The organism is Streptomyces sp. 2114.4, assembly GCF_900187385.1.
GTDB classification, from domain to species: Bacteria; Actinomycetota; Actinomycetes; order Streptomycetales; family Streptomycetaceae; genus Streptomyces; species Streptomyces mooreae.
The window spans coordinates 2644777-3567522 of sequence record NZ_FYEY01000001.1 but is presented as its reverse complement, the minus strand read 5'-3'; the positions used below and the strand labels follow the sequence as shown (position 1 = coordinate 3567522).

Below are 922746 nucleotides of genomic sequence, written 5' to 3'. Positions count from 1 at the left end.
CGCCCTCACCTCATCCGAAGGGTGTCTTGGGCGTGGACTTGAATTTCTCCGCGTTCTCGCCCTCCGCCCACTCGTAATTGTCGGCGGTATTGGTGCACTTGGTGTGTATCTCGCGTAATGTTCTGACGAGTCGCGCCACCTGATCGTCCCAGATATCCACCGTCTGATCCAGTGCCTTGCCCAGCCTTCCGTCCCATGAAGGGTTCTTGAAAGATGCGGCCGCATGCGCGGTCTCGTCCTTGGCGCCACGCCCCTTGGTGTGCAGCTCACCTGCGAGTTCCGGGGAGTTGTTTCCGGTCTCACGTAACTTCGCCGGGTTTTTGATCTGAGTAACTCCGTTCCCTCCCGAGTTGGGAGGGGCGGGGGTGGTTCCCCAGCCCATTACATGATCCCCCTTCATGTCGATACTCTTCCTGCGGGCGTCCCCGTGGCGCCTGGGTAGAAATTTTGATCATACATGCGTTCCCTGTGTCGCCGATGGCGATTCGATAGGGCGCTGAAGGTTGACTGGTAAGCGGTGACCTGGGCCCCCTTGGTGCTTCCCATTCCGCAGTCGGAGCCATAGCCTTCTCGTTTCGCCGCGGCTATCCGTTCGACTCGATTCGTACGCTTTCTTAGCGCGTTTTTGAGGGCTGGTTGACCTTGGCTATCCATTCATGGGCTTGATGGGCCTGTGGAGGCTTCGGTCTACCTGCCGGCCGCCTGGAGCCGCATCCGCCAAGAGGGGCTTGATTCACTCGCTTCGCTGGTTCGGGGCGGCTGTCGGGTGGTGTTGGGCGGCGTGGGTGGCTCCGGGGGGCGTCAGCCTTTTGACGCTCCCGTATGGCCGAGGATCGCCGTGGCGAGTGGTCCGAGTACGGCGGGTGGCAGGGCATGGCCCATGCCCGGGATCTCGACGAGGAACGCGCCGCGGACGCACTGGGCGAGGTGCTGGGGGTGCGGCGGTGGGAAGACCGGGTCGGCGGGGGCACAGATGACGAGTGCCGGCACCTCGTTCGTGGCGAGCCGGTCCGTGCGGAGCATCCCGCCGTGTTCCGCACGGCCGTGTGCGGCGCTCGTCCGGTAGTGCCCCGTGTGCTCGATGACGCGCTGTGCAAGCGTACGGAAAGAGTCGGCGTCGAAAGGGAGTTGGCCACCGGCGAGTACCCGACAGTGTTCGATCTGGCGCTGTACCTCGGCCGCCTGGCCGTGATCCTCGACCGGGCGGGCCCACAGCTCCAGGAGCTCGGGCGCGATGCCCGGCAGCTCGTCGACCGGGACCGTGCCGCCGTCGGGGCGGATGTAGGGGGTGCTGCTGAGGGCTCTGGTGCTGATGAGAGTGGCGCTGAGCAGTCGGTCGGGGTGGTCGGCGAGCACCATCTGGGCCAGCATGCCGCCCAATGACATGCCGACGATATGAGCCCGGCCGATGCCCAGTCCGTCCAGGACCGCGATCACGTCATCCGCGAGGTCGGCGATCCGGTACGGCCGCTCCTCGAAGGGCCAGGTCGAGCGGCCGGTGTCGCGGTGGTCGTAGCGGATGACCCGGTGGTGCGCGGCAAGCGCATCCACCAGGGGCTCCGGCCAGCCGAGGCCGCTCGCCTGGGCGCCCATGATCAGCAGCAGGGGGTCCGTGTCGGCGGCACCGCGCTGCTCGGTCCAGAGGCGGATGCCGGGGGCGGCGTCGATGAACTGCTGCATGGGGCTGGCCTCCAGGAAGGGAGCGGAACACGGGCATCGCATCCGCATCCGCATCCGCATCCGCATCTGCGTCTGCGTCCGGACGTGCAGGCGTGCAGACGTGCAGACGGACGTGTCCGTACCGGAAGGCGCGACGAGACGTATCGTCTCGCTATGGCGGGAACGCGTCAAGGGAGAGGGGTCGGGAGGCGAAGATCGTAAACTTACTTTGCAGTAAAGGGGCGGGATGGAGGGACCTTCAGGGTGGGAGCTGTGAAGAGCAAGCGGGTGCCGCGCGCGATCCGGGAGCAGCAGATGCTGGACGCCGCGGTGCTGACGTTCGCACGGCGTGGTTATGCGGCGGCCTCGATGGACGAGATCGCCGAGGTGGCGGGGGTCTCCAAGCCGCTGGTCTACCTCTACCTGAATTCGAAGGAAGACCTGTTCAGCGCAGTGATCCGGCGGGAGTCGGAGGCGCTGGTGGCGGCCGTGACGGCGGCTGTCGAACCGGGGGCGACGGCCGACCGGCAGCTCTGGAGCGGTCTGCGCGGGTTCTTCGCGCACACCGCCGAGTATCCCGACGGCTGGGCCGTACTCCATCAGCAAGCACGGACGCACGGGGAGCCGTTCGCGCGCGAAGTGGCTGCGGTGCGGGCGGAGGTCGTCGCATTTGTGACGGAGTTGATCGGTGCGGCCGCAAAGGAGGCGGGCTGTGCCGGCGAGCTGGCCGAACGGGAGGTCGCCGGCCTCGCCCATGCCCTGGTCGGTGCGGCCGAATCCCTTGCCGGGTGGGCCAATGTCCGTACGGACGAAGGGCCTTCGGGCGAGCGCGAGCATCCGTCGGCGAAGGACACGGCGGCCACGATGATGAACTTCGTCTGGGCGGGCCTCGGCCGGCTGATGGAGGGCGAACGGTGGGCGCCCGGCGGGCTCATCGGCCGGCAGGGGCGGTCGGCCGCCAGGGGGTGAGGCGGCCGGGCGCGGCGGGGCACGGGCCGCGGCAGATCGGGACGGTCGGGGGCGAGGCGGGCGAAGAGCCGGTCCAGGGGCGGCCGATGGGGCGGTCGGCAGGGCGGCCGGAGGGGCGGCCTGCCCCGGAATTGCCGAGATCAAGGGCGTGACGGCCATTGGCCAACGCTCGCCCCTGGCGTAAATTTACTTCGAAGTAAGGTTACTGCCAGGTCAGGAGCTGGGGCGAGGACGTGGTCCAGGGAATCCCCCGCCGGGTGCGGGCCTTCCGCCACCGGTCGTTATCGCCGTTCCCGCGCTACCCGTAACGCGCGCCGCTCCAGCGGGTGTACGGACCTGACGCTTCCCAACGCGCGCCGCTCCACTGGGTGTCCGGACCTGACATCCCCAACGCCACGATGATTCCCGGCTGTCCGCCGTCGCGGACAGCCGGGCACGGGCTCGGTCCGCCGCTGCCCGGTGGTGCCCGGCGCCGAACAGGCGCTCCGTGTCCCGCGTCCGCACCCCGTGTTCTCCCCCCTGACACCCCCCTCCCCGCACTCCACAGGAGAAACGAGGACCCGCTCGTGTCCAACCAGGAAAGTGCACCCCCCGCCTCACCCGCCGCCCACCCGGCCGACACTCCCACCACCCCGCACCCCGCCCCCACCCTCGTAGAACCACAAAAGACCCTGGTGGACGGCACGGTCCGCGAGGTCTACGTCCCGGCACTGGCCCCGCCCGTCCACAGCGGCTCGCTCGGCGACCTCCCCTTCCGCAACGCGGCCGAGGCCCCCGCCGACATCGTCCTGGCGCGTAAGCAGCCCAGCGGCACCTGGCGCGACATCACCGCGGCGGAGTTCGCCGTCGAGGTGCGCGCGGCCGCCAAGGGGCTGATCGCGTACGGTCTCCGCCCCGGCGACCGGCTCGCGATCATGGCCCGCACGACCTACGAGTGGACCCTCATCGACTTCGCCGCGTGGGCGGCCGGCCTGGTCACCGTTCCCCTTTACCCGACGTCCTCCGCCCGCCAGGCCCAAGCGATCCTGCACGACTCCGGCGCCCGCGCCTGCGTCGTCGAGAACGTCGAGGAAGCCCGTCTGATCAGCGGCGTGCGCGCCGAGCTTCCCGGCCTCGACCACCTCTGGCAGTTCAACACCGGCGCCGTCGCCCAGCTCGTCGCCGAGGGCCGCGCCCTGCCGGACTCGGTGGTGGACGAGCGCCGGACCGCCACCGGCCCGTACGACCTCGCCACCCTCATCTACACCTCGGGCACCACGGGCCGCCCCAAGGGCTGCGCCCTCACCCACGCCAACTTCTTCGCCGAGGTCGACAACGCCGTCGAACTCCTCCACCCCGTCTTCAAGTCGGTCAGCGAGGAGCCCGCCTCCACTCTCCTCTTCCTGCCCCTGTCGCACGTTTTCGGCCGGATGGTCGCCGTCGGCTGCCTGCGCGCCCGGGTCCGCCTCGGCCACGCCCCCAGCATCCGGACCGACGACCTGCTGACCGACCTGGCGGGCTTCCGGCCGACCTTCCTCCTCGGCATCCCGTACGTACTGGAGAAGGTCTACAACACGGGCCGGGCCACCGCGGAGAAGATGGGCCGCGCCGCCTCCTTCGACCGCGCGGCCCGTATCGCCCGCTCGTACGGCGAAGCGGTGGAAGCCAAGGAGCACGGGACGGGCTCCGGCCCCGGTGTCGCCCTCAAGGCCGCCCGCAAGTTCTACGACCCGCTCGTCTACCGCCGTATCCGCGCGGCCCTCGGCGGCAAGGTCCGCTACATCCTCAGCGGCGGCTCGCCCCTCGGCCACCGCCTCGCCGCCTTCTACACCGGTGCCGGCATCGAGATCTTCGAGGGCTACGGCCTGACGGAGACGACGGCCGCGACGACCGTCACCCCGCCCCTGCGCCCCCGCATCGGCACGGTCGGCTGGCCGCTGCCGGGCACCGCGGTACGCATCGCCGAGGACGGCGAGATCCTGGTCCGCGGCGGCCATGTCTTCTCCGGCTACTGGGACGCGGCGCTCGGCGCGGCCCGTCCCGTCACCGACCAGGGCTGGCTGGCCACCGGCGACCTCGGCGCCCTCGACGCCGACGGCTACCTCACCCTCACCGGCCGCAAAAAGGAGATCCTGGTGACCACGGGCGGCAAGAACGTCGCCCCGGCGCCCCTGGAGGACCGCCTCCGCTCGCACCCCCTCGTCGGCCAGTGCCTGGTCACCGGCGACAACCGTCCCTACATCACCGCCCTGATCACGCTGGAACCGGACGGCCTCGCCCACTGGTGCCAGATGAACAAGAAGCAGAATCTGCCGCTGGAGCGCCTGGTCCACGACGAGACCCTGCTCGCCGACCTCCAGCGCGCCGTCGACGACGCCAACGAACTGGTCTCCCGTGCCGAATCCATCCGCAGGTTCGCGGTCCTCCCGGTGGATTTCACCGAGGAAACCGGTCATCTCACCCCGTCCCTGAAGCTCCGCCGTGCCGCCGTCACCCGCGACTTCGCCAAAGACATAGCGGGCCTTTACGAAAGCAGGTGACCCCCGCTCTGGAGCCCGAGCCCTCGGCGCGTCAAACTGGAACCCCGTGTCACCTCTGTGGGGGAGGTGGCACGGGGTCTGACGTGCGCTGTCACGGCGTTTCACGGTTGGCCGACCTCACACCGGACGGTGTTACGGTCGACCGATTTCGCACCAGACGGTCTTTCGGCCGCCCTCCTGCCGCACACCCCACCGCAGCGAGACGGCCTCCATCAGCGCCAGGCCCCGCCCGCGCTCGTCGTCGCCGCCCGCCCGCAGCAGCACGGGCAGCGCCCGCCCGCCGTGATCGGTGACCTCCACCCGGGTACGGTCGCCTGCCCGCCGGCTGATGCGGACGACGACCGGGGTGCCCTCCCCGACGTGCCGGATCACGTTTCCCACCATTTCGCTGACACAGAGCTGCACCTCGGCGCACGGCCCGCCCAGGTGCTCACGCACGGCGCGCCGGAGCACGGGCACTTCTTTGGGCAAGGCAAGCAGCTCCAGCGTGAGCGGCCTGGAAGACGGCTCGGAAGACGTGCTCACCGCGCGGCCGCCGCCTCACGAAGCGCCTCGGCCAGCCTGCGGGCGGTGGCCGTATTGCAGTTACCGAGCGCGACGAGCGGCACCGCGTAACTGCCGGCGAACTCCGGCAGGTCGACCCCCAGGGGGCCTCCTCGTAAGGATCCGGACGCCTCGGCGAACGTTCCCTCCTTCTACGGTGCCGAGCTGCGCTACAAGCGGGAAGCTGCGGGCCTCACGCTTGAACAGCTGGCGGAAGGGAGCTATCGAGGCATCCCGTTCCTCAGCCAGATCGAACGTGGTGAGCGGCGGATGCCACTGGACCTGGCCCGGCATGCTGACGTAAAGCTCGGGACGGACGGCTTTTTCGAGCGGCGTTGTGAAGATGCACGCAAGGCCCGTCAGGGAGGGCATGCCGAGTACTTCGCGGATGCCGCAGAAATGGAGCAGTACGCGGAGACGATCGAGGACTGGGCGCCGATGTTCGTGCCAGGGCTCCTGCAGACGGGGCCGTACGCGAGGGCGCTTACGCGAGCGGCGATGCCTCGGACCTCGGACGGCGAAGTCGAGCAGAAGGTGGCCGCGAGGCTGAAGCGGGCGCAACTCTTCAACCGGGAGCGGCCTCCGGCGTTCTGGGCGATCCTGGACGAGAACGTGATCCGTCGTCGGGTTCTCCCGCCAGAGCCGATGGCAGAGTTGCTGGAGCACATCGTGGATGTGGTCACGTCCACGCGATCCATTCTGCAGATCGTGCCGGAAACGCCGGCTGTTCACCCGTACATGATGGGCATGACCCGAACCATGACCTTTCCGGACGCTCCACCTGTGGTCTACACGGAGGGACTGCACAGCAGCCAACTCATCGACTACCCGGCGCTCGTGCAGCAGTACAGGCAGTCGTACGATCTGCTCAGGGCCGCCGCATTGCCGCCTGAGGCGTCCCTGGCCATGGTCGAGGCAGCGGCAGAGGACTATCGAAATGGCAGACAGGGAGCCTGACTTGAGCGCGGCGCGCTGGCGCAAGAGCAGCTACAGCAATGGCACCGGCGGCGAGTGCGTCGAGACTGCCACCGACTTCCCCGGTGGCCTGGTCCCGGTCCGGGATTCCAAAATGGCGCCCCATGGTCCGGCCCTCATCATCTCCGCCGCGGCCTGGAGCCGCTTTGTGTCGGCGGTCAAAGCCGACTCGCTCGGCGCCTGAAGGCACGCCCCATTAGGTCGGCGGCAGGGCCACAGCCGTCTGCATCTCACACGCGTTGCACCAGAACGCCCACCCGTTGGCGTCCACGGACCGCGACCCGCACGCCAGGCACGGGTCGCCCACGAAGCTGGCCGCCACCCACGTGCCGGCCGTCGCCGCGCGGCGTCCCGCGGTCGCGCACTCATCCGCATAGCAGGGGATGCACAACCCGCCCTGCTGACCGGGCAGTTTCATCGACCGTATCCCGCAGGTCGCGCACGGAAGCCGGCCGACGTACTGCGCATCCAGGCCGACCGGCTTGCCGTTGCTCTCGAAGGCCGCCACGCCTGCCTCCGCCTCCTCTACGCCAGGACGGTTCCGGTGCCACCGCACCCGGAACACTGCGTGGTGACCGCATCGCCCATCGGCGTCTCCCACTCCACGGTGCCTTGGCCGCCACAGTCGGGGCAGGGCTTCTGTGGGGGCATGTCCTCGCTCATCTTGCCCAAGATAGGCCGCTCCATGTTGTCATGTGAGCACTTTCCGTGATCACTTCGTCATGAGCGGTATGCCGGCGGCGTCGGCGGAGCGTGGCCCGTGCGCAGTGCCGTCAGGGCGTGCCCCTCGCGCCACGGCTCCCGCTTGCCTCCGGTATTCCTCGTTCCTCAGTGCGGCAAGAAAAGTTCCCGGGTGTGGGCGCCTGGGTCTGCGCGCTGAATGCCGCAGCAATTCTGTTTTGCGCCCGCCATTCGAGTGTGTCAGGTACCCGACGATGAAAATTCATGCGGTTGACATTTACCCCTGCGGCAAACAAAAAGGCAGGAGCCCCGCTCGCCACCGAAGTGGCGGAGCGAGGCTCCTTGGGTACTGCTTAGGGGCGACCTGGAAGGAATTCCGGGCCGGGCAACTTAGACCGGCGTGACGTTCTCCGCCTGCGGACCCTTCGGGCCCTGCGTGACGTCGAAGTTCACCTGCTGGTTCTCCTCCAGGGAGCGGAAGCCAGAGGCGTTGATCGCCGAGTAGTGGACGAAGACATCCGGGCCGCCGCCGTCCTGGGCGATGAAGCCGAAGCCCTTTTCAGCGTTGAACCACTTGACGGTTCCGGTAGCCATAAGCCCTCCTTGGGCCAAAGGGTTGCCCTGCTCCAGAACCTGCAAAGAAGTCTGAAACTACAAGAGCCTGCGGGGTCACATGCTCCGCAGGCTCTGTACTGCAAGGGAAACCAAACTGCAACTTGCGCTGAGCGTAGCATGTGCTGCTCCTGAGGCGGAAGAGCCAAAGATCACGTTTAACCGATGGCACTAACGTCCAAGCGCCGCCCCGCCGCTCTGGCCCCGTGGAGGCAGGTCTAGCCTCCGCATGTGGACAATTCAACCTTCGGAGACGCACCCGCGGGAGCCGACGCCGGCCACCGTCGCAGCCGGCCGCGAGTGGGCCACATCCAGTTCCTGAACTGCCTGCCCCTTTACTGGGGCCTCGCCCGTACGGGCACCCTGCTCGATCTCGACCTCACCAAGGACACGCCGGAGAAGCTCAGCGAGCAGCTGGTCCGCGGGGAGCTCGACATCGCGCCGGTCACCCTCGTGGAATTCCTGCGCGCCGCCGACGACCTCGTCGCCTTCCCCGATCTCGCGGTGGGCTGCGACGGCCCGGTCATGTCGTGCGTGATCGTCTCGCAGAAGCCGCTGGACCAGCTCGACGGTGCCCGGGTCGCGCTCGGCTCGACCTCGCGTACGTCCGTACGGCTGGCCCAGCTGCTGCTGGCCGAGAAGATCGGTGTGCGGCCGGACTACTACACCTGCCCCCCGGACCTCGGCCTGATGATGCAGGAGGCGGACGCGGCGGTGCTGATCGGTGACGCCGCGCTGCGCGCCAATCTGCACGACGGGCCGCGGCTGGGCCTGGCGGTGCACGACCTCGGCCAGATGTGGAAGGACTGGACGGGCCTGCCGTTCGTCTTCGCCGTCTGGGCGACCCGGCGCGAGTACCTGGAGCGCGAGCCGGCCGTGGTGCACAAGGTGCACGAGGCGTTCCTCGCCTCGCGCGATCTGTCGCTGGAGGAGGTCGCCAAGGTCGCCGAGCAGGCGGCCCGCTGGGAGACCTTCGACGAGCCGGTCCTGGAGCGGTACTTCACCACGCTCGACTTCCGCTTCGGGCCCGAGCAGCTGGGCGGCGTCACGGAATTCGCCCGGCGGGTCGGGCCGACGACCGGGTTCCCGGCCGATGTGCGGGTGTCGCTGCTGGACACGCCGTAGGCGGGGTGCCGGGCGCCGCCGGAGCCCCGGCCGGGCGCCCGGCTGACCGGCGGCGAGGCTGTCGTACCCCTGACGTACGCTGGTTCAGTTCGTGATGCCCGCCTGCGAAAGGGACGCCCCGGTGACCGAGAACGCCGACCTCCAGTCCGTACTCGACCGCGCCGCGCAGGGCGGCCGCATCACACCGGAGGAAGCGCTCGACCTGTACCGCTCCGCTCCGCTGCACGCGCTGGGCCAGGCCGCCGACGCCGTGCGCCGCCGCCGCTACGCCGGCACCGAGCACATCGCGACGTACATCATCGAGCGCAACATCAACTACACCAATGTGTGCGTGACGGCCTGCAGGTTCTGCGCCTTCTACGCCGCGCCCAAGGACACCGCCAAGGGCTGGACCCGCGACCTCGACGACATCCTGCGCCGCTGCGCGGAGACCGTCGAACTGGGCGGCACCCAGATCATGTTCCAGGGCGGCCACCACCCGGACTACGGCGTCGAGTACTACGAAGAGCACTTCTCCGCCATCAAGAAGGCGTTCCCGCAGCTGGTCATCCACTCCCTCGGTGCCTCCGAGATCGAGCACATGGCGCGGATCTCCAAGGTGTCGGTGGAGGAGGCGATCCAGCGCATCCACGCCGCCGGCCTGGACTCCTTCGCGGGCGCCGGCGCCGAGCTGCTGCCGGCGCGGCCGCGCAAGGCCATCGCGCCGCTGAAGGAGTCCGGCGAGCGCTGGCTGGAGATCATGGAGGCGGCCCACAGGCTGGGTGTCGAGTCCACCTCCACCATGCTCATGGGCACGGGCGAGACCAACGCCGAGCGGATCGAGCACCTGCGGATGATCCGGGACGTCCAGGACCGTACGGGCGGCTTCCGCGCCTTCATCCCGTACACCTACCAGCCGGAGAACAACCACCTGAAGGGCCAGACGCAGGCCACCCTCTTCGAGTACCTGCGCATGATCGCCATCGGCCGGATCTTCCTCGACAACGTCGCGCACATCCAGGGCTCGTGGCTGACCACCGGCAAGGAGATCGGCCAGCTGTCGCTGCACTACGGCGCCGACGACCTGGGCTCGATCATGCTGGAGGAGAACGTCGTCTCCTCCGCCGGCGCCAAGCACCGCTCCAACCGCATGGAGATCATCGACCTGATCCGCAAGGCGGGCCGGGTCCCGGCGCAGCGCGCGACCACGTACGAGCACCTGCTCGTGCACGACGACCCGGCCAACGACCCGGTCGACGACAAGGTCGTCTCGCATCTGTCGTCGACGGCGATCGAGGGCGGCACGGCGCATCCGGAGCTGAAGCTCGTCGAGGCCAACTGAGCGGCCTGCGAGCGGCGTCGGAAGCGAGCTGAGCCTGCCGTGCTGACGATTCACCGGGTGCGGGCGGTCCGCCTGGTTGCCGACGGTCCGGAGCACGACGGTCCGGAGCGCGATGGTGGTGCCGGTGCCGGGTACGCGGTCGTCGTCGAAGGCGACCGGTTCGCCGCCGTCGGGCCGTACGACGAGCTGTTCGCGCAGTACGGGGCGCGGGCCCGGGTGCGGGAGTGGGACGGCGTGCTGACGCCCGGCCGCTACGAACCGGAGGGCGCCGCCCTGCTGGAGGCGGCGTACCACCCCGACCCGCGCGAGGCGGACGCCCTCGGCAGCGAGCCGGTCACCGGGGAGGCGCTGGCCGCCCTCGACATGACCGAGGCCCGCTGGGGCGGCAGCGCCCGGCGTGGACTGCAACGGCTGATGGCGACCGGGACCACGGCGCTGACCGGGCCGTTCCGTCGGCCCGCGGTCCGCACCGCCGTGGAGCGGTCCGGCCTGCAGGAGCTGGCGGGGCGTATCCCCCGCGCCCTGGCCGCCGGCGGCCCCGCCCACTTCGCGGTCTTCGCCGAGGACGGCAGCTGCCTGGCCACCGCGCTGCACGGCCGCCTCGTCTTCCGCCGCCGCTGACACCGCCAGGCGCGGCCGGCACCGCCAGGCGGCCGAGGCGACACGCCACGCGCCGCTGACGGCATCACCCGCCGCTCAGGCCGTGCCCGGTGCGGGGCCGGGCCCCGGCACGGTGGACAATGGCCGGGTGACCCGAGCATCCCTGGACAAGCAGCCGCACGAAGTCGCCGCGATGTTCGACGACGTGGCGGCACGGTACGACCTCACCAACGACGTGCTCTCCCTGGGGCAGGCGCGGCTGTGGCGCAAGGAGGTGGACCGTGCGGTGGCCGCCCGGCCCGCCGAGCGGGTGCTCGACCTCGCGGCCGGTACGGGCACCTCCTCGCTGCCGTTCGCGCGCACCGGCGCGTACGTCGTGCCGTGCGACTTCTCCGTCGGCATGCTGGGGGAGGGCAAGAAGCGCCATCCGTGGCTGCCGTTCACGGCCGGTGACGGCACCCGGCTGCCGTTCGCGGACGGGGTGTTCGACGCCGTCACCATCTCCTTCGGGCTGCGCAACATCCAGGACACCGACGCCGCGCTGGCCGAGCTGTACCGGGTCACCAAGCCCGGCGGCCGGGTCGTGATCTGCGAGTTCAGCGAGCCGACCTGGGCGCCGTTCCGGACCGTCTACACCGAGTACCTGATGCGTGCGCTGCCGCCGGTCGCCCGCGCGGTCAGCAGCAACCCGGACGCCTATGTCTATCTCGCCGAGTCCATCCGCACCTGGCCCAACCAGCCCGAACTCGCCGCCCGGCTGCAGGGCGTGGGCTGGACCGAGGTGGCCTGGCGCAATCTGACCGGCGGCATCGTGGCGCTGCACCGGGGGCGCAAGCCGGCCGGGAGCTGACGGCGAAGGCCGACGGTCAGGAGCTGACGGCCGGGAGCTGACGGCGGCCGCCGGCCCCGTCGCCCGCCCCGGCCCCCCGCCGACCGCTCACACCTCCAGCCGGTGGCAGTACGCCGTCCGCTTCCCCTCTGGCTTGATCACCCTCTCCGCCTGCCGCATCCCCAGCCGCCGGGTCACCGCGATCGACCGCTCGTTACGTGCATCGATCACCGAGACCACACGGGGGACGCCGGCCGCGCGGACGGCCTCCAGCGCCGCCTGCGCCGCTGCCGTGGCGTAGCCCTTGCCCCAGGAGGCGCGGCCCAGTCGCCAGCCGATCTCGATCTCGCCCGCCGGGCCCCACTCCCACGGCCACGGCTGGGCGCCGGTGAAGCCGAGGACCGCGCCGTCCGCCGGGTCCACCAGCGTGTACAGGCAGAATCCGCGCTCCGCGTGGTGCCGGCGCTGGCGCGCGGTGAGTTCCTCGTAGACGGAGAGCTCGGCCGGTGCGCCGCCATGGAACTCCATGACCTCCGGGTCGTTGAAAACCCGGTGCCAGTTCAGCGCGTCCTCCTCGGTGGGCACGCGCAGTTCGACGGCGGGAACCGGCCGGTTCACGGGCGGGGTGTTCACAGGCTTCACGGCACAACCCTTCAGGTTCTGATCACCATGGCCCCCATAGACTGCACGAGCGCGGTGCCGGTCGGCACCCAGAATTCCCTTTACCGACTTCCGGGAGACAGCACCGTGACCGAATCCGCGTCCGTGACCGATTCCGTGACCAGCGCCCGCTCGGAGCACAGCGCGGATGTGATCGTCGTCGGTGCCGGGCCCGCCGGCTCGGCGACCGCCTACCACCTCGCCAAGTCCGGTCTGGACGTGCTCCTTCTGGAGAAGACCGCGTTCCCGCGCGAGAAGGTCTGCGGCGACGGGCTGACCCCGCGCGCCACCAAGCAGCTGGTCGCGATGGGGATCGACATCTCCGAGGAAGCGGGCTGGCTGCGCAACAAGGGCCTGCGGATCATCGGCGGGGGCTCCCGCCTCCAGCTCGACTGGCCGGAGCTGGCCTCGTACCCCGACTACGGGCTGGTCCGTAAGCGCGATGACTTCGACGAGCAGCTGGCGCGGCAGGCGCAGAAGGCCGGCGCCCGGCTGTACGAGCGCTGCAACGTGGGCGCACCGATCGTCCACGAGCTGACCGGCCACATCACCGGTGTGCACGCCAAGCTCGGCGAGGAGAAGACCCCGGTCACCTTCCACGCGCCGCTCGTGGTCGCCGCCGACGGCAACTCCACCCGGCTCTCGCTGGCCATGGGGCTGCACCGGCGGGAGGACCGCCCCATGGGCGTGGCCGTGCGGACGTACTTCACCTCGCCCCGGCACGACGACGACTACCTGGAATCCTGGCTGGAGCTGTGGGACCGCCGCGGCGCCGAGGACCGGCTGCTGCCCGGCTACGGCTGGATCTTCGGCATGGGCGACGGGACCAGCAACGTCGGCCTCGGCATCCTCAACTCCAGCTCCGCCTTCAAGGAGCTGGACTGGCGCGAGATCCTCAAGGCGTGGTGCGCCTCGATGCCCGCCGACTGGGGCTACACGCCGGAGAACATGACCGGCCCGATCCGCGGCGCCGCGCTCCCCATGGCCTTCAACCGCCAGCCGCACTACACCAAGGGCCTGCTGCTGGTCGGTGACGCGGGCGGCCTGGTCAACCCGTTCAACGGCGAGGGCATCGCCTACGCCATGGAGTCCGGCGCGATCGCCGCCGAGGTCATCGTGCAGGCGCACGCCCGCGCCACGTACGCGCAGCGCGAACTGGCCCTGCAGCGCTACCCGAAGATCCTCAAGGACACCTACGGCGGCTACTACTCGCTGGGCCGCGCCTTTGTGAAGCTCATCGGCAACCCCAAGGTCATGAAGATCGCCACCCAGCGCGGTCTGACCCACCCGCTGCTGATGCGCTTCACCCTCAAGATGCTCGCCAACCTCACCGACCCCACGGGCGGCGACGCGATGGACCGCATCATCAACGGCCTGAGCAAGGTCGCGCCGAAGGCCTGACGTACCGCGGCCGGCACCGGGCCGAGGCCTGGTGCCGGCCCGCGGCGCACGCTCCAGGGGCGGTTCGGGAAACATCCCGGGCCGCCCCTGTTGCATGGCGGCCTCGTTGCATGGTTCGCCCTGTCACGTCGGCCGCCGTCCTGTCCCTCGGGCGGCCTGTCACATTCTCCGGCCGGGATCCGTCAGCGCAGTAAGAACGCGATTCCTTGAGGAGACAGTGATGGACGCACGAATGAAGAACCCCGCGACGGTCCTGCCCGAGGCCCTGCAGCCCCTCCTCGACGTGGTCAAGGCCACCCGTCAGGGCGGGGTGCCGGAGGCCACGCTGGAGCTGGTGCACCTGCGGGCGAGCCAGATCAACGGCTGCAGCTTCTGCGTCGACGGGGGTGTGAAGAACGCCAGGAAGCAGGGTGTGAGCGACGACAAGCTGTTCGCGGTCGCGGCCTGGCGGGAGGCGCCGTACTTCTCGGACGCCGAGCGCGCCGCCCTGGCGCTCACCGAGGCCGCCACCCGGCTCGCCGACAGCCCGGACCCGGTGCCGGGCCCCGTCTGGGACGACGCCGCGGACCACTTCGACGAGCGGCAGCTGTCGGCGATCATCCTGACGATCGGTATCACCAACCTCTTCAACCGGCTCAACGCGACCACCAAGCAGCCGGCCGGCGCGGGCTGGTGACCGGCGGCCCGCCCGCGGCCCCGCGGCCGGCGGGCGGGCACGGGCGGCCGGGCGGGCACGGGCGCCGGCCGGGCCGCGACGGGGGCGACCGGGAGCTCCACGCACCAAAGGGCCGTCCCTCCCGAGCGGCGAGAGGGACGGCCCTCGTGGGGCACTGAGGGTGCGGTGGCCCTAGAGGACGCGCACCGCGCCGGTCGGCATGTCGTAGTCGAGCGGGCGCTCGACGATGCCGGTGCTGGAGTTCTGGGCGCCGATGAACTTGCCGTCACCGACGTAGACGCCGACGTGGTAGGCGCTGCCCGCGCTGCCCCAGTACAGGATGTCGCCGACCTGGAGGTTGTCCAGGCCGACCTGCTTGCCGGCGGTGGACTGGTCCTGGGAGACCCGCGGCAGGTCGATGCCGATCTGGTTGAACGCGGCCTGGGTCAGGCCGGAGCAGTCGTACGACGAGGGGCCGCTGGAGCCCAGCACGTAGGCCTTGCCGAGCTGCGCCTTCAGGAAGGAGACCAGCGTGGCCGTGCTGCCGGTGGCGCTGGACGAGGGGGCGGACAGCGTCGAACGCTCGGAGGAGCGCGAGGCACGGGCCTGCGCGGCCTCCTTGGCCTTACGGGCTTCCTCGGCCTTCTTCTTCGCCTCGGCCTTGGCCTTCTTCACGGCCTCGGCCTTGTCCTTCTCGGCGGCCTTGGCGGCCTTGGAGAAGGCACTGTCCTGGAGAGCCTGGCGCTCGTAGTTGAACGCGACCTGCTCGGCGGTGTCGGCGCTCCTGGCGGCGCTGGTGGCCAGCGCCGTCGTGATCGTCGGCATCTCCTGGGTTTCGGAGACGGGCTTCTCCGCGGCGTTGGCCGGCACGGTGGCGCCGGTCACCGCAAGGGTGAGGAAGCCACCGGTCACGCCCGCGCGCAGCGCCCGCGAGGACGCGGAAGGACGGCGGGGCTTCCGGTGGCTGGGTATGAGTGCGTTCGGGGACATGGCAATAACGGCTATCAGGAGCCGCAGGTTGCTGCCAAGAAAGGTGCAGTGCGCCACACTTGACGTGTACGCGGCGAATAAAACGGACTTTTGGTCGCCCTGAGAGCCGGCGACGGGATGTCCGAATTTCGCGATCATGTTCCTACGCATGGCATTTGCTGCTCGATGCGGGGGCGGCGGGGGCCTACCACTTCCCCATCCGCCACGCCAAGACTTCCCGGGCGTCAAGCACTTAGTGCTGGAAATAGCGTGGGATAGGTCACTCTTGAGTGTCCGTTATGTTCCCGTGACCTGACGTCAGCCGGGGCGCTCGTGAACCGATGCACGTACCGGTGATCACGGTCAGGTCACGAGCGGGTCACGCCTATGGGCCGCGCGCATATAGCAGTTGGCCGCGTCCGGCGCCAATTTGCCTGTAGCGGCATCCACTTGATAGTGGCAACCCCGCCCTGACCAGCGGTAACCCAGGTGAATGTCACCTCTCGTGATCACTCGCGCGCTTCGCGTATGAAGATCACCGCTCATCCGACTTCATGATCCTTCGCCGGGTGGTGGAGATCACAAAGGCGTTCGTCACTCCCGTGTCGCAGATCACAGACCGGCGGGCATAAGATGCAGGCGGTTCGGGCTTGTGAACTGCCTCACATGTGCGCGATCTCCATGGGGCAGCCGGAGGGCCCGAGCGGACCGCCATCCAGTCATCGTCGACTGAAGGGAGCGAGGACGGTGAACGCTTACGCGCCCATCCTCGTACTGGGAGCCCTCGGGGCAGGCTTTGCGATCTTCTCCGTCGTGATGGCCACCCTCGTCGGGCCCAGGCGCTACAACCGGGCCAAGCTCGAGGCGTACGAGTGCGGAATCGAGCCGACGCCACATCCGTCCGGTGGCGGTCGCTTCCCGATCAAGTACTACCTGACGGCGATGCTCTTCATCGTCTTCGACATCGAGATCGTCTTCCTCTACCCCTGGGCCGTCACCTTCGACGCCCTGGGGCTGTTCGGGCTCGTCGAGATGCTCCTCTTCGCGCTCACCGTCTTCGTCGCCTACGCCTATGTCTGGCGTCGCGGCGGCCTGGAATGGGACTAGGGGGCACACATGGGACTGGAAGAGAAGCTGCCCAGCGGCTTTCTGCTGACCACTGTCGAACAGGCCGCGGGCTGGGTGCGCAAATCATCGGTCTTCCCCGCGACCTTCGGGCTGGCCTGCTGCGCCATCGAGATGATGACGACCGGCGCCGGGCGCTACGACCTGGCCCGCTTCGGCATGGAGGTCTTCCGCGGCTCCCCGCGGCAGGCGGATCTGATGATCGTGGCCGGCCGGGTGAGCCAGAAGATGGCTCCCGTGCTGCGGCAGGTCTACGACCAGATGCCGAACCCGAAGTGGGTGATTTCCATGGGGGTTTGCGCATCGTCGGGCGGAATGTTCAACAACTACGCGATCGTGCAGGGCGTCGACCACATCGTTCCCGTCGACATCTATCTGCCGGGCTGCCCGCCGCGTCCCGAGATGCTGATGGACGCCATCCTCAAGCTGCATCAGAAGATCCAGAACACCAAGCTCGGGGTCAATCAGCAGCAGGCCGCCCGCGAGGCGGAGGAGGCGGCGCTCAAGGCACTCCCGCTGATCGAGATGAAGGGGCTGCTGCGATGAGCGAGCAGAAGAACCCCGGCGAGCCGAACGGTGAGAACGGCACGGACGACGCCCTCCCCGCGCAGCGCGACGACACCGGCGAGGCGATCGCCACCCGCCGCGGGATGTTCGGCGCCGACAACGGCGGCGACACCAGCGGCTACGGCGGCCTGGTCCGGACCGTCCGGCTGCCCGGCGCGAGCACCCGGCCGTACGGCGGGCCCCGCGGCGACGCGGAAGGCTACGGCGAGTTCGACGAGATCGCCGACGAGCTGGAGGGCGCCCTCGACGAACAGGGCCTGGTCCCCGAGAACGTCATCGAGAAGACGGTCGTGGACCGCGCCGAGCTGACCTTCCACATCGAGCGCAGCCACCTGCCGGCGGTCGCCAGGATCCTGCGCGACGATCCGGCGCTGCGCTTCGAGCTGTGCACGGGTGTGAGCGGAGTGCAATTCCCCGGCGACACCGGCCGCGAGCTGCACGCCGTCTACCACCTGCGCTCGATCACCCACAACCGGCTGATCCGGCTGGAGGTCTGTGCCCCGGACGCCGACCCGCACGTGCCCTCGCTGGTGGAGGTCTATCCGACCAACGACTGGCACGAGCGCGAGACCTACGACTTCTTCGGAATCGTTTTCGACGGCCATCCGGCGCTGACCCGGATCATGATGCCCGATGACTGGCAGGGCTTCCCGCAGCGCAAGGACTACCCCCTCGGGGGCATTCCCGTCGAGTACAAGGGCGCCAAGATTCCGGCTCCCGACCAGCGGAGGTCGTACAGCTGATGACTACTGCACCGCACTCCCACTCCCCGAACGGCCACCGCACCTCCAGCGACTTCGACACGACGGAGTCCCTGGCCCGGGAGACCACCGAGGGCACCGTCTACAACGTCTCCGGTGGCGACTGGGACGAGATCGCGGAAGCCGCCGTGAGGTCCGACGACGAGCGGATCATCGTCAACATGGGGCCGCAGCACCCCTCCACCCACGGCGTGCTCCGGCTGATCCTGGAGATCGACGGCGAGACCGTCACCGAGGCCCGCTGCGGCATCGGCTATCTGCACACCGGCATCGAGAAGAACCTCGAATTCCGGACCTGGACGCAGGGCACCACCTTCGTCACGCGCATGGATTACCTCACCCCCTTCTTCAACGAGACGGCCTACTGCCTCGCCGTGGAGAAGCTGCTGGGGATCACCGACCAGGTCCCCGACCGGGCCACCGTCCTCCGCGTGCTGCTGATGGAGCTCAACCGGATGTCCTCCCACCTCGTGGCGATCGCCACCGGCGGGATGGAGCTGGGCGCCACCACGATCATGATCTACGGCTTCCGCGACCGTGAACTCATCCTCGACCTCTACGAGCTGATCACCGGCCTGCGGATGAACCACGCCTACATCCGGCCCGGCGGCCTCGCCCAGGACCTGCCCCCGGGCGCGGTCGACCGGGTGCGCGAGTTCGTGAAGACGATGCGCAAGAACATCGGCGAGTACGACAAGCTCGCCACCGGCAACCCGGTCTTCAAGGGCCGGATGGAAGGCATCGGCTACCTCGACCTGGCCGGCTGTATGGCAACCGGCGCCACCGGGCCCATCGTGCGCTCCGCCGGACTGCCGCACGACCTGCGCAAGACCCAGCCGTACTGCGGGTACGAGACCTACGACTTCGAGGTGCCGACCGCCGACACCTGCGACGCGTACGGCCGGTTCCTGATCCGGCTGGAGGAGATGCGCCAGTCGCTGCGGATCGTCGAGCAGTGCCTGGACCGGCTGGAGCCCGGCCCGGTGATGGTCGCGGACAAGAAGATCGCCTGGCCCGCCCAGCTGGCCCTCGGGCCGGACGGCCTGGGCAACTCCCTCGACCACATCAAGAAGATCATGGGTACCTCGATGGAGGCCCTGATCCACCACTTCAAGCTGGTGACCGAGGGCTTCCGGGTCCCGCCGGGGCAGACGTACGCGGCCGTCGAGTCACCCAAGGGCGAGCTGGGCGTGCATGCGGTCAGCGACGGCGGCACCCGCCCCTACCGGGTGCACTTCCGCGACCCGTCCTTCACCAATCTCCAGGCCATGGCGGCGATGTGCGAAGGCGGCCAGGTCGCCGACGTCATCGTCGCCGTCGCGTCCATCGACCCCGTGATGGGAGGCGTCGACCGGTGAGCGCCACTGAGGCAAACCATGACGTGCAGCTGGGGATGCCCGCACTCCCCGCCCCCGACTACCCGGTGGACGTACGGGCCCGGCTGGAGGCGGACGCCAAGGAGGTGATCGCCCGCTACCCCGGCGCGCGCTCGGCGCTGCTGCCGCTGCTGCACCTCGTCCAGGCCGAGGAAGGGCATGTCACCCGCACCGGGATCCGCTTCTGCGCCGAGATGCTCGACCTCACCACCGCCGAGGTCACCGCGGTCTCGACCTTCTACTCCATGTACCGCCGCAAGGCGGGCGGTGACTACCAGGTCGGGGTCTGCACCAACACGCTGTGTGCGGTGATGGGCGGCGACGCCATCTTCGAGGACCTGAAGGAGTACCTGGCCGTCGGCAACGGCGAGACCACCGAGGACGGCGCCGTCACCCTCGAACACATCGAGTGCAACGCGGCCTGCGACTTCGCCCCGGTCGTGATGGTCAACTGGGAGTTCTTCGACAACCAGACCCCGCAGTCCGCCCGGCAGCTGGTCGACGACCTGCGGGCCGGCCGGAGCGTTGCGCCCACCCGCGGCGCGCCGCTGTGCACCTTCAAGGACACCGCCCGGATGCTCGCCGGCTTCCCGGACGAGCGGCCGGGCGCCGTCGAGGCCACCGGCGGAGCGGGCCCCGCCTCGCTGATCGGGCTGCGGCTCGCCAAGGGCGAGGCCGTCCCCGGCCGCGGTACCGACCATGTCATCGCGCCGCGCACCGCCGAGACCACCGACGCGACCGGCGGCGAACCCCCGTCCGGCCACCCCGCCGAGGAGCCGCCCGCGGGGCACCCCAGCTCCCATGACGCGCCGCAGCAAACGTCGGCGTCCGACGACCAGCACCCTGCCGGACCCGCAGCAGAGGAGGGGGAGTGATGACCGTGGCTGCCGCACACGGGGGCGCCTCCCGGCCGGAGGCCGGCGGGGAGACCAACCCCGAGAAGCTTCTGACGCCCGTCCTGTCCGCCTTCTGGGACCAGCCCCAGCCCTGGACGCTGGAGACCTACCGCCGGCACGAGGGCTACGAAGGCCTGCGCAAGGCGCTCGCGATGCCCCCGGATGACGTCATCGCGTACATCAAGGACTCCGGACTGCGCGGCCGCGGCGGCGCCGGCTTCCCGACCGGGATGAAGTGGCAGTTCATCCCGCAGGGCGACGGCAAACCGCACTACCTCGTCGTCAACGCCGACGAGTCGGAGCCCGGGACCTGCAAGGACATCCCGCTCCTCTTCGCGAACCCGCACTCCCTCATCGAGGGGATCGTGATCGCCTGCCATGCGATCCGCTCGAACCATGCCTTCATCTACCTGCGCGGCGAGGTCGTGCCCGTCCTGCGGCGGCTGCACGAAGCGGTGCGCGAGGCCTATGCGGCGGGCTTCCTCGGCAGGAACATCCTCGGCTCGGGCCTCGACCTGGACGTGATCGTGCACGCGGGCGCCGGCGCCTACATCTGCGGTGAGGAGACCGCGCTGCTGGACTCGCTGGAGGGCCGTCGCGGACAGCCCCGGCTGCGTCCCCCCTTCCCCGCGGTGGCGGGCCTGTACGCCTGCCCCACCGTGGTGAACAACGTCGAGTCCATCGCCTCGGTTCCCGCGATCATGAACCGGGGCAAGGACTGGTTCCGGTCCATGGGCAGCGAGAAGTCCCCCGGTTTCACGCTCTACTCGCTCAGCGGCCATGTCGCGCGCCCTGGCCAGTACGAGGCCCCGTTGGGCGTCACCCTGCGCCAGCTGCTGGACATGAGCGGCGGCATGCGCCGCGGCCACCGGCTGAAGTTCTGGACGCCGGGCGGCTCCTCGACGCCGATGTTCACCGATCAACACCTCGATGTCCCCCTGGACTACGAGGGCGTCGGCGCGGCCGGCTCGATGCTCGGCACCAAGGCGCTGCAGTGCTTCGACGAGACCACCTGTGTGGTGCGGGCGGTCACCCGCTGGACCGAGTTCTACGCACACGAGTCCTGCGGCAAGTGCACGCCCTGCCGCGAAGGGACCTACTGGCTGGTGCAGTTGCTGCGCGACATCGAGGCCGGCAAGGGCCGGACGGACGACCTCGACAAGATCGCCGACATCGCCGACAACATCAACGGCAAGTCCTTCTGCGCCCTCGGCGACGGCGCCGCCTCGCCGATCTTCTCCTCGCTGCAGTACTTCCGCGAGGAGTACGAGCAGCACATCACCGGCAAGGGCTGCCCCTTCGACCCGGCCAAGTCGACCCTGTGGGCCGACAACGACGCTCACCTGGGGGTGAACGCATGACCGTCACCACAAGTGCTCCCTCGGGAGGCGGCGAGGCGGCGATCCCGCCGGAAGACCTCGTCACCCTGACGATCGACGGCATCGAGATCTCCGTCCCCAAGGGGACGCTGGTCATCCGCGCCGCCGAACTCCTCGGCATCGAGATCCCGCGGTTCTGCGACCACCCGCTGCTGGACCCGGCGGGCGCCTGCCGGCAGTGCATCGTCGAGGTCGAGGGCCAGCGCAAGCCGATGGCCTCCTGCACCATCACCTGCACCGACGGCATGGTCGTCAAGTCACAGCTCACCTCGCCGGTGGCCGAGAAGGCCCAGCGCGGCGTGATGGAGCTGCTGCTGATCAACCACCCGCTGGACTGCCCGGTCTGCGACAAGGGCGGCGAATGCCCGCTGCAGAACCAGGCGATGCAGGTCGGTGACCCGGAGTCGCGCTTCGAGGGCAAGAAGCGCACCTTCGCCAAGCCGGTGCCGATCTCCACCCAGGTGCTGCTGGACCGCGAGCGGTGCGTGCTGTGCGCGCGCTGCACCCGCTTCAGCAACCAGATCGCCGGCGACCCGATGATCGAGCTGGTCGAGCGCGGCGCCCTCCAGCAGGTCGGCACCGGGGAGGGCGACCCCTTCCAGTCGTACTTCTCCGGCAACACCATCCAGATCTGCCCGGTCGGCGCGCTCACCTCCGCCGCGTACCGCTTCCGCTCCCGCCCGTTCGACCTGGTCTCCTCGCCGTCGGTGTGCGAGCACTGCGCGGGCGGCTGCGCGACGCGTACGGACCACCGGCGCGGCAAGGTCATGCGGCGGCTGGCGGCGAACGATCCCGAGGTCAACGAGGAGTGGATCTGCGACAAGGGGCGGTTCGCCTTCCGCTACGCGCAGCAGCGCGACCGGCTGGAGCAGCCCCTCGTACGCAACCCGGAGTCCGGTGAGCTGGAGCCGGTGAGCTGGCCCGAGGCCCTGGAGGCGGCGGCCCGCGGGCTGTCCGCCGCCAAGGGCCGCACCGGCGTGCTGACCGGCGGCCGGCTGACGGTGGAGGACGCCTACGCCTACGCCAAGTTCGCCCGGATCGCGCTGGACACCAACGACATCGACTTCCGGGCGCGGGTGCACAGCGCGGAGGAGGCCGAGTTCCTGGCGTCCCGGGTCGCCGGGCGTGGCCGGGACCTGGACGGTGGCGGCGTCACGTACACCGCCCTGGAGCAGGCGCCGGCCGTCCTGCTGGCCGGTATCGAGGCCGAGGAGGAGGCGCCCGGCGTCTTCCTGCGGCTGCGCAAGGCGCACCGAAGGAGCGGCCAGCGCACCTTCGGGCTGGCCGGTTACGCCTCCCGCGGGCTGATCAAGGCGGGCGGCACGCTGCTGCCGGCCGCGCCCGGCACCGAGACCGAATGGCTGGACGCGCTCGCGGGCGGCGTCGGTCTGGACGGCGCGGGGCAGGCGGCGGCCGAGGCGCTGCGGGCCGACGGCGCGGTGATCATCGTCGGCGAACGGCTGGCGGGCGTCCCCGGCGCCCTGACCTCCGCCGTCCGCGCCGCCCTGGCCACCGGCGCCCAGCTGGTGTGGATCCCCCGGCGGGCGGGCGAACGCGGCGCCGTCGAGGCCGGCGCCCTGCCCGGTCTGCTGCCCGGTGGCCGGCCGGCCACCGACCCGCGGGCCCGTGACGAGGTCGCGGCCGTCTGGGGCGTGGCCGCGCTGCCGCACCGGCACGGCCGGGACACCGGCCAGATCATCGAGGCCGCGGCGACCGGCGAGCTCGGCGCCCTGCTGGTGGCGGGCGTCGAGGTCGCCGACCTGCCGGACCCGGCCTGTGCGCTGACCGCCCTGGACGAGGTCGGCTTCCTGGTCAGCCTGGAGCTGCGGCCCTCGCAGGTCACCGACCGGGCGGATGTGGTCCTCCCGGTGGCGGCCGTGGTCGAGAAGGCCGGCACCTTCCTCAACTGGGAAGGCCGGGCGCGGCTGTTCGAGGCCGCCCTCAAACCGGACCAGATGACCCGCCGGCATCTGCTGTCGGATGCCCGGGTGCTGCACATGCTCGCCGACGCCCTCGACGTCCATCTGGCGCTGCCCGACCTCCGCGCGGCGCGCCGCGAACTGGACCGGCTCGGCGGCTGGGACGGCCCCCGCGCGGACGAGCCCCGGGAGAGCGGACGCCCGCTGCCCCGCCCCGAGCCCGGCGAGGCGGTCCTCGCCGGACACCGGCTCCTGCTGGACCAGGGACTGCTCCAGGAGGGCGACGAGGCGCTGGCCGGCACCCGGCACGCCGCCGTTGCCCGGCTGTCGCAGATCACCGCGCAGGAGACCGGCGTCAAGGACGGTGACCTGCTGGCGGTGACCGGACCGGCCGGCGCGGTCCACCTGCCGCTCCACGTCACGCCGATGCCCGACCGGGTGGTGTGGCTGCCGCTCAACTCGACGGGCGGAGGCGTCGCCGCCGACACCGGGGCGCAACCCGGTGACCTGGTGAAGATCTCCGCCGTCCCGGGCACCCCGGAGCCGGCCGAGGAGGTGAACGCATGATGCAGCTCGGTCAACTCGCCGCCACCGGTGGTGCGCTGGCGCAGGAAGACCTGTCGATGTTCGGCCGCGACCCGTGGTGGCTGGTCGTCATCAAGGCGGTCTTCTGCTTCGCGTTCCTGATGCTGACGGTGCTGTTCTCGATCGTCTGGGAACGCAAGGTCGTCGCCTGGATGCAGCTGCGCATCGGCCCCAACCGGCACGGCCCCTGGGGGATGCTGCAGTCCCTCGCCGACGGCATCAAGCTGATGCTGAAGGAGGACCTGGTCGTCAAGCGGGCCGACAAGGTGGTCTACGTCCTCGCGCCCATCGTGGCGGCCATCCCGGCCTTCATGGCGATCGCGGTGATCCCCTTCGGCCCGGCCGGCAACGAGATCTCCATCTTCGGCGTCCGCACCCCGATGCAGCTCACCGACCTGCCGATCGGCATCCTCTACATCCTGGCCACGGCCTCGGTCGGCATCTACGGCATCGTCCTGGCCGGCTGGTCGTCCGGCTCGACCTACCCGCTGCTCGGCGGGCTGCGCTCGTGCGCGCAGATGATCTCGTACGAGATCGCGATGGGGATGTCGTTCGCGGCGGTGTTCCTCTACTCCGGGTCGATGTCGACGTCGACCATCGTGGAGTCGCAGCAGAACAGGTGGTACGTCCTGCTGCTGCCGGTGTCCTTCATCATCTACATCGTCGCGATGGTGGGCGAGACCAACCGGGCGCCCTTCGACATGCCGGAGTCCGAGGGCGACCTCGTCGGCGGCTTCAACACCGAGTACTCGTCCATCAAGTTCGCGATGTTCATGCTCGCCGAGTACATCAACATGGTCACCGTCTCGGCGGTCGCGATCACGCTCTTCCTGGGCGGCTGGAAGGCTCCCTGGCCGATCTCCACGTTCTGGGCGGGCGCGAACCACGGCTGGTGGCCGCTGCTCTGGTTCACGATCAAGGTGCAGCTGCTGCTGTTCTTCTTCATCTGGCTGCGCGGCACTCTTCCCCGGGTCCGCTACGACCAGTTCATGAAGCTGGGCTGGAAGGTCCTCATCCCGGTCTCGCTGGTCTGGCTGATGCTGGTCGCCACCGTCCGGGCGCTGAAGAACGAGGGCTACAACTTCTCGCAGATCGTGCTCTATGTCGCCGGCGGCGCCGTCCTGCTGCTGCTGATCTCCCTCCTCGTGGACTTCTTCCGGCGCGCCGAGAAGGAAGAGACGGACGGCGACGGGGCCTTCGACCCGATGGCCGGCGGCTTCCCCGTGCCGCCGCTGCCCGGACAGAGCCTGCCACCGGTGCCGCGACGCCGGCCGCGCCGCGAGCGCGAGCTGATTGTCAGTGGCCGGGTGGACACTGTCAGTGACGAAAATGGAAACGACGGAAAGGGGGGCGACGGTGCCTGAGTTCCAGAACCCCGTGGCCGGCTTCGGCGTGACCTTCAAGGCCATGTTCAAGAAGCGGCTGACCGAGCAGTACCCGGAGGAGAAGAAGCCGACGGCGCCGCGTTTCCACGGCCGCCACCAGCTCAACCGCCACCCCGACGGGCTGGAGAAGTGCATCGGCTGCGAGCTGTGCGCCTGGGCCTGCCCGGCGGACGCGATCTACGTCGAGGGCGCGGACAACACCGCCGAGGAGCGCTACTCCCCGGGCGAGCGCTACGGCCGCGTCTACCAGATCAACTACCTGCGCTGCATCCTGTGCGGCCTGTGCGTGGAGGCCTGTCCGACCCGCGCGCTGACCATGACCAACGAGTACGAACTCGCCGACCGGTCCCGCGAATCGCTCATCTACACCAAGGAGGAGCTACTGGCGGGCCTGTCGGAGACGATGGTCGACTCGCCGCACGCGATCTACCCCGGCATGACGGAGAAGGACTACTACCAGGGCCTGGTGACCGAGGCCGCTCCGGGGACCGTCCGTCAGGTCGCGGTCTCCAAGGGTGAGAAGGCCGACGGGAACACCCGGGAGAAGGAGGCGAACGCATGACCGCACTCGCCGCCGCGGCCTCCATGACCTCCACCGGAGAGGCCGTGCAGTTCTGGATCCTGGGCATCGTCGCCGTCAGCGGCGCGCTGTGCACGATCCTGATGAAGCGCGCCGTGCACAGCGCCCTCTCGCTCGCCGGGACCATGCTCGTCCTGGCGGTCTTCTACCTCGCCAACGGCGCGTACTTCCTGGGCGTCGTCCAGATCGTCGTCTATACGGGCGCGATCATGATGCTGTTCCTGTTCGTCGTGATGCTGGTCGGTGTCACCGCAGCGGACTCCCTCAAGGAGACGCTGAAGGGGCAGCGCTGGCTCGCCGCCGGACTGGGCATCGGCTTCGGCATCCTGCTGATCGCCGGGATCGGCAACGCCTCGCTCAAGGAGTTCGACGGCCTGGGCGAGGCCAACGCCGGCGGCAATGTGCAGGGCCTGGCCGCGCTCATCTTCACCAAGTACGTCTTCGCCTTCGAAATCACCGGCGCGCTGCTGATCACGGCGGCCGTCGGCGCGATGGTGCTCACCCACCGGGAGCGCACCGAGCGCGCCAGGACGCAACGCGAGCAGTCCGTGGCGCGGGTCCGCGAGGGCAAGCAAGTGCCGCCGCTGCCCGCCCCCGGCGTCTACGCCCGGCACAACGCCGTCGACATCCCGGGCCTGCTGCCCGACGGCACCACGTCCGAGCTGAGCGTCAGCCCGACGCTGCGGGAGCGCGGCCAGATCCGCGACGTCTCCGGTGAATCGCTCGCCGAGCTGAAGGCGCTGGAGGAGCGCTCCGAGAACTGGCTGGGCCGGGGTTCCGAGGAGCCCCGGTCCTCGTCGTCCGGTGGCGTGGCGCCGAAGGAGCACAAGGAGGGGGCCAAGAAATGAACCCGGTCTACTACCTCTATCTCGCCGCCCTGTTGTTCACCATCGGTGCGGCCGGGGTGCTGATCAGGCGGAACGCCATCGTGGTGTTCATGTGCATCGAGCTGATGCTCAACGCCTGCAATCTCGCCTTCGTCACCTTCTCGCGGATGCACGGGAATCTGGACGGCCAGATCATCGCCTTCTTCACGATGGTCGTCGCCGCGGCCGAGGTCGTGGTCGGCCTGGCGATCATCGTGTCGATCTTCCGCACCCGTCATACGGCCTCGGTCGACGACGCCAGCCTGATGAAGCTGTAAGGGGTCGCACAAAGTGGAGAACTTGATCGCGCTGCTTGTCGCGGCACCGCTGGTCGGTGCGGCCCTGCTGCTGTGCGGCGGCACCCGGCTGGACCGCACCGGCCACCTCATCGGCACGCTGTTCTCGGTGGCGTCGTTCGCCCTCGGGGTGGTGCTCTTCGCCGACATGCTCGGCAAGGCCGCCGAGGACCGGGCCCTGCACCAGCACCTGTTCACCTGGATTCCGGTCGGCGGCTTCCGGGCCGATATCGCCTTCCAGCTCGACCAGCTGTCGATGACCTTCGTCCTGCTGATCACCGGTGTCGGATCGCTGATCCACATCTACTCGATCGGCTATATGGAGCACGACGAGCGGCGCCGCCGCTTCTTCGGCTACCTCAACCTCTTCCTCGCGGCGATGCTGCTGCTCGTCCTCGCCGACAACTACCTCCTGCTGTACGTCGGCTGGGAGGGCGTCGGCCTCGCCTCGTACCTCCTGATCGGCTTCTGGCAGCACAAGCCGAGCGCGGCCACCGCCGCCAAGAAGGCGTTCCTGGTCAACCGGGTCGGCGACATGGGCCTGTCCATCGCGATCATGCTGATGTTCACGACGTTCGGGACCTTCGCCTTCGGCCCAGTGCTCGCCGCCACCGGTGACACGTCCGAGGGCAAGCTGACCGCCCTCGGGCTGATGCTGCTGCTGGCCGCCTGCGGCAAGTCGGCGCAGGTGCCGCTGCAGTCCTGGCTCGGTGACGCGATGGAGGGCCCGACCCCGGTCTCGGCCCTGATCCACGCCGCCACCATGGTCACCGCCGGGGTGTATCTGATCACCCGCTCCGGGGCGATCTTCAACGCCGCGCCGACCGCCCAGCTGGCGGTCGTCGTGGTCGGTGCGGTCACCCTCCTCTTCGGTGCGATCGTCGGTTGCGCCAAGGACGACATCAAGAAGGCGCTGGCCGGCTCGACGATGTCGCAGATCGGCTACATGATCCTGGCCGCCGGCCTCGGCCCGATCGGCTACGCCTTCGCGATCATGCACCTGGTCACCCACGGTTTCTTCAAGGCGGGTCTCTTCCTCGGCGCCGGCTCCGTGATGCACGGCATGAACGACGAGGTGGACATGCGCCGTTACGGCGGCCTGCGCACCTACCTGCCGGTCACCTTCGTCACCTTCGGCCTCGGCTATCTGGCGATCATCGGCTTCCCCGGGCTGTCCGGCTTCTTCTCCAAAGACAAGATCATCGAGGCGGCGTTCGCCAAGGGCGGCACCGAGGGCTGGATCCTCGGCGGCGCGGCCCTGCTGGGCGCGGCGATCACCGCGTTCTACATGACCCGGGTGATGCTGATGACGTTCTTCGGCGAGAAGCGCTGGAACCCCGACGAGGTGCATCCGCACGAGTCACCGAAGGTCATGACGGTCCCGATGATCGTGCTGGCCCTCGGATCGGTCTTCGCGGGCGGGCTGTTCAGCGTCAACGAGGCCTTTGTGAAGTGGCTGGAGCCGGTCACCTCGTTCGCGCACGGCCACTCCCCGGTCAGCGCGACCACCGTCACCGCCTCGACGATCGTGGTGCTGCTCATCGGTGTCGGCATCGCCTGGCTGATGTACGGCCGCAAGCCCGTTCCGGCGCTCGCCCCGCGCGGCTCGCTGCTGACCCGGGCGGCGCGCCGCGATCTGCTCCAGGACGACTTCAACCACGTCGTGTTCGTGCGCGGTGGGGAAGAGCTCACCGGCACACTCGTCCAGTTCGACCGCTCCCTCGTGGACGGTGCGGTCAACGGCACGGCGGCCTCGATGGGCGGACTCTCCGGCCTGCTGCGCCGGTTGCAGACCGGATTCGTCCGTTCGTACGCGGTCCAGATGCTGGGCGGGGCCGCCGTTCTCGTCGCCGCGACCCTGCTGATGAGGGGTGTCTGAGCCATGTCGTTTCCCCTGCTGACGGCGGTGGCCGTGGTGCCGGCGGCCGGTGCGATCGCCACCGCCGCGCTGCCCGCCGCCAAGCGCACCGCGGCCAAATGGCTCGCGCTGCTGTTCTCGCTGGCCACCTTCGCGCTGGCGCTGGTGGTCGCGTTCCGCTTCGATCCCGGTGCCAAGGGCCCCTTCCAGCTCACCGAATCGCACGCCTGGATCAGCGACTTCGGCGTCCGCTACGAACTCGGTGTGGACGGCATCGCGGTCGCCCTGATCGCGCTGACCACCCTGCTGATCCCGTTCGTCATCCTGGCCGGCTGGCATGACGCCGACCCCCTGGAGACAGCGTCCGACGGTGGCTCCGCCACGGGCACGCCCCACCGCTACAGCTGGCGGCCCACCCAGGGCTTCTTCGCGCTGATCCTGGCCGTCGAGGCGATGGTGGTCCTCTCCTTCGAGGCCACCGACGTCTTCCTCTTCTACCTCTTCTTCGAAGCCATGCTGATCCCGATGTACTTCCTCATCGGCGGCTTCGGGGACCGGGCGGGCGGGGACGGCGAGGAACGGGACGCCGGCCGGCGGTCGTCGGCCGCGGTGAAGTTCCTGCTCTACAACCTCGCCGGCGGACTGATCATGCTGGCCGCGGTGATCGGGCTGTACGCCGTCACCGCCGACCAGCTCGGCACCGGCACGTTCTCGCTGCAGCAGATCGTCGAGGCGCGGGCGGCCGGCAAGCTGGACATCGGAGCCGGCACCGAACGGCTGCTCTTCCTCGGCTTCTTCTTCGCCTTCGCGGTGAAGGCGCCGCTGTGGCCGCTGCACACCTGGCTGCCCGGTGCCATGGGCGAGTCGACCTCGCCGGTCGCGGTGCTGATCACCGCGGTCGTCGACAAGGTCGGCACCTTCGCGATGCTCCGTTTCTGCCTCCAGCTCTTCCCCGGGGCCAGCAGCTGGGCCACCCCGGTCATCCTCGTCCTCGCGCTGATCAGCGTGCTGTACGGCGCGCTGCTGGCGGTCGCCCAGCGGGACATCAAGCGGCTGATCGCCTACGCCTCGATCTCCCACTTCGGGTTCATCATCATGGGCATCTTCGCGATGACGTCCCAGGGCCAGAGCGGCGCGACGCTCTACATGGTCAACCACGGCATCTCGACCGCCGCGCTGATGCTGGTGGCCGGCTTCCTGATCGGCCGCCGCGGCTCGCGGCTGATCGCGGACTTCGGCGGCGTCCAGAAGGTCGCCCCGGTCCTCGCCGGCACCTTCCTCATCGGCGGCCTGGCCACCCTGTCACTGCCCGGCCTGGCCCCGTTCGTCAGCGAATTCCTGGTCCTGGTCGGCACGTTCAGCCGCTATCCGGTGATCGGCATCATCGCCACCCTCGGCATCGTCCTCGCCGCGCTGTACGTCCTCGTCCTCTACCAGCGGACGATGACCGGGCCGGTGAAGGAGGACGTACGGAGCATGCCGGACCTGCGGGTGCGGGAGCTGGTGGTGGTGGCGCCGCTGATCGCGCTGCTGCTCTTCCTCGGGGTGTACCCCAAGCCGCTCACCGACCTCGTCAATCCGGCGGTCGGCCACACCCTGTCCGTCGTGGACAAGAAGGACCCCAAGCCCCCTGTGCGGGTGGACGCCGTGCCCGGTGGAGACCGGGCCGGCCATACCGTGCGCCCTCAAGACGTGGAGGCCGCGAAGTGAGTTCCGTGGCAAGTGTCCACAGCCTGTGGACAGCGGCGTCCGGTGCGCCGGGCAAGATCCCGGCGCCGCACATCGAGTACGCCCAGCTGTCGCCGACGCTGATCGTCCTCGGCGCGGCGGTGGCCGGCATCCTCATCGAGGGGTTCGTGCCGCGCCGTCACCGCTACTTCTCCCAACTTCTGCTGACCGTGGTGGCGCTGGCCGCCGCATTCGCCGCGGTGATCGGCCTGGCGGCCGGCGGCTTCGGCTCGTCCAAGGCGCACCTCGCGGCCATGGGCGCCCTCGCCGTCGACGGCCCGGCGCTGTTCCTGCAGGGCACGATCCTGCTGGTGTCCCTGATCGCGGTCTTCACCTTCGCCGAGCGGCGGCTCGATCCGGCGGCGCACGGAAGGCATGTGGACTCCTTCGCCGCCCAGGCCGCGGCCGTCCCCGGCGGCGCTGCCGAACAGGCCGCGGTGAAGGCCGGGTTCACCACCACCGAGGTCTTCCCGATCCTGCTCTTCGCGGTCGGCGGGATGCTGGTCTTCCCGGCGGCCAACGACCTGCTGACGCTCTTCATCGCGCTGGAGGTCTTCTCCCTCCCGCTGTACATCCTGTGCGCGCTGGCCCGCCGCCAGCGGCTGTTGTCACAGGAGTCCGCGGTGAAGTACTTCCTCCTCGGCGCCTTCTCCTCGGCCTTCCTGCTGTTCGGCGTGGCCCTGCTGTACGGCTATGCGGGCACGGTCACCTACGCCGGGATCGCCGAGGTGGTCTCGGACGGCGCCAAGCAGATCGATCCGGCGCTGGCCGGCACGATGGGCAATGACGCGCTGCTGCTGATCGGTGCGGCGCTGGTGCTGATGGGGCTGCTGTTCAAGGTCGGCGCGGTCCCCTTCCACATGTGGACCCCGGACGTCTACCAGGGCGCCCCGACCCCGGTCACCGGTTTCATGGCGGCCGCCACCAAGGTCGCCGCGTTCGGTGCGCTGCTGCGGCTGCTGTACGTCGCCCTGCCGGGCCTGCGCTGGGACTGGCAGCCGGTGATGTGGGGCGTCGCGATCCTCACCATGCTGGGCGGGGCGATCGTCGCCATCACCCAGACCGACATCAAGCGGCTGCTGGCCTACTCCTCCATCGCCCACGCCGGCTTCATCCTCGCCGGTGTCATCGCCACCAGCAAGGACGGCATCTCCTCGGTGCTCTTCTACCTCGGCGCCTACTCCTTCGTGACGCTCGGCGCCTTCGCCGTGGTCACCCTGGTGCGGGACGCGGGGGGCGAGGCCACCGCGCTGTCCAAGTGGGCCGGGCTCGGCCGGCGTTCGCCGCTGGTGGCCGCGGTCTTCGCGGTCTTCCTGCTGGCCTTCGCCGGTATCCCGCTGACCTCCGGTTTCGCCGGGAAGTTCGCGGTGTTCAAGGCGGCGGCGCAGAGCGGCGCGGGCTGGCTGGTGGTCGTCGGTGTGATCTCGTCGGCCATCGCGGCGTTCTTCTACATCCGCGTGATCGTGCTGATGTTCTTCAACGAGCCCAAGGCGGACGGCCCGACCGTCGCGGTCCCCAGCCCGCTGACGACCACGGCCATCGCCGTCGGCGTCACGGCCACGCTGGTGCTCGGCCTGGCGCCGCAGTACTTCCTCGACCTGGCCGGCCAGGCCGGGGTCTTCGTGCGCTGAGATCCGGCGGCGCGCCACGACAGCGGCCGCCGCCCGGAGCCCTCGGGGGGTTCCGGGCGGCGGCCGTCCGTCGTACGGCGCGCGGTCCGTCGTGCGAGGGACGGGTCCGGCGGGCGGTCAGCTCTTGGGCATACCGCTCGGCAGCTGCGGCATATCGGGGACCTTCACGCTGCCGTCGCTGGACTTGGTGTACTTCTCGGTGGGCCCGTTCTTCCAGTCGACGGTCAGGGTCTTGCCGTCGGCAGCGGGCTTGAGGGTGCCCATGGTGCGGGTGGTGTCCTTGTCGGTGCACTTGACCGCGGCCATGGTCATCCCGGCCATCTCCTGGACCTTGCCCAGGCAGGCGGCCTTGTGCCCGTTGCTGAAGGCGACGGTGCCCTTGCTGATCACCAGGATCAGCGGGCTGCTCTTCGTGCCGGCCTTCCAGGCACCCTCGACCGAGCCCGCGCCCCCGGACTTGTCGGCGCCTCCCGGAGTCGACGGCGCGGCCTGCGGCGTCTTGCTCGGCTTGCTGTCGCTGCCGTTGTCGCCGCTGCTTCCGCAACCGCTGAGCAGCATCGCGGCGATGGCTGCCGCCCCGGCGATCTGCGCTGCCTTGCGCACGTACGTCTCCTCCGTTGTGGGTCAGGGACCCGTGAGGCTAGCAGCGGTCCGCGACGGGTCCCGGACCGCGGCAACGCCGGTACGGACTTGGTGTGGGGCTGTGACGTAGGAGCGCACCGGGTGGGACGGGGGGTGGGCGGTGCATTTCCCGTATATCGGTACGCGCCGTGGTTCAGCGGCCGGCCGCGGAGCGGGGCGAGGGCGAGCGGCAGCTCCTCCGGGAGGGTGGCGGCGGCTCGGTCATTCCGCGGGCAGGATGCGGCCGGTGACCTCGCCCAGGCCGATCCGGGCGCCGTCGGGGCCGGGCGCCCAGGCGGTGAGGGTGACCTCGTCGCCGTCCTGGAGGTAGGGGCCCTTGCCCTGGGTGAGCTCCAGCAGGCAGCCGAGCTGGTCGGGGTCGGGCCCGGACACGGTGCCGGAGGCGAACAGGTCGCCGGTGCGCAGCGAGGCGCCGTTGACGGTCATATGGGCGAGTTGCTGGGCGGCCGTCCAGTACATGGTGGAGAACGGCGGCCGGGAGACGGTCTCGCCGTTGATGCGCACCTCGATGCGGATGTCGATGCCGCCCGGTTCCGCGTCCGCGTCGTCGAGGTAGGGCAGCAGCGGCACGTCCCGGGCGGGCGGCGGTGTCCGGGCCTCGTCGAGGGCGTCGAGCGGGGTGATCCAGGCGGAGACGGAGGTGGCGAAGGACTTGCCCAGGAAGGGGCCGAGCGGCACGTACTCCCAGGCCTGGATGTCGCGCGCGGACCAGTCGTTGAGCAGGCAGACGCCGAAGACGTGGTCGCGGAAGGCCTCCTGCGGGACGGGCTCGTGCAGCGTGGAGGGCGTACCCACGACGAAGCCGACCTCGGCCTCGATGTCGAGGCGGAGGGAGGGCCCGAAGGTGGGCGCCTCGTCCGCGGGGGCCTTGCGCTGGCCGTGCGGCCGGACGACCGGGGTGCCGCTGGCGACGACGGTGCCCGCCCGGCCGTGGTAACCGATCGGCAGGTGCTTCCAGTTGGGGGTCAGCGCCGCGGCGTCCGGGCGGAAGATCCGGCCGACATTGGTGGCGTGGTGCTCGCTGGCGTAGAAGTCGACGTAGTCGGCGACCTCGAAGGGGAGGTGCAGCGTGACCTCGGCGAGCGGATGGAACAGCGGTGCCACTTCGTCGCGGTGCGCCGGATCGGTCACGGCGCTGTGGACGGCCGCCCGGATCTGCTGCCAGACGGGGCGGCCGGCCGCCAGCAGGGGGTTGAGGGTCGGGGCCGCGAGCAGTTCGGCGTGCGGGTGGATGGCGGCGGGCAGGGCGCTCGGCAGCGCGCTCAGATCGAGGACCTGGTCGCCGTAGCGGACGCCGAGGCGCCGCTGACCGGGCGCGTCGGCGGTGCTGAACACACCGTAGGGCAGGTTGTGCGGGCCGAAGGGATCGCCTTCCGCCAGGTCGAACGGGCTCTGCTCGGGCATGGACAGCTCCTCGCGTTCGTCGTCACCGGTGGGCGGCCGGGCCGGCCGGGCCTGGTGGCCCGCGGGCCGGCGGTGCCGACGATCAGCGTACGGCCGGGCGGTGACCGGCGGGGCGGTCATGGGGCGCGAGGGTGTAGAGGCGTACGGGGTTTGGACTGCGGGCGCGCCGAGTGATGCGCCCCCAAGCATCGGTAATGTCCGGAAAAGCCTTGCTGTACCGTGCAATTCGGGCCTAGCTTCCTTTCCTGGCGCGGGCCGGGGAGGGACCGCGCCGTTGGGGGGACACGTGGCTCGCAGTGCCGCACGGCCCGCGGTCGACCGGAGCGCTCCGGGGCTGATCGTGAAGATCGGGGCTTACCCCCTGCGCCACGGAGGTGTGGGGGCGATCCGCAGCCTGGGGCGGCTCCGGGTGCCCATGTACGCCGTGACGGAGGACCGCTTCACCCCGGCGGCCCTCTCGCGCTACCTCCGTGGCCGCTTCGTCTGGCCGGCCACCGGGCGGGAGGAGCCGGGCCGGCTGGTGACGGGGCTGCTGCGGATCGGCCGGCGGATCGGCCGCCCGACGCTGCCGCTTCCCACCGATGAAGAGGCGGCCGTGCTGATAGCCGAGCACGCCGAAGCGCTCGCCGGGTCGTTCCTCTTCCCCGGGTCGCCCCCGGACTGCCGCGCCGGCCGGCCGGCAAACAGGGCCTGCACGAACTGTGCGTGGCCCATGGGGTGCCCTCGCCGGCCGCCGTCTTCCCCGTTTCGTACGCGGACATCGAGGCGCACGCCGGGCGCGCGCTTCCCGGTGGTGGCCAAGAACCGCGAGGCGTTCGTCCGGCGCAAACCGAGGCACCACTCAGGCAAGGGGAGGGACCGAAGTGAGCACTCCGGTAGCGGTCATCGGGGCCGGCCCGTACGGCGTGTCGACGGCCGCGCACCTACGGGCGCGCGGTCTGCCGGTGCGGGTCTTCGGGGCGCCGATGGCGAGCTGGCGCACGCAGATGCCCGCGGGCATGCTGCTCAAGTCGACGCCGGCGGCCTCCACCATCGACGTCCCGCAGCCCGGCCACACCCTCGGTGACTTCTGCGCAAAGACGGGGGAGGGGCCCTACCCCTCGGACTGGGACATCGTCCCCATCGAGGTGTTCCTCCGGTACGGGCAGTGGGTACAGCAGCGCACGGTCCCCGACCTGGAGCAGGTCAGGGTGGTCTCGGTCGACCGGCAAGGCGGCGGCTTCGAGCTGAAACTGGACAGCGGGGAGCAGGTCGCCGCGCGGGCCGTGGTCGTGGCCACCGGCCTGAGCGGGCTGGCGCAGCTGCCGCCGGAGCTGGCCGCCGCGATCCCGGACGGGCCGTCCGCCACGGGGCCGGTCTCGCACAGTTCGCAGCACCACGACCTGTCCGCGCTGGCCGGCCGCGAGGTGGTGGTGATCGGCGCCGGGCAGTCGGCGCTGGAGAGCGCGGTGCTGCTCGCCGAGGCGGGCGCGGCGTCCGTACGGGTCGTGGCGCGCCGCCAGGGCGCGGTGGGCTTTGGTGCGCCGCCGGACCGCCGACCCCGCCTGCGGCCGCCGTCGCCGTTCGGCAACGCATGGTCGCTGCATGCGCTGACGTATTACGCCGGCGGCTTCCGCCGGCTGCCGGTGCCCGCCCGGCGGTATCTGGTGCGGCGGGTGCTCGGCCCGCTGGGGGCGTGGTGGCTGCGGGACCGTTTCGCCGGCCGGGTGCAGGTGACGCAGGGGCGGCGGATCGTACGGGCCACGGTCCGGGACGGCCGTCCCGTGCTGGCGCTGCGCGGGGCCGACGGGCAGGGCGGGGAGCTCGCCGCCGACCATGTGCTGGCCGCGACGGGCTACCGGATGGACCTGGCGGCACTGGATTTCCTGGGCCAGGGGCTGCGCGCCGGGATCGTGACGCGGGCCGGCGGGCCGCTGCTGGATGCCGGCCTCTGCTCGTCCGTACCGGGGCTGTACTTCACGGGGTTGCCGGCGGCCGCCTCGTTCGGGCCGGTGATGCGCTTCGTGTGCGGCACGGAGTTCGCCTCGCCGCGGCTGGCACGGGCGGTGGCGCGGGCCTGGGGGTGAGCGGGTCTGCGCGTCTGCGGGGGAGCGGGCCTGGGGGTGAGCAGGCTTACGGGAGGCGGGCTTACGGGAGGCGGGCTTACGGGTGAGGTGAGCCGGTACGGCTGCTTGCGGTGGGGCCCGCGGTTCCTCTCCCATGGGGGAAGTCACCCTGCGCTGTGGTGCTTTCACCCGGGGGCTGCGGCGTGGGTGGCGGCGAACGGAGCCGCCGTGCCCGGGGCGGGGCCGTGCCCGGGGCGGGGCCGTGCCCGGAGCCGGGCGAGAGGTCTTGCCGGACAAGAAGCAGGCCGGAAATACTCCTCTCGTTGCCGGACCCCATGCTCCCGCGTCACACTCGCGTCAACAGGTGATCCAGAACCTGTCGGCCGGGCCGCTGTGCTTCCCGGGCGGTTCGGGGGGCGGGCGCTCACGGTGATCGAACTGCGACCGGATACGCTGGCCAATGGTGGAGACAGCGACAGATCGACATTCAGTTTGATCGTCAGCAGACAGGAGTACCCCTCGTGACCGTCGTCGGGCCCTTCGGGCTGAGCGTGCGGGACCAGGCTCTTGAGGCCGATGTCCAGGCCGGGTTGGCGGCTGTCGAGGAGGGCCTGCTGGAGGCCACCAAGAGCGACGTGCCGTTCATCACCGAATCCGCGCAGCACCTCGTGCGCGCGGGCGGTAAGCGGTTCCGGCCGCTGCTGGTGACGCTCGCCGCCCAATTCGGTGACCCCTACAGCCCGGGCGTGGTGCCCTCCGCGGTCGTCGTGGAGCTGACGCATCTCGCGACGCTGTATCACGACGACGTGATGGACGAGGCCGAGGTGCGCCGTGGCGTGGCCAGCGCCAACGCCCGCTGGGGCAACTCCGTCGCGGTGCTGACCGGCGACTTTCTGTTCGCCCGCGCCTCGCACATCCTCGCCGACCTCGGCCCGGAGGCGGTCCGGATCCAGGCCGAGGCGTTCGAACGCCTGGTGACCGGCCAGATTCTGGAGACCGCGGGCCCGCGCGACGGCCGCGACCCCATCAGCCACTACCTGGACGTCCTCGCCGGCAAGACCGGCTCGCTGGTCGCCGTCGCGTGCCGGTTCGGCGCGATGATGTCGGGCGCCGATGAGTCGACGGTCAACATCCTCACCCAGTACGGTGAGCGGCTGGGCACCGCCTTCCAGCTGGCCGACGACGTGCTGGACATCGCCAGCGATTCGCACGAATCGGGCAAGACGCCCGGCACGGACCTGCGGGAGGGCATCCCGACGCTGCCCGTGCTGCATCTGCGGGCACGCGCCGAGAGCGAAGCCGGTACGCCCGAGGACCGCGCCCTCGCCGAGCTGCTGTCCGGGGATCTCACGGACGACGCCCGGCATGCCGAGGCGCTGGCCGGCCTGCGCGCCCACCCGGCGCTCGAAGAGGCCCGCCGCGACACCGTGCGCTATGCGCAGGAGGCCCGCGCGATGCTGGCGCCGCTGCCGTCCTGCACGGCCAAGTCGGCCCTGGAAGGGCTCTGCGACGCGGTGGTCCACCGGGCGGGCTGAGGCCTTTTCTGCGGTGCTGTCCCGCCGCGTCCCTGAGAGTCTGCTTCCGCATCCCCTAGGGAACGGTCCGACTCCTGTGGTACGGACTCCGACCTGGGGTGACCATGCGTCATACCTCAGCAGTAGGACGAGTTGCTCCCGCTGGTTGACGTTATCCGTCCCGCGATTTGGTGAGATGGAAAGCACCAGAGCGCGGCGGACGGTCACAATGAGCCCCAGGGGTGACGGGGGGACGGCGCAGCAACCGCCGCATACGACGGAGGTAGAGCAGATGCCACGGAACGAACCGACACAGGTCACGGACGGATGGGACGGGGGGCGCTCCCTGAAGCGCCGTAAGGCGGTGCGGTATGGCGTACCGGTAGCCGTGGCGGGAGTGGCGGCGGCCACGATCGGGCTGGTTCCGGCGTTCGCCGGTTCTCCGGACCTGCCGAAGATCTCCGCGCAGGATCTGATAGCCAAGGTCGCCAAGTCGGACGTCCAGCAGCTCTCCGGGACGGTCCGGGTCTCCACGGACCTCGGCCTGCCGTCGCTGCCGGGTGCCGACGGCGTGGCGGGCGGCTTCGGCGGCGGCCAGGCCGGTGCCGGCGGGAAGGGCGGCGACGGCGCCTCCGCCGCGCCCCAGAACAAGCTGATGGAGCTGGCGTCCGGTGCGCACACGCTGCGCGTCGCGGCCGACGGCCCCGAGAAGCAGCGGGTGTCGATCATCGACAAGGCCGCGGAGTACAGCCTGGTCCACAACGGCAACGAGGTCTGGGCCTACGACAGCGGCAGCAACACCGCGATGCACAGCACCGCACCCGACGACGGCCGGCACGGCAAGCAGCACCGGGCGCCCGAGGGCCTGCCCAAGGGTCTGAAGAGCGCCACCCCGCAGGACCTCGCGAAGCAGGCACTGAAGGCGGCCGGCGACACGACCTCGGTCACCGTCGACGGCACCGCCACGGTTGCCGGGCGGGACGCCTACCAGCTGCTGATCAAGCCCAAGCAGGCCGCCTCGACGGTCGGCTCGATCCGGGTCGCGGTGGACGCCGCCAACGGTGTGCCGCTGAAGTTCACCCTGACCCCCAAGAGCGGTGGCGCGGCCGCCATCGACGTCGGTTACACGAACGTCGACTTCGCCAAGCCCGCCGCGAGCACGTTCTCCTTCACCCCGCCCAAGGGCGCCAAGGTCGTCGACGGCGGCAAGGAAGCGGCGAAGGCCCAGCGCGAGCACGGCAAGAACCTCCCGTCCCACCAGGACGCGAAGGACTTCAAGAAGAACAAGGGCGGGCTGAAGGTCATCGGCAAGGGCTGGACGTCCATCGCCACGATCAAGGGCGCCGGCGCCGGCCTGCCCTCCGGCAAGGAGCAGGGCGCCGGTGGTGACGCCGCCAAGTTCCTGGACAGCATCGGCGAGAAGGTGCACGGCTCCTTCGGCTCCGGCCGGGTCTTCAGCACCCGCCTGGTCAACGCCCTGGTCACGGACCACGGCACGGTCTACGCCGGCGCCGTCGACAAGCAGGCCCTGATCGACGCGGCCAACGCCGCCAAGTAACGGGCCGGCGCGCGGAAGCGCAGAAGCGCCCACGTAAGGACAGGGCGCGGAAGCGCAGCGCGCAGAGCGTGGAATTGCGGAAGCGCGAAAGCGCAGACGCGTGGAAGCGCAGACCCGTAAGAAGTGCGGGAGCGCCGTGCCACCCCTCGGCGGGTGGCGCGGTGCGGCTCGTGGGCCATATCCGTACGTCGTTGGGGGAGCCGATGCCACAGTCCACCGCCTCGGCGCCCGACGGTGCCCGGTCACCCGATGGCACCCGCCCGGCCGGCGACGGGCCCGCCTGCCGGGCGGCCGGGGAGCCGGCGATCGAGACACGCGGGCTGACCAAGGCCTACCGTGGCGGCCAGCTCGCTGTCGACGGCCTTGACCTGGCCGTACCGCGCGGCAGTGTCTTCGGCTTCCTCGGGCCCAACGGCTCCGGCAAGACCACCACCATCCGCATGCTGATGGGCCTGATCGAAGCGAGCGCCGGCAGCGCGCGGGTGCTGGGGCAGCCGATGCCCGCCGCGGTCCGCCGGGTGCTCCCCAAGGTCGGCGCGCTCATCGAGGGCCCGGCGCACTACGGCTTCCTCAGCGGGCGCGACAATCTCCGCCGGTTCGACGCCGCCGACCCGCTCGCCGATCCCCGTACCCGTGCCGAACGGGTCGGGCACGCACTGGAGCGGGTGGGCCTGGCCGCCGCGGCCGGCAAGAAGGCGCGCGCCTACTCCCTCGGTATGAAGCAGCGCCTCGGCCTGGCCGCGGCCCTGCTCCAGCCCCGTGAGCTGCTGGTCCTCGACGAACCGACCAACGGCCTGGACCCCCAGGGCATGCGGGAGATCCGCGCGCTGATCCGTGAACTCGCGGCGGACGGCACCACCGTCTTCCTCTCCTCCCATCTCCTCGACGAGATCGAGCAGGTCTGCACCCACGCCGCGGTGATGGCCCGCGGCCGGCTGATCACCCAGGGCACGGTCGCCGACCTCTCCGCCACGGTCCTCGACTCGCCCGGCCCCGGCCCCGGCCCCGGCCCCGGCCACGGCCGGCTGACGGTGACCACCCCCGACCCGGCCGATGCGGTCCGGGTCCTGAAGGAGCACGGTCTGACCGGCCTGGAGGTCACCGGTGACCGGGTGACCGGCGAACTCCCGGACCCGCCCGCGCCCTTCGGCACACCGGACGACGGGGCGCCCCCGGACCTGGCGGACCTCAACGCCGCGCTGGTGCTCGCCGGGGTACGGGTCCGTGGCTTCGGCAGGGAGCGGGCGTCGCTGGAGGACGTCTTCGTTCAGCTGACCGGGGAGGGCTTCGATGTCGCGGGCTGAGGCGGCGGTGCGCACGCCCCGGCTGCTCTGGTCACTGGGGCTGCTGCGCAGCGAGATCGCTACGACGTTCCGGCGCTGGCGTACCCTCGCGCTGCTGGCGGTGCTCGCGGGTGTACCGGTCCTGGTCGGTATCGCCGTCCGGATCGAGACCGGAGACGGCGGCGGTGGCGGCGGGCCGGGCGGTGGCGGCCCGGCGTTCCTCTCGCAGGTCACCCACAACGGCCTCTTCCTGGTCTTCACCTCGCTCGCGGTGACGCTGCCGTTCTTCCTGCCGATGTCCATCGGGGTGATAGCGGGCGACTCCCTCGCCGGTGAGGCCCACGGCGGGACGCTGCGCTATCTCCTGGTGGCGCCCGCGGGGCGCACCCGCCTGCTGCTGGTCAAATACGCCACGATCCTGACGTTCTGCCTGGTGGGCACCCTGGTCGTGGCGCTCTCGGCCCTGGCGACCGGCGCCCTGCTCTTCCCCCTGGGCGAGGTCACCCTGCTCTCGGGGACGTCCGTATCCTTCGGCGAGGGGCTGCTGCGGGCGCTGGCCATCGCGGTCGCGGTGGCGCTGTCCCTCATCGGTGTGGCCGCCATCGGCCTGTTCATCTCCGCACTCACCACCAGCGGTATCGCCGCCATGGCGACCACGGTCGGCCTGCTGATCACCGTGCAGATCCTGGACACCCTCCCGCAGCTGCACGCCATCCAGCCCTTTCTCTTCCCGCACTACTGGCTGTCGTTCGCGGACCTGCTCCGCGACCCCGTCTACTGGGACCAGTTGCAGAAGAACCTCGGCCTGCAGGCGCTGTACGCGCTGGTGTTCGGCTCGGCCGCCTGGGCGCGCTTCACCACCCGGGACATCACCGGGTGAGGCCGTCGGACCGTGGTGGCGCGGCCGGCGCTCCGGCGTGCCGCGCCGCCGCCGCTTCCGCGGCCCGGCCCGCTTCCGCCGCCTGCACCCCGGCCCCGTCCGCGGCCCCGGCCGCAGTCCCGCCCCCGGCCACCGCCCCCGCACGGGCCGCCGCCTCGGCCAGTGCCGTCCGCGCCCGCCGTGCGGTCCGCAGCGCGTCCCAGGTCAGTACCGTCAGGGCCGCCCACACCAGCGCGAACCCGGTCCAGCGCTCCGACGGCATCCGCTCGTGGAAAACGGTGAGCCCCAGCAGGAACTGAAAGGTCGGCGCCAGATACTGCATCGTCCCGATCGTCGTCAGCGGCAGCCGCACGGCCGAGGCGCCGAAGCAGATCAGCGGCACCGCCGTCGCGATACCGCAGCCCGCGAGCAGCAGGGCCTGGCCCACCCCGCCGGTGGTGAAGCGGGACTCGCCGTGCAGGGCGAGGAAGACCAGGATCCCCAGTGCGGGCAGCAGCTGGAGGGCGGTCTCGGCGCTGAAGCCCTCGATCCCGTCGAGCTTGATGCCCTTCTTGACCAGCCCGTACGTCGCGAACGAGAAGGCCAGCCCGAGTGCGATCCAGGGCACCTTGCCGTAGGCGACGGTCATCACGACGACGGCGAGGAGACCGACGCCCACCGCGGTCCACTGCAGCGGCCGCAGCCGCTCGCGCAGCACCAGTACGCCGAAGGCGATGCTGACCAGCGGGTTGATGAAATAGCCGAGCGAGGCCTCCAGGACGTGCCCGGCATTGACCGACCAGATGTACAGGAACCAGTTCGCCGAGATGACCAGGGAGCAGACCAGGACCAGCCCGAGCCTCCTGGGCTGCCGCAACAACGGGCCGATCCACGACCAGCGGCGCAGTACGGCCAGGATGACGACGGCGACGGGCAGCGACCCCACCATGCGATGGGCCAGGATCTCGAACGGCGAGGCGGCGTCCAGCAGATGCCAGTAGAGCGGCAGCAGGCCCCACATGGTGTAGGCGCCGAAACCGTAGGCAAGTCCGACACGCTGGTCGTTCCGAGGCTGCAAGGGGACCTCCGCAGGCTGCTTCACCGCCTCGAAAGTAGCGCCGCCCTGCCCGGCTGTCCTACGTGTCTTGCCATACGGTCATGACGGGCCGGCGGCCCGCGAGTGCCGGCCCGGCCCACGCGTGGCCGGGCCCGGGGAACGCGAACGGCTGCCTGTGACGCGCCACCGTGGCACGCAGAACGGGTGCCCGTACGGGACGCCGTAAGACGTTCCCGTACGGGCACCCGCGGGCGGCCCGTCAGGGCGGCCGGCAGCCGACGACCGCCAGCCGACAACCGTCAGCCGACGACCGTCCAGGTGTCGTTGCCGGTCAGCAGAGTGGCCAGGTCGCCCTTGCCCTTCTGCTCGATGGCCTCGTCGAGCTGATCGGACATCAGAGTGTCGTAGACCGGCCGGTTGACGTTGCGCAGGACCCCGATGGGGGTGTGGTGGAGCGTGTCGGGGTCGGCGAGCCGGGAGAGGGCGAACGCCGTGGTGGGCGACGGGTTGTGCGCGTCGTGCACCAGCACGCCGCCCGTGCCCTCCTCCCGTACGTCGATGACCCGAAGGTCGCCGGTGGCCGGGTCGCGGATCACGCCCTTGGAGCCGAAGCCGTCGGGGGCCAGGGCGCCGAAGCGGATCGGCTGCCCGTGCTCCAGGCGGATGACGGCCTCCTCGGCCTGCTCCTTGTCCTTGAGGACTTCGAAGGCGCCGTCGTTGAAGATGTTGCAGTTCTGGTAGATCTCCACCAGCGCCGTGCCGGGGTGGGCTGCGGCCTCGCGCAGCACCGAGGTGAGGTGCTTGCGGTCGGAGTCGACGGTGCGGGCGACGAAGGACGCCTCGGCGCCGAGCGCCAGCGAGACCGGGTTGAACGGTGCGTCCAGCGAGCCCATCGGGGTCGACTTGGTGATCTTGCCGACCTCGGAGGTGGGGCTGTACTGCCCCTTGGTCAGACCGTAGATCCGGTTGTTGAACAGCAGGATCTTGAGGTTGACGTTGCGCCGCAGGGCGTGGATGAGGTGGTTGCCGCCGATGGAGAGCGCGTCGCCGTCGCCGGTGACGACCCACACGGACAGGTCGCGCCGGGAGGAGGCCAGGCCGGTGGCGATGGCGGGGGCGCGGCCGTGGATGGAGTGCATCCCGTAGGTGTTCATGTAGTACGGGAAGCGGGAGGAGCAGCCGATGCCGGAGACGAAGACGATGTTCTCCTTGGCCAGGCCGAGCTCGGGCATGAAGCCCTGCACGGCGGCAAGGACGGCGTAGTCACCGCAGCCGGGGCACCAGCGCACTTCCTGGTCGGACTTGAAGTCCTTCATGGACTGCTTGGCATCGGCCTTGGGCACCAGGGAGAGCGCCTCGATCTGCGAGGACCCCTCCGCGATCGTCTCAGTCATTGATGGCCTCCTTAAAGACCTCCGCAAGCTGCTCGGCCTTGAACGGCATTCCGCTGACCTGGGTGTGCGACCGCGCGTCGACGAGGTACTTGGCGCGCAGCAGAGTGGCGAGCTGCCCGAGGTTCATCTCCGGCACGATCACGTTGTCGTAACGCGCCAGGACCTCGCCGAGATTCCCCGGGAAGGGGTTGAGGTGGCGCAGATGGGCCTGCGCGATGCGCTCGCCCGCGCGCCGCACGCGCCGTACCGCGGCGGTGATCGGTCCGTAGGTCGACCCCCAGCCCAGGACGAGGGTCCCGGCGCCCCGGCCGCCCTCGTCGGTGGGGTCGTCGACCTCGATGTCGGGGACGTCGACGCCGTCGACCTTCGCCTGGCGGGTGCGCACCATGAAGTCGTGGTTGGCCGGGTCGTAGGAGATGTTGCCCGTGCCGTCCTGCTTCTCGATGCCGCCGATACGGTGCTCCAGGCCCGGTGTGCCCGGCACCGCCCAGGGCCGGGCCAGCGTCTGTTCGTCCCGCTTGTACGGCCAGAACACCTCGGTGCCGTCCGCCTGCTGGTGATTGGGGCCCGAGGCGAACTGGACCCGCAGGTCCGGCAGTTCGTCGACGTCGGGGATCCGCCACGGCTCCGAGCCGTTGGCCAGGTAGCCGTCGGAGAGGAGGAAGACCGGCGTGCGGTAGGCCAGCGCGATCCGGGCCGCTTCCAGGGCGGCGTCGAAGCAGTCCGCGGGCGTCTTCGGCGCCACGATCGGCACCGGCGCCTCGCCGTTGCGCCCGTACATCGCCTGCAGCAGGTCGGCCTGCTCGGTCTTCGTCGGCAGGCCCGTCGACGGCCCGCCGCGCTGGATGTCCACGATCAGCAGCGGCAGTTCCAAGCTGACCGCCAGACCGATCGTCTCGGACTTCAGCGCCACACCGGGACCCGAGGTGGTCGTCACCGCCAGCGCACCGCCGAATGCGGCGCCCAGCGCCGCGCCGATCCCGGCGATCTCGTCCTCCGCCTGGAAGGTGCGCACACCGAAGTTCTTGTGCTTGGACAGCTCGTGCAGGATGTCGGAGGCCGGGGTGATCGGGTACGAGCCCAGATACAGCGGCAGGTCCGCCTGCCGGCCGGCCGCGATCAGCCCGTAGGACAGTGCGAGGTTCCCGGAGATGTTGCGGTAGGTGCCGGTCGGGAAGGCCGTGGTCGCCGGGGCGACCTCGTAGGAGACGGCGAAGTCCTCCGTCGTCTCACCGAAGTTCCAGCCCGCCCGGAACGCCGCGACATTCGCCTCCGCGATCTCCGGCTTCTTCGCGAACTTCGCCCGCAGGAACTTCTCGGTGCTCTCGGTCGGCCGGTGGTACATCCACGACAGCAGCCCCAGCGCGAACATGTTCTTGCTGCGCTCGGCCTCCTTGCGGGAGAGCCCGAACTCCTTGAGCGCCTCGATCGTCAGCGTGGTCAGCGGCACCGGGTGGACGCTGTAGGCCTCCAGCGACCCGTCCTCCAGCGGGCTGGTCGCGTATCCCACCTTCGCCATCGGGCGCTTGGTGAACTCGTCGGTGTTGACGATGATCTCCGCGCCCCGCGGCACATCCGCGAGGTTCGCCTTCAGCGCCGCGGGGTTCATCGCCACCAGCACATTCGGCGCGTCACCGGGCGTGAGGATGTCGTGGTCGGCGAAGTGCAGCTGGAAGCTGGAGACGCCCGGCAGGGTTCCGGCAGGGGCGCGGATCTCGGCGGGGAAATTCGGCAGCGTCGACAGGTCGTTTCCGAACGACGCGGTCTCGGAGGTGAACCGGTCACCGGTGAGCTGCATACCGTCACCGGAGTCACCGGCAAACCGGATGATCACCCGGTCGAGGCGTCGGACTTCTTTGCCTTCGCCGCCGTTACCGGAAGCGCGCTCTTCCCCGACAAGCGCTGCGTCGGTCTGCTCGGCTGTGCTACTGACCTGGCTGGTCACTGCTTCGGACCTCCCTCGAGGGGTGCGGCGTCCCCGCCGGAGGCAGGGCTCGGGACGTGTCATACCGACTGGTTGTCCCATAACCATCGTACGTGGGTAAGGGTGGCCTTCCCTGGGGCGCTCGCATGTTGGACGTCAACATGAGACACCGATCTGGTGTGTTTTGTCATGAAATCACCACCCCCGTGGCCCCCTCTTCATGACGCTCCGGACTCCTCCATTGGTTCTACGACCAAAGTCCCGGACCGTGGCGGAATCGCCTCGGAACGCCCAACTGACAGATTGTCAGACACTTAGGAATCGAGGTAGGTGAGTACCGCAAGCACCCTGCGGTGATCCCCGTCACTCGGCGCCAGCCCCAGCTTCAGGAAGATGTTGCTGACGTGCTTCTCGACCGCACCGTCGCTGACCACCAGCTGCCGGGCGACCGCGGAATTCGTCCGGCCCTCGGCCATCAAGCCCAGGACCTCCCGTTCCCGGGGTGTCAGATGGGCCAGGACGTCCTGTTTCCGGCTGCGGCCCAGCAGCTGCGCCACCACCTCCGGGTCCAGGGCGGTCCCGCCCCCGGCGACCCGGACCACCGCGTCGACGAACTCCCGCACCTCGGCCACCCGGTCCTTGAGCAGATAGCCGACGCCCCGGCTCGACCCGGCCAGCAGCTCCGTCGCGTACTGCTCCTCGACGTACTGCGAGAGCACCAGCACCCCGAGGCCCGGGTGGTCCCGGCGCAGCCGGATGGCGGCCCGGACCCCCTCATCGGTGTGCGTGGGCGGCATCCGTACGTCCGCCACGACCACGTCCGGCAGCGCCCCCTCGTCCGCCAGCTCCCCGATCGTCTTGATCAGCGCTTCGGCGTCCCCCACACCTGCCACGACCTCGTGCCCCCGGTCGGTGAGCAGCCGGGTCAGGCCCTCGCGGAGCAGCACCGAGTCCTCGGCGATGACCACCCGCACCTTGTCCTCCACGGCTCAGATTCCCCCATGTCTCCTCGCGTCCCGCCCCTGCCGGCCTCCAGCATTCCAGCATTCGGACGGCGGCGCGGCGGATGAGGGGGGATCGGGGACGGATGAAGGGGGGAGCGGGCGATACGGGGCTGTGCTACGGCAGCTCTGCCGTCACCCGCGCCACGGGAGCTCTGCGGTGACGCAGGTCGGGCCGCAGGCCGGGGAGTCCACCAGCAGCAGGCCGTCGACGGCCGCCAGCCGCTCGGTGAGGGCGGCCAGGCCCGTGCCCGGCCCGGTGTGCGCCCCACCGTGGCCATTGTCCGCGACCAGCATCATGAGCCGGTCCGCGGTGTGCCAGACGTCCAGCGTCGCGCAGGCGGCCCCGGAGTGCTGGGAGACGTTCCGCAGCAGCTCGGAGGCGGTGAAGTACGCGATGCCCTCGATCGCCGCGGCGGGCCGCCGGTCCAGATCCACGGTCACCGTCACCGGAACCGTGCACCGCGCGGACAGCGCCGACAGGGCCGGGCCGAGCCCCCGGTCGCTGAGGATCGCCGGGTGGATCCCGCGGGCCAGGTCCCGCAGCTCCTGGAGCGCGATCTTCACCTCGCCGTGCGCCTCGTCCACCATCCGCGCGGCGGCCGCCGGATCCTCGGCCAGCTTCTCCTTGGCCAGGCCCAGGTCCAGGGCGAGCGAGGCCAGCCGGGCCTGCGCCCCGTCGTGCAGATCACGCTCGATGCGCCGCAGGTCCGCCGCCGCGGTGTCCACCACCACCCCGCGGTCCGACTCCAGCTGCCAGGCGCGGGTGGCGAGGGAGGAGGGCCCCAGCAGGCCGTGGACCATGACCCGGTCCACCTGCGTCAGCCCGTGGATCACCCACGGTCCGGCCAGCACCAGCAGCAGCCCCACCCCGCCGGTGACCGCGATCTCGGCCGGGGTGTCGAGCCAGACGCCGTGCCCGTCGCCGTCGCCCCACAACTGGATGCCCGACCGGCCGAAGTAGGCGGGGAACGTCCACCGCCACAGCGGGTAGGTCAGCAGCGCCCAGCCGAGGGTCCAGAAGGTCACCGAGAAGATGAAGGAGAAGAGCGCCCACGGAAAGTGCAGCAGCGAGTAGAGAAGGTGCCGCCAGGACGCCCCGCTCTTCAGTACGGCCCCGACCCAGCCCATCAGGCTCGGCTTGGACGGCCGTACGGGTCCGGGGTCGGCGACGTCCAGCCCCAGCAGCGCGCGGGCCCGCCCCCGCTCCAGGCCGCCCAGCGCACGGGCGCCGGCCAGGCCGCCGGCCAGCAGCGGGATGCCGAGGAACGTGATCAGCAGACCGGCGCCCGTGGTGATCACCACCATCGCGTACGTGAACATCACGATGGACAGGGGGAGGCTGAGGAAGAGGTACAGGAACTCCCGCCAGGCGCGCCCGGAGAACGGGGCGCGCAGGCCCTCGGGCACCCGGGAGCCGTGGGGCTGCGGTGCGTATGCGGTTTCCATGTCGTCGTCCGTTCTGCCGGATGCGGCCCTTGCCCGGTCGGACCGGCCGGCGCCGCCCGAGGTGCGGGCCGTGCGGGTCTTTCCGCCATGACAAGGGTCCGCGGCCGGCGCCCCGCGCACCATGAGGCCGTTCGCAGTCTTCGCCGGGGGTTTTCCCCACCCCCGGACCGGAGGCCGCCGCCCTCCGCGGGCGGGCGGTGGCCGGTGCCCTCGGCCTCCGGTCAGCGCTCCGCCGGCCTGGTCAGCGTCCCTCCGCCCCCGCCTTCGAAGCGCTTTCCCCCGCCTTCGAAGCCCTTTCCCGCGTCTTCGCGGCTCGTGTCCCCGTCTTCGGCGCCTTCGACGCCGCCCCCGGCGCCGTCCGCGCCCGCCACGGCAGCTCCGCCGTCACCCGCGTGGGCCCGCCCGCCGGCGAATCCAGCACGAACAGCCCGTCCACCGACCCCAGCCGCTCGGCGAGCCCGGCCATCCCGCTGCCGCCGTCCAGTCGCGCCCCGCCCTTCCCGTCGTCCGTCACCTGGATCAGCAGCCGGTCGCCCGCCCGGCGCCCGCCACCGCCCTTGCCCGCGGGCCCGGCCGGCCCACCCTCCTCGGCCCGCCACACCTCGACGGACGCCGTGCGCGCCGCACTGTGCTTGGAGACGTTCTGCAGCAGCTCCGAGACCGTGAAATAGACGATGCCCTCGATGGCGGGCGCGGGCCGCTCGTCCAGGTCCACGACCGTGGTGGCGGGCACCGTGCAGCGCCCGGCCAGCGAGGCCAGGGCGGGCCCCAGCCCGCGGTCGGTGAGGATCGCCGGATGGATGCCCCGGGCCAGATCCCGCAGCTCCTGCAGCGCCAGCTTCACCTCGCCGTGCGCCTCGTCCACCATCGCCGCCACGCTCTCGTCGGCCCGGCCCTCCAGCAGCTTCTCCTTCGCCAGGCCGAGCCCCATGGCGAGCGCCACCAGGCGGGCCTGTGCGCCGTCGTGCAGATCCCGTTCGATGCGCCGCAGATCGGCGGCCGCGGTGTCGGTGACCGTCATCCGGTCCGTCTCCAGCTCGGCGATCCGCCGCTCCAGTTCGTCGGAGGGCGAGAGCAGACCGCGCACCATGGCCCGGTCCACGGTGGTCAGCCAGCGTGCCAGCCACGGGAGCGCCGGCCAGGCCACCACGAGCGAGACCAGGGCGACGGCGAAGGTGAGCAGAGCCCAGGGCAGCCGGATGAACGCGAACAGCGCATGCCGCCAGGCGACCGGGTCCTTCAGGCACGTCCACAGCCGTGGCAGGACTCCCCGCTCCCGGGACCGCAGCGGACTCGGCTCCGGCACCCGCACCCCGAGCAGGGCCCGCGCCCGCGCCCGTTCCAGCTTCCCGTACTTGCGGCAGGCCACCAGGCCGCCGGCCAGCAGCGGCAGGCCGATCACGGTGACGGACAGCCCGATTCCCAGGGTCAGCCACACCACCAGCACCACGAACCCGACGAGACCCAGCGGGAAGTTGGACAGCAGGTACGCGACCTCCCGCCACGTCGCGCCGCTGAGTGGCCCTGCGGGCGGCGGCAGTGACCCATCGTCAGGGGCGGTAACGCCGGCATCGGCAGCTCTGGGCCGGGAACTCTCCGTCATGCGCCCAGCCTGCCCGGTCGGCGGTCCCCGTGCCATGGGGTGGCTGGGGTGGTGGGGGTGGGGTTTTCCCCACCCGCCGCTGCCGACCGTGCTGGACAGCGCGTCGGAGGGGGGCCGTATCGTGTCGCGGTACGGAACGGGAGGGGGAGCGTGCGATGGCGCGGCGGTTGGTGACGGCGGACGGGTCGGCGCTTTCGCAGGACGATTCGCATGCTTCGGCGCAAGTGGCCGACGGCTCGGTGGTGCGGTTCGTGGGGGAGCACGGGGCGTCGGCAGCATCGATGGCACCGACGGCACCGATGACGACGACGGCACCGACGGCACCGATGACGCCGACGGCACCGGTGGTGCAGCACGCCACCGGTCACGTCACCGAAAACGCCGCTGACGGCGCCGTCGACGAAGCCGCAAGCGGTCCGGCGGTGCGCGGCCGCTGCTGGGACGAGCGGAGCCGCACGTGGACGGCCGGTGCGGCGAGTGTGCTGTTGGCGCTGGTCGCCGGGGTTGCGGCGGCGAGTTGGTACGGGCCGGGCCCGGCCGCGCTCTGGACCGGGGTCGTCGCGGTGCTCGCCGCGGGCGGCGGAGCTGCTGCCGGAGGGCTCGGACGGCGTCCGCTGGGCGCCGCACTGCTGGTGTGCGGCGGCGCGCTCGGCGCGCTCGCCTCCTGGCAGGCCGCCCCGGCCGGCGCGACGCGGCTGGCCGCCGTCGGACTGACCGTTGCGGCCGCGCTCGCACTGCTCGGCCTCCGTACCGAGCTGGGGCGCGGCGGACTCGTCGGCGCGGCGGCGGTCGCGCTCGCGGTGGGAGCGTGGGAGGCCGCGCTGGCGCTGACCGGTGTGGCGCGTACGGGAGTCGTACTCGGTGTGGTCTCGGTGCTCGTGCTGGGGTACCTGCCGCGACTGGCTTTGACGGCGGCCGGGTTGACCCGGCTCGATGACCGGCGGTCCGGCGGCGCGCCGGTGAGCCGGCATCAGGTGGCGACCGCGCTCGGTGCGACCCACCGCGGTCTCGCGCCGGCCACCGTCGCCATGGCGGTCTCCGCGGGTGCGGCGGGAGTGCTTGCGGCCGGTTCGGAGGACGGCTGGTCGGTGACGGCCGCGGCGCTGCTGTGTCTGGTGACGCTTTCGCGTGCGCGTGCCTATCCCCTGGTGATCGAGGTCGTCGCGCTGTTGGCCGCCGGTACGGCGGTGGGGGTGGGCCTGGTGTGGCAAGGGGCTGCGGACGGCTCCGGGGCACCGGGGGCGCTCGCCGTGCTGTGTGTGGCGGCGGTGCTGCCACTGGTGGTGCTCGCGGTGCGGGTGCCGGAACACGTTCAGGTCCGGCTGCGCCGGCTGATGAACCTCGTCGAGTCGGTCAGTGTGGTGGCGCTGATCCCGGTGGCCCTCGGGGCATGCGGGGTCTTCAGCCGGCTGCTGCACACGTTCTGACGGAACCGGAAAGGGGGCCGCGGGACCATGTCAGCAGAAGGAACAGCGGGAGCGAGCGAGCCGGGTGGACCTGAGCAAGTGGGTGGACCTGTGCCGACGGGTGGACCTGTACCAGCGGGTGGGCCTGGGCAAGGAGACCGGCAGCACGATCTGCCGGCCGGCCTTGGCGGGGCAGCGATGACGCCGGGGACGCCCGCGGAAACGGGCGGCACGGGGGCCGGCTCTGGTGCGGTCAGCCTTGAGAAGAGCGGTACCGGCGCTGCCACCGTGTGGGACACACCGCTGACGGCGCGGGCGGAGCAGAACGCGCCGGACGCCGGTGCGGTCGCGCCCGGCGCCATGCCTTCTGCCGTGCCTCCTGCCATGCCCCCGGTCACGCCCCCCGTCGTGTCTCCTGTCATGCCCTCCGCCGGACCGCTTCCGGCTGCCGCTCCGCTTCCGGCTGCCGCTCCGCCGCCGCAGCCCGTACCGGAACCGGCACCCGCACCGGCCACGTACGGCGCACCGGCCGCGCATGGCGCACCGGCCGCGCATGGCGCACCGGCCGCGCATGGCGCACCGGCCGCGCATGGCGCACCGGCCGCGCATGGCGCACCGGCCGCGCATGGCGCACCGGCCACGTATGGCGCACCGGCCGCGCATGGCGCACCGGCCGCGCATGGCGCACCGATCGCGTACGGCACACCAGCCCCCCAAGCCGCCATGGCTCCCCACGCCACGCCGCACCCGTCCGCCACGCCGCCCCCGCCCACCGCGACGGCCCCCTCCAGCCCGGCGGCCTCTTTCACCGCCCCACCCCCGCCCGACCCTGTTCACACGCCCACGCCCACGCCCGTACGCCGGTCCCAGCCCACGCCCGTACGCCGGTCCCAGCCCACGCCCGTACGCCGGTCCCAGCCCACACCCGTCTCGGTGCCGCTGCTGCCGCCCGAGCTGGACGCCGTGCGGTCCAAGCCGCGGCACGGAGAGTCCGTCGCGCAGCGCGCGGGGCGGGCCGTGCGGCGCGCGATCGCCTCGTCGCCCGCCGCGGAGACCGCCGCCGTCACAGAGACCGCGTACGCCATCCAGCAACCGGTGGCCACCGGCCGGCAGATCTCCGTGACGAGCATCCGGGGCGGTGCGGGCAAGTCCACCGTCGCCGCCCTGCTGGCCCTCACCTATGCGCACTACCGCGCCGATCCGGTGCTGGCGATCGAGGCCGATCCGGCGCTCGGCACGCTGCCGCACCGGCTGGGCGCGCGGGAAGTGCGCTGGTCGGGCACCGACCTGGCGCAGATAGTGGATCCTTCGATGCTGATCACGGACCTGACCGGCTATCTGATCCCGTTCCCCGGTGGCGGCTGGCTGCTGCCCGGCAGCCAGGGCGCCATCGGGACGAGGCTGGACATCGACACCTACCGGGTGGTGATGACGTCCCTGCGCCGGTACTTCGCGACCACCGTCGTGGACTGCGAGACGCTGCCCGCCGAGGTGGCGCGGACCGCGCTGGTGACGACGCAGGCGCGGGTGCTGGTGTCCCCGGCGACCCCGGAGGGCGTGGCGGCCACCCGCTCCGTACTGGACTGGGCCGGAGGGCTCCACCCCGGCATGCTGCCGACGACGGTGGTGGTGCTCAGCCATGTGTCCCCCGATTCCGGGCTGGACCTGCGCAGGGCCACCGAGCATCTGGGCGTCGGCGGCGCGACGGTGCTCCCGCTCCCCTATGACCGCCATCTCGCGGCGGGCGGCGCGATCCGCACGGAACTGCTCGGCGAACGGACGCTGCAGGCGGCGGCGCGCATCGCCGCCGAGGCGATGAACCGGGCCGTCTCGCGCGGACCGGGCCGGCAGCGTACGGGCCGGGGCGCACCGGCGGCCCCGGACGGCGGCCACTCCGGTCCCGCTCACCCCGGCGCCGCCCACTCCGCCCCCGCTCACTCCGGTCCTGTCCACTCCGGCCCCGCCCAGCCTCCCGCCGGGCCGCCGCCCCGGTGACAAGCCGCTGCCCCGGCGACCAGGCGAGACCAACGACGAGAGGCACGACGTCCCGCCCCGCCCGGATCACCCCGCACCCGTCCGCTCCGTGAGACACCTTCTGAGACAACCGACCGCGCCGTCTACGCTGCCTGCCGCCCAGGTAGGGCGATGTAGGGACAACCCCACCGTCCGCGACGATCCGGCTGCTCACCGCGGCCGGTGCAGGGCCTAGACTCCCGTCCGTACAGATCGTCGAAGTCGTTGAACAAGCGCAGTCAGGGAGCGAGGGGCGGACGTGCCGGACGCGACCGTGGGCACCACCGTCGCCGCGGACTATTTCCAGGGCTACTCGGTCGTCGGCATCATCGCCGTGATCGGGGTGCTCTTCGTGGCCGTGGCCTTCGGTGCCGGGCGGCTGCTGCGGCCCGTGGTGCCGACGCCCGAGAAGCTGTTGACGTACGAGTGCGGCGTGGACCCCGTCGGCGAGGGCTGGGCGCACACCCAGGTCCGCTACTACGTGTACGCCTTCCTCTACGTCATCTTCGCCGTCGACTCGATCTTCCTTTTCCCCTGGGCGACGATCTTCGCCGCCCCCGGTTTCGGTGGTGTGACGCTGGTGGAGATGTTCCTCTTCCTCGGCTTCCTCGCCATCGGCCTGCTCTACGCATGGAAGAAGGGCGTCCTGGAATGGACGTGACTCCCGCCTCCCACAGCTCCGCAGCCGCGTCCGAGGGCGAAGGCCCGCAGTTCCTGCCGGAGCCGCGGCGCCTGGGCACCCTGGCCCGGCTCGCGCCCGAACCGATGAAGGTGGTCCTCAACTGGGGCCGCCGCTACAGCCTCTGGGTCTTCAACTTCGGCCTCGCCTGCTGCGCCATCGAGTTCATCGCCGCGTCCATGGCCCGGCACGACTTCATCCGGCTCGGCGTGATCCCGTTCGCGCCCGGCCCGCGCCAGGCCGACCTGATGGTCGTCTCCGGCACGGTCACCGACAAGATGGCGCCCGCGGTCAAGCGGCTCTACGAGCAGATGCCCGAGCCGAAGTACGTCATCTCCTTCGGAGCCTGCTCCAACTGTGGCGGCCCGTACTGGGATTCGTACTCGGTCACCAAGGGCGTCGACCAGATCATTCCGGTGGATGTGTACGTACCGGGCTGCCCGCCGCGTCCGGAGGCGCTGCTCCAGGGCATCCTCAAGCTCCAGGAGAAGATCGCCCGCGAGTCGCTGGGGGAGCGGTACGCGAAGGGCGGCGCGGCCCGGCCCTCCGCCGCCGCGCTGCGCAGCGGGCTGGTCACGCCGCCCGCGCCGAAGCCGGCGGGCGGGGCGACAGCTGCGGATGAGCCGAAGGCGGCGGGGGAGGAGCCCCGATGAGCGAGCAGCCGCAGCAGCAGCCGGAGCAGCAGCCGGAGGAGGCGGAGAACGCCGCCCAGGCCGAGCAGCCCGAGCAGCCTGTCGCCGAGCCCGTTGTCGGCTGGCTGCCGCGGCCCGCGAGCGAGATCTTCGGTACGGGGGCCACGGCGGAGCTGGCGTACGACGCGCTGACCGTCGACGTCCCCGTGGACGGCTGGCTCACCGCGCTGACGGCCGCCCGCGACGACCTGGGCTGCAGCTACTTCGACTGGCTGAGCGCCGTCGATGAGCCCGGTACCGGCTTCCGGATCTGCGCGCACCTCGCCGATGTGGCGCGGCCCGGCACCGTCCACCGCCTGATCGTGCGGACGACCGTGCCGCACGAGGCGGCCGCGCTGCCCACCGCCGTCGGTGTCTACGCGGGCGCGGGCTGGCACGAGCGCGAGACCCACGAGATGTTCGGTGTCGACTTCACCGGCCACCCGCACCTCGTACCGCTGCTGCTCCCGGAGAACTTCGAGGGGCACCCGCTGCGCAAGGACTTCGTGCTGGCGGCGCGGGTCGCCAAGGCATGGCCGGGGGCCAAGGAACCGGGGGAGTCCGAGCACGGCGGGCCCAAGCGCCGCCAGATGCTGCCCCCCGGCGTTCCGGACCCGAACGAGTGGGGCCCGCTGAAGGGCCAGCTGCCGCCTGCTCCCGCGCGTCCGGCGAGGGGTGCGCGGGCGGCCGGTGGTGCACGTGCGGCCGGTGGTGCCGCGGGCGAGCGGCCGGCGCGGCGTACGCGGACCGCGGGAGAGGGCTCGGCCGGCCAGCGACAGGCGGCAGAGGCGGCCTCGACCGAGGCGGCGACCGGGGCTGCCGCGCCCCCGGCGGCCGAGGCACGTCCCGAGCGGCCGGAGCGCCCGGCGCGGCGTACGCGGTCGGCGAGCGAGGGGTCGGCCGCCCAGCGGCAGACGGCAGAGGCGGCTTCGACCGAGGCGGCGACCGGAGCTGCCGCGACCGAGGGCACCCCTGAGGCGGCCGCGACCAAGGGGACCTCTGCAACGACCTCGCCGGCGAAGACCCCGTCGGCCGGGACCCCGTCGACAAAGACCCCGGCCAAGGAAGCCGCGGCGGCTCCCCCGAAGGAGGCGGCCCCCCGCTCCTCGGACGCGCCCTGGCACCACGCCCGTCCGGCCTTCGACGAGCCGGAGAAGAAACCGGAGCCGGAGAAAAGCGCGGAGCCGGAGCAGAAGGCGGAGCCGGAGCCGGTGGAGAAGCCGGAGCCGAAGCCGGTGGAGAAGCCGGAGCCGGAGCAAGGAGGCGACACCCCATGAGCGACGCTCTCGACATCGCGCTGCGCCTCGTCGCCGTCTTCGTCGTCTTCCTGGTCTTTCCCCTGGTCATCGGGCAGACCGAGCACAAGGTCATGGCCCATATGCAGGGCCGGCTCGGGCCGATGTACGCGGGCGGCTTCCACGGCTGGGCGCAGCTGGTGGCCGACGGCGTGAAGTTCGCGCAGAAGGAGGACATCGTTCCGGCCGGCGCCGACCGGCGGATCTTCCAGCTCGCGCCCGCCGTCGCCCTGCTGCCGTACCTCCTGGTCCTGGTCGCCATCCCGATAGGCCCGCACAACGCCGTGGGACAGGCCCTGGACGCGGGGATCTTCTTCGTGCTCGCCGTCATGGGCGTCGGCGTGCTCGGCTCGCTGATGGCGGGCTGGGCCTCGGCGAACAAGTTCTCGCTGCTCGGCGGTCTGCGGACGGCCGCGCAGCTGCTGGCGTACGAGCTGCCGATGCTGCTGGCCGCGGCCTCCGTCGCGATGGCGGCCGGCACGCTCTCGCTGCCCGGCATCATCGAGGCCTTCCACTGGTGGTGGGTGCCGTGGCAGATCGTCGGCGGCGTCGTCTTCTTCACCGCCGGGCTCGCCGAGCTGCAGCGGCCGCCGTTCGACATGCCGGTCGCCGACTCGGAGATCATCTTCGGTGCCTACACCGAGTACACCGGACTGCGCTTCGCGCTCTTCCTGCTCGCCGAGTACGCCGGCATCGTCGTCCTCTGCGCCCTGACCTCGGTCCTCTTCCTCGGCGGCTGGCACGGCCCGTTCGGCGCCGACGGCCTGGGCTGGCTGTGGACGCTGCTGAAGACCGTGATCCTCGCCTTCGGCGTCATCTGGCTGCGGGTGACCTACCCGCGGCTGCGCGAGGACCAGCTGCAAAAGCTCGCCTGGACGGTCCTCATCCCGCTCGCCCTCGCCCAGATCGCCCTCACCGGCGTCGTCAAGGTGGTGATCTCGTCATGAGCTTCCCCGGCTCCGGCCTCGCCAAGGGGCTGGCCGTCACCCTGCGGACGATGACGAAACGATCGGTCACCGCGCAGTACCCGGACGTCCAGCCCGACCTCGCGCCCCGTACCCGTGGCGTCATCGGGCTGTTCGAGGAGAACTGCACGGTCTGCATGCTGTGCGCCCGTGAGTGCCCGGACTGGTGCATCTACATCGACTCCCACAAGGAGACGGTGCCACCGGCCGCTCCCGGGGGCCGGGAGCGCAGCCGCAATGTGCTGGACCGCTTCGCGATCGACTTCGCGCTGTGCATGTACTGCGGTATCTGCATCGAGGTCTGCCCCTTCGACGCGCTCTTCTGGTCACCCGAGTTCGAGTACGCCGAGACGGACATCCGCGATCTGACCCATGAGCGCGACAAGCTCCGCGAGTGGATGTGGACGGTGCCCGAACCGCCGGCGCTCGACCCGGCGGCCGAGGAGCCCAAGGAGCTCGCCGCCGCCCGCAAGGCCGCGGACAAGCTCGCCGCCCAGCAGCAGGCCGCAGCCGAGGCCGAGGCCGCCCGGGCCCGGACCCAGGACCCGACAGCGGATCAGGACCCGACAGCGGATCAGGATCCGACCGCCGATCAGGCCGGAACCGCCGATCAGGCCGGAACCGCCGATCGGGCCACGGACCGGAACCGACCGGACCGACCGGACACCCCAGGGGAGGGACAGTGACGCTCGCCGCCGCCACCGCAGCCGGCCACGGCTTCCTCTCGACCACCGGTGTCGAGATCGCCTTCCTCCTCGTCGGGATCGCCACCCTCGGCGCGGCCGTCATCACCGTCACCACCCGGCAGCTGGTGCACGCCGCACTCTGGCTGGTCGTCGCCCTCGGCGGGATCGCCGTCGAATACCTGCTGCTGACGGCCGAGTTCATCGCCTGGGTGCAGGTGCTGATCTACGTCGGTTCCGTCGTCGTCCTCCTGCTCTTCGGGCTGATGCTCACCAAGGCGCCCATCGGCCGCTCCCCGGACGCCGATTCGGGCAACCGCTGGGCCGCGCTCGCGGTGGCCCTCGCCTCGGCCGCCGCCCTGGTCTGGGTCGTCGTGGATGCCTTCCGCACCACCTGGATCAGCTTCGGGGGCGCCGCCCAGGGCTCCACCGAGGCCTCCGGACGCAGCCTCTTCCAGTACTGGGTGCTGCCCTTCGAGGCGCTGTCCGTGCTGCTGCTGGCCGCGCTCGTCGGGGCGATCGTGCTGTCCCGCAGGACGGGGGAGGAGCGGTCCGCGGCGGCGAGCCTGAAGAACGCCGCCTCTCCGGCCCGCGCCGCCTCCCGGGCCCCGGCCGCCCCCGCCCCGCGAGAGGAGCAGCGCTGATGCATCTCGTCTACCCGGCCGTCCTCGCCGTCCTCCTCTTCTGCACCGGGCTGTACGGCGTGCTCGCGCGCCGCAACGCGATCCTGGTGCTGATGTCCGTCGAGCTGATGCTCAACGCCGTCAACCTCAACCTCGTCGCCTTCGACGTCTGGCTGCGCGACACCCTGCACACCGGCCAGGCCCTCACCCTCTTCACCATCGCGATCGCCGCCGCCGAGATCGGCATCGGCCTGGCGATCGTGCTGCTCGTCTACCGCAACCGCGGCAGCTCCGACATCGACCGGCTCCGCGATCTCGCCGAGAAGACGGGCGCCACGGACGGGGACCCGCAGCCGGACACCACGGCGGAGGCCGCCGCGTGACCCTCACCACCACCGCCGTTCTCGTTCCCCTCCTGCCCTTCCTCGGGGCCGTCGCCGGCCTCCTCCTCGGCCGCCGTGCGCCCGGCTTCGTCCGGCCGTTGGCCGTGCTGCCGACGCTGGCCGCGGCCGTGCTCACCGTGACCGTCGCCGTCGGACAGGGCACCGGACCGGCCACCGACATCGCCACCGAGCTCACCCCGACCGGCTCGATCCCCATCGACCTGGCCCTGCACATCGACGGCTTCGCCGCGCTGATCGCCGTCCTGGTCGGTGTCGTGGCGACCTGTGTGCAGATCTACTCCACCGGCTATCTGCGCGACGACCCGCGCTACCCCTCCTACGCCGCGCTGGTCTCGCTCTTCACCTCCGCGATGCTGCTGGTCGTCTACACCGGCGACCTGATGCTGCTGCTGGTCGGCTGGGAAGTCATGGGCATCTGCTCCTACTTCCTCGTCGGCCACTACTGGGAGACCGAGGCCGCCCGCGCCGCCTCCCTCAAGGCCTTCCTCGTCACCAAGCTCGGCGACGTCCCCTTCCTCTTCGGCATCTTCGCGCTGGCCGCCGACGCCGGAACCTTCCGCATCACCGGCATCCTCGGCTCCGTCGCCGCCGGCGGCCTGGACCATCCGACGCTGATCGCACTGCTGCTGCTCGCCGGTGTCGCCGGCAAGTCGGCGCAGTTCCCGCTGCACACCTGGCTCCCGGACGCGATGGCCGGCCCGACGCCGGTCTCGGCGCTGATCCACGCCGCGACGATGGTGGCCGCCGGTGTCTATCTCGTGGCCCGTCTCCTCCCCGTCTTCGCCGCCTCCGCGGCCGCGCTGGTGGTGCTCGCCGTCATGGCCGCGCTCACCATGGTCGGCTCGGGGCTGGCCGCACTGGCCCAGGACGACATCAAGCGTGTCCTGGCCTATTCGACGGTCGGACAGCTCGGCTACATGCTCGGCGCCCTGGCCGTCGGCGACCGCGGCGCCGCCGTCTTCCACCTCATCTCGCACGGTGCCTTCAAGGCCCTCCTCTTCCTCGGCGCCGGCGTGATCATCCACGCCGCCGGCACCAACTCGCTGGCCGCCATGTCCCGGATGAGCGGCCTGGCCCGGCGCATCCCGGACGCCTACTGGACGGTCACCGTGGCGCTGCTCGCGCTCGCCGCGATCCCGCCGTTCGCCGGCTTCTTCTCCAAGGAAGCCGTCCTGGGCGCCGCCGAACACGCCGCCACCGGTCACGCGCACGGCATCCCCGGTGCGGCCGGCTGGACCGTACTGGTCTCCGGACTGCTGACCGCCCTGCTCACCGCGGCCTACGCCACCCGCCTGTGGCTGCTGGCCTTCAAGGGCAAGGGCGCCGAAGCCCCCGACCACGGCCCGCAGCCGGTCGCCATGAACGCCGTCCTGTGGGTGCTCTTCGTCCCGACCGTGGCGCTCGGCCTCGCCGCCCCCTACCTGCCCGGCTGGTTCGACGGGCGTTCGCTCGCGCCGACCCTGACCACCTCCGTCCTGGGCACCGGTATCGCCCTCGTCGGCGGCCTGGTCACCTATGCGGCCTGGCGGCACACCACCGCGCTCGCCGCCCGTATCCCCCTCGGCGCGGTCGTCGCCGCTCCGGACGCCACCCCCGCGATCGCCGAGGAGGTGGCCATCGACATCCACGCCCCGGCCTACGGCGACAACGCCGGCGCCCCGGACCCGGCCGACCCCGGCCGCCTCCTCCTGGGTCCGCTGCAGCGTCATGCCGCGGTCGGCTTCCACCTCGACGCCGTCTACTCCGCCCTCTTCGTCCGGCCCGTACGCGCCGCCGCCACGCTCGTGCGCTTCCTCGACCGTGAGGTCGTCGACACCTACGTCCGCGGCGCGGGCACCGCCCCCCGCCTGCTGGGCGCCGCGGTCCGCCGTGCCCAGACCGGGAACGTGCAGACCTACCTCGCCGCGCTGCTCGCGGGCTCGCTTGTCCTGGCCGTCGCCGCCATCCTCGTCGCCACGGGCACGGGAGCCTGACCGATGCCGATGCCGATGCCGATGCCGATGTTCCACGCCCCCGGCGCACGTACGCCTGGCGCACGTATGCCTGACGGCCGCACCCCCGGTGCACGCACCCCGCACCCCCAGCCGACGCCCCTCGTGGCCAGGCTCGCCGGAGCCGACCCCCTGAGGAGGGCCTGACCCGTGAACCCCACCGCTCTGCAGTACCTCCTCGCGGCGGTCGTCGTCCTCCCCCTGCTGGGCGCGGCCGGCGCCCTGCTCCCGGCGCCCCCCGGCCTCAAGGGCCGCAACCCCGGCCAGGCCGTACTGCGCCACGGCGTGACCGTCACCGGTGCCGTGCTCGCCGCGGCCGTCGCGCTGGCCGCCGGCTTCGACCACGACCACCCGGCCCGTATGCAGGCCACCACCGACCTCAGCTGGATCCCGGCGCTGGACATCCGCATCCACCTCGGCGTCGACGGCATCTCGCTCCCCCTTGTCGTACTGACCGCGCTGCTGACCTTCCTCTGCGCCCTCTACAGCTACTTCCACATGCCGACGGGCCCGTCCCCCAAGGCATTTGTGGCCCTGCTGCTCACTCTCGAAGCCGGTACCCTCGCCAGCTTCGCCGTCCTCGACCTGATGCTGTTCTTCCTCGCCTTCGAGATGGTCCTCATCCCGATGTACTTCCTCATCGCCCGCTGGGGCGGTGCGGGAAAGCAGGCGGCGGCCTGGAAGTTCATCCTCTACACGCTGCTCGGCTCCGTCGTGATGCTGCTCGGCCTCCTCCTCATCGGCGTGAAATCCGGCACCTTTGACATGGTGGCACTCGCCACTGACAACGGGCCGAAAGCGCAGCTCAGCCACACGGTTCAGCTCCTGGCGGTGCTCGCGGTCGGCATCGGACTGGCCGTCAAGTCCCCGCTGTGGCCGCTGCACAGCTGGCTGCCGGACGCCCACACCGCCGCCCCCACCGTCGGCTCGGTGCTGCTGGCCGGCGTCCTGCTGAAGATGGGCACCTACGGCTTCGTGCGGATCGCGCTGCCCATCACCCCCGAGGGCATGCACACCTTCGCGCCGTACCTCGCCGCGCTGGCCGCCATCGGCATCATCTACGGCTCGCTCGCCTGCCTCGCCCTCGTCCGCAAGGGCGCGGGCGGCGACCTCAAGCGCCTGATCGCCTACAGCTCCGTCGGCCACATGGGCTTCGTGCTGCTCGGCATCGCCAGCATGACCCCCACGGGCGTCAACGGCGCGCTGTTCGCCAACATCGCCCACGGCCTCATCACCGGCCTGCTCTTCTTCATGGTCGGCGCGCTCAAGGACCGCACCGGCAGCACCGACCTCGACACCCTGTCCCGCCAGTCGCCCGACCACCGCCCCTCAACGAGCGGCCTTGCCGCGCCCCTTCCGTACGGCACCGGCGCCGCCCTCTACAGCAAGGCCCCCCGCTTCGGCGGCCTGCTCGCCTTCGGAGCGGTCGCCTCGCTGGGCCTCCCCGGGCTGGCCGGCTTCTGGGGCGAGATGCTGGCGATGTTCGGCGCCTTCCGGCCCGCCGCCGGGCTCAGCCGCCCCGCCTTCCTGACGTTCATGGCGCTGGCCGGCCTCGGCACCCTGCTGACCGCCGCCTACCTGCTGCTCGTCGTCCGCCGCGTCTGCATGGGCGGCACCCCGGCGGCCGTGGAAGCCGTCCCGGCGGTCGAGGAGGGCACCGCGACGGCGGCCGAAGCGGCCACCACGGCCCCGGCCGCACCGGCCCCCGTCATCCCCGACCTCGCGCGCTACGAGTACGCGGCCTGGACCCCCCTCGCCGTCCTCACCGTCCTCGCCGGACTGTGGCCCGCGGCCCTCCTCGGCCTCACCGACCCGGCCGTCCAGCAGCTCCTCGGAGGCGGTAAGTGATGAGCACGGTGACCCCTCTGGTCCAGTCCGTCGACTGGCTCGCCCTCGCGCCGCCCACCCTCGCCGCGGCCGTCGCCCTGGTGATCCTCGTCGCCGACCTCTTCCTCCCGGCGGCCCGCAAGCCGCTGCTGGGGTGGATCGCGACGGCGGGCCTCGCGCTCGCCACGCTGTCCCTGCTGCCCCTCCTGGACGGCGACCGCCGCACCTTCTGCCTGCCCGCCCACCCGGACGTGTGCAGCTATGCGGCCGACCCGTTCGCCCTGGTCATCCAGTTCCTGGTGCTCGGCGGGGCGCTGCTGACCGCCCTGCTGTCCATCGACACCGTCCGGGACCAGGACCTCCCCGCCGGCGAGTACTGGTTCCTGCTGCTCTCCTCGGCGGCCGGCGCCGCCCTGCTGCCCGCCTCCCGCGACCTCGCCACCCTGGTCATCGCCCTCGAAGTCGCCTCCCTGCCCGCCTTCGCGCTGGTCGGGCTGCGGCGCGGCGACCGGCTCTCCTCCGAGGCCGCGCTCAAATTCTTCCTGTCCTCGGTGGCCGCCACCGCCGTGATGCTGCTCGGCGTGAGCTTCCTCTACGCGGCCACCGGCAGCCTGCACCTCTCCCGGGTGGCACACGCCCTCACCCACCTGCCCGACCCGCGCCTGGCCACCCTGGCGAGCGCCGGCGCCGCCCTCACCCTGGTCGGCTTCGCCTTCAAGACGGCCGCCGCCCCGTTCCACTTCTGGGTGCCGGACACCTACGTCGGCGCGCCGCTGCCCATCGCCGGCTACCTCTCCGTGGTGGGCAAGGCCGTCGGCTTCTCCGGCCTGATCCTCGTCACCGTCCAGGGCTTCCCCTCGTACGCGAACGTCTGGGGCCCGGCACTGGCCGTCCTCGCCGCGCTCACCATGACGGTCGGCAACGTCGCGGCCCTGCGCCAGGACCCCCGCCGCGCGCACAGCGCCGTACGCCTGCTCGCCTGGTCCTCGGTCGGCCAGGCCGGCTACCTCCTGGTCCCGATCGCGGCGGCGGGCTACGCCCATGACCCGGGGCGCGCCATCGGCTCCACCGTCGCCTACGCCCTGATGTACGCGGCCGTGAACCTCGGCGCCTTCGCCGTCGCCGCCCTGGTGGCCCGTACGAGCCCCGCGAACCGCATCAGCGACTACCGGGGCCTGTACCACCAGCGGCCCGTGGCGGCCCTCGCCCTCGGCTTCTTCCTGCTCTGCCTCGCCGGACTGCCGCCCGGCATCATCGGCCTGTTCGCGAAGGTCACGGTCTTCTCCGCGGCCGTCGACGCGGGGCTGGCCTGGCTCGCCGTGATCATGGCCGTCAATGTCGTGATCGCGCTCTACTACTACCTGCAGTGGACCACGGTCCTCTTCCGGGGAGCCGGCGAAACGGAGGTCACCGAGGAGGCGGCAGGGGCCAAAACCCCCGCCCCCGCGGGGCACCCGGCCGGCACCGCGGTCCCGGCCCCCCTGGCCACCGCCATCGCGCTCGCCGCCGTCCTCGGCATCGCCCTCTCCGGCGCTCCGCAGCTCGTCCTGCGCTTCGCCTCCGGGGCGCTGCTCTGACGACTGCTTCCACGGCTGTTCCCACGGCCGCCCCCGCCCCGTCCCGCGGGATCCTCGGCGGCCCGCAGCACGGCCACGGACGGCCCCAGGGGCCCACACCGGCCTCCACCCCACCCGTACGGCGCCACGCCCCGGCGGGCGCGCCCGCATGCCCTCCCCGGTGCGCCGGCGGCGGACAGGGAACCTGGCTCGTTCATCTCGCGTTGACCAGTGAGTAAGGGTCCACTGGTCAGTGGAGAAACGCAGCACAGGGTTCCCCTGCCGCACCGCTTGGAGGGCGTACCGTGCACCGCCGGCACAACGGGCTCAGGACCGCCGTACTCCTCGGGGGCCTGTCCGCCCTCATCATCGTCATCGGCAGCCTCTTCGGCCGTATGGGCCTGATCATCGCCGTCGTCGTGGCCCTGGGCACCAACGCCTACGCCTACTGGAACAGCGACAAACTGGCCCTGCGGGCGATGCGCGCCCGCCCGGTCAGCGAGTTCGAGGCGCCACAGCTCTACCGCATGGTCCGTGAGCTCTCCACCGCGGCCCGCCAGCCCATGCCGCGCCTGTACATCTCCCCGACCCAGGCGCCCAACGCCTTCGCCACCGGCCGCAACCCCCGCAACGCCGCGGTCTGCTGCACCGACGGCATCCTCCAGCTGCTCGACGCACGCGAACTGCGCGGCGTCCTCGGCCATGAGCTCAGCCATGTCTACAACCGCGACATCCTGATCTCCTCCGTCGCCGGCGCGCTGGCCTCCGTCGTGATGTTCCTCGTCAACTTCGCCTGGCTGATCCCGGTGGGCCGCTCCGACGACGACGAGGGCCCCGGCCTCCTCGGCATGCTGCTGATCATGATCCTCGGCCCGGTCGCGGCCTCCCTCATCCAGCTCGCCGTCAGCCGCTCGCGCGAGTACGAGGCCGACGCCGCGGGCGCCCAGCTCACCGGCGACCCGCTGGCCCTGGCCTCCGCGCTGCGCAAGCTGGAGACCGGAACCCGGCAGCTCCCGCTCCCGCCCGAGCCGCGCCTGGAGACCGCCGGCCACATGATGATCGCCAACCCGTTCCGGGGCGGCGGCCTGTCCCGGCTCTTCTCCACCCACCCCCCGATGGACCAACGGATCGCCCGCCTCGAAGACATGGCCGGCCACCGTCCCTGAGGCCCCCGGTTCCACCGGGACCGGTGGCCGTCAGCAGGCACCCGGCGCATCATGAACGCAACGATTCACCGGGCTCCGCGCGTCTAGCACCGCAAGTACATTCTCCGCCGTGCCCGTGGAAGGCTGCTGATCATGAAGTTCATCCTCAACGTCCTCTGGCTGGTCCTCAGCGGCTTCTGGCTGGCGCTCGGCTACGTCTTCGCAGGCATCATCTGCTGCATCCTGATCATCACCATCCCGTTCGGCATCGCGTCCTTCCGGATCGCGGGCTACGCCCTGTGGCCCTTCGGCCGGACGACCGTCGTGCGCGACGACGCCGGCGCCGGATCGGCGATCGGCAATGTCATCTGGATCATCTTCGCGGGCTGGTGGCTGGCCCTGGGCCACATCGTCACCGGCATCGCCCTGTGCGTGACGATCATCGGGATCCCCTTCGGCATCGCCAACTTCAAGATGATCCCGGTCTCCCTGATGCCCCTGGGCCGCGACATCGTCCCCACCGACGAGCCGTTCGCCGCCCGCTGACCGCCCGCTGAGCGCGAGGGCCGCCGCCCGGGGCCCTCGCGTCCCGCCGCGCGCCCCTCATGGCGCCGCCCCGACACACCGGTGGGGCGGCACGCCGAAGCGCGCCGCCCCATCCCGTGGCTCCCGAAAGCCGGGCTGCTACCGGTAGTTCACGAACTGCAGGGCGAAGTCCAGGTCCTTGCCCTTGAGCAGCTGCTGCACCGCCTGCAGGTCGTCCCGGCTCTTCGAGCTGACCCGCAGCTCGTCGCCCTGCACCTGCGCCTTGACGCCCTTCGGGCCCTCATCGCGGATGATCTTGGCGACCTTCTTGGCGTTGTCCTGCGAGATCCCCTCCTCGATCGAGGCGAAGATCTTGTACTCCTTGCCCGAGGCCTGCGGCTCACCGGCGTCCAGCGCCTTCAGCGAGATCCCGCGCTTGACCAGCTTGGACTGGAAGATGTCGAGCACGGCCTTCACTCGCTCCTCGGCGTTGGCCCGCATCTCGATCTTCTCGCCCGACCACTCGATCGACGCGCCCACGCCCTTGAAGTCGTAGCGCTGCGAGATCTCCTTGGCGGCCTGGTTGAGGGCGTTGTCGACCTCCTGCCGCTCTACCTTCGAGACGATGTCGAAACTGGAGTCGGCCATGTTGAGTTGGCTCCTCGTACGTAGATCCGTCAGGGCTGCGGCCCTTCCCGGGCCCGCCTGCCAAGCCTAGCCACCCGGCCAAGATCCAGCGCTCCCGAATCGAGTGGCGAACCACCCCCAGCCATCGGGTATGGTTTACGTCGTTGCCACGGAGCACCGCCCCACAGCGGCTCTCCCGGCAGCAAACCCAGGCGGTGTGCCCGAGCGGCCAAAGGGAGCAGACTGTAAATCTGCCGGCTCAGCCTTCCCAGGTTCGAATCCTGGCGCCGCCACAGGGAACGAAGGGCCCCTGGTCTGCGATCACCGCAGACCAGGGGCCCTTTGGCATGGACCGGGGGCCCGGTGTGTCCTTCGGACCCCGGCAGGCGTCCTACCGCGGTGCCGCCGACACCGCCCGCACCGCGTCCACCACCGGCACATCCCCGGCGATCAGCTCCAACGTCTTGCCGATCGTGCCCGGTTCGTCGAGGAGGGCCATCAGGGTGGCGGCGACGTCGTCGCGGGGGACGGGGCCGCGGCCGGTCGCGTCGGCCAGTGTCACCCGGCCCTCCCCGGGCTCGTTCGTCAGCCGGCCGGGCCGCAGGATCGTCCAGTCCAGGCCGGCCCGGGACCGGATGTCCGCGTCGGCTGCGGCCTTGGCCCGCAGGTAGGCGGCGAAGACCGGTTCGGTGCCCTCCGGCGGCTCGCGGTCCGCCCCCATGGAGGAGATGACGAGGAAGCGCCGTACGCCCGCGGCCTCGGCCGCGTCCGCGAAGAGCCGCGCCGCGTCGCGGTCCACCGTTTCCTTGCGTTCGGTGCCGCTGCCCGGCCCCGCACCCGCCGCGAAGACGGCCGCGTCGGCGCCTTCCATGTGCCGGGTGACGTCCTCCACCGACGCCGACTCCAGGTCGCAGACCACCGGCTCGGCGCCCGCGGCCAGCAAATCACCGGCCTGCTCCGGCCGGCGGACGATGCCCGCGACCTCGTCCCCGCGCCCGGCGAGCAACCGCTCCAGCCGCAGCGCGATCTGACCATGTCCACCTGCGATGACAATGCGCATGATCCCGACCGTACGCCGAAGGCCCGTCGCACCGTGTGGGACCGGCCGGGGTCCGGGGGCTTCTCGCCGCCGTGGCTCAGCGCTGCGACTGCCGGGGCAGCTCCAGCGCCACCTCCGCCGCCGAGTCGCAGTACTCCCGCACCGCGCTGGTACGGGCGACCACCCGCCCGCGGTGGATCACGATCCGGCTGTAGGCCAGCGACAGCACCCCGGCGATCCGCTCGCCGCGCACCGCCAGCAGCTCCGCGGGGAAGCCCGCCTCGACGCGCACCTCGGGCAGGCCCAGCGTCGCCCGCGCCGCCGCACTCACGGTCTCGTACGCCGCATCCGGCGTGGCCTCCCCCAGGGAAGCCAGGAGGTAGGCCGCCTCCAGCGGGTCGCCCCGCCCGACCGGGTTCGCCACGTCCCGCAGCGCCCCGCTGCCCGCCGCCACCCGCACCCCGGCCGCCCGCAACAGCCGTACGGGCGCCGGCCGCGACACCCGCGAGCCGTACCGCTCCAGCCCGGTGCAGTCGCCCTGCGGCAGACAGACGACGGCGACCCCGGCGGCCGCCAGCTGCTCGGCGACCCGCGCCGCCACGCTCCGCGGCATCCGGGCCATCCCGGCGCACGGCCCGAGGGCGACGCCTGGCCGCAGTCCGCCGGCCATCGCCGCGAACCGCGCCAGCCGTGCCGGATCGTCGCCGTCGGTGTGCAGGTCCACCGGGCAGCCGTGCTCTCCGGCCAGCTCCAGGACCGTTTCGACGTACCCGGCCGGGTCGGGGTCGAGGTCCGGGCAGCCGCCGATGACCGCGGCGCCCATCTTCACGGCGTCCCGCAGCATCGCCAGCCCGTCCGCACCGGCCACCCCGGTCAGCACCCGCGGCACCGCGACCGCCGCCAGGTCGGCCAGCCCGCGCAGTGACCGGCGGGCCTGCAGCACCGCCTCCAGCGAACGCAGGCCCTGGACGTCGCCGATCCGGACGTGACTGCGCGACGCGGTGGCGCCGTGCCCCAGCTGCAGCAGCGCGGCCTCGGTCGTCCGCCGCTGGACGTCCTCGGGGGACCCGGAGGCGGGGCCTTCGGCGTCCGCCGTCAGGGCGGTGTCGCAGTGCGCATGAGGTTCGGCGGGGGCGGGGAGCAGGAGGTAGCCGGCGAGGTCGACGCGGGCGCCCTGCGGGGCGAGGCTGCCGGCCGTTCCGACGGCCTCGATGCACCCGCCGCCGAGCCGTACGTCCACCGTCCGGCCGTCCGCGAGCCGGGCACCGCACAGCACCAGCGCACCGCTGTCCGGCCCGGCGTAGCGGCCAACGCCGCCGGGCCTTCCCGGCTGGGGCTGCGGCGAACTGCTGTCGGACATCGCGCTCCTCGAAGCCACCGGCGTGCAAGATCACGCAGCGTTCTTCCGAGCCTAGGGCGCTGCCGGGAGAGCTTCGCGCAGGCGCGAAATAGTCGTACCGGTGTGGTGCGCGGGGCCGTTGGGGCACGGCCCGGATACGGATTTCACGTTTGGCGGCGGGCCGTGTAATGTCTTCATCGCTCGCCCCAATAGCTCAGTCGGCAGAGCGTCTCCATGGTAAGGAGAAGGTCTACGGTTCGATTCCGTATTGGGGCTCTGATGTGTGAGGTACCCGCCTTCGGGCGGGCACCGCTCGCATCGCAGCGGTGTAGCTCAGTCGGTAGAGCAAGCGGCTCATAATCGCTGTGTCACCGGTTCAAGTCCGGTCACCGCTACTGACAGTAGCCGATTGTGGGGTCGGTCCTCCGATCGGCTACTCTTTTATGCGTTAATCCGACCACCCGTCCGTCCAAGGAGCACTCACGTGGCTGCCACCGACGTCCGCCCGAAGATCACGCTGGCCTGCGTGGAGTGCAAGGAGCGGAACTACATCACCAAGAAGAACCGGCGTAACGACCCGGACCGTCTTGAGATGAAGAAGCACTGCCCCCGTTGCAACTCGCACACCGCGCACCGCGAGACGCGATAACACAGGCTCGTCCGTGAGGCCGTCCCCATTTGTGGGGGCGGCCTCACGGCGTTATCACCATCAGTACAGGGAGGTTGCGAGCCCATGGCGCTCGACCAGTCTTTTGTCGGACGCACGTACCCGCCCACCGACCCGTACGAGGTCGGCCGGGAAAAGATCCGCGAATTCGCCGAGGCGATCGGTGACACCAACCCCGCTTACACGGACGCCGAAGCGGCCAAGGCACTCGGCCACTCCGATGTGATCGCGCCGCCGACCTTTGTGTTCGCGATCACTTTCCAGGCCGCGGGCCAGGTCATCGAAGATCCGCAACTGGGCCTTGACTACAGCCGGGTGGTGCACGGCGACCAGAAGTTCGCCTACACCCGGCCGGTGCGCAGCGGGGACCGGCTGAGCGTCACGTCCACCATCGAGGCCATCAAGTCCATGGCGGGCAACGACATCATCGACATCCGCGGCGAGGTGCACGACGAGGCGGGCGAACACGTCGTGACCGCCGTCACCAAGCTGGTGGCCCGCGCCGCGAAGGAGGCCTGAGATGACCGCCACGATTTCCTACGACGAGGTCGAGGTCGGCACCGAACTCCCGGCGCAGACCTTCCCCGTGAGCCGCGCCACGCTCGTCCGGTACGCGGGCGCCTCCGGCGACTTCAACCCGATCCACTGGAACGAGAAGTTCGCCAAGGAGGTCGGACTGCCGGACGTCATCGCCCACGGCATGTTCACCATGGCCGAGGCGATCCGCGTGGTCACCGACTGGGCCGGCGACCCGGGTGCGGTCGCCGAGTACGGCGTGCGCTTCACCAAGCCCGTCGTCGTCCCCAACGACGAGACCGGTGCCCTGATCGAGGTCACCGCCAAGGTCGCCGCCAAGCTGGACGACGACGACCGTACGGTCCGGGTCGACCTCACCGCGGTGAGCGCGGGCCAGAAGGTGCTGGGCATGTCCCGCGCCGTGGTCCGTCTCGCCTGAGCGGCCCCTTGCGGGGGCGGCCGGCCGGGCATCGCCGGACCGTCCCCGTACCCTTGGGCGCGTGCAGGAACTCCACGACGCCCCCCTCGCCCCGCTCACCACCTTCCGCCTCGGCGGACCGGCCACCCGCCTCGTCACGGCCACCACCGACGACGAGGTGATCGAGACGGTCCGCGCGGCCGACGAAGCCGGGACCCCGCTGCTGATCATCGGCGGCGGCAGCAACCTCGTGATCGGCGACAAGGGCTTCGACGGCACGGCCCTGCGCATCGCCACCCGCGGCTTCGCGCTCGACGGCACGGACCTCACCCTCGCCGCCGGCGAGAACTGGTCCGACGCGGTCGCCCGTACGGTCGAGGCCGGACTGGCCGGTGTGGAGTGCCTGGCGGGCATCCCCGGCTCGGCGGGCGCCACCCCGATCCAGAACGTGGGGGCGTACGGCCAGGAGGTCTCCGCCACGATCACCGAGGTCGTCGCCTACGACCGCCGGGCCGGCGAGACGGTCACGATCCCGAACGCGGAGTGTGGCTTCTCGTACCGCCACAGCCGCTTCAAGGAGCACCCCGACCGGTTCGTGGTGCTGCGGGTGCGCTTCGCCCTGGAGGACGCCGGAGGGCTCTCCGCGCCCCTGAAGTACCCCGAGACGGCCCGCGCCCTCGGCGTCGAGGCCGGGGACCGGGTTCCGGCCGCGGTCGCCAGGGAGACCGTTCTGGCGCTGCGCGCGGGCAAGGGCATGGTGCTGGACGCCGACGACCACGACACCTGGTCGGCCGGCTCCTTCTTCACCAACCCGATCCTCACCGAGGCCGAGCACGCCGTCTTCCTGCGGCGCGTCCAGGACCGCCTCGGCCCGGACACCGCCCCGCCCGCCTTCCCGGCCGGCGACGGCCTGGTGAAGACCTCCGCCGCCTGGCTCATCGACCGGGCCGGCTTCACCAAGGGCTACGGCACCGGCCCGGCCCGCATCTCCACCAAGCACACCCTCGCGCTCACCAACCGCGGCAGGGCCACCACCGAGGACCTGCTCGCCCTGGCCCGCGAGGTCCGCGACGGTGTCCATGCGGCCTTCGGCGTCACGCTCGTCAACGAACCGGTCACGGTCGGCGTCAGCCTCTAGACGGGCCTTGGACGGGTCCGTCACGGCAGGCCCCGGGGCGCCCGAGCAGCCCCGGGAACGCTACGCGCCCAGCCAGTCGTCGATCTCCGCCAGCAGCCGCCGTTGCTCGTCCTGGGGGGCGCACGAGCCGCGCACCGACTGCCGGGCGAGTTCGGCCAGTTCGGTGTCCGTGAAGCCGTGTGAGGTGCGGGCGATCTCGTACTGCGCGGCCAGCCGGGTGCCGAACAGCAGCGGATCGTCCGCGCCCAGCGCCATCGGCACGCCGGCGTCGAAGAGTGCCCGCAGCGGTACGTCCTCCGGCTTCTCGTAGACCCCCAGCGCCACGTTCGACGCCGGGCACACCTCGCAGGTCACCCCGCGCGAGGCCAGCCGGCGCAGCAGCACGGGGTCCTCAGCGGCCCGTACGCCGTGCCCGACCCGGCCGGCGTGCAGATCGTCCAGGCAGTCCCGGACGCTGGCCGGCCCCGACAGCTCGCCGCCGTGCGGTGCCGCCAGCAGTCCGCCCTCCCGGGCGATGGCGAAGGCCCGGTCGAAGTCCCGGGCGAAACCGCGGCGTTCGTCGTTGGACAGCCCGAAGCCGATCACCCCCCGGTCGGCGTAGCGCACCGCGAGGCGCGCCAGCGTGCGGGCGTCCAGCGGGTGCTTCATGCGGTTCGCGGCGACCACGACGCGGATGCCGAGCCCGGTGTCACGGGAGGCGCCGTCCACCGCGTCCAGGATGATCTCCAGGGCCGGGATCAGCCCGCCCAGCCGCGGTGCGTACGAGGTCGGGTCGACCTGGATCTCCAGCCAGCGCGACCCGTCGCGAACGTCCTCCTCGGCGGCCTCGCGGACCAGCCGCTGGATGTCCTCGGGTTCCCGCAGACACGACCGGGCGATGTCGTAGAGCCGCTGGAAGCGGAACCAGCCGCGCTCGTCCGTGGCTCTCAGCCGGGGCGGTTCACCGCTCCGCAGCGCCTCGGGCAGATGGACGCCGTACTTGTCGGCGAGCTCCAGCAGGGTCGCGGACCGCATCGAACCGGTGAAGTGCAGGTGCAGATGGGCCTTCGGCAGTCGGCGCAGGTCTCGAGGTGCGGCTCCGCCGCGGGCACGAACGCTCTCCATCCCAAGATCTTGCCGTACGGGGGCGGTGCGCCGGTAGGCCTTTCCCGAAGGGGGTCCTGGAGAACGGACGAGCGGGCGCCGGGAAGGTCTCCCGGCGCCCGCTCGTGTCACCTCCGGATTTTCGGAGGTGAGCTGCTTTCGAAGGTCTACTTGGCCTCGGCCAGCAGCTTCTGCAGCCGCGACACGCCCTCGACCAGGTCCTCGTCGCCCAGCGCGTAGGAAAGCCGCAGGTAGCCGGGGGTGCCGAAGGCCTCACCCGGGACGACGGCGACCTCCGCCTCCTCCAGGATCAGCTCGGCCAGCTCGACGCTGGTCTGCGGGCGCTTGCCGCGGATCTCCTTGCCCAGGAGCTCCTTGACCGACGGGTACGCGTAGAACGCGCCCTCCGGCTCCGGGCACAGCACGCCGTCGATCTCGTTGAGCATCCGCACGATCGTGCGACGGCGGCGGTCGAAGGCGACCTTCATCTCCTCGACGGCCGTCAGATCGCCGGAGACCGCCGCGATGGCCGCCGCCTGCGCGACGTTGGAGACGTTGGACGTGGCGTGCGACTGGAGGTTCGCGGCGGCCTTGATGACGTCCTTGGGGCCGATCGCCCAGCCCACCCGCCAGCCGGTCATCGCGTACGTCTTCGCCACGCCGTTGACGATGATGCACTTGTCGCGCAGCTCCGGCACGACCACGGGCAGCGACGAGAACGCGGCGTCGCCGTAGACCAGGTGCTCGTAGATCTCGTCGGTCAGCACCCACAGGCCGTGCTCGGCGGCCCAGCGGCCGACCGCCTCGACCTGCTCGCGGGTGTAGACCGCACCGGTCGGGTTCGAAGGCGACACGAAGAGCAGCACCTTGGTGCGCTCCGTACGGGCCGCCTCCAGCTGCTCGACGGTCACGCGGTATCCGGTGGTCTCGTCGGCGACCACATCGACCGGGACGCCGCCCGCGAGCCGGATCGACTCGGGGTAGGTGGTCCAGTACGGGGCGGGGACGATGACCTCGTCGCCCGGGTCGAGGATCGCCGCGAACGCCTCGTAGATGGCCTGCTTGCCGCCGTTCGTCACCAGGACGTTCGCGGCCTCGATCTCGTAGCCGGAGTCACGCAGCGTCTTCGCGGCGATCGCGGTCTTGAGCTCGGGGAGGCCGCCGGCCGGGGTGTAGCGGTGGTACTTCGGGTTGCGGCAGGCCTCGATCGCCGCCTCGACGATGTAGTCGGGCGTGGGGAAGTCGGGCTCACCGGCGCCGAAGCCGATCACCGGGCGTCCGGCCGCCTTGAGGGCCTTCGCCTTGGCGTCGACGGCGAGGGTGGCGGACTCGGAGATCGAACCGACACGGGCCGAGACCCGGCGGTCGGTGGGGGACGATGCGGAAGGGGTTGCAGCGCTCATATATGCATCGTTGCAGACCTCTGAGGAGCCCGGTACACGGGTTTGCCGGCACCACCCGGGAGGCCCCGGGGGGATCCTGTTCGACGCCTGGCTCCGAACCACGTACACTCGCTGACCGTTGGCTCCGAACAGGCCGCCGCGGCGCACGCACTTAGTGCAGTCGACCGCATGCGGTAGGTTGGGGGAACCACAAAGGGTCGTAGCTCAATTGGTAGAGCACTGGTCTCCAAAACCAGCGGTTGGGGGTTCAAGTCCCTCCGGCCCTGCTACACGCACTCTCCACCGCAGTGCGTGCACGCGTACGTATGAAATGCACCGCCGTGCGGCTCAACCGGGCGCGGCACGGCCACGACCCGGATTCAGGTGAGGACGAGTGACGGACGCCCTGGGCTCCATCGACATGCCTGAGCGCGGTCGTTCCGAGGACGACACCGCGGAATCCCAGAAGAAGCCCCGCCGTGGCGGCAAGCGCGGCAAGAAGGGCCCCTTCGCGCGGCTCGCGCTCTTCTACCGCCAGGTCGTGGCGGAACTCCGCAAGGTCGTCTGGCCCACGCGTAGCCAGCTGTCGACGTACACCAGTGTGGTGATCGTCTTCGTTGTCATCATCATCGGTCTCGTAACCGTGATTGACTTGGGAATCAACCGAGTCGTCGGGTACGTCTTCGGCTGATCCCGCGGAGGGCGCCTCAGCGGGCGCCCCTTTCGCATGTTCAACCCCTTGAAGCCAGGAAGAAGCAGCCACCGTGTCTGACCCGAACCTGAACGACGCCGCCGACTCCGCAGAGCCGGCAGCGGCCGACGTTGACGCGGCTGCCTCGGCCGAGGTCGAGGGCGACGACACCGCGCTTGAGATCGTCGAGGCCGCCGACGAGGTCGACGAGCTCGACTCCGAGGACGCCGCCGCCGGCGAGCCCGCCGAAGAGGCTGCGGTGCACGTCGAAGAGGACGCCGAGGCCGCCGCCGAGGTCGCCGAGGACGAGGAGCAGGAGCCGGTCGATCCGGTGGCCGCCCTCCGTGACGAGCTCCGTGGTCTGCCCGGCGAGTGGTACGTCATCCACACCTACGCCGGTTACGAGAACCGCGTGAAGACCAACCTCGAGCAGCGTGCCGTCTCGCTGAACGTCGAGGACTTCATCTTCCAGGCCGAGGTGCCGCAGGAAGAGGTCGCGCAGATCAAGAATGGCGAGCGCAAGACCATCCGCCAGAACAAGCTCCCGGGCTACGTGCTCGTGCGCATGGACCTGACGAACGAGTCCTGGGGCGTCGTCCGCAACACCCCGGGCGTCACCGGCTTCGTCGGCAACGCCTACGACCCCTACCCGCTGACGCTGGACGAGATCGTCAAGATGCTCGCCCCGGAGGCCGAGGAGAAGGCCGCCAAGGAGGCCGCCGCGGCCGAGGGCAAGCCGGCGCCGTCCCGCAAGGTCGAGGTCCAGGTGCTGGACTTCGAGGTGGGCGACTCCGTCACCGTCACCGACGGCCCGTTCGCGACGCTGCAGGCGACGATCAACGAGATCAACGCCGACTCGAAGAAGGTCAAGGGCCTCGTCGAGATCTTCGGCCGCGAGACCCCGGTCGAGCTGAGCTTCGACCAGATCCAGAAGAACTAGGTTCTTCCGGACCACCAGCCGAACCGACCAGGTCAGACGGGCTCACAGCCGGTCTGACCTGCTCGGTTTTTGGCCGCACGACGATACCCGTTATCGTTGTGCGGTATGCCTCCATCCGGATGACCGGGTGGATTGGCGAAAAACCTCTCACTAGGACCCGGAGAGAGCATGCCTCCCAAGAAGAAGAAGGTCACGGGGCTTATCAAGCTCCAGATCCAGGCCGGCGCCGCAAACCCGGCCCCGCCGGTCGGCCCCGCGCTGGGTCAGCACGGCGTCAACATCATGGAGTTCTGCAAGGCCTACAACGCCGCGACCGAGTCGCAGCGTGGCATGGTCGTGCCGGTGGAGATCACGGTCTACGAAGACCGTTCCTTCACCTTCATCACCAAGACCCCGCCGGCCGCGAAGCTCATCCTGAAGGCCGCGGGCGTGGAGAAGGGCTCCGGCGAGCCGCACAAGACCAAGGTCGCCAAGATCACGCGCGACCAGGTCCGTGACATCGCCACCACCAAGATGCCCGACCTGAACGCCAACGACCTGGACGCCGCCGAGAAGATCATCGCCGGCACCGCCCGTTCCATGGGCATCACGGTCGAGGGCTGATCTCAGCCCCTCAGGCACCACCCCGTGGCAGGACCAGGCGCTGGTCCGCACCACGACTCCACCCCACTGCATCAGGAGCAGAAGTGAAGCGCAGCAAGACTCTTCGCAACGCGGACGCGAAGATCGACCGGGAGCGCGTGTACGCCCCCCTCGAGGCCGTCCGTCTCGCCAAGGACACCGCGTCCGTCAAGTTCGACGCGACCGTCGAGGTCGCCATGCGTCTGGGTGTCGACCCGCGCAAGGCCGACCAGATGGTCCGTGGCACCGTGAACCTCCCGCACGGCACCGGTAAGACCGCCCGGGTCCTGGTCTTCGCGACCGGTGACCGTGCTGCGGCCGCGGAAGCCGCCGGCGCCGACATCGTCGGCTCGGACGAACTGATCGACGAGGTCTCCAAGGGCCGTCTGGACTTCGACGCCGTCGTCGCCACCCCGGACCTCATGGGCAAGGTCGGCCGCCTCGGCCGCGTGCTCGGTCCGCGTGGTCTGATGCCGAACCCGAAGACCGGCACCGTCACCCCGGATGTCGCCAAGGCTGTCACCGACATCAAGGGCGGCAAGATCGAGTTCCGCGTGGACAAGCACGCGAACCTCCACTTCATCATCGGCAAGGTCTCCTTCGACGAGACCAAGCTGGTGGAGAACTACGCCGCGGCGCTCGAGGAGATCAACCGCCTCAAGCCGTCCGCCGCCAAGGGCCGCTACATCAAGAAGGCGACCGTCACCACCACGATGGGCCCCGGCATCCCGCTGGACGCCAACCGCACCCGCAACCTCCTCGTCGAGGACGAGGCCGTCTGATCTCCCCGATCGACGCCTCGTAGCGCGTGATCCACGCGTCAGGCCCCGTTTCTCCCGGTGGAGAGACGGGGCCTGACGCATGTGCGGTCAGTGGCCTGCACTACAGTCCCCCCGAGGTCGACACACATGATCCAAGGGGGAGCCTCACATGCGCAGCACGCGTATAGCCGCCGCCGTGGCGGGTGCCGTGATTCTGGTGGGCGGTCTGAGCGCCTGCAACAACGACGAGGGCGGCAAGGCGTCCGGGGCCGGGAGCAGCAGCACCGGCGGCAGCGACGCGGGCGGGAAGCAGGACCCGGCGCAGAATCCGGCGGACGCGCTGAAGGCCGCCCAGCAGGCGACCAAGGCCAAGAAGACCGCGAAGATCGACGGCTCCACGACCGCGACCATGGTCGGCAAGCAGGTGAAGCAGTCCACCAAGGGCGATCTGGACTGGTCGCAGGGCATGCGGATGAACGTGGAAAACACCATGGACGTCGCCGGGAGCTCCGGTAAGCCGCTCAAGCCGGTCAAGGCGATCTACGCCGAGGACGCCGTGTACATGAACATGGGCGGCGCCCTGCCCGGTGGCGGCGGCAAGCCCTGGACGAAGTACCCCTACAGCTTCCTGTCGAAGAAGCTGGGCGGCACCGGCACCCTGCTCCAGGAAGCGCTGCAGAAGGCCGACCCGAGCCAGGCGATCGAGCTGCTGGCCGCCTCCGGCTCCGCCAAGGCCGTCGGCACGGAGGACGTGGGCGGCGTCCAGGCGACGCACTACACCGGCACCCTCGAGCTGGACCAGCTGAGCGACAAGCTCGGCAAGGACCTCCGCGACATGATGCGCAAGCAGCTCGCGAAGGGCGGCGCGAAGAGCGAGCAGCTCGACGTCTGGATCGACTCCCACGACCTGCTGGTCAAGAAGCGGGAGAAGCTCGGCGGCAAGCAGCCCAGTGACTCCACCGTGTTCTACACGGGCTACGGCACCAAGGTCGACGTGGCCCCGCCGCCGGCGGACCAGACGACGACCGCGCCCGGCGCCTGACCGGTACCGCGCACGTCTGACGGCGTGGGCGGGGCCCTGCGATGTCCCCGTCCACGCCGATTTGCCTGAGCGCATCCCGCTCCCGTATCTTTTCCCGGAAGCCAAAGACCGCTGGTTGTCTCTGCGCGTCCGGTCCCGGACGTGTGGTGGCCGAAGGATCCGCTAGCTGCGGACGGCCTGCGCAGGTGTGTATGGATGAACTCCCGGACGGATTCCGATCCGCCCCGGTCGAGTACGCCCCGTGCGCCTGCGCCGGGGCGTTTGTTTTGCCCAGCCCCTTCTGCGCGGTCCTCATCACCCGGAAGGAGGCCGAGGCTCATGGCGACGTCTGACAAGAACGCAGCCGTTGCGGAGATCACGGGGAAGCTCCGTGACTCCCACGCAGCTGTTGTGACTTCTTACACCGGACTGACTGTGGCGCAGCTCAAGGAGCTGCGTCGTTCTCTCGGCGAGAACGCTCAGTACCGTGTGGTGAAGAACACGCTGACCAAGATCGCGGCCAAGGAGGCCGGGATTCAGCTGGACGAGCACCTCAAGGGCTCGACCGCTGTCGCCTTCGTGACCGGTGACCCGGTCACGGCGGCGAAGGGTCTTCGTGACTTCGCCAAGGAGAACCCCGCTCTCGTCATCAAGGGCGGTGTCCTTGACGGCAAGGCGCTGACCGCCGACGAGATCAAGAAGCTTGCGGACCTCGAGTCCCGTGAGGTTCTGCTCGCCAAGCTGGCGGGTGGCATGAAGGCGTCCATGGCCAAGGCCGCGGCGACCTTCCAGGCCCCGCTCACGAAGTTCGCCCGCACCGCGGACGCGCTTCGCAGCAAGGTCGAGCAGGGCGGTGCCGGTACGCCGGCTCCCGCCGAGGCTGCCGAGTAACCACTCGGACGCCCAGCGGGCCCGTAGTACGCCCGCCAGACATGTACATCCGGCACCAGCCGAATTAGTGGAAGGACCGCCACCATGGCGAAGCTCAGCCAGGAAGACCTGCTCGCGCAGTTCGAAGAGATGACCCTCATCGAGCTCTCCGAGTTCGTGAAGGCCTTCGAGGACAAGTTCGACGTCGAGGCTGCCGCCCCCGTCGCCGTTGCCGCCGCCGGCGCCCCGGGTGCCCCGGCCGCCGCCGAGGCCGAGGAGCAGGACGAGTTCGACGTCATCCTCACCGGTGCGGGCGACAAGAAGATCCAGGTCATCAAGGTCGTGCGTGAGCTGACCTCCCTGGGTCTGAAGGAGGCCAAGGACCTCGTCGACGGCACCCCGAAGCCGGTCCTCGAGAAGGTCGCCAAGGACGCCGCTGACAAGGCCGCCGAGGCCCTCAAGGGCGCCGGCGCCTCCGTCGAGGTCAAGTGACCCCACGGAGTCTCTGACTCCCGTCCACGGCGCCTGAGGCGTCACGGACACCAGCCAAGGGCGATCACCCATGCGGGTGGTCGCCCTTCGGCGTGCTCGCCACGGCTGCATTCTCTCGCGCCTGCGTGCGAGTATGGTGATCATCGTTGCCCGGACGTGCCCCCATGTGACGATCTCCCTGAGGTGGGGGGCCTTGACGAACCGGACGCGGCGCGCAATTCTCGGGACGCGACGCAGAAGCGATCCAGGGTTCGAGGCATAGATCGCCGACGAAGAGGGAAGCATCGGTGTGCGCCACTGGCGCAGGGCTTTCGGCAGGCGCAGGGCAATGGGCGTAGAGAAGAACAACGAGGAGTTCCTCCGGTGCGGAGGACACGGCCTCCCGGAGGGAGAAGATCGGTATCACGGCGTTGAACCGGTCTCCGGAAACTCGCTCTGGACATCAGTGTGCCAAGTGGCTACACTGACCCTTTGCGCTGCCTGTTAGCTGCTCCCTGCCCGTCACCAGGGGCATACCCGAGCCCGAGCAAAGCTGAATGATCTGCCCTGACCTGGGCTTTCCCTCAGTCTGTTCGGTTCGGGACCGGTACGCGCGTAGTGAGTCCGAGCCCTCGGAAGGACCCCCTCTTGGCCGCCTCGCGCAACGCCTCGACTGCCAATACGAACAACGGCGACAGCACCGCCCCGCTGCGCATCTCTTTTGCGAAGATCAAGGAGCCCCTCGGGGTTCCGAACCTCCTTGCGCTGCAGACCGAAAGCTTCGACTGGCTGCTCGGCAATGCCGCATGGAAGGGTCGCGTCGAGGCTGCGCTGGAGAGTGGGCAGGAAGTCCCCACCAAGTCCGGTCTGGAGGAGATCTTCGAAGAGATCTCCCCGATCGAGGACTTCTCCGGGTCGATGTCGCTGACGTTCCGCGACCACCGCTTCGAGCCCCCGAAGAACTCCATCGACGAGTGCAAGGAGCGCGACTTCACGTACGCGGCTCCGCTCTTCGTCACCGCTGAGTTCACGAACAACGAGACCGGCGAGATCAAGTCCCAGACGGTCTTCATGGGCGACTTCCCGCTCATGACGAACAAGGGCACCTTCTGCATCAACGGCACCGAGCGTGTCGTCGTCTCGCAGCTGGTGCGCTCGCCGGGCGTGTACTTCGACAGCTCCATCGACAAGACGTCCGACAAGGACATCTTCTCCGCCAAGATCATCCCGTCCCGGGGTGCCTGGCTGGAGATGGAGATCGACAAGCGCGACATGGTCGGTGTGCGCATCGACCGCAAGCGCAAGCAGTCCGTGACCGTTCTGCTCAAGGCTCTCGGTTGGACGACCGAGCAGATCCTCGAGGAGTTCGGCGAGTACGAGTCGATGCGCGCCACCCTGGAGAAGGACCACACCCAGGGCCAGGACGACGCGCTGCTCGACATCTACCGCAAGCTGCGTCCGGGCGAGCCGCCCACGCGTGAGGCCGCGCAGACGCTGCTGGAGAACCTGTACTTCAACCCGAAGCGCTACGACCTCGCGAAGGTCGGCCGCTACAAGGTCAACAAGAAGCTCGGCGGCGACGAGCCGCTGGACGCCGGTGTGCTGACCACCGATGACGTCATCGCCACGATCAAGTACCTGGTCAAGCTGCACGCCGGCGAGACCGAGACGATCGGCGAGAACGGCACGGAGATCGTCGTTGAGACCGACGACATCGACCACTTCGGCAACCGCCGTCTGCGCAACGTCGGCGAGCTCATCCAGAACCAGGTCCGTACGGGTCTCGCCCGTATGGAGCGCGTCGTGCGCGAGCGCATGACCACCCAGGACGTCGAGGCGATCACGCCGCAGACCCTGATCAACATCCGGCCGGTCGTCGCCTCCATCAAGGAGTTCTTCGGCACCAGCCAGCTGTCCCAGTTCATGGACCAGACCAACCCGCTGTCGGGTCTGACCCACAAGCGCCGTCTGTCGGCGCTGGGCCCGGGTGGTCTCTCCCGTGAGCGGGCCGGCCTGGACGTCCGTGACGTGCACCCCTCGCACTACGGCCGCATGTGCCCGATTGAGACCCCCGAAGGTCCCAACATCGGTCTGATCGGCTCGCTGGCCTCCTACGGCCGGGTCAACGTCTTCGGCTTCATCGAGACGCCCTACCGCAAGGTCGTCGACGGCCAGGTCACGGAGGAGGTGGACTACCTCACCGCTGATGAGGAGGACCGCTTCCTGATCGCCCAGGCCAACGCGAAGCTGACCGACGACATGCGCTTCGCCGAGCAGCGTGTCCTGGTCCGCCGTCGTGGCGGCGAGGTCGACCTGGTCCCCGCCGACGAGGTCGACTTCATGGACGTCTCGCCGCGCCAGATGGTGTCGGCCGCGACCGCCATGATCCCCTTCCTCGAGCACGACGACGCCAACCGTGCGCTCATGGGCTCGAACATGATGCGCCAGGCCGTTCCGCTGATCAAGGCGGAGTCGCCGCTGGTCGGCACCGGCATGGAGTACCGCTGTGCGGTCGACGCCGGTGACGTCATCAAGGCGGAGAAGGACGGTGTGGTCCAGGAGGTCTCCGCGGACTACATCACCGTCGCCAACGACGACGGCACGTACACCACGTACCGCGTCGCCAAGTTCACCCGCTCCAACCAGGGCACCTCCTTCAACCAGAAGGTCGTCGTGGACGAGGGCGCGCGGGTCATCGAGGGCCAGGTCCTCGCCGACGGTCCGTCCACGGACGAAGGCGAGATGGCGCTCGGCAAGAACCTGCTCGTGGCGTTCATGCCGTGGGAGGGCCACAACTACGAGGACGCGATCATCCTGTCGCAGCGCCTCGTGCAGGACGACGTCCTCTCCTCGATCCACATCGAGGAGCACGAGGTCGACGCCCGTGACACCAAGCTGGGCCCCGAGGAGATCACCCGGGACATCCCGAACGTCTCCGAGGAGGTCCTCTCCGACCTCGACGAGCGCGGCATCATCCGTATCGGTGCCGAGGTCGTGGCCGGCGACATCCTCGTCGGCAAGGTCACGCCCAAGGGTGAGACCGAGCTGACCCCCGAGGAGCGCCTGCTCCGCGCGATCTTCGGTGAGAAGGCGCGCGAGGTGCGCGACACCTCGCTGAAGGTGCCGCACGGTGAGATCGGCAAGGTCATCGGCGTCCGCGTCTTCGACCGCGAAGAGGGCGACGAGCTGCCCCCGGGCGTGAACCAGCTGGTCCGCGTCTACGTCGCCCAGAAGCGCAAGATCACCGACGGTGACAAGCTCGCCGGCCGGCACGGCAACAAGGGCGTCATCTCCAAGATCCTCCCGGTCGAGGACATGCCGTTCCTGGAGGACGGCACCCCGGTCGACATCATCCTCAACCCGCTGGGTGTCCCGTCCCGAATGAACCCGGGACAGGTCCTGGAGATCCACCTCGGCTGGCTCGCCAGCCAGGGCTGGAAGGTCGAGGGCGTCGAGGAGGAGTGGAAGAAGCGTCTGCACGCGATTTCCGCCGACGAGGTCGCCCCGGGCTCCAACGTCGCCACCCCGGTGTTCGACGGTGCGCGCGAGGACGAGATCTCCGGTCTCTTCGAGTCGACGATCCCCAACCGCGACGGCGAGCGGATGGTCAAGGGCTCCGGCAAGGCGCGGCTGTTCGACGGCCGCTCCGGTGAGCCGTTCCCGGACCCGATCTCGATCGGGTACATGTACATCCTCAAGCTGCACCACCTGGTCGACGACAAGCTCCACGCGCGTTCGACCGGTCCGTACTCGATGATCACCCAGCAGCCGCTGGGTGGTAAGGCTCAGTTCGGTGGCCAGCGGTTCGGTGAGATGGAGGTGTGGGCGCTGGAGGCATACGGCGCCGCGTACGCCCTCCAGGAGCTGCTGACGATCAAGTCCGACGACGTGACCGGCCGCGTGAAGGTCTACGAGGCCATCGTCAAGGGCGAGAACATCCCCGAGCCCGGCATTCCCGAGTCCTTCAAGGTGCTCATCAAGGAAATGCAGTCCCTGTGCCTCAACGTGGAGGTGCTGTCCTCGGACGGCATGTCCATCGAGATGCGCGACACCGACGAGGACGTCTTCCGCGCAGCGGAGGAGCTCGGCATCGACCTGTCCCGGCGCGAGCCGAGCAGCGTCGAAGAGGTCTGACGGGAGTTCCGGCCGCGGGGAGTCAGCGATGGCTCCCCCGGCCGGCCCCAGGACCCCCGTTTCAGACCCCAAGACTTACAACCCTGAGAGGGATTGACGCATAGTGCTCGACGTCAACTTCTTCGATGAGCTCCGGATCGGTCTGGCTACCGCTGACGACATCCGTCAGTGGAGCCACGGCGAGGTCAAGAAGCCCGAGACCATCAACTACCGCACCCTCAAGCCCGAAAAGGACGGACTCTTCTGCGAGAAGATCTTCGGTCCGACCCGGGACTGGGAGTGCTACTGCGGTAAGTACAAGCGCGTCCGCTTCAAGGGCATCATCTGCGAGCGCTGTGGCGTCGAGGTCACTCGCGCCAAGGTGCGCCGTGAGCGGATGGGCCACATCGAGCTGGCCGCTCCCGTCACCCACATCTGGTACTTCAAGGGCGTGCCGAGCCGGCTGGGCTACCTGCTGGACCTCGCGCCCAAGGACCTCGAGAAGGTCATCTACTTCGCCGCCTACATGATCACGTGGGTGGACGAGGAGCGCCGTACGCGCGACCTGCCCTCGCTGGAGGCGCACGTCTCCGTCGAGCGTCAGCAGATCGAGCAGCGCCGCGACTCCGACCTGGAGGCCCGCGCCAAGAAGCTCGAGACCGACCTGGCCGAGCTGGAGGCCGAGGGCGCCAAGGCCGACGTGCGCCGCAAGGTGCGCGAGGGCGCCGAGCGTGAGATGAAGCAGCTGCGCGACCGTGCGCAGCGCGAGATCGACCGTCTCGACGAGGTCTGGAACCGCTTCAAGAACCTCAAGGTCCAGGACCTCGAGGGCGACGAGCTGCTCTACCGCGAGCTGCGGGACCGCTTCGGCACGTACTTCGACGGCTCCATGGGTGCCGCTGCCCTGCAGAAGCGCCTGGAGACCTTCGACCTCGACGAGGAGGCCGAGCGCCTCCGCGAGATCATCCGTACCGGCAAGGGCCAGAAGAAGACCCGTGCGCTCAAGCGCCTCAAGGTCGTCTCCGCCTTCCTGCAGACCCGCAACAGCCCCAAGGGCATGGTGCTGGACTGCATCCCGGTGATCCCGCCGGACCTGCGTCCGATGGTGCAGCTGGACGGTGGCCGCTTCGCGACCTCCGACCTGAACGACCTGTACCGCCGTGTGATCAACCGCAACAACCGCCTCAAGCGGCTTCTCGACCTCGGCGCGCCCGAGATCATCGTGAACAACGAGAAGCGGATGCTGCAGGAGGCCGTCGACGCGCTGTTCGACAACGGCCGCCGCGGTCGCCCGGTCACCGGTCCCGGTAACCGCCCGCTGAAGTCCCTCAGCGACATGCTGAAGGGTAAGCAGGGCCGTTTCCGTCAGAACCTGCTCGGTAAGCGAGTCGACTACTCGGCGCGTTCCGTCATCGTCGTCGGCCCGCAGCTCAAGCTGCACCAGTGCGGTCTGCCCAAGGCCATGGCGCTGGAGCTCTTCAAGCCGTTCGTGATGAAGCGCCTGGTGGACCTCAACCACGCGCAGAACATCAAGAGCGCCAAGCGCATGGTCGAGCGCGGCCGCACGGTCGTCTACGACGTGCTCGAAGAGGTCATCGCCGAGCACCCGGTGCTGCTGAACCGTGCACCCACCCTGCACCGTCTGGGCATCCAGGCCTTCGAGCCGCAGCTGGTCGAGGGCAAGGCCATTCAGATTCACCCGCTCGTCTGCACCGCGTTCAACGCGGACTTCGACGGTGACCAGATGGCCGTCCACCTCCCGCTGTCCGCGGAGGCCCAGGCCGAGGCCCGCATCCTGATGCTGTCCTCGAACAACATCCTCAAGCCGGCCGACGGCCGTCCGGTCACCATGCCGACCCAGGACATGGTGCTCGGTCTCTTCTTCCTCACCACGGATGAGGAGGAGCGCGAGGTCAAGGGCGAGGGCCGGGCCTTCGGCTCGGTCGCCGAGGCCATCATGGCCTTCGACGCCCGTGAGCTCTCGCTGCAGGCGAAGGTCGACATCCGCTTCCCGATCGGCACCGTCCCGCCCCGTGGCTGGACTCCGCCGGTTCCGGAGGAGGGCGAGCCCGAGTGGCAGCAGGGTGACAGCTTCCGGCTGCGGACGACCCTGGGCCGTGCGCTCTTCAACGAGCTGCTGCCCGAGGACTACCCGTTCGTCGACTACTCGGTGGGCAAGAAGCAGCTCTCCGCGATCGTCAACGACCTGGCCGAGCGCTACCCCAAGGTCATCGTGGCGGCGACGCTCGACAACCTGAAGGCGGCCGGTTTCCACTGGGCGACCCGTTCCGGCGTCACCGTCGCCGTCTCGGACATCGTCGTGCCGGAGGCCAAGAAGGCCATCGTCGCGGGCTACGAGGCCCAGGACGAGAAGGTCCAGAAGCAGTACGAGCGCGGTCTGATCACCAAGGACGAGCGCACGCAGGAGCTCATCAACATCTGGACCAAGGCGACCAATGAGGTCTCCGAGGCGATGAATGAGAACTTCCCCAAGACGAACCCCATCTTCATGATGGTTGACTCGGGTGCCCGAGGAAACATGATGCAGATGCGGCAGATCGCCGGTATGCGTGGTCTGGTGTCGAACGCGAAGAACGAGACCATCCCGCGTCCGATCAAGGCCTCGTTCCGCGAGGGTCTGTCCGTGCTGGAGTACTTCATCTCCACCCACGGTGCCCGTAAGGGTCTGGCGGACACCGCTCTGCGTACCGCCGACTCCGGTTACCTCACCCGTCGTCTGGTCGACGTCTCCCAGGACGTCATCATTCGCGAGGAGGACTGCGGCACCGAGCGCGGCCTCAAGCTGCGGATCGCCTCGAAGGACGCCGCGGGTGTCCTGCGCAAGGCGGACGACGTCGAGTCCAGCGTCTACGCCCGCATGCTCGCCGAGGATGTCGTCGTCGACGGCAAGGTCGTCGCCCCGGCGAACGTCGACCTCGGTGACGTGCTCATCGACGCGCTGGTCAACGCGGGCGTCGAGGAGGTCAAGACCCGCTCGGTCCTGACCTGTGAGTCCGCGGTCGGCACCTGTGCCTTCTGCTACGGCCGTTCGCTGGCCACCGGCAAGCTGGTCGACATCGGTGAGGCGGTCGGCATCATCGCCGCCCAGTCCATCGGTGAGCCCGGCACCCAGCTGACGATGCGTACCTTCCACACCGGTGGTGTGGCCGGTGACGACATCACCCTGGGTCTGCCGCGTGTCGTCGAGCTCTTCGAGGCCCGTACGCCCAAGGGTGTCGCCCCGATCTCGGAGGCGGCCGGCCGCGTCCGCATCGAGGAGACCGAGAAGACCAAGAAGGTCATCGTCACCCCGGACGACGGCAGCGACGAGACGGCTTACGGCGTCTCCAAGCGTGCCCGTCTCCTGGTCGGCGAGGGCGACCACGTCACGGTCGGCCAGCCGCTGACCGTGGGTGCCGTCAACCCGCACGACGTGCTGCGGATCCTCGGCCAGCGTGCCGTCCAGGTCCACCTGGTCGGCGAGGTCCAGAAGGTCTACAACAGCCAGGGCGTGGCGATCCACGACAAGCACATCGAGATCATCATCCGGCAGATGCTGCGCCGTGTGACGATCATCGAGTCCGGCGACGCGGAGCTGCTGCCGGGCGAGCTGGTGGAGCGCACGAAGTTCGAGGGCGAGAACCGTCGCGTCGTGGCGGAAGGCGGCCACCCGGCCTCCGGCCGTCCGCAGCTGATGGGTATCACCAAGGCGTCGCTGGCCACCGAGTCGTGGCTGTCGGCGGCGTCCTTCCAGGAGACGACCAGGGTCCTGACCGACGCGGCGATCAACGCCAAGTCGGACTCCCTGATCGGCCTCAAGGAGAACGTCATCATCGGTAAGCTCATCCCGGCCGGTACGGGCCTGTCCCGCTACCGCAACATCCGGGTCGAGCCCACCGAGGAGGCGAAGGCCGCGATGTACTCGGCCGTCGGTTACGACGACATCGACTACTCGCCCTTCGGCACCGGCTCCGGCCAGGCGGTCCCGCTGGAGGACTACGACTACGGTCCGTACAACCAGTAAGCCTGGTCCGTACGACAGCAACAGGGCGGCCATCCCTCGCGGGGTGGCCGCCCTGCGGCATTGACCGGCCCTCCCGCAGGGTTGGCGGCCGTGCGGGGGAACTTGTCCTCCCATTGCTGCGTCTGTGATGAGAAGATGGGGAGAACTGTCGAGCGGGGGAGGTTCGCGAAGTGGCATTCCAGCCGTGGCAGGGCGGGCAGCCGGCTCAGCCGTCGCATCAGGTGCCGGCGATGCGCGCCTCGCACGCTGATCGCGAGCGGGCGGTCGATGTGCTCAAGGCGGGATTCGCCGAGGGGCGGCTGCAGCAGCCGGAGTACGAGCAGCGGATAGGACGGGCCTACAAGGCGCAGACCCACGCGGAGCTGCAGATGCTGGTCGCGGATCTACCGCAGGGGCCGGTACCGCAGGCGCAGTTCCAGCCACAGCGGCCGATGGTGCCGGCGACGTTCATGCCGGTGCAGATGCCGGCGCCGGTGCACTCCAACTCGTCGGCGACGGGCGCGCTGGTCTGCGGGATCATGACGCCGATGACCTGGGGACTGACGGCGATTCCGGCGGTGATCCTGGGACACAAGGCGCGTGCCGAGATCCGGCGCTCGGGGGAGCGGGGGGACGGCCAGGCCATCGCGGGACTGGTGCTGGGCTGGCTGGCGATCGGCGGCTGGGCGCTGTTTCTGCTGGTCTTCATCCTGTCGGCGGCGGTCAACCTCTGAGTGGTCCGCGGCCCGGACGGCAGGCGGCCGCGGCGGCGGCACAGCGGCCGTGGTAGCGGTGCGGTGCCTTCTTCCGTAGGGTCGCCGATCGCACTACGGTGGCCGCAACGCCGTGAGGAGTCCGGCGTGTCCTTCGCGTGTGCATTTGTTTTGACCGCAGCCCATGCGGTAGGTACGCTCTGACCTTGTGCCTGGGGTGTCCCTGGGCTGTCGTGCGCGCAATTCTCCACAGCCTCTGGCCGGGAGAGCCACAGCACGGAAGCCGGGTTTTGACACCGCAATCTGCCGCCTCACTCGTTCCAGCGAGGACCGGACTGCAGTATTCGACACACCCGACCGCGTGGGTCGGGGAATGTTCCAGGTTAGCTTTACCGAGACTGGCACACAGAAACCGGAGAAACGGTGCCTACGATCCAGCAGCTGGTCCGCAAGGGCCGGCAGGACAAGGTCGAGAAGAACAAGACGCCCGCGCTCGAGGGTTCCCCCCAGCGCCGTGGCGTCTGCACGCGTGTTTTCACGACCACCCCGAAGAAGCCGAACTCGGCCCTGCGTAAGGTCGCGCGTGTGCGTCTGACCAGCGGGATCGAGGTCACCGCTTACATTCCGGGTGAGGGCCACAACCTGCAGGAGCACTCGATCGTGCTCGTGCGTGGTGGTCGTGTGAAGGACCTGCCGGGTGTTCGGTACAAGATCATCCGCGGCTCCCTCGACACGCAGGGCGTCAAGAACCGCAAGCAGGCTCGCAGCCGCTACGGCGCCAAGAAGGAGAAGTAAGAATGCCTCGTAAGGGCCCCGCCCCGAAGCGCCCGGTCATCATCGACCCGGTCTACGGTTCTCCTCTGGTGACCTCCCTCATCAACAAGGTGCTGCTGAACGGAAAGCGCTCCACCGCCGAGCGCATCGTTTACGGCGCCATGGAGGGTCTGCGCGAGAAGACCGGCAACGACCCGGTCATCACGCTCAAGCGCGCGCTCGAGAACATCAAGCCGACCCTTGAGGTCAAGTCCCGCCGTGTCGGTGGCGCGACCTACCAGGTCCCGGTCGAGGTCAAGCCCGGCCGCGCCGCCACCCTCTCGCTGCGCTGGCTCGTGGGCTACTCCCGCGCCCGCCGCGAGAAGACCATGACCGAGCGCCTCATGAACGAACTGCTCGACGCCTCCAACGGCCTCGGCGCTTCGGTCAAGAAGCGTGAGGACACGCACAAGATGGCCGAGTCCAACAAGGCCTTCGCGCACTACCGCTGGTAGTCGCAACCCACATCGAGACCGAGAGAAGATTGAGCCACTATGGCTACCACTTCGCTTGACCTGGCCAAGGTCCGCAACATCGGGATCATGGCCCACATCGACGCGGGCAAGACGACCACCACCGAGCGGATCCTGTTCTACACCGGTGTTTCTTACAAGATCGGTGAGGTCCACGACGGCGCTGCCACGATGGACTGGATGGAGCAGGAGCAGGAGCGCGGCATCACCATCACGTCTGCCGCGACGACCTGCCACTGGCCGCTGGAGAACGTCGACAACACCATCAACATCATCGACACCCCGGGCCACGTCGACTTCACGGTCGAGGTGGAGCGCTCGCTGCGCGTCCTGGACGGTGCGGTGACGGTGTTCGACGGCGTTGCCGGTGTCGAGCCCCAGTCCGAGACCGTCTGGCGTCAGGCGGACCGCTACGGCGTGCCGCGTATCTGCTTCGTCAACAAGCTCGACCGCACGGGCGCCGAGTTCCACCGCTGCGTCGACATGATCGTGGACCGCCTGGGCGCGACCCCGATCGTGATGCAGCTCCCGATCGGCACCGAGGCGGACTTCAAGGGCGTCGTCGACCTCGTCACCATGAAGGCCCTGGTCTGGTCGGCCGAGGCTGCCAAGGGCGAGATGTACGACACCGTCGACATCCCGGACACGCACATCGAGGCTGCCGACGAATGGCGCGGCAAGCTGCTCGAGGCCGTTGCCGAGAACGATGAAGAGATCATGGAGCTGTACCTGGAGGGCCAGGAGCCCACCGTGGAGCAGCTCTACGCGGCGATCCGCCGGATCACCATCGCTTCGGGCAAGGCCGAGAACACCACCGTGACCCCGGTGTTCTGCGGTACCGCGTTCAAGAACAAGGGCGTCCAGCCCCTGCTCGACGCGGTCGTGCGCTACCTCCCCTCCCCGTTGGACGTCGAGGCCATTGAGGGCCACGCGGTCAACGACCCGGAAGAGGTCATCAAGCGCAAGCCGTCCGAGGCCGAGCCGCTGTCCGCCCTTGCGTTCAAGATTGCGAGCGACCCCCACCTGGGCAAGCTCACCTTCATCCGGGTGTACTCGGGCCGCCTCGAGGCCGGCTCGCAGGTGCAGAACTCGGTGAAGGGCAAGAAGGAGCGCATCGGCAAGATCTACCGGATGCACGCGAACAAGCGTGAGGAGATCGAGTCGGTGGGTGCCGGTGACATCGTCGCCGTCATGGGTCTGAAGCAGACCACCACCGGTGAGACCCTCTGCGACGCGGGCAACCCGGTGATCCTGGAATCGATGGAGTTCCCGGCCCCGGTCATCCAGGTCGCCATCGAGCCCAAGTCCAAGGGCGACCAGGAGAAGCTGGGTGTCGCCATCCAGCGGCTCGCCGAAGAGGACCCCTCGTTCCAGGTGCACACCGACGAGGAGACCGGCCAGACCATCATCGCGGGTATGGGCGAGCTGCACCTCGACGTGCTGGTCGACCGTATGAAGCGTGAGTTCCGGGTCGAGGCCAACGTCGGCAAGCCGCAGGTCGCGTACCGCGAGACCCTGCGCAAGCCGGTCGAGCGTCTCGACTACACGCACAAGAAGCAGACCGGTGGTTCCGGCCAGTTCGCGAAGGTGCAGATCGCGATCGCGCCGCTCGAGGGCGACGGGTACGAGTTCGAGAACAAGGTCACCGGTGGCCGTATCCCGCGGGAGTACATCCCGTCCGTGGACGCGGGCTGCCAGGAGGCCATGGAGTTCGGTGTTCTCGCCGGCTACCCGCTGACCGGTGTCAAGGTCACCCTGCTCGACGGTGCCTTCCACGAGGTCGACTCGTCGGAAATGGCCTTCAAGATCGCCGGTTCGATGGCCTTCAAGGAGGCCGCGCGCAAGGCCTCCCCGGCCCTGCTCGAGCCGATGATGAAGGTCGAGGTCACCACGCCCGAGGACTACATGGGCGACGTGATCGGCGACATCAACTCCCGCCGTGGTCAGATTCAGTCCATGGAGGAGCGCAGCGGAGCCAAGCTCGTCACGGGCCTGGTCCCCCTCTCGGAGATGTTCGGCTACGTCGGAGACCTCCGCAGCAAGACGTCGGGTCGCGCGAGCTACTCGATGCAGTTCGACTCCTACGCCGAGGTTCCCCGGAACGTCGCCGAGGAGATCATCGCGAAGGCCAAGGGCGAGTAGTCCCGTCTCCGCGGAGTCGGAACACGCTTTAGGCTTGACACCGTCTGATGGGGTAATCCCCGCAATCCGCGAGGATTGCCCCGTCAGCCGGCATCCCAGCAAAGATCACCTGGCGCCGATGAGTAAGGCGTACAGAACCACTTCAGGAGGAACCAGTGGCGAAGGCGAAGTTCGAGCGGACTAAGCCGCACGTCAACATCGGCACCATCGGTCACATTGACCACGGTAAGACGACCCTCACGGCCGCCATTACCAAGGTGCTGCACGACGCGTACCCGGAGCTGAACGAGGCCTCGGCCTTCGACCAGATCGACAAGGCTCCTGAGGAGCGCCAGCGCGGTATCACGATTTCGATCGCGCACGTCGAGTACCAGACGGAGAACCGTCACTACGCCCACGTCGACTGCCCCGGTCACGCGGACTACATCAAGAACATGATCACGGGTGCGGCGCAGATGGACGGCGCCATCCTCGTGGTTGCCGCCACCGACGGCCCGATGCCGCAGACCAAGGAGCACGTGCTCCTGGCCCGCCAGGTCGGCGTTCCGTACATCGTTGTCGCCCTGAACAAGGCCGACATGGTGGACGACGAGGAGATCCTGGAGCTCGTCGAGCTCGAGGTCCGTGAGCTCCTCTCCGAGTACGAGTTCCCCGGCGACGACGTTCCGGTCGTCAAGGTCTCGGCGCTCAAGGCGCTCGAGGGCGACAAGGAGTGGGGCGACTCCGTCCTCAAGCTCATGGCCGCCGTCGACGAGGCGATCCCGCAGCCCGAGCGTGACGTCGACAAGCCGTTCCTGATGCCGATCGAGGACGTCTTCACGATCACCGGCCGTGGCACCGTTGTCACCGGTCGTATCGAGCGTGGTGTCCTCAAGGTCAACGAGACCGTCGACATCATCGGCATCAAGACCGAGAAGACCACCACCACGGTCACCGGTATCGAGATGTTCCGGAAGCTTCTCGACGAGGGCCAGGCCGGTGAGAACGTCGGTCTGCTGCTTCGCGGTATCAAGCGCGAGGACGTCGAGCGCGGCCAGGTCATCATCAAGCCGGGCTCGGTCACGCCGCACACCTCGTTCGAGGCCCAGGCGTACATCCTGTCGAAGGACGAGGGTGGCCGTCACACCCCCTTCTTCAACAACTACCGCCCGCAGTTCTACTTCCGTACCACGGACGTGACCGGCGTCGTGACCCTCCCCGAGGGCACCGAGATGGTCATGCCGGGCGACAACACCGAGATGTCGGTCGAGCTGATCCAGCCGGTCGCCATGGAGGAGGGCCTGAAGTTCGCCATCCGTGAGGGTGGCCGGACCGTCGGCGCCGGCCAGGTCACCAAGATCAACAAGTAATTCCGTTGATCCGGTTGATCCGGTCGTAGCTCCCCGGAGCTCACAAGGAGCCCCGCTCACCGTCAGGTGGGCGGGGCTCCTTGGCGTTCGGGTCGGGGTCTTCGGTGGGTCAGGAGAGGTATTCCTCGATGGGCTGAAGGCGCACCGTGTACAGGTGGGAAAATGCTTCGTGCATTCCTGTTCCTGCGTAGTAGGCGCCGGTGTGGTGCAGTTAGTACATCCGATTATCGGGGTCCATTGCCACGAGCCCGTTCTGGATTCTTTCCCACCCAATGGGAAATACTGGCTGTCGCGTATCGTCCATGGTGTCGGAGATCTGCTCGGCCGTATCGCTGCAGAATCTTGCGCAGGCGTTGAAGCGGTCTGTGTGCCCGGCGGCAGGGAAGAAGGGCACGTCGAGGGGCCCGTACGAGCGCAGGACGTCCTCCGCTTCCGGGAAGAGTCTGGCCTGGCAACCGTGTGCTGTCAGGTCGGCAAATGGCGAACTCCGCTAATTCCCGGACCCTTTCGGATGCGTCGCGAGCGGGGTGCCATCCGGCGTCAGCAAAGAGTTGATCGATCTCTGCCCGTGTCGGCGCGATCGGCATGTCCGGGCCCCTTCGTGCTGCGGATATTCTGTTTCGCCGGTAGCGGCGACCGACTGCGTTATTCCGTGACGAGGGGGACGGCTAACGGATCGCGGAACACGGAAGCGTTACCGCCGGCCCGATGAGCCGCCATCCGCTGCGTGCAGCCCACGGGCCGCCGGTGTGAAGTGAGTCAGGGTGGTGGCGGCCCTGGTTCCCGCCGCTCCGTTGGCCCGCCGCGGCCGAGGGGGCACCCGCTCAGCCCGGCGGTCGGGTAGTGTCTCCCGCTTCAGTTGGCCAGTGCCGTGGCCTGTATGGCACACTGTCCAGGTTGCTCGGTTGAGTGCCGATGCTGCGCGCCTCCCGCCGGGAGGACCGGAAGCGAGTCCCAGGTATTCGTCGTCCCTTCTCAGGGTCGGAAATACGGGAATCTTCCGGGAAGCGTCAGCGGGGTGCCTCGGCCAGGCGCCCGGTGGGTGTCCTACCCCCACGCATTCCTTCCAGAGGGATCCTCCTTGTGGGGATTTACCGGAAGGCGCGCGACACGCCCGACCGCGGGGGTCGGAGGTAGGGCGGTGCTCCTCACGGAGCACAGCACATCGGGTCCCAGAGCGTTTACGAGAGACAGGACTACGAAGTAGCCATGGCGGGACAGAAGATCCGCATCCGGCTCAAGGCCTACGACCACGAGGTCATCGACTCCTCGGCGAAGAAGATCGTCGAGACGGTGACCCGTACTGGTGCGTCGGTCGCGGGCCCGGTGCCGCTGCCCACTGAAAAGAACGTGTACTGCGTCATCAAGTCGCCGCACAAGTACAAGGACTCGCGCGAGCACTTCGAGATGCGCACGCACAAGCGCCTGATCGACATCCTCGACCCGACGCCCAAGACCGTTGACTCGCTGATGCGCCTGGACCTTCCGGCCGGCGTTGACATCGAGATCAAGCTCTGAGAGGCGCGGAAGAGATGGCTAAGCAGATCAAGGGCATCCTGGGCGAGAAGCTCGGCATGACCCAGGTCTGGGACGAGAACAACCGTGTCGTCCCGGTGACCGTGGTGAAGGCCGGCCCCTGTGTCGTTACCCAGGTGCGCACCAATGACCAGGACGGTTACGACTCCGTCCAGATCGCCTTCGGCGAGATCGACCCGCGCAAGGTGAACAAGCCCCTCAAGGGCCACTTCGCGAAGGCCGACGTCACCCCCCGTCGTCACCTCGTCGAGGTCCGTACCGCCGACGCCGGCGAGTACACCCTCGGCCAGGAGCTGACCGCTGAGACCTTCGAGTCCGGCGTCAAGGTGGACGTGACCGGCAAGAGCAAGGGCAAGGGCTTCGCCGGTGTCATGAAGCGTCACGGCTTCCATGGCGGCAAGGCCTCCCACGGTGCCCACCGCGTGCACCGTAAGCCTGGCTCCATCGGTGGCTGTGCCACCCCGGGCCGCGTGTTCAAGGGCATGCGGATGGCCGGCCGTATGGGCAATGAGCGGGTCACCACCCAGAACCTGACCGTCCATGCCGTTGACGCGGAGAAGGGCCTGCTGCTCATCAAGGGCGCAGTTCCTGGTCCGAACGGCGGCCTCGTCCTGGTCCGTACCGCGGCCAAGGGGGCCTGAGGTAACCGATGAGCACCATTGACATCCTTTCGCCGGCAGGCGACAAGGCCGGTAGCGTCGAGCTCCCCACGGAGATCTTCGACGCCAAGGTCAGCGTTCCGCTGATCCACCAGGTCGTTGTCGCGCAGCTGGCCGCGGCCCGTCAGGGCACGCACAAGACCAAGACTCGCGGCGAGGTCCGCGGCGGTGGCAAGAAGCCGTACCGCCAGAAGGGCACCGGCCGTGCGCGTCAGGGTTCGACCCGCGCGCCGCAGTTCGCCGGCGGTGGCATCGTCCACGGCCCCGTGCCGCGTGACTACAGCCAGCGGACCCCGAAGAAGATGAAGGCCGCCGCCCTGCGCGGTGCCCTCACCGACCGGGCCCGCAACAGCCGCATCCACGTCGTTTCCGGCGTGGTCGAGGGCGACATCTCCACCAAGGCCGCCAAGACTCTCCTCGGCAAGGTCAGCGAGCGCAAGAACGTGCTCCTGGTCGCCGAGCGCAGCGACGAGGCCGCGTGGCTGTCCGCCCGCAACCTGCCCCAGGTTCACATCCTGGAGCCGGGCCAGCTGAACACGTACGACGTGCTCGTCTCCGACGACGTGGTCTTCACCAAGGCCGCTTTCGAGTCCTTCGTGTCTGGCCCCAAGGCCGCTGAGACCGAAGGGAGCGACGCCTGATGACTGAGGCCGTCGTCACCAGCAAGACCTTCTCGGACCCGCGTGACGTGCTCGTCAAGCCGGTTGTCTCGGAGAAGAGCTACGCCCTGCTGGACGAGAACAAGTACACGTTCATCGTCGCGCCGGGCGCGAACAAGACCCAGATCAAGCAGGCCGTCGAGGCGGTCTTCTCGGTCAAGGTCACCGGGGTCAACACGATCAACCGGCAGGGCAAGCGCAAGCGCACCCGCACCGGTTACGGCAAGCGTGCGAACACCAAGCGCGCCATCGTGACCCTCGCCGAGGGCGACCGTATCGACATCTTCGGCGGCCCGGTCTCCTAACGGAGTCCGAGTCGTCCGGAATCGGACGAGGACTGAGAAATGGGTATCCGCAAGTACAAGCCGACGACCCCGGGCCGTCGTGGCTCCAGCGTCGCCGACTTTGTCGAGATCACGCGGTCCACGCCGGAGAAGTCGCTGGTCCGCCCGCTGCACAGCAAGGGCGGCCGTAACAACGCCGGTCGTGTGACCGTTCGCCACCAGGGCGGTGGCCACAAGCGCGCCTACCGAGTGATCGACTTCCGTCGTCACGACAAGGACGGCGTGCCGGCCAAGGTCGCGCACATCGAGTACGACCCGAACCGCACCGCGCGCATCGCGCTCCTGCACTACGCAGACGGCGAGAAGCGCTACATCATCGCGCCCCGTGGCCTGGTCCAGGGTGCTCGGATTGAGAACGGCGCTGGCGCCGACATCAAGCCGGGCAACAACCTGCCGCTGCGTCACATCCCCGTGGGTACGACGATCCACGCGATCGAGCTGCGTCCGGGCGGCGGTGCGAAGTTCGCCCGCTCGGCCGGTGCCTCCGTGCAGCTGCTGGCGAAGGAGGGCCGCATGGCTCACCTTCGTATGCCGTCCGGTGAGATCCGCCTGGTCGACGTGCGCTGCCGCGCCACCGTCGGCGAGGTCGGCAACGCCGAGCAGTCGAACATCAACTGGGGTAAGGCCGGCCGCATGCGCTGGAAGGGCGTCCGCCCGACCGTGCGTGGTGTCGTGATGAACCCCGTCGACCACCCGCACGGTGGTGGTGAAGGCAAGACTTCCGGTGGTCGCCACCCGGTCTCGCCGTGGGGTCAGAAGGAGGGTCGTACTCGTTCGCCGAAGAAGGCGAGCAACAAGTACATCGTCCGCCGCCGCAAGACGAACAAGAAGCGCTAGGAGCGGGTTTAGATGCCGCGCAGTCTCAAGAAGGGGCCCTTCGTCGACGACCACCTTTCCAAGAAGGTGGATGTTCAGAACGATGCCGGCACCAAGAACGTCATCAAGACCTGGTCCCGCCGCTCGATGATCGTCCCGGCCATGCTCGGCCACACGATCGCGGTGCACGACGGCCGCAAGCACGTCCCGGTGTTCGTCACCGAGTCGATGGTCGGCCACAAGCTCGGCGAGTTTGCGCCGACCCGCACCTTCCGCGGCCACGAGAAGGACGACCGCAAGTCGCGGCGTCGTTGATCGGCGGAGTGCGAAGACTATGACTGACACCGAAGGGACAACCATGGAAGCCAGGGCCCAGGCGCGGTACATCCGCGTCACGCCCATGAAGGCCCGCCGCGTGGTGGACCTTATCCGTGGCATGAATGCCACGGAGGCTCAGGCGGTCCTGCGTTTCGCCCCGCAGGCCGCGAGCGTGCCGGTGGGCAAGGTGCTGGACAGCGCCATTGCCAACGCCGCGCACAACTACGACCACACCGACGCCGGCAGCCTCGTCATCTCCGAGGCGTACGTCGACGAGGGCCCGACCCTGAAGCGGTTCCGTCCGCGCGCCCAGGGCCGTGCCTACCGGATCCGCAAGCGGACCAGCCACATCACCGTGGTCGTCAGCAGCAAGGAAGGAACCCGGTAATGGGCCAGAAGGTTAACCCGCACGGGTTCCGGCTCGGCATCACCACCGACTTCAAGTCGCGGTGGTACGCCGACAAGCTGTACAAGGACTACGTCAAGGAAGACGTCGCCATTCGTCGCATGATGACGAAGGGCATGGAGCGCGCCGGTATCTCCAAGGTGGAGATCGAGCGCACCCGTGAGCGCGTCCGCGTTGACATCCACACCGCTCGTCCGGGCATCGTCATCGGCCGCCGCGGCGCCGAGGCGGACCGCATCCGCGGCGAGCTGGAGAAGCTGACCGGCAAGCAGGTCCAGCTGAACATCCTCGAGGTCAAGAACCCCGAGACCGATGCTCAGCTCGTGGCCCAGGCCGTCGCCGAGCAGCTGTCCTCCCGCGTCTCCTTCCGTCGCGCCATGCGTAAGAGCATGCAGTCGACGATGAAGGCCGGCGCCAAGGGCATCAAGATCCAGTGTGGTGGCCGTCTCGGCGGCGCCGAGATGTCCCGCTCGGAGTTCTACCGCGAGGGCCGTGTGCCCCTGCACACGCTCCGTGCGAACGTCGACTACGGCTTCTTCGAGGCCAAGACCACCTTCGGCCGCATCGGCGTGAAGGTCTGGATCTACAAGGGCGACGTCAAGAACATCGCCGAGGTGCGTGCCGAGAACGCTGCCGCCCGTGCGGGTAACCGCCCGGCTCGCGGTGGCGGCAACGACCGCCCGCGCCGCGGTGGCGAGCGTGGCGGCCGCGGTGGCCGCAAGCCGCAGCAGCAGGCCGCCGCTGCCGAGGCCCCCAAGGCCGAGGCCGCAGCCGCTGCTCCGGCGGAGACCCCCGGAACGGAGGCCTGACCGACATGCTGATCCCTCGCAGGGTCAAGCACCGCAAGCAGCACCACCCGAAGCGCAGCGGTATGGCCAAGGGTGGCACCGAGCTGGCCTTCGGTGAGTACGGCATCCAGGCCGTCACCCCGGCTTACGTGACGAACCGTCAGATCGAGTCCGCTCGTATCGCGATGACCCGTCACATCAAGCGTGGCGGCAAGGTCTGGATCAACATTTACCCGGACCGCCCGCTCACGAAGAAGCCGGCCGAAACCCGCATGGGTTCCGGTAAGGGTTCTCCGGAGTGGTGGGTCGCGAACGTCAAGCCCGGTCGGGTGATGTTCGAGCTGTCCTTCCCGAACGAAAAGGTTGCCAAGGAGGCGCTGACCCGCGCCGCCCACAAGCTTCCGATGAAGTGCCGCATCGTGCGGCGCGAGGCAGGTGAGTCGTGATGGCGGCCGGTACCAAGGCGACCGAGCTGCGCGAGCTGAATGACGAGGACCTCGTCGGCAAGCTTCGTGAGGCCAAGGAGGAGCTGTTCAACCTCCGCTTCCAGGCGGCGACCGGACAGCTCGAGAACCACGGTCGGCTCAAGTCCGTCCGTAAGGACATCGCCCGGATCTACACCCTGATGCGTGAGCGCGAGCTGGGCATCGAGACGGTGGAGAGCGCCTGATGAGCGAGAAGAATGTGACTGAGACGAACGAGCGCGGTTTCCGCAAGACCCGTGAGGGTCTCGTCGTCAGCGACAAGATGGACAAGACCGTCGTCGTCGCCGTCGAGGACCGCGTCAAGCACGCGCTGTACGGCAAGGTCATCCGCCGTACCAACAAGCTCAAGGCGCACGACGAGCAGAACGCTGCCGGCGTCGGCGACCGCGTCCTCCTGATGGAGACCCGGCCGCTGTCCGCCACCAAGCGCTGGCGCATCGTCGAGATCCTCGAGAAGGCCAAGTAATCCCTCCTAGGGGGACCCCCTAGGAACAGTTCCGCCAGGCTCGGCAGGGGCTTCGTCTCGTACGAGGCGGCGCCCCTGCCGGGAACCGGCAGACACACAGGAGATAGACGTGATCCAGCAGGAGTCGCGACTGCGGGTCGCCGACAACACTGGTGCGAAGGAGATCCTTTGCATCCGTGTTCTCGGTGGTTCCGGTCGCCGCTACGCGGGCATCGGTGACGTCATCGTCGCCACCGTGAAGGATGCGATCCCCGGTGGCAACGTGAAGAAGGGTGACGTCATCAAGGCGGTCATCGTTCGGACCGTCAAGGAGCGCCGCCGTCCGGACGGCTCGTACATCCGCTTCGACGAGAACGCGGCCGTCATCCTCAAGAACGATGGCGACCCCCGCGGCACCCGCATCTTCGGCCCCGTGGGCCGGGAGCTGCGCGAGAAGAAGTTCATGAAGATCATCTCGCTCGCGCCGGAGGTGCTGTAACCGATGAAGATCAAGAAGGGCGACCTGGTCCAGGTCATCACCGGTAAGGACAAGGGCAAGCAGGGCAAGGTCATCCAGGCCTTCCCCCGCGAGGACCGTGTCCTGGTCGAGGGTGTCAACCGGGTCAAGAAGCACACCAAGGCCGGACAGACCGCTCGTGGTTCGAAGACCGGCGGCATTGTGACGACCGAGGCCCCTGTCCACGTGAGCAACGTTCAGCTCGTCGTGGAGAAGGACGGCAACAAGGTCGTCACCCGCGTCGGATACCGCTTCGACGACGAGGGCAACAAGATCCGCGTTGCCAAGCGGACCGGTGAGGACATCTGATGACTGCCACCACCAACGCGCCGCGTCTCAAGACGCGCTACCGCGAAGAGATCGCCGGGAAGCTGAAGGACGAGTTCTCGCTCGAGAACGTCATGCAGATCCCCGGTCTGACCAAGATCGTGGTCAACATGGGTGTGGGCGACGCCGCCCGCGACTCCAAGCTGATCGAGGGCGCCATCCGCGACCTCACCACGATCACCGGACAGAAGCCGGCCGTCACCAAGGCCCGTAAGTCCATCGCGCAGTTCAAGCTGCGTGAGGGCCAGCCGATCGGTGCCCACGTCACCCTCCGCGGTGACCGCATGTGGGAGTTCCTGGACCGCCTGCTGTCGCTGGCGCTGCCGCGCATCCGCGACTTCCGTGGTCTGTCCCCGAAGCAGTTCGACGGTCGGGGCAACTACACCTTCGGTCTCACGGAGCAGGTCATGTTCCACGAGATCGACCAGGACAAGATCGACCGGACGCGGGGCATGGACATCACCGTGGTCACCACGGCGTCCAACGACGATGAGGGCCGCGCCCTGCTTCGTCACCTCGGCTTCCCGTTCAAGGAGAACTGACCGTGGCGAAGAAGGCTCTGATCGCTAAGGCGGCTCGTAAGCCGAAGTTTGCTGTCCGCGCGTACACGCGTTGCCAGCGCTGCGGCCGTCCGCACTCCGTCTACCGCAAGTTCGGCCTGTGCCGCGTGTGCCTTCGTGAGATGGCTCACCGTGGCGAGCTGCCGGGCGTGACCAAGAGCTCCTGGTAATCCCCTAGTTGGGATGACCAGAAGCTCTCGGTAAGCATTCGGCCGGCGGGCGCCCGCCCCCCTTTTCCCGTAGGGTAGAAGGGTTTGGGCGCCCCGCCGCCCGAGACCGACCGCGGGCCGAGCCCGCATAAAGTCGCTTACTACGCCGTAGGTCCCCGCGCCGCACCCGTCCCGACTCTGATCGGGGAGAGGGATGGCGCACATAGGAAACCCCGGCGAGAGAGGCCGAAGGCCAATTCATGACCATGACTGATCCCATCGCAGACATGCTGACCCGTCTGCGGAACGCGAACTCGGCATACCACGACACCGTCGTGATGCCGCACAGCAAGATCAAGTCGCACATCGCGGAGATCCTCCAGCAGGAGGGCTACATCACCGGCTGGCGCGTCGAGGACGCCGAGGTTGGCAAGAACCTCGTCCTCGAGCTGAAGTTCGGCCCGAACCGCGAGCGCTCGATCGCCGGCATCAAGCGGATCTCGAAGCCGGGCCTGCGGGTCTACGCAAAGTCCACCAACCTGCCGAAGGTCCTCGGCGGCCTGGGCGTGGCGATCATCTCCACGTCCCACGGTCTCCTGACCGGTCAGCAGGCCAGCAAGAAGGGCGTGGGTGGGGAAGTCCTCGCCTACGTCTGGTAACCAGGGAACGGAGGAATAGCTAATGTCGCGTATTGGCAAGCTGCCCATCCAGGTTCCCGCTGGTGTGGACGTCACCATCGATGGCCGTACGGTCGCGGTGAAGGGCCCCAAGGGTTCTCTCTCGCACACCGTCGCGGCGCCCATCGAGGTCGCCAAGGGTGAGGACGGTCTGATCACCGTCTCGCGCCCGAACGACGAGCGTCAGAACAAGGCCCTGCACGGCCTGTCCCGCACGCTGGTGGCGAACATGATCACCGGCGTGACCCAGGGCTTCAGCAAGGCGCTCGAGATCAGCGGTGTCGGTTACCGCGTCCAGGCGAAGGGCTCCAACCTGGAGTTCTCCCTGGGCTACAGCCACCCGATCCTGATCGAGGCCCCCGAGGGCATCTCCTTCAAGGTCGAGTCCCCGACCAAGCTCAGCGTCGAGGGCATCGACAAGCAGAAGGTCGGCGAGGTTGCGGCGAACATCCGCAAGCTGCGCAAGCCTGACCCGTACAAGGCCAAGGGCGTCAAGTACGCCGGCGAGGTCATCCGCCGCAAGGTCGGAAAGGCTGGTAAGTAAGCCATGGCATACGGTGTGAAGATCGCCAAGGGCGACGCTTACAAGCGGGCCGCCGCGAAGCGGCGCCACATCCGCATCCGTAAGCGGATTTCGGGTACCCCGGAGCGCCCGCGTCTGGTGGTGACGCGGTCCAACCGTGGCATCACCGCTCAGGTCATCGACGACATCGCGGGCCACACGCTGGCCTCGGCGTCGAGCCTGGACGCGTCGATCCGTGGTGGCGAGGGCGACAAGAGCGCTCAGGCCAAGCAGGTCGGTTCCCTGGTCGCCGAGCGTGCCAAGGCCGCCGGTGTCGAGGCCGTCGTGTTCGACCGTGGTGGCAAGCAGTACGCCGGGCGGATTGCCGCTCTGGCCGACGCCGCCCGCGAAGCCGGGCTGAAGTTCTAAGCCCCGGTTCCGGAGCTAGCGGACGTAACAGAGAGAGGTAAATCCAATGGCTGGACCCCAGCGCCGCGGGAGCGGTGCCGGTGGCGGCGAGCGGCGGGACCGGAAGGGTCGCGACGGTGGCGCTGCCGCCGAGAAGACCGCATACGTTGAGCGCGTTGTCGCGATCAACCGTGTCGCCAAGGTTGTCAAGGGTGGCCGTCGCTTCAGCTTCACCGCGCTGGTCGTGGTGGGCGATGGTGACGGCACCGTAGGTGTCGGTTACGGCAAGGCCAAGGAAGTTCCGGCTGCCATCGCCAAGGGCGTGGAAGAGGCCAAGAAGAACTTCTTCAAGGTCCCCCGTATCCAGGGCACCATCCCTCACCCCATCCAGGGCGAGAAGGCTGCGGGCGTCGTCCTGCTCAAGCCGGCTTCCCCCGGTACCGGTGTGATCGCCGGTGGCCCCGTGCGTGCCGTTCTGGAGTGCGCGGGCATCCACGACGTGCTGAGCAAGTCGCTCGGTTCGTCGAACCCGATCAACATCGTGCACGCCACGGTGGAGGCGCTCTCGGGGCTGCAGCGTCCCGAGGAGATCGCCGCCCGTCGTGGCCTGCCGCTGGAGGACGTTGCTCCCGCCGCTCTGCTGCGGGCGCGTGCCGGGGTGACCGCGTAATGGCGCACCTCAAGATCACGCAGACGAAGTCCTTCATCGGTAGCAAGCAGAACCACCGCGACACCCTCCGTTCGCTGGGCCTCAAGCGGCTCAACGACGTGGTTGTCAAGGAGGACCGCCCCGAGTTCCGCGGCATGGTGCACACCGTCCGCCACCTCGTGACGGTTGAGGAGGTCGACTGACATGGCGGAGAACAACCCGCTGAAGGTCCACAACCTCCGGCCCGCCCCGGGTGCCAAGACCGCCAAGACCCGTGTCGGTCGTGGTGAGGCGTCCAAGGGTAAGACCGCTGGTCGTGGTACCAAGGGCACGAAGGCCCGTTACCAGGTTCCGGAGCGCTTCGAGGGTGGGCAGATGCCCCTCCACATGCGCCTCCCGAAGCTGAAGGGCTTCAAGAACCCCGCCCACAAGCAGTTCCAGGTCGTGAACCTGGACAAGCTGGCCGCGCTCTACCCGCAGGGTGGCGAGGTCACGGTGACCGACCTGGTCGCCAAGGGCGCGGTGCGCAAGAACGAGCTCGTCAAGGTGCTCGGCACCGGCGAGATCTCCGTGGCGCTGCAGGTGACGGTTGACGCCGTTTCCGGCTCCGCCAAGGAGAAGATCGCCGCCGCCGGCGGCACCGTCACCGAACTCATCTGAGTTCGCTGACTCAACTGACCGGGGATGCCCATCGTTTGGGGCATCCCCGGTTGGTCGTTCCACGGGGGTATGGTCGCCGGTAAGGTGGGATGGACTGTTGTTTTCCGGGCTCTGGCCCGGACCCCCGCCGCGCGGGCCGTGTCCGCGCGGTTTTTGCCCGCTCCGTATTCGTCGATCCTCAAGACCGTCACCTCTCGCACTCAAGGCGGGAGGCGCAGGAGGCACCGTGCTCACCGCGTTCGCCCGAGCGTTCAAGACGCCCGACCTGCGCAAGAAGCTGCTGTTCACATTGGGCATCATCGTGCTCTACCGGATCGGCGCACACGTCCCGGTCCCCGGGGTCAACTATGCGAACGTCGAGACCTGCATGAAGCAGGCCGGCGGGAGCAGCGGGTTGTTCGCCCTGGTGAACATGTTCAGCGGTGGTGCGCTGCTGCAGATCACGATCTTCGCGCTGGGGATCATGCCGTACATCACGGCGAGCATCATCCTCCAGCTGCTGACCGTGGTGATCCCGCGACTGGAAGCCCTCAAGAAGGAGGGCCAGTCCGGACAGGCGAAGATCACCCAGTACACCCGCTACCTGACCGTGGCGCTCGCCATCCTGCAGGGCACCGGCCTGGTGGCCACGGCCCGCAGCGGTGCGCTCTTCCAGAGCTGCCCGGTCGCCAGCGAGATCGTCCCCAGCGACTCGATCTTCACCACGATCACCATGGTCATCACGATGACCGCCGGCACCGGTCTGATCATGTGGCTCGGTGAGCTCGTCACCGACCGCGGTATCGGCAACGGCATGTCGATCCTGATGTTCATCTCCATCGCGGCCGGCTTCCCGGGCGCCCTGTGGCAGATCAAGCTCACCGGCAAGCTGGCCGACGGCTGGATCGAGTTCTTCGCGGTGATCGCGGTCGGCCTGGCGATGGTCGCCCTGGTGGTCTTCGTCGAGCAGGCCCAGCGGCGCATCCCGGTGCAGTACGCGAAGCGGATGATCGGCCGCCGGTCCTATGGCGGTACGTCCACGTACATCCCGCTCAAGGTGAACCAGGCGGGTGTGATTCCCGTCATCTTCGCGTCATCGCTGCTCTACATTCCAGCCCTCATCGCACAGTTCAGCGGGTCGAAGGCGGCATGGGCGACGTGGATCGCCACCAACTTCACCAAGGGAAATCACCCGGTTTACATCGTTACGTACTTCCTGCTGATCGTGTTCTTCGCCTTCTTCTACGTCGCCATCAGCTTCAACCCCGAAGAAGTTGCCGACAACATGAAGAAGTATGGTGGCTTCATCCCGGGTATCCGGGCTGGTCGCCCGACGGCCGAGTACCTCAGCTACGTGCTCAACCGGATCACGTGGCCGGGCTCGCTGTACCTGGGGCTGATCGCGCTCGTACCAACAGTGGCGTTGGTGCTTTTCAACGCGAACCAGAACTTCCCGTTCGGCGGGACGAGCATCCTGATCATCGTGGGTGTGGGTCTGGAGACCGTGAAGCAGATCGAGAGCCAGCTTCAGCAGCGCAACTACGAAGGGTTCCTCCGCTGATGCGAATCGTCCTCGTCGGACCCCCGGGGGCCGGCAAGGGTACGCAGGCTGCGTACCTTGCCAAGAACCTCGAGATCCCGCACATCTCCACGGGGGACCTGTTCCGCGCCAACATCAGCCAGGGCACGCCCCTCGGCCGCGAGGCGAAGTCGTACATGGACGCCGGCAACCTGGTGCCCGACTCGGTCACCATTGCGATGGCCGAGGACCGTATGGAGCAGGCCGACGCGGCAGGCGGTTTCCTCCTGGACGGCTTCCCGCGCAACCTTGGCCAGGCCAAGGCGCTGGACGAGTACCTCAAGGACAAGAACCTCAAGCTGGACGCCGTCTTGGACCTGGAGGTCCCGGAGGACGAGGTCGTCAAGCGGATCGCCGGCCGGCGCATCTGCCGCAACGACTCCAGCCACGTCTTCCACGCGGAGTACAACAAGCCGAAGGCCGAGGGCGTCTGTGACGTCTGCGGCGGCGAGCTGTACCAGCGGGACGACGACCGCGAGGAGACCGTCCGCAAGCGGCTCGAGGTCTACCACACCGAGACCGAGCCGATCATCGACTACTACAAGGACCAGGACCTGGTCGTCACCATCCCCGCCATGGGGAAGGTCGACGAGGTCACCCGGCGCTCCATGGCGGCCCTGCCGTCGCGGGACGCGTAGCAGCACACGGTCTCCGATACGGCCGCGGTGCCCGCAAGGGCTACCGCGGCCGTATCGTGTACGGGGCGGTCGTCACGGCCGCCGGATATGCGTTGCAGTCGGTTCAGGAAGGCGCCAGCCGTCATGGTGGAGATCAAGACCCCCGAGCAGATCGCGAAGATGCGCGAGGCGGGGCTGGTGGTCGCCGCCATTCACGCGGCGACCCGCGAGGCCGCGGTGCCCGGCGCCACGACCAAGGACCTGGACGACGCGGCACGCAAGGTGCTCGCCGAGCACGGAGCGAAGTCGAACTTCCTCGGTTACGGCGGCTTCCCCGCGACGATCTGCACCTCGGTCAACGATGTCGTGGTCCACGGCATCCCCGACACCGAGACGGTGCTGCAGAACGGCGACATCATCTCCATCGACTGCGGCGCGATCATCGACGGCTGGCACGGCGACGCGGCGTACACCGCCTTCGTCGGCTCCGGCCACTCCGCGGAGCTGGTCGAGCTGAGCCGGGTCACCGAGGAGTCGATGTGGGCCGGTATCGCGGCGGTCGCCAAGGGCAACCGGCTGGTCGACATCTCCAAGGCGATCGAGGGCTACATCCGCCGCCAGCCGCGCCCCGCCGGCGGTAAGTACGGCATCGTCGAGGACTACGGCGGCCACGGCATCGGCTCGCAGATGCACATGGACCCGCACCTGCTGAACTACGTCGACCGCAAGCGCGGCCGCGGCCCCAAGCTGGTGCCCGGCTTCTGCATCGCCATCGAGCCGATGGTCAATCTCGGCACGGCCAAGACGCACGTCCTCGACGACGACTGGACGGTCAAGTCGAACGACGGCAGCTGGTCCTCGCACTGGGAGCACTCGGTCGCGCTGACCGAGGACGGCCCGCTGGTGCTGACCGCGCCGGACGGCGGCAAGGCCAAGCTCGCCGAGCTGGGGATCACCGCGGCGCCCGACCCTTCCCCAAGGTCTTAAGGACCAGGGGAGACCCCAATGCCTGACCCGCTCACTGGCCCGACCCGCCTGGCGGCCCGGCTCGCCCGGCGTTCCGACGCGCCCGGCCGACCGGCCCCGGGCGTAAGGATCTCCCCGGGTGGGCAATAATCCTGGATTCGTCTTTTGCTGAGCGCTGACGTAGACTAACGCGTCGGCTCTCGTGCATCCGTATGCCCTCTTGGTCGAGGGTGTGGTGCGGGATAGTCGATCAAGGTAGCCGATTCGAAGGGCGAAGCGTGGCCAAGAAGCAAGGTGCCATCGAGATCGAGGGCACCGTGATCGAGTCCCTCCCGAACGCCATGTTCAAGGTGGAGCTCCAGAACGGTCACAAGGTCCTCGCGCACATCAGCGGAAAGATGCGGATGCACTACATCCGTATCCTCCCGGATGACCGGGTCGTCGTGGAGCTCTCTCCCTACGACCTGACGCGTGGCCGGATCGTCTACCGCTACAAGTAGATCTTGTCGGCGCCCCGCTCCCGTGGGGTGACGGCACTGACCCGGAGAACCTCACATCCCATGAAGGTCAAGCCGAGCGTCAAGAAGATCTGCGACAAGTGCAAGGTGATCCGCCGTCACGGCCGGGTCATGGTCATCTGCGACAACCTGCGCCACAAGCAGCGCCAGGGCTGACGCACGCCGACCACCTGCATTTCGCAGTTTTCGCGCGACGCAAGCACACACGTACATACGCAGTCACCCGACCCCCGCATCACTCGCGTGGGGACGACACCCCCGGCTCGGAGGCCGGGGACCCGGCTCGTAATTCTGCAGAGTCTTACGGGAACGGTGCTGCGGAAGACCTCCGAATAGCCATCAGGAGCCACATCAATGGCACGCCTCGCAGGCGTTGATCTCCCGCGCGAAAAGCGTGTGGAGGTCGCCCTCACCTACGTCTTCGGTATCGGGCGGACGCTGTCGCAGCAGACTCTCGCCGCCACCGGCGTGAACCCGAACACCCGTGTTCGCGACCTTGCCGAGGAAGACCTCATCAAGATCCGCGAGTACGTGGACAACAACCTCAAGACCGAGGGTGACCTCCGTCGCGAGATCCAGGCCGACATCCGCCGCAAGGTGGAGATCGGCTGCTACCAGGGTCTGCGTCACCGCCGCGGTCTGCCGGTGCACGGTCAGCGCACCAGCACGAACGCGCGTACCCGCAAGGGCCCGCGTCGCGCGATCGCCGGCAAGAAGAAGCCGGGCAAGAAGTAGTCCTCAGCAGGACGCACTGTGTGCTCCGGGGGACGCCCCCCGGGCCCCTGCAAGCGGTCTTCGCTGTAGGACCGACCACCTCCACGGGAGTAATGAATGCCTCCGAAGGGCCGTACGGCCGGCGCCAAGAAGGTGCGCCGCAAGGAGAAGAAGAACGTTGCCCACGGGCACGCTCACATCAAGAGCACGTTCAACAACACGATCGTTTCGATCACGGACCCCACGGGCAACGTGATCTCTTGGGCCTCGGCCGGCCACGTCGGCTTCAAGGGCTCGCGCAAGTCCACCCCCTTCGCCGCGCAGATGGCCGCCGAGTCGGCCGCCCGCCGCGCGCAGGAGCACGGCATGCGCAAGGTCGACGTCTTCGTCAAGGGTCCCGGCTCCGGCCGTGAGACCGCGATCCGCTCCCTCCAGGCCACCGGCCTCGAGGTGGGTTCGATCCAGGACGTCACCCCCACTCCGCACAACGGATGCCGCCCGCCCAAGCGCCGGCGCGTCTGACGCACTGAGGTAACGGAGACAACTGGAAAATGGCGCGATACACCGGGGCCGACTGCAAGCGTTGCCGTCGGGAGAAGCAGAAGCTCTTCCTCAAGGGGAGCAAGTGCGAGAGCGCGAAGTGCCCGATTGAGATCCGTCCTTACCCCCCGGGTGAGCACGGTCGCGGGCGCACCAAGGACAGCGAGTACCTGCTCCAGCTTCGTGAGAAGCAGAAGTGCAGCCGTATCTACGGTGTCCTGGAGAAGCAGTTCGTGAACTACTACAAGGAAGCGAACCAGAAGACCGGCAAGACCGGTGAGAACCTTCTGCGCATCCTTGAGACCCGCCTCGACAACGTGGTCTACCGGGCCGGCTTTGCCAAGTCCCGCGACCACGCCCGTCAGCTGGTCCGTCACGGACACATCACGGTGAACGGCCGCAAGACCGACATTCCGTCGGCTCGCGTGGCCGTGAACGACATCGTCGAGGTCCGCCAGGCCTCTCGGAACCTGACCCCGTTCGCGGTGGCGCAGGCCGAGGCCGGCGAGAGGACCGTTCCGGCCTGGCTGGAAGCGATCCCCTCCAACCTGCGGATCCTCGTGCACAGCATGCCCGAGCGCCAGGTGATCGACACCCAGGTGCAGGAGCAGCTGATCGTTGAGCTCTACTCCAAGTAAGAGCTGACCGGTGGGGGCGGTACGGAGCCGATGGCGCCGTACCGCCCGTACCCTTGTCAGTACAGCGGGCGTCAAATAGCGGGCGTCCACGACTGAAGGATCGAACACCATGCTGATTGCTCAGCGTCCCTCGCTGACCGAAGAGGTCGTCGACGAATACCGCTCCCGGTTCGTGATCGAGCCGCTGGAGCCGGGCTTCGGCTACACCCTCGGCAACTCCCTGCGTCGGACCCTCCTGTCCTCGATTCCGGGTGCGGCGGTCACGTCCATCCGCATCGACGGTGTCCTGCACGAGTTCACCACCGTGCCGGGCGTCAAGGAGGACGTCACCGACCTCATCCTCAACATCAAGCAGCTGGTCGTCTCCTCGGAGCACGACGAGCCGGTCGTGATGTACCTGCGCAAGCAGGGCCCCGGCCTGGTCACCGCCGCGGACATCGCCCCGCCGGCCGGTGTCGAGGTGCACAACCCGGACCTGGTCCTCGCCACGCTCAACGGCAAGGGCAAGCTGGAGATGGAGCTGACCGTCGAGCGCGGTCGCGGCTACGTCTCCGCCGTCCAGAACAAGCAGGTGGGCCAGGAGATCGGCCGTATCCCGGTCGACTCCATCTACTCGCCGGTGCTCAAGGTCACGTACAAGGTCGAGGCGACCCGTGTCGAGCAGCGCACCGACTTCGACAAGCTGATCGTCGACGTCGAGACCAAGCAGGCCATGCGCCCGCGTGACGCCATGGCGTCCGCCGGTAAGACCCTGGTCGAGCTGTTCGGTCTGGCGCGTGAGCTCAACATCGACGCCGAGGGCATCGACATGGGCCCGTCCCCGACGGATGCCGCCCTGGCCGCCGACCTGGCGCTGCCGATCGAGGAGCTGGAGCTCACGGTCCGCTCGTACAACTGCCTCAAGCGTGAGGGCATCCACTCCGTGGGTGAGCTCGTGGCGCGCTCCGAGGCCGACCTGCTCGACATCCGCAACTTCGGTGCGAAGTCGATCGACGAGGTCAAGGCGAAGCTGGCCGGCATGGGCCTGGCCCTCAAGGACAGCCCGCCCGGATTCGACCCGACCGCCGCGGCGGACGCGTTCGGCGCGGACGACGACGCGGATGCGGGCTTCGTCGAGACCGAGCAGTACTAAGGGCTCGGGCCTTTCGGTCCGTACCCGGGTGCGGGTGCGCTGTGGCTTGTCGCGCAGTTCCCCGCGCCCCTTCCGGGAGCGCCCTTCGGGGCCGCTCCCGGTCTCTGACGGACAACCGTCTGCTCAGATACTGACCCCGGTACCTGATACGGCCGGGGCAGACATCAAGGAGATACACCATGCCGAAGCCCGCCAAGGGTGCCCGTCTGGGCGGCAGCGCTGCGCACGAGCGTCTGATGCTGCGCAACCTGGCCACCTCGCTCTTCGAGCACGGCCGCATCACGACGACCGAGGCCAAGGCCCGTCGTCTGCGTCCGTACGCGGAGCGTCTGGTGACCAAGGCGAAGAAGGGCGACCTTCACAACCGCCGTCAGGTCATGCAGCTGATCTCGGACAAGAGCGTCGTGCACACGCTCTTCACGGAGATCGCCCCGCGGTTCGAGAACCGCCCGGGTGGCTACACCCGTATCACCAAGATCGGTAACCGCCGTGGCGACAACGCGCCCATGGCCGTCATCGAGCTGGTGGAGGCGCTGACCGTGGCCCAGCAGGCCACCGGTGAGGCCGAGGCCGCGACGAAGCGTGCGGCCAAGGACGCGGAGGCGGCCCCGGCTGCCGAGGCGACCGAGGAGTCGAAGGACGCCTGAGTCCTGACCGACGTGTGAGCGGGTCCGCCCTTCGGGGCGGGCCCGCTTTCGCATGCGCGGGCGGGCCGTGGTGGGGGGCGGTCCGCGGTGCCCGAGGCGTGGTGTTCGGGGGAGGGGCCCGTGCGGAACGGCTGCCCGTGGCGTGAGGGAGGATTGCTGTCGTGAGTGACGAAGTGGAGCCCGGGTTCGTCCGGGTGCGGATGGACCTTTCCTACGACGGAAAGGACTTCTCCGGGTGGGCGAAGCAGGCCGGTGGCCGGCGGACCGTGCAGGGGGAGATCGAGGACGCGCTGCGGACCGTGACCCGGTCCGGACAGACGTATGAGCTCACCGTGGCCGGGCGGACGGATGCGGGGGTGCATGCGCGGGGCCAGGTGGCGCATGTGGACCTGCCGGCGGAGGTGTGGGCCGAGCACGCGGACAAGCTGCTGCGGCGGCTGGCCGGGCGGCTGCCCAAGGACGTGCGGGTGTGGCGGCTGGCCGAGGCGCCGTACGGGTTCAATGCGCGGTTCTCGGCGATCTGGCGGCGTTATGCGTACCGGGTGACCGATCACCACGGGGGCGTGGATCCGCTGCTGCGCGGCCATGTGCTGTGGCACGACTGGGAGCTGGACGTCGAGGCGATGAACGAGGCCTCGCGGCCGCTGCTGGGGGAGCACGACTTCGCGGCGTACTGCAAGCGGCGGGAGGGCGCGACGACGATCCGCACGCTGCAGGAGCTGAGCTGGTCGCGCGGGGCGGACGGGATCATCACGGCGACCGTGCGGGCGGACGCCTTCTGCCACAACATGGTGCGGTCGCTGGTGGGGGCGATGCTGTTCGTCGGCGACGGGCACCGGCCGGTGGAGTGGCCGGGGAAGGTGCTGGCCGCCGGCGTACGGGACTCCGCCGTCCATGTCGTACGGCCGCACGGGCTGACGCTGGAGGAGGTCGGCTATCCGGCCGACGAACTGCTGATGGCGCGCAACCAGGAGGCGCGGAACAAGCGGACGCTGCCCGGGGGCGGCGGGGGCGGCTGCTGCTGAGCGGTGGCCCGTGGGGCCTTGCGGTGCCTAGTGGAGCATGCGGTGGCGCCGCCGGGAAGGGCGGCGCCACCGGAAGCGGTCAGGACTTGCCGGCCTTCTTCTGGGCGTCCTTGAGCTGCTGTTCGGCAGCCTTGGCGGCCTGGTCCTTGCCGCGCTGGGTGATCTGGCTGAACGCGTAGGCGCCGCCGTCCCGGGCGATCTGGCGGGCCTTGGTCTCCGCGGCGGTGACGTCCTTGCCGTTGAGGTAGCCGGCGATCGTGAAGTAGGCGTAGCGGCCGGTGGCGTTGGTCGCCATCCGGCACTTCGTGCCCTGGCAGAAGTCCGAGGGGACGCCGCCGCCGGGGAGCGGCATGAGGTTGGCCTTGTTCTCGTTCATGACCTTGGCGGCCCGGTCGGGGGAGTCGAAGACCGCGATGCCGAGGGTGACCGCGACGCCGCCCTTGGCGTAGGTGGCGCGCAGCAGCTGCTTGCAGCCGTTGTGGGACAGCGAGGAGACCAGCGGCCCCTGGGCGGCGGCGGTGCAGTCCTTGGTGGTGGCGGTCTTGGTGCGCGGGTAGGTGTGCGCGCCGACGACCATGCTTTTCTGCGCGAAGAGGGTGGCCGGGGTGAGCGGCGCCTTGTCCTTCTTCGGGTCGGAGATGTAGTCCCGCGGGTTGGGCGGGGGCGGCACGGAGACGTCGGGGAAGGACGGCTGGTCGTCCGGCGCCGCGGCCTGGTCGGACGCCGTGGGCGACGCCGTCGGGTTGCCGCCCGGTGAGCCGCTGCCGCCGGATATGACGGCGAAGGTGACGATGCCGGCCACCGCGAGGGCCGCCAGCGCTCCGCCGCCGATCCACAGCCGGCGTTTGCGGCGGGCCTGTGCCTCACTCTCCTCGGCGAGTGCACCCCAGTCCGGAGTGGACGACGAAGAACCCCCGGGGCCGTCGAACGGCCCCCCTTGCCCAAAGCTCATGCCGCGCATCCTAATGGGGTTGGTGGAACGCCCGGAGGCCGGTCACAATCCCGCTCATGGGACATCTTGAGGCCGGACATCTGGAGTACTACCTGCCGGACGGGAGGGTCCTGCTGGGAGACGTGTCCTTCCGGGTGGGGGAGGGCGCGTCGGTGGCGCTGGTGGGGGCCAACGGCGCCGGGAAGACGACGCTGCTGCGGCTGATCGCGGGGGAGCTCCAGCCGCACGGCGGGGCGGTGACGGTCAGCGGCGGGCTGGGCGTGATGCCGCAGTTCGTGGGCTCCGTACGGGACGAGCGCACGGTGCGTGACCTGCTGGTCTCCGTGGCGCAGCCGCGGATCAGGGCGGCGGCAGCGGCGGTGGACGCCGCCGAGCTGGCGATGATGAGTGCCGAGGGCGACGACGAGGCCGCGCAGATGGCCTATGCCCAGGCGCTCAGCGACTGGGCCGAGGCGCGCGGCTACGAGGCCGAGACGGCCTGGGACATCTGCACGACGGCGGCCCTGGGGATGCCGTACGAGAAGGCGCAGTGGCGGCAGGTGCGCACGCTGTCCGGGGGCGAGCAGAAGCGGCTGGTGCTGGAGTCGCTGCTGCGCGGCACGGACGAGGTGCTGCTGCTGGACGAGCCGGACAACTATCTGGACGTCCCCGGCAAGCGCTGGCTGGAGGAACAGCTCCGGCAGACCCGTAAGACGGTGCTGTTCGTCTCGCACGACAGGGAGCTGCTGGCGCGGGCCGCGGAGAAGATCGTCAGCGTCGAGCCGGGCCCCGCGGGCTCCGACGTCTGGGTGCACGGCGGCGGCTTCGACACCTACCACGCGGCGCGCAAGGAGCGCTTCGCCCGCTTCGAGGAGCTGCGGCGGCGCTGGGACGAGAAGCATGCGCAGCTCAAGAAGCTGGTGGTCTCGCTGCGCCAGGCGGCCTCGGTCAGCCATGAGCTGGCCTCGCGCTATGCGGCGGCGCAGACCCGGCTGAAGAAGTTCGAGGAGGCCGGGCCGCCGCCGGAGCCGCCGCGCGAGCAGGACATCACCATGCGGCTGCGCGGCGGACGCACCGGGGTACGGGCGCTCACCTGCGAGGGGCTGGAGCTGACCGGCCTCATGAAGCCGTTCTCCCTGGAGATCTTCTACGGCGAGCGGGTCGCGGTCCTCGGCTCCAACGGGTCGGGCAAGTCCCACTTCCTGCGGCTGCTGGCCGGGGACGAGCAGAACCCCGTTCCGCACACCGGCAGCTGGAAGCTGGGCGCCCGGGTGGTCCCGGGGCACTTCGCGCAGACGCATGCCCACCCCGAACTGATGGGCCGCACCCTGCTCGACATCCTGTGGACCGAGCACGCCAAGAACAAGGGGCAGGCCATGTCGGCGCTGCGCCGCTACGAGCTGGAGCAGCAGGCCGAGCAGCGCTTCGAACGGCTCTCCGGCGGCCAGCAGGCGCGCTTCCAGATCCTGTTGCTGGAGCTGTCCGGCACGACCGCGCTGCTGCTCGACGAGCCGACGGACAACCTGGACCTGGAGTCGGCCGAGGCGCTGCAGGAGGGGCTGGAGGCGTACGAGGGGACGGTGGTGGCGGTGACCCACGACCGGTGGTTCGCGCGGTCCTTCGACCGGTTCCTGGTGTTCGGCTCGGACGGGCTGGTACGGGAGACGGCGGAGCCGGTGTGGGACGAGCGGCGGGTGGTGCGCGAGCGGTAGGCCTGGCCGGTGGCGCTGCCGGGGTGCCGGGGTGCCGGGGCCGGCGGCGGGGCGTGGGGCGGCTGCTACGCACGGTGACTGGAGCGTGTGGTGGCGGCCGGTGTCGCGCGCCGGTCCGGGGGCGTTTTGACCCCACCGGGGCCGGGCCGGTATTCTGCCTTTTCGTTATGCGTATTGGCTTGCTCTATCTCACGTGAGGGGGCCCTTACGCGGTCCACCGGGCCGATGACCAGCGACGGACGATCGGGTTGCGTCACCCGTAGCGCCGCTCCTGCTGGTGTGATCGGCAGCGGTGACCAGTACAGGACCCGTCCCCGAGGCCCAGGCCCTGGGGATATCCCACCTCTGAAGAAGCGAAGGCTAACCGTGCGTACGTTCAGCCCCAAGCCCGGCGATGTCCAGCGCCAGTGGCACATCATTGACGCGCAGGACGTTGTCCTCGGCCGTCTGGCCACCCAGGCCGCGTCCCTCCTGCGGGGTAAGCACAAGCCCGTCTACGCGCCGCACGTTGACATGGGTGACTTCGTCATCATCGTCAACGCCGACAAGGTGCACCTGTCCGGCAACAAGCGGACCCAGAAGATGGCCTACCGCCACTCGGGCTTCCCGGGCGGTCTGCGCTCCGTCCGCTACGACGAGCTGCTCGACAAGAACCCCGAGAAGGCCGTCGAGAAGGCCATCAAGGGCATGCTCCCCAAGAACACCCTCGGCCGTCAGATGCTCTCGAAGCTGAAGGTCTACGCGGGTGCCGAGCACCCGCACGCTGCGCAGCAGCCGGTCCCGTTCGAGATCACCCAGGTCGCGCAGTAGTTCCGGCCACCCCCTAAGACGACAGAGAATTCTGAGGAGCATCGTGGCCGAGACCACTCCCGAGACCGTCATCGAGAACGACGACGCCGTCGAGGAATACACCACTGAGACCGAGGTCGTGGAGTCGGAGTACACCTCCGAGTCCCTCGCCTCCCGCTTCGGCGACCCGCAGCCGGCTGCCGGCCTGGGCCGTCGCAAGAACGCCATTGCCCGCGTCCGGATCGTTCCGGGCACCGGCCAGTGGAAGATCAACGGTCGCACCCTTGAGGGCTACTTCCCCAACAAGGTGCACCAGCAGGAAGTCAACGAGCCCTTCAAGGTGCTCGAGCTCGACAACCGCTACGACGTGGTGGCCCGCATCTCCGGCGGCGGCATCTCCGGCCAGGCCGGTGCGCTGCGCCTGGGCGTGGCCCGTGCGCTGAACGAGGCGGACGTCGACAACAACCGCGGCGCGCTGAAGAAGGCCGGGTTCCTCAAGCGTGACGACCGTGCGGTCGAGCGCAAGAAGGCCGGTCTGAAGAAGGCCCGTAAGGCGCCGCAGTACAGCAAGCGCTAATCCGCGCTCGCTGCGATATGCAGCACTTGGCGAACGCCCCGGTGGCACGGATCCGTGCTGCCGGGGCGTTCGGCTATCCAGGACCCGGGGCGTATACCTGGACTTAATGCTCTGGTCCAAGCTCATCTACTCGGAGGACACCAGTGGGACGACTCTTCGGCACGGACGGTGTGCGCGGCGTCGCCAATGCGGATCTGACGGCGGAGCTGGCGCTCGGTCTGTCGGTGGCTGCGGCGCATGTACTCGCGGAAGCGGGCACGTTCGAAGGTCACCGGCCGGTGGCGGTGGTCGGCCGCGATCCACGCGCGTCCGGGGAGTTCCTGGAGGCCGCGGTCGTCGCGGGCCTGGCCAGCGCCGGTGTGGACGTGCTGCGGGTGGGGGTGCTCCCGACCCCGGCGGTCGCCTATCTGACCGGCTCGCTCGGTGCGGACCTCGGTGTGATGCTCTCCGCCAGTCACAACCCGATGCCCGACAACGGCATCAAGTTCTTCGCCCGCGGCGGCCACAAGCTCGCCGACGAGCTGGAGGACCGGATCGAGAAGACCTACCGCGCGCACAGCTCCGGTGAGCCCTGGGAGCGGCCGACCGGCGCCGGAGTGGGCCGGGTCACCGTCTATGACGAGGGCTTCGACAACTACGTCGCGCACCTCGTCGGCGTGCTGCCCAACCGCCTGGACGGGCTGAAGATCGTCATCGACGGCGCCCACGGCGCGGCGGCGCGGGTCTCGCCCGAGGCCTTCGCGCGGGCCGGCGCCGAGGTCGTCACGATCGGCACCGACCCCGACGGCCTGAACATCAACGAAGGCTGTGGCTCCACCCACCTCCAGCTGCTGCGGGCGGCCGTCGTCGAGCACGGCGCCGACCTGGGTGTCGCCCACGACGGCGACGCGGACCGCTGCCTGGCCGTGGACCGCGAGGGCAACGAGGTCGACGGCGACCAGATCCTGGCCGTGCTGGCGCTCGGGATGCGCGAGGCGGGAATGCTGCGCAAGAACACCGTCGTCGCCACCGTGATGTCCAACCTGGGCTTCAAGCTGGCCATGGAGCGCGAGGGCATCGACCTCGTCCAGACCGCGGTCGGCGACCGCTACGTCCTGGAGGAGATGAAGGCGCACGGCTTCGCGCTGGGCGGCGAGCAGTCCGGGCACGTGATCGTGCTGGACCATGCGACGACCGGCGACGGCACGCTGACCGGCCTGATGCTGGGGGCCCGGGTCGCCGCGACCGGCCGGCCGCTGGCCGACCTGGTGGGCGTCATGGAGCGGCTGCCGCAGATCCTCATCAACGTCCCCGATGTCGACAAGTCGCGGGTGACGACCTCGCCCGAGCTGACCGCGGCGGTCGCCGAGGCGGAGCGGGAGCTGGGCGCCACCGGGCGGGTGCTGCTGCGGCCGTCCGGCACCGAGCCGCTGGTGCGGGTGATGGTGGAGGCCGCGGACATCGAGCAGGCGCGGTCGGTGGCCGAGCGGCTGGCCGACGCGGTCAAGTCGGCGCTGGGCTGAGGCCTGTCCCTGGTATGACGAAGGCCCCGCCCGGTATCGGGCGGGGCTTTTTCGTGGGCGGCCGGACGACCAGGACGTTCCCTAGGGGACCCGTCGCCCGGCGTCCTGCCGGGCCCACAGCAGCTTCTGGGCGGTCAGTGTCAGGGTGCCGGCCAGGACGATGCCCGCCAGGTTCAGCAGCAACTGCTCCATGGAGTGCCAGGCCTGGCCGTACTCCTGGTAGCTGAGCGCCACCGCGGCGTTGGCGGCGGCCGGGACCGTGGTCACGGAGATCGCCACACCGACCAGGGCGCCCGACTTCGCCGACGTCAGCGAGAGCACCCCGGCGATACCGGCGAGCACGGCGACGACGAAGGAGAACCAGTCGGGCCGGTAGATGAAGTGGGTGTTCGGGCGCGCGGCGTCCAGGTCCTCGAGGTGGAAGAGGCCCACCGCGTCCATGAAGAGGCTGAAGCCCACGGTGACCGCCATCGCGACCACGAACCCCACGAGCAGCGCCACCACGGAGCGCCAGGCCAGCCGTGGGGCCCGGCGGACGAGCGCGGTGCAGATTCCGGCCAGCGGTCCGAACTCCGGGCCCACGGCCATCGCACCGACGATCAGGATCGCGTTGTCGAGGACCACACCGCAGGCCGCGATCATCGTGGCGACCGTCAGGAACGCCAGATAGGTCGCGGAGAGCGTGGACTCCTCGTGGGTGGCGTCGGTCAGCGACTCCCACAGCACGGCGTCGGCGCCCTCGCCGGGTGCGTCGTCCGCCGCCCGGTCGGCCCGCCGGGACAGCGACAGATCGATGTTCTCCAGCGCGATGGAACCGGTCCGGTCCAGCTCCTTCGCCCGGAGCCCGGCCACCAGACCGTCGGCGGCCTCCCGTGCGACATCGCACATCACGACATCGCCCTGTGGGTCGCGGGCCGCCCCGCTCAGCACCACCAGATGGGTCACCCCGACGGTCGTCTCCAGCAGCCGGAGCACGTCGTCCGTGTGGTGGGCCGGGACGATCAGGCGTAGATGCAGCACGGCGTGCGTCTCCCTAGAGCTTGCGCAACGACAGCCGCTGCACCTTGTGGTCAGGTCCCTTGCGCAGCACCAGGTTGGCGCGGCCGCGGGTCGGCGCCACGTTCTGCTGCAGGTTGGGCTTGTTGACGGTGCGCCAGATCATCCGGGCGTAGTCGAGGGCTTCGTCCTCGGAGACCTGGGTGTACTTGCGGAAGTACGAGAACGGGTTCTGGAAGGCCGTCTCGCGCAGTTTGCGGAAGCGGCCGAGGTACCACTTCTCGATGTCCTCGGTGCGGGCGTCGACGTAGACGGAGAAGTCGAAGAAGTCGGCGAGCCCGAGGCGGGTGCGGCCGTCCTTGCCGGGCAGCGCCGGCTGCAGGACGTTCAGGCCCTCGACGATGAGGATGTCCGGGCGGTGCACGGTCAGCCGCTCGCCGGGCACGATGTCGTAGATGAGGTGGGAGTAGACGGGCGCGGTGACCTCGGCCTTGCCGGACTTCACGTCCGCGACGAAGCGGGTCAGCGCCCGCCGGTCGTACGACTCGGGGAAACCCTTACGGGACATCAGGCCGCGGCGGTGCAGCTCGGCGTTGGGAAACAGGAAGCCGTCGGTGGTGACCAGTTCGACCCGCGGATGCTCGGGCCAGCGGGCCAGCAGCGCCTGCAGCAGCCGGGCGGTGGTGGACTTCCCGACCGCCACGCTGCCCGCGACCCCGATGACGAACGGGGTGCCGGGCTGGGGGCCGCCGCCCACATCGCCGAGGAAGGTGTTCAGCGCGCCGCGCAGATTGCTGGTGGCGCCGACATAGAGGTTGAGGAGCCGGGACAGCGGGAGGTAGACGTCGCGCACCTCGTCGAGGTCGATGACATCGCCCAGGCCCCGCAGCCGTTCGACCTCGTCGGCCGTCAGGGGCAGGGGGGTCTTCTCCCGCAGGGCGCTCCACTGTGCGCGCGTCAGATCGACGTACGGAGAGCTGTCGGCGCGGCGTCGTTGCTGCGGATCGGTCGTCAGGGGCACGCGCCCATTGTGCGCAGCCGTCACACGCCGCTCCTATCGGGGTGTCCGGCGGGGCACCCGGAGATGAACGGCCGGTGCACCCCGGAGGCCGGTCTTGTGGACATCGGGGCGGGCTTGGGGCTTCTCTGCCCGGGTGTCTGTACCCGAGGGTTTTTGCCCGGTACGGTCGGCAGCGGGGAGAGGCCCGGCTTCGGGCCGAGGACGATTCAGGGGGTGCGTGTGGGAGCGCGTAGGGCCGGCCTGCTGGGACAGTGGCCGTGGGGGAGGACTACCAGCGCGACCGGGGGCCGGGCGGCGGATGCCGCCCCGGACGGCTTCGCCGCGCGGGTGTACGCCGAGCTGGCGGAGGAGCTGCCGGACGAGGACCTGGGGGAAGATTTAGCCGACTTCCTGGAGCGCCACGAGCCGGGCAGCGAGCTCGGGGCGGACGCGGAGGCGGACGAGGAGTTCTGGGAGACGGTGCGGGAGGCGCACGCCCGGATAGCGCGGGGGTTCTGAGGGCGCCCCTCGTTGCCTCGCAGTCGTGTCGTCATCGCGCGGTACTCCAGAACCGGCCGGGGGCCGGCGTGCGTCGGCTCCCTGAAGGCCGGGATTTTCGATCGGTGACTCGCCGGTACCTGCCGCAGCCGGTCGCTCAGGGCCCCGGCGTACCCTGCCCCCATGTGCGGAATCGTGGGTTATGTGGGCGGGCAGAGCGCCCTTGACGTCGTCCTGGCCGGCTTGAAGCGGCTGGAGTACCGCGGCTATGACTCGGCGGGTATCGCCGTGCTGGCCGATGGCGGGCTGGCAGCGGCCAAGAAGGCCGGCAAACTCGCCAATCTGGAGAAGGAGCTGGCCGACCGTCCGTTGCCGGCCGGCTCGACCGGTATCGGGCACACCCGGTGGGCCACCCATGGCGGGCCCACCGACGAGAACGCCCATCCCCATATGGACAACGCCGGCCGGGTCTCCGTCGTGCACAACGGCATCATCGAGAACTTCGCCGGACTGCGCGCGGAACTCACCGACCGCGGACACGAGTTGGCGTCCGAGACGGATACCGAGGTCGTGGCGCATCTGCTGGCCGAGGCCTACTCGTCCTGCGGAGAGCTGGCCGAGGCGATGCGGCAGGTCTGCCGGCAGCTGGAGGGTGCGTTCACGCTGGTCGCGGTGCATGCCGACGAGCCGGACGTGGTGGTCGGGGCGCGCCGTAACTCGCCGCTGGTGGTGGGCGTCGGGGACGGGGAGGCCTTCCTCGCATCGGATGTGGCGGCGTTCATCGCGCACACCCGGGAGGCGATCGAGCTGGGGCAGGACCAGGTGGTGGAGCTGCGCCGGGAAGCGGTGACGATCACCGGGTTCGACGGGGCGCCCGCCGAGGTGCGCGAGTACCACATCGACTGGGACGCCTCGGCCGCCGAGAAGGGCGGCTACGACTACTTCATGCTCAAGGAGATCGCCGAGCAGCCGAAGGCCGTCGCCGACACGCTGCTGGGGCGGATCGACGCCTCGGGCGTGCTGTCCCTGGACGAGGTGCGGATCCCGCCCGCCGTGCTGCGCGAGGTCGACAAGGTCGTCATCGTGGCCTGCGGGACGGCGTACCACGCGGGGATGATCGCCAAGTACGCCATCGAGCACTGGACGCGGATTCCGTGCGAGACGGAGCTGGCGAGCGAATTCCGCTACCGCGACCCGATCCTGGACCGGCGGACGCTGGTCATCGCGATCAGCCAGTCCGGCGAGACCATGGACACCCTGATGGCGCTGCGCCATGCGCGCGAGCAGGGCGCGAAGGTGCTCGCCATCTGCAACACGAACGGCTCGACCATCCCGCGGGAGTCGGACGCGGTGCTGTACACGCACGCCGGGCCCGAGGTCGCGGTGGCGTCGACCAAGGCGTTCCTGACGCAGCTGGTGGCCTGTTACCTGGTGGCGCTGTACGTCGCGCAGGTGCGGGGCACGAAGTGGGGCGACGAGATCCGGGACGTGGTGCGCGAACTGGCGGCCATCGGCACCCAGGTCGAGCAGGTGCTCGGCACGATGGAGCCGGTACGGGAGCTGGCCCGCGGCCTCGCCGACAAGAACACCGTGCTGTTCCTCGGCCGGCATGTGGGCTATCCGGTGGCGCTGGAGGGTGCGCTCAAGCTCAAGGAACTCGCGTATATGCACGCGGAGGGCTTCGCGGCCGGGGAGCTCAAGCACGGGCCGATCGCGTTGATCGAGGACGATGTGCCGGTGGTCGTCGTGGTGCCGTCGCCGCGCGGGCGGTCCGTGCTCCACGACAAGATCGTGTCGAACATCCAGGAGATCCGGGCCCGGGGGGCGCGGACGATCGTGATCGCGGAGGAGGGGGACGAGACGGTGGTGCCCTACGCTGATCACCTCGTGCGGATTCCGCGGACACCGGTGCTGCTGCAGCCGCTGGTCTCCACGATCCCGCTGCAGGTCTTCGCCTGCGAGCTGGCCACCGCCCGCGGCAACGAGGTCGACCAGCCGCGCAACCTCGCCAAGTCGGTGACGGTCGAGTGATCATCGGGGTCGGGATCGATGTCGCCGAGATCGAGCGCTTCGGCGAGGCGCTGGAGCGTACGCCGGAGCTGGCGCAGCGGCTGTTCCTTGGCGAGGAGCTGATACTGCCCAGCGGTGAGCGCCGCGGCATCGCCTCGCTGGCGGCCCGGTTCGCCGCCAAGGAGGCGCTGGCCAAGGCGCTCGGCGCACCGGGCGGACTGCACTGGAGCGACGCCGAGGTGTACGTCGAGGACAGCGGCCGGCCGCGGTTGCGGGTACGGGGCACCGTCGAGGCCCGGGCGAAGGAGCTCGGGGTCCGGTCGTGGCATGTGTCGCTGAGCCATGACGCGGGGGTCGCCTCCGCCGTGGTGATCGCCGAGGGATGAGGACCGCCGCGGCGCGCCCGCCCCCGTGCGTCGGTGGGCGGGCGCCGTCCTTGCGGGAGGGGCCCGTGCGGGCGGCGGACTTTGCGGACAGGTCCTGGGGCCCGCGGGAGAAATGCCGCGTACCCCGTGGGCGAGGGGTGAGACTTGTCGGCATGAGGACTGCCTACAGCGTGGAGACCGTACGGGCCGCGGAGCGAGAGCTCATGGCCCGGTTGCCCGAAGGGGCCCTGATGCAGCGGGCGGCGGCCGGACTGGCCACGGCCTGCGCGGAGTTGCTGGGGCGGGTGTACGGAGCCCGGGTGGTGCTGCTGGTGGGCAGCGGCGACAACGGCGGGGACGCGCTGTACGCCGGCGCCCGGCTGGCGCGCCGGGGGGCCGGGGTGGCGGCGGTGCTGCTCTCGCCCGAAAAGGCGCACCGGGGCGGACTGGCCGCGCTGCGGGCCGCCGGGGGGCGCGTCTCGGCCGACGCCCGGCGGGACATCGCACGGGCCGCGCTGGTCGTGGACGGGATCGTCGGGATCGGCGGACGGGGCGGGCTGCGCCCGGAGGCCGCCCAACTCGCCCGGGACGCATGGGAGTCGGCGCCGGTGGTGGCGGTGGACCTGCCCAGCGGAGTGGACGCGGACAGCGGTGAGGTCGCCGGGGACGCCGTACGGGCCGACGCCACGGTGACCTTCGGCGCGTACAAACCCGGGCTGCTGATCGATCCGGCGCACGAGCGGGCGGGCGCGCTGCGGTTGGTGGACATCGGGCTCACACTGCCGCGGGAGGCCGACATCGAGGCCTTGCAGCACGCGGACGTGGCCGGACTGCTGCCGCGTCCGGCGCCCGAGAGCGACAAGTACCGGCGCGGCGTGGTCGGGGTGGTCGCCGGGTCCGCGCGGTATCCGGGGGCGGCGGTGCTCGCGGTGGCGGGCGCGTTGCGGGGCGGCGCGGGGGCGGTGCGCTATGTCGGGCCGGCCGCCGAGGCGGTGCTGGCGCACTTCCCGGAGACGCTGGTGCACGCCGGGCCGCCGGACAAGGCGGGCCGGGTGCAGTCGTGGGTGATCGGTCCCGGCATCGGCGAGGAGTCGGACGCGCTGGAGGACGTGCTGGCGTCGGAGGTTCCGGTGCTGGTGGACGCGGACGGGCTGCGGTTTCTGACGCCGAGTCGGGTCGCCGAGCGCCCGGCCCCGACCCTGCTGACGCCGCACGCGGGGGAGGCCGCCGCCCTGCTCGGACGCGGGCGCGAGGAGGTCGAGGCAACCCGGCTGGCCTCCGTACGGGAACTGGCGGCGCGGTACGGCGCCACGGTGCTGCTCAAGGGCTCGACGACGCTGGTGGCGGAGGCGGACGGGCCGGTGCGGGTCAATCCCACGGGCAGCAGCTGGCTGGCGACGGCCGGGAGCGGGGATGTGCTGTCGGGGCTGACCGGTTCGCTGCTCGCCGCGGGGCTCACGGCGCGGGACGCGGGATCGGTCGGTGCGTATCTGCACGGGCTGGCGGCCCGCCGGGCGGCCGGGCCGGACGGCGCCCCGATCCTCGCCTCGGAGGTCGCGGACCATCTGGCGGCGGCCTGGCGGGATGTGACGGCCTGACAGCAACAGCAACAGCGACCACAACGGCAACAGCAACAGCAACAGCAACAGCGACGGCCGGCGACGGACGAGACAGCCGGCGGCGGATGACAGGTCGCCCGCGGACGACGGACCGGCGGCGGACGACCGGCCGACGGCACGCAACGGACCGGCGTTACGCCCCGCGGGGGAATGGGGCGGGCACCAGGGCGAACCTGGCGTCCGGCGGGCCGAACGGCCGCGGCGCCACGGCATGCGTGAGGGCATGAAACGCACTCTTCCGGCGCTGCTGGTCTGCGCCTCGTTGCTCGTTGTCGCCGGGCCGCCCGCGGTGGCCGTGGCACCGTCGCCCACCGTGGCCGTGAGGCATGCGTCCACGAGGGCCGTGACGCAGCCGGCCGCCGCGTACGGGCCGTCCGACCTGGTCCCCGGTGTCCCGCGCACGGTGCGCGAGCCGGGGCGGCAGCTGCACATCGAGTACGTGCCGCGCTCCGAGGCACGGCGCTCCGGTACCAGGGCGCCGCACTGCAGTGCCGCCACCGGGCCCTACCAGCGGCAGGCGGAGCGCTATCTGGGGCGCGAGGTGGACGGGCGGCAGAGCGCGGGGGACTGCCGGGCGATCCGGCGGTTCCAGCAGGCGCACCGGATCGCGCCGGCGACCGGCTTCGCGGGGCCGGTCACCGGCGCGATGGTGCGGGTGATGCGGGCCAGGAAGGACCCCAACCGGGCCGGTCACTGTCCCGACCGGGCCGAGCGGACCGTGTGCGTCGATCTGAACCGGCAGCTGATGTGGGTGCAGCAGGACGGGCGGGTGATCCTCGACCCGGTGGCGATCCGCTCCGGTGCGCCGACGATGGAGACCCGTACCGGTACGTACCGGATCTATCTGCGGCACCGCCGGCACATTTCCAACCTGTACGGCACCTCCATGCCGTACGCCCAGTTCTTCGACCGCGGGGAGGCGCTGCACGGCGTCTACGAGGACATCTTCTCCGGGGCCGGCTCGCACGGCTGCGTCAACCTCACCATGACGGACGCGCGCAGGGCCTGGGAGCTGCTCGACAAGGGTGACATCGTGCACGTCTGGGGGCGGAAACCCGGCGTGTGAGCACGGTTTTCCCGCCCGTCCCCCGGGGTTGCGCAATGTCGCCTGCGACACTGAGGGGGATGAACGAGACAGTGAAGCGTGCCCGTGCCGCCATCGACGTCGCCGCCGTGCGGTCGAACGTCCGTGCGCTGCGGGACCGTGCACCCCGGGCCGAGCTGATGGCCGTGGTCAAGTCCGACGGCTACGGGCACGGGGCGGTGCGCTGCGCGCGCGCCGCCCGGGAGGCCGGTGCGGGCTGGCTGGGCACGGCGCTGCCCGAGGAGGCGTTCGCGCTGCGGGCGGCCGGTGACACCGGGCGTCTGCTGTGCTGGCTGTGGACGCCCGGCGGCCCCTGGCGGCGGGCGATCGAGCAGGACATCGACGTCGCGGTGAGCGGGCTGTGGGCGCTCGACGAGGTGCGGGCGGCGGCGCGGGCCTGCGGCCGCACCGCCCGCGTCCAGCTCAAGGTCGACACCGGTCTCGGCCGCAACGGCTGCACGCCCGCCGACTGGCCGGAACTGACCGCCGCGGCCCGCGCCGCCGAGGCCGAGGGCACGGCGGTCGTCACCGGCGTCTGGTCGCACTTCGCCTGCGCCGATGAGCCCGGACACCCCTCGATCGCCGCCCAGCTGGACGTTTTCCACGCGGCGCTGAAGACCGCCGAGACGGCCGGGCTGCGCCCCGAGGTGCGGCATATCGCCAACACCCCGGCGCTGCTGACGCTGCCCGAGGCGCACTTCGACCTGGTCCGCACCGGCATCGGCATCTACGGCATCTCGCCCAGCCCCGAGGTCGGCACCTTCCAGGACTTCGGACTGCGGCCGGCGATGACCCTGGAGGCCTCGCTCGCTTCGGTCAAGCGCGTCCCGGGCGGCCACGGCGTGTCGTACGGGCACCACTACACGACGCCCGGTGAGACCACCCTGGCGCTGGTCCCGCTCGGCTACGCCGACGGCATTCCGCGGCATGCCTCCGGCGTCGGCCCCGTGCTGGTCGCAGGCGCGTGGCGGACGGTCGCCGGGCGGGTCGCGATGGACCAGTTCGTGGTCGACCTGGGCGGCGAGCACGCCGAGCCGGGCGATCCGGCCGTGCTGTTCGGCCCCGGGGACCGCGGGGAGCCGACCGCCGAGGACTGGGCCCGCGTGGCCGGAACCATCGGGTATGAGATCGTCACCCGGATCGGATCCCGGGTGCCGCGCGTCCATGTGGACAGCGACGCACCCAGCGAAGCCGAAGGAGACAGCGCGCTCACGGGGGGTACGGCATGACCGAGGGACAGGAAGCCGCCGTGCAGGCGGTCGAGACCGCGGCCGAAGTGGCCGGCAACTGGGCGAAGGCCGGCCGGCACGCCGGTGTCGCCGGCGCCGCGATCGGCGTGGTCGCGGCAGGCGCCGCGGCCGGTGTGGCGATAGAGCGGCTGACGGTCGGCCGCGGGATGCGGCGCCGCGCCCGGCTCGCACTGGACGCCGCGGGACCGTACGGCACGCTGCGCGGCACCCCGGGCGCCGCGATCGCCGAGGACGGCACCGAGCTGTATTACGAGGTCGACGAGCCGGGCCCGCCGGAGAAGGACGACGCGGCGGACAAGGGCGCGGTGAACGGCAAGCACGCCAAGCACGGCAAGAGCGACCGGTCCGCCAAGCCGGTACGCGGCAAGGAGGCCCGCGCCGCGCAGGAGGCCCACGGCGGGCTGCGCAAGCGGCTGACGGCGGCACTGGGACGGCGCTCGCAGGCCCCCACGGTCGTCTTCAGCCACGGCTACTGCCTGAGCCAGGACTCCTGGCACTTCCAGCGCTCCGCGCTGCGCGGCACGGTGCGCACCGTCCACTGGGACCAGCGCAGCCACGGCCGCTCCTCGCGCGGCCACGGCCAGATCGACGGGACGGAACCGGTCACCATCGACCTGCTGGGCCGGGACCTGAAGGCGGTGCTGGACGCCGCGGTCCCCGAGGGGCCGATCGTGCTGGTCGGGCACTCCATGGGCGGGATGACGGTGATGGCGCTGGCCGACCAGTTCCCCGAGTACGTCGCGCAGCGGGTGGTCGGGGTGGCCCTGATCGGCACCTCGGCGGGCCGGCTCAGCGAGGTCGGCTTCGGACTGCCGTCCATGGGCGTCAAGGCCTTCCACTGGCTCGCGCCGGGCGTCCTCAAGGCGCTGGGCTGGCAGCGCGAGATCGTCGAGCGCGGGCGGCGGGCCACCGCCGACCTCTTCGCGGGGCTGATCAAGCGCTACTCGTTCGGGACGCCGGAGAAGGTGGACCCGGGCATCGCCCGCTTCGGCGAGCGGCTGATCGAGGCGACCCCGATCGATGTGGTCGCCGAGTTCTTCCCGGCGTTCGCGGTGCACGACAAGACCGAGGCGCTGGTGGCGTACGACGCGGTGCCCGCGCTGGTGCTCGCCGGGGAGAGCGATCTGATCACCCCCGCCGACCACAGCCGGACGATCGCCGAGGTGCTGCCCGACGCGGAGCTGGTGTGTGTCCCCGGCGCCGGGCACCTGGTGATGCTGGAGCGGCCCGAGCTGGTCAATGAACATCTGGTGTCGCTGGTGGAACGCGCGAGCGCGGCGGCCCGCAGCTCGCGGCACGCCCGCGCCTGAGCTGCCGGGACCTGCGGCGCAGGCCGGGCGGCCGGGTGGCGGGCAGGCCGTACCATTTGCGGCATGAGCACCACCGGAGCGATTGCGCATGTCACCGTCAAGTCCCCCGACCAGATGCAGGAGTTGGGCCGCCGGCTGGCCCCGCTGCTGCGCCCCGGCGACCTGGTACTGCTCACCGGTGAGCTGGGCGCCGGCAAGACGACGCTGACCCGTGGCCTGGGCGAGGGGCTGGGCGTCCGCGGCGCCGTGACCTCGCCCACCTTCGTCATCGCCCGGGTGCACCCCTCGCTGACCGGCGGCCCCGCGCTGGTGCATGTCGACGCGTACCGGCTCGGCGGCGGGCTGGACGAGATGGAGGACCTGGACCTCGATGTCTCGCTGCCGGAGTCGGTGGTGGTCGTGGAGTGGGGCGACGGCAAGGTCGAGGAGCTTTCCGAGGACCGGTTGCACGTGGTCATCGGGCGTGCCGTGGGTGCACAGGCGCCCGGTGGTGCGGGCGGGCATCCCGAGGACGACGTGGACGATGTGCGGGAGGTGACGGTCACCGGCCTCGGCGCACGCTGGGCGGACGCCGGCCTGCTCGCGCTGGAGACCTGCTGACGGCCGTCCCGAGAGCCGTCGGCAGCGGTGGCGGGCCCCTCGGCGACGGACCGGCGGACACCGATCCGGACAACACCGCCCGGTAGTTTCCGACAAGCCGTCGGTAAGATGTTGCGCACCTGGTACCGGCCGTGGTGACATGGGAGGAGACCCCAGTTAGGTCAGCCTAAGTAGCGAGCCTAGCTTCTGTCGCTCGTCCCAGGAGCCCCGGGAGGCGTCCATGTCGGCCCAGCAGCCCTCCACCACGCCCGAAGGGCGCGGGGGCACCCCCGTCGCGGCGGCCGCGTGCGGCGCGCGCGAGACGCCGACCATGAACGAACTGCTGGCGGCCGGTGCCGCGGCCAGCGCCGTCTCCACGCCCCCCGACGCCGCCGGGGAAGCCCGCCGGGACAAGCCCGCGGAGCCGTCCGGCGCGCCGGAAGCGGAGGACGAGGACCAGGACGGGCCCCGGGCCGCGTCCACCCCGGGCCGCGACGCGGCGTAGCCCGTAGGGGCGAATGCGGCGGCCTGCGGAAGCGGCCGGGGCCGCGCGGTCAGGAGACCACGACGACCTTGGTGCCGTGCAGGGCGAAGTCCCACATCGCCTTGCCGTCGGCCCGCGACTCACGAATGCCGCCGGTCCGCTTCGCCGAGCCCGGGTCGGGCATGGAGCCGTCGACGGCCGCGCTGAAGCCGACGGTGACGCCTTCCACACTCGCGAACCGCACCACATGCTCGATCGCGATGCCGTCCGAGCCCGTGACGCTCACCGAACGCGAGCCGACGGCGTACGCGCCCAGCGGCGGGCTGACCGTGCTCGGCGTGACCGGGTACGTACGCACCGCCTTGCCGTCCGCGCCGACCAGCCAGACCCGCTTGGCGTCCAGCGCATAGACGATCCGCCGGCCCTTGCCGGACGAGGGCGGGACCGGGGCCGCGGCCGGGGCCTTGTCCTTCTTGCCGCCGTGCTCCGGCGGGCTCTTGGGCTCGCTGTGGCGGGAGTCCTTGCGGGTCTGGGTGAGGGTGTCCGGAGCGGACGCCGCGGCCTGGTAGCCGAGCACACCGACCACGACCACGGCAGCCGTGGTCAGCGCGGTGACGATCGTGCTGCTCTTAGCGGGCACCGCTGTGCACCTTTCCTCCCTCTCCCTGCCCTGTGGCGGGGAGCCCCGGACCTGGGAATGCCGGGCTGCTTGCTGCTGGGCTACGGGGGCGACGGTAGCACCGCGACAGGTACCTCCGGCCGAGCCGTAGTCTTAAGGACGTGCTGCTGCTAGCTCTTGACACCGCCACCCCCGCCGTCACCGTCGCGCTCCACGACGGCACCCGGGTCCTCGCCGAGTCCCGCCAGGTGGATGCGCGCCGCCACGGCGAGCTGCTGCTGCCCGCCGTCGACCGGGTGCTGGCCGAGGCGGGGCAAAAACTCGACGCCGTCAGCGACATCGTGGTCGGCGTGGGTCCGGGCCCGTACACCGGCCTGCGGGTCGGCCTGGTGACCGCCGCGACCTTCGGGGCGGCGCTCGGCGTCCCCGTCCACGGCCTGTGCTCCCTGGACGGCCTCGCCTACGCCTCCGGGCTCACCGAGCCCTTCGTCGTGGCCACCGACGCCCGCCGCAAGGAGGTGTACTGGGCCCGTTACAAGGACGCCCGTACCCCCCTCACCGAGCCCGCCGTCGACCGCCCCGCGGACATCGCCGACCAGGTGGCCGGCGTCCCCGCCGTGGGCGCGGGGGCGGTGCTCTACGACACGGTCTTCACCGGTCTGCGGCGCGAGGCCCCCGAGCACCAGTCCGCCGGGGCGCTGGCCGCGCTGGCCGCGGACAGGCTGGCCGCGGGCGAGGAGCTGCCGCCCCCGCGACCGCTGTACCTGCGGCGCCCGGACGCCCAGGTGCCCGCCAATTACAAGGTGGTCACTCCCCGGTGACCACCCGCCCGTCGCCCGACCGGAGCCCCGCGGCGCCCCCGCCGCCCGGCGGGGCCCCCGAGCCCGGCGCGGCGCTGCGCGAGATGCGCTGGTGGGACATCGCGCCGGTGCTGGAGCTGGAACGGGAGCTCTTCCCCGAGGACGCCTGGTCGCCGGGCATGTTCTGGTCCGAGCTGGCCCATGCGCGCGGCCCGTACGCCACCCGCCGCTACCTCGTCGCCGAACTGGAGGTGCCGCGGCCGGACGGCGGGCGGGAAAGCCGGCTGGTCGGCTACGGCGGGCTGGCCGCCGTCGACGGCACCGGCGACATCCAGACCATCGCCACCGCCCGCGAGATGTGGGGCACCGGCCTCGGCGCCCGGCTGCTGACCGAACTCCTCGGTGCCGCGACGGACTTCGAATGCCACGAGGTGCTGCTGGAGGTGCGGGTCGACAACGTGCGCGCCCAACGCCTCTACGAGCGCTTCGGCTTCGAGCCGATCGGTTTCCGCCGCGGCTACTACCAGCCCGGCAACGTCGACGCCCTGGTCATGCGGCGCACCACCCAGACCTCCTCCGAAGCACCCTCCGTACAAGGAACTTGACACTCATGGCTGACTCACGCGGCGGACCGCTCGTCCTCGGCATCGAGACCTCCTGCGACGAGACCGGTGTCGGCATCGTCCACGGCCACACCCTCCTCGCCGACGCGGTCGCCTCCAGCGTCGACGAGCACGCCCGCTACGGCGGTGTGGTGCCGGAGGTGGCCTCGCGCGCCCATCTGGAGGCGATGGTCCCCACCATCCAGCGCGCGCTGAAGGAAGCCGGGGTCGCGGCGTCCGACCTGGACGGCATCGCGGTCACCGCGGGACCCGGCCTGGCCGGTGCGCTGCTGGTCGGCGTCTCGGCCGCCAAGGCGTACGCCTACGCGCTGGGCAAGCCGCTCTACGGCGTCAACCACCTCGCCTCGCACATCTGCGTCGACCAGCTGGAGCACGGCCCGCTGCCCGAGCCCACGATGGCCCTGCTGGTGTCCGGCGGCCACTCCTCCCTCCTGCTGGCCCCGGACATCACCTCCGACGTACGGCCGCTGGGCTCGACGATCGACGACGCGGCGGGCGAGGCGTTCGACAAGATCGCGCGGGTGCTGAACCTCGGCTTCCCCGGCGGCCCGGTCATCGACCGCTACGCCCGCGAGGGCAATCCCGACGCGATCCGCTTCCCGCGCGGACTGACCGGCCCCCGCGACCCGGTCTACGACTTCTCCTTCTCCGGCCTGAAGACGGCCGTGGCCCGCTGGATCGAGGCCAAGCGGGCGGCCGGCGAGGAGGTGCCGGTGGCGGATGTCTCGGCGTCCTTCCAGGAGGCCGTGGTGGACGTGCTGACCCGTAAGGCCGTCCGGGCCTGCAAGGACAACGGAGTGGACCACCTGATGATCGGCGGCGGGGTCGCGGCCAACTCCCGGCTGCGGGCGATGGCCGAGCGCCGCTGCGAGGACGCCGGGATCACCCTGCGGGTGCCGCGGCCCAAGCTGTGCACCGACAACGGCGCGATGGTCGCCGCCCTGGGCGCCGAGATGGTGGCACGGGGCAGGTCCGCCTCCGCCTGGGACCTCTCCGCCGACTCGTCCCTCCCGGTCACCGAACCGCATGTGCCCGGGGAGACCGGCGAGGAGCCGTCCGCCGCCGCGCACCACCACGACCACGATCACGTCCACGAGATGAGCAAGCACAACCTCTACTCCTGAGGCGCGGCTCCCGCGGCCGGGCGAGGACTCGTTTTGTCGTGTCGCGAGTCCTCGCCGCCGCCCCCGGCCCGAGCCGGGGCCAGAGGTCTTACCCTGGCAGGCAGCACCGGGCGCGCACGTGGGGAGGCGGCAGGCTGTGGACTGGTTCTGGTGGGTCTTCATCTTCTTCATGGCGGGCGGCTTCGCGAAGGTCGCCGACACCGCCCGCACGGCGCTGCGCACGCGGCACGAACGCAAGATGGAGCGGCTGGAGACCGCCCGTCAGGAACGGCAGGAGCTGGCCGCCGCGCAGCAGCCGCCACAGCCGGTGTGTGGCTGCACCCACCACCTCGCCAAGCATGACAAAAAGGGCAAGTGTCATGAGCTGGTGGAGGTGGCGGTCGCCTGGGACGCCGACCACAAGCCGGTGCAGTACGAGGCGGGCCAGTGCACCTGCCAGCAGTACATCGGCCCGCAGCCGCTCTCCCAGATCTACGCCGAGGACCTCACCGACCTGGCATGAACGCCGGCACCGGCCCGGCGTGAGCGCCGGTCAGCAGGCCTCCGCCGCCGGGCGCCCCAGCAGCATCATGGGGGCGCCGGCGACCCGGGTCAGGAAGATCGTGCAGGAGTTGCGGCCCCCGCCGAGCTTCAGCTTCCTGCGCAGCTCCTCCGGCTCCACCGCCGAGCCGCGCTTCTTGATCACCGCGATGCCGACCTCGCGCTCCCGCAGCAGCGCCTTGAGCCTCTTCACATGGAACGGCAGCACATCGGTGATCGCGTAGGCCGTCGCATACGGCGTCTCGACCAGCCGGTCCGCGGTCAGGTACGCGATCGTCGGATCGATCAGCCGCCCGCCGATCCGCCGGGCGACATCCGCGACCAGATGGGCGCGGATCACCGCCCCGTCCGGCTCGTACAACCAGTCCCCGACCGGCCCCGGCTCGGGATCCGGCAGCCCTGCGCCGAGCAGCGAGTCCCCGCCCGGGAGCAGCGTGGCGCGGCGGCCGCCGGGTGTGATGCTCCCCGCCCCGCCCTCCGCCGCGCCGAACCACACCACGGCCTCCTTGACGTCGCCCCCGTCCGAGATCCACTCCGTCTCGGCGTCCTCGGGCAGGGCGTCGTGCGGCACCCCCGGCGCGATCTTCAACGCCGCGACCGGGGCCTTACGGGCCGCCTCGACGGCCCACGACAGCGGCGGTGAGTACGCCTCCGGATCGAAGATGCGGCCCCCGCGGGCCTTGCTGCGCCGCGCCGGATCGACGAACACCGCGTCATATCCGGCGGTGTCCACCTCCGTCACGTCCGCGCAGCGCACCTCGATCAGCTCCGCCAGCCCCAGCGCCTCGGCATTGGCCCGGGCCGCCGCACAGGCCAGCGGGTCGCGGTCGACGGCCAGCACCCGGATCCCGGCCCGCGCCAGCGCCAGCGCGTCACCGCCGATGCCGCAGCACAGATCGGCCAGCGTACGGACGCCGAGCGCGGCGAACCGGGCCGCGCGGTGGGCGGCGACGCTGGTGCGGGTGGACTGCTCGACGCCGTTCGGCGTGAAGTACATCAACTGCGCGTCCGCCCCGAACTTCGCCGCCGCGCGCTGCCGTAGCTGGGCTTGGCCCAGCGCGGCGGAGACCAGCGGCGCGGGGTACGTGCGCCGCAGCCGGGTGGCTGCCGCCAGCTCGTCCGACGGGGTGTGGTCCCGTAGCTCGGCCAGCAAGGCTTGGCCTTCCGGGGTCAGCAGGTCGGCGAAGGTGTCGGCGTCGTTCACGATGCCAATTGTCTCCCCACGATTTCGGCTTCCCCGCCGTGGGGGTTGCTCGCCGTTTTTCGCCCGCTGCGCGGTGCGCCCGCCGTTGCGCCTGGCGGCGGGCGGGTCCGCTGCGCGGGGCTGTGGGTGCGGTGACGGGCCTGCGCGGGTGGGGTGCCGGACTGCTTCGCTTTACGCTCCGCCTTTGCTCTTTCTTGGAGCCTTCGGAAGCAAAGCCCGGCACCCCACCCGCTCCGGCCCGTCCCCTCCCGTTGGGGGTGGGAAGAAGGCCGGTGGGGTGGGCCTGGGTGGTCCGGTGCGCCTTGTCGGCACGGGGAAATCGGCTACGACCGTGGCCCCCACTCACGTTCACTTAACTCCCCACGGGAGGGGACGGGCCGGAGGGGCCTGGTGTGGACGTAAAGCGAAGCAGTCCACACCAGGCCCCGGAGGACCGTCACCGCACCCACAGCCCCGCGCAGCGGACATCGCCCGCCGCAGGCGGAACGGCGGGAAAGCCAAAAACGGGCCTAGGCAAAGCGCAGCGCAACGGCGAGCAGCACCCACGGCGGGAAAGAAGAAAACGCGGGAAAACTACGCCGGCTCACGCCGGCGCTGCGCATGGTCGCTGATCCGCAGCAGCAAGGCCACCATCACCCAGTTCGCGACGAGGGACGAGCCTCCCTTGGCGAGGAAGGGGAGGGCCTTGCCGGTCAGGGGGATCAGGCCGGTGACGCCGCCGGCGACGACGAAGACCTGGAGGAGCAGGGCGCCGGAGAGGCCGACCGCGAGCAGCTTGCCGAAGGGGTCGCGGGCGGTCAGCCCGACGCGCAGGCCGCGCTGGGCCAGCAGGACGTACAGCATGATCACGACCATCACCCCGGCCAGCCCCATTTCCTCGCCGACGGTGGTGAGGATGAAGTCGCTGTTGCCGGCGAAGCCGATCAGCTCGGGGTGGCCCTGGCCGAGTCCGCTGCCGGAGATGCCGCCGCTGCCGAAGCTGAACAGGGCCTGGCCGAGCTGGTTGGACATGCCCTCCGCGATGCCTTCCTTGGTGAAGGCCCGCATCGGGTCGAGCCAGGCGGTGACCCGGCCGTGGACGTGGGGCTCCAGGGAGCCGACGACGGCCGCGCCGACGACGGCCATCAGGAGGCCGCAGACCACCCAGCTGGTGCGGTTCGTGGCCATGTACAGCATGATCACGAAGACGCCGAAGAAGATCAGCGAGGTGCCCAGGTCCCGTTCGAAGACCAGCACCAGCAGGCTGATCACCCAGATGGTGAAGATCGGTGCGAGCTGCCGCCCCGGGGGCAGTTGGGCGCCCAGGACGCGGCGTCCGGCCAGTGCCAGCGCATCGCGGTTGACGGTGAGGTAGCCCGCGAAGAACACCGAGATCATGATCTTCACGAACTCGCCGGGCTGCAGCGACAGCGGCCCGAGCAGGATCCAGCGCTTGGCGCCGTACATGTCGGCGCCGAAGAAGGCCGGGGCCATCAGCAGCACCAGCGCGACCACCATCGTCAGATAGATGTAGCGCTGCAGAACGCGGTGATCGCGCAGCACCAGCAGGATGACGATGCAGACCGCCACCCCGATCACTGTCCACACCAGTTGCCCGCTCGCCGCCTCGGCGATCTTGAGCCGGGGCGTCTGCGCGTAGGTGACGTCCAGGCGGTGCAGCAGCACCAGGCCGAGTCCGGTCAGCAGCGTCGCCAGCGGCAGGATCAGCGGATCGGCGCGGGGCGCGTAGCGGCGCAGGACCAGGTGCGGGACCAGCGCCACGAAGAACATGCTGACGGCGAAGCCGGCCAGCCCGCCGGGCAGCCGGCCGGTCATCGACAGGCCGGTGCAGGCATACCCGAAGTCCGCGATCAGCACCGCGAGGGCGAGCAGCCATGCCTCGGCCCGCCGGCGGTCCGGTGCCTGGGCCAGTGCGGCGAACGTCATGGTGCGTTCGGCGTCGCTCTCCCGCTGCCGGGCCGCCCGGGGAACGCTGGTCTGTCCACGCACGGGTTTCCTCCGCCACTGATCGTCGAGGCCGCGGGCCGGCCGGGATGTGCCCGGTTCGTCGGCAGGCAGTCGGGGAGGTAGACGAGGCAGCCGGTGGCGTGGTTGCGAGGGAAGGGGAAGGTGTGTCCGATTTGATGGGAACGTGGCCGTCATCCGGCTTCTGCCCCGTCCCGGACCCGTTCTGCGTCAGTCCCCGTCCCGTACTGATCCGTCCCACGTCCCCTCCTGGTCCCGCCCCGATCCGCCGCGGAAGGCCTGGCCGGCCGGGGCGCGGCCCGCCGTCGGCCACGGCTCGGGGCCGCCGGTCAACCGGAGCGGAGGCAAGCGCACCCCGCCGCGCTGGCACTCCGCTTGACCGAGTGCTAACCGCGTCATAGTCTCGGCGTTGGCACTCTCCAGTGGGGAGTGCCAGACACACAGCGACGGGCAGGTCCGGCACCCGCGACGACGGATCGACCTGGTCGCCACCTCAGACAGTTAACCCCGTGAGATCTCCGAAGGGGGAGGTCGGATCGTGACGACCACCAGCTCCAAGGTTGCCATCAAGCCGCTTGAGGACCGCATTGTGGTCCAGCCGCTCGACGCCGAGCAGACCACGGCTTCGGGCCTGGTCATTCCGGACACCGCCAAGGAGAAGCCCCAGGAGGGCGTCGTCCTGGCCGTGGGCCCGGGCCGTGTCGAGGACGGCAAGCGCGTCGAGCTCGACGTCAACGTCGGCGACGTCGTGCTCTACAGCAAGTACGGCGGCACCGAGGTGAAGTACAACAACGAGGACTACCTCGTTCTCTCGGCTCGCGACGTGCTCGCGATCGTCGAGAAGTAAGTCACCCAGTTTTGCCGTGATCTGCGCCCCTGGTTCCCGCGTCTAAACAACCCGGGGCAGGGGCGCAGTTCGTTTGAGCGACAGCGGTCCCCACGTCGTGGCCGAGGATCGCATTGAGAGGACTTGAAGCAACCCATGGCGAAGATCCTGAAGTTCGACGAGGACGCCCGTCGCGCCCTTGAGCGCGGCGTCAACAAGCTTGCCGACACGGTCAAGGTGACGATCGGCCCCAAGGGCCGCAACGTCGTCATCGACAAGAAGTTCGGCGCGCCGACCATCACCAACGACGGTGTCACCATCGCCCGTGAGGTCGAGGTCGACGACCCGTACGAGAACCTGGGCGCCCAGCTCGTCAAGGAGGTGGCGACCAAGACCAACGACATCGCGGGTGACGGCACCACCACCGCCACCGTGCTGGCCCAGGCGCTGGTCCGCGAGGGTCTGCGCAACGTCGCCGCCGGCGCCTCCCCGGCCGCCCTGAAGAAGGGCATCGACGCCGCCGTCAAGGCCGTCTCCGACGAGCTCCTGGCGACCGCCCGCCCGATCGACGACAAGACCGACATCGCCGCCGTGGCCGGTCTGTCCGCGCAGGACAAGCAGGTCGGCGAGCTCATCGCCGAGGCGATGGACAAGGTCGGCAAGGACGGTGTCATCACCGTCGAGGAGTCCAACACCTTCGGTCTGGAGCTGGACTTCACCGAGGGCATGGCCTTCGACAAGGGCTACCTGTCGCCGTACATGGTCACCGACCAGGAGCGGATGGAGGCCGTCCTCGAGGACCCGTACATCCTGATCCACCAGGGCAAGATCTCCTCGATCCAGGACCTGCTGCCGCTGCTGGAGAAGGTCATCCAGGCCGGTGCCTCCAAGCCGCTGCTGATCATCGCCGAGGACGTCGAGGGCGAGGCCCTGTCGACCCTGGTGGTCAACAAGATCCGTGGCACCTTCAACGCCGTGGCCGTCAAGGCCCCCGGCTTCGGTGACCGCCGCAAGGCCATGCTCGGCGACATCGCCACCCTCACCGGTGCGACCGTCATCGCCGAGGAGGTCGGCCTCAAGCTCGACCAGGCCGGTCTGGACGTGCTCGGCACCGCCCGCCGGGTGACCGTCACCAAGGACGACACCACCATCGTCGACGGTGGCGGCAAGTCCGAGGACGTCACCGGTCGCGTCGCGCAGATCAAGGCCGAGATCGAGTCCACCGACTCCGACTGGGACCGCGAGAAGCTCCAGGAGCGCCTGGCCAAGCTCGCCGGTGGCGTGTGCGTCATCCGCGTGGGCGCGGCCACCGAGGTCGAGCTCAAGGAGAAGAAGCACCGTCTGGAGGACGCCATCTCCGCGACCCGCGCCGCGGTCGAGGAGGGCATCGTCTCCGGTGGTGGCTCCGCTCTGGTGCACGCCGCCAAGGTGCTGGAGGGCTCCCTCGGCAAGGAGGGTGACGAGGCCACCGGTGTCGCCGTCGTCCGCCGCGCCGCCGTCGAGCCGCTGCGCTGGATCGCGGAGAACGCCGGCCTCGAGGGCTACGTCATCACCGCGAAGGTCGCCGAGCAGGACAAGGGCAACGGCTTCAACGCCGCCACCGGCGAGTACGGCGACCTGGTCAAGGCCGGCGTCATCGACCCGGTGAAGGTCACCCGCTCCGCCCTGGAGAACGCCGCGTCGATCGCCTCGCTGCTGCTGACGACCGAGACCCTGGTCGTCGAGAAGCCCGCGGAGGACGACGCGGCCGAGGCCGGTCACGGCCACGGGCACGCGCACTGACGCACAGCGCCGGGCAGTTCGCTGCCTGAAGTACGAGACCCGGTCCCTGCCGTGTGCGGGGGCCGGGTCTTCCGTTTGCACGGGGAGGGCTTCCGGGCGCGGGCAGCCCTCCGGGCCGGGCCGCCCTCCTTTTGGCCGTCGGGCCGCTTCGGTCCGGGGGCGGTCAGGCCGAGTGGGGTAGCTGCTCCGGCCGTACGGGATCGGTGAACGGCCGCCCCTGGGCATAGTGTTCGAGCTCGTCCAGGGCGTGATCGGCCAGGCGGTGGAGTTCGGTGCCCAGTGACCCCGCCACGTGCGGGGTGAGCAGGACGTTCGGCAGCTCGTACAACGGAGAGCCGACGGGCGGGAGTTCGGGCTCGGTGACGTCGAGGACGGCGTGCAGACGGCCGGAGACCAGCTCGGGGAGCAGGGCCGCCCCGTCGACCAGCGAGCCGCGGGCCGTATTGATCAACGTCGCGCCGTCGGGCAGCAGCGCCAGTTCGCGGGCGCCGAGCAGATGGCGGGTGGCGGGCAGCTGGGGGGCGTGCACGGTGACGAGGTCGCTGCCGGTGCAGAGGGCGTCGAGGGGGACCGGCCGTGCGCCGAGCCGGGTGGCGTCGGCGTCGGTCACGTAGGGGTCGTACAACAGGACCTGCAGATCGAACGGGCGCAGCAGCTCGATGACGCGGCGGCCGATACGGGAGGCGCCGATGACGCCGACGGTGCGGCGGTAGTTGCCGGCGGCGCCGAGTTCCCGGTGCCAGTCGTGGGCGGTGCGCAGGCCGCGGTAGCGGTGGGCGGCGTGCAGCACGCCTTTGCCCGCGAAGAGGATCGCGGCGAGGGTGTATTCGGCGACCGGGAGGGCGTTGGCGGCGGCGGCCGAGGCGACGGCGATACCGCGCTCCCAGCAGGCGTCGGTGAGGTGGTGTTTGACCGAGCCGGCGGCGTGCACGACGGCGCGCAGCCGCGGGGCCGCGTCCAGCACCCGGCCGGTGAGCCGCGGGGCGCCCCAGCAGGTGAGCAGCACCTCGGCGTCGGCGAGGGCGGCGGCGACCGCGGGGGTGGGGTCGGCCAGCTCGTGGGCGACGAGGCGGGGGTCGGTACGGGCGAGGGCCGCGAGACGGGTGTGGTGGCGGGCGTCGAGGAGCCGTTCCGCGATGCCGGGGCCCATCGACAGGAGCACCGCGGGACGGTGTGCTGCGCCGGGTGTGCGCCTCGTCTTTTCGGCCTGACCGCCGTGGTGATGTGCCGGTGGGGTCATGCGTTCTCCTCCTTCGTGTCCCTGTTACCTGGATGTGCGGTGTCCGTCTGCCGTGCGGCGTCGTCTCCTGGACGTCGGTGTGCCCTTGACGAGTGGTCAGCCGCACCTGAAGGATTCCCGGCGGCCGGCCGTCATCCGCCGTCCCGGCCGGCCGTGATCCGCCGCCCCAGGGGACGCCATGCCCGAGCACCCCCACCAGCGCCACCACCCCCACCCCTTCCCGCTCCCGCCCGAGGACCGCCGCCGCAGCGCGTACACCGGCTGGACCCGCGCCCACTGGGAGGCGGTGGCCGACGGGCTGCTGCACGCCACCGCCCCGTACGCCTCCCCGCGCCACGGCCTGATCACCCTGCCGGGACCCCGCCCCAGCTCCTCGGGACCCCGCTCGGACGGCCTCGAAGGCTTCGCCCGCACGTTCCTGCTCGCCGCCCTCCGCGTCGCCGGCGGCAACGGCCATGACCCGCACGCCCACCTCTCCCGCTACGCCGAGGGCCTGGCCGCCGGCACCCGACGCCCCACCGGCGCACGGGAGTTGACGTGCGCGGACCCCGACTCCTGGCCCCGTATCGGCACCGTCCGGCAGGCCCGTGTCGAAGCCGCCTCGCTCGCCCTCGGCCTGCGCCTGACCCGTCCCTGGCTGTGGGACACCCTCGACGACAGCGTCCGCGCCCGCGTCGCCGACTGGCTGCTGCCCGCCCTCGGCCCGTCACCCGTGGACAACAACTGGTGGCTCTTCGGCCTCACCGTCGGCGGTTTCCTGCGGGCGGCAGGCATCGAGACCGTGCGCGCGCAGGCCGCCATCGACCGCGCGCTGACCCGTATCGAGGACTGGTACCGCGGCGACGGCTGGTACGCGGACGGCGACAACCGCGCATTCGACCACTACAACGCCTGGGCGATGCACTTCTACCCGGTCCTGCACGCCCATCTCAGCGCCGACCGGACGCTCCTGGCCACGTACGGAGCCCGCTTACACGCCCAACTGGACGACTACACGCGCCTCTTCGACGCCAACGGCGCACCCCTGCCGTTCGGCCGCTCCCTCACCTACCGCTTCGCCGCCACCGCCGCCCCGTGGCTGGGCGCCCTCACCGGCCACACCCCGCTCACCCCCGGCGCCACCCGCCGCCTCGCCTCCGGGGCCCTGCGCCACTTCCTCGACGGGGGAGCCGTCACCCCGGACGGCCTGCTACCGCTCGGCTGGTACGGCCCCTACGTGCCGATGCTCCAGCACTACTCGGGCCCGGCCTCCCCCTACTGGGCGGCCAAGGGTTTCCTCGGCCTCCTGCTCCCCGCCGGCCACCCCGCCTGGACCGACCCCGAGGCCCCTCTCCCCGCCGAAACCGCGGACACCGCCCGGCCCCTCGGCCCCACCGGCCTGCTCCTGCAGTCCACCGCCTCCGACGGCCTGGTCCGCCTCCACAACCACGGCAGCAACTCCACCCTCGCCACCCCCGACCCCTACTACGCCCGCTTCGCCTACTCCACCCGCACCGGCCCGACCGCCGACGGTCGGCTCCCGCCTGCGGACCGGCCCCTTCCCGACGGCCGGCGCCAGCTCGTGGAACATCCCCTGCCCGTCGGACAACCCCTGCCCGACAACCACTTCGGCCTGCTCCTCGACGGCCGCCTCACCACCCGCGGCCCCGCCACCCCGCACACCACCGGCCCCGACCGGGCCTCCTCCACCCACACCCCCCGCCACGCCGACGGCAGCGACCTCCCGGACATCCGGATCCTGTCCGCCACCCTGGTCCACGGCCGCGCCGAACTCCGCGTCCACCTGGTCACCGGCGCCGCCCCCGGCACCCGCGTACGCCAGACGGGCTGGGCCACCACGCCCGACGGCCCCACCGCGCAACTCCACCCCGTCCACGGCTACGACACCCCGCCCCGCCGCACCCCGACAGGGAGCACCCTCATCGGCCCCGGCACCCGCACCGCCGTCCTGGAGGGCAGCACCACCTCAGGCCCCGGGGGCACCCTCTTCGCAGCCCTGGCATCCCTGACGGGGGACCCGGATCCCGCCCCCGTACACACGCTGGCGACCACTCACCTCACGGGCCACGGCATCCAGGTCACCTGGCACGACGGCACCCGCGCCCACCTGGCCCTGCCCCTCCCGCCCACGGGAGACGACGGGCGGGCGGGGCCGGCGCCCGGGAGCTGAGCGGCCGGCCCCGGCCCGCAGGAGGTCACACCGCGTCAGCGGGGCCCGTACTTCCGGCCGGTACGGGACGTCAGGCCGCCCAGCACGCCACGGGGCGCCAGCTTCACCGCGCCCATGAGCGCCTTGTACCGCGGGTCCGGAATGGAAAGGGACTTGCCCCGCGTCAGGTCCTTCATCGCGGCATCGACCAGCTTGTCCGCGTCCAGCCACATCCACCCGGGGATGTTGTCGGTGCCCATCCCGGCCCGCTGGTGGAACTCGGTCCGTACGAATCCCGGGCACAGCGCCATCAGCCGGACGCCGCTGCCCGCCAGATCCCGCGCGGCGCCCTGGGTGAACTGCACGACCCACGCCTTGCTCGCGCCGTAGGTGCCGCGCGGCACGAACGCCGCCACCGACGCCACATTGACCACCGCGCCCCGCCGGCGGTCCCGCATCCCGCGCACCGCGGCCGTGGTCAGCCGCAGCACCGCCTCGCAGTGCACCTTCAGCATCGTCAGCTCGTCGGCCATCGAGACCTCGAGGTATTCGCCCTTGTTGCCGAACCCGGCGTTGTTCACCAGCAGGTCCACCGGGTGTTTGGTGTCCGAGAGCCGCGCCTCGACGGCGGCGATGCCCTCCTCGGTGGCCAGATCGGCGCTCAGCACCTCGGCCTCGATGCCGTGCCGGTCGTGCAACTCGGTGGCCTGCTCGCGCAGTCGCTTCTCGTCGCGCGCGACCAGCACCACGCTGTGGCCGTCACTCGCGAGCCGCCGGGCGAACGCCGCCCCGATGCCCGCCGTCGCTCCCGTGATCAATGCAGTCGTCATACGGGCACGCTATCCGCCCGGGGCGTGCCGCCCTGGCCCCTCCCCCCGGCGACGCGGCTCGCCCGCGCGGACGAGCAACCCGCCCTCCGGCAACCGGGCCAAAGGGCCCGCCGCTCCCGGCCCGAACGGCCTGCCGCCGTCCGGCTCCCGGCGCCCTGATCCCGGGCCCCGTCCGCCGCCCCCACGGCCCCCGTCCGCCGCCCCACGGCCCCCCGCGCCGCTCCCGCGGTCAACCGCCCTGCCGCGCGACGTACTTCAGCGCCTTCTCCCGGGCGTCCTCCTCGAGCGCCCCACCCGCCTCGAGCAGCCGCGGCAGCAGCTCCCTCCGGAGGGTCAGCGCCTGGAACGCCAGCCCGATCGTCACCTCGTGATCCGGGCGGTGCACCACCTCCACCGCGTCCCCCGCGCGGATCTCGCCCTCCTCGATCACCCGGAGGAACGCGCCGGGCACCGCGGCCTGCGTGAACCGTTTGATCCAGCCGTGCTCGGCCATCCACCCGTGGAACGTACGGCAGGGGATCCGCGGTGCGCTGACCTCCAGCAGCAGCCGCGGCCCGACCCGCCAGCGTTCGCCGATGAGGGCGCCGGTGACATCGACGCCCGACGTGGTCAGGTTCTCCCCGAAGTAGCCATTGGCCAGCTCGCGGCCCAGCTCCCGCTCCCACTCGTCCAGGTCCTCGCGCGCATAGGCGTAGACGGCCTGGTCGTCGCCGCCGTGGAAGCGCAGGTCGACCACCGCGTCACCGGCCAGCCCGCTGCCCCCGGTGCCCCGGGGACCAGGGGCGGTCACCCGCACCGGGCCGTCCACGGGCCTCTTGTCGATACCCGTGCCGCCCTCGGCGTCGGTGTGCTCGGACGGGGCGGGCCGTCCCACATTGACGGTCAGCAGCTTCATGCGGTGCTCCGTTCCTCGATCGGCGTGGTGCGGGGAAGGGGAGAGGGCCGTCGGGGGCGTCCCCTCTTCACGCATGTCTTCACGCATGCCCTCGATCCGGGGCGACGCAGGCCTCCCGTCCAAAAGCATGAACTCTTTTTTCCCCGGTCAATCCAAGACTCGCTTATGCTCGAAACATGATCGAGGCCCGTCATCTCCGTGTGCTGCGTGCCGTCGCCACGACCGGCTCCTTCTCCGCCGCCGCGCGCGAGCTGGGCTGCACCCAGCCGGCCGTCAGCCAGCAGATGAAGGCCCTGGAGCAGTCCGCGGGCACCCCGCTGCTGGTCCGTGCGGGCCGCGAGATGCGGCTGACCCAGGCGGGTGAGGCGCTGGTGCGCCACGCCGTGGGCATCCTGGCCGGGCTCACCGCCGCCGAGGAGGAGATCGCGGCCATCGCGGGCCTGCGCGCCGGCCGGGTGCGGCTGGTGTCCTTCCCCTCAGGCAGCTCGACGCTGGTGCCGACCGCCCTCGCGAAGATGCGCGCCGCCCACCCCGGTACCCGGGTCTCGCTGGTCGAAGCCGAGCCGCCGCGCTCCATCGAGATGCTGCGCAACGGCGACTGCGAGATCGCGCTGGCCTTCCGCTATCCGGAGGTGCGCGGCGCGGACCCGGCGGCCGGGGCGGAGTGGGACGACCTGGTGGTCCGGCCGATCCTGGCGGACCGGCTGATCGGCCTGGTGCCGGACGGCCACCGGCTGGCGAAGGCGGGCACCGCGCGGTTCGCCGAACTGGCCGACGAGGCCTGGATCGCGGGCTGTCCCCGCTGCCGCAGGCACCTCGTGGAGGTCTGTGAGAGCGCGGGCTTCACCCCGCGCATCGATTTCGCGACGGACGACTACCCGGCGGTGATCGGCCTGGTCGGCGCGGGCCTGGGAGTCGCCGCGCTCCCGGAGCTCACCCTGGAGTCGGTGCGCCCCAAGGGGGCCACGGCGATACGGATGGAGCCCGCCGTGCACCGCGAGATCGTCGCGCTCACGCTGCCGGATCTGGCGAAGGTGCCCGCCGTCGGGGCGACCCTCGACCGGCTGGCGGATGCCGCGGGGCGCTGAGGGAACCGAGCGCGCCCGCCCGGCCGTCGCCGGGCATGCAGAAACGTTTCTTCAGGGACGGTGTGTTCCTGAAGGTCAGGCGCCGGAGACGCCTGCGGGGCCGGTCATGGAGGACGCGGGGACCAGCCGGTGGCGGGCCCGGCCCATCAGTTCCTCACGTTCGTCCTCCGTCAGGCCGCCCCACACCCCGTAGGGCTCACGGACGGCCAGCGCATGCGCCGCGCACTCGGCCCGTACCGGGCAGCGCATGCAGACCTCCTTCGCCGATGTCTCACGCGCGCTGCGGGCCGCTCCGCGTTCACCCTCGGGATGGAAGAAGAGAGAGCTGTCCACGCCGCGGCAGGCGGCGAGCAGCTGCCAGTCCCAGAGGTCTGCGTTCGGGCCCGGGAGGCGGGAGAAATCTGCCATTGCTTGTCCCCTCGAAGCGGTGCTGATTCGGCCTCGGTGCTCACGACGGTACATCTACTGTCGAAGTAGATGTAAATATGACTCATTGCGAATCTAGTCATAGTCACCATGAAAATGGAAGAAAGAGAGCCAAATAGGGCATAAGGTGCACGGGCGGATGCCGGTCGCCCGATGAGTCGTCTGCGTATCCGGCTCCTCACGGAGCGTGCTGAACTCGGTCGCCGAAGCCGTAACTCTTTCGGGTGACCGTCGTTGAGAGTGCGGAGGCGATTGGCAGAGGTAGGCGTCGGGCAGATGTCCGAGGCCGCCAATCGCACAGGTGACGATACGTACCAGCCTGGAGGCTCAAGGTGACGCGCATCAGCTGCGGAGGGCGGTCATGACATCCGTCCTCGTCTGCGACGACTCCCCGCTTGCCCGAGAGGCGCTCCGTCGGGCGGTGGCAACCGTGCCCGGCGTCGAGCGTGTGACGACCGCGGCCAACGGCGAGGAAGTCCTCCGCCGCTGGGGTGCCGATCGCTCGGATCTGATTTTGATGGACGTACGGATGCCCGGTCTCGGCGGTGTCGAGACCGTGCGCCGGCTGCTGTCCGCCGACCCCGGCGCCCGGATCATCATGCTCACGGTGGCCGAGGACCTGGACGGTGTCGCGCTCGCGGTCGCCGCCGGTGCCCGCGGCTATCTGCACAAGGACGCCTCGCGCGCCGAGCTGCGGGCGACGGTGACCCAGGCGCTCGCCGACCCGACGTGGCGGCTCGCCCCGCGCCGGCTGCGGTCCGCCGAGATGGGCGCCGCGCCGACGCTGACCGCGCGCGAGATCCAGGTGCTGGAGGGCATGAGCCACGGCCGCTCGAACGCCGAGATCGGCCGTGAGCTGTTCCTCTCGGAGGACACCGTCAAGACCCACGCGCGGCGCCTTTTCAAGAAACTCGGCGCCTCCGACCGGGCGCATGCGGTGGCGCTGGGCTTCCGCTGGGGACTGGTCCGCTAAGGCATTGTGACGTGCAGCGATGCGGGGGAGTGAAGATCCCCGCCCGCCCTGCGGCGGGCGGGGCCGCGGGATGCCCCGCAGGCCGCCGCGTCCTGTGGCGGTCCGATTCCCCGCGCGGTGCCGCATCCTTGAGGTATGAGGTTCCTCGGGGACGGGTCGGTCGGGCACGAGGGGAGGGCGCAGGAGATGACAGCCGGCGCACCTGCCGCGCATAACGCTTCAGCGCACAAGTTCGGACCTGATGCCGCGGATCGTGCGGCGCCAAGGCACCATGGTCCGATGCGTGATGACGGGAAGCAGGAAATCGGCGCTCTCGTCGCACGTGCCGTCGAGGGGGACCAGCGGGCCACCCACGATCTGCTGGCTCATGTGCACCCCCTCGCCCTGCGCTACTGCCGCACCCGGCTGTCGCGGCTGCCGGGTGACGCACGGCACTTCGTCGAGGACCTGGCGCAGGAAGTCTGTGTCGCGGTGCTCTGCGCGCTGCCGCGCTACCGCGACACCGGCAAGCCCTTCGAGGCGTTCGTGTTCGCCATCGCCGGCCACAAGGTCGCCGATCTGCAACGCGCCGCGATGCGGCATCCGGGCAGCACGGCCGTGCCGTCCGACGAGATGCCCGAGCAGCCGGACGACTCCCTCGGCCCCGAGGAGCGGGCGCTGCTGAGCAGCGACGCCGAGTGGGCCAAGAAGCTGCTGGCGAACCTTCCGGAGAACCAGCGGGAGCTGGTCCTGCTGCGGGTAGCCGTCGGGCTGACGGCCGAGGAGACCGGGCAGATGCTGGGGATGTCGCCCGGTGCGGTGCGGGTCGCCCAGCACCGTGCGCTGAGCAGGCTGCGGGCGCTCGCCGAGCAGTAGCAGATCCCCGCTGGCCACGGCGGAATATCGCCGTAGAAATACACAAGTGACAAGGCCCTCATCGCTCGTGGATTGGGACACTTCCTTAGGCCGTTAGCATGGGAGTCCGCGCTGAGGCAAGAGCATTGGGGAAGGTGTCATGAGTGACAACGTCGACGGTATGCCCGCCAAATTCGCCATGCTCGGGCTGACATACGACGACGTGCTGCTGCTGCCCGGCGCGTCGGAGGTGCTGCCCAACGCGGTGAGCACCGCTTCCCGGGTCTCGCGCAACGTCGCGGTGAACATCCCGCTGCTGTCCGCGGCGATGGACAAGGTCACCGAGGCCCGGATGGCCATCGCCATGGCCCGGCAGGGCGGCGCGGGCGTCCTGCACCGCAACCTGTCCATCGAGGACCAGGCCAACCAGGTCGACCTGGTCAAGCGCTCCGAGTCGGGCATGGTCACCGACCCGATCACGGTCCGCCCGGACGCCTCGCTCGCCGACGCCGATGCGCTGTGTGCCAAGTTCCGCATCAGCGGGGTGCCGGTCACCGATGCCGCGGGCAAGCTGCTGGGCATCGTGACCAACCGCGACATGGCCTTCGAGATGGACCGCAGCCGTCAGGTCCGCGAGGTCATGACGCCGATGCCGCTGGTCACCGGCAAGGTCGGCATCTCCGGCGAGGACGCCATCGAGCTGCTGCGCCGCCACAAGATCGAGAAGCTGCCGCTGGTCGACGAGGCCGGTGTGCTCAAGGGCCTGATCACGGTCAAGGACTTCGTCAAGGCCGAGAAGTACCCGAACGCCGCCAAGGACGCCGAGGGCCGGCTGGTCGTCGGAGCCGCGGTGGGCGTCGGCGACGCGGCGTACGACCGGGCGCAGGCGCTGGTCGAGGCCGGTGCCGACTTCCTCGTCATCGACAGTGCGCACGGCCACAGCCGCGGCATCCTCGACATGATCGCCAAGGTCAAGTCCAACATCAACGTCGATGTCGTCGGCGGCAACGTCGCCACCCGTGACGGCGCCCAGGCGCTGATCGACGCGGGCGCGGACGGCATCAAGGTCGGCGTCGGCCCCGGCTCCATCTGCACCACCCGCGTCGTCGCCGGCGTCGGCGTGCCGCAGGTCACCGCGATCTACGAAGCGGCGAAGGCCGCGAACGCCGCGGGCGTGCCGCTGATCGGTGACGGCGGCCTGCAGTTCTCCGGCGACATCGCCAAGGCCATCGCGGCCGGCGCGGACACCGTCATGCTGGGCTCGCTGCTGGCCGGCTGCGAGGAGTCGCCCGGCGAGATGGTCTTCATCAACGGCAAGCAGTTCAAGTCGTACCGCGGCATGGGCTCGCTCGGCGCGATGCAGTCCCGCGGTCAGGGCCGCTCCTTCTCCAAGGACCGCTACTTCCAGGACAACGTCCTCTCCGAGGACAAGCTGGTCCCCGAGGGCATCGAGGGCCAGGTGCCCTACCGCGGCCCGCTCTCCTCGGTCGCCCACCAGCTCGTCGGCGGCCTGCGCGCCTCCATGGGGTACGTCGGCTCCGCCGACATCCCCGAGCTCAAGGAGAAGGGCCACTTCGTCCGCATCACCTCCGCGGGCCTCAAGGAGAGCCACCCGCACGACATCCAGATGACCACCGAGGCGCCGAACTACACCCGTCGCTGAGCCCCGGACAGCGGGGCCGGACGACCGCTGAGGCGCGTCACTACACACGTCGCTAGCACGGCCCTACCGTGAAGCCCGCGGCCGCTCCCCGGCCGCGGGCTTCGGTGTGTCGGGGATACTGGAGCCGCAGACGTAGAGGGAAAGGCCACACACGTGACTGAGATCGAGATCGGGCGCGGCAAGCGCGGCCGCCGGGCATACGCATTCGACGACATCGCCGTCGTACCCAGTCGCCGCACCCGCGACCCGAAGGAGGTCTCGATCGCCTGGCAGATCGACGCCTACCGTTTCGAGCTGCCGTTCCTGGCCGCTCCCATGGACTCGGTGGTCTCCCCGCAGACCGCGATCCGCATCGGTGAGCTGGGCGGCCTGGGCGTCCTCAACCTCGAAGGCCTCTGGACCCGGTACGAGGACCCGGAGCCGCTGCTCGCCGAGATCGCCGAGCTGGACGGCCCCACGGCCACCAAGCGGCTCCAGGAGATCTACGCCGCGCCGATCAAGGAAGAGCTGATCGGGCAGCGCATCAAGGAGGTGCGCGACGCCGGTGTGGTGACCGCCGCCGCGCTGTCGCCGCAGCGTACGGCGCAGTTCTCCAAGGCCGTCGTGGACGCCGGCGTCGACATCTTCGTGATCCGCGGGACCACCGTCTCCGCCGAGCACGTCTCCTCCGCGGCCGAGCCGCTGAACCTCAAGCAGTTCATCTACGAGCTGGACGTCCCGGTCATCGTCGGCGGCTGCGCCACGTACACCGCGGCGCTGCACCTGATGCGGACCGGCGCGGCCGGTGTGCTGGTCGGCTTCGGCGGCGGCGCCGCGCACACCACGCGCAACGTCCTCGGCATCCAGGTCCCGATGGCCACCGCGGTCGCCGATGTCGCCGCCGCCCGCCGCGACTACATGGACGAGTCCGGCGGCCGCTACGTCCACGTCATCGCCGACGGCGGGGTGGGCTGGTCCGGCGATCTCCCCAAGGCGATCGCCTGCGGCGCCGACGCCGTGATGATGGGCTCCCCGCTCGCCCGCGCCACGGACGCGCCCGGCCGCGGCCACCACTGGGGCATGGAAGCGGTCCACGAGGACGTGCCGCGCGGCAAGCGGATGGACCTCGGGGCGGTCGGCACCACCGAGGAGGTGCTGTTGGGGCCGTCGACGGTTCCCGACGGCTCCATGAACTTCTTCGGCGCGCTGCGCCGGGCGATGGCGACGACGGGGTACTCGGAGCTCAAGGAATTCCAGCGGGTCGAGGTGACGGTCGCGCCACGGCGATGACTTCCCACGTTGCCGGGTGACCCGCCGTTTTTCTTTCTGTTGTTCTTTTCCCGCCTTCGGCGGGAGCGGGGTTGGTTGTGTGGGGTGGGGCCCCGGCTGGGTGGTGGGTGGCGGTGGCGGGGCCGGAGGGGTGGGTGTTCGGACTGCTTCGCTTTACGTCCGAACACCCACCCCTCCGGCCCCGCCCCCTCCCGTGAGTTGGTGCCCCGCCCCGGGTGGGGGAGCAGGAGAAAACCAAAGACCGGAAGCTCGGCCATGCCACGGCGCGGCCGAGCTTCTGGTTTTTCTGACCTTCACCCCACCGGGCGGGGGGCGCCTCACGGGCGGGAGGTGGTGGGCCGGAGGGGCCTGTGTGGTGGACGTAAAGCGAAGCAGTCCACCACACAGGCCCCGGAGGTCCGCCACCGGCACCCACCACGAACAGCAAGCGGCCCCCGCCCAAACCCCACCCCCCCGCCGGAGGCGAGACGCGGCCCCCGCCCAACCCCCCCGCCGGAGGCGAGACGCGGCCCGCGCCCAAACCGCCACCCCCGCCGGAGGCGAGAGGCAACGTGGCGCTACAGACGATGCGCGGCCCCCGTCGGAGTCGCCCCGCGAGTGTCCAGCAGCAGCTGTGCCTTCACCGCCAGCCCCTGAAGGTCGTACGTCCGGTGCGCCTGCACCAGCACCGTCAGGTCCGCCGCGGCCGCGGCTTCGTACAGGGAGTCGGCCCTGGGCACGGGCCGGCCCAGTACGGACCACTGGGGGACGTACGGATCGTGGTACGTCAGGTGCGCGCCGAGTTCCGTGAGGCGGGAGGCGATTTCGAGGGCCGGTGCGCCGGTCTGGTCGGCGATGTCCGGCTTGTAGGTGACGCCGAGCAGCAGGACGCGGGCGCCGCGGGCGGATTTTCCGTGTTCGTTGAGGAGGGTGGCGCAGCGCTGGATGACGTAGCGCGGCATCCGGCCGTTCACCTCCTGGGCGAGTTCGACCATGCGCAGCGGGTGGTGGCCCGGGGAACGGCCCTTGTGGGAGAGGCAGTTGGGGTCGATGGGGGCGGCGTGGCCGCCCACTCCGGGGCCGGGGCGGAAGGACTGGAAGCCGAATGGCTTGGTCTCCGCGCAGCGGATGACGTCCCACAGGTCGACGCCGATGTCGTGGCAGAAGACCGCCATCTCGTTCATCAGGGCGATGTTGATGTGGCGGTAGTTGGTTTCCAGGAGCTTGGCGGTTTCGGCCTCGCGGGGGCCGCGGGCGCGGACGACCTTGTCGGTGAGGCGGCCGTAGAAGGCGGCGGCGGCCTCCGTGCAGGCGGGGGTGAGGCCGCCGATGACCTTGGGCGTGTTGGCGTACCGGTGGGTGCGGTTGCCGGGGTCGTGGCGGCCGGGGGAGCAGGCGAGGTGGAAGTCGCGGCCGGCGGTGAGGCCGGAGCCCTCCTCCAGGAGGGGGCGCAGGAATTCCTCGGTGGTGCCCGGGTAGGCGGTGGATTCGAGGATCACCGTGGTGTGCGGGCGCAGCTGTGCGGCCAGCGTGCGGGCGGCGTCGGCGAGGGCGGTGAGGTCCGGTGCGCGGTCCTCGCCGGGGGGTGTGGGCGCGCAGAGGACCGCGGTACGGACCCGGCCCAGGGTGGTGGGATCAGTGGTGGTGCGGAAGCCGGCGGAGAGCAGGCGGCGGAGTTCGGTGGCGGAGAGCGGCCCGTCGGCGCCGGAGAGGCCGGCGGTGTGCGGGTCGGGGTCGTATCCGATGGTGCCGATGCCGGCGGTGGTGGCGGCCTGGGCGAGGGGGAGGCCGAGGTGACCGAGTCCGATGACGGCGAGGTCTGCGGGCATGCTGCGGCCGTCCTTCCCGAGCGACTGCGAATGAACGTGGGCGCATGACGTGAGCGGCTGGCGATCGCGCATAAGTAGACTAAGCGGATATTTGACCCAGAATAGGGATTGATGGATCAAGGCGGCGGGGTGTTGTCGCCATGAGCGGAGGGTGGATACCGGAACGCGGCGCGGACAGAATCGACGGACGGGGGGTGTGGCCCCGATCACAGCGGGAGGCAGCGGTGAAGACAGCGATACTGGGACCGGCGCAGCGGGCCGAGGCGCTCGCCCGAATGGCGGAGCGGGAGCTGGACGTTCTCGTGGTCGGCGGCGGAGTCGTCGGCGCGGGGACGGCTCTGGACGCCGCGACCCGCGGCCTGTCCACCGGACTCGTCGAGGCGCGCGACTGGGCCTCGGGCACCTCCAGCCGGTCGAGCAAGCTCATCCACGGTGGTCTGCGGTATCTGGAAATGCTGGACTTCGCGCTGGTGCGGGAGGCGCTGAAGGAACGGGGGCTGCTGCTGGAGCGGCTGGCGCCGCATCTGGTCAAGCCGGTGCCGTTTCTGTATCCGCTGCAGCACAAGGGCTGGGAGCGCTGGTACGCGGGCAGCGGCGTGGCGCTGTACGACACGATGTCCATCTCGTCGGGCCACGGCCGCGGACTGCCCCACCACCGGCATCTGTCCCACAAGCGGGCCCTGCAGGTGGCGCCCTGCCTGAGGAAGGACGCGCTGGTCGGCGCGCTGCAGTACTACGACGCGCAAATGGACGACGCGCGCTATGTGGCGACGATGGTGCGGACCGCGGCCGCCTACGACGCGCAGGTCGCCAACCGGGCGCGGGTGGTGGGTTTTCTGCGTGAGGGCGAGCGGGTGGTCGGCGCGCGGGTACAGGACGTCGAGGGCGGCGGCGAGTACGAGATCCGGGCCCAGCAGGTCGTCAATGCCACCGGGGTGTGGACGGACGACACCCAGTCGCTGATCGGTGAGCGCGGGCAGTTCCATGTCCGGGCGTCGAAGGGGATCCACCTGGTCGTCCCCAAGGACCGGATCCATTCGACGACCGGGCTGATCCTGCGGACGGAGAAGAGCGTCCTGTTCGTCATCCCGTGGGGACGGCACTGGATCGTGGGGACGACGGACACGGACTGGGATCTGGACAAGGCGCATCCGGCAGCCTCCAGCGCGGATATCGACTATCTGCTGGAGCATGTGAATGCGGTGCTGGCGACCCCGCTGACCAGGGACGACGTGGAGGGGGTGTACGCGGGGCTGCGTCCGCTGCTGGCCGGGGAGTCGGATGCCACCAGCAAGCTGTCGCGGGAGCACACCGTCGCCCATCCGCTGCCGGGGCTGGTGGTGGTCGCGGGCGGCAAGTACACGACGTACCGGGTGATGGCGAAGGACGCGGTGGACGAGGCGGTGCACGGCCTCGACCAGCGGGTCGCGGAGAGCGTCACCGAGGACATTCCGCTGGTCGGTGCCGAGGGCTACCGGGCGCTGTGGAACGCGCGGGCCCGGATCGCCGCGCGCGCCGGACTCCATGTGGCGCGCATCGAGCATCTGTTGAACCGGTACGGCTCGCTGACCGAGGAGCTGCTGGAGCTGGTGGTCGCCGATCCTTCGCTGGGCGAACCGCTGGCGGCCGCGGACGACTACCTGCGGGCCGAGGCGGTCTACGCCTGCACGCACGAGGGCGCCCGCCATCTCGACGACGTGCTGACCCGGCGCACCCGCATCTCCATCGAGACCTTCGACCGGGGCACCCGCAGCGCCCGCGAGGTGGCCGAGCTGATCGCACCCGCGCTGGGCTGGGACGACGACCAGATCGAGAAGGAGATCACGCACTACCGGAAGCGGGTCGAGGCGGAGCGCGAATCCCAGCGGCAGCCGGACGATCTGACGGCGGATGCGGCGCGGCTGGGGGCTCCGGACATCGTGCCGCTGTAGGCCTGCGGGCCCTAGGGGCAGGTAACCCCCCTAGGGGCGCCGGGACGCGCAGAACTCCGCGGTCAGTACCGCGGTGCCGTGTGCCGGGTGGGCCAGGGTGTCGGTGTTGAGGCGGTAGCTGACGATGTGGCGGCCGTCGGCGGTGCCGGCGGTCCGGACGTAGGAGCCGTTGATGTCGCCGTTGTGGCCCCAGACCGTGACGCCGCAGGGCAGCCTGGTCGCGTACAGGCCGAGGCCGTAGGCGCCGCCGGTGGCCTTCTCGTTGTGTATCTGGGCCATCTGGCGCGACGGCAGGAGCCTGCCGCCGAGCAGTGCGGCGAAGAAGCGGTTGAGATCGCCCAGGGTGGTGACCATCTCGCCGGCCGCGCCCGCCCGGCTGGGGTCCAGGGAGGTGGCGTCCACCCGCCGGCCGCCGGCCTGGGAGTAGGCGCGGCCGTGCGGCTCGGGCAGAACCGGGTCGGTGCCGGGGAAGGAGGTGTGGGTGAGCCGGGCGGGGCCGAGGATGCGGCGGCGGATCTCCGTGGCGTACGGGCGTTCGGTGACCGCCTCGATGACCAGGCCGAGCACGAGGTAGTTGGTGTTGGAGTAGGCGTAGTGGGTGCCCGGAGGGGCCACCGGCGGGTGACTGAGGGCGATCCGCAGCAGCTCGGCCGGGGTGTGGCTGTCGTAGCGGTGCGCCCCGAAGCCCTTGCCGAAGAGCTGCCGGGAGAGCCGGGGGTCTTGGGTGTAGTTGAACAACCCGCTCGTGTGGTCCAGCAGCTGGCGGATCGTCACCCTGCGTAGTTCGCTGCGGTCGCCGTCTCCCACGGCCGGCACGCCGGGCGGGAGGTGCGCGGCGGCGCTGTCGTGCAGCGACAGCCGGCCCTCGGCGACGAGTTGCAGGACGACCGTCGCGACCAGGGTCTTGGTGAGGCTGCCGGCCCGGAAGTGGTCCCGCGGGCGCATCGTGCGGCCACTGCGCAGATCTGCCACGCCGGCCGCCGCGTAGCGCACGTCGGGATACCCCGTGCGGGTGGTGAGGGAGGCCGCGCCCGGGGCCCCGTCGTCGACCAGCCGGTGCAGCGCGTGCCGCGTCGTCGCGGGCGGCCGGGTGGGTGCCTCGCGCGTGCGGGCGGCCGGGCGGGGCGTTGCGGTGCAGGCCGTCAGGGCGAGTACGGTCAGGGCGGCGAGAGCACCCGAACGGAGCAGCGCGCGGCGGCGGCCGGCGACCGGCGGCGCGTGGGGAAGCGCGGCGGTCACGGCCGGGCGAGGCGAGCGCTTCGGCATCGGGACTCCCGTTCGTCGGGGCCATCATGACGGGTATGCCATGTCGTCCGGCATAGACCCGGGCCTTCCGCATGGCCGCGGATGAGGGAGAATGAAGGCTCTGCCAGGGTGGGTTGTCCGAGTTGGGCCAGTTTGGTGATCGATGGGACGTCGAAGCTGCCAACTCGGCTGGATTGCAGAGGGGATTCAGTGGGCGACGAGGTCGAGATGGACGGCAAAGGGGGCAGGCTGCTCGCCGGGCGGTACCGGCTCGCCGATGTTCTCGGCCGGGGCGGCATGGGCACCGTGTGGCGGGCACGCGACGAGGTCCTGGGCCGCACGGTCGCGGTCAAGGAGCTGCGCTTCCCGGGCGGGGTCGAGGAGGACGAGAAGCGTCGTCTGATCACCCGCACCCTGCGCGAGGCCAAGGCGATCGCCCGGATCCGGAACAACGGCGCGGTGACGGTCTATGACGTGGTCGACGAGGACGACCGCCCGTGGATCGTGATGGAGCTGGTCGAGGGCCGCTCGCTGGCCGAGGTCGTCCGCGACGACGGCCCGCTCACCCCGCGCCGCGCCGCCGAGGTCGGGCTGGTCGTGCTCGATGTGCTGCGCGCCGCGCACGCCGAGGGCATCCTGCACCGCGATGTGAAGCCGTCCAACGTCCTGATCTCCGACGACGGCCGGGTCGTGCTGACCGACTTCGGTATCGCCCAGGTCGAGGGCGACCCCTCCGTGACCTCGACCGGCATGCTCGTCGGTGCCCCCTCCTACATCTCCCCGGAGCGCGCCCGCGGCCAGAAGCCGGGTCCGCCGGCCGACATGTGGTCGCTGGGCGGCCTGCTGTACGCCTGTGTCGAGGGCGTTCCGCCGTACGACAAGGGCTCCGCGATCGCCACGCTGACCGCGGTGATGACCGAGCCGGTCGAGCCGCCGAAGAGCGCCGGCGAACTGGAAGAGGTCATCTACGGCCTGCTGGTGAAGGACCCGGCCGCCCGGCTGGACGACGCCGGCGCGCGGGCGCTGCTGGAGGACGTGGTCCACGCTCCCGAGGCGAAGACGCCTCAGCCCCCGATGGACGCGACCCGGGCGATGGCGCTGCCGACGGTGCCCCTGGAGCGGGCGGAGCCGAAGGCCGCGCCGAAGCCGAAGGCGAAGGCGAAGAACACCCCGAAGCCGAAGGTCGCGCCGAAGTCGCGCATGACGCGGGGGACGCAGTCCGCCGCCGCGCCGGTGGCGGAGCCGGCGGCCGGGAACGCGAGCAGCGGCGGCGGCACGGCGGATGCCGGCACCGCCGCGGGGGCCGGCACGTCCGCGGCTGTCACGGCGGGCAAGAGCACGGCCGGTGGAAGCACGGCCGGCAAGAGCAAGGCCGGCGGCAGTAAGGGGAGCAAGGGGGCCGGTGCCGGTGAAGCCGCCTCGTCGAGTGCGCCGGTGCGGACCGGGCGTCCGCAGTCCAAGGCGGCCGGTTCGACGGCGGATGAGGCGGCCGGCGTGGCGACCGGCTCCGGCGCGGTGGATGCCGGCGGTACGGCGGTTTCGGCCGGCCCGGTCGCGGCCCGTCCGGCGGGCACCCGGCCGGGGTTCGATGTCGAGGCCGCCAAGGAGAAGGTGCGCGGCGCCCTGCAGTCCGTCCGCAATGCCGCCGCCGCGATGGCGGCAGCCCGTCCGGACTCCAGATCCGGCGACGGGAGCCGTCCGACGGCGCGCGCGTCGGTGACCGACGTCGTCCCGCGCCGCACGCTGATCATCGTGGCCGTGGTCGTCGTCCTGGCGGTGCTGGGCACGGTGCTGGCCGTCTCCCTGGGCGGCGACGAGTCGGCGCAGAAGAGCGGCAAGGCGTCCGGCAAGCCGGACACCTCGTCGTCCGCGAGCCGGGCGAAGCCGTCGACGGACGCGGCCGACACGAGCGGGGACCGGACGAAGGACCCGGCGAAGGGCCAGGATTCGGCGAGCCGGCAGCCGCCGAATCTCACCCCGGCCGAGGACAACGGCGGCGAGGACGACAACGGTGGCAAGGGCGGCAAGGCCGTGCCGAGCGGCTTCACCGAGCTCTCCAACGACAAGTTCCACTTCCGGATGGCGATGCCCAAGGGCTTCCACCAGACCGACACCGCGGGGGAGGGCTCCGGCGCCATATACAGCGCTTCGGGCGGGTTCCCGCGCATCCAGATCGACTACAACGCCGAGCCCGGCACCGATGCGGCGGCCTCCTGGCGCAGCCTGGAGCCGGCCGTGCGCTCCTCCAGCGACGACTACCACCTCATCGGCATCAAGACGGTGAAGTGGCGGGACTATCCGACCGTCGCCGACTGGTCGTTCACCCGTCGGCAGAGCGGCGAGAAGGTACGGGTCCTCGACCGCGGCTTCCGGGCCGATGACCACCACGGCTACGCCATCATGATCACCTGCAAGGCGGATGCCTGGTCGGACAAGCCCTGCCAGCAGATGATCACGACCGCGTTCAAGACGTTCGCGCTGAAGGACTGAGCGCTGAAGGACTGAGCGCCGAAGGACGGAGCGGGGACGGGCGCGTGCCCCGGTCGGGGGCCGGGGCACGGGCCGGACGGAGAACGGAGCGGGTGCGCGCGGAGAGGTTGCGCGTCGTTGTGCCGAGCGGCCCGCAAGCTCCGATGCGGGCACGTATCGTGAGACAGCGAAGACCGTACGCATCCGCAATCGGCGGGAAGACGACCGGAAGTGACCGGAGGCGCCAGCGCCGACGGGCGGCTCCGGCGCGACGGTAGACACAGTGCGCGCTGCGGGGAGGCGTCGTGGACGAGTACGCGGGAAGGGTGCTCGCCGAGCGTTACCGCCTGCCGTTGCGGCCCCTCGGCGACGACGACTTCACCGAGACCCGGGCGTTCGACACCTTCAGCGGGCAGGAGGTGCTGATCCGTCAGGTGCCGCTGCCGGAGGTCGTCGAAGCGGAGGTCGTCGGGGCGGAGGTCGTGGGGGCGGCGACGGCAGGGCCCGGCGAGCGGACGTCCGGCGAGCGGCGGCCCGGCGGCGGCCGCTTCGGTGCCGGGCGGGGGACGGCGGGGAGCGCGGCCGGGGTCGCCGACCGCAGCCCGCGCGATCCTGCCGTACGACGCGCGCTGGAGGCCGCGACCACGGCCGCGCAGCTGGCCGACCACCCCCGGCTGGAGCAGGTCTTCGACGCCTTCGCGCAGGACGGCAGCCTCTGGATCGTCGCCGAACTCCTCACCGCCCGCCCGCTGTCCGCGCTGCTCGCCGAGCGGCCGCTGTCCCCGCACCGTGCCGCGGAGATCGCCGCGGACCTGCTCACCGCGCTGCGGGTGCTGCACACCAACGGCTGGCTCCACCGCAATATCACCGCCCGTACGGTCCTGGTCTGTGAGGACGGCCGGGCCATCCTGACCGGCCTGGCGGTGGGCGCGGCGCAGGAGGCGCTGTGCGCAGGCGAGGCGTCCGGCGGCGGGAACGCTTCCGGTGAGTCGGCGGCGGAGCGGCCGGATGGCGACGGGACGGCGGCGGAGGGGCCCGCTTCCGACGGTTCTGATTCCGACGGGGCCGCCTCCGGCGAAGCCGCTTCCGACGAGGCCGCTTCCGACGGGGCCGCGGCGGACCGGCCCGCCTCCGCCGCGACCTCGCTGACCAAGCCCCCGGCTGACGGCACTGCCGCCACAGCCACCGCATACGGCCGGCCCTCCGCCGGGCTCGCCGCCGAGCGGGCCCGGCAGACGCGGCTGACCGTCATCGGCCCGGTCACCGAGCGCTGGGCACCGGAGCAGGCCGGACCGGTCCATGAGAACTGGCAGCTGGCGCCGCCGGTCGGCCCGGCCACCGACCTCTGGGCGGTCGGTGCGCTCCTCTACCGGAGTGTGCAGGGCCAGCCGCCGTTCCCGGAGGACAGCGCCGTCGAACTGGCGCAGCTGGTCTGCTCGCAGCCGCCCGCGGTCGCCGAGGAGTGCGGGGCGCTGCGTCCCGTCGTCGAGTCCCTGCTGCGTCAGGACCCCGCCGACCGCCCGGATTTCGAGGAGCTGAGCGGCTGGCTGCGCTCGTTGATCCGTACGGCACCGGAGCCGGAGGCCGGCAGCCGGCTGGTGACGATGCCGGCGTCGCAGGGCGCCGATCCGCGGCGGCTGCCGATCGTGCGGCGCCGCGGTGAACTCGTCCGGAAGGGGCGCCACAAGAAGACCCGGGCGTCCCGGCGGGCCCGGCCGCAGCCGGCACCGGCCGTTGCCGGGGCGGACGGGACGCCGGCCGCCGCGGCCGCACCGCTCGTCCCACCGGCGCCGGACCCGGAGCGGTCCGCCCCGCTCGCCGCGGCACCCCGTCCGCCCCGTCCCCCGAAGCAGTCCAAGCCGCTCCGGCCGCCCCGGCAGGTCCGGGCGGAGCGGCGTGCCGAGCCGGCTGAGCCCTGGGGGTACGGCGGGGCCGCTGACGGGGAGCCGTACGAGCAGCAGACGCTGGGCGAGGTCGGCCAGGTCGGCCAGGTCGATCAGGTAGGGCATGGGGGCCAGGGGGGCCTGGGCGACGTGTCGCGCCCGGGGCGCCCGGCGCGTGCGCCGCGCCCGCTCGGCCGGCTGCTGCTGACCGTGGTCCTGCTCCTCCTCGTCGGCGCGGTCATCTACGCCATGGCGTTCCTGCCCAAGTCCGGTGAGGACTCCCGGACCGGCGGGGAGGGCGCGGACCGTGCGGGCACCTCGGGCACGGCGCCCGCGTCCCCCACTCCGCCCAAGGACAAGGGGGAGGGAGAGGGGGAGGGCGGCTCGTCCGGCACTGGCGCGCCGCGGGCCACCGGCCCGGCGGGGGTCGCCAAGGGCTTCGAGGTCCGCACCGACCCCGAGGGTTTCCAGGTCGCGGTCCGCAAGGGCTGGCAGCGGCGCGGGGCGAACGACCGGGACCAGGTGCGGTACGTCGGCGGGGACTACGAGCTGGTGGTGGTGCCCGGCCGCGACACGACGGCACACTCCGGCACCGACCCGATGGCGTACATGCAGAACAAGGAAGCCGAGCTGGCGCCGTACCGCTCCTCCGGCTGGGCCTCGGCCTCCGGTCTGCAGCGGATCGACGTCGGGAAGACGGCGATGGCCGAGGGCACCTTCTCCTGGCGTGACGGCAGCGGACGCGAGGTGTACGTGCGCAACCTCGCGATGATCCACAACGGCCGCTACCACCTCGTCCTCGTCATCGGCCCGGACAGCGGGCGGCACGAGGTGGACGAGCTGTACGAGCAGGCGACGAGCGCCTACCGGCCGCGCTGAGGCGGTTGGCCGGCGGCTCGGCCGTTGGCCGTCACCCGCTCAACTCCCGCTCCAGCGGAGTCCGCATCCGCGGGGTGACCCGGACGTCCCCGAGCCAGGCCGCCAGCCGGGCCGCCTCGGCCGCCACCGCCGCGGCGGCTTCGGAGCCTCCCCCGAGCTCTCGGCTCCGCCCGCGCAGGGAGGTGCCCGCACCGTCCGTCAGCAGCCGCCAGACGATCTCGCCGTCCGCACGCTGGGCCCAGCCGCCGATGATCCGGCCGCACCACCACACCGTCGGCCCGATGTTCCCGCTGCGGTCGAAGAGCTGCGGTACGTGGGCCGGGTCGAGGTACCAGTCGCGGTTCCGCCAGCCCATCGCGGTGGGGTCGAGGGCCGGCAGCAGGGCGGCCCAGGGGTCGGGTACGGCGACCGGTGCGAGGTCACCGGGCAGCGCGAAGCCCAGGGTGCCGTCGTCCAGGTCCACCTCGACGGCGCCGACGGCGGTCAGCGCCTGCCGGGTGGCGGTGAGCGTCCAGCCCGTCCACCACTTGAGATCGTCGACGGTCGCCGGTCCGTACGAGGCGAGCCAGCGGCCGGCGAGTGCGGCCCGTGCCTCGGGAGCCGGCGGCGCGGGCAGTTCGGTGAACGCGGTGCCCGGCCGCCAGCGGTAGGAGCTGCTGGTCCAGCCGCCGCGCGGCCGCCCGCGCCGGATGCGGCCCTCGGCGGCCAGTACGCGCAGGATCCGGCTGGAGACGGCGACCGTGGCCTGGTACGGCTTGCCGGGGGAGTTCACGATGGTGTCGCGCAGGTCGGGCACCTCGGCGGCGAGTTCGGCCGCGGTCGCCTCGCCGCGTGCGCTCAGCGCGGCCAGCGTCCTCGCCTCGACATCGGCCAGCCGCCGTTCGTCCCAGCCCGGAGCGCCCTCGGTGAGCCACTTGACCATCCCCGCCCGCTCCCTGGCGGCGATGGTCTTCGCGGTGGACGAGGCGACGACCGGGGCGAGGGCGGCGCCGACCGCGAAGAGCGTGCGGCGCATGCACAGCAGCCGGACCAGCGACCCCTCGTCGTACAGCGCGCGCTCCACATCGGCCGGGTCCGGAGCGGTCAGCCGGGCGCAGGCCGCCAGATGGACGGTCGCCGGATCGGTGGCATGCAGCCCCACGACCGCATCGGCCACCTCCTCGGTACGGCCCGCCCGGTACGCGGGCGCGAGCAGGTGCCGCCGCCCGAGGCGGGCACGGCGCGCGGCGGTGTCGATACGGGGTCGCGAGTGATTCATGGGGTGACCGTAGGGGGTGAAGAGGACAGCGGGTGTCCGCAGGGGCCCGCGGCGGACGCCCGGCGCACGCGAGGCGGGGCGGGTCACGGGGTCACCGGGGGAGGCCGGACAAGGCGGTGTTCGCCTTCATCTGGAGGCAGGCGCCTTGTCGGTCCAGAGGGGCGCGGCTAGCCTGCATTCTGACGGGTCATCAGAAATGGGTGGGGTGGCGATGGACCTCACGTACACACCGGAAGAGGAAGACTTCCGGGCCAGGCTGCGCGCCTGGCTCGGCGAGGTGCTGCCGCGGCTCCCCGCGAAGCCCGCCGCGGCCGACTGGCCCGGCCGGCGGGCGTATGACACCGCCTGGCAGCGGATGCTGTACGACGCCGGATACGCGGGCCTGCACTGGCCGCGGGAGGCCGGCGGACAGGGCGCCACGCCCACCCAGCACCTGATCTTCCTGGAGGAGACCGAGCGTGCCGGGGCGCCCTACGTCGGCGCGAACTTCGTCGGGCTGCTGCACGCGGGGCCGACCCTTGCCGTCGAGGGCAGCGCCGCACAGCGCGCCCGCTGGCTGCCACCGATCCTGCGCGGCGACGAGATCTGGTGCCAGGGCTTCAGCGAACCGGACGCCGGCTCCGACCTCGCCGCGCTGCGGACCAGGGCCGTACGCGACGGGGACAGCTATGTCGTCAGCGGCGCCAAGATCTGGACCTCGCACGCCGAGGTCGCCGACTGGTGCGAACTCCTCGTCCGCACCGACCCGGCCGCGCCCCGGCACCGCGGCATCAGCTGGCTGGCGATGCCCATGGACGCACCGGGCGTGACGGTGCGGCCGCTGCGCACCCTGGCCGGTTCGACGGAGTTCGCCGAGATGTTCCTCGACGAGGTGCGGGTGCCGGTCGGCAACCGCGTCGGCGCGGAGAACGACGGCTGGCGGGTGACGATGGTGACGCTCTCCTTCGAGCGCGGCACCGCCTTCGTCGGCGAGGTGGTGGCCTGCCGCCGGGTGCTCGGTGCGCTGGCCACGGCCGCGCGCGCCAACGGCCGCTGGGACGACGCCGTGCTGCGCCGCAGGCTGGGCCGGCTGCATGCGGAGTTCGCCGCGCTGTGGCGGCTGATCCAGTGGAATGTCAGCGAGGCGATGGGAGGCCCGCCGGGCGCCGGACGGCGGGGGAGCGGCGGTGGTGTCCCGGGAATCGGCGGTTCGGTCTTCAAGCTCCGCTATTCGCACGTCCGCCAGGAGCTGTACGACACGGCGGCCCAGGTGCTCGGGGCGGGCGCGCTGGACGCGGACCACGAGTGGGCGGCGGACCGGCTCTCGTCCCTCTCGTACACCATCGCGGCCGGTACCTCGCAGATCCAGCAGAACATCGTCGCCGAGCGGATCCTCGGCCTGCCGAAGGGGCGGTGACCGGGCCGTGGACTTCCAACTCACCGAGGACCAGCGGGCGTTGCGGGACGGTGCCCGGGAGCTGCTGGCCGGACGGTTCGGCCGGGAACGGCTGCGGGCCGCGGTGGAGGAACCGGCGCTGGACCGTGCGCTGTGGCGCGAGCTGGGCGCGGCCGGGTTCTTTGCGCTGCGGCTGCCGGAGGAGGCCGGCGGAGTGGGGCTCGGGCTGCCGGAAGCGGTGCTGGTCCTCGAGGAGGCCGGGCGCGCGCTGCTGCCGGGGCCGCTGGTGGCGTGCCAGCTACTGGCCGGGACGGTGGACGGGGTCGCGGCCGGCGAGAAGATCGTCGGGCTCTGCGAGGCGGAGCGGGAGCCGGTGCTGTGGGAACACCCGGCGGAGTGCGATGAGTTGATCTTGGTGGAGGGGGGTGCGGGTGACGGGTGCGACGGGTCCGGTGACGGGCCTGGGGGCAGGCTCGGGGACGAGGTTCGGGGTGAGATCAGGGGGAAAGTCCGGGGCGCACCCAGGGGCGCACACGGGCGCACGGGCGGCGCCTGCCGGAGTGCGCCGGACCACGTGGTCTGCGCCCCCTTCGCCTCCATCGATCCCCTCACCCCGCTCGCCCGCGTGGTGGAGCTGCCGCGTACCGCACCCCTGGCCCTGGACGTCGCCCGGCTCCGCCGTGAGGCCGCGCTGCTCACCGCTGCCCAGCAACTGGGAAGCGCGGCCCGCACGGTCGAGATGGCGGTGGGCCATGCCCGCGAGCGCGAGCAGTTCGGTGTGCCCATCGGCTCGTTCCAGGCGGTCAAGCATCTGTGCGCACAGATGCTGGTACGGGCGGAAATCGCCCGAAGTGCGGTATACGCGGCGGCGGTCACGGAGTGTGTTCTCGATGTCGCGTCCGCGAAGCTGCTGGCCGACGAGGCCGCAGTGCGGAACGCCCGCGACTGCCTGCAGGTCCACGGCGGAATGGGCTTCACCTGGGAGGCCGATGTGCATCTGCATCTCAAGCGGGCCTGGTTGCGGGCCGAGCGCTGGGAAGTGGCGCGTGAGGCGGAAGAACTGCTGGCCGCGGGCTTGGTCGCCTGACGGTGGCGGCGTGCGGGCCGTGGCGGGGGTGCGTGGTGGTGTGCGGGGGTGCGTGGTGGTGTGCGGCGATATGCGAGGTCCGGCGGCGTCAGGTCGTGACAGTGCGTATGCGATATGTCGGACTCGCTGGGCGGAAATGGTCACGGAGGGTCGATATCGGGTTGTGTCCTAGGCGTGACTCGTCACAGGGGGGAGTCGGCGTTCCGCTCGGGTACCCTCCGTGGGGTGCGAGTGGTTCTGTGGCGCAACGGGCCCGGTGTCGTCGGAAAGGCGGCTCCGGGGTACGGACTGCGCACCGCTCGCCCTTGGGAGGGGGCCGATCGCCCCCCTTGTTCGACTCCCCGCAAAGTGCGTCGCACAGTATGCAGGATCCATACTCCCTTGCGCTGGAATATGCCCGAAGCGCTTGTTGGGGTGACTCAACGTCAACCATGCTGTGCTCCACCGGGGTCACGCACCGTGACTCCGTGGAGGCGCGAGGCGATGTTTCCGCCGGTTCGGATGGTGTGAGCGGTGCAGGTGCTTCAGGTTCAGTTGGACGTACGGCCCGACCCCGCGGAGGTGGGGAGGGCCCGGCGGTGGGCCAGGTCGCGGCTCGTGGGTTCCGGTATAGGGGCCGACGAACCACTTGCGGAGACGTTGATCCTTTTGATCTCCGAGCTCGTCACCAACGCCGTGGTGCACACCGGCGCGGCGGCCGAGCTGCGGATGTGTTTCTCCGGATCGGGTGCCGTGGTCGGGACGGTCCGGGTCGAAGTGGTGGACGCCAGCGCCCGCCCGCCACGCCAGCGGCACGCCGACGGCGACGACACCAACGGCCGCGGCCTGGAGCTGGTCGACGGCCTGGCCGACCGCTGGGGGTGGCAGCAGGAGGGCGGCGGCAAGCGGATCTGGTGCGAGGTGGACCGCGGCCGGCCACTGCTGCTGGCGTCAGGGTCCGATCTGGGGGCCTATGAAGCCGCGCGCGCGGCGCCGCGCGCCGTGACGCACCAGGCCTGACCGCTCCGGGCGGAGCGGAGGCATGGTTTTGCCGCTGGGCGCGATGAATGCGATGAGCGCGACGGATGCGATGAGCGCGATGAGCGCGACGGGTGCGGCGAAACGGGTGGAACGGAATCAGTCCAGACCAGGTGTTGACGTGACGTGTTCAGTTGATCACCCTTGAGTGAAGCGATGCGCCGCGAGGGGACGTCGAGGTCGTGGGGGGCCGGGCTTTTGGTCCAGGGCCTTGGCGAGTGCGGATCGCAGCCTGGCAAGGCCCCCGTGTCAGCGGGGATGGGTGGCGGTCCGCGGTGCCGTGCTCGGGGCGCGCACGAGCGCATCGCCACTGGCCCGCCGGGCGCCGTCGGGCCGCCGGCCGTGGGAGTCGGCGGCCCGGCGCGGCCCGGTCAGCGGATGGCGGAGTGCCGCGGCCCGGTCCCGGGCTCGGGGAGCGCCGCGGCCGGTCGCAGTCGTCGACGGTGTGGTCAGAGGATCGCCACGGGGGCGACCGGCGCCCCGGAGCCTCCGACGAACGGTTCGGCCACCGCGGACAGCAGGAACGTCCAGCGTCCCGCCTGCGCGCAAGCCGTCGCCAGCTCCTCCAGATTCCAGTTCTGGCCCTGTGGCATGCCCATCTCGACGAGGTCGAGCGCATGGACCGGCATCCACAGGTTCTCGATCTCCGGCGGGAAGATCTCGAAAGTCAGGGTGTCGTTGGCGACCGCCGCGACATCGCGCGCGTGGAACCACTCCGGGGTGCGCAGCGACAGGCCGGGTGACGGGAACGCGTAGGCCTGCCGGTCGCCGGCCAGGTAGTGCCGCAGTTGCCCGGTCCGTACGAGGACGATGTCGCCGGCCCGTACCGCCGTCCCGGCCTGCTCCTCGGCGGCGTCCAGGTCTTCGGGCGTGATGGCGTGCCCGCCGGGCAGTTGCCCGGTGCGGTGTGCGCGGGCCACGTCCAGGAGGACGCCGCGGGAGACGATCGGGGTGGCCTTCTCCACGCCGAGGCAGCTCGCGCCGTGGTGGGCGGTGACCGAGTCGGCGGGGCGGTTGTTGTAGAGCCGTCCCGAGTGGGAGACATGGGCGAGGCCGTCCCAGTGGGTGGCGGCCTGGAGGCCCATCGTGACCGCGTCGTCCGTCGTCGCGACCGTACCGGGGCCGAAGATCTCCTGGTTGATGGCAGTCATTGTGTGCAGCGGGTTGACCCGGCCGGGGATCACGCCGGTCTGTACGCCGTCCTGTCGGAGCGGGAGGGCGAGCGGGACGCGGCGGCCGCTGCGGACGCAGCCGGCAGCCTCCCGTACGACCTGTTCGGTGATCAGGTTGAGGGTCCCGATCTCGTCGTCCGGGCCCCAGCGCCCCCAGTTGTTCACGCGTTCGGCGATGTCATGGAACTCCTGCGGCAGGGGCATGGGCCCTCCTTCAGATGGCCGGGTTCGGTACGCCCCGGGGCTTGTGTTCGTCCGGTGTCTGCTCAAAAATCTAACGGTCCGTCAGAAACTGCGGGAAGGGTCACGGCATGGGGAACTTCTTGGCCGGCAAAGTGATCGCCGTAACGGGGGCGGGCCGCGGTATCGGCCGGGCGGTGGCTCTCGCCTGCGCGGACCAGGGCGCCAAGGTGATCGTCAACGACTACGGGGTCTCCGTCGACGGCGCCGGACCCAGCAGCGAGGTCGCCGAATCGGTGGTGAAGGAGATCGAGGCCGCCGGGGGCGTGGCGGTCGCGGTGGCCGACGACGTGTCCACCATGGCCGGCGGCCAGCGGATCGTGGACACCGCGCTGGCGCAGTACGGACGGATCGACGGTGTGGTGTGCGTGGCCGGGATCCTGCGGGAACGGATGCTCTTCAATATGTCCGAGGAGGAGTGGGACCCGGTGGTCGCCACCCACCTCAAGGGGACGTTCACGGTCTTCCGGGCAGCGTCGGCCGTCATGCGCCGGCAAGGATCGGGCACCCTGGTGGGCTTCACCAGCGGGAACCACCAGGGTTCGGTGTCCCAGGCCAACTATGCGTCCGCGAAGGGCGGGATCATCTCGCTGGTGCGGAGCGCGGCGCTGGGACTGCACAAATACGGGGTGACGGCCAATGCGGTGGCTCCGGTGGCACGGACGCGGATGTCGGCGAACGTCCCGATGAAGCTGACGGAGATCGGCGAGCCGGAGGATGTGGCGGCGCTGGTCGTCTATCTGCTGAGCGACCGGGCCCGGGAGATCACCGGGCAGGTGTACACGGTCGCCGGACCCAAGATCGCCGTGTGGGCCCAGCCGAGGGAGCTTCGCTCCGTGTACGCCGACGGGGGCGGCTGGACGCCGGAGCGGGTGGCGGAGGTGCTGCCGGGGTCGGTCGGGGCCGACCCCATGCCGATGCTGGCACAGGTATCGGAGATGGCGAGGGCGGCGGGGGCGGAGGCTCGGCCCAACGCGTAGGGATTTTCCGGCATTTTCGGCCTTCCCGCCGTGGGGGCTTTCGCCGTTGCGCCTGGCGGCGGGGCGGTCCGCTGCGCGGGTGCGCTGCGCTTTGCTTCGGCCTGTTTTCGGCTGTCCCGCCGTGGGGGCTCGCCGTTTCGCCTGCGGCGGGCGGGGTCCGCTGCGCGGGGCTGTGGGTGCGGTGACGGGCCTCCGGGGCAGGGTGTCCGGACTGCTTCGCTTTACGTCCGGACACCCTGCCCCTCCGGCCCGTCCCCTCCCGTGGAGGAGTAAGTGAAGGTCGATGGGGGCGGGCGTGGGAGGTCGTTGTGGACTTTGAGTTCGGGAGTGGGGACGAGGAGTTTCGGGCGGAGGCTCGTGACTGGCTTGCGGGGCATCTTGTGGGTGTATACGCCTCGTTGGCGGGGCGCGGGGGGCCGGGGAGCGAGCACGAAGGGGCCGAGGAGCGGCGGGCGTGGGAGCGGGAGTTGGGGGCCGGTGGGTGGATCGGGCTCGGGTGGGAGGGGGCGGAAGGGGCGTACGGGAACCGCACGGCGAGCCTGACTCAGCAGGTGGTGTGGGCCGAGGAGTATGCGCGGGCCAGGGCGCCGGGGCGGGTGGGGCACATCGGGGAGAACCTGCTGGCGCCGACGCTGCTCGCGTACGGGGACGAGGCGCAGCGGCGGCGGTTCCTGCCGGCCATCGCCCGGGGGGAGGAGCTGTGGTGCCAGGGCTACAGCGAGCCGGACGCGGGGTCGGATCTGGCGGGGCTGCGGACGGTGGCGGTCCGGGACGGTGCCGGCTACCGCGTCAGCGGGCAGAAGATCTGGACGTCGCTGGCCTGCGAGGCCGACTGGTGCTTTGTGCTGGCGCGGACGGATCCGGCCGGGCGGCGCCATCGTGGGCTCTCGTTCCTGCTGGTGGCGATGGATCAGCCGGGGCGCATCGAGGTGCGGCCGATCCGGCAGATGTCGGGGACGGCGGAGTTCAACGAGGTGTTCTTCGACGGGGCGGTGGCCGGGCATGTGGTGGGCGGCGAGGGTGCGGGCTGGCGGGTGGCCATGGGGTTGCTCGCGCGGGAGCGCGGGGTGTCCACCATCGTCCAGCAGATCGGGTTCGCGGCGGAGCTGGCCCAGGTCGTCGGGGAGGCGGTGCGCTGCGGCGCGCTGCGGGACCCGGTGCTGCGTGACCAGCTCGTCCGCCAGTGGGCCGAGTTGAAGGTCATGCGGTGGAACGCGCTGCGGACCCTGGGAGCGGCCGGGGACGCCGGTGCGCCGAGCGTGGCGAAGCTGCTGTGGGGCGGCTGGCACCAGCGGCTCGGGGAGCTGGCGATGCGGGTGCGCGGGGCCGCCGCGGCGCTGGGCCCCGCCGACTGGAGCGCGCACGCGCCGTACGAACTCGACGCGCTGCAGCGGCTGTTCCTGTTCACCCGGGCCGACACCCTCTACGGCGGCTCGGACGAGATCCAGCGCAACATCATCGCCGAGCGGGTGCTCGGCCTGCCCAGAGTGGAGCGGATATGAGGGGCGTCATCTTCGACGGCGAACAGCCCCGGGTCGTGGACGATCTGGAGGTGCGCGATCCGGGGCCGGGCGAGGTGCTGGTCGGTATCCGGGCCGCGGGGCTGTGCCACAGCGACCTGTCGGTGGTCGACGGGACGATTCCGTTCCCGGTGCCGGTGGTGCTGGGGCACGAGGGGGCGGGGGTGGTCGAGGCCGTGGGCGCGGGCGTCGGCCATGTGGTGCCCGGCAATCATGTCGCGCTGTCGACGCTGGCCAACTGCGGGGCGTGCGCGGAGTGCGACCGGGGGCGGCCGACGATGTGCCGGAAGGCGATCGGGATGCCCCAGAAGCCGTTTCGGCGGGGCGAATCCGAGCTGTTCAGCTTCGCGTCGAACTCGGCGTTCGCGGAGCGTACGGTCGTCAAGGCGGTGCAGGCGGTGAAGATCGCCGAGGACATTCCGCTGACGTCGGCCGCGTTGATCGGGTGCGGGGTGCTGACCGGGGTCGGGGCGGTGCTCAACCGGGCGAGGGTGGACCGGGGCGACTCGGTCGTGGTGATCGGGGCCGGCGGCATCGGCCTCAATGTGCTCCAGGGGGCACGGATCGCCGGGGCGTCGGTGATCGTCGCGGTGGACGCCAACCCCGCGAAGGAGACGGTGGCGCGGCAGTTCGGGGCGACCCACTTCCTCGACGCGTCGGCGGTGGCCGACGGCGTCAAGGCGGTGAAGGAGATCCTGCCGACCGGCGCCGACCATGCCTTCGAGTGCGTGGGCAGCACCCGGCTGATCCGGCAGGCCGTCGACCTGCTGGACCGGCACGGACAGGCGGTGCTGCTCGGGGTGCCGCCGGCCACCGCGGAGGCCTCGTTCCGGGTGTCGTCGATGTATCTGGACAAGTCGATCCTGGGCTGCCGCTACGGGTCGGCCCGCCCGCAGCGGGACATCGCGCTCTACGCCCGGCTCTACCGTGAAGGACGGCTGCTGCTCGACGAGTTGGTGACGAAGACCTATCCGGTGGAGGACTTCGCGAAGGCGGCGGACGATGCCCACCACGGGCGGGTGGCGCGGGCGGTGCTGACCTTCGGGTGAGGCATGCCGGCCGGCTCCGGCCCGGTCCTGAGGAACCCCGGCCCCTGGCGGATCACTCCGTTACGGGCAGGCACTCGGCGAGCAGGTCGACGATGTCGCGCCAGGCCCGCTGCGCGTGCTGGGGGTGGTGCCCGACGCCGGGGGGCGCGGCGTGGTCGACCGGTGGGTGGTGGAAGGCGTGCAGGGCTCCGCCGTAGACCGCAAGGCGCCAGTCGACGCCCGCGGCCTGCATCTCGGCGGTGAAGGCGTCCCTTTGCGCGGGCGGCATGATCGGGTCTTCCGACCCGACCCCGGCCCACACCGGGCAGCGTATGCGTGCCGCCTCGCCCGGCCTGCCGGTGGTCAGTGCGTTGACCGTCCCGATCGCGCGCAGGTTGACGCCGTCGCGCCCGAGTTCCAGCGCGATCGCACCCCCGGTGCCGTAGCCGACAGCGGCGATCCGGTCGGGGTCGGCCCGCGGTTCGGCGCGCAACACGTCGAGCGCCGCGTGGCCGATGCCCCGCATCCGGTCGGGGTCGGCGAGCAGCGGCAGGCAACGGGCCCGCATCTCCTCGGGGTCGTCCAGATAGCGCCCGCCGTGGAGGTCGAAGGCGAGCGCCACGTATCCCAGCTCGGCCAGGGCATCGGCTCGGCGGCGCTCGACGTCGCTGAGCCCCATCCCTTCGGGCCCGATCAGGACTGCGGGCCGGCGGCCGGCACCGGTGGGGAGCGCGAGGTGCCCGATCATGGTGAGGGTGTCGGCCGGGTAGGTGACCGTACGCGTGGTGATCGTCGTCATGAGGCCTGACGGTAGTGACCGCCGAGCGCGGTCGGGCCGGTGTTCACTGCAGGCGGATGGTGGTCCGTCCCGGCTGCACCACCGGGCCGGCCGTGCTCACCCGCGGAGCTGCCCGAAGGCACCCCGGTGGAAGAGCAACGGGCCGCCCTCGGCGGCGGCCGGGTCCGTGCCGAGGGCTTCGACCCGGCCGACCACGATCAGATGGTCGCCGCCGGTGTGCACGGCCTGGACCGTGCAGTCGATCCAGGCGGGGACGTCCGCCAGCCGAGGCGAGCCGGTCGCGGGGGCGGTCCCGTAGCGGACCCCGGCGAACTTGTCGCCGCCGCTGACCGCGAACCCCCGGCACAGCTCGCCCTGTCCGGCACCGAGGATGTTGACGCAGAACACCCCGGCGCGGGCGATCCGCGGCCAGGTGGTCGACGTGCGCGCCACCATGAACGTCACCAGCGGCGGGTCGAGGGAGAGCGAGGCGAAGGACTGGCAGGCGAAACCGGCCGGTCCCGGCTCGCCGGGGGACGTGATGACCGTGACGCCGCTGGCGAAGTGCCCCAGGACGGAGCGGAATGCGGCGGGGTCCAACGGGGCGCGCTCGTCGTCGCGTACGGCCCGCAGGGCGGGGCGCGGACGTGGTCCGGCGGGTGCGGTGGCCGGTGCGGCGGCCGTGGTGGGCGCGCCGACGGAACGCAGGTACCGCACGGCCGTGGCCGCCATTGCAGCGTGTCCCATCATGCCCCCATTGAATCTGATGGAGCGTCAGATGTGAAGCCGTGCGGGGCGGCGGCCACCCGCACGTGTGGTTTGCCGGGCGACCATGGCCGGTCTTGGGGGATTCGGGGGAGATTGAGGGGCGGATTCCTGATTGCGTGTCGACCGCACGGGTAGCGTCCACTCGGCCGCGTCCGTAGCCGAACACGGGGGAGAGTTCCGGTACATGGCCGATGCCAGAGCGTCATCAGCTTCGTCCGCCGCGTCACCCACCTTCGACGAGGTCTTCTGCGGGCTGTTGCCCCGGCTCTACCGACGGGCGGTGATGCTGGCCGGATCGAGACAGTCCGCGGAGGACGTGGTGCATGAGGCCTACCTCAAACTCGCGGCGCGTCCGCAGCGCTTCCTCGCCCATCCGGAGCCGTACGCCTACGCCTTCACCGCCGTGCTCAACGTCGCCCGGGACGCCTACCGCAAGGACCGGCGCCAGGTGCTGGTCGACGCGGTGGACGGGGTCGAGGGGTCCGGTGCGGGCGGGGCGGGCGGCGGCGCCGGTACGGGGCCCGGCGGGGTGGCCGGCGGCTGGGACGGCGGGGTGGAGCGGCGGCAGGCCGAGATCGAGACGGTGCGGCTGCTGGGGAAGCTCTCGCACCGGCAGGCCGGGATCGTCATCCTGGTCGACCTCGACGGCTACACCCTCGACCAGGCCGCGAAGATCATGAAGGTGCACCGCGGTACCGCCGCCCGCCATCGCGCCCGTGCGCTGGACAGGCTGCGCGCCTACCTCGTGGCGTCGGAGCACGGGCAGGCGGGGAGGTGAGCGGCGCGGTGGGAGTGGGGCCACGGTACGACAGCGGTGCGGGATCGGCGGGCGGCGGCCGGGGCTTCGGCGGCGGCCGGGGCGGCGGCGCCGGGGACGACGCCGAGGCGCTGCTGCGGGCGCGGCTCCGGCTCGCGGACGAACAGATCGAGACACCGCCCGGCCTGTGGGACCGCATCAGGGACTCCGGCACCGCTCCGGCGCCCGCCGTGGTCGCACTGCCCCGGAGACGGCCGTACGCGGTCGCGCTCGTGGTGGCGGCGGCGGTGGCCGTGGTGGCGCTGGGGGTGTGGTGGCTGGTGCGTCCCGGGCCCGTCACGCTCCGGCCGGCGGGCCCGCCCCCGACGGTGAAGGTCACGGTCTACAACAGTGAACAGGCCTGCCGTACGGGCCGCTCCCTGGAGTGCGCCCTACGGCTGGCCAGGGACCCGCGCGCCGAGTACGCCGCGCGCGGGAACTCCGCCGGCCGGGTCTGGCACGGCGATGACCTGGCCGCGCACTGTGTGGTGACCGACGGCCGGATGGTCCGCGACGAAGCCGGTGTCACCTCCACCCGCTGGTATCTGGTCACCAGCGGGCAGGGGGTGCGGGGGTGGCTGCCGGGGGTGCGGACACGGAACACCCGTGAGGTGCCGGAGTGTCCGGCGGGGCAGGAGTAGGCGGTTCCCGCGCGTCGGGCTCGGGGCTTCGGTCCCTGCGGGTCGGCTCGGATCTCCTGGCGGGGTCCGGCTCCGGTTTCAGGCCCTGCGCGTCCGGCTCGGGGCTCCGGTCCCGGCGCGTCCGGCTCGGGTCACCGGCCCCGGTAGGCCGGGGTGCGTCGCTGCACGAAGGAGGCGACCCCCTCCTGTGCGTCCGCCGTCGTCATATTGATCTCCTGGGCGGTGGCCTCGGCGGCGAAGGACGTGGCCCGGTCGGCGTCGAGTGAGGCGTTGACCAGTTGTTTGGTCAGGGCCAGTGCCCGGGTCGGGCCCGCCGCCAGCCGCTGGGCCCACTCCCGGGCCGTCTTCGCCAGCTCGCGGTCCGGGACCACGCGGTTGACCAGACCCAGCCGGGCCACCTCGGCGGCCGGTACGGCATCGCCGAAGAACATCAGCTCCTTGGCGCGCTGCGGGCCGATCAGCCGGGGCAGGAGGTAGGCGCCGCCGCCGTCCGGGACCAGGCCGCGGCGTACGAACACCTCGATGAAGGACGCCGATTCGGCAGCCAGCACCAGGTCGCAGGCGAGCGCGAGATGGGCGCCGAGCCCGGCCGCGGTGCCGTTGACGGCGGCGATGACCGGCTTCTCGCAGTCCAGCACCGCCGCGATGAGCCGCTGGGCGCCGTCGCGGATCATCCGGGCGACATCGCCGGCCACCCGTTCACCCGACGACGGCGCTCCGCGGAGATCGGCACCCGCACAGAAGCCCCGGCCGGTCGCGGTGAGGACCACGGCCCGTATGTCCGGGTCGGCGGAGGCCTCGGCGAGCCGTGCGATGAGGTGTTCGCGCTGGTCACGGGTGAGGGCGTTCCTCGCCTCCGGCCGGTTGAGGGTGATCCACGAGACGCCGTTGTCAGTGGCGTGCAGTATCAATGAATCGACGGGGGCCGCGCGGTCGGGGGGATCGACACGGGTGGTGCCGTCGGCGGGCCGGCCGGGTCCGGCGGCGGGGGGAACGGAAGCGGGGGACGGTGAGGGCGTCATGGGGGAACGGCTCCCAAGGGTGCGGTCGTGGTGGGGACGGCGGGCCGCGGCGTGGCGGGTGCGCCTGCGGGTGCGGGTGCGGGTGCGGCGGCGGTGGCAGGGGCAGTTACGCCTGCGACTGAGCCTGTGCTTGCGCCCGCGGTTGCCGCTGCGGTTGCCGTTGCGGCTGCGGTCGCGTGCGCGGTCAAGGACAGATGGCCAGCGCGTCGAGGGCCACGGCGCCCTCCCCGCGGGGCAGGACCACCAGCGGATTGATGTCCAACTCCGCCAGCTGACCGTCGAGTTCGAGCGCCATCCGCTGCACCCGGAGCACGACCTCGACCAGCGCATCGATATCCGCGGGCGGTGCGCCGCGTACACCCTCCAGGAGGGCGCGGCCGCGGAGCTCGCCGAGCATCGCGCGCGCCTGGTCCTCACCGAAGGGCGGGATGCCCACCGCCACGTCCTGCAGCACCTCCACGAGCACCCCGCCGAGGCCGACCGTGACCGTCGGCCCGAAGAGGCTGTCGTGGGTGATGCCGACGACCGTCTCGACGCCGCGCTCGATCATCTGGCAGACCAGCACACCGTCCAGCGGGATGTCCTCGTAACGGGCGATGTCGGTGAGTTCGCGGTACGCGTCCCTGACCTGGCTGGCCGAGGTCAGGCCGACCTTGACCAGGCCGAGTTCGGTCTTGTGCGCCAGCTGCGGCCCGGAAGCCTTCATCACCACGGGGTAGCCGACCAGGCTCGCCGACCGTACGGCCGCCGCCGCGCTGGTCACCAGCTGTTCGCGCGGGACCCGGATGCCGTAGGCGCGCAGCAACTGCTTGGCCGCGTGCTCACTCAGCGGTTCGCCCGGCCGCATCAGGGCCTGTGCCTTGCGCGCGGACGGGGACGGTATGCGGGGGGCGTCCTCGAAGGGGGAGCGGTAGCCGGCCGTGAAGCGGTGGTGGTCCAGATAGGCGCGGACGGCGGTGATGCAGTTGGCGAAGGTCCGGAAGGTCGCCACCCGCGAGGAGCCGAGAAGGGTGCCGCGGTAGGCGTCTTCGGTGCCGACCGGCGAGCCCCACACCACACACACCAGCTTGTCGGTCTGCTCCGCCGCATCCACCAGATCCCGGGCGAGCCTGTCGCTCATGGGCGGGAACGGGCCGGTGATCGGGCAGATCAGCACGCCGATGGACGGGTCGGCCAGGATCGCGTCGATGATCTTGCGGCCGCGCCAGTCGCCGACCGGGTGCCCGCCGTTGTCGATCGGATTGGCAACGCTCAGGTAGTCCGGTATCCACTGGTGCAGCTCGGCCTGCTTGGCGTCACCGAGGGTCGGCAGCGACAACCCCGCGGCCGTCGCCAGGTCGGAGAAGTGCGCGCCGGTGCCCCCGGAGATCGAATAGACGGCTACGCCCTCCGCGGTGGGCTTCTTGGCGCGGGCCAGCAGCGCCGCGGTGTCCTGCAGCTCGTCGAGCCCGTCCACCCGGATGACGCCGAACTGCCGCATCGCCGCGTCCACGACGCTGTCGGCGCCGGTGAGCTTGCCGGTGTGCGAGAGGGCCGTCCGGGCGCCGGTCTCGGTACGTCCGACCTTGACGGCGACGACGGGCACCCGGTGGCGGGCGGCGCGGTCGGCGGCCAGCAGGAAACTGCGGCCGTCCTTGAGGCCTTCCACATACGCGGCGATGGCGCCCACCTCGGGGCGGGTGGCGAAGTAGGAGAGGAAGTCGGCGGTCTCCAGATCGGCCTCGTTGCCGGTGGGGGCCCAGTGCGAGAGGCGGATGCCCAGTTCCTGAAGGCTGAAGACGGGGCGGCCCTGGTGGCCTGATTGCGTGATCAGGGCGATCGCCGGGCCGTCCAGGTCCTCGCGGAACCGCTCGAAGGCGTTGAGGTTGGTGTTCGGCCCGAGCAGCCGCAGACCGGAGCGCTCGACGACCTCGGCCAGCCGGGCCTGGGCCGCCGCGCCGCGCTCGCCGGTCTCGGCGAATCCGGAGGCGAAGGCCACGGCGAACTTCACCTTGGCCTCCCCGAGTTGTTCGATGACCGGAAGGGGGTCGCCGACGAGGAGTACGGCGAGGTCGACGGCCTCCGGCAGCTCGGCGACGGCTGCGTGGCACGGCCGCCCGAAGACCTGGACGCGTCCCGGATTGACGAGGTGGAGCCGCGCACCGACACGCTCCGACCAGGCGATCAGCTGGCGGGTGATCCCCGTGTTGGGCCGGCCCTCGCTGTCCGAGGCGCCGATCACGGCCACGGACTCCGGCCGGAAGAACCGGTCCAGGTCGAGCGCCGGAGCGTGCAGCGGGCGCCCGCTGACATCGCGGTCGACCACCCCGGCACCCTGTCCGCCGTCGCCGGAGTGCGGTTCACTGATGCCGTGCACGGTGTGTGGTGGTTGCTCCCCACAGGCCATGACGCGGGCCGGCCGGGAGTGAGTGGTGAGGGTGCCGTGAGTCGATCCAAGCATCGCAGACGCCCGCTCCTGTGTGAGGCCTCTCGTTCTCATCAACTGACGCATAGTCAGATTACTGAACTGACGCCATGTCAGGAATGGGCGTGCACGGTAAAGCTTGCGGGTGCGGGTGCGGGTGCGGGTGCGGGTGCGGGTGCGGGTCCGGGGTCCATGGGGGCCTCGGCGGCGGTCGCGGGGAGTGGCTTCCGGTCGCGGCTCCCCGGGTGGGGGCGGATTGTGCATGGCCCCTTGCGCGCCGAGTTCCGTATCGGTTGAACTGACGTACCGTCAGGTGTGGTGCCGACGGAATCGGTGGGGGTGTTCGCGTCATGGCCGGGACTGCTGGGGCGAGCGGGGCGCGGGGCGCTGTGCCGCGTGGTGCGGGGAGTGCGGCGCGGAGTGCGGTGCGTTTCGATCTGCCGGAGGTGGATGCCTTCACCAGGCCGTACTGGGACGCGGCGGCCGAGGGGCGGCTGCTGCTGCGGCGCTGCCGGGCGGAGGGGTGCGGGGCGGTGCATCACTACCCGCGTGAGTTCTGCCCGTACTGCTGGAGCGAGGATGCCGGCTGGGAGCCGGCCGCCGGACGCGCCACTCTCTATACCTGGTCCGTCGTGCACCGTAATGATCTGCCGCCGTTCGGCGAGCGGGTTCCGTACGTCGCGGCCGTGGTCGATCTCGTCGAAGGCCCCCGGATGATGACCGAGGTCACCGACTGTCCGGAGTCGGAACTGCGGATCGGGATGCCGCTTGTGGTGCACTTCCGTCGCGAGGACCGGAGCCAGGGTCAGGGCGAGGGCGAGGGTGAAGGCGAGGGTGCGGGCGGGAGGATTGCCATCCCTGTCTTCCGGCCTGCGTGATGCCGGGGCGTCCCTGAGTCCCTGCCCCCGCCTCTGCGCTCGCGTGTCCCGTGCCGCCGTTCAGGGCCGCGGCGAAATGCGGTGGCGGGCCCGCCGGGTCCGCGGGATGCTGTGGTCGTGTTGATTCGTGCGGCGACCGCGGGCGACTGGCCCGCTATCTGGCCCTTCCTCCACGCCATCGTGGCGGCCGGGGAGACCTATACCTACCCGCGGGACCTCGATGAAGCCACGGCCCGCGAGATGTGGATGCTGACGGCGCCCGGCCGGACGGTCGTCGCCGTCGACGAATCCGGCACGGTGCTCGGTACGGCCAAGATGAACCCCAACCACATGGGTGGCGCCGCGCATATCGCCGGTGCGAGCTTCATGGTCGACCCGCGGTGCGGCGGACGCGGCGTCGGCCGGGCCCTGGGGGAGCACGTACTCGCCTGGGCACGCGCCGAGGGCTATCGCGCGATGCAGTTCAACGCCGTCGTGGAGACCAATACGGGCGCCGTCGCCCTCTGGGAGTCCCTGGGCTTCCGGATCATGACGACCCTCCCCGAGGGTTTCCTGCACCCCACCAAGGGCTATGTGGGGCTGCACATCATGTACCAGCAGCTGTGAGGGGGGCGGACCGGCCGGCCGCGTGGCTCATGGCCAGAGCAGTTCCTTCCGCCAGCCGTCGCCCTCGTAGCGGTAGTTGAGGCGTACATGGCGGCGCTGGGCGTCGCCCTGGAAGAACTCGACCTCCTCGGCACGCAGCACATACAGCGTCCAGCTCGGCACCGGCGCCTCCGGCTCACGGCGGGCGTGCTCCCACGCGGCCTCCGAGGCGCGCGCCAGCTCCGCCGTCGAGCCGAGCACCTCGCTCTGCCGGCCGACCAGCGCCGCGGCCAGCGCGCCCGTGGAACGGTGGTGCAGATCGGCCGCGCTCTCCTCGGGGCCTGCCGCGGTCACCGATCCCCGGACCCGCACCTGACGGCCGACCGCCGCCCAGTAGAAACCGAGCGCCGCCCGCGGCCGTACGGCCAGTTCGCGGCCCTTGCGGCTGCCGCGGTGCGAGGCGAAGTGCCAGCCGCGCTCATCGGCGTCGTGCAGCATCAGGGTCCGCACGGAGGGGTCACCGGCCGCGTCCGCCGTGGCGAGCGTCATGGTGTGGGGCTCGGGGACACCGGCCTCGGCGGCCTCCCGCAGCCACTGCCGGAACAGCGGCAGCGGGTCGTCCGGTGCTGTGGCCACGTCGAACGCCGGCAGTTCGACGTCCCAGACCCGCAGCCCGCGCAGCAGATCCCGGAAGGCGCGGGCCTCCGCGGCGCCTACGGCGTTCCCGGCCTCACTGGCGGCCTCCGCGTCCCCGGGGCCCGTGGCGTCGGCATGGTGCGCGGTGGCGCCGTCGGGAACGGCATCCGGCGTGTGCTGGTGCCCGGCCTGATCAGTCATGTCAGGCAGCGTACGCGGACCGTACGACGGCCGGAGCGGGACCGGTGGCACCGCCGGTAGCGGAGGGTGCCGGAGGGTGCCGGAGGGTCCTTGAGCGTGATCGCGTTGGCTCCCCGCTGCACCTTCTCGGCGAGACGCTGCACGTTCTCGGCGGGGGAACTCACCGCCCTTGCCGTGGCCCCGGCCCCTACGGGAAAGCCCTTAGCCCCGCCCCAGCACCACCGTCCCCGACGAACAGAACCAGCCGCCCGTGCCCGAGGCGACCGCAAGCTGGGGCAAGGCGCCGCCGGGCTTGCGTACCTGGCGGTCCGGGCCGGCCTCGCCGCGGAGCTGGCGTACCGCCTCGACCAGCAGGAACAGGCCGCGCATGCCGGGGTGGCAGGCGGCCAGCCCACCCCCGTCGGTATTGACCGGCAATTCCCCGTCCCGCAGCAGCCGCCCCTTCTCGACGAAGGCGCCGCCCTCGCCCTTGGCACAGAAGCCCAGGTCCTCCAGCGTCACCAGGGTCATATAGGTGAAGGCGTCGTAGAGCTCGGCGAGGTCGATCTCGGAGGGGCGGACGCCGGCCCGTTCGAAGGCCAGCCGGCCGGAGACCGCCGCGGGCGAGACGGTGAAGTCGTCCCACTCCGACATGGTGGTGTGCGAGACCGAGGTGCCGGAACCGAGTACCCATACCGGGGGCTTGGCGAGGTCCTGGACGTAGTCCTCGGCGACGAGCAGCACCGCGCAGCCGCCGTCGGAGCGGATGCAGCAGTGCAGCTTGGTGAACGGGTCGGCGATCACCGGGCCGGAGAGGACGTCGTCGACGGTGATCGGGTCGCGGTACATGGCGTCCGGGTTGGCTGCCGCGTTGGCGCGTGCCTGGACGGCTATCTGGGCCAACTGCTCCAGGGTGGTGCCGTATTGGTGCATATGACGGCGTGCCGCCATGGCGTATTTGGCGATCAGGGTGTGCCCGTAGGGGACCTCGAACTGGAGCGGGCCGCGGGACCCGAAGGAGAGGTTCGCGGTACGGCGCCCGGCCTTGATGTCGGCGCGGGCGGTGGAACCGTAGACGAGGAGTACGGCGCCCGCGTGGCCTGCGGCGATCGCGTCGGTGGCGTGCGCGGCCAGCACTTCCCAGGTGGATCCGCCGACCGAGGTCGAGTCGACCCAGGTGGGGCGCAGTCCCAGGTACTCGGCGACTTCGACGGGGGCGAGGGTGCCCAGACCTGCCGAGGCGAAGCCGTCGATCACCGAACGGTCCAGGCCGCTGTCGGCGAGTGCCCGGCGGGCGGCCTGGGCGTGCAGGGCGTACGGGGTGGCCTCGTCCACACGCCCGCAGTCGGACAGGGCCACTCCGGCGACGGCGACCTTGCGATTTCCGTGACCACGGTAACGGGTCCCTGGAGTCATGAATCTGACGGTACATCAGGTTCGGCGTCGGTTCGAGGGTGCGTGCAGGACGTGCAGGGCGTGCGGGTCGTGCAGGGCCGGCCGGGGCCTGAGGGGCATCGCAGTCGTTCGGTGCCGGCCCGGGGGAGACGGAAGCGAAAGCGGGATGATTATCCGAGAATCGGAGATACGGAAGCGGGGTTCAAATGCTTTCCCCGGAAGGGTATTCTCCCTTCGCTGTGTGTATTTCACCGGTGCTACTTCGGCCGGTTTGCTGCTCGCTGTTGCCCATGCGGTGAAGCAGGCATTTCCGTGTGCGGGACAAGGAAGTCCCGTCTGCCTCAGGGAGTGTCATGTTCACCTATTCCTCAGAAGCTCCGGCGCCCGGCCGGGCGCGCAACTCCGGATTACCTGCCGCTTTCTTGGCGGGGGCCGTGATTCCCGTGGGCACCACACCCGGGGGAATTTCCCTTTCCCCTGGCGGAGCCCGTGCATATGTGGCCAACCAGGGCTCGAATACGGTGAGCGTGATCGATACCGCCACCGACACCGTCACCAGCACCATCCCGACGGGCGCCGGCCCCTCCTTCGTGGCGATCAGCCCGGACGGAACCCGCGGCTATGTGACCGTCTCCGGCGACGGTCTCGTCAGCGTGCTCGACACCGCTTCGAACGCCATCGTCGCGAACATCCCCGTAGCGGCGGGACCGGTGATGGCCGCGGTCACCCCGGACGGGACCCGCCTCTATGTGACGCAGCAGGCAGGCAACACGGTGAGTGTGATCGACACGGCCACCGACACCGTCACCGGCACCATCACCGTGGGGGCCGGACCGACTGGGGCTGCCATGACCCCGGACGGCACCCGCCTCTATGTGGCGTGCCTCGCCTCCGGTGCCGTCAGCGTGATCGATACCGCCACGGACACCGTCGCCGCCACGATCCCCGTCGGCGGCGTCCCCATCCTGCTGGCGGTCACCCCGGACGGGGCCCATGTCTACGTCACGAACGTCGCCACCTCCACGGTGAGCGTGATCGATACCGCGGCCGGCGCCGTCACCGCCACCATCGGCGTCAGCGCCCAGCCGCGTTTCGTGGCGGTGAGCCCCGACGGCGCCCATGCATACGTGGCGAATGCCTACCCGGACACGGTGAGCGTGATCGACACGGCCACCCACGCCGTCGTCGAGAACATCGGGGTGGGAGACGGCCCCACCGGCATCGTGGTCTTCCCCGACGGAACACGCGCCTACGTGACCAACTCCGGCGCCGGAACCGTCGGTGTCATGGCGACGACGGTGATTCCCGACCAGGGGGGCACGGCAGGCGGAACGAAGGTGACCGTCACCGGTCACCACCTGGCCCATGCCGATGCCGTGCGCTTCGGCACCGCCCAGGCCGTCATCACCGCCAATACGGCGACCTCGCTGACCGTCACCGCTCCCGCCGGATCCGGCGCCGTCCCCGTGACGGTCACCACCCCGGGCGGCACCGGCACCCTCGGGTCCTTCTACTACGTGCCGTTGCCCGCCCTCACCGGTATCAGCCCCGCCGCGGGCCCCGTCGCCGGCAGCGACCAGGAGATCGTCCTCACCGGCCGCAACCTCGCCGGGGCGATCGATGTGTACTTCGGCCCCACCCGAGCCGTCATCCAAAGCGTGTCCGACACCCAGGTCACCGTCAGGGCCGCCGGTGCCCCGGGGCCGGGCGGCGTCGCCGTCACCGTGTTCACCGCGGGCGGCAGCGCCGACGGGCTGACGTATACCTACGTCAGCCCGTCCACCATCACCGGCGTCAGCCCCGACACGGGACCGACCTCCGGCGGCACCGCGGTGACCCTCACCGGCACCGGCCTGTCCTCCACCGACCAGGTCACCTTCCACGGTGTCCCGGCGCCCTTCGAGATCGTCTCCGACACCACGGTGACCGCCACGTCCCCGCCCAGCGGCACCCCCGGCACCTTCGACGTCACGGCCTCCGGCCCCGGAGGCTCACCTTCCGGATCGTTCACCTACGTCTCCGGCCCCGGTATCTGATCCTTCCGCGCGTCACGACCGGCCTGCCGGGTGGCGGACCCGGCAGGCCGGAGCGGCCCCCCGGAACACCGAACCCCCGGCGGGACAGGGGTGGCGGGCCGGCGAGCCGGGATGCCCGGCTTCATGGCATCCCTGCGATATCGGTCCGTTCATCACTGAGCCATTACCGCATTTCATGGCCCTAGCCAATGCATTTCCCTTCCAGTCCCAGAGGAGAAAACCGTGCGTCACTTCAAGCATGTCGCTCTGAGTGCGGTCACCGGATTTGCTGCACTTCTTTTCTGTGCGCCCTCGGCGTCGGCAGTCACCGGCAGTGGACCCGGGCCCAATCCCCCGAGAGAGGAAGTCTTCCAGCTGGTCGCGAAGCAGACTCAGGGCGGCCTCGTCGATGTGGACGGGTCGGGCGGGCCGAGTCTGGGGGACGAATTCGTCCTCAGCGGAAATCTCCTCAGTGGCAGCACCGTGGTCGGCACCTACAGCGAGATCTGCACGCTGACCCGCTTCGAACCCGTTGACCAGTTCGACCTGCAGTGCGCGGCCGATCTGTCCCTCCCCCAGGGGCAGCTCACCGTGCAAGGCCGGATCAACGTCACCACCGCCGGCCCCGGCAACATCGACCTGGCGATCACCGGGGGCACGGGCCGCTACCGCACGGCGCACGGCTACCTCCACGCCGTCAATGCCAGCGACACGGAAACGCACTTCACGGTCCATCTCATCCTCTGACGGGAAGGGCGGCGCCCCCTAACAGCGCTCGCCCTCGCCTTCGTCCTCGCCCTCGCCCCCGGCTTCGGCCGCACGGCGAGGGCGAGCGCCGTTATCGGGCACCGTCACCGGGCGCCGCCCTCGTGAGCCGTGAAGAGCGCGCGCCCCGGGGCCCCGACGACTCGCGGACTCGGCCCAGGGGGTGTCTCCCCTAGGAAAGTGCACCCCCCGTCCCTACTATGACGGCCCGTCAGATCGATAGCGGGAGTGAGCCAGCCCGTCGGACCGGACGGGGGGTGTCGCACGGCCGGGAGGAGCCCGCGATGGATGCCGCGTTCACCGAGGAGCAGCACGAAATCCGCCGCACCCTGCGCGAACTGCTGCTCAATCACTGTGGTCCGGACCAGGTCAAGGCGGCCGTACGCACCCCGCCCGGGTACGACCCGCAGGTGTGGCACCGGCTCGCCGCCGAGCTCGGCCTGCCCGGTCTGGCGCTGCCCGCCGCATACGGCGGGGTGGACTGCGGGCCCACCGAACTCGCCCTGGCCTGCGAGGAGACCGGTCGCGCCGTCCTTCCCTCGCCGCTGATCGCCACCGCCGCACTGGCCGCGCCGCTGATCCTCGCACTGGGCAGCGAACGCCAGCGCGGCGAACTGCTGCCGGGCCTCGCCGGCGGGGAGCTGACCGGAACGCTCGCCGTACCGGCCGGGCAGCTGGCCACCGCACTGGGGCTGACCGGGCCGAATGACGGCGACTGGGCGGGCGGCGGCCGGGCCGGCGGGGTTCAGGCGCGGAGGCAGGACGGAACGTGGCGGCTGTACGGGGAGACCGGGCAGGTGCTGAACGGCCACACTGCGGAGGTGCTGGTGGTGGCCGCGCACACCGGTGGGTTCGCGCGCAGCCGTACCCTGCTGTTCCTCGTGCGGGCGGCGGCACTCGGCCCGGAGGCCCGGCCGGACAGCCGGCACGCGCACGCCGAGGGGGCAAGTGCGCCCGGTACGACCGGTCTGCTGCGGATCCGGCAGACCGCGCTGGACGAGACCCGTCCGCTGGCACGCCTCGAACTGCGGGACGTGCCGGCCGAGTTGCTTGGGGAGGTGGACGGGGAGGGTTGCCCGTACGGGGAGGGGGGCGGCGACGGGACGGCGGTGGCCGCCGCGCTCGCCGCGACCGGGGTGACGGCGGCCGCGGTGCTGGCCGCCGAGGCGGTCGGGGCGGCCGATGCGGCGCTGGCCCGTACCGTCGCCTACGTCCGGGAGCGCGAGCAGTTCGGCCGGCCCATCGGCTCCTTCCAGGCGGTGCAGCACCGGCTCGCCGATCTGTATGTGACGCTGCAGGCGGCGCGCTCGGCGACGTACTACGCGGCCTGGGCGGCGGGCGGCGGAAGGCCAGGGGGGCAGGGCGCCCCGGGGGCGTCCGGTGCGGCCGAGCCCGGTGCAGGGGCGCTGGCATTGGCGCAGGCGCTGGAGGCGCTGCGTGCGGTGGCGGCCGAGGCGGTGCAACTGCACGGCGGCATCGGCTTCACCTGGGAGCACGAGGCGCATCTGTACTTCAAGCGTGCGGCCGGCGATGAACTGCTGCTGGGGCCCGTACACCGGCTCCGGGCGCGGGCCGCCGAGGAGGCGGGGCTGTTCACGGGAGGGGCGGGGCAGGCCGACGGAGGCAGAAGGGGCAGCGGTGACCGTGGTGCCGGGGGGAGTGGAGGGCAGCCCAGCGGTGACCGTGGGGCGGGTGAAAGCGGGGGGTCGCCCGTGCGCCCCGATGCCGGGGAGGCGCCGGTGGGAGCCCGTACGGCAGAGGCGGTGGAGGCCTGATGCCGCGGGGCGAGCGATGGCTCCAGAAGGTCTCCGCGACCCGTACGTTCGCCCGGACCGCACCGCACGTCATCCCCGCTCTGGACCGTGCGGTGCACCGTCTGACCCGCGGAAAGGTGCTGCTCAGCGCCCGGATGCTGCCCGGTGTGGTGCTGACCGCGACCGGAGCCAGGAGCGGGCTGCCGCGGCGTACTCCGCTGGCGTGCCTGCCGGAAGAGGACGGCGGCTGGCTGCTGGTCGGCAGCAACTTCGGGCGGCCGGGGCATCCGGCGTGGACCGGCAACCTGCTGAAGAACCCGGAGGCCGAGGTGAGTTGGCGCGGCCGGGACATCCCGGTGCGGGCGCGGCTGCTCACCGGGGAGGAACGTGCGCAGGCCTGGCGGGCGGCGCTGGCGTTCTGGCCGCCGTACGCCACGTATCAGGCGCGGGTGGCGCGGGAGATCCGGCTCTTCCGGCTGGAGCGGCGGTGAGCCGGCCGGTGCGCAGCGGGGCTTGGCCCTTGCCCCTCCGCTTTACCTCGTCCCTCCGTTTCCTCATGCACACAGCGGGCGCCGCGGCGAACCCCGGAGGGGCCGCGCGACGCCCGCTGTGTGTGCGGTACAGCTATGGCAGGACGGATACCGGACAGACGGCGAACCACCCCGACAACTCCGGGACTTCGAGGTGCGGAAGTCTCGGTAGCAGCTTCATCGGCCGCTTCCTCTTCCTCGGATGTCTTCCCGGAGGCATTCTCGGTGGCTTCGCTATTCGCTGCTATTCGCTCTTCGCTATTTGGTCGGCTTCTTGCCGGTGACGCCGAGGTGCACCAGCAGCGCCAGATTCGGCTTGAGCTCGGCCTGCTTCACGCCCCAGCTCTGGAAACCCTTCTGGTGCCCGGCGACCGCCGCCAGCATCGCGACAAGTGAGCCGGCCATCGCGGGCGCACTCACGTCCTTGTCGAGCTTGCCCTTGCTCTGCAGTTCCTTGATCGAATCCGTAAGGGAGTTGGTGACGGCATTGAGGATCTTCATGCGGATCTTGTAGAACCGCTTGTCACCCTCGGCCGCGCCCAGGTCGATCACGCGCAAAATCGCGTCGTGCTTCCGCCAGAAGGAGAGGAAGCCCTCGACCAGGTCCTCTGCCGCCTGCCACGCGGACTTGCCCACCCAGGAGCGTCCGGCGACAAGATCGGTCAGAGTGGCGCCTTCTTTGGCCATCTCCTCGGCGATTTCGAGGACGGCGCCCTCGACGTCCGGGAAGTACTGATAGAACGTTGCGGGTGAAGTCCCCGCTTTTCGGGCTACATCGATGACCTTGACGTCCCGATAGGGGGACGAACTGAGCATTTCACTGAGGCAGTCCAGAAGCTTTTGCCGCGTCGCCTGTCCGCGGCGGCCGGCAACTCTGCCGTCGACGGTTCGAACTTGTCCTGTCATGCCGTCAGCTTACCGAGGGGTGATCGGAGCGCGATTTGGCTGCCTGCAAATGGGGATGGGGGAGTTCGGGGTGCACAGCCCCCGTGAGTGTGCTGGTGGCGGGCCCGTCCGTGACCGTGCCTCGCGCCGCCCTGCTTGGTCCGAACCGGTGAAGAGTGTTATCAACAGGCTGTGGACAACTTTGGTGGATAAGTGGTCACCGTCCGCGCGGCAAGTGTCCCGCGATGGCCGTCAGTTGAACATTGGCTCCGCTGCTTCACCGTTCGCAGGCTCCGGCGGAATCGTTCACGTGTGCGAATTCCCGACGGGTGAATCGTACAAAACGGAGCTAGCTTGGACATCTGGCTGCCGCGGCGGTCGGCTCTCCGGCCTGCCCGGATGCCGGATACGGCGCCACGCCAGGTGTCATGACACCGAAATGACCTTCGAACGCGCAGAATTGAGCCGCTGGGCCGGGAGCGACGACGGGGGATGGCATGACCGGGAACGGGGGGATGGCATGGCCGGTGGGGATGGCCTGACTGTCGGGGACGGCGCGACTGGCCGGGGGAGGGCGTGCGCAGCCGGGCGAGCATCATGGTTGTGGCCGGTGCGGCCACTACGGCCACTACGGCCACTACGGCCACCGGGCGTCGCGGAGGGCGAACCGCTTCTCCAGTAGGCCCGTCAAACGGAGTGGTGAACGTCCGCACTTCGGGCGGTGTCGCGCGTGGTGGATCGGTAACTTGCCGGTAACCCGCGTGGTATCCACTCGTCAGGTGACGTATCGCAGCACGTCAGGCGTGGTTGGGTTACATCGGGTAACGGTCCCGGTACCGGCCGCGGAGGGCATGCCGTGACACGGCGGACGGGCCCCGGGTTCGCAACCGTCGGCCCGGCCAGGAACAATCAGCACGCGTACGGCCGTATCGACAGTCCTCGCCGCAGGCGGGGAGACGCTGCACGGGGCAGTGGCTCTCGGCGGCTCGTGGCTTTTGAGAGTCTCTTTTTACGCCCCACGGGGAGGTGGCAGGCAAGTGGTGGAGCAGCTGAAGCAGCTGACGCAGCACGATCCCCGGCGGATCGGCCCGTTCGAGGTGCTCGGCCGTCTCGGGGCCGGCGGCATGGGACTGGTCTATCTGGCGCGCTCGGCGTCCGGCCGGCGCGTGGCGATCAAGACCGTGCGGACCGAGCTCGCCGAGGACCAGCTGTTCCGGGTCCGCTTCACACGCGAGGTCGAGGCGGCCCGCGCGGTCAGCGGTTTCTACACGGCCGCGGTGGTGGACGCCGATCCGCGCGCGGCGGTGCCCTGGCTCGCGACGGCCTACGTCCCCGCGCCCTCCCTCGAGGAAATAGTCAATGAGTGCGGGCCGCTCCCGGCCCAGGCGGTGCGGTGGCTGGCGGCCGGGATCGCCGAGGCGCTGCAGTCCATCCACGGCGCCGGCCTGGTGCACCGTGACCTGAAACCGTCGAACGTGCTGGTCGTCGAGGACGGCCCCCGGGTGATCGACTTCGGGATCGCCTCCGGGGTGTCCAACACCCGGCTGACGATGACCAACGTCGCCGTGGGCACCCCCGCCTACATGTCGCCCGAGCAGGCCCGTGACTCGCGCAGCGTGACGGGCGCGAGCGATGTCTTCTCCCTCGGCTCGACGCTGGTCTTCGCCGCCACCGGTCATGCGCCCTTCCACGGCGCCAACCCCGTCGAGACCGTCTTCATGCTGCTGCGTGAGGGGCCCGACCTGGCCGGGCTGCCGGACGAACTGCGGCCGCTGATGGAGTCCTGTATGCAGATGGAGGCCGGCCAGCGGCCGTCCCCCGCCGATCTGCAGTCCCAGCTCGCACCGCATCTCTTCGGCTCCGGCAGCGACGACAGCGGTACCGCCTCGGCCTGGCTGCCGCCCGGAGCGGTGGCGCTCATCGAAGGCCGCCGCGGCGGCCGCTCCACCGTGGCGAACGGCGGCCAGCGGGCCGGCTCCGGGCGCAGCACCGGCCGTGCCGCGCCGCCGCATCCGCCCGTCCCGTCGTCCCCGCCCGCGGCGCCTCCGGTGCCCGCGGCGCAGCCGGCCCAGGCACCGCCGCGGCCGGAGAGCGCACCGGTCGGCGCGGAGTCCGGCTGGCCCGGCCATGTCGGCGCGGGCCCCGGTGCGCACCGGGGCACCGACCCGCGCGGTGGCAACCCCGGCCCGATGCCGCAGCCCGCGGCGCTCGGCCCGGACGTCTCGGCGGCCCGGGTGACCCCGGTCTCCGCGGCGCCGCCCACCGCCCCGCCGTCGTCCGCCGCTTCGCCGTCCCCCGCCGCCGCACTGTCCGCCGCGCCGCCGGCCGTCTCCGGGGACGGTGCCGCCGGTCCCGTACACCTGGGGGGCTCAGCCGCTCCGATAGGGCCGGGGCCGCGCGCCGACGCCCCGGGCCCGCAGCCGCGTGGGCAGGCCGGTGCCGCGACGAACTGGGTACGGCCGCCCGGTACCGGACCCGTGACCGGTGTACCGGCGCAGGGCCCGACCGGCGGTGCCGCGGCCGCGGAGAGCCCGGCCCGCGGCGAGGCCGCGCCGCCCCCGCCGCCCGAGGCGCCGCCCGCCGAGCCCGGCCGCTGGCGCCCCTGGCGGTTCCGGATGTCGAACGATGTGTGGGGCACCCCGGCCGTCGCCGACGACCTGCTGTACGTCACGTCCTTCGAGGTGCATGCGCTCGACGTGGCCAGCGGGCGCCGCAAGTTCAAGACCCGTGACGTCGCCTGGGCGATGGCGGTCGCGGACGGCCGGATCCACGCCTCGGACGGCCCGAGCCTGTACGCGCTGAACGCCGACGACGGCGCCGAGCGCTGGCGGCTGCACACCGAGGGCTGGGTCTACGCCCTCCAGGTCGACCGCGGGACCGTGGTCACCAGCACCCGGGGCGGCGGAGTCCAGGCCTGGGAGGCGGCCACCGGCGAACGGCTGTGGGAGACCGGTGGCGTCCAGACCGACTTCGAGACCGCCGAGGCCGCACCCGTGGTGCACGACGGCACGGTCTTCGTCTGGGCCGACGCACGGCTGAAGGCGCTGGAGGCGCGAACCGGCGCCGAGCGCTGGTCGTACCCGGTGGGCGACGCCGCGTCCTGCGGTGGGGTGCCGGTACGGCTGCTGCCCGCGTCGGACGGCGTGGTCTACGTCGTGGCCGGCACCCGGGTGCTGGCGATCGATATCGCCCGCGGCGATGTGCGCTGGCACTTCGAGGCGCCCGCGGTGTTCCTGAGCCCGCCCGCCTTCGCCCCCGGCCCGGCCGTCACCGGCGGCGGGGTCTATCTGGCGGACTACCTCGGCACGGTCTACGCGCTGGACCCGGCGGACGGCCGCGACCGCTGGCGGATCGCCACCGAGGCGCGGCAGTCCACCGAACCGGTACTGGTCGCCCATGGCGCGGTCCACCTGGGCAGCGGTAAGGCGCTCTACACACTGGACGCGGTGACCGGCACCCCGCGCTGGCGGTTCCAGGCCGGCGCGGAGGTCGTCGGCGCACCGGTCGTCGCGGAGGGCCGGGTGCACTTCGGCTCGGCCGACCACTGCCTCTACACGCTCGATGCGATGGGCGGCCAGCTGCGCTGGAAGCTGGCGACCGGCGGCGAGATCACCGGCTCGCCGGTGGCGGTCGGCGGTGTGGTGTACGCCTGCAGCAAGGACCGCTGTGTGTACGCGCTGGACGCCGCCAAGGGGACGGGGCTGGCGCGGCGGGCGTGAGGTGGCGTGGGGGCGTGACCTGGCGCGGCGGGCGGGACGTCGGGGTCGTGATGACGTGGCGGTGGTGACGTCGGGGCTGTGACGTGGTGGTCGTGAGCTCGCCGTGTTCCGCCGCTACTCCCGGTCCTCCGGGGGCTGTTCGGGCCCTTGGGAGGGTCCGGGCTGCTCGCCCCGGCCACCCTGCTCGCCCTGGCCGGCCTGTCCGGGCTGGAAGGGGTGCGGCGGCTGCCGTTGCTCCTTGCCCCACTCCACGGGGGGCGTGGGGGGCTGCTGATGGGCCGGCATGGTGGGCGGCGGTGGCGGTGGCGCCTGTGGATGTGGCTGCTGGGGCTGTTGCGGCTGTTGCTGTGGACCGGGTGGCTGCTGGTGCTGCGCGGGCGGTGGTGGTGGCGGTGTGACCGGCAGGGGAGAGGTGGGGGTGTCCTCGTACGGGCCGGGGGCGCCGCGGCCGGGTCCGCCGGGCGCCGCGGGGCCCGCCGGGTGGCCGGCGGGGCCGGGGCCGGGGCCGGGGCCGCTCGGGTATGGCTCGGGGTTCCACTCCTCCGCCCCCGGACGGCCCGCGTCCCATGGCTCGGGCGTCCCCGGGGGGTAGGGCGTGTACGGGTCGTAGGGCGCGCGCCGGCCGTAGGGGTCGTCGTGTGCGGAGGGGCCGTAGCGCCCGTCGTCGTACTGCTGCTCGTCATAGCCGCGGCCACGGACCCGTCGGCCCCGGCCGCGCATGGTCAGGGCGCCGAGCAGCAGCAGTGCGCCGCCGCCCAGTGCGCTCGCCACGCCCGCCCCGAGGCCACGGGCCCCGGCCGTCAGCTCGCTGGTGGCCTGCCCCTGGCGGACCATCCACAGGATCGTGAAACCGAGTACCACCAGCCCCGCGACGGTGATCAGCGCCCGGGAGCGCAGGGCAACCCCGATCAGGGTCAGCAGGGCGGCGAACGCCATGGGCAGGAGGACGGAGCCGAAGAGCGCGGCGCCGTTGCGGGTGATGCCGTTGAAGAGGTCTTCGATCCGCACGTCGCTGCCGTGACGGCCGTCGTACCAGGGACGGAAGGGGCTCCATACGGCGGCCGCCGCTCCGGCGAGGGCGATCAGCGACCCCAAAACGTTGCGCACCACGGGCGTCGCCTCGCTTCGAGTCGTCCGGTCATCCTCCGTGACCGACGCTACGCCGGACCCTCCGCGCCCGCGAGAGAAGTACGTCTGGGAGAAGTACGTCTGGGAGAAGTACGTCCGAGAGGAATCGGGTCGGGGAGAAGTACGCCCGCGAGAAGTGCGGGTAAGGGAAACGAGCCCGCCGGTGTAAGGGTCATCCGACCAGTGGCCCGCTGCCCTGGCTGCCGTCCCGCTCGCCGTCCTGGCCGTTGTCCTGCCCGCCCTCCTGGCCGCCGTGGCGCGTGCGGGCGGCGAACAGCCCGGCCTGGCGGTCCGGGGGCAGGTTGCCCAGCGCGATCAGCTGGGGGGCGTGCGTTAGGGCCTGTGCCCTGGCCGCCTCCTTGGCCGCCCACAGGGCGCGTACGGTGCCCTGGACCGGTTCGGTCGGCCGGTCGGCGAGCACGGCCGCGCGACGCAGCGCCACCTCGGCCGCGGCGCCGGGCGCGGTCAGCTCGGAGACCAGTCCGATCTCGTACGCACGGGCCGCGCCCAGCCGCTCCGCGGTCCCCATCAGGGCCATCCGGGCGACTTCCCCCAGGGGCATCCGCTGCGCCATGAGGATGGACTCGTACGCGCTGACCATCCCGTAGGTGGTGTGCGGGTCGAAGAAGGTGGAGTTCTCGGAGGCGATGAGGAAATCGGCCTCGCCCAGGAGGTAGAAGGCGCCGCCGCAGGCCATTCCGTCGACGGCGGCGATGACCGGCTTCCACAGGTCGTTGGCCTTCGGGCCGATGTGGAGCAGTGGGTCGTCGAGGGAGTAGGGCGAGGGCGGCTGGGGGACGTCGGCGGCGGAGCGGTCGAGGCCGGTGGAGAATGCCCGGCCGCCGGCACCGGTGACCACCGCGGCCCGTACGGTGTCGTCGAAGCGGAATGCCCGCCAGGTGGCGGCGAGTTCGGCGGCCGTGCCGAGGTCGATGGCGTTGTGCCGCTCGGGCCGGTCGAGGGTGACCAGCGCGACCCCGCCCTCGGTCCGGGTGCGAATCGTCATGGGCGCTCCAGGAGCCAGCGGGGTACGGTCACGCCTCCCGGCGCGGTGTGGAAGGCGGCCTTCACCGGGGCGCCGATGCGCAGCCGCGCCGGGTCGACGGAGTTGAGGGGGGCGTCGGCGTCGGCGACGAGGTTGCCGACCAGGCGGATGTGCGGGGCGTCGGCCAGTTCCACGACGATCGCGTTGTAGCCCGGCAGGGCGGCGTACGCGGGCAGCAGCGGCGGATGCGGCAGCACATAGGACCAGATGCGGCCGCGGCCGCTCATCCGCTGCCAGTGCGCGGCGAACGACTGGCAGTGCGGACAGCAGGGCCGGGGCGGGAAGCGCAGTTCGTCGCAGCCGGAGCAGGCCTGGATGCGCAGTTCACCCTGGGCGGCGTACTCCCAGAAGGGCGCGCCGTCGTCGTCGGCGACGGGAAGCAGCAGGCCGGCGGTGCTGTCGGGCCGATTGTCAGTGGCGGGTGTCACGATCGGGGACATGGCGTTGCGAACGGACTCGGCGGAGTCGGCCGACGGGGCAGAGAGGGCGGTCACGGTGGACTCGGTGGACTCGGCGGGCTCGGCGGACTCGACGGCGTCATGGGCGCTCATGGCGTATCAACTCCTTAGCAGCAGGGCCGAGGTGGGGACGCCCTCGCCCGCGGTGACCAGGCAGGTGGCGGCGCCGGGTACCTGTGCGGTGCTGGTGCCGCGCAGTTGCTTGACGCCTTCGGTGATGAGGTTGAAACCGTGGACGTACGCCTCGGAGAGGCCGCCGCCGGCGGTGTTGAGGGGGAGCCGGCCGCCGATCTCCAGCGCGCCGCCCTCGGTGAAGGCCGCGCCCTCGCCGCGGCCGCAGAAGCCGTATCCCTCCAGGGAGAGGGGGATCAGGGGGGTGAAGGCGTCATAGATCTGTGCCACGTCGACGTCCTGCGGTCCGAGGTCGGCGCCCTTCCACAGCTGCCGGGCGGCGGTCCAGGCGGGGCCGGTGAGCGGGTCGTCGTTCCAGTAGTTGACCATGCCGTGGTGCTGGGCGGGCAGGCCCTGGGCCGCGGAGTGGACGTAGACGGGCCGCTGCCGGCAGTCGCGGGCCCGCTCGGCGGAGACCACGACACAGGCCAGTGCGCCGTCCGTCTCCAGGCAGTTGTCGAAGAGGCAGAGCGGCTCGCTGATCCAGCGGGCGGTCATATACATCTCGCGGGTCAGCGGGCGCTCGTACATCATCGCGGCCGGGTTCTGGTTGGCGCGGTTGCGGCAGGCGAGCGCGACGTTGAAGAGGTGGTCGCGGGTGGCGCCGTATTCGTGCATGTAGCGGCGGGCCAGCATGCCGATCTCGTCGGCCGGGCGCAGCAGTCCGAAGGGGCGGGTCCACTGTCCCGGGGTGGGCAGCTGGACCTGGGTGTTCTTCCAGGGGCGCGGTCCCGAACCGCGCTTGCGGGACCGCCAGGCGATGCCGACGTTCGCCTGGCCGGTGGCGATGGCGGCGGCCAGATGGGCCACCGTCGCGCAGGAACCGCCGCCGCCGTAGCCGACCTTGGAGAAGTGGGTGACGTCCCCGGCGCCGATGGCCTTGGCTATCTCGACCTCGTCGGTCTCCTCCATGGTGTAGGAGGCGAAGGCGTCCACCTCCGAGGGGGCGATTCCGGCGTCGTCCAGCGCCGCGACGATCGCCCGGCAGGCCAAGGTCTTCTCGGAGGCGCCGAGTCGTTTGGCGAACGGTGTCTGCCCGATGCCGGCTATCGCCGTAGCGTCCTTGAGGGTCGCCCCCATCGCCACCTCCACGGTCGGTCGTCAGTACTGACAGCGGAGGAGGCTACCGCTAATCTGACGGGCAGTCAGCTAGTGGCGCAGGGCTCTTCGGCGGGAGGCGACGCGATGCGCGACGACCTGGAGGCGCGGGCGGATCCGGAGCCTGAGGGGGACCTGGAGTCTCAGAGCGGCCTGGAGGCCCAGGCGGGTGTGGGGACGCGGGCGGATCTGGAGTACGGCACCATCCCCCGGCTGGTGCGGGCGGCCGCCCGGCGCTACGCCTCCCGGGAGGCCGTGGTCGAGGGCCGTACCCGGGTGTCGTACGCCGAGCTCGGCGCGCGGGTGGAGGAGGCCGCGGCCGCCTGTATCGCCTCGGGGGTCGCGCCCGGCGACCGCGTCGCCGTATGGGCGCCCAACACCCTCGACTGGATCGTCTCCGCCCTCGGGGCCGTCACCGCCGGAGCCGTCCTCGTCCCCGTCAACACCCGCTTCAAGGGCGCCGAGGCCGCCTACGTCCTGCGCCGCACCCGCGCCAAGCTCCTCTTCGTCACCGGCACTTTCCTCGGCACGTCCTACGTCGCCTCGCTCCGCCGCGCCGCCCAGGAAGGCCCCGGCCGCGGCCCGCTGCCCGGACTGCCGCGGCTGGAGAAGGCCGTGGTGCTCTCCGGGGACGCCCCCGCCGGTTTCGCCGCCCGGCCGGACTTCCTCGCCGGCGGCGCGACGGTGTCCCCGGAAACGGTCCGCGGCCGGGCCGATGCGCTGCTCCCCGACGCCCCCTCGGACATCATCTTCACCTCCGGCACCACCGGACGCCCCAAGGGCGCGGTGATCACGCACGCCCAGACCCTGCGCGCCTACGCCGTGTGGAGCGAACTGGCCGGCCTCCGTGAGGGCGACCGCTATCTGATCGTCAACCCGTTCTTCCACACCTTCGGCTACAAGGCCGGGATCATCGCCTGTCTGCTGCGCGGCGCGACGATGGTGCCGCAACCCGTCTTCGGCGTGGAGACCGCGCTCGCCAATATCGCCGCCGAGCGGATCTCCGTACTCCCCGGCCCGCCCACCCTCCACCAGCAGCTCCTCGACCACCCCGCCCGCGGCCTGCACGACCTCTCCGCGCTGCGCGTGGTGGTCACCGGCGCCGCCGTGGTCCCCCTGGAACTGGTCGAGCGGCTGCGCAGCGAGCTGAAGGTCTCCACCGTCCTGACGGCGTACGGCCTGTCCGAGAGCTCCGGCGTCGTCACGATGTGCCGCCGCGGCGATCCGCCCGACGTCATCGCCACGACCTCGGGCCGGGCCATACCCGGCACCGAGGTCCGGATCGTCGACGCCGCGGGCGGCCCGGTGCCGCCCGGCGAACCCGGCGAGGTGTACGTCCGCGGCTACCACGTGATGTCCGGCTACTTCGAGGACCCGGCCGCCACGGCCCAGGTGATCACCCCCGACGGCTGGCTGCGCACCGGCGATGTGGGCGTCCTGGACGCGACGGGCAACCTCCGGATCACGGACCGCATCAAGGACATGTTCATCGTCGGCGGCTTCAACGCCTATCCCGCCGAAATAGAGCAACTTCTCGGCCGCCACCCGGACATCGCCGAGGTCGCCGTCGTCGGCATACCCGACCCCCGCCTCGGCGAGGTCGGCAAGGCCTATGCGGTCCGCCGCGCCGGCTCCCTGCTCACCGCCGACGATCTGATCGCCTGGTCCCGCCGGGAGATGGCCAACTACAAGGTCCCGCGGGAGGTCACCTTCGTCACCGCACTCCCGCGCAACGCCAGCGGCAAGATCCTCAAGACCCTGCTGCGGAACGGAGCCCCGGGGCCGGCTCCGGCGTGATCCGGTTGCGGTGCCGTTCGGGCCGCCTTACCGCCGAGGCTGCCGCACGACTCAGGCGGCAGTACGGCCGAGGCTGCCGTCCACCGAGGTTGCTGCCGCACCGCCGATGACACCGGCTACGGCCCCGGCTACGACCCCGGCGGCGCCCAGTCGGGCCGACGGCCGCTGAGCGCCACCGCCTGATCGAGGAGCGGTGCCCCCGCTGCCACCGCCACCGGTGGGCCGAACGGCCCGCGCTCCGGGCTCTCGGCAAACTGCGTGAGCAGCGCATACGAGACCCCGAGACTGGCGGTGTCGGGCGCGTACTCCTGACCGGTGGCGCGCGCCAGGTCCCAGCCGTGCAGTACCAGCTCGTTGAGCGCGATCCGGCCCGCCATGGCCGCGGGAAGGGTCACGCCGCCCGCCTGGGTCTCGCCCTCCCAGGCCTCCGGGGCGTGCCAGGCCTCCACCATGCCCTGCAGATTCCGGTCCAGCTCGGTGCGCCAGCCGGGCTCCACATCGGGCTCCGTCGCACCGGGGCTGACGCTCGTCATCGGCCCGAGGTCCTTGCGCGCCGCCTCCTGGAACGCCGCGGCCAGGCCGACGAGGTGGCCCAGCAGATGGCGCACCGCGTACGCCTCGCAGGGGGTGGGGGCATCGAGCTGTTCATCGGCGGTCCGGGCCGCGAGCTGCGATACCAGCCGGGCCTGTGCCGCGAAGTCGATCGTCTCGGTCATCGTCCGGGTCCTTCCGTCCTGCCGGGGGTGTTCTGCCGGGGCCGGCCCCGGACGCGTACCGCGCACACCTCCGGCGCCATTCCCAGTGAAGACTCCACGGGCCCCCGGAACTCATCGCCACACCGCCGCGGCGCCCCGGCTACTCCGTATACCGCTACCGATGGCGCTACCGCAGCACCGCCACGGCCACGTCGTACACCGCTACCGGCACACCGCCATGGCTATGCCGTATACCGCTCCCGCAGCGACGCCTTGAGCACCTTGTTCAGCGGCCCGCCGCGCGGCAGCTCACCGACGATCTCCAGCTGCTCCGGCAGCTTCTGCGTCATCAGCCCGGCCGCCCGCAGATGCGCGGTCAGCCCGTCCAGGCTCAGCGGCGGCGCGGCCGGATCGGCGGGCGTGACCACCGCGCACACCCGCTCGCCGCGCTCCCGGTCCGGCAGCCCGATCACCGCGGCGTCCGCCACCGCCGGGTGGGTGCGCACCAGCTCCTCGATCTCCTGCGCGGAGATGTTCTCGCCCTTGCGGATGATGATGTCCTTCAGCCGCCCGGTCAGCACCAGATGCCCGTCGGGACGCAGATACCCCAGGTCACCGGTGCGGAAGGAGCCGTCGGGGGCAAACGCCGCGGCGGTCAGCGCCGGGTCCGTGTACCGCCGGAAGAGCATCGCCCCCTTGAGCGTCACCTCACCCAACTCCCCGGTTCCGGCCTCGCTCCCGTCCGGCAGGACGATCCGAACCTGCGCCCCCACCACCGGCTTGCCCACGGTCCGCGCCAACTGCTCATCGCTGTCGTACGGCGTGCCCATCGTGATCATCGGGCACTCGGTCATGCCGTACCCGTGCACGATCGCGCAGCCCAGCTCCCGCCCGGCGGCCGCATACAGCTCCGGGGGCATCGGGGCCCCGCCGCCGGACAGCAGCCGCAGCGAGGGAATCAACCGCCCGGCCCGCGGCAGCCGCTGCCGACAGCGCCGCGACTCATCGAGAAACGCCTGGTAGAAGGCGGTGCTGCCGCCGGCCATCGTCACCCCGTGGCGCCGGTAGACGGCGGCCGCGCGGCCCGGCTCGAAGCTCTCCAGAATGACTGCGGGAAACCCGCTGACCAGCATGGCGATGACATAGTCCGGGCCGGCGATATGCGCGTAGGGGAAGGCGATCGAGCCGATGTCGTCCGCGGACATCCCGAGCGCGGTGGCCAGTCCGATGCCACCGGCGAGGAGAGTGGCGTCGGTGTGCTCGACGCCCTTGGGCGACGAGGTGGTGCCCGAGGTGTAGTAGACCCAGCTCGCCCGCCCGGCGCCACCACCTTGCCCCTCGTCCTCTCCCGGCCCGTCGTCTGCCGCCCGCCCCTCGCCCGCTCCGGCAGGGGCACCCCACGCGCCCGGCTCCCCCTGCGGCAACGCCCCCGGGTCCCCCTGCGGCAACCCGCCCGCCACCGAGACCACCCGCACCCCGTCCCCGGCGAGCTTCCGCACCATCGCGGTGTGGTCGAACCCCCGCCACACGCCCGGTAAGAGCACGAACTCCGCCGCCGACTCCGCCAGGATGAAACCGACCTCGCGCTCCCGGTGCAGCGGGATGACCGGCGTCTGTACGGCCCCGAGCCGAGCCAGCGCCAGCGAGGCCACCACCGTCTCGATCCGCGTCGGCAACTGCCAGACCACCCGCGTCCCGGCCCCGATCCCCAACTCCCGGAACCCGCCCGCCACCCGCAGCGCCTCGTCGCGCACCCCGTCGAAGGTGACGCTCCGCCCGTCCCCGTCGAAGAACATCGGCGCCCCGCGCGAGACCCGCGCCCGGTACTCGACCAGTTCCCAGAGCGTGTGAATACGGGAGGGTTCGAACACGGCGCGCCTCCTGGCTGTGAGCAGGGCGGAACGTGGCCGGGCCCGGCGGGAGCACCGGGGGCGGATGGCGCGACTGTAGCAGCGAACTGACGAACCGTCAGTCAAGTGTGGAAGGGATCTGCGCGGCAGGTGGAGCGGCTGCCGGAAACCGAGCGGGCCCGTCGCGGCGCGACGGGCCCGGGCCCCGTGCAGGGGCGGTGCTGCGTTCGGTCAGTGCTGGACGGACCCCTGGGGCGCGACCGGAATGTGGTTGTCGGGGGTGGCCACGTTGGCGGCTATGGGCATGGTGCTGTCCTGGGCCGCGAAGCCCGGGGCGGCGGGGGTGTGGCTGTCGGCCAGGGCCGGAGTCGCGGCGCCGCCGGCGGCAGCGGCCGCAAGGGCGACGGTAACGAGCGTGCGCGTGAATCGGGTCATCTGAACTCCTTGAAGGGGCGATTCATGAACAACAGAAGCTTGCCGGTCATAGGCCGTACATTCGATCAGGTGTCCTGAAATAGCTGCTGAATGAGGGGAATTGCCAGCCGGTCGCCGCGGCGCCGGCCCGGGTCCCCGCAGCAAGGACCCTTCTGCGCCGACGCACGCAGAAGGGGCCGACTTCGATGACTCCCCCCTTGGAATGTCATCGAGGCTGGCCCCTTCGGTCCCCCCTGATCCCCCGTACTTCCCCCGTACTTCCCCCGTTCCCCGAGTCTCGTCCCCCGGGGCCCTCCCGGGTATCCCCCCGATCCCCAGGCTCACTTGACGCCTATGTCGACTACTGCGGGTCGATGATCGGCCGAGTGCTGTCCTTCGCCGTCACGGAGTGACCGTCAGCGGGCGCGGCGGCACCGCCGACGGGACCGCGCTTGTCAGCCGGCTGGATCGGACGGGTGCTGTCCGGCGGCTGGATGGGGCGCGTGCTGTCCATGGGCTGGATGGGGCGCGTGCTGTCCATGGGCTGGATCGGACGGGTGCTGTCCATGGGCTGGATCGGACGCGTGCTGTCGAGCGGCTTGACGACATCCTTCTCGTCACCCGGGCGAGACTGGTTCTCGGTGGCCATACGATCAACTCCTACGTGTGGGCGCTTTTGGAGCACCCGCCCGGCAACTCCCCCGTGGGTCGCCGGACGGGCGAACCGCGGCCGAACACCTTATCGGTGGGGCTCGCTCACCGAGCCGCTTGCCCCCCGAGGCGGCGGATCGGTTGAGAAGAGACTGCCGTGTGGCGATGAACGATCGATAAACGCCGGAAGGGCGTGCCTCGGATGCCGCTACGCGACAGGCATCGAGACGGGAAACCGCTGCGAACCGCTGCCCTGTGGCAGGCCCAGCCTCTTGTGAATCGTCTGCACTTCCTGCTGGCAGACCTGTGCGCGCCCAGTGTGACCGATCTCGCCCAGAGCGCTTCCGAGTACCGCGAGTGCGCTGGCGCGCCAGCGGTCTCCACCGCTACTACGGAGCGCGGCGACCGCCAGTTCAGCGTAGTTGGCAGCCTTCGCAGGCTGATGTGCCGCCAGTTCCACCTCTGCGAGGCGCAGATACGTCATGCCCTCCCAGAACCGCTGCCGGGTGTCCTGGAAGCTGACGAGGGCCTCGGTCAGTTGCTGGGTGGCCTCCTCCAGCCGGTCGGCCAGGGTGAGGGCCATGCCCAGGTTGTACTTGCCGTTGGCCAGCCGTCGCGAGGCACCGCACTCCTCGTACAGCGCGACCCCCTGCTCGGCGAGGGCAACCGCGCTGTCCACCCGGCCGGTGTCCAGATGGACGCGGGAGAGGTTGCAGAGCGCGCTCGCCTCCGACTGCCGGTTGTTGATGTCACGGTAGGAGAGGAGGGCTTGGTTCAGGTAGGCATCCGCTTCCTCGAGCCGACTCTCGATACTGGCGATGATGCCCCGGTCGTTGAGTCCGTTGCAGGCGGAGAAGTCGTCGCCGGCGGACAGCCCGCGCAGCGTTGCCAGCTTTGCGTGCTCATCGGCCTCGCTGAGCCGCCCGGACTGGGTGTAGATGGGGGCGAGGATCCAGTGCACGCGAGCCGCGGCGTGCTGGTCGTCGGCCTTCAACGCGGCGGCGAGCAGGGTGAGACTGGCTTGCTCGAACTGCCGGTTGCTGGCACCGGAGTCGGCCATGTCCCTGGTGAGCACCAGCAAATCGACGGCACGTCGCAGGGAGCCCGGTGCGGTGTTCTGGAGCGCGCAGGCGATCAGGCATCTGGTTTCACTGAACAACCAGCTCATCGCCTCGGAGCGGTCCTCGAAGACCAGCCCGGGATAGTGCGGAGTCTCCATGTGGTCGACCAGGATGTCGCCGGGGCGTTCGAGAGGGTATCTGTGCGCAGCTGTCGCCAGGTAGAAGTCCAGGAGGCGAGACACCGCGGCATCGCGCTCCGCCGGCGGCTGTTCGTCGCGCTCGGCGCAGGAGCGGGCGTAGAGGCGTACGAGGTCGTGGAAGCGGTAGCGTCCGGGTGCCGCGGATTCCAGCAGCGAGGTGTCGACGAGGGATTCCAGCAGGCTCTCGGTCGTATCGCCGTCCATGTCGAGGAGGGCGGCGGCTGCGGCCAGGGAGATGTCCGGGCCGTCGGCCAGACCCAGCAGCCGGAAGGCTCGCGCCTGCTGGGGTTCGAGCTGCCCGTACCCCAGTTCGAAGGTGGCCGTGACGGCGAGGTCGCCGGCCCGCAGTTCGTCCAGACGGCGGCGCTCGTCGGCCAGTTTGCTGGCGAGCACGGAGACCGTCCAGGTACGACGGGAGGCCAGACGGGAGGCAGCGATGCGGATGGCGAGTGGGAGAAATCCGCAGGCGCCGACTACGTCCATCGAGGCCTCGCGCTCGGCGTTCACCCGTTCTTCTCCGACGATGAGAGTGAAGAGGGTGAACGCCTCGTCGGGGCTCATCACATCGAGGTCGATCAGGTGCGCCCCGGCGAGATCTATCATGCGCGCGCGGCTGGTGATCAGCGCTGCGCAACCCTCGGTGCCGGGGAGCAGCGGGCGGATCTGTGCGGCGTCCCGGGCGTTGTCCAGCAGGGCCAGCACGCGGCGGCCGGCGAGGGTGGAGCGGTAGAGGGCGGAGCGTTCCTCCAGGCCGTCGGGGATGGCGGAGTCCGGGGTGCCGAGGGCGCGCAGGAAGGCGCCGAGCACGGCCTCGGGCTCGGCGGGGCTGTGTCCGGCGCCCTGCAGGTCGGCGTAGAGCTGCCCGTCGGGGAAGTGCTCGCGGGCGGCGTGGGCCACATGCACGGCGAGGGTGGTCTTGCCGACACCGCCGATGCCGGTGAGTGCGGAGACCGCCATCACGCTGCCCTCGGTGGTGGCGAGCCGGTCGCCCAGCTCGGCGACGAAGGGGGTGCGCCCGGTGAAGTCGGCGACGGTGGCAGGAAGCTGTTGGGGTCGGACGAGGCCATGGTCGGCGTGGTCCGCGCCGTCGCTGAGCGTCAGGGGCGCGTCCAGGTCGGCGTCCGCCCGGAGGATCCGCTGCTGGAGTTCCGAGAGCGAGGCGCGGGGCTCGACGGCCAGTTCCTCGTCGAGGAGTCGACGGGTGTCGGTGTAGACGGCCAGCGCCTCGGCCTGCCGGCCGCTGCGGTACAGCGCCAGCATGAGGAGTTCCCGCAGTCGCTCGCGCAGTGGGTGGGCGGCGGTGAGGGCAGTCAGTTCGGAGACCGCCTCGGCGTGGCAGCCGGCCTCCAGGTCGAGTTCGAGGCGCGTCTCCTGGAGAGTCAGCCGCCACTCGTCGAGACGGGTGCGCTGAGTGTCGGCGTAAGGGCCGGCAAGGCCGGCCAGGGGCTCGCCGGCCCACAGTGCGAGCGCGTCGTCGAGGAGCTTGCGGGCGCGGCCGCGATCGCCGGCGGTCTTGGCCTTTTCGGCCTCGGCCGCGTACTGCTCGGCATGGTCCAGGTCCAGGTCCAGCGGGTGGCCGTCCACGGAGCGGATCGCATAGCCGCCGGACTCACTGACCAAGGCGGCTGCGTCATCACCCAGCGCCTTGCGGAGCCTCGAGGCGTACGTACGCAGTGCGGCGAGCGCGGCGTGCGGCGGTTCGTCGCCCCACAGCGCGTCGACAAGCTCGGGTGCGGTGGCGGTACGGCCGCCGCGCAGCAGCAGTGCGGCAAGCAGCGCACGCTGCTGCGGGGAGCCCGCCGCCAGCGGTGCATCGCCGCGCCAGGCCCGCACGGGACCGAGCACGGAGAAGCGGAGCCGCCCCCGCCCCTGTCCCGGACTGTGGTCCATGTGTCCCCCTGCCTTGTGCCATCCGTTCGTACCGTTCGCATCGGTTCACCGTGCGCAACGGTCAGTCTGCCTTGTCCGGGCCCCTTACGTCAGTAGGGGTCCGGAGCATGCACAAAGCCTCCTCGGGTGATCAGGAGGTGTATGCGCCAGTGCACAAGGAGGCGCGGAAGGTCCGCTTCCGCGCGCCCTCTGGCCGGTAGTTGCCCCTGTGCGCCCTAAATGCACCGCGCCCTGCCCTTCCGCTGCTCGGGCCGCACTCCGTCCTGCTGCTGACTCTTTCCAGCAGCGCCCCTTGTCCACGTTCCATTCCCGGACGCAATACTGACGGACCGTCAGATCAGCGCTACCGTATCCGCCATGGAGACCTTCCCCAAGATCATTTCGGTGGACGACCACACGGTGGAGCCCCCACACGTCTGGCGGGACCGGCTCCCGTCGAAGTACCGCGACACCGGCCCGCGCATCGTCCGGGCGCCCGTGAAGGAAATGACCTTCGTCGGCGGAAAGTTCGCTCCAAAGATGGGCGACCCGTCGGACGACGGTCCGATAGCCGACTGGTGGGTCTACGAAGACCTGCACCGGCCGCTGACCCGCCTCGACACCGCCGTCGGCTGCTCCCGCGACGACATCAAGCTCGAAGGCATCACCTACGAACAGATGCGTCCGGGCTCGTTCAGCGTGCCCGAACGGCTGGCCGACATGGACGTCAACCACGTCCAGTCCGCGCTCTGCTTCCCCACCTTCCCCCGCTTCTGCGGTCAGACCTTCACCGAGGCCAAGGACCGCGAACTGGGGCTGCTGGGCGTGCGTGCGTACAACGACTGGATGGTGGAGGAGTGGTGCGGCCCGCAGGCGCAGGGGCGGCTGATCCCGCTGACCCTCATCCCCCTCTGGGACGCGGAGCTGGCGGCCGCGGAGGTACGGCGCAACGCGGCCCGTGGCGTACGGGCGGTCTGCTTCAGCGAGATCCCGCCGCACCTGGGGCTGCCCAGCATCCACACCGACTACTGGGACCCCTTCCTGCGCGCCTGCGACGAGACCGGCACGGTCGTCGCGATGCACATCGGCTCCTCGTCGAAGATGCCCTCGACCTCGGCCGACGCCCCGCCCGCCGTCGGCTCCACGATCACCTTCGCCAACTGCTGCTTCTCGATGGTGGACTGGCTGATGAGCGGCAAATTCGACCGCTTCCCGAGCCTGAAGGTGATGTACGCGGAGGGTCAGATCGGCTGGATTCCGTACATTCTCGAACGCGCGGACGTGGTCTGGGAGGAGAACCGCGGCTGGGGCGGCGTCGCCGACAAGGTCCTCCGCCCGCCGTCCGAACTCTTCACCGAGCACGTCTACGGCTGCTTCTTCGACGACGCCTTCGGTCTGCGGAACCTGGACGCGATCGGCGTCGGCAACGTCCTCTACGAGACGGACTACCCGCACTCCGACTCGACCTGGCCGAAGTCGAAGGAGGTCGGCGAATCGCAGATGGGACACCTCGCGCCGGACGTCGTGGAACGGATCGTCCGGGGGAACGCGATGTCGCTGCTGGGGTTGACGGGGGAGGGGCTGTGGGGGCCGTCGGCGGGGGGAGCCTGAGGGGGCGAGGGGCGAGGGGCGAGGGGTGACGGGGGCGGGGTCGGCTTCGGGGCCCGTGGGCGGTCTGCCCCGCACCCACCGCAGCAGCGGTTTTCACAAGGGATCAACAAGGTGAGACCGGCCCCGTACTCTGACAGTGACGAGCTGCACAGAGAGGGGCAAGGCTGTGTCTTCAGATGCCACGCCGTCTTCAGATGCCACGCCGGACCCGTTCGCCGAGCCGGTTGCCTTTGGTCAGCGCATGCAGATCCTGCGGACCCGTAGAGGGGTGAGCCGCAATGTCCTGGCCGGGCTGCTGGGGAAGTCGCCGAGCTGGGTCAAGCAGATCGAGGGCGGGCGCCTTCAGATGCCCAAGCTGCCCATGGTCTTGCGAATCGCGGAAGTCCTCAGGGTCAGGGATCTCTCCGAACTCACGGGTGATCAGTCGAGGGCGATCGCCCTGTTCGCCGGGCCCGGACACGTCCGACTTCCCGCGGTGCGGGCGGCCCTCGATACGTTCCCCTTGACGACGCGACAGGAAGCTCCCCCGCCGGCGCACCTTCGAGAGCGCCTTGTCCGCGCATGGGCTGCCCGGCATTCCGCGCCGAACCATCGCGACGTCATCGGGGCTCTCCTGCCGGAGCTCATCCGGGACGCGCAGCTGGCGGCAGGGCAAGCCGATACGGCGAGCGAGCGGCGAGTGGCGCAACGACTGCTGTCCGAGGCGTACAGCCTGAGCCAGTTCTTTCTCGCGTACCAGCCGGATGCGTCACTGCTGTGGCGGGTCGTGGAGCGCGGAATGATCTCCGCCCAGGAATCCGAGGACCCGCACACCATTGGTGTCTCGGCATGGCTGGCGACGCAGGCGCACCGTGACAGCGGGCACGCACACTTCGACGCTGCCGACGCGGTGAATCTGGAGACGCTTCGCTACCTGGAGGCGTTCTTGCCGGATGCGACCGACGATGTGCTCGCCATTGCCGGAGCGCTGCAATTCGAGGCGGGATATACCGCAGCCCGTCGGGGGGACACCGGAACCGCCTGGCGATATTGGGATTCGGCACGTGCCATGGCGGAGCGGCTACCCGTCGATTACTACCACCCCGTGACCTCGTTCTCCCAAGGCGTCATAGGAGCCCACGCGGTCACCGTCGCCGTCGAGTTGCACGCGGGCGCGGAGAGCGTGCGCCAGGCAGCCGCTGCGGACACGACGACGATCCCCTCCCGGCCCCGGCGTGCGCGACACCGGATCGAGGAAGCACGCGGCTACCAACTCGACGGACAGGCGGAGGCCGCCTTGGCAGCCCTGGGCAAGGCGTACGAGGCGGCACCGGAAACGGTCCGGTACAACGGCTATGCGCGACGCATCGTTCTGGAAGAAGCGGATTCCAAGAGCCCGGCCCAGCGGCGCCGGGCGAGCGAACTCGCGGTCAGGATCGGCACCTTGGCAGCCTGAACAAGGGGGCACAAAGTGTGCCCCCTCTCCCTCCTCAGGGCCCCTACGGTCAGTCCTCGTACGTCTGCCGAATGCCCCCGCGGCCGCGTCAATGGCTGCCCGGGTCATGGCCAACCTGAGGAAAGCAGGTCGACATGCCGCACTGTATCGCCCGTATCTTCGAGCCGCTGTTGCGGTTATTGCTGCCGCCGCCAGGCCGCCGCCGGACAGCGGGGGCCTATCCCGAGGGGCCCCGCGCCGTTGCGACGGCCGGGCGCCTGGCGCGAGAGCCGGTCGTGCGGGGCGAGGGCACCGTCATGGTCCGGCCGTATCTCGTGGCGCATGAGCGGAGGCCGACATACTGGACGGTCGGGACGTGACCGCTGTGCAGCTGCGATTCCTTTCCTGTCAGTTGGCTTCGGCGTTGCGGGACGTATGCCGCGTGGCGGAAAGCAGAGGGGCGCGGCTGGCCGCGTCGGACGGCGGCTGCGGCTCTTCCTGTGGCTGACCCCGTCGCTCCACCCCTTGGTCCCCCACCCCTTGTCTGATGCCGCCCCAGGCACGACGATGTCCCGCGCAAGCTATGTGACGATCCGTCAGGTATGGCTGGAGGGCTTGTGGTGGACGGCGTGTGTGGTGGGGTGTGGCGGCCCGAGTCGGGGCGGCTGGTGTACGGCATGCAGTTGCCGGTGCAGTCGCAGAGCACTCTTTTCGCGGAGAGCTGGGAGGCCGCGGCGGGGCCGGTCGAGCTGGTCGCGATCGCGCGGGCCGCCGACCGGTACGGGTTCGCGTATATCGCCTGCTGTGAGCACCTGGCGATCCCGCGGCGGCTGGCCGAGGCGATGAGCACCGTCTGGTACGACCCGGTCGCCACGCTCGCGCATCTGGCCGCCGTCACCGAGCGGGTGCGGCTGCTCAGCCATGTGGCGGTGGCCGGGCTGAAGCATCCGCTGGTCACGGCCAAGCAGTACGCGACGCTCGACCGGCTCTCCGGTGGGCGGCTGATTCTGGGGGTGGGGGCCGGGCACGTAACGGAGGAGTTCGACGTGCTCGGAGTGGACTTCGAGCGGCGCGGTGCGGTGCTGGACGAGACGATGGACGCGCTGAAGGTGGCGCTGGGGCCGGAGGAGTTCCCGAAGTTCGCGGGGGAGCGGTTCGCGTTCGAGGGGCTGGGGCAGGCGCCGCGGCCCGTGCAGACGCCTCGGCCGCCGCTCTGGGTGGGCGGATCGTCGCCCGCCGCCGTACGCCGGGCCGCGGTGCGCGGCGACGGCTGGCTGCCGCAGGGTGACCGGCGGGCGGAGCTGCCCGGGCAGATCGGGAAGCTGCGGAGGCTGCGGGCGGCGGCCGGTGTCGATACGCCGGTCGTGATCGGCGCCATCGCCGAGCCGCTGTACGTCGGCGAGCCGGGGTGGGAGGTCGGCCGGCGGACCCTGTCCGGGGCGCCGGAGCGGATCGCACAGTCGCTGCGGGAGTACCGGGCGATGGGAGTGGATCAGATCCAGGTGCGGTTCCGCAGCCGGGGATGTGACGAACTCAGGGATCAGATGGCGGCGTTCGGGACGGATGTGGCGCCGTTGCTGAACGGCTGACCGCCAACCGTTCGGTAATGGCCGCTCGCCGCTCAGCGTTCACCACTTACCACTCACCGTTCACTACTCATTACCCACCACTCACCGCTGTCCGCTCACGGCCGACGGAGCGGAACCGGCGGCGGCGTACTCACCAGCTAAGGAGTGCAGGCATGGGCAAGCTCGACGGGCGGGTTGTCATCGTGACGGGTGCGGCGCGCGGGCAGGGTGAGCACGAGGCGCGGCTGTTCGCCGCGGAGGGCGCGAAGGTGGTGCTCGGGGATGTGCTCGACGCGCAGGGTACGGCGCTCGCCGAGGAGCTGGGGGAGGACCGGGCCCGTTTCGTTCACCTGGATGTGACGCAGGAGGCGGACTGGCAGGCCGCGGCGGTCGCCGCCAAGGAGGACTTCGGGAAGATCGACGGGCTGGTCAACAACGCGGGGATTCTTCGGTTCAACGAGCTGGTGTCGACGCCGCTGGCGGAGTTCCAGCAGGTGGTGCAGGTCAACCAGGTCGGCTGCTTCCTCGGGATCCGTACGGTGGCGCCGGAGATCGAGGCGGCGGGCGGTGGGACGATCGTCAATACGGCCTCGTACACGGCCCTGACGGGCATGGCCTTCGTCGGCGCGTATGCCGCGACCAAGCATGCGGTCCTCGGGCTCACCCGGGTCGCCGCGGTGGAGCTGGCGAGCAGGAAGATCCGGGTCAATGCGGTGTGCCCGGGGGCCGTGGACACCCCGATGACCAACCCCGCGGCGCTGGATCCGGGCGCGGATCCGGCCGAGTCGAGGCGGGCCGTGGACGAGCTCTACCGGAAGCTGGTGCCGCTGGGCCGGATCGGCCGGCCGGAGGAGGTCGCCAAGCTGGCGCTCTTCCTGTCGTGCGAGGACTCGTCGTACATCACGGGGCAGCCGTTCGTCGTGGACGGGGGCTGGTTGGCGGGGGTCAGCGTCATCTGACTGAGCGTCAGGTAGTGGGGTGGCGGCTCTTGACGGCCTCCGTGCGCGGTGGAACAGTCGGCACATCTGATCTGACGGTACGTCAGAAATCGCTGAATGGCTCAGGGACGGTGAACCTCCTTGGAATTCGGGCTCTTTGTACAGGGATACGTGGGCAAGCGGGCCGAGACCGACCCGCTCGCGGAGCACAAGGCGCTGATGGAGGAGACCGAGTACGTCATCCAGGCGGACAAGTCCGGCTTCAAGTACGCCTGGGCCTCCGAGCACCACTTCCTGGAGGAGTACTCGCACCTCTCCGCCAATGACGTCTTCCTCGGCTACCTGGCCCATGCGACCGAGCGGATCCATCTGGGGTCCGGGATCTTCAACCCCCTCGCCCAGGTCAACCACCCGGTGAAGGTCGCCGAGAAGGTCGCCATGCTCGACCACCTCAGCGAGGGCCGCTTCGAGTTCGGCAGCGGGCGGGGCGCCGGCAGCCACGAGATCCTGGGGTTCCTCCCGGGCATCACCGATATGAACCACACCAAGGAGATCTGGGAAGAGACCATCGCCGAGTTCCCGAAGATGTGGCTCCAGGAGGAGTACGTCGGGTTCCAGGGCAAACACTGGCAGCTGCCGCCGCGGAAGATCTTCCCCAAGCCGTACGGGGCCGCGCACCCGGCGATGTGGTACGCGGCCGGCTCCCCGTCCTCGTACGCCATGGCGGCGAAGAAGGGACTGGGCGTCCTCGGCTTCAGCGTGCAGAAGGTCTCCGATATGGAGTGGGTGCTGGAGCAGTACAAGACCGCGATCCGGGAGGCCGAGCCGGTCGGCGGCTTCGTCAACGACAACGTGATGGTGACCTCGACCGCGATCTGTGCCGAGACGCACGACAAGGCGGTGGAGATCGCGGTGGGCGGAGGGCTCAACTACCTCCAGTCGCTGGTCTTCCGCTACCACGACACCTTCCCGCGGCCCGACGGCATCCCCGAGTGGCCCGAGCTGCTGCCCGACTACACCACGGAGGTCATCGAGCTGCTGATCGCCGAGGAGCTGATGATCTGCGGCGACCCGGACGAGGTGCTGGGTCAGTGCAAGCGCTGGGAGCAGGCCGGGGCCGACCAGCTGAGCTTCGGGCTGCCGATCGGGATCTCGTACGAGGACACGATGAACACCGTCAAGCTCATCGGCGAGCACGTGATCCCGAAGATCGACACGGATCCGGTGCACCGGACGACCCGGTTCCGTCAGGCCGCGGGCAGCTGAACCCACGGAATTCCGCCCAGGGGAAGGGGACGCACCGCCCATGCTCGACCACCTGATCAAGGGCGCGACCGTTGTGGACGGCACGGGAACGCCCTCGTACACCGCCGATGTCGGCATCCGTGACGGCCGTATCGCCGTGATCGCCCCGTCCGGGGCGGGGGCCGGAAGCGGCATCGGCTCCGGAAGCGGCATCGGCTCCGGCTCCGGCACCGTCACCGAGGAGGCGAGGACGAGCGAGGACGCGACCGGTCTCGTCCTCGCCCCCGGCTTCGTCGATCCGCACACCCACTACGACGCGCAGCTGTTCTGGGACCCGTACGCCACCCCCTCGCTCAACCACGGGGTGACGACCGTGGCGGGCGGCAACTGCGGTTTCACCCTGGCGCCGCTGCACCCCGGGCGGCCCGACGACGCCGACTACACCCGCCGGATGATGTCCAAGGTCGAGGGCATGTCGCTGGTGGCGCTCGAAGAGGGCGCCCCCTGGACGTGGAGTTCCTTCGGCGACTACCTGGACGCGCTGGAGGGGCGGATCGCCGTCAACGCGGGCTTCATGGTGGGCCATTGCGCGCTGCGGCGGTACGTCATGGGGGCGGACGCCATCGGCGGGCAGCCGACCCCCGGGCAGCTGGACGAGATGCTGGCGCTCTTCCACGAGGCGATGGAGGCCGGGGCCTGGGGTTTCTCCACCACGCAGTCCTCCACCCACTCCGACGGTGACGGGAAGCCGGTCGCCTCCCGGCACGCCGCACCGGAGGAACTGCTCGCGCTCTCGCGGGCCGTCGCCGCGCACGAGGGCACTCAGATCGAGGCGATCGTGGCGGGCTGCCTCGACCAGTTCGGCGACGACGAGATCGAGCTGCTGGTCGCGATGAGCGCGACGGCCGGCCGGCCGCTGAACTGGAACGTGCTGACGATCGACGCGGCGGTGCCCGCACGGGTGCCGCGCCAGCTGCTCGCGAGCGAGCGGGCCCGGGAGGCCGGCGGCCGGATCGTGGCCCTGACGATGCCGATCCTCACCCCCATGAACATGTCCCTGGGCACCTTCTGCGCCCTGAACCTCATTCCCGGCTGGGGCGAGATCCTGGGCCTGCCGGTACCCGAACGCCTCGCGAAGCTCCGCGACCCCGGCGTCCGGGACGGGATGCTGCGGCGCGCGGAGAGCAAGGAGGCGGGCGTCTTCCGACGGCTCACCGACTTCGGCCGGTATGTCATCGGGGACGCCTACTCCCCGGAGAACGAGGGCCTGACCGGGCGCGTCGTGCGCGACATCGCGGCCGAACGCGGCCTGGAGCCCTTCGCCTGCATGGTCGAGATCTGCGCCAACGACCGCCTGCGAACAGTCCTGTGGCCGATGCCCACCGACAACGACCCCGCCTCCTGGGCGCTGCGCGCCGAGACCTGGCAGCACGAGGACGTGCTGCTGGGCGGCTCGGACGCGGGCGCCCACCTGGACCGGATGTGCGGTGCGCCGTACACGACGCGCTTCCTCGGCGACTGCCTGCGCGGCAGGAAACTGGTGGGCCTGGAGCAGGCGGTGAAGATGCTCACCGATGACCCCGCACGCCTCTTCGGCCTGCGGGAACGCGGACGCATCGAGCAGGGCTGGCACGCCGACCTCGTGCTCTTCGACCCGGAACGGATCGACGCGGGCAAGGCCACGCTCGTACACGACCTGCCCGGCGACAGCCCGCGGCTGGACTCCCGGGCGGTCGGCATCAACGCGGTGTGGGTCAACGGCGTCGAGACGATCCGCGACGACGTGGTGACCGGCGCGGTGCCGGGGACCGTACTGCGGTCGGGCCGGGACACGAGAACGGTGAGTACGAAGTGACGGGGGCGGGGGCGGCGCACGGGGGCGGTGAGAGCCATGTGAGGGCTGCCGCGGAGCGGTTGTTCATCGGCGGTGAGTGGGTCGAGCCCGACGGTGGTCACTACGAGGTGATCGATCCGGCGACGGAGGCGGTCGTCGGGCTCGCGCCCGAGGCGAGCCGGGCGCAGGTGCACGAGGCGGCGACCGCGGCGCGCGCGGCCTTCGGGCCCTGGTCGCGCACCGCGCCGCAGGAGCGTGCCGCGATCCTCGACCGGGCCGCCGAGGTCATGCAGCGCGACTTCGCGGCGCATGCCGAGCTGGCGCAGGCGGAGAGCGGGGCCACGACCCGGACCGCGCGCGGGATGCAGGTCGCGGTGGGGGTGGCGCGCTTTCGACGCTATGCGAGGGGGGCGCTGGAGCCGGTCGAGCAGGGGCTGCCTCCGCAGATCAACGAGGCGGGGCAGGGGGGCGTCTCCCCTGCCGCCAGGAGAGAGGGGCGAGGGGCCGTGCTGGGCGCTCTCGCCGTACGCCGGCCCGTCGGCGTCGTCACCTGCATCACCTCGTACAACAACCCGTGGGCGAACCCGGCGGGCAAGATCGCCCCGGCGCTGGCGATGGGCAACACCGTGCTCGTGAAGCCCGCCCCGCAGGACCCGCTGTCGGTGTACCGGATGGCGGCTGCGCTGGCGGAGGCAGGCGCGCCGCCGGGAGTGGTGAATGTGGTGAGCGGCGCTTGTGCGGAGGTGGGCGAGGCGGCCGTGGACTCGCCGGACGTGGACATGGTGAGCTTCACGGGCTCGACGGCCGTCGGGCAGCGCATCGCCGAGGTGTGCGGGCGAGGGATGAAACGCCAGCTCATGGAGCTGGGCGGCAAGGGTGCCGCGGTGGTCTTCGACGACGCGGACCTGGACTCGGCGGTGGCCGGGATCGGCACCACCTACTCCTTCTACAGCGGGCAGATCTGTACGGCGCCGACGCGGGTGATCGTGCAGCGAGGGGTGTACGAGGCGCTGGTCGAGCGGCTCACGCGCTACATCGGGCAGCTCCGGGTCGGCGATCCCCGTGCCCAGGGGACGGTGGTCGGGCCGGTGATCTCGGCCGCGCACCGTGACCGGGTCGAGTCGTATGTGGAGCTGGGCAGGAAGGAAGGCGCACGGGTCGTGGCGGGCGGCGCACGGCCGTCCGCTCCGGACCGCGGTTTCTACGTCGCGCCGACACTGCTGACCGACTGCACCCCCGACATGCGGGTCGTGCGGGAGGAGATCTTCGGCCCGGTCGTCGTGGTGCTGCCCTTCGACGAGGAGGACGAGGGAGTGGCCCTCGCCAACGACAGCGACTACGGGCTCATCGACTACGTGTGGTCCGGCGATACCGCCCGCGCCTTCCGGGTGGCCGGGCAGCTACGGGCCGGCGGGGTCGGTGTGAACACGGTCGGCCGCAACATGGAAGCGCCCTTCGGCGGCTTCAAGCGGAGCGGGGTCGGCAGGGACGTGGGCTCGTACGCGCTGCATGCGTACAGCGAGTGGCAGGCGATCGTCTGGGCGGGGTGAGAGCGGGGCCGTTGGCAGCACCGGCCGGTGTGCCGGCGCTGCCCTCCACCGGCTGGTACCGGGTCAGAGCTCTTTGATCAGCCGTGTGATCACCGGCATCGGGAGGTGCGGGTACAGGTTCCTCAGGTGCCGCACGATCGCCGCATCACCCTTCTCGTACCTCACTTGACGCACCTCCTCGATCACCTCCGCGCGGAAGTTCTCGTACGTGCCGAACGTTCGGTGGAACCAGTCATGCCTTCGCTTGTAGTGGTTGTGCATCTGGCCCGCCATGAGCGGGACGAAGGAGATCAGAAAGAGGGCATTCGGCGCACGATGCCCATTGACCGCGAGCGCCACCGATGCGCAGAGGCCACCTGTCCCCAGAAGCATCAGCAGTACCGCCAACGGATAAACGCGCTTCGGTACCCGCCCGCTCACGCCGTGCCCTTGGGCCACTTGCCAACAGGGGGGCCGGGGTAGTCGCTGACGTCTTTCGCCTGGCCCTTGATGCGGTTCAGTTCCTCGACCTGGGTTCCCAAGACTCCGAGCGCCGCCAGGACCGCTGCGCCTGCGGTCGCGCCGTTAACCGCTGCTTCCTCCAGGAAGATCCCGGCAGCGACGGGAGCACCGAACCCGGTCATCAGCGCGCCGATGGCCGCAACCGTACCCATGATGGCCTTCGTCAGGATTCCTGCCATCGCGACGTAGAACGCGAGCCCGGTGGAGGCGCAGATCGTGCAGGACAGGGACACCTGGTCCGCGACCGTCGCGATCCGCCCTGCGGCCGGGGACTGTCCCCGCACCGATGCCAGGTAGAGGTCGGCTGCCTCCCCTTTCCAGTGGCGGGGAGCCTGCAGGGCCTTCCAGTCCGTCTGCCCCTGCACCGCCGATGCGGGGGTCTTGATCTTGTCGACCCAGTCGGTTGAGATCTGGAAAAGCGTGATGGGGGCCGCCGAAGCCTTCAGTGCGTCCTCAATCTTTTCGATCACCCATTGAGCACATTCCCTCATCTTCTCGGCGATCCACATGAGGGCATCGGCTATTTTCTGGGGCATGTACCATTCATCGCCCGCCTTCTGTGCCGTCGGAACAAGTTCCTCTTTCTTTTGCGACAGCTTGTTCACACCGGACTTCAGCTCTTGGGTCAGAGCCTGATACTGCGAAAGGCTGAAGGTAGTCATGCCGCCCCCTGTTCAGTATGTTCCCTCGATATGTGCCTTTGTTTCTTCTTCTTGGTTATCGTAGGCCGTCGCGTTCTTGATGAGGGCATCGGCTATTTCCTGCGTGCGCTGCTGACCTTCCTTGCATCGGTCAGATATCTCGTCGACCGCGACCTCGTAAGCCGAAAACACGAGCTGGAATATGCCTGCTTCAAGGCGGCTGATGCGCAGCCCCTCCACGGCATGGTGCAGCTTTCCCAGAGCGTCGCTCTGTTCATCCCACATGCGCGCTTCGGAGCGCAGCACATGGGTGACCGCCTTGATATCGGGATTCACCACGAGCGTGCTCCTGTCAGAGGTTGTTGAGGCGCCTGGGGTCGCGGAGGGCGGCCATCGCCTCGTCGATCAGGCCGTCGAGCTTCCGCCCCTCTCCCTCTGCCTGCTCGGAAACGCTGCTGAGGGCCAGGGCGGAACGCGCATCAGCAAGCGCCTCACCGAGGGCCCGGTTGATCTGGATCACCGATGCGTTTGCGGCCCAACTCGGTTCCACGTCACACGATGTGAGGGATGCGGGGGTGAGGGTGATCGTCACGCGGCCGGCTGGATCCGACCCCGACGCCGGCGCTTCTTGGCCGAGAGCGGTGTCGAAGTTGCCTGCGGCACTCAGAGAGGAGATGGCATCTTCCACGAGCTGGTCCAGTGGACGGGAAATCACGTACCGAGTGTCCCGCTCCTCCGGGGCGGAGGTCCCGGGTGTCTCGGTGCGGGACGCCGGGTCGCCGCCCACGTTTCCCCTTCCCGGGCTTGTGCTCCAGGGGCCATGGGGAAGATTCTGTGACCAGGTGTCCATGAGTGCAGAGTGTGCACTGCGGGCAGCCTCGACCACGGCCATGCCGAGACCGCCGGACTTGCAACGCTTCCCCCAGTCCGCGGCGGCCGTTATTTCCTGCGGGATTCCGCCGCCGTCCACCCTGACCCGCACTGCACCCTGTGCGTCCGATGCTTCCGCCCTTTCGGGGCGGCTTCCTTGCAGACCGGAAAGCATGCCTTGGAGCTCGGCGGTGTAACTCTGGAACTTTTCCAGCTCCTGGCGGAATGTATTGTCCATCCGGTTTATCCCCCCCGTACGTCGGTGCATTTCCACGCGTTTGCGTGGAGAACTCAATGCGCCGACCGTAACAACGCCCGCCATCAACGCGCAGCGCCAATCTGCCGCATGATCACAAGGTTTCGGAATCTCCCGGGGGAGTTCACCGAATGGTCACATGGCCGGTGGAGCACAATACGGTTAAATCGGAAGCCAGGCTCGCCGAAGGAATGGGTGACACCGACAACCGTCGAGCCGTTTTCGGCCCACCGGATGGCACCCGTCGCCTGGCTGCGTCACGCCGTCGGCGAGTGAGAACCGGCGCGCCACAGGTCGGGCCGGCCAGAGCCGGGCTGCCGCGGCCGTGGTGGGTGCCGGTCCCGCTCGGCGTGGACGCACGGACTTCCGGGGGAGGGCACGAAGGGTCGGCCATCAAGGGCGGAGGACCAATTTGCCCTTCGTGCGGCGGCCGAGCAGATCCTCGTGCGCGTCGCGAGCACGCGCGAGGTCGTACTCCGCGCCGACCAGCGGCCGCAGGCGTCCCTGCGCCGTGAGGTCGAGCAACTCCTCAAGGGCCGTACCTCCGACCCCGTTTCGGGCAAGGAGCGGGGTGATCCAGAAGCCGGCGATGCCGATGCTCCGCACCGCGAGCCGGCTCGGTGCGATGGCCGAGGCCGCCTGCCGGGACGAGGCGCCGTACGTGACCAGTCGCCCGAGGTACCCGAGTGCGTCCACCGCGGAGTCGAGGACCGGGCCACCTATGGCGTCCAGGATGATGTCGACCGGGCGCCCCTGATTGGCATCGAGAACCCGCTCCTTGTAGCCCTCCGCCTCGCCGTCGATTGCCGCGTCCGCGCCGAGTTCGAGGGCAAGGGCGCGCTTCTCGTCGGACGACGTGGTGGCGATGATGCGTCCGGCCCCGAACTCCCGGGCCAGTTGGACGGCGAGGCTGCCCGTCCCGCCCGCGGCGGCATGGACGACGACGCTCTCGCCGGGCCGTACGCGGGCGACCGACCGCAGCAGATGCCACGCCGTCAAACCCTGCACGAGCAGAGCCAGCGCCGCGCCCGCGCTCACGCCCGGTGGCGTGGTGACCAGATCGCGGTCGGCGACAACCGTCTTGGCGGCGTAGCCACCCTGGCGGACGTAGCCGAGGACCCGTCGACCGTCCGTGGTCCGGCCGACGACCTCCATGCCGGGGATGTGCGGTAACGGCCCCTTCGGCGCGTACGGACCATCGGTGTGTTCGCCCGCGATGTGCTTGATGTCGCCGAAGTTGACGCCCGCGGCCTCCACTTCGACCAGGGTCTCGCCCGGCCCCGCCACCGGGTCCGGCACCTCGGCCTCCGTCAGGACTTCCGGATCGCCGAACCGCTCGAATTGCATGGCACGCATGAATGCCCCTCCCAGACTTGATCAGGTTTCCGCGGCTGAGCCTGATTGCCGCGACTGAGCCTGACTACCGCGGCTGATGACGCTTCGCCACGGCCGATCAGGATCCCCCGCCAAGCTACGTCGGCCCCCGACGATCTTCTGCCCGGTCGCCGTGGAAGGCCTGGCCCCTCGCCGGGTCCTGGCCTTCCTCAGCCCCGGCGGCCCAGGAAGACCGGGTTGGTCATGGCCGCCATGGGCCCCGGCAGGCCCGCTGTCGTCGAAGGGTGGCGGACTTCCGTGCGTATGTAGGCGGCGTGGTCGGGCGTGGTCTGCCAGGTGACGGTGCCGCTGCCCGAGGCGGGGAGTGGGGTGGAGTACAGGCGCCCCTGGTCGGTGAGGAAGGAGACCGTGCAGCCCGGGGCGCCGGAGACCTTCAGCACAGCCGTGACCTTGGCCGTACGGGGGACCTCCAAGCGCTCGGCGATCCCGGCGTGTTCGCCGCGCTCACCGGTGACGGCGAAGGCCAGATCGACCTTCGACGACTCGGCGATCCAGACCCGGCCCGCCCGGATGCCGTCCAGCAGCGCACGGCGCGAGAGATCGTCGGCGAGCACCACGGTCTGCGGCAGGCCCACCACATCCGGGTCGCGGTGGGCGTCGCTGTGGCCGACGGCAGGCAGCCAGTCCGCGCGGCCCCGGGTGTGGGCGACGAGGGTGTTGTCCCATTCGGCGAGGGTGATCTCGTCATCGGGGGTGTACGGGCCGTTCCAGACCTCCACCGCATCGGCTTCGTCCAGCCCGAACTTCCAGTGGCAGCCGATGCAGGTGGCGTGCGGATGCGCCGGGATGACCAGGCCGCCGGCCCGCCGGATGGCGCGCGCGTACTTCCCGAAGGCGTGGTCGCGGGCCCGGTAGCGCCAGTCGATGAAGACCTCGGGGTCGGTGCCCATCGCGACCACGTGCCCATTGCGGGTGGTGACCTCCTCGCCGGTCAGGATCAGCAGGTCATCGCCCCACAGGCCGTCCCAGGCGCGGTGCGCGGAGGTGGTGTTGTGCTCGGAGGTGTTGATGAAGTCCAGCCCGGCGGCGCGGGCCAGCGCGGCGATCTCGGCGGGAGTGCGTTTGCCGTCGGAGTGCACGGAGTGCAGATGGCCGTCGCCGCGGTACCAGGCACGGCCCCGGCCCCGGGCACGCTCGGGCGGGTGGACGGGCGCCGGGGTGTGGCCCGCGGGTCCGTACCGCAAGGTGACCGTGACGTCGTAGGACAGCCCTTGCGGCGCGATCGTGTACGGCCCGAGGGCGATATGCCAGGTGCCTGCGTTGACGGGGCCCGGCAGATACCCGGGGGTGGCCTCGTCGGCGCGCAGGAAGAACTCCGTACGCGCCCCGCCCGACCAGCCGCGGAACCCGGCGCCCCCGAGGCCCGTGCCCCGCTCGTCGAAGATGCCGATGTCGCAGGCGTTGCCGGGGGTGCCCTCGGGGACGGCGGGCTTGTCGTAGCGGTAGGCAACGGCGATCTCCCGGACGCCGTGCGGCACCTCGACCGGCAGGTACACGAAGTCCGGCGCGCCGGTGGGCAGATGGCCGGTCACCCGCCGGGACTGCTCGCCCGGCCCGCCTCCGGGCTGCCCGGCAGCGGGTGTGGCGTCGGCGAAGCTCACACGTCCGAGCGTAAGCGCGCCCGTCGCGCCCGCAACCGCCGAAAGCCTCAGAACGTCGCGTCGTTCCACCTCAGCCCCCCGTCCATCTCAGCCCCCGTCCATCTCCGCCTCCCCGTGTGCCGCCTCAGGCCCGTCTCCTGCGCCTGTCGTGCCCGTTCGTTCCGCCCGCTGTCGTCTCGTTCCGCTGCGCGGCCGGTTCGTTGCACCGCGTGAAAACTGTTGTACGCGCGTGTGACGGTGAGCGAAAGGCCTGTGGATAACCGTCGGGCGGTGAGGCACCATGCGGTCACTCACCCGCCTGACACGGAGGTGTTCCCGCATGCGGATCGCGACCACGATCTTCCTGACCGACGAGACGATCCGGCCGGACCGGCTGGGCCGCGAGCTGGAGCAGCGCGGTTTCGCCGGCCTTTATCTCCCCGAGCACACCCACATCCCCGCCAGCCGGGACACCCCCGCCCCGATGGGCGAGCCGCTGCCCCGCGAATACGGCCGCACCCTCGACCCGTTCATCGCGCTCGGCCAGGTCGCCGCGGTCACCGAACGGCTCACCCTCGGCACCGGCATCACCCTCGTCGCCCAGCACGACCCGGTCGACCTCGCCAAGCAGATCGCGACCCTCGACTTCCTCTCCGGCGGCCGTTTCACCCTCGGCATCGGCTACGGCTGGAACGTCGAGGAGGCCGCCGACCACGGCGTCGAGTGGTCGACCCGGCGGGAGCTGACCCGCGACCGGGTGGCGCTGATGCGCGCCCTGTGGGCCGAGGAACCGACCGCCTACCAGGGCGCATTCGGGTCCGTACGCGCCTCCCTCGCCCACCCCAAGCCGCGGCACGGCGCACCGCGCACCCTCCTCGGCGGCGCGGCCGGCCCCAAGCTCTTCGGGCAGATCGCCGAGTACGCCGACGGGTGGCTGCCGATCGGCGGCCGCGGGCTGACGGAGACCGTTCCGGTGCTGCGGCAGGCATGGTCGGACGCCGGGCGTACGGGCGAGCCGGTGGTGGTGCCCTACGCGGTCCAGCCCTCGGCCGGGAAGCTGGCGCGCTTTCGCGAGCTGGGCGTGCAGGAGGTGGTGCTGCAGCTGCCGCCGGCCGGGGAGGCCGAGGTACTGCGGACACTGGACGACTTCGCGCAGTACCTGTGACGGGTGACGCAGGGGAGCGCCGCGTGCGGGACGGGTGACCTGTGAGGGGGGACGGGCCTAGGACCAGCGGTGTACCGCTTCCTGCCCGTCCCGGTACCGGAGAACGATCCGCGGCGGCCTCCGCAGTCGTAGCGTCGAAGGTGAAGGGCCGCGGATCTCTGCGCAGACCGGCGGCCCGGGGAGAACGGTGAACGGCCAAGAACATCAACGGCCCGGGAGGTCAGCCGTCCCAGAAGATCAGCGGCCCCACGAGATCAAGCGGCCCAAGGAGCTCAGGTCCCTACGGCTCGATGGGCCGAGAACACCGGTGGCCCGTGCCGATTCGGCAGATCAGAGGACACGTTGACCCCTCGGCCAGAGAGATCAAGGAGATCCCATGCCTCGCCTCGACCACACCATCGTGCACAGCAAGGACCGTTTCGCCTCCGCCCGGTTCCTGGCCGGCCTGCTCGGCGCGCCCGAACCCAAGGCCTTCGGCCCCTTCGCGGCCCTCAGGCTCGACAACGGAGTGACCCTCGACTACGCCGAGCACGTCGCGGGCGGCGAGTTCGTCCCCACGCACTACGCGTTCCTGGTGTCCGAGGGCGAGTTCGACGCGATCTTCGACCGCATACAGGAGCGGGAGCTTTCCTACTGGGCCGACCCCATGCACACCAGGCCGCAGGAGATCAACACTCTCGACGGCGGCCGCGGTCTCTACCTCAACGACCCCGACGGCCACAACATGGAGTTCCTGACCCGGACGTACTCCGACGAGCTGCTGGCCAGTATGTAGGCGTGCCGGGAGCCGCCGCCGGGAAGTGCCCTGACGAGCCCGGACGGAACACCCGGCCGTAGTGATCAGTGGCACACCTACCACCCGATCTCCGGCGGCGGCGCTGTCGGTGGACGCTCGTATCCTCGGAGGATGACTTCCAGCGTGCAGGGACCTGACCAGGCATCGGACCAAGGGACCGACCACGAAAGGACCTCCGGGCCCGCCGCCCAGGGACGGCCAACGGCCAACGCGATGCGCCGTGCGCTCAAGCGGGCCCGCGACGGTGTGGCGCTGGACGCCGGCGAGGCCGCGGTGCTGCTCCAGGCGCGCGGCGCGGACCTCACGGACCTGTGCGCCTCCGCGGCCCGGGTGCGGGATGCCGGTCTGGACGCCGCGGGGCGCCCCGGAGTCATCACGTACTCCCGCGGGGTCTTCATCCCCCTGACGCGCCTGTGCCGGGACAAGTGCCACTACTGCACCTTCGTCACCGTCCCCGGCAAGCTGCGCCGCGATGGCCACGGGATGTTCATGTCGCCCGACGAGGTGCTGGACATCGCCCGCCGCGGTGCCGAACTGGGCTGCAAGGAAGCCCTCTTCACCCTGGGGGACAAGCCGGAGGACCGCTGGCCCGAGGCCCGCGAGTGGCTGGAGGCGCATGGTTATGAGGACACGCTCTCGTACGTCCGCGCCATGGCGATCCGCGTCCTGGAGGAGACCGGTCTGCTGCCGCACCTCAACCCCGGGGTGCTGTCCTGGACGGACTTCCAGCGGCTCAAGCCCGTCGCCCCCTCCCTGGGGATGATGCTGGAGACGACCGCCGAGCGGCTGTGGAGCGAGCCCGGCGGTCCCCACTACGGATCGCCCGACAAGGAACCTGCCGTCCGGCTGCGTGTCCTGGAGGACGCCGGACGCTCCAACGTCCCCTTCACCACCGGGCTGCTCATCGGCATCGGCGAGACATACGAGGAGCGCGCCGAGTCCCTGTTCGCGCTGCGCCGTATTCAGCGCGCGTACCACGGCATCCAAGAGCTGATCATGCAGAACTTCCGCGCCAAGCCGGACACGGCGATGCGCGGCATGCCGGACGCCGAGCTGGAGGAGCTGGCCGCGACCATCGCGGTGGCCCGGCACGTCATGGGCCCCTCGACGCGCATCCAGGCGCCGCCCAACCTCGTCGACGGCGAGTACGCGCTGCTCATCGACGCCGGGATCGACGACTGGGGTGGTGTCTCCCCGCTGACCCTCGACCATGTGAACCCCGAGCGCCCCTGGCCCCAGATCGACGAGCTGACCGAGCGCTGTGCCGCCGCCGGTTTCGAGCTGCGGGAACGGCTCCCCATCTACCCGGAGTTCCTGCAGCGCGGTGAGCCCTGGCTCGACCCCCGCCTGCTGCCCCATGTACGGGCGCTCGCCGACCCGGAGACGGGCCTGGCCGTGGAGGACGCGCCCGTGGTGGGCCGCCCCTGGCAGGAGCCCGACGAGGGCTTCACGATGGCCTCCTCGGGCCGTACGGACCTGCACCACACCATCGACACCGAAGGCCGCACCGCCGACCGCCGCGACGACTTCGACGAGGTCTACGGCGACTGGGAGGCACTGCGTGAGGCCGCCGCCCCCGGGATGGCACCGGAGCGCATCGAAGCCGACGTACGGCAGGCCCTGTCGCAGGCCGCCGACGACCCCACCAAGCTCACCGACGCGCAGGCGCTGGCGCTGCTGCACGCCGACGGGCCCGCCCTGGACGCCCTCTGCACCCTCGCCGACCAGCTACGGCGCGACACCGTGGGTGACGACGTCACCTACATCGTCACCAGGAACATCAACTTCACCAACGTCTGCTACACCGGCTGCCGCTTCTGCGCGTTCGCTCAGCGCCGCACCGACGCCGACGCCTACACCCTCTCCCTCTCCCAGGTCGCCGACCGTGCCCAACAGGCGTGGGACGTAGGGGCGGTGGAGGTGTGTATGCAGGGCGGCATCCACCCCGACCTGCCCGGCACGGCGTACTTCGACATCGCGCGCGCCGTGAAGGAACGCGTCCCCGGTATGCATGTGCACGCCTTCTCGCCCATGGAGGTCGTCAACGGCGCGACGCGTACGGGCCTGTCCATCCGTGAATGGCTCAGCGAGGCCAAGGCCGCCGGGCTGGACAGCATCCCCGGCACCGCGGCCGAGATCCTGGACGACGAGGTCCGCTGGATCCTCACCAAGGGCAAGCTGCCCACCGCCACCTGGGTCGAGGTCATCAAGACCGCCCATGAGCTGGGCATCGGCTCGTCCTCGACGATGATGTACGGCCATGTCGACCAGCCGCGCCACTGGCTGGGCCATCTGCGCCTGCTGGCACGGATCCAGCAGGAGACGGGGGGCTTCACGGAGTTCGTCACCCTCCCGTTCATCCACACCAACGCCCCCGTCTACCTCGCCGGCATCGCTCGCCCCGGCCCCACCACGCGCGACAACCGCGCGGTGACCGCGATGGCCCGGGTGCTGCTGCACCCCCACATCACCAACATCCAGACCAGCTGGGTCAAGCTCGGGACGGAAGGCGCCGCCGAAATGCTCCGCTCCGGAGCCAACGACCTCGGCGGCACGCTGATGGAGGAGACCATCTCCCGGATGGCGGGCTCGAGTTACGGCTCCTACCGCTCCATCCAGGACCTCATCGCCATCGCTGACCGGGCCGGCCGCCCGGCCCGCCCCCGCACCACGACGTACGCCCCGGTCACCGAAGAACGCCAGGCCGTCGCCCTCGCTTCGGACGGCCATCTCCCGGCGCTGCTGCCTCTGGCCGACTGAAACGGGCGGCCGCGGCAGCCCCGGTGGAACGGGCGGCCGGGCAATCCGCCGCAACGGGCTGCCGGGGCAATCCGCTGGAACGCAGGCGGCCCCGGCCGCACGGCGGTGGTCCCAGACCGGTCGTCGGCCGGCCGGCCCGCCCGCCGGCCCGGGCCTTCACTCGCCCTCGTACTCGGCCTCGTGCTGCAGGATGCACTGCTGCCACTGCGACAGTGCCTCCTCGCGGTCGCCTCCGCTGTCCTGGGCGGCGACGATCAGTGCGTCGGCGGCCATGGCGGCGAGCCGTACCGCGATATGGCAGACATCGCTCTGGGGGAGCGGCCGGAGGAGTTCCACCGCGCCGTCGCTGTCCCCGGAAAGCGCGGAGGCGACAACGGCCATGGTGGTGCGATCCCACTCGTACTCGGACATGGGGAGAGCATGCCCAGCGCGGGCACACGCCATCATCGAACGCTTTCTTCAGCCCGGTCGGCGGATCGGGCGGCCCGCCGGGAAGGCGGGTGCGGCCGTCCGCAGGGGAGTGTTTTCAGCCACAGCCGATTCGGTTGAGCCCGTGCCCATAGCGGCAGTACCGGCCAAAAGCCGCCTTATGAGTGACTGGTCGCAATACACACCTGGCCGGAAACTGATCAATCCTGGTCGATTACAGTGCTGCGCCAGGGGCCCCGGAAGGCCCCGGGACGCACTCGGTATCGGGAGGGCGCAGTGAGCGCAACAGGAGGCGGCGGCGCCATCTGGGGCCGCGCGGAACAGCAGGACTTCCGTAGCCGGGTACGCGGCTGTCTGCTCGGCGGCGCCATCGGCGATGCGCTCGGTGCCGGTATCGAATTCGACTCGCTCGACGCGATCCGCACGGCGCACGGCCAGGAGGGCGTGGCCGATTTCGTACCCGCCTTCGGGCGGCGCGGCGCGGTCACCGACGACACCCAGATGACCCTGTTCACCGTGGACGGGCTGATCCGGGCCCAGGTGCGCCGCGATACCGGCGCCTGGCATCCGCCCACCGACGTCCACCGCGCCTATCTGCGCTGGGCAGCGACCCAGCGCGACTGGGGCCCGGACGAGCGCAGGAAGGACGACGGCTGGCTCGCCCGCGAGGAGTGGCTGTACTCCCGCCGGGCGCCCGGCCGGGCCTGCCTGAGCGGCCTCGGCGACGAGGTCATGGGCACGCTGGAGACGCCCAAGAACCCGGACTCGAAGGGCTGCGGCGCGGTGATGCGCTCCGCGCCGTTCGGGTTGCTGGTCGGCTGGGAACCGCAACTGGTCTTCCAGCTCGCCGCCGAGTGCGGGGCGCAGACGCACGGCCACCCCACCGGCTATCTGGCGGCCGGCGCCTTCGCGGTCATCAGCCACTCGCTGGCCCGCGGCGAGGACCTTGACGGTGCCGTGCAGAAGGCGCTGGCGCACCTGGCCACCCGTCCGGGTCACGAGGAGACCACCGACGCCCTCAAGCGCGCGCTCGGCGCCGTACGGCAGGGCATGCCGACACCCGCCCGGGTGGAGTCGCTGGGGCAGGGGTGGACGGCCGAGGAGGCGCTGGCGATCGGCGTGTACTGCGCACTGGTCGCCGAGGACGTCCGGCACGGCCTGCTGCTCGCCGTCAACCACAGCGGGGACAGCGATTCGACCGGCGCCATCTGCGGCAACCTGCTGGGGACTCTGCACGGCGAGACGGCACTGCCCCCGGTGTGGCTGGTCGAGCTGGAGGGCCGGGAGACGATCCTGCAGCTGGCCGACGACTTCTCGATGGAGATGACGCAGGGGCCCGCGCTGCACGGCCCGGCCGGCTCGTCGCCGGGGTGGCTCGCCCGGTACCCGCGGGCCTGACCGGCCGTACGGAGACGGGCCGGCCGGGGTGGCGGGCAACGGACGCCGCCGCCCGGTGATGCGTCCCATGGAGGGCGGCCCACAGCGGGGCGGCCCACAGGGGTGCGGCCCATGAAGGTGCGGCAGCGCCGGTGCGCCCCGGACGCCCGCTACCGCATCAGCTCCCCCGCGTTGACCAGCAGCGACTGGCCGGTGATGGCACGCGCCCGGTCGGAGGCCAGGAAGACCGCACAGTCGGCCACGTCGGCGTCCGTCGCCAGCTCGGGCAGCGCCATCCGCTCCGTCAGCCGGCCCAGCACCTCCGCTTCCGGAACGCCTTCGCTCTGGGCCTGGAACGTGACGTACGCCTCCACCGGCGGGCCCCACATCCACCCGGGCTGCACGGTGTTGACGCGTATCCGGTCCGGTCCCAGCTCGCGCGCGAGTGAGTACATCGCCGAGACCAGCCCGCCCTTGGACGCCGCATACGCCGCCTGCCGCACCTGCGAGGGGGCGGCGACCGACGACTGCGTACCGATCATCACCACCGAGCCGCCGCCGCGCGCCACCAGGGACGGCAGGCAGGCCCGGGTCATCCGCAGGGTGCCGAAGAGATTGACGTCCACGACGCTGCGCCAGGAGTCGAAGTCGGCGTCCCGCAGACCTCCGAAGAGCGAGTCCAGCGCCGCGACATGGACCACCGCATCGATCCCGCCGAACCGCTCCACGGCCAGCGCGGCCAGCGCCTCGCACTGCGCCTCGTCGCCGATATCGGTCACCCGCCAGGCCGCGCGCTCGCCCGAGGGGTCGAGCCGCGCGGCCGACGCGGCGAGGTTCGCCTCCGTACGGGCGCCCAGCACCACCGAGGCGCCGTCCCGTACGCAGGCCGCCGCGACCTGATGGCCGAGCCCGGCCCCCACGCCCGAGACGATGACGGTCTTGTTCCGCAGCAGCATGTGTGCCTCCCGGCCAGGCCCTCGACACATTCCTGATGGTGCGTCAGGTTAGGTCCGGGGGCCGGGGAAAGCCAGAGCTGCCGCCGTCAGGGCCGCCCGTCCCGGCCCGCCCCCTCCAGGGCCTTCTGCAGCCGCCCCAGCCCCTCGCGGATCTCCTCCGGGGAGTGCGTCACGAACGACAGGCGGACCGCGGTCGCATCCGGCGGCCCCGCGAAGAACGGCGCCCCGGGGACGTAGGCGACGTCATGCCGGACCACCCCGGGCAGCAGCGCCGTCGCGTCGTACCCCTCGGGCAGGGTCGCCCACACGAACATGCCGCCGGCCGGCCGGTTCCACCGCGAACCCCCGGGCAGCGCCGTGGACAGCCCGTCGACCAGGGCATCCCGCCGCGCCCGGTAGGCGTCGCGCACCCGCCGCAGATGGGCGTCGAGGTCGGCGACCGCCAGATACCGGGCCGCGGCGGCCTGGTCGACGGTCGAGGTGTGCAGATCGGCGGCCTGCTTGGCGATGACACAGGCCCGCCGCAAGGCGGCCGGCGCCCGCACCGTCCCCAGCCGCAGACCGGGCGCCATCACCTTCGAGAACGAGCCCAGCAGCGCCGTACGGTCCTCGGCCCCGGGGAACGAGGCGACCCACGGCACCGGCTCGCCCTCGAACCGCAGTTCGCCGTACGGGTCGTCCTCGGCGATCCACAGCCCGCGCCGGGCGGCGACCTCGGCGACCGCGGCCCGGCGCTCGGCGGACAGGGTGCGGCCGGTGGGGTTCTGGAACGTCGGCACGAGGTAGAGCAGCCTGGGCCGCTCGCGCGCGGTGATCTCGTCCAGCGCGGCCGGGTCGATCCCCTCGTCGTCGGCCGGCACCGGCACCACCCGGGCGCCCGCGAAGGAGAAGGTCTGCAGCGCCGCGAGGTAGCAGGGGTCCTCGACCAGCACCACATCGCCCGGCTCCAACAGGGTCGTGGCCAGCAGCGTCAGCCCCTGCTGCGAGCCGGTGGTCACCAGCAGGTCGTCGGCGTCGGTGGGCAGTCCGCGTGCGGTCGTACGCGCCGCGACGGCCGCACGCAGCTCCGGATCGCCCTCACTGGTGGAGTACTGCAGGGCGCGCATGGGCTCCTCGGCCAGTACGTGCCGGAAGGCCGCCGCTATGCCCGCCGCGTCGAACAGCTCGGGCGCGGGCAGCCCGCCGGCGAACGAGATGACCTCCGGCCGGGCGGTGAGCGCCAGGATCTCGCGTACGGGCGAACTGCCGGTCCGCGCCGCACGTGCGGCGAGCCCCGGGACGGCAGTGGCCGCGGAGGCAGGGATCGAGTCCGGCATGACGGCTCCCATCGCTCGTGTCTGCGATTAACCGGCGTGAGCTGCAGATGGCAGGCAGCCTAAGGGGGCCGGGGAGCGGTGTGCAGGGCGGACCGCATGGTGGGCGGGCGGAGGAGACGGAGGGGCGGAGGAGGCGGAGGGGCGCGCGCCCGCGTGACGGCCAGAGCCCGTGGCCCCGGTGCCCGGTGGCTTCGGTACCGTGGATGCGCGGCCCTCCCCATGTGACGCGTCGTCAGCTACACCTGTCTGCCATGACCGCAGACAGCAGAGGAACGCCGGCCGAAGCGGCCGCCGCCGACACCGGGATCACCCACGGCACCGGGATCACTGCCCACGGCACCGGGCCCGCCGCCTACGCCGAGCTCGCCGCCGTCGGCCCCTACGGTGTGCGCCCCGGACATGCGCTGATCACCATGGTCGAACCGCATCCGGGACACGAATTCGCCTACAACCGCTGGTACGAGGACGACCACTACATCGCGGGCGCGATGGCGATGCCGTGGATATTCGCCGGCCGCCGCTGGGTGGCCACCCGTGACCTGCAACTGCTGCGCCGCCCGGAGAATTCCGCCGTCGCCCAGCCGGTCACGACCGGCTGCTACCTCTCCACCTACTGGCTCACCGAGGGCCGTTACGACGAGCACATGAAGTGGACCGTCGGCATCAATCAGCGCCTCAACCGGGACGGCCGGGTCTACCAGGACCGTACGCACGTCTTCACGGCCTTCCAGGACCACGTGGCAACGGTCTACCGGGACGGTGCCGCGGGCCCCCGTGACTTCCACGCCCTGGACCACCCCTACGCCGGGCTGGTGCTGGAGGTGATCGATGCGGAGGGGCAGGAGCAACGGGCCGAGCTCGTGGAGTGGCTGTGCGCCCGCCACCTCCCGCGGCGGCTGGCGGGTTCACCGGCGGCGATGGTCACGGTCTTCCGGCCGACACCGCTGCCGGGGGACCGGATGTCCTATGTGAAGCAGGTCGTGGGGGTGGATACCCGGCTGACCCTCCTGTGGTTCCTCCAGCAAGACCCGCGCGACGGCTGGACGGCGCACTTCACCGGCCTGGAGGAGGAGGTCGCGGATTCGGCGCCGGGGCGGGTGGAGCTGGTGGCGCCGTTCCTCCCGACCGTGCCCGGGACGGACCGGTACGTATCCGAGCTGCGCTGAGCGACGGCGGACCGGCGGCCCTCCGCGGCCGCCGGTCGCCCGCCGGGCAAGAGGGGTGGGCACGTACGTGGGGTGGCCATGGGCCCGGACATGGCCGAGCCCCCTCGGCCAGGACGGCGATCCAGTCGAGAGGGCTCGTATCTGCGGACTGCGGACCCGCGGACGGTGACGGCTCAGGTCACGCCAGGTCGAACGCGCCACCGGCGAGGTCCGACACGAAGCGGGCCCAGGAGGAGTTGTCGAACGTGAGGCGCGGACCGTCGGGGTCCTTGGAGTCCCGTACGGCAATAGCGGTGACAGCGGGCACGGCGATTTCCACGCAGGCGCCGTTGCCACCGGAGTACGAGGACTTGGTCCAGGAGAATGCGGAATTGGGCTGCACGGCCATGTTCACTCCAGCTCACTCTGAGTTACCGCGGATTCGGTAGTGATGACGCTACGCGCCAACATCACGAGCCGCAGAGGCCGTTCACCCGTCCGAATGGCATATTTCTTGATCCCTATTCACGGGGGCGGGTGCAGGTGTACCGTGCCAACCTCCCCGCAGGAATGCCGGTTCCGTACTATTTCTCCCCGGCGGTCCTCACCCCGCGGCATCCGCATGGGATTTCGCCGCGGCAGCGATGAACTCCCGGCTCTGCTCGGCGCTCAATGCCTGTGCGCGCAAATGCTCGTACATGATCGTGTACTTGTGCACATCATTGGTCTTCTCCAGATAGAGGTCGCTGGTGACGCCCTCGATGTAGACCACGCTGGAATCGGCGGCATCGTCGAATTCGAGGATGGAGAACGTTCCCGACATGCCGGCGTGCGCACCGGTGTCGTACGGCAGAATCTGGACCGTCACATGCGGCAATTGGCTCATCTCGACAAGATGGTCCAGTTGCTCGCGCATGATCAGGTGGCTGCCGACCACCCTGCGCAGCGCGCTCTCGTCCAGCACCGCCCACAGTCGCAACGGGTGCTCGGAATCATTGATCCGGTCCTGGCGCCGCATCCGCACCTGAATGCGCTTCTCCAAATGGTCGGGCGCCAGCTCGGGGACCGTGCCGGGAATGACCGCCTGGGCATAGTCGGTCGTCTGGAGCAGGCCGGGTACCAGCAGGGATTCGTACACCCGCAGCGAGGCGGCCTCGGTCTCCAGGCCGATGTAGACGCTGTACGGGATGTCGCCGAAGGCGTGCCACCACCCCTGCTGGCGTGAATCCTTGGCCATCTGCATCAGTGAATCCACGATGCGGTGGTCTTCGACCTCGTAGACCCCGCACAGATCGCGGACATCGCGCTGGCTGATGCTGCGACGCCCGTTCTCCAATCTGCTGATCTTCGACTGCGAGACGAGCAGCCGGTCCGCCACCTCTTCTGCCGTCATGCCTTTGGCCTCTCGAAGCCTGCGCAGCTCCTGGCCCAATCGGCGTCGCCTGACGGTGGGGTTGACGTTGGACGCCACGCTAAGTGCACCTCCGGCTCCGTACTGCTGTTTTCTGGTCAGCAGACTGCCACCAACGGTCCACGTCGCGCTGGCAAATGGCTGGACAAGGTGGTCACGGTGGAAATTTGGGGCCGGAATCGGGAAAATGCGCCCGCGCAGGTGCGCGGGGTGGCGGGCCGGCCGTCGTCCTGAACGGCCGGCCCGCCACCCCGCGCTTCTTGCTGCGGCTCCCGAACGGGATCGTGGGGACGGTGGTGCGTGGTCCGGTGTGCGGTGGTGCCGTGGTGCGGTGGGTGTAGCGGTGACGCATGAGGCGCCGCCGGGTGTCCTACGGCGTCAGCGGGCGCCCACCCGGGCCATCCGGCCGTGGCCGTGCCGCGACTGGCCCGGCGCACCGGCCGGTTCCGCCGAGGCCCGGGCCGCCGGTTGCCGTACGGCTCCCGTGGCGGCGGCCTGCGGCCGTCGTGGCTGTGCCGTGACGCCGTTCTGCACATCCATGACGGCGTGTGCGACCAGTCCGCCCATCGGGTCGTGCCGGATCAGATCCCGGAGACGGGAGCGCGATGACCGCCCTTCGTTCCCTGGATACAGATGCTTGCCGAGACCGACCGCATGGGCCAGCGCGGCGAGCGCCGCGGTCCGCGGGTCCGGGGGTACGCCGGTGCGGATCGCGTTGTCCAGCCGGGCCCTGATTTCCCGGCTGATGGCCGTCTCCGTCGCCTGGTAGCGCGTCGTCGGCAGCACCCCGCACATCTGTCCCGCCACGGCATGCACCATGCCGCACCGTTCCAGGTGCGTGAGGTAGGTCTGGCGCAGCCCCAGCCGGGGCCCGCCGATCCAGTGGACCGCGCGCACCGGACTGCCGCGTCGGCGCAGCAGTTCGAGCGCGGAGTCCAGAGTTGGATCTCCTGTCGGCCGTGCCATCACCACGGCGATACGATCCCCGTCTGGGGCTATCCGTCCTGCCAGAGCCAGCTCTACTAGCTGGGCCCCGGCCAGGCCGAGGTCGAGCGACTGCGGCTGCGCTGTGGTACCCGTCGTCGGGTCCAAAGCGAGCAGCAGAAGCTCCTCCGGAATTGTTCTGCGGCTCCTGCCCATCCATGCCTCCCCGCGTGGATGAATGACAGGGTGACCCCTCTCACATTCATCTGTCGAGGGTGCGTGGGGGGTTCGGTAGGGAACCGGTAGGTATGTCGTTCTCGTCTTGCACGTAGGCGACATCTTTCTGTGGGGTGCGGCGCCTACCGGTACGCGTGGCGGCGAGATGGTGCCATGCGGACACAGGACACTTGGGAACACAGGGCCAAGGCAGCGTGGCGACGTATGAAGGAGACATCGGTGGCGGGCGAGTCCCCCGGTAAGTCGGACAAGAAGCAGGCGTCGGGGGAGACGGCGCGGAGCAAACGTGATCCGCGCCTGTCCGCCTTCCGCGGGGAGCCGGCCGGGCCGGCGAAGGAATCGGGGGCCGGGACGGACTCGAAGCCTGAGAAGGAGCCGGAGGCTGCGGCGGCGCCGGAGTCTGCGGCGAAGTCGGAATCTGGGGAATCTGCGGCGAAGTCGGGGTCTGGTGTGAAGTCGGAGTCTGCGGCCGGGTCGGAGGCCGCGGCCGGGGCCGAAGCGTCTGAGGACGGCGGGGCGCCTGAGGGGGCTGGAGCGTCTGAGGCGTCGGAGGCACCTCAGGAGGCCGCTGAGGCTGCTGAGGGCGCCGATGGCGGTGGCGGGGGTGGCGATGAGCGCCTTCGGGTCGCTGTGGCCGCCTGGGTCGCCGGGAAGGGCGATGAGGACGCGGAGGACGCCGAGGGCGGTACCGAGGCCGGCGCTGAGGGCGCTGAGACCGGCACCGAGGGCGCCGAGGCCGGCGATCGCGGTGACGGTGGCGCTGAGGCCGGCGAGGGCGCTGACGGTGATGCCGAGGGTGCCGTCGCAAAGCCGGAAGTGAAGCAGGGGACGGAGCCGGAAGCGGAGTCCGGGAAGTCCGCGTCAGGCAAGGCTGAGTCCGCGGCGGAGGGTAAGTCGTCGGCCAAGGCCGAGCCGTCGGCCAAGGCTGAGCCCGCGGACGGGGCTGAGTCCGCGGACGAGGTTGTCGATCAGCCGACCGCCGTCTTCAAGACCGTCGGGCCGCAGAAGGGCAAGTCCGACGAGAAGGCCGGCGGGAAGGCCGGCGCTGCGTCTGCGGGCAAGGGCAAGGGCAAGGCTGACGGCAAGGGCAGCGGTGAGGGGGATGCCGACGCCGATGTGGAGGTCGATGCCGACGCCGACGGGACGGCGGTGGATGAAGCCACCCGGGTATTTGCTGTCGCGAAGCTGAAGGGGAAGGGTGCGGCGGCCGGTGCCGTCGACCAGGCGACCACGGCGTTCAAGATCACCCCGCCCGTCAGGGGCGAGGACGCGGCCAAGGTCACGCCCCCGGCCAAGGGCATGGACGCCGCCAAGGACAAGGCCCAGAGCAACGGCGCCGCGGAGAGCAAGTCCGAGGGCAAGGGCAAGACCGGAGCCAAGGACGAAGCGGCTGCCGAGGGCAAGACCAAGGACACGGCGGAGGGCAAGACCAAGGCCGACGCCAAGGGCGAGTCCAAGACCGGAGCCAAGACCGGCGCCAAGGGCGAGACCAAGACCGGCGCCAAGGACGACGCCAAGGCCGATGACAAGGTGGCGCGCGGTCCCGAGCGGGACTCCGAGCGGACCAGTCAGTTCGTGGCGCTGAAGTCGGCGGACGACGGTACCGCCGGTAAGTCGCTGGGCAAGACGGCGCCCAGGACGCCCGCCCGTACGTCCGACAAGGCCGTGGAGCAGCCCTCGGACAAGGCGGCGGGCAAGACGTCCGACAAGCCCGTCGACAGGCCTGCCGGTAAGGCTGCGGATAAGACCGGGGACAAGACGGAGGCGAAGCCGGAGGGCAAGGCCGCCGGCGCGCTTCCCGCCGCCAAGCCCGCCGACAAGGCCGCCGAAACGACGTCGCCGGCCAAGCCCGCCGGCCGGCCGGGCGCCATGCCGCCCGCCACCACGGGAGCCACGGCCGCCGCCGCTCCCGCCGCGCTGCCCGAGTCGGAGCGGACCAAGCAGGAGCCCCTGCCGCCGCTCGATCTCCTGGCGCAGCTCACCAACACCCCGCCGCCGCCCGAGACCCCGCTGCGCACGGTCGTCCGCCGGTTCAAGATCTGGACCCCGCTGGCGGTGCTGCTGGTGATCATCTTCGTGGTCGCCCAGGCGGTGCGCCCGCTGCCCGACCCGACGCTCACCGTCGGCGACGCCGCGTCCTCGTACACCTTCGAGGGCAGCAAGCTCGCCGTCCCGTGGCCCGACCAGGGGCAGGCGGCGGTCAAGGTGGTGGGCTCCGGCGATCTGGGCACGTTCGGCAAGGAGAAGCCGGTGCCCACCGCGAGCGTGGCCAAGATCATGACGGCCTACGTCGTCCTCCGGGACCACCCGCTCAAGAAGGACGAGGGGGGCCCGAAGATCGAGGTCGACGCCAAGGCGGTGACCGAGGGCGGTTCCCGGCACGAGTCCCGGATCGAGGGGCTGAAGGCCGGGCAGAAGTTCAGCGAGCAGAACATGCTCAAGATGCTGATGATCCCGTCCGGCAACAACATCGCCCGGCTGCTGGCCCGTTGGGACACCAAGTCCGACAACGAGGCAGCGTTCGTCAAGAAGATGAACGCCGCCGCCAAGGACCTGGGCATGAAGAACACCACCTACACCGACCCCAGCGGCCTGGACCCCAAGACCGTCAGCACCGCGGTCGACCAGCTCAAGCTGGCCGAGGCCGTGATGAAGTTCGACGCCTTCCGGCCGATCGTCGCCACGCCCAACACCGAGATCCCGGGCCTGCCGAAGCGGATCAACAGCAACATCGACAACCTGCTGCTGGCCGGGCTGAGCATCAAGGGCATCAAGACCGGCTCCAGCACGGCGGCCGGCGGCACGCTGTCCTGGGCGGCCTACAAGACCGTGGACGGCAAGGACCAGCTGATACTGGGCACGATGATGGACCAGCACTTCAAGGGCCTGGACCCCGACGGCGCCAACAGCCTCACCCTGGTCAAGCAGAACAGCCAGAAGGTCATCGAGGCCGTACGCAACGCGCTGACCTCGGCCACGGCGGTGAAGAAGGGCCAGGTCGTCGGCTATGTCGACGACGGCCTGAACGGCCGCACGCCGGTCGTCGCCACCAAGGACCTCAAGGCGATCGGCGTCCCGGGCCAGAAGCTGAAGTTGAGCGTCGGTGACGGGGGCAAGACCGTCCCGCACACCGCGAAGGCCGGTACCGAGGTCGGTGTGCTGACCGTCGGCAACGGCGAGAGCATGCAGAAGGTGCCCGTCGCCCTGCAGAAGGACCTCGTCGAGCCGTCCTTCGGAGCGAAGCTGGTCCGCATCACCTGAGCGGGCCGGGGGCCGCGGGCGTCCGGCCCGCGGCCCCCGGATCACCGCCCACGGCCCCTGGTTCGCCGGCCCCGCCCGGTTCCGGGGGCCTGATCCACTCCTGCCCGCGGCCGCCGGGCGCGTTTCTTTCCCGATTGCCGGCCACGGCCGCCGCCGCCCGTGGCCGCCGCCCGTGGTCGCCGTCCCGCTCGCCCGTCTGGTCGTCCACCCGGCGGCCCGCCTATCGTGAGCCTGCCTTCCTGACTGTCTGTCCGTCCGTCCCGCGCGTGACCGGAGTCCGTCATCGACGTAGCGCAAGCGCAGAAGACGTACGCCTCCGCCGTGGCCGCCCGCGGTACCCGGGCGGCGCAGAGCGCGGTGGTGCTGTTGCCCTCCGGGCTGATGTTGCTCCTGGGGGCGTGGGGGATCCGCCGGCAGGACGCCATATGGCGGGACGAGGCGGTCACTTACGACATGGCGCACCGCAGCCTGGCCGACCTGTGGCCCACGCTGCAGCACGTCGATGTCGTCCACGGTCTCTATTACGCGCTGATGCACCTCTGGTTCCGCGTCTACGACGTCGCCCTCGGCGGTGCCCTCGGCGAGGCCGTCGGCCTGCGGCTGCCGTCCGTGGCCGCGATGACCGCCGCCGCTGCGGGGGTCGCCCTGCTGGGCGAGCGCCTGGCCGGGCGGCGGGCGGGGCTGCTGGCGGGCTGCACCTTCGCGCTGATCCCGGTCGTGCAGCAGTACGCGCAGGAGGGCCGTTCGTATGCGACGGTCTGTGCGCTGGTCGTCTGGGCGAGCTATCTGCTGGTGGCGGCCGCGGCCCGCCCGCGCCGCACGCTGTGGCTCGGCTATACCGCGCTGGTGCTGGTCGCCTGCCTGCTGCACGAGTTCGCCTCGCTGGCACTGCCCGCGCACGGCGCCGCGGTGATCCTCGCGCAGCTGCCCCGCCGGACACGGCGCGCCTGGCTGCTCTCCTCGGTCACCGTCCTCGCCGGTCTGGCCCCGCTCGCGGTCTTCAGCACCCGGCAGTCCGCGCAGATCAGCTGGCTCATGTGGCCGGACCCCGTCCAACTGCTGACCTTCGCCGTGCTCGCGGTCCTCGGTCTCGCCTGCGCCCGCGTCCCGGTCCGCTCCCGCGGCCCGATCGGACTGCGCGCCCTCGGCATTCCCCTGCTGCTCCTGCCCACCCTCCTCCTGCTGCTCCTCTCCCATGTCGAACCGGCCTATGTGGACCGCTATGTCCTCTACTACGTCGTCGGGTTCGCGCTGCTCGCGGGCGCCGCGCTGGCACGGCTGCTGCGACCGGCCGGTGAGCCGGGCCAGACCCGTGGCCGGCGGCTGCGGCGGATGACGGCGGTGGCCGTGGTGCCGGCCGCGCTGCTGCCCGTCAACGTCCATCTGCGCAGCCCGGACAGCCGGGTCGACGATGTCACCGCGATTGCGCACGCCGTACACGAGGTGGCCGAGCCGGGCGACGGCCTGCTGTTCATGCCGTCCCGCAGGCGGATCTGGCGCGCGACCCTGCCGGACGACTTCCGTGGCCTGCGCGATCTCGCCCAGGCCGAGAGCCCGTTGGCCTCCCACACCCTCTACGGCACCGAGCGGTCCGGCGAGGCGATCCACGACCGGATGCTGGCCGTCCGCCGGATCGTCGTCGCCGGCGATCCCGACGGGCAGCCGGCCGACGACAACGACCAGGAGATCGCCAAACGGTCCACGCTGCACACCGCCTTCAAGGCCTGCCGCACACTGCAGGTCAGGGGTGCCAGGATCACGGTGTATGGACGGGCGGGGGCTTGTGGGGGGTCGAGGCCGGGTCCGGGGCCGGCGTCGGGAGCCGGAGCGGGGCCGGGGGCGGCGGTGGCGGATGCCGGTCGTCAGGCCGTCAGGTCGTGAGGCTGTCAAGGCCGTAGAGGGGCCCTGGGGTCCTTAGGTTCCTGGGTCCTCCTGGCCGCCGAGTGCCCCGAGGACCCGTGCGCGCAGGAAACGACGATCGCCATCCTGGACACGCGCATACGGACCTGCCGCCCGCAGTACCACGTCCAGCACGGCCGCCGGATCCGCGGCGTAACAGTGCGCGAAGTACGGCATATTGGCCTCCACCACGGCCCATCCGCCCCCGTCCAGCCGCCCCACATCGACGGCCGCCGCACTCGGCAGCGGTGCGAGTGCCGCCAGTCGGGCGGCGAAGGCGCGGACGTCCGGGGCGTACGGATCGTCGTCGAGCGGTGCGGGGTCCAGGCGGCCGTGGACGGCGTAGCGGGTGGCCGTGACCAGGGCGCCGTCCAGGAGGAACAGCCGGTACTCGGCGACGAAGGACACGACCTCCGAGACGAGCACCGGAGTCTGCGGCGCGGCCGGCGGCAGCTGCGTCCCGCAGGCCACCACGCCCGGCGGGAAGGACTTGTCGCTCGGCGGTTTGGCGAAGAACGGTCCGGTACGCCGTGACGCTTCCGCGTGTGTCAGCAACTCGACTCGGCGAAGGGTGAGTTGCCGTGGAAGGCGGGCCGGCCAGTCGTCCGGAGGGTCCAGCAGCCCCAGCCGCAGTGGTCCGGCGACGCGGTCGGCGGTGCGCGGTCCGCCGTACCAGTGCACCGCCCGTCCGGCCAGCGCGCGCAGGGTCTCCGGCCCGGACAAGGTCACCGTTTCGAGGCCGCGGCGGGCGGCCGCCCCGTTCAGCAGGGCGGCGGTGCTGGTGCGTTGTGCGGAGGTCAGCAGAACGGGAGCGGCGGGGCCGCGGCGCCGCGACGCCGTCATGATCCTTGCGGCGGGTGGAAGCTGCGGACGAGCTCGATGCGCCCGACGATGTGCCGGTTGAACTCCGCCAGCTCCTCCGCGGGGACCCACAGTTCGAGGATCGTCTCGCCGCCCGCCTGCCGCACCGGGTAGCGCTCGGCGAAGTCCGCCTCGATCTCGAAGCGGGTGACATGGCCGACGCCGGAGGCCGGCACATTCCAGTCGCGGGCGATCCGTATCGCGTAGTCCTCGTTGAGCACGGGGTAGAAGATCGGCTGGTCGGGCAGGCGGGGCGGCCAGGCGCGCCAGCCGGAGGCCTCGACCAGGGCCAGCTCCTCGGGGCCGGTGGGGCGCCAGAGGGTACGGGTGGCGGGCGCGGTCCCGTCCGGGCGCGGCGTCTCGATCATGCTCGTACGGTACGGGGGAGGGGAGGGCGGAGCATCGGGATTTCGGGGCCGGGGGCGCGGGGCTTGGGGGCTGTGGGGCTCGGGCTTCGGTGGCTCGGTACTCGGCCGGGCGCGGCCCGGATACCGGCGGCTAGGCGTATTGCGCCGCAGGGTCGTGCGGACCGTCCCTCACATCAGATCGGCCGTCGCCCCGTCGATCCCCAGCAGGTCCCGCAGCGCCGTCGCCCCGTCCGGGGTGAGGCGCACGGCCCTGCCGCTGCCGACCCGGCGGACCCAGTGCCGGTCCAGCAGCCGGTCGCAGAGCCGGGCACCGGCCGTGCCCGCGAGGTGGGCCCGGCGCTCGGTCCAGTCCAGGCAGCCGCGGGCCTGGGGCCGTCGCCCCGTGCGCAGCGCGGCCGGCTCGATCCCCAGGCCGTCGGTGAGCCACTGCCGCCCGGCGTCGGTGAGCGCGAACCCGCCGTCCTGGTCGAGCAGCCCCCGCCCGGTCATGGCGTCGGTGATCGTCACGCCGAGCCGGCCCGCCAGGTGGTCGTAACAGGTGCGGCCCCGGGCGAGCGCGGCGGAAGCGCTCACGGCACGCAGCCCGCGGGGCCGCTCGGCCGGCGGGTCGAGCTGTGCGATCAGGGATTCCAGCAGCTCGGCGACGCGCGGACCGGCGAGCTGGACGTAACGGTGGCGGCCCTGGTGGCGCTCCGCCAGCAGCCCGCCGTCGGTGAGCCGGGTCAGATGCTCGCTCGCCGTCGAGGGCGCGACCTGCGCATACGCGGCCAGCTCACCGGCCGTCCAGGCCCGGCCGTCGAGCAGGGCAAGGCAGAAGGACGCCCGGGTGCGGTCCGCGAGCAGTGCGGCCAGCCGTGCGAGCTCGGAGCTGTACGCCGGAGTGGTCATGACTCCATTGTCCGCCGCGAGTCTTCGGCGCCTACCGAAGGGACTCCGGCCTACGGTGCCCGTATGAGTACCTCCCCGGAGTACGCCACCTTCCACTTCCATGCGCTGCACCACGCCGACCAGCCGCTGCTGCTGCCCAATGCCTGGGATGTCATCTCGGCCCTCGCGCTCGCCGGGGCCGGATACGCGGCGGTCGGCACCACGAGCCTGGGCGTCGCCGCTGCCCATGGCTATCCGGACGGGCGCGGGCTCGCCGAGGCCCGGGACGCGACGCTGGCCCTGGCGCTGCGGCTCAATGGCCGGCTGTCCTGTCCGTACACGGTCGACGTGGAGGGCGGATTCGGCGGCGACGCCGGCCAAGTGGGAGATCTGGCCGCCGAGTTGGCGGAGGCCGGGGCGGCCGGGCTGAACCTGGAGGACGGGCTGCCCGGCGGCGGGGGGCTGCAGGACCCGGTACGCCAGGCCGAATTGCTCGGCGCGGTGAAGGAGCGGGCGCCGGGCCTGTTCCTCAATGCCCGGATCGACACCCACTGGCTGACGGACAGCCCGCCGCCGCTGTCGGCGACGCTCGCGCGCGCCGAGAGTTATCTGGAGGCGGGCGCGGACGGCATCTTCGTACCGGGCGTCATCGCCGACGAGGAGGTGTCGGCTCTGGTCGCCGGGATCCCCGCGCCGCTGAACATCCTCTTCGCCCCCGGACGGCACACCGTCAGCCGTCTGGCGGACCTCGGCGTACGCCGCATCAGCACCGGTTCGCTGCTGTTCCGTACGGCGCTGCAGGCCACCCTCACGGCGGCGGACGCGATCCGTACGGGCCAACGGCCCACGGATGCGGCCGGGGCGGGTGGCGAGGTGCTGGGTTATGAGGAGGTGCAGCGGCTGGTGGGGGAGGAGGAGTAGCCGGACGGGGACTTCGAGGGCCGGTTCTAGGCCTCCTGGCGTCCCCGGCTGCCGTGGCGCCGACGGTGCACGGCGATGACCGCGCCGGCCACGCCCAGTGCACCCGCACCGCCTATCACCCCTGCCTTGGGCAGATGACCGGCCTTCTCGGCCAGGCCGGCCAGCCCGTTGTCGGGCAGCATGATCGATGTCCGGCTCTCCGTGGGCGCGGTGGAGTCGGCGGCGAAGGCGGCGCCTGCGGGAAGCAGCAGGACGGCCAGCGCACCGGTCGCGACCGTGGCGGTACGGATCATGGAGCGGTGCTGGGCCCGCATGGGTACTCCTCGTCGTGGGCGGCTGGTGCCGCCGTAGGGGCATGGTGACTAAGGAGCACGCTACGGAGCGTCCTTAACGGTAATCCGTACGTTGTGTAACAGTCGCTGTGATCTCTGGGAGCGGTCGTGTGAAGGAACGCCCGCCCGATGGGGCAAAGGCTCTCACAAGCCGCCGGAATGGCCGATCCAAAGATTCCGTTCGCCGTCGTCTTGGATAGCTTTGTGTCAGGTTACGTCCTTTTATGTGGCGCTTTTTTGTGTGAGTGGTCACGTCGAGTGATCGACTCCACGGGGCGTATCGCGCGGTGGGCGGGCGGGCCGGCCGGCAGGCAGGGCCGCGCAGCGGCAAGGCGCGGAGGTGAAGGGCGCGGAGGCGCAAGGCGCGGAGGCGCAGGGCGTGAAGGTGTGGAGGCGTGAAGGTGGTGGCGACGATATGCGACGGCTGCGACCCGGTACGGCGCGCGCCCACCGTTTTGCCCGCGCCCCTCTCCTCGCCCTCTCCGGCCGCTCACCCCGCTCCGTCCTCGCCGCCCTCACCTCACTCGCCTCGCTCACCCTCCTCGCGACGGGGTGCGCGGGCGTGGAGGGGCTGCAGAGCGAGGGGCGAGCCCGGGACGTGGATGCGCCGCTGGTGCTGTGGCCGGACTATTCGCCTGCCCCGCCCGGCCGCGACGAGAATCCGGCGGCCCTGGTACCCGTACCGCATGTCCCGCGGATCCCCAGCGGCAGCATGGCGGACGCGAACCCGCTCGCCGTCCTCAACGCGGACATCGTCGCGCAGGGCGGAAAGCCGCCCGCCCCGAAGTCGGTACGCCGTCCCGAGCTGCACGACCTCACCAGCGACGGCAAACCGGACCTGCTCATGGCCGTCAACCTCACGCCGCGCAACAGTGAGCTGCGGGTGTACAGCGTCCGGGGCGCGGTGGTGACGCGGGTGCTCGTGCTGCGCGGGGTGCTGGCCGGTGTCGAGCTGGCGGCCGGGCACCTCGCCATCCGCGAGCCCACCAAGGATCCCCGGTACGTCAGCGTCACCGACTATCTCTGGGATGGCGATTCGATGAGTCTGTGGAACCTCACCCTCGATGACGCCCGCACCTCCCAGACCCCACGGGCCGGTGGCGGCAGCCCATGAAACGCCCGGCGGTCTCCCTCCGCTGGAAGATCGCGCTGACCGTGATGGCGGTGAGCTGCGCGGTCGCCGCCGTCCTCGGGGCCCTCGTCCACAATGCGGTGGCCCGTCAGACCGTCGGCCAGGTCCGCAAGGAGACCAGCGCCAACCTCGGCACCGCCCTGGACCTCTTCGAGTACGGCACTTCACGCGAAGGTCTCAACTCCCTCCTCGACCCGCCCCAACTTCCCGCCGAATTGCGCCGGTTGGCGCGCTCCGGCGAGCACGGCACCATGGTGGGCACGTATCGGGGCCGCCTCGTCATGTGGGCCGCGGCGCCGGCCGACGGCCACGTCATGGCCGTCTGGTCGCCCTACGGCAACACGCATCGCTCCCTCGACAAGCTCGACACCGCCATCCTCGGCTCTGCCGTGCTCGCCGCCGCGGCCGTCGCCCTCGCCGGACTGTTCCTGGCCCAGCGCATCAGCCGGCGGCTGGCCACCACGGCGGCGGTCGCGCGCCGTATCACCGCCGGCGACCTGGACGCCCGGGTCGGCAACGGCGCGGATCAGGCGGCGGGCGGCGGATCGGCCGGGCAGGACGAGGTGGCGGCGGTGGCCGCGGCGCTGGACTCGGTGGCGGGCTCCCTGCAGAGGCGGCTCCAGGCGGAACAGCGCTTCACCGCCGATGTCGCCCATGAGCTCCGGACGCCGCTCACCGGCATCCTGGCCTCGGCCGAGCTGCTGCCGGAGGGCCGGCCCAAGGAGATGATCAACGACCGGCTGCGGGCGCTGCACCGCCTCACCGAGGACCTGCTGGAGATCTCCCGGCTGGACTCCGGCACCGAGCGCGCCGACCTCGACGCCTATGACCTCGGGACGCTGGTCGAAGGCTCCGTACGCGCCACCGGCCTCGACACCGTCGTACGGATCGCCGCCGACCGGGTGATCGAGACCGACCGCCGCCGGCTCGACCGCATCCTCGCCAACCTCGTCATCAACGCACACCGGCACGGCCGGCCCCCGGTCGTCGTCACCGTTGACGCCCCGCCCGGCGGCGGTCCGGCGATCATCGAGGTACGTGACCACGGCCCGGGTTACTCCGTCGACCTGCTGGAACACGGTCCGCAGCGCTTCCGCACCGACGCCCCGGGCCGCGGCAAGGGCCACGGCCTGGGCCTGACCATCGCCGTCGGCCAGTCCGCCGTCCTGGGCATCGACCTCCGCTTCACCAACGCGCCCGACGGTGGCGCCCGCACGATCCTCCGAATGCCTGATGCCGCCCCCCGAGTTCCTCGACCCGCTGCCTGAACCCCGTTCCCCGTGCTCCGCCGGCACGGCCCCGCACGGGTGCGGCGGGGCGGCCGCCCCGCCACCTGGCCGTCCAGCCCCCCAGCGGTACCGGTCACTGCCATCCGGCTACCAGTCGATGTCATCCGGCGGCTCCGGAAACGCCTCCTCGTCGTCAGGCTCCGGCCCCAGGGGAGCATCCCCCGGCGCCCTGCCCGGCCGGGCCGCCCCGGGAGCCCCGGTCGTCGTTGCCGGCTTGGCCGCCACCGTTCCCCCGCCCGCCGCTGACGCGCCGGCTCCCTCTCCGCCGCCGCCCTCTCCGCCGGGGCTCTCCCGCCCCGCCAGCACATCCAAGATCTGCGATCCGTACTTCGCGAGCTTGTTCTCGCCGACGCCGCTGACCGCGCCGAGCTCGGCCGTGGTCGCCGGCCGGACCGTGGCGATCTCCCGCAGCGTCGCATCGTGGAAGATCACATACGCGGGCACGCCCTGCTCCTTGGCCGTACGCCCCCGCCAGCCGCGCAGTGCCTCGAAGACCGGCAGGGCCTCTTCCGGCAGGTCCGCCGGAGCCGCACGCTTGCTCTTCGTCTTCGCCTTGGCCGCCCGCGCCGCCTTCTCCGGCTCCCGCCGCATCGGCACCTCGCGCCGGCCGCCCAGCACCTCGCCGCTCGCCTCCGTGAGCACCAGCGTGCCGTAATCACCTTCGACTGCGAGCAGTCCCTGAGCCAGCAACTGCCGTACGACGCCCCGCCATTCGGCGTCCCGGAGGTCGTCCCCCACCCCGAAGACGCTCAGCCCGTCGTGATCGAACTGAATGACCTTGGCAGTCTTCTTCCCCGTCAGGATGTCGATGATCTGGCCCGCGCCGAACTTCTGCCCGCGCTCCCGCTTCAGCCGGACGACCGTGGACAGCAGCTTCTGCGCGGCCACCGTGCCGTCCCAGGTCTCCGGCGGGGCCAGGCACGTATCGCAGTTGCCGCAGGCGCTGCTCTCCTGCCCGAAGTAGGCCAGCAGCCGGACCCGACGGCACTGCACCGTCTCGCACAGCGCCAGCATCGCGTCGAGATGGGCCGACAGCCGCCGCCGGTGCGCCTCGTCGCCCTCCGACCCGTCGATCATCTTCCGCTGCTGCACCACATCCTGCAGCCCATAGGCCAGCCAGGCCGTCGACGGCTGCCCGTCCCGCCCGGCGCGCCCCGTCTCCTGGTAGTAGCCCTCCACCGACTTCGGCAGATCCAGATGCGCCACGAACCGCACATCCGGCTTGTCGATGCCCATCCCGAACGCGATCGTGGCGACCACGGTCAGCCCGTCCTCACGCAGGAAGCGGGCCTGGTGCTCGGCACGCGTCCGCGGGTCGAGCCCCGCGTGATACGGCACCGCCGCGATGCCGTTCTCCACCAGGAACTGTGCGGTCTTCTCGACCGAGGCCCGCGACAGGCAGTAGACGATCCCTGCGTCCCCCGCATGCTCGTTCCGCAGCAGGTCCAGCAGCTGCTTCTTCGGCTCGCTCTTCGCCGCGATCCGGTACTGGATGTTCGGCCGGTCGAAGCTCGCGACGAAGTGCCGGGCGTCGGCCATCCGCAGCCGGGAGGTGATCTCGGTATGGGTCGCCTCGGTCGCGGTGGCGGTCAGCGCGATCCGCGGCACCTCGGGCCAGCGCTCGTGCAGCATCGACAGCGCCAGGTAATCCGGCCGGAAGTCATGGCCCCACTGCGCGACACAGTGCGCCTCGTCGATCGCGAAGAGCGAGACCTTCCCGCGGTCCAGCAGGCTCAGCGTCTGCTCGACCCGCAGCCGCTCGGGCGCCAGATACAGCAGATCCAGCTCCCCGGCCAGGAACTCGGCCTCGACGAGCCGCCGCTCCTCCAGATCCTGAGTCGAATTGAGGAACCCGGCCCGCACCCCGAGTGCCCGCAGGGCATCGACCTGGTCCTGCATCAACGCGATCAGGGGCGAGATGACCACCCCCACACCGCCTCTGACCAGCGAGGGAATCTGATAGCAGAGCGACTTGCCGCCACCGGTCGGCATCAGGACGACCGCGTCCCCGCCCCCTATGACGTGCTCAATGATCTCCTGCTGACTGCCGCGGAACGACTCGTACCCGAACACCCGGCGCAGTACCTGCACCGCCTCGCTTGCGTCCGAGGCGCCTTCCACATCCATGTCCACGACCATTTCCACGTCCGCCAGAGCCATTCCAGAAGCCTACGAGTTCCGCGGGGGTCGCCGTCGACCCTGTGGATAACTCCCCTCGCTCCGGACGCCCGGTCCGTGGCCGCGTGCCGTGCCGGCCCGCCCGCACGCCCTGCGGGGTCGCCCGGGTCCGGGGCACCATGGAGGCACTGCGAGGTGCAGGGACACAGGCCACAGCCTGGCGCAGGCCGCGCTCACAGGCGGAGGGAGTGCCTGGGATGAGGACCGCCGGCCCCTTCGGATCCGTGGGCGATCAGCCCGATGCCGGACCCCCGCAGCGCAGTGGGCTGCTGGACCTGCTCGGCGTCGCCGCGGTGGTCCTGGACTCCGACGGGCACATCGTGCTGTGGAGCCCGCAGGCCGAGGAGCTGTTCGGCTACACCGCGAAGGAGGCCCTGGGCCAGTACGCGGGCCGGCTGCTGGTCCACGAACAGCATCTGGACCTGGTGATCAGACTCTTCGCAGAGGTCATGGGCACGGGCAGCAGCTGGGCCGGCGCCTTCCCCATCCGGCACAAGGACGGCAGCACCCGGCTCGTGGAGTTCCGCAACATGCGGCTGCTGGACGTCCGGGGTGACCTCTATGCGCTGGGGATCGCCACCGACGAGGCGGTCCTGCGGCAGGTGGAACGGGATGTGGCCCTCTCCACGCGGCTGGTCTCGCAGTCCCCGATCGGCGTGGCCGTCTTCGACACCGACCTGCGCTACCTGGCCGTCAACCCGGCGCTGGAGCGGATGAACGGTGTTCCCGCCGGGGACCATTTCGGCCGGTCGGTCCGCGAGGTGCTGCCCTTGATGGACCTCGATGCGCTCGAGAAGGCGCTGCGGCAGGTCCTGGCGACCGGCAGCCCCCTGGTCGACGCGTACACCTTGGGGCGTACCCCCGCCGATCCCGACAACGAGCACGCCTGGTCCGTCTCCTGCTACCGGCTCGAGGATCCCGGCGGGCGGATTCTCGGGGTGGCCGGCCTGGTCGTGGATGTCACCGACCGGCACCGCGAGGCCACCGAGACGGCCCGCACCCGTCGGCATCTGGCCATCATCGCCGACGGCACCTCCCGTATCGGCACCACTTTGGAGGTGGAACGGACCGCCCGCGAACTGGCCGACGTCACCGTGCCCGAGCTCGCCGACGTGGCGGCGGTCGACGTCCTGGATTCCGTCCTGGACGACCGCCGCCCCACCACACCCGGCGACCACCATGCGCTGTTCCGTGCCCTCGCGGTGCGCGCCGCCCACCCGACCGAGGCGGTGCGCGCCGCCGATCCTCCCGGCCGCCTCGCCAGCTACGGGCCCGACCGGCTGGTCACCCAATGTGTGCGCACGGGCCGCCCGATCCTGGTTTCCCACGTCGAGAAGCGGGACCTGACGCGCATCGCGCGCGGCCCCGAGGCTGCCGCCCTGCTGGCCCGCGCCGGCATCCACAGCTACCTCACCACGCCACTGATCGCCCGCGGCGAGGTACTCGGCGCGCTGTGTCTCAGCCGCGCCCGCAACCCGCTGCCCTTCGACGAGGACGACCTGACCCTCGCCGCCGAACTGGCCGACCGCGCCGCGGTGTGCATCGACAACGCCCGCCTGTACCAGAGCCTGCGCAATACGGCGGTGACCCTCCAGCGCAGCCTGCTCCCGGACCGCCCGCCGCACCGGACGGGACTGGAGACCGCCACCCGCTACCAGCCCGCCGGCACCACCAGCGAAGTCGGCGGCGACTGGTTCGACGTCATCCCCCTGGCCGCCGACAAGACCGCCCTCGTCGTGGGCGATGTGATGGGCAGCGGCATCAATGCCGCCACCACCATGGGGCGCCTGCGCACCGCCACCTCCACCCTGGCCGACCTCGATATCCCGCCGAGCGACGTACTGCGGCACATCGACAAGATCACCGTCGGGCTGGAGTACTACGCCACCTGCGCCTACGCCGTGTACGACCCGCACCGCGCGATCTGCGACATCGCCATCGCCGGCCATCTGCCCCCGGTGCTGATCCGCACCGGCAAGCCCCCTGAACTCCTCGACCTGCCCACCGGCGTACCCCTCGGCGTCGGCGGTGTCCCCTTCGAGGCCACCACCTTCCCCCTGCACCCCGGCGACCGGCTGGTCCTCTACACCGACGGTCTGGTCGAGACCCGCCACCAGCCCATCGACGCGCGCCTGGACCTCCTCCTCCGCCTCCTCGGTACCCCCGACCGTTCCTTGGAGGCCACCTGCGACCGCCTCCTCGACGCCCTTCGCGACCCGGACGACCACGACGATGTCGCCGTCCTCATCGCCCGTCCCCTACGGCTCGAAGGGCCGGTTCCCCCCACCCCGGCATGAGCGGGTCACGGCAGGGTCACGCCCGATCAACACCGGAGCCATGGTCGGCCTTCCACGCTGAAGGAGATACCCACGTAGGCCGTCCGCCCAAAGGAGGCATCATGGTGAAGCGCATCCGGAAACACCTACCCAGCGTGATCGGCGCATCCGTCCTGACGGTGGCGCTCGTCGGCACGGGTGGCGTGATGAGCGTGCAGGCGGCACCTCAGACAGCCAAGACCGCCTCGACATCGTCGAGCGCGGCGCCCAGCCTGCTCTGCAAGTTCCTCAGAGACCCCAATACCGGCAAGCTCATCGTGGTGAACGTACGGAACGGCAGGGTCGTCCAGAATCCGAGGCTCTGCGTCTTCGGCGGCGGCGGCGGTGTCGGCGGCACAGGAGGCGTCACCACGGGTGCCACCACTACGGGTGCCACCACCACGACGACCGGCACCAGCGTGACGACCGGCGCCACCACTACGGGCGCCACCACCACGACGACCGGTGCCAGCACGACGGTAGGCGCTCAGACGACCCAGGGTCAGGCCAATCAGGGTCAGGCCGTCCAGGGTCAGGCCGTCCAGGGTCAGGCCGTCCAGGGTCAGGCCGTCCAGGGTCAGGCCAATCAGGGTCAGGCCGTCCAGGGTCAGGCCGTCCAGGGTCAGGCCGTCCAGGGTCAGGCCGTCCAGGGTCAGGCCAATCAGGGTCAGGCCGTCCAGGGTCAGGCCATCCAGGGTCAGGCCAATCAGGGTGCTGGCACGCTGACGGGTAACGCTGTCACGGTGGGCGCCACGATTACCGGTGCCACGATGGGCGGTACCACTACGACGCCCCCCACTACGGCGGCTCCCACTACGGCGGCTCCTACCACCAGCGCCATGCAGCAGTAGGACATGCAAGCGGCAGGACAGGCAGAGGAGATGTCTGCCGCTGAGGGCCGCTGATGGGCGGCGGCGAACACCACCGTCAAACGGGGGCCGTGCGCAGCGGGGGAGCCTCGGTACGAGCGCGCACGGCCACCGTTGGCGGTCGTCGGAGATCAGGCGTAGAAGTTGCGCTGCCACCGGTGCTTGGCCAGAACGGCCAGTTGCTCACCGGTGAGTGGCCGCCCGTCGCTCACCGCCGTGTTGCGCTCGACGTTGCGTACGCTGCGCATTCCGGGGATGACCGTGGAGACCGCCGTCGAACTCAGCACGAACCGCAACGCGGTCGCGGCGATCTCATCGGGAGCGATGCCGAGGTCGGCGACGATGGCCGCCACCCGCCGGCCGACCTGTGCCGGCCGGTCGTCGCGGAAGTAGCGGTTGCGCCAATCACCTTCCGGGAACACCGTGTCGGCCGTGACCCGGCCGGTGAGGCCGCCCTCGTCCAGCGCCACCCGGACGATGACGCCGACGCCGTGCTCCTCGCAGGCCGGCAGCAGGGAGTCGGCCGGCGCCTGGTCGAAGATGTTGTAGATGACCTGCACACTGTCCACGGCACCGCTGCGCACGAGCGCGAGCGCACTGTCGGGCTGGTGGTCGTTGACGGAGACGCCGAACAGGCGGATCTTTCCCTCCCGCTTCAGCTCGCTGATCGTCTCCAGCCAGTCGCCGCGGCCGACCCAGTCATCGCTCCAGATATGGAACTGCAGCACGTCGAAGTGGTCCAGGCCGCTGGTGCGCAGACTGGTCTCCAGGCTTTCGCGGATGTGCACACCCGGGAACGCCTCGGCCGGGTCCGTGCCGCAGGACGGCTGCCAGACGCGGTTCTTGGGCGGCACCTTGGTCGCCACGCGTACTTCCTCGCCGCCCCGCTCACGGACGACACGGCCGACTATGCGCTCGCTCTCGCCATAGCCGCGAGCGGTGTCGATGAAGTTCACGCCGAGGTCGACGGCACGGTGCAGCGCGCGTACGGATTCGTCCTCCGTGGCACCCACCCACTTGGACTCACCGATCCCCCACGCACCGTAACCGATTTCGGACACGGACAACCCACTGCATCCCAGCTGGCGGTAGCGCACCGTCGTCATCCTCCCCGTCTGGCCCTTGCCCCGGACTCCCGGCCGGGACGAGCCGCGTCTCCTGCCCCGAATTCCTTTGACGATAGGCGACTTGGGCGGCGCGGTCAGGTGGATTCCCGGCGCCCTCGGCCAAGCCGGAGACGAGCAGCACGTACGCATCGACCCGCGGCTGACCGCCTGCGCAAGAACTCGGAAGCCTCCTTCAGTCAGCGACCGCGGTCAGCAGCTCGGCTCCCTGTCGTCGCAGTACACGCTGTTCCACACCACCCGTGACATCCTGCGTCGCTACGGTCCCGATGTCGCACCCTGGAGCAGGCAGGGCGAGATCACCTTCGGCTCGCTCGCGGTCACCGTCCTCAACGCCGTCGTGTGCCCTCTTCTGACCCGCTGGCACCCCGCCGTCGCCGAGCACGAAGCGGCGAGACCGCCCGGAGTCGCCCCTCAGCAGCACGAACAGTCGTGGGAGCACGAAGCCGAACTACGACAACAACTGCGCCTGGCCCGGAACACCTTGACGGACCTGGCCCGCGTCCTCGCAGAAGTAGCGGGAGCCGCCGACCTCTTGGCCCCCTCACCACCCCGCATCCCGAATCAGGCGGGGGGCTTGGAGAGCGGCACTCCCACGTAGGCGGCGGTCGCCCTTCACCCGTCGTCGCCGATAGCCGCCTTCGGCCAAGTCTTCGGCCAAGTCTTCGGGCACGCGCTCGATCAAGGGCCGGCACCTGTAGTGCGGGAGCCTGTACGGGAAGCCGTGCGTGACTTCCTCGGCCGGGCGGACGCCCCCTGCCCGCCTTACACGCTGGGGGCGCGGAAGGGGACTTGCCGACGGGTGGCCTCGTCGATCTCCTCGACGGTGAGGAGGGGAGTGGCCCGGGTCTGCAGGGCCCCGCTGGCCTTGACGGTGAGGCTGATGGCGGCCATGGACACCGGGTCGGGGAGGTCGACGATGAGCACGATGTCGTCCTCTCCGAAGGCGAAGTACACGGACTCGACCGTCCCGCCGAGGGCCGTGACGACCTGATCGACGGCAGCGCGGCGCCCACTCGCGCCTTCCTTGAGCAGCCCCTTGGTGCCCTCGGACGTATAGGTGGCCTGGATCAGAAACTTCGGCATCGGGACGCTCCCTGCCCATCGCATGTCCGGTGTGCAGAGGGCCTTCCCGCTGTCACACCGACCGCCACGCACCGAATGCCCTGATTCACCCGATAGACGCCAGTGCGGTGGGGGGCCTGTTCGGCAGCAGCCGACTCCACCTCAACATGGCGGACGCGGTGGACGCAGTGGCACGCGCAGGCGCAGAGCCCTGAAACGACCAAGGGCCGGCCCGGGAGGAAACCCTCGCGCGTCTGCTGTCGTTGATGTCAGACGTGGATGTCAGCGGTTGAGGACCTTCGGGTAGGGGCAGAGCTCGGAGCCGCCATACAGCCCGTCCGCTCGAAGGGGGAAACCGCACCAGGTAACCACGCGTTAGATGCGGTTTCAACATTTCTTGTAGTGGTGGTGGGATACTGGAGTTAAAGGACATCCTTCGCTGAAAGCTGTGGGGAGAGGGATGATCTCGGTGCATCTGCTACAAACTTCCCGCCCGGCACCTCCTCCGATGCGGTTGGGTATGTGGTACCTCGTTCCGGGTCTTGCGCTCCTGGCCGTACTCGCCGGTTACGTAATCCTGGCTAATGGGGTGAATCCGGTAGTGGTGATAGTGCTCGGAATACTAGCGGCGACATTCTTGGTCTTTGCCCACTCCGGACCTATCCAGGAAATCTCTACTGATCTGAAAAGCTTGAAGGTCAAGTTCCAGAAACAGATCCAAGGGCAACAGGAGCAGATTAAGGGGCAAGAGGAAGAGATCAATGGACTGGGAGACCAGGTCGGCATCCTGAAGTTGGTTGTACGTGGCCTTGTCACCAGACATATGCTCTCGCATCTGAACAAGATCGCAGGTTTGCAGGACGACTATGTGCGTTTTGAGTGGTCCATGTACAACGAATTGGAACACCTGGACGCAATGGATTATGTGGCCCCTCATAATGGGACCGGATTGCAGGCGATGAGAAACGATCACGGGCATCCTGGAAGTGAACTTCGCCTCAAGGATTATCTGGATATCACGCCAGAGGGGTTGAAATACCTGGATGCCTGGGGACAGGTGTCTAAGGAGTGAGAGGAGCTGGCATCTGGCCGTCGCGGCCGGCCGTTGCTCCTCGCCGTCACCGCGCGGGTATGGCACGTCCGAGCAAGGCCAATAACCGAAGGCGCCACCAGCTTGGGAAGTTTGGGTTCTCGGTGGGGCTGCTTGGCTGAACTGCGGCGGAGCGGGCGCGGGGCCTGCCTGGCCGGCGGCCTGGTCCCCGCCGTCCCCGTGGTTCCCCGCACGATCTGGCACATGTCTGGCACGGGATCGGCCGTCCGATCTGTACGTCTGCCTTGAGCCACGGACTACTCGTAGGTGGTCGCAGCTCGTAGAGCTTGTGCGAAGAAGCTCCAGTGACCGCCGACGGGCAGATCGCGACCGGCGTTGCTGTACGCGCCGTCCGCGTCGTCCAGGTGGTACGGGTTGATCGAGAAGGCAAATGGCGCACGCAGCAGGTGATCGACAACGACCCCGTGCTGCCGTTCGTGCTGCGTCTGCGCGATCAATCGGAGCCGCGAGGCCTTCCGGTGTTGACGGCGCACATTCCTAGCCTCGCCAGCGAAGCCAACGCACAAGGTACGGAAAGAGGTGGAGGTCTGGAGTGTCTGGCGACCCTCTACCGGCTGCTCGGGGGGAAGGCCGCTGACGTCACGTCGCCTGATCAATCAGTCTGTGAGGATCACGACGGTCGACCGGGTCAGTCACGGTTGCTGTACTTCGCTGCTGTATCCGCAGTGCATCGGACCCGCCTTACCTGGCCGGAGGGTCGCTCGAAGCGGACGCTGCCTTCCTCTCGCATCGGGCGAAGTCCTCCCACCATCCACTCGTACTGGAGTTTCATCGAGGTGGAGCAGAATCACTATCCCGAGAGGCTGGCGCATCATCGTCGGGAGGCAATGACACACCAACGATCGGGGCTGACAGTTCCTTGGGCGCAACAGCGGCAAGTTGGAGCGCCTTACCCACAGCCTCGTCTCGACCGGCCTCCGCCTCGTTTCGACCTGCCTCGGCGGCCTTGCGTGCGGACTGACCGCTTTGAACGCCGAAGTAGGCACCAACCAGAGTCCCCACCACGCCCGTGACACCCGAGAACATCCCCGGCACGCTTCCCTTGTCCTTGGCCACGATGACTGCAATGGCGAAAGTGATGAGTACTACGCAGAAGCCGCCCACCACTACCCAAAGGCCATAGGTCCAGCGCCACGAACCGCTGTTGTTTTCGTCAGGCGGGTCCGTTGCGTTCATTGGCCGCCTCCTACAGCTGAAGGTGAACCTCTACCAATCCTCGCATTCATGGAGCTAACAGCAAGCTGGCGCGACGTCGCGAGGTCGGCTCCGCGGGTTTGGCCGGTGTCCTGCCCGGTTTGGGGTCGAGCATGATCAGGGGGCCGTACGCTTGCCGGCAACTCGGGCAGGCTTCACCCTGGCCCGGTGGTCGGCGGTAGAGCCCACACCTTCACGTTCGGCAAACAGCTCGACATTCGCCCGATCCGCTCCGCGGACTTCGACGGCGACACCGAGCTGACCGAACGCGCGGTAGCCGCATACATCGCCAAGTACGCCACCAAAGGCGCCGAGACAGCCACGGGCACCCTGGACCGCCCGCTCAAGTTCCTCGCCGAACTTGCCCAGCTCGACATCAGCGACCACGCACGCCGCATGATCCGCACCGCCTGGACCCTCGGCGGATGCCGCGACCTGGAAGACCTCCGCCTACGCGCCTGGGCCCACATGCTCGGCTTCCGCGGCCACTTCTCCACCAAGACCCGCCACTACTCGACCACTCTCGGCGCCCTTCGCACCGCCCGCGCCGAATGGCGACGGCTCCAAGCCCAGCCGAACACCCTGGAGCCGGCTCCTGCCGACCCCGACGAGACCACGCTCGTCCTCTCCCACTGGTCCTTCGCCGGCACCGGCCTCACCCCCGGCGAGTCCTGGCTCGCCGCCTCCCTCCAAGGCGATCCCCAACACGACCGCGAAGCCGCCAGCGAACCCCGTGCCGAACCCAACACCGAAGGAGGCAACCGGACATGACCACCGCTACCGGGCAACTGCTGACCGTGCCGGAGGTCATGGCACGGCTGAAGTACGGACGCTCCAAGGTCTACGACCTCATCCGCTCCAAGCGCCTCACCTCGATCACCGAAGGCCGCTGCCGCCGCATCCCCGAGAACGCCTTGCAGGACTACATCCGCGACCGGATCGAGGAGGCGGCCTGATGGCTCCGCAGCGCAAGCGGAACCCCAACGGGGCTGGCACCATCACCCAGCGCAAGGACGGCCGCTATCAAGCCGCTGTGTACGTCCTTCAACCCGACGGCACCCGCGCCCGCAAGTACGCCAAGGGCAAGACCTGGACCGGAGTGCGACACCAAGCGCCGCGCCCTGCTCGAAAAGGTCGACCAGGGCGTGCCCGTCCCCACCCGCTCGGCCAAGCTCTCCGAATGGGTCCCGTACTGGCTGGACAACGTGGTCAAGCCGCGCCGCAAACGCAGCACCTACGACAAGTACGAAGCCCACGTTCGCCTCTACCTAGTGCCCATGCTGGGAGCCAAGCGGCTGGAGTCACTGGGCGTCGCTGACGTACGGCGCACCCTTCTCCAGTTGGAGAAGAAGACCACCGCTGCAACGGCCAAAGAAACGAGCGGGGGAGAAGTGGCAAGACGGCGGCTACGTCTTCGCTACTCGGAACGGTCGTCCGGTCGAGCCGCGGAACGTCTACCGCTCCTTCACCCGCGTCGCCCAGTCCGCCGGCCTCCGCGTGATCCGGCTGCATGATGCCCGCCACGGATGCGCGACGATCCTCACGGCCGCCGGCGTCGCTCCTCGCGTCGTGATGGAGATCCTCGGGCACAGCCAGATCAGCATCACCATGGACGTGTACACGCACGTCGTCCAGGACACCCAGCGTGAGGCCATCAGCCACATGGACCGGCTGCTCAAGAGGCGTCCCGGGCTTGAGTAGCCGTCGCCGTTGATGTCAGACCTGGATGTCAAAGGCCCTTCACCTACGAAAAATCGTAGGTGAAGGGCCTTTGAGCTGGTGCCCCCGGCAGGATTCGAACCTGCGACACCCGCTTTAGGAGAGCGGTGCTCTATCCCCTGAGCTACGGAGGCAAGGCCTGAGCCCCTGACAGGGTAGCCGATGCGTTCGCTGTAGTTCGCTTCTGTTGGGGATGGGGGGTGGGTGTGGCCTGGTGGTGGGGTGAGGGGGCGGGATGTGCCGATGGCGGTGGTCTGGGTGACCACCGCCATCGTGGGGGTGCTGTTGTCGGGCCGGTTGGTGGAGTCGTGGCCCGGGTGGGGTGTCAGCCGGCGATGTGCCAGCTGAGGGTGCCGTCCGCGCTGGTGAGAAGGGCCAGGAGGAGCAGGTCGACGGCGCCGAGGGTGATGCCCAGGAGGGCGCGGCCGCGGCGGGTGGTGCCGCGGGCCAGGGAGAGGCCGCCGAGGACCAGGGCGCAGGGGCCGAGAAGGATGTTCAGGACCAGGGTGCCGAGCAGGCCGAGGATGAAAGAGGCCACGGCCATGCCGTCCGCTTGGGGGCGGAGGCGGGGACGGGCGGTCGGCCGGTGCGGCTCCTTGGCTTCCGCGGCCGTCGCGGGCGAGGCCGGCGTCGGCGAGGTCGTGCGGGAGGCTTCGCTGAGCGTGGTCATCGGGAGGTCACCTCGGCGTGGTGGCGGCGTTCGCGGAGGAAGAAGACGAGCAGCCAGCCGGCGATGACGGCGGCCGCGACGAGGGTGACGGGGACGGGGAGGTGTGCCGCGGTACCCAGCATGATCCCCATCAGGAGAAGGGCTGCGACGAGGAAGAGCATGATCTTCCTTTCCGATTCCAGAGGACAGTTGTTCACTCAGTTCCTCCAGTCTACGACTGCCCACGGGTGGAGTAGTTCGGAGAACGGTTGTTTACTGGATGACATGAGTCACAGTCTTGGAGTCCGGCAGGCCCAGAAACAGAAGACCCGTCAGGCGTTGCTCGATGCGGCGCTCGGCCTGCTGGAGGAGCAGAGCCTGAGCAGCCTGGGGCTGCGCGAGGTGACGCGGGTGGTCGGGATCGCTCCCACCGCGTTCTACCGGCACTTCCGGGACATGGGTGAGCTGGGCGTCGCCCTGGTCGAGGAGGCGCTGGGGAGCCTGCATGCGATGGTGCGGGCGATCCTGGCCGAGCAGGACGGGGCCGAGGAGCGGATCGACCGTACGGTCGCGGTCGTGGAGCAGCATGTGCGCCGCTATCCGCTGCACATCAGGTTTGTGGCGCGCGAGCGGCACGGGGGCGTACGGGCCGTGCGGCAGGCCATCGCGGACGAGATGGACCGGTTCGCGGAGGAGGTCGCGGCGGCGCTCAAGTCCCAGCCGGTGTCGGAAGGGTGGCGCGATGACGATGTGCGGATGCTGGCGGAGCTGTACGTGGACCGGCTGGTGACGACGGCCGCGGCGTTGCTCGACGCGGACGCGGACGGCGCCGAGGGGGCGGCCGAGCGGGTGGTGCAGGTGGCGCGCAGGCAGTTGCGGCTGATCAGTATCGGGCGGCGGCACTGGCGGGAGGAGGGGCGGGGGGAGTAGCAGAGGAGGGGGAGTGGGGCGGGGGCTGTTTGTGCGGCCGCTTGACTTCGGTGGGCGGGTGGCGGGGGTGTTCGTCTTCGTCAGGCGCGCGCCGGGGTTACCCGTACGCGATAGGTGCCGTCCGGGTTCTCCGTCAGGACGGTGACGGCTGCGCCGCTGTGACGGTCCGTGTAGGTGTCGCCGGGGAGGAAGGTGGCGTCGGTCAGTTCCGGGTCGACGTATTTGTTGTCCTGGTAGCAGCCGTCGCTGTGCGGGGTGGCGTCCACGATGCGCATCGGCCCGCGGCCGGAGGGGACGTCGGTGGCGACGCGGTAGAGGAGGATCCCGGGCCGGCAGACCGTGGGATCGAGCGGGCCGCGGGTGCGGGCCTCGGCGACTAGAGCGGTGTGGGGTGAGGTCGGGATGACGATGATCTTGGTGCCGCCGGGGGTGGAGACCGGGGTGAGGGTGTGTTCGCCGGGCGTCCCGCGGCGTGGGGCGCAGTGCACCTGATCGGCGGACAGCCAGCCGAGCTTCCACTTGTGCCAGCCGACGAAGTCGTTGCTCGGCCCCCAGTCCTCGTCCATCGGATCCCAGTGCCCGACCGGGGGCGGGGCGTCGCGGTCGTCGGTGAAGTAGAGGTCGGGCAGCCCGAAGCTGTGGGCGTTCTCGTGGTTGAGGACGCGGAAGGCGCTCACCCCGGACTGCCGGCTCCAGATGAAGGACGCGTTCCGGAACGGCACCCCGTCGGCGGTCTTGAGGCCCATGTCGCCGCCGCTGAAGGTGACCGACAGGACCGTACGGGTCGCGGGCGGGCCCGCGTTGGGGGTGGCGATGACGTTGATGACGTCGTAGTCACGGAAGTCGACGATCGGGTCGATGTTGCGGACGACCTCCCGGGAGAGGGCGTGATAGCCGTCGTCCGAGGCCGGGTCGAAGCTGGCGCCCCGTCCGATGCCGTACGCCGCGAGCGGGCGGGACATGCGGATCCACCGGAACAGCGGCATGGGGTGGTAGGTCAGTCTGCCGTAGGAGCTGGTGCGGAAGTAGTCCGTCGCGGCCGGGAAGAATTCGGCGAAGCGGGCGCGGGGGGACAGCGTGGCGGGGGCGTCCGGGAAGTCGATGAAAAGGGTGAGTGCCCTGACGATGCCGGACGAGCGGGCGTAGCCGGCGGGGGTGTCCGCGGATTCGGCGACGTCGTCGGTGATGCCGCGCAGGGCGCACGGGCCGCTCGGCGAGGCGCCGGGCGCGGTAGGTATGGCGACGGCGCTGGGCGGTGAGCCCAGGGCTATCGCCGCGGCCGCCGTGGCGGCGCCGGCGGCCAGGACCGCGGATACCTTGTGCTTCATATCGATCACCTTGTGTGGACGGGTGATCGCTCGCGCGCGGGGTTACGTCAACTGGAGTCATGGCGGGGCCGGATGGGTCGGGGCTGGGCCGGTCGGGGCTGATGCGCTGGGCGGGGCTGGGGTGCGCTGGGCTGGGCCGGCTGGCCGGGCCTGGCTGCTGCCGGTCCGGGCGTGCCGGGGGTGGGCGGGGTGAGTGTGCTTCAGGTCACACGGGGTCGCGAAATATCCGGGGAGGGGGTCCCCGTTTAAACAGACGTCCGGAGGAACCGGGGAGCGTTTCCCCGGTTGGCGTCGATCTTGATCGGTCCCGGTCGGTGGCCCGGCCGGCCTCGTGGGCCGCCGGTCACCCGACCGGGCGGGCCGGGCGGCGTACGTCCAGGAGTCCGGGCGTTCCGGAAGTGCCGAGAGTGGAGGGGAGTGAGCTGCCGTGACTGCCGTCGCCGCAGGTGCGAAGACCGGGATGGAGGGGCAGCAGCCCCGTCTGCGGGCCGATGCGCTGCGCAACCGGGAGCGGATCGTTGCGGCCGCCCGCGAGACGATGGTCGAGTTCGGGCCCGAGGTCCCGCTCGATGAAATCGCTCGACGCGCGGGTGTCGGCAATGCGACGCTCTATCGTCACTTCGCGGATCGCCTGGAGTTGATCCACCACGTCACGCTCGCCGTCATGTCCCGTACCGCGGACCGCGCGGAGAGTGCCCTCGCCGAGGAGTCCGATGCTTTCCAAGCGCTGAGGCGCTTTGTCCACGCTGCGGTGGAGGAGCGGATCGGGGCCTTGTGCCCGCTGCTCTCCGACGGCGTCGACCGAGACCACCCCGATCTGCTCGCGGCGCGCGAGCGCCTGGAAGCGGCCGTCGAGGCCGTCATGGGTGCCGCGCGCGACAGCGGCCAGCTGCGTACCGACCTCGCCGTCGGTGATCTGATGGTCGCGATCACCCAGCTCACCCGGCCGCTGCCGGGCAGCAACTGTGCGAACTTCGACCAGTTCGTACACCGTCATCTGCAGCTGTTCCTGGACGGTCTGCAGGCGCCCGCCCGCTCCGAACTTCCCGGGTCCGCCGCCACGTTGGACGACCTGAGGCGCCGCCCGTAGAGAACCGGCCGCACGCCGTAGCGGCTTGACGCGTCCCGCACACCCCATATCTCCCGCACGTCCCTTACTCCGTCCCGCACGTCCCGGACTTCGTTCCGCACGTCCCACACATCCCGTACTCCGTCCCGCACGTCCCGTTCTTCGCTCCTGTTCGCTCACTGCACCACTAGGTGGATCCCGCCATGCCTGAAACCGCCCCGTACGTCGATCCCCGGCGCTGGAAAGCGCTGATATTCATCGCCCTCGCCCAGCTGATGGTCGTTCTCGACGCGACCATCGTGAACATCGCGCTGCCCTCCGCACAGCAGGATCTCGGGATCACCGACGCCAACCGGCAGTGGGTGATCACCGCCTACGCGCTGGCCTTCGGCGGGCTGCTGCTCTTCGGCGGGCGCGTCGCCGACCTGTGGGGCCGGAAGCGGACGTTCATCATCGGGCTGGTCGGGTTCGCGGTGGCCTCCGCGCTCGGCGGGGCCGCGGCGGACCAGGGGATGCTGCTGGGCGCGCGTGCGCTGCAGGGCGTCTTCGGTGCGCTGCTGGCACCGGCCGCGCTGTCGCTGCTGGCCGTGACCTTCACCGAGGCCAAGGAGCGCGCCAAGGCGTTCGGCATCTTCGGCGCGATCGCCGGTGGTGGCGGCGCCGTGGGCCTGATCCTCGGCGGGGTGCTGACCGAGTACATGAACTGGCGCTGGACCTTCTTCGTCAACATCCCGTTCGCCGTGGCCGCCGCGACCGGCGCCTTCCTGGTCATCCGTGAGCCCGCCGGGAGCCGCAACCCCTCCCGGCTGGACGTCCCCGGTGTCATCCTGGCCACGCTCGGCCTGGTCTCGCTGGTCTACGGGTTCACCCGGGCCGAGTCCGACGGCTGGCTGGCCGGCTGGACCCTCGGCCTGTTCGCCGCGGCCGTCGTGCTGCTGCTGGCGTTCGTGCTGGTCGAGTCCAAGGTGAAGGCCCCGCTGCTGCCGCTGCGGGTGGTCGCGGAGCGGAACCGCGCCGGTATCTACGCGTCGCTGGGCCTGGCCGTGATCGGCATGTTCGGTCTCTTCCTCTTCCTGACCTACTACCTGCAGATCGTGAAGGGCTACACGCCGGTCACGACCGGTCTGGCCTTCCTGCCGATGATCGTCGGCATGATCACCGGCTCGACGCAGATCGGTGCCCGGCTGATGACCCGGGTCCGCCCGCGGCTGCTGATGGCGCCGGGCTTCACGGTCGCCGCGCTCGGCATGCTGGTGCTCACCCAGATCGACCTGGACACCTCCTACCCGGCGCTGATCCTGCCCGGCTTCCTGCTGATGGGGCTCGGCATGGGTACGGCGTTCATGCCGGCCATGTCACTGGCCACGCACGGGGTCCAGTCGCGGGACGCCGGTGTCGCCTCCGCGATGGTCAACACCTCGCAGCAGGTGGGCGGCGCGATCGGTACGGCCCTGCTGAACACCATCGCGGCCAGTGCCACCACCGCGTACGCCACCTCGCACGCGGCCGGTGCCCGCTCGCTCGACCTGCTCAAGCTCCAGGCGATGGTGCACGGCTACACGACCGCCATCTGGTGGGCGGTCGGCATCCTGGCCCTGGCGGGCGTGATCGCCTTCACCTTCATCAACACCGGGCGGCCGGGAGGCAGCAGGCCGGTGGCCTCGTCGGCGGACGGCGAGGGCGCGGGCGCGGATACGGGTGCGGGGCATGAGGGCGAGGTGCCCGTCCCGGTGATGGCGCACTGATCCCGGGGCGGTGGGGTGGCCGCGCGGCTCGCGGGCCGGCGGGCTCGCGGACCGGTCGGCTCGTGTGCCGGCGGGGCCGACGTCACCCACCGCCGCCTTTGCCGCGCGTTCTTACCGCATTCCTACCTGACTCATAGGTGCGCCGGGCCGCAATGGCCCGGCGCATTCATGCGCAGCCCCGGTCGCCCCACGGCCGCCGGCCTTCTCCGGCTCCGTCGGCCGCCGGTCAGCGGAGCCAGGGGAGGTCGGCGCCCTTCGGCTGCAGCCCTTCGGTCATGACCTGGCAGATCTCGGCGAGTTGGCCTATCTGCTCCGGGGAGAGCCGGTCGAAGATCGCGGCGCGTACGGCGGCGACATGACCGGGGGCGGCCTTCTCCAGGACCCGCATGCCCTCGTCCGTGAGGTGGGCGTTCTGGCCCCGCTTGTCGGACGGGCAGTCCTCGCGCCGCACCCAGCCGTTCCGCTCCAGCCGTGCGATCGCATGCGAGAGCCGGGAACGGGTGATCTTGGCGTTCTGGGCCAGCTCGGTCATCCGCATCCGGCGCCGCGGTGCACGGGAGAGCTGGACGAGGAGGCCGTAGTAGACATGCGGCATCCCGGCGTCCCGCTGCAGCTGGCGGTCGAGGTGGTCCTCCAGGAGCGTGGTGGCGTGGAGGTAGCACTGCCAGGCGAATTGCTCCTCGTCGCTGAGCCATCGCGGCTCAGTTGCGGGTTCGATGCTCATACCATCCACTCTCTCACCACTCGGAGAGTTATTTAATATTTAACAACGCCCGGTTGTCATGCCGGGTTACCCTGAAAGCCGACGCTTGAAGCTTCAAGCATCGTGGGGGGTGTGGTGGCCGAAGCGTCACGCGCACCGACTACTGACCAGTGTGACGCTGTGGGGTTGCGATGTCCGTAATGCCGACTCTTTATCTCAGTCACGGTGCGCCGCCGCTCGCCGACGACCCGTGGTGGCCGGGCCAGCTCGCCGCCTGGTCCGCGCAGCTGCCGCGTCCCCGGGCCGTGCTGATCGTCTCCGCGCACTGGGAGGAGGTGCCGCTCGCGCTCGGCGCCACCACGACCGTGCCGCTGGTCTACGACTTCTGGGGCTTCCCCGAGCACTACTACCAGGTGCGCTACCCGGCCCCCGGGGCACCGCAGTTGGCCGAGCGCATACGCAAGACACTGCGGACGGCGGGCATGCCCGTGGTGGACATCCCCGACCGGGGGCTCGACCACGGCGCGTATGTGCCGCTCGTGGAGATGTTCCCGGACGCCGACGTCCCCGTGCTCCAGATCTCCCTGCCCTCCCTCGATCCGCGTCGGCTCCATGCGATCGGGCGCAAGCTCGCACCGTTGCGCGAGGAGGGCGTGCTGATCATCGGCAGTGGCTTCTTCACGCACAATCTGGCCGCGCTGCGGCACGACGGCGGCGGTCCGCCGGCGTGGTCGGCGGAGTTCGACGACTGGGGGCGCCGGGCCCTGGACGCCCAGGACCTCGACGCGCTCTTCGACTTCGCGCACAAGGCGCCGGCCGGCCGGCTGGCCCATCCCCGCACCGAGCACTTCGCCCCGCTGTTCGTGACCCTGGGCGCCGCGGATGCCCATGCCCAACTGGACCGTGGGCGCAGTGTGATCGACGGGTTCTGGATGGGGCTGGCGAAGCGGTCGGTGCAGTTCGGGTGAGAGGGCGGGCGCTGAGGGGGCGGGGGCGCCGGCGCCCTGGGCGGGGGCGCGGGCGGTGCGGTTCGGGAGTCGCCCGCAGGCCGTCCGTCACTCGTCCTCGTCGATCAGCGTGAGGGCGTTCAAGGCTGCCGACAGGGCGCGGGTATCGCCGTCCTCGGAGATCGCGGCCACGTCCAGAGCGGTGTCGGCGAACTTGATCGCATGTTCGTTGCCATGGGCGACCGCCCGCTCGAAGACCTCTTCGGGCGCGACCGAGGCGGCGGCATCCGGGGCCGGGCGCGGGGTCTCGGCGGCGTAGATCGCGGTGATCGCCGAGGTTGCCGCCCAGGCCACCGCGAACGAGCTCGCCCAGAGGTCTCGGGGGAGCGCGGGGAGGGTGCGCAGCACCGCGTTCGGTGCGGTGGCGGCGTGCACCAGCATGATGCCGTTCCCGTGGCCGTAGTCCGCGTAGTTGAGGGTGGCGGCGCGCACGAGGCCGGTCAGGGCCGCGCGTACGGCCTCGGGGTCCGTGGGGACGTGCAGAGACTCGACGGTGCTCAACCACGCCGGAGTTCCGGGGAGCTGGGCGTAGCCGTCCACCGGCGTCACGCCCTGGTCGGCGATCCGCGGGAGGGCGGCCAGCGCTTCGGCCGGGGTGGCGCTGCCCGCGGGGTGTACGGCGGCGGGCAGGGGCAGATGGCGGGCGGCCCAGTAGCCCAGGGCATGGGCGAACTCCGCGAGCCGCGCCGCGTCCGCACCGTCGGTCAGCAGGGTGCGTACGGCATGGCCCACACGGATCACCGGGTGGGTGGCGGCGCCGGCGATGCCGGGCAGCAGGCGCGGCCACCATACGGCGAGGAGCTCGCGCCAGGGCCGCTCGGTGATCTGGTCGGTGAAGTAGGCGGTCCAGTCGGTGACCCGGCTCGGATCGCCCAGCGCCGCACGCCAGTTGGCGGGGGTGATACGGGTGCGAGCGCTCGGTACGTCCTCCAGTTTGGCCGTGTAGGCGTCGAGCCAGCGGTGGACGGTGCGGGCCCGGCCGTTGCGGACCATGGCTTCCACGGCCATCGGTCCGTGATTGCTCAGAAAGCCCCGGAACTCGGGGCCGGATGCGTGCAGGCGCAGCAGGGCTTCGTCAAGTGTGCCGGTGATCGTCTCCATGGCTGGAGGCTAGGAGCACCGGGACGGCGCGCGGAACCGACTCCCGGCCCAGCCGGCCGCCGCCTTCCGGCCTACATCGCCGGCCCTGCCCGGGAGGCCGTCTTCCGGTCTACGCCGTTGGTCGTAAGGCCATAGGGGGCGGCAAGGCCGGTGGGGCCGCGGCTGATGGGCCACCTTCGGGGACCCGAGAAGGCCGGCCGTCCGTATTCCTGATTCCTGCCGTTCTTAACCGGACAGAAGGTGTCAGGTATGGGCGGGAGAGTGCCGTCATGACGAGTGAGTACACATGTGGCGGCGCGGTCGGTGACGGTGGCGGGGCGGTCGGCTGGTCGGTGGTCGAGGCGGCGGTGCCGGAGTTCGCCGGGCGGGTGCGGGAGCGGTTCGGGGCGTACCGGCACCACGTTCTGGCGACCCTGCGCAAGGACGGCGGGCCGCGGCTCACCGGCCTGGAGGCGGATTTCCGCTACGGGGAGCTGTGGCTGGGCATGATGGTGGGCTCGCGCAAGGTGCTTGACCTGCGGCGCGACCCCCGCTTCTCGCTGCATGCCAATCCGGGGCCGGGCACCGACCTGTCCGGAGGTGACGTACGGGTTTCCGGGCGGGCGGTGGAGGTGACGGACCCCGAGGCGGTCGCGCGCTATGCGGCGGTGGTGAAGCCGCCGGAGCCGTTTCATCTCTTCCGGGCGGAGCTGACGGAGGTGCTGCACACGTCCGTCGAGGATCCGTATGTGGTGCTGGAGAGCTGGGTGCCGGGGCGGCCGCTGCGCACCATCCGGCGGAGGTCGGACGATGCGACGCCACGGATGGCGTGACGGGTGGCGTGGTGAGGGTCGCTCGGGGTGCTCCGGCTCCGGGGCACCCCGGCGCCTGCCCGGTCGGCTCAGTGGGCGGCCACCTCAGTGCGTCGCCACGGGGAGGCCGCGCTCCCTGTCGCCCTGGTGGGGTCGGTGGGCCTGGTGGAGCCGGTGTCTGCCGTGCGGCTCGCGTACGCGGTGGGTGCGGAAGACGTAGAGGGCGGCGACGAACATCACGGCGCCCAAGGTGAGGCCGAAGGCGGACGACTTGAGGACCGATTCCCCGCCGAGGCTGTAGACCCAGCCCATCGAGCAGCCGAAGAGCGCGCCGTACGCGAGGGCCCGGGTCTCGGTGATCATTGACGACTGGAAGTGGGCCACCACCAGCCCGAGCGCCCCGGAGACCACGAACGCGGCGAGCCCGTACAGCATGGCCGGGCCGCCCTTGGTGCCGTCGGTGTGGGTGCGGAAGACGGTGAAGAGGCCGAAGGCGAGGGCCGTGACGATCGGCAGCGAGACGGTCGCCGGGACGTGCCCGGCCCGCTCCGCCATGCCTGCCCTGCCGGCCGGTCGCGGCGCCCGTTGCGGGGCGCGGGACCGGGTGTCCGCCGTCGCGCCGTGTTCCACGTCGACGGTGCCGTGTGAGCGGGCGGCCCTTGCGCCGTGCCGGTGAGCGTGCTGGTCCATGACGGGCTCCTCTCGGTGCGTCCCGCTGCCTCGCTGTCCCGCTGACCCTCCTCACCAGGCGACACCCGGGGGCGGTCCGCGTCAACCGGAACGCCGGGTCGCGGAGCCGGGGCGAGGCAGGCCCGGCCCCGGCTCGGTCCGCGCTCGGCCCAGGTCTTTCTGGTACCAGGCCACGTCCCAGTAGCGGCCGAATTTGCGGCCCACCTCCGTGTACGTGCCGATGTGCCGGAAGCCGAAACGGGTGTGGAGGCGCGTGGACGCCTCGTTCGGCTGGGTGATCCCGGCGTAGGCGCGGTGGACGTCCTCGTCGGCCAGCGCCTCGAACAGGGAGGTGTAGAGCAGCGTGCCGATGCCGCGGCCGGCGGCGTGCGGGGCGCAGTAGACGGTGACCTCGACGGAAGGGGCGTAGGCCGCCTTCGGGCGGAATGCGCTGCTGGTCGCATAGCCGAGCAGCGCGCCTCCGGGGCCTTCGATGCCTTCGGGGCGGCCGGTGAGGGGGGCCGCAGACCCGGCCCGCGCCACGGGTGCCGCAGCCCCGGCTCGCGCCTCGCTCACTGGTCCGTTATGCGGGTTTTTCGTGTGATCTATCGTTTCCTGGGCAACCAGAAGGCGATGGGGGCCGTCTTGGGGGTGGGAGAGCAGCCACGGGCGGCGCTGGTCGGGGGCGAAGGGCTCCAGGTCGAAGGTGATACACGTCTCACGGATGTAGTGGTTGTAAAGATCCGTAAGGGCCGGAAGGTCAGCTTCCGCGCCCGCCCTGACCTGCACTTCTCCCTGCTCACGCAGCATGTGACCTCCGTAGTTGGGCGCGCAGGGTACTGCATGATCAGAAAAATAGCGGGGCGGCGTGGGAATTCTGTCCGGATTCCAGCCGTTGTTTCCTTCGGACGGGTCGCTACGTGAGCATCGGTTTCGATGCCCCTTCCGGCCCGCCCACCGTCCCGCGACCTTCCCCAAGCTCTCGGCTTCGCTCGAGCAGGGGAGACCCCAACATCGCAAAGGGAGCACACGCATGGCAACCCGTGCCGTCGCCCGTCGTCAGGAAAGCAGCAGCGCTTCTGACGGGGCCCACAGCGTTCGCGCCGTAGGCGGGGAGATCGCCGACCGCGACCTGGTCGGCATGTACCTCGACGAAATAGCGCGTACGCCACTGCTCGACGCCGCCAAGGAGGTGGAGCTGTCCCAGACCATCGAGGCGGGCGTTTACGCCCAGCAGATCCTGGACGGCGAGGTCACCGACGGCAATGCCGCGGCCGCCAGCCGCGAGGAGCTCGAGGCGCTGGTGGAGGAGAGCGCGAAGGCCAAGGACGTCTTCATCCGGTCCAACCTCCGCCTGGTGGTCGCGGTCGCCCGTCGCTACCCCCGTGCCGGGCTGCCCCTGCTGGACCTGATCCAGGAGGGCAACGCCGGTCTGGTGCGTGCCGTGGAGAAGTTCGACTACGCCAAGGGCTTCAAGTTCTCGACGTATGCGACGTGGTGGATCCGCCAGGCCATCACCCGCTCCATCGCCGACCAGTCGCGCACGATCCGGCTGCCCGTGCACCTCGTCGAGGAGCTGGGCCGGATCCGCCGGGTGCAGCGCGAGTTCAACCGCGAGAACGGCCGTGATCCGGAGCCGGCGGAGGTCGCCGGTGAGCTGGGCTCCACGCCCGCCCGCGTCACCGACGTACTCGACTGGGCGCGCGACCCGGTCAGCCTCAACATGTCGGTGGACGACGACGGCGACACCCAGTTCGGCGACCTGCTGGAGGACACCTCCGCGGCCTCGCCCGAGCAGTCCGTGCTCACGCTGCTGCGCAGCGAGGAGCTGGAGGATCTGATCGACCGCCTCGACCACCGCACCGCCTCGATCATCAAGGCGCGCTACGGCATAGAGGACGGCCGTGAGCGCACGCTGACCGAGGTCGGCAAGCAGCACGGTCTGACCCGCGAGCGGATCCGGCAGATCGAGAAGCATGCCCTGCTGGAGCTGAAGCGGATGGCGCGTGACACGGGATTCGACGCCGCCGCATAACGGGTGCGCGCCGTCACGCGCATCGACATCCCTGGTGAGGCCTGTGCCTGTAGAGGACGAGCCCCGGTGCCCTTCGTGGCGTCGGGGCTCTGCTGTGTCCGGGGGGCGTAGGACCGCGGGGAGGTGGCTCGGCCCTCCCTGATGTCTGTTTGAGTCTGCATGAAGTCCATTTGTGTTTACTTCCCGGATCCATCGCCGTAGCATCGCGTCGAAACCACAGGTTCGGGCATGGAACGGACAGACACGCTGATGTATGCACCGGAGCGCCAGCAGGAGATTCTGCGGCTCGCCCGTGAGAGCGGCCGGGTCGATGTGCTCTCCCTCGCGGAGGAGTTCCAGGTCACCGCCGAGACCGTGCGGCGTGATCTGAAGGCCCTGGACCGAGCAGGTCTGGTGCGCCGGGTGCACGGCGGGGCCATCCCGGCCGGCCGGCTGGATTTCGAGCCCGACCTCGCCGAGCGGGACGCCGTCGCCGCCGACGAGAAGCAGCGCATCGCGCGGGCCGCGCTCGCCGAGCTCCCCGGTGGCGAAGGCCGCCCGGCCGGCTCCGGGAGCGTCATTCTGGACGCCGGTACGACCGCCGCCCGGCTCGCCGCCGAGATCCCGCTGGAGGCCGAGCTGACCGTCGTCACCCACGGCCTGCCGGTCGCCGCGCGGCTGGCCGACCACCCCGGGCTCACCCTCCACCTCGTGGGCGGGCGGATCCGGCACCGTACGCGGGCCGCGGTCGACGACTGGGCGCTGCGCGCCTACCGCGATATCAACGCCGATGTGCTGTTCCTCGCGACCAACGGCTTCTCGCTCGACGGCGGCCTGACCACCCCCGACCTCGCGGAGGCCGCCGTCAAGCGGGCACTGATCGCCGCCGCCCGCCGCGTCGTTCTCCTCGCCGACTCCGCCAAATTCGGGCAGCAGCACTTCGCCCGCTTCGGTGAGCTGTCGGACGTGGACCTGCTCATCACCGACACCGGCCTGAGCCCCGACGACGCCCTCGCCATCGAACGCGCGGGCACGGAAGTAGTACGCGCATGATCGTCACCGTCACCCCCAACCCCAGCCTGGACCGTACGTACGAGATCCCGGCGCTGGACCGCGGGGCCGTGCTCCGGGCCACCGCCGACCGGATCGACCCCGGCGGCAAGGGCGTCAACGTCTCGCGGGCGGTCGCCGCCGCCGGGCACCGCACCCTGGCCGTACTGCCCCTGGGCGGTCCGGCCGGTGCGGCGCTGGCCGCTCTGCTGGGCGCCGAGGGCATCGAGGTGGCGCAGGTGGAGGTGGCCGGCCAGACCCGCTCCAACATCTCGGTCGCCGAACCCGACGGCACCCTGACGAAGATCAACGCGACCGGGCCCGAGCTGACAGCGGACGAGGCGGAGGCCCTGCTCAGCGCGGTCGGCGAGCGTTCGGTGGGGGCCGACTGGATCGCCTGCTGCGGCAGTCTGCCGCGCGGTCTGGCGCCCGAGTGGTACGCGGAGCTGGTGGCCCGCGCCCACCGCGCGGGCGCCCGGATAGCCCTGGACACCTCGGGCCCGTCGCTGACCGCGGCGCTGCGCGAACGGCCGGACATCATCAAGCCGAACGCCGAGGAGCTGTCGCAGGCCGTCGGCCGGCCGCTGGCGACCCTCGGCGATGCGGTCAATGCCGCCGAGGAGCTGCGCGCAGGGGGAGCCCGCGCCGTACTGGCCTCCCTGGGGGCGGACGGCCAGCTCCTGATCGACGACGAGGGCGCCTACTTCGGCAGCGCCCCGGTCGCCGCCGTCCGCAGCAATGTCGGCGCGGGCGACGCCGCACTGGCGGGTTTCCTCACCGCGGGCGGTACGGGACCGATGGCGCTGGCCGCCGCACTGGCCCATGGCGCGGCCGCCGTCCAGCTGCCCGGCAGCCTGATGCCGACGCCGGCCGATCTGGAGACCTCGGCGGTCACGACCACCGATGCGGTGCCGCTCCACCGGGTGCTGACGGAGCCGGTGCCGTGACGGGCGCGTCTGCTGTCGCCTCGGCCTCCCGGTCCCCCTCGGCCTCCCGGTCCCCCACCGTCTCCCGGCTCCCTGCGGCCTCCTGGCTTCCTGTCACCTCCCGGCCCCGTGCGGCCCCCTGGTCCTTCGCGGCCCCCCGTTCCCGCCCTCGGCCCATGCCGGGAGGCGTCTCAGCCGCCCCCTCCGATCCGTCCCCACCGCCCGTACGGCGGTGCCGCGTGCAAGGGAGCCCGCGATGAGTGAGCTGATCACCGCGGAACTGGTCGACCTCGACCTGTCCGCAGAAACGAAGGACGCCGCCGCACGGTCCCTGGCCGAGCGGATGGCCGCCCACGGCCGCGTCACCGACCTGGAGGGCTTCCTCGCGGACGTGGCCGCACGGGAGGCCCAGATGCCGACCGGTCTGGGGCAGCGATCACAGCGCTATGCCGACCCCGTGTCTGCATGAGCACGACGGGTCTAGTCCTAGCCTGGTGACACCCTGTCAGGTTCGGAGAGTGGTCACTGTGGCTCAGTACCTAGTCGGCTCGCGCGCGAGCAACCTCGCCAAGGCTCAAGTCCGTGAATACCTGCGCCCGCTTCGCGAGCAGTTCCCGGACGCCACTTTCACGCATCGCGTGATTCTGGAGGGGGGCGACAAGGACCGTAAGTCGCTGCTCTCGAATGTCTCGGCGGTCAGCGGCGGATCCGCCTTCAGCACCGAGCAGGAAGCGGCCTTGTCCCGTGGGGACGTAGATGTGATCGTGCACTCGCTGAAAGACCTCCCTACGACGAACCCGCGGGGGCTCATGCTCCTGCCTCCGCCAGGACGCGCGGACGTACGCGATGCGCTGTGCGGTTCGACCCTCGCCGGATTGAAGAAGGGCGCGAAAGTCGGAACCGGTGCCCCGCGGCGCATCGCGCAGCTTCTCGCCGTACGCCCCGATCTTGAGGTCGTGCCGATTCGGGGGAACGTTCCGCCCCGCCTTAACAAGATTAAAACGGAAGGGCTCGACGCGGTAGTTCTCGCCGCTGCGGGGATCCGCCGGCTCGGCCTAGACGACGCAATCGGCGAGTTGCTGCCGCTCGACCTGTTTCCGCCCAGCCCCGGCCAAGGAGCACTGGGGATTCAGGTGCGTACGGACGAATCCTCTGCCCCATTGCGCGAGATCCTGTCCACAGTCGGTGACACGGCCGTTGACGCGGAGATCAGAGCGGAACGCACGCTACTCGCAGAGTTGCACGGCGGTTGCAGTGTGCCTGTGGGCGCTTACGGCGAGATGCTGCCGCACGGGGAACTCAGGCTGTTCGGGCAGGTCAGTTCGCTGGACGGTACCGAGCAGATTTCTGAGACGCTGATTGGTCCGTCTGTCGAGCCGGAAAAGCTCGGTGCGGCCCTGGCCGCGATGCTCATTGACCAGGGCGCGCATTCGATCCTGGACGCCGTACGGGCCGCTCTCGCGGCTAGGTGAGCTGACGAGCGATATCGAGTGCCGCGTACGTGATACTGCCGCTCGCCCCCGCCCGCTTGAGCATCGTGAACAGTTCGACCAGTAGCCGCACGTCTCGCCTCCCCGTCTCAGGCTCCACACGCGTCATGGACGTGTACTCACCGGAGACCGAGAACGGGAACAGGGGCGCGTGGGTCTGGCTCCGGAGCGTGGCGAGCACATCCGCAGTGAACTGTGCGGGCTCCAACAGGAGCATGTCGGCCCCGGCCTCCTCCATGCGTAAGGCCGTGTCAACGAACTGGTCGGCCCGCCCGGGGTTGATCTGAAACTCACGGTTGACCCCTGCTTTCGGGGTGGCATTCATCGTGAGTCGGAATCCGTCGTACAGACTCGACCAGAAGATGACGTGCGGCATGACCGACACCCCGTCGTGCCCCGACTGGTCGAGTGCTTTACGTGCGCACCCGACCGTGCCGAGCACCATGGACGCGGGACCAACGATGTCCGCCCCCGCGTCCGCGTGGGCTACTGCCTGCTCCGCCGTGATCTCGATGGTTGCGGGCACGTCGGGCCGCCCGTTCCGGCCGGTGACGTAGCAGGCCCCATCGCTGGTGTAAGAGCAGAGACATGTTTCCGTCATGACCGCCAGGGCTGGTGCGGTGTCTTTGCACGCGTGCACGGCTCGTGCCATGAGGGAACTGGGGGCGAGCGAGATTTCCCCGGTGGTGTCTCGCCCGGAGGATTCGGCGAACAACTTCACAGACCGGATACCAAGGCGCGCTGCCTCGCGGATCACTGCGGGAATCCCGGCGAGGGTGACCGTGGGCATGGGGCGGTCGGCGGGCTCCTCAGTGACGAGCAGGACCATGGACAGGTCGGCGGGGGTGAGTGTCTGCGGTTCCAACAGGTTCCGAACCGCCTGCCGGCTTCGGAGCGGACTTGTTGCCCTGGCAGCCGTTCGCGAGCGGTGATGTGCGATGACGGTCATGTGTCTTCCCTTGGTTCGATGGCTGGAGAGGTGAACGGCCCCGAGCGGTGAACGCTGCTGCTCTCCACTCGGGGCCGCTGGTGCTGTCCCTCACCGTCCTAGCGGCACCTCGTCGGGCGTGCGGGGCGGAGGCGTGCAGCTCTTTCCCTGTGCACGTCTGCCGCAGGGATGGGCACGCGCCGTGGTCCCCGCAGGGGGACAGCGGTTGCACCGGTGCGTTCCGGACCGCACCGGATGACCCTGCCGTTGGGCAGGGAGCTAAACGGGCTGTTACACCGCGATCAGCGCACCCACGACATCGGTCGGCTCGGCAGTGACTCCGTCACCCTGGTCGCCCTGGTCGGCGGTGTCGGCGTCCTGCGCGGGCGTCTCGGTCTCGGTACCGATCGTCTCGGGCTGGTCGGTCTCGTGCTCGGTCGTGTCAGGCTCGGTGGTCACGGTCATGCCGTGGCCCCCCTTCTCTCGATTGATCCCGGCCTGAATGGGCTCGGGGTTGCCCGTCCGTCCGTCACAGCGGAACGGGCACCCGCCATCGGTGGGCTACCGGCCGTGAGGGCTACCGGCTCCCTCGGGAAGTCCCCTGCGATGGCGGAAGCTATGAGGCCGCTCGTTAGACGAGTAGGCGGGCTTTGTCGTCCAGTTCGAGCGACCAAGGGGTGCTCACCTCGCCGAACGCGATATGAGCCACCCCGACTTGCGCCACGTCTTCCTGTGGCGCGCGTGCTCACGACGGGTGCTGGCGGGCTGTCCGCAGTCGGAGGACAACGAGGGAGCTGGAATGTCTACGGGCCAGACCGTCAGCGAATAGCGCCCGGTGTGATCGGCCGTTGTGAACGTGAGGGGGCTACCGTCGCGGATCTGTTGTTGGGCGGTCCGCTGCGACTCGGCGTCAGCGCACCACCGACGTAACTCGACTGAGGCATCCGCGAGTTGGGAAGAAATGCAGACGAGCACACGCCCCTTGATCCATGAGGATCCGGGGGAAGGATCAAGCCCGTCTGCGATGCGGCGAGCCTGCCCGCGGAGCCATCGGAGCGCCAGTTTCGGAGAGATCGTTTGACACGTGCCGAGCGTGATCGGAACCCACATACCGTTCGCTGGTCCCTCGGCAATGACCTCGCACCAGTAGGCCCGTGTCGAACCTCTTGCGTTGTTCACCGCTCATCCCTCTCGGCTCGGAGCCGGGCCAACGCTTCTGCGTATTGGGGGTCTGCCTCGAACCGATCCAGCGCGGCGAGCATGGCTCGCTCCTTGTTGATGGCGCTGAGAACCTGGCGGAGTCGCCAGACCGCAGAGCGGATGCCGCAGAATCTCAGAAGACACCACTCGTGGAACCGCTCGCCTGCGCCCGGCGGGGGCACATCCTCTACGCCACTCAAGATCGCTGCGCGAAAGTTCGTACCGTTTTCGGTGTCGTACAGAGCCAATGAAGCGGCCCGTAGCGCTGCGGTGCGCTGGTACGCCTTTCGGGTGCGGTAACCCCTGACGATGATCATGTACGGAAGGTTCGGCATCGGGCGTTATGCTCCGCTGCCAGCGCGCGAACATGCTCGCTGGTGCCTGCCGACTCAACGGCTTCCGGATTCGCTTCCCACTCGACACCACCACCGGGTGGTCGAAGCATCCAACGGCCACCGAGGAAGCCGCGGAACTCGCCTACCTTGCCGGTGGCTGTGTCATGGACGATCTGGCCAATATCAGGCAGTGTCTTTACGGTCGGTGTCTGCTGCCGCTCATCATTGACCTTTTGCGGGTCCGTTTCACGCAGAGTCATCCGCCACCCCTTCCGGGTCTGAGTTGCTAGACAAGCCAACTGCCGGCAACCCGGGCGGGGTAGCTTCAACAGGGTGGCAATCCCTGGCACTTGAACTGTCGTCGGAAGGATGGGCGTAGCAGTGAGAGAACCGAACCACCTGTTAGCTGACGCACTCGCAAGATCGCTGATGAGTCAGGGCGAGCTAGCTCGACGCGTCCACTCCCGGGCCATGGCGACTGGTCACAGGCACGTCAACCCTGACGCGACTGCCGTACGTCGATGGCTGAACGGGCAGGAGACAAGCCGCCGATTCCGGCTCTCATCGCAGATGTGTTCTCGGGGCACTTCGGCAGGCGCATCACGACGTATGACCTTGGACTAGGCGAGGCACCGGACCTGACCGGCAGTTGACCTACAGCCCATCTTGGGCTTCGACGGTCGAGTCAGTGACCGAGCTTGGGAGAGCGGACATGGATCGCAGGAAGTTCCTTGCAGCGTCGCCGTTCGCTGCGGCGGCGGGTATCGGACCGTCGCGTGATTGGCTACTCAACACACTTGATCAAGCGCCAAAGGCCGGCCCAAAGGTGCGACTCGAAGACGTGACGAGCGTCCGGAACATGTTCGCCGCGTTCCAGGACATCGACGTTATGCAGGGTGGCGGCTCCGGCCGCCTGGTCCTGACGGAGTACATGAACGAGCACGTGTACCCGTTGCTCCGCCGGACGTACTCCGAGGATGTGCGCCGGTCGCTATGCGCAGCAGTCGCCGAGCAGACCTATCTGCTCGGCTGGATGGCGTTTGATGATGGCGAACACGGCACGGCCCAGCGGTATCTGATCCAAGCACTGCGTCTAGCAGAGGAATCGCACGACGCTGCCCTGGGCGCACACGTTCTAGCAGGCATGGCGGACCAGGCGACGCTGACAGGAAATCCGGCTGAGGGGCGGAGGCTCGCACAGTCGGGTCGCCACGGACTCGCGCACGCTGAATCTCGGGCCTGCCTCGCCGATCTGTGGGCACTTGAGGCACGCGCCCATGCTGCGATGGGAGACAAGACTGCTACTGCCCATGCGGTGATCGAATCTGAAAACGCGTTCGCGGCGGTTGATCACACCACCGAACCTGTCTGGGCAAAGTTCATCGACGCGGCCTATCTGCATGGCGAGATGGCTAACGCGTTCAGGGACATTGATCAGGCAGGGCACGCTGCAGAGCACGCACGGCGGTCGATTACGCACGCACGCGCCCAGAAGCGCGCACGTCGTGGGGCAATGTCGCAGGCGGCACTCGCCGTGTCTCACCTTCAGCGCCGTGATCTTGAAGCGGCGCACTCTGCTGGAGTCAGGACGCTCGAACTCGCACAAAGGGTGAAGTCATCGCGAGCCGTTGAAGCGGTGGCAGATGTACGGCGCCGCATGATCCCCTTTGGTAGCCACAGGCTCGTTACGGACTTCAACGAGCGTGCCCGGGTTCTCCTCGCTGCCTAGCGACAGGAGCGGCTGTCACTCCGCCCCGACTGTCCGCTGACTCCAGCACGGACGGTCGGGGCCTCATCTTGGGCGAACTAGCCTGCATTACAAACATCGCACGGCCGTTGTCCGTTGAAAGGTCGGTGCCGTCATGGGCTGCCCGGCCGACCAACTTGGGCTTGCGCTCGTAGCATTGACAGATGCGTGCGGCGTCGTACGCAAGGCGAGCGACACGTTCCGAGTGATAGAAGACAAACCCATCGATGACCCCTGCGTCCAAATCCTTGACAAGGGCTTCAAAGTCCTTCCGGACGACGAAGGGATCAGAGGCCGATACGTCGTTGTCGTCGTAGACCTTGACAATGTCACCGCCCATCTCAGCGGCTACCACGCGGCAGTCCTTGAGCTGACGGGGCACCCCCTCGCGACTGAGCTCCCCCGTGATCGGGTCGCGGTCATCATCGGAGATCCGAAGATAAGCCCGCTGCGCGTCATTCCCGCCGCGATGGCCGGCGGCGCGGTCACCGGGGCCCTGTCGATGGCCTTCGGCTGCACTCTCCGCGCCCCGCACGGCGGCATCTTCGTCGTCCCCCTGATCGGCCGGCCGTTCGTCTATCTGCTCGCCATCGCCGCGGGTACGGGCGTCAGCGCGGCCCTGGTGATCCTCCTCAAGGGCCTCCGCAAGCCCCCGCGGACCCGCACGGCCCACTCGCCGGCCGACGGCGAGGCCGAGGCCGAGGTGACCGCCGCGGCCTGAGCCGCCGACTCCGCCCGCACCTCCCGGGGCCTTGGCCGGACACCCGGTGGAGGCCCCGGCGCGCCCGCCCCTCCGCCCGGCTCCAGGACGGGTTCTGACGGGACGTGCCGCGAAGTTACCCGTGCGTTAGCAGATCTTTAGCTCCCAAGACGAGACTCCTGGGCGTCACGCCGAAGGACAGCAGGCAGCAGGCACCGGACACCAGACGCCAAGCACCTGTTACCAGGCACCCGACACCCGTTACCAGGCACCGCTCACCACGCACCACTCGGGGGAATCTCCATGTCGCTCGCCGCCGCCACCACCCTGCGCCGCGGTCGTCGGCTCGCTGTCGCTTCCCTCGTCGCCGCCGCGGCCTTTTCGCTGACCGCCTGCCAGAACGGCGATGACAAGGCATCGGCCGCGCCCTCCGCCACGAACAGCCAGGCCGCGAACGGCCGCTCAACTGCGGGGGATGCCAAGTCCGGTGGCTCGGGCCCAGGCGGTTCCTCCTCGGGTGGTTCCGCCGCGGGGAAGGGCACGTCGCACCCGAGCACCACCGGCGGGCAGAGTTCCGCGCCGGGCGGCTCCGGTGGACAGGGCGGTGCCTCCGCCGGCCGTAGGGGCGTCAGCGGCACTTGGACCGGCAAGCTGAAGTGGCTCACCGAGGACAAGCTCACGGTGGCCCCGGACAGCGGTGCGGAACAGGCGTTCCACCTCCTCGACAGCACCAAGGCACTCGGCGCGGCAGCGCTCTGCGAGGCCCCCGACGGCCGCGTCCACACCGACGCCTCCGGCTACGGCACCACGCACTGCACCCTCGACGACGCGCGCAAGGCGGCCAGGATGGGCACCGTCGACGTCCGGGTGACCGTGACGAACGGCGCCGCCACGAAGATCGCCGAGCGCTACCACCCGTAGGCGCCTGCCGGGCCGACCGCCTCTTCGGGCGGGGCGCTGCCGCCCCTTCAACGGGCCCGACGCCCACCTTCCCCGGGACCCCGCCGCTCAGATCCCCAGCCGGGCCGCGATGCCGTCGAGGACGCTGTCGAGGCCGGTTTCGAAGCGCCACCGCGGGTCGTCCTTGTGCGTGGCCTCGCGGAGGTAGCGGTGGTAGGTGGGGTAGCGCCCGGTGCCGATCAGGTAGCGCATCTGCGGGGCGAGGGCGAGCCGCAGGTCGTCGTTGCTGTCCCAGCCCTGCTCCCGCATCAGGAAATGCTGGGCGCACTCCGCCGAAACCGCCCCGTGGACATAGGAGTTGACGGTCCCGAGCACGGCCATCATCGCGTCGATGTCGAGTCCGAGCCCGTCCAGGGAGGCGAGGCCGCGCTCGGCCGCGGCCATCCGGTGGGGGGTGAGAGCGCGCAACGACTGCGGTGAGGAGATCTGGATGAGCCAGGGGTGGCGCAGCACGATCTCCCGGGTGCGGAGTGCGCCTGCGCGCATGACGTCGCGCCAGTTCTCGACGTCGTCGGGGAGTGTGAGGTCCGCGTAGACCGCGTCCGTCATCAGGTCCAGGACGTCGGCCTTGCCGGAGACGTAGCGGTAGGCCGCCATGGGTGCGACGTTCAGCTCGGTGGCCAGGCGCCGCATGGTGACGGCGTCGATGCCGTCGGTGTCGGCGATGCGTACGGCAGCCGCGGCGATCTTTTGCGGGGTCAGGCTGGCCCGCGGTGCGGGCGTCGGGCGGTCCAGGCGCTCCCAGAGGGAGACCGCCGCCGGGGCCGGCGTGTCCGTGGCCGCTCCGGACGGCAACGGCTGCCTGCCCTCGGCTGCGCCGGGCTCCTTGCCGGTCATGGCGCTCACTTCCTTCCCGGATGCTGCCGACTCCTTGCGTACAACGTATCAGCAGTAGACGCTGTACACGCCGGTGTGTACGTTGTATCCGATCGATACGCAGTACACGCGAGGGGTGCGGAAATGGCGGTCAACGGCACGAGGGAAGCGGCCGACCGGGCCGGAGGGGCAGGCCGGCCGGGAGGGGCGGACGGGGGCAAGGGAACCGGCAGGCCCGGAGCCACGGCCGGGGAGGCGCCCAGCGGGGGACGCTCACCGAAGTCCTTGTACTTAGGGGTGTTCGGGCTGCTGCTCGGGATGTTCCTGGCGATGGTGGACGGCCTGATCGTGGGCACGGCACTGCCCACGATCGTGGGGGAGCTCGGCGGGCTGGACCAGTTGTCGTGGGTGGTGACGGCCTATCTGCTCACCACCGCCGTGGCGACACCGATCTGGGGGAAGGCGGGCGATCTCTACGGCCGCAAGGGCACGTTCATGGCGGCGATCGGGCTCTTTCTGGCCGGGTCGATGCTGTCCGGGCTGGCGCAGGACATGGGGCAGCTCATCGCCTTCCGGGCCCTGCAGGGGCTGGGCGCGGGCGGGCTGATGGTCGGGGCGCTGTCGGTCATCGGGGTGCTGGTGCCGCCCCGGCAGAGCGGCAGGATGCAGTCGATGATCGGCGCCATGATGCCGGTCGCGTTCATCGGGGGGCCGCTGCTGGGCGGTTTCCTCACGGACCATCTGAGCTGGCGGTGGGCGTTTTACGTCAATGTGCCGATCGGGGTGGTGTCATTGGTGATCGTCGGAGGCTGGATCCGGCTGGGCCGCACGGAGCGGAGCACGGCACGGATCGACTACCCGGGTGTGGTGCTGCTGTCCGGCGCGATCCTCGCGCTGACCCTGCTGGCCAGTTGGGGTGGCGTCCGGTACGGGTGGGGGTCACCGCAGATCCTCGGGCTGGCGGCTGTGAGCGTGGTGGCGCTGGCCTGGTTCGTACGGGTCGAGCGGCGGGCCGTGGAGCCGGTCATCCCGCCCCGGCTGTTCCGCAGCCGCAACTTCACCCTGGCGCAGCTCCTGAGCTTTCTCATCGGCGCGGTGATGCTCGGGGTGACCAGCTATCTGCCGCAGTACCTGCAGTTCGTGCAGGGCCTGTCGCCGACGGCCGGCGGTCTGCTGTTGCTGCCGCTGATGTTCGGGATGCTGGGCGTGCAGCTCGGCACCGGGGCATTGATCAGCCGTAACGGCCGCTATCGGATCTACCCGATCCTGGGGGGCGGAGTGCTGACCGCGGGTGTACTGGTCCTGCTGCTGCTCGGCAGGGAGACCACGACGGCCCTGGCCTCCGGGCTCACGGTCGTCGCGGGGATGGGCATCGGGTTCGTCATGCAGAGCACCATGCTGATCACCATGAACAGCGCGGAGCCCCGTGACATGGGCGCCGCCAGTGGCACCGTGACGCTGCTGCGTACGGTCGGCGGTTCGCTCGGCGTCGCTCTGCTGGGCGCCGTCTTCACCGGCCGGCTGCACAGCGGGCTCGCCGACCGGCTGGGGGAGGGCGCCGCGGGCCGGCTGACGGCAAGGGGTGGGCAGTTGACCCCGCGGGCGCTGGACGGGCTCGCCGCCCCGGTGCGGGAGGCCTGCCGGGCGGCGGTCACCGGCGGGCTGCACGGCGTCCTGGCCGGCGCCGCGGTGCTGGCCGTGCTCGGCTTCGCGGCCGCCTGGTTCGTACGGGAGGCCCCGCTGCGGAGCACGGTGGAGCCGGACGGTCCGGCGACGCCGCACAGCCCCGCGGAGCCAACCGGCCCGGCGCATCCACACAGCCCGGAGAACGCGCACAGCCCCGCGAAACCGCGCCCCTGAAGACAGGCCCTGCGCACAGAGGCGGTGGCCGGCCCCCACCCGGGACCGGCCACCGCCTCTGTGCAGCTGCGCTGCGGGCGCCGTCCGTCAGACCGCGCTGCCTGCCTTCCAGTCGGACCAGGACAGGTTCCAGCCGTTGAGGCCGTTGTCGGGCTTGACCGTCTGGTCGTGCGAGTTCTTCACGATGACGACGTCGCCGACCAGCGACTCGTTGAAGAACCACTTGGCCGGGGTGTCGCCACCGCCGCCCTTGTTGTCGCGCAGACCGACGCAACCGTGGCTGGTGCCGGAGTTGCCGAAGATCGACGGGTTACCCCAGTAGTTGCCGTGGAGGAAGGTGCCGGACGACGACAGACGCATGGCGTGCGGGACGTCCTTGATGTCGTACTCACCGCCGAAGCCGACGGTCGAGCCGTCCATCCGGGTCTGCTCGAACTTCTCCGAGATCACCATCTGGCCGTTGTAGGTGGGGTGGTCGGCGCTGCCGCCGGAGATCGGGATGGACTTGTAGGTCTTGCCGTCCCGCTTGACCGTCATGGTCTGGGTGTTCATGTCGACGGTGGAGACCTGCGAGCGCCCGATGGTGAAGGAGACCGTCTTGGACTGGACGCCGGTGATGCCCTGGCCGCCCTTGACGCCGTCCAGGTCGATCTTCATGGTGATCTTGGAGCCGGCCTTCCAGTAGTCCTCGGGCCGGAAGTCCAGGCGCTGGGTGCCGAACCAGTGGCCGACGACCTGCTGGCCGCTGCTGGAGCTCACCGTGATGTGGGACTGGACGTCCTTCTTGTTGGTGATCGACTTGTCGAAGTTGAAGGACACCGGCATGCCGACGCCGACGGTCTTGCCGTCGTCGGGGGTGTAGCTGCCGATGAAGCTGTTGGCCGAGGAGACCGTGGTGAAGGTGGCGTTCTCGGTGGCGGGCCGGCCCTTGGCGTCCTTCGCGTTCGCCACGATCTTGTACTTGGTGCCGCGCTCCAGCTGGACGCCGGGCTTCCAGGACGCGCCGTCCGACGATATGGCACCGGTGACGTCCTTGCCGGAGTCCGCCTCGGTGAGCTTCACATCGGTCAACTTGCCACCGGTGACCTTCACTCCGGTGTCGTTGATGCTGGCATTGGTGCCGCCGTCCTTGGCCGAGACCTTGATCTTGGCGTCGGAGGCGTCCTTCTTGGCCGCGGCATCCGCACCGGCCTGGCCGTTCTTGCCGTCGTCATTGCCGCCGGCCGAGGCGTCCCCGCCACAGGCGGACAGGGCAAGCGCACCCGCCGCGAGCAGGGCGGTGACGGCCATCGTGCGGCGCATCCGGCGGTGCGGACGCGGCGCACCGGACGCCGGCTGCTCGGCTGACTGGAGCAGCTGGTGCGGGGTGCGGGACCGATCGGGCGCGGGGTTGTCCGGCGATGTCACGAGCTGCTCCATACAAGGGTGTTGTGATTCCGTGCTGGTAAACAGCACCTACGGGCAGATTTGGTTGCGAGTCGGGCCCGGTTGTGACGAAGGTCACATTTGCAAAGGGAGGGGTTGGTCGGCCGGTCCCGATAGCCAGGTTCGCAGTGCCGTGCCGTGTTCGTCCAGGCGGGGTGGGGCGGAAGGTTGGGTCACCGGCGTGGCCGAAAGGCGGAGCGGGCTGGCGACTTGGGGGATACGGCCCTCACCGACGGAGGCTACCGGATCGAGACCCAGTCGGTCCGCCAACTGCAGGGCCTCGGAGAGGCTGTTGACGGGACCGCAGGGCACCGCGGCCGGGGTCAGCCGCTCGGTCCAGGTCTGCGGGGTGTCGGTGGCCAGAAGGCTTTCCAGTACTTTGATGAGATCTGGGCGGTTTTGCACCCGGTCCTGATTGCGGGCGAACCGGACGTCCTCGGCGAGCTCCGGTGCACCCAGTACCTGCGCCAGCGCCCGGAATTGACGGTCGTTTCCCACGGCCACCGCGAGCGGCTGCCCGCCCCGGCAGGCCAGCGTCTCGTACGGGGCGATGCTCGGATGGCGGTTGCCCGTCGGGCCCGGATCGTGACCGGTGGCCAGGTAACCGGAGGCCTGGTTCACCAACGAGCCCAGCAGGGAAGAGAGCAGATTCACTTCCACCAGCTGCCCCCGGCCGGTGCGGTCGCGGTGGCGGAGCGCGGCGAGGATGCCGGTGACGGCGTCCTTTGCGGTCAGAACGTCCACCAGGGCGACACCTGCCTTCAGGGGCGGCCCGCCGGGCTCGCCGGTGATGCTCATCAGCCCCCCGACGGCCTGCACCACGAAGTCGTAGCCGGGCAGCGCGGCGCCGGCGCCGGACCCGAAGCCGGTGATGGTGCAGTGCACCAGGCCGGGGTTGGCGGCGCGGGTGGCGGTGTGGTCCAGGCCGTAGGCGGCGAGCGAGCCGGGGCGGAAGTTCTCGATCAGTACATCGGCCCGGCGCGCCAGCTCACGGGCCGCGGCCGCATCGTCCGGGTCGCCGAGGTCCAGGGCCAGGCCGCGCTTGGAGCGGTTCGCGGCGTCGAAGTACGCGGCCGTCCGGCTCGGCTGCGCTCCGCCTTCGCCGGCTGCCGAGTCCTCGGAAGTGAAATCCGCGGCGAACGGCGGGCCCCAGGCGCGGGTGTCGTCGCCGGTGCCCGGCCGCTCCACCTTGATCACCTCGGCGCCCAGGTCGGCGAGCGTCGCGGCGGCCAGCGGGCCGGCCAGCACCCGGCTGAAGTCCGCGACGAGGATGCCCTCCAGGGCGCGGGCGGGCGGTTCGCCGGCTGCCGTGCCTCCGGCTGCCGTGCCGGTGGCGTCCGTGGCGTCCGTGGCGTCCGCGGTGTCCGCGGTGTCCGTGGCGTCCGTGGCGTCCGTGGCGTCCGCGGTGTCCGCGGTGTCCGTGGCGTCCGTGGCGTCCGTGGCGTCCGTGGCGTCCGTGGCGTCCGCGGTGTCCGTGGCGTCCGTGGCGTCCGTGGCGTCCGTGGCGTCCGTGGCGTCCGCGGTGTCCGTGGCGCTCTTGATGTTCTCGGCGTTCCTGTCGGCGCCGGTGGACGGCGGGGGCTGCGGCCGGTGCGGCTGCGGCACGTGCGTACTCCTCACGTCGCGGACGAAGTGCCCTCATGGTCCGCGACGGCCTTCGCCGGAGGGAAGCCTCCGAGGTGGCCAACCGGGCGGTGTGCACCCTGCCGTGGTGGCCTCTTGAGTGGCTTCTTGCGCGGGCCATGTACCGCGCTGTGACGGGAATGTAGCGAAATGTCATAGGAGATGCGTCACTTCGGGACTTAAGTCCCAAGATCCCCTGTCGGACGGACTGGCGTGTGGTGTCTACTGGCTCTGCCCCAGCGCCTCACCCGTCCGGGAGGACCGCATGCTCCCCTCCGCTTCGATTCTGCAGCAGATCGGCCTCGGCGTGTTGCTGGCTGTGGCCATCGTCTGGGTCGTCGGGCTGGCCAGACTGCTGCGCCAGGGGCGGTACGAGTCGGCCATGTGGCGTGATCAGCGGGAAATGCGGGCACGGTACGCGCCGCGCGGGCGCTTCGCCCCGCCCTCTCCTGGGGGGCTGCCCGCACAGCCGGGGCTGCTCGGTTCCGTGCCTCGGCAGACCGGGCCGGCCGGGCCGCCGTCGGAGTGCGTGGAGCTGAGCGCCGCCGAGCGTGCGGCGTTCGAAGGCCTCGTACGGCAGCTGACCAGCCGGAGTTGACCGGGTGACCGGCGCCGGGCCCGGCCCCGGGCCCGGTCTCGGAGCGCGCCCTCAGCGCACCCGGTCTCAGCGCACCGGTCTCAGTGCACCGGCCCCAGCCGCAGCAGGGCCAGCGCGGCCAGCATCTGCACCGACACCGCCGCCGCCGACTTCCACGTTGACAGATGGTGCTGGCCGCGTATCAGCAGGACGGCGAGGACGTAGCCGAACCCCCAGGTCGTCCAGGTCGCGGCCTGGACGAAGGTGGCATCGGTCGGCAGCCAGGCCGCTATCGCCATCCGCGGCAGGTCCGTCACCCAGAAGAGCACGATGAACAGGCTTGCCGTGGGCGCGAAGCGGCCTATGCCGCCGAGCGTCCGGGCGATGGCGTGGGCGACCGAGCCCAGCGCGAGGCTGGCGGCCAGCACGCCCGCCTCGCCCAGCCCGAGGAGCTTCAGCGCCGCGGCGTGGTCGACGGCCCACTGGGTGTGGAACGCATCCACCGACAGCACCCCGATGCCACCGCTGATCAACGACAGCAGCACCGCGGCGCTCCAGGCACTGCGGTCGCGTGCCTCGTCCAGCACCTCCACCGGGCGGTACCAGAGCCCGAATATCAGCCGGTGCCACCACAGTCGGCGGCGTGGTGCCGGCCCCTGGGGAGCCGGCTGGACGAGCGTGGGCGGTGGCGGCTGGGGAGGCGGGGAGGGGGGTGGTGCGGACATAAGCCGTTTCTACCACCGGCCCATTCGGGGCGGGGCGGTGGCGTCGGGGGAGGCACAGCCGGTGCGGATGCCATGCTCTGCCGATGACTGTGCAGACACCGGAGCACGACGAGGCGCACGGCGGCGGGCTCGGCAGCCGGCTCAACTGGCTGCGGGCGGCGGTACTTGGTGCCAATGACGGCATCGTCTCCACCGCCGGACTCGTCGTCGGAGTGGCCGGCGCCACCGATTCCCGTGGCGCGCTGCTGACGGCGGGGCTGGCCGGACTGCTGGCCGGGTCCATGTCGATGGCGGCCGGCGAATACGTATCGGTCTCCACCCAGCGGGATTCGGAGAAGGCCGCGCTCGCCCAGGAGAAGCGGGAACTGGCGACCGAGCCGCAGGCCGAACTCATCGAGCTGACGGAGATGTTGGAAGGGAAGGGACTGAACGGGCAACTGGCCCGGGAGGTCGCCGAGCAGCTCACCGAGCATGACGCGCTGCGTGCCCATGCCGAGGTGGAGCTGGGGATCGACCCCGATGAGCTCACCAATCCCTGGCACGCGGCGGGGGCGAGCTTCCTCGCGTTCACGGTGGGGGCGTTGCTGCCGTTGCTCGCGATCGTGCTGCCGCCGGCCGCCCACCGGTTGTGGATCACGGTGGTCGCGGTGCTGGTGGCGCTGGCGCTGTGCGGCTGGAGCAGTGCCCGGCTGGGGGCCGCGCCGGTGGGGCGGGCGGTGTTGCGGAACGTGGGCGGTGGCGCCGTGGCGATGGGGGTGACGTATGCCGCGGGGTCGGTGCTGGGGGCGGTGGGGGTGTGACCCGGGGGTGACCCGTCCGGTGGGCTCGGTGCCCGGGGCGCAGAGGACCCGTAGAGGTCAGACCGTCCCCGTAGGGATAAGGCCCTCCCGTAGGGGTCAGACCGTCCCGTAGAGCTCTCGGTACGACAGGAAGACCCCTCCGGGGCCGTCCACGGTTTCCGCCTCCTGGGCGGCCCGGACCACGGCGCGGGTCAGGACGTCCGCGCCCGCGGACAGGATCTGGTTGAGGGCCCCGGCCTCGGCGTGTACGTCGAATGCGGCCTCGGTGTGGGCCGCTTCGGGGGTGAGCGGGCGCGTCGCGGTGGACAGGGCGAAGACCGTGTCGCCGTCGGACAGCAGATGGACGGGGCGGACCGCGCGGGCCAGCCCGTCGTGGGCGGTGCCGGCGAGCTTGAGGGCCTGGGCGCGGGTGAGGACGGCGTCCGTGGCGACCACGGCGAGGGTGGTGTTCAGCGGCGGGCGGACGGACGCGGCCGAGCGGGCCCGGGATATCTCCCCGGCCTCGGCCAGCCGGCGCGCGGCGGCGGCGTGCACCTCGGGGGAGGGCAGGACCGCCGGGCCTTCGTCCAGCCGGCCGTAGAGGGCGCCGGTGCGCGGGTCGGCGAAGGAGCCCGCGGCATTGACGGCGGCCAGCGCGGCGACGGTGGCGCCCGAGGGGAGGACCACGCTCGCGGTGCCGACGCCGCCCTTGAGGCCGCCGGCCACCGCCCCCGTGCCGGCGCCCGTATTGCCCTGGGCGACCGGCGCGCCGGGCCCGGTGTCCGCCGCGGCCGCGGCCGCCGCCCGGCCCAGTGCGGCATCCGGACGGGCCCGCCAGTCGCCGCCGCGCCCCAGGTCGAAGAGGGCCGCGGCCGGCACGACCGGTACGACCTGCGCGGGGTCGGGGCCGACGCGGAAACCGCGCCCCTGCTCCTCCAGCCAGCCGGCGACACCGGACGCCGCGTCAAGGCCGAAGGCACTGCCGCCGGTCAGCACGACCGCTTCGATGCGCTGGACGAGGTTGCGGGGGTCGAGCGCGTCGGTCTCCCGGGTGCCGGGGCCGCCGCCGCGTACGTCGACGGCCGCGACGGCGCCGCCCTCGGGGGCCAGGACGACGGTGGTGCCGGTGAGGTACCCGTCACCGGTCCGCTGGGCGTGGCCGACCCGGAGGCCGAGGACATCGGTCAGTGCGTCCTGCGGCCCCGCGGGGTGCGGCGAGGGCTCAGTCATCGGGTGCTCATGTCATCGGCGGGCGGGCGGAAACCGGCCGGTCCCATCACGATGACCGGGTGCAGGTCGGGGTCGAGGGTACGCAGCAGTTCCTGCATCACCTTGGGCTTGAGGCTCACACAGCCCTGAGTGGGGCCGTCGTGGTCCACGTGCAGCCAGACGCCGCCGCCCTTGGCGTCGCCCAACGGACGACGCTGGTCCAGGGGAGAGGTGCCGGGCTCCCGGTTGTAGTTGATGGCGATGACGTAGTCGAAGGCGCCGGCCAGCGGCTCGCCCTCCACTCCGGTGCCGTCGGCGACAAAGCTGCTGTTGTGGTCGTAGGGGAGCTTGGTGTCCCCGGGGGCGGCCAGCAGACCGCCCGCGTCGGTGAGGGAGAAGACACCGATGGGGGAGCGCAGATCGCCGTAGCGGTGGTCGTCCGTCCAGCCGTGCGCGGCGTTGTGCGCGGACCAGGTGGGGCCCGGCTCCCAGTCGTCGGAGCCCTCCTCGCGGGTGTAGAGGACGACACGGGACTCGAAGGAGTCCATGCCCTTGCCCGTGACGACCAGCGCCTGCCGGGAGTCGGCCGGTATGCGCTTCCGGGCGGCGTCGCTGAGGCCCGGGATGGGGCGGCCCGCGGGGGCATTCGGTGCGGCGTTCGGGGCGGATTTCGCGGCGGACACGGGGACGCGTGGCGTGTCCGGGCCGGAAGCCGTCGAGGACGTGGTGCTCTTGGCGTCGGTCGCGCTGTTGTGGTCGTCGCCCGACGCGGGCCACGCCCACAGGGCGGTGCCGACCAGCGTGGAGAGGGCGAGACCGCCCACGGCCTTGCTGCGCCGGGACAGTCTCGTCCGCGCGCGGGACTGAGCGTGGCGGGCCATGGCTGGCGTCTCCTCAGGTACGGACGGCGGTCGGTCCCCGGGGCTTTTCTGCGGCTTCCCCAGGGGGCGCCCCTGTCATAAAAAGGGCAATCTGCACCCTACCGCTTCAGACTCGGCGCGCCTCCGCTGGCCCCGGTGAACGGTGGGGAGCAAGGGCGCCAAGTGGCGGGAAGTTGGATCCATTGGTGGGTAATTGACGGGGTATGGGACGGGGGCGACGCCGAGGGCTCCCCTGGTGAGGGGGCCCTGTGGTGAAGGCGCCGAAGATGGCCGAATCTGATGCCGGATCAGGGCGGTTGCGGAGGTTTGCACGGCCGTTCGGCACGCTTATGGGGGAGCGGAGGAGGGGTCCGCGGGAGCGCCGGGAGGTCGTGCGGGCCCGCTTGCCGAGATCCGTGCCGGGGCGCTCGCCGAGACGGGTGACGTGGCGGGCGCTTCTACTCCGCCGGTGCGGCGCCCTGACGGGATGTGAGCAACACGCCGGCAGCCACCGTGCCGGATGCCACCAGACCGGCCGCCAGAACCGCCCGGTGTCCGGCGAAGGTGCACGCCAGGACCAGGAGCGAGGACACCGGCAGCACCAGCTGCTGCGCCGCGCCGCGCTTGTGGTGGCGGGAGTGGATCAGCCACACCGTCATCATGAACAGGGCGGCCGGCACCGTGACACACCCGGCCGCCGCGAACGCCGACAGCTGTGCCCTGCCGAACGCCTCCTCCACCGCGATCTCGATGCCCGCGCCCACCGCGGCCGCCGAGCCGAACACCAGGTAGTGGCCGTAGCCCCACAGGAACGCCTGCCGGTTCGAGCGCAGATGACGGTGGATGGGGACCGCGAAGTAGATCCAGTACGCGGCGAAGACCAGCAGCAGTCCGCCGCCCGCGATCGGCAGCAGGACGCTGAGCTCGTCGTTCGCGTCCAGCGCCGACTGCACGGCGACGGTGGCCGCCGCGACCGTCTCGCCCAGCACGATGAGGGTGAACAGGCCGTAGCGTTCGGCGATGTGATGGGGATGCCAGGCCGTCTGCCGCTCCCGCTCGGCGAGCGCGGGAACGGCCAGCTCCAGCAGCGCCACGACGGCGAACACCCGGGGGATGTCCTCCCGGGGCAGCGCGAGCAGGCCCAGCCAGCCGACCTGGCACACCGTCACCCCCAGGGCGTAGCGCAGTGCGGTGCGCCGTTCGGCGCCCCGGCAGGCGTGCGCGGCCCGCAGCCACTGGGTGACCATGGCCAGCCGCATCACCAGATACCCGCACCAGATGACCGTGAAGTCGCCGTGACCGAAGGCCCGCGGCACGCCGGCGGCCAGGATCAGCACCCCCGCCATCTGGACGAGGGTCACCACGCGGTAGAGCGGGTCGTCGGTGTCGTACGCCGAGGCGAACCAGCTGAAGTTCATCCAGGCCCACCCGTGAACCAACCGTGCATCACCGCCTCTGACCTGGTGAAACGCGGAATCTAGGCATTCCACCCGCTCACACCAATCCGCAGAGGCGGTCACCTACGGCGGATGGATGAACGATGGAACGGGATGACCTTCCCACCCTGCGCGCGCTGGGCTTCAAGGACGAAGAGCTTCGGGCGCTGGGGCTCTGGGAACCGGCCACGGGTGACCCTGCCGACTTGGCAGAGACGTACATCAGGCGCAGCAAGAAGCGTGACGACTTGGCGACTCTCCGGGCGCATGTCCGGGACGTCTGCCGGGCGGCTGCCACCGATGGCAGGAAGATCCGGCACGTCTGGTTCGAACAGCGCTCAGCAAGTAAGGCGCACGTCCGGCGCGAGGAATTCGAGAAGGCGACTGCCGCCATTGTCGAAGGGCGCAGCAAGACGCTCTATGTGTGGAAGCTGGACCGACTCAGCCGCCGGGGCATGGGCGCTGTGGGCCTCTTGCTGGACGAATTCGAGAAGCGCGGGGCACGGCTGGTCAGCGTCACTGAGGGGTTGGACAGTTCCCAGCGTGGTGCACGGATGGTCATTGCCTTCCTGAGCGAGCGTGCCCGGGAAGAAGCCACTGATATTGCGCTTCGCACGAAGGCAGGCGGAGACGCACACAAGGCAGAGGGACGCTGGCCCGGCGGAGTGGTGCCCTACGGCCTTTGCTGCCCCAAGGGAACGGGAAAGCTGGAACACGACCCGGCGGAGTACCCGACTGCGCGCCGTATCGCTGAGGCGCTGCTGAATGGCGACACCCCGGCGGCAATCGCTGAAATGCTGAACAGCGAGGGGACCAAGACCCGCAAGGGCAAGCAATGGCGGGCGCAGACCATCATTCACCTTGCTCAGTCTCCTAGCTGGGCAGGACTCATCCCGGACCGGGAACGCGCTAAGGATGAGTTCGGCAATCCGCTGGACAAGTGGCACCGTGGCGGCAATCCCCTCATGGGGCCGAACGGGCACCCGGTCAAGGCTGGTAAGGGCGTCATCACCTTCGCTGAGCGGGAACAGATTCTCTCGAAGTTCGCTGCCCGTTCCCGCCCCGGTACGGCCATTGGTGACCGGACGCGTGGAAAGCGGAAGGCGGCAACCATTCTCACGGGTGTCCTGCGCTGCCCGCACTGCAAAGGCCCCATGGGCAACGGCGGGCGGAATTACCGGTGCGTCGCCCGTATCAACCAGGGCCCGTCGGTGTGTGAGGGAATCGCAACCATGCGGGAGCGCGCCGACGAAGCCATTGCAGTGATGTGGATCAACCACATTATGAACCTGTCGCCGGACTCTCCGACCATTCTGGCCATTGCCCGGCGCTGGCTGACCTACCAGGACCCTGCAAAGGAAAGCCGTAAGCGGGCTGTGTCGGCAGCGCTGGACCACGCGGCAGGGCGTGAACTCAAGCTTCAGAAAGAGTTCTTCATTGGCGGGGGAATGGACGAGACGCTTTACGAAACACTACGGGCTGAACTCACGGCACAGATCAGCGCACTCAAGGCGGAGTTGGCAGAGCTTTCGGAAGAGGTAGACCTTTCGCCGTTGATGGACCCCGAAGCGCTGGCTGGCCTTTGGCAGGTTGCAGGGATTGAGGGGCAGCGCGCCCTGCTGCAAGCCGCTTTGAAGAGCGTCACTCTGCTGCCCCCGAAGTTCAGGGGGGACCGGACCCCGATTCTTGAGCGCCTTGAGCCGGATTGGCGCGACGACAGCCTGAACCCGGCGGCAGAAGCCGCATGGGATGCATGGGAAGCGCGCCGGGCGCAAACCGCAGCCTGAGTCAGCAAGAAGAAATGGCACCAGCCCGGCCGGACTTTGGCGAGTAGACCGGGCTGGTGTCCCTCTCAAAGGGAAGGCACCAGAGTATGGCAAGCGCAGAGCGCGCACAGTGGCAGGCTGACCAGGACGCCAAAGAGGCGGCATGGGAACGCGAGTTGGAGTGGCGGCAGACCACTCGGAAGCTGGAAGCCCTGTACGGCGCCGTGAGGGCCGGGGACGGCTCTGAGTACACCCGGCAGCGCATACGGCGGCTGGAAGCCTTGTAAGCGGCGCTACAGGGCTTCCCGGAGGCTCTTGCCGCGTAGCACCACCAAGCCCCGTCAGGCAGCAGTGCCCGGCGGGGCTCTTTCATGGCTTCACACCTGACAAACCGTCAGGTGTGGGCAGGCATTCGACCCCCTAGACCCATTCCGAGAGCGCAACGCGGAGGAGAGACCACATGAGCGCTGACAAGTTTTGGGCACAGATCATGTCTTGGGCCGAAGAGGAATCCCACAGGGGCCGCCTGGTGCGCGCCTTCCGGGACAACCTTGGCAACAACGCGGAGCTACAGGCTCAGCGCATCGGGCTTCTGTCCGTGTATATGGAGCGAGAAGCGCAGAGCCGTAAAGGTCTCGCGCTGGTCTGAGGGTTAAGCCGTCCGGTTACGTGACCGGGCGGCTTTTCCTTGGCCTCATTTCGTCTCGTTTCGTCGCACGCTCCGGCTATTACGTCCCCGCTCCGTCCCGTCGGATTGGGGTTCCGTCTCATTACGTCCCTAGGAAGTACACATGACCACCGACCTTATGACCGCACTGCGTGACGCTGAATCACTCGCATGGGGTGCCATAGCGAAGCCTGACAGCGATAAGGCCACGGCCGTACACCAGGCCATTGCGGCAGCGCTCCGCCTTGCTGAGACTCAAGCGGCTGGCCCCCGCTGTGAAGCGCTCACCTGTGACAACTCCATTGAGTACAGCGGGATAGGGCGTCACCGGCGCTTCTGCTCTGACCGTTGCCGGAAGGCGGCACACAGGGCTAGCCAGCGTGGCTAACAGCGGAATGGATCAGACAGCTAACTACGCTCTGTTAGTTGTTCCTAATCCAATATGTAATGTTCTCACTCCTCTAAACAACTCCCATATACCTAGCAACAAATGGGAGACCCGTAACCCTGCATTCAAGATAAGGAACACCCCATGACTGAGCGACGGTACGACTGCGTGGGCTGTGGCGCTGACCTCCCGGAAGGTGCGCGCTCTGACCGGCTGTACTGCTCTGCCCGCTGCCGCATGAACGCCTACAGGGCTGCCGGAGCGCCGAAGACTGCCGACATGACCTGTGAGCTATGCGGAGCCCCGTTCCGGCCACTGAGGGGCAAACAGCGGGTCTGCGCCAAGCCTGAGCAGACCAGCGCCACGTGTCGGGACATGCAGGCTGAGCGGGAACGGCAGCGAACTGCGGTCAGGCTTGCGCTGGACGAAGAGCGCTGGGAGAAGGCTTGCGAGCATTGCGGCGAAAACACGGGTTGGGAAGGTGCTGGCCGACCACGACGGTTCTGCTCTTCGCGCTGCAAGACCGCGTTTTATCGGGCAGCCAAGAAAGCGTAACGGTCGAATAACGAATACCCCGAGCCGGCTCGAATCCTATGGATTTTCGCATTCTCGCACCTTCGACTCACTAGATACATTCTGAGGGCGACGTTAAGCGCGCTCCCACTGTTCGGGTAGGCGGCAAACCATTCCCCGAGCACCCACTCATAGACCAGCCCCGGCTAGCACCGGTTTTCTTCACTGCGGGAATTGCCGCCTACACAGTGAGAGACAGCGCTAGCCGGGGGCTTTTTCATGCCCCCGGAGGGAGCCCCAATGGAACCGATAGATACCAGGCAGGCACTTCGCATCTTGGAGAATCACGCGATTGTGCCGAGAGATGAGCTTTCGCGCGCTGAACTGTTCGCGGCGCTGGCAGCGCTTCGCATCCTCGCGCTGGGTGGTGAGCATGCCGAATCTCACTGAGGCTGACCGGGCGTACGTCGAAAAGTTCGCGCGCATTGCCGGTGAAGCTCTCGAAGGGTGCCCGAATGCAGACGCAAGCACACAGCTCCTTTTCGATGCGTGCAAGGAAGTAAGCGGCCCCAGCTTCATTCCGCTGGGCACCTTTGACCGTCTGCTACGCGCCACAGGCTATAAGCGCACTGACCGGCGTTACGGCAAGCGCTACATAGGACTTCGCCCCAAAAACCCGGCGTTTCATGACCGGGTCTGGTATCGCAACTAGCCACCTCCGAATTTCGGAAGTGGTCAAACCGTGAAAGAGGAAATGACCAATGACTGAAAACATCCCGTGGTACTTGGGAACCACTGACACCACTTCTACTGACAAGGGAAGCCCGGAGCGCAACCGGCAGCACATCGAGTCGATTGCAGCGGGGGCCAGTGATGAGGCTGACGCCGTTGCCGCTCATCTGCGGAGCGCTGAGGCGAAGGGCGTTGACATCAACCCCAGTCAGCGAATGGCCATGGGCTACGCGTCCAACGCTCGCAAGGCTGCCACTCAGCTAGACGCCAACTGATTCCCGGAAGGACAACACACGTGACTGAGAACGCCGTTGAGAAGGCGCGCAAGGCTGCTGAGGCGGCTGCCGCGAAGTTGGCTGAGGCTGAGGCCGCTGAGCATGCCCGACTGGCTCAGATTGCCGCTGAGCGCGCTGAGCGTGCCCGTGATTATGACCGGGACTTCCTTGCTCACTGGACTGAGATTGCCCGTGAGGCTGTGGAGTCTGAGGGCGATAAGTCTGCCGACTACGATCCCAGCACCATGGGATTCCTTGAGGGCTTGATTCGGTTTGTTGCTGGCCGCGAGAAGCGCCGGACGGTTCTGACTCATGCGCAGAATGCGGAATCCGCGCTAGGCATCTCTACCGCACAGAGCACCGTGCCAGAAGCCAGACACTACAGCCTAGACGTCGTTGGGTACCTCACGAAGATTGTCGAGGATGAGGCCGCGCGGCGACATGGCGAATTCGCGAAAGCCCTTGAGGCGAAGCGCAACCGGGCCATTGATGGTGAGGGGTACTAATGGCCCATGACCTACTCGACCCGGGGCCGGATCACAACGGCCGGCCTGCCTATCTGGTCTGGCCCCGGGACGCGAATGGAGCCCCGTGCTTTACCGACACGCACACTTCCGCTGATGTGGTCTTCCCTCAGCCTGGTGCAGCGCCGGTAACCCGGGGCACGGTTCGTCAGCGGGGCACCCTGGTTGATCTGACACACCGTGACGCTGACGGCAAGCCACTGATTCCCCCTACCATTCCGCTAGACGTGCTGCGGCAGATGTGGACTGACCAATATGGTTGATAGCCCGTTCTGTGAACTGTGCACTGAGGATGGTCTAGGAGTGGCGGCGGATGTGAACTGTTGCTATCCGCTGACGCGTGCTCAGCTCATTTCTCGGGGCGTTTCCTGGCCGGATTCTCCGGGCTACCGGAAGTCAATGTGCCTCACCTGCTACCGGGCATGGAAGGATCGCTGAAGAGAGGTGCCCTGTGTCCCATCCGCACAGGGCATCTAATTTCGGCTGCCGTCATCGTCCAGGGCGGACTGCGCTCGAAGCGTAAAGTCATCCACGGACTTCTCGTACTCCTTGGCGAGCCTCAATAGGTTCTTGCGCTGGTGATCTCGCATTCGCTGATGGTTTGGCTCCGTTAGTTCACTAAAAACTCCGGCGGCCCCTGCCAATTCGTGACTCAGTCGGGCAACCACTAGTGCCGCTTCTGTCACTTTCTTAGGACCAGCTAGCGCGGCTTCTGTTGCCTTATCCTTGATTTCTGACCTCGCCGCAAACAACTCTTGCAGTTGCTCTTCTGTGACGTAGTCCGGCGATAGTCCATCATCTAGGGCGGAATACACAGAGGCCCGATGACGCATGCGGTCCGCCTTAGAAATGAACGTCTTGTAGACGGCATGGCGCGGTTCTCTTCTTTCCCTGCGATGCTCTGATCGGGCAGTGATGCGTGCACCTTCCCGCTGCGCCCAACCCGTTGCCAGCGCCGCGCCAATCGTCGCTACTGATCCGGCAAGTGCCCCCAGCACAGCGGCTGTTCCTGCGTCCATGACGCCAACCCTTGCGGCCTACCTGTCTGGTGGTCAAGGGCACCAGCCCGGGGTGTGCTGCCGCAATCAGGCCCCCTCAGCCGGCCAGAACCCCCATCCTTCCTGACCTGCCCCTTTTCCGCGCAACTACTTCGCTGGCGTGTGTGCTGGCGTGAAGACGCAGCCCCCCACCTCCGAAAATCCGTAGGTGGTCACCCTCCCCCAGAGTGCAGGTATGTCAGGGAAACCCAGAACGCCGTGCAGTCAACCGGGATGTAGTGAACCGACCAATGATGGCCCGTGTCCTGAGCACAAGAGACAGCGTGAAGAGCAGAGAGGTAGCGCGAGTAAGTGTGGCTATGGCGTTGGCTGACAGCGGAAGCGTAAGGCTTACCTGTAAGCCAATCCGTGGTGTGTCCGGTGTACTTGGCAAGCGAATGTCGCTGACCATTGACCGCTGAGTCGAAAGCAAGTGCAGACATGGCGTGAGCCGAACCTTGATGCGCCTAAGCACCTTCGACCACTGTGCAAGCCATGCCACGATAGCGAGACCGCTAAGAATCAGCCTGGTGGTTGAGCTGCCGAAAAGTCAAAGCCGAAGCCGCCCAATCCGCATGACCTTTCCACCGTTCTGATCTCTGCTGAGCCCTCCCCCTGGGGGATGACCCCCTCCCACCCTTTAGGCCACTCGGCAGGGAGGGAGAAAGCTGGCGCCGCAACTCAGAGCGTTTGCGCGGGGCGATCCCTTCGCTTAGGCCCCTGGATTACTGGGATAAGGGTTGCCGTTTTCGTCTGCGACCTCTGCCAACGTTGCGGGCTGCACTTCGACTCGGAGCATGGGCCATGGAGTTGGGCCCTCAGCGCTCCCACCCTTCAAAAGCATGTGACGGACATAGGCCCCCACCAGGAACTCGCGCTCAGCTAGGCGGCTGATGTACTGCTGAAGGGTCTTCTCTGCGTCACGATTCTCTCGGACGCTTACAAGATCCCCTGCTATGTCAAGAAAATCCCTCAGCAGATCCATGAATTCGATGATCAAGTCTTCATCGTCGTCATTCAGATGGTCCGGCATGGCGTATTCAAACGTGACGCTTTCTTTGACCATGTTCCAGAGCGGGTTTCCGCGTGTGATCAGCTTTAGCGCCCTAGGCTGAGGGAACAATGGATCGTGTACCAGCCTCAAGCGACTTTCATCGGCATCCACCACGGAACGCACCCACGCTTCATGTTCCGATTTGATTAGCCGTAGCCGCTCCACGGTGAAGTGGTTTGGTTGATCATCCACCCTTTTGTGATCCTTGCTGCACAAGAGGATTAGATTCGTGTGATGGTTAATCACGTCCTCTGCCAGCCCTCCTGCTCGGGGGCCGCCCTGCGAGCGCGCGACGATGTGCGCTTCTTCGCCGAATACAGAGGGATCATCCGATGCGGTCCCAGACGTGATCACCTGCTCTTTGCAGATGGCGCAGAGACCACCAGCCTGAACCCACAGAATCTTTCTGGTCTTTTCGGAGACGCCCATGTTTCAACCTCGCAAGAGAATTAATGTGCTGTCGGCCCCGTACTCGCTACCTTTCCTGGTGGCTGGTACGGGGATTTCTGCGTTTCTAGACTGCCGGATGCTCAGCGAGTAGGGCAGCGACTTCCGGTACTTCGGCGTACTCCTGCAATCGGCCGCGAATGACGCGCACCCGTTCAGCGACTCTGTCTGACGGCGTGTCAGATCCCAATGAAATGACTCGCTCGGCTACGCCTGCCGCCTCTTCTGGTTCGTTGGCGTCAGTCAGCGCCACGGCCAGCCAAGAGAGGTACAGAGCCATTTCCCGGGTATGCGTGGCGTCATAGCCGCTGAGCACTTCCCGGAGCAAGGGCACGGCGCGCAAGGGGCGGTGAAGCTCTGTGTAGACCCGGGATTCCATGACCTTGAGTTCGCCAGCGTCGACCCAATAGAGCCAAGCTGGTGATTCCGCGCCTTCGCTGTCTTCGCTCAGAGCTTGGCCGGCTTCCCCCAGCGCGCGCATGGCCTGTTGCCCGTTCTCCGTTCCCCCGGCTTTCGTGTGCGCCCATGCCACACGGTCCAGATACAGTGCACGGGCTTTCGGGGGGGCTTCGGCCCGTGCGTCATTGAACGCTGCCTGAGCAAGGATGAGTCCTTCGGCTTCCCGCCCTGTGTTGCTCATTTGGTAGGCGAGTGATCCGGCGAGATTCCCGGCAAGCGTGTTGTCCTCAGCCTGTGTCGCTGCGCTGATGCCTAGCCGGTAAACCTGCTCTGCCTCTTCGTGCTGTCCGGCGTCGCTGGCAATCCATCCCGCAATCTGTGCCAACTCTCCAATTTGCCTGAGAAGTTGACGCTCCACTTCGCTGGTGTAGGTGTTCTGTCGATACAGGTTTACAGCGCGCCGAAGGTCTCGAAGTGCCGGGCGGATCAGGTCACCCCCGGCAAGAACGTCATCAGCCAGCCTGAGCCCGTGCACCCGCTTCTGTAGGTCATCCATCTGCCCCATGCCAATTCGACGCCCTGTGCGCCCTTCTAGCTGGCTTAACGGGTCCTCTTCGGGTAGGAAGTCAGCCAGGGTCGGCAACGGGGGCTCAGTGAGCTTCTGAGGCTCCCTGAGCGCTTCCAGGGGCACGCCTAGGGCGGCAGCGAGGAACGGCAGCCATTCACGGGGCGTGCGCTTGCCTGTCTCCCAACGGCTGACCTCTTGCCGTCCGACTGGATCGCCGGTTACTCGCGCTGCCTGGCAGACCTCACGCGCTAGCCGTGCCTGACTCCACCCTCGCTCTTCGCGGAGTCGCCGGATGTTGGCCCCGATGCTTCTACCCATGCCCCAATTCTGGCCGACAGTTGGCCTACGCGGGGCCGCTAGTCGTTGAGCAATTCCAGACGGACGCTGTTCTGCATGACCGAGCCGACGAGACACCACAGCGCGCCGGTTGACCTCCCGGACCGGTCGGGCCAGTTGGAACCGACCCCGGTAGAAGGTTGCGCGGGTTGCGAGGAACTTGCCCGAGTGCGTGACAGGGCGCGAACGGGTGGCGACATGACCACCGTGTCTGACTGCAACGTCCTCATGGCGCGGCATCCCGAGGGGCACGAATGATCACCGAAAAGGATGTAGGCCAGCGCGTCAAGGACGGAGCGGGCAGGGTCGGCGTTCTCCGTGACGTGATCACGGACTACGAAGACCCCGCCGAACTCCCCGGGGAGCGACAGAAGCGCCATGCAGCCTTTCTGTCACCCGAAGGTGGCGGACGTGAATGGATTGCCCCGCCTGCCAGCGTCACGCGCATCCACTAACCGGAGTCCCACACCCGCAAGGAGATCTGCAATGAGTGCTGCCCAAAATGCCCTCAGGTTCGCATGGTTGGAGGTGACGGGGTTATGCAATGAGTTCTGTGATCACTGCTACGCGGACTCGTCGCCCAAGGGAACGCACGGCACCATGACCGTAGAGGACTGGTTGCGCGTCATCGATCAACTCGCGGATATCGGCGCTGATGACGTTCAGTTCATCGGAGGTGAACCGACCCTGTACCCGAACCTTCCGGCGCTGATCCAGCACGCGCACGGTTCCGGGCTGTCCGTCGAAGTCTTCTCCAACATGACCCACATTCGGGATGAGTTGTGGGAGACGTTCACGGGCTGTGGGGTCAAACTCGCAACGTCGTACTACTCCGACACGGCAGAGGATCACGACCAGGTGACCAGGCTCCGGGGTTCTCACCGGAAGACCCGCGCGAACGTGGAAAAGGCGCTGAGCCTCAATATCCCCCTGCGCGGCGGGGTCGTGTCCGTCCGGGAAGGTCAGCGCGTCCAAGAGGCGGCAAGGGACCTTACGGCGCTCGGGGTCGGCATGGTCGGCGGAGACAAGACCCGGGCATTCGGACGAGCGAGTAAGGGCGCTGCCCCGACCATCAGCGACCTGTGCGGGCACTGCGCCCACGAGAAATGCGCCATCGGTCCGACCGGCGAAGTGTGGCCGTGCGTTCTCGGCCGGTTCCTGAACATCGGGAACGTGCTGAATTCCCCCCTGTCTGAGATTTGGGGCGGAGCACAGATGGCGGAGGTACTTGCCAACATCACAGCCGAGCATGGAGAAGGCGCACAGTCATGTGCTCCGCCTCAGTTCCTGCCCATGTGCGGCCCGTGTGGTCCGTGCGTTCCCTCGGTCGGGCACTGTGACCCGAGGGAAGCCAACAGCGAGCCTGCGACGGCTACGATCAGCGCACCCGCATGAGTCGCTGAACAAGGAGGATCAGTGGATCACGGCGACGACTTCCACAGTTGGTTGAATGGCGACTACGCCAGTCAGCCGGTACAGCGATCAGAAGAAGAATGGGCCTTGATCGCTGGATACGTGCGGCATGCGGCAAACCAGGTCGGGCCGACGCTGCCGTTGTGTCTCCCCGGCGAACCGCAGGAGTGCGGGCGGACGGCACAGCAACACGTGCTCGTCTGGGGTGCAGCTCTCAAGGCGGCAGCCCAACACCTGATTGAGGACGCCGCACCAGCCCCGGCTAACGCAGCGTTTGCCTCGGGACCGCTGTACCAGCGCCACCTAGCGGAAGTGCGCGCCTCGAAGTCCATGCCACCCGGCAACGGGTGATCGATCCCCCTAAGCGGCCCCGCTCGTGTGCTTCCCCCCGTGGCGCATGGGCGGGGCTTCCGCATGTTGGCCTGTAGTCGTTGGTGACGGGGCGCGGTAACGTGTTGCTGCGTTGGTTCACGCCCACCAGATGGCGAAGAAGAGCATCAGGTAACCGGAGAGGCCGTGTCCCGGGTGCCCCTCGGCGAGCGCATGGGCCAGCTGCTGCCCGGCCTGGGCGATCGCCACGACGAAGCACAGGTCGAAGAAGAGCTCCAGCGGGGTGGCGGTGCGGTGCGGCTCGTCGCGGCGGCGGGCCCGCATGAGGACCGGCACGTCAGCTCCTCTCCTCGGCCGGTGCGGCCCGGCACGCCCGGCATCAGTACAGCGCGGGCGGGCGATGCCGCCCATGAGGGGAGCGGGGTGCGGCGTGTCGTGCCGTTCGTGAGGGAGCGGGCGCGGCGTGTCGTGTCGTGCCGCCCGTGTGGGGAGTGGGGGCGGGTGCGGCGTGTCGGTCCGCCTCCGAGGAGTTGAGCGCGGCGGCGTGTCGTGCTGTGCCGTGCCGCGTGCGTGTGCCCGTGGCTATTCGGCGACCGCCTCCACGATCGAAGGGAAGGCCGGTGTGGGCAGCACTCGCGTCAGCCGGAAGCCGCCGGCCGACAGCAGGGTGGCGAACTCCTCCGTGGTCCGCTCCCGTCCGTCGACCACCGCCATCATCGCGACGTCCAGGGTCTTGCCGAAGTGCGGGGCGTTGCCCGGTGGCAGTACGGCATCGATGACCAGCAGCCGCCGGCCCGCCGCCATCGCCCGGCGGCAGGAGCGCAGGATGCGCAGGCAGGCGTCGTCCGGCCAGTCGTGCAGGACGTGCTTGAGGACGTAGACATCGCCGCCCTCCGGCACGGACGCGAAGAAATCGCCCTCCTGGGTGCGCCAGCGGCCCTTCAACTCGTCGCCCTCCAGGAGGTGGTGGGCCAGCGGCGGCGCCTGGTCGAAGAGCACGCCGGTCAGTTGCGGGTGGCGGCGCAGCGCGGCGCGCAGCAGCCCGCCGCGGCCACCGCCGACGTCCACGACCGTGCCCTCGGCGGGGAACGGGTACACGTCGGCCACCGCCGCGTCGACCGGGGCGGACACGGAGGACATGCCGTCGTCGAAGACCCGCCGGGTGGCCGGATCCGTCGTCAGATGTTCGAAGAGGGGCGCCCCGAAGAGCCGTTCGAAGGACGCGCCCTCGTGGCGTACGGCCTCCGGGAGGGCGGCCGAGGTCCGCAGGAACAGCTCGTCCGTCGCCATCATGACGGCCGGGTGCATCGAGTCGGGGACGTCGGTGCGCAAGGGGACGGCGGCGGGCGTCAGATGGTAGGCGCCCGCGGTGTCCTCCCGGAAGAAGCCGCGGGTGGCGAGATAGCGCAGGACGCGGTGCAGATGAGGGGCGTGGGTACCGGTGGCGGCGGCCAGCTGCTCGGGGGTGCGCGGGCCCGCGGCGAGGTGGTCGGCGAGGCGGTGGTGCGCCGCGGTGCGCAGGGCGGCGGAGAAGACATGGCCCATGGCCTGTTCCATCAGATGCGCCGCGAAGTCGCGGGGCTCGCCGGTCGGTGGGGTGGGGGAACTGGCCAACGTCGGCCTCCAGTCGTCGGCTTGGGCGTGCTGGTCCTGGCCACAGGAAGGTGATCCACGGTTGCAGTCACGGGCGCCGGTGTCACGATCGGCCGTGGCGGCACCCGCGAAGTCCGGCCAGGGAAGAGCGTCGTGCCCTTACGGGACGGATCCGGGACGGGTGGGGGCCGACGCCCGGGTGCGGGGCGGCGATCCATGGTCGAATGCGTGTATGAGCGACAGCGACACGACAGGCATGACCGGCCCGACCGATGACGCCGAGCACAGCGACGGCTCCGCCGCCGTCCTGGCCCCGCTCGACGACCGCCTCGCGGACCTCGTGGCCCTCTACGAAGACCTGCACCGCCACCCCGAACTCGGCTTCCAGGAGACCCGTACGGCCGCCGAGGCCGCCCGCCGGCTGACCGGCTGCGGCTATGACGTCACCACCGGCATCGCCGAAACCGGCGTCGTCGGCGTGTTGCGCAACGGCCCGGGGCCCGTGGTCCTGCTGCGCGCAGACATGGACGCGCTGCCCGTCACCGAGAACTCCGGCCTGGACTACGCCTCCACGGTCCCCGGCCGGATGCACGCCTGCGGGCACGACATCCATGTGACCTGTCTGCTGGGCGCCGCCGACCTGCTCGCGGCGGCCCGCGACCGCTGGTCCGGCACGCTGGTCGTGCTCTTCCAGCCCGCCGAGGAGGTCGGCAGCGGGGCCCGCGCCATGCTCGACGCCGGCCTCTACACCAAGGGCCTGGTCCCCACGCCCGATGTGGTGCTGGCCCAGCATGTCGCTCCCCTCGCCGCCGGGCTGATCGCCTACTGCCCCGGGCCCTGTATGGCCGCCGCCGACAGCCTGAAGATCACCTTCCACGGCACCGGCGGCCACGGCTCCCGGCCCGAGACCACCGTCGACCCGATCCTGATGGCGGCGGCCTTCGTGCAGCGGGTGCAGTCCGTGGTGGCCCGCGAGGTCGCGCCGGCGGACCGGGCGGTGGTCAGTGTCGGCTCCTTCCAGGCCGGGGACACCGCCAATGTCATCCCCGACCGGGCCGTCGTACGGCTCAGCGTGCGCACCTTCGACGAGACGGTGCGCACGGCCGTGCTGGCCGCCATCGACCGCATCGCGCGCGCCGAGGCAGCCGCCTCCGGCGCGGACCGGGAGCCCGAGACCGAGGTCCTGGACTCCTTCCCCGTCACCGTCAACGACGCCACGACCCTGCGTCAGGTCAATGAGCAGTTCACCGGACTCTTCGGCGAGCAGCGGGTGTTCGCCTACGAGCCGGCGGCCGGCAGCGAGGACGCCGGACTGCTGGCCACCGCCGCCGGGGCACCGCTCTACTACTGGTGGCTGGGCGGCTGGGACCCGGAGGAGTTCCAGACGGCCCTGGCCGCCGGGCGGCTGGCGCAGGACATCCCCTCCAACCACTCGCCGCACTTCGTCCCGGTGGTCCGGCCGACGCTCACCATGGGCGTCCAGGCGCTGACCACCGCGGCGCTCAACCAGCTGTCCCGCGCGGGCACGGACCCGGGCCCGGCGGAGGCGGCGGACCGGGCCGGCCGGGGCGGGGCGGCGATACGCGTTTGACCTTGTCCTTGGGGGAAGCCCCAGCATCGGCCGTACCGGGCGACGTGCCCGGTACGAGGAGGGCGGACGGGTGGACCGAGGGGCGGACCGGCGGGCGGACCGGGCGGACCGACGGGCGGCCGGAGGCGTGGGCGACGCGCCCTGCGGGGACGGTGAGCTGCTGACCATCGGGGCGTTCGCACGGGCCTGCCGGCTCTCACCGAAGGCGCTGCGGCTCTACGGCGAGCTCGGCCTGCTGACCCCGGACCGTGTCGACCCGCGGAGCGGCTACCGCCACTACGCCCCGGCCCAGCTGGAGCGGGCCCGGCTGGTGGCCTGGCTGCGCCGGCTCGGTATGCCGCTGGCCCGCATCCGCGAGGTGTGCGAACTGGCGCCGGACGCGGCAGCCGGAGCGGTCGCCGCGTACTGGGCGCAGGTCGAGGACGACACCGCCGCCCGCCGGGACCTGGCCGCCTTCCTCGTCGACCAGCTGTCCAGGAAGGACACCGTCATGACCGAACCGCTGACCCCTGTGACGATGCGCTGCGCCGCCCTGACCGATCAGGGACTGGTGCGCCCGGCCCAGCAGGACGCCGCCTACGCGGGACCGCGGCTGCTGGCGGTGGCCGACGGCTACGGCCCCCGTGGCGGCCCCGCCGCGACGGCCGCGATCGAGGCGCTCAAGGACCTGGAGCACCGGGACCTGGCCTCGGCCGATCTGCCGACCGTCCTGGAGGAGGCGGCGCATCGCGCACACCGCGCCGCCCCGCCGGCCGACGAGGCCTCCGGCAGCACCCTCACCGCGCTGCTGCGCAACGGCTCGCAGCTGGCGCTGCTGCACGTCGGGGACTCCCGCGCCTATGTCCTGCGCGACTCCGGCCTCTTCCGCATCACTCACGACCACAGCCTGGTCCAGTCGCTGGTCGACGAGGGCCGTCTCACCCCCGAGGAGGCCTTGTCGCACCCCCAGCGCGCGCTGCTGCTGCGGTCGCTGGAGGGCGGCACCGCGTTCGCCCCTGACCTGCAACTGCTGGAGGCCCGGCCCGGGGAGCGCTATCTGCTGTGCACCGACGGCCTGACCTCGGTGGTGCCGGCCGGCACGATCCAGGCCGTGCTGACCACGGCCGACGGCCCCGACCAGGCCGTACGGGACCTGATCCGACTCGCCCGCGAGGCGGGGGCGCCGGACAACGTGGGGTGCGTGGTGGGGGAGACCGTGGCGGCGTAGGGCAGAACGCGGCGCGGCGGCGGGCCTCATGGGGCGGCCGCCGCGTAGCCGCGCGCTACTGCCCCTAGGCCAGACCCTTGAGCATCCCCTTGAAGTAGAGCTGCGGAAGCCCGTAGCGCTTGAGGAACCACATGTCGGTGCGTTCCCGGGTGGTGTCGATGAAGGGGATCGAGGGGGTGGGCTGCAGGTCGTAGTCGAACTCGGCGAGCAGCATCTTGTGCCGGGCGGTGACCAGGGGGCAGGAGGTATAGCCGTCGTAGCGGGCGGTGGCGGGGCGCCCGCGCAGACCGGCGAGGAGGTTGGCGACGACGACCGGCGCCTGCTTGCGGATCGCGGCACCCGTTTTGGACGTCGGAAGGTTGGCGGCATCGCCGAGCACGAACACGTCGGGGAAGTCGGGGTGCTGGAGGGTTTCCCGGTCGGCCTTGACGTACCCGAACGGGGAGTCGGGGTCGGCCAGCGGGCCGTCGGCCAGCCACTCGGGGGCGCGCTGCGGCGGTACGGCGTGCAGCAGGTCGTAGCGGACGGTCTCGTCCTTGCCGGTGGTGTGGTCGGTGATCACTGCCTCGCGCGCCGCACCGTCGAGCCGGGTCATCTCGGAGCTCAGCCGCACCTCGATGCCGTACCGCCGGGCCGTCTCCGTCAGCGCCCGGGAGAAGACCGGCACCTTGAACATCGCAGGCTCCGGGAGCACCAGGATGGTGCGGATCGCGCCCAGCACGCCGCGCTTGCGCCAGTGGTCCGCCGCCAGATACGCGATCTTCTGCGGGGCGCCGCCGCACTTCACCGGCCCGGACGGCATGGTGAACACGGCCGTCCCGCTGCGCATCCGGCGGATCAGATCCCAGGTGAGCGGGGCGAGATCGGGCCGGTAGTTGCTGCTCACCCCGCCGTGGCCGAGGGCCGGGGCCAGGCCGGGCACACCGTCCCAGTCGAGCTGCAGGCCGGGGGCGAGCACCAGCTTCCCGTAGGAGAGGACCCGGCCGGAGGCCGTGGTGACCGTACGGGCGGCCGGGTCGACGGCGGTGGCGCGCTCCCGCAGCCAGCGCACGCCGGGCGGGATGACCTCCGCCTCGGTGCGCAGCGCGGCGCGCAGCGGGGCCTGGCCACCGCCGACCAGCGTCCACAGCGGCTGGTACCAGTGCGTCTCCGACGGCTCCAGCAGGGCGATGTCCCGGACGCCGGCACGGCGCAGCCGGGCGGCGACGGTGATGCCTGCGGTACCGCCGCCGACGATCAGGACTTGGTGGTGGGACGGGGTGGCGGGTGCGGGGGCCATGTGCTTCCTCCTGTGAGTGGGGAGTGACGAGTGGTGAGTGGGGTGCGTGGTGGGTGGTCGGCCTTGAGGCCGAGGGAATCAGGGCGACCAGAGGCGGGGCAGGGCGGTGACCGCCATGGAGACGGCGAGGACGGTGACGAGGCAGGCGAAGGCCGTGGTCAGGGTGTGCGCCCGCAGACGGGTGGTGAGGCGGTTGCCGAGGTGACTGCCGACCGCTGCACAGGCCGCGAAGCCCGCCAGCACCGGCCAGTCCAGTGCCCCGGTGCCGGCCCTGGTGCCCAGCGCCGTAAGGGAGTTGAGGAGTATGACGAGGAGAGAGGTGCCGATGGCGACCGGCATCTCCAGGCCCAGGACCAGGGTGAGCGCCGGTACGACGACAAAGCCGCCGCCGACCCCGAAGAAACCGGTGAGCAGCCCGACGGCGGAGGCGGTCACGGCGAACCGGAGGGGACGACGGGCGGGCCGGGAGGTGCCTGCGGGCCGGGGGCCGGCGGAATGAGGGCCGACGGGCTGGGGGCTCGTGGGAGGTGTGGCCGTGGGGCGGGTTCCCGCGGAGCCGGATCCCGTGGGGCCCGTGGGGTGGGAAGGACCGGCGGTCCGGCCTGCGGAGGGGTCCGTGGGGGCCGTACTCGGGGTGTCCCGTAAGGGCGAGAGCTCCGGGGCCTCCCGTAAGGGTGCGGGACCCGGGCTGTCCCGTAAGGGCGCGGGGCCCGGCGAGTGGCGAAGGGGCGCGGGCGGCTCCGGAGTATCACGTAAGGGCACGGCCTCCTCCTCCCTCGCATCTCCCGAGGAAACCGTCTCCGGGGACTCCCGTATGGGACGGGCACCGCCCGCCGCTCGCCACTCGCGCAGCCCCCGTGACACCAGCATCGCCGCCACCACGAGCAGCAGCCCCGCGAACGCCGCCATCAGCACCGCGGGGTCCAGCGCCGCGCTCCACCGGGAGCCGAGGTAGCTGCCGGCCGTACCCAGCGCCCCGAATGCCGTACCGGCCGCCCACCGGACCCGCCCGGCACGGGCATGGCAGACCAGCCCGGTCACCGAACCGACCATGACGACGATCAGCGCGCCCGCGGTCGCCTCGTGCGGCGACTGCCCCAGCAGATAGACCAGCGCGGGCACCGCCAGCACCGAACCGCCGCCGCCGAGCGAGCCCAGCAGCAGACCGATCAGCAGTCCGCACGGCAGCGCCGCGGCGGCTATGAGGACGGACACGAGGCACGCGGCGCGAGGGCGACGGCCGGATTCCGGTCGGACCACTCCGCGACGAAGGAGAACCGGTCGCCGCGGACCACCGTCTCGCGCCACTCCACGGGCCTCTCCCCGGCCCGCCCCAGCCGCTCGATGGTGAACGCCGCCTCCCGGTCGGCCAGCCCCAGCAGCCACGCCTGCCGGACGTCCGGCAGGAACGGCTGGATCCGCTCCCGGCCGCCGGTGACCTTCACTCCGCAGCGCCGCGTCAGCTCTCCGTAGAGCGAGGTGTGCCCGAAGTCGGCGTCCAGCAGCGGCTCGGCGACTTCGACGGGCAGATACGCGGTGTCGTGAGCGAGCGGTTCGCCGTCCGCGAGCCGCAGCCGTTCCAGGACGACCAGCGGCGCATCCGGAACCAGCCCCAGATGCCCGGCGACCGTCCCCTCCGCGGTCCGTTCCAGCCGCAACACCTCGCTGCGCTGCTCCACGCCCTGGCCCTCCAGCTCGCGGAAGAGGCTGTAGAGGGAGCCCAGCGGCTGCTGTATGCGGCGGGTGTCCAGCCGGCTGGTGCGGCCGCGCTCGGCGATCACCAGGCCGTCGGCGCGCAGCTTGCGCAGCGCCTCGCGGACCGTGTGCCGGCTGACCTCGTACTCGCCGGTCAGCCGGTGCTCGGCCGGGAACTCCGCACGGAATGCGCCGGCTTCCATCCGACGGCGCAGATCGGCGAAGAGCTGCGCCCACAGGGGCAGTGGCGAGCGCCGGTCCAGGGGACGCGGGCCGTGCGCGCCGTCCGGCGGCTCGGTCGTCATGGTGGGTTCCTCCGCGGGCGTACGGGTGGTGTGGGCAGTGCGGGTGGCGTGAGTGGTGCGGTTGTTGATGCCGGGGAGTCGGTACAGCCGTCCGGCGGGCAGGGTGTCGTGCGTCGCGCCCGGAGGCTGATGTGACGTCACCTCCGTCCGCACGTGGTGACGTCGGACGTGATACCTGCCACGTCGTCACGCAAGTTCGCCTGGTGCGCCGTCACATGGAGCGCCGGGAAGACGTCCTCGGCTTGTCGCCCGCCATCCGGCTCCCTAATGTACGTACATCCGTGCATCCGCACAACGCACCCTGCCCGGGCGGGCCCCAGCCGCCGCGCACGGGCCCGCGCACCCTGGAGGCCGACCGTGCACTTCGCGCAGTACTACCTCGACTGCCTCTCCCAGGCGTCGTATCTGATCGGCGACGAGAGCACCGGCCGCGCCGTCCTCGTCGACCCGCGCCGCGATATCGACGAGTACCTGCGCGATGCGGAAGCCGCCGGCCTGCGCATCGAACTCGTCATCGAGACGCACATTCACGCCGACTTCCTCTCCGGCCACCTCGAACTCGCACGGGCCACCGATGCCGCCATCGCCTTCGGGGAAGCCGCCGAAACCGGCTTCCCCATACGGCGGTTACGGGACGGCGAGCGCATCTCGCTCGGGGCGCACGACGACGAAGGGGTGACCCTCACTGTCCTCGCCACCCCCGGCCACACCCTTGAATCCATCTGCCTGGTCCTCCGCGAACACCCGGACGACGAGGTGCCGTTCGGCGTGCTCACCGGTGACACCCTCTTCGTCGGCGATGTCGGCCGGCCCGACCTGCTCTCCGCCGCCGGTCACTCCCCGCACGACATGGCCGCCCGTCTGCACCACTCCCTGCACACCAAACTCCTGACCCTCCCGGACGCGACCCGGGTCTTTCCCGCACACGGCGCGGGCTCGGCCTGCGGCCGCAGCCTCTCCACCGAGACCAGCTCCACGATCGGCGACCAGCGCCGCCTCAACTACGCCCTGCAGCCCATGCCGGAGGCCGACTTCGTCCGGCTGGTCACCGCGGGACAGCCCGCCACCCCCGGGTACTTCGCGCACGACGCGGCCCTCAACCGCGACGGCCACGCCCTCCTGGAGCCCGGCCCGCCGCCCGCCTTCACCCTCGACGAGGTGCTTGCGGCCCGCGACCGGCAGGGCGCCGCCCTCCTCGACTGCCGCCCGCGGGCCGCATACACCCGTGCGCACCTGGCCGGTTCGCTCCATACGAGCCTGGACACCCGGTTCGCCGAGTACGCCGGCAGCGTGGTCGCCCCGGGCACCCCCATCGTGCTGCTCGCCGACCCCGGTACGGAGCAGGAGGCCCGCCTCCGGCTCGCCCGCATCGGCTACGACCACGTCCTCGGCCATCTGCCCGACCCGGCCGCCGTACTGGAGCGCACGCCCGCCCTCGCCCGCCGCAGCCATCGCATCCGCCACGACGAGCTGCCCCAGCCGGCAGGCGAGTTGCCCGAGGAGCACGCGTCCGGCATCCAGTTGATCGATGTCCGTAATCCGGCCGAGTACGAGGCGGGTGCCCTCCCCGGTGCCCGCAACATCCCGCTGGCCGGCCTTTCCGCCCGCATCACCGAACTGGACCCGGCCCGCCCGGTCGTCCTGTACTGCCGCAGCGGCAACCGGTCGGTGATCGCGGCGGCACTGCTGGAGGCGCACGGGTTCGGGGACGTGTGCGATGTGGTGGGGGGATACGACGCGGTGGCCGCGGGCGTGGGGTGAGCCTGCCGGTGGGCCGGCGGAGGGATGGAGCGTGCCGGAACGGGGCAGCCTTACCCGGGGCAACGAGCGCGCACGTCCCCGTACCCGGCTCCTTGCACCGGCCCCGTTCTCTGTGCACGGCCCCGTGCAGCGGCCCGTGGAACGGCTCGTACAGCGGCTCGTACAACGGACGTTCAGTGAACGTTGATCGATGATCTACATCCTGGTCCGCATGTTGCGCCGTATGAGCTCAGAGCATGCAGACGACGCCCGGGAAGCGCAGGAACCGGAGGCGTCGCGAATCGCCCTCACCTGGAGCGGGGAGCCGGGACGCCATGAGGAGCTGACGCACGGCATGCTCCTCGACCAGGCCGAGCGGGCCGCGGCCGCGCTCACCCGGCTCGGCGTACGGGCCGGCGACCGGGTCGCGGTGCATCTGCCACTGGTGCCGGAGTCGGTGATCGCCACGCTCGCCTGCGGCCGACTGGATGCGATACGCACCACGCTGCCGGTTTCGTTGACGGTGCCCGAACTGGTCGCACGGACGCGTGAGTCCTCGGCCAGGGTGCTGATCACGGCCGATGCGGCGTTCTGGGACGGGGCCGTACGGCCGGTGAAGGCGGTCCTCGACCACGCGCTGGCCCGGGGCGCGGCCTCAGGGGGTGTGCCGGACCGCACCGTGCTGGTGGTGAACCGGTGCTCGCGGCCGGTCTCCTGGAAGCCGGGCCGCGACCTGTGGTGGCACGAGGCACTGGGCGCCGGCGCCGCCACCCGCTGACGGGACGGCCGCCCGGGGGAGCGGCGGTCCGCACCGGTTCAGGGGAGGCACTAGGAGGCCCGGCAGGGGCGCGGCCCACGCCCTGCCGGTACAGGGGACGGCGCGGCGCACGTCGGCACAGGAGCAGGCGCGGCCCACGCCGGTGACGTGGCGCGGCTTCACCCGCTGGGCCCATGGAACGGGCCATGTGCATGACGCGTGCCTAGCGTGGTCCGTGAACCGGCCCTCAGACGTCCCAGGTGCCCCACGTGTCCTACCTGCCCCGGCTCCGCCCCGAAGGCATCGCTCTTCTTCCGACCGGGCGCCGTCGTACCCCCCGACCGGAAAGGCCCCTCCCCATGGCCCGCCACGAGTACGACCACCCCCGCCATCCCCTGCCCGGCACCCACCGGAACCGGCTCCTCAGGCGCAGCCGCGCCTCCCAGGGCCCGCCGACCCGCCCCCGCGACGGCCACCGCCCGCATCCCATACCGACCCACGACCCGGGCCGGTAAGGCGCGAGGCGCTTGCCGCACCGGCCCGCGGGCCCCGGCCATCCCGCTGACCTGCGTGAGGGCCGGCAATGGCACGATGGCGCAATGGCGACACATTCCGCGGAATCCGCTGCGCAGTGCCCCGCAGGTTCCGAGCCCTGGGCGGGTGGGGAATCGCTGCACGAGGAGCTTCTTGCGGCGAAGACGACGGTGTATGACCCGTGCGGGTTCGTCTGCTCGCGGCCGGTGCCCGAAGCGGAGAGCGCGGAGTACGCGGCCCATGAATTCACTCTCGACGGCTCGGCCGTCAGGTTCCGGGTGGCCAAGACGACCCCGACCAAGGCCGGCCAGTTCGTCACGGTGTGGAAGCGGAGCCCCGGCGGGCCGATTCAGCCGTTCGACTCCGCGGACGCGGTCGAGCTCTTCGTCATCAGCAGCCGCCAGGACGGGCACTTCGGGCACTTCGTCTTTCCGCGGGATGTGCTCGCTGAACGGGGCATCGTCTCCCGCAGCGGCACGGGCGGAAAGCGTGCGTTCCGCATTTACCCGCCGTGGGTGGAGCCGGCCAGTCGCCAGGCCCGCAGCACACAGGCGTGGCAGCTGGACCACTTCCTGCCGATCGGTGCTGACGGCGCCCTTGACCAGACCCGTGCCCGGACGCTCCACCACCCCGGCCACCGCCCCTGAGCGACAGGGCTCCGATGGCCGGCGGGCGGGGACGCGGGCCCGTGCTGAGCGGTGACCGCTCCCCGCGCGCCCGTACCCTGAAGGGGTGAGCACCAGCCCCGAACCCGAGTCGGCCCCCATGCCCCAGGATGCGTCCCAGGACGTGCCCCGGGACGCGTCCCGAGAGGCGTCCGAGGCCGCCCAGGCCGCTGCGCCTTCGCCGGCAGTGCGCCCGGCCCCCAAGCCCGCCGCGGGGCTGATCTTCGACGACCCGCTGAACCAGCAGTCCTCGGACGACACCGACCGTGGCTGGGGCGAGCGCCCGGACCGCGGTGACAGCGCCGCCGACCTGGCCCGCTTCCTCGACGAAAAGCCGCCCCACCACCTCTGAGCGAGGCGAGGGGGCGGCGTGGGCCGGCCGCCGTTGGCGCCTGCTACTGCTGAGACTTTTGTGTGCCGATGATCCCCGTGCCGGAGGACGGCGCGGACGGTGAGCCGGTGCGCTGCGCGATCAGCGCATCGCGGATCTCGATGAGCAGCTGGATCTCGGTCGGGTCCGCGGGGATGCTCTCGTCCGCCTTCCTGGCCGCCTGGCGCTCCTTCCACTTGTTGATCGGAAGGATCATGAGGAAGTAGACGACCGCGGCGGTGATCAGGAACGTCAGGGCGGCGCTGAGCACCGAGCCCCAGAGGATGTAAATACCGTCGGTGAACGCGCCCGTCTTGGGATCCTTGGCGCAGGTCTCGGTCAGGCAGGACTGGTAGTGATCGAGGTTCTGCGAACCGAGCGCGCCCACGATCGGGTTGATGATGCCCTTGACCACGGCGTTCACGATGTTCGTGAAGGCAGCACCGACGACCACCGCGACCGCGAGTTCGATGACGTTGCCGCGCATCAGGAATTCCTTGAATCCCTGCAGGACGCCCTTGCTCTCGCTCACCTGACAGCCTCTTTCCACGCTCACTACGGATGGTGCACCAACAGACAGCACCGCAACTTACGGCAGGGCAGGGCGGAGGTGTCCAGTCCTGCCCCGTGCACCGGCGGTCGGCCGGAGCCCTGGTGCGCGTCCGGCGGAGGGCGTTGACCCTGCAGACGCCGTGGACGGATACCGCTGTGGTGATGCGGTGAGCGCGACCCCATTGGCGCGCGGCGGATGCCCCGCCATGCGGAGCAGTGTTGCGTGCGGGGAGTACGGATGCCACTTGATCTTGGGGCATGGTCACCGCCCTCCCGCGGCCGTGGCCGACGGGCAGCCGGAGACGGGCGCGGCTCGTACGGCACCGTACGAGGCTCCGCAGGCCAGTGCCGCGGCGGTCAGTGCCAGGCCGGCGGCCAGCATCCGCTGCCGCGCGCTCCCGCCCCATCGGCCTCGGCCGCCGCCCGCCCGTACGGGAGGGAAGTGCGGCACGTCACATGGCGGAGGAGGGGGGAGCGGCGGAGAGAGAAGGGCGGGGTCGGCCCGGGGAGGGGCAGGAGGAGGGGGGCACGGAGAGAGGGGAGAGGGAGGCCAGGGAGGAGCGGAAGGGATATGCGGCATCGTAGGCACCACCTGCGGTGAGGGGTCGGAGGGACCGGGCTCACCACCGTCCCGGAATCCGCTCCCGCCCGCTCCGGGCTGTGGATGACCCCGCCCCTGTGGACAACCCGGCCACCCGCAAGGGGGAGGCCGGGCAGTCCGCCGAAGCCGTGACGACAGGCAGATTCCAAGGCGTTACGGCAGGCAGGTTCGAGGGGCGTTACGGCAGTTCCGAGGCGGTTACGGCAGGCGGTTCCGAGGCCGTTACGGCAGGTCGATGCCCAGGTCCCAGCCGGTGTGGACCTCGGTGCACAGGCAGGCGCGGGCAGCGGTGTCCGGGAGGGCGGCGACCGCGTCGAACAGGACCTCCCGCAGCCGGCCCACGTTCTCGGCGAACACCCGGAAGACCTCCTCGTGGGAGACACCGTCGCCGGTCTCCGTGCCCGCGTCCAGGTCGGTGACCAGGGCCAAGGAGGTGTAGCACAGGCTCAGTTCGCGGGCCAGGACGGCTTCGGGGTGGCCGGTCATGCCGACCACCGACCAGCCCTGGGCGGCGTGCCAGCGCGATTCGGCGCGGGTCGAGAAGCGGGGGCCTTCGATCACGACCAGGGTGCCGCCGTCGACGGGCTCCCAGTCCCGGCCGCGGGCCGCCTTGAGGGAGGCCTGCCGCCCGGTGGGGCAGTACGGGTCGGCGAAGGTCAGGTGGACGACATTGGGGATCTGCCCGTCGGGAAGCGGCTCGCCGTCGAAGTAGGTCTGGGGACGGGCCTTGGTGCGGTCGACGAGCTGGTCAGGGATCAGGAGCGTGCCGGGGCCGTACTCGAGGCGCAGACCGCCGACCGCGCACGGGGCGAGGACCTGGCGCACACCGAGCGAGCGCAGGGCCCAGAGATTGGCGCGGTAGTTGATGCGGTGCGGCGGAAGGTGGTGGCCGCGGCCGTGCCGGGGGAGGAACGCGACCCGGCGGCCGGCGATCTCTCCCAGGAACAGCGAGTCGCTGGGGCGCCCGTAGGGGGTGTCCACCGTGACCTCGGTCACGTCGTCGAGGAAGGAGTAGAAACCCGATCCGCCGATTACGCCAATCTCCGCGTCAGCCATGCCGGTCACACTATCGGGGGACGGCCGCCAGGGTGGGCGGGTGCCGCAGACGCAAGAAATCCGTAAGCCGGGAGGGCGGCCGACGAAGGCAGCGCAAGCCGCAAGGCAGCGCAAGCCGCAAGGAAGAGCAACCGCAAGGAAGAGCCAGCCGCACGGCAGAGCAAGGCGCAAGGCGGCGCAAGCCGTCAGCCGGCGCGGGGCCTGAAGCAACGGGCCCCGCCGTCGGTGACGGCGGGGCCCGGAGAGCGGTGGGTCAGGCTGCGGAGCTGGCGCCCGAGGTGCTGCCGGACGACGACGCGGCGGCCGGGGCCTTGGACTTGCTGTCCGAGCCGCCGGACGAGGAGCCCGACGAAGAGCTCGACGAGGAGTCGGAGGAAGCCGAGGAGTCCGACGAGGACGCGCTGCCCGACGTGGAGGCGTTCTTCCCGGGGCTGCTGCTGGACGACGAGCCGCGGCTGTCGTTGCGGTAGAAGCCGGAGCCCTTGAAGACGATGCCGACCGCGGAGAACACCTTCTTGAGGCGTCCCTGGCAGCCGGGGCACTCGGTCAGCGAGTCGTCGGTGAACTTCTGCACCGCCTCGAGGCCCTCGCCGCACTCGGTGCACTGGTACTGGTACGTCGGCACTTGTCTTCCTCCTGGCACTCTCACTCGATGAGTGCTAACGACGCTCCATATTGCAGTATTCCCGCCCGTCAGTCCACCGTGGACCGCCGTACGGTGACCGACTCCACGTTCCGTCAGACGTCCGGAAGTGGCCGTCAGACGCGCGTCAGCTCCCGTTCCCGGTCGTCGGAAACGGCTGTGACCTGCGCGTTCGCACCGTCTGCCGGGGCGCCCGCCGCCTTGGCAGACGAGCGGGGCAGCAGATGGGCGCGGAGCGTCAGCAGCACCGCCAGGGCCAGTGCCGTACCGGCCAGCGGCACCAGGAATCCGGAGCTCGGCCCGAAGCCGTCCGCGAGCTGTCCCGCGGAGGTGGCCGCGGCCGCCTGGCCCAGGGCGACCGCCCCGGTCAGCCAGGTGAAGGCCTCGGTCCGGGCGGCGGCCGGCACCAGCGACTCGACCAGCGTGTAGCCGGTGATCAGGGCTGGTGCGATGCACAGGCCGACGACCAGGCCGACCGCGCCGAGCAGCGGCAGTGCGGTCACCGCCCACAACGGGGTGGTGGCCAGGGCCAGCAGCCCGTAGGCGACCAGTAGCCGGCGCCGCGGGCCGACCTTCCAGGTGATCGCGCCACAGGCGATACCGGCGAGCATGTTGCCGCCGGCGAAGATCCCGTAGAGCACGCCGTTGATGCCGGGCTGGCCGATGTGCTGGGTGAAGGCGGTCAGCGAGACCTGCATCCCGCCGAAGACGGCGCCGATGCCGAGGAACGCCACGATCAGGACGCGCACGCCGGGCACCGACAGCGCCGAGACGCGCGGCCGGTCGCCGGCCTGCGGACGGTGCACCGGCGGCTGGCTGCGCCGCTGGGAGGCGAACAGCAGCCCGCCGGCCAGCGTCAGCGCGGCCTCGGCGACCAGACCGGCCGCCGGGTGGATGCCGGTGCACAGCGCGGTCGCGAGCACCGGGCCGACGACGAAAGTGAACTCGTCGGTCACCGACTCGAAGGCGGCGGCGGTCGGCATCAGCGGGCTGCCGCCGAGCCGGGAGGCCCAGCGGGCCCGCACCATGGGGCCGACCTGCGGTGTCGAGGCGCCCGTGGGGACGGCCACCGCGATCAGCGCCCACAGGGGGGCGTGGGCGAGGGCGAGGGTGATCAGGGCGGCGACGCCGGCGACGTGCACCAGTACGCCGGGGATCAGCACCGCGCGCTGGCCGAAACGGTCGGCGAGCTTGCCGCTCTGCGGAGCGAACAGGGCCATGGACACACCGGTGGCGGCGGAGACCGCGCCTGCGGTGCCGTACGAGCCGGTGGTCGATTCGACGAGCAGCACGATGCCGATCGTCAGCATGGCGAAGGGCTGCCGGGCCAGAAAGCCGGGCAGCAGGAATGTCCATGCACCAGGGGTGCGGAGCAGTGGTCCGTATCCGGAACGGGAATCCTTGACCGCGGATGCCACGGCCGGGCCTTTCTGCCGCCTGGTAGCGCGCCACCCGCGAGGTCGTCACGGGTACGCGCCGAGAGCTGTCCTCTCGCGCAGGACCGAGTGATACCGCGTGGTCCGCACCGAGAGGGTGGCTGCGTGTGGCAGGAGGACCGCGGCCGCCGAGCGGTCGCGCCAGCTCTGCATCAGGCAGAGTTGGTTCGTCGATGTTGCCTTTTCATACTACAGGCCCTCGTACGGGAAGCCCTGGGATTGGCCTGGGCTTCAGGTAAATTTCCTTGGGATCCGTGGAGATCTGCAGCACATTTCCCGTACTCCGGGGCCCGCCTCCCGCGGGAGCCTCCCGGGGCCCGCCTCCCGCGGGAGCCTCCCGGGGCCCGCACCCCGGAAGCCCCCGCCCTGCGCCCGTCCGGACCTCAGCGGTGCGGGTGCCCCCGCCGCCCCGCGGGCCCGCCCGTCCCCAGCCAGCCGGCCAGCTTGCCGCCCTGCGAGACCGCCTGCAGCCGTCGCTCGGCCGCGTCGCGCACCGGATCGGTGGCGACCACCAGCAGTTCGTCGCCGCGCCGCAGCACCGTCGAGGGCGACGGCACGAAGCTGGAGCCGTCCCGGACGACGAGGGTGACCGCGGCGCCCGCGGGCATCCGCAGCTCACCGACCTCGACGCCGTGCATACGGGACGCCGGGCCGATGGAGGTGGACAGCAGATGGCCGCGCAGCCGTTCCAGGGGAGCGGACTCGATGCCCAGGTCGGCGGCCTCCTCGCCGTCGCCCAGCTGCAGCCGCCTGGCGAGCCAGGGCAGCGTCGGCCCCTGGATCAGCGTGTAGACGACGACCAGGACGAAGACGATGTTGAAGACCCGGTCGCTGCCGGGAACGTCCCGCACCATCGGGATCGTGGCCAGCACGATCGGCACCGCGCCGCGCAGTCCGGCCCACGACAGCAGGGTCTTCTCCGGCCAGGGCACCCGGAACGGCATCAGCGCCGTAAAGACGGACACCGGCCGGGCCACGAGCGTGAGGATCATGCCGATCAGCAGCGCGGGCACGACGTCGTCCAGCAGGTTGTGCGGGGTGACCAGCAGGCCGAGCAGTACGAACATCCCGATCTGGCCGATCCAGCCGAGGCCTTCGGCGAAGCCGCGGGTGGCCGGGGAGTGCGGCAGCTTGGCGTTGCCGAGGACCACCGCGGCCAGATAGACAGCGAGGAAGCCCGAGCCGTGCGCCAGCGCACCGGCCGCGTAGGCGGAGACCGCGATGGCCATGACCGCGATCGGGTAGAGGCCCGACGCGGGCAGTGCCACGTGCCGCAGGCCGTAGGCGCCGAGCCAGCCGATGGCCAGTCCGAGCGCGGCGCCGATCGCCAGTTCCAGGGCGATCTCGCCGAGCAGGAGGTACCAGTGTTCGACCGGCCCCGCGGTGGAGAATGCGACGACGAGGATGACCACGGGGGCGTCGTTGAGGCCGGATTCGGCTTCGAGCACCCCGGTCAGGCGGGCCGGCAGCGGCACGCTGCGCAGGACGGAGAAGACGGCCGCGGCATCCGTGGACGAGACCACGGCGCCGATCAGCAGCGCCTGCCGCCAGTCGAGCCCGGCCAGGTAGTGCGCACCGGCCGCGGTGACCCCCACGCTCACCGCGACGCCGACCGTCGACAGCGACACCGCCCGGGGCAGCGCCGGCTTGATCTCTTTCCACTTGGTGCCCAGACCGCCCTCGGCGAGGATCACGACCAGCGCGGTATAGCCGAGGAGTTGGGTCAGCTCGGCATTGTCGAAGACGACACCGCCCAGGCCGTCCTGGCCTATGGCGATGCCTATCCCCAGGTAGATGAGCAGGCTGGGCAGCCCGCTGCGCGAGGAGAGCCGTACCGCGGCAACCGCGATGAGCAGTACGAGCGAGCAGAACAGCAGGAGTTCGTTGAGGTGGTCGACAGACAGGAGCTGGTCCTTCCTCGCACGGGTTACCGGAGGGGTCTTTCCTTACCGTATCTAGTTACTGAGGCTAACAATTTACCATTACTTGAAGGTTGGAGGTGCTGGCGGTGACTCCGCGTAGGGGTAGCCGGACCCGTGCGCCTATGGTTGCTCCAGCACTCCCACCCTGCCCCTCGAAGGACCGAGATGCCCGCCAACAAGTCCGGCCCAGTCCCCAGGAAAAAGAAGGGGCGGCGCGGCCGCCTCGTCGCGATCACGGTCGTGCTGCTGCTCGTGGCGGGCATCGGCTTCGGCGCGTTCTGGGGGGTCAGTACCGTCCGCGCCTCCCTCCCGCAGACCACCGGCTCGCTCAAACTCCCGGGCCTGACCAACCCGGTGGATGTCGTCCGCGACGGCAACGGCATTCCGCAGATCTACGCCGACACCGACGAAGACCTCTTCCGCGCCCAGGGGTACGTCCAGGCCCAGGACCGCTTCTGGGAGATGGACGTACGGCGTCACATGACCTCCGGCCGGCTCTCGGAGATGTTCGGCAAGAGCGAGGTCAAGACCGACTCGTTCCTGCGCACCCTCGGCTGGCACGACGTGGCGCAGAAGGAGTACGACACCAAGCTGTCGCCCAGCACCAAGAAGTACCTCCAGTCCTACTCCGCCGGCGTCAACGCCTACCTCAAGGACCACGAGGGTTCGGCGGTGTCCCTGGAGTACGCGGCGCTGGACTTCCAGAACGACTACAAGCCCCAGAAGTGGACGCCGGTCGACTCGGTGGCCTGGCTCAAGGCGATGGCCTGGGATCTCCGCGGCAACATGCAGGAGGAGATCGACCGCTCCCTGATGACCAGCCGCTTCACCCCGGAGCAGATCTCCCAGCTCTACCCGGCATACCCGTACAAGCGGAACAAGCCGATCGTCGAGGGCGGCGCGGTCGACCCCGCCACCAAGAAGTTCTCGCCCAAGGCCTCGGCGAACGCCACCCCCGCCACCCCCGCCGGCGCGACCGCGGGCCTGCAGTCGCAGCTGTCCTCGCTGTCCAAGACCCTCGACAAGGTCCCGGCGCTGCTCGGCCCCAACGGCAACGGCATCGGCTCCAACTCCTGGGTCGTCTCCGGTGCGCACACCACCACCGGCAAACCGCTGCTCGCCAACGACCCGCACCTGGCACCGCAGATGCCCTCGCTCTGGTACCAGATGGGCCTGCACTGCCGTAACACCGGACCCAAGTGCAACTACGACGTCTCCGGCTTCACCTTCTCCGGTATGCCCGGCGTCGTCATCGGCCACAACCAGGACATCTCCTGGGGCATGACCAACCTCGGTGCCGACGTCACCGACCTCTACCTGGAGAAGGTCAACGCCGACGGCTACCTCTACGACAACAAGCAGCAGCCCTTCATAACCCGCAAGGAGACCATCAAGGTCGCCGACGGGGAGAGCCGCGAGATCACCGTCCGGTCCACCAGAAACGGGCCGATCGTCTCCGACCGCGACGGCGAACTGGCCAACGTCGGCAAGGACGCCCCGGTCGGCAACGCCGCACCGGACCGCGGCGACGGCTACGCCGTATCGCTGCGCTGGACCGCCCTGGACCCCGGCAAGTCCATGGACGCCGTCTTCGCGCTCGACCGCGCCAAGGACTGGAACGGCTTCCGCAAGGCCGCCGGCGACTTCGAGGCCCCCTCGCAGAACCTGATCTACGCCGACACCAAGGGCAACATCGGCTACCAGGCCCCGGGCCGGATCCCGGTCCGCGGCAAGGGCGACGGCCACTTCGACGGCACCCTCCCGGCGCCCGGCTGGGACCCGAGGTACCAGTGGAGCCGCTACATCCCGCAGAAGGCGCTCCCGTACGAGTACAACCCCCAGCGCGGCTACATCGTCACCGCCAACCAGGCCGTCACGGACGAGAAGTACCCCTACCTCCTCACCAAGGACTGGGGCTACGGCTCCCGCAGCCAGCGGATCAACGACCTGATCGAGTCGAAGATCAAGGACGGCGGCAAGGTCTCCACCGACGACATGCAGGCCTTCCAGAAGGACAACAGCAGCGAGATCGCCCGGCTGCTGACGCCGTACCTCACGAAGATCGACATCAAGGACAAGTACGTCCGCGACGCCCAGCAGCTGCTGGAGGGCTGGGACTTCACCCAGGAGCCCGATTCCGCCGCGGCCGCCTACTTCAACGCCGTCTGGCGCAACACCCTCAAGCTCGCCTTCGGCAACAAGATGCCCAAGGAGCTGCGCCCCGACGGCCAGTGCCTGACCGTCCGCCCGGCGGACGAGACCGGCCCCGCCGACGAGAACGACAAGTACATCCGCGAATGCGGCGAGCGGGACGGTGCCACCGCCCAGCCCGACGGCGGCGACCGCTGGTACGAGGTCGTCCGGGGCATCCTCGACGACCCGAACAACGCCTGGTGGAAGACCGAGGACCGGCCGGGCCGTCCCGGCGACAAGAACCGCGACCAGCTCCTGGCGCACGCCATGGCGGACGCGCGCTACGAACTCACCTCCAAGCTGGGCAAGAACATCGACAACTGGAGCTGGGGCCGGCTGCACCAGATGTTCCTGAAGAACCAGACCCTGGGCACCGACGGACCCGGCGTGCTGCAGGGCCTGTTCAATCGCGGGCCCTGGAACGTCGGCGGCGGTGAGGCCGCGGTCGACGCCACCGGCTGGAACGCCGCGAGCGGCTACAAGGTCACCTGGGTCCCGTCGATGCGGATGGTGGTCAACCTCGCCGACCTCGACAAGTCCCGTTGGATCAACCTCACCGGCGCCTCGGGGCACGCGTACGACGCCCACTACTACGACCAGACCGACAAGTGGGCCAAGGGCGATCTGCTGCCCTGGGCGTACAGCCAGGACGCCGTCAAGAAGGCGGGCAAGGACACGCTGACGCTGTCGCCGTAGGGGCGCTGCCCCTGGGGGCGGGCGGGCTGCCCGCCCCCCCTGGAGAGCGCTGCGCCGTCGGGCGGGCCGGAAGACGTCCGGCCCGCCCGGTGTCTTTGCGGCGCCCTTCCGGCGGCCCCGGCCCTGTCCGCCCGCCTCAGCCCTCCGTACGGCCCCCCGGCGCCGTGAAGCGGTGCACCGCCGACGGGGTCACCGCGGCATGCACATGCCGGTCGTGCGGTTCGGCGGGCACCTCGGCCAGCACCTCCGCGTCGTAGAGCAGCACCACCAGCGACGCCCGCGCACCGGCCCGCTCCAGCCGGGCCAGCACCCGGTCGTAGGAGCCGCCGCCGCGGCCCAGCCGCAGCCCGCCGCGGTCCACCGCGAGCCCCGGCAGCAGCACCACATCGGCCTGTGTGACGGCCTCGGGGCCCAGCCGGGCCCCGTCCGGTTCCAGCAGCCCCCGGCCGGCCCGGACGAGCCGTTCGGCGCCCTCGTAGAGCGCCCAGTCGAGATCGTTGTCCGGCAGCAGGACGGGCAGCAGCACCCGCACCCCGGCCGCCCGCAGCCGGTCCAGCAGGGCGCGGGTGGAGGGCTCGCCGCCTATCGAGACATAGGCGGCCACCGTGGGCGGGCCGCCGGGGCCGCCGTGGTTGCCCCGACCGCCGGGGCGCGCGCCGGCGGGCGCGGCCAACTCGTCCAGCTCCAGCGTCCGTCGGGCCAGCGCCTCGCCCGTCACGGCGACGACATCCTGCGGCAATGCTCTCCTCACCTCCAGGAGATGCCGCCGCAACCTGCGCTTTCTATCGTCGTCAACGCTCACTGTGTGCCCTTGCTCCCGCTCTCGTGCTCTATTCACCAGACCCTCATCATCGTTCCGATAGGGCCGGTTATGGTGGCGCGCATGACCCCATCGCACACACGGATCAGCAAGGCTGTCATCCCCGCAGCCGGCCTCGGCACCCGGTTTCTCCCCGCCACCAAGGCCACACCCAAGGAGATGCTTCCGGTCGTCGACAAGCCCGCCATCCAGTACGTGGTGGAGGAGGCGGCCGCCGCCGGACTCTCCGACGTGCTGATGGTGACCGGCCGCAACAAGCGCCCGCTCGAGGACCACTTCGACCGCAATTACGAGCTCGAAGAGGCCCTGCACCGCAAGGGCGACGAGTCCCGGCTCGCCAAGGTGCAGGAGTCCAGCGACCTGGCGACCATGCACTACGTACGGCAGGGCGACCCCAGGGGCCTGGGCCACGCGGTGCTGTGTGCCGCACCGCACGTGGGCGACCAGCCCTTCGCGGTCCTCCTCGGCGACGACCTGATCGACCCCCGCGACCCGCTGCTGGCGCGCATGGTCGAGATACAGGAGCAGTACGGCGGCTCCGTGATCGCCCTCATGGAGGTCGACCCGGCGCAGATCCACCTCTACGGCTGTGCCGCCGCCGCGCCCACCGGCGACGACGATGTCGTGGTCGTCTCCGACCTGGTCGAGAAGCCCGACCCGGCCGAGGCACCCAGCAACCTCGCGATCATCGGCCGTTACGTCCTCGACCCGGCCGTCTTCGAGGTGCTGCGCAAGACCGCCCCGGGCCGCGGTGGAGAGATCCAGCTCACCGACGCCCTCCAGGCGCTGGCCGCCGACCCCGCCCTGGGCGGCCCGGTGCACGGCGTGGTCTTCAAGGGCCGCCGCTATGACACCGGCGACCGCGGCGACTATCTGCGTGCCATTGTCCGACTGGCATGCGAACGTGAAGACCTGGGCCCGGACTTCCGGTCCTGGCTTCGCAGTTACGTCACCGAGGAGATGTGAAACGTTGAACCACGCCACCGGCCGGACCCGCCACCAGGACCGTGTCTGGTCGGTGGCCGAGCACCTCGACGACGTCCTGGCGAAGATCGCCCCGCTGGACCCGATCGAGCTGCAGCTCCTCGAAGCCCAGGGCTGCGTCCTGGTCGAGGACATCACGGTCCCCGTCGCCCTGCCGCCCTTCGACAACAGCTCCATGGACGGCTACGCGGTCCGCGCCGCCGATGTGGCGGGCGCCACGGAAGAGGCGCCGGTCACCCTCACCGTCCTCGGCGATGTCGCGGCGGGCACCGGCGCACTGCCGGAGATCGGCCCCGGCCAGGCCGCCCGCATCATGACCGGCGCCCCGCTGCCGCCCGGCGCCGAGGCCGTCGTCCCCGTCGAATGGACCGACGGCGGCACGGGCGAGGGGCCGGCCGCCACGATGCGCGCCCACAGCGCCGCCCCCCAGGACGCCGCGGGTGAGGTCCGCGTCCACCGCCCGGCCGCCGCCGGCGCCCATATCCGCACCCGCGGCAGCGACGCCGCCGAAGGCGAGCCGGCCCTGCGGGCGGGCACGGTCCTCGGTCCTTCCCAGATCGGCCTGCTCGCCGCCATCGGCCGCGGCACGGTCAAGGTCTGCCCCCGCCCCCGCGTGGTGGTGCTGTCGACCGGCAGCGAACTGGTCCAGCCCGGCGAGGCGTTGGGACCCGGGCAGATCCACGACTCCAACAGCTTCCAGCTCACCGCCGCCGCCCGCGCCGCCGGTGCCATTCCCTACCGCGTCGGCGCCGTCGCCGACGACGCCGACACCCTCCGCTCCACCCTGGAGGACCAGCTCATCCGGGCCGACCTCCTGGTCACCAGCGGCGGCGTCAGCGTCGGCGCGTACGACGTGGTCAAGGAGACCCTGACCGCCCTGTCCGCCGACGAAGGCACGGTCGAGTTCCGCACCCTCGCCATGCAGCCGGGCAAGCCCCAGGGCTTCGGCCTCATCGGCCCCGACCGCACTCCGCTCCTCGCGCTGCCCGGCAACCCCGTCAGCTCGTACGTCTCCTTCGAGCTGTTCGTCCGGCCCGCCATCCGGGCCCTGATGGGGCTGCCCGAGGTGCACCGCCCGGTCACGACCGCCCGGTGCGCCGACGCCGTCGCCTCCTCGCCCCAGGGGAAGCGCCAGTTCCTGCGCGGTGCGTACGACCCCGACGCCGGCACGGTCACCCCCGTCGGCGGCGCCGGCTCCCACCTGATCAAGGCCATGGCGCACGCCAACGCGCTGATCATCGTCCCCGAGGACACCACCGAGGTCGCCGCGGGCTCGGACGTGGACATCGTCCTGATCGGATAGCCCGCTGCCGCCGGGGGTACGGTGTCGTCCCACAGGCGGCAGTTTGGGTACCGGGAGAACGATGAGCAGCGGCCAGCACCACCTCACCCATCTCGACGCGGCGGGCGCGGCGCGGATGGTCGACGTCTCCGCGAAGGACGTCACCGCCCGCACCGCCGCCGCCCGCGGCCGCGTCCTGGTCTCCGCGCAGGTCATCGAGCTGCTGCGGAGCGAGGGCATGCCCAAGGGCGACGCCCTGGCCACCGCCCGGATCGCCGGCATCATGGGCGCCAAGCGCACCCCCGAGCTGATCCCGCTGTGTCACCCGCTGGCCGTCTCCGGCGTCACGGTGGACCTCTCCCTCACCGACGACGCCGTCGAGATCACGGCCACCGTCAAGACCACCGACCGCACGGGCGTCGAGATGGAGGCCCTGACCGCCGTCTCGGTCGCCGCGCTCACCGTCGTCGACATGGTCAAGGCCGTCGACAAGGCAGCGGTGATCTCCGACATCCGTGTGGAGGAGAAGACCGGCGGCAAGTCCGGCGACTGGAGCCGGTCATGACAGCCGCACGCGCCCTGGTCGTCACCGCCTCCAACCGCGCCGCGGCCGGCATCTACCCCGACAAGGGCGGCCCGCTGCTCGCCGAGGGCCTGGCCGCCATGGGCTTCGAGGTCGACGGCCCGCAGGTGGTGCCCGACGGCGAACCGGTGGAAGCCGCCCTGCGCGGTGCCGTCGCCTCCGCCCGCTACGCCGTCGTCCTCACCACCGGCGGCACGGGCCTGTCGCCCACCGACCGCACCCCCGAGGCCACCCGCCAGGTCCTGGACTACGAGATCCCCGGCATCCCCGAGGCGATCCGCGCCGCCGGCCGCACGAAGGTCCCCACCGCCGCGCTCTCCCGGGGACTGGCGGGCGTCGCCGGTACGACCCTGATCGTCAACCTCCCCGGCTCGTCCGGCGGGGTCCGCGACGGCCTCGCCGTCCTCACCGACCTCCTGCCGCACGCCGTCGACCAGATCCGCGGCGGCGACCACCCCAGACCTTCCGGGAGCCCGAGCTGAACGCGCCCTGGCCGGTGATCCTCACGGACGGAGAGGTGACCCTCCGCCCGATAAAGATGCGCGACCAACGGGCCTGGCGCGAGGTCAACCGCCGCAACCGCGACTGGCTGCGCCCCTGGGAGGCGACCGTCCCGCCGCCCCCGCCCGGCCTCGTCCCGCCGCACCGCCCCACGTACCGTCAGATGGTCCGCCACCTCCGCGCCGAGGCGCACGCGGGCCGGATGCTGCCGTTCGTCGTCGAGTACCGCGGCCGGCTCGTTGGCCAGCTGACGGTCGCGGGCATCACCTGGGGCTCCATGTGCTCCGGCCATATCGGCTACTGGGTCGACCGGGAAGTCGCCGGCCGCGGGGTCATCCCGACCGCCGTGGCGCTCGCCGCCGACCACTGTTTCCGGTCCGTGGGACTGCACCGCATCGAGATCTGCATTCGCCCCGAGAACGTCCCCAGTCGCCGGGTGGTCGAAAAGCTCGGCTTCCGTGAAGAGGGCACCCGCCCGCGCTACCTCCACATCGACGGCGCCTGGCGCGACCACCTGGTCTTCGCCCTCACCGCGGAAGAAGTGCCCGAAGGCCTGCTCAGCCGCTGGCGCAGGGCGAAGCCCAGTACTCCCGGCACACCCCACAAATAAAATAAATGTTCGAATCTATTCCCTGATTGACCGGATCGGCGGAGACACTGATCTCTACCATCACAAAAAAGTTCGAGATATCAGCCAGATCGTGCGACACACCGGCCCAATTGGCGGATGGCCCCCTGCAAACCCCTCTACCGTGTGAGTTGTGAGAAGTAGCGGCCTCATCTACGCAGTCATCGTCGGGGCCTGGGCTGCCTATTTGGTGCCGATGTGGCTCCGTAGGCAGGACGAGCTCAACGAGGCCCGTCCGACCGAGCGCTTCAGCACCGCCATCCGGCTGCTGTCCGGACGGGCGGCGATGCAGCGCCGTTACGACAAGGCGCACGGGGAGCACCCCGCCGACGATGCGGGCGATGACGTGGACCCGGACGCCCCGGCCGGCGAGGCCGCCGCCCGGGCCTTCGGCGACCCCGCCGCGGCGGACCCGGCCGAGGCTCCCCACACCCGGGTGCAGGCCGCCCCGCCGCGCCCCTCCGCCGCCGAGCGGACCAAGCGCGCCAAGGTCCTCGCCCGCCGCCGGCGCACCACCACCATCCTCTTCCTCACCTTCACCGCGGGCGCCATCGTCGCCGCGGTCGGCGGCCTCCCCTTCCTCTGGGCCCCCGCCCTGCCCGCCCTCCTGCTGACCGCGTACATCATTTACCTGCGCGCCCAGGAGCGGCGGCGCTTCACCTTCACCATGGACCGGCGCAAGGCGGAGGCCGCGGCCCAGCGCCTGCGGGAAGGACGCCGGGCCCGCCCTCAGCAGGCGGCCGACCAGCCGCCCGCCGCCGACCACCCGGCCGACGTCCGCGCTGACACCCCGCCCGACGCGACTCCGGAACCGCCCCGCCCCGCGACCCCCGCCCACACCGCGGGCCGCCGCGCCCTGGTCGAGGAGACCGACCACGCCGAGTGGGTCGACCAGCAGCGCGAACGCGAGCGCCCGCGCCCCGCCGCCGGCAGCTGGGAGCCGGTCCCGGTCCCCCTCCCCACCTACGTCACCGCGCCGGTCGCCCCCCGCGCCACCAGCCACGTCGACTTGGACGCCGAGGATGCCTGGAGCTCCGCCCGTTCCAGCGCCGCCCCCGACCACCCCCAGGCCGACACCCCCACCCAGGACCGCCCCACCCACCCCGGCCGCCGCACCCGCGGCCGCACCCCCCTCTTCGACCAGTACGAGAACGAGGACCGCCCGCGCGCGGCGAACGAGTGACGGCCCTCCGCTGACCAGCACCGCAAGCGATTTCCGAGCACCGCGACCGAGATGCTAGAGTTTCACTCGTCGCAAGGGCCTGTGGCGCAGCTGGTAGCGCACCTCGTTCGCAACGAGGGGGTCAGGGGTTCGAATCCCCTCAGGTCCACAGCGCGTCAAAGCCCCCACCGGGATGATCCGGTGGGGGCTTTTTCCTGTCGTGCAACAGTGAAGGACGGGAGCTGCGCGGGGTCAGCGGATGGCCGAAGATTCTTGCCCCCCGCTTCCGCAGTGCCTTTCGGGTCGGCTTTGGGGGCACCTGCGTGTGGATCTTCATGGTTATCGCGATCTTGGTGCACCGGAGCAGCTGCAGGGCGGCGACCCGGGGGCGCACGTCGGGCTGCGAGGGGCGGCGATCGTGAAGCCGGCACGACGACCGAAGGTGCCGTGGCCGGGGCTGGGGACGCACCGGAGCCTCTGTACGCGCACGGTCACCAACCTCCCTCTGTCAACGGGCCGTTGCCATTGTCAGGCGGAATCTGGATTCGGGGGAGGGCACAGGAGAGTGTCGTCCACGACGTCCGTCGATCCGGGGGAACTGCGCGCCGCCGCTCATGCGGAGGACTCGATTTCCGAAGACATGACGGACAAGAAGCGCAAGGCGATCAGCGCCACCAAGGACGCTGCGGCCTCCCTGCGGGGCTGGTCGTTGTCGCAAGCCCTGCAGGCCACTGCCGACAGCCGGAAGCCGTCTCTGGACGGTATGCGCAGCCGTGCCGAAACCGGCAGCAGCAGTTCTGACCTGGCGTCACGGTGTCAGGGTTGCTCGCCTAGGGCGACACGCCCTAGTTCCGGCCGGGGATCAGCGCGGACTCCGTGTTGTCGCCGCCCCAGCTGTCCGGGGTGTGCCACCGGACGTGGACGTCGAAGACTTCGCGGACGGTTTCGGCCGACCAGTCCTCCGCGGGCGGTTCGGAGAGGACGAGATAGAGGCTGTCGGCCGGAGTGGGCAGAGTGTGGTTGATCTCCAGGAGACGGGTTGCTCCCGAGCGGAGGTCTTCGTACGTGGAGCGGCCGGCGCCCAGCACCTCGTAGACGAACAAGCCGCTGTCCGTGACGCAGCTGACGTCGACGAGGGGGGATTCGGCCGGCTGGAGGTCTGCCCACAGCAGGGCCGACTTCAGTGCGAGGCGCACCGCCTCGTGTTTCCTGCAGGTGCGGTCGGCGGCGGCCGAGGCCTCCAGTGCGCGCAGGAATCCCTCCTTCGTGGTCACGGCCGGTGCGGTGGGAACGTCTGCGTCGGTGGGCACGGGGGCGGATTCCTTCTGGTCGGGCTGAGGCGCGGGGGCGACGGGGATGACGGGGGCAGCGGGGGCGCTTTCGGAGTCCGGGCCGGTGTCGGGCTCGGTGGCGAGGCGGGTCCGGAGCGTTTTCCGGGCTTCGGTCAGGGCCTGGGTCCAGCCGGAGTGCGTGAGGTCGTGCCGCAGCCGGCCGGTGTCCAGGGTGCGGTCCTTGAGCGCGCGGTGGGCGCCCGCCATGAGGTCGCGCAGCACGCCCAGACGGTGTCGGTCCGGGGAGCCGAGCACCCGCCGTACGTCCACCCAGTCCGCCTGTTCGCGGCGGAGGACGCGGTGGGCCATGCCCTGCAGATCGGACAGCCGGCTGCGGGCGTCCTGGGGGACGCTTCCGTCGCCGGTCAGCAGCTCGTCGAGCACGTCGAGTGCCGCCGCGTAGCGTTCCGCCATCGTGGGGGAGAGGGGCTTGCGGCCGCGCTGGTCGGTGGTGAGCACGCTCTGGTTGGTCTCGTTGGCGAAGACCCAGCAGTCCAGTTTCTCGCCTCGCCGCGGGGGAGCGGAGCCGTGCCGGACGGTCAGGACCAGCGGGCGGTCGGTCTCGGGGGCCAGTGCTTTGACCTTGTAGCGGCCGCCCGGCCCGGGGCCGATGACCCGTACGCGGATGTCGGTCCCGATCTGGGGGACGGCGACTTGTGCGGTGCCGGATGCGGCTTCGACGGCTTCGACGGCCTCGGCGGCCTCGGCAGTTTCGGGGGCTTCGGCGGCTTCGGGGGCTTCGGCGGCTTCGGTGGCGGGTGGTTCGGTGGGTTCGAAGGGGACGTCGGTGTCCGTGTCGAGGGTGCCGGCGGGGTGCGTCAGGAGGTCCGGGAGGGCGGAGGTGTGGAGCACCGTCAGGCTCTGGGTGCTGCGGGTGAGGGCGATGTAGAGCTGGCGGGGGCCGGCCGGGCCGCGGTCGGCGATGGTGGCGGGCTCGACGACCAGGACGTGGTCGTACTCCATGCCCTTGGTCTGTGCGGCGGCCAGGACGGAGACGGTCTCGCGGCCTTGTCCGGTGAGGCCGGCGCGCTCGTCGAGATGGCGGCTGATCTCGTCGAGCCAGCCCGAGTCGTCGGGGACGATGACGGCCACGGAACGCGGGGTGTTCCCGTCGCTGGTGCCCACCAGGCGGGTGACCTGGGCGGCGGTGTCGTCCAGGAGCTTCCACGGTTCGGTCGCCAGGGTCCGTACGGCGTCGTCGCCCGCCTCGCGTACGGCCTGCGGGTAGGGCAGGGCCGGGGCGACCGCACGGGCGAGGGGCGCCACGAACTCCATGATCTCCGCGGGCACGCGGTAGCTGGTGGTCAGCTCGGCGACGCGCCAGTCCCCGTGGTCGGACAGCAGCGTGCCGAGGCGGTCCCAACTGGTGTGGGTGTGGGGGCCGGTGGCCTGGGCGAGGTCGCCGAGGACCGTCATGGAGCCGCCCGCCGCACAACGGCGGCGCAGTGCGCGGGCCTGCATCGGGGTGAGGTCCTGCGCCTCGTCGACGACGATGTGTCCGTAGCGCCTCGGGACCTCCCCGGAGATGAGGAACCGGAGTTCTTCGAGGCAGACATGGTCGTCGAGGGTCCACGGGTCGGCATCGGCGGTGGCGGCCCGGGGGCGGTGCAGGACCGCCTGGTCGTCCTCGTCGAGGAGTCCGGCGGCGCAGGTGGCGAGGAGGTCGGCCGAGTCGTAGAGCGTGCGCAGGGCCTCCCTGGCGCCCGGCGAGGGCCAGATGCGGTCCACGAGCCGTTCGACCCGGCGGTTGCGTTCCAGGTCGCGGCGGATCGTACCGCCCTGTCCGCGGCGCGGGGCGATGGCGGCGAGCTCCTGCAGCAGGCGGTCGACGAAGAGGCTGCGGAAGCGTTCGCGGCGTTCCCGGTAGGCGCCGTCGCCGCCCCGCGCCTCGTCGAGGAGGGCGAGGACTTCGCTCCGCGGGACGCGCAGGGTCGTGCTGCCGGCGGTGACGACGACGGCGGGCTCGTCGCCCTCGAAGGAGGGGGCGGTGGTGAGGTCGTCGAGGACTTCGGGCCGGCAGTCGTTCTCGACCCGGCGCCGCAGGACGGCCGCCATGCGCTCGTCCGACTTCACCAGCCGCGCCCGCGGGGTGTCGGTGCCCAGGATCTCGCCGTCCCACAGGCGGGTCAGCTGGACGGCGTTGACGTTTCGCGTCCCGAGGGTGGGCAGGACCTGTCCGACGTAATCGAGGAACCGCTGGTGGGGGCCGATGACGAGGATGTCCTGGGCCTTGAAGTGCTCGTTGTTGACGAGCCAGGTCACGCGGTGCAGACCGACCGCGGACTTGCCGGTGCCCGGACCGCCCTGCACCACGAGGATGTCGGAGGGGGAGCCCGTGACCAGGTCCATCTGGTCCCGGCGGATGGTTTCGACGATGTCCCGCATACGGCCACTGCGGGACCGCTGGAGCTCTTGCAGCAGGAAGTCGTCCGGCTGGAGCGTCTTGTGGCGCCGGCGGCGGGCGGCATCGCCGGGTGTACGGGACGGTGGGCGCTCCTTCCCCGGCGCCGCGACGGGGGTCCCGGGCGTGGCCGCCGGCGGGGAGTCGTCCGCGGCCGGCCGCGGCGCCGGGACGGGCGCGGGTGAGGTGGGCGCGATGGGTAATACGGGGGCTGCGGGGGCCGCCCTGGCGATCTCGTCGAAGTAGCCCTTGACCACCCGCTGCACACAGCGCAGCTGCCGTCGCAGGCTCACCTCGCCGGGCGCCTCGGGCCGCGCCTCCAGCCACTTCTTCGCCAGCGGGCTGGTCCACAGCAGGACCACCGGTTCGTTCACGGCGTCGCGCACGCCTCGTCGCCCGATGTACCAGGGGCGGTCCTCGCCGCCCGGCTCCTCCGGTGCGTCGACGCGGGAGAAGACCAGCGACTCGTCGCCGAGCCCGTCGTATGCCTCGGCCCGCGCCTCCGCCTCGATCCGGTTGGCGATGCTGTCCTTGCCGCTCGCCGATGCCGTGGCGGCCGACGTCCCGCTCATCTGGGCCAGCCGCGCGCGGTAGCAGTCGTAGGCGTGGTCCACCGCCTTCTGCTCGACGGCGATGACCTCGTCGCGTGTGGTGGCGCTCATGTGCTTCCTCCCTGCGGCGTCCACGAGATGCCGCTACGGGCCTGCGCCCGTACCCCGTTCACATAACTATCAGAGAAGGGATGGTGACGAATGGTCATCACATCAGTTCCTCCGGCCGGCCCTGCCGGAGGGGCAGTGGGAGGGGTCAGCCGGAGGGGCAGCCGCGGAGGAAGGCCAGGACGGAGGCGGTCTGGCCGAGGAGCGCGTGTCCGGCCTCGGGCAGCAGGTTCACGGTCGCGTGCGGGGCGCAACGGCGCATGCGCCGGGCGGTCTCGGCGGAGTCGAACAGGGCGTCGCGGGCGCCGGCCGTCACCAGTACCGGCATGGTCAGGCGGCGCAACGTGCTGTCGGGGAACACGGGAAGCCGCTCCGTGCGCGGCGTGAAGTGCTGGAAGGTCAGCATCACGTGGTCGAGAAGGTGCCGGGTCCGCGGCGTGTCCAGGCCGGTCGCGGCCCGCGCCGACCGGAGCGCTCCCCAGCGTCCGAACGGGCGCAGGAGCAGGAACGTGAACACCACGCCCATCTTCTGCCTCCCCACGCCGCCGGGGCACAGCAGGCCCAGGCGGGTCACCCGCTCCGGCCGGCGGGTGGCGTAGTCCAGCGCCAGCCAGCCGCCGAGTGACATCCCGACGATCGCGGTGTCCGTGATGCCGAGCCCCTTCAGTACGTCGTCCAGCCACCGCGCGGGGGCGTCGGAGGCGAGGGGCGGGCGGGACGGTGCGCTCCTGCCGGGCTCGCCGATGACATCGACGGCGTAGGTACGGAAATGCCGGGACCAGGCGGCGATGTCGTCCTGCCACACCGTCGCGTTCGCCCCGCTGCCGTGCAACAGCAGAAGGGGCGGGGCGTCCTCGGGGCCGGAGGCGATGACGAAGGTCTCGCCCTCACGGGTCGGTAACCGGAGGTGCTCGGCGGCGACCGGCCAGGCCTGCAGCGCCTCCTGATAGCGCCGCTGGATCTCGTTCGCGCCGGCCTCGGACCGGTAAATCGTGCTCATGACGAGAGCACCCCCTCCACGTAGTCGAGCAGCCGGGCGGTGGCTCCCAGGCCGCCCAGCACGATGATCTTCATCCGGGCCCGCTCCCGGTCGTAGGCCGTTTCGATCCGCAGCGGCTCGTCCCCGCGCCGGCCGTTGGTCGCCGAGCCCACCAGGAGGATGGTCAGGCGGTCGGCCGTCTCGGCGCTGACCCCGTCGATCTCCACGATGCTCGACACCTCGGCATGCCGCTGCCGCCCGTCGGTGTCGCCCGGGGGCGCCGGCACCGGACGGCCGGTGAACGCTTCCAGGTCCTGGTGCGCGATCCGGTACTGCTTGCCGATCCGGACCGCGGGGAGCCGTCCGTCCCGTACGTAGCCGCGGATGGTGCGTACGTGCAGGCCGAGGCGTTCGGCGACTTGCTCCACGGAGTAGAAGTGCTCGCTCATGAAAGTACCTTAACGTTCCCTGTTAGGCGATGAAATAGGGAAGGTTAGGGAAGTTTGAGGAGTGCCGGGGAGTGGGGAGGCGTGGGCAGGGTCAGCGGGTGAAGGACCGTGAGGTGAGGCGGACGCCGTGTCTGGCGAGGTAGGTGAGGGGGTTGATGTCCGAGCCGTAGCGGCGGTTCTTGCGGACCTCCAGGTGGAGGTGGGGGCCGGTGACGCGGCCGGTGGCGCCGCTGTAGCCGAGGCGGGTGCGGGCGCGGACCTTCTGGCCGGGGCGGACGGTGATGCGCGAGAGGTGGCCGAAGAGGATGTAGCGGCCGTCGTTCATCCGGATCGTCACGGCCTTGCCGTAGGCGCCCGATCTCCTGGCGAGGACGACGGTGCCCGAACCCACGGAGCTGACCCGGGTCCCGGAGCGGACGGCGAGGTCGATGCCGGTGTGGTGGCCGGCGCGCCAGTGGCCGCGGGCGCCGTAGGGCGAGCTGATGCGGTAGTGCGCGGTCGTGGGGTGGGTCCACTTGCCGGAGTGGGTGCCGGCGGCGGTGGGCGCGGCGGCGTGGGCCACCTGGGAGGCCGTCAGCGTGAGGAGACCGCCCATGGCCGCCGTGGCTATGGCATGCAGCAGCATTCTGCGGAGCGGGGGGCGGATGCGGAATGGGGTCATGTGGCGAGCCCACGCCTTGTGGCGGATGGTCGCATCCCGGGGCGGGCCGCCGGGCCGCCGAACGGGTGGAGGTTGGCCGGGCGGGTGAGCCTCGTTGGGCCGGGCGGCCGGATGGGGAGGCGCGGCGGTGCGGGGGCGGGCGGGGCGCCTCAAGCGCCCAGGCGTTCGACCGCCTTGAGGACCTGGCCCGCACCGTCCTCGGCGGCGAGGCGGTGGGCGGCCTCGGTGGCGCGGTGGCGGCGGTCGGGGGTGGCGGTGGCCTGGGTGAGGGCGTGCGCCAGACGGTCGACGGCGTGGTCGGTGGACAGGTCGGCGAAGGGGATCGGGGCGGTGGCCGCGCCCAGCCAGGCCAGGCGGGCGGCCCAGAAAGGCTGGTCGGCGGTGACCGGGACCGGGACGGTGGGGACGCCTGCGCGCAGTCCCGCCGCGGTGGTTCCGGCGCCGCAGTGGTGGACCACGGCGGCCGTCCGGGGGAAGAGGAGGGCGTGCGGGACGTCGCCGATGGTGAGCAGGTCGTCGTGCCCGGGGGTGTGCCGGGTGGTCAGCCCGGCCCATCCGGACTGGAGGATGCCGCGGAGCTTGGCGCGGCGCAGGGCGGCTGCCGCGAGGGCGCTCAGGCGTGCACCGTCGCCGCTCGCCATGCTGCCGAAGCCGATGAAGACCGGGGGCGGGCCCGCGGCGAGGAAGTCCTCGACGACGGGCGGGAGTTGGGCCTCCGGTGCGTGCCAGGGCCACCAGTTGCCGACCACGTCCAGGCCGGTACGCCAGTCCGCGGGGCGGGGCACCAGGACCTCGCTGAAGCCGTGCAGGACCGGCCGGCCGGCGGCTTCGGCGCGGCGGCGGGCCGCGCGGGCGGTGGCGGGCGGCAGGCCGAGGCGGGCGCGGAGGTCGCGGATCGCGGCCGCGTAGAGGCGGTCGATGACGCGGAGCGACAGGCGGCCGGCGGCGCGGTTGCCCAGGCGCCCCAGTGAGCGTCCGCCGCTGACGACCGGGGCGAAGTCGCCGGTGGGCGCGCCGGGTACGAGGGGCAGGTCCAGGTACGGGATGTTCATCGCCTCGGCGAGAGGGTGGCCGAGTGGCGCGGTGGTGGCGGAGAGCAGGAGGAGGCCGGTGTCCGGGCGGGCGGCGTCGGCGATTCCGCCGCCCAGTTCCTCGATGAAGGCGGCGGCCCGGCGCATGAGGGCGCGGTTGCCGGCGGGGCCGGCGGGCTGTGCTTGTCCGGCGGCGTCGGGGCGGCGGGTGCGGGGGTCGGCCGGCAGGCGGCGGAACTCCAGGCCGGCGGCCCGTACCAGGCCGGCGTAGGTGTCGTGCGTGGCGAGGGTGACCTCGTGGCCGGCCGCGCGGAGCCGGGCGCCCACGCCGGTGTACGGGGCGACGTCGCCGTACGATCCGGCGGCGGTGATCAGGATGTTCGTCATGGGGGCCGGCCTTCTTGGGCAGGGAGGGAGTCAGGGAGGACGGGGCCGCGGCACGGTGGGGGCAGGGCGGCGCGGCCCGGGGGCGCGGGGCAGGCGGGAGTTCGGCGGCGGGTCCTGGTGGGGCCCGGAAGGGGGAGCCCTGAGAGGCCCCCGGGGGAATCCCTAGGACGCCGGGGACTGGCGTACCGCGTTGGCGTGCACCGCGGTGCGCACATACGCGGCGAGGCCGGGCCGCTGTTCGCTGGGCGGGACGACCAGGGCGAACGCGCGGGGGTCGGCGGCGAAGTCGTCGGCGATCCGGCCGTGCATGTCCGTGGGGCAGGGGGTGAACCAGCGGGTGATGTGCCGGCGCTGTTCCTCCGCGAGGTCCATGGCGCGCTCGCCGTCCGCGGGCTCCCCGGCGTCGAAGGCGGCGGTCAGCCGCCGGCGCCAGTCGGCGTGCTCGGCCATGAGGGTCGCCCAGTCCTCCTTGGAGTGCGCGGCGGCCCGCGCCATCGAGCGCTGGTGGCCTTCGAGGTGCTGCCACTTCAGACGGGCCTCGGTGGCGTAGGTGAGGTCGAAGGTCAGCTCGCCGAAGACCTCGAAGCGCTCCTCGGGGGTCAGTTGCACGCCGGTCTCCTGGACCTTCATGGCGTTCTCGGCGACCTCGACCAGCCGTTGCAGCTTGGCGATCTGGTCGTTGAGGCTGCGGTGCCGGGCGCGGAGGTGGTCGAGGGCGTTGGCCTGCGGGTCTTCGAGGATGGTGGCGATCTCGTCGAGCGGGAAGCCCAGTTCCCGGTAGAAGAGGATCTGCTGCAGCCGGGCAAGGTCGGCATCGCTGTAGAGGCGGTAGCCGGCGGCGCTGCGGTCGCTGGGGGAGAGCAGGCCGGACTTGTCGTAGTGGTGCAGGGTGCGCACCGTGATGCCCGCGAATCCGGAGACCTGCCCGACCGAATAACTCATCGCAGCGCCTTTCATCCCGTCCGTCCGGCCGGCCCTTCCTTCCCGGTGGGGTGCCACCGGTGGCGGGCCGTGCCGTCCTTCAGGGTGGAACCTGACGTGGGGTGAGGGTCAAGCGGGGCGGGGGAGAAGGCGGTCGGGGGCGCGGTCGGGGCACGGGGGCCGGCCCGCCCGGTGCACCGCCCGCCGGCTTCGTCCGGTTCAGCCCTGCGGATACCGGTCCTGCAGCACCGAGTTCATCAGCGCCTGGACGTCCTCCCGGTCCAGCCCCTCCGCGCGGGCCCGGTCCACCCAGGAGCGGAGCTCTTCGCGCAGCAGGGCGTCCGCCGCGGACTCCGGGCGGGCGAGGGTACGGCTGACGAAGGTGCCGAGGCCGGGGCGCGGTTCGACCAGGCCCTCGCGCTCCAGTTCGCGGTAGGCCTTGAGGGTCGTGTTGGGGTTGACCTTGGTCGTGGCGGCGACCTGCGCGGCGGTCGGCAGCCGGTCGCCCTCCACCAGGATGCCCAATCGCAGTGCCTGCTGGACCTGTTGGACGATCTGGAGGTAGGTGGCGACGCCGCTGCGACGGTCGATGCGGAATTCGACGACGCTCACCACCTCTCTGCTGCTTTCACCGGTGCCGCCCCGCGGGCCGCGGTTACCACGCTGTGGGCCGCGGGCCCCGCTTCGTGGGCCGCGGGTGCCGCCCTGTGGGCCGCCGGGACCGTGCTGCCCGACCGCTTGATGATCGGCCCGGCCGTGCCGGGTGTCAAAGCGCCGCCCGGGGCGTTCCTCCCGCGCGCGGAATCCACGGGCCGCCGCCCGCACCGTCCGCCGCGCGCCGCGCCGTTCAGAGCGGCCGCCGGTGTGCCCGCCAGACGGCGCACGCGAGGACCACGGCCGCCAGCGCCAGCAGAATCCCCGCCCCCAGCCACTGCATCCCCGCCATCTGTCCGTAGTCGAAGTACTGGGTCACCCGGTTGACGATGCCCAGCTTGGCCCGGCAGGCCCCGGTGTCGCCGGTGGTGCAGGTGCCGAAGCCGTAGAGCCTGCCGCCCCTGGTGGACACCCAGTCGTCGATCCGTACGGAGGCGGCGGGCAGCGACGGGCCGTCGCCGTCGTACGGGTAGCTGACGCTGCGCAGTGTGCCGAGGAGGGCGCGCACCTTTTCGTCCCAGATCACGGAGGCGATCACGGAGAGGACGGCGGTGGCCGCCATCGCCGCCGTCACCCGCCTGATCAGCATGCCGAGGGCGATACCGCAGGACGTCAGGAACAGGGCCATGGCCACCGGTACCGGTCCGGTGGTGTCGAAGGCGCCGCTCCCCAGCCAGTCGCCGTCGGCGACCAGGGCGTGGGCCGGGGACCACAGCCAGGTGAAGGCGGCGGACAGCAGGGTGGTGCACAGTACGACGAGTGCCAGCGGCAGGCCGAGCGTGGCGGCGAGCCAGCGGCCGCGGCTCGCGGACTGGGTGGTGACCAGCTTGAGGGTGCCGCGCTCCTGCTCGGCGGCGATCAGCGGGGCGCCGAGGAACAGGCCGGTGAGCAGGGGCAGGAGCCGCAGGAATTCGACATCCCGGCTGAACATCGTGCCGAAGGCGTTCTGGAACTCCTGGGACACCTGGCTTCCGGCGCCCGCCGAGGCGCCCTCGGTGTGCAGGAAGTCCATCAGGCCGATGCGCTGGTAGGCGAAGGTGGCACAGCCCGCGACGGTGATCAGCAGGCCGGTGCGCAGCAGCGCGCGGTGCCGGCGCCAGACCAGCCAGGGCAGGCCGTGCAGCAGTCCGCGGCGGACCGCGGCCGCGGCGGCGGGGCCGCTGCCCGTATCCGCGTCCGCAGCCGTGCCCGTGTCCGCAGCCGGGGCCGTCCCGCCCGGTGTGACGGCGGTGCCGGTCCGGCTCACGCGGCGGCCTCGTGCGGTCCGTCGGTGCGGGCCTCGTCCGCGATCAGGGTGGGCGCGTCGGGCGAGCGCAGGTAGGCGAGCAGGACCTCCTCCAGGCTCGGCGCCAGCGAGTCCCAGCTGTCGGAGAGCGGGCCGTGCGGTCGGACCAGGGCGCTGAACTGCCGCCCGGTGACCCGGGATTCGACCACGGTGTGCTGCCGGCGCAGCTCCTCGGGCACCCCGCCGTCGTCACCGGCCACGCCCGTCACCAGCAGGTGCGCGGGCACCAGCTCGTCGGTCTGGCCGGCCATCCGCAGCCGGCCCTCGGCGAGCACCAGGAGGTAGTCACACATGACCTCCATCTCGGCGAGCATGTGGGACGACATCAGGACCGTGGTGCCGTGCTCGGCGGCCTCGGCCATCAGCAGCCCCGACAGCTCGTGCCGGGCGAGCGGGTCGAGGTCGGACATCGGCTCGTCGAGCAGCAGCAGCTCGGGCCGTTTGCCGAAGGCGAGCGCAAAGGCGACGCGGGTGCGCTGGCCGCCGGAGAGGGTGCCGATCCGGGCGCTGAGCGGCACCTTCCCTGACCGTACGATCCGCTCGGCCAGTGCCTGGTCCCAGCGCGGGTTCAGCTCACGGCCCAGGCGCAGGGTCTCGGCCACGGTGAAGCGCGGGTAGAGCGGCTTGTCCTGCGCGAGGAAGGCGACCCGCTGCAGGACGGCGGGGTCGGAGACCGGGACGCCGAACAGCTTCAGGGTGCCGGTGGTCGGCTGGACCAGCCGGGTCGCGGTGCCCAGGAACGTGCTCTTGCCCGCGCCGTTCGGTCCGACGAGTGCGCAGATGTGGCCGGCGGGAAGCCGGAAGGAGCAGTCCCGCAGCGCCCAGCCACGGCGGTACTTCTTCCCCAGTCCTTCGGCCTCGATGGCCCATGGGCTCGCGTCACTCACCCGGATCCCCCCTTTAGCTAGTTGATTAGTGGAATGAGTATGGGGAGCGCCCGGGAGGCGTGTCAACAACAGTCACGACCCCGCCCGTGCTCACACGCAAGCGGGCAGGCCGGCGGGCGTCGGCCCGGTGTCCCTCAGACGCGCTCCACCAGCGATTTCGTCATGCACCGGCTGTTCTCGTAGGTCCGGTACAGCCCGAACTTCTTCTCGGCCATCACATAGCCGCTGGAGGCGTACAGCTCCAGTGCCTCGGGCTGCTTGGTGCCGGTCTCCAGCACCATCCGGGAGCGCCCCGCGGCCCGCGCGTCCGCTTCCAGGGCGGCCAGGATCCGCCGGGCCAGCCCCCGCCCGCGCGCCTCCTGGAGCACGAACATCCGCTTGATCTCGGCGTCGCCGATCTCGTACCCCTCCGCCGCGTCCTCCTGCAGCCGCCACCCGCCGGTGGCCAGCGGGCGGGTGCCGTCGTACGCGATCAGATACGTGCCGCGCGGCGGGGTGAACATCTCCGGGGCGAGCGGGGTGACGTCGCCGTCGTCGCCGTAGCGCCGGGCGTACTCCTGCTGCACCAGCGCGTCGAGGGTGACCGCGTCGGGGTGGTCGTAGCGGACGGGGCGTATCTCCATTCCAGAAATCGTACGGGCGGGCGCCCGGCGCGATGAGGTCCGGGGATGGGTATCGTGCCGGGATGCTCGCCGCAACCCCCGTCAGTGTGGGGGCGGCCTCCTCCCGCCTGCGAAACCAAGGAGCATGTTGTGCTCACCGTGACCACCGTGAATGTGAACGGGCTGCGTGCCGCGGCCAGGAAGGGCTTTGTCCCGTGGCTGGCGGGGACCGCGGCCGATGTGCTCTGCCTGCAGGAGGTGCGGGCCGAGACCGCTCAGCTCCCGGAGGAGGTGCGGGAGCCCGCGGGGTGGCACACCGTGCACGCCCCCGCGGCGGCCAAGGGCCGGGCCGGGGTCTCGCTCTACACCCGGCGGGAGCCGGAGCGGGTCCGGGTGGGATTCGGGTCGGCGGAGTTCGACGACAGCGGGCGGTACGTCGAGGCGGACCTGCCCGGTGTGACCGTCGCCAGCCTCTACCTGCCCTCCGGTGAGGTCGGCACCGAGCGGCAGGACGAGAAGGAACGCTTCCTGGCGGAGTTCCTGCCCTACCTCGTCGGCCTGCGCGAGCGGGCCGCGGCGGACGGCCGTGAGGTGGTGGTGTGCGGGGACTGGAACATCGCCCACCAGGAGGCCGACCTGAAGAACTGGAAGGCCAACCGGAAGAAGTCCGGCTTCCTCCCGGAGGAGCGCGCCTGGCTGACCGATGTCCTCGACGAGACCCGCGGCGGCTATGTGGACGTCGTCCGCGGCCTGCACCCGGACACCGAGGGCCCGTACTCCTGGTGGTCCTACCGGGGCCGCGCCTTCGACAACGACGCGGGGTGGCGCATCGACTACGCCATGGCCACGCCCGGTCTGGCGCGGCGTGCGGTGAAGGCGTACGTGGAGCGGGCGGCCGGCCATGACCAGCGGTGGTCCGATCATGCGCCGGTGACGGTCGTCTTCGATCGCTAGCGGGCCGGGGCCGCGGCGGCCGGTACGGGCCGGCGCGGCCGGGACGCTTTCGCGCAGCAGAAACGGCCCACCGGAATGCGGCGGGCCGTCATGCAGCGGGAGGCGTGGTCAGTGCTCCGGCCGGTGCCTCAGGCGATGCGGGAGAACTTCACGTAGCCACCGTTGTCGGGACGCTCCCAGACGCCGCGGAAGGCCCAGTTGATGTAGCCGCCGTCACCCTGGTTCGTGAACTCGCCGTCCTCGAAGATCCAGATGCCGTAGGTGACGCCGTCATAGGTGGCCGAGCCGTACTGCTTCACGCCGTTCAGCTTGTCCTCGTACGGCTGGCTGAGGTTGTGGACCATGACGTTGTAGTGCTGGCCGCTCTCGTAGAACGCGGTCTCCATCAGGTTCTTGACGAAGCCTTCGCGGTTCTGGGCGGTCTTGACCGCGGCTTCGATCTTGTTGGCGATGCCGAGAACGTCGACGTTGAAGTTCACGTTGGCGTTGGCGCCGACGCTGACCGGCGACTCGCCAGCGGCGGCGGCAGCAGCGGCCGGGGCGGCCGACGCGGTCGCCGGGAAGGCGACGGCAGTGCCGCTCAGCGCCGCGCACAGCGCCGCGGCCGCAAGGCCCTTCTTCACGACAGTCTTGGTAACCATGGTTCTCCTCCATGTGTACGGATGGCAGTTCTCTCCGGTCCCCGACAGGGTCTCGGGGACCGGAGAGCCGGCCCGGGCAGCTGCTAGGGGATGGCCGCTGCGACCGGCACAGGAAGGATGTTTCGCGGCCTCGCTCATGAACCGCTCACAGTGTGATCACGTACTTCGCAGGTGGTCCGCACATTTCACTGACCCTCCGTCAGAACACCTTCCGTGTCCACATAGTGAGAGCGATACGACAAACGGAACTTTGCCTTCCCGCCGGTGGTCTTTTCTGGCAAAAGGGCGGTTTGCTCTGCGCGCATCGACGGCATGAACTCGAGGGCACAATGGTTCAGTTGCGGCTACTGGGGCCGGTGGAAATCGAAGTGAACAATGGGCGGCTGCTGAGCCTGGGGGCGGGCCGCTTGCGCACCGTGGCCGCGATTCTGATCAGCGAGGTCAATCGCGTGATCCCGGTGGGCAGGCTGATCGACCTGGCGTGGGACGCGGACCCGCCGGCCAGGGCGAGAGGCGTGGTCCACAACCATGTGCACCGCTTGCGGCAGTTGCTCGCCGGGCAGGCCGAAATCGCCACCCGCGGCGGGGGGTATGTGCTGATCGCCGACCCGGGGGCGGTGGATGTCAACCGGTTCCGGGAGCTGGTGTCCGGCGCCCGTGAGGCCGAGCCGTGGACCGCCGTCGGGCAACTGCGCCAGGCGCTCGGTCTGTGGCGTGGTGAGGCGCTGGCGGACGTGCCCGGCGACCGGGTCAGACGGACGCTGGGCGTCGGCCTGACCCAGGCGAGGGTGGCGGCGCTGCAGGAGCTCGGCGGCAAGCTGCTGCTGCTCGGCAGATACGGGGAAGTGGTCACGGAGCTGACCGCCCATCTCGCGGAGCACCCGCTGCACGAGGAGCTGACGGCGCTGCTGATGCGTGCGCTGCAGGCGAGCGGCAGACAGGCCGAAGCCCTCGGCCACTACCACCGGACCAGACGGCACCTGAAGAACCAGCTGGGCATCGATCCCGGCCCCGCCCTCAGCGAGACGTATTTGGCGGTGCTCGACGGGAAGCCGGCGGCAGTGCCGCACTTCACCGGCCGTCCCCCGGCGGCCGGCCCCCGTCCCGCCGTGCCGTACGCCGCCGACCGCCCGACGTCCTCCGTCGGGCAACTCCCCGCCGCCGCACCTCTCTCCGTCGCGCAGCTCCCGTCCGCCGTCCCGCCTTCCGCCGCACACCTCCGGCCCGCCGCGCCCTCAATCGTGGCCCAACTCCCGCCCGCAATAGCCGACTTCTGCGGACGGGCGAGGGAGGTCGACGCGCTGGACGAGACCCTGGACCGGGTCCCGGGGCCGGGCTGTGTGGTGCTCGCGGGCGGGAGCGGGGCCGGCAAGAGCACCCTGGCGGTGCACTGGGCGCACCGGGTCAAGGCCGAATTCCCCGACGGACAGCTCTTCGTCGACCTCCGGGGCTTCGAGCGTCCCCCGATGCGGCCGGGCACCGTTCTGGGGAGGTTCCTGCAGGTCTTGGGGGTACCGGACGCGACGATCCCCGACTCCGAGGCGGAGCGCTCGGCGCTCTACCGTTCACTGCTCGCCGGGCGGCGGATGCTCGTGGTGCTGGACAACGCCGGGACGGCCGAGCAGGTGCGCCCCCTCCTGCCCGCGACGCCGGGCACGCTGGCCGTGGTGACCAGCCGGCGGCGGCTGAGCGGGCTGATGATCCGCGACGGGGCGGCGCTGGTCACGGTGGGCCCGCTGCCCGCTGACGACGCCCTGGAGCTGCTGGGGAGCGCGCTGGGGCGGCAGCGCATCGCGGCGGAGGGCGCCGCCGCCAGGGAACTCGTCGAGCGGTGCGACCGGCTGCCGCTGGCGCTGCGGATCGCCGCCGCACGGCTGATGGCACACGTCGGCTGGTCGCTGGCGGACTGGACGAAGAAGCTGGCCGACGAGCGGCACCGGCTGTGCGAGCTGTCCGCGGCCGATCCGGACCTGTCCATGGAGACCGGTCTGTCGCTCAGCTACCGCGCACTGTCGAGCGGTGCCGCGCGGCTGTTCCGGCTCCTCGGGCTCGTCCCCGGCCCGGACGTGGAGGTCCATGCCGCCGCCGCGCTGGCCGGCCAGGATCTGCCGCGCACCCGCCGGCACCTCGCCGAGCTGTGCGAGGCGCACCTCCTCGAAGAGCAGGCCGGGGGCCACTTCGCGCGGACCGGGCTGGTGCGCGTCTACGCCGGGAAGCTCGTCGCGTCCGAGGAGTCGCCGGCCGACCGTGACCTCGCCCTGCGGCGCCTGTCCGACCACGTGGCCGGGGTGCGGACGGGACCCGGATGAGCCGCGACCGCCCGGCCGGGCGCACTCATTCCCCGTCCTGCTCCTGCGTGTTGCCGCGCGCCCCCTCCCCGTCCCGCTCTCGCCCGTGTTCCCGCAGCCACGTCGCCAGCTCCGCGCGGACGCGGCGGTCCACGGCCATGGAGAGTTCGGCCTCGACCACGCCCTTGGTGAGCGGGCGGAACCTGTCGACGGTCTCGGCGATGCGGCCGGCCTCGTCGGGACCGGGGGGCTCGCCCGCCGAGGTGCGGGAGTGGGCGTCGGAGAGGAGGTGGGTGCGGATGAGGGTGGCGAAGATGCCGGCGAGGGCGTCGGCGTGGGCGCGCACCTGCCGGCCGGCCTCGAGGACGTCGGCCAACGGGATCCCCCGGCCCACGAGTTCGGTGGAGGCGTCCAGCAGGCGGCGGCTGATGTGGACGAACTCGTCGCCGTCGACGGCCAGGTAGCCGATGTCCAGGGACGTGGTGAGGTTTTCGGGGGTGATGTCCTCGCTGAAGTGGTCGGCGAGTTCTTCGGGGGTGAGGCGGACGGGCGTCTCCTCGGACCAGGGCGCCACCAAGGTGTCGTCCAGGCCCAGCAGTTCGCGCACATCGCGGCCGGTGTCGAAGGCCGAGAGGAGTTCGGCGATGCCGCCGAGGGTGTGGCCGCGCTCCAGGAGGGCGCCGATGGTGCGCAGGCGGGCGAGGTGGTGCTCGTTGTACCAAGCGATCCGGCCCTCGCGGCGCGGCGGCGGGATGAGCTTGCGCTCGCGGTAGAAGCGCAGCGTACGGACCGTGATACCGGCCTCCCTGGCCAGGTCGGCCATGCGCAGTTCGCGCGCCGGGGGGTGCGCCGCCGCTTCCGCGCCCGCGTCCTCGGGGTTCTCGTTCGCTGCCACGGGCTCAGCCTATGCCCGGGGGTGCGGCACGGGACCGGGGCGGCAGCCGGCCGCAACTTCCTGCCGCCCGCCCCCTACCGCTCGGTACGTGGCTGCCCTACGCTCCAACCGTGCCAGTGATTGCTGGCGCGATGGGGCGGGCGGCTGCGGCGTCGGACCTCACGGCACGGAAGATGGCAGTGGAGTACGTCGAACTCGGGAGGCGGCGCAATGGCCGAGCGCGAGCGCAGGCATGTGCGGGTTGCGGTGATCGGATCGGGGTTCGGTGGTCTCGGCGCGGCGGTCCGGCTGCGGCGCGAGGGGATCACCGACTTCGTCATCCTGGAGCGGGCCGGCGCGGTGGGCGGCACCTGGCGGGACAACAGCTATCCGGGCTGCGCCTGTGATGTGCCCTCGCATCTGTACTCCTTCTCCTTCGCGCCCAATCCGGAGTGGCCGCGGAACTTCTCCGGGCAGCCGCACATCCGCGCGTACCTGGAGCGGGTCGCCGACACCTTCGGACTGCGTCCGCACCTCCGCCTCAACTCGGAGGTGCACAGCCTGCGCTGGGACACCGAGGCGCTGCACTGGGAGCTGGATACGGCCGGCGGACCGCTGACCGCGGATGTGGTGGTCTCGGCGACCGGGCCGCTGTCCGACCCCAAGGTTCCCGACGTACCGGGGCTGGACACCTTTCCCGGCAAGGTCTCGCACTCCGCCCGCTGGGACCACGACTACGACCTGCGGGGCAAGCGCGTCGCCATGATCGGCACGGGCGCCTCGGCGATCCAGATCGTGCCGGCGATCCAGCCGGACGTGGCACGCCTCACCCTCTTCCAGCGCACCCCGCCCTGGGTGCTGCCGCGCGCCGACCGCAGGATCAGCGCGGCCGAGAAGTGGCTGCACACCAAGGTGCCCGCGACCCGGGCCGCACGCCGCGGCCTGCTCTGGGGCCTGCGGGAACTGCAGGTCAGCGCCTTCACCAAGCGCCCCAACGAGCTGGGACTGGTCGAACTCCTGGCCCGGAACCATATGAAGAAGGCCGTCAAGGACCCCGCGCTGCGAGCCGTGCTGACCCCCGACTACCGCATCGGCTGCAAGCGAATCCTGCTCTCCAACACGTATTACCCGGCCCTGGCGCAGCCCAATGTGGACGTGGTCGCCGCGGGGCTGAAGGAGGTGCGCGGCAGCACCCTGGTGGGGGCCGACGGGAGCGAGACGGAGGCCGACGCGATCGTCTTCGGCACCGGGTTCCATGTGACGGACCTGCCGATCGCCCGGCGGGTGACCGGCGCCCACGGGACGACGCTGGCCGAGGAGTGGAAGGACGGCATGGCGGCGCTGCGCGGCGCCAGCGCGGCCGGCTTCCCCAACTTCCTCACCGTCATCGGGCCCAACACCGGCCTCGGCAACAGCTCGATGATCCTGATGATCGAGGCGCAGCTGAACTATCTGGCCGACTTCATGCGCCAGCTGGACGTCCTCGGCGGAAAGATCGCCCTCGACGCCCGGCCGTCCGCCGTGCAGCAGTGGAACCGCACGCTCCAGCAGCGGATGGCGCGCACGGTGTGGAACACCGGCGGCTGCAACAGCTGGTATCTGGACGCGAACGGCCGCAACACCACCGTCTGGCCGGGGACGACCGGGGAGTTCAAGAAGGTCACCCGGCAGGTCGACCTCGCCGAGTACGAGGTTCTGCGGCCACCGTCCGGCCGGCCCGGGGAGCGGGCCGCCGCCGGCCCGCGCACGGAGGTGGCCGCATGAGCCGCCGTCCCGGACACGTCACCACCGGCCCGTACGCGCCGCCGGTGCCCCGTACGACGCTCACCGTCACCTCGGCCGACGGCGCCCGGCTGCACGCCGAGGTCCACGGCCCGAAGGACGCGCCGGCCGTCGTCCTGGCGCACGGCTGGACCTGCTCGACCGCCTTCTGGGCGCCGGTCGTCCGCGACCTGGCCGCCGAGCACAAGGTCGTCGTCTACGACCAGCGCGGTCACGGCCGCAGCCCCGCCGCGGGCCCGGCCGGCCACAGCACCCATGCGCTCGCCGACGACCTGGTGGCCGTACTGGACGCCACCCTGCGGCCGGACGAACGCGCCGTGCTGGGCGGCCACTCCATGGGCGGTATGACGATCATGGCCGCCGCCGGACGGCCGCAGCTGCGCGAGCGGGCCGCCGCCGCACTGCTGTGCAGCACCGGAATGGCCGATCTGCCCGCCGAATCACGGGTGTTCCCCCTGCGCAGCCCGCAGGGCCGGCGCCGTGCGCACCGGCTGATGCTGCACTCCCGGGCGCCGCTCGGCCCCGTATCGCCGCTCGCCAAACGCGCCCTGAAGTACGCCACCATGGGCCCCGGCGCCACCGCCGAGCAGATCGAGGCCTGTGCGCGCATCGTGCACGCCTGCCCGCCCGTGGTGCGGGCCCGCTGGGGCAGGGTGCTGGCCGGGCTCGAACTCACCGGTGGTGTCGGCGGGCTGGAGCTGCCGACCGCGGTCCTCGCGGGCACCGCCGACCGGCTCACCCCGCTCGTGCAGGCCCGCCGGCTGGCCTCCGTCCTCCCCGACTGCCTCGGGCTGACCGAGCTGCCGGGCCGGGGACACATGACGCCGGTCGAGGACCCCGGCGCGGTCGCCGGCCTGCTGCGCGAGCTCGTCGGGGACCATCTGCGGCCGGCGGGCACCGGTACCGGCTCCGCGCAGGCCGCGGCCGCCGAAGTCCCCCGCTCCGCACGGCAGAAGAAGGAGAAGACGGCATGAGCGCGAGCGCGAACAGGAGCCGCGGCGGGAGCAGGAGCGGGGCGGGGAACCTGGAGGGCCAGGTCGTCGTCGTCACCGGCGCTGCCCGTGGGGTCGGTGCGCTGCTGGCCCGCAAGCTGTCGGCGCGCGGGGCGGCGCTGGCGCTGGTCGGTCTGGAGCCGGACGAACTGCGGGGCGTCGCGGCCTCATTGCACGGTCCGGCGCACCACTGGCACGCCGATGTCACCGACCACGAGGCGATGGCCCGGGTGGCGGGCGAGGTCAAGGACCGCTTCGGGAAGGTCGATGTGGTCGTCGCCAACGCCGGGGTGGCGACCGGCGGCCCGTTCGCCGGCTCCGACCCGGACTCCTGGCGGCGGGTCATCGAGGTGAACCTCATCGGCGGCGCGGTCACCGGCCGCGCCTTCCTCCCCGCCCTCATGGCGTCCCGCGGCTACTTCCTGCAGATCGCCTCGCTGGCCGCGATCACCCCGGCGCCGATGATGACCGCCTACTGCGCCTCCAAGTCGGGCGTCGAGGCCTTCGCGCACAGCCTGCGCGCCGAGGTCGGCCACAAGGGCGTACGGGTCGGGGTCGGCTATCTGAGCTGGACCGACACCGATATGGTGCGCGGCGCCGACCGGGACGAGGTCATGCGTGAGCTGCGCTCCCGGCTGCCGTGGCCGGCGAACAAGACCTATCCGCTGGGCCCCGCCGTCGACCGGATCGTCGCGGGCGTCGAGCGCCGTTCCGCGCACGTCTACGGGCAGTGGTGGCTGCGTGGGATGCAGTCGGTCCGCGGGTATCTGCCCTCGCTCATCGGGTCGGTGGGCCAGCGGGAGGTACGGCGGTTCGGCGACCGGCTGGACGGTCTGCGGGGCGGCCTGATGGGGGCCGGCGGCGAGGCGGACGAGAAGGCACGGGCGAGCCGGTGACCCGGGACGCGGAGGCCGGACCGGTGACCCGGGACGCGGAGGCCGGACCGGTGGACCGGGCGGCGAACGGCCTGGGTGGAGGCCCTGAGCTGCGCCGGAGCCGCCCCTGAGCGGCCGGCCGGTGCCTGGTGTGGGCCGGGTGAGCGGCCGGCGACCGACCCGTGTACGTCACGGAGCGTAGCCATCCGTGATCGAAATGCGAGCAATGTCCGGGCGTGTCACGCTGAACGGGGCCCAACCCCCCTACACCCCACTAGGAGTGAACAGCATGGGCATCAAGGACCAGTTCCAGGACAAGGCCAACGAGCTCAAGAACCAGGCGCAGAACGCCCGGAGCGACGCTCGCGAGCAGGGTCACGAGCGCGGTGGTCAGCGCCAGGACCGTGAGCACGGCGGTCAGCGCCAGGACCAGGAGCGTGGCGGCCAGCGTCAGGGCGGCCAGCAGCCGCGTGACCGTGGCCAGCAGGGCGGCCGTCCCGCCCAGGACGCGATGGACGCCGCCGAGGGCCGCTTCCAGAGCTGACACGGCTCGTCCTGAACCTCACGCGCGGCGACGTACGCGTCATGCGTGAAGGGGCGCACCCGGTCGACCGGGTGCGCCCCACCGCATTGTCAGCTCACGATCAGGCGACGACCTTGAGCTCCGTCGGCCACCCGTACTGCCCGGCCTTGTCGAAGAGGTTCCCGATGTCGGCCGGCTTCAGCTTGATGCAGCCCAGCGAGCGGTAGTCACCGGCGCCGTCCCAGCGGTAGGGGTTGTCCTGGCCGGGCTCGGCGGACGCCTGGCTGCCCTCGGGCCACATCTCGCTGTGCACGAACAGCTCGGCGCGCGTGGTCCGGCCGTTCTCGCACACCTTGTCCTGGACGTGTATCACCTTCCCGTTGACCCCTTCGTCCCCGCCGTTGTAGTGCGCGTCGTGGGCCAGTACCTGGTAGGTCCCGTTCGGCAGCCAGCCCTGGGAACTGGCGCACTCGTCCTTGCCGTTGCGGCCGCCGTCGCCGGAGCCCGCACGGTACTTGGCGAGCACCGTGTCGCGGGCGTCGGGAACGCTCTGCATCAAGGAGAGGGTCGACTTGCCGGGGTCGCTCTGGTTCTTGTCGAAGTAGAGGTACGTACCGCCGGCCGCAGCCTTTCCTGCGGTCTGCTGGGACGCCGGCTGGGCGGCCAGCGCGGGGGCGGCTTGGGCGGCGACCAGGCCGCCGGTCAGTGCCAGCGCGGCGGCCAGCGGGGCGATCCGTCGACGGATTCCCATGGGTGTAACTCCGTTGAGATGGGGGGCGTTGGCGGGGCTCGTGCAGCTGCTGCAGGTGCCCCGGCCGGGAAGAATACGACCCCCATGTAATGGGAACGTGACAGAGATTCGATCCGCTGTGCCGGACCGGGATCCGGCTGTCCGGGCAGGTCGGAAGGGGTGCCGGACCGTCAGGGCAGGCGACGGTGAGGCCGTCCGGGAAGGGGGAGGGATGACGGGGAGGGCGTTGTGGCCGTGTCAGGCTGACCAGGTGTCAGGTAGTCCTCTGGCCCGTGGAGTGTGGGGAGTTCAGGCCCCCGCCGCCTCCTCCGCGCCCCCGCTCCGCGGCGGCAGTGGCGGCCGCCGCCGGTCCGGCGCGTCCGACAGGTCCGGAGGGGCCGACGCCGGATGCCGCTCCAGTAGCTCCAGCACCGTGCGCACCGCGACGCCCAGCTGCGGATGCCGGCCCTCGGCCCAGTGCAGCGGGGAGCGCAGCGCCTCGATGTCGACCTCGACGCCGTGGTTCTCCACGCCCCAGCCGTAGAGCCGGAACCACGCGGCATTCATCGGGACGGTGATCGCGGTGCCGTCGGCGAGCCGGTGCCGGCCGGTCATTCCGACCACCCCGCCCCAGGTCCGCATGCCGACCACCGGGCCGATGCCCAGGAGCTTGAAGGCCGCGGTGATCATGTCGCCGTCGGACGAGGTCATCTCGTCGGCGACCGCCACCACCGGCCCGCGCGGGGCGTTGCTGGTGTACGAGACGGGCTCGGCGTCGCGGGTCAGGTCCCAGCCCATGATGGTGCGGGTCAGCTTCTCGATCACCAGCTCGGAGATGTTGCCGCCCGCGTTGCCCCGTACGTCCACGATCAGCGCGGGCCGGGAGACCTCCATCCGCAGATCGCGGTTGAACTGCGCCCAGCCGGAGCCGCCCATGTCGGGGATGTGCAGATAGCCGCACCGGCCGCCACTCAACTCCCGTACCACGGCGCGGCGTTTGGCCACCCAGTCCTGGTAGCGCAGCGGCCGTTCGTCGATCAGCGGGACCACCGCGACCCGGCGCGGCGGGCCCTCGCCCTCCGGCGGGGAGAAGGTCAGCTCGACGGTGGTGCCGCCGGCCGCGGCCAGCAGCGGATACGGGCCGGCCACCGGGTCCACCCCGCGGCCGTCGACATGGGTGAGCGCCGCGCCCTCACGGATGCCCGTACCCGCGAGCGGGGAGCGGGCCTTGGAGTCCGAGGACTCGCCGGGCAGGATCCGGGTCACCACCCAATGGCCGTCGCGGCACACGAGGTTGGCGCCGAGCAGGCCCATGGCTCGCTGGTAGTGCGGCGGCCCCTCGTTGCGCCGGGCGCCCACGACATAGGCGTGCGACGTGCCCAGCTCGCCCATCACCTCGCGCAGCAGATCGGCGAACTCGTCCGGGGAGGCGACCCGTTCGAGCAGCGGCCGGTACTGCGCGAGCACCGCGTCCCAGTCGAGGCCGCACATCTGCGGGTCCCAGAAGTAGGTCCGGGTGATCCGGCCCGCCTCGTCGAACGCCTGGTGCCACTCCGCCACCGGATCGACGTCGTGCAGGATGCGCCGCAGGTCCAGGAAGACCGTCGAGTCGCTGTCCGGCGGCTCGGTCGCAGGCACCGCGCGCAGGTCGCCCTCGTCGTTGACGACCAGCCGCGTGCCGTCGCCGCTGAGCGCGAACGCGTCCAGCGAGCTGGTGAGTTCGGTGCGCCGCGCCTTGGTCAGATCGAAGTGTTCGAGGGTGGGCCGGCCCGAGGTGTCGGCCGGGTTGGCGAAGGTCTCGCCCAGCGCGCCGGAGATCGGCCAGCGCAGCCAGACCAGCCCGCCGCCGCTGACCGGATCCAGGGAGGAGTACTTGGACGCGGCCACCGGGAACGGGGTGACGCGGTTCTCCAGCCCCTCCACCTCCACCAGTACCGGCCCCTCGTCCGACGGCGGAGGGATCTCGTCCGGGTCCAGTCCGCCCGCCGCCGGCCGGCCCTCGGGGGACAGCGCGAAGGGGGAGGGGGTCGCCGACGACAGCGGTACGAGGTAGGGGCGGCAGCCCAGCGGGAACGACAGGTCGCCGGTGTGCACGTCATAGACCGGGTCGAAGCCGCGCCAGGACAGGAACGCCAGATAGCGGCCGTCGCGGGTGAACACCGGCTGCTCGTCCTCGAACCGGCCGTTGGTGACGTCCACGATGTGCCCGTCGGACAGCCGGGCCACCTTGATCTGCCGCAGCGTCCGGCCGATGCCGGGGTGCGACCAGGTCATCCAGCGCGAGTCGGGGGAGAACGCCAGGTCGCGGACCGGGCCGTTGGCGGAGCGGATCAGCTCGGTGACGCCACCGGGCCCGGCGGCCTCCGCCTCGGCGGCCCGGTCCTCCTCGCCTGCCCCCACCCCGGGCGCCCCTTCCTCCGGGCGGGACACGTCCACCAGCAGCAGCCTGCCGTCGTGGGAGGCCACCGCCAGCCGCTCCCCGTCCGGTGCGGAGGTCATCTCGTGGACCCGGCCCAGCTCACCGGCGGCCAGCCGGCGCGGTTCGCCAGGCGCGCCGGCCCGCGGCAGGTTGGTGATCTCGATGGCGTCCTCGCCCTCGGCATCGGTGATGTACGCGATCCGGCCGGTGGAACCCAGCATTTCGGGCAGCCGGACCCGTACGCCCGGGGTGTCGTGAATGGTGCGGGCCGGGCCGTCGCGGTGGGTGAGCCAGTACAGGCTGCCGCGTACGCCGACCGCGCTGGCCCGCCCGGTGGTGTCCACCGCGAGCCCGGTGACGTGCGAGGCGGCCGGTACCTGGTAGGTCCGCCGCCCCGCCCGCGGCCCGCCCAGCCGCACGGCCAGCTTGCGCGGGACGGCGTCCGGTCCCAGGCCGTCGATCAGCCAGAGGTCGCCGGCGCACTGGTAGACGATGCGCGAGCCGTCGCTGGAGGCGTGCCGGGCGTAGAAGTCGGCGTGGTCGGTGTGCCGGCGCAGATCGGTGCTGTCGGGCAGGCAGGAGTAGACGTTGCCGATGCCCTCGTGGTCGGAGAGAAACGCGACCCGGCCGCCGACGAACATCACCGAGTCGAGGTGCCCGTACAGATCCGGCAGCAGCCGGGTGCCGTGCAGCCACATCCGGCCCATCGCGCCGCCCCGGTAGCGCTTCCAGGAGGCGGGCTCGTGCGGCGGTTTGCCGCTCAGCAGCAGGGTGCGGTGCTCCCCTTCGAAGTCGGCGACCGCAATATCGGAGACCGGCCCCCAGGGTAGCTTGCCGCCGGGGCTGCCGTCGGTGGGCAGGCTGTAGGCCCACGAGTAGTACGAGAACGGCTGGCCGTGCGAGGAGACCGCGAGGATGTGCGGCTGTCCCTCGTGGTCGGGCGGTGTCCACCCGCAGACCCGGGCATCGGTACTGCCCCAGTACGTCAGCCGCCGGGCCGGGCCGCCGTCGACCGGCGCGAGATGGACCTCCGGGTCGAGACTGCGCCAGGTGGTGAAGGCGATGTGCGTGCCGTCGGGGGAGAAGCGGGGGTGGCCGACCCGGGTCCGGTCCACGGTCAGCCGCCAGGCGCGTCCGGGCTCCTCGCCCTCCGGTGCGATCGGGGCGATCCACAGGTCGTCCTCGGCGGCGAAACAGAGCAGGTCATCGTGCAGATGCGGATACCGCAGATAAGCACCGCCGGACACCCCCGGCGGGCCCGTGGCGGTCGGCCCCCGGCGCAGCCGCCCGCGGACCTTGGCGGGTTCCGACTCCGGGCGCGGCCCGACGTCCTCGGGTACATCGCTCACCCAACCATCGTTCCGGGCGGGGGTACGGGTGGCAAGTCGGCCTGTGCGAGGTGTGCACGGGGTCTTGAGGGTGTGCACGGGTTCTTGAGTCGGACATCGCGGTGATGGCGAAAATCCGCGGGCAGATACCGGCCACCTGATCCGTCTGCCGCCGCACCGCGGTTCGGATGCCGGGCCGGCGTTCTCGCTGGACGGTAGCCGTCCGGCCGGCCCGCGGCGGCGCCGTCGGCCCCCCTTCGGGCTCCCGGGCAGCCGGAAAAGGCCCGCAGGCCGCCGGGACCGGATCATCAAATAAATGATTCCGCGCCACGCTTTTCCGGTTCGGCATTGCAGAAATCTGGCCCGAAAGCCTTCTCTCCCCATCCATATGGGGGGCGTACCGTGGATCCGCCGCTCGGGTCATTGCCGGAGAAGGCACCTACGGATGCAGGGGGAAGCCGTGCAGGACGCTATGAGCTCTGGCCGTCGAAAGAATTCTCGCCTTGCATTATGCATCCCTCGCAAATCCCTTGCGGTAACGGTGGTCGCCGCGCTCCTGCCGGTCTGTCTGGCGGCATCGTCAGTCGATTCCTCAGCGGCACCGACCGGGTCTGGCAGCCACAGAGGAAAGCCCACCGCAATCGTGTCGCTCGGCGACAGCTTCATCTCGGGGGAGGGGGGAAGGTGGCAGGGCAACGTCGATATGGCCTACAGCCAGACGGACAGTATGTTCGGAACGGACCGCGCCACCGTATGCGGCTCCGGTGGATGCCGGAAAGATCCGAACCGGGTATACGTGAACGGATCGTACCTGGATCCGACGACCGGAAAGGAGAACGGCTGCCACAGATCGGATGTCGCGGAGATCATGGAATCGGGCATCCCCGTGGATCGTAAGTTCAATCTTGCCTGCTCAGGCGCAGTGACCGGCAATATCTTGCCCGCGGCGGCAGGCGGAGTGTCCTTCAAAGGGGAGTGGCCCCAGGCGGACCAGCTGCGAGACCTCGCAAGAACATACGACATCAAGCTGGTTCAGATCTCCATCAGCGGAAATGATCTCGGATTCAGCGACATCATCAGGAGTTGCATCACGAGATTTCTTTCCAATCCGGTCGGGCAGTACTGCTGGAAAGTCTACGACTGGGACCTCAAGGAGAAATTGCAAAGAGAAGTTCCGAACAAGGTAAAAAATGTGATTGATCAGGTTCGCAGGGTAATGCGGGAGGCGGGGCACTCGGACGGCTCTTACGCATTGGCCATGCAGTCGTACCCGTCGCCGGTTCCCCTGTCCTCCAGCTACCGGTACTCACAGGGCGTGAGCTTCTCCTCCAGTCGCTACAGCCCAGGCGGATGCCCGTTCTACAACGAGGACACCAATTGGGCGCGCATCGACGTGGTGAAGGGTATCGCCGACATGCTGGAGGGAGTCGCGGCCGAGAAGAACGTCCACTATCTGGATCTCCAGTGGGCTTTCGATGGTCACGAGGTCTGCGCCAAGGGGGTTCGTCATGCCAGGGCCGGTGACACGCTGGCCAGTCCCATTCCCAGCAGGGACGCAGAGTGGATGCGCTTCCTTTCCGCGGGAATTTCTCATGCACAGGGGCAGGTAGAGGAGTCCTTCCACCCCAACTCCTATGGCCAGAAGGTGCTGGGAAGGTGCCTGAAGGATTTCTACGGCCTGACAAGTCCCACGGGGCGCCGTGTCGAGTACACGTGCCTCAACAGTCGCGGCCAAGGAGTGGAGGGCATGCACCTGGAGCCCCTGAGCCGGTCTTGATGCTTCGTGGTGACGGTCTGCCGGTAAACCGGCAGACCGTTTCCTGACTGCTCACCCTGTGGTGGCGGTTTTTGCTGTCGGAGAGGACCTCAGGCAGTGAAAACCAGCTGATCTATCCCAGGGAGACCCTGGCGTACTGGTAGTAGGTCTGACCGTTCTCGTCTCCGTTGTGCTGCCGGCCGACCATGACTTCTTCCGGGCCTGCCTTCGAGTGGCTGGAACTTTCCCTCTGGCCTGGGGTCCAGCGGTAGGAGGTCAGGTGTACGTTTCGCCCCTGCCAGGTCAACGAGGCGGTGGCATACCTTGTCTGACCGTTCTCGTCCCCGCTGTGCTGCCTGCCGGACAGGGCCCGATTGGGCGGTGGGGCGGAGAAGAATGATCCGCTCTCCCTTTGGGAACTGCTCCAGGTCGGCCCGCTCACCTGGACGAGTTCGTCGTGGATGAGGATGAATCCGCAGTAGTACGTGGTGTTGCCGTTCTCGTCCCCACTGTGTGCCCGGCCGATCAGGACCTGATAAGCCGGGCACTCGACGGGAGTTCCGGCCGACTCCCGCACCGTTCTGGTGTAGCCGTCGATGATGACGACGTCCGCCCTCGGGGCAGCGCTCGCGTCGGTGGCCGATACAGTGCCGAGCCCCACGGACAGGAGGCCGGCGCTCGCGAGCGCCAACGCGCGTCTGCTGATTCGCGACAACTGACTCACGGGTTTCCTTTCACGTGATTTTGTACGCGATGTGTGTCGGAGCAGGTTATTTCCTGGGAAGAGGGACAGTCAGCAGCGAGATTCCAGCCACCGCGGCCCGTATAGCCCGAGCTCTTGTCCTATGAACATTCCGCTGGAGCGCCTGAATGCGTGGGCGTCGAGCCGCGATGACGGAGCTGGAGCGCACGACCTGACCGCGCGCCGGCCCGAGGCGGCCATCGCAATTCGAGGTACGGAGCCCGGCCGCCTCGTGATGAAGGGGGCCTCCCGCCGACGGGAGGCCCCCTTCACCACGAGCTGTCTGTCTGGGCTCTTGCTGCTACGTCACACCAAGCGGCCGTCGGCCGAGGCGCCTCGGACTTCGTCGACGAACGCCGCGAAGGCTGCCGCCGGGAATGCCAGCGTGGGGCCGCCGGGGGCCTTGGAGTCGCGGATGGCGACCCGCGTCCCGGCAGGGGCGACCTCTAGGCATTCGTTGCCCTCGCCTCCGCTGTAGCTGCTCTTGAACCAGGCGGAGGCCGGTATGTCGGTCCGGGGCTGCGGGTGATCAGTCATGGGTCAGCTCTGGCGCGCCGTTGCGCCGCACTTCGTCGACGAACGCCGTGAACGCTGCCGCCGGGAATGCCAAAGTGGGCCCGTCTGGTGCCTTGGAGTCTCGGACGGCGACCCACGCCCTGGCATGTGCGACTTCCACGCACTCGTTGTTGGCGGCGCTGTAGCTGCTCTTGAACCAGCCCGCGGTCGCGAGCTGGGCGACGGTTGGCGGGGTGTTCATCGGTGGAGCTCCTGTCGTCTTGCGGCCAGCAGATCGAGGCTGGCCGAGGCGTCGGCTGCTTGGGATCGCAGGTAATCAAACATGAGCTTGTAGTTCTGCACTTCCGTGGGGTCGTCGAGATACAGACCGCGCTTGTGGAGTTCGAGGTAGACCACGTTCATGCTGTTGAGCGGATCGTGCTCATCCTCTCGCCCGAGGACCACGAAGTGTCCTCCGGATCCGGCCGCATGCGCGCCCACAGTGAACGGAAGCACCTGGATGTCCACTTGAGGCCGCTGGGCCATGGCGTGCAGATGCTCGAATTGCTCAGCCATGACGTCAGCTCCGCCGACCGTTCGTCGGAGCACTGCATCATCGAGAACAACCCATAGGTGCAGCGCGGGCGAGCGATCCAGGATTGCCTGCCGTTTGATACGGGCATCCACTGCGCTCTCGATTGCGTCCGCACCCTCGCGGACGCGCTGTGCCTGATGCACCGCCAGTGCATAGCGCGGGGTTTGAAGGAGCCCGGGCACCAACGCGTTGGCGTAGACGTGTTCGTACTCGGCTACGTCCTCGAACGACATCAGCGGATCCATGACCTCCGGCACCGCCGGATGGTCCATCCACCAGCCGTTTTGCTGATTGCGGACGAGCAGTACCAGAGCTTCGCGCTCTTGGGCCGTGGCGCCGCACGCATCGGCGAGCGCGCTCACGGTTGGCAGTCTGAGTTTGGCGCGGTCCTGCCAGGTCTCATATCGGTTGACGGTGCCCACGGAGACGCCGGCGCGCTTCGCCACCTCGGATTGAGTGAAGCCGGCGCGGCCCCGAAACGCCTTGAGCCCGCGAGCAATTTGCATGCGGCCAGCCGGCCCCGCGGAACCACGTACGGTCACGATCAATCCTCCAACTAGCCACGGCTGCCCCTGACCTGCCCAACCGTGCCATCAACGAGTCGAGCGTACGCGGCAGTCGGTGCTTCGTAACCCTCCGCGCGGCAGTCACCCTTCTGAATGAAATCGCAATGTTGCAACTATCGTTTGTTGAATTTCAATGGCATGTTACTCAGTGAAGTGAAAACTCGTACGGTGAAAGGCAGTTGAGAACATGACAAGCCTCATCGGTCACACCCGCGATCGCATCCGCGCCCTGTTCGCGCCCAGTGGTCGGCATCGTGCTGTGTCGTCGAGTCACCTATCTCGGCCAGTTCGCCCGGCCTGTCCGCCCCGCCGCCCCGGCCCATACGCCACCGACACCCCCGTCGACGGCCGGGCAACGGCCATGATCCGCCCCTACCTGCTCACCCGCGAGCAGTGGCAAGAGCGACGCCACCGGCGGCAACTCCGCACGCTTCGGGTCACCGCATACGGCGTGCGTGACATGGAGGTGGCGCGGTGAACGTCGATCACACTTCGCTACGGCGGCTGCCCTGGACCGGAGAGGACGGCCGGCCCTGCTATCTGTCCACGGACGGCACCGGCCCGGTATCCCGTCTCGTCAACCGGCTGGAGGCTATGGCGCCCGGCGCGGCAGGTGGGCCGCTCGGCCAAGCGCAGGACGTATTCGCCGACTTCGGGCGGGACCCGGAACCTGAACTCGGTTCTCCGGAGAGTCAGTTAACCGATGCCCTCTGGGGTGCGTTGACGCAGTCGCCCACCCCGCTGCAGGCGTTGGGCCTGCAGTCGCTCCCCGGTGGGGACCTTTCCTCTGCGTGCGCCGCCCGCCATTACGTGCGGACCATGGCCTGCTGGTGGGGTGTGGTCCCGGAGCAGACGGAAGCGCTGGAGTTGATCACCGGGGAGCTCGTCGGCAACGCGCTGAAGTACGGCAACGGTCGTCTCATCGCCGTCGTGCTCTCGTGTACCGCCCGGACGGCGTGCGTCGGCGTGACCGACGAGGGGAAGGGCTGTGTGCCCGTACCGGCCAGCCCGGGGCCTGAGCAGGAGGGCGGGCGCGGACTGCTGATCGTCGAGGCGCTGGCCGACCGCTGGGGGCAGCGGGCGCTGGACGGCGGTTTCACCGTCTGGGCCGAGATGGCCCTCAAGTGCTGAGGGTCGCCCCGGTGACGCAGACCACGAGCGAAACGCTTCCGTTTCGCTCGGCGGTGTCCTATCTTCGAGGTGTACGAAACCGTTTCGTTCGCGATTGCCGTCGGTAAGGTGGCCGCGTGCGTACGGTCCGACCAGGAGGTAGCTGTCATGGGGCGCAGTCGGCTGACTCCCGAGCGGGAGGGTGAGCTCTTCAACGCCGTGCTCGATCTGCTGCGCGAGGTCGGCTATGACGCGCTGACCATGGATGCCGTTGCCGCCCGTACGCGGTCCAGCAAGGCCACCCTCTACCGCCAGTGGCAGGGCAAGCCGGAGCTCGTCGCCAGGGCGCTGCGGCACTGCAAGCCGATCAGCACCGCGGACGTCGACACCGGGAGCCTGCGCGGCGACTTCGCCGAGCTGGTGCGCCGGGCCGACGACGCGGGGCAGGTCGAGAAGGACGCGGCCCTGATGCGGGGGCTGGGGATGGCCATCCACGGCAACCCCGAGCTGCACCAGGCCCTGCACGAAGTCCTCCTCGACCCCGAGGTGACCGGGCTGAACGCGATGCTGCAGCGCGCCATCGACCGTGGTGAGATCGCGGCCGGGTGTCCCGCGCTCCAGTTCGCGCCGCACATGATCGTCGGCGCCCTCATCGCCCAGCAGCTCATCGAGGACCGCGCCGCCGATGCCGCGTTCCTCTCCGCCTACCTCGACGCCGTGGTCTTCCCCGCCCTCGGCGTCTGATCCCACCCCGCCCAACTCCCCTGCATCACGGCCCTCGTACCCGGCACGCCGCTCTCGTCGCCGGGGTGATGGCGCACGCCTCGGTGCGCGCCTGTACGCGCCTCTGTACGCCCATGCACGCCCTTCATCCGACGGGAGCACCCGGTCTCATGGCCACTTTCCTCTACAAGCTCGGCCGCTTCGCCTTCCGGCGACGCCGCTTCGTCGCCTTGATATGGGTGGCCCTGCTGGCGGTTGCCGGCGTCGGGGCCGCCACCGCCGCCGATCCCGCAGCCGACTCCTTCTCGATCCCCGGCACGGAGGCCCAGCGCGCCTTCGACCTTCTCGACCAGCGCTTCCCCGGTACGAATGCCGACGGTGCCACGGCCCGGGTGGTCTTCAAGGCCCCCGCGGGCGAGACGATGAAGGACCCGGCGAACAAGGCGGCCGTCGAACGCACCGTCCACGCCCTGCAGTCGGGCTCCTCGCAGGTCGACCGGGTCGCCGACCCGTACGCCGCCAAGGCCCTCAGCAAGGACGGCCGCACCGCCTACGCCCAGGTCTCCTACAAGGTCACCGGTTTTGAACTGACCGATGCCTCCAAGGACGCCCTCGAGGACGCGGCCAAGGACGGCCGGGATGCGGGGCTGACCGTCGAGACCGGCGGCAACGCCCTGCAGGCCATCCCCGAGACGGGTGCGACCGAGGTCATCGGCATCGCGATCTCCGCGGTGGTCCTCGTCATCACCTTCGGTGCGCTGATCGCGGCCGGACTGCCGCTGCTGACCGCGCTGATCGGCGTCGGCATCGGCGTCTCCACCATCACCGCGCTGAGCAGCGCGCTCGACCTCTCCAGCACCACCTCGACGCTGGCCACGATGATCGGCCTCGCCGTCGGCATCGACTACGCCCTGTTCATCGTCTCCCGCTACCGCGCCGAGATCACCGAGGGCCGCGAGCGCGAGGAGGCCGCCGGACGCGCCGTGGGCACCGCGGGCTCCGCGGTCGTCTTCGCGGGGCTGACCGTGGTGATCGCGCTGGTCGGCCTCACCGTCGTCAACATCCCGATGCTGACGAAGATGGGCCTGGCCGCGGCCGGCACCGTCGTCATCGCCGTACTGATCGCGCTCACCCTCATCCCGGCGCTGCTGGGCTTCGCGGGGGCGCGGGTGCTGCCCCGTAAGGTCCGTAAGACGGAGAAGGCGGGCGAGGGCGGCACGGCGGGCAAGGAAAAGGCGGCCGGGGAGAAGCGCGACCGGTCCGTCGCCGGCACCGAGCGGCCCAATATGGGTACCCGCTGGGCACGCTTCGTGCTGCGGCGCCCGGTCTCCGTGCTCCTCGCGGGCGTGGTCGGCCTCGGTGTCGTCGCGATCCCCGCGGCCTCGCTGGAGCTGGGACTGCCGGACGACGGCTCGCAGCCCACCCACACCACTCAGCGCAAGGCGTACGACCTGCTGTCGGACGGCTTCGGTCCGGGCTTCAACGGCCCGCTGATGCTGGTCGTCGACGGGCGGGACGCGCACGACGGGCAGACCGCCAAGTCCGCTGCCGCGCGGGTTGCCAAGGAGGTCGGCAAGCTGGACGACGTCGCCGTCGTCACCCCGCCCACCTTCAACAAGGCCGGCGACACCGCGATGCTGAACGTCGTCCCGAAGTCGAAGCCCAGCAGCGTCGCCACCGAGGACCTGGTGCACGACATCCGGTCCACGGCGCACGGCATCGCCACGGACACCGGGGCGAAGACCCTGGTCACCGGCACCACCGCGATGAATGTCGATGTCTCGCAGAAGCTGAACGACGCGCTGGTGCCCTATCTGGCGCTGGTCGTCGGCCTGGCCTTCCTGCTGCTGATGGTGGTCTTCCGCTCGGTGCTCGTCCCGCTCAAGGCGGCGCTCGGGTTCCTGCTCTCGGTGGTGGCGGCGCTCGGTGCGGTCGTCGCGGTCTTCCAATGGGGCTGGCTGGCCGACGTGTTCGGGGTCGAGCAGACCGGCCCGATCATGAGCATGATGCCGATCTTCATGGTGGGCGTGGTCTTCGGGCTGGCGATGGACTACGAGGTCTTCCTCGTCACGCGGATGCGCGAGGCCTTCGTGCACGGTGAGCGTCCTGGCGAGGCTGTGGTCACCGGCTTCCGGCACGGCGCGCGGGTGGTCACCGCCGCCGCGGTCATCATGATCAGCGTCTTCGCCGGCTTCATCGGCTCCTCCGACTCGATGATCAAGATGATCGGCTTCGGGCTCGCCGTCGCCGTCTTCTTCGACGCCTTCCTCGTCCGGATGGCCCTCGTCCCCGCGGTCCTGGCGCTGCTGGGCCGCTCCGCCTGGTGGCTCCCGCGGTGGCTCCAGAAGGTGCTGCCGAATGTGGCTGTCGAGGGGGAGGGGCTGCGTACGCAGCTCGGTGACGCCGACACCGCCGAGGGGCCGGACGAGGACGCCGCACGCGAAGCGGTGCGCGTCTGACGGACCGCGCCGGGCCGGAGCGCAACGCGCGGCCCGGCGCGGGCTTCCCGCCCCTCATTCGTGCGCATGTTCCCATGGGTGAGGGGTGTGCAGGTGGGACCCGGCTTTGCGTGCGCCGTGGCCGTTTCGCATCATGGGCGCTCTTGCAAGTTATTTGCAGGAGACACCACCATTGGTGGGTTGCAGAGCCTGAAGCGGAAGAAGCCTGAGATGCACGTACCCGATGGATTCATCAATGCGCCGGTGTCGGCCGCGACCGGTGTGGTCGCCGCCGCCGCGGTCGCGGTCGGTCTGCGGGGCGCCCGGCGTGAGCTGGCGGGTGCGGGCGCGGGCGGTGTCGCGGGCGCGGAGCGTACGGCGCCGCTGGCCGGACTGGTCGCGGCGTTCATCTTTGCCGTGCAGATGCTGAACTTCCCGGTCGCCGCGGGCACCAGCGGGCATCTGTTGGGCGGTGCGCTGGCGGCGATACTCGTCGGCCCGTACACCGGTGTGCTGTGCGTCTCCGTCGTGCTGCTGATGCAGGGCGTGCTGTTCGCCGACGGCGGGCTGACCGCGCTGGGCGTGAACATCACCGATATGGCGATCGTGACGACCGTGGTCGCCTACGCCCTGTTCCGCGGGCTGGTGAAGGTGCTGCCGCGGCGCCGCCGCTCGGTCACCGTGGCCTCGTTCGTCGCCGCGCTGGTGTCGGTGCCGGCGGCCGCCGTGGCCTTCACCGCCCTCTATGCGCTCGGCGGGACCGCGGATGTCGCGATCGGCAAGGTGTTCACCGCGATGGTGGGCGTCCACGTCCTGATCGGGATCGGCGAAGCGGCGATCACCGCCCTGACGGTCGGCGCGGTGATAGCCGTACGCCCCGACCTGGTGTACGGCGCACGTGGCCTGGCCAAGCCGCTGGAGCTGCGGACCTCGCCGCTCGCCGTGCCTGCCGGCGCAGCCGCGCCTGCCGAGGGGGCCGCGCCGGCCGACGAGCCCTCCCGGCCCGCCGCTGCCTCCGCCTCTGCCGCTCCCGCAGGCGCCTTTGCGGCCTCCGTTGCCCCGCGCCGCTCCGCCCGCCGGGTCTGGCTGGCCGGGCTCGCCGCTGCCCTGGTGTGCGCGGGCGGCATCAGCTACTACGCCTCCGCCAGCCCCGACGGCCTGGAGAAGGTCGCCCACGACCAGGGCATCGACGCCAAGGCCCGGGACCACGCCGCCAAGGACTCCCCGCTCGCCGACTACAGCGTCAAGGACATCACCAACCCGCGCCTGGCCGGCGGCCTCGCCGGTGTGATCGGGGTCGGCGCGACGCTCGCCGTCGGTACCGGCGTGTTCGTCGTGCTGCGGCGCCGCAGGAACGCCGACAGCGGCGAGCAGCCGGGTACGGGCAGCGGTGAGCAGCAGGCCGCGGGCAGCGGCGAGCACCAGGGCGCGGGCGCCGGGCGCCCGTCGGAGAGCGCCTGAGATGGGCGCCGGCCATGCGCACAAGCTGTACCGGCACGGACATTCACCGGTCCACGTCCTGCCGGCGCACTGCAAGATCGCCGCGGTCTTCTGCTTCGTCCTCGTCGTCGTCTCCACCCCGCGGGAGGCCGTCTGGGCGTTCGGGCTCTATGCGCTGCTGATCGCGGCCGCCGCCGGGGCCGCCCGGATCCCGGCCGGGTTCCTGCTCAAGCGGCTGCTGATCGAGGTGCCGTTCGTCGCCTTCGCCCTGCTGATGCCGTTCGTCGCGGAGGGGCCGCGCGTCGTGGTGCTCGGGATGAGCCTGAGCGAGTCGGGGCTGTGGGGCGCCTGGAACATCCTCGCCAAGGGGACGCTGGGCGTCGCCGCGTCCGTGCTGCTCGCCGCCACCACCGAACTGCGCGCCCTCCTGCTGGGCCTGCAGCGCCTGCGGATGCCGCCGCTGCTCGTCCAGATCGCCTCCTTCATGATCCGCTACGGCGATGTGATCACCGACGAGATGCGGCGGATGCGGGTCGCCCGGCTCTCCCGCGGCTTCGAGGCGCGCGGAGTGCGCCACTGGGGCGTGCTCGCCAAGTCGGCCGGCGCGCTGTTCATCCGCTCCTACGAGCGCGGGGAGCGGGTCCACCTCGCCATGGTCAGCCGCGGCTACACCGGCACCATGCCCCAGATCGGCGAGGCCACCGCCACCCGCGCACAATGGACGGGCGCGGCCGCCCTTCCCCTCGCCGCGCTCGCCGTCTGCCTCCTGGGATGGACCCTTTGAGCACCACCGCACCCGCCCCCTCCCTCGCCGTCTCCCGGCTCGCCTACGCCTACCCCGACGGCCACCAGGCGCTCTTCGGCGTCGACCTGACCGTCGGCCGCGGCGAGCGGGTCGCGCTGCTCGGGCCCAACGGCGCCGGCAAGACCACCCTGGTCCTGCACCTCAACGGCATCCTCGAAGCGGGTGCCGGCACCGTCGAGGTCGCCGGCCTCCCGGTCGCCAAGGGGAACCTTGCGGAGATCCGCCGCCGGGTCGGCATCGTCTTCCAGGACCCCGACGACCAGCTGTTCATGCCCACCGTCCGCGAGGACGTCGCCTTCGGCCCGGCCTCCTCGGGGTTGCGCGGCGCCGCACTGGAGGAGCGGGTCACCGAAGCACTCGGCCGGGTCGGCATGGCGGACTTCGCCGACCGTCCGCCGCACCACCTCTCCTTCGGGCAGCGCCGCCGGGTCGCCGTCGCGACCGTGCTGGCGATGCGGCCGGAGATCCTGGTCCTCGACGAGCCGTCCTCCAACCTCGACCCGGCCTCCCGCCGTGAACTCGCCGACATCCTGCGGTCGTTGGACGTCACCGTCCTGATGGTCACGCACGACCTGCCGTACGCACTGGAGCTGTGCCCGCGGTCCGTCGTGCTCTCCGACGGGGTGCTGGTGGCCGACGGGACCACCCAGAAGCTGCTGTGCGACGAGGAACTGATGCGCACCCACCGGCTGGAGCTGCCCTTCGGCTTCGATCCGCGGTCGGTCGACGTTCCGCGGTGACCTGCCGCCGGGCCGGCCCCGGTGGCATCCGGCCCCGACGCGCCCGTGTGACGAAGGCCACGGGGTGCGGTCCTGGTCATCAGCACTGATCCGCGCGTTGCACCATGGATGGGTCACGAAAGCGACGGATGAGTGGGAAGCAGGAATCAGTGGTGGACGTCCAGGGCACGGTCGAGGACGGCTTCGAGCCGGTCCGGGACGCCTTCATGGCCAACTTCGACCGGCGCGGTGAGCGGGGCGCGGCGGTCGCCGTGTACCGGCACGGGCGCAAGGTCGTCGACCTGTGGGGCGGCACCAAGGACGGGGACGCCGGCAAGCACGCGGCGGACGCGGCGCCCTGGGAGGCCGGCACCGCCCAGGTCATCCGGTCCGCGACCAAGGGCATCGCCGCGCTCGTCCCGCTGCTGCTGCACCAGCGCGGACAGCTCGACCTCGATGCGCCGGTCGGCACGTACTGGCCCGAGTTCAAGGCCGCCGGCAAGGAACGCGTCCTCGTCCGCCATCTGCTCTCGCACCGCGCCGGACTGCCGGCCCTGGACACCCCGCTCACCCCCGGCCAGGCCATCGACGGCGTCAGCGGCCCCGCCGCCCTCGCCGCCCAGGCCCCCCTCTGGGAGCCCGGCACCGACCACGGCTACCACGCGCAGACCTACAGCTGGCTGATCGGCGAGCTGGTGCTGCGGGTCACCGGCCGCAGCGTCGGCAGCTGGATCGCCGACGAGATAGCCGGGCCGCTCGGCCTCGACCTGTGGGTCGGCCTGCCCGAGGCGGCGCAGTCCCGCGTCGGACGACTCGCCGCCGTCGGGGCGCCGGCCCCGCCCGCCGCGACGGGCCTGCGGGTTCGCCCGAAGCCGTCCATCGCCGACGCCTACGCCGATCCGGACTCGCTCACCAGCCGCGCCTTCGCCGCCATCACTCCGGCGCCCGACGAGAACGACCCCGCCTACCGGGCCGCCGAGCTGCCCGCCTCCGGCGGTATCGCCACCGCCCGTTCGCTGGCCCGCTGTTACGCCGCGCTCATCGGGGCCGTCGACGGCCACCCCCGGCTCTTCGCGCCCGCGACGCTCACCCTCGCCCGGACCGAGGAGTCCGCGGGGCCCGACCGCACCCTCCTCGTCCCCACCCGCTTCGGCCTGGGCTTCATGCTCCACGGGCCGGCCTCGCCGCTCCTGGCCCCCGGCTCCTTCGGCCACCCGGGCCGCGGGGGCGCGCTCGCCTGCGCCGCCCCGGAGACGGGGCTCGCGTTCGGGTACGTCACGAATGGGATGCAGCGGAATGTTACGGCGGATCCTCGTGCGCAAGCGCTCCTGCGCGCGGTTTCCCACGTTGCCGGGTGACCCGCCGTCGTTCTTTCCGTTGTTCTTTTCCCGCCTTCGGCGGGGGCGGGGTTGGTTGTTGGGGTGGGGCCCCTGGTTGTGTGGTGGGTGCCGGGTTCGGGGCCTCCGGGGTGGGTGTTCGGACTGCTTCGCCTTACGTCCGAACACCCACCCCTCCGGCCCCGCCCCCTCCCGCCGTTTGTGGGGCTCCACCCCGGTGGGGAGCAGGAAAAGATAAAGACCAGTAGCTGGGCACGCGCCACGGTGCGGGCCCAGCTACTGGTCTTTGAGAACCTTCACCCCCACCGGGCGAGGGCCGCCGTCCCGGGCGGGAGGGGGTGGGCCTCCGGCACCCGCCACAAAGCAATAGCGCCCCCCGCCCAAACCCCCACCCCCGCCGGAGGCGAGACGCTACGGTCTGGGATGGGGAGGGAACGCGATGAAGATAGTGATACCCGGCGGGACCGGACAGGTGGGGACGATACTGAAGCGTGCGCTGAGCGCCGCAGGGCACGAGGTCGTGGTGTTGACCAGGCGGCCGGTGCGTGCCGGGGAAGTGCAGTGGGACGGTGTGACGCGGGGGCCCTGGGCGGCGGCGGTCGACGGCAGTGACGTCGTGATCAACCTGGCCGGACGCAGCGTCAGTTGCCGCTACACGCCGGCCAACCTCCAGGCGATGATGGACTCACGGGTGGACTCGGCCCGCGTCGTGGGGGAAGCGATCGCGGCCGCTTCCCGGCCGCCCCGTGTCTGGCTGCAGATGAGCACCGCCACCGTCTACGCCCACCGCTTCGACGCCCCGAACGACGAGGCGAGTGGGGTGGTCGGCGGCTCGGAGCCCGGGGTGCCGGGCTACTGGGCGTACAGCGTCGAGATCGCCAAGGCCTGGGAGCGGGCGCAGGAAGAGGCCAGGACCCCGGGCACCCGCAAGGTCGCGCTGCGCTCCGCGATGGTGATGAGCCCCGATCGCGGCGGCGTGTTCGACGTGCTGCTGCGGCTGGCGCGGCTCGGGCTCGGCGGCCCGGTCGCGGGCGGGGCGCAGTACATGTCCTGGATCCATGACCTCGACTTCGTCCGCGCGGTCGAGTTCTTGGTCGAACGGAGCGACCTCAGTGGGCCGGTGAACCTCGCCGCCCCCGCCCCGCTGCCGCAGCGCGCGTTCATGAGGGCGCTGCGGGCCGCCTGGGGTGTCCCGGTGGGCCTGCCGGCCACGAAGTGGATGGCGGAACTGGGCGCGTTCGCGCTGCGCTCCGACACCGAGCTCCTGCTGAAGAGCCGCCGTGTGGTGCCCGGCCGCCTGCTCGATGCGGGATTCGCCTTTGACCACGGGGAGTGGCGGGGCGCCGCGGACGACCTCGTGCGGCGGGTCCGCGGTGCACGCGCCGGTACCTGAGCCGTCCGCGGGGCGCCGCTCGTTCAGCCGGTGTGGAGCATCAGGCCGATGCCGATGACCATCAGGCCGGCCGCGGCGATCCGGGGGGCGCCGAAGCGTTCCTTGAAGAAGAGGGCGCCGATGGCGGCGCCCACGATGATGGACGATTCGCGCAGGGCGGCGATGGGGGCGAGGGGCGCGCGGGTCTGCGCCCACAGGACCAGGCCGTAGGCGAAGACGGAGAGCACACCGCCGACCATGCCACGCAGGGCGATGGGGCGCAGGTCGGTGAGGAGTTGGCGGCGGCGGGTGGCGAGCGCGTAGACGGGGATGACGATCCCTTCGAGGATCATCAGCCAGGCGATATAGCCCAGGGAGGTGCCGGAGGCGCGGACGCCCAGGCCGTCGACGGTGGTGTAGGAGGCGATGGCCAGGCCGGTGGCGAGGGCGGCGAGGAGGGCCGGCCAGTGCGGCTTGGTGCCCGAACCGCGGATGCCCCAGAGGGCGACGCCCACCAGCCCGGCGGAGGCCAGGGCGACACCGGCCAGCCCCCAGCCGTTGGGGACCTCGTGGACGAAGACGGCGGCCAGGACCGTGACGACCAGGGGCGCGGTGCCGCGGGCGATGGGGTACATCTGGCCGAAGTCGCCCAGGCGGAACGACTGCATGAGCAGGGCCTGGTAGACGATGTGCAGCACGCTGGAGGCCAGGAGGTAGGGCCAGGCGCCGGCCGCGGGCAGCGGCGTGACGGCGGCCATGGCCAGGCCGCAGAGCGCACCGCCGCCGCCGACCAGGGTGAAGGCCAGGAGCTGGTCGCGTATGCCGTGGGCGATGGCGTTCCAGCTGGCGTGGGTGACGGCGGCCATCAGGACCGCCGCGACGACGAGCGGGGTCATGCGGTGCGCTGGCGGACGTCGACGACCCGCCCGCCGGCGTACTCGATCAGGGCCGCGGGGGCGAGCGGGAAGACCGTGTGCGGGGTCCCGGCGGCGGCCCAGACCGTGTCGTGCGCCAGCAGGCCGCGGTCGGCCAGCACCCGGGTGCGGGTGCGGTGGCCGAAGGGCGGGACGCCGCCGATGGCGTAGCCGGTGGTCTCGCGGACGAGGGCGGCATCGGCGCGGGCGACCTCGGCGGCGCCGAGCTCCGTGCGCACCCGCTCCGGATCGACGCGCGAGGCGCCGTCCATGAGCACCAGCACCGGCTGCCCGTCCACCGCGAAGACCAGTGACTTGACGATCTGGGCGAGCTCGCAGCCGACGGCCGCGGCGGCCTCGACCGCGGTGCGGGTGGCCTCGGGGAAGCCGCGGACCTCCACGGTCAGGCCCAGTTCCGTGAGCGCCTCGGCGAAGCGGGGGTGAGCAGTGGCGTGCGGGGTTTTTGGTGTGGTGCCGGACCGGGAATCGCTCATGGCCCGCACGCTAGCGAAAGCTGTACGGGCCATGCGAACGGAATCCGGCCGATGAGACGGGAGGCACCCCGGCGGGCGCCCGCCCCGTCAGCCGGCGGTGAGGATGGCGCGGACCAGCGGGCCCGCGTTGGAGCCGCCGTGGCCGCTCGCCGGGACGACGGCCGCCGCGGCGACATCGTCGCGGTAGGCGGAGAACCAGGCGTTGGGCTTCTTCTGGTTGTCGACCTCGGCGGAGCCGGTCTTGGCGCCGATGTCACCGCTGACCCCGGCCATCGCCTCGGCGGCCGTACCGGAGGTCGCCGTCAGCTTCATCAGCGACTTCAGGCCGCTGAGGGTGGACGGCTTCATGGTGCGGGCGGCCTTGGCGAGCGTCCGGTGGTCCAGCGACGGCGAGACGATGTACGGCTGGTGGAAGGAGCCGGCCCGGACCGTCGCGGAGAGCGAGGCGACGTTGAGCGGGTTCATCCGCACCCCGCCCTGGCCGATCAGCGAGGCCGCCATCTGCGCGTCGCTCTGCACGGGCACCGCACCGTCGAAGGTGGGGATGCCGGTCTGCCAGTTCAGGCCGATGCCGAAGACGTCCCGGGCCTCGTTGGTCAGGTCGTCGTCGCTGAGGTCCTTGGCGTGCGAGATGAAGGCGTTGTTGCAGGACGCGGCGAAGCTCTGCGCGAAGGTGCCGTCCTTGATCTCGGACTTGTTGAGGTTCTGGAACTTCCAGCCGCCGACGGTCACGTACTTGGGGCACGGGTTCTTCTTGCCCGGCGAGGTCAGGCCCTTGTCCATCAGCATCGCCGACGTCACGATCTTCATGGTCGAGCCGGGGGCGAGCGACCCCTGCGTGGCCATGTTGAAGCCCTTTTCGGGGGAGTTGGCGAGCGCCAGGATCTCGCCGGTGCTGGGCTTGACCGCGGCGGCGGAGGCGGCCTTCTTGCCCTTGACCGCCCGCTCGGCCGCCGACTGCAGCTTGGCGTCCAGGGTGGTCTTGAGCGTGCCCGGGGTCCCCTTGGAGAGCACCTTCAGCGTCTTGTCGGGCAACTGGTCAGCGGGCTTGGCGGCCTTGGCGCGCTGGATGAACAGCTCCACCCCGGGCTTGCCGTCGGTCTTGTCGCCGTACTTGTCGCGCAGGCTGTCCAGCACCCCGGCCAGCGCCGGATGCGCCTCGGGGGTGAGCTCGGCGCCGTTGCGGTCCACGGCCTTGATCGGCGGCGCCTCGGCCTCGCCGGTGTGCAGCTGGTCGCCCTTGGCCAGGCCCGGGTGCAGCATCGCCGGCTGCCAGGCGATCTGCGGCTTTCCGGTGGTCTTGTCGCGCTGCACGGTCGTGGCTGTGCGGTACGAGTAGGCCGCCTTGGTGCCCTTGTAGTCGATCTGCGCGGCGACGGAGTACGGCACCTTGTCGCCCGACGGCGTGCCGGGCGTCAGGGCCACCTTCGAGAACCGCGCCTGCTTGGCCAGGGCCTCCAGCGCGGCCTTGCACTTGACCGGGTCGTCCGTCATCCCGGCGGCCTTGGCCGCGTCGCCGGACTGCCAGGCGGTCAGGAAGCCCTGTGCCGTCGTGTGGACCTCCTTGGCCGACAGCGGGCCGGTCGCCACCTTGGGCTTGTCGCCCGCCTTGGCGTCCGCCGACCTGACCTCCTGCGGAGACTCGTCCGAGCCGCCGAACAGCGCGAAGCCACCCACGACTCCCGCCACCAGGGCCACCGATCCGCCGATCAGCCCGTACTTCACCTCTCGGCGCATGCCACCGAATCCCTCCCAGAAGCTTCGTCCCTGAATACGCACACAAGAACGTGCCCCGCACTCTAAGGGACACGGGGAGGCGGTGAGTCTCGATCAGGGCACGGTCCGGTGACGCGCTGTTGTACACCTGTTACAGAGTTGTCGAACTCCCGCCGCTCCGCCTCCGGTCGGGCGGGCCGCGCCGACCGGCTAGACCCAGGTGTCGAACCACATCCGGTGGTGCCAGGCCGACTTGGGAATGGGCATACCCGTATACAGGGGATAGAAGTAGATGAAATTCCACACGATCAGCAGAACCAGGACACCGGCACCGACCGCACCGATCGTGCGCCGCCGCTCGGTTGATCCCGGCGGCCCGATGAGCGCGCCGGTCATCATCGCCAGCGCCAGACACAGGAACGGGACGAACACCACCGCGTAGAAGAGGAAGATGGTCCGCTCCTGGTAGAGGAACCACGGCAGATAGCCGGCCGCGACCCCGCAGGCGATCGCCCCGGCCCGCCAGTCCCGCCGGAACAGCCAGCGGTAGAGGACGTAGAGCAGCGCGAAGCAGGCCGCCCACCACAGCAGCGGGGTGCCCAGCGCCAGCACCTCACGGGCGCAGCCCTCGGCCGCCGTACAGCCGTCCTGCCCGGCCTTGGGGTCCTCGTAGAAGTACGAGACCGGGCGGCCCAGGACCAGCCAGCTCCACGGGTTGGACTGATAGGTGTGCGGGGTGGTCAGTCCGGTGTGGAAGGCGTAGACCTCGGTCTGGTAGTGCCACAGGCTGCGCAGCCAGTCCGGCAGCCAGGTCCAGCCGCCCGTCCGGCCGTCCGGCGTGGTCGCCCAGTCGCGGTAGTAGCCGCCCTTGGTGGCGATCCAGCCCGACCACGACGCGAGATAGGTGGCGAGGGCGACGACGACGGTGGACCCGAAAGCGGGCAGGACGTCCCGGCGCAGCGTCGAGCGGAACGGCCGCCGGGCGCCCGCCGTACGGCGCGCCCCCACATCCCACAGCACCGACATCAGGGCGAACGCCGCGAGGTAATAGAGGCCGTTCCACTTCGTCGCGGCGGACAGGCCCAGACACAGCCCGGCCGCGATCCGCCACGGCCGCCACCCCAGCCGCAGCCGGTCGCCGACCCCGCCGTCCGGATGCGCCACGCCCGCGGAGTCGAGCGGCAGCGCCGCCGCCAGCCGGGCCCGGGTACGGTCCCGGTCCACCAGCAGACAGCCGAACCCGGCCACCACCCAGAACATCACGATGAGATCGAGCAGCGCGGTCCGGCTCATCACGAAGTGCAGCCCGTCCACCGCCAGCAGGGCGCCCGCCAGGCAGCCCAGCGCCGTCGACCGCGTCAGCCGGCGGCCGATCCGGCACAGCAGCAGCACCGAAAGCGTGCCGAGCAGCGCCACCGTGAACCGCCAGCCGAAGGGGTCCATCCCGAAGGCCCACTCACCGAGCGCGATCAGCCACTTGCCCATCGGCGGGTGGACGACGTACGAGTGCTCGGGCGAGAGCAGGATCTGCGGCGGATGCCCGACCAGTGCGTCATTGGCGTTCTTGGCCCAGGTGCCCTCGTAGCCGTACTGCAGCAGCGACCAGGCGTCCTTGGGGTAGTACGTCTCGTCGAATATCACCTTCCGCGGGCTGCCCAGGTTCCAGAACCGCAGCACCCCCGCGAACAGCGTCACCAGCAGCGGCCCGGCCCAGCCCGACCACCGTGCCAGCCGTGCCGCGGCGGCCGGGCCCACGCCGAACACCGCCCACAGGCGACCGCCCGGCTCGGGGAAGGCGGGCACCAGCCGCGCGCGGACATCGCCCTGCGCGGGGACCGGATACCCGAAGCGGCGCAGCCGCCGCTGCCACACGGGGGGCTCTTCGGCCGGCTCCGGGGCGTGCTGCGCGGTGGCGTCGGTCGCGGTGGTGTCACTCGTCACCCGGCCCATCGTAGGGAAGCAGGCTGGGGACCGGTGGGGACGCCACCGGCGGACACCGGCGGATCGGGGCACGGCGGCCTCCTGGGAGGATGGGAAGGTGACTGGAACGCTGGTACTTGCAGGGACGCCCATCGGGGAGATCGCGGACGCGCCGCCGCGGCTCGCCACCGAGCTGGCCGCCGCCGATGTGATCGCCGCCGAGGACACCCGTCGGCTGCGCCGGCTCACCCAGGCACTGGAGGTTGCGCCCACGGGGCGGATCGTGTCGTACTTCGAGGGCAACGAGGCGGCCAGGACGCCCGAGCTGGCCGACGCGCTGGCCGGCGGGGCCCGGGTGCTGCTGGTCACCGACGCGGGCATGCCCTCCGTCTCCGACCCCGGCTACCGGCTGGTCGCCGCGGCGGTCGAGCGGGACATCAAGGTCACCGCCGTACCGGGCCCCAGCGCGGTGCTCACCGCGCTCGCCGTCTCCGGCCTGCCGGTGGACCGCTTCTGCTTCGAGGGGTTCCTGCCCCGCAAGGGCGGCGAGCGGCGCTCCCGGCTGCGCGAGGTCGAAGGCGAGCGGCGCACCCTCGTCTACTTCGAGGCGCCGCACCGCCTGGACGACACCCTCGTCGCGATGGCCGAGATCTTCGGCGCCGACCGGCGCGCGGCGGTCTGCCGTGAGCTGACCAAGACGTACGAGGAGGTCAAACGCGGGCCGCTGGGCGACCTCGTGCCCTGGGCGGCCGAGGGGGTACGCGGCGAGATCACCATCGTCGTCGAGGGCGCCCCTCAGGGCGGACCGCAGGAGCTGGACGCCGACGAGCTGGTGCGCCGGGTGCGGGTCCGCGAGGAGGCCGGGGAGCGCCGCAAGGAGGCCATCGCCGCGGTCGCCGCGGACGCCGGGCTGCCCAAGCGGGAGGTCTTCGACGCGGTGGTCGCGGCGAAGAACGCGGAGAAGGACGCCGGGAAGAACGCCGGGAAGAACGCCGGGAAGAACACGGAGTAGGACGCCGGGAAGAGCTCGGCGGACAGCGCCGCGAAGGGCCCGCGAAGAATTGATGCGCGGCCCCGGGCGAAAAGCGACTCATCAGAAGGTAAACGGCTGACCGGAAAGGTAAAGCGCAGGTCGGCGCGTTGAGGTGATTTTCCTACCGTCGGCCAAATCTGGGCCAATAGCGTCGGCGGGGGGCTGCGCGGGGCGCTCCGAAGGCGTCCACTGGACGAGGGACGAACGGTTCCCGAAGACCTTGTCCAGCGGACAAGAGGAGCGCGCACATGAGCGAGATCGCGAACACCACCGGCGTTTCGGCCACCGGCCAGGACCACCCCACCGGCCGTCCGGACGCCGCCGCGCACGAGGCCTATTCCTTCGCCTGCATGAGGTGCGGGCACGGCTGGGAGCAGGCGTACGAGATAGTCCACCAGGTCGACGGCAAGGGCGAGACACATGTCGTCTACTACGCGGACGGCGAGCGGGTCCCGTCCCCGTTGACCTGCCCCACCTGCCTGAACTGCGGCAGCAACGTCGTACGCATCATGCGCTCCGGCCAGATCTCGATGGTCTCCGACGCGATCGCGAGCATGCACCAGCGCCAGCACGGCAATGAGCGGAAGAAGGCACCGGCATCCTCCGGGACCGGCCCGGACCACGCCGGCAGCACCGCCGAGGACTCCGGACGCCACCACTGGCACCTCTCCGACCTGCTGCACCCCTTCCAGCACCACCGCAAGTGAGGCCCGTGCCGCGGCCCTCGTAGGATCGCGGCCATGGCACCGCAGGACAAGAACACCCCGCCGCCGCTGCCCGAACCCCTTCGGGTGGCGGTCGCGGATTCGCACACCCACCTGGACATGCAGGGGAGCACCGTCGAGGACGCGCTGGCCAAGGCCGCCTCCGTCGGCGTGACCACCGTCGTCCAGGTGGGCTGCGACCTGGCCGGTTCGCGCTGGGCCGCCGACACCGCGGCCGCGCACGACGGCGTGCACGCCACCGTCGCGCTGCACCCCAACGAGGCGCCGCGGATCGTGCTGGGGGACCCGGAGGGCTGGTCGCGGCAGGGAGCCAGGGAGGCCGGCGGCGACAGCGCCCTGGACGCCGCGCTCGCCGGGATCGACGAGATGGCCGCCCTGCCGCAGGTCCGCGGCGTCGGCGAGACCGGCCTGGACTACTTCCGCACGGGGCCCGAGGGCATGGCCGCCCAGGAGCGGTCCTTCCGCGCGCACATCGAGATCGCCAAGCGGCACGGCAAGGCCCTGGTCATCCACGACCGCGAGGCGCACGACGACGTGCTGCGCATCCTGCGCGAGGAGGGTGCCCCCGAACGGGTCGTCTTCCACTGCTACTCCGGTGACGCCGAGATGGCCAAGATCTGCGCTGCGGCCGGCTACTACATGTCCTTCGCCGGCAACGTCACCTTCAAGAACGCCCAGCCGCTGCGCGACGCCCTCGCCGTCGCCCCGTCCGAGCTGCTCCTCGTCGAGACCGACGCCCCCTTCCTGACCCCCGCCCCGTACCGCGGCCGGGCCAACGCCCCGTACCTCATTCCGGTCACGCTGCGGGCGATGGCAGAGGTCAGGGGCGTGACCGAGGACGCACTGGCCACCGCCATCGCGGCGAACACGGCGCGCGCCTTCGGGTACTGACACGAGCCTTCGGGCGCTGACCACGCGCATCCGGAGGCACCCCCGCGTGCCTTCGGATGCTGAACGGACGCCACCGCATTCCGCCGGCCGCCGACGGGTCCGGCCCCGGCCCCCGGCCGCCTCCCGCCCGCCCCGTGGACGGCCCTCCGGCGCCACCGCGCACCGTCACCGAAGCGCGAGCTTGAGCACGTTCCGTAACGACGCGACTTTGGAGAGTCACCCACACTCCGCTACATTCCGGCCGTCAACCGCATCCCGTGGCATGTGGAGCGCGCCGTGAGTCATTCGCAGAGCAGCCACCGCGCCGCGCGCGGCCGTCGCAGACGCCGCGCCGAGGGCCCCGAAGCGCTGCGCCGGCTGCTGCCGCAGGCCCTGGTCGTCGCCTTCCTCGCCGGCGGCACCACCGCCTTCGTCGCCCACGACAAGGCGGTCCGGCTCACCGTCGACGGCATCCCGCGCACCCTGCACACCTTCGCCGGCGACGTCGACGGGCTGCTCGCCGCCGAGCACCTCGACATCGGCGCCCACGACCTCGTCGCGCCCGCCCCCGGCACCGGGCTCAGCAGCGGTGACGAGATCGTCGTCCGGCACGGCCGCCCGGTCGTCCTGACCATCGACGGACAGCGCCGCCAGGTGTGGACCACGGCGGACACCGTCGCCGGCGCGCTCCACCAGCTCGGCGTACGGGCCGAGGGCGCCGTGCTGTCCGCCGACCGCTCCCGGCGCATCGAGCAGCACGGCATGGAGCTCGCGGTCCGCACCGAACGCTCGGTGGTCATCGTCGCCGACGGCCAAGAACACCGGGTGCGCACGAACGCCTCCACCGTCCGCGAGGCGCTGGCCGAGGCCGGTCTCGCGCTGCGCGACCAGGACACCACCTCGGCGCCGCCGGACAGCTTCCCGCGCGAGGGCCAGACCATCTCCGTGGTGCGGATCACCGGCTCAAAGGAGGTCCGCGAGGAGCGCCTGCCCTTCCGCACGATCCTGCGCGCCGACCCGCGGCTGGCCCGCGGCGTCCAGTCGGTCGTCCAGCAGGGGCGGCCCGGGGTGCGGCGGGTCACCTACCGGGTGCGCACCGTCAACGGCGTCCGGCAGAAGCCGAAGCGGCTGCACAGCAAGATCGTGCACGCGCCCCGTCCGCAGATCGTGCACCTCGGCACCATGGTGCTGCCGACCTCCGTGCGCGGCGCCGACCACCTCGCCTGGCATGCGCTGGCGCAGTGCGAGACGGGCGGGCGGCCGCACGCGGTCGACGCGTCGGGCACCTACGGCGGGCTCTACCAGTTCGACGTCCCCACCTGGCGGGCCCTGGGCGGCCGCGGCCGCCCGCAGGACGCCTCCCCCCGGGAACAGACCTTCCGGGCCAAGAAGCTCTACATCAGAAGGGGGGCGAGCCCGTGGCCGGTCTGCGGCCGTAAGCTTCACGGGTGAACGAGCGCAGCGAGGCTTTGGCATGACCAAGAGCACCACCGACGATTCCGGCCCCCTCCTGGGCGCCGCCGACATCCGCGAGCTGGCCGCCGCGCTGGGCGTCCGGCCCACCAAGCAGCGCGGCCAGAACTTCGTCATCGACGCCAACACCGTCCGCCGGATCGTGCGGACCGCCGAGGTCAGGACCGACGATGTCGTCGTCGAGATCGGCCCCGGCCTCGGCTCGCTGACCCTGGGGCTGCTGGAGGCCGCGGACCGGGTCACCGCCGTGGAGATCGACGAGGTGCTGGCGGCCGCGCTGCCGTCCACCGTCGCGGCCCGGATGCCCGAGCGCGCCGACCGCTTCGCGCTGGTGCACAGCGACGCCATGCACGTCACCGAGCTGCCCGGCCCCGCGCCGACCGCGCTGGTCGCCAACCTGCCCTACAACGTCGCCGTGCCGGTGCTGCTGCACATGCTCGCGGCGTTCCCCACCATCGACCGCACCCTGGTCATGGTGCAGTCCGAGGTCGCCGACCGGCTGGCCGCCCGCCCCGGCAACAAGGTCTACGGCGTGCCGTCGGTCAAGGCCAACTGGTACGCCGAGGTCAAGCGGGCCGGCGCCATCGGCCGCAATGTCTTCTGGCCCGCGCCCAACGTCGACTCCGGCCTGGTCTCCCTCGTACGCCGCGAGAAGCCGATCGAGACCTCGGCGAGCCGCGACGAGGTCTTCGCCGTCGTCGACGCCGCCTTCGCCCAGCGCCGCAAGACGCTGCGGGCCGCGCTGTCGGGCTGGGCCGGTTCGGCCGCCGCGGCGGAGGCCGCGCTGGTCGCCGCGGGTGTCTCGCCGCAGGCCCGCGGCGAGGCGCTGACCGTCGAGGAGTTCGCGCGGATCGCCGAGCACAAGGGACCGGGCGGGGCGCCGGGCATCCGGCAGACAGGGGGAGCCACCGCATGACCGGCACGACTGACCCGACCGGCGCGGCTGAGGCGACCGGCACGACCGACGCGACCGCCGCCTCGGTCACCGTCCGGGTACCGGCCAAGGTCAACGTCCAGCTGGCGGTGGGCGCTGCCCGCGCGGACGGCTTCCACGACCTGGCGAACGTCTTCCTCGCCGTCGGCCTCTACGACGAGGTCACCGCCACCCCCGCGGACACCCTGCGGATCACCGCCGAGGGCCATGACGTCGACCGCATCCCCCTGGACCGCACGAACCTGGCGGCCCGCGCCGCCGAACTCCTCGCGGCCCGCCACGGCATCGAGCCGAACGTCCACCTCCACATCACCAAGGACATCCCCGTCGCGGGCGGTATGGCGGGCGGCAGCGCGGACGCCGCCGGCGCCCTGCTGGCCTGTGACGCCCTGTGGTCCACCGGCTCCTCGCGCGAAGAACTCCTGGCCATCTGCGCCGAGTTGGGCAGCGACGTCCCGTTCAGCCTGGTCGGCGGCGCGGCGCTGGGCCGCGGCCGCGGCGAACTGCTGACCCCGCTCCCCGTCGGCGGCACCTTCCACTGGGTCTTCGCGGTGGCCGAGGGCGGACTGTCCACCCCGGCCGTCTACGGCGAGTTCGACCGCCTGACGGCGGGCACGGACGTGCCGGAGCCGGATGCGTCCCCTGAACTGCTGGCGGCCTTGGAGTCCGGCGACGCCACAGCCCTCGCCGGAGCCCTCACCAACGACCTGCAACCCGCGGCGCTGTCCCTGTGCCCGCCCCTGACCGCCACCCTGGAGGCGGGCACCGCGGCCGGCGCCCTGGCCGCCCTGGTCTCCGGCTCGGGCCCGACCACCGCCTTCCTGGTCAAGGACGCGGAGACGGCCGGGCGGGTGGCCCAGGACCTGCTGGCGTCGGGGACCTGCCGCCAGGTGCGGGTGGCAAAGTCGCCGGCGGCGGGGGCGACGGTGCTCTGATCCCTCACCGGGTGGCAACGGCACTCCTCCACCGGGCGGCCGTCCCTCACCGGGCGGCAACGGCAGACCCTCACCCGGCGGCCGTCCCTCACCAGGCGACGGTCTGGCCGAGGTAGTCGAGGAAGTGCAGGCCGGTGCGGCCGCGGTGGGCTTCGATGGTCCTGACGACGCCGGGGACGCTCTCGTCGACGGTGAGGCGGGCGTCAGGGCCGCCGAGCTCGGTCTTGACCCAGCCGGGCGCCATCAACAGCAGCGTGCGGCGGTCGTGGCGATGACGCGCCGCATAGCTGCGCATCAGCTGGTTGAGGGCGGATTTACTGGCCCGGTAGATCTCGAAGCCGCCGCGGTCGTTATGGGCGATGCTGCCCTGGCGGGAGGACATGATCGCAATGCTGCCCTCCGCGGGGACGAGGTCGCCGAGCGTTTCGATGACGCGCATCGGGCTCAGCGCGTTGGTGATCATCAGGCGGGTGAACTCGTCCGTCGTGACGTCCGCGGTGGTCTCCTCCGGGCTGTTGGTGACGCCCGCATTGACGAAGAGCAGATCGAACCTGCGGGCGCCGAGCCGCTTGCGGAGGGCCTGGACCTGATCGGGGGCGTTGATGTCGACGTGCTCGATCTCCAGCCGCCCGTCGGCGGTCTCCTGCAGCTCGTGCAGGGCGGTACGGCGGGAACCGCGGACGGTCGCCACCACGCGCGACCCCCGGTCGAGGTATTCCGCGGCGATCGCATAACCCAGGCCGCGGGAGGCACCGATGAGAAGGACCGTTGCGTTCCCCGAGGCTGCGTTTCCCGAGGCCGCGTTTCCCGAGGCTGCGTTCTCCGGGATCGAGCTCATGACCGCTCCTGGGGTTGCGTGGTCCGGTTGCCTGACGCAGCGGGTGCCTCGCCAAGGCCGTAAAGCGCCTCGGCGTTGGCGTGAGCGATCTTGTGCTGGTCCCCGCGGTCGGGGAGCGTCTGCAGGAAGCCGGCGAGGGCCGCGGCGTCGAGACGGTGGAAGGGATAGTCCCCGGAGAGCAGGATCCGGTCGATGCTCGTGAAGTCCAGCGCGTGGCGGAGCAGACGTGGGGTCAGCATGCCGCTGGTTGCTACGTGAATGTTGGTCCGGAAGTACTCGGCGACCCGGCGGTCGAGGTGGGTCGCGACGTGGGAAAGGCTGTCGATCCGGTCGAGCGCGAACAGCAGCATCTCGCCCCAGTGCCCCAGGACGATCTGCAGGTTCGGGTGCCGGTCGAAGGTGCCGCGCAGGATGAGGCGGAGCGCCGCGAGTCCCGCCTCGATGTGCCAGCCCCAGCCGAAGGTGGCCAGCGCGAGGTCGACCGAGGGGTCGAACCCGCGGTAGGACGCGTCGCGAACCGGGTCCGGAGGGATCTGGGGGTGAAGGAACACCGGTCGTCCCAAGTCGGCGGCGGCCGCGAGCAGTTCGTCGTAGACGGGGTCGTCCAGCGAGCGTTCGCCGCTGCGGCCGTAGGACATGATCCCGACATGACCGGGCGCGCTCGCGGTCCGCTCGAGCTCGGCCACGGCAGCGTCCGGGTCCGACATCGGCAACGTCGTCATGGCCCTCAGCCGGGTCGGATAGCGATCGACGGCCGCCGCGACGCGGTCATTCGCGTCGCGGCTCAGCGCAATGGCTTCGCGGGCCGGGAGCCCGTGGGTGCCCGGCGGGGCGATCGAGAGGATCTGCAGATCGACCCCCGCCGCGTCCATCGCCGCAATCCGTTGCTCACCGATGTCGAGCAGGCGCTCGGGGATGTCCCCCCGGTCGTTCAAAGCCACGCTCTCGTCTCTGGCCCCCGCCGGCTGTGCGCGCAGTGCCCGGTCGATTCCCGCGGTGGTCCAGTGCTCCTCAATGGCGATGACTCTCACCATCACGCTCCTTTGGCTCATACTCCGTTCGCTCATGCTCTGTTGAGTGAACTTCGGCGAACCTAGCAGGTTCACTCAACGCCTGTAGAGTGAATTCCGTGGACGAACCGACGACACGCGCGGCCAAACGAGCCGCCACCGCGCAACGGATCCTCGAAGCCGCACAGGTCGAGTTCGGCGATCACGGGCTGGAGGGCACCACCGTGCGCGCCATCGCCCAACGAGCCGGGGTCGACCCCTCCCTCGTCATCCAGCACTACGGCTCGAAGAACGACCTCTTCGCCCTTGCCGCCCGGCTCGACCGCCAAAGCACCGACCACGACGTCGCCGGACACCTCTTCGACGTCCTCGACGTCCGCCTGAACGCGCTCCCGCCCGAAACCCGCGCCCTCGTACGGTCGATGCTGACCGCGCCGGAAGCGGCGCAGGCGATGAAGAACTTCCTCGACGAGCGGGTCCGCAACCTCGCCCGCACCAGCGACGACGGCGACGCCGAGCTACGAGCGGCGCTGACCGTCAGCAGCATCCTCGGTCTCACCATCGCGCGGCATTTCCTTCAACTCGACGCGCTCGCCGACATCTCCGAGTCGCAGATCGAAACGGTCCTGCGGCCGTGGCTCACCAACGCCCTTGGGGGCGAGGAGTAGGGAGCGGTGCCGTTGAGGCGGAGATCGAGCCGGTGCAGGCCTGCTGTCTGCCGCCTACTGCCTGCCGTCCGCCGCCTGCCGTCCGCCGACCGGGCTCGTGGCCGAGAGGGGGATCGCCGCCGGGCGCGCTGGGCCGGCTCGGCTCGGGAGCTACGAGGCGGTCCCCCGGTCGGGTGGGTCGGGTGGGCCGGGGAGCAGGGAAGACGGAGAAGGTGGGGCGGGTGGGAAGGTCGGGCGTGATGGTCCCTTGAGGGACAGGGGAACAGATCCCGTAAGGGGTGCGAGTGCCCCCTGCGGGGCCACAACGCGGCGGGGTCGGGCGGGATTCCCGCGGGCGCCCTCTGCCCCGGAGCGTTCAGGCGCCAGGGGGGAGCAAGCGCCCGCGAAGCTCAAGCGCCCGGCAGGGCAGTGTCCTTGACAGCGGTGACGAAGCTCGACCAGGCGGTGGCGGGGAAGACGAGCGCCGGGCCGTGGGGGTCCTTGGAGTCGCGGACGGGGACGATGCCGGGAAGGTCGTCGACCACCTCGACACAGTTCCCGCCGTCGCCGTTGGTGTAGCTGCTCTTACGCCAGACGGCGGTGCTCAAGTCAATCCGGTTGTTTGTCACTTCGGTAGTCCTCTGCGGCCGCCTCGATCATGGTCAGGGACGCCTCAGGAGCGAGTGCGGCGGCCCTGAGCCGATCGTATGCCTTGCGGTATTTCTTCACGAGGGCCGGATCGTCGATCGTGTCGCCGCTGTACTGCGATTCCAGGTAGGCCAGCGGCGGAGCGTCAGGGAAGGTCATGAGCTGCAACAACCCCACCGTCATGAGGGGATGCGGTCCGCAGTTCCACGGAAGGACCTGTGGAACGACCCGGCGCCGCCGTGCCAGCTCCGCGATGCGGTCGAGCTGATCAGCCATCTCGGCCGCAGGAATGACCGGGCAGCGCCACACGTACTCGGGCAGAATCACCCAGTACTCCGGGGTCTTGCGGTCACTCTCGAAGAGGTGGGCCCTCCCCGTGCGGGCGCTGACCTTTTCCTCGACCTCTTCGTCGAGTGCCAGCGGATGAGTCGCCCGCACCACCGCCCGCGTGTACGGCTCGGTCTGCAACAACCCAGGGATGAGGGTGGGACACCACTCCTCGACGGTCTCCGCGTACTTCTCTGCCTCCAGGACGCTCTCGAAGTACTCGGCATGGCCCGTCCGCCGTGCCTTCCGCACGTCCTCGCAGCGCCGCGTGAAGAAGCCGTCCGTCTTCAGCACCTTGTCCACGTGCTCTGCCAACTCCATCGGCATCCGCCGTTCGCCGCGCTCGATCTCGCTGAGGTGGCTCGGGCCGTAGAAGCTGCCCTCGACCAGTTGCGTGAGCGTGAGCCCGGCCAATTCCCTCTGGTAGCGCAGCTCCGCGCCGTAAAAGGTGGGGACTCCCGCCGAGCCGTCAATGTCCTTGCGTCGTGCCACGGTTCACCGCCGTACGTGTAGCTGATTCCCAGTCGTTGCGGACGGGCCCCGGCGGTTCCCACATTTCCACCACGTCACACCGCGTATTCCCCGGACCGCGACCGGGAGCCCAAACCCCTTTCACGCTACGCCGCGCCGCATCACTCTGTAAGCGGTTCGTTGCTATGCGTACAGAAAGGCGGGCTCCATGCCCCTCGGTTACTCCCTCCCCGACCACCCCGACGACGTACACGAAAGCGCCGAAGAGCTGCGTACCGCGCTGAAGGACCACGGCATCACCCTGCCGTCGCTCGGCGTCGATCTGCCCGGCTTCGCAAGCGCCTACGGCGTCTCGCTCGTCGCCCTCGGTAACTGCAACACGTCCACCGCCCGCCGGCTCGCCGAAGTTCTCCGTAAGGCGGCGACCCGTTGAGCGGTGGGCCGGGTCTCGTCCGGACAACCTTCGGAGCGCTGCTGGGCTGGTTACTTCCGGGGCGGGGAAGCCGTCGGGCGACCACTACTTCCGGCACGCTCGCCGCCTCGGCAGGGTCGCCGTCGACTCCAGCTCGGCGACGCCTCGTACGGGTCCGCGGCGTGCCGCCCGGTCTGCTGCCGTTGTGCGGTGAGGGCAGTGGCCTCGTCCGTCCGTACGTCGACGTCCGGCCGTACGTCACCACCGCGGAGGCGCGCCAGCGTGCGGCTCAGGCCGCCCGGCGCCGGGAGCTGGAGGAGTCCGTGCGCAGGCTCAACACCTGGTCGTCCGGTGGGGGCGGGCGCCGCTGAGGCGCCATGGGAGCGCGGGGGCGGAGGGCTACGCCGCGCTCTCGGCCGCCTCGGCCAGCACCCCGGCCACCAACTGGCCCGCACATACGGCGTGTTCCGCGGCCGTCGGGACGCAGCGGTCCGCCGCCGGGTCGTACGCGGTCATGATCACGCCCGCGTGGTCGGTCTCCGGCTCCTGCAGCGTCACCATCCGGTCCGCCTGGTCCGCCTGGTCCGCCTGGTCCGCCTGGTCCGCTCGGCCCGTCGGGTCCTCGTGGGCCGTCCGACCCGCTGCTCGCAGTGCCTCGGCGAGGTCGCGGGAGCAGTGGGCGTCCAAGACGGCGTCGCGGCTGCCGTGGATGAGGTGGACCGGGACGCCCGGGACCCGGCCCTCGGCAAGATCGTCCAGCGGCGCGGCCCCGGTGGTCCGCGCCGGCAGGTCGTAACGGCCCGCCAAACCCACCACCGCCCTCGGCCGCCACCCCTCCACGATCTCGGGCCGCAGTGCGACCCCCAGCGCGGCCCCGGCCCCCGCCGACCACCCGGCCAGCACGAACGACTCTCCGTCGCCGCCCAGCCCGCCCGCTTCTCTGCGCACGAAGGCCAGTGACTCCAGCAGGTGCGCCCGGCCCCCGTCCGCCGCGTCCGAGCGCCAGTCCGGTACGAGCACCAGCAGCCCGAGCGCCGCCGCGGTACGCGCCAGTGGTTCGAGCACATCCCGCTCGTCGGGGCCGATGCCGTGCCAGAGCAGCACGGTGGGCGCGGGGGCGGCCGGCCCGGCCTCCGTGGAGGTCGCGGCGCCCCCGGCCGGCCCGGACACCCCGGTCGCCTCAGCCGCCCCAGCGGGACGGTAGGCATCCAGCCGCTTCCCGCTCGGGCCGTAAATCAGCCCACGCACCGTCTCCACCGCCGTACCCGCCGTACCCGTCATGCCCACGGCGCCTGCCGAGCCCGTCGTCCTGGCCGAGCCCGCCGTATTAGCCGCGCCAGCCATCGCCGCCATCCCCTCCGTACCCGCCATGCCCATGTCCGGTGCCATGACGGCACGTTACAACGGGGGCCCCGGCACCTCAGGAGCCCGCGAGAGCCATCGACACCACCCAAGCCACGACCAGCAGACACGGAGCCGCCAGAAGGCAGCCCCGGCCGGCGCCACCACGGCTGCTCATACCCACCACGGCCAGCAGGGCGGCCACGAAGGCGGCGATGACCGGCAGGTTGCCGACGACCTGCTGGGCACCCACGGAACAGATCGTGCGGGCGTCCTCCTCGGAGCAGCCGTCGCTCGCCATCACCAGAAACGGCGCGAACAGCCCGGTCACCCCGGCGAACGCCAGCACCAGCAGGCCGGCGACGATGCGGCCCGCGGCGGAGCCGGTCACCGACGGTGCGGTGTCGGACACGGAAGGGGCGGCCGCAGCCTGGTCGTTGATCATGCCGCCGACGCTAGGGCCGCCGTTAGCCCCCGCCATCGGTACGGATACTCATCTCCCGGCGGTCCTCCTCCTCACGCCGACTAGGCTGGGTAGGTCGATCGATCTGAAGTGCAGGAGCGGAATGGCCACGAACCTCGTCAATCTGGAAGCTGTCGGCAAGGTGTACGGGACCCGTGCCCTGCTCGACGGTGTCTCGCTCGGCGTCAACGAGGGGGACCGGATCGGCGTCGTCGGGCGCAACGGTGACGGCAAGACCACCCTGATCCGGATCCTCGCCAAGCTGGAGAGCGCGGACGACGGCCGGGTCACCCACAACGGCGGGCTGCGCCTCGGCGTCCTCACCCAGCACGACTCCCTCGACCCGGCCGCCACCATCCGGCACGAGGTCATCGGCGACCTCGCCGACCACGAGTGGGCCGGCAACGCCAAGATCCGCGACGTGCTGACCGGCCTCTTCGGCGATCTGCACCTGCCGGGCTTCACCCAGGGCCTGGACACCGTCATCGGCCCGCTCTCCGGCGGTGAGCGCCGCCGTATCGCGCTCGCCAAGCTGCTGATCGCCGAGCAGGACCTGATCGTCCTCGACGAGCCCACCAACCACCTCGACGTCGAGGGCATCTCCTGGCTCGCCCGCCACCTGCGCGCCCGCCGCTCAGCCCTCGTCGTGGTCACCCACGACCGCTGGTTCCTCGACCAGGTCTGCACGCGGATGTGGGACGTCCAGCGCGGCGAGGTCCACGAGTACGAGGGCGGCTACAGCGACTACGTCTTCGCCCGCGCCGAGCGCGAGCGGATCGCCGCCACCGAAGAGGCCAAGCGGCAGAACCTGATGCGCAAGGAGCTGGCCTGGCTGCGGCGCGGCGCCCCGGCCCGTACGAGCAAGCCCCGCTTCCGCATCGAGGCCGCCAACGAACTGATCGCGGACGTCCCGCCGCCGCGCGACAACGCCGAACTGATGAAGTTCGCCAGCTCCCGCCTCGGCAAGACCGTCTTCGAGCTGGAGGACGTCAGCGTCCAGGCCGGCCCGAAGGTCCTCCTCAAGCACCTGACCTGGCAGCTGGGGCCCGGCGACCGGATCGGCCTGGTCGGCGTCAACGGCGCCGGCAAGACCTCGCTGCTGCGGGCGCTGGCCGAGGCGGCCCGTACGCAGGGCGACGCGCAGCCGGCCGGCGGCAAGATCGTCGTCGGCAAAACCGTCAAGCTGGCCTACCTCTCCCAGGAGGTCGGCGAACTCCCCCCGACGCTGCGGGTGCTGGAGGCCGTCCAGCAGGTACGCGAGCGGGTCGACCTGGGCAAGGGCCGCGAGATGACCGCCGGCCAGCTCTGCGAGAAGTTCGGCTTCACCAAGGAGAAGCAGTGGACGCCGGTCGGCGACCTCTCCGGCGGTGAGCGCCGCCGCCTGCAGATCCTCCGCCTCCTGATGGACGAGCCCAACGTCCTCTTCCTCGACGAGCCGACGAACGACCTGGACATCGAGACCCTGACCCAGCTGGAAGACGTCCTCGACAGCTGGCCCGGCTCCCTCATCGTCATCAGCCACGACCGCTACTTCATCGAGCGCACCACCGACCGCGTCCACGCCCTCCTCGGCGACGCCACGCTCCGGATGCTGCCCCGCGGCCTGGACGAGTACCTGGAACGCCGCCAGCAGGTCATCGAGGCCGCGACGCCGGCGCCCGCCCCGCAGTCCACGGCTCCCAAGAAGGCCGCCGCGGTCAACCGCGCCGCCCAAAAAGAACTCCAGAAGATCGAACGCCAACTGGACAAGATCGGCGCGAAGGAAGCCACCCTCCACACCCAAATCGCCGAGAACGCGACGGACTTCGAAAAGGTCGCCGGTCTCGACGCCCAGCTCCGCGAACTGAGCACGGAGAAGGATGAGCTGGAGATGCGGTGGTTGGAGTTGGCGGAGGACGTGTAGGGGGACGGGCGGAGCGCGCGGCTCCTGGAGCGTGCGGTCCCTGGGGCGCGCCGCCTGTCACCGTGGGGAACAGATCCCCTGATGGCGTGGCGACCGGCGGAGCTTCAGGGGCGTCTCGCGTACGGGGGCGGCGGCAGCGGCGGGAAATCATCCCGGGGCGAGACTCATCCCAGCGGTTTCCTGACCTCACGGCGAATCTTGTCCGCCTTGTCGGCGAATTCCTGGAGGTCGACGGACTGCGGCTCCTTCGACAGTTTCGAGGCATCGGTTTCGGCGACGTTCCCGCTCGTACTGGAATCGGCCCAGACACAGAACGGCACCGTGATCTTCTGCCCCATTTCCGTCCGCACATCCACCCCGCAGATGAGCGAATCGCCGCCCCCGCTGGGAGTGAACTCCTTGTCCGCCACGGCGACTTCCGTCTTCCCGTCGCGCGTCATGCCTCGGATGGTGTGGTCGACGGCCGTCTCGGGATCATCAATGACGCCGTAGAGCCCCAGCATCACCAGTGACTTGGTCCCGCTCGTGTACTGGCCGCCTGCCGTCTTGATGTCGTGCTCATTGGCCCCCTCACTCGGCACCGAACGGCCGGCCTGCTGGGATATGTCCTTGGCGAGCTTGTACTCCCCGCCCACCAGCGTCTGCGGCACCGCGATCCGGTACCTCGGCCCGCCGGACGACCCGCCCGACGAACTCCCCCCGCCCCTGAACGCCGCGTTCGACGCCAGCGTCCCGATCACCACCATGCCGGCCACGGCGCCGATGATGCCCCACACCTTCCCGGCCTTCCGCCTCGGCGGTATGGGCGGCGGCATGCCGGGCCCGCCGCCGTACCCGAACTGGGGGGCCTGCTGGGGCATCCCGTAGGGGCCCGGGGCCGGTTGTGCGTACGGCATCGGCCCGGCGGGGTGAGGCTGTGGTCCGTACGGCGCGGGCCCGCCGGGTGCGGGACCTGCCGGATACCCGGCGGGCTGACCGGGCGGCGGGAATACTTGCGGCGCACCGTATCCCGGCGCCTGCCCGAAACCACCTGGTGGCTGTTGCGGTGTAGTCATCTATTTTTTCCCTCCGAGGCCGGCCGAAAAGCCGGGAAGGGCTTAAGTGAGGTGATGTCGCGGTGTCTGGGGCGGACGCCACCTGTTGGAGCCGGAGTCGCTCAACTGTACCTACAATATGGGTAGACGACGTCCTGGAGTCAGCTATCGCCATGCCCAGATGCGCAATTCCACATGGATTCGAAGTCGGCCTTCGAGATGACAAATGCGGAGAATTCTGGCTGTGCGGCAACATCTTCGATACGTCCGACAGGGATTTCGCTCAGTCCAATTTCCGCAGTCTCATCAGTCCCGTCCGTGCGCAGTAGGCGTCCATCTCGATACTCTTGGACCTTGCGCACCTCATAGCCATCCTCGCCGATCTCGCTAAAGAGGGTGACTGGCTCTTCTTTGAAGCCGTGATGCCAGGTGACTTTCCAGTACTGCATGATCAGTTCTTTCCGTGGGTGACTATTCGTCCGGCTATGCTCAAGGGTTGCTGGCCCGGTATAAGATACACGTCTGGTCGATCCACGGAGCGCCACACGTCGAGGCCACGAACATCTATCTCCATGAAGTGGCTAAACTTATGGCCAGCCCAAGGTACACGCAGAAAGGCATGAGACAGCTGACCTGCAGTCTTCGTGCCAGGCCTTACATCCGAGAGGTATTGGCCGTCGCCATATCGGGCGTCCTTGGGATTGTTGGCCTTCAGTGAGGGGCGAAGTTCCCCACTCTCCAGGATACCCTGGTAACCCTTTTCATTCGTGTAATGAAAGAGTGTCCCCAAGTCATCCCCGGGAACAACCTCTACCCCTTCTGGGGTGCAAGGGGTTAGGCCGAGCGGGTCTGCCCAGATGTGCGGGTTCTCAACGTATGTAATCGGGTTGGGGGAGGGTGCAAGGCCCAACGGGTCCGCGGAAAGATATCTCCCGTCCTCTGGATCGTAGTAGCGGTGGATGTTGTAGTGCAGGCCTGTTTCAGGGTCGAAATACTGGCCCGGGAAACGCAAAGGTGTGTAGGCGGTTGCGGTGCGGTTCCAGGATGTGGCGCCCCAGAGGGTAGTGCAGGTGTGCCAGGCTATGTGGCCATGCTCATCAACGAGAAACGTTGGTGCGCCAACGAGGTCGGTGATGGCAGTGAAGAATCGCAGATCGATTTTCTGTTGAGGGCCATCGGGAAGTGTTTTTCGCTCGGTTTGGGAAATGAGACGGAGTCCGTCGTGGTCCCAGGTCAGGGCGATGAAATCCGGCGAGTCCGAGGTATGGGCGCTCTGTTCGGCGAGGTTGGCGCCGTCCCAGCTGAAGACAACATGTTCAATCACCGTGTTGTCATGTGCTACACGCTGCTTCGCATTGCGTCGGCCGAGGGGATCGTAGAGGTAACGCCAGGTGACGCCGTCGGGCGTGACGACGGTAGTGAGGCGGTCCTCGGTGTTCCAGGTGTAGTGCCAGGTGTCGGGTTTTCGGGAGAGGCGAGTCTTCTGGCGGAGGGTTACGCGGCCGAGTTCGTCGTGTTCGTAGCGGATGCGGCCGGCGCGGGTGATGTTGGTGCCGGTGTAGGTGCGGTCGCCTCGGGCTGAGGGGCTGGGGTGGCGGTCTGGCCAGGTGGCGTGAGTTTGGTTGCCGGCTTCGTCGTAGGCGTAGGTCTCGGTCCAGTCGGTGGCGTGGACGGCGGTGACGCGGCCGGCGCGGTCGAGGTCGAAGGTGCGGCGGCCGGTGTGGGAGTCGTCGATGGCGGTGAGGTTGCCGTCGGGGCGGTAGGTGTAGCCGCGGTGGAAGACCCGTTGGGCTTCGGTAGCGGCAGGATTCGGTGTCCCGCCCATCCCGGTGGGGGACTGGAGCGTGCCCGTGGCTGCTGTGGTGAGGGACTGGGCAGTGAGGCGGCCGGTGGGGTCCCATGTGTGGGCGAGTTGCAGGTTGTCGCCGATGGTGCGGGTGAGTTCCTGGCCTGCCGCGTCATGGTCGAAGGTGAGGACGTGGCCAGCGACGTCCATGGCGGTGCGGTTGCCCGCCGCGTCGTAGGTGTAGGTGGTGGTGTGGCCGGTGGGGGTGGTGCGGGAGGTGCGGCGGCCCAGGGCGTCGTAGGTGAACGTCATGGTGCGGCCGTTGACGGACTCGGCGGTGACGCGGCCAAGGATGTCGCGGGTGTAGGTGACCGTCGCGTCGGGGTTGGCGGCCTGCTGGAGGTTGCCGGACGCGTCGTGAGTGAACGTCGTGACCAGGCCGGCGGCGTTCTTCTCGGTGATGCGGCCGAGGGTGTCGCGGGTGTAGCTGGTGACCTCGCCGAGGGCGTTGGTGCGGGTCAGCAGTTGGCCCGCCGGGTCGTGGGCGTAGGTCAGGACGCGGTCGTCGAAGTCGGTCTCGGATATCAGGTGGCCGGCGCCGTCGTAGGTGTAGTTCCAGGTCAGACCTTGGGGGTTGGTGACCTGGGTGAGGCGGAGTTCGGTGTCGTGGGTGAACTCGTGGCGGACGCCGTCGGGGTCGGTGCGGGCCGTGAGCAGGTCGAAGTGGCCGTATTCGTAGCGGGTGGTCTGGCCGATGGCGTCGGTGTGGGTGAGGCGGTTGCCTTCGCCGTCGTAGGTCCATTCCTCGGTGGCGCCGGTGGCGTCGATGCGGGCCGCCAGCTTGCCTTCGACGGTCCACACCATGTGGGTGGTCTCGCCCAGGGGGTCGGTGACGGAGGTGGTGCGGCCGAAGGCGTCGCGGCGGTAATGGGTGGCGGCCCCCAGCGGGTCGGTGACGGTCAGGGGCAGGCCGGCCTCGTTGCAGTAGAGGCGAGTGGTGTTGCCGACGGCATCGGTGACCGAGGAGACGTGGCCGCGTGCGTCGTGGGTGTAGGTGGTGCTGGCACCCGTGGGGTCGGTGGTGGAGGTCCGGTTGCCGTTGGCGTCGTATGTGTGGGTCCAGGCGGTGCCGTCCGGGCCGGTGGCGGTCAGGGGCAGGCCGAGATCGTTGTAGCTGGTGGTGGCGGTGGAGCCGTCGGGGAGGACGACGGTGGTGGGGCGGCCCGTGTCGTCGTAGGTGAAGCGAGTGGTGCGACCCAATGGGTCGGTGGTGGACAGGACGCGGTGCTTGGCGTCGCGGACCGTGCGGGTGGTGGCGCCTGTGGGGTCGCTCTCCGCGACGATCTGGTGGCGTTCGTTGACCTCGTAGCGGGTGACGCCGCCCTGGGAGTTGTGGAGCAGGTTGGTGCGCAGGCCCGTTACGGGATCCGGCTCGCCCCAGGTGAACTGGGCGCGGAGGTGGCCCGCTATGCCGCCCTGCGAGGTGCAGCGGTCGTCCTCGTCGTAGACGTAGGTGTAGCTGCTGTTGTTGGTGTCCGTCCAAGACGTGATGCGGCCGTGGTCGTCGTAGGTGAAGCGGAGCGGGAGGCCGGAGGAGTTGGTGGTGGTGATGAGGTTGCCGGCGTCGTCGTAGCCATACGTCATCAGGAGTTGGTCGGTGCCGTCGGGGGCGGCACCGGCGAGGTGAAGGGCGGTGATGCGGCCTTCGTCGGTGGTGAGTAGGAGGCGGTAGCCGGCGCTGTGCGTGATAGCGGTGGGGGTGCCGTCTTCGGTGTAGTCAAAGGTGTGGTGGTTACCGCGGCGGTCGGATATCTCGTCGAGGACGGCGAGATCTTCGGTGTAGGTGGTGAAGTAGCGGCGGGTGCCGGTGACCGGGTCGGTGAGGAGGTAGTCGCCGTCCGGGGTGCGCTCCAGGGGGTGGCCGTCGCCCTCGGTGGGGAGGGTGGGCACGCCTACGGCCGGGTGTGGGTAGAGGAGGAAGTTGCCCTCCTCGCCGATGAGGATGACGCCCTCGGCGTCGATCTCCAGCCGTTGGTCGACGGTGCTCATCCAGGTCGGGCCGAACCAGCGGCCGGTGCGGTAGGACGACTCGAAGGTGCGGGTGAAGGTGAGTGGGAGGCTGCCGGGGAGGGTGATGTCGGTCTGCGGCAGGATCATCCGGCCGGTGGCCATGTCGATGGGGTCGTTGCCGAAGATCTTGCACCAGGCGGTCCGGGCCCGGTCCATGACCGTCCGCTTGCCGCCCTCCTTGACAGCACCTCGGGCCGCGCCTTTGGCGGCCCCCTTCGCAGCCCCCTTCGCCGCACCCTTGGCCAGCCCGCCGGCCCCCTTGCCTCCGACGACGTTCACCACCAAGGCGCCCCACGCGTCGACCGGGTCGCTGCCCCAGCCCGAGCCGAGTATGCCCTTGGCGGTGTCGATCGGGTGGAGGGGAGCCTGGGCCAGGCCCATGAGCGTGGTGCCGGCGTTGGCCAGGAACTTCCAGGGGTGGGTGATGTTGTAGGGGTCCAGGGGGTTGACCATGCGGGCGAGCTTCCACGTCTCGGCGCCGGCCTTCAGCGCGCCGCCGGCCAGGTGCATGTGCTCCAGGACGAACGCCTCGCCGCCGTCCTTCAGGGCAGCCCCCGCCAAGTCGGTGAACGCAGGCTTGTCCGGCGCGTGGGCCAAAGCCCCCGCGATGGCGCTGCGGGCCTTTTCGGCGGCCTCGTTGCGTTGGCTTCGGGCCTCCTTGAGGATCTCCTGAGCCGCCTCGCGGCCCTTGTCGCCGGGATCGACGAATTTCCCGGGTTTCTGCGGCGCCGGCCCAGGATCGGCTCCGCTCTTTGCAATGTCGTTCCAGGCCTCGACATCCCCGAGGTAGAACTTCACCTTGGCCCCGTAGACCTCGTTGGCCTTCCGCGTCGCCTCCTCTGCCTTCCGGTACTTCTCGATCGCGTCGGCGGCCTTGCCCTGCGCCCAGGAGACCGTCTCCGCATACGACTTCAGCGCCTTCGAGGCGTCGCCGCAGGCATCGGCCGCGTGCATCCACTGCTTGGGATGCATGTCGAACTTCTCCCGGAAGGCGTCGGCGGCCTTGCCGCCCCAGCCTCTGTGCGAGCCCAGCTTGCGCATGCCGTCGGCCACCCGGTCGAAGGCCGCCGAGAAGTCCTTCAGATGCGACGCACTCTCGTTGATCTTCTCGACGTCGCCGTGGATGAGTTCCTTGGGTTCCTGGGTCTCCCCGAGCTGACGCTCATCAACGTGGGCGCCCAGCGCGCCGGCGAGCTTGTCGCCGCCCGAGCGGACGGCATCGGCCGCGCCGTCCGCTCCCAACGCGTCCAGGTGGTCCCCGACCTTGTCGGCCCCGAACTCCACGATCTCACCGGCACCGCGTTCCACGGCGTCGGTGAACTCGTGCGCACCCTCGCCGACCTTGTTGACGGCATCCCCCAGCCAGTTCACTTGTCACTGCCCCCGTGGTCTTCGGACTTCTTGGCTTCGTGGAACGTCGTAGTGACCTCGGCAGGGTCGTCAAAGGGGTGCGTCATCCGGTCGGGGACGGAGTGGAAGTCCTCGACGGTCTTCTGGGCCGCCCCCATCATGTTGTCCCGTGCCTGCTTCGACTCCGCGGAGTTCGGATCGAAGTCCGGGTGCAAACCCTGCTCAATGGGGTTGTCCGCGCCGATCTGGCTCCAGGACCGCTTGTGCAACTGCTCGGCCGTCAGGCTCGGATCCCCCAGCATCGCGTTCGTCGTCTGCTTCAACGTGTCCGAGAGGTACTGTTCCTGCTCGTAGTAGATGCCGGCGGTCAGCTGCAGTTTCTTCGAGAATTCGTTGGCATCCTGCATCAGGCTGCGCACGCCCCAGCCCCAGCGGTCGCAGAACGATTCCAGAACCGACGCCAGCCCGTCGTCGCCGCATTCCACGCTGTCCAAGGACAATTTGCCGAAACCACGGCCGAGTTGGGCTTCGATATCGAAACCCAACTCCTTCAGCTCGGCCGTCGCCTCCCTAATGCCCTTGGTGAGTTCCCCAAAAGCCTCCGGATCGAGCTCATATCCGCCGCCACTAATCAGGCCCATTCCTGTGCCTTCCCCGTGCGTGATGCGGTTTCGGACGCGTCGCCTGCCGGTACGTCGACGGCGGCACTGTCGGGCACGATTCCGGACACCGGAGGGAAGAGCGCCCCCTGCTCGCTCCCCGCGTCCAGCGCCACCCCCGCCGGCCCCTCGATCGCGGGAATCAGCACGTCAAGGACCCGGGCACCGGACACCGACACGTACCGCCACTCCGTCCCGGGCTCGCTCCCCCGGGACAGCGCGAAGCGGCTCAGTGCGTCCTCGTCGGTGAAGGCGTACAGCCAGCGGATGCCGTCCAGCTCGCCCGACAGGAAGGTGTCGTCGACCGTCGGAAGCAGGACATGGGTGCGACGGAACTCCCCCACCAAAGCGCCTGGATCGGGCTGTCCGGCATGGACTGCCGCTATCTCGTCGGTCAAAGACATGCGGAATGGATCCCCCTGTTCGCCCGGAAACTCTGGAAGTGCAGAACTGGTGAACTGCGAACTGCTGAACCTACCTTGGCACATGACGCTGACAGCGAGGCGCAGGACGTCACCTGCCGATACCGGCCCACGGTTTCTTTCTTGTTCAATCACATTCCTTGCGGTGGGCCGCGAGCGCGGCGGAGCGTCCTGAAAGTTCCACCGCAGTTCAATTTCCGCCATTCGTCCGGTAGTTCGCTTATGGCGGTAAGCGCAGTCTCGCCGTCGCGCTCGCGGCAGTCGCCCTCGCAGCGGGCGCCGTCACCCTGCCTCGGCCGCCTCGGCCCCCTATGCCCTTCACCCCGGCCCCTGTGCCCCGCCCGCCCCGCCCGACGGGCCGAACCAACGGCCCGCCCACGCCCCCCAACAGCAGCAACCAGCCCAGATTGGCCGGGATTCCAGCATTCCGGGGGCTTCTTCCCGGTAGGGGGCGCGTGAGGGCAGTCGAGCGTGTAGCTTCCCGGGGACGAGCGGCCCGGCAGGGGTCGCGCCGGGGCCCGCCGGGGTGGAGGGGGTTGCTCGATGGGCGTGCGGCTCATGGTGGTGGACGATCACCGTCTGCTCGCGGAGGCGCTGGCCTCGGCGCTGAAGCTGCGCGGGCACCGCGTCCTGGCGGCGGCCGCGCCGAGCGCCGGGGCCGCGGAGCTGGTGGTGAGCCGGGCGCCCGAGGTGTGCCTGCTGGGGACCGCCGCACCGGCCCGTCCCGGCGCCTTCGACCCGGTCGTGCGGATCAAGAGGGAGCGGCCGCAGGTCGCGGTGGTGGTGCTGGGGCCGGTGCCCAGTCCGCGCGGGATCGCCGCCGCTTTTGCCGCCGGTGCCTCTGGTTATGTCCGTAACGACGAGCGGATCGAAGGCGTGGAGCGCGCCATGATGAAGGCGCGGGCGGGGGAGGCGGCGGTGGCGCCGCAGTTGTTGCAGCAGGCCTTCGAGGAGTTGCTGCATCCCGCGGCGCAGCCGGACGACGAGGGGGCGCGGCTGCTGGAATTGCTCACCCCGCGCGAGGTCGAGGTCTTGATGCGGGTCGCGGACGGCGAGGACACGCGGCTGATCGCGGCGGGGATGGACATCGCGCCGAGTACGGCGCGTACGCATGTCCAGCGGGTGCTGATGAAGCTGGAGGTGGGGTCACGGCTGGAGGCCGCGGCCCTGGCGGCGCGCACCGGGCTGCTGGACCGGGCGGCGGGCGGGCGTGCGGCGCCCGCCGCGGCGGTGGGGACGAGGGCGGGGGAGGGTGACACGGCGGGGGCGGATCGGGACGATCCGGCCCCGCCCCCGCAGTAACCGACGATCCGGCCCCGCGCCCGCAGTAACCACGCCCGTTCAGCCCGCCGCGGACCCTTCTTCCCTCCCCGCCTGCAATTCCTCCGCCGTCGGCGGCAGGGCCGGCCGCAGCTTCAGCCAGATGAGGAAGAAGAGGCCGAGGGCGAGCATGCCCACGCCCGTCCACAGGTTGATGTTGATGTTCTGGGCCTTCTTGAGGTCGGCGTCCGAGGCCGTCAGGCCGGCGATGGTGACGATCACCCCGTAGACGACGAACAGGCCGCCGATGATGCGCCGTACGTCGAAGAGCCGCGCGGCGGTCGCCGACTCGCGCTCCAGCTCCTCGACCTCGTGCTGGTAGTCACTCATGGTGCGTCAACTCCGCTGGTTCAGGCAGGTTCAGAAGGAGAACGGGATGTAGCAGACGGCGGCGAGGACGAGCGCGCCCCAGCCCAGCAGGGCCGGCTTGCGGTACCACGCGTCGTCGCCCTCGGCCGGCAGTTCTTCCATGCCGGGAGACCGGGAGCCGTAGACCAGGCCCGCCAGGGACTCGGCCGGCTTGGGCTTGGTGACCAGGGTGACGAGCACCATCACCAGCGCGCCGACGACGAACGCCACGATCGAGGAGACGAAGTTGGCGCCCTGCTCGGAGGGGATCGCGATGATGCCCTGCTTGTAGAGCCCGAAGTAGTTGACCATCGCGGCGACCGTGCCGGACAGCAGGCCCCAGAAGCCGGCCGCTGCGCTGGTCCGCTTCCAGAACATGCCGATGATGAAGACGACGAACAGCGGCACGTTGAAGAAGGAGAACAGCGTCTGGAGGTAGTTCATGATGTTGCTGAAGGACGAGGCGATGAAGGCCGTGCCCATGCCGATCAGCACGCCGACCGCGGTGACCACGCGTCCGGTCTTCAGGTAGTAGCGGTCCTCGCGGCCCTTCTTGAGGTACGCCGCCCAGATGTCGTTGGTGAAGACCGTGTTGAAGGACGAGACGTTGGCGGCCATGCCCGCCATGAACGCCGCCAGCAGACCGGTCACCGCGATGCCCAGCACGCCGTTGGGCAGCAGGTCCCGCATCAGCACCGGGATCGCGTCGTTGTACTGCAGCCCGTCCTTGGACTTGCCCAGCGTCGGCTCCATGACCAGCGCGATCAGACCGGGGACGACCACCACCAGCGGGATGAATATCTTGGGGAAGGCGGCGATCAGCGGGGTGCGCTTGGCGGCGGAGAGGTTCTTCGCGGACAGCGCGCGCTGCACCTCGGCGAAGTTGGTCGTCCAGTAGCCGAAGCTCATCACGAAGCCGAGGCCGAGGACGATGGTGAGCCAGTTCGCGCCGAGCGGGTTGGCCTCGCCGATGCCGGTGCCCTTCCAGGCGGTCAGGAACGCGTCGCCGTGTGACGAGGTCAGCGAGTCGGTCAGGCCGTCCCAGCCGCCGACGCGCTTGAGGCCGACGACGGTCAGCGGGATCAGCGCGGCCAGGATGACGAAGAACTGCAGCACCTCGTTGTAGATCGCCGAGGACAGGCCGCCGATGGTGATGTACGCCAGGACGAAGAAGCCGGCGACGACGATCGCGACCCACTGCGGCCAGCCGAGCAGCGCCTGCAGCACGATCGCCATGGCGTAGAGGTTCACGCCGGCGATCAGTACGGACGAGACGGCGAAGATGACCGAGCTGAGCAGGTGCGAGGAGGGCCCGAAGCGGTGCAGCAGGAATTCGGGCACCGAGCGGACCTTGGAGCCGTAGTAGAACGGCATCATCACCAGGCCCAGGAAGACCATCGCCGGGATGGCGCCGATCCAGTACCAGTGCACGGTGTAGGCCCCGTACTGCGCACCGTTGGCGGCCATGCCGAGGATCTCGGTGGCGCCGAGGTTGGCGGCGACGAAGGCGAGGCCGGTGACCCAGGCAGGCAGCGACCGCCCGGAGAGGAAGAAGTCCAGGCTCGTCTTCACGCTGCGTTTGGCCGCGAATCCGATACCGAGGACGACGACGAAGTAGATGGCCAGGATCGTGTAATCGAGCCCGTTGGTGGGGAGCCGTAGCCCCTCGGCCAGGGTGATCATGGGCGACTCATTTCGCGGGTCGGGAGCGCGGCCCCCGGGGGACACATCTTTGTGTGCGATCGGAACGCACAAAAAGCTACGCGCGGTCCTCGGGAAACTGAATACTTTTGTTTGGTTCAGTTGCGCTTTCGTGATCGGGGTGGTCGGTATGCCGGGAATGTTCGGCCCGACTTCACCCCGGATTCACCCGCAGTCCCTACGTTGACGCCACTGTTTAGTTGTGCTTCATTGTGTTTGTTTGTGTTTGGTCAGAGGGTGAGGAGCGCCCGTGAAGAAGACGTCGACCCGGCTGGCGGACGGCAGGGAGCTCATCTACTACGACGTGCGTGACGACGTCGTACGCGATGCCGTCGACCGGCGTCCCCTCGACCCGGTGGCCACCGCCTCCGAGATCCGTCACGACCGGCTCCTCGGCGACGACGTCGCCATCGCCTCGCACCGCCAGGCCCGCACCTACCACCCCCCGGCCGACGAGTGCCCGCTGTGTCCCTCCCGCGAGGGCCGCTTCTCCGAGATCCCCGCCACTGACTACGACGTCGCCGTCTTCGAGAACCGCTTCCCGTCCCTCGCCGGCGACAGCGGCCGCTGCGAGGTCGTCTGCTTCACCCCCGACCACGACGCCTCCTTCGCGGACCTCACCGAGGAGCAGGCCGCCCTGGTCCTGGAGGCGTGGACCGACCGCACCGCGGAGCTCTCCCAGCTCCCCGGCGTGGAGCAGGTCTTCTGCTTCGAGAACCGCGGCGCCGAGATCGGCGTCACCCTCGGCCACCCGCACGGCCAGATCTACGCGTACCCCTTCGTCACCCCGCGCACCGCGCGCATGCTCACCTCGCTGGCCGCGCACCGCACGGCCACCGCCGGCGGCAACCTCTTCGACGAGGTGGTCGCGGGAGAGCTCGCCGACGGCCGCCGGATCGTCCTCGACGGCGAGCACTGGGTGGCGTTCGTCCCGTACGCCGCCCACTGGCCCTACGAGGTGCACCTCTACCCCAAGCGCCGGGTGCCAGACCTGCTCGCCCTCGACGACGCCGCGCGCACCGAGTTCCCACAGGTCTACCTGGAAGTCTTGCGGCGCTTCGACCGGATCTTCGACACGGGGACGGGCCCGGGGCCCCGGGCGGCCGGCGCCGCCCGCACGCCGTACATCGCCGCCTGGCACCAGGCGCCGCTGCGCGCCGGCAACCGGGAGGACTTCGCACTCCACCTCGAGCTTTTCACCATCCGCCGCACTTCCGGCAAGCTGAAGTTTCTCGCGGGTTCCGAATCCGGCATGAATGTGTTCATCAATGATGTGCCGCCGGAGGCCGCGGCCGAGCGACTGCGAGAGGTAGCGAGCAAGTGAGCAAGAAGTACCTGGTCACAGGCGGTGCGGGATACGTCGGAAGCGTCGTTGCGGCGCACCTGCTGCAGGCCGGTCACGAGGTGACCGTGCTGGACGACCTGTCCACCGGCCACCGCGAGGGCATCCCCGCCGGTGCCCGCTTCATCGAGGGCCGCATCCAGGACGCCGCGACGTGGCTCGACCCCTCCTACGACGCGGTGCTGCACTTCGCCGCCTTCTCCCAGGTCGGCGAGTCCGTGGTGGATCCGGAGAAGTACTGGCGCAACAACGTCGGCGGCACCATGGACCTGCTCGCCGCGATGCGCGAGGCCGGGGTCCGCACCCTCGTCTTCTCCTCCACCGCGGCCACCTACGGCGAGCCGGCCTCCACCCCGATCACCGAGTCCGCCGAGACCGCCCCCACCAGCCCGTACGGCGCCAGCAAGCTCGCCGTCGACCACATGATCAGCGGGGAGGCGGCGGCCCACGGCCTGGCCGCGGTCTCGCTGCGCTACTTCAACGTCGCCGGCGCCTACGGCAGCTGCGGCGAGCGCCACGACCCCGAGTCGCACCTCATCCCGCTCATCCTCCAGGTCGCCCAGGGCAAGCGCGAGGCGATCTCCGTCTTCGGTGACGACTACCCCACCCCCGACGGCACCTGCGTACGCGACTACATCCACGTCGCCGACCTCGCCGAGGCCCACCTCCTCGCCCTCGAAGCGGCCCGCCCCGGCGAGCACCTGATCTGCAACCTCGGCAACGGCAACGGCTTCTCCGTCCGCGAGGTCATCGAGACCGTCCGCAAGGTCACCGGGCACCCCATCCCCGAGATCGCCGCCCCGCGCCGCGGCGGCGACCCCGCCGTGCTGGTGGCCTCCGCCCAGGCCGCCATCGACCGCCTCGGCTGGCGCCCCAGCCGCGCCGACCTCGCCGGAATCGTCACCGACGCCTGGCAGTTCGCCCAGCACCTCGACCGGGAAAACCACCACAACTCACCACAGGGAACCTGATGACCGCTCACGGAGCCGCCACCCCGACCACCGGGCGCCCGCACGGCGCTCAGCACACCGCGGCGGCATTCGCCGCGGTGTACGGCGCCGCCCCCACGGGTACCTGGGCGGCGCCCGGCCGGGTCAACCTGATCGGTGAACACACCGATTACAACGACGGCTTCGTGATGCCGCTCGCCCTCCCGCACACCACCCTCGCCGCCGCCTCGGCCCGCACCGACGGGGTGCTGCGGCTGCACTCCGGCGGCGCCGACGGCGGCATCGTCGAACTGCGCATCGACGCGCTGCGGCCGGCGCCCCAGGCGGGCTGGGCCGCCTACCCGGCCGGCGTCGTCTGGGCGATGCGGGAGGCCGGCCTGCCGGTCGGCGGCGCGGACCTGCACTACGACAGCACGGTGCCCACCGGCGCCGGACTCTCCTCCTCCGCCGCCCTGGAGGTCGTCACCGCGGTCGCTCTCAACGACCTGTACGCGCTCGGCCAGGAGCCGCAGCAACTGGCCCGGCTCGCCCAGCGGGCCGAGAACGCCTTCGTCGGGGTGCCCTGCGGGATCATGGACCAGACCGCCGCGGCCTGCTGCACCGAGGGCCATGCCCTCTTCCTCGACACCCGCGAACTCACCCGCCGTCAGATCCCGTTCGACCTGGCGGGGGAGGGGCTGCGGCTGCTCGTCGTGGACACCCGGGTGAAGCACGAACTGGGGGACGGCGCATACGCGGAGCGGCGCGCTGGTTGTGAGCGTGGCGCGCGGGCGCTCGGCGTGCGAGCCCTGCGCGATGTGCCGTACGCGCATCTGTCCGAGGCCCTGGCCGGGCTGGCCGACGACCCCGTCACCCGGGCCCTGGTCCGGCACATCGTCACCGAGAACCACCGGGTCGAAGAGGTCGTCGCGCTGCTCGACACGGGCCGCACCCGCGCCATCGGCCCGCTGCTGACGGCCGGCCACGCCTCGCTGCGCGACGACTTCAAGATCTCCTGCCGGGAACTCGACCTCGCCGTCGACACCGCCAACGCGGCGGGCGCCCTCGGTGCCCGGATGACCGGCGGCGGCTTCGGCGGCTCGGCGATCGTGCTCGTCGAGGAGGCCGACGCCCCCGCCGTCGGCGCGGCGGTCAGCGAGGCCTTCGCGGCGGCCGGCCATGCCGTCCCGCGGATCTTCGAAGCGGTCCCGAGCGCGGGAGCGCACCGCGTCGAGTAGGGCGTGCCGGGCGGCGCGCGGCCACCGGGCGGCCGCCGAACGGCCCGGGTGGAGGGGCAGTTTCGTCAATCACCTTCCCTTGCCGCAACCCGTCCGTACGCTGGGAGCCTGCACCGGTGGGGGCCGGTGCCGATCAGGGGGCGAGACCGTTCGGGTACGGCGCCCGGGGTGGGGTAGTCATGTCGGCACGGCGGCGGCCGTGCGGCTGAGGCGATCTTCAATCCGGGCGCCGTGCCCGCTATGGTCCGTTCACCGAGACAGGGGGTCTCTGTGCAACGCATCCGGGTTCTGGTGGTCGACGACCACCGCATCTTCGCCGAATCCCTGGCGGCCGCGCTCGCCGCGGAACAGGACGTGGACGTAGCGGCCGCGGGCAGCGCCCCCGTGGCGCTGCGCAATCTGGACCGGGCGGTCACCGACGGCCGCCGGTTCGACGTGCTGCTCGCCGACGCGGACCTCGCCGCGCCGCTGCTCGCGGTGCCCGCCCAGGGAGCGTCGCGCGACGCGGTGCCGCGCGCCGTGCCGCGGGACGGCATCGCGCTGGTCTCCGGCCTGCGCACCAGCCATCCGTATCTGCGCACCGTCGTCCTCGCCGACCGCGACGACCCGCGCCGTGCGGCCGCCGCGCTGCAGGCCGGCGCCTCCGGCTGGGTCGCCAAGGACTGCTCGCTCTCCCGGCTGCTCGCCGTCATCCGCGGTGTGCTCCGCGATGAGACGCATCTGCCGCCCGCGCTGCTGACCGGTGTGCTGCGGGAGTTGACGGCGGCCCGCAAGCACCGCTCCGAGAGCGAACGGCTGGTGGAGTCGCTGACCCCGCGCGAGCGCGAGGTGCTGCGCTGCATGGTGGCGGGCCTGGGCCGCAAGGCGGTCGCCGAGCGCCTGTTCCTCTCGCCGCACACGGTCCGTACCCATATGCAGAACGTGCTCGGCAAGCTCGGGGTGCACTCCACCCTCGCGGCCGTCGCGCTGGCCCGCCGGGCCGGGGTCGGCCCGGTCGAACTGGAGGCGGCGGCCGCGGCCGCGTCGGTGCCGGTGCCGTGAGGGGCTGAGGGCCCTGGTGCCTCGTGGGGCGCAGGGAGCGGGCCGGCGAGGGGGTGCGCGGACCTTGAGGCCCCGCGGGCGCGTCGCGCGGGAGCGTAGGACCGCCGCCCGCGCAGGACCGCCGCCCGCGCGCAGGACCGCCGCGCCGCGCGCCGCCTTACGCGCCGGGCTCGGTCAATACGGCCACGCCCCGAGGCCCCAGCACGACCCGGTCGACGGCCCCGGGACCGGCCCCGCCCGCGCCCTCGCCCGCCCCGTCCACCGCCGCCAGCGCCTCCCGCATCGGCCCCGGCAGCACCGCCTCCACGGCCTCGGTCCCGTGGTTGAGCAGGAACAGATACCGCCCGCCGGTGCCCTCGCGGACGGCGGCCTGGACGCCCTCCGGCAGCCCCGACAGTACGGGTGTGACCCCGGCCGCCGCCCGTACGTCGTCCAGCAGGGCCCGCATCGGCGCCGCGTCGAGCCGGGTGCCCACGTACCAGACCATGCCCCGTCCGTAGGCGTGCCGGGTCACCGCGGGCCGCCCGGCGAGGTCCCCGTCCGTGAAGCGGGCGACCGCCTCGGCCCCTTCGAGGTCGATGACCTCCGACCACAGATCCGCCCGACCCGTGTACGCCCCGCCTACGCTCACCCGCCTGCCCTCGTCCAGCGGCCAGAACTCCTCCACCCGCAGCCCCAGCAGCTCCCGCAGCGCCCCCGGATATCCGCCGGGATGCACCCGGTCGTGCGCGTCGACGATCCCGGAGAAGAACGACACCAGCAGGTGTCCGCCGTCGCGCACATAGGCGGTCAGCCGCGCGGCGTCGTCCGCGGTGAGCAGATACAGATTGGGCGCCACGACCAGCCGGTAGCCGGACAGGTCGCGCTGCGGCGGGACCACATCGCAGGCCACGCCCGCCTCGAACAGCGGCCGGTAGTGATCCAGCGCGATCCGGGAGTGGTCCAGCGCGGTCGACGGCTTGGAGTCCAGCTCCAGCGCCCACCAGCTGTGCCAGTCGGCCAGCAGCGCCACCGCGGCCCGCGACCGGGTTCCCTCGATGCCGGGCAGCGACGCCAGCTCCCGCCCCAGATCCGCCACTTCGCGGAAGATACGGGTGCCGGTTCCGCCGTGCGGCAGCATCGCCGAGTGGAACTTCTCCGCACCGCCCAGCGACTGCCGCCACTGGAAGTACAGCACCGCGTCGGCGCCCTGCGCGACGGCCTGCCAGCTCCACAGCCGCATCGCGCCGGGCGGCTTGGGGCCGTTGCGGGGGCGCCAGTTGACCGCGCCCGGTGCCTGCTCCAGCAGCATCCAGGGCTGCCCGGAGCGCGCCGAGCGCATCAGGTCGAAGACATAGCCGGCCCGGATGTGGTCGTCGGGCGCGTACGGGTCCTGGTAGAAGTCCAGCGCCATCGCGTCCATGTGCGCGGACCACGCGAACGCGTCGACGGGCTTGTGCTGCGGCATCAGATTGGTGGTGACCGGAATCCGGGGGGTCAGGCGCTCCAGCACCGCCTTTTCGGCCAGATAGCAGGCGCGCAGGGCCGCGTCGCCGAAACGCAGGTAGTCCAGCTGCTGGGCGGGGTTGGGGAAGGTGGGCGCGGTGCGCGGCGGCAGCACCTCGTCGAAGTCGCCGTACGCCTGCGACCAGAAGGCCGTCGACCAGGCGGCGTTGAGTGCGTCGATGTCCCCGTAGCGTGCGCGCAGCCAGTGCCGGAAGCTGTCGGCCGACACCTCGCAGTAGCACTGGCGGGTGTGGCACCCGTATTCGTTGCCGACGTGCCACATGGCCAGCGCCGGGTGGCCGGCGTAGCGGGCGGCGAGCTGTTCGACCAGGCGCAGGGCGTGTGCCCGGTAGACGGGGCTGGAGGGGCAGTAGTGCTGCCGCCCGCCGGGCCAGCGGCGCCGCCCGTCGGCGTCCTCGGGCAGGATCTCGGGGTGTGCGTGGGAGAGCCACGGCGGGGGCGAGGCGGTCATGGTGGCCAGGCAGACGGCGATCCCGGCGCCCGCCAGCCCGTCCATGACACGGTCGAACCAGCCGAAGTCCCAGGCCCCGGGCCGGGGTTCGACCCGGGCCCAGGAGAAGATCCCGGCGGTGACCATGGTGACGCGGGCCGCCTTCATCAGCTCCAGATCCTCGGCCCACACCTCCTCGGGCCACTGCTCGGGGTTGTAGTCGCCGCCGAAATGGATGCCCACGGATCCCCCTACGGATCGAACGGATCCCCCTACGGGGCGGCGCCCGAATGGGGCGCCGCGGCCCCGCCGTCACCAAAACCGGCTCACGACGAGTTCTTGTACACGCTCCAGCCCCCGTCGACGACGAGGCTCGCACCCGTGACGAAGGACGCCTCGGGGGAGAGCAGGAAGGCGATGGCGGCCGCGACCTCCTCGGGCCGCCCCAGCCGCCGCGCCGCCGTCTGCGCGGCGCTGGCCCGCCGCTCCTCCTCGCCGATACCGTCCCAGGCCGCCGTCAGTACGGGCCCCGGCAGCACGCTGTTGACCCGGACCTCCGGCCCGTATTCGACGGCCAGTTGACGCCCCAGCCCGGTCAGCCCGGCCTTGGCCGCGGCGTACGCGGGCCGCCCCGGCAGCCCGATCAGCGCATGTACCGACGAGGTCAGCACCACCGTGCCATGGCGCGTCCGCAGATCCTCCAGGGCGGCGCGCACGCCGAGGAAGGAGCCGGTGAGGTTGACCGCGAGCTGCCGGTCCCAGTCCGTGAGCGGGGTGTGTCCCGCGGACGCCACATACGGCAGGAAGGCGTTGCTGACCAGCCCGTCCACCGGCCCGTAGCGCCGCCGCGCCGCCTCGACCGCCCGCCGCCAGTCGCCCTCGTCCGCCACGTCGCAGTGCTCGTACGAGGCTTGGCCGCCGCCCGCCCGGATCCGCCGCGCGGTGTGTTCGCCACGCGCGTCGTCGATGTCCAGCAGCAGCACGCCGGCCCCCTCGGCCGCCAGCCGGTCGGCGGTGGCCGCCCCGATCCCGGCGGCGGCACCGGTTACCAGGACCGTACGGCCCTCGAACCGCTTGCCGTACGGGCCGTTCGCCGGGTGCGATGCGCGCTGCTGGCTCATGGCGCGATCCAAGCCCACGGGACGAGCGGCGGGCAAGGGGACGGGGGAGGAGAGGGGGAGCAGAGGGGCGCGTGCAGATTCAGGGGGCGCACGTAAATCGCATGCGCGCCACCAAAAAACGCGGTGTGCGCCGGGCTCCGTGCACCCGGGCCCCGCCCCTACCCCGGAATGTTGTCGAACGGTCCGGTCAACCGCCGCAGCAGACCGGCGAGTTCGCCGCGCTGCTGGCGGGAGAGCTCGGCGAGGATCGCACGCTCCTGTATCAGCAGTCCGGCCAGCGACTGGTCGGCCTTGTCGCGGCCCTCGGCCGTCAGCCTGACCAGCACTCCGCGCCGGTCGCTCGGGTCGGGCAGGCGCTCGACCAGGTTCTTCTTGGCGAGCCGGTCGATGCGGTTGGTCATCGTCCCCGAGGTGACCAGGGTCTGGGTCAGCAGCGCCCCGGGGGAGAGCTGATACGGCGCGCCGGCGCGCCGCAGCGCGGTGAGTACGTCGAATTCCCAGGGCTCCAGGCCCACCTCGGAAAAGGCGATACGGCGGGCCCGGTCAAGGTGTCTGGCCAGCCTGGAGACACGGCTGAGGACCTCAAGTGGTTCCACGTCGAGGTCCGGGCGCTCGCGGCGCCATGCTGCGACCAGTCGATCGACCTCGTCCTCCATGACGATCAGTGTAGAGGGTCTGTCGACATGAAGTCTCTTGACGTCGAGATATATTTCGCTGGACTATGGGGCATCGTCGGCGGGGGCTCGGTTTCCAGCCGAGACGGCCCGAATCCGACCGTGCCAGCCTTGTATCAGCCCTGCATCGGCAAAGGGGTTTCGATCATGCACGACGCACCCATCTGGGATCCGCAGCAATACCTCCGCCACTCCGGGCACCGTACCCGCCCCTTCCACGACCTTCTCGCCCGGATACCCGACCTGCCCCGGCGCGGCCGCCCCGCCCGCATCGCCGACCTCGGCTGCGGCCCCGGAAACGTCACCGCCCTGCTCGCCGCACGCTGGCCCGACGCCCACATCACCGGATACGACAACTCCCCGGAGATGCTCAAGGAAGCCGAGGCCCACGCCGGCCCCACCGCGGACGGCGGCCACCTCGACTTCGCCCCCGCCGACGCCGCCGACTGGGCCCCCGAGGAGACCTACGACCTGATCGTGTCCAACGCGGCACTGCAGTGGGTCCCCAACCACCCGGATTCCTTCGGCCGTTGGATCGATGCCCTCGCCCCCGGCGGCACGTTCGCCTTCCAGGTCCCCGGCAACTTCACCTCGCCCAGCCACGCCCTCCTCGGCGAGCTGTGCGACGCCCCCCAATGGCGCGAACGGCTCACCCTGCACGGCCGCCGCTTCATCCACATCCTCGAGCCGGCCGATTATCTGGAGCGCCTTACCGATCTGGGCTGTGCCACCGACGTATGGGAAACCACCTACGTCCAGCTACTGAAAGGCGATGACCCGGTCCTCGACTGGGTCAAGGGCACCGCCCTGCGCCCCGTCCTGACCGCCCTGGAGCACGACCCGGCCGCCCGCGAGGCCTTCCTCGCCGAATACCGCGACGCCCTCCGCAAGGCCTACCCCACCGGCCCGCACGGCACGGTCTTCCCCTTCCGCCGCATCTTCGCGGTCGCCCGGAAACCGGTGGTGGGCTGATACTGCGCCGGACTGCCGGACTGCCGGACTGCCGGACTGCCGGGCGTGCTCCGGCTCGTCCCTTTGCCCTGCCTCTCCCACCCGGCCGACCCGGTGATGGGTAACCGGCTGGAATCCCTGGGCCGGAGCGGACGATTACGGAATGGGATCCTTGTGGGTGAGCGTTCCGGGAAACAGCGCCAGGAATTCCTTGTCCTGGGGGACCATCAACGTCCCCCAGGAGCCGTCGGCGAAACCGAACGGGAACTCCTTCCGCCCGCCGGCGCGGTGACGCGTCCAGGCCAGGGCGGTACGGGGAAAACAGGCGCCCGACTCGACCGCGCGGCCGGTTTCAGGGGTGGCGTGTTGTTTCGGGGCGGCGGGGCGCTGAACCCTGGGTGGCGGCCCCGCGGCTCCACGATTGCAGGGCTACGGGATGGGGTCTCAGCTCCTCTCAGCCGAACAGGGAATCGGCAGGGGCTGAGGCGCGGGTGCACGGTGAGGTCACCTCGGCCGCGATTCTGCGTGCAGAGATATCGATGGAAACGGTGAACGAATGACCCACCCGCTCCCCGGCGGTATTGATTTCCCACCCGCGTGCGGTGTTACCGGCGTCGGTCGTCTCTGATTCCCAGCCGTTGGTGGACGAGGCCGCTGTCACCCGTGACAGGGCGCCGGGGAGATCGTCGGCCGACGGGAGATCGATATGCCAATGGTGCGCGGCGATGCACGGTGTGCGTAGGCCCTTGGCCCAGCAATCCTGGCAGGTGGTGGTGCCAACGGGCTCCTGCCCGCCCATGCGCCCGCGCAAGGCTATGGCGTCGAGCAGCCTGCTGGAGTGCCAGTACAGGCCCTTTTTGACGGACTCATCCGGCTCGGCGACGGCCGACGCACCGGCCGATCCCCCGCCCTGCATGGCGCGATAATCCTCAACTTCCTGGTCCGTCCCCCAGTCGACGGTGTTGAGGATTTCGCCGAAGACTTCGGCATGCAGACCCCAGTCCTCGCTCGCTTGCGAACTGAGTTCGAAGACCAGCATTTCCGCGGTACCGGGCAGCGGGATATAGGCCTGCATCTGGGTCAGGACAACCGGCTGCTCATTACCGGATGCCGACCACTCCGCATTGATGACGAAACTGGAGGTGCCGGTGCGGGTGAGTGCGGGTCCGCACGTCAACTCCACCGCCTGGCAGTCGTCATCCGGGTACTTCCGCTCCAGGAGCTCGCGCGTCGTGCGCAGCAGCTCGGCCTCGTCCTCCCTGTCGTGCTCCAGCTGACTCACCACGATGGTCGACAGACTCGGCCGACCCTCCACTTCGAGCGGGCAGAGGCCGGCATAGATGACATTCGCCGCCACCATGGGTTCCAACTGTGCCGAGAGGCCCAGTGCGAAGCGGTACTGGTACTCCGGAGGGTGGTCTGGCAGGAGTTCTGTGACCAGCGTGTACAACTGGTCGGCCGCTGCTTCGTCATCCACGGCATTCACGGGAAGCTCGTGGAGGAAGGGGGGCATGATCCAGCCGATGCGCAGGCCGGACGCTCTCTGCTGCGGCGACGGCGCGCCCGCCGTCGCGTCCCCGGCGTCATCCGACATGGTTCGATCCTTTCGCTGTTCCCGCGGCCGGGTGGTGCGCCGCTCGGCCGGCCGAACCGGAAAAGGGCTCGCGTCGACCCTGCGTCGCGCGACCCGTTACGGCCGCGCGAGCGCTATGTCATTGCTGCGTTCAGTGCTGACCCGGAGCTATTTTTCTCCCGAATGACCGGAGAGCTGCTTTTCGGCACCATGGACGAAGGATCCCGCCTTGATGGGCAATTGGATTCCGGCCTCCACGGCGGTCGGTACCTTTCCCTCCGGGAATTTGCCCTTCAGGAGAAAGTTGATCCCCTTCTGGCTGAGGGGGGACCGCACGCCCTCGTAGACCTTGTCGCCGAGCTTGTAGCCCCTCGTCAGACCCTGGGCCCCGGCGGCCACCTTCCCCAGTCCGCCGGCCCCGGCAATGCTCGCGGCGCGGGTGCTGATTTTGGCGCCGGCGAACGCGGACTTCGCGACACCGCCGACACCCGGGATCACCCCGAGCGCGTCGAGCCCGATCTTCCACCCCGGGGTGCCGTTGCCTCGTGCGTTGCCGATCCAGTGGCCTGCCATCGCGCCGGCGGCGCAGACCGCGGAGGCACCGGCGAGCACGGCACCCACCGCCGTTCCGGCGACCGGAATGAACTCGCAGGCGAGCGCGGCCGCGGCCAGGCCCGACGAGATGGTGGACAGCAGATCGGCGTGGTCCACCAGCCAGTCCGTGAAGGCCCGGAAGCCGGCCTTCAGGCCGTCGATCGCCTTGTTCCACCAGTGGAGGTCCGGCGGGTGGTTCTCCGAGGCCTTGAGGATCGCGCGTTCGGCTTCGCCGGCGCGGTCCTTCCACTGGGCGTAGATGCGCTCGGCGTCGCGAACGAGGTCGTCCAGCTTGTCCTGGGAGCTGTCGACCTTGTGCGTGGCCGTGTCGATGTCGGCGATGAGCTTCTTGAACGCGGGGTCCTCCGCATCCACGGTCGCCAGGTTGAGGCTGTTGTACCGCTCCGCCAGCCGGTCGTAGTGCTCTCGATTGGCCGTCACTTCCTTGCGGGTCGCCGCGGCCTCCGTCTCGATCTTTTCGGCCTTGTGCTGGAACCCCTGCAGATGGGTGTGCCAGCCCCGCAGAGCCTTGGCGCAGTCGTGCATCGATTCGCTGCCCTGGTGAAGGTACTTGGGCAGTTCGCCGAGCTTCTTCGCGAAGTTCTGCGCCGCTTCACCTTCCCACGCACCGTCGCTCTTGCCGATCGACTTGAGCATATGGTCGAGTTCGTCGAGCTGGTCGCCGACGGACTTCACATCCGAAGCGAGTGCCTGGATCTGGTCCAGATCTCCCTTGGCCGGATTGAACTTGACGCCGGGCCAGGCCGAGTCGTCTTCGATGAATATGCTGCGCCAGGACATACGTCTCCCCGTGTGATCAATCTTTGCTTCGGCAGCGCGTCGAGCCGATCAGGCTGTGCCGGTGGTTACTTCTTGCCCATCATCTTGGCGTTCTCTTCTTCGCCTGCCTTATAGGCGTCCAGCGTCAGCTTGAGCTTCTCGTGAATCTCCTTGGCGGCACCCGCGATCCGCTTGATGCCGTCACCCCACTGATCCTGGAACTCGTCACAGGCATCGTCGAGACCATCGGTGCCCAGAGTCTTCGGGCCCACCTTGTTGAGCCGGTGCTGCGCATCCCGCATGCGGTCGTCCGCATCCGCGAGCTTCTTGAGCATCGCCTGGATGCGCTCGACATCTATTTTGAAGTCTGTCGCCACGGCGCGATTCCCCCATCGCTCAGCTATTTCTTGGGTGCGACGATCCCTGATCGGCACCTTTGCTTACCGTACCGTGACCGCCCGACAGGGTGAAAGTACAGGGTTAAAGGAGGGGGAATGTGCAGCGGGGTGGCATGACAAAAATGCATGAAGAAACACACTGTGGGGTATGCCGGATATGTCGCTAGATATCGAATGCCCGGATGAGGGCGGACTGTGCGGCGGCGATCCGTGAAAGGGAGAGCGGCGTCCAGGCCCGGCGTTACGCGCCGTACAGCGCGGCCTGCGCATAGAGGAGATGCACATTCAGCAGGCCGGGGTCCGCGCGGTACCGGCCGGTGTTGAAGTCGAGAGCGGCCTTCTTCGGTCCGCCGCCGGTGAGCATGCGCCAGCGGGCGCGGTAGGGCTTGCGCCACACTGATCGGCCCGGCTGCAGGTCGCCGTTGAGAAGGTGGATCAGCGCCAGAATGACCCAGAACGGCGAGACCGCCCAGTATGCGATCCAGCCACGGATATTTCCCTTGTAGGCGACCGCGCTGCACTGCTGGACCGTGTCCTCGATGCGCCATGCCTGGCGAATCCCCAGCGGGGAACGCGCGTGGACGATCCGGCCGATGAGGTGGCCGGTTCCGTCATGCACCGCGTAAGCGGTACCCGATCCGGTGGCGCCGGCCTCGGGGGCGACGGTGCACAGGGTGTGGGAGGGCTCCGTCCCCGCCGTGAGGGTGAAGGCCGGCGCGCGGTCGTCACTGCCGCCCTGGCGGTGAACCCGGGCCAGGGGCGATTCGGCGGCAATCCGCCCATTTCCCGTTTGGAGAGCCCCCCATGCCTCGTGTCCGGGAAGTGCGGTGAATTGCTGCGCAAATTCTTCCTGCGAAAGGCAGAACGTTATCTCGGACATTCGGCTCGTTGCTCCCGTTCCGGATCGCCTCGACAGACGCGGTACATGACGACGGCCGACCAGTGTGTCAGACAACGATCACCCGGCGGGCCGCCCGTGAGGCGCCACCCCCGAGGGTCCAGCCCCCGACAGCCCCCGCCCCCTCCCCGCCCCTCAGTTCTTCCGATGCCCTATCAACCGAGGCCTCGCCTCCAGGTTGCCCAGGCCGTGCCAGGCCAGGTTCACCAGATGGGCCGCCACCTCGGCCTTCTTCGGCTTGCGGGTGTCCACCCACCACTGGCCGGTCAGCGCGACCATGCCGACCAGGGCCTGGGCGTAGAGCGGGGCCAGCTTCGGGTCAAAGCCGCGGGCCTTGAATTCCAGGCCCAGGATGTCCTCGACCTGGGTGGCGATATCGCTGATGAGGGAGGCGAACGTGCCTGTGGACTGGGCCACCGGGGAATCGCGGACCAGGATGCGGAAGCCGTCGGTGAAGGTCTCGATGTAATCGAGCAGCGCGAACGCCGCCTGTTCGAGGAGTTCGCGGGGGTGGCCGGCGGTCAGTGCGCCGGTCACCATGTCCAGCAGCTGCCGCATCTCGCGGTCCACGACCACTGCGTACAGGCCCTCCTTGCCGCCGAAGTGCTCGTAGACCACCGGCTTGGAGACCCCGGCCTTCGCCGCGATCTCCTCCACCGAGGTGCCCTCGTAGCCCCGCTCGGCAAAGAGCGTGCGACCGATGTCCAGCAGCTGCTCCCGGCGCTCCGCACCGGTCATCCGGACCCGGCGGGCCCGCCGCGTGCCCGCGGCCGGGGAGGGCTTGCCCTTGCTGTTGCTCGCGCTGCTGCTGTCGATCGCCACCCGTCAATCATGCCTTCCCCGTCTACCGCCGGGACGTACCCCCGGCGGCGGGCTCCGCGCGTCGGGCATCGATACGGGACGCGTCCGGCCACCGGACGTCGTACGCCCAGCCCGCCTTCTCGAACCAGCGGATCAGCCGGGCGCTGGAATCCAGCTGCCCCTTCATCACCCCGTGCCGGGCACAGGTGGGGTCCGCGTGGTGCAGGTTGTGCCAGGACTCACCGCAGGACAGGACGGCCAGCCACCAGACGTTGCCCGACCGGTCGCGGGACTTGAAGGGGCGCTTGCCCACCGCGTGGCAGATGGAGTTGATCGACCAGGTGACGTGGTGCAGCAGCGCCACGCGGACCAGGGAGCCCCAGAAGAACGCGGTCAGCGCGCCCTGCCAGGACCAGGTCGCCAGACCGCCCACCAGCGGCGGGATCAGCAGCGACACCGTCGTCCACAGGACGAACTGGCGGGAGACCGTACGGATCGCCTCGTCCCTGATCAGGTCGGGTGCGTACTTCTGCTGCGGGGTCTGCTCCTCGTCGAACATCCAGCCGATGTGCGCCCACCACAGGCCCTTCATCAGAGCCGGCACCGTCTCGCCGAAGCGCCACGGGGAGTGCGGGTCGCCCTCGGCGTCGGAGAACTTGTGGTGCTTGCGGTGATCCGCCACCCAGCGCACCAGCGGCCCCTCCACCGCCAGCGAGCCCATGATCGCCAGCGCGATCCGCAGCGGCCGCTTCGCCTTGAACGAACCGTGCGTGAAGTAGCGGTGGAAGCCGATCGTGATGCCGTGGCAGCCGATGTAGTACATCGCCACCATCAGCCCCAGATCCAGCCAGCTCACCCCCCAGCCCCAGGCCAGCGGGACCGCGGCGACCAGCGCCACGAACGGGACGGTGATGAAGAGCAGCAGCGTGATCTGCTCGACCGACCTGCGCTGCTCGCCACCCAGCGTCGCGGACGGCGCCGCGGCGTCAGCGGCCGGGCCGGCGGAGGAACCGGCAGGCATCGGGGGATCTTCAACGGCTTCGGAACCAGCGGTCATGGTGTCCCTCGTCGGGGGCTCGGGGGCACGGCTACGGCTACGGAACCGTAACCTACGGTCTCGTAAGTATGGCAGTGCCACCGTCGTGGGCAAGGCCGTGACAGGCGCCACACCTACCCCCTGTGACGCATCTGCCCACCCAGCGGACGGTGTGATCTGCTGATGCTGGGCAGACCTATCCTGGGGACGTCGGACAGCGCGGTCCGCAACCCGCCCGCATCAGACCTGCCCACCCGTCGCCGCCGGCACCTCTCCCATGAGCCGCGGTACGACGCCCCTGATCGCTGCAAGGAGCCGCACCAGTGAGCAGTGCCGACAACACTCCAGCCGAGATCGCGCCCATCGAGAGCCTCGACCCCGGCCCGAGCGACAACATCGCCCTGCGCGCCGACATCCGCCGCCTCGGCGACCTCCTCGGCGAAACCCTGGTCCGCCAGGAAGGCCCGGAGCTCCTCGACCTCGTCGAGCGGGTCCGCGCCCTGACCCGCTCCGACGGCGAAGCCGCCGCCCGGCTCCTGGGCGACACCGACCTGGCCACCGCCGCCAAGCTGGTGCGCGCCTTCTCCACGTACTTCCACCTCGCCAACGTCACCGAGCAGGTGCACCGCGGCCGGGAGCTCGGCGCCCGGCGCGCCGCCGAGGGCAGCATCCTCGCCCGCACCGCCGACATGCTCAAGGACGCCGACCCCGAGCACCTGAAGGCGACCGCCCGCAACCTCGGCGTGCGCCCGGTCTTCACCGCGCACCCCACCGAGGCCGCCCGCCGCTCCGTCCTCACCAAGCTCCGCAAGGTCGCCGAGCTGCTGGACAGCCCCGACGCCGAGCGCCGCCGCGCCGACCTCCGCCTCGCCGAGAACATCGACCTCATCTGGCAGACCGACGAGCTGCGCGTCGCCCGCCCGGAGCCCACCGACGAGGCCCGCAACGCCATCTACTACCTCGACGAGCTGGGCCGCGGCGCCGTCGGCGACGTCCTCGAAGACCTCGCCGCCGAGCTGGAGCGGGCCGGCACCGAGCTGCCCGCCGGCACCCGCCCGCTCACCTTCGGCACCTGGATCGGCGGCGACCGCGACGGCAACCCCAACGTCACCCCGCAGGTCACCTGGGACGTCCTGCTCCTCCAGCACGAGCACGGCATCACCGACGCCCTGGAGCACGTCGACGAACTGCGCGGCGCGCTGTCCAACTCCATCCGCAACTGCGGCGCCACCGACGAACTGCTGGAATCCCTCCAGCACGACCTCGACCTCCTCCCCGAGATCAGCCCCCGCTACAAGCGGCTGAACAGCGAGGAGCCCTACCGCCTCAAGGCGACCTGCATCCGCCAGAAGCTCGTCAACACCCGCGAACGCCTCGCCGGCGACACCCCCCACGTCCCCGGCCGCGACTACCTCGGCACCGTGGAACTCCTCGACGACCTGGCCCTCATCCAGACCTCGCTGCGCGAACACCGCGGCGGCCTGGTCGCCGACGGCCGCCTGGAGCGCACCCTGCGCACCATCGCCGCCTTCGGCCTGCAGCTCGCCACCATGGACGTCCGCGAGCACGCCGACGCCCACCACCACGCCCTCGGCCAGCTCTTCGACCGCCTCGGCGAGGAATCCTGGCGCTACGCGGACATGCCGCGCGACTACCGCCGCAAGCTCCTCGCCAAGGAACTGCGCTCCCGCCGCCCGCTGGCCCCCACCCCGGCCCCGCTCGACGAGGCCGGCGCCAAGACCCTCGGCGTCTTCCGCACCATCGGCAAGGCCAAGGAGACCTTCGGCCCCGAGGTCATCGAGTCCTACATCATCTCCATGTGCGCCGGCTCCGACGACGTCTTCGCCGCCGCCGTCCTTGCCCGCGAGGCCGGACTGATCGACCTGCACGCCGGCTGGGCCAAGATCGGCATCGTCCCGCTCCTGGAAACCACCGACGAGCTGAAGATCGCCGACCAGCTGCTCGACGAGATGCTCGCCGACCCCTCCTACCGGCGCCTGGTCGCCCTGCGCGGCGACGTCCAGGAGGTCATGCTCGGCTACTCCGACTCCTCCAAGTTCGGCGGCATCACCACCTCCCAATGGGAGATCCACCGCGCCCAGCGCCTGCTGCGCGACGTGGCCCACCGGCACGGCGTACGGCTGCGCCTCTTCCACGGCCGCGGCGGCACCGTCGGCCGCGGCGGCGGCCCCTCCCACGACGCGATCCTCGCCCAGCCCTACGGCACCCTCGAAGGCGAGATCAAGGTCACCGAACAGGGCGAGGTCATCTCCGACAAGTACCTGGTGCCGTCCCTGGCACGGGAGAACCTGGAACTGACGGTCGCCGCCACCCTCCAGGCCTCCGCCCTGCACACCGCCCCCCGGCAGTCCGACGAGGCACTGGCCCGCTGGGACGCCGCCATGGAAACCGTCTCCGAGGCGGCCCACGGCTCCTACCGGCGCCTGGTCGAGGACCCCGACCTGCCCGCGTACTTCTTCGCCTCCACCCCCGTCGACCAGCTCGCCGAGCTCCACCTCGGCTCGCGCCCCTCGCGCCGCCCCGACTCCGGCGCCGGCCTCGACGGACTGCGCGCCATCCCGTGGGTCTTCGGCTGGACCCAGTCCCGCCAGATCGTCCCCGGCTGGTACGGCGTCGGCACCGGCCTCAAGGCCGCCCGGGAAGCCGGACTCGACAGCGTCCTGGACGAGATGGCCGAACACTGGCACTTCTTCCGCAACTTCCTGTCCAACGTCACCATGACGCTGGCCAAGACCGACCTGCGGATCGCCCAGCACTACGTCGACACCCTCGTGCCCGACGAGCTCAAGCACGTCTTCGACGTCATCAAGGCCGAGCACGAGCTCACCGTCGCCGAGGTCCTGCGGGTCACCGGGGAGAAGACCCTCCTCGACTCCAACCCGGTCCTCAAGCAGACCTTCCACATCCGCGACGCCTACCTCGACCCGATCTCCTACCTCCAGGTCTCGCTGCTGGACCGCCAGCGCAGCGCCGCCGAGCGCGGCGAGGAGCCGGACCCGGTCCTCGCCCGCGCCCTGCTGCTCACCGTCAACGGCGTCGCCGCCGGACTGCGCAACACCGGCTGACACCACCCGGCCGGACACACGACGGCGGCCCGCCCTCTCCACCGAGAGGGCGGGCCGCCGTCGTACCGCCCACAGCCGTACCGCCCACAGGCTTACCGCCTACAGCGCAGCGAACGCCGCGCCCAACAACACCGCCCCCAACAACCCCATCACCCACGCCGTACGGCGCAGCCGCATCCCCCCGGCCACCACCAGCGCCGCCAACAGCAACGCCCCCGCGAACGGCACCCACGCATGCAGGATCCCGGCCGCCCCGGTCCGCACCGCACGCGCCGTCCCCGGCTCGACCGTCACCTCGACCCGCTCGCCCTTGCCGCCCGCCGCCGCCTGTGCGATCGTCACCCGCGACCGCGGCCGGCCATCGCCCCCCGTCGGCACATACGAGCCGGTGCACCGCTCCGCCGCACACGACGACACCGTCATCATTCCGCGCTCCCGCGCCTTGACGAGCATCGCGTACTGCGCCGTGTGCCACGACGTCCACACCCCCGCCACCAGCAGGAGCAGCGCCAGCAGACCCATCACCCCGGTCCTGGCCAGCAGCAGCGCACCGTAAGCGCTCTCACCGACCCGCCGGGTACGACTCCGTCTGACCGCTTTGGTGCGCGTACTGCTTCGGGGCATGGCGGCGATCCTTGGCCATAACCCGCACCCGGTCAACCTCCCACAACGGTTCGTCAGAGCCTGACCCCCGCTGTCCCATTCAGGAGTTGTACGTACTCTGCGCCCGTTCCAGACCGTCCACGATCAGCGTCTCGACCGCATCCGCCGCACGGTCCACGAAATAATCCAGCTCGCGCCGCTCCGCCGACGAAAAATCCTTCAGCACGAAATCCGCGACCTGCATACGGCCCGGCGGACGCCCGATCCCGAACCGCACCCGGTGGTACTCCGCACCCAGCGATTTCGTGATCGACTTCAGACCGTTGTGACCGTTGTCACCGCCACCCAGCTTCAGCCGCAACGCACCGTAATCGATATCCAACTCATCATGAATCGCAATGATGTTGCCGACCGGCACCTTGTAGAAATCCCGCAACGCCGTCGTCGGCCCACCCGACAGATTCATGAACGACAACGGCTTCGCCACCACGACACGGCGACTCGACGGACCTGGCGCACCACAACGCCCCTCCACCACCTGCGCCCGCGCCTTGTGCGCCTTGAAACGGCCCCCCATCCGCTCCGCCAGCAAATCCGCCACCATGAAACCCACATTGTGGCGATTACGCGCATACTCCGGGCCCGGATTACCCAGCCCCACCACCAGCCACGGATCAGCGTCCGTCATCTCAGCCACTCCCACATCCGCCGGCAACCCCGCACCGGCCCCGACCGCAACTGCCCATGAAACAGGCCAACCGCCACCCCGCGCCCCAAGGCGCGCGGCAGCGGCTGGACCACTCGCCGAGAAAACCCCTCAGCGAAAAACGACTCAGGCCTCGGCGCCTTCGCCCTCGCCCTCGGCCTCCTCGGCCGGAGCCTCGGCCTGCGCCGCGACAACCTGCAGCACGACCGCGTCCTCGTCCACGGCCAGCGCCGAACCCGACGGCAGCGTGACGTCCTTGGCCAGCACCGAAGCGCCCGCGTCCAGGCCCTGGACGGAAATCGTGACCGACTCCGGGATGTGGGTGGCCTCGGCCTCGATCGGCAGCGCGTTCAGCACGTGCTCCAGCACGAGCTGGCCCGGCGCCAGGTCGCCCTCGACGTGGATCGGAATCTCGACGGAGACCTTCTCGCCCTTCTTCACGGCCAGGAAGTCCACGTGCACCAGGAACTGGCGGATCGCCTCACGCTGCACGGCCTTGGGGATGACCAGCTCGGTCTTGCCCTCGAAGTCCAGACGGATCAGGGCGTTCGGCGTCTTCAGCGCCATCATCAGCGCGTGGTTGTTGATCGCCACGTGCTGCGGCTCGGCACCGTGACCGTAGATGACAGCCGGAACCAGGTCGGCGCGGCGCGCACGACGGGCGGCACCCTTACCGAAGTCGGTACGAACCTGGGCGGCGAGCTTGACCTCAGCCATAACGGCACTCCTCGTATTGCAGAAAACATCTGGTGGGCGTTACCCGGCCCACGACAGACCTGCTACGAAGAGCGCGTCGATAACGGACAGCCACCACAAAAGGGCGGCCTCCCTCGCCGAGCAACTCGATGAGTCTACCCGGCCGGAAGGCCGCCCCAAAGTCGATCAGCCCCGGGCCGGCTCACAGGCCCGCCCGGAGCCTGCGCTCACTGCTCCTCGAAGAGGCTCGTCACCGAGCCGTCCTCGAACACCTCACGGATCGCGCGGGCGATCGTCGGCGCCATCGACAGCACCGTGATCTTGTCCAGCTCCAGCTCCGAAGGCGTCGGCAGCGTATTCGTGAACACGAACTCGCTCACCTTCGAATTCTTCAGCCGGTCCGCCGCCGGACCCGACAGCACACCGTGCGTCGCCGTCACGATCACATCCGACGCACCATTCGCGAACAGCGCATCCGCCGCCGCACAGATCGTGCCACCGGTGTCGATCATGTCGTCGACCAGGACACACACCCGGTCCTTCACATCGCCGACGACCTCATGCACGGTGACCTGGTTCGCCACGTCCTTGTCACGCCGCTTGTGGACGATCGCCAGCGGCGCACCGAGGCGGTCGCACCAGCGGTCCGCGACCCGCACCCGGCCGGCGTCCGGCGAGACCACCGTCAGCTTGTCGCGGTCCACCTTCGCGCCCACGTAGTCCGCAAGGACCGGCAGCGCGAAAAGGTGATCCACCGGGCCGTCGAAGAAGCCCATGATCTGGTCCGTGTGCAGATCCACGGTCACCACACGGTCCGCACCCGCGGTCGCCATCAAATCCGCGATCAGCCGCGCCGAAATCGGCTCACGGCCACGGTGCTTCTTGTCCTGCCGCGCATAGCCGTAGAACGGAACGATCACCGTGATGCTCCGGGCCGAAGCCCGCTTCAGCGCGTCGATCATGATGAGCTGTTCCATGATCCACTTATTGATCGGAGCCGTGTGGCTCTGAATCAAAAAGCAGTCCGCGCCACGCGCCGACTCCTGATAGCGGACATAGATCTCACCATTGGCGAAGTCGAAAGCCTTCGTCGGGACCAGGCCCACACCCAGCTGGTGCGCGACCTCCTCGGCAAGCTCGGGGTGGGCGCGGCCGGAGAAGAGCATCAGCTTCTTCTCGCCGGTCGTCTTGATCCCGGTCACAGCAAATCTCCTCGAATCACAGTTTGCGTGCGCTCAACAAAGGTACGCCCCGCACGGCGCACCTCTTGCACGGTCACCGCTCGCCCTCGGCATCCTGGCGAGCAGCCGAAGCCGCCTGCGCGGCGGCGCTTCCGGGCCGCTTCCGCGCGACCCAACCCTCGATATTCCGCTGCTGGCCACGCGCGACCGCCAGCGAACCCGGGGGCACATCCTTGGTGATGACCGAGCCCGCCGCCGTATAAGCGCCGTCCCCGACCGTGACCGGAGCCACAAACATGTTGTCCGACCCCGTCTTGCAATGCGACCCGACCGTCGTGTGGTGTTTTGCCTCACCGTCGTAGTTCACAAAGACACTCGCCGCACCGATATTGGTGAACTCACCGATCGTCGCATCTCCCACATACGAAAGATGCGGCACCTTCGTGCCCTCGCCGATCGACGCGTTCTTCATCTCCACATACGTGCCGGCCTTCGCCTTCGGACCCAGATCCGTCCCCGGCCGCAGATACGCATACGGGCCGACACTCGCACCCTCACCGATCCGCGCACCCTCGGCCACCGTGAACGACGCCACCGCGCCCGCGCCCACCGACGTGTCCGTCAGCCGGGACTGCGGACCCACCTCGGCGCCCGTGGCGACATGCGTGGCACCCCGCAGCTCCGTGAACGGGTGCACCGTCGCGTCCGGCTCGAACGTCACCGACACATCCACCCACGTCGACGCCGGATCCACCACCGTCACACCTGCCAGCATCGCCCGCTCCAGCAGCCGGTCGTTCAGCAGCCGCCGCGCCTGCGCCAGCTGCACCCGGTTGTTGATCCCCAGGATCTCCCGGTGGTCGGCGGACACCGCCGCACCGACCCGGTGCCCCGCCTCCCGCACGATCCCCAGCACGTCGGTCAGGTACTCCTCGCCCTGGCTGTTGTCCGTACGGACCTTGCCGAGCGCGTCCACCAGGAGCTGCGCGTCAAAGGCGAAAACCCCCGAGTTGATCTCCCGGATCGCGCGCTGGCCCGCGGTGGCGTCCTTGTGCTCGACGATCGCGGTCACCGCGCCGGTACCCGCCTCGCGCACGATGCGCCCGTAGCCGGTGGAGTCCGGGACCTCGGCGGACAGCACGGTCACGGCATTGCCGTCCGCCGCATGGGTGTCGCCGAGCAGCCGCAGGGTCTCGCCGGTCAGCAGCGGGGTGTCGCCGCAGACGACGATGACGGTGCCGTCGAGGGCGACACCGCTGTTGCTCAGCTCTTCCAGGGCGGTACGGACCGCGTGGCCGGTGCCCTTCTGCTCGTGCTGCACGGCGGTGCGGGCGGCCGGGTCGACCTCGGCCAGATGCGCCTGCACCTGCTCACGGGCATGGCCGACGACCACGACGAGATGCTCGGGATCCAGCTCTCGGGAGGCGGCGACGACATGTCCGACGAGGGAGCGGCCGCAGAGGGCGTGCAGGACCTTGGGGGTCGCCGACTTCATGCGGGTGCCCTCACCCGCTGCGAGAACGACGACGGCTGCCGGGCGGTTGGCGCTCACGGGGATGCCCTTCGGCTTCTTGGCTACTTCGGGTGGTGGTCACCCGAAGGATACCGGTGCGTATAGCAGCCGAAACGCGGGCGGGTCCTGACTTGGTGGTCAGGACCCGGAAAATTGCCCATTCGATCGAGGCTCCCCCGAGAGGACTCGAACCTCTAATGGTCGGACCAAAACCGACAGTGTTGCCCATTACACCACGGGGGATGATAGAGCGGGTTAAACCGGACATTCCGTCAGGCTGATCGCTCGGCACCCAACACTATGCCGTACCACCAGCCTTCGATGCGACGGTATAGCTCCGCGCTTTGCGAAACATGGATCATCAGGCAGCCGTGGTAGTTCTCCCCGACGTTCTTGCGGACCGTCTTGGGGTTGTGCCGCTTGAGTGTGGTCTTGCCGAAGGCCGGCGGCTCGGCGCCCGTGATGCCGGCCCAGAAGCGCTCCGCGGCCCCTGTGTCAGCCGACTCGTGGATGTGTACGTAGAAGCGCAGCCGCTCATCGTTCACGCCCAGCAGGCGGAGCCATGCGAGGTAGACCCGGATCATGTCGGGGTCGCTGTTGATGAAGATGGCACGTTCGCTGAGGCGGTACGGCTTGCTCTTGCTGCCCTCGGACCAGTACAGGCCGACGCCGATCAGGAAGAGCTCCCGGTCGGTGAGCTCGCCGATCTCGCGGGTCGCGGCCTGTTTCGTCCGCTGCCGCTCCTCCTCGCGCCGCTTGAGTGTCGCCTCCCAGCCGCGGCGGGCGATGGCCGAGGCCTCTTCGGGGGTGCGGGGCGGCGGTTTCGGCAGGTCCCGTACCCACAGTGAGATCGAACTCTTCGAGCAGCCCAGTTCGACCTGGATCTCGTCGTAGGTCCTGCCCTCCTTCCGTAGCTCGCGGGCCCGTTCGCGGAGGTCGTCCTTGGCGTTCGGGCGGCGGGTCCAGTCGGGGGCGGGGGTGCCGTCGAGGAGGCGGTTGAGGATGTCGTTGTTGTGGACGTGGAGGCGGTCGCGGATCTGGCGGCGGCTGAGGCCGGCGCGGCGCAGGGCGATGGCTTGGGGGCGTAACGCCTCGTAGTCGGGAGGGTGGCGATGGGTGTTCGGCATGGGAACAGGGTGCCGCGGCCAGGTATGCGGAAGGGGCGAAAATATGGGCGATTCAACAGTTCGAGCGATAACCAGCGGTAAGGGCTGGTAATGGGCCTGGTCTATGACCGGTAACGGGGCGGGGGACCGGGGGCCGGCGCCCGTAGGCTGGGCGGTATGACCGCGACGGGGGCAAGTGAAGGTGTGGGCGCGCGGGGTGCGCCGGTGGAGGGGCCGTGGTGGTGGGCCCGGTGGCGGAGTGCGGCGCTGGATGTGTTCCTGGCGGCGGCTTCGGCAGTGGAGTGTGTGGCGGAGGGGATCGGTGCCGCGCACGAGGCGCAGGTGCCCGTGCTGCTGGGGGTCGTGCTCGGCCTGCTGGCCGGGCCGGTGCTGCTGGTGCGCCGGCGGTGGCCCGTGGTGGTGGTGCTGGTCTCGATCGCGGTGATGCCCGCGGAGATGGGCGGGCTGCTGAGCGTGGTGGGGCTGTACACGCTGGCCGCGTCGGATGTGCCGCGCAGGATTACGGCCCTGTTGGCGGGCATGACCGTGGCGGGGACGTTGATGACGACGTTCCTCAGCCTGCGGGAGGACGTCGCGGCGCAGCAGGACTTCCATCCGCCGATGTGGTTCGTGCCGTTGATAGCGCTGGCGGTGGGGCTGGTGCTGACGGCGCCGCCGGTGCTGTGGGGGCTGTACATCGCGGCCCGGCGGCGGCTGGTGGAGAGCTTGCGGGAGCGGGCGGACGGTCTGGAGCGGGAGCTGTCGTTGCTGGCGGACCGGGCCGAGGAGCGGGCCGAGTGGGCCCGTAACGAGGAGCGGACCCGGATCGCGCGCGAGATGCACGACGTGGTCGCGCACCGGGTGAGTCTGATGGTGGTGCATGCGGCCGCGCTCCAGGCGGTGGCGCTCAAGGATCCGGAGAAGGCCTCGAAGAACGCGGGGCTGGTGGGCGACATGGGGCGCCAGGCGCTTACGGAGCTGCGGGAGATGCTGGGGGTGTTGCGTACGGCCGAGGGGTCGGCGGGGCGTGGCGCTGCGGCCTCGGGCGCGCCGGAGCGGCTGGCGGCGGTGGCCTCGCAGGCGGGGGCGAAGGCGACGGGGCAGGCGCGGGTGTCCGAGCCGTCCGCGGACGGGGCGTCGGCGTCGTCCGCGGTGGCCGATGGCTCCGGCCCCGGGGCGGCGGCGTCGCCGGTGTCCGGGGCGGGGGACGCGGATGCCGAGGGGCCGTGTCTGACGGAGCTGGCGGATCTGGTGGGCCAGTCCCGGGCGGCCGGGATGGCGGTCGAGCTGACGGTGGACGGGCCTGCCGAGGAGGCGGCCGCGGAGGACGGGCCCGCGGGGGAGGGGGCGCCGGCCGTGGCCGGGCGCCGGTATGCGGCGCGGGTGGAGCGGACCGTGTACCGCGTGGTGCAGGAGGCGCTCACGAATGTGCACAAGCATGCGCCGGGCGCGCGGGCGCGGGTGCGGCTGGCGCACCGGGACGGCGAGCTCGCCGTGCAGGTGGAGAACGGGCCCTGCGAGGGCGGCGCGGCCGATGCGGGGCTGCCGAGCGGCGGCAACGGCCTGGTGGGGATGCGGGAGCGGGTGACGGCGCTGGGCGGCGTGTTCGTCTCGGGGCCGACGGAGGCGGGGGGGTTCCGGGTGTCAGCGGTGCTCCCGGCCGCAAGGCCGGCCATCGACTGAGCGGGTCGCCTTCGGCGGGAGCGGGGTGGGGTGGGTTGTGGGGTGGGGCCCCGGCTGGGTGGTGGGGGGCGGGTTGGGGGCCTCCGGGGTGGGTGTTCGGACTGCTTCGCTTTACGTCCGAACACCCACCCCTCCGGCCCCGCCCCCGCCGGAGGCGGGAAAAGAACCCGGGAAAACCGCGGCGTCAGCCGTACGCCGTGAAGGCGAGCCGACTAGGCCTCGTCCCCAGCACCAGCGTGCCGAGCGCGCTGTCGAGGTCGGGGCCCAGGTACCAGTCGCCGGTGTGGTCGAGGCTGTAGACGCGGCCTTCGGCGTCGATGGCGAGGGTGGCCTGGCCGTAGGTGGTGCCGTTGGTGGTGAGTTCTTCGCGGCCGAGGGGGGCCACGTCGGTCTCCAGTGCGCGGCCGAGGTCGCCGAGGGTGCGGGCGAGGTGGAGCCCGTGCAGGGGGTTGATGGCGAACGGGGTGGGGGCGATGTGGCGCCCGGGGCCGGGGCCGGCGATGCGCAGGTCGCCGAATTCGGCCCAGGCCTCGACGGCGGCGGCGAAGACGGTGTGGCGGTGGCCGGCGGGGGAGACGTGGGCGCGGAGGGTGTCGGCCCAGTGTTCGGCCTGCTGTATGTCCCAGCGGCCGGGTTGCCAGCCGGCTTCCTGGAGGGCGACGTCGACGGCGGCGGGGAAGCGGGTCGAGTCGGCGCGGTCGTGGGCCGGGGTGCGGGGGCCGGGGGTGGTGGGCGGCATGGTGGCGGTCAGCTTCCTGTGGGCGCGGTGCCGCTGATGGGCATGACGCCGAAGTGGGCGAGGAGTGCGTCGCAGGAGCGACAGGGCGGGGCGTAGCTGCCGTGCTGGGGGTCGCCGTCCTCGCGGATGTGGCGTGCGGTGATCTTGGAGTGTTTCAGGGAGCGGCGGGCTTCGCCATTGGTGAGGGGTTTGCGGGAGGCGCGTTTGCCGCGGTTGCCCTCGACGGCGGTGAGGTGACGGGAGAGCAGGACGGCTTCGGGGCAGCGCCCGGTGAAACGTTCGCGCTGTGCGGTGGCGAGGGCGTCGAGGAAGTCCTGGACCAGCGGGTGCAGCGCGGGGGGCTGTTCGGCCTTGCTCGCGGTGCAGGTGAGGGTTTGTCCGCGTACGGACAGGGCGGCGCCGATGGTGGGGAGGATGCCGTCGCGGCGGTGGTGGAGGGCGGGCGCGCGATGGTCGTCGGTGATGCCGCTCCAGCCGATGCGTGGGTCGCCGGCGGCGGTGCGGGGATCGCCTGCGGCTGAGTTGTGGTGGCGTGCGGTGGTGCTCATGGTGGTGCTTTCCCTCCCCGAATCCCCGTGGTGCTGGGGGTCTCCCCGCCAAAGGTGGGGGAGGGTCAGCCTGCCAAATGTGCTGGGTGTTGCGGTAGTCGGGCGGCCTGTCGGCGATGTCACGGTGAGCTGACGGGGCGTCGGGCGCGGCGGAACCGGGCTGGTGGGCGGGGTGGTGCGCGGGGGGCTCGGGGGTGGTGTGCCGGTGGGTGACGCCGGTGTGTCGCGGGGCTGACGTGTGGGGGCAGGCGGGCGGGGGCGGGTGTTGCGGTACGGCATAGGCTGTGCCCCAAAGCCAGCTTCAGCCAGGGGGCAACCGCGATGACGACAGGTCGGCAAGGGCTGGGGGCACACCCCGGCCCCCAGGTGGTGGGAGGTACCGCCCCACCGAATGCGGCCTATGCCGGACAGGTCGTGCATTTTCCGGACCCGGTCCGCGCCACGCGGTACCCCGCCGGGGTGCGGATGGACGCCCGCGGTTTCCCGGAGTTCTCGCCGTACGCCCGCGCCGCGGCGGAGATCGCCGAGCCGCCGGAGGGGTTCGGCGTCGATGAGCTGCGGCTGACGGACTATGTGTCGGCGAACGCGGCCCTGCACGCGCAGGGGCACGAGCTGTGGATAGATGTGCCGGCCGTGGCGACGCCGCACGGCTGGACCTGGCATCACGTGGCCGGTACCCGGCGGATGGAGCTGATCCCGGTCGAGGTGAAGGCGCTGTTGCGTCATCACGGCGGGCTGGCGACGGCCGCGGTGGCGCACGACCGGCGTGGTACCCGGCCGCTGCAGGAGACCCGGCCGGCGCATTTCGGGCTGCCGCACCGTGATCTGTCGGTGGGTGAGGAGCAGGTGGCGCAGGCCGAGGAGGCGTTGGGCTATCGGCTGCCGGGTGCCTACCGCTCGTTCCTGAAGGCGGCGGGCGGCTGCGCTCCGGTGGGCGCGGCGCTGGACGCGGAGTTGGGGCTGCTGGTCGACCAGCCGTTCTTCACGGTGCGCGATGACGCGGCGGTCAACGACCTGCTCTATGTGAACAAGTGCCTGCGGGACCACTTCACCAAGGACTACCTGGGCGTGGCGTTCGTCCAGGGTGGTGTGATCGCGGTGAAGGTGCGCGGCGAGGCGCTGGGTTCGGTGTGGTTCTGCCCGTACGACGATGCGCGGGATCAGGACGGCTGGACGGTGCAGGAGCGGGTGGAGCGGCTGCTGTTGCCCTGCGGCGCGGATTTCGATGACTTTCTGCAGCGGCTGGTGGGCAATCCGCCGGAGCTGGACACCGTGGCGAACCTGATGGTCGACGGCGGTTTTGCGTACGCGGTTGCGGTGGGGAGCTGAGCACGGTGGTGACGTTCGCGCAGGCGCAGGAGCGCGCGGAGCTGTGGGTGAACGGTGAGGTCCCGGCGCCGATGCATCGTGAGGTGCGGGTGCGGGAGTTCGATCTGGGCTTCGTGGCCTGGGCCGAGGACCGGGAGGGTGGTCCGTCGACGGATGGCGGACGGGCCCGGATGGTGATCGCGCGGGACAGTGGGGAGACGACGCTGTGGCCGGGGCTGCCGGTGGGTGAGGTGATCCGGCGTTACGAGGAGGCGTACGGCGCCCCCGCGGACGGCGGGTACGGCGCGGCCGAGGCGCCGCCGCAGCGGATCGACCTGGAGGCCACGTCGTTTCTGCTGACGCCGCCGGAGTGGCTGCAGGAGGCGGCGGACACGATCGGCGGGCCGGGCCGGCGGGGGGCCGGGGGTACGGGTGCCGGGAGTACGGGTGCCGGGGGTGCGGGCGCCGCGGGTGCTGCGGGTGCGGCGCCGGCGGCTTCCCCGGCGGTTTCCCCCGAGGCTTCTCCGTCGCCCGCGCCCGCGCCCGCGTCCGATGCCGCGCCCGCGTCCGCTGCCGCGCCGTCGGCTTCGGACGCCTGGGCGGGCGTGAACGTCAACGGCGCCGAGGGCGCGGCCGCCCCCGCGGGTGAGGAGGCGCCGGGGGCGCCGACGCCGTGGGCCGGGGCGGACACGACCGCCGGCGCGGGGGGCGAGGACCGCTCGGTGGGGCTGCCCGCGACGGTCTTCGCGCCGCCGCTGGCCGGTTTCGACGAGGAGGACGACGCCCCGCAGGTGCCCCGTGCCCGGCCGGAGGCGAAGACCGAACTGCTGCACGGCGGCAGTCAGTTGCCGCGTACGCAGGTGGCGCCCGCGCTGGACCTGCCGGACCAGGCCGGGCCCATTGCCGGGCCCGGTGCGGGTCCCGGGGCAGGCCCCGGGGCCGGTCCCGCGGCCGGTCGGACGCGCCCGGCCGGCGGGCCGGAAGGCGTCCCCCTGCCGCCGCCGATGCCTGCCGCGCCGCCCGCCGCCGCGGGGCTGCCGGATCTGCCGCCGCCGTCCGGCCCGCCGGTCGTCGACGTACCGCCGCCGCCGGGTGCCGCTGCGCCCGGTCCCGGGACGCCGCCCGCGCCGCCCGCGCCGCCCGTGCGCGGCGGGGACGCCGGGGTGCATGCCGCGGCGACGATGCTGGCCGATGGTGCGTCCCTGCCCGGTAACGCCGCCGCCGGTCCGCCGCCGCCTCCCGGCGTGTCCCATCCCGCCGCTACGGGCGACGCCGGGGCGCGCCCGTCCGGCGGGCCCGCGGCGCCCGGTCCCGGTGCGTCCGGCGCCCCGGCCGGTGGCTACGTACCGACGCAGATGGTCTCGCAGCTGGATGCGGCGGAGCTGGATCTCAGTGCGGTGGACGGGCCGGGCGGGACGGGTGCGACTGGTGGCCCCGACGGGGCCGGCGCTTCCGGTTCCGCTTCCCCTTCCGGCGGCACGGGATCCCCCGCCGCGGGTGGTACCGGTGGCGGTGGGGTGCATGCCGCGGCGACGATGCTCGCCGACGGTGCGTCGCTGCAGGCCGGTCTCGCGGGTGCCGGCGGTCCGGGTGCCCACGGGCCGGGCGGCGGAACCGGTGGCCCCGGTGTGCCGCCGCCCGCGCCTCCCGGCCCGCCCGGTGCGCCCAAGCCTCCCGGCCCGCCCGGCAGGCCCACCGCGTCCGCGGGCGGCCGGGGCTCCGGCAGCCCGGACGGCCCGCCTCCGCCGCCGCCCTCCGCACCACCCGCCGCGGGTGGCGCCGGTGGCGGTGGGGTGCATGCCGCGGCGACGATGCTCGCCGACGGTGCGTCGTTGCAGGCCGGTTTCGCGGGTGCCGGCGGGGCGGGCGCCCACGGGCCCGGTGGCGGTACCGGTGGCCCCGGTATGCCGCCGCCGGCCGGCCCCGTCGCCCCGCCCCAGGCGCCGCCCGGCCGGCCCGCGCCCCCGCAGGGACCGCCCGGAGCCCAGCAGGGCCCCGGCGGCAGTGGCGCGTACGGCTATCCGCAGGCGCCCAGCGGTCAGCCGACCGTGGGACCGGGCTATATGGCCGTACTGAGCTATCGCGCGCCGGACGGCTCCGAGCAGAAGATCGTGCGCCGCTCGGCGCCCGGCACGCCGCATCCGGAGTGGCAGCTGCTGCACGAGCTGCGCGGGATGAACGTTCCCCCGCAGCAGGTGCTGGAGCTGCACACGGAGCTGGAGTGCTGCGATCTGCCGGGTGGCTACTGCGCCCGGATGATCCGGGAAACCTGGCCGCAGGTGCGGATCAGCCACACCGCCGCCTACGGCAGGGACCATGCCTCGCGCCAGCAGGGCGTACGGCATCTCGTCGAGCATCAGGGCGAGTTGCACCAGGTCGCGGACGGTCCGGCGCGGCCGGCGCCGGTGCGGGTGCCGTTGCCGCATCCGTCGCAGGTGCAGCCGGTGCCCCCGGTGCCGCCGCAGGCGATCGGACAGGAGCTGGAGCAGGCGTTCGGGCCGCAGGGGATCTTCCGTTTCGATCAGCGGGCGGTCTCCCGGCACGGCGTGCCCGAGGTGGTGGCGCAGACGCTGGTGTGGTCCGGGCTGCCGGTCGACTTCGGGCCGTTCTTCTGGGCGCAGGCGCAGCCGGGCCGTCCGGTGCCGACGCTGGCGGAGCTGGCGGCGGAGCGGATGGTGCAGCCCGCCTCGGATGCCGGGTCGTATCTGGTGATGGGCAATGACTTCGGCCGTCAGCTGTGTGTGCAGTACGGGACCGCGCACATCGTGGCGGTGCCGATGGAGGCCGGCCTTGGCGGTGCGCCCGCGACGCCGCAGTTCGTGAACTCCGGTCTGCCGGAGTTCGTGCGCGCTCTGGCGATGCTGGGGCGGATGTGGCGGCTGCGGTACGGGCTGACGCCCGAGCAGGCGGGCCGCTGGACCGTCGACTTCCAGGCGCAGCTGGTCGCCCTGGACCCGCCGGCGCTGGGTTCGCCGGAGACCTGGTGGTCGGTGCTGCTGGAGCAGATGTGGGACGGGCTGCTGTAGGGGCGGTGACGGCGCTCCCCGGGGGGCGGCGGGCTCCGCGGTAGCGGCATGGTCAGGGCGTTCGACGAGCGGGACGCGTCGGGTGCCCCGACCATGCGTATATGGGCCGTCCGATACCCCCGTTGTCGCAGCCGCCGTCGTCGACGCCGGCGACGCGGTACCGGGCGGGGCGCCCGCGCTGGTGGCACCGGCGGCGGACGGCCAGGTCGCTGCGCGGTCCCGGCCCGCCCCGGCGCCGCTGGGCGTGGCTCGTCTGGCTCCTGGTGTCGCTGCTGGTGCTGGCCGTGGTGGTGGTCGTGATCGGGGCCTGGCTGTATGTCTCGGCGGGGCGGCAGCTGCGGCACAAGGACGCGCTGGCCGACTACCCAGGGCGGCCGCCCGCGGGCAAGGGCACGAATTGGCTGCTGATCGGCTCGGACAGCCGCAGCGCGCTGACCCCGCAGCAGCGCAGGGAACTGCACGTCGGCAACAACGAGGTGCGGAACACCGACACGATCATGGTGCTGCATTACGGCGATCACGGACCGTCGCTGGTCAGCCTGCCGCGTGACAGCTATGTGCCGATACCCGGCCACGGCAGCCGCAAGATCAACGAGGCTTATGCGGACGGCGGGCCCCAGCTGCTCACCCGAACGGTGGAGCAGGCGACCGGGCTGCGGATGGAGCACTATGCCGAGGTGAATTTCCTGGGGTTCGTGCAGGTCGTAAACGCCCTGGACGGTGTGCGGCTGTGTCTGGACAAGCCGCTGCGGGACGAGAAGTCGGGGGCCGACTTCTCGGCGGGCTGCCGGCGGATGAACGGCACCCAGGCGCTGGCGTACGTACGGGCCCGGTACACCGACCCCGACGGTGACCTCGGACGGGTGAAGCGCCAGCGGCAATTGCTCGGTGCGGTGGCCGACGAGATGGCTTCCCCGGACGTCCTGCTCGATCCGTCCCGGCTGCAGCGGGTGCTGCACACCTCGCTGGCGGCGCTGACCGTGGACCGGGGGGCCGACATGGCGCGGGTGCTGGATATGGGCTGGTCGATGAAGCAGATCGCCGGGGGCGGCGGGACGGCGACGACGGTTCCGGTGGTGCGGCCCGGGGTGATGGTGAGCGGTGTGGGGTCGGTGCTGCAGTGGAACGAAACCGGGGCGAGGCGGTTGTTCCAGGCGCTGCGCGCAGATGATCGGATTCCGACTTCTGGCGATAAATAACGCATCCTGGTGGGTGGGTTGGACGGGGTGTCGCGAGGCTGCGGCGTTCGGTGCGATCCGCGGGAAGTGCGGGTCACTGCACGGGGCTGCACGGAATCATGCGAAATGAAGCGGAACGCTGCGGGTCGCGCGGCTGCTGTGCGCGGCGGAGAGGGGCTTGAGGGATGAGTGCATCGGTTTCGCCTCACGGGTTCGAGGCCGTACGAGGGCGTGGCTACCGGCCGGAGGATGTGGACCGCCGGGTCACGGGGCTCTCGGTGGACCGCGACTCCTGCTGGGAGCGCGCCGCACGGCTCACCGTCCTGAACAACCAGATGGAGGCCGAACTCGCGGAGCTGCGCGCCTATCTGGCGCAGCAGCCGCCGCAGACGTATGAATCGCTCGGCAGCGAGGCCCGGCTGATCCTGACGACCGCGGAGTCCGAGGCGGCCCGGCTGCGGGCCGAGGCGGAGCAGGCGGCCGAGCGGATGCGGGGCGAGGCCGCCGTCCATGCGGACGACGTCCGGGACGCGGCCGAGCGGGCGGCCCATGCGCTGCGGGCCGAGGCGGATACCCGGGCCCGGCGCACGGAGCGGGCCGCGCGCGGCGAAGCCACCGAACTGGCGGCCGTCGCTGCCGAGGACGCCGAGCGGCTGCGGAGCGAGGCGGCCGAGGGGCTGGCGGAGGTGCGGCGGCGCACCGCGCAGTTGCTCAGCGACCAGGAGCAGCGGCAGGCGGACGAGTGGGACGCGGCCGGGCGGGAACTCGCGGCGCTGGAGGCGGAGACGGACCGGTGCGTCGCGGAGCTGGACGCCCGCGGGAAGGCCCTCCGCGCCGACGCCCGGCGGCTGTATGCGGAGGCGGAGGAGACCGCCCGGCACCGTCAGGAAGACGGCGAGGACCGCGCCGCCGGGCTCCTGGCCCGCGCCCGCGCGGAGGAGGAGCGCATCGAGCGGGCCACGGAGCGGATCCTGCGCCAACACGACGCGGAGCGCGAAGAGGTGCGCATCCATATGACCCATGTCCGCAACAGCCTGGCGGTGCTCACCGGGAAGGCGCCGGTGGCGGAGGGCGGCGACGAGGGCGCCGGGAGTACTCCGGAGGGCGGCGGACGGAACGAGGGCGCCGGCGCCGCCGTCGGTTCCGGCATCGGCTCCGGTCCCGGCTCCGACGAGGACGACACCCTGAAGACGCAGGTGCCCCGTCGGCGCGGCGGCCCGGGCGCCTGACCGCAACCGCCCGCCCCGCCCGGCCCGTCGGCCACTTCCCGCCCGGTTACGTCGCGCCCGGTTACGTCGCCCCCGGCTCCCCCTCGCCCGTCCCGCGGGCGTCCGAGTGCACCGGGAAGCGCCGCGGTGCCAGCAGCAACAGTGCGGCCAGCGCGAGGCCGGCGGCCGCGGCGGCGCCGAGGTAGACGTGGTCGACCGTGGTGTCGACGGCGTGGCGGAGGTAGTCGGTGGCACGGGCGGTGAGGGCGCCGGGGTGCTGGAGGGCGTGGGAGACCGCGTCCAGGTCGCCGGGCAGGCCGGGGCGGATGTCCGAAGGGGCGTGCGCCAGGCGGTCGTTGAGGGTGGCGTTCGCGAGGGCGCCGAAGAGCGCGGCGCCGAGGGACTGGCCGACCTGGCGGCAGAAGAGTATGGAGGCGGTGGCGGTGCCGCGCTCGGCATAGCCGACCGAGGACTGGACCCCGATGATCAGCGGCAGCTGGAAGAGGCCGAGGGCGGCGCCGAGCGCCAGCATGATCAGGGCGGGCTGCCAGGCGGCGCCCGGGTAGGGCAGCAGGGGGAAGGCGAGCAGGACCAGACCGGCCCCGCCGATGCCGAGTGCCGCGCAGGTGCGGATGCCGAGGCGGTTGTAGACGTGGCTGCTGAGGGCGGCCGAGACCGGCCAGCTCAGGGTCATGACGGACAGCACGAAGCCGGCGGCCGTCGGACCCAGGCCCAGCACCGCCTGCGCGTAGGTGGGCAGGAACACGGTCGGCGCGACCATCAGCAGGCCCAGGGCGCCGAGGGCGAGGTTGACGGCCGAGATGGTGCGGCGGCGCCAGACCCAGCCGGGGATGATCGGTTCCGCGGCCCGGCGTTCGATGAGGACGGTGACCGTGGCGCACAGCGCACTGCCGGCGAACAGCAGCAGCGACGGCGCGGAGTACCAGGGCCAGGCCACCCCGCCCTGGACCAGGGCGGTCAGCAGCAGCCCGCCACAGGCGAAGATCGCCAGCGCGCCGGGCCAGTCGACCCGGGGGCGGCGGGCCCGCCGGCCGTGCCGGTCCCGCTCCGGCTCGGAGAAGTACCGCACGATCAGCCAGAGGGCCACCGCGCCCACCGGCGCATTGACCAGGAAGATCCACCGCCAGTCGGCGCAGGCGGCGAGCAGTCCGCCCAGCGCGGGCCCGGCGACCGAGGAGACGGCCCAGACGCTGGAGAGCCTGGCCTGGATCCTGGGGCGTTCCTTCATCGGGTAGAGGTCGGCGGCGATGGTCTGGACGGTGCCCTGGAGGGCGCCGCCGCCCAGGCCCTGGAGCACGCGGAAGGCGATCAGCGAGGCCATGTTCCAGGCGCCCGCGCAGGCCAGCGAACCGGCGAGGAAGAGCACGATGCCGGTGAGCAGGATGGGCTTGCGGCCGAAGGTGTCGGAGAGCTTGCCGTAGACGGGCAGGGTGACGGTGACGGCCAGCAGATAGCCGGAGAAGAGCCAGGAGAAGACCGCGAAGCCACCCAGGTCACCGACGATCTGGGGAATGGCGGTGGCGATGATCGTCGAGTCGAGGGCAGCCAGCGCCATGGCGAGCATGAGGGCGGCGACGACGGGGCGGCGTCGCGGGTCCGCGGGCGCCGGGCCCGCCGTCCGCGGGGCCTCGCGTGCGCTCTGGCCGGCCGGTCGCGCGCTGTTGCTCACCGTTCCCCCTCCGCGGGACCTTCCGCAGGTCCTTGTATGCTGCACCCTTCCATGCGCGGGGCGGAGTGCGGAACCGCGCATCCGGGCCGGCGGCGACCCGACGGGCCCCTGGGCGTGGCACGCCGGCGGCCCTGGCGCCAGGGGTGTTCCAGATCACAGCAATGCGTGCGCGTGCGGGATTTGCGGGCATCGCATCCCTTTCGTGCATGAGGTTCATTCGGACATAGTGGCCAAAAATGTCCCTTCATCTCTCATGTCAGGTCCCGCGGAATGCGGGGTTCCTTGAGGCGGTGGCCGGGCATTTCCTTTAATTCCCTCTGCGGAGCCGCGCTGCCGCGCTATTTTCCTCCCTGAAGCCGATTTCGGATCGGCTTCCCATGCAGCGGGAAATCGGGGAAGGAAAACAAGTGAACACGATGCGGACCTCTTTCGGAGGTGTCGTACTGGCCGGTGTCCTCGCCCTGGGGACGGCGGCGCCCGCGCTCGCCGAGGCGCCGGCGAAGACGGCGGTCACGACCGGACCGTCCGCCGTGGCGCGGCAGATCTCCGCGGCGGACGTGGCCGGTCCCGCGGTCGGCGGGGCGTACCGGCTGGCGAAGCTCAAGTCGCTGACCAGCAAGGGGCAGGCGTCCCGGGACGCCTGGTTCAAGTACCTCGGGCTGTACCGCTCGGGCTCGAACTACTTCCGGTTCAACTGGAGCACCAACGGCTGCAACAGCTCGCCGGAGAAGCTGCCGGGCGGCTACGACTTCACCTACTCCTGCCACCGCCACGACTTCGGTTACCGCAATTACAAAACAATTGTGGGGAAGGCGGCCTGGCGCCGGGACCACAAGAAGCGCATCGACGACGTATTCCTGCAGGACATGCGCCAGGCCTGCCAGTACAAGCCCTGGGCCGACCCGCTCACCCCGGCGATGCGGAAGAAAATGAAGGCCGCCTGCCTCAAGAGCGCGGACAAGTACTACGCCGCGGTCCGGGTCCTCGGCTGACCGGTACCGCTCCCGGCTGACGGCTCGCGCCGCGGCCGGGAACACCGCCCCGGCGCGCGCTGTCCGCCGCGCCGGGGCCCTCCCGGGCTTGCGGCCCGCCCGGGTGGCGGGCGGGCGTACGCTTGGCAGCCCCGGCCCGTGAGACGTGTCGGGCTGCTGCGTTGTTCGCCTCGCTGGGACGGAATCTTCTGATGAGCCTGACTGGTCTGCTCGACGCCGTCGTACGGGACCCGGCGCTCGCCGAAGCGCTGCAGGCCGCGGCCGACGGGAACCGGCCGCATGTGGACCTGGTGGGGCCGCCCGCCGCCCGCCCGCTCGCGGTCGCCGCGCTGGCGCGGCAGGCCGGACGCCCGGTGCTCGCGGTGACCGCCACCGGCCGGGAGGCGGAGGATCTCGCCGCCACGCTGCGCAGCCTGATGCCGGCCGGCGAGGACAACTCCGTCGTGGAGTTCCCGTCCTGGGAGACGCTGCCGCACGAGCGGCTGTCGCCGCGCTCGGACACCGTCGGCCGGCGCCTGGCGGTGCTGCGCCGGCTCGCCCACCCGCGCGCCGACGACCCGATGGCCGGCCCCGTCTCCGTCGTCGTCGCCCCCATCCGCTCCGTGCTCCAGCCGCAGGTCAAGGGCCTGGGCGACCTGGAGCCCGTGAGCCTGCGCACCGGGCAGAGCGCCGACCTCGAAGAGATCGTCGACGGCCTGGCGGCGGCCGCCTACGCCCGCGTCGAGCTGGTCGAGAAGCGCGGTGAGTTCGCGGTCCGCGGCGGGATCCTGGACGTCTTCCCGCCGACCGAGGAGCACCCGCTGCGGGTGGAGTTCTGGGGCGACGACGTCGAGGAGATCCGCTACTTCAAGGTCGCCGACCAGCGGTCCCTGGAGGTCGCCGAGCACGGCCTGTGGGCGCCGCCGTGCCGTGAGCTGCTGCTGACCGACACCGTCCGGGAGCGGGCGGCGGCGCTCGCCGAGAAGCATCCCGAACTGGGCGAACTGCTCGGCAAGATCGCCGAGGGGATCGCCGTCGACGGCATGGAGTCGCTGGCCCCGGTCCTGGTGGACGACATGGAGCTGCTGCTGGACGTGCTGCCGGCCGGGAGCATGACGCTGGTGTGCGACCCGGAGCGGGTGCGTACCCGGGCCGCCGACCTGGTGGCGACCAGCCAGGAGTTCCTGCAGGCGTCCTGGGCGGCCAGTGCCGGCGGGGGGCAGGCCCCGATCGACGTGGGCGCGGCCTCCCTGTGGGGCCTTGCGGACGTCCGGGACCGGGCGCGCGAGCTGGGAATGATGTGGTGGTCGGTCAGCCCCTTCGCGTCCGGCGAGGAGCTGGAGGGCGACGGCGACACCCTCAAGCTCGGTATGCATGCCCCCGACACCTACCGCGGTGACACCCAGCGGGCGCTGGCCGACACCAAGCAGTGGCTGGGGGACGGCTGGCGCACGCTGTTCCTCACCGAGGGACACGGCCCGGCGGCCCGCACGGTCGAGGTTCTTGGCGGCGAGGGCATCCCGGCCCGCCTCGACGCCGACCTCGCGGAGCTCTCCCCGTCCCTCGTCCATGTCTCCTGCAGCACCCTCGACAACGGCTTCATCGACCCGGACCTCCGGATCGCCGTCCTCACCGAGACCGACCTCTCCGGCCAGAAGGCGGCCGGCAAGGACGGCGCCCGGATGCCGGCCCGCCGCCGCAAGACCATCGACCCGTTGACCCTGGAAGCCGGCGACTTCATCGTCCACGAGCAGCACGGTGTCGGCCGCTACATCGAGATGGTGCAGCGCACGGTCCAGGGCGCCACCCGCGAATACCTCCTCGTCGAGTACGCGCCCGCCAAGCGCGGCCAGCCCGGCGACCGCCTCTACATCCCCACCGACCAGCTGGAGCAGGTCACCAAGTACGTGGGCGGCGAGGCCCCCACCCTGCACCGGCTCGGCGGCGCCGACTGGACCAAGACCAAGGCGCGCGCCAAGAAGGCCGTCAAGGAGATCGCCGCCGACCTCATCAAGCTGTACTCCGCGCGGATGGCGGCGCCCGGCCACACCTTCGGCCCGGACACCCCCTGGCAGCGCGAGCTGGAGGACGCCTTCCCGTACGCGGAGACGCCTGACCAGCTCTCCACCATCGCCGAGGTCAAGGAGGACATGGAGAAGTCCGTCCCCATGGACCGCCTGATCTGCGGCGACGTCGGCTACGGCAAGACGGAGATCGCGGTCCGCGCCGCCTTCAAGGCGGTCCAGGACGGCAAGCAGGTGGCGGTCCTGGTCCCGACCACGCTGCTCGTGCAGCAGCACCTCGGCACCTTCACCGAGCGCTATGGCCAGTTCCCGGTCAACGTCCGGGCGCTGTCCCGCTTCCAGACCGACGGCGAGGCCAAGGCCGTCATCGAAGGGCTGCGCGACGGCTCCGTCGACCTCGTCATCGGCACCCACCGGCTGTTCTCCTCGGAGACCAAGTTCAAGGACCTGGGCCTGGTCATCGTCGACGAGGAGCAGCGCTTCGGCGTCGAGCACAAGGAGCAGCTGAAGAAGCTGCGCGCCAACGTCGACGTCCTGACCATGTCCGCGACGCCCATCCCGCGCACCCTGGAGATGGCGGTGACGGGCATCCGCGAGATGTCCACGATCACCACCCCGCCCGAGGAGCGCCACCCGGTCCTCACCTTCGTCGGCCCCTACGAGCAGAAGCAGATCGGCGCCGCCATCCGCCGGGAACTCCTGCGCGAGGGCCAGGTCTTCTACATCCACAACCGCGTCGAGTCGATCGACCGCGCCGCCGCCCGGCTCCGCGAGATCGTGCCGGAGGCCCGTATCCAGACCGCCCACGGACAGATGGGTGAATCGCAACTGGAGCAGGTCGTCGTCGACTTCTGGGAGAAGAAGTTCGATGTGCTGGTCTCGACGACGATCGTCGAATCGGGCATCGACATCTCCAACGCCAACACCCTGATCGTCGAGCGCGGCGACAACTTCGGCCTCTCCCAGCTCCACCAGCTGCGCGGCCGGGTGGGCCGCGGCCGCGAGCGCGGCTACGCCTACTTCCTCTACCCGCCGGAGAAGCCGCTGACCGAGACCGCCCACGAGCGGCTGGCGACCATCGCCCAGCACACCGAGATGGGTGCGGGCATGTACGTCGCCATGAAGGACCTGGAGATCCGCGGCGCGGGCAACCTCCTCGGCGGCGAGCAGTCCGGCCATATCGCCGGCGTCGGCTTCGACCTCTACGTACGGATGGTGGGCGAGGCGGTCGCCGACTACCGCGCCTCCCTGGAAGGCGGCGTGGAGGAGGAGCCCCCGCTCGAGGTCAAGATCGAGCTCCCCGTCGACGCCCATGTCCCGCACGACTACGCCCCCGGCGAGCGGCTGCGCCTGCAGGCCTACCGCGCCATCGCCTCCGCCTCCTCGGAAGAGGACATCGCGGCCGTCCGCGAGGAGCTGGCCGACCGCTACGGCAAGCTGCCCGAGCCCGTCGAGAACCTGCTGCTGGTCGCCGCACTGCGGATGCTCGCCCGCGCCTGCGGGGTCTCCGATATCACACTCCAGGGCTCCAACATCCGCTTCGGCCCGGTGGAGTTGCGTGAATCGCAGGAGCTGCGGCTCAAGCGGCTCCACCCCCGTACCGTCCTCAAGCCGGCCACCCGTCAGATCCTGGTGCCGCGCCCGGCCACCGGCAAGATCGGCGGCAAGCCGTTGGTGGGGCGCGAGCTGCTGGCGTGGGTGGGGGAGTTCCTCACGACCATTTTGGGCTCGTAGCCCCTTTGGGCTCGTAGCCCCGCTTCTCACGTTGTTGGGTGCGGCGCCGTTCGCCTTTTTGGGCTCGTAGCCCCGCTTCTCACGTTGTCGGGTGCGGCGCCGTTCGCCTCCGGCGGGGTGGGGTGGGGTTTGGGCGGGGGCCGCGCTTGCTCTGTGGTGGGTGCCGGTGGCGGGCCTCCGGGGCCTGTGTGGTGGACTGCTTCGCTTTACGTCCACCACACAGGCCCCTCCGGCCCACCACCTCCCGTCCGGTGTGGCGGCCCCCGCCCGGTGGGGGTGAAGGTTTTAAAAGCCAGAAGCTTGGCCGCGTCGTGGCGTAGCTGATGCTTGGGGTCTTTGGTCTTTTTGTTCACCCCCGCCGGGGTGGGGCCCCATAAACGGCGGGAGGGGGCGGGGCCGGAGGGGTGGGTGTTCGGACGTAAAGCGAAGCAGTCCGAACACCCACCCCGGAGGCCCCGAACCCGCCACCCACCACCCAGCCGGGGTCCCACCCCACACACCCGCCCCGCTCCCGCCGAAGGCGGGAAAGGACAACAGAAAGAAAGACGGCGGATCACACGGCAACGTGGGCGGCGATCCGCCGCGCGCACGCGGTCGGGGTCACGGAGGTCGTGTCGACCTCCAGGTCGTAGCGGACGCCCCGGTGGACCAGCGCCGCCTGGGCGGCGGCCATGCCCACCACCCGGTCCCCGCGGGCGCGTTCGCGAGCGGTGGCGGTGCCGGGGTCGCAGTGGACGCCGACCCACAGCACCTTCAGGCCGTCCAGCGCCCGGTGCCAGCGGTCCTGGCCCGCGCCGCCGTCCAGGAAGACCTCGTCGAGGATGATGCCGGTGCCGGCCCGGGCCATCTCCGCGATGCCGTGCAGCCAGCCGGTCTGCAGTGCGCGGAACGCGGGCCCGACGGTGACCGTGCCGTCGGGGGCGAGGACCAGCCCGTCCGGGGAGGTCATCAGCGCGGGCGGCAGGGCAGCGATGAAGGTGTCGATGCCGAAGGTCAGCCAGGGGCGGGGCAGGGTCTCCTGCAGGGCCCGGGCGAGGGTGGAAGTGCCCGCGCTGGAGCCGCCGTTCAGGACGATCACATCGGTGGTCATCGCGGTACCGTACGCGTTCAGCGGGCGGATGTCCGGTGAAATACCAGCAGGTCCCCGGCGCCGCCCAGGATGACGTAGGTGGACTTGGGGTGGCGGGCGGCGGCGTCCGCCAGTGCCTGGCGCGGGGTGCGGTTGTCGCGGAGCTGCACGGCGACGTACTCCGGCGACAGACCGCCGGTGTCGCCGATCCAGAAGGCCCGGGTCCGGCCGGCCAGGCGGCTCAGCGGCCGGATGTCGGACTCCACGCTCGCACCGTCGGGTATCCGCGCCAGCAGCTTCTCGGCGGCGATGGCGTCCGGCGGGGTGCGGTAGGTGGCGCCTTCGGTGAGGCGGGCCAGTGGCAGCGTGGTGGTCAGTGCGAGGGCCACGGCCACCACGGCGGCCGGCAGATGGTGCGCGTACGAGCGCAGCCAGGGCCGGGCGGAGACCCGGGCCCCGGGCAGGGCGTCGATCAGGGCGAGGAAGACCACCGGCATCAGGACGGCGTTGTAGTGCCAGTCGGTGCCCCAGTAGTGGGGCTCGTGGGACAGGAAGCGCCAGCCCAGCGTGGGCAGCGCGACCAGCAGCAGCGGGGAGCGCAGCGCGAGCAGGCCGGTGGTGGGCAGCAGCACCCACAGCGTGGTGCGCACGGCCGTGACGAGCGGGATGGTGAGGCCACCGCCGTCGGCGCCGAACTTGCTCCAGTAGTCGTACGAGCCGGAGCCGTTGAACCCCGGTATGAGCACGCCGAGGGTCACGGCGGTGGCGCTGAGGCCGAACGCGACCAGGCCGATGGCCAGCGGACTGGCCCGCCGGGTACGGATCAGGGCGAGCGCACCGATGACGGCCGCGGTCACCCCCAGGTCCTCCTTGACCAGCACCAGCGGCGCGGCCCAGCACACCACCGCGGTCCACCGCCCGCGCAGCACCGCTTCGAGCGCGAAGGCGATCAACGGCAGGGCGAAGGCGATCTCGTGGAAGTCGAAGTCGACGGCCTTCTGCACGCCCCAGGACGTGCCGTAGGCGACGCCGATCGCCAGGCCGGGGACGCGGCCCAGCGTGCGGGCGGCGGCGCGGGTGACCGGTATCGCGGACACCGCGACGAGCGCGGCCTGCGCGAGCAGCAGGGTCAGCGGGGAGGGGAACAGCCGGTAGAACGGGGCGAGCACGATCAGTACGGGACTGAAGTGGTCACCGAGGATGTTGGTGCCGGGGCCCTTGAGGTCGACGATCGGCGCCTGGAAATGGGCGTAGCCCCGTATGGCCTGCTCGAAGATGCCCAGGTCCCAGGAGGACGCGGACAGGGTGCGGAAACGGTGGAGCGCCAGCAGCGCGAACGCGACGAAGAAGAACCCCGCCGTCCAGTACGGGTCGAAGCGAGGGGCGCGTAGGGGGGCGGTCCGGGTGCGCAGCCGGTGCGTGGTGCGCCGCAGCCGGCCGGGCCGGTCCGGTGGCGGTGCGCCGGTGGCCGCGGCCTCGTGGCCGGCCGGCGACGGGGCGGACCGGGGAGCCGGTATGGACCCGGACGGGGTAGCGGTCCGGGGTGGCGGCACGGCGCCGATGTCCTCCCGAAGAATCCGTCCGGGGGCGCCCCCAGCCGTTACTGCGGCCGTGTCCATGCGGATCCTCACTCTCAACTGTCGAAAAGATACTCGAAGCGGAGCCCCGGCCGGCCCGGCCACTGCCGCGACGGCAAGGGCCGGGGTGGCAGGGGACAAGAGGGTGGCAGTGGGTCAGACGCGGGCGCCGGCCGGTCCGTTCCGGAACGGCCCGCCCCTCGGCTCCGGCCGGCTACCGTTCACTGGCGCTTCCACCGGCCGGCGGTCAGCAGACCCCCGAAAGCTGCCCCACGGTCCCTCCCGGCACCCTGTCACGGACCTCACCGGGAGAGGTGACCCGTGCGACCGCGGTACGCGCGAGCAAGGGACCGCCCCGGTCCGACGTGCCCACGTCGTCCTGACCGGAGCAGGGCCGGGGCGAGCCGGTGGGGTCCGGCGCCCGGAAGCGGAACCGTGCCCGTCCCAGATCGTTGGCCGAAGCAGTGGCCTGGGCCACGCCGACTCCATAGCATCGATCCACCAAGGTCGAGACTCCGTCGCACGATCTGCCGGGAGGCCATGTGTTCCGCCGTAGGACAGCGCTCTCCGTATCCGCCACCGCGGGCCTGCTGGCCGCGGCCCCGTTGCTCGCGGCCTGTGGCGGTGATGCCCATCCCGGGGCCGCGGCCATCGTGGACGGGAAGCGGATCACCGTCTCGCAGTTGCAGGCGAAGGTGAAGGATGTCCGCGCCGCGCAGGCCAAGTCGCCGCAGGGCGACCAGCTCATCATGAACACCGGCCGGCTGAGCCTGGCCACCCTCAACGGCATGATCTTCGACGAGGTGCTGGCCCGCGGCGCGCACGATGCCGGGGTGACGGTCACCCGGCGCGACGTCCAGCGGTGGCGGGCGCAGGCGGAGAAGCAGGCCGGCGGCGCAGACCGGCTGAAGGAGATGTGGCTCCAGCAGGGCATCGCCCCCGACGAGATCGACGCCATGGTCCGCAATCAACTGCTGCTCGACGGCGTCGCCCAGCGGCTCGGCGCGGACCGCGGCAAGCCGGAGGGCCAGCAGAAGCTCGCCCAGGCGCTGGCCAAGACCTCCCGGTCCATGGGGATCGATGTCAATCCGCGGTTCGGCAAGTGGGACGACCACCAGGTCATCCTCGGCGAGACCAAGGACCCGTGGATCACCAGGGAGCCGGCGAAGCAGCAGGCCTGAGCTGGCCACCGGCGCCGGTCGTCCACCGGCGCCGGGCGCTGTCGGTGCGGTGCGTTACGTTCGAGGCGTGAACGCTGACGCCTCTGCCGCCGACACCGGCGCCGCAGCCCGCCCCGAGGGCACCGGTACCGGACGCCTGGTCCTGCTCACCACCAGCCACCGGGTCGCCCCCGGACTCCTGTCCTGGCCCGCCTGGCAGGTCCTGCGCGGGGCGGACCGTGTGCTGTGTGCCGACCCGGACCATCCGCAGCTGCCCTATCTGCGGGAAGCCGGCATCGAGGTGGAGACGGCCGCCCCCGCCGCCCGGGAACTCGTCGACTACTGCGTGCCGGGCGACCGTACGGCCGTCGTCCTGACCTCGGCGGACGGCGAGAGCGCGCTGACCGACGGCCTGGCCCGGCTGGCCGGTTCCGGCCGCGAGACCATGCCGGACCTGGAGCTGCTGCCCGGCTCCTACGACCTGCCCGGCGCCCGGCTGCTCGACCTCGTCCAGGTCATGGACCAGATCCGCGCCGCCTGCCCCTGGAGCAGCATCCGTACGCACCGCGACCTCGCCAAGTACGGCATCGAGGAGGCGTACGAGCTGGTCGAGGCCATTGAGGAGGACGACCGCGAGGCGCTGCGCGAGGAGTTGGGCGATGTCCTCCTCCAGGTCGTCTTCCATGCCCGGATCGCCCAGGACGACCCCGACGAGCCGTTCTCCCTCGACGATGTCGCGGGCGGGATCGTCGAGAAGCTGATCCGCCGCCATCCCCATGTCTTCGGGGAGGCGGACGCGGCGACCCCGGAGGACGTCAGGGCGCAATGGCTGCGGGTGAAGGCGGAGGAAAAGCAGCGCGATTCGGTCACCGAGGGCGTGCCGCTGGCCCAGCCCGGTCTGGCGCTGGCGGCGAAGCTCGCCTCGCGCGCCCGCACGGCAGGGCTCGATGTCCCGCCCCCGGCCGGCCAGGGCATCGGGTACGAACTGCTGGCACTGGCGATACGGGCCGAGACGGAGGGCGTGGACCCGGAGGCGGCCCTACGGGCGGCGGCACGGGCCTACCGGGATGCGGTGGTGGCTGCCGAGGGCGAGGCCGGGGCCGTCTGAGACCGGGGCCGTCCGAAGGCGGAAACCGTCCGGTGCCGGAGCCGTCCGAAGCCGTAGCCGCGCCCGTCACGACGTGACCGGAGCGGCCGTTTCGCCGGTGGCCGCCGGTTCCCGCTCCGCGTCGCGGCCCGTCGTCCTGCGGCGGCGCCGCATGCGCTCGGCGAGCCAGAGTCCCGTGACCGTCACCGCCAGCGCGGCGCCCAGTGCGCACGCCCCGCCCCAGCCGGCGACGCCCCACACCACCGACGTCAGTGCCGAACCGACCGCCCCGCCCACGAAATAGCTGGTCATGTAGGCCGAGTTGAGGCGGTTGCGGGCCTCGGGGCGGACCGCGTAGACGAGGTTCTGGTTGCTGATGTGCACCGCCTGCGCGGACAGGTCCAGCACGATCACCCCGGCCAGCAGCGCCGCCAGTGACCAGGTGCCGCCCGCCCCGCCGGCCGCGAGCAGGCCCCAGGAGCCCAGCAGCAGGAAGGCCGCGGTACCGGTGACACGGTGTGCCAGGCCGCGGTCCGCCAGCCGTCCGGCCACCGAGGCGGACAGCGAACCGGCCGCGCCCACCAGCCCCAGCAGGCCGATGGCCGACTCCTGCCAGCCGTAGGCCGGGCCGGACATCAAGAACGCCAGCGCCGTCCACAGCACGCTGAAGCCCGCGAAGGTCAGGGCGCCCAGCGCGCCGCGCCACCGCAGCACCGGCTCCTGGACGAACAGCGCCAGCGTGGAGCGCAGCAGCGCCGGATAGCGCAGCCCGGCGGGGGTGCGCAGGGCGGGCAGCCTGAGCCGCAGCAGCACCGCCATCAGCAGCATCAGCGCCGCGTTGACCCAGTACACGGTGCGCCAGCCGCCCAGCTCGGCCAGGAGACCGGCGGCCGTACGGGCCAGCAGGATGCCCAGCAGCAGCCCGGTCATGACGGTGCCGACGGTCCGGCCGCGTTCGGCGGGCGCCGCGAGGGTCGCCGCGTACGGCACCACGACCTGGGCGGCGACCGAGGTCAGTCCGGTCAGCGCGGTGCCGGTCAGCAGGAGGGCGGCGTTCGGCGCGCTCGCGGTGACGGTGAGGAAGGCCGCGGTCGCCGCGGTCAGGGTGACGGCGAGCCGGCGTCGCTCCAGCAGGTCGCCGAGCGGGACGAGCAGCAGCAGGCCGAGGCCGTAGCCGACCTGGGCGACGGTGACGACCAGCGCGGAGGTGGACGCGGAGAGGTGGAGATCGCGGCCGATGACGTCCAGCAGCGGCTGGGCGAAGTAGTTGCCGGCGACGGACAGTCCGGTGGCGACCGTCATCAGCAGCAGCGTGCCGCGCCCCAGGCCCGGCTGCGGATCCACCGGGCCTTTGGTAACCGCCTCCGGTATGCGCTCGGTCTCCATGACGTGCCCTCCCTGTACTGCCCGCGCTCACGGCGGCGGCGGGCGTCTTTCAGCCTGGGCCCGTTTCATCGATGAGTCCAACACATCATTGTCATCACATCCATCGTGAATGGAGATGGGTGGTCCTAGGATCGGTGGCATGGAGCTCCAGCAGATGCGTTATGTCGTCGCGGTGGCCGAGACCGGGGGGTTCACCCGGGCCGCGGAGCGCTGTCATGTGGTGCAGTCCGCGCTCAGCCATCAGATCGCCCGGCTGGAGAAGGAGCTCGGTGCCCGGCTTTTCGACCGGACCAGCCGCAGCGTCCGGCTGACCGTCGCCGGTGAGGCCTTCGTCCCGGTCGCCCGGCAGGCGCTGGAGGCGGCCGAGCGGGCCCGCGCCGAGGTGGCGGCGGCGACCGGCGAGGTGCGCGGTCGGCTCGCGGTCGGCGCGATCACCACCGTCGCCGCCGTGGATCTGGCCCGTGAGCTGGGCGCCTTCCGGACGCGCTGCCCCGGGGTGCGGATCAGCCTGCAGACCGAGATGAGCGATCAGCTCATCGAGCAGGTGCGGCAGGGCGTGCTGGACGTCGCCTTCGTCGGGCTGGTGCCGCGGGCCCGCGCGGTGGGCGTACGGGAGCAGGAGCTGGCGCGCGGTGAGCTGGTCGCCGTGGTGCCGCCGGGGCATCCGCTGGCGGGTCGGGAGTGGACCACGCTGTCGCGGGTGGCGCGCGAGACGTTCGTCGACTTCACCGCGGGGTCCGCGGCCCGACGGCAGCGGGACGAGGCGTTCCGTGCGGCGGGGCTGACGTCCGAGGTGGCGTTCGAGGTGACCACGGTCGAGTTGCTGGCGAAGCTGGTGCGGGCGGGCTTGGGCGTCGGCATGGTCCCGGAGGCCATCGCCGCCGAGCTGGCCGGGCTGCACACCGTGCGGCTGCGGCCGGCGCCCGAGCGCACCGAGCGAGTGGTGTGGAGCGCTCTCGGCCCGTCGCCGGCGGCCGTGGCGTTCCTGACGGGGCTCGGGGTGGATCCGGCGTAGCGCGGGCGGCCGCCTGGGCCCGGCCGGTGCGCGGGCGCGCCCGGATGTGCCCACCGGTTACGGTCGGAAGGTGCACGACAAGCCCCACGCCCCCGCCGCCGACGCCCCCGCGGGCTGCCCCGCCGCCGCGCCCGCCCCCGAGCTGTTCACCTGGGAGTTCGCCGCCGACCCCTACCCCGCGTACGCCTGGCTGCGGGAGCATGCGCCGGTGCACCGGACCGAGCTGCCCAGCGGCGTCGAGGCCTGGCTGGTGACCCGGTACACCGAGGCGCGGCAGGCGCTCGCCGACGGCCGGCTGTCGAAGAACCCGGTGCACCACAGCGAGGCCGCGCACGGCAAGGGCAAGGTCGGCATCCCCGGTGAGCGCAGCGCCAACCTGATGACGCATCTGCTCAACATCGACCCCCCGGACCACACCCGGCTGCGCCGGCTGGTCTCGAAGGCCTTCACCCCGCGCCGGGTGGCCGCCTTCGCCCCCCGCGTCCAGGAGCTGACCGACCACCTCATCGACCGGTTCGCGGCGAAGGGCGAGGCCGACCTCATCCATGAGTTCGCCTTCCCGCTGCCCATCTACGCGATCTGCGACCTGCTGGGCGTGCCGCGCGAGGACCAGGACGACTTCCGCGACTGGGCGGGCATGATGATCCGGCACGGCGGGGGGCCGCGCGGCGGCGTCGCCCGGTCCGTGAAGAAGATGCGCGGCTATCTCGCCGAGCTGATCCACCGCAAGCGCGAAACCCTCGGCGACACCGCGGAGGCGGACGAGGACCTGATCTCCGGCCTGATCCGGGCCTCGGACCACGGCGAGCACCTCACCGAGAACGAGGCGGCCGCGATGGCCTTCATCTTGCTGTTCGCCGGTTTTGAGACGACCGTGAACTTGATCGGCAACGGCCTCTACGCCCTGCTGCGCCACCCGGCCCAGCGCGAGCTGCTGCAGAAGTCGATCACAGCGGGCGACACCGATCTGCTCACCACCGGCATCGAGGAACTGCTCCGTTACGACGGCCCCGTGGAGCTGGCGACCTGGCGGTTCGCGACACAGGAACTGACCCTGGGCGGGCAGCGGATCGCGAAGGGTGACCCGGTCCTGGTGGTACTGGCCGCCGCCGACCGCGATCCGGCGCGTTTCACCGAGCCGGATGTCCTGGATCTGACCCGTCGTGACAACCAGCACCTGGGGTACGGGCACGGCATCCACTACTGCCTGGGCGCGCCGCTCGCCCGGCTCGAAGGACAGGCCGCTCTGGCGACGCTGCTGACCCGGCTCCCGGACCTCCGGCTCGCGGCGGAACCGGACGCCTTGCGCTGGCGTGGCGGGCTCATCATGCGCGGACTGCGGTCGCTGCCGGTGGAGTTCTCGCCCGAACGCCCTGACCAGTAACAAGGGCAAAAGTGACAGAGAGTCAGGCGCGTGACCTTCGCGTGATCTGCACTACACCGACTTGTAACTACCCGTGACCCCGGCTACCTTTCCACCGACGATCGACGGGCTCCACCCGATCGGCCGAAGCGGTGATGTGGGGGACCGGTGTAACGGTGCGCCTCGTGCGCGACGGCCGGCTGGGTATGCGTCGAACAGCTCGCAGAGCTCGTCGTACAACTCAACCGCCGCGCGAAAGGCATCCGTATGCGTTCCGGGAACGGCCGACACCGTCGACCCCGCCAGGCACCGGCCATCTTTGTCACGGCGGGAGTGACCGGCGCCGGTTTCGCCCTGCCACTGCTCGCCGCGAGTGGCGCCCACGCCGCCGACACCGCGACCTGGGACAAGGTCGCGCAGTGTGAGACCGGTGGCGTCTGGAGCGCGGCTTCGGGCAACAGCTACTACGGCGGGCTGCAGCTCACCCAGGAGATGTGGGACAACTACGGCGGCTCGGCCTACGCCTCACGCCCCGACCTCGCCAGCCGCTCCCAGCAGATCGCGGTGGCCGAGTCGATCCTCGACCACCGCGGCCCGGACGTCTGGTCGAGCTGTGCGGTGAGCGCCGGTCTGACCAAGGACGGCCAGGCGCCGGAGGTCGACCCGGGCAGCACCGCCACCCCCTCGCCCGCCCCGTCGGACGACGGCGGCTCCCCGGACCCCTGGGACTCGTCCGGCACCCCGGACGCGTCCGACTCCGCCGGGACGCACGACCGGCCCGGCGACGAGCCGTCCGATCCGACGCCGTCGCCCGACGGCTCGGACTCCGCCGGGACGCACGAGCCCGGCGACGAGGCCTCAGGACCGGCGACGCCGGGCGGCCGGGCCGACGACCCGTCGCGGTCCACCGGCCCGTCCACCGACCCGTCGCGGTCCACAGGCCCGTCCGATGACCCGTCGCGGTCGGCCGGCCCGTCCGCCGACCCGTCCGAGGGCGGCAGCCGTACGGACACCTCCGGCACGCCGCACAAGACGCCCGCGCAGGGCAAGCACCGCGGCGGTGCGGGCGACGAGGACGCCGACGACGGCGGCAGGTCCTCCGGCGGCCGGCACGCCTCGCGCGGTGACGCCGAGCGCACCGGCCCGGCGGCCGACGGCGACTACACCGTGCGCCCGGGTGACACGCTGTCAGCCATCGCCTCGGCCCACCGGCTGTCCGGTGGCTGGAGCGCCCTCTACGACCGCAACGAGGACGTCATCGGCTCTGACGCGGACCTGATCAAGCCGGGCCAACTGCTCGATCTCGGGCACCCCGCGGGGTAATTCGCCGCCGTTCGACCGCTTTTGGGAAAGTGAGACAAGCGTCTCGTTGACTCGGCTGGACCCCGGTGTGTGCCGTCGCGGTAAACCGGGGTTCACCTGCGGGTATGTGACCCAGTCGTGATCAAAAGCGGTCAACTTGGTTCAGATGGTGGGGTTTGAACCCCAAGCCCATTACTGCTTAACGTCAGGACCGCTCGCCAAAGCGGGCCCTTTGATCACACGCCGAATCCTGCCGGTGATCGGAGGCACTTGACGCGCAAGCGCCGAAGGCAGGAGCGGGGGAACCAAGGTAAGTGCCGGCCCCGCCCGTGAAAGCGGGTCAGCCGGCTTGGGGTGAAGCCACGTGCGCCACGCGCACACGGCCGGGCGATTCTCACAGCCCGAACCCGACAGCTCACCTCGTAGGCGTCGGTGAGGAAACGAACGAACCATGCTGATCATCAAGGGCAAGCACCGTCGTCCCTCCAAGGCCGTCCGCGTCGCCACCCTCGCCGGCATCGCCGGTGCTGCCGTGGCCGTCCCGCTGATGGGTGCCACCTCCGCCTCCGCCGCCTCCGTCTCCACCTGGGACAAGGTCGCCCAGTGCGAGTCCGGCGGCAACTGGTCGATCAACACCGGTAACGGCTACTACGGTGGCCTGCAGTTCTCCAACTCCAGCTGGGCCGCTGCCGGTGGCACCAAGTACGCCGCGCGCGCCGACCTGGCCAGCAAGTCCCAGCAGATCGCCGCCGCCGAGAAGCTTCTGGCCATCCAGGGTCCGGGCGCCTGGTCCTGCGCCGGCGCCGGCAACCTGACCTCCGGCGGCCCCGCGGCCGACGTCGACACCTCCGGCTCCGCGCAGACCAAGTCCGCTCCCCAGCAGGACCAGGGCTCCGCCAAGGCCGAGACGAAGAAGGCCCCGGCCGCCCCCGAGCAGCACGCCTCGCGCTCGACCGAGCGCAAGTCCATGGGCCACGGCAACTACACCGTCAAGGCGGGCGACACCCTCGCCAAGATCGCCAAGGCGCACGGCACCGACTGGAAGTCCGTCTACAAGGCCAACAAGTCGGTCATCGGCGGCAACCCGAACCTGATCTTCCCGGGTCAGAAGCTCAACGTCTGAGTCTCCGCTCACCGGGATCAGGCGGGCCCGAGCGGCGAGCCCCCTTCCCGTGTGAGACCTCCGTGAGACCGCTTCCTGTGTGAGACCGCCCCGCCCGGCGCGCCCTTCCCCAGCGCGTCGCGGCGGGGCTTCTCTCGTCCGGCGCCGTGACCGGGCCGCCGCAGCCGAGGCGGCCGCACGCCGGTGACCGGCGACGATCAAGGTTTTTTCCCATTCAGCGAACAATGCCCTCACATGTCCCGCGAACTGGGCCTTTGGGGAGTATTCCGGGCCGTTCCGTCCCACGGAGCGGGCCAAGGGCGGGCGGACGCACCCCGGGCCGTTAGGCTCATGCGCAGAACGCCAGACACCCACGAAGGAGACAACGTGCCGTCGATCGACGTCGTCGTAGCCCGCGAAATTCTCGACTCGCGAGGTAATCCCACGGTCGAGGTCGAGGTCGGCCTCGACGACGGCAGCACCGGCCGTGCCGCCGTGCCGTCCGGCGCCTCCACCGGCGCCTTCGAGGCCATCGAGCTTCGTGACGGCGACCCGAACCGCTACCTGGGCAAGGGTGTGGAGAAGGCCGTCCTGGCCGTCATCGAGCAGATCGGCCCGGAGCTCGTCGGCTACGACGCCACCGAGCAGCGGCTGATCGACCAGGCCATGTTCGACCTGGACGCCACCGACAACAAGGGCTCGCTCGGCGCCAACGCCATCCTCGGCGTCTCCCTCGCCGTCGCGCACGCCGCCTCCGAGGCCAGCGACCTCCCGCTGTTCCGCTACCTCGGCGGCCCGAACGCGCACGTCCTGCCCGTCCCGATGATGAACATCCTGAACGGCGGCTCGCACGCCGACTCCAACGTGGACATCCAGGAGTTCATGATCGCCCCGATCGGCGCGGAGTCGTTCTCCGAGGCGCTGCGCTGGGGCGCCGAGGTCTACCACACCCTCAAGAAGGTCCTGAAGGAGCGCGGGCTGTCCACCGGCCTCGGCGACGAGGGCGGCTTCGCCCCGAACCTGGGCTCCAACCGCGAGGCCCTGGACCTCATCCTGGAGGCCATCAAGCAGGCCGGTTACGCCCCCGGCCAGGACATCGCGCTCGCGCTGGACGTCGCCGCCTCCGAGTTCTACAAGGACGGCAAGTACCAGTTCGAGGGCAAGGACCGCTCGGCCGCCGAGATGACCGAGTACTACGAGGAGCTGGTCGCGGCCTACCCGCTCGTCTCCATCGAGGACCCGCTGTTCGAGGACGACTGGGCCGGCTGGAAGGTCATCACCGACAAGCTCGGCGCCAAGGTCCAGCTCGTCGGCGACGACCTGTTCGTCACCAACCCCGAGCGTCTGGCCCGCGGCATCGAGGAGGGCTCCGCCAACGCGCTGCTGGTGAAGGTCAACCAGATCGGCTCGCTGACCGAGACCCTGGACGCCGTCGAGCTGGCCCAGCGCAACGGCTTCAAGTGCATGATGTCGCACCGCTCCGGTGAGACCGAGGACGTCACCATCGCCGACCTCGCCGTCGCCACCAACTGCGGCCAGATCAAGACCGGCGCCCCGGCCCGCTCCGAGCGCGTCGCCAAGTACAACCAGCTGCTGCGCATCGAGGAGATCCTCGACGACGCCGCGGTCTACGCCGGCCGCTCCGCCTTCCCGCGGTTCCGCCACGGCAGCTGACCGCACCGGGCCCGCTGCCCGCCCGACCGGGGCAGAGGGCCGATCGGGCGAGGCAACCGCCCAGCACCCCGTACGTCCCCGGCGACGGTCCCGTACCGTTGCCGGGGACGTGCCTGCTTGAAGCAGTCAGGCGTCCGTCAGTGAAGGGGAGACGACGTGCCCGCGGACCGGTTCTCGACCGCGACCCGACTCAAGGCGCTCGGCGAGCAGGCCGCCGCCCGCGTCTACCGCGCCCGCCCGCCCCGCCGCAACCGCCTCACCGGCCGCGCCGCCCTGCTGGCGCTGGTGATGTGCTCCCTGGTGGTCGCCCTCGCGTACCCGATAAGGCAGTACGTCTCCCAGCGCTCCGACATCGCCGACCAGCGCCGTAAGGCCCAGGACGCGGGTGCCGCCCTCGACCGGCTGCGCGAGCAGAAGGCGCGCTGGCAGGACCCCGACTTCGTACGCCAGCAGGCCCGCCGGCATCTGCACTACCTCATGCCGGGCGAGACCGGCTATATCGTCCAGGACGGCTCCGCCACCGGTTTGGCACCGAAGGGGCAGCGAGCGGCGCAGCGCCCCTGGTACGAGAATCTGTGGGACACCGTCGACGCGGCCGACAAGCGGTAGTCCCCGGCTGCCCGTACCGCCGCCCGGCGGCAGCCCGTAGTGTCGGGGCCGGACGGCCGCCCCGCCGCCACCTCACCACTCACCTCACCGAAAGCGCACATGGACACCCCCCGCCCCAGACCGAGCCCACCGAGCCCACCGACGCGGACATCGCCGCCTTCCGGGAACAGCTCGGCCGCCCGCCGCGCGGCCTGCGCGCCATCGCACACCGCTGCCCCTGCGGGCAGCCGGACGTCGTCGAGACGGCGCCGCGCCTGGAGGACGGCACGCCCTTCCCCACGCTCTACTACCTCACCTGCCCGCGCGCGGCCTCCGCGATCGGCACGCTGGAGGCCAACGGCGTGATGAAGGAGATGACCGAGCGGCTGGCGAGCGACCCCGAGCTCGCCGCCGCCTACCGGGCCGCCCACGAGGACTACATCCGCCGGCGGGATGCCATCGAGGTGCTGCAGGGCTTCCCGAGCGCGGGCGGCATGCCGGACCGGGTCAAGTGCCTGCACGTCCTCGTCGGCCACTCGCTGGCCGCCGGGCCGGGCGTCAACCCGCTCGGCGACGAGGCGCTGGCGATGCTGCCGGAGTGGTGGAAGAAGGGGCCGTGCGTGACCCCCTGCCAGGACACCTCCGGCGGCCCGGACGCCCCCGGAGACCGGGACGCTGCCGAAGACCGGGACGCTGCCGAAGGAGACGCCAAGTGAAGCGGGTCGCCGCCATCGACTGCGGTACGAACTCCCTCCGGCTGCTGGTCGCGGACGTCACCGTGCCCGAGGCCTCCTCCGGGCCCGGGGCGGCGGGCGAGCTCAAGGACCTCGAACGCCGGATGGAGATCGTCCGGCTGGGACAGGACGTGGACCGCACCGGGCGGCTGGCGCCCGAGGCGCTGGAACGCACCTTCGCGGTCTGCCGCGAGTACGCCGCGGTGATCAAGGGCCTGGGCGCCGAGCAGGTCCGCTTCGTGGCGACCTCCGCCTCCCGGGACGCGGAGAACCGCGAGGACTTCGTGCGCGGCGTGCGGGACATCCTGGGCGTGGAGCCCGAGGTGATCACCGGCGACCAGGAGGCGGAGTTCTCCTTCATCGGGGCCACCAGGGACCTCACCGGCCGTGCGGACTTGACACGGCCCTTCCTGGTGGTCGACATCGGCGGCGGCTCGACCGAGTTCGTGCTCGGTACCGACTCCGTCCGCGCCGCCCGCTCGGTCGACGTCGGCTGTGTCCGGATGACCGAACGGCATCTGGTGCACGGCGGTGAGGCCCACCCGTCTCCCGGCCACCGCCCCTCAACGAGTGCTGCGCACGCCTCTCTCACCGACCCGCCGACCCCGGGGCAGATCAGCGCCATGAAGGCCGATATCGCCGCGGCGCTGGACCGGGCCGCGGAGACCGTCCCGCTGGACGAGGCCGCCACCCTCGTGGGCCTGGCCGGCTCGGTGACCACGGTCGCCGCGATCGCGCGGGGCCTGGAGGGGTACGACTCCGGGGCCATCCACCACTCGGTGATCTCCCTCGCCGAGGTCCGCGAGATCACCGAGCGCCTGCTGACCTCCACCCATGCCGAGCGCGCGGCCATCCCCGTGCTCCACCCGGGCCGGGTCGATGTGATCGGCGCGGGTGCGCTGGTGCTGCTGTCGGTCATGGAGCGGACCGGCGCCGAGAAGGTCATCGCGAGCGAGCACGACATCCTCGACGGCATCGCCTGGAGCCTCGCCGGCTGAGGGCGACGGAGAAGCGGCAGAGGCCGGCAACGGCCTCTGCCGAGGAGCCTTTTGAGCGGGCGTGATGCCCGTCTGAGCGCACTTCAGGGGGCTCGGGAGGGCTTCACGGAGGGTACCGCGGAGAAAGTTCGTGAAATCCTTCACATGAAAAAGCCTCCCGTTGGACGAACAATCTGATCGTCCGACCCTCATTCGAAGGCTCCAGGGCGTCTCGACCCGGAAAATGCGCGGCGGCCGGTGCGCGGGCGGCGCGCTGACGCAGGCGGTGGTTCACCCGCCCGGCGGGCGACAATCCCTGATCAACAGGGGTCTCCAACGCCTCGCGTCACACGGTGGTTCCGGATTGGACTATGGCGTCGGTCACGGAGCCGGCGGAGTGTAGCAGATGCCCCTTGCTTGCTTGTGAAGGGGCTCACGAGCGACCCCCCATGTGGGGGTGGATACTCGATTGCATGAGCACCACGGAGCGTCCCAGGATCCTCGTTGTAGGCGGTGGGTACGTAGGCCTGTACGCGGCACGTCGCATCCTCAAGCAGATGCGGTACGGCGAGGCGACCGTCACGGTCGTCGACCCGCGCTCGTACATGACGTACCAGCCCTTCCTCCCCGAAGCTGCGGCCGGCAGCATCTCCCCCCGCCACGTCGTGGTGCCGCTACGACGCGTGCTCCCCAAGGCGGAGGTTCTCACCGGCCGGGTCACCACCATCGACCAGGACCGCAAGGTCGCCACGATCGCCCCGCTGGTCGGCGAGGCGTACGAGCTGCCCTTCGACTACCTGGTCATCGCGATGGGCGCGGTCTCCCGTACCTTCCCGATCCCCGGCCTGGCCGAGAACGGCATCGGCATGAAGGGCGTGGAAGAGGCCATCGGCCTGCGCAACCACGTGCTGGAGCAGCTGGACAAGGCCGACTCCACGACCGACGAGGACGTCCGCCGCAAGGCGCTGACCTTCGTCTTCGTGGGCGGTGGCTTCGCGGGTGCGGAGACCGTCGGTGAGGTCGAGGACATGGCCCGCGACGCCGCGAAGTACTACAACAACGTGAAGCGCGAGGACATGCGCTTCCTGCTGGTCGACGTCGCCGACAAGATCCTCCCCGAGGTCGGCCCGAAGCTCGGTGCCTACGGCAAGGAGCACCTCGAGGGCCGCGGGGTCGAGGTCTACCTCAAGACCGGCATGGACTCCTGCGTCGACGGCCACGTGAAGCTCAACAACGGCCTCGAGGTCGACTCCAACACCATCGTGTGGACCGCGGGCGTCAAGCCCAACCCGGCGCTGGCCCGCTTCGGTCTGCCGCTCGGCCCGCGCGGCCACGTCGACACCGGCGCCACCCTCCAGGTGCAGGGCACCGACTACATCTGGGCGGCCGGCGACAACGCCCAGGTCCCGGACATGGTCGGCCGCAAGAACGGCAACGAGAACGCCTGGTGCCCGCCGAACGCGCAGCACGCGCTGCGGCAGGCCAAGGTCCTCGGCGACAACGTGCTCTCCGGTATGCGGGGCTTCCCGCAGAAGGAGTACAGCCACGCCAACAAGGGTGCGGTCGCCGGTCTGGGCCTGCACAAGGGCGTCGCGATGATCGTCATGGGCAAGATGAAGATCAAGCTCAAGGGCCGTCTCGCCTGGTACATGCACCGCGCGTACCACGGCATGGCGATGCCGACGTTCAACCGCAAGATCCGGGTCTTCGCGGACTGGACGCTGGCCATGTTCCTCAAGCGCGAGGTCGTCTCGCTCGGCGCCATGGAGAACCCCCGCGAGGAGTTCTACGAGGCCGCCAAGCCGGCGCCGGCCCCGCCGACCGCCGCCGAGGCCGGGGACAAGACGAAGGCCAAGGCTTCCTGAATTCCCGGTCGGGTACTCCGACCAGCCCGAAGGGCGTCCGCCATCCGTGGGGCGGGCGCCCTTTGGCGTGTCCGCTCTGGCGAAAACCGGGCGGTGTGCGGTTCTCTTGCGTGTGAACGGGACTATCCGGGCGCCCCATTGGCGTTTACGTGGTGGGTGAAACTTCTTTGCCCGACTCGTCAACACGGAGGTGTGCGACATGGCCGACGCCGCTGGACGGCTCACCAAGCTCGCCGAGGAGGTGCTGGGAGTCCCGCTCCCGGTGCGCATCCGCGCTTGGGACCGCAGCGAGTCGGGCCCGCCAGGGGCACCCACACTCGTCATCCGCCATCGGCGGGCGCTGCGCCGGCTGATGTTCAAACCGGGCGAGCTGGGCCTGGCCCGCGCCTGGGTGGCCGGCGACCTCGACATTGAGGGCGATCTCTACGACGCGCTCGACCGGCTCGCCGGACTGATCTGGGAGCGCGGCGACACCGCGCCGCCGCACCGCGCCGCCGCGCTGCGCGCATTGGCCCGCCCGGAGTACCGCGCCGCCGCCCGGGAGCTGCTGACGCTGGCCGGTGCTCCCGTCCCGCCGGCGCCGCCCGCGGAGGAGGTCAGACGCCGGCGCGGGCCGCTGCACACCCTGCGGCGCGACAAGGAAGCCATCAGCCACCACTACGACGTCGGCAACGACTTCTACGCCCTGGTACTCGGCCCGTCCATGGTCTACTCCTGCGCCTACTGGGGGACCGCCGAGGACGGCGTCGCCACCCTGGAGGACGCCCAGCGCGGCAAGCTGGACCTGATCTGCCGCAAGCTCGGCCTCCAAAAGGACCTGCGGCTGCTGGACGTCGGCTGCGGCTGGGGCTCGATGGTGCTGCACGCGGCCCGCGAGTACGGCGTACGGGCGGTCGGCATCACCCTCTCCGAGGAGCAGGCCACCTTCGCCCGTAAGCGCATCGCCGAAGCCGGGCTGGCCGACCGGGTCGAGATCCGGGTGCAGGACTACCGCGAGATCCACGACGAGCCGTTCGACGCGATCTCCTCGGTCGGCATGGCCGAGCACGTCGGCCGCACCCGGTACGCGGAGTACGCCGACGTCCTGTATGCGCTGCTCAAGCCCGGCGGGCGGCTGCTCAACCACCAGATCGCCCGGCGGCCGGTGGCGGACGAGGAGGCGTACCACGTCGACGAGTTCATCGACCGCTATGTGTTCCCGGACGGTGAACTGGCGCCGCTCGGCCGGACCGTCGGCCAGCTGGAGGACGCCGGATTCGAGGTGCGGGACGTGGAGGCGATCCGGGAGCACTACGCGCTGACGCTGCGCAGCTGGGTGACCAACCTGGAGCGGCACTGGGACGAGGCGGCGCGGCTCACCTCCCCGGGCCGGGCCCGGGTCTGGCGGCTGTACATGGCCGCCTCCGCGCTGTCCTTCGAGCGCAACCGGATAGGAGTCAACCAGGTGCTGGCGGTCCGGACACCGGACGCCGGGGCCTCCGGGATGCCGCTGCGGGCGCGGGAGTGGACCGGCTGACGCCGTTGTGCGCCGGGCCCCGGCCGGGCCCGGCGCACCCACCGGCCGCTCCGCGCTACTCCGCCTTGATGGCGGCGAGGATGTTCAGCCGCGCCGCCCGGCGGGCCGGCCACAACGCCGCCAGGACACCGATCAGCGCCGCCACCGCGAGGAACAGACCCATCCGCCCCCAGGGCAGCTCCATCTCGTACCCCTTCATCGACTTGCTGATCAGCTGACCGCCGGCCCAACCGAAGAAGACGCCCAGGCCGACCCCCAGTACCCCGCCGAAGAGCGAGATCACCAGTGACTCCAGCCGCACCATCCGCTTGATGCCGAGGCGGTCCAGTCCGATGGCCCGCAGCATCCCGATCTCCTGCGCGCGTTCGAAGACCGACATCGCCAGGGTGTTGATGACACCGAGCACCGCGACGATCACGGCCATGGCGAGCAGCCCGTACAGCACGTTCAGCATCATGGTGATCTGGCCGGCGATCTCGTCGGAGACCTGCTGCTTGTCGGCGACGGAGATCGCCGGGTTCTTGCCGAGCGCGGTGACCAGCGACTCCTTGGTGGCGGCGGAGGCGCCGTCCCGGGTCTTCACCAGCACCCGGGTCTCGACGACCTGCTTCTGGTGCGGGGCGACGGTGGCGTGGTCCACCAGCACGCCCATGAGGATGTCGCTGGGCTCGTAGACACCCGAGACGGTGAGGGTGCTCTTGGTTTTGTCGTTGAAGGTCACCGGGATACGCGAGCCCGGGTGCAGTTTGAGCCTCTCGGCGGTCCGCTCGTCGACCACCACCCGGTCGCCCCGGAGCCGGCCCAACGAGCCCTGGGTGAAGTCGAGTCGGGTGAGCTGGTCGAATGTGCCGCCGTCGACGGAGGTCAGCATCGCCGGGTCGGCGCCGTCCGTGACGGACTGGCGCAAGGGGCTGACGGCGGTGACCTCGTCCAGGGTGCCGAGCTTCTTCGCCACCTCGGGGGAGAGCGGCTGGTTGCCCGCCATGGAGACCACGTAGTCGGCCTTGAGGGACGCGACGGCCTTCTTCTCGACGCCGGTCTGCACACTGGTCGCGATCACCGTCAGACCGGTGATCAGGGTCAGCCCGATCATCAGCGCGGAGGCGGTGGCGGCCGTACGGCGCGGATTGCGGACCGCGTTGAGCCGGGCGAGGGTGCCGGCGACCCCGAAGGACCGCAGGACGGGTGCGGCCAGCGCGATCAGCGGGCGGGACAGCAGCGGGGTCAGGATGAACACGCCGGTCATCGCCACCGCCGCACTCAGGCTCAGCACCTTGACGCCGGCTTCGTCATCGGAGATGTGGGTGGCGGCCAGCACTCCGGCCGTCCCGGCGCCCGCGACCAGCGCACCGAGGGTGTTGCGCACCACCAGCGACTTGGTGGTGGGGGTGGCGTGCACGCTGTTCATCGCGGCGACCGGCGGGATCTTCGCGGCGCGCCGGCCCGGCAGCCAGGCGGCCAGGACGGTGATGAGGACACCGACGAGCAGGGAGGCCACCACGGCCGAGAAGGGGACCACCAGGGGGCCCTCGGGCGTGGTGGTGCTCATGCTGCTCGTCAGGGAGCGCAGTCCGGCGCCGATGCCGATGCCGACGGCCAGGCCGACCACGGAGGCGATCAGGCCCACCACGAACGCCTCCAGCAGCACCGAGCGGGTGACCTGACGGCGGCTGGCGCCGACCGCGCGCAGCAGCGCCAGTTCCTGGGTGCGCTGGGCGACCAGCATGGTGAAGGTGTTGGCGATGAGGAAGATGCCGACGAAGAGCGCGATGCCGGCGAAGACCAGCAGGTACCGCTGCATCTCTTCGCTGTTGCTCTCGATCATCTTGGCCAGGTCGTCGGAGAGCTGCTTGCCGGTGCTGACCTCGGCCTGCCCCTTGGGAAGCACCGACTCGACCGCGGACTTCAGGGCCGTCTGGGAGGTGCCCGGGTCGGCCCTGAGCTGGATCTCGTGGAAGCTGCCGGGGGCGCCCAGCAGCTTCTGGGCGGTCGGGGTGTCGAACAGGGCGAGGCTGCTGCCGGGCGGGACCCGGTGGGCGTCGGTGGTGAAGATGCCGGTCAGCCGCTGCTCGTGGACCGGGCCGTTGGTGGATATCCGTACGGTGTCGCCGACCTTGTAGCCGGCCTTGTCCGCGGTGGGGGCGTCCAGTGCGAACTCGTGCGGGCCGTGCGGGGGTGCGCCGTTGCGCATCGGGTAGCGGGGGTCCTTGCCGCCGGTGCCGGGGGCGTAGTTGCCGCCCTCGCTGTGGGAGGCGTCGCCGATCAGCTCGCCCTTCTTGTCGGCGATGGCGGTGAAGCCGTGGACGACACCGGTGGCGGAGGCGGCGCCGGGCACCCGGGCCGCCTTGTCGAGGAGCTTCTGGTCGAGGAGGGGCGGTGCGCCGGTGGCCTCGCCGGACCGCGGCTGGAGGGCCACGTCGACGTTGCGGAAGCTCTGCTGCATCGCGCCCTCGGACGCCTGGGAGATGGTCGAGGTGAAGACCAGGGTGCCGGCGACAAAGGCCACGCCGAGCATCACGGCGAGCACGGTCATCAGCAGCCGGGCCTTGTGCGCAAGCACATTGCGCACGGCGGTTTTGAACATGAAGGGGTCCTGGAGGTGAGGTCCGGTGGTACGGGTGGCGGCTGCCGCTGATCAGGTCGTGCGGGCCCGGGCGTCGGGGCCGGGGGTCCGGGGCGCCGCCCCGGAAAGGTTCCGCATCCGCTCCAGCACGGTGTCGGCGGTCGGACCGGCCATGTCGTCGACGATCCGGCCGTCGGCGAGGAAGACCACGCGGTCCGCGTACGAGGCGGCGACCGGGTCGTGGGTCACCATCACCACGGTCTGGCCCAGTTCGCGCACGGAGTTGCGCAGGAAGCCGAGGATCTCGGAGCCGGAGCGCGAGTCGAGGTTTCCGGTCGGCTCGTCGGCGAAGATGATCTCGGGCCGGGAGGCCAGTGCACGGGCGACCGCGACGCGCTGCTGCTGGCCGCCGGAGAGCTGGCTGGGGCGGTGCTTGAGACGGCCGGCCAGGCCGACGGTCTCCACGACGCGGTCCAGCCAGGCGCGGTCGGGCTTCTGGCCCGCTATGTCCATGGGCAGGGTGATGTTCTCCAGGGCGTTCAGGGTCGGCAGCAGGTTGAACGCCTGGAAGATGAAGCCGATCTTGTCGCGCCGGAGCTGGGTGAGCTTCTTGTCCTTCAGCCCGGTCAGTTCGGTGTCGCCGATCCGGGCGGAGCCGCCGGAGATCGCGTCCAGCCCTGCCATGCAGTGCATCAGGGTCGACTTACCGGACCCGGAGGGGCCCATGATCGCGGTGAACTGGGCCTGCCGGAATTCGACGGAGACCGCGTCCAGGGCGACCACCTGGGTCTCGCCCTGTCCGTAGACCTTGGTGAGGTCCGTGGCGCGGGCGGCCGCCGCGGTGGCGCGGGGGGCGGGGGCGACGCCGGTGTGGGTGGTGGTCACGGGAACGGCTCCTGTCGGGACGGAGGACCTCGGATCCGCGACGGCCGTGAGGACAGCTGCCGCGGACGGAAGCGGACCTTTCCATCGTGGGACAGGGCGGGGGGCTCGGACGTCAACCCCTGTGCCCGTCCTGGGCCACACCTGGGAGGTAGCCGGGGAGTGCGGGTCATCCCTGGGGAGGAGCGGAACCCTGACGGGCGCTACTGCGTCCGCGGTGGCCGGACGGGCCGGCGCCGCGGCGGCGCGGGGGCTCGGAGAGGGCGTCGAGTTTCCGTCAATTCGGACAAGAAATTGCGTTGCGGGGTGTCCTGGCGAAGGTGGGCCTCAGGCATGTGCCCAAGGCCTGTACCCGGCACTGATGCTCCCTCAGTTGCCAATAAAATAAGACAACCTCGGGAAGAGCGGCCGGTCTGTGTCGTGTGCTGCGGGCTACGCTCGTGCTGCCTCTTTGAGGTGGCATGGGGGGAGCCCAGGCCCGGATGGTGGAATGCAGACACGGCGAGCTTAAACCTCGCTGGCCTACGGGCCGTGCCGGTTCAAGTCCGGCTCCGGGCACTGCTCAAGCGCAACCTTGAGACCTTGAACAAACAACCATATAGATCCCAGGTCCCTGCGCTTCACCGGAACACGCCGGGAACGCGGGGACTTTGACGGTGTGGACGACGAGAGCCGCCCGCGGAAAATCGTGCCGGAAATATCCCGGGTTACCAAGTGAAGTGCCGCCATGACGGCCTCGGGCAAACGCCTGGGCGGCCCGCCCTGTGCGCGCCCTGTTCGTACCGTGTCCTATGCCGGGGCTGCTCCCGGGGAGCGCTGAGAGCCCGTCAACTCGCCTGACCGCAGGCTGTCTTCGAGAACGGCGGTCGGGTGTGGCGGGCGGGGCCCACCGAAGGGGGGCCCGGCGGACGGCAGGGGTTCTCCGCCTTCGTGGTGGGTGGCGCGGCGTTCGCCTCGTACGGCCCTCGCGGGGCGCACTCCTGGCGCATACCCGAGGTAACTTGAATATTGGATTTTCCCGCTGTCGGTGAGCCGATACCCGGCACCGCGCACTTCCTCTCCGACGCCATCCGGCTGATGTGCCCGCCCTGATCCGGAAAGCGTTGTGCCACTTCTGTTGCCCGGGCCCGCTTTTGCCTTCTTCGCGTCGCCGGGTGGTGGACGGCGAACGCGCCGGGCGCCGAGCGATCGGCGCTTTCGGAAGTTTTGCGGCGTGAAAAAAATGGCACCCCATCGCCTTCGGATGTGAGGCGATGCGAGGTGGTGGCCGCTACACGCAAGGGCGGGCGGCCCGCTCCGGCGTTCGAGGGCGGCCGGGGAGCCGAAACGGGCGTACGGAGCGGTCGAGCGGATCACCGCGGTTTTCCCGGTGCCGAGAGCGTTGCGCGTTGTTGTGGGAGATTCACAACTTACCGTCGCCGAAATCGGTCTGCTCTGCCCCTCTTTGGCGAGCGTATCGCTGAGATGATCTCTACGGGCCCGCCATGGGCTTTGTGCGGTTTCTATGAGATCAGAGGAGACGGAGATGACCGAGAACCGTCAGGTGCTGGTGACGGGTGTCGGAGCGATGACTCCGGTCGGCGCCGATGCGTCATCGTCCTGGTCGGGGCTGCTGGCGGGGAAGTCCGGGGTGCGCGCGCTGGAAGAGGAGTGGGCCACGGATCTCCCGGTGAGCGTCGCGGCCTCGCTCACCGAGGATCCGGCCGCCGCGCTGCCGCGTACGGAAGCCCGGAAGCTGGACCGCAGCGAGCAGTTGGCGATACGCGTCTCGCGCGAGGCCTGGCAGGACGCCGGCGCGCCCGAGGTCGAGCCCGAACGGCTGGCCGTGGTCATCGGTACCGGCACCGGCGGTGTGCTGACCACCCTCGGCCAGGACGACCTCTTCGAGAAGTCCGGGGCACGCCGGCTCTCGCCGTTCGCGGTGCCCATGCTCATGCCCAACGGACCGGCCGCCTGGGTGAGCATGGACCTGGGCGCCAAGGGCGGGGCCAGGACGCCGGTCAGCGCCTGTGCGTCCGGTGCCGAGGCGCTGGCGATGGGCCTCGACCTGCTCCGTGCCGGGCGGGTGGACGTGGTGGTCGCGGGGGGCGTCGAGGCCTGCCTGCACCCGTTCACCCTCGCCGCCTTTGCCCAGATGAAGGCGCTCTCCACGCAGTCGGCGGACCCGGAGTCGGTCTCCCGCCCGTTCGATGTGGCCCGCAGCGGCTTCGTCATGGGCGAGGGCGCGGGAATCATGGTCCTGGAGCGCGCCGGGTTCGCCCGGGCCCGCGGCGCGACGGCGTACGGCACGCTGGCCGGCAGCGCCGTCAGCTCCAGCGCGAACCACATCACGGCGTCCGACGCGGCAGGCCAGGTCCACGCCATCGAACTGGCCCTGCGCGATGCGGAGCTGACCGCGCGGGACATCGGCCATGTGCACGCCCACGCCACCTCCACCGAGTCCGGCGACCTGGCCGAGGCCGAGGCGATCGGCCGCGCGGTGGGCACCCATGCCTCCGTCACCGCCACGAAGTCCATGACCGGCCACATGCTGGGTGCCTCCGGCGCGGTGGGCGCGCTGGCGGCGCTGCTGGCGCTCAGGGACGGCGTGGCCCCCGCCGTCCGCAACCTCGACACCCTCGACCCGAGGATCGACCTGGACGTGGTGCGGGGCGAGAACCGGGCCGGCCGCTGGAACGCCGCACTGGCCAACTCCTTCGGTTTCGGCGGCCACAACGTGAGCCTGGTCTTCACCACGTGACCGTAGGGGGAGGGGGCCGCCACGTGATCCGTGGCGGCCCCCTCCCCGCAGGGCGTGGTGGTCCCGTCCCGCGCCTCAGCGCTCCACGAGAGCGAACAGGCTCTCCCAGCAGCCGACGATCTCATCCGTAGAGAAGCGCTGGATGTTCTCCCGGGCCGCTTCGCCCATGGTGTCGCGGAGGTCCTTGTCGGACATCAGGGTGTCGAGATGCCGGGCGAACTCGGTGATGTTGCCCGGGGGAGCGAGGAGGCCGTCCACGCCGTCCGAGATGATCTCGTGGACGCCCGGTGCCACATCGAACGCCACACACGGCACGGCCGTCGCCATGGCCTCCATGGGGGCCAGCGGGAAGCCCTCGCCGCGCGAGCTGAGGGCGAAGACCGCGCTCTCCCGCAGTGCGCCCGGCACGTCGGACGTCCGGCCCATCCAGGCGACCGTGGACGCGACTCCCAGGTCCGCGGCCTGCTTGCGCAGTGCCTCCTCTTCCTCGCCGGAGCCGTAGATCCGCAGCGTCCAGTCGGGGTGCTGCGGCGCGACCTTGGCCCAGGCCTCCAGCAGGAGGTCCACGCCCTTCTCCTCGTGGAGCCGGCCGATGCTGACCACACACTTGTGGGAGCGGTCCGAGGGGACCTCCGGGAAGAACGGCAGCGGGTTCGGCATGAAGCCGACGTTGTCCATCCGCTGCCGGATCCAGCGGTCGGCGTCCTCCCGGGTGAGCGTCAACATCCGGTCGACGTTCGCGTAAAACCGCTTGACCCGGGCGAAGCGCGACGACTTACGGCAGGTTTCGAAGGATTCATGGCTCATACCGATCACACTCAGACCCGCGGTGTCGGCCAGCGCCACCCACTCCATCGCCCACACCTGCGTGACGATCACCACGCCGCCCGGCGCGGCCGCCCGGAACAGCGCGCTCATCTTGCCCGCCTGCTCGTGCATACCGGCCTCGCGGGCAGCGCGACGGCGCTGCTCGACGAGGTTGAGCCTGCCCTTGAGGCCCCGCGCGGGGTGGACCGACGGCGGGTGCTCGGAGTAGAGCGTGGTGGTCTTGAACGGCAGGTCGGCCGCCAGCTCGTGGACCCGCCCCTCCGGGGGCGGCACCACGCCGATGAGGTGCACCCGGTGGCCCCGCTCGCTGAACAGGCGCGCCATCTGGTGCGACCAACTGGTGACGCCACCCACCTCGTTGACGCTGTTGGAGACGAAGAAGATGTCCCGCGGCTCGGCTGCGTACGACTCGGTCATCAACGGCTCCACTGCGCGAAAAACTGATCGACGATGCTCTGGGCGGCGTTGCCCTGGTCGTATTCACCGAACTTGGCGACGAATTCCCTGCGGCTCTCCGCGTATTCCGCGGACTGCGAGTCGAAGGCCTTGATCGCCTGGTGGAAATCGTCCTCGGTGCGGACCACCGGGCCCGGTGCGTGCTCCAGCAGATCGAAGTAGGTGCCACGGCCCTCGTGCACATACTCGTCGTAGTCGTAGGTGAAGAACACCAGCGGCCGGTCGAGCAGCGCATAGTCGAACATCACCGAGGAATAGTCGGTGATCAGCCCGTCGGCCAGCTCCAGCACCGGGGTCACATCGTGGTGCCCCGATACGTCGATGATCCGGCCCTGCACGGTCGGCGGCAGCACCACGTGATTGAGGTAGTGCGAACGCACCAGGAGGACATAGCGGTCGCCGAACCGATCGGCGAAACGCTCCACGTCGAAGGGCAATTCGAAGCGCCCGTGCCGGCCGCCGGCCTTACGGAACGTCGGCGCGTAAAGCAGCACGGTCTTGTCGTCGGGAATGCCCAACTTGGCCGCCAGCGGCCCGCGTTCACGCACCCCCCGGTCCGCCTCCCGCTGCCGGGCGCGTACCAACGCGTCATTGCGCGGGTACCCCACCCGCAGCAGGGTCTTCTCCTTGAGCCGGAAGGCCCTGGCGAGGGTGTGCACATCGTGCTCGGAGCGGATCAGGAACCGGTCGAAGCGGTCCAGCGAACGCTGCTGCTCCGCCTGCTGCTGCCGGGTCTGCGCCTTCAGCGCCGGCTGGTCGAAGCCCATGTTCTTCAGCGCCGAGCCGTGCCAGGTCTGGAGGTAGGTGGTCTCCGGGCGCTTGGTGAGCTTGAGCGGATAGCTCTGGTTGTCCACCCAGAACTCGGCCTGGGCCAGTGCCTTGAGGTAGGGCAGTGACCAGCGCTTGACGAGCGTGGCGTCCTTGGGGAAGCCCTTGGGGGACCCCGCGTACGACCAGATCGCCTCGAACTCCAGGCCCTGCCGGCGCATCTCCTCGTAGAGGGCGCGCGGGCTGTCGCTGTACTGCTTGCCCAGGTGGCTTTCGAAGACCACCGTGCGCTTCTTGACCGGCAGCCGGCTGAACACCTCGTGATAGGCGCGGATCTTGTTGTCGCCCGAGAGGACCTTGCCGCGCAGCGCCTTCGCCTTGCGGTAGCCGGTCTTGGCCAGCGTCCCCGGCTTGCCGTGCACCCCGCGGGTGATCAGTTCCTGTACGCGCTCGGCCTGCCGGCTCTCGCTGACCAGGCGGAATGCCAGATGGCCCTTGGCCGAGACATGCGGTTCGAGGTGGTCGGCGACCATGCGTGTCAGCCGCGGCCGCACCGGCAGCGCCCCGGACAGCGCGGTGTCGGCGACGGTGAGCCGGCTCGTGGTGCGCACGCCGTCCACCTCCAGACGCAGCCGTACGTCCCAGATGGTGTCGACGATGCCCAGCGGGCGCAGCTTCGCGGTGAGGTCGGCGACGGCCGCCCAGTGGATGGCGTCACCTTCGTGGCGCAGCTCCTGCACCGGGAAGTGGAAGGACTGCAGGCTGCGCCGCCGGGCACTGAACTCCAGCTCGCCCTTGAGCCGCGCACCGGGCGGGATGAGGCCGAGCGGGTTGGTGATCTCGCCGGTCAGCGAGACGGCCCGGCCCACCTCGCCGAAGCCGGTGAGCTGGTTGCGCAGGAACAGCTGGTTGACCGGCTTCTCGTGGTAGCCGAGGTCGGTCACGTCCAGCACACCGCGCCCGAACGCATCGTCGAAGTGGCCCCCGCACCAGTAGATCCGGCCGTCGTGCTCGGCGAGCGGCGAGGAGAGCTTGGTGCGGTTGATGAGCGTGTCGACGGCCGGGATCAGGTTGGCCCAGTCACCCTGCTGGAGCAGATACGCACAGATGGCCTGTATCGGCTGGACGTGCTCGTACGCCTCGGGGGCCACGCCGGCGAGGTATTCCCGGGAGAGCTCGGCGAACTCCCGGCGGTAGGCCTCGTCCCGGAACGGCAGATCCCGCAGATGCAGCACCAGGTCGTGCTTGAGGAATTTGATGTCCTTGGCGAGCTTCATCTCGGTGAGACCGCGCTCCGCCAGCATGGCGTCGATCCGCTTGTGGACCTCCAGCCGGTGGACGTAATTTCTCATCTCGTGCCGGCGGTTTGTCACCGACTTCACGGCGCCCTGCGTGTAGACATTCCAGAAATAGACCTGATTGGGGATCAGGGTGATGCGTTCCGCGGCGAGGTAAGCATCGGCGATAAAGAGCAGGTCCTCGTAGAACAATCCCTTGGCGAAGCGGAGATTGTGCGCCATGAGGAATTCGCGCCGGTAGCATTTGTTGGTGGAGAGGGTGTCCCACACGAACAGGTCCGGAAATTCCGTTACGGAATCAATGGTCCGGGTGGTGGAGTACAGCCAGGAATACCACTCGTCCCGCTTCTTGTTGCGGGTGTCCACATGCAGTCGTACGCACTGACCGGAAACGATATCGGCGCCGGTTTTCTCGGCGGCCTCCAGCATATTCCGGCACGCATTGGGTTCCAGGACGTCATCGCTGTCCAGGAACATGACGTAGCGGCCCCGGGTGTGCTGGATGCCGGCGTTGCGCGGCTCGCCGCACCCACCGCTGTTCTCCGGCAGCTGGAAGGCTCTGGCCCGCCCTGGATGATCAGCGGCGAGCCGCTGCGCCACTTCGAAAGAACGGTCGGTGCTGCAGTCGTCGACGATCACCACCTCGACGTCCCGGAGCGTTTGATCCAGCACGGACTGAACCGCGGTCGGCAACCGGTCGGCGTCGTTGTAGACGATGACGACTACTGAGACGTCAGGCACAGGCACCTCAACCCTCTTTCGCTACTGTTTCCCGCCAGAATAGCCCTATGTGTACCCCCGGATTACAACCGATCGCGTCCATAGCGCTACGGACGGTGAGTCGCGGGAGAGTGGCGAGGGGTACTCCGGCGTTCGGATCTTGACCATGCGTCAGCCCTGCGGATCCACCCGCCGGGGCAGGATCCGGCCGCCAGGGAAGACGGGTCCCCCCGTGAATCGGTTGCCTGCCGCGTCAGGCGAGGTCCGTTGCGATCAGACATTTATCGGATTTCGCGCGAAGCGTCCCGGGAAGGAGTCCCCGGGGCAGCGGAGGGAAATGGCAGTTCGAGCGCGACGGCCTCCCGCGACGACAACGGACGGCAACAAGAAGGCAACAAGAGAGCGGTAAGAGTGCGACGGGCACGGCAAGAACACAGCAACAACACGGCAAGAGATCGAATATCCAAAATGACGGGGACGGGCGGGCGCGACGGTGTAGCGGCAGGGCCGCCCGGCCGGTCGGGCATCGCCTGTCCGGGGCCACTCCGGGCACCCCGCCGGACCCGCTCCGGGCACCTCTGCGTCCTCTCGCACGTCCTCCTCTCGGAGGAGGTGTCCGGGCGGGTTCGGGGAAAGATCCTGCTCAAGAACTAGCGACGCCCCTTTGCCAAGCCATTACGCTTGCCGTCGAGGCCGCGCAGGGCGGCCATGGAGGAGTGAGATGAGGAGCAGCAACCCGGTCTTCTCGCGACGGGGGTTCAGCCGCGCCACCGGCTACGCGGGCTTCAACGCACCGCCGCAGGCCGGGGCCGCCGCGAACCCGTACGCCGGAGCCAACCCCTACGCGCAGGGCGGCAACCCCTACGCCCAGGACCAGCAGCAGGTAACCCAGGCACCGCCGCAGTACAGCCCGCAGACCCGCCCGATGACGATGGACGACGTCGTCATGCGCACGGGCATGACGCTCGGCACGCTCATCGTCGGCGCCACCGCCGGCTGGCTCTTCCTGACGGGGAGCCTCGGCTTCGCGTTCGGTGCCGGCCTGGTCGCGATGGTGCTGGGCGTCATCCAGTCCTTCAAGCGCACGCCGTCGCCCGCACTGATCCTCGGGTACGCGGGGCTGGAAGGCCTCTTCCTCGGGGCGCTCAGCGGCTTCATCAACGACCTGCCGAAGCTGCACGGCGCCCCCATGCAGGCGGTGCTGGGCACGATGGCGGTGTTCGTCGCCATGCTGGTCGCCTACAAGACGCGGATCATCCGGGTCACCGCCCGGTTCACCCGCTTCGTGATCATCGCGGGCCTCGGCTTCTTCCTGCTGTCGATGGTCAACGTCCTGTTCATGGTGTTCAGCGGGGGTGACGGCCTCGGCTTCCGCAGCGGCGGCCTGGGCATCGTCTTCGGCGTCGTGGGCGTGGTCCTCGGCGCGCTCTTCCTGGCGCTGGACTTCAAGCAGGTCGAGGACGGTGTCGCCTACGGCGCGCCGCGCGAGGAGTCCTGGCTGGCGGCGTTCGGCCTGACCACGACCCTGGTGTGGATCTACGTGGAGATGCTGCGGCTGATCTCCATCCTCCGGGGCGACTGACCCCGCACGACGCCGGGCGCACCAGGCGCCGTACGCGGCCCGAGCGCCGCACGAAGGGCCCGTGGGCAGATCTGCCCACGGGCCCTTCGGCGTGGTGAAAGGAGTGTCCCGAGCCGGACCGGGGCCGGGCCCCGTCACCGCGGATCAGAACTTGCGCGCGGCGCGCCTGAGGTCGTGTTCATGGACAATTGCCTTGGCGTGGCCGTAGGCGAGATTGTGCTCGCCACGGAGCCAGCTGACCTTTTCGTCGAAACGGAAGAGAGCGGGGCCTTCTTCAACGGTGCGGAGCCAGTCGGAGATTTCCCGGCCGGTGCAGTGCGGGATACGGGAGAGCATGTTCCGGTGGGTCTCTTCTGAGAAGAGCTGAGACATCGGCGCCTCCGGACGCGGTCGATGCTGGTTCTTCAGCCCACCGTGCCTGAGCGTTCGGGCGTTGGCAACCACCCCGGGGTGGCGCATAGGCTCACTGCGTGCTTGACGTGACCCCCTTGCAGACCGCCGTGGACGCCCTCGCCGACCGGCTCCGATCGCTGCCGCAGAGCAGGCTCCACCAGGGTGCCGCGGCCGAAGGTCTGGCGCTGGCGCGGCAGTTGGCGGCCCGCGCGCAGCTGATCGAACGGCCGGGGGAGCCCCCGCGGGAGCTGCCGGACGCCGGGGTGTTCGCGGCCGGCGACCAGCTGGCGGTGGCCGGCCACGATCTTGTCGAGGCGCTGCGCGCCGCGGCGGTGCGGATGGCCGACGCGGCGGGGGTTTCTGACGCGAAAAAGGCCCCCGCCGACGAACTGGCGGAGGCCGTGCGATGCGTCCGGGCGACGGCGGAACGCTGCTGACGCGGACCGCCGCGCCGGGTCAGAGCGAGGCGATGACGCGGTCGGCGAGGATGTAGACGCTGTCCTCGCGGCTCTCGCCCCAGGAGAAGGTCAGCGCGTACGCGCCGGAGATGCCGGAGCCGCCCAGCAGCACGGGGGTGTGCCCCGCGTGCAGTGCGCCGGCCACGCGCTCCGCGGTCTCGCGCTGCCCGGGGGTCAGGCAGAGCGTGGTGCCGTCGGTGAAGACATAGACGTCCAGGGTGCCCAGCGGGCCGGGGCGGACGTCCGCGAGCGGGGTCGCCAGCTGTGCCAGTTCCTCCAGGCGCGCGACGGTGCGCTCGTGGTCACTGACCACCGGGGACGGGGAAAAGTCGGGGTGCGAGGGGTGGCGCCGGCGCGCGGCGGCCAGCTCGGCGGACTCGGTCTCCTCGACGGGCTCCAACTCCGGCGCGTCCAGGGCGTCCATGGACTCCAGCGCGTCCATCGCCTCCAGGGCGTCCGGGCCCAGCAGCGGCTCCAGTCCCGCCAGGTCCGCCTGGCGGGGGAGGAACGGCTGGGTGTCGAACCGGTCGGCGTCCTGGTGGTCGGGCAGCTCGCGCGGGTCGGCGCGGCCGTCGAGGAGGTCGTCGCCGAGGCCGGCGAGACCGCCCAGCAGGGACGGGGCGTCGGCGGCGTCCCTGGCCTCCTGCGCGGCCCAGAAGGCGCGGGCCTCGGCCAGTTCGCGTTCCCGCTCCTCGGCCAGGGCATCGGCGACGGCGGCACGTATGTCGGCGAGCGGGGTCTCGGCGGCGGGAGTGGCGCGGGCGGCCGGGATGGCTGCCGCGGCCGGGTGCACCGCCGCGGGGCTCGCGACGGCGTCCTGCCGGGCCGAGCGGAGCTCGGCGTGCAGCTCGGCGAGCTGCCGGCGCAGGGCGCGGGCGGTGTGCAGGGCGGCGGCGCCCAGCGCCACGGCGACGGCCGCGGCCAGCAGCAGGACGAGGGTGGTGACGCTCATGCCGAAACCTCTCTTCGTTCGGTCCCGCACGGGCGAGACGCGCACCCCTGGGCGAGGCGCCCCCGGCCGGTGGCCGAGGGGGTCCCCGGGTGACGCTCGCTCATGCGTCCTCCCCACTTCGCTCGGCGGCCCTCACCTCAGCGCACGGGCCGCGCACCGATACGTGGACTCGCCCCGGCCTTCGGTCGGGGTGACCCCCTTGATGCGCTCGCTCACGGGATCACTCCTGGTAGCGCCTCGCTCACCGGCGTACTCCCGTTAGCAGAATGTTCTCCGACTTCCTACATCAGGCTGCCGGTGGTCGGCGACCGCTCCGGGTGCGCTATGTCCTGAAAAGGAGGGGAGCCGGGGGCTTGTTCGGCCGGGCGAACCCCTGCTGACCTGCAAGAACGCCTCTCCTTCAGGGCGTTGGTCACAATCCTGGGGGAGATTGGGTCGCGATCTCGTTAACGAGTGGCACAGGTCACGCCATGTCGCCGCCCGTGTCCGGATGACCGCGAGGGGTGTGCGCCGGGCGGTAGTTGGTCTGTTTTGTCGCGCGCCCTGGCGAGCGGCGCGCGGCCGGGCGCATGCGCTCGCGCGCGCGGCCGGCGGCCACTCTCTGCTACGGGGCGGGCCGGGCGTGCGTACTGCGGCTCAGCTCAGCCGTGGGCGTTCATGGTCGCACTGAGCTGAGCTTCCGCTGCGAGCGGATGCCGGGGCACTCGTTCCTCGCACCCCGACCTCCACCATCCGCTACGACTCAGCTCAGCCGCGCGTGTTCGTGGTCGCGCTGAGCTTCGCCTCCGCTGCGGGCGGATGCCGGGGCACTCGTTCCTCGCACCCCGACCTCCACCATCCGCTACGACTCAGCTCAGTCGCGCGTGTTCGTGGTCGCGCTGAGCTTCGCCTCCGCTGCGGGCGGATGCCGGGGCACTCGTTCCTCGCACCCCGACCTCCACCCTCCGCTACGACTCAGCTCAGCCGCTCGATGACCATCGCCATGCCCTGGCCGCCGCCCACGCACATCGTCTCCAGGCCGAACTGCTTGTCGTGCCACTGGAGGGAGTTGATGAGGGTGGTGGTGATCCGGGCGCCGGTCATGCCGAAGGGGTGGCCGACGGCGATCGCGCCGCCGTTGACGTTGAGGCGGTCCAGGTCGATGCCCAAGTCGCGGTAGGACGGGATCACCTGGGCGGCGAACGCCTCGTTGATCTCGACCAGGTCGATGTCGGAAACCGAGAGGCCGGCCCGCCGCAGCGCCTGCTTGCTGGCCTCGACCGGGCCGTAACCCATGATCTCGGGGGAGAGGCCGGAGACGCCGGTGGAGACGATCCGGGCGAGCGGGGTCAGGCCCAGCTCGCGCGCCTTGGTGTCGGACATGATGACCAGCGCCGCGGCCCCGTCGTTCAGCGGGCAGCAGTTGCCGGCGGTCACCAGGCCGTCGGGGCGGAAGACCGGCTTGAGGCCGGAGACGCCCTCGACGGTGACGCCGGCGCGGGGCCCGTCGTCCTTGGCGACGACCGTGCCGTCGGGCAGCGTGACCGGGGTGATCTCCCGCTCCCAGAAACCGTCGTTGATCGCCTTCTCGGCGAGGTTCTGGGAGCGGACGCCGAACTCGTCCATGTCCTGGCGGGTGATGCCCTTGAGGCGGGCCAGGTTCTCCGCGGTCTGGCCCATCGCGATGTACGCGTCCGGGATCAGCCCGTCCTCGCGCGGGTCGTGCCAGTCGGCGCCCTCCTGCTCGGCGCGCGCCGCGGTGCGGGCCTCGGCGTCGGCGAAGAGCGGATTGTGGGTGTCCGGCAGGCCGTCGGAGCTGCCCTTGACGCTGCGCGAGACGGTCTCGACACCGGCCGAGATGAAGACGTCGCCCTCGCCGGCCTTGATGGCGTGCAGCGCCATGCGGGTCGTCTGGAGCGAGGAGGAACAGTAGCGGGTGATGGTGCAGCCCGGGAGGTGGTCCATCCCCATCTGGACGGCCACGATGCGGCCGAGGTTGTGGCCCTGCTCGCCGCCGGGGAGACCGCAGCCGAGCATCAGGTCGTCGATGTCCTTGGGGTCCAGCTCGGGGACCTTGGCGAGGGCGGTCTCGATGATCTTGGCGGTCAGGTCGTCCGGCCGCAGATCCTTGAGCGAACCCTTGAAGGCGCGGCCGATCGGGGAGCGGGCGGCTGAGACGATCACGGCTTCGGGCATCACACGGCTCCAAGTGCGCGGGAAATGGGCGGACTGTGAGGGAAGTTACCTGCACGTAGTGCTGAGGTCACGGGGTCCGCGCTGTGATGCGGGCCTCTTTTCTAAGCGGGCGCTTATAGAACGAGGAGGGGCCGCGGGGTATTCCCCGCGGCCCCTGGCGGGAGGGTGTCCCCCTCGCCGACCGGACCGCCGGCCACCGCCCGCGGTGTGCCGGGCGGCCGCCCGTCACGGAATGACCGAGGACGGGTCCGTCGGCTCCGGCGTCGGCAGCTGGCGGCGCCTGCGATGCTTGAGCAGCGCCCAGGGCGCACGGCGGGAGGCGGTGACCTCCGTGCCGCCCTCGGAGGCCGCCTCGGCGGCCGCCTGCGCGACCGGCAGCAGGCCCTCGCCGCGTGCGGGCTCCGGCTGCTCCTTCTCCGGCCACAGGCCGAGCGAGGCGCACAGCGTCGGCAGCACGGCCATCGCGGCGGTGGCATAGCCCTCGGCCGACGGGTGGTAGTTGTCCGGCCCGAACAGCTCCCGGGGGCGCGCCTCGAATTCGGGGCCGAGCAGATCGCCGAGCGAGACCGTACGGCCGCCGCTCTCGACCACCCCGATGGTCTGGGCGGCGGCGAGCTGCCGGGAGAGCCGCCGGGCCACCCAGCGCAGCGGCTGGTAGACCGGCTCGATGGTGCCCAGGTCCGGGCAGGTGCCGACGACCACCTCGCAGCCCGCCGCACGCAGGGCGCGCACCGCCTCACAGAGATGGCGGACCGACTGTGCCGGCGGCATCCGGTGGGTGACGTCGTTCGCGCCGATCATGATGACGCAGACGTCCGGGGTCTCGGTGCCGTCGGCCAGCATCAGCTCCACCTGGCGCGCCAGATCGTCCGACTGCGCGCCGGGCAGCGCCACATTGCGGAAGTCGACGGGCAGCTCGGAGAGCGCGGCCAGGCCGGAGGCGAGCAGCGCGCCGGGAGTCTGACGGGCGCGGTGCACGCCCTGGCCCGCGGCGGTGGAGTCGCCGAGGAAGCCGAGCCGCAGCGGCGGGCGGTCGGTGAGGTGGTCGAAGGCGGCGCCGTAACGGCCGTCGGCGCACGGCGGAATGTCGCTGGAGCCGCCGACCGTACGGCGCGCCAGCCGGACCTCGGTCAGCAGCACCCCGACGGCGGCCACCCCGAGCAGCCCGATCCCGCCGCCGCCGAAAGCGGCGGCGGTCGCGATCCGCCGGGCCACTCTGGCCCTGGACATCGTCATCGGCATGGGCCGGGCACCTCCCCGCGCAGTGCGGGCGCGCCCTGGCACCGGGGGCCGGACGCGCTCTTGAATCGGCAAGAACTCCTACAACAGGGTGTTGCCCGTTCCTGCACGGAACGCAACTCATCCCTCCTCTAACGGACCCGGGCAATAGGCTGGCCGCACCGGCGCAGGACAGCGTGCCCCCGACCGCGGAGACCACCGTGCAGTTTTACGATTCGATGATTGAGCTAGTCGGCAACACCCCGCTCGTGCGGCTCAACAACGTCACTCGAGGAATCCAGGCCACCGTCCTGGCGAAGGTCGAGTACTTCAACCCCGGCGGTTCGGTCAAGGACCGGATCGCCGTGCGGATGATCGAGGCCGCCGAGCAGTCGGGTGAGCTGCAGCCCGGCGGCACCATCGTCGAGCCGACATCCGGCAACACGGGTGTGGGCCTGGCGATCGTCGCCCAGCAAAAGGGTTACAAGTGCATCTTCGTCTGCCCGGACAAGGTGTCCACGGACAAGATCAATGTGCTGCGTGCCTACGGTGCCGAGGTGGTGGTCTGCCCGACCGCCGTCGACCCCGAGCACCCGGACTCGTACTACAACGTCTCGGACCGGCTGGTGCGCGAGACGCCCGGCGCCTGGAAGCCGGACCAGTACAGCAACCCGAACAATCCGCGCTCCCACTACGAGAGCACCGGTCCCGAGCTGTGGGAGCAGACCGGGGGGCGGATCACCCACTTCGTGGCGGGTGTCGGCACCGGCGGCACGATCAGCGGCACCGGCCGCTATCTGAAGGACGCCAGTGACGGCAAGGTCAAGGTGATCGGCGCCGACCCGGAGGGCTCCGTCTACAGCGGCGGCTCCGGGCGCCCGTATCTGATCGAGGGCGTCGGCGAGGACTTCTGGCCGACCGCCTACGACCGCACCGTCGCGGACGAGATCGTGGCGGTCTCGGACAAGGACGCCTTCCAGATGACCCGGCGGCTCGCCAAGGAGGAGGGCCTGCTGGTCGGCGGCTCCTGCGGGATGGCCGTGGTGGGTGCACTGGAGGTCGCCGCCAAGCTCGGCCCGGACGACGTGGTGGTCGTGCTGCTGCCGGACAGCGGCCGCGGCTACCTCTCCAAGATCTTCAACGACGAGTGGATGGCCGACTACGGCTTCCTGGAGGAGGGCGGCGCCGCCGCCCGGGTCGGCGAGGTGCTGGAGTACAAGGAGGGCGCGCTGCCCTCGCTGGTGCACATGCACCCGGAGGAGACCGTCGGCGAGGCGATCGAGGTGCTGCGCGAGTACGGCGTCTCGCAGATGCCGATCGTCAAGCCGGGCGCCGGGCACCCGGACGTGATGGCCGCCGAGGTCGTCGGCTCGGTCGTCGAGCGCGAACTGCTCGATGCGCTGTTCACCCAGCGCGCCTCGCTGACCGACCCGCTGGAGAAGCACATGTGCCCGCCGCTGCCGCAGGTCGGCTCCGGCGAGCCGGTCGCCGATCTGATGGCGGTCCTGGAGAGCGCGGACGCGGCGATCGTCCTCGTCGAGGGCAAGCCGAAGGGCGTGGTGAGCCGGCAGGACCTGCTGGCCTATCTGGCGCGCGAGGCCGGCAAGTAGCGACGGGACCCGGCGGCCGGGGCGTGGGGCGGTGACCGTCTTCCACGCCCCGGCCGCCGTCCGTTCCGCACCTGTCACGGCGTCAAGCGGACGTCAGGAAACGGGGCGTCGCCGCAAGGTGTACGTATGCGTCATGTGCTCGCAGCACGGGCTTAACACGCGTCGGGCAGATTGAGGTCACGGCGACAAGGACCTCCGGAGCGGCTCCCGGACCTCCACCGTCGCCACCGGATGCGCCGACCGGCTTCACCCCGGAACGCGTCCCGTGCGGGGGACCGCCGTCGTCCCGCCCCCGGCAGCGCCGGGGTGCGGCGGCCCCCGCACCTTCCGGTCCCTGCCGAAGCCTTGAGAGCTCCGCGGTCTTCGGACTCCTGCGGCCTTCAGGCTCTTGCGGCTTCCGGCTTCCGGCTCCTGGGGCCTTCAGCCCCTGCGGTCTTCGGTGTCCCCTGCGCCGTCGCGGTGGTCCGTGCGGGAGCGCACCAGCCGGTGCAGGCCGCCGCCCGCTACGGCGTTGACGCCGACGATCCCGGCCCAGCACATCAGCAGTCCCGCTTCCCCGGCCTGGCTCGCGGCGATCGCGGACAGCGGCACGGCCAGCACCAGCGAGAGCGCGGCGAGCCCGCACCGCTCCCAGGAGAGCGGGCCGCCGCCCCCGGGGCGCGGCGGCCGGGTGCCGCGGGCCACCTGGACCTGCTGTTCGGCGAGTTGCCGCCGCACCCGCTGGTCGACGCTCCGCTCCAGCGTCTCCAGGAAGGACTCCAGGAGTTCGGACTCGTACTCCGGCCCCAGTTCCTTGCGCGTCTGGAGGGTCGCGTCGAGTTCCTTGCGCAGCTCGGGGTCGTGGATCGCCATGCCGCGAGAATACGGACGCCGGGCGGGCGGCGCGGTAGGGCTAGCCCCCCGATCCGGCCGGATTCCGGTCCTCCTGGGGCGCCGCCGGCGCTGTCGGCGCTGCCGTACGGGCGGCGTCGTGGCGGGCGGTCAGCCCGTACAGGACGGCCGGTACGGCGAGCCCCACGAGCCAGGAGATATCGGCGCCGCCGAGCGGTGCCACCAGCGGGCCGGTGTAGAAGTGCGTGGCCAGGAACGGGAGCTGGGCGAGCACCCCGAGGACGTAGACCGCCAGCGCCCGCACGTTCCAGGCGCCGTAGCGTCCTGCCGGGTCGCTGAGCGCCGGGATGTCGTAACGCTCCTTCGAGATCAGGTAGTAGTCGACGAGGTTCACCGCCGACCAGGGCGTGAAGAAGGTCAGCAGGAAGAGCAGGAAGTCCTTGAAGGACGTCAGGAACGAGTCCTTGCCCAGGAGAGCGACGGCGGTGCCGGCCACCATGATCCCGGCGATGTAGGCGGAGCGGCCGCGCGGGGTGAGGGTGCGCTGCCCGCGGAAGCCGCTGACGCTGGTGACCAGCGACATGAACCCGCCATAGGTGTTGAGGATGTTGATGGTGAGTTTGCCGAGGGCGATGACGAAGTAGAGGAACGAGGCGATCAGACCCGCGCCGCCCAGGCCGACGATGTAGCTGACCTCGTGGCCCACGAATGCCGCGGGCGCCGCGGCGGCGGCCAGCGCGCCGAACGTCATCGACCACTGCGAGCCGAGCACCGAACCGGACAGCGTCCACCAGAACGTGGCGCGCGCCGAGGTGTGCCGCGGCAGGTAGCGCGAGTAGTCCGCGACGTACGGGCCGAACGCCAGCTGCCAGGAGGCCGAGAGCGAGACGGCGAGCAGGAAGACCGGCAGCCCGAAGCGGTGGTCGGCGAGGAGCGTGCCGAGGTCGGTGCGCTGCAGCAGCCGGATGCCGAGGTAGACGAAGGCCAGTGCGCAGACCAGGCCGGCGATCTTGCCGAGGGTGTGGATCAGGCGGTAGCCGACGGCCGCGGCCACGGCGGTGACCGCGGCGAACAGGACGATCCCCGGGGTCTCGCCGAGGTGCGTCAGCTCGCCGACGGCCTGCCCGGCCAGCACGCTGCCGCTGGCGAAGAACCCGATGTACATCACGATGACCAGCGCCAGCGGGACCACCGCGCCGCGCACCCCGAACTGGGCCCGCGAGGTGATCATCTGCGGCAGTCCGAGCCGTGGCCCCTGGGCGGAGTGCAGCGCCATCACCGCACCGCCCAGGAGGTTGCCGAGCAGCAGCCCGATCAGCGACCAGAAGGCGTTCGCCCCGAAGACGACGGCCAGCGCGCCGGTGACGACGGCGGTGATCTGGAGGTTGGCGCCCAGCCAGAGCGTGAACTGGCTGACCGCGCTGCCGTGCCGTTCCTCGTCGGGGACGACGTCGATGGAGCGCCGTTCGACCACACCTGCCATGAGTCCGCCTCGCGTCGCCGCCTGTATGGATTCATGCAGGATCGATGGCGATGAATGGAAGGTCAATAGGTGGGGAGTAAATCGTGGTGACGGGCGAGGCCGGGCGGTCCGGGGGCGGGCGGGGCGCCGGCGGCCCGGAGCGCGGGCCGCCGGTGGTCGGGCCCCGGGCCGCCGGAGCGCCCGGACCGGCCGGTCAGGCCGCGGTCGTCGTCCCGTCCGTCGGCCGCAGCTCGTCCGCGTAGGAGACCGAGATCCGTCGCATCAGCCCGTCCTCGGTGATGTCGTACTGGCCCAGTCGCCACAGCGGCGGTGAGTAGGCGTGCACCGACACCGCATCGTCGCTCGCCCCGGTGAGCCGGTGGATGTGGTCCGGGCCGAAGGAGAAGGAGGAGCCCGCGCCGACCGCGGTGGCCAGGTGCTCACCGCCGATCCGGGGGTTGGACTCGGTCAGCACGCCCTGGACGACCCGCACCGCCCCGGAGGAGAGGTCGTGGTCGTGCCAGCCGGTGTCGTTCTGCCGGGTCCAGCACAGCAGCCAGACATCGACGAACTCATCGCGGTGCAGGGAGGCGTAGTGGCGCTCGGTGTCCGAGAAGGCGACCTGTTCACGCCACAGGTCCGGGCGGGTGGCGAGCTCTTCGACCAGGTCCTGCAGCTCGCGCCGGTCGAGGTTGCGCTCGGGCAGTGCGGTGAACGGCTCCTCGCCGTCGGGGACCTCTCGGGCGGTGGCGGCCGGGGAGGTGCGGTACGTCATGGGCGGGCTCCTTTCGTCGGGCCCAGCAGACGGGCCGGGTTGGCGGTGCGCAGGGCGTGCACGGCGGCCTGAGCGCCGAGGTCGGGGAGGACGGGTTCGGCATAGGGGCGGTCGCTGCCGCTGACGACGACATCGATGCCCGCCGCCCGGACCAGCGCGTCGACCGCACGGGTCCCGTACGAGGAGGTCTCGTAGAACACCTTGCAGTCCACCCGGCCGCGGTCCCGGCCGCCGCCGCGGGCGACCAGCCGTTCGCCGTGCAGCGGGGCCAGGCCGGCCAGGGCCGCGAAGCAGACCCGCAGGTCCGGGTGGCGCGGCCGGCCGAAGGCGCGGAAGGCGAACCACGAGGCGTGCAGCTGCTGGAGGTAGGGGACCAGCGCGGGCCACCAGGCGGGGGCGTCCCGGTCCGCGGCCGGGGCCGGGCCGGGATGGACGAACAGCGGCGCGTCCCGCTCGGCGGCGGCGTCCAGCAGCGGGGCGCACCGGGCCCATCCGGCGGCGTCGAGCAGGGCGGTGGCGGGCAGTTGCAGCCCCACGCAGCCGCGGGCCAGCTCGCGCCGCAGGGCGTCGGGGTCCGGCTCGGGTGCGGACAGACAGGCCGAGGCCCAGACGCCGAAGGGGGCGGGCAGGTCCAGCGCGCCGTCGTGGAAGGCGGCGAGCAGGGGGGCGGCCTCGGCGGGCGGCAGGTATTCGATGCCGAGCGGGCTGGAGAGCGACACCAGGGCCAGGTCGAGGCCGTCGGCGCGGGCGAGCCGGGCGCGGGCCGCGATGTCGTGGTCGGCGGGGTCGACGGCGTACGGGGGCTCGCCCGGCAGGTGCAGCGTCCAGCCGTCCAGCCGCGGCGGCGCACTGCGGGACCGCAGCAGTGCGAGGAACCCGGGCGGCCAGAGGTGCTGGTGGACGTCGGTGGGCACGGCCCTCCCTCCGGGTGCGGGGCGGTGGCGTGGGCGGTGGTGCGGGGCGCGGGCCCGTCGTGGCCCGCGCCCCGGACCGCCTGCTCCCGCTGTACTTAACCGCTGTGCTTAACCGCTTCACTGATGCGTTTAAGTGAAGCGGTTAACCGGGAGTGCTGTCAAGGCCCCGCCGGGTCCGGCGGGCCGTTGCCGCCCCCGGGGCGCCGCCCGGCGGGCGCCGCATCGTGACCGGCTGCCGCGCCCTCCTTGGGTAGGCTTCCGGACATGGCCAGGCCCAATAAGCGCACCACCCTCCGCGAAGTGGCCGAGGCCACCGGCCTCTCCACCGCGGCCGTCTCCTACGCGTTGCGCGGCAAGCACGTCTCCAAGGAAACCGAGGAGCGGGTGCGCAAGGCCGCCGCCGAGCTCGGCTACGAGGCCGATCCGATCGCCCGCGCCCTCGCCAGCGGCCGTACGAGCACGGTCGGTGTGCTCGCCGGTGATCTGCAGGACCTCTGGCAGCAGCAGCTGATGGCGGCGATAGGGCGGGAGCTGCTGGCCGGCGACCGCTATGCGCTGATCCTCGACGCGGGCGGCGACCCCGGGCGGGAGCTGTCCCTCGCCAAGCAGCTGCGCGACCAGCGGGTGGACGGCCTGCTGGTCTCGCCCGTCGATCCGTCCGCCGAGGGCTGGGCGGCGATCGCCGACGCGGTGCCGGTGGTCTCCATCGGCGACGCCCTGAGCCGGGCCCGTACGGCGGGTGAAGTGCTCTTCGACAACCGGGCCGGCATCGATGCCGTCCTGGACTACCTCCGGGGGCTGGGCCACCGCCGGGTCACCGTGCTGACCCCCACCGGCCCGTCCACCCCCGACCGCCCCGCCGACGTCTATGTGCGCGAGGCCGCCGACCGGCTCGGCATCGAGGCCGAAGTCCTGCCCTGCCCGCAGGAGTTGGGCGAGGCGACCGCGATGGCCCGCCGGGTCCTGGCGGGCAGCCCGGACGGCCGCCGTCCCGCCGGTCCCGTCCCGGTCACCGCGGTCTTCTGCTTCTCCGACTCCATCGCCTACGGCGTCTACGCGGCCGCCGCCGAGGCCTCCCTGACCGTCGGCCGCGACCTCTCGGTCGTCGGCTTCGACGACCACCCCGTCTCCCGGGTCCTCACCCCGCCCCTGACCACCGTCGACTGGGGCCTGGGCGAGATCGCCAAGGAGGCCGCCCGCCTCGCGGTCGCCGCCATCGAGGGCCGCCGGGTCCGCCGCAAGCGCATCCTGTGCGCCCCGCGCCTCTCGGAACGGGGGTCGGCGGTGGCGGCGCGGTGGTAGCCGGACACCGAAGGGCCGTCCCGGGCCCCGCCGGTGGCGCCCCGTCAGCTCGCGCGAGGGGCGAACTGCCCCGTAAGTGGCTGCGTTTACCCCGAAATTACTCGCTATGGATCTTGCATTTGCGACGCCCCTCATAGGCTGATCACGGAATCGATCCACACGGGGAAACGGGGATATATGAGGTTCCGTAGGACCGCTGCGACCGCACTCACCGCACTGACTCTTGCGGGGGTGGCCGGTCCCGCCTCCGCGCACAGTGCGCCGCATTCCGCGAAATCGGTGAGTTCCGTCAAGGGATTCAAGCTGAAGTCGCTCAGGTCGCCGGACGCCAAAACGCTGACGGCCACCCTTTCCATGCCCGCCGGTTACCACTTCACGGTGGCCGGCAAGAAGCTGGAGCTGGTCGGTCCCGGCCGTCGGACGGTGGGCTCGCTGGGCACCGCCATCAAACTGAAGAACGGCAAGACGGCGCATGTCAGCTACCGGGCCAAGGGCGCCACGGTGACCGTGCGGGCGACCCGGAGCTTCCGGGATCTCGGCGTCACCGCACGGAGCGTGGCGGCCGAGAGCTACTCCCAATGCGCCAACGAAAAGATCAAGGACTATGTGGTGTCCGGCGGGATAGGCGGCTGTATAGCGGGCGCCGAGACCGGGTGTGCCGCGGGCGCCACGGCGGGGGCTTTCGGAGGTCTGGTCTCCGGCGCGGTGCTTTCGCTTTCCGATTGCTGATGATGGGCAAGAAATGAGAAAGGCGCTGATCGCCGGAGTTCTCGCGGTCGTGGTCGTTTTCGCGCTCACGCACACCGTGTTCTCCGGATTGACGGAACCTGCCCGGCTCGGGCTGAGCGTGGTGGCCGGAGCGGTCGTCGGAGGGGTGCTGCGCGGCGTGCAGTTGCGCAGATGACCTACAGACGCGGGGCGGGCCGGGCCGTGGTGCCCGGCCCGCCTTTGCGCTGTTCTCCCGCGTCCGGCCCCCGGCTGCGGAGCCCCCTGGCGAGGAGCAGACTGGTGGCCACTGCTCCGGTAGCGTCGGGCGCGTGTGCCGGTGGTCGGCTCACGGGCGGATGGGCGGTCCTCGATGAAACGGTCCTCGACGAGCGCAAGCACGGCGGCCGACCAAGCCGGGCCGGCGGGCGGCGGCACGGGTCGCGCGCCCGGGAAGGAGCCCGCGCCCCGGAACGAGTCGGCGCCCCGCAGCGAGGCGGCGCCCCGGAACGAGCCCGTGGACCGGACCGAGCCCGTGGACCGGCTGGAGGCCCACCGCACCGAGCTGACCGGCTACTGCTACCGGATGCTGGGCTCGGCGTTCGAGGCCGAGGACGCCGTGCAGGAGACGATGGTGCGCGCCTGGCGGGGCTACGACCGGTTCGAGGGGCGGGCGTCCCTGCGGTCCTGGCTCTACCGGATCGCCACGAATGTGTGCCTCGACCTGCTCAAGGGCGGTCAGCGCCGGGCCCGGCCGATGGATCTCGCCTCCCCGTCCAGCGTGGACACCCCGGTCGGCACCGGCCTGCCCGAGGCGACCTGGATCGGGCCCGTACCGGACCAGCGGGTGCTGGCGTCGACGGCGGACCCGGCGGAGACCGCCGTCGCCCGGGAGTCGGTCCGCCTGGCGTTCATTGCCGCGCTGCAGCGGCTGGCGCCCCGGCAGCGGGCGGTGCTGATCCTGAGGGAAGTGCTCAGCTGGCCGGCGAGTGAGGTCGCCGAGCTGCTGGGAAGCTCGGTCGCCTCGGTCAACAGCGCCCTGCAGCGGGCCCGTGCGACGCTCGCCGCCTCCGGTGACACCGCTGCCGGCGCGGCGCAGCAGCCGCTGGACGACGCCCAGCAGGAGCTGCTGCGGCGCTATGTCGACGCTTTCGAACGGTTCGACATGGACGCGCTCACGGCCGTGCTGCACGAGGACTCCACGCTTTCCATGCCGCCGCTCGAGCTGTGGCTGCGCGGCCACGAGGACATCGTGAAGTGGATGCTGGGGCCGGGCTGCGGCTGCGAGGGGTCGCATCTGGTGCCGGTCGCGGCGAACGGCCGGCCGGCGTTCGGGCAGTACCGCGCGGACGGCACGCCCTGGGCGATCCAGGTCATCGAGACGGCGGGCGGCCGGATCACCGCGCTGCAGTGCTTCCTGGACACCGAGCGGCTGTTCCCGCTGTTCGGCCTGCCGCGCCGGCACGGCGGCCCGCCGCCCGCGTGAGGCGTGCGGCCGCGTGAGGCGGCGCCCGCCGCCGTGAGGCCTGCGGCCGCCGCCGGGCCTCAGCTCACCTTGTGCTTCTTCAGCCAGGCGTCGGCCACCCGGTCCGGGTCCTGCTTCTCTTTGTCGACGAGGCGGTTGAGCTCGGTGAGGTCGGCGGTGGTGAGGGTGTTGCCCAGCCGGGCCAGGGCCTTGCGGACCTTGGAGTCGGCCTTGCGGGCGGCGATCAGCGGGACGATGTGCTGGGCGGGGATCAGGTGCTTGGGGTCCGTGAGCAGGATCCAGCCGTTCTCCGCGGTGTCGACGTCGGTGGTGAAGACGTTGCCGACGTCGATGTCGCCCTTCTTCAGCGCGCCCTTGACCAGCGGCCCGGAGGAGTCCAGCGCCTTGAACTCCTTGAATTCCACCCCGTACTGCTCCTTGAGGCCGACGAGCCCGACCACCCGCTTCTTCATCTCGGCGGCCGCGCCGAACACCAGCTTGCCGTTGACCTTGCGCAGATCGGCGAGCGTCTTCAGGCCGTAGCGGTCGGCGGTCGCGCGGGTCACCGCGAAGCTGTCGCGGTCCTCGGCGGCCGCGTAGGGCAGGATTTCCAGGCCGTCGGGGAGCACGGTGGCCAGCGCGTTCTGCATCGCGCCCGCCTCGGTCTCGGTGGCCTTCTTGTCGAGGTAGAGCAGCAGGCTGCCCTGGTACTCGGGGAGCAGGTCGATATCGCCGGAGCGCAGCGCGGGGACCACGATCTCGCGGGAGCCGAGGTTGGGCTTGACGGTGGCCTTGACCCCGGCCGCGGTCAGCACGCCCGCGTAGAGGTAGCCGAGGATCTGGTTCTCGGTGAAGTTGGCGGTGCCGATGACCAGTCCGCCGGTGCTGCTGCCGCTGTCGCCGCCGGCGCCGTCCCCCTTGAGGGAGGTGATGCCGGAGGAACAGGCGGCCAGCAGCGGGGCCGAGGCGCCGGCGAGGAGAGCGGTCAAAGCGGTACGACGGTTCATGGGCGGGCTCCTCGGGTGCGTACGGAAGGGGCGGGGCGGCAGGTGCTCAGCGGGCGGTGGCCGGGTGCCGGGCGTTCAGCGTGCGGTGGCCGGGCGGCCGCGGAACAGCAGCCGGGTCAGCCCGCCCAGCGCCAGGTCGGCGACGACGGCGAGCACGGCGACCAGGGCCGCACCGCCGAGGACCTGCACCAGGTCGCGCTGCGCCAGCCCGTCGAAGACATAGCGGCCCAGCCCGCCGAAGCTGACATAGGCGGCGATGGTGGCGGTGGCGACGACCTGCACGGTCGCCAGCCGTACGCCGGTCATGATCAGCGGGAGGGCGAGCGGGAGTTCGACCTGCCACAGGACCTGGCGGCCGCGCAGCCCCACGCCCTTGGCGGCGTCCTTGACCTCGGGGTCGACGGCGGCCATCCCCGCGTACGTATTGGTGATGATCACCGGCACGGCGAGCGCGACCAGTGACACGTACACCGGCCACACGCTCAGCCCGCCCGCGAGGAAGACCAGCGTGACCAGGCCGACGGTGGGCAGCGCCCGGCCGAAGGAGGAGAGGTTGACGGCGAGGAAGGCGCCCCGGCCGGTGTGCCCGATGAGCAGGCCGACGGGCAGCGCGATCACGGCCGCGGCGAGGGTGGCGAGCACCGAGTACTCCAGGTGCTCCAGGATGCGCGCGGCGATGCCCTCGGGGCCCGACCACTGGGCCGGACTGGTCAGCCACGAGGCGAGGTTCTTCAGGAGTTCGAGCATCGGCGCGTCACGCTGCCTTCCGCCACAGAGAGGTGCGCTGCCGGGAGGTGCCGCGCCGCCAGGGGGTGCACAGCCACTGGACGGTCACCAGCAGCGCGTCGGCGACCAGGGCGAGCAGCAGGGTCAGGGCCACACCGGCGATGACCGGGGTGGGGAAGTTGCGCTGGAAGCCGTCGGTGAAGAGCTGGCCGAGGCCGCCGTAGCCGATGTAGCTCGCCACGCTGACCAGGGAGATGGACATGACGGTGGCGACCCGGACGCCCGCCACGATCACCGGGAGGGCGAGCGGCAGCTCGACGGTGAGCAGGGTGCGCAGCGGCCCGGTCCCCATCGCCGTCGACGCCTCACGGACCTTGACCGGGACCGCGTCCAGCCCCTCGACGGTGTTCCGTACGAGGACGACCAGGGTGTACGCGGTCAGACCGACGATCGCGGTGGTGCGGGTGAGGCCGGTGACCGGCAGGAGGAGGACGAAGAAGGCAAGGGAGGGGATGGTGTAGAGGATGTTGGACGCGCCCAGGATGACGCCGCGCAGCGGCCGTATCCGGTGGGCGAGGACCGCCAGCGGCAGCGCGATCAGCAGGCCGAGGAGGACGGCGGGCACGGCGGTGGCGAGGTGGTCGGCGGTCAGGCGGGCCATCTCGTCGGCGTGGTCGGGGAACCAGCCCCACTCGATGGTCATGCGGGGCGCTCCGTGGCGGAGGGGGACGTTCCGGGCGTGGGCTCGGCGTCTTTGGGGGTGTCGTCGGAGTCGGCTGCCTCGGGGGCGGGCTCGAAAGTGGTGGGCCCGGCGCCCGCCGCCGCCCGGCCCGCCTCCGCATGGCTGCGGCCCGCCCGGTCGTGGATGGCGTCGCGGGAGGTGAGGCCGGTCAGCACCCCGTCGTCGGAGACCCGGACGACGGCGGCGGCGGGGGAGGAGACCGCCTCGTTGAGCGCCGAGAGCAGCGAATCGCTGTCGCGCAGCGGCCGTACGGCCTCCAGCGCGGCCTCGCCGGCCGTCCCGCCGGCGGGCAGCGCGTCGGCGTCCAGCCACCCCAGCGGTTGCCCGCGCGGGGAGGTCACCACCCGCCAGCGGCCGCCGTCGCGGGGTATCCCGTCGATCGGCTCGTCGGCGCGTATCGCCCGGCCGGGGGCGTACGGCACGTCAGCGAGGGGGGTGAGCGAGAGCAGCTTGAGGCCGCGCTCGGCGCCCAGGAAGCCGGCGACGAAGTCATCGGCGGGGCGGGCCAGCAGCTCGGCGGGTTCGGCGCACTGGACGAGCCGGCCGCCGTTGCGGAAGACCGCGATCCGGTCGCCCAGGCGGACCGCCTCGTCGATGTCATGGGTGACGAAGACGACGGTCTTGCGCAGCTCCTCCTGGAGCCGCAGCAGCTCGTTCTGCAACTGGGTGCGCACCACGGGGTCGACCGCGCCGAACGGCTCGTCCATCAGCAGCACCGGAGGGTCGGCGGCGAGCGCGCGGGCGACGCCGACGCGCTGCTGCTGGCCGCCGGAGAGCTGGTGCGGATAGCGCTTGCCGGCGTCGGCGGGCAGACCGACCAGCTCCAGCAGCTCGGCGGCGCGGGCGCGGGCCTTGCGCTTGCCCCAGCCCAGCAGCAGGGGGACCGTCGCGATGTTGTCCAGGATCGTACGGTGAGGGAAGAGGCCGGACTGCTGGATGACGTAGCCGATGCCGCGGCGCAGCTCGGCGGCGTCCGCCTCCTGGATGTCGCGGCCGCCGACGCTGATCCTGCCGGAGGTCGGCTCGACCATCCGGTTGACCATCCGCAGGGTGGTGGTTTTGCCGCAGCCCGACGAGCCGACGAGGACGGTGACCCCGCCTTCGGGCAGGTCCAGGGACAGCTCGTCCACGGCGGTGGTGCCATTCGGGTATCGCTTGCTGACTGCGTCGAACTTGATCATCCGCTGCCCCTTGCCCGGCCTGCATAGTGTCATGCAGAGTCATAGGCACGTGAATAGAAGTCAATAGGCGGGAGTCAATCGCCTGCGGCCCGCCTGTTACTTCGCCTCACCGTACGGAGAGAGGTGTCGGACTTCCGTCCACAAAGCGCGCTATAAGAGGGAGTTGAACCCCTTGGTTTCTCACATGCTGGACAGCGGCCCCCCTGCCGGCCGGCGCATCACGCTCGACGGCACCGGCCTGCACAGCGCCGACATCGCCGCCCTCGCACAGCGCACCGCGCACCCCACGGCGCCCGACCCCAAGGCCTTCGCCCGCGCCGAGGAATCCTGGGAGACCGCACGCCGCCTCGCCGCCACCGGCCGGGTCTACGGGCGCAGCACCGGCGTCGGCGCCAACCGCACGGAGGACGTCGGGGCCGCGGACGCCGAGCACGGACTGCGGCTGCTGCGCAGCCACGCCGGCGCGATCGGCGACCCGCTGCCCGGCCGCGAGGTCCGCGCCATGCTCGCCGTGCGCGCCAACCAGCTGCTGGCGGGCGGCGCCGGCCTGAACCCCGCCGTCATCACCTCCCTGCTCACCGCCCTGGACACCGGCGCGCACCCCGTCGTCAACGAACACGGCGGCGTCGGCACCGGCGACCTGGCCGCGCTCGCCCAGACCGGACTCGCGCTGGCCGGCGAACACCCCTGGCACTGCGCGTCCGGCGGCCTGGCCCCCGCCCCCATCGCCCTCGACAACAACGACGCCCTGGCCCTGATCAGCAGCAATGCCCTCACCCTCGGCCAGTCCGCGCTCGCCCTCGACGAACTGCGCCGGCTCCTGGCGGCCTCCCTCCCCGTCGCCGCGCTCTCGCTGCTCGCGGTCGGCGGCTCCTACGAGCCCTTCGCCGAGCCGGTCATGCTCGCCCGCCCGCACCCCGGCTCCGCGGCCGCCGCCACCCGGCTGCGCACCCTCTCCGGCGTCCCGCCCCGCCCGGCCCCGCCCCTCGGCCGTATTCAGGACCCGTACGGCTTCCGCTGCATCCCGCAGATCCACGGCCCGGCGCTGGACGCCGCCGACACCCTGGACGAGGTGCTGACGGTCGAGGTGAACGCCGCTGCCGAGAACCCCCTGATCAGCATCGAGGACCAGGCCGCCTACCACCACGGCAACTTCTATGCCGCCCATACCGCGCTCGCCCTGGACGCCCTCCGCCTGGCCGTGCTGCAGACCGCCCAGCTGTCCACCGCCCGGCTCGCCGCGCTCTCCGAGCCCGACTTCACCCGGCTGCGGCCGTTCCTGGGGGATGCGGCACCGGCCAGCTCCGGCGTGATGATCCTCGAATACGCGGCGGGCGCCGCGCTCGGGGAGATGCGCGCGGTCTCCCAGCCGGCCTCGCTCGGCCATGCCGTCCTCTCCCGCGGCGTCGAGGAACAGGCCAGCTTCGCCTCCCTGGGCGCGCGCCAGAGCCTGCGCGCCGCTGCGCACTACCGCCAGGTCCTCGCCTGTGAACTGGTCGCCACCGTACGGGCCTTGCGGATGCGCTCCCTGGAACCCGACCCGGACATTCCGCTCGCCGCCGCCTACGCCTTCGCCGCCGACGCCCTCGATCCGCGGATGGAGGACCGGCCGCTGACGGATGACGTGGCGGTCGCGGCGGGGCTGCTGGACGGGCTGGCGGAGCTGTAGGGGGCGGGGCGCCGGGCAGGCAGTGAGGGTGTCGGGGCCGGGGCGCTCTTACGGCCGGATCGCGGCGCGTAGCGAGGACCGGAGCGGGCCAGGAATTCCGTACAGTCGGTCGACACAGGACAGGACAGGCCCCCGACCGGGCCGGGAAGAAGAGGCGATGAGCGGGGACGGGGACAACGGCGGCGGCATCGGCGGCGCGAACGGCGGGGCGGCCGGCGGTGCGCGTGGTGGCGCGAGTGGCGACGGGCCGCGGGACAGGGGCGGCCGGACGGCGGGCGCGCCGGTCACCGTGGACTCGGGGGCGGACGCGGATGCGGGCGCGAGTACGAACAAGAATGCCGGGGCGGACACCACCGGGACGGACGCCACCGCCACGGAAGCAGGCATCTCCGCTGTGGACACCGGTACGGCCGCCCGTCTCCAGAAGCTCTTCGAGGGCCACCGGCTGACCCCCACCCAGCGGCGGATCGCCCACTGCATGGTGCGCCGGGCCGCCGACGCCCCCTTCCTCTCCAGCGTCGAACTGGCCGAACTGGCCGGGGTCAGCCAGCCGTCCGTCACCCGCTTCGCCGTCGCCCTCGGCTTCGACGGCTACCCGGCGCTGCGCCGCCATCTGCGCGAGGTCGCCCCCACGGACAAGCCCGGCGACACCGGCTCCTACAACGAGTACCAGCAGGCCGTCCAGGCGGAGATCGACAACCTCCGCCGGCTCGCCGCCGCCCTCGCCGACCCGGCACCGGTGGCCGAGGCCGGCCGCCTCTTCGCCGCCTCCCGGCCGCTCCCCGTCCTCGGCCTGCGCGCCGCCACCGCCCAGGCCGCCGGTTTCAGCTACTTCGCCCGTAAGGTCCACCCCGACGTCCGGCTGCTGGACGAGGGCGGCACCATGCTCACCGACCGCATCGACGCCGCGGTACGCGCCGGCGCGAGCGCCCTCCTCTGCTTCGCCCTGCCCCGCCACCCTCGCGAGGTCATCGACGCACTGGAATACGCCCGCTCCGCCGGCCTGACCGTCGTCACCGTCGCCGACAGCGCCTTCGCCCCCGTCGCCCACCACACCGACCTGCTGCTTCCGGCCCCCGTCGGCACCGGCCTGGCCTTCGACACGGCCTGCGCCCCCATGCTCCTGGGCCGCGTGCTGCTGGAGGCGATGTGCGACGCGCTCCCGGACGCCCAGGCCCGGCTGGAGGAATTCGACGCGGCGGCGGCGGCGCGGGGGCTGTTCGTGGAGTGAGACGGCCACGCCGTGCCAGGTCAGGCCGTGCCCCAGGTCAATCCGTGACCCATGCCAGGCCGTGACCCATGCCGGGCCGTGCCCCATGCCAGGCCGGTGGCCGGGACGCCGACGTCTGAAGGGCTCGCCACCGAAGTGTGACCGGATTCGTATGCCCCGGTGCGGAAAAGGGGCAAGACGTCTGCCGTGCCGCGGAGGAGGATCGGCGCATGGCGATGATCAGGACGACGGGGGCCCGGCGCGGGGTGCTGCCGATGACGGTGCTGAGCGTGTTGGGCGTGCTGGCGGCGGGATGCGGAACGCACCGGCCGGAGGGCAACGCCGGTGCGGCCGGGCCCTCGCGGGCAGCGGCAGCGACCCCGAGCAGACCGGCGGACTTTCCGTGCCCCGGCGAAAGCCCCGCCCCGACGCCGGCCACACACTCCTCGGGGCGGACCGCGCCGCCCACCGACCACTACGCCGAGAACCACGGCTTCCGGGTCCCCTTCCCGTTGCACGGCCGGCGCCGCTGCGACGGGCTCGCGGCCGTCAGACGCATCGAGCGTGCGCTCGAACCGCTGCGCAGGCGTGGCGACTTCGACCCCGTCAGCACCCGCAGCGCACTCACCGGCCTCGGCTACTCCGCCGGCAAGGTGCAGTCCCACCAGAACGGTCCCGCGGCGGTCAGCTTCCTCATCGACGCCTCTCCGCTGTGCCTGGAGGGCACCATGAACAGCAGGACCACCCAGGCGGACGCCTTCGGCGGCTACCCCGACCACCCGGGCTGTGACGCCCCGTCCGGCGGCCACTGACCCTCAGCGGCCCACCGGCCGAAACCGGCCGGACTGCGCCGGGCGGCCCCCGGGCCGTCTCAGGGAATCCTCATCCGGGCTGGCTACGATCCGCCGCCGGTACAGGTGTGCCGGAAGGCGGGTACAGGTGTGCCGGACAGTGGGAACGGAGCGGTCTCGGGGCGAGGAGGTCTGTCGTGGGGCACGGGGCGTATGCGCTGGCGCGGGTGACGGTGGTGGTGCGGGCGCCGGCGGGCTGGCTGTGGTGGCCGGGGCTGCTGGCCACGGGGATCGGCGTGCTGGTGCCGGGCCTGACCGGGCGGACGGCCGGGCTGTCGGCGGGGGCGGCGCTGGGCGTGGGCGCGGCGCTGGTGGTGTACCTGGCGCGGCGCGGCCGGTATACGACGCTGGCGCGCGACGCGTCGCGTGCCGGGAAGGCCGCCATCCTGCAGGACCGTGCGGTCACCCTCCGGGTCTGGCGGCGGGCGCACCGCTGGTGGCTGCTGTGCGCCTTTCTGGCCGCGGTCGCGTCGTCCTGTGTGCTGCCGGCGGCCGGTGGGCTGCTGATGGCCGGGGCCGCGCTCGGGCTGTGGGCCAAGGCGCTTTGGCTGGGCCGCTGGGAACGGGAGCACGAGGCGCTGCTGTGGGTGCGGACGGAAGCTGCCACACGGGGTGGCGCCGCGGGCAAGGAGGTCCGCGAGTACGCCCTGACCGGTACGGCCGCGGGCGATGCCCGGCCCGGCGGCGCGCGGCGAGCGGGAGCGCGGGCCGGCGGTTCCCGGGCCGGCGGTTCCCGGGCCGGCGGAGTACGGGCCGGCCGCTGAGCGGCGGCCGGCACCCGGCGGACGGGCTCCCTCTGCCGGGTGCCCGCCGCCTACTGCCTCCCGAGCTCGCCCAGCGACTTCGCGTGCGCACCACCGCTTTCCGCGGTCAGCTCCTCCAGGGTCTGCGGGGTGCGGACGGTGGCGAAGCGGACCCCGCCGTCCGCGTCCGCCGCATAGCCGTAAATCCCGGGGCGGGGGAGGGAGTTGTAGGCGAAGTGGGTGGAGAAATAGTAGGCGCCGGTGTCCAGGAGGGCGGCGTGGTCGCCGGCCTCCAGGCGGGGGAGCGGACGGTTCTCCGCGACCAGGTCACCCGCGAAGCAGCACGGCCCCGCGATGTCCTGGGCGACCGGAGCGTCCGTCTTGGGGCGCCCCTCGGCGTCATAGGCAGCGACCCGGATCGGCCAGGCTTCGGGGACGAAGACCGTACGCGTGGCGACCTGGGCGCCGGCATGGGTGACGGCGATGGGGCGGCCGCCGGCCGACTTGGCGTACTCGACCCGGGCGAGGACCGTGCCGTGCTTGGCCAGCAGTGAGCGGCCGAACTCGGTGACGAGCCCGTAGCGTCCGGACAGCAGGCCGGGGACGGTCGCGTGCAGCAGCGCGGCGTATTCGCGGTAGGTCGGGGTGGTGGCGTCCGAGGAGAAGTTGACCGGCAGACCGCCGCCGATGTCGAGGGTGTCGATCTGACGCCGGCCGGCCTTCTCGTTGATCTCCTCGGCGAGGTCGTACAAGGCCGTGACGCCCGCGGCCATCAGCTCCAGGGGCATGCCCTGGGAGCCGACATGGCCGTGCAGCCGGGTCAGCCACGGGCGGGCGAGGAAGGCCTGGACGACCCAGTCGCGGGCGCCCTCGTCGCGCAGCCCGACGCCGAACTTCGAGGTGTCCGTGGCGGTGCTCATCGCCCCGATGCTGCCGCCGCCGATCTGGGGGTTGACCCGCAGGCCGATGGGCGCGCTGCTCGGCGCCGAGGCCATCAGCGCGTCGATCCGGGCCAGCTCCTCGGGGTTGTCGGCGTTGACGGCGATCCCGAGGGCCAGCGCCTCGCGCAGCTCGGCGAGGGTTTTGGCCGGCGAGTCCAGAACGGTCCGGGCGACCGGCACCCCGGCGGCACGGGCCAGCGCCAGCTCGCCGGGGCTGGCCACCTCGCAGCCGAGCCCTTCCTGCGCGAGCAGCCGCAGTACCGGGACGAGCGAGGCGGCCTTCACCGCGAAGGCGTGCAGGACCGGGGTGCCCGGCGCGGTGAACTCCTCGAAGGCGGCGCGGAGTTCGGCCGCCGACCGGCGGATCCCGGCGATGTCGAGCAGTCCGGCAACGGGCTCGCCGGGGCCTACCAGCCCGCGTGCGATGGCTGCCTGAATGGCACCGTCTCGCTGCATGGCACGGTCTCGCTCCGTGAAGTTCATGGGGCAACTCCATCATTGGGTGAGGGTGTGACGCCAACCGGGAGCCGGTCCCGGGGCCGTCCGCCTCCGCCCGGACGGTCCCGGAGGGGCCGGCTCCCGCTCAGGCCGTCCGGCTGCCGCTCCAGCCCGCCTTGCGGTGGCGTTCGGAGAGGCGGGAGCCGGACTCGCGGCGGGCGGCGCGGCGCAGGAGCGGGACAGCGAGCAGGAAGCCGAGGACGGCCCAGGCGGTGAGTATCAGCGCCACGGCCGGCAGCTCCCAGGAGCCGGCTGGTTCCGCGGCGCGTGCGGCGTCCGGGAGGAGGGCCGAGCGCAGGCCCTGGGCCATCCACTTGAGCGGGAAGACCGAGGCGATCTTCTGGACCAGCACGGGCAGCGAGGTGAGCGGGAACATCGCGCCCGAGGTGATCAGCAGACCCATCGAGGGCAGCATGATCAACGCAAGCGCCTCACGGGGGTTCGGCAGCACGGCGCCGATGGCCGCCCCCAGCGGCACGACGGCGAGGAGCCCGAGCGCGCTGACCCACAGCAGCGTCAGCCACCCGCCGGGCCCGTGCGGCAGCGGCCCGTCCACCAGCACCGCGGCGGCCCCCAGCAGGACGACCAGGGTCCCGAACGCCATGGCGACCACCAGCAGGGACTTGGCCACGAGATAGGCGGGTATGCCGCCGGGGGTGGCGCGCAGCCGCAGCAGAGCGCCTTCCTCGCGCTCGGTCACCAGGATCTGCGGGAGATTGACCAGGCCGATCTGGAACAGCAGATAGGCGGCGAAGCCCGCGAGCGTCAGATGGGCCATCGGGACCCGGGTGCCGGGGACCTTGTCGCTGATATAGCCGGCGAGCAGCAGCGCGACGACGACATTGACCAGATGGCCGCTGAGCTCCTTCGGATTGCGGACGAGGTGGCGGAGTTCGATGCCACCGCGCAGGAGGCCGGCGCGCCAGCAGCGACGGCGGCGCGATCCTGCCCCCGTGGTGGCGGCGCCGGCCGTTGCCGCCCGTCCCGCTGTGTCGTCCCCCTGGCCCATGCCCGTCACCACGGTCGCTTCTGTAGAAGCCGTCACTTCGGTCCCCCTCATGCCTTCTTCTCCCCGCCCGAGACCTCTGACTGCGAGGTCTCCCCGTCCCCGCTCCCGGCTCCGTCCTCCCGGTGCACCATGTGCAGGTAGGTGTCCTCCAGCGTCGGGCGGTGGACCTCCAGATCGGCCACCGGTCCCTGCGTCTCCCGGTGGAGCTCCCAGACCAGCCGGGAGGCGTCCTCGGTGCGTTCCCGGCGGGCCGTGCCGTCGGCCGTCGTCCAGCGGACCTCGGCCTGCGCGGCGGCCCGACGGGCCAGTTCCGCCGGGGTGCCGCCGGCCCGGATCCGGCCGCTGACCAGCACGGCTATCCGGTCCGCCAGCCGCTCGGCCTCCGCCAGGTCGTGGGTGGTGAGCAGGACCGTGACGCCCTCGTCGCGGGCGAGCCGTTCGACCAGGTCGTGGAAGTCGCGCCGGGCCTCGGGGTCGAAGCCGGTGGTCGGCTCGTCCAGGAAGAGGAGTTCCGGGCGGCCGACGATCGCCAGTGCCACGTCGAGGCGCCGGCGCTGCCCGCCGGAGAGCCGGTCGACCTGCTGTCCGGCCTGCTCGGTGAGGCCCACGAGGGCCAGCAGCTCGGCGGGATCGCGGGGAGCGGGGTAGTACAGGGCGAAGTGCCTCAGCAGCTCGGCCACCTGCCAGCGGCGGTGATCGCGCCAGGACTGCAGGACCAGGCCGATCCGGGCACGCCAGGCGTCGTCGCCGCGCGCCGGGTCCGTCCCCAGGACGGTGGCCTCCCCCGCGGAGCGCTGCCGGAAGCCCTCCAGGATCTCGACGGTGGTGGTCTTTCCCGCACCGTTGGGGCCGAGCAGCGCGAAGATTTCGCCGCGGTGGATGTCCAGGTCGATGCCGTGCAGGACGTGTGTGGCGCCGTACGACATCCTCATGTCGCGCACCCGGATGACGGGCGGGCCGGCGGATTGGGCCGGGCCCGCGGCGGGCGGAGCGGTCGCGGCCCGAGGGGCGACCGGCCGCGAAGCGGTCGTGGACGGGGCGGCGGTCGGCTGTTCGGTTGTCGTCATCGGCTCGCCTCCGCGCGCTGGTGCCGGCGCCCTGTCCCGGTGGCCGCCGTGGTCTCCGCCGACGCCGCGGAATCCGCCGCCGGCGCGGGCGCCGCCGCGGGCCCCGCGCCCTCGACGATGGCCCGCAGCGCGGCCACATGCCCCTCGAAGGCGGTCCGGCCGCGGTGTGTCAGCCGTACCTTGGTGCGCCGCTTGCGGCCGCCGCCTTCCTTGCGGATCTCCAGATACTCCGCCTCCTCCAGGGTGTGCAGCTGCTTGGAGAGCGCGGAGTCGCTGAGCGAGAGGCTGTCGCGGATGAATGGGAAGTCGGCCCACTCCGTGGCGGCGAGCAGCGCCACCACGGACAGCCGGGTGGAGGGGTGGATCAGTTCGTCGAAGCCGCTCGGGGTGCTCATCGGCCTGCTCCCTTCCGGAGGGTTCTCGTACCGCGGTCGCGCAGTGAGCCGACCGCCCAGCGGTTGGCCGGCCCGACGAAGAGGGCGAAGGCGCCCGCCGAGACGGTGGCCTGGATCAGGCTGCCGAAGGGCAGCGCCAGCCAGTCGACCAGCAGACCGGAGCCCAGGATGGTCAGCACGGTCACCGCCATGCCCGCGAAGAAGATGGCGAACGACCGCCAGCTGTGGCGCGAGTGGTGCAGGCGCATCCGCGTCCTGCGGTTGTAGAGGACAGCCAGCGCGCCGAGCAGGGCGATATAGACCGTGAGCGCCAGCCAGAACGCCCACCCGGGCAGATCGAGGCCCGATACGGCGACGAACACCCACATCACCGCGGCCGTGGTGTAGGCCGACCCCGCGTCGTTCCGGGCGGTCCGCTCGATCTCGTCGTACACCCGCTCCTGCGGTACCCGGATGCGCTGCAGATCCTTCCAGGCCTGTTCGGCATTGACTGATGTGCTCATGTTCCTCGCCTCCCCAAGGCGGTCCGGACGGGGCGGGTCCGGACGATTCCCCGTTGACTTGCCCACTAGGAAAGTTAGCGCAGACTTTCCCGATGGGCAAGTCAAAAATCTCCGGCGGGTTGGCTGGTTCGTGCGGCTCGCGCCAGACGGTCCCCCGCGCCCTGTTGACTAGCGCTATTCACCGACCTCAATATGTGAATAGCTCAATCCATTCGACGTCAGGGAGGCACGGCCCATGTCGGGACCGCGACCCGTGCGGGCACCGCGCGGTACGGAGCTGAGTGCTCGGGGATGGCAGCAGGAAGCCGCGCTGCGCATGCTGCAGAACAACCTCGATCCGGAGGTGGCCGAACACCCGGACCAGCTCGTCGTCTACGGCGGCACGGGCAAGGCCGCGCGTGACTGGCGCTCCTTCGACGCCATGGTGCGCACGCTCACCACGCTGAAGCAGGACGAGACGATGCTCGTCCAGTCCGGCAGGCCGGTCGGCGTGATGCAGACGCACGAATGGGCGCCGCGGGTGCTCATCGCCAACTCCAACCTCGTCGGCGACTGGGCCAACTGGGAGGAGTTCCGCCGCCTGGAAGCCCTCGGGCTGACCATGTACGGCCAGATGACCGCCGGTTCGTGGATCTACATCGGCACCCAGGGCATCCTCCAGGGCACCTACGAGACCTTCGCGGCCGTCGCGGCGAAGAAGTTCGGCGGCACCCTGGCCGGGACGATCACGCTCACCGCCGGCCTCGGCGGTATGGGCGGCGCCCAGCCGCTCGCCGTCACCATGAACGACGGCGTCGCGATCTGCATCGACTGCGACCCCCGCGCCATCGAGCGCCGGATCGAGCACCGCTACCTGGACGTGCGGGCGGACAGCCTCCAGCACGCCCTCCAGCTCGCCGTCGAGGCCCGCGACCGGCGCAAGCCGCTCTCCATCGGCCTGCTCGGCAACGCCGCCGAGCTGCTGCCGCAGATGCTCGCCGAGGGTGCGCCGATCGACATCGTCACCGACCAGACCAGCGCCCACGACCCGCTGGCCTACCTCCCGGCCGGCATCGACTTCGACGACATGGCCGCCTACGCCGCCGAGAAGCCCGCAGACTTCACCCAGCGGGCCCGCGAGTCCATGGCCCGGCACGTCGAGGCGATGGTCGGCTTCATGGACGCCGGCGCCGAGGTCTTCGACTACGGCAACTCGATCCGCGGCGAGGCCCAGCTCGCCGGATACGAGCGGGCCTTCGCCTTCCCCGGCTTCGTCCCCGCCTATATCCGGCCACTGTTCGCCGAGGGCAAGGGGCCGTTCCGCTGGGCCGCGCTGTCCGGCGACGCCCGCGACATCGCCGCGACCGACAAGGCGATCCTGGACCTCTTCCCGGAGAACGAGTCGCTGGCCCGCTGGATCAAGCTGGCCGGCGAGCGGGTGCACTTCCAGGGACTGCCCGCCCGGATCTGCTGGCTCGGCTACGGCGAGCGCGACAAGGCCGGTGAGCGCTTCAACGAAATGGTCGCCGACGGGACGCTCCAGGCCCCGCTGGCCATCGGCCGCGACCACCTCGACTGCGGCTCCGTCGCCTCGCCCTACCGCGAGACCGAGGCCATGAAGGACGGCTCGGACGCGATCGCCGACTGGCCGCTGCTCAACGCCATGGTCAACGTCGCCTCCGGCGCCTCCTGGGTCTCGCTGCACCACGGCGGCGGCGTCGGCATGGGCCGCTCGATCCACGCCGGACAGGTCACCGTCGCCGACGGCACCGCGCTGGCCGGCGAGAAGATCCGCCGGGTGCTCACCAACGACCCGGGCATGGGCGTCATCCGGCACGTCGACGCGGGCTACGAGCGCGCCGACGAGGTGGCCGCCGAACGCGGCGTCCGCATCCCGATGCGCGAAGGCGAAGGCGGGGACGCGTGACCGCCTCGTTCCACGAGATGTGGGAGGAGCTGCGGCCGCTGGGCCGCAACTCCTCCTCCGGGGGCTACCGCCGCTACGCCTGGACCGGCGCCGACGCCGACTGCCGGGCGTGGTTCCGGGCCCAGGCCGAGGCCCGTGGACTCGTCTGCGAACTGGACCGCAACGGCAACCAGTGGGCCTGGCTCGGCGCCACCGGCTACCGGGACGTGGACCCGGGCGACGCCGTCGTCACCGGCTCGCACCTGGACTCCGTGCCCGACGGCGGCGCCTTCGACGGCCCCCTGGGGGTCGTCTCCTCCTTCGCCGCGCTCGATGAACTCCGCCGGAGGGGGGCGGAGTTCGACAAGCCCCTGGCGATCGTCAACTTCGGCGACGAGGAAGGCGCCCGCTTCGGCCTGGCCTGCGTCGGCTCCCGGCTCGCGGCCGGGGCGCTGACCCCCGAGGCCGCGCACCGGCTGCGCGACGGCGAGGGCATCACCCTCCCGCAGGCCATGGAGCGCGCCGGATACGACCCGGAGGCCATCGGCCCGGACCCCGAACGGCTCGCCCGGATCGGCGCGTTCGTCGAACTCCACGTCGAGCAGGGCCGTGCCCTGGACCTGTCCGGTGATCCGGTCGGCATCGCCTCCGCCATCTGGCCGCACGGCCGCTGGCGTTACGACTTCCACGGCGAGGCCAACCACGCCGGAACCACCCGCCTGGAGGACCGCCGGGACCCGATGCTCAGCTACGCCGCGACCGTGCTCGCCGCCCGCGAGCAGGCCCGGCTGGCCGGTGCCGTGGCCACCTTCGGGAAGATCAGCGTGGAGCCCAACGGCGTCAACGCCATCCCCTCGCTGGTGCGCGGCTGGCTGGACTCCCGCGCCCCCGACCAGGACACCCTGGACACCGTGATCACCGGGATCGAGCAGGCCGCCGCCGAGCGCGCCGCCCGCGACGGGGTGGAGCTGGCCGTCGTCCGCGAATCCTTCACCCCCGTCGTGGAGTTCCAGCACGCCCTGCGGGACGAGCTGAGCGCGATCCTCGGCAAGTCGGGGGAGCGGACCGTGCCCGTCCTGGGCACCGGCGCCGGGCACGATGCGGGTATTTTGTCCGCAACGGTGCCCACTGCGATGCTGTTCGTCCGCAACCCCACCGGGGTGTCGCACTCGCCCGCCGAGGCGGCGGACGAGGACGACTGCGCCGCCGGGGTCACCGCACTCGCCGACGTACTGGAGGGGCTGGCGTGCCGCTGACGCCGCAGGCAACACCGACGACGTACTGGCTCGAACACGCCTGGCTCGGCACTCACGTCGAGCCGGGCGTGACGGTGGACACCGCGGACGGCCGGATCACCGCCGTCCGCACCGGTACGGACACCCCGCCGCCCGGTGCCACCACGCTGCGCGGCCTGACCCTCCCCGGCCTCGCCAACGCCCACTCGCACGCCTTCCACCGAGCCCTGCGCGGCGTCGTCCAGGTCGGCACCGGCACCTTCTGGACCTGGCGCGAGGTGATGTACAGCGTCGCCGACCGGCTCACCCCCGACACCTACTACGCCCTCGCCCGCGCCGCCTACGCCGAGATGGCGCTGGCCGGCATCACCTGCGTCGGCGAATTCCACTACCTCCACCACGCGCCGGGCGGCACCCGCTACGACGACCCCAACGCCATGGGCGAGGCGCTGATCACCGCCGCCGCCGACGCCGGCATCCGGATCACCCTCCTGGACACCGCCTATCTCTCGGCCGGTTTCGGCGCCCCGCCCGACCACCACCAACGGCGCTTCTGCGACGGCACCGCCGAGCGCTGGGCCGAACGCGCCGACGCGCTCAGGGAGCGCGCCCACGCCCGCATCGGCGCCGCGATCCACTCCGTACGCGCCGTCCCCGCAGGGCAGCTCGGCACCGTCGCGGACTGGGCCCGCCGGCGGCAGGCCCCGCTGCACGTCCACCTCTCGGAACAGACCGCCGAGAACGACGCCTGCCGCGCGGCCCACGGCTGCACCCCCACCCGGCTGCTGGCCGACCACGGCGCGCTGGGCAGCCGCACCACCGCCGTGCACGCCACCCACCTCACCACCGAGGACATCGAGCTGCTGGGCGACTCCCACACGGGCGTGTGCATGTGTCCCACCACCGAACGCGATCTGGCCGACGGCATCGGCCCGGCCGCCCGGCTCCAGGGCCGCGGCAGCCCGCTGTCCCTCGGCAGTGACAGTCACGCCGTCATCGACCTGCTCGAAGAGGCCCGCGCCATGGAGCTGGACGAACGGCTGCGCACCCGCACCCGCGGGCACTGGACGGCCGCCGCCCTGCTGCGCGCCGCGACCGCCGACGGTCATGCCGCCCTGGGCTGGGACGACGCGGGCGCCCTGGAGAGCGGCGCGCTCGCCGACCTCACCACGATCGCACTGGACTCCGTACGCACCGCCGGACCACCGCCCCGGCTGGCCGCCGAAACGGCCGTATTCGCCGCCTCCGCGGCGGACGTACGGCACACCGTCGTCGGCGGCCGGCAGATCGTCCGGGACGGTGTGCACACCCTTGTCCCCGACGTACCCACCGCCCTCGCAGAGTCCATCGCCGCGGTACGCGGCTGAAGGAGAACACCCCCGCGATGACGACGACCTCCACGCCGACCACCACCGCCATCACCCACATCTCCCAGCTCGTCACCAACGACCCCTCCCTCGGTGAAGGCCCCCTCGGCCTGATCCAGGACGCCACGGTCGTCATCGACGGCGACCGCATCGCCTGGGTCGGTGCCTCCAGCAAAGCACCTGCCACTGACACCGCCGTCGACGCGGCCGGCCGGGCGGGTATCCCCGGCTTCGTCGACTCCCACTCCCACCTGGTCTTCGCCGGCGACCGCACCGCGGAGTTCAACGCCCGGATGTCCGGCCGCCCGTACTCCGCCGGCGGCATCCGCACCACCGTCGCCGCCACCCGCGCCGCCACCGACGAGGCGCTGCACGCCACCGTCGCCCGCTACCTCGCCGAGGCGCTGCGCCAGGGCACCACCACCCAGGAGACCAAGTCCGGCTACGGGCTCACCGTCGAGGACGAGGCCCGCGCGCTGCGCATCGCCGCCGAACACACCGACGAGGTCACCTTCCTCGGGGCGCACATCGTCTCGCCCGACTACGCCGACGACCCGGCCGGCTACGTCGACCTGGTGACCGGCCCGATGCTGGACGCCTGCGCCCCGCACGCCCGTTGGGTGGACGTCTTCTGCGAGCGGGGGGCCTTCGACGGCGACCAGGCCCGCGCCGTGCTCACCGCGGGCAAGGCCAGGGGCCTGGTACCGCGGGTGCACGCCAACCAGCTCGGCCACGGCCCCGGCGTCCAGCTCGCCGTCGAACTCGGCGCCGCCTCCGCCGACCACTGCACCCACCTCAGCCCGGCCGACATCGACGCCCTCGCGCAGTCCGACACCGTCGCCACCCTCCTGCCGGGCGCCGAGTTCTCCACCCGCGCCCGGTGGCCCGACGCCCGCCCGCTGCTCGACGCCGGCGCCACCGTCGCGCTGTCCACCGACTGCAACCCCGGCTCGTCCTTCACCAGTTCCATGCCGTTCTGCATCGCGCTGGCGGTCCGCGACATGGGGATGACGCCCGACGAGGCGGTGTGGTCGGCGACCGCGGGCGGCGCCCGCGCCCTGCGCCGTACGGACGTCGGACGGATCGCGCCCGGCGCCCGCGCCGACCTCGCCCTCCTGGACGCGCCCTCGCACGTCCACCTCGCCTACCGGCCGGGCGTCCCGCTCGTCTCGGCCGTGTGGCACAAGGGCGTGCGCGTCTGACGCCCGCCCGGCCGCAGTGATCTCCGCGCCGGCTCACCGAGCCGGCGCGGACGGCTTCCGGCACCGGTACGGGACGGCGTTCCGCACCGGCAAGCAAGAGAGGGCCCGTCCCGAGCAACCCCGGGGCAGGCCCTCCTTTGCGCGGGCGGCTGCCGGCCGCGCGGACCGGCAGGGACCGCGGTCCCTCACTCCTCGACCATCAGCCCCTTGCGGAGCCGCACGAGGGTGCGGGAGAGCAGACGGGAGACGTGCATCTGGGAGATGCCCAGCTCTTCGCCGATCTCGGACTGCGTCATATTGGCGACGAAGCGCAGCGAGAGGATCTTCCGGTCGCGCGGCGGGAGTTCGGCGATCAGCGGCTTGAGGGATTCGACGTACTCGATGCCCTCGAGCCCGTGGTCCTCGTAGCCGATGCGGTCCGCCAGCGCGCCCTCGCTGTCGTCCTCCTCGGGCTGGGCGTCCAGCGAGCTCGCGGTGTACGCGTTGCTCGCGGCCATGCCCTCCACGACCTCGTCACGGCTGATGTCGAGGCGTGCGGCGAGTTCGTGCACCGTGGGGGCGCGGTCCAGCTTCTGCGCCAGTTCGTCGCCCGCCTTGGCGAGGTCCAGACGCAGCTCCTGCAGACGCCGCGGTACCCGCACCGACCAGCTGGTGTCACGGAAGAAGCGCTTGATCTCACCGACGATGGTCGGCATGGCGAACGTCGGGAACTCGACGCCGCGGCTGATCTCGAAGCGGTCGATCGCCTTGATCAGGCCGATGGTGCCGACCTGGACGATGTCCTCCATGGGCTCGCTGCGGGAGCGGAACCGGGAGGCCGCGAACTTCACCAGCGCGAGGTTGAGCTCGACCAGGGTGTTGCGGACGTACGCGAATTCGTGGGTGCCTTCCTCGAGCGTCTCGAGACGCTCGAAGAGGGTCTTGGACAGAGCCCTCGCGTCCACCGGGCCCACCTCGTCGAACGGCGGGATCTCGGGCAGTCCCTCGATCTCAGTCAATCCCGCCAGATCGGATTCGGCGGGGAGCAACTGGGAAGGGATCTGCTCGGTCGGGTCGGACGGGGGTGTCGACGATGCGGGCTGCCGGTGGTCTTCGGTGCGCAATTCGTCGAGCCGGGGTGACATGGTCTCCTCCATCGTTCTCGGCATATGGCTGCCGATGCCTCTACGCGAAGCTGCGGTGTGCGGCGCCTCCAAAGCCGGCCGTTTCGGATGTGTGCTTCTACGCCTACCTGGGTTTGCCTGAAGATGGCAAGTACGCGTTGTCCATATATTGGGCAATACGCGGATTGTTCGGCTACCGAGAGGCGTCGGGAAGGCGTAGGGTTCGCACGAGCGCAGTAGGTAAGCAAACAGTCGTCTAGACAGCAGGAGAGGTGCGCGCGCATGGACCGCGGGACGGTCGGCAGTGCAAGCCGGGGCCGGCTTCATGTCGAGATCCGCCATCACGGCGCCAGCGCGGTCGTGACGGTTTCGGGTGAGCTCGATCACCACACCGCAGATCTGTTGCGTGAGTCACTTGACGGCTGTGTGGACGACGGATACGCACGCCTGGTGGTGGACTGCTCACCCCTTGAGTTCATGGACTCCACCGGTCTCAATGTGTTGCTCGGCGCCCGCCTGAAGGCGGAAGCCGAGGGGGGCGGAGTCCACTTGGCCGGAATGCAGCCGGTAGTCGCCCGGGTCTTCGAGATCACCGGCGCTGAGGCGGTTTTCACGGTGCACGACTCCCTCGACGCGGCCCTGGCCGACTGACATGGCGACGGTGTCCGGAACGTTGCATTCCGGGCACGTAGTCCGTGTCACAACTTCCGTACCCAAGAAGTGGGTGTTCTCACGGTCCGGTCGGGCAGGAGACATCTGAATCCGTTGAATCAGTCAGTATCTGTTTTCCGTGAACAGGCGAATCGGTGAGGTGAAGCGCTGATGAGCACCACCCGGCCGTATCCGCCGGGCGATCTCGGCCCGGAGCCGGGCAGTGCGGGTGCTTCCGCCGCCCCGGCTGCCGCCACCCCGGTGGGGCAGATCCGCCGGCTGCGCCTGGCAGGCACCCGAGGGGCCGTGGCGCGTGGCCGCGACTTCGCCCGGCAGGCGCTGCACGACTGGGGCTGGCTGCCGGCCGCGAGCGCCGACCGGCGTGCCGCGGCCGAGGATGTGCTGCTCGTCGTCTCGGAACTGGTCACCAACGCCTGTCTGCACGCCGAAGGGCCCGAGGAGCTGCGGTTGCGCAGCACCGGCAAAGTGCTGCGCCTGGAGGTCAGTGACCTCGGCGCGGGCTCGCCGGCGCCGCGCAGCCCGCACCGTCCGGGCCGTCCCGGCGGTCACGGCATGTTCATCGTGCAGCGCCTGTGCCTGGACTGGGGCGTGGTGCGCAACGCCGACGGCACGGGCAAGACCGTCTGGGCGGAGCTCGCCGCGCCGTCCTGAAGGGCGGGCGGACACCGCCGGGGAAGAGGAGAACTGAGCGCGGGCCCGAGGGCCCGCGCTTTGTCGTGTCCTAAGGGTTTGCCGAGGACGGATTTCCCGGCCGCGCGGCCCCCGGGGCGATCGGGGCTGTGCATTGCCTTCCCTCGGCAAGGTCCCCGGCGTACCTTGAGCGGCCAATCTGATGTGCCGTCAGTAACGTCCGGCGGTGCGCTCACCGGGAGAAGGGGAATCCGAGGTGGCCCGCTTCTACGAACAGCACGGCAGGCGCCCGGGCCGGGCGGCCGGTCTCGCCGCGGCCGTGGCGATGGCGGCGGGGTCCGCGGTGATGCTCACCGCACCGGCTGCCCACGCCGAGGTCGTTGACGTCAACTACCAGTGCAAAACGCCGATCGGCAGCAAGGGCGCGGTCTCGCCCATCGACATCACGAGCACGCCCGGCGGCGGCGCGTACAAGCTCGTCATGTCCTTCCGCAAGGGCGTCTCCTCCAGCCCCGTCGAGCTGGGCAAGGGCGCCATGAAGCCGAGCGCGCTGATCACGCTGGGCGGTGCGGAGAGCGGTACGGTGCCGGTCGCCGGGCCGCCCAACGACCAGGCCATCCCCGCCAACACCCCCATCAAGATCAGTGACTTGAGCGGTACGTACACCCCCAGGGGCAGCGGCAAGGTGACCTTCACCGCCTCCACGCTCACCATCAAGGCGCTGGGCACCACCACCACGTGCACACCCGCCAACCACCCCAAGCCCTCGCTGACCCTGGACGTGAAGGGGACCGGCAGCTCGGGCGACGCCTCGGGAAGCACCGGCGCTGCCGCGGCCGGCGGCGGATCCTCGGGCGGGCAGCTGCCGCAGACCGGACCCGCGGACTCCGCTCTCGCGCTGGGCACCCTCGGCGGCACCGTGCTGCTGGCCGGTGCGGCCGGCGCGCTCTGGCTGACCCGCCGTCACCAGCGGGTGTGACGCGCCGCGTGGGGCGTCAGGACCCGCGTGGTGCACCGTCGTTCTCCGCCCGCCCCCTGCCCGGCCGGCACGGGGCGCCCCCCTTGCAGCAGGAGCCGCCGATGCCCTTCCGTACCCGCACAGCGGTCAGCGGTGTGGTCCTCGCGACCGCCGCCGTGCTGCTGTGCTCCACGGCGGCCGCGGCCCGGCCGGCCGCCGCGCCACCGGGCTGGTCCGCGGCGCCCGCGCCCGGTGACGGCGCCGCGCCCGGCACAGCGGACCGCCCGTACTTCTACCTGGAGGGCGCGCCGGGCACCGTCATGAGCGACCGGCTGTCCCTGAGCAACCCCACCGGCCGCACCGTCACCGTACGGCTGCGCGGCTCCACGCCCGGCGCGTGGCTCGCCCTCGCCTCGACGGAGGTGAAGGTTCCGCCGCACACCCGGGCGAGTGTGCCGTTCACGGTGACCGTGCCGCGCGATGCCGCCCCGGGTGAGCGCTCCGGCTCGCTGCTCGCCACCCGCGGCCGGGGGAGCGGCGCGGACGGGCGGGACGCCGTACCGGTCCATCTGCGGGTGACCGGGCGGCCGTTGTCCGCGCTGACCGTCGAGAAGGTGTCGGTGCGCCGCCGGGGCCGTGCGGCGCTCATCCGGTACACGCTGGTCAACCGCGGCAACACGGTGCTCGCGCCGCGCCTTGCGGTCCGCGCCGACGGGCTCTTCGGCCCCGTGTTGCGGCGGGCCCCCCGCGCCCTGCCGACCACGCTGCGGCCCGGCCAGGGTGTCGATCTGACGGAGACGTGGGCCGATCCGCCCCGCCTGGACGCGGTGGATCTCCGGCTCACGGCGACAGCGGGCGGCGGCGCCCACGGGTCCGTCACTGCCACGTACACCACGGCCCCCTGGGGTGCGGTGGCGGGAGGGATGCTCCTTCTGGCGGCCGGCGTGGGCGGACCGGTCGTCGTACGCCGGCGGCGTCGGGCACGGGGCGCGAGTGAGGTGCCGGGCGCGCGTGGGGCAGAAGGCGCCGGGACCGCGAGGGGGACGGCCGGTGAGGTGCCACCGCCCGGCGGCGGCCGGGCGGACGCGGCGGGGCAGTTGGCGGGTACCGGACCAGGAGCGCGGTCGTGACCGGCGGCACCGGGCGGTTTTGCACCGGCCCGGCAACCCGCACCGTACGCGCCGCACGCACCACGCTCCCCGTACGACAGGGGGCGGTGGCCCTGTTCCTCCTCTGCCTGGCACTCGCGGCGGCTCCGCTCCCGGCAGCCGCCGCGCCCGCGGCCCCGTACGCCGCGGGGGAGGGGCATCCCACCGTCCACCTCTCCCGGAAGGAAGCCGGCAAGGGCGGCTCGCTCACCGTGACCGGCCGTGGCTGGCGGCCCAAGGCGCTGCTCACGCTGCTGATCTGCGGGCAGAACATGATCGGCGGTACCAATTCGTGTGCCAACGGCGACGGACGGGCGGTCACCACCGACGCCCATGGCGCGTTCCGCAGGCTCCTCCCGGTCGCCGAGCCGCCCAAACCCTGCCCTTGTGTGGTGCATGCGGCGACCGTGACCGGTGAGGCGGCCGCTGCGGAGGCCGCCTTCACGGTGGCGGGCCACCCGGTGGCGCCGCTGCCCACGGAGCGCACCGGCGGCCGGCTGACCGTGCTCGCCCAGCCGCGGCTGGCGGGCAGCAGCGGCCTGCTGACCTGGTTCGGCGCCCCCGCACGGCGTCAGCTGACCCTCACCGTCGGCAATCTCGGCTCGGCACCGGCCAAGGACCCCGTCTTCCGGGTCGGCACCTCACACGGGATCTTCGCGACGGAGTGGGAGGAGCAGCAGTGGCGGGGGACCGTACCCGCCGGGAAGAAGGCCGAGGTCACGCTGCCGGTCGAGCTGCCGGCCGGCGCGCACGGGGACTATCTGGTCTCGCTCGAATACGGCGGCAAGGTGCTGGCCGAGCAGCCCTGGGGAGTCGGCAGGCCATGGGGCGTGACGCTCTTCTGGGTGCTGCTCTGCGTGGTGGTCCCGACGGCGGCGTTCCGCATCGGGATGGCCCTCGTGGACCGGGTCCGCCCGCGCCGGTCGGGCGGCACCCGCAGGCACGGCGCGGGGCGTACGCCCTCGCCCGGACGTACGCCGGCGCCCGGACGCACACGCGCGGCCGGCATCGGACCACGCATCAGGAACCGGACCGCGCGCGAGGGCTCCACGGCCGGCCCCGGTACACCGGGGGGCCGTGCCGCGCTGCCGTGGTTCACCCAGGACACCGCACCGTCCACCACATCAACCGAACGACCGACGTCGAAAGGTTCAGCGTGATGAGGCAACGGAGGAGAGCCGCGGTGGCCTCGGTGGCCGCGCTGGTGCTCGCGGGTGCGGGCATCATGGCAGCGGCCGGGACCGCCCAGGCCGCAGAGGTGTCGTACAAGACGGAGTGTCTGCCGCCGCCGATATCGGGGCTGCCGCCGGTCGAGGGCACCACGAAGGTGGCGGTCAGCGCGCCGGAGACGGCCAAGGTGGGCGACGAGATCGAGGTGGTCTGGAAGACCGTGGAGGGGGCCTCGAAGAACCCCGACATCCTCGACCTGGGGGAGAACACCGTCCAGCCGACCGGCACGGTCAAGGTGGCCGGGGCGCAGACCGGCGATCTGGCCGTGCAGGGGCCGCGGCAGAACCCGCCGATCCCCAAGGGCAGTCCGATGAAGCTGTCCGACATGAAGGGCAAGCTGAAGCTGTCGAAGCCGGGTGAGGTCACGCTGACGCCCGGCTTCTACAACATCAACGTCAACAAGCCGATCTCGACGGACACCAAGTGCTCGCCCAAGGAGACGGTGAAGCCCGCGGTCACCATCAAGGTGACCGACGGCGGGGCCGGTTCCGGCGGCACCACGAGCGGCACGACCACCGGCACGACCAGTGGGACCACGAGCGGCACCACCACGGGTACGACCACCGGCACCACGAGCGGCACCACTTCCGGGACCACCTCGGGCGGGACCACGACGGGCACGACCGGCGGGACCACCGGCGGTGCCACTACGGGCGCCACCACCGGCGGCACCGACGGCGGTGCCACCACCGGAGGCTCCGGCGGCGACCCCGACGGCACCGCGTACAAGGGCAAGGAAGTACTGGTCCCGTACGCCTGCAAGACGCCCATCGGGGACAAGAAGGCGACCTCGCCGGTCCAGATCAACGCGGTGAAGAAGGCCGGCGGTTACGACCTGACGGTGAAGTTCAGCAAGTCCGTCATGGACAGCCCGGCGGACATCCCCAAGGGCTCGGTCAAGCCGTCGATGGACGTCAAGGTCGGTGGCGCGGACAAGGGAGCGGTGAAGGCCGAGGGGCCGGCGAACGCCGGTCCGATCAAGGCGGGGCAGCCGATAGCGATCCCCGATCTGAAGGGCACCTACAAGCCGGGCGCCACCGGCAAGGCCACGCTCACCCCGGGCGTGCTCACCGTCAACGCCCTCGGGACGACCACCACCTGCACCCCGGAGAAGGACCCGGGAGTCTCGCTCGCCCTGGACACCTCGGCACAGCAGGGCGGCACGTCCGGCGGCACCACGGGCGGGGCGGCCTCCGGTGGCGGTGCGGCGGGGCCGGCCAGTGTCTCGGGCGGCAGCGGCAGCAGCGGCGGCCTCGCCGAGACCGGCGCGAGCGACCACGGTGCGCTGACCGCGCTCGGCATCCTCGCCGGGACGGTCATCCTGCTGGGCGGGGCGGTCTTCACCTTCCTGCCCCGGCACCGGGCACGGGTCCGCTGACGCGGCACGTCCCCGACGCATAGGCGGGATACGTCCCCGGGGACGCACGAAGGGGGCGTCGCACCGCCGGTGCGACGCCCCCTTCCGCTGTCCGGGGCCGGGCCGGCAGGCGTCAGTTGACGCTGCCCATCAGCTCCTTGATCCGCTTGCGGGACGTCCAGATGCCGAGGCCGGCGATGACGGCGAACACGGCCTCCACGGCGACCGAGGCGGCGGTGTTCAGATTGACGTTCAGCTGCGGCGACGTCAGCAGACCTGACACCGAGTCACCTGCGGTGACCGCGAGGAACCAGACACCCATCATCTGGGAGGTGTACTTGGCGGGCGCCATCTTGGTGGTGACCGACAGTCCGACCGGGGAGAGGCACAGCTCACTGACGGTCTGGATGAAGTAGATCGCCACCAGCCACATCGGGCTGACCTTGCCGCCATGGGCAGCGGTGTCGATCAGCGGGATGAGGAAGACCGCGAACGAGATGCCGATCAGCGCGAGGCTGGAGGCGAACTTGACGGCGGTGCTGGGCTCCTTGTCCCGCTTGTTCAGCCACAGCCACGCCGACGCGACCACCGGGGCGAGCGCCATGATGAAGAGCGGGTTCAGCGACTGGTACCAGGACGTCGGGAAGTGGAATCCCAGCAGGTCGTTCGTCGTGGAGTTCTCGCCGAAGATCGACAGGGTGGAGCCGTTCTGGTCGTAGATCATCCAGAAGACGGCGGCGACCGCGAAGAACCAGATGTAGCCCGAGAGCTTGGACTGCTCCAGCTCCGTGAGCTCCTTGTCGCGCTTCATCCGGACCAGGACCGCGATCGGGATGACCAGACCGGCGATGGTGATCGGCATCAGCGCCCAGTCGGCGAAGTTCCCGGTCACCCCGAGCAGGGTGTAGAAGACGGCCGCGACGGCCAGCCAGATCAGGCCCTTGCGCAGCACGGACGCCTTCTCCTGGTCGGTCGCGGGCTGGGCGACGACGCTGCTCTCCGGGCTCAAGTGGCGGGTGCCGAGCAGGAACTGGGCGAGGCCGAGCGCCATGCCGACGGCGGCGAGCGTGAAGCCGAGGTGCCAGTTGACGCTCTCGCCGACGGTACCGATGGACAGCGGGGCCAGGAGGGCGCCGATGTTGATGCCGATGTAGAAGAGCGTGAAGCCACCGTCACGGCGCGGGTCTTGCGGGCCGTCATAGAGGTGGCCGACCATCGTGGAGATGTTCGCCTTCAGCAGGCCGGAGCCGATCGCGACCAGCACGAGACCCGCGAAGAAGGACGCCGCGGAGGGCAGGGCGAGCGTGATGTGGCCCGCGATGACGACGAGGGCGCCGATGGCAACCGTCTTGCGCGGTCCCCAGAAGCGGTCGGCCACCCAGCCGCCCGGCATGGCGAGCAGGTAGACCATCGCCATGTACACCGAATAGATCGCCGTGGCCGTGGTGGCCTGCATGTGCATGCCGCCGGGCGCGATCAGATACAGCGGGAGGAGCGCCTTCATGCCGTAGAAGCTGTAGCGCTCCCACATCTCGGTCATGAAGAGCGTGGCCAGGCCGCGGGGGTGGCCGAAGAAGGTCTTGCCGCCGTTCGCAGGGTTCTCCTGCTGGGCCGCGTCCTTCGTCAGGCTGGACGCCATGGATGCTTCCTTGCTGCTACGGGACGCGTTCGCTGGCCGATACGCGCCCGGGTGGGGGGATGACCGGCACCGGCGTAGCCCCGCCCGCCCCCACGTCCGGGAGGTTCGGCACCCCCGCGAGGGGCCGTCAGGACGGTCGTACTCCGGATTCCACGCCCCCCGTCTAGCTAGCGCGGCGGACCCGGTCGACAGGTCGATCACTGTCCTTCAGGGCTGGCGGTTCCAGCCCGGTACACAACGAGGGACCGTTGACGTCAGCGGAGAGTCAAAGGTCCCGGTGGTTGAGCGATGGACGTCCTGCCACCATACGTCCGGTGGCAGCGCTGTTGGGCTGCGTGAGACAACGCTCACACCGGCACGGGGAACTGTGAGCGCCCCTGCGGGTACCACGCGCCCCCGCGCGCGCCCGGGGCGTGCCCGGCTCACGCTGCAGGAACGGTCCGTCCTCGGCCATCCGCGCTGGTCCGCCCCTCGGTCCACGGACATCGGACTACCATCGGGCCATGACCCGTGTACTGCTCGCCGAGGATGACGCGTCCATCTCGGAGCCGCTCGCCCGCGCACTGCGCCGCGAGGGTTACGAAGTCGAGGTGCGCGAGGACGGCCCGACGGCGCTCGACGCCGGTATCCAGGGCAATATCGACCTCGTCGTCCTGGACCTGGGGCTGCCCGGCATGGACGGCCTGGAGGTCGCCCGCCGGCTGCGCAACGAAGGCCATTCCTTCCCCATCCTGGTGCTGACCGCCCGCGCCGACGAGGTGGACACCGTCGTCGGCCTGGACGCCGGCGCCGACGACTACGTCACCAAGCCCTTCCGCCTCGCCGAACTCCTCGCCCGGGTACGGGCCCTGCTGCGCCGCGGCTCCACCGCCGAGCCCCAGCAGCCGCCCGCCACCCACGGCGTACGGATCGACGTCGAGTCGCACCGTGCGTGGATGGGTGACGAGGAACTGCAGCTCACGGCGAAGGAGTTCGACCTGCTGCGGGTCCTGGTGCGGGACGCGGGACGGGTCGTCACCCGCGACCAGCTGATGCGCGAGGTCTGGGACACCACCTGGTGGTCCTCCACGAAGACGCTCGACATGCACATCTCCTGGCTGCGCAAGAAGCTCGGGGACGACGCCGCCAACCCCCGTTACATCGCCACCGTCCGCGGAGTCGGCTTCCGCTTCGAGAAGAGCTAGGGGCCCGTGCGCCGCCGCCTGATCAACTCCACGCTCGCCGTGGTGCTCGTCGTGATCGCCGTCTTCGGTGTCTCGCTCGTCATCGTCGAGACCCGCACCATCCAGGCCGGCGCCCAGGAGAGCGTGGCGTCCGAGGCGGTCCGGCTGGTCGGGATAGTGGAGAGCCGGCTGGGCAGCGGCGAGAAGATCACCCCGGACATCCTCTCCGAGCAGATCACCGCCAAGCGGTACGCGAAGATCAAGGTGCCGGGCAAGGCGCCGATCGAGATCGGGACGCGGCCCTCGGGCGATGTCATCCAGTCGCAGGTGAGCGGGGACCGCGGTGAGTCGGTCACGGTCCAGGCCTCCCGCTCCATGGTCAGCGCGGAGATCGGCCGGACGCTGCTGGTCATCCTGGCCGTGGCGCTGCTGGCGATCATTGCGGCCGTCATCCTGGCCGTCCGCCAGGGCCGCCGGCTGACCGCGCCGCTCACCGACCTCGCGGAGACCGCCGAACGGCTCGGCTCCGGCGACCCCCGCCCGCGCCACCGCCGCTACGGCGTCCAGGAGCTGGACCGGGTCGCCGATGTGCTGGACGCCAGCGCCGAGCGGATCGCGCGGATGCTGACCGCCGAGCGGCGGCTGGCCGCGGACGCCTCGCACCAGCTGCGGACACCGCTGACGGCGCTCTCCATGCGGCTGGAGGAGATCACCGTCACCGACGACCCGGACACCGTGAAGGAAGAGGCCACCATCGCGCTGGCGCAGGTGGAGCGGCTGACGGACGTCGTGCAGCGGCTGCTGACCAATTCCCGGGACCCGCGCAGCGGCTCCGCGGTCGCCTTCGACCTGGACGAGGTGGTCAAGCAGCAGATCGAGGAGTGGCGGCCGGCCTACCGCAGTGCGGGGCGGGCCATCGTGCGCTCCGGCAAGAAGGGACTGCGGGCCGTCGGCACACCGGGCGCGGTCGCCCAGGTACTGGCCACCCTGATCGAGAACTCGCTGATGCACGGCGACGGGACGGTCGCGCTGCGTACCCGCGTCACCGGCAACCAGGCGGTCGTCGAGGTCACCGACGCCGGGCCCGGGGTGCCGCCGGACCTCGGCTCGCGGGTCTTCGAGCGCACGGTCTCCGGCCGGAACTCCACCGGGCTCGGGCTGGCCGTCGCACGGGATCTGGCGGAGGCGGACGGCGGACGGCTGGAACTGCTCCAGCAGCATCCGCCGGTCTTCGCGCTGTTCCTGGCACGTGAGGCGGAGCCGGTCGAGGAGTGAGGCCGCGGGCGGGCCCCGGGGCTACTTCCGGGAGGCGCTGTGCGGGCGTGGTGAGCCGTCGGCGAGGAAGGACTCGGCCCTCTCCACGGCCTCCCGCGCGGGCAGGGCGCGGAAGACCCAGGTGCGGTAGGACCAGAAGCGGAAGAGCGTGGCGAAGCCGATGCCGAGGAACTTGAAGACATTGCTCTGCAGCGGGCTGTCCCAGTGGAACCCGTACGTCGCGACGTAGAGCAGACCGTTCTCGATCACCAGGCCGACCGCGCTGAACAGCAGGAAGAGCGTGAGCTCCTTCGTCCGGCCCTGTTTGTCGCGGTCACGGTAGGTGAAGTAGCGGTAGCCGAGGTAGTTGGTGCCGGTCGCCACGACGGTCGCGATGATGCTGGCCCGGACGACGGGGACCTCGGTCAGCTGCCGCACGAGGTTGAACACCACGAAGTTGACGACGACCCCCGCGCCGCCGACCGCGCCGAACTTCGCCAGTTCCCGAACGAGCACCTCCAGCCGCGACCGCAGTGCGCTCCGTTCACTCATGGGGATCGCTCAGCTCCTGTCGTGGGCGGCGTGCACGGCCGTGGGCCTGTGCTCCGGCTGTTCCGCTTCCTCATGCTAACCAGGGGCCGCGGGCGCTGCCTGCCATCTGTCAGGTCCGTGCGCAACGCCTGGCGGTCCGAACGGGGCAGCACACAGTGGCGACGGATCGGCCGACGGTGACAACGGATCAGCCGACCGTGACACGGAAGTTGAGGCTGCGGGCGCCCTTCTCGTCGGCGGCGCCGGTGCCGCAGCGCCGGCAGCGCAGCAGCCGTAAGTCCGTACGGCCCGGACGGACGGCCTCGAAGGCGAGGTAGCGGCCCGGGGCGGCCGGGGGCGGGCCGCCGGAGCCCCCGTGCGTACCGGCGGCCCTCAGGACGGCCGGGTCGGGGCGGGGCTCGGCGATGATCCAGCGGTAGCCGCCGGCGGGATCGTCGGGGACCCGCACGCTGAAGCGGTCGCCGGCGGAGACGGTGATCTCGGTGTCGTCCGCGTCATAGACCCTGGGCGCGGATAACTGGCTGAAAACGGAGTGCAGGGCGACCAGCAGCGCGGCGATCGCGACCACGATCACCAGCTTCCTGGAGCCCCCTGATATGCCACTCTTCCCCATCCGGCCTCCCCTTTTACCGGGCCCGGCCCGGGTGCCGGCCCCGCACCCCGGCCTGAGGGTAACCGCCGGTGTCGATCTTCCACCGGCGATCTTCGAACGTGCGAACTCGGAGGATCATCCAAGCCCGGGTCGGGGTCCGCGGCGCCGTACGGATACCCTGGGGGTGTGACGTTCCCGGTAGTCGGCATGGTCGGTGGCGGTCAGCTCGCCCGTATGACCCACGAGGCGGGTATCCCCCTCGGCATCAAATTCAAGCTCCTCAGCGACACTCCGCAGGATTCGGCGGCTCAGGTGGTCGGTGATGTCGTCATCGGCGACTACCGCGATCTGGACACCCTGCGCGCCTTCGCTCGTGGCTGTGACGTGATCACCTTCGATCACGAGCACGTTCCCACCGAGCATCTGCGGGCACTGGAGGCCGACGGCATCCCCGTCCGGCCCGGTCCCGATGCGCTGGTGCACGCCCAGGACAAGGGGGTGATGCGGGCGAAACTGGACGCGATCGGCGTGCCCTGCCCGCGGCACCGCATCGTCTGTGACCCCGACGATGTCGAGCGGTTCGCGGCCGAGGGCGAAGGCTTTCCCGTGATCCTCAAGACCGTCCGCGGCGGCTACGACGGCAAGGGCGTCTGGGTCGTGCGATCCTCCAAGGAGGCTGCCGAGCCGTTCCGCGCAGGGGTGCCCGTCCTCGCGGAGGAAAAGGTCGATTTCGCCCGCGAACTGGCCGCCAACATCGTCCGCTCCCCGCACGGTCAGGCCGTCGCCTACCCGGTCGTGGAGTCCATCCAGGTCGACGGCGTCTGCGACACCGTGATCGCGCCGGCGCCCGGCCTCGACGCGGAGCTCGCGGGCCGGGCCCAGGAGCTGGCGCTGCGCATCGCCCAGGAGCTGGACGTCGTCGGGCATCTGGCCGTCGAGCTCTTCGAGACCGCGGACGGCCGCATCCTGGTCAACGAGCTCGCCATGCGCCCGCACAACTCCGGCCACTGGAGCCAGGACGGCGCGATCACCTCGCAGTTCGCCAACCACGTCCGGGCCGTGCTCGACCTCCCGCTCGGCGATCCCCGCCCGCGCGCCCCCTGGACGGTCATGGCGAACGTCCTCGGCGGCGACTACCCCGACATGTATGACGCGTACCTCCATTGCATGGCGCGGGACCCGCAGTTGAAGATCCATATGTACGGGAAGGATGTGAAGCCCGGCCGTAAGGTCGGCCACGTCAACACCTACGGCGACGACCTGGCGGATGTGCGCGAGCGCGCCGCACACGCCGCCGGCTACCTGCGAGGAACGATCACCGAATGACGACCGCCCCGTCGCCCGACCACCGCCCCGCAACCGACGCCGACGCATCCACCACCCCGTCCCCCGTGGTCGGCATCGTCATGGGCTCCGACTCCGACTGGCCCGTCATGGAGGCCGCCGCGCAGGCCCTGGACGAGTTCGAGATCCCCTACGAGGTCGACGTCGTCTCGGCGCACCGCATGCCGCGCGAGATGATCGCGTACGGCGAGGAGGCGGACGGGCGCGGCCTGAAGGCGATCATCGCCGGCGCCGGCGGCGCGGCCCACCTCCCCGGGATGCTCGCCTCGGTCACCCCGCTCCCGGTCATCGGCGTCCCCGTACCGCTCAAGTACCTGGACGGCATGGACTCCCTCCTCTCCATCGTGCAGATGCCCGCCGGAGTGCCGGTCGCCACCGTCTCCGTCGGCGGCGCCCGCAACGCCGGGCTGCTGGCCGCCCGCATCCTCGCCACCCAGGACCCCGAACTCCTCGCCCGGATGCGGGAGTTCCAGCAGGAGCTGAACGACCAGGCCACCGAGAAGGGCAAGCGGCTGCGCAACAAGGTCGCCTCCCCGGCCGGCTTCGGCTTCGGGGGCGGTAAGTGAGTCCCTCCCTGGACGCCGCCCGGGATCTGCTCGCCCGCTGGCCCGTCGTCGACGGCCACAACGACCTGCCCTGGGCGCTGCGCGAGCAGGTCCGCTACGACCTCGACCGGCGCGATATCGCCGCCGACCAGTCCGCGCACCTGCACACCGACCTGCCGCGGCTGCGGTCCGGCGGCGTCGGCGCCCAGTTCTGGTCGGTGTACGTCCGCGCCGACTACGCGGGCGACAAGGCCGTCAGCGCCACCCTCGAACAGATCGATGTGGTGCGGGAACTGGTCGCCCGCTACCCCGAGGCCCTGCGCCTCGCGCACACCGCCGACGACATGGAGGCGGCCCGCGCCGAGGGCCGGATCGCGTCCCTCATGGGCGCCGAGGGCGGCCACTCCATCCACAACTCGCTGGCCACCCTGCGCGCGCTGCACCAGCTGGGCGTGCGCTATATGACGCTCACCCACAACGACACCATCGACTGGGCGGACTCCGCCACCGACGAGCCGCGCCACCACGGCCTGTCGGCCTTCGGTGAGGAAGTCGTCCGGGAGATGAACCGCTGCGGGATGCTGGTCGATCTCTCCCACGTCTCGGCCGACACCATGCGCGACGCGCTGCGCGTCAGCACCGCACCGGTGATCTTCTCGCACTCCTCCGCCCGCGCCGTCTGCGACCATCCGCGCAACATCCCCGACGACGTACTGGCACAGCTGCCCGCCAACGGCGGCGTCGCGATGGCCACGTTCGTGCCGAAGTTCGTGCTGCCGGCCGCCGTCGCCTGGACGCAGCGCGCCGACGAGAACATGCGCGCACACGGCCTGCACCACCTCGACACCACCGAGGCGGGCATGAGGGTCCAGCGGGACTTCGAGGCCGCGCACCCCCGCCCGATGGCCACCGCGGCCACCGTCGCCGACCACCTCGACCACATGCGCGAGGTCGCCGGGGTCGACCACATCGGGATCGGCGGCGACTTCGACGGCACCGCCTTCACCCCGGCCGACCTGGCCGATGTCGCCGGCTACCCGTACCTGATCGCCGAACTCCAAGCCCGCAAGTGGTCCGAGGCCGACCTGGCCAAGCTCACCTGGCAGAACGCCGTCCGCACCCTGCGCGCCGCGGAGGACGTGGCGCGCGCCGAGCGGCAGCGGCGCGGCCCGTCCCACGCGACGATCGAGCAGCTGGACGGCTGACGCGGCCCCGGGCCCTCACTGAGAGGGCCCGGGCCCTCACTTCAAGCGGAGCGGGCCGGGGCCCTCACCTCATGCAGAGGCAGAACGGGTGCCCGGCCGGGTCGAGATAGACCCGCCAGCTCTGCTTCCCGTCGTCGTGCTGGACGAGCTTGGCGCCCAGCGCGACGATCGTGCGCTCGGCCTCGTCGATCTTCGCGCGCGGCACGTCGAAATCGAGGTGCTGCTGCTGCGGCATGTCCTGGCCGGGCCACTGCGGCGGCCGGTAGCCCTCGGCCACCCGCTGAAAGGCGAGGATCCGGCCGTCCGGTCCGGCGATCTCGACCCAGTCCTCGTCCTCTTCGGTCACCTGCCAGCCGAGCATGTCCGCGTAGAAATCCGCGAGGGCCCGGGGGTCGGGACAGTCCAGTGCGACAACTCCGAGTGTGATGAGGCTCATGGCCGCCACGATGCCATGCCTGGCGGCGCCGCGGCGTACCTTTTCGGCTGTCCCCGCCGTGGGGGCCTGTCGCCGTTGTGCGCTTTGCGGCGCCGCCGCACGTTGTCGGCCGTCCCGCCGCGGGGCTCGCGCGCCGTTGCTCCCCCACGCCCTTTAGGCAGTGGGGGAGCAACGGCGACAAGCCACCGCGGCGGGGCAGCCGGGTACGTGGGAGGCGCCGCAATGCGCGCAACGGCGAGAAGCCGGCACGGCGGGACAGCCGGCAACGTGGGGAAGAACCCGCTACGCGGAGGGGCGCCCCAGCGCCCGGTACGTCCAGCCCGCCTTGCGCCACAGCTGGGGGTCGAGGGCGTTGCGGCCGTCCAGGATGCGTCGCTCGGCGGCGACGTCGCCCAACGCGGCCGGATCCAGTTCGCGGAACTCCCGCCACTCCGTGAGGTGCAGCACGACGTCGGCGCCGCGTACGGCGTCCAGGGCGGTGTCGGCGTAGCTCAGCGTCGGGAAGACGCGCCTCGCGTTCTCCATGCCCTTCGGGTCGTAGACCGTCACCTGGCCGCCCTGGAGGTGGATCTGGCCGGCGACATTGAGCGCGGGGGAGTCGCGGACGTCGTCCGAGTCCGGCTTGAAGGTCGCGCCCAGGACGGCGACCCGCTTGCCGAGGAAGCCGCCGCCGACCGCGTCCCGGGTGAGCTCGACCATGTGGCCGCGGCGGCGCATGTTGATGGAGTCGATCTCGCGGAGGAAGGTCAGGGCCTGGTCGGCGCCCAGTTCGCCGGCGCGCGCCATGAAGGCCCGCAGGTCCTTGGGCAGGCAGCCGCCGCCGAAGCCGATACCGGCCCGCAGGAACTTCTTGCCGATCCGGTCGTCGTGCCCGATGGCCTCGGCGAGCTTCACCACATCGCCGTCGGCCGCCTCGCAGACCTCGGCCATGGCGTTGATGAACGAGATCTTCGTCGCCAGGAAGGAGTTGGCCGAGGCCTTCACCAGCTCGGACGTCGGATAGTCCATGACGATGAACGGCGAGCCCTCGGCGATCGGGGCCGCGTACACCTCGCGCAGCAGCTCCTCGCCCCGTTCACCGGCCACGCCCACGACGATCCGGTCGGGGTGCAAGGTGTCCTTGACGGCGAAGCCCTCGCGCAGGAACTCCGGGTTCCAGGCCAGCTCGACGGCGGCTCCCGCCGGGGCGGCCGCGGCCAGCCGCTCGGCGAGCCGGGCCGCGCTGCCCACCGGCACCGTCGACTTGCCGACGACCAGGGCGGGCCGGGTCAGATGCGGCGCCAGCGCGTCGAAGGCGCTCTCCACGTAACTCATGTCACAGGCGTACTCCCCGTGCTTCTGCGGGGTGTTCACACAGACGAAGTGGACATCGCCGAAGGCCCCGGCCTCCTCGTAGGAGGTGGTGAAACGCAGCCGGCCGGTCGAGCCCTCGATGCCGTCGGCGTGGCGGCGCAGCAGCTCCTCCAGGCCCGGCTCGTACATCGGGACCTCGCCCCGCTGCAGCATCTCGATCTTCTCGGGCACCACATCGAGCCCCAGCACCTCGAAGCCCAGCTCGGCCATGGCCGCGGCGTGGGTCGCGCCGAGGTAGCCGGTGCCGATCACGGTGATCTTGAGGGCCATGGATGCTCCAAACAGGCAATGCGGCGGCGCAGCGCCGGGGGCTGCGGGGTGGTCGGGTCACTTCGCTGGGGAAAACGGCGCTGACCGAGCATAGTCGGGCCAGGAAGGGCCATCTCCAGTCGTCGCGCGGGCAGGTCTGTAACTGTCGGCAACCTCACGTATCCGCAGGCCCGGCCCGGCGCCTAGAATCCGGAGAGGTAAAGGGTTACTTAACGGTAGTTAGCACTGCCGACAGCTCACAGGGGAGTGAGAAAGCGTGGCGGGAACCGCTGATTTCGATCTGTACCGGCCGTCCGAGGAGCACGACATGCTCCGCGAGTCGGTGCGCTCGCTCGCCGAGGCGAAGATCGCGCCGTTCGCCGCCGCGGTGGACGAGGAGGCCCGCTTCCCGCAGGAGGCGCTCGACGCGCTGGTCGCCAATGACCTGCACGCCGTCCACGTACCGGAGGCCTACGGCGGTGCCGGCGCCGACGCGCTGGCGACCGTCATCGTCATCGAGGAGGTGGCCCGCGTCTGCGGTTCGTCCTCCCTCATACCGGCGGTCAACAAGCTCGGCTCGCTCCCGGTGATCCTCTCCGGCTCCGAGGAGCTGAAGGCGAAGTACCTGGGCCCGCTGGCCAAGGGCGACACGATGTTCTCGTACTGCCTGAGCGAGCCGGACGCCGGTTCCGACGCGGCCGGGATGAAGACCAAGGCCGTCCGCGACGGTGACCACTACATCCTCAACGGCGTCAAGCGCTGGATCACCAACGCCGGCGTCAGCGACTCCTACACGGTGATGGCCGTCACCGACCCGGAGAAGCGCTCCAAGGGCATCTCGGCCTTCGTCGTCGAGAAGGGCGACGAGGGGGTCTCGTTCGGCGCCCCGGAGAAGAAGCTCGGCATCAAGGGCTCCCCGACCCGCGAGGTCTACCTCGACAACGTCCGCATCCCCGCCGACCGCATGATCGGCGCCGAGGGCACCGGCTTCGCCACCGCCATGAAGACCCTGGACCACACCCGCATCACCATCGCGGCCCAGGCCCTCGGCATCGCCCAGGGCGCCCTGGACTACGCCAAGGGCTACGTCCAGGAGCGCAAGCAGTTCGGCAAGCCGATCGGCGACTTCCAGGGCGTCCAGTTCATGCTCGCCGACATGGCCATGAAGGTGGAGGCGGCCCGCCAGCTCACCTACGCCGCGGCGGCCCGCTCCGAGCGGATCTCCGCCGGCGGCAAGGGCGAGGACCTGACCTTCTTCGGCGCCGCGGCCAAGTGCTACGCCTCGGACGCCGCCATGGAGATCACCACGGACGCCGTCCAGCTGCTCGGCGGCTACGGCTACACCCGTGACTACCCCGTCGAGCGGATGATGCGGGACGCCAAGATCACGCAGATCTACGAGGGCACCAACCAGGTGCAGCGGATCGTGATGGCGCGCAACCTGCCGCAGTAAGCAGAAGACGGGAGAGGGGCCCCGGACCGCCACTGCGGTCCGGGGCCCCTCTCTTTGTCTGCTCTCTTTGCCTGCTCGGTCCGGGCCGCCGGTCAGTTGCCGGAGACCGTGACCTTCTCGTCGTTGTTCAGCTGCTGGACCAGCTGGTGGAGCTTGGCCTTGTCCCAGACCAGGTTGCCGCCGGTGCTGCCGGAGATCGGCATGTTCATCGACTTGCCGTCGCCGCCGGTGACGCCCTTCATCGCGAAGAACATGTTGCCCAGGGACCACAGGCTCATGTCCTTGTCGACGATGAGCGTGTCCAGGCCGGCGCTCATGGTCGGGTAGAGCTTGAAGGGGTTGAGGACCGTGCTCGGGGTGGCGGTCTGGCTCGCCAGGGTCGCCAGGAACTTCTGCTGGTTCTTCGTACGGTCCAGGTCCTGGCCGGCGAAGGCGTGCCGGGTGCGGACGAAGGCGAGCGCCTGCTGGCCGTTGAGCGTCTGCTTGCCGGCCGGGAAGTCGGCGCCGGAGTTCTTGTCCTTGAACGCCTTGGGGATGTCCATCTCGACGCCGCCGATGGCGTCCACGATGTTGGCGAAGCCGGCGAAGCCGATCTCGACGTAGTGGTCGATGTGCAGCTTGGTGTTGTACTCGACGGTGCGCACCAACAGCTCCGGGCCGTCCTCGGCGTAGGCCGCGTTGAGCTTGGTGTGCCGTCCGGTGCCCGGGTACTTCTTGCCGGAGGACGAGCCGACGTAGGTGGGTATCTCCACGTCCGAGTCGCGCGGCAGGGATATCAGCGTCGGGCCGTTGCTGCCGTCATGCAGGATCATCATGGAGTCGGTGCGCTTGCCCTCGGCGGAGCCGGTGTGCAGCTTCTGCTTGTCCGCGGCGGACATGCCCTCACGGCTGTCCGAGCCGACGATCAGGTAGTTCGTGCCGTCGCCGGTCGCCGGGCGGTCGATGACCTTGCTCAGGTCGACCTTGCGGCGGAGCTTGCCGTCGGCCCAGAAGTAGGTGGCCACCGAGGCGACCGCCAGCACCGCGACCAGGGCGATGACCGTCCACTTGATGCGCCGGCCCCAGTGGGGGCGCGGCCGGCCGGCGCGGCCGTCGTAGCCGTCACCGCCACCACGGCCGCCGCCGTAGACCTGGCCGGTGTTGTATCCGTCGTACCCGTCGTCGTAGCCCTGGGACTGCTGCGGCGGCACGGCCGCGCCCCGGCGCGGGGACATCGACGGGGGCAGCGGAGGCTCGTGCCGCTGATAGCCGGGGCCCGCGTCGCGACGCACCTGTGGCATCGCGCGCGCACCCTCCGGCTCGGCGCTGCCGCTGCCGTGTCCGTACCGGTTGCCGCTCTGGTCGCCGGACCACCCGCCCCCATTCTCGGCTCCGCTCGAACGGGAGGTGCCCCCTTGCCACTGATTCATAGGAGGAAGTGTGCATGCCCCGCGGGGTCCTCCATAGAGCGGGTGCCGGATCGGGCCAGTGCTGTTGCAGAGCTGATGCAAAGCCACGGAGGCAGCCCGACGCATACCGCACGGGCCCATGACCATTCCGACCTGCACGAATGGAACCAACCATTCCGGATCGTTTCCGGCGGGGGAGCGAGACGTGTGTCACGGACCTGCGCAAAGGGCGAGACCAGTCTCACGACCGGCGTGGGGCAGCGCCGTACGGGCGCCGCTTAGGCTGGCTGCATGACCGAACTCGTCACCGACAGCGCCGAGGACGAGATCGTGGGCAAGCCCACATCCGTGTCCCGCATCACACTCAGCCACATCATGACGGCCGGCGACACCAACCTCCTCGGAACGGTGCACGGCGGCGTGATCATGAAACTCGTCGACGACGCGGCGGGCGCCGTGGCCGGGCGTCACTCCGGCGGGCCCGCCGTGACCGCCTCGATGGACGAGATGGCCTTCCTCGAACCGGTCAGGATCGGCGACCTCGTCCACGTCCGCGCCCAGGTCAACTGGACCGGCCGCTCCTCGATGGAGGTCGGCGTACGGGTGCTGGCCGAGCGCTGGAACGAATCCAGCCCGCCCCAGCAGGTCGGCTCCGCCTACCTGGTCTTCGCCGCCGTCGACGAGCAGGGCAAGCCGCGCCGGGTGCCGCCGGTGCTCCCCGAGACCGAGCGCGACCAGCGCCGCTACCAGGAGGCGCAGATCCGCCGGACGCACCGCCTCGCCCGGCGGCGCGCGATCATGGAACTGCGCGAACGGCGCGTCGCGGAAGGGCTCGACGACGCATAGCGGCGACCGCCAGCTGCCCGAGCAGCGCCAGCCCCGCGCCGGTGACGGTGCCTGCGGCCGCACAGATCACATCGTCGATATCGGCGATCCGCCCGGCCCGCATCAGCAGCTGCGCCGTCTCGATGGCCAGGCACAGGCCCACGCCCAGCAGGAACGCGGCGGCCGCCGAGATGCGCGGCGCCGCAAACCGCAGCAGCAGTGACGCGGGCACGAACAGTGCGGCAGTGGCGATCTGCCGCCGCACCAGCATCACCAGCTCCCCGGGCTCCAGCTGCGCCCCCAGATCGAACAGCCCCTCACCGGGCCGCCACCACACCGTCGCGTCCCCGGAGCCGATCGGCTGGCTCGGCGCGAGCGTCGCCACCAGGAACAGCAGCAGCCAGCCGGCCAGCAGCGTCCGGGCCGTGGTGCGCGGCGCGGTGCTGCCGGGGGTGAGCGCCGTCCACAGGGCCAACGCCACGGCCACCGCCAGCGCCAGGACCAGGAAGAGCGTCACCGTGGTGGGGGTGACGTCCAGCACTACCTGCCACACGATGCGCCCCTTTCAGGCCGTCCAGGACATCAGCCGCAGCTCCACTTCGTGACATAGACCGTCTCGCCACGCTCCATGACGCCCCGGATGCATTCGTCCGCGAGCATCTCCACCCGGCCGCTCAGCACCACCGCGCCGCCCTGCGTCCGCCGGGTGCCGAACCACCCGGGGAAGGCGGTGATCCGGTCGTTCTTGCGCTGGTAACCAAGCCGCACGATGATCTCGTCCCGGCCGCTCACCGCCCCGAGCCGCCGGTAGGCCGCGGTGTACGTGCCGGCCGCCCCCACCGGACCGCGCAGACACAGCTGGCCGCGCACCAGGTCCCCGCAGCCGGTCGGTTCCGGCGGCGCCGGCGGTGACGCGGCGGCGGTGGCCGCGACCAGGCAGAGCGCCGCGACGGCCACCACGGTCCGGCGCGCATCGCGACGGGCGTCCGGACGGCGCGCGGGCGGCCGGGACGCGGTGCGGCGGGGTGCGGGGACGCTCATGACGGGGCCTCGCTCCGCCCGGCCCCGTCGGCGCCCAGCGCGCGCCTTTCGATGAGGAGATCCCTGCGCTCGCTCATGTGCACACCGCCTCGTCCCCGGTGATCGTCGCGAGGCCGCCCGGCTTCTGCGGCGGCTCCTCGGCCCGTACCCGCTGCACCGCCTGGTGGCCGTGGCCGACCGTCACCTGCATCACCGGCCCCCGCCCGGCCACCGGACGCAGCTCGGCACCCGGCAGCGCGGCGGCCAGCGAGCGGGCCGAACGGTCCCAGCGCGGGTCGTAGGCGATGACCGTGCGGGGCGCCCTGCCGAGGGGGGAGGCGCCGGGCGCGCCGGTGGTGGCGAACCCGGTGGCCTGCAGTTCCCTGGCCACCGCGGCGTCCGGTCCCGGCCGGTCGCTGCCGTCGCCGACCCGCACCTGGACCTGTCCCGGCGGTACGTCCACGACCCTGGCCCGCGGCTGGGTGCGGTCCCGGTGCACGGCGAGCGGCCGGTCCTCGCGGATCGCCTGGAAGAGCTTCGGCGCCTGCACCGGATCCCACCGCACGGTCGAGCCGACGCCGGGCACCGGCTGGGCCACATTGCGCAGCGGCACGGACGTGAACTCCGACGACGAGGGGGTGAAGCCGCGCATCGCCTGCCCGAGATCGACCAGGTCGCCCGCCGCGAAGCCCGAGTCGGCGCGGACGGATCCCAGCACCGTGTCGGCGACATTCCGGAAGCGGACCGGGTTCAACAGCACCCCGGAGGAGGTGATCTTGTGGATGAGGGAGGCCAGGAAGCGCTGCTGGCGCTGCATCCGGCCGAGGTCGGCGGAGCCGTCGACATGCCGGGAGCGCACGTACTGCAAGGCCTGGCCACCGCTCAGCCGCGAGGTGCCGACGGGGAGATCCAGGCCCGTATAGCTGTCGCGCAGCGGCCGTACGGTGCAGATCTCCACCCCGCCGACCGCGTCCACGCTGCGCATGAAGCTGGTGAAGTCGACCTCCAGATAGTGGTCGATGTGCACCCCCGTCATGTGCTCGACGGTCCGCACGGTGAGGCTGGGGCCGCCCTCGGCGTAGGCCGCGTTCAGCTTGATGGCGTGCTGGGGGCGCTGCCGGCCGGTGACCGCGTCCGTGTGCGCGGGGACCTCGGCGTAGGAGTCGCGGGGGAGGCTGACCACGCTGGCGCGGTCCCGGTCGGCGGAGAGGTGCACCAGCATCAGGGTGTCGGTGCAGTGGCAGGGCGCGCCGCCGAGGTGGTACTTCCGCTTCTCGCCGGGGGTGAGCTTGTCGCGCCCGTCCGTGCCGACGACCAGGAAGTTCAGCCCGTCGCCGCCCCCGGGCCGGTTGCTCATGCCGGTGAAGGCGTCCACCCGGCCGATGCCGCTCTCCACGCCGGTGACCACGGCGTGCCCGACCCCGCTCGCGGCCAGCAGCAGTACGGACGTGACCGCGCCGATCCGCAGTCCCCAGCGCGGGCCCGGCGGGCGCCGGCGCGGGCTCGGCCGGGCGGCCCGGCGCCTGGCCGGACGGGGGGAGCGGAACGGCGCGGTCACGGGGGACACCTCCGCGGCGGGACGGGCGGCTGGAGCAGAGGAAGAAAGGGGGCAAATCCGTCTGGAGCACCGTAGGTCCATATGATCGGATGTACGGCGCCACACGCCGGGCATCCACCGGTCGGCCACCCGGCTGCGTCCGACGATGTCCACCATTCGCGGTAACGTGAGGCGCGATACTGCAGTCTCCCGGCGGGCGCTGCCGTCGCTGGCGGCTCCACCGCGGGCCGTACCCCTGAGGAACCATGCCGCAGCAGCAGCCCCCGGCCGTCTCCGTGATCATGCCGGTGCTCAATGAGGAACGTCACCTGCGCAATTCGGTCCGGCACATCCTGGAGCAGGAGTACGCCGGTGAGATGGAGGTGGTGATCGCCCTCGGCCCGTCCACGGACCGTACGGACGAGATCGCCGCCGAGCTCGTCGCCGAGGACGCCCGGGTGCACACGGTGCCGAACCCCACCGGCCGTACCCCCGCCGCGCTGAACGCCGCGATCAAGGCGTCCCGGCACCCCATCGTGGTCCGTGTCGACGGCCACGGCATGCTCTCGCCGAACTACATCGCCACCGCCGTGCGCCTCCTGGAGGAGACCGGCGCCGCGAACGTCGGCGGCATCATGCACGCCGAGGGGGAGAACGCCTGGGAGGACGCGGTCGCCGCCGCGATGACCTCCAAGATTGGTGTGGGCAACGCGGCCTTCCACACCGGTGGACAGGCGGGCCCCGCCGAGACCGTCTACCTCGGGGTCTTCCGGCGCGAGGCGCTGGAGCAGCAGGGCGGCTACAACGAGGAGTTCATCCGCGCCCAGGACTGGGAGCTGAACTTCCGTATCCGTGAGGCCGGCGGGCAGATCTGGTTCTCGCCCGAGCTGCGGGTGCAGTACCGCCCGCGGCCGAGCGTCAAGGCGCTGGCCAAGCAGTACAAGGACTACGGCAAGTGGCGCCATGTCGTCGCCCGCTACCACGCCGGTTCGATCAACCTGCGCTACCTCGCGCCGCCGACCGCGGTGTGTGCCATCGCGGCGGGCCTGGTGGCCGGTGCGGCGGTCACGCCCTGGGCGCTGATCGTCCCGGGCGGCTATCTCGCGGCGATCGCCGCGGGGTCGGTGCCCGCCGGCAAGGGCCTGTCGCTCAAGGCGCGCGCCCAGATCCCCCTCGCCCTGGCCACCATGCACATGGCCTGGGGCGTGGGCTTCCTGACCAGCCCCCGCTCCCTCGCCAAGAGGGTCATCGCCAGCCGCCGCCCGGCGGTCATGGCAGCGGCGGCCGCGAGCGAATAGGGACATTCCTCGGCGGTGATCACCGCCGAGCCGGCTCGGGGGCCCGAGCCGACTCCGTGGAACCCCTGAGCCGGCTCCGGGGAAACCCACACCCCTGGGGAACTTCACATCCGCGCCCCGGGAAACCTCCCCTCCCTACCCGCCCACCCCCCGAAGGGGGGTGGGCGGCGGGGAAAAACCTAGGTAGGGGTAAGCAGAAGTCCCCCCAGGGCCCGCCGACAGCCCCGTAAGGCGGCCAAAAGGCCCCGGAAGACGCAGGGAAGGCCCCGGCGGACGCCTAGAAGCTGTACTGCGGATTCACCTTCATGCAGGCCTTGGAGTCCTCGCCGTTGAGCGCATCGGCGCTCTCCGGCGCCTTGTCGGCGCCCTTCTCCTCGCCCGACTGCTTCGGGTACGCCGAGCCGCTGCGCCAGTCGTTGCCGACCACCAGCCGCATCCCGGTGGCCGAACTCGACTCCCGGACCGCGCTCTTGGGCAGCCCCAGCGCCTTCGCCAGCGCCAGCGCGTCGCCCCGCTGCACCTTGTCCCGGTAGGTGACGGTGGTGTCGGCCTGGGTGGTGAGCGCGGAATCGGTGCTCGCCGCGGTGTAGCCGAGGCCGGACAGCCGCTGCTGGATGACCGCCGCGCGGCCGGAGACCGGGCCGTTCACCGTGCTGTTGGTGCCGTTCTGCACCACCACCTTCAGCTGACCCTTGGCAGTTGACGGCTTCGGGTCCGGCGCCGGCTTTTTCTTCTTGTCCTTGCCGTCCAGCGCGGAATCGTTGCGCAACAGTGCGAAGGTCGCGTCCGCGTCGCCGGGCTTGGGCATGACGTACGACTCGTCGGGGCTGTACTGCCAGGGCATGGTGACCATCGTGAGGCGCTTGGCCGGCACCCGGTTGAGGTCGCTGCCCAGGTCGTAGAGCTTCTTGACGGTGTCGAGGCCGTCGTCGACGGTCAGCGCCTTGGTCGCGGCCTCCGCCAGGTCACGCAGCTGCCCCGGGTCGGTGAGCTTGGTGCCCTTCTTCAGCTGGCGGACCATCGAGTTCATGTACATGTGCTGGGCCTTGGCCCGGCCGATGTCGGTGTTGTCCTCGAAGCCGTAGCGGGTGCGCAGCCACTGCAGGGCCTGGACGCCCTTGACGGAGTGGGTGCCCTTGGTGAGCTTGAGTCCGCTGCCGTGGCCCTTGCTGTCGTGCGAGTAGACGTTGTTGTCGACACAGACCGGGACGCCGCCGATGGCGTCGGCCATGTCCACCACACCGGAGAAGTCGACCATCATGAAGTGGTCGACGTAGATGCCGGTCAGCTCCTGCCAGGTGGCGAGCGTGCAGCCCGGACCGCCGTGCTGGAGCGACTGGTTGATGGCCGCGGAGGTCTGCGGATAGACCTTGTGGGTCTTCGGGTCGGTGCACTGCGGGATCGTCACCCGGGTGTCGCGCGGGATGGAGATCACCGACATGTTGCTGCGGTCCGCGGAGACGTGCAGCAGCATCTGCACATCGGCGAGCGGCTTGCGGTCCGCGTCCTGCCGGGCACCGCCGAGCTCGATGTTCTTCTTGCTGTTCCGGCCGTCCGAGCCCAGCAGCAGGATGTTCAGCGGGCTCTGCCCGAAGGCGTTGGGATCCGGCTTCTTCAGACCGTCCCCGGCCAGGGACCGCGGGGCCTTGCGCAGGTTCGCGTTGAGGTGTTCGTAGTACCAGTACCCGGCGCCCGCGCCGCCCACTATGAGGACGGCGAGGGTCAGGGAGGTCCAGCGCAGCACCTTGCGGCCCTTGCCGCGGCGCGGACGGCCCCCGTTGCGGTGGCCGCCGCCCTCCGCGGGCCCGTCCCCGTCGCCACGGGACGCGTCGTCGCCCGCGGAGGGCGTCCAGCCGGGAGCGTCCGGCGGCAGGCCCTTGTCCTCGTACAGCCCGTCGTTCCAGCCCGGCTCCTGTGCATCCGGTGCCTTCGGTGCATCCGGCCGGCGTTGCCGGCGTGATCGGTCACCGCGCAGACTGCTCTGCCGCATTGGGCCCTCTCCCCGTTATGAGTCCGATGGTGCGTTCGGCGCCTCGGCGGGGCGGCCGGAGCCCGCTCAGGTCACTTCGCGCAGACGTTCTTGTCATCTGCATTGACGTTCTGCACCCCGTCCGGGGTTTCGGTCGGCGCGTCGATCGGTGTGCCCGGCGCCTTGAAGTCCTTGCCGAGGGTGAGCTTCATCGGCTCCCGGTCACCGGCGTTGTGCGACGACTTCTTCAGCGCGCTCTTGGGCAGCCCCATCCAGTCGGCCAGAGTGGCGGCCTGGTCGGCCTGGTTGGGCCCGTATTCGAGGCGGGTGGTGGCCAGCTTGGCCGGGGCGTTGCCGGCGTTGGTGGAGAGCTTGGCGGCCTTGCTGTTCTGCAGCCAGTCCACGGTCTCCTGCGCCGAACCGATCGGCCCGCCACCGTTGGTGACGTCGACCCGCACCTGCTCGGGCGGGGCCTTCTTCACCGGAGCGGACTTCTTGCCCTTGCCCTTCTTGCCCTTGGCCAGGGCGTGGTCCGCCCGGACCATCGCGAACAGCGGGTCCGCGGCGGTCTTGTTGAGGATGACGGTGGCCGGGTCGTCGGGGTTGTCCAGCACCGGCACCGTGGCGAAGGTGACCTTGTCGATGTCGACCTTCTTGAGGTCGGTGCCGAAGTCCAGGAGCTTGTTCGCGGTACCGATACCGGTGTCGACGGTGAGCGCCTTGGTCGCCGCCTGGCTGACGTCGTAGAGCTTGCCGGGGCTGCTGAAGGCGCTGGACTTCAGCTTGCGGATCAGCGAGCTGAGGAACTGCTGCTGCATCTTGATCCGGTCCAGGTCACTGCCGAACCCGATGGCGTGCCGGGTACGGACGAAGGCCAGCGCCTGCTCGCCCTTGACGATGTGCCGGCCGGCCTTCAACTTCAGGTGCGACTTGGGGTCGTTGAGGTCCTTGCCCGCGCACACCTCGACGCCGTCGACCGCGGTGGACAGGGCCTTGACCGCGTTGAAGTCGGCCATCATGAAGTGATTTATCTTCAGCCCGGTCAGCTTCTCGACGGTGCGCCAGGTGCAGCCCGGGTCCCGGCCCTCCTGGCCCAGGCTGGTGTTGAAGCGCACCCCGTGCTCGCCCGGGATGTTCTTCGTCGAGCCGTCCTTCTGCTTCGTCGGGCAGGTCGGGATGTCGGTGATCATGTCGCGCGGAATGCTCAACGCGGTGGCGTTCGTCCGGTCCTTGGAGATGTGCATCAGGATCGTGGTGTCCGCGTGCCCCACGCTTCCGGCGTCGCCGTAGCCGGAGTTGCCCTTCCCGGAACGCGCGTCCGTCCCGATGATGAGGACGTTGACCGGGCCTTCGGAGACCGCGTCGTTCTCCACGCCGACGTCGACCTTGGAGATGTTGCCGTTCAGCTGCTGGTAAAGGTAGAACGCGCCACCGCAGCCGGCGACGAGGACGAATCCCACGACACCGGCCGTCCAGTACAGCGCCTTCTTCTTCCCGGACGCCTTCGGCTTGCGCTTGCGGCGGCTCGCCGGGCCCGCGGCCGCCGCGGACGCCGTGCGACTGCCGGCCGCCCGCCGGGCCGCCCGCCCGCCACCGGCGCGCTCGTCGCCCTCGGCGTCCTCGTCCCGGCGGCCGCGCTGGGTCGGCAGCGGCCGGGTGTCGGTGTCGCCGCCCGACTTGCGCGCGGCACGTCTGGAGCCGGCCGGCTTGCGGTCGGCGGGCCGACCGTCGGCTTGACCGGCATGGTCAAGCCGCAGCTCGTAGTTGCCGGTGTTCGGGTCGAACACCCACTGATCGGCGGGATCGACGTTGTTGTCGCCCGCCCGCCCACGGCCTTGCGCGTCCACGGTGCCTTGAGTCCTCCGTCGGTGCCACGCGGCGCCATCCCCTCAAGGCGCTCGGTCGGTCGATCGATCGTTTATTGCATGGTCATCGGTCAGCTGGTCCTGCGACCGGATCGCTCACACTATCCGCCCAGTTCAGCGCCCCGCGACGCTCGTGACAAATTCCACTTGCCTACAACTGGGCAATCCGCCCAATCCATTCGAGTCACCAGGCGTACTTTGCGGCATCTTTATCCGCAGACCCCGTGTCCCGCTGTCGTCCCGGGAAAGGACGGGTCCGGACCCGCCGGCGGTGAGGGAGCTCTGCCCGCCCGCCCCGCCGGTGCCCCGGCTCCCGTGCGGACCGGCTTCTCCCCGGTGTCGGGAGGGGGTTTCACCGTCACCGGACGATCGTTGTGCAGCTGCCCGAAGAGCCGGCCGGCGTCCGGCTGGATGAGCTCATCACGGTTGGGATCGTAGCGGTACTCCCGGCGCGGCACGGTCATGAACAGAACCCGGCCGGTGGGAATGCTGCGGGTACTGCGCACCAATTCGTACAGCCCCTTCAAGGAAGCCAGTGCGGCGTCCGTGGTCAGTGAACTCGTCGCGGCATCCAACACCGGATACAGCCGGGTCGGATTGAGCAGCACACCGTTGCTCTGCACTTTCTTCACGAGAGCGGCAAGAAAGTCTTGTTGTCGCCGCATCCGCTGGGTATCGCTGCCGTTACCCAGGCTCTTGCGGGCCCGTACGAATCCGAGCGCGGCCTCACCGTGCAGGGTCTGCCGGCCCGCGGGCAGGGTGAGGTGTGCCGCGGGGTCGTGGACCGGGCGGGGCAGGCAGACCTCCACACCGTCCACCGCATCCACCATCTTCTTGAAGCCCACGAAGTCGATGATCAAGTAGTGGTCGATGCGGATACCGGTCAGCTTCTCGACCGTACGGATCGTGCAGGCCGCCCCGCCGACCGCGAAGGCCCCGTTGAACTGTGCCGCCCGCGGTGCGGTCTCCGTGCCGTCCGGGCGCTTGCAGTGCGGCACCTCCACCATCAGATCGCGCGGGATGCTCACCGTGGTGGCGCTCTTCCGGTCCGCCGCCAGGTGCAGCAGCATCGTGGTGTCCGAGCGCTGGCCGGCGTCGTGGCCGTACCGGCGGTTGCCGCCGCTGCGGGTGTCGGAGCCGATCAGCAGCACGTTCACGGCGTTCGGCGGGCCCGCGGGGGGCCGTTCGGACTCCCACTTCCGCAGCTCCTTCTCGGTGGCGCTGTCGGTGCGGATGTTGCTGTCGAGCTTGGCGTAGACCGCCCAGCCGCTGCCGGCGCCGGCCAGCATGACACCGGTGACCCCCAGCGCGGCCCAGCCCCGCCAGCTTCGCGGGCGGCGCGAGGGCCCCGGCCGGTGCGACCCCAGCCCCCCGGCCGGGCGTTCGTCCCAGCCGGTGAACCGGGGAGGCTCGGGGGTCTCGGTCACCTGTGCGTCCATCCCTCATGGAGTCGGCGTCGCGCCCGCACGAGGGCCCGGACGGAACAAGAGACGGACGAACCCCGCGCATGGTTGTACGTACTCAAGATCCTGGACCGAAACGGGCGAACCGGCCCGCCACGGGCGCCACCGGTCCGCCGGACGGGGGAGGAGCGCCCGGTGTGGCGCCGGGGGCTTGCGCTCGGTGCGGTGACGGGGCCGTGGGCGCGGTGCGGACAGCGGCCGGGCTCGGGGCGGTGACGGTGCCCGGGGCTCAGTGGGGTGACGGCGCCCTGTACGTGATCTTCTCGCTGGTCTCCCGGGCGTCCGCGGCGTCCGCGTCCAGCCGGTCGAGGTGGCGGCACAGCACCACGGAACCGCCGGCCGCCAGCGGGGCGTAGAGCCCGTACGCCAGGCCCTGCCAGGTGTCGTACGGCAGTCCTGACAGCACCCGGGGGGACGGAGGCATCCCGGCCGCCGCCGCGTCGGCCAGGGCGCGCGCCCCGATGCCCGCGCCGGTCAGCTCCTCGCCGCCCACCACCAGGGCCACGTCCGCCGGGTCCACCGGCGCGAACGGCGCGAACCGGTCGCCCTGGCCCGGCGCCTCGACGGCGAAGTCCGCGAAGCCCGCGGGCGGCTGCGGGAAACGGCCGCCCAGCGGGCGCAGCGCCAGCGCCACCCGCTCCCCGGAGCAGGCCCGCGCCGCCTCCAGCCGATCGGGCCCGGCGACGACGAGATCGGCGGCGGCCGGATCGCCCTCCACCTCCGCCACCACGCCCACCGAGGAGCAGGCCAGCAGCCAGACGGCGGTCTGCCAGTGCGCGGGCAGCAGCAGCGCGAGCCGGTCGCCGGGCCCGGCGGCCAGATCGCCCTGGAGGTAGTTGGCGGTCTTGGCCACCCAATTGGCGAAGGTCGCGACGGACAGTTCCACGCGCTCGCCGGTGGCGTCGTCGTAGAAGGTCACCAGCGGGCGGGCCGGATCGGCGGCGAGCGCGGAACTCAGCAGGTCGGCGGGGGTGCGATCGGTGGCGTTCATCGCGGCCAGGGTACGCGCGGCGGCGGCCGGCGGCGGGGCGGGCACCGCAGTACCGGCCACCGGATCGGCCGATGCCCCGTCAGGTCACCATTGGCGCGTTCGGTCCGGACATGTCCAGGATTTTAGTCATGCGCCCTTTCCTCGTGACCTGCCTCGGCGCCGTGTGCACCGCCGCCCTCGCCCTGTCCCTCGCGCCGGCGGCCGGTGCGCATGCCGTCGCCGCCCCGGCCCAGGCCCCGGCCCCGGCGCCGGCGCCGCGCGCCACGAGCACCACCGAGCTGCCCGGCAGCACCCAGTCCCTGCCGGTGCCGACGCCCGGCGCAGCCGCCCCCGACACCACCGACCGCGACGCCCCCACGGTGCCCGCTGCCGGCACGCTCGGCCTGCCGGCGCGCACCGTGCGGCCGTTCTCCCTCCTCGGGGTGGTCTGGGACGACGCCGCCGCCGAACTGCACGGCCGGGTCCAGGTCCGCACCCGCGCCACCGGCACCACCCGGTGGTCCGGCTGGCAGGACGTCCAGGTCCACAACGACGACGCGCCCGACCTCGGCTCCGCCGAACGGCACGGCGGCGGCGTCAGGGGCAGCACCTCTCCGCTGTGGGTCGGCGACTCCGATGCCGTCCAACTGCGCATCACCCCCGAGCGCAGCGACCGCGCGGCGGCCACCGTCCCGGCCGGGCTGCGGCTGGAACTCGTCGACCCCGGCAGGACCCCGCGCGGCCTCCGCGGGACGCACGCCGACCCGCCGGGTCCGATCGGCGCCGGGGCGGCCACGGCCGCGGCCTCCGCCGCCAACGCGCTGCTCGCCCCGCTCGGCGCCACCGAGATCCCGGCCCTCGACCAGGTCGCCTCGCTGGCCGATATCGCCGCTGCGGGCCTGCTGTCCCCGCCCCGCGCCTACGTCGGAGCGCGCCCCCGGATCGTCACCCGGGCAGGCTGGGGCGCCGACGAGGACCTGCGGGAGAAGGCCTTCATCTATACCCGCACCGTCCGCGCCGCCTTCGTCCACCACAGCGGCTCCGGCAACGACTACAGCTGCGACGAGGCCCCCGCGATGATCCGCGCCATGTACCGCTTCCACGTCAAGAGCAACGGCTGGCGGGACATCGGCTACAACTTCCTCATCGACAAGTGCGGCACGGTCTACGAGGGCCGGGCGGGCGGCGTCGCCAAGCCCGTCATGGGCGCCCACACGCTCGGCTTCAACGCCGACAGCACCGGCATCGCCGTCCTCGGCACCTTCACCGACACCGAGCCGCCGCGGCGCGCCATCGACGCCATCGCCCGTCTGGCGGCCTGGAAGCTCGGCCTCTACGGCGTCGATCCGCGCAAGATGACGAAACTGCTGTCCGCCGGCGGCAACCGCTTCCCCAAGGGGGCCAAGGTCCCGCTGCATGTCATTTCCGGCCACCGCGACGGCTTCACCACCGACTGTCCGGGCCTGTACCTCTACAACAAGCTCGGTGCCACGCGGGTCGCCGCGGCCGGGCTCCAGGGCCGCTGACCACCGCCGTTCCTGCCGTTGACGCATCCTCACGACCACGACGACCGCGCCCCGGCCCCGCACCGCCCCGTGGCCGGAACAGCACGGGGCCGGTCGCACCGCCTGGGGCGTCCGGATGTCCCGTCTGCCTACACTGGTCCGCCGATCGGCCGACCCCAGCAGGAAGCAGACAAGACACCCGTGAGCGTCGCACGTGCAGCCGCCGGGCTGTGGTCGACGACGAGAGCCGCACCGCTGCGCTGCACGGGCGGAGAAGCGAACAGAGGACACAGTGACTGAAGCGATCCTCCTGGTCGGCGGCAAGGGCACGCGGCTGCGGCCGCTGACGGTGCATACGCCCAAGCCGATGGTCCCGGCGGCCGGCGTGCCGTTCCTCACCCATCAGCTGGCCCGCGCCCGGGCCGCCGGCGTCGAGCACATCGTCCTCGCCACCTCCTACCTCGCCGAGGTCTTCGAGCCGTACTTCGGCGACGGGTCGGCGCTGGGCCTGCACCTGGAGTACGTCACCGAGCACGAGCCGCTGGGCACCGGCGGCGCCATCCGCAATGTCGCCGAGCGGCTGCACTCCGGCCCCGACGAGCCGGTTCTGATCTTCAACGGCGACATCCTCACCGGCCTGGACATCCCGGCCCTGGTCGAGACCCACCGCACCGCCGGCGCCGATGTCTCGCTGCACCTCACCCGGGTCGAGGACCCGCGCGCCTTCGGCCTGGTGCCCACCGACGACACCGGCAAGGTCACCGCCTTCCTGGAGAAGCCGGAGACCCCCGAGGAGATCGTCACCGACCAGATCAACGCCGGCGCCTATGTCTTCAACCGGTCGGTCATCGACACCATCCCGGCCGGGCGCCCGGTCTCCGTCGAACGCGAGACCTTCCCCGGCCTGCTCGCCGAGGGCGCTCACCTCCAGGGCATGGTCGACTCCACGTACTGGCTCGACCTCGGCACCCCGCAGGCCTTCGTCCGCGGCTCCGCCGACCTGGTCCTGGGCCGCGCCCCGTCCCCGGCGGTGCCCGGCCGCCGCGGGGACCGCCTGGTCCTGGAGACCGCCGAGGTCGCCCCGGACGCCAAACTCACCGGCGGCACCGTCGCCGGCGCCCGCACCGTCATCGGCTCCGGCGCCCGGATCGACGGCAGCGCCGTCCTCGAGGGCGCGGTCATCGAGGAGGGCGCCCAGATCCGGGACTCGCTGATCGGCGCCGGCGCGCGCATCGGGGCCCGTACGGTCCTGGACGGTGCGGTCATCGGCGACGGTGCGCGGATCGGCGCCGACAACGAGCTGCGCGGCGGCATCCGCATCTGGTGCGACGCCGATATCCCGGCCGCATCGGTGCGCTTCTCCTCCGACCAGTAGCCGGTGGGCCAGTAGCCGGTGGGCCGGAGGCCGGTGGGCCAGGAGCCGGTGGGGGCGGGTAACCCGTCGTCCGGCAGGTCTGCAGGCCGGCCGACCGCTCACCGGGCCCGGCCCGACGTTGTCCACAGGCCCCGGCGCCGCCCCGGCCGGATCGCCTAGCCTGGCCGCATGCCCGCCCGTACCTGGCTTCCGCCCGGCCCGTTCGACCTGCACCGCACGCTGGGTGTGCTGCAGCGCGGCCCCGGCGACCCCGCGTTCGCGGTGCGCGGCGGCGAGCTGTGGCGCGCGTGCCGTACGCCGCAGGGCCCCGGCACGCTGCGGCTCGCCGCCCGCCCGTCCGCCGGCGGCATCGAGGCCGAGGCCTGGGGGCCGGGCGCCGACTGGCTGCTGGACCGGCTGCCCGAGCTGCTGGGGGCGGGCGACGACCCGGCGGAGTTCACCGCCCGGCACCGCATCGTCCATGAGGCCCGCCGCCGCCACCCCGGCGTCCGGCTCGCGAGGACCGGTCTGGTGCTGGAGTCGCTGATCCCCTCGATCCTGGAGCAGAAGGTCACCAGCGACGAGGCCTACCGCGCCTGGCGGCTTCTGCTGTGGCGGCACGGCGAGGCCGCCCCCGGCCCCTGGGACCGGATGCGGGTGATGCCGGACCCGCGCGGCTGGGCGCTGATCCCCTCCTGGGAGTGGCACCGCGCGGGCGTCGACGGCAAGCGCTCGGCCACGATCCTGCGCGCGGTGCGGGCCGCCCGCCGGATGGAGGAGGCCGCGCGGATGGACCTCGCGGACGCCACCCGGCGGCTGACGGCCCTGCCGGGCATCGGCCCCTGGACCGCCGCCGAAACCCTCCAGCGCACCCTGGGCGCACCGGACGCGATCACGGTCGGCGACCTGCATCTGCCGAAGATCATCGGCTATGCCCTCACCGGCCGCCGCGGCACCACCGACGAGCAGATGCTCGAACTCCTCGCCCCCTACGAGGGCCAGCGGCACCGCGCGGCCCGGCTGATCCTGCTGTCCGGCCGCGTCCCGCCGCGCCGCGCCCCGCGCTTCCCCGTGGGGGACATCGCCCGGCTCTGACCCCGGGCGAGCGCGCAGATCAGCGCACGACGACGAACTCGTCGGCGGCCCGCGCCGGACGGGGCGCCGGTGCCGCCGCCGGATGCCCGATGGCCACCGCCCCCATCGGCTCCCAGTTCCCGGGAAGTTCCAGCACCTCGCGGACCACGTCCCGGCAGAACATCGTCGACGAGATCCAGGCGGAGCCCAGGCGTTCACCCGCCAGCGCGACCAGGAAGTTCTGGATGCCCGCGCCATGGGCCACCACGAACATCTCGCGCTCCGCGGCGCTCCGCCGCGCGTCGGGGTAGTCGTGCGCGCCGTCCGTCACCATGCACGGCACCGCGAGATACGGCGCCTGGCGCAGCACATCGCCCCGCCGCACCCGCTTGGCGATGGACTCCTCCGTCTTGCCGTCCGCGCGCAGATCCGCGATCCAGGCGTCCCGCATCGCGTCCAGCAGCCGCGCCCGCGCCTGCGGGGACTCCAGGAGGACGAACCGCCACGGCGTGGTGTGATGCGGCGCCGGGGCGGTGAGCGCCGCGGCCACCGCGCGCCGGACCGCCCCCGGATCGACCGGCTCGTCGCGGAAGGCGCGGACCGTACGCCGCGCCGTCACCGCTTCGCGTACGGCCTCCGAGGTGCCCAGCCGGAACATGTCGTCCTCGGCGCCGCGCACCATGGCGCCCGCCCCGGCGCCGTCGCCCGACTCCTCGACGACATGGGGGAGCCCGCGCACCACCGCGACCGGCAGCCCGGCGGCCTTGCCCTTCACCAGGTCACCCGCGGCGGCCAGTTCGTCGGCGGTGGCCACCACCGTCGCGCTGAGCGGATTGCCGTACGCGTCGGTGCCGCCGCGCAGATCGTCCAGCACCCGCACCCCGGCGGCCCCGATGGCGACATCGGTGAGGCCGCTGCGCCACGGCCGCCCGAAGGTGTCGCTGATGACGACGCCGACGTCGACGCCGAGCTCGGTGCGCAGGCCCGCCCGCAGGGCGCGTGCCGAGGCGTCCGGGTCCTGTGGCAGCAACAGCACCGTTCCCGCCGGGGTGTTGGAGGCGTCCACACCGGCCGCGGCCATCACCAGGCCCTGCCGGTTCTGCACGATCCGCAGGGTGCCGCGCCGGGCCACCACCCGCACCGTCTCCGCGTCGATCGCCGCCTCTCGGTCGGTGGCCTCGACCACCCGGCCCTCGGCCTTGCTGACGATCTTCGAGGTCACCAACAGCACGTCTCCGTCGGCGAGTTGGGGCATGCTCTCGGCCGTGGCCGCCGCGGCGATCAGCTTGACGAGGTCATCGCCGGGCCGCACCTCGGGCACTCCCGGCAGTGCCCACACCCGGTATCCGGGCACCCCCTCGGGGTGGTTCACGCCCGGACCTCCTCGGCCATGGCCAGCGCCTCGCGCACCATCGCGGCCGTAGCGTCCAGGCCGGTCATCATCAGCGGCACGGCCCGGCAGCGGATCCCTGCCGCCTCGACCTCGGCCACCGCGCCCTCGTCCACGGAGTCCACCAGCCAGCCGTCCAGCAGCCCGGAGCCGTAGTGGCGGGCGACGGCCGCGGCGGTCGCCTCCACGCCCACCGCCGCCAGCACCTTGTCGGCCATCCCGCGCACGGGGGCGTCGCCGACGATCGGGGAGAGCCCGATCACCGGCACCCCGGCGTCCGCGATGGCCTCCCGGATGCCCGGCACCGCCAGGATCGTCCCGATGCTGACCACCGGGTTGGACGGCGGGAACAGCACCACGTCCGCGTCGGCGATGGCCTCCAGCACGCCCGGCGCCGGCTTGGCCTGGTCCGCACCGACCGGCACCACGGCATGCGCCGGCACCGAGGCGCGCAGCCGCACCCAGTACTCCTGGAAGTGGATCGCCTTGCGCTCGCCGTCTTCGTCGACCGCGACATGGGTCTCGACCCGGTCGTCGGACATCGGCAGCAGCCGTACGCCGGGCTTCCAGCGCGCGCACAGCGCCTCGGTGACCGCGCTGAGCGGATATCCGGCGCCCAGCATCTGGGTCCGCACGATATGGGTGGCGAAGTCCCGGTCACCGAGCCCGAACCACTCCGGGCCGACACCGTAGGCGGCCAACTCCTCCTTCACCCGGAAGGTTTCGTCGGTGCGGCCCCAGCCCTGCTCCTCGTTGATGCCGCCGCCGAGGGTGTACATCACGGTGTCGAGGTCGGGGCACACCTTGAGCCCGAACAGATGGATGTCGTCGCCGGTGTTGCCGATGACGGTGAGGTCCGCGTCCGGAGCCGCTGCCTTCAGTCCCCGCAGAAAGCGGGCGCCGCCGATACCGCCGGCCAGAACCACGATTCGCATGGCCCCAGCATGTCAGGGGCCGGCGGGTGGGCGTCAGGGGGCCAGTACCTCGGACGGGGCGGCCGCGCCTCCCAGGGCCGTGGTCTGGCCGGGGTGCATCGGCATATCGGTCAGGCCCGGGGAGTAGAGGTGCAGGCTGACCGCCGGGGTCAGGGCGTCGTTGACGACCTCGTGGACGTAGCCCGGGGCGAACACCCGCTGGGCGCCGGCCGCGAGCGTCCGGGGCCCGGTCGCGGTGTGCTCGGTCAACTCGCCCTCCAGGACGGTCAGCACACCGGAGGACACCCCGTGGTCGTGCCGCCCGCTGCCCTGCCCCGGCACCCAGCTCAGCAGCCACACCTCATAGCCAGGGCCCGTGCGCAGCCGGTGGTACCAGCGGGTGGTGGTGTCGTAGCGGACGAGCGGCGCCCAGGCGGCGCGGTCGGCGGCGATCGAGCGGGCCAGTCCCGCGAAGCCGGCGACGGTGGTGGGGTGCGAGGGAACGGGCGGCAGCAGGTGGGGGATGGCGAGCGGGTCGCCGGCGATCTGGACGTCGCTGTTCATGGGATTTCGGTTCCTCGGCCAAGGTGCTGGGGCCCCAGCCGTAGCTGGGGGAGGGCTGCGGCACGGCGCGGGCTCTCCCTGTGGGGGGCGCGGCGCGGCGACGCGGAGCAGGGGTGCTGCGGGGTGGTGCGAGCGAAAAGCTGGAGCTCAGTGGCTACGACAGCTGGAACAGCGACAGCGGGCCTGCGCAGCGCAGAGCGACCCGTAGGCACGGGTCAGTCGGAGCGCGGGGGTCGCTGGCATGCGGTCCAGGAGACCGGTTTCACTCGGCGATGTCAACTTGATGACCGGTTTGCCGTAAATCTTTCACCTCATCCGGTTACTCCGCCCGGAGAAAGGTTTGTGCAGTCGTTGGCACGGAGACATCGACCGGCAACCGCACCTTCAAACGCCGCTGCGGCCCCGTGATCCGTCTGTGATCTCCCCTGCTTCGGCGCGCGGGGTGCAACGTGAATGCCGCCTGATCGCGTCTTGGTGAGTGACGAAGGACGTGCCGGGTGGCACGCCCGGGGAAGTGTCCTGGTTTTTACTGATTTGAACACTTTCCGCATACGCTTGGTTCCGCCGAGTGAATAAGAGGCCCAATAGCAGATCTCGGCTTGACTGGCCCGGATCACCACACTTGTAATTTCACTCGTGTCGTTCAGCCGAAATCGATCACGGCTTGATCACGGGGACGTAAAGACAGACGAGGGGCGCACATGACCGAGCTGTTCCAGGAATTGCTGGTCGAGGAGGCGGATGAGGAGCTCGGCTGGCAGGAGCGCGCACTGTGCGCCCAGACCGACCCCGAGTCCTTCTTCCCGGAGAAGGGTGGCTCCACCCGCGAGGCCAAGAAGGTCTGTCTCGCCTGCGAAGTCCGGTCCGAATGCCTGGAGTACGCGCTCGCCAATGACGAGCGCTTCGGCATTTGGGGCGGCCTGTCCGAGCGCGAGCGGCGCCGGCTGAAGAAGGCCGCCGTCTGACGATGACAGCGCAGCCGGCCGGACCGGACGGGCGGGGCCTCACGGACCACGCCGCCGTACCACCTCAACTCCCCATATCCCCCTATAGCGAACACTCCGCCTCCTGCGACTCGTGCGCCGGAGGCGGACTGCTGTGTGCTGCTTCGTACGGGCCCGGTCGGGGGACCGGCGCGAACCATTAGTGTGGGGCCCCGTCCGAGATGCGCCGCCGCCCTGCCGGGCGCGCGCGTCGCCTCGTAGTCCGTCGCAGTGTCTTCCGGGGGCGGGGCCTTAGCGCGACTTCGCCGCGGGCCTTCGAACTCCCGGGTCCGGAGGGCCCGTACCTCGATGTCCGTGCACAGCCAGCCGGCGGCCCAGGCCGCCTCATACGCAGCCGCCACCCCAGAGTTCCCGAGGCACGTCGTCACCGCCGTGATCGTCTCCCATGACGGTGCCCGCTGGCTGCCCGACGCGCTCACCGGTCTGCTCGGCCAGGAGCGCCCGGTGCAGAACGTCATCGGCGCCGACACCGGCAGCGCGGACCGCTCCGCCCAGCTGCTCGCCGAGGCCATCGGGGACCAGCGGGTGCTGCACCTCGCCCGCCGCTCCGGATTCGGCACCGCCGTCGACGAAGCCGTCCGCACGGCCCCCGAACTCACCCCCGACGACCTGCCGTACCTGCGCCGCCCCAGCGGCTGGGACCCGGTCAGCCGCACCTGGCGCGACGAGGCCTACGACATGCCGGAGCTGCCGCACGGCGAACCGGTCCAGTGGCTGTGGCTGCTGCACGACGACTGCGCGCCCGAGCCGGACGCGCTCGCCGAGCTGCTGCGGGTCGCCGACGCCAGCCCCTCCACCGTGATCGTCGGCCCCAAGCTGCGCAGCTGGTACGACCGCCGGCAGCTGCTCGAAGCCGGCGTCAGCATCGCCCGCAGCGGTCGCCGTTGGACCGGCCTGGACCGCCGCGAACAGGACCAGGGCCAGCACGACCAGGTGCGCCCCGTGCTGTCCGTCTCCACCGCCGGCATGCTCATCCGCCGTGACGTCTACGAGGAGTTGGGCGGCTTCGACCGCCGGCTGCCGCTGATGCGCGACGACGTCGACCTGTGCTGGCGCGCCCAGGCCGCGGGACACCAGGTCCTGGTCGCACCGGACGCGATCCTGCGGCACGCCGAGGCCGCCGCCCGCGAGCGCCGCCCCATCGACTGCGTCGGCCGGAGCGTGGCCAACCCGCACCGCGTCGACAAGGCCGGCGCCGTCTACACCCTGCTCACCAACACCCGCGGCGCGATCCTCCCGTACGTCCTGCTGCGGCTGCTGATCGGCACCTTCCTGCGGGTCATCGCCTACCTCGTCGGCAAGGTCCCGGGCCAGGCGCTCGACGAACTCGCCGGACTCTTCGGCACTCTGCTGCGACCCGGCAAGATCCTCGCCGCACGGAAGAAGAGAGGCCGCCCCGCGGTCGACACCGGCGAACTGCGGCCGCTCTTCCCGCCCCCCGGCGCGACCGTGCGGGCCACCGTCGAACAGGTCGCCGGCAACCTCGCCGGGCGGGCCGCACCGGATGTGGCCTCGGCCGGCCGGCACGGCGCGGTCGAGTCCGGGCCCGGCGGCGACGACGCCGACTTCCTGGAGGTCGAGCAGTTCGCCCGGCTCAAGCGGATCGCCCGCAAGCCCGCACCGGTGCTCTTCCTCGTCCTGCTGCTGGTCTCGCTGGTCGCCTGCCGCGGCCTGCTCGGCTCCGGCGCGCTGACCGGCGGGGCGATGCTGCCCGCGCCCGGCAGCGTCTTTGATCTCTGGTCGGCCTACCTCGACAGCTGGCACGCCGTCGGGGTCGGCGGCAGCGCCTCCGCGCCGCCCTACCTGGCCGTCGTCGCCCTGCTGTCGAGCATCTTCCTCGGCAGCACCGGCTTCACCGTCACCCTGATGCTGGTCTGTTGCGTCCCGCTGGCCGGCCTCACCGCCTACTTCGCCTCCCGCCCGCTGGTCGCCTCCCGACTGCTGCGGGCCTGGGCGAGCATCGCGTACGCCTTCCTGCCCGCGGCCGCCGGCGCGCTGGCCGGCGGCCGGCTGGGCACCGCGGTGCTCGCCGTCCTGCTGCCGCTGATGGCGCGCGCCGCCGTCGCGGCGAGCGGACTGCGGCTGCCCGCGGGCAGCCGGCCCAGCTGGCGCGCCACCTGGGCATATGCGCTGCTGATCACCTTCACCATGGCCTTCACCCCGGTCGTCTGGCCGATCGCGGTGCTGCTCGGCACCGGCCTGCTGGTGCTGCGCTTCGCCGGTGGCCACCGCGACCAGCTGGGCGCCCACGGGCTGCGGTTCCTGGTCGTGCTCCTCGCGCCGCTCGTCGTGCTCGCCCCCTGGTCCCTGTCGCTGCTGACCCAGCCGTCCCGCTTCTTCCAGGAGGCCGGGCTCGGCTACGGCGCAGGCTCCGCCTCCGTGCTCGACCTCATCGGGCTCAGCCCCGGCGGCCCCAAGGCCGTCGGCGGGGTGCTGCTCTTCGGCATCGTGGCGGCCGCGCTCGCCGCGACCCTGCGCGACGAGCGGCAGCGCGCGATCCGCATCGCCTGGGCGGTGGCCCTGGCCGGCCTGCTGTTCGCGGCGCTGGGCAACGGCTCCGGCTGGACCGGGCCCGCGATGCTCGTCTATGGGCTGGCGCTGCTGTGCGCCGCCGCGATCGGCGCCGAGGGCATCCGCACCCGGATGGCCAGCCTCGGCTTCGGCTGGAAGCAGCCGGTCGCGGTGCTGATCGCGCTGGCGTCGGTGCTCGCCCCGCTCTACGCCGCGGTCAGCTGGATGATCACCGGTGCCGCCGGTCCGCTGGAGCGGCGCAACCCGGAGCAGGTCCCGGCCTTCGTCGCCGAGGAGGCCGGCACCTCCGACCGGGCCCGCACCCTGGTCCTCGACGGCACGCCGGGCCATGTCGACTACTCCCTCGTCCGCGGCTCCGGAGCCGAGCTCGGTGACGCCGACCTGGCCGCAGCGGCGGGCGAGGACAAGCGGCTCGGCGGCATCGTCGCCCACCTGGTGGCCGGCTCCGGCGCCGACCAGACCAACCAGCTCGGCGGCTACGCGGTCCGCTACGTCCTGGTCAGGGGCGGGGCACCGCGCGAGATGGGCCGGGTGCTGGACTCCACCCCGGGGCTGACCCGGCTCAGCCAGGACGACGGCAGCGCCCTGTGGCGCGTCGACCGCCGGGTCTCGCGGCTCTCGATCGTCGCGGGCGAGGCCAAGGACGGCACCAGCGCCGGCGAGGCCGCCGCGCCCGTCCCCGTACCGTCCGGACCCGTCGAGGCGCACACCAAGGTGCCCGCCGGTGCCGACGGCCGGGTGCTGCGCCTCGCGGACGCCGCCGACGAGGGCTGGCAGGCCACGCTCAACGGCACCCCGCTCAAGCCGCGGACCGTCGACGGCTGGGCCCAGGGCTTCACGCTCCCCGCGGGCGGCGGCACCCTCGACCTCACCCACGAGAACCCGCTCGGCCACACCCTCTGGCTGTGGGCGCAGGGCCTGCTCGCCGTCGTCCTGGTGGTCCTGGCGCTGCCGGGCCGCCGCCGGGAGATCGACGACGACCTGCCCGAGGACACGGCCGCCGCCCAGGCCGCCGCGGCGACCGGCGACGGCCGCCGGGCCCGGCGCCTGCGGGCCCAGGCCGAGGCCGCGGGCGCCCCCGAGGGGGCCGGTCCCGGCATCCCCGCGGCCCGGACGGGGGAGCAGCCGCAGGGCCCGGCCGCCGACCCGACGGCCCCTGTTGACCCGATGGCCCCTGCCGGCCCGATGGCCGCGGTGGTCCCCGCCCAGGACGCGGACGGCATGCCCGCCGGCCCCATGGGGGACGCCGACCCGTACGGCGCCGTGCCGCAGCAGCAGGAGTACGACGCCTGGCAGGCGGCCCGGCAGGGCGAGCCCGGTGTGCCGGGCCACCCCGGCGAACAGCAGCCCTACGCCCCCGGCGGCCCCTACCAGGCCGGGCCGTACGGCCCGCCGCCCTATCCGCCGGGCGACCCCTACCAGGCGGCGGGCCCGTACGCCGCGGACCCCTACCAGGCGGGCGCCTACGACCCGTACGGGTACGGGCAGCAGCAGTACGGCGACGGCGGGCCGCAGCACCAGCAGCCCTACGACGACGGCACCGAGTACCCGGGGTACTCCGGCTCCTACCCGGAGCCGCGCCGTGACGGGAGCGACCAGCAGTGAAGCGCACCATGATGTCCCTGATCGGCGTGAGCGTGGCGCTGGCCGCCGTCACCGGCGTCGCCGCCGTGGCCACGCCGGACGGCGGCGCCCCCGAGGCACCCCGCGGCGGCACCCGGCTGCCGGTCCAGCGCTCCGCGCTGCTGTGCCCCGCCCCGACCTCCTCCGAGGTCGGCGAGACCGCCTACACCGCCTTCGCCCCCCAGAAAGCCGCCGCCGGCGCGGACGGCAAGAAGAGCACCGCCCAGCTGCTGCCCGCCGGGACCGTCAAGGACACCGGCGGCACGGGCGGCGGCAAGGACAAGGGCAAGGGCAAGAAGGGCGCCAAGGGAGGCGAGGGCGCGGCGGACTCCGCCGCCGGACAGGCCGTCCCGCCCCGCGACACCAAGCCCGTCGTGCCCCTCCGGCAGGCCGGGCGGCCGGTCACCACGACCACCGACAGCGCCGACGCCCCCGCCCTCGTGGGCACGGCGGACGGCGCCCTCGCCCCCGGCTGGACCGTCCAGCAGACCACCTCGGTCGCCGCGGGCTCCGGCCGCGGCCTCCTGGGCCTGGGCTGCACCGCCCCCGACACCACGTTCTGGTTCCCCGGCGTCAGCACCGCCACCGACCGCCAGGACTACGTCCACCTCACCAACCCCGACTCGACCCCGGCCGTCGTCGACCTCGAACTGCGCGGCAAGGACGGGGCGTTGGCGGGCTCGGCCGGCGAGGACATCTCCGTCCCGCCGCACACCACGGTCCCCGTGCTGCTCTCCACCCTCACCGACACCCCCACCACCAATGCGACCCTGCATGTCGTCGCCCGCGAGGGCCGGGTCGGCGCCGCGGTCCAGGCGAGCGACAGCAAGCTCGGCAGCGACTGGCTGCCGCCCGCCGCCGACCCGTCGCCGAGCGTGGTGCTGCCCGGTGTCCCCAAGGACGCCACCTCCGTCCGGCTGGTCGCCCTCGCCCCCGGTGAGTCCGACGCCGACCTGAAGGTGCAACTGGCCACCCCGACCGGGATGATCACCCCCGCCGGAGTGGAGACCCTGCACCTCAAGAGCGGGATGACCACGGCGGTGGACCTCAAGGACCTGACCAAGGGCGAAGCCGGCTCGCTGGTGCTCACGCCCTCCGACAGCGGCTCCAAGGTCCCGGTCGCGGCCGCGCTGCGGGTGACCCGCGGCAAGGGCGCCAAGCAGGAGATGGCGTTCATCCCCGCGACCCGGCCCGTCGAGAAGCGCGCCACCGCCGTCGACAACCGCGGCAAGGACGCCACCCTCTCGCTGGTCGCGCCGGAGAAGGGCAAGGACGCCAAGGTGAAGGTCACCGCGTCGGCCGGCAGCGGCGGCGGGAGTCCGGTCACCAAGACGTACACGGTCAAGGGCGGCACCAGCCTCGATGCCGTCCCGCCCCGCCCGACGGGCCTGAAGGGGAGCTACGCCCTGACGGTGGAGCCGGAGCCCGGCAGCGGCCCCGTCTACGCGTCCCGCATGCTGGCCCGGCCCCAGGGCGGGGTGCCCGCCTTCACCGTCCAGCCGATGCCCGACGACCGGAGCTCGGTCCTCGTGCCGACCGCGGGCCAGGACCTGTCGGTCCTCACCGACTGACCGCACCGGCTCCGGCGGACCCGCGCGACGGCCTCAGTCCTGGCCGTAGCGCGGGTCCACCGACTCCGGGGCCAGCCCCAGCAGTTCGGCGACCTGCTCGACCACGACCTCGTGCACCAGCAGCGCCCGCTCGTCACGGCTCTTCGTCCGGATCTCCACCGGCCTGCGGTAGATCACGATCCGGTCGCGATATCCGCCCGCGGCGGGCGCCACCCGCCCCAGCGGCACGGTCTCCTCGCCGGCGTCCGTGTCCGGCCCGTCGTCCGGCCCGGACCCGGGCACCTCCAGGACGAGGAAGTCGACCTGGGAGAGCTGCGGCCAGCGCCGCTCCAGCCGGTCCCGGGAGTCATAGACAAGATCCACGAACGCGTCGGCGCGGGTCACCGACAGCGGCACCTGGGGCGGCGCGATCGGGCCGCGCATGCCGCGGCCGTGGCGGTCGCGGCGGCGGATCCGCGGCTGCGCCGGTCGGGGAGGTACGGGAGCGTCCATCAGCATCGAGCGTAGCCGTCCGGCGCCGCCGGACACCGGGGAGCGCGGCAAGACGTGGCATGTCGTCGGCTGACCGGAGCTGTCCGCATCGAGTCCGTTTGCCTGCCCGCACGAGATCACGGACCGAATCGGAATGGCAGGAAATGTATCGAGTCGTCACCGGATTCCGCGCCGCGCGGCGTCCGCCCCGGCGTGCCCGGCCCAGGTCAGGTCGAGCGGGTGCAGGTCAGACGCATCGGACGAAGCGGGACGACACGGTTGGGTGAGCCGGGGGAGAGTCGTCGCGGCCCGCTCAAGAGTGCGGTACCGTCCAACGTCGTGAGCCCTGTACGTCGCTGTTCGCGCACTGCGTGCGGCCGCCCCGCCGTCGCAACGCTGACGTACGTCTATGCGGATTCGACCGCCGTGCTCGGACCGCTCGCCACCTACGCCGAACCGCACTGCTACGACCTGTGCGCCGAGCACTCCGAGCGCCTGACCGCGCCCCGCGGCTGGGAAGTTGTCCGCCTCGCCCTCGACTCCGGCCCGCCCCGCCCCAGCGGCGACGACCTCGAAGCCCTCGCGAACGCCGTACGCGAGGCGGCCCGCCCCCAGGAGCGTGCGGCCGGCGCCGGCGGCACCCCGGATCCGGGCGCCCGCGACACCCACCCCATGGAGGTCGCCCGCCGGGGCCACCTCCGGGTGCTGCGCTCGCCGGATTCCTGACCCCGGCGGGCCGTTGCACCGTTCCGCCGGGCCCGCAGGGCAGCACCTGCCGGCCCGCGTGCCGCGCCGCCGCCCGGTAGGTTGGGAGTCCGTAATGACTCTCCAGGAGGGCTGGCTGTGACTGATCTGTCGCAGATCGTGAAGGCGTATGACGTACGCGGCGTCGTCCCCACCCAGTGGGACGAGCCCCTGGCCGAGCTGTTCGGAGCGGCCTTCGCCGAGATCACCGGCGCGGACGCGATCGTGACCGGACACGACATGCGGCCCTCCTCGCCCGGCCTGTCCCGCGCGTTCGCCCGCGGCGCCGCGGCCCGCGGCGCGGACGTCACGGAGATCGGTCTCTGCTCGACCGACGAGCTGTACTTCGCCAGCGGCGCCCTGGACCTGCCCGGCGCCATGTTCACCGCCTCGCACAACCCCGCCCGGTACAACGGCATCAAGATGTGCCGGGCGGGCGCGGCGCCGGTCGGCCAGGACACCGGTCTCGCCGAGATCCGCGCACTGGTCGAGCGCTGGTCCGACGAGGGCGCCCCGGAGCCGGTCGCCGGAACGGGCAGTGTGACCCAGCGCGATGTCCTCGATGACTACGCCGCCCACCTGCGCGGCCTGGTGGACCTCAGCGGCATCCGCCCGCTGAAGGTCGTGGTCGACGCGGGCAACGGCATGGGCGGACACACCGTCCCCACCGTCTTCGAGGGCCTGCCGCTCGAACTGGACGCCATGTACTTCGAGTTGGACGGCTCGTTCCCGAACCACGAGGCCAACCCGCTGGATCCGAAGAACATCGTCGATCTCCAGGCGCGGGTGCGCGAGAGGGGCGCCGACCTCGGCCTCGCCTTCGACGGTGACGCCGACCGCTGCTTCGTCGTCGACGAGAACGGCGATCCGGTCTCCCCGTCCGCGATCACCGCCCTGGTCGCCGCCCGCGAGCTGGCCAAGCACCCCGGCGGAACGGTCATCCACAACCTGATCACCTCCTGGTCGGTGCCGGAGGTCGTCAAGGAGAACGGCGGCAAGCCGGTCCGCACCCGCGTCGGACACTCCTTCATCAAGGAGGAGATGGCCAAAACCGGCGCGATCTTCGGCGGCGAGCACTCCGCGCACTACTACTTCCGCGACTTCTGGAACGCCGACACCGGCATGCTCGCCGCGATGCACGTCCTGGCGGCCCTCGGCGGCCAGCAGTGCCCGCTGTCGCAGCTGGTCGCCCGGTACGACCGGTACGCGGCCTCCGGCGAGATCAACAGCACCGTCGACGACCAGACCGGCCGGCTCGCCGCGATCAAGGCGGCCTACGAGGGCCGGGCCGGCGTCACCCTCGACGAGCTGGACGGACTGACCGTCACCGCCGACGACTGGTGGTTCAACGTGCGCGCCTCCAACACCGAGCCGCTGCTCCGGCTGAACGTCGAGGCCCGCGACCGGGCGACGGCCGACCGGGTCCGCGACGAGGCCCTGGGCATCATCCGCGCCTGAGGCCCCGCACCCGCGCCCGGCGCCGCCGGGACCGGGCCGGGGCCGCCCGTGCCCCGGTGCCGGCGCCGGGCGGTGGCGGGCGCATGCGGAACCCCGCCGCCCGCCACCCCCAAACTCCTCCGAGCACGCCCCCGCCCCCCGCCCGGCGGTAGGCTGGCCACGCCGCAACCGCCCCGAAGGAGCACCGTCCATGCCGGTCGACGCCAGCTTGATCCAGATCCTCGCCTGCCCGGCGTGCCACGCCCCGCTCGACGACCGGACCGCCGACGACCCCGCCGAGCTGCGGTGCACCTCCGGCGACTGCGGCCTCGCCTACCCCGTCCGGGACGGCATCCCCGTACTCCTCGTCGACGAGGCCCGCCCCCAGGGCACGGAAGGCACCACCAGCCCCGCCTGACCGGGCGCCGCCGGGCCCGCCCCGGCCCCGCCCCGAGTTCCCCCGCCCGTACCGGCGATCGGAGGCCGCGCCCACCATGCTCGACGAGTCACTCCTCGACACCCCTGACGCACTGGCGGGCGCCGACCGCTTCGGTCTGCTGCGCGGCGTCGCCGAATCCGGCGCCCGGGTCCGCACCGCCGCCCGCAGCGCCGCCGAATCCGGCATCCCCGAACTCACCCCCGACGGACGCCCGCGCTCCGTGCTCGTCGCCGGGCCCAGCCCTGCCGCGGCCGGGGTCGCCGATCTCCTGCGGGCGCTCGGCGGCGGCAGCTGCCCGGTCACCCTGATCCCGCCCACCGGAGTCGCCCCGCTCCCCGGCGCCCTGCGCTGGACCCTGCCCGGCTGGGCCGGGCCCCTGGACCTGCTGCTGCTCCCCGGCCCGGACGCCGCCGACCCCGGCCTCGCCGAGCTGGTCGAGCAGGCCTACCGCCGCGGCTGCGCCGTCGTCGCCGTCACCCCGGCCGGCGGCCCGCTCGCCGACGCCGTCACCCAGGCCCGCGGCCTGGCCGTCCCGCTGGCGACCACCCCCTACGACGCCGAATTCGACCTCGAGGGCGCCCCGCCGGCCGCCCCCGGCACCCTCTGGTCGGTGCTCATCCCGCTGCTCTCGCTCGCCGACCGGATCGGCCTGCTCAGCGCCCCGCCGGAGGACCTGAGCAAGCTCGCCGACCGCCTCGACCAGCTCGCCGAACGCTGCGGCCCGGCCATCCCGACGTACACCAACCCCGGCAAGACCCTCGCCGCCGACCTCGCCGACTCCTTCCCGCTGATCTGGACCGAAGGCACCATCGCCGGCGCCATCGGCCGGCACTTCGCCACCGAGCTGTCCGGGCTCGCCGGCCGCCCCGCGCTCGCCGCCGAGCTGCCCGAAGCGCTCGCCACCCACCGCACCCTGCTCGCCGGAGCGCTGGCCGCCGGCGCCGACCCCGACGACTTCTTCCGCGACCGGGTCGAGCAGCCCGCGGCGATGCACGCCAGAGTGGTGCTGCTGCGCGAGCAGGAGCCCGGCCCGCTGTCCGCCACCCGCGCCGCCCAGGCGCTCGCCGAGGAGCGCGACACCGCCGTCAGCGAACTGGAACCGGAAGCCGGCACCGATCTGGAGAAGGCCGCGGAACTACTCGCCATCGTGGATTTCGGCGCCGTTTACCTGGCGCTCGCCGGCACCGAGTGATCTGTGACGGCCGGCCCGCACCCGCAGGCCGGCCGCATGACTGCGCAGCCACGTACGTCCCTCAGGAAGCAGTAGTCCCATGGACCGCCTCGCCAATACCGTGCGCCCCTACGCCTGGGGTTCCACCACCGCCCTCCCGGAACTCCTCGGCATCGCACCGACCGGCGAACCGCAGGCCGAGATGTGGATGGGCGCCCACCCCGGCGCCCCCTCCCGCATCGACCGCGGCGCGGGCCCCGTCTCCCTGGCCGAGGTGATCGACGCCGCCCCGGAAACCGAACTCGGCGCCGACACCGTCCGCGCCTTCGGCCCCCGGCTGCCCTTCCTGCTCAAACTGCTCGCGGCCGGCTCCCCGCTCTCCCTCCAGGTCCACCCCGATCTGGCGCAGGCCGGGGAGGGCTTCGCCGACGAGGAGCGGCGCGGCATCCCCGTCGACGCCGCCCACCGCAACTACAAGGACGCCAACCACAAGCCCGAACTGATCGTCGCGCTCACCCCCTTCGACGGGCTGTGCGGCTTCCGGCACCCGGCGCAGGCCGCCGACCTCCTCGCGGGCCTGGACCTCGACGACCTCACGCCGTACGTCGACATCCTGCGCGCCAGTCCGGAGGAGGACGCGCTGCGCGAGGTGTTCACCGCCGTCCTGAGCGCCGAGCACCACGCGATCGCCGGCACCGTCGAGCGGGCGGCCCTCGCCGCCGACCGGCTGGCGGACAAGGGCGGCCCGTACGCCGACGACTACGCCGCCTACGCCGGCATCGCCCACCACCACCCGGGCGACCCCGGCGTGCTGGCCGCCATGCTGCTCAACCACGTCCAACTCCAGCCCGGCGAGGCGCTGTTCCTCGGCGCCGGCATCCCGCACGCCTACCTCAGCGGCCTCGGCGTCGAGCTGATGGCCAACTCGGACAACGTGCTCCGCTGCGGTCTGACCCCCAAGCACGTCGACGTACCGGAACTGCTGCGGGTGGTCCGCTTCGAGGCCGGCGACGCGGGGGTGCTGCGCCCCGAAGCGGTGGACGGGGAGGAGATCTACGACACCCCCATCGACGAGTTCCGCCTCTCCCGCTTCGCTCTGGCCCCCGGCGCCGCCCCGCGCCCGCTCGTCTCCCGCACGCCGCAGATCCTGCTGTGCACGGCGGGGGCGGTCCGGGTGCGGGGCGGCGGAGGTGCAGGTGACGGGGGCGGCGCCGGCGGTTCTGCCGAGGTGGGGGGCGAATTGACCTTGTCGCCTGGTGAGTCCGCATTCGTACCGGCCGGTGAGCGCCTCACGATCGCCGGCGAGGGCACGCTCTTCCGCGCGACGGTGGTGGCCTGAGCTCCTACGGGGGCGGCCGCTGGGCGAGTGCCGGGGGTGGGAAACCGTCGCCGGGGCCTCGGAAACCCTCGCCGAGGGCCGGCAGGCGTCCCCCGGGCGTCGCAAACCGTCCCCCGGGCGTCGCAAACCGTCCCCCGGGCGTCGGGAACCGTCCGCCGGGCGTCGGGAACCGTCCGCCAGGTGGCCTCCTGGTGGACGCCCGCCGCGGGGCTGCAACAATGACCGCCGCAGCATTAAAGCGGCGGTAAAGGCCGGACGACGGAAGGGACATGCGGCACCTATGAGCGCATCAGGCGGGACAAAGGCGATCGTTGCGGCGCTGGGCGCCAACCTGGCGATCGCCGCAGCGAAGTTCGTGGCCTTCGCCTTCAGCGGCTCGTCCTCGATGCTGGCCGAAGGCGTGCACTCCATCGCGGACTCCGGCAACCAGGGCCTGCTGCTGCTCGGCGGCAAGAAGGCCAAGCGCGCGGCCACCACCGAGCACCCCTTCGGCTACGGCCGCGAACGCTACATCTACGGCTTCCTCGTCTCCATCGTCCTGTTCACCATCGGCGGCGTCTTCGCGCTCTACGAGGGCTACGAGAAGATCCACGAGCCGCACGCGCTGGACAACTGGTACTGGCCGGTCGGCGTCCTGGTCTTCGCGATCATCGCCGAGGGCTTCTCCTTCCGTACGGCGATCAAGGAGTCCAACGAGCTGCGCGGCAAGCAGACCTGGGCTCAGTTCGTCCGCCGCGCCAAGGCCCCCGAGCTGCCGGTCGTGCTGCTGGAGGACTTCGGCGCGCTGGTCGGTCTGGTCCTCGCGCTGGGCGGCGTCGGGCTCACCCTCGCCACCGGCGACGGCATCTGGGACGGCATCGGCACCATGTGCATCGGTGCGCTGCTGGTGGTGATCGCCCTGGTCCTGGCCGCCGAGACCAAGTCGCTGCTGCTGGGCGAGGCGGCCGGCCCCGAGCAGCTGGCCAAGATCCGCGAGGCGGTGGTCGACGGTGAGGTCGTCACCCGCGTCATCCACATGCGCACGCTCCACCTCGGCCCCGAGGAGCTGCTGGTCGCCGCCAAGATCGCGGTCCAGCACGACGACACCGCCACCCAGATCGCCCAGGCCATCAACGCCGCCGAGGCCCGCATCCGCGAGGCCGTACCGATCGCCCGGGTCATCTACCTGGAGCCCGACATCTACAACGAGGCCACCGCCGCCGCCGGCGCCGACCCGTCAAAGACCCCGGGCGGAGTCTGAGCCCGACGGCGGCCACGACTCCGACGGCGGCCACCCGCGCCGAGGCCCGAGCCCCGAGCAGGCACCGGCGCCGAGCCCGGCGCCGCCCCTGTGAACGAGCGGCCCCCGCACTCCTGGCGAGTGCGGGGGCCTTCGCCGTACGACGCCCGGCCTGTCGATCACACCCGTCGACCGCGGTCTCCCGACCACGGCCTGACGACCGGGGCCCAAAACCACGGCCTCACGGCCACGGCCCAAAACCACGGCCTCACGGTCACGGCTGCTGATCGCTGCCCTACGGCCACGGCCCGTCGACCACTGGTGAGTCACGCAATCGAGCCACGCAATCGAGCCACGGAATACCGCCCCGGACCGCCGCGTTCCAGGCCCCGAGGGGGCCCTCGCGTCCCCTACGGGATCTGTTCGCCCACGCCCTAGTGGTGCCCCGAAGACGCGCCGTTGTGCCCCCAGGGGCGCACAACGGCGCCGCGTACGGGGCGCCTTAACGGATCTCACCAAGGACGCACAGAATCGCCGCCTCGTCCTCCGCACCCTGCAGCCGGGCCCGGAATTCCGCGTCCATCAGCTTCCGCGACAGCAGCGCCAGGATGCGCAGGTGCTCGTCGCCGGCAGCTGCCTCCGGCACCGAGATCATGAAGACCAGCCTGGCGGGCGTGCCGTCCGGCGAGCCCCAGTCGATACCGTCCGCCGACCGCGCGAGGGCGACGACCGGAGCGGTCACCGCATCCGTCTTGGCATGCGGAATGGCGATCTCCTCGCCGAGCCCGGTAGTGCCCTGTGCCTCACGCGCCAGCGCCACCCGGACCAGTTCGTCGACGTCCGCCACCCTGCCGGTACCGGCCGCCAGCTCGGCCATCTCCCGGATCGCCGCTTCCTTCCCGTCGGCGTCGAGCCGCGTCTTGACGGTCTGCACGGTCAGATAGCCGGAGAGCACCTGGACGGCGCCGTCGCTGCCGTCCTTGTCACCGTTGGTGTCGCGTTCGACTCCGTCCCCGCTGACCTCGTCGTCACCACCGGCCCCGGAGACATTGCCGTCCGCGGCATCGCCATTCCCCGCCTGCCCAGGGCTGGTGGCGCTCCCGGGGACGTCGGCAACAGCCGCGGCTATACGGGACGCACCACCCGCCCCAGCAGCAGACCCGGCACCCCCTCCGCCGGCAACGACCACGGGCTCCGCCCCCGGCTCCACATCCGACACGGCCCTTGCCGACTCCACCGACCCCACACCGGCAGCCGCCGTCCCGACCGCATCAACGCCGAGACGAGCACCCCCGGCCATCCCACCACCGGCGCCGTCAACGGTGACACCAGCACCAGCCCAGGCCACCCGCGCGCCCCCGGCCGCCCCCGCCGGCACGACCCCGCCCTTTCTCCGCCCTGAAACATCCACCAACATCACCGTCGTCAGCGCCGTGACCACCGTCCCGATCACCACGGCGACGAAGAACACCGGCACCCCGTCGACCGCGCCCAGCACCGCCACGATCGGCCCGCCGTGCGGCACCGCGTCCGCCACCCCGGCCATCCCCGCCACGGCTCCGGCCACCGCGCCGCCGAGCATGTTCGCCGGGATGACCTGCGCGGGCCGTGCCGCGGCGAACGGGATCGCGCCCTCCGAGATCCCGAAGAGCCCCATGAACAGCGCCGCTATCCCCGTCTCCCGCTCCTGCTCGGAGTACAGGCGCCGGCGGATCAGCGTGGCCAGCCCCTGCCCGAGCGGCATCACCGGGATCGCGGCCGCGCACATGCCCATGACCGTCTGGTTTCCGGAGGCGATCAGGCCGGAACCGAACAGGAACGCCGTCTTGTTGACCGGTCCGCCCATGTCGAAGGCGATCATCAGCCCGAGGACCGCCCCCAGCACGATCGCGCTGGTCCCGGTCATGCCGCTGAGCCAGCCGGTGAGATGCGTGAACACCCAGGAGATCGGCTTGCCGAGCACATAGATGAAGAAGAGTCCGAGTGCGGTCGTCGCCACGATCGGGATCACGATGATCGGCATGATCGGCCGGGCGAACTTCGGAACCTCGACCTTCTTGATCCACACGACCAGATACCCGGCCAGAAAGCCCGTGACGATCCCGCCGATGAAGCCGGCGCTCGCGTCCTTCATCCCGTACAACTCGCCGTGTGTGGCGATCCACCCGCCGATCATGCCCGGTACCAGCGCGGGCCGGTCACCGATCGCATAGGCGATATAGCCGGAGAGGACCGGCACCATCAGCTGGAAGCCGATGGTGCCGATGTGGTTGACGTCCTCCCAGAACGAACCGGGGGCGATCTTCAGCCCCTCGGGCGTCGGATGACCGCCCACCGCCAGCGAGATCGCGATCAGCAGACCGCCGACCACCACGAACGGAATCATGTAACTGACGCCGTTCATCAGCGCTTTGTACGCAACGCTGCGCTCCCGGCCGCCACCGGCGCCCCCGGCACCCGGCGCCGCACCCTCCTCGGCCCCGGCCCCAGCTCCTGCCCTGCCTCGGGCTCCGGCCCCGTCACCCTCCGCGCGCCCGTACACCGGCGCACTCCGCACTCGCTCGATCAGCCGCTCGGGATGGCGGATGCCCTCGGCCACTCCGACGGCCAGGACCCGCTTGCCGACGAACCGGCTGCGGTCCACCTCCTTGTCCGCGGCGATGATGACGCCGTCCGCCTCTCTGACATCGTTGTCAGACAGGACGTTCTCGGCCCCGATGGACCCCTGTGTCTCCACCTTGATCTCGTGCCCGAGGGCCCGGGCGGTCTGGGTCAGCTTCTCCGCGGCCATGTACGTGTGGGCGATCCCGGTCGGGCAGGCGGTCACCGCGAGCAGTTTCAGCCCCTGCCCGCTCTTCACCGCGCCCTCGGGGGGATCAGCTGGAGTGGTGGTCACGCGAGTCTCCTTACGAACGTGCGCGCGCGGGTGCATCCGTTCCCGCGCTGCCAGGCATCCTGCATGACGTCGCAGCACGCGCCAACCCCTCCGGGCCCCCGGCCCCAGCAGCCGGAACGCGTGTCGCCGCCCCGGATCCCGGTAGGCAACATCGTCTCCCGCTACCCCGGGCCCCGGGAGGCAACGGCGGCCCCGCTGCTCCGGATGCCAAGAGGCAACGTCCTTCCCGCTGCCCCGGATCCCGGGAACCAACGTCCGTCCCACCGCCCCGGAACCCGAAAGGCAACCCCCGTCCCGCCGCCCCGCAACCCGGGAAACAACCCCCGTCCCGCCACCCCTGCCCGACCGGCACCGCCCCCACCCCGGCCCCTCCTGGCTGGGGTTCACCGGGCCGATCGGTGTAGATTCGTGACCAGTGCCAGACGTCGCTGCTGATGGCGGTCGGGCGGCCCGCACCGCGGACCGGCCGAGGGAGAGAGGGCCTCCGACGGACTGCGCTGCGGCCAACGGGAGAGGTGCGTCCGCTTCCGCGTACGCTCGTATACGCCCCGGTCACCACCGGGGACCCGGCCCGCGCCGCAGACTGCCAGCCCATCCACCTCGACGCTCGAGGAGCAGCCCGCATGACGACAGCAGCCACCGGCCAGGACTTCAAGGTCGCCGACCTGTCCCTCGCCGCCTTCGGCCGCAAGGAGATCACCCTCGCCGAGCACGAGATGCCCGGCCTGATGGCGATCCGCAAGGAGTACGCCGCCGCCCAGCCGCTGGCCGGTGCCCGGGTCACCGGTTCCCTGCACATGACCGTGCAGACCGCCGTCCTGATCGAGACCCTGGCCGCCCTGGGCGCCGAGGTCCGCTGGGCGTCCTGCAACATCTTCTCCACCCAGGACCACGCCGCCGCGGCCATCGCGGTCGGCCCGAACGGCACCCCGGACGACCCCCAGGGCATCCCGGTCTTCGCCTGGAAGGGCGAGTCGCTGGAGGAGTACTGGTGGTGCACGGAGCAGGCGCTGACCTGGCCGAACTCGCCCACCGGCGGCCCGAACATGATCCTCGACGACGGTGGTGACGCCACCCTCCTGGTCCACAAGGGCGTCGAGTACGAGAAGGCCGGCAAGGTCCCGGCGCTGGAGACCGCGGAGAGCGACGAGCACCGCGCGATCCTGGAGCTGCTGACCCGCACGCTGGACGAGGCCCCGCAGAAGTGGACGAACCTGGCCTCCGAGATCCGCGGTGTCACCGAGGAGACCACGACCGGCGTGCACCGTCTGTACGAGATGCACCGTGACGGGGACCTGCTCTTCCCGGCGATCAACGTGAACGACGCCGTGACGAAGTCGAAGTTCGACAACAAGTACGGCTGCCGTCACTCCCTCATCGACGGCATCAACCGCGCCACCGATGTCCTGATCGGCGGCAAGACGGCCGTGGTCTGCGGCTACGGCGACGTCGGCAAGGGCTGCGCGGAGTCCCTGCGCGGCCAGGGCGCCCGCGTCATCATCACCGAGGTCGACCCGATCTGCGCCCTGCAGGCCGCGATGGACGGCTACCAGGTCACCACCCTCGAGGACGTCGTCGAGACCGCCGACATCTTCGTCACCACGACCGGCAACAAGGACATCATCCTGGCCTCGCACATGGCGCGGATGAAGCACCAGGCGATCGTGGGCAACATCGGCCACTTCGACAACGAGATCGACATGGCCGGCCTGGCGAAGCTGGAGGGCATCGTCAAGGAAGAGGTCAAGCCCCAGGTCCACACCTGGACCCACCCGGACGGCAAGGTCCTGATCGTGCTGTCCGAGGGCCGCCTGCTCAACCTGGGCAACGCCACAGGTCACCCCTCCTTCGTCATGTCCAACTCGTTCGCGGACCAGACGCTGGCCCAGATCGAGCTGTTCACCAAGCCCGAGGAGTACCCCACCGACGTCTATGTGCTGCCCAAGCACCTGGACGAGAAGGTGGCCCGTCTCCACCTCGACGCGCTGGGCGTCAAGCTCACCGAGCTGCGTCCCGAGCAGGCCGCCTACATCGGCGTCCAGGTCGAGGGCCCGTACAAGCCCGACCACTACCGCTACTGAGCCGGCTCCAGCGGGCGATCGCCAACCGGTCGGCCCCGCCGACCGCTGGTGCTCCCCACAGCAGCCGGTGATCCCAGGCCCTCGCCCCTCACGGCGGGGGCCTGGCCCATGAGGACCCCGGACAGACCCGCCGCCCGCGACGCACCGGCACGTCGCCGCCCGAAGGACTCGATCCCCTATGCCCCGCGGCCACTACTCCCTCCACGACCCGCACGATCACACCCCCCTCGGTGAAGAGCACTTCCACTGCGCCACCGGCCCCTCGGGCTGGCGCTATGTCTCCCAGATCGTCAACCCTTCCGGCGACCACACCGGCTCCGTCGACCTCACCCTCGACGAACTCGGCCGGCCCCTCCGCCTCGAACTCCACGCCTCCGCCTGGCAGGTCCGCGGCGCCGCCCTGGAGGGCGTCACCTGGGTACGCACCGACCCGACCGGTGAACACGCCACCGAAGGCAACGTCCCCGCCCACGCCTTCACCGGCGCGTCCCCCGCGTTCCTCATCGCCACCGCGCGCCTCCTGCGCCCCGCCCTCGGCGCCGGCGCCGTCCGCACCCGCCTCGTTGCCTTCACACCCCCCGTCCTCGCCCCCCGCACGCTCGACCAGTCCTGGGCCCTGCTGAAAAGCACACCACACGCCACTGACAACGCCCCCCTGATCGCCGACGAATACCAGGTCAACGACCTGGAGACCGGCGAACAGCACACCGTCCACATCGCCGGCGACGTGGTCCTCTCCGCCCCCGGCATCGAACTCGAATCCCTCGAATCCCCACCGTCGACGTTCCCCTGACACGCCTGCTCCGCCGGTCTCCGCCCGTCACCGTCGCGGCAGGCCCGTCGCGGTGTGTCCGTCGCCGCAGTCCCCGTGACGGCGGGCCTCCGCGCTCATGCTCGTGCCAGGTCTGCGCACGACCTGCCACGGCACCCTATGGGCCGACGCGGAGCGCACCCTGCCCCGACCACCGAATACGCCAGGCCCGAACGGGCGCACCCACCGCCCCACGCCCGCCGGGCCTACCCGCCGCCCGGTTCCCCCACCCCTCACCGGTGCCTCACACCGGCGGCGCAAACCCCGTACGCGGCAGCCTCCCCGCTCCGCCGCTCTCCTCATCACCCCGACGCTCCCGCTGCTCCGGCACCCCGAGCACCCCCACACCGTCCTGGCACGCCGACTCGCCCCGGGCCGCCGCACCACCCCCGGCCCCGGGAGCCCCGGCCTCGGGAGCCCCAGCCCCACCCCCGGGCGCCGCCCAGCCCCCAGCCGCAGCCGAGGACACCGCATTCCCTGCCGTCGCCAGGCCCTCTGCCGCCCCGGGGCGCCCCGCTGCACCAGGCGACGCGGCATCCGCACCCACCCCCGCCGCCCGAACCAACCCCTCCGGCTCCCCACGCCAGGACTCCCCAGCGCCGGCAACGCCCCCACCGCCCGCTACCCCTCCGAAGGCCGTCGTCCCGACCGCTGCCGGCGCCGTCCCGTAGCGCCCCGCCGTACCTCCGGCCGCTGCCGTACCTCCGGCCGCTGCCGTCCCGCCCGCCGCGACCGACCCCCCGAACGCCCGCCGCGACTCCCGCGCCTGCCGTTCCCCGACCACCGCCGCCAGATACGCCGCCGGATGCACCCCCGTCGGCCCCGGCACCCCGGTGAACTCCCGCAGATCCTCCGCCAGCCGCCCCGCCATCGCCCCGCCGACCTCCGGATCGAGCTGCCCCATCCGCGTCAGGTACTGCCGCACCGTCAGCCACCACGAATCGGGCACTCGCGACAGATCCAGCGCCCCGAGCTCCGCCACCAGCCAGGTAGGCGGAGGCGGCAGCGCCGTCCCCGCCTCCGCCACCGGCATCCGCTCCCGTATGACCAGCGTCCCTGCGAACACATCCCCCACCCGGCGCCCCCGCTCCGACAGCAGGGAGGCGACGGCCGCCACCACCCCCATCGTCATCACGATCTCGATGGCCCCCATCCCCCCGCGCACCAACGCGTGCCGGAACCGGATCGGCCCGCCGTCCTCCCGGACGACCCGCAGCCCGCAGACCAGCTTCCCCAGCGACCGCCCATGGCTCAGCGTTTCGATGACGATGGGTATCCCGACCTGCACCAGTACGAACGTGGCCACCGATACGGCCGCCACCGCCGCACTGTCCATCGACGAGGTCGCGCTCAACAGCAGCAGCGAGGCACCGAGGTAGACCGCCCAGGCCACCGCCACATCGATGGCCACCGCCAGCCCCCGGCTCGGAAGCCTGGCCGGCCGCAGCCCCAGCACCACCGCTTCACCCGTGACGAGTCCACCCACGCCGCGCTCACTCCCTCTCGTTCCCCGATGTCCCGCCCACCCCACGCCGGACACGGCCAGTCTGCCAAGCTGATCCGGCCCCCACCCACGGCGCTGCGAGGAGCGACACCACATGGACCTCGATGTCTTCGTCACGGCCCATGGCGCCGAATGGGACCGCCTCGACACCCTGCTCGACCGCAAACGCCGCCTCACCGGAGCCGAGGCCGACGAACTGGTCGCCCTCTACCAGCGCACCACCACCCACCTCTCCCTCCTCCTCTCCAGCGCCCCGGACCCGGTGCTGATCAGCCGCCTCACCTCTCTGGTGGCCCGTGCCCGCAGCACGGTCACCGGCGCCCGCAAGGCCTCCTGGCGCGACACCGCCCGCTTCTTCACCACGGCTTTCCCCGCGGCGGTCTACCGCCTGCGCCACTGGTGGATCCCGACCGCGATCCTCTCCACCGCGGTCGCCGCCCTCCTCGGCTGGTGGATCGCCGCCCACCCGGACGTTCAGGCGGCGATCGGCGCCCAGGAGGACCTACGCAATATGACCCGCCCCGGTGGCGAATACGAGACGTACTACTCCAGTCATCCCGCCGCCTCCTTCGCCGCCCAGGTATGGACGAACAATGCTCAGGCCGTCGCCCTGTGCCTCGTCCTCGGAGCCTTTGCCGGCCTCCCCGTCCTGTGGATCCTCTTCCAGAACATGCTCAATCTGGGCGTCGGCATCGGCCTGATGTCCTCGGCCGGCCGCCTCGACACCTTCCTCGGGCTGATCCTTCCGCACGGTCTCCTTGAGCTGACCGCCGTCTTCATCGCGGCCGGCATCGGCCTCCGCCTGGGCTGGACCCTCATCGACCCGGGTCCCCGCACCCGCCGAACCGCCCTGGCCCAGGAAGGGCGCTCCGCCCTCGGCGTCGCCATCGGACTCGCCGCGGTCCTCTTCATATCCGGCGCCCTTGAAGGCTTCGTCACCCCTTCCGGCCTGCCCACCTGGGCCCGCATCGGCATCGGCATCGCCGCCGAACTCGCCTTCCTCCTCTACGTCTACGTCCTGGGCGGCCGCGCCGTACGTGCCGGAGCCACCGGGGACGTGGACCTCACCGACCGCGAAGCCACCGTCCCGACCGCCGCGTGATGTGCATCGGCCCCCGCTGGCCTGCTAATCTCCTCTTCGCCCCAGGAGCCCGTTGACACGAGCGCCAGGGGGAGGTAGATTCGAACGGTTGCAACGAACTGGACAAGTTCATCCGCGACGGTTAGTATCCTCTCCGCTTCGGTCGGAATTTCTCTTCGACGAGGCGCAACCGACCACTTATCGGAAGTCCCGGTCGATCAATTCGACCGAATCCCTTCTGATAAAGTCGGAAAAGCCAAAAGGCAAACCCCTCCGACGGGGAATCGGAAACGAATTCGGGCCGGCAACGGAACGAAATCGGGTCTGCTAGAGTCGGAAAGGCCGGAAAGCGAAAGCTGAACGGCCGACCCGCTCCAACAGGGCGCCGGACACGGAAACGGATCTGGTACGGTTGGAAAGCGCGAAGAAGCCGAAAGGCGGAAACGCACCGGCGAAAATCGGGACCGCAAGGATCTGATAGAGTCGGAAACGCAAGACCGAAGGGAAGCGCCCGGAGATCCTGGTGAAACAGGAACAAAGGAAGCGTCCGTTCCTTGAGAACTCAACAGCGTGCCAAAAGTCAACGCCAGATATGTTGATACCCCGTCTCCATCATGGAGATGAGGTTCCTTTGAAAGCCCACCACGGCCCGAGCGGTCGGGGTGGCACACACAGCGAGGACGCTGTGAACGACCGGACTTATTCCGTCCGCTCGTTCCGCTCTCGTGTGTGTTCACCGGATTACCGGTAAACATTCACGGAGAGTTTGATCCTGGCTCAGGACGAACGCTGGCGGCGTGCTTAACACATGCAAGTCGAACGATGAACCTCCTTCGGGAGGGGATTAGTGGCGAACGGGTGAGTAACACGTGGGCAATCTGCCCTTCACTCTGGGACAAGCCCTGGAAACGGGGTCTAATACCGGATACGACCTCCGACCGCATGGTCTGGTGGTGGAAAGCTCCGGCGGTGAAGGATGAGCCCGCGGCCTATCAGCTTGTTGGTGGGGTGATGGCCTACCAAGGCGACGACGGGTAGCCGGCCTGAGAGGGCGACCGGCCACACTGGGACTGAGACACGGCCCAGACTCCTACGGGAGGCAGCAGTGGGGAATATTGCACAATGGGCGAAAGCCTGATGCAGCGACGCCGCGTGAGGGATGACGGCCTTCGGGTTGTAAACCTCTTTCAGCAGGGAAGAAGCGAGAGTGACGGTACCTGCAGAAGAAGCGCCGGCTAACTACGTGCCAGCAGCCGCGGTAATACGTAGGGCGCAAGCGTTGTCCGGAATTATTGGGCGTAAAGAGCTCGTAGGCGGCTTGTCACGTCGGATGTGAAAGCCCGGGGCTTAACCCCGGGTCTGCATTCGATACGGGCAGGCTAGAGTTCGGTAGGGGAGATCGGAATTCCTGGTGTAGCGGTGAAATGCGCAGATATCAGGAGGAACACCGGTGGCGAAGGCGGATCTCTGGGCCGATACTGACGCTGAGGAGCGAAAGCGTGGGGAGCGAACAGGATTAGATACCCTGGTAGTCCACGCCGTAAACGTTGGGAACTAGGTGTGGGCGACATTCCACGTCGTCCGTGCCGCAGCTAACGCATTAAGTTCCCCGCCTGGGGAGTACGGCCGCAAGGCTAAAACTCAAAGGAATTGACGGGGGCCCGCACAAGCAGCGGAGCATGTGGCTTAATTCGACGCAACGCGAAGAACCTTACCAAGGCTTGACATACACCGGAAAACCCTGGAGACAGGGTCCCCCTTGTGGTCGGTGTACAGGTGGTGCATGGCTGTCGTCAGCTCGTGTCGTGAGATGTTGGGTTAAGTCCCGCAACGAGCGCAACCCTTGTTCTGTGTTGCCAGCATGCCCTTCGGGGTGATGGGGACTCACAGGAGACTGCCGGGGTCAACTCGGAGGAAGGTGGGGACGACGTCAAGTCATCATGCCCCTTATGTCTTGGGCTGCACACGTGCTACAATGGCCGGTACAATGAGCTGCGATACCGCGAGGTGGAGCGAATCTCAAAAAGCCGGTCTCAGTTCGGATTGGGGTCTGCAACTCGACCCCATGAAGTCGGAGTTGCTAGTAATCGCAGATCAGCATTGCTGCGGTGAATACGTTCCCGGGCCTTGTACACACCGCCCGTCACGTCACGAAAGTCGGTAACACCCGAAGCCGGTGGCCCAACCCCTTGTGGGAGGGAATCGTCGAAGGTGGGACTGGCGATTGGGACGAAGTCGTAACAAGGTAGCCGTACCGGAAGGTGCGGCTGGATCACCTCCTTTCTAAGGAGCACTTCTTACTCGGACTTGTCCGGGTCAGAGGCCAGTACATCAGCGAGTGTCTGATGCTGGTTGCTCATGGGTGGAACGTTGACTATTCGGCACACTCGGTTGGTTGTCACTAGTACTGCTTCGGCGTGGAACGTGGGGATTGACGGGGTGGGCCGGGCACGTTGTTGGGTATCTGAGGGTACGGACTGTGGTCTGGACCTTCGCGATGCCGGCCCCAGTGAACTCAGCCTTCGGGTTGGGGTGGTGGGTGGCTGGTCGTTGCTTGAGAACTGCACAGTGGACGCGAGCATCTGTGGCCAAGTTTTTAAGGGCGCACGGTGGATGCCTTGGCACCAGGAACCGATGAAGGACGTGGGAGGCCGCGATAGGCCCCGGGGAGCTGTCAACCGAGCTTTGATCCGGGGGTGTCCGAATGGGGAAACCCGGCAGTCGTCATGGGCTGTCACCCGCTGCTGAACACATAGGCAGTGTGGAGGGAACGCGGGGAAGTGAAACATCTCAGTACCCGCAGGAAGAGAAAACAACCGTGATTCCGGGAGTAGTGGCGAGCGAAACCGGATGAGGCCAAACCAGTCACGTGTGATACCCGGCAGGGGTTGCGTGGTTGGGGTTGTGGGATCTCTCTTTCACAGTCTGCCGGCTGTGAGACGAGTCAGAAACCGTTGATGTAGGCGAAGGACATGCGAAAGGTCCGGCGTAGAGGGTAAGACCCCCGTAGCTGAAACATTAGCGGCTCGTTTGAGAGACACCCAAGTAGCACGGGGCCCGAGAAATCCCGTGTGAATCTGGCGGGACCACCCGTTAAGCCTAAATATTCCCTGGTGACCGATAGCGGATAGTACCGTGAGGGAATGGTGAAAAGTACCGCGGGAGCGGAGTGAAATAGTACCTGAAACCGTGTGCCTACAAGCCGTGGGAGCGTCGCACAAGGACTTGTCCTTGTGTCGTGACTGCGTGCCTTTTGAAGAATGAGCCTGCGAGTTTGCGGTATGTTGCGAGGTTAACCCGTGTGGGGAAGCCGTAGCGAAAGCGAGTCCGAAGAGGGCGTTGAGTAGCGTGCCCAAGACCCGAAGCGGAGTGATCTAGCCATGGGCAGGTTGAAGCGGAGGTAAGACTTCGTGGAGGACCGAACCCACCAGGGTTGAAAACCTGGGGGATGACCTGTGGTTAGGGGTGAAAGGCCAATCAAACTCCGTGATAGCTGGTTCTCCCCGAAATGCATTTAGGTGCAGCGTCGTGTGTTTCTTGCCGGAGGTAGAGCACTGGATAGGCGATGGGCCCTACCGGGTTACTGACCTTAGCCAAACTCCGAATGCCGGTAAGTGAGAGCGCGGCAGTGAGACTGTGGGGGATAAGCTCCATGGTCGAGAGGGAAACAGCCCAGAGCATCGACTAAGGCCCCTAAGCGTGTGCTAAGTGGGAAAGGATGTGGAGTCGCAGAGACAACCAGGAGGTTGGCTTAGAAGCAGCCATCCTTGAAAGAGTGCGTAATAGCTCACTGGTCAAGTGATTCCGCGCCGACAATGTAGCGGGGCTCAAGCACACCGCCGAAGTCGTGTCATTGCAGCAATACTCCTAACGGAGGCTGTGATGGGTAGGGGAGCGTCGTGTGCCGGGTGAAGCAGCCGTGGAAACGAGTTGTGGACGGTTCACGAGTGAGAATGCAGGCATGAGTAGCGATACACACGTGGGAAACGTGTGCGCCGATTGACTAAGGGTTCCTGGGTCAAGCTGATCTGCCCAGGGTAAGTCGGGACCTAAGGCGAGGCCGACAGGCGTAGTCGATGGACAACCGGTTGATATTCCGGTACCCGCTTTGAAGCGCCCAATATCGAATCCATTAATGCTAAGGCCGTGAAGCCGCCCTGGATCCTTCGGGTGAAGGGGAGTGGTGGAGCCGCTGACCCAAGGTGGTAGTAGGTAAGTGATGGGGTGACGCAGGAAGGTAGTCCAGCCCGGGCGGTGGTTGTCCCGGGGTAAGGGTGTAGGGCGTTGTCCAGGTAAATCCGGACAGCATGAAGCCTGAGACCTGATGCCGAGCCGATTGTGGTGAAGTGGATGATCCTATGCTGTCGAGAAAAGCCTCTAGCGAGTTTCATGGCGGCCCGTACCCTAAACCGACTCAGGTGGTCAGGTAGAGAATACCGAGGCGTTCGGGTGAACTATGGTTAAGGAACTCGGCAAAATGCCCCCGTAACTTCGGGAGAAGGGGGGCCATTGCTGGTGATCCGATTTACTCGGTGAGCTGGTGGTGGCCGCAGAGACCAGCGAGAAGCGACTGTTTACTAAAAACACAGGTCCGTGCGAAGCCGTAAGGCGATGTATACGGACTGACGCCTGCCCGGTGCTGGAACGTTAAGGGGACCGGTTAGTCGACCTTCGGGTCGGCGAAGCTGAGAACTTAAGCGCCAGTAAACGGCGGTGGTAACTATAACCATCCTAAGGTAGCGAAATTCCTTGTCGGGTAAGTTCCGACCTGCACGAATGGCGTAACGACTTCTCGACTGTCTCAACCATAGGCCCGGTGAAATTGCATTACGAGTAAAGATGCTCGTTTCGCGCAGCAGGACGGAAAGACCCCGGGACCTTTACTATAGCTTGATATTGGTGTTCGGTTCGGCTTGTGTAGGATAGGTGGGAGACTGTGAAGCAGCCACGCCAGTGGTTGTGGAGTCATTGTTGAAATACCACTCTGGTCGTGCTGGATGTCTAACCTGGGTCCGTGATCCGGATCAGGGACAGTGTCTGGTGGGTAGTTTAACTGGGGCGGTTGCCTCCTAAAGGGTAACGGAGGCGCCCAAAGGTTCCCTCAGCCTGGTTGGCAATCAGGTGTTGAGTGTAAGTGCACAAGGGAGCTTGACTGTGAGACTGACGGGTCGAGCAGGTACGAAAGTAGGGACTAGTGATCCGGCGGTGGCTTGTGGAAGCGCCGTCGCTCAACGGATAAAAGGTACCCCGGGGATAACAGGCTGATCTTCCCCAAGAGTCCATATCGACGGGATGGTTTGGCACCTCGATGTCGGCTCGTCGCATCCTGGGGCTGGAGTCGGTCCCAAGGGTTGGGCTGTTCGCCCATTAAAGCGGTACGCGAGCTGGGTTTAGAACGTCGTGAGACAGTTCGGTCCCTATCCGCTGTGCGCGTAGGAGTCTTGAGAAGGGCTGTCCCTAGTACGAGAGGACCGGGACGGACGAACCTCTGGTGTGCCAGTTGTCCTGCCAAGGGCATGGCTGGTTGGCTACGTTCGGAAAGGATAACCGCTGAAAGCATCTAAGCGGGAAGCCTGCTTCGAGATGAGGACTCCCACCCCCTTTGAGGGGTTAAGGCTCCCAGTAGACGACTGGGTTGATAGGCCAGATATGGAAGCCCGGTAACGGGTGGAGTTGACTGGTACTAATAGGCCGAGGGCTTGTCCTCAGTTGCTCGCGTCCACTGTGTAGGTTCTGAAGTAACGACCTGTGTCATGTCCGGGTTGATATCTTCATAGTGTTTCGGTGGTCATTGCGTTAGGGAAACGCCCGGTTACATTCCGAACCCGGAAGCTAAGCCTTTCAGCGCCGATGGTACTGCAGGGGGGACCCTGTGGGAGAGTAGGACGCCGCCGAACAATTTTTCAGCTCCGGTCCCTGAACCTTCGTGGTTCAGGGACCGGAGCTTTTTTGCGTTGGTGGAATGCCTCGCTTCCGGACCTGGCTCCGGGGGCGGGGCATTTTTGCGTGGGGCGATGGAGTGTCGAGCTTACGGGTGTGGTCAGGGGAGGGGGATTGCGAGATCCGCGCACGAGAGAGCTGAGGCAGCTGGTCTCGGCTCTCTGCCGGTGTTCTTCAGCTTGCTTGTCGGCGTTCTTGAGCGCCCTCGTGGCGGGGTTGTGCTGCTGAGAGGAAGGAGCAGGTCTACCTGGCCATGCTGTCGCTCCCCCCGTGGGGCTGTGGGGTAGCCAATGTGCTGCGTAGCCACGCCACGTATTTCGTGGTGCTTGCAGGCCTCTGTCCGGAGCTTGCATTCCGGAGGGCCGGCGCCAGCCGGCACTTACAGGCGGCCGGTGGATTTGAGGGTGAGGTAGGCGTCGGCCAGGTCGGGGGCCAGGCGGGCCGGGGTGGAGTCGATGACCGTGATGCCGTGGTGGCGGAGGCGGTCAGCGGTGCGGCGACGGGCGGCGTGGGCTTGTTCTGCTGCGGCGGCTTCGTAGACGGCCTGCGGGGTGTGACGGCCGGTTGCCATTTCCTCGATGCGGGGGTCGGCCACGGCGGCGACGATGAGTTCATTGCGTTGGGTAAGGCCAGGGAGGACGGGCAGGAGGGCTTCCTCCACGGGGGCTGCGTCCAGGCCGGTGAAGAGCACGATGAGGGACCGTCGCGGGGTGCGGCGGTGGATGGCGGCGGCCAGGCCGCGGGCATCTGCCTCGACCAGTTCGGATTCGAGGGGCGCCAGGGCGTCGGTCAAGGCCGGGAGGAGGTCGCGTGCCGTGCGGCCTTGTACGGAGGCACGAATGCGGCGGTCATAGGCGAGCAGGTCCACGCGGTCCCCGGCGCGTGCGGCGAGGGCGCCGAGCAGGAGGGCGGCGTCCATGGAAGCGTCGAGGCGGGGAATGTCGCCGACTCGGCCCGCGGAGGTACGGCCGGTCTCCAGGACGAGCAGGATGCGTCGGTCGCGCTCGGGGCGCCAGGTGCGGACTGCGAGGGTGTGCCGACGGGCGGTGGCGCGCCAGTCGATGGAGCGGGTGTCGTCGCCGGGGGTGTAGTCGCGGAGGCTGTCGAACTCGGTTCCTTCGCCGCGGGTGAGGATGCTGGTGCGGCCGTCGAGTTCGCGGAGCCGGGCGAGTTTGGCGGGGAGATGCTTACGGCTGGTGAAGGGGGGCAGGACGCGCAGCGTCCAGGGGACATGCCGGCTTCCCTGGCGGGCGGCCAGGCCGAGCGGGCCGTAGGAGCGGACCGTGACGCGGACCGCCTGATGGTCGCCGCGGCGGGTGGGGCGGAGCGTCGTGGTGAGGCGGCGGCGTTCGGCGGCGGGGATGCGGAGGGTGTGGCGGGACTCGTCGGTGTCCGCATCGGGGTGGAAGGAGCTCGGGGGCCAGGCGTCGCGGATCGTGGCGCGCAGGGTGCGGCGGCTCGGGTTGGTGACGGTGAGATGCGAGGACGCTTCGCCTGATAGTCGAACTGTTGTGTCACCGGTTCGGGTGATATGCAGCCTTCGCACTGGCGCGGCGAGCAGGAGATCGCACAAAATTGCTAGCAGCAAGGTGAGTTGGACGAGGAGGACGCCGAGCCAGCTGGGCAGTACGAAGCCGACGAAGAGTGCTCCGAGTGCGGAGATGAGGGCGGTGCGTCCGGTAAGGGCCACGGTGTCGTCTCAGCGGGGGACGGGGAGATGAGCGAGAACGGCGTTGATCACGGAGTCCGCGGTGACTCCTTCCATCTCCGCTTCGGGGCGGAGGTGGACGCGGTGTCGGAGCGTGGGAAGAGCAAGGGCCTTGACGTCGTCAGGGGTGACATAGTCGCGGCCGGTGAGCCAGGCCCAGGCTCGTGATGTGGAGAGCAGGGCGGTGGCGCCTCGGGGGGAGACGCCGAGAGAGAGCGAGGGGGTGTCTCGGGTGGCACGGCAGATATCGACGATATAAGCGGTGACTTCGGGGGAGACGGCGGTCTTGGCGACCGCGGCCCGGGCAGCGTCGAGGTCGGCGGTGGAGGCGACGGGGCGCAGTCCTGCGGCGCCGAGGTCGCGGGGGCTGAAGCCGGCCGCGTGCCGGGTGAGGATATCTATCTCGTCGTGGCGGGCGGGGAGCGGCACCGTCAGTTTCAGCAGGAAGCGGTCGAGCTGAGCTTCGGGGAGCGGATAGGTGCCCTCGTATTCCACGGGGTTCTGCGTGGCCGCCACCAGGAACGGCTCGGGGAGGGGACGGGCTGTGCCGTCGACGGTCACCTGCCGCTCTTCCATCGCTTCGAGCAGGGACGCCTGGGTCTTGGGAGGCGTGCGGTTGATCTCGTCGGCGAGCAGGAGATTGGTGAAGACGGGGCCTGGCTGGAAGGAGAACTCGGAGCTGCGGGCGTCGTAGACCAGTGAGCCGGTGACATCGCTCGGCATCAGGTCGGGGGTGAACTGGACGCGTTTGGTGTCGAGTTCGAGAGCGGCTGAGAGTGCGCGTACGAGCAGGGTCTTGGCGACGCCGGGGGCGCCTTCGAGGAGCACATGACCGCGGCAGAGCAGGGCGACGACCAGCCCGGTGACGGCGGGGTCCTGGCCTACGACGGCCTTGGCTATCTCAGTGCGCAGGTCCTCCAGGGAGGTTCGGGCGCTGTCAGCGGTCGGGGTGCTCACGAGGGGCGTGCCTCTCTTGGGAAACGATCGAGGATTCGAGTGCGTCGAGTTGGTCGGCCAGGTGCACCAAGGCTCTGTCGTCCGCGGGAGCCGGGCCGAAGAGCAGGGCGTGGAGTCCTGCTTCGGTGCCGGGGGCGGAGGCCAAGTGGGCGTGGAGCGCGGGCAGGAGGACGTCGGCAGTATGGGCGTGAGCCGACGACACTCCGATGAGAGGGGCGAGCCGGGTGCGGGTTGCGGAGCGCAGCACGTCAGCGGCCCGGTCGCGGGCATGGGCCTGTTCGTAAAGGCGGGCGTGGCCCTCGGTGGTCTCGGCGGCCGGGACGGTGACGGGGAGTCGTTCCGCAACCAAGGGGCCGAGTCGGCGGGCGCGCCACAGGGCCGCCAAGACGGCGGCGAAGGCGAGCTGGAGCAGGGCCCAGCGCCAGCCGGAAGGGATGAGGTCGAGGAAACCGCGCTGGTCGTCCTGGGCGGATGACGGGTCGCTCACGGAGGGGAGGTACCAGACCAGATGCTTGTGCGTACCGAGGAGTTGAAGGGCCAGCGAGGCGTTGCCGTGTTCGGCGAGATGGTGGTTGTAGAGGAGGTCGGCGGAGCCGAGGAGCACGGTGTCGCGGCCGTTGTCCGGGGCCGGAAGGCGCAGCAGGGTAGGTGCGCCGGCGCCGGGGTAGCAGCGATCGGCTCCGTCGACGGCGGTGGCGTAGCGGAGGCCGCCGAGGAGGGCGCTGCCCGCACGGCGGGCATCCGGCAGGGAACAGGAAGGCCGGCGTACCGAGGTGGGGGCCGGGCGCTCCATCTGGACGCCAGGGGCGAAGGTTTCGAGTGCTGGCATTCGCGGGGCGAGCAGGACGGTGCGACCGGGAGTGTGCGCGGTGGCGGTGTGCAGGCCCGTCAGCTGATCTGGTGTCAGCAAATCGGGGTCGGTGACGAGCAGCGTGGTGCCGGGGCCGGCGGCGGCAGCTGCCTCCTCGGAACTGGTCACGACCTGGGTGGAGACGCCGTGGGCGGCCAGGAGTCGGGACAGGGCCCGGCTCCCGGTCCGGTCGGCGGAGCGCGGGTCGAGCCGTCCGTGCTGCTCGCCGGACTGCAGGGCCCCGAGGACCACACCGCTGACGACGAGCAGAAGAAGGGCCAGCAACGGGCCGCGGAACCGGGTCCACAGACTACGCGCGGTGGGAGTTGGCGCGGGGGCGCCGGTGGCGGCCGTGGTCATCCGCTGCTCCTGGTCGGGGTGGTGGCCAGGGCGGGCTTGGCGTGCTGCAGAGCGGTGTCGAGGCCGGCCAGGAGGGTGTATGCCGCTTCCGTGCCGGGGCGGCCGCCGTATGTGACGTCATCGAAGGTCCGGGCCGCGGTGCGGAGTTGGTCGGCGTACTCGGGAAATGCGCGGCCTGCTTCGGTGGCGGCCTCGTCAGCGGTGCGGCCCGGGCCGGGCGTGAGCAGAGTGCGCTCTTCCAGGGCGAGGACGAGGGCGCGCATCCGGTCCTGGATGGCTTGGTTCCAGTGGCCTTCGGCGGCGTGCCGGTCAGCTGCGGAGCGATGTTCGGCGGCAGTGCGGGGCGCTTCGGCGAAGAGTGCGCCGCTCGTGGTCGGAGTGCGGCGCACCGCACCGAGACGCAGCCGGAGGGCGATGAGCAGCAGAACGACGCAGGCGGCGATGGCGAGGAGCCCGATCCAGCCGCCCGGGGTGGTGCCGGCGGCCGCGTTGGCGAGTTCGTTGATGCGTGCCCAGAGCCAGTCGAGGGCCTGCTGGATCGGGTTGGGGTCGTGCTGGTGGTACCGCGGGTCGGACAGTTCGCGTTCGGCCGCCTCGCGAGCGGGGACGCGTGAAGTCCGCACCGGTATGTCGTCGTCGGAGCGCGCCATGAGTCGTCCCAGCGCGGCCATGTTCCCCCCTCTGGTCACCGCATCAGCTTCCCGGCGCGGCGTCGTCGGAGCGGGGGGCGGGACCGTCGGCGGGTGTGGTGGTGTCCGTGGCCGGGGCGGCCGGGGGAGTGGCGCCGCCGGTGGTCGCGGTGTCCGCCTCGGGGCCGTGCGCGTCGGTGCTTTCCTCCGGGGCGCCTTCCGCGTGGGGGCCTTCCGTATGGGGGGAGTTCGCCGTGGAGCTGTCCGTCTTCACCCCGTCCGCAGGGGTGTCGGCCCAGGCCGGTGCGGCAGTTGCCGGTGCGTTGTCGGCGGTCGTGCTCGTGGCGGCGGGAGCGGGCGCGGCCGGGTGGGGGCGGGGAGCGTCGGTGCCGTAGCCGGGGAGGCCCGCGGCGCGGGCGAGTTCGAGGTCGAGTGCCTCGCGGCGGATGCGCTGGTCCATGTACAGGAGCGCGGTGACGCCGGCGGTGATCGGGAAGGTGATGGTGGAGCTGATGACGGCTCCGATGCCCAGCACGATCAGGAAGGGCCAGCTGGTGGTGTTGCTGGTGCCGTTCGCCCAGTCCACGAGGCTCTCGCCGCCGACGACGAAGGCAACGATGGTGGCCGGGATCTGGATGATGAACTCGACGATGCCCACCAGGAGGTAGGCGAGGAGCTGCACCCCCAGCACCCGCCACCAGGTGCCCCGTACGAGCTTCGCGGAGCGGCGCATGGCGCTGATGACGCCCTGCTTCTCCAGCATCAGGGCGGGGGAGGCGAGGCTGTAGCGGACCCCCAGCCAGATGCTCACGATGCCGGCGGCCAGCCCGCCGAGCAGGGTGAGGAGCAGCCCGGCTTCCAGGGCGCCGGTGGCGGTGAGGATGAGGCCCGGGGCCACGCCGACCGCGCATATCGCCGTGATGAGCAGGGGCAGCAGGACGAGCAGGCCGAGCAGGCGCGGAAGTTGGGTGCGCGCATCGCGCCAGGCTTCCCCGGCGGTCGCCGAGCGGCCCAGGACGGCACGGCTCACGACCATGGTCAGGAGCCCCGTGACGACGATGGTGGCGAGCAGCCCGATCGCCGCGGTGATGCCGCTGGCGGCGAGCGCGGTGCCCGTCTGCTGCAGGGCTTCGCGCAGGGGCGGGACGTTGTCGTTCGCCAGAGAAGGCGCGCGGCCGGAGCCCTGGAACCAGAGGCCGTTGACCACGGTGATGGCGGTCTGTGCGACGACCGCGACGATCAGCGAGATGCCGAGGACCGTGCGCCAGTGGGCGCGCATGGTGGCGACCGCACCGTCGAGGATCTCGCCGACGGCGAGCGGGCGCAGCGGAATGATGCCGGGCTTGGCGGCGTGCGGCACGGGTGCCCAGGCGCCGCCCCAAGGGGGCTGACTGCCGGGATGGTTGCCCCAGTGGCCGGGGCTGCCGCCCCAACCGGGGTCTCCCGGGCCGTGCGACGAGGCACGGGAGCGCTCTCCGCTGGCCCGGCTACCACTCTCCTGCGAGCCGCTCTGGCCCGGGATGCCGGCGGGGGCCGACCAGCGGCCGGCGGGGGGCTGTTCCTTGGACCAGTTCGGCGGGGGCGACTGTTCGCCGGGGCCGGGCCGGTCTTCCTGCGGGGGCCGGTCTTCCTGCGGGGGCTGTGCTTCCTGAGGGGGCTGCTCCTGAGTGCCGCGGCCCGGCTCGTCGGAGGGAGTGGATCCGGGCGAGGCCCAGCCCGGAGAGTTGTTCATCGTCGCTCCTTCTTGCTGCCCGGCCGCCGGGGCGGCGGGGGTGCGGGGTCCGCGGTGGCAGTCATCGTGTCATGGCCGTCGGCGTTGTGTACCGGTGCCCGGAGCGAGAGGGGACCTTCTGTTCGAGGGGCGATCGGCGGCAGACTGAGCGAATGGGCGATCAGTACGAGGTATCCGACGCGGGCGCGAGCGCGCTCACCATTCCGTCGTTGCGTTGGGAGGAGCTGCCTGAGGGGCCCGTGGTGGTCCTCCTCGATCAGACCCGGCTGCCGGCGGAGGAGGTCGAGCGGGTCTGCACGGACGTTCCCGCGCTGGTGGAGGCGATCCGGACGCTCGCCGTGCGCGGGGCACCGCTGCTGGGCATCGCGGGTGCCTATGGCGTCGCGCTGGCCGCGGCGCGGGGCTTTGACGTGGAGGAAGCGGTGGAGGCGCTGGCGCAGGCCCGGCCGACCGCGGTCAACCTGGGCTACGGCGTGTGCCGGGCGGCTGCCGCATACCGCGCCGCGGCGGCCGGCGGGGCCGATGCCCAGGCGGCTGCGGCACTGGCCGAGGCGCGGGCCGTGCATGCCGAGGACATCGAGGCCAGCGCCCGGATGGCGGAGCACGGGCTGGCGCTGCTGGGCGAGCTGCTGCCGGGCGGCGGCCACCGGATTCTCACGCACTGCAATGCGGGTGCGCTGGTCTCCGGGGGCGAGGGCACCGCCCTGGCGGTGGCGCTGGCGGCGCACCGTGCCGGGGAGCTGCGCCGGCTGTGGGTGGACGAGACGCGGCCGCTGCTGCAGGGGGCGCGGCTGACCGCCTACGAGGCCGCGCGCACGGGTATGGCCTACACGGTGCTCCCGGACGGCGCGGCAGGGTCGCTGTTCGCCGGGGGCGAGGTGGATGCGGTGCTGATCGGCGCGGACCGGATCGCGGCGGACGGTTCGGTCGCCAACAAGATCGGTAGCTATCCCCTGGCGGTGCTGGCGCGGTACCACCACGTTCCGTTCGTGGTGGTGGCCCCGACCAGCACGGTGGATCTGGAGACCGAGGAGGGGTCGGACATCGAGGTGGAGCAGCGGCCGGGCCAGGAAGTGACGGAGTTCTCGTTGCCGTACGCACAGGGGCCCGGAGTGGAGGCGGGCACCGGCATACAGGTGGCGCCGCTGGGCGCACAGGCCTACAACCCGGCCTTCGACGTCACTCCGGCGGACCTGGTGACGGCGATCGTCACGGAGGCCGGAGTGGTGTCGCCGGTGACCCGGAACGGGCTGGCAGAGGTGTGTTCCACGTCACGATGGAGTAAGTCACGATCAGGTAATGGGATGATGGCCGAATGAAGGGACGCGTCCTGGTCGTCGACGACGACACCGCACTGGCAGAGATGCTCGGCATCGTGCTGCGCGGCGAAGGTTTTGAACCGTCGTTCGTGTCGGACGGTGACAAGGCCCTTGCGGCCTTCCGCGAGACCAAGCCCGATCTTGTGCTGCTCGACCTGATGCTGCCCGGACGGGACGGTATCGAGGTGTGCCGGCTGATCCGGGCCGAGTCCGGAGTGCCGATCGTCATGCTGACCGCCAAGAGCGACACGGTGGATGTGGTGGTCGGGCTCGAGTCGGGCGCGGACGACTACATCGTCAAGCCGTTCAAGCCCAAGGAGCTGGTGGCCCGTATCCGGGCGCGGCTGCGGCGTTCGGAGGAGCCGACGCCCGAGCAGCTGGCGATCGGTGACCTGGTCATCGATGTGGCGGGCCACTCGGTGAAGCGGGAGGGGCAGTCGATCGCACTGACCCCGCTGGAGTTCGATCTGCTGGTGGCGCTGGCGCGCAAGCCGTGGCAGGTGTTCACGCGCGAGGTGCTGCTCGAGCAGGTCTGGGGCTATCGGCATGCCGCCGATACCCGGCTGGTCAATGTCCATGTGCAGCGGCTGCGCTCCAAGGTCGAGAAGGACCCGGAGCGGCCGGAGATCGTGGTGACCGTGCGCGGGGTCGGCTACAAGGCCGGGCCCAGCTGAGATGACCCGGGACGGTTCGGCCCCGGAGGGAAAGCGGGGGCGCGCCGTCGACCCGGCGGGTGATATGTCCTTTTCGGGGAAGGTGTCCGCCTGGCTGCTGCGCGGGGGGCAGCTGCTGCCCGACGGCGCGGTGAGCGGGCCGGTCCACCCTCTGCTCCGGCTCTTCAGCCGCTGGGTGCGGCGGCCGCTGCTGCCCGCCCTGCGGCTGTGGCGGCGCAATATCCAGCTGCGGGTGGTGGCGACCACGCTCCTGATGTCGCTGGCCGTGGTGCTGCTGCTCGGCGTCGTGGTCGTCGGCCAGGTCCGTAACGGCCTGCTCACGGCCAAGGCGCAGGCCGCGCAGAGTCAGGCCGTGGGCGGTTTCAGCGTCGCCCAGAAGATGGCCGACGGTGCCGACGACACCCGGCCCGACGACACCGCACGCACCGGAAACCGCGGCACCCAGGACTCCGCGACCTGGCTGACCGGCCTGGTCGAACAGCTCGCCAGCGGCGGGCAGGGCGTCTTCTCCGTAGTGGCGCTCAGCTCCGATTCCGACGAACCGTTCGGTGACTCCAGCCCTGGCACCCGCGGTCCGCGCGCCTCCGGCGACGTCGATCCCGAGCGGAGCGTGCCCCCCGAGCTGCGGCGGAAGCTGGAGACCAAATCCGGGACCTTCCGCCAGTACACCGAGATCAAGCGCATCGGGTCGGACGACGGCGTACCGGCGCTGATCATCGGCAAGCGGCTCAACGATGTGAACAGCAACCAGTACCAGCTCTACTACCTCTTCCCGTTCAGCCAGGAGGAGGAGTCGCTCAAGCTGGTGACGGGGACGCTGGCGACGGCCGGGGTCTTCGTCGTGATCCTGCTCGGCGCGATCGCCTGGCTGGTGGTGCGGCAGGTCGTCACGCCCGTACGGATGGCCGCGGGGATCTCCGAGCGGCTGGCCGCCGGCCTCCTCCAGGAGCGGATGAAGGTCACCGGCGAGGACGACATCGCCCGGCTCGGCGAGTCCTTCAACAAGATGGCGCAGAACCTCCAGGTCAAGATCCAGCAGCTGGAGGAGCTGTCGCGGATGCAGCGCCGCTTCGTCTCCGACGTCTCGCACGAGCTCCGCACGCCGCTGACGACCGTACGGATGGCGGCCGATGTCATCCATGAGGTGCGGGACGAGTTCGACCCCGCCACCGCGCGCTCCGCCGAGCTGCTGCGCGGCCAGCTCGACCGCTTCGAATCCCTGCTCGCGGAGCTGCTGGAGATCAGCCGGTTCGATGCCGGGGCGGCCGCGCTGGAGGCCGAGCCGATCGATCTGCGCGATGTGGTGCACCGCGTCATCGAGGGCGCCGAACCGCTCGCCGAGCGCAAGGGCACCCGGATAGTGGTGCGTGGCGCGGAGCAGCCGGTGATCGCCGAGGCGGACACCCGCCGGGTGGAGCGCATACTGCGCAATCTCGTCGTCAACGCCGTCGAGCACGGTGAGGGCCGCGAGGTGGTGGTGCGGCTGGCGTCCGCGGGCAGCCCGAGCGGTGGCGCGGTGGCCGTCGCGGTGCGTGACTACGGTGTCGGCCTCAAGCCCGGCGAGGCCAGCCGGGTCTTCAACCGTTTCTGGCGGGCGGACCCGGCGCGGGCCCGTACGACCGGCGGTACGGGGCTGGGCCTGTCCATCGCCGTCGAGGACGCCAGGCTGCACGGCGGCTGGCTGCAGGCGTGGGGCGAGCCGGGCGGCGGCTCGCAGTTCCGGCTGACGCTGCCCCGTACGGCCGGCGAGACGCTGCGCGGGTCCCCGATCCCCCTGGAGCCGGAGGACTCGCGGCGCAACCGCGGACTGGACGAAACGGGTCAGCCGCGGGCCGGGGCGGCGCACAAGACGTCCACGATCCCGGTGCAGACGCGCGCGTCACAAGCGGCCGACAGCGCGGTCCCCGCCCCGGGGGCGAAGGTGTCCTGGCCGGCGGCCGACCCGACGGCGCTGCCCGGCAGCGGTGCCCGCGTGGTGCCGCACAGCGAAGGCGCAGGGGGCGACGAGGCGGCGCACGGCGAGCGTGCGCGCACCGATGAGCCGGTCGATGAGGGCCGGGACGAGCAGGAAACCGAACGGGGCGTGGATCGGGAAGGCGGGCTGCGTGGACACTGAGCGCGGAGGTCACCGGGCGGGGGGCGGACCCCGTACGCGCGCCCGCAGGGGAGCCGGGCCGGCGCGGACATTCCTGCTGCTGGGCTGTGCGGCGGCGCTGCTGGCCGGGTGTGCGTCGATGCCCGACAGCGGCGACGTCACCTCGGTCGACCAGTCGCCGCGTTCCGAAGGCGAGTCGCAGGTGCGGGTCTACGGAGTCCCCCCGCAGGACGGTGCCCAGCCGACCAACATCGTCCGCAGTTTTCTCGATGCCACGACCAGTGACGAGGCGGATTTCCGTACGGCCACCCAGTATCTGGCCAAATCCGCGAAGCGGACCTGGCGGCCGTTCCAGGTCACCAATGTGCTCCAGGAGCGCCCGAAGCCCGAGCCGAAGGCGCTGCCCAACCGGGAGGACTCGAACGGCTACACCGTCACCCTGTCCGGCAGCCAGGTGGCGGCGGTGGACGACAGCCACGCCTACACCCCTGAGGAGAAGCCCTACCGCCAGACGATCCACCTCATCAAGGAGGACGGGCAGTGGCGGATCGACCGGCTGCCCAACGGGCTGGTGCTCGGGCTGTCGGACTTCCAGCGCATCTATCGCTCCGTCAACAAGTACTACTTCGCGTCCTACAACTCCGAGTCGGGGGAGCCGAAGGCGAACCGGAACGTGCTCGTCGCGGACCCGGTCTATCTGCGGCAGCGAATAAAGCCGATCACGGCCAGTGTGGAGGCGCTGCTGTCCGGGCCCACCGACTGGCTGAACCACGTGACGACTTCGGCCTTCCCGACGGGCACCCGGCTGGCCGCGCACGACCTGGCGCTGGACGACTCCAATGCGCTGCGGGTCAAGCTCAGCAAGGACGCGGTGAACACCGACACCACCCAGTGCAAGCAGATGGCGGCTCAGCTCTTCTTCACCGTCCAGGACATGACGCGGGCTTCGAAGATCAGCGAGGTGGAGCTCCAGGACAACAGCGGCAACTCGCTGTGCTCACTGTCCCAGGAGCAGGCCGAGCAGGACTTCGCCCCGTCCCCGGGCACCGGGCGCTCCGGCAAGGAGTACTTCATCGACGCCGACCACAAGGTCGTCGGGATGTCGGACTCCGCGACCGAACCGACGCCGGTGCACGGGCCATTCGGCACCGGCAAGACCCCGTTGCGCTCGGTCGCCATCTCGCGCGGCGAGGACACCGCGGCGGGTGTGTCGGGCGACGGCCGGTCGCTGTATGTGGCGCCGATGGAGGACGGCATCGAGCGCGGTGATCCGCTGCTGACCAGTACGGGTTCGGCCAAGAACCCCGATATGGGGCTGACGGCGCCGAGCTGGGACGGTCTGGGCGATCTGTGGATCGCGGACCGGGATGCGCACGGTTCACGGCTGCTGCGGCTGCGCGAGGGCAAGAGCGCCCCCGAAAAGGTCGCGGTGCCCGGTCTCGGCGACCGCCGGATCAAGGCGATCAAGGTGGCCGCCGACGGCATCCGGATCGCGGTCCTGGTGGAGGACAAGGGCCGTACGACACTCCAGTTGGGCCGGGTCGAGCGCGACGGGAGTTCGGCGCATCCGGAACTTTCGGTGCAGGAACTGCGGCCGATCGCACCGCAGTTGGAGGATGTGGTGGCCGCATCCTGGGCGGGCGGCAGCCGGTTGGTGGTCGTCGGGCGGGAGTCCGGCGGCGTGCAGCAGATGCAGTTCATGGAGACCGACGGCTCGGCGTCCAACGCGCAGACCCTGCCCGGCGTCAACGGTGTCATCGCGGTGGCGGCCTCGGAGGACGAGACCCGGCCGTTGATCGCCGATGCCACGGAGGGCATTGTGCGGCTGCCTCCGGACGCGAACTGGAAGACCGTGGCGAAGGACGGGACGGCGCCGGTCTATCCCGGGTGAGTGGTGAGCTGCCCCGGCGGGCGGTCGTCAGCGGCCGGTGGGTGCGACCCGTGATCGTGAACGGTGAACGGTGACGGGTGGCCGGGCGATACGGGCTGCCGCGCCGGCCGGTGCCTGCTGATCCCGCAAGATCCCAGGCTGCCCAGCCCCAGGCCCCAGGCCCCAGGCCCCAGGCCCCCGGCCCCAGGCCCCGCGGACCGGCAGGCCGCAGATCCCGCAGATCCCGCGGAGCGGCAGGTCCGTGGCCATGGTTATCCACAGGGGTGGTGGCCGGGCCGGGACGGCGGGACAGTGGAGTCATGCAGGGGGTGTGGCGCGAACTGGCAGGTCTGGTGCTGCCGGTCGACTGCGCGGGGTGTGGCCGGCCGCGTACGGAACTGTGCGCGGACTGTCGCCGGGGGCTGGCGCGGGACGGACGCGGGGCGCAGCGGGTGCGCCCGTGGCCGGGCCCGGCGGGGCTGCCCCGGGTGTGGGCGGGGGCGCCCTACGCCGACGAGGTGCGGGCGGTGCTGCTGGCCCACAAGGAGCGGGGTGCGCTGCGGCTGGCCGGGCCGCTGGGGGCGGTGCTGGCCGGGGCGGTGCGAGGGCTGGGAGTGGAGGCCGGCCCCCAGCTGCTGGTGCCGGTGCCCTCGGCCCGCAGGGCGGTGGCCGGGCGGGGTCATGATCCGGTGCGCAGGATGGCGCTGAGGGCGGCCGGGGAGCTGCGGCGGGCGGGCGTGGGGGCCCGGGTGCTCGATGTGCTGCGACAGCGTCGCGCGGTGTCCGACCAGGCGGGACTGAGCGCCCGCCAGCGGCTGGCGAATGTCGCCGGTGCACTGGAGGTGCCGGGCCCTGCCGCGAGGCTGCTGGCGGGGCGGCCAGTGGTGCTGGTGGACGATCTGGTGACGACGGGGGCCACCCTCGCCGAGGCGGCCCGTGCGGTCAGGGCGGCAGCCGGCCGGGTGACCGGAGCCGCGGTCGTGGCGGCACCCCGCAGTGCGTTCACCACCGGGCGTGAAGTGAGGGGGCCCCTACCACGTGACAGATAGGCGAGGAGGAAAAGTCACCCAAATGGAGCCGAGGGCTCCGAGGGGGTGCCGACATCCGTCCGGGAGAGCTATGTTCGGTTGTGAGGACTTGGCGAGTGTTTTGCCTCGAATGTCGTGATGAGTGCGTTCAGGGGCGTTTGCGGCGACCCTGAAAACGGGGGAGTGGAGAGCCGGTCGTCGGGGGAGGAGGAGGTGAAAGTCGCCAAGTCCGAGGCTTCGGCAACCACCGGAGCCTGGTGCAAGAAGGAATTGCTCCGCCTGATGAGCGGAGCGATCCGGGAACGGAGTTCTGCGTGGACATCGTCGTCAAGGGCCGCAAGACAGAGGTGCCCGAGCGGTTCCGTAAGCACGTGGCCGAGAAGCTGAAGCTGGACAAAGTCCAGAAGCTCGACGCCAAGGTGATCAGCCTGGACGTCGAGGTGTCCAAGGAGCCCAACCCGCGGCAGGCGGACCGTTCCGACCGGGTGGAGATCACGCTCCACTCCCGTGGTCCGGTGGTCCGGGCCGAGGCCGCCGCGGCCGATGCGTACGCCGCACTGGATCTGGCCACCGCGAAGCTCGAGGCGCGTCTGCGGAAGCAGCACGACAAGCGCTACTCGCGTCGCGGCAACGGCCGCATCCCGGCGAGTGAGGTCGCCGTCAGCGTGCCGGACGCCGCGAGCCTGAACACCAATGGCGAACTGGCCGCCGCCGAGGCCGGCCAGACGGTACCGACCACGAAGATGGGATGTATCGACGTCCAGGGTGAAGGACCCCTGGTCGTCCGCGAGAAGACTCATTCGGCCGCGCCGATGATGCTCGACCAGGCGCTCAACGAAATGGAGTTGGTCGGGCACGACTTCTACCTCTTCGTCGACGCCGACACCAAGCTGCCGAGTGTCGTCTACCGTCGGCACGCCTACGACTACGGAGTCATTCACCTGAACCCCGACTTGTTCGGGGAGGAGGAGCCCGGCGGCGCAGGCGGCGCGCTGGGTGGCTGAACCCCACTCACTCGGTGCCCCCGGCGCACGCCGGGGGCACCATCGTGCCCGGAGGGGGCAAGAGTTGAAGCCGTATAGTGTTTGTGCCGACCAGGGAGTATGTGGACACGTAACGGCGACGTGCCGGGGAGGCGGTCGTATGGCAGCGATCGGGCCGGCAGGGGGCTGTTGTCAACCAGCCTTATTTCCAAGCTCTGGCCTCGCGGCCGAGTAGTTGACGGGGAGGACCCATGGGGGACAGTTTCGGGCCCGTGCGCGACACCGCGGACGATGACCACGGCGGTGCCGGCGGTGACGACGAGGCCGGCCGGGCCGTGAGCATGCCGCGCAAGGAGCCGATCCGGGTCCTGGTCGTGGACGACCATGCACTCTTCCGGCGGGGTCTGGAGATCGTGCTGGCCCAGGAGGAGGACATCCAGGTCGTCGGCGAGGCGGGGGACGGTGCGGAGGCGGTCGACAAGGCCGCGGATCTGCTGCCGGACATCGTGCTGATGGATGTCCGGATGCCCAGGCGCGGCGGGATCGAGGCGTGCACCTCCCTCAAGGAGGTGGCCCCCAGCGCGAAGATCATCATGCTGACGATCAGCGACGAAGAGGCCGATCTCTACGACGCGATCAAGGCCGGCGCCACCGGCTACCTCCTCAAGGAGATCTCCACCGACGAGGTGGCGACCGCGATCCGCGCCGTGGCCGACGGCCAGTCGCAGATCAGCCCGTCGATGGCGTCCAAGCTCCTGACGGAGTTCAAGTCGATGATCCAGCGTACGGACGAGCGCAGGCTGGTGCCCGCGCCCCGGCTCACCGACCGTGAGCTGGAGGTCCTCAAGCTGGTCGCCACAGGCATGAACAACCGCGACATCGCCAAGGAACTCTTCATCTCCGAGAACACGGTGAAGAACCACGTCCGCAACATCCTGGAGAAGCTGCAGTTGCACTCCCGGATGGAAGCGGTGGTGTACGCGATGCGGGAGAAGATCCTCGAGATCCGGTGATCCGGTGAGTCGGTAAGGGCGGTCGGTCGTGGCCGTCGGTCTGGTGAGTGCGGCCTCGGCGCGCCGGGTGAGCGGGGGCGGTCGAGCCCCCGCAACCCTCGGCCGGTGCTACTGGTCGCCCGTATGGGTGAGTTCCGCGCGCAGTGCGGTGGCCAGCTTCGGATCGTCGCAGCGCTCGATGCGCACCCCGTCGCAGCCGACCCAGGTCGCGGCTTCCCGAAGGGCACGGGCCATCGGGGCGACGGCCTTGGCGTCCTGCATCGAGACCTGGCGGGCGACGAGGGTGGTGCCCTCACGCGCCGGGTCCACCCGGCCCACCAGCCGGCCGCCCGCCAGCAGGGGCATCGCGAAATAGCCGTGAATCCGCCGGGGGCGCGGGACGTACGCCTCCAGCCGGTGCGTGAAGCCGAAGATCCGCTCCGTGCGCGGCCGGTCCCAGATCAGGGAGTCGAAGGGCGAGAGCAGGGTGGTGCGGTGCCGGCCGCGGGGTGGATCGGCCAGCGCGGCGGGGTCGGCCCAGGCGGGCTTTCCCCAGCCCTCCACCTTGACCGGGACCAGACCGGAGTCGGCGACCACGGCATCGACCTGTTCGGCCTTCAGACGGTGGTAGTCCGCGAGATCGGCGCGCGTGGCCACTCCCATGGCGGCGCCGGCCTGGGCGACCAGGCGGCGGAGGCACGTGGAGTCGTCGAGATCGTCGTGGAGCAGGGCGTCCGGGACGGCGCGCGCGGCGAGGTCGTAGACGCGCTTCCAGGCGCGGCGCTCGGTACAGACCACCTCGCCGGTGTCCAGCAGCCACTCCACCGCGATCTTGGTCTCGGACCAGTCCCACCACTCGCCGCCGTTGCGTCCGCCGCCCAGCTCCGAGGTGGTCAGCGGGCCGTCGGCCTTCAGGCGGTCCAGGACGGCGGCGCACGAGCGCTCGCGGTCCTCCATGACGTGCCAGCGGTGGCCCTTGGCGCGCAGGGCGCGACGGCGGAAGGCGAAGTGCGGCCACTCCTCGATGGGCAGGATGCAGGCGGCGTGCGACCAGTACTCGAAGCTGTGGGGCCGTGCCACGGACGCGCCGGAAGGAGGCGCACTCCAATAGGCGGCCTCGACGGCGGGGCGGCCGACGGCGCCGAGGCGGGCGTAGGGCACCAGCTCATGGGAGCGGGCCAGCACCGAGATCGTGTCCAGTTGCACCGCGCCCAGATGCCGCAGCACCCCGCGCACCCCTGCCCGGCGGTCCGGGGCGCCCAGCAGCCCCTGGGCCCGCAGCGCAAGGCGCCGGGCGTCGTCGCGGGACAGGGCGGTCACAGGCTGTGGCAGAGGCGGTGGCTGCGTCACGGCGGTCATGCGGCACAGGGTAGGGGCGGGCACTGACAACGGCCCCGGGGGCGGGAATCGCCGCTGCTGGCAGGGGTGCGCACGCCGGGCCGGAGCGGGGCCGCCATGGCGCAGTGGGCTGCCCGGACCGGTGCGCGCGGCCGCTGCCCGGCCGGGGCAGGACAGCGGCCGCCGGTCGTCAGCCCGGGTAGGGCAGATACGGGGTCGTGTCCGGGCGGCGGGTGCCGGTGCGGCCTGCCGGCGCGCGCTTCCCGGACTCCCCGGACTCCCCGGACTCCCCGGACTCCCCGGGCTCCCCGGACTCCCCGGACAGGTCGGACAGGTCGGACGGGAGCAGGGAGCCGATCCAGACGTCCCGGCGGGTGCCGCCGTGTACCGTCTTGGCGCGCAGTGTGCCCTCCATATGGAAGCCGAGCTTGCGGGCCACCGCCCGGGACCCCTCGTTTCCGGCCTCCGCGTGCCACTCCAGGCGCTCCACCCCCAGGTCGTCGAAGCCCCAGCGCACCACGGCGCGGGCCGCCTCGACGGTGCAGCCGCGGCCGCGGTGCTCCTTGGCGGTCCAGTAGCCCAGCTCGGCCTGCCGTTCAGGGGTGTGCAGCCGGTCGAGGCGTACCAGGCCCATCGCGCCCACCAGGGAGCCGTCCGCCCGGGAGACGACGGCGAAGTCGTACGTGGTGTCGTCGCGCCAGCCCTCGGGGACGACCGTGCCGACGAAATGCTCCGCGTCCTCGATGCCGTACGGTGACGGGACACTCGTCCAGCGTGGAATATCGGGCTCCTGGCACGCGGCATGCACCGCGGGCGCGTCGGAGGGCTCGAAGGGACGCAGCACAAGGCGCTCGGTGGCGAGGGTGACGGGCTTCATGGCGTGAGTCTGCACAGTGGCGCGCGGCGTGGCGAAGGGTTTTCCGGGCGATTCCCGGCACCTGCCCGGCACCTTCTCGCGGCCTCGTGCGTTCACGCTGAGGAGGGGACAGCGGGGTTCGCTGCGGCGGACCTCCCGGCCCGGCAGCGTCCTCCTTTACGATGGCCGTTGCGGCGGGGCCTGCCCCCTTGGAAAAATGCCGCGCCCGCGCACTCGACCGTGCAGGCCCGACCGGCAAGGAGACCAGCCCAAGTGTCCGTCTTGACGAAGATCATGCGTGCAGGCGAAGGAAAGATCCTGCGCAAACTGCACCGCATCGCGGGCCAGGTCAACTCCATCGAGGAGGATTTCGCCGCGCTCTCCGACGCTGAGCTGCGGGCGCTCACGGATGAGTACAAAGAGCGCTACGCCGACGGCGAGAGCCTTGATGACCTGCTGCCCGAGGCGTTCGCCACGGTCCGTGAGGCCGCCAAGCGCGTGCTCGGCCAGCGGCACTACGACGTCCAGTTGATGGGCGGCGCGGCCCTTCACCTGGGGTATGTGGCCGAGATGAAGACCGGTGAGGGCAAGACCCTGGTCGGTACCCTCCCGACGTATCTCAATGCGCTGTCCGGCAAGGGCGTCCACCTGATCACGGTGAACGACTACCTGGCCGAGCGCGACTCCGAGATGATGGGCCGGGTCCACAAGTTCCTGGGTCTGACCGTCGGTTGCATCCTCGCCGACATGACCCCGGCCCAGCGTCGTGAGCAGTACAACTGCGACATCACCTACGGCACGAACAACGAGTTCGGCTTCGACTACCTGCGTGACAACATGGCCTGGTCGCAGGACGAACTCGTCCAGCGGGGCCATAACTTCGCGGTGGTCGACGAGGTCGACTCGATCCTCGTCGACGAGGCCCGTACGCCGCTGATCATCTCCGGCCCGGCGGACTCGGCCACCAAGTGGTACGGCGACTTCGCCAAGTTGGTGCGCCGCCTGAAGCGGGGCGAGGCCGCCAACCCGCAGCGCGGCATCGAGGAGACCGGCGACTACGACGTCGACGAGAAGAAGCGCACCGTCGGCATCCACGAGTCCGGTGTCAGCAAGGTCGAGGACTGGCTGGGTATCGACAACCTGTACGAGTCGGTCAACACCCCGCTCGTCGGTTACCTCAACAACGCGATCAAGGCCAAGGAGCTCTTCAAGAACGACAAGGACTACGTCGTCATCGACGGCGAAGTCATGATCGTCGACGAGCACACCGGCCGTATCCTGGCCGGCCGCCGCTACAACGAGGGCATGCACCAGGCCATCGAGGCGAAGGAAGGGGTGGAGATCAAGGACGAGAACCAGACCCTCGCCACGATCACCCTGCAGAACTTCTTCCGCCTCTACGACAAGCTCTCCGGCATGACCGGTACGGCCATGACCGAGGCCGCCGAGTTCCACCAGATCTACAAGCTCGGCGTCGTCCCGATCCCGACGAACCGCCCGATGGTCCGTATGGACCAGGCGGACCTGATCTACCGCACCGAGACCGCGAAGTTCGACGCGGTCGTCGAGGACATCGTCGAGAAGCACGGGAAGGGCCAGCCGATCCTGGTCGGCACCACCTCGGTCGAGAAGTCCGAATACCTCTCCCAGCAGCTCAACAAGCGCGGTGTCGCCCATGAGGTGCTGAACGCCAAGCAGCACGACCGTGAGGCGCCGATCATCGCGCAGGCCGGCCGCAAGGGCGCCGTGACGGTCGCCACGAACATGGCCGGCCGTGGTACGGACATCAAGCTCGGCGGCAACCCCGACGACCTGGCCGAGGCGGAGCTGCGCCAGCGCGGCCTGGACCCGGTCGAGCACGTCGAGGAGTGGGCGGCCGCGCTGCCCGCCGCCCTGGAGCGCGCCGAGGCCGCGGTCAAGGCGGAGTTCGAGGAGGTCAAGGAGCTCGGCGGGCTCTACGTCCTGGGCACCGAGCGGCACGAGTCGCGGCGCATCGACAACCAGCTGCGCGGTCGCTCCGGCCGTCAGGGCGACCCGGGCGAGTCGCGGTTCTACCTCTCCCTGGGCGACGACCTGATGCGGCTGTTCAAGGCGCAGATGGTCGAGCGGGTCATGGCGATGGCCAACGTCCCCGACGACGTACCGATCGAGAACAAGATGGTGACGCGGGCGATCGCCTCCGCCCAGTCGCAGGTCGAGCAGCAGAACTTCGAGACGCGGAAGAACGTCCTGAAGTACGACGAGGTGCTGAACCGCCAGCGTGAGGTCATCTACGGCGAGCGCCGCCGCGTCCTGGAGGGCGAGGACCTGCAGGAGCAGATCACGCACTTCATGGAGGACACCATCGACGCCTACATCCAGGCGGAGACGGTCGAGGGCTTCGCCGAGGAGTGGGACCTGGACCGCCTGTGGGGCGCGTTCAAGCAGCTCTACCCGGTCAAGGTGACGGTCGAGGAGCTGGAGGACGAGGCCGGCGACCGCGCGGGCCTCACCGCCGAGTTCATCGGCGACGCCATCAAGGACGACATCCACGAGCAGTACGCCGCCCGCGAGGAGCAGCTGGGCTCGGACATCATGCGGGAGCTGGAGCGCCGGGTCGTGCTGTCCGTCCTGGACCGCAAGTGGCGTGAGCACCTCTACGAGATGGACTACCTCCAGGAGGGCATCGGCCTGCGGGCGATGGCCCAGAAGGACCCGCTGGTCGAGTACCAGCGCGAGGGCTTCGACATGTTCACCGCGATGATGGAGGGCATCAAGGAGGAGTCCGTCGGCTACCTGTTCAACCTGGAGGTACAGGTCGAGCAGCAGGTCGAGGAGGTCCCGGTGGAGGAGGCGGCGGAGCCGGCCTCGCTGGACGAGCAGGAGGCGGTGCCCGCGGCTGCCGGGCGTCCGGAGATCCACGCCAAGGGCCTGGAGGCGCCGCAGCGGCCGGACCGGCTGCACTTCTCCGCCCCCAAGGTGGACGGTGACGGCAGCGTCGTCGAAGGCGACTTCATCAGCGACGAGGAGGCGGTGCCGGCCCGTTCCGAGTCGGACGGTCTGACCCGTGCCGAGCGTCGTAAGGCCCAGAAGAGCGCTGGGCGTCGCCGTAAGAAGTGAGCGAGAAGGCGGCCCGGGCAGCTGATGCCTCAGCCGTGTGAACGAGGGCGCCCCGGCCGGAGAACGGCCGGGGCGCCCTCGTGCTGCCGGGCGGGGCGTCAGCCGCGCTGCCGGGCAGGTCAGGACGCCGGGCCGCTGACGGCCGGGGACGGGCCGATGTCGAGGGCGGCGCAGCGCCACCGGGAGTCGGCGCCCAGCTCCAGTCGGAAGGCCAGGGCCCGCAGCCGTCCGTCCGCCGCGATCCGGGCGAAGGCCTCGATGACGCCGCGGCACGGCCGGCACAGGCCGCAGTCGCGCACGGTGGGGGCCTCGCCGCGCCGGCCGGACGCCGTGACCGGCCGCAGCGGCGCCTGCGGCGCGAGCTCCGCCAGCCGGTCGTACGCGGCGGGCAGGGCATGCCCCAGCAGGGCGTGGACGGGGCGCTGCCCGCTGAGTGCGAGCACCAGCTGATGGGCGAACCAGTGATGCGGCCGGCTCTCGTGTGCCCGGCGCCGTGCCCCGGCGGTGGGCAGGGGGGCACCGGCCGCGTTCACGGGCGTGGCCGGGGCCGGAGTGCCGGTCCGCCGGCTCGCGGCCGCGGCCAGGGCGGCGGGGCGGCCGGGGCGCGGGCCGCCGCGGGTGGGGCCGCGGCCTGCGGAGCCGGGGCCGCGGTGCCTCGGACCGGTGCCCCGGCCGGGCGCGCCGGGGCCGCTCCCGGCGGGGCCGAGGGGGCGGCGGTCGGTCGGAGTGCGGTGGTCGGCCGGGGAGCGGCGGGGCCGGGGGACCGTGGGGGCCGCTCCCGGTGCCCCGGCGGGGCGGGGGCGGGCGCGAGGGCCGCCGGCGTCGCCCGTGGAGGGCACGGGCGCGGTGTCGGCCGAGGGAGCGGGCGTGGTGCCGGCGGACGCGGCAGGCGTGGGGCCTGCGGGCGGAGCGGACGGCGTGGACGGAGCGGGCGTCCGGGGCCGCTCCGGGTGCTCGCTGCCCGCGGCTGTGGTGGGTGTGGTGTGCGCCGTGGTGCCGTTCGTGCCGGTCATGCTGCTGATCGCCCCCGCTGTGCCGGGCCCGTGAATTACTGGGCGGTAGCTTTCTTGGTGGGGAACTTCGTATCGGCGTGATCGGGGCGGCAGCAAGGCGCGAAGAGGCCGGGATGACGGGTGCGACGAGTTCACCCGTCCGTGGTGCGGGCCTGCGGCGAGGCCTCGGGAGCGGGGTGGAAGCCGGGTTCCGGGCGGGCGGCCCGGGGAGTGCCGGGGCGGCACGATGGGGGACTCGCGCCCGTATGCTGGCGGGACAATCTTCGGAGTCGAGCGAACGAGCGGAAGCGGCTGCCATGCGCGTCTATGTCCCCCTGACCCTTTCCGGTCTCGCAGAGGCGCACAAGAACGGCGAACTGGGCCCGGGCCCCTTGGATGCGTACGCCGTCACGCCCGCGCTGCGCGAGTGGTACGTCTCGGACGACATCGAGGAGCTGGAGTACGCCGCGCTGAACCGCGCCGCGCAGGCCTCGCTGCGGCTGCTCGCCGGGCACCCGGACCTCGCGCGGCGGCGCGTGGTGGTGGCCGTGGACGTGGCGGACGGCGCCGCCGTGGCGGATCCGGACCGGGGGCTCGACCAGTCGTCGCTGGGCGAGGTGCGGGTCGCCGGGCCGGTGCCGTTGTCGAAGGCCGCCGCGGTGCATGTGGATGCCGCGGACGCGGAGGCGGACATCGCGGCGGCCGCGGCGGCGCTGGGCGCGGCGGACCAGGGTGATGACGATGCGCAGTTCACGGTGGACGGCGCGGAGGACCACGACCTGATGTGGTTCGGGGTGCAGGAGATCCCGCATCTGGTCGGCTGAGGGCACAGGTCCGCGGCTCCGGCTCGGCGGAGTCGGCGCCGTTGTCAGTGGCGGCGGGTACTTTTTCTTCAGGGGAAACGCACGGGGAACGACGTGGGGGACCACATGGGGAAGCGCGCGACACACATCGTCTGGGACTGGAACGGCACCCTGTTCCATGACATCGACGCCGTCATCGGGGCGACGAACTCCGCCTTCGCGGAGATCGGGCTGGAGCCGATCACCCTCGAGACGTACCGGGACCTGTACTGCGTGCCCATTCCGCGGTTCTACGAGCGGCTGATGGGACGCCTGCCGACGGACGCCGAGTGGCTGGTGATGGACGAGGCGTTCCACCGTCACTACGCCACGCACCGCGTGGGATGTGAGCTCGCCGAGGGCGTGGAAATGCTTCTGGAGGGGTGGCAGACGGCCGGACGCAGCCAGTCGATCCTGAGCATGTACGGGCATGACGAGCTGCTGCCGATCGTGCGCGGCTTCGGGATCGAGTCGCGGTTCGTGCTGGTGGAAGGCAGGACCGGGCCGTCCGGGGGCACCAAGAGCGCGCATATGGTGCGGCATCTGGCGGCGATGGAGGGCGTGGATCCGGCGCGTACGGTGGTGATCGGCGACGCCGTGGACGATGCCGTGGCCGCGCGGGACGCGGGTGCGCATGCGGTGCTCTACACGGGCGGATCGCACAGCCGGGGGAGCCTGGCGGCCGCCGGGGTGCCGGTGGTGGACACGCTCGCAGAGGCGGTCGAGCTGGCGGGCGAGATAGCCGTCCAGTGATCGCCCAGGGGGCCTGTTTCCGCAGTCCCGGGGTGCAGGGCGGCACGGACGCCACGCACATTCCGCCCCGCCGCGCCGTTGTCCAGAAGGTCTAAGTTCGGGCCGAGGATTTGTACGTACAAGGCCCATGACGGCACCCGCGTGGGGAGCGATAGCCTTGCACCGTGATCAGCGCGATAACCCGCGGGGGCATCGAGGCCCCTGCCGTGCGCCCGGGGCACCACCGTGACCGGGCGGCCGCTGGTCTTTGCGGCCGACACTCCCCGTCGACTTCGTCAAAAACCGTCGATAGCGGCACGGCCCTCTCTCATCGCGGCATAGCGTCGACAGCGACGGGACACCTCGCGTCGCGGCGGCGTTGTGCGGCTTCCATCACGTTCTTCCACAACGTCACGCAACGGCGCGCGACAGGAGCCAGAGGACATGCAGACCAAGCTGGACGAAGCCAAGACCGAGCTGCTCGCCAGGGCCGCCCGGGTCGTAGAGAGCAGCCCGGCCGGGGGTAAGCACCCGGTACGGGGGCTCGACCCGGACACCCTTGCGGGATACCTCCAGCGCTACTACCTGCACACCGCGCCCGAGGACCTGACCGGCCGCGACCCGGTCGACGTCTTCGGCGCCGCGCTCTCCCACTACCGCCTCGCGGAGATGCGTCCTCAGGGCACCGCGAACGTCCGGGTGCACACCCCGACGGTCGAGGAGAACGGCTGGACCTGCAGCCACTCCGTCGTCGAGGTCGTCACCGACGACATGCCGTTCCTGGTCGACTCGGTCACCAACGAGCTCTCCCGGCAGGGCCGCGGCATCCATGTCGTGATCCACCCGCAGGTGATCGTCCGCCGTGATGTCACCGGCAAGCTCATCGAGGTCTTCGACTCCAGCTGCGACGCGCACAGCAAGAACGGCAAGGGCGCGAAGCTGCCGCACGACGCGGTCACCGAGTCCTGGATCCATGTCGAGATGGACCGCGAGACCGACCGCGAGGACCTGAAGCAGATCACCGCGGATCTGCTGCGGGTGCTGTCCGACGTCCGTGAGGCCGTCGAGGACTGGGAGAAGATGCGCGCCGCCGCCGGCCGTATCGCCGACGCGCTGCCCGCCGAGCCGATCGCCGACGATCTGCGCGGCGAGGACATCGAGGAGGCCCAGGAGCTGCTGCGGTGGCTGTCCGCCGACCACTTCACCTTCCTCGGCTACCGCGAGTACGAGCTGGCGTCGGTGCCCGGTGAGGGCGGCGTCGACGAGGACGTGCTGACCGCCGTGCCCGGCACGGGCCTGGGCATCCTGCGCGCCGACCCGCCGCACCACGAGAGCGCCGACGGCCACCCCGTCTCGCCGTCCTTCAACCGGCTGCCCGCGGACGCCCGCGCCAAGGCCCGTGAGCACAAGCTGCTCATCCTGACCAAGGCCAACAGCCGCGCCACCGTCCACCGCCCCTCCTACCTCGACTACGTCGGCGTCAAGAAGTTCGACGCCGAGGGCAATGTCATCGGTGAGCGGCGCTTCCTGGGCCTGTTCTCCTCGGCCGCGTACACCGAGTCCGTGCGCCGCGTCCCGGTCATCCGCCGCAAGGTCGCCGAGGTCCTGGAGGGCGCCGGGTTCAGCCCCGACAGCCACGACGGCCGCGACCTGCTGCAGATCCTGGAGACCTACCCGCGCGACGAGCTGTTCCAGACGCCCGTCGACGAGCTGCGGTCCATCGCCACCAGCGTCCTCTACCTGCAAGAACGCCGCCGGCTGCGGCTCTACCTCCGCCAGGACGAGTACGGCCGCTACTACTCCGCGCTGGTCTACCTCCCGCGCGACCGCTACACCACCGCGGTGCGGCTGCGCCTGATCGACATCCTCAAGGAAGAGCTCGGCGGCACCAGCGTCGACTTCACCGCTTGGAACACCGAGTCGATCCTCTCCCGGCTGCACTTCGTCATCCGGGTCGAGCCCGGCGCCAGCCTTCCCGAGCTCACCGACGCCGCCGCCGACCGCCTCGAAAGCCGGCTGGTGGAGGCCGCCCGCTCGTGGGCCGACGGCTTCGCCGAGGCGCTGACCGCCGAGGTCGGCGAGGAGCGCGCCGCCGAGCTGCTGCGCCGCTACGGCCACGCCTTCCCCGAGGGCTACAAGGCCGACAACAGCCCGCGCAGCGCCGTCGCCGACCTCCAGCACCTGGAGAAGCTCACCGGTGAGCCGGGCAAGGACTTCTCCGTGAGCCTCTACGAGCCTGTCGGTGCGGGCCCCGGCGAGCGCCGTTTCAAGATCTACCGCAGGGGCGAGCCGGTCTCGCTGTCCCGGGTGCTGCCCGGTCTGAACCGCCTGGGCGTCGAGGTCGTCGACGAGCGCCCGCACGAGCTGCGCTGCGCCGACTCCACCATCGCCTGGGTCTACGACTTCGGGCTGCGGATGCCCGAGCACGTCAAGGGCGACGACGCCCGCGAGCGCTTCCAGGACGCGTTCACCGCGGTGTGGACCGGCGCGGCCGAGAGCGACAACTTCAACACGCTGGTGCTGCGGGCGGGCCTCAACTGGCGCCAGGCGATGGTCCTGCGGGCCTACGCCAAGTACCTGCGGCAGGCCGGTGCGACCTTCAGCCAGACGTACATGGAGGACACCCTCTCCAACAACGTCCACACCACCCGGCTGCTGGTCTCCCTCTTCGAGGCGCGGATGTCCCCCGGCCGGCAGCGGGCCGGCACGGAGCTGACCGACGCCCTGCTGGAGGAGCTGGACGCCGCGCTCGACCAGGTCGCCTCCCTGGACGAGGACCGGATCCTGCGCTCCTTCCTCACCGTCATCAAGGCGACCCTGCGCACCAACCACTACCAGAAGGACAGCCAGGGCCGGCCGCACGCCTACCTGTCCCTGAAGCTGGACCCGCAGGCCATCCCCGACCTGCCGGCGCCCCGCCCGGCGTACGAGATCTGGGTGTACTCCCCCAAGGTCGAGGGCGTCCACCTCCGGTTCGGCAAGGTCGCGCGCGGTGGTCTGCGCTGGTCGGACCGCCGGGAGGACTTCCGTACGGAGATCCTGGGCCTGGTCAAGGCGCAGATGGTCAAGAACACCGTCATCGTGCCGGTCGGCGCCAAGGGCGGCTTCGTCGGCAAGCAGCTCCCGGACCCCTCGCAGGACCGGGACGCCTGGCTCGCCGAGGGCATCGCCTGCTACAAGACCTTCATCTCCGGTCTGCTGGACATCACCGACAACCTCGTCGGCGGCGAGGTCGTCCACCCGCAGAACGTCGTGAGGCACGACGAGGACGACACCTACCTGGTCGTCGCCGCCGACAAGGGCACCGCGACGTTCTCCGACATCGCCAACGAGGTCGCCGAGTCGTACGGCTTCTGGCTCGGTGACGCCTTCGCCTCCGGCGGCAGCGCCGGCTACGACCACAAGGGCATGGGCATCACCGCCCGCGGCGCCTGGGAGTCGGTCAAGCGCCACTTCCGCGAGCTGGACCACGACACCCAGACCGAGGACTTCACCGCGGTCGGCGTCGGCGACATGTCCGGTGACGTCTTCGGCAACGGCATGCTGCTCAGTGAGCACATCCGGCTGGTCGCCGCCTTCGACCACCGGCACATCTTCATCGACCCGAACCCGGACGCGGCGACCTCCTACGCCGAACGCCGCCGGCTCTTCGAGCTGCCCCGTTCCTCCTGGGCGGACTACAACACCGAGCTGCTGTCCCAGGGCGGCGGCATCCACCCGCGCTCGGCCAAGTCCATCCAGATCAACGCGCAGGTGCGGGCCGCCCTCGGCATCGACGCCGGGGTCAAGAAGATGACGCCCGCCGACCTGATGCGGGCCATCCTCAAGGCGCCGGTCGACCTGCTGTGGAACGGCGGCATCGGGACGTATGTGAAGTCCTCGGCGGAGACCGACGCCGATGTGGGCGACAAGTCCAACGACGCCATCCGGGTCAACGGCGAGGACCTGCGGGTCAAGGTCGTCGGCGAGGGCGGCAACCTGGGCCTGACCCAGCTGGGCCGGATCGAGTTCGCCATGGCCGGCGGCAAGATCAATACGGATGCGATCGACAACAGCGCCGGTGTGGACACCTCCGACCACGAGGTGAACATCAAGATCCTGCTCAACGCCGTGGTCGCGGACGGCGACATGACCGTCAAGCAGCGCAACAAGCTGCTGGCCGAGATGACCGACGAGGTCGGCGCGCTGGTGCTGCGCAACAACTACGCGCAGAACACCGCACTGGCACTGGCCCTTGCCCAGTCCTCCAGCATGCTCCACGCCCAGCAGCGCTTCATGCGCCGCCTGGTGCGCGACGGCGACCTCGACCGGGCGCTGGAGTTCCTGCCCGCCGACCGGCAGATCCGTGAGCGGCTGAACGCCGGGCGCGGGCTGACCCAGCCCGAGACCGCGGTGCTCCTGGCGTACACCAAGATCACGGTGTCCGAGGCGCTGATCCAGACCGGGCTGCCGGACGATCCCTACCTCCAGCGGCTGCTGCACGCCTACTTCCCCTCGGCGCTCCACGAACGCTTCGCCGAGCAGGTCGACGGCCATGCGCTGCGCCGCGAGATCGTCACGACGGTGCTGGTCAACGACACCGTCAACACCGGCGGTACGAGCTTCCTGCACCGGATGCGGGAGGAGACCGGGGCCTCCCTCGAAGAGGTCGTGCGGGCGCACACCGCGGCCCGTGCGATCTTCGGGCTGAACCAGGTCTGGGACGACGTCGAAGCGCTCGACAATGTCGTCGCGGCCGAGGTCCAGACCCGGATCCGGCTGCACTCGCGGCGGCTGGTCGAGCGCGGCACCCGCTGGCTGCTCAACAACCGCCCGCAGCCGCTGGAGCTGTCGGAGACCATCGGCTTCTTCGCCGAGCGGGTCGCCGGGCTCTGGAAGGAGCTGCCGAACCTGCTGCAGGGCACCGACCTGGAGTGGTTCCAGACGATCCTGGAGGAGCTGACCGCCGCGGGCGTGCCCGAGGCGCTGGCCGTCCAGGTGTCCGGCTTCTCGTCGGTCTTCCCGGCGCTGGACATCGTCGCCGTCGCGGACCGGATGGGCAAGGAGCCGCTGGCTGTCGCCGAGGTCTACTACGACCTGGGCGAGCGGCTGCGGATCAACCAGCTCCTCGACCGCATCCTGGAACTGCCGCGCAGCGACCGCTGGCAGTCGATGGCCCGCGCCTCGATCCGCGAGGACCTGTTCGCGGCCCATGCGGCGCTGACCGCTGACGTGCTGTCGGTGGGCAACGGCACCTCGACGCCGGAGCAGCGGTTCAAGGCCTGGGAGCAGGCCAACGCCGCGATCCTCAGCCGCGCGCGGGCGACGCTGGAGGAGATCTACGGCTCGGAAGGGTTCGACCTGGCGAACCTGTCCGTGGCCATGCGCACGATGCGGACGCTGCTGCGCACCCACAGCTGACGCCCGCGCCAGGGCTGACGCCCGCACCACGGCGAACGGCCCCGGAAGCCCATGCTTCCGGGGCCGTTCCCGTTCACGGAGACACCGCCTAGCGGTGCGCCTCGTAGGCCTTGATGACCTCGTCCGTCGGGCCGTCCATCAGCAGCTCGCCGTGTTCCAGCCACAGGGTCCGGTCGCAGGTGTCGCGGATGGATTTGTTGTTGTGGCTGACGAGGAAGACGGTGCCGGCTTCCTTGCGCAGTTCGCGGATGCGGGCCTCGGAGCGCTTCTGGAAGCTGCGGTCGCCGGTGGCCAGGGCCTCGTCGATCATCAGGACGTCGTGGTCCTTGGCCGCGGCGATGGAGAACCGCAGGCGGGCGGCCATGCCGGAGGAGTAGGTGCGCATCGGCAGCGAGATGAAGTCGCCCTTCTCGTTGATGCCGGAGAAGTCGACGATGCCGTCGTAGCGCTCGCGGACCTGTTCGCGGCTCATGCCCATGGCCAGGCCGCCCAACAGGACGTTCTTCTCGCCGGTCAGGTCGTTCATCAGGGCCGCGTTGACGCCCAGCAGCGAGGGCTGGCCGTGGGTGTAGACCTTGCCGCGCTCGGCGGGCAGCAGGCCGGCGACCGCCTTGAGCAGCGTCGACTTGCCCGAACCGTTGGAGCCGATCAGGCCGATCGACTCGCCGCGGTAGGCGGTGAAGGAGACGCCCTTGACCGCGTGCACCTCGCGTACCCCCGTGGAGGGCTTGCGGCGCACGATGCGGTTCAGCGCCGCGGTGGCGCTGCCCTTGCCCGCGCCGGTGCCGTAGACGCGGTAGACGATGTGCAGATCGTCCGCGATCACCGTGGGGACGCGGGCCTCGGCGGCCTGTGCCGGGCGGGTGCCGTTCGTGCGCTCGGCCATGTCCGTACCGTTCCTCTGTTCCGTCATGACCTCAGCCACGTCCGTACCGCTCCTCGGCCTTCCAGAAGTACACAAAGCCCACGACACCGGCCAGCAGGGCCCAGCCGGCCGCGAACGCCCAGACGTGCGGCGGCAGCTGGTTCGCCTTGAAGCTGTCGATCAGGGCGAAGCGCATCAGGTCGATGTAGACCGCGGCGGGGTTGCCGTTCAGCAGCATCACCACGAACTGCGGGAGGTGCTTGCCCTGGAGGATCACGCTGATGCTGAACATCACGCCGGAGGCGTACATCCAGGTCCGCATGATGAAGGGCATCAGCTGCGCCAGGTCCGGGGTTTTAGCCCCCATCCGGGCCATGGCCATCGCCAGGCCGGTGTTGAAGACGAACTGCAGCGCCAGTGCCGGGACGGCCAGCAGCCATGACCAGGTCGGGACCTGCCCGAAGCAGAGCAGGATGACCACGAGCACGCCCATGGAGTACAGCAGCTGCTGGAGCTGTGCCAGGCAGAACGAGATCGGCAGACAGGCCCGCGGGAAGTGCAGCGCGCGGACCAGGCCGAGGTTGCCGGAGATCGCCCGGGTGCCGGCCATCACCGAGTTCTGCAGGAAGGTGAAGATGAAGACGCCGGTCACCAGGAACGGGACGAAGTCGTGGACGCCTCGCTTGGTGCCGATCAGCACACCGAAGATCAAGTAGTAGACGGCCGCGTTCAGCAGGGGGGTCAGGACCTGCCAGAGCTGGCCGAGCTTGGCGGTGGTGTACATCGCGGTGAGCTTGGCGCTGGCGAACGAGGTGATGAAGTGCCGCCGGTGCCACAGCTGACGGGTGTACTCCGGCAGCGAGGGGCGGGCGCCGCTCACCGTGAGGCCGTGACGTTCGGCCAGCGCGCGCAGCTCGGGATCGGGAGAGGCGCCGGGGGCGGGCGCCCGGGCGGGCGTCGGGGCCGGGGGCGCGAGGGTCTGGGGCATGGAGGAGGCCGCTTTCGCTTGCGTACGGGGGCGGGGGAACGAGAACGGAGCCATACGACGGAACGGGGCCGTATCGTCGCGACGTCGACACTAAAGGGTGCTCACGTCGAAACGCAACCGTAGCGTCGTGACGCTATGCTCAAGGCATGGCACCAGACGGCAGCGGGAACCAGTCCGCGGCGGCGCGCCGGACCCCGGCAGGCGCCGCCGTACTACGCGAGGACAAGACCGAGGCGATCCGTGCCGCGGTCTTCGAGGAGCTTGCCGCGGTGGGCTTCGCCCGGATGTCGATCGAGGGCATCGCACGGCGGGCGGGCGTGGGCAAGACCGCCGTCTACCGGCGGTGGCGCTCCAAGCTGCACCTCGTGCTCGATGTGGTCTCCGCGGTGGCCGCGGCGGGGATGCCGACGCCGGACACCGGCTCGCTGGCCGGCGACGTACGGATGCTGCTGGAGGTCGCGGCCCGCGCGCTGCGGCACCCGATGGCCTCGCAGATCATTCCGGACCTGCTGGCGGAGGCGGCCCGCAGCCCCGAGCTGGCGGGTGCGCTCAAGGCCGCGCTCCACGACAGTCAGGAGGGCGTCGCCACGGCGATGGTGGCGCGTGCCGTCGAACGCGGGGAGATCCCGGCCGGAGCGGACGGCCGGCTGGCCCTGGATCTGCTGACCGGGCCGCTGTACTGGCGGCTGCTGGTCGTCCGCGACGAGGTGCCCAAGGGGTATCTCGACGCGCTGGCGGCCTCGGTGGTGGCGGCGCTCGGGGCGGAGTGAGGGCGGGGGCGTCGGCGGGTGCCCGGCGGGCCGGTCGCCGGTGGGCCGGTCGTCGGCGGGCGAGTCGCCGGTGGGTTGCCGGCGGGGCCCTTAGGGCGGGGGCGAACGGATCCCGTAGGGGGTGCGAGGCCCCCTTTCGGGCCACAACGAGGCGGGGCGGGGCGGGTATTCCCTGGGGCGGTGCATCTGGGGGAGCGGGCGCAGGCCCGGATGCTTGCCTCGTCCGAAAGTTCCGGGGTGCTCGTCATGGATCTGGTCAAGTAGGGAGTTTCGGGGCGAGTGCGGTCTCCGGTCGCCCGAATACTGAGTGTGTGTCACCCACGCACCCGCCCCGTTTATCCCGCCGCCGGCTGCTCCAGGCCACCGGCGCCGGTGTGCTCGCCGCGACGGCGGGCGTGGGCGTCTGGGCCCGGCTGTCGGACGACGGCGCCCCGACGGCCGGCCCTGAGGGCTCCGGGCGGCCGCTGACGGATCCGGCGGACCAGTCCTTCCTGCAGATCATCGCGCATGCCGATGACGGTCTGTACTTCATGAACCCCGATCTGGAGCAGTCGCTGCGCAGCGGGGCGCGCTCGGTCACCGTCTGCCTCACCGGCGGCGAGGCGGACGGCCGTAACGTCAGCCCGCGTGCCCACGACGCCGCCCGGGCTCCCCAGGACCGGGCCGCCTTCTCCCGGGCGCGGGCCAACGGCCTGCGCGCCGCCCATGCCGCGATGGTCACCGGCGACCCGGCCGCCCGCTGGGACGTCGCGGCGCTCTCCCTGCTCCCCGGCTTCGAGGTGGAGATCCAGACGCTGCGCGCCGCCCCGCAGCACCAGCTGATCTTCGTGGGGCTGGTGGAGGCCAGGGCCGTCTGGCAGGCCCGGGCGAGGAGCCTGCGCGGGCTGTGGCTGGGCGCCACCGGCACCCTCCCCACGCTGCGCCCCGCCGGAACCCCCGTGCAGCGGCGCTTCCACTACACCCGCGACCAGGTCATCCAGACCCTGGTGGCGGTGCTCGACCGGGCCGCGCCCACGGTCGTGCGCACCCTGGACCCGAACGCGGTGCACTCCCCGGAGCGGCCGCCGGCCACCGCGGACCACGACCCCCGCCTGGCCGGGCTGCGCTACTACGACCACCAGGACCACACCGCCTCCGCCCACTTCGCCGAGGCCGCGCTGACCGCGTACGGGGGCCGCGGCCGTCCGGCGATCGTGGAGAACTACCTCGGCTACGAGGACGGGGTGCTGCCCCACGACCTCGACCTCGCCGCCGCCCGCCGCAAGGCCCGGCTGCTGTCGGTCTATGGCTGGGCCGACCACCGCGCCTGCGGCGACCCGGCGGGCTGCGGGGACCGCAAGGTGGGCGGCTCGGCGCTGGACGGCAGCTCCCGCAACTGGACCCGCAGCACCCGGCTGCGCGCACCCGGCTCCAACGCCTGGCTGCGCCCGGCCGCGGACGGCCGCCTCACCGCCTTCGCGGTGCTGGGCGGGGCGGCGTACTGCTGGGCGGAGACCCGTCCGGGCAGCGGGAGCTTCGGCGCGCCGGTGCCGGTCGGCGGTGCGCTGCTGCAGGGGCAGATCCAGGTCGTGCGCCGCCCCGGCGGTGCGCTCCAGCTGTTCGCCTTCCGCACCGTGCTGCCGGGCCGCAACGCCGCCCACCGCCGCGAGCTGCTGACCGCACCGCAGACCGGCACCACCGCGGACGGCGTGCCCGTCTTCGCGCGCTGGGAGTCGCTGGGCTCGCCGGATCCGGACCCGGTCCGGTCGCTGGAGACCGGCTTCCCGGCGGCGGTGGCCGGCCCGGACGGCACGGTGCATGTCTTCGTCCGCACCTGGGACGGCAATGTCGCCCACCGCGGCGGCCCGCACGGCAGGCACTTCTCGCCGTGGCAGCGGCTGGAGGGGCCGGTCAGCACGCTGACGACCGCACCGCGGATCATCGACGGGCTGGATGCCTGCGTGGACTCCGAGGGGCTGATCCATCTGGCCGCGCCGACCGCCGGGACCGTGCAGCACTGGGTGTCGAAGGAGCCGGGGCACCTCCCCCGGCCGGCCGCGGCCACCGGGCTGCCGCAGCCAGGCGGCCCGGTCAGCCTCGTCCCGGTGGCCGACGGCGCGGTGCGGGCCGTCTTCCGGCGCTCGGTCACCGCCCAGGTCCTGATCGCCGAGCGGCAGCGGATGGTGGGCGCCTGGCGGGTCTCGGCGCGCTGCCCGGCGGTCGGCGGCTACGGGCGGGTGGCGGCGGCGCCGGTCGGCAGCGGCGGCCGGATGGTGCTCGCGGCGCGCGATGACGCAGGTGAGGTACGGATGGCGATGGCCCAGGACGGCGCAGGGCCCTGGCAGCGGGGCCGGGTGGCGCATACGGCGGCGGCCGGCGTCGCCCAGGACGCCGTGGGGCGGGCGGTGGTGGTCGCGCTGGGCCTCGACGGCAGGCTGTACACGGCGCGCCAGACGTCGGTCGGGCCGTCGGTGCGGTTCGGGGGCTGGCGGGCTCAGGCGGGTCCGCCGGCGCGGGCGGGCGGCGGTTCGGCCCGAACGGTGGGACCGGGCTGAGGGGTGGGACCGGCCGGGGTGGCGGAGCCGGTCCGGGCGGAGCGCTCCGCCCGGGTGCGGCGCCCGGTCCGGGCGGGCGGGCGCAGGATGCGGCGGGAGAGAAGGTAGCTGAAGGGGAGCGCGCACAGCGCCGCCACCAGCGGCGCCACCGTGGTGCTCAGCCGGCACCAGCCCACCAGCGCCACCAGGCCCGCGCTCTGCACCCCGTAGTTGGTGACCTGGGTCAGCGGGAAGAGCAGAAACTTCGTCCAGGTCGGGCGGGTGCGGTAGGTGACGTAGGTGTGCAGGAAGAACGAGCCGGTCATGCTCGCCACGAAGGCGGCGGTGTAGGCCGCGAAGTACGGCAGCAGGTGGTGCAGCGCCAGGTAACAGGCGGAGAACGTCAGGGTGTTGACCCCGCCGACGGCGGCGAAGCGCACGATCCGGCCCCCGGGGCGGCCGGACGTCGGCGAAGCGCGCATCAGCGGGCCCGCGCACCGGCGGTGGCGGAGTCCGCCGGACCGGGGACGGGCGCCGCGGCGGGAACGGCGGCGCTGCTCTCCTTGACCAGGAAGTGCGGCCGCCCCTTGGCCTCGTAGTAGATCCGCCCGATGTACTCGCCGATCAGCCCGAGCATCACCATCTGCAGCCCGCCCAGGCCCACCACGATGGCCACCAGCGTCACATACCCCGGCGCGGTGACGCCGCCGACGAGGGCCGCGCCGACGATCCACAGGGTGTAGAGGGCGGCGAGCGAGGCCAGGCCGAGCCCGGCGTAGAGGGCCCGCCGCAGGGGGTGGCAGTTGAAGGAGAGCATGCCGTCGATGCCGTAGTTGACCAGCGAGCCGAGGCGCCACTTCGTCTCGCCGGCCTCCCGGGCGGCATTGCGGTAGTCGAAGGTGACGGTGTCGAAGCCGATCCAGGAGAACAGGCCCTTGGAGAAGCGGTTGTACTCCGGCAGCGAGAGCAGCGCGTCCACCGCCTTGCGCGACAGCAGCCGGAAGTCGCCCACCCCGTCGGTGAGTTCGACATCGACCCACTTGTTGACGGCGCGGTAGTAGAGCCTGCTCAGCGCCGTCCGCAGCCGCCCGTCGCCGGTCCGGCTGCGCTTGGCGACGACCTGGTCGTGGCCGAGCTGGTAGAGGTCGAGCATCGTCTCAATCAGGCCGGGCGGATGCTGCAGATCGGCGTCCATGAGGATCACCGCGTCGCCGGTCGCCGCCCGCAGGCCGGCCAGTATGGCGGGCTCCTTGCCGAAGTTACGGCTGAAGGAGAGGTAGTGGGTGGTACCGCGGTGCTGCTGGGCCAGACCCCGCAGCCGGGCCAGGGTGCCGTCGGCGCTGCCGTCGTCGACGTACCACAGCTCGTACTCGACGGCGAGCCCGGCGAGGACCGCGCGGACCGTCTCGTCGAAACGGCTCAGGACGGCCTCTTCGTTGTAGCAGGGGACGACGATGGAGAGCTTCATGAGCAGGCCTTTTCGCCGGGGGTCAGGGGCGGCTCAGACACCGTCCCCTGGAAGGTAATTCTACAAATCTGCTGGTTTGTCATGGTGTGTCCGGCGTGGCGTGGTGAGGCGGAGGCGCCACCGGCCGCTGGCGCTCGCCGCCACCCCGGCCAGCGCCAGCGCCGCCGCGCCGCCGGCCGCAAGCCCCGTGTGCAGGCCCGGCGGCAGGTAGGAGCACGACAGCCGGGTGGCGCCCTGGCCCAGCGGGACGGCCAGCAGACCGCCGAACGCGTACGGCGCGTGCAGCGGTCCGCCGTCCACCGAACAGCCCCAGCCCGGGACGGCGGGCAGCGCCAGCACCGCACTGCCCCTGCTGCCCGGACGCAGCCGGGCCGTCAGCCGGTGGCCGCCGGCGGTCAGTTCCACCGGGCCGCGGGCGCGCAGCGCGTGCACCGCCGCCGTCAGCCGTCGCCCGGACAGGCAGCCGATCGCCCGTTCCGGGAGGTGCTGCCGCCCGTGACCGGTGAAGCGCACCGCCACCGTGCCGTCCGCCGGCACCCGGCCCAGGATCCGCAGCGGATTCGCGGTGACGTCCCCGCTGCCCGTCCCCGTCGTGCGCACGCCCAGGCCGCTGACCTCCCCGGAGAACCAGGGGGCGTACCACAGGGCGGTGCTGCCCGGCGTGCACCGCACGGTGAAGGTGGTTCCGGCGCCGGCCGCGCCGTCGCCGTTCGCGCCCCCGCCCTTCGCGCTCGTGGCCTTCGGGCCCCCGCCGCCCGCTCCCGCGCCCGCCCGTCGCGCGCCGGGCAGCAGCCAGCCGTCACGGTCGCGCAGCGGGGCCTCGCCCGCGGTGGGCCTCAGGGCCGGCACCTCGTACACGGCGGCGCCCAGCACCCGCTCCTGACGCGCGAAGACGGTCTCCTTGCCGGCGGCGCGCGGCAGGGCGTCCCGTACGGTCAGCAGCGGGGCCGGACGCGCCGGATGCGGGGTGAACAGGGCGCGGTCCTCCGGCACCGCGGAGAGATAGCTGCCGACGCCCATGAGCGCCCGGCCCACCGGGTCCTCGAAACTGAGGGTGTGACGGCCCCTCATGTACCAGCCGGCGCCCAGGCCCCGCAGGGTGCGGGCGGTGGCCGCGGGCGCGAAGCTGCTGTAGTACGAGCCGCCCTCGCCGCCGATCAGCAGCGGGTCGTTGTTGGCGAACTCGTGCGGGCCCGGGTCGGTGCGGCTGCGCGGCCAGTCGGCGCGGGCCAGCAGCCCGTCCCGGGCGGTCAGCGACGGGCCGGTGAACGTGATCTTGGGCTGGAACCAGGCGATCGCGCCCCGTGCCGCGGTCACCGACAGCGCCGTGTACGCCGAGCCCAGCAGGACCGTGCCGGTCAGCGCGGCGAGGGCGGCGGCCCGGGTGCGGGGGGTGCGCGACCTGCCGAGCACGGCCAGCCCCAGGAGGGCCGGCACACCGCCGCCGGCCACCAGGATCCAGGTGTCGGTGCCGATGGCGCCCTGGTCGCGGCTGAGCCACGCGAGCAGCGCGACCGCCGCGGCGCCCGCGGCCAGTTCGCGCAGGCGCGGGTGGTGCGCCAGCGCCAGCCAGGAGATCATCACGAGGATGCCGCTGAGCACGAAGGCGGCGCGGTACGGACTGCCGTTGGGCAGCGCGAAACCGTGCCACAGCAGGACCGTCGGCTCCTGGACGAAGGAGACGGCGACGCCCGCCGCCAGGACGCACCAGCCCACGCGCACCCGCAGCGGCACGGCCCGCACGAACGGGAAGACGGCCACCAGCAGCAGCCCGAGGACTCCGATGGAGATGTTGGGGACCGGCGCCCCCGGGTGGCCGCCCGGCAGTAACTGTGCCCACTGGTCGAGCGGCGGCGGCCGGTCGTCGTAGGACACCGCGGGCGCGGGCTGGGCGGCCCGGCTGGCCGCCAGGGTGACCGTCAGCACGGGCGCGGCGAGCAGAATGCCGGTCAGCGCCATCGAGGCCGCGCGGGCCAGCGCCCGCAGCCTCGCGCGCCACGGCATCGCGGGGGCCGTCAGCAGCCGCACCACCAGCACCAGTGCCATCGCCAGGGTCGCCATCGCGGCCGTGTAGAAGTTGCCCGCCCAGGCGAGGGCGACCAGCAGCGTGCCCGCCACCCAGCGGGTGCGGCGCAGACACCAGTCCGCGGCGATCCCGGTCAGGGGCAGCGCCACCAGGCCCCACATCCACATCGGGTCGGCGAAACCGTCGTTCAGCACCCAGGCGCACAGCCCGTACCCCACCGACAGCAGCGCCCGCAGCGGACCGGAGCCCGGCCGCAGCCGCCCGAGGAAGACGGTCATCAACGCGGCACCCAGGCCGATGCTGAACAGGGTGACCAGGAAGACCGGCAGGTCGGCCAGCGCACGGGGGAAGAGCCCGACGAGCCAGGAGAAGGGGTTCATCAGGTAGGCGAAGAAGTCGGCGAGGAACGGCACGCCGTAGCCGCTGCTCCAGTTGAAGAACAGATCGCCGCTGGTGGTGCCGTGCAGCAGGTCCCACAGCCGGGCGTGGAACGGGACGAACTGATTGCCCAGGTCGTTGACGGCGCGTGAGCGCGGGCCGAAGGGGTAGCTGCCGTAAAGGGTGAGCGCGAGGCAGTACGCCCCCATGGACAGGGCCGCCGCGAGCCAGGGTGCCGTCCGCTGTCCGAGGGAGGTGTCCGCTGCGGCCGGGCGTTCACCTACGGGAAGAGGCCGGGCAACCTCCAGGGGCCGGACCGCCTCTTGTGGGGTGGCGGGCGTCGGAGCCACCGGCACTCCTCCACGATCGGCGAACGTTCACCCCACGTTATATGTCTTAATCACCCCCTTTGCCTGGCCGGTACGCCGGGCATTTCGGGGAATGCGGAAAGAGTGGAGGGCATGGTGCCCGTTCCTGACGACCTCGTGGCCACGGCCGGTGACGGACCGGATGCCACGGCGACGCCGACCGTCTCCGTGATCGTGCCGGTGCACAACACCCGGCGCTACCTCGACCGCAGCCTCGGCTCGGTCTTCGCGCAGACCCTGGACCGGCGCCGGATCGAGGTGATCGCGGTCGACGACGGCTCCACCGACGGCAGCGCCGAGTGGCTGGACGAACAGGCCGCCCTGCACCCCCACCTGACCGTGCTGCGCCAGGCGGCCTCGGGCGGTCCGGGCAAGCCCCGCAACGCCGGGCTGGACCGTGCCACCGGCGACTACGTCTTCTTCCTCGACTCCGACGACCGGCTCGCCCCCGCGGCGCTGGCCCGGCTCGTCCACATGGCCGAGCGGTGCGGCTCGGACGTCGTCTACGGCCGGATCGCCGGCGCCGAGGGCCGCTCCGCCCCCGTCGACCTGCGCACCACCAGCGACCAGGTCTCCGTCTTCGACTCCCCGGTCTACTGGTCCCTGGCCGCCTTCAAGCTCTTCCGCCGCTCCTTCCTCGAAGAGCACCGGCTGCGTTTCGTCGAGGGCCGGCTGCTGGCCGAGGACCTGCCCTTCGGCATCGCCGCCCTGCTGCGCGCCAGGACCGTCTCCGTCCTCGCCGACCAGGACTGCTACTACCTGCACGGCCGCGACGACGACAGCAACGCCAGCCGCCAGGACATCGACTGGTGCGAATACCTCGACTACATCGGCACCGTCCTCGACGGCCTCGCCGCCGAGGTCCCGCCCGGCGAACAGCGCGACAAACTGATGATCCGGCACTTCCACGGCGAGATACTCATGCCCTTCGGGGCCGCCTACCTCGCCCGCGACGCGGCGGACCGGCACGCGATGGCCGCGGCCGCCCGCCCGCTCGTCGAGCGCTACCTCACCGACCGCGTCCAGGACGCTCTGCCGCCCCGGCTCCGGCTGCGTGCCCACTGCCTGCGCGCCGGGCTCGACGAAGCCCTGACCGCCGTCGTCCGGGCCGACACCGAGCGGCAGCCCGACCCGCCGCGCCTCGTCGACGGCCGCGTCTACGCCGGATACCCCCACTTCCGCGACCCGCAGCACCCCCTCCCCGACGCCTGCTACGACCTCACCGACCGTGTGGTACTGCGCCAGCGCCTGATCCGCTGGGGCTGGGTCGGCGGCGTCCTGCACCTGCGGGGCACCGCCGGCCTGCCCCTGCTCGGCGGCGACACCGTCGAGGTCCAGCTGCAGCGCAGCGGCGCCGTCCACCGCGTCCCGGCGCGGTACGCGGACGGCACCTGGCAGGCCGCCGTCGACCCGGCGACCGCCGCGGACGGCGGGCCGCTGATCGACGGCATCTGGGGCCTCAAGATCGCGGTCACCGCCCACGGCGGACCGGGCGCCGAGGGGCCCGCCTTCCGCCGCGAGGCCTGGCTGGCCCCGGAAGGCGGGGCGAACGGGCGCGAGTGCACACCGCGGATCGCCGGCCGGGGCCCGGCCGGCCCGGCCGTCGCCGCGCTCTTCCTCTCCGAGCCGCACGGCCATCTCCACCTCGACCTGGACAAGGCCGGGGCCCGCCGCCCGCTCGGCGGCGACCTGCGCGGCACCGCGCACCGCACCCGTGCGGGGCGGGCCACCCTCGCCGCGCACCTCACCCTGCCCGGCTGCCCCGTGGACGCCGGGCTGCGGCTGGTCCTCCACGACGCGACCCGCACCGTGGCGCTGCCCACCACGGTCGAACGCGGCGCGGACGACCACTACACCGTGCGCTCCGTGCTGCGCGGCGGCCCCCCGGGCACCTGGCGGGTGTCCCTGCGGGTGACCGCGGGCCCGCTCCGAAGCGACCTGCCCCTCCGGACGGCCGGCGGCCGGGCCGGCGAGCGGACGCCGCTGACGCTCACCGTGCCCGGCGCCACCCTCCCCAGGAGGGTGCTGCGCCGCTTGCGCGGCTGACGGCTGACGTCCGGCACCAGGGCCGGGCCCCTTCGGCCACCGCCGAAAATCCTTGTGCGTGCCGCCCCCGCGGGACGAGGCTGACCCACCATCAGGCACCTGTCACGGTGCACCCGCGACGACCATCTCGCGGGGCCGAAGGACCAAGGGGGAACGTCACATGTCCGTATGGAAGCGAGCCGGAATGGCGGCCATGGCCGTCGCTGCGCTGATCGTCCCGGCGGGGGCGGTCGTCGGGACGGCCGGAACGGCGGCGGCCGCGGCGGGGGGCACCGTCCAGGGCTGCCCCTACGGCGCGGTCTGCATCTATCCGCAGAACGCCGGATGGAACGGCGGCCACCCGTCGCTCTTCTACTACAGCTACGGGGCGCACAACCTCAGCAACCAGGTCGGGACGCACCGCATCTACAACAACCAGTCCGGGGGCGCGACCATGCGGACCTGCACGGGCTACAACGGCACGGGATGCCAGGGCTACCTCTCGCCCGGCTACTACATCGACAAGGACCTCACACCGATCAACTCGATCACCCTCCAGCCGTAGACGGCCGTGGTCGGCCGTAGCCGGCCCACAGGCGGCCGGGCGGCATGAGCGCGCCCGGGGCGGAGTCCGGCCGCGGACCCGCCCCGGGCGCTGCCGTGCCGCCACGGGCGCCGTGCGAGGGCCGCCCGCCGGGCGCACGCTGGAAGCAGGGGCTCCGGAGGTGATCGTGATGCTGCAGACCGTTGTCGGATGGCATGTCGACATGGAATTCGAGGAGGACACCCACCGCACCCGCGCCGCGGCGCTCGTACGGCTCCCCGACGGAACCGAGGTACGGGCCCACGGCTACGCCAGCCGCCACCCCGTCGACTCCAACCAGCCGCGGGTCGGCGAGGAGGTCGCGGGAGCCAGAGCGCTCAACGAACTGGCGATGAAGCTGCTGACCAAGGCGCACGACGAGATCGACGAGGCCTCGGGCCGGACGTCGCACCCGCTGACCTGACCGGCGCCCGCCCCGGCCCCGATCCGCGCACCCCGGCCGCCGGCCGGCCGGGGCCCGCGGCCCGCGCTCAGCCCTGCGGACGGTGGTGCTGCCAGCCGGCCCAGGCCGAGGTGATCATGTCGCGCACGTCGTGGCGGGCCTTCCAGCCCAGCTCCGCGGCGATCCGGTCGGCGGCCGCGACCACCCGGGCCGGGTCGCCCGCACGGCGCGGGGTGACCTCGGCGGTGACGCCCGCATGCCCGGTGATCTCGGTGATCAGATCCACCATCTCGCGCACCGAAACGCCCTCACCGCGCCCGATGTTCAGCGTCAGATCGCGCACCGGACCCGGCTCGGCGAGCTTGCGGGCCGCCGACACATGGGCCTCGGCGAGATCCGCGACATGGATGTAGTCGCGGATGCAGGTGCCGTCGGGGGTGTCGTAGTCATCGCCGAAGATCCGCGGCGCCGCACCCTCGGTGAGCTTTTCGAAGACCATCGGGACGATGTTGAAGACCCCGGTGTCCGCCAGCTCGGGGGTGGCCGCCCCGGCGACGTTGAAGTAGCGCAGACAGGCCGTGCTGATGCCGTGCGCCTTCCCCGCCGCACGCGCCATCCACTCGCCGACCAGCTTGGTCTCGCCGTACGGGTTGATCGGGGTGCAGGGCGTCTCCTCGGTGACCAGGTCGACATCCGGCATGCCGTAGACCGCCGCCGAGGAGGAGAACACCAGCCGGCCGACACCGCCCGCGGCCATCGCCTCCAGCAGCGTCTGCAGCCCGTGCACGTTCTCGCGGTAGTAGTGCAGCGGCATCTCGACGGACTCGCCGACCTGCTTCTTGGCGGCCAGATGCACCACGTCGGTGATGCCGTGCTCGGCGAGGGTGGCATCGAGCAGCGCGCGGTCGAGCGTGGAGCCGACGACCAGGGGGACGCCCTCCGGGATCCGGGCGGCCACACCCGTCGTCAGATCGTCGAACACGACGACGCTCTCGCCGGCCTCACGCAGGGCCCGTACGACATGGGCGCCGATGTAGCCGGCACCACCCGTGATCAAGTAAGACATAGTGCCCATCCTAGGTCGGGGTAGAGGAGTGCGGGGAAGGACCGGGCCGGTTCAGCCACGCAGCCGCCGGGCCGCGATCCGCCACACGCTGCGCAGGCCGGAGGCGACCCGCAGGGACAGGGCGCCGCCGGTCGTCGCATACGGCTGCACCAGCAGCACGGTATGACGGCGGCTGGGCAGCACCCGGCGGCGCAGCCCCGGCCCCAGGGCCCGCAGCGCCGCGCGGAAACCCGCCCCGTCCGCGCAGCTGACCTGCGCCATCAGGTCCCACGGCTCGGGCTCGGCACCGGGCCCGCCGCCCGGTTCGGCCAGCGCCGCGAGATCCAGTACGACCTCGGCGGTCCAGCAGGCCTGTGACCCGCCGACGGCCGGGGCCGGGGTGAGGGCGGCGGTGTGGACCGGGCCGCGCCGGTCGTCCCGGCGGCGCCGCAGCTCGATGTCGATGCTCTCCGGGCCGGACGCGGCCAGCCGCCCGTACAGATCGTGCACCCGCAGCCGCAGCACACCCGGGCCGCCGGTGGACGGTTCGGCATCTATGGTCACCGGCAGCCGGTGCATCGGCTTGGTGCCCAGCGCGTCCAGGACGACCTCGGGCAGGTCCGCGGACCACACCGCGCGGCCGCCGGCCTCCGCGTACGGCGGCAGCAGCCGGCCGGGCCGGGCCGCCAGCTGGGTCAGCCGCTCCAGGTCCCTGGGGACCGGCGAGGCCAGCACCACCCGGGCCAGCCAGCGCGCAGGCGCACGCGCCGCGCGCAGATCGGCCTCGTCGAAACCCGCCAGATACTCGCGGGTCAGCCGCCACCACTCGGCCCGGTAGTCGGCGCCGCGGGTGTGCAGCTCGCGGACGTACATCCGCAGATCGTGGTCAAGGAACTTGGTGCTCGCGGCGTGCGCCAGCGCCTTGTGCCCGGCGTCCAGGAAGATCTGCACGCTGGCGCGGTGCGCCGCGATCCGCGCCTGCCAGTTGGCGACGTCGTTGCGGTCCAGCGAGATCGACTGCCGGGCCGCCGAACGGCGCACATGCCAGACGTAGACCCGGTCGGGGATCGTCACGATGCGCGGGGCGGCGGCCAGCACCCGCGCCGTGAACACGAAGTCCTCGTAGGTGAACCGGCCCTCGGGGAACGTGATGGCGTGCTTGTCGAGGAACGCCCGCTCGTAGAGCTTGTTGACGCACAGCGTGTCCCGGACCAGCTGCGGCGCCGCGCCGGGGGAACTGTGCACCGCCGTCTCGCGGTAGAGGCCCGGCTGCCAGGGGACGTCACGGTGCGCGGGCAGCTCACGGCGTACGCAGGCGCCGGCCACGACCGGGGCGTCGTGCTCACCAGCGGCGGCCAGCAGCGCCCGGGCCGCACCCGGGGGCAGCACATCGTCGCTGTCGAGGAACATCACGAAGCGCCCGGTGGCCGCCCGCAGACCGTCGTTGCGTGGAGTGCCGCAGCCGCCGCTGTTCGTGTCGCGGTGGATCACCCGCAGCCGCGGTTCGCCGTGGGCGAGGGCGTTCAGGGCGGCTCCGGTGCCATCGGTGGAGGCGTCGTTCACCGCGATCACTTCGGTGACCGTTTCGCCCGGAGGCCCCTGCGCGAGCGCGGAGCGCACCGCATCGCAGACATGACCGGCATCGTTGAAGGCGATGACGACGATGCTGACCTGCGCGGAAGGCGTGATGGTGGGCCCCGTCAGCGGATCGAGGGCTTCTTTCACAGTCACTGAATCTACATTTCGTGTCGACAGCATCTCTTGGCGCGAGCGGGGTCCGAACCTTTTTCCGATGGTTCAGAGGGCGAATCCCGTCGAGCGGTTGCACCCCTTACTCCCCTTTTCCCGCCCTCTTGCCGTCTTCTTACGGGCGGGAGCCGGGGCCCGGGGGTGTGCAGACCCGTAAGGGCGCCTGCACATGCTGTAACGACGCGGGTGCCGCACGATGTTGATCCGCACGCCACCACCTTGCGACGGACCGGCCCCGGTCACCGCTCCATCAGATCCGCGACCCGGCCGGCCGCACCCCCGTCGTCCCGGTGACAGAACGCTTCCCGGAAATCCGCGTACGCATCCGCCCCCGCGGCGGCAATCTCCTCCAAGCCGCCCAGCGCGTCGATCAGTTCACCGGTCGAGGTGAGCAGCGGACCCGGCACCCGGGCCTCGAAGTCGAGGGTGAAGCCGCGCAGGGTGTCGCGGTAGTGCGGCAGATCGGGCGTCAGAAAGAGCATCGGACGCCCGGTGTTGGCGAAGTCGGCGGCCAGCGACGAGTAGTCGGTGACCAGGACATCCGCCGCCAGCAGCAGCTCGGTGGCGTCCGGGTGCGCGGACACGTCGAGCGCGAACGGCGCGTGGTGGGCGGGCAGCCGGTCGGCCACCAGCGGATGCGAGCGCACCAGCAGCACATGGTCGTCCGCCAGCTCCCGCCGCGCCAGCTCCAGATCGAGCGGCAGATGCAGCCGGTGGTGGCCCGCGTCGTAGGCGAGATCGTCACGCGGGGTCGGCGCGTACAGCACCACCTTCCTGCCCGGCTCGATGCCCAGGCGCTCGCGGACCGCGGCCGCCCTGAGGTCACGGTCGGCGGCGAAGAAGGCATCGGTGCGCGGCAGCCCGGTCTCCAGCAGCCGCCCGGAGTAGCCCAGCGCCGAGCGCAGCACCGGTGTGCTGTGCGCGTTCGGCGACAGCAGCACGCTCCACTGCCGGCTGACCCGCGGCCGCGGCGCCAGATGCGCCAGCCCCGCGCACAGCGTCCCGGCCAGATCGGCGCCGATCCGCTTGAGCGGGGTGCCGTGCCAGGTCTGGATGATGCGCTGCCCCCCGCGCCGGGTGAACCACCGGGGCAGATGGGTGTTGGTGACCACCCAGCGGCTGTGCGCCAGCGCCCCGTGCCACTCGGCGCTGCCCACCAGCACCGCACGGGCCGTCTCCGGCACCGCGGTCTGCGCGTCACGCACCGCCCACAGATGCTCCACGTCCATGCCCCGGCGCACCAGCTCCTCGTGCACCGCCCGCGGGGAATCCCCGTACGCCCGGCCGCCGAAGCTGCTGTAGAGGACGGTGTCGCGCAGCGGGCGGGAACGGTGCAGCGCATAGTGCTGCTCGCGCAGCATCCGGCGACGGTAGGGGCCGCGGTCGGTGGCGGGCAGCGCAGGACCCGCCACCACGAGCGCTTCGTCGTGCCGGTGCCGGTCGAGGGTGAGCGGCTTGCCGCGCACCGTACGGGTCGTCGGCAGCCCCTCCAGGAGGGACGGCAGGGCGCGGACCGGGGCGTCCAGCGCGGAGCCGGGCGCGCCCCGCTCGCGCAGATGCAACGTCCAGCGGCCCTCACGCAGCGGCAGCGGACCGGCCAGCGAGGGCAGCGCGCCGAGCGGCAGCGTGGCGTGGAACCGGCCCTCGTCGTGCGTGGTGGGGAAGGCCAGCTCCGCGGCGTGCGCCCCGTGCTTGAGAACCAGTTCGGTGGCGAGCGGCGCGGCGCCGGGCAGCGCGCCCGCCACCAGCAGGGTGCCGTCCGCCCGCCACAGCGCCCGGTCCAGATACGGCTGCGGGGTCCGGTCGTGCAGGACCAGGTTCCCGGCCGGCCCGGCCGCCACGACCAGCTCGCGGCCGTGCGGCAGCGGATGGGCGGCCGGCGCCAGAGCGAGGTCACAGGCGATCGGGTCGGTGCCGCCGCCGGGCAGCACCACCTCGGCCGCCCAGCTCTCGGTGTGAACCGGGGGGATCGCTCGCGGCGCACCGTCCCGCGGGGGCCGCGCGGCGGCCAGCGCGTCGAGACGGATACGGAAGATCAGGGGCGGGGAGGGGGCGCGGGGCACGGCCCCGGGGACGGCGGGGGGCGCGGCGCCGGGCGCGCCGTTCGCCTGCCCCGGTCCCGTTCCCGGCCGCGCACCCGGTCCCGGTCCCGTTCCCGCCGGAGGTTCCGCTTCCACCGGGAACGACACCACCGTGCCGGTCCCCTGATGGGTCAGCCGCAGGGCGGTGGGCGGCGGGCCGGCTGTGGTGACCGTCAGGTCCAGGGTGCCGGCCGCCGCCCGGTGGCCGGTCAGCCGCCGGGCCGGACGGACCACCGACAGCCGCAGCCGCCCGTCCGGGTACCAGGGCGTGATCCGCACGGCACCCGTACCGTCCCCGGGCAGTTCACGGGCGCACGGGGCGGCCCCGGAGCCGGTCTCGGCGGCGTGCAGCGCCGCGGCCCGCACCACCCCGGCCGACGCCAGCAGCACCCCCACCGACCAGTCGCTCTCCTCCCAGCGCCCGCCCTTGCGAAGCCGCGCCGGATCGAGCCGCAGCTCGAAGCCCGACCAGTCGTAACAGTGCAGCTCCTGCCCGGACTCGGCGGTCGCCTCCGGCATCGCCACCGGCCGCAGCGGCAGCAGGATCCGGCGCCGCCCGCACGACAGCACGGCCGTCCTGAGATAGCTGTGCCGGGTCGCGGCATCCAGATTCCGGATATAGGCGTAGCCGCGCAGCACCAGCACACCGCCGCGCCACTCCGCCTCCCTGACCCGGGCCCGTACGGGGAAGTCGGCGCGGTCCAGCCGGGTCACCCCCGGCGGCAGCTCCAGCGGCGGGGTCAGCGGCAGCACCGCGCGCTTGCGCAGCGGCGGCCCCGCGACGGCGAACCCGGCCGGGTTACGGGCCTCATGGGTGAGCAGGGTGAGCAGATCGGCCAGCCGCCCGGCACGGATCAGATACCAGCGCATCCGCAGCTCGACGGGGAGCGTGGGGAACAGCCGCGGATCGACACCGGAGAGGAAGTCGCGGGCGCAGTCGAGGAACGCGGTCCGGCACTCCGGCGCGGCCGCCGGCAGCGCCTCGACCAGATCGAGCAGCCCGTCGGTGAGCTGCGCACGGTCGTAGTCGCGCTGATAGCCACGCAGCCGGGCGTGGGCCGGATCGGCGAGGAAGCGCCGGATGCCGGCCACCGCCGCGAACCGGTCCCGTACGCCCCGGGCATCGGGCCTGTGGTGGCGGTCGGGCCCTTCCGGCAGCCGCCAGTAACAGACGTGCTCCCGCAGGACGTCGACCGCGTCGGCCAGGAAGAGCGCGGGCAGCGTCACCGCCGCGTCATGGCACAACTCACCCTCGGGGAAGGTGAATTGGTGCTTGTCCCAGAAGGTGCGGCGGAAGACCTTGTTGCGGGCGAAGTCGTCGGACAGCAGGGTCAGGTCGTCGCGGAGGCGGGTGCGCAGCGCGGTGGCGCGGGTGGCCGGATGACGGGCCGACTGGCTGCGGCCGGCCGCACCGAGCCGGTAGACGTTGCCGGTCGCCAGATCCGCGCCGGACCGGTCCAGCAGCCCGACCAGATCCTCGTACGCGCGCGGCAGCAGCACATCGTCGGCGTCGAGGAAGGCCAGATAGCCGGTGTGCGGATAGGCGTGCCGGGCACCGGTGTTGCGGAGCGCGCCGCAGCCGGGGGCCGGCGGCCCCCCGGGGTGGTGGACGATCCGGAACCGTGGGTCCCGCTCGGCGAAACGGCGGGCGGGAGCGGCGGGCCCGCCCCGTGCGGCCAAGGCGTCCCCGCCCCCGCCCGCGGGCGGGCCGTCGTCCACCATCACCACATCCAGATCGGTCAGCGTCTGAGCCGCGACCGACTCCAGGCACTCCTCCACATTGCGCTCGGACCCCTCGATGCGATGGACCGGGACGACGACGGTGAGCCGAGGCTTCATACGCGGACCAAGCCTTTCCGGACTGGCGAATGCACAAGACCGGTCCGTTCAACTCGCCCACGGCGGCACGGTCACCGGATCTGCGCTGAAAGGGTGAGAGGCCCCGCCGGGCGCCCCGCTGCGCGGGACCGGGCATCCGCGGGTGCAGGGACCGCGCACCACGGCGTGCCGGGCCGCCCGCCCGTGGGCGCAGGCCCGCACGGCACCCTGTGCCGGGCCGCGCGTCCGTGTGGGCGGGACGACGCCCGGTGCGGGCATTCGGCGCGCCGTGGCGCCGGGCCGCGTCCGATGCCGTAGACCCGTTGCACAGCTTTACGGCGTTTTGCGCGCCGTGTTCCCCAGGGAAGGTGACCGCGTCCCGATGCCCGGCAGAACCGACAGCTCCGCCGCCACCGACAGCCCCGACGCCGGGCCCCCCGGCAGCGACACCCGGACCGCCCGGCCCACGCCTCCCACGGGCACCGCGCCGTCCGCCTCCACCGCACGGCTGCCGGCCGACCGGGGACGCGGCGGCCCGGCACGGCTGCTGCCCGCCCGGTCCCCGTACCGCAGCCAGCTGCGGCGGATCGGCACCGGCCGGGTACTGGAGATCGGCTGCGGGACCGGCGGCACGCTCGCCGACTGCGCACCCGGCAGCGTCGGCGTGGACCACGATCCGCAGTCCGTGGCGCGCTGCCGCGAACGCGGGCTGACCGCCTATACGGCCGACACCTTCCTGGCGAGCCCACACGCCCGGCCCGGCGCCTTCGACGCGCTGCTGATCGCGAACGTCCTGGAGCACCTGGACGACGAACAGGTCGAGGGGCTGCTGCGGGCCTACGTCCGGTACGTACGGCCGGGCGGCGGCGTACTGCTGATCACCGCGCAGGAGGCCGGGCACCGGGCCGGACCCACCCCGGTGCGCTTCACCGACTTCACCCTGCTGCGCGCCTTCGCCGAGTCCGCGGGCCTGGCCGTACGGCGCACCTACTCCCATCCGCTGCCGCGCCCGGCCGGAATGCTGCTGCGGTCCAATGCGTTCGTGCTGGTGGGGCAGGTGCCCCGGTAGACAGGGGCACCCCGCCAGGGCGTGCCGTCAGCCTGGCGGGGGCCGCAGCGGACAGCCGGCCGAGTGCGTACGGGGCCCGCTAGCGCGTACGCGCCCGCTTACGTGTCCTCACCAGGGCGCGGGTGACGATCGGCGGCAGCACGTCGCGGGCCACCCGGCGCACCGTGCTGCGCGCCGGGACCGGCCGGCGCGCGGCCGGGCGGGCCGCGGAGGCCTGTGGCGACTGCGCCGCGGACCGCCGCACGGTGCGGGCCGTGGAGGTGTGCCGGGAGACCGGATGGCCGGGCTCCTCGGCGCCCTTGGCGCTCAGCCGGACCAGTGGGGCACCGTTGACGTACTGCACCTCGTGCCAGATGTCGCCGCGGGACGCGATCCACTCCAGCAGCGCCTTCTGCAGCGGCTCGGGGTCGCCCCAGGTCCCGTAGAACTTGGTGCCGGTGATGCAGACGGGGCGCAACCCCTCGTTCGTGACGGCCTGCCAGGTGGCGGCGGCCACTCCGGGGCAGTGTTCGGCGCGGTAGTCGTCCATCACCACGATGCCGTGAGCGGTGAGCAGCTTGCGCACCGCGAGGATGTCGCCGTGCACATGCTCGTACAGATGCGAGGCATCGATATGCGCGAAGCGCACCGACCCCTCGTCGACATGGTCGCTGACGAGCGAGCTGAGACCCTGGACGATGGTGGGCAACTCGTCATGGAAGGCGAGGTAGTTGGCCTCGAAGGCGCGGCGGGTCAGCGTCGCGTAGGACTTCCGCATCTCCTTGGAATTGGAGGCGTCCTCGGCGGGGGAGTCGAAGAGGTCGCAGACCGTGAAGCGCTCCTGCGGGCGCAGCCGCGCACCGAGGAAAATGGCGCTCTTGCCCATGTAAGCGCCCAGTTCGAGCAGGTCACCCGGCTCGGAACGGTCCTGCTGGTGCGCCAGGAACCAGTCGAAGAGCAGCTGGTCGGCGGTGAAGAACCAGCCTTTGACCTCGGACAGCCGGGTGGGGCGCGGGAGGTGTTCGGCGCTCTGGTCCGCGAGGGGGGCAGTCATGTGCGGTCCGTCTCCAGACGGTCGGGGACATGGGGCTGAGTACGACGCGTGCGTGAGGGAGTACGTGCGGTATGTACCGGCGCTGTCTGCCGTGGATGTGGCGGTATGGAGCTGTGGCGTGTCGGCGGTAGCGCCGTATCGCGTTATGGGGGTGTCCAGATGGCAAATCTGCAGTTGTCCGGACCTGTCCGGTCTATGCGGTTGTGGACGCGCCCGGCGTCATGGCCGCCACGCACGGGCGCGGCCTTGCGGGGGCCGGGGTCTTACCCACCCCGCGTGCCGACCCGCCATGCGCACCCGCCGCACCGTGCACGGCACGGCGGCGGCGTCATCGTAGACGCAGCAAAATGAACGGGAGATGGCGTGCGGCCGGGGAGCGGCAGGACGTCGTGCGGAGTTCACTTCACCGCGCCGGCCATCACACCGGAGACGAACTGACGCTGGAAGGCGAAGAAGACGATCAGCGGCACCACCATGGACAGGAACGCCCCGGGCGCCAGCACATCGATGTTGTTGCCGAACTGCCGCACCTCCTGCTGCAGCGCGACCGTGATCGGCGGATGGCCGCTGTCCGCGAAGATCAGCGCGATCAGCATGTCGTTCCACACCCACAGGAACTGGAAGATCCCCAGCGAGGCGATCGCCGGGCCGCCCAGCGGCAGCACCACACGCGTGAACAGCCGCAGCTCGCCCGCCCCGTCCAGCCGGGCCGCCTCCAGCAGCTCGCGCGGGATCTCGGCGAAGAAGTTCCGCAGCAGGAACACCGCGAACGGCAGCCCGAAGGCCGTATGGAAGAGGATCACCCCGGCCGTCGTCTCGAAGAGCCCGACCGCACCGAACAGCTTGGCCACCGGGATCAGCGCCACCTGCACGGGCACCACCAGCAGCCCGACCACCACCATGAACCAGCCGTCCCGGCCGGGGAAGTCCATCCACGCGAACGCATAACCGGCCAGCGACCCGATGACGACGACCAGCACCGTCGCCGGCACGGTGATCGCCGCCGTGGTCAGCAGCGAGCCCATCACCTTGCCGTTGGCCAGCAACTGGCTGTAGTTGTCCCAGGTGATCTGGGCCGGTTTGCCGAAGACCTGCCACCAGCCGGACTCGGCGATCTGCTGCGGGCCGCGCAGCGACGAGAGCAGCAGCCCCACCGACGGCATCAGCCAGAACAGCGCCACCAGGACCAGGAAGATCCGCACCGCACCGCCGCCGGTCCGCGCCGCGATCCGCGCGCCGAGCGGCCGCCCGACCCGCCCGCCCGCACCGGCACCGTCCACGCTCGTCATCGGCGACGCTCCTTCCGGATGCGCCGGAGATTGACGTACATCACCGGCAGCACGAGCAGCAGCAGGAAGACGGCGATCGCGCTGCCCAGGCCCTCGTCGACATCCGTGCCGAACGAGGACTGGAAGAGCTGGAGCGCCAGGACGTTGGCGGACCGGATGCTGGAGCCCGGGGCGATGATGTAGACCAGGTCGAAGATCTTCAGCACATTGATCATGAGGGTGACCAGCACGACCACCAGGACCGGCGCCAGCAGCGGCACCGTGATCCGGCGGAAGACCTGCCACTCGCCCGCGCCGTCCACCCGCGCCGCCTCCAGCAGCTCACGCGGGACACCCGCCAGCCCCGCCGCGATCAGCACCATCGCGAAACCGGCCCACATCCAGACGTACGAGCCGATGATGGCCGGGGTCACCAGCGCCGGGCCGAGCCAGTCGACACCGCGGTAGGCCTCGGCGAAACCGGCCGCGGGCAGCCGGAGCCGCGCGCCCTCGGCCCGGTCCGCGGGCAGCGCATATGTACCGTCGGCCGCCGTCGTCGCCGAGGCGACCACCCGGCCGCCCTTGACCGCCTCGACCGTCAGCCCGGCCAGCGCCTTCTCATTGCCGTCGATGACCCCCGGGCGGCCGCCGCCACCGCGGGTGAAGTCCAGCCACACGGTGCCGGTGACCTTGCCCGGCCGGGGCCCGGCGGCGACCGCGGCACGTGCCCCGCGCAGATCGCCCGGCTGGACGGCGACCAGCGGCAGATTCACCGGCGACGCGGCCCGCACGGTGGCGCGCGTGGTGAACGCACCGCCGCCGGACGCCTCGAGACCGGACCGGGGCCGCGGTTTGGCGCCGGGGAACGGGGCCGGTGCACAGAACGTGTCATGGATGCCGACCCACACCGCGTTGGCGACGCCGCGCTCCGGATCCTGGTCGTAGACCAGCCGGAAGATGATGCCCGCCGCCAGCATCGAGATCGCCATCGGCATGAACACGATCAGCTTGAAGGCGGTGCCCCAGCGGATCCGCTCGGTCAGCACCGCAAAGATCAGCCCCAGCACCGTCGAGACCGTCGGCGCCACCACGACCCAGACGACGTTGTTCCTCAGCGCGGTACGGATACCTTCGTCGGAGAACATCGCGCCGTAGTTGCCCAGCCCCACGAACCCCGTGCCGGACGCGTCGAACAGACTGCGGTAGACGGAGAAGACGATCGGGTAGACGACCAGCGCACCGAGCAGCAGCAGCGCCGGCAACAGGAACACCGCGGCCGTCCAGGGACGGGCGCCCAGAACACCGCCGCCCGGACGCGTGCCGCTGTTGCGCCGGCCGCCGTCGCCCTGCGGGCGGCGCCCGCCGCTGTCACTCACCTTGCCGGCCTGTACGGCGCTCATCGTGACGGTCCCCCCCGGTCCCGGTCGAAGCGGTCGGCGGCGGGAGCTCAGCGCCCGAAAGACTTCGCGGCGTCCCTCTCCAGCCGGCCCTGGATGCCCACGATGTCCTTGGGGCTCTTCAGGAAGTCCTGCAGGTCCTTCCACTCGCCCTGGCCCGGCTTGCCGCCGAACGAGGCGGGCGCCTGGTCGGACATGTCGAAACGGAAGTCGTCGCCCGCCGCGATCAGCGCCTTGGCGATCCGGCGCATCACCCCGTCGGCGTACGCCGCCTGGTCGAGCTCCTTGTTGGGCGAGATGAACCCGCCCGCCTGCGCCCAGATCTTGGCGGCATCCGTCGACGCCAGGAAAGTCAGCAGCGCCTGTGCGGCCTTGGAGTCCTTGAGCGCCACCGCCACATCGCCGCCGGTCACCACCGGGGACCTGGCGCCCACCGCCGGGAACGGGAAGACCTTGGCGTCCGTGCCCACCTTGGCCTTCGTCTGGGTGATGTTGGCGGCGGCGAAGTCGGCCGAGGAGACCATCGCGGCCTTCGGGGTGCCGCCGCTGAACGTCTGGGTCACCGACGTCGGGAAATCCGTCTGCAGCGCACCGGAGTTGCCGCCCGCGAGCAGGTCCTTACGGCCGAAGAGCTGCCCGAGCGTGGTCAGCGCCTGCTTGACGGAGGCGTCCGTCCACTTGATCTTGTGCTGCGCCAGCTGGTCGTACTTCTCGGGCCCCGCCTGGGAGAGGTAGATGTTCTCGAACCAGTCGGTCAGCGTCCAGCCGTCCGCACCGCCCACCGAGACCGGCTCGACGCCCGATTCGGAGAGGGTCTGCGCCGTCTTGAGGAAGTCCTGCCAGGTCTTCGGCTCCTGGGCGCCCGCGTTGTCGAACGCCTTGGCGTTGTACCAGACCAGCGACTTGTTGCTGGCCTTGAAGTAGACGCCGTACGGCGTGCCCTTGTGCGCGCCGAGGTCCTGCCAGCCCTTGCTGTAGTTCTTGGCGAGCTGCGCCTTGGCGGTCGCGCCGAGCGGCTTGAGCCAGCCCTTCCGGGCGAACTCGCCCAGCACACCGACCTGCTGGAGCATCGCGATGTCCGGCGGCCCGCCACCGGCGATCTTGGAGCCGATGAAGCCGGCCATGTCGTCGCCGCTGGGCACGAAGTCGACCGTGGCGCCCGTGCGCTTCTCGAACTCGTCCAGCACCTTGACGAAATTCTCCCGCTCGGGCCCCGTCCAGACCGCGGTGACCTGCAGCTTCTGGCCCTTGAGCCGGGGGAGTTGCACGGTGGGGGCGGTACTGCCGCCCTTGCCGCCACCGCTGCCGTTGTCCTTCGTGCCGCCGCCACTGCTGCCGCTGCCGCACGCGGCCAGCGCCAGGGCGAGCGCCGTGCCCACCGCCACCGCGGTCGTGGCGCGCACAGCCGTGCGGTCGTGTCGTCTGCGCATCCCCGTAGCCCCTTGTCGCCGCGCCTGCCGTACCGGGTGCCAAGGGAGCCGTGCCCTGACGTGCCACGGCGCCCCCACCGTGCCGTTCGCTTCGTGCCCGTATCGCGCCCGTACGCGCCTGCGCGCGCCGATCGCGTCGTGCCGTACGGCCTACGTCCTGATCACGTCGTGCCGTACGGCCTGGGTGCCGATCGTGCCGTTCGCGTCGTGCGGTGCCGTGCGATGGTGCGTGGTCGCGCTGCGCCTCGTCGTGCTCTGTTGGTCTCGGTATGCGTCGTGCTCTGCGGTCTCTGCGGTGTACGTCGTGCTCTGCGGTGTGCGACAGTCCTACGCCCCTGGCCACCGGCTCCGCAATACCGCGTTCCGCGCCAACGGGCCTTTTGTGACGCGGCTGTTATGGGCGGGCGGTGGGTTCGGACGGCGTGGCCCACCGACGCCACGGCAACGGCGGGGCGTGTCCAGGGGCGGGGCCGGCGGGCACCGGGTTCGCAACATGGCGGCGCACCGGTCGCTCAGCCCACCGGCTGCTCAATCCACCGGCTGCTCAGCCCACCGGCTTCTCAAGCCGCCCGCTTCACAACAGCGGCGGCGCCGATGCCGCTCCCGAGGACTGGGCGGCCCGCTGCAGTGCGCTGGCCAGCAGGGCCAGGTCCGTCGGGCCGTTGCCCAGCTCGCGCAGCGGGCGCCGGGCCGGCGGGTCGCCCATCCGCCGCCACTCCAGCGGTACGACCGTCGGCCGGAGGGTGGAGGTCCGGGGTATCCGGCCGGTGACCCGGCCCGCCTGGAACGGTGTCGAGGAGCCGTCCGCGGCGCGGTGCAGCCGTCCGCGGCCCGCGGGCACCGGCTCGGACGGATCGTCGAAGGGGCCCAACCGGACCCGCAGACCGGCCCGTTCGCTGGTCGCGGTCTCCGCCGTACGGTCCGGATGACCGGTGGCGGCTATCAGGTGGACCCCGAGCTCCGCCCCGTCCCGGGCCACGGCCTCCAGGGCGCGCACCACGGAGCCGGCGGCGGGCCGGCCGGTGCTGCCCAGCGCCGGGGCCACCAGGGCGTCGAAGTCGTCGACCAGCACGAAGAGCCGGGGCATCGGCGGGGCCGGGGCGGTCCCGCCTTCCGTGGCTGCCGGGCCGGCGGCGGGCGGTGTGCTGCGGGGGCGCAGTCGGAGGGTTCCGGTCGTGGACGGGTCCGCCGCTGTGCCGCCGTCCGTTCCTCTATCACGGCAACGATTACCGAGGGTAGTCAGTTCCTGCTCTCCGTAATTACCCTTCTCGCGACTGCGCGCGCTGTCGCCGCTCTCGGCCGAGCGTCGCGGGGCGACGATCCGGGGAGCCGGCAGCTGCTTGGCGCGCCACTCGGCGAACGGGGTGCCGGCCAGTATTTCCGTCCGCCGCTTCAGCTCGGACGACAGGGCCTGGGCGAACTCCCGCATCCGGACCGGGTCGGAGGCGGCGAGGTAGGTCGTGACATGCGGCAGGTCCGTACAGACCCGCAGCCCCTCGCCGCGCTCGCTGCCGCCACCGTCCACCAGCACCAGCGACAGCAGATCCGGGCGGTCGGCGGCCGCCAGTGAGGCGGCCATCGCCCGCATCAGCTCGGTCTTGCCGGTGGCCGCCGCGCCTTCCAGGACGAGATGCGAGCCATCGGCGGCAAGGTCGGCGCACAGTGGGCCGTGCGGCCCGGCGCCGAGCACCGCCGCGGCGCCGGGCCTGTCGGTGTCCAGCGTGGCGGCCCAACGGGCCATCAGGGACGCCGGGGTGGCGCGGGCCAGCCCCAACTCGTCCAGCAGCCGCGCGGAGTCGGGCAGCGGGACGGCCGCACGAGGCGCCGTCCGGCCACCGGAAGCGGCCGCCGTGTCGCTCTCGCGCAGCGGCGCCAGCGCCCGCGCGAACCGCTCGGCCCAGGCGCCGGAGACCGCGTCCACCGTCGCGACCGTGCCGTTGGGCCCGGAGCCCGGCTGGACGACGCGCAGCGCCGTGGCGACATCGCCGCTGAGCACCGCCACCGCCCCGCACTCGCCGAAGGCGGGCGAGGCCGCCCGGGCCGCTTCGTACGTCGCGGCCAGCGGGAAGGCGGGGGAGGCGGCCGGGGTCTCGGCCAGGCACAGGAGGTGGATACCGGCCGCCGGGCCGCCCGCGGCGAGCCGGGCGGTGGTCTCGCGCAGCGCGGAGGTGCCGGGATCGCCATCGACGACCACGACGGTGTACGGGCCCTGGTGGCGGGCGGCGGCGGAGGCGGTCTCCGCCCGCTCGGCGGCCGCCCAGCCGGGGCCCAGCGGGCCGTCGTCGAGCCGGCGCACCAGCTCGGACGTACGGGCCGCGGCCTGTTCGCTGTCGTACGCCAGCAGCAGCCGGCAGTCCTGGCCACGGTCCGGACGGACCTGCGGCAGCCAGCCGAGCCAGGACCAGTCCGCCACCCGCTCCTCGGCCGGGCGGGCCCGGTCCGCGCTGATCAGCACGACTTCCAGGGTGCCGGGGGAGTGCAGAGCCGTGAGCTGGGCGAGGGCGCTGCGGGCCAGCCCGGTGAGCCGCGCCCGCGGCCCGGCGAGACCGAGGGAGCCCGCCCGGCGCAGATCGACGGTGACGGGCACGGCGGCCCGGCCGCCGTGCCGGGCCGCCGTCCCCAGACGGACGGCCAGTGCGTCGGGGTGGTCCGGGCCGCGCTCCCAGAGCCGGGGCCCCGGGCCCAGCGCGGTGAGCAGGACCGCGGCGGCATCCGGCCAGCGTTCGTCGGCGGCCGGCCCGGAGAGCGCTTCCGGTGCCGGGGCGCCCTCGGCGGTGTCCACGACGGCCGCCCCGGAGGCGCCGGCCGGTGCGTACTCCGGTGCGAGGGCGTCGTCCGGCCGCTCCACGGCGGGCCGGCCGCCCGCCAGCCGCCGTGCCCAGGCGCCGATGCCACCCCGGCGCCCGCCTTTACGGGATCCCTCATCGGTCCGGAATCCCTCCTCGGCCGGTGCCAGGAACCCCGGTGCCAAAGACTGCTGCCCGCCGTGCGTCCGGCCCTGCGCGCCGGCCGGAAGGGCGTCGCTGCGCTCCCGGACCCCGGGGCCGAAGCCGCCCGCCGGGGCGGCGCCGGTGGTGCGGTCGTAGACATGGCCTGTGGAGGCACCCGGGACGGGCGCCGCGGCGGAGCCGGAAGGAGTGCCATGGACGGAGCCATGGCCGGGGGCGGCGTACCGGGACGGGGTGCCGCGCAGGGGAGTGTCCCGCCGCCCCGCCGGGTCCGGGGCGAGGGGGCCGGCCCCCGTGTATGCCCCCTCCGCGGCGGAAGTGGCTCCTCGCGGGCCCGCTGACGTCCCGTGTCCGCCGTGCTCCCCGTAGACCCCGTATACCTCGTGTCCCCCGTACTCCCCATGACGCTCCGTCCGGCCCGCCACCGCCGCTGCCTGCCCCGCCGCCACGTCCGGGCGCGCACCGGCCGTGCCCGGGGCGATCCGCAGGTGCCCCTCGCCGTCCGGGGCGGTCGGCAGGGCGGGGTCGGGGGAGGCGGGTGCGGACTGCAGGCGCAGGGCGGACTCCCCGACGCGCAGCAGGGCGCCGGGCCGCAGGGGCACGGGCCGTTCGCCGAGGTCGGTGCCGTCCACGACGGTGCCGTTCGTGGAGTGCAGATCCGCGACGTACACCGCGCCGTCCGGCTCGACCGTCACGGCGCAGTGCAGCCGGGAGACATCGGGGTCGTCGAGGGGGACATCGGCGTCGGCCGAGCGGCCGATACGGATCTGGCCGCCGTGCAGCAGATGCACCCCGCCGGCATCGGGGCCGGAGACGATGCGCAGACGGGCCGAGCCGTGCGGCAGGCCGTGTGCCGGGGCGGGGCCCGGACCCTGGAGGGAGAGCACCGCGCCGTCGATCAAAGGCGGCTCGCCGAGCGCCGCGCGCTGCGGATCGAGCCGGTCGTGTCCGGCGTACAGCACGACGGGGCCGCTGCCGCCGCCCGGCCCGCCGACGTCCGCACCCGAGCCCGCCACGGAGGCCGCGAGTGCGCCCGCCACCGCCGCCAGCGCGGTCCCGGCGGGGGCCGTCACGAGCACGTCGCAGGTCCGTGTGGTGTGGCCGCTGCGCGGCCCGAGGACGGTCAGCCGGATCTGCATCGCCGTCAACGGTCCCTTCTGCCGGGATCCGCCGGGGGAGGGCTCCCTCCCCCCACCGCACCCGGGCACGTCGGCACGTACAAGTCCCAAGTGCACGTCACGACAAAGACCGCGCGCCCCCACCGCATCGTGCTGGGTGCATCCTCGCACCTGCCACTGACAACACGCCCGCCGACCGCCATTCAGTGATCTTGATTGGTCTTCTAAGGGCGAAAAAGTGCCTGCTTGCGTGCCGTGCCCGGCCGGATTTCGACCGCCGTGGTCAGCTCGGAACGGTGCGGAACAGCCGTGTGCGGAATGCCGCGGGCGGTGCCGGGTACCAGCCGCACGCGGCAGGCAACCATCCGTTCCCCCACTGCGTCTTTCCCACAAGCCCATCCCGGGCCGACGGCCCGAAAAGTTTGTACGACGGCATTACAGTGGGCCGGACGGGCCGCGCGGAGTGGATCAGCGGAGTTGATCAACTGACCCGGCGGGCCGGGCAACGGAACCACCACGACCAGGGAGCGCATGACGTGCGGCCGGTAGGCAGCAAGTACCTGCTCGAGGAGCCGCTGGGACGCGGCGCCACGGGCACCGTCTGGCGTGCCCGCCAGCGGGAGACGGCGGGCGCCGAGGCCGCCGTGGCAGGAGAGCCCGGCGAGACGGTCGCGATCAAGGTCCTCAAGGAGGAGCTGGCGCACGACCCGGACGTGGTGATGCGCTTCCTGCGGGAGCGCTCCGTCCTGCTGCGCCTCACCCACCCGAACATCGTCCGCACCCGCGACCTCGTCGTCGAGGGCGATCTGCTCGCCCTGGTCATGGACCTGGTCGACGGCCCCGACCTGCACCGCTATCTGCGCGACAGCGGCCCCTTCAGCCCGGTGGCCGCCGCGCTGCTCACCGCCCAGATCGCCGACGCGCTGGCCGCCAGCCACGCCGACGGTGTGGTGCACCGCGACCTCAAGCCCGCCAACGTCCTGCTCGCCGGGTCGGACGGCAGCGGCGAGATGCACCCGATGCTGACCGACTTCGGCATCGCCCGCCTCGCCGACTCCCCGGGCCTGACCCGCACCCACGAATTCGTCGGCACCCCGGCCTATGTGGCGCCGGAGTCCGCCGAGGGCCGTCCGCAGACCTCCGCCGTGGACATCTACGGCGCCGGCATCCTGCTGTACGAGCTGGTCACCGGCCGTCCGCCGTTCGCCGGGTCGACCGCGCTGGAGGTGCTGCACCGCCACCTCAGCGAGGAGCCGCGCCGTCCCAGCACGCTCCCCGAGCCGCTGTGGACGGTTATCGAGCGCTGTCTGCGCAAGCGCCCCGAGGAGCGGCCCAGCGCCGAAAACCTCGCCCGTGCGCTCCGCACCGTGGCGGACGGTATCGGGGTGCACGCCACCCCGGCCGCGGCCGAGGCCGCGCTCGGCGTCGCCGCGCTGCTCGCCCCCGACCCCGCGCCCGCGACCGTCCCCGGAACGGGCGCCGACGGCAGCCAGGGCGCCGGAGGCGACGCCGACCCCACCCAGGTGCTCCCCTCCGGTGCCGGTTCGTACGACCCGGCCGCGGCGACCAGCGTGCTCCCGTCCACCGGCGGTCCGGGCGGCCCGGGCCACGGCGGTCCCGGCGGGCCGGGCGCCGACCCGACCCGCGCCATGCCGCCGATGCCCATGGGCGCACCGGCCGGCGGGCCGCAGAACCCCGACAACCCCCATCCCTGGGAATCCCAGATGCGGGCCGCGCGCGACCGCAACGAACAGACCCAGGTGCAGTATCTGGATCCCGCCGAGGACCCGCTGCGCCGTCGCCCGCAGCGCCAGGCCGCTCCCCAGCAGCAGCCGCAGCGCCAGCAGCAGCCCCAGTACCGCCAGTCCGCTCCGGCGCCGTACGCGCAGCAGCAGCCGCAGGCCCCCCAGCGCCGCCAGGAGCCGCCGCCGCAGCGCTACGAACCACAGCGGCGGCCCGAGCCGGAGCCCCGGCCCCGGCGCGAGCCCCGTCAGCGCAGCGCCAACCCGATGAAGATCCCGGGACTGGGCTGCCTCAAGGGCTGCCTGTTCACGCTGATCCTGCTGTTCGTGGCGGCCTGGCTGGTCTGGGAGCTGACCCCGCTCCAGGAGTGGATCGGCACGACGCGGGGCTTCTTCTCGCAGGTCGGGCACGTCTTCCACAGCGTGCAGCAGTTCGTGCAGAAATTCGGCGGCTGACGCCGTCCGCCCGCGGGCTCACCGCGCGGGCACCCGGACTTGTTCCGGACGGTCATCAACGGGCCCGGTCCGCCTCTCCGCAGGCGGACCGGGCCCGCGCCACGCCCCCCATGAACCGCCCCATGAACCGCCTCGTCCACCTGCCCGCGAACCCACCCAGTGGATTTATCGACTTCTGACGGTCAATTTCGCTCACAGAAGTGAAGGTTGCCACGTTCCGGGGCACGGAACCCCCTGGCACCCGCGTAGCTTTGACGCCAACCTCAGCCCCCGCAGGACGCTCGGGGGCCCGACACGTCGGAGCAGTCTTGGCACGGAAGATCGGCAGCCGGTACACCGCCCACCAGATCCTGGGGCGCGGCAGTGCCGGCACGGTATGGCTGGGCGAGGGTCCCGAAGGGGCCGTGGCCATCAAGCTGTTGCGTGAGGATCTCGCCTCCGACCAGGAACTCGTCGGCCGTTTCGTGCAGGAGCGGGCGGCGCTGCTGAGCCTGGAGGACCCGCATGTCGTCGGCGTCCGTGACCTCGTCGTCGACGGCAACGACCTCGCGCTGGTCATGGACCTCGTCCGGGGCACCGATCTGCGCACCCGTCTGGAGCGCGAACGCCGGCTGGCCCCGGAGGCCGCCGTCGCGATCGCCGCCGATGTCGCCGACGGGCTCGCCGCGGCGCACGCCGCCCGGATCGTGCACCGCGACGTGAAGCCCGAGAACGTGCTGCTGGACATGCAGGGGCAGCTGGGCCCCGGCGGTGCACACCCCGCCCTGCTCACCGACTTCGGCATCGCCCGGCTCGTCGACTCGCCGCGCCGGACCCTCCAGCCCCCGGCAGGGGGGAGCTCAGGATCGCTCCGCTCGGCCAAGGTCATCGGCACCCCCGACTACCTCGCCCCGGAGATCATCGAAGGCCTCCCGCCGCGCGCCTCCGTGGACGTCTATGCGCTGGCGACCGTCCTGTACGAGCTGCTGGCCGGGTTCACGCCGTTCGGCGGCGGGCACCCCGGGGCGGTGCTGCGCCGCCATGTGACCGAGAGCGTGGCGCCGCTGCCCGGCATCCCGGACGAGCTGTGGCAGCTGCTGCTGCAGTGCCTGGCCAAGGCGCCGGCCTCCCGCCTGCGCGCCCCCGAGCTCGCCGCCCGGCTGCGCGAGCTGCTGCCCGGCCTGGCTGGTATCCCGCCGCTGGACATCGACGAGCCGGAGGAGGAGCAGCCGGAGGAGGAACAGGAGAGCCCCGCCGCCTCCCGTGAGGAGCCGTTCCACCCGTCCCCGCACCCGGGGGAGGCCACCCCGCCGCGCGGCGCCGTCCCGCTGGTCCAGGGCGCGGTCCCCGACTCCAACCGGGAGACGCACACCAGCATGCGGGTCCCCGGGCCGGACGAGCTGGCGGGCGGCGCCCACGGCACCGCCCGTGCCCCGCGTGCCGCCGGGGAACGCCGGGCGGGCTCGGCCCGGCACCGCTCGTCGCCGGACGCGGTGCGCCGCCGCCGGATCAAGCTCGGTGCGGCCGCCGCCGCGGTGGTCGTGGCGGCCGGTCTGGGCGGCTGGCTGGCCTCGGGCGACGACACGGCGGGGGACGCCACACCGGGCGTCCAGCAGCCGGACCCCGGCACCCCGTAGGGGCCCCGCAGCGCCGCCGACGGGCCCGGGAAGGACCGCCCGGCCCCGGCCTGGGCCGGTGCGCGGGGCCGCGCCCGGCCTGCGGGGGATCTGCCGCCCGCGGTTTCCGGCAGGTCCGACCTGCCGGGGCCGGGTCACGCTGACGGCGGCAGCCGTTAGGCTGGGTGCGTGGCAGTCGTCGATGTATCCGAAGAGCTGAAGTCCCTCTCCTCGACCATGGGGTCGATCGAGGCCGTCCTGGACCTCGACAAGATGAGGGCCGATGTCGCCGTGCTCGAGGAGCAGGCCGCGGCGCCGTCCCTGTGGGACGACCCGGAGAACGCACAGAAGATCACCAGTCGGCTGTCCTACCTCCAGGGCCAGCTGCGCAAGGCCGAGGATCTGCGCGGCCGGGTCGACGACGTCGAGGTGCTCTTCGAGCTCGCCGAGGCCGAGGGCGACGAGGACGCGCGGGCCGAGGCCGAGGCCGAGCTGACCGCCGTCCGCAAGGCGGTCGACGAGCTGGAGGTCCGTACCCTCCTGTCCGGCGAGTACGACTCCCGTGAGGCGGTCGTCAACATCCGTGCCGAGGCCGGTGGCGTGGACGCCGCCGACTTCGCCGAGAAGCTGCAGCGCATGTATCTGCGCTGGGCCGAGCGGCACGGCTACAAGACCGAGCTCTACGAGACCTCGTACGCGGAAGAGGCCGGCATCAAGTCGACCACCTTCGCCGTCCAGGTCCCGTACGCCTACGGCACGCTCTCCGTCGAGCAGGGCACGCACCGCCTGGTGCGCATCTCGCCGTTCGACAACCAGGGCCGCCGCCAGACGTCGTTCGCCGGCGTCGAGGTGCTGCCCGTCGTGGAGCAGACCGACCACATCGAGATCGACGAGTCCGAGCTGCGGGTGGACGTCTACCGCTCCTCCGGCCCCGGCGGCCAGGGCGTCAACACCACCGACTCCGCGGTCCGGCTGACGCACATCCCCACCGGCATCGTGGTCTCCTGCCAGAACGAGCGCTCGCAGATCCAGAACAAGGCGACCGCGATGAACGTCCTCCAGGCCAAGCTCCTCGAGCGCCGCCGCCAGGAGGAGCAGGCCAAGATGGACGCGCTCAAGGGCGACGGCGGCAACTCCTGGGGCAACCAGATGCGTTCCTACGTCCTGCACCCGTACCAGATGGTCAAGGACCTGCGGACCGAATTCGAGGTCGGCAACCCCAGCGCGGTACTGGACGGCGACATCGACGGCTTCCTGGAGGCCGGCATCCGCTGGCGCAAGCAGCAGGAGAAGTAACGCGCCACGGCCTGTCCGAAAGCGAAACAACTGCTTCCTTCCGGGAGGCAGTTGTTTTTGCTGTGGCGGTTTGGTCACAGTCGTATGTCCATGTACCGCCCACTGCTTGTCAATTCGGGCATCGGGACTTTATTCGGCCTTGACGATGATGGCCGAACTGGGAAGGCTGAGCGCGGCATGCGTATGTCTGGGGCGCGTGTAAGAACGGGGAATTGAGCGGCCCGCCCGTAGTGCGGAGCCGAGGCTCGTGCACCCCGACATCGGCTCGTCGCCCCGTACAGCGGTGCACCCATGACGAGTTCAGCTACTGGGGGTAGCAGTACATGACGAAGAAGACGCGGCTGCGCGTAGCGCGCATTGCGGCCGGCGCAGTGATTGCGGCCGGTGCGTCGCTCACCGCGGCCGGAGCTGCATCCGCGGCCAGCCCGGGTGAGACCGGCGGCCAGAGCGGCAGCTTGATCGGTGGGCTTTTCGGCGGAGTCCTCGGCGGCGGCAGCGGCGGTGACGACAGCACCGGCGGTACGACCGGTGGCGACGACACCACCGGCGGCGAGATCGGTGGCACCGCCGGCGGCGGCGAGATCGGCGGTGAAGACAGCACCGGCGGCATCGGTGGCGAAGACAGCACCGGTGGTCAGTCCGGCAGCACGACCGGCGGCGATGAGACCACCGGCGGGCAGTCCGGCAGCACGACCGGCGGTCCCACGACCGGTGGTCAGTCCGGCAGCACGACCGGCGGCGATGAGACCACCGGCGGCCAGACCGGCAGCACGACCGGCGGTCCCACGACCGGTGGTCAGTCCGGCAGCACGACCGGCGGCGACGAGACCACCGGTGGCCAGTCCGGCAGCACGACCGGTGGCGACGAGACCAGCGGTGGTCAGTCCGGCAGCACGACCGGTGGCGACGAGACCACCGGCGGCCAGGACGGTGGCAACTCCAGCACCGGCACCGGCACCGACAACGAGGGCACCAAGCCGATCGAGCAGCCCGGCCAGGGCAAGGAGCAGATCGCTGACACGCCCGGCCAGGCAAAGCAGCAGGCCAAGGGCGGTGAGCTGGCGGAGACCGGTTCCTCCGGCACCACCTTCCTGCTGATCGGCGCCGCGACGATGATCGCGGGCGGTGTGGGCTTCCGTGTGCTGCCCCGCCTGATCAACAAGAACGGCGGCGGCGCCGCGGCGGCCTGACGCCGGCGCGGTACAGCTGGAGGGGCCCGGGACGCACCATGCGTCCCGGGCCCCTCGGCGTTTGCGTGACGGCCGCGGAAAAACCTCGTACGGGTGGTGGGCCGGAAAGCCTCGTACGGGTGTCGGGCGGTCCGGTGTCGGGCGGTCCGGTGGTCAGACGGTGGCGGTCAGACGGCCTGGTGGAGCAGTACGCCCAGCGCTATCAACACGATCATCAGCGCCACCAGCATCGCCGGGCTGAGCTGGGCGAAGATACCGCCCGCTTGCTGCTGAAGACGTTCTCTGCTGGCCCGGCACACGGGGCAGCGGCCCTCGTTCACAGGGGCCGCGCAATTGGCGCACACCAGTCGGTCGTACGTCATGCGACCTCCTTCTCCACTGCACCAACGCACCGGGGGGCGCATTGGTTCCCTCTCCCACTGTGCCAGCTCACGGCGCAAACGGCGCGCCCCGCGAAATTGTGCGCCTTTTGTCCCGTAGGTGCCGTGAATAACCGCACCAACCGCCTACGCCGACTGGGCCGCCCTGCGAGGTTCGCGTATGGTCACGCACACCGACGGGAGCCGCAACTCGGCAACCGTGCCCCTATTCAGGTCGACCGTGGTGCATCAGTGATCCGATTCGACAACGTCTCCAAGACTTACCCGAAGCAGAACCGCCCTGCACTCAGGGATGTCTCCCTCGAGATCGAGCGCGGCGAGTTCGTCTTCCTGGTGGGCTCCTCGGGCTCCGGTAAGTCCACCTTCCTGAGGCTGCTGCTGCGCGAGGAGCGCGCCAGTCACGGCCATGTGCACGTCCTCGGCAAGGACCTCGGGAAGCTCTCCAACTGGAAGGTCCCGCAGATGCGGCGCCAGGTGGGCACGGTCTTCCAGGACTTCCGGCTGCTCCCCAACAAGACCGTGGGGGAGAATGTCGCCTTTGCCCTCGAGGTGATCGGCAAGCCGCGCGGCCAGATCCGCAAGACGGTTCCCGAGGTCCTCGAACTCGTCGGACTCGGCGGCAAAGAGGACCGTATGCCGGGTGAGCTCTCCGGCGGTGAGCAGCAGCGCGTCGCCATCGCACGGGCCTTCGTCAACCGCCCGATGCTGCTCATCGCGGACGAGCCCACCGGCAACCTCGACCCGCAGACCTCGGTCGGCATCATGAAGCTGCTGGACCGGATCAACCGGACCGGTACGACGGTGGTCATGGCCACCCACGACCAGCAGATCGTCGACCAGATGCGCAAGCGGGTCATGGAACTCGAGAAGGGCCGGCTCGTACGCGACCAGTCGCGCGGCGTGTACGGCTACCAGCACTAAGCGTGTACGGCCCCCAGTACTGAAAGGACGCCATGCGCGCCCAGTTCGTCCTGTCGGAGATCGGCGTCGGTCTCCGCCGAAACCTCACGATGACCTTCGCCGTCATCGTCTCCGTAGCCCTCTCGCTGGGCCTGTTCGGCGCCTCGCTGCTGATGCGCGACCAGGTCAGCACGATGAAGGGCTACTGGTACGACAAGGTCAACGTCTCCATCTTCTTCTGCAACAAGAACGATGCCGACACCGGCACCAACTGCGCCAAGGGCGCGGCCACCCAGCAGCAGAAGAACGACATCAAGGCCGAGCTCGACCGGCTGCCGATCGTGCAGAAGCCGGTGGTGTACGAGTCCAGCGACCAGGCCTACAAGCACTACAAGGAGCAGTTCGGCGATACGCCGGTGGCCGGAGTGGTGACGCCGGACCAGCTGCCCGAGTCCTTCCGCGTCAAGCTCAAGGACCCGACGAAGTACGCCGTCATCAAGTCGGCGTTCTCCGAGCGGCCCGGTGTCCAGGAAGTGCAGGATCAACGGGACACCGTCGAGCCGCTGTTCAACCTCCTCAACGGCATGAACATCGCCGCGATAGTCGTGATGGCGCTGATGCTCGTCGTTGCGCTGATGCTGATCGTCAACACCGTCCGGGTGTCGGCGTTCAGCAGGCGCAGGGAGACCGGGATCATGCGGCTGGTGGGAGCGTCCAGCTTCTACATCCAGATGCCGTTCATCCTGGAGGCCGCCATTGCGGGGCTGCTGGGCGCGGCCTTCGCCTGTGTGCTGCTGGTCGGCGGCAAGTACGCCCTCATCAACAACTGGCTGGCGAAGAAGATCCAGGTGGTCAACTTCATCGGCTGGGACTCGGTGGCGGCGGTCCTCCCGCTGGTCCTCCTGATCGGGCTGCTGATGCCCGCGCTCGCCGCGTTCTTCGCGTTGCGCAAGTACCTCAAGGTGTGAGCTTTGCCAAGGGGCGCCGTACGGTCAACTTGCCGTACGGCGCCTTTTCGTCCCCTAGACTCACCGGCATGCCGGGCCCGTGTTCGTACGACCGGCCCCGCCGCATTCGCCGCGGGGCGGCCCTGACGTTGTTCCTCGCCGGCGTGCTCGCCACCGGCGCGGCGACCGGCACCTGGAGCGAGGATGGCCGGGGCGCGGAGCGTCCCGCACCGGCCGGCGCGGCGTCCGGCGGACGGGTCCCCGAGGCCGCCACCGCGGACCGCGCGGCCGTCGAGCGGGCCGCTTCCGAGGCCGTCGAGGACGGCAAGTCCGGTGCGCAGGCCGCCGCGGACGTGGTCAGCCGCAGCGGCGACCGCTGGTCGACGATCTACAGCGCGGGCGAGTTCAAGGATTTCCAGGCGCAGTTGGACGGCGGCTACGTCGGCGTCGGGCTCTGGGTGCGCCAGGCGTCCCACGGCCGGATCGAGGTGTCCCGGGTCCAGCCCGGCGGACCCGCCGCGCGTGCCGGTATCGCGGTGGGCGACCGGCTGCGCGCCGTCGACGGCCGCCCGTCCCGGGGCGCACCGGTCACCGAGGTCGTCGCCCGCCTGCGGGGCGTCGCCACCGGCGGCTCCCGTCAGCCCGCCGCCGCTGCCGGCACCCCCGTGACGCTGGACCTGCAGCGCGGCACCCGCCGCTGGTCGGCCACCTTGCACCGCACCCGGCTCAGATCCCACAACGTCGTCATCGACCGTCCCGCCGGTGCGCACGGCCCGACCCGCGTCAAGATCTCGGCGTTCGGCAAGGGCACCGGCGCGGTGGTCCGCCGGGCGGTGCGCCGCGCCTCACCCCAGGGCGGCATGCTGCTCGATCTGCGCGGCAACACCGGCGGCCTGGTCACCGAGGCGGTGGCCACCGCCTCCGCCTTCCTCGACGGCGGTCTGGTCGCGACGTACGACGTCCGCGGCAGCCAGCGCGCGCTGTACGCCCGGCGCGGCGGCAATACCCGTATCCCCCTGGTCGTCCTGGTCGACGGCGGCACGATGAGCGCCGCCGAGCTGCTGTCCGGCGCGCTCCAGGACCGGGGGCGGGCGCTCGTGGTGGGTTCGAGGACCTTCGGCAAGGGCTCGGTGCAGATGCCCAGCACCCTGGCGGACGGTTCGGTCGCCGAGCTGACCGTCGGCCACTACCGCACGCCGTCCGGCCGCAATGTCGACGGCGACGGCCTCGCCCCGGATGTCATGGTCGGATCCGGGGCGGAGAAACGGGCCCGCACGGTATTGAGTGGCCTCGGGGGCGGGGCGTAGTGCGAAAATGGCCGCACTATGGCTAAGGACAAGGGCAAGGACAAGAACCCCGGGCGCAAGCTCGTGGCGCAGCACAAGAAGGCGCGGCACGACTACCACATTCTGGACACCTATGAGTGTGGCCTGGTACTGACCGGCACCGAGGTGAAGTCGCTGCGGCAGGGCCGGGCGTCGCTGGTGGACGGTTTCATCCAGATCGACCGGGGCGAGGCCTGGCTGCACAACGTGCACATCCCCGAATACGCCCAGGGCACCTGGACCAACCACAGCGCGCGGCGCAAGCGGAAGCTGCTGATGCACCGCGCCGAGATCGACAAGCTGGAGTCCAAGAGCCAGGAGTCGGGGCACACGATCGTGCCGCTGGCCCTCTATTTCAAGGACGGCCGGGCCAAGGTCGAGATCGCCCTGGCCAAGGGCAAGAAGGAGTACGACAAGCGGCAGACGCTCCGCGAGCAGCAGGACCGCCGCGAGACGGACCGGGCCATCTCGGCGGCCCGGCGGCGGCAGCGGGCCTGAGCTGCCCGTACGGGCTCGTACGGGCAGCTCAGGCCGGTGGGCCGGGGAATGCGCTGGCAACGGCGTGCGTTGTTCCCGTACGATGGGAGCACACCCCACGAGGGGTGTGGGTACCACCTTGATAAATCAACATGGGGATGATCGGTTTCGACAGCGGATGTCGAAGCAGGGGAAGCGAGTCGAGGAAGCGGCAATGATCTCGTTAACCATATGTCGCAACCAATAATCGCCAACACCAAGCGCGATTCCTTCGCCCTCGCTGCCTAAGTAGCGACTTGCGAAGTGTCAGCCCGGGGGTGTTCCCGACCCGGATCCTGGCATCAGCTAGGGAACTAAACTTCTAGACCCGGTCACGGGGTTCAGAAGGAAATCAAACAGTGGCTGAGCCCGTCGGAGACTTGTTCGCGTGATCTCCGGGGCCGAGAAAATCGCAGCGAACTGCACTCGGAGAAGCCCTGATTCCGCACCGTTGGACGCGGGTTCGATTCCCGCCATCTCCACTCATCCCATGTGAGGCCCAGGCCCCGCCGTCCCAGGACGGCGGGGCCTCGGTCGTTTGCGCGCCGTGAGCAGGGTGACGGCCGCCGCGAGGGCGGCCGCCGCCGCGGGCACCCCGTAGGCCGCGCCCGCTCCGCCCAGGTGGTCGGCCGCCCAGCCGCCGCCCGCCGATCCGGCCGCGATCCCGCCCAGCAGAGCGGTCACGGCGAGCGTCATGCCCTCGTTGAGCCGGCCGGGCGGCGTCAGCGACTGGACGAGTCCCATGCCGGTGACCATGGTCGGCGCGGTCGCCATACCGGCCAGGAGGAGCGCGACGGCCAGCGGCGCCGGGCCCCCTGTCGTGGCCGCGAGCAGCGGGAGCAGCATCAGGGCCGCCATCGCCGCGGTGCAGCCGAGGAAGCGGTGACGGGCCTGGTCCGTCTGCCGCAGCAGGCCGTAGAGCAGCCCGGCCGCGCAGGAGCCTGCCGCCTGCAGGGCGAGCAGTCCGCCCGCCGCGGACCGCAGGCCGTGCCCGTCGGCGAAGGCGATCGTCACGACCTCCAGGGAGCCGAAGACCGCGCCGGTGGCAAGGAAGGTGGCCAGGAGCGGCGGCAGCCCCGGCAGGCGCAAGGGGGAGCGGGTTCTGCCGGTGGCCGGGGCCGGCGCCACGGGGGGTTCGGTGCGGCGCTGGGCCGCGAACAGCAGCATCCCGGTCAGCAGCAGTGCCGCGGCCACCGCCGTGCCCGCCTCCGGGACGACGGTGGTGCACAGCAGCGTGGCGAGCACCGGTCCCAGCAGGAAGCACAGCTCGTCGGCGGCCTGTTCGAAGGAGTTGGCGGTGTGCCGGGCGGCCGGGTCGTCGCGGAAGAGGTGCGCCCAGCGGGCCCGGGACAGCCCGCCGGTGTTGGGGGTGGTGGCGGTGGCCGCGTAACAGGCGAAGAGGGTCCAGTCGGGCGCGCCGTAGTGGACGCACAGGAGCAGGGCCAGCGAGCCGAGGACGGCGAGCGCGGTGGCCGGGACCGCGACCCGGGCCTGGCCGTGACGGTCGACCAGCCGGGCGGTCCACGGCCCGGCCAGCGCCGTCGCCGCCAGCCCGCTCGCGGTGACCGCTCCGGCCAGCGCGTAGGAACCACGCGTGCCGGCGATCATCAGCACCGCGCTGACGCTGAGCATCCCCATGGGCAGCCGGGCCACCAGGTTGGCGGCCGTGAAGGCGCGGGTGCCGGGGACGGCGAAGATCCGGCGATAGGGGGAGAGCGGACGGAAGCGGGTGCGGAGGCGGGTGCGCCGCGGGGCCGGGCGTACGGGCCGTGCCGGGCGAACGGGCGGGGCCGTGACCGGGCGGGCGGCGAGGAAGAGGATCATGCCTCTACGGTCGCCGTCGCGGATGTCGCCCGTCCAACACCTGGTCAGCGGCCATTCACGCGCCTGCGTTGTCAATGTGCGCGCGCCCTGTGCAGGGGACCTCGGCCCGCGCCGGCAGGGAACGCTGCTGCCAGGATGACCCGATGCCGTACGACATCGATCCGCGTCTGCTCCGCGCCTTCCTCGCCGTCGCCGAGGAACTGCACTTCACCCGTGCCGCCGCCCGGCTCTACGTCGCCCAGCAGGCGCTGAGCCGCGACATCCGGCGCCTGGAGCGGGAGTTGGGCACCGCGCTGTTCGTACGGACCACCCGCCAGGTCTCCCTGACGGCGGACGGGACACGGCTGCTGCCGCTCGCCCGGCAGGTGCTGACCGCGCACGACGAGCTGGCCGGAGCGTTCCGGGCCGCCCCCGAGCGGCCGCTGCTGGTGGATGTGGGGGTGCCGATCGGTACCGCCCACGGGGTGCTGGAGGCGGCCAGGGGCCGGGTGCCGGACAGCTGTGAGCTGGTCGCCCGCTTCCACAGCGGGCTGACGGGCGCGGCGTCCGAGGTGGCGGCCGGCCGCCTCGATGTCTCCTTCGGCCGGATCGCGGCGCTGCCGCCCGGCACACGCGCCGGTCTCGACCATCAGCCGGTCCGGCTGGAGCCGATGGCGGTCCTGCTGCGCGAGGATCATCCCCTGGCCGCACGGCCCGCCGTCGCCCTCGCCGACCTGGCCGGCGAAACGCTCTACGCGGCCGCCGGAAATCCGCGGACCGCGGAGTGGACGGACCTGGCCGAGCGGCTGTTCGCGGGCCGCGGCATCGCGGCCGCCGAGCCGTTCCCGGAGATCGAGGGCTCGCAGGAGTTCGTCCGGGTGGTGCGCAAGCGGGGGTGGTCGGTGCTGGCGAGTGTGGAGTTCATCGAGGTGCCGGGCATGGTGCTGCGGCCGCTCGTCGATCCCGTACCGCTCTCACCGGTCTCGATGGTGTGGCGGCGGGGCCTGCGGCATCCGGGCCTGGACGCACTGCGGGCGGCCGCCCGCGAACTGGGCGGCCGGCACGGCTGGTTGGCGCCGCCGGGGAGTGCGTGGTGGCTCCCGGAGGAGGATGCGCGGGTGATGGGTGTACGGGGGTGACCGCCTGGGGTACGCGGCGTGTGGAAGAAGATGCGGCCGCAGAGGCAACCCCGGGCGCATGAATTCTTTCCTTAACGGCGAGGAATTCTGTCCGGAACGAACAGGGGGAGCCGTGCGACGGCCTTCACATCTCGCGGTGGTGGCGGCCGCGCTGACCTTGACCGCCATGGCGGGCCTGGCCCTGGCCGGCTGCGGTTCGGCGCGGATGGCGCCGCTGCACGCCAAGTGCACGACCAAGGGCTTGCGCTGGACGCTCACCGTCCTCAAGAAGAAGCCGCACACCGTACAGCGCGAGGCCCGGCTGTCGATCGCCAACAAGGGCGCGGGCCCCTGTGTGTTCCACGGCTTCCCGGCCTTCGAGGTCCATCTCGGCAAGGGGCCCGAATCCGATGCCCAGGGGCACGGCAAGACCCTGCCGATAGACCTGGGGCGCGGCGGCACCCTCACGGCCCCCCTGCGCTACATGGACTGCCCCGCCGGCACCCCGCCGAACGCCGCCATGGTCACCAACGACCTCGCCGTGGTGTCCGCGCCCCGCGACTACCCCGGCCGGCAGGCGGTCGTGGCACGCGACGAGAAGGGCAAGCGCCTGCGGATGACGCTCTGTGCGAACCGGATATGGATGGGACCGCCGCGGGAGTCGGCCGAGTAGACGCGGTTGCGTAGGCCCGGTTATGGGGCTGTTGTGGCGGCAGCGGTACGTGCGGCGTACGACGTGAACGAGGCCCAGGCGCCCGGCGAGAAGCCGAGGTGCGGGCCCTGGGGGTCCTTGGAGTCGCGGACGTGGATGGTGGAGGGGTGGGTGGCGACCTCTACGCAGTTGCCGCCCTCTTCGGTGCTGTAGCTGGACTTGAACCACGTCAGGTCGGTCATCGCTCTCCTAGCAGCCGGTCCAGCAGGCTAATCGTTTCGGAGTCGCTGAGAGCCTGCATTCGCAGCATTCCATACTTCTGAGCGAGGACGCTGACGTCGTCGAGGTCGTCGTAGAGCTCACTGCTGCGGTGGATCTCGGTGTAGGCGAGGTGCTGATGATCCTGGGTTTCCAGGAGTACGAAGGGGCCTGCCAGCCCGGCGTGATGTTCGCGCTTCAAAGGCAGGATCTGAAGGGATACGCCGTTGAGTTCCGCGCAGTGACGCAGATGGGAGATCTGGCCCCGCATGACCTCGCGGCCCCCGATATTGCTCAGCAAGACGGCCTCGGAGATGACGAAACTGGCGGTGACGGGGTCCTGCTGGTTCAGGATCTGCTGACGCTCCAGTCGGTCCGTGACGCTCTGTTCGCCCTCCTCCTCGCTGAGGTGCGGGATCTTGCTGCGGAACGTGGCGCATACATAGCCCTCGGTCTGCAGTAGGCCGGGGATGACACCGTTTTCGTACCAGCCGAGCGAGAGGGCCTGCTGCTCGTAGGCGATGAACTCCTCCGCCCAGATCGGATACTTGTCCTTTGGCGGCAGCTTCGCCACCCCCGCGGCCGGCGCTCCGCAGGTCTTGAGGAGCTGGTCGAACTCGGGGGAATGGCTGTCCCGTGCCTGCAGTGACGCTGAGCGCCTGGCCGATGAGGACCTGACCACGGAAGAGGACGCCTGGTGATCCGGGCGCCGTCTACCGGGTTGGTTTCGGCGATGTGGAGCGCGGGCACGGGCGGCAAGGCCCGTCCCTCACCGCCCGCGGCCCCCTCGCGTGAGTGCAAGGTTGCGTCGCCGTCACCGGGCGGCACGGTACGGAAATCCGTCGTCCCTAGCGTCGGGGAGCAGGACCCGACCCCCTGGGAGGCGCGATGACGGCCGCGGCAGCACAGACCCGTAGCGAGAAGCCTGACGACACCAATGGCGGCGGTCGTACCGACGGCCGTGCGAGGCGGGGCGGCCGGTGGATCGAGCGCTGGGACCCCGAGGACGAGGGGTTCTGGCGGGAGACGGGGGAGCGGATCGCGCGGCGGAATCTCGCCTTCTCGGTGCTCTGCGAGCACATCGGGTTCTCCGTCTGGAGCCTGTGGTCGGTGATGGTGCTGTTCATGGGGCCGGAGTACGGGATCGCACCGGCCGAGAAGTTCTTCCTGGTGGCGGTGCCGACGCTGGTGGGCGGGGTGCTGCGGGTGCCGTACACCTTCGCGGTGGCGCGGTTCGGCGGGCGCAACTGGACGGTGATGAGCGCCGCGATGCTGTTGGTGCCGACCGCCATGGCGGCGGTGGTGATGGAGCCGGGCACGTCGTACGGCACGTTCTTGCTGGTCGCGGCGCTGGCCGGGGTCGGGGGCGGGAACTTCGCCTCCTCGATGACCAACATCAACTCCTTCTATCCGCTGCGGAAGAAGGGGTGGGCGCTGGGGCTGAACGCCGGTGGCGGCAACATCGGGGTGCCGGTGATCCAGTTGCTGGGGCTGCTGGTGATCGGGACGGCGGGGGCCGCGCATCCGCGGCTCGTGCTGGCCGTCTATGTGCCGCTGATCGTCCTCGCGGCGGTGCTCGCGGCGCTGTTCATGGACAACCTGGCCCCGGTGACGAACGACACCGGGGCGGCCCTCGATGCCGCCAGGGAGCCGCACACCTGGGTGATGTCGCTGCTGTACATCGGCACGTTCGGGTCGTTCATCGGCTACAGCTTCGCCTTCGGGCTGGTGCTGCAGAACCAGTTCGCGCGTACGCCGCTGCAGGCCGCGTCGCTGACGTTCCTCGGGCCGCTGCTGGGCTCGCTGATCCGGCCGGTCGGCGGGCGGCTGGCGGACCGGTTCGGCGGCGCCCGGATCACCCTGGGCAACTTCGCGGCGATGGGCCTGGCCACGGGCATGGTGATCTATGCGTCGGCGCAGCGGTCGCTGCCGGTGTTCCTGGCCGGGTTCATCGCGCTGTTCGTGCTGTCGGGGCTCGGCAACGGCTCCACGTACAAGATGATCCCGGGGATCTTCCAGGCCCAGGCGCTGCGCCGCGGGCTGGCGAGGGAGGAGGCCGCGGTATACGGGCGGCGGCTCTCGGGGGCGGCGATGGGGCTGATCGGGGCGGTGGGCGCGCTCGGCGGGCTGGCCATCAATCTGGCCTTTCGGCAGTCGTTCCTGGTGGCCGGGTCGGGCACCCCGGCGTTCGTGTCGTTCCTGGCCTGCTATGTGGTGTGCGGGGCGGTGACCTGGGGCGTCTACCTGCGTCCCGCGGTGCGGGGGCGGCGTACGGGGCACAAGGCGCAGGCGGCGGACGGGCCGGACGGGGTGGACGGGCCGGATGCGGCGGCCGCGGCGGACGGGGAGCGGGGGCCGGTGTACGCGGAGGTGTGAGCGGCCGGGCGGGCGTGCGTGCGGGCGGGCGGTGGGGAGGCGAGGGGGCCGGTCGCCGCGCCCGCCCCCTCCCGGGCCCCTGCCCGCAGGTGTACCGGGCGTACGGCGTAGCCGGGGGCGCTCCGCCGTAACCGCGGGGAAATACTGGAGAACCGGGACCGTCACGTGCCGTTGGCACCGTGGGCACCTGGCACTCCGTGCCGCCCGAGCCGCGGCGGCACGGCAGCACACGGCAGTACACCACTCTGGGCGGAGCGGGACGACCATGTACGAGCAGCAGCAGGAGCAGGACGAGCGGGAGCACCCGGCGTCGGCGCCGGAACCGGAGGCGGCCGTCCGGCCGCTGGACGGGTTCACCGTCGGGGTGACCGCGGCCCGGCGGGCGGAGGAGCTGGGCGCCCTGCTGGAGCGGCGCGGCGCACAGGTCGTGCATGCGCCCGCGCTGCGGATCGTCCCGCTGCCGGACGACACCGAACTGCTGGCGGTGACCCGGGACCTGATCGACCGGGCGCCCGATGTCGTCGTGGCCACCACCGCCATCGGCTTCCGCGGCTGGGTCGAGGCGGCGGAGGGCTGGGGCCTCGGCGAAGCGCTGCTGGACCGGCTGACCGGGGTGGAGCTGCTGGCGCGCGGGCCCAAGGTGCGCGGTGCGATCCGGGCGGCCGGGCTGACCGAGAAGTGGTCACCGGCCTCCGAGTCGATGGCCGAGGTGCTGGACCGGCTGCTGGCGGAGGGCGTCGCCGGGCGCCGGGTGGCCCTGCAACTGCATGGGGAGCCGCTGCCGGGGTTCGTGGAGGCGCTGCGGGCCGGCGGCGCGGAGGTGGTCGGCGTCCCCGTGTACCGGTGGATGCCGCCGGAGGACATCGGGCCGGTCGACCGGCTGCTGGACGCGGTGCTGTCGCGGACCCTGGACGCGGTGACCTTCACCAGCGCGCCGGCCGCCGCGTCGCTGCTGCGCCGGGCCGGGGAGCGGGGGATCCGCGAGGAGGTGTTGGCGGCGCTGCGGCGGGAGGTGCTGCCGGTGTGCGTGGGGCCGGTGACCGCGCTGCCGCTCCAGGCGGAGGACGTCCCCACGCTGCAGCCGGAGCGCTTCCGGCTCGGGCCGCTGGTGCAGCTGCTGTGCCGTGAACTCCCGGGACGGGTGAAGCCGTTGCCGGTGGCCGGGCGGTGGCTGGAGATCCGCGGGCACGCCGTCGTGGTGGACGGTGCGCTAAGGCCGGTGCCGCCGGCCGGGATGGCGCTGCTGCGTGCGCTGGCGCGGCGCCCCGGCTGGGTGGTCTCCCGTGCGGATCTGCTGCGGGCGCTGCCGGGGGCGGGCCGGGACGAGCACGCGGTGGAGACCGCGATGGCCCGGCTGCGGGGGGCGCTGGGCGCGCCCAAGCTGATCCAGACGGTCGTCAAGCGCGGCTACCGGCTGTCGCTCGACCCGCATGCGGACACGGACAAGTACGGCGGGGAGTAGCACGGAGACGTACGGGAGTGGCACGGAGACGTACCGGAGCGGCACGGAGACGTACGGCCGGGAGCGGGAGCGGGAGTGGCGGGGAGGCGCCCGCTACGCCGGGTTGTTCACCCGGATCTTGGACTGTCCGTGCGGCCGCTTCTCCCAGTCCTCCATGAAGCGCGCCTCCAGACCGTGCTTGCGGGCCAGGCTCAGCAGGGTCTCGGTCCGGTAGTAGAAGTCCTCGCGCAGCACCTGGTGTTCGGCGCCCTCGGTGCGGTCGAAGGTGAAGTCGAAGAAGCCGCCGGGCGCCAGGATGCGGCCGACATGGGCGAGGCATTCGTCGATGACGCCGAGCGGTGAGTGTGAGAAGACGCTGTGCGCGTGGGCGACGTCGAAGTGGGCGGACGGCAGGAAGTCCAGGGTCAGATCCTGGGTGATCGTCAGGTGCGGCAGCTTGTCCTGGAGTTCGTAGGTGGTCAGGGTCTGCTTCGCGGAGATCAGGATGTCCGGCGAGATGTCGATGCCGTAGTAGTTGCCGGCGTCGAGGTGGGCGATGAAGCGCCGGCCGGCGCGCAGATTGCCGCAGCCGATGTCCAGCATCCGGTGGCCCGGCTGCAGACCGTGTTCGGCCAGGTAGTCGAACTGCATCTCGCCCAGCGCCAGCCAGCGTTCATGGCTGCGGCTGCCGACCGCGGCCTCCGGGTTGCGGCCGGTGTCGGAGGCCATCACCGCCCGGTAGTACGCGACATGGTCGGGGTGCTTGAGGCGGAGCCAGGTGTCGCGGGCGGCGCGCTTGACGTACGGGGTGATCCTGGCCGGATGGCGGACCGCGTAACCGATCTTGTGGGTCAGGCGGGCGCGGTTCGTGAGCAGGGACGTGCGCGGCATGGAGACCTTCCTCCGGGAGGGCGAGGGGCGCTATGGCGCGTGCCGTGGCAGGCGCTACGGCATGCGGCGGCCGGGGCGCGCGGCCCGCGAACCGCCGTGCCGCGAACTATACATAAGGCGTATACACCTAGCGTCTACATGCTGTGTCTACGTGCCATGCCTGTGTGGAGTGGCCGCCTCCGGAGGGTTCCGGCGGGCCCGCGGGCCGGGCACTCTGGAAGCACACACGTCCGGCCCTAAGGAGTGACAGGAACATGGCGGCGCCTTGCGACCTGCGGTTCGACTGCGGGCGGATCTGCCTGGACCTGGCGGCCACGGCCGACGGTGCCCCCGCCGAACGGCTCACCGGCGAACGGCCCACCGCCGAACGGCTCACCGGCCCCGACCCGTTGCGGGCCTGGCTGGTCGGAGCGGGGCTGGTGCCGCCCGGCACTGTGCTGGACGGCGTCGACGCCGGCTGGGTGGGCCGCTTCCGGGCGCTGCGCGAGCTGCTGCGCCGGGTGGTGCGCGACGAGCTGCGGGGCCGGGCGGCCGAGGCCGATCTGGCGCTGCTCAACTCCGCGGCCGTGTCCGGGCAGCCGCCCGCCGCGTATGCGGTGCGCACCGTCGACGGCGCCCTGGCCCGTGCCCTGGCCGGCCCGCCCGACTGTGCCGGGCTGCTGGCCGCGGTCGCCCGGGACGCGATCGGGCTGCTGACCGACGCGGTGGCCCGGCAGCAACTGCGGCAGTGCGAGGGCGAGAGCTGCACCCTGGTGTATCTGGACACCTCGCGCGGCCGTCGCCGTCGCTGGTGTTCCAGCGAGGTGTGCGGCAACCGGGAGCGGGTGGCCCGGCACCGGCGGCGGACGACCGTGCGCAGGGAACAGGTCACAAGTGCCGGACAGCGGGAAGTGGCCGGGAGCGGCGCCGGTCAGCGGGAGCAGGTCACAAGCGCTGCCGGTCAGCAGGGACAGGCCAAAGGCGCCGGTCCGCGAGGGGTGGCCGGAAGTGCTGGTCAGGGCGTCGCGGCCGGCTCGGAAAAATTTTCCGCCGAACTCTGAGTAACCCGCCCGTCCCGTCCGTACTCCTCACCGCAAGTCCGATTCATGGCAGGGTCCCCCGGCGATCTTGGGCGATCTGGGCTATCGACCCGGGAGTTGGAGTGCGTAAGGATGCCGTCGTGGCAGACAGGACGACACCTGACGAGGAGCTCATGCGAGCCCTCTATGACGATCACGCGGGCCCGCTTCTCGCCTTCGTCCTGCGATTGGTGGCCGGCGACCGGCACCGCGCGGAGGACGTGGTGCAGGAGACGCTGGTGCGCGCCTGGCGCAACGCCGACCAGTTGCAACGGGCGACCGGCTCGATACGACCCTGGCTGGTGACCGTCGCACGGCGGATCGTGATCGACGGGCACCGCAGTCGCAAGGCGCGGCCCCAAGAGGTCGATCCGACTCCTCTGGAGACGATGCCGGCCGCGGATGTCATCGACCGCGCCCTGCGCATGATGACGATCTCCGAGGCGCTGAGCGACCTGAGCCAGGCCCATCGAGAGGCCCTCGTCGAAACGTATTTCAAGGAACGTACGGTCAACGAGGCAGCGGAGGTGCTGCGCGTACCGGCCGGGACCGTGCGGTCCCGGGTGTTCTACGCGCTGCGCTCCCTGAGACTCTCGCTAGAGGAACGAGGAGTAACGGAGTGAACCCGCCCACGCAGCCGGACCGGCACACCGACGTCGGCGCCTATGCGCTGGGCGTCCTGGACGGTGCCGACGCCGACCGGTTCGAGGCGCATCTCGTGGGCTGTCACCGGTGCGCGGCCGAACTCGAAGAACTCATGGGCCTGTCGCCGGTGCTGGCCGAGTTCAAACAGTCCGCCCCGACGCCGCAGAGGATCACGGCCGTCCCCGGTCCGGGGCTGCTGAACGGGCTGATGGACGAGGTCGCCGCCACCCGGCGCGGCCGCGCCCGGCGCCGGCTGTTCCTGGTCGCCGCCGCCGTCGTGCTGATCGTCGGCGGCCCGCTCGCCGCCCTGAAGCTGGGCCCCCAGGACTCCGGCGAGAAGCCGGCGCCGCCGCTGGCGAACGCCGTACGGGCCCAGTACGCGGCGGGCGAGAAGGCGAGCTCCGTCGACCCGGACACCAAGGTCTCGGCGGGCGTCTCGATGGCCGCCCGGCCGTGGGGCACCCAGGTGGTCCTGGAACTCGCCAACGTCAAGGGGCCGCTCACCTGCGGTCTGGTCGCCGTCGGCAAGGACGGCAAGCGGCAGACCGTGACCACCTGGGCGGTGCCCAAGGGGGGCTACGGCATCCCGGGCGGCGCCGCGAAGTGGAACCGCGAGCCCCTGTACGCGGCGGGCGGCGCGGGCTTCAACCGCGGCGACATCGACCACTTCGAGGTCACCACCACGGAGGGCAAGCGACTGGCCAAGGTGAACGTCTGAGCGGCGCGGTCCGGCGCCCCGGGCCGGGTACGGCACGGGGCGCCCGTCAAGGACCGCCATGCCTTCGACCGGCAATCCCCCCGGCCGGGTCCGCCCGATGTAGCGGCTTGATTCAACATCCGACCAAAATCGCCCGACTTTGTCCCTTTCCCCAGGTGCGCGCGGTGCCTGGTTCGCGTACGGTTGACGGCTGCCCTACGCACAGGAGAAGGGGGCCTGGGTGGCCGCGCACAACGCCACGCACGCACCGGATCACGCTTCGGATTCCGTTCGCGACCGCGAGATCGAAGCCGAGCAGACGCATCTGGACCGCGTCTACCGGCGCCTCGAGGAGAAGATCCACGAGGCAGAGTTCCTGATGGACGACGCCGCCAAGCGCGGCCAGGTCGGCACGCCCGGCGCGCTCGCCGAGCGCGACGCCCAGGTCTTTCAGGCCGGCGTCCATCTCCATCGCCTGAATTCGGAGTACGAGGACTTCCTCTTCGGCCGGATCGACCTGCTCCTCGGCAAGGACGGCAAGAAGGGCCCGGACGGCGCCTTCACCTCCGTCGAGCCCGCCGACGGCGCGATCGAGGACCACCGCGCGGCGATCGCCGAGACGCTGCACATCGGCCGCCTCGGCGTGCTCGACGCGGACTACTCCCCGCTGGTCATCGACTGGCGGGCGCCGGCCGCCGCGCCCTTCTACCGGGCCACCCCGGTCGCCCCGGGACGGGTCGTCCGGCGGCGGGTGATCCGCTCCAAGGGGCGCCGGGTCCTCGGCGTCGAGGACGACCTGATGCGCCCCGAGATCACCGCGACGCTGGACGGCGAGGAGCTGCCCGCGGTCGGTGACGGCGCGCTGATGGCCGCGCTGGGCCGGGCCCGCAGCCACACCATGCGGGACATCGTCGCCTCCATCCAGGCCGAGCAGGACATGGTGATCCGGGCCCCCGCCGCCTCCGTCACCGAGGTCGAGGGCGGCCCCGGCACCGGCAAGACCGCGGTCGCGCTGCACCGCGCCGCCTACCTCCTCTACCAGGACCGGCGCCGCTATGCGGGCGGCATCCTGATCGTCTCCCCGACGCCGCTGCTGGTCGCGTACACCGAAGGGGTCCTGCCGTCGCTCGGCGAGGAGGGCCAGGTCGCCATCCGGTCGCTCGGCTCGCTCGTGGACGGCGCGGAGGCGACCGCATACGACCCCCCGGCGGTGGCCCGTATCAAGGGCTCGTCGCGGATGCAGAAGCTGCTGCGCAAGGCGGCCCGCGGGGCGCTGGAGCTGGCCGGACCGGCGGCCGCCGCGCCCGGGGACGGGGCCGCGCCCAAGGACGGGACCGCGGGCGAGGACGCCCAGCTCTCCCTGGAGGATCTTTTCACCGCGCCCGCCGGGAACGCTGCCGGCGACGGGGAGGGCACCGGTCGCCGCCGCTCCAGACCCTCCCGCCCCGCCCCGGCCGTACCCGCCCGGCTGCGGGTCGTCGCCTTCGGCGCCCGGATCGAGCTGGACGCCGACGAGCTGCACACCATCCGGCAGTCCGCGCTCGGCGGCACCGCCCCGGTCAACCTGCTGCGCCCGCGCGCCCGCCGGCTGATCCTGGACGCGCTGTGGGCCAAGTCCGGCGCCGCCCGCCGCTACACCGACCCCGAACTGGCCGCCGAGGCGCGTGAGGGCTTCGACGAGGACATCACCACCGAGTCCGCGTTCCAGGAGTTCCTGGACGCCTGGTGGCCCGAGCTGACCCCGCGCGGGGTGCTCGCCGCGATGGCCGACGAGCGCCTGCTGGGCCGCTGGGCGCGCCGGATCCTCAACCAGCGCGAGGTGCGCCAACTGGCCCGTTCCCTGCGGCGGTTGGACGGTGCCGGTGCACCCCCGGCCGCCGCCGGGGAGGCCCCCGGCCGGGCCCCCGGGGCGGGGGAGGGACAGGGCCCGCTGTCGGTGCACGATGTCGCCCTGCTGGACGAGCTGCAGATGATCCTCGGCGCCCCGATGCGCCCGCCCCGCCCGCGCGAGGCCGACCCGCTGGACCACCTGACCGGCCTGGAGGAGCTGTCGACCTACACGGAGCGCAACGGCGCCGGCCGCGGCCGGCGCGAACGGCTGGAGGAGGAGCGCACCGACTACGCCCATGTCATCGTCGACGAGGCGCAGGACCTGACGCCGATGCAGTGGCGGATGGTCGGCCGCCGCGGCCGGCACGCGACCTGGACGGTCGTCGGCGACCCCGCGCAGTCCTCCTGGTCCGACCCGGACGAGGCCGCCGTCGCCCGCGACGAGGCGCTGGGCACCCGCCCGCGCCGCCGCTTCACGCTCACCGTGAACTACCGCAACCCCGCGGAGATCGCCGAACTGGCCGCCAGGGTGCTGGCGCTGGCGATGCCCGGGATGCAGTCGCCGAAGGCGGTCCGCTCCACGGGCCTGGAGCCGCGCTTCGCGCTCGTCGCGGACGGGGACGGCGACGGGGCGGGGGGCCGGCCGGACCGGGCCGCCGACGACGCGGCGCTGGCCGAGGCCACGGTCGCCGAGGCCGGGCGGCTGCTGGGCGAGGTGGACGGCACGGTCGGCGTCGTGGTGGCCATGAACCGCCGCGCGCAGGCCCGCCGTTGGCTCGCCCCGCTCGGCGACCGGGTGGTGGCGCTGGGCTCCCTGGAGGCCAAGGGGCTGGAGTATGACGCCACCCTGGTGGTCTCGCCCGCCGAGATCGCCGACGAGTCCCCGGCCGGGCTGCGGGTGCTGTACGTGGCGCTGACCCGGGCCACCCAGCGGCTGACCGTGCTGTCGGCCGCACGGGACGAGCCGGACGCGGCCGGGGTGCCGGACCTGCTGCGGGACTGAATCCGCTGCGGACCGGCCAGGCGGGACCGACCCGGGCGGGCCCGGTCCCGCACCCCGCCGGGCCCGGCCCGGCACCCGTACGGCGGGCGCGGCCGGGCGCTGCGCCGCCGCCGTACGAGGGGTCTTGAAATCGGGCCCGCGGGACGGGATTCGCTTCCGGGGATGGTTTGTTAGCCTGGGTGACGGCACCGGCCCGATCCAAGCCCCCGGGCCCAACCATCGTCGCTACGAGCGACCACTTGCCGCGAGGCGAGCATGGCGGGTCGGTGTCATAGACCAGAAAGAGGCCCACGTCACCCGGTGACGTGGGCCTCTTTGCCGTGGACGGGTATTCTCGTATGGTGGAAATTGTTTTCCGTAGTCGCCCACGTCCGCGAACACAATGTTCGCAATGCGAGGCGGCTACCGCGTACTCCGCGGTAGGTGCGACGATCGGACGGCAATCCAGCAACACGGTGAAAGCAGAGGAAGTCGGCCATGGCAACGGCGCCCAGCGTCTCCTACTCGATGACGGTCCGGCTGGAGGTGCCCGCGAGCGGAACCGCGGTCTCCCAGCTCACCACGGCCGTAGAGTCCCACGGAGGCTCGGTGACCGGCCTCGACGTCACGGCATCCGGGCACGAAAAGCTCCGGATCGACGTCACCATCGCGGCCACCTCCACCGCCCACGCAGACGAGATCGTCGAGCAGCTGCGCCACATCGAGGGCGTCTCGCTCGGCAAGGTCTCCGACCGTACGTTCCTGATGCACCTCGGCGGCAAGATCGAGATGTCGTCGAAACACCCCATCCGCAACCGTGACGACCTCTCGATGGTCTACACCCCCGGCGTCGCCCGGGTCTGCCAGGCCATCGCCGACAACCCCGAGGACGCCCGCCGGCTGACCATCAAGCGCAACAGCGTCGCGGTCGTCACGGACGGCTCCGCGGTGCTGGGCCTGGGCAACATCGGCCCCAAGGCCGCGCTGCCCGTCATGGAGGGCAAGGCGGCCCTCTTCAAGCGCTTCGCCGGTATCGACGCCTGGCCGCTGTGCCTGGACACCCAGGACACCGACGCGATCGTGGAGATCGTCAAGGCCATCGCCCCCGGCTTCGCGGGCATCAACCTGGAGGACATCTCCGCGCCCCGCTGCTTCGAGATCGAGGCGCGGCTGCGCGAGGCCCTGGACATCCCGGTCTTCCACGACGACCAGCACGGCACCGCCATCGTGGTGCTCGCCGCGCTCACCAACGCGCTGCGCGTCGTCGGCAAGAAGATCGAGGACGTCCGGGTCGTGATGTCCGGCGCCGGCGCGGCCGGCACCGCCATCCTCAAGCTGCTGCTGGCCGCCGGTGTCCAGCACGCCGTCGTGGCCGACATCCACGGCGTGGTGCACGCGGGCCGCCCCGACCTGGTCGACGCCGACCCGGATTCGCCGCTGCGCTGGATCGCCGACAACACCAACCCCGAACGGGTCACCGGCACCCTCAAGGAGGCCGTGGTCGGCGCGGACGTCTTCATCGGCGTCTCCGCGCCCAACGTCCTGGACGGCGACGACGTCTCACAGATGGCCGAGGGCGCGATCGTCTTCGCACTCGCCAACCCCGACCCGGAGGTCGACCCGGCCATCGCCCGGCAGACCGCCGCCGTCGTGGCCACCGGCCGCTCGGACTTCCCGAACCAGATCAACAACGTCCTGGTGTTCCCCGGTGTCTTCCGCGGCCTGCTGGACGCTCACTCCCGTACGGTGAACACCGAGATGATGCTGGCCGCTGCCGGTGCCCTCGCGGACGTCGTCCTGGAGGACGAGGTCAACCCGAACTACATCATCCCCAGCGTCTTCAACGAGAAGGTCGCGGGCGCGGTCGCCGGAGCGGTCCGGGACGCGGCGAAGAGCGGTGACCCGGCTGTGACGGCCACCACGACGGTCTGAGTACGGCGCGTCGCTGGACACGCCGTCGTTGGGGCCCCCATAGGGTGGCGGGAAGCGACCGCCGCCCTGTGGGGCCGGCCCGGAGCGGGAATGATACGGAGCGTCACCACTGACGAGGCAGTGGCGCTTTTCGTGTGACCCTCCTGGGTGCCGGATTGGCTTTACCGCCGCAGGTGGGGGCAGGATGCGTAATCGGGCGCGAGGGTCTGGCACCAGACCCGGGTCCGGGGACTGTCCGAGGACCCTGGCAGCATCGGCTTCGATCTCACGCCTCATTGGCAAGAAGAACACGGGAGTACAAACATGAACCGCAGTGAGCTGGTGGCCGCTCTGGCCGATCGCGCCGAGGTGACCCGCAAGGACGCCGACGCCGTTCTGGCCGCCCTCGCCGAGGTGACCGGCGAGGTCGTCGCCAAGGGCGACGAGAAGGTCACCATCCCCGGCTTCCTGACCTTCGAGCGCACCCACCGTGCCGCTCGCACCGCGCGCAACCCGCAGACCGGCGACCCGATCCAGATTCCGGCCGGCTACAGCGTGAAGGTCTCCGCGGGCTCCAAGCTCAAGGAAGCCGCCAAGGGTAAGTAACACCCCCTAGTACGGCACAAAGGCGGTCATCCCTCCCAGGGATGGCCGCCTTTTCGTGTGTTCCGGGTGTGCCCGGGGGTGATCGCGGTCCGGAAAGCGGCGCTGCGCCCGTCCGGGGCGGCCTGTGGCCGCCGGGATCAGGCGGGACGGGCGAACGGGAAGTCCGCCAGATCCACGTCCTCCAGAGAGGCCACCACGGCCGTACGGGGGCCCGCCGCGATGCCCGGCACGCTCGGTACGGCCAGCAGCCGGCAGCCCGCCGCCAGTGCCGCCGCGGCGCCCGTGGGGGTGTCCTCGACGGCCAGGCAGTCGGCGGGGTCGACACCGAGACCGGCCGCGGCGGCGAGATAGGGGTCCGGGTGCGGCTTGCCGCGCGGCGCCTCGCCCGAGGTGACCGACAGGGCGAAGCGGTGCGCGCCGAGGGTGCGCAGCACCAGATCGGCGACATGCCGTTCGGAGGCGGTGACCAGGGCGGCCGGGACGCCCAGGGCCCGCGCCCGGTCCAGCAGCCGCAGCGCACCCGGCTGGACGGTGACACCGGCCGCGACCCGGGCGGTGAAGTCCCGGTCCAGCCGGGCGGCCGTCCGGGTGACGTCGCAGCGCACCCCGTACCCGCGCACCAGCCGGTGGGCGGCGTCGTCCACCGGGGCACCGGCGAAGTCCGCCAGCACCTCGTCGGTGGCCGCGAGGCCCTGCTCCCGCAGGAAGCCGGCCACCGCGTCCAGCCACTGGTGCTCGGTGTCGACGAGGGTGCCGTCCATGTCGCACAGCAGGGCCGCGGGGAGCGTGGGGGCGGGCGGGGGGATCACGGGCATGGGCGGGCTCGCAGTTCGGGAAAGAGGGCGTGCGGAAGCAGGCGTGGGGGCGGGCGGCCGGCGCGGCACGGTGGCGCCCGGCGTCGTGCGGCGGTGCCCGGTGTCAGTCGGCCGGGGTGCGGGCCAGCGGGTTGGCCTGGGTGGAGTTGCGGACGGTGAAGACCACCGCGCCCGGGCGGTAGCGGTCGTCGGAGGTCTCCACGGGGCGGCCCTCCGCGGTGGTCGTGGTGCGGCGGACGCGCAGCAGCGGGCTGCCCCGTCGCACCCGCAGCTCCCGGGCGTCCACGGTGCCGGCCGCCAGGGCGTCCAGATGGTGCTCCCCGTGGGCGAACACCAGCCCGCCGGCGTCCAGGAGCGCCTGGGTGACCGATTCGCAGTCGGCGGGCAGCCCCTCGACCGCACCGGCGATCCAGCCCGCGTAGACCGTGCGCTCCAGCAACACCGCCTCGCCGTCCAGGGTCCGCAGCCGCAGCACCCGCAGCACCTCGTCGCCGGGGGCCAGTTGCAGCAGCGCGGCCTCCTGGGCGGTGGCCGTGCCGCGGGCGCTCTCGCGTACCCGGCCGCCGGGGGTGTGGCCGCCCGCGCGTGCCCACTGGGCGAAGCTGCGCAGCTCGGTGAAGCTCTGGCTGGGCGCGGTGCTCAGGACGAGGTGCCGGGCGCCCTGGCGGGAGCCGATCATGCCTTCGGAGAGCAGCGCGGCGAGCGCCTGGCGGACCGTGCCGCGCGAGACGCCGTGGGTGGCGGCGAGTTCGGTCTCCGAGGGCAGTGCGCTGCCGACGGGGAGCTGTCCGTCGGTGATCGCCCGGCGCAGCGCCTCGGCGATCTGCTGATGGCGTCGGGTCAACAGGACTCCTCGCGGCCTGGTGGTGAGGTGGCTGGCAGGACGGCTCCGGCCCTGCGGACAGGGTCGGAACGATCGGGTCAGCTGTGCGCAGATGTACGTGTCCGCGTAGCCGCGGGGGATGCGTCTAACCACTGCGTCAAGCTCTAAACCTTTTCCACTATAACGCTTATGACCTGCGGTTTTTCTGCTTCAGGGGTTGGTCTGGGGTTCATCTTCCGGTTATTTTGACGGGGCTTACTGACGGCGGCTTGTCCATACAGGTGGAGGGCCAAAGATCCAGGAGTAACCAGTGAAGCCACCCCGACCGGCGGGTCTGCGCCGGGCGTTCGCCGGCGGCGTCGCGGTCCTCGTGACCGCCACGGCCACCGGCGGCTGCGGCTACGCCCCGGCCGCCGTCACCAGCAAGGCGGCCACCGCCCGTTCGGCCGCGGACCTCGGCGGCATGGACGCCCTCGTCAAGGCCGCCAGGAAGGAGGGCCGGCTCAACGTCTATGCGCTGGCCCCCGATTGGGCGAACTACGGCGAGATGATCAAGACCTTCGAGCGGAAGTACGGCATCGAGGTCAACAACGAGAACCCCGGCGGCACCAGCCAGCTCGCGCTCGGCGCCGCCGACAAGCGCCGGGGCCAGGACCGCGCCGTCGACGCCCTCGACCTGGGCACCGCCTTCATGCGCAACGCCCAGGGCAAGCGGCTGCTCGCGCCCTACAAGGTGACCGGCTGGCGGGACATCCCCCGCGCGCAGAAACAGGCCGACGGCTCGTACCTCAACAACTACGGCGGCTACATCTCCATCGGCTGCGACGCCAAGGCCGTCACGAAGTGCCCCAGGACCTTCGCCGAGCTGCTGCAGCCGCGGTACCGGAACAAGATCGCGCTCAACGGCAACCCGGCGCAGTCGTCCTCGGCGTTCTCCGCGGTCTTCGCCGCCGCGCTCGCGGGCGGCGGCTCGTTCGACGACGTCCGGCCCGGCCTGGCCTTCTTCAAGAAGCTCAAGCAGCGCGGCAACTTCGTGCCCGTCGAGTCCTCACCGGCCACCATCCGCAAGGGCGAGACGCCGATCTCCCTCGACTGGGACTACCTCAACCTCGGCTACCGCAAGGAACTCCTGGCCAAGGGCGTCGACTGGCGGGTCACCGTGCCGTCCGACGGCCCGTACTCCCAGTACTACAACCAGGGCGTCAACGCCTACGCCCCGCACCCCGCCGCCGCCCGGCTGTGGCTCGAATTCCTCTACAGCCCCCAGGGCCAGAACATCTGGCTGCGGGGCTACTCCCGTCCCGCCCTCCTCGACCGGATGGAGAAGGACGGCACCGCCGACAAGAAGGCCGCAGCACGCCTCCCCGAGGTCCACGGCACCCCGAAGTTCCCCACACCGGAACAGGAGGACGCCGCCAAGGCGGCCATCAACGAGGGCTGGGGCAAGGCCGTCGGCTGACCCCCGCTCACCCCCTCCCCGCCTCCTTGGAGATCTCCCGCGTATGAGTGACCGACCCGCGACGGACGCCGGCCCGCCCGGCCGTCCCCGCCGCAGCACCCGCCGCCTCCACTGGCCGGCCGTCCTGCCCTTCTTCGTCTTCCTCGGGCTCTGCTTCGGCCTGCCGGCCGGCGCCCTGGTGTACGGGGCCTTCACCGCCACCGACCCGGCCACCGGCCACACCCACGCCACCCTCGACAACGTCCGTCAGTCGCTGAAGGGCAGCTATGCCACCGGCCTCGGCGGCAGCGTCCAGCTCTCCCTGCTCTGCGCCCTGCTGGCGACGCTCTGCGGCACCCTCATCGCGCAGGCCGTCGTCGCCTCCCGGCGCCCCGCCCTGCGCCGCGCCGTGGTCGCCGCCTGCGGGGTGCTCGCCAACTTCTCCGGCGCCCCGCTCGCATTCGCCTTCGTCGCGACCCTCGGCACCACCGGCACCCTCACCCGGCTGCTCTCCCTCGGCGACACCGGGTTCAGTCTCTACACCACCGCCGGACTGGTCCTGGCCTACCTGTACTTCATGATCCCGCTGATGGTGGTGACCGTGCTGCCCGCGCTCGACGGGCTGCGCACCCAGTGGCGGGAAGCCGCCGCCTCCTGCGGCGCCACCCGCGGCCAGTTCTGGCGGCACATCGGCCTCCCCGTCCTGCTGCCCTCGCTGCTCGGCGGCGCGGTGCTGCTCTTCGGCACCGCCTTCGCCTCGCACGCCACCGCCGCCGTCATGGTCGGCAGCTCGGTTCCGCTGATCACGGTGCAGATCTCCAACGCACTGGCCGGAAACGTCCTGGTCGGCCAGGAGAACCTGGCCCTCGCCATGAGCCTCAACATGGTCGTCATCGCGCTGCTGGTGATGGCCGTGCAGATACCGCTGCAGCGCAGGAGCGCCCGATGGCTGGGATGACCACCGCCGCGCAGCCGCCCGCGGCGCCGCCTTCGGACCGCGCCCCCGAGCCGCGCCCCGCACCCCCCGCCCGCGGCCGCCGCCCCTACGGACGCCTCGCCGTCCTCCTCCCGGCGTTGCTCTACTTCGCCCTCCCCGTCGCCGCCTCCCTCTGGTTCACCGTCGACGACCCCGTCAAGGGCTTCTCCCTCGACGTCTACACCGGCCATCTGCTCTCCGCCGACATGCTGGGCAGCCTGCTGCTCTCCGTCGAACTGGGGCTGGCCACCGTCGCGCTGGGCCTGGCGCTGGTCGTCCCTGCCATGGTCGTCGTCCAGCTGCGGCTGCCCCGGCTGCGCCCGCTCGTCGAGATCCTGTGCATGACGCCGCTGGTCGTCCCGCCGATCGCGCTGGTCGCCGGGGTCAACACGGTGCTGTCGTGGGCGCCGGACCTGGCGCGGACGCCCTTCTACCAGACCCTGATGGTCATCCAGAACGAGAACTTCCCGCTCGTCCTCGTCCTGCTCTACACCGTCATGTCGCTGCCGTTCCTCTACCGCTCGCTGGATGCCGGACTGCGCGCCGTCGACCTCAAGACGCTGGTCGAGGCCTCCCGCAGCCTGGGTGCCGGACGGCTGACCACGCTCGGGCGGGTGGTCGTGCCCAACCTGCGGCCCGCCGTCGTCAGCGGCGCGGTGCTCAGCCTGGCCATGGTGCTCGGTGAGTACACCGTCGCCTCCGTGCTCGGCTACCGGCCGTTCGCCGTGTGGATGGTGGAGGTCGGAGGCGAGGAGGCCGAACTCGCCGGTGCCGCCGCCATGCTGAGCCTCTTCCTGACCTGGGGCCTGCTGCTTCTGCTCACCCTCTTGGCGGGCGGCCGGACCCGCCGAACCCGCCGGCAAAGGACGACGTCATGACCGTACCCGTACACCTCAAGGGGCTACGCCGGAGCTTCGGCGCGACCACCGCGCTGGACGGCCTCGACCTGGAGATCGCGTCCGGCGAGATGGTCGCGCTGCTCGGCCCGTCCGGCTGCGGCAAGACCACCGCACTGCGCATCATCGCGGGCTTCGAGACCGCCGACGGCGGCGAGCTCACCATGGACGGCCAGGACGTCACGCACGTCCCCGCGCACCGCCGCGGCATCGGCATGGTCTTCCAGTCCTACAGCCTCTTCCCCCACATGACGGCCGCCCAGAACATCGGCTACGGCCTGCGGGTGCGGGGGTCCGCCGCCGCCGAACGCGCCGCCCGCGCGGCTCAGTTGCTGGAGCTGGTCGGCCTGCCCGGCCGCCAGGACCACTATCCGCACCAGCTCTCCGGCGGCCAGCAGCAGCGCGTCGCGCTGGCCCGCGCGCTCGCCGTCCGCCCGCGCGTGCTGCTCCTGGACGAGCCGCTGTCGGCGCTCGACGCCAAGGTGCGGCTCAGCCTGCGCGAGGAGATCCGCCGGATCCAGCTCGAACTCGGCATCACCACGGTCTTCGTCACCCACGACCAGGAGGAGGCGCTGTCGGTGGCCGACCGCGTCGCCGTGATGCAGGGCGGGCGGCTCGAGCAGTGCGCCGCACCCGCCGAGTTGTACGAACGCCCGGCGACCCCGTTCGTCGCGGAGTTCGTCGGCACCATGAACCGCCTGCCCGGCACCGTCAGGGACGGCGGGGTGGTGGAGCTGTTCGGCTGCCGCCTGCCCGTCCACGGGGCGGCACCGGGCGGCGGAGCGGGCCGTGCGGTCGAGGTACTGCTGCGGCCGGAAGGTCTCGCCGTCCGTACGGACGCGGGCGCGGAGGGGATGTCCGCGACCGTACGGGTGGCGACCTTCCTGGGTGCCACCACGCGGCTGCATCTGACCACCGAGACCGGCGTCCGGCTCAAGGCCGACGTGCCCAGCCGGGAGGCCGGCGAGCTGACACCGGGCGCACGGTGCACGGTCACACCGCACGAGAAGCCGGTGCTGGTGACGGACTGCTGAGCGGGGCTTCACCGGGGGGAGTCCCGCTCAGCTCCTGCGGGGGCCGGGGGGAGCGGTGCACAACTGCTCCCCCCGGCGCCCAACGGCAGCGCGCACCGCCCGGCCGGGCAGTGCGCGCTCCGCTCGGTTGCGCCGTCCGCTCAGTTGGGCAGCGCGCCGTTCGGCAGTTCGACGTCGGCACCCAGCTCCACGAGCTTCTCCATGAAGTTCTCGTAGCCGCGGTTGATCAGGTCGATGCCGTGCACCCGGGAGGTGCCCTGCGCCGCCAGCGCCGCGATCAGGTACGAGAAGCCCCCGCGCAGGTCGGGGATGACCAGGTCGGAGCCCTGCAGCTTGGTCGGTCCGGAGACGACGGCGGAGTGCAGGAAGTTGCGCTGCCCGAAGCGGCAGGCGCTGCCGCCCAGGCACTCCCGGTAGAGCTGGATGTGCGCGCCCATCTGGTTGAGCGCGGAGGTGAAGCCGAGCCGGGACTCGTAGACCGTCTCGTGCACGATCGACAGGCCCGACGCCTGGGTCAGCGCGACGACCAGCGGCTGCTGCCAGTCGGTCTGGAAACCGGGGTGGACGTCGGTCTCCAGGGCGATGGCGTTGAGCAGGCCGCCCGGGTGCCAGAAGCGGATGCCCTCGTCCTCGATCTCGAAGGCGCCGCCGACCTTGCGGAAGGTGTTGAGGAAGGTCATCATCGACCGCTGCTGCGCGCCGCGGACGTAGATGTTGCCCTCGGTGGCCAGCGCCGCGGACGCCCAGGAGGCGGCCTCCAGGCGGTCCGGGAGGGCGCGGTGGGTGTACCCGCCGAGCTTGTCGACACCGGTGATCCGGATCGTCCGGTCGGTGTCCATGGAGATGATCGCGCCCATCTTCTGCAGCACGCAGATGAGGTCCTCGATCTCCGGTTCCACGGCAGCGTTCGACAGCTCGGTGACGCCCTCGGCCAGGACGGCCGTCAGCAGCACCTGCTCGGTCGAGCCGACCGACGGGTACGGCAGCCGGATCTTGGTGCCGCGCAGCCGCTGCGGGGCCTCCAGGTACTGCCCGTCGGCGCGCTTCTCGATCGTCGCGCCGAACTGGCGCAGCACGTCGAAGTGGAAGTCGACCGGCCGGCCGCCGATGTCGCAGCCGCCCAGGCCGGGGATGAAGGCATGGCCCAGACGGTGCAGCAGCGGGCCGCAGAACAGGATCGGGATGCGCGAGGAGCCCGCGTGCGCATCGATGTCCGCGACGTTGGCGCTCTCCACGTGGGACGGATCGAGGACCAGCTCGCCCGGCTCGTCGCCGGGGCGGACCGTGACGCCGTGCAGCTGCAGCAGTCCGCGCACCACACGTACGTCGCGAATATCGGGCACGTTGCGCAGCCGGCTGGGGCCGCTGCCGAGGAGGGCGGCGACCATGGCCTTGGGCACAAGGTTCTTCGCGCCGCGAACCCGGATCTCGCCCTCGAGCGGGGTGCCGCCGTGGACAAGCAGTACGTCGTCAGTAGAGACGGTCATGGATCTCGCGTTCCTGGAGACGGGCAGGGGCCAAGCTGAAATGGTAAGGGCGGGCGGGGGTGAGTCCGTAGGCCTGTGCAGTCTCTGAGCATGTAATGGCTTTGTCACAACACGCTCCGCTACGATCCGCCTTTGATCTGTAATCGACCTTTGCGGAAATTGCCAGGGATGTCGTGAATGGCCGATCCGGTGCCGGGGGTGTGCGCCGGTGCTGCCGCCGTACGCCCTGCCCTGCTTTCGCCCGGGTCCGGGCGTTGACTCCCCGCTCCGGGCAGAAGTGCGGGATCATGTGGCCATGACCGAGGTGTCCTCGCTCACAGGGCGGCTTCTTGTCGCGACGCCCGCGCTCGCCGATCCGAACTTCGACCGCGCGGTGGTGCTCCTCCTCGACCACGACGAGGAGGGCTCCCTCGGCGTGGTCCTCAACCGCCCCACGCCGGTCGGTGTCGCGGACATCCTCGCGCCCTGGGCGGCGCTGGCCGGTGAGCCGGGCGTGGTCTTCCAGGGCGGTCCGGTGTCACTGGACTCGGCGCTCGGGGTGGCCGTGGTGCCCGGCGGGCTGTCCGGTGAGGGCGGCATCCCGTCGGTGGACAGCGGCGCCCGGGCGGGCGGCGACGGCGCGGAGACGGCCGGGGTGCCGGCCGCGGACCGGACGGGCGTGCGGTCGGGTGACGAGCCGCTGGGCTGGCGCAGGGTGCACGGCGCGATCGGACTGGTCGATCTGGAGGCCCCTCCCGAACTCCTCGCGGCGGTCCTCGGCAGCCTGCGGATCTTCGCCGGGTACGCGGGCTGGGGTCCGGGCCAGCTGGAGGACGAACTGGTCGAGGGCGCCTGGTACGTCGTCGAGTCCGAGCCCGGTGATGTCTCCTCGCCCGACCCCGAGCAGCTGTGGCGCGCGGTACTGCGCAGGCAGCGCAACGAGCTGGCGATGGTGGCCACGTATCCGGACGATCCCTCGCTGAACTGACCGCCGTCGAGCCGGTCGTCAGCGAACTGACCCTCACTGGACCGGCCCTGGCCGGGCCGGCGGGTGGCGGGCGCGTCGCGGGCCGAATTTTGTTGACGACTTGATTATTGTGACGGCCTCGTCATGGGGAAGTGTCAGACCCCGTCGCTATGGTTCGAGACGACAGGGGACGGTGCGTGGCCGCGTCGGCGGGGCCGCGCTGGACAAGCGGGGGAGAGCGCCATGCACAGGCCGAGCCTGCCCGAGGACCTGGATCATCCGGAGCACTTGTGGGCGCGCGCCGCGACGCTGGCGGTGGTGGCGGCCGCCATGGACGACTGGGACGAATTCTCCTGGAGCGACCAGGGATTGCAGTGCTGGAACGACGGCGGAAGCTACTGGTGGCGGCTGAAGCTGTACGAGGACGGCCGCGCCCTGCTCTGCGGCCAGGACTCCGACGGCAGTCACACCCACAGCGGCGGCCGCCCCATCGACTTCCTGGCCGGCGGCCCCGCATGGCTCCCCTGGAACCAGTTGCGCGAGGACGCCGAGGGCAACCTCTTCGGGTTCGTCTACTGGTGGCAGGACGGCGCCTGGGCCCGCGCACCGTACCCCGAGAAGATGCCGGACGACGGCCTGGAGACGGCCATGAGCTGGGTCGCGCCCGGTGACGACGCGGTCAGGGGGATCGCCGAGGGCCTGGTGGCCCGCACGGAGACCGAGGTCGACGCCACGGCGGCGGTCCGCGCCTTCCTCGCCGCCGCCGGGGCCCGCAGGGTCGGCGCCCAGGACATCACCACACTCCTGGACGCGGTCTGCGGCCAGGACTGCTGGTACGAGGTCCGCCCGGACGCCGCCCTGGCCTTCGCCGCGCAACTGGGCCTGACGGCCGGGTCCCGGGGCGGGGTGGCGGTGGCTCCGTAGCGGGGGTACGGCCGGCGGCGGTCCTGCGCTCCACCCGGTGGCGGGCCGACGCTCCCGGGCGGTGCCGGGCGTGAGTACCCTTGGCTGTTATGAGCACTCTTGAGCCCGAGCGCGGGGCAGGTACGGGGACCCTCGTAGAGCCGACACCCCAGGTGTCGCACGGCGACGGTGACCACGAGCGCTTCGCCCACTATGTCCAGAAGGACAAGATCATGGCGAGCGCGCTCGACGGCACCCCCGTCGTGGCGCTGTGCGGCAAGGTCTGGGTCCCGGGTCGCGACCCGAAGAAGTACCCGGTCTGCCCCATGTGCAAGGAGATCTTCGAGTCCATGGGCGCCGGCGGCGACAAGGACAAGGGCGGCAAGGACGGCGGCAAGAAGTAGCAGCCGCGGTCCGTGGGCGCCTCACCGTGCGTGGGGTGCCTCGCCGTCGATGGCGCGCCGCACCGTTCGCGGGGCGCCCCGCCGTCCAGGGCGCGCCCCGTCCCCGCCAGGCGCCCTGCCGCCGGTCACGTCCCCGCCCCGGCACGGCCGGTCTTCGGCACCATCACGCCGAACCGCCCCCGCCGGGGCGGAATGATGGCAGCATCGGCCGCGGGGGCCGCCCCGCGCCGGGCATTGCCTCCTCGTACGCGTACAGGTCCTCCTCGTACGCGTACAGGTGCGTACGCATACCGGCCGGTTCGGTCCCGGGCCGGGCGGCGCGGTGAAGGACGGACGACGCGGTGAAGGACGGACGGCATGCCCGATACGGACACCACCCCCACGGCACCGGGCGGCGGACTCGTCCCGGCGCCGCTGAGCATCGACGGGCCTTACCGCTGCGCCGTGCACCTGGGCAAGGGCACCGCGCTGGCCGCCGGGACCGGCACCGAGGACACCGCGCGCTGGCTGCGCGCCACGCTCGGTGCGGCCTTCGGCCTGCCGCTGCCGCCCGGTCCCGCCGACGCCGTCAACACCCTCGCGCTCACCCTCGACCCGGCCCTGCCCGCGGAGGGCTATCGCCTGGAGGCCGCCCCGCGCTGGGGCGTACGGATCACCGGCGGCGGCCCGGCAGGCGTCTTCTGGGGCGCGCAGACGCTGCGTCAGCTCCTCGGCCCGCACGCCTTCCGCCGGGCGCCGCTCACGTCCGGTCGCCCGGCCGTCCTGCCGCAGCAGACCATCGAGGACGGTCCCCGCTTCGCCTGGCGCGGCATGCTGCTCGACGTCGCCCGGCACTTCCTGCCCAAGGACGGGGTGCTGCGCTACCTCGATCTGCTCGCCGCCCACAAGCTCAACGTCCTCCACCTCCACCTCACCGATGACCAGGGCTGGCGGATCGAGATCAACCGCTTTCCGGAACTGACCGGGACCGGCGGCTGGCGGGAGCGGACCAAAATCGGCCACCGGGCCTCCCCCCTCTGGGACGAGCGCCCGCACGGCGGCTACTACACGCAGGACGACATCCGCGAGATCGTCGCCTACGCCGCCCAGCGGCATATCACCGTCGTCCCCGAGATCGACATCCCGGGGCATTCGCAGGCCGCCATCGCCGCGTACCCGGACCTCGGCAACACCGACGTCATCGACACCACCTCCCTGAAGGTCTGGGACACCTGGGGCGTCAACCCCAACGTACTGGCGCCCACCGACAGCACCCTGCGGTTCTACGAGCAGGTGCTCGACGAGGTCCTGGCGCTCTTCCCCTCGCGGTTCGTGCACCTCGGGGGCGACGAATGCCCCAAGGACCAGTGGAAGGCGTCCGCCACCGCCCAGGCACGGATCGCCGAGCTGTCACTGGCCGGTGAGGACGAGTTGCAGAGCTGGTTCATCCGGCACTTCGACCGCTGGCTCGCAGCCCGCGGCCGGCGGCTGATCGGCTGGGACGAGATCCTGGAAGGCGGACTGGCCGAGGGGGCCGCGGTCTCCTCCTGGCGCGGCTGCGCGGGAGGCGTTGCCGCCGCGAAATCCGGCCATGACGTCGTGATGTGCCCCGAGCAGCAGGTGTACTTGGACCACCGTCAGCACCCCTCCCCGGACGAGCCGGTGCCGATCGGTTTCGTACGGACCCTGGAGGACGTCTACCGCTTCGAGCCGGTGCCGCCGGAGCTGACGGCCGACCAGGCGGCGCACGTCCTCGGCACCCAGGCCAACGCCTGGACCGAGGTCATGGACAGTCAGCAGCGCCTCGACTACCAGGTGTTTCCCCGGCTGGCCGCCTTCGCCGAGGTCGCCTGGTCGCGGCTGCCCGCACCGGCCGACCGCGACTACCAGGACTTCACCCGGCGGATGACTGTCCACTACGCCCGCCTCGACGCCCTCGGCGTCGGCTACCGCCCGCCCGGCGGCCCCCACCCCTGGCAGAAACGGCCCGGCGTGCTCGGACGCCCGATCGACGGGGCGCCCCCAAACGTGTGAGCCCCCGTGCAAGGAGGGCGCCCGTACGGCCGGACCCTGGGACGGTGGTCCGGTACCGCGTCACCCCGCACCACGGCACTTTCGTGGCCGGGTATCGCCGTACCGGGCACTGCTGTACCGGCATCGCCGTAGCGGCGGTGTGCGCCCGGCCGGACGCCTCCGCCGATGCGCCACACCGCAGTTCCCGCACGGCCGGCGGCGGACGAAACCGGACCAGCACCTTGTTCGGGGACGGATCGCCGGTTCGCGGACCCTCGCGCCGGGGGCCCGGGAAGATGTGCCAGAGTTGCCACGTCCGGGCCGTGAGCACGTACCGTACGGCGGAGCGGAACTGCCGGGACACCGGGGAAGGGGCAGCTGGCTTGACCACGCACGCACCGCACGCGTCGCACACGGTGACGTTGCCGGCCTCGCTCGACGAGGCGGTGGCGGCGCTGACGGCCATGCCTGCCGCCGTGCCCGTCGCGGGCGGCACCGACCTCATGGCGGCGGTCAACGCCGGACTCCTCAGACCCGCAGCCCTGGTGGGCCTCGGCCGGATCAGCGAGATGCGCGGCTGGCAGTACCTGGACGGCCATGCGCTGCTCGGTGCCGGCCTCACCCTCGCCCGTATGGGACGCCCCGACTTCGCCGCCCTGATCCCGGGCCTCGCCGCCGCCGCCCGCGCGGCCGGCCCGCCGCAGGTCCGCAACGCCGGCACCCTCGGCGGCAACATCGTGACCTCCGCGCCCACGGGCGACACCCTCCCGGTGCTCGCCGCCCTCGAAGCCACGGTGATCATCGCCGGGCCCGGGGGCAGCCGCCGCGAGATCCCGGTCAGCCACCTCCTGGCCGGCCGGGAGATGCTGGGCCCCGGCGAGCTCGTCGGCTTCGTGCGGGTGCCGCTGCTGCACGCCCCGCAGACCTTCCTCAAGGCCACCGGCCGCACCGGCCCCGGCCGGGCCACCGCCTCGGTCTCGCTCGTCCTGGACCCGGCCCGGCGCGGGGTGCGCTGCGCGGTGGGCGCGGTCGCCGCGATGCCGCTGCGCCCCCTGGAGGCCGAGCAGTGGGTGGCCTCGCTCATCGACTGGGACGGCGAACGCGGCCTGGTGCCCGAGGCGCTGACGGCCTTCGGTGACTATGTCGCCGCCGCCTGCATCCCGGACCCGGCGCCGCCCGAGGACGGTTCACAGCCGGCCGCCCTGCCGCCGGCCGCACTCCATCTGCGCCGTACGGTGGCAGCCCTGGCCCGCCGCGCACTGGGGAGGGCGCTCTCATGAGCGAGCGCAGCGTGGCGGTCCCCCCGGCCGGAGACCGGGAGATCATCATCGAAAGGTGCGCGCCTCGCGAAGGCGGGGCCGAGCGAAGTGAGGGCTCGGCATGAGCGACGCCGACAACCGCCATCCGTACCAGCCGCACCCCGAACACGGCTGGCAGCCGCTGCCGCAGGGCGGCGAGTACGAGTCGGAGGCGACGGCTTTCGTACAGCTCCCGGAGGGCTTCACCAGCGGGGTCTACGGCGGCGGATCGCCCCGGTACGGCACCCCGGGCCCCGAACCGCTCGCCGCACCCGGTCACGGCTACACCCCGCCGGCCTCCTTCACCCCGCACGAGCCCACGCCGCCGGCCGCGGGCACCGATCCGTCGGCCACCGGCCAGTGGACGATGCCCTTCGCGGACCCCTCGGCCGGCTACGCCGACCCGTCCGCCGGGTACCCGGCCCAGGCGGAGTACGCGGCCCACCACGGCGCCGCCGAGGGCTACCACGGCGACGCCCCCGAGGCGGCCCGGCCGTGGCACGGTGACCCCGTGGACTGGCCCGTCGCGGGCAGCCCGGAGGCGGGTAACCCCGGCACCTGGTCGGTCCCCGCTGCGGCGGACGACGGCCTGGAGGAATCCGGCGAATACCTGGTCGGCGACGACGGACTGACGGGGCATCCGGCCCCTGCCGACGGCCATCCGGGACACCACGGCCAGCCCGGTCACTCCGGTCAGCCCGGTCATCCGGGCCACCCCGCCCATACGGGTCATCACGGACACCCCGGTCCCGCGGGGACCGGTGACGCCACCGGTTACCAGGGGGGCGGGTACCCGGGCGCCGGTGCGTACGACGGCGCCGGGAACCCGGGGGACGCCGGTGAGGCCGCCGGTACCGGGCACTGGAACTTCACCACCGGGCTGACCGCCACCGGCGGGGCCGAAACGCACACCGCGCCGCCGCACGACGCCTCACACGGTGGCGCGGCGCCCGCTCACTTCGGCGGCGCCGCGGACGACCCGTACGCCCACGAACACGGCCTCCCGGGCCGCGGCGCCGAGCCGGCGGCCGAACGGCCGGGCGGCACCGGCCCGTCGGGCGGCGACCCGTACGGGACGGGCGCGGGCGTCCCGCACGGGGCGGTAGGCGGGGCGACCGGGCACTGGTCGCTGCCGGCCGACGCGCTGGCCCAGTGGCCGCCCGCCGGGGACACGGCGCAGCCGTCGCACGACGGGGGGCGGCACCAGGAGCCGGCGGACCGGCCCGACGGGGCGGCGGACGCGCCCGGTGGCGCGGACGACTGGACGGTCCCGGCGGCGGCAGACGAACAGCCCGAGGATTCCGGCGAGTTCGCGAGCACCGACGCGGACGGGCACGTGACGCCCGCCGCCCCGGGTGCCGACGGACGTGCGGACGCCGTGCCGCAGCACGGCGAGCACACCGGACGCACGGACGTCGGCGGTCTCACGGACCTCGACGGTCTGGCGGACCCGCGAGGCGCCGGCCACGGCGGCGAGAGCTCAGGGACGGACGCCCACGCCGGGACGGACGGACACGTCGGGACGGACGCCCACGCCGGGACGGACGCCCACGCCGGGGCGGACGGACGCGTCGGGGCGGACGCCCATGCCGGGGCGCACGAGACCCCCGGAGCGGACGAGCACGCCGAGGCCGCCGATAACCCTGCCGATATCCCTGCCGAGAACCCCGGCGAGGACCGCAGCGGCACCGCCGAAGCCACCGATGGCGGTAGCGAGGGCGATACCGGTAGCGGTAGCGACAGTGGCAGCGATGACGAGAGCGGGATTTTGGCCGGTGACGCCGAGGGCCCGTTCGGCGCCGAGGTGGCGGGCGAGGCCGGCGTGGCGGGCGCACCCGAGGCCGAAGCCTTCGACGAACACCCCGCCGCCTCCTACGTCCTGCGGGTGAACGGCATCGACCGCCCGGTCACCGACGCCTGGATCGGCGAGTCGCTGCTCTACGTGCTGCGCGAGCGGCTGGGCCTGGCCGGTGCCAAGGACGGCTGCTCGCAGGGCGAGTGCGGGGCCTGCTCCGTCCAGGTCGACGGGCGGCTGGTGGCGTCCTGCCTGGTGCCCGCGGCCACCACGGCGGGCAGCGAGGTCCGTACGGTCGAAGGGCTCGCGGAGAACGGTGAGCCCTCCGACGTGCAGCGCGCGCTGACCGCCTCCGGTGCGGTGCAGTGCGGCTTCTGCGTACCGGGGATGGCGATGACCGTCCACGACCTCCTGGAGGGCAACCACGCCCCCAGCGAGCTGGAGACCCGTAAGGCGCTGTGCGGCAACCTCTGCCGCTGCTCGGGCTACCGGGGGGTGCTGGACGCCGTCGACCAGGTCGTCAAGGCCCGTGCCGAGTCGGCGGAGGCCGCCTACGGCCCGGCGGACGACGACGCGGACGGGGCGCCGCCGGCGGACACCGCCCGCATCCCCCACCAGGCAGGCCCCGCAGACCCCATGGGCCAGGCCCCGCACGACCAGGATCCGCACACGGGAGGCTCCGCATGAACGAGCGCGGCATGAGGGTCCCCCGGTCCGGCGGCCGGGGCACAGACATCGAGACCTGCACGCCGAGCGAGTGCGAGGCCGGGCGAAGCGAGGTGGCGGCATGAGTGGCACGTCCGACGGCGCGGGCACCGTCACCGCGACCACCCCCGCGGCGGGCGTCCCGGTCCCCCCCGAGGAGCCGCTGCGCGGCCTGGGCGTGTCCCTGCCGCCCGCCGACGCACCGGCCAAGGCCGAGGGCACCTTCCCGTACGCCGCCGACCTGTGGGCCGAGGGGCTGCTGTGGGCCGCGGTGCTGCGCTCGCCGCACCCGCGGGCACGCATCCTGTCGATCGACACCCGGCATGCCGCGGAGATGCCCGGCGTGCGCGTCGTCGTCACGCACGAGGACGTCCCCGGCGACGCGGGGCACGGCCGGGGCACGGCCGACCGCCCGGTCTTCGCCAAGGACGAGGTCCGCCACCACGGTGAGCCGATCGCCGCGGTGGCCGCCGAGCACCCCGACACGGCGCGCCTGGCCGCCGCCGCCATCGCCGTCGAGTACGAGATCCAGGACGCGGTCACCGACCCCCAACTGGCCTTTGAGGCCGAGCCGTTGCACCCGGACGGCAACCTCGTCCGGCACATCCCGCTCCGCTTCGGCGACCCCGATGTGGTGGGCGAGGTGATGGTCGAGGGGCTCTACCGGATCGGCCGCCAGGACCCGGCGCCCATCGGGGCCGAGGCCGGGCTCGCGGTGCCGCGCCCCGACGGCGGCGTGGAGATCTACACCGCCTCCACGGACCCGCACACCGACCGCGATCTCGCCGCCGCCTCCTTCGGTCTGGAACCGGACCAGGTCAAGGTCGTGGTGACCGGTGTGCCCGGCGCCACCGCCGACCGCGAGGACCCCGGCATCCAACTGCCGCTCGGCCTGCTGGCGCTGCGGACGGGCTGCCCCGTCAAGCTCGCCGCCACCCGCGAGGAGTCCTTCCTCTCGCACGCCCACCGCCACCCCACGCTGCTGCGCTACCGCCACCATGCGGACGCCGACGGCACGCTGGTCAAGGTGGAGGCCCAGATCCTGATGGACGCCGGTGCCTACGCGGACACCTCCGCCGACGCGCTGGCCGCCGCGGTCTCCTTCTCCTGCGGCCCGTACGTCGTCCCGCACGCCGTGGTCGACGGCTGGGCGGTACGCACCAACAACCCGCCGTCCGGCCATATGCGCGGCGAGGGCGCGCTGCAGGTCTGCGCCGCCTACGAGGGCCAGATGGACAAGCTGGCCGCCCGGCTGGGGCTGGAGCCCGACGAGATCCGGCTGCGCAACGTCATGGCCACCGGTGACCTGCTGCCCACGGGGCAGACGGTGACCTGCCCGGCCCCGGTCGCCGAACTCCTGCACGCCGTCAAGGAAGCGCCGCTTCCCGAGCTGCCCAAGGACGCGCCCGAAGCGGAGTGGCTGCTGCCGGGCGGTCCCGAGGGGGCGGGCGAACCGGGCGCGGTGCGCCGCGGTGTCGGCTACGCGCTGGGCATGGTGCACATGCTCGGCGCCGAGGGCACCGACGAGGTCTCCACCGCCACCGTCAAGGTCAGCGGCTCGGTGGCCCACGTCATCTGCGCCGCGGTCGAGACCGGATCGGGGTTCTCCACCCTGGCGCGGCAGATCGTGCAGGAAACGCTCGGCGTCGACGAGGTGCATGTCGCCGGCGTCGACACCGACCAGCCGCCGGCCGGCGCGGCCTGTCACGGGCGGCACACCTGGGTCTCCGGCGGCGCCGTCGAGCGCGCCGCCAAGATGGTCCGTACGCAGCTGCTGCAGCCGCTGGCCCACAAGTTCGGGATGTCCACCGAGCTGCTGCAGATCAACGACGGCAAGATCACCTCCTACGACGGGGTGCTCAGCACCACCGTCGCCGAGGCACTGGACGGCAAGGAACTGTGGGCCACCGCCCAGTGCCGCCCGCATCCGACCGAGCCGCTGGACGAGAACGGCCAGGGCGACGCGTTCGTCGGTCTCGCCTTCTGTGCGATCCGCTGTGTCGCCGATGTCGACATCGAGCTCGGCACCATCCGGGTCGTGGAGATGACCGTCGCCCAGGACGTGGGCCGGGTGCTCAACCCCCGCCAGCTGCGGTCCCGTATCGAGGCCGGGGTCACCCAGGGGCTCGGTGCCGCCCTGATGGAGAACCTGCGCACCACCCGCGGTCAGGTCCGCCACCCCGACCTGACCGGCTACGCGCTGCCGACCGCCCTGGACGCCCCGGACATCCGCATCGTCAAGCTCGTCGAGGAACGCGACGTGATCGCCCCCTTCGGCGCCAAGCCCGCCAGCGCGGTCCCGGTCGTCACCGCACCGGCCGCCGTGGCCTCCGCGGTCCGCGCCGCCACCGGCCGCCCCATCGGCCGCCTCCCGATCCGCCCCCAGGCGGCGGTGGCCCAGGTGGTGCAGCAGCAGGGGGCTTGAGGCGGGGTCCGCGGCCCCGGCTTCCCCTTGGGGAGGCCGGCCCCGCTCTCGCTCCTGGCCGAGCCCGCGGAGGCACGCCCAGGGCGCCAAGGGGCCTCGTAACCGCCCTGTGGCATGAGGGTGGTTGGCCAGGACCGGACCCTGGGAATCACCGGTGAGAGGCGGCGTCCCCCTGGTATGTTGCGCCGATGCCCGCGACCAAGAAGTTCCAAGTCACCTTTGACTGCGCAGAACCTGAGCGCCTCGCTCGTTTCTGGTGCGAGGTGTTGGGCTACGTCGTACCGCCGCCCCCGGAGGGGTTTGCCACGTGGGACGATTTCCGGCGCTCGCAGCCACCCGAGCAGAGGGATTCCTGGTTCGCCTGCAGTGATCCCTCAGGAGTGGGCCCGCGACTGTACTTCCAGCGGGTCCCTGAAGGAAAGGCCGCCAAGAACCGGCTGCATCTCGACGTGCGGGTCGGCACCGGACTCGTGGGTGAAGAACGCCTCGCCGCACTCGAGGCCGAATGCGCACGACTGATCCCGCTCGGCGCGGTACACGTGCAAACGCTGTATGACGGCGAGGATTCGTGCATCCCGATGCTGGACATCGAGGGCAACGAGTTCTGCATCGACTGAGCATGCTCCGAGCCGGAGAGGCAGGGGCTTGGGGGCAAGGAGCGCGAGAGGCGTCAGACCGTCGGTGTGGCCATGCTTCGGACGCCCGCGTACGGCGATGAACGAGACGGAAACTGAGACGGCGATGCCTCACTGCGGGTGGTGCTCACAGGCGGAGGCGTTGCCGTGTGATGGTCAGGCGGAGTCGGGCTGCTCGATCGGCCGCCGCCACCACTCCGTGGATTTGAAGCAGCCCATCAGCCAGTGTGCTTCCGCGATGTCGAGGATGACTTGGCCGACTGACGGGATCGGCCAAAAGCGGAGCATCTCCTCCTGGATGGGCACTGGCTCCCAGTCAAGATCGTGGTGGAGCAGGACCGCGTAAGGCTGGCCGCGGCGCTGCCAGAACACCATGGGTTCATAGACCTCGTTCTCGAAGGGTTTGACGATGTCGTCCGGGGCGAATTCGACATCGGCCATGTCTGCCCACCTTCCGACTCCCTCGCGTTCCCGAGCCAGGTAGTGCCGCATGCCTTGCACGAACGTGCTGAGGCTCGCGTCGTTCAGTACTGACTCCCGGGACACGACGATGGACTTCGCCGTTTTGCGTAGCGCCCTGGCTCGACGAAGTTGACGGGTCGCATTGGCCCAGAAGAGGCCGCCCCTCTCGGCATCGTGGACTACGCACAGCACGGGCAGGGTGCCATCGCGCCAGTTGTCTCCGTGATCGCCGACTGGGACGCGGTGCCCGCGTCTGGTCCGGGTCGAAACCCCGCCCTTCACTTGCACGGCTACGGAATCCTCTGTCCGCTGCCCGTTCTGGACGAAGGTGACGTGCAGATCCTCGCCGTGGTCGTTACCACCATCGATCTCCTGCACGATGTGGCCGTGCCGCTCCAGCAGAGCACGCAGCTCATTCACCGCCATGCGTCCAATACGACGGCTCTCGGGCACCCTCGGCATCGATCCCCCTCAAGTTGTATGGGGGTCAGGTTACGGCCGGCTACTGACACGCAGACCGCCTTTGGAGGCCGTGGAGTGCACCGGTGGCCACTCACCGATGCGTCCACCAGTAGACCGCGAGTAGCCCAGCGCCACTACAAGTGTCCTTCACCACTGTCCGGACTAGCTCATCAACTGCGCTCTCCCCTAGCAATCGCCGGAGGGGCAGGGGTCCGTGGCGGCACCGTCTCCTGTGGCGGAGCTGTGTGCGAGCACGCTCGCACGATGTTCCTACCAGGGATCAAATATCTATCGGTGTGTCGAGCGTAATTTCTGCTCCCTCGTGTCCGGGCGAGTGATGTTGATGTGCCTGGACAGCCGAAAGGGCGGCACCTCGCCGAGGTGCCGCCCTTTCGTTTTTCCTGGGCAGGCAAGAGAGGCCGTGGCGGGATTCGAACCCACGTCACTCGCTTTGCAGGCGAGCCCCTGAACCACTCGGGCACACGGCCGGGTTGGTGTGCTGAACCTGACTGTATGCCGCGTGGTGGGGTGTTCGGCAAGAGTGCGGAGCGAAGTGGCGTGAAGCTGCAATACGGGGCAACGCGGGGCAACGTGCCGTTCATGAAGGGGGCTCCGGTGGGGTGGCCGCTCAGGCCGCGTGCAGGAACTCCTCCACGGCCGGCCCGAACAGCTCCGGGGCGTCGACCCACGGGTAGTGGCCCACCCCGTGCAGCGGCCGGACCCGTGCGTCGGGGAACGACTCGGCCACCAGCTCGCCGGCGCGCATGCCCGTCACCCCGTCGCGGTCACCGGTCACCACCAGCACGGGGCAGCTCACCTCACTCAGCCCGGACGCCAGCGCCTCTCGCAGTTGTTCGTCCACGCCCTGCCAGAAGCCGGCCCGCGGTACCGGCCCCAACTGCTCGCCCTCCGTGGAGGCATGGGCCCGCTGCGGCTCCTCCCAGCGGCCGTAGCCGAGCGGCGCGGCGGCGAACAGCAGGGCCCGCACCTCGTCCATATCGGATGTCTCGGCCAGTTGCCGCACCGCCGCCGAGGCCTCCGGCCACCACTGCTCGTGCTCGCGTGCGGCGAAGATCTCCCGTGCGTCGTCCGGGAGTTCGCCCTGCAGCCGGGAACCGGGGCAGACCAGGACCAGCCGGGTCAGCCGCTGCGGGTGCCTCGCCGCGTACGCCTGGGCGACCGCGGCCCCCGCGTCGTGCGCGAGCAGGGCGAACCGCTCCAGGCCCAGGTGCGCACGCAGCGCCTCGACATCCTCGGCGAGCTGCGGGAAGGCGTAACGGGACGGGTCGGCGGCGGCCGGGGAGGCGCCGGTGCCGCGGCTGTCCGGAAGGATCAGCTGCCGGTGTGCGCTCATCCCGCCGAGGTCGCCCAGGTACGCGGCATCCCGTCCGGGGCCGCCGGCCAGACACACCAGGGGCGGCAGGGGCGAGTCGGCCGGGCCGAGCACGCGGTAGCGGAGCTCGGCGTCGTCGTACGTGCGGAAGTGCGGCATAAGGACAGCCTGCCCGACGGCGGGCGATGTACGGCTGGTCCGTGTTGTGTGGTGCCGGAGTGCCGGAGTGCCGGAGTGCCGGAGTGCCGGGCTGCGGGCCTGCCGGGCCGCGGGGCCGCCCCGCCCGCCCCCGGCCCCGCGGCGTAGGTCCTTTGGACGACCCGGTTCCCGTCTCCGGACAGGGGCACCGCCGTCGTACGGCCCTTACGCTGGCTCGATGACCGCTGATCGCCCCCGCCGCAGCGCCGACCCGTTCCCCGGCACCGACACCGAACTCGCCCCGCCGGCCAACGAACGGGCCGACGAACGGGCCGACGAACGGGCCGACGACCCGGCCGACGCCCCGCCCGGCACCGGCGGCATCCTCGGCCGGGCCCACCGCGCGCTCACCTTCGGCATCATCTCCGTGGTCTCGGTCGTCGCCTTCGAGGCGATTGCCGTGAACACCGCGATGCCGGTCGCCGCCCGCGCCCTGGACGGGATCGGTCTGTACGCCTTCGCGTTCTCCGCCTACTTCACGGCGAGCCTGTTCGCGATGGCGCTCGCGGGGGAGTGGAGCGACCGGCGCGGGCCGCTGGCGCCGCTGTTCGCCGGGATCGCCGCGTTCGGGGCGGGGCTGCTGGTCGCGGGCGGTGCGCAGAGCATGGGGATGTTCGTCGCGGGCCGCGGGGTGCAGGGCATCGGCGGCGGGATGGTGGTGGTCTCGCTGTATGTGGTCGTGGGCCGCGCCTACCCCGACCGGCTGCGCCCGTCGATCATGGCGGCGTTCTCGGCGGCCTGGGTGGTGCCGGTGATCGTGGGCCCGCTGGTCGCCGGGACCGTCACCGAACAGCTCGGCTGGCGCTGGGTCTTCCTCGCCATCCCGGTACTGATACTGCTGCCGCTCGCGGTGATGCTGCCCGCGCTGCGCAAGCTGCCCCGTACGCCGCCGGGTCCGGGCGGCGGCGCCCGCCAGGTGCTGGGCAACCGGCGCTGCCTGCTCGCCCTGGCCGCCGCCGTGGGCGCCTGCCTGCTGCAGTACGCGGGCCAGCACCCGGCCTGGTTCGCGGCGGCGCCCGCGGCCGCCGGACTGGCCCTGCTGGTACCGGGCATCGTCCGGCTGCTGCCGCGCGGCACCTTCCGCGCGGGGCGCGGTCTGCCGAGCGTCGTGCTGATGCGCGGTCTGGCCGCCGGGGCGCTGGTCGGCTCCGAGAGCTTCATCCCGCTGATGCTGGTGACCCAGCGCGGGCTGTCCCCCACCCTCGCCGGTCTCTCCCTCACCGGCGGCGGACTGACCTGGGCGCTGGGCTCGTACGTCCAGAGCCGGCCGCGTCTGGAGCCGTACCGGGAGCGGCTTATGGGCCTGGGCATGGTGCTGCTGGCGGCGGCCATCGTGACGGTGCCGCTGGCGCTGCTCGACTCGGTGCCCGTCGCGATCGTCGCGGTGGCCTGGACGGTCGGCGGGTTCGGGATGGGCCTGAACATCTCCAGCGGCGGCGTCCTGCTGCTGAAGCTCTCCCGTCCCGAGGAGGCGGGCAGCAACTCCGCGTCCCTGCAGATGTCGGACGCGCTGGGGAACGTCACGTTCGTCGGGGTCAGCGGGGTGCTGTTCGCGGCCTTCGGCGGTGGCTCGATCGCGGCGCACGGCCCCGCGGCCGTGGCCGGCGCCGCCTCGGCGAGCCATCCGGCGGCCTTCGCGGCGGTGTTCGCGGCGATGGCGGTGGTGGCTTTGGCCGGCGCGGGGGTCACAAGCCGGTTGCGACCCGAGCGGGCGTGAGGGCGCCGCGCCGGCACCCGCCACACCGTTCCCACCTGCGGATCCACCGTCGTCAGGGGCCGGCCGGCGAATGTGACCTCGGTCCCACCCCAGGGTGAGCCGGTGCCGTAACCCGGGGGCGTGAACCGCTGCACGGGTAGGCTGACGCGGTTGCCGATCGCCGAGTTCAGCCGACGGAGACCGTGACTACCACCACCAGCGCCACCAATAACCATCACCTGTCCCCGGCCTTCCCGGGACGGGCCCCTTGGGGTACCGCGAACAAGCTGCGTGCCTGGCAGCAGGCGGCCATGGACCGCTACATCCAGGCACAGCCCAGAGACTTCCTCGCCGTCGCGACGCCCGGAGCCGGCAAGACGACGTTCGCGCTCACGCTCGCCTCGTGGATGCTGCACCACCACGTCGTGCAGCAGGTGACGGTCGTCGCGCCGACCGAGCACCTGAAGAAGCAGTGGGCCGAGGCGGCGGCCCGGCTGGGGATCAAGCTCGACCCGGAGTACAGCGCGGGGCCGCTGGGCCGCGAGTACCACGGCGTCGCGGTGACCTATGCCGGTGTGGGCGTACGGCCCATGCTGCACCGCAACCGGATCGAGCAGCGCAAGACGCTGGTGATCCTCGACGAGATCCACCACGCCGGTGACTCGAAGTCCTGGGGCGAGGCGTGCCTGGAGGCCTTCGAGCCTGCCACCCGGCGGCTCGCGCTGACCGGTACGCCCTTCCGGTCCGACACCAACCCGATCCCGTTCGTGACGTACGAGGAGGGCAACGACGGCATCCGGCGCTCCTCGGCCGACTACACCTACGGCTACGGCAACGCGCTCGGCGACGGCGTCGTCCGGCCGGTCATCTTCCTCTCGTACAGCGGCAATATGCGCTGGCGGACCAAGGCGGGCGACGAGATCGCGGCCCGGCTCGGCGAGCCGATGACCAAGGACGCGGTCTCGCAGGCCTGGCGTACCGCGCTGGACCCGCGCGGCGAGTGGATGCCGAATGTGCTGCGCGCCGCCGACCAGCGGCTGAGCGAGGTGCGCAAGTCCATCCCGGACGCCGGGGCGCTGGTGATCGCCTCCGACCAGGAGCAGGCGCGGGCGTACGCCAAGCTGATCCGGGAGATCACCGGGGAGGGCGCCACGCTGGTGCTGTCCGACGACTCCGGGGCCTCCCAGCGCATCGACGACTTCGCGCACTCCCAGGACCGCTGGATGGTCGCGGTCCGGATGGTGTCCGAGGGCGTCGACGTGCCGCGGCTGGCGGTCGGGGTGTACGCCACCACCATCTCGACGCCGCTGTTCTTCGCGCAGGCCGTCGGGCGTTTCGTGCGCTCCCGCAAGCGCGGCGAGACCGCCTCGGTCTTCCTGCCCACCGTCCCGATGCTGCTCGGCTTCGCCAACGAGATGGAGGTCGAGCGCGACCACGTCCTGGACAAGCCGAAGAAGGACGGGGAGGAGGACCCGTACGCCGAATCCGAGAAGGAGATGGAGGAGGCGAACAAGGAGCAGGACGAGGACACCGGCGAGCAGGAGCAGTTCTCGTTCGAGGCGCTGGAGTCGGAGGCGGTCTTCGACCGGGTGCTCTACGACGGTGCCGAGTTCGGGATGCAGGCCCATGCGGGCAGCGAGGAGGAGCAGGACTACCTCGGCATCCCCGGGCTGCTGGAGCCGGACCAGGTGCAGATGCTGCTGCAGAAGCGGCAGGCCCGGCAGATCGCGCACAGCAAGAAGCGGCCGGACGCGGAGGCGGACCTGCTGGAGCTGCCGGCCGAGCGGCGGCCCGTGGTCACGCACAAGGAGCTGCTGGAGCTCAGGAAGCAGCTGAACACGCTGGTGGGGGCGTATGTCCACCAGAGCGGGAAGCCGCACGGCGTGATCCACACCGAGCTGCGGCGGGTGTGCGGCGGGCCGCCGAGCGCGGAGGCCACCGCCGGGCAGCTGGGTGAGCGGATCAAGAAGGTACGGGAGTGGGCCACGCGGATGAAGTGAGTCCGCGCGGGGCCTGTGGCGGGGGCGGTGTGCCGGTGTGCGGCGCGCCGCCCCCGCCGTCGTTTCCGGCGCGGCGCGCCGCGGCCGGCGGCGGCCCCGCTCCGTCGCTTCCGCCCGCACCGCCCGGACGGCTCTGTAGCCCTCCCTGAAACACCCCAGGGCGCTCGGACGGACCTACAGGGACATTCCGGGCGGGAAAGCCCGGATTCTGGACGGACTCTTCCGCTTACCGGACCGGCTCGCTACTGTCCCGGTCACGCACACGCCCCGTGGCAGCGCCGCCGCGGAGCGCAGCCGGTGCCATGCGGCCGGCGGCCTCTAGCGCGCGCTGCTCCGGGACTCGCAGCGCGTCGCGTCCGAGGGCCGCCACTCACCCAGGAGGCGTCGTGACCGCAGAGACCTCCCAGACCCTCGACCGAGGGCTGCGCGTCCTCAAACTGCTTGCCGACACCGACCATGGGCTGACCGTCACCGAGCTCTCCCACAAGCTCGGCGTCAACCGCACGGTGGTCTACCGCCTGCTGGCCACGCTGGAGCAGCACGCTCTGGTCCGCCGCGACCTCGGCGGCCGCGCCCGGGTCGGCCTGGGCGTGCTGCGCCTGGGCCGGCAGGTGCATCCGCTGGTCAGGGAGGCGGCGCTGCCCGCGCTGCGGTCGCTCGCCGAGGACGTGGGGGCCACCGCGCACCTCACCCTCGTCGACGGCACGGAAGCGCTGGCCGTCGCCGTGGTGGAGCCGACCTGGACCGATTACCACGTGGCCTACCGGGCGGGCTTCCGTCATCCGCTGGACCGGGGGGCCGCAGGACGGGCGATCCTCAAGGCCCGGCAGGGCCGCCTCCAGGACGCCGGACTCGCCCTGACCCACGGGGAGTTGGAGGCCGGGGCGAGCGGCGCGGCGGCACCGCTGCTCGGGGTGAGCGGCATCGAGGGCAGCGTGGGCGTGGTGCTGCTCTCGGACACCGTGGGCGAGCGGATCGGACCGCGGGTGGTCGACGCGGCCCGGGAGGTGTCGGAGGCGCTGCGCTGAGGCGGACGGGACGGTGAAGACGGGCCCAGGGGACGGCCGAGGCCACAGGGTGTGAAGGGGCGGTGGCCGTGTGGTGAGGCCGCAGCGCCTCACGGCCCTAGTGATGCGGGGGTCAATTAGGCTGGCGGGGTGTCCTCACGCACCCGTGCCCTGGCGCTCTGCTCCGCCCTTGTCCTGGCCCTCGTCCTCACGGCGGTCCTCGCCCCGCTGCCGTTCGCCGTCGCCTATCCCGGCATGACGGCGAACGTCCTCGGCAACGACAAGGGCAAACCGGTGATCACCATCACCGGCGCCGGGACCCGTAAGACGAGCGGACAGCTGCGGATGACCTCGATCGTCGCCACCGGACCGGACGCCTCCGTCCACCTGCCGGACATCATCGAGGGCTGGTTCCGTACGGACGAGGCCGTGATGCCGCGGGAGGCGGTCTACCCGGTGGGCAACAACACCGAGGAGATCGCCGAGCACAACGCCCGGCAGATGGAGCAGTCCCAGGACACCGCCACCAGCGCCGCGCTCGGGCAGCTCGGCAAGTCCGCCAAGGACATCAAGGTCAAGCTGAGCCTCGCGGACGTCGGCGGTCCCAGCGCCGGGCTGATGTTCGCCCTCGGCATCGTCGACAGGCTGGACGGCGACGGCGCGGGCCACGACCTGACCGGCGGGCGCACCATCGCCGGTACGGGGACCATCACCGCCGGCGGGAAGGTCGGCGCGGTGGGCGGGGTCCCGCTGAAGACGCAGGCCGCACACCGCGACGGCGCCTCGGTCTTCCTGGTCCCGCGCAAGGAGTGCGCCGACGCGCAGGCGGAGCTGCCGAAGGGGATGCGGCTGATCCCGGTCACGACGCTCGACGGCGCGGTGGACGCCCTCAAGGCCCTGCGGACCGGCGGCAAGCTGCCCAGCTGCTGAGCGGCCCCTGCCCCCCGGGGGCGTTCCGTACCTCACCCCTCCTTGATGAACCCCTCCCGGATCAGCCAGTCCTTCGCGACCTCGTGCGGGTCCTCGCCGTCCACGTCGACCTTGCGGTTGAGCTCCTGGGCGACCGTGTTGTTGAGGGCCTTGGTGACCGGGGCCAGGACCTTGGCCATCGCCGGGTACTTCTTCAGGGCCTCGGCGTTGATCTCGGGGGCCACGTTGTAGTTGGGGAAGAAGTGCTTGTCGTCGGCGAGGACGTGCAGATGCATCGCCTTGATCCGGCCGTCGGTGGTGAAGACCTCGCCGAACGCGCAGGTGCCCTTCTGCGTCTCGGTGTAGACGACGCCGCCGGTCATCTTGCGGATGTTGGCCGACGGCACGTTCATGCCGTACGCCCGCGCCATGCCCGGCAGGCCGTCGTTGCGGGTGGCGAACTCGTTCTCCACACACATCGTCACGGCGCCGGGATTCTTGTGGGACAGCGCCGCCACCTGCGAGAGGGTGCGCACGCCCAGTTTCTTCCAGTTCGCGGTGTTCAGCGCCAGCGCGTAGGTGTTGTTCAGCGTCGAGGCCGGCAGCCAGACGATGCCGTTCTTCCGGTCCTCGGCGCGGACCGCCTTCCACTGCTGGTAGGGGTTGACGATCGGCTTGGTGTGGCCGAGGTAGGTGATCCAGCCCGTGCCGGTGTACTCGTACGCGGCGTCCGCGGTGCCGGACTTGACGGCCTCCCGGGCGCCGATCGACCCCTGGATGCTGGTCTTGTCGATGACCTTGGCACCGGCCGCCTCGAAGACGATGCCCATCATCTGGCCGAGGATGATCTGCTCGGTGAACTCCTTCGAGGTCACGGTGAGCTGGGCCCCGCTGAGCGGGCGGCCCGGGTAGCCGGCCTTCGGCCCCGGCAGCACGTTGTCGCTCATCGCACTGCCGCTGACCAGGCCGCATGAGCTGAGCACGGTGGCGAGCAGGACGACGAGGAAGCGGGCGCCCCGGCGTCTTCCGGGGCGGCGGGGGGCCTCACGCGGGGGAGTCCTCATTCCGTCGCCTCCAGTCCGCGCGGCCGCAGCAGCAGCTCGGCCAGCGACGCCAGCCATTCGACCAGCAGGGCCAGCGCCACGGTGAGCACCGAGCCGAGGATCAGGACGGGCATGCGCTGGGTGACGATGCCCGCCGAGATCAGGTCACCGAGGCCACCGCCCCCGCCGAAGGTGGCCAGCGTCGCGGTGCCGACGTTCAGCACCAGCGCGGTACGGACGCCGGCCAGGATCAGCGGTACGGCCAGCGGGAGTTCGACCTTGGTGAGCACACCCGTGGGGGACATCCCGATGCCGCGGGCGGCCTCGGTCAGCGTCGGCTCGATGCCGCGAAGCCCGGCGATGGTGTTGGCGAGGACCGGCAGCACGGCGTAGATGACCATGCCGACGATCGCCGAACGGGGCCCGATGCCCAGCCAGATGACCAGCAGGATCAGCAGACCCAGCGCCGGGACGGCCTGCCCGAGGTTGGCGAAGGCCATGGCCAGGGGGGTGGCCCGGCGCAGCTTGGACCGGGTCAGCGCGATGCCCAGGGGGATCGCGATGATCAGTACGAAGAAGGTGGAGATGGCGGTGAGCTGGATGTGCTGCCGCAGCGCCAGCCACACCTTGCCGTTGTCGACCGCCTGGTGGGCGATGGAGTCCAGGCGGGCGCCGCGGAACCACAGCCAGGTGGCGAGCAGCGCGAGGACCAGGAAGGCCGGCATGAAGGTCCACTTCTGCCAGCTGATCCGGCGGCGTCCCTTGGCGGCGGACGGGACCGGCGCCTCACCGGCCGCGCCCTCCCGCTCCCGCATCTCGACGTCGTCCCGCAGCGCGAAGCCCTCGTGGTCGCTCGGGTGCTCACCGTGCCGCGGGCTGCTCCCGTCGCGCGGGCTCATGCCTCCAGGCCTTCCTGTTCCAGCTGCGTCTGGCGGGCGCGCAGCTCCCGGAGCTGGTGCTGGTGCTCCAGGGCCTCCATCCGGTCCGCCTCCAGCAGGTCCTGGACGTTGTTCATCAGCGTCTCCATGTCGACCACGCCGATGTACTCGCCGCGCCGCCCGGTGACCGCGACCCGGCCCGCGCTGTCGGTGAGCACCGCCTCCAGCGCGTCGCGCAGCGTCGCGTCCCGGGTCACGGTGTGCTGTACCGGCGTCCCGGCCCGCGCCAGCGACTCCTTGGCCAGGGCCAGATCGCCGCGGCGCAGCCATTTGTACGGGCGGCGGTTGGGATCCAGCAGCAGCAGTTCGTTGTGGGAGCCGGAGCGGACCTGGTCGAAGATGGACTCCAGCGGGTCATCGGTCCTGGCCGTGGGGAAGTCGACCACGCCCACGTCCCGTACCCGGGTCAGGTTGAGCCGCTTGAGCGCCGCCCCGGCGCCCACGAAGCCGGAGACGAAGTCGTCGGACGGGTTGGTGAGGATGGCCTCGGGGGTGTCGAACTGGGCGATGTGCGAGCGCTCGCGGAGCACCGCGATCCGGTCGCCGATCTTGATGGCCTCGTCGAAGTCGTGGGTGACGAAGCAGATGGTCTTGTGCAGTTCGTGCTGGAGCCGGATCAGCTCGTCCTGGAGGTGGTCGCGGGTGATCGGGTCGACCGCGCCGAACGGCTCGTCCATCAGCAGGACGGGCGGGTCGGCGGCGAGGGCACGGGCCACCCCGACGCGCTGCTGCTGGCCGCCGGAGAGCTGGCGCGGATAGCGGCCGTGGAACTCGCGCGGGTCCAGGCCGACCAGGTCGAGCATCTCCTCGACCCGGTTCTTGGTCTTCGCCTGGGACCAGCCGATCATCTTCGGGACCAGGGCGATGTTCTGGGCGACGGTCATGTGCGGGAAGAGGCCGGACGCCTGGATGGCGTAGCCGATCTTGCGGCGCAGCTTGACCGGGTCCATGTCGGTGACGTCCTCGTCGCCGATCCGGATCCGTCCGGAGCTCGGTTCGATCAGCCTGTTGATCATCTTCAGGCAGGTGGACTTGCCGCAGCCCGAGGGCCCCACGAGGATCACGATCTCGCCGGCCTTGATCTCCATGTTGACGTTGTCCACCGCGGGGACGGGGTTCCCCTGGTAGATCTTCGTCAGGTTCTCCAGCTGGATGCTCGCACCGGAGGCGGCAGCGTTCTCGGGCGTCTCAGGCACGGATCCCCCTGGAGATGGTCAGGCGTCCGATCAGGACGTAGGCGGCGTCGAAGAGAAGGGCGAGGATGGCGATCCCGAGGGTGCCGGAGAGCACCTGGTTGAGGGAGTTGGCGCTGCCCAGCGAGGCGATCCCGCGGAAGATCTCGTTGCCCAGGCCGGGGCCGGAGGCGAACGCGGCGATGGCGGCGATGCCCATCAGCATCTGGGTGGCGACCCGGATGCCGGTGAGGATGGGCGGCCAGGCCAGCGGCAGTTCGACGCGGAAGAGCCGGGCGGTGCGGGACATCCCGATGCCGTTGGCGGCGTCGACCAGGTCCGGATCCACCCCGCGCAGCCCGACGATGGCGTTGCGGACCACCGGGAGCAGCCCGTACAGGGTCAGCGCGATCACCGTCGGGGGAACGCCCAGGCCGACGATCGGGATCAGCAGACCGATCAGGGCCAGGGACGGGATGGTCAGGATGGTGGCGGTCGAGGTGGTGGCGAGGTTGCCCGCCCATTCGCTGCGGTAGGTCACCACGCCGATGAAGACGCCCAGCAGGGTGGCCAGCACCATGCACTGGAAGACGGCGCTGGCGTGCTGATACGTGTCCGTCAGCAGCTGGGCGTGCCGGGTGCCGACGTACTCCCAGAAGCTCACTCGGTCTCCTCGGTCAGTCTGCCGATGCCTGTTTCACCAGCGGGACGATCCGCAACGGAACCGGATTTTCCATGACGATTGCCGTTGATGCCCGCACGATCCCATCAAAGCCCACAACCCGGTCGATCACCCGCTGTAGATCGGCGTTGGACCGTGCGACGAGCCTGCAGAGCATGTCCCCGTGTCCCGTCGTTGTATGCAGCTCCAGCACCTCGGGAACGGTCGTCAAGTGGGCACGTACGTCGTTTCCTTGCCCTTGTTTGATCTCCAGCGTCGCGAATGCGGTCACCGGATATCCGAGGGCGGCCGGGTCCACATCCGGTCCGAAGCCCCGGATCACTCCATTCGACTGAAGCCGGTCGAGCCTGGCCTGGACCGTCCCGCGGGCCACCCCCAGCCGCCGGGACGCCTCCAGCACGCCGATCCGCGGCTCCTCGGCGAGCAGTTCCAGCAGCGCCCCGTCCAAATGATCGATCGCCATCGTTCGCACCGCCCTTGGTGATGGTCATCATGTACAGATAGCCGGGCGACTTCGCCCTTTCGCTATGCATAATGCCCAGAAGATTCGCGAACTATTGCGCACCTTGTGGATCGGGGGGACTCTGCGAACATGGCTGACACCACGATGCACACCCGGACCCAGACCACGGCCCCCGACACGGCACGGCAGGCGGACCCCTTCCCGGTCAAGGGGATGGACGCGGTCGTCTTCGCCGTCGGGAACGCCAAGCAGGCCGCGCACTACTACTCGACCGCCTTCGGGATGCGGCGCGTCGCCTACTTGGGCCCGGAGAACGGCAGCCGCGAGACCGCGAGTTATGTGCTCGAATCCGGCGGCGCCCGGTTCGTGTTCACCTCCGTCATCAAGCCCACGACCGAGTGGGGCCGCTTCCTCGCCGACCATGTCGCGGCGCACGGCGACGGCGTCATCGACCTCGCCATCGAGGTCCCGGACGCCCGCGCCGCCTACGAGCACGCCGTCGCCCAGGGCGCCACCGGCCTGGAGAAGCCCTACGAGCTCCAGGACGAGCACGGCACCGTCGTCCTGGCGGCCATCGCCACCTACGGCAAGACCCGGCACACCCTCGTCGAGCGCTCCGGCTACGACGGCCCCTACCTGCCCGGCTTCGTGGCCGCCGAGCCCCTGGTGGAGACCGGCCCGCGGCGCTTCCAGGCCATCGACCACTGCGTCGGCAACGTCGAACTCGGCAGGATGAACGAGTGGGTGGCCTTCTACAACAAGGTCATGGGCTTCACCAACATGAAGGAGTTCGTGGGCGACGACATCGCCACCGAATACAGCGCGCTGATGTCGAAGGTCGTCGCGGACGGCACGCTCAAGGTCAAGTTCCCGATCAACGAGCCCGCGATCGCGAAGAAGAAGTCGCAGATCGACGAGTACCTGGAGTTCTACGGCGGCCCCGGCGTCCAGCACATCGCGCTGGCCACCAATGACATCGTCGCCAGCGTCCGGGCGATGCGCGCCGCCGGCGTCGAATTCCTCAACACCCCCGACTCCTACTACGACACCCTCGGCGAGTGGGCCGGCGAGACCCGGGTGCCCGTGGAAACGCTCCGTGAGCTGAAGATCCTGGTCGACCGCGACGAGGACGGCTATCTGCTGCAGATCTTCACCAAGCCGGTCCAGGACCGGCCGACGGTGTTCTTCGAAATGATCGAGCGGCACGGCTCCATGGGCTTCGGCAAGGGCAACTTCAAGGCGCTCTTCGAGGCGATCGAGCGGGAGCAGGAGCGGCGCGGCAATCTCTGAGCGGTGCGGCGGGTCGCTTCCCCGGGATCTTTCGTGCAGGGGCCACGAGTGCGAGGCTGGGTCCATGGACCTCATCGCACGTCTGCGCGCCGGGCTCCCGGGGGAAGCAATTCTCACCGACCCCGATGTGACCGGCTCCTACGCCAACGACATGGCGAGCTTCTGCGAGGCCGGGACGCCGGCCGTGGTCGTGCTGCCGCGCACCGTCGAGCAGGTCCAGCACATCATGCGGACGGCCACGGAACTGCGGGTCCCGGTCGTCCCGCAGGGCGCGCGCACGGGTCTGTCGGGCGCCGCCAACGCCTCCGACGGCTGCCTGGTGCTCTCGCTGGTCAAGATGGACCGGATCATCGAGATCAACCCTGTCGACCGGATCGCGGTGGTCGAACCCGGTGTCATCAACGCCGTGCTGTCCCGCGCGGTGAACGAGCACGGCCTCTACTACCCGCCCGATCCCTCCAGTTGGGAGCAGTGCTCGATCGGCGGGAACATCGGCACCGCCTCCGGCGGCCTGTGCTGCGTCAAATACGGGGTCACCGCCGAGTACGTCCTCGGCCTGGACGTCGTCCTCGCGGACGGGCGGCTGCTGACGACCGGCCGGCGCACCGCCAAGGGCGTCGCGGGCTACGACCTCACCCGGCTGTTCGTCGGCTCCGAGGGCAGCCTGGGCATCGTCGTACGCGCCGTGCTCGCCCTCAAGCCGGAGCCGCCCGCGCAGCTGGCGCTGGCCGCCGAGTTCCCCTCCACCGCGGCCGCCTGCGAGGCGGTCTGCGAGATCATGGCCCGCGGCCACGCCCCGTCGCTGCTGGAGCTGATGGACCGTACGAGCATCCGCGCGGTCAACGCCATGGCGCAGATGGGTCTCCCGGACAGCACCGAGGCGCTGCTGCTGGCCGCCTTCGACACCCCCGATCCGGCCGCCGACCTCGCCGCCGTCGGCGCGCTGTGCACCGCCGCCGGCGCCACCGAGGTGGTGCCCGCCGAGACCGCCGCCGAGTCCGACCTGCTGCTGCAGGCCCGCCGGCTGACCCTGACCGCGCTGGAGCGGGTCAAATCCGCCATGATGATCGACGATGTGTGCGTACCGCGCTCCCGGCTCGCCGAACTGCTCGACGGCACCGCCGCCATCGCCGAGAAGTACGACCTGACCATCGGTGTCTGCGCGCACGCGGGGGACGGCAACACCCACCCCACGGTCTGCTTCGACGCCGCGGACCCCGACGAGTCCCGCCGGGCCCGGGAGTCCTTCGACGCCATCATGGCGCTCGGCCTGCAACTGGGCGGCACCATCACCGGGGAGCACGGCGTCGGCGTCCTGAAGAAGGAGTGGCTGGCGCGCGAACTGGGGCCGGTGGGACTGGAGTTGCAGCGTGGCATCAAGGGCGTCTTCGACCCGCTGGGAATCCTCAACCCCGGAAAGCTCTTCTGAAGCACCCGCGCCCCGCCGGCCCGGCCGGGACCCGGAGGTACAGGGCAGGGGAAGGGACGGTTGACTTCACCCATGACGATCAATGATCCGCACAGATCCGGCGAGGGCATGGTCACCTTCCGGGTGACCGGGAAGGGCGTCGACGACCTCACCTACGCCGTCCAGCCGCCGGGTGACTCCGGGGGCGAACAGCAGGTGGTCCGGCCCGCGTTGCCGTGGTTCGTGGTGACCGACGCACGGGGCGTGGGCGCGATGCCGATGCTCACCCTCACCCTCGAAGGGCCGGACGCCTACGCCGAATGCGAGATCCTCACGGACGGCGCACCGGCCGTCCGGGGCAGTGTGCACGGCCCCGCGGCGACTGCCGTGTTCATGGCACGTGCCGCCGCCTCATAGAGTTCCGGCATGGATTACGCACCCCTCGTAGCAGCGGTTTTCTTCCTCATCGGCGTCTCCGGCTTCGCCAGGGCGACTGACCTGCGGGCCAAGCGGCAGGACCTGAGGCTCCAGCGGCTGGAACGCAAGGTGGACCTGCTGCTCGCGCAGGCCCGGATCGTCGAGCCGGAGGACCCCAGGATGGCCGAGCTGGACGCCCTGCTGGCACAGGGGAAGAAGATCCAGGCGATCAAGGTGCACCGCGAGGTGACCGGCTCCGGACTCGCCGAGGCCAAGGAAGCGGTCGAACGCCGGATGCGCTGACGGCCCGTTGGGCAGAGGATGGCCAGAAGGACCCGCCGGGCCCACCCCTCATGTCCACCGGGCCCCCTCATGCCCACGCAGGAAGCGAGAGCCGATGGCAGCGACCGAAGCGAACCGAGCCGCTGATGAGGCGTATGACGTCATCGTGCTGGGGGCGGGGCCGACCGGCGAGAACGTCGCCGACCGGGCGCACGCCGCCGGGCTGAGCGCGGTGGTCGTGGAGAGCGAACTCGTCGGCGGCGAGTGCTCCTACTGGGCGTGTATGCCCAGCAAGGCCCTGCTGCGCCCGGTCACCGCCCGCGCCGAGGCACGCCGGGTCCCCGGCCTCAAGGAGGCCGCGGACGTGCCCCTGGACGTACCGGCGGTGCTCGCCCACCGCGACGAGTTCGTCTCCTACTGGAAGGACGACGGACAGGTCCGCTGGCTGGACTCGTCCGGCATCGACCTGGTGCGCGGCCACGGCCGGCTCGCCGGACCCCGGCGGGTGGTCGTCGACGGCGGACAGGTGCTCACCGCCCGGCACGCGGTCGCGGTGTGCACCGGCAGCCGCGCGGTGCTGCCCCCCGTCCCCGGGCTCGCCGAGGCCCGGCCCTGGACCAGCCGCGAGGCCACCAGCGCCAAGGCCGTACCGGGCCGTCTGGTGGTGGTCGGCGGCGGCGTGGTGGGCGTCGAGATGGCCACCGCCTGGCGGGCCCTGGGCTCCTCCGTGACGCTGCTGGTACGCGGCGACGGGCTGCTGCCCCGTATGGAGCCGTTCGCCGGCCACCTGGTCGCCGAATCGCTCGCCGAGGCCGGGGTCTTCCTGCGGACCGGCGTCGAGGTGCGCGAGGTACGCCGGGAAGCCCCGGGCGGCCCGGTCACCGTCCTGCTGGACTCCGGGGACGAGATCGTCGCCGACGAGCTGCTGATCGCCACCGGCCGGACCCCGCGCACCGAGGACATCGGCCTGGACACGGTCGGCCTGACCCCCGGCTCCTGGCTGGACGTCGACGACAGCCTCCGGGTGACGGGCGTGACCGGCGGCTGGCTCTACGGCGTCGGCGACGTCAACCACCGCGCCCTCCTGACCCACCAGGGCAAATACCAGGCCAGGATCGCCGGTGCCGCCATCTCCGCGCGCGCCCGGGGCGTCCCGATCCTGGAGTCCGACCGCTGGGGCGCGCACGCCGCCACCGCCGACCGTCTCGCCGTCCCGCAGGTCGTCTTCACCGATCCCGAGGCCGCCTCCGTGGGCCTGACCGCCGCCGCGGCGGAGCAGGCCGGCTACCGCACCCGGGTGATCGACCAGGACCTGGCGGCCGTCGCCGGGGCGTCCCTGTACGCGGACGGCTACCGCGGCCGCGCCCGGATGGTCGTCGACCTGGACCGCGAGGTGCTGCTCGGCGCCACCTTCGTCGGCTCCGGGATCGCCGAGCTGCTGCACTCCGCGACGGTCGCGGTGGCCGGCGAGGTCCCCCTCGAACGGCTGTGGCACGCGGTGCCCTCCTACCCGACGATCAGCGAGGTGTGGCTGCGGCTGCTGGAGGCCTACCGCGGCTGAGCACGGCGCCTGCGGCGGGCCGCGGCGGGCGGCGCCGGGCCGCGACGCCGGGCGCCGCCCGCAACCCGGCCCCGGCGCGCCCCCGTTGGTCCACGCGGCAGCGGCCCCGCCACTCGCTACGCCCCGGGCTCGGGCGGCTCCTCCGAGGGCCGGGGGCCGCCCGGCCACTGCTCCTCCGCCGCCTCCGTCGGCGCCATGGCAAGCAGTTCGCTCAGTCCTTCGTCGAGGTCCAGATGCCCCTGCTCGGCCCCCGGCGGCACCACCCGCAACGTGCGCTCCAGCCATGCCGAGACCGCGGGGGCCGGCGTCTCCAGCAGCGCCCGGCCGTCCGGCGAGTCCAGCTCGATACAGACCAGGCTGCGCCCGTCGAGCTTGGTCGGCCACACCCGTACGTCGCCGTCACCGCACGGCCGGAACACGCCCTCGACGAGCAGTTCGCGGGCGAAGGTCCACCGGACCGGGGAGTGGGAACCGATATGAAACGCCACATGGACGGCGTACGGGTCGTCCGTCCGGTACGTCAGCCGGGCCGGCACCGGAATACTCCGCTCCGGTGACAGGACCAGGCCCAGCTCCAGCTCTCGCTCCACCACGGTGTGCATGACGTCCGCCTCTCCTCGCGCCCGCGGGCACCCGGTACCGGGCCCGCACACAGGAGAGAGGCGCCGTGAGCCGGACCATTACACGACTTCGTACAACTTTTTTCCCGCGCCTCTTCCAGGTGGTCGTGGGCGGGCATGGGGATGAGCGCAACCGGGGTCTGATAGATGTGGACGCCGCCTTGCGGCAGACTGCACCCCACACCCACCAGGCCGAGTACAGATACGGGACTTCGGACATGAGCGCCCCTACCTCAGGATCCGCCGGCGGTAGCCCCACGCCAGGCTTCTACCCGGACCCGTCCATCCCCGGCTACATCCGGTACTGGAACGGTGCCGCATGGGTGCCGGGCACCAGCCGGCCCGCCCCCGCCGAGGGCGAGGCGATGCCCGCACCGCCGCCCGGTGTGGCCCCGGCGGCTTCCCCCGCCGTCGAGGAGACCGGACCGGTGTTCTTCGACGAGGAGGGGACGGCCGGCGGCTCCGCGGTGCCGGCCGTACGCCAGAGCGGCGAGGTCGAGGCCCGGCCCGCGGCCGGCTGGGACGGCCCGGCCCGGCTGCACGGCGCCGGCCCCGAACCGGCGGCCTCCTGGCAGGCCGACGCCTCCCGGCAGGGCGGCTACGGCGCCGAGACCGACCGCCGGATCTCCTGGGGCTCACCGGACCAGACGCCCGCCGGTACTCCGTCGGGCGCCGCTCCCTGGGGCGGGGTGCCGCCGCAGCGTGAGCAGGGCGGCGCCCAGGCCCCGGCCGGCGAGGCGCCCGGCGCGTCCTCGCCCGCGCGCACCGAGGGCCCGTCCGACGGGACCGTCGCCATCCGGGCCGTGAACCCGGCCGCCCGCCGCGGCAACACCTCCGGGGACCAGGGCACCACCGCGATCCGTGCGGTACGGCCCGGCGCCGCGCAGCCCGCCAAGGGCGGCGAGACCATGGCGATCCGAGTCGCGGGCGGCGGCCGCACCCCGACCCCGTCCGCCGCGCCCGCTGACGCCTCCCCGCAGTCGCTGCCGTCCGTCGGCAAGGGGCAGCCAAGCCGCCCGGCGCCGCAGCAGCCCCCGAGTCCCGCCGCACAGCACCAGGCCGCCCCGCAGGCCCCGCAGCACCAGGCGCCCCCGAGCCCCGCGCCGCGTCCCGCCGCGCAGAGCCCGGCGCAGCAGACCCCTGGCCCGCAGACCCCTGGCCCGCAGACCCCCGGCCCGCAGGCTTCCGGCCCCTCGGCCGGCTTCCCGGCGCAGGGCGGTGCCGCACCGGCCGGATCCGGCGCGCAGGGCGCCGACGCCGAGGGCGTCGTCCCCTGGAAGCCGCCGGCCGCCGCCGATCCGTTCTCGGCTCTGGCCCAGGCCGCGCAGGGCCACCCGGCCGGACTCGGCCGCAGGCTGGCGGCCCGGCTGATCGACACGCTGGTGCTGGGGGCGCTCACCGCCGCGGTGGCCGTTCCCATGTGGAGCACCGTCACGGACCACATCGACGCCAAGGTCGAGGCGGCCAAGCAGTCCGGCCGCCAGATGACGGTCTATCTGATCGACGGCACCACCATCCCGGTCTTCGCCACGATCCTGGCCGTCCTGCTGCTCGGCGGTGCGCTCTACGAGGTGCTGCCGACCCTCAAGTGGGGCCGCACCCTGGGCAAGAAGCTGTGCGGCGTACGGGTCCTGGACATCGAGAGCCATGACACCCCGGCCCTCGGGGCGGCGCTGCGGCGCTGGTTCGTCTACAGCGTGCTCGGCGTGCTCGTCGTCGGCGTGCTGAACGTCCTGTGGTGCCTGTTCGACCGGCCGTGGCGCCAGTGCTGGCACGACAAGGCCGCGCGGACGTTCGTCGCCTCGGGCTGAGGCTCCTGGGGCCTGTCTTCACCGTGCCGCCCGCCTCGCCGCCCGGTAGCCGTCCCCCGAACGGACTTCGCCGGATGCGGCGGGCGGCGACAAGGGGTCGACTCGGGCCATGAGTACCGACCAGCCCCGGCCCGGTTCCGGTGAGCCGCCGGAGGACGACCCGTTCCTGAAGAAGCCGCAGGAGCCCCCGGCGGGCGGCGCTCCCCGTAACAGCTCGCCCCGCGAGAACGGCGCCCCTCGCAACCACGCTCCGCGCGGCAACGGTACGGGCGGCAACGGTACGGGCGCCGGTGAAGGCGGCGCGCCGCCCCCGGGAGGCCCGCCGCCGGGTGGGACCCCGCCCCCGGGTGGGACTCCGCCGCCGGGAGGTACCCCGCCCCCGGGAGGCCCGCCCCCGGGTGGCACCCTGCCGCCCTACGCGGGCGCCCCGTACGGCAGCGGCCCGTATGCCGGTGACCCCTACGGCGGGCAGCCCGGTCCGGCCGACCCGCTGGCCGGAATGCCGCCGTTGGCGAACCGCGGGCGCCGGCTCGTCGCGCGCATCATCGACGCGATCATCATCGGGGTACCGGTATCCGTGATCATGACGCTGATCGTCGGCGGGGTGGACTACTTCAGCACCGACAGCGTGGAGGCCGGCAGGCAGTCGACGGTATCGGGTGTCACCATGCTGGCGTATCTCATCTACGAAGGGCTGATGCTCTCCAGCCGCGGCCAGACCCTCGGCAAGATGGCGATGAAGATCCGGGTGGCGATGCTCTCGAACGGCTCGATCCCCACCGCGCAGGCGGGCTGGACCCGGGCCGCGGTGTATACGCTGCCGGAGATCGTGCCGTGCTGCGGCTTTATCTTCTGGCTGGTCAACGTCCTGTGGTGTACCTGGGACCAGCCGTATCACCAGTGTCTGCACGACAAGGCGGCGAAAACCGTGGTGGTGTCCACGCAGACACCGACACCGACACAGACACCGATGCCTGGAACCCCCTCGGCGTGAGTGCCCGCTGCGGCGTCAGTGCCCGCTGCGGCGTGAGTGCCCGCTGCGGTGTGTGTGCGCGTCCCGGCGTGAGTGCGCGCCTCAGCGTGAGTGCGCGCCTCGGCGCGGGAGTACCCGCCTCAGCGTGAGTGCTCGCCGATCCGGCTGTCCGTGGCGGCGGCGGCCGGTTCGGCGAAGCGGCCCCAGGGGGCGCGGGGGGACGAAGCCGCCACGGGCGTCAGATGCTCGGGCGGTGTCGGTACGGCCTGGGACGGGGCGGGCGCGGCGGGTGCCTCGTCCCGTACGAGATGCCGGCGGACCACCCGCGGCACCCCGGGCATCGGGACCGTCATGGCGACCAGCAGCCCGAGCCCGAGCCCGGCGATGGCGATGACCGCGACCCCGATCCCGGTCTGCGTCTGCGAGAGCAGCAGCATCGCGAGGGTGGAGAGAAAGACGGTGGCCGAACCGTAGGCGAGCTGTGCGGGGGTCGGACGAGGCATGGCGGAATCCGTCCTCGGAGGGTCGGCAGGGGGTCTCGGTCAAGGGCGCGCCATCAAGCGAGGCTACGGTCCTTACTGCCCGAACGGAACGCCAGGTAAGCGTGACCTAACCCACGGTCCCGGTGCACAGGGGGCGCACAACGCCGGCGCCCGTGTGCATGCCCCGTGCCGTCATGGCTGTTGGGGGCGGGGGCGCATGCCCGTCAGGCATATACACCGGGCCTCTGCCCGGCGAGGGGGGCACCCGGAACGCCGCCGCCACGCGGTGTCCGATAGCCGCAACTCGCGAGCCGAGTAACGTACTTCGCTGACGTGGCCAAGTCAAGATCTGTCTTTTTCCCCGTACTTCCGGTCGAATGCCGTCGAACAGTGACCGGTTCGAAGGGGAGGACAGCGCCAAGTGAGAGACAACAGAACGGTGTTCAGATCGGCCGCCCTGGCCACGGCAATTGCCGCGATCGGGGCGGCCGCTTTGTCTTCGGGGGTGGCCGCGGCCGACGCGCAGGGACCCTCGCCCGTGGCCAGGCGCCATGACCCGGCCCCCGAGCGGGCCGTGGACCACGACCTCAAGGGCCCGTTCAGCGACCGGCAGGCGGCCGAGCGCAAGGAAGCCCTCCAGCAGGTCCTCGCCGGTGACGCCAAGCCGACCGAGCGGGGTGGTTCCGCGGTCGTCAAGCTCGGCAAGAGCAAGTACGTCGAGCTGGCCCGGAAGAAGACCGACAAGATCTTCACGATCCTGGTGGACTTCGGCGACAAGGTCGATGACACCACGATGTACGACCCGGACGGCGACGGCCCCCTGCCGCCGGTGAAGAAGTACGGCGGCGACCCCGGCCCGGCACACAACCGGATAGCCCAGCCGGACCGTGCCAAGGACAACAGCACGGCCTGGCAGAAGGACTTCAACCAGAAGCACTTCCAGGACCTCTACTTCTCCCACGACAAGAAGAAGCAGTCGCTGGCGAAGTACTACGAGAAGCAGTCCTCGGGCCGCTACTCGGTCGACGGCGAGGTCTCCGACTGGGTCAAGGTCGATGCGAACGAGGCCCGTTACGGCTCCAACTACTGTGGCCAGCACAACTGCAACAACGTCTGGGACTTGATCCGCGACGGCGTCAACCAGTGGGCCAAGGACCAGAAGGCCAAGGGCCGTACCGACGCCCAGATCAAGGCCGACCTCGCCAAGTACGACCAGTGGGACCGCTACGACCACGACGGCGACGGCAACTTCAACGAGCCCGACGGCTACATCGACCACTTCCAGATCGTGCACGCCGGCGAGGACGAGTCCGCCGGTGGCGGCGTCCAGAAGACCGACGCTCTCTGGGCACACCGCTGGTACGCCTACGGCACCGACGCGGGCAAGACCGGCCCGGGTGCCAACAAGGCGGGTGGCACCCAGATCGGCGACACCGGGATCTGGGTCGGCGACTACACCATGCAGCCGGAGAACGGCGGACTCGGCGTCTTCGCCCATGAGTACGGTCACGACCTGGGGCTGCCGGACGAGTACGACACCTCCGGCACCGGCGAATCCTCCGTGGACTTCTGGTCGCTGATGTCGGGCGGCTCCTGGCTCGGCACCGGTAAGGACAGCATCGGCAACCTGCCCGGTGACATGAGCGCCTGGGACAAGCTGCAGCTGGGCTGGCTCAACTACGGCAAGGCGAAGGCCGCGGCCAAGTCCTCCTACAAGCTGGGCGTCTCCGAGTACAACACCAAGAACAAGCAGGCAGTGGTCGTCACCCTGCCCGCCAAGCAGGTCAAGACCGAGGTCGTCCAGCCCGCCGAGGGCTCGCACCAGTGGTGGGGCGGCAGGGGCGACGACCTGAAGAACACCCTGACCCGGCAGGTGGACCTCACCGGCAAGTCCAAGGCGTCCCTGGGCCTCAAGGGCTGGTGGGACATCGAGAAGGACTACGACTACCTCTACGCCGAGGTCTCGACCGACGGCGGCAACAACTGGACGGCGCTGGACGGCACCGCGGGCGGCAAGGCCATCCCGCGCGACGGCAGCGACAAGCCCGCCCTGACCGGCACCGTGGCCGCCTACCAGGACCTCGCCTACCCGCTGGACGCCTACGCGGGCAAGAAGATCGCCCTGCGCTTCCGCTACCAGACCGACGGCGGCACCTCCGGTAAGGGCTTCGCGGCCGACACCATCAGCGTGACCGCCGACGGCACGCCGCTGTTCAGTGACAACGCCGAGAGCGGCGACAACGGCTGGACCAGCAAGGGCTTCTCGCGGATCGGGGCCTCGTTCACCAAGTCCTACCCGCAGTACTACATCGCCGAGAACCGCCAGTACGTGTCGTACGACAAGACCCTCAAGGTCGGCCCGTACAACTTCGGCTGGACCACGGCCAAGCCGGACTGGGTGGAGCACTTCCCGTACCAGAACGGCGTGCTGATCTGGCTGTGGGACACCTCGCAGCCGGACAACAACGTCGGCCAGCACCCCGGCTACGGGCAGATCCTGCCGGTCGACGCGCACCCCAAGGCCGAGCACTGGGCCGACGGCAAGCTGATGCGCAACCGCTTCCAGAGCTACGACTCGACCTTCACGCGGTTCCCGACCGACGCGCTGACCCTCCACCGGGACGGCAAGGAGGTCAAGATCACCTCGAAGAAGGGCGTGACGCTCTTCGACGACCGGCACGGCGTCTACTACGACAAGGCCAACCCGACCGGTGGTGTGATCGTCCCTGACACCAACACCCGGATCAAGATCGCCAAGGAGGCCCGGGACGGCTCCACGGTGACGATTCAGGTGGGCCCTGCCGGTAAGTAAAAGGTAAAATCGCAGGTCAGTAGCTATGCGGCCGCCGCCCCCTAGCGGGCGGCGGCCGATTCGCGTTTAGATGCGTTCTACAGTTCCTTGTTGACGCGAAGTCTCACGGGGGGAGATATGACGATGTCCGGTGGCGGTTTCACCAGGCTTCCCGGCGGAAGCGTGGTGGTCGCCCTGTCGCTGCCCAGGCCGCCCCACGGGGCGCGGGGCGGCCTCTACGACTGCGGATGCCGGGTGCGGGTCCTGGTCCATGCCGCGAACCGCCAGCGCGCCCTGACCAGGCTGCGCAACCTCGGCCTGCGCGCCGTCTACCTGCGCGGCAACTCCAAGCCGCCCACACCCGACGAGGTCACGGCCGTCCTGCACCATCCGGACGGCCTGGTCTGGCGCGAGGCCCCGGAGGACGACACCGAGTCGTGGCACCCGATACGGGCGCTGCTGCGGAACCCGGCCCGCCCGCTGCGGGAGGAGGGCCCGGACGACGAGGACCGCCCGGCCTCGGCCGCCTGACGGGCCCCGCGAGCGCCTGAAGGGCGTGTCCTGGATCAGCGCACCTGACCCGGGACACGCCCTTCAGCCGCCGAGGAGCACCGGCTTGCCGGTCAGCTCGGCGCCGGCCGCCCGCAGCTCCTGAAGCGCCCGTTCGGTGGTGTGCGCGGCCACCCCGGCGGTCAGGTCCAGCAGGACATGGGTGCGCAGCCCGGCGCGGAGCGCGTCCAGCGCGGTGGCCCGTACGCAGTGATCGGTGGCGATGCCGACCACGTCGACCTCGGTGACCCGGTGCGCGTGCAGCCAGTCGGCGAGCGGGGTGCCGTTCTCGTCCGCGCCCTCGAAACCGCTGTAGGCGCCGGTGTGGGCGCCTTTGTCGAAGACCGCGTCGATGGCGCCGGAGGCGAGTGCCGGGGCGAAATTGGGGTGGAAGCCGCTGCCTTCGGTGCCGGCCACGCAGTGCACCGGCCAGGAGGTCTCGTAGTCGGGGGTGGCGGAGAAGTGGTCGCCGGGATCGATGTGGTGATCCCGGGTGGCCACGACATGGCGGTAGCAGCCGCCGGCCGTCTGGCCGATCAGATCGGTGATCGCCGCCGCCACATCCGCACCCCCCGCCACCGCGAGGCTGCCGCCCTCGCAGAAGTCGTTCTGCACATCAACGACGATCAATGCCCGGTGCATGGTGCGTGCCTTCCGGCTGGAATCGGGGGAGGGGCGCGGAGCGGGGTGGTGTGACCGAGGGTAGCCACTGGAGGGGGATTGCGGGAGTGGTGCGGAGCCCGGCAGTGCGGCGGATGCCGGGCACGGCGCAGTCGTCAGACGTACTCGGTCGCCAGCACGGGTTCACCGCGGGAGAGCTGGGTCGCCGACAGCGGCAGCCGGCCGCGGGCGGCGATGTGCCGGGCGCGGGCGGCGTCCAGCGGCTCGCGGGCCACCACCGTGCCGGCGCTCACCAGCGGCACCAGCAGCTGCCGGTCGGCCAGATCCGCCGGGATGGTGCCGGTGCCGATGACCTCGGCGGTGGCCACCCCGTCCTCGTCCAGCCGGCGCGCGGCCCATTTACGGCCGCCGAGCGAGCTCTTGGCGCCCATCGACTTCTTCGCGACCGGCAGCAGCGGGGCGCCCGGCTCCTCGCTGTCGGCGCGGGCGACCAGCTTGTAGACCATCGAGCAGGTCGGGTGCCCGCTGCCGGTCACCAGCTGGGTGCCGACGCCGTACGCGTCCACCGGCGCGGCGGCCAGCGAGGCGATGGCGTACTCGTCCAGATCGCTGGTGACCACGATCTTGGTCTTGGTGGCGCCCAGCTCGTCGAGCTGCTGGCGCACCCGGTGGGCGATCAGCAGCAGATCGCCGGAGTCGATCCGGACGGCGCCGAGATCCGGGCCGGCCACCTCCACCGCGGTGCGCACCGCCTCGGCGACGTCGAAGGTGTCCACGAGCAGGGTCGTCCCGTTGCCCAGGCTGTCGACCTGCGCGGTGAAGGCGTCCCGCTCGGTGTCGTGCAGCAGGGTGAAGGCGTGCGCGCTGGTGCCCACGGTGGGGATGCCGTAGCGGAAGCCGGCCGCCAGGTCGGAGGTGGTGTGGAAGCCGCCGACATAGGCGGCACGGGACGCGGCCACCGCGCCGAGCTCATGGGTGCGCCGGGCGCCCATCTCCATCAGCGGGCGCGGGCCGGCCGCCACCGACATCCGGGAGGCGGCCGCGGCCACCGCGGAGTCGTGGTTGAGGATCGAGAGGATCACCGTCTCCAGGAGGACCGCCTCGGCGAAGGTGCCCTCGACGCGCATGAGAGGGGAGCCGGGGAAGTAGACCTCGCCCTCCGGGTAGCCCCAGATGTCGCCGCGGAAGCGGTAGTCGGCCAGCCAGGCGAGCGTCGGCTCGTCGAGGATGGCGCGCTCGCGCAGGAAGCCGAGGATCGTCTCGTCGAAGCGGAAGTTCTCCACCGCGTCCAGCACCCGGCCGGTGCCGCCCACCACGCCGTAGCGGCGGCCCTCGGGCAGCCGGCGGGTGAAGACCTCGAAGACCGACCGCCGGTCCGCGGTGCCGGACCGCAACGCGGCCTGCAGCATGGTGAGTTCGTACTGGTCGGTGAAGAGCGCAGTCGACGGCACGGCCACCGGCAGCCCCAGGTCTGCTGTGTTCATGGGGACGATGCTACCCCCAATACTCGTCACTTTGACGATAGTGCTCCGGGGGCGACAAAAGACCGCCCGCCGGCGCCGGGTCCCCCTCGCCGACGCGGCCCGCGCGAGGGGCATTTGTGCGTCGCCCGCCCCCGGGTGGCAGCATGGGGCCTGTGAGCGCCCACCCGTCACCCACGATCACGCTCCGGCCGCATCGCTGCACCCTCAGTGTCCCGGTCGAGACCGAGCGCCCCCAGTCGAGCGAGGCCCCCTTCGAGGTCCCCGAACCCGACGTCCCGTGGGTCACGATCGTCCACAACGACCCGGTCAACCTCATGAGCTACGTCTCGTACGTGTTCCAGTCGTACTTCGGCTACTCCAAGGACAAGGCGCACCAGTTGATGCTCGACGTCCATCACAAGGGACGCGCGGTGGTCTCCAGCGGCAGCCGCGAGGAAATGGAGCGCGACGTGCAGGCCATGCACGGCTACGGCCTGTGGGCGACCCTTCAGCAGGACCGCCGATGACCGGGCACTTCGAGCCGCAGCCCGGGGGCGGCGCCGTCGTCCCCCTCGACGAGGTCGAGATCTCCATCCTGCGCAGCCTCGCCGTCCAGCTGATGGAGCTGCTCGGTCCGGGCGAGGAGGCCGGGGGGAGCGAGAGCGACGACCTGCTGGCGTCGATCTTCAACGACGGCCCCAGCGAGCCGCCCGCCGACCCGGTGCTGGCCCGCCTCTTCCCCGACGCCTACGGCGGACCCGACCTCGTCCCCGACGACGATGTGCGCGCCGCCTCCGCCGAATTCCGCCGCTACACCGAGAACGATCTGCGCGCGCGCAAGCGCGAGGACGCCCTGGCGCTGATCCGCGCGCTGGACGGCCTGGCGCCCGCCGGTGACAGTGCGCTGCTCCGCCTCGACGCCGGTGAGTGCCGGCAGTGGCTGGGGGCCCTCAACGACCTCAGGCTGGCCATCGGAACCCGGCTTGAAGTAACCGATGAAGAAGATGGCGGAGAACTGCTGCGGCTCCCGGACAGCGATCCGCGCAAGCCGATGGTGATGGCCTACCTCTGGCTCGGTGGGCTCCAGGAGACGCTTGTCGACTCTCTGATGGGCTGAAAACAGGGCGTTCCACCCCTGTTGTTACCGCTGTGTTCGCTCAGCGGATGCTCAAATCCGGATAACGATCGCATCACCTCGGCCATGTGAATTGCGGCACTTCAGGGCCCTTGTCCGCTTTCTCTCGTGGTTTGATTCACGCCATCCCTAGGCGGTCCGAGAGACGCCGTGATACATGTTCACGACCTGCCGTGAGCGACGCCACCCCTGTCGCCGCGGGAGCGCTACTGCCGGCCGACCGTCGGCGTGCAGGAACTCCATCCGGGGGATCGGGATCCGATCCGGACAGACCGGGTCGGTATGGAGAAAGGCGCACCACACATGACCTCTGTGCAGGTCGACAAGCAGCACGACGGCGATGAGGCAGCTGGGACGGCCCCCGAAGAGGGCTATCAGCGGGGTCTGGGAAACCGTCAGATCCAGATGATCGCCATTGGCGGCGCCATCGGTACCGGGCTCTTCCTCGGAGCCGGCAAGGCGATCTCGATGGCAGGGCCGAGCATCATCCTCGCCTACGCCATCGTCGGTCTGGTCATCTTCTTCATCATGCGGGCCCTGGGCGAGCTGCTCATGTACCGGCCCGTCTCCGGATCGTTCTCGGAGTACGGACGGGAATTCCTCGGCCCCTTCATCGGCTTTGTGACCGGCTGGACGTACTGGCTGTTCTGGGTCGTCACCGGCATCACCGAAGTGACCGCCGCCGCCACGTACGTGCAGTACTGGAACAAGGGCATACCGCAGTGGGCCGCGGCCCTCGTCTTCACCTGCGCACTCTTCGGCATCAACCTGATCTCCGTGAAGATCTTCGGTGAGCTGGAATTCTGGTTCTCGATGGTCAAGGTCACCGCGATCATCGGCATGATCCTGATCGGCCTCGGCGTGATCACCCTCGGCTTCTCCGACGCCGGTGACACCGCCTCCTTCACCAACCTGTGGTCCCACGGCGGCTTCTTCCCCAAGGGCATCGGCGGCACGCTGATGACGCTGCAGATCGTGATGTTCGCCTTCCTCGCCGTCGAGCTCGTCGGCGTGACCGCGGGCGAGGCGACCAACCCGAAGAAGGTCCTGCCCAAGGCGATCAACACCGTGCCGTGGCGGATCGGCCTCTTCTACATCGGTGCGCTGATCATCATCCTGTCCGTCGTCAGCTGGACGGTCTTCAAGCCGGGCGTCAGCCCCTTCGTCGCCGCCTTCCAGCAGATCGGCCTGCCGGCCGGTGCCGGCATCGTCAACTTCGTCGTGCTGACCGCCGCGCTCTCCTCGGCCAACTCCGGCATGTACTCCACCGGCCGGATGCTGCGCGACCTCGCGCTCAACGGCCAGGGCCCGAAGTTCTTCACCAAGCTCAGCAAGAACGGCCTGCCCACCTGGGGCACCGGCGTCTCGGTCGCGATGATGCTCTTCGGCGTCTACATCAACTACCAGTGGCCCGGCGAGGCGTTCAACTACGTCGTCTCCTTCGCCACCATCTCCGGTATGTGGGCGTGGATCGTCATCCTGGCCTCGCAGCTGCGCTACCGCGCCAAGGCGAACCGCGGCGAGCTGCCGCAGTCCGAGTTCAAGGCCCCCGGCAGCCCCTACACCTCTCTCTTCGCGCTGGCCTTCATCGCCATGGTGATCGTGATGATGGGCGTCGACAAGGACGCCCGGATCTCGCTCTACGCGGCTCCCGTGTGGGCGCTCATCCTGGGCGTGGGCTACCTCTGCATCAAGCGGCGGGACGCGGCGAACGGCCTGACGGCCGGCGCGGCGCCGCAGGACGCCTCCGCCAAGGACACCAACGGCTGAGGCACCACCCGGACGGAACGGGGCGCGTCCCCTCGGCGTCCAGCATGCGGGCCCGCGCGTACCACTCTTCGGTACGCGCGGGCCCGCTGTTTATTCTTGGCGCCATGCTGACCCTCACCAAGGCGCTCTTCGACCAGATCGTCGAGCACTCCCGCCAGGACCACCCCGACGAGGCCTGCGGCGTGATCGCCGGCCCGGCGGGCAGCGGCCGCCCCGAGCGGTTCATCCCGATGCTGAACGCGGCCCGGTCGCCCACGTTCTACGAATTCGACTCCGCCGACCTGCTCAAGCTCTACCGCGAGATGGACGACCGGGACGAGGAGCCGGTGATCATCTACCACTCGCACACCGCCACCGAGGCCTACCCCTCGCGCACCGACATCTCCTACGCGAACGAGCCCGGCGCCCACTATGTCCTGGTCTCCACCGCCGACACCGACGATGCCGGGCCCTTCCAGTTCCGCTCGTACCGGATCGTGGACGGCGCGGTCACCGAGGAAGAAGTCGAGGTCGTGGCGGCCTACTCCTGAGGTCGTCCCACCTGGTGTACACCAATCGTCCGCATGATGGGACGAGGTTCCAATACCCGGACCGGGAATCGATACGATGACCGCATGGTTGACCACGACGTGAGCGAGAAGAGGCCGGGCACGCTGCTGCTCGCTCCGCTCGCCATACGTCGCTCCGCAACCGCACTGCTGGGCGCGTTCGGCTGCGGAGCCGCACGGCTGCACGTCGATCTGTGCCGCCTTTCCAGCGCCATCTGTCCGCGCTGCGCCGCCGCCTGAGCCGGCCCGTCAGGGCGCGCGGCGCGCGCTGCCCGCAGAGCCCCGCACTTCCGGCGTCACCCGACGCCCTCCCGGCCGCCGTAACGCCGTGCACCCGGGACGCACCGCCCCGCCACCGCATCTGGACAGGAGCACTCCCATGGCCATCGAGGTCCGAATCCCCACCATCCTGCGCACCTACACCGACGGCGAGAAGGCCGTCGAGGGCAGCGGAGAGACCCTTGCCGACCTCTTCACCGACCTGGAGAGCCGGCACACCGGCATCCGCGAGCGCCTGGTCGACGGCGAGCAGCTGCGCCGCTTCGTGAACGTCTACCTCAATGACGAGGACGTCCGCTTCCTGGAAGGCATCTCCACGAAGCTCGCCGACGGCGACAGCGTGACGATCCTCCCGGCGGTGGCAGGAGGCGCCGGGACGCAGTCCCGTCCGGCAGGGGTGGCGGTCGGGTGGCGGGCGGGGGGCATGCGCTGATGCGGTACGACTCCCCGCTGGCGGCGGTCGGGAACACCCCTCTCGTCCGCCTCCCGCGCCTGTCACCCTCCGGCGACGTCCGCATCTGGGCGAAGCTGGAGGACCGCAACCCCACGGGCTCGGTCAAGGACCGGCCCGCGCTGCACATGATCGAACAGGCCGAGAAGGACGGCCGGCTCACCCCCGGCTGCACCATCCTCGAACCCACCAGCGGCAACACCGGCATCTCGCTCGCCATGGCGGCCAAGCTCAAGGGCTACCGCATCGTGTGCGTCATGCCGGAGAACACCTCCTCCGAGCGGCGCGAACTGCTGGCCATGTGGGGCGCCGAGATCATCTCCTCACCCGCGGCGGGCGGCTCCAACACGGCCGTCCGGGTGGCCAAGGAGCTGTCCGCCGAGCACCCCGACTGGGTGATGCTCTACCAGTACGGGAACCCCGACAACGCCGGTGCGCACTACGCCACCACCGGACCCGAGATCCTCGCCGACCTCCCCTCTGTGACCCATTTCGTGGCCGGTCTGGGCACCACCGGCACCCTGATGGGCGTCGGCCGGTATCTGCGCGAGCATGTCCCCGGCGTGCAGATCGTCGCCGCCGAGCCGCGCTATGACGACGTGGTCTACGGTCTGCGCAACCTCGACGAGGGCTTCATCCCGGAGCTCTACGACGAGTCCGTTCTCACCACCCGCTTCTCGGTGGGCTCCCACGACGCGGTCCGCCGGACCCGTGAACTCCTCGCCGAGGAGGGCATCTTCGCGGGCATCTCCACCGGCGCGGCGCTGCACGCGGCGATCGGCGTCGGCAACAAGGCCGTCAAGGCGGGGGAGAGCGCCGACATCGTCTTCGTCGTCGCCGACGGCGGCTGGAAGTACCTCTCCACCGGCGTCTACACCGCCGAGTCCACGGAAGCGGCGATCAAAACGCTGCACGGCCAGCTCTGGGCGTAGTCGCCGGCGCCGGCGGGTCAGCGGGATCAGCCGGAGGAGCGGGCCGTGTGGTGGGCCGTGTGTGCCCGGGTCCGGTACGTGTCCGCCGTCGTGGTTTCCTGCCGCGGCGGCGGGCTTTCTCCTTGGGGGCGCGGCGGCAGGGTTTTCCCGGGGCGCGCCGGTACGACCTTTCGGGGGCGCGCGTCGCACAACCTCCCGGGGCGCGTAGGCGGGGGCAGGGGCGCACGGGCGTACGGGCGTACGGGGCGACAGCCCAGACTGGTGATTCCGCCCACAGCTCGCCCCGCCAGAGGAGCCACGGGCCCCTTTGCGCCTTACGCTCGGGGGCACCGCACCGACCGCCGAGGACCCGGCACCACCCGGCAAGGACCCGCCGGGAATCCCGGCATGGACCCTTCCCCGACCCCCTGGGTGTTCGAGCAGGGAAGACCGCTATACCGCCGCCCCCGCCCACGGAGGTTCACGCCCGCTATGAAGCTCACCGTCGTCGGATGCTCGGGGTCGTTCCCTTCCGTGGAATCGGCCTGCTCGAGCTACCTCCTGGAGGCCGACGGCTTCAGGCTGCTCCTCGATATGGGCAACGGCGCCCTGGGCGAGCTGCAGCGCCACATCGGCCTCTATGACCTGGATGCCGTACTCCTGTCGCATCTGCATGCCGATCACTGCATCGACCTGTGCGGCTACTTCGTGGTGCGCTACTACCGCCCGGACGGCGGACGTTGTGCGCCGATGCCGGTCTACGGTCCGGCCGGCACCGAGCGCCGGCTGACCGTCGCGCACGCCGACCTGCCGTACGACGGAGCCATGAGCGAGGTCTTCGACTTCCGCACCCTGACGCCGGGCACCTTCACCATCGGGCCGTTCACGATCCGCACGGAGCGGGTCAGCCACCCGGTGGAGTCCTTCGCCTTCCGTATCGAACACGGCGGCCGGTCCCTGACGTACTCCGGGGACACCGGTCCCTGCGACGCGCTGGAGAGCCTTGCCGAGGGCGCCGACTTCTTCTTGTGCGAGGCGTCCTTCACCTACGGCAAGGAAGACATCCCGGATCTGCACCTCAACGGCCGGGAAGCCGGCGAGATCGCCCAGCGGGCCGGCGCGGGCCGGCTGGTGCTGACCCACATCCCGCCGTGGACCGACCCGGCCCTCAGCATCCGCGACGCCCAGAAGGCCTATGACGGGCCGGTCGAGGTCGCCAAGGCGGGCGCGGTCCACCAGATCTGAGCCGCACGCAGGGTGCGTCCCCCCGCATGGGGGAAGGCCCCCGGAACCGTTGGGATTCCGGGGGCCTCAGCCGTCTGCGCGACCGCCGTCGGGCGGTGGCGGATCAGCCCTTGTACTGGGCCTTGTCCTCCGCGGCGGTCTCCTCTTCGGGCTCGCGCCCCGGGGTCGGGAGGTTGAACTTGACGATCGCGAACCGGAACACGGTGTAGTACAGCACCGCGAAGGCCAGCCCCGTGAGGAGGAGCAGCCACGGCTTGGTGGCGATGCCGAGGTTCAGTCCGAAGTCGATCGCGCCGGCCGAGAAGCCGAAGCCGTCCTTCATCCCCAGCGCCCAGGTCAGCGCCATCGAGACACCGGTCAGCACCGCGTGGATGGCGTACAGCACCGGGGCGATGAACATGAAGGTGAACTCGATCGGTTCGGTGACACCGGTGATGAAGGCGGTCAGCGCGATGGAGAACATCATGCCGCCGACGACCTTGCGGCGCTCGGGCCGTGCGCAGTGCACCATCGCCAGGCACGCGGCCGGGAGGGCGAACATCATGATCGGGAAGAAGCCGGTCATGAACTGTCCGGCCGTGGGGTCGTGGGCCAGGAAGCGGGCGATGTCGCCGTGCTTGCCCTGGTAGTCACCGGCCTGGAACCACGGGAAGGAGTTCAGCAGGTGGTGCATCCCGACCGGGATCAGCGCACGGTTGACGACGCCGAATATTCCGGCGCCCACCGCGCCCGAGCCGACGAGCCAGGCGCCGAAGCTGTGCAGCCCGGTCCCCAGAACGGGCCAGATGTAGCCGAAGACGATGCCGATGACGAGGCCGGCAAGGGCGGAGAGGATCGGCACCAGACGGCGTCCGCCGAAGAAGCCGAGCCAGTCGGGCAGCTTCTTGCGGCTGTAGCGCTGGTAGAGCAGTGCGACCACGATGCCCATCACGACGCCGCCCAGCACGCCCGCGTCCACCGGCGGGGCGACGTTGGCCACCTTGCCGTCGACGACGTCCTGGATCTTGGGCAGGTTGGTGTCCTTGAAGGTGCCCAGCACCTCCTTGAACACCAGGTAGCCGACGACCGCGGCCAGACCGGTGGAGCCGTCGGACTTCTTGGCGAAACCGATCGCGATGCCCACCGCGAAGAGCAGCGGCAGGTTGTCGAACAGCGCGCTGCCGCCGGCCGCCATGAACTCGGCGATCTTGTTCAGGAAGGCGGGGAGGGAATCCCGGCCGAGCATGTCCGACTGGCCCAGTCGCTGCATCAGCGCGGCGGCGGGCAGGGTGGCGATCGGCAGCATGAGACTGCGGCCGATGCGCTGGGCCACGGCCATGGCGCCGGAGCCGCGGCCCTTCTTCTCGGGGGCCGCCGTGGCGGTGGCCGAACTCATCGGATTCCTCCTGGTGAGGCGGGCACTCAAAAGGGGGGACGGCCCGCGTTTGGTCTACACCTTGGTCTACACCACTAGTGGTTTAGACCATTCTTAGCACGTAGACCTGACATAAAGGAATCCATTCTTCCAAGTGGTGTGGACCACATGAGCACCGGCCCCCGGGCAGCGGAAAAGGCAGGCGCTTTCCGCGCCTGCCCCGCCCCCGTCCTCCCCCTACTTCACGTTCTCCCGCTCCATCGCGTCCCCCACCTCATCCGGCTCCCGGCCGGGCGTCGGCAGACGGAATTTCGTGATCACGAAACGGAAGAGGGTGTAGTAGACCACCGCGAAGCACAGTCCGATGGGGATGATCAGCCAGGGCTTGGTCGCCAGCCCCCAGTTGATGACGTAGTCGATCAGGCCGGCCGAAAAGCTGAAGCTGTCGTGCACCCCCAGCGCCCAGCTCACCGCCATCGACACACCCGTCAGCACGGCATGGATCGCGTACAGCGCCGGCGCCACGAAGAGGAAGGAGTACTCGATCGGCTCGGTCACACCCGTCACGAACGACGTCAGGCCGACCGACAGCATCATGCCCGCGATCTCCTTGCGGCGGTGCGGCTTGGCGCAGTGCGCGATCGCCAGCGCCGCGGCCGGCAGCGCGAACATCATGATCGGGAAGAACCCGGTGGTGAACTGCCCCGCCGTCGGATCGCCCGCCAGGAACCGGTTGATGTCACCGTGGACGACCGTGCCGTCCGGCTTGGTGAAACTGCCGAACTGGAACCAGACGAACGTGTTCAGGAACTGGTGCAGGCCGATCACCAGCAGCGCGCGGTTGGCGACACCGAAGATCCCCGCACCCCACGCCCCCAGGCCCGTCAGCCATTGGCTGAAGCTCGTCAGCGCATCACCGATCGGCTGCCAGACGAACAGGCACAGCACCGCGAACACCAGGCCCACGAAGGCCATGATGATCGGGACCAGCCGGCGGCCGTTGAAGAACCCCAGCCAGTCCACCAGCTTGACCCGGTGAAAGCGCTGCCAGAGCCAGGCGGACAGAAACCCCATGACGATGCCGCCGAACACCCCCGGATTCTGGAAGGACGCCTGCGTCACCGTCAGCTTCCGGTCCACGCACACCCCGCTCCACAGGCCCGCCTGGGTGTACGTCTGGCCCGCGGCGCAGCCCGCCGGAAACGCGTGCATGACCGAGAAGTAGACGAGGAATCCGGTCACCGCGGCCAGCGCCGTCGAGCCGTCCGCCTTCTTGGCCATGCCGATCGCCACACCGATGCAGAACAGCAGCGGCAGCCCGAGCCCCGAATCCAGCAGCGCACCGCCCGCGGCCGCGAACACCTTGCCGACGGCGTCCCAGCCCAGCCCGTCCGCGCCGAACACATCCGGCTGGCCGAGACGGTTGAGAATTCCCGCAGCGGGCAGGACGGCAATCGGCAACTGCAGACTGCGCCCCATCTTCTGCAGACCCTGGAAGAGATTCTGCGCCCGCTTCTTCCCCGGTGCCGCCGCCGCTGCGTCCGAACTCATCCGTGTCCTCCCGGCAGTCGGCCCGTCGGCAACCGGCCTCGTGCTTGCCGCATACTGGTGGTGTAGACCACTCGTGGTGCGGACCGTTCCGGTGCGCACTCCGGTGATCGCCATCCTTCGCGAGACCGTGGACAAACGCCCATATTGTTGGGCTGAACGTGCGTTACGGTGTGAAAACCGCACGGCGCAACCGCCGGCGGCCGAGACAAGCAGGAGTGGACATGGCCAGCAAGGCTGAGAAGATCGTCGCCGGGCTCGGCGGACTCGACAACATCGAGGAGGTCGAGGGCTGCATCACCCGCCTCCGCACCGAGGTCGTCGACTCCTCCCTCGTCGACGAGGCCGCCCTCAAGGCCGCCGGCGCCCACGGCGTCGTCAAGATGGGCACCGCGATCCAGGTCGTCATCGGCACCGACGCCGACCCCATCGCCGCCGAGATCGAAGACATGATGTGAGCTGACGAGCCGGCCGCCAGGCCGCTCCCGAAGGCCCCGCCCCGGACGTTCACCGCCCCGGAGTGGGGCCCTCGCCATTCCCGATAGGGTCTACGCCATGTCTCGCATCGACGGCCGCACGCCCGAACAGCTCCGCCCGGTCACCATCGAACGCGGCTGGAGCAAGCACGCCGAAGGCTCCGTCCTCATCTCCTTCGGCGACACCAAAGTCTTCTGCACCGCCTCCGTCACCGAGGGCGTACCGCGCTGGCGCAAGGGCACCGGCGAAGGCTGGGTCACCGCCGAGTACTCGATGCTGCCCCGCTCCACCAACACCCGCGGCGACCGCGAATCCGTCCGCGGCAAGATCGGCGGCCGCACCCACGAAATCAGCCGCCTCATCGGCCGCTCGCTGCGCGCCGTCATCGACTACAAGGCCCTCGGCGAGAACACCATCGTCCTGGACTGCGACGTCCTCCAGGCCGACGGCGGCACCCGCACCGCCGCCATCACCGGCGCCTATGTCGCCCTCGCCGACGCCGTCACCTGGGCCCAGGGCAAGAAGCTCATCAAGCACGGCCGCAAGCCGCTGACCGGCACCGTCTCCGCCGTCAGCGTCGGCATCGTCGGCGGTACCCCCCTCCTCGACCTCTGCTACGAGGAGGACGTCCGCGCGGACACCGACATGAACGTCGTCTGCACCGGCGACGGCCGCTTCGTCGAGGTCCAGGGCACCGCCGAAGCCGAGCCCTTCGCCCGCGAGGAACTCAACTCCCTCCTCGACCTCGCCGTCGCCGGCTGCGCCGAACTCGACGAGGCCCAGCGGGCGGCGCTGGCCCGCACGCTCTGAGGGGGCGGCCCGCCGCCTGAGCGGCCCGCCGCCTGAGCGGCCCGCCGCCTGAGCGGGCCGCCGGCTGACGGGCCTGCCGCCTGAGCGGGCCTGCCGGCTGAGCGGGCCCGCCGCGTGAACCACCGCGCCACAGGGGGAGGCCCCGCATCCTCCCCCTGTGCGCCCCTGTGAGGCTTTTCTCATGGGGCGTCCCTCTCTGGAAAAGGCCCCCGCGGCCGTCGCATGGTGGAGCCATGCCCACAACTGCCGCGACCGCGCCCCGCGTCCGCCCCCGCACCGGCGGGCCCCAGGACGACTCCCGGCTCCTGGAGCACCTCCTCGGCTGGACCCTCGTCGTCGTCCTCGCCATGCTGCTCACCCAGACCGGGCTCATCTGACCCCCGGCACCGGTGTCCGGGCAACCAAACGGCCCCACCCCGCGTTTCTTCCTTTGCCCGAGCATGACCCGAGGGAAGGAACCGCACCATGGCCCCGCGCACCCGCCGGCACCGTCGCCCCGCCGCCACCGCAGCCGCCGCGTTAGCCGTCGCGAGCCTCGCGATACCGCTGCTCTCCTCCTGCGGGGCGGTCCAGAAGGCCATGGACTGCGCCAAGACCGCCACCTCCGTCGTCAACGCCGTCGACAAGCTCCAGCAGGCCGCGGACAACTCCCTCACCGACCCGCAGAAGGCCGAGCAGGCCCTCGACAACATCGACACCAACCTGCGGAAGCTGAGCAAGGAAGCCAACGACCCCGAGCTGTCCAAGGCCGTCGACAAGACGAACAACGGCATCAAGGCCGCCCGCAAGGACCTCGACAACAACAAGGCCCCGGACATACAGCCGATCGTCGACGGGGCCCATGACATGACGAGGATCTGCACACCGGGATAATCACTGCCCATGCAGCCTCACACCGGTGGACACTCCGCAGCCCCCCGTCGCCTCATCCTCGCCACCCGCAACGCCGGCAAGGTCACCGAACTCCGGGCCATCCTGGAGACCGCCGACCTCGATGTGGACCTTGTCGGCGCCGACGCCTATCCCGAGATCCCCGACGTCAAGGAAACCGGCGTCACCTTCGCCGAGAACGCCCTCCTCAAGGCCCATGCCCTTGCCCAGGCCACCGGCCACCCCGCCGTCGCCGACGACTCCGGCCTGTGCGTCGACGTCCTCGGCGGCGCCCCCGGCATCTTCTCCGCGCGCTGGTCGGGCACCCACGGCGACGATCAGGCCAACCTCGCCCTGCTCCTCGCCCAGCTGTCCGACATCGCCGACGAACACCGCGCCGCCCACTTCTTCTGCGCCGCGGCCCTCGCGCTCCCCGACGGCACCGAGCGCGTCGTCGAGGGCAAGCTCGAAGGCACCCTCCGCCACACCCCTTCCGGCACCGGCGGCTTCGGCTACGACCCCATCCTCCAGCCCCTCGGCCACACCCGTACCTGCGCCGAACTGCCCCCCGCCGAGAAGAACGCCATCAGCCACCGCGGCCAGGCGTTCCGGGCGCTGACACCGGTGGTGCGGGAGTTGCTGGGCTGAGGCGGCAGCCGACTGCTGGGCACGAAAGCGGCCTCCCCGTCCGACGGGGAGGCCGTATTCGTAGGTGGGCCCGGTGGGATTCGAACCCACGACACACCGGACCTAAACCGGCGCCCTCTTGCCAGCTGGGGTACGGGCCCGCGCGCCTACCCTACTGTGCCTCGGCGGGCGGCTGTGCGGGGATGGCCGAGTGCGCCGACCGGGAGGAGAAAGACCTCGTCTGGCTGTGGCACGAGGGACACAGATAGCGAAGGTTCTCCAGACGGTTGTCCAGCCGGTCACCGTTGATGTGGTCGATCTCCAGGACGAGCCGCCTGCCCTGCCAGGTGTCCCCGAGACCGCACTCCGTGCACTGCCGGGGAACGTTCTTCTCATCGAGGGCGCGGCGTAAGAACGTCGTCCTCTCGCGTCGTGAACCCGGCTCGCTTCGCCGCAGGATGGTGTCGGCGGACTTCCGGGCCGGGGAAGGGAGCCCCCGTCTGTGGCCCTGACCGGTGAAGTGCCCGGTCGACAGGCCGTATGCCTCGATGCTGCGTTTCACGGCTCTTCGCGATGTGCCGTTGTCGGTCCGGCCGAGGCCGGCGAGGACTCCGGCGAGACTCTGTGCGGAGGCCACGGCGCTTTCCAGGTCTCCGCGTGGGAGCAGGGAGGAGCCAGGCCTGCGAGGGGTGAAGTGGGAGGTCTCGATGCCGAATTGATCCAGCTTCCTGCGGAGGTGGGTGTACGCGCTGTCGTACGGCGGCACCTCCATGTACTCCATCATTTCCCGGATGCTGTGGGATTGCGCGGCGGCTTCCTTGAGCAGTGCCTCGGTGTACGAACGCGGCTCACGGCGGGGGAGCGGTTCGTCGACGAAGTGCGTGGTGTCGATGCCATAGTGCCGCAGCCGGTCGCGTAGGTATCTGCGTGGACCGCTGCCCATGGGTGCTCCGAGCCGACGCAGCATGTCGACCAGGCTGGTGGAGGCAGCGGCCGTACGCGTCAGCACGTCGCGGGTGTAGGCGAGGCGCCGGGCCATGGGCAGGCCGTCACTTCCGCCGCGGCTTGCGGCCGCGATAAGTGTCGGTCACGGTGTGGCAGTTGGGGCACAGCAAGCGCAAGTTGGCCGGGCGGTTGTCCCACCAGTCCCCGTTGAGGTGATCGACTTCCAGGCGCAACGGCTTGCCGTTCCACCGCGCACCCGTGCCACACATGACACACCGTTCGGGAACCCCCTGGCGCAGCAACCCCTTGCGGAGGCGTTCACCCGCGGTGCGGCCGTCGGCCGGCGAGCCCAGTACCAGACGATCGCGCTTGGCGGCCTTGGGGCGTTCGCGGGGCGAAGCGGTGAAATGCGAGGTGTCGATGCCCAGTTCGGCGATGCGCCGGCCGATGTGTGCCTGATTTCCGCCGACCGGGCTGATGCCGAGGCGGCGTACGACCTCGGCAGTGCTGTGCGAGCAGGCCGCCAGCTCGCGAAGTCTGGCCTCGGTGTGCCGTACGCCGGGGGCTGTGAAGTGTGTGGTGTCGACCCTTGCTTCCCGCATCTTTGCGCGCAGATAGCGTCTGCTGCCCGGCGTCGGTGTCCCGCCGAACCATCGCACGGCGTCGTCGAATGAAGATGACGCGCGCGCGGCCTGCACGAGTCGTTCGGGCGTGTACTTGACCGGCATGATTCCCCCGTCCCGCGCGCCGAGCCCGCCCCCGCGCGCCCTCTCGAACAGAACAACGATCGAACGCGGAGCCGGTTACGGCCGTAGTGACAAGTGCGGCAGGAAAAGGCCGCGGGCCTCGGGGAGGGGGGTCCCGAGGCCCGCGGAGGGGGTGTGGTGTGGGGTCAGAAGCGTGGTTCCGGGGTTTGGGCCTCGATGAGTTCGACGGCTTCCTTCTTGGTGGCGACGGAGGGCGGGGAGCCGTCGAGGGGCTGCTGCGCGGTCTCCTTCATGCAGGCCACGGCGATGACGCCGACGAGGGCGGCGCCCATCGTGTAGTAGGCGGGGACCATGACGTTGCCGTGGAAGGCGCCCATCAGGGCGGTGATCACCAGGGGGGTGGTGCCGCCGAAGAGGGAGACGGCCAGGTTGTAGCCGATGGAGAGGGAGCCGTAGCGGACGTTGGTGGGGAAGAGGGCGGGGAGGGCGGCGGACATGGTGCCCAGCAGGCAGACCAGGCAGAGGCCGAGCAGGGCCATGCCGCCGATGACCGCGCCGAGGCTGCCCTGATTGACCAGGAGGAAGGCCGGGATGGCGGTGATGAAGAAGCCGAGCATGCCGGTCATCAGGAGGGGCTTGCGGCCGTAGCGGTCGTTCAGTTTGCCGACGGTGCTGATGACGCACATCAGGGCGACCATGGCGCCGAGAAGGATCAGCAGGCCGTGGGTCTCCTCGTAGTGGAGGGTGTCCGTCAGGTAGGTCGGCATGTACGACAGCAGCATGTAGTCGGTGATGTTGTACGCGCCGACCAGGGCGATGCACAGGATGAGGGTGGGCCACTGCTGGGCGAAGATCGCGCCGATCTTCTTCCTGGGGGCGTTCTCGGACAGGTGCGAGAACTCGGCCTCGGCCTCGACGACGGAGCCGGTGGCGGCGTGGGTGTGGGCGGCCTCGAACTTCTGGAAGGCGGGGGTCTCGTCGAGCTTGACCCGGAGGTAGAGGCCCACCAGGCCGAGGGGACCGGCGATCAGGAAGGGCAGGCGCCAGCCCCAGCTGTTCATCGCGGCGTCGCCGACGGTGGTGTTGAGCAGCAGCACGATGCCGGCCGCGCCGGTGTACCCGATCAGGGTGCCCATCTCCAGGAAGCTGCCGTAGAAACCGCGCTTCTTGTCGGGGGCGTACTCGGCGATGAAGGTGGAGGCGCCGCCGTACTCACCACCGGTGGAGAAGCCCTGTATGAGGCGGAAGAGGATGAGCAGGACCGGGGACCAGAAGCCGATGGTGGCGTAGGACGGGATCAGGCCGATGCAGAAGGTGCCCAGGGCCATCATGATCATGGTGAGGGCGAGGACCTTCTTGCGGCCGATACGGTCGCCGAGCGGGCCGAAGTAGGCGCCGCCCAGGGGGCGTACGAGGAACGCCACCGCGAAGGTCGCGAACGACGACAGCAGCTTGGTGGTGTCGCTGCCGCCGGGGAAGAAGACGTTGCCGATGATGACCGCGAGGTAGCTGTAGATCCCGAAGTCGAACCATTCCATGGCGTTGCCGAGCGCGGCGGCCTTCACGGCGCGCTTGACCACGCGCTCGTCGGTGACGGTGATGTCGGTGCGCCGCAGTTTGGGGTTCTTGCGCCGGGCGACGGCACGGAAGAGCACCCGGTGGCGCTTTCGCGCGTCCCGGTCCTGGTCGGGCGCGGGGTCGGCTTCGGTGCTGCCGGTCGGCACGAGGCGGTCCTCTCGGTCGGTCAGCGCGCGGTGCGCGGCGGGGATACGACAGGTGCGTCTGCGCAGCGGAGCGGCCCTCCAAACCACTCAGGAGGGCCGAAGCGAGATTCGTCACGCGTGGCCGGTCCGTCCGGTGCGCGGGGCGGCTTCCGGCAGGGGTGGGGCGGGGTTCGCGCCAGGGGTGTGACAGGGCTTGTTACAGGACTGGTACACAGCCGAGTGGTCACCGCAGTGTCCGGGCAATCAGCCTGTGTCCGGGGGGCGGCAGAGTGGACCGCCGGGTGCGGCATTCTTGGGTGCCGGCTGGGGGTACGGGGCGTGGTCCCCGGGAGGAGAACGTGATGACCGACCGCGAGAGGTCTCGCCGGCTTCGGGCGCGTACCGCGCTGGCGGCCTGTGCCGCGGTGACGGTGCTGGTGGCCGGCGGGGTGTGGTTCGGCCGGGCGTCGGACCGTGCGTCGGCGGTGGACGCCGCGCCGAAGACGGCGGCGGTGCAGGACGTGAAGGAGGACGCCAAGCCGTCCTCCGGCCTGCCGGGGGTGCGGGACTGCGGCTTCGGCACGCCGGTGTCCAAACCGCATGTCATCACGCTGGCCTGCCGGGACGCGGGGACGGTGGCGACCGGGATCTCGTGGAAGTACTACGGTGCCCGTGAGGCGTTCGGCGCCGGTGTGGTGCAGGTGGAGAAGACCACGGGGGGCGGTGCGGATGCCGGTTTCCCGGCGACCTTCCGGCTGTTCGCCCCGAAGGCGGTCGACGGGGGGCTGGTGTTCACCGGTCTCGAGGTGCGGTACGAGGGCTCGACGCCGCTCGGTGACACGACGGAGATGTACAACCTCGCGTGATGGGCATTCGAGGCCGGATCGCCCTGGCCATTTCGGGAATGACGGCGCTGGCCGTGGTGGTGCTCGGTTTTGCGGTGCACCACATAGCGGACGCCGAGCGGGAGCGGGCGGCGCGGGCGTATCAGGACGACCGGCTGAGTTCGGCGCTGCAGATCTACGAGCGGGACGGCACGCGGGCGCTGGGGGCGCAGGTGGACGATGCGACGCTGCCGTCGCCGTTGCGGGACGCGGTGTTCAAGAACAGGTCGGGGACGTACATCAGCGGCGGTGAGGATCCCCGGGTGTGGGCGGCGACCGGGGTCGGGGGCTCCGGCGAGGGCGCTCCGACGCGGACGCTGTCGGTGTCCGCTTCCTACCCGCGCGACGATCCGTCGCAGCTGGCGCTGGACCGTGCGCTGCTGATCGCGGGGTGCGGCACGGTCGTGCTGATGGCGGTGGTGTCGTGGTTCGTCGCGCAGCGGCTGTCGCGGCGGCTGCGGCTGAGCGCGGCGGCGGCGCGGCGGATCGCGGCGGGGGAGGCGCCGGACGCGGATGCGCTGGCGAGCAACGGGCGCGACGAGGTGGCCGAGTTGGGCCGGAGCGTGCATCACATGGCGATGTCGCTGGCGGCCCAGGCGCAGGCGGAGCGCGAGTTCACCGCGGATGTGGCGCATGAGCTGCGGACGCCGGTGGCCGGTCTGGTCGCGGCCGCCGAGCTGTTGCCGCAGCCGCGGGCGGTGGAGCTGGTGCGGGACCGGGCGCAGGCGATGCGGCGGCTGGTGGAGGACCTGCTGGAGGTCTCGCGGCTGGACGCGGGGGTGGAGCGGGCGGATCTGGACGCCTGTGAGCTGCCGTCGCTGGTGCGCGGGATCGTGCGGCGGGCGGCGCGCCAGCGCGGGGTGGACGAGGTGTCGGTGGCCGTGGAGGGGGAGCCGCGGATCGTGGAGACGGACCGGCGGCGGGTGGAGCGGGTGCTGGTGAACCTGCTGGCGAACGCGGCCAAGCACGGCAAGCCGCCGATCGAGGTGGTGGTGGCGGGGTCGCGGATCGTGGTGCGCGATCACGGTCCGGGCTATCCGGCGGAGCTGTGTGCGGAGGGGCCGCGGCGGTTCCGTACGGCGGCGCCGGAGCGGGGGACCGGGCACGGTCTGGGGCTGACGATCGCGGCCGGGCAGGCCGGGGTGCTGGGGGCGCGGCTGGACTTCGGCGCCGCCGCGGACGGCGGCGCCGAGGCCGTGCTCGAACTGCCGGACCATACGGCCACGGCGTCGGGAACCCGTGGTGCACTCGCAGAAACCGACCACGGCTCGCGCCCCGGGTCACCCTGACACGGGGCGCCGGCGTTGCTCTCGCTTGCGGCTACAGCCCCAGGTCCTTGATGATCTTGGCGACATGGCCGGTGGCCTTGACGTTGTAGAGGGCGCGCTCGACCGTGCCCTCCTCGTCAAGGATGACGGTGGAGCGGATGACGCCGGTGACGGTCTTGCCGTAGAGCTTCTTCTCGCCGAAGGCGCCGTAGGCCTCCAGGACCGTCTTGTCGGGGTCGCCGAGCAGGGTGACCTTCAGGTCTTCCTGCTCGCGGAACTTGGCGAGCTTTTCCGGCTTGTCGGGGGAGATGCCGATGACGTCGTAGCCGTGGCCGGCGAGGAAGTCGAGGTTGTCGGTGAAGTCGCAGGCCTGCTTGGTGCAGCCGGGGGTCAGGGCGGCCGGGTAGAAGTAGACGATGACCTTGCGGCCCCGGTGGTCGGCGAGCGAGACCTGCTTGCCGTCCGCGTCGGGCAGGGTGAAGGCGGGGGCGGTGTCGCCCGGCTGCAGTCGCTCGCTCATGACTCTCCTTGGTGTGGGTCCGCAGGGGCCCCGAAGCGTGGGTCCGTACGCCCCCGACATTAGCCAGCCGGCGCGCGGAGGGGCGCCGGGGGCGTCCCGGGGCGCCTCAGGGGGGCGAAACGGGGGTGCTGTGGGGCGCAGGGGGGCGTGAGCTGACAGACTGTCCATCACGAATCGGCAGTCAGCTGTGTGGCCGGTTCCGTACGGGGCCTCGTGCCCGGCCCCGTACGCATCGGCGCGAGACGACGGAGGCAGCGCGGTGGCGGAAGCCAGGACCCCGGCGCAGATCGAGGCGGACATCGTCCGCAGGCGGCAGGAGCTCGCCGTCACGCTCGACGAGATCGGTGTGCGGCTGCACCCGAAGACGATCATGGACGATGCCAAGGCGAGGGCGGCGGCCGCCGTGGACCGTACGGCGGGGCGGGCGTATGTGGCCGCCAATCGTGCGGTCTCGGATGTGCGGGCCCAGCTGGTGTCGGAGGACGGGGCGCCGCGGCTGGAGCGGATCGTTCCGGTGGCGATGGTCGGCGTGGCCCTGGTCGGTCTGCTGACGCTGCGCGCCCGGCGCCGCCGCTGAGGGCCTGTCCCCGGGGACGGCCGCGGTGCGTGCCGGGTGCCGCCGGGCAGGTACGGTCATGCCGTGAGCCCGAATAACACCAAGGACACCCACGACAAGCTGCCGATCCGGATGCTGCACGACCGTGTGCTGGTCCGGACGGACATCCCCGAGGGCGAGCGCCGCTCGTCGGGGGGCATCGTCATTCCCGCGACCGCTGCGGTCGGCCGCCGCCTGGCCTGGGCCGAGGTGGTGGCGGTCGGGCAGAACGTGCGGACCGTCGAGGTGGGGGACCGGGTGCTGTACGACCCGGAGGACCGGGCCGAGGTCGAGGTGCGCGGGGTGGCGTATGTGCTGATGCGCGAGCGCGATCTGCATGCGGTGGCCGCGGAGCGGCTGGAGGGCGCGGAGGACGCGACCGGGCTGTACCTGTAGCCAGGCCGGCGGCCCGTCACCCCATCGGGGCCGCACCCCGTCCGCTCCCCACGGGCGGTGACCGAGGTCACCGCCCGTTCCGCTGCCCTTTGCCAGCCTCGGGACGCACCCGACGAGACGCGCCGTACCGGGTCAGGACAAGACGACGCACCCCTGGTGAAGCTCTTGTCGCGGAGGTGCCCGTCATGGCCTGGATCCTGCTCATGATCGCCGGACTGCTGGAGGTCGGCTGGTCGGTCGGGATGAAGTTCACGGACGGATTCACCCGGCTGTGGCCCAGTGTGTTCACCGGCGCGGGCATCGTCGCCAGCATGGTCCTGCTCTCGTACGCGGCCCGGAGCCTGCCGATCGGTACCGCCTACGGCGTGTGGGTCGGCATCGGGGCGGCCGGTGCGGCGGTGGTCGGCATGACGACGCTCGGCGAACCGGTCACGGCGGCCCGGATCTTCTTCATCTGCCTGCTGCTGGTGGCGGTGGTCGGGCTCAAGGCGACCTCGGGGCACTGAGGGGCGGGGGCGTACGCCTCTGCTCAGGGCGCCGCCCCTGCCCGCTGCGGCTCCTGCCGGCCTCGCCCCTGCCCGTTGCCGCCGCTACCCGCCCTCGCCCCACCGCCACCGCAGCCGCTGCTCCAGGTCGTCGCTCTGGGGCTCGTACGTCGGGGTGTCGTGGGTGGGCTGCGCGGTCGGCGTGGGTTCGGCCGGCGGGGTGGGGGTGGGCGGATCGCCGGTCGGCCGGGTGGGGGCGCCGGTGGGCGGGGTGGGAAGGGTGGATCCGGTCGGGCCCTCGGACGGCGAGCCCGAGACGTCGGGGGAGGCCGAGTCGCTGCCGGACGGCGAGGGCGACTCCGGCTGTGCGCCCTCCTCCAGTTGCAGGTCGAAATCGCGGACCGGGCGCCCGTTCAGCGCGGCCGCGGTGTAGTCGGCCCAGATCTGGGCGGGGTAGTCGCCGCCGTTGACCCGCGCCAGCCCCCCGGCGCCGTAGAGGGGTTCCTGGGCGGCGCTCTCCGGGTTCTGGCCGAGCACCGCGACGACGGTGGCGAGATCGGGGGTGTAGCCGGCGAACCACGCGGCCTTGTCGTCCTCCGCGGTGCCCGTCTTGCCCGCGGCGGGCCGTCCGGCGCCCTGGGCCGCGGTGCCGGTGCCGCCGTCGACGACGCTGCGCAGGATCGATGTGGTGGTGTCGGCCGCGGTGCGCGGGATGGCGGTGGTCTCCTCGCGCTCGGGCAGCTCGATCTCCTCCTGCTCGCTCTTGGTGATCTTGTCGACCAGGGTGTACGGCCGGTGGCTGCCGTGGTGGGCGAGGGTGGCGTAGACCTGGGTCATGTCCAGGACGCTGGGGGTGGCGGTGCCCAGCGAGATCGCGCCCTGGGACGAGGCGAGGCTGGGGGTGCCGGCGGGGATGCCCAGGTCGACGGCGGTGGCCTTGACCTTGTCGGGGCCGACGTCGATGCCCATCTGCGCGTAGACGGCGTTGACGGACTTGTCGGTGGCCTCGCTGACGGTGATCGGGCCGTAGGAGCGGTCGTCCTCGTTGGCGGGCGCGAAGCCGGTGCGGGTGCCGTGACTGACCGTCATCCGCTTGTTGGTGCCGTCGTAGACGGTGTGGGGGGTGATCCGCTCGCCGTCCTGGGTGGTGGAGTTGTTCTGTACGGCGGAGGCGAAGACGATCGGCTTGAAGGTGGAGCCGACCTGGTAGTCGCTGCGGGTGGCGCCGTTGACGAACTGCTTGGCGTAGTCGATGCCGCCGTAGAGGGCGACGACCCGGCCGCTCGCGGGGTCGATGGAGGCGCCGCCGGCCCGGACGTAGCGGTCGACCTTCCGGGAGTCGTCGAGGCGGTCCATCACCCGGGTGTTGACCGCCTTGACGAAGGCGTTCTGGCGTTTCCTGCTGATGGTGGTGGTGATGCGGTAGCCGCCGGTCCGCAGGGTGTCCTCGTCGAGGATCTTGTTGTCGGTGAGGTAGTTCTTGACCGCTTCGACGAGGTAGCCGCGCTGGCCGGACAGTCCCGCGGAGGGCTTGGCGGGCTTGGGCAGGGGGAACTCCAGCGCGGCCCGGTCGGCCTGGGTGAGCCACTTCTGCTTGACCATGCCGTCCAGGACGTAGTTCCAGCGCGCCAGCACCCGGGCGCGGTTGCCGGGGTGGGCGGTGATGTCGTAGGCGCTGGGGGCGTTGAGGAGGGTGGCGAGGTAGGCGCCCTGGGCGCAGGTCAGCTGCTCCGCGTTGCGGCCGTAGTAGGACTGGGCGGCGGCCTGGATGCCGTAGGCGTTGCGGCCGTAGTAGCTGGAGTTGAGGTAGCCCTCCAGGATCCTGTCCTTGCTCACCTCGCGGTCCAGCTTGATGGCGATGAAGAATTCCTTGGCCTTGCGGGTGACGGTCTGTTCCTGGCCGAGGTAGTAGTTCTTCACGTACTGCTGGGTGATGGTGGAGCCGGACTGCTTGCCCTTGCCGGTGACGGTGTTCCAGGCGGCGCGGAGCATCGCGGCGGGGTCGACCGCGGACTCGGAGTAGAAGTCGCGGTCCTCAGCGGCGAGTACGGCCTGCTGGACGGACTTCGGGACCTGGCCGAGGGTGACGTTCTGCCGGTTGATCTCGCCGTCGCGGGCCAGCTCGGAGCCGTCGGAGTAGAGGTAGACGGTGCTCTGGGCCTTCGCGGCGCTGTTGGCCGGCGGGATCCCGACGAGCAGATAGCCGGCGACCAGCCCGCCGACGACGAGCAGCAGGAACAGCAGCACGGTGCCCAGCACCGCGCGCCAGGTGGGAAGGACACGGCGCCAGCCTGTGCGTTGTCCGCTCATGTAGGTATGGACTCCTCGGCCGCCGCCGAAGGTTGTACCGCGGCGGTCGTGTCGTGTCGGGGGATGCGCGCGGGATGCCGCCGGAGCAACTGCCGCCCGTGGGGAAACTCTCGCATCATGTGCCCCGGGCCGGCGGGGTGGCACGCACCGAAGTCCGCCAGCTGACCGGCCGAACGGCGCCCATGGCTCACCCGAAGCGGTGATAATGCGATGGCGGGTTGCCGTGCACGGCCTCTAGGCTCCGGTGTTTTGGCCGTCCGACGACTACGGGGCTGGGGGAAGAGCGTCGTGTGGTACGTCGCGGTGGCGGCCGGCAGCTTCCGGCGGTACGCCACCTACCGCATCGCCACCGTGGCGGGTGTGTTCACCAATACCGTCTTCGGCTTCATCGTCGCCTTCACGTATATCGCGCTGTGGCACGAGCGGCCGCAGCTGGGCGGCTACGACCAGGCGCAGGCGCTGGCCTTCGTCTGGACCGGGCAGGCGCTGCTGGCCTGTACGGGCCTGATGGGCGGCGGCGGTCTGGAGGAGCTGCAGGAGCGGATCCGCACCGGTGACATCGCCGTGGACCTCTACCGGCCCGCGGATCTGCAGCTGTGGTGGCTCGCCGCGGATCTGGGGCGGGCCGGACTGCAGCTGATCGGCCGCGGGGTGGCGCCGATGGCGGTGGGCGCCCTGGCCTTTCCGCTCGCGCTGCCCGGCGAGGCGCTGACCTGGGGCTGTTTCCTGCTGTCGGTGCTGCTCGGGGTGCTGGTCAGTTTCACGCTGCGCTACCTCGTCGCACTGGCCTCCTTCTGGCTCCTCGACGGCACGGGGCTGGCCCTGATCAGCGGCCTGGCCTGCATGTTCTTCTCGGGGATGGTGCTGCCGCTGCGGGTCTTCCCCGGCGCCCTGGGCGAGGTGGCCCAGCTGCTGCCCTGGGCGGCGGTCCTGCAGGTGCCGGCCGATGTGCTGGTGGGCGCGCGCGGCGGCGGCGCGCTGCTGCGGGGGCTGGCGTTCCAGGCCGGGTGGGCTGTGGCGCTGCTGGCGCTGGGACGGCTGGTGCAGTCGGCGGCGACCCGCAAGGTGGTGGTGCACGGTGGCTAGAAGGGAGGCGGGCGACGGCGGGGGCCGGGTTGCGCAGGGGTTCTTGGCGTACCGGCTGATCGTGCGGATGTGGATGCGCTCCGCCCTGGCCTACCGGGCCTCGTTCCTGATGATGGCGTTCGGCAACTTCGCGGCCAACGCCCTGGACTTCGTCGCGATCATGCTGATGTTCTCGCGGATCGACGCGCTCGGCGGGTTCTCGCTGCCCGAAGTGGCCTTCCTGTACGGGACGTCCGGAGTGTCGCTGGGCCTGGCGGACCTGCTGCTGGGCAGCATCGAAGGGCTGGGCCGGCGGGTGCGGGACGGCACCCTCGACGTCCTGCTGCTGCGCCCCGCGCCGGTCTTCGCGCAGGTCGCGGCGGACCGTTTCGCGCTGCGCAGGCTGGGCCGGATCACCCAGGCGCTGCTGGTGCTCGGCTGGTCGCTGCCGCATCTCCCGGTGGAGTGGACGGTGGGCCGGGTGCTGATGGTGCCGCTGATGGCGGTGTGCGGCACGGCCATCTTCGCGGCGGTCTTCACGGCGGGCGCCGCCTTCCAGTTCTGGGCGCAGGACGCGGCCGAGGTGCAGAACTCCTTCACCTACGGCGGTAACGCGATGCTGCAGTACCCGCCGACGGTGTTCGCCAGGGAGCTGGTGCGCGGGGTCACCTTCCTCGTCCCGCTGGCCTTCGTGAACTGGCTGCCCGCGCTGCGGCTGCTGGGCCGCCCCGATCCGCTGGGGCTGCCGGGCTGGGTGGACTTCCTGGGGCCCGTGGTGGCGGCGCTGATGTGTATGGGGGCCGGGCTGGCGTGGCGGCTGGGGCTCCAGGCGTACCGGAGCACGGGCAGTTGACGGGGCATCACGTGCGGGACGGGGCGGCCGGGGACGGGAACGGGGCGAGGGAAGAGGAGGACGCGTGGTGAGCGAAACCGCCGGGGCGGCGCCGCTGATCGAGGTGGACGGCCTGGAGAAGGTCTTCTCGGTGCGGCGCAAGGCGGGCCGGCTGCGGCGGGTGCGGCAGGAGGTCCGGGCCGTGGACGGCATCTCCTTCGGGGTGCCGCGCGGCGAGATGGTCGGCTTCATCGGCCCGAACGGGGCCGGGAAGTCCACCACGATCAAGATGCTGACCGGCATTCTGGTGCCCAGCGGCGGCCGACTGCGGATCGCGGGCATCGACCCGTCCCCACGGTCCGGTCTCCGCGCCGGCCACGACCGCGGGCGGACCCGGCTCGCCCGCCGGATCGGGGTGGTCTTCGGGCAGCGCACCACCCTGTGGTGGGACCTGCCGCTCAAGGACTCCTACGAGCTGGTGCGGCGGATGTACCGGGTCCCGGACGCCGTCTACCGCGCCAACCTGGCGCGCTGTGTCGAGCTGCTGGACCTGGGCCCGCTGCTGGCCGTACCGGTACGGCAGCTGTCGCTGGGGCAGCGGATGCGCGGCGATCTCGCGGCGGCGCTGCTGCACGATCCCGAGGTGCTGTACCTCGACGAGCCGACCATCGGCCTGGATGTGGTCAGCAAGGCGAAGGTGCGCGGGTTCCTGCGCGAGGTGAACGCCGAGCGGGACACCACGGTCCTGCTGACCACCCATGACCTCACCGACATCGAGCAGTTGTGCCGCCGGGTGATGGTCATCGACCACGGCCGGCTGGTCTACGACGGCGGCCTCGACGGGCTGCGGGCGGCCGGTGGCGGCGAGCGGACGCTGGTGGTGGACCTGGAGCGGCAACTGCCCCCCATCGAGGGCGTGCCGGGCGCCCGTACGGTCAAGGTGGACGGGCCCCGGCAGTGGCTGGCTTTCCCGGCGTCGCAGAGCGCGGCCCCCTTGGTCGCCGCGGTCGCCGCGCGCTATCCGCTGGTGGACCTGTCGGTGCGGGAGCCGGACATCGAGACCTTGATCGCCGAGCTGTACGCGAGCGGGGGAAAACGACCGGAAACCGGTCGGAGCGGGGGCAACGGGGGCCCGGCGCTCTAATGTGTCCGTATGACTGAAGACCTCCCGGCGCTGCGCGCCTGTGACGCCGACCGCGAACGGGTCGCCGAGATCCTGCGCGACGCCGTCGCGGAAGGGCGGCTGGCGATGGAGGAGTTCGACGAGCGGCTGGACGCGGCGTACACGGCCCGCACCTACCGGGAGTTGGACGTGCTCACCGCCGATCTGCCGGTGGGCGCGGCGGCCCCGGCCCCGCTCTCGCTGCGCAAGGAGAGCGCGGCCCCCGCGCCGTGGGCGGAGCGGATCGTGGACGGCGCGGAGGGCTCGTCGGTCGGTCTGGCCCTCATGGGCGGGTTCCAGCGCAAGGGCCGGTGGACGATCGGGCGCCGCTTCACGGCGGCCTGCCTCATGGGCGGCGGCGAGATCGATCTGCGCGAGGCGCACTTCGCCGGCCCCGAGGTCGTCATCACCTGCTGGGCGCTCATGGGCGGGGTGCACATCCTGGTGCCGCCGGGCGTCGAGGTCGAGGTGCGCGGCGTGGGCATCATGGGCGGCTTTGACGCGCGTGAGGAGGGGGTGCCGGGCGAGCCCGGCGCGCCCCGCGTGATCGTCAAGGGCCTGGCGATGATGGGCGGCGTCGGCGTCGAGCGGAAGCTGCCGAGGGCCGAGAAGCGGCGGCTGAAGGAGGAGCAGCGCCGCCAGAAGGAGGAGCGGCGCCGCCTCGACGACCACCCGCGCAAGGAGGGGGACTGAGGCGGCGGCCCCTGCGCCGTTCGCGTTACAGCGCGGCGGGCGCGGCCAGCTTGAGGTGGGCGAGGTTCACCGCGTTCGCCATCGCCCTAAAGCCCTCGTCGCTCGGGTGGAGATGGTCACCGGAGTCGTAGGAGGGCCGCAGCCGCACCGGCGCCGACGGGTCGCGCAGCGCCTTGTCGAAGTCCACGACCTCGTCGTAGACGGTGCCGGAGCGGATGATGTGGTTGACCTGTTCGCGCACCGAATTCAGCAGGTTGGAGTAACCGCGGTGCCCCCCGAACGGGGTAAGGGTGCTGCCGGTGACGCGCAGACCGCGGGCGTGCGCCTGCCGGACGATCTCCCGCATCCCCGCCACGATCTTCTGCGGGTCGAGCTGACGCGGGGTCTTGAACAGGTCGTTCAGCCCGATCTCGACGATCACCGCCTTCACCCCGGTCCGCGACAGCGCGTCGCGTTGCAGGCGGGACAGCACGCTGGGCCCGTTGTTCGGGGAGAACCTGGAGCCGTTGACCAGCAGGCGGTTGCCGCTGATGCCCTGGTTGAGGACGCCGTAGCGGGGCGCGCCGGGCTCGGTGCGCAGCCTGGCCGCGAGGAAGTCCGTCCAGCGGTGGTTGGCACCGGCGGTGGAGGTGATGCCGTCGGTGATCGAGTCGCCGATCGCCACGACGGACCCGTGCGCCTGGGTGCTCCACACGTCCACACCGGTCAGATAGCGCCAGTACGGGCTCTGCTCGGTGTAGGCCGCGCCGGTGGCGTCCTCGGCCCGGTCGCCGCGTGCCAGGTAGGAGGTCTGCCGGGCGTACGGGTGGTAGGTGGCGGGCCCCGAGGGGGACGGGGAGTACGACGTGACCAGCAGGTCGGCGTCGCCGGGCACGTTCAGCCGGGTCGGGTCGCTGGTGACCGCGCCGCCCGCCGGGATGGTCACCGCGGGCTTGCCGTTGAAGGACAGCCGCCGCATGGTGCCGCTCGCGGCCGTGGGGTTGCTGGGGGCCGCGGCCAGCGCCAGGGTGGCATGGCTCACCACCAGCGGACGGGTGCCGTAGAGGTTGGAGAGCTGGATGCGCACGCCCGCCCCGCCGACGCTGGTGTGCACGACGTTGCGTATCGACATCCCCGCGTAGCCGTTGAGCGTGCCGGGCTCGGCCGCCGCCGCGGCCGCCGACCAGGTCCCGACCCACTGCCCGGAGACCGCCGGTGCGGCAGGGTCGCGGGGCTTGTGCGAGGAACCGTCCAGTCCGCCGTCATCGCCGCCGAAGCCGACGAATATGGCGGTCGAGATCAGCACCACCACTGCCGCCAGACCGGCGAGCAGGGAGTAACCCACACTTTTCTTCATGCGGGAGAGGTCTCCTGGGTAAAGCGGAGCAGCACGCTCCGGGCGGGCAAGGGCAGCGGATGATCAGCGGCACCGTTGCGGTCCGATCGATCCATCATGATCCCACGGACCTCCGGGGCGCCGCCCGGCGCCCCGCTCGATGCCTCCCCGGCATGGACGCGGGGAACTCGTGGCGCGTTCCGGGAGTAGGTCACAGTGGGATATATGGCTGGACCGGCGGCCGGGTGCGCGGAGCGGGGCGGTCCGGAGGGATGGCGGGGGCACGGTGGGAGCGGTGGAGCGGATGGAACGCACAAATACCGAGACGGCGCCGGGAGCGGAACGGGCGCCGGGCCCGGGAGCGGCGCCGGCGGGCCGGACCGCACCGGGCGGCGGCTTCGCGTATGGCGTCGGCGACGAGGAGCGCCGGCGCGCCGTACGCCGGATGAAGGCGACGGCCACCGGTCTGCTGCTGGTCGTCGCCTTGGTCTACGTCCTGGCGAAATGGGCCGGGGCCTGGGGTGCGGGCGGCTGGACCGGATTTGTCGCGGCGGCCGCCGAGGCCGGGATGGTCGGTGCGCTGGCCGACTGGTTCGCGGTCACCGCGCTGTTCAAGCGGCCGATGGGGCTGCCGATTCCGCACACCGCCATCATCCCCACCAAAAAGGACCAACTGGGTCAGAGTCTGGGTGATTTCGTCGGCGAGAACTTCCTCTCCGGCGAGGTCGTCCGCCGCCGGCTGCGCTCCGTCGGCATCGGCGGCCGGGTCGGCGGCTGGCTCGCCGAGCCGCAGAACGCCGACCGGGTCACCGCCGAGCTGTCCACCGCGCTGCGCGGCGCGCTGACCGTGCTGCGCGACTCCGATGTGCAGGCGGTGGTCGGCGAGGCGATCACCCGCCGCGCCGACGCCTACGAGATCGCGCCCGGGATCGGCGCGATGCTGGAGAAGGTCGTCGCCGAGGGCGGCCACCGGCGGGTGGTGGACCTGCTCGTCGCCCGCGTCCACGACTGGCTGGTCGAGCACGGCGACTCCGTGATGAGCGCGGTCTCCGGCGGCGCACCCGGATGGACCCCGCGGTTCGTCGACCGCAGGGTGGGCGACCGCGTCTACAAGGAGCTGATGCGCTTCGTCACCGAGATGCGGGACATGCCCGAGCATCCGGCGCGCGGGGCGATCGACCGCTTCCTGCGGGACTTCGCGGCCGATCTGCAGTCCGACCCGGACACCCGGGCCAAGGTCGAGCGGCTGAAGTCCGAGGTGCTGAGGCGCGGCGAGGTGCAGGATCTGATCACCTCGGCCTGGGGCTCGGTGCGCACCATGATCGTCGCCGCGGCCGAGGACGAGCGCAGTGAACTGCGGCTGCGGGTGCGGGCGGCGCTGCTGTCCCTGGGCCGGCGGCTGGCCGGTGAGAAGCGGCTGCAGGACAAGGTGGACGGCTGGCTGGAGAACGCGGCCGTCTATGTGGTGACGACGTATCAGCGCGAGATCACCTCGCTGATCACCGACACCGTCGCCGGCTGGGACGCCGAGCACACCTCGAAGAAGATCGAGGCGCACATCGGCCGTGACCTGCAGTTCATCCGGATCAACGGCACCGTCGTCGGCGCACTGGCCGGCCTCGCCATCTACGCCGTCTCGCAGGCCTTCGGCGGCTGACCCCGGCGCGGGGGACGGGCCGTGCGCCGTCTCTGGTGACTTCGGCCCGCAGGGCTTACGGTGCCCGCGTGCGGGAGCGGATACCGGTGGTCGTACAGGGGCGGCGCACCCGTTGCCCCCGGGCCGCGCGGGTGCTGTGGACGGGTGCGGAGCTGGCCGTGACGCTCGGTGCCGTCCTGCTGCTGCTCGTCGTCCACCAGCTGTGGTGGACGAACCGTCAGGCGCAGGACGCGGCGCACGACCAGGTGGACCGGCTGGAGCGGACGTGGGACGCCCGGCCGCCGTCACCGGCCGAACCCGCGGCACCCGGTGCCGACGACGGGGCGGCGCGTACCACCCGCGGCGGCCCGCCGTCCCGGACACCCGCCCGCCGCACCACCGGCCGGCCCCCGGCGCCGCCGCGGAACGCCGCGTACGCCGTGCTGCGCATCCCGCGGATCGGCCTGACCGCCCCCGTCGCCCAGGGCGTCGGCAAGGCCGCGGTCCTCAACAAGGGCTACGTCGGCCACTATCCGCACAGCGCCGAGCCCGGTGAGGCCGGCAATGTCGCACTGGCCGGGCACCGCAACACCCACGGCGAGCCGTTCCGCCGTCTCGACCGGCTGCGCCCCGGCGACACCGTCCTCCTCGACACCGCCGAGGCCCGCTACACCTATGTGGTCCGGCGCACCCTGCCGAGGACCGCCCCCGCCGACGGCACGGTCCTCGCCGCCGTCCCGTACAGCAGCGTGCACCCCGCCTACCGCTTCACGGCGCCCGGCTCGTATCTGACCCTGACGACCTGTACGCCGGAGTACACCTCCACCTACCGGCTGGTGGTCTGGGGCGTGTTGCGGTCGACACAGTCCCGGTGAGGGCGGGCGTGGGTCGCCTAGGCTCTTCCTCCGTGCGAAACGAGACCACCGGAGGGCGATCCCCGGGTTCGAGGCGGCGCCTGGCGCTGCTGTGGCTGCTGCTGCCGTATGTGCTGTTCCTGGCGGTGCTGCCGCTGGTGAACCGGGTGACACCGACGGTGCTCGGCCTGCCGTTCCTGTTCTTCTGGATGCTGGTGGCGACGCTGGCGACCCCGCTGTCGGTGGGGCTGGCGCGGCGCGGCGACCTCAAGCGGGGCCGGGGATGAACGCCGCGGTGTCCACCGCGATATTCGGCGGCTTCATGGTGCTCACCGTCGCCCTCGGCCTGCTCGCGGTGCGCGGCCGGGCCGCCGGCGGGGGCCTGGCCGAGTGGTCGGTGGGCGGCCGGAGCCTGGGGACCGTCTTCATCTGGGTGCTGATGGCGGGCGAGAGCTATACGAGCTTCAGCTACCTCGGCGCGGCCGGCTGGGGCTACAACTTCGGCGCCCCGGTGCTCTACGTCCTGGCCTATATGTCCTGCGGCTATGCGCTCGGGTACGTCGTCGGGCCGATGCTGTGGGCCTACGCCCGCCGCCACCGGCTGGTCGGGATCACCGACATGGTCGCGCACCGCTACCGGGCGCCCTGGCTCGGCGCCGCCGTCGCCGTTCTCGCCACCGTCTGCCTGCTGCCGTACATCCAGCTGCAGATCACCGGCATGGGCGTGGTCGTCTCGACCATTTCGTACGGTGCCATCAGCCTCAACTGGGCCTATTTCCTGGCCTTCGCCGTCACCACGGGCTTCGTCGTGATCAGCGGGCTGCGCGGCAGTGCCTGGGTGTCGGTGCTCAAGGACGTCCTCGTCATCGCCACCCTCGGCTTCCTCGCGGTGTATGTGCCGCTGCACTACTTCGGCGGCTACGGGCCCTTCCTGCACCGGATCGTCGCCGAGAAGCCGCAGTGGCTGACCTTCCCCGGGCATGCGTCGGGCGGGCTGGGCCCGGTCTGGTTCGTCACCACCACCGTCGTCAACTCCCTCACGGTGGTGATCTTCCCGACGACCGTGGCGGGCTATCTGGGGGCCCGCAACGCCGAGGTGCTGCGCCGTAACGCGCTCTATCTCCCCTTCTACAACGTCCTGTTGTTCGTGCCGATGCTGCTCGGGATGGCGGCGCTGTTCGTGGTGCCCGGACTGGTGGGCGCGGACTCCAATCTCGCGCTGTTCAAGCTGGTGGTGGACTCCCTTCCGGCCTGGGCCGTGGGGCTGACCGGGGTGGCCGCCGCGCTCTCCTCCATCGTGCCGATGGCCGTGTTCATGCTGGTCATCGGCACGATGTGGGGGAGGAGCGTGCTGGGGGCGCGCGCGAATCCGGACGGAGGGGCCGGGGAGGCTTCCGGGGACGGCGGGCGGCAGAAGCTGTGGTCGCAGGTGGTCGTGGTGGTGGCCGGGGCGCTGGCGCTGCTGCTGACCTACACCGCCCCCGACACCCTCGTCCGGCTGTCCTTGATTTCGTACGAGGGCATGGCACAGCTCGTGCCGATGCTGCTGCTGGGGCTGGTGTGGCGGCGGCTGACGCTTCGCGCCGCGGTGAGCGGCCTGGTGGCGGGCTTCGCTCTCGTCTGTGTCCTGGTCTTCGGGGGACACGACCCGGTCGGGGGGATGAACGCGGGGATCGTCGCGCTCGCCGTGAACGTGGCGGTGGCGCTCGGGGTCACCTGGCTGGGGCCGCGCGATGCGGACGACAGGCCGGACGCCGAGGTCCTGGCGCTGGAGGACGAGTTCCCCCGGGACGGTGCCCTGCCGCGGGACGGGGCGGCCGGCCCTACGGCGTCGTCGTGATCTTCTTGCCCTCCTTGGAGACCGCGAACCACAGGCCCATCTTGCCCTGGCCGTTGATGTCACCGGGCTGCTTGTCACCGGTGAACCAGTAGACCGGCCAGCAGTCGACGGCCAGCTGGCGGGTGCCGTCGGGGCGGGTGACGGTGGAGATGAGCTTGGGGGCGATGCCGTTGAGCTTGGAGCGGTCGGCCGGCTTGGCGGGCTTCCAGGTGTCCAGGCAGGCGTCGTTGCAGCCGAACTTCATCGGCCAGGCGCTGTCCTTGTTGAAGCGGTAGAGGGTGCGGCCCATGCCGTCGACGAGGATCGAGCCGAGCTGCGGGTGGTCGAACACCGAGACGTCGCCGGGCTTTTGTGCGCCGGCCTTCTTGCCGTCGGCGGCCAGCGCGTTCCAGGTGCCGCCCACGCCCTGGCCCTTGGTGTCGCCGGGCTTGGTGTCCTTGGCGTAGCGGTAGGCGGGCCAGCCGCCGATGGTGAGCTGCTTGGTGCCGTCGGCGCGGGTGACCGAGCCCAGCTTGCTCTTGTCGATGCCGGCCGGGGCGGTGGCGCCGTCGGCGGGGACCACCGGCCAGGTGGTGGCGCAGGAGCCGGAGCAGTTGGACTTGGACGGGTCCGCGGTGTCCTTGTCGAAGCGGTAGAGGGTCATGCCCTTGGCGTCGGTGACGACCGGGCCGAGCTCGGTGTCCTGGTGCAGGGCCAGCTTGCCGGCGCTGGGGGCGGCCTGCGGGGCCTTGCCGCCGGTGTCGCCGCCCGCCTGGCCGCCGGAGCCGCCCGCGCCGCCGGAGGACCCGTAGCCGTAGTCGCTGGTGCCCTGCCCGGCGGGCTGGACGTTGTCGGCGGTGGCGGTGCCGGCGCTCTGTTCGGTGCTGCTGCCGCAGGCGGCGGTCAGGGCGAGGGTGGCGACCGCCGCGGCCGCGAGACCCGCACGACGTCGAGTGCTCATGATGTCTCCTTGGTCGGTTGGTGAGTGTGTCGCTTGCCGAGGTGAGGGCTGGGACGGTGGCCCGGGCGCCGATGCGGCCCGGGGCCCCGGCGGGGTGCCGTCGCCGGGGGAATACGCGCTACGGGGTGCCGGGCGTTCAACGGAGCCGAAGAATTTTCTCCGGAGGCAAAAACCGTGCCCGGCACCGCGGTTGACGCCCGAAAGCCGTGCCCGGCACCCCGGCCCGCGCCCCCCCGCCCGCACCTCAGCTGCCGCCCTGCACCCGCAGGGCGAGCGCCGGACAGCGGCGCACCGCGAGCTGCGCCCGGCGCCGCATCCGGGCCGGCAGCGGCATGCTGGCCTTCTCCGGGTAGCCGTCCGGGCCCAGCTTGATGATGCCGGGCACCACATCCGCGCACAGGCCGTGGCCGCGGCACAGCGTCCAGTCGACCAGCAGCCGCTCCTGCGGCGGCGCGGCCGCCCGGGAGGGGGCGGGCGCCGGCTGGGGGACGGTGGACGGCAGCGGCCGGCTCCCGGTGACCGGCAGGGCCCCGGTCACCGGGCGGCCGCATCCGAACCCCTGCGCATGCCGCTCGAACTCCTCGGGGAAGGCGGCGAGAGCCGAGGCGACAAAGCGCGCGGTACCGTCCGGATGACTGCAGGCGCCGCGCTTCTCGACCGCCCGCATCCGCGCCTGGACGGCTTCCAGGGCGGCGGCACCGCCGCCCCGTACGGCGCGGTCGAGCTGTTCGGCGAGCGCGGGCAGGCCCAGCACGCAGGGGCCGCACTGGCCGGCCGATTCGGCGCCCATCCACTGCGCGACGCGTACCGTCTCGCCGGCCGGGCAGGTGTCGTAGGGCAGCGGCAGCACCGCTCCCGCCCCGAGCACCGCGTTGTACTCGGCCAGCGACTCCTTCGACAGGTTCGCGGTCAGCGCGTCGGTGGGCGAGACGAAGGTGCCGTGGTAGCCGCCGATCAGCACGCCCTGCCCCTGGTCCATGCCGCACAGCGCCAGGACCCGGGCCAGCGAGACGCCGTAGGGCACCTCCACCACCCGGCTGCCGGCGACCGTCAGCAGCAGCGTGCCGGGCTCCGTGGGCAGGCCCGTGGTGCGGTAGCCGAGCGCACCGAGCCGGGCGGCCACGGCGAGCTGGGCGTAGGTCTCGGTGTTCGACAGCAGCGTCGGCACACCGTTCAGCCCCCGCTCGCTGGAGCGGATCTTGCGGCCCGAGGGCAGGCCGGCGCCGCCGCCCAGACCGTTCGTCATCGCGGAGCCCTCGCCGGTGACGAACCGTTCGGTCAGCAGGGTGACCCGTAACGTCGGCCGCACCGGGCCGCGTTCGTCGATGGCGCTCTGCACGGAATTCAGCACGTCCATGCGGGTCACGCCGATCGCGACCTCCTGGGCACCGAGCGCGTCGGCGGCCAGCAGGGCGCCGTCGAGCATCAGGTGCGGGGCGTGCAGCAGCAGCGCGGTGTCCTTGAGGCAACTGGGCTCGCCCTCGCTGCCGTTGACGACCACCGCGCCCTTGCCGTCGGCCTTGCGCATCCCGTCCATGACGGCGGTGAGCTTGCGGGCGAAGGGGAAGCCCGCACCTCCCCGGCCGCGCAGGTCGATGTCCTCGGCGAGCGCCACCAGCTCCGTGGAGCTGAGCTGGGGCAGGCCGCCGTGACGGGCAAGATGCGCCACCCGGCCCATGCGCGGCATCTCGTCGAGCCCCGCCAGCAGGCGGGGCGGGCCGAAGGACGCCAGGGTCGGCACGGGCTCCGCGGGGCCGGGAACGGCCGGGAGCGGGCGGGTGGGGGCGGGGGCGGTCATGGGAGTTCTCCTGTGTTCCTGCGTGAGTCGCGCATCCGCAGCGCGAGTCGTACGGCCACCGCGACGAGGCAGATGGCATACCCGACGAGGGCGTAACCGGCCGCGGGCCGGCCCGCCCTGAGGCCGTGCACCAGGGCCAGCCCCCAGGCGGCGTACGCGCTCATGTGCAGCCCCCGCCACCACTGGGAGGCGGTGATGCCGGTGAAGGCGCCGCGCACCGCGCCGGTCACCGCGACGGCGATGAACACGTAGGCGGCGAGGGTGCCGAGGCCGATGAGGCCGGGGCGGGCGCCATCGGTGAAAGGCACCGCGGCGGCCATCGCGTCGGTGTGGCCCTCGGTGACCTTGATCCAGATGTGCAGGCCGAGGAAGCCGAGGCCGGCGACGCCCGTGCCGCGGTGCACGGCCTGGGCGAGGAGCCGGTGGCCGGACTTGAGCACCATCCGGTCGGTGGCGGCCAGGCCCCACAGCACGGTGACCGACAGGGAGACCAGCGCGAGCACCCCGGCGCCGAAGTCCAGGAAGTTCAGCACGCCGTCCATCGCGCCGGAGCGCAGCATGACGGCGAGGAAGAGCAGCAGTGCGGCCGGAAGCGCCGGGCGGAGTGCGGCGGTTCCGGCGAAGCCGCCGGCCGGTCGGCGGGCCGGCGGCCCGGGTTCGTTCGGGGGACGCCGGGGGCGAGGCACGAACGGCGAGGGCCGGGCTCGGTGTGCGGCGCGGCGGCTCTGCATACGCGGTGCGGACATCGGACCTCCCGGTGTCAGGGCGCGGGTGCGGGATGCGAATTTCGTTGAAATCTCCCGGGGGCGTAATTTGCCCGGGGCTTTTGTTCGGGTGACCCCCGGTAACACTAAACATTCTGTGACCGGTTGGATACGCAGGGCCGTAATCCGGATGTGTAAAAGCATCTCCGAACGCGTTCAAGCTTTCGTAAGGTTTATCGCGCTGTGACAAATTCCTGCACTGGCATCGCGGTCCCGCGGGGTGACTCCGGATGATGCCGACTCAGGCGCACGGGGGGCGCCAATCCCCAGTAACAGCCGCATCCCCGCCAGGATCGAGGTAGCGATGTGTGATCTCCTGAACCGCATCTGGTCGCGTCCACGAGGTGAGTGGAACCGGGTAGTCAGAAATGAACTTCCCGATCTCGCCGACAAGTTGGTCGCGGAGTTGCAACGCGGATTTCCCGCATTGTCCGCACTTCTCGGGGATACTCCCGTAGAAGAGGCACAATGGGCGCTGGAACAGGCCTTGCTGACAGTTCTTGGGTACCAAAAAGAGTCGGAGAGTAAACCTGGGGCCGTGCCGTCCGTGGTGACTCCGATGCCGGTGGCCCGGGCCCGCCAGGACCTGTTCGACGTCCTTGCCGGACAACGGGAGATGCCGGAGGAGGGGTTGACCGAGCTGTCCCGCGCGGCGGGCTGGCCCATCCCCGACACCCTCCAGGCCGTCGTCCTCGCCACACCCGCCGAGGCCGCCCAGCTCGCCGCGGCGCTCGGACACGCGCTCATCGGCTCGGTCGACGGGTACACCTGTCTGTTCGTCCCCGACCCGGCCACCCAGACCCGGGCCCGCCTGGAGGCGGCGCTCAAGGGCCGGCCGGCCGCGGTCGGACACGTCGTACCGGCCACCGACACCGCGTCCTCGCTGCGTTGGGCCCGCTATCTGCTGACGCTGGCCCCGGGCCGGGTCGGCCCCGAGTCGCGGCCCGCGTTCGTCGACGACCATCTCTCCGCGCTGCTGCTGCTCCAGGACGAGTCGCTGGCCGACGCGCTGACCTCCCGCTGGCTGGGCCCGCTGGAGGAGCTGACGCCCCGGCAGAGCGAACGGCTCGAAGTCACGCTGCTGGCATGGCTGGAGGGCGGCGGTGCCCCCGAAGCGGCCAAACTGCTGCATGTACACCCCCAGACGGTCCGATACCGTCTGCGTCAGATCGAAAAGCTCTTCGGCCCGGTGCTGCGCGATCCGCGCACCCGCTTCGAGCTGGAAATGGCGCTGCGCAGCCGCCGCCTGATGGCACACGTCCGCAGCTACCGCGCACGGGCCGGCCGCCGCGCACGCGCCGTCGCCTCGTCCATACGCCCGCTGGGCATGGCCCGTGAGGCCCGCGTCAACGGTCTTTGAGGACCGGCGGATGCAGCACCGCGCCCCTTGAGCTGACGGCAGACCGGAACGGTGGGGGCCTTCCGGCACAGCGACAGCCACCCGGCGCCGAGCAGCGGCCCCGACCCCCGGACATCCGGGTCGGGGCCGCTGCTTTGCCGTGGGCGGTGAGCCGTGAGCCATGCCCGGGCACCGCCCACCGGGCACCGCCCACCGGGCACCACCCACCGGGCACCACCCACCGCCCCAGGCCCACCGGCCACCGCGGCCACCCGCCGACGACGGCCCGTGAGTGAGCCCCTTGGGGAATCCCCCAAGGGGCTCAGGGCTCACCGGGGTCGGGTTCAGGTGCAGTTACGGCCGCTGTTGATGCAGTCGACCGCCTTGCTCATCAGCTGGTCCGGCATCACGTTGATGAAGTCACCGTGGTCGGTCACCGGTTTGTGCAGCTGCTCGGGGAAGCTGTCCACCGCGAAGCTCTGGCCCTGCGGGACGTCGTAGGTGATCCGCTGGGTGAGCTGCGGGATCGCCTTGAAGCCGTTGGGGCAGACGCCGTTCTGGTCCGAGAACGCCACGTGGTCGCGGTGGTTGCCGCTGTCGATGTCCCGGCCGTTCCAGCAGTTCTGGAAGGCGAAGGTCCGCACGACCTGGGAACCCTGCGGGCACAGCGGGTACTTGTCCTTCAGCTGCCGGTCCTCGAAGCCGGTGCAGCTCCAGGAGGCGTTGGCGTTCTTGGTGCCGTTGGTGAACGCCTTGGCGTCGCCGGTGATGATCTTCATGAAACGGGGCATCGCCTCGACCTGGCCGACCTGGCTGCCACGGAACTTCAGGGTCACCGTGGCCGGGGTCAGGGTCGTGCCGACGTTGGCGTCCTGCGCGGCGCCCGGCTTCTGCTCCGCGTTGCCGTCCAGCTTGCGCAGCACGGGCCAGTAGTGGGTGGACTGGTCGCCGTTGTTGCAGGTGGTGTCGGAGGCGGCGAGCTTGTTGTCGTCGGCGAAGGCGTCGGTGGCCTTGTTGCCGACGTAGTCGTGCGTGTGGTGGGCGCCGTTGCTGACACCCGGGGTCACGATGACGTTGTCGGAGTTGAAGTGGCCGTCCTCGTTGCGCCCGCACTCGGTGGTGAAGGTGCCGGTCGAGGCGTTGCCCCCCTTGGGGGCGGCGAACGGCGGGGCGTCCGCGTTCGGCTGGACGGTGGTGATGTCCACGAAGTCGTCGGGGGAGGGCCCGCCGGCCTGTCCCTGCTGGCCGCCCTGCTGTCCCTGCTGGTTCGGGTCCTGGCCCTGCTGACCTTGCTGCTGCCCCTGCTGGTCGCCCTGGGTCTGGTTCGGGGCCTGCCCCTGGTACCAGCCCTCCTTCACGGTCTTCGTGGAGTCGTTGCCGCCCGCGCCGGCGCCCTCGGTCACGGGCTTGGTGGTACAGCCGCTCATCTTGATCAGATAGCCCGGCCGCTTGGTGTTCTTGGCGATCGCGGTGACCATCATCCTGATGGTCTTCTCCCGCTGCGCCTTGAGCGGGGCCATGACGGCACTGCCGCTGCCGCCCATCATCTTGTGGTACGCGTCGTGCACCTGCCTGTCGAGTGCGGACAGCCCCTTGGAGACCGGGAGCTGGGCGCTGCGCGGAACGGTCCGCAGCCGTTCGCCCACATCGGGGCAGGAGATGGTGATGCCGGACGCGGTGTGCTGATGGCCGGACGCCGTGCCGGGGGTGGTCTGGTTGCCCGCCAGCGCCGTGGTGGCGTAGGCGGCGAGCCCGCCGCCGCCCAGCAGGAGGGCGGTCGCGCCGATGAGCATTCTGTTCGTCAAACGCGAGCGTTTATGGGCCTGTTGCCGTTGCCTCATGAGATCACTTCGCTTCGTCCGATGTGAGGGGTGTCGTCCTGGTCGGTTTCACAGGGGTTGTGGGCGATCCCAAGAACCGGGAACTGCCTGCGGTCAGCTGGTGTGCAGGGTGTTGAAGTCGACGTTCCCGGTCTTCTCCAGGACCGTGATGTGGTCCAGCACGACGCTGTTGGCGCGGTCCGCCAGGGCACGCACCATCGTGTTCTTGGTCTGATCGCGGACCAGGGCGACCAGCCCGAAGACCTTGCCGTGGGCCCGGCGCAGCAACTCGGCCAGCGTCGCGTCGAACTCCTTGCCCTGGGCGGCCTTGAGCTGCCCGAGCCAGCCCTGCTGGGCGACGTTGGGCTCCGTGGGCAGGTCGACGCCGAGCGCCTGCCCGGCCTCGTTCGACCGCCGGTCCAGCTCGGTGTGTCCCGCCACGAGGTGGTTGCCGGCCGTGCGGACGGCGGCGGTCGTCCCGCGCTGCTGCGCCATCCGGCCCGAGGGCAGCTCCCACAGCCCGGCCAGCTTGACCTTGCGTACGAAGTCCCGGTCCATCGCGGTGAGCGGACCGTAGCGGGTGCTGACCGTGCCCCCGCCGTCGTCGTCGTACGAGAGGGTGGTGGTCGCCGAGGCCTGGGCCTCGCCGAAGAGCTGGACGGGCAGCAGCAGCGCCGCGAGCGTGGCCACGAGCGCGGCCACCACCAGGCCGGTGGCGATGGTCCGCCCGGATGTTGCGGAATTGCTGAGGATGGACCGCACACGGCCTCCCGGTTCGTCACTACTGGAATCCCACCGGACGCTAAGTGCCGCACCGGCCCGGCGGACCCGGGTCCTCACCCCTGGACAAATAACGGCCGGGCCCGCCGCGGCACTGCTACGGTGCCGCGTGCGGGCCCGGCCGGGGGAACGGGTGACGTGCGTCGGATTTCGTATGCCCGGCCGGGCCCGTCCAGCGCGGTGTGCGTCGTGTCAGCGTGCGGTGCTCAGCGCGCGTACAGCCCCGCCGCGGCCCAGCGGCGGCGGTCGCGCCGCGTGCCGGGCTCCTCGCGCTTGCCCTCCGCGTACAGGGCGTCGATCTCCGCTGCGTAGGTTCTGACGATCGCCGCCCGGCGCAGCTTGAGCGACGGCGTCATCAGCCCGGACTCCTGGCTGAACTGGCCCGGCAGCACCCGGAAGGCGCGGATCGACTCGGCCCGCGACACCGACGCGTTGGCGCGCGCCACCGCCCGCCGGACCTCCGCCTGCAGTTGTTCCTCCGGCGTCGGTGCCGTGCTGTCGGCGCTGGGCTCGTCCCGCAGCTTGCGCCAGTGCTCCAGCGCCTCGGGGTCCAGCGTGAGCAGGGCGGTGACATAGGGCCGGTTGTCGCCGACCACCACGGCCTGCGAGATCAGCGGATGGGAGCACAGCCGCTGCTCCAGCCCCTGCGGGGCCACGCTCTTGCCGTTGCTGGTGATGAGCATGTCCTTCTTGCGGCCGGTGATGACGAGATAGCCGTCCTCGTCCAGATGCCCCAGGTCGCCGGTCGGCAGCCAGCCGTCGTAGAGCCCGCTGCCCGTGGTGCCGTCCTCGTCGAGGTAGCCGGCGAACACCACCGGACCGCGCACCCACACCTCGCCGTCCAGCGCCAGATGCACCGCGCTGCCCGGCAGCGGGCGGCCCACCGTGCCGAACCGCACCTTGCCGGGCGGCTGGACGGTGATCGCGCCGCTGGTCTCCGTCAGGCCGTAGCCGTCGTAGACGGTGATGCCCATCCCGGCGAAGAGCAGGCCCAGTTCGCGCAGGAGCGGTGAGCCGCCACAGACCGCGGTGCGCACCCGGCCGCCCAGCGTCTGCCGGATGCGGGAGTAGACCAGCCGGTCGTAGAGCGCGTGCCGGGCCCGCAGGAACGGGTCGGGTCCGCGCCCGGTGCCCCGCGCCTCCTCGGCCATCGCCTCCGCGTAGCGCACCGCCACCGTCATCGCCGCGTCGAACGTCCGCCGCCGGCCCGCCGCTTCGGCGGCCAGCCGGGCGCGGGTGCAGATCTTCTCGAAGACGTGCGGCACCGCGAACAGGAACGTCGGACGGAACGAGGCCAGGGCCGGCAGCAGCTCCTGCGACGACACATCGGGCTGGTGGGCGAGCTTCACCCCGCCGCGCAGACACGCCACCTGCACCATCAGCCCGTAGATCTGCGCGAACGGCAGGAAGGCCAGCAGCGACGGGCGTTCGCCGGGCGCGGCCAGCAGCCCGCCCCAGCCCGCGTAGAGGGTGTCGCACTCGGCGGCGAGATTGGCGTGGGTGATCACACAGCCGCGCGGGCGCCCGGTGGTCCCCGAGGTGTACACGATCGCCGCGATCCCCTCCGGGGAGACCATGTGGCGCAGCCGGTGCACCTCCGCCTCGGGCAGCCGGGTGCCCTCCTCCGTCAGCCGCCGGACGCAGTCCAGGTCCAGCTGCCACAGCCGGCGCAGTCTGGCCTGCTCGTTGCAGGCCTCGGCCACGGTCATGGCCTGCGCCTCGTTCTCGACGACGATCGCGGTGACCTTCGCCCCGGCGAGGATGCAGCGCACCTGCTCGGCCGATGCGGTCGGATAGACCGGTACGAGCTGTCCGCCGATCGCCCACAGCGCATAGGTGAACAGCGTCCACTCGTAGCGCGTACGGGACATCAGCGCGACCCGGGTGCCGGGCCGTACCCCGTCCGCCAGCAGCCCCCTGGCCAGGGCCATGACTTCGTCCCGGAATTCCGCCGCGGACACCTCCTGCCAGCCGCCGGACGCTCTGGCGTCGCGGCGGGCGAGCTGAGCGAAATCCGGCTGGTGGTTCGCGGTGTCGAAGACGGAATCGGCAAGACCGCCGGTCCGCAGTCGAGCCGCCACGGCCGGAACGCTGATGTCGCGCACAGCACCTCCTAGGTGTTCCCCCTTGGCCCCCTGGTCCTGCCGACGTCCCGACGGCAGGGGGGCAAGTTATCGGCCGGGCTCCCGGCTGCCCAGATCTGTGGCTACTCTTGAGCGGAAGCCGATAAGTCTTGACGACCGGACAACCCGAGGAGGCCGCCGGATGTACCGCATCCTCGACGTCTGGCGCCTGTACACCTCGGCACTCCTCTTCGTCCTGGCCGGCTTCCTGCTCACGCAGACCGGCCTCACCGCCGCCCTGACCGCGGCCGCGACCACCGGTGCGCTGCTGCTCCTGTGCCGCGCCTTCCTGATCGCGGCCTGCGCCCGGCCTCTGCCACCGGGCCGGATCCGTACGGCGCTGCGCGACCGCGAGCGGCGCACGGCGTTCCTGCCCCAACGTGATCCCGACGCGGCCGGCCGCCCGCGCCCCCGAGCACCGGGCCGCGCCCTCCCGACGGCCGCGTAGGCGCCCGGTCCGCTCACCGCACCGCATCCGGTCCGCAGCACCGCACCGCAGGTCTGCAGCTCCGCATCCGGTCCGGTCACCGCACCGCATTCCGCGTCCGCGCGGCTCGTCACGCCGACTCCTCATCCCGGCACGACGAGACCCCGTGGAGGGCTCACACCCATGTCCCTGTTCGGCTTCCTCGGCGACGCGCTGGCGCACGGCGCCGCGGCGCTCGCCCCGCTCTTCGGCAGCGCGGCCATGGCCGCCGCCATCGTTTCGTGCACCCTCGGCGTCCGCGCCGCGCTGCACCCGCTCGCCCGCGCCGCGGCCCGCGGCGAGAGGGCCCGTACGGCGCTCGCCCCGCAGCTCGCCGCACTGCAGCGCAAGCACAAGGGCCACCCCGAGCGCCTGCAGAAGGCGACGTCCGAGCTGTACGCCGAGACCGGCTCCTCGCCGCTGGCCGGGTGTCTGCCGACCCTGCTGCAGCTGCCCGTCTTCTTCGTGATGTACCACCTGTTCTCCACCGGGGGCGGCGGCCTCCTGCACCACACGCTGCTGGGGGCGCCGCTCGGCGGCCACTGGAGCCAGGCGCTGGCGGACGGCGGGCCCTTCGGGCCGCAGGGGCGGGTCTACCTCGCACTGTTCGCGCTGATCGCGGCCGTCGCCACCTGGAACTTCCGCCGGGCCCGCGCCACGATGGCCAAGGCCCCGCAGCCGGCCGCGGGCGCCGGCGCGGCACTGCCCGGGACGGCCTCCATGGCCAAGGTGATGCCGCTGCTGTCCTTCGGCATGCTGATCACGGTGGCCGTGGTGCCGCTGGCCGCCGGGCTCTACACGGTCACGACGACGATCTGGACGGCCTGCGAGCGGGCGCTGCTGCACCGGGAGCGGGAGCGCGGCGAGGCAGCCGCGGCCACCGCGGCGGCACCGTCCGGGGGGAAGCCGGCCCGCACCAAGGCGAAGACCGTCGTCCCGTCCGGGGACCAGGCCCCCGCCCCGGCTGACGGCACCCCGGGCACGCGGACCCCGCAACAGGGCCCGTCGTCGCAGCGTCCGGTGTCGCAGCGTACGGACCGCAGGGGCGGTACGGACCGCAGGGGCGCGCCGAAGACCCGCGCGGCCCGGCAGCGCGCGGCCCGCGCGAGGGCCAACTCCCAGGCCGGGACCGGCGACCGGACGCCCACCGGAAAGGCCCTCGGAAAACCCACCGGGAAGACCGTCGAGGAGATCGCCACTACCACCCGGTAACGGTCCAGTCCGTGAACGGGGTCTTGCAGACCGGACCCCGTTCTTGGACGATCGGCCGAATCGCTCGATGGCCGTCCCCATCGGCCGGCCCGGAATTCCCTTTGCCGGGCCGACCTTCGACCACGGGAGTGGAACCGATGAAGCTGATGCGTGTCGGAACGGTGGGGGCGGAACGCCCGGCGCTGCTCGATGAGGCCGGGGTCCTGCGGGACCTGTCCGGCCTGGTGCCGGACATCGACGGAGCGCTGCTCGCCGACGACGGAACACTGGCGCGCCTCCGCGCCGCCGCCGCGTCCGGCGAGCTGCCAGAGCTCGACGCGGCCGGGCTGCGCACCGGCCCGCCGCTGGCCCGGATCGGCAAGATCGTGTGCATCGGGCTGAACTACCACGACCACGCCCGGGAGACGGGGGCCACGCCCCCCGAGGAGCCGATCCTCTTCATGAAGGCCCCCGACACGGTCGTCGGACCCGAGGACACCGTGCTGGTCCCGCGCGGCAGCGTGAAGACCGACTGGGAGGTGGAGTTGGCGGTCGTCATCGGCCGCCGCGCCCGCTACCTGGAGAGCGACGCACAGGCACTGGCGGCGGTGGCCGGCTACGCCGTGGCCCACGACGTCTCCGAGCGCGCCTTCCAGATCGAGCGCGGCGGCCAGTGGGACAAGGGCAAGAACTGCGAGACGTTCAACCCCCTGGGCCCCTGGCTGGTGACCGCCGACGAGGTCCCCGACCCACAGGCCCTCGGCCTGCGGCTGTGGGTCAACGGCGACCTGAAACAGGACGGCACCACCGCCGAACAGATCTTCCCGGTGGCCGAAGTCGTCCGCTACGTCAGCCAGTTCATGACCCTCCACCCCGGCGACGTCATCAACACCGGCACCCCGGCCGGCGTCGCCATGGGCCGCCCGGACCCCAAGCCCTACCTGCGCGCCGGCGACATCGTGGAACTGGAGATCGACGGCCTGGGACGGCAGCGGCAGCAGCTCGAGGAGGCCTGAGGGAGCCGGTACGGCGGAACGGGGCGGGCCGCGCTCACGTGTCCGCTCCGAGGTGGACCGTACGGCCTTCGGCGGCGGAGAGCTTTGCGGCCTCCAGGGCGCGGAGGGCGGCCGCGGCCTCGGTGGCGGTCACCGGTGGGCGGCCGCCCTCGCGCAGTGCTCGTGCGATCGCGGCGTAGTAGGCGGGGTAGTCGCCCGGCAGCGTCGGTACCCGCTCGCCACCACCGCTCTGCGGGGAGGACCCGGCACCGATCCTGCCCCAGCGGGACTCCGGCTCCACGCCCCAGTCGCCCTCTTCGTCACCGGGCCGGCGGCCCTCGCGCAGTGCGGCCTCCTGCGGGTCCAGGCCGTGCTTCACATAGCCCGCCCGGCTGCCCAGCACCCGAAAGCGCGGGCCCAGCATGGCCGCGGTGGCGCTCATCCACAGGTGGGAGCGGACGCCGTTCGCGTGCGTGAGGGCGATGAAGGAGTCGTCGTCGGCCTCCGCGCCGGGGCGGCGGACCACGGACTCGGCGTAGACGGAGACGGCCGGGCCGAAGAGGACCAGCGCCTGGTCGACGAGGTGGCTGCCGAGGTCGTAGAGCAGGCCGCCGAGCTCCGCCGGGTCGCCGGACTCGCGCCAGCCGCCCTTGGGCTGCGGCCGCCAGCGCTCGAAGCGGGACTCGAAGCGGTGGACGTCGCCGAGCGCCCCCTCCTCGATGAGCTTGCGGGCGGTGCGGAAGTCGTTGTCCCAGCGGCGGTTCTGGAAGACGGAGAGCAGCAGGCCGCGGTCCTCGGCGAGCGCCGCCAGCTTCTCGGCCTCGGCGGCGGTCGCGGCCAGCGGCTTGTCGACCACCACCGGCAGACCGGCCTCCAGGGCGGCGGTGGCGAGCGGCACATGCGTCTTGTTCGGCGTCGCCAGCACGATCAGATCGAGGTCCGCGGCACGGGCGAGCACCGCCTCGGGCGTGTCGACCGTACGGACCCCGGGATGCCCGGCGCGGGCCTGCGCCTGCCGCTCCGGATGGGTGGTCGAGACGGTGTCGAGCCGCAGGCCTTCGGTGGCCGCGATCAGCGGGGCGTGGAAGACCGAGCCCGCCAGGCCGTAGCCGATGAGGCCGACGCGGAGCGGGTCGTGGGAGGCGGCGGTGCCGGTGGAGTCGCGCTTCTCGCTCATGGCTCCCACTTAAGCAACGCTGTTGCCAAAGTGCAAGCGATGCGGACAATGGGTGGGTGAGCAGCAACGACACCCCCCACGACGGCCCCGCCGCCGCCCCGCCGGGCGCCAACCTCCCCGCCCTGCGCGGCCACAATGCCGCCCTGGTGCTCGGGCTGCTGCGCGCGGCCGGCGAGGAGGGCGTCAGCCGGCGGGAGCTCGCCGGCCGCACCGGGCTGACCCCGCAGGCCGTCAGCAAGATCACCGCCCGGCTGCGGGCCGACGGCCTGGTCACCGAGGCGGGCCGCCGCGCCTCCACGGGCGGTAAGCCCGCCACCGTCCTGCGGCTGGTCCCCGGCGCCCGGCACGCCGTCGGACTGCAGCTGGACCGCGATGAGCTCACCGCCGTCCTCGCCGACCTCGCGGGCGAAGCGGTCGGCGTACGCCGTGCCCCGCTCGCCTTCGAGGCGGGTGCCGGGCAGGCGCTCGCCACCGTCGAACGGGAGGTCGCCGCCTTGCGCGAGGAGGCCGGCGGGCCGCCGGTGCTGGGCGCCGGGGTGGCCTGCCCCGGACCCCTCGACCACACCACCGGCGTCCTGCACCGGGTCACCGGCGCGCCCCGGTGGGACGGCTTCCCGCTGCGGGACGCGCTCGCCGAACGCCTCGGCCTGCCCGTCGTCCTCGACAAGGACACCAACGCGGCGGCACTGGGCCTGACCCGGGGGATACCGGCGGGTGCCGGCTCCTTCGGATACCTCCACCTGGGCACCGGCCTCGGCGCCGGGCTCGTACTGGGCGGCAGCCTCTACCGCGGTCCGCGCACCGGCGCCGGTGAATTCGGCCACCAGATCGTGCAGTGGGACGGTCCGCGCTGCGGCTGCGGACGGCGCGGCTGCATCGAGGCGCTGTGCCTGGCGGCGGTGGCCCGCGGCGATCTGCTGGGCGCGGCACGGGCGTTGGGCGTGGGCGCCGCCAACCTCGTCGAGCTGCTGGACATCGACCGGGTGCTGCTCGGTGGCCGCACCGTACTGGACCACCCCGACGCCTTCCTCACGGGCGTGACCACGGCCCTCGCCGAGCAGGCGCGCACCCGCGGCAGGGCCGGGGCCGGGGAGGCGGTGCCGGTGGCGCTCGCCCGCGGCGGTGCGCGGGTGGTCGCCGACGGGGCGGCGGAACTGGTGCTGGCACCGCTGTTCGGACCGCGCCAGGCGGGCCTCGCGGCCGGGCAGCAGGGCGGCGCCGGGCGCACCTTGCCGTCGGCGCCACCTGCCGCGCCGGCCGGCGCTCCCGGGCCGTGACCTCGGCCCCTGTCCACCGCTCCCCCGCGCCGTAGTGCGAGGAGCACCGCGTGGAGTTCCCGTACGGCCAGGATCCTGGCGCACCCATCCGGTCCGGCGTCCGCGAGCACGGACGCATTCCCAAGTACTACACGGCCAAGGTCGAGCACGCCGCGCCGCCGGCGGAGTCGGGCGAATCCCCCAGCGCGTTGACCCGGCCCAGCAGCCGTCGCGGTATCCGTTCGAAGGTGACCGCCCCCAGCACCGGGTTGAGGAGCCCCGCCCCGCCCCCCCGACGGCGAACACGGGGAGCACCGCCCCCAGCGGGGCGTGGCAGGCAAGGATCAGGAACTTCGGCGCCCCGGCGAACAGGAACCCGGTGAAGAACACCACGCGGTGCCGCCATCGGTGCGCGGCCGCCGCGGCGACCAGACTCCCAGCGATCGCGGCAACGCCCCCTGCGTTGCTGCGACGGGCAAGGATGCACCGGGCCCCGCCGCACCCGCTCACGTGGCGGCCGGGCCTGCCGCTCACTCCGCCGTGAACTCGTACTGCATCTCGTAGAGATGACCTGCCTTGACCATCACGGTGACCTCGATGGGGCGGTCGGCGTCGTCGCTGTGGACGACGCGCAAGGTGCGCAGCACCGGGAGGTCCCCCGGCAGCCGGAGCGCGGTGAACTGCTCCTGCGTGGGCACCCGCGCCGAGACGCGGTCCACGCTGCGGCGGGGCGGGTACCCCAGCTCGGCGAGGAGGGCGGGCGTACCGCCCCTGATCTTCCGGCGCTCCTCGATCGCCGTGCCGCGGGCGATCTCCGGCGGGTAGTAGGAGCTGACCAGCTCCACCGGCTCGTCGTCGAGCAGCAGGAGCTGGTGACGGAGCAGGGCTGTGCCGCCCTCCGGGAGCCCGAGCGCCGCAGCCACATCGGCGGGCGGGACGACGTCCGCCACGCGCAGCAGCCTGCTCCGCGCATGGGTACCCAGCTTCTCGGCCTCCGTCAGCCAGCGGTAGCGTTCGCCGCCTGCTGCCGGTGCCATGTACGAAGCCGGGCGCATCGTCCGCTGCCGGTGGTCCCGCACGGTGACGGCGGACCCCGCGCGTCCGACGACCAGGCGCTCGTCCTTCAACAGGCCCAACGCCTTCTGCACGGTGGCGTTCGAGGCGGCGAACCGCTCCCTGAGCTGCGCCGTGGACGGCAGCTTCGCGCCCGGTGCGAGGTCGCCGTTCATGATCTCGTCGCGCAGATCGGCAGCGATACGTGCGTGCAGCGATCGGTGGTCCACGGCGCCGGTCTCTGCGCTGGGCACAGGAGTCACCCGATCCTCATCTCGTAGCGCAGGTGCTGGAGCCGGGACGGCATGACCATCCTGTCCGCCTGGATCGGCCGCTCCCGTGCGTCGAGCGTCAGCCGGATCAACTGCAATACGGGCTGCGTCACTTCCGACTCAAGGGCCTCGGCCTCGTCCTCACTGGGCAGCCGCGCACTGATGTCCTCACGGGAGCGGACCCCGACGTATCCGAGTTCGGCGAGCAGCGTGACCGCCCCGCCCGGGATCTTCGCCGTCCCGGCCAGCCGGGTGCCCCGGGCGATCGCCGACGGGTAGTAGGTGTCTGTCAATTCGCACGGCCGGTCGTCGAGATACATGATGCGCCGTCGTACGACGACGGTCTCTCCTCGGCCCACGCCCAGCGCCTGTGCGATCTCGTCCGGCGCGGCCACTTCCCCCGCCTGCACGATGCGCTGGCTGCCCCGCCGCCCCTTGGCCGCGGTCTCAGCGCTCCAGGCATCACGCTGCCCGGGCTGCCGCGCGGTCAGGTACGGCACTGATGTGGTGATCCACTCGACGCTGCTCACGGCACCCTCCGGCACGGACGACCCTCTCCCTCACTGTGCTGCCTTATGAAACAAGTGACAAGCTCAGCCTACTCCTCGCAACCTCGCTGCTATTCGTGAAAAGCGGTACTGTCCTCGATGTGAGCATCCCCGATATCAGGCGGTGGTCCACCGTGCATGTGCCTCAACGACAGCAGCCCCGACTCCTGCCGTGGGCCGACTCCGAGGACAAGCCCTGCTACCTCATAGGGGACGGAGGTGGCCCGATCTCACGCCTGGCCGACGAGGTGGAGGCGACCCAATTGGAGATGGCGGTCGAATTACTCGGGCATGCACGCGCGATGCTCCACGACCGCCGAGTGTCGAACGGCGAGCTGCGTTTCCTCGGAGAGCGGTTCACCGAGTCGCTCCGTGACGTGCTGCGGATCGCCGAGAGTCTGGGCGCGCAGGTGCCGGCCGCTGCCGAAGATCAATGGTCAGCGCCGGAGCAGGGGCGTGGTGCGGCAAAAGATCCGGGGTGAGCGCGGGGGCCAGGGGCCCTGCCTGCTGACTTAGGGTGGGTGCGTCGGCCGTACGTACGAGGTGTGGGCCACTCGCGTGATCCACGGCACGGACGGAGACGGCCGGCGCACCTGTTCATCACGCACGGCAGGAGTCCGGCAGTGGCAGAGCGCAAGCCGATCGAGTCATGGCTCACCGACATGGACGGCGTCCTGATGCACGAGGGCATTCCGGTCCCCGGGGCGGACGCCTTCATCAAGCGGCTGCGCGAGTCGGGCAAGCCCTTTCTCGTGCTGACCAACAATTCCATCTACACCCCGCGTGACCTGCACGCCCGCCTGAACCGCATCGGGCTGGAGGTGCCGTGGGAGTCCATCTGGACCTCCGCGCTGGCCACCGCCCAGTTCCTGGACGACCAGCGGCCCGGCGGGACCGCGTACGTCATCGGGGAGGCGGGCCTGACGACCGCCCTGCACGACATCGGCTACGTCCTGACCGACCACTCCCCGGACTATGTCGTCCTCGGTGAGACCCGCACCTACAGCTTCGAGGCGCTGACGAAGGCGATCCGGCTGATCAACGAGGGGGCGCGGTTCATCGCCACCAACCCCGACGAGACCGGCCCCTCCCCGCAGGGCGCGCTGCCCGCGACCGGCTCGGTGGCCGCGCTGATAACCAAGGCGACGGGCGTCGATCCGTACTTCGTCGGCAAGCCCAACCCGCTGATGATGCGACACGGGCTCAACGTCATCGGCGCCCACTCCGAGACCTCCGCGATGATCGGCGACCGGATGGACACCGACGTGCTGGCCGGACTGGAGGCGGGTATGGAGACCTTCCTCGTCCTGACCGGACTGACCCGTCCCGAGGAGGTCGACCGGCACCCGTTCCGGCCCTCCCGTGTGGTGGACTCGATCGCGGACCTCATCGACCTGGTGTGAGCGGCGCCGAGGGGGCGTGAGCTGAGGCAATCGGCGTCCGGCGGCCACGGGCATCCTGCGCCGGTCCGCACGAGGGACGGCCGGACCATGAGCGCCATGGACGTCCGGGGCCTGCACGTCCCGCGTCCTGGAGTACCGGCGTGCCGGAGTACCGGAGCGTCGGGGTGCCGGAGTACCGGAGCGTCGGGGTGCCGGAGCACCGGAGTACCGGCGCGCCGTGGACGGCCCGGGACTCCGGCGCCGCTGACCCCCACCCGAACGGCGCAGCCCCGCCCGTTACCGGATGCGGCCGGGCTCGCACGGGCGGACCTTCGGAGGTATCGGAGGTTCACCATGCGCTCACGGCAACTTGCTCTCTGCGCCGCGGTCGCGGCCTGCGCGGTGATGACGTCGCCCGTGTACGGCGGGGACGCTCGCGCCACCGGGACCGGAATGGTCGCCGCGGCCCTTGCCCCGGCCGCCCTTGCCCCGGCGACGCCTGCCTCGGCGCTTCTTGCCCCGGCGAGCCCTGCCTCGGTCGTCCCCGGGTCGGCCCCCCACCCCGCTCCCGCGGTCCGTGCCGTTCCGGCCCCCCGCACCGGCGTGCCCGCCGAGGCCTCGTCGAGTCGCGAGCTGAGCAGCACCTCGGCCGTGGGCCTGGTGCTGGCCGGCGGCGCCGTCCTGGTCATCGCGGGCCAGCTGCTCCGGCTCCGGATGCGACTGCGCCGCGAGCGGCGGGGTGAGGCCGATGAGCACTGAGGAACGGATGAGCAGTGACGGACAAGTGAATACCGAGGGGCAGGGGAGGGCCGAGGCAAGGGCTGGGGCAAGGGCCGGGGCGCCGGCCCTGTCGGGCACCCGCGGCACCTTCTCCCCTTCCGGCGCCCTCCGCGCCTGCGGCCCCCATGCTCCCCACAGCCCCCACAGCTCCCATGGCCCCCACAGCTCCCACGGCCCCCACAGCTCCCACGGCCCCCACAGCCCTTTCGCCCCACCCGGCACCAACCTCGGCCTCGGCCCCATCCCTGGCCACAGCCACCACAGCCGCCACCCTGGCCCCAACCCCAGCCTTAACTCCGGCACCAGCTCCGCCCCCGCTCACACCCCCGCTCACACCCTCTGCCTCAGCCGTCGCCCCAGCCGCCATCGCGATCGCCATCCGGCCACCACCCCCGGAAAGCTCCTCGCCGGTGTGGCCTGGGCCGTGCTGCTGCTGGGGCTGTGGCTGTGGGGCCGCGACCTGGCGGACGGGGTGGCCGCGCAGCACGCCACGACCGGTGATGTCGCCGCCGTCGGGCGCCCGTTGGGCCGTCAGGCCCCTCCGCAGGCGCATGCGCCGCTGCCCGCCGCCGTGAAGGCGGAGCCCGTGGGCCTCACCATCGACGCCCTCGGTGTACGGGAGGGCGGCATCGTCGCACGAGGCCTCGACGAGCACGGCATCCTCACCCCGCCCCCGGACACCTCGCCGGCCCTCGTCGGCTGGTACGCCGACGGACCGCGACCGGGCGAGGCGGGCGCGGCGCTGCTCGCGGGCCGGGGCGGCGCCGACCGCGACCCACGTGCCCGGCAGACCCTCGTGCACCGCCTGACCGCCCTCAGGCCGGGGGAGCGGGTGGACATCCATCGCTCCGACGGCAGTACCGCACGCTTCACCGTCGAGGACGTCCAGCTCTACGACCGCGACCGCTTCGACGCGCGCCGGGCCTACGCCGCCCGCGACCGGGGCCGCTCCGAACTCCGGCTGATCGTCGTCGACGGCGAGGGCGACGCTGAGGGCGGTCACGGCCACGCCGCCCCGCCTGCCCGTGGCAGCGGGGCCTCGAACGTGGTCGTGGTGTCGGCCTATTTGACGTCCCTTCAGGCCGAGGGCACACGGGGCGGCTGAACCATCACGAGCGCCATTCGTCAAGCGTCTTAGCAGCCTGTGGACAGCCCGTTCACAGGCCGACCCCGGCGGATGCCCGTGTGCCACGATGGTGAGACCGGCGGTCCCCGCCGGCCCTGTTCGATGTTCCGAGGGGGAGTGGATGTACGGCGATCTGCGACGGACGGCCGGTGCCGGTCCGCCCGGCGGGCCCCGCGACGGCCGGCGGCGGACCGCGCATGCCGGGGCGGCCTCGACGAGGACGGTGGTGGGGGCACTGGCCCTGCTGCTGCTCGCCGGCTGCTCCTCGTCCGGCGGCAGTGACGACAGCGTCCCGGCCAAACCGGGCCAACGCCCCAAGGCCGTCGCCCCGTTCTGGGTCAACCCCGACAGCAAGGCGGCCCGTCAGGTATCCGACTACGGCGACGAGGGCAAGGCCGCGGACGCCCGCCTGGCCAACAAGATCGCGGCGCAGCCGGTCGCGGAATGGATAGGTGTCGACGACCCCCAGGGGGAGGCGCGCGGCTTCACCCAGGCGGCCGCCAAGGCCGACCGCGAGGCGCTGCTCGTTCTCTACAACATCCCGCACCGCGACTGCGGCCGTTACTCCCAGGGCGGCGCGGCCGACGGCAACGCCTACCGGAGCTGGCTGGACGGCGTACTCAAAGGCATCGGCGACCGCGCCACCACCGTCATCCTGGAGCCCGACGCGCTGCCGCACATCGCGGACAAGTGCACCCCGCAGCAGTTCCACGAGGAGCGCTACGCCCTGCTGACGGAGGCGGTCGGCAAGCTCAAGGCGCTGCCCCACACCAAGGTCTATCTGGACGCCGGAAACCCCCACTGGATCAAGGACCCGGGCCAGATGGTCGAACCCCTCAAGCGGGCCGGCATCGACCGCGCCGACGGCTTCGCGCTGAACATCTCCAACTACCAGACCACAGCGGAGAACACCAAGTACGGCAAACGGCTGTCCGCCATGGTCGGCGGCAAGCCCTTCGTCATCGACACCAGCCGCAACGGCAACGGCCCGGCCCCCGGCGGGGACGACCCGGAAAACTGGTGCAACCCGCCCGGCCGCGCCCTGGGCACCGCGCCGACCACCAAGACCGGCGACCCCCGAATAGCCGCCTACCTGTGGATCAAACGCCCGGGGGAGTCGGACGGTACCTGCAAGGGCGGCCCCAAGGCGGGCACCTGGTGGCCCAAGTACGCCCTCGGGCTGGCCCGGAGCGCCGAATAGCGGGCGGCAGGTGCCGCAGCAGGCCCGGCCGGACCTGCTGCGGCAACCGCCGCGGTCACACTCACCGACCCCGCGTCGCAGGCACCTTCACCCACACCGCCTTGGACGGCGTGCCGTGGCCGTCGACCGCGTTCAGCATGTACCACCCGGGCGGCACCAGCGACGGGTCCTTGGGCAGGGTGACCGTCACCCCGTCCCCGCCCTTGGCCACCGTGAAGTCCAGTGCGATCGAGCGCTGTTCGACGTTGGTGACATGGGTGAACGAGCCGGGGCGCATCAGCCGCATCTTCTTGATGCCGGCGGCGTGCGGGGAGCCGAAGGTCGCGCTGCTGCCGAGCGAGACCGTCTTCGGCCCCTTCTCCGTCAGCTCGGGGCGCGACTTCCGGTAGAGGTACGGCGGGGTGTAGAGGTCGATCTGCTGCTGGAAGACGCCCGGCTTGGTGTTGTCCTTGTCGGCGTAGAGGGAGTCCGAACCGAAGGTCATCACCCGGCCGTCGGGCAGCAGCAGCGCACCCGAGTGGTAGTTACGGCCCACCAGCGGGTCGGCCACCTGGCGGGCGGAGTTGGTCGCCGGGTCGTACAGCTCCGCCTTGAGGATGTTGGAGTCGCTGCGGCCACGGTAGTCACCGGAGCCGTTCGTGGTCAGCACGGTGTCGTCCGGCATGATCACGCTGCTCGGGTAGCGGGCCTTCGCATACAGCGGGGGACCGTCCTTGAAGCGCGGCGACGGGGCGTGCAGATCCACGATGCGGGTCTTGTCCGTGGACTTCGGGTCCTCGCCGACCCCGCCTCCGCCCAGCACCATGTACCGCTGCTCCTGGGCCGGCGGCAGCAGCACCGACATCGAGGTCTCCAGGATCTTCGGATCGCTCATCCCGGGCACGACCTGGAACTTGTTGGACTTCAGGTCCCAGATGCCGGGGGTGCGGCCGATGTTGTCCGGACCGTAGCCGGCGTTGGAGCCGGTGTAGAAGATCCGGCCCTGGTCGGTGAGGAAGAGCGCCGGGTAGGTCGGGAAGAAGCGCCGCTTGGGCAGGTAGGTCCATTTCTTCGTCTTCGGGTCGTAGACCTCCTGCTTGCCGGGGACGACCTGCCCGATCTCGTCCAGCCCGGAGACGGAGAGGACCTTGCCGTCCTGCAGCGTGGTGAGCGTCGGGTACCAGCGGGCCTCGTTCATCGGGTCCACGGGTACGTAGCGCTCGGCCACCGGGTCGAACTCGAAGGAGTCCTTGATCCCCTGGAAGTCCTTCTTGTCGAAGGACAACTTCTGCGCGATGCCGTAGAAGTTGTGGGCGGCCGCGCCCGTCAGGCCGTGGATCCGGTAGTTGTCCTGGGAGCCGGTGGAGTAGCCGCGGCCGTCCTTGAGCGCTTCGACATAGACCCGGGCCTCGCTGTGCACCACCGTGACCTTGCCGGTCTTCGGGTCGGTCTTCTTCTTCGCCCGCGGCACCACGACCGGGTCCTTGGAGGCGAAGGTCTTGCCGTTCTTCTTGCCGGTGAAGAGCGTGCCGGCCGGGAAGGTCTTCGGGGCGTCCGGGTCCTCGTTGTAGACGATCATGAGGCCGCCGGCCTTCTTCACATCGCCGTTCAGCTTCTCGTAGCGCTGGGTCCCGCCGGCCACCAGCAGCTTGCCGTCGGGCAGCTGGGTGTGCCCGGAGCAGAAGAGGTCCTTGGGCGTGGGGATGTTCTTGAAGGTGTTCTTCTCCGGGTCCCACAGGACCGTACGGAACGATTTGGCCTTGAAGTTGGCCGCGTTGTTGCCGGAGCCGGCGACCAGCAGCACCTTCCCGGTGTGCAGCAGGGCCGCGTGGATGGTGTTGATGCGGTACTTGTCGGGGACGTTGACGACGTCCCAGTGGCCGTTCGCCGCCTTGTACCCGGGCTCGTTGATCTTGTACTGGTGGTACTGCTCCGAGGCGAAGCCGTAGAGGGCCGGCCCGTTCATCGCGGCGAGCGCGAGCACCACCGCCGCCGCTATCGCCACTCGGCGGGTGCGACGGTTCGGACGGTACTTCATGTGTGACGTCCCCCAAGGGCGATCTGCAGGGTTTGTTCGGAGCTGACGGCCGGGGCGCTGGCCTGATCAGTGGTCTGACCATGGCCCAGGTCAGGGGCCTGGTCAGGGGCCTGGCCGGGCGCCCGGCCAGGGCCCACAGACGGGCCGGCGGAAGGAGCGGCCGACTGGCCGGCGGCCGGAGCGGCGGAAGGCACCGCACCGTCCGTGGCACCACCGGCGGCTCCTTCGGCACCCACACCCTCGGCATGCCCGGCAGCAGCCGCCGCCCTCCGCTTCCGCTCCTCACCCCGTACGGACACCCGCCAGGCGATGATCGGCGCGGCGGTGATCAGCATCGCGAGCGTGGCCCAGGTGACCATCGCCGGGTGGCTGTGCCCCAGCACGAACGAGGCGACCAGCGAGCCCCCGAAGACGAGCAGGAAGAACAGGTGCACCCGGAAGGTCCCGAAGAGCGTGTCCGGGCTGGACGAGTCGCCCTTCGGCGTGACCACGAACTTGCTCTTGCGGCGCAGCACCGTATCGAACAGCGACCGGGCGTAGATCGGCGCGGACAGCGCGGACATCACCATGCCGGCGACCCCGCCGGAGCCCTCCGGCTCGTGCGGCGAGACATTGTGCCGCCGGTTCCAGATGTACAGGCCGATCTGCAGCGCCGAGGCATTGCCGTAGAGCATCATCCACACCGCGGGATCGATCTGCACACCCGAGGCCCCCAGACCCAGGAACAGCGCACAACTGAGCGCCGCCAGGATCCAGTTCAGCGCCGACATCGGGTAGAAGATCACCATCATGGTGTAGTTGAAGAGCCGGCCCGCGGGCAGCGTGAACGGCGCCTTCCAGAACTGCTTGAGGATCGTTTCGTACGTCCCGCGCGACCAGCGCAGCTGCTGGGTGAAGAAGTCGGTCCAGGCCGTGGGCCCCTCACCGACCGCGAGCACGTCCGGGGTGTAGACCGAGCGCCACTTCTTCCCGGTCTGCGGGTTGCTGTGCCGGTGCATCTCGAAGCCGGTCGCCATGTCCTCGGTGATCGAGTCGTACAGCCCGCCGATCTGCTTCAGCGCGCTGATGCGCACGGCGTTGGACGTGCCGACGAACATCGGGGCGCCATAGCGGTTGCCGGCCCGCTGGACCAGCGCATGAAAGAGGAACTGCTGCGACTCGGCGGCCTTGGTGACGAAGGTGTCGTAATTGCCGTACACCTGCGGGCCGATGACGAAGCCGACGTCCGGGTCGCGGAAGAAGCCCAGCATCCGCTCCAGGTAGTTGGGCAGCGGCACGTGGTCGGTGTCGACGGAGGCGAAGTAGTCATAGGCGTCGCCGTGCGCCTGCAGCCAGGCGTTGTAGTTGCCGTGCTTGGTCTTGGCGCGGTGCGGGCCCTTGGCCTGGTTCCACTCCGGGACGCCCTTGCGGCTGAAGTGGTGGACGCCCAGGCGCCGGCAGACCTCCTTGACCTCGGGGTCGTCGCCCTCGTCCAGCAGCCAGACGTGCAGCAGACCGCGGTGGCGGATCTTGACCGCCGCCTCCAGCGTCTTCGTCACCATGGCGAGGGGTTCCTTGCCCGGTACGAACGAGGTGAGGAAGGCGACCCGGGTGCCGCTCTCGGGTATGACCGGGACGGGGTCGCGGGCGACCAGGGTGGCATGCGCGTTGGACAGCACATTCATGCACCGGAACAGCTCGATCAGCCCGATCGAGACCAGCATGACGACGTCCAGCGCCGGAAGGAAGTCATAGGCCGGGTAGTCGCGTTCGGTCCAGTGGTTCGGCTGCATCAGCCAGACCAGCAGCCCGAACGAGACCAGCGGCGCGGCGCCGAGCAGCAGGGCCGCCCGTATGCGGTGCGGTTCGTCCGCGAGCAGCGAGCGGTAGCGGACCTTGTAGGGCTTGTCCGGGTCGGGCCGGGTGAGCGGCCCGGCCAGCCGGCTGTAGTGCTCGTAGTCATAGCGCGGCAGCGGTTTGCGCTGGGTCCGCCGCTGCCGCTGCTGGCGTGGCACGCGCAGGCGCGTCGTGGCCGACGGGTCGTACGGGCGCTGCGGCCGGGAGCCGTCAGGCGGCGACGTCATGAGTCCATCCCCCCGCACGCAACACTGGCTGCGTGCCGTCTGTACTGATGGCCCGAGTCCGCGGTCCCCCGCGACCGACTCGGGCGCTTTGCTGTCGGCCGACTGCACCGTCGAACGGTTGGCAGCCGTCCTCCGATTGCGTATGCAACGCTGCCGCGATCCTGCCAAGCGGCGATTTCCCCGTGTTCACATCACGCCATCCGGCGTTCCCGACTGGTCCCACTCGGCTGGATGCGGCCCTCATTTCGCCGAGTGATCAGGTCAGGTTCCCTAACCGCCGTCGTGATGGCAAGAGTTGTCCAGGGAATTGTGTACAAGAGTGCGCAAGACGGGGCCGGGGGTGGCGCGGGGGCACGTCACTTTGATACGGGACTGGTGCCAATTCTCCCGCTGTCAACGGATATCGAGGCAATCGCCGAGGCTCCCTCGCTCTGGGTGTTCGAAAGAATCCCGTGCGTAAAGGGGCCGCTCCGGACCGGTAATTCCCCGGCCGATCCGCCATCAACCGGTAAAGGTGGCCGGCGCGCCGAGGGATTCCCGGCCGGGGTGCGGCGGAGGGTGCGGAGGTCACCACCGCCTGAACGAACGTCCTGCTCAGGGGACTTGAGGGGGTGGAGGCGCGGTAGGGGCCGGCGTCTGCGGGAATGTGCCGGCCGGCTGGCCGAGGGGCGTTTCCACGGCGCGTTCGGCCCGTTTGCCGACTCCGATGAAGTTACCTCCGAGTATGCCGATTTGGCCGAAGGTGTGGCCACTTTCCGGGAGGGAGGGCGAGGAAATCTCTGCTCGCCCGGCCTATGGGTGACCGCCGTCGAGGGAGTACCGGAAGCGCCTTCCGTGGGTGACGGGGTCGCGATTTCCGGAGTCCTGTTGCCATGGCCTCGCCGTCGCCGCCTCGGCCCGGCTCGTCCGCCGGGGTCGCCGGGGTCGCGGCCGTCGGTCGAGGGCGGGGCCGGGGGGTGAGGGCGGAAAGGCATGGGCGGCGGAACGGTGAGTCCGAGTGAAAGTGGGGGTGCCGCGGGCGGGTGAATCTGTGTGCGATCGGCTCATTACCATTTGTGATCGCAAGGAAATCGGCTGCCGCAGTCCGGGGTGGCGGGAGGAGAGGAGAGGGGGGCGGGGGCGGGCGTCCGTCCGGTCGACCCCATGACTGAGGCCCCCCGCATGGCGAGGGGCCTCAGTCTTACGTGCGCCGCCAGGGACTCGAACCCCGGACCCGCTGATTAAGAGTCAGCTGCTCTAACCAACTGAGCTAGCGGCGCGCGCTGACCTGAAGAACTTTACACGAACACGAGAGGTGCTCCGTACCCCCGGCCGCCGTACTCACGCGCTCGGCCCATGTGATCCCCGCCACTTGCGCCGGCGTCCGGCTGTTCCGTCTACCTCATCGGGCAGTCGCCCCATAAGGGGGCAAAAGACTCTTGGTGCGAGGGCCTTCGTCCCATGGTCCGCCCGCATTGCTCCACGAAGATCGATTTCATTGACTCCATGGCGGTAGGCCATCAGTTGCCCCGTCAACATGCGATATCTCCTGCCGGTTGAGAGGCTGAAGCGACCGTCGGGACGAAAGAACGGAGCGCGCCCGGAGGGTGTCGGCCATGGCGTCCGTCACTCCTCCTCTCCCCTTTGCAACCCCATCCTCCACAGCAACGTCTGCCAGGACGCGCGCCCCGGACCGGGTCCCCGGGACTCGCCCCTCCGTCGGAAAGGTTGATCGTCGTGGTGTCGACAGCCAAGCGCACCCTTGAGATGCAGCTCCTCCTCGGGCCGGACGAAGCGGTTCCGGTGGCCGGCCGGTTCAGCTATCGCAGCGACCGCCCGTACGAGGTCGAGGTCGCGTTCATCAGCCGTGGCCAGAAGGTGGCCACCTGGCTGTTCGCCCGTGATCTGCTGCTGGCGGGGCTGTACGACGAAGCAGGTGAGGGGGACGTACGGGTGTGGCCCTTCCGCCGACCGGGCGCATCACGTCGGGTACACATCGAGCTCTCCACCGATGACAGCGTGTGTGAGCTGTCGGTGCGTGCGGTCGAGCTGACCGCCTGGCTGGAGCAGACCACGGCGATCGTCCCGCCCGGCCATGAGGACCGCTATCTCGACATGGACACTCACCTGGCCCGGCTGTTCGCCGGGAAGTGCTGAGGGGGGACAGGGCGATCATGATCACGACTACGACTACGACTACGACTACGACTACGACTACGGATGCGACTGCGACCACGGCTGCGACCACGGCCGGGGCTGCGGCGGGGGCCCTGAGCCCCACCGGAGCTGCGGATGTGCCCGCGGCCCGGTCCGCGGGCACGGCTACGGGCGGGGGCAGGGTGCCGACGGGACCTGCGCGCGTGGCGTCGACCGCTCCCGGCGCCGGCATACCGTCGGCCACCCAGGCCACCCAGGCCACCCAGGCCACCCAGGCCACCCCGGGCGCCTCCGCCGCTTCTGCCGCGTCCGCCGAACCTGCCTCCGCCTCCCCGCACGACCCCTGTGCCCACGGCTTTCTGCCCGAGCGGCCGCCCGTCCGTTCCATGATCGGGACCTGGACGCGGCTGGACGCCATGGCGCGCGCGGCCGCGGTCGCGCCCGACCGTGAGGCCGCCATCGCGCTCGTCGAACGAGCTCGCCGTGCCGAGGAGTTGTCCGCCCTGCGGCAACGCGTCTCGCGCCTCTCCCTGCGCAACGCGGAGGCCGCCGCCCTGCGGATCGCGGTGATCGCGGTCTCCTGCGGCTGGGGTGGACTCGACCCGCAGGCTCCGGCCGCTCGCGAGGTCGCCGACGAGGCGTTTCTCGATCTGTGGGCGGCGATCGCCCACCGTATCGATCATGATCAGTTCGTCGCCCTGCCCACCCTCGCGCTCCACAACTGGGTCCCCGAACGCAAGCCCCGCCGCCATATCCCCATAGACCAACTGGCCCGCACCGAAGTGCTCGTGCCGATCGTCCGCTGGGCGCCGGAGGGCCAGCCGCTCAGCCGCCTGGACCGGTTGATGCTGGCCGCGACCCGTCTGGAGGCGCACGGGATCTGGCTCTTCCGGCTCGCCGAAACCCTTGCGGGCCGGTCACCCGACGATTCCTCCACCCCGACGGCGCTGCGCCGCCTGGTCCGTGTCCAGCATGCGCTGCGCGCCCAGCTCCTCGCCGAAGCGGCGGAACTGACGGCCGCGCCGGCCACACCGCAGCAGCGTGCGGTGCTCGGCGCGCTCGCCGAACAGGGTGCCCTGGAGCCGCCGGTCCTCCAGGCGGCCGAAGCGGTGCTGGGTATCGGCGGACGCCGTATGGGCGAGGGCAGGCGCCAGTTGCTGCGGCGTCATCTCCCGGCACAGCACCGTGCCTGGCTCAGCGCGATGGACCGCCACTGTGCACCCGTACGGACCCTCGCCCACCGCGGCGGTCCCGACGCCGCCGTCTACCGCGAGGCCCAGGAGTCCCTGATCGCCCTCCGCCGCACCTATACGGCCCTCGTCCAGGCCGCCGCCCGCCCCACCACGGCCCCCCTCACGACGGCAGCCTGACCTGACCTGACCTGACCCGATCTGCATCGGCTTGGCCTGACCTGCATCGGCTTGGTCTGGCTTCACCCCGACCCGACCCGGCCCGGCCTGGCCTGACGTGACCTGACCGGACGCGGCCGGGGGGCGCTCCGCGCCCATGCGGGTCCGCTCCACCCGGCACGGAACCGCGCCACCCCGGCACGGAACCGCGCCATACCCGCGCGCGATTGGTCTGGACATGCCAATGCCGCAGCCCTACTCTGCTACTTGGTCTAGACCGCACGGTTCGGCATCGCAGTGCACTGCCTTTCTCCCGGCACGGAACTCCCCCACGTTCTTCAGGAGCGAAGCATGCGCAAAAAGATCAGTGCGGCCGTGATCGGCCTCGGCGTCCTCGGTGTCTCCCTCCTCTCGACGGACAGCGCCTCCAGTCACGGCTACAGCGACGCACCGCCCAGTCGGCAGGCGCTCTGCGCCAAGGGCACCGTCAAGGATTGCGGCGCGATCCAGTACGAACCGCAGAGTGTCGAGGGCCCCAAGGGCTTCCCGTCCGCCGGCCCGGCGGACGGCAGGATCTGTTCGGGCGGGCAGCGGAACTTCGCCCAGCTGGACGATCCGCGCGGGGGAAAGTGGCCCGGCATCAAGCTCTCGTCGGGGCAGGGCTACACCTTCACCTGGCGGCTGACGGCGCGCCATGCCACCACGGACTTCGAGTACTTCATCACCAAGGACGGCTACGACCCCGGCAAGCCGCTCACCCGCGCCGACCTGGAGCCCCAGCCGTTCATGACGGTCCCCATGGGCGGCGCCCGACCGGGCGAAACCGTCCAGCACCAGGGCACCGTCCCCACCCAGAAATCCGGCCGCCACCTCATCCTCGGCGTCTGGAACATCGCCGACACGGGCAACGCCTTCTATGCCTGCTCGGACGTCGACCTCTCCTGACGTCCCGACGTCCCGACGCCCTGACGTCCCGACGCCCCGAAGTCCTGACGCCCTGGCGCCCTGACATCCCGACGCCCCGGCGGGGGACACGGCACCGCACCCCCGCCGGGCCACCCCGGCCCCCCGCCAGGCCCCCGGGAAGGCGGGCCCCACCCCCCTCCCCACCTGACGCAACGTCAGCTACCCTCCGACGCCATGGCAGCCAACGGCACCAGCGGTCAGGAACGTTCCGGCGCCGCCACCGTCGCGGAGCTCGTCCGGGCGCAGTGGGGTGATCACCGGGTGGGAGCGAAGTACGAGGACTTGGTGCTCACCCATCACCAGCTGGCGGGCGGCGCCGCCGCGCGGGCGGCACTGCTGGAGGAGCTGCTGCCACGCGGTGCCGAGCCCCACCTCGGGGTGTTGCTGGGCAATGTGCCCGAGTACCCGCTGTGGCTGAGCGCGGCGGCACTCGCCGGGGCCGCGGTCGCCGGGATCAACCCCACCCGCCGCGGACCGGAACTCGTCCGCGACATCAGCCACACCGACTGCGCGCTGCTGATCACCGAACGCGCCCAGCTGCCCCTGCTCGCCGGCCTGGACCTCCCGATCCCGCCCCGGCGGATCCTCGTCGTGGACGACCCGGCCTACCGGGACCTGCTCGGGCCGTACGAGGGCGCGACGCCCGACGGGATCACGGCCGGCGGACGCGGACGCGGACACGGCGCCACCCGCACCCCGGGCCCCGCCTCCCGCATGCTGCTCTACTTCACCTCCGGCTCCACCGGCGCGCCCAAGGCCGCCCTGTGCACCCAGGGCCGGCTGGCCGCCGCCGGACACTCGCTGGCCAGGTACTTCGGGGTGCGCCGGGATGACGTCCACTACCTCTGCATGCCGATGTTCCACGGCAATGCCGTGATCGCCGGCTGGGCCCCGGCGCTGGCCGGAGGGGCCGCCGTGGCGCTGCGCCGCCGGTTCTCGGCCTCCGCCTTCCTCCCCGATGTGCGCCGCTACGGGGCCACCTACTTCACCTACGTCGGCCGGGCCGTGCAGTACCTGCTCGCCACCCCGCCCGCCCCCGACGACCGGGGCCACACGCTGCGCTGCGGCTTCGGTACCGAAGCGGGCGCCGTCGACGCCGCCCGCTTCGCCGAACGGTTCGGCGTCCGCCTGACCGAGGGGTACGGCTCCTCCGAGGGCGGCGCGGCGATCCGGCGCACCCCGGACACCCCGCCCGGCGCCATCGGCCGGGCGGCCCCCGGAGACGATCTCGCCGTCGTCGAGCCGGAGACCGGCGTTGAGCTGCCGCGTGCCCGCCTCGACCCTGCGGGCCGGCTGCTCAACGGGGGCGAGGCGACAGGGGAGCTGGTCAACCGCGGCCGCAGCTCCTTCGAGGGCTACTGGCGCAACCCCGAGGCGACCGCCGCCCGCACCCGCGGCCGGGGCGAAGACCGGGCCGGCGCGGGCTGGTACTGGACCGGCGACCTCTTCTTCCGGGACACCGAGGGGTTCTTCCACTTCGCCGGGCGGGCGGATGACCGGCTGCGGGTCGACAGCGAGAACCTGGCCGCCGCGATGATCGAGAACATCCTCGCCCGGTACGCCCCGGCGGCCGGTGTGGCCGTGTACGCGGTACCCGACCCGGTCGCGGGGGATCAGGTCATGGCGGCCCTGGCGCTGCGGGACGGCGCGGCGTTCGACCCGGACGGCTTCGTGGCCTTCCTCGCCGCCCAGTCCGATCTCGGGACGAAGATGGCTCCCCGGTTCGTACGTACCCTGGACGCGCTGCCGGTGACCGCCACCCACAAGGTGCACCGGGCCGCCCTGCGCCGGACCGGATTCCGGTGCCCGGAGCCGGTCTGGTGGTCCCCGGTCGCCCCGGTCGCCCCGGTCGTCCCCGCCGTCCCGGCCGGCAGCACCTATCGCCGCTTCACCGCCGCGGACCGGGCCGCACTGCTGGCGCTGTACCGCGACCACGACCGGGCCCACCTCCTGGACCGGTGACCCACGACGGACGGCCCGTCCGGCGATCCGGCCCGGTGCCGCACCTCAGTGATCCGGCCCCCCGATGCGGGGGCCCAGCCATCCGACGGCCGCCGACCCGGCCCACCCCGTCCCACCCCGGTACAACAAAGTGGGCGTCCCCGGAGAACCGGAAACGCCCACTTCATACGTGCGCCGCCAGGGACTCGAACCCCGGACCCGCTGATTAAGAGTCAGCTGCTCTAACCAACTGAGCTAGCGGCGCGCGCTGACGAAAGAAATACTACCTGGTCGAGAGGGGTGCTCATGACCACGGAAGCGGGTCGGGGCGAAAGGCCTCAGATCGCCAGCGACAGCAGTACCGGCGCGGCCTGGCGGTTGAGGGTGTCGGCGGCCTGGCGCAGGCGGTGGGCGTGCTCCAGCGGCATGGAAAGGGCGAGGCAGCCGACCGTCGCACCGGCGGTGATCGGTACGGCCGCGCAGACCGTGCCGACGGCGTACTCCTGGAGGTCGAGGACCGGGACCGTGGGCGGCTGGCTGTCGAGCTTGTGGAACAGGACCTTCTCGTTGGTGATCGTCCGGGAGGTGAGCCGGGCGGTCTTGTGGCGCGAGAGGTGATCCTTGCGGCCGTCGTGGTCGAGCTGCGCCAGCAGGCACTTGCCGACCGCGCTGGCGTGCGCCGTGCGGTGGAATTCGGCCCACTCGTTGACCTTGGGGGCCAGCGGTCCGTCGGCGTAATGGAGGATCTTCACCTCGCCGTCGATGTACCGGCTGATGTAGACCGCCGCGCCGACCGAGTCGCGCAGGTGGTCGAGGGTGAGCTGGAGCTTGTCGCGCAGCGCCTGGTCGCGGTCGCCGCCCGCGCCCAGGAGCAGGAGCGATTCACCTACGACGTACGCGCCGTCGGTGACCTGCTCGACGTAGCCCTCGCGCCGGAGCATCGAGAGCATGTGGGCGAGCTGGCCCGGGGACAGTCCCGCTTCGCGGGCGATCTGCGCATCGGTCACACCGTTGGTGTGCCTGGAGATCGTTTCGAGCACGCGAAGGGCGTACTGCACCGAATGGAACGGCGCGGTCGGCTCGGGCTTCAGCGCCACGGTGTCCCCCTAGCAGGTTGTTACCGCTTGCGGCATGACGGTCGTTGGCGGTCCCGGCCGACGCTTGGCGGCCGGTCCCGGACAACGGCGTTGCCCTCACGATAGCGGTCAACGGCCCTCGGGGGAGGGGGCCTTGACTGAAAAGAAGCGTGCTTGTCGTTTCTGTGCCGGGGCTTGAGACTTCGGCATATGCCAAGGTCAAGATGCCCCCGGTGTCCTGGTGCTTTGCGCCCCACGGCACCCGTATACCCCGGGGCGGGGGAGGGGGAGTGCCCCCGAAGGGCACGGAACCGGCCACATCTGTGGCCGGTTCCGTGAGTCGGTCCCAAAGCCGGTCGCCCGGCCCCCCGAAACCCGGGGAGCCAGATCCGGCCGTACGACGCCGGGTCAGCTCACGACACCGGCCCCGGCGCCCGGCGGCTGCCCTTCGCCGGCGCCGCTCTCCAGCACCGCGCTACAGCACCGCGCTCAGGAATTCCCGGGTGCGCTCGTGCTCCGGCTCGCTGAAGATCCGCTCCGGCGGCCCGAATTCGATCACCCGCCCCTGATCGAACATCATCACGCAGTCGGAGATGTCCCGGGCGAAGTTCATCTCGTGGGTGACGCACAGCATCGTGATGTCCGTGGTGTGCGCGATGTCCCGCAGGACGTCCAGCACCCCGGCCACCAGCTCCGGGTCGAGCGCGGAGGTCACCTCGTCCAGCAGCAGCACCTGCGGGCGCATCGCCAGCGCCCGCGCGATGGCGACCCGCTGCTGCTGGCCGCCGGAGAGCTGGGTCGGGTACTTGTCGAGGTGCGCGGTCAGGCCCACCAGTTCGAGGAGGTCGCGGGCCCGCTCCTCGGCGGCGTCCTTGTCCAGCCCGAGGACGTGTACCGGCGCCTCGGTGATGTTCCGCAGCACCTTCATGTTCGGGAAGAGGTTGAACTGCTGGAACACCATGCCGATGTTCTTGCGCACCTCGCGGCAGTGCTTCTCCCCGGCCGGTACGAGCTTGCCGCCCTTTTCCTCATGGGTCAGATACTCGCCACCGACCTTGATCGTCCCCTCGTCCGGCTTCAGCAGCGTCATCAGCAGCCGCAGGATGGTGGTCTTGCCGGAACCGGACGGGCCGATGAGGGTGACGTGCTTGCCGGACGAGACGGTGAAGTCCAGGGAGTCCAGGACGGTGTTGGTCCCGAACCGCTTGGTGACCTTGTCGAAGCGGATCAGCTCGGTGCCTTCCCCGGACTCCGTCCGGGGGGAGGTCCCGTCCGCCGGGGTGGCCGTGTCTTTCGAGGGGGTGTGGTCAGCGGACAAGGCGACGCTCCAGGGCTCGCAGGAGGAGGGAGGTGGGGTAGGAGATGACCACGAAGAGGATGCCGACGACGGTGATCGGCTCCAGGTAGTCGAAGGTGGTGGCGCTGATGCTGTTCGCCTCGAAGAGCATGTCGGCGACGGTGATACCGGCCAGCAGCGGCGTGTCCTTGAACATCGCGATGACGTAGTTGCCCAGCGCGGGCACCACCCGGCGGAACGCCTGCGGAAGGATCACCGCGGTCCAGGTGCGCCGGCGCGGCAGGCTCAGCGCCGTGGCGGCCTCCCACTGGCCGGGCGGCACCCCGTCGATACCGGCGCGGTAGACCTCGGAGGTGTACGTCGAGTAGTGCAGGCCCAGGCCGATGACACCGGTGGTCAGCGGGGCGAAGGCCAGACCCCAGGTCGGCAGGACGAAGAACAGGAAGAACAGCTGCACCAGCAGCGGGGTGTTGCGGATGAACTCGACGAAGATGCTGACCGGCCAGGTCACCCAGCGGCTCGGTGCGCGCAGGGCCAGCGCCCACACCAGCCCGAGCGCGAAGGACACCAGCGAGCCGTAGAACGTCGCCTGGACGGTGATCCACAGGCCCTTGAGGATGTCGGGCATGATCTCGCCGACGTAGCTCCATGACCAGTTGTTCACGGCTTTCCTCCGGTGGCCAGCGCCTCGGGGCCCTGCTTCTCGACGGGCAGTTTGCGGGAGAACCAGCCCTCACCCTTGGGCACCGCCCGGCCGATGGAGGCCTTGGCGCGGCGCTCCAGCACCCGCATGATCCGGGTCAGCACGAACGCGACCGCGAAGTACAGGACGAGGATGATGCCGTAGATCTGGGCGCTCTGGCCCGTCGACAGCCGGGCGAGCTTGGCCTGGAAGGTGAGTTCACCGATGGACAGCAGCGAGGCCAGCGCGGTGCCCTTGAGCAGTTCGATCAGCAGGTTGTTGAAGGGCGGCATCATCTCGGGGACGGCCTGCGGCAGTATCACCTTCCGCAGCCGCTGCCAGGGCGTGAAGCTCAGTGCGATGGCCGCCTCGCGCTGGGCGGGGGCCACCGCCTGGACGGCGCCGCGGACGATCTCGGAGCCGTACGCGCCGTACGACAGGCCCAGGGCCAGGGTGCCCGCCCAGATACCGACCAACTGCCAGCCCAGCAGCGGCAGCGCGAAGAACAGCCAGAACATCAGCACCAGGGCCGAGGTACCGCGGAAGAACTCCACATAGACCCCGGACAGGAAGCGGACGATCCAGAACCGTGAGGTGCGGGCCAGGCCGACGCCGAAGGCGACGGCCGCGGCCAGAGCGGCGCTGTAGATCATCAGCTGGACGGTGATCCACAGACCCTCGAAGAAGAGTTGCCACAGGGCGCCGGTCACTTTTTGCAGAGCTCCTTCGCCGTGAGGTCGGTCTGGAACTCCTTGGTGAAGCCGTACGGCCGGGCGATGCGCAGGAGTTCGCCGCTCTTCTTCATCTTCTGCAGCTCGCGGTTGAAGGCGTCGCGCAGGTTGGTCTCGCCGATCCGGAAGCCGTAGCCGCCGCCGTCGCGCTGGGGCTTGCCGTCGACCTCCGGCGTGAACGGCCGGGTCATCTCGACCTTGGGGTGGGCGCCGGTCTTCAGCGCCTCGATCATGGTCAGCGCGGTGCCGGCGAAGACGTCGATCCGGCCGGCCTCCAGGGCCTCCATGCCGGCGATCTGGTCGCCGTAGGTCTGGATGGCGCTCTTCTTGACGCCGTTGCCGACCGCGTAGTCGATCTCGGCATAACCGATACCGGAGCCCATCCGGAGGTGCTTCTTGGCGATATCCGCATAGGTGTGGATATTTTTCGGGTTGCCCTTGGGGACGAGGAAAGCGTCCTTGCTCTCGTAATCCGGGTCGGAGAAGAGGACGGCCGCACAGCGGGCCTTGTTGATGAACATGCCGGCGACGATCACGTCGTACTGGAAGGAGTGCAGCCCCGGCACCAGTGCGCCGAATTCGACCGGTACCGGCTCGAAATTCTTGATGCCCAGCCGCCGGAAGATCGTCTTGGCCACCGCGGGGGCCTCGCCGGCCAGCTCGCCCTTGTTGTTGATGGAGGCATAGGGCGGCTCGCTGGCGATGCCCATACGGACGGTGCCCTTTTTCCGCAGATCCTCCAGCTGGTGTCCGCCTCCGGTCGCCCCGGAGACATCCACCCGGGAGCAGCCCGTGCCCGCTCCCATCGCACCCGCCGCGCCGAGCGCCGCCACCCCCGCGAGCAGCGTTCGCCGCCGGATGTCTCCGGCCGATTTTCTCTTGATCATTTTGGTGTTCTCCTGTGGTGGAGCCATGGGCGCGCGGCTACCCGAACGCCTGGCATATATGCCGATCGTTTCCAGCCCTTGATGCAAGCGCCCCGGAGTTGTTCCGTACGCCGGTATTGCCCACCTACGATCGGGGCATGACCGATCGCTTCATCGAAGTCTCCCTGGACAAGCGCGGCGTGAGCTGCACGGCCAAGTTGCTCGACGACCGCGCGCCGATCACCTGCAATGCCGTATGGGACGCGCTCCCGCTGGGCGGCGACGTCTACCACGCCAAATACGCCCGCAACGAGATCTACGCCCTGCTCGCGCCGTTCGCCCCGGAGGAGCCGCCGCTGGAGAACCCGACGATCACCCCGATCCCCGGCGATCTGTGCTACTTCACCTTCACCGACACCCAACTGGGAACGAAGTCCTACGGTTACGAGACCCAGGCAAAACACCAGGGCCGCGCCACCGTTGTGGACCTCGCGCTGTTCTACGAGCGCAACAATCTGCTGATCAACGGTGACGCGGGCTGGGTGCCGGGCATCGTGTGGGGCAGTGTCGTCGACGGTCTGGACCGGATGGCCGACGCCTGCCAGGACCTGTGGCGGGCCGGAGCCCTGGGGGAGACCCTCAACTTCCGGCGGGCGTAGGGCCTGTCTTCAGTCCCGTCGCCGTCCCCTCTCTTCGGGGGCGGACGACGGGACGTCGCGGTCAGCCCCTGGGGACGGGAGGCGCGGGGATCTCCGCGGTCCCCGCTTCGTAGAGGGCGTGTGCGGCGCGCAGGACCAGCGCGTCCGCGTGCCGCGCGCCGACCAGCTGGACGCCGATCGGCATCCCCGCGCCGTCCACCCCGCAGGGCAGCGTCGCGGCCGGCTGCTGGGTGAGGTTGAACGGGTAGGTGAACGGTGTCCAGCCCGTCCAGCGGGTGTGGCCGGATCCGGGCGGTACCTCGACGCCCGCCGCGAAGGCGGTGATCGGTTCGGTCGGGGTCACCAGCAGGTCGTAGGCGCTGTGGAAGCGTCCCATGGCCTGACCGAGCGCCATCCGCGTATCGACGGCGGCCAGGTAGTCCAGTGCGCTGTAGCGGGCGCCCTGCTCGCAGATCTCCTGGAGCCCCGGGTCGAGCAGCGCCCGCTCCGCGTCGTCCAGATGCTGCACCACCCGGGCCGCGCCGCTGAACCACAGCGTGTGGAAGGCCTCCACCGGGTCCGCGATGCCCGGGTCGATCTCCTCGACGGACGCGCCGAGCCCGGCCAGCGTGTCAACGGCCCCCCGGACCGCCGCGGCGACCTCCGGGGCCACCGGCACCTCCCAGCCGAGTGACGGGCTGTAGGCCACCCGCAGCCCGGACACCGGACCCGCCAGCGCTTCCCGGAACGACCCGCCGGCCGGGCCGAGCTGGGACCAGTCCCGCCAGTCCGCGCCGCAGATCACCTCCATCATCAGGGCCGCGTCCGCCGCGTCCCGGGTCATCGGCCCGACGTGCGCCAGCGTCCCGAACGGGCTCGCCGGATACAGCGGCACCCGCCCGTAGGTCGCCTTGAGCGCGAAGATCCCGCAGAACGACGCCGGGATACGGACCGAACCGCCGCCGTCGGTACCCAGACTCAGCGGCCCGGCGCCCAGCGCCACCGCCGCCGCACTGCCGCCGCTGGAGCCGCCCGCGGTGCGCCCCGGGTCGTACGGATTGCCCGTCACCCCGTGCCGCGGACTGTCGGTGACGCCCTTCCAGCCGAACTCCGGGGTGGTCGTCTTGCCGACGAACACCGACCCCGACTCCCGCAGCCGGGCGACCGACGGAGCGTCCTCCTCCCACGGGCCCTCGGCCCGTACCGTCCGCGAACCGCGCAGCGTCGGCACGCCCCGGGTGAGGATCAGGTCCTTGACGGTGACCGGCACCCCGTCCACCGGCCCGGCAGGCGTACCGGCCCGCCAGCGCTCCTCCGATTCCTTCGCGGCCGACAGCGCCTCGTCCGGGTCGATCCGGGCGAAGCAGTTCGTCGCGGCCTGCGCGGCCTCGGCGCGCTCCAGCACCGCCCGGGCCGCCTCGACGGGAGAGAACTCGCCGGCCGCGTACCCGGCCGTGAGCCGGGTGGCCGTCAGGTCGGCGAGGTGGGTCGGTTCGGTGGTCATACGTCCTCCGAGCGTTGGCCGCCCCGGGCGGGACGGTGGCGGGGGCGGGTGGCGTCCGGTCCGGCAGCCGGCGCCGTCACCGCACCGGTACGTACCCGAGCCGCTTGTCGACGAGGTTGTGCAGCGGCTTGCCGGCCGACCACTGGTCGAAGTTGTCCTGGAACTGCTCGGCGAGGGCGTCCCGCCAGCCCAGGGTGTCGCCACTCATATGGGGCGAGACGATCAGATGCGGCACGTCCCACAGCGGGCTGTCCGACGCCAGCGGCTCCTGTTCGAAGACGTCCAGCGCCGCCGCCGCGATCCGCCACTCGCGCAGCGCCGCGACCAGAGCGTCCTCGACGACCAGCGGCCCGCGCCCGATGTTGATGAACCGGGCCCGCGGCGGCATCCGGGAGAACGCCGCCTTGTCGAACAGGCCGCGGGTGGCCTCGGTCAGGGGCGCCGCGCAGACCACCCAATCCGCCTGGGGCAGGAGGCCGTTCAGGGCGTCACTCGCATGGACGAGGCCGAATTCCGGGTCGTCCCGGCGCTCCCGGCGGCCGACCAGATCGACCTTGACACCCAGTGCCAGGAGAGTGGTGCCGATGGCCCGGCCGATCGGCCCGGAGCCCACCACCACCGCCCGGCTGCCGGCCAGCCGCAGGGTCTCGCGGTGCTGCCAGCGCCGCTGCCGCTGCAGCTCCCAACTTCCGTAGAAGTCCTTGGCCATGGCGATCACCAGCCCGGCCACGTACTCGGCGATCGGCTGCTCGAAGACCCCCCGGGCGTTGGTCACCAGGGTGTCGTCGGCGATCAGCGCCGGGCACAGCAGCTGGTCCACACCCGCGCTCGCGGTGTGCACCCACCGGGGCCTGGGGCCCTTCTCCGGCCAGGCTCTGCGGATCGCATCGGAGGTGAAATCCCAGGCCAACAGGACGTCGGCGGTGGGGAGTCGGTCGGCGAGCGAGTCCTCATCGGTGAAGATCACCCGAGCCCGGCCGGTGAGCCGGTCGAGCTTCGGCGGCGGGTCGGAACCGAGGACGAGGACGGTGCTTTCGGACATGGGCCAGAAACCGTTCTGAAACGTGTGCCCCTTTCCATGAAAAGGGGCGCCGACAGATGCCTGGGATGCGAGGATTGACCACGCTAAGAAGTCGTATCTACGGTGTCAACAACGGCTCTGTTCCGACGTCCCGGCTTGATCCGGCTGCACTTCCTCCCCGGCCACTGGCCTGGCCATTCCAGCCCTTCGCTTTGTTCTAGGGGCCTTCATGGACGTCTCTTTTCTGGGTGGCCCACAGCCGCAGCTCGGCGTGGGCGTCGTCGCTCCCTTCGACTTCGCTCTCGACAGAGAGCTGTGGCGCTGGGTCCCCGACGACGTGTCCCTCCACCTCACCCGCACCCCTTTTGTGCCCGTCGAGGTCAGTCTGGATCTGGCCCGTCTGGTCAGCGAGCACGAAACGCTGCAGGCCGCCGTTCAGGCGCTGTGCGCGGTATCACCGCAGGTCATCTCGTATGCCTGCACATCCGGCAGCTTTGTCGCCGGGGTGGCGGGCGAACGGGCCATGTGCGCAGCCATGGCCCAGGCGGGGGAGGTCGTCTCCCTCACGACATCGGGCGCACTGATCGAAGCGCTGCGCGAGATCGGCGCACGGCGCATCGCCGTGGTCACGCCCTATACGAAATCGGTCACCGACTCCCTGGAGGACTACCTCGGTGAAGCAGGCATCACGGTCACCGGCCGCGCCTACCTCGGGCTGACGCGGCACATCTGGAAGGTGCCCTACCGCGACGTCGTCGACATGGCCCGCGCGGCCGTCGTCGGCTCCGCCGATGCCCTCTTCATCAGCTGTACGAATCTGCCGACCTACGACGTCATCCCGCAGCTGGAGGCCGAGCTGCGGATGCCGGTGCTGTCCGCCAATCAGGTCACGATGTGGGCGGCGCTGCGCGCCATCGGCGTCGAGGCGGTCGGCCCGTACCAGGCGCTGCTCGATCCGGTGGCGCGCCGCGGCCCGGCCGCGATGACCGGATCGGAGCAGGCGGGACCGGGCGAAGGGCTGACGGGGGCGACCCCCGCGGCCGCCTTCGCCGGATCCGCCCCGGCACCGGACGGGGAAGCCCTCGACGGACTCGAACCCCCGCCCCATCCGCCCGAGGACACGGGAGGTCTGCCCCCGGTGTGAGGCGGGGGCACTTGCCCACCACCACGGATGCTGCCGGTGTGGCCCCACCCGCCGGCAGCGTCCTCCGCACCCTTCCACGCCCCTTCCGCACCTCGGTGCACCACCCGGTGGACGCACCCGCATCGAGGGTCCCTCCGCACCGGTGAATGCACCCGCATGGACGAAGGGATCGATCCGTCTCCGGGAACCACCGGCACCCACGAACCACCCGTCTCCACGAAAGCCCCTGCACCCGCAGCCGTACACGCAAGGGAGAACTGCATGGCATCGGTCGGCTTCCTCTACCCCGGCTACTCCGCGGAGGATGACTACCCCCGGCTCGAATCGCTCCTGGGCGGCGCGGTCCGTCTGCCGCTCGTCCACACCGACATCGGCGAGGACGCCCACCGGGTCGACGCGCTGCTGGAGATGGGCTCCGCCGGGCGGCTGGCGGCCGGTGTCGACGAGCTCAAGGAGCGCGGCGCCGAGGCGGTCGTCTGGGCCTGTACGAGCGCCAGCTTCGTCTTCGGCTGGGAGGGCGCGCACGAACAGGTCCGGGAGCTGTCCGTCACCGCCGGCCTGCCCGCCTCCAGTACCTCCTTCGCCTTCGCCCATGCCGTCCAGGCGCTCGGGGCCCGGCGGGTGGCGATCGCCGCCACCTACCCCGACGACGTGGCCGAGCGCTTCCACGCGTTCTTGAAGTCCGCCGGCACGGAGGTCGTCTCGACCCGCTCGAGCGGCATCATCACCGCCGCCGAGGTCGGCACCTGGGGCAGCGAGGAGGTGCTGGCGCTGGCCCGGGCGGGCGACCATCCCGACGCCGAGGTGGTGCTGCTGCCGGACACCGCACTGCACACCGCGGAGCATCTGCCGGCCCTCGAAGCGGAGCTGCGCAAGCCGGTGCTCACCGCCAATCAGGTGACGGTCTGGGAAGGGCTGCGGCTGCTCGACCGCACGGTGTCCTGCCCGGTGCTGGGCACCCTCTTCTCGCGGACGGCGCACGTCTAGGAGGCACGCCCGATCCGACCCGGCGATGCCACCCGGCGACGCCACCCGGCGTTCCGGCTCGGCGATCTGACCCGGGAATAAGTGGAGAACGGCTCCGGTTGTCCTCCTCGCAGACCACCGACGCGAGGAGGACCCGCACCGTGAGCGGCGAGCGAGACAAGGCCCGGGACAGCGACGAGGCGACCCGCGAAAGCGGCGACGGGATACGAGGCGCGGCACCGGGCACCGCTCCGGTCCCCCTCTCGGTGCTCGACCTGGTGACGGTCGGCGCCGGCCGCACCGCTTCCGACGCGGTCCGTACGGCCGTCGGCATCGCCCGGACGGCCGAACGCCGCGGCTTTCACCGCTACTGGGTCGCCGAGCACCACTCCATGCCCGGCGTCGCCTCCTCCTCGCCCGCGGTGCTGCTCGCCCACCTCGCCGCCCACACCGAGCGCATCCGTCTCGGCTCGGGCGGCGTCATGCTGCCCAACCACGCCCCGCTGGTGATCGCTGAGCAGTTCGGCACCCTGGAGGCGATGGCCCCCGGCCGTATCGATCTGGGCCTGGGCCGCGCACCGGGCACGGACGGGGCCACTGCCGCCGCGCTGCGGCGCACCGAGCGTCTGCACGAGGGGGCGGAGGATTTCCCCCAGCAGCTGGCCGAGTTGACCCGCTTCCTCGACGACTCCTTCCCCGACGGCCACCCCTACGCCAGGATCCACGCGGTCCCAGGACCGGTGCAGGCCACCTCGCCCGGCGGCGTCCAGTCCCGGCACCGGCCGCCCCTGTGGCTGCTGGGCTCCTCCGGCTTCAGCGCGCGGCTCGCCGGCTCCCTCGGTCTGCCGTTCGCCTTCGCACACCACTTCTCCGCGGCCAACGCCCTCCCCGCGCTGGACCTCTACCGCGCGTCCTTCCGTCCCTCCGGGGTGCTGTCCGAGCCGTACGCCCTGATCGGCGTCGCGGCGCTCGCCGCCGAGGAGGAGCAAGAGGCCCGCCGCCAGGTCATGACCGGCGCGCTGTCCATGGTCCGGCTGCGCACCGGCCGCCCCGGCCTGGTCCCCAGCCCCGAGGAGGCCGAGGCGTACGGCTTCAGCGACATGGAGCGGGACTTCGTCGACACCTGGCTCGGCAATGTCGTCCACGGCACTCCGGACGCCGTCCGCCAGGGCCTGGACGATCTCGCCAGGCGCACCGGCGCCGACGAACTGATGATCACCGCCAACGCCCACGGCGGCCCGGCCCGGCTGCGCTCGTACGAACTGATCGCGGACGCGTACGGGATGTAGGCGTCGGACGTGGTGGCCGGGGCCGGTGAGGATGTGGCCGGATCCTCGCCGTGAGGGGCGCGCGCTCGCGGCGGGACTTCTCCGCGGTGTGCGAGCTTCCTCAGGCGCCCGTGTGCCGGCCCGCGTCGAGCAGGGCCTCGACCCGGTCGGGGGCGACGGGGCGGGAGTAGAGCCAGCCCTGCCCGGTGTCGCAGCCGATCCGGCGGAGCCGTTCGGCCTGCTCGGCGCTCTCCACGCACTCGGCGGTGACGGTGAGGCCGAGCCGGTGCGCCAGCGCCACCAGCGCCTCCACGATCGTCTCGTCCGCCGGGTTGGGGTGCTCCTGCGAGCGGAAGCCGCGGACGAAGGAGCCGTCCAGCTTCAGTACGGACACCGGGAGGCGGCTGAGGTAGGCGAGGTTGGAGTAGCCGGTGCCGAAGTCGTCGATGGCGATCCGTACGCCCATGTCGCTGAGCGCCTGCAGGGCCTGCAGCGGCCGGCCGGCCGAGCCCATCACGGCCGACTCGGTCAGCTCCAGCTGCAGCAGCCGCGGCGGCAGCCCGGTCTCGGCGAGGATCCCGGCGACATCCGCGACCAGGTCGGAGTCCCACACCTGACGTACGGCCACATTGACGCTGACGAACAGCGGCTGGCCGGGGTGCGCCAGCTGCCAGGCCCGTGCCTGGTGGCAGGCCCGCTCCAGGACCCAGCGGCCCAGCTCGACGATCGCGCCGTTCTCCTCCGCCAGGGCGATGAACCGATTCGGCGACAGCGTCCCGAACTGCGGGTGCCGCCAGCGCACCAGCGCCTCCACCCCCTGCGCCCGGCCGTCGTCCAGTCCGACCAGCGGCTGGTACTCCAGGGTGAATTCGCCGCGGTCCACGGCAGGGCGCAGGGTGCTGGAGAGCGCCTGCCGGGTCATCCGGTGGGCGTTGCGCTCCGGGTCGAAGAGCGTCCAGCGGGCCTTGCCGTCCTCCTTGGCCCAGTACAGCGTGGTGTCCGCGGCCTGCATCAGGCCGGTCGCGGTGGTGCCGGTCGCGGTCCGCTCCACGACGCCGATGCTGGCCGACACCGAGAGCCGCTGCCCGGCCAGGTCGAACGGGCGCTGCAGGGCGTCCAGGACGCACTGGGCCAGCTCGGCCAGCTGCTCGGTGCCGGTGGAGTCCTCCACCAAAAGAGCGAACTCGTCACCGCCCAGTCGCGCGACGAGGTGCCCCGTCCGGCCCGGCGCGCGCTCCGCCGCGTTCTCCGCGATGCGGGTCAGCCGCTGGGCCACCGCACTCAGCAGCCGGTCGCCGACGCGGTGCCCGAGGGTGTCGTTGACGGCCTTGAAGCCGTCCAGGTCGAGGTAGCACAGCCCGATCCGGCCGGTGCCGGACGGGGCGAAGGAGGCGGTCTCCAGCGCGGCGGAAAGCCGCTCGAAGAACAGTGCCCGGTTGGGCAGCCGGGTCACCGGGTCGTGCATCTGCAGATGCCGCAGCCGGGCCAGCAGATCGTGCCGGTCGCTGATGTCCGCCGCCGACAGCAGCATCCGCTCCTCGCCGCTGAGCGGTTCCGGCGTCAGCGGCTCGACGGTGACCTCCACCCAGACGGAGTGCCCCTCGGGGTGTTTGAGGCGGCGGGTGCAGCGCAGCCGGTCGCTGCGGCCGCACAGCACCTCGCGGTAGGCGGTCCACACCAGCGGGTCGGCGCCGAGGTCGGTGAGGTCCGCCGCGGTCGCGGCGACCAGCTCGGCCGGGTCGGCGCCGACCAGTTCCCCGAAGGCGGAGTTGGCCGCGAGGACCAGGCCGTCGCGGTTGAGGACGGCCATCGCCAGCCGCGCGGCGTGGAAGGTGGCGCGGTAGTCGCCGAGCGAGGCCGCGGTGTCGTCGCAGTGGCCGGCGGGGGCACGCCGTGCGTCGGCGGATGCATTGGTCGTACCGTTACGCTCCGTCACTGAGGGGAGCGTCGCTCCGGGCGTGCGGCCCGGACTGTCGGGGTGTCCGCTCACTGCTCGCTCCCGCATGGCGCTGTCTCGTGATGGAGGGGGGATCTCGCGCTGGAAAGTGTGGCGATCATAGAGGCTGGCGCAACGGCCGATCCAGCGACGCAGCCGTGATCATCCGCTCGCATGACGGATCTTCGGCCATTTCTGCCCGGGTCTGTTCGTACCGAATGCCCCATTGGCTGTTTGTGACTTTCCGTTACGAACCGATGAAGGCGCGCCGGTCACTCGTCCGGGTCCGCAAAACAGGACGAATAGCATTAAATCGCCACAGGGTAGATGAGGTCTCCGAATCCGTCCCTGGAGGTAGATGTGCCGCGCGCCCGGACACCCGACGGGGTGGATCGCCGCCGTCTGCGGCGCGTCGCGGCCGTCGTCACCTCTCTGAGCGCGCTCATCGCGACCTCCATCGTCGCCGGACCCGCCACCGCCTCCGAGGCCGCCCTCTCCTGCGCCCTGGGGCGCACGGACGCGCACCACTCCGAGGGCCTGGACACCTGGAACGGCGCCTACCCGCGCCCGGACCGTCCGCTCAACGCCGTCATGATCTTCCTGTCCTTCCCGGACGCCCGGCCGTCCGCCACCCCGCAGGAGCTCTCCCGCGCCTACTTCCCCGCCACCTCCGGCTTCTTCGACCGCGCCTCGTACGGGAAGTTCCGGCTGCGTCCGCACATCCAGGGCCACTGGGTCCAGATGCCCCGCCCGTCCGCCTCCTACGGGATACGGCGCGACTGGGACGCCGGCCGGCGCTCCGACTATCTGCGCGACGCCGTCGCCGCCGCGGACCCTTCGGTGGACTTCGGCCGCTATGACGTGGTCTATTTCGTCGCCGACCCGGACGCGCCCGGCGTCGACTCGGACGCCACCAAGGTCGTCAACCTCCAACAGCCGATGCACGCCGACGACCGCGATCTGCGCCGGTTCGTCACCGTCTTCGAGCAGAGCCCGCCGGACCGCAATGTCCTCGCGCACGAAACCGGTCACGTCTTCGACCTGCCGGACCTCTATCACCGGCCGCAGAGCGGCAAGGGTGACTGGGACACCTACGTCGGTGACTGGGACCTCATGGGCAGCCAGTTCGGTCTGGCGCCCGACCCCTTCGCCTGGCACAAGTGGAAGCTGGGCTGGATCGCCGACAGCCAGGTGGACTGCGTCGACCTGACCAGCCCCGCCCCGCACTCGCTGCGTACCCTGTCCGCCCCCGAGGAGCCCCGGTCCCAGCGCCGGCCGCGGCTCCTGGTGGTCCGTACGGGGCCCGACAGCGCACTGGCCATCGAGGCGCGCGGTGCCCTGGGCAACGACCGCTCCCTGTGCACCGAGGGCGTCCTGGTCTACCGCGTGCGGAGCGAGACCCCCTCCGGATCGGGGCCCGTGCAGGTTCTCGACGGGCACCCGGGCACCTCGGCCTGCGGGGGCACCTCCGTCTACCCGCCGCTCGCGGACGCACCGCTGGGCGTGGGGGAGGGCATGGACGACGCCCGGGACGGCGTGCGCATCCAGGTCGCGGGGCGGACGACCGACGGGGACTGGGCGGTCAAGGTCGGCCGCGGCTGACGCCCGCCGGCGGCCCGGGGCGAGGTATCCGGCCGGGAGTGAGCCCGCCGGCATACGACGAAGGCCCCCACCGGAGTGGAGGCCTTCGACTGTCTGTGCGCCGCCAGGGACTCGAACCCCGGACCCGCTGATTAAGAGTCAGCTGCTCTAACCAACTGAGCTAGCGGCGCCTGCTGACGGGGAAAACATTAGCATCATGGTCGGGGAGGACAAAAATCGGTTTGTCTCAGCCCGCGGTCAGCGCCGGAATGCGATGCTGAGCTGGGGTTTCCCGCCCGGGGCCGGCCAGGGAGCGGGCGGCGCGCAGACAGGCCCACAACAGCACGTCCGGACCGGGCAGCCAGGGGCTGCGGACGTCCGGCGCCACCAGCCAGCGGGAGAATGACGGGGCGGCCAGGTCCTCGGCGGCCGGGAGAGGGGCGGCGTCGGCGGGCCCGTCCCCGGCGGCCGTCCGGCGGGGGTGGAGGGGCGGGACGGTCACCGCATCGCCGGTGCCGTGGCACAGCAGCGGGGGGACGGCGGCGGCCCACTCCTCCCAGACGAGCAGGGCCGGGAGCCGCTGGGCCGTCCCCGGGGCGGCGAACAGCAGGATGCGGCCGCGGTGTGCCGCCACCGGGCCCGAGCCGGGGCCGTCGGACCACAACCGGTCCAGCATGCGCCGTCCGAAGAGCGCCGGGGCGTTGATCACGTCGAAGGCGGTGCCGCACGGCAGTGCGCTGGGGGCGGCCGGGCGGGTGGCCCACAGGGTGTGCATCTCGTCCGGGCGGGGGCTGGCGGAGGCGAGCCAGTCGGCGCCCGCGAGGGTGACGTACGCCGCGGTGGGGAAGGCCAGGGTGCGGGGTGTCTCAGGCAGCCAGTCGGTCATGGGGGACAGGTCTACCGATGCGGCGGGTGCCCGCTGAGCTGATTGGGGGAAAACAGGGCGGGGCGTCGCGGGAGCCGGTATCTTGCGCCTCTCGCATATGCCACCGGCTCATGATCATGGACCATGAGCCGTGGTGAGGCGGGTGGTGCGGACGGGGTTCCCGGGGCGGCCGCCGGGCCGGGGCGCTCAGTCCGTCTCGCCCGGCAGGGTGCTGCCGCTGCGCATCAGGCCGCGGCCGAACTCGATCATTTTCCGGGCGTAGTCCTCGGTCCACTCCGCCTGCTCGGCGAGCGCGGCCAGCGGCATCCGGTCGAACCGGCTGGGGTCGGCGAGCTGGGCGGCGGCCAGCGCCTGGAACTCCGTGGCGCGGTCGGCCGCGGCGCGGAAGGCGAGCGCCAGCTCCGTGGCGCGGCCGAGCAGCTCGCGCGGGTCCTCCATCGACTCCAGGCCGAAGAAGTGCTCGGGGTCGGTGACGGCCTCGGGCGGCTCGAAGAGCAGCTGCGCGGGCTTCATCCGCCGTGGTCCCGGCGCCGTACCACGCGGGTCGGGAGCCGGTCGCGGCTCGGACATGTACCTACCTCCCAGATCGTGTGCCGCATTCCATTGTCCCGCCCCGCGCAAGGGGGCAGGCGCGGGTGTCCGCCGCCGCCGTTCCCGGGCCGACGAGGGGAGGGGTGACGCCACGCCTCTCGGCACGCCACGCCCCCCCCAGGACGTCACGATCTCCTCAAGGACGCCACGCCACCCGGTGTTCCGCCAGGTGGGCGAGGACGGCGTGGTTGGCCTCCCAGCCGTCCGGGAACTTGACCGTGACGCCGAGGCGGACCGGCTCGGTCGAGGGGTGCTCGTCCAGCAGGTCGGCGACGCCCGCCCGGCAGACCACGATGCAGGCGTGCCGGTGGCGGGAGGCGAGCACACACAGCCGGCCGGTCTCCAGATGGAACGCGGTGGCGTCGGGGCGGCCGGAGAGCGGGTGCAGGACGACCGTGACATCGAACTCGCGGCCCTGGAGGCGGTTGGCGGTGTCCACCGCGACCCCAAAAACCCCCAGCTCGGCGAGCGCGGCGCGGACGGCCGCCGCCTGGTCGCGGTGGGCCGTGCCGACCGCGATCCGGGCCGCCGTGAGCGGCACCGGGACGGCGGCCCCGCCGTCCGGGTCCCGCCGGGCCTCGCTGCTCGCGGCGCCACCGCGGTCCAGGAGCCGGCGCACGACCTGGGCCACCGCGCGGACCGCCTCCGGGTCCGTACGCGGCGTACGGCGGGCGGGGAGTTCCAGCAGGCCCCAGCCCGACTCCGCGGCCTCGTCCAGGACCCGGTCCACCCCCGAGCCGTCGCCCGGCACCCCGAACGCCAGCCGGCGGTCGCCGTGGCCGGTACCGCTGCGGAACGGGGTGTACGGGTAGAACGCGGCGGAGACCAGCGGCGCGGCCGAGGCGGGCAGCCGCCAGGAGACCGGCAGCCGGTGCTGCGGCAGATCGGGGTTGTGGGCCAGGAGGGTGGACACCGCGCTCGCGGACGGGTCGTACGCCAGCCCCGCCCACTGCTCCGCGCCGACCACGCTGAACGGATCCAGCTGACCCGGGTCGCCGACGAACAGCGCCCGCTCGAAGAGCCCGGCGACGCTCAGCAGCGCGTCGGACCGCATCTGGTAGGCCTCGTCCACGATGGCGTGCCGCCAGGGCTCGTCGACTTTGGTGTAGGCCCATTTCGCGGCCGTCGACACGACGATGTCCATCCCGGCCAGATCGGCGGCCTTCGCGGACGTACGGACCGCGGGCAGTTCGGCCAGCGCCGGGTCGAACGCGCCGGGCTCGCTGCTGTGCAGCCGGCCGACCGGCAGCTGGGGGTCCTTCTCGGCGAGCCGCAGCACGAGGTCGTCGACCTGGGCGTTGGTCTGCGCGACCACCATCAGCGGGCGTCCGGCGGCGGCCAGTTCGCGGGCCGCCCGCACCACGAGGGTGGACTTGCCGGCGCCGGGCGGGGAGTCGACGACCACCCCGCGCCGGGAGCCGTGCAGGGTGTCGTGCAGGATCGCTTCGGTGGCCGCCGCGGCCGCCGCGGCCGGATCGAAGCTCTTGGCCGCGGGGGCGGGCACGGGTGCGGGGGAGTCCTGAGGGGCCGTCATGCGGCAATGCTCCCCGGGGCGGCCGGGTGCCGGGCGCGGTTCACAGGAAGTCCTCCGTGGTCACGGGGTCGGGGGTGTCGTACGGAGCCTGCGCGGGGCCGGCGGGGCCGGGCGGGGGGCCGCCGTGGGTCCACGGGGTGTCCTCGGGGTCCGGGAGCTCCGGGCCGCCGCGCGGTGCGTGTTCGAACAGCGTCCAGCACACCGTGTCGTCCGGCTCCGGCACCGAACCGGGCTCGGGGGTCTTCCCGCGCCCCATCCCGCCCGTCAGCCGCACCACCAGGGCGCCCGGCTCCCCGGCCACGGGCGCGACGTATTCGGCGCTCTGCGTCCTGCCGTCCGCGAGGGGGCGGTAGAGCTTGCCGCCCTCGGACAGCTGCGGGCGGTCGGCCGTCCACAGCGTCACCAGCGGGCGCGGCATCGGCCGCTTGCCCTCGGAGAAGGCCATCTCGACGGCGGTGACCGTGCCCTGGAACGCCTCACCGGCCAGCCGCCGTCCCGCCATCACCAGCGGATCGTCCAGGGCTTCCTGGGCGTCCAGTTGGGCCTGGGCCGTCTCCCGGGCGGACAGTTTCTGCGCGGCGGTGACCGCGTCGTCCTGCCGGGGCTGCGGGGGCTCCCCGGCGCGCACCCGGTCGCGGTGCGCCGTGTACGACCAGCGGTCGCGCTTCCAGCGGTCGGCGACGTGGGCGCCCTCGGGGAGCGCCCGCAACAGGTCGAGACCGTGCCAGACGGCGTCCCAGGCCGGCCGCAACTGCCCCTCGACCAGGGCGCGGAGCGCGTCCTCGGCGCCCGGCAGCCCGGCGTCGTAACGGGCCATCGCGGGGGCCAGCAGCCGGTTGTCGAACGCCGGGTCGGTGGCCGGGCCGGCCGGCGGGCACAGCAGCTGCCCCGCCGCGTCGCGCGCCGACTCCGCACGCTCGGCCGCCTCCCGGCCCGACATCCCCGGCGGCGGGTCGATCCAGGAGAGCAGGGCACCCAGGTGCTGGTCCTCCAGCACGCTCTGGCCGGTCGCCCAGTGGCGGGTCAGCAGGCCCGTCATGGACAGCAGCAGGCTCGCGCCCGGAACCCGCGCCCGCTCGCCGAAATGGGTCAGCCAGCGGCCCAGCAGCGGGACGTGCGGCGGCGCGGGGTACGGCGTCTCCGGCTCCTGCTCGGCCGTGCGCCGGAACCGCATCGAACGTCCCAGCAGCCGGACGAACTCGATCCCCGCGGCGCTCGGCACGATCAACTGCGGTGCGTCCGCACACAGTTCGACCTGCACCGGGACCTTCTTGCCGGTCTCCGGATCGGTCTCCTTGCGCTCCTCGAACCCGATGGCGTCCGCGTAGCCGTCCACATACGGCAACACCGTCTCCGCCAGCTCGGCGAGGAAGGCGAACCGCAGATCGCGGTCGCGCGGCTGCGGAACGGCCAGCAGCACCGGCTTCTCGCGGTCCGTGCCGACCAGCGCGCCCAGCGGGGCGCCGGCCTCGCCCGCGGTCGTCAGCGGCACGAAGACCAAAGGGCGTTCGGACAGATGGCGGTGCAGGGCCGTGCAGCGCGGCTGCGCCCGGCCCGCGGCGACCGCCTCCATCCGGGCCAGCGTCTCGATCAGTGACATCCCGGCTCCTTTGTCCGCGGCGTCGGCACGGCGGCGCCGGCCAGCGCCTCGGCGCGCAGCGCGGCGGCCCGGCGCAGCGCCACCACGGCCGGGTCCTCACCGCCCGGGTCCGTGGGGCCCGCCCCGTCCGGGGCGGCCGCCGTCAGCACCTCCTCGATGGTGCGCAGGCCGCCCAACTCGCCCCGTACACCGCGCCCCAGCGCCTCCACCGCACCGTCCTGACGGGCGCGCGTACGGCAGTGGAAGGCCAGCTCGCAGGCGGCCAGGCACTCGGGGGCGTAGGCCGCGCCGACCGCCTCGACGGCCTCGGCCAGCTCCTCGGGCGGGCGGGTCGCCGTCTTCCCGTCGTCCGCGAGCCGCAGGTCGAAGGTGGTCCGTGCGGGCAGGGCGGCGGCGATCTCCTCGACCCGGGTCAGACGGGCCAGCTGCCGCCGGGTGGTGGCCAGTTGCTTGCGGACGTCGACGGCGGCGGCCGTGGGGAGGTTGGAGAAGTCCTTCGGGCACACCAGCAGCACCCGGTCGCGGACGTGGACCGTGCGGCCGGTGCGGGCGCCGGCGTGCCGGGCCACCGGCTCCAGGGCGAGGACGTACACCGCCGCCTGCCGCGCCGCGGCGCCCACCTTGGCGGCATCCGCCGAACCGTCGATCATCGGGAAGGACTTGATCTCGACGACCGTCCAGCTGCCGTCCGGATGCACCACCACCGCGTCCGGCTCCACATAGGCGGGCGACCCGGCCACCTCGACGGCCAGCATCGGGTGGTCGAGCAGCGCCCAGCCGCCGGCCGCGGTCGCGTCGCGCAGCGCCAGCGCCGTGCGCGCCGCCCGGCCCGCGGGCCCGGCCGCGGACAGATCCGGGGTGGCGACCTCCTCGGGCACGGGCGCCGGGGTGCCGGGCGCCAGCCGCTCGTGCACCAGCCGCAGCAGTTCCGTGCCGCCGTCGGCTTTCACCCGGGCCTCGAAGGCAGTGCCGCGGACGAGCGCGAACTGGGACTGGCCGTACGCCGCGGGCGAGCCCAGCGCCCGGGCCAGCGCGCCCTTGTCGATGCCCGCGCCGTCCAGCAGCGCACGGCGGTGGCAGCCGGGGTTGGCGGCCAGCGCGGCCAGTGCGCGGGCGTCGAGGGGACGGGGGTGTACGCCGGGGCCGCGCAGCTCGATGAGCCTGGCCCGGCCCACGCGGGGAGCTGCCTCCGGCGGCGGACTCGGTGCCGCCGTCGGCGACCCGGCCGAGGAGGCGGCCGGCGCGGGGCGGCTGTCGCGGAAAACGTTCACCCGCGGAAGTCTCGCATCCGGCACTGACATGCGGGGGGACCACCCACGGACCGGCCGTCGGCGGAGGCCGCTCCCGGTGGCGGCCGTACGGTGTACGGCGGCGTCGTCCCGACGGACTCCGGGCACGTCCCGGCACGTCCCGGCCAAGTGCCCCATAGGGCCCGGGCAGGCCTCGGACGGGCTCCGGGCAGGCCTCGGGCGGCCCCCGGACAGACCTCGGGCAGCTCCCGGGCGGACCGCGGCACGCTCCGCGCCCGGACCGCGCACCCGGCAGGGAAAAGGGCCCCGCCGCCGGTCAGCGGCAGGGCGGCCGCCCCGGCCGGGGACAAATCGACCCGGTGCGCGATGATGGAAGGCCCGCGGTCAACGCCGCCCGCACCGAGAACGACCAGCCGGGAAGCCGGCGAGAGGTACGACCATGGCACCGCGCATTTTCCTGGCCAGGCACGGGCAGACCGAGTGGTCGCTGTCCGGCAGGCACACCGGCCGTACGGACGTCCCGCTGCTGGACGAGGGCCGGCGCGGCGCCAAGCTGCTGGGCGAGCGGCTGCACCGCGCCCCCTGGGACGGCCTGCCGGGCGTCGAGGTCCGTACCAGCCCCCTGGTGCGTGCCAAGGAGACCTGCGAGCTGGCCGGTTTCGGCGACCGGGCGCAGCAGTGGGACGCGCTGATGGAGTTCCACTACGGCGCGTACGAGGGCCTGACGCCGGCCGAGATCAAATCGGGGCGGCCGGACTGGCTGATCTGGCGCGACGGTGTGCCGGAGGGCGAGACGCTCGCCGAGGTCGCCGCGCGGGCGGACGAGGTCGTCGACTGGGCGCGGTCGGCCGACCGTGACGTGCTGGTCTTCGCGCACGGCCACATCCTGCGCTCCCTGGGCGCCCGCTGGCTGGGCCTGGACATCTCCTTCGCCGCTCGGATCCGGCTGGAGCCGACCTCCCTCTCGGTGCTCGGCTGGGCCTACGGCGAACCGGCCATCGAGCGGTGGAACGACACGGGGCACCTCGGCTGAGGGGCGCGGCGGAAGCCGCCAGGGGAGAGCGCGGGGGAGGGCGCGGGGCGGCGGCTGGGCGTTGACTTTTCTTGGGCGGCGGCCGTGCGTTGACTTTGCTTGCGCGTTGGCCGTGCCTTGACCGTGCTGTGTGGTGCTTCCCCCGCCCCCTCCCCCCTCCTCCCCCTTCGGGGGAGGGGGCGGGGGTGGGTTCGGGGGTGGGGGGAGCTGCATGGCCTGGCGCCCTCAGCCGTCAGCCGCCAGCCGTCAACGGTCAGCCTCAGCCCTCAGCCCTCGGCCCCAGCCCTCAGCCATCGGAGGCCGCCCCCGGTGTCCCGTCCTCCTCCGAGACGGCCGATGCCGCGTGCCGCTCCAGGAAGCCGGCGACCGCGCCGCAGTCGCGATGCGCCCGCAGCGTCCGGGCCGTGCCGTCCAGCATCGACCGGATACGGGCCGAGCGGACCTGCTCCAGCAGCGTCAGCACCCGGGACCCGGCCACGGCGGCCTCCTCGGGCTGCCCGCTGTCCGCGAGATCGCCCGCGAGCTCCGCGGTGAACAGCGCGATATTGCGGGTGAAGTGGGGGTCCTGCAGCGCCACCGCCCGGCGCGCGTGCTCCGCCGCACGCCCCGCCTCACCCAAGGCCGACCAGCACTGCGCCTCCAACCCCTCCAGTTCGGCCTCGCCGTAGAACGACATCCACTCCGGGTCGCCGTCCCGCGGCCCGCCCGCGAAGTGCCGCTCCGCGCGGGCCAGCGCCTGCTCGCAGCCGGAGCGGTCCGCCAGCACCGCCCAGCCGCCCGCCTCGCGCAGGGCCAGCAGCGACAGCAGCCGCGGCGAGGCCAGCTGTCGGGCGGCCTGCTGGGCCGCCTGCGCGGCGCGCACCGCCTCGCGCGGACGCCCGGCATCGCGGGCGAGGAAGGCCGTATTGCAGAAGGCGTGGGCCTCCAGGGCCGCGTCGCCGCAGACCCGGGCGGTGGCCAGCGCCTCCGCGTAGTGCGAGCGGGCGTCGCCGAAGCGGCCCGAGTCATGCGCCAACCAGCCGACCGTGATGGCGAGTTCCCCCGCCCCGGCGTGCAGCCGGTCGGACACCGAGCGGCGCTGGACGCCCGCGTCCAGCAACTCGTAGGCGGCGCGCAGCGGCTGGGTGGCGCGGCGGTAGATGCCCTCCGCGCCGTGCCGGTCGTCCAGCAGCCGGATCTGCCGGACCGCCTCCTCGACGGCGGTGGCCTCGGCGGCACCGGCGCGGCCGCCCGCCGCGGCGCGCGGGCCCGGTACATGGGCGGATGTGACGGCGGCAGCGGCCTCGATGGGGTGCAGTGCGGCAAAGCCCAGGGCTGCCGCCGGGCCGCCGGTGATGAACGCGCGACGCAGCACGTCGCTCTCCTCGTGGATCTGGATACAGGTATCGCGGTGGTCGGGGTCGGTTGCCAGGGGCGCGGCGCCGGCCGCCGCGGTACGCGCCCCCCGTCCGCGTACCGCCTCGCGCGGCGCGAACCCCATGTCGGGCAGCGTGAGCCCGGGGAACATGTGCCGGAACACCCGCTCGTAGGCGTAGTTCGGACACCGGATCTCCCCGGACTCGACGCGGCCCACATAGCGGGCGTCGCACGAGACCTGTTCACCGATCTCACGGGCGGACCGTCGGACCGCCGCCGCGAACTCGCCCGGTGACAGCCGGCCGCGCAGCTGTCGGAAAGCGAGGTTCGGGCGGGCGGGTACGGTGCGGGACGACGCTGAACTTGCTGGTGGCGACGCCATGGCGGACCCTCTCCGTGCCCTCTCCGTGCCATCAGGTGACGATGCCGCCTCCTGGCGGTGCGGCGGGTTGACCGTACCGGCTGTGATGGCTCCGATACGCAGAGTTTGGCCACAAATCGGATATCTCGCGCGCGATCTGCCATGAACTGCCATCCTTTGCAGCGTTACGCCGCCGTAGCTGTTGACACGCCTGACCGTTGAAGTCGGTGTAAAGGGTCTGGTGTGTGCAGGAGGAGGGGTTCTCCGTGTGGGAGACCGGCGTGAGCAGGGGCGGCAACGGGTCCGCGGGCCAGGCCGTCGCAGACGGGGCACCGGCCGTACCGGCGCAGGCGTGCGACCTCGTGACGGTGCCCGCCCGGCAGGGGCTGGAGGCCGTGGACATCCTCCGGCTGCGGGACGGTGTCGGCCCGGTCCTGCACGACGGGGTCTGCGACACCCTCGGCTTTCTGGTGCCCGCGGGTACCGCGGCGGGCTGGGACGTGCCGGGCAGCGCGTGTACCCAGACCTCCGGGAGGGGCATCGCGCTGGGGGCGCTGTGCGGGGAAGGGGCCGCCGCGCACCCGCCGGTGACCGGCAGCGGCTGGCTGGTGTCCCCGGAGGGTGCGGGCGCCGAGGCCACCGACCCGGCCGTGCTGCGGGCGGCACTCGGCGAGGCGGCCCGCACCATCGAGGCCGTGGACCGCTGTCAGTGAGACCGGCCGCCGGTCGGGCGCGCCTTACGTCCCTTGCGCGGCCGGCGCGCTGTCCCGCGCCGGGCGGGGGATGCGGGTTGCGCCGCGCCGGTCGCCGAGCCGGCGCTGTACGCCGCGCAGCAGCCGCGTCGCGGTGAACGCCGCGCCGTGGACGAAGCGCATCGACGGGCCGAACGACGGAGCGGTCAGCAGCCCCGCGAAGAACAGGCCGGGCCAGGACGACTCGAAGCAGCAGCTCAGTTCGGGCACCCGGCTGCCGCCCACCGTCCGCAGCGTGGTGCGCACAGGGGGGACGAGCAGCCGCAGCCGCCCGAGGTCGGGGCGGAACCCGGTGGCCGCCACCACGTGCTGGGTGTCCAGGGTCTCGGTACCGCCCTCCGCATGGGTGAGGTGGAGCCGCACCCCGTCGTGGTGAGCGGTCGCCGCCCGGATCCGGTGGTTCAGCAAGGTGGGCACCGTCTGCTCGAAGCGCTCCCGCAGCCACCAGGCGCCGGCCGGGCCCGGCGTCGTCTCGGCGATCCGTAGCCGGGTCGCGGTGGGCAGCCGGCGCACCGCCCAGGGAGCCTGTGACCACAGCCGGTTCGGCCAGCCGGTGCCCAGCGCGGAGTGCGGGTCGCGCAGCGCGCGCAGCCGCCCGCGCTCCAGCGGCTGCGGCGGGGCGTTCCAGCGCAGCCGGTCGGCGCGGGCCACGAGGCGGGGCCGGGCGCCCTGTTCGGCGAGCAGGGCCGCGGTCTCCAGCGCGGACTGGCCGGCGCCGATCACGGTGACGTCCTGACCACAGAAGCGGCGCAGGTCGCGGTGGTCGCTGCTGTGCGAGGCGAGGTGCGGGGGGAGTTCGAGCAGCGGCCAGGGGCGGTGGACGAACGGCATCACGCCGACGGCGAGCGCAACGGTCCGGGCCGCGATCCGTTCGCCGGTGTCCGTGTCGACGTGGAAGCCGTCGTCGTCCGGGCGTACGGAGGTGACGGTGACCTCCTCGATCTGCGGTACCGCCCGTTCGCCGAACCATCTGCCGTACGCGGTGAAGGTGCCGAGCGGCAGCGGGACGCCGTGCTCGGTGGGCAGGTCGTGGGCGGCGCCGTACGCGGCCGGGGTGTGGCTGCCGTCCGGGTCGGAGAGCGGGGAGGCCCAGGGCTCGGAGGTGAGGAACATGCCGTCGGGCATGTGGTCGCGCCACGTGGCCATCGGCCGGCCCAGGACCCGCAGCCGCAGCCCGGCCGCCGCCGCATGCGCGGCGATCGAGAGTCCGTAGGGGCCGGCGCCCACCACCACGAGGTCGTACATGGAAGCTCCCTGCTCTTTCTCTTGGTGCGGTGCGGACGGAAGCGACCGCGGGGGCGGAGCGGGCACACCGCCGGGCGGAGGGGTGCGGCCGGGCCGGGCGTGGCTATCTGTTCGAGAGCGGGGACGGGGCGGGCGACCGGGCCGGATCCGGCAGGGAGACGGCCGCCGCGGACAGCGCAGCCGAGCGGCCCTGCGGCAGGGGCACCGCCGCCCGGTTCCGGCGCCGGGCCGGGGCGACGGCCACCGCCTGCTCGTACACGGACATCAGTGCCTCGGCGCTGCGGGTGATGTCGTAGCGCCGCACCACCGGCGGAACCGGCAGCCGGCCCGGCCCGTGGCGCCTCAGCTCCCGCAGTGCGGTGGCGAGTTCGTGGACGCCGGGGCTGAAGCGCCGGGCGCCGGGGGCCTGGTCGGCGGGGAGTTCGTCGACCGCCGGGCAGCTGCCGTAGAGCACATGCAGCCCGGACCCGAGCGCTTCCAGGACGGCCAGCCCGAACGCCTCGTCCGGGGAGGGCGAGACGAAGACGTCGATGGCCGAGAGCAGGCCGGGGATGTCGGGGCCTCCGGGGCCCTGGGGGTGGGCTGACGGGGCGTGGGTTCCCCGTGCGCCCCCGGTTCCCCGTCCGCCCCCGGTTCCCCACGCGGCGGCTCCCCGCCCGTCGGACGCGGCGTCGACCGCCCCGTCGCGCTCGCCCAGCAGATGGATCCGGTCGCCCGAGCCGAACTGCTCCGCCATCCGGCGCAGCGTCTCCCGCTCCGGCCCCGCGCCGGCCAACAGCAGGTGTACGCCCGGAAGTTGGGTCACCGCCCGGACCAGTACGTCGAACCGCTTGCCGGGCACCAGCCGGCCGGCCCCGCCGACCACGAACGCGTCCAGCGGCAGGCCCAGCCGGGTGCGGACCAGGGCCCGGGCGGCCGGATCGAAGGCGAAACGGTGCGCCTCGATGCCGCCCGGCACCACATGGATGCGCTGCTCCGGTACGCCCCAGCGGCGCAGCCGGGCGGCCACGGTGTCCGAGACGGCGACCGTGGCCGTCCCCAGCCGTTCGGTGGCCCGGTAGAGCGTGCGGACGCCACGGGTCAGCCGGCGGCCCTCGATGACCGCATCGCCCAGTGAGTGCTCGGTGGCCACCACGGCCCGTACACCGGCCATCCGGGCGGCGATCCGGCCGTAGACGCAGGCCCGGTAGAGGTGGGTGTGCACCAGGTCGTAGCCGCCCTCGCGGATCAGCGCGGCGAGGCGGGGGAGCGCGGTCAGGTCCCGGTTGCCGGTCATTCCGAGGTGGGTGACGGGGGTGCCGTCGGCCTCGATGCCCTCGGCGACCGGGCCCGGACGGGTCAGGGTGACGACCTCGCAGTGCGCGGGCAGCCGGCGCAGCAGCAACCGCAGCTGCTGCTCGGCGCCGCCCACGTCGAGGCCCGTAATGACGTGCAGAACCTTCACCGGATGCCTCCTGGGGTAGCGGCCGGGGTGGTGGTCTCGTAGGGGGCGGCGCACGGGGGCGCGGCGGGTGCGGAATGTGCTTGCGGTGCGGTGCCTGCTCGCGGTGCGGCGTCTGCTCGCGGTGCGGCGCCTGTGTGTGGTGCCGCCGCGATCGCCCGGCCACCGGCGACGCGGGCCGGCGCGCCCGCGCTCATCCGCGCTCCCGCCGCCACGGCGAGGCCGCGGTGCGCAGCAGGATGTGGATGTCCTGCCACGGCGACCAGCTGTCGATGTAGAGGTTGTCGAAGCGGGCCAGGTCCTCGGCACAGGCGCCGCCGCGCAGCCCGTGCACCTGCGCGAGTCCCGTCAGGCCCGGCCGCATCCGGTGCCGGGCGTCGTACTCCGGGCAGGCCTGGGCGCAGCGCTGGACGACGCGAGGGTGCTCCGGGCAAGGGCCCACCAGGCTCATATCGCCGCGCAGCACGTTCCACAGCTGCGGCAACCCCTCCAGCGCGGTGCGCCGCAGCAGCCGGCCGACCGGGCTCGTCCGGCCGTCGTCCGCCACGTCCCGCCGGCTCGTCTCGTCCTGCGCCGCGGGCCCGCGCACGGTGCGGAACGTCAGCAGGGTGAAGCCGCGCCCGCCCCGGCCGGTCCGTTCCTGCCGGCACAGCACGCCGGGCCCGTCGGCGATCCGCACCGCGAGCGCACAGCCCAGCAGTAGCGGGGCCGCGACCACCAGCGCCGGAGCGGCCAGCGCGAGGTCCAGGGCCCGCTTGCGCCGGCCGCCGTGCCGCGGCGGGGCGGTGTCCAGCCGGCGGCAGGCGAAGCCCCACAGCTGGTCGGTGCCCGGATGCGGCGGGCGGCCCTCGCGGGCGGCCGCCGGACCGGCCAGCCAGATCGCGGAGGCCTGGTCGACGAAGCGGCGCAGCAGCGCGGCGGTGTGCGGATCGCCGTACGGCGGCAGCGTGAACACCACGTCCCGCACGGTGTGCTGGATGACGGCCCGGGCGAGGTCCGGCACGGAGGTGAGCCGCGGCAGCCCTCCGCGGGCCGGGGGAGCGGCGGGGCCGCCGGGCAGCAGCGGGCCCGGCGGGACCAGGCCCACCGGGCGCATGCCGTACTCGGGGCGGGCGTCCAGCACGGCGGCCAGCTGCCGGGCTGCCGGGTCGCTGCCCACGATCAGGGCGGCGCGCGGCCGGCGGCGGGCGGCGTTGCGGCGCGCCCGGTAGACCGTGGCCCGGCCGCCGCAGACCAGCAGGGTGTGTGCCGCCACCGCGCCCGACAGCACGACCGGTGGCAGCGCCCGTCCGGGGTGGACGGCGGCGAGCACCGCGGCCGCCGCGCACCAGAGGACGGCGGCCCGGCCCAGCACCCTCGGCAGGTCGTTCAGCGCGCGCGGGGCGGGGCCGGGGCGGTAGAGACCGGCCCGGCAGTGGAGCAGCAGCGCGGCCGGCACCAGGGCGGTGAGCGCCGCCGGCGCCGCGGCGGTGCCCAGGGCGGGCAGCGCGGCGCCCGCGGTGGCCAGGCAGTCGGCGGCCAGCACCGAGGCGACGGTCCGCCGCCGCAGGCCGCGGCCGGGCCGGGGCGGGGGCAGCGTCTTCGGGACCGGCCCGCGGGGCGGGCGGCCCACGGCGGCCGCCGGCCGGGGCACCGCCGACGGGGGCACCGCCGACGGGGGCACCGCCGACGGGGGCAGGGCCCGGGCGGCAAGGGGGGCGTCCGCGCGATCCGTCGTCATCGGCTGACTCGCTCCCTGCTCTCCGGACACGCCGCGCCGAGCAGTTCGCGGTACAGCCCGAGGACGGCCGCCGCGGTGTCCCGCACGTCGTACTCCGCCCGCATGTGCTCCAGGGCCCGCCGGCCCAGCGCGCCGCGCAGCTGAGGGCGGGTCAGCAGCCCGCATACGGCTCTTGCCAGGGCGGCCGGGTCCGCGGCCGGCACCAGACAGTGCGGCGCGGCCCCGGGCGGCAGGCTCTCGCGGGCCCCGCCGACATCGGTGACCACCACGGGGCGGCCGCAGGCCATCGCCTCCAGAGGGGCCAGCGCCATGCTTTCCCGGTGGGAGGGGAGGACGACCAGATCCGCCGCCCGGTACCAGGGGACGGCGTCCCGTGCCGCGCCCGCGAACCGGACACCGGGGGGTGCGGCGGCATGCAGCAGCTCCCGGTCCGGGCCGTCGCCGACCAGCACCAGCCGGGCGTCCGGGACGACCGCACGGACCGCGGGCCAGGCCCGCAACAGCGACAGCTGGCCCTTCCGCGGACACAGCCGCCCCACACACACCACCAGCGGCGCGTCCGGCGGCAGATCGCCGAGGGCGGGCAGGTCCCGGCGCAGCGCACGCCGCACCGCGTCCTCACGGCAGGCGGGCGCACAACGGTCCAGGTCCACCCCGTTGCGGATCACCGCCCACCGGGCCGGCACCCCCGCTTCGGCGCCCCGCAGCCGCTCCGCCTCGCTCACACACAGCACCCGGTCCGCCCAGCGCGCGGTGTACCGCTCACAGCCGAGGGCCGGCCGCGACGCCGTCCCGTCGGCCGACTCGAAGGACCAGGTGTGCGGCTGATGGACCGTCGGGATCCGGCCCCGCACGGCCAGGCGGGCGGCGAGCCCGGCCTTGGCGCCGTGCGTATGGACGAGGTCCGGGCCGAGCCGCCGGATCAGCCGGGCCAGCCGCCCCCTCTCCCCGGCGAGTGCCGGGCCCGGGGCGCGGCGCGCCTGCCACGGCACCACCTCGGCGCCCGCCGCGGCGGCTTCCCGGTGCAGCACCCCACCGGGCGGTGCGGCGACCACGGCCCGCAGCCCGGCGGCCATCTGGGCACGCACCAGGTCGGTGACGACCCGGGCGACCCCGCCGTCGACGGGACGGGAGACATGGAGAACCGTTGGCCGCTCTTGGCACTGCAGGTCTTGCGGCAGCACGCACTGCTCCCCTGATGACCGAGCTGACAGAAATCTCTGCGGGAATTGCCGGGGTGTGCCGCTCAGCGCCTGGTACCGGTCCGCAGGAAGCGCGCGCCGAGCAGATGTCCCCGAGGGCGGGTGGTGAAGCGGAAAGTGCACCGATAGCCGCCGGACCGCTGTACCGGCGTGCTGCCGAATGCGCCGGAATCACCTTCGGGAGTGCTGCGGCAGGCGGGCAGATGCCGCGCCGGCCGACCGAATTCGATGACCGCCGGATTCATGATGACCGCCGGATTCACGGTGCCCGCCGGGTTTCTCGCGTCGGAGGTCGGTGCGCATACGACGCCGCGCGTGGTGCGGCCCATCGATTTCCGCATGTCGTCCTCTCCGACTTCAATCAGTCAAACTGCAGAGCACTCTGACAGAAATCATGCTGGAATCCGCGGCAGGCACGCCGGACCCCCTCGGGGATTCCGATGAACGGAATACCGGACTTCACCGAGAGGGTGTCTTACCGCCGGACGGGCTAATAGTGACTGCCATAAGAGCTAATATCGTCCCGGACGGGGGAACGCCCGTACCCCTGACTCTTTTCGTTCGTTGTGACCGGTTGCTCCCATTCACGAACTGAAAGGAGAATGGGATGAACCGCTTTGTCAAGGCCGCCGCGGTGAGTGCGGCCAGCTGCGCCGTAGTGCTCAGTGGCGCAGGCATTGCCTCAGCCAGCGGGGACGGTCACCACGGCGGTCGTGGTCACAACCACTTCCGCAGTGACCACCGGGCCCTCTACAACCACCGCTCCGGTGCCAACGCGGCGGGCTTTGCCGCAGGCTCCCCGGGCATCCTCAGTGGCAACAATGTCCAGGTTCCGATCAACATCCCGATCAACATCTGCGGCAACAGCATCAGCGTCGCCTCGTTGCTGAACCCGGCTTTCGGGAACGTCTGCATCAACCGATGACCCGGCGCCGGTCCGCCAGAGATGTCGGGCCGGCATGGGTCGCACACCGCAGTCGGCGGATCGCCCCGGCCTCGGTCGCGGGTGGTCCGCCACTCTGCCCGGTGCGGCCGGGTGCCCCGCCGTACCCGCTGGCAGCACCTCGCTGACCAGCGGATACGGCCTCCGGGGCAGGGCCCATACTGGAGGGCATGGCGAAGAGCAGACGCGGGCGCGGCGGACCGGAGTCCGTCACCGAAACGGTGGACGGCGGGCTCGCCGAGCTACGGCCCGACCGGGACCGGACGCGCGGCTGGACGCTGCTGATCGACGGTGCCCCGCAGTCGCATGTGGACCTCGACGACCCGGCATATCTGGACTTCTCCTATCAGCGGCGGCTCGGGCACGTCGCCGACCTGGCCGGGCCCGCGGGCAAACCGCTGCGCGCCGTCCATCTCGGTGGCGGCGCCCTGACCCTGGCCCGCTATGTCGCGGCCACCCGCCCGCGGTCCACCCAGCAGGTGGTGGAGATCGACGCCCCGCTCGTCGACCTCGTGCGCCGTCAGCTGCCGTGGGACAGCGGCTGGCGGATACGGGTGCGCGGCGGTGACGCCCGGGCCGGCCTGGCGAAGATCCCGGACGGCTGGGCGGACCTGATCATCGCCGATGTCTTCGGCGGTGCGCGCACGCCCGCGCACCTGACCAGCACCGAATTCCTGACGGAGGTCCACCGGGCGCTGCGGCCCGGCGGGTTCTACGCGGCGAACCTCGCGGACGGGCCGCCCCTGCGGTTCCTGCGGGGTCAGATCGCCACGGCCCACACGGTCTTCCCCGAGCTGTGCCTGACCGCCGACCCGGCCGTACTGCGCGGCAAACGCTTCGGCAACGCGGTCCTGCTGGCCGCCGACGGGCCGCTGCCGGTCGCCGAGCTGACCCGGCGGGCGGCCACCGATCCGCAGGCCGGCCGCGTCGAACACGGCCGGGCGCTGCTGGACTTCACCGGCGGTGCGGCACCGGTCACCGACGCCACGGCCCTCGCCTCGCCCGCCCCGCCGGCCGCTGCCTTCGACTGAGGCCGGCCGCGTCGTCCGGCCCGCCTCCGGGAGCGCCGCGCGCCGCTACGCCGTGGGCCCGGCGGTCTGCACGGCCGGCGGATGGCCGTTCCAGGTGCAGAACACGGACGTATGGCCGCTGCCGCCGGAGAAGTCGACCCGGATCCACCCGTTCTGCTTCCACACCTGCATCTCCCAGCCCGGGTTCGGTGTCGCCGACACCAACTCGGCGGCCCGGCTGCCCATGTCGAAGACCACCCGCCCGCCCGCTGTGGAATAACTCCTGACCCGGCCGTCGGTGTCCGGTACGGAGCCGCCCGGTGAGGTGGCGTCCGGGTACCCGGACCGGGGGGTGGCACCGTGGGACGGGGCGGACGGGCGGGACGGCGTGCCGCCGGTGGGCGCCGGCGTGGGGGCGGGTGAACGGGACGGCTTGGGGCGGTGGGTGGAGGAGGCGCGCGGTGCGGCGTCGCCCTTCCCCGCCTGCGAGGCCACCTGGCCGGAGATCGGCAGTGCGCGCGGTGCGTCGTACGCCGTGGCGGACAGCACGGTGTGCACGCCGAACCACGACAGGGTGACCGCGGCGCCGGTCGCCAGCGTCCAGGCCGCCGCATGAACCAGTCCTCGCTGCATCCGGCTCATACTGCCCCACCCGACCGCCCCGTTGCAGCCCCGTCCCGCGCGCCGGAGTGCGCCGTCCCGCTGTCAACCTCGGGCAAGGCCCCCGCCCGAATGGCGTACGGTGCCGCCCATGGCACGTGTGCTCGTCGTCGAGGACGACCAGTTCGTACGCTCGGCTCTGATCCGGCATCTGACCGAGGCCGCCCACACGGTACGCAGCGTCGGTACCGCTCTGGAAGCGCTCCGCGAGGTGGCGCACGTCGGCTTCGACGTCGTCATCCTCGACCTCGGCCTCCCCGATCTCGATGGCGGCGAGGCGCTGAAGATGCTCCGCGGCATCACCGATGTCCCCGTGATCATCGCCACCGCCCGCGACAACGAGGCCGACATCGTCCGGCTGCTGAACGACGGTGCCGACGACTACCTCACCAAGCCGTTCTCCGTGGAGCACCTGTCGGCCCGGATGACGGCCGTACTGCGCCGCTCCCGGGCCGCCGCGGCCGGTGCCAAGGCGCCCTCACGAGTGATCCGGGTCGGCGGCCTGTCCATCGACCCGCTGCGCCGGCAGGCCGAACTGGACGGCGCCACCCTCGATCTGACCCGCAGGGAGTTCGACCTGCTGGCCTTCCTCGCCGGGCGCCCCGGCGTCGTCGTCCCCCGCAAGGAACTCCTCGCCGAGGTCTGGCAGCAGTCCTACGGCGACGACCAGACCATCGACGTCCATCTGTCCTGGCTGCGCCGCAAGCTGGGCGAAACCGCGGCGCGGCCCCGGTACCTGCACACCCTGCGGGGCGTGGGCGTGAAGCTGGAGCCGCCGCGATGAGATGGGCCCTGGTCAAGGTGGCGCTGGCCGTCACCACCATGGTCGTCGTCGCGTTCGCCGTCCCCCTCGGACTGGTCGTCAAGGAGCTGGCCCGCGACCGCGCCTACTCCAATGCCGAACGGCAGGCCGCCACCATCGGCCCGGTCCTCGCCATCACCACCGACCGCACCCAGCTCGAACGCGCCGTCGCCAGTGCCGAGACCGGCCCCGGCGGCCGGATCGGCGTGCACGTCCCGGCGGGCGGCCGGAACGGCAAGCCCGCCGAGCTCGGCTCCCGGCGCGCGGCACAAGCGGATGTGGCGGCCGCGGCCAAGCTCGGCCGGGCCTCCATCTCCCCGGTCCCCGGCGGCTCCGCGCTGCTTCAGCCGACCGCCGTCGCGTCCGGTATCGCGGTCGTCGAGGTCTTCGTCCCCGACGCGGCGCTCACCAAGGGAGTCGCCACCTCCTGGGTGGTGCTCGCCGGGGTCGGCCTCGCGCTGATCATCGGCTCGGTCGCCGTCGCCGACCGGCTCGGCACCCGCATGGTGCGGCCCGCGAAGCGGCTGGCCGGCGCCGCTCACGACCTCGGCACGGGCAAGCTCGGCGTCCGCGTTCCGGAGGACGGCCCCCACGAACTGCGGTCCGCGGCCAGCGCCTTCAACGCCATGGCCGACCAGGTCGTCCAACTGCTCGCCAACGAACGCGAACTGGCCGCCGACCTCTCGCACCGGCTGCGTACCCCGCTGACCGTCCTGCGGCTCAACGCCGCCTCCCTCGGCGACACCTCGGCCGCCGAGCAGACCCGGGCCGCCGTCGAGCAACTGGAGCGCGAGGTCGACCAGATCATCCGCACCGCTCGTGAGCAGAAGGCCCAGACCCGGCAGGCCGCCGCTGCGGCGGGCTGTGACGCCGCCGAGGTGATCCGCGAACGGATGGACTTCTGGTCGGCGCTCGCCGAGGACGAGGGCCGCACCGTCCGCGTCGCCGGTGCGGACCGCCCCGTACGCGTCCCCGTCGCCCGCCCCGAACTCGCCGCCGCCCTGGACGCAATGCTCGGCAACGTCTTCCGCCACACCCCCGAGGGCACCGCCTTCGCGGTCGATGTCCACAACGCCGAGGACGCGGTGATCGTGCTGGTCTCGGACGCCGGCGGCGGCATCGACGACCCGGACGCGGCGCTGCGCCGCGGCTGGTCGGGCGGGGGCGGTCGGGGGCACCGCCCAGCGGTAGCCGGGGGAGGCTCCACCGGCCTCGGCCTGGACATCGTGCGACGGCTGGCCGAGTCCACCGGCGGCGATGTGCGCATCGGCCGCTCCGTCCTCGGCGGCACCGAGGTCCGGGTCTGGCTGGCGTTGGACGACCGGCGCGCCCGCACCGGCGCCCGCCGCGGCCACCGGCTGCGCCGCACGCTCGGCGTCCGGCGCCGGCGGACCGCGCGCACCGGCTCCTGACCGTCCCCCCCCCCCCCGCGGGGTTTCCGCCCCTGCTTCTTAACCACTCCCTTCCGCTTCCTTAAGGCGCTCCTAAGTCCCCCAACCTCCGTGCGATTACCGCCATTTGTCCGTTTCCCTGCCGCTAGCGTGCGGGACACACCACGGTGCACCCCTCCCCCTCCACGTGACGACAGGCAGGCACGAGATGAGTTCTTCGGCACACCGCCGGCGCAAGAGCCGCACCACCCAGCTGATCGTGAGCGGCGCCGCCGTCCTGGTCGCGGCCGGCGGCGCCTTCGCCGTCGCCGGGTCCGCCCTGGCCGCCAAGGCACCGCGGACCACCGCCGGCGCGCAGGCCCCGAAGGCCGCCGCCGGCTTCGCCCCGTACGTCGACACCTCGCTCGCCCCCGCCCACGACCTGGCCGGCACCGCCCGGAAGACCGGGGTCAAGAACTTCCACCTCGCCTTCGTCACCTCCGGCGGCGGCTGCACCCCCAAGTGGGGCGGCTCCGGTGAGCTCGGCAACGACCAGGTGGCCCGGCAGATACCCGCCCTGCGCAAGGCCGGCGGCGACGTCCGGGTCTCCTTCGGCGGTGCCACCGGCACCGAGCTCGGGGCGGCCTGCGGCTCCGCGGACGAACTGGCCGCCGCCTACGGCAAGGTCATCGACCGGTTCAAGCTCACCAAAGCCGACTTCGACATCGAGGGCGGCGCCCTGCCCGACACCGCCGCCAACACCCGCCGCGCCCGCGCCCTCACCCAGCTCCAGAAGAAGCACCCCGGCCTGGACGTCTCCTTCACCCTGCCGGTGATGCCCGAGGGCCTGACGCAGGACGGGGTGAACCTGGTCGCCGACGCCAAGAAGAACGGCGTCAAGATCTCCGCCGTCAACATCATGGCGATGGACTACGGCGCCTCCTACAGCGGCGACATGGGCACCTACGCGATCCAGGCCGCCACCGCCACCCAGGGCCAGCTCAAGAAGGCGCTCGGCCTGAGCGAGGCGGCCGCCTGGAGGACCGTGGCCGTGACCCCGATGATCGGCGTCAACGACGTGCAGAACGAGGTCTTCCGGGCCGACGACGCCACCCAGCTGGTGAAGTTCGCCAAGAAGAAGCACCTGGCCTGGCTGTCGATGTGGTCCGCCACCCGCGACCAGGCCTGCCCGGGCGGTGCCGCCACCTCGGCGCAGCCCACCTGCAGCTCCGTCCAGCAGAAGCCGCTGGACTTCACCAAGGCCTTCGCCAAGTACACCGGCTGACCCCCACCGGCGGCCCGGCCCCCACCGGACCGCTCGCCCGAGAGGCGGGGCGCAGCGGGAATCCCCCTACCGCTGCGCCCCGCCGCCCGCGTACCCGGCACGGGCCGCCGCCCGTGCGCCCCGCCCGCCCCAACTCCCGCCCGCCGCCCGCGCTCTCAGGCCGCGCCGCTGCGTACCGCCGTGCGGAACGCGATCGGGGTGGTGCCCGTCTGCCGCTGGAAGAACTTGCTGAAGTTGGGGGCGTCGGCGAAGCCCAGCCGGTCCGCGATGCGGGCCGCGGAACGGTCGCCGTGCGCCAGCAGCCGCTTGGCCTCCAGCACCACCCGCCGGTCGATGAACTCCTTGGCCCCCACCCCGGCGACGGCCTCGGTGGCGCGGGAGAGGGTGCGCGGGGCGTAGCCCAGCGCGCGGGCGTAGTCGGCGACCCGGCGGCTGCGGGTGAAGTCCCGCTCCACTGCGTCCCGGAAGCGCAGATAGGCCGCGCTCGCCGCACAGGACCCGTCCCCGGCCCCGTCCGCCTCCCCGTCCGGATGCGCGGCCCGCAGCACCAGGACGGCCAGCAGATGCCGCAGCACCTCGAGATGGATCTCCAGCGGCAGCCCGCCCAGCGACCCGAACTCCCCGTGCAGCTGCCGCATCGCCGCGTCCACGCCCCGGGCCGCGGCGCCCGCCGGATGCCGTACGGCCGGCCCGTACCAGTCCTCGACCCGGGCCGCGGCCGCGGTCGCCGGATCCAGGAAGCCGGCCTCGAAGAGCACCAGCCGCCCCTCCGCGCCCGTCAGATCACCGAAGTGCTGGACCTGCCCGGGTCGCGACCACAGCAGATCGCCCGGCGCGAGGACGTGCTCGCGGAAGTCGACGCTGTGCACCAGCCGGCCGCCGTCCAGGACCAGCAGATGGTGGAAGCCGGGGCGGTGCGGGGCGGACAGCTGACAGGCGTCCGCGCGCGCCCGCAGCTCCGCGAGCGTCAGCACCTCCACCCCCGTCGGCCGCCCGGCCGGCGCCGAGAACGCCACCTCCGGGATCTCCGGCGACGGCACCCGGCTCTCCTGTCGCATTTTCACCATCACCGGTCCCCTCAGCACCCCGAAATGCCCTGTTGGTCCCCCTAGCGTAGAAGACGTCAGCGGGACCGCTGACGAAAAACGGAAGTCCACACCCGGACGTACACAGCAGCTGGGAGACCACCATGTCCACGATCGCGCTCTTCGGGGCCAACGGCACCATCGGAAGCCGCATCCTCCACGAGGCCCTGCGGCGCGGCCACCGGGTCACCGCGGTCGTCCGCGACCCCGCGAAGATCACCGTCAGCCACCCGGACCTGACCGTGATCACCGGCGACGCCCTCGACCCGGCGTCCGTCGCCGCCGTGGCCCAGGGCCGGGACGTCCTGGTCAGCGCGGTCGGCGGCGGCGACGGACCGGGCCACACCGCCACGATCAGGCCCGCCGCCGAGTCCCTTGTCGCCGGGCTGCGCACCCTCGGCGACACGGCACCCCGGCTGATCTCCGTCGGCGGCGCCGGCTCGCTGCGCACGCCGGACGGCGCACGGGTCTGGGACGCGGAGGGCCTGCCCGCCTTCCTGCTGGAGATCATGCACGCCCACGGCGATGCGCTGGACTTCTACCGCTCCGTCTCCGATGTGCGCTGGACCAGCCTCAGTCCGGCCGCCACCATCGAGCCCGGCGAGCGCACCGGCAGCTACCGCACCGCCCTCGACGACCTGATCACCGACGCCGGGGGCGCCAGCCGGATCACCACCGAGGACTACGCCGTCGCCGTCGTCGACGAAATAGAGCAGCCCCGCCACGTCGGCGAGCGCTTCACCGTCGGCTACTGAGGCCCGGCCCCACGACAGCGGCACCTGCCCCCGACCGGCAGCGCCGGCTTTCCACGCCCGCAGAAACGCCAAGGCCCCCGACCAGAGGTCGGGGGCCTTGATGTGGGGTGAGTAACGGGACTTGAACCCGCGACATCCTGGACCACAACCAGGTGCTCTACCAGCTGAGCTATACCCACCATGACCGGTGCTGTGTGGTTCTTTTTCCCCACCGGCTGAGAAAAAGTGTACAGGGTCCGAAGGGGTGCTCGCGCCCAGGTTTCGTGTCCCGGGGCCGAGGGCGTGTCGTGCGGGTCACGGCGCACCCGCCGGGGCCCGCACGACACGCGCCCTGCTGCGCCGCACTACGGCGTGGACTGCGGCTCAGCAGGAAGGACGTGCTTGGCGGCAATGGCCTTCGCGGTGTCCGAGTCGGGGCCGGGCTGCGGCACGAAGACCGCCTCCCGGTAGTAGCGCAGTTCCGCGATGGATTCACGGATGTCCGCCAGCGCCCGGTGGTTGCCGCTCTTGTCCGGGCTGTTGAAGTAGGCCCGCGGATACCAGCGCCGGGCCAGCTCCTTCACGGACGAGACATCGACGATCCGGTAGTGGAGGTAGTCCTCCAGCGTCGGCATGTCCCGCAGCAGGAAGCCGCGGTCGGTGCCGACGGAGTTGCCGCACAGCGGCGCCTTCCGCGGCTCCGGCACATGCTGCTTGATGTACGCAAGCACCTGTGCCTCGGCCGCCTCCAGCGTCGTGCCGCCGTCCAGTTCCTCCAGCAGCCCGGAGGCGGTGTGCATCTGGCGCACCACCTCCGGCATGGTGCCGAGTGCTTCGGCCGGGGGCCGGATCACCACATCCACCCCGTCGCCCAGCACATTCAGCTCCGAGTCGGTGACCAGAGCGGCCACCTCGATGAGCGCGTCATTCGCCAGCGAGAGGCCGGTCATCTCGCAGTCGATCCACACCATGCGATCGTTCATACATCTCACCCTACGGGGCGCTCGCGCTGCCCGGGCAGCACGGGGCGGACGCTTCCCCTCCCCACCGCGGTTTCCGGCAGCCGGGAGGCGTACACATCCGACTGTGGTTTGCCCGCTTCGCCCGCTTCGGCGGAGGCCAGGCCGTGGCCGGCCAGCGCGGCGGCGGTGAACCGCTCCGCGCCCGCCCCCAGGGCCGCCCGCTCACGCTCCGGCCGCTCGGCGCGCTCGGCCCGCTCCGGTCTGAGCGCGGGCTCGGGTGCCCCGTTCTGCGGCCGCCGTGCGCGGTAGGCCGCCCGGTAGGCGGCGGGCGAGGCGCCCAGCTGCCTGCGGAAGTGGCCGCGCAGGGCGACCGGCGAGCGGAAGCCGCAGCGCCCCGCGACCTCGTCCACCGAGTAGTCGGAGGTCTCCAGCAGCCGCTGGGCCTGCAGCACCCGCTGAGTGATCAGCCACTGCAGCGGAGCGCTCCCCGTCAGGGACCGGAAGCGCCGGTCGAAGGTGCGGCGGCTCATGTACGCGCGCGCGGCCAGCGTCTCCACGTCGAACTGCTCGTGGAGATGTTCCAGCGCCCAGGCGACGACCTCGGCGAGCGGGTCGGCGCCGATTTCTTCAGGTAATGACCTGTCGAGGTAGCGCTGGTGCCCCATATCGGAGGCGGTGCGGCGCGGCGGCACGACGAGCCGGCGGGCCAGCGCGTTGGCGGCGTCCGCGCCGTGGTCGGTGCGCACGATGTGCAGACACAGGTCGATGCCGGCCGCCGTTCCCGCGGACGTGAGCACATCGCCGTCATCGACGAAGAGCTCGCGGGGATCCACATGGACGGACGGATAACGCTTGGCGAGCGTCGGCGCGTACATCCAATGGGTCGTGGCCGGACGGCCGTCCAGCAGTCCGGCCGCGGCGAGGACGAACGCCCCCGTGCACAACCCGACGATTCTGGCCCCTTCTTCATGCGCGCGGCGCAGCGCGTCGAGCGCCGCGGGCGGCGGCGCCTGGGTGATGGAGCGCCAGGCCGGTACGACGACCGTCCCGGCACGGGAGATCGCCTCCAGCCCGTAGGGGGCTGACAGTTCGAGCCCCCCGGTCGTGCGCAAAGGCGCATCTTCGCCCGCGCACACAAGCAGCCGGTACCGCGGAACGCCTGCGTCCTGTCGGTCGATGCCGAAGACCGAGAGCGGAATGGAGCTCTCGAAAATGGGGCCGCCGCTGAAGAGGAGCACCGCGACTATTTCGCGGCGTCGTCGGGCGGCGAGCTTGCGTGCGGCATCTGGTACGGCAGCGGAGTCCTGGCTCATGGCACTTAAGCCCCCCTCGGTCGTCTCGCCCTCTCGGTCCTGCACAGTTCCCCCGCCGTTACTACCAAGATCGAATCTACTGTGTTCCGTGAGGATGGAGTGCCAAGTTCACCACCCGCTGGTATGTCGATATGGCAACTTGGCGCGAAGCATTCGATCACGAAGCGTTCCACTCGTCGGGCCTACATGGGAAGTACGCGTCTCGGCTCTGCCCGTTCGCAGTAGGGCACAACCATGCCCAGCGGTCCTTTCCTCCCTGCTCACACCAGGGTTGAGGGGGGTTCGGGGCAAGGTGTGGACCTCGGCCGGAAGTTGGCTGAAAACGGTCGCGCGCAGACTTGCAAGCGCCTCAGTCGACCGGCGTACGCCCTTCGGAGTGCCGACCGCCGCCCTGCGCCGTCGTCCCCATATATGCCCTTTGGTCCCGGTGCCTTCCGGTCTCGCGCACGCGGATCCGCGCCGCGGTCCGTTCGGATTGCCGCAGCAGGGCGCGGCAGGCGCAGGTCACCGCGGCCAGACCGGCGGCGGTGCCGGCCGCGCCGGCCCAGGAAGCGCCGCTGATGATCAGTACGAAGGGCACCAGGGCACAACTGAAGGCGCCCCAGCGCATGACATCGCTCACCGGGTCGGGTGATCTGTCGGACGGCAACGGCACCGTGTGCTCCCCTCGGATCGGGCTGCTACTACAACGCCGGCGGCGATCACGGGTCACCGTGAGGGGTACGTACGGGGGCAGGCCGGGGCATTGCCATCCGGGCCACGCTCCGGCATGCTCCGGGGAACGTTCGAGCCCCCACCCCACCTCGCACGGGCGCCCCGCGTCCGCGGCGGGCTCTGGGCAGCGGGGGAGTGGCGCCGTACTCTTGGGGTATCGGGTTGGGAAGATGATTCCCAGTCGTATCGTTCCTCTTTGAACTATGGCTCCCGCACCTCGATCGAGCCAGCTCAGTCAACTGCCGGATCAAGTCAATCGCCGTTCCCCGTTCGCCCCTCCGTAAGAGGACGCCCTCGCCGAGACACCAATGGCCGGTCACGAAATCCCCGAACCCGCGGACCGCAAGCAGGTCGCCGATCCGATGGCGGACCTCGAAGCGGCGGAAAAGACGCGCCACTCCTGCGACCCCGCGTTCCGGCACGGCGTCGTGGTCGGCTTCGACGGCTCCATGTCGAGCGAGCGGGCATTGGCGTATGCAATCGGTATGGCCCGGCGCCTCGGCTCCGGGTTGATCATCGTCCATGTGGCCAACCGGCTGCCGACGACCGTCTGGGCGGGCTGTGAGCCCCCGGTCTTCGTGGACGTGCCGGATCACCGCACCGAAGTCCTCGGTCTGGAGCTGGCCTGCGCCGATCACCTCACCGAGGTCCCCTGGATCCTCGTCGAGCGCGGCGGCGACATCTGCCACGAGCTGGAGGAAGTCGGCCAGGAGTACGAGGCCGACGCGATCGTGGTCGGCTCCACCCACGGCATCGTCGGCCGGATCTTCGGCTCGGTGGCCGGCCGGCTCGCCCGCCGGGCGCAGCGCCCGGTGATAGTGATCCCCTGACGCGCCTGTCACGCGCCGTCTCCTCACCCCGTCGTGCGCCACCCTGACGCGCCACCCCGGCGCGCCGCGCAGTCCCGCCCCCCGGCATGATCAACTCTCCGCGGCTCGCGCACAGTTGAGGGGGCGTCATGAGGGTCCTGTGCAGCCGCATTTCTGCCCGCGTGCGCAGGTGAATTGTGCGCCGCGGAAGGGTAGAAAACGGTCACGTGGGCGCGCCGCGTCACGGGCCCGGCGGCCGCGCGCACGGCAACTTCGTGCTGCCGGCCGGGAAGTGACGGTTCCCCGGGGCGGCGGCATCCCGCCGGCGTATGGGCGACGCCGGCAAAGGGGAGGCGGCGGCTCCGCGCGCTGGTGGCACGCGCGGAGCCGCTGCTCTTGCGCCTGAACCGGCGCCGCATTCGCGGAGGTGGTCGTTCGCCGCCGGGGGGGCTCACATGCCGCTTCGGCGGGGTGGGGCGGGGATGCGCCACGGCGACCCCGGAGCGCCCCCCCCCGCGTGCGCGGCTGCTACTCCACCGTGACGGACTTGGCGAGGTTGCGGGGCTTGTCGATGTCCCGGCCCAGGGCCAACGCCGTGTGGTAGGCGAGCAGCTGCAGCGGGATGCCCATCAGGATCGGGTCCAGCTCGGGCTCGTTCTTCGGCACGATGATGGTGTGGTCGGCCTTCTCCTGCTCCTGGTGCGCGACGGCCAGGATGCGGCCGCTGCGGGCCTTGATCTCCTCCAGCGCGGCGCGGTTCTTCTCCAGCAGGTCGTCGTCCGGGACGATCGCCACGGTCGGCATCGCTGGCTCGATGAGGGCCAGCGGGCCGTGCTTGAGCTCGGAGGCCGGGTAGGCCTCGGCGTGGATGTAGGAGACCTCCTTGAGCTTCAGGGAGGCCTCGCGGGCCACCGGGTAGCCGCGCACCCGGCCGATGAACATCATCGACTTGGCGTCCGCGTAGGCGGCCGACAGCTGCTTGATGTCCTCCTCGCTCTTGAGGATCTCGTCGATCTGCGCGGGCAGCTTGCGCAGGCCCTCGATGATCCGCTTGCCGTCCGCGACGGACAGGTCACGGATCCGGCCGAGATGCAGGGCGAGCAGGGCGAAGGAGACCACCATGTTGGTGAAGCACTTGGTGGAGACCACGCAGACCTCGGGGCCCGCGTGCACGTAGATGCCGCCGTCGGTCTCCCGGGCGATCGCCGAGCCGACCACGTTGACCAGGCCCAGCACCCGTGCGCCCTTGCGCTTGAGCTCCTGGACGGCCGCCAGCACGTCGTAGGTCTCACCGGACTGGGAGACCGCCACGTAGAGGGTGTCGGGGTCCACGACCGGGTCGCGGTAGCGGAACTCGGAGGCCGGCTCGGCGTCCGAGGGGATACGGGCCAGCTCCTCGATCATCTGGGCGCCGATCTGGCCCGCGTGGTACGAGGTGCCGCAGCCCAGGATCTTCACCCGGCGCACCCCGCGCGCCTCACGGGGGTCGAGGTTCAGGCCGCCGAGGTGCACGGTGGAGAAGCGGTCGTCGATCCGCCCGCGCAGCGCGCGGTCCACCGCGTCCGCCTGCTCGGAGATCTCCTTGTGCATGTAGGTGTCGTGGCCGCCCAGGTCGTACGACTCGGCCGCGTACTCGACTGTCTCCGGGGCGGAGGTGGTCCGCGAGCCCTCGGTGGTGTACGTGCGGTAGTCGTCCGCCTTGAGGGTGGCCATTTCGCCGTCGTCGAGGGTGACGACCTGGCGGGTGTGCGAGACCAGCGCGGCGACGTCCGAGGAGACGAACATCTCGTGCTCGCCGATGCCCAGGACGACCGGGGAGCCGTTGCGGGCGACGACGATCCGGTCGGGGAAGTCGGTGTGCAGCACGGCGATGCCGTAGGTGCCCTCGATGTGCCGCAGCGCCTCGCGGACCCGCTCCTCCAGCTTCTCGGCCTGCGAGCGGCCGATCAGGTGGGCCAGCACCTCGGTGTCGGTCTCGGAGGCGAACTCGACGCCCTCGGCGGTCAGCCGGGCGCGCAGGTCGGCGGCGTTGTCGATGATGCCGTTGTGGACGACGGCGACCTTGCCCTCGGTGTCGAGGTGCGGGTGGGCGTTCTCGTCGGTGGGCGCGCCGTGGGTGGCCCAGCGGGTGTGCGCGATGCCCGTGGTGCCGGCGAACCGCTTCGGCACCCGTGACTCCAGCTCCCGGACCCGGCCCTTGGCCTTGGCGGTCTTCAGGCCGCCCGAGGCCTTGCCGGTGCCCTTGGCGTGGATGGCGATGCCCGCCGAGTCGTAGCCGCGGTACTCCAGGCGCTGCAGGCCCTCCAGGAGCAGCGGAGCAACATCACGTTTGCCGATATAGCCGACGATCCCGCACATACAGTGACCCTCCGAGAAGAACGTTGTGGCAATGGTTCGTGCCGCCCGGCGCCCCGGGCGTGGCCGTCAGCCGTAGACGAGGCGGCGCAGCTGGCGGGTCGAGAGATCGGGCGGGGCCACGGCGCGGTGCGGCATCTCGTGGCGGATCCGGTCGAAGATCTCCTCGTTGCGCAGTCCGTGGGACTGCAGCTCCCGATGGCGCCGGCGGACGAATTCCTCCGTCGTCTCGTCGAAGTACGCCAGCACATCGAGCACCACCCGGGCGGCCTCACCGCGCTGCAGCGGTGTGCTGCGCACCAGGTGGTCCACCAGGTCATCGTGCGGCGCATCGGCGCTGCGGTTACGGCGTTCGAGCACCTGTCGATATTGCGGGGCGCCGCGCGGATACGCAAGAAATCTGCCCGATATCGGGCACGTCACTGAATCGGCGGCCGGAAAGTGGTCTACACCTTGACCCGAATCGAGGCTCACGGTACGCATGGTCACCGTTCGGTCGCTCCATGCCATGCACCACGTCATGCACAAGGTTCGCCGAAGGGACCGTCGATGAGACGACGCAGACTGCTGTTCTCGCTGCTGCTGGTCGCGGCGGCGGGGCTGGGAACCGCCGCCCTGCCGCCACCGGGCGCCGCGCACGCCGACGCCCCGGCCGCCACCCCACTGGACCGGGTGATCCCCGCGCCCGCGTCCGTGCACGCCACCGGGGACGCGTACACCCTCGGTGACCGCACCCGGATCCGCGTGCCCGGCGGCTCCGGCGAGGCCAGGAGGGCCGCCGGCTATCTGGCGGGGCTGCTGCGGCCCGCCACCGGCTTCGGCCTCCCGGTGACCACCAAGGACGGCCGGGACGGCATCGTCCTCCGGCTCGGCGGCAGCGGCACCAAGGGGCTGGGGGCCGAGGGCTACCGGCTCACCTCGGGCGCCCGTGCGGTCACGATCAGCGCCGCCCGCCCGGCCGGCCTCTTCCACGGCGTGCAGACGCTCCGGCAGCTGCTGCCGGCCGACGTGGAGCGGACGGGCGCCCGGCGCGGGACCTGGCGGATCGCCGGGGGCACCATCGCCGACTCCCCGCGCTACGCCTACCGCGGCGCGATGCTCGACGTCTCCCGGCACTTCTTCACCGTCGCGCAGGTCAAGCGGTATATCGACCAGCTCGCCATGTACAAGATCAACAAGCTGCATCTGCACCTCTCCGACGACCAGGGCTGGCGGATCGCCATCAAGTCCTGGCCGCGGCTGGCGACGTACGGCGGCTCCACCCAGGTCGGCGGCGGGCCCGGCGGCTACTACACCAAGGACGACTACCGCGAGATCATCCGCTATGCCGCGGCCCGCTATCTGACCGTCGTCCCCGAGATCGACATGCCGGGCCACACCAACGCCGCGCTGGCCTCCTACGCGCCGCTCAACTGCAACGGCCAGGCGCCGCCGCTCTACACCGGCACCAAGGTCGGCTTCAGCTCGCTGTGCGTCCCCAAGAAGGAGACGTACGACTTCGTGGACGATGTCCTGCGCGAACTCGCCGCCATGACTCCCGGCCGCTACCTCCACATCGGCGGTGACGAGGCGCACTCCACCAGCCATGCGGACTACGTGACCTTCATGGACAAGGTGCAGCCGGTGGTCGCCAAGTACGGCAAGACCGCGATCGGCTGGCACCAGCTGACCGGAGCGCACCCGGCGAAGGGCGCCGTCGCCCAGTACTGGGGCTATGACAAGACGGGCGCGGCCGAGCGCCAACAGGTCGCCGACGCCGCCAGGAACGGCACCCGGCTGATCCTCTCGCCCGCCGACCGCGCCTACCTCGACATGAAGTACGACAAGAACACGCCGCTGGGCCTGGCCTGGGCCGGCTACGTCGGTGTCCAGCGCTCCTACGACTGGGACCCCGGCAGCTACCTCAAGGACGCGCCCGCAGACTCCGTCCTCGGCGTCGAGGCGCCCCTGTGGTCGGAGACGCTCTCCACCACCGCCCACATCGAGTACATGGCCTTCCCGCGGCTGCCGGGCATCGCCGAGCTGGGCTGGTCGCCGGCGTCCACGCACGACTGGGACGACTACAAGGTGCGGCTGGCCGCCCAGGGGCCCCGCTGGGACGCGCTGGGGATGAACTACTACCGCTCTCCCGAGGTGCCCTGGCCGGCGCGGTGACATGCCGCGGCGTGTGACGCGCCGGGCGTGTGACGCGCCGGAGCGGCGCGGCGGGCCCGGGAATACCTTCCCGGCCCCGCCGCGTTGTGGCCCCGCAGGGGGCATCGCGGACCCCTACGGGATCCGTTCGCCCGCCCCCGACGGGCCCCGCCGTCAGAAGCCCAGCTCCCGGGCGATCAGCATCCGCTGGACCTCGCTGGTGCCCTCGCCGATCTCCAGGATCTTGGCGTCGCGCCACATCCGGGCGACCGGGTACTCGTTCATGAAGCCGTACCCGCCGTGGATCTGGGTGGCCTCGCGGGCGTTGTCCACCGCGATCTCGGAGGAGTAGAGCTTGGCGAGCGCGGCCTCCTTCTTGAAGGGCTCGCCGTGCACCAGCCGGGACGCGGCATCGCGCCAGGCCAGCCGGGAGGTGTGCGCGCGCATCTCCATGTCGGCGAGCTTGAACTGGACGGCCTGGTTGGTGCCGATCGCGCGGCCGAAGGCCTTCCGCTCCTTGGCGTAGCGCACCGACTCGTCCACACAGCCCTGGGCCAGGCCGGTGGCCAGCGCCGCGATGGCGATCCGGCCCTCGTCGAGGATCCGCAGGAACTGGGCGTAGCCGCGGCCCTCCTCGCCCAGCAGGTTGGCGGCCGGGACCCGGACGTCGGAGAACGACAGCTCGCGGGTGTCCGAAGCGCTCCAGCCGACCTTGGAGTACGGGGCGCCGACCGTGAAGCCCGGGGTGCCGGACGGGACGATGATCGAGGAGATCAGCGGGGCGCCGTTGTCCTTGCGGCCGGTGACGGCGGTGACCGTGACCAGGCCGGTGATGTCCGTACCGGAGTTGGTGATGAAGCACTTGCTGCCGTTGATCACCCAGTCCCCGCCGTCCCGTACGGCGGTGGTGCGGGTCGCGCCCGCGTCAGAGCCGCCGTCCGGCTCGGTCAGGCCGAAGGCGCCGAGCATCTCGCCGCTGCACAGCTTGGGCAGCCACTCGCGCTTCTGCTCCTCCGTACCGAAGTGGTAGAGCGGCATGGCGCCCAGCGAGACGCCGGCCTCCAGGGTGATGGCCACCGAGGAGTCGACCCGGGCCAGCTCCTCCAGGGCGATGCCGAGCGCGAGGTAGTCGCCGCCCATCCCGCCGTACTCCTCGGGGAACGGCAGGCCGAACAGGCCCATCCGGCCCATCTCCTGCACGATCTCGTACGGGAACGCATGCTGCTCGTAGTACTCGCCGATCTTCGGGGCGACGACGTCGTGCGCGAACGCCTCGACGGTGCGCCGGAGTTCTTCCAGCTCGTCGGGCAGACGGTGGTCCAGGGACATGAGGGTCACTCCTTGTGGGAGAGGGCGCGAAGGGTGCGGGAAGGGCTCGGCCGTCCCAGGACGTCCGCCATCCACAGGCTGGTGGCGGCCAGTCGGTCCAGGTCGACCCCGGTCTCGATGCCGAGGCCGTGCAGCATCCACACCAGGTCTTCGGTGGCGAGGTTGCCGGTCGCGCTCTTGGCGTAGGGGCAGCCGCCGAGGCCGCCCGCCGAGGCGTCGACGGTGGTGACGCCGTGCTGCAGCGCGGCGAAGGTGTTGGCGAGGGCCTGCCCGTAGGTGTCGTGGAAGTGCACGCCGATCCGGGAGGTGGCCACGCCGGCCTCGTTGAGGGAGGCCAGCAGGGTCTGCACATGACCGGGGGTGGCCACGCCGATGGTGTCGCCCAGGCTCAGCTCGTCGCAGCCCAGGTCGAGCAGCGCCCGGCAGACCCGGACGGTCTGCGCGACGGGCACCGGGCCCTCCCAGGGGTCGCCGAAGCACATCGAGAGGTAGCCGCGGACCTGCACCCGGGCGTCCTTGGCCCGCGCGACGACCGGCGCGAACATCGCCAGCGCCTCGTCGACCGTGCGGTTGAGGTTGGCCTTGGCGAACGACTCGGTGGCGCTGCCGAACACCGCGATCCGGCGGGCGCCCAGGGCCAGCGCACGGTCCAGACCGCGTTCGTTGGGCACCAGGACGGGCAGCCGGCGCGGGTCGATGCCGTCCAGCTGCGGGAACAGCTGCTCGGCGTCGGCGAGCTGGGGCACCCACTTGGGGTGGACGAAGCTGGTGGCCTCGACGGTGGGCAGGCCCGCGCCGGTGAGCCGGCGGATGAACTCCGCCTTGATCTCCGTGGGCACCACGGCCTGCTCGTTCTGCAGACCGTCGCGCGCGCCGACCTCATGGATCCGTACGCGGGCGGGCAGCCCCTCCGCGGTGACCTCCATCGGCAGTCCGGCCGCGGTCATCGGGCGCCCCCCTGCTCGTCCCCGGACGCCGCCGCGGGCGCGTCGGCCCCGTCGGGGTCCTCGTGCGGCGTGATCACGGCCAGGATCTGGTCCATGGCGACGGTGCTGCCCGCGGTGACGTCGAGTTCGGTGACGGTGCCGGCGTGCGGCGCGGAGATGACGTGCTCCATCTTCATCGCCTCGACCACCAGCAGGCCCTGTCCCGCGGCCACCTCGTCGCCGACGGCCACCTTGACGACGGTGACGGTGCCGGGCATCGGGGCGGCCAGGGTGTCCGCGCCATGGGCCCCGGCGGCGCCGCGCAGCGCCGCGGCCACCGGGTCGTACGAGGTCACCTGCCAGGAGTCGCCGTCCCGGCCGAGCCAGTCGCCGCTGCGGTGGAAGGTGTGCAGCACCCCGTCGACGGTGACCCGGACGTGGTCCGGTGTGACCTGCCGGGACGCGTCCGGGCCCGGCCGTACGTCATGGGCGACCGGGTCGTGCCCGGGGACGCGCAGCCAGTGGCGGACCGGGGCGGGCTCGCCGCCGAGGCGGAAGCCGTTCGGCGCGGCGAACGGGTCGCGCCAGCCGCCCCCGTCCACCACCGGCTCCAGGGCGGCCTGCCGCACCGCCGCGGCCGCCGCGTACACCTCGTCCGGCACCCCGCCGTCGACCAGCCCGGCCGCCTCGCGCTCCACCAGCCCGGTGTCCAGCTCACCGGAGACCACGTCCGGATGGGCCAGCAGCCGCCGCAGGAAACCGGCGTTGGTGGTCACCCCGAGGGTGACCGTCCCGGCCAGCGCGGCCCGCAGCCGGCGCAGCGCACTCGCCCGGTCCGGGCCGTGGGCGATGACCTTGGACAGCATCGGGTCGTAGCGGCTGCCGACCTCCACACCCCGGGACAGGCCGGAGTCCGTGCGCAGCCCGTCGCCCTCGGCCTCGTGCAGCGCCAGCACCGTGCCGCCGGTCGGCAGGAAGTCGCGGGCCGGGTCCTCGGCGCAGATCCGGGCCTCGATGGCGTGCCCGGTGAGGGTGATGTCGTCCTGGGTATGGCGCAGGTGCTCGCCGGCCGCGACCCGCAGCTGCCACTCGACCAGGTCGATGCCGGTGACGAGCTCGGTGACGGGGTGCTCGACCTGGAGGCGGGTGTTCATCTCCATGAAGTAGTAGGAGGCCGGGTCCTTGCCCGGGACGATGAACTCGACGGTCCCGGCGCCGCGGTAGCCGCAGGAGCGGGCCGCCTGTACCGCCGCCTCGCCCATCGCGGCGCGGGTCGCCTCGTCCAGCAGGACCGAGGGGGCCTCCTCGATGACCTTCTGGTGACGGCGCTGCAGGGAGCACTCGCGCTCGCCGAGGTGGATGACGTTGCCGTGGCCGTCCGCCAGCACCTGGATCTCGATGTGCCGGGGCCGGTCGATCCAGCGCTCGACGAGGAGGGTGTCGTCGCCGAAGGAGGAGCGGGCCTCGCGGCGGGCGGAGGCGATCTCGTCGGCCAGCAGCGCCTCCTCGCGGACCAGCCGCATGCCCTTGCCGCCGCCGCCCGCGGACGGCTTGAGCAGCACCGGCATGCCGATCTCCCGGGCCGCGGCGGCCAGTTGGCCGTCGTCCAGCCCGCTGCCCGAGGAGCCGGGGACGACCGGGACGCCGGCCTCCCGCACCGTCTCCTTGGCCCGGATCTTGTCGCCCATCAGCTCGATGGCGTCGGCGGGCGGGCCGATGAAGACCAGTCCGGCGTCCGCGCAGGCGCGGGCGAAGGCGGCGTTCTCGGCGAGGAAGCCGTAGCCCGGGTGGACCGCCTGGGCGCCGGTCCGGGCGGCCGCGTCCAGCAGCCGTTCCACGGACAGATAGCTTTCGGTGGCCGGGGCCGGGCCGATGCGGACGGCGGTGTCGGCCTCGCGGACGTGGCGGGCGTCGGCGTCCGCGTCGCTGAAGACCGCGACCGAGCGGATGCCGAGGGCGCGCAGGGTGCGGATGACGCGGACCGCGATCTCGCCGCGGTTGGCGATGAGCACGGTGTCGAAATTGGTGGCCATTGCTGGGGACATCCCTCTCACATCCGGAAGACGCCGTAGCCGGGCGCGGTGCGGTCCTTCTCGGGCAGTGGCGCATTGGCGCAGGCGGTCAGCGCCAGGCCCAGCACCTGCCGGGTCTCCAGCGGGTCGATCACGCCGTCGTCCCACAGCCGCGCGGTCGCGTAGTAGGCGTTGCCCTGGGTTTCGTACTGCTCGCGCACCGGCGCCTTGAAGGCGGCCTCGTCCTCGGCGCTCCACTCCTCGCCGTGCGCCTCCAGCTGGTCGCGCTTGACGGTGGCGAGGACGGAGGCGGCCTGCTCGCCGCCCATCACCGAGATCTTGGCGTTCGGCCACATCCACAGGAAGCGGGGGGAGTAGGCCCGGCCGCACATGGAGTAGTTGCCCGCCCCGTAGGAGCCGCCGATGACGACGGTCAGCTTGGGCACGCGGGTGCAGGCCACCGCCGTCACCATCTTCGCGCCGTGCTTGGCGATGCCGCCGGCCTCGTACGAACGCCCCACCATGAAGCCGGAGATGTTCTGCAGGAACAGCAGCGGGATGCCGCGCTGGTCGCACAGCTCGATGAAGTGGGCGCCCTTCTGGGCGGACTCGGAGAACAGGATGCCGTTGTTGGCGACGATGCCGACCGGGTGGCCGTGGAGATGGGCGAAGCCGGTGACCAGCGTCGTGCCGTACTCCGCCTTGAACTCGGCGAAGCGCGAGCCGTCCACCAGCCGGGCGATCACCTCCCGGACGTCATAGGGCGTACGGGAGTCGGCGGGGACCACCCCGTACAGCCCGGCCGGGTCGGCCTTGGGTTCCTCGACCGTCCGCACGGTCCACGGGAGGGGGTCGCGCTCGCCGAGGGTGCCGACGATGCTGCGCACCAGGCGCAGCGCATGGGCATCGTCCTCGGCGAGATGGTCGGTGACCCCGGAGGTCTTGGCGTGCACCTCGCCGCCGCCCAGCTCCTCGGCGGTGACCACCTCGCCGGTGGCGGCCTTCACCAGCGGCGGCCCGCCCAGGAAGATCGTGCCCTGGTTGCGGACGATCACGGCCTCGTCGCTCATCGCGGGGACGTACGCGCCGCCCGCCGTGCAGGAGCCGAGGACCGCGGCGATCTGCGGGATGCCGGCCCCCGACATCCGCGCCTGGTTGTAGAAGATCCGCCCGAAGTGCTCCCGGTCGGGGAAGACCTCGTCCTGCATCGGCAGGAAGGCGCCGCCGGAGTCCACCAGGTAGAGACAGGGCAGCCGGTTCTCCAGGGCGATCTCCTGCGCCCGCAGATGCTTCTTGACCGTCATCGGGTAGTAGGTGCCGCCCTTGACCGTGGCGTCATTGGCGACGATCACCGTCTCGCGGCCGGAGACCCGGCCGATGCCGGCGATCACGCCCGCGGCCGGCGCGGCCCCGCCGTACATCCCGTCCGCGGCCAGCGGCGCCAGCTCCAGGAACGGCGAGCCCGAATCCAGCAGGGCGTCCACCCGGTCGCGGGGCAGCAGTTTGCCGCGCGCGGTGTGCCGCGCCCTGGCCTTCTCGCCGCCGCCCAGCCGGGCCGCGGCGAGCTTTTCGCGCAGCTCGGCGGCCAGCTCGCGGTGCGCGGCCTCGTTGGCCCGCCAGGAGTCGGACGCCGGATCGGCGGTACTCCCCAGCACCGGTGCCTGCTCCATCACTACGAGCCCCCTTGCTCGGTCGACCGTCCCGGTGCCGCGGTCCGCGGCGGCCGGGCCATCCGGGTTAATGGGCGTTAACCACATCTGCTGTCAGGTTAACGACCACTAACCCGGCTGTCTACAATCGACGGCATGAGTAATGCGCAGGCCTCAGCCCCGACCAGTCGCCGCGAGCAGATCCTCAAGGAGGCGGCCCGGCTCTTCGCGGAGCGCGGCTTCCACGGCGTCGGCGTGGACGAGATAGGGGCGGCCGTGGGCATCTCGGGACCCGGCCTCTACCGGCACTTCGCCGGCAAGGACGCGATGCTCGCCGAGCTGCTGGTCGGCATCAGTGAGCGGCTGCTGGAGGGCGGCCGGATGCGGGTGACCGAGGGCGGCGAGAGCCCGGAGGCGGTGCTGGACGCGCTGATCGAGGGCCATATCGACTTCGCGCTGGACGACCGGCCGCTGATCACCCTGCACGACCGCGAGCTGGACCGGCTGCGCGAGGCCGACCGCAAGCGGGTCCGCCGGCTCCAGCGGGAGTATGTGGAGCTGTGGGTGGAGGTCGTCCGCCGGGTCCACCCGCTCCCCTCCGAAGCCCGGGCCCGCGCCGCGGTGCACGCCGTCTTCGGCCTGCTCAACTCCACCCCGCACCTCGGCCGCCCGGGCGCCCTCCCGGGCCGTACGGAGATGGCGGAACTGCTGCACCGGCTGGCGCTGGGGGCGTTCGGCGCGGTGGCCGGGGAGCCGGCGGGCGGGGAGCCGGCGGCGGGGGAGTCGGTCGCGGTGGGTGTGCCGGGGGCGTAGTGCGCACGGGGCGGGGTGTGGCGCTTCGGGACGGGGCTGTGGCGCGCGCGGGGCGGGATGTGGCGTCGCCCACCGGGCGCCGTTCTCCTCTGGACAGCTTTAGTGACTGGCGGGTAGCTTTCGCTTCGGAGAGAAGCTGAGCAAGCGCTTAGCCAGACGCGGCGGTCTAAGGAGGCCATGGCATGCGCCGTACGGTGTTCAACGAGGATCACGAGGCGTTCCGGGAGACCCTGCGGGCCTTCATCGAGGCCGAGGTCGTGCCGGTGTACGACGAGTGGTTCGCCGCGGGCCAGGCGCCGCGCGACTTCTACTACAAGCTCGCCGAGCTGGGCATATTCGGCATCCGCGTGGACGAGGAGTACGGCGGCGCGGGCATCGACTCGTACAAGTTCGAGGCCGTGATGTACGAGGAGACCGCCCGTGCGGGTGTCACCTTCGGCGGCTCCGGCGTACACGTGCTGCTCGGCCTGCCGTACATCAAGATGCTCGCCACCGACGAGCAGAAGAAGCGCTTCCTGCCGAAGTTCGTCTCCGGTGAGGAGATGTGGGCCCTCGCGATGACCGAGCCGGGCACCGGCTCCGACCTCGCGGGCATGAAGACCACCGCGAAGCTCTCCGAGGACGGCACCCACTACGTCCTCAACGGCGCCAAGACCTTCATCACCGGCGGCGTGCACGCCGACCGCGTGATCGTCTGCGCCCGCACCGCCGCGCCGAAGGAGGACGACCGCCGCTTCGGCATCTCCCTCTTCGCCGTCGACACCAAGGCCGAGGGCTACTCCGTCGGCCGCAAGCTGGACAAGCTCGGCCTGAAGACCTCCGACACCGCCGAGCTCGCCTTCGTCGACGTCAAGGTCCCGGTCGAGGACCTGCTGGGCGAGGAGAACAAGGGCTTCGCCTACCTGGGCCAAAACCTCGCCTCGGAGCGCTGGGGCATCGCCTTCGGTGCCTACGCGCAGGCCGCGGCGGCCGTCCGGTTCGCCAAGGAGTACGTGCAGGACCGCACGATCTTCGGCAAGACCGTCGCCTCCTTCCAGAACACCAAGTTCGAGCTGGCCGCCTGCCAGGCCGAGGTGGACGCCGCGCAGGCCGTCGCCGACCGCACCCTGGAGGCCCTGGACGCGGGCGAGCTGTCCCCGGCCGAGGCCGCGAGCGCCAAGCTCTTCTGCACCGAGGTCGCGCACCGCGTGATCGACCGGTGCCTCCAGCTGCACGGCGGCTACGGCTACATGAACGAGTACCCGATCGCCCGCCTCTACGCCGACAACCGCGTCAACCGCATCTACGGCGGCACCAGCGAGGTCATGAAGTCCATCATCGCCAAGTCCATGGGCCTCTAGGCCGTAAGGCACCGTGCACGTGAACGACGCACTGAAGTCCCTGCTCGATCTGCTCGCCCTGGAGCGGATCGAGCGGGACATCTTCCGCGGCGAGAGCCGCGCCTCGGTCGTGCCCCGGGTCTTCGGCGGCCAGGTCGCCGCCCAGGCCCTGGTCGCGGCCGGCCGCACGGTCCCCGAGGACCGTCCGCCGCACTCCCTGCACGCGTACTTCCTGCGCCCCGGCGACCCCGGCGCGCCCATCGTCTACACCGTCGACCGGATCCGCGACGGCCGCTCCTTCACCACCCGCCGGGTCGTCGCCGTCCAGCACGGCCAGCCGGTCTTCCACCTCTCGGCCTCCTTCCAGGTCCACGAGCAGGGCCTGGAGCACCAGGAGTCGATGCCGCCCGCGCCGGACCCGCTGACCCTGCCCACCCCCGCCGAGATCCTTCCGCGGCACGCCGGCCGGTACCTCACCCCGGCCGTCGCCGACCGGCTCTTGGAGGCCCGGGCCGCGATCGACCTGCGATACGTCGACGAGCCGCCCTACGCCACCGTCGGCGAGGTACGCGAGCCCCGCTCCCAGGTCTGGTTCCGCACCAACGGCGACCTGGACAAGGCCCTCGCCGACGGCGCCGACTGCGGCGACACCGTCACCCGCCCCCTGCTCGACATCTGCCTGGTCACCTACGTCTCCGACATGACCCTCCTGGACTCGATCCTGCTCGCGCACGGCCGCGGCGGCTGGGCGGTCGGCGACGTGGTCGGCGCGAGCCTGGACCACGCGATGTGGTTCCACCGGCCACTGCGCGCCGACGACTGGCTCCTGTACGACCAGGAGTCGCCCACCGCCCAGGCGGGGCGGGGGCTGGGCAAGGGGCGGATCTTTACGGCGGAGGGGGCGTTGGCGGTTTCGGTGATTCAGGAGGGGGTTATTCGGGTGCCGCGGGGGTAGCGGGTGTCCCCCGGGGGAGCGTGGTGTGGCCCCCACAGGGCGTCGCGCCCCGACGAGTGCTCATCCCCGCCGCGCGGCACCCACCGGCCACACCACGTCGACCGGCAGCCCGGTCGCCCTTGCCTCCGCCACCACATCGGCGGTACCCCCGCCCTTGCCCGAAGGCGGCTCCCCGTTCCACACCGCGACCAGTCGGTCGGCACGTTCCAGCAGTGCGCGGTTCGCCGACTCGTAGGCCTGCCGATTCGCGGTGGCATGCGGCAGCACGAATACCTCATCGGCCGCCCCGACCAGCCGGTCAAAGGTCTCGGCATGGTGCGGCTTGACCTTGGCCTGGCGATAGTCCTGGGAGGGCAGCACGACGACGAGGCGCCCGCCAATGGCGAGCACGGCCTCGGCGAAGAGCGAGTCGGAGCCGGCAGCAATGCACGAAACGCCGACCAGCTCTCCCCTGGCGTAGGGCTTCAGAAGCTCGTCGAGTGCCGCACGGACCAGGGGAACGCTGTCTTCCGTCAGGTCCATGTGCCCGGTTACGGCAATGGTGGTCACGCTCATACCCCTCAATGTGACAGTAGGTCGCGGATTCTGGCCCGTACCTCGCGGACGGCATTCGAGACACCGTGACCGACCGTGTACGGATACAGATGGTTCAACTGTGCACGCACTCTTTCCGACCTTGTATGGGTCGCAGCGTCCACAGCCTGATGTGCCTGCTCCACTCCTCCCCTGATATCGCCGACGAGGAAGTGGCACTCTGCGAGGCCGATCCTGTCCAGCGCATGGCTGCGCCCCGCCTCCGGACCACGCCGGGCGAGAGCGTTCCGCATCTTGTTCGCTGCATTCTCGGCGTACGTGCTCGGATCGTGGCGCGCGAGGTCAAGCAAGCGCCCGCCGGTAACACCGGCGAGCTCAGCCTCGTCGAAGTACGCGACCCAGTAAGGTTCTTGATCGCGTTCCGCCGTGCTGAGCGCATCGGCTGCCTGATCGGTGGCCCGACGAAACGCGGATACACGTCCAAGGGACGCATAGGCCCATGCCTCGCGCGTGTGGAGCATGGCCCGTACTCGGGGGCCGGCTGCTGTGCGGGAACCGTCCTGTGCCAGGCGCACCAGTTCCAGAGCGTCTTGCGGCCGGTCGCGGCAGAGCATCTGCCGCGCCATCCCCGCCAGGACATTGGCGCCGAAGACCACGTCATTCCCCGCGTGTGAGGAACGCAGCGCAAGCCGGTAGTACTCCTGCGCCCGACGTTGCAGCCCGGAGTCCCATGCCATTGTGGCCGCGGTTCCCGCGAGTTGAGCCATGACCTGGTGCAGGCGGTGTTCGACTCCGGGTGGCTGGTGTTCCTCCAGATACCCTGCTACTTGGTTCAGTTGCCCGAGCACTGCCTTGCTCCGCAGGCCGCTGCCGAACCTGTGGCCCCAAGACCGGAATGCGCGCGCCGTGCCTTCCAGTTCCGCCACCTCTTCCAGGCCCAAGCGCCCGCGTCGCGCGGGAGGCTCGATTGCCGCGGCAGGCTGGAGCCAGCCCTCCAAGTCGTCGAGTAGTGCCGCGCCGGTCAGGGCGACACCGGCGAGCGCTCGCGTTGCCTCGCGTCGGTCCATCAGGAGATCGCTCCTCGTCAGGTCTGCGGCAAGAGCCACCGTGGCGTCCGGCCGCCATGGAGCCTCTCGGGTATGAGGTCTTTCACCGGGGGGTTCTCCTCGTCTCGATGGCGCCTCTCGTTCTTGTTCCCATACACGCGGAGCCAGGCCGAGCAGAGCACCAGGAATCCGGAGGCCATCGGCGATTCGGCAGATCACGTCGAAGCTGGTGACCCGTTGCGTACCTGCGATGATCGTCGACACCTTGCCGGGCGTGAGCTGACAGGCGAGGGCAATACGGTTCTGGGACAGACCGCCGTACTTCTTGACCAGGGTGAAGGCGGCCGCGAAGTCGTGCTCTGCCAGGGCTCGGCGCATGTCTTCTCGGTCAAGGACATGTGGGGCGAGTGGGCCGGGGGTGGTGGCTTCCACGAGACCAACTTCCAGAGCGATCTTAGACGCGTTGCAATGTCATGCCACACCGGTAACGAGGGTATGACCGCCTCGGTAATACCCGCTGGTCATAGAGCAATTGACTCCCCTGCGTGATTCTCAACAGGAACTCAATCAAGCCGGGCAATCCGCAGGGAGTGTCGTGAGAACGCATCAAGAGACCGAAAACAACCATCAGCTGAACTGTCGCGCCCGCCTCTTCGAATCGCTGGTGCGGCCGTTACTGCCTGCCTCGCCGGGATGCCACCGGTCGCAGGGAATCCAGGCGGAGGGAATCCACTGCACCTGTCGTAGTACCTGCGGTGTTGGCGTCGCAGTGTGCGCGATGGAGGTGGTCGCCCGATGAGCGAGCCACCGACCACGCGCCTGTTGCCGTGGGTGAGCCCCGACGGCAAGACCTGCATCCTGCTCAGTGACGGCAGAGGTGAGAGCGGCTTATCCCGGGTCGCGGACCGGATGGAAGACGTGCAGCTGGAGATGGCGGACGGGTTGCTCGATCATGCGGCCGACATGCTCGGGGACGATACGGCGACGGATCGGCAACTCCGTTTTCTCGGGGAGCAGTTGAGCGCGGCGCTGCGGGGCGTGCGTCGTGTCGCGGAGAGCAGGGGTGCGCGGCTGAGCGCCGGCGGGTAGCAAGTGCAGAGCACCACGCACTGCATGAAGGAGAGGTACACGAGATGCGCATGCAGATCGTCACCGCTGCCGATGGCGCCCAGCAAGGCGGAGGGGAAGACAGCGGGGACGGGCACCCCGGCCAGCCCTGGACGCCGCCCCCGCCGCCGCCCCCGGACGGCGACATGCCGCCCGGCGACGGGACGCACCGCAAGTGACGCTCAACTCTCAGCCGGGTCACCGCGCCAGTGACGAGCTGGCGCGGTCCCTCCTCGAAGCGGGAGCGCTGACGCCCGATTGGGCGGAGACGTTCAGAGCCGTTCCCCGCTCGCTGTTCCTGCCGGATCTCGTCTGGGCGCACGACATGGCGACCGGCCGAAGCGTGCCTGTCTCCCGGAGCGATGACCCCGCGGCGTGGGAGCTGACCGCGTACGCGAACGTCCCGCTCGTCACGCAATGGGACGACGGACAGCACACGGGGAGCGAGCCTGGAACCGTGCCTACCAGTTCGGCGAGCATGCCGTCAGTCGTGGCTGCGATGCTGCGCGACCTGGACGTGAGCGAGGGCATGCGGGTGCTCGAAGTCGGCACCGGCACGGGGTGGAACGCCGGCCTTCTCGCTCACCGGCTGGGCAGCGGGAACGTGGTCAGTGTCGAGATCGACGAGGCGGTCGTCGATCAGGCCCGGGAAGCTTTGCTGCGCGTCGGCCTCCACCCCGAGACGGTTCACGGCGACGGTGGGGACGGGTGGACGGACGGGGCGCCGTATGACCGGGTGATCGTCACGGCGGGGGTGCGAGCCGTTTCACCGCGCTGGTTGGAGCAGTCACGGCCGGGCGGGGTCATCCTTGCCCCCTGGGGCACCCATTACAGCGCCCAGGACGCACTTGTCCGGCTGACCGTGCGGGAGGACGGCTCCGCGTCCGGCCCGTTCCTGCGCATGGTCGAGTTCATGAAGCTGCGTCACCAGCGCTTGGACTGGAACCGGTTCAGGGAGCACGTTCCGGACTTCCCCGGCGATGCCGACGTCTCCACTACGACGGTCGCCCTGACGGACTTGGGCGACCGCTACGAGCCGGCACGATTCGTCATAGGGCTTCGTGTGCCGGACTGTGCCCATGTCATCAACAGGCCGGACGAGGGCACTGCGAGGGCGTGGTTCTTCGACCTGACGAGCCGGTCATGGGCCGCCGCTGTCTTCCGCAGCGGCGAGCCGGAGGCGACGGTCTACCAGTCGGGGCCGCGTCGCCTGTGGGACGAAGTGGAGGCGGCCCTCCGATGGTGGGTCGGCCGGGGCGAGCCGGGCCACACCCGGTTCGGTCTCACCGTCACCGCGGAGGGGCAGCGGGTGTGGCTGGACGACCCGGCCGACTCCTGGGCGGTGTGAGGAGCTGAGGTCTTGGACATGGGGCGGGAGCCCACGCACCAGGGGCTTCAGGCCGAGGCTGTCGTGTGGGTGGGCGGCGGAGATGCCGGCCCGGCGACACGGGTAGTCCGTTCCGGCCGTGATCAGGTGGATTGTCCCTGCCGGGCCCCGATGACGTAGGACGACCGGCCACCCCAGGTCGCCGGAGCGGCTGAGAAGGCCTCTACGATCCGGTAGTTCGCCGAACCGGGGAGGGACATGGCCGAGGGCCGGGAAACGGAAGCAGTCGCCGAGAGACCGGTGGAGCTGGCCTACCGGCCGGCCGTCGGCGAATTGGCGTCCGCGCTGAGGGCACGCGCGAGGAGCACCGGCGCGGGACGCTTCCAGCGCCGGGCGCTGGTCTGGACGGTGGCGGTCACGACCGTCGGCGCCCTGCTGTCGGCGGCCGGCTCCGGCCACCGGAACACACCGTGGCCGCTGTATGCGGGGGTGCTGGTCTTCGCCGCCTTCATGACCGCGCTCCCGTGGTTGCAGGCGCGCCACCTCCACCGGCTCGCCGAACGGCAGGGGGAGATCCGCGGGACGGTCGACGACACCGGGGTCCGGCTCACCACCGCGCACAGTTCGGCCAGCGTCGACTGGCATCTCTACTCGCGCTATGTCGAGACGCCGGAGCTGTTCGTGCTTCTCAGCGCCGACAAGTCCGCCGTCGGCTTCGTCGTCCTGCCCAAGCGGGCCGTGGCGGACCCGGAGGGAGTGGACCGGCTGCGGGCGGTCCTCGACCGGCGGCTCGTGCGCGCGGATGCCGCCGAGGAGCCCGGAGGCCCACGGAGCCGGGGCGGGGCCGTCGGCCGCGGGGCCGGTTCCGTCGGACTGTTGCTGCTGGGGCTGCTGCTGTTCTTCTCCGCCTTCGCCGCCGTCCGACAGGCCACGCACCCGGACCGCTTTCCGGGGATCCAGCACAACACCGCCCCGACAGCGGTCGTCATGCTGGGGCTGGGGGCGCTTGCGGTCGCCGGGGCCTGGTGGCTCGTACGGCGGATGACGGCCATGCGGATCGTGACCGCCGTGCTCGCCGTCCTTGTCCTCCTGGCCGGCTGCGCCGCCCTGTACCGCGTGGCGCCGATGTTCCACTGCTGGGGCTCGGCCCGGATCGCCCGCGGGCCCGAGGGCGCCTACGTCTGCTACGACTTCTGATCGGGCCATGGTCTCCGAGCGGGCGACGAGATGATCTCCCGGCGGCGGACGCAGAAGCGACGCAGTCAGCACTTGGCCACCGTCGCCAGGACTTCGACGAGTTCGGCGGCCGTGGGCCGGTCGCTCGCCCTGTCGAGGAGGACCGGCCGCAGGATGTCCTGGAACGCCGGCCAGGGGGCTGCGGTGTCGAGGGGGAGGCGACGGTCGGCGATCTGCGCGCGGAGTTCTGCCGGGGTGAGCCGGCCGGGCTCGATCCCGGCCGCGGCGTAGTCCAGTGGCCAGCGGCCGGTGGCGCAGGTCCATAACGTTCCGGCGAGGGCATACACGTCGGCGGCGGTACTGGGGGTGGCCGGCTGGATACCGGCATTGATGGACGCGGCCAGTTCCGGCGCTACCAGGTGAGTGAGGCCGCCGCGGAATCCGGCGGCCGGTTCCGTACCTTCGCGCCAGGACCAGGAACAGTCGATCAGCCGTACGCCGTGGTCGGTGTGGATGCCGTGGGAGGGCTGGAGATCGGAGTGGATCCAGCCGGAGGAGTGGAGTACGGCCACGGCCCGGCACAGGTCCACGGAGGCTGCCAGGGCGCCCTCCTTCCCGTCCGCGTCACCTCGCACAAGAGCGAAGGCCTGCCAGGTCGACGGTCCCGCGAACCAGTGGGTCACCAGCCAGGCGACATCCTCGTCCCCGCCCGAGGCCAGCAGGTAGTCGGGCCAACCGATCGCCTTGAGGACCGCTGCCTCCCGCTGGGTGACGGCCGCCCCTTCGCCGTCGCCGGCCTTGACCGCGACCGTTCCCTCCGGGCCGGTGGCCTTCCAGACCGCCGCGCCACGCCGGTAGGAGATTTCCTTCAGCTCGACCGGAATGCCGCAGACCGATTCGGCGGTGGCGACGGCGGCTGCGGGGAAAGGAGGGAACTCACCCATTTCTTCACTGCCTTCCACTCGTACGGAAGCCCCTGAAACACCTCGCGTCCGTCGTCCACAGCTGTTGAGAGCGACAGAGCGAGGTCCGGGGTATCTGCCAGAAACCGGGGATCGACAGGCCGGACGGCGCAGCGCACGGCGAGGAACGAGAAGGGCGGCGGGGGAATGCGACGTCCCCGCCGGTCGGTTCCTTCCTCGCCCTTCCAGAACTTGCCGAACATCAGCCCCACCGGTCCGTAAAGGTGCTTCAGCGCCCAGTGCGGCCACGCCATCAATCCGCGGTGCTCTTCGACGTCGCCTGTCAGAAGCACGATGTTCTCGCATACGAGCGTGCCGTGCCGACGGGGCGTCAACGGTCGTGTCCCTCCGTGGCCTGCGCACCCGCGTGGAATACCTCGGCCTCAACTTCGGGTGCCCGGGCGGCCTCGGCGATCTCGTACACCGTCCAGCCCATCAGCCGCTGTGTCACCAGTGGCATCAGGGACGGGCAGCGGAAGTCACCAGAAGTCGTCGGCCGCTCTCCGCTCGTCCCGAGTCCGCTTCACCCTCAACGTCATCGGGTCCTGCACCGGCCATTCCTTGTGCCCCGGGCTCCGCAGGTAGGGGACGCCCTTGCGGATGTCGGTCACGACGGCCAGTCGCCCCTGGGCGTACTCGACCTCGTCGCCGACCTCCGGCAGTTTCCGGGTACTCATCGCGCTGCCTCCGATCCCGTGGAGACACCGAGCTGGACACTGCAGGGGCGGCAGGTGTGTCGACCACCCGGGCCGACGACCTTCTCCCGTGCCAGGCTGTAGATGCCGTGACAGCACGGACACGCCTGGCCCGTGATCTCGTGGACCGTCCATGCGTTCAGGGCAGGGACTGCATCCCACCCCGTGGTCATGACGCGCCTCCGAGACCGAGGTAGGCCGCCCACTCGCCGGAGTCCCAGCCGACGGGGTCGCCGTGTCGGCGGCGGAACGCGTGAGCTTCGGGTGGCAGGCGTTTTGTGCCGGCCCGAGCGGAGGGCGCCGATCGGGGCTGCGGAGCGGTATCGGCGAGAGCGCGGCGCGTGATTGGGGCGGTGGGCAACTTGGTCAGTCCTCCAGTTCGCTGCGGACGCGGGCCGGCCACGGCGGGGGCGCGGGAGCCCGCAGAGCCGCCGCGCCGTCCCGGAACCCAGAGGGTGTGTGTCGCGGCCACTCGGGCACCGGAGGCTTGCAGTCGGCTCATGACCAGCTAACGCGGTGCCAGGGCAAGGTGATTAGGGAGATCGGACAACCTCTTCTCCACAGTCCCTAGGGCGATTTGGCCACCCTTTTAGCTGACGATTCGGCGAAAGGGGGGCTACCTTCCGTACATGACCACCTTGCGGAATGTGACGCTCGAAGCCTGGATGAAGGAGCACGGCCACAGCTCCAATTCGCTTGCCGAGGCGGTAAATTCTGCCGTCGGAGATCTCACCGGGAGAGTCGGAGGGCTGGACGGCTCGTCGGTCCGGGACTGGAAGGCGGGCCGGGTGCGGTGGCCGAAATCGGCGACGCGGGTCGCGTTGGAGAAAGTCACCGGGCTGCCCGCCACCGCCTTAGGGTTCGTACCGCGGGGACGAGCCCCGTCGCCCGCCCCCGCAGCACAGCCGGAGGAGCCCGTGGAGCGCTGTCGCTTCCTCGCCGCCGGGACAGCCTTGGCCGCTGTCGCGGTCACTCCGGCGGCCGGAGCCGGCCGCCGGGTCGGGACAAGCGATGTCGTCCGACTCCAACAGCGATTCACCGAGATCATCGCGAGCGATCATCGCCATGGCGGCCGACTCGGTATCGAGCAGAAAGCTGCAGCGCTCGCCGACGAAGCCTTGGTCCTGCAGAATTCCGGGAGCGCCAGTCAGCGAGTGCGGGCCCGCGTGTACGGATGCGCGGCGGCATTCCGGTCCTCGGCTATGTGGGCCTCAATCGATGGACGTCGTTACGAAGACGCGATGATCCATATGCGAGAAGCGCAAGTGCTCGCCGAATTGGCAGCCGACCCGGCCATCAAGTTCCGCATCTGGTCACATGCCGGAACGCTGTACCGTCACATGGGTCGCCCGGGTGAAGCAATGGCGGCGAATGACGTTGCCCGAAGCCTCTCCATCACCCGCCGCGATTCTCTGTTCGCATCCCTCGGCCTTGCCAGGCAGGCAGCCATTCACGGCGTTGCCAGAAACCTCACTGCTGCCCGGCGTAGCTTTGCCCAGGCCCAGGAAGCGATGGACCGTGCCGACCCGGGCGCCATCCGTCCCGTGTGGATGGCCTCATTCTACGACCAGGCGGAGCTGGATTCTCTCGCGCTCACCGGATACCTCGCACTCGGCGACCATGAAACGGCCGAAGCGCACGCGCACCGATGCCTGGCGGCCCTCCGGCCCCACATGCAACGGTCGAAGGCCATCGCCACTACTCGGCTGGCGTGCGCTCAACTCGGCCAGCGGGATGCGGGGCCTGCCGTCGCCACCGCCATGTCGGTGCCCGCAGATGCTGCTGTACACCACCCGCGGGTCGCCCGGATGCTCCGCAACTTCCACATCAAGATCCACGCCATGGCGCCGAACAGCCCGACCACCCGCATGTGGAATGAGTACGCACACGCCACCTGGAAGGAATCGGTATGACGCCCAGCATCGATCTGCGCACTTTCCACTCGCTCCAACCGGCCAGGCAACACCTCCTGGACGTGTACACCGATGTCCGGGCAGACCTCTTGCACCTTCCGAACTATGCGGTCACCGCCTTCGCCGAGCGCCTCGACCGTCATTTCAAGGAACCAGGGTGGGTGGCGGTCCTTGCCTACGAGCAGGACAAGCCCATCGGCTATGCGTACGCCAATACTGTTGATTCCGAGGACCGCTGGTGGAAACGCATCACACCCGCTCCGCCCGCTGAATACACTGACCGGCACGTCGTAGCCCTCAAGGAAATCGGCGTTCGTCTTCCGTGGCGCGGCACCGGCATCGCCCGGCAGATCCACGACACCCTCCTTGCCGCCCGCAACGAGCCGTTCGTCACGCTCATGGTCAACCCCCTCGCCGGAGACGGAAAGGTGCACCGCCTCTACGAATCCTGGGGATACGAAGACCTCGGCCAGAGCCAGCCCTCACCCGCCTCACCGGTTCTGACGGCGATGGTCAAGTCCATTCCCTGAGCCCGCTCCTGGCGCTTCGGTCTCAATTCGCGGCTTGTCGGTGTAGCGCCACAGTCGGAGAGCGGCCTGCTGTCACGTATATCGCGTTGTGGGCGCAGGAATGCGCCCCTAGGGTCACCGGCATGTCCCTACGTCATCGTATGCGTCAAGCACTGGCCGAAGCCATGCGCGCCCGTGACAAGGCTGCGGTGAGTGCCCTGCGCGCCACGCTTGGCGCGCTGGACAACGCGGAGGCGGTTCCGGTGGACGAGGCCGGGCTTCGGGGTGTGGCTCTTGAGCATGCGCCGGTGGGCGCCGGTGCCGCCGAAGCGGCGCGGCGTGAGCTGAGCGAGCGCGGTGTGGTGGATGTCGTACGTGCCGAGGCCGCAGAACGGCTGGAGACTGCGGCGGGGTTGACCGCACCCGAGCATGCTGATCGCGCCGCGCGGCTTCGCGCGGAGGCCGCCGTGCTGCTTCGGTTCCTTGAGGGGCCCGGTGCCGCCCAGGAGCCGCCTGGGGACTCTCCGGGGACTGCCCAGGAGCCGCCTGAGGGCTCTCTGGGGCCGCTTAAGGAACCCGCCAAGGGTCGTTCAGGGCACGGCGCCGTACCGGCGCCGCCCCCTCAGGCCAGCCCCGCCGCATCCAACAGATAAGCCGTCAGCGGGTCGTAATGCCGCGGGCTCAGGACGTGGTCGTCCAGGGGGATGGTCACCTGGACGGTGCCCTCGGACTCGGCCAGGAACAGGGCCGGGTCGTTGCAGTCGGCGAAGCCCACGGCGTCGAGGCCGCGCTGGCCGGCGCAGCCCGCCCAGCCGTGGTCGGCCATCACCAGGTCCGGCAGCGGGCGGCCCTCGCGCTCCAGGCCGTCCAGGACGGCGGCCATCGGCTCGGGGGAGTGGGTGTGCCAGAGTGTCGCGCCGCGCTCCAGCATCGCCACGTCGGCGAACTGGAAGACCATGCCGTCGTCCGCCCGCAGCCCCTCGGGGATGACGACGATCTCGCAGCCCGCCGCGCGCAGTGCCCCGGCGGTCGCCCGGTGCACATCGAGGAGGCCGCCCGGGTGGCCGGTCGCGAACAGCACCCGCTGGCTGTCGGCCGCCGCCTTGCGCAGTACCGCGGCCGCCCGGTCCAGCGCGTCCACGGTCAGCTCGGGGTCGATGGTGTCCTGCCCCTGCCGGTGGTGCGGGTCGTCGACGACCCCGCAGCGCTCCGCCATCACGGCCAGCACATCCTGCTCGTCCGTCCAGCGGTCGCCGAACTCCAGGCCGAACCAGTAGTGGCGCTCGCCGTTGGCGAGTCTGCGGTAGTGGGAGAGGTTGTTCTCGCGGGGAGTGGCGACCTCACCGGCGATCCGGGTCCGTACGAGATGGTCGACGAGTTCGGCGCGGGAGGGGGCGGCGGCTGCGGAGGCTATCGGCATAGCGCCCATTGTGCCCGTACACCTGTTCCGGGGCGGCGGAGTTCCGCAGCCTGGACATGGGGGCGCAGGGGCGTGGGTGCGGCAGCCCCGGCACGGGGGCACGGTCGGCGGCCGGCTGGCCAAAACGTCCAATGCTCCGGCCCTCATCCGCGCGAATGTCCATGGGCCACGTGCCCGGTGCTCCCTACTCTCGGCTCATGACCACCGCAGCCAGCGCATCCAACGGGCCCGTGGGCCCCGTCGACTCCTCCCGTATTCCGCGTTACGCCGGGCCCGCGACCTTCGCCCGGCTGCCCCGCCTCGACGAGGTCGGCGGCCGGGCCGATGTGGCCGTCGTCGGTGTCCCCTTCGACACCGGTGTCTCCTACCGCCCCGGCGCCCGGTTCGGCGGCAACGCCATCCGTGAGGCGTCCCGCCTCCTGCGCCCCTACAACCCGGCCCAGGACGCGTCCCCCTTTGCGCTGGCGCAGGTCGCCGACGCCGGTGACATCGCCGCCAATCCGTTCAACATCAACGAGGCCGTGGAGACGGTCGAGGCCGCGGCGGACGACCTGCTGGCCTCCGGCGCCCGCATGATGACCCTCGGCGGCGACCACACCATCGCGCTGCCGCTCCTCCGCTCGGTCGCCAAGAAGCACGGTCCGGTCGCGCTGCTGCACTTCGACGCCCACCTGGACACCTGGGACACCTACTTCGGCGCCGAGTACACCCACGGCACCCCGTTCCGCCGCGCCGTCGAGGAGGGCATCCTCGACACCTCCGCGCTCTCCCACGTCGGCACCCGCGGTCCGCTCTACGGCAAGAAGGACCTCGACGAGGACGAGAAGATGGGCTTCGGCATCGTCACGTCGGCGGATGTCATGCGGCGCGGGGTGGACGAGGTCGCCGACCAGCTGCGCCGGCGCATCGGCGACCGTCCGCTCTACATCTCCATCGACATCGACGTCCTGGACCCGGCGCACGCGCCCGGCACCGGCACGCCGGAGGCGGGCGGCATGACCTCCCGCGAGCTCCTGGAGATCCTGCGCGGGCTCGCGTCCTGCAACCTGGTCTCGGCGGACGTCGTCGAGGTCGCGCCCGCGTACGACCACGCGGAGATCACCGCCGTCGCCGCCTCGCACACCGCGTACGAGCTGACGACGATCATGTCGCGGCAGATCGCGGCGGGGCGGGAGGGCCAGGAGGGGAAGTAGCCGCGGCAGGGGGAGCAGGCGCTGCCCGGCCCCGCTGTCCCGGTATCGGCCGACGGCGCCCGGTCCGCCACGCACCCCCGTGGCGGGCCGGGCGGCGCTGCTCACGTGCGTGAGTGCGGCAGCGCCGTGCACGCCCACAGCACCAGCCCGAGGCAGCTGAACGCGGCTCCCAGTGCGCAGACGGCGCCCCAGCCGGCCACCGTGTAGAGGGAGGTCGCGGCGAGGGCGCCGGTGGCGCTGCCGATGGAGTAGAAGACCATGTAGCCGCCGATCAGCCGGCTGCCCGCTTCCGGGTGCAGCGCGTGGATCAGGGTCTGGTTGGTGACATGGACCGCCTGCACGGCGAGGTCGAGCAGGATCACCCCGACGACCAGGGCCCACAGCGAGCTGCGGGTGAAGGCCAGGGGCAGCCACGAGGCCGCGAGCAGGGCCAGGGCGATGCCGGTGGTCCGCCGGGAGAGTCCGCGGTCGTTCAGGCGGCCCGCCGCGGTCGCGGCCAGCGCGCCCGCGACACCGATCAGCCCCAGCGCCCCGATCGCGCTGTGGGGCAGGAAGTACGGGGCCTCGCTGAGCGGCAGCGCGACGCTGCTCCACAGGGTGCTGAACGCGGCGAAGACCAGCAGACCGAACAGGGCCCGGAGCCGCAGCAGTCGTTCCCGCGCGAACAGGGTGATCGTGGAGCGCAGGAGCTGTCCGTAGCGCAGGGGTGCCGGTGGCGCGGCACGGTGGCGCGGCAGCGCCCGGTACAGGACCAGGGCGAGCAGCGTGGTGAGCGACGCCGAGACGAGGTAGACGGAGCGCCAGCCCGCGAGATCGGCCAGGAGGCCGGACGCGGTGCGGGCGAGCAGGATTCCGGTGACCACGCCGCTGGTGACCAGGCCGACGACCCGGCCGCGCCCGGCGGGAGGGGCCAGCGAGGCCGCGAAGGCCACCAGCGTCTGCGTGACGACCGCGAGCAGCCCGGTCGCCGCCATGCCCGCGAGCAGGACCGCCGCCGTGTGGGCGGTGGCCACCACGGCCAGCGCCGCCACCAGGAGCAGTAACTGGGCCACGATCAGCCGTCTGCGGTCGGTCACGTCGCCCAGCGGCACGAGGAAGAAGAGTCCGAGCCCGTATCCGATGTGCGTGAGGGTGACCACGCTGCCGACGAGTGCCGGGCTCATGGCGAGGTCGTGGCCCATGGTCACCAGGAGCGGCTGGGAGAAGTAGACGTTGGCCACCGCCGCCCCGCAGGCGACGGCGAACAGGATGACGAGGCCGCGGGAGAGGGCGGACGGGCCCGAACCGGAGCCCTCCTCGCCGGTTCGGGCCTCGGTGCGGGGTGGGCGGTGCCGAGGTCCGTGCCGGCGCCGCGTCACCGCCTCGCCGTTGCCGGGACCGTTGCCTGGGCCCTTGCCGGTTCGGCCGGCGGTTCGGTTGGCGGGCATCGGCACTCCTCCGGAAATCTGGTTTCAACTTGCTACCAATGACGACGGGGAGACGGTAGGCCCATTTGGTAGCATGTTGCAACCGCTGTCGGCAGGGAAATGGGGAGGGCGAGGGGCGCCATGGTGACCAGGACGCGTTTCGACGACAGTGCATGTCCCGTCGCCCGGTCGGTGGACGCGATCGGCGACTGGTGGTCCCTGCTGATCGTGCGGGACGCCTTCGACGGGAGCCGGCGCTTCGGGGAGTTCCAGCGCAGCCTGGGCGTGGCGAAGAACATCCTCACCGCGCGGCTGCGCACCCTGGTCGCCGGTGGCGTCCTCGAATCCGTCCCCGCCTCGGACGGCAGCGCCTACCGCGAGTACGTACTGACACCGAAGGGCAAGGCGCTCTTCCCCGTCATCGTGGCGCTGCGGCAGTGGGGCGAAGAGCACTTCTTCGCCCCCGGCGAGGCGCACTCCCGGCTGGTCGACCGCCGGGAGGGGCAGCGCCTCCGCGCCCTGGAAGTGCTCTCCGCGGACGGGCGGCGGCTGGAGTCGGACGACACCACCGTCCACAAGGTCTCCGCCCGGTGAGGTGAGCCGGAGGCCCGTCGGGCCCGTGGGTCCCGGTTCGCCGTCAGTCCGGTGCCCCCGGCGTCGTGCCCCGGTCGAGCGAGCGGAGGGCGAACCACAGCTCCATGCGGACGTCGGGGTCGTCCAGGTCGGTGTCGAGGAGGCCGGCGATGCGGGTGATGCGCTGGCGGACGGTGTTGCGGTGGATGCCGAGGGCGGTCGCAGTGCGGTCCCAACTGCCGTGCAGGGAGAGCCAGTTGTGGAGGGTGGAGAGGAGCGCCGGGGAGCCGGTCAGTGGGGCGAGCAGGGCTTGGGCGTGCTGCTGGGCCTCCGTGGGGGCGACGAGCGAGGTGATGCTGTGGGGGCCGGGGGTGCGATGACGCACCAGGGCAGCGCGGCCCGCGAGGGCGCGGCGCAGGGCGGAGGCGGCGTGCCGGTCGGCGGCCGGCAGCTCCGGGACGGGGACGGGTTCGCTGACGCCGAGCGTCCAGCCGGGATGCGCGGTGATCTCCTGGCCGGCGGGGATCAGGGCGCGCAGAGCGGGCGCGGCGCAGGGGGCGGCCGCAGCCCCGGGGCCGGCGTCGGGGGGTGGCTCAGGGGTCGTGGCCGGCCCGCTTCCGGAGTCCGGGGCGACGAGCGGGGTGCCCAGGGCGGCGGCCAGCGAGGCCGCCGACTGTGTCGTGTCACGGCGGCGTTCGGCGTGGACGACTCTCCAGAGGGGAGAGCCGAGGAGCGGGGCGACCTCGGCCGGGCGGGCGCCGAGGAGCAGCCGGACCAGGGCCGCCGCGTGCCCCGCGGTGGCCGGCGCGGGGTCGGTGGACGGGCCGGTGATCAGTGAGAGGAGTACGGCGGCGACGCCCGCGATGGTGTGCGCGGGCGGGTCGTGCGGATCCGCGGCGACCACCAGGGCGAGCGCCCGGCTGCCGCGGGCGCGCCCGGTCAGCGCGTAGGCGGACAGCGAGCCGCCGGGGACGGTGTCGGTCGCCGAGGCCGGGCCGCCCGCGCCGACGACCTGCGCGAGACGGCCGGCCGCGGTCCGGACGGCGGCGTCCGGGCGGGGGCCGGCAAAGCCGTGTTCCGTGCCGTCCGGGGCGAGCAGCGCGGTCCAGCCGTGCACATGGCGGGCCAGTGCGCGCAGCACGGCGGTGGCCGGGTCGGGGCGGGCGGCGGCCGTGGCCAGTGCGCGCTGCGCCTCGCTGAGCCGGGTCAGCTCGCGGTGCCGGGCCTGTGTCACCGCCTGCCACACGGCGCTCTCGACGGCGGTGAACGGAGTGCCCGCCTGGACCTCGACCAGCGGCAGGCCGTGCCGGTCGCAGGCCGCCACCAGGGCCTGGGGGACGGTGTCGTGCACCGGCGCGATCCCGAAGCCGAGGGCGGCGGCACCGGCCGCGACGGTCCGGGCGGCATAACCGTCGAGGTAGGCGTCGCGAGCGGCGGCGGACTCCTGGCCCGCCCCCCGGCTCACCTCGGCCAGATGCAGCCCCGCCGTCAACAGCATCTCGCCGCCCAGGAGATACGGCACCGGGTCGGCCATCTCGGAGGTGTGCACCCAGTGGATCGCGACGCCCTCGGTCGGGCCGGCGAGCTGGCGCAGGCCCAGATCCGTACGGGCAAGGAGCTGGGCCAGTGGCACCGGTGGGGTGGACGGCGGAGGGAGGGGGCGCGGCGGCATGTGCGAACCATCCACATCGGAGGGTGGCGAATGGCAGAAACGTACACTTCAGCGTTGCCTTCGCGCCTCCTAGGGTCAACCCCCGAGGCGAGGCGCTTGGACGGGACCCCCGCTCGCCAAGCGCCCGCTGCCTCGACGCCACCCCCCGCATCCCCACACCCTCGCTTCTCCCCTCTCCCCAGGCGCAGTTGGAAGGGATGGCCCATGGCTGTCGACTATGCGGTGATCGTGCTCTATTTGGCCGGAATGCTCGCCATGGGCTGGTGGGGAATGCGGCGCGCCAGGTCCAAGAGCGACTTCCTGGTCGCGGGCCGCCGCCTCGGCCCCGTGATGTACTCGGGCACCATGGCGGCGATCGTCCTCGGCGGCGCCTCCACCATCGGCGGCGTGGGGCTGGGCTACCAGTACGGCCTGTCCGGCGCCTGGATGGTCTTCACCATCGGCCTGGGGCTGCTCGCGCTGAGCGTCTTCTTCTCGGCCCGGATCGCCCGGCTGAAGGTCTACACGGTCTCCGAGATGCTGGATCTGCGCTACGGCGGCTTTGCCGGGATCATCTCCGGCGTCGTGATGTGGGCCTACACGCTGATGCTGGCGGTGACCTCGACCATCGCCTACGCGACCATCTTCGATGTGCTCTTCGGCATGGACCGCACGCGGTCGATCATCCTCGGCGGGGCGATCGTCGTCGCCTACTCGACGCTCGGCGGCATGTGGTCGATCACCCTCACCGACATGGTCCAGTTCGTCGTCAAGACGATCGGGGTGCTGCTGCTCCTGCTGCCCCTCGCCGTCATCAAGGCGGGCGGCTTCGCGGCGATGAAGGCGCAGCTGCCGGACGACTACTTCGCCCCGCTCGGCATCGGCGGCCAGACGGTCTTCACCTACGTCCTGATCTACTCCTTCGGCATGCTGATCGGCCAGGACATCTGGCAGCGGGTGTTCACCGCGCGCGGCGCCAAGGTGGCGCGCCTCGGCGGCACCGCGGCCGGTACGTACTGTCTGGTCTACGCGCTGGCCGGTGCGGCCATCGGCACCGCGGCCAAGGTGCTCTACCCCCATCTGGGCAGCCCGGATGACGCTTTCGCGACGATCGTCAAGGACGCGCTGCCGGTGGGCGTGCGCGGGCTGGTGCTGGCGGCGGCGCTGTCCGCGGTGATGTCCACGTCCTCGGGCGCGCTGATCGCCTGCGCCACGGTCGCCCACCACGACATCTGGGCGCGGGTGAAGCGCGTCGCCGCGGTGCGCCGCCGGCCGGCCGCGGGGGAGTGCGCCGACGGCGGCCCGGCGCCCGGGGCGGCGCACGCCGCGGACGAGAGCGGGGCCGGGGCGCACGACGAGGTGCGGGGCAACCGCGTCTTCATCCTGCTGATGGGCCTCGGGGTGATCGTCATCGCGATCGCGCTGAACAACGTCGTCGAAGCGCTCACCCTCGCCTACAACGTCCTCGTCGGCGGCCTGCTGGTGCCCATCCTCGGCGGACTGCTGTGGAAGCGGGGCAACGCCGCGGGTGCGCTCGCCTCGGTCACGGTCGGCGGGCTGACCGTCATCGGCCTGATGATCTCGCTCGGCGTCCTCGCCAACGAGCCGGTCTACTACGGGCTGATCGCCTCCCTGGTGGCCTATGTGACGGTCAGCCTGGCCACCAGGCCGACGGACCCGGAGGTGCTGGCGTCCTGGCGGGCGCGGCTGGCCGGCCGGACGGACGGTGCCGCGGACGAGGACGATCCGGAGGGCGACGATCCGGAGGATGACGAGGCCGGCGACACGTCCGTGGCGGTGGCACGGGTACTGACCCCCTTCCCCGTCACCGGGCGAGCCTGACCCGGACACCACTCGTCCGCCCGTACGCCCCCCCCGCAGCTCCTGCAGATCCCCCACCCAGGAAGGCAGCACGCATCCCCATGAGCACCCCCACGCCCACCCCCACGCCCCCGCCCCCGCAACACCGGCGCAACGGCGGTGACCTGGTCGTCGAGTCGCTGGCCGCACTCGGCGCCGACACCGTCTTCGGGCTGCCGGGGCAGCACGCGCTCGGGGTCTTCGACGCGCTGCGCCGCTCAGCGCTGCGCTACGTGGGGCTGCGGGTGGAGAACAACGCGGGCTTCGCCGCCGATGCGTACGCGAGGGCCACGCACGGGGTCGCGCCGCTGCTCGTCTCCACCGGCCCGGGCGCGCTGATGACGCTGGCCGCGCTGCAGGAGGCGGCGGCCGGGTCCGCCGCCGTACTGGCCATCGGCAGTCAGGTGCCGCTGGCCGGGATCGGCGGCGGACGCCATGGCTATCTCCATGAACTCACCGATCAGAGCGCTTCGTTCCGCGGCGTGGTCAAGTCCGTCCACACGGCGCGTACGGCCTCGCAGATCCCCTCGGCGGTGGCCGCCGCCTGGGAGTCGGCGCTGAGCACCCCGCACGGACCGGTGTGGCTGGAGATCCCGCAGGACGTGCTGCTGGCCGAGGCCGACGTTCCGCCGGTGTCCGGACTGACCGTGAGGCCCCAGGAGTTGCTGCCGCGGCCCGAGCTGATCACGGAGGCGGCGAGGCGGCTGACGGGTGCCCGGCGACCGGTGATCCTGGCCGGCGGGGGAGTCGTACGGGCCGGGGCCGAGGCGGAACTGCTGGCGCTGGCCGAGCGGCTGCGGGCACCGGTGGCCACCACCTTCGGCGGCAAGGGCGCCTTCCCCTGGGAGCACCCCCTCTCCCTCCAGTCCTGGCTGGAGGACCGCTACACCACGACCTTCCTGGAGGATGCGGACACCCTCCTGGTCGTCGGCTCGGGGCTGGGCGAACTCTCCTCGAATTACCACACGTTCCGGCCACGCGGCCGCGTCGTGCAGATCGAGGCGGACCTCGGCAAGCTGGAGTCGAACCATGCCGCGCTGGGCATCCACGCGGACGCGCGGGCGGCGCTGGCCGCGCTGGTCAAGGAGGTGGGGGAGCGGGAGACCGGGGAGACCGGCCGCACCGAGGACGACGAAGCGCCCACCTCCGGGGAAGCCGGGGCAGCCCCCGGGGCCGGCCATGCGCCCTCCCCCGAGGCCGCCGTTTCCGACCTCCTGGCCCGCGTCCGCGACCGGATCGCCGGTCAGCATCTCGACCTGGAACTGCAGGTACTGGCCTCGGTGCGGGACGCGCTTCCCGACGGCGCGGTCAGCTGCTGGGACATGACGATCCTCGCCTACTGGGCCTGGTCCGCCTTCGACCCCCGGCGCACCAACGCACTGCATTCCGCCCAGGGCGCGGGCGGACTGGGCTACGGCTTCCCGGCGGCGCTGGGCGCGGCCGTCGCCGACCCGGGGCGGCCGGTCCTGGCGGTGTCCGGCGACGGCGGCGCGATGTACTCGATCGCCGAGCTGGCGACCGCCCGGCAGTACGACCTGCCGGTGACCTGGCTCATCGTGGACGACGGCGGATACGGCATCCTGCGCGAATACATGACCGACGCCTTCGGCGCGCCCACCGCCACCGAACTCACCCGCCCGGACTTCGTGGCGCTGGCCGGGTCATTCGCAGTCCCCGCGGTCCGTACGGCCCCGGACCGGCTCCGTGCGGACCTGGCGGCGGCGCTCGCCGCCCCCGGTCCCTCGGTCGTCGTCCTCCCGGCCCACTTGCGGATGTTCGCGCCGACGCATCTGGACTCCTGAAGTCTCCACCGGACCCTGAAGTCTCCACCGGACCCTGAAGTCCCCACCGGTCCCCTGGAGGTTTCGCCGCCTTGCCGGGTGGGCATCGAGCCCCTACCGAACCAAACGGGCTGCCCATCCCTCCTCGGGGTGCGCAGCCCGTCGTGTTGTGGTGACCCGCGGTCTGTCGTGGTGGTTTGTGGTGCCCCGGACAGGGACCGACGGACGCGCGCTGCTTCCCGCCCGGGGTTGCCAGGTCCAGGGTGGCCCCCACCGAAGGGGTCCACATGAGTACTAGCGTTCAGTCACCGCTGCGGGAACTGCTGGCGACAGCTCTCCTCCCCGGCCAGGTGCCGCCGGCCGCCGGGGCGGGAGAGGTGAGCCGGGCGGCAGCCCCGGCGCACCTCTTCCTTGCCGTCACGTCGATCCCCGTCGGCAACAACCCGGTCGGGGTGGCCATCGCGCCCAACAGCAACCTCTACGTCGCCAACTCCGGGTCGGCCAACGTGTCGGTGATCGACACCACCACGGACACCGTCGTCGGCGGCCCGATCGGCGTCGGCGGTACGCCGGTCTGGCTGGCGGTCGCCCCCAACGGCAACGCCTACGTCCCCAACAGCGGGTCGAACACCGTGTCGGTGATCGACACCGCCACCAACACCGTCGTCGGCGGCCCGATCGCCGTCGGCGCCCAGCCGGCCGTGGTGGCGATCGCGCCCAACGGCAACGCCTACGTCACCAACTTCGCCGCGAACACCGTGACGGTGATCGACACCGCCACCAACACCGTAGTCGGCGGCCCGATCGCCGTCGGCGCCCAGCCGGTCGGGATCGCGGTCGCCCCCAACGGCAACGCCTACGTGACCAACCGGGGATCGAACACCGTGACGGTGATCAACACCGCCACCAACACCGTCATCGGTGCCCCGATCCCCGTCGGCAACCAGCCGAACTTCGTGGCGATCGCACCCAACGGCAACGCCTACGTCGCCAACATCGGGTCGAACACCGTGACGGTGATCAACACCATCAGCAACACCGTCGTCGGCGCCCCGATCGCCGTCGGCAACCAGCCGTGGGGAATCGCGGTCGGCGCCGACGGGATGGCCTACACCGCCAACCGGGCGGCGAACAGCGTGACGGTGTTCGACACCGCCACCAACACCGTCGTCGGCGCCCCGATCGCCGTCGGCGCCGGACCGATCGCCGTGACGGCCGCCCCCAACAACAAGGTCTACGTCAGCAACATCAACGGGAGCAACGTCAGCGTCATCCAATTCGCCCCGACGCTGACCAGCATCGTCCCCAACCAAGGGCCCATCGCGGGCGGCACGATGGTGACGATCACCGGCACCAACCTGACCGGTGCGAGTGTCGACGTCGGCGGCAACCCCGCCACCGGGGTGACCGTCAACGCAACCGGCACCCAGCTCACCTTCGTCACCCCGCCCGGAGCGGCCGGTCCCGCGGACGTCACCGTCACCACGCCCGGTGGCGGCGCCACGCTGGTGGGTGGCTTCACCTACCTGCTCCCCGTCCACGCCACCACGCTGACCGCGACCCCGGCGCTGTCGAAGCTGTTCCCGCCGCACGTGTACTACCCGTTCCTGACCGCCACGCTGACCGACCAGGCCACCGGTCTGCCCGTGCCCGGCCAGACCATCGTGTTCAGCGTCGGCGGCAACCTCATGGGCACCGCCGTCACCGACGCCCAGGGCGTCGCCCGGTTCAACGAGACGTTCATCCTGGTGTACATCCTCGCCAACGGTGGCTACGACGCCTCCTTCGCCGGAGCGACCACCCCGACAGCCATCCTGTCACCGTCCAGCGCGCACGCGGGCGTCATCGAACCCTGACCCCCGTCCGGTCACCGGCCGGCTGAGCCGGCATGCGGGAGAGCGGTACGCGTGAAGCCGGCCCGGTCGTGGACAACTGTCCAGGACCGGGCCGGCCTTCGTGCGGCAGCCGCGCCGGGGGCGCCCTAACGCGCGGCCGCCCCCACCCGCCCCTGCAGCAGCCGCGACAGCGCCGCATGCACGTCCTCGACCGAGCGGTCCGGCTGGAAGGACTGCCAGTCCAGGGCGGCCACCAGGACCATGCCGAGGAGGGCGGAGGCGGTGAGCGGGATGTCGAGCTCGTCGGAGAGTTCGCCGGTCTCCACGGCGTCGTGCAGGACGGCCTCGACGACGGACTGGGCACGGCCGCGGACCGAGGTGAGGGTGGCGCGCCAGGTGCGGTTGGTGCGCCACAGTTCGGCGACGTAGAGCTGGATGAGGGCGGGGGAGCAGGCGATGAAGTCCAGGCCCGCGCGGATCATGGCGTCCAGGGCGTCGACCCGGGTGCCGCCGCGGGCGGCCGTGGTGTCGGCGGCCCGGCGCAGCGAGTCGGCGAGCAGGTCGATGCCGTCCCGCAGCAGCTCCTCGTAGAGGACGTTCTTGCTGGCGAAGTTGTAGTAGACGGTGCCCTTGGCGACGCCGGCCCGGTCGGCGATCTCGTCGACGGTGGTGGCGGAGAAGCCCTGTTCCGCGATGAGGGTGACGGCGGCGTCGAAGAGCCGGCGGCGCGTCGAGCTGCGGCGGGTGACGGGGGAAGCCCCCGGGGCGGTGCCGTCGACGGCACCGCCCCGGGGCCCCGGGAGCACGCTCACAGGCTGAGTTCCGGGTGCAGGTCCTTCATCCGGACGACCTGCCGGCTGCGCGCCGCGAGGGCGGTGAGCGCCAGCGCGCCGACGGTGAAGACCACCAGGACCACACAGCCCTGCTGGACGATGGCGAGGTCACCACCGGTGATCAGCCGGCGCAGGCCGTCGACCACGTAACTCATCGGCAGGAACGGGTGGATGGCGGCGAAGAACCCGGGGCTGGTCTGCACCGGGTAGGTGCCGCCCGCCGAGGTCAGCTGGAGCATCAGCACGACCAGCGTGAGCACCCGGCCGGCCGGGCCGAAGAACGCGCCCAGCAGCTGGATGATGGCGGTGAAGCAGGCCGTGGCCAGCAGCAGGAAGCCGACGGTGCCGGCCGAGCGGGCCATCTCCAGGCCCAGGCCCCAGTGCAGGACGGCCATCAGGGCCAGCACCTGCACCACGCCGACGGCGTAGGCCGGCAGCCAGGAACCGAGGGTGATCCGCCAGCCCGGGGCGCCGGCGGCCAGCGCCCGCTTGCTCAGCGCCGGGAGCAGCATGAACGCGACCATCGCGCCCACCCACAGGGAGAGCGGGATGAAGTACGGCGCCAGGCCGGTGCCGTAGTTGGGCGCCTTGTGCATCGACTTGGCGGCCAGCTCGACCGGGTCGGCCATCACCTTGGTGCGGTCGTCGCGGTCCTTCTTGTTGTAGTCGGGGATCTTGGCGACGCCGTCGTGCAGCCCGTCGGCCAGCTGGTTGGTGCCGTCCTTGAGCTTGAAGAGACCGCCGGTGAGCTTGACGGCGCCGTCCTTGGCGACACCGACGCCGCTGTGGACCTTGCCGGCGCCGTCGGCGACCTTGCCCGCGCCGTCGGCGAGGGTGCCGATGCCGTTCGCGAACAGGCCCGCGCCCTCGGAGACCTTGTGGGCCCCGGCGTTGAGCGCGTTGATCTGACGGATCGCGGTGTCCGCGCGCTGCCCGATGCCCGGTGCCTGCTGGGCGACCATCTCCGCGCCCTGGTGGATCTCGCGCAGCTTGCTGCGCAGCTGCCCGAAGTCGGCTCCGGCGATGGCGTCGTTGACCTTCTCCGCCGCGTCGGCGGCCACCTTGCTGCCGTCCGCGAGCGCCTTCAGCTTGGTGCAGTCGGCGTCGGTGTCCAGCAGCCCGCCGCAGCGGTCCTGGTAGATCTCCGCGGCGTTGTCGGCGTTCTTGCGGGCCTGCGTGGCGGCCTTGGCGGAGTCGTTCGGCAGGGTGTCGAGGACGTCGCCGATGGTCTCGGTGGCGTCGGCGACGAACTGCGCGCCCCGGCCGATCTCCTTGCCGTGCTCACGCAGGAAGGGCAGGTCCTTCTTGGCGAGGCCGTGGACCTTCTCGGCGAGCTGCTGGGTGCCGTCGGCGACCCGGCCCGCGCCCGCGCTGAGCTCCCGGGCCTTGGCGACGGCCGTGGAGGCGCCCTTGCTCAGGTCACCGGCGCCCTGACTGACCTTGCCGGCGCCGTCGTTGAGCTTGCCGAGGCCGTCCGCGAGATCACCGGAGCCCTTCTTGGCCGAGCCGACCCCCTTGTCCACCTTCCCGGCCCCGTCCGCCGCCTCGGCGGTCTTGTCGTGCAGGTCGGAGAAGGAGATGAAGATCTTGTCGAGCATGGCCCGCGCCGAGGTGGCCGAGGTCTTGGCACGCACCTCGGAGAAGACCGTCTTGGAGATCGAGCCGACGACGTAGTTGTTGGCGTCGTTCGTACGGACCTTGAGCGCGCCCGTCTGCGGGGTGTCCCCGGAGCTGGAGGCGATCCGCTTGCTGAAGTCCTCGGGGACGGTCAGCGAGAGGTAGTACGTGCCGTTCTCGACGCCCTTGGCGGCGTCCGCGGCGCTGACGTCCTCCCAGTGGAACTTCTTGCTGTCCTTGAGGTTTTCGGCCAGGTCGTCGCCCGCGGTGATCTTCTTGCCGCCGGTGGTGGCGCCCTTGTCGTCGTTGACGAGGGCCACCGGGATCTTGTCCAGGCGGCTGTAGGGGTCCCAGAAGGAGCACAGGTACAGGGCCCCGTAGAGCAGCGGGATCAGCATCAGGGCGACCAGGCCCAGGCGGGGAAGCTTTCCCCTGCCGAACCGCTTGAGCTCAAGCGCGGCCAGTCTCGGCGAACGCATGCGCTGCTTCCTCCTCGGTGGTGTGGGGCGCGTCCTGGACGGGGGCCGAAGGCTCGTCCTGCTCGGCGGTGCGGGGTTCGCCCTTGGCGGGGGCGGAGGGTTCGTCCTTGGCGGGGGCTGCGGCCGCGGTTGCGGGCTTCGTCCGCGTGGTGCGGACGACCAGGGCGTCCGCCGGTGCGTCGCTGCCGGCCGCCACGACGGTGGTGCCCTCCAGCGCGAGGTCCCGCAGCATCTGCCAGGCCTGGGCGCGTTCGGCCTCCGAGAGCTTGAGGTCCACATCGTCGACGGCCAGCAGGCGCGGGCCGTGCATGATCCCGAGCGCGACGGAGAGCCGCAGCGCCTCGATCCGCTCCAGATCGCGTACGGCCGTCCGCAGCCCCTTGGGCAGGGTGGCGGGGTCGAGCCGGACGGCGGCGAGCGCGGCCTCGATCCGGGCCCGGGTGGCCTCCTTGTGGCGCTTGCTCCAGGGGAGCGAGGCGCCGAGGCCCTGGAAGCGGTGGCCCAGCAGGGCCTGCTCCCTGAGGTGTTCGCCGACCGTGAGGGCCGGTTCGAGGTCGACGACGCCCGGTACGTGGGCGATGGCGGTACGGCTGCGCACCGTACCCATCCGCTGGGGCAGCGGAAGCCCGGCGACCGTCGCCGTGCCCTCGGTGATCCGCATCCGGCCGGTGAGGGCCAGCAGCAGGCAGGTGCGGCCGGAGCCCGAGGAGCCCTCGACCGCGATCAGGGTGCCCGGTTCCGCGGAGATGTCGATGCCCCGGAAGGCCCACCCTCTCGGGCCCTCCACCCCGATTCCCCTGGCGTCGACCGCCGCCCCCTGGCGGGTGGTGTTCACAAACACCCCTCCCCTTTTGATCTGACTGGTCAGTCTAAAAGTGTAGCCGCAGCCAGGGTCCGCGTGATCCATGGGGGTGGCGATCCGGAGGCGCCCGGACAATTTCGTGGCCGGAAGGCCGTGACCCGAACGGGGGAAGCGGCCTAGGGTGCCGTGCAGGCGGGGGCCTGATGATGTTCAAGGTGATGTCCGTGTCGCGGTAGTGCGGCACGGGCGCACACATACGACGGAGAACCATGGAACATTCGGCACAGCACCCCGTGGACCCGCCCCCGCAGCCCCCGGCGGAGCACTCTCCCGCGGCCGGGCAGCCGTCCGGGCCGGTGGCGCCCCGCTCCCGCAAGCTGGTCGCCCCGCTGCTCGCCACGGCCCTGGTCGCGATCCTCGCGCCCGTCTCGGCCTCCGCCTCCGCACCGGTGCCCGCGCCCCAGCGGGCCGACGGCGCCCAGGGCCCTTGCATGAAGGGCGACGGCAGCGACGGCTGGACCGCCACCAGCAGCAAGATCGACCCCAAGGACAGCCACCACGCCTTCGTCGGCAACGGCTACCTCGGACAGCGGGTGCCGCCCAACGGCACCGGCTACGCCGCGCCCGGCGGCACGACCGGCTGGCCGCTGAAGACACCGGAGTACGACGGCTCCTTCGTCTCCGGCCTGTACGCCAAGGGACCCAAGAGCGTAAAGGGCCGGCAGGCCATCGCCGCCCTCCCCACCTGGACCACCCTCGATGTCGCCACCGGCGGCGCGCACCCCGACACCTTCTCCTCGGCCACCGCACCCGGCCGGATCTCGCACTACCGCCAGACGCTCTCGCTGCGCTGCGGATTCGTCCGTACCTCGCTGACCTGGACGGCCGCCGACGGCCGCGCCACCGACCTGGTCTACGACGTGCTCGCCGACCGCAACGACGCCCACACCGGCGCCGTACGCCTGCGGATGACGCCCCACTGGAGCGGCGACGCCACCGTCACCGACCGCCTCGACGGCCGCGGCGCCCGCCGGATGACGGCGTCCGACGCCGGGTCCGCCACCGGCGGCAAGGAAGCCGGCGGGCAGGGCGCTGCCGGCAAGGACACCGGCGGCACGGAGCCCCGCGGCAAGGAGTCCGGCGCCGGCCGGGATTCCGGCCGCACCATGGGCGTCGGGTTCCGCACCGACGGGACGAAGACCGAGGGCGCGGTGGCCTCCACGCTGCGCCCCGGGGCCGGAGTGCGCGCGGACCGTCCCGGACAGGCGCCACGGGCGGACGGGCTCAGCAACCGGCAGCGGGTCTCCTTCCCGGTCCGCAGCGGCCGCTCGTACGAACTGACCAAGTACGTCGGCGTGGACACCGCCCTCACCTCCCGCTCCCCGCGCGCCGCCGCCGACGCGGCCTCGCGCCGGGCCGCCGACCGCGGCTGGGACGCCCTCTTCGCCCGGCACGCCGCCGCCTGGCAGCGGCTGTGGCGCAGCGACATCGAGGTGAAGGGCAAGCGGGATCTGCAGTCCTGGGTGCGCTCGGCGCAGTACGGACTGCTGTCCTCCACCCGCGCCGGCAGCGGCAACAGCATCGGCCCCACCGGCCTGACCAGCGACAACTACGCCGGTGAGGTCTTCTGGGACGCCGAGACCTGGATGTACCCGGGCCTGCTCGCCGCCCACCCCGACCTCGCCAAGTCGATCGTCGACTACCGCTACAAGACCCGGGCCGGGGCCCGCGCCAACGCCGCGAAGCTGGGCTACAAGGGGCTGTTCTACCCCTGGACCAGCGGCAGCAAGGGCGACCTGTGGAACGAGTGCCACAGCTGGGACCCGCCGCACTGCAAGACCCAGAACCACCTCATGGGCGACATCTCCCTCGCCACCTGGCAGTACTACCTCGCCACCAAGGACACCGCCTGGCTGAAGTCCCGCGGCTGGCCGGTCCTCAAGGGCATCGCCGAATTCTGGGCCTCACGGGCCACCCACAACGCCGACGGCAGCTACTCCGTCAAGAACGTCGCAGGGCCCGACGAGTACAGCAACGGCGTCAACGACGGTGTCTTCACCAACGCCGGCGCCGCCACCGCGCTGCGCCACGCCACCCGCGTCGCCGCGATCCTCGGCGAAAAGGCACCGGCCTCCTGGAACACCATCGCCGACAAGCTGCGCATCCCCTACGACAGCAAGAAGAAGATCTTCGAGCAGTACGCCGGGTACAAGGGAACGACCATCAAGCAGGCCGACACCGTGCTGCTGATGTACCCGCTGGAATGGCCGATGTCGCAGACCCAGGCGGCCCGCACGCTGGACTTCTACGCCGGGCACACCGACCCGGACGGCCCGGCCATGACGGACTCGGTGCACGCCATCGACGCGGCCGGGATCGGCGAACCCGGCTGCTCGACGTACACCTACCTGAGGCGGTCCATCCAGCCGTTCGTCCGCGGGCCGTTCGACCAGTTCTCCGAGGCGCGCGGCGAGAAGGCCGGCGCCGAGGACCCGCACGCCGGCAAGCCCGCACAGGACTTCCTCACCGGCAAGGGCGGCTTCCTGCAGACCTTCACCCACGGGCTGACGGGGCTGCGGCTGCGGGAGAACGCGGTACACCTCGACCCGATGCTGCCGCCGCAGCTCGCCCAGGGCGTCACCCTGCGCGGCCTGCACTGGCAGGGGCGGACCTACGACATCGCCCTCGGCGCCCACCAGACCACCGTGCGGCTGACCGCCGGTGCGCCGATGCGGATCGAGACCCCGGAGGGCGACAAGATCGTCAGCCGTGGGGCGCCGGCCGTCCTGAAGACCCGTCGCCCGGACCTGGCGGCCACCTCGAACGCGGCCCGCTGCACGTCCGCCAAGGCGACGTCCGAGGAGCCCGGTCTGTACGCGGCCGCCGCGGTGGACGGCAACGGCACCACCGCCTGGGTGCCCAACTCCGAGGACGGCACCCTCACCGTCGACCTCGGCCGCACCACCCGCGTCGGGCAGATCACCCCGCACTGGAACACGACCCGGCCCAAGGACTACAACGTCCAGGTCTCCCGGGACGGAAAGCACTGGTCGGGGACCGGATACGCGGGAAAGACGCCGGCCCGGTACGTACGGGTCGTGGTGCACGGTGACCAGGGCAAGGGGAAGGACGGCAAGCCGAAGCCGCATCCGGGGATCGCGGAGCTGACGGTGCAGCGGGTGAAGTAGCCGCTCGGCACACGCGTCCGCCCTGCCGGCGACGTCTCGGACGGAGACGGCCCCCGCTGGAGACGGCCCCCTACCGGACCACCCGGGAGGGGGCCGTCCCGCGTGCGCAGGTGGACGGGGTGCCCCGCTCCGTCCGGAGAATTGTTGCGGCGGGATGAAATCCGCCGCCCGCGGTGTTGGTGCCAGGCGTCAGGAGTCGAGGCGCGGGAGGCACCGGGTGGCGGGGACGGATTCAAAACGAGCGGGCTGGGCGCGGCGGCTGATCCGCGACTGCTGGCAGTACAAAAAGGACGTGCTGCTCGCCCTCGGCTCCTCGCTCGCCGGGATGGCCGTGCTGGCCCTGGTCCCGCTCGTCCCGAAGCTGATCATCGACGATGTCATCGTCAAGCACGAGCGCGCCCTCGCCCCCTGGGCCGCCCTCCTGGTCGTCGCCGCGGTCGCGGTCTACGTCCTCACCTACATCCGCCGCTTCTACGGCGGCCGGCTCGCCCTGGACGCCCAGCACGACCTGCGGACCCGGATGTTCGGCGCGATCTCCCGGCTCGACGGCCGGCGGCAGGACGAGCTGAGCACCGGCCAGGTCGTCGGCCGCGCCACCAGCGACCTCCAGCTGATCCAGGGCCTGCTGTTCATGCTCCCGATGATGATCGGGAACGTCCTGCTCTTCCTGATCTCGCTGGTCGTGATGGCGGTGCTCTCCCCGCTGCTCACCGTCATCGCGCTGGCCGTCGCCCCCGCCCTGTGGTTCATCGCCCAGCGCAGCCGCGCCCGCCTCTTCCCCGCCACCTGGTACGCCCAGGGGCAGGCCGCCGCCGTCGCCGGGGTCGTGGACGGCGCGGTCTCCGGCGTACGGGTCGTCAAGGGCTTCGGGCAGGAGGAGCAGGAGACCGGCAAGCTGCGCGAGGTCAGCCGCCGGCTGTTCGCCGGACGCCTGCGCACGGTCCGGCTCAACGCCCGCTACACCCCCGCCCTGCAGGCCGTACCGGCGCTCGGACAGGTAGCGATGCTGGCCCTCGGCGGCTGGATGGCCACCCAGGGACAGGTCACCCTCGGCACCTTCGTCGCCTTCTCCACCTACCTCGCCCAGCTGGTCGGACCGGTCCGGATGCTGGCGATGATGCTGACCGTCGGCCAGCAGGCGCGGGCCGGCGTGGAGCGGGTCTACGAGCTGATCGACACCGAGCCGTCGCTCGAGGAGCGGGCCGGCGCGCGCGAACTGCCCGCCGACGCCCCGGCCACGGTCGTCTTCGACCAGGTCACCTTCGGCTACGCGCGACCGCAGGACGGCGAGGGCAAGGGGGAGGGTGAGGGCGTGCGCGAGGCCGGGACCCTCCGCCCCGTCCTCGACGACCTCTCGCTGCGCATCGAGGCCGGGGAGACGGTCGCCGTGGTCGGCACGTCCGGCAGCGGCAAATCCACCCTCTCGCTGCTGCTGCCCCGCTTCTACGACGTCTCTGCGGGCCGGGTCCTGGTCGGCGGCCACGATGTGCGCGACCTGACCCTTCCGTCCCTGCGCGCCGCCATCGGCCTGGTGCCCGAGAGCAGCTTCCTGTTCTCCGACTCCATACGCGACAACATCGCCTACGGGCACCCGGACGCCACCGACGAGCAGGTGCGCACCGCGGCCCGCGCCGCCCAGGCCGACGGCTTCATAGCGGAGCTTCCCCAGGGCTATGACACCAGGGTCGGCGAGCAGGGGCTGACCCTGTCCGGCGGCCAGCGGCAGCGCGTCGCCCTGGCCCGCGCCATCCTCACCGACCCCCGGCTGCTGGTCCTGGACGACGCGACCTCGGCGGTAGACGCCCGGGTCGAGCACGAGATCCACGAGGCGCTGCGCGGCGTCATGGCGGGCCGGACCACACTGCTCATCGCCCACCGCGCCTCCACCCTGGCGCTCGCCGACCGGGTCGCCGTCCTGGACGACGGACGGCTGGTCGACATCGGCACCACCGAGGAGCTGGAAGACCGCTGTCCGCTCTACCGCAGGCTGCTGGCCGACCCGGAGGAGCTGGGCGGCACCGGGTGGGACCCGGCGGGTGAGCCGTCCGGGATCTTCGACGGTGAGTTCGCCGACGGCCGGCTGCGGGCTCAGGACCGGGCGGCGGACGCCACCGGACCCGAGGCCGGGGCCGGGATCGAGGCCGGGGTCGCGCCCGGGAGGGAGACGGAGGCCGGGGGCGACGGTGCGGCGGGGCGGCCCGGGGCGGCCGGCACCATCACCCCCGAGCTGTGGGTGCGCCGTGAACAGGAGGCCGAGGCGGGCGGGGCCGGGATGGCGGCCCGCGCGGCCGTCGCCGCCGGGCCCGGCATCGGCGCCGCGATGGCCGGACTCCCTGCGACCCCCCAACTGCTCGCCCAGGTGGCGGCGCTGCCGCCCGCAACGGACACTCCGGACGTCGACGAGGACCGGGCCGTGCGCCCCGAGCGCTCCTACGGCCTGCGCCGGCTGCTGCAGGGCTTCGGCGGGCCGCTGGCCTTCGCGCTGGGGCTGGTCGCCCTGGACGCCCTGGCCGGGCTGCTGCTGCCGGTCCTGATCCGGCAGGGCATCGACGAGGGCGTCCGGCGCGGTGCGCTGGTCGGTGTCTGGACCGCCGCAGGGATCGCCCTGCTCGTCGTCCTGGCGCAGTGGGCCGCGCAGATCGGCGCCAACCGCATGACCGGACGGATCGGCGAGCGGGTCCTCTACTCCCTCCGCCTCAAGATCTTCGCGCAGCTCCAGCGCCTCGGGCTCGACTACTACGAGCGCGAACTGTCCGGCAAGATCATGACCAGGATGACCACGGACGTGGACGCGTTGTCGACGTTCCTGCAGACCGGCCTGGTCACCGCCCTGGTCTCGATGCTCACCTTCTTCGGCATACTCGTCGCCCTGCTGGCCATCGACCTCCAGCTGGCCCTGGTCGTCTTCGCCACCCTGCCACCGCTGATCATCGGCACGTACTTCTTCCGCAAGCAGAGCGTGAAGGCGTACGAGCTGGCCCGTGAGCGGATCAGCGTCGTCAACGGCGATCTCCAGGAGAGCGTGGCCGGGCTGCGGATCGTCCAGGCGTTCAGGCGCGAGCGGCGCGGTGCGGAGCGGTTCGCCGCCCGCAGCGACGCCTACCGTCAGGCGCGGGTCCGCGGCCAGTTCCTGATATCCGTCTACTTCCCGTTCGTCCAGCTGCTGTCGTCCGTGGCGGCCGCGCTGGTGCTGATCGTCGGCGCCGACCGGGTCGGCTCCCACACCCTCACCGCCGGCGCGCTGGTCGCCTACCTGCTCTACATCGACCTGTTCTTCGCCCCCGTCCAGCAGCTCTCCCAGGTCTTCGACGGCTACCAGCAGGCATCCGTCTCCCTGGGCCGCATACAGGAACTGCTGCGCGAGCCGACCACCACCCCGGCCGCCGAACGGCCCCGCGAGGTGCCCGCGCTGCGGGGCGACATCGCCTTCGACGCGGTGCACTTCCACTACGGCAAGGGCGACGAGCCGGCGCTGGCCGGCATCGATCTGACCATCCCGGCCGGCCAGACCGTGGCCTTCGTCGGCGAGACCGGCGCCGGCAAGTCCACCCTGGTCAAGCTGGTCGCACGGTTCTACGACCCGTCAGCGGGCGCTGTCCGGATCGACGGCACCGACCTGCGCGAGCTGGACCTGACGGGCTACCGCCGCCGCCTCGGCGTGGTCCCCCAGGAGTCCTACCTCTTCGCCGGCACCGTCCGCGACGCCATCGCCTACGGCCGCCCGGATGCCACCGACGCCGAGGTGGAGGCCGCCGCGCGGGCCGTCGGCGCCCATGCGATGATCGCGACCCTCGACGGCGGCTACCTCCACGAGATCGCCGAGCGCGGCCGTAACCTCTCGGCCGGGCAGCGCCAGCTGCTGGCGCTGGCCCGCGCCGAACTCGTCGACCCGGACGTGCTGTTGCTGGACGAGGCCACCGCCGCCCTGGACCTGGCCACCGAAGCCGTCGTCAACCAGGCCACCGCCCGCCCTCAGGCCTCCGGCTCCCCCCGGGGGGACCAGGCCCCCTCCGTCCGCCGTCGCACCACCTTGATCGTCGCCCACCGTCTGACCACCGCGGCCCGCGCGGACCGCGTGGTGGTGCTCCACCGCGGACGGATCGCCGAGGACGGCAGCCATGCCCAACTCCTGGCCCGCGACGGCCGCTACGCGGAGCTGTGGCGCACGTTCACGGGCGAGGAGGAGGAACTGGTGGCGTGAGGTCTGAGGCGTGAGGTCTGTGGCATGAGGTCTGAGGCATGAGGTCTGTGGGGCTGATGGTTTCTGAGGGCCTGAAGACCTGAGGCACCTCCCCACACCGCCGGTGCGCCGTTCGGCTGATCCGCCGAACGGCGCCAGGGGCTGGTGGCACCCCCGTCGCGCCGATAGGTTCAGCCCGACCTTTGCTATCCCAAGGGGAGGGTGTATGCGCAAGGCCACCAGATGGCTGCTGTCACTCGCGGTGCTCATAGGCACGGCGGGAGCCGGCAGTGCGCCGGCAGGAGCGGCTACCGCCGCCGAGCCGAAGACCGGGGACATCAAGGACCGGATCCTCGCGATCCCGGGAATGAGCCTCATCGAGGAGAAGCCGGTAGACGGCTACCGCTACTTCGTACTGAATTACGCCCAGCCGGTCGACCACCGGCACCCCTCCAAGGGGACCTTCCAGCAGCGGCTGACGCTGCTGCACAAGTCGGTGGACCGGCCGACGGTGTTCTTCACCTCCGGGTACAACGTCAGTACCACGCCGTCCCGCAGTGAGCCCACCAAGATCATCGACGGTAACCAGATCTCCCTGGAATACCGCTACTTCACCCCGTCGCGGCCCACGCCCACCGACTGGAAGAAGCTGGACATCCGGCAGGCCGCCGACGACCAGCACCGCATCTTCCAGGCGCTGCACCGGATCTACGACAAGAACTGGATCGACACCGGCGGCAGCAAGGGCGGCATGACGGCGACGTACTACCGCCGCTTCTTCCCGCACGACATGAACGGCACCGTCGCCTACGTCGCGCCCAACGACGTACGCAACGACGAGGACTCCGCCTACGACCGGTTCTTCAAGACCGTCGGCACCGCGCAGTGCCGCAGCGATCTCGCCGCCATCGAGCGCGAGGCCTTGGTGCGCCGCAAGGAGATGGTCGCCCGGTTCCAGGCCTGGGCCGACAAGGAGAAGCAGACCTTCAAGACCCTCGGCAGCGCCGACCGGGCCTATGAAGTCATGGTCACGGACCTGGTGTTCGGGTTCTGGCAGTACCAGCCGGCCGAGACCGCCTGTGCCGAGGTGCCCAAGCCGACCGTCTCCACGGACGACCTGTGGAAGTGGATGGACACGGTCGGCGGCTTCGACAGCTACACCGACCAGGGCATGGAGCCGTACACGCCGTACTACTACCAGGCGGGCACCCAGCTCGGTGAGCCCGGCTACCGCTATCCGCAGCTGGCCGGCCTGCTGAAGTACCCCGGGATCAACAACTCGCGGTCGTTCGTGCCGAAGGACATCCCGATGCGCTTCGACAAGCGCGCGATGCCCGACGTCGACCACTGGGTGCGGCACCACGCCAACCGGATGATGTTCGTCAACGGCCAGTACGACCCGTGGGGTTCGGAGCACTTCGAGGTCGGCAAGGGGACCCGGGACTCGTACGTCTTCACCGTGCCCGGCGGCAACCACGGCTCGAACATCGCGAAGCTGGCGGAGGCCGACCGCACCAAGGCCACCGCCGAGCTGCTCGACTGGGCCGGTGTCCAGGCCCCGGCCGGCGAGGCCGCACCGCTGGCGCCGTACAACAAGCAGCTGGACCGGCAAGAGGTCCGGCGGATGCCGATGCTGAGGCCGTGAGGCCGTGGGGCCGTGGGGCCGTGGGGCTTGGAGGCCCGCAGGCCCGTAGGGGGTGAGGCTCTGCGGCCGCATGCCGCCGCGTCAAAGCGCCCGGCGCCCGCGGTGCGATGACCGGAACGGCGCGTTCCCCGGGGACAGGGGGAGCGCGCCGAGTCCGTCTCCCGGTCAGTACGTCAGGCCGTGGCCGATCCGGTAGAGCTCCTGCGCCGGGGCGTCGGCGCGCATTATCGCGACGGGCAGTTTGCCGGCCGGGTCCCGCCGGCCGGCGATCACCCGGGCCGCTGCCCGGAGCTCCACATCCGTCCAGGAGTAGCTGGCCAGTGCCGCCCGGACGCCGTCCAACTGGGCGATGTCATAAGGGTTGCGGACCGCCAGCTGCACCACCGGCTTGCCCGTGGCCAGCAGCGCCGCCACCAGCTTCCGCTGGCGGGAGTCCGCGGTCACGTTGTACGTCGCCACCACCACCGCGTCCCGCGCCCCGAGGGCCGCCACCGCCTCGTCGATCTGCCGCTGGGCCGGCGCCATGCCCGTGGAGAGCGCGGTGGCGGTGAAGCCCAGCTCGGTGAGGGTCCTCGCCAGGACCGTGGTGGGCGGCCCGCCGGTGCCGGACGGCGCGGCCGCGTCGACACCCGCCACCAGCACCCGCCGCTCCCGTCGCCGGGAGAGCGGCAGGATGCCGGCATCGTTGCGCAGCAGCGTGGTGGTGCGGTCCGCGATCCGGTCCGCGGCGGCCAGATGACTGCGGATGCCCACCACCCGGTCCACCGCGCGGTGGGTGGTGTACGGGTCCGTGAACAGTCCGCGCCGCTCCTTGAGCAGCAGGATGCGCATCAGCTTGGCGTCGAGCTCCCGCTCGGTCAGCTCGCCGTCCTGGAGCGCCTTGAGGACGGCGGCATGCGCGACGGCGAGGTCCGGAGGGTTGAGCAACTGGTCGACACCGGCCTTGAGGGCGAGCACCGGCACCCGGGCGTCGCCGTACTTCTTCCGTACGCCCTCCATGCCGAGCGAGTCCGTCACCACCACACCGTCGTAGCCGAGGCGTTCGCGCAGGATGCCGGTGAGGATCGGACGGGAGAGGGTGGCCGGGTCCTCGCTCGGGTCGAAGGCGGGCACGACGATGTGCGCCGTCATGATCGAATCGATCCCGGCGGCGATCGCGGCCTTGAAGGGCGGCGCGTCCAGCCGCTCCCACTCCTCGGCCGTGTGGTGGATGTAGGGCAGCCCGATATGGCTGTCGGTGTCGGTGTCGCCGTGCCCGGGGAAGTGCTTGGCGCAGGAGGCGATCCCGGCGCCCTGATAGCCCTTCACCTCGGCGGCGACCATACGGGCCACGGCCTGCGGGTCCGCGCCGAAGGACCGTACGCCGATGACCGGGTTGGCGGGGTTGATGTTGACATCGGCGTCCGGTGCGTAGTCCTGCCGGATGCCCATGGCGTACAGCTCCGCGCCGGCGATCCTGGCCGCCGTCTGCGCATCGTCGCGGGAGCCGCCCGCGCCGAGCGCCATCGCCCCGGGGAAGAGCGTCGCGGGCGCGCCGACACGGGCCACTATGCCGTGTTCCTGGTCCGTGGAGATCAGTAGCGGGACGGGGACGCGCTGGTCGGCGGCGGCCTTCTGGATGCCGTTGGACAGGTCGGCGATTTGGTGCGGCTCACGGGTGTTGTGCGCCCAGCCGAAGTAGATGATGCCGCCGACGTGGTACTTGGCGATCAGCTCGGCGGCGTTGGAGACCCCGATCTCCTGCTGGTTCGCGGCGGCGTCGGCCGGGTCGGGGTCGGTGGCGGAGTGCCCGTAGACCCGCATGACGAAGAGCTGGCCGGCCTTCTCCTCCGGTGTCATACGGGAGATGAGGCGGCGCAGCCGGGCCCGGGTGGCGGCGGAGGGGGCGGGGGCGGAAGCGGGGGAGGGGGGCTGGTGTCCGATGGAGGGCTTCGCGCCGCCCGTGACAGCGGCGGCCGCTGCTGCCGCGGTGGTCAGGACGGTACGTCTGGAGTGCATGTGCGCTCCTTCCGGAGGGCTTCCTCGGATCGTTGAAGGAAACTTCCAAAAGGCCACGGATAGCCGGAAAACTATTGTCGGTCAATGACTCGATTCGTGATGGCGCCCAGGTATTGCGGGGCGGGCGCGCATATGTGATGGGGCATCGGCGGGGGAGGGGCAGGGCAGCTCGCAGGCGGGCGGGCTGACAGGGCATCTGGTCAGGCGGGCGGGACCGGTGGGTGCGCGGACCGGTGGGCAGCATCGGCGGACGGGCGGACGGGCGGACGGGCGGACGGGCGGACGGGCGGACGGGCGGGCTGACGGGGCAGGCGGGGCAGGCGGTCAGGCGGTCGGGCCGGCGGACGAGCTGCCAGGACAGGCGGCGGCAGGGGCAGGCGGGCAGCGTCGTCGGGCAGGGCCGGGCAGGCCGTCGGGCAGGCGGTCAAGCGGGCAGGGCGGACGGGCTGACGGGGGCCGGCGGGACGGCGGGCCGCCGGACGAGCTGACAGGACGGGCGACGGGGGCAGGACCGGGGCGGGGCAGGACCGGGGCGGCAGGCTGACCGTGTGGGGTCAGAAGGGGGTGGCTTCGCCGAGGAGTCGCTGGAGGTACGCGCGGCCCGGCGCCAGCAGGGCGGGGAGGTCGGCCGCTTCCGGATACCAGCGCTTCTCGTACTCCCAGCAGAGCCAGCCGCCCGAGCCCTGGTCGTAGGTGCCCTCGGGGGCCGGTACGGGGCCGTGGGCGCCTTCGGGCTCCCGGACGAGGGTGCCCAGGGCGGCCGCCAGCGGGAGGGTGCCGGCGCCGAGCGGGAGGGGGGTGCGCTCCTCGGCCGAGGCGACGTCCTTGACCTGCACATAGCCCAGATGCGGGGCGAGCGCGGCATGGGTGTCGACGGGCTCCTCGCCGCCGAGCCAGCTGTGCTGCACATCCCACAGCGCCCCGATCCGGCGATGCCCCACCAGGCCCAGCACCCGGGCGGCGGCCGCGCCGGTCCGGTGCGAGTCATGGGTCTCCAGCAGGACCCGGACGCCGCGCTCGGCCGCGAGCGGCGCCACCGCGGCGAGCCGGCGGGCGGCATCCGCGTCCGCCTCGGCCGCCGGGCGGTCGTCACCGCCGGGGAAGACCCGGACGTACGGGGCCCCCAGATCGGCGGCGAGGTGCACCAGCTCGGTCAGCTCGTGTGCCAGCTCCTCCTCGCCCGCGGTATCGCGGGCGGCGGCGACCTGGGCGTATCCGGCAACGGCCAGGACCTCCACACCGGCGTCCGCGAACTGGCCCCGCACCACGGCCCTCTCCCGCGCCCCGATCAGCGGATGTACCGGCTCCTCCGGATGGGCCCGCAGTTCGACCCCCTGATACCCGGCATCCGTGGCCAGCCGCAGCACCTCGGCCACCGGCATCCCCGGCACGCCAAGGGTCGAAAACGCATAGCGCATCGCAGGAATCCTGCCGCCCGTGCGTCCGCCGCCGTCCGCGGGCCTGTCGTCCGCCCGCCCGCCGTTCTCCGTGGGCCTGTCGTCCGCCCGCCCGCTGTCCATGCGCTTGCCGTCCGTGCGATCCGTGGGGGCCATGCCTGCGCTCCTTCGCGTCGCTTACGCCGTCATCGCTGTCCTTCCCGTCCTTCCCACCCTCCCCGCCTCCATCGCCCGCCTGCCCGCTCCGTCACCCGTGGATTCACGGCGTCACTCGTGGACCCACGGCGTCACCCGCCGGTTCGCGACGTCGCCCGCGGGCTCGCGGCGTCGCCTGTGGACCCCAGCCCCCCAGTGAACTCGCGGCGTCACCTGTGGATCCCCCCCCCGTGAACACGCGGCGTCACCCTGGATTCACAGCGTCAGCCGCCAGTCCTGGCCGACCAGGTCCTGCCCGAAGCTGTGGTGCGGCGACTCGGCGACCAGCTCGAATCCGGCCCGCTGGTAGAGGGTGCGGGCCGAGGCGAGCACGGAGTTGGTCCACAGCACCATCTCGCCGTACCCGGCCTCGCGTGCGAACTCGATGCAGGAGTCGACGAGTTGCCGCCCCGCCCCGTGCCCCCGGGCGTCCGGCTCCACGAGCAGCAGCCGCAGCCGGGCGACCCCCGGTCTGCCGTCCCGTACGCACATCACCGCGCCCACGCGCTGCCCGCCCAGCTCCGCTATCCAGGTGCGGTCCCACCGCGGGTCGAAGTCCTCGGCGTACTCCGCGACGATCCGGGCCACCAGCGCCTCATAGCTCAGATCGAAGCCGTACTCGGCGGCGTAGAGGGCGGCATTGCGTTCCACCATCCAGCCGAGATCACCGGGGCGGGAGGTGCGCAGCGTGACCCCGGGCGCGCGGTCCCCGCGCGGCTGCCGTGCCTCCTCGCCGGGCTGCTCTGCCCCCTTGCCGGGTCGTTCCATACCCTCGCCGGCCTGCTCCGCCCCTGCGCCGGGCCGTTCCACGCCCTCGTCGAGCAGGGCGCGGACGGTGCGCATCGCCTCCACCAGGCGGGCGCGGTCCGAGGCCGGCAGCCGCCGCAGCAGTGTCCCCGCGGCGTCCTGGGAGCGCTCCTCCAGCAGGCCGGCCGCCTCCCGGCCGTCCTCGGTCAGGGTGATGCGCTGCCGCCGGGAATCCTGCTCGGACCTGCCGCGGGTGATCAGCTCGCGGTCCTCGAACTTGCCGAGCAGCCGGCTGAGATAGCCGGCGTCCAGCGACAGCGAGGCGCGCAGATCCGCGGCGTCCACCCTCGGATGGTTGGCGACCTCGTAGAGCACCCGCGCCTCGGTGAGGGTGAACGGGGTGTACAGATGCCGCCCGTAGTCGAGCGCGCCGATCAGATTCGTATAGAAGCGGTTGAATCTGCGCAGCTCACGGACGTCGGCTGCGGCATCGGACCGTCCCCCGCACTGTGCGTCGGGCGGTGTGTCGGACGGCCGGTCGGTCGGCGGGTCGGTTGGTGCATCGGATGGCGCCCTGGCGATCATGGCCAGCCCCTCACCTTTGACTGAGTCAAGTTTGACTGAGTCAAGAGTAAGCCGCCGGGGCCCCTCCGCACATCCCTCTTTCGTGTCATCCGTCCTTTCGCTCCGTCAGTCGTTCCTTCGTTCGCTCCGCCGTGCCTCGGCGCCGGCACCCGCCCTCGCCCCCGGCCCTTTGTTCGTCTCCCGCCACGCGGTCTGGCGTCCGCCGCCCGGAAGGCGCTTACTGGAGCGGGACTGCCAGCTGCCTGCTGTGCGCGAGAGGGGCCGGGCCGTGACACGCACGACCGTACGCATCGCCATGAACGGCGTGACCGGACGCATGGGGCAGCGCCAGCACCTGGTGCGCTCCCTCCTCGCCCTGCGGGAACAGGGCGGCCTCGAACTGGCCGACGGCACGGTGATCTGGCCCGAACCGGTGCTCGTCGGCCGCAGCGCGCCCAAGCTGCGGGCCCTGGCCGAGCGGCACGGCCTGCAGCAGTGGAGCTGCGACCTCGACGCCGTACTGGGTGACGACTCCATCGGCATCTACTTCGACGCCCAGATCACCGCCGCCCGCGAGGAGGCCGTGAAGAAGGCGATCGCCGCCGGAAAACACCTCTACGTCGAAAAGCCCACCGCGAGCAGCCACGCGGGCGCGCTGGAACTCGCCCGGCTGGCGCAGGCGGCGGGCGTCAAGAACGGCGTCGTCCAGGACAAGCTCTTCCTGCCCGGCCTGCGCAAGCTCCGCCGCCTCGTCGAGGGCGGCTTCTTCGGCCGGATCCTGTCCGTACGGGGCGAGTTCGGCTACTGGGTCTTCGAAGGCGACTGGCAGCAGGCACAGCGCCCCTCCTGGAACTACCGCGCCGAGGACGGCGGCGGGATCGCGGCCGATATGTTCCCGCACTGGGAGTACGTCCTGCACGAGCTGTTCGGGCCGGTCAGAACCGTCCAGGCGCAGCTGGCCACCCACCTGCCGCGCCGCTGGGACGAGTCGGGCACCCCGTACGAGGCCACCGCCGACGACGCCGCATACGGCATCTTCGGGCTGTCCGGCGGCATCGTCGCCCAGATCAACTCCTCCTGGGCGGTCCGGGTGCACCGCGACGAACTGGTCGAGTTCCAGGTCGACGGCACCGAAGGGTCGGCCGTCGCGGGCCTGCGCCACTGCCGCGTCCAGCACCGCGCCCACACCCCCAAACCGGTCTGGAACCCCGACCTTCCGGCAACCGAACCGTTCCGCGCGCAGTGGCACGAGGTCCCCGACAACGCCGTCTTCGCCAACGCGTTCAAGGCGCAGTGGGAGCTGTTCCTGCGGCACGTCGTCCGTGACGAGCCCTGGCGCTGGGACCTGGCGGCGGGCGCCCGCGGCGTCCAGCTCGCCGAACTGGCGGCGCGGTCCTCGGCACAGGGCCGCCGCCTGGACGTCCCGGCGCCGGGCCGGTGAACGCGCCCGCGGGGCCGCCCCCGCCCCGGAAGGACCCCGCCACCCGCCCCCACGGGCCGGACTCCGCCCGCTCGTTCTCCGCGCGGCTCCCGCTCCGCTCCCGTACGGTCTTCGCCGCCGCCCATGTGGTCGCCGATCCCCGCGCCGACACCACCCCGGACGGCCCGGCCGCCGTCGACTGGGACGCCACCCTCGCCTTCCGGCACCACCTGTGGGCGCACGGCCTGGGCGTGGCCGAGGCGATGGACACCGCACAACGCGGTGCGGGCCTGGACTGGAGCGCCGCCGCCGAGCTGATCCGGCGCACCGCCGCCGAGGCCGCGGCCGTCGGCGGCCTCCTCGCCTGCGGCGTCGGCACCGACCAACTGCCGCCGCACCCGGCCTCCCTGGTGGACATCCGGTGCGCCTACGAGGAACAGCTCGGCCTCGTCGAGGACGCCGGCGGCCGCCCGGTCCTGATGGCCTCCCGCCGGCTGGCCGATGCCGCCACCGGCCCGGACGACTACCGCGAGCTCTACGGCCACCTCCTGCGCCAGGCCACCCGACCGGTGATCCTGCACTGGCTCGGCCCCATGTTCGACCCGGCGCTGGCGGGCTACTGGGGCAGTACGGAACTCGACGCGGCCACCGAGACGTTCCTCGCGATCATCACCGACCACCCCGCCAAGGTGGACGGCGTCAAGATCTCCCTGCTGGACGCCGACCGGGAGGTGGCGCTGCGCCGCCGGCTGCCGCCGACGGTGCGCTGCTACACCGGCGACGATTTCCACTACCCGGAGCTGATCGCGGGCGACGACCACGGGGCCAGCGACGCGCTGCTGGGCATCTTCGACCCGCTTGCCGCGCCCGCCGCCGCAGCCGTACGCCTCCTGGACAGCGGGGACACCGCGGGGTTCCGGGCCGCCCTGGACCCCACCGTCGCGCTCGCCCGGCACCTCTTCCGGGCACCCACCCGCCACTACAAGACCGGCATCGTCCTGCTGGCCTGGCTGGCGGGCCACCAGTCCCACTTCACCATGCTCGGCGGCCTGCAGTCGGCCCGCTCCCTGCCCCACCTGCGGCGCGCCCACCAACTGGCCGACGGACTCGGCCTGTTCCCCGACCCGGAACTCGCCGCCCACCGCATGCGGCAACTCCTCGCGGTCTACGGGACGGAACTCGCGGTGTACGGGACGGAGACCAAGGACGCATGAGCGACAGCCCCCTCTGCCTCCTCGACCGCCTCAGCCTCAACCAGGAGACCGTCCGGCAGTGGTCCCTGCCCCAACTGGCCGACGGCTGTGCACGGGCCGGCGTACGGGGCGTGGGGCTGTGGCGCGCCCCGGTGCAGGAGTACGGGGTGGCCGCGGCCGCCCGGCTCGTACGGGACGCCGGACTGCGGGTCACCAGCCTGTGCCGGGGCGGTTTCCTCACCGCGCCGGACCCGGGCGGCCGCGCGGCCGCTCTGGACGACAACCGGGCGGCCGTTGACGAGGCGGCCGCCCTCGGGACGGACACCCTGGTCCTCGTCTCCGGCGGGCTGCCACCCGGCAGCCGGGACCTGCCCGGTGCCCGGGAGCGGGTCGCCGACGCCCTGGGCGAACTGGGCCCGTACGCCGCACAGCGGGACGTCCGGCTGGCCCTCGAACCCCTGCACCCGATGTACGCGGCGGACCGCTGTGTGGTCTCCACGCTCGCCCAGGCGCTGGACCTCGCCGAGCGGTTCCCCGCCGGACAGGTGGGTGTGGTCGTGGACACCTACCACCTGTGGTGGGACGACACCGTCGGCACACAGATCGCCCGCGCGGGCGGCACCGGCGGGGAGGCCGCCCCCCGGATCGCCGCCTTCCAGCTCGCCGACTGGGTCACCCCGCTGCCCGAGGGGGCCCTGCTGGGGCGCGGGCAACTCGGGGACGGAGCGGTGGATCTGCGGTGGTTCCGGGAGCGGGTCGACGCGGCCGGCTACCGGGGGCCGATCGAGGTGGAGATCTTCAACCCGGCGCTGTGGGCACGCGACGGCACGGACGTGCTGGCCGAGATCGTGGACCGCTTCCGCACCCACGTCGGCTGACGCACGCAGGCCGGGGGCGCACGCACGTCGGACGAGGCACGAGCGCCGGAGAACGCACGAGCGCCGGAGGACGCTCACCCCGGATGACCGGGAAAAGCACACGGCGGGTACCGGAAAAATAACTCAGCGGATGCGCGCAACCGTTGGCCGCCCACAAAGGTCATAGCTGACGCTGGTCCCGAAAGGGGAGGGGCCCGGGGGGGATCCGGGGACCGGTGTGGAGGGGGAATCGAGGGGCCCGACCATCGGACGGGCCCCTCGATGGTGCACCGGCGATCCGGAGAGCGGGCCGGTGGGGACCCGGCCCGCTCTCCGGACCGCCGCCTCCCGGCGCGATGTCAGACCCCGGCGGTACGGTCGGTCCATGGTCAACGCAGCCGTGATCGAAGGGGTCCTGGAGCGGATCACCTACGCCAACGAGGAGAACGGCTACACCGTCGCGCGGGTCGACACCGGCCGCGGCGCGGGTGATCTGCTGACCGTCGTCGGCGCGCTGCTCGGGGCACAGCCGGGCGAATCGCTGCGCATGGAGGGCCGCTGGGGCTCCCACCCCCAGTACGGCAAACAATTCACCGTCGAGAACTACACCACCGTCCTGCCCGCCACCATCCAGGGCATCCGCCGCTACCTGGGCTCCGGCCTGATCAAGGGCATCGGCCCGCGGATCGCCGACCGCATCGTCGAGCACTTCGGCACGGACACCCTCGACGTCATCGAGACCACCCCCGCGCGCCTGGTGGAAGTACCGGGCCTGGGCCCCAAGCGCACCAAGATGATCGGTGCCGCCTGGGAGGAGCAGAAGGCCATCAAGGAGGTCATGGTCTTCCTCCAGGGCGTCGGCGTGTCCACCTCCATCGCGGTGCGGATCTACAAGAAGTACGGCGACGCCTCCATCTCCGTCGTCCGCAATCAGCCCTACCGCCTGGCCGCCGACGTCTGGGGCATCGGCTTCCTGACCGCCGACCGCATCGCCCGGTCCGTGGGCATTCCGCACGACAGCCCCGACCGCGTCAAGGCGGGCCTGCAGTACGCGCTGTCGCAGTCCACGGACCAGGGCCACTGCTTCCTGCCCGAGGAACAACTGATCGCCGACGCGGTGAAGTTGCTCCAGGTGGACACCGGCCTGGTCATCGACTGCCTGGGCGAGCTGGCCGCGGACCCGGAGGGCGTGGTCCGCGAGCAGGTGCCGGGCGACGGGGACGGCGCGCCGCCGGTCACCGCCGTCTACCTGGTGCCCTTCCACCGCGCCGAGATCTCCCTGGCCGGCCGGCTGTCCCGGCTGCTGCGCACGGACGAGGACCGGATGCCGGCGTTCCGGGACGTGGACTGGGACAAGGCACTGGCCTGGCTGGCGCGGCGGACGGGCGCCGAGCTGGCCCCCGAGCAGCAGCAGGCGGTGCGGCTGGCGCTGACCCGGAAGGTCGCCGTGCTCACGGGCGGGCCGGGCTGCGGAAAGTCCTTCACGGTCCGTTCCGTCGTCGAGCTGGCCCGCGCCAAGAAGGCCACCGTGGTGCTGGCGGCGCCCACGGGCCGCGCGGCCAAGCGGCTCTCGGAGCTGACCGGCGCCGAGGCCTCCACGGTCCACCGGCTCCTGGAGCTCAAGCCCGGCGGGGACGCCGCCTATGACGCCGACCGGCCGCTGGACGCCGATCTGGTGGTGGTCGACGAGGCCTCGATGCTGGATCTGCTGCTCGCGAACAAGCTGGTCAAGGCGGTGCCGCCGGGCGCCCATCTGCTGCTGGTCGGGGATGTCGACCAGCTGCCGTCGGTGGGGGCGGGCGAGGTGCTGCGCGATCTGCTTGCCCCCTCCGGCCCTGTGCCGGCCGTCCGGCTGACCCGGATCTTCCGCCAGGCCCAGCAGTCCGGGGTGGTCACCAACGCCCACCGCATCAACTCCGGCGTCCCGCCCCTGACCACCGGACTGACGGACTTCTTCCTGTTCGCCGAGGAGGACGCCGAGGAGGCCGGACGGCTGGCGGTGGACGTCGCGGCCCGCCGGATCCCCGCAAAGTTCGGCCTCGACCCGCGCCGGGACGTCCAGGTGCTCACCCCGATGCACCGCGGCCCGGCCGGTGCGGGCGCCCTGAACGGCCTGCTCCAGCAGGCCGTCACCCCCGCCCGCCCCGACCTGCCCGAGCGGCGCTTCGGCGGCCGGGTCTTCCGCGTCGGCGACAAGGTCACCCAGATCAGGAACAACTACGAAAAAGGCCTCAACGGCGTCTTCAACGGCACGGTCGGCGTGGTCACCGCCCTGGACTGTGACGAGCAGCGGCTGACCGTGCGCACCGACGAGGACGAGGAGATTCCGTACGACTTCGACGAACTCGATGAACTCGCCCACGCCTATGCCGTGACGATCCACCGCTCGCAGGGTAGTGAGTATCCAGCGGTGGTGATTCCGGTCACCACCAGTGCCTGGATGATGCTGCAGCGCAATTTGCTGTATACCGCCGTGACCCGGGCAAAGCGCTTGGTGGTGCTCGTCGGCTCCCGCAAGGCCCTGGGGCAGGCCGTCCGCACGGTATCCGCCGGTCGGCGGTGTACGGCGCTCGATCACCGGCTCGCCGGTGCGATATGAGAGGTCCCCCCTCTTTCCCATTCGGGGCGAAGGGGGGCAGGATGGGCACTCAGGCGGCACTGAGTGCCGCAGACAGGCCCTATGGCCGACCCCGAGTGCACAACCCAGGCCCAAATGGGGGAAGGTATAGGCAGTCAGGGCACCTCGAAGAAGAGGCACAACGTCGGTGAGGGATGACGTGAGCGACAACTCTGTAGTACTGCGTTACGGGGACGGCGAATACAGCTACCCGGTCGTCGACAGCACCGTTGGCGACAAGGGCTTCGATATCTCGAAGCTTCGCGCCCAGACCGGTCTGGTGACCCTGGATTCCGGTTACGGCAACACCGCGGCGTATAAATCCGCGATCACCTATCTCGATGGTGAGAACGGGATTCTTCGTTACCGCGGCTACCCGATCGAGCAGCTCGCAGAGCGCAGCACGTTCGTCGAGACCGCGTACCTCCTCATCCACGGTGAGCTGCCCACCGTCGATGAGCTGGCGAACTTCAAGCAGGACATCACCTACCACACCCTGCTCCACGAGGACGTCAAGCGCTTCTACGACGGCTTCCCCCGGGACGCCCACCCGATGGCGATGCTGTCCTCGGTCGTCAGCGCGCTGTCGACCTTCTACCAGGACAGCCACAACCCGTTCGACGAGCAGCAGCGCCACATCTCCACGATCCGGCTGCTGGCCAAGCTCCCGACGATCGCGGCCTATGCGTTCAAGAAGTCGGTCGGCCACCCGGTCGTCTACCCGAGCAACGACCTCGGGTACGTCGAGAACTTCCTGCGCATGACCTTCTCGGTGCCCGCCGCGGACTACGACCTCGACCCCGTGGTGGTCAACGCCCTCGACAAGCTGCTGATCCTGCACGCCGACCACGAGCAGAACTGCTCCACCTCCACGGTCCGCCTGGTCGGCTCCTCGCAGGCGAACCTCTTCGCCTCGATCTCGGCCGGCATCAACGCCCTGTGGGGCCCCCTGCACGGCGGCGCCAACCAGTCCGTGCTGGAGATGCTGGAGGGCATCCAGGCCAGCGGCGGCGACGTCGACTCCTTCATCCGCAAGGTGAAGAACAAGGAAGACGGCGTGAAGCTCATGGGCTTCGGGCACCGCGTCTACAAGAACTTCGACCCCCGCGCGAAGATCATCAAGGCGGCGGCGCACGACGTCCTCTCGGCGCTCGGCAAGTCCGACGAGCTGCTGGACATCGCCCTCAAGCTGGAGGAGCACGCGCTGTCCGACGACTACTTCGTCGAGCGCAAGCTCTACCCGAACGTCGACTTCTACACCGGCCTGATCTACCGGGCCATGGGCTTCCCGACCGAGATGTTCACCGTGCTCTTCGCGCTCGGCCGGCTGCCCGGCTGGATCGCCCAGTGGCACGAGATGATCAAGGAGCCCGGCTCCCGCATCGGCCGCCCGCGGCAGATCTACACCGGTGTCGTCGAGCGCGACTTCGTGCCGGTCCAGGAGCGCTGACCCCTCCGAGGCCGGCTCCCCGCACACAAAAAAGAAGCGCCCCGCCTCCGGATCCCCCCACGGGTCCAGAGCGCGGGGCGCTTCCCTTGTCCCGGTTGGATTCCCCCCACGGGATCCGTCCGGGCGTTCCGGGTTGCACCGCGATCTGCCGGGACGCGCACGTTCGGGAGGGCCGCTCAAAGCTCCCCGGGCACGTCGCCCCGGCCACGCGTAGCCGGGCACGATCCCCCAAGATCAGCCCGGCTGTGCAGTGCAAGCCCCGCCGGGGTGCCTGCACTTGCCCGGTTAGACTCGCGACCCCCCTCAATGGTTACGTTCGGATGAGTGTGATCTGGGTCTCTTGCCATATGGGGGCGAATGCGGTCAAGGGCCTCCATAGGGAGATCGAGGCCCTTGGGTATGGGTGTTGTGCCGGTTGTAAGGGCTGTGTGAAGTTTCCTGGGCGCGGGGGCGTGGGGAGCCCCGGAGGCCGCTGCGGGCAACCCCGGAGGTCCAGGGTGGCGCGTCAGGCCGCCTGCCCCGCGAGCTCGTAGCCGGCCTCGTCGACGGCCGCCCGCACCGCGTCCTCGTCCAGCGGCGCCTTGGAGGTGACGGTCACCAGGCCGGTGGCCGCGACCGCCTGCACCGAGCTCACCCCGGCGAGCTCGCCGATCTCGGACGACACCGCCCCCTCGCAGTGGCCGCAGGTCATGCCGGTGACCCGGTACGTGGTGGTCACCTCGCCGACCTGGACGTCGGTGCCGCCGGAGTGGCAGGAGCCTTCGGGGGTGCAGCAGGAGCCGTTCTCGGTCATGGGGGATCTCCTTGTGGTGCCGATGTGTCCGCGTGGTGCTGGTGCGTTCGGTGTGGTGCTGTGTGTTCCGTGTGGTGTCACGCGCCGGGGGTGCCGTGAGCGGCTGACTCCGGCAACCGCCGGCGCCTCCCGACGCTTCGGTACTTTATACCCCTAGGGGGTATCAATCCAGCTTCCGGGCGCACCCGCCGCGCTGCCCCCGCGCCACACCGCGTTGCCGCACGCCCCGCCACGCGTCAGCCTTGGGATATACGGGCTCGGGGTGGATCCGAGGAGGCGGCCGTATGGACGTACTCGCCCTCTACGGCCTGCTGGTGCTCACCACGCTGCCACCACTGATCCCCAACTCGGCGCTCCTTGTCACGACCGGAGTACTCGCCTCCCGGGGAGAGGTCTTCCTCCCCCTCGTCCTGCTGACCGTCGGGGGCAGCGCACTGCTCGGGGACCTCCTCATGTACGCCGCCGCACGCCGCTTCGGCGGGCCCGTACGGACCTGGATGCGCCGCAACCCCCGCCGCCGGGCGCTGCTGGAATGGACCTCCGGCCGCATCCAGCGCTACGGCCTGCCCTTCGTGATCGCCGTACGGTTCCTGCCCAGCGGCCGGATCGTCGGCGCCCTGGCCTCCGGAGTGCTGCGCTACCCGCTGCGCAAATACGTACTCGGCGCCGCCATCGCCGAGGCGACCTGGGCGACGTACTCGGTCGGCCTCGGCTACGTGGGCGCCGCCACCACCGGCCGCCCGCTCTACGCCGTCGGCGTCGGCTTCGGAGTCTCCTGCGCGGTGGCCGCCGTCGGCGCCGCGATCCAGTGGGCCGCCCGCCGGCGCACCCTGCGCGACCCGCCGGAGGAGAGCGGCGAGGGCGAGAGCGGCGGAGCCTCCGAAGGGAGCGGCGGCGGCCGGGGTGAGGGGCGGGGTGAGGGGCGGGGTGAGGGGCGGGGCGGCCGGGCCTCGGCCATCGTGTCGGCGCGATTGTCAGTGGGTGGCCCTACAGTGCAGTCATGACAGTGTTACGCAGAGTGACTATTCGGCTGAGGTGGGCCACCCGCGGTGGCCCGGACATCCGCCACGGCGACCGGCTCGTCCGTGCGCCGCGAACGCTCACACGCCTCGGCGATATACAGCGCCTCCAGGGCCTCCGCGGGCGAGCACGGGCTCGGCGCACGCCCCGCCACGACCTCGGCGAAGACGCCCAGCTCGGTGACGTAGGCGTCGTGGAAGCGCTCCATGAACGTGGCGTACGGGTCCGCCGCCCGCTGCCACGACAGCTCCGGCTCGGCGGACGGCAGCGGCGCACGGTCGTCGAGGCCGACGAAGCGGGCGCCCTCGGAGCCGCAGACCTCCAGCCGGACGTCATGGCCCGCGCCGTTGTAGCGGGTCGCCGTGACGGTGGCCAGGGTGTCGTCGTCGAAGCGCAGCAGTGCCGCGCAGGTGTCCACGTCGTCGCCCTCGGTGAAGAAGGGTGCGCCGCGGTTGGCGCCCTGGGCGTAGACGGAGACCACCTCACGGCCGGTGAGCCAGCGCAGGATGTCGAAGTCATGGATGCTGCAGTCCCGGAACAGCCCGCCGGAGGTGGGGATATAGCCGGCGGGCGGCGGCGTCCGGTCGCTGGTGCAGGCCCGCAGGGTGTGCAGCCAGCCCAGCTCACCGGAGTGCAGCGCCTCGCGGGCGGCGCGGTAACCCGCGTCGAAGCGGCGCTGGAAACCGATCTGTACCGGCGCGGAGCCGGCCCGCGCCCGCTCCACCACGCCGACGGTGCCCGGCACGTCCAGCGCAACCGGCTTCTCGCAGAACACCGGCACCCCGGCGTCCAGGGCCTGGTGGATCAGTGTGGCGTGTGCACTGGTCGCGGCGGTGATCACTACGCCGTCGAGGCCGTCCGCGTACATCTCCTCGACGCTCGCGGCGGGCCGTACACCCAGGGTCTCGGCCAGCGAAGCGGCGCGTGCGGTGTCCGCATCCGCGACGGTGATGCCGGTGACGCCCGGGACGCTCAGCAGGGTGCGGGCATGGAACGCGCCGATGCGCCCGGTGCCGATCAGACCGATCTTCATGCCTCGGGTCCTTTCCGGGGAGGGGCCTTCCGGGTCTGTTGGAACGGTCCAACCGACGTTTTCACGGGCACCCTGCATGTCCTGATGTCCGCATGTCAACCATTCCGCAGGGTCGCTTGGTGGTTGCTTGGTGGTGCATTGACGTCGATCCGGCCCGATGGGAGGCTCGGCCTATGGAACGGTCCAACCAGCGCGCCGACGGGCAATCCGAAGGGCGGCCAGGCGAGCGGCCCACAGAGCGGGACCGCGAACGTTCCGGCGTGCGGCCGGGAGCGGACCGGAATCCGACGATCCGCGCTGTCGCCGAGCGCGCGGGCGTCTCCAAGTCGCTGGTCTCGCTCGTGCTGCAGGGCTCACCGCGGGTCAGTGCGGCCAGGCGGCAGGCCGTGCTGGCGGCGATCGAGGAGCTGGGCTACCGGCCGAACGCCGCGGCCCGCAGCCTGGCCGCACGCCGAACCCACACGGTCGGCGTGCTGCTGCACGATATGCGCAACCCCTGGTTCGTCGAGGTGCTGGACGGCCTGAACTCCCTGCTGCAGGCGCACGGTCTGCGGATGCTGATGATCGACGCCCGACTGGACCGGCGGGCCGGTCAGGACTTCGCCCGAACCTTCCAGGAACTGCGGGTCGACGGCATCGTCATCGTCGGCACGCTCCCGGCCACCGACGGCCTCGCCGAGGTCGCGGAACGGCTGCCGACCGTCATCGCCGGCAACCACGAACCGCGGCTGCCGCGCGTCGACCTCGTCGCCAACGACGATGAGCGCGGCGCCCGGCTCGCCACCGAACACCTCATCGCCCTCGGCCACCGGCGCATCGCCCATATCGCCGGACAGGGACAGGTCGGCGAGCTGCGCCGCCGCGGCTTCGAGGCCGCCATACGCTCCCACGGCCCGTCGGTGAGCGCCGTCGTCGAGAGCGGCGACGGAACCGAGGAGGGCGGCTACCGTGCGGCCGTCCGGCTGCTCCACCCCTCGCGTGCCACCGGACGCCCTGCCCCCGGAGATCCCACCGCCGAACGTCCCACCGCCGTCTTCGCGTTCAATGACATCTCCGGCGTCGGCGCGCTGTCCGCCGCCCAGGAACTGGGGCTGGACGTCCCCGCCGATCTCTCCCTCGTCGGCTACGACAACACCTACCTCGCCCGCATCCGCCACCTCTGGCTCAACTCGGTGAACAACGCCAGCCACGAGGTCGGGCGGCGGGCGGCGCGCTGCCTCCTGGACCGCATGGAGCACCCCGACGCCCCGGCCGGGCAGCAACTCGTGCCCCCGGAACTGGAGATCAGAGGCTCAACGGCACCACCCCGGACCGTCTGACCCACGGCTGCGCATCCTTACCCGGGGTCGTCGTGGCGACCACCCGGCCGCCGCCCGCCCGGCGCATGCCCGTCACCGTCCCGCCCGGCCCCCTACGCCTTCCCGGCCCTCTACGCCTTCCCGCCCCGCAGTTCGCGGTCCACCGCCCGCAGCAGGGTCAGCAGCATCCGGTTCAGCGGAGTGGCGATGCCGTGCCGTTCACCGGCCCTGACCACCGCGCCGGTGATGAACTCATGCTCCAGCGGACGGCCCGCCAGGCGGTCGTAGAGCATCGAGGAACCGCCGTCCCGAGGAGCGGTGGCGTACAGCTCAAGCGTCCGGGAGATGTCCGCCTCGCCGATGTCCGCCCCCTCGGCACGCGCGACGACGGCCGCCTCGCGCAGCAGATCGCGGGTGAGCGCGGCCATCTCCGGGTCGGCGAAGATCCCTGTCCGCTGCTGGAGAAGAGCGGTGATCGGATTGGCCGCGAGGTTGGTGAACAACTTGCGCCAGGCGGCCGTGGTGAAGTCCGGCACGCGATGCACCCGCAGCTCGCTGCCGTCCAGCAGGGCGGCGAACCGGTCCGCCAACGGCCCCTCGGGCACATGCAGTTCACTGGCGACATGATGCAGGACCCGGCCGGGCGCGGTGCGCTCCGCCGAGATGTAGACCACGGTGGGGAGGATGCGGGTGCCCCGGGGAACGAGCGGAGCGACGCGCTCCTCCAGGCCGATGCCGTTCTGCAGCACCGCGACCGCGGTGTCCCGGCCGCACAGCCGCCGCAGCCAGCCCTCGGCGCCCGCGGTGTCCTGCGCCTTGGTGGTCAGCAGCACCCAGTCGACCGGTCCCACCTGCGCCGGATCGGTGACGATACGCACCGCGGCGGGCCGGACCGTGCCGCCGCTCTCGATGCTCAGACCGTCCAGCGGGCTGCGTACGCACAGCGTGACGTCGAGCCCCGCCCACCGCGCGAGGGCCGCGGTGTAGCCACCGATCGCGCCGCCGCCGATCACCGCGATCCGGGCGGGTGCCGCTGCTGGGGAGCTCCGGGGCATACCTCGATCGTAGAGCCGGGGAAGCCTGACGGGTGGGTGCCGTCCGGGCCCCGGCGTCGCCCGGGAGCGGGGCCCGGGGCCGTACCTGCCGGTGGCTCTCAGCGCCGGCCGCGCTGGCCCGGCCGCTGCGCCACCCACGCTCTGACCGTGTCGGCGAACCAGTACGGTTTCCCGCCCTCCACCAGATCCGGTTCGGGCAGCAGCCCGTGCTTGCGGTAGGAGCGCACGGTGTCCGGCTGCACCTGGATGTGCGCGGCGATCTCCTTGTACGACCAGAGCTTGCGGTCGGTCATCTCTGCCACCTCCTGAGCGCCGTACGCAGGGTCGGCCCGGAAGGGCCGGCAGGGGGCTGCGTACGGCCTGGTGATCACTCACCCTGTGCCTGGACAACGACACCGAGTAACCATGAGGGAGGGGCTGTTGATCGGCTGTGACGGAAGCCCCGAGTAACGGTGACAGCCGTGACGCGAGCCGGATGGCTGTGACGGGGGCGGGACGGACCGGTACGGGGGCGGGGCGGACCGGTACGGGGGCGGGACGGACCGGAATGGGGGCGGGGCCGGACCGGAATGGGGGCGGGGCGGTCAGGAACGAGCGCGGGGCGGTCAGGAACGGGGCCGGGAGGGCCCGGAAGGCGGGGAACGGACGGGGTCGGGGCGGACCGGAAGGCGGGGGGACGGAGTGGCGGTGGCCGCGCGACAAGGCCGGAGGCGGGGGCCCGGGGCGAAACAGCGTGTGGCGGGCCGGCTCCCCAGCTGGGGAGCCGGCCCGCCACACGAACACCAGCAGCGGCCCGGCCGGCCGGACAGCCCGCTGTCAGGCTGTCCGGCCCCGAGCGCGGCGGATCAGGCGATCAGGCGTAGAGCGCCCGCCAGGTCTTCTTGTCGACCTTGCCGTTGGCGGTCAGATGATGCCGGGACTGGAACTTCTTCACCGCGGCCAGGGTCTTGGGACCGAAGTAGCCGGTCACATCTCCCCACCGGAGATAGCGGCGGTTCGCCAGCAGGCACTGCACCTGCGAGACGCGGTCGCCGCGCTGACCGTAGACGGTGAGGGCGGTTCCGTTGTAGTACGCGCAGGCGGCCAGCGGGCCGGGCCGGCCGGCCGCCGGACTGTCGGCGGACGCCGGACCGGTGAGCAGTCCGGCGGTCAGCAGCCCCGCGGTCGCGGCCAGGACGGCCGTGCGCCTGACGGCTCGGCTGAGAGTGTGGGCATTCACGAATTCCCCCGTTTCCCCCGTTGGATGTGATTCCACCCGTTCTGACGCCGGGGGAGCGGTGCGCGGTTCCGGCAATGCCTCAGCGCTTGGTGCGCGCCGCCGTCAGCTCCGGCCCGGACTCCCGCCGGGCCTTCCGTTCGGGCCGCCGCCGGGCCTTCCGTTCGGGCTCCCGCCGGGGATGCTGTCCGCGCTGCCGCTCGGGCTCTCCTTGCCCGGTGCCGCCTTCGTGGCCGCCCTGCGCAGCTCGTGCTCCAGATCCTCCAGGGCCAGCCCCTTCGTCTCCGGTGCGTACCGCTTGCAGAAGACCAGGGACAGCACACACATCACGCCGAAGAACCAGAACGTGGTGCCCGCGCCGACCGCGTCGAGCAGGAGCGGGAAGGCCAGCGCGACCCCGAAGTTGACCATCCACATCATGAACACCGCGGCGCCCATGGCCAGTCCGCGCACCTTCAGCGGGAACATCTCGGCGAGCAGCAGCCAGACACCGGTGTTGAGGGTGGCCTGCATGAACGCCATGTAGAGAACCATCAGGCCGAGCACGAGGGCGCTGACGGCGGTGGAGTGCGGCAGGCGGAAGGCGGCACCGAGCAGGGCGAGCGAGACGGCCATACCGGCCAGCCCCGCAAGCAGCATGGGCCGCCGGCCGACCCGGTCGATCAAGGACATCCCGACGGCCGTGGCCAGGACGGAGATCGCGCCGATCGCGATGGTGGCGGTGATCGAGGCGCCGGTGCCCAGACCGGTCGACGCCAGGATCTTGGGCGCGAAGTAGACCACGGCGTTGACCCCGGTGATCTGCTGGACGGCCGCCAGACCGATCCCGACCAGCAGCAGCCGCCGCACCCATGGCGTGCGCAGCTGCTGCCAGGCGCCGCGCCGGGCGTCGGCCTCCAGGGCGCGGGCCTGATCGATACGGGCCAGTTCGGCGGGTACGTCCTCGGCGGGCAGCGTACGGTGCAGCACCCGGCCCGCCTCGTTGGGCCGGCCCTTGCTGATGTACCAGCGCGGCGTGTCGGGCAGGAAGAACAGCCCGGCGAACAGGGCCACGGCGGGCAGCGCGGCGAGGCCCAGCATCCAGCGCCAGGCCGCCCACTGCGCCAGAACGGCATTGATGAGGTAGGCGAGCAGCTGACCGCTGACGATCATCAGCGAATTGAAGGAGACCAGCCGGCCGCGGATGTGCGGGGGCGCGATCTCGGACAGGTACAGCGGGGTGATGACGGAGGCGCTGCCGACGGCGAGCCCGAGGACGAAGCGCGCCACGGTCATGAAGGGAACGCTCGGCGAGAGCGCGACGGCCAGCGCACCGCCGATGAAGACGGAGCCCGCCCACAGCAGGGAGTTGCGCCGGCCCAGCGCATCGGCCATCCGTCCGCCGATCAGCGAACCGAAGGCCGCGCCGATCAGCAGCGCGCTGGTGATGATGCCCTCGCCCAGAGAGGTGAGGCCGAAATGGCTCTCCATGAAGGGGAGGGCGCCGGAGATCACTCCGGTGTCGTAGCCGAACAGGGCGCCGCCGAGGGCGGCAATGGCAGCGATGCCGACGATGAAGCGCTTGGCGCTGCGGGCCCGCACACTCTCGCGCGGGCTGGCGGGCGCCATCTGGCTGGTCGGAGCGGCCATCCTCAGCTCCGGTACGCCGTGCCGGCCCGCCCGGCGGCCGGGGCCGTGGTCAGGGCCGGGGTCGGAATCCGGGCCGGTGTCGGTGTCGGCCGGGCCGGAGAGGGGCGGGCCGGCGAGGGGCACAGGGGTATGAGGCCGGTGCGGAGCGGGTCGGCGTCAGGGGCGACGTACATGGTGCGGGGCCTTTCGGTGGCGGGGGGCCTTTCGGTGGTGCGGGGCCTTCAGTGGGGATGGCGGTACGGCGCCGGCCACTAGCGATACAGCGACGGCCGCTCGATCAGGTCGACGGTCACCCGCTCGCCGGTGGTCTGGGCCCGTACGCCCGCCTCGCACACGGCGGCCGCGGCGTAGCCGTCCCAGCAGCTGGGGCCCTCGACCTCGCCGCGCCGGGTGGCGTTCACCCAGCGCTGCACCTGCCGGTCGTAGGCCTCCTCGAAGCGCTCCACGAAACCAGGGGGGATGGTGCCACCCCAGTGGCCCGAGGTGTTGCTGAACACTCCGTGGTCGTCGCCGATCCTGGCGGTGCCGCCCTCGCAGACCGCCTCGCAGCTGACCTGGTAGCCGAAACCGCAGTTGACGAAGATTTCGGTGTCCACGACCTGGCCGCCCGCGGTCTCGAAGAGGACCAGCTGCGGGTCGCTGAGGCCTTCCGGCGCGTTGCCGGTGGGCGCCGGGCGCAGCACCCGGACCGCGGTGATCTCCTCCTCCAGGAGCCAGCGGGTCACATCGATCTCATGCACCACCGAGTCGTTGATCATCATCGCGTTGGTGAAGCCGGGCAGGGTGTCGGCGTTGCGGTGCTTGTTGTGGAGCATCAGCGGGCGACCGTAAGTGCCCTGCTCCAGAAGGGACTTGAGGGTGCGGTAGTCGGCGTCGTAGCGGCGCATGAAGCCGACCTGGACGCGGCGGTGCCCCAGCGCCTGCTCGGCCTCCAGGACGCGCAGCGCGGAGGCCGCGTCCGGCGTCAGCGGCTTCTCGCACAGCACGGGCAGATCGCGCGCGAAGGTTTCCAGCAGCGTCGCCTCGTGCGCGGGTCCGGGCGAGGCGATCAGTACGGCGTCCACCGCGGGGTCGTCCATGGCGGCGGCCAGGTCGGTATAGGGGGTGCACCCGTCGATGCCGTCGGCGAGGTGCTTGATGCGGTCCGCGTCGATGTCGACCACGGCCGCCACTCGGGCACCGCTGATCACCTCATTGATCCGGCGTACGTGGTCGGCGCCCATCCGGCCGGTGCCGATGACCGCCACGCCGAGCGTTTCGTGCGAAGTCATGTCGTCCTCAAGTCCTTACGTTTCCTTACGTGCTACAGAGTGTGATGTACGCTGGGAACTGATTACTCTCCGTAATCGTTGCCGGGGTGTGAGGAGGCGGTCGTGCGGCATACGCATGCGAGACGTACCTGCACGAGGCCTACCTCTACAGGGCGCACGCCTCAAGCCGCCCGACCTGCGGGCGGCGCGCGGCCTGCGGGCGGCGTGCGGCCTTGAAGCGGTGTGCGGCCCTGGGGTGGCGCGGGGCCTCGGGGCGTGGTGCGGGGCCTCGGGCGTGGCGCGCGGCCTCGGGGGCCTCGGGGTGGCGTGCGGTCTTGAGGTGGTGCACGGCCCCGCTGCGGCGGGTGGTTCAGGCGCCGCAGGAGCGCAGGAAGCGGCGGGTGCGCTCGGCGATGGGGAACGGCTGGTCGGGCGGGCAGGGGTACATGTCCTGCTCGACGATGGCGAAGAGGTCGACGTCCAGCTCCTGGGCGGCCTGCAGGACGGGCGGCAGGGCGGGCACGCCGAGCGGCGGCTCGCACATCACGCCCTGCTTGACGGCCGGGCCGAACGGGGTGCCGTTGGCGACGACCTCGCCGAGGATGTCCGGGTCGACCTGCTTGAGGTGGAGGTAGCCGATCCGCTCGCCGTAGGTGCGGATCAGCTTGACGCTGTCGCCGCCGCAGTAGGCGTAGTGGCCGGTGTCCAGGCAGAGGTTGACCAGGCCGGAGTCGGTGGCGTGCAGGAACCGCTCGACGTGTTCCTCGGTGTCGATGTGGGTGTCGGCGTGCGGGTGGACGACGATGTCCAGCCCGAACTCGTCCCGTACGCGCTTGCCCAGCCGCTCCATGCCGGTGGTCAGGTGCTTCCACTGCTCCGCGGTCAGCTCGCGCGGCTCGATCTCCTCGGCGGTCTTGTCGTCCCGCCAGAAGGACGGGATGACGACGAGGTGTCCCGCGCCCATCGCCTGGGTGAGGGTGGCGACCTCGGAGACGTGCGCCCAGGTCTTGTCCCATACGGACGGGCCGTGGTGCAGCGAGGTGAAGATCGTGCCGGCCGAGACCTGCAGGCTGCGGCGGGTGATCTCGTCGCGCAGGACGGCGGGGTCGGTGGGCAGGTAGCCGTACGGGCCGAGCTCGATCCACTCGTAGCCGGCTTCGGCGACCTCGTCCAGGAAACGCTGCCAGGGCACCTGGTGGTCGTCGTCGGGGAACCAGACTCCCCAGGAGTCGGGTGCGGAACCGACGCGAAGGCGGTCCAGGACGGGCGGGGCGGCATGGGGAACGGACATGCTGCGGCTCTCCTCTCGCCGGTCGACGGTGACCGGGAGGCGCTGGGGTGGGTCGTGGGGCACAGCCTCTCTGTCGCCCCGGGGAGTGTCAAGACTTCGTCCTGACATTAGGACTTAAGGACTTTGATGGCTCCGGTGAGTATTCCCGTGGCGCCCCGGTTGGTGCTGCGCGCGCCTCGTTTGGTGGTGCGCGGTGCCTCGTTCGGCGCTCCGCGGCGCTCCGATTGGCGCTCCGTGGCGCTCCTCCGCGGTGCTCCTCCGCGGTGCTCCGATTGGCGCTCCGCGGCGCCCCTCCGCGGCGCTCCGGATTGCCTCCCGGATTGCCTCGGGGAGTGTTCCGGGTGGGTCGGGCCTCCGCTCATTGGGCCCGGCACTCCCCTTCGGCGCCCCGGCCTCGACAACTCCCTTCAACGTCAGTATGTAAGGACAAAGTGTTGACAGGGTCTGACTCTCCCCGTTAGACCTTTCCTCAGAGCCGAACCCGCCGAATCCGCCGCGCCGGCCGACCCGAAGGGGCGCACATGACCGAGCCGTACGACCTGATCACCATGGGCCGCATCGGAGTCGACATCTACCCGCTGCAGACCGGTGTGCCGCTGGCGCAGGTGGAGACGTTCGGGAAGTTCCTCGGTGGCTCGGCCACCAATGTGGCGGTCGCCGCGGCCCGGCTCGGCCGGCTAAGTGCGGTCATCAGCCGCACCGGAAGTGACCCGTTCGGCGACTACGTCCACCAGGCGCTGCGCGACTTCGGTGTGGACGACCGCTGGGTGACCCCCGTCGACGCCTATCCGACGCCGGTCACCTTCTGCGAGATCTTCCCGCCGGACGACTTTCCGCTCTACTTCTACCGCCGCCCCAAGGCCCCCGATCTGGTCATCCGCCCCGAGGAACTGGACCAGGACGCGATCGTGGGCGCCCGGATCTTCTGGGTCACCGGCACGGGGCTGTGCGAGGAGCCCAGCCGCAGTGCCACCCTCGCCGCGCTGGAGGCCCGCGCCAGGACGGGGACCACCGTGTTCGACCTCGACTGGCGGCCGATGTTCTGGGGCGGCGAGGGCGGTGCCTCCGGGGACGGCGGCGCGAGCGGCGCCGCAGCCATGGCCGCCGCCCGCCCGTATTACGAAGCCGCCCTGCGGTACGCCACGGTGGCGGTCGGCAATGTCGACGAGGCCGAGGTCGCCACCGGACTGCGCGATCCCCAGGCCTGCGCCCAGGCGCTGCTGGACATGGGTGTCGAGCTCGCCGTCATCAAGCAGGGCCCCAAGGGCGTGCTCGCCGTGCACCGGGACGGCCGCATCGCCGAGGTCCCGCCGACCCCCGTCGAGGTCGTCAACGGCCTCGGCGCCGGCGACTCCTTCGGCGGCTCGCTCTGCCACGGCCTCCTGGCCGGGTGGGACCTGGAGCCGATGATGCGCTACGCCAACGCCGCCGGCGCGATCGTCGCCTCCCGTCTCGCCTGTTCGTCTGCGATGCCCACGGCCGACGAGGTCGACGCGTTCCTCGCGGGGCGGTGACCCCTGTGGCCGCATTCGTCCCTGTCACCCCTGCGGCCGCACCCACCCCGCCGCCCCGTCGACGACCACCCCGTCGCCCCGGGACCGCCCACCTCCGTCGCCCCGGGGTCGCCCCCGCAGCCGTCCCCGCCCCACCTGTGCACTCAAGAAGGTGAGTTGAGCCTTGAACCCTCGGATCAGTGACCTCGCGACGCTGCGGGCCCGGCACCCCGAAGCCGTCGCGGAGGCCGCCGCCCGCCGCACCCGTCGCCCGCTCATCGGCGACAGCGGCCGGCTGATGATCGTCGCGGCCGATCACCCGGCCCGCGGCGCGCTCGCGGTCGGAGACCGGCAGCTCGCCATGGCCAACCGCCTCGATCTGCTCGAACGCCTGGTCCTTGCGCTGTCCCGGCCCGGTGTGGACGGGGTGCTCGCCACCGCCGACATCCTGGAGGACCTGCTGCTGATCGGGGCCCTCGAGGGGAAGGTCGTGATGGGCTCGATGAACCGCGGCGGTATCGCGGGTGCCGCCTTCGAGATGGACGACCGGTTCACCGGGCACCGCCCCCAGGATCTCGCCCGGCTCCGCTTCGACGCCGGCAAACTGCTGCTGCGCATCGACTACAGCGACCCCGGTTCGCTGACCACCCTGGAGACCACGGCCCGTGCCATCGACGCGATGGCCGAGCGGCAACTTCCCGTCTTCGTGGAGCCGTTCCTCTCCTCCCGGAGAGAAGGCGCGGTCCGCAACGACCTCAGCGCCGAGGCCGTCACCCGCTCGGTGGCCATCGCCTCCGGCCTCGGCGGCACCTCCGCCTACACCTGGCTGAAGCTGCCGGTCACCGACGACCCCGACGCCATGGCCCGGGTCTGCGAGACCACCACGCTGCCGACGGTGCTGCTCGGCGGCGACATCGGCAGCACCGTCCAGGACCAGGAAGCCGCCTACGAGAAGTGGCGCAAGGCGCTGCGGCTGCCGACGGTGCAGGGCCTGGTCGTCGGCCGCTCCCTGCTCTACCCGGCCGACGGCGATGTCGCGGCGGCCGTGGACACCGCCGTGGGCCTGCTGTGACCACCCCGCCGGCCGGAGGTGACCACCGCCGTGGGCCAACGGTGAAGACCGTGGACACCACCGGAGGCCTGCTGTGAACACCGCGATTTCCGCAGGAGACTCGATACATGAGCACTGAATTCCACCTGAAGGCCACAGCGGCGGCCGACGGCCCGTATGCGCTGGACATCGATCCGAAGCGGGCGGGCTGGGGCTACTCCTCGCTGCGCGTCCTCGACCTGCCGCCCGGTGGCCACCACTCCTTCGCCACCGGTGACAGCGAATGGATCGTGCTGCCGCTGTCCGGAGGCTGCACGGTGCTGACCGACAGCGGTGAGACCGGTGAGGCCGGCAAGGCCGGTGAGACCAGCAAGACCGGTGAGGCCGGTAAGACCGGTGAGATGTTCGAACTGACCGGCCGGGAGAGCGTGTTCAGCGGGGTCACCGATTTCGCGTACGTACCGCGTGACGCCCATGTGCAGATCGCGAGCGGCGCCGGCGGCCGTTTCGCGCTCACCGGCGCCCGCTGCGAGCGCCGTCTGCCCGCCCGCTACGGTGCGGCCTGTGACGTCCCCGTCGAGCTGCGCGGCACCGGCAACTGCTCCCGCCAGGTCAACAACTTCGGCGCCGCGGGCACCTTCGAGTGCGACCGGCTCATCGCGGTGGAAGTGCTCACCCCCGGCGGCAACTGGTCCTCCTACCCGCCGCACAAGCACGACGAGTGCCGCCCCGGCGAGGAGTCCGAGCTGGAGGAGATCTACTACTTCGAGGTCGAGTCCGCGCACGGCACCGAAGGCGTCGGCTACCAGCGCGTCACCCCCTCGGGGCACGGCCGCGGCACCGACGTGCTGGCCGAGGTCCGCAGCGGTGACGCGGTCCTGATCCCCGACGGCTGGCACGGTCCGTCGATCGCGGCGCCCGGCCACGCTCTGTACTACCTCAATGTGATGGCCGGGCCCGGCGAGACCCGTGAGTGGCTGATCTGCGATCACCCCGACCACGGCTGGATCCGCTCCACCTGGCCCGCTCAGCCCGTCGACCCCCGCCTCCCCCTCTACGAAGCGCCCACAGGAGACGCCCGATGAACGCTCCGACGACCCGCCGGCTGACGGTCGCGCAGGCCCTGGTCGAGTTCCTGGCCCACCAGTACACCGAGCGGGACGGCCGCCGGCACCGCCTGATCAACGCCTGCTGGGGCATCTTCGGCCACGGCAATGTCGCCGGCCTCGGGCAGGCGCTGCTGGAATCGGGGGCTGCGTCCCACCAGGGGACAACCCCCGGACCCCCGGTGCTGCCGTACCTCCAGGGCCGCAACGAGCAGGCCATGGTGCATGCCGCGGTCGGCTACGCCCGGCAGCGCGACCGGCTCGGCGCGCAGGCCGTCACCACCTCCATCGGCCCCGGCGCCACCAACCTCGTCACCGGCGCCGCGCTCGCCACCGTCAACCGCCTCCCGGTCCTGCTGCTGCCCGGCGACATCTTCGCCACCCGGCCCGCCGACCCCGTCCTCCAGCAGCTCGAAGTGCCCTTTGCCGGTGATGTCTCGGTCAATGACGCGCTGCGCCCGGTCTCCCGCTACTTCGACCGGGTCACCCGGCCCGAGGCGCTGATCCCCGCGGCCCTGCAGGCCATGCGGGTGCTCGCCGACCCCGTCGACACCGGCGCCGTCACCCTCGCGCTGCCGCAGGACGTGCAGGCCGAGGCGTACGACTGGCCGGAGGAGTTCTTCGCCGACCGGGTGTGGCGCGTCCCGAGGCCCGCCCCCGACGCCGACGCCCTCGCCGAGGCCGTACGGGCCCTGCGCGGCGCCCGCCGGCCCTTGGTCATCGCGGGCGGCGGGGTCCACCACAGCGAGGCCGAGGACGCGCTGTGCGCGTTCGCCGACGCCACCGGCATCCCGGTCGCGTCCACCCAGGCCGGCAAGGGTTCGCTGCGCCACGACCACCCCGCCGACGTGGGCGGCATCGGCCACACCGGCACCGCCACCGCCGACGCCCTCGCCCGCGAGGCCGACGTGGTCCTCGGCGTCGGCACCCGTTACACCGACTTCACCACCGCCTCGTCGACCCTGTTCGCCGCGCCCGGTGTCCGCTTCGTCAACCTCAACATCGCGTCCTTCGACGCCCACAAGCTCGGCGGGCTCTCCCTGGTCGCCGACGCCCGCGCCGGTCTGGAGGCGCTGGCGAAGGAGCTGTCCGGCGAGCGGGTCGACGCGGAGTACGAGGCCGCCTACCGGGAGGCGAAGGCCGGCTGGGAGCGGCGGGTGGACGCCGCGTACGGGGCCGCCGACCCGTCGGTGCGGCCCTCGCAGACCCAGGTGCTGGGCGCGCTGGACGCCGTGGTCGACGACACCGACGTGATCATCAACGCGGCCGGTTCCCTCCCCGGTGACCTGCACAAACTCTGGCGTGCCCGGTCCCGCAGGCAGTACCACCTGGAGTACGGCTACTCCTGCATGGGCTATGAGATCCCGGCCGCGATCGGCGTCCGGCTCGCCGCCCCCGACCGGCCGGTGTGGGCGCTGGTCGGCGACGGTACGTATCTGATGAACCCCACCGAACTGGTCACCGCGGTCCAGGAGGGCATCCACATCAACGTCGTCCTCGTCCAGAACCACGGCTATGCCTCGATCGGCGGGCTGTCCCAGGCCACCGGCGGTGAGCGCTTCGGCACCGACTACCGCTTCCGCGCCGCGGACGGCACGTACACCGGTGCGCCGCTGCCGGTCGATCTCGCGGCCAATGCCGCGTCGCTGGGCATGCAGGTGCTGCGGGCGGCCACCGTCGGTGAGCTGCGTGCCGCGCTGGCCGAGGCGCGGGGCGCGAACCGGCCCACATGTGTCTATGTCGAGACCGAAACGGCTGACACTGTGCCGGGCGCGCCCGAGGCTCAGGCCTGGTGGGATGTGCCTGTTGCCGAGACCGCGACACGTCCGGCGGCGGTGGCTGCCCGGGAGGCGTACGACCGGCACACCGCCGGGCGCCGCCGCCACCTCTGACTCCCGCTCGAAGTCGTCACCCAGAAAGGCCCTCCGCATGAAGACCCTCAGCCACTGGATCGGCGGTAAGCCCGTCGAGGGCGTCTCCGGCAACTTCGGCCCGGTCTACAACCCGGCCACCGGAGCCCAGGAGAAGCAGGTCGCCTTCGCCTCGGCCGACGAGGTCGACGCCGCGGTGCGCGCGGCCAAGGAAGCTTTCCGGACCTGGGGCAGCAGCTCCCTGGCCAAGCGCACTTCGGTGCTGTTCAAGTACCGCGAGCTGGTCGACGCGCACCGCGAGGAGATCGCCCGGCTGATCACCGCCGAGCACGGCAAGGTGCACTCCGACGCGCTCGGCGAGGTCGCCCGCGGTCTGGAGATCATCGAGCTGGCCTGCGGCATCCCCGAGAAGCTGAAGGGCGAGCTGTCCACGCAGGTCTCCACCCGGGTGGACGTGGCGGCGATCCGCCAGTCGCTCGGCGTGGTCGCCGGCATCACGCCGTTCAACTTCCCGGCGATGGTGCCGATGTGGATGTTCCCGCTGGCCATCGCCTGCGGTAACACCTTCGTCCTCAAGCCGAGCGAGAAGGTGCCCAGCGCCGCGTTCAAGCTCGCCGAGCTGGCCGCCGAGGCGGGGCTGCCCGACGGGGTGCTGAATGTCGTCCACGGCGACAAGGTGGCCGTCGACGCCATCCTGGAGCACCCGGACATCGCCGCGGTCTCCTTCGTCGGCTCCACCCCCATCGCCCGCTACATCCACACCACCGGCACCGCCAACGGCAAGCGCGTCCAGGCGCTGGGCGGCGCCAAGAACCACATGCTGGTCCTGCCGGACGCCGACCTCGACCTGGCCGCCGACTCCGCGATCAACGCGGCGTACGGCTCGGCCGGCGAGCGCTGCATGGCGATCTCCGTCGTGGTGGCCGTCGGCGAGACCGCGGACCCGCTGATCGGCAAGATCAAGGAGCGCGCGGACAAGTTGCGGATCGGCCCCGGCGACGACCCGGCCTCCGAGATGGGCCCGCTGATCACCAAGGTTCACCGCGACAAGGTCGCCTCGTACGTCTCCGGCGCCGCGGCCCAGGGCGCGGACGTCGTCATCGACGGCACCGGCTACACCGTCGAGGGCTACGAGGACGGCCACTGGATCGGGGTGTCCCTGCTGGACCACGTCACGCCCGAGATGGACGCCTACCGTGACGAGATCTTCGGCCCGGTGCTGTCCGTGGTCCGCGTCGAGACCTACGACGAGGCCATCGCGCTGATGAACAACTCGCCGTGGGGCAACGGCACCGCGATCTTCACCCGGGACGGCGGCGCGGCCCGCCGCTTCCAGATGGAGGTCGAGGCCGGCATGGTCGGCGTGAACGTGCCGATCCCGGTGCCGGTGGGCTACCACTCCTTCGGCGGCTGGAAGGACTCGCTCTTCGGCGACCACCACATCTACGGCAACGACGGGGTGCACTTCTACACCCGCGGCAAGGTCGTCACCACCCGCTGGCCCGACCCGTCCGACGGCGGTATCAACCTGGGCTTCCCCAGCAACCACTGAGGGACGTTCCGACGGACCCCCTGCCGGCCGTACCGGCAGGGGGTCCGTCATCTCGGCGTTGCTACGGTGCTCCCTCGCCGCGCATCGACACAACCGGGGGACGAAATGCCGCAATCCATGGCGCTCGCCAAGGGCGCCCGTATCACCGGCGGAGTTTTCTGCCTGTTGTTCTTCCTGTTCACGGCCTACTGGCTGGCCGCGGACGCCGGCGAGTTCGGCCTCGGCGGCCTCTGGGAGGCCTGGGCCCGTCAACGTGCCGGCCTGAACCAGGCCACCACCCCCTTCCATGTCGGCCTCGCCGCGGTCCAGTTGGCGGCGGCGCTCGCGGCCTTCGCCGGGCGGCGGGTGGCCGGCGGACTGCTGGCCGTCGCCACCACCGTCACCTTCGCCACCGCGACGCAGGCCACCTTCAGCACCGGCCTCCACACCAGCGACAACCGCTGGTACCTGCACGCCGACATCGACACCGCGCCTTTCGAAGGCGTCTTCCTCAGCAGCGCGTGCCTGTTCCTGCTGTCCTTCGCCGCCTGCGTCGTGCTGCTCGCCGGTATGCGCTCCTGGCCGCGCCGTACCCCCACGGACCCGCCGAAGCGCCCGGCGCGGACGGCCGGCCTGGCGGCCGGTCTGCTGCTCGGCGTGATGGTGCTGTGGAACCTGGTCTGGCAGGGCTACATCCTGGTGCAGAGCGACGCCGCATCCCTCCCCGTGTTCTACCTGGGCAAGGGCATCCTCAGCGCGCTGCTGAGCATGGCTCCCGGCTGGTCCGCCCTGGTCTTCCTCGTACTGACCGCGGTGGCCATGCTGAGCAGCCTGATGCGCGGCCCGGCGGCCCGCGGGCTGGCCTTCGGGCTGGCGGTCGTGGCGCTGCCCGGCGCCCTGGTGACGGTGATCGCGCTGGCCGGCCACGGCACCCTCTTCGAGATGAGCGACTCCACGCCGGGCCTGAGCGTCATCGGTGACATCGGGCTGCTGCTCGACCTGTTCGGCTCGGCGGCGCTGCTCGCCTTGACGGTCCGCGGTGAGCCGGTCGCCCCCGCCTGGTTCGCGCCGGCGCCGGGCCCGCAGTTCGCCGCGCCGGGTTTCGCGGCGCCGGGCGGCCGGCCCGCACCGTCGGCCGGTCCGCAGGCCCCGCCGCCGGGCCCGCCGGCCTGGCAGCCGCCCGCCGGCCCGGTGCCCCCGGTCAGCGGCCCGTCGCCGGCGCCGCCCGGTGCCCCGCCGATGCCGCCGGGCACCCCGCCGCCCGCGCAGGGCGGGTTCGGGCCGCCGCAGTACTGACGGGCGTGCGGCGCCCCTGTTCCACGGGGCCGCAGCCACGGGCCGCGGTCCCCGTACCGCAGCCGCGGTACGAAGGCGCGAACCCTACTCCCCGGGCAGGCCGCGGGGGTCGTCCCGGGGTACCGGCCGCCCGCCGTGGCCCGTCCCTAGGATTCACGGTATGGATCTGCGAGGCCTCAGACCGCGCGGCCGGCGCCGGTACGCCGCCGCGGCCGCGCTGGCCGTCCTCATGGGAGGCGGCACCTGGGCGGCGGCCGCCCCCTCGGACGCCGCGCCCGCCGTCCACCGCACGGGCCGGGTGATGACGATGCCCGACCGGCCGGGCAGCAAGAAGGAAGTGCGGATCGACACCTCCTTCTTCACGGCGGGGAGCGCCGCGCGGCGGCGGCCCGCCGTCCTGCTCGCCCACGGCTTCGGCGCCACCAAGGACACCCTCCGTCCCCAGGCCGAGAAGCTGGCCCGGGACGGGTACGCCGTCCTGACCTGGTCGGCGCGCGGCTTCGGCAGGTCCACCGGCAAGATCGGGCTCAACGACCCGCACGGCGAGGTCGCCGACGTCCGCCGGCTGATCGACTGGCTGGCCGAGCGCCCCGAAGTCCGGCTCGACAAGGCCGGCGACCCCCGGGTGGGCGTGGCCGGCGGCTCCTACGGCGGCGCGATCTCGCTGCTGGCGGCCGGCTACGACCGGCGCGTCGACGCCATCGCCCCGCAGATCACCTACTGGAACCTCGCCGACGCCCTCTTCCCCCACGGGGTCTTCAAGAAGCTGTGGGCGGGCATCTTCTTCACCACCGGCCCCGCGGGCACCACCGGCTCGCCGACCGCCCCGCCCTCGGCACCCGGCGGCTGTGTCCGGTTCGAGCCGGAGCTGTGCCGGACGTACGAGCGCGTCGCCGAGAAGGGCAGACCGGACGAGGCGGCCCGCCGGCTCCTGGAGTCCCGCAGCCCCGCCGCCGTCGGCGACCGCATCAAGGTGCCGACGCTGATCATGCAGGGCCAGACCGATTCGCTGTTCCCGCTCGGCCAGGCCGACGCCATGCAGCGGGCGATCCGCAAGAACGGCGCCCCGGTCGACGTCGACTGGATCGCCGGCGGGCACGACGGCGGCGACCGGGAGCTCGGCCGCCTGGAGACCCGTACCGAGGACTGGTTCGACCGCTATCTGAAGGGCGACCGGCACGCCGCCACCGGGCCCGCGTTCCGGATCAGCCGCACCGGGGGAGTGGACTCCACCGACGGCGCGGTGCGGCTGCGCGGCGCGAGCGGGGGCAGCTACCCCGGCCTGGAAAACGATCCCCGGCGGGTCCGCCTCGCGGGCCGCCCCCAGGCCTTCAGCAACCCGGCCGGTGCCGGACCGCCCGCGATCTCCGCGGTGCCCGGTGTCGGCGCGCTCGGCAACCTCTCCTCGCTGGGCGCCGGCGGGCTGTCCGTGGACTTCCCCGGCCAGTACGCGGCCTTCGCCTCGGCGCCGCTGCGCACCCCCCTCCACCTCACCGGCAGCCCCACCGCCACCGTCCACGTGCGGTCCAGCTCCCGGGACGCGGTGTTCTTCGCCAAGGTCTACGACGTCGCCCCGGACGGCCGCCGCCAGGTCCTGCCCTCCCAGCTGGTCACGCCCTACCGCGTCAAGGATGCCCACGACGGCAGGACCGTGCGGCTGCACCTGCCCGCCGTCGACCACGAACTCGCCGCCGGCCACCGCCTGCGGCTGGTGCTCTCCGCCACCGACCTCGGCTATGCCTCACCGGCCGAACCCGCCACCTACCACGTCTCGCTGCAGGGCGGCGCCCTGAACGTGCCCACCGCGCCCCAGGTGCGCAGCGCGGCCGCCCCGCTGCCCGCCTGGACCTGGCAGCTGCCCGCCGCGGCCGCGGTGGTGGCCGCGCTGCTGCTGCTCACCGCCCGCCGCAAGGCCGCGGCGCCCGCCCCCGATCCGGCGCTCGCCGAGGTCCCGCTGCAGATCAGCGGCCTGAGCAAGCGCTACGCCAAGTCCGCGGCGGGGTATGCCGTCCAGGATCTGAGCTGCCGTGTCGAGAAGGGGCAGGTGCTCGGCCTGCTGGGGCCCAACGGCGCCGGCAAGACCACCACCCTGCGCATGCTGATGGGGCTGATCAGGCCCGACGAGGGGGAGATCAGGGTCTTCGGGCAGGCCGTCCGGCCGGGCGCCGGGGTGCTGTCCCGGGTCGGGGCGTTCGTCGAGGGCGCCGGCTTCCTGCCGCATCTGTCCGGCCGCGCCAACCTGGAGCTGTACTGGCAGGCCACCGGCCGGCCCGCCGCCGACGCGCACCTCGACGAGGCGCTGGAGATCGCCGGCCTCGGTGACGCCCTGCAGCGCGCCGTCCGCACCTACTCCCAGGGCATGCGGCAGCGGCTCGCGATCGCCCAGGCCATGCTCGGGCTGCCGGAGCTGCTGATCCTCGACGAGCCGACCAACGGGCTCGACCCGCCGCAGATCCGTGCGATGCGCGAGGTACTGATCGGCTACGCCGCCGCCGGACGCACCGTCATCGTCTCCAGCCATCTGCTGTCCGAGGTCGAACAGAGCTGTACGCACCTGGTCGTGATGGACCGAGGGCGGTTGGTGCGGTCCGGCCCGGTCGCCGAGATCACCGGCTCCGGTGACACCGTGCTGGTCGGCGCCGCGGAAGCGGTCGGCGACGCCGTGGTGGAGAAGGTGGCCGCACTGCCGGGGGTGGTCTCGGCCGTGCGCGCGGAGGGGGGCCTGCTCGTGCGGCTGGGCGGCGGCCTCACCACCACCGGGCTGCTCACCGAACTGCTCCGGCTGGAGGTCGCGGTGGACCGCATCGGCCCGCACCGCCGCCTGGAGGACGCCTTCCTCACCCTGATCGGAGGTGACCGATGACCGCGCACGCCACGGCGCGGGCGCCGGGTTACCGGCCGCGCCGCACCCTGCCCCTGCGCGTCGAGGCACGCCGCCAGCTGCGGCGGCGCCGCACCCTGGTGATCGCCGCCGTTCTGACGCTGCTGCCGTTCGTGCTGGTGGCGGCGTTCGCGATCGGCGGCGACCCGCACGGCCGCGGCAACGGCCGGATCACCCTGATGGACACCGCCACCGCCTCCGGCGCCAACTTCGCCGCCACCGCCCTGTTCGTCTCCGCGGGCTTTGTGCTGGTGGTCCCGGTGGCCCTGTTCTGCGGTGACACGGTCGCGTCCGAGGCGAGCTGGTCCTCGCTGCGCTACCTGCTGGCCGCGCCGGTCCCACGGGCCCGGCTGCTGAGGGTCAAGCTCACCGTCGGGCTGCTGTTCAGCGCCGCCGCGATGCTGCTGCTGCCGCTGGTGGCGCTGGGCGTGGGCACCGCGGCGTACGGCTGGGGCCCGCTGCAACTGCCCGCCGGCGGCGCGCTGTCCGCGTCGGAGGCGCTGCCGCGTCTGGCGGTCGTGGTCGGCTACCTCTTCGTCAGCCAGCTGGTCACCGCGGCCCTGGCGTTCTGGCTGTCGACGGTGACCGACGCGCCGCTGGGCGCGGTCGGCGGCGCCGTCGGGCTGACCATCGTCGGCAATGTCCTCGACCAGGTCACCGCCCTGGGCAGCTGGCGCGAGGCGCTGCCCGCCCACTGGCAGTACTCCTGGGCCGACGCGCTGCAGCCCGGGTGGGAGTGGTCCGGGATGATCCAGGGCTCGGCGGTCTCGGTGGCGTATGCGCTGGTGCTGTGCGCGCTGGCGTTCCGGGGGTTCGCGCGCAAGGACGTGGTGTCGTGACGGCGGGGTGAGGGGGCGTCGCCGCGGGGGTGGCGCGGTGGGGGCGTGACGGCGGGCCGGGCGGCGGGGGACGCGGCTCCCGCGCCGCCCGTGGCGGCCGCGGTCAGGCGGTCGGCCCCTGCATGCGGGCACTGACCCAGCGCATCGTGCCCTCGCCCAGCCCCTGCACATACGTCTGTGCGCTGTGCGTGCCGCCCGGCACGATCTGCAGCCGGGTGTGCACCGGCCCGTGCCCGTAGCGCGCGATGAACTTCCGCACCTTCGGCAGCACCGTGTTCTCCCGGGAGCCGTCCTGGAAGGCGAGGTAGACCGGCGGTCCGCCGCGTGCGATCAGCCGGCGGGCCAGGACCTCCGGGTTGTTCTCCCGCTCCTCCTTGGCGTGGCCGTTCCACAGCGGCGAGTCGGGCACGATGTCCGGCCCGTTGGGTATCGCCACCTTGAACGTCTCCGGGTTCTGCAGCACGTTCTTCAGCGCCGCGAACCCGCCCGAGGAGGAGCCCATGACGGCCCAGGCGTCGCGGGTCTTGAGGGTGCGGAAGTTCTGCCGTACGAGATCGGGCACGTCCTGGCTGAGCCAGGTGCCGATCTTCGGCTGGCCCGGTATGTCGCTGCCGTCGTAGTACTGCTTGTCATTGGGGTTGAGCACCGGCATGACGACGATGAAAGGCAGGCTGGTGCCGTTCTTGGACCACCGGGCCAGGTTCTCCTCCAGTTTGAGGTCGGAGCCGATCCAGTAGTTGGTGGGGAAGCCGTACGCGCCGGGCAGCGCCTCCATCACCGGGAAGCCCTTGCGCGCGTTCCGCTTCTCGTAGTACTCCGGCGGTGCCCACACCCACACCTTCCCGGTGAAGCCGGACTTGGGGCCGTGCAGGGTGGTCACGCCGATCGGGGTGTTCTCGCCGGCGCCGCCGACCCGGCTCTCCTCCTCGAAGCTGATCGGACGCGTGGGCCACTGCACCAGCGACCGCTTTCCCGGGGGCGTGGCATGCAGTGCGGCGCCCGACTTGGGGCCGCCGAACCGCAGGGGAGAGGCCTGGGTGGCGCCGCTGCCGCAGCCGGACGTACCGACGAGGACGGTCAGGGTGATCAGCGTGATCACCGCGGGGAACAGGGCTTTGCGCACGGGGCCTTCTCCTTGCCGACATCCGGGAACCGTCCCCGGCTGGCCAGCAAGAGGGGGTGGCGCGGGCCCGGGTTTCCCTTCCGGGGTGTCGGTTTGCTCGCACCGCCCCGCGGAATCCGGGCATCCCCTTCGTGACCTGGGACGCTTTACGCAGGCAGGGAGGCTGGTTTACCGGGATTTTCCCGGTCGGCGGGCGGCGGGACGCGGGGCACCACACCCGCTCCCCGTGGCCCGGAACGTCCGTCTTCGGCCCGTATCCTCTCGCTATGACCTGGTCGCGTGCGCTCAAGGAGGCGGCTCGTTCGGGGCTGACCATCGAGCGGACCAAGCTCACCCCGTTGATCGCCCTCCGCGGCGCGGCCGGCGTCGCCCTCGTCATCGGCCTGTGCCTGTGGCGCGGCGACCCGACGCTCGCGGTCTCCTCCGCCTTCGGCGCGTACGCCTCCGGGATCGTCACCTTCCAGCGCAGCATGCGGCCGCGCCCGGTGCTCGCGCTCGCCGTCGCCGGCGCGCTGGCCGTCTCCACCTTCCTCGGCTATCTGGCCGCGGCCCGTCTCGTCTCCTTCGTCCTGCTGCTGGCCGGCTGGACCCTGCTGGCCGGGATGGCCTGGGCGATCGGGCCGGTCGCCGGGCTGATCGGCACCCAGACCGTGGCGATCATGCTGGTCACCGTCACCCTGCCGACGTCCGTCCTCGGCGCGCTGGAACACGCCGCCCTGATGTTCTTCGGCGGTCTGGTCCAGGCGACTCTCATCGTGCTGCTCCCGGTGCGGCCCTGGGGCGTCCAGCGGGACGCGCTCGCCGACGCGCTGGCCGACGAGGCGGACTACGCCCGGCGGCTGCGGCACGACCCGGTCGCCCCGTTCGACCCGTCGCCCCTGATGGACGCCCGGCTCGCCTCCGCCATTACTCCCCGTCAGGCCCGGCGCCGCCCCGTACAGCTGCACGGTCCCCGGGGGCTTGCCGAACGCGTCCGGCCGGTCCTCGCCTCCCTCGCCGACCCGGTCGTCGGCGCCCCCCTGGAAGGGCCCGAACGTGACCGGGCCCGGGACCTGCTGGGCGCCGCGGCCACCGTCCTGGACGCCGTCGCCCACGCGGTACGGCACGCCCGGCCGGTCCGGCTGCCCCCGGAGGCGATGGCCGTCCTCGAAGTGCCCGCCACCGGCCCGATGCTCCACGGGGCCGCCCGGCGCTCCGCCTACCGGCTGATCTCGCTGCTCGCCGACGCCGTCGAGCTCACCGACGAACCGGTCCGCTCCACCCGCCCCACCACCGAGGCCGAACGCGGCCATCTGCTGCGTCCCAGCGTCCCCCGGCTGGTGCCCGGCGCGCTGCGCTCCCTGCACCGCGAGGCCCGCTGGTCCTCGCACATCCTGAGGCACGCCCTGCGGGTCTCCGCGGTCGCCACCGCCGGTTATCTGCTGGGCACCGTGCTCCCGTTCGGCCACGGCTACTGGGCGCCGCTGGCCTCGGTCATGGTGATGCGCCCCGACTTCGCCCAGACCTACTCCCGCGGTATCGCCCGTTTCCTCGGCACCCTCGTCGGGGTCACCGTCGCGGGCGCGCTGATGGCCCTGGCGCATCCGGGCGGCTATGTCAGCGGCGGGCTCGCCGTGGTGAGCGTGGGGCTGATGTACCTGCTGATGCGCACCGGCGTCTCGGTGACCTCGGCCTGCGGGGCGGCGTATGTGGTCTTCCTGCTCGGCCTCGCGGGGGCGGGCTGGGAGCAGACCGTCCAGGAACGCGTGGTGCTCACCCTCCTGGGCGGGCTGCTGGCGATGCTGTCGTACGCGCTGTTCCCCGCCTGGGAGACCCCCAAGCTCCGCGACCGGCTCGCCGCGTGGCTGGAGGCCAACGGGCGCTACGCCCTGGCCGTGTTCGACCTCTACGCCACGCCCGCCGAACGCCGCCCCCGGCAGATCCGCGACGCCCTGCTGGACTCCCGGGCGGCCCGCGCGGCCTGGGAGGAGAGCGAGGCCCGCGCCGAGAAGGAACCCGTGCGCCACCGCGGCCTGTCCCGGGCGTCGGCGAAGGCGGCCGGCGCCGCGCTCGCCACGATGGGCCGGGTCACCATGATCCTGGAGGTCCACCTCCCCGAACGCGATGCCGCGGCCTCACCCGGTGCCACCGCCTTCGCCTTCGAACTGCGCGCCTGCCTGGAGGAGGCCACGCGCGCGGTACGGGAGCGGGACGAACTGAACTGGAGCGAGCTGCGGGACGTATGGGAGAGGTGGGACGCGGAGGACGAGAGCCGTGGTGTCGCCCTGCGCGTCGCGGACCTGCAGCTCGACGCCCTCGACGACCTGGCGGAGGCGCTGTCGCGGGAACCGCGCACGGACGACGGGACGGACCAGGACGCCCCGGACGGCGGCAGCCGGTGAGAGTGAGGTGAGGGAACCATTCAGGGCCCCCGGTAGTCTTATTGACTGCCCGCAATGAACGCCATTGCTCGCCCATGGGGTTGTCTGCGGCGCAATGTCCCAGGCCCCCACTCCCTCGCGAGAGAGCACACGAACCCCCCATGGCGTCCAGCACTTCGTCCGGAACCTACGACATAGGCATCGACCTCGGCACCGCCAACACCCTGGTGTACGCCCGCGGCAAGGGTGTGGTGCTGAACGAACCGTCCGTCGTCGCGGTCAACGCCGCCGGCGAGGTGATCGCCGTGGGCGCGGACGCCAAGCGGACCATCGGCCGTACGCCCTCCGGGATCACCGCGATGCGCCCCCTGCGGGACGGTGTCATCGCCGACTTCGATGCCGCCGAGCGGATGCTGCGCGCCCTGATGAAGAAGGCCCTGCCCAGTCGCCGGTTCGCCCGGCCGCGGGTGGTCATCTGCGTCCCCTCCGGCGTCACGGGCGTCGAACGGCGCGCGGTCATCGACTCCGCCCGCGGCGCCGGGGCCCGCGAAGTGCACCTCATCGAGGAGCCGATGGCCGCCGCGATCGGCGCCGGCCTTCCCGTGGACGAGCCGGTCGGCTGCATGGTGGTGGACATCGGCGGCGGGACGACCGAGGTCGCCGTCATCTCCATGGGCGGCCTGGTCACCGCCCAGTCCGTACGGGTCGCCGGCGACGCGCTGGACGCCGCCGTCGCCGCCCACATCAAGAAGCAGCACTCCCTGGCCATCGGCGAGCGCACCGCCGAGGACATCAAGATCGCGATCGGCTCGGCGGTCTGGACCCCGGTCGACCTCGACGAGGACGGCGCACCCGACCGCCCCTTCTCCTACACGGTCCGCGGCCGCGACCACATCAGCGGCCTGCCCAGGATCCAGGAGATCAGCGAGGAGGAGATCCGCGGCGCGCTGGCCGAACCGGTCGAGGCGATCGTCCGCGCCGTCCACCGCACCCTCGACGAATGCCCCCCGGAGCTCTCCGGTGACATCGTCGAGCGCGGGATCGCCCTGACCGGCGGCGGCGCCCTGCTCCGCGGCCTGGACCACCGGCTGCGCGAGGAGATGGGCGTGCCCGTGACGGTCGCCGACGATCCCCTGGACTGCGTGGTCAACGGCACCGCGAAGTGCGTCGACGAATTCGCGTCCCTGCACGGCCTGCTGACGGGCGCCAAGGAACAACCGCGGCGGTCGGTGCGGTTGTAGGCAGTGGCCGAGGCCTGTCCGCGAAGTCCCGTCGTTCGCCCGCAGGGCGTGCCAGGCGCCGCGAGGCGGCGGGGTGGGGAAGACAGGCCCGAGGGCGCGGGGCTCGCGTCCGGCCGGTTTGCCGTCCCGGCAAAAATTCTTGCGCGCGGTGGAGCACCGCGATGATCGTGGGGGAGCGGTCACCGGGGCCGCGGGCCGCGCCGGACCGGGGCCCGCGCCCGTGGCCGCCGCCCGCAGGCGTTGCCACCACCGGCGCCGCCGCACTCCCCGAGGAGGATGCATGCCGCAGTCTGCCAAGACGCCGTCCACGCCGCCCACTTCCCCGGCCGCCCCGGTTCCGCCGCCGGCCGCCCCGCTGCCGGCGGCGACGCACCGTACGGTCGAGGTCCCCGGCGGCCGCATCCACCTCGTGGAGCAGGGCAGCGGCCCCCTCGTCCTGATGGTCCACGGCTTCCCCGAGTCCTGGTACTCCTGGCGCCACCAGCTCCCCGCGCTCGCCGCCGCGGGCTACCGGGCGGTCGCCATCGACGTGCGGGGCTACGGGCGTTCCTCGAAACCCCGTGACGTGGCGGCCTACCGGATGCTCGCCCACGTCGCCGACAACGTGGCGGTCGTGCGCGCCCTCGGTGAGGAGACCGCGACCATCGTGGGCCACGACTGGGGCTCGCCCATCGCCGCCAACACGGCGCTGCTGCGGCCCGACCTCTTCACCGCCGTGGCGCTGCTGAGCGTGCCGTACACGCCCCGCGGCGGGACCCGGCCCACCGAGGGCTTCGCGCGGCTCGGCGGCCCCGGGGAGTTCTACGTCAACTACTTCCAGGAGCCGGGCCGGGCCGAGTCGGAGATCGAACCCGATGTCCGCGGCTGGCTCGCCGGGTTCTACGCGGTGGCCTCGGGCGATGCCGAGCCGCCGTCCGGCGGGGACCACGTCGGAGGGTTCTCGGTCCGGCCGGGCGGCAAACTGTCCGACCGCTTCCCCGCCGACAACCCCCTGCCCCTGCCCTGGCTCACCGACGCCGATCTCGACTTCTACGCGGGCGAATTCGAGCGGACCGGCCTGACCGGCGGGCTCAACCGCTACCGCAACGTCGACCGGGACTGGGAGGACCTCGCCGCCTGGGACGGGGCGCCGCTGCGGCAGCCGTCCCTCTTCATCGGCGGGGAGCGCGACGCCCCCACCAACTGGATGGCCGACGCCATCAAGGCCTTCCCGCAGACCCTTCCCGGCCTGTCCGCCTCCCACATCCTGGAAGGCTGCGGCCACTGGGTCCAGCAGGAACGCGCCGAGGAGGTCAACCACCTCCTCGTCGACTGGCTGGGATCCCTGCCGACGAAGCCCGCCGCGCGGCCGGCGTCCTGAGCACCGCCGCGCGGGGCGGCGTCCTACGCGCCGCCCCGCGCCCCGCTCAGATAGGCCTCCAGGCCGTCCAGGATCCGCTCCAGGCCGAACTCCCCTGCCCGGTCGCGGGACGTGGCGTCGGTTCCGGAGCCGGCGACGGCCGCGGCGACCGCGGGAAAGCGGTCGGCGCGGCCGGCGAGGAGTTCGTTCAGCGCGGCGCTCATGACCCCTTCCGGGCTCTTGGCCCGCGCGCTGCCCAGCCCCATCGAGGCCGACACCTGGGCGAGGGTCCGGACGTGGCCGTGCACCACGACCACGGTGTCGAGCTGTTCGCCGCCGGTCAGGCCGGTGTCCGCGAGCGCGGCGAGGGCGCACTCGGTCCAGCCGAGTTCGTGGGGGCCCATGACGCGGGGGCCGACGGCCGCGCCCAGCAGCCAGGGGTGCCGGTGGTAGACCGCCGTAAGGGCCTTCGCCCATGCGCGCAGCGCCGGCCGCCATCCGCCGCGCTCGTCCTGGCCGGGGCCGGCCGGCGCGGCCACGACCGGCGGCTCCCCCATCGCCGTATCGATCATCAGCGCGACCAGTTCGCTCTTCCCCGGCACATAGCGGTACAAGGACATCTTGGTGAAGTTCAGTTCGGCCGCGACGCGTTGCATGGAGACCGCCCCGAGCCCGCCGGCGTCGGCGAGGGCCATCGCCGTACGCGTGATCCGTTCCAGGCTCAGCGCCGGCTTGGGGCCCCGGCTGGGCCGCTCCCGCCCGCCCCACAGCAGCTCGACGCTGCCCGCCTGATCTCCGAACACGCTGCGCTTGCCGTCGTCTCCCGCCATCCCCGCATCCTAAAACTGTGTCCGGGGTATACAGAATGGTGTCCGTCGGATACAGTTTCTCTCATCGGTACGATGGATCGGATCGACGGGGGAGTGTGCGATGACGCACGACATGACGCATGAGATGCCGTACGAAACGGCAACGGGGCGCGAGGGGGCAGCCCGGCCGGACCGGGACCAGGAGCGGCGAACGGCACCGCCGGGGCGCTCCGTTCTGATCTCCGGTGCCAGCGTGGCCGGCCCGGCCCTGGCCTACTGGCTCGGCCGCTACGGCTTCCGGCCCACCGTGATCGAGCTGGCACCCGCCCTGCGCGGCGGCGGCTTCGCGGTCGACTTCCGCGGGGCGGCCCAGCTGACGGTGCTGGAGCGCATGGGCGTCCTGGACGACATCAGGGCCCACAGCACGGGCGGCGGCGACCCCCTCACCTTCATCGACGGGCAGGGGCGTCCGCTGGCCGCGATGCCTCCCGAATTCAGCGGCGGCGAGGTCGAGATACTGCGCTCGGAGCTGTCCCGGATCCTTCACCGGCACAGCCTGACCCCGCCCGGCAGCCACCACACACCCGGCAGCCCGCCCGGGGACCCGGCCACCCCCGAGTACCTTTTCGGCGACTCCCTCTCCTCCCTCACCGAGACCGCCGACGGCGTCCATGCCACCTTCGAACGGGGCGCGCCGCGCACCTTCGACCTGGTGATCGGCGCCGACGGTCTGCACTCCACCGTGCGCCGGCTCGCCTTCGGCCCCGAAAAGGACTTCGTCCGGCACCTCGGCTACTACGTCGCCGCCTGGGACCTGCCCGAAGACGCCGGAGACCTGGCCGCCCGCCCGGTCGGCTACGGCGAACCCGGCCGCCTCGCCACCGTCGGCCGCACCCCCCGCCGCAGCGGGGAACGGGGCTACGCGGGCGAAGTCTTCTGTGTCTTCGCCTCCGAGGAGGAGCTGATATCCGACCGGCGCGATCCCCGCGCCCGGAAGCAGGCGATAGCCCGGGCCTACGAAGGCGCCGGCTGGCGGACGCCGGAACTCATCGCCACACTCGGGCAGGCCGACGACGTCTACTTCGACTCCATCAGCCGCGCCGATGTACCGCGATGGTCCACGGGCCGTATCGCGCTCCTCGGGGACGCCGCCTACGGCGCCACGGTCGGCGGCATGGGCACCGGCTCCGCGATCATCGGCGCCTACGTCCTCGCCGGAGAGCTCGCCCTCGCCGAGGGGGACCACCACACGGCCTTCGCCCGCTATGAACGCCTCCTGCGCCCCTATGTGACCCGGTGCCAGCAAGGCGGCCGCGGCGCTGGGGAGTTCCTGGCCCCGGCCACCCAGGAAGCCCTCGACGCCCGTAACGCCGCCCTGAACTCCCCGGCCGCCGTCGCCGCCATGCTGCAACAGGGCCAGGACCTCTCGGCGGCCCTCACCCTGGACGACTACCCCGCACGGGTCGCCGACGCGGTCCGCGCCCGGTGGTGAACTTCCCGGCTTCACGCTGAGCCATATGGGTGTTCCGGCGTCAACGCGATTGTCCGGCATCACCTCTTCTGGGTTACTGATGGTGCCTGGTCGGTGGGCTGTCCATCCCCCTCGGGCTTCCGCGGTCGGCCCACCCTCCAGCCCTTTGCGCTGTGGGGGCCCGAAGGACGGACGGCAGTACGACGGCCCCGCCGCACCGCACGGTGCGACCGGCCGCTGTGCGCCGTGTGAGCTGTCCTCCCCGTACGGCTGGCCGCTGCCAGTGCTCGGGTCCCGGCTCGTGAGCCGTGTCTGTCACGGACGGACCCGGCAGCGAACTCACTCAGCAGGAGGACTCCATGTCCACACCCACCATCCAGCCGGCCCTGCCGGCGTTGCCTCTTGGACCCGTACTGCTCGGCGTAGTGCCCAATTCGGGGCCGACCACGGGCGGCAACACCGTGCAGCTCGTCGGGCTCGGCCTCGGCGGCGCCAGCAGTGTCCTCTTCGGGACGTCGACCGCGACGATCGTCGGACAGGACCCGCTGGGGCTGACCGTGTCGGTCCTGGCCCCGGCGCACGCCGCGGGTGCCGTGCAGGTCACCGTCACCACCAGTGGCGGTACCAGCAACCCGGCGTCGTACGTGTACGTGGCGCCCGTCCCGCCGACGGCCGCGGTCATCACCCCCAACTCGGGGCCGGTCGCGGGCGGCACCGCGTTCGTCATCGCCGGAACCGGCCTGCAGGGCGCCACCGTCACCCTCGGGGGCAATGCCGCGGCCGTCGTGGGCACGGACCCCACCGGCAGTGTCCTGTTCGGTGTCACCCCCGCGGGACCCCCCGCAGGAGGCAACGTCCCGGTCGTGGTGACGACCCCGGGCGGCACCGCGACCGTCCCCGGCGGCTACACCTACCTGGCGGCGCCCCCCACGGTTACCGGAACGGTGTCGCCGTCCTCGGCGGCGGCGGGCGCCACCTTCACTATCGTCGGGACCGGGCTCCTCGGAGCGACCGTGCTCTTCGGGGCCGCCCCGGCCACCGGCGTGGTGGTCAACGCGGGCGGTACGTCCCTGACCGGCACCGTCCCGCCGGGCACGGTCGGATCGACGGTGCAGGTGACCGTCCAGACGGCGGCCGGCAGCGCCAACGCCGGGTCGTTCACCTACCTGTGACGGTGACGGCCCGTCCGGCCGGATGACAATCCGGCATCCGGCCGGCGCCGGCGGGCCGCACCCGGCTCGCCCGGACCCGTCCGGGCAGCCCGGCGCCGTCACCCGGCGGGGGGACGCCGGAAAGCGGTTCGGCCCCCGCCCGTCGTACGGGCGGGGGCCGAACTCGCCGGTGGCTCCCCATGGCTCTCCCCGGGCCGCACCGTCCCGTCGGGGGGCAGATAGCGCCGGGCGTCCTGCGGCGGTCGCCCGGCGGCGCCGCACAGCAAGGGCAACGGAAGCCCCGCGTCCGCCATCCACGTCAGCCCGGTGTGGCGCAGATCCTGCCGCCGGAGGTATTCATGACCGAGCTCGGCCACCACGTCGTCCCAGCCGGTGGTGTCCCGCAGCACCGCGGCGGTGAACCGGCGCCGGTGCGGACCGGTGAACAGCCGGGCCGCCGGCGTGTGCCGCGCCGCCTCCAGCCGGCCGGCGGCCAACTCCCGCGCGGCGGGGCGCAGCGGCACCACCCGGTGGTGCCTGCCCCGGCAGGCGCGGTCGCCCAGGCCCGCCGGCTCGGACACGGTGAAGCGCTGGACCTGCCAGGTCCAGGTGCTCATATCGATGTCCTGGGCCTGCAGGGCGGACACCTCGCTGAAGCGGGTACCGGTCCAGGCGGCGAACCTGACGATGTCGCCCCACCCCTGGTAGCCGTCCGAGGACCGCTGGACGAGGGTGGCCGCCAGCCGCTCCAGCGTCTGCACGTCCGGCAGGGCCAGCGCCCTGGGAGTGGTGCGTTCGCTCTGCGCCCGCTGGTACTCCTGCTGCCAGCCGGCCACCCGGGCCGGATTGGCGTCGAGCACCCCGTCCCGCACGGCCTGTTCCAGGACCCGCACGAGCACGGCAAGGCTGTTCTTCACCGTCGACAGCCCGCATTCGTCGGCGATCCAGCAGTGCAGGGCGCGGTTGACGACGCGGCGGGTGACCTTCCGGATCAGGACGTGCCCGATGCTGGGAACGACACGCAGCCGCCATCCGGCCTGGTAGGGGGACATGGTCAGGGGCTCCAGGCCGTGCATCGCGGCCGGCCACCGCCGTTCCCCGTAGTCGGTGAGCGACATCGTGTGGGTGTCGGCCTCCCAGGGAAGCCGGTCCCCGGCGTTGTTGTTCATTATCGAATCACCCTTGTCTGCTGGGGAGTTATTCGGCCGCCCGGTACTGATGGCGTGCTGCGCTCTTGAGGCGGGAAAGCGACCCCCTGGGAATCGTGCTGACTTCATGCCGGTGGGGCGGTGGTGAACTGCGGTCCCCGGCCCGGAGCGCTTTGGCGTGCGGTTGGCCGAGGGTGCGGGAACAACAGCCGGCCAAGGTCGGAAAAGGGGCCGGACTCCCCGGTGCGGACGGCCGTAAGACGGTCTCCCATGACGCTGTCGCTGCTACGGAACAATGGTGAACTCCTCTCCAACAGGGCTATGAAGGAGGGGAGTTGTGTTGCGGGTGAACGTTTGCCGGGGTCGCGGCGACTTCCGGTGCCTCCCGTCCTCGTCGGCGGGTTTCCCGCTGCCTAGGGACAGCAGGTCAGTTGTCGCTGCGCTCCCCATACAAGAATGACAAGCGACGCGCTTGCTGCTGTGCACGGTTCTCGTGCGCCACCGGGCAGGAGCAGTGAGTTATCAAACGCCTCATCGGTCATGAGTGGAATAAAGGCATCTCCGCGGGCCATTGCGCAAGTTGGTACGGCTTTGTTCTTTTCGCGCTGCTCCGAACGGGTGGCCTTATCGATTGACTGTTGTAGCCCGGCGAGCCGCATGGATAACTAGTCGCATCCAACCGGTGGGCCGCCCATCCTCTCCGGGGAGCGGCACCTGGCCTACCCGTTGGCCCGGCCCAGCGCCTGGTTGCGGTCAGACCGAGATGCCGTATGGGCGTCCCCGGTAGAGGGTTTTGGATCCGTCAGCCGGTGCCGATACGTCGGCACCGGCTGATCGGCCCCCACATTCGGTGAGGGGGCTTCATGCGAACCATTTCCGTCCTTCGCTGGGTCAACGGTCTGCGCGCCTTGATCCCGGGCCTCACCGTGACAGCACCGGTATCCGCCAGGTCCGGAACGGCCCTCACGACCCCCGCTCCCGGCGCGGCCCTCACGACCCCCGCTCCCGGCAGGGCACACACCGCCCCCGCCCCTCATGGCCGTGCGAAGTCCCGCAGTGTCCCCGCCCGCAAGGGGAATTCACCGGTCCGCGGCACCGCCCCCACCACCGCACACGGCGCCGCCCCCACCACCGCACACGGCACCGTACCGCCGTCCGCGAGCGGCACCTCCGGCCACGCCGCCGGCTCCGCGGGAGGCCTCCGCACCCGCATCCGTCCGGCCGTCCCCGTGGCCGCGGCGGTCCGGTGCGGTGCCCCGCACACCGCCGCCGGCCCGGCCGGCGCCCCCCTCCCCGGCTTCCGCCACGAGGCACAGCCGGCCGTCTGAGACCGGCCGGCCACCCTTCGGGCGCGCCGCCCGGGGCGACGGCCCGGCCCCCCTTTCGCAGCCGTCCGGCCCCGGCCGTCCCGGCCGCCCCCCGCAGCGAGCTGCGCCCGGCTCCCCCGACCGCCCATCTGAAGCCTGCCCCCCACACACCCACTCCGACAGCACACCGGAGGACAGCATGGCGCAAAGAAGAATGGTGATCCTGGTCGACGGGCCGGAGGGAAATGGCCTGCCGCAGTACGCGCGCGACAATGCGGGCGATCCGATAAGGATCCTGCGCGGCAACGGGTATGAGCGCTTCGAATTCTACGGCGAATACGCGGACTTGGGCGGAGAGCCGGTCCCCGTGTACCGCTGGTGTTACCGCACAAGAATCGCCGAATAGACGCTGTGCGTCACCGGGAAACAAGCGATGTGCAGAGGAGAGCGACCATGTTGAACCTCGTGAGGGACGGAGTCCTGTCATGAACCGAGAATCCGGTAAAGACGCAACCGCAGGTGAAGGCCGGAATGTCGTGGTGACCGGTGTCGGGTTCTGTCTGCCCGGTCGTACGGAGCCGGTTTTCACCGCCGACGACATGTGGGACGTGGTCTCCAACGGCCAGTCCTGCCTCAAGCGTGACGAGGTGTATTACGGCTCGGTCGAGCTCACCCAGGCGATGTTCGACGAACGCCTCCCGGACGTTCCGCCGTTCTTCTCCCAGCATTACACCCCGGCGCACCGGTTCGGACTGGTGTCGATGGCGGAAGCCACCACCGATGCCGGACTGGCTTTCTGTGGCGGAGCGCTGAGTGAAGCCGCCATTCTGGTCGGTCGCGGAGGTGTGGACTCCAATGTCGAAAGCTATCTTTCGGTGCTGAGTGCCGACCCCGGAAAGACCTCCGCGCCGGACGCCATGGAATTGTTCGTCGCGGCCCAGCAAGCCGTGACCCCCTCCGATGTCGCCCTGGTGCAAGCGGCGCTGACCCAGTCCAACGGCCCCTGCTACACCGTCTCGTGCGGCTGCGCGTCGTCCGCCGTGCAGATCGGCAACGCCCGGCGGATGATCGCCCAGGGCGAGGTCGACATCGCCGTGGTGACCGGGGTCGACGTCTTCAACGTCCACCTCATCCAGAACATCCAGCGGCTGCTGAGCGGGGCCCAGCAGACCTACGACGCCCTCCGCACGACCGACATGCCCGAACTGCTGCCGTCCTTCACCTCCCTCATGCGGCCCTACGACCGCCGGGCGGACTGCATCAACCACGGCGAGGGCGCGGCCACCGTGATCATGGAGAGCCGGGAACACGCCGCCCGGCGCGGGGCGCACATCTACGGCCAGGTGCTGGCCACCGCCATGACCCGGGACGGGCTGGCCAACCCCCTCGCCTGCGACGAGACCGGCGCGGAACTCGTCACCGCGGTCCGCCGCTGCCTCGGCGACCGGTGGCAGCTGCGCGATGTGCCGTACGTCCACGGCGGCAGCGACGGCAACGTCATCGTCACCGCCTTCGAGGCGAACGCCATCAAGGAGCTCTACGGAGCCGACAACGACGTCCTGATGACGTCCCAGGAAGGCTGCTTCGGCCACAATGGCGCACCGGCCGGCTGCCTGGGCGTCGCCATGACGCTGATGATGATGGAGCGAGGGCAGGTCTGCCCCACCGCCAACTGCGAGCAGCCGGCCGACGGGCTGCCCTTCGACCCGGTCCCCGGAGTGCGGCCGCGGCCGCTGGACTTCGACTACGCGCTGAGCTTCAACTACCAGGTCGGCGGCGTGAAGAACGCCATTCTCCTCGGCAGTCCGGAAGCCGTGTGACCACGGGCAGATCACCTCCCACGTACGGAGACCCCGATGAGCAACGACATGCACGGCCCGGGCGCCGAGACGCGCCCCACCCATGAGACAGACCGGATCGCCGTGATCGGCATGGGCTGCCGGCTCCCCGGCGACACCGACTCGCCCGCGGCCCTGTGGCGGCTGCTGGTCGAGGAGCGGGACGCGGTGGGCGAACTGCCCGCCGAGCGCCGGCGCCTCGTCCCGGAGGACCCCCCGGGCCCCGGGGGCAGGGCGCCGACACCCCGCCAGGGCGGTTTCCTGCGCGACGTGACGGGCTTTGACGCCGCCTTCTTCGGCGTGGCGGGCCGGGAGGCCGACGTCCTGGACCCCCAGCACCGCCTGCTGCTGGAAGTCACCTGGGAGGCCCTGGAACACGCCGGCCTGCCACCGGACCGGATGAACGGCACCCCCACGGCCGTCTTCGCCGGCATCAGCTACAGCGACTACATGGACCGGCTGGCCGGGCAGCCCCAGGAACTGGAGGGGTCGATCCTGACCAACGGCCACTGTGTGGCCGCCGGCCGGATCTCCTACCTGCTCGGACTGCAGGGGCCGTGCGTGGCGCTGGACACCGCCTGCTCCTCCTCGCTGGTGGCCGTGCACATGGCACGCCGGGCGCTGATGGCCGGCGAGTGCGACCTCGCGCTCGCCGGCGGCGTCACCCTGAGCTTCCAGCCGCGCATCACCCGGTCCTTCGCTCGGATGGGCATGCTGTCGGAGGGCGGCCGCTGCCGGACGTTCGACGCCGGCGCCGACGGGTTCGTACGGGGCGAGGGCTGCGGCGTCGTGGTGCTGAAACGTCTCGCCGACGCTGTACGGGACGGTGACCGGGTCCTGGCGGTGCTGCGCGGCTCGGCCACCAACCAGGACGGCTCCTCCGAAGGGCTGGCCGCCCCGTCGGTGACCGCCCAGACGGCCCTCTACCAGGAGGCCCTGGAACAGGCCGGCGTCGACCCGCGGGACGTGGGCATGGTCGAGGCGCACGGCACGGGCACCCCCGTGGGGGACCCGATCGAGTTCGCCAGCCTCGCCGAGGTCTACGGCAACGGGCCCGGCCGCTGCGCCCTGACCTCGGTGAAGACCAATGTGGGGCATCTGGAACCGGCCGCCGGCATCACCGGACTGATCAAAAGCGTGCTGTGCCTGCAACGCGGCACCATCCCCGCGAACCTGCACTTCCGGCGCTGGAACCCGGCCATCTCCGCGGCCGGCACCCGTTTCTTCGTCCCCACCGAGCTGTCCGCCTGGCCCCTGCGGACCCCCACCCGGCTGGCCGCCGTGTCCTCCTTCGGCTTCTCGGGCACCAACGCCCACGTCCTGCTGGAACAGGCGCCGGAGCGTCCCTCCGCCCACCGGCAGGACTCCGGACGGCCGGACCGGGGCGCCTGTGAGGTCTTCCTGGTGCCGGCCGGCTCTCCCGACGTCCTGCCGGCCGCGGCCACCCGGCTCGCGGACTGGATGGAGGGCGACGGCGCGCACGTCCCGCTGCGCGACCTCGCGCACACCCTGGCCCTGCGGCGCTGCGCGGGCCACGGCCGGCTGGGGGTGGTGGCCTCCGGACGCCAAGAACTCCTCACGGCCCTGCGGTCCTTCGCGGCCGGGCAGCGGCATCCGGCGGTCGTGACCGGCGCCGTGGGCGCCGCCGTGGCGCGGCAGCCGGTGTGGGTGTTCTCCGGCCAGGGCTCCCAGTGGCCCGGTATGGGCCGCCGGCTGCTGAAGACCGAACCGGCCTTCCTCGACGCGCTGACCGAGGTCGACGAGCTCATCAGGGCGCAGAGCGAGGTCGCCGTCCTCGATGTGGTGCGAGGCGGCCGGCCCGTCCACGGATGCGGCACGGTGCAGCCGGTCCTGTTCGCCCTGCAGATCGCCCTCGCCGCGGCCTGGCGCTCGTACGGCGTCGAACCCGCCGCGGTGATCGGGCACTCCATGGGCGAGGTCGCGGCGGCGGTGGTCGCCGGGGCGCTGACCCTGGCCGACGGGGTCCGGGTGATCTGCCGGCGCTCCGGGCTGCTGAGCGATATCGCGGGGTCCGGCAGCATGCTGAGCGTCGGCCTGGACGCCGACACGGTGCGGGCCGAACTCGCCGACAGCGCGGCCGGCACCGTCTCGGTCGCCGTGCTGTCCGCACCCGACTCCACCGTCGTGGCCGGACGCACCACGGAGGTGAGCCGGCTGGCCGCCGCCTGGGAGGCCCGGAAGATCCCGGTGTTCCCGATCGCCGTGGACGTCGCCTCGCACTGCCCGCTGGTGGACCCCGTGCTGCCGGCCCTGCGGTCGGCCCTGGCCGGTCTCGACCCCCGCTCGCCCAAGGTGCCGTTCTACTCGACGGTCGTCGACGCCGGCCGGACACCGGCCTTCGACGCGGACTACTGGTGCGACAACCTGCGCCGCCCGGTGCGCTTCGCCGAGGCGGTGGCGGCCGCGGCGGCCGACCGGCACCTGATCTACACCGAGATCTCGCCGCACCCCGTGGTCACCCACTCCATCGAGCGCAGCCTGGCCGGTCTCGTCACCGACCCCGTCGTGCTGCCCACCCTGCGCCGTGAGGAGGACGAGCAGGCCACCTTCCGCACCCAGCTCGCCGCGCTGCACTGCGCCGCGGTGCCGGTGAACTGGCGGCGCCTCTACGACGACGGCAGCCTCGTCGACGCCCCCACCGTCACCTTCGACCGCCGCCACCACTGGGCCGACACCGCTGCCTCCACCGCCCCGCCCGCGGAGATGGCCGAAGCCCCCCGGGCGGGGCTGCCCGGCCACCACACCGAATTCCCCGGCGAACCCGTACGGCACTGCTGGCGCGCCGACGCCGGCACCGGGGCGCTGCCCTGGCTCGGGGACCACCGGGTGCACGGCAACGCGGTCCTCCCCGGGGCGGCGCACTGCGGGCTGGCGCTCGCGGCCGCCTGCGAGGTCTTCGGCGCGGCACCGCACGAAGTGGAGGTCACCGACGTCCACTTCACCCAGCTGCTGCGGCTGGGCGAGACCACCGAGGTCTCCACCGCCGTCACCCTGACCGCACCGGACCGGGCGCACTGCGAAATCCTCGCCCGGAACGAGAACGGCGACTGGGAGGTGCAGGCCGACGCGGTGCTGCACCGGCTGACCGTACGGCCCGAGCTGCGGCCGAGATCCGTCGACGCGATGAGCCTGCGCCACCCGGTGCCCCTGGAACCGGCCGCCCTCTACGACAGCCTGCGGCTGCGCGGCCTGGAGCACGGCCCGGCGTTCACCGGTGTCCACGCACTGCACACCGGCCGCCACAACGACAGTTTCTGGGCCAAGGTCGGGGTGCCGCCCGAGGCCTGCGCCCCCGACCCCGGCCTGCCGGTCCACCCCGTCCTCCTCGACGTCTGCGCCCAGCTCGCCGTGGCGCCCCTGATCAACGAGGACGACCGGTCACTGGTGCTGCCGGTGAGCATGCAGGCGGTCCGCATCCTCGGCGACCCCGCGCAGGCCGCGTACTGCCACGCCCACGTCAGCGAGATCACCGCACAGGCCATCGTGGCCAACGTCCGGCTCCTGGACGACAACGGCGCCGTGGTCCTCGTCGTCAACGGCCTGCGCTTCGCCCGGCGGGCCCTGCGCGAGACCCCGGAGGTCGACGACTGGCTGCTCGGCATCGGCTGGCGGTCGGCACCCCGGGCGGCACCGGACGGCGGCCACGCCCCGGGGAGCTGGGTCGTCGTGGGCGAAGCGGACGGCTCGGCCCAGGCGCTGGCCGCCGCGCTGCGCTCCCGCTGCGCCCGCACGGTGGTCTGGGACCGTCCGCTGGACGACACCTCGCTCGCCGCGTTCCGCGACGCCCTCACCGGCCGGCTGTCCGCCACCCTCGAAACCCCGCGCGGGGTGGTGCTGGTGTGCGGACGTGCCGAGGGCGGGGAGCCGACCGTGCAGTCCCTGTGGCGCACCCGCCGGCTGCTCGGCGCGATGCAGGCGATCACCGCCACCTCCTCGGCACCGCGCCTGTACGTCGTCACCCGGGGCGCCCGCAGCGTACTGCCCGACGACGAGGTCGACCTCGGGCAGAGCGCGCTGCGCGGACTGCTGCGGGTCGGCGCGCTGGAGCACCCCGAGATCCGGCCGGTGCTGGTGGACGCCGACCCGCACGAGGCCGATCCCGAGGACGTGGCCCTGGAACTGCTGGCCGACGCGGACGACGACGAGGTCGCGCTGCGGGCGGGCCGCCGGCACGTCGCCCGCCTGGAACACGCCGCGCCGAACGGCGGGCAGGACCAGGCCGCCACCCCGTGCACCGTGCGCTACGGCGAGGACGGCTTCAGACTGCGCGCGAGCCGGCTGGGCGATCTGTCGAGCCTGGAGTACGCCGCCACCGGCCGGCGCGCACCGGCACCCGGCGAGGTCGAGGTGCGGGTCACCGCCGCCGGCCTGAACTTCCGCGATGTGCTCACGGCCATGGGCCTGCTCCCCGGCGACCTGGACGTCCGCTACCGGATCGGCTTCGAGTGCTCCGGTGTGGTGAGCGCGGTCGGCGCCGGGGTGGAACGCCCCCAGGTCGGGGACGAGGTGATCGCCGTCGATCTGCGCGGCGGGGCCTTCGGCTCCTTCCTCACCCTCCCCGCCGACGCGGTCGCCCCCATCCCCTTCGGCATCGAACCGGTGGCCGCGGCCGGGCTGCCGATCGCCTTCCTGACCGCCTGGTACGCGCTGCGCTCGGTGGCCCGCCTCGCCGCCGGGGAGCGGGTGCTGATCCACTCCGCCACCGGCGGCACCGGCCTCGCGGCGATCGCGGTGGCCCGGCTGCTGGGCGCGGAGGTGCTGGCCACGGCCGGCAGCGAGGACAAGCGCCGCTACCTGCGGAGCATGGGCATCCGCCACGTCATGGACTCCCGCACGCTGGAGTTCGGCGAACGCACCCGGGAGGCGACGGGCGGGGAAGGCGTCGACGTCGTCCTCAACTCCCTGTCCGGGGCGGCCATCCGCACCGGCCTGGAGACGCTGCGGCCCTTCGGCCGGTTCGTGGAGCTGGGGGTGCGCGACATCATGGCGGACGCCCCGCTCGGCATGCTGCCGCTGCGGCACAATGTCACTCTGAGCACCGTCGACCTGATCGAACTGCACCGCAACCGCCCCGACGCCTTCGCCACGGTGTGGAAGGACGTGCTCGGCGCGTTCGAGGAGGGCCGGCTCAAGCCCCTGCACTGCACGGAGTATCCGCTCGCGGAGGCCACCACGGCCTTCCGCACCATGGCGGCCGCCGACCACATCGGCAAGCTGGTGCTGACCGTGCCCGCCGAGGGGGACGCCCCCGCGGTGCTGCCCGAAAGGGACCTGCCCGTGGAGGAGGGCGGCGCCTACATCGTCACCGGCGGACTACGCGGCCTGGGGCTGGCCACGGCGAAATGGCTGGCCGCGCACGGCGCCGGCCATGTGGTGCTCAACGGCCGCAGCGCCCCGGAGCCCGAGGTCGCGCAGACGCTCGCCACGGTGCTCGGCAGGACTGCCAAGGTATCGGTGGTCCTGGGCGACATCGCCGATCCGGATGTCGCCCGGCGGCTGGTCTCCACGGCGGTGAGCGAGGGATTCCGGCTGTGCGGGGTGGTGCACTGCGCCATGGTCCTGGACGACGCCGTGATCACCAACGTGGCCGACGACCAGCTGGAACGGGTCTGGATGCCGAAGGTCGTCGGCGCCTGGCATCTCCACCACGCCACCGAGGACCACGCGTTGGACTGGTTCGCGGCGTTCTCCTCGATGGCCTCCCTGCTGGGCAACCCCGGCCAGGGCTCCTACGCGGCGGCCAACTCCTGGCTCGACGGGTTCGCGGCCTGGCGCTCCGCTCAGGGGCTGCCGACCGTGGCGGTCAACTGGGGCCCGTGGGGCGAGATCGGCGTCGCCACCGACTTCAGCCGCCGCGGCTACCGCACCATTCCCACCGACCACGGCCTGGAGGCGCTGCGGGCGCTGCTGGCCCGCCGGTGGGTGCAGACCGGGGTGATCCCCGGCCCGCCGGACACCTGGGTGCCGCCCGCCGGCCGCCATCTGCCGTTCTTCAGCGGGGTGTCCGGCGAGGCACCGGCGGACCGGACGCCGCCGCCCGAGGAGCCCGACGACATGCGGACCCGGCTCGCCGCCCTGCCGCCCGGCCTGGCCAGGAGAGCCGCGCTGGAAGAGCACCTGGCGGGCCACGTCCGGGACGTGCTGCGGCTGGGGGAGAGCTCCCTCGACCCGCAGACCCCGCTGAAGTCGCTGGGATTCGACTCCCTCCTGGCCATGGAGCTGCGCGTACGCATCGACCGCTCCTTCGCCGTCTCGCTGCCGAGGAACTTCGTCTGGGAACACCCGACCCTCGCCGCCCTCGCCGCCGGTATCGCCGAGCACCTGGGCCTGGAACTGACCGCGAATTAGCCCCTGGCCCCGCAGGCCATTCGGGGACCGCAGACGCCCGGCGGAGCGCACAACGGCCCGCCGGGCGTCGGCGTGCCGGGGGCCGGGGGCCGGGGGCCGGGTGCCGGGGGCCGGGGGGCGAGGGCCGAGCCGGCCGGGGGCACGAAGCCACGAAATTCTCACCTCGCCTCACCTCTCCCTCCCCTCTCCTCATGCACGCAAACGGATGCCGCAATTCCGAACCGCCGCGATTTCTGGTAGATTCTTGCCGCCCGAAACTCTGGCACCCCTCCGCGCATTACCGGGAAATTCCATTACCGGTAATGCGCAACCGTTTTTTTATGGTGATAGTATTTCGCGTCCCCATATACCCGCCCCGCTCCCGGCGCTGCACTGCGCGCCTTCCCGGGCGGACGCCCCGAATGCTTGAATTATCGGGAAAGGGCGAGGTCAGAAAGCGGCCCGGTACGCACCGGAGGCGACGCGGCGCACTGCGAAGGCCGCCGCCAGGGCAGATCGAGCGATGGCGCTGGCCGTGTTTCATGAGGCGAAAGCGGCATCGAGGTCCATGAGGCACGTACGAAAGGGGTAGTAGTCATGTTACCCACCACAACGCATGCGGCCGAAGTTATGGTGACCGCCCGGCATATCGCGAGCTGGCCTCAGGAAAGGGCAGCTTTGATTCCCGCCGACTGCTGGCGTTCCGTGCAGTGCGTGGTATTTCGTCTGCCGGCGGTGAAGCGGGCGGTGCCAATCTGCCGGAACCTGGTCCGCGCTTGGCTCGACGGGCAAAGCATCCATGACGACGACACACGCTATCCGGCGCTGCTCGTCCTGTCGGAGCTCTTCTCCAATGCCATTCAGTATTCCGCCAGCAGACACATCACCTGCCGGATATGGAGGTCGGAAAGCCTGCTGCACATCGAGGTGCACGACCGTGGTGGGACCCCGTCGGTCCCCCGGATGCGACGCCCGGGCCAGGCTCAGGAGCACGGCCGCGGCCTGGAACTGGTCGCCGAGTCCTCCTCGCGCTGGGGCCGCAGAACCGAGGCCGACAACGGCTGCACCGTATGGGCCGCGATACCCCTGACCACCGGTGTGCCAAGCGGCCTGGCGCCGTAACGCACACGCCCCGAATCCGGCCGGACGGCCGCCCGGGGCTCCACCGGGCGACGTCCCCACCTCACCCACCCCCACCCCAAGCGGCCGGCCGGACCGCCACCGGCGACCGGACACCACCGCCGCCGCGCCGCCCCCTCCGGGGTGGCTCCCTACCGCCGACGGCCAGGCAGGCACCGGCTCCGCACCACCTCCCCGCGTGACGGAACCGGCCGGCCGGCCGTCGGCACCGCATGACGGGCACCCCGCGAGTCCTGCCTGCCCCCACCCTCCTCCGCCTCCACTGGACGCCTCCGCCTCCACTGGACGCCTCCGCCTTCACTGGACGTCTCCACCCCACCGGGCGTCTCCACCCACGGGAGGCCTCCACCCCACCGGACGCACGTCACCGCGGCACCCGCACGCCGCTCTCCTGGACCAGGGCGTCCAATTCACGCACCGGCTGCGCGTCACCGTACGGCCGCAGCTCGTCCCTGAAGTTCTGCAGGTACCGCTCACCGAGCGCCGACTTCAGCCGGCTGAGCAACGCCACCGCCTCCACGGCGGCCCGGCATGCCTCCTCGACGTCACCGGCCTGTACTAAGGCCGAAGCGAGCAGCAGCAGATCGATGGCCCGGCGGCGCACCCGGGTCCGTGGGTGGCGGGCCAGCGCTTCCTCGGCCCGGCGGGCGGCCACACGCGGCTGCTTCAGATCCCGGTAGCAGTGGGCCAGTTCATCCGCCAGATAGGCCCGGTCGAAGTGCGCGATCCATTCGGGACTGTCCCCCGGAACGACATGCCCCATGGCGTCCGTGGCCTTGTCCGCCAGTATTTTGCACATCCGCGCGTCCCCGAGCATGGCGTAGCCGCGGGCCTCGGTCGCGTAGAACATGGCCTGGGCGGCCAGCGGGGCGCGCCCCCGGGTGCCCTCCTGCGCGGCCCGGGCGAGCTGCACCGCCTCCCTGGCGCAGCCGGCGCCGACGGCGAGATGACTCAGACCGGCCGCCAGCACATAACCGCCGTAGCAACGGTCATCCGCGGCCTGCGCGAGCCGCAGCGCCTGGATGTAGTAGCGCTGTGCCAGGCCCGGTTGCCCGGTGTCCAGCGCCGTGTACCCGGCGAACTCCGTCAGCCGGGCGGCCGCGGCGAACAGCTGCCGCCCCGTGGTCTCGCCGTAACTCCCCTCCATCAGCCCGGACAGCACACTGCTGAGGCACGAGACCACCACCGGCCGCACATACCCGCTGCCGACCCGGTGGTCGAGTTCGGCCAGCGCCTGGGTGGTCGCCCGCACCAGCTCCACATCGGTCATCCCCACCCGCGGCCCCAGCCGCCAACTGCGCGCCACCTGCGGGTCAGGCGAGCTGATCAGCCAGTCCCTGCTGGGTTCCACCAACGCCGAGGCGGTCATGGCGGACCGGGACAAGAGCCCCCGGGATTCGGCGTCCATGTGCCATAGTTCACGGACCTGTTCCAGCGCGTCCTCCACGGTCGCCGCGAAGTGCAGTCCGACCCCACACGTCACGCTGTTGCCGTTGGCCATACCGATCTCTTCGGTCGAGACCGTACGGCCCAGCCGGCCGCTCAGCGCCTCGGCGATGATGGCGGGAACCCGGCCGCGGGGCCGCTGACCGCCCAGCCACCGGCTCACGGAAGTCTTGTCGTACCGCAGATCCAGGCCCTGTGCCTCCCCCAGGACGTTCACCTGGCGGGCCAGAGCGGAGTTCGACAGCGAGGCTTCCTGGATGAGGGACCGCAGTCGCTGGTTGGTCTGACGCGCGACGAGAGGTCGGGCGGCCATGGTTCGCCTCCAAGCACATGCCGCCAACGCTTCACGTTGGCATATCCAGAGAGAACGGGATGGAACAGTCATTACCCAACAAGCGGGACTGAATCGCGATGACCAAAGTCAAGTAGCCACCTGGGCGTTGCGCCCAGTAGCGCAGGCGCTCCCGGGGGCTCCGGTCACCCCGCACTCACGCCGGACTGTCCCCTGCGCCCCCGTCGACCCCTCCAGCGCCCACCACTCCGCCCGGCGCACAACCCCTTACGCCGGGCGCCGGCCGGGCGGGCCGCTGCGAGCGGATCAGGCGATGCCACGTGAAAAGGATTCCCACACACAGCTTTCGGCCACTTGACAACAGTTGTGGACGACTTCGGTCTTGCCTCCGGAGCCTCGGCGACCGGCTCGGGCGCCACTTCCGGCCGGACGGGTGCACAGCGACTGCCTCGGCTGTGAACTGCGACGGAGGGCGTTTCACCGCCTTCCGCGCGGACCTCCGGAGCTGCTCCGGCGATCAAGAGCAAAGCGGTTTTGGCGATCCACAACAGAGATCGAATTCCCTTGTGCCGTGTGAATGATCTATGTATGGTCCGTCCCCGAACGGGGGAGGTTCGGTGATCAACAGGATTCACCAGCGCGTGGCTGCGCGCGAAAAAAGCGTCGACCGGTATGAGGCGCAGACGCCGTCCGGCGAGGGATCGGCAAGCCCGACCGGTCCTCTTGCGGTCGTGTTCGACTCGGGCGCGGCTTCTGCTCAGGAGATCGGTGCCGCGGTCCAAAAGATCGGCCCGGCGGTTCTGGTGGCGGCGCCCTCTGCGGCCGCGACGGCCGCTCGCCCTCTGCTGGCCCGGGCGGGTCACCTGGTGACGCTCGATAATGGTTTTGACCACGCCGTGCGCGAGATGAAAGCCCATAACATCGCCGGCATCGTCACATTCAGCGAGGATGCGTTACCGCTGACCGGCGCTTTGGCCGCTGCACTCGAAGTGCCCTTCCACGATGCTCCGACCCTCACCAAGCTGACCGAGAAGTATCCGCAGCGTATGGCGCTTGCCGATGCAGGTGTGTCGCCGGTGCGCTGTCGGCGCATTGGCGACGCTTCCGAGTGGGTCGAAGCGGTGACCGCTGTTGGCCTGCCGGCGGTCGTCAAGCCGATGCGTGGCGCGGCGAGCCGGAATACGTTCCACATCACGGACGAGGCACAGGGCGCGGCACTGGTGGCGCAGCTACTGGACGGTGCCGAGGACTCTTTGGTGGTGGAGGAGTACCTGGTCGGCCAACCGAACGGAAGAATCGGTGACTACGTTTCCGTCGAATGCCTCGTCATCGACGGAGTCGTGGACGTCCTCATGATCTCGGGGAAATTTCCCCAACTGCCGCCGTTTCGCGAGACGGGGCAGTTCTGGCCGGCTCATCTGTCCGATGTGCAGGCCGACCAGGTCCGTTCCCTTGCCGTTACCGCGGTCGGCGCCGTCGGGATCCGGTCGGGATTCGCCCATGTCGAGGTCAAACTCACCCGGAGCGGCCCGCGCATCATCGAGGTCAACGGCCGACTCGGCGGCTTGCAGGCGGAACTGGCGCAACGTGCCGCCGGGCTCGACCTCGTGGAGCTGGGAGGGCGCGTCGCTGTCGGCCGGCCCGTCACGGTCAAAGAACTAGAGCTGGACCGGGTGTATTTCCAGTATTACTGCCCCGCTCCGACCTGTCCCAGCCGGCTCGTGCGGGTACGAGGACTCCGCGAGGTTGCCAAGGTTCCCGATATCACGGCGTACCGCGCGTTCGTCGGAGTGGGAACAGAGCTTGCCGGCGGCGTCGCGACCTTGAATCTCGGCGGTGTCTTCGGCGAGGCCGCCACTTTCGAGGCCATGATGACTGCCGTGGATCGAGCACTGGACCTGCTCGTCTTCGAATTCGAGACGGCCCACGGCGTGGTAGGAATCCCCGCCCGCGATCTCGGACATGCGCACGAACTGTTGAGCGGCCACCGGGACAGCGGGGAAGAGAACCGTGACTGAGCTGAGCGCGGATCGGGGTATTCGAGCTGCGGCGATTCCCCGTCTGTGGATCTTTTGGGCAGCTTTTGCCGCATCATCCATCGGTACCGGGCTCGCGTTGCCCTTGCTCGGTTACTACCTGCACACGGTGCTGGGACACAGTTCGGCGGTCACCGGTGCTTTGCTGAGCCTGCTGGCACTGGCGAATCTCGTCAGCGCTCTTTCCGTCGCCCGTGTCATCGACCGCTTCGGCAGTCGCATCGTTGTGGTCGCGGGAACCATGCTCCAACTGGGCGGCTATGTGCTGCTCGCCGGTCGCACGGCGTTCGTCGCGCTTCCGCTCGTGATAATCGGAGCCGGCAATGGCGTGTTCAACGCCGCGTTACCGGGCCTGATGCGAGGGTTCGGCTCAGCCGCTGAGCGGCCTCGCTTGTTCAGCGTCAATTACATGATCATCAATCTTGGCCTCGGGGTGGGGGCGCTGCTCGGCGCATGGGTCACGCGTACCCATCAGGTGAGTGGTTACCAGTTGGCTTTCACGCTCAACGGGCTGTCGTACGCAGTGCTCGGCCTGACGGTGCTGCTGGCCACCCGGGCCGAGGCAGCGGGGGCTTCGGACAGTGCGTCGTCCAGAGGAATTGTCGGCGCACTGGGCGACCGACGGCTGCGTCTGCTGCTCGCCGCGGCGAGCATCGCCATGATTGCAGGCTTCGCTCAGCTGGAGACGGCCGCGCCGCTCCTGCTGCTCAACACACTTCACGCGGCCTCGTGGACGGTTGGTGCTTTCGTCGCCGTCAACACCGCCGTGATCGTCGGCGCGCAGCTGGCGATCACGCGGGTGGCCCGACGCATCACCGTGCAGAAGCTGCCGATGGTGATGTGTGCGCTCTGGGCGGTCGCCGCGCTGCTCGCCGCCGTGTGTGGTCTCGCCGGTTACGGGGTGGCGGGAATGTTCCTTTTCGCTGCTCTCTTCGGACTGGGGGAATGCTTGTTCAGCCCGGCTTTTCCGGTTCTGTTGCTCGATATCTCACCGCTCTCCGGACGCGGTGCCTACAGTTCCGCATTCAGCGCCGCCTTCACGGGCAGCAGCACCGTCGGTAGTGCCGCAGCCGCGTTCGCGGCCGGATACCTGTCGTTCACCGGGTACTGGGTGGCGATGCTCGTGGTGATCCTGGTGTTGGCACTGGTCTGCGCCCGGCTGCGTGCAGCCACCGACGCCACGGCCGGGGAGGTGACGGCATGACCTCGGCGCTGCCACAGCTCGGCCGGTCGGCCACCTTGAGCGAGTTCCGCCTGGTCTGGGCGGACGACCTGATCCCACCCGCGACCCACCCGAGACGCCGTGCGGCCGTGCTGGAGCATGCGCGCGATCAGTTTTCCCGTCTGGGGCTGCCGCCCAGCGCCTCGGTGACGCTGTACCGGCACGCCTTCTTCCGATTACCGCACCCCACACCGCCGGCCGACGATGCCGCCTGCGTCGAGGTCTTCGGCAACGGAATGCTGCTGGCTCGCGTGGTCTGCGCGGAAGGAACCGGCTGCCCGGTCCGCATCGATGTCACCGACTGGACCGACGACGACGGCCGGGACACCCGGGCGCGATTCCTGCTCGGCACCAAGGCACAGACCCTCGGCCGGCTCGTCGACAAACTGACCGGCGGACACACCTTGCCGCAGCTTACCGTCACCGATGTCCGCTGGCGGTGGGCGAAAACCGAGGTGCTTGAGGAGATCGCCACGCAGTTCGCCGGCGTTCCGCTCATTGTGGTGCGTAGCTCGGCCGCTTCCGAGGACACCTGGCTGGAGTCCAAAGCCGGCGCGTACGAGTCGGTCATCGGCATCGACCCCCGCGACCGGGAGGCCGTCGAAGCCGCCTGTACTCAGGTCTGGTCCTCCTACCTCCAGACCCGGCCGGGCGACGAGATCCTGATCCAGCCGGCCCTCACCTCGGTGCAGGCTGCAGGCGTCATCACCACGCGGGAGCCCCTGACGAAGGCCCCTTACTACGTCATCGAATGTGATGATTCATCCGGCCGGACCGACACGGTGACCCAGGGCAGCGGCAACAGCCGGACCTTCTATGTCGCCCGGGACGCCCCTGCCGTGACCGGCATGCCGGCTTGGGTGACCGCGGCCACCTCCCTCGCCCGGGAGCTCGAAGAGCTCATCGGCTGTGACGAGCTGGACATCGAGTTCGCGTTGACCGCCGAGTACGACGGCATCGTTCTGCTGCAGGTACGTCGGCTCGGCGGCAGGTCACCTCAGGAGACGATGCCGGACACCTCCTACGCCATCGGTGTGCACACCGCGAAACGCAGCATGGCCGGCGTCCGCGCGGCCCCGACGCTCGGTGCCGGAGTGCAACTCAGCGGAATGTCGGACTGGAATCCGGCGGAGATGATCGGGTTTCGCCCCAAACCGCTGGCCCGGTCGCTGTACGAGTACCTCATCACCGACGAGGTGTGGGCGCAAAGTCGTCATCGACTCGGGTACCGGGATCTGCGGGGCGTTCCCTTGATGGTGGATGTCGCCGGGTACGCATTCGTCGATGTGCGGGCCTGCCTGAGCTCCTTCATACCGGCGACCGTCGACGACGGTCTCGCCCAGCGCCTCGTCCGGCACTACACGGACACCCTCCGGCGCGCACCGCACCTGCACGACAAGATCGAATTCGACATCGCGGCTACCTGTCTCGACTTCCGGTGGCCCGAGAACGCCACCGGGCTCGGCGCCGCCGGGTTCACCGCCGATCAGGTGGAAGCGCTCCGCCGTGGTCTGCTGTCGGTGACCACCCGGGCCCTCGGCGTTCCGCAACAGGCAGAGACCTACTTCGAGCGCTCGGCCAGGATCGACTCCGACGCAGCGGATCTGGCCACCGCCGAACGCAAGCTGGCCTTCATCCGATGCGACGGGACCCCGACGTTCGCGGACGCCGCCCGCGCCGGCTTCGTCGCGATGTCGTTCGTACGCACCCTCGTCGACGTCGGACTGAGCACGTCCGATCACCTCGATGCGTTCATGACCAGCTTGCACACCGTGTCCAACGAGCTGGTCAGCGAGGGGCAGCAGGTGGCGGCAGGGCAGCTGCCGTGGTCAACGTTCCTGTCGCGCTACCGGCACCTCCGGCCCGGCACCTACGACATCGAGTCGCCCACCTACGGCAGCGATCCCGACAGCTTCCTGGCGCACTTCGCCCAACCCCGTCCACGCGCCGCGGTCACCCGTATCCTGCCCTGGCCGACCGCGAGCACCAGCCAGGTCTCCGATGCGCTGCGAAGCCTCGGAGTCGACTTGCCGGCGGCCGATCTCGCACGCTTCATCAGCGACGCCATCGAATTGCGCGAGCGGGTGAAGTTCGACTTCACCAGGCATCTCTCCGATGCCCTGGAGACGATCGCCCGCCACTATCAGGCGCGCGGCATCTCCCGCGCGGAACTGGCGTACCTGCGCATCGGCGATCTGTGGATGCCGCCCGGTGACTGGGCCGGCGACGTCGGGCAGCTCCGGGCAGTGGCCGCCAGCCGACGCCGAGCCTTCGAGCACAGCGCGCATGTCCGGTTGCCCGAATACTGCGACGGCCCCGATCGCCTGCGCTGGTTCGAGGTCGCTGCGGCAGCACCGAACTTCATCGGGCACGGACGCGTACGGGCCCTGATCACCGTCATCGACGGAAGGGTCACCGACCCCAGCGGATCGGTGGTCGTCATCGAGGCGGCCGACCCCGGCCACGACTGGATCTTCGGCTATCCGATCGCCGGGCTCGTCACGCGTTACGGCGGCGCCAACTCCCACATGGCCATCCGTGCCGCGGAGCTGTCCGTTCCGGCTGCGATCGGTGTCGGCGAGAAGCTGTTTCACCGCATCGTGCGGGAGAAGGCGATCGATCTGGACTGCGGCGCACGCCGGGTCATGCCGCTATGACCGACCCGACGCCACTCCCGGTCTTCATCACCCAACGCCTGGTCCACGCAGGCCCGGACGCGGCCGGACACGACGGACTCGACCGTCGATGGCATGACCGGGCGCAGCGGTGGGGAGTCCGCCTGGTCCCCCTGCCCAATGACCCCGACGCGGCCGAGTTCGCCCTGTGCCACGGCACGTCCTCGGCCGGGATCATCCTGTCGGGTGGCGGCGACCTCTCCGGCGTCCCCGGTGGCCAAACGCCGGACGCCGTCCGCGAGCAGGTGGAGCGGACCGGCCTCGACTGGGCACGATCACTCGGCCGGGCCGTCCTCGGGGTGTGCCGCGGAGCACAGCTGCTCTGGCGGGACGCCGGCGGAACCCTCACCGCGGTAACCGGCCATACATCCGGGACGCATGCACTCGTTCCCACCGCCGACGGGACCGACGCCGGCGTAGGCCCCGGAGTGGTGAACTCCTTTCACGCCTACCGGTGCACCGGTGAGCCGGAGGGCCTGGTGACCCTCGCAGGTGCCGGCGACGGCACGGTCGAGGCGTTCAGCTCCCGGGCCGCACGTGAAGTGGGGATTCTGTGGCATCCGGAGCGGCCCGGCAACACCGTGTCACTCGACCTTCTCTTGAAGCGCCTATTCGCGAGGAAAACTTGATGGATGCACTGGTTCTGGCCGCCGGCGAGGGTACCCGCCTCGGACGCTACACCGCCGATCGCCCCAAGTGCCTGGTGGAGCTGGCCGGCACCAGCCTCCTGGAGCGCTCCCTTCGGATGCTTGCCGCGTTTCCGGGAGTGTCGGCGACGGTCGTGGGCGGCACCCGGGCCGCCCAGCTCCGCCCGCCGGCCCACAGCGTGATAGTCAACGAACGGGCGACCACGACGAATATCGTGGGCAGCTTGGCCGTCGGCCTCGACGCTCTCGGCTGGCCGCACGACGTCCTGGTCGTCTATGGAGACATCGTCTTCGAGCAGAAGGTGATAGAGGCCGCCCTCGCACCGAGCGAAGCGGCCTGCGTACTGCCGGTCAACACCCGCTGGCGGGAGCTCTGGCAGCAACGGATGCCGGACCCGCTCGCCGACGCGGAAACCCTGTTGCTGTCCGCCGACGGCAGTCGCCTCACCCGCATCGGCGGTCGTCCGGGCGGTTATGGCGACGTGCAGGCGCAATTCATGGGCGTGCTCCGGCTGCGGGCCGAAGGCATCGACTGGCTACGCGCGCTGCCGGCCGCCACGCGGGACCAGATGGACATGACGACGCTCGTCGACCAGATGATCAGTGCCGGGCCGGCGGTCGCTGCGATTCCGGTGGCCGGTGGCTGGCTCGAGATCGACACGGAGACCGATCTGGAGCTGTATCGATCCCTCCACGCCGAGGGGAAACTCGACCGGCTGTGCCGCATCGCCGAAAGCGGGTCCGGCCAGTGACACCTTCAGTGATCCTGCAGGCGTATCCGGACCATGTGAAGGCGGAGGCAGGCGTATCGAGTCTGGCGGCACTCACCAGGTTCGTCGGACGGTTCGGCGGCGCCATCGACGCGGTGCATCTGCTGCCGCCGTACCTGGCAACCGGCGATTTCGGGTTCGCCGTCCAGGACTACACCACGGTCGAGGGCGCCTTCGGCACCTGGGATGACATCGAAGCGCTGTCGACGTCGACGACGCTGATTCTCGACTTCGTCGTCAACCACGTGAGCGCGAGCCACCCGTGGTTCACCCGGTTCCTCGCCAACGACGATGAGGTCACCGACTTCTTCATCCGGGTCGACGCCAGCTGGGACCTCAGCAAACTCGCCCGCCCGCGGGCCGGGCTTCCCGTGTCGCAATTCAGCGACCACACCGGTCGGCCGGTGGACGTGTGGACGTCCTACAGCCGCGGCCAGATCGATGTGAACTATCGCAGTCCGCGTCTGCTGACGGCGATGGCCGACGAGCTCACCCGGCTGGTCGAACGGACCGGAGCGGCGGTGCGGCTCGACTCACTCGCGTTCGCCTGGAAGGAACCGGGCAGTCTCAGCATCCACGCCGACGGGACGTTCGACGTCGCCCGGCAGTTGGTCGCTGCCGCCCGCCGCCGGGCCCCCGGGAACTATGTCATCGCCGAAGTCGATGACGACCTGGCGCCGCACCTTGACTACCGACGGCGCACGGGAGCCGACGCCGCCTACCGCTACGCCCTTCCCCCACTCATCGCGCACACGCTGCTGGCGGGTGACAGCGCCGCACTGCGGACATGGCTGGCCGCCCTGCCTGCCGGGCGTCAGCCGAGTGGAATCAACATCACCGCCACCCATGACGGCCTCTACCTGCGTCCCCACGACCCCCCGCTGCCGGCCGCGGCTGTCGATGCCCTCGCCGCCCGGGCACAGCGCTGTGGCGGGGGCGTTCAGGTCCGTAACGGTGCCGTATACGAGCTGAACACCACGTTCGGCAGCCTGCTCGCCGACTCAGGGGCCACGCTCGACCGGCACATCGCCGCACAAGCCATCGCGCTCACGCTGCCCGGTGTCACGCAGATCTACCTGCCTTCGCTGTTCGCCCTGCCGTACGACCCGGAGTTGGCACGCGAGCACGGCGAGCCGCGGGCCGGAGGGCGCGCGAAACATCTTGACGTCGCGGCGCTCCTGGCCGAGCCGCGGTCCCCGGCCGCGCGGTGCTTTCGGCGCATGGCCGAGTTGCTGGATGTCCGCGCCCGGCATCCTCGGGCCTTCCGGCCGGAGGCCGCCTTCGCTCTGCTGGACACCCCGCCCGGGATCCTCGGATTCACCCGCGGCAGCGGCCTGGACACGATCACGGTCCTGGTCAACGTGACGGACGAGGTACAGCCGGTTCCGCACGACCTCCACGGTCTGAGCGACCTGCTGAGCCGAGCCGAGCCGGACACGCCGCACACCATCCGCGCCTACGGCCTGCGGTGGCTGACCACGGATCATGGAGAGCGCCGATGAGCGAAGCAACCGCGCCCCTGCTGGATCCCCTCACGGATCTGTCCCGGCAAGCTGCCGCGTACGACTGGGCGGCCAACGAGGCGCTGATATTGGACCAGCGCTATCGTGAACGGCAACTGCCTCTGCTCAACAGCCGCGCCAGAGCCCCTCTCGGACCCGACGCCGGCGTGGCCGAGTACTGGCCACCGATCCGCTCGGTCGTGGTTCCGGTCGACAGCCGGCGGCTGGCCGCCGATACCGGTATCACCGCCTTTCTCGACGATCTCCGCCGTAGCGAGGTCGCGTCGAGCGTCTGGTGGCCCGGAGTCGCCATGCGAGCCGACCGCATGCACGCCACCCTCGTCGGAGGACTCCAAGAAGGCGCAGAACTCCCCGCTCGACTGGACCGACGCATCGAAGTGTTGGTCCGCGGGCCGTGGATCGGACGCTTCAACACCGGAAGGATCTACCTTCCGGTACAGGCGGCAGACCGGGCATCCGCGACCGCGCTCGCGCAACTGCGCACCCGGACCGGCGCGGAGCACCGTCCCCTCCTGGCCGGCTATCTGCAGCTCTCCGGTGATGTCACCGGCGCCGCGTACCACCGGCTCCGCGCCATCGTGGCCACCCATCAAAACCGCATCGCGGTGCGCTTGCCGCTGTCCGAGCTCTGGCTGATGGACACCATGGATGACCTGGTGTTGCGCTCCCACCTTGCGGCCCGGATCCCGTTGCGGAACAGCTCACCCCACCTCGCCGAGGAGATCCAGCCATGACCACCGTGAACACCACCACGCCGGACCTCATGACCGAGGTCATCGACATCTGGGCACAGCTTCTCGGATTTGACGACATCACCGGCGACGACGACTTCTACGAGCTCGGCGGGTTCTCGATCCTGGCGGTCCAGGTCGTCACCCGTATCCGTGAAACCCTCGGCCTCGACGTCGACGTCAGACTGGTCCTCGACCACCCTGTGCTCAGCGACTTCGTGTCCCGCCTGCAGGCGTTGCAGCCGGACGACGACACCGCCTTACCGGCGGAGGCGGTGACCGGCCGCCATCCGGTCACGCTGCAGCAGCGGTCGATGCTCGCCCTGCTCGACGGGCCGGGACACTACCTGCACTATGACCTCGGCTGGGTCTTCACGCTGGACGGAGCCGTGGACGCAGACCGGCTGCACAGGGCACTGACCGTCGCGGCCGAGCTGCAGCCCGCGTTGCGTACCCGCCTGATCCGCGCGGGAGACGGCTACGCCCAGCTCGTTGCGCCGGCCGGCACCGCATCCTTTCGACGGGCGGAGTGGACCGCATCGGGTATCGGTGGGGTTCTCGACCAGGACCTGTTCGGATGCGAGCTGAAGACCGACGAGGCCGGGCGGTGCCGGCTGCACCTGCGCGCGAGCCACGCCCTGTTCGACGGATGGTCGCTCGACGTCCTTCTGCGCACCATCGAGGCGGCATACGAAGGCCGGGAACCGGCGGCCGCCTTGGAACTCCGGTACAGCGACTACGCGCGATGGCAGGCCGACCTCGATGCGCGCGGCACCCGGCACGACGCCCTCGGCTGGTGGCGCGACCGGCTCGCCGGCTACCAGGGCCCCAAGCCGTGGCTCGCCGGCTTGCGTTCGGCGTCCGGTGCCCCCGGACTGGCGGAGTCCGTTCGGGCCGGCATCGGGACGCCGGTCATGGAGGGCGTGCGCCGCGTTGCCCGCACCGCGGCAGCGTCCCCCTTTCACGTGCTGCTGGCCGCCTACCTGATCGCGGCACGCGCGGCACGCACCGACGACGACCTGATCGTCGGCTCCTCCACCGCGAGTCGCTACCTGCCGGAACTCGCGAACACCATCGGCTACATCGCCAACGGACGGCTGACACGTGCCGAGAAGATCACCGGGACCGCCGCCGATCTGGTCGAGCACTGCCGTGCCTGGTGGTTCGAATCGAATGCGCGAGCCGAGGTACACATGGAAGAGCTGGTCGACCTCTCCGGAAATCCTGACTACTTCGACATGAAGTTTTCCCTGCAGGACGCTCCGGGCATGGCTGCCCCGTCGCTTCGGCTGGGGGACACGGTCGGTGCGTTGTCGGCGACGATTCCGCCACGAACGTCGCGCCGTGCTTTCGACATGTCAGCGACGCTGCAGCCCGACGGCAGTCTGGCGCTCTGGGCCCTCTACCGGTCCGATACGTTGACGCCGTCGGCGGCGCAGGCATTGTGCCGCGCCTATGCCGACACGGTGGAAGCCATGGTGCACGACCCCACCGCACCAGTTGAACCTCTGCTCGACTCGGCAACCCGGGCCCTGGCGGCGGCAGCATGACCGCCACATTGTCCGAGATCTTTGCCACGACCGTGGCGCGCTTCCCGGAACGAGTTGCGCTGAGCGCCGGTGACCTGACCTATACCTACCGCGAGCTCGACATGCGGGCGGCCGCCACCGCCAACGCACTGGCCGGTGAAGGCGTGCGGCCGGGTGACCTTGTGGGCGTCCTCGCCGACCGCGGGCCCTCGGCCGCGATCGGCCTGCTGGCGATCTTGCGGCTCGGCGCGGCGTACGTACCGCTCGACCCCAGCCATCCGGCCGAGCGGGTGCGCTTCATCCTGGACGATTCCCGGGTGCGGGTGGTCGTGGGCCCGACTGCCGGTGCAAAGGCCCTCGGACTCGGCATCAGGCTCGTCGATCCGGCCCTTCTTGCGCCGACTTCGGGGCGCGTGGCCGCCGCTTCGACCGACGACTCGGCGCTCGCCTACGTCATCTACACCTCCGGGTCGACCGGAACGCCGAAAGGCTGCCTGATCACGCACCGTCATGTGTGCCGATTCCTCGACGCTTTCCTGCAATTGGTCGAGGTGAACGAGCACGACGTCTGGAGCGTCAGTCATTCGCTCAGTTTCGACGTTTCGGTTTCCGAGCTGTGGGGTGCTTGGGCGACCGGAGCCTGCGCGGTTCTCGTCGACAGCGAGACCGCCATGTCACCGGAAGCATTCCTGGAATTGCTGTCCAGCCGGCAGGTCACGGTGTACAGCCAGGTGCCGTCGGTCTTCCGCTTCCTGGCGCTAGCCTGTCACCGGGCGCCGCGTCCTTTGCGTCTCCGGTACCTGCTCCTGGCCGGCGAATCCGTCGACCTGCCCACCGTCTCCTCGTTCCTCGCCGATGTCGATCAGCAGCAGGGGCAGCTCCTGACGGCGATCAACCTGTACGGGCCGACGGAGACGACCATCTACGCGACCGCGAAGATCCTTGACTCAAAGACACTGCAGGGCCAGGTCAGATCGCCGATCGGGCACGCCTTGCCGCACCTCACGGTGGAGGTCTGCGACCCGGTGGGCAGGCCCGTCGAAGAAGGTGTCACGGGTGAAATCTGCGTCAGTGGCGAGAGCATCGCACTCGGGTACCTGAACCGGGACACCCTGACCGCCGACCGATTCAGGACGAAGCCGACCGCAAAGGGAGTGGTGCGGGAATATCGAACGGGAGACCTGGGGCGAAAGTCGGCCGACGGGATCGAGTATCTTGGCCGCAACGATGACCAGGTCAAGGTGCGCGGTTTCCGTATCGAACTCGCCGAAATCGAATTCTGGCTCCGGGCTGTCTCCGGAATTTCCGACGGAGCGGTTATCGCACGCCCGACACGGGCAGGCGCGCATGTCCTGGTCGCCGCGGTCGTCTCCCAGGCCGCTGCGGGAGTGGACGCGGAAACGATACGGCGAGAGCTGTCGCGCTCTCTTCCCGCATATATGGTGCCGGATATCGTGCGGTCGCTTCCTTCCCTTCCGCTGACGCCAAGCGGAAAGCTTGACCGGCGGGCACTGGCCGAATTGCTGTTCCCCCGCCGGCCGGCGGCGGCGCCACCCCCAGCCGAGCCGAAGGACATCACCTGCTGAACCCTGGCCCCGGGCCATATGACCTCGGGGTGTGCGGGAGGGTGTCGGCGAGTCGGCGGTGCAGGCGGGTGCCGCGGGCGGCGGCCAACCGCACCGCGACGGTGCCCACGCCGCCGCCGGCGCCGTGGACGAGCAGGGTCTGTCCCGGCGCGCCGCCCCTAGTACGTCGCCATCAGCTCGGTCGGCTCGGCGCCCCCGGCCCGTAGGCGCGGCTGCGGGTCATCGGCGTCGTCACGAGGCGGTTCGTCAGGTGCTTGCCGCCCAGGACGATCGGATCGAAAGCAGTGGTGATGGTCTTCTTCCTCGGGAGTTGTGAGGTGCCGCGGCACGGACGCCCGGGAGCCGGGGAGGACCGGTGGATGCGGGGCAGGAGGCCACTGTCGGTACCGGTCACGGCCGGCCGGTGAGTCACGCGACCTTCCGCCTGGCGCGCCTGCACCGCATGTTCGCCGGACAGCTCTCGCGCCGGATCGGCCTGCACCCGGGTCAGGAGCTGGTCGTGAGGGATGGCCCGATCCGCAGGAACCACAAGGACGCCCCCGAGGTCGCCGAGGGGGCGCGGTGGCCGCCCGTAAAATGCAACCCGACCACGTCAACGAGTTCCAGACCGGTGGTCCGGAGGCGTGGCGTGCGGAGGTTCGACCGGACGACGAACTTCGCGATCGGCACGCAGCGGATCCGCCCGCAGATCGGCAAGCTTCCGGACGGCAATCCGATCGATACCGATGTCGGGTGGTGGCCGGATGACTGACGCGAATCCGGGACCGTCCCGTCTGAGCGCGACGGTGGACGCCCTGCGGTCGGCGCTGGCGGAAAGCCCGGACCTGCTCCGGTTCACGCTCGGTGGGACGATCGACGAGGAGACGGCAGCCACCTCGGAGGCCGACGGGGCGCCGCGGGAGTTTCTGGACTTCTGCCGTGTGCTGGACGGTGCAAGCTGCGGGCCGTCCGTGCAGCTCTTCGGCCTGGAGGAGGCCGAGGAGCACCAGTTCTACTGCGGGCCGGTGGCCGACTCCCCGCTGGGGCTGTGCCCGGAGAAGCTGTTCTGCGTCGGGATGATCAACGAGGCGCCGGTATTCCTCGACCGCGCAGACGGCGCCGTCCTCGGCATCCCGGACGACGACGGCGAGTGGGTCGACGCGGAGCGCTTCGAGCGGCTCGCGCCCGGGCTGGAGGCGTTCTTTCTGGAGCAGCTGGCCACCATGGAGTACGCACGGCTTGCGTCGATCGACGACGAGTTGGCGGAGTACGACGACTGGCTGAGGCTGCTGCGACGGGCCGGCCTCGTCGGCTGACGCGCCGGTGTGCTCGGCAAGGACCAGCAAAAGGACCCTCCCGAAGGGGAGGGTCTGGCGGAGCGCCCCCGGCAGGACTCGAACCTGCGGCCAAGTGCTTAGAAGGCGCCTGGTGGGGACGCTTTCAATAGGGCTACCGCGATCCTGGCGGGCAGCAAGACGGTCGAGGTGCGCCGACAGCGCGTCGCCGCGCCACCCGGCACCACCGTGGTCCTCTACGCCCCCGCTCCTACTCAAACCGGCATCAGCCGACGCGAGTTCGACGAGTACACGAGTGGCGCCGCCCAGGCCGCTGACTCATCGGGCCCGCGGTGTGCAGCCGGCAGCGGGAGTAGCGGGATCGCCGCCTTCGGGGCGCAGCGGGACGGCGAGTCTTCGCCGACGGCCCTCAGGGAGCGGGCGTACTGCCGATATCTGCTGTTGTCGGTGTAGTTTTTCCTCAACTGCGGCAACAGACGAAAGTTTTCCCCGTGGCCGGGCGCCGCGTGCCGGGATGTCTGCGCTGCCCGTGGGTCGGCCTGCGGAAAAGGGGCTTCATGCCCCGCCCCCGCGAGCTCGCCCGGCACGCCGCTCCTGGCGTGCTGCGCCGTGCTGCCCCCGACGGTCGTGCGGTGCGGTCGGGGCAGGCGCCGAGGGCGGCGTCCGGCCCGTGCCTGCGGAGCCCGGTCGGGCGAGGGGTCGACGCATTTTCCGGCCGAATGCGGGCGAGCGCTGATGCCGAATATCTCACGCCGCGACTACAGAAATGGCCACTGGTGCGGTAGGGGTTTTTTACGCTCCCGTAAGCGTCGGGATCATGTGCCGGGCATGGTCGCCAGTACCGTGCTACCGTCGATCTCAGTTGCAGTTGTGGTTCCCAAGACTTCAAGCGTGCTCGCCGTCGTACACGGCGGAGCGCTTTCGTATTTCCGGTGTTTGTTTCCGGACGGGCAATCAACGCAGCGATACGGAGCTCGCAGGGTGTGGGCTCCGGGCACTGCCCCGAAGGAGATATGACATGGCTACTGGCACCGTGAAGTGGTTCAACGCGGAAAAGGGTTTCGGCTTCATCGAGCAGGAGGGTGGCGGCGCTGACGTCTTCGCCCACTACTCGAACATCGCCGCCCAGGGCTTCCGCGAGCTGCAGGAAGGCCAGAAGGTGAACTTCGACGTCACGCAGGGCCAGAAGGGCCCGCAGGCCGAGAACATCGTTCCCGCCTGACGCGTTACACCGTAGCTGGGGCCCGCACCTTGGGTGCGGCCCCAGCTCGTTGCTTTTCGGGGTTCCCGCGTTCCCCGCAATGGCCGCACACGCGGCAAGCGCGCGGGCAAGTTCGACTCCCGACCGCCATGATGCGGCGGCAATCCGCCCGAATGACGATCCGGCAGCTGTTTCGCTCTTCTTTGCGAAATTTCCGGTCCCGCTTCGGCGTGCAGGGGCGACACATTTTCTCCCCGCTTCGTTTCATCCCATTTCATCGGTTCGTTCTTGCGATTCTTTGTGTGCGGCTCATTGCCGCCGGGAATTCCTCGACGTACCGCATCGAGGAAGGTTCTCCATGAACCGCACAGCTCGCACGAATGACCGCTACTCCCGCTCTGCCGGCTCGTCCGGCTCAGGCCGCGGCGGCTACCGCTCCGGTGGGCCGAACCGCTCGGGCACCGGGCGTTCCGGGGGCTCCGGACGGCGTCCCGCGGCACTGCAGGGAGAGTTCGCCCTGCCCGTCACCCACACTCCCGCCCTGCCCCCGGCCGAGACTTTCGCCGAGCTGGACATGCCGCCGGCGCTGCTGGCGGCCCTCAGTGCGGAAGGCATGTCCGCCCCGTTCCCGATCCAGGCCGCCACGCTGCCGAACTCGCTGGCCGGACGCGACGTTCTCGGCCGCGGACGTACGGGATCGGGCAAGACTCTCGCCTTCGGTCTGGCCCTGCTGGCCCGTACCGCCGGGCAGCGCGCCGAGCCCCGCCAGCCGCTGGCACTGGTCCTGGTCCCCACCCGGGAACTGGCCCAGCAGGTCACCGACGCCCTCACCCCCTACGCCCGGTCGCTCAAGCTGCGGCTGGCCACCGTCGTCGGCGGAATGTCGATCGGCCGCCAGTCCAGCGCACTGCGCGGCGGGGCCGAGGTGGTCGTCGCCACGCCGGGACGGCTCAAGGACCTCATCCAGCGCGGTGACTGCCGGCTGAACCAGGTCGGCATCACCGTGCTGGACGAGGCCGACCAGATGGCCGACATGGGCTTCATGCCCCAGGTCACCGCGCTGCTCGACCAGGTCCGTCCCGAGGGGCAGCGGATGCTCTTCTCGGCCACCCTGGACCGCAACGTCGACCTGCTGGTCCGGCGTTACCTGACCGACCCCGTGGTCCACTCCGTCGACCCCTCGGCGGGCGCGGTCACGACGATGGAGCACCACGTGCTGCACGTCCACGGCGCCGACAAGCACGCCACCACCACGGAGATCGCCGCCCGCGAAGGTCGGTCGATCATGTTCCTGGACACCAAGCACGCCGTGGACAGCCTCACCAAGCACCTGCTGAACAGCGGTGTCCGCGCCGCGGCCCTGCACGGCGGCAAGTCCCAGCCCCAGCGCACCCGCACCCTGGCCCAGTTCAAGACCGGCCATGTCACCGTCCTGGTGGCCACCAACGTCGCCGCCCGCGGCATCCACGTCGACAACCTCGACCTCGTCGTCAACGTCGACCCGCCCAGCGACCACAAGGACTACCTGCACCGCGGCGGCCGTACCGCGCGCGCCGGCGAGTCCGGCAGCGTCGTCACCCTCGTCCTGCCCAACCAGCGCCGCACCATGAACCGCCTGATGGCGGACGCGGGCATCACCCCGCAGACCACCCAGGTCCGCTCGGGCGAGGCCGAGCTGAGCCGCATCACCGGCGCCCAGGCACCCTCCGGTACCCCGGTCACCATCGCCGCACCGGTCGTCGAACGCACCAAGCGCAGCGGCTCCTCCACACGCGGCCGCCGCAGCCGCCCCGCCCAGGCCCGCCGTGCCGCAGGATCAGCCCGAACCGCGACACCGACTGCGCGGCAGACCTCCTCGGCCCCGGCCGCCTAGGCCGGTTCCGGAACGATCACGCTCGGTTCGTCGGATCACCATTGTCACGGAGGCTTTCGTTGATGCTGCAGAGCTACCCCCAGGCGGACCGTTCCGACAGGGCAGCCGGCGACGTCATGTCGTCGCCGGGACCACAGGTCGGCGACGACATGATCGTCGACGTGGCCCTGTCCGTCCTCATCGGGGCCCGTGCCGACCATCTCCTCGTCCGTGACGAGGACGGGCGGTGTACGGGCCTGATCACCCGCTCCCAGATGACAGCCCACCACCGGGGCTCCTGGTACACCGAGGAGACCCGGCTGCGGGACCTCATCTACGACCGTGGGCCCTTCACTTCGCCCATGATGTCTGCACACGACGCGGAACGCGCCATGCGTCAACGCGCGCTGCGGGCCTCACCCGTGATCGGTGAGGACGGGCACGCCCTGGGCGTCGTGGTCCTCACCCGTTGATCCCTCTCCGCCCAGGCCGGCGATCCGTTTCCGGCTTCTCTTCGACCTTGTAGAGGCACTATGCGCGTCGTCATCGCCCGCTTCCCTTTCGACCTGCTCAAGACCGAGGTGCAGGATGCGATGAAGGGCATCAAAGCCGAACCCATCACAGGTGAGTCCGTGCTCATCGGTCGCCGCCATTACCCCGTCAAGCAGGTCGGGGAGATCATCACCCGGCAGGATCGCCGTGACTTCTCCGCCGGTGAAGTGACCCGAGCCCTGAGCCGCCTCGGCTTCGTGTGCCGCCCGGCTGCCGCGCTCGTGCCACCGGCCGGTCTCACACCACTGGAGACGGCGTCGGCCTTGCTGGGGCACCCGGCTCAAGCCTGACCGGACCGCTGTGGGCAAAGAATCCGCCCGGCAGCGGCCAACTCAGCGGCCGGAAGAGCGAGAGCGGAAGACGGTCCTAGCCGTTCCGACCCCCTCGAGTACCTGGAAGTCCGCCACCGCCTCGGGGCCGGCCGTCCGGTGATGACTGCGCCCTGGACGACCACGGACAGCGCCGGGGAGGGCCCTCACCCGGCTGCCGCGCTGGCGGAGCGGGCGGCCGACCTGGTGGAGCCGATGAAGCCGAAGCTTCGCGGCTGGCTCCATGCCGCGACGGTCCCGGCCCCTTCCACGCCCTGACCGTGGCCGGCTTCACCGCGCGCTACACCGCCATCTCCCTCGCCGTCTGCTGACCACGGCGGTGCGCCGGCTGGTATGCCTCGTCCGCCCCATGTTCACAGGCGCGGAGGCTCGGACGCTGCCGCGAGGTCAGGGGACACCTCGACCGCGGTGCTCAGTCCGGTTCGCGTCAGGCTGATGGCGAACAGCTCCGGCGACGATATCGGCCGAGCTCGTCTGCCTGGCTGCTGTGGGGTCAGGCTGTCCGACGCCGGCTGAACGTCCCCGGGGCACGGCGGCCGTGCTCGGGCGCGGAAACGGAGTTCGGATGGCGGGGAATGCATCGCGGGGCCCTGGTGCCGAACACGCACCAGGGCCCCGAGGGGTTTGAACACCATCTGCCGGCTTACTGCGGTGCCGGCCTTCTGTTTCCGCACCGTCGCCCGGGAGAGGGCGGGAAGTGCGGGGATCGCGGCTGCGTGACCGGGGACCACCTTCCAATCCGGGGCCTGCGGTACCCGAGCGGACTCACTTCCTCGCCCGGGCGATCCTGATGGCGTCTGCCTCCTTCTCATCCTCCTGCCGACCTGCTTGCTCCTGCGGATCGGCTGTTCCGCTCGCGGCCCCGGGGGCCGCCCGGCCCGGCAGTCAGTCGCGGGGCCCTTGTGCACATCTTTCGGCCCCGCGACTCCACTGCCGTGCCTCTTCTGGCACTGCACGCGCGGCAGTTCGACCTCTGCCGTGCCTTCGATCTCTTGGCTACGACGAAAACACTAACCCCTGCGAGGTCGCATGTCTATCGCCGACGCGGCAGATTTTCTGTGAGGGCGGTGGTCGAGCTTCTGTCGGCCACACCTGGTGAAACCTGCACCAGGTAGCGCGTTGCCGGGGTGTGGGAACCGAAGAGGCGGGCGCACTGCCTGTCACGGCAAAAGGCGCAACAGGTCACAGGTGGGGCGTATGCGCAGGAATGGCGCGAAGATCAGCAGCGCCCCTCCTCGCGTACCGGCCGTGGTGCGGGGCAAAAGCCCGGACAGTGTCCACCGGGCCCGCGAGGCGACCCGCGCATTCACCGACAACCTCACCCCAGTACCGGAAGCCGGGCCGGGGTGAGGCTGTCGGCGAAGGCACGGGTTGCGCCGCGGGCGGGTGGGAGGCCGGCGGGGCTGTCGTCCTCGAAGGTGAGAGGGGGCCTCGGAGCTATCGTGTGGGTTGTCGTCATGTCGTTCCTGCGCCCACACCCCGCTTGAGTCGGTTGTGCCGCCGGGCTCAGCTTGTGCCCGCCGGGCCGGCCAACCCGAATGGCACTCTTCCGGGTGCGCATGAGGCAGAAGTCCGCTCTCTGGCTGTTGAGAAAATCTGTCACGGCGAGCGTAGACATGGGCGCGTGCGGAGGTTAGTGTTTCCCCGTACCCAAGAAGTCGAAGAGGGCACGGCAGAGATGAACTGCCGTGCAAGCAGGTCAGAGCAGGACGCGGAACGGCAGTGGAGCGACGGGGCCGGAATTGGTGGTTCCTTCACTGACTGCCGGGCCGAGCGGCCCCAGGGGTCGCATGCAGTACCCGATATCCAGCAGTACAACCGAGTAACCGAATGAGGTAAGGAGCAGACGCCATCAGGATCGCCCGGGCGAGGAAGAAGACCGCTCGGGTACCGCAGGCCCCGGATTGGAAGGTGGTCCCCGGTCACGCATCCGCGATCCCCGCAGCCCCGCCCTCCCAGGCGGGCCGGCGGAACAAGAAAGCCGGCGCAGTCAGCCGGTAGATGGTGTTGAAAGCTCGGGGCCCGGGTGCCGGAACGGCACTCGGGCCCCTCGATGCGTCCCCGAAAGAAGAGGTCTATGCCCCCTCGCAGTCCCCGCCCCGTCGACAAGTTCGACGACGACGACTACCCCGCCTACACCATGGGCCGGGCCGCCGAAATGATCGGCACCGCCCCCGCCTTCCTCCGCGCCCTCGGCGAACACCGCCTGATCACCCCGCTGCGCTCCGAAGGCGGTCACCGCCGCTACTCCCGCTACCAACTACGCATCGCCGCCCGAGCCCGCGAACTCGTCGACGCCGGCACCCCCATCGAAGCAGCCTGCCGCATCATCATCCTCGAAGACCAACTCGAAGAAGCCCAGCGCATCAACGAAGACCTGCGCACCCGCACCTCGTAACAGCGTTGCGAGACCGACCTGCCCGAGCTGAGCACCACTGCGGCGGCGACAACGTTTGCCCCGGCGGCCGGGCCGGCACCCGGAACCAGGCCCGTCCGCCGCACCGAGGTCCAGGAGGGCCTACATCGAGGCTGAGATCCGGCCCCAGAAGGTCCGCGAGCTCACGCGTGACCAGTTCGGGCAGTTCGCCTCCGAACAGCGGCGTGGAGGCGAAGACCTGCCATCCCCGCTGGGCCGCCTGAGCGGATGGGACCCCGTTCGTAAAGTGCCCGCCGGAACGCGGTTGCGGTGACGGGGGATACCGACAACTGAATCGCACGCAGGTGGTGAGCAACGGTACCGGCCGCCTCTCAGGCCGGCCGGTCCAACTGCGGAACACTCAGACACCCTGTAGCGAATCCGTCCCAGGTGGCTACTCCGTAGGCAGTGAGGGCGCCTGCAGCCACCTCCTCCTCCAGAGCTGTGAAGGCTGCGCGCAAGGCCTCACCCGGATTCACCACCGCCCACTCGGGGCTGTGGGCGACATAACGTCCAGGCTGCCCCGGCCGAGCTCGACGCGGTTTCGCGCACACTGCCGGTGGACGTACTCCGCTCTCAGGCAGTGCCCGGCCTGCGGCGAGCTGCGCATCTCGCGCTCGACACAGCTGACCGAACTCCAGGGGCGGATCGAAGGGCCTCAGCGGCTGCCCGCTGGGCCCACAGCCGTGAAAGGGCCGCCGAAAACCTTCGGGAAGTTTTCGGGAAAACCAGCCGCCGAGAGCCGTACAAGACCGACTTCGGCCGGACTCCCACCGCCGCCTCCAGGAGTCGTTCCGGCCTTGCCGAAGCCGCCGCGCCGGACCGGCTAAACCGCCCCTGACCAGCGAAAAGCCCTCCACGAGGGAGGGCTGGACACCGTACGGGCGATGGCGCCCCCGGCAGGACTCGAACCTGCGGCCAAGTGCTTAGAAGGCACCTGCTCTATCCACTGAGCTACGGGGGCCGGGTGTGGGCGTGGATCACGGACCGCGGACAAGGATAGAGGTCCGGGTGCCTCGTCCCGGTTGCTTCACCTGCGTGGCACGTTGTGGAGGTTCGGTGAAGCGGTCCCGATAATCGCAGGCAGGTACGAATCCTGCATCGCTTTTGGCCTCCCGTGCGGCGGGTGTTGTGCACTCGTTATGCCTGCGCCGCGCTTGTCGCGAACGTCCCATGCGTCACTCATCCCGTTCTGTGGGGGTTCTTGCGGCGCGCACAAGGGGTTATACGCTTCAAAAACCCAACGAAATTGGGCATTCTGCACATGTGGCGACCTTGGACGTACGACCCCGGCTGATCGACGCACTGTCCGTTCTGCGCAACCGCGTCGACGCCGCACGCTTTCCACTGCCACTTCGGGGTGCTGCCCGGGCCCGGCGCAACCGGGCCGAGCTGCTGGCCCAGCTCGATGACTATGTGATTCCCCGTTTGCGTTCCCCTCAGGCCCCGCTGCTCGCGGTGATCGGCGGATCGACCGGGGCGGGCAAGTCCACGCTGGTGAATTCGCTGGTGGGGCGGCGGGTCTCGGAAGCGGGGGTGCTGCGGCCGACGACGCGTACGCCGGTACTGGTCTGCCATCCCGATGATCTCCATTGGTTCGCCGGGCCGCGAGTCCTGCCGCAGCTCGCCCGGGTGTGGGTTCCTGAGCAGGACGACGGCGGTGAGGACGAGTACCCGGCGGGTGGTGACGGCCTGGGGCCGGGCCACTACGGAGTGCACGGTGGGGGCGGAGTCGGCGGCGTCGGCAGAGCGACCGGAGTGGCCGGAGCGGCCGGAGGCTATGACTACGTGGGTGAGGGGCGGGGGGCCGGTGGCGGCGCGGTCGTGCGTGGCGCCGGTGGTGGCTATGGGGGCGGAGGCGGTGGGGCGTACGGGGGCGAGGGGTACGACGGTGGGGCGTTCGAGGGCGTGGGGAGTGTCAGGGGGGCAGGGCCGGGTGGGGGGCCTGGTGAGACTGCGACGGGGGGTGGGGGCGAGGCGGGGCTGCTCACGGTGCGGATCGAGACGGATCGGGCCTTGCCCAGCGGGCTGGCGTTGCTGGACGCCCCGGACATCGATTCGCTGGTCGCACGCAACCGGGAGCTGGCCGCCGAGCTGATCTGCGCGGCGGATGTGTGGGTGCTGGTCACCACGGCCGCCCGGTACGCGGATGCGGTGCCCTGGCATCTGCTGCGTACGGCCAAGGAGTACGACGTCACGCTGGTGACCGTGCTGGACCGGGTGCCGCATCAGATCGCCACGGACATTTCCGGGCGGTACGCGGAACTTCTCCAGCGGGCCGGGCTCGGACATGTCCCGCGGTTCACCATTCCCGAGCTGCCCGAGTCGGCCGGCGGCGGGAGTGGCCTGCTGCCCGCCACGGCCGTGGCGGCGCTGCGGGGCTGGCTGGAGCGGCATGCCCAGGACCCCGTGGCCCGCACCGCCGCGGCGGACCGTACGGCCGCCGGGGTGATCGCCTCGCTGCGCAGCCGGCTGCCCGCGCTGGCCGGGGCCGCCGCCGCTCAGCACGCCGCGGCGCTGCGGCTGG

General features: G+C 71.2%; 781 protein-coding genes, 15 tRNA genes, 3 rRNA genes, 1 other RNA gene, 10 pseudogenes and 2 riboswitches (1 of these 812 only partly in view). Of the genes and pseudogenes, 481 read left to right on the top strand and 329 right to left on the bottom strand.

Annotation, left to right across the window (positions count from 1 at the left end):
- Nucleotides 1-10: 10 nt before the first annotated feature.
- A complete protein-coding gene (locus tag CFW40_RS15550; RefSeq protein ID WP_107446778.1) occupies nt 11-400 on the bottom strand; it encodes a WXG100 family type VII secretion target in 390 nt (129 codons plus the stop codon).
- Nucleotides 401-801: 401 nt separating this feature from the next.
- On the bottom strand, nt 802-1680 hold the full coding sequence (locus CFW40_RS15545; RefSeq protein ID WP_088798469.1) for an alpha/beta fold hydrolase: 879 nt from the start codon (nt 1678-1680) through the stop codon (nt 802-804).
- 243 nt (nt 1681-1923) lie between these two features.
- Between CFW40_RS15545 and CFW40_RS15540 the strand changes: the two genes are divergently transcribed.
- Both CFW40_RS15540 and CFW40_RS15535 read left to right on the top strand, forming a co-directional pair.
- Complete coding sequence (locus tag CFW40_RS15540) at nt 1924-2628, top strand: TetR/AcrR family transcriptional regulator (protein ID WP_088798468.1); 705 nt, start codon at nt 1924-1926, stop codon at nt 2626-2628.
- A gap of 566 nt (nt 2629-3194) precedes the next feature.
- Nucleotides 3195-5147 (top strand): long-chain fatty acid--CoA ligase, encoded by a 1953-nt coding sequence (locus CFW40_RS15535; RefSeq protein ID WP_371127121.1) that lies wholly within the window; start codon nt 3195-3197, stop codon nt 5145-5147.
- A 132-nt stretch (nt 5148-5279) separates the two neighbouring features.
- Here CFW40_RS15535 and CFW40_RS15530 read toward each other — a convergent pair whose 3' ends face one another.
- Nucleotides 5280-5600 (bottom strand): ATP-binding protein, encoded by a 321-nt coding sequence (locus CFW40_RS15530; RefSeq protein ID WP_256331456.1) that lies wholly within the window; start codon nt 5598-5600, stop codon nt 5280-5282.
- A gap of 162 nt (nt 5601-5762) precedes the next feature.
- On the opposite strand from CFW40_RS15530, the gene CFW40_RS15525 reads away from it, so the two are divergent.
- Nucleotides 5763-6647: a helix-turn-helix transcriptional regulator gene (locus tag CFW40_RS15525; RefSeq protein ID WP_088798466.1), complete on the top strand. Its 885-nt coding sequence runs from the start codon at nt 5763-5765 to the stop codon at nt 6645-6647.
- Nucleotides 6628-6849: a DUF397 domain-containing protein gene (locus CFW40_RS15520; protein WP_088798465.1), complete on the top strand. Its 222-nt coding sequence runs from the start codon at nt 6628-6630 to the stop codon at nt 6847-6849. Before CFW40_RS15525 ends, CFW40_RS15520 begins: the two co-directional genes overlap by 20 nt.
- A 12-nt stretch (nt 6850-6861) precedes the next feature.
- Here the strand turns inward: CFW40_RS15520 and CFW40_RS15515 are convergent, their stop codons facing one another.
- Both CFW40_RS15515 and CFW40_RS15510 read right to left on the bottom strand, forming a co-directional pair.
- Nucleotides 6862-7173 (bottom strand): hypothetical protein, encoded by a 312-nt coding sequence (locus CFW40_RS15515; RefSeq protein WP_088798464.1) that lies wholly within the window; start codon nt 7171-7173, stop codon nt 6862-6864.
- 563 nt (nt 7174-7736) lie between these two features.
- The gene (locus tag CFW40_RS15510) at nt 7737-7940 is read right to left on the bottom strand and encodes a cold-shock protein (RefSeq protein ID WP_003984261.1); all 204 of its coding nucleotides are present in this window, start codon (nt 7938-7940) and stop codon (nt 7737-7739) included.
- A gap of 249 nt (nt 7941-8189) precedes the next feature.
- Between CFW40_RS15510 and CFW40_RS15505 the strand changes: the two genes are divergently transcribed.
- From CFW40_RS15505 to CFW40_RS15490, 4 genes are all read left to right on the top strand, one after another.
- Nucleotides 8190-9083, top strand: a complete 894-nt coding sequence (locus tag CFW40_RS15505) for a menaquinone biosynthetic enzyme MqnA/MqnD family protein (protein ID WP_088798463.1) — start codon at nt 8190-8192, stop codon at nt 9081-9083.
- A gap of 121 nt (nt 9084-9204) precedes the next feature.
- Complete coding sequence (gene mqnC, locus CFW40_RS15500; protein ID WP_088798462.1) at nt 9205-10404, top strand: cyclic dehypoxanthinyl futalosine synthase; 1200 nt, start codon at nt 9205-9207, stop codon at nt 10402-10404.
- 39 nt (nt 10405-10443) lie between these two features.
- Nucleotides 10444-11025 (top strand): hypothetical protein, encoded by a 582-nt coding sequence (locus CFW40_RS15495; protein WP_371127293.1) that lies wholly within the window; start codon nt 10444-10446, stop codon nt 11023-11025.
- Between the two features lie 127 nt (nt 11026-11152).
- The gene (locus CFW40_RS15490; RefSeq protein WP_088798461.1) at nt 11153-11854 is read left to right on the top strand and encodes a demethylmenaquinone methyltransferase; all 702 of its coding nucleotides are present in this window, start codon (nt 11153-11155) and stop codon (nt 11852-11854) included.
- A gap of 87 nt (nt 11855-11941) precedes the next feature.
- Here the strand turns inward: CFW40_RS15490 and CFW40_RS15485 are convergent, their stop codons facing one another.
- Entirely contained in the window at nt 11942-12475 is a 534-nt protein-coding gene (locus tag CFW40_RS15485) for a GNAT family N-acetyltransferase (protein ID WP_371127123.1), read from the bottom strand.
- 27 nt (nt 12476-12502) lie between these two features.
- Between CFW40_RS15485 and CFW40_RS15480 the strand changes: the two genes are divergently transcribed.
- Together CFW40_RS15480 and CFW40_RS15475 are read left to right on the top strand one after the other, a co-directional pair.
- Nucleotides 12503-13894, top strand: coding sequence for a geranylgeranyl reductase family protein (locus CFW40_RS15480; RefSeq protein ID WP_107440489.1), 1392 nt, complete (start codon nt 12503-12505; stop codon nt 13892-13894).
- Nucleotides 13895-14114: 220 nt separating this feature from the next.
- On the top strand, nt 14115-14570 hold the full coding sequence (locus CFW40_RS15475; RefSeq protein WP_088798460.1) for a carboxymuconolactone decarboxylase family protein: 456 nt from the start codon (nt 14115-14117) through the stop codon (nt 14568-14570).
- A gap of 171 nt (nt 14571-14741) precedes the next feature.
- Here CFW40_RS15475 and CFW40_RS15470 read toward each other — a convergent pair whose 3' ends face one another.
- Entirely contained in the window at nt 14742-15539 is a 798-nt protein-coding gene (locus CFW40_RS15470) for a C40 family peptidase (protein ID WP_088798459.1), read from the bottom strand.
- Nucleotides 15540-16265: 726 nt separating this feature from the next.
- Between CFW40_RS15470 and CFW40_RS15465 the strand changes: the two genes are divergently transcribed.
- Genes CFW40_RS15465 through nuoN form a run of 14 tightly spaced genes read left to right on the top strand, consistent with a single transcriptional unit; the run spans nt 16266 to nt 32470 of the window.
- Nucleotides 16266-16625: an NADH-quinone oxidoreductase subunit A gene (locus CFW40_RS15465; RefSeq protein ID WP_006604811.1), complete on the top strand. Its 360-nt coding sequence runs from the start codon at nt 16266-16268 to the stop codon at nt 16623-16625.
- A gap of 9 nt (nt 16626-16634) precedes the next feature.
- On the top strand, nt 16635-17189 hold the full coding sequence (locus CFW40_RS15460) for an NADH-quinone oxidoreductase subunit B family protein (protein WP_088798458.1): 555 nt from the start codon (nt 16635-16637) through the stop codon (nt 17187-17189).
- Nucleotides 17186-17953 (top strand): NADH-quinone oxidoreductase subunit C, encoded by a 768-nt coding sequence (locus tag CFW40_RS15455; RefSeq protein WP_088798457.1) that lies wholly within the window; start codon nt 17186-17188, stop codon nt 17951-17953. The genes CFW40_RS15460 and CFW40_RS15455 overlap by 4 nt, the downstream gene beginning before the upstream one ends.
- Complete coding sequence (locus tag CFW40_RS15450; RefSeq protein WP_256331458.1) at nt 17953-19329, top strand: NADH-quinone oxidoreductase subunit D; 1377 nt, start codon at nt 17953-17955, stop codon at nt 19327-19329. The genes CFW40_RS15455 and CFW40_RS15450 overlap by 1 nt, the downstream gene beginning before the upstream one ends.
- A 35-nt stretch (nt 19330-19364) precedes the next feature.
- The gene (gene nuoE, locus CFW40_RS15445) at nt 19365-20222 is read left to right on the top strand and encodes an NADH-quinone oxidoreductase subunit NuoE (RefSeq protein ID WP_088802134.1); all 858 of its coding nucleotides are present in this window, start codon (nt 19365-19367) and stop codon (nt 20220-20222) included.
- Complete coding sequence (gene nuoF / locus CFW40_RS15440) at nt 20222-21604, top strand: NADH-quinone oxidoreductase subunit NuoF (protein ID WP_088798456.1); 1383 nt, start codon at nt 20222-20224, stop codon at nt 21602-21604. Before nuoE ends, nuoF begins: the two co-directional genes overlap by 1 nt.
- On the top strand, nt 21601-24108 hold the full coding sequence (locus CFW40_RS15435; protein WP_088798455.1) for an NADH-quinone oxidoreductase subunit G: 2508 nt from the start codon (nt 21601-21603) through the stop codon (nt 24106-24108). The genes nuoF and CFW40_RS15435 overlap by 4 nt, the downstream gene beginning before the upstream one ends.
- Nucleotides 24105-25490, top strand: coding sequence for an NADH-quinone oxidoreductase subunit NuoH (gene nuoH / locus CFW40_RS15430; protein WP_088798454.1), 1386 nt, complete (start codon nt 24105-24107; stop codon nt 25488-25490). Before CFW40_RS15435 ends, nuoH begins: the two co-directional genes overlap by 4 nt.
- The gene (gene nuoI, locus CFW40_RS15425) at nt 25483-26073 is read left to right on the top strand and encodes an NADH-quinone oxidoreductase subunit NuoI (protein ID WP_256331459.1); all 591 of its coding nucleotides are present in this window, start codon (nt 25483-25485) and stop codon (nt 26071-26073) included. The genes nuoH and nuoI overlap by 8 nt, the downstream gene beginning before the upstream one ends.
- Nucleotides 26070-26939, top strand: a complete 870-nt coding sequence (locus CFW40_RS15420) for an NADH-quinone oxidoreductase subunit J (RefSeq protein ID WP_088798452.1) — start codon at nt 26070-26072, stop codon at nt 26937-26939. Before nuoI ends, CFW40_RS15420 begins: the two co-directional genes overlap by 4 nt.
- The gene (gene nuoK, locus CFW40_RS15415) at nt 26936-27235 is read left to right on the top strand and encodes an NADH-quinone oxidoreductase subunit NuoK (protein WP_018090964.1); all 300 of its coding nucleotides are present in this window, start codon (nt 26936-26938) and stop codon (nt 27233-27235) included. Before CFW40_RS15420 ends, nuoK (CFW40_RS15415) begins: the two co-directional genes overlap by 4 nt.
- A 13-nt stretch (nt 27236-27248) precedes the next feature.
- Nucleotides 27249-29132, top strand: coding sequence for an NADH-quinone oxidoreductase subunit L (nuoL, locus tag CFW40_RS15410; protein WP_088798451.1), 1884 nt, complete (start codon nt 27249-27251; stop codon nt 29130-29132).
- Between the two features lie 3 nt (nt 29133-29135).
- Nucleotides 29136-30821: an NADH-quinone oxidoreductase subunit M gene (locus CFW40_RS15405; RefSeq protein ID WP_088798450.1), complete on the top strand. Its 1686-nt coding sequence runs from the start codon at nt 29136-29138 to the stop codon at nt 30819-30821.
- Nucleotides 30818-32470 (top strand): NADH-quinone oxidoreductase subunit NuoN, encoded by a 1653-nt coding sequence (gene nuoN, locus CFW40_RS15400; protein WP_088798449.1) that lies wholly within the window; start codon nt 30818-30820, stop codon nt 32468-32470. The genes CFW40_RS15405 and nuoN overlap by 4 nt, the downstream gene beginning before the upstream one ends.
- A 117-nt stretch (nt 32471-32587) precedes the next feature.
- Here the strand turns inward: nuoN and CFW40_RS15395 are convergent, their stop codons facing one another.
- Together CFW40_RS15395 and fahA are read right to left on the bottom strand one after the other, a co-directional pair.
- Nucleotides 32588-33073, bottom strand: coding sequence for a hypothetical protein (locus CFW40_RS15395; RefSeq protein WP_088798448.1), 486 nt, complete (start codon nt 33071-33073; stop codon nt 32588-32590).
- Between the two features lie 240 nt (nt 33074-33313).
- Entirely contained in the window at nt 33314-34516 is a 1203-nt protein-coding gene (gene fahA, locus CFW40_RS15390; protein WP_088802132.1) for a fumarylacetoacetase, read from the bottom strand.
- Between the two features lie 286 nt (nt 34517-34802).
- On the opposite strand from fahA, the pseudogene CFW40_RS38065 reads away from it, so the two are divergent.
- The 6 genes and pseudogenes from CFW40_RS38065 to CFW40_RS15360 form a co-directional block, all read left to right on the top strand.
- Nucleotides 34803-35345, top strand: a pseudogene (locus CFW40_RS38065) (ATP-grasp domain-containing protein); the annotation flags it as partial.
- Nucleotides 35346-35379: 34 nt separating this feature from the next.
- The gene (locus CFW40_RS15380; RefSeq protein ID WP_088798447.1) at nt 35380-36582 is read left to right on the top strand and encodes an FAD-dependent oxidoreductase; all 1203 of its coding nucleotides are present in this window, start codon (nt 35380-35382) and stop codon (nt 36580-36582) included.
- A 500-nt stretch (nt 36583-37082) separates the two neighbouring features.
- Nucleotides 37083-38096 carry a polyprenyl synthetase family protein gene (locus CFW40_RS15375; RefSeq protein WP_088798446.1) on the top strand — a complete coding sequence of 338 codons (1014 nt, stop codon included), beginning with the start codon at nt 37083-37085 and terminating at the stop codon, nt 38094-38096.
- A 271-nt stretch (nt 38097-38367) separates the two neighbouring features.
- Nucleotides 38368-39633: an outer membrane lipoprotein carrier protein LolA gene (locus CFW40_RS15370; protein WP_088798445.1), complete on the top strand. Its 1266-nt coding sequence runs from the start codon at nt 38368-38370 to the stop codon at nt 39631-39633.
- A 203-nt stretch (nt 39634-39836) separates the two neighbouring features.
- On the top strand, nt 39837-40937 hold the full coding sequence (locus CFW40_RS15365; RefSeq protein ID WP_088798444.1) for an ABC transporter ATP-binding protein: 1101 nt from the start codon (nt 39837-39839) through the stop codon (nt 40935-40937).
- Complete coding sequence (locus tag CFW40_RS15360) at nt 40924-41796, top strand: ABC transporter permease (RefSeq protein ID WP_088798443.1); 873 nt, start codon at nt 40924-40926, stop codon at nt 41794-41796. Before CFW40_RS15365 ends, CFW40_RS15360 begins: the two co-directional genes overlap by 14 nt.
- Here the strand turns inward: CFW40_RS15360 and rarD are convergent.
- The 6 genes from rarD to CFW40_RS15330 form a co-directional block, all read right to left on the bottom strand.
- Nucleotides 41786-42853 carry an EamA family transporter RarD gene (rarD, locus tag CFW40_RS15355; RefSeq protein WP_088798442.1) on the bottom strand — a complete coding sequence of 356 codons (1068 nt, stop codon included), beginning with the start codon at nt 42851-42853 and terminating at the stop codon, nt 41786-41788. The genes CFW40_RS15360 and rarD overlap by 11 nt on opposite strands.
- A 278-nt stretch (nt 42854-43131) precedes the next feature.
- Nucleotides 43132-44226 carry a 2-oxoacid:ferredoxin oxidoreductase subunit beta gene (locus tag CFW40_RS15350; protein ID WP_088798441.1) on the bottom strand — a complete coding sequence of 365 codons (1095 nt, stop codon included), beginning with the start codon at nt 44224-44226 and terminating at the stop codon, nt 43132-43134.
- Nucleotides 44219-46171, bottom strand: a complete 1953-nt coding sequence (locus tag CFW40_RS15345; RefSeq protein ID WP_088798440.1) for a 2-oxoacid:acceptor oxidoreductase subunit alpha — start codon at nt 46169-46171, stop codon at nt 44219-44221. The genes CFW40_RS15350 and CFW40_RS15345 overlap by 8 nt, the downstream gene beginning before the upstream one ends.
- A 293-nt stretch (nt 46172-46464) precedes the next feature.
- Entirely contained in the window at nt 46465-47124 is a 660-nt protein-coding gene (locus CFW40_RS15340; RefSeq protein ID WP_176956683.1) for a response regulator transcription factor, read from the bottom strand.
- A gap of 162 nt (nt 47125-47286) precedes the next feature.
- A complete protein-coding gene (locus CFW40_RS15335) occupies nt 47287-48600 on the bottom strand; it encodes a sensor histidine kinase (protein WP_088798438.1) in 1314 nt (437 codons plus the stop codon).
- A 241-nt stretch (nt 48601-48841) separates the two neighbouring features.
- Entirely contained in the window at nt 48842-50203 is a 1362-nt protein-coding gene (locus CFW40_RS15330) for a sensor histidine kinase (RefSeq protein ID WP_088798437.1), read from the bottom strand.
- Between the two features lie 155 nt (nt 50204-50358).
- Here CFW40_RS15330 and CFW40_RS15325 point away from each other — a divergent pair, with 155 nt between their 5' ends.
- The 14 genes from CFW40_RS15325 (at nt 50359) to CFW40_RS15260 (ending at nt 66007) form a co-directional block, all read left to right on the top strand.
- Complete coding sequence (locus CFW40_RS15325) at nt 50359-51630, top strand: secretion protein snm4 (RefSeq protein WP_176956497.1); 1272 nt, start codon at nt 50359-50361, stop codon at nt 51628-51630.
- 912 nt (nt 51631-52542) lie between these two features.
- Nucleotides 52543-53604 carry a hypothetical protein gene (locus CFW40_RS15320; protein ID WP_256331460.1) on the top strand — a complete coding sequence of 354 codons (1062 nt, stop codon included), beginning with the start codon at nt 52543-52545 and terminating at the stop codon, nt 53602-53604.
- Between the two features lie 277 nt (nt 53605-53881).
- The gene (locus tag CFW40_RS15315) at nt 53882-54283 is read left to right on the top strand and encodes an NADH-quinone oxidoreductase subunit A (RefSeq protein ID WP_088798436.1); all 402 of its coding nucleotides are present in this window, start codon (nt 53882-53884) and stop codon (nt 54281-54283) included.
- Nucleotides 54274-54954 (top strand): NADH-quinone oxidoreductase subunit B, encoded by a 681-nt coding sequence (locus CFW40_RS15310; protein WP_088798435.1) that lies wholly within the window; start codon nt 54274-54276, stop codon nt 54952-54954. The genes CFW40_RS15315 and CFW40_RS15310 overlap by 10 nt, the downstream gene beginning before the upstream one ends.
- On the top strand, nt 54951-56249 hold the full coding sequence (locus CFW40_RS15305; protein WP_088798434.1) for an NADH-quinone oxidoreductase subunit C: 1299 nt from the start codon (nt 54951-54953) through the stop codon (nt 56247-56249). Before CFW40_RS15310 ends, CFW40_RS15305 begins: the two co-directional genes overlap by 4 nt.
- A complete protein-coding gene (locus tag CFW40_RS15300; RefSeq protein ID WP_088798433.1) occupies nt 56246-57214 on the top strand; it encodes a complex I subunit 1 family protein in 969 nt (322 codons plus the stop codon). The genes CFW40_RS15305 and CFW40_RS15300 overlap by 4 nt, the downstream gene beginning before the upstream one ends.
- Nucleotides 57211-57918, top strand: a complete 708-nt coding sequence (locus CFW40_RS15295; protein ID WP_088798432.1) for an NADH-quinone oxidoreductase subunit I — start codon at nt 57211-57213, stop codon at nt 57916-57918. Before CFW40_RS15300 ends, CFW40_RS15295 begins: the two co-directional genes overlap by 4 nt.
- Complete coding sequence (locus CFW40_RS15290; protein ID WP_088798431.1) at nt 57915-58559, top strand: NADH-quinone oxidoreductase subunit J; 645 nt, start codon at nt 57915-57917, stop codon at nt 58557-58559. Before CFW40_RS15295 ends, CFW40_RS15290 begins: the two co-directional genes overlap by 4 nt.
- A complete protein-coding gene (gene nuoK, locus CFW40_RS15285; RefSeq protein WP_088798430.1) occupies nt 58559-58921 on the top strand; it encodes an NADH-quinone oxidoreductase subunit NuoK in 363 nt (120 codons plus the stop codon). Before CFW40_RS15290 ends, nuoK (CFW40_RS15285) begins: the two co-directional genes overlap by 1 nt.
- Nucleotides 58918-60915: an NADH-quinone oxidoreductase subunit L gene (locus CFW40_RS15280; protein ID WP_088798429.1), complete on the top strand. Its 1998-nt coding sequence runs from the start codon at nt 58918-58920 to the stop codon at nt 60913-60915. The genes nuoK (CFW40_RS15285) and CFW40_RS15280 overlap by 4 nt, the downstream gene beginning before the upstream one ends.
- A 168-nt stretch (nt 60916-61083) precedes the next feature.
- Complete coding sequence (locus tag CFW40_RS15275; protein WP_088798428.1) at nt 61084-62781, top strand: NuoM family protein; 1698 nt, start codon at nt 61084-61086, stop codon at nt 62779-62781.
- Nucleotides 62781-64337, top strand: coding sequence for an NADH-quinone oxidoreductase subunit N (locus CFW40_RS15270; RefSeq protein WP_088798427.1), 1557 nt, complete (start codon nt 62781-62783; stop codon nt 64335-64337). The genes CFW40_RS15275 and CFW40_RS15270 overlap by 1 nt, the downstream gene beginning before the upstream one ends.
- Nucleotides 64338-64621: 284 nt before the next feature.
- Nucleotides 64622-65482, top strand: a complete 861-nt coding sequence (gene htpX / locus CFW40_RS15265) for a zinc metalloprotease HtpX (protein WP_088798426.1) — start codon at nt 64622-64624, stop codon at nt 65480-65482.
- A gap of 132 nt (nt 65483-65614) precedes the next feature.
- Nucleotides 65615-66007, top strand: coding sequence for a YccF domain-containing protein (locus CFW40_RS15260; RefSeq protein ID WP_088798425.1), 393 nt, complete (start codon nt 65615-65617; stop codon nt 66005-66007).
- Between the two features lie 138 nt (nt 66008-66145).
- Here CFW40_RS15260 and CFW40_RS15255 read toward each other — a convergent pair whose 3' ends face one another.
- A complete protein-coding gene (locus tag CFW40_RS15255) occupies nt 66146-66634 on the bottom strand; it encodes a YajQ family cyclic di-GMP-binding protein (protein WP_018090929.1) in 489 nt (162 codons plus the stop codon).
- A gap of 190 nt (nt 66635-66824) precedes the next feature.
- Here CFW40_RS15255 and CFW40_RS15250 point away from each other — a divergent pair.
- Nucleotides 66825-66906, top strand: a tRNA-Tyr gene (locus tag CFW40_RS15250).
- A 98-nt stretch (nt 66907-67004) separates the two neighbouring features.
- Here the strand turns inward: CFW40_RS15250 and CFW40_RS15245 are convergent.
- On the bottom strand, nt 67005-67673 hold the full coding sequence (locus tag CFW40_RS15245; protein ID WP_088798424.1) for an NAD(P)H-binding protein: 669 nt from the start codon (nt 67671-67673) through the stop codon (nt 67005-67007).
- 76 nt (nt 67674-67749) lie between these two features.
- On the bottom strand, nt 67750-69012 hold the full coding sequence (locus CFW40_RS15240; RefSeq protein ID WP_088798423.1) for an amidohydrolase family protein: 1263 nt from the start codon (nt 69010-69012) through the stop codon (nt 67750-67752).
- A gap of 182 nt (nt 69013-69194) precedes the next feature.
- On the opposite strand from CFW40_RS15240, the gene CFW40_RS15235 reads away from it, so the two are divergent.
- The 6 genes from CFW40_RS15235 (at nt 69195) to CFW40_RS15210 (ending at nt 71730) form a co-directional block, all read left to right on the top strand.
- A tRNA-Thr gene (locus CFW40_RS15235) sits at nt 69195-69267 on the top strand.
- Between the two features lie 46 nt (nt 69268-69313).
- Nucleotides 69314-69386 (top strand) — tRNA-Met (locus tag CFW40_RS15230).
- A gap of 89 nt (nt 69387-69475) precedes the next feature.
- On the top strand, nt 69476-69640 hold the full coding sequence (rpmG, locus tag CFW40_RS15225) for a 50S ribosomal protein L33 (RefSeq protein ID WP_006604855.1): 165 nt from the start codon (nt 69476-69478) through the stop codon (nt 69638-69640).
- Between the two features lie 84 nt (nt 69641-69724).
- Nucleotides 69725-70177, top strand: coding sequence for a MaoC family dehydratase N-terminal domain-containing protein (locus tag CFW40_RS15220; RefSeq protein WP_088798422.1), 453 nt, complete (start codon nt 69725-69727; stop codon nt 70175-70177).
- A gap of 1 nt (nt 70178) precedes the next feature.
- On the top strand, nt 70179-70613 hold the full coding sequence (locus CFW40_RS15215; RefSeq protein ID WP_088798421.1) for a MaoC family dehydratase: 435 nt from the start codon (nt 70179-70181) through the stop codon (nt 70611-70613).
- Between the two features lie 61 nt (nt 70614-70674).
- Complete coding sequence (locus tag CFW40_RS15210) at nt 70675-71730, top strand: UDP-N-acetylmuramate dehydrogenase (RefSeq protein ID WP_088798420.1); 1056 nt, start codon at nt 70675-70677, stop codon at nt 71728-71730.
- Between the two features lie 60 nt (nt 71731-71790).
- Here CFW40_RS15210 and CFW40_RS15205 read toward each other — a convergent pair whose 3' ends face one another.
- Together CFW40_RS15205 and CFW40_RS15200 are read right to left on the bottom strand one after the other, a co-directional pair.
- A complete protein-coding gene (locus tag CFW40_RS15205; RefSeq protein ID WP_088798419.1) occupies nt 71791-72834 on the bottom strand; it encodes an adenosine deaminase in 1044 nt (347 codons plus the stop codon).
- 146 nt (nt 72835-72980) lie between these two features.
- Nucleotides 72981-74216 carry a pyridoxal phosphate-dependent aminotransferase gene (locus tag CFW40_RS15200; RefSeq protein ID WP_088798418.1) on the bottom strand — a complete coding sequence of 412 codons (1236 nt, stop codon included), beginning with the start codon at nt 74214-74216 and terminating at the stop codon, nt 72981-72983.
- A 193-nt stretch (nt 74217-74409) separates the two neighbouring features.
- Between CFW40_RS15200 and CFW40_RS15195 the strand changes: the two genes are divergently transcribed.
- The 15 genes from CFW40_RS15195 (at nt 74410) to tuf (ending at nt 93176) form a co-directional block, all read left to right on the top strand.
- A tRNA-Trp gene (locus CFW40_RS15195) sits at nt 74410-74482 on the top strand.
- A gap of 107 nt (nt 74483-74589) precedes the next feature.
- The gene (gene secE, locus CFW40_RS15190; RefSeq protein ID WP_042155825.1) at nt 74590-74886 is read left to right on the top strand and encodes a preprotein translocase subunit SecE; all 297 of its coding nucleotides are present in this window, start codon (nt 74590-74592) and stop codon (nt 74884-74886) included.
- A 73-nt stretch (nt 74887-74959) separates the two neighbouring features.
- Nucleotides 74960-75826, top strand: a complete 867-nt coding sequence (gene nusG, locus CFW40_RS15185; protein ID WP_088798417.1) for a transcription termination/antitermination protein NusG — start codon at nt 74960-74962, stop codon at nt 75824-75826.
- A gap of 168 nt (nt 75827-75994) precedes the next feature.
- Nucleotides 75995-76429, top strand: coding sequence for a 50S ribosomal protein L11 (rplK, locus tag CFW40_RS15180; RefSeq protein WP_009715899.1), 435 nt, complete (start codon nt 75995-75997; stop codon nt 76427-76429).
- Nucleotides 76430-76512: 83 nt separating this feature from the next.
- A complete protein-coding gene (rplA, locus tag CFW40_RS15175; RefSeq protein WP_088798416.1) occupies nt 76513-77229 on the top strand; it encodes a 50S ribosomal protein L1 in 717 nt (238 codons plus the stop codon).
- Nucleotides 77230-77377: 148 nt separating this feature from the next.
- The gene (locus tag CFW40_RS15170) at nt 77378-78250 is read left to right on the top strand and encodes a hypothetical protein (RefSeq protein WP_256331461.1); all 873 of its coding nucleotides are present in this window, start codon (nt 77378-77380) and stop codon (nt 78248-78250) included.
- 318 nt (nt 78251-78568) lie between these two features.
- Nucleotides 78569-79120, top strand: coding sequence for a 50S ribosomal protein L10 (gene rplJ / locus CFW40_RS15165; protein WP_088798415.1), 552 nt, complete (start codon nt 78569-78571; stop codon nt 79118-79120).
- 84 nt (nt 79121-79204) lie between these two features.
- Nucleotides 79205-79591 (top strand): 50S ribosomal protein L7/L12, encoded by a 387-nt coding sequence (gene rplL, locus CFW40_RS15160; protein ID WP_088798414.1) that lies wholly within the window; start codon nt 79205-79207, stop codon nt 79589-79591.
- Between the two features lie 627 nt (nt 79592-80218).
- The gene (gene rpoB / locus CFW40_RS15150) at nt 80219-83704 is read left to right on the top strand and encodes a DNA-directed RNA polymerase subunit beta (RefSeq protein WP_088798413.1); all 3486 of its coding nucleotides are present in this window, start codon (nt 80219-80221) and stop codon (nt 83702-83704) included.
- Between the two features lie 103 nt (nt 83705-83807).
- Nucleotides 83808-87707, top strand: a complete 3900-nt coding sequence (locus tag CFW40_RS15145; protein ID WP_088798412.1) for a DNA-directed RNA polymerase subunit beta' — start codon at nt 83808-83810, stop codon at nt 87705-87707.
- A 230-nt stretch (nt 87708-87937) separates the two neighbouring features.
- A complete protein-coding gene (locus CFW40_RS15140) occupies nt 87938-88420 on the top strand; it encodes a DUF1707 and DUF4190 domain-containing protein (protein ID WP_088798411.1) in 483 nt (160 codons plus the stop codon).
- Between the two features lie 402 nt (nt 88421-88822).
- A complete protein-coding gene (gene rpsL, locus CFW40_RS15135; RefSeq protein WP_003948652.1) occupies nt 88823-89194 on the top strand; it encodes a 30S ribosomal protein S12 in 372 nt (123 codons plus the stop codon).
- Between the two features lie 2 nt (nt 89195-89196).
- On the top strand, nt 89197-89667 hold the full coding sequence (gene rpsG / locus CFW40_RS15130) for a 30S ribosomal protein S7 (RefSeq protein WP_004571813.1): 471 nt from the start codon (nt 89197-89199) through the stop codon (nt 89665-89667).
- Nucleotides 89668-89706: 39 nt separating this feature from the next.
- Nucleotides 89707-91827: an elongation factor G gene (gene fusA, locus CFW40_RS15125; RefSeq protein ID WP_088798410.1), complete on the top strand. Its 2121-nt coding sequence runs from the start codon at nt 89707-89709 to the stop codon at nt 91825-91827.
- Nucleotides 91828-91982: 155 nt separating this feature from the next.
- Entirely contained in the window at nt 91983-93176 is a 1194-nt protein-coding gene (gene tuf, locus CFW40_RS15120) for an elongation factor Tu (RefSeq protein ID WP_088798409.1), read from the top strand.
- Between the two features lie 211 nt (nt 93177-93387).
- On the opposite strand, the gene CFW40_RS38915 is transcribed toward tuf, so the two are convergent.
- A complete protein-coding gene (locus tag CFW40_RS38915) occupies nt 93388-93645 on the bottom strand; it encodes an SUKH-3 domain-containing protein (RefSeq protein WP_371127328.1) in 258 nt (85 codons plus the stop codon).
- Between the two features lie 740 nt (nt 93646-94385).
- On the opposite strand from CFW40_RS38915, the gene rpsJ reads away from it, so the two are divergent.
- The 32 genes from rpsJ (at nt 94386) to truA (ending at nt 112436) form a co-directional block, all read left to right on the top strand.
- The gene (gene rpsJ / locus CFW40_RS15115) at nt 94386-94694 is read left to right on the top strand and encodes a 30S ribosomal protein S10 (RefSeq protein ID WP_003948644.1); all 309 of its coding nucleotides are present in this window, start codon (nt 94386-94388) and stop codon (nt 94692-94694) included.
- A gap of 14 nt (nt 94695-94708) precedes the next feature.
- The gene (gene rplC, locus CFW40_RS15110; protein WP_042155856.1) at nt 94709-95353 is read left to right on the top strand and encodes a 50S ribosomal protein L3; all 645 of its coding nucleotides are present in this window, start codon (nt 94709-94711) and stop codon (nt 95351-95353) included.
- A gap of 8 nt (nt 95354-95361) precedes the next feature.
- Complete coding sequence (rplD, locus tag CFW40_RS15105; protein ID WP_088798408.1) at nt 95362-96012, top strand: 50S ribosomal protein L4; 651 nt, start codon at nt 95362-95364, stop codon at nt 96010-96012.
- A complete protein-coding gene (rplW, locus tag CFW40_RS15100) occupies nt 96012-96335 on the top strand; it encodes a 50S ribosomal protein L23 (RefSeq protein WP_033269707.1) in 324 nt (107 codons plus the stop codon). The genes rplD and rplW overlap by 1 nt, the downstream gene beginning before the upstream one ends.
- A gap of 39 nt (nt 96336-96374) precedes the next feature.
- Nucleotides 96375-97211 (top strand): 50S ribosomal protein L2, encoded by an 837-nt coding sequence (gene rplB / locus CFW40_RS15095; protein ID WP_088798407.1) that lies wholly within the window; start codon nt 96375-96377, stop codon nt 97209-97211.
- Nucleotides 97212-97223: 12 nt separating this feature from the next.
- A complete protein-coding gene (rpsS, locus tag CFW40_RS15090) occupies nt 97224-97505 on the top strand; it encodes a 30S ribosomal protein S19 (protein ID WP_018090899.1) in 282 nt (93 codons plus the stop codon).
- Between the two features lie 43 nt (nt 97506-97548).
- Nucleotides 97549-97896: a 50S ribosomal protein L22 gene (gene rplV, locus CFW40_RS15085; RefSeq protein ID WP_037839423.1), complete on the top strand. Its 348-nt coding sequence runs from the start codon at nt 97549-97551 to the stop codon at nt 97894-97896.
- Nucleotides 97896-98723 (top strand): 30S ribosomal protein S3, encoded by an 828-nt coding sequence (gene rpsC / locus CFW40_RS15080; protein WP_088798406.1) that lies wholly within the window; start codon nt 97896-97898, stop codon nt 98721-98723. Before rplV ends, rpsC begins: the two co-directional genes overlap by 1 nt.
- Before the next feature lie 5 nt (nt 98724-98728).
- The gene (gene rplP / locus CFW40_RS15075) at nt 98729-99148 is read left to right on the top strand and encodes a 50S ribosomal protein L16 (RefSeq protein WP_006604880.1); all 420 of its coding nucleotides are present in this window, start codon (nt 98729-98731) and stop codon (nt 99146-99148) included.
- On the top strand, nt 99148-99372 hold the full coding sequence (gene rpmC, locus CFW40_RS15070; protein ID WP_018090896.1) for a 50S ribosomal protein L29: 225 nt from the start codon (nt 99148-99150) through the stop codon (nt 99370-99372). The genes rplP and rpmC overlap by 1 nt, the downstream gene beginning before the upstream one ends.
- Nucleotides 99372-99653, top strand: a complete 282-nt coding sequence (gene rpsQ / locus CFW40_RS15065; protein ID WP_006604882.1) for a 30S ribosomal protein S17 — start codon at nt 99372-99374, stop codon at nt 99651-99653. The genes rpmC and rpsQ overlap by 1 nt, the downstream gene beginning before the upstream one ends.
- Before the next feature lie 109 nt (nt 99654-99762).
- A complete protein-coding gene (gene rplN / locus CFW40_RS15060) occupies nt 99763-100131 on the top strand; it encodes a 50S ribosomal protein L14 (RefSeq protein ID WP_003992364.1) in 369 nt (122 codons plus the stop codon).
- Nucleotides 100132-100134: 3 nt separating this feature from the next.
- Entirely contained in the window at nt 100135-100458 is a 324-nt protein-coding gene (gene rplX / locus CFW40_RS15055; protein WP_006604883.1) for a 50S ribosomal protein L24, read from the top strand.
- Nucleotides 100458-101018, top strand: coding sequence for a 50S ribosomal protein L5 (gene rplE / locus CFW40_RS15050; RefSeq protein WP_086717611.1), 561 nt, complete (start codon nt 100458-100460; stop codon nt 101016-101018). The genes rplX and rplE overlap by 1 nt, the downstream gene beginning before the upstream one ends.
- Before the next feature lie 2 nt (nt 101019-101020).
- Nucleotides 101021-101206, top strand: a complete 186-nt coding sequence (locus CFW40_RS15045; RefSeq protein ID WP_004571834.1) for a type Z 30S ribosomal protein S14 — start codon at nt 101021-101023, stop codon at nt 101204-101206.
- A gap of 239 nt (nt 101207-101445) precedes the next feature.
- The gene (gene rpsH / locus CFW40_RS15035; RefSeq protein WP_006604885.1) at nt 101446-101844 is read left to right on the top strand and encodes a 30S ribosomal protein S8; all 399 of its coding nucleotides are present in this window, start codon (nt 101446-101448) and stop codon (nt 101842-101844) included.
- Between the two features lie 22 nt (nt 101845-101866).
- Nucleotides 101867-102406, top strand: a complete 540-nt coding sequence (gene rplF / locus CFW40_RS15030; protein WP_088798405.1) for a 50S ribosomal protein L6 — start codon at nt 101867-101869, stop codon at nt 102404-102406.
- Between the two features lie 3 nt (nt 102407-102409).
- On the top strand, nt 102410-102793 hold the full coding sequence (gene rplR / locus CFW40_RS15025; protein ID WP_088798404.1) for a 50S ribosomal protein L18: 384 nt from the start codon (nt 102410-102412) through the stop codon (nt 102791-102793).
- A 46-nt stretch (nt 102794-102839) separates the two neighbouring features.
- The gene (rpsE, locus tag CFW40_RS15020) at nt 102840-103442 is read left to right on the top strand and encodes a 30S ribosomal protein S5 (protein ID WP_088798403.1); all 603 of its coding nucleotides are present in this window, start codon (nt 102840-102842) and stop codon (nt 103440-103442) included.
- Nucleotides 103442-103624, top strand: coding sequence for a 50S ribosomal protein L30 (gene rpmD, locus CFW40_RS15015; RefSeq protein ID WP_030074796.1), 183 nt, complete (start codon nt 103442-103444; stop codon nt 103622-103624). The genes rpsE and rpmD overlap by 1 nt, the downstream gene beginning before the upstream one ends.
- 1 nt (nt 103625) lies before the next feature.
- Nucleotides 103626-104081, top strand: a complete 456-nt coding sequence (gene rplO, locus CFW40_RS15010) for a 50S ribosomal protein L15 (protein WP_088798402.1) — start codon at nt 103626-103628, stop codon at nt 104079-104081.
- Nucleotides 104082-104307: 226 nt separating this feature from the next.
- Nucleotides 104308-105621, top strand: a complete 1314-nt coding sequence (gene secY / locus CFW40_RS15005; RefSeq protein ID WP_088798401.1) for a preprotein translocase subunit SecY — start codon at nt 104308-104310, stop codon at nt 105619-105621.
- Nucleotides 105621-106277, top strand: coding sequence for an adenylate kinase (locus CFW40_RS15000; RefSeq protein ID WP_088798400.1), 657 nt, complete (start codon nt 105621-105623; stop codon nt 106275-106277). The genes secY and CFW40_RS15000 overlap by 1 nt, the downstream gene beginning before the upstream one ends.
- A gap of 123 nt (nt 106278-106400) precedes the next feature.
- Nucleotides 106401-107243 (top strand): type I methionyl aminopeptidase, encoded by an 843-nt coding sequence (gene map, locus CFW40_RS14995; protein WP_088798399.1) that lies wholly within the window; start codon nt 106401-106403, stop codon nt 107241-107243.
- Between the two features lie 257 nt (nt 107244-107500).
- Nucleotides 107501-107722: a translation initiation factor IF-1 gene (gene infA, locus CFW40_RS14990; protein ID WP_003956442.1), complete on the top strand. Its 222-nt coding sequence runs from the start codon at nt 107501-107503 to the stop codon at nt 107720-107722.
- A gap of 60 nt (nt 107723-107782) precedes the next feature.
- Nucleotides 107783-107896 carry a 50S ribosomal protein L36 gene (gene rpmJ / locus CFW40_RS14985; protein ID WP_003956441.1) on the top strand — a complete coding sequence of 38 codons (114 nt, stop codon included), beginning with the start codon at nt 107783-107785 and terminating at the stop codon, nt 107894-107896.
- Nucleotides 107897-108094: 198 nt separating this feature from the next.
- Nucleotides 108095-108475, top strand: coding sequence for a 30S ribosomal protein S13 (gene rpsM, locus CFW40_RS14980; protein WP_030074809.1), 381 nt, complete (start codon nt 108095-108097; stop codon nt 108473-108475).
- 96 nt (nt 108476-108571) lie between these two features.
- Entirely contained in the window at nt 108572-108976 is a 405-nt protein-coding gene (gene rpsK, locus CFW40_RS14975; protein WP_004571845.1) for a 30S ribosomal protein S11, read from the top strand.
- Between the two features lie 29 nt (nt 108977-109005).
- Entirely contained in the window at nt 109006-109632 is a 627-nt protein-coding gene (gene rpsD / locus CFW40_RS14970) for a 30S ribosomal protein S4 (protein WP_088798398.1), read from the top strand.
- A 109-nt stretch (nt 109633-109741) separates the two neighbouring features.
- A complete protein-coding gene (locus CFW40_RS14965; RefSeq protein WP_003956430.1) occupies nt 109742-110764 on the top strand; it encodes a DNA-directed RNA polymerase subunit alpha in 1023 nt (340 codons plus the stop codon).
- A gap of 179 nt (nt 110765-110943) precedes the next feature.
- The gene (rplQ, locus tag CFW40_RS14960) at nt 110944-111411 is read left to right on the top strand and encodes a 50S ribosomal protein L17 (RefSeq protein ID WP_088798397.1); all 468 of its coding nucleotides are present in this window, start codon (nt 110944-110946) and stop codon (nt 111409-111411) included.
- A 161-nt stretch (nt 111412-111572) separates the two neighbouring features.
- Nucleotides 111573-112436 (top strand): tRNA pseudouridine(38-40) synthase TruA, encoded by an 864-nt coding sequence (gene truA, locus CFW40_RS14955; RefSeq protein WP_088798396.1) that lies wholly within the window; start codon nt 111573-111575, stop codon nt 112434-112436.
- A gap of 79 nt (nt 112437-112515) precedes the next feature.
- Here the strand turns inward: truA and CFW40_RS14950 are convergent, their stop codons facing one another.
- A complete protein-coding gene (locus CFW40_RS14950; RefSeq protein ID WP_088798395.1) occupies nt 112516-113388 on the bottom strand; it encodes a hypothetical protein in 873 nt (290 codons plus the stop codon).
- A 56-nt stretch (nt 113389-113444) separates the two neighbouring features.
- Here CFW40_RS14950 and CFW40_RS14945 point away from each other — a divergent pair, with 56 nt between their 5' ends.
- The 4 genes from CFW40_RS14945 (at nt 113445) to glmM (ending at nt 117947) form a co-directional block, all read left to right on the top strand.
- Nucleotides 113445-115079, top strand: a complete 1635-nt coding sequence (locus CFW40_RS14945) for an ABC-F family ATP-binding cassette domain-containing protein (protein WP_088798394.1) — start codon at nt 113445-113447, stop codon at nt 115077-115079.
- A 366-nt stretch (nt 115080-115445) separates the two neighbouring features.
- Entirely contained in the window at nt 115446-115889 is a 444-nt protein-coding gene (gene rplM, locus CFW40_RS14940) for a 50S ribosomal protein L13 (protein ID WP_006604900.1), read from the top strand.
- Between the two features lie 43 nt (nt 115890-115932).
- Nucleotides 115933-116445 carry a 30S ribosomal protein S9 gene (gene rpsI / locus CFW40_RS14935; protein ID WP_018090882.1) on the top strand — a complete coding sequence of 171 codons (513 nt, stop codon included), beginning with the start codon at nt 115933-115935 and terminating at the stop codon, nt 116443-116445.
- A gap of 143 nt (nt 116446-116588) precedes the next feature.
- Nucleotides 116589-117947, top strand: coding sequence for a phosphoglucosamine mutase (gene glmM, locus CFW40_RS14930; protein ID WP_088798393.1), 1359 nt, complete (start codon nt 116589-116591; stop codon nt 117945-117947).
- An 81-nt stretch (nt 117948-118028) separates the two neighbouring features.
- Here glmM and CFW40_RS14925 read toward each other — a convergent pair whose 3' ends face one another.
- Nucleotides 118029-118967, bottom strand: coding sequence for a DUF389 domain-containing protein (locus CFW40_RS14925; protein ID WP_088798392.1), 939 nt, complete (start codon nt 118965-118967; stop codon nt 118029-118031).
- 13 nt (nt 118968-118980) lie between these two features.
- Nucleotides 118981-119964: a type I pantothenate kinase gene (coaA, locus tag CFW40_RS14920; RefSeq protein ID WP_088798391.1), complete on the bottom strand. Its 984-nt coding sequence runs from the start codon at nt 119962-119964 to the stop codon at nt 118981-118983.
- A gap of 219 nt (nt 119965-120183) precedes the next feature.
- Here coaA and CFW40_RS14915 point away from each other — a divergent pair, with 219 nt between their 5' ends.
- The 9 genes from CFW40_RS14915 to CFW40_RS14875 all read left to right on the top strand — a co-directional run bounded on the left by CFW40_RS14915 (nt 120184) and on the right by CFW40_RS14875 (nt 129163).
- Nucleotides 120184-120462: a hypothetical protein gene (locus CFW40_RS14915; protein WP_256331462.1), complete on the top strand. Its 279-nt coding sequence runs from the start codon at nt 120184-120186 to the stop codon at nt 120460-120462.
- A 162-nt stretch (nt 120463-120624) separates the two neighbouring features.
- Complete coding sequence (glmS, locus tag CFW40_RS14910) at nt 120625-122472, top strand: glutamine--fructose-6-phosphate transaminase (isomerizing) (protein ID WP_088798390.1); 1848 nt, start codon at nt 120625-120627, stop codon at nt 122470-122472.
- Nucleotides 122469-122837, top strand: a complete 369-nt coding sequence (locus CFW40_RS14905; protein WP_088798389.1) for a holo-ACP synthase — start codon at nt 122469-122471, stop codon at nt 122835-122837. Before glmS (CFW40_RS14910) ends, CFW40_RS14905 begins: the two co-directional genes overlap by 4 nt.
- A 152-nt stretch (nt 122838-122989) precedes the next feature.
- Nucleotides 122990-124414: an NAD(P)H-hydrate dehydratase gene (locus CFW40_RS14900; protein WP_088798388.1), complete on the top strand. Its 1425-nt coding sequence runs from the start codon at nt 122990-122992 to the stop codon at nt 124412-124414.
- A gap of 244 nt (nt 124415-124658) precedes the next feature.
- The gene (locus CFW40_RS14895) at nt 124659-125501 is read left to right on the top strand and encodes a L,D-transpeptidase (protein WP_088798387.1); all 843 of its coding nucleotides are present in this window, start codon (nt 124659-124661) and stop codon (nt 125499-125501) included.
- Between the two features lie 59 nt (nt 125502-125560).
- Nucleotides 125561-126748: an alanine racemase gene (gene alr, locus CFW40_RS14890; protein WP_088798386.1), complete on the top strand. Its 1188-nt coding sequence runs from the start codon at nt 125561-125563 to the stop codon at nt 126746-126748.
- The gene (locus tag CFW40_RS14885) at nt 126745-128079 is read left to right on the top strand and encodes an alpha/beta fold hydrolase (protein ID WP_088798385.1); all 1335 of its coding nucleotides are present in this window, start codon (nt 126745-126747) and stop codon (nt 128077-128079) included. The genes alr and CFW40_RS14885 overlap by 4 nt, the downstream gene beginning before the upstream one ends.
- 63 nt (nt 128080-128142) lie before the next feature.
- Nucleotides 128143-128679 carry a tRNA (adenosine(37)-N6)-threonylcarbamoyltransferase complex ATPase subunit type 1 TsaE gene (tsaE, locus tag CFW40_RS14880; protein WP_088798384.1) on the top strand — a complete coding sequence of 179 codons (537 nt, stop codon included), beginning with the start codon at nt 128143-128145 and terminating at the stop codon, nt 128677-128679.
- 220 nt (nt 128680-128899) lie between these two features.
- The gene (locus CFW40_RS14875) at nt 128900-129163 is read left to right on the top strand and encodes a hypothetical protein (protein ID WP_088798383.1); all 264 of its coding nucleotides are present in this window, start codon (nt 128900-128902) and stop codon (nt 129161-129163) included.
- Nucleotides 129164-129212: 49 nt separating this feature from the next.
- Here CFW40_RS14875 and CFW40_RS14870 read toward each other — a convergent pair whose 3' ends face one another.
- Nucleotides 129213-129782, bottom strand: a complete 570-nt coding sequence (locus CFW40_RS14870) for a L,D-transpeptidase (RefSeq protein WP_088798382.1) — start codon at nt 129780-129782, stop codon at nt 129213-129215.
- Between the two features lie 140 nt (nt 129783-129922).
- Here CFW40_RS14870 and tsaB point away from each other — a divergent pair, with 140 nt between their 5' ends.
- The 4 genes from tsaB to CFW40_RS14850 all read left to right on the top strand — a co-directional run bounded on the left by tsaB (nt 129923) and on the right by CFW40_RS14850 (nt 132810).
- Nucleotides 129923-130582, top strand: a complete 660-nt coding sequence (gene tsaB, locus CFW40_RS14865) for a tRNA (adenosine(37)-N6)-threonylcarbamoyltransferase complex dimerization subunit type 1 TsaB (protein WP_088798381.1) — start codon at nt 129923-129925, stop codon at nt 130580-130582.
- Nucleotides 130583-130665: 83 nt separating this feature from the next.
- Nucleotides 130666-131166: a ribosomal protein S18-alanine N-acetyltransferase gene (gene rimI, locus CFW40_RS14860; protein ID WP_088802129.1), complete on the top strand. Its 501-nt coding sequence runs from the start codon at nt 130666-130668 to the stop codon at nt 131164-131166.
- Nucleotides 131167-131171: 5 nt separating this feature from the next.
- Nucleotides 131172-132308, top strand: a complete 1137-nt coding sequence (tsaD, locus tag CFW40_RS14855; protein ID WP_088798380.1) for a tRNA (adenosine(37)-N6)-threonylcarbamoyltransferase complex transferase subunit TsaD — start codon at nt 131172-131174, stop codon at nt 132306-132308.
- A gap of 136 nt (nt 132309-132444) precedes the next feature.
- A complete protein-coding gene (locus CFW40_RS14850) occupies nt 132445-132810 on the top strand; it encodes a hypothetical protein (RefSeq protein WP_088798379.1) in 366 nt (121 codons plus the stop codon).
- A 30-nt stretch (nt 132811-132840) separates the two neighbouring features.
- Here CFW40_RS14850 and CFW40_RS14845 read toward each other — a convergent pair whose 3' ends face one another.
- Nucleotides 132841-134052 (bottom strand): class I SAM-dependent methyltransferase, encoded by a 1212-nt coding sequence (locus CFW40_RS14845; protein ID WP_371127124.1) that lies wholly within the window; start codon nt 134050-134052, stop codon nt 132841-132843.
- Between the two features lie 573 nt (nt 134053-134625).
- Entirely contained in the window at nt 134626-135978 is a 1353-nt protein-coding gene (locus CFW40_RS14840) for an FtsW/RodA/SpoVE family cell cycle protein (RefSeq protein WP_088802128.1), read from the bottom strand.
- Nucleotides 135979-136555: 577 nt separating this feature from the next.
- On the opposite strand from CFW40_RS14840, the gene groES reads away from it, so the two are divergent.
- Nucleotides 136556-136864, top strand: a complete 309-nt coding sequence (gene groES / locus CFW40_RS14835) for a co-chaperone GroES (protein ID WP_030089482.1) — start codon at nt 136556-136558, stop codon at nt 136862-136864.
- Between the two features lie 135 nt (nt 136865-136999).
- A complete protein-coding gene (gene groL / locus CFW40_RS14830) occupies nt 137000-138625 on the top strand; it encodes a chaperonin GroEL (protein WP_088798377.1) in 1626 nt (541 codons plus the stop codon).
- 163 nt (nt 138626-138788) lie between these two features.
- On the opposite strand, the gene CFW40_RS14825 is transcribed toward groL, so the two are convergent.
- The gene (locus tag CFW40_RS14825; protein ID WP_256331780.1) at nt 138789-139775 is read right to left on the bottom strand and encodes a hydroxyacid dehydrogenase; all 987 of its coding nucleotides are present in this window, start codon (nt 139773-139775) and stop codon (nt 138789-138791) included.
- A gap of 268 nt (nt 139776-140043) precedes the next feature.
- On the opposite strand from CFW40_RS14825, the gene CFW40_RS14820 reads away from it, so the two are divergent.
- On the top strand, nt 140044-142035 hold the full coding sequence (locus tag CFW40_RS14820; protein ID WP_088798375.1) for a DUF2264 domain-containing protein: 1992 nt from the start codon (nt 140044-140046) through the stop codon (nt 142033-142035).
- A 35-nt stretch (nt 142036-142070) separates the two neighbouring features.
- Here CFW40_RS14820 and CFW40_RS14815 read toward each other — a convergent pair whose 3' ends face one another.
- Nucleotides 142071-142844 carry an SDR family oxidoreductase gene (locus CFW40_RS14815; RefSeq protein ID WP_088798374.1) on the bottom strand — a complete coding sequence of 258 codons (774 nt, stop codon included), beginning with the start codon at nt 142842-142844 and terminating at the stop codon, nt 142071-142073.
- A gap of 229 nt (nt 142845-143073) precedes the next feature.
- A complete protein-coding gene (locus CFW40_RS14810; protein WP_088798373.1) occupies nt 143074-143739 on the bottom strand; it encodes an MOSC domain-containing protein in 666 nt (221 codons plus the stop codon).
- 176 nt (nt 143740-143915) lie between these two features.
- Here CFW40_RS14810 and CFW40_RS14805 point away from each other — a divergent pair, with 176 nt between their 5' ends.
- Nucleotides 143916-144827, top strand: coding sequence for a LysR family transcriptional regulator (locus tag CFW40_RS14805; protein ID WP_088798372.1), 912 nt, complete (start codon nt 143916-143918; stop codon nt 144825-144827).
- A gap of 75 nt (nt 144828-144902) precedes the next feature.
- Here CFW40_RS14805 and CFW40_RS14800 read toward each other — a convergent pair whose 3' ends face one another.
- Nucleotides 144903-145235 carry a WhiB family transcriptional regulator gene (locus CFW40_RS14800; RefSeq protein WP_088798371.1) on the bottom strand — a complete coding sequence of 111 codons (333 nt, stop codon included), beginning with the start codon at nt 145233-145235 and terminating at the stop codon, nt 144903-144905.
- A 379-nt stretch (nt 145236-145614) separates the two neighbouring features.
- On the opposite strand from CFW40_RS14800, the gene CFW40_RS14795 reads away from it, so the two are divergent.
- From CFW40_RS14795 to CFW40_RS14780, 4 genes are all read left to right on the top strand, one after another.
- Nucleotides 145615-146226, top strand: coding sequence for a response regulator transcription factor (locus CFW40_RS14795; protein ID WP_003948568.1), 612 nt, complete (start codon nt 145615-145617; stop codon nt 146224-146226).
- A gap of 279 nt (nt 146227-146505) precedes the next feature.
- Nucleotides 146506-147081: a sigma-70 family RNA polymerase sigma factor gene (locus CFW40_RS14790; protein WP_043264857.1), complete on the top strand. Its 576-nt coding sequence runs from the start codon at nt 146506-146508 to the stop codon at nt 147079-147081.
- A 139-nt stretch (nt 147082-147220) separates the two neighbouring features.
- A complete protein-coding gene (gene guaB / locus CFW40_RS14785) occupies nt 147221-148723 on the top strand; it encodes an IMP dehydrogenase (RefSeq protein WP_088798369.1) in 1503 nt (500 codons plus the stop codon).
- Nucleotides 148724-148876: 153 nt separating this feature from the next.
- Nucleotides 148877-149992: a GuaB3 family IMP dehydrogenase-related protein gene (locus CFW40_RS14780; protein ID WP_088798368.1), complete on the top strand. Its 1116-nt coding sequence runs from the start codon at nt 148877-148879 to the stop codon at nt 149990-149992.
- A gap of 557 nt (nt 149993-150549) precedes the next feature.
- On the opposite strand, the gene CFW40_RS14775 is transcribed toward CFW40_RS14780, so the two are convergent.
- Nucleotides 150550-151800 (bottom strand): nucleotide sugar dehydrogenase, encoded by a 1251-nt coding sequence (locus tag CFW40_RS14775; protein WP_088798367.1) that lies wholly within the window; start codon nt 151798-151800, stop codon nt 150550-150552.
- A 224-nt stretch (nt 151801-152024) separates the two neighbouring features.
- Between CFW40_RS14775 and CFW40_RS14770 the strand changes: the two genes are divergently transcribed.
- Nucleotides 152025-153731, top strand: coding sequence for a glycerol-3-phosphate dehydrogenase/oxidase (locus tag CFW40_RS14770; protein WP_088798366.1), 1707 nt, complete (start codon nt 152025-152027; stop codon nt 153729-153731).
- Between the two features lie 30 nt (nt 153732-153761).
- Here the strand turns inward: CFW40_RS14770 and CFW40_RS14765 are convergent, their stop codons facing one another.
- Complete coding sequence (locus CFW40_RS14765; protein ID WP_088798365.1) at nt 153762-154997, bottom strand: serine hydrolase; 1236 nt, start codon at nt 154995-154997, stop codon at nt 153762-153764.
- A gap of 189 nt (nt 154998-155186) precedes the next feature.
- Between CFW40_RS14765 and CFW40_RS14760 the strand changes: the two genes are divergently transcribed.
- A complete protein-coding gene (locus tag CFW40_RS14760; protein WP_371127294.1) occupies nt 155187-157466 on the top strand; it encodes a serine/threonine-protein kinase in 2280 nt (759 codons plus the stop codon).
- A 284-nt stretch (nt 157467-157750) separates the two neighbouring features.
- Complete coding sequence (locus CFW40_RS14755; RefSeq protein ID WP_088798363.1) at nt 157751-160207, top strand: protein kinase; 2457 nt, start codon at nt 157751-157753, stop codon at nt 160205-160207.
- Nucleotides 160208-160238: 31 nt separating this feature from the next.
- Here CFW40_RS14755 and CFW40_RS14750 read toward each other — a convergent pair whose 3' ends face one another.
- Complete coding sequence (locus CFW40_RS14750; protein ID WP_088798362.1) at nt 160239-161465, bottom strand: winged helix DNA-binding domain-containing protein; 1227 nt, start codon at nt 161463-161465, stop codon at nt 160239-160241.
- Between the two features lie 211 nt (nt 161466-161676).
- Between CFW40_RS14750 and CFW40_RS14745 the strand changes: the two genes are divergently transcribed.
- From CFW40_RS14745 to CFW40_RS14735, 3 genes are all read left to right on the top strand, one after another.
- Nucleotides 161677-162861, top strand: a complete 1185-nt coding sequence (locus tag CFW40_RS14745; protein ID WP_088798361.1) for an acyl-CoA dehydrogenase family protein — start codon at nt 161677-161679, stop codon at nt 162859-162861.
- A gap of 7 nt (nt 162862-162868) precedes the next feature.
- Complete coding sequence (locus tag CFW40_RS14740) at nt 162869-163927, top strand: acyl-CoA dehydrogenase family protein (RefSeq protein ID WP_088798360.1); 1059 nt, start codon at nt 162869-162871, stop codon at nt 163925-163927.
- 513 nt (nt 163928-164440) lie between these two features.
- Nucleotides 164441-164926, top strand: a complete 486-nt coding sequence (locus tag CFW40_RS14735) for an ATP-binding protein (protein WP_088798359.1) — start codon at nt 164441-164443, stop codon at nt 164924-164926.
- Between the two features lie 467 nt (nt 164927-165393).
- Here CFW40_RS14735 and CFW40_RS14730 read toward each other — a convergent pair whose 3' ends face one another.
- Nucleotides 165394-166320, bottom strand: coding sequence for a cyclase family protein (locus CFW40_RS14730; RefSeq protein ID WP_088798358.1), 927 nt, complete (start codon nt 166318-166320; stop codon nt 165394-165396).
- A gap of 107 nt (nt 166321-166427) precedes the next feature.
- On the opposite strand from CFW40_RS14730, the gene CFW40_RS14725 reads away from it, so the two are divergent.
- The 3 genes from CFW40_RS14725 (at nt 166428) to CFW40_RS14715 (ending at nt 169905) form a co-directional block, all read left to right on the top strand.
- Nucleotides 166428-167336 (top strand): SDR family oxidoreductase, encoded by a 909-nt coding sequence (locus tag CFW40_RS14725; protein WP_088798357.1) that lies wholly within the window; start codon nt 166428-166430, stop codon nt 167334-167336.
- Between the two features lie 308 nt (nt 167337-167644).
- Complete coding sequence (locus CFW40_RS14720) at nt 167645-168838, top strand: acyl-CoA dehydrogenase family protein (protein WP_088798356.1); 1194 nt, start codon at nt 167645-167647, stop codon at nt 168836-168838.
- Nucleotides 168835-169905, top strand: a complete 1071-nt coding sequence (locus tag CFW40_RS14715; RefSeq protein WP_088798355.1) for a Zn-dependent alcohol dehydrogenase — start codon at nt 168835-168837, stop codon at nt 169903-169905. The genes CFW40_RS14720 and CFW40_RS14715 overlap by 4 nt, the downstream gene beginning before the upstream one ends.
- Before the next feature lie 52 nt (nt 169906-169957).
- On the opposite strand, the gene CFW40_RS14710 is transcribed toward CFW40_RS14715, so the two are convergent.
- Nucleotides 169958-170683: a dienelactone hydrolase family protein gene (locus CFW40_RS14710; protein ID WP_088798354.1), complete on the bottom strand. Its 726-nt coding sequence runs from the start codon at nt 170681-170683 to the stop codon at nt 169958-169960.
- A gap of 96 nt (nt 170684-170779) precedes the next feature.
- Nucleotides 170780-171394 carry a flavin reductase family protein gene (locus CFW40_RS14705; protein WP_088798353.1) on the bottom strand — a complete coding sequence of 205 codons (615 nt, stop codon included), beginning with the start codon at nt 171392-171394 and terminating at the stop codon, nt 170780-170782.
- Between the two features lie 220 nt (nt 171395-171614).
- Here CFW40_RS14705 and CFW40_RS14700 point away from each other — a divergent pair, with 220 nt between their 5' ends.
- Nucleotides 171615-172208 (top strand): RNA polymerase sigma factor, encoded by a 594-nt coding sequence (locus CFW40_RS14700; protein ID WP_088798352.1) that lies wholly within the window; start codon nt 171615-171617, stop codon nt 172206-172208.
- On the top strand, nt 172205-172867 hold the full coding sequence (locus CFW40_RS14695) for a hypothetical protein (RefSeq protein ID WP_088798351.1): 663 nt from the start codon (nt 172205-172207) through the stop codon (nt 172865-172867). Before CFW40_RS14700 ends, CFW40_RS14695 begins: the two co-directional genes overlap by 4 nt.
- A gap of 131 nt (nt 172868-172998) precedes the next feature.
- Here CFW40_RS14695 and CFW40_RS14690 read toward each other — a convergent pair whose 3' ends face one another.
- Together CFW40_RS14690 and CFW40_RS14685 are read right to left on the bottom strand one after the other, a co-directional pair.
- Nucleotides 172999-173889 carry an enoyl-CoA hydratase/isomerase family protein gene (locus CFW40_RS14690; protein ID WP_088798350.1) on the bottom strand — a complete coding sequence of 297 codons (891 nt, stop codon included), beginning with the start codon at nt 173887-173889 and terminating at the stop codon, nt 172999-173001.
- A 184-nt stretch (nt 173890-174073) separates the two neighbouring features.
- On the bottom strand, nt 174074-176329 hold the full coding sequence (locus CFW40_RS14685) for an acetate--CoA ligase family protein (RefSeq protein ID WP_088798349.1): 2256 nt from the start codon (nt 176327-176329) through the stop codon (nt 174074-174076).
- Nucleotides 176330-176718: 389 nt separating this feature from the next.
- Here CFW40_RS14685 and CFW40_RS14680 point away from each other — a divergent pair, with 389 nt between their 5' ends.
- Both CFW40_RS14680 and CFW40_RS14675 read left to right on the top strand, forming a co-directional pair.
- Nucleotides 176719-177171: a Zn-ribbon domain-containing OB-fold protein gene (locus tag CFW40_RS14680; RefSeq protein WP_088798348.1), complete on the top strand. Its 453-nt coding sequence runs from the start codon at nt 176719-176721 to the stop codon at nt 177169-177171.
- 117 nt (nt 177172-177288) lie between these two features.
- Entirely contained in the window at nt 177289-177777 is a 489-nt protein-coding gene (locus CFW40_RS14675) for a GNAT family N-acetyltransferase (protein WP_088802127.1), read from the top strand.
- A gap of 27 nt (nt 177778-177804) precedes the next feature.
- On the opposite strand, the gene CFW40_RS14670 is transcribed toward CFW40_RS14675, so the two are convergent.
- Complete coding sequence (locus tag CFW40_RS14670; protein ID WP_088798347.1) at nt 177805-178593, bottom strand: pyridoxal 5'-phosphate synthase; 789 nt, start codon at nt 178591-178593, stop codon at nt 177805-177807.
- Between the two features lie 201 nt (nt 178594-178794).
- On the bottom strand, nt 178795-179988 hold the full coding sequence (locus CFW40_RS14665; RefSeq protein WP_088798346.1) for an acetyl-CoA acetyltransferase: 1194 nt from the start codon (nt 179986-179988) through the stop codon (nt 178795-178797).
- Nucleotides 179989-180320: 332 nt separating this feature from the next.
- Here CFW40_RS14665 and CFW40_RS38685 point away from each other — a divergent pair, with 332 nt between their 5' ends.
- From CFW40_RS38685 to CFW40_RS14645, 4 genes are all read left to right on the top strand, one after another.
- The gene (locus CFW40_RS38685) at nt 180321-182003 is read left to right on the top strand and encodes an IPT/TIG domain-containing protein (protein ID WP_088798345.1); all 1683 of its coding nucleotides are present in this window, start codon (nt 180321-180323) and stop codon (nt 182001-182003) included.
- 222 nt (nt 182004-182225) lie between these two features.
- Nucleotides 182226-182729 carry a hypothetical protein gene (locus CFW40_RS14655; RefSeq protein ID WP_088798344.1) on the top strand — a complete coding sequence of 168 codons (504 nt, stop codon included), beginning with the start codon at nt 182226-182228 and terminating at the stop codon, nt 182727-182729.
- Between the two features lie 302 nt (nt 182730-183031).
- The gene (locus tag CFW40_RS14650; protein ID WP_088798343.1) at nt 183032-184522 is read left to right on the top strand and encodes an acyl-CoA dehydrogenase family protein; all 1491 of its coding nucleotides are present in this window, start codon (nt 183032-183034) and stop codon (nt 184520-184522) included.
- A complete protein-coding gene (locus CFW40_RS14645) occupies nt 184522-184992 on the top strand; it encodes a nitroreductase family deazaflavin-dependent oxidoreductase (RefSeq protein ID WP_088798342.1) in 471 nt (156 codons plus the stop codon). The genes CFW40_RS14650 and CFW40_RS14645 overlap by 1 nt, the downstream gene beginning before the upstream one ends.
- Before the next feature lie 297 nt (nt 184993-185289).
- Here CFW40_RS14645 and CFW40_RS14640 read toward each other — a convergent pair whose 3' ends face one another.
- Nucleotides 185290-185937 (bottom strand): TetR family transcriptional regulator, encoded by a 648-nt coding sequence (locus CFW40_RS14640; protein ID WP_088798341.1) that lies wholly within the window; start codon nt 185935-185937, stop codon nt 185290-185292.
- 1016 nt (nt 185938-186953) lie between these two features.
- Here CFW40_RS14640 and CFW40_RS14635 point away from each other — a divergent pair.
- Nucleotides 186954-189635: a PQQ-binding-like beta-propeller repeat protein gene (locus CFW40_RS14635; protein ID WP_088798340.1), complete on the top strand. Its 2682-nt coding sequence runs from the start codon at nt 186954-186956 to the stop codon at nt 189633-189635.
- Between the two features lie 114 nt (nt 189636-189749).
- Here CFW40_RS14635 and CFW40_RS14630 read toward each other — a convergent pair whose 3' ends face one another.
- The 4 genes from CFW40_RS14630 to CFW40_RS14615 all read right to left on the bottom strand — a co-directional run bounded on the left by CFW40_RS14630 (nt 189750) and on the right by CFW40_RS14615 (nt 193517).
- Nucleotides 189750-190745, bottom strand: a complete 996-nt coding sequence (locus CFW40_RS14630) for a hypothetical protein (protein ID WP_088798339.1) — start codon at nt 190743-190745, stop codon at nt 189750-189752.
- 190 nt (nt 190746-190935) lie between these two features.
- Nucleotides 190936-191769: an enoyl-CoA hydratase/isomerase family protein gene (locus CFW40_RS14625; RefSeq protein WP_088798338.1), complete on the bottom strand. Its 834-nt coding sequence runs from the start codon at nt 191767-191769 to the stop codon at nt 190936-190938.
- Nucleotides 191766-192248, bottom strand: coding sequence for a Zn-ribbon domain-containing OB-fold protein (locus CFW40_RS14620; RefSeq protein ID WP_088802126.1), 483 nt, complete (start codon nt 192246-192248; stop codon nt 191766-191768). The genes CFW40_RS14625 and CFW40_RS14620 overlap by 4 nt, the downstream gene beginning before the upstream one ends.
- Before the next feature lie 117 nt (nt 192249-192365).
- Complete coding sequence (locus tag CFW40_RS14615; RefSeq protein WP_088798337.1) at nt 192366-193517, bottom strand: lipid-transfer protein; 1152 nt, start codon at nt 193515-193517, stop codon at nt 192366-192368.
- 105 nt (nt 193518-193622) lie between these two features.
- Between CFW40_RS14615 and CFW40_RS14610 the strand changes: the two genes are divergently transcribed.
- Complete coding sequence (locus CFW40_RS14610) at nt 193623-195332, top strand: FadD3 family acyl-CoA ligase (protein WP_088798336.1); 1710 nt, start codon at nt 193623-193625, stop codon at nt 195330-195332.
- A 128-nt stretch (nt 195333-195460) separates the two neighbouring features.
- Here CFW40_RS14610 and CFW40_RS14605 read toward each other — a convergent pair whose 3' ends face one another.
- From CFW40_RS14605 to CFW40_RS14585, 5 genes are all read right to left on the bottom strand, one after another.
- Entirely contained in the window at nt 195461-196048 is a 588-nt protein-coding gene (locus CFW40_RS14605; RefSeq protein WP_088798335.1) for a TIGR03086 family metal-binding protein, read from the bottom strand.
- Between the two features lie 221 nt (nt 196049-196269).
- The gene (locus CFW40_RS14600; RefSeq protein ID WP_088798334.1) at nt 196270-197898 is read right to left on the bottom strand and encodes a class I adenylate-forming enzyme family protein; all 1629 of its coding nucleotides are present in this window, start codon (nt 197896-197898) and stop codon (nt 196270-196272) included.
- Nucleotides 197899-198108: 210 nt separating this feature from the next.
- Nucleotides 198109-198312 (bottom strand): hypothetical protein, encoded by a 204-nt coding sequence (locus tag CFW40_RS14595; protein WP_088798333.1) that lies wholly within the window; start codon nt 198310-198312, stop codon nt 198109-198111.
- Between the two features lie 340 nt (nt 198313-198652).
- A complete protein-coding gene (locus tag CFW40_RS14590) occupies nt 198653-198940 on the bottom strand; it encodes a laminin G (RefSeq protein ID WP_088798332.1) in 288 nt (95 codons plus the stop codon).
- A 210-nt stretch (nt 198941-199150) separates the two neighbouring features.
- Nucleotides 199151-202093 carry a BTAD domain-containing putative transcriptional regulator gene (locus tag CFW40_RS14585; RefSeq protein WP_088798331.1) on the bottom strand — a complete coding sequence of 981 codons (2943 nt, stop codon included), beginning with the start codon at nt 202091-202093 and terminating at the stop codon, nt 199151-199153.
- 357 nt (nt 202094-202450) lie between these two features.
- Here CFW40_RS14585 and CFW40_RS14580 point away from each other — a divergent pair, with 357 nt between their 5' ends.
- From CFW40_RS14580 to CFW40_RS14545, 7 genes are all read left to right on the top strand, one after another.
- On the top strand, nt 202451-203683 hold the full coding sequence (locus tag CFW40_RS14580) for an amidohydrolase family protein (RefSeq protein WP_088798330.1): 1233 nt from the start codon (nt 202451-202453) through the stop codon (nt 203681-203683).
- Between the two features lie 166 nt (nt 203684-203849).
- On the top strand, nt 203850-205118 hold the full coding sequence (locus CFW40_RS14575) for a helix-turn-helix domain-containing protein (RefSeq protein WP_256331463.1): 1269 nt from the start codon (nt 203850-203852) through the stop codon (nt 205116-205118).
- A gap of 581 nt (nt 205119-205699) precedes the next feature.
- Nucleotides 205700-206686, top strand: coding sequence for a TIGR03619 family F420-dependent LLM class oxidoreductase (locus tag CFW40_RS14565; protein WP_088798327.1), 987 nt, complete (start codon nt 205700-205702; stop codon nt 206684-206686).
- 152 nt (nt 206687-206838) lie between these two features.
- Entirely contained in the window at nt 206839-207624 is a 786-nt protein-coding gene (locus CFW40_RS14560) for an SDR family NAD(P)-dependent oxidoreductase (protein WP_088798326.1), read from the top strand.
- 120 nt (nt 207625-207744) lie between these two features.
- The gene (locus CFW40_RS14555) at nt 207745-208869 is read left to right on the top strand and encodes an LLM class flavin-dependent oxidoreductase (protein WP_088798325.1); all 1125 of its coding nucleotides are present in this window, start codon (nt 207745-207747) and stop codon (nt 208867-208869) included.
- A gap of 40 nt (nt 208870-208909) precedes the next feature.
- On the top strand, nt 208910-210703 hold the full coding sequence (locus tag CFW40_RS14550; RefSeq protein ID WP_088798324.1) for an amidohydrolase family protein: 1794 nt from the start codon (nt 208910-208912) through the stop codon (nt 210701-210703).
- A gap of 38 nt (nt 210704-210741) precedes the next feature.
- Nucleotides 210742-212232, top strand: coding sequence for an aldehyde dehydrogenase family protein (locus CFW40_RS14545; RefSeq protein WP_088798323.1), 1491 nt, complete (start codon nt 210742-210744; stop codon nt 212230-212232).
- Nucleotides 212233-212295: 63 nt separating this feature from the next.
- Here CFW40_RS14545 and CFW40_RS14540 read toward each other — a convergent pair whose 3' ends face one another.
- The 6 genes from CFW40_RS14540 to CFW40_RS14515 all read right to left on the bottom strand — a co-directional run bounded on the left by CFW40_RS14540 (nt 212296) and on the right by CFW40_RS14515 (nt 217496).
- The gene (locus CFW40_RS14540; protein ID WP_143034564.1) at nt 212296-212652 is read right to left on the bottom strand and encodes a hypothetical protein; all 357 of its coding nucleotides are present in this window, start codon (nt 212650-212652) and stop codon (nt 212296-212298) included.
- Entirely contained in the window at nt 212649-213395 is a 747-nt protein-coding gene (locus CFW40_RS14535) for a hypothetical protein (RefSeq protein ID WP_088798321.1), read from the bottom strand. The genes CFW40_RS14540 and CFW40_RS14535 overlap by 4 nt, the downstream gene beginning before the upstream one ends.
- Before the next feature lie 12 nt (nt 213396-213407).
- Nucleotides 213408-213713, bottom strand: a complete 306-nt coding sequence (locus CFW40_RS14530) for a hypothetical protein (protein WP_088798320.1) — start codon at nt 213711-213713, stop codon at nt 213408-213410.
- A 13-nt stretch (nt 213714-213726) separates the two neighbouring features.
- On the bottom strand, nt 213727-214482 hold the full coding sequence (locus tag CFW40_RS36655) for an ATP-binding protein (RefSeq protein WP_143034565.1): 756 nt from the start codon (nt 214480-214482) through the stop codon (nt 213727-213729).
- Between the two features lie 411 nt (nt 214483-214893).
- The gene (locus tag CFW40_RS14520; protein ID WP_088798318.1) at nt 214894-215856 is read right to left on the bottom strand and encodes an NADPH:quinone oxidoreductase family protein; all 963 of its coding nucleotides are present in this window, start codon (nt 215854-215856) and stop codon (nt 214894-214896) included.
- Nucleotides 215857-216044: 188 nt separating this feature from the next.
- Nucleotides 216045-217496, bottom strand: a complete 1452-nt coding sequence (locus tag CFW40_RS14515; RefSeq protein ID WP_088798317.1) for a CehA/McbA family metallohydrolase — start codon at nt 217494-217496, stop codon at nt 216045-216047.
- A 319-nt stretch (nt 217497-217815) separates the two neighbouring features.
- On the opposite strand from CFW40_RS14515, the gene CFW40_RS14510 reads away from it, so the two are divergent.
- The 3 genes from CFW40_RS14510 (at nt 217816) to CFW40_RS14500 (ending at nt 222196) form a co-directional block, all read left to right on the top strand.
- Nucleotides 217816-218640: a TIGR03619 family F420-dependent LLM class oxidoreductase gene (locus CFW40_RS14510; RefSeq protein WP_088798316.1), complete on the top strand. Its 825-nt coding sequence runs from the start codon at nt 217816-217818 to the stop codon at nt 218638-218640.
- Between the two features lie 376 nt (nt 218641-219016).
- Entirely contained in the window at nt 219017-219415 is a 399-nt protein-coding gene (locus CFW40_RS14505) for a VOC family protein (RefSeq protein WP_088798315.1), read from the top strand.
- A 132-nt stretch (nt 219416-219547) separates the two neighbouring features.
- Nucleotides 219548-222196, top strand: coding sequence for a bifunctional FO biosynthesis protein CofGH (locus tag CFW40_RS14500; protein WP_088798314.1), 2649 nt, complete (start codon nt 219548-219550; stop codon nt 222194-222196).
- Between the two features lie 156 nt (nt 222197-222352).
- Here CFW40_RS14500 and CFW40_RS14495 read toward each other — a convergent pair whose 3' ends face one another.
- Entirely contained in the window at nt 222353-222607 is a 255-nt protein-coding gene (locus tag CFW40_RS14495) for a hypothetical protein (RefSeq protein WP_086720495.1), read from the bottom strand.
- A 294-nt stretch (nt 222608-222901) separates the two neighbouring features.
- Between CFW40_RS14495 and CFW40_RS14490 the strand changes: the two genes are divergently transcribed.
- Nucleotides 222902-224023, top strand: a complete 1122-nt coding sequence (locus CFW40_RS14490; RefSeq protein ID WP_088798313.1) for an ADP-ribosylglycohydrolase family protein — start codon at nt 222902-222904, stop codon at nt 224021-224023.
- A gap of 149 nt (nt 224024-224172) precedes the next feature.
- On the opposite strand, the gene CFW40_RS14485 is transcribed toward CFW40_RS14490, so the two are convergent.
- Nucleotides 224173-224958, bottom strand: coding sequence for an SDR family oxidoreductase (locus tag CFW40_RS14485; protein WP_088798312.1), 786 nt, complete (start codon nt 224956-224958; stop codon nt 224173-224175).
- An 86-nt stretch (nt 224959-225044) separates the two neighbouring features.
- Nucleotides 225045-226274: a PLP-dependent aminotransferase family protein gene (locus tag CFW40_RS14480; RefSeq protein WP_088802125.1), complete on the bottom strand. Its 1230-nt coding sequence runs from the start codon at nt 226272-226274 to the stop codon at nt 225045-225047.
- A 251-nt stretch (nt 226275-226525) separates the two neighbouring features.
- Here CFW40_RS14480 and CFW40_RS14475 point away from each other — a divergent pair, with 251 nt between their 5' ends.
- Entirely contained in the window at nt 226526-227440 is a 915-nt protein-coding gene (locus CFW40_RS14475) for a hypothetical protein (RefSeq protein ID WP_256331464.1), read from the top strand.
- A 178-nt stretch (nt 227441-227618) separates the two neighbouring features.
- Here the strand turns inward: CFW40_RS14475 and CFW40_RS14470 are convergent, their stop codons facing one another.
- The 3 genes from CFW40_RS14470 to CFW40_RS14460 all read right to left on the bottom strand — a co-directional run bounded on the left by CFW40_RS14470 (nt 227619) and on the right by CFW40_RS14460 (nt 229970).
- Nucleotides 227619-227828: a DUF397 domain-containing protein gene (locus CFW40_RS14470; RefSeq protein WP_088802123.1), complete on the bottom strand. Its 210-nt coding sequence runs from the start codon at nt 227826-227828 to the stop codon at nt 227619-227621.
- A 195-nt stretch (nt 227829-228023) separates the two neighbouring features.
- Complete coding sequence (locus tag CFW40_RS14465) at nt 228024-228890, bottom strand: helix-turn-helix transcriptional regulator (protein ID WP_088798311.1); 867 nt, start codon at nt 228888-228890, stop codon at nt 228024-228026.
- A 318-nt stretch (nt 228891-229208) separates the two neighbouring features.
- Nucleotides 229209-229970 (bottom strand): GPP34 family phosphoprotein, encoded by a 762-nt coding sequence (locus CFW40_RS14460; protein ID WP_088798310.1) that lies wholly within the window; start codon nt 229968-229970, stop codon nt 229209-229211.
- Nucleotides 229971-230621: 651 nt separating this feature from the next.
- On the opposite strand from CFW40_RS14460, the gene CFW40_RS14455 reads away from it, so the two are divergent.
- Together CFW40_RS14455 and CFW40_RS14450 are read left to right on the top strand one after the other, a co-directional pair.
- Nucleotides 230622-233252 (top strand): D-alanyl-D-alanine carboxypeptidase family protein, encoded by a 2631-nt coding sequence (locus tag CFW40_RS14455; RefSeq protein WP_256331465.1) that lies wholly within the window; start codon nt 230622-230624, stop codon nt 233250-233252.
- A gap of 321 nt (nt 233253-233573) precedes the next feature.
- Nucleotides 233574-235133: a glycosyltransferase family 39 protein gene (locus CFW40_RS14450; RefSeq protein WP_256331466.1), complete on the top strand. Its 1560-nt coding sequence runs from the start codon at nt 233574-233576 to the stop codon at nt 235131-235133.
- 33 nt (nt 235134-235166) lie between these two features.
- Here CFW40_RS14450 and CFW40_RS14445 read toward each other — a convergent pair whose 3' ends face one another.
- The 3 genes from CFW40_RS14445 to CFW40_RS14435 all read right to left on the bottom strand — a co-directional run bounded on the left by CFW40_RS14445 (nt 235167) and on the right by CFW40_RS14435 (nt 237268).
- A complete protein-coding gene (locus tag CFW40_RS14445) occupies nt 235167-235994 on the bottom strand; it encodes an ATP-grasp domain-containing protein (RefSeq protein ID WP_088798308.1) in 828 nt (275 codons plus the stop codon).
- Nucleotides 235991-236380: an ADP-ribosylation/crystallin J1 gene (locus CFW40_RS14440; protein ID WP_088798307.1), complete on the bottom strand. Its 390-nt coding sequence runs from the start codon at nt 236378-236380 to the stop codon at nt 235991-235993. Before CFW40_RS14440 ends, CFW40_RS14445 begins: the two co-directional genes overlap by 4 nt.
- 168 nt (nt 236381-236548) lie before the next feature.
- A complete protein-coding gene (locus CFW40_RS14435; protein WP_088798306.1) occupies nt 236549-237268 on the bottom strand; it encodes a helix-turn-helix transcriptional regulator in 720 nt (239 codons plus the stop codon).
- A gap of 63 nt (nt 237269-237331) precedes the next feature.
- Here CFW40_RS14435 and CFW40_RS14430 point away from each other — a divergent pair, with 63 nt between their 5' ends.
- Complete coding sequence (locus CFW40_RS14430; protein WP_088798305.1) at nt 237332-238168, top strand: isocitrate lyase/phosphoenolpyruvate mutase family protein; 837 nt, start codon at nt 237332-237334, stop codon at nt 238166-238168.
- Between the two features lie 26 nt (nt 238169-238194).
- Here CFW40_RS14430 and CFW40_RS14425 read toward each other — a convergent pair whose 3' ends face one another.
- Entirely contained in the window at nt 238195-238482 is a 288-nt protein-coding gene (locus tag CFW40_RS14425) for a hypothetical protein (RefSeq protein ID WP_088798304.1), read from the bottom strand.
- Between the two features lie 433 nt (nt 238483-238915).
- Here CFW40_RS14425 and CFW40_RS14420 point away from each other — a divergent pair, with 433 nt between their 5' ends.
- Together CFW40_RS14420 and CFW40_RS14415 are read left to right on the top strand one after the other, a co-directional pair.
- On the top strand, nt 238916-239614 hold the full coding sequence (locus CFW40_RS14420) for a hypothetical protein (RefSeq protein WP_088798303.1): 699 nt from the start codon (nt 238916-238918) through the stop codon (nt 239612-239614).
- The gene (locus CFW40_RS14415; protein ID WP_088798302.1) at nt 239611-240900 is read left to right on the top strand and encodes a HAMP domain-containing sensor histidine kinase; all 1290 of its coding nucleotides are present in this window, start codon (nt 239611-239613) and stop codon (nt 240898-240900) included. The genes CFW40_RS14420 and CFW40_RS14415 overlap by 4 nt, the downstream gene beginning before the upstream one ends.
- Nucleotides 240901-241008: 108 nt before the next feature.
- Here the strand turns inward: CFW40_RS14415 and recQ are convergent, their stop codons facing one another.
- On the bottom strand, nt 241009-243081 hold the full coding sequence (gene recQ / locus CFW40_RS14410) for a DNA helicase RecQ (RefSeq protein WP_176956498.1): 2073 nt from the start codon (nt 243079-243081) through the stop codon (nt 241009-241011).
- Nucleotides 243082-243296: 215 nt separating this feature from the next.
- Between recQ and CFW40_RS14405 the strand changes: the two genes are divergently transcribed.
- Nucleotides 243297-245396 (top strand): SpoIIE family protein phosphatase, encoded by a 2100-nt coding sequence (locus CFW40_RS14405; protein WP_088798301.1) that lies wholly within the window; start codon nt 243297-243299, stop codon nt 245394-245396.
- A gap of 101 nt (nt 245397-245497) precedes the next feature.
- Entirely contained in the window at nt 245498-246265 is a 768-nt protein-coding gene (locus tag CFW40_RS37090; protein WP_143034566.1) for a hypothetical protein, read from the top strand.
- A 149-nt stretch (nt 246266-246414) separates the two neighbouring features.
- Here CFW40_RS37090 and CFW40_RS14390 read toward each other — a convergent pair whose 3' ends face one another.
- The gene (locus CFW40_RS14390; protein WP_088802120.1) at nt 246415-247380 is read right to left on the bottom strand and encodes an aldo/keto reductase; all 966 of its coding nucleotides are present in this window, start codon (nt 247378-247380) and stop codon (nt 246415-246417) included.
- Nucleotides 247381-247471: 91 nt separating this feature from the next.
- Here CFW40_RS14390 and CFW40_RS14385 point away from each other — a divergent pair, with 91 nt between their 5' ends.
- Nucleotides 247472-248008 carry a hypothetical protein gene (locus tag CFW40_RS14385; RefSeq protein ID WP_143034567.1) on the top strand — a complete coding sequence of 179 codons (537 nt, stop codon included), beginning with the start codon at nt 247472-247474 and terminating at the stop codon, nt 248006-248008.
- Nucleotides 248009-248172: 164 nt separating this feature from the next.
- Here CFW40_RS14385 and CFW40_RS14380 read toward each other — a convergent pair whose 3' ends face one another.
- Nucleotides 248173-248493 carry a GYD domain-containing protein gene (locus tag CFW40_RS14380; protein ID WP_088798297.1) on the bottom strand — a complete coding sequence of 107 codons (321 nt, stop codon included), beginning with the start codon at nt 248491-248493 and terminating at the stop codon, nt 248173-248175.
- Between the two features lie 439 nt (nt 248494-248932).
- Between CFW40_RS14380 and CFW40_RS14375 the strand changes: the two genes are divergently transcribed.
- Nucleotides 248933-249544 (top strand): hypothetical protein, encoded by a 612-nt coding sequence (locus CFW40_RS14375; RefSeq protein ID WP_143034568.1) that lies wholly within the window; start codon nt 248933-248935, stop codon nt 249542-249544.
- Nucleotides 249545-249819: 275 nt separating this feature from the next.
- On the opposite strand, the gene CFW40_RS14370 is transcribed toward CFW40_RS14375, so the two are convergent.
- Both CFW40_RS14370 and CFW40_RS36645 read right to left on the bottom strand, forming a co-directional pair.
- Nucleotides 249820-250056: a hypothetical protein gene (locus CFW40_RS14370; protein ID WP_143034569.1), complete on the bottom strand. Its 237-nt coding sequence runs from the start codon at nt 250054-250056 to the stop codon at nt 249820-249822.
- Nucleotides 250057-250351: 295 nt separating this feature from the next.
- On the bottom strand, nt 250352-250759 hold the full coding sequence (locus CFW40_RS36645) for a hypothetical protein (protein ID WP_143034570.1): 408 nt from the start codon (nt 250757-250759) through the stop codon (nt 250352-250354).
- Nucleotides 250760-250939: 180 nt separating this feature from the next.
- Here CFW40_RS36645 and CFW40_RS14365 point away from each other — a divergent pair.
- From CFW40_RS14365 to CFW40_RS14355, 3 genes and pseudogenes are all read left to right on the top strand, one after another.
- A pseudogene (locus CFW40_RS14365) lies at nt 250940-251548 on the top strand (replication initiator); the annotation flags it as partial.
- Nucleotides 251545-251733 (top strand): helix-turn-helix domain-containing protein, encoded by a 189-nt coding sequence (locus CFW40_RS14360; protein ID WP_088798294.1) that lies wholly within the window; start codon nt 251545-251547, stop codon nt 251731-251733. The pseudogene CFW40_RS14365 and the gene CFW40_RS14360, both read left to right, overlap by 4 nt.
- Nucleotides 251733-252478 (top strand): annotated as a pseudogene (locus tag CFW40_RS14355) (tyrosine-type recombinase/integrase). The gene CFW40_RS14360 and the pseudogene CFW40_RS14355 overlap by 1 nt, the downstream one beginning before the upstream one ends.
- 76 nt (nt 252479-252554) lie before the next feature.
- On the opposite strand, the gene CFW40_RS14350 reads toward CFW40_RS14355, so the two are convergent.
- The 3 genes from CFW40_RS14350 to CFW40_RS37085 form a co-directional block, all read right to left on the bottom strand.
- Nucleotides 252555-252630: transfer RNA gene (locus CFW40_RS14350), tRNA-Arg, on the bottom strand.
- A 191-nt stretch (nt 252631-252821) separates the two neighbouring features.
- Nucleotides 252822-253166 (bottom strand): DUF4190 domain-containing protein, encoded by a 345-nt coding sequence (locus CFW40_RS14345; RefSeq protein ID WP_088798293.1) that lies wholly within the window; start codon nt 253164-253166, stop codon nt 252822-252824.
- Nucleotides 253163-253327 (bottom strand): hypothetical protein, encoded by a 165-nt coding sequence (locus CFW40_RS37085; protein ID WP_030986377.1) that lies wholly within the window; start codon nt 253325-253327, stop codon nt 253163-253165. Before CFW40_RS37085 ends, CFW40_RS14345 begins: the two co-directional genes overlap by 4 nt.
- Before the next feature lie 103 nt (nt 253328-253430).
- Here CFW40_RS37085 and CFW40_RS14340 point away from each other — a divergent pair, with 103 nt between their 5' ends.
- On the top strand, nt 253431-254075 hold the full coding sequence (locus CFW40_RS14340) for a TetR family transcriptional regulator (RefSeq protein ID WP_088802119.1): 645 nt from the start codon (nt 253431-253433) through the stop codon (nt 254073-254075).
- An 80-nt stretch (nt 254076-254155) separates the two neighbouring features.
- On the opposite strand, the gene CFW40_RS14335 is transcribed toward CFW40_RS14340, so the two are convergent.
- Nucleotides 254156-255403, bottom strand: coding sequence for a M6 family metalloprotease domain-containing protein (locus CFW40_RS14335; RefSeq protein ID WP_088798292.1), 1248 nt, complete (start codon nt 255401-255403; stop codon nt 254156-254158).
- A 460-nt stretch (nt 255404-255863) separates the two neighbouring features.
- Between CFW40_RS14335 and CFW40_RS14330 the strand changes: the two genes are divergently transcribed.
- Together CFW40_RS14330 and CFW40_RS14325 are read left to right on the top strand one after the other, a co-directional pair.
- Nucleotides 255864-256493 (top strand): TetR/AcrR family transcriptional regulator, encoded by a 630-nt coding sequence (locus tag CFW40_RS14330; RefSeq protein ID WP_088802118.1) that lies wholly within the window; start codon nt 255864-255866, stop codon nt 256491-256493.
- A 182-nt stretch (nt 256494-256675) separates the two neighbouring features.
- Complete coding sequence (locus tag CFW40_RS14325) at nt 256676-258217, top strand: MFS transporter (protein ID WP_088798291.1); 1542 nt, start codon at nt 256676-256678, stop codon at nt 258215-258217.
- Between the two features lie 226 nt (nt 258218-258443).
- Here the strand turns inward: CFW40_RS14325 and CFW40_RS14320 are convergent, their stop codons facing one another.
- On the bottom strand, nt 258444-258941 hold the full coding sequence (locus CFW40_RS14320) for a MarR family winged helix-turn-helix transcriptional regulator (protein WP_088798290.1): 498 nt from the start codon (nt 258939-258941) through the stop codon (nt 258444-258446).
- 179 nt (nt 258942-259120) lie between these two features.
- On the opposite strand from CFW40_RS14320, the gene CFW40_RS14315 reads away from it, so the two are divergent.
- A complete protein-coding gene (locus tag CFW40_RS14315) occupies nt 259121-259888 on the top strand; it encodes a class III extradiol ring-cleavage dioxygenase (protein WP_088798289.1) in 768 nt (255 codons plus the stop codon).
- 87 nt (nt 259889-259975) lie between these two features.
- On the opposite strand, the gene CFW40_RS14310 is transcribed toward CFW40_RS14315, so the two are convergent.
- Nucleotides 259976-261028 (bottom strand): questin oxidase family protein, encoded by a 1053-nt coding sequence (locus CFW40_RS14310; RefSeq protein ID WP_088798288.1) that lies wholly within the window; start codon nt 261026-261028, stop codon nt 259976-259978.
- Between the two features lie 269 nt (nt 261029-261297).
- Between CFW40_RS14310 and CFW40_RS14305 the strand changes: the two genes are divergently transcribed.
- Nucleotides 261298-261840 (top strand): pyridoxamine 5'-phosphate oxidase family protein, encoded by a 543-nt coding sequence (locus CFW40_RS14305; RefSeq protein ID WP_107440495.1) that lies wholly within the window; start codon nt 261298-261300, stop codon nt 261838-261840.
- An 84-nt stretch (nt 261841-261924) separates the two neighbouring features.
- Here the strand turns inward: CFW40_RS14305 and CFW40_RS14300 are convergent, their stop codons facing one another.
- Complete coding sequence (locus CFW40_RS14300) at nt 261925-262509, bottom strand: hypothetical protein (protein WP_088798287.1); 585 nt, start codon at nt 262507-262509, stop codon at nt 261925-261927.
- 81 nt (nt 262510-262590) lie between these two features.
- Nucleotides 262591-263298, bottom strand: coding sequence for a GNAT family N-acetyltransferase (locus CFW40_RS14295; RefSeq protein WP_088798286.1), 708 nt, complete (start codon nt 263296-263298; stop codon nt 262591-262593).
- A 223-nt stretch (nt 263299-263521) separates the two neighbouring features.
- Here CFW40_RS14295 and CFW40_RS14290 point away from each other — a divergent pair, with 223 nt between their 5' ends.
- From CFW40_RS14290 to hemC, 5 genes and pseudogenes are all read left to right on the top strand, one after another.
- On the top strand, nt 263522-264523 hold the full coding sequence (locus CFW40_RS14290; RefSeq protein WP_088798285.1) for an RNA polymerase sigma factor RpoD/SigA: 1002 nt from the start codon (nt 263522-263524) through the stop codon (nt 264521-264523).
- 249 nt (nt 264524-264772) lie between these two features.
- Nucleotides 264773-265555, top strand: coding sequence for a DeoR/GlpR family DNA-binding transcription regulator (locus CFW40_RS14285; RefSeq protein WP_088802116.1), 783 nt, complete (start codon nt 264773-264775; stop codon nt 265553-265555).
- Nucleotides 265552-266499, top strand: a complete 948-nt coding sequence (gene pfkB, locus CFW40_RS14280) for a 1-phosphofructokinase (protein WP_088798284.1) — start codon at nt 265552-265554, stop codon at nt 266497-266499. Before CFW40_RS14285 ends, pfkB begins: the two co-directional genes overlap by 4 nt.
- A 235-nt stretch (nt 266500-266734) precedes the next feature.
- Nucleotides 266735-266905, top strand: a pseudogene (locus CFW40_RS14275) (PTS sugar transporter subunit IIA); the annotation flags it as partial.
- Between the two features lie 100 nt (nt 266906-267005).
- Nucleotides 267006-267950, top strand: coding sequence for a hydroxymethylbilane synthase (gene hemC / locus CFW40_RS14270; RefSeq protein ID WP_088802115.1), 945 nt, complete (start codon nt 267006-267008; stop codon nt 267948-267950).
- Here the strand turns inward: hemC and CFW40_RS14265 are convergent.
- The 4 genes from CFW40_RS14265 to CFW40_RS14250 form a co-directional block, all read right to left on the bottom strand.
- On the bottom strand, nt 267943-268917 hold the full coding sequence (locus CFW40_RS14265; protein WP_088798283.1) for a hypothetical protein: 975 nt from the start codon (nt 268915-268917) through the stop codon (nt 267943-267945). The genes hemC and CFW40_RS14265 overlap by 8 nt on opposite strands.
- 270 nt (nt 268918-269187) lie before the next feature.
- Entirely contained in the window at nt 269188-269361 is a 174-nt protein-coding gene (locus tag CFW40_RS37080; RefSeq protein WP_176956499.1) for a hypothetical protein, read from the bottom strand.
- A 710-nt stretch (nt 269362-270071) separates the two neighbouring features.
- A complete protein-coding gene (locus CFW40_RS14255; protein ID WP_088798281.1) occupies nt 270072-270413 on the bottom strand; it encodes a hypothetical protein in 342 nt (113 codons plus the stop codon).
- Nucleotides 270410-270691: a hypothetical protein gene (locus CFW40_RS14250; RefSeq protein WP_256331467.1), complete on the bottom strand. Its 282-nt coding sequence runs from the start codon at nt 270689-270691 to the stop codon at nt 270410-270412. The genes CFW40_RS14255 and CFW40_RS14250 overlap by 4 nt, the downstream gene beginning before the upstream one ends.
- A gap of 452 nt (nt 270692-271143) precedes the next feature.
- Here CFW40_RS14250 and CFW40_RS14245 point away from each other — a divergent pair, with 452 nt between their 5' ends.
- Complete coding sequence (locus tag CFW40_RS14245; RefSeq protein WP_256331468.1) at nt 271144-272160, top strand: transcriptional regulator; 1017 nt, start codon at nt 271144-271146, stop codon at nt 272158-272160.
- On the opposite strand, the gene CFW40_RS38910 is transcribed toward CFW40_RS14245, so the two are convergent.
- On the bottom strand, nt 272126-272713 hold the full coding sequence (locus tag CFW40_RS38910; protein ID WP_176956500.1) for a recombinase family protein: 588 nt from the start codon (nt 272711-272713) through the stop codon (nt 272126-272128). The two genes, CFW40_RS14245 and CFW40_RS38910, sit on opposite strands and share 35 nt — an antisense overlap.
- Here CFW40_RS38910 and CFW40_RS37075 point away from each other — a divergent pair.
- Nucleotides 272624-272899: pseudogene (locus CFW40_RS37075) on the top strand (PTS lactose transporter subunit IIC); the annotation flags it as partial. The gene CFW40_RS38910 and the pseudogene CFW40_RS37075 sit on opposite strands and share 90 nt — an antisense overlap.
- 282 nt (nt 272900-273181) lie before the next feature.
- Complete coding sequence (locus CFW40_RS14235) at nt 273182-273799, top strand: hypothetical protein (protein ID WP_088798279.1); 618 nt, start codon at nt 273182-273184, stop codon at nt 273797-273799.
- Nucleotides 273800-273886: 87 nt separating this feature from the next.
- Here the strand turns inward: CFW40_RS14235 and CFW40_RS14230 are convergent, their stop codons facing one another.
- Nucleotides 273887-274675: a TetR/AcrR family transcriptional regulator gene (locus CFW40_RS14230; RefSeq protein WP_088798278.1), complete on the bottom strand. Its 789-nt coding sequence runs from the start codon at nt 274673-274675 to the stop codon at nt 273887-273889.
- Between the two features lie 297 nt (nt 274676-274972).
- Between CFW40_RS14230 and CFW40_RS14225 the strand changes: the two genes are divergently transcribed.
- Nucleotides 274973-276514: a DHA2 family efflux MFS transporter permease subunit gene (locus CFW40_RS14225; RefSeq protein WP_371127329.1), complete on the top strand. Its 1542-nt coding sequence runs from the start codon at nt 274973-274975 to the stop codon at nt 276512-276514.
- 87 nt (nt 276515-276601) lie between these two features.
- Here CFW40_RS14225 and CFW40_RS14220 read toward each other — a convergent pair whose 3' ends face one another.
- Together CFW40_RS14220 and CFW40_RS14215 are read right to left on the bottom strand one after the other, a co-directional pair.
- On the bottom strand, nt 276602-277933 hold the full coding sequence (locus CFW40_RS14220) for an Ig-like domain-containing protein (RefSeq protein ID WP_088798276.1): 1332 nt from the start codon (nt 277931-277933) through the stop codon (nt 276602-276604).
- An 81-nt stretch (nt 277934-278014) separates the two neighbouring features.
- Nucleotides 278015-279220, bottom strand: coding sequence for a CaiB/BaiF CoA-transferase family protein (locus tag CFW40_RS14215; RefSeq protein WP_088802113.1), 1206 nt, complete (start codon nt 279218-279220; stop codon nt 278015-278017).
- A gap of 607 nt (nt 279221-279827) precedes the next feature.
- Between CFW40_RS14215 and CFW40_RS14205 the strand changes: the two genes are divergently transcribed.
- Nucleotides 279828-280160 (top strand): hypothetical protein, encoded by a 333-nt coding sequence (locus tag CFW40_RS14205; protein ID WP_088798275.1) that lies wholly within the window; start codon nt 279828-279830, stop codon nt 280158-280160.
- Between the two features lie 80 nt (nt 280161-280240).
- Here CFW40_RS14205 and CFW40_RS14200 read toward each other — a convergent pair whose 3' ends face one another.
- Nucleotides 280241-280864 carry a hypothetical protein gene (locus tag CFW40_RS14200; protein ID WP_256331470.1) on the bottom strand — a complete coding sequence of 208 codons (624 nt, stop codon included), beginning with the start codon at nt 280862-280864 and terminating at the stop codon, nt 280241-280243.
- 83 nt (nt 280865-280947) lie between these two features.
- Between CFW40_RS14200 and CFW40_RS14195 the strand changes: the two genes are divergently transcribed.
- Nucleotides 280948-281664, top strand: coding sequence for a VIT family protein (locus CFW40_RS14195; protein ID WP_088798271.1), 717 nt, complete (start codon nt 280948-280950; stop codon nt 281662-281664).
- A 96-nt stretch (nt 281665-281760) separates the two neighbouring features.
- On the opposite strand, the gene CFW40_RS14190 is transcribed toward CFW40_RS14195, so the two are convergent.
- The 3 genes and pseudogenes from CFW40_RS14190 to CFW40_RS14180 form a co-directional block, all read right to left on the bottom strand.
- The gene (locus CFW40_RS14190) at nt 281761-282873 is read right to left on the bottom strand and encodes a P1 family peptidase (protein WP_088798269.1); all 1113 of its coding nucleotides are present in this window, start codon (nt 282871-282873) and stop codon (nt 281761-281763) included.
- Nucleotides 282870-283733 carry a hypothetical protein gene (locus CFW40_RS14185; protein WP_088798267.1) on the bottom strand — a complete coding sequence of 288 codons (864 nt, stop codon included), beginning with the start codon at nt 283731-283733 and terminating at the stop codon, nt 282870-282872. The genes CFW40_RS14190 and CFW40_RS14185 overlap by 4 nt, the downstream gene beginning before the upstream one ends.
- Before the next feature lie 437 nt (nt 283734-284170).
- Nucleotides 284171-285139, bottom strand: a pseudogene (locus CFW40_RS14180) (low temperature requirement protein A); the annotation flags it as partial.
- 113 nt (nt 285140-285252) lie between these two features.
- On the opposite strand from CFW40_RS14180, the gene CFW40_RS14175 reads away from it, so the two are divergent.
- From CFW40_RS14175 to CFW40_RS14155, 6 genes are all read left to right on the top strand, one after another.
- Nucleotides 285253-286935: a recombinase family protein gene (locus CFW40_RS14175; protein ID WP_088798263.1), complete on the top strand. Its 1683-nt coding sequence runs from the start codon at nt 285253-285255 to the stop codon at nt 286933-286935.
- A gap of 86 nt (nt 286936-287021) precedes the next feature.
- A complete protein-coding gene (locus CFW40_RS14170; protein ID WP_088798261.1) occupies nt 287022-287201 on the top strand; it encodes a hypothetical protein in 180 nt (59 codons plus the stop codon).
- A 173-nt stretch (nt 287202-287374) separates the two neighbouring features.
- Nucleotides 287375-287563, top strand: a complete 189-nt coding sequence (locus CFW40_RS14165) for a hypothetical protein (protein WP_088798259.1) — start codon at nt 287375-287377, stop codon at nt 287561-287563.
- 1283 nt (nt 287564-288846) lie between these two features.
- Nucleotides 288847-289194 carry a hypothetical protein gene (locus tag CFW40_RS36640; RefSeq protein ID WP_143034571.1) on the top strand — a complete coding sequence of 116 codons (348 nt, stop codon included), beginning with the start codon at nt 288847-288849 and terminating at the stop codon, nt 289192-289194.
- Nucleotides 289195-289243: 49 nt separating this feature from the next.
- On the top strand, nt 289244-289489 hold the full coding sequence (locus tag CFW40_RS14160; RefSeq protein WP_088798257.1) for a hypothetical protein: 246 nt from the start codon (nt 289244-289246) through the stop codon (nt 289487-289489).
- A 20-nt stretch (nt 289490-289509) separates the two neighbouring features.
- Nucleotides 289510-289995 (top strand): hypothetical protein, encoded by a 486-nt coding sequence (locus tag CFW40_RS14155; protein WP_088798256.1) that lies wholly within the window; start codon nt 289510-289512, stop codon nt 289993-289995.
- 491 nt (nt 289996-290486) lie between these two features.
- Here the strand turns inward: CFW40_RS14155 and CFW40_RS36635 are convergent, their stop codons facing one another.
- The 4 genes and pseudogenes from CFW40_RS36635 to CFW40_RS38045 all read right to left on the bottom strand — a co-directional run.
- Nucleotides 290487-291032, bottom strand: coding sequence for a hypothetical protein (locus CFW40_RS36635; protein ID WP_143034572.1), 546 nt, complete (start codon nt 291030-291032; stop codon nt 290487-290489).
- A 730-nt stretch (nt 291033-291762) separates the two neighbouring features.
- Nucleotides 291763-292533, bottom strand: a complete 771-nt coding sequence (locus CFW40_RS14145; protein ID WP_088798253.1) for an HNH endonuclease — start codon at nt 292531-292533, stop codon at nt 291763-291765.
- Between the two features lie 85 nt (nt 292534-292618).
- A complete protein-coding gene (locus CFW40_RS14140) occupies nt 292619-293506 on the bottom strand; it encodes a hypothetical protein (protein ID WP_256331782.1) in 888 nt (295 codons plus the stop codon).
- 126 nt (nt 293507-293632) lie between these two features.
- Nucleotides 293633-293836 (bottom strand): annotated as a pseudogene (locus CFW40_RS38045) (helix-turn-helix transcriptional regulator); the annotation flags it as partial.
- 272 nt (nt 293837-294108) lie between these two features.
- Between CFW40_RS38045 and CFW40_RS14130 the strand changes: the two are divergent.
- Genes CFW40_RS14130 through CFW40_RS14120 form a run of 3 tightly spaced genes read left to right on the top strand, consistent with a single transcriptional unit; the run spans nt 294109 to nt 295618 of the window.
- Nucleotides 294109-294309 (top strand): hypothetical protein, encoded by a 201-nt coding sequence (locus CFW40_RS14130; protein WP_088798247.1) that lies wholly within the window; start codon nt 294109-294111, stop codon nt 294307-294309.
- 31 nt (nt 294310-294340) lie between these two features.
- A complete protein-coding gene (locus CFW40_RS14125) occupies nt 294341-295249 on the top strand; it encodes a radical SAM protein (RefSeq protein WP_088798245.1) in 909 nt (302 codons plus the stop codon).
- Between the two features lie 21 nt (nt 295250-295270).
- The gene (locus CFW40_RS14120) at nt 295271-295618 is read left to right on the top strand and encodes a hypothetical protein (RefSeq protein ID WP_088798243.1); all 348 of its coding nucleotides are present in this window, start codon (nt 295271-295273) and stop codon (nt 295616-295618) included.
- A gap of 120 nt (nt 295619-295738) precedes the next feature.
- On the opposite strand, the pseudogene CFW40_RS14115 reads toward CFW40_RS14120, so the two are convergent.
- Both CFW40_RS14115 and CFW40_RS14110 read right to left on the bottom strand, forming a co-directional pair.
- A pseudogene (locus CFW40_RS14115) lies at nt 295739-295933 on the bottom strand (low temperature requirement protein A); the annotation flags it as partial.
- Between the two features lie 246 nt (nt 295934-296179).
- On the bottom strand, nt 296180-297211 hold the full coding sequence (locus tag CFW40_RS14110) for a methyltransferase (RefSeq protein ID WP_088798240.1): 1032 nt from the start codon (nt 297209-297211) through the stop codon (nt 296180-296182).
- A gap of 211 nt (nt 297212-297422) precedes the next feature.
- On the opposite strand from CFW40_RS14110, the gene CFW40_RS14105 reads away from it, so the two are divergent.
- On the top strand, nt 297423-298781 hold the full coding sequence (locus CFW40_RS14105; protein WP_088798238.1) for an amidohydrolase: 1359 nt from the start codon (nt 297423-297425) through the stop codon (nt 298779-298781).
- 157 nt (nt 298782-298938) lie between these two features.
- Nucleotides 298939-299988 carry a MerR family transcriptional regulator gene (locus CFW40_RS14100; protein ID WP_088802112.1) on the top strand — a complete coding sequence of 350 codons (1050 nt, stop codon included), beginning with the start codon at nt 298939-298941 and terminating at the stop codon, nt 299986-299988.
- 64 nt (nt 299989-300052) lie between these two features.
- Here the strand turns inward: CFW40_RS14100 and CFW40_RS14095 are convergent, their stop codons facing one another.
- From CFW40_RS14095 to CFW40_RS14085, 3 genes are all read right to left on the bottom strand, one after another.
- The gene (locus CFW40_RS14095; protein WP_088798237.1) at nt 300053-301267 is read right to left on the bottom strand and encodes an FAD/NAD(P)-binding oxidoreductase; all 1215 of its coding nucleotides are present in this window, start codon (nt 301265-301267) and stop codon (nt 300053-300055) included.
- Nucleotides 301268-301345: 78 nt separating this feature from the next.
- Complete coding sequence (locus CFW40_RS14090; protein WP_088798235.1) at nt 301346-302482, bottom strand: sulfite exporter TauE/SafE family protein; 1137 nt, start codon at nt 302480-302482, stop codon at nt 301346-301348.
- On the bottom strand, nt 302467-303267 hold the full coding sequence (locus tag CFW40_RS14085) for a GntR family transcriptional regulator (RefSeq protein WP_088802111.1): 801 nt from the start codon (nt 303265-303267) through the stop codon (nt 302467-302469). The genes CFW40_RS14090 and CFW40_RS14085 overlap by 16 nt, the downstream gene beginning before the upstream one ends.
- A 357-nt stretch (nt 303268-303624) precedes the next feature.
- On the opposite strand from CFW40_RS14085, the gene CFW40_RS14080 reads away from it, so the two are divergent.
- From CFW40_RS14080 to CFW40_RS14065, 4 genes are all read left to right on the top strand, one after another.
- Nucleotides 303625-305028 (top strand): MBL fold metallo-hydrolase, encoded by a 1404-nt coding sequence (locus CFW40_RS14080; RefSeq protein WP_088798233.1) that lies wholly within the window; start codon nt 303625-303627, stop codon nt 305026-305028.
- A 223-nt stretch (nt 305029-305251) separates the two neighbouring features.
- Nucleotides 305252-305785: an AMP-binding protein gene (locus CFW40_RS14075; RefSeq protein WP_088802110.1), complete on the top strand. Its 534-nt coding sequence runs from the start codon at nt 305252-305254 to the stop codon at nt 305783-305785.
- A 578-nt stretch (nt 305786-306363) separates the two neighbouring features.
- Nucleotides 306364-306945, top strand: a complete 582-nt coding sequence (locus CFW40_RS14070; RefSeq protein WP_088798231.1) for a MepB family protein — start codon at nt 306364-306366, stop codon at nt 306943-306945.
- Between the two features lie 85 nt (nt 306946-307030).
- On the top strand, nt 307031-307315 hold the full coding sequence (locus tag CFW40_RS14065; RefSeq protein ID WP_088798230.1) for a hypothetical protein: 285 nt from the start codon (nt 307031-307033) through the stop codon (nt 307313-307315).
- 43 nt (nt 307316-307358) lie between these two features.
- Here the strand turns inward: CFW40_RS14065 and mscL are convergent, their stop codons facing one another.
- The 5 genes from mscL to CFW40_RS14040 all read right to left on the bottom strand — a co-directional run bounded on the left by mscL (nt 307359) and on the right by CFW40_RS14040 (nt 313525).
- Nucleotides 307359-307865, bottom strand: a complete 507-nt coding sequence (mscL, locus tag CFW40_RS14060; RefSeq protein WP_088798228.1) for a large conductance mechanosensitive channel protein MscL — start codon at nt 307863-307865, stop codon at nt 307359-307361.
- An 843-nt stretch (nt 307866-308708) separates the two neighbouring features.
- Nucleotides 308709-309542 carry an S-methyl-5'-thioadenosine phosphorylase gene (locus CFW40_RS14055; RefSeq protein WP_088798227.1) on the bottom strand — a complete coding sequence of 278 codons (834 nt, stop codon included), beginning with the start codon at nt 309540-309542 and terminating at the stop codon, nt 308709-308711.
- Between the two features lie 253 nt (nt 309543-309795).
- Entirely contained in the window at nt 309796-310167 is a 372-nt protein-coding gene (locus tag CFW40_RS14050; protein WP_088798225.1) for an FmdB family zinc ribbon protein, read from the bottom strand.
- Nucleotides 310168-310301: 134 nt separating this feature from the next.
- Entirely contained in the window at nt 310302-311603 is a 1302-nt protein-coding gene (locus CFW40_RS14045) for an MFS transporter (RefSeq protein ID WP_088798223.1), read from the bottom strand.
- Nucleotides 311604-312004: 401 nt separating this feature from the next.
- Complete coding sequence (locus CFW40_RS14040) at nt 312005-313525, bottom strand: potassium/proton antiporter (RefSeq protein ID WP_088798221.1); 1521 nt, start codon at nt 313523-313525, stop codon at nt 312005-312007.
- 183 nt (nt 313526-313708) lie between these two features.
- Here CFW40_RS14040 and CFW40_RS14035 point away from each other — a divergent pair, with 183 nt between their 5' ends.
- A complete protein-coding gene (locus CFW40_RS14035) occupies nt 313709-316432 on the top strand; it encodes a penicillin acylase family protein (protein WP_088798220.1) in 2724 nt (907 codons plus the stop codon).
- Nucleotides 316433-316568: 136 nt separating this feature from the next.
- Here the strand turns inward: CFW40_RS14035 and CFW40_RS14030 are convergent, their stop codons facing one another.
- Nucleotides 316569-317204, bottom strand: coding sequence for a 5-formyltetrahydrofolate cyclo-ligase (locus tag CFW40_RS14030; protein ID WP_088798218.1), 636 nt, complete (start codon nt 317202-317204; stop codon nt 316569-316571).
- Between the two features lie 111 nt (nt 317205-317315).
- Between CFW40_RS14030 and galU the strand changes: the two genes are divergently transcribed.
- The 7 genes from galU (at nt 317316) to CFW40_RS13995 (ending at nt 322561) form a co-directional block, all read left to right on the top strand.
- Nucleotides 317316-318218, top strand: coding sequence for a UTP--glucose-1-phosphate uridylyltransferase GalU (gene galU / locus CFW40_RS14025; RefSeq protein WP_088798216.1), 903 nt, complete (start codon nt 317316-317318; stop codon nt 318216-318218).
- Nucleotides 318219-318222: 4 nt separating this feature from the next.
- The gene (gene glp / locus CFW40_RS14020; RefSeq protein ID WP_088798214.1) at nt 318223-319539 is read left to right on the top strand and encodes a gephyrin-like molybdotransferase Glp; all 1317 of its coding nucleotides are present in this window, start codon (nt 318223-318225) and stop codon (nt 319537-319539) included.
- A gap of 61 nt (nt 319540-319600) precedes the next feature.
- On the top strand, nt 319601-320083 hold the full coding sequence (gene moaC, locus CFW40_RS14015; protein ID WP_088798212.1) for a cyclic pyranopterin monophosphate synthase MoaC: 483 nt from the start codon (nt 319601-319603) through the stop codon (nt 320081-320083).
- Nucleotides 320080-320583 carry a molybdenum cofactor biosynthesis protein B gene (locus CFW40_RS14010; protein WP_088798211.1) on the top strand — a complete coding sequence of 168 codons (504 nt, stop codon included), beginning with the start codon at nt 320080-320082 and terminating at the stop codon, nt 320581-320583. Before moaC ends, CFW40_RS14010 begins: the two co-directional genes overlap by 4 nt.
- A 14-nt stretch (nt 320584-320597) precedes the next feature.
- On the top strand, nt 320598-321212 hold the full coding sequence (locus CFW40_RS14005) for a GNAT family N-acetyltransferase (RefSeq protein ID WP_088798209.1): 615 nt from the start codon (nt 320598-320600) through the stop codon (nt 321210-321212).
- Between the two features lie 151 nt (nt 321213-321363).
- Nucleotides 321364-322413, top strand: coding sequence for a gephyrin-like molybdotransferase receptor GlpR (glpR, locus tag CFW40_RS14000; protein WP_088798207.1), 1050 nt, complete (start codon nt 321364-321366; stop codon nt 322411-322413).
- Between the two features lie 75 nt (nt 322414-322488).
- Nucleotides 322489-322561 (top strand) — tRNA-Ala (locus tag CFW40_RS13995).
- 676 nt (nt 322562-323237) lie between these two features.
- Here the strand turns inward: CFW40_RS13995 and CFW40_RS13990 are convergent.
- From CFW40_RS13990 to CFW40_RS13945, 10 genes are all read right to left on the bottom strand, one after another.
- Nucleotides 323238-326786, bottom strand: coding sequence for an AAA family ATPase (locus CFW40_RS13990; RefSeq protein ID WP_088798206.1), 3549 nt, complete (start codon nt 326784-326786; stop codon nt 323238-323240).
- 145 nt (nt 326787-326931) lie between these two features.
- On the bottom strand, nt 326932-327783 hold the full coding sequence (locus CFW40_RS13985; protein ID WP_088798205.1) for an alpha/beta fold hydrolase: 852 nt from the start codon (nt 327781-327783) through the stop codon (nt 326932-326934).
- The gene (locus tag CFW40_RS13980; RefSeq protein ID WP_088798203.1) at nt 327780-328211 is read right to left on the bottom strand and encodes a helix-turn-helix domain-containing protein; all 432 of its coding nucleotides are present in this window, start codon (nt 328209-328211) and stop codon (nt 327780-327782) included. Before CFW40_RS13980 ends, CFW40_RS13985 begins: the two co-directional genes overlap by 4 nt.
- 91 nt (nt 328212-328302) lie before the next feature.
- Nucleotides 328303-328872 (bottom strand): M23 family metallopeptidase, encoded by a 570-nt coding sequence (locus tag CFW40_RS13975; RefSeq protein ID WP_088798201.1) that lies wholly within the window; start codon nt 328870-328872, stop codon nt 328303-328305.
- Between the two features lie 149 nt (nt 328873-329021).
- Entirely contained in the window at nt 329022-330290 is a 1269-nt protein-coding gene (locus CFW40_RS13970) for a glycosyltransferase (RefSeq protein ID WP_088798199.1), read from the bottom strand.
- A 162-nt stretch (nt 330291-330452) separates the two neighbouring features.
- The gene (locus CFW40_RS13965) at nt 330453-331232 is read right to left on the bottom strand and encodes a MerR family transcriptional regulator (protein ID WP_088798197.1); all 780 of its coding nucleotides are present in this window, start codon (nt 331230-331232) and stop codon (nt 330453-330455) included.
- A 198-nt stretch (nt 331233-331430) separates the two neighbouring features.
- Complete coding sequence (locus CFW40_RS13960) at nt 331431-331826, bottom strand: GntR family transcriptional regulator (RefSeq protein ID WP_088798196.1); 396 nt, start codon at nt 331824-331826, stop codon at nt 331431-331433.
- Nucleotides 331827-332058: 232 nt separating this feature from the next.
- A complete protein-coding gene (locus tag CFW40_RS13955; protein WP_088798194.1) occupies nt 332059-333111 on the bottom strand; it encodes an ABC transporter permease subunit in 1053 nt (350 codons plus the stop codon).
- Nucleotides 333108-334037: an ABC transporter ATP-binding protein gene (locus tag CFW40_RS13950; protein ID WP_088798192.1), complete on the bottom strand. Its 930-nt coding sequence runs from the start codon at nt 334035-334037 to the stop codon at nt 333108-333110. Before CFW40_RS13950 ends, CFW40_RS13955 begins: the two co-directional genes overlap by 4 nt.
- A gap of 134 nt (nt 334038-334171) precedes the next feature.
- A complete protein-coding gene (locus tag CFW40_RS13945; RefSeq protein WP_088798190.1) occupies nt 334172-334660 on the bottom strand; it encodes a GNAT family N-acetyltransferase in 489 nt (162 codons plus the stop codon).
- Between the two features lie 129 nt (nt 334661-334789).
- Between CFW40_RS13945 and CFW40_RS13940 the strand changes: the two genes are divergently transcribed.
- The gene (locus tag CFW40_RS13940; RefSeq protein ID WP_088798188.1) at nt 334790-335593 is read left to right on the top strand and encodes an exodeoxyribonuclease III; all 804 of its coding nucleotides are present in this window, start codon (nt 334790-334792) and stop codon (nt 335591-335593) included.
- Between the two features lie 128 nt (nt 335594-335721).
- Here CFW40_RS13940 and CFW40_RS13935 read toward each other — a convergent pair whose 3' ends face one another.
- Entirely contained in the window at nt 335722-336234 is a 513-nt protein-coding gene (locus CFW40_RS13935; RefSeq protein WP_088798187.1) for a stress protein, read from the bottom strand.
- A 356-nt stretch (nt 336235-336590) separates the two neighbouring features.
- Between CFW40_RS13935 and CFW40_RS13930 the strand changes: the two genes are divergently transcribed.
- Nucleotides 336591-338543 (top strand): BTAD domain-containing putative transcriptional regulator, encoded by a 1953-nt coding sequence (locus CFW40_RS13930; RefSeq protein ID WP_256331473.1) that lies wholly within the window; start codon nt 336591-336593, stop codon nt 338541-338543.
- Between the two features lie 25 nt (nt 338544-338568).
- Here CFW40_RS13930 and CFW40_RS13925 read toward each other — a convergent pair whose 3' ends face one another.
- On the bottom strand, nt 338569-339417 hold the full coding sequence (locus tag CFW40_RS13925; RefSeq protein ID WP_371127295.1) for a MerR family transcriptional regulator: 849 nt from the start codon (nt 339415-339417) through the stop codon (nt 338569-338571).
- A gap of 210 nt (nt 339418-339627) precedes the next feature.
- Between CFW40_RS13925 and CFW40_RS13920 the strand changes: the two genes are divergently transcribed.
- The 3 genes from CFW40_RS13920 to CFW40_RS13910 are packed head-to-tail and all read left to right on the top strand — an operon-like array spanning nt 339628 to nt 343066.
- On the top strand, nt 339628-341160 hold the full coding sequence (locus tag CFW40_RS13920; protein WP_088798184.1) for an NAD(P)/FAD-dependent oxidoreductase: 1533 nt from the start codon (nt 339628-339630) through the stop codon (nt 341158-341160).
- On the top strand, nt 341157-342152 hold the full coding sequence (locus CFW40_RS13915; protein WP_088798182.1) for an alpha/beta fold hydrolase: 996 nt from the start codon (nt 341157-341159) through the stop codon (nt 342150-342152). The genes CFW40_RS13920 and CFW40_RS13915 overlap by 4 nt, the downstream gene beginning before the upstream one ends.
- Complete coding sequence (locus tag CFW40_RS13910) at nt 342149-343066, top strand: SDR family oxidoreductase (protein WP_088798180.1); 918 nt, start codon at nt 342149-342151, stop codon at nt 343064-343066. Before CFW40_RS13915 ends, CFW40_RS13910 begins: the two co-directional genes overlap by 4 nt.
- Before the next feature lie 253 nt (nt 343067-343319).
- Here the strand turns inward: CFW40_RS13910 and CFW40_RS37070 are convergent, their stop codons facing one another.
- The 3 genes from CFW40_RS37070 to CFW40_RS13895 all read right to left on the bottom strand — a co-directional run bounded on the left by CFW40_RS37070 (nt 343320) and on the right by CFW40_RS13895 (nt 347964).
- Entirely contained in the window at nt 343320-343592 is a 273-nt protein-coding gene (locus CFW40_RS37070) for a hypothetical protein (protein WP_176956502.1), read from the bottom strand.
- A 97-nt stretch (nt 343593-343689) separates the two neighbouring features.
- The gene (locus CFW40_RS13900; protein WP_088798176.1) at nt 343690-344319 is read right to left on the bottom strand and encodes a hypothetical protein; all 630 of its coding nucleotides are present in this window, start codon (nt 344317-344319) and stop codon (nt 343690-343692) included.
- A 288-nt stretch (nt 344320-344607) separates the two neighbouring features.
- Nucleotides 344608-347964, bottom strand: a complete 3357-nt coding sequence (locus CFW40_RS13895; RefSeq protein ID WP_088802107.1) for a S41 family peptidase — start codon at nt 347962-347964, stop codon at nt 344608-344610.
- A 724-nt stretch (nt 347965-348688) separates the two neighbouring features.
- Between CFW40_RS13895 and CFW40_RS13890 the strand changes: the two genes are divergently transcribed.
- Nucleotides 348689-349822: a GDSL-type esterase/lipase family protein gene (locus CFW40_RS13890; RefSeq protein ID WP_176956503.1), complete on the top strand. Its 1134-nt coding sequence runs from the start codon at nt 348689-348691 to the stop codon at nt 349820-349822.
- 112 nt (nt 349823-349934) lie between these two features.
- Here the strand turns inward: CFW40_RS13890 and CFW40_RS13885 are convergent, their stop codons facing one another.
- The 4 genes from CFW40_RS13885 to CFW40_RS13870 all read right to left on the bottom strand — a co-directional run bounded on the left by CFW40_RS13885 (nt 349935) and on the right by CFW40_RS13870 (nt 352175).
- Nucleotides 349935-350525, bottom strand: coding sequence for a hypothetical protein (locus CFW40_RS13885; RefSeq protein ID WP_256331474.1), 591 nt, complete (start codon nt 350523-350525; stop codon nt 349935-349937).
- 324 nt (nt 350526-350849) lie between these two features.
- Nucleotides 350850-351080, bottom strand: a complete 231-nt coding sequence (locus tag CFW40_RS13880; RefSeq protein ID WP_088798173.1) for a DUF397 domain-containing protein — start codon at nt 351078-351080, stop codon at nt 350850-350852.
- On the bottom strand, nt 351073-351300 hold the full coding sequence (locus CFW40_RS13875; protein WP_088798172.1) for a DUF397 domain-containing protein: 228 nt from the start codon (nt 351298-351300) through the stop codon (nt 351073-351075). Before CFW40_RS13875 ends, CFW40_RS13880 begins: the two co-directional genes overlap by 8 nt.
- Nucleotides 351297-352175 (bottom strand): helix-turn-helix transcriptional regulator, encoded by an 879-nt coding sequence (locus CFW40_RS13870; RefSeq protein ID WP_088798170.1) that lies wholly within the window; start codon nt 352173-352175, stop codon nt 351297-351299. The genes CFW40_RS13875 and CFW40_RS13870 overlap by 4 nt, the downstream gene beginning before the upstream one ends.
- 498 nt (nt 352176-352673) lie before the next feature.
- On the opposite strand from CFW40_RS13870, the gene CFW40_RS13865 reads away from it, so the two are divergent.
- The 8 genes from CFW40_RS13865 (at nt 352674) to CFW40_RS13830 (ending at nt 362164) form a co-directional block, all read left to right on the top strand.
- On the top strand, nt 352674-353330 hold the full coding sequence (locus tag CFW40_RS13865; protein WP_088798167.1) for an ATP-binding protein: 657 nt from the start codon (nt 352674-352676) through the stop codon (nt 353328-353330).
- 147 nt (nt 353331-353477) lie between these two features.
- Nucleotides 353478-354053 carry a TetR/AcrR family transcriptional regulator gene (locus tag CFW40_RS13860; RefSeq protein WP_088798166.1) on the top strand — a complete coding sequence of 192 codons (576 nt, stop codon included), beginning with the start codon at nt 353478-353480 and terminating at the stop codon, nt 354051-354053.
- 149 nt (nt 354054-354202) lie between these two features.
- Nucleotides 354203-356491 (top strand): MMPL family transporter, encoded by a 2289-nt coding sequence (locus CFW40_RS13855; RefSeq protein ID WP_088798163.1) that lies wholly within the window; start codon nt 354203-354205, stop codon nt 356489-356491.
- A gap of 210 nt (nt 356492-356701) precedes the next feature.
- Nucleotides 356702-357931: an energy-coupling factor ABC transporter permease gene (locus CFW40_RS13850; RefSeq protein ID WP_256331475.1), complete on the top strand. Its 1230-nt coding sequence runs from the start codon at nt 356702-356704 to the stop codon at nt 357929-357931.
- A 1-nt stretch (nt 357932) separates the two neighbouring features.
- Nucleotides 357933-358694 (top strand): cobalt ECF transporter T component CbiQ, encoded by a 762-nt coding sequence (gene cbiQ, locus CFW40_RS13845; RefSeq protein ID WP_088798161.1) that lies wholly within the window; start codon nt 357933-357935, stop codon nt 358692-358694.
- Nucleotides 358682-359455 (top strand): energy-coupling factor ABC transporter ATP-binding protein, encoded by a 774-nt coding sequence (locus CFW40_RS13840; protein ID WP_088798158.1) that lies wholly within the window; start codon nt 358682-358684, stop codon nt 359453-359455. Before cbiQ ends, CFW40_RS13840 begins: the two co-directional genes overlap by 13 nt.
- 128 nt (nt 359456-359583) lie before the next feature.
- The gene (locus CFW40_RS13835) at nt 359584-360792 is read left to right on the top strand and encodes a serine hydrolase domain-containing protein (protein ID WP_256331477.1); all 1209 of its coding nucleotides are present in this window, start codon (nt 359584-359586) and stop codon (nt 360790-360792) included.
- A gap of 418 nt (nt 360793-361210) precedes the next feature.
- On the top strand, nt 361211-362164 hold the full coding sequence (locus CFW40_RS13830) for a TIGR01777 family oxidoreductase (RefSeq protein ID WP_088798154.1): 954 nt from the start codon (nt 361211-361213) through the stop codon (nt 362162-362164).
- A 23-nt stretch (nt 362165-362187) separates the two neighbouring features.
- Here CFW40_RS13830 and CFW40_RS13825 read toward each other — a convergent pair whose 3' ends face one another.
- The 4 genes from CFW40_RS13825 to CFW40_RS13810 form a co-directional block, all read right to left on the bottom strand.
- Nucleotides 362188-363039: a DMT family transporter gene (locus CFW40_RS13825; RefSeq protein ID WP_088798152.1), complete on the bottom strand. Its 852-nt coding sequence runs from the start codon at nt 363037-363039 to the stop codon at nt 362188-362190.
- Nucleotides 363036-363551: a YbaK/EbsC family protein gene (locus CFW40_RS13820; RefSeq protein WP_256331478.1), complete on the bottom strand. Its 516-nt coding sequence runs from the start codon at nt 363549-363551 to the stop codon at nt 363036-363038. Before CFW40_RS13820 ends, CFW40_RS13825 begins: the two co-directional genes overlap by 4 nt.
- Nucleotides 363552-363638: 87 nt before the next feature.
- Nucleotides 363639-365288, bottom strand: a complete 1650-nt coding sequence (locus CFW40_RS13815; protein WP_088798148.1) for a penicillin-binding transpeptidase domain-containing protein — start codon at nt 365286-365288, stop codon at nt 363639-363641.
- A 189-nt stretch (nt 365289-365477) separates the two neighbouring features.
- Nucleotides 365478-367217, bottom strand: coding sequence for a dolichyl-phosphate-mannose--protein mannosyltransferase (locus CFW40_RS13810; protein ID WP_088798145.1), 1740 nt, complete (start codon nt 367215-367217; stop codon nt 365478-365480).
- Between the two features lie 88 nt (nt 367218-367305).
- Between CFW40_RS13810 and rsmI the strand changes: the two genes are divergently transcribed.
- The 6 genes from rsmI to CFW40_RS13780 all read left to right on the top strand — a co-directional run bounded on the left by rsmI (nt 367306) and on the right by CFW40_RS13780 (nt 373157).
- Nucleotides 367306-368199: a 16S rRNA (cytidine(1402)-2'-O)-methyltransferase gene (gene rsmI, locus CFW40_RS13805; RefSeq protein ID WP_088798142.1), complete on the top strand. Its 894-nt coding sequence runs from the start codon at nt 367306-367308 to the stop codon at nt 368197-368199.
- Between the two features lie 269 nt (nt 368200-368468).
- Nucleotides 368469-368927 carry a hypothetical protein gene (locus CFW40_RS13800; RefSeq protein ID WP_088798139.1) on the top strand — a complete coding sequence of 153 codons (459 nt, stop codon included), beginning with the start codon at nt 368469-368471 and terminating at the stop codon, nt 368925-368927.
- Between the two features lie 33 nt (nt 368928-368960).
- Nucleotides 368961-369836 (top strand): TatD family hydrolase, encoded by an 876-nt coding sequence (locus tag CFW40_RS13795; RefSeq protein WP_088798135.1) that lies wholly within the window; start codon nt 368961-368963, stop codon nt 369834-369836.
- A gap of 276 nt (nt 369837-370112) precedes the next feature.
- Nucleotides 370113-371267: a resuscitation-promoting factor gene (locus CFW40_RS13790; RefSeq protein ID WP_088798132.1), complete on the top strand. Its 1155-nt coding sequence runs from the start codon at nt 370113-370115 to the stop codon at nt 371265-371267.
- Between the two features lie 22 nt (nt 371268-371289).
- Nucleotides 371290-372204 (top strand): 16S rRNA (adenine(1518)-N(6)/adenine(1519)-N(6))-dimethyltransferase RsmA, encoded by a 915-nt coding sequence (gene rsmA, locus CFW40_RS13785; RefSeq protein ID WP_088798130.1) that lies wholly within the window; start codon nt 371290-371292, stop codon nt 372202-372204.
- Nucleotides 372201-373157, top strand: a complete 957-nt coding sequence (locus CFW40_RS13780; RefSeq protein ID WP_088798128.1) for a 4-(cytidine 5'-diphospho)-2-C-methyl-D-erythritol kinase — start codon at nt 372201-372203, stop codon at nt 373155-373157. Before rsmA ends, CFW40_RS13780 begins: the two co-directional genes overlap by 4 nt.
- An 88-nt stretch (nt 373158-373245) precedes the next feature.
- Here CFW40_RS13780 and CFW40_RS13775 read toward each other — a convergent pair whose 3' ends face one another.
- The gene (locus CFW40_RS13775) at nt 373246-373995 is read right to left on the bottom strand and encodes an SDR family NAD(P)-dependent oxidoreductase (RefSeq protein WP_088798124.1); all 750 of its coding nucleotides are present in this window, start codon (nt 373993-373995) and stop codon (nt 373246-373248) included.
- Complete coding sequence (locus CFW40_RS13770) at nt 373992-375029, bottom strand: amidohydrolase family protein (protein ID WP_256331479.1); 1038 nt, start codon at nt 375027-375029, stop codon at nt 373992-373994. The genes CFW40_RS13775 and CFW40_RS13770 overlap by 4 nt, the downstream gene beginning before the upstream one ends.
- Before the next feature lie 95 nt (nt 375030-375124).
- On the opposite strand from CFW40_RS13770, the gene CFW40_RS13765 reads away from it, so the two are divergent.
- Complete coding sequence (locus tag CFW40_RS13765; protein WP_088798121.1) at nt 375125-375673, top strand: TetR/AcrR family transcriptional regulator; 549 nt, start codon at nt 375125-375127, stop codon at nt 375671-375673.
- Between the two features lie 389 nt (nt 375674-376062).
- Here the strand turns inward: CFW40_RS13765 and CFW40_RS13760 are convergent, their stop codons facing one another.
- Nucleotides 376063-376260 carry a DUF397 domain-containing protein gene (locus CFW40_RS13760; RefSeq protein ID WP_176956504.1) on the bottom strand — a complete coding sequence of 66 codons (198 nt, stop codon included), beginning with the start codon at nt 376258-376260 and terminating at the stop codon, nt 376063-376065.
- Nucleotide 376261: 1 nt separating this feature from the next.
- Complete coding sequence (locus tag CFW40_RS13755; protein WP_088798117.1) at nt 376262-377119, bottom strand: helix-turn-helix transcriptional regulator; 858 nt, start codon at nt 377117-377119, stop codon at nt 376262-376264.
- Between the two features lie 187 nt (nt 377120-377306).
- On the opposite strand from CFW40_RS13755, the gene CFW40_RS13750 reads away from it, so the two are divergent.
- Together CFW40_RS13750 and CFW40_RS13745 are read left to right on the top strand one after the other, a co-directional pair.
- Entirely contained in the window at nt 377307-377531 is a 225-nt protein-coding gene (locus CFW40_RS13750) for a hypothetical protein (RefSeq protein WP_088798114.1), read from the top strand.
- A 161-nt stretch (nt 377532-377692) separates the two neighbouring features.
- A complete protein-coding gene (locus CFW40_RS13745; protein WP_088798111.1) occupies nt 377693-377881 on the top strand; it encodes a hypothetical protein in 189 nt (62 codons plus the stop codon).
- 28 nt (nt 377882-377909) lie between these two features.
- Here the strand turns inward: CFW40_RS13745 and CFW40_RS13740 are convergent, their stop codons facing one another.
- Both CFW40_RS13740 and CFW40_RS13735 read right to left on the bottom strand, forming a co-directional pair.
- Nucleotides 377910-378899 carry an alpha/beta hydrolase gene (locus CFW40_RS13740; protein ID WP_107440496.1) on the bottom strand — a complete coding sequence of 330 codons (990 nt, stop codon included), beginning with the start codon at nt 378897-378899 and terminating at the stop codon, nt 377910-377912.
- A gap of 31 nt (nt 378900-378930) precedes the next feature.
- Nucleotides 378931-379296, bottom strand: coding sequence for a hypothetical protein (locus CFW40_RS13735; protein ID WP_088798109.1), 366 nt, complete (start codon nt 379294-379296; stop codon nt 378931-378933).
- Nucleotides 379297-379417: 121 nt separating this feature from the next.
- On the opposite strand from CFW40_RS13735, the gene CFW40_RS13730 reads away from it, so the two are divergent.
- Nucleotides 379418-381217 (top strand): ABC-F family ATP-binding cassette domain-containing protein, encoded by a 1800-nt coding sequence (locus CFW40_RS13730; protein WP_088798106.1) that lies wholly within the window; start codon nt 379418-379420, stop codon nt 381215-381217.
- A gap of 164 nt (nt 381218-381381) precedes the next feature.
- Here the strand turns inward: CFW40_RS13730 and CFW40_RS13725 are convergent, their stop codons facing one another.
- From CFW40_RS13725 to CFW40_RS13705, 5 genes are all read right to left on the bottom strand, one after another.
- Nucleotides 381382-382113, bottom strand: a complete 732-nt coding sequence (locus CFW40_RS13725; protein ID WP_088798103.1) for a hypothetical protein — start codon at nt 382111-382113, stop codon at nt 381382-381384.
- 299 nt (nt 382114-382412) lie between these two features.
- A complete protein-coding gene (locus tag CFW40_RS13720; protein ID WP_088798101.1) occupies nt 382413-382700 on the bottom strand; it encodes a hypothetical protein in 288 nt (95 codons plus the stop codon).
- Nucleotides 382701-382702: 2 nt separating this feature from the next.
- Nucleotides 382703-387478, bottom strand: coding sequence for a putative T7SS-secreted protein (locus CFW40_RS13715; protein ID WP_088798098.1), 4776 nt, complete (start codon nt 387476-387478; stop codon nt 382703-382705).
- Nucleotides 387475-388098, bottom strand: coding sequence for a hypothetical protein (locus CFW40_RS13710; protein ID WP_256331480.1), 624 nt, complete (start codon nt 388096-388098; stop codon nt 387475-387477). The genes CFW40_RS13715 and CFW40_RS13710 overlap by 4 nt, the downstream gene beginning before the upstream one ends.
- Entirely contained in the window at nt 388089-388520 is a 432-nt protein-coding gene (locus CFW40_RS13705) for an SseB family protein (protein ID WP_088798096.1), read from the bottom strand. The genes CFW40_RS13710 and CFW40_RS13705 overlap by 10 nt, the downstream gene beginning before the upstream one ends.
- A 561-nt stretch (nt 388521-389081) precedes the next feature.
- Between CFW40_RS13705 and CFW40_RS13700 the strand changes: the two genes are divergently transcribed.
- Nucleotides 389082-389840, top strand: a complete 759-nt coding sequence (locus CFW40_RS13700) for a LuxR C-terminal-related transcriptional regulator (RefSeq protein ID WP_256331481.1) — start codon at nt 389082-389084, stop codon at nt 389838-389840.
- Nucleotides 389841-389879: 39 nt separating this feature from the next.
- Here CFW40_RS13700 and CFW40_RS13695 read toward each other — a convergent pair whose 3' ends face one another.
- The gene (locus CFW40_RS13695; protein ID WP_088798092.1) at nt 389880-390188 is read right to left on the bottom strand and encodes a hypothetical protein; all 309 of its coding nucleotides are present in this window, start codon (nt 390186-390188) and stop codon (nt 389880-389882) included.
- Nucleotides 390189-390218: 30 nt separating this feature from the next.
- A complete protein-coding gene (locus CFW40_RS13690; RefSeq protein WP_088798089.1) occupies nt 390219-391889 on the bottom strand; it encodes a sodium:solute symporter family protein in 1671 nt (556 codons plus the stop codon).
- 268 nt (nt 391890-392157) lie between these two features.
- Between CFW40_RS13690 and galT the strand changes: the two genes are divergently transcribed.
- From galT to CFW40_RS13670, 4 genes are all read left to right on the top strand, one after another.
- A complete protein-coding gene (galT, locus tag CFW40_RS13685) occupies nt 392158-393231 on the top strand; it encodes a galactose-1-phosphate uridylyltransferase (RefSeq protein WP_088798087.1) in 1074 nt (357 codons plus the stop codon).
- The gene (gene galE, locus CFW40_RS13680; protein WP_088798084.1) at nt 393228-394220 is read left to right on the top strand and encodes a UDP-glucose 4-epimerase GalE; all 993 of its coding nucleotides are present in this window, start codon (nt 393228-393230) and stop codon (nt 394218-394220) included. The genes galT and galE (CFW40_RS13680) overlap by 4 nt, the downstream gene beginning before the upstream one ends.
- Nucleotides 394220-395416 (top strand): galactokinase, encoded by a 1197-nt coding sequence (gene galK / locus CFW40_RS13675; protein WP_088798082.1) that lies wholly within the window; start codon nt 394220-394222, stop codon nt 395414-395416. The genes galE (CFW40_RS13680) and galK overlap by 1 nt, the downstream gene beginning before the upstream one ends.
- 270 nt (nt 395417-395686) lie before the next feature.
- Complete coding sequence (locus tag CFW40_RS13670; protein WP_088798079.1) at nt 395687-396457, top strand: response regulator transcription factor; 771 nt, start codon at nt 395687-395689, stop codon at nt 396455-396457.
- Between the two features lie 157 nt (nt 396458-396614).
- Here the strand turns inward: CFW40_RS13670 and CFW40_RS13665 are convergent, their stop codons facing one another.
- From CFW40_RS13665 to CFW40_RS13655, 3 genes are all read right to left on the bottom strand, one after another.
- Entirely contained in the window at nt 396615-398636 is a 2022-nt protein-coding gene (locus tag CFW40_RS13665) for a beta-galactosidase (RefSeq protein ID WP_088798076.1), read from the bottom strand.
- Nucleotides 398637-398719: 83 nt separating this feature from the next.
- A complete protein-coding gene (locus CFW40_RS13660; RefSeq protein ID WP_088798074.1) occupies nt 398720-399514 on the bottom strand; it encodes an SDR family NAD(P)-dependent oxidoreductase in 795 nt (264 codons plus the stop codon).
- 158 nt (nt 399515-399672) lie between these two features.
- Nucleotides 399673-400170 carry a MarR family winged helix-turn-helix transcriptional regulator gene (locus CFW40_RS13655; RefSeq protein ID WP_088798071.1) on the bottom strand — a complete coding sequence of 166 codons (498 nt, stop codon included), beginning with the start codon at nt 400168-400170 and terminating at the stop codon, nt 399673-399675.
- 165 nt (nt 400171-400335) lie between these two features.
- Between CFW40_RS13655 and CFW40_RS13650 the strand changes: the two genes are divergently transcribed.
- On the top strand, nt 400336-401160 hold the full coding sequence (locus CFW40_RS13650; protein WP_088798069.1) for a trans-aconitate 2-methyltransferase: 825 nt from the start codon (nt 400336-400338) through the stop codon (nt 401158-401160).
- A 433-nt stretch (nt 401161-401593) separates the two neighbouring features.
- On the opposite strand, the gene CFW40_RS13645 is transcribed toward CFW40_RS13650, so the two are convergent.
- The 6 genes from CFW40_RS13645 to CFW40_RS13620 all read right to left on the bottom strand — a co-directional run bounded on the left by CFW40_RS13645 (nt 401594) and on the right by CFW40_RS13620 (nt 407240).
- On the bottom strand, nt 401594-402733 hold the full coding sequence (locus CFW40_RS13645) for a hypothetical protein (RefSeq protein WP_088798067.1): 1140 nt from the start codon (nt 402731-402733) through the stop codon (nt 401594-401596).
- Between the two features lie 147 nt (nt 402734-402880).
- Nucleotides 402881-404107: a putative T7SS-secreted protein gene (locus CFW40_RS13640; protein ID WP_256331482.1), complete on the bottom strand. Its 1227-nt coding sequence runs from the start codon at nt 404105-404107 to the stop codon at nt 402881-402883.
- A gap of 65 nt (nt 404108-404172) precedes the next feature.
- Entirely contained in the window at nt 404173-404463 is a 291-nt protein-coding gene (locus CFW40_RS13635) for a WXG100 family type VII secretion target (protein WP_176956506.1), read from the bottom strand.
- A 262-nt stretch (nt 404464-404725) separates the two neighbouring features.
- The gene (locus CFW40_RS13630; RefSeq protein ID WP_088798065.1) at nt 404726-405364 is read right to left on the bottom strand and encodes a hypothetical protein; all 639 of its coding nucleotides are present in this window, start codon (nt 405362-405364) and stop codon (nt 404726-404728) included.
- 153 nt (nt 405365-405517) lie between these two features.
- Nucleotides 405518-406204: a TetR/AcrR family transcriptional regulator gene (locus CFW40_RS13625; RefSeq protein ID WP_088798063.1), complete on the bottom strand. Its 687-nt coding sequence runs from the start codon at nt 406202-406204 to the stop codon at nt 405518-405520.
- 22 nt (nt 406205-406226) lie between these two features.
- Nucleotides 406227-407240, bottom strand: a complete 1014-nt coding sequence (locus CFW40_RS13620) for an acyl-CoA desaturase (protein WP_371127296.1) — start codon at nt 407238-407240, stop codon at nt 406227-406229.
- Between the two features lie 341 nt (nt 407241-407581).
- Here CFW40_RS13620 and ppc point away from each other — a divergent pair, with 341 nt between their 5' ends.
- Nucleotides 407582-410305 carry a phosphoenolpyruvate carboxylase gene (gene ppc / locus CFW40_RS13615; RefSeq protein ID WP_088802100.1) on the top strand — a complete coding sequence of 908 codons (2724 nt, stop codon included), beginning with the start codon at nt 407582-407584 and terminating at the stop codon, nt 410303-410305.
- Between the two features lie 99 nt (nt 410306-410404).
- Here the strand turns inward: ppc and CFW40_RS13610 are convergent, their stop codons facing one another.
- The 7 genes from CFW40_RS13610 to CFW40_RS13580 form a co-directional block, all read right to left on the bottom strand.
- Entirely contained in the window at nt 410405-410929 is a 525-nt protein-coding gene (locus CFW40_RS13610; protein ID WP_088798059.1) for a hypothetical protein, read from the bottom strand.
- Between the two features lie 79 nt (nt 410930-411008).
- Entirely contained in the window at nt 411009-411596 is a 588-nt protein-coding gene (pth, locus tag CFW40_RS13605; protein WP_088802099.1) for an aminoacyl-tRNA hydrolase, read from the bottom strand.
- 144 nt (nt 411597-411740) lie between these two features.
- Complete coding sequence (locus CFW40_RS13600) at nt 411741-412331, bottom strand: 50S ribosomal protein L25/general stress protein Ctc (protein ID WP_088798057.1); 591 nt, start codon at nt 412329-412331, stop codon at nt 411741-411743.
- Between the two features lie 206 nt (nt 412332-412537).
- Nucleotides 412538-413512, bottom strand: a complete 975-nt coding sequence (locus tag CFW40_RS13595; RefSeq protein WP_088798055.1) for a ribose-phosphate diphosphokinase — start codon at nt 413510-413512, stop codon at nt 412538-412540.
- Between the two features lie 73 nt (nt 413513-413585).
- On the bottom strand, nt 413586-415043 hold the full coding sequence (gene glmU / locus CFW40_RS13590) for a bifunctional UDP-N-acetylglucosamine diphosphorylase/glucosamine-1-phosphate N-acetyltransferase GlmU (RefSeq protein WP_088798053.1): 1458 nt from the start codon (nt 415041-415043) through the stop codon (nt 413586-413588).
- A 132-nt stretch (nt 415044-415175) separates the two neighbouring features.
- Nucleotides 415176-415247, bottom strand: a tRNA-Gln gene (locus CFW40_RS13585).
- Between the two features lie 29 nt (nt 415248-415276).
- Nucleotides 415277-416131, bottom strand: a complete 855-nt coding sequence (locus CFW40_RS13580) for a hypothetical protein (RefSeq protein ID WP_088798052.1) — start codon at nt 416129-416131, stop codon at nt 415277-415279.
- A 156-nt stretch (nt 416132-416287) separates the two neighbouring features.
- Between CFW40_RS13580 and CFW40_RS13575 the strand changes: the two genes are divergently transcribed.
- The gene (locus CFW40_RS13575) at nt 416288-417793 is read left to right on the top strand and encodes a sensor histidine kinase (RefSeq protein WP_088798050.1); all 1506 of its coding nucleotides are present in this window, start codon (nt 416288-416290) and stop codon (nt 417791-417793) included.
- A gap of 184 nt (nt 417794-417977) precedes the next feature.
- Here the strand turns inward: CFW40_RS13575 and CFW40_RS13570 are convergent, their stop codons facing one another.
- Nucleotides 417978-418532, bottom strand: a complete 555-nt coding sequence (locus tag CFW40_RS13570) for an SUKH-3 domain-containing protein (protein WP_088798048.1) — start codon at nt 418530-418532, stop codon at nt 417978-417980.
- Nucleotides 418533-418540: 8 nt separating this feature from the next.
- A complete protein-coding gene (locus CFW40_RS13565) occupies nt 418541-419080 on the bottom strand; it encodes a YwqJ-related putative deaminase (protein ID WP_088798046.1) in 540 nt (179 codons plus the stop codon).
- Between the two features lie 321 nt (nt 419081-419401).
- Here CFW40_RS13565 and CFW40_RS13560 point away from each other — a divergent pair, with 321 nt between their 5' ends.
- The 4 genes from CFW40_RS13560 to CFW40_RS13545 all read left to right on the top strand — a co-directional run bounded on the left by CFW40_RS13560 (nt 419402) and on the right by CFW40_RS13545 (nt 425821).
- Nucleotides 419402-420409 (top strand): SMI1/KNR4 family protein, encoded by a 1008-nt coding sequence (locus tag CFW40_RS13560; protein WP_088798044.1) that lies wholly within the window; start codon nt 419402-419404, stop codon nt 420407-420409.
- A gap of 5 nt (nt 420410-420414) precedes the next feature.
- Nucleotides 420415-423414 carry an SUKH-4 family immunity protein gene (locus CFW40_RS13555; protein ID WP_176956507.1) on the top strand — a complete coding sequence of 1000 codons (3000 nt, stop codon included), beginning with the start codon at nt 420415-420417 and terminating at the stop codon, nt 423412-423414.
- A 263-nt stretch (nt 423415-423677) separates the two neighbouring features.
- Nucleotides 423678-424613: an LCP family protein gene (locus tag CFW40_RS13550; protein WP_256331783.1), complete on the top strand. Its 936-nt coding sequence runs from the start codon at nt 423678-423680 to the stop codon at nt 424611-424613.
- A 164-nt stretch (nt 424614-424777) separates the two neighbouring features.
- Complete coding sequence (locus CFW40_RS13545) at nt 424778-425821, top strand: cellulose-binding protein (protein ID WP_088798038.1); 1044 nt, start codon at nt 424778-424780, stop codon at nt 425819-425821.
- Nucleotides 425822-425882: 61 nt separating this feature from the next.
- On the opposite strand, the gene CFW40_RS13540 is transcribed toward CFW40_RS13545, so the two are convergent.
- Nucleotides 425883-427385, bottom strand: a complete 1503-nt coding sequence (locus CFW40_RS13540; RefSeq protein ID WP_088802098.1) for an MFS transporter — start codon at nt 427383-427385, stop codon at nt 425883-425885.
- A gap of 521 nt (nt 427386-427906) precedes the next feature.
- Between CFW40_RS13540 and CFW40_RS13535 the strand changes: the two genes are divergently transcribed.
- A complete protein-coding gene (locus tag CFW40_RS13535) occupies nt 427907-428482 on the top strand; it encodes a phospholipase A2 (RefSeq protein ID WP_256331784.1) in 576 nt (191 codons plus the stop codon).
- A 191-nt stretch (nt 428483-428673) separates the two neighbouring features.
- A complete protein-coding gene (gene mfd, locus CFW40_RS13530) occupies nt 428674-432219 on the top strand; it encodes a transcription-repair coupling factor (RefSeq protein WP_088798034.1) in 3546 nt (1181 codons plus the stop codon).
- 553 nt (nt 432220-432772) lie between these two features.
- On the opposite strand, the gene cpt is transcribed toward mfd, so the two are convergent.
- Both cpt and CFW40_RS13520 read right to left on the bottom strand, forming a co-directional pair.
- Nucleotides 432773-433309 (bottom strand): chloramphenicol phosphotransferase CPT, encoded by a 537-nt coding sequence (gene cpt, locus CFW40_RS13525; protein WP_088798032.1) that lies wholly within the window; start codon nt 433307-433309, stop codon nt 432773-432775.
- Between the two features lie 17 nt (nt 433310-433326).
- On the bottom strand, nt 433327-434907 hold the full coding sequence (locus tag CFW40_RS13520; RefSeq protein WP_088798031.1) for a DUF2079 domain-containing protein: 1581 nt from the start codon (nt 434905-434907) through the stop codon (nt 433327-433329).
- A 500-nt stretch (nt 434908-435407) separates the two neighbouring features.
- Between CFW40_RS13520 and CFW40_RS13515 the strand changes: the two genes are divergently transcribed.
- On the top strand, nt 435408-436046 hold the full coding sequence (locus CFW40_RS13515; RefSeq protein WP_088798029.1) for a SurA N-terminal domain-containing protein: 639 nt from the start codon (nt 435408-435410) through the stop codon (nt 436044-436046).
- A gap of 67 nt (nt 436047-436113) precedes the next feature.
- A complete protein-coding gene (locus CFW40_RS13510) occupies nt 436114-437133 on the top strand; it encodes a nucleoside triphosphate pyrophosphohydrolase (protein ID WP_088798027.1) in 1020 nt (339 codons plus the stop codon).
- A gap of 66 nt (nt 437134-437199) precedes the next feature.
- Here the strand turns inward: CFW40_RS13510 and CFW40_RS13505 are convergent, their stop codons facing one another.
- Complete coding sequence (locus tag CFW40_RS13505; protein ID WP_256331483.1) at nt 437200-438498, bottom strand: MFS transporter; 1299 nt, start codon at nt 438496-438498, stop codon at nt 437200-437202.
- 139 nt (nt 438499-438637) lie between these two features.
- Between CFW40_RS13505 and CFW40_RS13500 the strand changes: the two genes are divergently transcribed.
- From CFW40_RS13500 to CFW40_RS13455, 10 genes are all read left to right on the top strand, one after another.
- Nucleotides 438638-439513, top strand: a complete 876-nt coding sequence (locus CFW40_RS13500) for a LysR family transcriptional regulator (RefSeq protein ID WP_088798025.1) — start codon at nt 438638-438640, stop codon at nt 439511-439513.
- Between the two features lie 70 nt (nt 439514-439583).
- Entirely contained in the window at nt 439584-440897 is a 1314-nt protein-coding gene (locus tag CFW40_RS13495) for a cytochrome P450 (RefSeq protein WP_088802096.1), read from the top strand.
- A gap of 312 nt (nt 440898-441209) precedes the next feature.
- A complete protein-coding gene (locus CFW40_RS13490) occupies nt 441210-442199 on the top strand; it encodes a transglycosylase family protein (RefSeq protein ID WP_305523241.1) in 990 nt (329 codons plus the stop codon).
- A 210-nt stretch (nt 442200-442409) separates the two neighbouring features.
- Nucleotides 442410-442622: riboswitch (cyclic di-AMP (ydaO/yuaA leader) on the top strand.
- Nucleotides 442623-442629: 7 nt separating this feature from the next.
- Nucleotides 442630-443301, top strand: coding sequence for a transglycosylase family protein (locus CFW40_RS13485; RefSeq protein ID WP_088798020.1), 672 nt, complete (start codon nt 442630-442632; stop codon nt 443299-443301).
- A 366-nt stretch (nt 443302-443667) separates the two neighbouring features.
- Complete coding sequence (eno, locus tag CFW40_RS13480) at nt 443668-444954, top strand: phosphopyruvate hydratase (protein ID WP_093483588.1); 1287 nt, start codon at nt 443668-443670, stop codon at nt 444952-444954.
- Nucleotides 444955-445110: 156 nt separating this feature from the next.
- Complete coding sequence (locus CFW40_RS13475) at nt 445111-445563, top strand: septum formation initiator family protein (protein ID WP_088798018.1); 453 nt, start codon at nt 445111-445113, stop codon at nt 445561-445563.
- A 149-nt stretch (nt 445564-445712) separates the two neighbouring features.
- On the top strand, nt 445713-446258 hold the full coding sequence (locus tag CFW40_RS13470) for a DUF501 domain-containing protein (protein ID WP_088802095.1): 546 nt from the start codon (nt 445713-445715) through the stop codon (nt 446256-446258).
- On the top strand, nt 446255-447274 hold the full coding sequence (locus CFW40_RS13465; protein ID WP_088798017.1) for a Ppx/GppA phosphatase family protein: 1020 nt from the start codon (nt 446255-446257) through the stop codon (nt 447272-447274). Before CFW40_RS13470 ends, CFW40_RS13465 begins: the two co-directional genes overlap by 4 nt.
- Before the next feature lie 452 nt (nt 447275-447726).
- Nucleotides 447727-449118: an NAD(P)/FAD-dependent oxidoreductase gene (locus CFW40_RS13460; RefSeq protein ID WP_088798016.1), complete on the top strand. Its 1392-nt coding sequence runs from the start codon at nt 447727-447729 to the stop codon at nt 449116-449118.
- Nucleotides 449119-449317: 199 nt separating this feature from the next.
- The gene (locus CFW40_RS13455; protein WP_088798014.1) at nt 449318-450634 is read left to right on the top strand and encodes a cyclopropane-fatty-acyl-phospholipid synthase family protein; all 1317 of its coding nucleotides are present in this window, start codon (nt 449318-449320) and stop codon (nt 450632-450634) included.
- A gap of 55 nt (nt 450635-450689) precedes the next feature.
- Here the strand turns inward: CFW40_RS13455 and CFW40_RS13450 are convergent, their stop codons facing one another.
- Nucleotides 450690-453218 (bottom strand): ABC transporter permease, encoded by a 2529-nt coding sequence (locus tag CFW40_RS13450; RefSeq protein WP_088798012.1) that lies wholly within the window; start codon nt 453216-453218, stop codon nt 450690-450692.
- A gap of 51 nt (nt 453219-453269) precedes the next feature.
- Nucleotides 453270-454082, bottom strand: coding sequence for an ABC transporter ATP-binding protein (locus CFW40_RS13445; RefSeq protein WP_088798011.1), 813 nt, complete (start codon nt 454080-454082; stop codon nt 453270-453272).
- Nucleotides 454083-454555: 473 nt separating this feature from the next.
- Between CFW40_RS13445 and CFW40_RS13440 the strand changes: the two genes are divergently transcribed.
- Together CFW40_RS13440 and CFW40_RS13435 are read left to right on the top strand one after the other, a co-directional pair.
- Nucleotides 454556-454637 (top strand) — tRNA-Leu (locus CFW40_RS13440).
- 967 nt (nt 454638-455604) lie between these two features.
- Nucleotides 455605-456819 carry a beta-ketoacyl synthase gene (locus tag CFW40_RS13435; protein ID WP_088798010.1) on the top strand — a complete coding sequence of 405 codons (1215 nt, stop codon included), beginning with the start codon at nt 455605-455607 and terminating at the stop codon, nt 456817-456819.
- Between the two features lie 75 nt (nt 456820-456894).
- On the opposite strand, the gene CFW40_RS13430 is transcribed toward CFW40_RS13435, so the two are convergent.
- Nucleotides 456895-458064, bottom strand: a complete 1170-nt coding sequence (locus tag CFW40_RS13430) for a glycosyltransferase (RefSeq protein ID WP_088798009.1) — start codon at nt 458062-458064, stop codon at nt 456895-456897.
- Nucleotides 458064-460910, bottom strand: a complete 2847-nt coding sequence (locus CFW40_RS13425; RefSeq protein ID WP_176956689.1) for a bifunctional glycosyltransferase family 2 protein/CDP-glycerol:glycerophosphate glycerophosphotransferase — start codon at nt 460908-460910, stop codon at nt 458064-458066. Before CFW40_RS13425 ends, CFW40_RS13430 begins: the two co-directional genes overlap by 1 nt.
- Before the next feature lie 700 nt (nt 460911-461610).
- Between CFW40_RS13425 and CFW40_RS13420 the strand changes: the two genes are divergently transcribed.
- Nucleotides 461611-462471: a Bax inhibitor-1/YccA family protein gene (locus tag CFW40_RS13420; protein WP_088798007.1), complete on the top strand. Its 861-nt coding sequence runs from the start codon at nt 461611-461613 to the stop codon at nt 462469-462471.
- A 144-nt stretch (nt 462472-462615) separates the two neighbouring features.
- On the opposite strand, the gene CFW40_RS13415 is transcribed toward CFW40_RS13420, so the two are convergent.
- Complete coding sequence (locus tag CFW40_RS13415; protein WP_030088455.1) at nt 462616-462843, bottom strand: DUF4287 domain-containing protein; 228 nt, start codon at nt 462841-462843, stop codon at nt 462616-462618.
- A 98-nt stretch (nt 462844-462941) separates the two neighbouring features.
- On the opposite strand from CFW40_RS13415, the gene CFW40_RS13410 reads away from it, so the two are divergent.
- Entirely contained in the window at nt 462942-463301 is a 360-nt protein-coding gene (locus CFW40_RS13410; protein WP_088798006.1) for a hypothetical protein, read from the top strand.
- 19 nt (nt 463302-463320) lie between these two features.
- On the opposite strand, the gene CFW40_RS13405 is transcribed toward CFW40_RS13410, so the two are convergent.
- The 3 genes from CFW40_RS13405 to CFW40_RS13395 all read right to left on the bottom strand — a co-directional run bounded on the left by CFW40_RS13405 (nt 463321) and on the right by CFW40_RS13395 (nt 467691).
- Nucleotides 463321-464274 (bottom strand): hypothetical protein, encoded by a 954-nt coding sequence (locus CFW40_RS13405; RefSeq protein WP_088798005.1) that lies wholly within the window; start codon nt 464272-464274, stop codon nt 463321-463323.
- 954 nt (nt 464275-465228) lie between these two features.
- On the bottom strand, nt 465229-466449 hold the full coding sequence (locus CFW40_RS13400) for an acetyl-CoA C-acetyltransferase (RefSeq protein ID WP_088798004.1): 1221 nt from the start codon (nt 466447-466449) through the stop codon (nt 465229-465231).
- Between the two features lie 225 nt (nt 466450-466674).
- Entirely contained in the window at nt 466675-467691 is a 1017-nt protein-coding gene (locus CFW40_RS13395; protein ID WP_176956509.1) for an SGNH/GDSL hydrolase family protein, read from the bottom strand.
- Between the two features lie 197 nt (nt 467692-467888).
- Between CFW40_RS13395 and CFW40_RS13390 the strand changes: the two genes are divergently transcribed.
- Entirely contained in the window at nt 467889-469277 is a 1389-nt protein-coding gene (locus tag CFW40_RS13390; protein WP_088802093.1) for a cystathionine beta-synthase, read from the top strand.
- Nucleotides 469278-469697: 420 nt separating this feature from the next.
- Here CFW40_RS13390 and CFW40_RS13385 read toward each other — a convergent pair whose 3' ends face one another.
- The 4 genes from CFW40_RS13385 to CFW40_RS13370 form a co-directional block, all read right to left on the bottom strand.
- Nucleotides 469698-470129, bottom strand: a complete 432-nt coding sequence (locus tag CFW40_RS13385) for a hypothetical protein (RefSeq protein ID WP_088798003.1) — start codon at nt 470127-470129, stop codon at nt 469698-469700.
- 40 nt (nt 470130-470169) lie between these two features.
- Nucleotides 470170-471591 carry a cytosine permease gene (locus tag CFW40_RS13380; protein WP_088798002.1) on the bottom strand — a complete coding sequence of 474 codons (1422 nt, stop codon included), beginning with the start codon at nt 471589-471591 and terminating at the stop codon, nt 470170-470172.
- Between the two features lie 193 nt (nt 471592-471784).
- Entirely contained in the window at nt 471785-472345 is a 561-nt protein-coding gene (locus tag CFW40_RS13375; protein WP_088798001.1) for a cysteine dioxygenase family protein, read from the bottom strand.
- Entirely contained in the window at nt 472342-473259 is a 918-nt protein-coding gene (locus tag CFW40_RS13370) for an amidohydrolase family protein (protein ID WP_088798000.1), read from the bottom strand. The genes CFW40_RS13375 and CFW40_RS13370 overlap by 4 nt, the downstream gene beginning before the upstream one ends.
- 264 nt (nt 473260-473523) lie before the next feature.
- On the opposite strand from CFW40_RS13370, the gene CFW40_RS13365 reads away from it, so the two are divergent.
- The 4 genes from CFW40_RS13365 (at nt 473524) to CFW40_RS13355 (ending at nt 476752) form a co-directional block, all read left to right on the top strand.
- Entirely contained in the window at nt 473524-474561 is a 1038-nt protein-coding gene (locus CFW40_RS13365; RefSeq protein WP_088797999.1) for a LacI family DNA-binding transcriptional regulator, read from the top strand.
- Between the two features lie 231 nt (nt 474562-474792).
- On the top strand, nt 474793-475290 hold the full coding sequence (locus CFW40_RS13360) for a hypothetical protein (RefSeq protein ID WP_088797998.1): 498 nt from the start codon (nt 474793-474795) through the stop codon (nt 475288-475290).
- Nucleotides 475291-475303: 13 nt separating this feature from the next.
- Nucleotides 475304-475465, top strand: a complete 162-nt coding sequence (locus CFW40_RS37065) for a hypothetical protein (RefSeq protein WP_176956510.1) — start codon at nt 475304-475306, stop codon at nt 475463-475465.
- A 174-nt stretch (nt 475466-475639) separates the two neighbouring features.
- Nucleotides 475640-476752 (top strand): sigma-70 family RNA polymerase sigma factor, encoded by a 1113-nt coding sequence (locus CFW40_RS13355; protein ID WP_371127128.1) that lies wholly within the window; start codon nt 475640-475642, stop codon nt 476750-476752.
- Nucleotides 476753-476811: 59 nt separating this feature from the next.
- On the opposite strand, the gene CFW40_RS13350 is transcribed toward CFW40_RS13355, so the two are convergent.
- The 4 genes from CFW40_RS13350 to CFW40_RS13335 all read right to left on the bottom strand — a co-directional run bounded on the left by CFW40_RS13350 (nt 476812) and on the right by CFW40_RS13335 (nt 480387).
- Nucleotides 476812-477738, bottom strand: coding sequence for an ABC transporter substrate-binding protein (locus tag CFW40_RS13350; protein WP_088797996.1), 927 nt, complete (start codon nt 477736-477738; stop codon nt 476812-476814).
- Between the two features lie 75 nt (nt 477739-477813).
- Complete coding sequence (locus CFW40_RS13345; protein WP_018093135.1) at nt 477814-478485, bottom strand: ABC transporter permease; 672 nt, start codon at nt 478483-478485, stop codon at nt 477814-477816.
- Nucleotides 478486-478492: 7 nt separating this feature from the next.
- Nucleotides 478493-479167, bottom strand: a complete 675-nt coding sequence (locus CFW40_RS13340) for an ABC transporter permease (RefSeq protein ID WP_088797995.1) — start codon at nt 479165-479167, stop codon at nt 478493-478495.
- Nucleotides 479164-480387 carry an ABC transporter ATP-binding protein gene (locus CFW40_RS13335; protein ID WP_088797994.1) on the bottom strand — a complete coding sequence of 408 codons (1224 nt, stop codon included), beginning with the start codon at nt 480385-480387 and terminating at the stop codon, nt 479164-479166. The genes CFW40_RS13340 and CFW40_RS13335 overlap by 4 nt, the downstream gene beginning before the upstream one ends.
- Before the next feature lie 184 nt (nt 480388-480571).
- On the opposite strand from CFW40_RS13335, the gene CFW40_RS13330 reads away from it, so the two are divergent.
- The 4 genes from CFW40_RS13330 to CFW40_RS13315 all read left to right on the top strand — a co-directional run bounded on the left by CFW40_RS13330 (nt 480572) and on the right by CFW40_RS13315 (nt 484881).
- Nucleotides 480572-482056 (top strand): aromatic amino acid ammonia-lyase, encoded by a 1485-nt coding sequence (locus tag CFW40_RS13330; protein WP_088797993.1) that lies wholly within the window; start codon nt 480572-480574, stop codon nt 482054-482056.
- Between the two features lie 157 nt (nt 482057-482213).
- On the top strand, nt 482214-483287 hold the full coding sequence (locus tag CFW40_RS13325) for a MurR/RpiR family transcriptional regulator (protein ID WP_256331484.1): 1074 nt from the start codon (nt 482214-482216) through the stop codon (nt 483285-483287).
- A gap of 209 nt (nt 483288-483496) precedes the next feature.
- On the top strand, nt 483497-484078 hold the full coding sequence (locus tag CFW40_RS37060; RefSeq protein WP_176956511.1) for a hypothetical protein: 582 nt from the start codon (nt 483497-483499) through the stop codon (nt 484076-484078).
- Between the two features lie 176 nt (nt 484079-484254).
- Nucleotides 484255-484881, top strand: a complete 627-nt coding sequence (locus tag CFW40_RS13315) for a hypothetical protein (protein ID WP_088797992.1) — start codon at nt 484255-484257, stop codon at nt 484879-484881.
- A gap of 50 nt (nt 484882-484931) precedes the next feature.
- Here the strand turns inward: CFW40_RS13315 and CFW40_RS13310 are convergent, their stop codons facing one another.
- From CFW40_RS13310 to CFW40_RS13290, 5 genes are all read right to left on the bottom strand, one after another.
- A complete protein-coding gene (locus CFW40_RS13310) occupies nt 484932-486284 on the bottom strand; it encodes a diaminopimelate decarboxylase (protein ID WP_088797991.1) in 1353 nt (450 codons plus the stop codon).
- A gap of 100 nt (nt 486285-486384) precedes the next feature.
- A complete protein-coding gene (locus CFW40_RS13305; protein WP_256331485.1) occupies nt 486385-487359 on the bottom strand; it encodes an ABC transporter permease in 975 nt (324 codons plus the stop codon).
- A complete protein-coding gene (locus tag CFW40_RS13300) occupies nt 487356-488240 on the bottom strand; it encodes an ABC transporter ATP-binding protein (RefSeq protein WP_176956690.1) in 885 nt (294 codons plus the stop codon). The genes CFW40_RS13305 and CFW40_RS13300 overlap by 4 nt, the downstream gene beginning before the upstream one ends.
- 131 nt (nt 488241-488371) lie before the next feature.
- Nucleotides 488372-488770 (bottom strand): transcriptional regulator, encoded by a 399-nt coding sequence (locus CFW40_RS13295; protein ID WP_088797990.1) that lies wholly within the window; start codon nt 488768-488770, stop codon nt 488372-488374.
- The gene (locus tag CFW40_RS13290) at nt 488767-489273 is read right to left on the bottom strand and encodes a hypothetical protein (protein ID WP_088797989.1); all 507 of its coding nucleotides are present in this window, start codon (nt 489271-489273) and stop codon (nt 488767-488769) included. Before CFW40_RS13290 ends, CFW40_RS13295 begins: the two co-directional genes overlap by 4 nt.
- A gap of 235 nt (nt 489274-489508) precedes the next feature.
- Between CFW40_RS13290 and hutU the strand changes: the two genes are divergently transcribed.
- From hutU to hutI, 4 genes are read left to right on the top strand one after another with little or no spacing between them, the layout of a single operon-like run.
- Nucleotides 489509-491179, top strand: a complete 1671-nt coding sequence (gene hutU, locus CFW40_RS13285; protein WP_088797988.1) for a urocanate hydratase — start codon at nt 489509-489511, stop codon at nt 491177-491179.
- Complete coding sequence (locus CFW40_RS13280) at nt 491176-492414, top strand: allantoate amidohydrolase (RefSeq protein WP_088797987.1); 1239 nt, start codon at nt 491176-491178, stop codon at nt 492412-492414. Before hutU ends, CFW40_RS13280 begins: the two co-directional genes overlap by 4 nt.
- On the top strand, nt 492405-493760 hold the full coding sequence (locus tag CFW40_RS13275) for a formimidoylglutamate deiminase (protein WP_088797986.1): 1356 nt from the start codon (nt 492405-492407) through the stop codon (nt 493758-493760). The genes CFW40_RS13280 and CFW40_RS13275 overlap by 10 nt, the downstream gene beginning before the upstream one ends.
- Before the next feature lie 17 nt (nt 493761-493777).
- A complete protein-coding gene (hutI, locus tag CFW40_RS13270; RefSeq protein ID WP_088797985.1) occupies nt 493778-494962 on the top strand; it encodes an imidazolonepropionase in 1185 nt (394 codons plus the stop codon).
- 185 nt (nt 494963-495147) lie between these two features.
- On the opposite strand, the gene CFW40_RS13265 is transcribed toward hutI, so the two are convergent.
- On the bottom strand, nt 495148-496086 hold the full coding sequence (locus CFW40_RS13265; RefSeq protein WP_088797984.1) for an RNA polymerase sigma factor SigF: 939 nt from the start codon (nt 496084-496086) through the stop codon (nt 495148-495150).
- A gap of 261 nt (nt 496087-496347) precedes the next feature.
- Between CFW40_RS13265 and CFW40_RS13260 the strand changes: the two genes are divergently transcribed.
- The 6 genes from CFW40_RS13260 to CFW40_RS13235 all read left to right on the top strand — a co-directional run bounded on the left by CFW40_RS13260 (nt 496348) and on the right by CFW40_RS13235 (nt 502081).
- Nucleotides 496348-496716, top strand: coding sequence for an STAS domain-containing protein (locus CFW40_RS13260; protein WP_088797983.1), 369 nt, complete (start codon nt 496348-496350; stop codon nt 496714-496716).
- Between the two features lie 171 nt (nt 496717-496887).
- Nucleotides 496888-497388, top strand: coding sequence for an ATP-binding protein (locus CFW40_RS13255; RefSeq protein ID WP_088797982.1), 501 nt, complete (start codon nt 496888-496890; stop codon nt 497386-497388).
- Between the two features lie 235 nt (nt 497389-497623).
- Nucleotides 497624-498346 (top strand): LPXTG cell wall anchor domain-containing protein, encoded by a 723-nt coding sequence (locus CFW40_RS13250; protein ID WP_088797981.1) that lies wholly within the window; start codon nt 497624-497626, stop codon nt 498344-498346.
- Between the two features lie 101 nt (nt 498347-498447).
- On the top strand, nt 498448-499455 hold the full coding sequence (locus tag CFW40_RS13245; RefSeq protein ID WP_088797980.1) for a hypothetical protein: 1008 nt from the start codon (nt 498448-498450) through the stop codon (nt 499453-499455).
- Nucleotides 499452-500633 carry a hypothetical protein gene (locus CFW40_RS13240; RefSeq protein ID WP_371127129.1) on the top strand — a complete coding sequence of 394 codons (1182 nt, stop codon included), beginning with the start codon at nt 499452-499454 and terminating at the stop codon, nt 500631-500633. The genes CFW40_RS13245 and CFW40_RS13240 overlap by 4 nt, the downstream gene beginning before the upstream one ends.
- Nucleotides 500633-502081 (top strand): hypothetical protein, encoded by a 1449-nt coding sequence (locus tag CFW40_RS13235; protein ID WP_088797979.1) that lies wholly within the window; start codon nt 500633-500635, stop codon nt 502079-502081. The genes CFW40_RS13240 and CFW40_RS13235 overlap by 1 nt, the downstream gene beginning before the upstream one ends.
- A 112-nt stretch (nt 502082-502193) precedes the next feature.
- Here the strand turns inward: CFW40_RS13235 and CFW40_RS13230 are convergent, their stop codons facing one another.
- Nucleotides 502194-503699, bottom strand: a complete 1506-nt coding sequence (locus CFW40_RS13230; protein WP_088797978.1) for a peptide MFS transporter — start codon at nt 503697-503699, stop codon at nt 502194-502196.
- Nucleotides 503700-504202: 503 nt separating this feature from the next.
- Here CFW40_RS13230 and CFW40_RS13225 point away from each other — a divergent pair.
- Together CFW40_RS13225 and CFW40_RS13220 are read left to right on the top strand one after the other, a co-directional pair.
- The gene (locus CFW40_RS13225; RefSeq protein WP_088797977.1) at nt 504203-504883 is read left to right on the top strand and encodes a response regulator transcription factor; all 681 of its coding nucleotides are present in this window, start codon (nt 504203-504205) and stop codon (nt 504881-504883) included.
- 6 nt (nt 504884-504889) lie between these two features.
- Nucleotides 504890-506137, top strand: coding sequence for an ATP-binding protein (locus tag CFW40_RS13220; RefSeq protein WP_088797976.1), 1248 nt, complete (start codon nt 504890-504892; stop codon nt 506135-506137).
- Between the two features lie 21 nt (nt 506138-506158).
- Here CFW40_RS13220 and CFW40_RS13215 read toward each other — a convergent pair whose 3' ends face one another.
- Both CFW40_RS13215 and CFW40_RS13210 read right to left on the bottom strand, forming a co-directional pair.
- On the bottom strand, nt 506159-506668 hold the full coding sequence (locus CFW40_RS13215; protein WP_088797975.1) for a GtrA family protein: 510 nt from the start codon (nt 506666-506668) through the stop codon (nt 506159-506161).
- A gap of 187 nt (nt 506669-506855) precedes the next feature.
- On the bottom strand, nt 506856-507281 hold the full coding sequence (locus tag CFW40_RS13210) for a protease inhibitor I42 family protein (protein WP_256331486.1): 426 nt from the start codon (nt 507279-507281) through the stop codon (nt 506856-506858).
- A gap of 165 nt (nt 507282-507446) precedes the next feature.
- Here CFW40_RS13210 and CFW40_RS13205 point away from each other — a divergent pair, with 165 nt between their 5' ends.
- The 3 genes from CFW40_RS13205 to CFW40_RS13195 are packed head-to-tail and all read left to right on the top strand — an operon-like array spanning nt 507447 to nt 510354.
- Complete coding sequence (locus tag CFW40_RS13205) at nt 507447-508586, top strand: 5-(carboxyamino)imidazole ribonucleotide synthase (protein WP_088797973.1); 1140 nt, start codon at nt 507447-507449, stop codon at nt 508584-508586.
- Entirely contained in the window at nt 508583-509170 is a 588-nt protein-coding gene (gene purE, locus CFW40_RS13200; protein ID WP_176956512.1) for a 5-(carboxyamino)imidazole ribonucleotide mutase, read from the top strand. Before CFW40_RS13205 ends, purE begins: the two co-directional genes overlap by 4 nt.
- Complete coding sequence (locus CFW40_RS13195; protein ID WP_088797972.1) at nt 509167-510354, top strand: dipeptidase; 1188 nt, start codon at nt 509167-509169, stop codon at nt 510352-510354. Before purE ends, CFW40_RS13195 begins: the two co-directional genes overlap by 4 nt.
- Nucleotides 510355-510418: 64 nt before the next feature.
- On the opposite strand, the gene CFW40_RS13190 is transcribed toward CFW40_RS13195, so the two are convergent.
- Both CFW40_RS13190 and CFW40_RS13185 read right to left on the bottom strand, forming a co-directional pair.
- A complete protein-coding gene (locus CFW40_RS13190; RefSeq protein ID WP_088802086.1) occupies nt 510419-510790 on the bottom strand; it encodes a VOC family protein in 372 nt (123 codons plus the stop codon).
- A gap of 282 nt (nt 510791-511072) precedes the next feature.
- Nucleotides 511073-512413, bottom strand: a complete 1341-nt coding sequence (locus CFW40_RS13185; RefSeq protein WP_088797971.1) for a UDP-glucose/GDP-mannose dehydrogenase family protein — start codon at nt 512411-512413, stop codon at nt 511073-511075.
- A 256-nt stretch (nt 512414-512669) separates the two neighbouring features.
- Here CFW40_RS13185 and CFW40_RS13180 point away from each other — a divergent pair, with 256 nt between their 5' ends.
- Nucleotides 512670-513845 (top strand): acyl-CoA dehydrogenase family protein, encoded by a 1176-nt coding sequence (locus CFW40_RS13180; RefSeq protein WP_088797970.1) that lies wholly within the window; start codon nt 512670-512672, stop codon nt 513843-513845.
- 92 nt (nt 513846-513937) lie between these two features.
- Here the strand turns inward: CFW40_RS13180 and CFW40_RS13175 are convergent, their stop codons facing one another.
- Nucleotides 513938-515254, bottom strand: coding sequence for an LCP family protein (locus CFW40_RS13175; RefSeq protein WP_088797969.1), 1317 nt, complete (start codon nt 515252-515254; stop codon nt 513938-513940).
- 270 nt (nt 515255-515524) lie between these two features.
- Between CFW40_RS13175 and CFW40_RS13170 the strand changes: the two genes are divergently transcribed.
- Nucleotides 515525-516079, top strand: coding sequence for an acyl-CoA thioesterase (locus CFW40_RS13170; protein ID WP_088797968.1), 555 nt, complete (start codon nt 515525-515527; stop codon nt 516077-516079).
- Here the strand turns inward: CFW40_RS13170 and CFW40_RS13165 are convergent.
- From CFW40_RS13165 to CFW40_RS13155, 3 genes are all read right to left on the bottom strand, one after another.
- Nucleotides 516030-516611: a VanZ family protein gene (locus tag CFW40_RS13165; protein ID WP_088797967.1), complete on the bottom strand. Its 582-nt coding sequence runs from the start codon at nt 516609-516611 to the stop codon at nt 516030-516032. The genes CFW40_RS13170 and CFW40_RS13165 overlap by 50 nt on opposite strands.
- Before the next feature lie 29 nt (nt 516612-516640).
- Nucleotides 516641-517099, bottom strand: a complete 459-nt coding sequence (locus CFW40_RS13160; protein WP_088797966.1) for a hypothetical protein — start codon at nt 517097-517099, stop codon at nt 516641-516643.
- A 73-nt stretch (nt 517100-517172) separates the two neighbouring features.
- On the bottom strand, nt 517173-518636 hold the full coding sequence (locus CFW40_RS13155) for an LCP family protein (protein WP_088797965.1): 1464 nt from the start codon (nt 518634-518636) through the stop codon (nt 517173-517175).
- 245 nt (nt 518637-518881) lie between these two features.
- Between CFW40_RS13155 and CFW40_RS13150 the strand changes: the two genes are divergently transcribed.
- A complete protein-coding gene (locus CFW40_RS13150) occupies nt 518882-519913 on the top strand; it encodes a glycosyltransferase family 2 protein (RefSeq protein ID WP_088797964.1) in 1032 nt (343 codons plus the stop codon).
- A 277-nt stretch (nt 519914-520190) separates the two neighbouring features.
- On the opposite strand, the gene CFW40_RS13145 is transcribed toward CFW40_RS13150, so the two are convergent.
- The 4 genes from CFW40_RS13145 to CFW40_RS13130 form a co-directional block, all read right to left on the bottom strand.
- A complete protein-coding gene (locus tag CFW40_RS13145) occupies nt 520191-521903 on the bottom strand; it encodes an LCP family protein (protein ID WP_088797963.1) in 1713 nt (570 codons plus the stop codon).
- 71 nt (nt 521904-521974) lie between these two features.
- Nucleotides 521975-523729, bottom strand: coding sequence for an LCP family protein (locus tag CFW40_RS13140; RefSeq protein WP_088797962.1), 1755 nt, complete (start codon nt 523727-523729; stop codon nt 521975-521977).
- Between the two features lie 227 nt (nt 523730-523956).
- Nucleotides 523957-525174 (bottom strand): LCP family protein, encoded by a 1218-nt coding sequence (locus tag CFW40_RS13135; RefSeq protein ID WP_256331487.1) that lies wholly within the window; start codon nt 525172-525174, stop codon nt 523957-523959.
- A 265-nt stretch (nt 525175-525439) separates the two neighbouring features.
- Nucleotides 525440-526201, bottom strand: coding sequence for a TIGR03089 family protein (locus CFW40_RS13130; RefSeq protein WP_088802085.1), 762 nt, complete (start codon nt 526199-526201; stop codon nt 525440-525442).
- Between the two features lie 128 nt (nt 526202-526329).
- Here CFW40_RS13130 and CFW40_RS13125 point away from each other — a divergent pair, with 128 nt between their 5' ends.
- The 3 genes from CFW40_RS13125 (at nt 526330) to CFW40_RS13115 (ending at nt 530134) form a co-directional block, all read left to right on the top strand.
- Nucleotides 526330-527706 carry a peptidoglycan recognition protein gene (locus CFW40_RS13125; RefSeq protein WP_088797960.1) on the top strand — a complete coding sequence of 459 codons (1377 nt, stop codon included), beginning with the start codon at nt 526330-526332 and terminating at the stop codon, nt 527704-527706.
- A gap of 271 nt (nt 527707-527977) precedes the next feature.
- The gene (locus CFW40_RS13120; RefSeq protein WP_088797959.1) at nt 527978-529060 is read left to right on the top strand and encodes an NDP-sugar synthase; all 1083 of its coding nucleotides are present in this window, start codon (nt 527978-527980) and stop codon (nt 529058-529060) included.
- Nucleotides 529061-529228: 168 nt separating this feature from the next.
- The gene (locus CFW40_RS13115; protein ID WP_088797958.1) at nt 529229-530134 is read left to right on the top strand and encodes a DNA-3-methyladenine glycosylase; all 906 of its coding nucleotides are present in this window, start codon (nt 529229-529231) and stop codon (nt 530132-530134) included.
- A gap of 19 nt (nt 530135-530153) precedes the next feature.
- Here CFW40_RS13115 and CFW40_RS13110 read toward each other — a convergent pair whose 3' ends face one another.
- From CFW40_RS13110 to CFW40_RS13100, 3 genes are read right to left on the bottom strand one after another with little or no spacing between them, the layout of a single operon-like run.
- Nucleotides 530154-531485, bottom strand: coding sequence for a coenzyme F420-0:L-glutamate ligase (locus CFW40_RS13110; protein WP_088797957.1), 1332 nt, complete (start codon nt 531483-531485; stop codon nt 530154-530156).
- Nucleotides 531482-532438 (bottom strand): 2-phospho-L-lactate transferase, encoded by a 957-nt coding sequence (cofD, locus tag CFW40_RS13105; protein ID WP_088797956.1) that lies wholly within the window; start codon nt 532436-532438, stop codon nt 531482-531484. The genes CFW40_RS13110 and cofD overlap by 4 nt, the downstream gene beginning before the upstream one ends.
- A 33-nt stretch (nt 532439-532471) precedes the next feature.
- Nucleotides 532472-532981: a cysteine dioxygenase family protein gene (locus tag CFW40_RS13100; RefSeq protein WP_088797955.1), complete on the bottom strand. Its 510-nt coding sequence runs from the start codon at nt 532979-532981 to the stop codon at nt 532472-532474.
- A gap of 701 nt (nt 532982-533682) precedes the next feature.
- Here CFW40_RS13100 and CFW40_RS13090 point away from each other — a divergent pair.
- The 3 genes from CFW40_RS13090 to CFW40_RS13080 all read left to right on the top strand — a co-directional run bounded on the left by CFW40_RS13090 (nt 533683) and on the right by CFW40_RS13080 (nt 539711).
- Complete coding sequence (locus CFW40_RS13090; protein WP_003983763.1) at nt 533683-533946, top strand: WhiB family transcriptional regulator; 264 nt, start codon at nt 533683-533685, stop codon at nt 533944-533946.
- A 327-nt stretch (nt 533947-534273) separates the two neighbouring features.
- Entirely contained in the window at nt 534274-538122 is a 3849-nt protein-coding gene (locus CFW40_RS13085; protein ID WP_088797954.1) for a glycosyltransferase family 2 protein, read from the top strand.
- Nucleotides 538119-539711, top strand: a complete 1593-nt coding sequence (locus tag CFW40_RS13080; RefSeq protein WP_088797953.1) for a DUF5719 family protein — start codon at nt 538119-538121, stop codon at nt 539709-539711. The genes CFW40_RS13085 and CFW40_RS13080 overlap by 4 nt, the downstream gene beginning before the upstream one ends.
- Before the next feature lie 33 nt (nt 539712-539744).
- Here CFW40_RS13080 and CFW40_RS13075 read toward each other — a convergent pair whose 3' ends face one another.
- Nucleotides 539745-540203 carry a metallopeptidase family protein gene (locus tag CFW40_RS13075; RefSeq protein ID WP_176956513.1) on the bottom strand — a complete coding sequence of 153 codons (459 nt, stop codon included), beginning with the start codon at nt 540201-540203 and terminating at the stop codon, nt 539745-539747.
- A 258-nt stretch (nt 540204-540461) separates the two neighbouring features.
- Here CFW40_RS13075 and CFW40_RS13070 point away from each other — a divergent pair, with 258 nt between their 5' ends.
- The 6 genes from CFW40_RS13070 to CFW40_RS13045 all read left to right on the top strand — a co-directional run bounded on the left by CFW40_RS13070 (nt 540462) and on the right by CFW40_RS13045 (nt 546552).
- Nucleotides 540462-540908 carry a DUF3499 domain-containing protein gene (locus tag CFW40_RS13070; protein WP_088797952.1) on the top strand — a complete coding sequence of 149 codons (447 nt, stop codon included), beginning with the start codon at nt 540462-540464 and terminating at the stop codon, nt 540906-540908.
- 117 nt (nt 540909-541025) lie between these two features.
- Nucleotides 541026-542384 carry a phosphomannomutase/phosphoglucomutase gene (locus tag CFW40_RS13065; RefSeq protein WP_088797951.1) on the top strand — a complete coding sequence of 453 codons (1359 nt, stop codon included), beginning with the start codon at nt 541026-541028 and terminating at the stop codon, nt 542382-542384.
- Between the two features lie 190 nt (nt 542385-542574).
- Nucleotides 542575-542781 carry a Trm112 family protein gene (locus CFW40_RS13060; RefSeq protein WP_088797950.1) on the top strand — a complete coding sequence of 69 codons (207 nt, stop codon included), beginning with the start codon at nt 542575-542577 and terminating at the stop codon, nt 542779-542781.
- A gap of 76 nt (nt 542782-542857) precedes the next feature.
- Nucleotides 542858-543994, top strand: a complete 1137-nt coding sequence (locus tag CFW40_RS13055; protein WP_088797949.1) for an SIS domain-containing protein — start codon at nt 542858-542860, stop codon at nt 543992-543994.
- A gap of 79 nt (nt 543995-544073) precedes the next feature.
- Nucleotides 544074-545312: a mannose-6-phosphate isomerase, class I gene (manA, locus tag CFW40_RS13050; RefSeq protein WP_088797948.1), complete on the top strand. Its 1239-nt coding sequence runs from the start codon at nt 544074-544076 to the stop codon at nt 545310-545312.
- A 280-nt stretch (nt 545313-545592) separates the two neighbouring features.
- A complete protein-coding gene (locus CFW40_RS13045) occupies nt 545593-546552 on the top strand; it encodes a cation diffusion facilitator family transporter (protein WP_088797947.1) in 960 nt (319 codons plus the stop codon).
- A gap of 481 nt (nt 546553-547033) precedes the next feature.
- On the opposite strand, the gene CFW40_RS13040 is transcribed toward CFW40_RS13045, so the two are convergent.
- The gene (locus CFW40_RS13040; RefSeq protein ID WP_305532205.1) at nt 547034-549427 is read right to left on the bottom strand and encodes a fructose-specific PTS transporter subunit EIIC; all 2394 of its coding nucleotides are present in this window, start codon (nt 549425-549427) and stop codon (nt 547034-547036) included.
- A 623-nt stretch (nt 549428-550050) separates the two neighbouring features.
- On the opposite strand from CFW40_RS13040, the gene ahcY reads away from it, so the two are divergent.
- Nucleotides 550051-551508 carry an adenosylhomocysteinase gene (gene ahcY / locus CFW40_RS13035; RefSeq protein ID WP_088797945.1) on the top strand — a complete coding sequence of 486 codons (1458 nt, stop codon included), beginning with the start codon at nt 550051-550053 and terminating at the stop codon, nt 551506-551508.
- Between the two features lie 178 nt (nt 551509-551686).
- Nucleotides 551687-552301, top strand: coding sequence for a hypothetical protein (locus tag CFW40_RS13030; protein WP_088797944.1), 615 nt, complete (start codon nt 551687-551689; stop codon nt 552299-552301).
- A 262-nt stretch (nt 552302-552563) separates the two neighbouring features.
- Here the strand turns inward: CFW40_RS13030 and CFW40_RS13025 are convergent, their stop codons facing one another.
- Nucleotides 552564-553805 (bottom strand): RDD family protein, encoded by a 1242-nt coding sequence (locus CFW40_RS13025; RefSeq protein ID WP_088797943.1) that lies wholly within the window; start codon nt 553803-553805, stop codon nt 552564-552566.
- A gap of 112 nt (nt 553806-553917) precedes the next feature.
- Between CFW40_RS13025 and CFW40_RS13020 the strand changes: the two genes are divergently transcribed.
- The 4 genes from CFW40_RS13020 (at nt 553918) to rrf (ending at nt 560801) form a co-directional block, all read left to right on the top strand.
- Nucleotides 553918-554925, top strand: a complete 1008-nt coding sequence (locus CFW40_RS13020; protein ID WP_088797942.1) for a stage II sporulation protein M — start codon at nt 553918-553920, stop codon at nt 554923-554925.
- A 733-nt stretch (nt 554926-555658) separates the two neighbouring features.
- A 16S ribosomal RNA gene (locus CFW40_RS13010) occupies nt 555659-557187 on the top strand.
- A gap of 303 nt (nt 557188-557490) precedes the next feature.
- Nucleotides 557491-560611 (top strand): 23S ribosomal RNA (locus tag CFW40_RS13005).
- A 73-nt stretch (nt 560612-560684) separates the two neighbouring features.
- Nucleotides 560685-560801, top strand: a 5S ribosomal RNA gene (gene rrf, locus CFW40_RS13000).
- The 16S, 23S and 5S rRNA genes sit together here, the layout of an rRNA operon.
- A gap of 422 nt (nt 560802-561223) precedes the next feature.
- Here the strand turns inward: rrf and CFW40_RS12995 are convergent.
- Genes CFW40_RS12995 through CFW40_RS12975 form a run of 5 tightly spaced genes read right to left on the bottom strand, consistent with a single transcriptional unit; the run spans nt 561224 to nt 567080 of the window.
- Complete coding sequence (locus tag CFW40_RS12995) at nt 561224-562534, bottom strand: DUF58 domain-containing protein (RefSeq protein ID WP_088797940.1); 1311 nt, start codon at nt 562532-562534, stop codon at nt 561224-561226.
- 9 nt (nt 562535-562543) lie between these two features.
- Nucleotides 562544-563509 carry a MoxR family ATPase gene (locus tag CFW40_RS12990; RefSeq protein ID WP_088797939.1) on the bottom strand — a complete coding sequence of 322 codons (966 nt, stop codon included), beginning with the start codon at nt 563507-563509 and terminating at the stop codon, nt 562544-562546.
- On the bottom strand, nt 563490-564719 hold the full coding sequence (locus CFW40_RS12985; RefSeq protein ID WP_088797938.1) for a DUF4350 domain-containing protein: 1230 nt from the start codon (nt 564717-564719) through the stop codon (nt 563490-563492). Before CFW40_RS12985 ends, CFW40_RS12990 begins: the two co-directional genes overlap by 20 nt.
- The gene (locus CFW40_RS12980) at nt 564716-565408 is read right to left on the bottom strand and encodes a DUF4129 domain-containing protein (RefSeq protein WP_256332111.1); all 693 of its coding nucleotides are present in this window, start codon (nt 565406-565408) and stop codon (nt 564716-564718) included. The genes CFW40_RS12985 and CFW40_RS12980 overlap by 4 nt, the downstream gene beginning before the upstream one ends.
- A gap of 4 nt (nt 565409-565412) precedes the next feature.
- Entirely contained in the window at nt 565413-567080 is a 1668-nt protein-coding gene (locus tag CFW40_RS12975; protein WP_088797936.1) for a hypothetical protein, read from the bottom strand.
- A 152-nt stretch (nt 567081-567232) separates the two neighbouring features.
- Here CFW40_RS12975 and mtnA point away from each other — a divergent pair, with 152 nt between their 5' ends.
- The 7 genes from mtnA (at nt 567233) to CFW40_RS12935 (ending at nt 576062) form a co-directional block, all read left to right on the top strand.
- The gene (gene mtnA / locus CFW40_RS12970) at nt 567233-568399 is read left to right on the top strand and encodes an S-methyl-5-thioribose-1-phosphate isomerase (protein ID WP_088797935.1); all 1167 of its coding nucleotides are present in this window, start codon (nt 567233-567235) and stop codon (nt 568397-568399) included.
- Nucleotides 568396-569073, top strand: a complete 678-nt coding sequence (mtrA, locus tag CFW40_RS12965) for a two-component system response regulator MtrA (protein ID WP_088797934.1) — start codon at nt 568396-568398, stop codon at nt 569071-569073. Before mtnA ends, mtrA begins: the two co-directional genes overlap by 4 nt.
- 64 nt (nt 569074-569137) lie before the next feature.
- A complete protein-coding gene (gene mtrB / locus CFW40_RS12960; protein WP_256331488.1) occupies nt 569138-571189 on the top strand; it encodes an MtrAB system histidine kinase MtrB in 2052 nt (683 codons plus the stop codon).
- Entirely contained in the window at nt 571179-573059 is a 1881-nt protein-coding gene (locus tag CFW40_RS12955) for an LpqB family beta-propeller domain-containing protein (RefSeq protein WP_256331489.1), read from the top strand. The genes mtrB and CFW40_RS12955 overlap by 11 nt, the downstream gene beginning before the upstream one ends.
- Before the next feature lie 299 nt (nt 573060-573358).
- Nucleotides 573359-574087: a ComF family protein gene (locus CFW40_RS12950; protein WP_088797932.1), complete on the top strand. Its 729-nt coding sequence runs from the start codon at nt 573359-573361 to the stop codon at nt 574085-574087.
- A 293-nt stretch (nt 574088-574380) separates the two neighbouring features.
- The gene (hpf, locus tag CFW40_RS12940; protein WP_088797930.1) at nt 574381-575070 is read left to right on the top strand and encodes a ribosome hibernation-promoting factor, HPF/YfiA family; all 690 of its coding nucleotides are present in this window, start codon (nt 574381-574383) and stop codon (nt 575068-575070) included.
- A 230-nt stretch (nt 575071-575300) separates the two neighbouring features.
- Complete coding sequence (locus tag CFW40_RS12935; RefSeq protein WP_088797929.1) at nt 575301-576062, top strand: response regulator transcription factor; 762 nt, start codon at nt 575301-575303, stop codon at nt 576060-576062.
- Between the two features lie 108 nt (nt 576063-576170).
- Here the strand turns inward: CFW40_RS12935 and CFW40_RS12930 are convergent, their stop codons facing one another.
- Nucleotides 576171-577400, bottom strand: a complete 1230-nt coding sequence (locus tag CFW40_RS12930; protein WP_088797928.1) for a winged helix-turn-helix domain-containing protein — start codon at nt 577398-577400, stop codon at nt 576171-576173.
- Nucleotides 577401-577569: 169 nt separating this feature from the next.
- Nucleotides 577570-578256, bottom strand: coding sequence for a GNAT family N-acetyltransferase (locus CFW40_RS12925; protein WP_088797927.1), 687 nt, complete (start codon nt 578254-578256; stop codon nt 577570-577572).
- 252 nt (nt 578257-578508) lie between these two features.
- Between CFW40_RS12925 and secA the strand changes: the two genes are divergently transcribed.
- On the top strand, nt 578509-581334 hold the full coding sequence (gene secA, locus CFW40_RS12920; RefSeq protein WP_088797926.1) for a preprotein translocase subunit SecA: 2826 nt from the start codon (nt 578509-578511) through the stop codon (nt 581332-581334).
- A 119-nt stretch (nt 581335-581453) separates the two neighbouring features.
- Here secA and CFW40_RS36630 read toward each other — a convergent pair whose 3' ends face one another.
- Nucleotides 581454-582347 carry an Rv3235 family protein gene (locus tag CFW40_RS36630; protein ID WP_119098143.1) on the bottom strand — a complete coding sequence of 298 codons (894 nt, stop codon included), beginning with the start codon at nt 582345-582347 and terminating at the stop codon, nt 581454-581456.
- A 296-nt stretch (nt 582348-582643) separates the two neighbouring features.
- On the opposite strand from CFW40_RS36630, the gene CFW40_RS12905 reads away from it, so the two are divergent.
- From CFW40_RS12905 to CFW40_RS12895, 3 genes are all read left to right on the top strand, one after another.
- Nucleotides 582644-583150, top strand: coding sequence for a hypothetical protein (locus CFW40_RS12905; protein ID WP_088797924.1), 507 nt, complete (start codon nt 582644-582646; stop codon nt 583148-583150).
- 105 nt (nt 583151-583255) lie between these two features.
- Nucleotides 583256-583921: an HAD family hydrolase gene (locus CFW40_RS12900; RefSeq protein ID WP_088797923.1), complete on the top strand. Its 666-nt coding sequence runs from the start codon at nt 583256-583258 to the stop codon at nt 583919-583921.
- A gap of 423 nt (nt 583922-584344) precedes the next feature.
- Complete coding sequence (locus CFW40_RS12895) at nt 584345-589300, top strand: NAD-glutamate dehydrogenase (RefSeq protein ID WP_088797922.1); 4956 nt, start codon at nt 584345-584347, stop codon at nt 589298-589300.
- Nucleotides 589301-589388: 88 nt separating this feature from the next.
- Here CFW40_RS12895 and CFW40_RS12890 read toward each other — a convergent pair whose 3' ends face one another.
- Both CFW40_RS12890 and CFW40_RS12885 read right to left on the bottom strand, forming a co-directional pair.
- A complete protein-coding gene (locus CFW40_RS12890; RefSeq protein ID WP_088802081.1) occupies nt 589389-590186 on the bottom strand; it encodes an ABC transporter ATP-binding protein in 798 nt (265 codons plus the stop codon).
- 31 nt (nt 590187-590217) lie between these two features.
- Nucleotides 590218-591153: an ABC transporter permease gene (locus CFW40_RS12885; protein WP_088797921.1), complete on the bottom strand. Its 936-nt coding sequence runs from the start codon at nt 591151-591153 to the stop codon at nt 590218-590220.
- Nucleotides 591154-591299: 146 nt separating this feature from the next.
- On the opposite strand from CFW40_RS12885, the gene CFW40_RS12880 reads away from it, so the two are divergent.
- Nucleotides 591300-591923, top strand: coding sequence for a TetR/AcrR family transcriptional regulator (locus tag CFW40_RS12880; RefSeq protein WP_088797920.1), 624 nt, complete (start codon nt 591300-591302; stop codon nt 591921-591923).
- A gap of 374 nt (nt 591924-592297) precedes the next feature.
- On the top strand, nt 592298-594457 hold the full coding sequence (locus tag CFW40_RS12875) for a PIG-L family deacetylase (RefSeq protein ID WP_256331490.1): 2160 nt from the start codon (nt 592298-592300) through the stop codon (nt 594455-594457).
- Here the strand turns inward: CFW40_RS12875 and CFW40_RS12870 are convergent.
- Genes CFW40_RS12870 through CFW40_RS12860 form a run of 3 tightly spaced genes read right to left on the bottom strand, consistent with a single transcriptional unit; the run spans nt 594397 to nt 598658 of the window.
- A complete protein-coding gene (locus tag CFW40_RS12870; protein ID WP_088797918.1) occupies nt 594397-594918 on the bottom strand; it encodes a GtrA family protein in 522 nt (173 codons plus the stop codon). The genes CFW40_RS12875 and CFW40_RS12870 overlap by 61 nt on opposite strands.
- Nucleotides 594918-595904 carry a glycosyltransferase family 2 protein gene (locus CFW40_RS12865; RefSeq protein ID WP_088797917.1) on the bottom strand — a complete coding sequence of 329 codons (987 nt, stop codon included), beginning with the start codon at nt 595902-595904 and terminating at the stop codon, nt 594918-594920. Before CFW40_RS12865 ends, CFW40_RS12870 begins: the two co-directional genes overlap by 1 nt.
- Nucleotides 595905-595964: 60 nt before the next feature.
- Nucleotides 595965-598658 (bottom strand): YfhO family protein, encoded by a 2694-nt coding sequence (locus CFW40_RS12860; RefSeq protein ID WP_088797916.1) that lies wholly within the window; start codon nt 598656-598658, stop codon nt 595965-595967.
- Between the two features lie 111 nt (nt 598659-598769).
- Between CFW40_RS12860 and CFW40_RS12855 the strand changes: the two genes are divergently transcribed.
- The 3 genes from CFW40_RS12855 (at nt 598770) to CFW40_RS12845 (ending at nt 601708) form a co-directional block, all read left to right on the top strand.
- Nucleotides 598770-600722: a glycosyltransferase gene (locus CFW40_RS12855; protein WP_088802080.1), complete on the top strand. Its 1953-nt coding sequence runs from the start codon at nt 598770-598772 to the stop codon at nt 600720-600722.
- Nucleotides 600723-600882: 160 nt separating this feature from the next.
- Nucleotides 600883-601266, top strand: coding sequence for a hypothetical protein (locus CFW40_RS12850; protein WP_088797915.1), 384 nt, complete (start codon nt 600883-600885; stop codon nt 601264-601266).
- 169 nt (nt 601267-601435) lie between these two features.
- A complete protein-coding gene (locus tag CFW40_RS12845) occupies nt 601436-601708 on the top strand; it encodes a DUF1876 domain-containing protein (protein ID WP_176956514.1) in 273 nt (90 codons plus the stop codon).
- Nucleotides 601709-601775: 67 nt separating this feature from the next.
- Here CFW40_RS12845 and galE (CFW40_RS12840) read toward each other — a convergent pair whose 3' ends face one another.
- The 3 genes from galE (CFW40_RS12840) to CFW40_RS12830 all read right to left on the bottom strand — a co-directional run bounded on the left by galE (CFW40_RS12840) (nt 601776) and on the right by CFW40_RS12830 (nt 608401).
- The gene (galE, locus tag CFW40_RS12840; RefSeq protein WP_088797913.1) at nt 601776-602753 is read right to left on the bottom strand and encodes a UDP-glucose 4-epimerase GalE; all 978 of its coding nucleotides are present in this window, start codon (nt 602751-602753) and stop codon (nt 601776-601778) included.
- A gap of 51 nt (nt 602754-602804) precedes the next feature.
- Entirely contained in the window at nt 602805-604457 is a 1653-nt protein-coding gene (locus tag CFW40_RS12835) for a glycosyltransferase family 2 protein (RefSeq protein WP_088797912.1), read from the bottom strand.
- A gap of 263 nt (nt 604458-604720) precedes the next feature.
- Entirely contained in the window at nt 604721-608401 is a 3681-nt protein-coding gene (locus tag CFW40_RS12830) for a CDP-glycerol glycerophosphotransferase family protein (RefSeq protein ID WP_088797911.1), read from the bottom strand.
- Between the two features lie 361 nt (nt 608402-608762).
- Between CFW40_RS12830 and CFW40_RS12825 the strand changes: the two genes are divergently transcribed.
- Nucleotides 608763-609449, top strand: a complete 687-nt coding sequence (locus CFW40_RS12825; RefSeq protein ID WP_088797910.1) for a class I SAM-dependent methyltransferase — start codon at nt 608763-608765, stop codon at nt 609447-609449.
- A 79-nt stretch (nt 609450-609528) separates the two neighbouring features.
- Here the strand turns inward: CFW40_RS12825 and CFW40_RS12820 are convergent, their stop codons facing one another.
- The 5 genes from CFW40_RS12820 to CFW40_RS12800 form a co-directional block, all read right to left on the bottom strand.
- Entirely contained in the window at nt 609529-610482 is a 954-nt protein-coding gene (locus CFW40_RS12820) for a class I SAM-dependent methyltransferase (RefSeq protein ID WP_088797909.1), read from the bottom strand.
- A gap of 398 nt (nt 610483-610880) precedes the next feature.
- Nucleotides 610881-611771 (bottom strand): carbohydrate ABC transporter permease, encoded by an 891-nt coding sequence (locus CFW40_RS12815; RefSeq protein ID WP_088797908.1) that lies wholly within the window; start codon nt 611769-611771, stop codon nt 610881-610883.
- On the bottom strand, nt 611768-613150 hold the full coding sequence (locus CFW40_RS12810; protein WP_256331491.1) for a carbohydrate ABC transporter permease: 1383 nt from the start codon (nt 613148-613150) through the stop codon (nt 611768-611770). Before CFW40_RS12810 ends, CFW40_RS12815 begins: the two co-directional genes overlap by 4 nt.
- Nucleotides 613151-613197: 47 nt before the next feature.
- Nucleotides 613198-614577, bottom strand: a complete 1380-nt coding sequence (locus CFW40_RS12805; protein ID WP_088797907.1) for an ABC transporter substrate-binding protein — start codon at nt 614575-614577, stop codon at nt 613198-613200.
- A 574-nt stretch (nt 614578-615151) separates the two neighbouring features.
- Entirely contained in the window at nt 615152-618664 is a 3513-nt protein-coding gene (locus tag CFW40_RS12800; RefSeq protein ID WP_088797906.1) for an FHA domain-containing protein, read from the bottom strand.
- 515 nt (nt 618665-619179) lie between these two features.
- On the opposite strand from CFW40_RS12800, the gene CFW40_RS12795 reads away from it, so the two are divergent.
- The 4 genes from CFW40_RS12795 to CFW40_RS12780 all read left to right on the top strand — a co-directional run bounded on the left by CFW40_RS12795 (nt 619180) and on the right by CFW40_RS12780 (nt 624922).
- Nucleotides 619180-620841, top strand: a complete 1662-nt coding sequence (locus tag CFW40_RS12795; protein ID WP_088797905.1) for a serine/threonine-protein kinase — start codon at nt 619180-619182, stop codon at nt 620839-620841.
- A 308-nt stretch (nt 620842-621149) separates the two neighbouring features.
- Nucleotides 621150-622457 (top strand): serine/threonine-protein kinase, encoded by a 1308-nt coding sequence (locus tag CFW40_RS12790; RefSeq protein WP_088797904.1) that lies wholly within the window; start codon nt 621150-621152, stop codon nt 622455-622457.
- Between the two features lie 168 nt (nt 622458-622625).
- Entirely contained in the window at nt 622626-623732 is a 1107-nt protein-coding gene (gene prfB, locus CFW40_RS12785) for a peptide chain release factor 2 (protein WP_088797903.1), read from the top strand.
- 323 nt (nt 623733-624055) lie between these two features.
- Nucleotides 624056-624922 carry a hypothetical protein gene (locus tag CFW40_RS12780; protein WP_088797902.1) on the top strand — a complete coding sequence of 289 codons (867 nt, stop codon included), beginning with the start codon at nt 624056-624058 and terminating at the stop codon, nt 624920-624922.
- A gap of 167 nt (nt 624923-625089) precedes the next feature.
- On the opposite strand, the gene CFW40_RS12775 is transcribed toward CFW40_RS12780, so the two are convergent.
- The gene (locus CFW40_RS12775) at nt 625090-625284 is read right to left on the bottom strand and encodes a hypothetical protein (RefSeq protein WP_088797901.1); all 195 of its coding nucleotides are present in this window, start codon (nt 625282-625284) and stop codon (nt 625090-625092) included.
- Nucleotides 625285-625533: 249 nt separating this feature from the next.
- Here CFW40_RS12775 and ftsE point away from each other — a divergent pair, with 249 nt between their 5' ends.
- The 5 genes from ftsE (at nt 625534) to ssrA (ending at nt 629475) form a co-directional block, all read left to right on the top strand.
- Nucleotides 625534-626223, top strand: coding sequence for a cell division ATP-binding protein FtsE (gene ftsE, locus CFW40_RS12770; protein ID WP_018091242.1), 690 nt, complete (start codon nt 625534-625536; stop codon nt 626221-626223).
- A 32-nt stretch (nt 626224-626255) separates the two neighbouring features.
- Entirely contained in the window at nt 626256-627170 is a 915-nt protein-coding gene (gene ftsX, locus CFW40_RS12765) for a permease-like cell division protein FtsX (RefSeq protein ID WP_088797900.1), read from the top strand.
- 68 nt (nt 627171-627238) lie between these two features.
- Nucleotides 627239-628456, top strand: coding sequence for a S41 family peptidase (locus tag CFW40_RS12760; RefSeq protein WP_088797899.1), 1218 nt, complete (start codon nt 627239-627241; stop codon nt 628454-628456).
- Between the two features lie 18 nt (nt 628457-628474).
- Complete coding sequence (gene smpB / locus CFW40_RS12755; protein ID WP_088797898.1) at nt 628475-628972, top strand: SsrA-binding protein SmpB; 498 nt, start codon at nt 628475-628477, stop codon at nt 628970-628972.
- Between the two features lie 133 nt (nt 628973-629105).
- Nucleotides 629106-629475, top strand: a transfer-messenger RNA (tmRNA) gene (gene ssrA, locus CFW40_RS12750).
- Here ssrA and CFW40_RS12745 read toward each other — a convergent pair.
- Nucleotides 629474-630814 (bottom strand): MFS transporter, encoded by a 1341-nt coding sequence (locus tag CFW40_RS12745; RefSeq protein WP_176956515.1) that lies wholly within the window; start codon nt 630812-630814, stop codon nt 629474-629476. The two genes, ssrA and CFW40_RS12745, sit on opposite strands and share 2 nt — an antisense overlap.
- A 143-nt stretch (nt 630815-630957) precedes the next feature.
- Here CFW40_RS12745 and CFW40_RS12740 point away from each other — a divergent pair, with 143 nt between their 5' ends.
- Both CFW40_RS12740 and CFW40_RS12735 read left to right on the top strand, forming a co-directional pair.
- Nucleotides 630958-631932: a LysR family transcriptional regulator gene (locus CFW40_RS12740; RefSeq protein ID WP_088797897.1), complete on the top strand. Its 975-nt coding sequence runs from the start codon at nt 630958-630960 to the stop codon at nt 631930-631932.
- 112 nt (nt 631933-632044) lie between these two features.
- Nucleotides 632045-632584: a DUF4232 domain-containing protein gene (locus CFW40_RS12735; protein WP_256331492.1), complete on the top strand. Its 540-nt coding sequence runs from the start codon at nt 632045-632047 to the stop codon at nt 632582-632584.
- Nucleotides 632585-632604: 20 nt separating this feature from the next.
- Here the strand turns inward: CFW40_RS12735 and CFW40_RS12730 are convergent, their stop codons facing one another.
- Together CFW40_RS12730 and CFW40_RS12725 are read right to left on the bottom strand one after the other, a co-directional pair.
- Nucleotides 632605-632805, bottom strand: a complete 201-nt coding sequence (locus CFW40_RS12730; RefSeq protein ID WP_088797895.1) for a DUF397 domain-containing protein — start codon at nt 632803-632805, stop codon at nt 632605-632607.
- The gene (locus CFW40_RS12725) at nt 632802-633395 is read right to left on the bottom strand and encodes a DUF5753 domain-containing protein (RefSeq protein WP_088797894.1); all 594 of its coding nucleotides are present in this window, start codon (nt 633393-633395) and stop codon (nt 632802-632804) included. The genes CFW40_RS12730 and CFW40_RS12725 overlap by 4 nt, the downstream gene beginning before the upstream one ends.
- 314 nt (nt 633396-633709) lie before the next feature.
- Here CFW40_RS12725 and CFW40_RS12720 point away from each other — a divergent pair, with 314 nt between their 5' ends.
- Nucleotides 633710-635197 (top strand): NarK/NasA family nitrate transporter, encoded by a 1488-nt coding sequence (locus tag CFW40_RS12720; protein ID WP_088797893.1) that lies wholly within the window; start codon nt 633710-633712, stop codon nt 635195-635197.
- Between the two features lie 265 nt (nt 635198-635462).
- Nucleotides 635463-636659, top strand: coding sequence for a uroporphyrinogen-III synthase (locus CFW40_RS12715; RefSeq protein ID WP_088797892.1), 1197 nt, complete (start codon nt 635463-635465; stop codon nt 636657-636659).
- Between the two features lie 93 nt (nt 636660-636752).
- Here the strand turns inward: CFW40_RS12715 and CFW40_RS12710 are convergent, their stop codons facing one another.
- The gene (locus CFW40_RS12710) at nt 636753-637529 is read right to left on the bottom strand and encodes a class I SAM-dependent methyltransferase (protein ID WP_088797891.1); all 777 of its coding nucleotides are present in this window, start codon (nt 637527-637529) and stop codon (nt 636753-636755) included.
- Between the two features lie 254 nt (nt 637530-637783).
- Between CFW40_RS12710 and CFW40_RS12705 the strand changes: the two genes are divergently transcribed.
- The 6 genes from CFW40_RS12705 to CFW40_RS12680 all read left to right on the top strand — a co-directional run bounded on the left by CFW40_RS12705 (nt 637784) and on the right by CFW40_RS12680 (nt 645258).
- The gene (locus CFW40_RS12705; protein ID WP_088797890.1) at nt 637784-638569 is read left to right on the top strand and encodes an ABATE domain-containing protein; all 786 of its coding nucleotides are present in this window, start codon (nt 637784-637786) and stop codon (nt 638567-638569) included.
- Nucleotides 638570-638670: 101 nt separating this feature from the next.
- Entirely contained in the window at nt 638671-639210 is a 540-nt protein-coding gene (locus CFW40_RS12700) for a sigma-70 family RNA polymerase sigma factor (protein WP_088797889.1), read from the top strand.
- On the top strand, nt 639207-639950 hold the full coding sequence (locus tag CFW40_RS12695) for an anti-sigma factor (protein WP_088797888.1): 744 nt from the start codon (nt 639207-639209) through the stop codon (nt 639948-639950). The genes CFW40_RS12700 and CFW40_RS12695 overlap by 4 nt, the downstream gene beginning before the upstream one ends.
- Nucleotides 639951-640170: 220 nt before the next feature.
- Nucleotides 640171-642762 carry a UvrD-helicase domain-containing protein gene (locus CFW40_RS12690; protein WP_088797887.1) on the top strand — a complete coding sequence of 864 codons (2592 nt, stop codon included), beginning with the start codon at nt 640171-640173 and terminating at the stop codon, nt 642760-642762.
- A gap of 477 nt (nt 642763-643239) precedes the next feature.
- A complete protein-coding gene (locus CFW40_RS12685; RefSeq protein WP_088797886.1) occupies nt 643240-644673 on the top strand; it encodes an NAD-dependent malic enzyme in 1434 nt (477 codons plus the stop codon).
- Nucleotides 644674-644976: 303 nt separating this feature from the next.
- Nucleotides 644977-645258: an HU family DNA-binding protein gene (locus CFW40_RS12680; protein ID WP_006605312.1), complete on the top strand. Its 282-nt coding sequence runs from the start codon at nt 644977-644979 to the stop codon at nt 645256-645258.
- A 137-nt stretch (nt 645259-645395) separates the two neighbouring features.
- Here the strand turns inward: CFW40_RS12680 and CFW40_RS12675 are convergent, their stop codons facing one another.
- Nucleotides 645396-646073, bottom strand: coding sequence for an HAD family phosphatase (locus CFW40_RS12675; RefSeq protein WP_256331493.1), 678 nt, complete (start codon nt 646071-646073; stop codon nt 645396-645398).
- A gap of 103 nt (nt 646074-646176) precedes the next feature.
- Complete coding sequence (locus CFW40_RS12670) at nt 646177-646917, bottom strand: GntR family transcriptional regulator (RefSeq protein WP_088797885.1); 741 nt, start codon at nt 646915-646917, stop codon at nt 646177-646179.
- 289 nt (nt 646918-647206) lie between these two features.
- Between CFW40_RS12670 and CFW40_RS12665 the strand changes: the two genes are divergently transcribed.
- Genes CFW40_RS12665 through CFW40_RS12650 form a run of 4 tightly spaced genes read left to right on the top strand, consistent with a single transcriptional unit; the run spans nt 647207 to nt 651240 of the window.
- The gene (locus tag CFW40_RS12665) at nt 647207-648355 is read left to right on the top strand and encodes an extracellular solute-binding protein (RefSeq protein WP_371127297.1); all 1149 of its coding nucleotides are present in this window, start codon (nt 647207-647209) and stop codon (nt 648353-648355) included.
- A gap of 43 nt (nt 648356-648398) precedes the next feature.
- Entirely contained in the window at nt 648399-649292 is an 894-nt protein-coding gene (locus CFW40_RS12660; RefSeq protein ID WP_088797884.1) for an ABC transporter permease subunit, read from the top strand.
- Nucleotides 649280-650188, top strand: coding sequence for an ABC transporter permease (locus CFW40_RS12655; RefSeq protein ID WP_088797883.1), 909 nt, complete (start codon nt 649280-649282; stop codon nt 650186-650188). The genes CFW40_RS12660 and CFW40_RS12655 overlap by 13 nt, the downstream gene beginning before the upstream one ends.
- Nucleotides 650185-651240, top strand: a complete 1056-nt coding sequence (locus tag CFW40_RS12650) for an ABC transporter ATP-binding protein (RefSeq protein ID WP_088797882.1) — start codon at nt 650185-650187, stop codon at nt 651238-651240. Before CFW40_RS12655 ends, CFW40_RS12650 begins: the two co-directional genes overlap by 4 nt.
- Before the next feature lie 140 nt (nt 651241-651380).
- Here CFW40_RS12650 and murA read toward each other — a convergent pair whose 3' ends face one another.
- Nucleotides 651381-652727: a UDP-N-acetylglucosamine 1-carboxyvinyltransferase gene (gene murA / locus CFW40_RS12645; RefSeq protein WP_088797881.1), complete on the bottom strand. Its 1347-nt coding sequence runs from the start codon at nt 652725-652727 to the stop codon at nt 651381-651383.
- Between the two features lie 295 nt (nt 652728-653022).
- Here murA and CFW40_RS12640 point away from each other — a divergent pair, with 295 nt between their 5' ends.
- The 8 genes from CFW40_RS12640 (at nt 653023) to CFW40_RS12605 (ending at nt 663812) form a co-directional block, all read left to right on the top strand.
- Nucleotides 653023-653694 carry a YqgE/AlgH family protein gene (locus CFW40_RS12640; RefSeq protein WP_088797880.1) on the top strand — a complete coding sequence of 224 codons (672 nt, stop codon included), beginning with the start codon at nt 653023-653025 and terminating at the stop codon, nt 653692-653694.
- A gap of 222 nt (nt 653695-653916) precedes the next feature.
- Nucleotides 653917-654597 carry a hypothetical protein gene (locus tag CFW40_RS12635; protein ID WP_088797879.1) on the top strand — a complete coding sequence of 227 codons (681 nt, stop codon included), beginning with the start codon at nt 653917-653919 and terminating at the stop codon, nt 654595-654597.
- An 89-nt stretch (nt 654598-654686) separates the two neighbouring features.
- Nucleotides 654687-654980 (top strand): DUF3039 domain-containing protein, encoded by a 294-nt coding sequence (locus tag CFW40_RS12630; RefSeq protein WP_026169910.1) that lies wholly within the window; start codon nt 654687-654689, stop codon nt 654978-654980.
- Nucleotides 654981-655337: 357 nt separating this feature from the next.
- Nucleotides 655338-656993: a beta-N-acetylhexosaminidase gene (locus CFW40_RS12625; protein WP_088797878.1), complete on the top strand. Its 1656-nt coding sequence runs from the start codon at nt 655338-655340 to the stop codon at nt 656991-656993.
- A 362-nt stretch (nt 656994-657355) separates the two neighbouring features.
- A complete protein-coding gene (locus tag CFW40_RS12620) occupies nt 657356-658252 on the top strand; it encodes a xanthine dehydrogenase family protein subunit M (RefSeq protein WP_088797877.1) in 897 nt (298 codons plus the stop codon).
- 100 nt (nt 658253-658352) lie between these two features.
- Nucleotides 658353-660752: a 2Fe-2S iron-sulfur cluster-binding protein gene (locus CFW40_RS12615; protein WP_088797876.1), complete on the top strand. Its 2400-nt coding sequence runs from the start codon at nt 658353-658355 to the stop codon at nt 660750-660752.
- Between the two features lie 100 nt (nt 660753-660852).
- Nucleotides 660853-663195, top strand: a complete 2343-nt coding sequence (locus CFW40_RS12610) for a xanthine dehydrogenase family protein molybdopterin-binding subunit (RefSeq protein WP_088797875.1) — start codon at nt 660853-660855, stop codon at nt 663193-663195.
- Nucleotides 663196-663383: 188 nt separating this feature from the next.
- Nucleotides 663384-663812, top strand: a complete 429-nt coding sequence (locus CFW40_RS12605; RefSeq protein ID WP_088797874.1) for a VOC family protein — start codon at nt 663384-663386, stop codon at nt 663810-663812.
- Nucleotides 663813-663986: 174 nt separating this feature from the next.
- Here the strand turns inward: CFW40_RS12605 and CFW40_RS12600 are convergent, their stop codons facing one another.
- The 3 genes from CFW40_RS12600 to CFW40_RS12590 all read right to left on the bottom strand — a co-directional run bounded on the left by CFW40_RS12600 (nt 663987) and on the right by CFW40_RS12590 (nt 666246).
- The gene (locus CFW40_RS12600) at nt 663987-664718 is read right to left on the bottom strand and encodes a DUF4365 domain-containing protein (protein WP_088797873.1); all 732 of its coding nucleotides are present in this window, start codon (nt 664716-664718) and stop codon (nt 663987-663989) included.
- Nucleotides 664719-665170: 452 nt separating this feature from the next.
- Nucleotides 665171-665242, bottom strand: a tRNA-Cys gene (locus tag CFW40_RS12595).
- A gap of 140 nt (nt 665243-665382) precedes the next feature.
- Nucleotides 665383-666246, bottom strand: a complete 864-nt coding sequence (locus CFW40_RS12590; RefSeq protein WP_088797872.1) for an alpha/beta fold hydrolase — start codon at nt 666244-666246, stop codon at nt 665383-665385.
- Nucleotides 666247-666463: 217 nt separating this feature from the next.
- On the opposite strand from CFW40_RS12590, the gene CFW40_RS12585 reads away from it, so the two are divergent.
- The 4 genes from CFW40_RS12585 (at nt 666464) to CFW40_RS12570 (ending at nt 671918) form a co-directional block, all read left to right on the top strand.
- Entirely contained in the window at nt 666464-668002 is a 1539-nt protein-coding gene (locus CFW40_RS12585; RefSeq protein WP_088797871.1) for an MFS transporter, read from the top strand.
- 182 nt (nt 668003-668184) lie between these two features.
- Entirely contained in the window at nt 668185-669981 is a 1797-nt protein-coding gene (locus CFW40_RS12580; protein ID WP_088797870.1) for a DEAD/DEAH box helicase, read from the top strand.
- Nucleotides 669982-670367: 386 nt separating this feature from the next.
- The gene (locus CFW40_RS12575; protein ID WP_088797869.1) at nt 670368-671009 is read left to right on the top strand and encodes an IclR family transcriptional regulator; all 642 of its coding nucleotides are present in this window, start codon (nt 670368-670370) and stop codon (nt 671007-671009) included.
- Between the two features lie 129 nt (nt 671010-671138).
- Nucleotides 671139-671918, top strand: a complete 780-nt coding sequence (locus CFW40_RS12570; protein ID WP_088797868.1) for a S16 family serine protease — start codon at nt 671139-671141, stop codon at nt 671916-671918.
- A gap of 32 nt (nt 671919-671950) precedes the next feature.
- Here CFW40_RS12570 and CFW40_RS12565 read toward each other — a convergent pair whose 3' ends face one another.
- From CFW40_RS12565 to CFW40_RS12545, 5 genes are read right to left on the bottom strand one after another with little or no spacing between them, the layout of a single operon-like run.
- Nucleotides 671951-672961, bottom strand: a complete 1011-nt coding sequence (locus tag CFW40_RS12565; RefSeq protein ID WP_371127298.1) for a glycine betaine ABC transporter substrate-binding protein — start codon at nt 672959-672961, stop codon at nt 671951-671953.
- Nucleotides 672958-673839 (bottom strand): ABC transporter permease, encoded by an 882-nt coding sequence (locus tag CFW40_RS12560; protein ID WP_088797867.1) that lies wholly within the window; start codon nt 673837-673839, stop codon nt 672958-672960. The genes CFW40_RS12565 and CFW40_RS12560 overlap by 4 nt, the downstream gene beginning before the upstream one ends.
- On the bottom strand, nt 673836-675074 hold the full coding sequence (locus CFW40_RS12555; protein WP_088797866.1) for an ABC transporter ATP-binding protein: 1239 nt from the start codon (nt 675072-675074) through the stop codon (nt 673836-673838). The genes CFW40_RS12560 and CFW40_RS12555 overlap by 4 nt, the downstream gene beginning before the upstream one ends.
- Nucleotides 675067-675714, bottom strand: a complete 648-nt coding sequence (locus tag CFW40_RS12550) for an ABC transporter permease (RefSeq protein WP_088797865.1) — start codon at nt 675712-675714, stop codon at nt 675067-675069. The genes CFW40_RS12555 and CFW40_RS12550 overlap by 8 nt, the downstream gene beginning before the upstream one ends.
- Before the next feature lie 13 nt (nt 675715-675727).
- Complete coding sequence (locus tag CFW40_RS12545) at nt 675728-676195, bottom strand: Lrp/AsnC family transcriptional regulator (protein ID WP_086715635.1); 468 nt, start codon at nt 676193-676195, stop codon at nt 675728-675730.
- A 129-nt stretch (nt 676196-676324) separates the two neighbouring features.
- On the opposite strand from CFW40_RS12545, the gene hppD reads away from it, so the two are divergent.
- The 5 genes from hppD (at nt 676325) to CFW40_RS12520 (ending at nt 681153) form a co-directional block, all read left to right on the top strand.
- Nucleotides 676325-677485 (top strand): 4-hydroxyphenylpyruvate dioxygenase, encoded by a 1161-nt coding sequence (gene hppD / locus CFW40_RS12540; protein ID WP_088797864.1) that lies wholly within the window; start codon nt 676325-676327, stop codon nt 677483-677485.
- Nucleotides 677486-677549: 64 nt separating this feature from the next.
- On the top strand, nt 677550-678914 hold the full coding sequence (locus CFW40_RS12535) for an FAD-binding oxidoreductase (RefSeq protein ID WP_088797863.1): 1365 nt from the start codon (nt 677550-677552) through the stop codon (nt 678912-678914).
- Between the two features lie 72 nt (nt 678915-678986).
- The gene (locus tag CFW40_RS12530) at nt 678987-679310 is read left to right on the top strand and encodes a hypothetical protein (protein ID WP_088797862.1); all 324 of its coding nucleotides are present in this window, start codon (nt 678987-678989) and stop codon (nt 679308-679310) included.
- A gap of 9 nt (nt 679311-679319) precedes the next feature.
- The gene (locus tag CFW40_RS12525; RefSeq protein ID WP_088797861.1) at nt 679320-679613 is read left to right on the top strand and encodes a ribosomal protein L7/L12; all 294 of its coding nucleotides are present in this window, start codon (nt 679320-679322) and stop codon (nt 679611-679613) included.
- Nucleotides 679614-679707: 94 nt separating this feature from the next.
- Entirely contained in the window at nt 679708-681153 is a 1446-nt protein-coding gene (locus CFW40_RS12520; protein WP_088797860.1) for an NAD(P)/FAD-dependent oxidoreductase, read from the top strand.
- 116 nt (nt 681154-681269) lie between these two features.
- Here the strand turns inward: CFW40_RS12520 and CFW40_RS12515 are convergent, their stop codons facing one another.
- Nucleotides 681270-681755, bottom strand: coding sequence for an SsgA family sporulation/cell division regulator (locus CFW40_RS12515; protein WP_088797859.1), 486 nt, complete (start codon nt 681753-681755; stop codon nt 681270-681272).
- A 236-nt stretch (nt 681756-681991) separates the two neighbouring features.
- Here CFW40_RS12515 and CFW40_RS12510 point away from each other — a divergent pair, with 236 nt between their 5' ends.
- Together CFW40_RS12510 and CFW40_RS38680 are read left to right on the top strand one after the other, a co-directional pair.
- On the top strand, nt 681992-683584 hold the full coding sequence (locus CFW40_RS12510) for an RDD family protein (RefSeq protein WP_088797858.1): 1593 nt from the start codon (nt 681992-681994) through the stop codon (nt 683582-683584).
- Between the two features lie 109 nt (nt 683585-683693).
- On the top strand, nt 683694-684578 hold the full coding sequence (locus tag CFW40_RS38680) for an RDD family protein (protein ID WP_176956516.1): 885 nt from the start codon (nt 683694-683696) through the stop codon (nt 684576-684578).
- Nucleotides 684579-684697: 119 nt separating this feature from the next.
- On the opposite strand, the gene CFW40_RS12500 is transcribed toward CFW40_RS38680, so the two are convergent.
- A complete protein-coding gene (locus CFW40_RS12500; RefSeq protein WP_088797857.1) occupies nt 684698-685060 on the bottom strand; it encodes a hypothetical protein in 363 nt (120 codons plus the stop codon).
- A 400-nt stretch (nt 685061-685460) separates the two neighbouring features.
- Here CFW40_RS12500 and CFW40_RS12495 point away from each other — a divergent pair, with 400 nt between their 5' ends.
- Both CFW40_RS12495 and CFW40_RS12490 read left to right on the top strand, forming a co-directional pair.
- A complete protein-coding gene (locus CFW40_RS12495; protein WP_088797856.1) occupies nt 685461-687851 on the top strand; it encodes an immune inhibitor A domain-containing protein in 2391 nt (796 codons plus the stop codon).
- A gap of 123 nt (nt 687852-687974) precedes the next feature.
- Nucleotides 687975-688361, top strand: a complete 387-nt coding sequence (locus tag CFW40_RS12490) for a hypothetical protein (protein WP_093493701.1) — start codon at nt 687975-687977, stop codon at nt 688359-688361.
- A gap of 63 nt (nt 688362-688424) precedes the next feature.
- On the opposite strand, the gene CFW40_RS12485 is transcribed toward CFW40_RS12490, so the two are convergent.
- Entirely contained in the window at nt 688425-689021 is a 597-nt protein-coding gene (locus CFW40_RS12485) for an isochorismatase family protein (RefSeq protein ID WP_088797854.1), read from the bottom strand.
- A gap of 134 nt (nt 689022-689155) precedes the next feature.
- On the bottom strand, nt 689156-690484 hold the full coding sequence (locus CFW40_RS12480) for a nicotinate phosphoribosyltransferase (protein ID WP_088797853.1): 1329 nt from the start codon (nt 690482-690484) through the stop codon (nt 689156-689158).
- Nucleotides 690485-690636: 152 nt separating this feature from the next.
- Here CFW40_RS12480 and clpS point away from each other — a divergent pair, with 152 nt between their 5' ends.
- The 8 genes from clpS to CFW40_RS12440 all read left to right on the top strand — a co-directional run bounded on the left by clpS (nt 690637) and on the right by CFW40_RS12440 (nt 696802).
- Entirely contained in the window at nt 690637-690990 is a 354-nt protein-coding gene (clpS, locus tag CFW40_RS12475; protein ID WP_088797852.1) for an ATP-dependent Clp protease adapter ClpS, read from the top strand.
- Nucleotides 690987-691580: a DUF2017 domain-containing protein gene (locus CFW40_RS12470; RefSeq protein WP_088797851.1), complete on the top strand. Its 594-nt coding sequence runs from the start codon at nt 690987-690989 to the stop codon at nt 691578-691580. Before clpS ends, CFW40_RS12470 begins: the two co-directional genes overlap by 4 nt.
- A 321-nt stretch (nt 691581-691901) precedes the next feature.
- Nucleotides 691902-693368: an amino acid permease gene (locus tag CFW40_RS12465; RefSeq protein ID WP_088797850.1), complete on the top strand. Its 1467-nt coding sequence runs from the start codon at nt 691902-691904 to the stop codon at nt 693366-693368.
- 104 nt (nt 693369-693472) lie between these two features.
- Nucleotides 693473-693898 (top strand): Mov34/MPN/PAD-1 family protein, encoded by a 426-nt coding sequence (locus CFW40_RS12460; RefSeq protein ID WP_088802074.1) that lies wholly within the window; start codon nt 693473-693475, stop codon nt 693896-693898.
- Nucleotides 693899-693982: 84 nt separating this feature from the next.
- Nucleotides 693983-694156, top strand: a complete 174-nt coding sequence (locus CFW40_RS12455; RefSeq protein WP_371127132.1) for a putative leader peptide — start codon at nt 693983-693985, stop codon at nt 694154-694156.
- Nucleotides 694157-694295: 139 nt separating this feature from the next.
- The gene (locus CFW40_RS12450; protein WP_088797849.1) at nt 694296-694628 is read left to right on the top strand and encodes a MoaD/ThiS family protein; all 333 of its coding nucleotides are present in this window, start codon (nt 694296-694298) and stop codon (nt 694626-694628) included.
- The gene (locus CFW40_RS12445) at nt 694628-695578 is read left to right on the top strand and encodes a PLP-dependent cysteine synthase family protein (RefSeq protein WP_088802072.1); all 951 of its coding nucleotides are present in this window, start codon (nt 694628-694630) and stop codon (nt 695576-695578) included. The genes CFW40_RS12450 and CFW40_RS12445 overlap by 1 nt, the downstream gene beginning before the upstream one ends.
- Before the next feature lie 471 nt (nt 695579-696049).
- On the top strand, nt 696050-696802 hold the full coding sequence (locus CFW40_RS12440; protein WP_088797848.1) for an MBL fold metallo-hydrolase: 753 nt from the start codon (nt 696050-696052) through the stop codon (nt 696800-696802).
- Between the two features lie 103 nt (nt 696803-696905).
- Here CFW40_RS12440 and CFW40_RS12435 read toward each other — a convergent pair whose 3' ends face one another.
- Nucleotides 696906-698177 (bottom strand): PTS transporter subunit EIIC, encoded by a 1272-nt coding sequence (locus CFW40_RS12435; protein ID WP_088797847.1) that lies wholly within the window; start codon nt 698175-698177, stop codon nt 696906-696908.
- 216 nt (nt 698178-698393) lie between these two features.
- A complete protein-coding gene (locus CFW40_RS12430; RefSeq protein ID WP_088797846.1) occupies nt 698394-699707 on the bottom strand; it encodes a PTS transporter subunit EIIC in 1314 nt (437 codons plus the stop codon).
- Between the two features lie 215 nt (nt 699708-699922).
- Between CFW40_RS12430 and CFW40_RS12425 the strand changes: the two genes are divergently transcribed.
- The 5 genes from CFW40_RS12425 (at nt 699923) to rdgB (ending at nt 702509) form a co-directional block, all read left to right on the top strand.
- Nucleotides 699923-700162, top strand: coding sequence for a glucose PTS transporter subunit EIIB (locus CFW40_RS12425; RefSeq protein ID WP_208683897.1), 240 nt, complete (start codon nt 699923-699925; stop codon nt 700160-700162).
- A gap of 97 nt (nt 700163-700259) precedes the next feature.
- Nucleotides 700260-700991 (top strand): ribonuclease PH, encoded by a 732-nt coding sequence (gene rph, locus CFW40_RS12420; protein WP_088797845.1) that lies wholly within the window; start codon nt 700260-700262, stop codon nt 700989-700991.
- A 233-nt stretch (nt 700992-701224) separates the two neighbouring features.
- A complete protein-coding gene (locus CFW40_RS36120) occupies nt 701225-701368 on the top strand; it encodes an SCO1431 family membrane protein (protein WP_107440497.1) in 144 nt (47 codons plus the stop codon).
- An 88-nt stretch (nt 701369-701456) separates the two neighbouring features.
- Nucleotides 701457-701864, top strand: coding sequence for a hypothetical protein (locus CFW40_RS12415; RefSeq protein ID WP_088797844.1), 408 nt, complete (start codon nt 701457-701459; stop codon nt 701862-701864).
- A gap of 9 nt (nt 701865-701873) precedes the next feature.
- Complete coding sequence (gene rdgB, locus CFW40_RS12410) at nt 701874-702509, top strand: RdgB/HAM1 family non-canonical purine NTP pyrophosphatase (protein WP_088797843.1); 636 nt, start codon at nt 701874-701876, stop codon at nt 702507-702509.
- Between the two features lie 65 nt (nt 702510-702574).
- Here rdgB and CFW40_RS12405 read toward each other — a convergent pair.
- The 4 genes from CFW40_RS12405 to CFW40_RS12390 all read right to left on the bottom strand — a co-directional run bounded on the left by CFW40_RS12405 (nt 702575) and on the right by CFW40_RS12390 (nt 705864).
- Nucleotides 702575-702649 (bottom strand) — tRNA-Leu (locus tag CFW40_RS12405).
- An 11-nt stretch (nt 702650-702660) separates the two neighbouring features.
- Nucleotides 702661-703527: an HNH endonuclease gene (locus CFW40_RS12400; protein WP_088797842.1), complete on the bottom strand. Its 867-nt coding sequence runs from the start codon at nt 703525-703527 to the stop codon at nt 702661-702663.
- A 10-nt stretch (nt 703528-703537) separates the two neighbouring features.
- Nucleotides 703538-704161 (bottom strand): HNH endonuclease, encoded by a 624-nt coding sequence (locus CFW40_RS12395; protein ID WP_088797841.1) that lies wholly within the window; start codon nt 704159-704161, stop codon nt 703538-703540.
- 164 nt (nt 704162-704325) lie between these two features.
- A complete protein-coding gene (locus CFW40_RS12390; protein WP_088797840.1) occupies nt 704326-705864 on the bottom strand; it encodes an MFS transporter in 1539 nt (512 codons plus the stop codon).
- A 341-nt stretch (nt 705865-706205) separates the two neighbouring features.
- Here CFW40_RS12390 and CFW40_RS12385 point away from each other — a divergent pair, with 341 nt between their 5' ends.
- Nucleotides 706206-706709, top strand: a complete 504-nt coding sequence (locus CFW40_RS12385) for a hypothetical protein (RefSeq protein ID WP_088797839.1) — start codon at nt 706206-706208, stop codon at nt 706707-706709.
- On the top strand, nt 706709-708016 hold the full coding sequence (locus CFW40_RS12380; RefSeq protein WP_088797838.1) for a HAMP domain-containing sensor histidine kinase: 1308 nt from the start codon (nt 706709-706711) through the stop codon (nt 708014-708016). Before CFW40_RS12385 ends, CFW40_RS12380 begins: the two co-directional genes overlap by 1 nt.
- Nucleotides 708017-708047: 31 nt before the next feature.
- On the opposite strand, the gene bcp is transcribed toward CFW40_RS12380, so the two are convergent.
- Nucleotides 708048-708515 (bottom strand): thioredoxin-dependent thiol peroxidase, encoded by a 468-nt coding sequence (bcp, locus tag CFW40_RS12375; RefSeq protein WP_088797837.1) that lies wholly within the window; start codon nt 708513-708515, stop codon nt 708048-708050.
- Between the two features lie 259 nt (nt 708516-708774).
- Here bcp and CFW40_RS12370 point away from each other — a divergent pair, with 259 nt between their 5' ends.
- The 3 genes from CFW40_RS12370 (at nt 708775) to CFW40_RS12360 (ending at nt 710012) form a co-directional block, all read left to right on the top strand.
- Nucleotides 708775-709092 carry a DUF3618 domain-containing protein gene (locus CFW40_RS12370; RefSeq protein WP_088797836.1) on the top strand — a complete coding sequence of 106 codons (318 nt, stop codon included), beginning with the start codon at nt 708775-708777 and terminating at the stop codon, nt 709090-709092.
- Nucleotides 709093-709203: 111 nt separating this feature from the next.
- The gene (locus tag CFW40_RS12365; RefSeq protein ID WP_048828920.1) at nt 709204-709506 is read left to right on the top strand and encodes a co-chaperone GroES; all 303 of its coding nucleotides are present in this window, start codon (nt 709204-709206) and stop codon (nt 709504-709506) included.
- 79 nt (nt 709507-709585) lie between these two features.
- Nucleotides 709586-709658: riboswitch (guanidine-III (ykkC-III) riboswitch) on the top strand.
- Nucleotides 709659-709691: 33 nt separating this feature from the next.
- Nucleotides 709692-710012 (top strand): multidrug efflux SMR transporter, encoded by a 321-nt coding sequence (locus CFW40_RS12360; protein ID WP_088797835.1) that lies wholly within the window; start codon nt 709692-709694, stop codon nt 710010-710012.
- An 84-nt stretch (nt 710013-710096) separates the two neighbouring features.
- Here the strand turns inward: CFW40_RS12360 and CFW40_RS12355 are convergent, their stop codons facing one another.
- The gene (locus CFW40_RS12355) at nt 710097-712301 is read right to left on the bottom strand and encodes a transglycosylase domain-containing protein (protein ID WP_088797834.1); all 2205 of its coding nucleotides are present in this window, start codon (nt 712299-712301) and stop codon (nt 710097-710099) included.
- Between the two features lie 288 nt (nt 712302-712589).
- On the opposite strand from CFW40_RS12355, the gene CFW40_RS12350 reads away from it, so the two are divergent.
- From CFW40_RS12350 to CFW40_RS12335, 4 genes are all read left to right on the top strand, one after another.
- A complete protein-coding gene (locus CFW40_RS12350; RefSeq protein WP_088797833.1) occupies nt 712590-713387 on the top strand; it encodes an ABC-2 family transporter protein in 798 nt (265 codons plus the stop codon).
- Nucleotides 713388-713454: 67 nt separating this feature from the next.
- Complete coding sequence (locus CFW40_RS12345; RefSeq protein WP_088802071.1) at nt 713455-714219, top strand: ABC transporter permease; 765 nt, start codon at nt 713455-713457, stop codon at nt 714217-714219.
- Between the two features lie 67 nt (nt 714220-714286).
- Nucleotides 714287-715342: an ATP-binding cassette domain-containing protein gene (locus CFW40_RS12340; RefSeq protein ID WP_256331494.1), complete on the top strand. Its 1056-nt coding sequence runs from the start codon at nt 714287-714289 to the stop codon at nt 715340-715342.
- Nucleotides 715343-715351: 9 nt separating this feature from the next.
- Complete coding sequence (locus CFW40_RS12335) at nt 715352-716053, top strand: DUF1707 domain-containing protein (RefSeq protein ID WP_088797831.1); 702 nt, start codon at nt 715352-715354, stop codon at nt 716051-716053.
- A 25-nt stretch (nt 716054-716078) separates the two neighbouring features.
- Here the strand turns inward: CFW40_RS12335 and CFW40_RS12330 are convergent, their stop codons facing one another.
- Nucleotides 716079-717389, bottom strand: a complete 1311-nt coding sequence (locus tag CFW40_RS12330; RefSeq protein ID WP_088797830.1) for an SGNH/GDSL hydrolase family protein — start codon at nt 717387-717389, stop codon at nt 716079-716081.
- A gap of 283 nt (nt 717390-717672) precedes the next feature.
- Here CFW40_RS12330 and CFW40_RS12325 point away from each other — a divergent pair, with 283 nt between their 5' ends.
- The 4 genes from CFW40_RS12325 (at nt 717673) to CFW40_RS12310 (ending at nt 721698) form a co-directional block, all read left to right on the top strand.
- On the top strand, nt 717673-719025 hold the full coding sequence (locus tag CFW40_RS12325; protein ID WP_107440498.1) for a DUF445 domain-containing protein: 1353 nt from the start codon (nt 717673-717675) through the stop codon (nt 719023-719025).
- A 68-nt stretch (nt 719026-719093) separates the two neighbouring features.
- A complete protein-coding gene (locus CFW40_RS12320; protein WP_143128372.1) occupies nt 719094-719879 on the top strand; it encodes a class E sortase in 786 nt (261 codons plus the stop codon).
- Between the two features lie 32 nt (nt 719880-719911).
- Nucleotides 719912-720145, top strand: a complete 234-nt coding sequence (locus tag CFW40_RS12315; protein ID WP_088797829.1) for a DUF3311 domain-containing protein — start codon at nt 719912-719914, stop codon at nt 720143-720145.
- Nucleotides 720142-721698, top strand: coding sequence for a sodium:solute symporter (locus tag CFW40_RS12310; RefSeq protein WP_088797828.1), 1557 nt, complete (start codon nt 720142-720144; stop codon nt 721696-721698). Before CFW40_RS12315 ends, CFW40_RS12310 begins: the two co-directional genes overlap by 4 nt.
- On the opposite strand, the gene CFW40_RS12305 is transcribed toward CFW40_RS12310, so the two are convergent.
- From CFW40_RS12305 to CFW40_RS12295, 3 genes are all read right to left on the bottom strand, one after another.
- Nucleotides 721682-722638, bottom strand: coding sequence for an SCO0930 family lipoprotein (locus CFW40_RS12305; RefSeq protein WP_088797827.1), 957 nt, complete (start codon nt 722636-722638; stop codon nt 721682-721684). The two genes, CFW40_RS12310 and CFW40_RS12305, sit on opposite strands and share 17 nt — an antisense overlap.
- A 244-nt stretch (nt 722639-722882) precedes the next feature.
- On the bottom strand, nt 722883-724436 hold the full coding sequence (locus CFW40_RS12300) for an NADH-quinone oxidoreductase subunit NuoF family protein (RefSeq protein ID WP_088797826.1): 1554 nt from the start codon (nt 724434-724436) through the stop codon (nt 722883-722885).
- Entirely contained in the window at nt 724433-725182 is a 750-nt protein-coding gene (locus tag CFW40_RS12295; protein ID WP_088797825.1) for a hypothetical protein, read from the bottom strand. Before CFW40_RS12295 ends, CFW40_RS12300 begins: the two co-directional genes overlap by 4 nt.
- Before the next feature lie 556 nt (nt 725183-725738).
- On the opposite strand from CFW40_RS12295, the gene CFW40_RS12290 reads away from it, so the two are divergent.
- Nucleotides 725739-726560 (top strand): CdaR family transcriptional regulator, encoded by an 822-nt coding sequence (locus tag CFW40_RS12290; RefSeq protein ID WP_256331495.1) that lies wholly within the window; start codon nt 725739-725741, stop codon nt 726558-726560.
- Between the two features lie 323 nt (nt 726561-726883).
- Here the strand turns inward: CFW40_RS12290 and CFW40_RS12285 are convergent, their stop codons facing one another.
- The 3 genes from CFW40_RS12285 to CFW40_RS12275 form a co-directional block, all read right to left on the bottom strand.
- Nucleotides 726884-728332 (bottom strand): DUF1996 domain-containing protein, encoded by a 1449-nt coding sequence (locus CFW40_RS12285; protein WP_088797823.1) that lies wholly within the window; start codon nt 728330-728332, stop codon nt 726884-726886.
- A gap of 141 nt (nt 728333-728473) precedes the next feature.
- The gene (locus tag CFW40_RS12280) at nt 728474-729121 is read right to left on the bottom strand and encodes a DUF4142 domain-containing protein (protein ID WP_088797822.1); all 648 of its coding nucleotides are present in this window, start codon (nt 729119-729121) and stop codon (nt 728474-728476) included.
- Nucleotides 729122-729345: 224 nt separating this feature from the next.
- A complete protein-coding gene (locus CFW40_RS12275) occupies nt 729346-731244 on the bottom strand; it encodes a long-chain fatty acid--CoA ligase (RefSeq protein WP_088797821.1) in 1899 nt (632 codons plus the stop codon).
- Nucleotides 731245-731404: 160 nt separating this feature from the next.
- On the opposite strand from CFW40_RS12275, the gene CFW40_RS12270 reads away from it, so the two are divergent.
- From CFW40_RS12270 to CFW40_RS12260, 3 genes are all read left to right on the top strand, one after another.
- Nucleotides 731405-731710 (top strand): DUF6412 domain-containing protein, encoded by a 306-nt coding sequence (locus tag CFW40_RS12270; RefSeq protein ID WP_088797820.1) that lies wholly within the window; start codon nt 731405-731407, stop codon nt 731708-731710.
- 162 nt (nt 731711-731872) lie between these two features.
- A complete protein-coding gene (locus tag CFW40_RS12265; RefSeq protein ID WP_088797819.1) occupies nt 731873-732940 on the top strand; it encodes a membrane protein insertase YidC in 1068 nt (355 codons plus the stop codon).
- 137 nt (nt 732941-733077) lie between these two features.
- Nucleotides 733078-733935 (top strand): fumarylacetoacetate hydrolase family protein, encoded by an 858-nt coding sequence (locus CFW40_RS12260; RefSeq protein WP_088797818.1) that lies wholly within the window; start codon nt 733078-733080, stop codon nt 733933-733935.
- A 34-nt stretch (nt 733936-733969) separates the two neighbouring features.
- Here CFW40_RS12260 and CFW40_RS12255 read toward each other — a convergent pair whose 3' ends face one another.
- Nucleotides 733970-735091 carry a Gfo/Idh/MocA family oxidoreductase gene (locus CFW40_RS12255; protein WP_088797817.1) on the bottom strand — a complete coding sequence of 374 codons (1122 nt, stop codon included), beginning with the start codon at nt 735089-735091 and terminating at the stop codon, nt 733970-733972.
- Between the two features lie 56 nt (nt 735092-735147).
- On the opposite strand from CFW40_RS12255, the gene CFW40_RS12250 reads away from it, so the two are divergent.
- Entirely contained in the window at nt 735148-736368 is a 1221-nt protein-coding gene (locus CFW40_RS12250) for an ROK family transcriptional regulator (RefSeq protein ID WP_088797816.1), read from the top strand.
- A gap of 157 nt (nt 736369-736525) precedes the next feature.
- On the opposite strand, the pseudogene CFW40_RS38025 reads toward CFW40_RS12250, so the two are convergent.
- The 3 genes and pseudogenes from CFW40_RS38025 to CFW40_RS12235 all read right to left on the bottom strand — a co-directional run.
- Nucleotides 736526-736803, bottom strand: a pseudogene (locus CFW40_RS38025) (MFS transporter); the annotation flags it as partial.
- Between the two features lie 74 nt (nt 736804-736877).
- The gene (locus tag CFW40_RS12240) at nt 736878-737654 is read right to left on the bottom strand and encodes a GntR family transcriptional regulator (RefSeq protein WP_088797815.1); all 777 of its coding nucleotides are present in this window, start codon (nt 737652-737654) and stop codon (nt 736878-736880) included.
- A 5-nt stretch (nt 737655-737659) separates the two neighbouring features.
- Complete coding sequence (locus CFW40_RS12235; RefSeq protein WP_088797814.1) at nt 737660-738202, bottom strand: GntR family transcriptional regulator; 543 nt, start codon at nt 738200-738202, stop codon at nt 737660-737662.
- Nucleotides 738203-738321: 119 nt separating this feature from the next.
- Between CFW40_RS12235 and CFW40_RS12230 the strand changes: the two genes are divergently transcribed.
- The 5 genes from CFW40_RS12230 to CFW40_RS12210 all read left to right on the top strand — a co-directional run bounded on the left by CFW40_RS12230 (nt 738322) and on the right by CFW40_RS12210 (nt 742709).
- Nucleotides 738322-738702 carry a hypothetical protein gene (locus CFW40_RS12230; RefSeq protein WP_256331496.1) on the top strand — a complete coding sequence of 127 codons (381 nt, stop codon included), beginning with the start codon at nt 738322-738324 and terminating at the stop codon, nt 738700-738702.
- 141 nt (nt 738703-738843) lie between these two features.
- The gene (locus CFW40_RS12225; RefSeq protein WP_088797813.1) at nt 738844-739623 is read left to right on the top strand and encodes an HAD-IIA family hydrolase; all 780 of its coding nucleotides are present in this window, start codon (nt 738844-738846) and stop codon (nt 739621-739623) included.
- 384 nt (nt 739624-740007) lie between these two features.
- Entirely contained in the window at nt 740008-740361 is a 354-nt protein-coding gene (locus CFW40_RS12220) for a hypothetical protein (RefSeq protein WP_143034573.1), read from the top strand.
- 433 nt (nt 740362-740794) lie between these two features.
- Nucleotides 740795-741487, top strand: coding sequence for a sortase domain-bontaining protein (locus CFW40_RS12215; protein WP_088797811.1), 693 nt, complete (start codon nt 740795-740797; stop codon nt 741485-741487).
- 142 nt (nt 741488-741629) lie between these two features.
- Nucleotides 741630-742709, top strand: a complete 1080-nt coding sequence (locus tag CFW40_RS12210) for a glycoside hydrolase family 6 protein (protein ID WP_088797810.1) — start codon at nt 741630-741632, stop codon at nt 742707-742709.
- A gap of 61 nt (nt 742710-742770) precedes the next feature.
- Here the strand turns inward: CFW40_RS12210 and CFW40_RS12205 are convergent, their stop codons facing one another.
- The 3 genes from CFW40_RS12205 to CFW40_RS12195 all read right to left on the bottom strand — a co-directional run bounded on the left by CFW40_RS12205 (nt 742771) and on the right by CFW40_RS12195 (nt 748048).
- Nucleotides 742771-744726 carry a kelch motif-containing protein gene (locus CFW40_RS12205; RefSeq protein WP_088797809.1) on the bottom strand — a complete coding sequence of 652 codons (1956 nt, stop codon included), beginning with the start codon at nt 744724-744726 and terminating at the stop codon, nt 742771-742773.
- A complete protein-coding gene (locus CFW40_RS12200) occupies nt 744723-746789 on the bottom strand; it encodes a glycosyltransferase family 2 protein (RefSeq protein ID WP_088797808.1) in 2067 nt (688 codons plus the stop codon). The genes CFW40_RS12205 and CFW40_RS12200 overlap by 4 nt, the downstream gene beginning before the upstream one ends.
- 1185 nt (nt 746790-747974) lie before the next feature.
- A tRNA-Lys gene (locus CFW40_RS12195) sits at nt 747975-748048 on the bottom strand.
- Between the two features lie 457 nt (nt 748049-748505).
- On the opposite strand from CFW40_RS12195, the gene CFW40_RS12190 reads away from it, so the two are divergent.
- The 4 genes from CFW40_RS12190 to CFW40_RS12175 all read left to right on the top strand — a co-directional run bounded on the left by CFW40_RS12190 (nt 748506) and on the right by CFW40_RS12175 (nt 753202).
- Entirely contained in the window at nt 748506-748925 is a 420-nt protein-coding gene (locus CFW40_RS12190; RefSeq protein WP_256331497.1) for an SsgA family sporulation/cell division regulator, read from the top strand.
- Nucleotides 748926-749128: 203 nt separating this feature from the next.
- Nucleotides 749129-750295, top strand: coding sequence for a hypothetical protein (locus CFW40_RS12185; protein ID WP_256331498.1), 1167 nt, complete (start codon nt 749129-749131; stop codon nt 750293-750295).
- Nucleotides 750296-750625: 330 nt separating this feature from the next.
- Nucleotides 750626-751219, top strand: a complete 594-nt coding sequence (locus CFW40_RS12180; RefSeq protein ID WP_088797807.1) for a lytic polysaccharide monooxygenase — start codon at nt 750626-750628, stop codon at nt 751217-751219.
- Between the two features lie 195 nt (nt 751220-751414).
- The gene (locus tag CFW40_RS12175; protein WP_088797806.1) at nt 751415-753202 is read left to right on the top strand and encodes an AMP-binding protein; all 1788 of its coding nucleotides are present in this window, start codon (nt 751415-751417) and stop codon (nt 753200-753202) included.
- Nucleotides 753203-753372: 170 nt separating this feature from the next.
- On the opposite strand, the gene CFW40_RS12170 is transcribed toward CFW40_RS12175, so the two are convergent.
- The 6 genes from CFW40_RS12170 to ehuB form a co-directional block, all read right to left on the bottom strand.
- Nucleotides 753373-753446: transfer RNA gene (locus CFW40_RS12170), tRNA-Lys, on the bottom strand.
- A gap of 73 nt (nt 753447-753519) precedes the next feature.
- Nucleotides 753520-754278 carry an IclR family transcriptional regulator gene (locus CFW40_RS12165; protein ID WP_088797805.1) on the bottom strand — a complete coding sequence of 253 codons (759 nt, stop codon included), beginning with the start codon at nt 754276-754278 and terminating at the stop codon, nt 753520-753522.
- Nucleotides 754279-754732: 454 nt separating this feature from the next.
- Nucleotides 754733-755575, bottom strand: a complete 843-nt coding sequence (gene ehuA / locus CFW40_RS12160) for an ectoine/hydroxyectoine ABC transporter ATP-binding protein EhuA (protein ID WP_371127133.1) — start codon at nt 755573-755575, stop codon at nt 754733-754735.
- Complete coding sequence (gene ehuD, locus CFW40_RS12155; RefSeq protein WP_256331790.1) at nt 755565-756182, bottom strand: ectoine/hydroxyectoine ABC transporter permease subunit EhuD; 618 nt, start codon at nt 756180-756182, stop codon at nt 755565-755567. Before ehuD ends, ehuA begins: the two co-directional genes overlap by 11 nt.
- A 32-nt stretch (nt 756183-756214) precedes the next feature.
- Nucleotides 756215-756946: an ectoine/hydroxyectoine ABC transporter permease subunit EhuC gene (gene ehuC, locus CFW40_RS12150; RefSeq protein ID WP_088797803.1), complete on the bottom strand. Its 732-nt coding sequence runs from the start codon at nt 756944-756946 to the stop codon at nt 756215-756217.
- Nucleotides 756943-757881, bottom strand: coding sequence for an ectoine/hydroxyectoine ABC transporter substrate-binding protein EhuB (ehuB, locus tag CFW40_RS12145; RefSeq protein WP_088797802.1), 939 nt, complete (start codon nt 757879-757881; stop codon nt 756943-756945). The genes ehuC and ehuB overlap by 4 nt, the downstream gene beginning before the upstream one ends.
- 110 nt (nt 757882-757991) lie before the next feature.
- On the opposite strand from ehuB, the gene CFW40_RS12140 reads away from it, so the two are divergent.
- Nucleotides 757992-758492: a DUF3830 family protein gene (locus CFW40_RS12140; RefSeq protein WP_088802066.1), complete on the top strand. Its 501-nt coding sequence runs from the start codon at nt 757992-757994 to the stop codon at nt 758490-758492.
- Between the two features lie 61 nt (nt 758493-758553).
- Here the strand turns inward: CFW40_RS12140 and CFW40_RS12135 are convergent, their stop codons facing one another.
- Both CFW40_RS12135 and CFW40_RS12130 read right to left on the bottom strand, forming a co-directional pair.
- Complete coding sequence (locus CFW40_RS12135) at nt 758554-759975, bottom strand: amidase (RefSeq protein WP_088797801.1); 1422 nt, start codon at nt 759973-759975, stop codon at nt 758554-758556.
- A gap of 76 nt (nt 759976-760051) precedes the next feature.
- Nucleotides 760052-761017: a D-2-hydroxyacid dehydrogenase gene (locus CFW40_RS12130; protein WP_088797800.1), complete on the bottom strand. Its 966-nt coding sequence runs from the start codon at nt 761015-761017 to the stop codon at nt 760052-760054.
- 208 nt (nt 761018-761225) lie between these two features.
- On the opposite strand from CFW40_RS12130, the gene CFW40_RS12125 reads away from it, so the two are divergent.
- The 3 genes from CFW40_RS12125 (at nt 761226) to CFW40_RS12115 (ending at nt 764395) form a co-directional block, all read left to right on the top strand.
- Complete coding sequence (locus CFW40_RS12125; protein WP_088797799.1) at nt 761226-762140, top strand: decarboxylase; 915 nt, start codon at nt 761226-761228, stop codon at nt 762138-762140.
- 261 nt (nt 762141-762401) lie between these two features.
- Nucleotides 762402-763127 carry an aspartate/glutamate racemase family protein gene (locus tag CFW40_RS12120; RefSeq protein WP_088797798.1) on the top strand — a complete coding sequence of 242 codons (726 nt, stop codon included), beginning with the start codon at nt 762402-762404 and terminating at the stop codon, nt 763125-763127.
- Between the two features lie 140 nt (nt 763128-763267).
- Nucleotides 763268-764395, top strand: coding sequence for an LLM class flavin-dependent oxidoreductase (locus tag CFW40_RS12115; RefSeq protein WP_088797797.1), 1128 nt, complete (start codon nt 763268-763270; stop codon nt 764393-764395).
- 100 nt (nt 764396-764495) lie between these two features.
- On the opposite strand, the gene CFW40_RS12110 is transcribed toward CFW40_RS12115, so the two are convergent.
- The gene (locus CFW40_RS12110; protein WP_088797796.1) at nt 764496-766310 is read right to left on the bottom strand and encodes a bifunctional diguanylate cyclase/phosphodiesterase; all 1815 of its coding nucleotides are present in this window, start codon (nt 766308-766310) and stop codon (nt 764496-764498) included.
- Between the two features lie 360 nt (nt 766311-766670).
- On the opposite strand from CFW40_RS12110, the gene CFW40_RS12105 reads away from it, so the two are divergent.
- On the top strand, nt 766671-767912 hold the full coding sequence (locus CFW40_RS12105) for a M6 family metalloprotease domain-containing protein (RefSeq protein ID WP_256331791.1): 1242 nt from the start codon (nt 766671-766673) through the stop codon (nt 767910-767912).
- Nucleotides 767913-768008: 96 nt separating this feature from the next.
- On the opposite strand, the gene CFW40_RS12100 is transcribed toward CFW40_RS12105, so the two are convergent.
- From CFW40_RS12100 to CFW40_RS12075, 6 genes are all read right to left on the bottom strand, one after another.
- Nucleotides 768009-768082, bottom strand: a tRNA-Lys gene (locus tag CFW40_RS12100).
- A 56-nt stretch (nt 768083-768138) separates the two neighbouring features.
- Complete coding sequence (locus CFW40_RS12095) at nt 768139-768777, bottom strand: bifunctional DNA primase/polymerase (RefSeq protein ID WP_088797794.1); 639 nt, start codon at nt 768775-768777, stop codon at nt 768139-768141.
- A 186-nt stretch (nt 768778-768963) separates the two neighbouring features.
- Nucleotides 768964-769347, bottom strand: coding sequence for a hypothetical protein (locus CFW40_RS12090; RefSeq protein WP_256331499.1), 384 nt, complete (start codon nt 769345-769347; stop codon nt 768964-768966).
- 157 nt (nt 769348-769504) lie between these two features.
- Nucleotides 769505-770902 carry an AAA domain-containing protein gene (locus tag CFW40_RS12085; protein ID WP_088797792.1) on the bottom strand — a complete coding sequence of 466 codons (1398 nt, stop codon included), beginning with the start codon at nt 770900-770902 and terminating at the stop codon, nt 769505-769507.
- Nucleotides 770903-770942: 40 nt separating this feature from the next.
- On the bottom strand, nt 770943-772502 hold the full coding sequence (locus CFW40_RS12080; RefSeq protein WP_088797791.1) for a hypothetical protein: 1560 nt from the start codon (nt 772500-772502) through the stop codon (nt 770943-770945).
- Nucleotides 772493-773773, bottom strand: a complete 1281-nt coding sequence (locus CFW40_RS12075) for a hypothetical protein (protein WP_371127299.1) — start codon at nt 773771-773773, stop codon at nt 772493-772495. Before CFW40_RS12075 ends, CFW40_RS12080 begins: the two co-directional genes overlap by 10 nt.
- A gap of 418 nt (nt 773774-774191) precedes the next feature.
- Here CFW40_RS12075 and CFW40_RS12070 point away from each other — a divergent pair, with 418 nt between their 5' ends.
- Complete coding sequence (locus tag CFW40_RS12070) at nt 774192-774785, top strand: histidine phosphatase family protein (protein WP_088797789.1); 594 nt, start codon at nt 774192-774194, stop codon at nt 774783-774785.
- Between the two features lie 286 nt (nt 774786-775071).
- Here the strand turns inward: CFW40_RS12070 and CFW40_RS12065 are convergent, their stop codons facing one another.
- Nucleotides 775072-776523: a transcriptional regulator gene (locus CFW40_RS12065; protein WP_088797788.1), complete on the bottom strand. Its 1452-nt coding sequence runs from the start codon at nt 776521-776523 to the stop codon at nt 775072-775074.
- 245 nt (nt 776524-776768) lie between these two features.
- On the opposite strand from CFW40_RS12065, the gene CFW40_RS12060 reads away from it, so the two are divergent.
- On the top strand, nt 776769-777215 hold the full coding sequence (locus tag CFW40_RS12060; protein ID WP_176956518.1) for a hypothetical protein: 447 nt from the start codon (nt 776769-776771) through the stop codon (nt 777213-777215).
- Between the two features lie 24 nt (nt 777216-777239).
- On the opposite strand, the gene CFW40_RS12055 is transcribed toward CFW40_RS12060, so the two are convergent.
- The 5 genes from CFW40_RS12055 to CFW40_RS12035 all read right to left on the bottom strand — a co-directional run bounded on the left by CFW40_RS12055 (nt 777240) and on the right by CFW40_RS12035 (nt 783203).
- Nucleotides 777240-778499 carry an NAD(P)-binding domain-containing protein gene (locus tag CFW40_RS12055; protein ID WP_088797787.1) on the bottom strand — a complete coding sequence of 420 codons (1260 nt, stop codon included), beginning with the start codon at nt 778497-778499 and terminating at the stop codon, nt 777240-777242.
- Nucleotides 778500-778602: 103 nt separating this feature from the next.
- Nucleotides 778603-779943: a glycosyltransferase gene (locus CFW40_RS12050; protein ID WP_088797786.1), complete on the bottom strand. Its 1341-nt coding sequence runs from the start codon at nt 779941-779943 to the stop codon at nt 778603-778605.
- Between the two features lie 190 nt (nt 779944-780133).
- Nucleotides 780134-781660, bottom strand: coding sequence for a sugar transferase (locus tag CFW40_RS12045; protein WP_088797785.1), 1527 nt, complete (start codon nt 781658-781660; stop codon nt 780134-780136).
- Entirely contained in the window at nt 781657-782844 is a 1188-nt protein-coding gene (locus CFW40_RS12040) for a glycosyltransferase family 4 protein (RefSeq protein ID WP_088797784.1), read from the bottom strand. Before CFW40_RS12040 ends, CFW40_RS12045 begins: the two co-directional genes overlap by 4 nt.
- Nucleotides 782845-782906: 62 nt before the next feature.
- On the bottom strand, nt 782907-783203 hold the full coding sequence (locus CFW40_RS12035) for a hypothetical protein (protein ID WP_143034574.1): 297 nt from the start codon (nt 783201-783203) through the stop codon (nt 782907-782909).
- A 266-nt stretch (nt 783204-783469) separates the two neighbouring features.
- On the opposite strand from CFW40_RS12035, the gene CFW40_RS12030 reads away from it, so the two are divergent.
- The gene (locus CFW40_RS12030) at nt 783470-783787 is read left to right on the top strand and encodes a chaplin (RefSeq protein WP_088797782.1); all 318 of its coding nucleotides are present in this window, start codon (nt 783470-783472) and stop codon (nt 783785-783787) included.
- Nucleotides 783788-783975: 188 nt separating this feature from the next.
- Nucleotides 783976-784836: a spermidine synthase gene (locus CFW40_RS12025; protein WP_088797781.1), complete on the top strand. Its 861-nt coding sequence runs from the start codon at nt 783976-783978 to the stop codon at nt 784834-784836.
- A 45-nt stretch (nt 784837-784881) separates the two neighbouring features.
- On the opposite strand, the gene CFW40_RS12020 is transcribed toward CFW40_RS12025, so the two are convergent.
- Nucleotides 784882-785448 carry a hypothetical protein gene (locus CFW40_RS12020; protein ID WP_088797780.1) on the bottom strand — a complete coding sequence of 189 codons (567 nt, stop codon included), beginning with the start codon at nt 785446-785448 and terminating at the stop codon, nt 784882-784884.
- A gap of 118 nt (nt 785449-785566) precedes the next feature.
- Here CFW40_RS12020 and CFW40_RS12015 point away from each other — a divergent pair, with 118 nt between their 5' ends.
- The 3 genes from CFW40_RS12015 to CFW40_RS12005 all read left to right on the top strand — a co-directional run bounded on the left by CFW40_RS12015 (nt 785567) and on the right by CFW40_RS12005 (nt 788932).
- Complete coding sequence (locus CFW40_RS12015; RefSeq protein ID WP_088797779.1) at nt 785567-786259, top strand: response regulator transcription factor; 693 nt, start codon at nt 785567-785569, stop codon at nt 786257-786259.
- On the top strand, nt 786256-787689 hold the full coding sequence (locus CFW40_RS12010) for a HAMP domain-containing sensor histidine kinase (protein ID WP_088797778.1): 1434 nt from the start codon (nt 786256-786258) through the stop codon (nt 787687-787689). Before CFW40_RS12015 ends, CFW40_RS12010 begins: the two co-directional genes overlap by 4 nt.
- 187 nt (nt 787690-787876) lie before the next feature.
- Nucleotides 787877-788932: a chitinase gene (locus CFW40_RS12005; protein ID WP_107440500.1), complete on the top strand. Its 1056-nt coding sequence runs from the start codon at nt 787877-787879 to the stop codon at nt 788930-788932.
- 155 nt (nt 788933-789087) lie between these two features.
- Here CFW40_RS12005 and CFW40_RS12000 read toward each other — a convergent pair whose 3' ends face one another.
- The gene (locus CFW40_RS12000) at nt 789088-789999 is read right to left on the bottom strand and encodes an AraC family transcriptional regulator (RefSeq protein WP_088797777.1); all 912 of its coding nucleotides are present in this window, start codon (nt 789997-789999) and stop codon (nt 789088-789090) included.
- Nucleotides 790000-790121: 122 nt separating this feature from the next.
- On the opposite strand from CFW40_RS12000, the gene CFW40_RS11995 reads away from it, so the two are divergent.
- Nucleotides 790122-790772: an NAD(P)-dependent oxidoreductase gene (locus CFW40_RS11995; RefSeq protein WP_088797776.1), complete on the top strand. Its 651-nt coding sequence runs from the start codon at nt 790122-790124 to the stop codon at nt 790770-790772.
- Nucleotides 790773-790875: 103 nt separating this feature from the next.
- Here CFW40_RS11995 and CFW40_RS11990 read toward each other — a convergent pair.
- The 4 genes from CFW40_RS11990 to CFW40_RS11975 all read right to left on the bottom strand — a co-directional run bounded on the left by CFW40_RS11990 (nt 790876) and on the right by CFW40_RS11975 (nt 793681).
- Nucleotides 790876-790951, bottom strand: a tRNA-His gene (locus CFW40_RS11990).
- 165 nt (nt 790952-791116) lie between these two features.
- Nucleotides 791117-791734: an oligoribonuclease gene (orn, locus tag CFW40_RS11985; protein ID WP_088797775.1), complete on the bottom strand. Its 618-nt coding sequence runs from the start codon at nt 791732-791734 to the stop codon at nt 791117-791119.
- 5 nt (nt 791735-791739) lie between these two features.
- Nucleotides 791740-793026: a GlxA family transcriptional regulator gene (locus CFW40_RS11980; RefSeq protein ID WP_088797774.1), complete on the bottom strand. Its 1287-nt coding sequence runs from the start codon at nt 793024-793026 to the stop codon at nt 791740-791742.
- A 349-nt stretch (nt 793027-793375) separates the two neighbouring features.
- A complete protein-coding gene (locus CFW40_RS11975) occupies nt 793376-793681 on the bottom strand; it encodes a hypothetical protein (protein WP_256331500.1) in 306 nt (101 codons plus the stop codon).
- A gap of 367 nt (nt 793682-794048) precedes the next feature.
- On the opposite strand from CFW40_RS11975, the gene CFW40_RS11970 reads away from it, so the two are divergent.
- Nucleotides 794049-794570: a universal stress protein gene (locus CFW40_RS11970; protein WP_088797772.1), complete on the top strand. Its 522-nt coding sequence runs from the start codon at nt 794049-794051 to the stop codon at nt 794568-794570.
- A gap of 507 nt (nt 794571-795077) precedes the next feature.
- Here CFW40_RS11970 and glmS (CFW40_RS11965) read toward each other — a convergent pair.
- Together glmS (CFW40_RS11965) and CFW40_RS11960 are read right to left on the bottom strand one after the other, a co-directional pair.
- Entirely contained in the window at nt 795078-796907 is a 1830-nt protein-coding gene (glmS, locus tag CFW40_RS11965; protein WP_088797771.1) for a glutamine--fructose-6-phosphate transaminase (isomerizing), read from the bottom strand.
- Between the two features lie 66 nt (nt 796908-796973).
- Nucleotides 796974-797264: a hypothetical protein gene (locus tag CFW40_RS11960; protein ID WP_088797770.1), complete on the bottom strand. Its 291-nt coding sequence runs from the start codon at nt 797262-797264 to the stop codon at nt 796974-796976.
- A 189-nt stretch (nt 797265-797453) separates the two neighbouring features.
- Here CFW40_RS11960 and CFW40_RS11955 point away from each other — a divergent pair, with 189 nt between their 5' ends.
- A complete protein-coding gene (locus CFW40_RS11955) occupies nt 797454-799058 on the top strand; it encodes a beta-N-acetylhexosaminidase (RefSeq protein WP_088797769.1) in 1605 nt (534 codons plus the stop codon).
- 153 nt (nt 799059-799211) lie between these two features.
- Here the strand turns inward: CFW40_RS11955 and CFW40_RS11950 are convergent, their stop codons facing one another.
- From CFW40_RS11950 to CFW40_RS11935, 4 genes are read right to left on the bottom strand one after another with little or no spacing between them, the layout of a single operon-like run.
- On the bottom strand, nt 799212-800366 hold the full coding sequence (locus CFW40_RS11950; protein WP_088797768.1) for an acyl-CoA dehydrogenase family protein: 1155 nt from the start codon (nt 800364-800366) through the stop codon (nt 799212-799214).
- 5 nt (nt 800367-800371) lie between these two features.
- On the bottom strand, nt 800372-801313 hold the full coding sequence (locus tag CFW40_RS11945) for a hydroxymethylglutaryl-CoA lyase (protein WP_088797767.1): 942 nt from the start codon (nt 801311-801313) through the stop codon (nt 800372-800374).
- On the bottom strand, nt 801310-803325 hold the full coding sequence (locus tag CFW40_RS11940; RefSeq protein ID WP_088797766.1) for an acetyl-CoA carboxylase biotin carboxylase subunit: 2016 nt from the start codon (nt 803323-803325) through the stop codon (nt 801310-801312). The genes CFW40_RS11945 and CFW40_RS11940 overlap by 4 nt, the downstream gene beginning before the upstream one ends.
- 17 nt (nt 803326-803342) lie before the next feature.
- Nucleotides 803343-804974: a carboxyl transferase domain-containing protein gene (locus CFW40_RS11935; RefSeq protein ID WP_088797765.1), complete on the bottom strand. Its 1632-nt coding sequence runs from the start codon at nt 804972-804974 to the stop codon at nt 803343-803345.
- Nucleotides 804975-805109: 135 nt separating this feature from the next.
- Here CFW40_RS11935 and CFW40_RS11930 point away from each other — a divergent pair, with 135 nt between their 5' ends.
- The 3 genes from CFW40_RS11930 (at nt 805110) to CFW40_RS11920 (ending at nt 808040) form a co-directional block, all read left to right on the top strand.
- The gene (locus CFW40_RS11930; RefSeq protein WP_088797764.1) at nt 805110-805766 is read left to right on the top strand and encodes a TetR/AcrR family transcriptional regulator; all 657 of its coding nucleotides are present in this window, start codon (nt 805110-805112) and stop codon (nt 805764-805766) included.
- A 182-nt stretch (nt 805767-805948) separates the two neighbouring features.
- Complete coding sequence (locus CFW40_RS11925; protein ID WP_088797763.1) at nt 805949-807106, top strand: acyl-CoA dehydrogenase family protein; 1158 nt, start codon at nt 805949-805951, stop codon at nt 807104-807106.
- Between the two features lie 19 nt (nt 807107-807125).
- On the top strand, nt 807126-808040 hold the full coding sequence (locus CFW40_RS11920) for an acyl-CoA thioesterase II (RefSeq protein ID WP_088797762.1): 915 nt from the start codon (nt 807126-807128) through the stop codon (nt 808038-808040).
- Nucleotides 808041-808100: 60 nt separating this feature from the next.
- Here CFW40_RS11920 and CFW40_RS11915 read toward each other — a convergent pair whose 3' ends face one another.
- A complete protein-coding gene (locus CFW40_RS11915) occupies nt 808101-808589 on the bottom strand; it encodes a hypothetical protein (RefSeq protein ID WP_088802064.1) in 489 nt (162 codons plus the stop codon).
- Between the two features lie 11 nt (nt 808590-808600).
- Complete coding sequence (locus CFW40_RS11910) at nt 808601-810052, bottom strand: hypothetical protein (RefSeq protein ID WP_088797761.1); 1452 nt, start codon at nt 810050-810052, stop codon at nt 808601-808603.
- A gap of 363 nt (nt 810053-810415) precedes the next feature.
- On the opposite strand from CFW40_RS11910, the gene CFW40_RS11905 reads away from it, so the two are divergent.
- The 4 genes from CFW40_RS11905 to CFW40_RS11895 all read left to right on the top strand — a co-directional run bounded on the left by CFW40_RS11905 (nt 810416) and on the right by CFW40_RS11895 (nt 813251).
- The gene (locus CFW40_RS11905) at nt 810416-810709 is read left to right on the top strand and encodes a hypothetical protein (RefSeq protein WP_088797760.1); all 294 of its coding nucleotides are present in this window, start codon (nt 810416-810418) and stop codon (nt 810707-810709) included.
- Nucleotides 810710-810753: 44 nt separating this feature from the next.
- Nucleotides 810754-810906, top strand: a complete 153-nt coding sequence (locus CFW40_RS37055; RefSeq protein WP_176956519.1) for a hypothetical protein — start codon at nt 810754-810756, stop codon at nt 810904-810906.
- The gene (locus CFW40_RS11900; RefSeq protein ID WP_088797759.1) at nt 810903-812075 is read left to right on the top strand and encodes a methyltransferase domain-containing protein; all 1173 of its coding nucleotides are present in this window, start codon (nt 810903-810905) and stop codon (nt 812073-812075) included. Before CFW40_RS37055 ends, CFW40_RS11900 begins: the two co-directional genes overlap by 4 nt.
- A gap of 237 nt (nt 812076-812312) precedes the next feature.
- On the top strand, nt 812313-813251 hold the full coding sequence (locus CFW40_RS11895; protein ID WP_088797758.1) for a YcxB family protein: 939 nt from the start codon (nt 812313-812315) through the stop codon (nt 813249-813251).
- A 65-nt stretch (nt 813252-813316) separates the two neighbouring features.
- Here the strand turns inward: CFW40_RS11895 and CFW40_RS11890 are convergent, their stop codons facing one another.
- The 3 genes from CFW40_RS11890 to CFW40_RS11880 all read right to left on the bottom strand — a co-directional run bounded on the left by CFW40_RS11890 (nt 813317) and on the right by CFW40_RS11880 (nt 814869).
- Nucleotides 813317-814174 carry a hypothetical protein gene (locus CFW40_RS11890; protein WP_088797757.1) on the bottom strand — a complete coding sequence of 286 codons (858 nt, stop codon included), beginning with the start codon at nt 814172-814174 and terminating at the stop codon, nt 813317-813319.
- A 349-nt stretch (nt 814175-814523) separates the two neighbouring features.
- Nucleotides 814524-814652 (bottom strand): hypothetical protein, encoded by a 129-nt coding sequence (locus CFW40_RS38020; protein ID WP_256331501.1) that lies wholly within the window; start codon nt 814650-814652, stop codon nt 814524-814526.
- Between the two features lie 19 nt (nt 814653-814671).
- Nucleotides 814672-814869 (bottom strand): hypothetical protein, encoded by a 198-nt coding sequence (locus CFW40_RS11880; protein ID WP_088797756.1) that lies wholly within the window; start codon nt 814867-814869, stop codon nt 814672-814674.
- A gap of 647 nt (nt 814870-815516) precedes the next feature.
- Here CFW40_RS11880 and CFW40_RS11875 point away from each other — a divergent pair.
- The 3 genes and pseudogenes from CFW40_RS11875 to CFW40_RS38015 form a co-directional block, all read left to right on the top strand.
- A complete protein-coding gene (locus CFW40_RS11875) occupies nt 815517-816800 on the top strand; it encodes a Tat pathway signal sequence domain protein (RefSeq protein WP_088797755.1) in 1284 nt (427 codons plus the stop codon).
- Nucleotides 816797-817330: a GNAT family N-acetyltransferase gene (locus CFW40_RS11870; protein WP_088797754.1), complete on the top strand. Its 534-nt coding sequence runs from the start codon at nt 816797-816799 to the stop codon at nt 817328-817330. The genes CFW40_RS11875 and CFW40_RS11870 overlap by 4 nt, the downstream gene beginning before the upstream one ends.
- A gap of 164 nt (nt 817331-817494) precedes the next feature.
- A pseudogene (locus CFW40_RS38015) lies at nt 817495-817809 on the top strand (hypothetical protein); the annotation flags it as partial.
- Nucleotides 817810-817931: 122 nt separating this feature from the next.
- Here CFW40_RS38015 and CFW40_RS11860 read toward each other — a convergent pair.
- Nucleotides 817932-818729 carry a phosphatase gene (locus CFW40_RS11860; RefSeq protein ID WP_088797753.1) on the bottom strand — a complete coding sequence of 266 codons (798 nt, stop codon included), beginning with the start codon at nt 818727-818729 and terminating at the stop codon, nt 817932-817934.
- A gap of 197 nt (nt 818730-818926) precedes the next feature.
- Between CFW40_RS11860 and speB the strand changes: the two genes are divergently transcribed.
- Nucleotides 818927-819922 carry an agmatinase gene (gene speB / locus CFW40_RS11855; protein ID WP_088797752.1) on the top strand — a complete coding sequence of 332 codons (996 nt, stop codon included), beginning with the start codon at nt 818927-818929 and terminating at the stop codon, nt 819920-819922.
- 101 nt (nt 819923-820023) lie between these two features.
- On the opposite strand, the gene CFW40_RS11850 is transcribed toward speB, so the two are convergent.
- The gene (locus CFW40_RS11850) at nt 820024-821349 is read right to left on the bottom strand and encodes an MFS transporter (RefSeq protein ID WP_256331502.1); all 1326 of its coding nucleotides are present in this window, start codon (nt 821347-821349) and stop codon (nt 820024-820026) included.
- Between the two features lie 120 nt (nt 821350-821469).
- Between CFW40_RS11850 and CFW40_RS11845 the strand changes: the two genes are divergently transcribed.
- Nucleotides 821470-821922 carry a helix-turn-helix domain-containing protein gene (locus tag CFW40_RS11845; RefSeq protein ID WP_088797751.1) on the top strand — a complete coding sequence of 151 codons (453 nt, stop codon included), beginning with the start codon at nt 821470-821472 and terminating at the stop codon, nt 821920-821922.
- A gap of 43 nt (nt 821923-821965) precedes the next feature.
- Here the strand turns inward: CFW40_RS11845 and CFW40_RS11840 are convergent, their stop codons facing one another.
- A complete protein-coding gene (locus tag CFW40_RS11840; protein WP_088797750.1) occupies nt 821966-823573 on the bottom strand; it encodes a PucR family transcriptional regulator in 1608 nt (535 codons plus the stop codon).
- Nucleotides 823574-823777: 204 nt separating this feature from the next.
- On the opposite strand from CFW40_RS11840, the gene CFW40_RS11835 reads away from it, so the two are divergent.
- The 3 genes from CFW40_RS11835 to CFW40_RS11825 all read left to right on the top strand — a co-directional run bounded on the left by CFW40_RS11835 (nt 823778) and on the right by CFW40_RS11825 (nt 829049).
- The gene (locus tag CFW40_RS11835) at nt 823778-825394 is read left to right on the top strand and encodes a sodium:solute symporter (RefSeq protein WP_088797749.1); all 1617 of its coding nucleotides are present in this window, start codon (nt 823778-823780) and stop codon (nt 825392-825394) included.
- An 80-nt stretch (nt 825395-825474) separates the two neighbouring features.
- Nucleotides 825475-827214, top strand: coding sequence for a thiamine pyrophosphate-binding protein (locus CFW40_RS11830; protein ID WP_088797748.1), 1740 nt, complete (start codon nt 825475-825477; stop codon nt 827212-827214).
- 266 nt (nt 827215-827480) lie between these two features.
- Nucleotides 827481-829049 (top strand): IPT/TIG domain-containing protein, encoded by a 1569-nt coding sequence (locus CFW40_RS11825; protein WP_088797747.1) that lies wholly within the window; start codon nt 827481-827483, stop codon nt 829047-829049.
- Nucleotides 829050-829174: 125 nt separating this feature from the next.
- On the opposite strand, the gene CFW40_RS11820 is transcribed toward CFW40_RS11825, so the two are convergent.
- Genes CFW40_RS11820 through CFW40_RS11810 form a run of 3 tightly spaced genes read right to left on the bottom strand, consistent with a single transcriptional unit; the run spans nt 829175 to nt 832792 of the window.
- Complete coding sequence (locus tag CFW40_RS11820) at nt 829175-829834, bottom strand: TetR/AcrR family transcriptional regulator (protein WP_088802062.1); 660 nt, start codon at nt 829832-829834, stop codon at nt 829175-829177.
- Nucleotides 829835-829836: 2 nt separating this feature from the next.
- Entirely contained in the window at nt 829837-831957 is a 2121-nt protein-coding gene (locus tag CFW40_RS11815; RefSeq protein ID WP_088797746.1) for a YhgE/Pip family protein, read from the bottom strand.
- Nucleotides 831929-832792 carry an ATP-binding cassette domain-containing protein gene (locus CFW40_RS11810; RefSeq protein ID WP_256331503.1) on the bottom strand — a complete coding sequence of 288 codons (864 nt, stop codon included), beginning with the start codon at nt 832790-832792 and terminating at the stop codon, nt 831929-831931. Before CFW40_RS11810 ends, CFW40_RS11815 begins: the two co-directional genes overlap by 29 nt.
- Nucleotides 832793-833028: 236 nt before the next feature.
- Between CFW40_RS11810 and CFW40_RS11805 the strand changes: the two genes are divergently transcribed.
- The 3 genes from CFW40_RS11805 to CFW40_RS11795 all read left to right on the top strand — a co-directional run bounded on the left by CFW40_RS11805 (nt 833029) and on the right by CFW40_RS11795 (nt 841772).
- Nucleotides 833029-835947, top strand: coding sequence for a discoidin domain-containing protein (locus tag CFW40_RS11805; protein WP_088797744.1), 2919 nt, complete (start codon nt 833029-833031; stop codon nt 835945-835947).
- A 217-nt stretch (nt 835948-836164) separates the two neighbouring features.
- The gene (locus CFW40_RS11800; protein ID WP_088797743.1) at nt 836165-840148 is read left to right on the top strand and encodes an ABC transporter ATP-binding protein; all 3984 of its coding nucleotides are present in this window, start codon (nt 836165-836167) and stop codon (nt 840146-840148) included.
- A 205-nt stretch (nt 840149-840353) separates the two neighbouring features.
- Complete coding sequence (locus tag CFW40_RS11795) at nt 840354-841772, top strand: S28 family serine protease (RefSeq protein ID WP_088797742.1); 1419 nt, start codon at nt 840354-840356, stop codon at nt 841770-841772.
- A gap of 165 nt (nt 841773-841937) precedes the next feature.
- Here CFW40_RS11795 and CFW40_RS11790 read toward each other — a convergent pair whose 3' ends face one another.
- The 3 genes from CFW40_RS11790 to CFW40_RS11780 form a co-directional block, all read right to left on the bottom strand.
- Entirely contained in the window at nt 841938-843770 is a 1833-nt protein-coding gene (locus CFW40_RS11790) for a glycoside hydrolase family 3 protein (protein WP_088797741.1), read from the bottom strand.
- 554 nt (nt 843771-844324) lie between these two features.
- Entirely contained in the window at nt 844325-845188 is an 864-nt protein-coding gene (locus tag CFW40_RS11785; protein ID WP_088802061.1) for a sugar phosphate isomerase/epimerase, read from the bottom strand.
- Nucleotides 845189-845578: 390 nt separating this feature from the next.
- A complete protein-coding gene (locus tag CFW40_RS11780) occupies nt 845579-846694 on the bottom strand; it encodes a bifunctional helix-turn-helix transcriptional regulator/GNAT family N-acetyltransferase (protein WP_256331504.1) in 1116 nt (371 codons plus the stop codon).
- 268 nt (nt 846695-846962) lie between these two features.
- Between CFW40_RS11780 and CFW40_RS11775 the strand changes: the two genes are divergently transcribed.
- The 5 genes from CFW40_RS11775 (at nt 846963) to CFW40_RS11755 (ending at nt 854210) form a co-directional block, all read left to right on the top strand.
- Entirely contained in the window at nt 846963-848114 is a 1152-nt protein-coding gene (locus CFW40_RS11775; RefSeq protein ID WP_088802059.1) for a Gfo/Idh/MocA family protein, read from the top strand.
- Nucleotides 848111-849307 carry a dihydrodipicolinate synthase family protein gene (locus tag CFW40_RS11770; RefSeq protein WP_088797740.1) on the top strand — a complete coding sequence of 399 codons (1197 nt, stop codon included), beginning with the start codon at nt 848111-848113 and terminating at the stop codon, nt 849305-849307. The genes CFW40_RS11775 and CFW40_RS11770 overlap by 4 nt, the downstream gene beginning before the upstream one ends.
- Nucleotides 849304-850164: a sugar phosphate isomerase/epimerase gene (locus CFW40_RS11765; protein ID WP_088797739.1), complete on the top strand. Its 861-nt coding sequence runs from the start codon at nt 849304-849306 to the stop codon at nt 850162-850164. The genes CFW40_RS11770 and CFW40_RS11765 overlap by 4 nt, the downstream gene beginning before the upstream one ends.
- Nucleotides 850165-850528: 364 nt before the next feature.
- The gene (locus CFW40_RS11760) at nt 850529-852742 is read left to right on the top strand and encodes an ATP-dependent RecD-like DNA helicase (protein ID WP_088797738.1); all 2214 of its coding nucleotides are present in this window, start codon (nt 850529-850531) and stop codon (nt 852740-852742) included.
- A gap of 178 nt (nt 852743-852920) precedes the next feature.
- Nucleotides 852921-854210, top strand: a complete 1290-nt coding sequence (locus CFW40_RS11755) for a citrate synthase (RefSeq protein ID WP_088797737.1) — start codon at nt 852921-852923, stop codon at nt 854208-854210.
- Between the two features lie 505 nt (nt 854211-854715).
- Here the strand turns inward: CFW40_RS11755 and CFW40_RS11750 are convergent.
- Nucleotides 854716-855003, bottom strand: a complete 288-nt coding sequence (locus CFW40_RS11750; RefSeq protein WP_088797736.1) for a heavy-metal-associated domain-containing protein — start codon at nt 855001-855003, stop codon at nt 854716-854718.
- 284 nt (nt 855004-855287) lie between these two features.
- On the opposite strand from CFW40_RS11750, the gene CFW40_RS11745 reads away from it, so the two are divergent.
- On the top strand, nt 855288-856007 hold the full coding sequence (locus tag CFW40_RS11745) for a DedA family protein (protein ID WP_088797735.1): 720 nt from the start codon (nt 855288-855290) through the stop codon (nt 856005-856007).
- A 5-nt stretch (nt 856008-856012) separates the two neighbouring features.
- Here CFW40_RS11745 and CFW40_RS11740 read toward each other — a convergent pair whose 3' ends face one another.
- Nucleotides 856013-857056: a Gfo/Idh/MocA family oxidoreductase gene (locus CFW40_RS11740; protein ID WP_088797734.1), complete on the bottom strand. Its 1044-nt coding sequence runs from the start codon at nt 857054-857056 to the stop codon at nt 856013-856015.
- Nucleotides 857057-857229: 173 nt separating this feature from the next.
- On the opposite strand from CFW40_RS11740, the gene CFW40_RS11735 reads away from it, so the two are divergent.
- Entirely contained in the window at nt 857230-858375 is a 1146-nt protein-coding gene (locus CFW40_RS11735; RefSeq protein ID WP_088797733.1) for a LacI family DNA-binding transcriptional regulator, read from the top strand.
- A gap of 110 nt (nt 858376-858485) precedes the next feature.
- Here the strand turns inward: CFW40_RS11735 and CFW40_RS11730 are convergent, their stop codons facing one another.
- The 6 genes from CFW40_RS11730 to CFW40_RS11705 all read right to left on the bottom strand — a co-directional run bounded on the left by CFW40_RS11730 (nt 858486) and on the right by CFW40_RS11705 (nt 864795).
- Entirely contained in the window at nt 858486-859409 is a 924-nt protein-coding gene (locus CFW40_RS11730) for a 2-dehydropantoate 2-reductase (protein ID WP_088797732.1), read from the bottom strand.
- Nucleotides 859410-859507: 98 nt separating this feature from the next.
- Nucleotides 859508-859702, bottom strand: coding sequence for an AlpA family transcriptional regulator (locus CFW40_RS11725; RefSeq protein ID WP_086721239.1), 195 nt, complete (start codon nt 859700-859702; stop codon nt 859508-859510).
- A 560-nt stretch (nt 859703-860262) separates the two neighbouring features.
- Nucleotides 860263-860628: a peptidoglycan-binding protein gene (locus tag CFW40_RS11720; RefSeq protein ID WP_176956520.1), complete on the bottom strand. Its 366-nt coding sequence runs from the start codon at nt 860626-860628 to the stop codon at nt 860263-860265.
- A 102-nt stretch (nt 860629-860730) separates the two neighbouring features.
- Entirely contained in the window at nt 860731-862254 is a 1524-nt protein-coding gene (locus CFW40_RS11715; protein ID WP_256331794.1) for a sugar porter family MFS transporter, read from the bottom strand.
- 251 nt (nt 862255-862505) lie between these two features.
- Entirely contained in the window at nt 862506-863525 is a 1020-nt protein-coding gene (locus CFW40_RS11710; RefSeq protein WP_088797731.1) for a Gfo/Idh/MocA family protein, read from the bottom strand.
- A gap of 349 nt (nt 863526-863874) precedes the next feature.
- On the bottom strand, nt 863875-864795 hold the full coding sequence (locus tag CFW40_RS11705; protein ID WP_088797730.1) for a sugar phosphate isomerase/epimerase: 921 nt from the start codon (nt 864793-864795) through the stop codon (nt 863875-863877).
- A gap of 521 nt (nt 864796-865316) precedes the next feature.
- On the opposite strand from CFW40_RS11705, the gene iolC reads away from it, so the two are divergent.
- From iolC to CFW40_RS11665, 8 genes are all read left to right on the top strand, one after another.
- Complete coding sequence (gene iolC / locus CFW40_RS11700) at nt 865317-866309, top strand: 5-dehydro-2-deoxygluconokinase (RefSeq protein WP_088797729.1); 993 nt, start codon at nt 865317-865319, stop codon at nt 866307-866309.
- Between the two features lie 163 nt (nt 866310-866472).
- Complete coding sequence (locus CFW40_RS11695) at nt 866473-867360, top strand: deoxyribose-phosphate aldolase (RefSeq protein ID WP_088797728.1); 888 nt, start codon at nt 866473-866475, stop codon at nt 867358-867360.
- A gap of 107 nt (nt 867361-867467) precedes the next feature.
- Nucleotides 867468-868424: a 5-deoxy-glucuronate isomerase gene (iolB, locus tag CFW40_RS11690; protein WP_088797727.1), complete on the top strand. Its 957-nt coding sequence runs from the start codon at nt 867468-867470 to the stop codon at nt 868422-868424.
- Complete coding sequence (gene iolD, locus CFW40_RS11685) at nt 868421-870337, top strand: 3D-(3,5/4)-trihydroxycyclohexane-1,2-dione acylhydrolase (decyclizing) (RefSeq protein ID WP_088797726.1); 1917 nt, start codon at nt 868421-868423, stop codon at nt 870335-870337. The genes iolB and iolD overlap by 4 nt, the downstream gene beginning before the upstream one ends.
- 37 nt (nt 870338-870374) lie before the next feature.
- On the top strand, nt 870375-871868 hold the full coding sequence (locus CFW40_RS11680) for a CoA-acylating methylmalonate-semialdehyde dehydrogenase (RefSeq protein WP_088797725.1): 1494 nt from the start codon (nt 870375-870377) through the stop codon (nt 871866-871868).
- A gap of 105 nt (nt 871869-871973) precedes the next feature.
- Nucleotides 871974-873143, top strand: coding sequence for a hypothetical protein (locus tag CFW40_RS11675; RefSeq protein WP_256331505.1), 1170 nt, complete (start codon nt 871974-871976; stop codon nt 873141-873143).
- A 160-nt stretch (nt 873144-873303) separates the two neighbouring features.
- Nucleotides 873304-876006: an alpha/beta fold hydrolase gene (locus CFW40_RS11670; protein WP_088797723.1), complete on the top strand. Its 2703-nt coding sequence runs from the start codon at nt 873304-873306 to the stop codon at nt 876004-876006.
- The gene (locus tag CFW40_RS11665; protein ID WP_088797722.1) at nt 876003-876863 is read left to right on the top strand and encodes an ABC transporter permease; all 861 of its coding nucleotides are present in this window, start codon (nt 876003-876005) and stop codon (nt 876861-876863) included. The genes CFW40_RS11670 and CFW40_RS11665 overlap by 4 nt, the downstream gene beginning before the upstream one ends.
- 103 nt (nt 876864-876966) lie before the next feature.
- On the opposite strand, the gene CFW40_RS11660 is transcribed toward CFW40_RS11665, so the two are convergent.
- Nucleotides 876967-877986: an esterase family protein gene (locus tag CFW40_RS11660; RefSeq protein ID WP_088797721.1), complete on the bottom strand. Its 1020-nt coding sequence runs from the start codon at nt 877984-877986 to the stop codon at nt 876967-876969.
- A gap of 266 nt (nt 877987-878252) precedes the next feature.
- On the opposite strand from CFW40_RS11660, the gene CFW40_RS11655 reads away from it, so the two are divergent.
- From CFW40_RS11655 to CFW40_RS11645, 3 genes are all read left to right on the top strand, one after another.
- Nucleotides 878253-880367: an FUSC family protein gene (locus CFW40_RS11655; protein WP_088797720.1), complete on the top strand. Its 2115-nt coding sequence runs from the start codon at nt 878253-878255 to the stop codon at nt 880365-880367.
- 140 nt (nt 880368-880507) lie between these two features.
- Nucleotides 880508-881587: a rod shape-determining protein gene (locus tag CFW40_RS11650; protein ID WP_088797719.1), complete on the top strand. Its 1080-nt coding sequence runs from the start codon at nt 880508-880510 to the stop codon at nt 881585-881587.
- A gap of 280 nt (nt 881588-881867) precedes the next feature.
- Nucleotides 881868-882947 (top strand): alpha/beta fold hydrolase, encoded by a 1080-nt coding sequence (locus CFW40_RS11645; RefSeq protein WP_088797718.1) that lies wholly within the window; start codon nt 881868-881870, stop codon nt 882945-882947.
- A 23-nt stretch (nt 882948-882970) separates the two neighbouring features.
- Here the strand turns inward: CFW40_RS11645 and CFW40_RS11640 are convergent, their stop codons facing one another.
- Complete coding sequence (locus CFW40_RS11640; RefSeq protein ID WP_088797717.1) at nt 882971-883756, bottom strand: TetR/AcrR family transcriptional regulator; 786 nt, start codon at nt 883754-883756, stop codon at nt 882971-882973.
- A 100-nt stretch (nt 883757-883856) separates the two neighbouring features.
- On the opposite strand from CFW40_RS11640, the gene CFW40_RS11635 reads away from it, so the two are divergent.
- Nucleotides 883857-885227 carry an FAD-dependent monooxygenase gene (locus CFW40_RS11635; protein ID WP_256331506.1) on the top strand — a complete coding sequence of 457 codons (1371 nt, stop codon included), beginning with the start codon at nt 883857-883859 and terminating at the stop codon, nt 885225-885227.
- 338 nt (nt 885228-885565) lie between these two features.
- The gene (locus CFW40_RS11630) at nt 885566-886378 is read left to right on the top strand and encodes an IPT/TIG domain-containing protein (protein WP_088797716.1); all 813 of its coding nucleotides are present in this window, start codon (nt 885566-885568) and stop codon (nt 886376-886378) included.
- Between the two features lie 98 nt (nt 886379-886476).
- Here the strand turns inward: CFW40_RS11630 and CFW40_RS11625 are convergent, their stop codons facing one another.
- The gene (locus CFW40_RS11625) at nt 886477-887526 is read right to left on the bottom strand and encodes a tyrosine-type recombinase/integrase (protein ID WP_088797715.1); all 1050 of its coding nucleotides are present in this window, start codon (nt 887524-887526) and stop codon (nt 886477-886479) included.
- An 842-nt stretch (nt 887527-888368) separates the two neighbouring features.
- Between CFW40_RS11625 and CFW40_RS36625 the strand changes: the two genes are divergently transcribed.
- The 5 genes from CFW40_RS36625 to CFW40_RS11600 all read left to right on the top strand — a co-directional run bounded on the left by CFW40_RS36625 (nt 888369) and on the right by CFW40_RS11600 (nt 898120).
- Nucleotides 888369-888833, top strand: coding sequence for a hypothetical protein (locus CFW40_RS36625; protein ID WP_088797714.1), 465 nt, complete (start codon nt 888369-888371; stop codon nt 888831-888833).
- A gap of 178 nt (nt 888834-889011) precedes the next feature.
- On the top strand, nt 889012-889218 hold the full coding sequence (locus tag CFW40_RS11615; RefSeq protein ID WP_371127135.1) for a DUF5988 family protein: 207 nt from the start codon (nt 889012-889014) through the stop codon (nt 889216-889218).
- A 79-nt stretch (nt 889219-889297) separates the two neighbouring features.
- A complete protein-coding gene (locus CFW40_RS11610; RefSeq protein WP_088797712.1) occupies nt 889298-890632 on the top strand; it encodes a beta-ketoacyl synthase N-terminal-like domain-containing protein in 1335 nt (444 codons plus the stop codon).
- 36 nt (nt 890633-890668) lie between these two features.
- Entirely contained in the window at nt 890669-897019 is a 6351-nt protein-coding gene (locus tag CFW40_RS11605; RefSeq protein ID WP_088797711.1) for a type I polyketide synthase, read from the top strand.
- Nucleotides 897020-897595: 576 nt separating this feature from the next.
- A complete protein-coding gene (locus CFW40_RS11600) occupies nt 897596-898120 on the top strand; it encodes an ATP-binding protein (RefSeq protein WP_256331507.1) in 525 nt (174 codons plus the stop codon).
- Between the two features lie 382 nt (nt 898121-898502).
- Here CFW40_RS11600 and CFW40_RS11595 read toward each other — a convergent pair whose 3' ends face one another.
- Nucleotides 898503-899897 (bottom strand): transcriptional regulator, encoded by a 1395-nt coding sequence (locus CFW40_RS11595; protein WP_088797710.1) that lies wholly within the window; start codon nt 899895-899897, stop codon nt 898503-898505.
- A 596-nt stretch (nt 899898-900493) separates the two neighbouring features.
- Here CFW40_RS11595 and CFW40_RS11590 point away from each other — a divergent pair.
- The 17 genes from CFW40_RS11590 to CFW40_RS11505 all read left to right on the top strand — a co-directional run bounded on the left by CFW40_RS11590 (nt 900494) and on the right by CFW40_RS11505 (nt 920201).
- The gene (locus CFW40_RS11590; RefSeq protein ID WP_176956521.1) at nt 900494-901894 is read left to right on the top strand and encodes an acetyl-CoA carboxylase biotin carboxylase subunit family protein; all 1401 of its coding nucleotides are present in this window, start codon (nt 900494-900496) and stop codon (nt 901892-901894) included.
- Nucleotides 901887-903116, top strand: a complete 1230-nt coding sequence (locus CFW40_RS11585) for an MFS transporter (protein ID WP_088797708.1) — start codon at nt 901887-901889, stop codon at nt 903114-903116. The genes CFW40_RS11590 and CFW40_RS11585 overlap by 8 nt, the downstream gene beginning before the upstream one ends.
- Nucleotides 903113-905791 (top strand): PEP-utilizing enzyme, encoded by a 2679-nt coding sequence (locus CFW40_RS11580; RefSeq protein WP_088797707.1) that lies wholly within the window; start codon nt 903113-903115, stop codon nt 905789-905791. The genes CFW40_RS11585 and CFW40_RS11580 overlap by 4 nt, the downstream gene beginning before the upstream one ends.
- Nucleotides 905788-906438, top strand: coding sequence for a gamma-glutamyl-gamma-aminobutyrate hydrolase family protein (locus tag CFW40_RS11575; protein WP_088797706.1), 651 nt, complete (start codon nt 905788-905790; stop codon nt 906436-906438). The genes CFW40_RS11580 and CFW40_RS11575 overlap by 4 nt, the downstream gene beginning before the upstream one ends.
- On the top strand, nt 906438-907208 hold the full coding sequence (locus CFW40_RS11570) for an NTP transferase domain-containing protein (RefSeq protein WP_088797705.1): 771 nt from the start codon (nt 906438-906440) through the stop codon (nt 907206-907208). Before CFW40_RS11575 ends, CFW40_RS11570 begins: the two co-directional genes overlap by 1 nt.
- Nucleotides 907205-908728, top strand: a complete 1524-nt coding sequence (locus CFW40_RS11565) for an alpha-amylase family glycosyl hydrolase (RefSeq protein WP_176956522.1) — start codon at nt 907205-907207, stop codon at nt 908726-908728. The genes CFW40_RS11570 and CFW40_RS11565 overlap by 4 nt, the downstream gene beginning before the upstream one ends.
- The gene (locus CFW40_RS11560; protein ID WP_088797704.1) at nt 908725-909483 is read left to right on the top strand and encodes a hypothetical protein; all 759 of its coding nucleotides are present in this window, start codon (nt 908725-908727) and stop codon (nt 909481-909483) included. Before CFW40_RS11565 ends, CFW40_RS11560 begins: the two co-directional genes overlap by 4 nt.
- The gene (locus CFW40_RS11555; protein WP_088797703.1) at nt 909480-911030 is read left to right on the top strand and encodes a condensation domain-containing protein; all 1551 of its coding nucleotides are present in this window, start codon (nt 909480-909482) and stop codon (nt 911028-911030) included. Before CFW40_RS11560 ends, CFW40_RS11555 begins: the two co-directional genes overlap by 4 nt.
- On the top strand, nt 911027-912595 hold the full coding sequence (locus tag CFW40_RS11550; protein WP_088797702.1) for an amino acid adenylation domain-containing protein: 1569 nt from the start codon (nt 911027-911029) through the stop codon (nt 912593-912595). The genes CFW40_RS11555 and CFW40_RS11550 overlap by 4 nt, the downstream gene beginning before the upstream one ends.
- Nucleotides 912596-912950: 355 nt before the next feature.
- Complete coding sequence (locus tag CFW40_RS38905; RefSeq protein ID WP_371127136.1) at nt 912951-913346, top strand: hypothetical protein; 396 nt, start codon at nt 912951-912953, stop codon at nt 913344-913346.
- Nucleotides 913339-913890 carry a hypothetical protein gene (locus CFW40_RS11540; protein WP_256331508.1) on the top strand — a complete coding sequence of 184 codons (552 nt, stop codon included), beginning with the start codon at nt 913339-913341 and terminating at the stop codon, nt 913888-913890. The genes CFW40_RS38905 and CFW40_RS11540 overlap by 8 nt, the downstream gene beginning before the upstream one ends.
- A 997-nt stretch (nt 913891-914887) precedes the next feature.
- Entirely contained in the window at nt 914888-915091 is a 204-nt protein-coding gene (locus CFW40_RS11530) for a cold-shock protein (RefSeq protein WP_006604711.1), read from the top strand.
- 337 nt (nt 915092-915428) lie between these two features.
- Nucleotides 915429-916943, top strand: coding sequence for a DEAD/DEAH box helicase (locus CFW40_RS11525; RefSeq protein WP_088797699.1), 1515 nt, complete (start codon nt 915429-915431; stop codon nt 916941-916943).
- Between the two features lie 62 nt (nt 916944-917005).
- Nucleotides 917006-917395, top strand: a complete 390-nt coding sequence (locus tag CFW40_RS11520; RefSeq protein ID WP_088797698.1) for a CBS domain-containing protein — start codon at nt 917006-917008, stop codon at nt 917393-917395.
- A 60-nt stretch (nt 917396-917455) separates the two neighbouring features.
- Complete coding sequence (locus CFW40_RS11515) at nt 917456-917764, top strand: SCO5918 family protein (protein WP_088797697.1); 309 nt, start codon at nt 917456-917458, stop codon at nt 917762-917764.
- A gap of 141 nt (nt 917765-917905) precedes the next feature.
- Nucleotides 917906-918061: a hypothetical protein gene (locus CFW40_RS38000; protein ID WP_256331509.1), complete on the top strand. Its 156-nt coding sequence runs from the start codon at nt 917906-917908 to the stop codon at nt 918059-918061.
- A gap of 1819 nt (nt 918062-919880) precedes the next feature.
- Nucleotides 919881-920201: a MerR family transcriptional regulator gene (locus tag CFW40_RS11505; protein ID WP_088797696.1), complete on the top strand. Its 321-nt coding sequence runs from the start codon at nt 919881-919883 to the stop codon at nt 920199-920201.
- Nucleotides 920202-921107: 906 nt separating this feature from the next.
- Here CFW40_RS11505 and CFW40_RS11500 read toward each other — a convergent pair.
- A tRNA-Arg gene (locus tag CFW40_RS11500) sits at nt 921108-921183 on the bottom strand.
- A 302-nt stretch (nt 921184-921485) separates the two neighbouring features.
- Between CFW40_RS11500 and CFW40_RS11495 the strand changes: the two genes are divergently transcribed.
- Nucleotides 921486-922746, top strand: partial view of a GTPase domain-containing protein gene (locus CFW40_RS11495; protein WP_088797695.1) — the 5' portion only. 764 nt of this gene lie beyond the right edge of the window; the window shows 1261 of its 2025 coding nt (coding positions 1-1261); its start codon is at nt 921486-921488; its stop codon lies off the right edge, out of view.

Excerpts from the sequence above, each read along its gene's own strand:
- CFW40_RS13990 (WP_088798206.1), bottom strand. The coding sequence starts at position 326,786 with ATGAGCGCCACCACACGCGACGAGGTCATCGCCGTCGAGCAGAAGGCG.
- CFW40_RS11520 (WP_088797698.1), top strand. The coding sequence starts at position 917,006 with ATGCTGCAGAGCTACCCCCAGGCGGACCGTTCCGACAGGGCAGCCGGC.
- CFW40_RS12065 (WP_088797788.1), bottom strand. The coding sequence starts at position 776,523 with ATGGCGTCGCCACCAGCAAGTTCAGCGTCGTCCCGCACCGTACCCGCC.
- CFW40_RS13650 (WP_088798069.1), top strand. The coding sequence starts at position 400,336 with ATGCACGACGCACCCATCTGGGATCCGCAGCAATACCTCCGCCACTCC.
- CFW40_RS12345 (WP_088802071.1), top strand. The coding sequence starts at position 713,455 with ATGTGGATGCGCTCCGCCCTGGCCTACCGGGCCTCGTTCCTGATGATG.
- CFW40_RS12400 (WP_088797842.1), bottom strand. The coding sequence starts at position 703,527 with ATGGCCCGGCGCCTCGCCTACACCCGCGACGTGCTGACGCGTACGGCC.
- CFW40_RS15335 (WP_088798438.1), bottom strand. The coding sequence starts at position 48,600 with ATGGAAACCGCATACGCACCGCAGCCCCACGGCTCCCGGGTGCCCGAG.
- CFW40_RS13780 (WP_088798128.1), top strand. The coding sequence starts at position 372,201 with ATGACCGGCACGACTGACCCGACCGGCGCGGCTGAGGCGACCGGCACG.
- CFW40_RS14875 (WP_088798383.1), top strand. The coding sequence starts at position 128,900 with ATGTCGGCCCAGCAGCCCTCCACCACGCCCGAAGGGCGCGGGGGCACC.
- CFW40_RS14070 (WP_088798231.1), top strand. The coding sequence starts at position 306,364 with ATGGCGACACATTCCGCGGAATCCGCTGCGCAGTGCCCCGCAGGTTCC.
- CFW40_RS13935 (WP_088798187.1), bottom strand. The coding sequence starts at position 336,234 with ATGGTTACCAAGACTGTCGTGAAGAAGGGCCTTGCGGCCGCGGCGCTG.
- CFW40_RS11580 (WP_088797707.1), top strand. The coding sequence starts at position 903,113 with ATGACCTCGGCGCTGCCACAGCTCGGCCGGTCGGCCACCTTGAGCGAG.
- CFW40_RS14950 (WP_088798395.1), bottom strand. The coding sequence starts at position 113,388 with ATGAGCTTTGGGCAAGGGGGGCCGTTCGACGGCCCCGGGGGTTCTTCG.
- CFW40_RS14595 (WP_088798333.1), bottom strand. The coding sequence starts at position 198,312 with ATGACCCGATTCACGCGCACGCTCGTTACCGTCGCCCTTGCGGCCGCT.
- CFW40_RS13340 (WP_088797995.1), bottom strand. The coding sequence starts at position 479,167 with ATGACCATCGAGTGGGGCTGGTTCCCCGACCACGCCGACGAGATGGCC.
- rpsJ (WP_003948644.1), top strand. The coding sequence starts at position 94,386 with ATGGCGGGACAGAAGATCCGCATCCGGCTCAAGGCCTACGACCACGAG.
- guaB (WP_088798369.1), top strand. The coding sequence starts at position 147,221 with ATGAGTGACAACGTCGACGGTATGCCCGCCAAATTCGCCATGCTCGGG.
- rplR (WP_088798404.1), top strand. The coding sequence starts at position 102,410 with ATGGCATACGGTGTGAAGATCGCCAAGGGCGACGCTTACAAGCGGGCC.
- CFW40_RS13355 (WP_371127128.1), top strand. The coding sequence starts at position 475,640 with ATGAAACGGTCCTCGACGAGCGCAAGCACGGCGGCCGACCAAGCCGGG.
- CFW40_RS12095 (WP_088797794.1), bottom strand. The coding sequence starts at position 768,777 with ATGACCGACTGGCTGCCTGAGACACCCCGCACCCTGGCCTTCCCCACC.
- CFW40_RS14170 (WP_088798261.1), top strand. The coding sequence starts at position 287,022 with ATGGCAAGCGCAGAGCGCGCACAGTGGCAGGCTGACCAGGACGCCAAA.
- CFW40_RS14825 (WP_256331780.1), bottom strand. The coding sequence starts at position 139,775 with ATGGGCCCCGGCATCGCGGAACGGCTCCTCGACGCCCGCCACCACACC.
- CFW40_RS13090 (WP_003983763.1), top strand. The coding sequence starts at position 533,683 with ATGACCGAGCTGTTCCAGGAATTGCTGGTCGAGGAGGCGGATGAGGAG.
- CFW40_RS13400 (WP_088798004.1), bottom strand. The coding sequence starts at position 466,449 with ATGCCCGAAGCCGTGATCGTCTCAGCCGCCCGCTCCCCGATCGGCCGC.
- cpt (WP_088798032.1), bottom strand. The coding sequence starts at position 433,309 with ATGACCACCGATGTGATCGTCCTGAACGGCGGCTCCAGCGCGGGCACT.
- CFW40_RS12270 (WP_088797820.1), top strand. The coding sequence starts at position 731,405 with ATGTACCGCATCCTCGACGTCTGGCGCCTGTACACCTCGGCACTCCTC.
- rpsD (WP_088798398.1), top strand. The coding sequence starts at position 109,006 with ATGGCGCGATACACCGGGGCCGACTGCAAGCGTTGCCGTCGGGAGAAG.
- CFW40_RS13210 (WP_256331486.1), bottom strand. The coding sequence starts at position 507,281 with ATGGGGAAGAGTGGCATATCAGGGGGCTCCAGGAAGCTGGTGATCGTG.
- CFW40_RS12745 (WP_176956515.1), bottom strand. The coding sequence starts at position 630,814 with ATGATCCTCTTCCTCGCCGCCCGCCCGGTCACGGCCCCGCCCGTTCGC.
- rsmA (WP_088798130.1), top strand. The coding sequence starts at position 371,290 with ATGACCAAGAGCACCACCGACGATTCCGGCCCCCTCCTGGGCGCCGCC.
- CFW40_RS14745 (WP_088798361.1), top strand. The coding sequence starts at position 161,677 with ATGGACCTCACGTACACACCGGAAGAGGAAGACTTCCGGGCCAGGCTG.
- CFW40_RS11525 (WP_088797699.1), top strand. The coding sequence starts at position 915,429 with ATGAACCGCACAGCTCGCACGAATGACCGCTACTCCCGCTCTGCCGGC.
- CFW40_RS14310 (WP_088798288.1), bottom strand. The coding sequence starts at position 261,028 with ATGGAGACGATCACCGGCACACTTGACGAAGCCCTGCTGCGCCTGCAC.
- CFW40_RS14665 (WP_088798346.1), bottom strand. The coding sequence starts at position 179,988 with ATGACTCCAGGGACCCGTTACCGTGGTCACGGAAATCGCAAGGTCGCC.
- CFW40_RS15140 (WP_088798411.1), top strand. The coding sequence starts at position 87,938 with ATGCGCGCCTCGCACGCTGATCGCGAGCGGGCGGTCGATGTGCTCAAG.
- CFW40_RS12525 (WP_088797861.1), top strand. The coding sequence starts at position 679,320 with ATGGATTACGCACCCCTCGTAGCAGCGGTTTTCTTCCTCATCGGCGTC.
- CFW40_RS11610 (WP_088797712.1), top strand. The coding sequence starts at position 889,298 with ATGAACCGAGAATCCGGTAAAGACGCAACCGCAGGTGAAGGCCGGAAT.
- rplF (WP_088798405.1), top strand. The coding sequence starts at position 101,867 with ATGTCGCGTATTGGCAAGCTGCCCATCCAGGTTCCCGCTGGTGTGGAC.
- CFW40_RS15245 (WP_088798424.1), bottom strand. The coding sequence starts at position 67,673 with ATGCGCATTGTCATCGCAGGTGGACATGGTCAGATCGCGCTGCGGCTG.
- CFW40_RS12380 (WP_088797838.1), top strand. The coding sequence starts at position 706,709 with ATGGGCATTCGAGGCCGGATCGCCCTGGCCATTTCGGGAATGACGGCG.
- CFW40_RS12415 (WP_088797844.1), top strand. The coding sequence starts at position 701,457 with ATGGCCCCGCGCACCCGCCGGCACCGTCGCCCCGCCGCCACCGCAGCC.
- CFW40_RS14200 (WP_256331470.1), bottom strand. The coding sequence starts at position 280,864 with ATGTCCGCACCACCCCCCTCCCCGCCTCCCCAGCCGCCACCGCCCACG.
- CFW40_RS14690 (WP_088798350.1), bottom strand. The coding sequence starts at position 173,889 with ATGACGCCCTCACCGTCCCCCGCTTCCGTTCCCCCCGCCGCCGGACCC.
- rplO (WP_088798402.1), top strand. The coding sequence starts at position 103,626 with ATGGCGGAGAACAACCCGCTGAAGGTCCACAACCTCCGGCCCGCCCCG.
- CFW40_RS14425 (WP_088798304.1), bottom strand. The coding sequence starts at position 238,482 with ATGCGGGCCCAGCACCGCTCCATGATCCGTACCGCCACGGTCGCGACC.
- CFW40_RS14130 (WP_088798247.1), top strand. The coding sequence starts at position 294,109 with ATGATCACCGAAAAGGATGTAGGCCAGCGCGTCAAGGACGGAGCGGGC.
- CFW40_RS15255 (WP_018090929.1), bottom strand. The coding sequence starts at position 66,634 with ATGGCCGACTCCAGTTTCGACATCGTCTCGAAGGTAGAGCGGCAGGAG.
- CFW40_RS12635 (WP_088797879.1), top strand. The coding sequence starts at position 653,917 with ATGCACAGGCCGAGCCTGCCCGAGGACCTGGATCATCCGGAGCACTTG.
- CFW40_RS12485 (WP_088797854.1), bottom strand. The coding sequence starts at position 689,021 with ATGCACCGGGCATTGATCGTCGTTGATGTGCAGAACGACTTCTGCGAG.
- hutI (WP_088797985.1), top strand. The coding sequence starts at position 493,778 with ATGACGACGACCTCCACGCCGACCACCACCGCCATCACCCACATCTCC.
- CFW40_RS14230 (WP_088798278.1), bottom strand. The coding sequence starts at position 274,675 with ATGACCGGCAAGGAGCCCGGCGCAGCCGAGGGCAGGCAGCCGTTGCCG.
- CFW40_RS12260 (WP_088797818.1), top strand. The coding sequence starts at position 733,078 with ATGAAGCTGATGCGTGTCGGAACGGTGGGGGCGGAACGCCCGGCGCTG.
- rplE (WP_086717611.1), top strand. The coding sequence starts at position 100,458 with ATGACTGCCACCACCAACGCGCCGCGTCTCAAGACGCGCTACCGCGAA.
- CFW40_RS12930 (WP_088797928.1), bottom strand. The coding sequence starts at position 577,400 with ATGACCGCCGTGACGCAGCCACCGCCTCTGCCACAGCCTGTGACCGCC.
- tsaD (WP_088798380.1), top strand. The coding sequence starts at position 131,172 with ATGGCTGACTCACGCGGCGGACCGCTCGTCCTCGGCATCGAGACCTCC.
- CFW40_RS13150 (WP_088797964.1), top strand. The coding sequence starts at position 518,882 with ATGCCGCAGCAGCAGCCCCCGGCCGTCTCCGTGATCATGCCGGTGCTC.
- rpsQ (WP_006604882.1), top strand. The coding sequence starts at position 99,372 with ATGAGCGAGAAGAATGTGACTGAGACGAACGAGCGCGGTTTCCGCAAG.
- CFW40_RS12590 (WP_088797872.1), bottom strand. The coding sequence starts at position 666,246 with ATGCCGCACTTCCGCACGTACGACGACGCCGAGCTCCGCTACCGCGTG.
- hppD (WP_088797864.1), top strand. The coding sequence starts at position 676,325 with ATGGCTGACACCACGATGCACACCCGGACCCAGACCACGGCCCCCGAC.
- CFW40_RS14290 (WP_088798285.1), top strand. The coding sequence starts at position 263,522 with ATGGCAACCCGTGCCGTCGCCCGTCGTCAGGAAAGCAGCAGCGCTTCT.
- CFW40_RS14250 (WP_256331467.1), bottom strand. The coding sequence starts at position 270,691 with ATGACTCTGCGTGAAACGGACCCGCAAAAGGTCAATGATGAGCGGCAG.
- CFW40_RS11785 (WP_088802061.1), bottom strand. The coding sequence starts at position 845,188 with ATGCGCTATGCGTTTTCGACCCTTGGCGTGCCGGGGATGCCGGTGGCC.
- CFW40_RS12730 (WP_088797895.1), bottom strand. The coding sequence starts at position 632,805 with ATGACCGACCTGACGTGGTTCAAGTCCAGCTACAGCACCGAAGAGGGC.
- CFW40_RS13795 (WP_088798135.1), top strand. The coding sequence starts at position 368,961 with ATGGCACCGCAGGACAAGAACACCCCGCCGCCGCTGCCCGAACCCCTT.
- CFW40_RS12035 (WP_143034574.1), bottom strand. The coding sequence starts at position 783,203 with ATGCGGAAATCGATGGGCCGCACCACGCGCGGCGTCGTATGCGCACCG.
- CFW40_RS12490 (WP_093493701.1), top strand. The coding sequence starts at position 687,975 with ATGTCCGGTGGCGGTTTCACCAGGCTTCCCGGCGGAAGCGTGGTGGTC.
- CFW40_RS13190 (WP_088802086.1), bottom strand. The coding sequence starts at position 510,790 with ATGAGCCTCATCACACTCGGAGTTGTCGCACTGGACTGTCCCGACCCC.
- CFW40_RS15350 (WP_088798441.1), bottom strand. The coding sequence starts at position 44,226 with ATGACTGAGACGATCGCGGAGGGGTCCTCGCAGATCGAGGCGCTCTCC.
- CFW40_RS12885 (WP_088797921.1), bottom strand. The coding sequence starts at position 591,153 with ATGCCCCAGACCCTCGCGCCCCCGGCCCCGACGCCCGCCCGGGCGCCC.
- CFW40_RS12180 (WP_088797807.1), top strand. The coding sequence starts at position 750,626 with ATGCGCAAAAAGATCAGTGCGGCCGTGATCGGCCTCGGCGTCCTCGGT.
- CFW40_RS38680 (WP_176956516.1), top strand. The coding sequence starts at position 683,694 with ATGAGTACCGACCAGCCCCGGCCCGGTTCCGGTGAGCCGCCGGAGGAC.
- CFW40_RS15545 (WP_088798469.1), bottom strand. The coding sequence starts at position 1,680 with ATGCAGCAGTTCATCGACGCCGCCCCCGGCATCCGCCTCTGGACCGAG.
- CFW40_RS14480 (WP_088802125.1), bottom strand. The coding sequence starts at position 226,274 with ATGCCGGACTCGATCCCTGCCTCCGCGGCCACTGCCGTCCCGGGGCTC.
- CFW40_RS14320 (WP_088798290.1), bottom strand. The coding sequence starts at position 258,941 with ATGAGCATCGAACCCGCAACTGAGCCGCGATGGCTCAGCGACGAGGAG.
- CFW40_RS12530 (WP_088797862.1), top strand. The coding sequence starts at position 678,987 with ATGACGATCAATGATCCGCACAGATCCGGCGAGGGCATGGTCACCTTC.
- CFW40_RS13920 (WP_088798184.1), top strand. The coding sequence starts at position 339,628 with ATGGCCGAGCGCGAGCGCAGGCATGTGCGGGTTGCGGTGATCGGATCG.
- CFW40_RS13720 (WP_088798101.1), bottom strand. The coding sequence starts at position 382,700 with ATGCAGTACTGGAAAGTCACCTGGCATCACGGCTTCAAAGAAGAGCCA.
- CFW40_RS14190 (WP_088798269.1), bottom strand. The coding sequence starts at position 282,873 with ATGACTGAGCCCTCGCCGCACCCCGCGGGGCCGCAGGACGCACTGACC.
- CFW40_RS11850 (WP_256331502.1), bottom strand. The coding sequence starts at position 821,349 with ATGCCCGCCAACCGAACCGCCGGCCGAACCGGCAAGGGCCCAGGCAAC.
- CFW40_RS12825 (WP_088797910.1), top strand. The coding sequence starts at position 608,763 with ATGCCCGGCAGAACCGACAGCTCCGCCGCCACCGACAGCCCCGACGCC.
- CFW40_RS15510 (WP_003984261.1), bottom strand. The coding sequence starts at position 7,940 with ATGGCTACCGGAACCGTCAAGTGGTTCAACGCTGAAAAGGGCTTCGGC.
- CFW40_RS11670 (WP_088797723.1), top strand. The coding sequence starts at position 873,304 with ATGGATCTGCGAGGCCTCAGACCGCGCGGCCGGCGCCGGTACGCCGCC.
- CFW40_RS12565 (WP_371127298.1), bottom strand. The coding sequence starts at position 672,961 with ATGAGGACTCCCCCGCGTGAGGCCCCCCGCCGCCCCGGAAGACGCCGG.
- CFW40_RS11750 (WP_088797736.1), bottom strand. The coding sequence starts at position 855,003 with ATGACCGAGAACGGCTCCTGCTGCACCCCCGAAGGCTCCTGCCACTCC.
- CFW40_RS36630 (WP_119098143.1), bottom strand. The coding sequence starts at position 582,347 with ATGACCGGCACGAACGGCACCACGGCGCACACCACACCCACCACAGCC.
- CFW40_RS12845 (WP_176956514.1), top strand. The coding sequence starts at position 601,436 with ATGCTGCAGACCGTTGTCGGATGGCATGTCGACATGGAATTCGAGGAG.
- CFW40_RS13535 (WP_256331784.1), top strand. The coding sequence starts at position 427,907 with ATGCGGACCTCTTTCGGAGGTGTCGTACTGGCCGGTGTCCTCGCCCTG.
- CFW40_RS37080 (WP_176956499.1), bottom strand. The coding sequence starts at position 269,361 with ATGACCGTGACCACCGAGCCTGACACGACCGAGCACGAGACCGACCAG.
- CFW40_RS13100 (WP_088797955.1), bottom strand. The coding sequence starts at position 532,981 with ATGAACAGCGACGTCCAGATCGCCGGCGACCCGCTCGCCATCCCCCAC.
- rpsC (WP_088798406.1), top strand. The coding sequence starts at position 97,896 with ATGGGCCAGAAGGTTAACCCGCACGGGTTCCGGCTCGGCATCACCACC.
- CFW40_RS15550 (WP_107446778.1), bottom strand. The coding sequence starts at position 400 with ATGAAGGGGGATCATGTAATGGGCTGGGGAACCACCCCCGCCCCTCCC.
- CFW40_RS14430 (WP_088798305.1), top strand. The coding sequence starts at position 237,332 with ATGAGTACCTCCCCGGAGTACGCCACCTTCCACTTCCATGCGCTGCAC.
- manA (WP_088797948.1), top strand. The coding sequence starts at position 544,074 with ATGGACCGCCTCGCCAATACCGTGCGCCCCTACGCCTGGGGTTCCACC.
- CFW40_RS12615 (WP_088797876.1), top strand. The coding sequence starts at position 658,353 with ATGAGCGACGCCGACAACCGCCATCCGTACCAGCCGCACCCCGAACAC.
- smpB (WP_088797898.1), top strand. The coding sequence starts at position 628,475 with ATGGCTAAGGACAAGGGCAAGGACAAGAACCCCGGGCGCAAGCTCGTG.
- CFW40_RS12085 (WP_088797792.1), bottom strand. The coding sequence starts at position 770,902 with ATGACGGCCCCTCAGGACTCCCCCGCACCCGTGCCCGCCCCCGCGGCC.
- CFW40_RS12265 (WP_088797819.1), top strand. The coding sequence starts at position 731,873 with ATGTCCCTGTTCGGCTTCCTCGGCGACGCGCTGGCGCACGGCGCCGCG.
- CFW40_RS37065 (WP_176956510.1), top strand. The coding sequence starts at position 475,304 with ATGAGAAAGGCGCTGATCGCCGGAGTTCTCGCGGTCGTGGTCGTTTTC.
- CFW40_RS13085 (WP_088797954.1), top strand. The coding sequence starts at position 534,274 with ATGTCCGTGCACAGCCAGCCGGCGGCCCAGGCCGCCTCATACGCAGCC.
- CFW40_RS15480 (WP_107440489.1), top strand. The coding sequence starts at position 12,503 with ATGGCCCCCATAGACTGCACGAGCGCGGTGCCGGTCGGCACCCAGAAT.
- rplB (WP_088798407.1), top strand. The coding sequence starts at position 96,375 with ATGGGTATCCGCAAGTACAAGCCGACGACCCCGGGCCGTCGTGGCTCC.
- CFW40_RS12805 (WP_088797907.1), bottom strand. The coding sequence starts at position 614,577 with ATGCGCAGACGACACGACCGCACGGCTGTGCGCGCCACGACCGCGGTG.
- CFW40_RS14610 (WP_088798336.1), top strand. The coding sequence starts at position 193,623 with ATGCGCGACGACCTGGAGGCGCGGGCGGATCCGGAGCCTGAGGGGGAC.
- CFW40_RS13145 (WP_088797963.1), bottom strand. The coding sequence starts at position 521,903 with ATGCGGCAGAGCAGTCTGCGCGGTGACCGATCACGCCGGCAACGCCGG.
- CFW40_RS14500 (WP_088798314.1), top strand. The coding sequence starts at position 219,548 with ATGACTTCCAGCGTGCAGGGACCTGACCAGGCATCGGACCAAGGGACC.
- CFW40_RS13560 (WP_088798044.1), top strand. The coding sequence starts at position 419,402 with ATGACGACAGGTCGGCAAGGGCTGGGGGCACACCCCGGCCCCCAGGTG.
- CFW40_RS12815 (WP_088797908.1), bottom strand. The coding sequence starts at position 611,771 with ATGACGAGCGTGGACGGTGCCGGTGCGGGCGGGCGGGTCGGGCGGCCG.
- rplV (WP_037839423.1), top strand. The coding sequence starts at position 97,549 with ATGGAAGCCAGGGCCCAGGCGCGGTACATCCGCGTCACGCCCATGAAG.
- CFW40_RS14640 (WP_088798341.1), bottom strand. The coding sequence starts at position 185,937 with ATGACAGGACAAGTTCGAACCGTCGACGGCAGAGTTGCCGGCCGCCGC.
- CFW40_RS12705 (WP_088797890.1), top strand. The coding sequence starts at position 637,784 with ATGGCGGCGCCTTGCGACCTGCGGTTCGACTGCGGGCGGATCTGCCTG.
- CFW40_RS14075 (WP_088802110.1), top strand. The coding sequence starts at position 305,252 with ATGAGCTCAGAGCATGCAGACGACGCCCGGGAAGCGCAGGAACCGGAG.
- CFW40_RS12830 (WP_088797911.1), bottom strand. The coding sequence starts at position 608,401 with ATGAAGCCTCGGCTCACCGTCGTCGTCCCGGTCCATCGCATCGAGGGG.
- nuoK (WP_018090964.1), top strand. The coding sequence starts at position 26,936 with ATGAACCCGGTCTACTACCTCTATCTCGCCGCCCTGTTGTTCACCATC.
- CFW40_RS15360 (WP_088798443.1), top strand. The coding sequence starts at position 40,924 with ATGTCGCGGGCTGAGGCGGCGGTGCGCACGCCCCGGCTGCTCTGGTCA.
- CFW40_RS12365 (WP_048828920.1), top strand. The coding sequence starts at position 709,204 with ATGCTGCACGACCGTGTGCTGGTCCGGACGGACATCCCCGAGGGCGAG.
- CFW40_RS13910 (WP_088798180.1), top strand. The coding sequence starts at position 342,149 with ATGAGCGCGAGCGCGAACAGGAGCCGCGGCGGGAGCAGGAGCGGGGCG.
- CFW40_RS12935 (WP_088797929.1), top strand. The coding sequence starts at position 575,301 with ATGGGGGACAGTTTCGGGCCCGTGCGCGACACCGCGGACGATGACCAC.
- mtrA (WP_088797934.1), top strand. The coding sequence starts at position 568,396 with ATGAAGGGACGCGTCCTGGTCGTCGACGACGACACCGCACTGGCAGAG.
- CFW40_RS13985 (WP_088798205.1), bottom strand. The coding sequence starts at position 327,783 with ATGAGCACGATTTACCGGTCCGAGGCCGGCGCGAACGAGATCCAGCGG.
- CFW40_RS11845 (WP_088797751.1), top strand. The coding sequence starts at position 821,470 with ATGGTGACCAGGACGCGTTTCGACGACAGTGCATGTCCCGTCGCCCGG.
- CFW40_RS12515 (WP_088797859.1), bottom strand. The coding sequence starts at position 681,755 with ATGCACACCGTGGTGGAGCGAGAGCTGGAGCTGGGCCTGGTCCTGTCA.
- mtnA (WP_088797935.1), top strand. The coding sequence starts at position 567,233 with ATGGGCGATCAGTACGAGGTATCCGACGCGGGCGCGAGCGCGCTCACC.
- CFW40_RS13835 (WP_256331477.1), top strand. The coding sequence starts at position 359,584 with ATGAGTGGGAAGCAGGAATCAGTGGTGGACGTCCAGGGCACGGTCGAG.
- CFW40_RS11735 (WP_088797733.1), top strand. The coding sequence starts at position 857,230 with ATGGAACGGTCCAACCAGCGCGCCGACGGGCAATCCGAAGGGCGGCCA.
- CFW40_RS14590 (WP_088798332.1), bottom strand. The coding sequence starts at position 198,940 with ATGGCCACCGAGAACCAGTCTCGCCCGGGTGACGAGAAGGATGTCGTC.
- CFW40_RS12820 (WP_088797909.1), bottom strand. The coding sequence starts at position 610,482 with ATGACTGCCCCCCTCGCGGACCAGAGCGCCGAACACCTCCCGCGCCCC.
- CFW40_RS14245 (WP_256331468.1), top strand. The coding sequence starts at position 271,144 with ATGGATCGCAGGAAGTTCCTTGCAGCGTCGCCGTTCGCTGCGGCGGCG.
- fusA (WP_088798410.1), top strand. The coding sequence starts at position 89,707 with ATGGCTACCACTTCGCTTGACCTGGCCAAGGTCCGCAACATCGGGATC.
- CFW40_RS15330 (WP_088798437.1), bottom strand. The coding sequence starts at position 50,203 with ATGACGGAGAGTTCCCGGCCCAGAGCTGCCGATGCCGGCGTTACCGCC.
- CFW40_RS14730 (WP_088798358.1), bottom strand. The coding sequence starts at position 166,320 with ATGCCCCTGCCGCAGGAGTTCCATGACATCGCCGAACGCGTGAACAAC.
- CFW40_RS14010 (WP_088798211.1), top strand. The coding sequence starts at position 320,080 with ATGACAGCCGCACGCGCCCTGGTCGTCACCGCCTCCAACCGCGCCGCG.
- CFW40_RS14620 (WP_088802126.1), bottom strand. The coding sequence starts at position 192,248 with ATGTCCCCGATCGTGACACCCGCCACTGACAATCGGCCCGACAGCACC.
- CFW40_RS13375 (WP_088798001.1), bottom strand. The coding sequence starts at position 472,345 with ATGACGTACCGCACCTCCCCGGCCGCCACCGCCCGAGAGGTCCCCGAC.
- CFW40_RS12435 (WP_088797847.1), bottom strand. The coding sequence starts at position 698,177 with ATGAGTTCGGCCACCGCCACGGCGGCCCCCGAGAAGAAGGGCCGCGGC.
- CFW40_RS14330 (WP_088802118.1), top strand. The coding sequence starts at position 255,864 with ATGGAGGGGCAGCAGCCCCGTCTGCGGGCCGATGCGCTGCGCAACCGG.
- CFW40_RS14750 (WP_088798362.1), bottom strand. The coding sequence starts at position 161,465 with ATGAATCACTCGCGACCCCGTATCGACACCGCCGCGCGCCGTGCCCGC.
- CFW40_RS14495 (WP_086720495.1), bottom strand. The coding sequence starts at position 222,607 with ATGTCCGAGTACGAGTGGGATCGCACCACCATGGCCGTTGTCGCCTCC.
- CFW40_RS12140 (WP_088802066.1), top strand. The coding sequence starts at position 757,992 with ATGACCGATCGCTTCATCGAAGTCTCCCTGGACAAGCGCGGCGTGAGC.
- CFW40_RS14965 (WP_003956430.1), top strand. The coding sequence starts at position 109,742 with ATGCTGATTGCTCAGCGTCCCTCGCTGACCGAAGAGGTCGTCGACGAA.
- CFW40_RS12605 (WP_088797874.1), top strand. The coding sequence starts at position 663,384 with ATGCCCGCGACCAAGAAGTTCCAAGTCACCTTTGACTGCGCAGAACCT.
- nuoH (WP_088798454.1), top strand. The coding sequence starts at position 24,105 with ATGATGCAGCTCGGTCAACTCGCCGCCACCGGTGGTGCGCTGGCGCAG.
- CFW40_RS13725 (WP_088798103.1), bottom strand. The coding sequence starts at position 382,113 with ATGCCGTACGCACAACCGGCCCCGGGCCCCTACGGGATGCCCCAGCAG.
- glmS (WP_088797771.1), bottom strand. The coding sequence starts at position 796,907 with ATGTGCGGGATCGTCGGCTATATCGGCAAACGTGATGTTGCTCCGCTG.
- CFW40_RS11730 (WP_088797732.1), bottom strand. The coding sequence starts at position 859,409 with ATGCCCCGGAGCTCCCCAGCAGCGGCACCCGCCCGGATCGCGGTGATC.
- CFW40_RS14360 (WP_088798294.1), top strand. The coding sequence starts at position 251,545 with ATGACCACCGCTACCGGGCAACTGCTGACCGTGCCGGAGGTCATGGCA.
- CFW40_RS12760 (WP_088797899.1), top strand. The coding sequence starts at position 627,239 with ATGCCGGGCCCGTGTTCGTACGACCGGCCCCGCCGCATTCGCCGCGGG.
- rpmD (WP_030074796.1), top strand. The coding sequence starts at position 103,442 with ATGGCGCACCTCAAGATCACGCAGACGAAGTCCTTCATCGGTAGCAAG.
- CFW40_RS15460 (WP_088798458.1), top strand. The coding sequence starts at position 16,635 with ATGGGACTGGAAGAGAAGCTGCCCAGCGGCTTTCTGCTGACCACTGTC.
- CFW40_RS15310 (WP_088798435.1), top strand. The coding sequence starts at position 54,274 with ATGGACGTGACTCCCGCCTCCCACAGCTCCGCAGCCGCGTCCGAGGGC.
- CFW40_RS12015 (WP_088797779.1), top strand. The coding sequence starts at position 785,567 with ATGGCACGTGTGCTCGTCGTCGAGGACGACCAGTTCGTACGCTCGGCT.
- CFW40_RS13740 (WP_107440496.1), bottom strand. The coding sequence starts at position 378,899 with ATGGCACCGGACATGGGCATGGCGGGTACGGAGGGGATGGCGGCGATG.
- CFW40_RS13230 (WP_088797978.1), bottom strand. The coding sequence starts at position 503,699 with ATGGCGTCCAGCCTGACGAAGGACGCGGCCCAGCAGGAGAACCCTGCG.
- CFW40_RS14535 (WP_088798321.1), bottom strand. The coding sequence starts at position 213,395 with ATGACTACCTTCAGCCTTTCGCAGTATCAGGCTCTGACCCAAGAGCTG.
- rpmC (WP_018090896.1), top strand. The coding sequence starts at position 99,148 with ATGGCGGCCGGTACCAAGGCGACCGAGCTGCGCGAGCTGAATGACGAG.
- ehuD (WP_256331790.1), bottom strand. The coding sequence starts at position 756,182 with ATGCCCGACATCCTCAAGGGCCTGTGGATCACCGTCCAGGCGACGTTC.
- CFW40_RS13705 (WP_088798096.1), bottom strand. The coding sequence starts at position 388,520 with ATGTCTTTGACCGACGAGATAGCGGCAGTCCATGCCGGACAGCCCGAT.
- CFW40_RS13455 (WP_088798014.1), top strand. The coding sequence starts at position 449,318 with ATGGCCGACGCCGCTGGACGGCTCACCAAGCTCGCCGAGGAGGTGCTG.
- CFW40_RS13345 (WP_018093135.1), bottom strand. The coding sequence starts at position 478,485 with ATGCTCGAACTCCTGAAGAACCTCGCCTCGTGGCTGACCAGTCCGGCC.
- CFW40_RS12300 (WP_088797826.1), bottom strand. The coding sequence starts at position 724,436 with ATGACCGCCCCCGCCCCCACCCGCCCGCTCCCGGCCGTTCCCGGCCCC.
- CFW40_RS12130 (WP_088797800.1), bottom strand. The coding sequence starts at position 761,017 with ATGTCCGAAAGCACCGTCCTCGTCCTCGGTTCCGACCCGCCGCCGAAG.
- CFW40_RS12135 (WP_088797801.1), bottom strand. The coding sequence starts at position 759,975 with ATGACCACCGAACCGACCCACCTCGCCGACCTGACGGCCACCCGGCTC.
- CFW40_RS12450 (WP_088797849.1), top strand. The coding sequence starts at position 694,296 with ATGGCCATCGAGGTCCGAATCCCCACCATCCTGCGCACCTACACCGAC.
- CFW40_RS12285 (WP_088797823.1), bottom strand. The coding sequence starts at position 728,332 with ATGCTCATCGGCGCGACCGCCCTCCTGCTGGGCGGCGGCGGGCTCGCC.
- CFW40_RS12810 (WP_256331491.1), bottom strand. The coding sequence starts at position 613,150 with ATGAGCGCCGTACAGGCCGGCAAGGTGAGTGACAGCGGCGGGCGCCGC.
- CFW40_RS11640 (WP_088797717.1), bottom strand. The coding sequence starts at position 883,756 with ATGGCGGGAGACGACGGCAAGCGCAGCGTGTTCGGAGATCAGGCGGGC.
- CFW40_RS13045 (WP_088797947.1), top strand. The coding sequence starts at position 545,593 with ATGAGCGCATCAGGCGGGACAAAGGCGATCGTTGCGGCGCTGGGCGCC.
- CFW40_RS13350 (WP_088797996.1), bottom strand. The coding sequence starts at position 477,738 with ATGAACCGTCGTACCGCTTTGACCGCTCTCCTCGCCGGCGCCTCGGCC.
- rplJ (WP_088798415.1), top strand. The coding sequence starts at position 78,569 with ATGGCGACGTCTGACAAGAACGCAGCCGTTGCGGAGATCACGGGGAAG.
- CFW40_RS12480 (WP_088797853.1), bottom strand. The coding sequence starts at position 690,484 with ATGAACACAGCAGACCTGGGGCTGCCGGTGGCCGTGCCGTCGACTGCG.
- CFW40_RS13125 (WP_088797960.1), top strand. The coding sequence starts at position 526,330 with ATGCGCCCTTTCCTCGTGACCTGCCTCGGCGCCGTGTGCACCGCCGCC.
- CFW40_RS11925 (WP_088797763.1), top strand. The coding sequence starts at position 805,949 with ATGCGCCGTACGGTGTTCAACGAGGATCACGAGGCGTTCCGGGAGACC.
- CFW40_RS12900 (WP_088797923.1), top strand. The coding sequence starts at position 583,256 with ATGGGGAAGCGCGCGACACACATCGTCTGGGACTGGAACGGCACCCTG.
- CFW40_RS14470 (WP_088802123.1), bottom strand. The coding sequence starts at position 227,828 with ATGGCCGTGCAGCCCAATTCCGCATTCTCCTGGACCAAGTCCTCGTAC.
- CFW40_RS14435 (WP_088798306.1), bottom strand. The coding sequence starts at position 237,268 with ATGACCACTCCGGCGTACAGCTCCGAGCTCGCACGGCTGGCCGCACTG.
- galU (WP_088798216.1), top strand. The coding sequence starts at position 317,316 with ATGACCCCATCGCACACACGGATCAGCAAGGCTGTCATCCCCGCAGCC.
- rpsK (WP_004571845.1), top strand. The coding sequence starts at position 108,572 with ATGCCTCCGAAGGGCCGTACGGCCGGCGCCAAGAAGGTGCGCCGCAAG.
- CFW40_RS14445 (WP_088798308.1), bottom strand. The coding sequence starts at position 235,994 with ATGACGGCGTCGCGGCGCCGCGGCCCCGCCGCTCCCGTTCTGCTGACC.
- CFW40_RS13325 (WP_256331484.1), top strand. The coding sequence starts at position 482,214 with ATGAGCGGGGACGGGGACAACGGCGGCGGCATCGGCGGCGCGAACGGC.
- CFW40_RS14585 (WP_088798331.1), bottom strand. The coding sequence starts at position 202,093 with ATGGACCACAGTCCGGGACAGGGGCGGGGGCGGCTCCGCTTCTCCGTG.
- CFW40_RS12585 (WP_088797871.1), top strand. The coding sequence starts at position 666,464 with ATGACCGCTGATCGCCCCCGCCGCAGCGCCGACCCGTTCCCCGGCACC.
- CFW40_RS12430 (WP_088797846.1), bottom strand. The coding sequence starts at position 699,707 with ATGAGTTCGGACGCAGCGGCGGCGGCACCGGGGAAGAAGCGGGCGCAG.
- CFW40_RS12500 (WP_088797857.1), bottom strand. The coding sequence starts at position 685,060 with ATGCCTCGTCCGACCCCCGCACAGCTCGCCTACGGTTCGGCCACCGTC.
- CFW40_RS12080 (WP_088797791.1), bottom strand. The coding sequence starts at position 772,502 with ATGTCACTGATCGAGACGCTGGCCCGGATGGAGGCGGTCGCCGCGGGC.
- CFW40_RS14160 (WP_088798257.1), top strand. The coding sequence starts at position 289,244 with ATGACTGAAAACATCCCGTGGTACTTGGGAACCACTGACACCACTTCT.
- CFW40_RS13430 (WP_088798009.1), bottom strand. The coding sequence starts at position 458,064 with ATGACCGAGTCGTACGCAGCCGAGCCGCGGGACATCTTCTTCGTCTCC.
- CFW40_RS12175 (WP_088797806.1), top strand. The coding sequence starts at position 751,415 with ATGGCAGCCAACGGCACCAGCGGTCAGGAACGTTCCGGCGCCGCCACC.
- CFW40_RS11815 (WP_088797746.1), bottom strand. The coding sequence starts at position 831,957 with ATGCGTTCGCCGAGACTGGCCGCGCTTGAGCTCAAGCGGTTCGGCAGG.
- CFW40_RS13175 (WP_088797969.1), bottom strand. The coding sequence starts at position 515,254 with ATGAATCAGTGGCAAGGGGGCACCTCCCGTTCGAGCGGAGCCGAGAAT.
- CFW40_RS11665 (WP_088797722.1), top strand. The coding sequence starts at position 876,003 with ATGACCGCGCACGCCACGGCGCGGGCGCCGGGTTACCGGCCGCGCCGC.
- CFW40_RS12210 (WP_088797810.1), top strand. The coding sequence starts at position 741,630 with ATGTACGGCGATCTGCGACGGACGGCCGGTGCCGGTCCGCCCGGCGGG.
- CFW40_RS38685 (WP_088798345.1), top strand. The coding sequence starts at position 180,321 with ATGTTCACCTATTCCTCAGAAGCTCCGGCGCCCGGCCGGGCGCGCAAC.
- CFW40_RS12460 (WP_088802074.1), top strand. The coding sequence starts at position 693,473 with ATGCTGACCCTCACCAAGGCGCTCTTCGACCAGATCGTCGAGCACTCC.
- CFW40_RS12800 (WP_088797906.1), bottom strand. The coding sequence starts at position 618,664 with ATGCAGATCCGGCTGACCGTCCTCGGGCCGCGCAGCGGCCACACCACA.
- CFW40_RS14885 (WP_088798385.1), top strand. The coding sequence starts at position 126,745 with ATGACCGAGGGACAGGAAGCCGCCGTGCAGGCGGTCGAGACCGCGGCC.
- CFW40_RS12310 (WP_088797828.1), top strand. The coding sequence starts at position 720,142 with ATGAACGCCGCGGTGTCCACCGCGATATTCGGCGGCTTCATGGTGCTC.
- CFW40_RS13305 (WP_256331485.1), bottom strand. The coding sequence starts at position 487,359 with ATGAGGGGGACCGAAGTGACGGCTTCTACAGAAGCGACCGTGGTGACG.
- CFW40_RS14840 (WP_088802128.1), bottom strand. The coding sequence starts at position 135,978 with ATGACGTTCGCCGCACTGGCCCAGGCACCGGACCGCCGGCGGGCCGAG.
- galK (WP_088798082.1), top strand. The coding sequence starts at position 394,220 with ATGACCGCTCACGGAGCCGCCACCCCGACCACCGGGCGCCCGCACGGC.
- rplL (WP_088798414.1), top strand. The coding sequence starts at position 79,205 with ATGGCGAAGCTCAGCCAGGAAGACCTGCTCGCGCAGTTCGAAGAGATG.
- rpsS (WP_018090899.1), top strand. The coding sequence starts at position 97,224 with ATGCCGCGCAGTCTCAAGAAGGGGCCCTTCGTCGACGACCACCTTTCC.
- purE (WP_176956512.1), top strand. The coding sequence starts at position 508,583 with ATGACGACCGCCCCGTCGCCCGACCACCGCCCCGCAACCGACGCCGAC.
- CFW40_RS15305 (WP_088798434.1), top strand. The coding sequence starts at position 54,951 with ATGAGCGAGCAGCCGCAGCAGCAGCCGGAGCAGCAGCCGGAGGAGGCG.
- CFW40_RS14265 (WP_088798283.1), bottom strand. The coding sequence starts at position 268,917 with ATGACCGTCATCGCACATCACCGCTCGCGAACGGCTGCCAGGGCAACA.
- CFW40_RS13575 (WP_088798050.1), top strand. The coding sequence starts at position 416,288 with ATGACCGCGACGGGGGCAAGTGAAGGTGTGGGCGCGCGGGGTGCGCCG.
- CFW40_RS12455 (WP_371127132.1), top strand. The coding sequence starts at position 693,983 with ATGGTTGACCACGACGTGAGCGAGAAGAGGCCGGGCACGCTGCTGCTC.
- CFW40_RS14775 (WP_088798367.1), bottom strand. The coding sequence starts at position 151,800 with ATGCCCGCAGACCTCGCCGTCATCGGACTCGGTCACCTCGGCCTCCCC.
- CFW40_RS12330 (WP_088797830.1), bottom strand. The coding sequence starts at position 717,389 with ATGAAGAAAAGTGTGGGTTACTCCCTGCTCGCCGGTCTGGCGGCAGTG.
- CFW40_RS13160 (WP_088797966.1), bottom strand. The coding sequence starts at position 517,099 with ATGAGCGTCCCCGCACCCCGCCGCACCGCGTCCCGGCCGCCCGCGCGC.
- nuoF (WP_088798456.1), top strand. The coding sequence starts at position 20,222 with ATGACCGTGGCTGCCGCACACGGGGGCGCCTCCCGGCCGGAGGCCGGC.
- CFW40_RS11655 (WP_088797720.1), top strand. The coding sequence starts at position 878,253 with ATGACCTGGTCGCGTGCGCTCAAGGAGGCGGCTCGTTCGGGGCTGACC.
- CFW40_RS14505 (WP_088798315.1), top strand. The coding sequence starts at position 219,017 with ATGCCTCGCCTCGACCACACCATCGTGCACAGCAAGGACCGTTTCGCC.
- CFW40_RS11540 (WP_256331508.1), top strand. The coding sequence starts at position 913,339 with ATGACTGACGCGAATCCGGGACCGTCCCGTCTGAGCGCGACGGTGGAC.
- CFW40_RS13965 (WP_088798197.1), bottom strand. The coding sequence starts at position 331,232 with ATGAGTTATTCGGTCGGGCAGGTCTCCGGATTCGCGGGCATCACGGTG.
- galE (WP_088797913.1), bottom strand. The coding sequence starts at position 602,753 with ATGTCTTACTTGATCACGGGTGGTGCCGGCTACATCGGCGCCCATGTC.
- CFW40_RS12120 (WP_088797798.1), top strand. The coding sequence starts at position 762,402 with ATGGCATCGGTCGGCTTCCTCTACCCCGGCTACTCCGCGGAGGATGAC.
- CFW40_RS12395 (WP_088797841.1), bottom strand. The coding sequence starts at position 704,161 with ATGCCGGTCAAGTACACGCCCGAACGACTCGTGCAGGCCGCGCGCGCG.
- CFW40_RS12850 (WP_088797915.1), top strand. The coding sequence starts at position 600,883 with ATGTCCGTATGGAAGCGAGCCGGAATGGCGGCCATGGCCGTCGCTGCG.
- CFW40_RS13830 (WP_088798154.1), top strand. The coding sequence starts at position 361,211 with ATGAAGATAGTGATACCCGGCGGGACCGGACAGGTGGGGACGATACTG.
- CFW40_RS11890 (WP_088797757.1), bottom strand. The coding sequence starts at position 814,174 with ATGGGTGAGTTCCCTCCTTTCCCCGCAGCCGCCGTCGCCACCGCCGAA.
- CFW40_RS14325 (WP_088798291.1), top strand. The coding sequence starts at position 256,676 with ATGCCTGAAACCGCCCCGTACGTCGATCCCCGGCGCTGGAAAGCGCTG.
- CFW40_RS14475 (WP_256331464.1), top strand. The coding sequence starts at position 226,526 with ATGACCGCAGACAGCAGAGGAACGCCGGCCGAAGCGGCCGCCGCCGAC.
- CFW40_RS14485 (WP_088798312.1), bottom strand. The coding sequence starts at position 224,958 with ATGCTGCTGCGGAACAAGACCGTCATCGTCTCGGGCGTGGGGGCCGGG.
- CFW40_RS13290 (WP_088797989.1), bottom strand. The coding sequence starts at position 489,273 with ATGAGCACATCAGTCAATGCCGAACAGGCCTGGAAGGATCTGCAGCGC.
- CFW40_RS15520 (WP_088798465.1), top strand. The coding sequence starts at position 6,628 with ATGGCAGACAGGGAGCCTGACTTGAGCGCGGCGCGCTGGCGCAAGAGC.
- CFW40_RS15435 (WP_088798455.1), top strand. The coding sequence starts at position 21,601 with ATGACCGTCACCACAAGTGCTCCCTCGGGAGGCGGCGAGGCGGCGATC.
- CFW40_RS14345 (WP_088798293.1), bottom strand. The coding sequence starts at position 253,166 with ATGACCACGCTCAGCGAAGCCTCCCGCACGACCTCGCCGACGCCGGCC.
- CFW40_RS12600 (WP_088797873.1), bottom strand. The coding sequence starts at position 664,718 with ATGGCGGTGAATGAGCTGCGTGCTCTGCTGGAGCGGCACGGCCACATC.
- CFW40_RS13710 (WP_256331480.1), bottom strand. The coding sequence starts at position 388,098 with ATGGGCCTGATTAGTGGCGGCGGATATGAGCTCGATCCGGAGGCTTTT.
- CFW40_RS11760 (WP_088797738.1), top strand. The coding sequence starts at position 850,529 with ATGGTCAACGCAGCCGTGATCGAAGGGGTCCTGGAGCGGATCACCTAC.
- CFW40_RS11595 (WP_088797710.1), bottom strand. The coding sequence starts at position 899,897 with ATGGCCGCCCGACCTCTCGTCGCGCGTCAGACCAACCAGCGACTGCGG.
- CFW40_RS13255 (WP_088797982.1), top strand. The coding sequence starts at position 496,888 with ATGAGCACCACCCGGCCGTATCCGCCGGGCGATCTCGGCCCGGAGCCG.
- CFW40_RS14175 (WP_088798263.1), top strand. The coding sequence starts at position 285,253 with ATGGAACGGGATGACCTTCCCACCCTGCGCGCGCTGGGCTTCAAGGAC.
- CFW40_RS11870 (WP_088797754.1), top strand. The coding sequence starts at position 816,797 with ATGACGCCCAGCATCGATCTGCGCACTTTCCACTCGCTCCAACCGGCC.
- CFW40_RS12020 (WP_088797780.1), bottom strand. The coding sequence starts at position 785,448 with ATGCAGCGAGGACTGGTTCATGCGGCGGCCTGGACGCTGGCGACCGGC.
- CFW40_RS15220 (WP_088798422.1), top strand. The coding sequence starts at position 69,725 with ATGGCGCTCGACCAGTCTTTTGTCGGACGCACGTACCCGCCCACCGAC.
- CFW40_RS12090 (WP_256331499.1), bottom strand. The coding sequence starts at position 769,347 with ATGTCCGAGCCGCGACCGGCTCCCGACCCGCGTGGTACGGCGCCGGGA.
- CFW40_RS11505 (WP_088797696.1), top strand. The coding sequence starts at position 919,881 with ATGCCCCCTCGCAGTCCCCGCCCCGTCGACAAGTTCGACGACGACGAC.
- rdgB (WP_088797843.1), top strand. The coding sequence starts at position 701,874 with ATGCAGCCTCACACCGGTGGACACTCCGCAGCCCCCCGTCGCCTCATC.
- CFW40_RS12985 (WP_088797938.1), bottom strand. The coding sequence starts at position 564,719 with ATGACCACGGCCGCCACCGGCGCCCCCGCGCCAACTCCCACCGCGCGT.
- CFW40_RS12685 (WP_088797886.1), top strand. The coding sequence starts at position 643,240 with ATGGCAACGGCGCCCAGCGTCTCCTACTCGATGACGGTCCGGCTGGAG.
- CFW40_RS12890 (WP_088802081.1), bottom strand. The coding sequence starts at position 590,186 with ATGGCCGAGCGCACGAACGGCACCCGCCCGGCACAGGCCGCCGAGGCC.
- CFW40_RS12440 (WP_088797848.1), top strand. The coding sequence starts at position 696,050 with ATGAAGCTCACCGTCGTCGGATGCTCGGGGTCGTTCCCTTCCGTGGAA.
- CFW40_RS15405 (WP_088798450.1), top strand. The coding sequence starts at position 29,136 with ATGTCGTTTCCCCTGCTGACGGCGGTGGCCGTGGTGCCGGCGGCCGGT.
- rpsG (WP_004571813.1), top strand. The coding sequence starts at position 89,197 with ATGCCTCGTAAGGGCCCCGCCCCGAAGCGCCCGGTCATCATCGACCCG.
- CFW40_RS13225 (WP_088797977.1), top strand. The coding sequence starts at position 504,203 with ATGACCCGTGTACTGCTCGCCGAGGATGACGCGTCCATCTCGGAGCCG.
- CFW40_RS12325 (WP_107440498.1), top strand. The coding sequence starts at position 717,673 with ATGGAACGCACAAATACCGAGACGGCGCCGGGAGCGGAACGGGCGCCG.
- CFW40_RS14815 (WP_088798374.1), bottom strand. The coding sequence starts at position 142,844 with ATGACGACTGCATTGATCACGGGAGCGACGGCGGGCATCGGGGCGGCG.
- CFW40_RS12355 (WP_088797834.1), bottom strand. The coding sequence starts at position 712,301 with ATGAGCGGACAACGCACAGGCTGGCGCCGTGTCCTTCCCACCTGGCGC.
- CFW40_RS11825 (WP_088797747.1), top strand. The coding sequence starts at position 827,481 with ATGAGTACTAGCGTTCAGTCACCGCTGCGGGAACTGCTGGCGACAGCT.
- CFW40_RS14520 (WP_088798318.1), bottom strand. The coding sequence starts at position 215,856 with ATGCGTGCCATGCAATTCGAGCGGTTCGGCGATCCGGAAGTCCTGACG.
- CFW40_RS13900 (WP_088798176.1), bottom strand. The coding sequence starts at position 344,319 with ATGGGAATCCGTCGACGGATCGCCCCGCTGGCCGCCGCGCTGGCACTG.
- CFW40_RS13645 (WP_088798067.1), bottom strand. The coding sequence starts at position 402,733 with ATGTCGGATGACGCCGGGGACGCGACGGCGGGCGCGCCGTCGCCGCAG.
- CFW40_RS12535 (WP_088797863.1), top strand. The coding sequence starts at position 677,550 with ATGGACCTCATCGCACGTCTGCGCGCCGGGCTCCCGGGGGAAGCAATT.
- recQ (WP_176956498.1), bottom strand. The coding sequence starts at position 243,081 with ATGGCTCTGGCGGACGTGGAAATGGTCGTGGACATGGATGTGGAAGGC.
- CFW40_RS12125 (WP_088797799.1), top strand. The coding sequence starts at position 761,226 with ATGGACGTCTCTTTTCTGGGTGGCCCACAGCCGCAGCTCGGCGTGGGC.
- CFW40_RS12305 (WP_088797827.1), bottom strand. The coding sequence starts at position 722,638 with ATGAGCACTCGACGTCGTGCGGGTCTCGCGGCCGCGGCGGTCGCCACC.
- CFW40_RS15260 (WP_088798425.1), top strand. The coding sequence starts at position 65,615 with ATGAAGTTCATCCTCAACGTCCTCTGGCTGGTCCTCAGCGGCTTCTGG.
- CFW40_RS14795 (WP_003948568.1), top strand. The coding sequence starts at position 145,615 with ATGACATCCGTCCTCGTCTGCGACGACTCCCCGCTTGCCCGAGAGGCG.
- CFW40_RS13840 (WP_088798158.1), top strand. The coding sequence starts at position 358,682 with ATGGACCCTTTGAGCACCACCGCACCCGCCCCCTCCCTCGCCGTCTCC.
- CFW40_RS12025 (WP_088797781.1), top strand. The coding sequence starts at position 783,976 with ATGGCGAAGAGCAGACGCGGGCGCGGCGGACCGGAGTCCGTCACCGAA.
- CFW40_RS14185 (WP_088798267.1), bottom strand. The coding sequence starts at position 283,733 with ATGGCCCGCCACGCTCAGTCCCGCGCGCGGACGAGACTGTCCCGGCGC.
- CFW40_RS13330 (WP_088797993.1), top strand. The coding sequence starts at position 480,572 with ATGCTGGACAGCGGCCCCCCTGCCGGCCGGCGCATCACGCTCGACGGC.
- mfd (WP_088798034.1), top strand. The coding sequence starts at position 428,674 with ATGAGCCTGACTGGTCTGCTCGACGCCGTCGTACGGGACCCGGCGCTC.
- CFW40_RS14790 (WP_043264857.1), top strand. The coding sequence starts at position 146,506 with ATGCGTGATGACGGGAAGCAGGAAATCGGCGCTCTCGTCGCACGTGCC.
- CFW40_RS13505 (WP_256331483.1), bottom strand. The coding sequence starts at position 438,498 with ATGGAGACCGAGCGCATACCGGAGGCGGTTACCAAAGGCCCGGTGGAT.
- CFW40_RS11930 (WP_088797764.1), top strand. The coding sequence starts at position 805,110 with ATGAGTAATGCGCAGGCCTCAGCCCCGACCAGTCGCCGCGAGCAGATC.
- CFW40_RS38000 (WP_256331509.1), top strand. The coding sequence starts at position 917,906 with ATGACTGCGCCCTGGACGACCACGGACAGCGCCGGGGAGGGCCCTCAC.
- CFW40_RS13875 (WP_088798172.1), bottom strand. The coding sequence starts at position 351,300 with ATGAACACCCCGCCAACCGTCGCCCAGCTCGCGACCGCGGGCTGGTTC.
- CFW40_RS13660 (WP_088798074.1), bottom strand. The coding sequence starts at position 399,514 with ATGAGCCAGCAGCGCGCATCGCACCCGGCGAACGGCCCGTACGGCAAG.
- CFW40_RS12000 (WP_088797777.1), bottom strand. The coding sequence starts at position 789,999 with ATGGTGAAAATGCGACAGGAGAGCCGGGTGCCGTCGCCGGAGATCCCG.
- CFW40_RS14305 (WP_107440495.1), top strand. The coding sequence starts at position 261,298 with ATGACGAGTGAGTACACATGTGGCGGCGCGGTCGGTGACGGTGGCGGG.
- CFW40_RS13860 (WP_088798166.1), top strand. The coding sequence starts at position 353,478 with ATGGGGCGCAGTCGGCTGACTCCCGAGCGGGAGGGTGAGCTCTTCAAC.
- CFW40_RS14255 (WP_088798281.1), bottom strand. The coding sequence starts at position 270,413 with ATGATCATCGTCAGGGGTTACCGCACCCGAAAGGCGTACCAGCGCACC.
- CFW40_RS12470 (WP_088797851.1), top strand. The coding sequence starts at position 690,987 with ATGACCGGGCACTTCGAGCCGCAGCCCGGGGGCGGCGCCGTCGTCCCC.
- CFW40_RS11615 (WP_371127135.1), top strand. The coding sequence starts at position 889,012 with ATGGCGCAAAGAAGAATGGTGATCCTGGTCGACGGGCCGGAGGGAAAT.
- CFW40_RS13610 (WP_088798059.1), bottom strand. The coding sequence starts at position 410,929 with ATGCCCCGAAGCAGTACGCGCACCAAAGCGGTCAGACGGAGTCGTACC.
- nuoK (WP_088798430.1), top strand. The coding sequence starts at position 58,559 with ATGCATCTCGTCTACCCGGCCGTCCTCGCCGTCCTCCTCTTCTGCACC.
- CFW40_RS14945 (WP_088798394.1), top strand. The coding sequence starts at position 113,445 with ATGGGACATCTTGAGGCCGGACATCTGGAGTACTACCTGCCGGACGGG.
- groL (WP_088798377.1), top strand. The coding sequence starts at position 137,000 with ATGGCGAAGATCCTGAAGTTCGACGAGGACGCCCGTCGCGCCCTTGAG.
- CFW40_RS14800 (WP_088798371.1), bottom strand. The coding sequence starts at position 145,235 with ATGGCAGATTTCTCCCGCCTCCCGGGCCCGAACGCAGACCTCTGGGAC.
- CFW40_RS12870 (WP_088797918.1), bottom strand. The coding sequence starts at position 594,918 with ATGCGCGCTTCGCCGACGTCCGGCCGCCCCGGGGGCCGGATCGTGCGC.
- CFW40_RS11860 (WP_088797753.1), bottom strand. The coding sequence starts at position 818,729 with ATGCCGATAGCCTCCGCAGCCGCCGCCCCCTCCCGCGCCGAACTCGTC.
- CFW40_RS11630 (WP_088797716.1), top strand. The coding sequence starts at position 885,566 with ATGTCCACACCCACCATCCAGCCGGCCCTGCCGGCGTTGCCTCTTGGA.
- CFW40_RS13690 (WP_088798089.1), bottom strand. The coding sequence starts at position 391,889 with ATGATCACCCTGGCCGAGGGGCTACGGCTCCCCACCAACGGGCTCGAT.
- CFW40_RS36120 (WP_107440497.1), top strand. The coding sequence starts at position 701,225 with ATGCCCACAACTGCCGCGACCGCGCCCCGCGTCCGCCCCCGCACCGGC.
- pfkB (WP_088798284.1), top strand. The coding sequence starts at position 265,552 with ATGATCGTCACCGTCACCCCCAACCCCAGCCTGGACCGTACGTACGAG.
- CFW40_RS14105 (WP_088798238.1), top strand. The coding sequence starts at position 297,423 with ATGAGCGACAGCGACACGACAGGCATGACCGGCCCGACCGATGACGCC.
- CFW40_RS14705 (WP_088798353.1), bottom strand. The coding sequence starts at position 171,394 with ATGGCGGCCACGGCCGTGCGGTACCTGCGTTCCGTCGGCGCGCCCACC.
- CFW40_RS14415 (WP_088798302.1), top strand. The coding sequence starts at position 239,611 with ATGAAACGCCCGGCGGTCTCCCTCCGCTGGAAGATCGCGCTGACCGTG.
- CFW40_RS13415 (WP_030088455.1), bottom strand. The coding sequence starts at position 462,843 with ATGTCTCAGCTCTTCTCAGAAGAGACCCACCGGAACATGCTCTCCCGT.
- CFW40_RS11955 (WP_088797769.1), top strand. The coding sequence starts at position 797,454 with ATGAGACGACGCAGACTGCTGTTCTCGCTGCTGCTGGTCGCGGCGGCG.
- CFW40_RS12720 (WP_088797893.1), top strand. The coding sequence starts at position 633,710 with ATGACGGCCGCGGCAGCACAGACCCGTAGCGAGAAGCCTGACGACACC.
- CFW40_RS14725 (WP_088798357.1), top strand. The coding sequence starts at position 166,428 with ATGGGGAACTTCTTGGCCGGCAAAGTGATCGCCGTAACGGGGGCGGGC.
- CFW40_RS15270 (WP_088798427.1), top strand. The coding sequence starts at position 62,781 with ATGAGCACGGTGACCCCTCTGGTCCAGTCCGTCGACTGGCTCGCCCTC.
- CFW40_RS13130 (WP_088802085.1), bottom strand. The coding sequence starts at position 526,201 with ATGAACGCCACCGATCGCACCCCCGCCGACCTGCTGAGTTCCGCGCTC.
- CFW40_RS13820 (WP_256331478.1), bottom strand. The coding sequence starts at position 363,551 with ATGAGCGATTCCCGGTCCGGCACCACACCAAAAACCCCGCACGCCACT.
- CFW40_RS14765 (WP_088798365.1), bottom strand. The coding sequence starts at position 154,997 with ATGCCGAAGCGCTCGCCTCGCCCGGCCGTGACCGCCGCGCTTCCCCAC.
- CFW40_RS13300 (WP_176956690.1), bottom strand. The coding sequence starts at position 488,240 with ATGAGGATGTCGTACGGCGCCACACACGTCCTGCACGGCATCGACCTG.
- iolC (WP_088797729.1), top strand. The coding sequence starts at position 865,317 with ATGACCGAGCCGTACGACCTGATCACCATGGGCCGCATCGGAGTCGAC.
- CFW40_RS13565 (WP_088798046.1), bottom strand. The coding sequence starts at position 419,080 with ATGAGCACCACCGCACGCCACCACAACTCAGCCGCAGGCGATCCCCGC.
- CFW40_RS12855 (WP_088802080.1), top strand. The coding sequence starts at position 598,770 with ATGGTGCCCGTTCCTGACGACCTCGTGGCCACGGCCGGTGACGGACCG.
- CFW40_RS13825 (WP_088798152.1), bottom strand. The coding sequence starts at position 363,039 with ATGACCCCGCTCGTCGTCGCGGCGGTCCTGATGGCCGCCGTCACCCAC.
- CFW40_RS12030 (WP_088797782.1), top strand. The coding sequence starts at position 783,470 with ATGAACCGCTTTGTCAAGGCCGCCGCGGTGAGTGCGGCCAGCTGCGCC.
- CFW40_RS15000 (WP_088798400.1), top strand. The coding sequence starts at position 105,621 with ATGCGAATCGTCCTCGTCGGACCCCCGGGGGCCGGCAAGGGTACGCAG.
- CFW40_RS12625 (WP_088797878.1), top strand. The coding sequence starts at position 655,338 with ATGCCCGATACGGACACCACCCCCACGGCACCGGGCGGCGGACTCGTC.
- CFW40_RS12360 (WP_088797835.1), top strand. The coding sequence starts at position 709,692 with ATGGCCTGGATCCTGCTCATGATCGCCGGACTGCTGGAGGTCGGCTGG.
- tsaE (WP_088798384.1), top strand. The coding sequence starts at position 128,143 with ATGAGCACCACCGGAGCGATTGCGCATGTCACCGTCAAGTCCCCCGAC.
- CFW40_RS15455 (WP_088798457.1), top strand. The coding sequence starts at position 17,186 with ATGAGCGAGCAGAAGAACCCCGGCGAGCCGAACGGTGAGAACGGCACG.
- CFW40_RS14285 (WP_088802116.1), top strand. The coding sequence starts at position 264,773 with ATGTATGCACCGGAGCGCCAGCAGGAGATTCTGCGGCTCGCCCGTGAG.
- CFW40_RS11600 (WP_256331507.1), top strand. The coding sequence starts at position 897,596 with ATGTTACCCACCACAACGCATGCGGCCGAAGTTATGGTGACCGCCCGG.
- CFW40_RS14225 (WP_371127329.1), top strand. The coding sequence starts at position 274,973 with ATGTTCCTGGCGATGGTGGACGGCCTGATCGTGGGCACGGCACTGCCC.
- rpmJ (WP_003956441.1), top strand. The coding sequence starts at position 107,783 with ATGAAGGTCAAGCCGAGCGTCAAGAAGATCTGCGACAAGTGCAAGGTG.
- CFW40_RS13540 (WP_088802098.1), bottom strand. The coding sequence starts at position 427,385 with ATGCTCGCCATGGCGCTGGCTGCCCTCGACTCGACGATCATCGCCACC.
- CFW40_RS15325 (WP_176956497.1), top strand. The coding sequence starts at position 50,359 with ATGGCGCGGCGGTTGGTGACGGCGGACGGGTCGGCGCTTTCGCAGGAC.
- rimI (WP_088802129.1), top strand. The coding sequence starts at position 130,666 with ATGCGCTGGTGGGACATCGCGCCGGTGCTGGAGCTGGAACGGGAGCTC.
- CFW40_RS14605 (WP_088798335.1), bottom strand. The coding sequence starts at position 196,048 with ATGACCGAGACGATCGACTTCGCGGCACAGGCCCGGCTGGTATCGCAG.
- CFW40_RS11645 (WP_088797718.1), top strand. The coding sequence starts at position 881,868 with ATGCCGCAGTCTGCCAAGACGCCGTCCACGCCGCCCACTTCCCCGGCC.
- orn (WP_088797775.1), bottom strand. The coding sequence starts at position 791,734 with ATGAACGATCGCATGGTGTGGATCGACTGCGAGATGACCGGCCTCTCG.
- CFW40_RS13115 (WP_088797958.1), top strand. The coding sequence starts at position 529,229 with ATGCCCGCCCGTACCTGGCTTCCGCCCGGCCCGTTCGACCTGCACCGC.
- moaC (WP_088798212.1), top strand. The coding sequence starts at position 319,601 with ATGAGCAGCGGCCAGCACCACCTCACCCATCTCGACGCGGCGGGCGCG.
- CFW40_RS14055 (WP_088798227.1), bottom strand. The coding sequence starts at position 309,542 with ATGGCTGACGCGGAGATTGGCGTAATCGGCGGATCGGGTTTCTACTCC.
- CFW40_RS11840 (WP_088797750.1), bottom strand. The coding sequence starts at position 823,573 with ATGCCGCCGCGCCCCCTCCCTCCGCCGTCCACCCCACCGGTGCCACTG.
- CFW40_RS14645 (WP_088798342.1), top strand. The coding sequence starts at position 184,522 with ATGCCGCGGGGCGAGCGATGGCTCCAGAAGGTCTCCGCGACCCGTACG.
- ftsX (WP_088797900.1), top strand. The coding sequence starts at position 626,256 with ATGCGCGCCCAGTTCGTCCTGTCGGAGATCGGCGTCGGTCTCCGCCGA.
- mtrB (WP_256331488.1), top strand. The coding sequence starts at position 569,138 with ATGTCCTTTTCGGGGAAGGTGTCCGCCTGGCTGCTGCGCGGGGGGCAG.
- CFW40_RS11515 (WP_088797697.1), top strand. The coding sequence starts at position 917,456 with ATGCGCGTCGTCATCGCCCGCTTCCCTTTCGACCTGCTCAAGACCGAG.
- CFW40_RS13030 (WP_088797944.1), top strand. The coding sequence starts at position 551,687 with ATGCCCCGCGGCCACTACTCCCTCCACGACCCGCACGATCACACCCCC.
- CFW40_RS12660 (WP_088797884.1), top strand. The coding sequence starts at position 648,399 with ATGAGTGACCGACCCGCGACGGACGCCGGCCCGCCCGGCCGTCCCCGC.
- CFW40_RS13630 (WP_088798065.1), bottom strand. The coding sequence starts at position 405,364 with ATGTCCGAGATAACGTTCTGCCTTTCGCAGGAAGAATTTGCGCAGCAA.
- rplC (WP_042155856.1), top strand. The coding sequence starts at position 94,709 with ATGGCTAAGCAGATCAAGGGCATCCTGGGCGAGAAGCTCGGCATGACC.
- CFW40_RS13075 (WP_176956513.1), bottom strand. The coding sequence starts at position 540,203 with ATGGACGCTCCCGTACCTCCCCGACCGGCGCAGCCGCGGATCCGCCGC.
- CFW40_RS15170 (WP_256331461.1), top strand. The coding sequence starts at position 77,378 with ATGCGCAGCACGCGTATAGCCGCCGCCGTGGCGGGTGCCGTGATTCTG.
- CFW40_RS14615 (WP_088798337.1), bottom strand. The coding sequence starts at position 193,517 with ATGGGGGCGACCCTCAAGGACGCTACGGCGATAGCCGGCATCGGGCAG.
- CFW40_RS13945 (WP_088798190.1), bottom strand. The coding sequence starts at position 334,660 with ATGGAGATACGCCCCGTCCGCTACGACCACCCCGACGCGGTCACCCTC.
- CFW40_RS14340 (WP_088802119.1), top strand. The coding sequence starts at position 253,431 with ATGAGTCACAGTCTTGGAGTCCGGCAGGCCCAGAAACAGAAGACCCGT.
- CFW40_RS38020 (WP_256331501.1), bottom strand. The coding sequence starts at position 814,652 with ATGCCACTGGTGACACAGCGGCTGATGGGCTGGACGGTGTACGAGATC.
- CFW40_RS11980 (WP_088797774.1), bottom strand. The coding sequence starts at position 793,026 with ATGAGCCAGGACTCCGCTGCCGTACCAGATGCCGCACGCAAGCTCGCC.
- CFW40_RS14510 (WP_088798316.1), top strand. The coding sequence starts at position 217,816 with ATGCGGATCGCGACCACGATCTTCCTGACCGACGAGACGATCCGGCCG.
- CFW40_RS13260 (WP_088797983.1), top strand. The coding sequence starts at position 496,348 with ATGGACCGCGGGACGGTCGGCAGTGCAAGCCGGGGCCGGCTTCATGTC.
- CFW40_RS11765 (WP_088797739.1), top strand. The coding sequence starts at position 849,304 with ATGAGCGACAGCCCCCTCTGCCTCCTCGACCGCCTCAGCCTCAACCAG.
- CFW40_RS12680 (WP_006605312.1), top strand. The coding sequence starts at position 644,977 with ATGAACCGCAGTGAGCTGGTGGCCGCTCTGGCCGATCGCGCCGAGGTG.
- CFW40_RS12640 (WP_088797880.1), top strand. The coding sequence starts at position 653,023 with ATGACCGAGGTGTCCTCGCTCACAGGGCGGCTTCTTGTCGCGACGCCC.
- CFW40_RS14300 (WP_088798287.1), bottom strand. The coding sequence starts at position 262,509 with ATGGACCAGCACGCTCACCGGCACGGCGCAAGGGCCGCCCGCTCACAC.
- CFW40_RS13850 (WP_256331475.1), top strand. The coding sequence starts at position 356,702 with ATGCACGTACCCGATGGATTCATCAATGCGCCGGTGTCGGCCGCGACC.
- CFW40_RS12630 (WP_026169910.1), top strand. The coding sequence starts at position 654,687 with ATGAGCACTCTTGAGCCCGAGCGCGGGGCAGGTACGGGGACCCTCGTA.
- CFW40_RS12220 (WP_143034573.1), top strand. The coding sequence starts at position 740,008 with ATGACGTCGCCCGTGTACGGCGGGGACGCTCGCGCCACCGGGACCGGA.
- CFW40_RS13980 (WP_088798203.1), bottom strand. The coding sequence starts at position 328,211 with ATGAGCGAGCACTTCTACTCCGTGGAGCAAGTCGCCGAACGCCTCGGC.
- CFW40_RS15295 (WP_088798432.1), top strand. The coding sequence starts at position 57,211 with ATGAGCTTCCCCGGCTCCGGCCTCGCCAAGGGGCTGGCCGTCACCCTG.
- CFW40_RS15300 (WP_088798433.1), top strand. The coding sequence starts at position 56,246 with ATGAGCGACGCTCTCGACATCGCGCTGCGCCTCGTCGCCGTCTTCGTC.
- CFW40_RS14805 (WP_088798372.1), top strand. The coding sequence starts at position 143,916 with ATGATCGAGGCCCGTCATCTCCGTGTGCTGCGTGCCGTCGCCACGACC.
- CFW40_RS13640 (WP_256331482.1), bottom strand. The coding sequence starts at position 404,107 with ATGTCCTGGCGCAGCATATTCATCGAAGACGACTCGGCCTGGCCCGGC.
- CFW40_RS11950 (WP_088797768.1), bottom strand. The coding sequence starts at position 800,366 with ATGTCCCTGGACCACCGTCTGCCCGACGAGCTGGAAGAACTCCGGCGC.
- CFW40_RS14125 (WP_088798245.1), top strand. The coding sequence starts at position 294,341 with ATGAGTGCTGCCCAAAATGCCCTCAGGTTCGCATGGTTGGAGGTGACG.
- glmS (WP_088798390.1), top strand. The coding sequence starts at position 120,625 with ATGTGCGGAATCGTGGGTTATGTGGGCGGGCAGAGCGCCCTTGACGTC.
- CFW40_RS13435 (WP_088798010.1), top strand. The coding sequence starts at position 455,605 with ATGACCGAGAACCGTCAGGTGCTGGTGACGGGTGTCGGAGCGATGACT.
- CFW40_RS12925 (WP_088797927.1), bottom strand. The coding sequence starts at position 578,256 with ATGAAGCCCGTCACCCTCGCCACCGAGCGCCTTGTGCTGCGTCCCTTC.
- rplQ (WP_088798397.1), top strand. The coding sequence starts at position 110,944 with ATGCCGAAGCCCGCCAAGGGTGCCCGTCTGGGCGGCAGCGCTGCGCAC.
- CFW40_RS15475 (WP_088798460.1), top strand. The coding sequence starts at position 14,115 with ATGGACGCACGAATGAAGAACCCCGCGACGGTCCTGCCCGAGGCCCTG.
- CFW40_RS11790 (WP_088797741.1), bottom strand. The coding sequence starts at position 843,770 with ATGCACTCCAGACGTACCGTCCTGACCACCGCGGCAGCAGCGGCCGCC.
- CFW40_RS11875 (WP_088797755.1), top strand. The coding sequence starts at position 815,517 with ATGACCACCTTGCGGAATGTGACGCTCGAAGCCTGGATGAAGGAGCAC.
- CFW40_RS14900 (WP_088798388.1), top strand. The coding sequence starts at position 122,990 with ATGAGGACTGCCTACAGCGTGGAGACCGTACGGGCCGCGGAGCGAGAG.
- iolD (WP_088797726.1), top strand. The coding sequence starts at position 868,421 with ATGAACGCTCCGACGACCCGCCGGCTGACGGTCGCGCAGGCCCTGGTC.
- speB (WP_088797752.1), top strand. The coding sequence starts at position 818,927 with ATGACCACCGCAGCCAGCGCATCCAACGGGCCCGTGGGCCCCGTCGAC.
- ahcY (WP_088797945.1), top strand. The coding sequence starts at position 550,051 with ATGACGACAGCAGCCACCGGCCAGGACTTCAAGGTCGCCGACCTGTCC.
- CFW40_RS14205 (WP_088798275.1), top strand. The coding sequence starts at position 279,828 with ATGCTCCCCTCCGCTTCGATTCTGCAGCAGATCGGCCTCGGCGTGTTG.
- CFW40_RS13735 (WP_088798109.1), bottom strand. The coding sequence starts at position 379,296 with ATGATCAACGACCAGGCTGCGGCCGCCCCTTCCGTGTCCGACACCGCA.
- CFW40_RS14710 (WP_088798354.1), bottom strand. The coding sequence starts at position 170,683 with ATGACGACGATCACCACGCGTACGGTCACCTACCCGGCCGACACCCTC.
- CFW40_RS15215 (WP_088798421.1), top strand. The coding sequence starts at position 70,179 with ATGACCGCCACGATTTCCTACGACGAGGTCGAGGTCGGCACCGAACTC.
- cbiQ (WP_088798161.1), top strand. The coding sequence starts at position 357,933 with ATGGGCGCCGGCCATGCGCACAAGCTGTACCGGCACGGACATTCACCG.
- CFW40_RS13055 (WP_088797949.1), top strand. The coding sequence starts at position 542,858 with ATGCTCGACGAGTCACTCCTCGACACCCCTGACGCACTGGCGGGCGCC.
- CFW40_RS13365 (WP_088797999.1), top strand. The coding sequence starts at position 473,524 with ATGGCCAGGCCCAATAAGCGCACCACCCTCCGCGAAGTGGCCGAGGCC.
- CFW40_RS14560 (WP_088798326.1), top strand. The coding sequence starts at position 206,839 with ATGGGCAAGCTCGACGGGCGGGTTGTCATCGTGACGGGTGCGGCGCGC.
- CFW40_RS13185 (WP_088797971.1), bottom strand. The coding sequence starts at position 512,413 with ATGGCCCTCAAGATCACCGTGATCGGCACCGGCTACCTCGGCGCGACC.
- CFW40_RS12520 (WP_088797860.1), top strand. The coding sequence starts at position 679,708 with ATGGCAGCGACCGAAGCGAACCGAGCCGCTGATGAGGCGTATGACGTC.
- CFW40_RS11805 (WP_088797744.1), top strand. The coding sequence starts at position 833,029 with ATGGAACATTCGGCACAGCACCCCGTGGACCCGCCCCCGCAGCCCCCG.
- rpsE (WP_088798403.1), top strand. The coding sequence starts at position 102,840 with ATGGCTGGACCCCAGCGCCGCGGGAGCGGTGCCGGTGGCGGCGAGCGG.
- CFW40_RS11675 (WP_256331505.1), top strand. The coding sequence starts at position 871,974 with ATGCCGCAATCCATGGCGCTCGCCAAGGGCGCCCGTATCACCGGCGGA.
- CFW40_RS14035 (WP_088798220.1), top strand. The coding sequence starts at position 313,709 with ATGCCCGCCAACAAGTCCGGCCCAGTCCCCAGGAAAAAGAAGGGGCGG.
- CFW40_RS14715 (WP_088798355.1), top strand. The coding sequence starts at position 168,835 with ATGAGGGGCGTCATCTTCGACGGCGAACAGCCCCGGGTCGTGGACGAT.
- CFW40_RS14380 (WP_088798297.1), bottom strand. The coding sequence starts at position 248,493 with ATGCCGAAGTTTCTGATCCAGGCCACCTATACGTCCGAGGGCACCAAG.
- CFW40_RS14670 (WP_088798347.1), bottom strand. The coding sequence starts at position 178,593 with ATGACTGATCAGGCCGGGCACCAGCACACGCCGGATGCCGTTCCCGAC.
- CFW40_RS13915 (WP_088798182.1), top strand. The coding sequence starts at position 341,157 with ATGAGCCGCCGTCCCGGACACGTCACCACCGGCCCGTACGCGCCGCCG.
- CFW40_RS14650 (WP_088798343.1), top strand. The coding sequence starts at position 183,032 with ATGGATGCCGCGTTCACCGAGGAGCAGCACGAAATCCGCCGCACCCTG.
- rpsM (WP_030074809.1), top strand. The coding sequence starts at position 108,095 with ATGGCACGCCTCGCAGGCGTTGATCTCCCGCGCGAAAAGCGTGTGGAG.
- CFW40_RS12070 (WP_088797789.1), top strand. The coding sequence starts at position 774,192 with ATGGCACCGCGCATTTTCCTGGCCAGGCACGGGCAGACCGAGTGGTCG.
- murA (WP_088797881.1), bottom strand. The coding sequence starts at position 652,727 with ATGACCGTCTCTACTGACGACGTACTGCTTGTCCACGGCGGCACCCCG.
- iolB (WP_088797727.1), top strand. The coding sequence starts at position 867,468 with ATGAGCACTGAATTCCACCTGAAGGCCACAGCGGCGGCCGACGGCCCG.
- CFW40_RS13800 (WP_088798139.1), top strand. The coding sequence starts at position 368,469 with ATGAGCGAGATCGCGAACACCACCGGCGTTTCGGCCACCGGCCAGGAC.
- rplW (WP_033269707.1), top strand. The coding sequence starts at position 96,012 with ATGACTGAGGCCGTCGTCACCAGCAAGACCTTCTCGGACCCGCGTGAC.
- CFW40_RS11635 (WP_256331506.1), top strand. The coding sequence starts at position 883,857 with ATGACGCACGACATGACGCATGAGATGCCGTACGAAACGGCAACGGGG.
- CFW40_RS12385 (WP_088797839.1), top strand. The coding sequence starts at position 706,206 with ATGACCGACCGCGAGAGGTCTCGCCGGCTTCGGGCGCGTACCGCGCTG.
- CFW40_RS14405 (WP_088798301.1), top strand. The coding sequence starts at position 243,297 with ATGAGGACCGCCGGCCCCTTCGGATCCGTGGGCGATCAGCCCGATGCC.
- fahA (WP_088802132.1), bottom strand. The coding sequence starts at position 34,516 with ATGCCCGAGCAGAGCCCGTTCGACCTGGCGGAAGGCGATCCCTTCGGC.
- CFW40_RS11560 (WP_088797704.1), top strand. The coding sequence starts at position 908,725 with ATGAGCGAAGCAACCGCGCCCCTGCTGGATCCCCTCACGGATCTGTCC.
- CFW40_RS13975 (WP_088798201.1), bottom strand. The coding sequence starts at position 328,872 with ATGACCCCATTCCGCATCCGCCCCCCGCTCCGCAGAATGCTGCTGCAT.
- CFW40_RS12010 (WP_088797778.1), top strand. The coding sequence starts at position 786,256 with ATGAGATGGGCCCTGGTCAAGGTGGCGCTGGCCGTCACCACCATGGTC.
- CFW40_RS14195 (WP_088798271.1), top strand. The coding sequence starts at position 280,948 with ATGACTGTGCAGACACCGGAGCACGACGAGGCGCACGGCGGCGGGCTC.
- CFW40_RS36625 (WP_088797714.1), top strand. The coding sequence starts at position 888,369 with ATGCGAACCATTTCCGTCCTTCGCTGGGTCAACGGTCTGCGCGCCTTG.
- CFW40_RS14235 (WP_088798279.1), top strand. The coding sequence starts at position 273,182 with ATGTCGCTCGCCGCCGCCACCACCCTGCGCCGCGGTCGTCGGCTCGCT.
- CFW40_RS15450 (WP_256331458.1), top strand. The coding sequence starts at position 17,953 with ATGACTACTGCACCGCACTCCCACTCCCCGAACGGCCACCGCACCTCC.
- CFW40_RS12560 (WP_088797867.1), bottom strand. The coding sequence starts at position 673,839 with ATGAGCCCGCGCGACGGGAGCAGCCCGCGGCACGGTGAGCACCCGAGC.
- CFW40_RS11940 (WP_088797766.1), bottom strand. The coding sequence starts at position 803,325 with ATGGCCACCAATTTCGACACCGTGCTCATCGCCAACCGCGGCGAGATC.
- CFW40_RS12775 (WP_088797901.1), bottom strand. The coding sequence starts at position 625,284 with ATGACGTACGACCGACTGGTGTGCGCCAATTGCGCGGCCCCTGTGAAC.
- rplD (WP_088798408.1), top strand. The coding sequence starts at position 95,362 with ATGAGCACCATTGACATCCTTTCGCCGGCAGGCGACAAGGCCGGTAGC.
- CFW40_RS13570 (WP_088798048.1), bottom strand. The coding sequence starts at position 418,532 with ATGCCGCCCACCACCCCCGGCCCCCGCACCCCGGCCCACGACCGCGCC.
- CFW40_RS13600 (WP_088798057.1), bottom strand. The coding sequence starts at position 412,331 with ATGGCTGAGGTCAAGCTCGCCGCCCAGGTTCGTACCGACTTCGGTAAG.
- CFW40_RS14895 (WP_088798387.1), top strand. The coding sequence starts at position 124,659 with ATGAAACGCACTCTTCCGGCGCTGCTGGTCTGCGCCTCGTTGCTCGTT.
- CFW40_RS13750 (WP_088798114.1), top strand. The coding sequence starts at position 377,307 with ATGCCCCTCGGTTACTCCCTCCCCGACCACCCCGACGACGTACACGAA.
- CFW40_RS13695 (WP_088798092.1), bottom strand. The coding sequence starts at position 390,188 with ATGAGTGACTACCAGCACGAGGTCGAGGAGCTGGAGCGCGAGTCGGCG.
- CFW40_RS11935 (WP_088797765.1), bottom strand. The coding sequence starts at position 804,974 with ATGGAGCAGGCACCGGTGCTGGGGAGTACCGCCGATCCGGCGTCCGAC.
- CFW40_RS13655 (WP_088798071.1), bottom strand. The coding sequence starts at position 400,170 with ATGGAGGACGAGGTCGATCGACTGGTCGCAGCATGGCGCCGCGAGCGC.
- CFW40_RS15370 (WP_088798445.1), top strand. The coding sequence starts at position 38,368 with ATGCCACGGAACGAACCGACACAGGTCACGGACGGATGGGACGGGGGG.
- CFW40_RS13170 (WP_088797968.1), top strand. The coding sequence starts at position 515,525 with ATGACCGAACTCGTCACCGACAGCGCCGAGGACGAGATCGTGGGCAAG.
- CFW40_RS36655 (WP_143034565.1), bottom strand. The coding sequence starts at position 214,482 with ATGGACAATACATTCCGCCAGGAGCTGGAAAAGTTCCAGAGTTACACC.
- CFW40_RS14625 (WP_088798338.1), bottom strand. The coding sequence starts at position 191,769 with ATGACGATTCGCACCCGGACCGAGGGCGGGGTCGCGCTGGTCACCCTC.
- CFW40_RS14315 (WP_088798289.1), top strand. The coding sequence starts at position 259,121 with ATGCCGACTCTTTATCTCAGTCACGGTGCGCCGCCGCTCGCCGACGAC.
- CFW40_RS37055 (WP_176956519.1), top strand. The coding sequence starts at position 810,754 with ATGCGCATGCAGATCGTCACCGCTGCCGATGGCGCCCAGCAAGGCGGA.
- CFW40_RS12445 (WP_088802072.1), top strand. The coding sequence starts at position 694,628 with ATGCGGTACGACTCCCCGCTGGCGGCGGTCGGGAACACCCCTCTCGTC.
- CFW40_RS13580 (WP_088798052.1), bottom strand. The coding sequence starts at position 416,131 with ATGCCGAACACCCATCGCCACCCTCCCGACTACGAGGCGTTACGCCCC.
- CFW40_RS12655 (WP_088797883.1), top strand. The coding sequence starts at position 649,280 with ATGGCTGGGATGACCACCGCCGCGCAGCCGCCCGCGGCGCCGCCTTCG.
- CFW40_RS15420 (WP_088798452.1), top strand. The coding sequence starts at position 26,070 with ATGACCGCACTCGCCGCCGCGGCCTCCATGACCTCCACCGGAGAGGCC.
- CFW40_RS11530 (WP_006604711.1), top strand. The coding sequence starts at position 914,888 with ATGGCTACTGGCACCGTGAAGTGGTTCAACGCGGAAAAGGGTTTCGGC.
- CFW40_RS12205 (WP_088797809.1), bottom strand. The coding sequence starts at position 744,726 with ATGAAGTACCGTCCGAACCGTCGCACCCGCCGAGTGGCGATAGCGGCG.
- CFW40_RS14820 (WP_088798375.1), top strand. The coding sequence starts at position 140,044 with ATGCCCGAGCACCCCCACCAGCGCCACCACCCCCACCCCTTCCCGCTC.
- CFW40_RS13385 (WP_088798003.1), bottom strand. The coding sequence starts at position 470,129 with ATGGCGATCCACGACCCCGAGCTGCGCAAGGAACTCGACGCGACCCTC.
- CFW40_RS13855 (WP_088798163.1), top strand. The coding sequence starts at position 354,203 with ATGGCCACTTTCCTCTACAAGCTCGGCCGCTTCGCCTTCCGGCGACGC.
- CFW40_RS36640 (WP_143034571.1), top strand. The coding sequence starts at position 288,847 with ATGAGCTTTCGCGCGCTGAACTGTTCGCGGCGCTGGCAGCGCTTCGCA.
- CFW40_RS11795 (WP_088797742.1), top strand. The coding sequence starts at position 840,354 with ATGCGCAAGGCCACCAGATGGCTGCTGTCACTCGCGGTGCTCATAGGC.
- CFW40_RS11705 (WP_088797730.1), bottom strand. The coding sequence starts at position 864,795 with ATGTCCGTTCCCCATGCCGCCCCGCCCGTCCTGGACCGCCTTCGCGTC.
- CFW40_RS14440 (WP_088798307.1), bottom strand. The coding sequence starts at position 236,380 with ATGATCGAGACGCCGCGCCCGGACGGGACCGCGCCCGCCACCCGTACC.
- CFW40_RS13460 (WP_088798016.1), top strand. The coding sequence starts at position 447,727 with ATGAGCACCACGGAGCGTCCCAGGATCCTCGTTGTAGGCGGTGGGTAC.
- bcp (WP_088797837.1), bottom strand. The coding sequence starts at position 708,515 with ATGAGCGAGCGACTGCAGCCGGGCGACACCGCCCCCGCCTTCACCCTG.
- CFW40_RS13500 (WP_088798025.1), top strand. The coding sequence starts at position 438,638 with ATGGAGCTCCAGCAGATGCGTTATGTCGTCGCGGTGGCCGAGACCGGG.
- CFW40_RS11905 (WP_088797760.1), top strand. The coding sequence starts at position 810,416 with ATGAGCGAGCCACCGACCACGCGCCTGTTGCCGTGGGTGAGCCCCGAC.
- CFW40_RS14420 (WP_088798303.1), top strand. The coding sequence starts at position 238,916 with ATGCGACGGCTGCGACCCGGTACGGCGCGCGCCCACCGTTTTGCCCGC.
- rplX (WP_006604883.1), top strand. The coding sequence starts at position 100,135 with ATGAAGATCAAGAAGGGCGACCTGGTCCAGGTCATCACCGGTAAGGAC.
- alr (WP_088798386.1), top strand. The coding sequence starts at position 125,561 with ATGAACGAGACAGTGAAGCGTGCCCGTGCCGCCATCGACGTCGCCGCC.
- CFW40_RS11880 (WP_088797756.1), bottom strand. The coding sequence starts at position 814,869 with ATGAGTACCCGGAAACTGCCGGAGGTCGGCGACGAGGTCGAGTACGCC.
- CFW40_RS14095 (WP_088798237.1), bottom strand. The coding sequence starts at position 301,267 with ATGGCCCCCGCACCCGCCACCCCGTCCCACCACCAAGTCCTGATCGTC.
- CFW40_RS12335 (WP_088797831.1), top strand. The coding sequence starts at position 715,352 with ATGACTGAAGACCTCCCGGCGCTGCGCGCCTGTGACGCCGACCGCGAA.
- CFW40_RS13485 (WP_088798020.1), top strand. The coding sequence starts at position 442,630 with ATGCTGATCATCAAGGGCAAGCACCGTCGTCCCTCCAAGGCCGTCCGC.
- CFW40_RS14565 (WP_088798327.1), top strand. The coding sequence starts at position 205,700 with ATGGCTGGAGGGCTTGTGGTGGACGGCGTGTGTGGTGGGGTGTGGCGG.
- CFW40_RS11710 (WP_088797731.1), bottom strand. The coding sequence starts at position 863,525 with ATGACTTCGCACGAAACGCTCGGCGTGGCGGTCATCGGCACCGGCCGG.
- CFW40_RS14140 (WP_256331782.1), bottom strand. The coding sequence starts at position 293,506 with ATGGATGACCTACAGAAGCGGGTGCACGGGCTCAGGCTGGCTGATGAC.
- CFW40_RS13060 (WP_088797950.1), top strand. The coding sequence starts at position 542,575 with ATGCCGGTCGACGCCAGCTTGATCCAGATCCTCGCCTGCCCGGCGTGC.
- CFW40_RS37085 (WP_030986377.1), bottom strand. The coding sequence starts at position 253,327 with ATGCTCTTCCTCGTCGCAGCCCTTCTCCTGATGGGGATCATGCTGGGT.
- CFW40_RS12880 (WP_088797920.1), top strand. The coding sequence starts at position 591,300 with ATGGCACCAGACGGCAGCGGGAACCAGTCCGCGGCGGCGCGCCGGACC.
- CFW40_RS12295 (WP_088797825.1), bottom strand. The coding sequence starts at position 725,182 with ATGTCCGCACCGCGTATGCAGAGCCGCCGCGCCGCACACCGAGCCCGG.
- CFW40_RS14295 (WP_088798286.1), bottom strand. The coding sequence starts at position 263,298 with ATGCTGCGTGAGCAGGGAGAAGTGCAGGTCAGGGCGGGCGCGGAAGCT.
- CFW40_RS13295 (WP_088797990.1), bottom strand. The coding sequence starts at position 488,770 with ATGAGCACCCCGAGCGGCTTCGACGAACTGATCCACCCCTCCACCCGG.
- rplP (WP_006604880.1), top strand. The coding sequence starts at position 98,729 with ATGCTGATCCCTCGCAGGGTCAAGCACCGCAAGCAGCACCACCCGAAG.
- CFW40_RS12950 (WP_088797932.1), top strand. The coding sequence starts at position 573,359 with ATGCAGGGGGTGTGGCGCGAACTGGCAGGTCTGGTGCTGCCGGTCGAC.
- CFW40_RS14700 (WP_088798352.1), top strand. The coding sequence starts at position 171,615 with ATGGCCGATGCCAGAGCGTCATCAGCTTCGTCCGCCGCGTCACCCACC.
- CFW40_RS14550 (WP_088798324.1), top strand. The coding sequence starts at position 208,910 with ATGCTCGACCACCTGATCAAGGGCGCGACCGTTGTGGACGGCACGGGA.
- CFW40_RS11725 (WP_086721239.1), bottom strand. The coding sequence starts at position 859,702 with ATGACCGACCGCAAGCTCTGGTCGTACAAGGAGATCGCCGCGCACATC.
- CFW40_RS11945 (WP_088797767.1), bottom strand. The coding sequence starts at position 801,313 with ATGACCGCGGCCGGACTGCCGATGGAGGTCACCGCGGAGGGGCTGCCC.
- CFW40_RS37090 (WP_143034566.1), top strand. The coding sequence starts at position 245,498 with ATGGTGAAGCGCATCCGGAAACACCTACCCAGCGTGATCGGCGCATCC.
- CFW40_RS11780 (WP_256331504.1), bottom strand. The coding sequence starts at position 846,694 with ATGATCGCCAGGGCGCCATCCGATGCACCAACCGACCCGCCGACCGAC.
- CFW40_RS14165 (WP_088798259.1), top strand. The coding sequence starts at position 287,375 with ATGAGCGCTGACAAGTTTTGGGCACAGATCATGTCTTGGGCCGAAGAG.
- CFW40_RS12715 (WP_088797892.1), top strand. The coding sequence starts at position 635,463 with ATGTACGAGCAGCAGCAGGAGCAGGACGAGCGGGAGCACCCGGCGTCG.
- CFW40_RS11605 (WP_088797711.1), top strand. The coding sequence starts at position 890,669 with ATGAGCAACGACATGCACGGCCCGGGCGCCGAGACGCGCCCCACCCAT.
- CFW40_RS15470 (WP_088798459.1), bottom strand. The coding sequence starts at position 15,539 with ATGTCCCCGAACGCACTCATACCCAGCCACCGGAAGCCCCGCCGTCCT.
- CFW40_RS13815 (WP_088798148.1), bottom strand. The coding sequence starts at position 365,288 with ATGCGCCGAGAGGTGAAGTACGGGCTGATCGGCGGATCGGTGGCCCTG.
- CFW40_RS14335 (WP_088798292.1), bottom strand. The coding sequence starts at position 255,403 with ATGAAGCACAAGGTATCCGCGGTCCTGGCCGCCGGCGCCGCCACGGCG.
- CFW40_RS13215 (WP_088797975.1), bottom strand. The coding sequence starts at position 506,668 with ATGAGTGAACGGAGCGCACTGCGGTCGCGGCTGGAGGTGCTCGTTCGG.
- CFW40_RS11740 (WP_088797734.1), bottom strand. The coding sequence starts at position 857,056 with ATGAAGATCGGTCTGATCGGCACCGGGCGCATCGGCGCGTTCCATGCC.
- CFW40_RS12255 (WP_088797817.1), bottom strand. The coding sequence starts at position 735,091 with ATGAGCGAGAAGCGCGACTCCACCGGCACCGCCGCCTCCCACGACCCG.
- CFW40_RS11895 (WP_088797758.1), top strand. The coding sequence starts at position 812,313 with ATGGCCGAGGGCCGGGAAACGGAAGCAGTCGCCGAGAGACCGGTGGAG.
- CFW40_RS12005 (WP_107440500.1), top strand. The coding sequence starts at position 787,877 with ATGAGTTCTTCGGCACACCGCCGGCGCAAGAGCCGCACCACCCAGCTG.
- CFW40_RS12610 (WP_088797875.1), top strand. The coding sequence starts at position 660,853 with ATGAGTGGCACGTCCGACGGCGCGGGCACCGTCACCGCGACCACCCCC.
- CFW40_RS13770 (WP_256331479.1), bottom strand. The coding sequence starts at position 375,029 with ATGGTGAGAGTCATCGCCATTGAGGAGCACTGGACCACCGCGGGAATC.
- CFW40_RS13810 (WP_088798145.1), bottom strand. The coding sequence starts at position 367,217 with ATGGGCCGGGTGACGAGTGACACCACCGCGACCGACGCCACCGCGCAG.
- CFW40_RS12045 (WP_088797785.1), bottom strand. The coding sequence starts at position 781,660 with ATGACGACGGATCGCGCGGACGCCCCCCTTGCCGCCCGGGCCCTGCCC.
- CFW40_RS11830 (WP_088797748.1), top strand. The coding sequence starts at position 825,475 with ATGAGCACCCCCACGCCCACCCCCACGCCCCCGCCCCCGCAACACCGG.
- CFW40_RS13235 (WP_088797979.1), top strand. The coding sequence starts at position 500,633 with ATGAGGCAACGGAGGAGAGCCGCGGTGGCCTCGGTGGCCGCGCTGGTG.
- CFW40_RS12710 (WP_088797891.1), bottom strand. The coding sequence starts at position 637,529 with ATGCCGCGCACGTCCCTGCTCACGAACCGCGCCCGCCTGACCCACAAG.
- CFW40_RS13310 (WP_088797991.1), bottom strand. The coding sequence starts at position 486,284 with ATGAACTTCACGGAGCGAGACCGTGCCATGCAGCGAGACGGTGCCATT.
- CFW40_RS12780 (WP_088797902.1), top strand. The coding sequence starts at position 624,056 with ATGACGAAGAAGACGCGGCTGCGCGTAGCGCGCATTGCGGCCGGCGCA.
- hutU (WP_088797988.1), top strand. The coding sequence starts at position 489,509 with ATGTCGGGACCGCGACCCGTGCGGGCACCGCGCGGTACGGAGCTGAGT.
- cofD (WP_088797956.1), bottom strand. The coding sequence starts at position 532,438 with ATGCGAATCGTGGTTCTGGCCGGCGGTATCGGCGGCGCCCGCTTTCTG.
- nuoE (WP_088802134.1), top strand. The coding sequence starts at position 19,365 with ATGCCCGCACTCCCCGCCCCCGACTACCCGGTGGACGTACGGGCCCGG.
- CFW40_RS14375 (WP_143034568.1), top strand. The coding sequence starts at position 248,933 with ATGATCTCGGTGCATCTGCTACAAACTTCCCGCCCGGCACCTCCTCCG.
- CFW40_RS14810 (WP_088798373.1), bottom strand. The coding sequence starts at position 143,739 with ATGAAGCTGCTGACCGTCAATGTGGGACGGCCCGCCCCGTCCGAGCAC.
- CFW40_RS36645 (WP_143034570.1), bottom strand. The coding sequence starts at position 250,759 with ATGAACGCAACGGACCCGCCTGACGAAAACAACAGCGGTTCGTGGCGC.
- CFW40_RS11680 (WP_088797725.1), top strand. The coding sequence starts at position 870,375 with ATGAAGACCCTCAGCCACTGGATCGGCGGTAAGCCCGTCGAGGGCGTC.
- ehuB (WP_088797802.1), bottom strand. The coding sequence starts at position 757,881 with ATGGCTCCACCACAGGAGAACACCAAAATGATCAAGAGAAAATCGGCC.
- CFW40_RS12975 (WP_088797936.1), bottom strand. The coding sequence starts at position 567,080 with ATGAACAACTCTCCGGGCTGGGCCTCGCCCGGATCCACTCCCTCCGAC.
- CFW40_RS14145 (WP_088798253.1), bottom strand. The coding sequence starts at position 292,533 with ATGGGCGTCTCCGAAAAGACCAGAAAGATTCTGTGGGTTCAGGCTGGT.
- CFW40_RS15365 (WP_088798444.1), top strand. The coding sequence starts at position 39,837 with ATGCCACAGTCCACCGCCTCGGCGCCCGACGGTGCCCGGTCACCCGAT.
- CFW40_RS14460 (WP_088798310.1), bottom strand. The coding sequence starts at position 229,970 with ATGGGCAGGAGCCGCAGAACAATTCCGGAGGAGCTTCTGCTGCTCGCT.
- CFW40_RS12200 (WP_088797808.1), bottom strand. The coding sequence starts at position 746,789 with ATGACGTCGCCGCCTGACGGCTCCCGGCCGCAGCGCCCGTACGACCCG.
- pth (WP_088802099.1), bottom strand. The coding sequence starts at position 411,596 with ATGACGGACGCTGATCCGTGGCTGGTGGTGGGGCTGGGTAATCCGGGC.
- CFW40_RS13730 (WP_088798106.1), top strand. The coding sequence starts at position 379,418 with ATGGCCACGAACCTCGTCAATCTGGAAGCTGTCGGCAAGGTGTACGGG.
- CFW40_RS12895 (WP_088797922.1), top strand. The coding sequence starts at position 584,345 with ATGCAGACCAAGCTGGACGAAGCCAAGACCGAGCTGCTCGCCAGGGCC.
- CFW40_RS13380 (WP_088798002.1), bottom strand. The coding sequence starts at position 471,591 with ATGGCAGGTGTGGTCGAACGGCGCTCCATCGACGTCGTCCCCGACGAG.
- CFW40_RS13245 (WP_088797980.1), top strand. The coding sequence starts at position 498,448 with ATGCCCTTCCGTACCCGCACAGCGGTCAGCGGTGTGGTCCTCGCGACC.
- CFW40_RS11715 (WP_256331794.1), bottom strand. The coding sequence starts at position 862,254 with ATGGCCGCTCCGACCAGCCAGATGGCGCCCGCCAGCCCGCGCGAGAGT.
- CFW40_RS37060 (WP_176956511.1), top strand. The coding sequence starts at position 483,497 with ATGGCGATGATCAGGACGACGGGGGCCCGGCGCGGGGTGCTGCCGATG.
- CFW40_RS13545 (WP_088798038.1), top strand. The coding sequence starts at position 424,778 with ATGAGTGCATCGGTTTCGCCTCACGGGTTCGAGGCCGTACGAGGGCGT.
- CFW40_RS12650 (WP_088797882.1), top strand. The coding sequence starts at position 650,185 with ATGACCGTACCCGTACACCTCAAGGGGCTACGCCGGAGCTTCGGCGCG.
- CFW40_RS13775 (WP_088798124.1), bottom strand. The coding sequence starts at position 373,995 with ATGAGCTCGATCCCGGAGAACGCAGCCTCGGGAAACGCGGCCTCGGGA.
- CFW40_RS13335 (WP_088797994.1), bottom strand. The coding sequence starts at position 480,387 with ATGATCAAGTTCGACGCAGTCAGCAAGCGATACCCGAATGGCACCACC.
- CFW40_RS11555 (WP_088797703.1), top strand. The coding sequence starts at position 909,480 with ATGACCACCGTGAACACCACCACGCCGGACCTCATGACCGAGGTCATC.
- CFW40_RS15200 (WP_088798418.1), bottom strand. The coding sequence starts at position 74,216 with ATGAGCGCTGCAACCCCTTCCGCATCGTCCCCCACCGACCGCCGGGTC.
- CFW40_RS13020 (WP_088797942.1), top strand. The coding sequence starts at position 553,918 with ATGGACCTCGATGTCTTCGTCACGGCCCATGGCGCCGAATGGGACCGC.
- CFW40_RS12675 (WP_256331493.1), bottom strand. The coding sequence starts at position 646,073 with ATGCCCGTGATCCCCCCGCCCGCCCCCACGCTCCCCGCGGCCCTGCTG.
- CFW40_RS11650 (WP_088797719.1), top strand. The coding sequence starts at position 880,508 with ATGGCGTCCAGCACTTCGTCCGGAACCTACGACATAGGCATCGACCTC.
- CFW40_RS11575 (WP_088797706.1), top strand. The coding sequence starts at position 905,788 with ATGACCGACCCGACGCCACTCCCGGTCTTCATCACCCAACGCCTGGTC.
- CFW40_RS12865 (WP_088797917.1), bottom strand. The coding sequence starts at position 595,904 with ATGAAGCTCTCCATCGTCGTCCCCTGCTACAACGAAGAGGCCGTCCTG.
- CFW40_RS14085 (WP_088802111.1), bottom strand. The coding sequence starts at position 303,267 with ATGACGACCGAGCCGCCGGACGGCGCGCACGGCCCGCGTCCCCTGGAC.
- CFW40_RS13620 (WP_371127296.1), bottom strand. The coding sequence starts at position 407,240 with ATGACCGCTGGTTCCGAAGCCGTTGAAGATCCCCCGATGCCTGCCGGT.
- CFW40_RS13880 (WP_088798173.1), bottom strand. The coding sequence starts at position 351,080 with ATGACTGATCACCCGCAGCCCCGGACCGACATACCGGCCTCCGCCTGG.
- CFW40_RS12905 (WP_088797924.1), top strand. The coding sequence starts at position 582,644 with ATGCGCGTCTATGTCCCCCTGACCCTTTCCGGTCTCGCAGAGGCGCAC.
- CFW40_RS11550 (WP_088797702.1), top strand. The coding sequence starts at position 911,027 with ATGACCGCCACATTGTCCGAGATCTTTGCCACGACCGTGGCGCGCTTC.
- CFW40_RS11835 (WP_088797749.1), top strand. The coding sequence starts at position 823,778 with ATGGCTGTCGACTATGCGGTGATCGTGCTCTATTTGGCCGGAATGCTC.
- CFW40_RS13420 (WP_088798007.1), top strand. The coding sequence starts at position 461,611 with ATGAGGAGCAGCAACCCGGTCTTCTCGCGACGGGGGTTCAGCCGCGCC.
- CFW40_RS15240 (WP_088798423.1), bottom strand. The coding sequence starts at position 69,012 with ATGTCCGACAGCAGTTCGCCGCAGCCCCAGCCGGGAAGGCCCGGCGGC.
- CFW40_RS13265 (WP_088797984.1), bottom strand. The coding sequence starts at position 496,086 with ATGTCACCCCGGCTCGACGAATTGCGCACCGAAGACCACCGGCAGCCC.
- CFW40_RS14685 (WP_088798349.1), bottom strand. The coding sequence starts at position 176,329 with ATGCTTGGATCGACTCACGGCACCCTCACCACTCACTCCCGGCCGGCC.
- CFW40_RS11995 (WP_088797776.1), top strand. The coding sequence starts at position 790,122 with ATGTCCACGATCGCGCTCTTCGGGGCCAACGGCACCATCGGAAGCCGC.
- CFW40_RS13395 (WP_176956509.1), bottom strand. The coding sequence starts at position 467,691 with ATGCCGATGACGATGTCCAGGGCCAGAGTGGCCCGGCGGATCGCGACC.
- CFW40_RS12510 (WP_088797858.1), top strand. The coding sequence starts at position 681,992 with ATGAGCGCCCCTACCTCAGGATCCGCCGGCGGTAGCCCCACGCCAGGC.
- rpsH (WP_006604885.1), top strand. The coding sequence starts at position 101,446 with ATGACCATGACTGATCCCATCGCAGACATGCTGACCCGTCTGCGGAAC.
- CFW40_RS13970 (WP_088798199.1), bottom strand. The coding sequence starts at position 330,290 with ATGACGAACATCCTGATCACCGCCGCCGGATCGTACGGCGACGTCGCC.
- CFW40_RS15205 (WP_088798419.1), bottom strand. The coding sequence starts at position 72,834 with ATGGAGAGCGTTCGTGCCCGCGGCGGAGCCGCACCTCGAGACCTGCGC.
- CFW40_RS12740 (WP_088797897.1), top strand. The coding sequence starts at position 630,958 with ATGCCGTACGACATCGATCCGCGTCTGCTCCGCGCCTTCCTCGCCGTC.
- CFW40_RS13520 (WP_088798031.1), bottom strand. The coding sequence starts at position 434,907 with ATGGACACGGCCGCAGTAACGGCTGGGGGCGCCCCCGGACGGATTCTT.
- rph (WP_088797845.1), top strand. The coding sequence starts at position 700,260 with ATGTCTCGCATCGACGGCCGCACGCCCGAACAGCTCCGCCCGGTCACC.
- CFW40_RS12545 (WP_086715635.1), bottom strand. The coding sequence starts at position 676,195 with ATGGCGATCGATCATTTGGACGGGGCGCTGCTGGAACTGCTCGCCGAG.
- CFW40_RS11570 (WP_088797705.1), top strand. The coding sequence starts at position 906,438 with ATGGATGCACTGGTTCTGGCCGCCGGCGAGGGTACCCGCCTCGGACGC.
- CFW40_RS13450 (WP_088798012.1), bottom strand. The coding sequence starts at position 453,218 with ATGTTCAAAACCGCCGTGCGCAATGTGCTTGCGCACAAGGCCCGGCTG.
- map (WP_088798399.1), top strand. The coding sequence starts at position 106,401 with ATGGTGGAGATCAAGACCCCCGAGCAGATCGCGAAGATGCGCGAGGCG.
- CFW40_RS11745 (WP_088797735.1), top strand. The coding sequence starts at position 855,288 with ATGGACGTACTCGCCCTCTACGGCCTGCTGGTGCTCACCACGCTGCCA.
- rplK (WP_009715899.1), top strand. The coding sequence starts at position 75,995 with ATGCCTCCCAAGAAGAAGAAGGTCACGGGGCTTATCAAGCTCCAGATC.
- CFW40_RS12055 (WP_088797787.1), bottom strand. The coding sequence starts at position 778,499 with ATGTACGACCTCGTGGTGGTGGGCGCCGGCCCCTACGGACTCTCGATC.
- CFW40_RS36635 (WP_143034572.1), bottom strand. The coding sequence starts at position 291,032 with ATGGACGCAGGAACAGCCGCTGTGCTGGGGGCACTTGCCGGATCAGTA.
- CFW40_RS13700 (WP_256331481.1), top strand. The coding sequence starts at position 389,082 with ATGGGCGTGCGGCTCATGGTGGTGGACGATCACCGTCTGCTCGCGGAG.
- CFW40_RS11625 (WP_088797715.1), bottom strand. The coding sequence starts at position 887,526 with ATGAACAACAACGCCGGGGACCGGCTTCCCTGGGAGGCCGACACCCAC.
- CFW40_RS13405 (WP_088798005.1), bottom strand. The coding sequence starts at position 464,274 with ATGAGCGTCACCACCCTCGTCCTGCTGCTGGCCGCGGCCGTCGCCGTG.
- CFW40_RS14580 (WP_088798330.1), top strand. The coding sequence starts at position 202,451 with ATGGAGACCTTCCCCAAGATCATTTCGGTGGACGACCACACGGTGGAG.
- CFW40_RS12465 (WP_088797850.1), top strand. The coding sequence starts at position 691,902 with ATGACCTCTGTGCAGGTCGACAAGCAGCACGACGGCGATGAGGCAGCT.
- CFW40_RS11970 (WP_088797772.1), top strand. The coding sequence starts at position 794,049 with ATGGCCGGTCACGAAATCCCCGAACCCGCGGACCGCAAGCAGGTCGCC.
- CFW40_RS14220 (WP_088798276.1), bottom strand. The coding sequence starts at position 277,933 with ATGGAGCAGCTCGTGACATCGCCGGACAACCCCGCGCCCGATCGGTCC.